General features: G+C 37.2%; 930 protein-coding genes, 4 tRNA genes, 1 other RNA gene, 20 pseudogenes, 8 riboswitches and 1 other annotated feature (1 of these 964 only partly in view). Of the genes and pseudogenes, 628 read left to right on the top strand and 327 right to left on the bottom strand.

Translation table 11 applies throughout. The features are described from left to right. A protein-coding gene (locus ACXAE4_RS19690; RefSeq protein ID WP_028413914.1) for an MFS transporter crosses the window boundary here: on the top strand, nt 1-529 show its 3' portion. 740 nt of this gene lie to the left of the window's left edge; 529 of the gene's 1,269 nt are visible here — the last part of the coding sequence; its start codon lies off the left edge, out of view; the stop codon is at nt 527-529. A 244-nt stretch (nt 530-773) separates the two neighbouring features. On the opposite strand, the gene ACXAE4_RS19685 is transcribed toward ACXAE4_RS19690, so the two are convergent. Continuing rightward, the gene (locus tag ACXAE4_RS19685) at nt 774-1,520 is read right to left on the bottom strand and encodes a phosphorylase family protein (protein WP_099000023.1); all 747 of its coding nucleotides are present in this window, start codon (nt 1,518-1,520) and stop codon (nt 774-776) included. A gap of 286 nt (nt 1,521-1,806) precedes the next feature. On the opposite strand from ACXAE4_RS19685, the pseudogene ACXAE4_RS19680 reads away from it, so the two are divergent. From ACXAE4_RS19680 to ACXAE4_RS19670, 3 genes and pseudogenes are all read left to right on the top strand, one after another. Further along, a pseudogene (locus tag ACXAE4_RS19680) lies at nt 1,807-2,380 on the top strand (GNAT family N-acetyltransferase). 61 nt (nt 2,381-2,441) lie between these two features. After that, nucleotides 2,442-2,891 (top strand): GNAT family N-acetyltransferase, encoded by a 450-nt coding sequence (locus ACXAE4_RS19675; RefSeq protein WP_028413911.1) that lies wholly within the window; start codon nt 2,442-2,444, stop codon nt 2,889-2,891. Between the two features lie 148 nt (nt 2,892-3,039). Further along, the gene (locus ACXAE4_RS19670) at nt 3,040-3,804 is read left to right on the top strand and encodes a class I SAM-dependent methyltransferase (protein WP_154989182.1); all 765 of its coding nucleotides are present in this window, start codon (nt 3,040-3,042) and stop codon (nt 3,802-3,804) included. A gap of 85 nt (nt 3,805-3,889) precedes the next feature. Here ACXAE4_RS19670 and ACXAE4_RS19665 read toward each other — a convergent pair whose 3' ends face one another. Next, nucleotides 3,890-4,537, bottom strand: coding sequence for a YczE/YyaS/YitT family protein (locus ACXAE4_RS19665; protein ID WP_099330796.1), 648 nt, complete (start codon nt 4,535-4,537; stop codon nt 3,890-3,892). 113 nt (nt 4,538-4,650) lie between these two features. On the opposite strand from ACXAE4_RS19665, the gene ACXAE4_RS19660 reads away from it, so the two are divergent. Continuing rightward, nucleotides 4,651-5,103 carry a MarR family winged helix-turn-helix transcriptional regulator gene (locus tag ACXAE4_RS19660; RefSeq protein ID WP_013056339.1) on the top strand — a complete coding sequence of 151 codons (453 nt, stop codon included), beginning with the start codon at nt 4,651-4,653 and terminating at the stop codon, nt 5,101-5,103. A gap of 19 nt (nt 5,104-5,122) precedes the next feature. Next, the gene (gene paiA, locus ACXAE4_RS19655; protein WP_099000014.1) at nt 5,123-5,650 is read left to right on the top strand and encodes a spermidine/spermine N(1)-acetyltransferase; all 528 of its coding nucleotides are present in this window, start codon (nt 5,123-5,125) and stop codon (nt 5,648-5,650) included. Nucleotides 5,651-5,945: 295 nt separating this feature from the next. Here the strand turns inward: paiA and ACXAE4_RS19650 are convergent, their stop codons facing one another. Continuing rightward, nucleotides 5,946-6,527, bottom strand: coding sequence for a DUF2087 domain-containing protein (locus ACXAE4_RS19650; protein WP_028413907.1), 582 nt, complete (start codon nt 6,525-6,527; stop codon nt 5,946-5,948). Nucleotides 6,528-6,846: 319 nt separating this feature from the next. Between ACXAE4_RS19650 and ACXAE4_RS19645 the strand changes: the two genes are divergently transcribed. Next, complete coding sequence (locus ACXAE4_RS19645) at nt 6,847-7,515, top strand: type 1 glutamine amidotransferase domain-containing protein (protein ID WP_028413906.1); 669 nt, start codon at nt 6,847-6,849, stop codon at nt 7,513-7,515. 121 nt (nt 7,516-7,636) lie between these two features. On the opposite strand, the gene ACXAE4_RS19640 is transcribed toward ACXAE4_RS19645, so the two are convergent. Next, entirely contained in the window at nt 7,637-7,831 is a 195-nt protein-coding gene (locus ACXAE4_RS19640) for a hypothetical protein (RefSeq protein ID WP_013056341.1), read from the bottom strand. 236 nt (nt 7,832-8,067) lie between these two features. Here ACXAE4_RS19640 and ACXAE4_RS19635 point away from each other — a divergent pair, with 236 nt between their 5' ends. The 12 genes from ACXAE4_RS19635 (at nt 8,068) to ACXAE4_RS19580 (ending at nt 18,614) form a co-directional block, all read left to right on the top strand. Then, nucleotides 8,068-8,532: a hypothetical protein gene (locus ACXAE4_RS19635; RefSeq protein WP_099000012.1), complete on the top strand. Its 465-nt coding sequence runs from the start codon at nt 8,068-8,070 to the stop codon at nt 8,530-8,532. 45 nt (nt 8,533-8,577) lie between these two features. Then, entirely contained in the window at nt 8,578-8,940 is a 363-nt protein-coding gene (locus tag ACXAE4_RS19630; RefSeq protein ID WP_028413904.1) for a hypothetical protein, read from the top strand. A 25-nt stretch (nt 8,941-8,965) separates the two neighbouring features. Next, the gene (locus tag ACXAE4_RS19625) at nt 8,966-9,160 is read left to right on the top strand and encodes a DUF6980 family protein (protein ID WP_098113400.1); all 195 of its coding nucleotides are present in this window, start codon (nt 8,966-8,968) and stop codon (nt 9,158-9,160) included. 377 nt (nt 9,161-9,537) lie between these two features. After that, complete coding sequence (locus ACXAE4_RS19620; RefSeq protein ID WP_141483546.1) at nt 9,538-9,732, top strand: hypothetical protein; 195 nt, start codon at nt 9,538-9,540, stop codon at nt 9,730-9,732. 56 nt (nt 9,733-9,788) lie between these two features. Next, nucleotides 9,789-10,313 (top strand): hypothetical protein, encoded by a 525-nt coding sequence (locus tag ACXAE4_RS19615; RefSeq protein WP_154989180.1) that lies wholly within the window; start codon nt 9,789-9,791, stop codon nt 10,311-10,313. Nucleotides 10,314-10,395: 82 nt separating this feature from the next. Beyond that, nucleotides 10,396-10,695: a hypothetical protein gene (locus ACXAE4_RS19610; protein WP_098113397.1), complete on the top strand. Its 300-nt coding sequence runs from the start codon at nt 10,396-10,398 to the stop codon at nt 10,693-10,695. A gap of 718 nt (nt 10,696-11,413) precedes the next feature. Then, the gene (locus ACXAE4_RS19605; protein ID WP_099000008.1) at nt 11,414-11,629 is read left to right on the top strand and encodes a DUF6366 family protein; all 216 of its coding nucleotides are present in this window, start codon (nt 11,414-11,416) and stop codon (nt 11,627-11,629) included. 392 nt (nt 11,630-12,021) lie between these two features. Next, entirely contained in the window at nt 12,022-12,693 is a 672-nt protein-coding gene (locus tag ACXAE4_RS19600; RefSeq protein ID WP_028413897.1) for an HAD family hydrolase, read from the top strand. Between the two features lie 780 nt (nt 12,694-13,473). Then, nucleotides 13,474-15,987 (top strand): PEP/pyruvate-binding domain-containing protein, encoded by a 2,514-nt coding sequence (locus ACXAE4_RS19595; protein WP_289578850.1) that lies wholly within the window; start codon nt 13,474-13,476, stop codon nt 15,985-15,987. Between the two features lie 101 nt (nt 15,988-16,088). After that, nucleotides 16,089-16,664, top strand: coding sequence for a TetR/AcrR family transcriptional regulator (locus ACXAE4_RS19590; RefSeq protein ID WP_261765756.1), 576 nt, complete (start codon nt 16,089-16,091; stop codon nt 16,662-16,664). 16 nt (nt 16,665-16,680) lie between these two features. Continuing rightward, nucleotides 16,681-18,027, top strand: coding sequence for an MFS transporter (locus ACXAE4_RS19585; RefSeq protein WP_154989175.1), 1,347 nt, complete (start codon nt 16,681-16,683; stop codon nt 18,025-18,027). A 302-nt stretch (nt 18,028-18,329) separates the two neighbouring features. Continuing rightward, complete coding sequence (locus tag ACXAE4_RS19580; RefSeq protein ID WP_028413893.1) at nt 18,330-18,614, top strand: hypothetical protein; 285 nt, start codon at nt 18,330-18,332, stop codon at nt 18,612-18,614. A 25-nt stretch (nt 18,615-18,639) separates the two neighbouring features. Here the strand turns inward: ACXAE4_RS19580 and ACXAE4_RS19575 are convergent, their stop codons facing one another. After that, the gene (locus ACXAE4_RS19575) at nt 18,640-18,921 is read right to left on the bottom strand and encodes a YesK family protein (protein WP_028413892.1); all 282 of its coding nucleotides are present in this window, start codon (nt 18,919-18,921) and stop codon (nt 18,640-18,642) included. A 135-nt stretch (nt 18,922-19,056) separates the two neighbouring features. Here ACXAE4_RS19575 and ACXAE4_RS19570 point away from each other — a divergent pair, with 135 nt between their 5' ends. Then, complete coding sequence (locus tag ACXAE4_RS19570; RefSeq protein ID WP_033578553.1) at nt 19,057-19,494, top strand: NUDIX hydrolase; 438 nt, start codon at nt 19,057-19,059, stop codon at nt 19,492-19,494. Between the two features lie 94 nt (nt 19,495-19,588). Further along, nucleotides 19,589-19,972, top strand: a complete 384-nt coding sequence (locus ACXAE4_RS19565; protein ID WP_028413889.1) for a YkvA family protein — start codon at nt 19,589-19,591, stop codon at nt 19,970-19,972. Nucleotides 19,973-20,321: 349 nt separating this feature from the next. On the opposite strand, the gene ACXAE4_RS19560 is transcribed toward ACXAE4_RS19565, so the two are convergent. Then, on the bottom strand, nt 20,322-20,819 hold the full coding sequence (locus tag ACXAE4_RS19560; protein ID WP_154989165.1) for a DUF2062 domain-containing protein: 498 nt from the start codon (nt 20,817-20,819) through the stop codon (nt 20,322-20,324). 311 nt (nt 20,820-21,130) lie between these two features. Between ACXAE4_RS19560 and ACXAE4_RS19555 the strand changes: the two genes are divergently transcribed. Further along, on the top strand, nt 21,131-22,042 hold the full coding sequence (locus tag ACXAE4_RS19555) for a C40 family peptidase (RefSeq protein WP_033578555.1): 912 nt from the start codon (nt 21,131-21,133) through the stop codon (nt 22,040-22,042). Nucleotides 22,043-22,187: 145 nt separating this feature from the next. Further along, the gene (locus ACXAE4_RS19550; RefSeq protein WP_154989161.1) at nt 22,188-22,784 is read left to right on the top strand and encodes a YdcF family protein; all 597 of its coding nucleotides are present in this window, start codon (nt 22,188-22,190) and stop codon (nt 22,782-22,784) included. Between the two features lie 110 nt (nt 22,785-22,894). On the opposite strand, the gene ACXAE4_RS19545 is transcribed toward ACXAE4_RS19550, so the two are convergent. Together ACXAE4_RS19545 and ACXAE4_RS19540 are read right to left on the bottom strand one after the other, a co-directional pair. Continuing rightward, nucleotides 22,895-23,509: a DUF998 domain-containing protein gene (locus ACXAE4_RS19545; protein ID WP_121944808.1), complete on the bottom strand. Its 615-nt coding sequence runs from the start codon at nt 23,507-23,509 to the stop codon at nt 22,895-22,897. Nucleotides 23,510-23,793: 284 nt separating this feature from the next. Beyond that, entirely contained in the window at nt 23,794-24,207 is a 414-nt protein-coding gene (locus ACXAE4_RS19540; protein WP_154989159.1) for a diguanylate cyclase, read from the bottom strand. Between the two features lie 98 nt (nt 24,208-24,305). Between ACXAE4_RS19540 and ACXAE4_RS19535 the strand changes: the two genes are divergently transcribed. Continuing rightward, complete coding sequence (locus ACXAE4_RS19535) at nt 24,306-24,809, top strand: DinB family protein (protein WP_028413883.1); 504 nt, start codon at nt 24,306-24,308, stop codon at nt 24,807-24,809. Between the two features lie 97 nt (nt 24,810-24,906). On the opposite strand, the gene ACXAE4_RS19530 is transcribed toward ACXAE4_RS19535, so the two are convergent. After that, the gene (locus tag ACXAE4_RS19530) at nt 24,907-25,443 is read right to left on the bottom strand and encodes a GNAT family N-acetyltransferase (RefSeq protein ID WP_028413882.1); all 537 of its coding nucleotides are present in this window, start codon (nt 25,441-25,443) and stop codon (nt 24,907-24,909) included. Between the two features lie 264 nt (nt 25,444-25,707). Between ACXAE4_RS19530 and ACXAE4_RS19525 the strand changes: the two genes are divergently transcribed. The 7 genes and pseudogenes from ACXAE4_RS19525 (at nt 25,708) to ACXAE4_RS19495 (ending at nt 31,742) form a co-directional block, all read left to right on the top strand. Then, nucleotides 25,708-26,013, top strand: a complete 306-nt coding sequence (locus tag ACXAE4_RS19525; RefSeq protein WP_154989155.1) for a hypothetical protein — start codon at nt 25,708-25,710, stop codon at nt 26,011-26,013. A 212-nt stretch (nt 26,014-26,225) separates the two neighbouring features. Continuing rightward, nucleotides 26,226-26,456: a DUF3923 family protein gene (locus ACXAE4_RS19520; RefSeq protein ID WP_028413879.1), complete on the top strand. Its 231-nt coding sequence runs from the start codon at nt 26,226-26,228 to the stop codon at nt 26,454-26,456. A gap of 364 nt (nt 26,457-26,820) precedes the next feature. Continuing rightward, a complete protein-coding gene (locus tag ACXAE4_RS19515; RefSeq protein ID WP_028413878.1) occupies nt 26,821-27,174 on the top strand; it encodes a hypothetical protein in 354 nt (117 codons plus the stop codon). Between the two features lie 450 nt (nt 27,175-27,624). Continuing rightward, nucleotides 27,625-28,819, top strand: a pseudogene (locus tag ACXAE4_RS19510) (Alp7A family actin-like protein). 86 nt (nt 28,820-28,905) lie between these two features. Further along, nucleotides 28,906-29,217, top strand: a complete 312-nt coding sequence (locus ACXAE4_RS19505; RefSeq protein ID WP_475236691.1) for a hypothetical protein — start codon at nt 28,906-28,908, stop codon at nt 29,215-29,217. 746 nt (nt 29,218-29,963) lie between these two features. Continuing rightward, a complete protein-coding gene (locus ACXAE4_RS19500; protein WP_176551744.1) occupies nt 29,964-30,887 on the top strand; it encodes a LysR family transcriptional regulator in 924 nt (307 codons plus the stop codon). Nucleotides 30,888-31,052: 165 nt separating this feature from the next. Then, nucleotides 31,053-31,742, top strand: coding sequence for an alpha/beta fold hydrolase (locus ACXAE4_RS19495; RefSeq protein WP_154989153.1), 690 nt, complete (start codon nt 31,053-31,055; stop codon nt 31,740-31,742). Nucleotides 31,743-31,829: 87 nt separating this feature from the next. On the opposite strand, the gene ACXAE4_RS19490 is transcribed toward ACXAE4_RS19495, so the two are convergent. After that, nucleotides 31,830-32,417: a DUF4825 domain-containing protein gene (locus ACXAE4_RS19490; RefSeq protein WP_154972769.1), complete on the bottom strand. Its 588-nt coding sequence runs from the start codon at nt 32,415-32,417 to the stop codon at nt 31,830-31,832. Nucleotides 32,418-32,649: 232 nt separating this feature from the next. Beyond that, nucleotides 32,650-33,489 carry an alpha/beta fold macrolide esterase gene (gene mle / locus ACXAE4_RS19485; RefSeq protein ID WP_154972770.1) on the bottom strand — a complete coding sequence of 280 codons (840 nt, stop codon included), beginning with the start codon at nt 33,487-33,489 and terminating at the stop codon, nt 32,650-32,652. Nucleotides 33,490-33,768: 279 nt separating this feature from the next. Between mle and ACXAE4_RS19480 the strand changes: the two genes are divergently transcribed. The 5 genes from ACXAE4_RS19480 to ACXAE4_RS19460 all read left to right on the top strand — a co-directional run bounded on the left by ACXAE4_RS19480 (nt 33,769) and on the right by ACXAE4_RS19460 (nt 37,336). Beyond that, the gene (locus ACXAE4_RS19480) at nt 33,769-34,245 is read left to right on the top strand and encodes a hypothetical protein (RefSeq protein WP_154989149.1); all 477 of its coding nucleotides are present in this window, start codon (nt 33,769-33,771) and stop codon (nt 34,243-34,245) included. A gap of 138 nt (nt 34,246-34,383) precedes the next feature. After that, nucleotides 34,384-35,160 (top strand): SDR family oxidoreductase, encoded by a 777-nt coding sequence (locus tag ACXAE4_RS19475; RefSeq protein ID WP_154972772.1) that lies wholly within the window; start codon nt 34,384-34,386, stop codon nt 35,158-35,160. A gap of 236 nt (nt 35,161-35,396) precedes the next feature. Beyond that, nucleotides 35,397-36,188, top strand: coding sequence for a phosphotransferase (locus ACXAE4_RS19470; protein ID WP_154972773.1), 792 nt, complete (start codon nt 35,397-35,399; stop codon nt 36,186-36,188). Nucleotides 36,189-36,210: 22 nt separating this feature from the next. After that, nucleotides 36,211-36,669 (top strand): GNAT family N-acetyltransferase, encoded by a 459-nt coding sequence (locus ACXAE4_RS19465; protein ID WP_033578571.1) that lies wholly within the window; start codon nt 36,211-36,213, stop codon nt 36,667-36,669. Between the two features lie 433 nt (nt 36,670-37,102). Further along, nucleotides 37,103-37,336 carry a hypothetical protein gene (locus tag ACXAE4_RS19460; RefSeq protein ID WP_099330817.1) on the top strand — a complete coding sequence of 78 codons (234 nt, stop codon included), beginning with the start codon at nt 37,103-37,105 and terminating at the stop codon, nt 37,334-37,336. A 137-nt stretch (nt 37,337-37,473) separates the two neighbouring features. On the opposite strand, the gene ACXAE4_RS19455 is transcribed toward ACXAE4_RS19460, so the two are convergent. Then, nucleotides 37,474-38,766, bottom strand: coding sequence for a VTT domain-containing protein (locus tag ACXAE4_RS19455; RefSeq protein WP_186806702.1), 1,293 nt, complete (start codon nt 38,764-38,766; stop codon nt 37,474-37,476). Nucleotides 38,767-39,231: 465 nt separating this feature from the next. On the opposite strand from ACXAE4_RS19455, the gene ACXAE4_RS19450 reads away from it, so the two are divergent. The 4 genes from ACXAE4_RS19450 (at nt 39,232) to ACXAE4_RS19435 (ending at nt 42,471) form a co-directional block, all read left to right on the top strand. Then, nucleotides 39,232-40,434 carry an MGDG synthase family glycosyltransferase gene (locus tag ACXAE4_RS19450; RefSeq protein WP_154972775.1) on the top strand — a complete coding sequence of 401 codons (1,203 nt, stop codon included), beginning with the start codon at nt 39,232-39,234 and terminating at the stop codon, nt 40,432-40,434. A 1-nt stretch (nt 40,435) separates the two neighbouring features. Beyond that, nucleotides 40,436-41,134, top strand: a complete 699-nt coding sequence (locus ACXAE4_RS19445; RefSeq protein WP_098999984.1) for a polysaccharide deacetylase family protein — start codon at nt 40,436-40,438, stop codon at nt 41,132-41,134. Nucleotides 41,135-41,441: 307 nt separating this feature from the next. Beyond that, nucleotides 41,442-41,564, top strand: coding sequence for a hypothetical protein (locus ACXAE4_RS19440; protein WP_255293454.1), 123 nt, complete (start codon nt 41,442-41,444; stop codon nt 41,562-41,564). A 694-nt stretch (nt 41,565-42,258) separates the two neighbouring features. Then, the gene (locus tag ACXAE4_RS19435) at nt 42,259-42,471 is read left to right on the top strand and encodes a YczF family membrane protein (RefSeq protein WP_223546499.1); all 213 of its coding nucleotides are present in this window, start codon (nt 42,259-42,261) and stop codon (nt 42,469-42,471) included. A gap of 9 nt (nt 42,472-42,480) precedes the next feature. On the opposite strand, the gene ACXAE4_RS19430 is transcribed toward ACXAE4_RS19435, so the two are convergent. The 4 genes from ACXAE4_RS19430 to ACXAE4_RS19415 form a co-directional block, all read right to left on the bottom strand. After that, on the bottom strand, nt 42,481-43,584 hold the full coding sequence (locus ACXAE4_RS19430) for a GerAB/ArcD/ProY family transporter (RefSeq protein ID WP_042992203.1): 1,104 nt from the start codon (nt 43,582-43,584) through the stop codon (nt 42,481-42,483). A gap of 19 nt (nt 43,585-43,603) precedes the next feature. After that, the gene (locus tag ACXAE4_RS19425) at nt 43,604-44,797 is read right to left on the bottom strand and encodes a Ger(x)C family spore germination protein (protein ID WP_154972776.1); all 1,194 of its coding nucleotides are present in this window, start codon (nt 44,795-44,797) and stop codon (nt 43,604-43,606) included. 30 nt (nt 44,798-44,827) lie between these two features. Then, nucleotides 44,828-46,330: a spore germination protein gene (locus ACXAE4_RS19420; RefSeq protein WP_098999979.1), complete on the bottom strand. Its 1,503-nt coding sequence runs from the start codon at nt 46,328-46,330 to the stop codon at nt 44,828-44,830. Between the two features lie 502 nt (nt 46,331-46,832). Continuing rightward, nucleotides 46,833-47,726: an AraC family transcriptional regulator gene (locus ACXAE4_RS19415; RefSeq protein ID WP_098999978.1), complete on the bottom strand. Its 894-nt coding sequence runs from the start codon at nt 47,724-47,726 to the stop codon at nt 46,833-46,835. A 192-nt stretch (nt 47,727-47,918) separates the two neighbouring features. Between ACXAE4_RS19415 and ACXAE4_RS19410 the strand changes: the two genes are divergently transcribed. The 4 genes from ACXAE4_RS19410 (at nt 47,919) to ACXAE4_RS19395 (ending at nt 50,039) form a co-directional block, all read left to right on the top strand. Beyond that, on the top strand, nt 47,919-48,506 hold the full coding sequence (locus tag ACXAE4_RS19410; RefSeq protein ID WP_098999976.1) for an NDxxF motif lipoprotein: 588 nt from the start codon (nt 47,919-47,921) through the stop codon (nt 48,504-48,506). Nucleotides 48,507-48,669: 163 nt separating this feature from the next. Continuing rightward, entirely contained in the window at nt 48,670-49,158 is a 489-nt protein-coding gene (locus ACXAE4_RS19405) for a DUF6518 family protein (RefSeq protein WP_098999975.1), read from the top strand. 163 nt (nt 49,159-49,321) lie between these two features. Further along, nucleotides 49,322-49,504 (top strand): hypothetical protein, encoded by a 183-nt coding sequence (locus ACXAE4_RS19400; protein WP_014460704.1) that lies wholly within the window; start codon nt 49,322-49,324, stop codon nt 49,502-49,504. A gap of 136 nt (nt 49,505-49,640) precedes the next feature. Beyond that, nucleotides 49,641-50,039: a hypothetical protein gene (locus ACXAE4_RS19395; RefSeq protein WP_034327810.1), complete on the top strand. Its 399-nt coding sequence runs from the start codon at nt 49,641-49,643 to the stop codon at nt 50,037-50,039. A 110-nt stretch (nt 50,040-50,149) separates the two neighbouring features. Here ACXAE4_RS19395 and ACXAE4_RS19390 read toward each other — a convergent pair whose 3' ends face one another. Both ACXAE4_RS19390 and cax read right to left on the bottom strand, forming a co-directional pair. Continuing rightward, nucleotides 50,150-51,664, bottom strand: coding sequence for an arylsulfotransferase family protein (locus ACXAE4_RS19390; protein WP_098999973.1), 1,515 nt, complete (start codon nt 51,662-51,664; stop codon nt 50,150-50,152). A 366-nt stretch (nt 51,665-52,030) separates the two neighbouring features. Further along, nucleotides 52,031-53,074 carry a calcium/proton exchanger gene (gene cax / locus ACXAE4_RS19385; protein ID WP_289578851.1) on the bottom strand — a complete coding sequence of 348 codons (1,044 nt, stop codon included), beginning with the start codon at nt 53,072-53,074 and terminating at the stop codon, nt 52,031-52,033. A 442-nt stretch (nt 53,075-53,516) separates the two neighbouring features. Here cax and ACXAE4_RS19380 point away from each other — a divergent pair, with 442 nt between their 5' ends. After that, nucleotides 53,517-55,013 (top strand): class I adenylate-forming enzyme family protein, encoded by a 1,497-nt coding sequence (locus ACXAE4_RS19380; protein WP_098999971.1) that lies wholly within the window; start codon nt 53,517-53,519, stop codon nt 55,011-55,013. Between the two features lie 79 nt (nt 55,014-55,092). Here ACXAE4_RS19380 and ACXAE4_RS19375 read toward each other — a convergent pair whose 3' ends face one another. Beyond that, nucleotides 55,093-55,314 carry a hypothetical protein gene (locus ACXAE4_RS19375; RefSeq protein ID WP_098999970.1) on the bottom strand — a complete coding sequence of 74 codons (222 nt, stop codon included), beginning with the start codon at nt 55,312-55,314 and terminating at the stop codon, nt 55,093-55,095. Nucleotides 55,315-55,816: 502 nt separating this feature from the next. Between ACXAE4_RS19375 and ACXAE4_RS19370 the strand changes: the two genes are divergently transcribed. The 3 genes from ACXAE4_RS19370 (at nt 55,817) to ACXAE4_RS19360 (ending at nt 56,507) form a co-directional block, all read left to right on the top strand. Then, nucleotides 55,817-55,954, top strand: coding sequence for a hypothetical protein (locus tag ACXAE4_RS19370; RefSeq protein ID WP_165635762.1), 138 nt, complete (start codon nt 55,817-55,819; stop codon nt 55,952-55,954). 53 nt (nt 55,955-56,007) lie between these two features. Continuing rightward, entirely contained in the window at nt 56,008-56,202 is a 195-nt protein-coding gene (locus tag ACXAE4_RS19365; RefSeq protein ID WP_028413858.1) for a hypothetical protein, read from the top strand. Between the two features lie 68 nt (nt 56,203-56,270). Then, nucleotides 56,271-56,507, top strand: coding sequence for a hypothetical protein (locus ACXAE4_RS19360; RefSeq protein WP_028413857.1), 237 nt, complete (start codon nt 56,271-56,273; stop codon nt 56,505-56,507). Nucleotides 56,508-56,613: 106 nt separating this feature from the next. Here the strand turns inward: ACXAE4_RS19360 and ACXAE4_RS19355 are convergent, their stop codons facing one another. Beyond that, nucleotides 56,614-58,836, bottom strand: a complete 2,223-nt coding sequence (locus tag ACXAE4_RS19355) for an MMPL family transporter (RefSeq protein ID WP_098999968.1) — start codon at nt 58,834-58,836, stop codon at nt 56,614-56,616. A 135-nt stretch (nt 58,837-58,971) separates the two neighbouring features. Between ACXAE4_RS19355 and ACXAE4_RS19350 the strand changes: the two genes are divergently transcribed. From ACXAE4_RS19350 to ACXAE4_RS19315, 8 genes are all read left to right on the top strand, one after another. Further along, nucleotides 58,972-59,592 (top strand): TetR/AcrR family transcriptional regulator, encoded by a 621-nt coding sequence (locus ACXAE4_RS19350; protein ID WP_098999967.1) that lies wholly within the window; start codon nt 58,972-58,974, stop codon nt 59,590-59,592. Nucleotides 59,593-59,971: 379 nt separating this feature from the next. After that, entirely contained in the window at nt 59,972-60,745 is a 774-nt protein-coding gene (locus ACXAE4_RS19345; protein ID WP_098999965.1) for a TerC family protein, read from the top strand. A gap of 659 nt (nt 60,746-61,404) precedes the next feature. Next, a complete protein-coding gene (locus ACXAE4_RS19340) occupies nt 61,405-62,118 on the top strand; it encodes a GntR family transcriptional regulator (protein ID WP_014460689.1) in 714 nt (237 codons plus the stop codon). A 140-nt stretch (nt 62,119-62,258) separates the two neighbouring features. Continuing rightward, complete coding sequence (locus ACXAE4_RS19335; RefSeq protein WP_098999963.1) at nt 62,259-62,600, top strand: PTS lactose/cellobiose transporter subunit IIA; 342 nt, start codon at nt 62,259-62,261, stop codon at nt 62,598-62,600. Between the two features lies 1 nt (nt 62,601). Continuing rightward, nucleotides 62,602-62,910: a PTS sugar transporter subunit IIB gene (locus tag ACXAE4_RS19330; RefSeq protein ID WP_014460687.1), complete on the top strand. Its 309-nt coding sequence runs from the start codon at nt 62,602-62,604 to the stop codon at nt 62,908-62,910. A 14-nt stretch (nt 62,911-62,924) separates the two neighbouring features. Further along, entirely contained in the window at nt 62,925-64,331 is a 1,407-nt protein-coding gene (locus tag ACXAE4_RS19325; protein WP_098999962.1) for a glycoside hydrolase family 1 protein, read from the top strand. A 12-nt stretch (nt 64,332-64,343) separates the two neighbouring features. Next, nucleotides 64,344-65,672 (top strand): PTS sugar transporter subunit IIC, encoded by a 1,329-nt coding sequence (locus ACXAE4_RS19320; protein WP_221817133.1) that lies wholly within the window; start codon nt 64,344-64,346, stop codon nt 65,670-65,672. A gap of 113 nt (nt 65,673-65,785) precedes the next feature. Then, nucleotides 65,786-66,679, top strand: coding sequence for an ROK family protein (locus tag ACXAE4_RS19315; protein ID WP_289578852.1), 894 nt, complete (start codon nt 65,786-65,788; stop codon nt 66,677-66,679). Between the two features lie 1,200 nt (nt 66,680-67,879). Here the strand turns inward: ACXAE4_RS19315 and ACXAE4_RS19310 are convergent. Beyond that, nucleotides 67,880-68,191: a hypothetical protein gene (locus ACXAE4_RS19310; RefSeq protein ID WP_098999958.1), complete on the bottom strand. Its 312-nt coding sequence runs from the start codon at nt 68,189-68,191 to the stop codon at nt 67,880-67,882. Nucleotides 68,192-68,210: 19 nt separating this feature from the next. Next, entirely contained in the window at nt 68,211-68,633 is a 423-nt protein-coding gene (locus ACXAE4_RS19305) for an Lrp/AsnC family transcriptional regulator (RefSeq protein WP_047751251.1), read from the bottom strand. Nucleotides 68,634-68,777: 144 nt separating this feature from the next. On the opposite strand from ACXAE4_RS19305, the gene ACXAE4_RS19300 reads away from it, so the two are divergent. Both ACXAE4_RS19300 and ACXAE4_RS19295 read left to right on the top strand, forming a co-directional pair. Then, entirely contained in the window at nt 68,778-68,978 is a 201-nt protein-coding gene (locus ACXAE4_RS19300; protein ID WP_028413848.1) for a DUF1272 domain-containing protein, read from the top strand. Then, nucleotides 68,979-69,170 (top strand): annotated as a pseudogene (locus ACXAE4_RS19295) (cysteine hydrolase); the annotation flags it as partial. It abuts the gene before it with no gap. Between the two features lie 113 nt (nt 69,171-69,283). On the opposite strand, the gene ACXAE4_RS19290 reads toward ACXAE4_RS19295, so the two are convergent. The 3 genes from ACXAE4_RS19290 to ACXAE4_RS19280 form a co-directional block, all read right to left on the bottom strand. Then, nucleotides 69,284-69,781 (bottom strand): DinB family protein, encoded by a 498-nt coding sequence (locus ACXAE4_RS19290; protein ID WP_028413847.1) that lies wholly within the window; start codon nt 69,779-69,781, stop codon nt 69,284-69,286. Nucleotides 69,782-70,056: 275 nt separating this feature from the next. After that, nucleotides 70,057-70,401, bottom strand: coding sequence for a hypothetical protein (locus ACXAE4_RS19285; protein WP_028413846.1), 345 nt, complete (start codon nt 70,399-70,401; stop codon nt 70,057-70,059). A 547-nt stretch (nt 70,402-70,948) separates the two neighbouring features. Then, nucleotides 70,949-71,533 (bottom strand): hypothetical protein, encoded by a 585-nt coding sequence (locus ACXAE4_RS19280; RefSeq protein ID WP_098999957.1) that lies wholly within the window; start codon nt 71,531-71,533, stop codon nt 70,949-70,951. A gap of 328 nt (nt 71,534-71,861) precedes the next feature. Between ACXAE4_RS19280 and ACXAE4_RS19275 the strand changes: the two genes are divergently transcribed. Continuing rightward, nucleotides 71,862-72,347, top strand: a complete 486-nt coding sequence (locus ACXAE4_RS19275; RefSeq protein ID WP_154989131.1) for an SH3 domain-containing protein — start codon at nt 71,862-71,864, stop codon at nt 72,345-72,347. A 116-nt stretch (nt 72,348-72,463) separates the two neighbouring features. Then, complete coding sequence (locus tag ACXAE4_RS19270) at nt 72,464-72,874, top strand: hypothetical protein (protein WP_051418576.1); 411 nt, start codon at nt 72,464-72,466, stop codon at nt 72,872-72,874. Nucleotides 72,875-73,037: 163 nt separating this feature from the next. Here the strand turns inward: ACXAE4_RS19270 and ACXAE4_RS19265 are convergent, their stop codons facing one another. Next, on the bottom strand, nt 73,038-73,349 hold the full coding sequence (locus ACXAE4_RS19265) for a DMT family transporter (protein WP_028413842.1): 312 nt from the start codon (nt 73,347-73,349) through the stop codon (nt 73,038-73,040). Continuing rightward, a complete protein-coding gene (locus ACXAE4_RS19260) occupies nt 73,349-73,687 on the bottom strand; it encodes a DMT family transporter (RefSeq protein WP_028413841.1) in 339 nt (112 codons plus the stop codon). The genes ACXAE4_RS19265 and ACXAE4_RS19260 overlap by 1 nt, the downstream gene beginning before the upstream one ends. 184 nt (nt 73,688-73,871) lie before the next feature. On the opposite strand from ACXAE4_RS19260, the gene ACXAE4_RS19255 reads away from it, so the two are divergent. Both ACXAE4_RS19255 and ACXAE4_RS19250 read left to right on the top strand, forming a co-directional pair. Then, nucleotides 73,872-74,795: a LysR family transcriptional regulator gene (locus tag ACXAE4_RS19255; RefSeq protein WP_475236674.1), complete on the top strand. Its 924-nt coding sequence runs from the start codon at nt 73,872-73,874 to the stop codon at nt 74,793-74,795. A 79-nt stretch (nt 74,796-74,874) separates the two neighbouring features. Then, a complete protein-coding gene (locus ACXAE4_RS19250; RefSeq protein WP_098999945.1) occupies nt 74,875-75,393 on the top strand; it encodes a hypothetical protein in 519 nt (172 codons plus the stop codon). An 81-nt stretch (nt 75,394-75,474) separates the two neighbouring features. Here ACXAE4_RS19250 and ACXAE4_RS19245 read toward each other — a convergent pair whose 3' ends face one another. The 3 genes from ACXAE4_RS19245 to ACXAE4_RS19235 form a co-directional block, all read right to left on the bottom strand. Further along, the gene (locus ACXAE4_RS19245; RefSeq protein WP_014460666.1) at nt 75,475-75,621 is read right to left on the bottom strand and encodes a BH0509 family protein; all 147 of its coding nucleotides are present in this window, start codon (nt 75,619-75,621) and stop codon (nt 75,475-75,477) included. A gap of 954 nt (nt 75,622-76,575) precedes the next feature. Continuing rightward, nucleotides 76,576-76,776, bottom strand: coding sequence for a cold-shock protein (locus ACXAE4_RS19240; RefSeq protein ID WP_013056409.1), 201 nt, complete (start codon nt 76,774-76,776; stop codon nt 76,576-76,578). A 750-nt stretch (nt 76,777-77,526) separates the two neighbouring features. Continuing rightward, nucleotides 77,527-78,171, bottom strand: coding sequence for a glycosyltransferase (locus tag ACXAE4_RS19235; protein ID WP_154989124.1), 645 nt, complete (start codon nt 78,169-78,171; stop codon nt 77,527-77,529). Between the two features lie 355 nt (nt 78,172-78,526). Here ACXAE4_RS19235 and ACXAE4_RS19230 point away from each other — a divergent pair, with 355 nt between their 5' ends. Both ACXAE4_RS19230 and ACXAE4_RS19225 read left to right on the top strand, forming a co-directional pair. Then, nucleotides 78,527-80,122: an acetolactate synthase large subunit gene (locus tag ACXAE4_RS19230; RefSeq protein ID WP_289578853.1), complete on the top strand. Its 1,596-nt coding sequence runs from the start codon at nt 78,527-78,529 to the stop codon at nt 80,120-80,122. Nucleotides 80,123-80,746: 624 nt separating this feature from the next. Next, entirely contained in the window at nt 80,747-80,908 is a 162-nt protein-coding gene (locus ACXAE4_RS19225) for a hypothetical protein (protein WP_165635770.1), read from the top strand. 335 nt (nt 80,909-81,243) lie between these two features. On the opposite strand, the gene ACXAE4_RS19220 is transcribed toward ACXAE4_RS19225, so the two are convergent. Continuing rightward, entirely contained in the window at nt 81,244-81,660 is a 417-nt protein-coding gene (locus tag ACXAE4_RS19220; RefSeq protein WP_154989122.1) for a hypothetical protein, read from the bottom strand. A gap of 255 nt (nt 81,661-81,915) precedes the next feature. On the opposite strand from ACXAE4_RS19220, the gene ACXAE4_RS19215 reads away from it, so the two are divergent. The 7 genes from ACXAE4_RS19215 (at nt 81,916) to ACXAE4_RS19185 (ending at nt 87,407) form a co-directional block, all read left to right on the top strand. Beyond that, a complete protein-coding gene (locus ACXAE4_RS19215) occupies nt 81,916-82,233 on the top strand; it encodes a DUF3243 family protein (RefSeq protein WP_475236668.1) in 318 nt (105 codons plus the stop codon). A gap of 444 nt (nt 82,234-82,677) precedes the next feature. Next, nucleotides 82,678-83,373, top strand: a complete 696-nt coding sequence (locus ACXAE4_RS19210) for a Na-translocating system protein MpsC family protein (RefSeq protein WP_154989120.1) — start codon at nt 82,678-82,680, stop codon at nt 83,371-83,373. A gap of 177 nt (nt 83,374-83,550) precedes the next feature. Continuing rightward, entirely contained in the window at nt 83,551-83,766 is a 216-nt protein-coding gene (locus ACXAE4_RS19205) for a hypothetical protein (protein ID WP_033578616.1), read from the top strand. Between the two features lie 139 nt (nt 83,767-83,905). Further along, nucleotides 83,906-84,595, top strand: coding sequence for a Na-translocating system protein MpsC family protein (locus tag ACXAE4_RS19200; protein ID WP_154989118.1), 690 nt, complete (start codon nt 83,906-83,908; stop codon nt 84,593-84,595). Between the two features lie 117 nt (nt 84,596-84,712). Beyond that, nucleotides 84,713-85,159, top strand: a complete 447-nt coding sequence (locus ACXAE4_RS19195) for an ATP-binding protein (protein WP_289578854.1) — start codon at nt 84,713-84,715, stop codon at nt 85,157-85,159. Between the two features lie 575 nt (nt 85,160-85,734). After that, complete coding sequence (locus ACXAE4_RS19190) at nt 85,735-86,997, top strand: glycoside hydrolase family 18 protein (RefSeq protein ID WP_098999934.1); 1,263 nt, start codon at nt 85,735-85,737, stop codon at nt 86,995-86,997. Between the two features lie 74 nt (nt 86,998-87,071). Beyond that, a complete protein-coding gene (locus tag ACXAE4_RS19185) occupies nt 87,072-87,407 on the top strand; it encodes a L,D-transpeptidase (protein ID WP_014460651.1) in 336 nt (111 codons plus the stop codon). 145 nt (nt 87,408-87,552) lie between these two features. Here ACXAE4_RS19185 and ACXAE4_RS19180 read toward each other — a convergent pair whose 3' ends face one another. The 3 genes from ACXAE4_RS19180 to lgt all read right to left on the bottom strand — a co-directional run bounded on the left by ACXAE4_RS19180 (nt 87,553) and on the right by lgt (nt 91,095). Beyond that, complete coding sequence (locus ACXAE4_RS19180; RefSeq protein WP_033578621.1) at nt 87,553-88,512, bottom strand: aldolase catalytic domain-containing protein; 960 nt, start codon at nt 88,510-88,512, stop codon at nt 87,553-87,555. A gap of 475 nt (nt 88,513-88,987) precedes the next feature. Further along, nucleotides 88,988-90,034: a YeiH family protein gene (locus ACXAE4_RS19175; protein WP_099330836.1), complete on the bottom strand. Its 1,047-nt coding sequence runs from the start codon at nt 90,032-90,034 to the stop codon at nt 88,988-88,990. A gap of 245 nt (nt 90,035-90,279) precedes the next feature. Continuing rightward, on the bottom strand, nt 90,280-91,095 hold the full coding sequence (lgt, locus tag ACXAE4_RS19170) for a prolipoprotein diacylglyceryl transferase (protein ID WP_098627278.1): 816 nt from the start codon (nt 91,093-91,095) through the stop codon (nt 90,280-90,282). A 243-nt stretch (nt 91,096-91,338) separates the two neighbouring features. Here lgt and ACXAE4_RS19165 point away from each other — a divergent pair, with 243 nt between their 5' ends. The 5 genes and pseudogenes from ACXAE4_RS19165 to ACXAE4_RS19145 form a co-directional block, all read left to right on the top strand. Further along, nucleotides 91,339-91,908, top strand: a complete 570-nt coding sequence (locus ACXAE4_RS19165) for a MarR family winged helix-turn-helix transcriptional regulator (protein ID WP_028413823.1) — start codon at nt 91,339-91,341, stop codon at nt 91,906-91,908. An 86-nt stretch (nt 91,909-91,994) separates the two neighbouring features. After that, the gene (locus tag ACXAE4_RS19160) at nt 91,995-93,023 is read left to right on the top strand and encodes a serine hydrolase domain-containing protein (RefSeq protein WP_154989116.1); all 1,029 of its coding nucleotides are present in this window, start codon (nt 91,995-91,997) and stop codon (nt 93,021-93,023) included. Between the two features lie 176 nt (nt 93,024-93,199). After that, complete coding sequence (locus ACXAE4_RS19155) at nt 93,200-94,018, top strand: mechanosensitive ion channel family protein (protein ID WP_475236662.1); 819 nt, start codon at nt 93,200-93,202, stop codon at nt 94,016-94,018. A 227-nt stretch (nt 94,019-94,245) separates the two neighbouring features. After that, nucleotides 94,246-95,007 (top strand): class I SAM-dependent methyltransferase, encoded by a 762-nt coding sequence (locus ACXAE4_RS19150; RefSeq protein WP_154989111.1) that lies wholly within the window; start codon nt 94,246-94,248, stop codon nt 95,005-95,007. A gap of 25 nt (nt 95,008-95,032) precedes the next feature. Further along, nucleotides 95,033-95,215 (top strand): annotated as a pseudogene (locus tag ACXAE4_RS19145) (stress protein); the annotation flags it as partial. Between the two features lie 272 nt (nt 95,216-95,487). Here ACXAE4_RS19145 and speG read toward each other — a convergent pair. Further along, a complete protein-coding gene (speG, locus tag ACXAE4_RS19140; RefSeq protein WP_028413819.1) occupies nt 95,488-96,012 on the bottom strand; it encodes a spermidine N1-acetyltransferase in 525 nt (174 codons plus the stop codon). Nucleotides 96,013-96,157: 145 nt separating this feature from the next. Between speG and ACXAE4_RS19135 the strand changes: the two genes are divergently transcribed. Further along, nucleotides 96,158-96,421, top strand: a complete 264-nt coding sequence (locus tag ACXAE4_RS19135) for a DUF1565 domain-containing protein (protein WP_261765752.1) — start codon at nt 96,158-96,160, stop codon at nt 96,419-96,421. Nucleotides 96,422-96,546: 125 nt separating this feature from the next. On the opposite strand, the gene arsC is transcribed toward ACXAE4_RS19135, so the two are convergent. The 3 genes from arsC to ACXAE4_RS19120 are packed head-to-tail and all read right to left on the bottom strand — an operon-like array spanning nt 96,547 to nt 98,658. Beyond that, complete coding sequence (gene arsC, locus ACXAE4_RS19130; RefSeq protein WP_028413817.1) at nt 96,547-96,969, bottom strand: arsenate reductase (thioredoxin); 423 nt, start codon at nt 96,967-96,969, stop codon at nt 96,547-96,549. 24 nt (nt 96,970-96,993) lie between these two features. Further along, nucleotides 96,994-98,292, bottom strand: coding sequence for an arsenical efflux pump membrane protein ArsB (locus ACXAE4_RS19125; RefSeq protein ID WP_028413816.1), 1,299 nt, complete (start codon nt 98,290-98,292; stop codon nt 96,994-96,996). An 18-nt stretch (nt 98,293-98,310) separates the two neighbouring features. Next, nucleotides 98,311-98,658 carry an ArsR/SmtB family transcription factor gene (locus ACXAE4_RS19120; protein ID WP_116740971.1) on the bottom strand — a complete coding sequence of 116 codons (348 nt, stop codon included), beginning with the start codon at nt 98,656-98,658 and terminating at the stop codon, nt 98,311-98,313. Between the two features lie 404 nt (nt 98,659-99,062). Between ACXAE4_RS19120 and ACXAE4_RS19115 the strand changes: the two genes are divergently transcribed. Beyond that, nucleotides 99,063-99,392 (top strand): ArsR/SmtB family transcription factor, encoded by a 330-nt coding sequence (locus ACXAE4_RS19115; RefSeq protein WP_154989107.1) that lies wholly within the window; start codon nt 99,063-99,065, stop codon nt 99,390-99,392. A gap of 50 nt (nt 99,393-99,442) precedes the next feature. Further along, nucleotides 99,443-99,877, top strand: coding sequence for an ArsI/CadI family heavy metal resistance metalloenzyme (locus ACXAE4_RS19110; RefSeq protein ID WP_154989105.1), 435 nt, complete (start codon nt 99,443-99,445; stop codon nt 99,875-99,877). Nucleotides 99,878-100,075: 198 nt separating this feature from the next. On the opposite strand, the gene ACXAE4_RS19105 is transcribed toward ACXAE4_RS19110, so the two are convergent. The 3 genes from ACXAE4_RS19105 to ACXAE4_RS19095 all read right to left on the bottom strand — a co-directional run bounded on the left by ACXAE4_RS19105 (nt 100,076) and on the right by ACXAE4_RS19095 (nt 102,257). Further along, nucleotides 100,076-100,636: a cysteine dioxygenase gene (locus tag ACXAE4_RS19105; protein ID WP_048018678.1), complete on the bottom strand. Its 561-nt coding sequence runs from the start codon at nt 100,634-100,636 to the stop codon at nt 100,076-100,078. A 51-nt stretch (nt 100,637-100,687) separates the two neighbouring features. Beyond that, on the bottom strand, nt 100,688-101,617 hold the full coding sequence (locus ACXAE4_RS19100; protein WP_475236657.1) for a DMT family transporter: 930 nt from the start codon (nt 101,615-101,617) through the stop codon (nt 100,688-100,690). Between the two features lie 262 nt (nt 101,618-101,879). Beyond that, on the bottom strand, nt 101,880-102,257 hold the full coding sequence (locus ACXAE4_RS19095) for a winged helix-turn-helix transcriptional regulator (RefSeq protein ID WP_047751227.1): 378 nt from the start codon (nt 102,255-102,257) through the stop codon (nt 101,880-101,882). A gap of 102 nt (nt 102,258-102,359) precedes the next feature. Between ACXAE4_RS19095 and ACXAE4_RS19090 the strand changes: the two genes are divergently transcribed. Together ACXAE4_RS19090 and ACXAE4_RS19085 are read left to right on the top strand one after the other, a co-directional pair. Then, nucleotides 102,360-103,019: an MBL fold metallo-hydrolase gene (locus tag ACXAE4_RS19090; protein WP_099330846.1), complete on the top strand. Its 660-nt coding sequence runs from the start codon at nt 102,360-102,362 to the stop codon at nt 103,017-103,019. An 11-nt stretch (nt 103,020-103,030) separates the two neighbouring features. Continuing rightward, nucleotides 103,031-103,837, top strand: coding sequence for a carbon-nitrogen family hydrolase (locus ACXAE4_RS19085; protein WP_289578856.1), 807 nt, complete (start codon nt 103,031-103,033; stop codon nt 103,835-103,837). A 139-nt stretch (nt 103,838-103,976) separates the two neighbouring features. On the opposite strand, the gene ACXAE4_RS19080 is transcribed toward ACXAE4_RS19085, so the two are convergent. After that, on the bottom strand, nt 103,977-105,020 hold the full coding sequence (locus tag ACXAE4_RS19080; protein ID WP_154989099.1) for a PocR ligand-binding domain-containing protein: 1,044 nt from the start codon (nt 105,018-105,020) through the stop codon (nt 103,977-103,979). A 311-nt stretch (nt 105,021-105,331) separates the two neighbouring features. Between ACXAE4_RS19080 and ACXAE4_RS19075 the strand changes: the two genes are divergently transcribed. Together ACXAE4_RS19075 and dhaK are read left to right on the top strand one after the other, a co-directional pair. Further along, a complete protein-coding gene (locus tag ACXAE4_RS19075) occupies nt 105,332-106,465 on the top strand; it encodes a glycerol dehydrogenase (protein ID WP_028413806.1) in 1,134 nt (377 codons plus the stop codon). A gap of 1 nt (nt 106,466) precedes the next feature. Next, complete coding sequence (dhaK, locus tag ACXAE4_RS19070; RefSeq protein WP_154989097.1) at nt 106,467-108,230, top strand: dihydroxyacetone kinase subunit DhaK; 1,764 nt, start codon at nt 106,467-106,469, stop codon at nt 108,228-108,230. 346 nt (nt 108,231-108,576) lie between these two features. On the opposite strand, the gene ACXAE4_RS19065 is transcribed toward dhaK, so the two are convergent. The 4 genes from ACXAE4_RS19065 to ACXAE4_RS19050 all read right to left on the bottom strand — a co-directional run bounded on the left by ACXAE4_RS19065 (nt 108,577) and on the right by ACXAE4_RS19050 (nt 112,248). Next, nucleotides 108,577-108,810: a hypothetical protein gene (locus tag ACXAE4_RS19065; RefSeq protein ID WP_028413804.1), complete on the bottom strand. Its 234-nt coding sequence runs from the start codon at nt 108,808-108,810 to the stop codon at nt 108,577-108,579. 738 nt (nt 108,811-109,548) lie between these two features. Next, nucleotides 109,549-110,403, bottom strand: coding sequence for a hypothetical protein (locus ACXAE4_RS19060; RefSeq protein ID WP_028413803.1), 855 nt, complete (start codon nt 110,401-110,403; stop codon nt 109,549-109,551). A gap of 483 nt (nt 110,404-110,886) precedes the next feature. After that, nucleotides 110,887-111,675: an isocitrate lyase/PEP mutase family protein gene (locus ACXAE4_RS19055; protein WP_475236653.1), complete on the bottom strand. Its 789-nt coding sequence runs from the start codon at nt 111,673-111,675 to the stop codon at nt 110,887-110,889. 96 nt (nt 111,676-111,771) lie between these two features. Continuing rightward, nucleotides 111,772-112,248 carry a DinB family protein gene (locus ACXAE4_RS19050; RefSeq protein ID WP_475236651.1) on the bottom strand — a complete coding sequence of 159 codons (477 nt, stop codon included), beginning with the start codon at nt 112,246-112,248 and terminating at the stop codon, nt 111,772-111,774. 160 nt (nt 112,249-112,408) lie between these two features. On the opposite strand from ACXAE4_RS19050, the gene ACXAE4_RS19045 reads away from it, so the two are divergent. The 3 genes from ACXAE4_RS19045 (at nt 112,409) to ACXAE4_RS19035 (ending at nt 116,015) form a co-directional block, all read left to right on the top strand. Beyond that, nucleotides 112,409-113,320: a DNA-3-methyladenine glycosylase family protein gene (locus tag ACXAE4_RS19045; RefSeq protein WP_028413800.1), complete on the top strand. Its 912-nt coding sequence runs from the start codon at nt 112,409-112,411 to the stop codon at nt 113,318-113,320. A 332-nt stretch (nt 113,321-113,652) separates the two neighbouring features. Further along, nucleotides 113,653-114,759, top strand: a complete 1,107-nt coding sequence (locus ACXAE4_RS19040) for a HesA/MoeB/ThiF family protein (RefSeq protein ID WP_475236649.1) — start codon at nt 113,653-113,655, stop codon at nt 114,757-114,759. 20 nt (nt 114,760-114,779) lie between these two features. After that, nucleotides 114,780-116,015 carry an MFS transporter gene (locus tag ACXAE4_RS19035; protein WP_372454547.1) on the top strand — a complete coding sequence of 412 codons (1,236 nt, stop codon included), beginning with the start codon at nt 114,780-114,782 and terminating at the stop codon, nt 116,013-116,015. 267 nt (nt 116,016-116,282) lie between these two features. On the opposite strand, the gene ACXAE4_RS19030 is transcribed toward ACXAE4_RS19035, so the two are convergent. Together ACXAE4_RS19030 and ACXAE4_RS19025 are read right to left on the bottom strand one after the other, a co-directional pair. Continuing rightward, on the bottom strand, nt 116,283-116,717 hold the full coding sequence (locus ACXAE4_RS19030) for a DUF2269 family protein (protein ID WP_028413797.1): 435 nt from the start codon (nt 116,715-116,717) through the stop codon (nt 116,283-116,285). A gap of 18 nt (nt 116,718-116,735) precedes the next feature. Next, nucleotides 116,736-117,086, bottom strand: coding sequence for an ASCH domain-containing protein (locus tag ACXAE4_RS19025; RefSeq protein WP_028413796.1), 351 nt, complete (start codon nt 117,084-117,086; stop codon nt 116,736-116,738). 512 nt (nt 117,087-117,598) lie between these two features. Between ACXAE4_RS19025 and recA the strand changes: the two genes are divergently transcribed. Further along, the gene (gene recA / locus ACXAE4_RS19020; RefSeq protein ID WP_028413795.1) at nt 117,599-118,636 is read left to right on the top strand and encodes a recombinase RecA; all 1,038 of its coding nucleotides are present in this window, start codon (nt 117,599-117,601) and stop codon (nt 118,634-118,636) included. A gap of 351 nt (nt 118,637-118,987) precedes the next feature. Here the strand turns inward: recA and ACXAE4_RS19015 are convergent. Both ACXAE4_RS19015 and ACXAE4_RS19010 read right to left on the bottom strand, forming a co-directional pair. Next, nucleotides 118,988-119,462, bottom strand: a pseudogene (locus ACXAE4_RS19015) (stress protein). A 204-nt stretch (nt 119,463-119,666) separates the two neighbouring features. Next, the gene (locus ACXAE4_RS19010) at nt 119,667-120,119 is read right to left on the bottom strand and encodes a VOC family protein (RefSeq protein WP_047751219.1); all 453 of its coding nucleotides are present in this window, start codon (nt 120,117-120,119) and stop codon (nt 119,667-119,669) included. Between the two features lie 284 nt (nt 120,120-120,403). On the opposite strand from ACXAE4_RS19010, the gene ACXAE4_RS19005 reads away from it, so the two are divergent. Continuing rightward, nucleotides 120,404-120,907, top strand: a complete 504-nt coding sequence (locus tag ACXAE4_RS19005) for a DinB family protein (RefSeq protein WP_028413792.1) — start codon at nt 120,404-120,406, stop codon at nt 120,905-120,907. Nucleotides 120,908-121,526: 619 nt separating this feature from the next. Here ACXAE4_RS19005 and ACXAE4_RS19000 read toward each other — a convergent pair. Beyond that, nucleotides 121,527-121,736, bottom strand: a complete 210-nt coding sequence (locus ACXAE4_RS19000; RefSeq protein WP_081732881.1) for a VanZ family protein — start codon at nt 121,734-121,736, stop codon at nt 121,527-121,529. A gap of 316 nt (nt 121,737-122,052) precedes the next feature. Between ACXAE4_RS19000 and ACXAE4_RS18995 the strand changes: the two genes are divergently transcribed. Further along, on the top strand, nt 122,053-122,202 hold the full coding sequence (locus ACXAE4_RS18995) for a hypothetical protein (protein WP_155017187.1): 150 nt from the start codon (nt 122,053-122,055) through the stop codon (nt 122,200-122,202). A gap of 337 nt (nt 122,203-122,539) precedes the next feature. On the opposite strand, the gene ACXAE4_RS18990 is transcribed toward ACXAE4_RS18995, so the two are convergent. Next, nucleotides 122,540-123,475 carry a cation diffusion facilitator family transporter gene (locus ACXAE4_RS18990; protein WP_289578857.1) on the bottom strand — a complete coding sequence of 312 codons (936 nt, stop codon included), beginning with the start codon at nt 123,473-123,475 and terminating at the stop codon, nt 122,540-122,542. A gap of 455 nt (nt 123,476-123,930) precedes the next feature. Then, nucleotides 123,931-124,656, bottom strand: coding sequence for a ZIP family metal transporter (locus tag ACXAE4_RS18985; RefSeq protein WP_028413790.1), 726 nt, complete (start codon nt 124,654-124,656; stop codon nt 123,931-123,933). Nucleotides 124,657-124,842: 186 nt separating this feature from the next. Here ACXAE4_RS18985 and ACXAE4_RS18980 point away from each other — a divergent pair, with 186 nt between their 5' ends. Together ACXAE4_RS18980 and ACXAE4_RS18975 are read left to right on the top strand one after the other, a co-directional pair. Then, nucleotides 124,843-125,070, top strand: a complete 228-nt coding sequence (locus ACXAE4_RS18980) for a hypothetical protein (protein ID WP_475236643.1) — start codon at nt 124,843-124,845, stop codon at nt 125,068-125,070. A gap of 43 nt (nt 125,071-125,113) precedes the next feature. Continuing rightward, nucleotides 125,114-125,320 carry a hypothetical protein gene (locus ACXAE4_RS18975; RefSeq protein WP_475236642.1) on the top strand — a complete coding sequence of 69 codons (207 nt, stop codon included), beginning with the start codon at nt 125,114-125,116 and terminating at the stop codon, nt 125,318-125,320. A 299-nt stretch (nt 125,321-125,619) separates the two neighbouring features. Here the strand turns inward: ACXAE4_RS18975 and ACXAE4_RS18970 are convergent, their stop codons facing one another. Continuing rightward, entirely contained in the window at nt 125,620-125,820 is a 201-nt protein-coding gene (locus ACXAE4_RS18970; protein WP_255256913.1) for a DUF4030 domain-containing protein, read from the bottom strand. A gap of 509 nt (nt 125,821-126,329) precedes the next feature. On the opposite strand from ACXAE4_RS18970, the gene ACXAE4_RS18965 reads away from it, so the two are divergent. The 11 genes from ACXAE4_RS18965 to ACXAE4_RS18915 all read left to right on the top strand — a co-directional run bounded on the left by ACXAE4_RS18965 (nt 126,330) and on the right by ACXAE4_RS18915 (nt 136,695). Then, on the top strand, nt 126,330-126,761 hold the full coding sequence (locus tag ACXAE4_RS18965) for an MEDS domain-containing protein (protein ID WP_475236639.1): 432 nt from the start codon (nt 126,330-126,332) through the stop codon (nt 126,759-126,761). Continuing rightward, complete coding sequence (locus ACXAE4_RS18960; protein WP_475237368.1) at nt 126,727-126,936, top strand: hypothetical protein; 210 nt, start codon at nt 126,727-126,729, stop codon at nt 126,934-126,936. Before ACXAE4_RS18965 ends, ACXAE4_RS18960 begins: the two co-directional genes overlap by 35 nt. Before the next feature lie 328 nt (nt 126,937-127,264). Next, entirely contained in the window at nt 127,265-127,744 is a 480-nt protein-coding gene (locus ACXAE4_RS18955; protein ID WP_063247027.1) for a site-2 protease family protein, read from the top strand. 297 nt (nt 127,745-128,041) lie between these two features. Beyond that, entirely contained in the window at nt 128,042-128,314 is a 273-nt protein-coding gene (locus ACXAE4_RS18950) for a GlsB/YeaQ/YmgE family stress response membrane protein (protein ID WP_028408939.1), read from the top strand. Between the two features lie 33 nt (nt 128,315-128,347). After that, nucleotides 128,348-128,473 carry a hypothetical protein gene (locus ACXAE4_RS18945; protein WP_255219823.1) on the top strand — a complete coding sequence of 42 codons (126 nt, stop codon included), beginning with the start codon at nt 128,348-128,350 and terminating at the stop codon, nt 128,471-128,473. A gap of 1,451 nt (nt 128,474-129,924) precedes the next feature. Next, entirely contained in the window at nt 129,925-131,196 is a 1,272-nt protein-coding gene (locus ACXAE4_RS18940; protein ID WP_028413781.1) for a cation:dicarboxylate symporter family transporter, read from the top strand. 37 nt (nt 131,197-131,233) lie between these two features. After that, complete coding sequence (gene aspA, locus ACXAE4_RS18935; RefSeq protein WP_098999913.1) at nt 131,234-132,676, top strand: aspartate ammonia-lyase; 1,443 nt, start codon at nt 131,234-131,236, stop codon at nt 132,674-132,676. Between the two features lie 510 nt (nt 132,677-133,186). Then, on the top strand, nt 133,187-133,357 hold the full coding sequence (locus ACXAE4_RS18930; RefSeq protein ID WP_176551740.1) for a hypothetical protein: 171 nt from the start codon (nt 133,187-133,189) through the stop codon (nt 133,355-133,357). Nucleotides 133,358-133,935: 578 nt separating this feature from the next. Continuing rightward, nucleotides 133,936-134,511: a TetR/AcrR family transcriptional regulator gene (locus tag ACXAE4_RS18925; RefSeq protein ID WP_098999912.1), complete on the top strand. Its 576-nt coding sequence runs from the start codon at nt 133,936-133,938 to the stop codon at nt 134,509-134,511. Between the two features lie 68 nt (nt 134,512-134,579). After that, the gene (locus tag ACXAE4_RS18920) at nt 134,580-135,329 is read left to right on the top strand and encodes an SDR family NAD(P)-dependent oxidoreductase (RefSeq protein WP_028413778.1); all 750 of its coding nucleotides are present in this window, start codon (nt 134,580-134,582) and stop codon (nt 135,327-135,329) included. 352 nt (nt 135,330-135,681) lie between these two features. Then, complete coding sequence (locus tag ACXAE4_RS18915) at nt 135,682-136,695, top strand: NADP-dependent oxidoreductase (protein ID WP_475236632.1); 1,014 nt, start codon at nt 135,682-135,684, stop codon at nt 136,693-136,695. A gap of 743 nt (nt 136,696-137,438) precedes the next feature. On the opposite strand, the gene ACXAE4_RS18910 is transcribed toward ACXAE4_RS18915, so the two are convergent. Continuing rightward, entirely contained in the window at nt 137,439-137,738 is a 300-nt protein-coding gene (locus ACXAE4_RS18910; RefSeq protein ID WP_098999908.1) for a hypothetical protein, read from the bottom strand. A 135-nt stretch (nt 137,739-137,873) separates the two neighbouring features. Next, entirely contained in the window at nt 137,874-138,488 is a 615-nt protein-coding gene (locus tag ACXAE4_RS18905; protein ID WP_098999907.1) for a VanZ family protein, read from the bottom strand. A gap of 187 nt (nt 138,489-138,675) precedes the next feature. Between ACXAE4_RS18905 and ACXAE4_RS18900 the strand changes: the two genes are divergently transcribed. After that, entirely contained in the window at nt 138,676-139,287 is a 612-nt protein-coding gene (locus tag ACXAE4_RS18900; RefSeq protein WP_098999905.1) for a hypothetical protein, read from the top strand. Nucleotides 139,288-139,425: 138 nt separating this feature from the next. On the opposite strand, the gene ACXAE4_RS18895 is transcribed toward ACXAE4_RS18900, so the two are convergent. The 4 genes and pseudogenes from ACXAE4_RS18895 to ACXAE4_RS18880 all read right to left on the bottom strand — a co-directional run bounded on the left by ACXAE4_RS18895 (nt 139,426) and on the right by ACXAE4_RS18880 (nt 143,828). Further along, on the bottom strand, nt 139,426-139,857 hold the full coding sequence (locus ACXAE4_RS18895; RefSeq protein WP_048019285.1) for a hypothetical protein: 432 nt from the start codon (nt 139,855-139,857) through the stop codon (nt 139,426-139,428). Nucleotides 139,858-140,460: 603 nt separating this feature from the next. Beyond that, a pseudogene (ltrA, locus tag ACXAE4_RS18890) lies at nt 140,461-142,120 on the bottom strand (group II intron reverse transcriptase/maturase). A 658-nt stretch (nt 142,121-142,778) separates the two neighbouring features. Next, a complete protein-coding gene (gene lepB / locus ACXAE4_RS18885) occupies nt 142,779-143,333 on the bottom strand; it encodes a signal peptidase I (protein ID WP_099000560.1) in 555 nt (184 codons plus the stop codon). A 96-nt stretch (nt 143,334-143,429) separates the two neighbouring features. Continuing rightward, a complete protein-coding gene (locus ACXAE4_RS18880; protein WP_099000561.1) occupies nt 143,430-143,828 on the bottom strand; it encodes a hypothetical protein in 399 nt (132 codons plus the stop codon). A gap of 620 nt (nt 143,829-144,448) precedes the next feature. On the opposite strand from ACXAE4_RS18880, the gene ACXAE4_RS18875 reads away from it, so the two are divergent. The 3 genes and pseudogenes from ACXAE4_RS18875 to ACXAE4_RS18865 all read left to right on the top strand — a co-directional run. Then, a complete protein-coding gene (locus ACXAE4_RS18875; protein WP_099000562.1) occupies nt 144,449-144,880 on the top strand; it encodes a hypothetical protein in 432 nt (143 codons plus the stop codon). Nucleotides 144,881-144,914: 34 nt separating this feature from the next. Beyond that, entirely contained in the window at nt 144,915-145,478 is a 564-nt protein-coding gene (locus tag ACXAE4_RS18870) for an SMI1/KNR4 family protein (RefSeq protein ID WP_099000563.1), read from the top strand. Between the two features lie 277 nt (nt 145,479-145,755). Beyond that, a pseudogene (locus ACXAE4_RS18865) lies at nt 145,756-146,178 on the top strand (DUF7832 domain-containing protein); the annotation flags it as partial. Between the two features lie 731 nt (nt 146,179-146,909). Here ACXAE4_RS18865 and ACXAE4_RS18860 read toward each other — a convergent pair. The 3 genes from ACXAE4_RS18860 to ACXAE4_RS18850 form a co-directional block, all read right to left on the bottom strand. Further along, entirely contained in the window at nt 146,910-147,467 is a 558-nt protein-coding gene (locus ACXAE4_RS18860) for a TIGR03943 family putative permease subunit (RefSeq protein WP_475236627.1), read from the bottom strand. Nucleotides 147,468-147,501: 34 nt separating this feature from the next. Further along, nucleotides 147,502-147,879, bottom strand: coding sequence for a DUF1980 domain-containing protein (locus ACXAE4_RS18855; protein ID WP_475236626.1), 378 nt, complete (start codon nt 147,877-147,879; stop codon nt 147,502-147,504). 97 nt (nt 147,880-147,976) lie between these two features. Beyond that, nucleotides 147,977-148,879, bottom strand: a complete 903-nt coding sequence (locus ACXAE4_RS18850; RefSeq protein WP_475236624.1) for a permease — start codon at nt 148,877-148,879, stop codon at nt 147,977-147,979. Between the two features lie 696 nt (nt 148,880-149,575). Between ACXAE4_RS18850 and ACXAE4_RS18845 the strand changes: the two genes are divergently transcribed. From ACXAE4_RS18845 to ACXAE4_RS18825, 5 genes are all read left to right on the top strand, one after another. Next, complete coding sequence (locus ACXAE4_RS18845; RefSeq protein ID WP_223546509.1) at nt 149,576-150,115, top strand: HMA2 domain-containing protein; 540 nt, start codon at nt 149,576-149,578, stop codon at nt 150,113-150,115. Between the two features lie 734 nt (nt 150,116-150,849). After that, entirely contained in the window at nt 150,850-151,632 is a 783-nt protein-coding gene (locus tag ACXAE4_RS18840; RefSeq protein ID WP_475236623.1) for a heavy metal translocating P-type ATPase, read from the top strand. Then, a complete protein-coding gene (locus ACXAE4_RS18835) occupies nt 151,595-152,233 on the top strand; it encodes an HAD-IC family P-type ATPase (RefSeq protein ID WP_475236621.1) in 639 nt (212 codons plus the stop codon). Before ACXAE4_RS18840 ends, ACXAE4_RS18835 begins: the two co-directional genes overlap by 38 nt. A gap of 128 nt (nt 152,234-152,361) precedes the next feature. Further along, entirely contained in the window at nt 152,362-152,796 is a 435-nt protein-coding gene (locus ACXAE4_RS18830; protein ID WP_475236618.1) for an HMA2 domain-containing protein, read from the top strand. Between the two features lie 65 nt (nt 152,797-152,861). Continuing rightward, on the top strand, nt 152,862-153,077 hold the full coding sequence (locus ACXAE4_RS18825; protein ID WP_475236616.1) for a hypothetical protein: 216 nt from the start codon (nt 152,862-152,864) through the stop codon (nt 153,075-153,077). A gap of 866 nt (nt 153,078-153,943) precedes the next feature. Here ACXAE4_RS18825 and ACXAE4_RS18820 read toward each other — a convergent pair. Both ACXAE4_RS18820 and ACXAE4_RS18815 read right to left on the bottom strand, forming a co-directional pair. Continuing rightward, entirely contained in the window at nt 153,944-154,501 is a 558-nt protein-coding gene (locus ACXAE4_RS18820; protein ID WP_028413764.1) for a DUF3916 domain-containing protein, read from the bottom strand. Between the two features lie 885 nt (nt 154,502-155,386). Continuing rightward, nucleotides 155,387-155,947: a hypothetical protein gene (locus ACXAE4_RS18815; RefSeq protein WP_289578858.1), complete on the bottom strand. Its 561-nt coding sequence runs from the start codon at nt 155,945-155,947 to the stop codon at nt 155,387-155,389. A 198-nt stretch (nt 155,948-156,145) separates the two neighbouring features. Here ACXAE4_RS18815 and ACXAE4_RS18810 point away from each other — a divergent pair, with 198 nt between their 5' ends. From ACXAE4_RS18810 to ACXAE4_RS18795, 4 genes are all read left to right on the top strand, one after another. Continuing rightward, complete coding sequence (locus ACXAE4_RS18810; protein WP_475236613.1) at nt 156,146-157,411, top strand: Y-family DNA polymerase; 1,266 nt, start codon at nt 156,146-156,148, stop codon at nt 157,409-157,411. A 13-nt stretch (nt 157,412-157,424) separates the two neighbouring features. Continuing rightward, nucleotides 157,425-157,595: a YolD-like family protein gene (locus tag ACXAE4_RS18805; protein WP_475236610.1), complete on the top strand. Its 171-nt coding sequence runs from the start codon at nt 157,425-157,427 to the stop codon at nt 157,593-157,595. Between the two features lie 285 nt (nt 157,596-157,880). Then, the gene (locus ACXAE4_RS18800) at nt 157,881-158,396 is read left to right on the top strand and encodes an SMI1/KNR4 family protein (RefSeq protein WP_034264737.1); all 516 of its coding nucleotides are present in this window, start codon (nt 157,881-157,883) and stop codon (nt 158,394-158,396) included. A 13-nt stretch (nt 158,397-158,409) separates the two neighbouring features. After that, entirely contained in the window at nt 158,410-158,787 is a 378-nt protein-coding gene (locus ACXAE4_RS18795) for an SMI1/KNR4 family protein (RefSeq protein ID WP_475236608.1), read from the top strand. 34 nt (nt 158,788-158,821) lie between these two features. Here ACXAE4_RS18795 and ACXAE4_RS18790 read toward each other — a convergent pair whose 3' ends face one another. Both ACXAE4_RS18790 and ACXAE4_RS18785 read right to left on the bottom strand, forming a co-directional pair. Next, entirely contained in the window at nt 158,822-160,933 is a 2,112-nt protein-coding gene (locus ACXAE4_RS18790) for a sigma-54 interaction domain-containing protein (protein ID WP_475236606.1), read from the bottom strand. A gap of 59 nt (nt 160,934-160,992) precedes the next feature. Continuing rightward, nucleotides 160,993-162,420, bottom strand: a complete 1,428-nt coding sequence (locus tag ACXAE4_RS18785) for a YfcC family protein (protein ID WP_098999829.1) — start codon at nt 162,418-162,420, stop codon at nt 160,993-160,995. A gap of 377 nt (nt 162,421-162,797) precedes the next feature. On the opposite strand from ACXAE4_RS18785, the gene ACXAE4_RS18780 reads away from it, so the two are divergent. The 3 genes from ACXAE4_RS18780 to ppsA all read left to right on the top strand — a co-directional run bounded on the left by ACXAE4_RS18780 (nt 162,798) and on the right by ppsA (nt 167,663). Next, a complete protein-coding gene (locus ACXAE4_RS18780; RefSeq protein WP_223546515.1) occupies nt 162,798-163,943 on the top strand; it encodes a M20 family metallopeptidase in 1,146 nt (381 codons plus the stop codon). 361 nt (nt 163,944-164,304) lie between these two features. Further along, nucleotides 164,305-164,688 (top strand): hypothetical protein, encoded by a 384-nt coding sequence (locus ACXAE4_RS18775; protein ID WP_033578688.1) that lies wholly within the window; start codon nt 164,305-164,307, stop codon nt 164,686-164,688. Between the two features lie 368 nt (nt 164,689-165,056). Continuing rightward, complete coding sequence (gene ppsA / locus ACXAE4_RS18770) at nt 165,057-167,663, top strand: phosphoenolpyruvate synthase (protein ID WP_154989051.1); 2,607 nt, start codon at nt 165,057-165,059, stop codon at nt 167,661-167,663. Between the two features lie 140 nt (nt 167,664-167,803). Here the strand turns inward: ppsA and ACXAE4_RS18765 are convergent, their stop codons facing one another. Further along, entirely contained in the window at nt 167,804-168,550 is a 747-nt protein-coding gene (locus tag ACXAE4_RS18765) for a gamma-glutamyl-gamma-aminobutyrate hydrolase family protein (RefSeq protein ID WP_154989049.1), read from the bottom strand. Nucleotides 168,551-168,841: 291 nt separating this feature from the next. Between ACXAE4_RS18765 and ACXAE4_RS18760 the strand changes: the two genes are divergently transcribed. The 10 genes from ACXAE4_RS18760 (at nt 168,842) to ACXAE4_RS18715 (ending at nt 179,157) form a co-directional block, all read left to right on the top strand. Next, nucleotides 168,842-170,380 (top strand): ABC transporter substrate-binding protein, encoded by a 1,539-nt coding sequence (locus tag ACXAE4_RS18760; protein ID WP_224980051.1) that lies wholly within the window; start codon nt 168,842-168,844, stop codon nt 170,378-170,380. A gap of 59 nt (nt 170,381-170,439) precedes the next feature. Beyond that, complete coding sequence (locus ACXAE4_RS18755) at nt 170,440-171,393, top strand: ABC transporter permease (RefSeq protein ID WP_108674601.1); 954 nt, start codon at nt 170,440-170,442, stop codon at nt 171,391-171,393. 101 nt (nt 171,394-171,494) lie between these two features. After that, nucleotides 171,495-172,310: an ABC transporter permease gene (locus ACXAE4_RS18750; RefSeq protein WP_475236600.1), complete on the top strand. Its 816-nt coding sequence runs from the start codon at nt 171,495-171,497 to the stop codon at nt 172,308-172,310. Then, nucleotides 172,307-173,305: an ABC transporter ATP-binding protein gene (locus ACXAE4_RS18745; RefSeq protein WP_028413752.1), complete on the top strand. Its 999-nt coding sequence runs from the start codon at nt 172,307-172,309 to the stop codon at nt 173,303-173,305. The genes ACXAE4_RS18750 and ACXAE4_RS18745 overlap by 4 nt, the downstream gene beginning before the upstream one ends. Further along, nucleotides 173,298-174,287 (top strand): ABC transporter ATP-binding protein, encoded by a 990-nt coding sequence (locus tag ACXAE4_RS18740; protein WP_108674602.1) that lies wholly within the window; start codon nt 173,298-173,300, stop codon nt 174,285-174,287. The genes ACXAE4_RS18745 and ACXAE4_RS18740 overlap by 8 nt, the downstream gene beginning before the upstream one ends. Before the next feature lie 260 nt (nt 174,288-174,547). Next, nucleotides 174,548-175,030 carry a Cys-tRNA(Pro) deacylase gene (gene ybaK / locus ACXAE4_RS18735; protein ID WP_034264724.1) on the top strand — a complete coding sequence of 161 codons (483 nt, stop codon included), beginning with the start codon at nt 174,548-174,550 and terminating at the stop codon, nt 175,028-175,030. A gap of 165 nt (nt 175,031-175,195) precedes the next feature. Next, complete coding sequence (locus ACXAE4_RS18730) at nt 175,196-175,480, top strand: DUF5316 family protein (RefSeq protein WP_108674603.1); 285 nt, start codon at nt 175,196-175,198, stop codon at nt 175,478-175,480. An 87-nt stretch (nt 175,481-175,567) separates the two neighbouring features. Next, nucleotides 175,568-175,978, top strand: coding sequence for a GNAT family N-acetyltransferase (locus ACXAE4_RS18725; RefSeq protein ID WP_108674604.1), 411 nt, complete (start codon nt 175,568-175,570; stop codon nt 175,976-175,978). Nucleotides 175,979-176,554: 576 nt separating this feature from the next. Next, nucleotides 176,555-177,901 carry an MFS transporter gene (locus tag ACXAE4_RS18720; protein WP_014460571.1) on the top strand — a complete coding sequence of 449 codons (1,347 nt, stop codon included), beginning with the start codon at nt 176,555-176,557 and terminating at the stop codon, nt 177,899-177,901. Between the two features lie 287 nt (nt 177,902-178,188). Next, nucleotides 178,189-179,157: an extracellular catalytic domain type 1 short-chain-length polyhydroxyalkanoate depolymerase gene (locus tag ACXAE4_RS18715; protein ID WP_108674605.1), complete on the top strand. Its 969-nt coding sequence runs from the start codon at nt 178,189-178,191 to the stop codon at nt 179,155-179,157. A 135-nt stretch (nt 179,158-179,292) separates the two neighbouring features. Here the strand turns inward: ACXAE4_RS18715 and ACXAE4_RS18710 are convergent, their stop codons facing one another. Together ACXAE4_RS18710 and ACXAE4_RS18705 are read right to left on the bottom strand one after the other, a co-directional pair. Beyond that, the gene (locus ACXAE4_RS18710; protein WP_016763750.1) at nt 179,293-179,448 is read right to left on the bottom strand and encodes an aspartyl-phosphate phosphatase Spo0E family protein; all 156 of its coding nucleotides are present in this window, start codon (nt 179,446-179,448) and stop codon (nt 179,293-179,295) included. A gap of 480 nt (nt 179,449-179,928) precedes the next feature. Further along, a complete protein-coding gene (locus ACXAE4_RS18705) occupies nt 179,929-180,069 on the bottom strand; it encodes a hypothetical protein (protein ID WP_165573386.1) in 141 nt (46 codons plus the stop codon). Nucleotides 180,070-180,593: 524 nt separating this feature from the next. On the opposite strand from ACXAE4_RS18705, the gene ACXAE4_RS18700 reads away from it, so the two are divergent. Beyond that, entirely contained in the window at nt 180,594-182,045 is a 1,452-nt protein-coding gene (locus tag ACXAE4_RS18700) for an NADP-dependent glyceraldehyde-3-phosphate dehydrogenase (RefSeq protein ID WP_033578695.1), read from the top strand. Between the two features lie 104 nt (nt 182,046-182,149). Here the strand turns inward: ACXAE4_RS18700 and ACXAE4_RS18695 are convergent, their stop codons facing one another. Further along, a complete protein-coding gene (locus ACXAE4_RS18695) occupies nt 182,150-182,446 on the bottom strand; it encodes a hypothetical protein (RefSeq protein WP_028413740.1) in 297 nt (98 codons plus the stop codon). Nucleotides 182,447-182,880: 434 nt separating this feature from the next. Here ACXAE4_RS18695 and ACXAE4_RS18690 point away from each other — a divergent pair, with 434 nt between their 5' ends. The 11 genes from ACXAE4_RS18690 to fsa (ACXAE4_RS18640) all read left to right on the top strand — a co-directional run bounded on the left by ACXAE4_RS18690 (nt 182,881) and on the right by fsa (ACXAE4_RS18640) (nt 195,532). Then, a complete protein-coding gene (locus tag ACXAE4_RS18690) occupies nt 182,881-184,575 on the top strand; it encodes a PrpR N-terminal domain-containing protein (protein ID WP_247807216.1) in 1,695 nt (564 codons plus the stop codon). A 257-nt stretch (nt 184,576-184,832) separates the two neighbouring features. After that, nucleotides 184,833-185,723 (top strand): 4-hydroxy-tetrahydrodipicolinate synthase, encoded by an 891-nt coding sequence (gene dapA / locus ACXAE4_RS18685; RefSeq protein ID WP_034264670.1) that lies wholly within the window; start codon nt 184,833-184,835, stop codon nt 185,721-185,723. 34 nt (nt 185,724-185,757) lie between these two features. Beyond that, a complete protein-coding gene (locus ACXAE4_RS18680) occupies nt 185,758-186,924 on the top strand; it encodes an iron-containing alcohol dehydrogenase (protein ID WP_108674607.1) in 1,167 nt (388 codons plus the stop codon). Between the two features lie 17 nt (nt 186,925-186,941). After that, nucleotides 186,942-188,255: a four-carbon acid sugar kinase family protein gene (locus ACXAE4_RS18675; protein WP_034264664.1), complete on the top strand. Its 1,314-nt coding sequence runs from the start codon at nt 186,942-186,944 to the stop codon at nt 188,253-188,255. 44 nt (nt 188,256-188,299) lie between these two features. Continuing rightward, nucleotides 188,300-189,313: a 4-hydroxythreonine-4-phosphate dehydrogenase PdxA gene (gene pdxA / locus ACXAE4_RS18670; RefSeq protein WP_033578700.1), complete on the top strand. Its 1,014-nt coding sequence runs from the start codon at nt 188,300-188,302 to the stop codon at nt 189,311-189,313. Nucleotides 189,314-189,637: 324 nt separating this feature from the next. Next, complete coding sequence (locus ACXAE4_RS18665) at nt 189,638-191,062, top strand: sodium:solute symporter family protein (protein ID WP_033578701.1); 1,425 nt, start codon at nt 189,638-189,640, stop codon at nt 191,060-191,062. 45 nt (nt 191,063-191,107) lie between these two features. Beyond that, nucleotides 191,108-192,301 carry a sialidase family protein gene (locus tag ACXAE4_RS18660; protein ID WP_154989044.1) on the top strand — a complete coding sequence of 398 codons (1,194 nt, stop codon included), beginning with the start codon at nt 191,108-191,110 and terminating at the stop codon, nt 192,299-192,301. A gap of 29 nt (nt 192,302-192,330) precedes the next feature. Beyond that, a complete protein-coding gene (locus ACXAE4_RS18655) occupies nt 192,331-193,077 on the top strand; it encodes an SDR family NAD(P)-dependent oxidoreductase (protein ID WP_033578703.1) in 747 nt (248 codons plus the stop codon). Nucleotides 193,078-193,157: 80 nt separating this feature from the next. Next, nucleotides 193,158-194,060 carry an AEC family transporter gene (locus tag ACXAE4_RS18650; RefSeq protein WP_154989043.1) on the top strand — a complete coding sequence of 301 codons (903 nt, stop codon included), beginning with the start codon at nt 193,158-193,160 and terminating at the stop codon, nt 194,058-194,060. A 233-nt stretch (nt 194,061-194,293) separates the two neighbouring features. Beyond that, nucleotides 194,294-194,803 (top strand): hypothetical protein, encoded by a 510-nt coding sequence (locus ACXAE4_RS18645; protein ID WP_154989041.1) that lies wholly within the window; start codon nt 194,294-194,296, stop codon nt 194,801-194,803. Nucleotides 194,804-194,863: 60 nt separating this feature from the next. Then, on the top strand, nt 194,864-195,532 hold the full coding sequence (fsa, locus tag ACXAE4_RS18640) for a fructose-6-phosphate aldolase (RefSeq protein ID WP_013082751.1): 669 nt from the start codon (nt 194,864-194,866) through the stop codon (nt 195,530-195,532). Between the two features lie 63 nt (nt 195,533-195,595). Here fsa (ACXAE4_RS18640) and ACXAE4_RS18635 read toward each other — a convergent pair whose 3' ends face one another. After that, nucleotides 195,596-196,489: a sigma-70 RNA polymerase sigma factor region 4 domain-containing protein gene (locus ACXAE4_RS18635; protein WP_154989039.1), complete on the bottom strand. Its 894-nt coding sequence runs from the start codon at nt 196,487-196,489 to the stop codon at nt 195,596-195,598. Nucleotides 196,490-196,790: 301 nt separating this feature from the next. On the opposite strand from ACXAE4_RS18635, the gene ACXAE4_RS18630 reads away from it, so the two are divergent. Beyond that, nucleotides 196,791-197,315, top strand: a complete 525-nt coding sequence (locus tag ACXAE4_RS18630; protein ID WP_154989037.1) for a DinB family protein — start codon at nt 196,791-196,793, stop codon at nt 197,313-197,315. Nucleotides 197,316-197,504: 189 nt separating this feature from the next. Continuing rightward, a complete protein-coding gene (locus tag ACXAE4_RS18625) occupies nt 197,505-198,560 on the top strand; it encodes an aldose epimerase family protein (protein ID WP_154989035.1) in 1,056 nt (351 codons plus the stop codon). Nucleotides 198,561-198,622: 62 nt separating this feature from the next. Here the strand turns inward: ACXAE4_RS18625 and ACXAE4_RS18620 are convergent, their stop codons facing one another. Beyond that, nucleotides 198,623-198,748, bottom strand: coding sequence for a hypothetical protein (locus tag ACXAE4_RS18620; RefSeq protein ID WP_013056562.1), 126 nt, complete (start codon nt 198,746-198,748; stop codon nt 198,623-198,625). Between the two features lie 65 nt (nt 198,749-198,813). After that, complete coding sequence (locus tag ACXAE4_RS18615) at nt 198,814-199,236, bottom strand: CBS domain-containing protein (RefSeq protein ID WP_014460561.1); 423 nt, start codon at nt 199,234-199,236, stop codon at nt 198,814-198,816. Nucleotides 199,237-199,453: 217 nt separating this feature from the next. Between ACXAE4_RS18615 and ACXAE4_RS18610 the strand changes: the two genes are divergently transcribed. Beyond that, nucleotides 199,454-199,918 carry a hypothetical protein gene (locus ACXAE4_RS18610; protein ID WP_098999839.1) on the top strand — a complete coding sequence of 155 codons (465 nt, stop codon included), beginning with the start codon at nt 199,454-199,456 and terminating at the stop codon, nt 199,916-199,918. A 202-nt stretch (nt 199,919-200,120) separates the two neighbouring features. On the opposite strand, the gene ACXAE4_RS18605 is transcribed toward ACXAE4_RS18610, so the two are convergent. Next, nucleotides 200,121-201,353: a cytochrome P450 gene (locus tag ACXAE4_RS18605; protein WP_475236589.1), complete on the bottom strand. Its 1,233-nt coding sequence runs from the start codon at nt 201,351-201,353 to the stop codon at nt 200,121-200,123. Between the two features lie 267 nt (nt 201,354-201,620). Here ACXAE4_RS18605 and ACXAE4_RS18600 point away from each other — a divergent pair, with 267 nt between their 5' ends. Continuing rightward, entirely contained in the window at nt 201,621-202,517 is an 897-nt protein-coding gene (locus ACXAE4_RS18600) for a TetR/AcrR family transcriptional regulator (RefSeq protein WP_098999841.1), read from the top strand. Between the two features lie 268 nt (nt 202,518-202,785). Here the strand turns inward: ACXAE4_RS18600 and xylR are convergent, their stop codons facing one another. After that, a complete protein-coding gene (xylR, locus tag ACXAE4_RS18595; RefSeq protein ID WP_475237349.1) occupies nt 202,786-203,943 on the bottom strand; it encodes a transcriptional repressor XylR in 1,158 nt (385 codons plus the stop codon). 234 nt (nt 203,944-204,177) lie between these two features. Here xylR and xylA point away from each other — a divergent pair, with 234 nt between their 5' ends. The 9 genes from xylA to ACXAE4_RS18550 all read left to right on the top strand — a co-directional run bounded on the left by xylA (nt 204,178) and on the right by ACXAE4_RS18550 (nt 215,208). Further along, on the top strand, nt 204,178-205,515 hold the full coding sequence (gene xylA / locus ACXAE4_RS18590; RefSeq protein ID WP_289578859.1) for a xylose isomerase: 1,338 nt from the start codon (nt 204,178-204,180) through the stop codon (nt 205,513-205,515). A gap of 58 nt (nt 205,516-205,573) precedes the next feature. Then, the gene (gene xylB, locus ACXAE4_RS18585) at nt 205,574-207,076 is read left to right on the top strand and encodes a xylulokinase (protein WP_098999842.1); all 1,503 of its coding nucleotides are present in this window, start codon (nt 205,574-205,576) and stop codon (nt 207,074-207,076) included. A 301-nt stretch (nt 207,077-207,377) separates the two neighbouring features. Continuing rightward, nucleotides 207,378-208,799, top strand: coding sequence for a D-xylose transporter XylE (gene xylE, locus ACXAE4_RS18580; protein WP_034264608.1), 1,422 nt, complete (start codon nt 207,378-207,380; stop codon nt 208,797-208,799). Between the two features lie 737 nt (nt 208,800-209,536). Further along, on the top strand, nt 209,537-210,475 hold the full coding sequence (locus ACXAE4_RS18575) for a cytochrome c oxidase subunit II (protein WP_475237347.1): 939 nt from the start codon (nt 209,537-209,539) through the stop codon (nt 210,473-210,475). A gap of 1 nt (nt 210,476) precedes the next feature. Beyond that, nucleotides 210,477-212,444: a cytochrome aa3 quinol oxidase subunit I gene (gene qoxB, locus ACXAE4_RS18570; protein WP_154989030.1), complete on the top strand. Its 1,968-nt coding sequence runs from the start codon at nt 210,477-210,479 to the stop codon at nt 212,442-212,444. A gap of 1 nt (nt 212,445) precedes the next feature. Next, the gene (gene cyoC / locus ACXAE4_RS18565) at nt 212,446-213,045 is read left to right on the top strand and encodes a cytochrome o ubiquinol oxidase subunit III (RefSeq protein ID WP_154989028.1); all 600 of its coding nucleotides are present in this window, start codon (nt 212,446-212,448) and stop codon (nt 213,043-213,045) included. Beyond that, complete coding sequence (gene cyoD / locus ACXAE4_RS18560; RefSeq protein ID WP_154989026.1) at nt 213,046-213,342, top strand: cytochrome o ubiquinol oxidase subunit IV; 297 nt, start codon at nt 213,046-213,048, stop codon at nt 213,340-213,342. A gap of 147 nt (nt 213,343-213,489) precedes the next feature. After that, nucleotides 213,490-213,984, top strand: a complete 495-nt coding sequence (locus tag ACXAE4_RS18555; RefSeq protein WP_186807039.1) for a universal stress protein — start codon at nt 213,490-213,492, stop codon at nt 213,982-213,984. Nucleotides 213,985-214,323: 339 nt separating this feature from the next. Beyond that, nucleotides 214,324-215,208: an SDR family oxidoreductase gene (locus ACXAE4_RS18550; RefSeq protein WP_042992174.1), complete on the top strand. Its 885-nt coding sequence runs from the start codon at nt 214,324-214,326 to the stop codon at nt 215,206-215,208. Nucleotides 215,209-215,252: 44 nt separating this feature from the next. On the opposite strand, the gene ACXAE4_RS18545 is transcribed toward ACXAE4_RS18550, so the two are convergent. After that, entirely contained in the window at nt 215,253-216,155 is a 903-nt protein-coding gene (locus tag ACXAE4_RS18545; protein WP_014460550.1) for a COX15/CtaA family protein, read from the bottom strand. Nucleotides 216,156-216,546: 391 nt separating this feature from the next. On the opposite strand from ACXAE4_RS18545, the gene ACXAE4_RS18540 reads away from it, so the two are divergent. From ACXAE4_RS18540 to ACXAE4_RS18530, 3 genes are all read left to right on the top strand, one after another. After that, entirely contained in the window at nt 216,547-217,983 is a 1,437-nt protein-coding gene (locus tag ACXAE4_RS18540; RefSeq protein ID WP_154989022.1) for an NAD(P)-binding domain-containing protein, read from the top strand. A 37-nt stretch (nt 217,984-218,020) separates the two neighbouring features. Continuing rightward, complete coding sequence (locus ACXAE4_RS18535) at nt 218,021-218,347, top strand: Na-translocating system protein MpsC family protein (protein WP_014460548.1); 327 nt, start codon at nt 218,021-218,023, stop codon at nt 218,345-218,347. A 255-nt stretch (nt 218,348-218,602) separates the two neighbouring features. Further along, entirely contained in the window at nt 218,603-219,979 is a 1,377-nt protein-coding gene (locus ACXAE4_RS18530) for an NCS2 family permease (RefSeq protein WP_014460546.1), read from the top strand. 79 nt (nt 219,980-220,058) lie between these two features. Here the strand turns inward: ACXAE4_RS18530 and ACXAE4_RS18525 are convergent, their stop codons facing one another. Continuing rightward, entirely contained in the window at nt 220,059-221,393 is a 1,335-nt protein-coding gene (locus ACXAE4_RS18525; RefSeq protein WP_154989610.1) for an ArsB/NhaD family transporter, read from the bottom strand. 473 nt (nt 221,394-221,866) lie between these two features. Here ACXAE4_RS18525 and ACXAE4_RS18520 point away from each other — a divergent pair, with 473 nt between their 5' ends. From ACXAE4_RS18520 to ACXAE4_RS18470, 11 genes and pseudogenes are all read left to right on the top strand, one after another. Then, entirely contained in the window at nt 221,867-222,859 is a 993-nt protein-coding gene (locus ACXAE4_RS18520; protein ID WP_154989020.1) for a thiamine pyrophosphate-dependent dehydrogenase E1 component subunit alpha, read from the top strand. A gap of 18 nt (nt 222,860-222,877) precedes the next feature. Further along, on the top strand, nt 222,878-223,912 hold the full coding sequence (locus ACXAE4_RS18515; protein ID WP_028413711.1) for an alpha-ketoacid dehydrogenase subunit beta: 1,035 nt from the start codon (nt 222,878-222,880) through the stop codon (nt 223,910-223,912). Nucleotides 223,913-223,937: 25 nt separating this feature from the next. After that, nucleotides 223,938-225,164, top strand: coding sequence for a dihydrolipoamide acetyltransferase family protein (locus ACXAE4_RS18510; RefSeq protein ID WP_028413710.1), 1,227 nt, complete (start codon nt 223,938-223,940; stop codon nt 225,162-225,164). 16 nt (nt 225,165-225,180) lie between these two features. Beyond that, nucleotides 225,181-226,560, top strand: coding sequence for a dihydrolipoyl dehydrogenase (gene lpdA, locus ACXAE4_RS18505; RefSeq protein WP_154989018.1), 1,380 nt, complete (start codon nt 225,181-225,183; stop codon nt 226,558-226,560). 264 nt (nt 226,561-226,824) lie between these two features. Continuing rightward, nucleotides 226,825-228,703, top strand: a pseudogene (locus tag ACXAE4_RS18500) (sigma-54-dependent Fis family transcriptional regulator). Between the two features lie 400 nt (nt 228,704-229,103). Continuing rightward, the gene (locus ACXAE4_RS18495) at nt 229,104-230,318 is read left to right on the top strand and encodes a cystathionine gamma-synthase family protein (RefSeq protein WP_028413707.1); all 1,215 of its coding nucleotides are present in this window, start codon (nt 229,104-229,106) and stop codon (nt 230,316-230,318) included. A 232-nt stretch (nt 230,319-230,550) separates the two neighbouring features. Beyond that, nucleotides 230,551-231,123 (top strand): HTH-type transcriptional regulator Hpr, encoded by a 573-nt coding sequence (locus ACXAE4_RS18490; protein ID WP_154989014.1) that lies wholly within the window; start codon nt 230,551-230,553, stop codon nt 231,121-231,123. Between the two features lie 195 nt (nt 231,124-231,318). Beyond that, nucleotides 231,319-232,416, top strand: coding sequence for a GerAB/ArcD/ProY family transporter (locus ACXAE4_RS18485; RefSeq protein ID WP_289578862.1), 1,098 nt, complete (start codon nt 231,319-231,321; stop codon nt 232,414-232,416). Continuing rightward, nucleotides 232,403-233,926, top strand: coding sequence for a spore germination protein (locus ACXAE4_RS18480; RefSeq protein WP_014460537.1), 1,524 nt, complete (start codon nt 232,403-232,405; stop codon nt 233,924-233,926). The genes ACXAE4_RS18485 and ACXAE4_RS18480 overlap by 14 nt, the downstream gene beginning before the upstream one ends. Next, nucleotides 233,926-235,086, top strand: a complete 1,161-nt coding sequence (locus tag ACXAE4_RS18475; RefSeq protein WP_261765743.1) for a Ger(x)C family spore germination protein — start codon at nt 233,926-233,928, stop codon at nt 235,084-235,086. Before ACXAE4_RS18480 ends, ACXAE4_RS18475 begins: the two co-directional genes overlap by 1 nt. 107 nt (nt 235,087-235,193) lie before the next feature. Continuing rightward, nucleotides 235,194-236,229 (top strand): annotated as a pseudogene (locus ACXAE4_RS18470) (DUF3231 family protein). A gap of 59 nt (nt 236,230-236,288) precedes the next feature. Here the strand turns inward: ACXAE4_RS18470 and garD are convergent. After that, nucleotides 236,289-237,824, bottom strand: coding sequence for a galactarate dehydratase (gene garD, locus ACXAE4_RS18465; protein WP_154989009.1), 1,536 nt, complete (start codon nt 237,822-237,824; stop codon nt 236,289-236,291). Between the two features lie 214 nt (nt 237,825-238,038). Between garD and ACXAE4_RS18460 the strand changes: the two genes are divergently transcribed. The 6 genes from ACXAE4_RS18460 (at nt 238,039) to ACXAE4_RS18435 (ending at nt 246,383) form a co-directional block, all read left to right on the top strand. Then, entirely contained in the window at nt 238,039-239,958 is a 1,920-nt protein-coding gene (locus tag ACXAE4_RS18460) for a sigma 54-interacting transcriptional regulator (protein ID WP_475236581.1), read from the top strand. 150 nt (nt 239,959-240,108) lie between these two features. Continuing rightward, nucleotides 240,109-241,047, top strand: a complete 939-nt coding sequence (gene kdgD / locus ACXAE4_RS18455) for a 5-dehydro-4-deoxyglucarate dehydratase (RefSeq protein WP_434738970.1) — start codon at nt 240,109-240,111, stop codon at nt 241,045-241,047. Nucleotides 241,048-241,086: 39 nt separating this feature from the next. Next, the gene (gucD, locus tag ACXAE4_RS18450) at nt 241,087-242,553 is read left to right on the top strand and encodes an alpha-ketoglutaric semialdehyde dehydrogenase GucD (RefSeq protein ID WP_154989004.1); all 1,467 of its coding nucleotides are present in this window, start codon (nt 241,087-241,089) and stop codon (nt 242,551-242,553) included. 119 nt (nt 242,554-242,672) lie between these two features. Continuing rightward, the gene (locus tag ACXAE4_RS18445) at nt 242,673-244,046 is read left to right on the top strand and encodes an MFS transporter (protein ID WP_154989606.1); all 1,374 of its coding nucleotides are present in this window, start codon (nt 242,673-242,675) and stop codon (nt 244,044-244,046) included. 36 nt (nt 244,047-244,082) lie between these two features. Then, entirely contained in the window at nt 244,083-245,456 is a 1,374-nt protein-coding gene (gene gudD, locus ACXAE4_RS18440) for a glucarate dehydratase (protein ID WP_154989002.1), read from the top strand. A gap of 222 nt (nt 245,457-245,678) precedes the next feature. After that, a complete protein-coding gene (locus ACXAE4_RS18435; RefSeq protein WP_154989000.1) occupies nt 245,679-246,383 on the top strand; it encodes a FadR/GntR family transcriptional regulator in 705 nt (234 codons plus the stop codon). Nucleotides 246,384-246,980: 597 nt separating this feature from the next. Here the strand turns inward: ACXAE4_RS18435 and ACXAE4_RS18430 are convergent. After that, a complete protein-coding gene (locus ACXAE4_RS18430; RefSeq protein WP_034264556.1) occupies nt 246,981-248,120 on the bottom strand; it encodes a hypothetical protein in 1,140 nt (379 codons plus the stop codon). 899 nt (nt 248,121-249,019) lie between these two features. Then, nucleotides 249,020-250,450 (bottom strand): hypothetical protein, encoded by a 1,431-nt coding sequence (locus ACXAE4_RS18425; protein WP_014460532.1) that lies wholly within the window; start codon nt 250,448-250,450, stop codon nt 249,020-249,022. A 376-nt stretch (nt 250,451-250,826) separates the two neighbouring features. On the opposite strand from ACXAE4_RS18425, the gene ACXAE4_RS18420 reads away from it, so the two are divergent. Next, nucleotides 250,827-251,177, top strand: a complete 351-nt coding sequence (locus ACXAE4_RS18420) for a VOC family protein (RefSeq protein WP_154988999.1) — start codon at nt 250,827-250,829, stop codon at nt 251,175-251,177. 61 nt (nt 251,178-251,238) lie between these two features. Here ACXAE4_RS18420 and ACXAE4_RS18415 read toward each other — a convergent pair whose 3' ends face one another. Together ACXAE4_RS18415 and ACXAE4_RS18410 are read right to left on the bottom strand one after the other, a co-directional pair. Beyond that, a complete protein-coding gene (locus tag ACXAE4_RS18415; RefSeq protein ID WP_025751972.1) occupies nt 251,239-252,330 on the bottom strand; it encodes an AI-2E family transporter in 1,092 nt (363 codons plus the stop codon). 110 nt (nt 252,331-252,440) lie between these two features. Beyond that, nucleotides 252,441-252,635: a twin-arginine translocase TatA/TatE family subunit gene (locus ACXAE4_RS18410; RefSeq protein ID WP_033578725.1), complete on the bottom strand. Its 195-nt coding sequence runs from the start codon at nt 252,633-252,635 to the stop codon at nt 252,441-252,443. Between the two features lie 513 nt (nt 252,636-253,148). On the opposite strand from ACXAE4_RS18410, the gene uxaC reads away from it, so the two are divergent. The 17 genes from uxaC to ACXAE4_RS18325 all read left to right on the top strand — a co-directional run bounded on the left by uxaC (nt 253,149) and on the right by ACXAE4_RS18325 (nt 274,733). After that, complete coding sequence (uxaC, locus tag ACXAE4_RS18405; protein WP_289578865.1) at nt 253,149-254,570, top strand: glucuronate isomerase; 1,422 nt, start codon at nt 253,149-253,151, stop codon at nt 254,568-254,570. 47 nt (nt 254,571-254,617) lie between these two features. Further along, nucleotides 254,618-256,000: an MFS transporter gene (locus tag ACXAE4_RS18400; protein ID WP_154988995.1), complete on the top strand. Its 1,383-nt coding sequence runs from the start codon at nt 254,618-254,620 to the stop codon at nt 255,998-256,000. A 102-nt stretch (nt 256,001-256,102) separates the two neighbouring features. Then, nucleotides 256,103-257,116 carry a LacI family DNA-binding transcriptional regulator gene (locus tag ACXAE4_RS18395; protein WP_028413696.1) on the top strand — a complete coding sequence of 338 codons (1,014 nt, stop codon included), beginning with the start codon at nt 256,103-256,105 and terminating at the stop codon, nt 257,114-257,116. Nucleotides 257,117-257,233: 117 nt separating this feature from the next. Then, nucleotides 257,234-258,697: a tagaturonate reductase gene (locus tag ACXAE4_RS18390; protein ID WP_154988993.1), complete on the top strand. Its 1,464-nt coding sequence runs from the start codon at nt 257,234-257,236 to the stop codon at nt 258,695-258,697. A gap of 12 nt (nt 258,698-258,709) precedes the next feature. Further along, a complete protein-coding gene (locus ACXAE4_RS18385; protein WP_154988992.1) occupies nt 258,710-260,200 on the top strand; it encodes a UxaA family hydrolase in 1,491 nt (496 codons plus the stop codon). A 42-nt stretch (nt 260,201-260,242) separates the two neighbouring features. Beyond that, on the top strand, nt 260,243-261,640 hold the full coding sequence (locus ACXAE4_RS18380; RefSeq protein WP_289578866.1) for a glycoside hydrolase family 28 protein: 1,398 nt from the start codon (nt 260,243-260,245) through the stop codon (nt 261,638-261,640). A gap of 610 nt (nt 261,641-262,250) precedes the next feature. Continuing rightward, nucleotides 262,251-264,200, top strand: coding sequence for a beta-galactosidase (locus ACXAE4_RS18375; protein ID WP_289578867.1), 1,950 nt, complete (start codon nt 262,251-262,253; stop codon nt 264,198-264,200). A gap of 95 nt (nt 264,201-264,295) precedes the next feature. Then, nucleotides 264,296-265,660 carry a glycoside-pentoside-hexuronide (GPH):cation symporter gene (locus ACXAE4_RS18370; RefSeq protein ID WP_154988988.1) on the top strand — a complete coding sequence of 455 codons (1,365 nt, stop codon included), beginning with the start codon at nt 264,296-264,298 and terminating at the stop codon, nt 265,658-265,660. Nucleotides 265,661-265,777: 117 nt separating this feature from the next. Further along, a complete protein-coding gene (locus tag ACXAE4_RS18365) occupies nt 265,778-266,023 on the top strand; it encodes a DUF2164 domain-containing protein (protein ID WP_013082790.1) in 246 nt (81 codons plus the stop codon). Nucleotides 266,024-266,266: 243 nt separating this feature from the next. Continuing rightward, nucleotides 266,267-267,763 carry a CoA transferase gene (locus tag ACXAE4_RS18360; protein WP_154988986.1) on the top strand — a complete coding sequence of 499 codons (1,497 nt, stop codon included), beginning with the start codon at nt 266,267-266,269 and terminating at the stop codon, nt 267,761-267,763. A gap of 344 nt (nt 267,764-268,107) precedes the next feature. Beyond that, entirely contained in the window at nt 268,108-268,305 is a 198-nt protein-coding gene (locus ACXAE4_RS18355) for an IDEAL domain-containing protein (protein WP_013082792.1), read from the top strand. Between the two features lie 226 nt (nt 268,306-268,531). Further along, the gene (locus ACXAE4_RS18350) at nt 268,532-268,951 is read left to right on the top strand and encodes a universal stress protein (RefSeq protein WP_028413689.1); all 420 of its coding nucleotides are present in this window, start codon (nt 268,532-268,534) and stop codon (nt 268,949-268,951) included. Between the two features lie 547 nt (nt 268,952-269,498). Then, complete coding sequence (locus ACXAE4_RS18345) at nt 269,499-270,875, top strand: sensor histidine kinase (RefSeq protein WP_154988984.1); 1,377 nt, start codon at nt 269,499-269,501, stop codon at nt 270,873-270,875. A 1-nt stretch (nt 270,876) separates the two neighbouring features. After that, nucleotides 270,877-271,557, top strand: coding sequence for a response regulator transcription factor (locus tag ACXAE4_RS18340; protein WP_028413687.1), 681 nt, complete (start codon nt 270,877-270,879; stop codon nt 271,555-271,557). 119 nt (nt 271,558-271,676) lie between these two features. After that, on the top strand, nt 271,677-272,009 hold the full coding sequence (locus ACXAE4_RS18335) for a metal-sensitive transcriptional regulator (RefSeq protein ID WP_014460516.1): 333 nt from the start codon (nt 271,677-271,679) through the stop codon (nt 272,007-272,009). A 14-nt stretch (nt 272,010-272,023) separates the two neighbouring features. Beyond that, on the top strand, nt 272,024-272,230 hold the full coding sequence (gene copZ, locus ACXAE4_RS18330; protein WP_013082796.1) for a copper chaperone CopZ: 207 nt from the start codon (nt 272,024-272,026) through the stop codon (nt 272,228-272,230). A gap of 85 nt (nt 272,231-272,315) precedes the next feature. After that, entirely contained in the window at nt 272,316-274,733 is a 2,418-nt protein-coding gene (locus tag ACXAE4_RS18325) for a heavy metal translocating P-type ATPase (RefSeq protein WP_289578870.1), read from the top strand. A gap of 138 nt (nt 274,734-274,871) precedes the next feature. Here ACXAE4_RS18325 and ACXAE4_RS18320 read toward each other — a convergent pair whose 3' ends face one another. Beyond that, the gene (locus tag ACXAE4_RS18320) at nt 274,872-275,300 is read right to left on the bottom strand and encodes a YhfM domain-containing protein (RefSeq protein WP_154988982.1); all 429 of its coding nucleotides are present in this window, start codon (nt 275,298-275,300) and stop codon (nt 274,872-274,874) included. A gap of 228 nt (nt 275,301-275,528) precedes the next feature. Between ACXAE4_RS18320 and ACXAE4_RS18315 the strand changes: the two genes are divergently transcribed. From ACXAE4_RS18315 to ACXAE4_RS18305, 3 genes are all read left to right on the top strand, one after another. Further along, complete coding sequence (locus ACXAE4_RS18315) at nt 275,529-276,086, top strand: YdhK family protein (RefSeq protein WP_154988980.1); 558 nt, start codon at nt 275,529-275,531, stop codon at nt 276,084-276,086. Nucleotides 276,087-276,298: 212 nt separating this feature from the next. Further along, on the top strand, nt 276,299-277,606 hold the full coding sequence (locus ACXAE4_RS18310; RefSeq protein ID WP_028413683.1) for an MFS transporter: 1,308 nt from the start codon (nt 276,299-276,301) through the stop codon (nt 277,604-277,606). A gap of 596 nt (nt 277,607-278,202) precedes the next feature. Continuing rightward, nucleotides 278,203-278,523: a 2Fe-2S iron-sulfur cluster-binding protein gene (locus ACXAE4_RS18305; protein WP_034264498.1), complete on the top strand. Its 321-nt coding sequence runs from the start codon at nt 278,203-278,205 to the stop codon at nt 278,521-278,523. 224 nt (nt 278,524-278,747) lie between these two features. On the opposite strand, the gene ACXAE4_RS18300 is transcribed toward ACXAE4_RS18305, so the two are convergent. After that, on the bottom strand, nt 278,748-279,314 hold the full coding sequence (locus tag ACXAE4_RS18300) for a peptidoglycan-binding domain-containing protein (protein WP_154988978.1): 567 nt from the start codon (nt 279,312-279,314) through the stop codon (nt 278,748-278,750). Between the two features lie 551 nt (nt 279,315-279,865). Here ACXAE4_RS18300 and ACXAE4_RS18295 point away from each other — a divergent pair. Beyond that, nucleotides 279,866-280,858, top strand: coding sequence for a YibE/F family protein (locus ACXAE4_RS18295; protein ID WP_034264529.1), 993 nt, complete (start codon nt 279,866-279,868; stop codon nt 280,856-280,858). Beyond that, nucleotides 280,855-281,637: a YibE/F family protein gene (locus tag ACXAE4_RS18290; RefSeq protein ID WP_028413678.1), complete on the top strand. Its 783-nt coding sequence runs from the start codon at nt 280,855-280,857 to the stop codon at nt 281,635-281,637. The genes ACXAE4_RS18295 and ACXAE4_RS18290 overlap by 4 nt, the downstream gene beginning before the upstream one ends. A 168-nt stretch (nt 281,638-281,805) precedes the next feature. Here the strand turns inward: ACXAE4_RS18290 and ACXAE4_RS18285 are convergent, their stop codons facing one another. Together ACXAE4_RS18285 and ACXAE4_RS18280 are read right to left on the bottom strand one after the other, a co-directional pair. Then, entirely contained in the window at nt 281,806-282,507 is a 702-nt protein-coding gene (locus ACXAE4_RS18285) for a hypothetical protein (protein ID WP_289578871.1), read from the bottom strand. A 72-nt stretch (nt 282,508-282,579) separates the two neighbouring features. Further along, a complete protein-coding gene (locus ACXAE4_RS18280) occupies nt 282,580-283,266 on the bottom strand; it encodes a hypothetical protein (RefSeq protein WP_475236564.1) in 687 nt (228 codons plus the stop codon). A gap of 291 nt (nt 283,267-283,557) precedes the next feature. On the opposite strand from ACXAE4_RS18280, the gene ACXAE4_RS18275 reads away from it, so the two are divergent. The 4 genes from ACXAE4_RS18275 to ACXAE4_RS18260 all read left to right on the top strand — a co-directional run bounded on the left by ACXAE4_RS18275 (nt 283,558) and on the right by ACXAE4_RS18260 (nt 288,158). Then, on the top strand, nt 283,558-283,908 hold the full coding sequence (locus ACXAE4_RS18275) for an ArsR/SmtB family transcription factor (protein WP_033578743.1): 351 nt from the start codon (nt 283,558-283,560) through the stop codon (nt 283,906-283,908). Between the two features lie 15 nt (nt 283,909-283,923). After that, nucleotides 283,924-285,222, top strand: coding sequence for an arsenic transporter (locus ACXAE4_RS18270; RefSeq protein ID WP_289578874.1), 1,299 nt, complete (start codon nt 283,924-283,926; stop codon nt 285,220-285,222). Between the two features lie 266 nt (nt 285,223-285,488). After that, nucleotides 285,489-287,642 (top strand): DNA topoisomerase III, encoded by a 2,154-nt coding sequence (locus ACXAE4_RS18265; protein ID WP_289578875.1) that lies wholly within the window; start codon nt 285,489-285,491, stop codon nt 287,640-287,642. A 117-nt stretch (nt 287,643-287,759) separates the two neighbouring features. Then, nucleotides 287,760-288,158: a PaaI family thioesterase gene (locus ACXAE4_RS18260; RefSeq protein ID WP_098626762.1), complete on the top strand. Its 399-nt coding sequence runs from the start codon at nt 287,760-287,762 to the stop codon at nt 288,156-288,158. Nucleotides 288,159-288,162: 4 nt separating this feature from the next. Here ACXAE4_RS18260 and ACXAE4_RS18255 read toward each other — a convergent pair whose 3' ends face one another. Further along, a complete protein-coding gene (locus tag ACXAE4_RS18255) occupies nt 288,163-288,792 on the bottom strand; it encodes an NUDIX hydrolase (protein WP_033578747.1) in 630 nt (209 codons plus the stop codon). A gap of 136 nt (nt 288,793-288,928) precedes the next feature. On the opposite strand from ACXAE4_RS18255, the gene ACXAE4_RS18250 reads away from it, so the two are divergent. Both ACXAE4_RS18250 and ACXAE4_RS18245 read left to right on the top strand, forming a co-directional pair. Next, nucleotides 288,929-289,618 (top strand): DUF421 domain-containing protein, encoded by a 690-nt coding sequence (locus ACXAE4_RS18250; RefSeq protein ID WP_228123063.1) that lies wholly within the window; start codon nt 288,929-288,931, stop codon nt 289,616-289,618. A 119-nt stretch (nt 289,619-289,737) separates the two neighbouring features. Then, entirely contained in the window at nt 289,738-289,887 is a 150-nt protein-coding gene (locus ACXAE4_RS18245; RefSeq protein ID WP_176344178.1) for a hypothetical protein, read from the top strand. Between the two features lie 23 nt (nt 289,888-289,910). Here the strand turns inward: ACXAE4_RS18245 and ACXAE4_RS18240 are convergent, their stop codons facing one another. Continuing rightward, the gene (locus ACXAE4_RS18240; RefSeq protein ID WP_098626763.1) at nt 289,911-291,428 is read right to left on the bottom strand and encodes an alpha/beta hydrolase; all 1,518 of its coding nucleotides are present in this window, start codon (nt 291,426-291,428) and stop codon (nt 289,911-289,913) included. Nucleotides 291,429-291,684: 256 nt separating this feature from the next. Here ACXAE4_RS18240 and ACXAE4_RS18235 point away from each other — a divergent pair, with 256 nt between their 5' ends. From ACXAE4_RS18235 to ACXAE4_RS18220, 4 genes and pseudogenes are all read left to right on the top strand, one after another. Then, nucleotides 291,685-292,596, top strand: a complete 912-nt coding sequence (locus ACXAE4_RS18235; RefSeq protein WP_033578749.1) for an AEC family transporter — start codon at nt 291,685-291,687, stop codon at nt 292,594-292,596. Between the two features lie 38 nt (nt 292,597-292,634). Beyond that, nucleotides 292,635-294,220 (top strand): annotated as a pseudogene (zwf, locus tag ACXAE4_RS18230) (glucose-6-phosphate dehydrogenase). 149 nt (nt 294,221-294,369) lie between these two features. Then, nucleotides 294,370-295,425, top strand: a complete 1,056-nt coding sequence (locus ACXAE4_RS18225) for a tartrate dehydrogenase (RefSeq protein WP_098112512.1) — start codon at nt 294,370-294,372, stop codon at nt 295,423-295,425. A 273-nt stretch (nt 295,426-295,698) separates the two neighbouring features. Then, complete coding sequence (locus tag ACXAE4_RS18220; protein ID WP_028413667.1) at nt 295,699-296,910, top strand: MFS transporter; 1,212 nt, start codon at nt 295,699-295,701, stop codon at nt 296,908-296,910. 118 nt (nt 296,911-297,028) lie between these two features. Here ACXAE4_RS18220 and ACXAE4_RS18215 read toward each other — a convergent pair whose 3' ends face one another. Then, the gene (locus ACXAE4_RS18215; protein WP_014460492.1) at nt 297,029-297,352 is read right to left on the bottom strand and encodes a winged helix-turn-helix transcriptional regulator; all 324 of its coding nucleotides are present in this window, start codon (nt 297,350-297,352) and stop codon (nt 297,029-297,031) included. A gap of 362 nt (nt 297,353-297,714) precedes the next feature. Here ACXAE4_RS18215 and ACXAE4_RS18210 point away from each other — a divergent pair, with 362 nt between their 5' ends. From ACXAE4_RS18210 to ACXAE4_RS18200, 3 genes are all read left to right on the top strand, one after another. Continuing rightward, a complete protein-coding gene (locus tag ACXAE4_RS18210; RefSeq protein ID WP_033578753.1) occupies nt 297,715-298,458 on the top strand; it encodes a GTP cyclohydrolase II in 744 nt (247 codons plus the stop codon). Then, nucleotides 298,455-299,546 (top strand): bifunctional diaminohydroxyphosphoribosylaminopyrimidine deaminase/5-amino-6-(5-phosphoribosylamino)uracil reductase RibD, encoded by a 1,092-nt coding sequence (gene ribD, locus ACXAE4_RS18205; protein ID WP_033578754.1) that lies wholly within the window; start codon nt 298,455-298,457, stop codon nt 299,544-299,546. Before ACXAE4_RS18210 ends, ribD begins: the two co-directional genes overlap by 4 nt. A gap of 248 nt (nt 299,547-299,794) precedes the next feature. Beyond that, nucleotides 299,795-300,670 (top strand): helix-turn-helix domain-containing protein, encoded by an 876-nt coding sequence (locus ACXAE4_RS18200; RefSeq protein ID WP_014460489.1) that lies wholly within the window; start codon nt 299,795-299,797, stop codon nt 300,668-300,670. 303 nt (nt 300,671-300,973) lie between these two features. Here the strand turns inward: ACXAE4_RS18200 and ACXAE4_RS18195 are convergent, their stop codons facing one another. Next, on the bottom strand, nt 300,974-301,120 hold the full coding sequence (locus tag ACXAE4_RS18195; protein ID WP_013056671.1) for a hypothetical protein: 147 nt from the start codon (nt 301,118-301,120) through the stop codon (nt 300,974-300,976). Nucleotides 301,121-301,132: 12 nt separating this feature from the next. Then, nucleotides 301,133-301,357, bottom strand: coding sequence for a DUF3892 domain-containing protein (locus tag ACXAE4_RS18190; protein ID WP_013056672.1), 225 nt, complete (start codon nt 301,355-301,357; stop codon nt 301,133-301,135). Between the two features lie 104 nt (nt 301,358-301,461). Between ACXAE4_RS18190 and ACXAE4_RS18185 the strand changes: the two genes are divergently transcribed. The 4 genes from ACXAE4_RS18185 to ACXAE4_RS18170 all read left to right on the top strand — a co-directional run bounded on the left by ACXAE4_RS18185 (nt 301,462) and on the right by ACXAE4_RS18170 (nt 303,761). Then, nucleotides 301,462-302,142 (top strand): class I SAM-dependent methyltransferase, encoded by a 681-nt coding sequence (locus tag ACXAE4_RS18185; RefSeq protein ID WP_028413664.1) that lies wholly within the window; start codon nt 301,462-301,464, stop codon nt 302,140-302,142. A 65-nt stretch (nt 302,143-302,207) separates the two neighbouring features. Continuing rightward, entirely contained in the window at nt 302,208-302,336 is a 129-nt protein-coding gene (locus ACXAE4_RS18180) for a YuzL family protein (RefSeq protein ID WP_013056674.1), read from the top strand. 366 nt (nt 302,337-302,702) lie between these two features. Beyond that, complete coding sequence (locus tag ACXAE4_RS18175; RefSeq protein ID WP_289578959.1) at nt 302,703-302,981, top strand: CD3324 family protein; 279 nt, start codon at nt 302,703-302,705, stop codon at nt 302,979-302,981. Between the two features lie 135 nt (nt 302,982-303,116). Then, complete coding sequence (locus ACXAE4_RS18170; protein WP_257041602.1) at nt 303,117-303,761, top strand: FusB/FusC family EF-G-binding protein; 645 nt, start codon at nt 303,117-303,119, stop codon at nt 303,759-303,761. A 75-nt stretch (nt 303,762-303,836) separates the two neighbouring features. Here the strand turns inward: ACXAE4_RS18170 and ACXAE4_RS18165 are convergent, their stop codons facing one another. Further along, entirely contained in the window at nt 303,837-304,679 is an 843-nt protein-coding gene (locus tag ACXAE4_RS18165) for a sulfurtransferase (RefSeq protein WP_257041601.1), read from the bottom strand. 245 nt (nt 304,680-304,924) lie between these two features. On the opposite strand from ACXAE4_RS18165, the gene ACXAE4_RS18160 reads away from it, so the two are divergent. Next, nucleotides 304,925-305,674: a Cof-type HAD-IIB family hydrolase gene (locus tag ACXAE4_RS18160; protein WP_028413660.1), complete on the top strand. Its 750-nt coding sequence runs from the start codon at nt 304,925-304,927 to the stop codon at nt 305,672-305,674. Between the two features lie 135 nt (nt 305,675-305,809). Then, the gene (locus tag ACXAE4_RS18155; protein ID WP_221816773.1) at nt 305,810-306,505 is read left to right on the top strand and encodes a peptidoglycan-binding protein; all 696 of its coding nucleotides are present in this window, start codon (nt 305,810-305,812) and stop codon (nt 306,503-306,505) included. A 122-nt stretch (nt 306,506-306,627) separates the two neighbouring features. Here the strand turns inward: ACXAE4_RS18155 and ACXAE4_RS18150 are convergent, their stop codons facing one another. Further along, nucleotides 306,628-306,792: a hypothetical protein gene (locus ACXAE4_RS18150; protein WP_013056680.1), complete on the bottom strand. Its 165-nt coding sequence runs from the start codon at nt 306,790-306,792 to the stop codon at nt 306,628-306,630. Between the two features lie 464 nt (nt 306,793-307,256). Beyond that, nucleotides 307,257-307,988: a polysaccharide deacetylase family protein gene (locus ACXAE4_RS18145; protein WP_475236550.1), complete on the bottom strand. Its 732-nt coding sequence runs from the start codon at nt 307,986-307,988 to the stop codon at nt 307,257-307,259. Nucleotides 307,989-308,148: 160 nt separating this feature from the next. On the opposite strand from ACXAE4_RS18145, the gene ACXAE4_RS18140 reads away from it, so the two are divergent. From ACXAE4_RS18140 to ACXAE4_RS18120, 5 genes are all read left to right on the top strand, one after another. After that, the gene (locus ACXAE4_RS18140) at nt 308,149-308,559 is read left to right on the top strand and encodes a hypothetical protein (RefSeq protein WP_028413657.1); all 411 of its coding nucleotides are present in this window, start codon (nt 308,149-308,151) and stop codon (nt 308,557-308,559) included. A gap of 84 nt (nt 308,560-308,643) precedes the next feature. Next, the gene (locus ACXAE4_RS18135; protein ID WP_014460480.1) at nt 308,644-308,832 is read left to right on the top strand and encodes a hypothetical protein; all 189 of its coding nucleotides are present in this window, start codon (nt 308,644-308,646) and stop codon (nt 308,830-308,832) included. A 638-nt stretch (nt 308,833-309,470) separates the two neighbouring features. Then, nucleotides 309,471-309,671, top strand: a complete 201-nt coding sequence (locus tag ACXAE4_RS18130; protein ID WP_223260161.1) for a hypothetical protein — start codon at nt 309,471-309,473, stop codon at nt 309,669-309,671. Nucleotides 309,672-309,701: 30 nt separating this feature from the next. Next, a complete protein-coding gene (locus tag ACXAE4_RS18125; RefSeq protein WP_025752022.1) occupies nt 309,702-309,944 on the top strand; it encodes a hypothetical protein in 243 nt (80 codons plus the stop codon). A gap of 302 nt (nt 309,945-310,246) precedes the next feature. Next, the gene (locus tag ACXAE4_RS18120; protein WP_034268305.1) at nt 310,247-310,444 is read left to right on the top strand and encodes a hypothetical protein; all 198 of its coding nucleotides are present in this window, start codon (nt 310,247-310,249) and stop codon (nt 310,442-310,444) included. A 10-nt stretch (nt 310,445-310,454) separates the two neighbouring features. Here ACXAE4_RS18120 and ACXAE4_RS18115 read toward each other — a convergent pair whose 3' ends face one another. Continuing rightward, the gene (locus ACXAE4_RS18115; protein ID WP_033578760.1) at nt 310,455-310,700 is read right to left on the bottom strand and encodes a hypothetical protein; all 246 of its coding nucleotides are present in this window, start codon (nt 310,698-310,700) and stop codon (nt 310,455-310,457) included. A 107-nt stretch (nt 310,701-310,807) separates the two neighbouring features. Here ACXAE4_RS18115 and ACXAE4_RS18110 point away from each other — a divergent pair, with 107 nt between their 5' ends. Next, the gene (locus ACXAE4_RS18110; protein WP_028413655.1) at nt 310,808-311,533 is read left to right on the top strand and encodes a hypothetical protein; all 726 of its coding nucleotides are present in this window, start codon (nt 310,808-310,810) and stop codon (nt 311,531-311,533) included. A 206-nt stretch (nt 311,534-311,739) separates the two neighbouring features. On the opposite strand, the gene metA is transcribed toward ACXAE4_RS18110, so the two are convergent. Further along, a complete protein-coding gene (metA, locus tag ACXAE4_RS18105) occupies nt 311,740-312,651 on the bottom strand; it encodes a homoserine O-acetyltransferase MetA (protein WP_028413654.1) in 912 nt (303 codons plus the stop codon). Between the two features lie 351 nt (nt 312,652-313,002). Between metA and ACXAE4_RS18100 the strand changes: the two genes are divergently transcribed. The 6 genes from ACXAE4_RS18100 to ACXAE4_RS18075 all read left to right on the top strand — a co-directional run bounded on the left by ACXAE4_RS18100 (nt 313,003) and on the right by ACXAE4_RS18075 (nt 319,722). After that, a complete protein-coding gene (locus ACXAE4_RS18100) occupies nt 313,003-314,691 on the top strand; it encodes a formate--tetrahydrofolate ligase (RefSeq protein ID WP_098999868.1) in 1,689 nt (562 codons plus the stop codon). A gap of 129 nt (nt 314,692-314,820) precedes the next feature. After that, the gene (locus tag ACXAE4_RS18095) at nt 314,821-315,339 is read left to right on the top strand and encodes a hypothetical protein (RefSeq protein ID WP_154988968.1); all 519 of its coding nucleotides are present in this window, start codon (nt 314,821-314,823) and stop codon (nt 315,337-315,339) included. Between the two features lie 61 nt (nt 315,340-315,400). Next, a complete protein-coding gene (locus ACXAE4_RS18090) occupies nt 315,401-315,877 on the top strand; it encodes a glutathione peroxidase (RefSeq protein ID WP_028413651.1) in 477 nt (158 codons plus the stop codon). 124 nt (nt 315,878-316,001) lie between these two features. Continuing rightward, on the top strand, nt 316,002-316,655 hold the full coding sequence (locus ACXAE4_RS18085) for an HD domain-containing protein (RefSeq protein ID WP_475236545.1): 654 nt from the start codon (nt 316,002-316,004) through the stop codon (nt 316,653-316,655). Then, on the top strand, nt 316,636-318,534 hold the full coding sequence (locus ACXAE4_RS18080) for an ABC-F family ATP-binding cassette domain-containing protein (RefSeq protein ID WP_154988966.1): 1,899 nt from the start codon (nt 316,636-316,638) through the stop codon (nt 318,532-318,534). Before ACXAE4_RS18085 ends, ACXAE4_RS18080 begins: the two co-directional genes overlap by 20 nt. A 63-nt stretch (nt 318,535-318,597) precedes the next feature. Continuing rightward, complete coding sequence (locus ACXAE4_RS18075) at nt 318,598-319,722, top strand: conserved virulence factor C family protein (RefSeq protein WP_154988964.1); 1,125 nt, start codon at nt 318,598-318,600, stop codon at nt 319,720-319,722. A gap of 30 nt (nt 319,723-319,752) precedes the next feature. Here the strand turns inward: ACXAE4_RS18075 and ACXAE4_RS18070 are convergent, their stop codons facing one another. Next, nucleotides 319,753-320,637: a polysaccharide deacetylase family protein gene (locus tag ACXAE4_RS18070; RefSeq protein WP_028413647.1), complete on the bottom strand. Its 885-nt coding sequence runs from the start codon at nt 320,635-320,637 to the stop codon at nt 319,753-319,755. A gap of 241 nt (nt 320,638-320,878) precedes the next feature. Between ACXAE4_RS18070 and ACXAE4_RS18065 the strand changes: the two genes are divergently transcribed. The 14 genes from ACXAE4_RS18065 (at nt 320,879) to rarD (ending at nt 331,807) form a co-directional block, all read left to right on the top strand. Continuing rightward, nucleotides 320,879-321,316 carry a BrxA/BrxB family bacilliredoxin gene (locus ACXAE4_RS18065; RefSeq protein WP_154988962.1) on the top strand — a complete coding sequence of 146 codons (438 nt, stop codon included), beginning with the start codon at nt 320,879-320,881 and terminating at the stop codon, nt 321,314-321,316. Between the two features lie 134 nt (nt 321,317-321,450). Continuing rightward, on the top strand, nt 321,451-322,230 hold the full coding sequence (locus ACXAE4_RS18060; protein WP_071277089.1) for a class I SAM-dependent methyltransferase: 780 nt from the start codon (nt 321,451-321,453) through the stop codon (nt 322,228-322,230). Between the two features lie 380 nt (nt 322,231-322,610). Beyond that, nucleotides 322,611-323,213, top strand: coding sequence for a YpjP family protein (locus ACXAE4_RS18055; protein ID WP_028413645.1), 603 nt, complete (start codon nt 322,611-322,613; stop codon nt 323,211-323,213). A 188-nt stretch (nt 323,214-323,401) separates the two neighbouring features. Next, nucleotides 323,402-323,716: a thioredoxin family protein gene (locus tag ACXAE4_RS18050; protein WP_013056696.1), complete on the top strand. Its 315-nt coding sequence runs from the start codon at nt 323,402-323,404 to the stop codon at nt 323,714-323,716. Nucleotides 323,717-323,806: 90 nt separating this feature from the next. After that, nucleotides 323,807-323,939, top strand: a riboswitch (cobalamin riboswitch). 259 nt (nt 323,940-324,198) lie between these two features. Then, on the top strand, nt 324,199-325,158 hold the full coding sequence (locus tag ACXAE4_RS18045) for an ABC transporter substrate-binding protein (RefSeq protein WP_154988960.1): 960 nt from the start codon (nt 324,199-324,201) through the stop codon (nt 325,156-325,158). Between the two features lie 88 nt (nt 325,159-325,246). Then, on the top strand, nt 325,247-325,855 hold the full coding sequence (locus ACXAE4_RS18040) for an adenosylcobinamide amidohydrolase (RefSeq protein ID WP_098112521.1): 609 nt from the start codon (nt 325,247-325,249) through the stop codon (nt 325,853-325,855). Nucleotides 325,856-325,859: 4 nt separating this feature from the next. Further along, the gene (cbiB, locus tag ACXAE4_RS18035; protein WP_154988958.1) at nt 325,860-326,846 is read left to right on the top strand and encodes an adenosylcobinamide-phosphate synthase CbiB; all 987 of its coding nucleotides are present in this window, start codon (nt 325,860-325,862) and stop codon (nt 326,844-326,846) included. Then, entirely contained in the window at nt 326,821-327,900 is a 1,080-nt protein-coding gene (gene cobD / locus ACXAE4_RS18030; protein ID WP_028413641.1) for a threonine-phosphate decarboxylase CobD, read from the top strand. Before cbiB ends, cobD begins: the two co-directional genes overlap by 26 nt. Further along, complete coding sequence (locus ACXAE4_RS18025) at nt 327,897-328,457, top strand: bifunctional adenosylcobinamide kinase/adenosylcobinamide-phosphate guanylyltransferase (RefSeq protein WP_028413640.1); 561 nt, start codon at nt 327,897-327,899, stop codon at nt 328,455-328,457. The genes cobD and ACXAE4_RS18025 overlap by 4 nt, the downstream gene beginning before the upstream one ends. After that, nucleotides 328,454-329,227, top strand: a complete 774-nt coding sequence (gene cobS, locus ACXAE4_RS18020) for an adenosylcobinamide-GDP ribazoletransferase (protein WP_154988956.1) — start codon at nt 328,454-328,456, stop codon at nt 329,225-329,227. The genes ACXAE4_RS18025 and cobS overlap by 4 nt, the downstream gene beginning before the upstream one ends. Continuing rightward, nucleotides 329,185-329,799: a histidine phosphatase family protein gene (locus tag ACXAE4_RS18015; protein WP_154988954.1), complete on the top strand. Its 615-nt coding sequence runs from the start codon at nt 329,185-329,187 to the stop codon at nt 329,797-329,799. The genes cobS and ACXAE4_RS18015 overlap by 43 nt, the downstream gene beginning before the upstream one ends. Beyond that, nucleotides 329,751-330,176 carry a bifunctional adenosylcobinamide kinase/adenosylcobinamide-phosphate guanylyltransferase gene (locus ACXAE4_RS18010; RefSeq protein ID WP_154988952.1) on the top strand — a complete coding sequence of 142 codons (426 nt, stop codon included), beginning with the start codon at nt 329,751-329,753 and terminating at the stop codon, nt 330,174-330,176. The genes ACXAE4_RS18015 and ACXAE4_RS18010 overlap by 49 nt, the downstream gene beginning before the upstream one ends. After that, nucleotides 330,173-330,742 carry a cob(I)yrinic acid a,c-diamide adenosyltransferase gene (locus ACXAE4_RS18005; RefSeq protein ID WP_289578878.1) on the top strand — a complete coding sequence of 190 codons (570 nt, stop codon included), beginning with the start codon at nt 330,173-330,175 and terminating at the stop codon, nt 330,740-330,742. Before ACXAE4_RS18010 ends, ACXAE4_RS18005 begins: the two co-directional genes overlap by 4 nt. A 138-nt stretch (nt 330,743-330,880) precedes the next feature. Continuing rightward, a complete protein-coding gene (gene rarD, locus ACXAE4_RS18000; RefSeq protein ID WP_154988949.1) occupies nt 330,881-331,807 on the top strand; it encodes an EamA family transporter RarD in 927 nt (308 codons plus the stop codon). 91 nt (nt 331,808-331,898) lie between these two features. Here rarD and ACXAE4_RS17995 read toward each other — a convergent pair whose 3' ends face one another. Then, nucleotides 331,899-332,225, bottom strand: a complete 327-nt coding sequence (locus tag ACXAE4_RS17995; protein ID WP_013082852.1) for a MerR family transcriptional regulator — start codon at nt 332,223-332,225, stop codon at nt 331,899-331,901. Nucleotides 332,226-332,519: 294 nt separating this feature from the next. On the opposite strand from ACXAE4_RS17995, the gene ACXAE4_RS17990 reads away from it, so the two are divergent. Continuing rightward, on the top strand, nt 332,520-332,678 hold the full coding sequence (locus tag ACXAE4_RS17990; protein ID WP_013056708.1) for a hypothetical protein: 159 nt from the start codon (nt 332,520-332,522) through the stop codon (nt 332,676-332,678). 32 nt (nt 332,679-332,710) lie between these two features. On the opposite strand, the gene ACXAE4_RS17985 is transcribed toward ACXAE4_RS17990, so the two are convergent. Next, nucleotides 332,711-333,631 (bottom strand): CobW family GTP-binding protein, encoded by a 921-nt coding sequence (locus ACXAE4_RS17985; RefSeq protein WP_154988947.1) that lies wholly within the window; start codon nt 333,629-333,631, stop codon nt 332,711-332,713. A 251-nt stretch (nt 333,632-333,882) separates the two neighbouring features. On the opposite strand from ACXAE4_RS17985, the gene panE reads away from it, so the two are divergent. After that, nucleotides 333,883-334,812 (top strand): 2-dehydropantoate 2-reductase, encoded by a 930-nt coding sequence (gene panE, locus ACXAE4_RS17980; RefSeq protein WP_028413634.1) that lies wholly within the window; start codon nt 333,883-333,885, stop codon nt 334,810-334,812. After that, nucleotides 334,812-335,612 (top strand): GIY-YIG nuclease family protein, encoded by an 801-nt coding sequence (locus tag ACXAE4_RS17975; RefSeq protein ID WP_154988945.1) that lies wholly within the window; start codon nt 334,812-334,814, stop codon nt 335,610-335,612. Before panE ends, ACXAE4_RS17975 begins: the two co-directional genes overlap by 1 nt. 50 nt (nt 335,613-335,662) lie before the next feature. On the opposite strand, the gene ACXAE4_RS17970 is transcribed toward ACXAE4_RS17975, so the two are convergent. Beyond that, nucleotides 335,663-335,974 (bottom strand): hypothetical protein, encoded by a 312-nt coding sequence (locus tag ACXAE4_RS17970; protein ID WP_016763842.1) that lies wholly within the window; start codon nt 335,972-335,974, stop codon nt 335,663-335,665. Nucleotides 335,975-336,217: 243 nt separating this feature from the next. Between ACXAE4_RS17970 and ACXAE4_RS17965 the strand changes: the two are divergent. The 4 genes and pseudogenes from ACXAE4_RS17965 (at nt 336,218) to proC (ACXAE4_RS17950) (ending at nt 338,991) form a co-directional block, all read left to right on the top strand. Beyond that, a pseudogene (locus ACXAE4_RS17965) lies at nt 336,218-337,104 on the top strand (5'-3' exonuclease). Between the two features lie 46 nt (nt 337,105-337,150). Beyond that, the gene (locus tag ACXAE4_RS17960; RefSeq protein ID WP_013056714.1) at nt 337,151-337,498 is read left to right on the top strand and encodes a YojF family protein; all 348 of its coding nucleotides are present in this window, start codon (nt 337,151-337,153) and stop codon (nt 337,496-337,498) included. A gap of 23 nt (nt 337,499-337,521) precedes the next feature. After that, nucleotides 337,522-338,184: a bacillithiol biosynthesis deacetylase BshB2 gene (gene bshB2, locus ACXAE4_RS17955; RefSeq protein ID WP_013056715.1), complete on the top strand. Its 663-nt coding sequence runs from the start codon at nt 337,522-337,524 to the stop codon at nt 338,182-338,184. A 3-nt stretch (nt 338,185-338,187) separates the two neighbouring features. Then, complete coding sequence (gene proC / locus ACXAE4_RS17950; protein ID WP_028413631.1) at nt 338,188-338,991, top strand: pyrroline-5-carboxylate reductase; 804 nt, start codon at nt 338,188-338,190, stop codon at nt 338,989-338,991. 159 nt (nt 338,992-339,150) lie between these two features. Here the strand turns inward: proC (ACXAE4_RS17950) and ACXAE4_RS17945 are convergent, their stop codons facing one another. Next, entirely contained in the window at nt 339,151-339,549 is a 399-nt protein-coding gene (locus ACXAE4_RS17945) for a thiol-disulfide oxidoreductase DCC family protein (RefSeq protein ID WP_154988943.1), read from the bottom strand. A 149-nt stretch (nt 339,550-339,698) separates the two neighbouring features. On the opposite strand from ACXAE4_RS17945, the gene ACXAE4_RS17940 reads away from it, so the two are divergent. Together ACXAE4_RS17940 and ACXAE4_RS17935 are read left to right on the top strand one after the other, a co-directional pair. After that, complete coding sequence (locus ACXAE4_RS17940) at nt 339,699-340,265, top strand: RNA polymerase sigma factor (protein ID WP_116738408.1); 567 nt, start codon at nt 339,699-339,701, stop codon at nt 340,263-340,265. Beyond that, the gene (locus ACXAE4_RS17935) at nt 340,262-341,023 is read left to right on the top strand and encodes an anti-sigma factor (protein WP_028413628.1); all 762 of its coding nucleotides are present in this window, start codon (nt 340,262-340,264) and stop codon (nt 341,021-341,023) included. The genes ACXAE4_RS17940 and ACXAE4_RS17935 overlap by 4 nt, the downstream gene beginning before the upstream one ends. A 42-nt stretch (nt 341,024-341,065) precedes the next feature. On the opposite strand, the gene ACXAE4_RS17930 is transcribed toward ACXAE4_RS17935, so the two are convergent. Then, nucleotides 341,066-341,500: an Hsp20/alpha crystallin family protein gene (locus tag ACXAE4_RS17930; RefSeq protein ID WP_013082862.1), complete on the bottom strand. Its 435-nt coding sequence runs from the start codon at nt 341,498-341,500 to the stop codon at nt 341,066-341,068. 229 nt (nt 341,501-341,729) lie between these two features. Between ACXAE4_RS17930 and ACXAE4_RS17925 the strand changes: the two genes are divergently transcribed. Both ACXAE4_RS17925 and ACXAE4_RS17920 read left to right on the top strand, forming a co-directional pair. Continuing rightward, a complete protein-coding gene (locus ACXAE4_RS17925; RefSeq protein ID WP_013056721.1) occupies nt 341,730-342,110 on the top strand; it encodes a replication termination protein in 381 nt (126 codons plus the stop codon). Nucleotides 342,111-342,484: 374 nt separating this feature from the next. After that, nucleotides 342,485-342,763, top strand: a complete 279-nt coding sequence (locus ACXAE4_RS17920; RefSeq protein ID WP_025752053.1) for an AbrB/MazE/SpoVT family DNA-binding domain-containing protein — start codon at nt 342,485-342,487, stop codon at nt 342,761-342,763. A gap of 86 nt (nt 342,764-342,849) precedes the next feature. On the opposite strand, the gene ACXAE4_RS17915 is transcribed toward ACXAE4_RS17920, so the two are convergent. Then, nucleotides 342,850-344,223 (bottom strand): MATE family efflux transporter, encoded by a 1,374-nt coding sequence (locus ACXAE4_RS17915; protein ID WP_028413627.1) that lies wholly within the window; start codon nt 344,221-344,223, stop codon nt 342,850-342,852. 219 nt (nt 344,224-344,442) lie between these two features. Between ACXAE4_RS17915 and ACXAE4_RS17910 the strand changes: the two genes are divergently transcribed. Next, nucleotides 344,443-345,195: an SDR family NAD(P)-dependent oxidoreductase gene (locus tag ACXAE4_RS17910; RefSeq protein ID WP_028413626.1), complete on the top strand. Its 753-nt coding sequence runs from the start codon at nt 344,443-344,445 to the stop codon at nt 345,193-345,195. Nucleotides 345,196-345,226: 31 nt separating this feature from the next. Here the strand turns inward: ACXAE4_RS17910 and ACXAE4_RS17905 are convergent, their stop codons facing one another. Further along, the gene (locus ACXAE4_RS17905; protein ID WP_028413625.1) at nt 345,227-346,738 is read right to left on the bottom strand and encodes a phytoene desaturase family protein; all 1,512 of its coding nucleotides are present in this window, start codon (nt 346,736-346,738) and stop codon (nt 345,227-345,229) included. 136 nt (nt 346,739-346,874) lie between these two features. Between ACXAE4_RS17905 and ACXAE4_RS17900 the strand changes: the two genes are divergently transcribed. Next, nucleotides 346,875-347,978 carry a glycosyltransferase family 2 protein gene (locus ACXAE4_RS17900; protein ID WP_028413624.1) on the top strand — a complete coding sequence of 368 codons (1,104 nt, stop codon included), beginning with the start codon at nt 346,875-346,877 and terminating at the stop codon, nt 347,976-347,978. Next, nucleotides 347,921-348,439: a glycosyl-4,4'-diaponeurosporenoate acyltransferase CrtO family protein gene (locus ACXAE4_RS17895; protein ID WP_223546549.1), complete on the top strand. Its 519-nt coding sequence runs from the start codon at nt 347,921-347,923 to the stop codon at nt 348,437-348,439. Before ACXAE4_RS17900 ends, ACXAE4_RS17895 begins: the two co-directional genes overlap by 58 nt. Here the strand turns inward: ACXAE4_RS17895 and ACXAE4_RS17890 are convergent. After that, nucleotides 348,436-348,888, bottom strand: coding sequence for a hypothetical protein (locus ACXAE4_RS17890; RefSeq protein ID WP_013056728.1), 453 nt, complete (start codon nt 348,886-348,888; stop codon nt 348,436-348,438). The two genes, ACXAE4_RS17895 and ACXAE4_RS17890, sit on opposite strands and share 4 nt — an antisense overlap. A gap of 669 nt (nt 348,889-349,557) precedes the next feature. Here ACXAE4_RS17890 and ltaS point away from each other — a divergent pair. The 3 genes from ltaS (at nt 349,558) to ACXAE4_RS17875 (ending at nt 353,475) form a co-directional block, all read left to right on the top strand. Continuing rightward, nucleotides 349,558-351,495 carry a lipoteichoic acid synthase gene (ltaS, locus tag ACXAE4_RS17885; RefSeq protein WP_013056729.1) on the top strand — a complete coding sequence of 646 codons (1,938 nt, stop codon included), beginning with the start codon at nt 349,558-349,560 and terminating at the stop codon, nt 351,493-351,495. Nucleotides 351,496-351,660: 165 nt separating this feature from the next. Continuing rightward, nucleotides 351,661-352,305, top strand: a complete 645-nt coding sequence (locus tag ACXAE4_RS17880) for a 5-bromo-4-chloroindolyl phosphate hydrolysis family protein (protein ID WP_028413622.1) — start codon at nt 351,661-351,663, stop codon at nt 352,303-352,305. A gap of 24 nt (nt 352,306-352,329) precedes the next feature. Further along, nucleotides 352,330-353,475 (top strand): toxic anion resistance protein, encoded by a 1,146-nt coding sequence (locus ACXAE4_RS17875; protein ID WP_098999874.1) that lies wholly within the window; start codon nt 352,330-352,332, stop codon nt 353,473-353,475. Nucleotides 353,476-353,521: 46 nt separating this feature from the next. Here the strand turns inward: ACXAE4_RS17875 and ACXAE4_RS17870 are convergent, their stop codons facing one another. Together ACXAE4_RS17870 and ACXAE4_RS17865 are read right to left on the bottom strand one after the other, a co-directional pair. Next, a complete protein-coding gene (locus ACXAE4_RS17870; protein WP_289578880.1) occupies nt 353,522-354,097 on the bottom strand; it encodes a hypothetical protein in 576 nt (191 codons plus the stop codon). A gap of 21 nt (nt 354,098-354,118) precedes the next feature. Then, entirely contained in the window at nt 354,119-354,628 is a 510-nt protein-coding gene (locus tag ACXAE4_RS17865; protein ID WP_098112534.1) for a hypothetical protein, read from the bottom strand. A gap of 139 nt (nt 354,629-354,767) precedes the next feature. Between ACXAE4_RS17865 and ACXAE4_RS17860 the strand changes: the two genes are divergently transcribed. Together ACXAE4_RS17860 and ACXAE4_RS17855 are read left to right on the top strand one after the other, a co-directional pair. Beyond that, complete coding sequence (locus tag ACXAE4_RS17860) at nt 354,768-354,911, top strand: hypothetical protein (RefSeq protein WP_176521392.1); 144 nt, start codon at nt 354,768-354,770, stop codon at nt 354,909-354,911. Beyond that, entirely contained in the window at nt 354,912-355,679 is a 768-nt protein-coding gene (locus ACXAE4_RS17855; RefSeq protein WP_028413618.1) for a polysaccharide deacetylase family protein, read from the top strand. It abuts the gene before it with no gap. Between the two features lie 39 nt (nt 355,680-355,718). On the opposite strand, the gene ACXAE4_RS17850 is transcribed toward ACXAE4_RS17855, so the two are convergent. Further along, nucleotides 355,719-357,197 carry a potassium/proton antiporter gene (locus tag ACXAE4_RS17850; RefSeq protein WP_028413617.1) on the bottom strand — a complete coding sequence of 493 codons (1,479 nt, stop codon included), beginning with the start codon at nt 357,195-357,197 and terminating at the stop codon, nt 355,719-355,721. A 164-nt stretch (nt 357,198-357,361) separates the two neighbouring features. Then, entirely contained in the window at nt 357,362-358,738 is a 1,377-nt protein-coding gene (locus ACXAE4_RS17845) for a M28 family peptidase (protein ID WP_154988941.1), read from the bottom strand. A 325-nt stretch (nt 358,739-359,063) separates the two neighbouring features. On the opposite strand from ACXAE4_RS17845, the gene ACXAE4_RS17840 reads away from it, so the two are divergent. The 7 genes from ACXAE4_RS17840 (at nt 359,064) to ACXAE4_RS17810 (ending at nt 369,323) form a co-directional block, all read left to right on the top strand. Beyond that, nucleotides 359,064-360,347: an ATP-binding protein gene (locus ACXAE4_RS17840; RefSeq protein ID WP_028413615.1), complete on the top strand. Its 1,284-nt coding sequence runs from the start codon at nt 359,064-359,066 to the stop codon at nt 360,345-360,347. A 104-nt stretch (nt 360,348-360,451) separates the two neighbouring features. Further along, nucleotides 360,452-360,820: a hypothetical protein gene (locus tag ACXAE4_RS17835; RefSeq protein WP_013056739.1), complete on the top strand. Its 369-nt coding sequence runs from the start codon at nt 360,452-360,454 to the stop codon at nt 360,818-360,820. A gap of 252 nt (nt 360,821-361,072) precedes the next feature. Continuing rightward, nucleotides 361,073-362,467 (top strand): L-cystine transporter, encoded by a 1,395-nt coding sequence (locus ACXAE4_RS17830; protein ID WP_028413614.1) that lies wholly within the window; start codon nt 361,073-361,075, stop codon nt 362,465-362,467. Between the two features lie 175 nt (nt 362,468-362,642). Next, nucleotides 362,643-365,528, top strand: coding sequence for a type I pullulanase (gene pulA / locus ACXAE4_RS17825; protein WP_475237345.1), 2,886 nt, complete (start codon nt 362,643-362,645; stop codon nt 365,526-365,528). 128 nt (nt 365,529-365,656) lie between these two features. After that, nucleotides 365,657-367,150, top strand: coding sequence for an aldehyde dehydrogenase family protein (locus ACXAE4_RS17820; RefSeq protein ID WP_013082880.1), 1,494 nt, complete (start codon nt 365,657-365,659; stop codon nt 367,148-367,150). A 107-nt stretch (nt 367,151-367,257) separates the two neighbouring features. After that, nucleotides 367,258-368,544, top strand: coding sequence for a cytochrome P450 (locus ACXAE4_RS17815; protein WP_080963438.1), 1,287 nt, complete (start codon nt 367,258-367,260; stop codon nt 368,542-368,544). 119 nt (nt 368,545-368,663) lie between these two features. Continuing rightward, nucleotides 368,664-369,323, top strand: coding sequence for a serine/threonine-protein kinase (locus ACXAE4_RS17810; RefSeq protein WP_028413611.1), 660 nt, complete (start codon nt 368,664-368,666; stop codon nt 369,321-369,323). Between the two features lie 13 nt (nt 369,324-369,336). Here the strand turns inward: ACXAE4_RS17810 and ACXAE4_RS17805 are convergent, their stop codons facing one another. After that, the gene (locus ACXAE4_RS17805; RefSeq protein ID WP_154988939.1) at nt 369,337-369,615 is read right to left on the bottom strand and encodes a hypothetical protein; all 279 of its coding nucleotides are present in this window, start codon (nt 369,613-369,615) and stop codon (nt 369,337-369,339) included. Nucleotides 369,616-369,755: 140 nt separating this feature from the next. On the opposite strand from ACXAE4_RS17805, the gene ACXAE4_RS17800 reads away from it, so the two are divergent. From ACXAE4_RS17800 to motB, 3 genes are all read left to right on the top strand, one after another. Continuing rightward, nucleotides 369,756-369,899, top strand: coding sequence for a hypothetical protein (locus ACXAE4_RS17800; RefSeq protein ID WP_014460421.1), 144 nt, complete (start codon nt 369,756-369,758; stop codon nt 369,897-369,899). Between the two features lie 129 nt (nt 369,900-370,028). Continuing rightward, nucleotides 370,029-370,823 carry a flagellar motor stator protein MotA gene (gene motA / locus ACXAE4_RS17795; RefSeq protein ID WP_013056745.1) on the top strand — a complete coding sequence of 265 codons (795 nt, stop codon included), beginning with the start codon at nt 370,029-370,031 and terminating at the stop codon, nt 370,821-370,823. Next, the gene (gene motB / locus ACXAE4_RS17790; protein WP_028413610.1) at nt 370,816-371,649 is read left to right on the top strand and encodes a flagellar motor protein MotB; all 834 of its coding nucleotides are present in this window, start codon (nt 370,816-370,818) and stop codon (nt 371,647-371,649) included. The genes motA and motB overlap by 8 nt, the downstream gene beginning before the upstream one ends. 35 nt (nt 371,650-371,684) lie before the next feature. Here the strand turns inward: motB and ACXAE4_RS17785 are convergent, their stop codons facing one another. Next, nucleotides 371,685-372,017, bottom strand: coding sequence for a hypothetical protein (locus ACXAE4_RS17785; protein ID WP_013056747.1), 333 nt, complete (start codon nt 372,015-372,017; stop codon nt 371,685-371,687). 199 nt (nt 372,018-372,216) lie between these two features. Between ACXAE4_RS17785 and ACXAE4_RS17780 the strand changes: the two genes are divergently transcribed. Both ACXAE4_RS17780 and ACXAE4_RS17775 read left to right on the top strand, forming a co-directional pair. Beyond that, on the top strand, nt 372,217-373,170 hold the full coding sequence (locus ACXAE4_RS17780; RefSeq protein ID WP_028413609.1) for an NAD(P)/FAD-dependent oxidoreductase: 954 nt from the start codon (nt 372,217-372,219) through the stop codon (nt 373,168-373,170). 19 nt (nt 373,171-373,189) lie between these two features. After that, nucleotides 373,190-373,885, top strand: coding sequence for a YqjF family protein (locus ACXAE4_RS17775; RefSeq protein WP_028413608.1), 696 nt, complete (start codon nt 373,190-373,192; stop codon nt 373,883-373,885). Between the two features lie 3 nt (nt 373,886-373,888). Here ACXAE4_RS17775 and msrA read toward each other — a convergent pair whose 3' ends face one another. After that, entirely contained in the window at nt 373,889-374,794 is a 906-nt protein-coding gene (gene msrA, locus ACXAE4_RS17770) for a peptide-methionine (S)-S-oxide reductase MsrA (protein ID WP_033578792.1), read from the bottom strand. A 323-nt stretch (nt 374,795-375,117) separates the two neighbouring features. On the opposite strand from msrA, the gene nhaC reads away from it, so the two are divergent. Continuing rightward, nucleotides 375,118-376,524: a Na+/H+ antiporter NhaC gene (gene nhaC / locus ACXAE4_RS17765; protein WP_028413606.1), complete on the top strand. Its 1,407-nt coding sequence runs from the start codon at nt 375,118-375,120 to the stop codon at nt 376,522-376,524. Nucleotides 376,525-376,703: 179 nt separating this feature from the next. On the opposite strand, the gene ACXAE4_RS17760 is transcribed toward nhaC, so the two are convergent. Continuing rightward, nucleotides 376,704-377,357, bottom strand: a complete 654-nt coding sequence (locus tag ACXAE4_RS17760; protein ID WP_034327794.1) for a GntR family transcriptional regulator — start codon at nt 377,355-377,357, stop codon at nt 376,704-376,706. A gap of 363 nt (nt 377,358-377,720) precedes the next feature. On the opposite strand from ACXAE4_RS17760, the pseudogene ACXAE4_RS17755 reads away from it, so the two are divergent. The 8 genes and pseudogenes from ACXAE4_RS17755 (at nt 377,721) to ACXAE4_RS17720 (ending at nt 387,551) form a co-directional block, all read left to right on the top strand. Beyond that, nucleotides 377,721-379,132 (top strand): annotated as a pseudogene (locus ACXAE4_RS17755) (amino acid permease). Between the two features lie 297 nt (nt 379,133-379,429). Beyond that, a complete protein-coding gene (locus tag ACXAE4_RS17750; protein ID WP_028413603.1) occupies nt 379,430-380,431 on the top strand; it encodes an acyltransferase family protein in 1,002 nt (333 codons plus the stop codon). Nucleotides 380,432-380,456: 25 nt separating this feature from the next. Beyond that, nucleotides 380,457-381,332, top strand: coding sequence for a peptidylprolyl isomerase (locus tag ACXAE4_RS17745; protein WP_028413602.1), 876 nt, complete (start codon nt 380,457-380,459; stop codon nt 381,330-381,332). A gap of 30 nt (nt 381,333-381,362) precedes the next feature. Further along, nucleotides 381,363-381,521 (top strand): hypothetical protein, encoded by a 159-nt coding sequence (locus tag ACXAE4_RS17740; RefSeq protein ID WP_014460408.1) that lies wholly within the window; start codon nt 381,363-381,365, stop codon nt 381,519-381,521. A 178-nt stretch (nt 381,522-381,699) separates the two neighbouring features. After that, nucleotides 381,700-382,374 carry a response regulator transcription factor gene (locus ACXAE4_RS17735; protein ID WP_028413601.1) on the top strand — a complete coding sequence of 225 codons (675 nt, stop codon included), beginning with the start codon at nt 381,700-381,702 and terminating at the stop codon, nt 382,372-382,374. Further along, the gene (locus ACXAE4_RS17730; RefSeq protein ID WP_289578884.1) at nt 382,364-383,791 is read left to right on the top strand and encodes a sensor histidine kinase; all 1,428 of its coding nucleotides are present in this window, start codon (nt 382,364-382,366) and stop codon (nt 383,789-383,791) included. Before ACXAE4_RS17735 ends, ACXAE4_RS17730 begins: the two co-directional genes overlap by 11 nt. Before the next feature lie 376 nt (nt 383,792-384,167). Continuing rightward, entirely contained in the window at nt 384,168-385,532 is a 1,365-nt protein-coding gene (locus tag ACXAE4_RS17725; RefSeq protein ID WP_098112537.1) for an allantoinase, read from the top strand. A gap of 528 nt (nt 385,533-386,060) precedes the next feature. Beyond that, the gene (locus ACXAE4_RS17720; RefSeq protein WP_028413598.1) at nt 386,061-387,551 is read left to right on the top strand and encodes a peptide MFS transporter; all 1,491 of its coding nucleotides are present in this window, start codon (nt 386,061-386,063) and stop codon (nt 387,549-387,551) included. A 29-nt stretch (nt 387,552-387,580) separates the two neighbouring features. Here ACXAE4_RS17720 and ACXAE4_RS17715 read toward each other — a convergent pair whose 3' ends face one another. Next, nucleotides 387,581-387,985 carry a hypothetical protein gene (locus tag ACXAE4_RS17715; RefSeq protein WP_028413597.1) on the bottom strand — a complete coding sequence of 135 codons (405 nt, stop codon included), beginning with the start codon at nt 387,983-387,985 and terminating at the stop codon, nt 387,581-387,583. Nucleotides 387,986-388,483: 498 nt separating this feature from the next. Between ACXAE4_RS17715 and ACXAE4_RS17710 the strand changes: the two genes are divergently transcribed. Both ACXAE4_RS17710 and ACXAE4_RS17705 read left to right on the top strand, forming a co-directional pair. Then, nucleotides 388,484-390,193: an NAD-dependent malic enzyme gene (locus ACXAE4_RS17710; RefSeq protein WP_028413596.1), complete on the top strand. Its 1,710-nt coding sequence runs from the start codon at nt 388,484-388,486 to the stop codon at nt 390,191-390,193. Nucleotides 390,194-390,336: 143 nt separating this feature from the next. Further along, nucleotides 390,337-391,680, top strand: a complete 1,344-nt coding sequence (locus ACXAE4_RS17705) for a 2-hydroxycarboxylate transporter family protein (protein ID WP_028413595.1) — start codon at nt 390,337-390,339, stop codon at nt 391,678-391,680. A 48-nt stretch (nt 391,681-391,728) separates the two neighbouring features. Here ACXAE4_RS17705 and ACXAE4_RS17700 read toward each other — a convergent pair whose 3' ends face one another. Together ACXAE4_RS17700 and ACXAE4_RS17695 are read right to left on the bottom strand one after the other, a co-directional pair. Further along, nucleotides 391,729-392,550 (bottom strand): Cof-type HAD-IIB family hydrolase, encoded by an 822-nt coding sequence (locus tag ACXAE4_RS17700; protein WP_097823607.1) that lies wholly within the window; start codon nt 392,548-392,550, stop codon nt 391,729-391,731. Nucleotides 392,551-392,855: 305 nt separating this feature from the next. Beyond that, nucleotides 392,856-393,881 (bottom strand): LLM class flavin-dependent oxidoreductase, encoded by a 1,026-nt coding sequence (locus tag ACXAE4_RS17695; RefSeq protein WP_098112538.1) that lies wholly within the window; start codon nt 393,879-393,881, stop codon nt 392,856-392,858. Between the two features lie 327 nt (nt 393,882-394,208). Here ACXAE4_RS17695 and ACXAE4_RS17690 point away from each other — a divergent pair, with 327 nt between their 5' ends. The 12 genes from ACXAE4_RS17690 to ACXAE4_RS17635 all read left to right on the top strand — a co-directional run bounded on the left by ACXAE4_RS17690 (nt 394,209) and on the right by ACXAE4_RS17635 (nt 402,999). Further along, the gene (locus tag ACXAE4_RS17690; RefSeq protein ID WP_154988933.1) at nt 394,209-394,739 is read left to right on the top strand and encodes a hypothetical protein; all 531 of its coding nucleotides are present in this window, start codon (nt 394,209-394,211) and stop codon (nt 394,737-394,739) included. A 10-nt stretch (nt 394,740-394,749) separates the two neighbouring features. Then, complete coding sequence (locus tag ACXAE4_RS17685; RefSeq protein WP_028413592.1) at nt 394,750-395,274, top strand: GNAT family N-acetyltransferase; 525 nt, start codon at nt 394,750-394,752, stop codon at nt 395,272-395,274. A 26-nt stretch (nt 395,275-395,300) separates the two neighbouring features. Next, nucleotides 395,301-395,567, top strand: coding sequence for a glutaredoxin family protein (locus ACXAE4_RS17680; RefSeq protein WP_028413591.1), 267 nt, complete (start codon nt 395,301-395,303; stop codon nt 395,565-395,567). 69 nt (nt 395,568-395,636) lie between these two features. After that, entirely contained in the window at nt 395,637-396,458 is an 822-nt protein-coding gene (locus tag ACXAE4_RS17675) for an amino acid ABC transporter substrate-binding protein (RefSeq protein ID WP_154988931.1), read from the top strand. A gap of 74 nt (nt 396,459-396,532) precedes the next feature. Beyond that, the gene (locus ACXAE4_RS17670) at nt 396,533-397,231 is read left to right on the top strand and encodes an amino acid ABC transporter permease (protein ID WP_028413589.1); all 699 of its coding nucleotides are present in this window, start codon (nt 396,533-396,535) and stop codon (nt 397,229-397,231) included. A 27-nt stretch (nt 397,232-397,258) separates the two neighbouring features. After that, complete coding sequence (locus ACXAE4_RS17665; protein ID WP_028413588.1) at nt 397,259-397,969, top strand: amino acid ABC transporter permease; 711 nt, start codon at nt 397,259-397,261, stop codon at nt 397,967-397,969. After that, on the top strand, nt 397,966-398,739 hold the full coding sequence (locus tag ACXAE4_RS17660; RefSeq protein ID WP_028413587.1) for an amino acid ABC transporter ATP-binding protein: 774 nt from the start codon (nt 397,966-397,968) through the stop codon (nt 398,737-398,739). The genes ACXAE4_RS17665 and ACXAE4_RS17660 overlap by 4 nt, the downstream gene beginning before the upstream one ends. A 165-nt stretch (nt 398,740-398,904) precedes the next feature. After that, a complete protein-coding gene (locus ACXAE4_RS17655) occupies nt 398,905-399,627 on the top strand; it encodes a riboflavin kinase (RefSeq protein ID WP_047751101.1) in 723 nt (240 codons plus the stop codon). 1 nt (nt 399,628) lies between these two features. After that, entirely contained in the window at nt 399,629-400,951 is a 1,323-nt protein-coding gene (locus tag ACXAE4_RS17650; protein ID WP_033578807.1) for an LLM class flavin-dependent oxidoreductase, read from the top strand. Between the two features lie 169 nt (nt 400,952-401,120). Next, on the top strand, nt 401,121-401,624 hold the full coding sequence (locus tag ACXAE4_RS17645; protein WP_289578887.1) for a hypothetical protein: 504 nt from the start codon (nt 401,121-401,123) through the stop codon (nt 401,622-401,624). Between the two features lie 96 nt (nt 401,625-401,720). Further along, nucleotides 401,721-402,722, top strand: a complete 1,002-nt coding sequence (locus tag ACXAE4_RS17640) for an N-acetylmuramoyl-L-alanine amidase family protein (RefSeq protein WP_028413583.1) — start codon at nt 401,721-401,723, stop codon at nt 402,720-402,722. Between the two features lie 97 nt (nt 402,723-402,819). Beyond that, entirely contained in the window at nt 402,820-402,999 is a 180-nt protein-coding gene (locus ACXAE4_RS17635; protein WP_025752091.1) for a DUF8096 family protein, read from the top strand. A 56-nt stretch (nt 403,000-403,055) separates the two neighbouring features. Here the strand turns inward: ACXAE4_RS17635 and ACXAE4_RS17630 are convergent, their stop codons facing one another. After that, a complete protein-coding gene (locus tag ACXAE4_RS17630) occupies nt 403,056-403,436 on the bottom strand; it encodes a plasmid mobilization protein (RefSeq protein WP_028413582.1) in 381 nt (126 codons plus the stop codon). Nucleotides 403,437-403,907: 471 nt separating this feature from the next. Here ACXAE4_RS17630 and ACXAE4_RS17625 point away from each other — a divergent pair, with 471 nt between their 5' ends. Then, the gene (locus ACXAE4_RS17625) at nt 403,908-405,767 is read left to right on the top strand and encodes an N-acetylmuramoyl-L-alanine amidase (protein WP_289578888.1); all 1,860 of its coding nucleotides are present in this window, start codon (nt 403,908-403,910) and stop codon (nt 405,765-405,767) included. A gap of 155 nt (nt 405,768-405,922) precedes the next feature. After that, nucleotides 405,923-406,825, top strand: coding sequence for a GNAT family N-acetyltransferase (locus tag ACXAE4_RS17620; protein ID WP_289578889.1), 903 nt, complete (start codon nt 405,923-405,925; stop codon nt 406,823-406,825). Nucleotides 406,826-406,845: 20 nt separating this feature from the next. Here the strand turns inward: ACXAE4_RS17620 and ACXAE4_RS17615 are convergent, their stop codons facing one another. Then, complete coding sequence (locus tag ACXAE4_RS17615) at nt 406,846-407,391, bottom strand: DUF4825 domain-containing protein (protein WP_475236512.1); 546 nt, start codon at nt 407,389-407,391, stop codon at nt 406,846-406,848. Nucleotides 407,392-407,474: 83 nt separating this feature from the next. Continuing rightward, nucleotides 407,475-408,206, bottom strand: coding sequence for a ZIP family metal transporter (locus tag ACXAE4_RS17610; RefSeq protein WP_028413578.1), 732 nt, complete (start codon nt 408,204-408,206; stop codon nt 407,475-407,477). A 285-nt stretch (nt 408,207-408,491) separates the two neighbouring features. Here ACXAE4_RS17610 and ACXAE4_RS17605 point away from each other — a divergent pair, with 285 nt between their 5' ends. Next, the gene (locus ACXAE4_RS17605; protein WP_154988925.1) at nt 408,492-409,703 is read left to right on the top strand and encodes a cytochrome P450; all 1,212 of its coding nucleotides are present in this window, start codon (nt 408,492-408,494) and stop codon (nt 409,701-409,703) included. A gap of 29 nt (nt 409,704-409,732) precedes the next feature. Here the strand turns inward: ACXAE4_RS17605 and ACXAE4_RS17600 are convergent, their stop codons facing one another. Next, nucleotides 409,733-410,311 carry an LOG family protein gene (locus ACXAE4_RS17600; protein ID WP_028413576.1) on the bottom strand — a complete coding sequence of 193 codons (579 nt, stop codon included), beginning with the start codon at nt 410,309-410,311 and terminating at the stop codon, nt 409,733-409,735. 308 nt (nt 410,312-410,619) lie between these two features. On the opposite strand from ACXAE4_RS17600, the gene ACXAE4_RS17595 reads away from it, so the two are divergent. The 3 genes from ACXAE4_RS17595 to ACXAE4_RS17585 all read left to right on the top strand — a co-directional run bounded on the left by ACXAE4_RS17595 (nt 410,620) and on the right by ACXAE4_RS17585 (nt 413,951). Further along, nucleotides 410,620-411,951, top strand: coding sequence for an NAD-dependent malic enzyme (locus ACXAE4_RS17595; RefSeq protein ID WP_034265658.1), 1,332 nt, complete (start codon nt 410,620-410,622; stop codon nt 411,949-411,951). 142 nt (nt 411,952-412,093) lie between these two features. After that, nucleotides 412,094-412,576: a PH domain-containing protein gene (locus tag ACXAE4_RS17590; protein WP_013056785.1), complete on the top strand. Its 483-nt coding sequence runs from the start codon at nt 412,094-412,096 to the stop codon at nt 412,574-412,576. Next, nucleotides 412,569-413,951, top strand: coding sequence for a PH domain-containing protein (locus ACXAE4_RS17585; protein ID WP_261765736.1), 1,383 nt, complete (start codon nt 412,569-412,571; stop codon nt 413,949-413,951). Before ACXAE4_RS17590 ends, ACXAE4_RS17585 begins: the two co-directional genes overlap by 8 nt. A 31-nt stretch (nt 413,952-413,982) precedes the next feature. On the opposite strand, the gene ACXAE4_RS17580 is transcribed toward ACXAE4_RS17585, so the two are convergent. Continuing rightward, entirely contained in the window at nt 413,983-415,341 is a 1,359-nt protein-coding gene (locus tag ACXAE4_RS17580; protein WP_154988919.1) for a D-serine ammonia-lyase, read from the bottom strand. 162 nt (nt 415,342-415,503) lie between these two features. Between ACXAE4_RS17580 and ACXAE4_RS17575 the strand changes: the two genes are divergently transcribed. Both ACXAE4_RS17575 and ACXAE4_RS17570 read left to right on the top strand, forming a co-directional pair. Then, entirely contained in the window at nt 415,504-415,713 is a 210-nt protein-coding gene (locus ACXAE4_RS17575; RefSeq protein ID WP_028413572.1) for a cysteine-rich CWC family protein, read from the top strand. Between the two features lies 1 nt (nt 415,714). Continuing rightward, the gene (locus tag ACXAE4_RS17570; RefSeq protein ID WP_028413571.1) at nt 415,715-416,653 is read left to right on the top strand and encodes a carbohydrate kinase family protein; all 939 of its coding nucleotides are present in this window, start codon (nt 415,715-415,717) and stop codon (nt 416,651-416,653) included. Between the two features lie 24 nt (nt 416,654-416,677). On the opposite strand, the gene cyoE is transcribed toward ACXAE4_RS17570, so the two are convergent. After that, nucleotides 416,678-417,595 (bottom strand): heme o synthase, encoded by a 918-nt coding sequence (gene cyoE / locus ACXAE4_RS17565; protein WP_013056789.1) that lies wholly within the window; start codon nt 417,593-417,595, stop codon nt 416,678-416,680. A 391-nt stretch (nt 417,596-417,986) separates the two neighbouring features. Here cyoE and ACXAE4_RS17560 point away from each other — a divergent pair, with 391 nt between their 5' ends. The 4 genes from ACXAE4_RS17560 to ACXAE4_RS17545 all read left to right on the top strand — a co-directional run bounded on the left by ACXAE4_RS17560 (nt 417,987) and on the right by ACXAE4_RS17545 (nt 420,509). Next, on the top strand, nt 417,987-418,601 hold the full coding sequence (locus ACXAE4_RS17560) for a poly-gamma-glutamate hydrolase family protein (RefSeq protein ID WP_228123050.1): 615 nt from the start codon (nt 417,987-417,989) through the stop codon (nt 418,599-418,601). A gap of 95 nt (nt 418,602-418,696) precedes the next feature. Then, nucleotides 418,697-418,873 carry a hypothetical protein gene (locus tag ACXAE4_RS17555; RefSeq protein ID WP_165573411.1) on the top strand — a complete coding sequence of 59 codons (177 nt, stop codon included), beginning with the start codon at nt 418,697-418,699 and terminating at the stop codon, nt 418,871-418,873. A 68-nt stretch (nt 418,874-418,941) separates the two neighbouring features. Continuing rightward, nucleotides 418,942-419,550, top strand: coding sequence for a methyltransferase (locus ACXAE4_RS17550; protein ID WP_028413569.1), 609 nt, complete (start codon nt 418,942-418,944; stop codon nt 419,548-419,550). 524 nt (nt 419,551-420,074) lie between these two features. Beyond that, on the top strand, nt 420,075-420,509 hold the full coding sequence (locus tag ACXAE4_RS17545; RefSeq protein ID WP_033578828.1) for a MerR family transcriptional regulator: 435 nt from the start codon (nt 420,075-420,077) through the stop codon (nt 420,507-420,509). Nucleotides 420,510-420,569: 60 nt separating this feature from the next. Here the strand turns inward: ACXAE4_RS17545 and ACXAE4_RS17540 are convergent, their stop codons facing one another. The 3 genes from ACXAE4_RS17540 to ACXAE4_RS17530 all read right to left on the bottom strand — a co-directional run bounded on the left by ACXAE4_RS17540 (nt 420,570) and on the right by ACXAE4_RS17530 (nt 421,507). Then, nucleotides 420,570-420,782, bottom strand: a complete 213-nt coding sequence (locus tag ACXAE4_RS17540) for a hypothetical protein (RefSeq protein WP_028413567.1) — start codon at nt 420,780-420,782, stop codon at nt 420,570-420,572. 129 nt (nt 420,783-420,911) lie between these two features. Beyond that, nucleotides 420,912-421,058, bottom strand: coding sequence for a hypothetical protein (locus ACXAE4_RS17535; protein ID WP_098626789.1), 147 nt, complete (start codon nt 421,056-421,058; stop codon nt 420,912-420,914). Nucleotides 421,059-421,198: 140 nt separating this feature from the next. Beyond that, nucleotides 421,199-421,507: a hypothetical protein gene (locus ACXAE4_RS17530; RefSeq protein WP_028413566.1), complete on the bottom strand. Its 309-nt coding sequence runs from the start codon at nt 421,505-421,507 to the stop codon at nt 421,199-421,201. Nucleotides 421,508-421,728: 221 nt separating this feature from the next. On the opposite strand from ACXAE4_RS17530, the gene ACXAE4_RS17525 reads away from it, so the two are divergent. Beyond that, nucleotides 421,729-422,088: a hypothetical protein gene (locus ACXAE4_RS17525; RefSeq protein ID WP_028413565.1), complete on the top strand. Its 360-nt coding sequence runs from the start codon at nt 421,729-421,731 to the stop codon at nt 422,086-422,088. Nucleotides 422,089-422,165: 77 nt separating this feature from the next. Then, the gene (locus ACXAE4_RS17520; RefSeq protein ID WP_028413564.1) at nt 422,166-422,345 is read left to right on the top strand and encodes a small acid-soluble spore protein H; all 180 of its coding nucleotides are present in this window, start codon (nt 422,166-422,168) and stop codon (nt 422,343-422,345) included. Between the two features lie 72 nt (nt 422,346-422,417). Here ACXAE4_RS17520 and ACXAE4_RS17515 read toward each other — a convergent pair whose 3' ends face one another. Together ACXAE4_RS17515 and gltC are read right to left on the bottom strand one after the other, a co-directional pair. Next, entirely contained in the window at nt 422,418-423,488 is a 1,071-nt protein-coding gene (locus ACXAE4_RS17515; protein ID WP_028413563.1) for a DUF3900 domain-containing protein, read from the bottom strand. A 160-nt stretch (nt 423,489-423,648) separates the two neighbouring features. After that, nucleotides 423,649-424,551 carry a glutamate biosynthesis transcriptional regulator GltC gene (gene gltC, locus ACXAE4_RS17510; RefSeq protein ID WP_013056801.1) on the bottom strand — a complete coding sequence of 301 codons (903 nt, stop codon included), beginning with the start codon at nt 424,549-424,551 and terminating at the stop codon, nt 423,649-423,651. Nucleotides 424,552-424,685: 134 nt separating this feature from the next. Here gltC and gltB point away from each other — a divergent pair, with 134 nt between their 5' ends. Both gltB and gltD read left to right on the top strand, forming a co-directional pair. Beyond that, nucleotides 424,686-429,239: a glutamate synthase large subunit gene (gene gltB / locus ACXAE4_RS17505; protein WP_028413562.1), complete on the top strand. Its 4,554-nt coding sequence runs from the start codon at nt 424,686-424,688 to the stop codon at nt 429,237-429,239. Nucleotides 429,240-429,255: 16 nt separating this feature from the next. Beyond that, entirely contained in the window at nt 429,256-430,737 is a 1,482-nt protein-coding gene (gene gltD / locus ACXAE4_RS17500; RefSeq protein ID WP_013082931.1) for a glutamate synthase small subunit, read from the top strand. A 33-nt stretch (nt 430,738-430,770) separates the two neighbouring features. On the opposite strand, the gene ACXAE4_RS17495 is transcribed toward gltD, so the two are convergent. Beyond that, on the bottom strand, nt 430,771-431,250 hold the full coding sequence (locus ACXAE4_RS17495; protein ID WP_028413561.1) for a hypothetical protein: 480 nt from the start codon (nt 431,248-431,250) through the stop codon (nt 430,771-430,773). Nucleotides 431,251-431,302: 52 nt separating this feature from the next. Continuing rightward, nucleotides 431,303-431,773 (bottom strand): staygreen family protein, encoded by a 471-nt coding sequence (locus ACXAE4_RS17490; RefSeq protein ID WP_028413560.1) that lies wholly within the window; start codon nt 431,771-431,773, stop codon nt 431,303-431,305. Between the two features lie 202 nt (nt 431,774-431,975). Here ACXAE4_RS17490 and ACXAE4_RS17485 point away from each other — a divergent pair, with 202 nt between their 5' ends. The 3 genes from ACXAE4_RS17485 to ACXAE4_RS17475 all read left to right on the top strand — a co-directional run bounded on the left by ACXAE4_RS17485 (nt 431,976) and on the right by ACXAE4_RS17475 (nt 435,189). Next, a complete protein-coding gene (locus tag ACXAE4_RS17485) occupies nt 431,976-433,376 on the top strand; it encodes a tannase/feruloyl esterase family alpha/beta hydrolase (RefSeq protein WP_034265692.1) in 1,401 nt (466 codons plus the stop codon). A 248-nt stretch (nt 433,377-433,624) separates the two neighbouring features. Next, nucleotides 433,625-434,479: a bifunctional methylenetetrahydrofolate dehydrogenase/methenyltetrahydrofolate cyclohydrolase FolD gene (gene folD, locus ACXAE4_RS17480; protein ID WP_028408722.1), complete on the top strand. Its 855-nt coding sequence runs from the start codon at nt 433,625-433,627 to the stop codon at nt 434,477-434,479. Nucleotides 434,480-434,589: 110 nt separating this feature from the next. Continuing rightward, on the top strand, nt 434,590-435,189 hold the full coding sequence (locus ACXAE4_RS17475) for a DUF3298 and DUF4163 domain-containing protein (RefSeq protein WP_475236504.1): 600 nt from the start codon (nt 434,590-434,592) through the stop codon (nt 435,187-435,189). Between the two features lie 2 nt (nt 435,190-435,191). Here ACXAE4_RS17475 and ACXAE4_RS17470 read toward each other — a convergent pair whose 3' ends face one another. Then, nucleotides 435,192-435,458, bottom strand: coding sequence for a hypothetical protein (locus ACXAE4_RS17470; RefSeq protein WP_014460351.1), 267 nt, complete (start codon nt 435,456-435,458; stop codon nt 435,192-435,194). Between the two features lie 172 nt (nt 435,459-435,630). Between ACXAE4_RS17470 and ACXAE4_RS17465 the strand changes: the two genes are divergently transcribed. Both ACXAE4_RS17465 and ACXAE4_RS17460 read left to right on the top strand, forming a co-directional pair. Next, a complete protein-coding gene (locus tag ACXAE4_RS17465) occupies nt 435,631-437,055 on the top strand; it encodes a phospholipase D-like domain-containing protein (protein WP_289578892.1) in 1,425 nt (474 codons plus the stop codon). Nucleotides 437,056-437,272: 217 nt separating this feature from the next. After that, entirely contained in the window at nt 437,273-437,752 is a 480-nt protein-coding gene (locus tag ACXAE4_RS17460; RefSeq protein ID WP_048021498.1) for a GNAT family N-acetyltransferase, read from the top strand. Between the two features lie 36 nt (nt 437,753-437,788). On the opposite strand, the gene ACXAE4_RS17455 is transcribed toward ACXAE4_RS17460, so the two are convergent. Both ACXAE4_RS17455 and ACXAE4_RS17450 read right to left on the bottom strand, forming a co-directional pair. After that, entirely contained in the window at nt 437,789-438,070 is a 282-nt protein-coding gene (locus tag ACXAE4_RS17455; protein ID WP_080754416.1) for a hypothetical protein, read from the bottom strand. Nucleotides 438,071-438,175: 105 nt separating this feature from the next. Beyond that, on the bottom strand, nt 438,176-438,607 hold the full coding sequence (locus ACXAE4_RS17450) for a MarR family winged helix-turn-helix transcriptional regulator (RefSeq protein WP_048021189.1): 432 nt from the start codon (nt 438,605-438,607) through the stop codon (nt 438,176-438,178). Between the two features lie 190 nt (nt 438,608-438,797). Here ACXAE4_RS17450 and ACXAE4_RS17445 point away from each other — a divergent pair, with 190 nt between their 5' ends. The 3 genes from ACXAE4_RS17445 to ACXAE4_RS17435 all read left to right on the top strand — a co-directional run bounded on the left by ACXAE4_RS17445 (nt 438,798) and on the right by ACXAE4_RS17435 (nt 441,130). After that, nucleotides 438,798-439,202 carry a CidA/LrgA family holin-like protein gene (locus tag ACXAE4_RS17445; protein ID WP_033578834.1) on the top strand — a complete coding sequence of 135 codons (405 nt, stop codon included), beginning with the start codon at nt 438,798-438,800 and terminating at the stop codon, nt 439,200-439,202. Then, on the top strand, nt 439,172-439,864 hold the full coding sequence (locus ACXAE4_RS17440; RefSeq protein ID WP_028413552.1) for an LrgB family protein: 693 nt from the start codon (nt 439,172-439,174) through the stop codon (nt 439,862-439,864). The genes ACXAE4_RS17445 and ACXAE4_RS17440 overlap by 31 nt, the downstream gene beginning before the upstream one ends. Before the next feature lie 393 nt (nt 439,865-440,257). Continuing rightward, nucleotides 440,258-441,130 carry an STAS domain-containing protein gene (locus ACXAE4_RS17435; protein ID WP_028413551.1) on the top strand — a complete coding sequence of 291 codons (873 nt, stop codon included), beginning with the start codon at nt 440,258-440,260 and terminating at the stop codon, nt 441,128-441,130. 336 nt (nt 441,131-441,466) lie between these two features. Here the strand turns inward: ACXAE4_RS17435 and ACXAE4_RS17430 are convergent, their stop codons facing one another. Further along, nucleotides 441,467-442,039 carry a GNAT family N-acetyltransferase gene (locus ACXAE4_RS17430; protein ID WP_014460341.1) on the bottom strand — a complete coding sequence of 191 codons (573 nt, stop codon included), beginning with the start codon at nt 442,037-442,039 and terminating at the stop codon, nt 441,467-441,469. 241 nt (nt 442,040-442,280) lie between these two features. Between ACXAE4_RS17430 and ACXAE4_RS17425 the strand changes: the two genes are divergently transcribed. The 18 genes from ACXAE4_RS17425 (at nt 442,281) to ACXAE4_RS17340 (ending at nt 459,935) form a co-directional block, all read left to right on the top strand. Continuing rightward, nucleotides 442,281-444,563: an ArnT family glycosyltransferase gene (locus ACXAE4_RS17425; protein ID WP_475236500.1), complete on the top strand. Its 2,283-nt coding sequence runs from the start codon at nt 442,281-442,283 to the stop codon at nt 444,561-444,563. A 13-nt stretch (nt 444,564-444,576) separates the two neighbouring features. Continuing rightward, the gene (locus tag ACXAE4_RS17420; RefSeq protein WP_033578836.1) at nt 444,577-445,542 is read left to right on the top strand and encodes a glycosyltransferase family 2 protein; all 966 of its coding nucleotides are present in this window, start codon (nt 444,577-444,579) and stop codon (nt 445,540-445,542) included. After that, on the top strand, nt 445,535-445,939 hold the full coding sequence (locus tag ACXAE4_RS17415; protein ID WP_071275019.1) for a GtrA family protein: 405 nt from the start codon (nt 445,535-445,537) through the stop codon (nt 445,937-445,939). Before ACXAE4_RS17420 ends, ACXAE4_RS17415 begins: the two co-directional genes overlap by 8 nt. Then, nucleotides 445,936-446,823 (top strand): UTP--glucose-1-phosphate uridylyltransferase GalU, encoded by an 888-nt coding sequence (gene galU / locus ACXAE4_RS17410; RefSeq protein ID WP_028413546.1) that lies wholly within the window; start codon nt 445,936-445,938, stop codon nt 446,821-446,823. Before ACXAE4_RS17415 ends, galU begins: the two co-directional genes overlap by 4 nt. Before the next feature lie 144 nt (nt 446,824-446,967). Then, on the top strand, nt 446,968-447,642 hold the full coding sequence (locus tag ACXAE4_RS17405; protein WP_013056822.1) for a response regulator transcription factor: 675 nt from the start codon (nt 446,968-446,970) through the stop codon (nt 447,640-447,642). Between the two features lies 1 nt (nt 447,643). Continuing rightward, nucleotides 447,644-449,023: a sensor histidine kinase gene (locus ACXAE4_RS17400; protein ID WP_028413545.1), complete on the top strand. Its 1,380-nt coding sequence runs from the start codon at nt 447,644-447,646 to the stop codon at nt 449,021-449,023. A gap of 372 nt (nt 449,024-449,395) precedes the next feature. After that, nucleotides 449,396-449,560, top strand: coding sequence for a YezD family protein (locus tag ACXAE4_RS17395; RefSeq protein ID WP_013056824.1), 165 nt, complete (start codon nt 449,396-449,398; stop codon nt 449,558-449,560). Nucleotides 449,561-449,907: 347 nt separating this feature from the next. Continuing rightward, nucleotides 449,908-450,060 (top strand): Fur-regulated basic protein FbpA, encoded by a 153-nt coding sequence (locus tag ACXAE4_RS17390; protein WP_013056825.1) that lies wholly within the window; start codon nt 449,908-449,910, stop codon nt 450,058-450,060. Nucleotides 450,061-450,312: 252 nt separating this feature from the next. Beyond that, nucleotides 450,313-451,377, top strand: a complete 1,065-nt coding sequence (locus ACXAE4_RS17385; RefSeq protein ID WP_028413544.1) for a sulfate ABC transporter substrate-binding protein — start codon at nt 450,313-450,315, stop codon at nt 451,375-451,377. Nucleotides 451,378-451,471: 94 nt separating this feature from the next. Next, entirely contained in the window at nt 451,472-452,308 is an 837-nt protein-coding gene (cysT, locus tag ACXAE4_RS17380) for a sulfate ABC transporter permease subunit CysT (RefSeq protein ID WP_033578840.1), read from the top strand. A gap of 12 nt (nt 452,309-452,320) precedes the next feature. Then, a complete protein-coding gene (gene cysW, locus ACXAE4_RS17375) occupies nt 452,321-453,187 on the top strand; it encodes a sulfate ABC transporter permease subunit CysW (protein WP_108674642.1) in 867 nt (288 codons plus the stop codon). Nucleotides 453,188-453,206: 19 nt separating this feature from the next. Further along, on the top strand, nt 453,207-454,280 hold the full coding sequence (locus ACXAE4_RS17370) for a sulfate/molybdate ABC transporter ATP-binding protein (RefSeq protein ID WP_289578895.1): 1,074 nt from the start codon (nt 453,207-453,209) through the stop codon (nt 454,278-454,280). Nucleotides 454,281-454,388: 108 nt separating this feature from the next. After that, complete coding sequence (locus ACXAE4_RS17365; protein ID WP_098626795.1) at nt 454,389-455,384, top strand: ketoacyl-ACP synthase III; 996 nt, start codon at nt 454,389-454,391, stop codon at nt 455,382-455,384. An 83-nt stretch (nt 455,385-455,467) separates the two neighbouring features. Beyond that, on the top strand, nt 455,468-456,136 hold the full coding sequence (locus ACXAE4_RS17360) for a response regulator transcription factor (protein ID WP_028413539.1): 669 nt from the start codon (nt 455,468-455,470) through the stop codon (nt 456,134-456,136). Continuing rightward, on the top strand, nt 456,133-457,497 hold the full coding sequence (locus tag ACXAE4_RS17355) for a HAMP domain-containing sensor histidine kinase (protein WP_028413538.1): 1,365 nt from the start codon (nt 456,133-456,135) through the stop codon (nt 457,495-457,497). Before ACXAE4_RS17360 ends, ACXAE4_RS17355 begins: the two co-directional genes overlap by 4 nt. 85 nt (nt 457,498-457,582) lie before the next feature. Then, nucleotides 457,583-458,518, top strand: coding sequence for an ABC transporter ATP-binding protein (locus tag ACXAE4_RS17350; RefSeq protein ID WP_047751073.1), 936 nt, complete (start codon nt 457,583-457,585; stop codon nt 458,516-458,518). After that, a complete protein-coding gene (locus ACXAE4_RS17345; RefSeq protein WP_098626797.1) occupies nt 458,493-459,200 on the top strand; it encodes an ABC transporter permease in 708 nt (235 codons plus the stop codon). The genes ACXAE4_RS17350 and ACXAE4_RS17345 overlap by 26 nt, the downstream gene beginning before the upstream one ends. After that, complete coding sequence (locus ACXAE4_RS17340) at nt 459,201-459,935, top strand: ABC transporter permease (protein WP_475236490.1); 735 nt, start codon at nt 459,201-459,203, stop codon at nt 459,933-459,935. Between the two features lie 31 nt (nt 459,936-459,966). Here the strand turns inward: ACXAE4_RS17340 and ACXAE4_RS17335 are convergent, their stop codons facing one another. Then, entirely contained in the window at nt 459,967-460,806 is an 840-nt protein-coding gene (locus ACXAE4_RS17335; RefSeq protein WP_028413534.1) for a YitT family protein, read from the bottom strand. A gap of 248 nt (nt 460,807-461,054) precedes the next feature. Here ACXAE4_RS17335 and ACXAE4_RS17330 point away from each other — a divergent pair, with 248 nt between their 5' ends. From ACXAE4_RS17330 to ACXAE4_RS17290, 9 genes are all read left to right on the top strand, one after another. Continuing rightward, nucleotides 461,055-461,408 carry a YolD-like family protein gene (locus ACXAE4_RS17330; RefSeq protein WP_033578844.1) on the top strand — a complete coding sequence of 118 codons (354 nt, stop codon included), beginning with the start codon at nt 461,055-461,057 and terminating at the stop codon, nt 461,406-461,408. A gap of 121 nt (nt 461,409-461,529) precedes the next feature. Continuing rightward, nucleotides 461,530-461,670: a hypothetical protein gene (locus tag ACXAE4_RS17325; RefSeq protein WP_013056833.1), complete on the top strand. Its 141-nt coding sequence runs from the start codon at nt 461,530-461,532 to the stop codon at nt 461,668-461,670. Between the two features lie 382 nt (nt 461,671-462,052). Further along, entirely contained in the window at nt 462,053-462,805 is a 753-nt protein-coding gene (locus ACXAE4_RS17320; RefSeq protein ID WP_028413532.1) for a DeoR/GlpR family DNA-binding transcription regulator, read from the top strand. Beyond that, complete coding sequence (pfkB, locus tag ACXAE4_RS17315) at nt 462,802-463,716, top strand: 1-phosphofructokinase (RefSeq protein ID WP_028413531.1); 915 nt, start codon at nt 462,802-462,804, stop codon at nt 463,714-463,716. Before ACXAE4_RS17320 ends, pfkB begins: the two co-directional genes overlap by 4 nt. Before the next feature lie 12 nt (nt 463,717-463,728). Next, nucleotides 463,729-465,600 carry a PTS fructose transporter subunit IIABC gene (locus tag ACXAE4_RS17310; protein WP_289578897.1) on the top strand — a complete coding sequence of 624 codons (1,872 nt, stop codon included), beginning with the start codon at nt 463,729-463,731 and terminating at the stop codon, nt 465,598-465,600. A 195-nt stretch (nt 465,601-465,795) separates the two neighbouring features. Then, the gene (locus tag ACXAE4_RS17305) at nt 465,796-467,178 is read left to right on the top strand and encodes an aspartate kinase (RefSeq protein ID WP_028413529.1); all 1,383 of its coding nucleotides are present in this window, start codon (nt 465,796-465,798) and stop codon (nt 467,176-467,178) included. Nucleotides 467,179-467,294: 116 nt separating this feature from the next. Then, nucleotides 467,295-467,780 (top strand): YusW family protein, encoded by a 486-nt coding sequence (locus ACXAE4_RS17300; RefSeq protein WP_028413528.1) that lies wholly within the window; start codon nt 467,295-467,297, stop codon nt 467,778-467,780. A 188-nt stretch (nt 467,781-467,968) separates the two neighbouring features. Next, the gene (locus ACXAE4_RS17295) at nt 467,969-468,559 is read left to right on the top strand and encodes a superoxide dismutase family protein (RefSeq protein ID WP_028413527.1); all 591 of its coding nucleotides are present in this window, start codon (nt 467,969-467,971) and stop codon (nt 468,557-468,559) included. A gap of 116 nt (nt 468,560-468,675) precedes the next feature. Beyond that, the gene (locus ACXAE4_RS17290) at nt 468,676-470,163 is read left to right on the top strand and encodes a phytoene desaturase family protein (RefSeq protein ID WP_475236486.1); all 1,488 of its coding nucleotides are present in this window, start codon (nt 468,676-468,678) and stop codon (nt 470,161-470,163) included. 74 nt (nt 470,164-470,237) lie between these two features. On the opposite strand, the gene ACXAE4_RS17285 is transcribed toward ACXAE4_RS17290, so the two are convergent. Next, nucleotides 470,238-471,470, bottom strand: a complete 1,233-nt coding sequence (locus tag ACXAE4_RS17285) for a helix-turn-helix domain-containing protein (protein WP_028413525.1) — start codon at nt 471,468-471,470, stop codon at nt 470,238-470,240. A 308-nt stretch (nt 471,471-471,778) separates the two neighbouring features. On the opposite strand from ACXAE4_RS17285, the gene ACXAE4_RS17280 reads away from it, so the two are divergent. The 3 genes from ACXAE4_RS17280 to ACXAE4_RS17270 are packed head-to-tail and all read left to right on the top strand — an operon-like array spanning nt 471,779 to nt 474,287. After that, the gene (locus ACXAE4_RS17280) at nt 471,779-472,558 is read left to right on the top strand and encodes an SDR family NAD(P)-dependent oxidoreductase (RefSeq protein WP_028413524.1); all 780 of its coding nucleotides are present in this window, start codon (nt 471,779-471,781) and stop codon (nt 472,556-472,558) included. Nucleotides 472,559-472,570: 12 nt separating this feature from the next. Next, nucleotides 472,571-472,873 (top strand): ArsR/SmtB family transcription factor, encoded by a 303-nt coding sequence (locus ACXAE4_RS17275; protein ID WP_033578848.1) that lies wholly within the window; start codon nt 472,571-472,573, stop codon nt 472,871-472,873. A gap of 13 nt (nt 472,874-472,886) precedes the next feature. Then, the gene (locus ACXAE4_RS17270) at nt 472,887-474,287 is read left to right on the top strand and encodes an aldehyde dehydrogenase (RefSeq protein WP_475236483.1); all 1,401 of its coding nucleotides are present in this window, start codon (nt 472,887-472,889) and stop codon (nt 474,285-474,287) included. Nucleotides 474,288-474,314: 27 nt separating this feature from the next. Here ACXAE4_RS17270 and tenA read toward each other — a convergent pair whose 3' ends face one another. Continuing rightward, nucleotides 474,315-475,004, bottom strand: coding sequence for a thiaminase II (gene tenA, locus ACXAE4_RS17265; protein WP_108674648.1), 690 nt, complete (start codon nt 475,002-475,004; stop codon nt 474,315-474,317). Between the two features lie 96 nt (nt 475,005-475,100). Continuing rightward, a riboswitch (TPP riboswitch) is annotated at nt 475,101-475,199 on the bottom strand. Between the two features lie 226 nt (nt 475,200-475,425). Here tenA and ACXAE4_RS17260 point away from each other — a divergent pair. From ACXAE4_RS17260 to ACXAE4_RS17250, 3 genes are all read left to right on the top strand, one after another. Beyond that, nucleotides 475,426-476,172 carry a TspO/MBR family protein gene (locus ACXAE4_RS17260; RefSeq protein ID WP_028413520.1) on the top strand — a complete coding sequence of 249 codons (747 nt, stop codon included), beginning with the start codon at nt 475,426-475,428 and terminating at the stop codon, nt 476,170-476,172. 301 nt (nt 476,173-476,473) lie between these two features. Further along, nucleotides 476,474-476,656: a hypothetical protein gene (locus tag ACXAE4_RS17255; RefSeq protein WP_013056847.1), complete on the top strand. Its 183-nt coding sequence runs from the start codon at nt 476,474-476,476 to the stop codon at nt 476,654-476,656. Between the two features lie 176 nt (nt 476,657-476,832). Then, entirely contained in the window at nt 476,833-478,167 is a 1,335-nt protein-coding gene (locus ACXAE4_RS17250; protein ID WP_028413519.1) for a sodium-dependent transporter, read from the top strand. Nucleotides 478,168-478,198: 31 nt separating this feature from the next. Here the strand turns inward: ACXAE4_RS17250 and ACXAE4_RS17245 are convergent, their stop codons facing one another. Further along, nucleotides 478,199-478,774: a cell wall hydrolase gene (locus ACXAE4_RS17245; protein WP_028408694.1), complete on the bottom strand. Its 576-nt coding sequence runs from the start codon at nt 478,772-478,774 to the stop codon at nt 478,199-478,201. Between the two features lie 250 nt (nt 478,775-479,024). Between ACXAE4_RS17245 and ACXAE4_RS17240 the strand changes: the two genes are divergently transcribed. The 5 genes from ACXAE4_RS17240 (at nt 479,025) to ACXAE4_RS17220 (ending at nt 483,916) form a co-directional block, all read left to right on the top strand. Further along, the gene (locus ACXAE4_RS17240) at nt 479,025-480,056 is read left to right on the top strand and encodes a LacI family DNA-binding transcriptional regulator (protein ID WP_028413518.1); all 1,032 of its coding nucleotides are present in this window, start codon (nt 479,025-479,027) and stop codon (nt 480,054-480,056) included. Nucleotides 480,057-480,145: 89 nt separating this feature from the next. Next, nucleotides 480,146-480,871 (top strand): ThuA domain-containing protein, encoded by a 726-nt coding sequence (locus ACXAE4_RS17235; RefSeq protein ID WP_028413517.1) that lies wholly within the window; start codon nt 480,146-480,148, stop codon nt 480,869-480,871. 32 nt (nt 480,872-480,903) lie between these two features. Then, nucleotides 480,904-481,929: a Gfo/Idh/MocA family protein gene (locus ACXAE4_RS17230; RefSeq protein WP_028413516.1), complete on the top strand. Its 1,026-nt coding sequence runs from the start codon at nt 480,904-480,906 to the stop codon at nt 481,927-481,929. Between the two features lie 12 nt (nt 481,930-481,941). Further along, entirely contained in the window at nt 481,942-482,946 is a 1,005-nt protein-coding gene (locus tag ACXAE4_RS17225) for a Gfo/Idh/MocA family protein (protein WP_033578852.1), read from the top strand. A 1-nt stretch (nt 482,947) separates the two neighbouring features. Further along, the gene (locus tag ACXAE4_RS17220; protein WP_028413514.1) at nt 482,948-483,916 is read left to right on the top strand and encodes a sugar phosphate isomerase/epimerase family protein; all 969 of its coding nucleotides are present in this window, start codon (nt 482,948-482,950) and stop codon (nt 483,914-483,916) included. 68 nt (nt 483,917-483,984) lie between these two features. On the opposite strand, the gene ACXAE4_RS17215 is transcribed toward ACXAE4_RS17220, so the two are convergent. Then, nucleotides 483,985-484,593 (bottom strand): DNA-3-methyladenine glycosylase, encoded by a 609-nt coding sequence (locus ACXAE4_RS17215; protein ID WP_028413513.1) that lies wholly within the window; start codon nt 484,591-484,593, stop codon nt 483,985-483,987. 457 nt (nt 484,594-485,050) lie between these two features. On the opposite strand from ACXAE4_RS17215, the gene ACXAE4_RS17210 reads away from it, so the two are divergent. Further along, entirely contained in the window at nt 485,051-486,550 is a 1,500-nt protein-coding gene (locus ACXAE4_RS17210; RefSeq protein ID WP_028413512.1) for a UDP-N-acetylmuramoyl-L-alanyl-D-glutamate--2,6-diaminopimelate ligase, read from the top strand. 97 nt (nt 486,551-486,647) lie between these two features. Here the strand turns inward: ACXAE4_RS17210 and ACXAE4_RS17205 are convergent, their stop codons facing one another. Then, nucleotides 486,648-487,154, bottom strand: coding sequence for a hypothetical protein (locus ACXAE4_RS17205; protein WP_013082979.1), 507 nt, complete (start codon nt 487,152-487,154; stop codon nt 486,648-486,650). Between the two features lie 173 nt (nt 487,155-487,327). Between ACXAE4_RS17205 and ACXAE4_RS17200 the strand changes: the two genes are divergently transcribed. The 5 genes from ACXAE4_RS17200 (at nt 487,328) to thiE (ending at nt 491,788) form a co-directional block, all read left to right on the top strand. Beyond that, complete coding sequence (locus ACXAE4_RS17200; RefSeq protein ID WP_223546665.1) at nt 487,328-487,789, top strand: GNAT family N-acetyltransferase; 462 nt, start codon at nt 487,328-487,330, stop codon at nt 487,787-487,789. A gap of 261 nt (nt 487,790-488,050) precedes the next feature. After that, nucleotides 488,051-488,650: a TetR/AcrR family transcriptional regulator gene (locus ACXAE4_RS17195; RefSeq protein ID WP_028413510.1), complete on the top strand. Its 600-nt coding sequence runs from the start codon at nt 488,051-488,053 to the stop codon at nt 488,648-488,650. A gap of 96 nt (nt 488,651-488,746) precedes the next feature. Beyond that, on the top strand, nt 488,747-489,964 hold the full coding sequence (locus ACXAE4_RS17190) for an MFS transporter (RefSeq protein ID WP_028413509.1): 1,218 nt from the start codon (nt 488,747-488,749) through the stop codon (nt 489,962-489,964). A gap of 175 nt (nt 489,965-490,139) precedes the next feature. Further along, nucleotides 490,140-490,248, top strand: a riboswitch (TPP riboswitch). A 75-nt stretch (nt 490,249-490,323) separates the two neighbouring features. Further along, nucleotides 490,324-491,130 (top strand): hydroxyethylthiazole kinase, encoded by an 807-nt coding sequence (thiM, locus tag ACXAE4_RS17185; RefSeq protein ID WP_028413508.1) that lies wholly within the window; start codon nt 490,324-490,326, stop codon nt 491,128-491,130. Nucleotides 491,131-491,143: 13 nt separating this feature from the next. Further along, on the top strand, nt 491,144-491,788 hold the full coding sequence (thiE, locus tag ACXAE4_RS17180) for a thiamine phosphate synthase (protein WP_098112552.1): 645 nt from the start codon (nt 491,144-491,146) through the stop codon (nt 491,786-491,788). A 27-nt stretch (nt 491,789-491,815) separates the two neighbouring features. On the opposite strand, the gene ACXAE4_RS17175 is transcribed toward thiE, so the two are convergent. The 3 genes from ACXAE4_RS17175 to ACXAE4_RS17165 all read right to left on the bottom strand — a co-directional run bounded on the left by ACXAE4_RS17175 (nt 491,816) and on the right by ACXAE4_RS17165 (nt 493,299). Continuing rightward, nucleotides 491,816-492,244, bottom strand: a complete 429-nt coding sequence (locus ACXAE4_RS17175) for a pyridoxamine 5'-phosphate oxidase family protein (protein WP_013082985.1) — start codon at nt 492,242-492,244, stop codon at nt 491,816-491,818. A 147-nt stretch (nt 492,245-492,391) separates the two neighbouring features. Next, a non-coding RNA gene (ssrS, locus tag ACXAE4_RS17170) (6S RNA) lies at nt 492,392-492,569 on the bottom strand. A 109-nt stretch (nt 492,570-492,678) separates the two neighbouring features. Then, a complete protein-coding gene (locus ACXAE4_RS17165; protein ID WP_475236473.1) occupies nt 492,679-493,299 on the bottom strand; it encodes a hypothetical protein in 621 nt (206 codons plus the stop codon). A 153-nt stretch (nt 493,300-493,452) separates the two neighbouring features. Between ACXAE4_RS17165 and ACXAE4_RS17160 the strand changes: the two genes are divergently transcribed. Next, complete coding sequence (locus tag ACXAE4_RS17160; RefSeq protein ID WP_033578859.1) at nt 493,453-493,905, top strand: helix-turn-helix transcriptional regulator; 453 nt, start codon at nt 493,453-493,455, stop codon at nt 493,903-493,905. A gap of 27 nt (nt 493,906-493,932) precedes the next feature. On the opposite strand, the gene ACXAE4_RS17155 is transcribed toward ACXAE4_RS17160, so the two are convergent. Both ACXAE4_RS17155 and ACXAE4_RS17150 read right to left on the bottom strand, forming a co-directional pair. Beyond that, complete coding sequence (locus ACXAE4_RS17155; RefSeq protein ID WP_205664060.1) at nt 493,933-495,123, bottom strand: anti-sigma factor; 1,191 nt, start codon at nt 495,121-495,123, stop codon at nt 493,933-493,935. Then, entirely contained in the window at nt 495,120-495,614 is a 495-nt protein-coding gene (locus tag ACXAE4_RS17150) for an RNA polymerase sigma factor (RefSeq protein ID WP_013056868.1), read from the bottom strand. Before ACXAE4_RS17150 ends, ACXAE4_RS17155 begins: the two co-directional genes overlap by 4 nt. A gap of 421 nt (nt 495,615-496,035) precedes the next feature. On the opposite strand from ACXAE4_RS17150, the gene ACXAE4_RS17145 reads away from it, so the two are divergent. The 4 genes from ACXAE4_RS17145 (at nt 496,036) to ACXAE4_RS17130 (ending at nt 500,252) form a co-directional block, all read left to right on the top strand. Beyond that, complete coding sequence (locus ACXAE4_RS17145) at nt 496,036-496,266, top strand: YkvS family protein (RefSeq protein ID WP_013056869.1); 231 nt, start codon at nt 496,036-496,038, stop codon at nt 496,264-496,266. Nucleotides 496,267-496,422: 156 nt separating this feature from the next. Continuing rightward, complete coding sequence (locus ACXAE4_RS17140; RefSeq protein ID WP_014460283.1) at nt 496,423-497,313, top strand: ATP-binding protein; 891 nt, start codon at nt 496,423-496,425, stop codon at nt 497,311-497,313. Between the two features lie 11 nt (nt 497,314-497,324). Further along, complete coding sequence (locus tag ACXAE4_RS17135) at nt 497,325-499,241, top strand: vWA domain-containing protein (protein WP_155010181.1); 1,917 nt, start codon at nt 497,325-497,327, stop codon at nt 499,239-499,241. A gap of 99 nt (nt 499,242-499,340) precedes the next feature. Next, complete coding sequence (locus ACXAE4_RS17130; RefSeq protein ID WP_205664061.1) at nt 499,341-500,252, top strand: EamA family transporter; 912 nt, start codon at nt 499,341-499,343, stop codon at nt 500,250-500,252. Nucleotides 500,253-500,288: 36 nt separating this feature from the next. On the opposite strand, the gene lacZ is transcribed toward ACXAE4_RS17130, so the two are convergent. Then, nucleotides 500,289-503,393, bottom strand: a complete 3,105-nt coding sequence (gene lacZ / locus ACXAE4_RS17125) for a beta-galactosidase, LacZ type (RefSeq protein ID WP_205664062.1) — start codon at nt 503,391-503,393, stop codon at nt 500,289-500,291. A gap of 138 nt (nt 503,394-503,531) precedes the next feature. Here lacZ and ACXAE4_RS17120 point away from each other — a divergent pair, with 138 nt between their 5' ends. From ACXAE4_RS17120 to ACXAE4_RS17105, 4 genes are all read left to right on the top strand, one after another. Next, on the top strand, nt 503,532-504,350 hold the full coding sequence (locus ACXAE4_RS17120; RefSeq protein ID WP_205827060.1) for an AraC family transcriptional regulator: 819 nt from the start codon (nt 503,532-503,534) through the stop codon (nt 504,348-504,350). A 147-nt stretch (nt 504,351-504,497) separates the two neighbouring features. Further along, the gene (locus ACXAE4_RS17115; RefSeq protein WP_028413498.1) at nt 504,498-504,974 is read left to right on the top strand and encodes a site-2 protease family protein; all 477 of its coding nucleotides are present in this window, start codon (nt 504,498-504,500) and stop codon (nt 504,972-504,974) included. A gap of 158 nt (nt 504,975-505,132) precedes the next feature. Then, nucleotides 505,133-505,615 (top strand): GNAT family N-acetyltransferase, encoded by a 483-nt coding sequence (locus tag ACXAE4_RS17110; protein ID WP_098112555.1) that lies wholly within the window; start codon nt 505,133-505,135, stop codon nt 505,613-505,615. Nucleotides 505,616-505,633: 18 nt separating this feature from the next. Then, nucleotides 505,634-506,419, top strand: coding sequence for an ABC transporter ATP-binding protein (locus tag ACXAE4_RS17105; RefSeq protein ID WP_028413496.1), 786 nt, complete (start codon nt 505,634-505,636; stop codon nt 506,417-506,419). A gap of 1 nt (nt 506,420) precedes the next feature. Here ACXAE4_RS17105 and ACXAE4_RS17100 read toward each other — a convergent pair whose 3' ends face one another. The 3 genes from ACXAE4_RS17100 to ACXAE4_RS17090 all read right to left on the bottom strand — a co-directional run bounded on the left by ACXAE4_RS17100 (nt 506,421) and on the right by ACXAE4_RS17090 (nt 509,484). Next, the gene (locus ACXAE4_RS17100; protein WP_013056879.1) at nt 506,421-506,615 is read right to left on the bottom strand and encodes a hypothetical protein; all 195 of its coding nucleotides are present in this window, start codon (nt 506,613-506,615) and stop codon (nt 506,421-506,423) included. Nucleotides 506,616-506,716: 101 nt separating this feature from the next. Next, on the bottom strand, nt 506,717-507,259 hold the full coding sequence (locus ACXAE4_RS17095; protein WP_028413495.1) for a GNAT family N-acetyltransferase: 543 nt from the start codon (nt 507,257-507,259) through the stop codon (nt 506,717-506,719). 347 nt (nt 507,260-507,606) lie between these two features. Further along, nucleotides 507,607-509,484 (bottom strand): terpene cyclase/mutase family protein, encoded by a 1,878-nt coding sequence (locus ACXAE4_RS17090; protein WP_289578902.1) that lies wholly within the window; start codon nt 509,482-509,484, stop codon nt 507,607-507,609. Nucleotides 509,485-509,626: 142 nt separating this feature from the next. On the opposite strand from ACXAE4_RS17090, the gene ACXAE4_RS17085 reads away from it, so the two are divergent. The 3 genes from ACXAE4_RS17085 to ACXAE4_RS17075 all read left to right on the top strand — a co-directional run bounded on the left by ACXAE4_RS17085 (nt 509,627) and on the right by ACXAE4_RS17075 (nt 512,573). Beyond that, complete coding sequence (locus tag ACXAE4_RS17085) at nt 509,627-510,667, top strand: C45 family autoproteolytic acyltransferase/hydolase (RefSeq protein WP_098112557.1); 1,041 nt, start codon at nt 509,627-509,629, stop codon at nt 510,665-510,667. An 11-nt stretch (nt 510,668-510,678) separates the two neighbouring features. Continuing rightward, nucleotides 510,679-512,181, top strand: a complete 1,503-nt coding sequence (locus ACXAE4_RS17080) for an NAD(P)H-hydrate dehydratase (RefSeq protein ID WP_475236465.1) — start codon at nt 510,679-510,681, stop codon at nt 512,179-512,181. Nucleotides 512,182-512,294: 113 nt separating this feature from the next. Beyond that, the gene (locus ACXAE4_RS17075; RefSeq protein WP_223260155.1) at nt 512,295-512,573 is read left to right on the top strand and encodes a hypothetical protein; all 279 of its coding nucleotides are present in this window, start codon (nt 512,295-512,297) and stop codon (nt 512,571-512,573) included. A gap of 67 nt (nt 512,574-512,640) precedes the next feature. Here ACXAE4_RS17075 and ACXAE4_RS17070 read toward each other — a convergent pair whose 3' ends face one another. Together ACXAE4_RS17070 and ACXAE4_RS17065 are read right to left on the bottom strand one after the other, a co-directional pair. Continuing rightward, nucleotides 512,641-513,306 (bottom strand): hypothetical protein, encoded by a 666-nt coding sequence (locus ACXAE4_RS17070; protein WP_228307703.1) that lies wholly within the window; start codon nt 513,304-513,306, stop codon nt 512,641-512,643. Nucleotides 513,307-513,469: 163 nt separating this feature from the next. Then, a complete protein-coding gene (locus ACXAE4_RS17065) occupies nt 513,470-514,243 on the bottom strand; it encodes a sulfite exporter TauE/SafE family protein (protein ID WP_289578903.1) in 774 nt (257 codons plus the stop codon). Between the two features lie 126 nt (nt 514,244-514,369). On the opposite strand from ACXAE4_RS17065, the gene ACXAE4_RS17060 reads away from it, so the two are divergent. Beyond that, entirely contained in the window at nt 514,370-515,137 is a 768-nt protein-coding gene (locus ACXAE4_RS17060) for a TrmB family transcriptional regulator (RefSeq protein WP_047751054.1), read from the top strand. Between the two features lie 79 nt (nt 515,138-515,216). Here ACXAE4_RS17060 and ACXAE4_RS17055 read toward each other — a convergent pair whose 3' ends face one another. After that, entirely contained in the window at nt 515,217-515,429 is a 213-nt protein-coding gene (locus ACXAE4_RS17055; protein ID WP_033578872.1) for a hypothetical protein, read from the bottom strand. A gap of 66 nt (nt 515,430-515,495) precedes the next feature. Continuing rightward, on the bottom strand, nt 515,496-516,122 hold the full coding sequence (locus ACXAE4_RS17050) for an FMN-dependent NADH-azoreductase (protein WP_028413489.1): 627 nt from the start codon (nt 516,120-516,122) through the stop codon (nt 515,496-515,498). Nucleotides 516,123-516,320: 198 nt separating this feature from the next. Here ACXAE4_RS17050 and ACXAE4_RS17045 point away from each other — a divergent pair, with 198 nt between their 5' ends. From ACXAE4_RS17045 to ACXAE4_RS17025, 5 genes are all read left to right on the top strand, one after another. Next, entirely contained in the window at nt 516,321-517,040 is a 720-nt protein-coding gene (locus tag ACXAE4_RS17045; protein ID WP_028413488.1) for an SDR family NAD(P)-dependent oxidoreductase, read from the top strand. Between the two features lie 143 nt (nt 517,041-517,183). Continuing rightward, complete coding sequence (locus ACXAE4_RS17040) at nt 517,184-517,360, top strand: hypothetical protein (protein ID WP_223546567.1); 177 nt, start codon at nt 517,184-517,186, stop codon at nt 517,358-517,360. Between the two features lie 127 nt (nt 517,361-517,487). Further along, a complete protein-coding gene (locus tag ACXAE4_RS17035; RefSeq protein WP_028413487.1) occupies nt 517,488-518,051 on the top strand; it encodes a class I SAM-dependent methyltransferase in 564 nt (187 codons plus the stop codon). Between the two features lie 11 nt (nt 518,052-518,062). Continuing rightward, nucleotides 518,063-518,743 (top strand): response regulator transcription factor, encoded by a 681-nt coding sequence (locus tag ACXAE4_RS17030; RefSeq protein WP_028413486.1) that lies wholly within the window; start codon nt 518,063-518,065, stop codon nt 518,741-518,743. Then, complete coding sequence (locus ACXAE4_RS17025) at nt 518,740-519,816, top strand: HAMP domain-containing sensor histidine kinase (protein WP_221816750.1); 1,077 nt, start codon at nt 518,740-518,742, stop codon at nt 519,814-519,816. The genes ACXAE4_RS17030 and ACXAE4_RS17025 overlap by 4 nt, the downstream gene beginning before the upstream one ends. On the opposite strand, the gene ACXAE4_RS17020 is transcribed toward ACXAE4_RS17025, so the two are convergent. Continuing rightward, nucleotides 519,807-521,249 carry an aminotransferase-like domain-containing protein gene (locus ACXAE4_RS17020; protein WP_098999806.1) on the bottom strand — a complete coding sequence of 481 codons (1,443 nt, stop codon included), beginning with the start codon at nt 521,247-521,249 and terminating at the stop codon, nt 519,807-519,809. The two genes, ACXAE4_RS17025 and ACXAE4_RS17020, sit on opposite strands and share 10 nt — an antisense overlap. 103 nt (nt 521,250-521,352) lie before the next feature. On the opposite strand from ACXAE4_RS17020, the gene ACXAE4_RS17015 reads away from it, so the two are divergent. The 4 genes from ACXAE4_RS17015 to ACXAE4_RS17000 all read left to right on the top strand — a co-directional run bounded on the left by ACXAE4_RS17015 (nt 521,353) and on the right by ACXAE4_RS17000 (nt 524,081). Next, nucleotides 521,353-521,964 carry a LysE/ArgO family amino acid transporter gene (locus ACXAE4_RS17015; protein ID WP_098112559.1) on the top strand — a complete coding sequence of 204 codons (612 nt, stop codon included), beginning with the start codon at nt 521,353-521,355 and terminating at the stop codon, nt 521,962-521,964. A 67-nt stretch (nt 521,965-522,031) separates the two neighbouring features. Continuing rightward, nucleotides 522,032-522,460 (top strand): FosB/FosD family fosfomycin resistance bacillithiol transferase, encoded by a 429-nt coding sequence (gene fosB / locus ACXAE4_RS17010; protein ID WP_098999807.1) that lies wholly within the window; start codon nt 522,032-522,034, stop codon nt 522,458-522,460. A 115-nt stretch (nt 522,461-522,575) separates the two neighbouring features. Then, complete coding sequence (locus ACXAE4_RS17005) at nt 522,576-522,773, top strand: hypothetical protein (RefSeq protein ID WP_016763981.1); 198 nt, start codon at nt 522,576-522,578, stop codon at nt 522,771-522,773. A gap of 588 nt (nt 522,774-523,361) precedes the next feature. Continuing rightward, the gene (locus tag ACXAE4_RS17000; protein WP_475236458.1) at nt 523,362-524,081 is read left to right on the top strand and encodes a hypothetical protein; all 720 of its coding nucleotides are present in this window, start codon (nt 523,362-523,364) and stop codon (nt 524,079-524,081) included. 198 nt (nt 524,082-524,279) lie between these two features. Here the strand turns inward: ACXAE4_RS17000 and ACXAE4_RS16995 are convergent. Further along, a pseudogene (locus tag ACXAE4_RS16995) lies at nt 524,280-524,513 on the bottom strand (hypothetical protein); the annotation flags it as partial. A 332-nt stretch (nt 524,514-524,845) separates the two neighbouring features. On the opposite strand from ACXAE4_RS16995, the gene ACXAE4_RS16990 reads away from it, so the two are divergent. Beyond that, nucleotides 524,846-525,043: a hypothetical protein gene (locus ACXAE4_RS16990; RefSeq protein WP_045290429.1), complete on the top strand. Its 198-nt coding sequence runs from the start codon at nt 524,846-524,848 to the stop codon at nt 525,041-525,043. A 67-nt stretch (nt 525,044-525,110) separates the two neighbouring features. Here ACXAE4_RS16990 and ACXAE4_RS16985 read toward each other — a convergent pair whose 3' ends face one another. From ACXAE4_RS16985 to ACXAE4_RS16975, 3 genes are all read right to left on the bottom strand, one after another. After that, nucleotides 525,111-525,896, bottom strand: coding sequence for a nucleotidyltransferase domain-containing protein (locus ACXAE4_RS16985; protein WP_154991391.1), 786 nt, complete (start codon nt 525,894-525,896; stop codon nt 525,111-525,113). Between the two features lie 156 nt (nt 525,897-526,052). Further along, nucleotides 526,053-526,523 carry a DinB family protein gene (locus ACXAE4_RS16980; RefSeq protein ID WP_034265804.1) on the bottom strand — a complete coding sequence of 157 codons (471 nt, stop codon included), beginning with the start codon at nt 526,521-526,523 and terminating at the stop codon, nt 526,053-526,055. 15 nt (nt 526,524-526,538) lie between these two features. Continuing rightward, a complete protein-coding gene (locus ACXAE4_RS16975; RefSeq protein WP_155010172.1) occupies nt 526,539-528,092 on the bottom strand; it encodes an alpha/beta hydrolase in 1,554 nt (517 codons plus the stop codon). Between the two features lie 169 nt (nt 528,093-528,261). On the opposite strand from ACXAE4_RS16975, the gene ACXAE4_RS16970 reads away from it, so the two are divergent. Together ACXAE4_RS16970 and ACXAE4_RS16965 are read left to right on the top strand one after the other, a co-directional pair. Further along, complete coding sequence (locus ACXAE4_RS16970; protein ID WP_034327777.1) at nt 528,262-528,450, top strand: anti-repressor SinI family protein; 189 nt, start codon at nt 528,262-528,264, stop codon at nt 528,448-528,450. Nucleotides 528,451-528,632: 182 nt separating this feature from the next. Then, nucleotides 528,633-528,969: pseudogene (locus tag ACXAE4_RS16965) on the top strand (helix-turn-helix domain-containing protein). Between the two features lie 105 nt (nt 528,970-529,074). Here the strand turns inward: ACXAE4_RS16965 and ACXAE4_RS16960 are convergent. Then, a complete protein-coding gene (locus ACXAE4_RS16960) occupies nt 529,075-530,163 on the bottom strand; it encodes an FAD-dependent monooxygenase (protein WP_028413476.1) in 1,089 nt (362 codons plus the stop codon). Nucleotides 530,164-530,494: 331 nt separating this feature from the next. On the opposite strand from ACXAE4_RS16960, the gene ACXAE4_RS16955 reads away from it, so the two are divergent. The 8 genes from ACXAE4_RS16955 (at nt 530,495) to ACXAE4_RS16920 (ending at nt 539,326) form a co-directional block, all read left to right on the top strand. Next, nucleotides 530,495-530,890: a CDI toxin immunity protein gene (locus tag ACXAE4_RS16955; RefSeq protein WP_014460246.1), complete on the top strand. Its 396-nt coding sequence runs from the start codon at nt 530,495-530,497 to the stop codon at nt 530,888-530,890. 222 nt (nt 530,891-531,112) lie between these two features. Further along, nucleotides 531,113-531,889, top strand: coding sequence for an NUDIX domain-containing protein (locus tag ACXAE4_RS16950; RefSeq protein ID WP_028413475.1), 777 nt, complete (start codon nt 531,113-531,115; stop codon nt 531,887-531,889). A 72-nt stretch (nt 531,890-531,961) separates the two neighbouring features. Beyond that, nucleotides 531,962-532,510 carry a cysteine hydrolase family protein gene (locus tag ACXAE4_RS16945; RefSeq protein WP_475236454.1) on the top strand — a complete coding sequence of 183 codons (549 nt, stop codon included), beginning with the start codon at nt 531,962-531,964 and terminating at the stop codon, nt 532,508-532,510. Between the two features lie 23 nt (nt 532,511-532,533). Further along, nucleotides 532,534-534,003: a nicotinate phosphoribosyltransferase gene (locus ACXAE4_RS16940; protein WP_028413473.1), complete on the top strand. Its 1,470-nt coding sequence runs from the start codon at nt 532,534-532,536 to the stop codon at nt 534,001-534,003. Nucleotides 534,004-534,018: 15 nt separating this feature from the next. Next, nucleotides 534,019-534,699 carry a nicotinate (nicotinamide) nucleotide adenylyltransferase gene (gene nadD / locus ACXAE4_RS16935; RefSeq protein WP_028413472.1) on the top strand — a complete coding sequence of 227 codons (681 nt, stop codon included), beginning with the start codon at nt 534,019-534,021 and terminating at the stop codon, nt 534,697-534,699. 34 nt (nt 534,700-534,733) lie between these two features. Then, complete coding sequence (gene nadE, locus ACXAE4_RS16930) at nt 534,734-535,555, top strand: ammonia-dependent NAD(+) synthetase (RefSeq protein ID WP_014460241.1); 822 nt, start codon at nt 534,734-534,736, stop codon at nt 535,553-535,555. A gap of 181 nt (nt 535,556-535,736) precedes the next feature. Beyond that, on the top strand, nt 535,737-536,174 hold the full coding sequence (locus ACXAE4_RS16925; protein ID WP_013056909.1) for a S1 domain-containing RNA-binding protein: 438 nt from the start codon (nt 535,737-535,739) through the stop codon (nt 536,172-536,174). A gap of 740 nt (nt 536,175-536,914) precedes the next feature. Beyond that, the gene (locus ACXAE4_RS16920; protein WP_028413470.1) at nt 536,915-539,326 is read left to right on the top strand and encodes a S8 family serine peptidase; all 2,412 of its coding nucleotides are present in this window, start codon (nt 536,915-536,917) and stop codon (nt 539,324-539,326) included. Between the two features lie 37 nt (nt 539,327-539,363). On the opposite strand, the gene ACXAE4_RS16915 is transcribed toward ACXAE4_RS16920, so the two are convergent. Both ACXAE4_RS16915 and ACXAE4_RS16910 read right to left on the bottom strand, forming a co-directional pair. After that, a complete protein-coding gene (locus ACXAE4_RS16915) occupies nt 539,364-540,140 on the bottom strand; it encodes a 3-hydroxybutyrate dehydrogenase (RefSeq protein ID WP_013056911.1) in 777 nt (258 codons plus the stop codon). An 83-nt stretch (nt 540,141-540,223) separates the two neighbouring features. After that, on the bottom strand, nt 540,224-540,505 hold the full coding sequence (locus ACXAE4_RS16910; RefSeq protein WP_013083031.1) for an acylphosphatase: 282 nt from the start codon (nt 540,503-540,505) through the stop codon (nt 540,224-540,226). Nucleotides 540,506-540,645: 140 nt separating this feature from the next. On the opposite strand from ACXAE4_RS16910, the gene ACXAE4_RS16905 reads away from it, so the two are divergent. The 5 genes from ACXAE4_RS16905 (at nt 540,646) to ACXAE4_RS16885 (ending at nt 545,387) form a co-directional block, all read left to right on the top strand. Then, on the top strand, nt 540,646-541,863 hold the full coding sequence (locus ACXAE4_RS16905) for an MFS transporter (protein ID WP_028413468.1): 1,218 nt from the start codon (nt 540,646-540,648) through the stop codon (nt 541,861-541,863). Between the two features lie 130 nt (nt 541,864-541,993). Then, nucleotides 541,994-543,004, top strand: a complete 1,011-nt coding sequence (locus tag ACXAE4_RS16900) for an LLM class flavin-dependent oxidoreductase (RefSeq protein WP_028413467.1) — start codon at nt 541,994-541,996, stop codon at nt 543,002-543,004. Nucleotides 543,005-543,064: 60 nt separating this feature from the next. Next, nucleotides 543,065-543,694: a hypothetical protein gene (locus ACXAE4_RS16895; protein WP_028413466.1), complete on the top strand. Its 630-nt coding sequence runs from the start codon at nt 543,065-543,067 to the stop codon at nt 543,692-543,694. A 27-nt stretch (nt 543,695-543,721) separates the two neighbouring features. Then, a complete protein-coding gene (locus ACXAE4_RS16890; protein ID WP_028413465.1) occupies nt 543,722-544,438 on the top strand; it encodes a helix-turn-helix transcriptional regulator in 717 nt (238 codons plus the stop codon). A 64-nt stretch (nt 544,439-544,502) separates the two neighbouring features. Continuing rightward, nucleotides 544,503-545,387: a DMT family transporter gene (locus tag ACXAE4_RS16885; RefSeq protein ID WP_155010170.1), complete on the top strand. Its 885-nt coding sequence runs from the start codon at nt 544,503-544,505 to the stop codon at nt 545,385-545,387. A gap of 39 nt (nt 545,388-545,426) precedes the next feature. Here the strand turns inward: ACXAE4_RS16885 and ACXAE4_RS16880 are convergent, their stop codons facing one another. Then, nucleotides 545,427-547,046, bottom strand: a complete 1,620-nt coding sequence (locus ACXAE4_RS16880) for an ABC-F family ATP-binding cassette domain-containing protein (protein WP_013083037.1) — start codon at nt 547,044-547,046, stop codon at nt 545,427-545,429. A 505-nt stretch (nt 547,047-547,551) separates the two neighbouring features. Between ACXAE4_RS16880 and ACXAE4_RS16875 the strand changes: the two genes are divergently transcribed. The 3 genes from ACXAE4_RS16875 to ACXAE4_RS16865 are packed head-to-tail and all read left to right on the top strand — an operon-like array spanning nt 547,552 to nt 551,458. Continuing rightward, nucleotides 547,552-549,129, top strand: coding sequence for a spore germination protein (locus tag ACXAE4_RS16875; RefSeq protein WP_034265842.1), 1,578 nt, complete (start codon nt 547,552-547,554; stop codon nt 549,127-549,129). 6 nt (nt 549,130-549,135) lie between these two features. Then, a complete protein-coding gene (locus ACXAE4_RS16870; RefSeq protein WP_154988867.1) occupies nt 549,136-550,263 on the top strand; it encodes a spore germination protein in 1,128 nt (375 codons plus the stop codon). Beyond that, a complete protein-coding gene (locus tag ACXAE4_RS16865) occupies nt 550,247-551,458 on the top strand; it encodes a Ger(x)C family spore germination protein (RefSeq protein WP_028413460.1) in 1,212 nt (403 codons plus the stop codon). The genes ACXAE4_RS16870 and ACXAE4_RS16865 overlap by 17 nt, the downstream gene beginning before the upstream one ends. A gap of 162 nt (nt 551,459-551,620) precedes the next feature. Here the strand turns inward: ACXAE4_RS16865 and ACXAE4_RS16860 are convergent, their stop codons facing one another. Further along, nucleotides 551,621-552,061 carry a YtoQ family protein gene (locus tag ACXAE4_RS16860; RefSeq protein ID WP_098999817.1) on the bottom strand — a complete coding sequence of 147 codons (441 nt, stop codon included), beginning with the start codon at nt 552,059-552,061 and terminating at the stop codon, nt 551,621-551,623. Between the two features lie 170 nt (nt 552,062-552,231). Between ACXAE4_RS16860 and ACXAE4_RS16855 the strand changes: the two genes are divergently transcribed. From ACXAE4_RS16855 to ACXAE4_RS16845, 3 genes are all read left to right on the top strand, one after another. Continuing rightward, nucleotides 552,232-553,143, top strand: coding sequence for an ABC transporter ATP-binding protein (locus ACXAE4_RS16855; RefSeq protein ID WP_098999818.1), 912 nt, complete (start codon nt 552,232-552,234; stop codon nt 553,141-553,143). After that, nucleotides 553,136-553,903 (top strand): ABC transporter permease, encoded by a 768-nt coding sequence (locus tag ACXAE4_RS16850; RefSeq protein ID WP_034265853.1) that lies wholly within the window; start codon nt 553,136-553,138, stop codon nt 553,901-553,903. The genes ACXAE4_RS16855 and ACXAE4_RS16850 overlap by 8 nt, the downstream gene beginning before the upstream one ends. Before the next feature lie 101 nt (nt 553,904-554,004). Beyond that, nucleotides 554,005-554,111, top strand: a riboswitch (SAM riboswitch). 85 nt (nt 554,112-554,196) lie between these two features. After that, the gene (locus tag ACXAE4_RS16845) at nt 554,197-555,507 is read left to right on the top strand and encodes a Na+/H+ antiporter NhaC family protein (protein WP_098999819.1); all 1,311 of its coding nucleotides are present in this window, start codon (nt 554,197-554,199) and stop codon (nt 555,505-555,507) included. Nucleotides 555,508-555,546: 39 nt separating this feature from the next. Here the strand turns inward: ACXAE4_RS16845 and ACXAE4_RS16840 are convergent, their stop codons facing one another. Beyond that, on the bottom strand, nt 555,547-555,675 hold the full coding sequence (locus ACXAE4_RS16840) for a hypothetical protein (protein ID WP_255219815.1): 129 nt from the start codon (nt 555,673-555,675) through the stop codon (nt 555,547-555,549). Nucleotides 555,676-555,799: 124 nt separating this feature from the next. Between ACXAE4_RS16840 and ACXAE4_RS16835 the strand changes: the two genes are divergently transcribed. The 10 genes from ACXAE4_RS16835 (at nt 555,800) to ACXAE4_RS16790 (ending at nt 565,562) form a co-directional block, all read left to right on the top strand. Continuing rightward, nucleotides 555,800-556,759 carry a LacI family DNA-binding transcriptional regulator gene (locus ACXAE4_RS16835; RefSeq protein ID WP_028413456.1) on the top strand — a complete coding sequence of 320 codons (960 nt, stop codon included), beginning with the start codon at nt 555,800-555,802 and terminating at the stop codon, nt 556,757-556,759. 85 nt (nt 556,760-556,844) lie between these two features. Beyond that, entirely contained in the window at nt 556,845-557,093 is a 249-nt protein-coding gene (locus ACXAE4_RS16830; protein WP_033578899.1) for a transcriptional regulator SplA domain-containing protein, read from the top strand. A gap of 112 nt (nt 557,094-557,205) precedes the next feature. Further along, on the top strand, nt 557,206-558,234 hold the full coding sequence (gene splB / locus ACXAE4_RS16825) for a spore photoproduct lyase (RefSeq protein ID WP_025752275.1): 1,029 nt from the start codon (nt 557,206-557,208) through the stop codon (nt 558,232-558,234). A 151-nt stretch (nt 558,235-558,385) separates the two neighbouring features. Further along, complete coding sequence (locus tag ACXAE4_RS16820) at nt 558,386-558,829, top strand: hypothetical protein (RefSeq protein WP_028413454.1); 444 nt, start codon at nt 558,386-558,388, stop codon at nt 558,827-558,829. Between the two features lie 101 nt (nt 558,830-558,930). Next, on the top strand, nt 558,931-559,167 hold the full coding sequence (locus tag ACXAE4_RS16815) for a hypothetical protein (RefSeq protein ID WP_013056931.1): 237 nt from the start codon (nt 558,931-558,933) through the stop codon (nt 559,165-559,167). A gap of 173 nt (nt 559,168-559,340) precedes the next feature. Next, on the top strand, nt 559,341-560,993 hold the full coding sequence (locus ACXAE4_RS16810; RefSeq protein ID WP_289578905.1) for a DUF2339 domain-containing protein: 1,653 nt from the start codon (nt 559,341-559,343) through the stop codon (nt 560,991-560,993). Nucleotides 560,994-561,120: 127 nt separating this feature from the next. Continuing rightward, nucleotides 561,121-563,202: a DNA topoisomerase III gene (locus tag ACXAE4_RS16805; RefSeq protein WP_028413452.1), complete on the top strand. Its 2,082-nt coding sequence runs from the start codon at nt 561,121-561,123 to the stop codon at nt 563,200-563,202. An 81-nt stretch (nt 563,203-563,283) separates the two neighbouring features. Then, nucleotides 563,284-563,721, top strand: a complete 438-nt coding sequence (locus tag ACXAE4_RS16800; protein WP_028413451.1) for a YrvL family regulatory protein — start codon at nt 563,284-563,286, stop codon at nt 563,719-563,721. A 240-nt stretch (nt 563,722-563,961) separates the two neighbouring features. Next, a complete protein-coding gene (locus ACXAE4_RS16795) occupies nt 563,962-565,296 on the top strand; it encodes an FAD-dependent oxidoreductase (RefSeq protein ID WP_028413450.1) in 1,335 nt (444 codons plus the stop codon). Nucleotides 565,297-565,424: 128 nt separating this feature from the next. Continuing rightward, on the top strand, nt 565,425-565,562 hold the full coding sequence (locus ACXAE4_RS16790) for a hypothetical protein (RefSeq protein WP_186806706.1): 138 nt from the start codon (nt 565,425-565,427) through the stop codon (nt 565,560-565,562). A gap of 72 nt (nt 565,563-565,634) precedes the next feature. On the opposite strand, the gene ACXAE4_RS16785 is transcribed toward ACXAE4_RS16790, so the two are convergent. The 4 genes from ACXAE4_RS16785 to ACXAE4_RS16770 form a co-directional block, all read right to left on the bottom strand. Further along, nucleotides 565,635-566,762, bottom strand: a complete 1,128-nt coding sequence (locus tag ACXAE4_RS16785) for a GerAB/ArcD/ProY family transporter (protein ID WP_028413449.1) — start codon at nt 566,760-566,762, stop codon at nt 565,635-565,637. A gap of 25 nt (nt 566,763-566,787) precedes the next feature. Then, complete coding sequence (locus ACXAE4_RS16780; RefSeq protein ID WP_028413448.1) at nt 566,788-567,021, bottom strand: hypothetical protein; 234 nt, start codon at nt 567,019-567,021, stop codon at nt 566,788-566,790. A gap of 96 nt (nt 567,022-567,117) precedes the next feature. Continuing rightward, the gene (locus ACXAE4_RS16775) at nt 567,118-568,239 is read right to left on the bottom strand and encodes a GerAB/ArcD/ProY family transporter (protein ID WP_224980117.1); all 1,122 of its coding nucleotides are present in this window, start codon (nt 568,237-568,239) and stop codon (nt 567,118-567,120) included. A 22-nt stretch (nt 568,240-568,261) separates the two neighbouring features. Next, nucleotides 568,262-568,447, bottom strand: coding sequence for a hypothetical protein (locus ACXAE4_RS16770; RefSeq protein WP_028413446.1), 186 nt, complete (start codon nt 568,445-568,447; stop codon nt 568,262-568,264). A gap of 296 nt (nt 568,448-568,743) precedes the next feature. Between ACXAE4_RS16770 and ACXAE4_RS16765 the strand changes: the two genes are divergently transcribed. From ACXAE4_RS16765 to ACXAE4_RS16740, 6 genes are all read left to right on the top strand, one after another. After that, a complete protein-coding gene (locus ACXAE4_RS16765) occupies nt 568,744-569,013 on the top strand; it encodes a hypothetical protein (RefSeq protein ID WP_014460213.1) in 270 nt (89 codons plus the stop codon). A 367-nt stretch (nt 569,014-569,380) separates the two neighbouring features. Continuing rightward, on the top strand, nt 569,381-570,775 hold the full coding sequence (locus tag ACXAE4_RS16760) for a phospholipase D-like domain-containing protein (RefSeq protein ID WP_154989602.1): 1,395 nt from the start codon (nt 569,381-569,383) through the stop codon (nt 570,773-570,775). A gap of 240 nt (nt 570,776-571,015) precedes the next feature. Continuing rightward, nucleotides 571,016-571,089 (top strand) — tRNA-Trp (locus tag ACXAE4_RS16755). Between the two features lie 26 nt (nt 571,090-571,115). After that, a tRNA-Leu gene (locus ACXAE4_RS16750) sits at nt 571,116-571,197 on the top strand. 20 nt (nt 571,198-571,217) lie between these two features. Further along, nucleotides 571,218-571,289 (top strand) — tRNA-Gly (locus ACXAE4_RS16745). Nucleotides 571,290-571,504: 215 nt separating this feature from the next. Next, entirely contained in the window at nt 571,505-572,905 is a 1,401-nt protein-coding gene (locus ACXAE4_RS16740; protein WP_475236442.1) for a Na+/H+ antiporter NhaC family protein, read from the top strand. A 406-nt stretch (nt 572,906-573,311) separates the two neighbouring features. Here ACXAE4_RS16740 and ACXAE4_RS16735 read toward each other — a convergent pair whose 3' ends face one another. The 9 genes and pseudogenes from ACXAE4_RS16735 to ACXAE4_RS16695 all read right to left on the bottom strand — a co-directional run bounded on the left by ACXAE4_RS16735 (nt 573,312) and on the right by ACXAE4_RS16695 (nt 577,179). Next, the gene (locus tag ACXAE4_RS16735; RefSeq protein WP_475237342.1) at nt 573,312-573,437 is read right to left on the bottom strand and encodes a GerAB/ArcD/ProY family transporter; all 126 of its coding nucleotides are present in this window, start codon (nt 573,435-573,437) and stop codon (nt 573,312-573,314) included. A gap of 432 nt (nt 573,438-573,869) precedes the next feature. Next, entirely contained in the window at nt 573,870-574,232 is a 363-nt protein-coding gene (locus tag ACXAE4_RS16730) for a GerAB/ArcD/ProY family transporter (protein WP_475236440.1), read from the bottom strand. A gap of 20 nt (nt 574,233-574,252) precedes the next feature. Further along, nucleotides 574,253-574,738 (bottom strand): Ger(x)C family spore germination C-terminal domain-containing protein, encoded by a 486-nt coding sequence (locus ACXAE4_RS16725; RefSeq protein WP_475237340.1) that lies wholly within the window; start codon nt 574,736-574,738, stop codon nt 574,253-574,255. A gap of 940 nt (nt 574,739-575,678) precedes the next feature. Next, nucleotides 575,679-575,771 carry a hypothetical protein gene (locus tag ACXAE4_RS16720; RefSeq protein WP_475236437.1) on the bottom strand — a complete coding sequence of 31 codons (93 nt, stop codon included), beginning with the start codon at nt 575,769-575,771 and terminating at the stop codon, nt 575,679-575,681. Further along, nucleotides 575,761-575,985 carry a spore germination protein gene (locus ACXAE4_RS16715; protein WP_475237338.1) on the bottom strand — a complete coding sequence of 75 codons (225 nt, stop codon included), beginning with the start codon at nt 575,983-575,985 and terminating at the stop codon, nt 575,761-575,763. The genes ACXAE4_RS16720 and ACXAE4_RS16715 overlap by 11 nt, the downstream gene beginning before the upstream one ends. A gap of 44 nt (nt 575,986-576,029) precedes the next feature. Then, nucleotides 576,030-576,281 (bottom strand): spore germination protein, encoded by a 252-nt coding sequence (locus ACXAE4_RS16710; protein ID WP_475237336.1) that lies wholly within the window; start codon nt 576,279-576,281, stop codon nt 576,030-576,032. Next, nucleotides 576,241-576,333, bottom strand: a complete 93-nt coding sequence (locus ACXAE4_RS16705) for a spore germination protein (RefSeq protein WP_475236434.1) — start codon at nt 576,331-576,333, stop codon at nt 576,241-576,243. Before ACXAE4_RS16705 ends, ACXAE4_RS16710 begins: the two co-directional genes overlap by 41 nt. A gap of 2 nt (nt 576,334-576,335) precedes the next feature. After that, a pseudogene (locus tag ACXAE4_RS16700) lies at nt 576,336-576,662 on the bottom strand (spore germination protein). 319 nt (nt 576,663-576,981) lie between these two features. After that, nucleotides 576,982-577,179 carry a hypothetical protein gene (locus ACXAE4_RS16695; protein WP_475236432.1) on the bottom strand — a complete coding sequence of 66 codons (198 nt, stop codon included), beginning with the start codon at nt 577,177-577,179 and terminating at the stop codon, nt 576,982-576,984. Between the two features lie 146 nt (nt 577,180-577,325). Here ACXAE4_RS16695 and ACXAE4_RS16690 point away from each other — a divergent pair, with 146 nt between their 5' ends. From ACXAE4_RS16690 to ACXAE4_RS16660, 7 genes are all read left to right on the top strand, one after another. Next, nucleotides 577,326-577,550, top strand: a complete 225-nt coding sequence (locus tag ACXAE4_RS16690; RefSeq protein ID WP_028413440.1) for a YczF family membrane protein — start codon at nt 577,326-577,328, stop codon at nt 577,548-577,550. A gap of 82 nt (nt 577,551-577,632) precedes the next feature. Continuing rightward, nucleotides 577,633-578,145, top strand: coding sequence for a GNAT family N-acetyltransferase (locus ACXAE4_RS16685; protein ID WP_154988861.1), 513 nt, complete (start codon nt 577,633-577,635; stop codon nt 578,143-578,145). A gap of 189 nt (nt 578,146-578,334) precedes the next feature. After that, the gene (locus ACXAE4_RS16680; RefSeq protein WP_013056948.1) at nt 578,335-578,457 is read left to right on the top strand and encodes a YjcZ family sporulation protein; all 123 of its coding nucleotides are present in this window, start codon (nt 578,335-578,337) and stop codon (nt 578,455-578,457) included. A 210-nt stretch (nt 578,458-578,667) separates the two neighbouring features. Further along, complete coding sequence (locus ACXAE4_RS16675; RefSeq protein ID WP_165573429.1) at nt 578,668-580,794, top strand: sensor histidine kinase; 2,127 nt, start codon at nt 578,668-578,670, stop codon at nt 580,792-580,794. Between the two features lie 5 nt (nt 580,795-580,799). Next, nucleotides 580,800-582,146: a sigma-54-dependent transcriptional regulator gene (locus tag ACXAE4_RS16670; protein ID WP_186807037.1), complete on the top strand. Its 1,347-nt coding sequence runs from the start codon at nt 580,800-580,802 to the stop codon at nt 582,144-582,146. An 18-nt stretch (nt 582,147-582,164) separates the two neighbouring features. Beyond that, on the top strand, nt 582,165-582,923 hold the full coding sequence (locus ACXAE4_RS16665) for an ABC transporter substrate-binding protein (RefSeq protein WP_475236427.1): 759 nt from the start codon (nt 582,165-582,167) through the stop codon (nt 582,921-582,923). Then, a complete protein-coding gene (locus tag ACXAE4_RS16660) occupies nt 582,860-583,099 on the top strand; it encodes a glycine betaine ABC transporter substrate-binding protein (RefSeq protein ID WP_475237334.1) in 240 nt (79 codons plus the stop codon). Before ACXAE4_RS16665 ends, ACXAE4_RS16660 begins: the two co-directional genes overlap by 64 nt. Before the next feature lie 65 nt (nt 583,100-583,164). Here ACXAE4_RS16660 and ACXAE4_RS16655 read toward each other — a convergent pair whose 3' ends face one another. Next, entirely contained in the window at nt 583,165-583,416 is a 252-nt protein-coding gene (locus tag ACXAE4_RS16655) for a hypothetical protein (protein ID WP_028413435.1), read from the bottom strand. A gap of 201 nt (nt 583,417-583,617) precedes the next feature. Between ACXAE4_RS16655 and ACXAE4_RS16650 the strand changes: the two genes are divergently transcribed. The 7 genes from ACXAE4_RS16650 (at nt 583,618) to ACXAE4_RS16620 (ending at nt 593,122) form a co-directional block, all read left to right on the top strand. Further along, nucleotides 583,618-584,763: a mandelate racemase/muconate lactonizing enzyme family protein gene (locus ACXAE4_RS16650; protein WP_033578916.1), complete on the top strand. Its 1,146-nt coding sequence runs from the start codon at nt 583,618-583,620 to the stop codon at nt 584,761-584,763. 23 nt (nt 584,764-584,786) lie between these two features. Then, nucleotides 584,787-586,220, top strand: coding sequence for an aldehyde dehydrogenase (gene aldA / locus ACXAE4_RS16645; RefSeq protein WP_289578907.1), 1,434 nt, complete (start codon nt 584,787-584,789; stop codon nt 586,218-586,220). Between the two features lie 23 nt (nt 586,221-586,243). Continuing rightward, complete coding sequence (locus ACXAE4_RS16640; RefSeq protein ID WP_289578908.1) at nt 586,244-587,572, top strand: lyase family protein; 1,329 nt, start codon at nt 586,244-586,246, stop codon at nt 587,570-587,572. Further along, nucleotides 587,556-589,082: an aldehyde dehydrogenase family protein gene (locus tag ACXAE4_RS16635; RefSeq protein WP_289578909.1), complete on the top strand. Its 1,527-nt coding sequence runs from the start codon at nt 587,556-587,558 to the stop codon at nt 589,080-589,082. The genes ACXAE4_RS16640 and ACXAE4_RS16635 overlap by 17 nt, the downstream gene beginning before the upstream one ends. Nucleotides 589,083-589,103: 21 nt before the next feature. Further along, complete coding sequence (locus ACXAE4_RS16630) at nt 589,104-590,273, top strand: Zn-dependent alcohol dehydrogenase (protein ID WP_223546581.1); 1,170 nt, start codon at nt 589,104-589,106, stop codon at nt 590,271-590,273. Nucleotides 590,274-590,302: 29 nt separating this feature from the next. Beyond that, nucleotides 590,303-591,490, top strand: a complete 1,188-nt coding sequence (locus ACXAE4_RS16625; RefSeq protein ID WP_475236421.1) for an iron-containing alcohol dehydrogenase — start codon at nt 590,303-590,305, stop codon at nt 591,488-591,490. 66 nt (nt 591,491-591,556) lie between these two features. Then, nucleotides 591,557-593,122, top strand: a complete 1,566-nt coding sequence (locus tag ACXAE4_RS16620) for a BCCT family transporter (RefSeq protein ID WP_034327768.1) — start codon at nt 591,557-591,559, stop codon at nt 593,120-593,122. Between the two features lie 39 nt (nt 593,123-593,161). Here ACXAE4_RS16620 and ACXAE4_RS16615 read toward each other — a convergent pair whose 3' ends face one another. Next, nucleotides 593,162-594,100 carry a VanW family protein gene (locus ACXAE4_RS16615; protein WP_154988849.1) on the bottom strand — a complete coding sequence of 313 codons (939 nt, stop codon included), beginning with the start codon at nt 594,098-594,100 and terminating at the stop codon, nt 593,162-593,164. A gap of 178 nt (nt 594,101-594,278) precedes the next feature. Here ACXAE4_RS16615 and ACXAE4_RS16610 point away from each other — a divergent pair, with 178 nt between their 5' ends. Both ACXAE4_RS16610 and ACXAE4_RS16605 read left to right on the top strand, forming a co-directional pair. Further along, nucleotides 594,279-595,094, top strand: coding sequence for a hypothetical protein (locus ACXAE4_RS16610; protein ID WP_028413427.1), 816 nt, complete (start codon nt 594,279-594,281; stop codon nt 595,092-595,094). A gap of 187 nt (nt 595,095-595,281) precedes the next feature. Further along, entirely contained in the window at nt 595,282-597,459 is a 2,178-nt protein-coding gene (locus tag ACXAE4_RS16605; protein ID WP_154988847.1) for an FUSC family protein, read from the top strand. A gap of 26 nt (nt 597,460-597,485) precedes the next feature. On the opposite strand, the gene ACXAE4_RS16600 is transcribed toward ACXAE4_RS16605, so the two are convergent. The 5 genes from ACXAE4_RS16600 to ACXAE4_RS16580 all read right to left on the bottom strand — a co-directional run bounded on the left by ACXAE4_RS16600 (nt 597,486) and on the right by ACXAE4_RS16580 (nt 600,123). After that, complete coding sequence (locus ACXAE4_RS16600; RefSeq protein WP_028413425.1) at nt 597,486-597,779, bottom strand: hypothetical protein; 294 nt, start codon at nt 597,777-597,779, stop codon at nt 597,486-597,488. A gap of 64 nt (nt 597,780-597,843) precedes the next feature. Then, complete coding sequence (locus ACXAE4_RS16595) at nt 597,844-598,398, bottom strand: DUF3231 family protein (RefSeq protein ID WP_033578924.1); 555 nt, start codon at nt 598,396-598,398, stop codon at nt 597,844-597,846. A gap of 264 nt (nt 598,399-598,662) precedes the next feature. Beyond that, entirely contained in the window at nt 598,663-598,929 is a 267-nt protein-coding gene (locus ACXAE4_RS16590; RefSeq protein WP_230683508.1) for a hypothetical protein, read from the bottom strand. Nucleotides 598,930-599,040: 111 nt separating this feature from the next. Beyond that, nucleotides 599,041-599,367: a YflT domain-containing protein gene (locus ACXAE4_RS16585; protein WP_013056955.1), complete on the bottom strand. Its 327-nt coding sequence runs from the start codon at nt 599,365-599,367 to the stop codon at nt 599,041-599,043. Nucleotides 599,368-599,703: 336 nt separating this feature from the next. Then, the gene (locus ACXAE4_RS16580; RefSeq protein ID WP_028413423.1) at nt 599,704-600,123 is read right to left on the bottom strand and encodes a hypothetical protein; all 420 of its coding nucleotides are present in this window, start codon (nt 600,121-600,123) and stop codon (nt 599,704-599,706) included. 270 nt (nt 600,124-600,393) lie between these two features. On the opposite strand from ACXAE4_RS16580, the gene recQ reads away from it, so the two are divergent. The 8 genes from recQ (at nt 600,394) to ACXAE4_RS16540 (ending at nt 612,498) form a co-directional block, all read left to right on the top strand. Beyond that, a complete protein-coding gene (recQ, locus tag ACXAE4_RS16575; RefSeq protein WP_028413422.1) occupies nt 600,394-602,529 on the top strand; it encodes a DNA helicase RecQ in 2,136 nt (711 codons plus the stop codon). A gap of 114 nt (nt 602,530-602,643) precedes the next feature. After that, complete coding sequence (locus ACXAE4_RS16570) at nt 602,644-604,020, top strand: sigma-54 interaction domain-containing protein (protein ID WP_028413421.1); 1,377 nt, start codon at nt 602,644-602,646, stop codon at nt 604,018-604,020. A gap of 215 nt (nt 604,021-604,235) precedes the next feature. Then, nucleotides 604,236-605,222 (top strand): agmatinase, encoded by a 987-nt coding sequence (gene speB, locus ACXAE4_RS16565; RefSeq protein WP_098999309.1) that lies wholly within the window; start codon nt 604,236-604,238, stop codon nt 605,220-605,222. Between the two features lie 82 nt (nt 605,223-605,304). Beyond that, nucleotides 605,305-606,753 carry an aldehyde dehydrogenase family protein gene (locus ACXAE4_RS16560; protein ID WP_475236413.1) on the top strand — a complete coding sequence of 483 codons (1,449 nt, stop codon included), beginning with the start codon at nt 605,305-605,307 and terminating at the stop codon, nt 606,751-606,753. 20 nt (nt 606,754-606,773) lie between these two features. Beyond that, nucleotides 606,774-608,135, top strand: a complete 1,362-nt coding sequence (locus ACXAE4_RS16555; protein ID WP_289578910.1) for a purine-cytosine permease family protein — start codon at nt 606,774-606,776, stop codon at nt 608,133-608,135. Nucleotides 608,136-608,345: 210 nt separating this feature from the next. After that, on the top strand, nt 608,346-610,958 hold the full coding sequence (locus ACXAE4_RS16550; protein ID WP_289578911.1) for a helicase-related protein: 2,613 nt from the start codon (nt 608,346-608,348) through the stop codon (nt 610,956-610,958). A 145-nt stretch (nt 610,959-611,103) separates the two neighbouring features. After that, nucleotides 611,104-611,343: a hypothetical protein gene (locus ACXAE4_RS16545; protein WP_028413416.1), complete on the top strand. Its 240-nt coding sequence runs from the start codon at nt 611,104-611,106 to the stop codon at nt 611,341-611,343. Between the two features lie 234 nt (nt 611,344-611,577). Further along, the gene (locus ACXAE4_RS16540) at nt 611,578-612,498 is read left to right on the top strand and encodes a 1,4-dihydroxy-2-naphthoate polyprenyltransferase (protein WP_025752322.1); all 921 of its coding nucleotides are present in this window, start codon (nt 611,578-611,580) and stop codon (nt 612,496-612,498) included. Between the two features lie 41 nt (nt 612,499-612,539). Here ACXAE4_RS16540 and ACXAE4_RS16535 read toward each other — a convergent pair whose 3' ends face one another. Further along, a complete protein-coding gene (locus ACXAE4_RS16535; protein WP_289578912.1) occupies nt 612,540-613,715 on the bottom strand; it encodes an alanyl-tRNA editing protein in 1,176 nt (391 codons plus the stop codon). Between the two features lie 110 nt (nt 613,716-613,825). Between ACXAE4_RS16535 and ACXAE4_RS16530 the strand changes: the two genes are divergently transcribed. The 3 genes and pseudogenes from ACXAE4_RS16530 to ACXAE4_RS16520 all read left to right on the top strand — a co-directional run bounded on the left by ACXAE4_RS16530 (nt 613,826) and on the right by ACXAE4_RS16520 (nt 617,834). Next, on the top strand, nt 613,826-615,973 hold the full coding sequence (locus ACXAE4_RS16530; protein ID WP_289578913.1) for a YhgE/Pip domain-containing protein: 2,148 nt from the start codon (nt 613,826-613,828) through the stop codon (nt 615,971-615,973). A gap of 64 nt (nt 615,974-616,037) precedes the next feature. Further along, nucleotides 616,038-616,415 (top strand): PH domain-containing protein, encoded by a 378-nt coding sequence (locus ACXAE4_RS16525; RefSeq protein WP_028413413.1) that lies wholly within the window; start codon nt 616,038-616,040, stop codon nt 616,413-616,415. Between the two features lie 219 nt (nt 616,416-616,634). Further along, nucleotides 616,635-617,834: pseudogene (locus ACXAE4_RS16520) on the top strand (MFS transporter). Between the two features lie 324 nt (nt 617,835-618,158). On the opposite strand, the gene ACXAE4_RS16515 reads toward ACXAE4_RS16520, so the two are convergent. Next, nucleotides 618,159-619,031: a LysR family transcriptional regulator gene (locus ACXAE4_RS16515; RefSeq protein WP_475236408.1), complete on the bottom strand. Its 873-nt coding sequence runs from the start codon at nt 619,029-619,031 to the stop codon at nt 618,159-618,161. 344 nt (nt 619,032-619,375) lie between these two features. On the opposite strand from ACXAE4_RS16515, the gene ACXAE4_RS16510 reads away from it, so the two are divergent. From ACXAE4_RS16510 to ACXAE4_RS16495, 4 genes are read left to right on the top strand one after another with little or no spacing between them, the layout of a single operon-like run. Beyond that, complete coding sequence (locus ACXAE4_RS16510) at nt 619,376-619,765, top strand: GntR family transcriptional regulator (RefSeq protein WP_289578915.1); 390 nt, start codon at nt 619,376-619,378, stop codon at nt 619,763-619,765. Next, nucleotides 619,758-620,657, top strand: coding sequence for an ABC transporter ATP-binding protein (locus ACXAE4_RS16505; protein ID WP_154972906.1), 900 nt, complete (start codon nt 619,758-619,760; stop codon nt 620,655-620,657). Before ACXAE4_RS16510 ends, ACXAE4_RS16505 begins: the two co-directional genes overlap by 8 nt. Then, nucleotides 620,632-622,641, top strand: coding sequence for a DUF6449 domain-containing protein (locus ACXAE4_RS16500; protein WP_289578916.1), 2,010 nt, complete (start codon nt 620,632-620,634; stop codon nt 622,639-622,641). Before ACXAE4_RS16505 ends, ACXAE4_RS16500 begins: the two co-directional genes overlap by 26 nt. A 16-nt stretch (nt 622,642-622,657) precedes the next feature. Beyond that, a complete protein-coding gene (locus ACXAE4_RS16495) occupies nt 622,658-623,137 on the top strand; it encodes an RNA polymerase sigma factor (RefSeq protein WP_028413409.1) in 480 nt (159 codons plus the stop codon). Nucleotides 623,138-623,185: 48 nt separating this feature from the next. Here the strand turns inward: ACXAE4_RS16495 and ACXAE4_RS16490 are convergent, their stop codons facing one another. Next, a complete protein-coding gene (locus tag ACXAE4_RS16490) occupies nt 623,186-623,764 on the bottom strand; it encodes a DedA family protein (protein ID WP_028413408.1) in 579 nt (192 codons plus the stop codon). 164 nt (nt 623,765-623,928) lie between these two features. Here ACXAE4_RS16490 and ACXAE4_RS16485 point away from each other — a divergent pair, with 164 nt between their 5' ends. Together ACXAE4_RS16485 and ACXAE4_RS16480 are read left to right on the top strand one after the other, a co-directional pair. Then, complete coding sequence (locus tag ACXAE4_RS16485; RefSeq protein WP_289578917.1) at nt 623,929-625,137, top strand: DNA polymerase IV; 1,209 nt, start codon at nt 623,929-623,931, stop codon at nt 625,135-625,137. Between the two features lie 156 nt (nt 625,138-625,293). Next, complete coding sequence (locus ACXAE4_RS16480; protein ID WP_016764045.1) at nt 625,294-625,713, top strand: organic hydroperoxide resistance protein; 420 nt, start codon at nt 625,294-625,296, stop codon at nt 625,711-625,713. 63 nt (nt 625,714-625,776) lie between these two features. On the opposite strand, the gene ACXAE4_RS16475 is transcribed toward ACXAE4_RS16480, so the two are convergent. Next, the gene (locus ACXAE4_RS16475) at nt 625,777-626,226 is read right to left on the bottom strand and encodes a MarR family winged helix-turn-helix transcriptional regulator (RefSeq protein ID WP_014460175.1); all 450 of its coding nucleotides are present in this window, start codon (nt 626,224-626,226) and stop codon (nt 625,777-625,779) included. A gap of 144 nt (nt 626,227-626,370) precedes the next feature. Between ACXAE4_RS16475 and ACXAE4_RS16470 the strand changes: the two genes are divergently transcribed. The 4 genes from ACXAE4_RS16470 (at nt 626,371) to ACXAE4_RS16455 (ending at nt 628,543) form a co-directional block, all read left to right on the top strand. Further along, nucleotides 626,371-626,580, top strand: coding sequence for a cold-inducible protein YdjO-related protein (locus tag ACXAE4_RS16470; RefSeq protein ID WP_014460174.1), 210 nt, complete (start codon nt 626,371-626,373; stop codon nt 626,578-626,580). A 290-nt stretch (nt 626,581-626,870) separates the two neighbouring features. Next, nucleotides 626,871-627,692 carry an MBL fold metallo-hydrolase gene (locus ACXAE4_RS16465; RefSeq protein ID WP_289578918.1) on the top strand — a complete coding sequence of 274 codons (822 nt, stop codon included), beginning with the start codon at nt 626,871-626,873 and terminating at the stop codon, nt 627,690-627,692. A 165-nt stretch (nt 627,693-627,857) separates the two neighbouring features. Then, entirely contained in the window at nt 627,858-628,064 is a 207-nt protein-coding gene (locus ACXAE4_RS16460) for a zinc ribbon domain-containing protein (protein ID WP_016764047.1), read from the top strand. Between the two features lie 2 nt (nt 628,065-628,066). Further along, complete coding sequence (locus ACXAE4_RS16455; RefSeq protein WP_289578919.1) at nt 628,067-628,543, top strand: GNAT family N-acetyltransferase; 477 nt, start codon at nt 628,067-628,069, stop codon at nt 628,541-628,543. Nucleotides 628,544-628,563: 20 nt separating this feature from the next. Here the strand turns inward: ACXAE4_RS16455 and ACXAE4_RS16450 are convergent, their stop codons facing one another. Continuing rightward, nucleotides 628,564-629,601: a LysM peptidoglycan-binding and 3D domain-containing protein gene (locus ACXAE4_RS16450; RefSeq protein WP_049164475.1), complete on the bottom strand. Its 1,038-nt coding sequence runs from the start codon at nt 629,599-629,601 to the stop codon at nt 628,564-628,566. 301 nt (nt 629,602-629,902) lie between these two features. On the opposite strand from ACXAE4_RS16450, the gene ACXAE4_RS16445 reads away from it, so the two are divergent. From ACXAE4_RS16445 to ACXAE4_RS16435, 3 genes are read left to right on the top strand one after another with little or no spacing between them, the layout of a single operon-like run. Next, nucleotides 629,903-632,437, top strand: a complete 2,535-nt coding sequence (locus ACXAE4_RS16445; protein WP_033578940.1) for an AAA domain-containing protein — start codon at nt 629,903-629,905, stop codon at nt 632,435-632,437. After that, complete coding sequence (locus tag ACXAE4_RS16440) at nt 632,431-633,138, top strand: cobalamin B12-binding domain-containing protein (RefSeq protein ID WP_308012831.1); 708 nt, start codon at nt 632,431-632,433, stop codon at nt 633,136-633,138. Before ACXAE4_RS16445 ends, ACXAE4_RS16440 begins: the two co-directional genes overlap by 7 nt. Next, nucleotides 633,135-633,755, top strand: coding sequence for a hypothetical protein (locus ACXAE4_RS16435; protein WP_033578942.1), 621 nt, complete (start codon nt 633,135-633,137; stop codon nt 633,753-633,755). Before ACXAE4_RS16440 ends, ACXAE4_RS16435 begins: the two co-directional genes overlap by 4 nt. Here ACXAE4_RS16435 and ACXAE4_RS16430 read toward each other — a convergent pair. After that, nucleotides 633,752-637,312: a CheR family methyltransferase gene (locus tag ACXAE4_RS16430; RefSeq protein WP_028413400.1), complete on the bottom strand. Its 3,561-nt coding sequence runs from the start codon at nt 637,310-637,312 to the stop codon at nt 633,752-633,754. The genes ACXAE4_RS16435 and ACXAE4_RS16430 overlap by 4 nt on opposite strands. Nucleotides 637,313-637,763: 451 nt before the next feature. On the opposite strand from ACXAE4_RS16430, the gene proC (ACXAE4_RS16425) reads away from it, so the two are divergent. The 5 genes from proC (ACXAE4_RS16425) (at nt 637,764) to ACXAE4_RS16405 (ending at nt 642,134) form a co-directional block, all read left to right on the top strand. Then, complete coding sequence (proC, locus tag ACXAE4_RS16425; protein ID WP_028413399.1) at nt 637,764-638,606, top strand: pyrroline-5-carboxylate reductase; 843 nt, start codon at nt 637,764-637,766, stop codon at nt 638,604-638,606. 87 nt (nt 638,607-638,693) lie between these two features. Then, the gene (proB, locus tag ACXAE4_RS16420; RefSeq protein WP_028413398.1) at nt 638,694-639,800 is read left to right on the top strand and encodes a glutamate 5-kinase; all 1,107 of its coding nucleotides are present in this window, start codon (nt 638,694-638,696) and stop codon (nt 639,798-639,800) included. 114 nt (nt 639,801-639,914) lie between these two features. Then, the gene (locus ACXAE4_RS16415) at nt 639,915-641,177 is read left to right on the top strand and encodes a glutamate-5-semialdehyde dehydrogenase (RefSeq protein ID WP_028413397.1); all 1,263 of its coding nucleotides are present in this window, start codon (nt 639,915-639,917) and stop codon (nt 641,175-641,177) included. A 358-nt stretch (nt 641,178-641,535) separates the two neighbouring features. Continuing rightward, nucleotides 641,536-641,733 carry a cold-shock protein gene (locus ACXAE4_RS16410; protein WP_013056990.1) on the top strand — a complete coding sequence of 66 codons (198 nt, stop codon included), beginning with the start codon at nt 641,536-641,538 and terminating at the stop codon, nt 641,731-641,733. A 38-nt stretch (nt 641,734-641,771) separates the two neighbouring features. Beyond that, on the top strand, nt 641,772-642,134 hold the full coding sequence (locus ACXAE4_RS16405; protein WP_013056991.1) for a VOC family protein: 363 nt from the start codon (nt 641,772-641,774) through the stop codon (nt 642,132-642,134). A 22-nt stretch (nt 642,135-642,156) separates the two neighbouring features. On the opposite strand, the gene ACXAE4_RS16400 is transcribed toward ACXAE4_RS16405, so the two are convergent. Then, nucleotides 642,157-642,762 carry an RraA family protein gene (locus ACXAE4_RS16400; RefSeq protein WP_289578920.1) on the bottom strand — a complete coding sequence of 202 codons (606 nt, stop codon included), beginning with the start codon at nt 642,760-642,762 and terminating at the stop codon, nt 642,157-642,159. A 553-nt stretch (nt 642,763-643,315) separates the two neighbouring features. On the opposite strand from ACXAE4_RS16400, the gene ACXAE4_RS16395 reads away from it, so the two are divergent. Together ACXAE4_RS16395 and ACXAE4_RS16390 are read left to right on the top strand one after the other, a co-directional pair. Next, complete coding sequence (locus ACXAE4_RS16395; protein ID WP_033578944.1) at nt 643,316-643,771, top strand: hypothetical protein; 456 nt, start codon at nt 643,316-643,318, stop codon at nt 643,769-643,771. Beyond that, nucleotides 643,759-644,058, top strand: a complete 300-nt coding sequence (locus ACXAE4_RS16390) for a YxcD family protein (RefSeq protein ID WP_014460159.1) — start codon at nt 643,759-643,761, stop codon at nt 644,056-644,058. Before ACXAE4_RS16395 ends, ACXAE4_RS16390 begins: the two co-directional genes overlap by 13 nt. A 45-nt stretch (nt 644,059-644,103) precedes the next feature. Here the strand turns inward: ACXAE4_RS16390 and ACXAE4_RS16385 are convergent, their stop codons facing one another. Then, nucleotides 644,104-646,275 carry an MMPL family transporter gene (locus ACXAE4_RS16385; protein WP_289578921.1) on the bottom strand — a complete coding sequence of 724 codons (2,172 nt, stop codon included), beginning with the start codon at nt 646,273-646,275 and terminating at the stop codon, nt 644,104-644,106. Nucleotides 646,276-646,482: 207 nt separating this feature from the next. Here ACXAE4_RS16385 and ACXAE4_RS16380 point away from each other — a divergent pair, with 207 nt between their 5' ends. The 3 genes from ACXAE4_RS16380 (at nt 646,483) to ACXAE4_RS16370 (ending at nt 648,713) form a co-directional block, all read left to right on the top strand. Next, nucleotides 646,483-647,343, top strand: coding sequence for a dimethylarginine dimethylaminohydrolase family protein (locus ACXAE4_RS16380; RefSeq protein WP_289578922.1), 861 nt, complete (start codon nt 646,483-646,485; stop codon nt 647,341-647,343). A gap of 128 nt (nt 647,344-647,471) precedes the next feature. Continuing rightward, the gene (locus tag ACXAE4_RS16375) at nt 647,472-647,675 is read left to right on the top strand and encodes an alpha/beta-type small acid-soluble spore protein (RefSeq protein ID WP_013056997.1); all 204 of its coding nucleotides are present in this window, start codon (nt 647,472-647,474) and stop codon (nt 647,673-647,675) included. A 189-nt stretch (nt 647,676-647,864) separates the two neighbouring features. Further along, nucleotides 647,865-648,713, top strand: coding sequence for a YihY/virulence factor BrkB family protein (locus ACXAE4_RS16370; RefSeq protein ID WP_033578946.1), 849 nt, complete (start codon nt 647,865-647,867; stop codon nt 648,711-648,713). 33 nt (nt 648,714-648,746) lie between these two features. Here the strand turns inward: ACXAE4_RS16370 and ACXAE4_RS16365 are convergent, their stop codons facing one another. Then, nucleotides 648,747-649,022, bottom strand: coding sequence for a hypothetical protein (locus ACXAE4_RS16365; protein ID WP_034266052.1), 276 nt, complete (start codon nt 649,020-649,022; stop codon nt 648,747-648,749). Nucleotides 649,023-649,222: 200 nt separating this feature from the next. Here ACXAE4_RS16365 and ACXAE4_RS16360 point away from each other — a divergent pair, with 200 nt between their 5' ends. Continuing rightward, entirely contained in the window at nt 649,223-650,155 is a 933-nt protein-coding gene (locus ACXAE4_RS16360; protein WP_475236387.1) for an alpha/beta hydrolase, read from the top strand. A gap of 194 nt (nt 650,156-650,349) precedes the next feature. After that, the gene (locus ACXAE4_RS16355) at nt 650,350-651,243 is read left to right on the top strand and encodes a helix-turn-helix domain-containing protein (RefSeq protein ID WP_014460151.1); all 894 of its coding nucleotides are present in this window, start codon (nt 650,350-650,352) and stop codon (nt 651,241-651,243) included. 371 nt (nt 651,244-651,614) lie between these two features. Here the strand turns inward: ACXAE4_RS16355 and ACXAE4_RS16350 are convergent, their stop codons facing one another. Together ACXAE4_RS16350 and ACXAE4_RS16345 are read right to left on the bottom strand one after the other, a co-directional pair. After that, the gene (locus ACXAE4_RS16350) at nt 651,615-652,151 is read right to left on the bottom strand and encodes a PIN domain-containing protein (protein WP_014460149.1); all 537 of its coding nucleotides are present in this window, start codon (nt 652,149-652,151) and stop codon (nt 651,615-651,617) included. Between the two features lie 7 nt (nt 652,152-652,158). After that, entirely contained in the window at nt 652,159-652,515 is a 357-nt protein-coding gene (locus ACXAE4_RS16345) for a hypothetical protein (RefSeq protein ID WP_475236384.1), read from the bottom strand. 245 nt (nt 652,516-652,760) lie between these two features. Here ACXAE4_RS16345 and ACXAE4_RS16340 point away from each other — a divergent pair, with 245 nt between their 5' ends. After that, nucleotides 652,761-653,738, top strand: coding sequence for a ring-cleaving dioxygenase (locus ACXAE4_RS16340; RefSeq protein WP_289578925.1), 978 nt, complete (start codon nt 652,761-652,763; stop codon nt 653,736-653,738). 98 nt (nt 653,739-653,836) lie between these two features. On the opposite strand, the gene ACXAE4_RS16335 is transcribed toward ACXAE4_RS16340, so the two are convergent. Beyond that, on the bottom strand, nt 653,837-654,343 hold the full coding sequence (locus ACXAE4_RS16335) for a PCYCGC motif-containing (lipo)protein (RefSeq protein ID WP_028413382.1): 507 nt from the start codon (nt 654,341-654,343) through the stop codon (nt 653,837-653,839). A 234-nt stretch (nt 654,344-654,577) separates the two neighbouring features. Between ACXAE4_RS16335 and ACXAE4_RS16330 the strand changes: the two genes are divergently transcribed. The 4 genes from ACXAE4_RS16330 to ACXAE4_RS16315 all read left to right on the top strand — a co-directional run bounded on the left by ACXAE4_RS16330 (nt 654,578) and on the right by ACXAE4_RS16315 (nt 657,838). Beyond that, nucleotides 654,578-655,432 carry an STAS domain-containing protein gene (locus tag ACXAE4_RS16330; protein WP_028413381.1) on the top strand — a complete coding sequence of 285 codons (855 nt, stop codon included), beginning with the start codon at nt 654,578-654,580 and terminating at the stop codon, nt 655,430-655,432. A 321-nt stretch (nt 655,433-655,753) separates the two neighbouring features. Continuing rightward, nucleotides 655,754-655,954, top strand: coding sequence for a DUF3311 domain-containing protein (locus ACXAE4_RS16325; RefSeq protein ID WP_028413380.1), 201 nt, complete (start codon nt 655,754-655,756; stop codon nt 655,952-655,954). Further along, nucleotides 655,951-657,444, top strand: a complete 1,494-nt coding sequence (locus ACXAE4_RS16320) for a sodium:solute symporter family protein (protein ID WP_289578926.1) — start codon at nt 655,951-655,953, stop codon at nt 657,442-657,444. Before ACXAE4_RS16325 ends, ACXAE4_RS16320 begins: the two co-directional genes overlap by 4 nt. 226 nt (nt 657,445-657,670) lie before the next feature. Continuing rightward, nucleotides 657,671-657,838: a Fur-regulated basic protein FbpA gene (locus ACXAE4_RS16315; protein WP_080754423.1), complete on the top strand. Its 168-nt coding sequence runs from the start codon at nt 657,671-657,673 to the stop codon at nt 657,836-657,838. A gap of 235 nt (nt 657,839-658,073) precedes the next feature. Here ACXAE4_RS16315 and ACXAE4_RS16310 read toward each other — a convergent pair whose 3' ends face one another. Continuing rightward, the gene (locus ACXAE4_RS16310) at nt 658,074-658,667 is read right to left on the bottom strand and encodes an exonuclease domain-containing protein (RefSeq protein WP_028413378.1); all 594 of its coding nucleotides are present in this window, start codon (nt 658,665-658,667) and stop codon (nt 658,074-658,076) included. Between the two features lie 233 nt (nt 658,668-658,900). Between ACXAE4_RS16310 and ACXAE4_RS16305 the strand changes: the two genes are divergently transcribed. The 13 genes and pseudogenes from ACXAE4_RS16305 (at nt 658,901) to ACXAE4_RS16245 (ending at nt 673,097) form a co-directional block, all read left to right on the top strand. Further along, nucleotides 658,901-659,197 carry a hypothetical protein gene (locus tag ACXAE4_RS16305; protein WP_028413377.1) on the top strand — a complete coding sequence of 99 codons (297 nt, stop codon included), beginning with the start codon at nt 658,901-658,903 and terminating at the stop codon, nt 659,195-659,197. A gap of 381 nt (nt 659,198-659,578) precedes the next feature. Next, nucleotides 659,579-661,930 (top strand): immune inhibitor A domain-containing protein, encoded by a 2,352-nt coding sequence (locus tag ACXAE4_RS16300; RefSeq protein WP_108674719.1) that lies wholly within the window; start codon nt 659,579-659,581, stop codon nt 661,928-661,930. Nucleotides 661,931-662,151: 221 nt separating this feature from the next. Continuing rightward, nucleotides 662,152-663,531 (top strand): class II fumarate hydratase, encoded by a 1,380-nt coding sequence (fumC, locus tag ACXAE4_RS16295; protein ID WP_034266080.1) that lies wholly within the window; start codon nt 662,152-662,154, stop codon nt 663,529-663,531. Nucleotides 663,532-663,706: 175 nt separating this feature from the next. Further along, a complete protein-coding gene (locus ACXAE4_RS16290) occupies nt 663,707-663,925 on the top strand; it encodes a hypothetical protein (protein ID WP_108674720.1) in 219 nt (72 codons plus the stop codon). A gap of 46 nt (nt 663,926-663,971) precedes the next feature. After that, nucleotides 663,972-664,868, top strand: coding sequence for a GH25 family lysozyme (locus ACXAE4_RS16285; protein ID WP_098999320.1), 897 nt, complete (start codon nt 663,972-663,974; stop codon nt 664,866-664,868). 61 nt (nt 664,869-664,929) lie between these two features. After that, complete coding sequence (locus ACXAE4_RS16280) at nt 664,930-665,196, top strand: hypothetical protein (RefSeq protein WP_028413373.1); 267 nt, start codon at nt 664,930-664,932, stop codon at nt 665,194-665,196. A gap of 136 nt (nt 665,197-665,332) precedes the next feature. Beyond that, a complete protein-coding gene (locus ACXAE4_RS16275; RefSeq protein WP_028413372.1) occupies nt 665,333-667,420 on the top strand; it encodes a PAS domain S-box protein in 2,088 nt (695 codons plus the stop codon). 562 nt (nt 667,421-667,982) lie between these two features. Further along, nucleotides 667,983-668,114 (top strand): YjcZ family sporulation protein, encoded by a 132-nt coding sequence (locus tag ACXAE4_RS16270; protein WP_033578960.1) that lies wholly within the window; start codon nt 667,983-667,985, stop codon nt 668,112-668,114. Between the two features lie 606 nt (nt 668,115-668,720). Then, nucleotides 668,721-670,319: pseudogene (locus ACXAE4_RS16265) on the top strand (M4 family metallopeptidase); the annotation flags it as partial. 307 nt (nt 670,320-670,626) lie between these two features. Then, nucleotides 670,627-671,367, top strand: coding sequence for a metallophosphoesterase family protein (locus tag ACXAE4_RS16260; RefSeq protein WP_028413369.1), 741 nt, complete (start codon nt 670,627-670,629; stop codon nt 671,365-671,367). A gap of 276 nt (nt 671,368-671,643) precedes the next feature. Beyond that, complete coding sequence (fsa, locus tag ACXAE4_RS16255; protein WP_475237332.1) at nt 671,644-672,312, top strand: fructose-6-phosphate aldolase; 669 nt, start codon at nt 671,644-671,646, stop codon at nt 672,310-672,312. Nucleotides 672,313-672,476: 164 nt separating this feature from the next. After that, complete coding sequence (locus tag ACXAE4_RS16250) at nt 672,477-672,695, top strand: spore germination protein (RefSeq protein WP_028413367.1); 219 nt, start codon at nt 672,477-672,479, stop codon at nt 672,693-672,695. A gap of 114 nt (nt 672,696-672,809) precedes the next feature. Further along, nucleotides 672,810-673,097 carry a 3-isopropylmalate dehydratase gene (locus tag ACXAE4_RS16245; protein WP_099330992.1) on the top strand — a complete coding sequence of 96 codons (288 nt, stop codon included), beginning with the start codon at nt 672,810-672,812 and terminating at the stop codon, nt 673,095-673,097. Nucleotides 673,098-673,125: 28 nt separating this feature from the next. Here the strand turns inward: ACXAE4_RS16245 and ACXAE4_RS16240 are convergent, their stop codons facing one another. From ACXAE4_RS16240 to ACXAE4_RS16230, 3 genes are all read right to left on the bottom strand, one after another. Then, the gene (locus tag ACXAE4_RS16240; RefSeq protein ID WP_099330993.1) at nt 673,126-673,797 is read right to left on the bottom strand and encodes an NAD(P)H-dependent oxidoreductase; all 672 of its coding nucleotides are present in this window, start codon (nt 673,795-673,797) and stop codon (nt 673,126-673,128) included. A 302-nt stretch (nt 673,798-674,099) separates the two neighbouring features. Further along, nucleotides 674,100-674,240 carry a small, acid-soluble spore protein L gene (sspL, locus tag ACXAE4_RS16235; protein ID WP_013057030.1) on the bottom strand — a complete coding sequence of 47 codons (141 nt, stop codon included), beginning with the start codon at nt 674,238-674,240 and terminating at the stop codon, nt 674,100-674,102. Nucleotides 674,241-674,412: 172 nt separating this feature from the next. Then, nucleotides 674,413-675,183 carry an SDR family NAD(P)-dependent oxidoreductase gene (locus ACXAE4_RS16230; RefSeq protein ID WP_099330994.1) on the bottom strand — a complete coding sequence of 257 codons (771 nt, stop codon included), beginning with the start codon at nt 675,181-675,183 and terminating at the stop codon, nt 674,413-674,415. A gap of 124 nt (nt 675,184-675,307) precedes the next feature. Here ACXAE4_RS16230 and ACXAE4_RS16225 point away from each other — a divergent pair. Further along, nucleotides 675,308-675,409, top strand: a pseudogene (locus ACXAE4_RS16225) (hypothetical protein); the annotation flags it as partial. Nucleotides 675,410-675,450: 41 nt separating this feature from the next. Here ACXAE4_RS16225 and ACXAE4_RS16220 read toward each other — a convergent pair. After that, nucleotides 675,451-676,050 (bottom strand): DedA family protein, encoded by a 600-nt coding sequence (locus ACXAE4_RS16220; protein WP_014460120.1) that lies wholly within the window; start codon nt 676,048-676,050, stop codon nt 675,451-675,453. A gap of 337 nt (nt 676,051-676,387) precedes the next feature. On the opposite strand from ACXAE4_RS16220, the gene ACXAE4_RS16215 reads away from it, so the two are divergent. The 6 genes from ACXAE4_RS16215 (at nt 676,388) to ACXAE4_RS16190 (ending at nt 682,528) form a co-directional block, all read left to right on the top strand. After that, a complete protein-coding gene (locus ACXAE4_RS16215; protein WP_289578928.1) occupies nt 676,388-677,668 on the top strand; it encodes a GntP family permease in 1,281 nt (426 codons plus the stop codon). Nucleotides 677,669-677,687: 19 nt separating this feature from the next. Beyond that, on the top strand, nt 677,688-678,464 hold the full coding sequence (locus ACXAE4_RS16210; RefSeq protein WP_028413363.1) for a 3-hydroxybutyrate dehydrogenase: 777 nt from the start codon (nt 677,688-677,690) through the stop codon (nt 678,462-678,464). A 195-nt stretch (nt 678,465-678,659) separates the two neighbouring features. Beyond that, nucleotides 678,660-680,120, top strand: coding sequence for an aminoacyl-histidine dipeptidase (locus ACXAE4_RS16205; protein WP_155017248.1), 1,461 nt, complete (start codon nt 678,660-678,662; stop codon nt 680,118-680,120). A gap of 244 nt (nt 680,121-680,364) precedes the next feature. Further along, a complete protein-coding gene (locus ACXAE4_RS16200; RefSeq protein WP_028413361.1) occupies nt 680,365-680,838 on the top strand; it encodes a hypothetical protein in 474 nt (157 codons plus the stop codon). A gap of 175 nt (nt 680,839-681,013) precedes the next feature. After that, nucleotides 681,014-681,589: a GNAT family N-acetyltransferase gene (locus ACXAE4_RS16195; RefSeq protein ID WP_028413360.1), complete on the top strand. Its 576-nt coding sequence runs from the start codon at nt 681,014-681,016 to the stop codon at nt 681,587-681,589. Between the two features lie 252 nt (nt 681,590-681,841). Next, nucleotides 681,842-682,528 (top strand): O-methyltransferase, encoded by a 687-nt coding sequence (locus tag ACXAE4_RS16190; protein ID WP_028413359.1) that lies wholly within the window; start codon nt 681,842-681,844, stop codon nt 682,526-682,528. 200 nt (nt 682,529-682,728) lie between these two features. Here ACXAE4_RS16190 and ACXAE4_RS16185 read toward each other — a convergent pair whose 3' ends face one another. The 6 genes from ACXAE4_RS16185 to ACXAE4_RS16160 form a co-directional block, all read right to left on the bottom strand. Next, the gene (locus ACXAE4_RS16185) at nt 682,729-683,640 is read right to left on the bottom strand and encodes a LysR family transcriptional regulator (protein ID WP_028413358.1); all 912 of its coding nucleotides are present in this window, start codon (nt 683,638-683,640) and stop codon (nt 682,729-682,731) included. Nucleotides 683,641-683,772: 132 nt separating this feature from the next. Then, entirely contained in the window at nt 683,773-683,958 is a 186-nt protein-coding gene (locus ACXAE4_RS16180) for a hypothetical protein (protein WP_028413357.1), read from the bottom strand. A gap of 155 nt (nt 683,959-684,113) precedes the next feature. Next, a complete protein-coding gene (locus ACXAE4_RS16175; protein WP_013057043.1) occupies nt 684,114-684,248 on the bottom strand; it encodes a hypothetical protein in 135 nt (44 codons plus the stop codon). A gap of 138 nt (nt 684,249-684,386) precedes the next feature. Then, nucleotides 684,387-685,649 (bottom strand): dicarboxylate/amino acid:cation symporter, encoded by a 1,263-nt coding sequence (locus ACXAE4_RS16170; protein ID WP_033578970.1) that lies wholly within the window; start codon nt 685,647-685,649, stop codon nt 684,387-684,389. 50 nt (nt 685,650-685,699) lie between these two features. Further along, nucleotides 685,700-687,028 (bottom strand): diaminopimelate decarboxylase, encoded by a 1,329-nt coding sequence (lysA, locus tag ACXAE4_RS16165; protein WP_014460106.1) that lies wholly within the window; start codon nt 687,026-687,028, stop codon nt 685,700-685,702. Nucleotides 687,029-687,166: 138 nt separating this feature from the next. Next, nucleotides 687,167-687,349: riboswitch (Lysine riboswitch) on the bottom strand. Nucleotides 687,350-687,415: 66 nt separating this feature from the next. Continuing rightward, on the bottom strand, nt 687,416-687,928 hold the full coding sequence (locus ACXAE4_RS16160) for a CBO0543 family protein (protein ID WP_028413355.1): 513 nt from the start codon (nt 687,926-687,928) through the stop codon (nt 687,416-687,418). 338 nt (nt 687,929-688,266) lie between these two features. Here ACXAE4_RS16160 and ACXAE4_RS16155 point away from each other — a divergent pair, with 338 nt between their 5' ends. The 41 genes from ACXAE4_RS16155 (at nt 688,267) to ACXAE4_RS15955 (ending at nt 729,281) form a co-directional block, all read left to right on the top strand. Further along, on the top strand, nt 688,267-689,385 hold the full coding sequence (locus tag ACXAE4_RS16155) for an NAD(P)/FAD-dependent oxidoreductase (protein ID WP_028413354.1): 1,119 nt from the start codon (nt 688,267-688,269) through the stop codon (nt 689,383-689,385). A 73-nt stretch (nt 689,386-689,458) separates the two neighbouring features. Continuing rightward, nucleotides 689,459-689,773 carry a YckD family protein gene (locus tag ACXAE4_RS16150; RefSeq protein ID WP_028413353.1) on the top strand — a complete coding sequence of 105 codons (315 nt, stop codon included), beginning with the start codon at nt 689,459-689,461 and terminating at the stop codon, nt 689,771-689,773. Between the two features lie 161 nt (nt 689,774-689,934). Continuing rightward, the gene (locus ACXAE4_RS16145; protein WP_028413352.1) at nt 689,935-691,659 is read left to right on the top strand and encodes a PAS domain-containing sensor histidine kinase; all 1,725 of its coding nucleotides are present in this window, start codon (nt 689,935-689,937) and stop codon (nt 691,657-691,659) included. 86 nt (nt 691,660-691,745) lie between these two features. Then, complete coding sequence (locus tag ACXAE4_RS16140; protein WP_013057050.1) at nt 691,746-692,009, top strand: DUF1292 domain-containing protein; 264 nt, start codon at nt 691,746-691,748, stop codon at nt 692,007-692,009. A gap of 152 nt (nt 692,010-692,161) precedes the next feature. Beyond that, nucleotides 692,162-693,406 (top strand): acyl-CoA dehydrogenase, encoded by a 1,245-nt coding sequence (locus tag ACXAE4_RS16135; RefSeq protein WP_028413351.1) that lies wholly within the window; start codon nt 692,162-692,164, stop codon nt 693,404-693,406. Further along, nucleotides 693,384-694,157, top strand: coding sequence for an SDR family oxidoreductase (locus tag ACXAE4_RS16130; protein WP_028413350.1), 774 nt, complete (start codon nt 693,384-693,386; stop codon nt 694,155-694,157). The genes ACXAE4_RS16135 and ACXAE4_RS16130 overlap by 23 nt, the downstream gene beginning before the upstream one ends. A 19-nt stretch (nt 694,158-694,176) precedes the next feature. Then, nucleotides 694,177-695,793: a long-chain-fatty-acid--CoA ligase gene (locus ACXAE4_RS16125; protein ID WP_289578929.1), complete on the top strand. Its 1,617-nt coding sequence runs from the start codon at nt 694,177-694,179 to the stop codon at nt 695,791-695,793. Nucleotides 695,794-695,883: 90 nt separating this feature from the next. Next, on the top strand, nt 695,884-696,450 hold the full coding sequence (locus ACXAE4_RS16120) for a TetR/AcrR family transcriptional regulator (RefSeq protein ID WP_028413348.1): 567 nt from the start codon (nt 695,884-695,886) through the stop codon (nt 696,448-696,450). 80 nt (nt 696,451-696,530) lie between these two features. Beyond that, on the top strand, nt 696,531-697,415 hold the full coding sequence (locus ACXAE4_RS16115; RefSeq protein ID WP_033578977.1) for a 3-hydroxyacyl-CoA dehydrogenase family protein: 885 nt from the start codon (nt 696,531-696,533) through the stop codon (nt 697,413-697,415). Further along, nucleotides 697,412-698,194 carry an enoyl-CoA hydratase gene (locus ACXAE4_RS16110; protein ID WP_289578930.1) on the top strand — a complete coding sequence of 261 codons (783 nt, stop codon included), beginning with the start codon at nt 697,412-697,414 and terminating at the stop codon, nt 698,192-698,194. The genes ACXAE4_RS16115 and ACXAE4_RS16110 overlap by 4 nt, the downstream gene beginning before the upstream one ends. Before the next feature lie 14 nt (nt 698,195-698,208). Continuing rightward, nucleotides 698,209-698,610, top strand: a complete 402-nt coding sequence (locus ACXAE4_RS16105; protein ID WP_013057057.1) for an acyl-CoA thioesterase — start codon at nt 698,209-698,211, stop codon at nt 698,608-698,610. 25 nt (nt 698,611-698,635) lie between these two features. After that, nucleotides 698,636-699,694 carry a phosphotransferase family protein gene (locus ACXAE4_RS16100; protein WP_028413345.1) on the top strand — a complete coding sequence of 353 codons (1,059 nt, stop codon included), beginning with the start codon at nt 698,636-698,638 and terminating at the stop codon, nt 699,692-699,694. Continuing rightward, nucleotides 699,691-700,434: a 2-phosphosulfolactate phosphatase gene (locus ACXAE4_RS16095; RefSeq protein ID WP_098112606.1), complete on the top strand. Its 744-nt coding sequence runs from the start codon at nt 699,691-699,693 to the stop codon at nt 700,432-700,434. The genes ACXAE4_RS16100 and ACXAE4_RS16095 overlap by 4 nt, the downstream gene beginning before the upstream one ends. Further along, the gene (locus ACXAE4_RS16090; RefSeq protein ID WP_098999326.1) at nt 700,422-702,200 is read left to right on the top strand and encodes an acyl-CoA dehydrogenase family protein; all 1,779 of its coding nucleotides are present in this window, start codon (nt 700,422-700,424) and stop codon (nt 702,198-702,200) included. The genes ACXAE4_RS16095 and ACXAE4_RS16090 overlap by 13 nt, the downstream gene beginning before the upstream one ends. A gap of 14 nt (nt 702,201-702,214) precedes the next feature. Beyond that, on the top strand, nt 702,215-702,976 hold the full coding sequence (locus tag ACXAE4_RS16085) for an SDR family NAD(P)-dependent oxidoreductase (protein WP_028413342.1): 762 nt from the start codon (nt 702,215-702,217) through the stop codon (nt 702,974-702,976). Between the two features lie 29 nt (nt 702,977-703,005). Then, the gene (locus ACXAE4_RS16080) at nt 703,006-703,779 is read left to right on the top strand and encodes an enoyl-CoA hydratase/isomerase family protein (protein WP_028413341.1); all 774 of its coding nucleotides are present in this window, start codon (nt 703,006-703,008) and stop codon (nt 703,777-703,779) included. A 16-nt stretch (nt 703,780-703,795) separates the two neighbouring features. Then, nucleotides 703,796-704,779 carry a quinone oxidoreductase family protein gene (locus ACXAE4_RS16075; RefSeq protein ID WP_028413340.1) on the top strand — a complete coding sequence of 328 codons (984 nt, stop codon included), beginning with the start codon at nt 703,796-703,798 and terminating at the stop codon, nt 704,777-704,779. Nucleotides 704,780-704,972: 193 nt separating this feature from the next. Then, nucleotides 704,973-705,857, top strand: coding sequence for a pyridoxal 5'-phosphate synthase lyase subunit PdxS (gene pdxS / locus ACXAE4_RS16070; protein WP_028413339.1), 885 nt, complete (start codon nt 704,973-704,975; stop codon nt 705,855-705,857). Nucleotides 705,858-705,894: 37 nt separating this feature from the next. Then, nucleotides 705,895-706,143, top strand: coding sequence for a ferredoxin (locus ACXAE4_RS16065; RefSeq protein WP_013057065.1), 249 nt, complete (start codon nt 705,895-705,897; stop codon nt 706,141-706,143). A gap of 214 nt (nt 706,144-706,357) precedes the next feature. After that, entirely contained in the window at nt 706,358-706,687 is a 330-nt protein-coding gene (locus ACXAE4_RS16060; protein ID WP_013057066.1) for a DUF3870 domain-containing protein, read from the top strand. A gap of 179 nt (nt 706,688-706,866) precedes the next feature. Continuing rightward, complete coding sequence (locus ACXAE4_RS16055) at nt 706,867-707,523, top strand: CoA transferase subunit A (RefSeq protein WP_028413338.1); 657 nt, start codon at nt 706,867-706,869, stop codon at nt 707,521-707,523. A 1-nt stretch (nt 707,524) separates the two neighbouring features. Further along, complete coding sequence (locus tag ACXAE4_RS16050; RefSeq protein WP_028413337.1) at nt 707,525-708,187, top strand: 3-oxoacid CoA-transferase subunit B; 663 nt, start codon at nt 707,525-707,527, stop codon at nt 708,185-708,187. Then, nucleotides 708,187-709,368, top strand: a complete 1,182-nt coding sequence (locus ACXAE4_RS16045; protein WP_028413336.1) for a thiolase family protein — start codon at nt 708,187-708,189, stop codon at nt 709,366-709,368. Before ACXAE4_RS16050 ends, ACXAE4_RS16045 begins: the two co-directional genes overlap by 1 nt. After that, a complete protein-coding gene (locus ACXAE4_RS16040) occupies nt 709,356-710,741 on the top strand; it encodes an aminotransferase family protein (protein ID WP_098999327.1) in 1,386 nt (461 codons plus the stop codon). Before ACXAE4_RS16045 ends, ACXAE4_RS16040 begins: the two co-directional genes overlap by 13 nt. Further along, nucleotides 710,725-712,020: an aminotransferase class III-fold pyridoxal phosphate-dependent enzyme gene (locus tag ACXAE4_RS16035; RefSeq protein ID WP_028413334.1), complete on the top strand. Its 1,296-nt coding sequence runs from the start codon at nt 710,725-710,727 to the stop codon at nt 712,018-712,020. Before ACXAE4_RS16040 ends, ACXAE4_RS16035 begins: the two co-directional genes overlap by 17 nt. 28 nt (nt 712,021-712,048) lie before the next feature. After that, on the top strand, nt 712,049-713,506 hold the full coding sequence (locus tag ACXAE4_RS16030; protein WP_475236364.1) for an aldehyde dehydrogenase family protein: 1,458 nt from the start codon (nt 712,049-712,051) through the stop codon (nt 713,504-713,506). Nucleotides 713,507-713,535: 29 nt separating this feature from the next. Further along, the gene (locus tag ACXAE4_RS16025) at nt 713,536-715,056 is read left to right on the top strand and encodes a M81 family metallopeptidase (RefSeq protein ID WP_028413332.1); all 1,521 of its coding nucleotides are present in this window, start codon (nt 713,536-713,538) and stop codon (nt 715,054-715,056) included. Beyond that, nucleotides 715,044-715,523, top strand: coding sequence for a GNAT family N-acetyltransferase (locus ACXAE4_RS16020; RefSeq protein ID WP_028413331.1), 480 nt, complete (start codon nt 715,044-715,046; stop codon nt 715,521-715,523). The genes ACXAE4_RS16025 and ACXAE4_RS16020 overlap by 13 nt, the downstream gene beginning before the upstream one ends. 42 nt (nt 715,524-715,565) lie before the next feature. Further along, a complete protein-coding gene (kamA, locus tag ACXAE4_RS16015) occupies nt 715,566-716,975 on the top strand; it encodes a lysine 2,3-aminomutase (protein ID WP_028413330.1) in 1,410 nt (469 codons plus the stop codon). Nucleotides 716,976-716,977: 2 nt separating this feature from the next. Continuing rightward, entirely contained in the window at nt 716,978-717,256 is a 279-nt protein-coding gene (locus ACXAE4_RS16010; RefSeq protein ID WP_013057076.1) for a YokU family protein, read from the top strand. A gap of 101 nt (nt 717,257-717,357) precedes the next feature. Next, nucleotides 717,358-718,839 carry an amino acid permease gene (locus ACXAE4_RS16005; RefSeq protein ID WP_028413329.1) on the top strand — a complete coding sequence of 494 codons (1,482 nt, stop codon included), beginning with the start codon at nt 717,358-717,360 and terminating at the stop codon, nt 718,837-718,839. Between the two features lie 213 nt (nt 718,840-719,052). Further along, complete coding sequence (locus ACXAE4_RS16000) at nt 719,053-719,799, top strand: MBL fold metallo-hydrolase (RefSeq protein ID WP_028413328.1); 747 nt, start codon at nt 719,053-719,055, stop codon at nt 719,797-719,799. A 30-nt stretch (nt 719,800-719,829) separates the two neighbouring features. After that, nucleotides 719,830-720,087 (top strand): SunI/YnzG family protein, encoded by a 258-nt coding sequence (locus ACXAE4_RS15995; RefSeq protein ID WP_028413327.1) that lies wholly within the window; start codon nt 719,830-719,832, stop codon nt 720,085-720,087. Nucleotides 720,088-720,126: 39 nt separating this feature from the next. Next, complete coding sequence (locus ACXAE4_RS15990; RefSeq protein WP_098999329.1) at nt 720,127-720,588, top strand: GNAT family N-acetyltransferase; 462 nt, start codon at nt 720,127-720,129, stop codon at nt 720,586-720,588. Between the two features lie 189 nt (nt 720,589-720,777). Then, nucleotides 720,778-721,950: an iron-containing alcohol dehydrogenase gene (locus ACXAE4_RS15985; RefSeq protein WP_098112612.1), complete on the top strand. Its 1,173-nt coding sequence runs from the start codon at nt 720,778-720,780 to the stop codon at nt 721,948-721,950. A 182-nt stretch (nt 721,951-722,132) separates the two neighbouring features. Then, nucleotides 722,133-723,338: an MFS transporter gene (locus ACXAE4_RS15980; RefSeq protein ID WP_099331003.1), complete on the top strand. Its 1,206-nt coding sequence runs from the start codon at nt 722,133-722,135 to the stop codon at nt 723,336-723,338. A gap of 552 nt (nt 723,339-723,890) precedes the next feature. Further along, nucleotides 723,891-725,153, top strand: coding sequence for an ATP-grasp domain-containing protein (locus tag ACXAE4_RS15975; RefSeq protein WP_099331004.1), 1,263 nt, complete (start codon nt 723,891-723,893; stop codon nt 725,151-725,153). 15 nt (nt 725,154-725,168) lie between these two features. Beyond that, the gene (locus ACXAE4_RS15970) at nt 725,169-725,729 is read left to right on the top strand and encodes a hypothetical protein (protein ID WP_098112615.1); all 561 of its coding nucleotides are present in this window, start codon (nt 725,169-725,171) and stop codon (nt 725,727-725,729) included. Between the two features lie 32 nt (nt 725,730-725,761). Then, nucleotides 725,762-726,700 carry a DMT family transporter gene (locus ACXAE4_RS15965; protein ID WP_289578931.1) on the top strand — a complete coding sequence of 313 codons (939 nt, stop codon included), beginning with the start codon at nt 725,762-725,764 and terminating at the stop codon, nt 726,698-726,700. 28 nt (nt 726,701-726,728) lie between these two features. Then, nucleotides 726,729-727,964 (top strand): DUF6421 family protein, encoded by a 1,236-nt coding sequence (locus ACXAE4_RS15960; RefSeq protein WP_289578932.1) that lies wholly within the window; start codon nt 726,729-726,731, stop codon nt 727,962-727,964. A 15-nt stretch (nt 727,965-727,979) separates the two neighbouring features. Next, on the top strand, nt 727,980-729,281 hold the full coding sequence (locus tag ACXAE4_RS15955) for a valine--pyruvate transaminase (RefSeq protein ID WP_098112618.1): 1,302 nt from the start codon (nt 727,980-727,982) through the stop codon (nt 729,279-729,281). 164 nt (nt 729,282-729,445) lie between these two features. On the opposite strand, the gene ACXAE4_RS15950 is transcribed toward ACXAE4_RS15955, so the two are convergent. Both ACXAE4_RS15950 and rpsN read right to left on the bottom strand, forming a co-directional pair. Next, nucleotides 729,446-729,838: a (2Fe-2S) ferredoxin domain-containing protein gene (locus ACXAE4_RS15950; protein WP_014460065.1), complete on the bottom strand. Its 393-nt coding sequence runs from the start codon at nt 729,836-729,838 to the stop codon at nt 729,446-729,448. Between the two features lie 91 nt (nt 729,839-729,929). After that, nucleotides 729,930-730,199, bottom strand: coding sequence for a 30S ribosomal protein S14 (gene rpsN, locus ACXAE4_RS15945; protein ID WP_047750950.1), 270 nt, complete (start codon nt 730,197-730,199; stop codon nt 729,930-729,932). 259 nt (nt 730,200-730,458) lie between these two features. On the opposite strand from rpsN, the gene ACXAE4_RS15940 reads away from it, so the two are divergent. From ACXAE4_RS15940 to thrS, 4 genes are all read left to right on the top strand, one after another. Further along, on the top strand, nt 730,459-730,917 hold the full coding sequence (locus ACXAE4_RS15940) for a cell wall hydrolase (RefSeq protein WP_033579000.1): 459 nt from the start codon (nt 730,459-730,461) through the stop codon (nt 730,915-730,917). Between the two features lie 142 nt (nt 730,918-731,059). Further along, nucleotides 731,060-731,260, top strand: coding sequence for a hypothetical protein (locus tag ACXAE4_RS15935; protein WP_098112619.1), 201 nt, complete (start codon nt 731,060-731,062; stop codon nt 731,258-731,260). A gap of 164 nt (nt 731,261-731,424) precedes the next feature. After that, nucleotides 731,425-733,167: a sulfatase family protein gene (locus tag ACXAE4_RS15930; protein ID WP_098112620.1), complete on the top strand. Its 1,743-nt coding sequence runs from the start codon at nt 731,425-731,427 to the stop codon at nt 733,165-733,167. A 666-nt stretch (nt 733,168-733,833) separates the two neighbouring features. Continuing rightward, nucleotides 733,834-734,062: a binding site (T-box leader), on the top strand. A gap of 53 nt (nt 734,063-734,115) precedes the next feature. Continuing rightward, nucleotides 734,116-735,333, top strand: a complete 1,218-nt coding sequence (gene thrS / locus ACXAE4_RS15925; protein WP_098999333.1) for a threonine--tRNA ligase — start codon at nt 734,116-734,118, stop codon at nt 735,331-735,333. A gap of 171 nt (nt 735,334-735,504) precedes the next feature. Here the strand turns inward: thrS and ACXAE4_RS15920 are convergent, their stop codons facing one another. After that, complete coding sequence (locus tag ACXAE4_RS15920) at nt 735,505-735,708, bottom strand: hypothetical protein (protein ID WP_223546605.1); 204 nt, start codon at nt 735,706-735,708, stop codon at nt 735,505-735,507. Nucleotides 735,709-736,096: 388 nt separating this feature from the next. On the opposite strand from ACXAE4_RS15920, the gene ACXAE4_RS15915 reads away from it, so the two are divergent. Beyond that, the gene (locus ACXAE4_RS15915; protein ID WP_048020877.1) at nt 736,097-737,497 is read left to right on the top strand and encodes an amino acid permease; all 1,401 of its coding nucleotides are present in this window, start codon (nt 736,097-736,099) and stop codon (nt 737,495-737,497) included. A 66-nt stretch (nt 737,498-737,563) separates the two neighbouring features. Here ACXAE4_RS15915 and ACXAE4_RS15910 read toward each other — a convergent pair whose 3' ends face one another. Further along, entirely contained in the window at nt 737,564-738,772 is a 1,209-nt protein-coding gene (locus tag ACXAE4_RS15910; RefSeq protein WP_098112622.1) for an MFS transporter, read from the bottom strand. Between the two features lie 255 nt (nt 738,773-739,027). Here ACXAE4_RS15910 and ACXAE4_RS15905 point away from each other — a divergent pair, with 255 nt between their 5' ends. The 8 genes from ACXAE4_RS15905 to ACXAE4_RS15870 all read left to right on the top strand — a co-directional run bounded on the left by ACXAE4_RS15905 (nt 739,028) and on the right by ACXAE4_RS15870 (nt 746,695). Next, complete coding sequence (locus ACXAE4_RS15905; RefSeq protein WP_033579007.1) at nt 739,028-739,489, top strand: MarR family winged helix-turn-helix transcriptional regulator; 462 nt, start codon at nt 739,028-739,030, stop codon at nt 739,487-739,489. After that, a complete protein-coding gene (locus ACXAE4_RS15900) occupies nt 739,486-742,152 on the top strand; it encodes an MMPL family transporter (protein WP_098112623.1) in 2,667 nt (888 codons plus the stop codon). Before ACXAE4_RS15905 ends, ACXAE4_RS15900 begins: the two co-directional genes overlap by 4 nt. A 237-nt stretch (nt 742,153-742,389) precedes the next feature. Next, entirely contained in the window at nt 742,390-742,554 is a 165-nt protein-coding gene (locus tag ACXAE4_RS15895) for a hypothetical protein (protein ID WP_165573448.1), read from the top strand. 200 nt (nt 742,555-742,754) lie between these two features. Then, nucleotides 742,755-743,774: an STAS domain-containing protein gene (locus tag ACXAE4_RS15890; RefSeq protein ID WP_098112624.1), complete on the top strand. Its 1,020-nt coding sequence runs from the start codon at nt 742,755-742,757 to the stop codon at nt 743,772-743,774. Nucleotides 743,775-743,962: 188 nt separating this feature from the next. Continuing rightward, entirely contained in the window at nt 743,963-744,391 is a 429-nt protein-coding gene (locus ACXAE4_RS15885) for an SRPBCC family protein (protein WP_028413312.1), read from the top strand. Then, a complete protein-coding gene (locus tag ACXAE4_RS15880; protein ID WP_028413311.1) occupies nt 744,392-744,727 on the top strand; it encodes an ArsR/SmtB family transcription factor in 336 nt (111 codons plus the stop codon). It abuts the gene before it with no gap. Between the two features lie 184 nt (nt 744,728-744,911). Next, a complete protein-coding gene (locus ACXAE4_RS15875) occupies nt 744,912-745,700 on the top strand; it encodes an MBL fold metallo-hydrolase (protein WP_028413310.1) in 789 nt (262 codons plus the stop codon). A gap of 125 nt (nt 745,701-745,825) precedes the next feature. Beyond that, nucleotides 745,826-746,695, top strand: coding sequence for a GNAT family N-acetyltransferase (locus ACXAE4_RS15870; protein ID WP_028413309.1), 870 nt, complete (start codon nt 745,826-745,828; stop codon nt 746,693-746,695). A gap of 165 nt (nt 746,696-746,860) precedes the next feature. On the opposite strand, the gene ACXAE4_RS15865 is transcribed toward ACXAE4_RS15870, so the two are convergent. Next, nucleotides 746,861-747,664, bottom strand: coding sequence for an alpha/beta fold hydrolase (locus ACXAE4_RS15865; RefSeq protein WP_028413308.1), 804 nt, complete (start codon nt 747,662-747,664; stop codon nt 746,861-746,863). A gap of 334 nt (nt 747,665-747,998) precedes the next feature. Between ACXAE4_RS15865 and trhO the strand changes: the two genes are divergently transcribed. From trhO to ACXAE4_RS15835, 6 genes are all read left to right on the top strand, one after another. Then, complete coding sequence (gene trhO, locus ACXAE4_RS15860; protein ID WP_028413307.1) at nt 747,999-748,967, top strand: oxygen-dependent tRNA uridine(34) hydroxylase TrhO; 969 nt, start codon at nt 747,999-748,001, stop codon at nt 748,965-748,967. Nucleotides 748,968-749,188: 221 nt separating this feature from the next. Next, nucleotides 749,189-750,046 carry an SMP-30/gluconolactonase/LRE family protein gene (locus tag ACXAE4_RS15855; protein WP_028413306.1) on the top strand — a complete coding sequence of 286 codons (858 nt, stop codon included), beginning with the start codon at nt 749,189-749,191 and terminating at the stop codon, nt 750,044-750,046. Nucleotides 750,047-750,267: 221 nt separating this feature from the next. Further along, nucleotides 750,268-750,630 carry a group I truncated hemoglobin gene (locus ACXAE4_RS15850; RefSeq protein ID WP_025751868.1) on the top strand — a complete coding sequence of 121 codons (363 nt, stop codon included), beginning with the start codon at nt 750,268-750,270 and terminating at the stop codon, nt 750,628-750,630. Between the two features lie 140 nt (nt 750,631-750,770). Next, entirely contained in the window at nt 750,771-752,207 is a 1,437-nt protein-coding gene (hpaB, locus tag ACXAE4_RS15845) for a 4-hydroxyphenylacetate 3-monooxygenase, oxygenase component (RefSeq protein ID WP_028413305.1), read from the top strand. A 148-nt stretch (nt 752,208-752,355) separates the two neighbouring features. After that, entirely contained in the window at nt 752,356-753,162 is an 807-nt protein-coding gene (locus tag ACXAE4_RS15840; protein ID WP_028413304.1) for a DUF817 domain-containing protein, read from the top strand. 55 nt (nt 753,163-753,217) lie between these two features. Next, complete coding sequence (locus ACXAE4_RS15835) at nt 753,218-753,778, top strand: tubby C-terminal domain-like protein (protein ID WP_289578933.1); 561 nt, start codon at nt 753,218-753,220, stop codon at nt 753,776-753,778. Nucleotides 753,779-753,808: 30 nt separating this feature from the next. Here the strand turns inward: ACXAE4_RS15835 and htpG are convergent, their stop codons facing one another. Further along, nucleotides 753,809-755,686: a molecular chaperone HtpG gene (gene htpG / locus ACXAE4_RS15830; protein WP_099331007.1), complete on the bottom strand. Its 1,878-nt coding sequence runs from the start codon at nt 755,684-755,686 to the stop codon at nt 753,809-753,811. 210 nt (nt 755,687-755,896) lie between these two features. Next, a riboswitch (ZMP/ZTP riboswitch) is annotated at nt 755,897-755,975 on the top strand. A 168-nt stretch (nt 755,976-756,143) separates the two neighbouring features. Here htpG and ACXAE4_RS15825 point away from each other — a divergent pair. The 4 genes and pseudogenes from ACXAE4_RS15825 to ACXAE4_RS15810 all read left to right on the top strand — a co-directional run bounded on the left by ACXAE4_RS15825 (nt 756,144) and on the right by ACXAE4_RS15810 (nt 759,604). After that, a complete protein-coding gene (locus ACXAE4_RS15825) occupies nt 756,144-757,343 on the top strand; it encodes a phosphoglycerate dehydrogenase (RefSeq protein WP_013057119.1) in 1,200 nt (399 codons plus the stop codon). A gap of 133 nt (nt 757,344-757,476) precedes the next feature. Beyond that, the gene (locus ACXAE4_RS15820; protein ID WP_367077200.1) at nt 757,477-757,929 is read left to right on the top strand and encodes a hypothetical protein; all 453 of its coding nucleotides are present in this window, start codon (nt 757,477-757,479) and stop codon (nt 757,927-757,929) included. A 274-nt stretch (nt 757,930-758,203) separates the two neighbouring features. After that, nucleotides 758,204-758,745, top strand: a pseudogene (locus tag ACXAE4_RS15815) (DUF6143 family protein). A gap of 709 nt (nt 758,746-759,454) precedes the next feature. Beyond that, on the top strand, nt 759,455-759,604 hold the full coding sequence (locus tag ACXAE4_RS15810) for a hypothetical protein (RefSeq protein ID WP_167387320.1): 150 nt from the start codon (nt 759,455-759,457) through the stop codon (nt 759,602-759,604). Nucleotides 759,605-759,721: 117 nt separating this feature from the next. Here ACXAE4_RS15810 and ACXAE4_RS15805 read toward each other — a convergent pair. Together ACXAE4_RS15805 and ACXAE4_RS15800 are read right to left on the bottom strand one after the other, a co-directional pair. Beyond that, a tRNA-Ala gene (locus tag ACXAE4_RS15805) sits at nt 759,722-759,793 on the bottom strand. Nucleotides 759,794-759,899: 106 nt separating this feature from the next. Further along, entirely contained in the window at nt 759,900-760,448 is a 549-nt protein-coding gene (locus ACXAE4_RS15800; RefSeq protein ID WP_289578935.1) for an HD domain-containing protein, read from the bottom strand. A gap of 226 nt (nt 760,449-760,674) precedes the next feature. Between ACXAE4_RS15800 and ACXAE4_RS15795 the strand changes: the two genes are divergently transcribed. Both ACXAE4_RS15795 and ACXAE4_RS15790 read left to right on the top strand, forming a co-directional pair. Next, a complete protein-coding gene (locus tag ACXAE4_RS15795) occupies nt 760,675-761,976 on the top strand; it encodes a GH25 family lysozyme (RefSeq protein ID WP_098999339.1) in 1,302 nt (433 codons plus the stop codon). Between the two features lie 181 nt (nt 761,977-762,157). Next, the gene (locus ACXAE4_RS15790) at nt 762,158-762,388 is read left to right on the top strand and encodes a hypothetical protein (RefSeq protein WP_016764194.1); all 231 of its coding nucleotides are present in this window, start codon (nt 762,158-762,160) and stop codon (nt 762,386-762,388) included. A gap of 141 nt (nt 762,389-762,529) precedes the next feature. On the opposite strand, the gene ACXAE4_RS15785 is transcribed toward ACXAE4_RS15790, so the two are convergent. Further along, the gene (locus ACXAE4_RS15785) at nt 762,530-763,426 is read right to left on the bottom strand and encodes a DMT family transporter (RefSeq protein WP_028413298.1); all 897 of its coding nucleotides are present in this window, start codon (nt 763,424-763,426) and stop codon (nt 762,530-762,532) included. A gap of 136 nt (nt 763,427-763,562) precedes the next feature. On the opposite strand from ACXAE4_RS15785, the gene pdxR reads away from it, so the two are divergent. From pdxR to ACXAE4_RS15760, 5 genes are all read left to right on the top strand, one after another. Next, nucleotides 763,563-764,996, top strand: coding sequence for a MocR-like pyridoxine biosynthesis transcription factor PdxR (pdxR, locus tag ACXAE4_RS15780; RefSeq protein ID WP_047750930.1), 1,434 nt, complete (start codon nt 763,563-763,565; stop codon nt 764,994-764,996). 513 nt (nt 764,997-765,509) lie between these two features. Beyond that, nucleotides 765,510-766,142 (top strand): hypothetical protein, encoded by a 633-nt coding sequence (locus tag ACXAE4_RS15775; protein ID WP_034266280.1) that lies wholly within the window; start codon nt 765,510-765,512, stop codon nt 766,140-766,142. Between the two features lie 134 nt (nt 766,143-766,276). Beyond that, on the top strand, nt 766,277-767,122 hold the full coding sequence (locus tag ACXAE4_RS15770) for a DUF2971 domain-containing protein (protein ID WP_154988750.1): 846 nt from the start codon (nt 766,277-766,279) through the stop codon (nt 767,120-767,122). Between the two features lie 145 nt (nt 767,123-767,267). Next, complete coding sequence (locus ACXAE4_RS15765; protein ID WP_289578936.1) at nt 767,268-768,467, top strand: phospholipase D-like domain-containing protein; 1,200 nt, start codon at nt 767,268-767,270, stop codon at nt 768,465-768,467. Between the two features lie 358 nt (nt 768,468-768,825). Then, on the top strand, nt 768,826-770,760 hold the full coding sequence (locus ACXAE4_RS15760) for an alkyl/aryl-sulfatase (RefSeq protein ID WP_475236358.1): 1,935 nt from the start codon (nt 768,826-768,828) through the stop codon (nt 770,758-770,760). A 9-nt stretch (nt 770,761-770,769) separates the two neighbouring features. On the opposite strand, the gene ACXAE4_RS15755 is transcribed toward ACXAE4_RS15760, so the two are convergent. Next, nucleotides 770,770-770,925 (bottom strand): hypothetical protein, encoded by a 156-nt coding sequence (locus ACXAE4_RS15755; protein WP_162871471.1) that lies wholly within the window; start codon nt 770,923-770,925, stop codon nt 770,770-770,772. A gap of 198 nt (nt 770,926-771,123) precedes the next feature. Between ACXAE4_RS15755 and ACXAE4_RS15750 the strand changes: the two genes are divergently transcribed. The 14 genes from ACXAE4_RS15750 (at nt 771,124) to ACXAE4_RS15685 (ending at nt 782,028) form a co-directional block, all read left to right on the top strand. Further along, nucleotides 771,124-772,416 carry a Glu/Leu/Phe/Val family dehydrogenase gene (locus ACXAE4_RS15750; RefSeq protein ID WP_098626509.1) on the top strand — a complete coding sequence of 431 codons (1,293 nt, stop codon included), beginning with the start codon at nt 771,124-771,126 and terminating at the stop codon, nt 772,414-772,416. Nucleotides 772,417-772,656: 240 nt separating this feature from the next. Further along, the gene (locus tag ACXAE4_RS15745) at nt 772,657-773,217 is read left to right on the top strand and encodes a nitroreductase family protein (RefSeq protein ID WP_028413291.1); all 561 of its coding nucleotides are present in this window, start codon (nt 772,657-772,659) and stop codon (nt 773,215-773,217) included. 494 nt (nt 773,218-773,711) lie between these two features. Next, nucleotides 773,712-774,896, top strand: a complete 1,185-nt coding sequence (locus ACXAE4_RS15740) for a hypothetical protein (protein ID WP_099331012.1) — start codon at nt 773,712-773,714, stop codon at nt 774,894-774,896. 502 nt (nt 774,897-775,398) lie between these two features. Continuing rightward, entirely contained in the window at nt 775,399-775,842 is a 444-nt protein-coding gene (locus tag ACXAE4_RS15735; protein ID WP_475236355.1) for a hypothetical protein, read from the top strand. A 429-nt stretch (nt 775,843-776,271) separates the two neighbouring features. Continuing rightward, on the top strand, nt 776,272-776,601 hold the full coding sequence (locus ACXAE4_RS15730) for a hypothetical protein (protein WP_028413289.1): 330 nt from the start codon (nt 776,272-776,274) through the stop codon (nt 776,599-776,601). A gap of 128 nt (nt 776,602-776,729) precedes the next feature. Beyond that, on the top strand, nt 776,730-777,545 hold the full coding sequence (locus ACXAE4_RS15725) for a protein-glutamine gamma-glutamyltransferase (protein ID WP_099331013.1): 816 nt from the start codon (nt 776,730-776,732) through the stop codon (nt 777,543-777,545). 431 nt (nt 777,546-777,976) lie between these two features. Then, nucleotides 777,977-778,450: a DinB family protein gene (locus ACXAE4_RS15720; protein WP_099331014.1), complete on the top strand. Its 474-nt coding sequence runs from the start codon at nt 777,977-777,979 to the stop codon at nt 778,448-778,450. A 133-nt stretch (nt 778,451-778,583) separates the two neighbouring features. Beyond that, nucleotides 778,584-778,799 (top strand): DUF378 domain-containing protein, encoded by a 216-nt coding sequence (locus ACXAE4_RS15715; RefSeq protein ID WP_013057146.1) that lies wholly within the window; start codon nt 778,584-778,586, stop codon nt 778,797-778,799. A 133-nt stretch (nt 778,800-778,932) separates the two neighbouring features. After that, entirely contained in the window at nt 778,933-779,118 is a 186-nt protein-coding gene (locus tag ACXAE4_RS15710; RefSeq protein ID WP_034266296.1) for a hypothetical protein, read from the top strand. A 15-nt stretch (nt 779,119-779,133) separates the two neighbouring features. After that, nucleotides 779,134-779,412, top strand: coding sequence for a hypothetical protein (locus tag ACXAE4_RS15705; RefSeq protein ID WP_099331015.1), 279 nt, complete (start codon nt 779,134-779,136; stop codon nt 779,410-779,412). A gap of 100 nt (nt 779,413-779,512) precedes the next feature. Then, nucleotides 779,513-780,316, top strand: a complete 804-nt coding sequence (locus tag ACXAE4_RS15700) for a cobalamin-binding protein (RefSeq protein WP_099331016.1) — start codon at nt 779,513-779,515, stop codon at nt 780,314-780,316. 18 nt (nt 780,317-780,334) lie between these two features. After that, nucleotides 780,335-780,760: a 3-hydroxyacyl-ACP dehydratase FabZ gene (fabZ, locus tag ACXAE4_RS15695; RefSeq protein WP_033579045.1), complete on the top strand. Its 426-nt coding sequence runs from the start codon at nt 780,335-780,337 to the stop codon at nt 780,758-780,760. Nucleotides 780,761-780,955: 195 nt separating this feature from the next. Then, nucleotides 780,956-781,231 (top strand): hypothetical protein, encoded by a 276-nt coding sequence (locus ACXAE4_RS15690; RefSeq protein ID WP_014459988.1) that lies wholly within the window; start codon nt 780,956-780,958, stop codon nt 781,229-781,231. A gap of 176 nt (nt 781,232-781,407) precedes the next feature. After that, nucleotides 781,408-782,028 carry an NUDIX hydrolase gene (locus tag ACXAE4_RS15685; RefSeq protein WP_099331017.1) on the top strand — a complete coding sequence of 207 codons (621 nt, stop codon included), beginning with the start codon at nt 781,408-781,410 and terminating at the stop codon, nt 782,026-782,028. Nucleotides 782,029-782,062: 34 nt separating this feature from the next. Here the strand turns inward: ACXAE4_RS15685 and ACXAE4_RS15680 are convergent, their stop codons facing one another. Beyond that, nucleotides 782,063-782,707: an SDR family oxidoreductase gene (locus ACXAE4_RS15680; protein ID WP_028413280.1), complete on the bottom strand. Its 645-nt coding sequence runs from the start codon at nt 782,705-782,707 to the stop codon at nt 782,063-782,065. A gap of 411 nt (nt 782,708-783,118) precedes the next feature. Here ACXAE4_RS15680 and ACXAE4_RS15675 point away from each other — a divergent pair, with 411 nt between their 5' ends. After that, the gene (locus ACXAE4_RS15675) at nt 783,119-784,630 is read left to right on the top strand and encodes a class I adenylate-forming enzyme family protein (protein ID WP_033579047.1); all 1,512 of its coding nucleotides are present in this window, start codon (nt 783,119-783,121) and stop codon (nt 784,628-784,630) included. Between the two features lie 36 nt (nt 784,631-784,666). Here ACXAE4_RS15675 and ACXAE4_RS15670 read toward each other — a convergent pair whose 3' ends face one another. Continuing rightward, nucleotides 784,667-785,125 carry a MarR family winged helix-turn-helix transcriptional regulator gene (locus ACXAE4_RS15670; RefSeq protein WP_013057155.1) on the bottom strand — a complete coding sequence of 153 codons (459 nt, stop codon included), beginning with the start codon at nt 785,123-785,125 and terminating at the stop codon, nt 784,667-784,669. A gap of 400 nt (nt 785,126-785,525) precedes the next feature. Between ACXAE4_RS15670 and ACXAE4_RS15665 the strand changes: the two genes are divergently transcribed. Then, complete coding sequence (locus ACXAE4_RS15665) at nt 785,526-786,488, top strand: VanW family protein (RefSeq protein ID WP_033579048.1); 963 nt, start codon at nt 785,526-785,528, stop codon at nt 786,486-786,488. 43 nt (nt 786,489-786,531) lie between these two features. On the opposite strand, the gene mbcS is transcribed toward ACXAE4_RS15665, so the two are convergent. The 6 genes from mbcS to ACXAE4_RS15635 all read right to left on the bottom strand — a co-directional run bounded on the left by mbcS (nt 786,532) and on the right by ACXAE4_RS15635 (nt 792,682). Beyond that, nucleotides 786,532-788,112 (bottom strand): acyl-CoA synthetase MbcS, encoded by a 1,581-nt coding sequence (gene mbcS, locus ACXAE4_RS15660; RefSeq protein WP_098626523.1) that lies wholly within the window; start codon nt 788,110-788,112, stop codon nt 786,532-786,534. 156 nt (nt 788,113-788,268) lie between these two features. Further along, nucleotides 788,269-788,967: a hypothetical protein gene (locus ACXAE4_RS15655; RefSeq protein ID WP_014459981.1), complete on the bottom strand. Its 699-nt coding sequence runs from the start codon at nt 788,965-788,967 to the stop codon at nt 788,269-788,271. Nucleotides 788,968-790,471: 1,504 nt separating this feature from the next. Then, nucleotides 790,472-791,152: an immunity protein Imm33 domain-containing protein gene (locus tag ACXAE4_RS15650; protein ID WP_051418568.1), complete on the bottom strand. Its 681-nt coding sequence runs from the start codon at nt 791,150-791,152 to the stop codon at nt 790,472-790,474. Between the two features lie 30 nt (nt 791,153-791,182). Further along, nucleotides 791,183-791,341 carry a hypothetical protein gene (locus ACXAE4_RS15645; RefSeq protein WP_155916280.1) on the bottom strand — a complete coding sequence of 53 codons (159 nt, stop codon included), beginning with the start codon at nt 791,339-791,341 and terminating at the stop codon, nt 791,183-791,185. A gap of 111 nt (nt 791,342-791,452) precedes the next feature. Beyond that, complete coding sequence (locus ACXAE4_RS15640) at nt 791,453-792,271, bottom strand: hypothetical protein (protein ID WP_051418567.1); 819 nt, start codon at nt 792,269-792,271, stop codon at nt 791,453-791,455. A gap of 39 nt (nt 792,272-792,310) precedes the next feature. Beyond that, nucleotides 792,311-792,682, bottom strand: a complete 372-nt coding sequence (locus tag ACXAE4_RS15635) for a DUF2750 domain-containing protein (RefSeq protein ID WP_028413274.1) — start codon at nt 792,680-792,682, stop codon at nt 792,311-792,313. A gap of 226 nt (nt 792,683-792,908) precedes the next feature. On the opposite strand from ACXAE4_RS15635, the gene ACXAE4_RS15630 reads away from it, so the two are divergent. After that, nucleotides 792,909-793,640, top strand: coding sequence for a suppressor of fused domain protein (locus ACXAE4_RS15630; RefSeq protein ID WP_028413273.1), 732 nt, complete (start codon nt 792,909-792,911; stop codon nt 793,638-793,640). Between the two features lie 47 nt (nt 793,641-793,687). Here the strand turns inward: ACXAE4_RS15630 and ACXAE4_RS15625 are convergent, their stop codons facing one another. From ACXAE4_RS15625 to gad, 3 genes are all read right to left on the bottom strand, one after another. Next, nucleotides 793,688-794,338, bottom strand: a complete 651-nt coding sequence (locus tag ACXAE4_RS15625; protein WP_028413272.1) for a hypothetical protein — start codon at nt 794,336-794,338, stop codon at nt 793,688-793,690. 116 nt (nt 794,339-794,454) lie between these two features. After that, on the bottom strand, nt 794,455-795,483 hold the full coding sequence (locus ACXAE4_RS15620; RefSeq protein ID WP_028413271.1) for a hypothetical protein: 1,029 nt from the start codon (nt 795,481-795,483) through the stop codon (nt 794,455-794,457). A 213-nt stretch (nt 795,484-795,696) separates the two neighbouring features. Beyond that, nucleotides 795,697-797,100 carry a glutamate decarboxylase gene (gad, locus tag ACXAE4_RS15615; protein ID WP_028413270.1) on the bottom strand — a complete coding sequence of 468 codons (1,404 nt, stop codon included), beginning with the start codon at nt 797,098-797,100 and terminating at the stop codon, nt 795,697-795,699. A 224-nt stretch (nt 797,101-797,324) separates the two neighbouring features. On the opposite strand from gad, the gene ACXAE4_RS15610 reads away from it, so the two are divergent. Then, on the top strand, nt 797,325-797,846 hold the full coding sequence (locus ACXAE4_RS15610; RefSeq protein WP_028413269.1) for an LURP-one-related family protein: 522 nt from the start codon (nt 797,325-797,327) through the stop codon (nt 797,844-797,846). 70 nt (nt 797,847-797,916) lie between these two features. On the opposite strand, the gene ACXAE4_RS15605 is transcribed toward ACXAE4_RS15610, so the two are convergent. The 11 genes from ACXAE4_RS15605 to ACXAE4_RS15555 all read right to left on the bottom strand — a co-directional run bounded on the left by ACXAE4_RS15605 (nt 797,917) and on the right by ACXAE4_RS15555 (nt 807,626). Then, nucleotides 797,917-798,228, bottom strand: coding sequence for a hypothetical protein (locus tag ACXAE4_RS15605; protein ID WP_034327748.1), 312 nt, complete (start codon nt 798,226-798,228; stop codon nt 797,917-797,919). Between the two features lie 112 nt (nt 798,229-798,340). Beyond that, a complete protein-coding gene (locus tag ACXAE4_RS15600; RefSeq protein WP_289578939.1) occupies nt 798,341-800,302 on the bottom strand; it encodes a GTP-binding protein in 1,962 nt (653 codons plus the stop codon). Between the two features lie 116 nt (nt 800,303-800,418). Beyond that, nucleotides 800,419-800,610, bottom strand: coding sequence for a hypothetical protein (locus ACXAE4_RS15595; protein WP_028413266.1), 192 nt, complete (start codon nt 800,608-800,610; stop codon nt 800,419-800,421). Between the two features lie 295 nt (nt 800,611-800,905). Beyond that, the gene (locus tag ACXAE4_RS15590; RefSeq protein WP_028413265.1) at nt 800,906-801,700 is read right to left on the bottom strand and encodes a formate/nitrite transporter family protein; all 795 of its coding nucleotides are present in this window, start codon (nt 801,698-801,700) and stop codon (nt 800,906-800,908) included. A gap of 187 nt (nt 801,701-801,887) precedes the next feature. Next, the gene (locus ACXAE4_RS15585) at nt 801,888-802,232 is read right to left on the bottom strand and encodes a Na-translocating system protein MpsC family protein (protein ID WP_013057171.1); all 345 of its coding nucleotides are present in this window, start codon (nt 802,230-802,232) and stop codon (nt 801,888-801,890) included. A gap of 396 nt (nt 802,233-802,628) precedes the next feature. Then, nucleotides 802,629-802,820 (bottom strand): hypothetical protein, encoded by a 192-nt coding sequence (locus ACXAE4_RS15580; protein ID WP_028413264.1) that lies wholly within the window; start codon nt 802,818-802,820, stop codon nt 802,629-802,631. Nucleotides 802,821-802,938: 118 nt separating this feature from the next. Further along, the gene (locus tag ACXAE4_RS15575) at nt 802,939-803,130 is read right to left on the bottom strand and encodes a hypothetical protein (protein WP_028413263.1); all 192 of its coding nucleotides are present in this window, start codon (nt 803,128-803,130) and stop codon (nt 802,939-802,941) included. 101 nt (nt 803,131-803,231) lie between these two features. After that, nucleotides 803,232-803,795, bottom strand: a complete 564-nt coding sequence (locus ACXAE4_RS15570; RefSeq protein WP_028413262.1) for an MFS transporter — start codon at nt 803,793-803,795, stop codon at nt 803,232-803,234. Then, the gene (locus tag ACXAE4_RS15565) at nt 803,792-805,228 is read right to left on the bottom strand and encodes an FAD-binding protein (RefSeq protein WP_028413261.1); all 1,437 of its coding nucleotides are present in this window, start codon (nt 805,226-805,228) and stop codon (nt 803,792-803,794) included. The genes ACXAE4_RS15570 and ACXAE4_RS15565 overlap by 4 nt, the downstream gene beginning before the upstream one ends. Nucleotides 805,229-805,426: 198 nt before the next feature. Beyond that, a complete protein-coding gene (locus ACXAE4_RS15560; protein WP_014459963.1) occupies nt 805,427-805,564 on the bottom strand; it encodes a hypothetical protein in 138 nt (45 codons plus the stop codon). A gap of 79 nt (nt 805,565-805,643) precedes the next feature. Beyond that, complete coding sequence (locus tag ACXAE4_RS15555; RefSeq protein WP_028413260.1) at nt 805,644-807,626, bottom strand: methyl-accepting chemotaxis protein; 1,983 nt, start codon at nt 807,624-807,626, stop codon at nt 805,644-805,646. Between the two features lie 149 nt (nt 807,627-807,775). On the opposite strand from ACXAE4_RS15555, the gene ACXAE4_RS15550 reads away from it, so the two are divergent. Continuing rightward, nucleotides 807,776-808,000, top strand: a complete 225-nt coding sequence (locus tag ACXAE4_RS15550; protein ID WP_014459961.1) for a hypothetical protein — start codon at nt 807,776-807,778, stop codon at nt 807,998-808,000. Between the two features lie 35 nt (nt 808,001-808,035). Here ACXAE4_RS15550 and ACXAE4_RS15545 read toward each other — a convergent pair whose 3' ends face one another. Then, a complete protein-coding gene (locus ACXAE4_RS15545) occupies nt 808,036-808,536 on the bottom strand; it encodes a metallophosphoesterase family protein (protein ID WP_028413259.1) in 501 nt (166 codons plus the stop codon). 156 nt (nt 808,537-808,692) lie between these two features. Here ACXAE4_RS15545 and ACXAE4_RS15540 point away from each other — a divergent pair, with 156 nt between their 5' ends. Both ACXAE4_RS15540 and ACXAE4_RS15535 read left to right on the top strand, forming a co-directional pair. Further along, the gene (locus tag ACXAE4_RS15540) at nt 808,693-808,992 is read left to right on the top strand and encodes a hypothetical protein (protein WP_028413258.1); all 300 of its coding nucleotides are present in this window, start codon (nt 808,693-808,695) and stop codon (nt 808,990-808,992) included. 147 nt (nt 808,993-809,139) lie between these two features. Further along, nucleotides 809,140-810,249 carry a metallophosphoesterase gene (locus ACXAE4_RS15535; protein WP_289578940.1) on the top strand — a complete coding sequence of 370 codons (1,110 nt, stop codon included), beginning with the start codon at nt 809,140-809,142 and terminating at the stop codon, nt 810,247-810,249. 20 nt (nt 810,250-810,269) lie between these two features. Here ACXAE4_RS15535 and mug read toward each other — a convergent pair whose 3' ends face one another. The 11 genes from mug to pxpA form a co-directional block, all read right to left on the bottom strand. Then, complete coding sequence (gene mug / locus ACXAE4_RS15530) at nt 810,270-810,782, bottom strand: G/U mismatch-specific DNA glycosylase (protein ID WP_028413256.1); 513 nt, start codon at nt 810,780-810,782, stop codon at nt 810,270-810,272. Between the two features lie 68 nt (nt 810,783-810,850). After that, the gene (locus tag ACXAE4_RS15525; RefSeq protein ID WP_014459957.1) at nt 810,851-812,191 is read right to left on the bottom strand and encodes a coiled-coil domain-containing protein; all 1,341 of its coding nucleotides are present in this window, start codon (nt 812,189-812,191) and stop codon (nt 810,851-810,853) included. Between the two features lie 586 nt (nt 812,192-812,777). Beyond that, nucleotides 812,778-813,587, bottom strand: a complete 810-nt coding sequence (locus tag ACXAE4_RS15520) for a uroporphyrinogen-III synthase (RefSeq protein ID WP_289578941.1) — start codon at nt 813,585-813,587, stop codon at nt 812,778-812,780. Nucleotides 813,588-813,614: 27 nt separating this feature from the next. Further along, nucleotides 813,615-814,379 carry an IclR family transcriptional regulator gene (locus ACXAE4_RS15515; protein WP_289578942.1) on the bottom strand — a complete coding sequence of 255 codons (765 nt, stop codon included), beginning with the start codon at nt 814,377-814,379 and terminating at the stop codon, nt 813,615-813,617. Between the two features lie 131 nt (nt 814,380-814,510). Then, nucleotides 814,511-815,875 (bottom strand): acetyl-CoA carboxylase biotin carboxylase subunit, encoded by a 1,365-nt coding sequence (accC, locus tag ACXAE4_RS15510; RefSeq protein WP_115654012.1) that lies wholly within the window; start codon nt 815,873-815,875, stop codon nt 814,511-814,513. A gap of 28 nt (nt 815,876-815,903) precedes the next feature. Beyond that, entirely contained in the window at nt 815,904-816,371 is a 468-nt protein-coding gene (accB, locus tag ACXAE4_RS15505; protein WP_115654013.1) for an acetyl-CoA carboxylase biotin carboxyl carrier protein, read from the bottom strand. A 22-nt stretch (nt 816,372-816,393) separates the two neighbouring features. Beyond that, nucleotides 816,394-817,389 carry a 5-oxoprolinase subunit C family protein gene (locus ACXAE4_RS15500; RefSeq protein WP_289578943.1) on the bottom strand — a complete coding sequence of 332 codons (996 nt, stop codon included), beginning with the start codon at nt 817,387-817,389 and terminating at the stop codon, nt 816,394-816,396. Further along, complete coding sequence (pxpB, locus tag ACXAE4_RS15495; protein ID WP_116741271.1) at nt 817,386-818,141, bottom strand: 5-oxoprolinase subunit PxpB; 756 nt, start codon at nt 818,139-818,141, stop codon at nt 817,386-817,388. Before pxpB ends, ACXAE4_RS15500 begins: the two co-directional genes overlap by 4 nt. Nucleotides 818,142-818,158: 17 nt before the next feature. Continuing rightward, complete coding sequence (locus ACXAE4_RS15490) at nt 818,159-818,950, bottom strand: putative hydro-lyase (protein WP_289578944.1); 792 nt, start codon at nt 818,948-818,950, stop codon at nt 818,159-818,161. Nucleotides 818,951-819,002: 52 nt separating this feature from the next. Then, a complete protein-coding gene (locus ACXAE4_RS15485) occupies nt 819,003-820,241 on the bottom strand; it encodes an NRAMP family divalent metal transporter (RefSeq protein ID WP_034327739.1) in 1,239 nt (412 codons plus the stop codon). Nucleotides 820,242-820,265: 24 nt separating this feature from the next. Beyond that, nucleotides 820,266-821,027 carry a 5-oxoprolinase subunit PxpA gene (gene pxpA, locus ACXAE4_RS15480; RefSeq protein ID WP_098999362.1) on the bottom strand — a complete coding sequence of 254 codons (762 nt, stop codon included), beginning with the start codon at nt 821,025-821,027 and terminating at the stop codon, nt 820,266-820,268. Nucleotides 821,028-821,420: 393 nt separating this feature from the next. Between pxpA and ACXAE4_RS15475 the strand changes: the two genes are divergently transcribed. Continuing rightward, nucleotides 821,421-823,016, top strand: coding sequence for an alpha-amylase family glycosyl hydrolase (locus ACXAE4_RS15475; protein WP_154972945.1), 1,596 nt, complete (start codon nt 821,421-821,423; stop codon nt 823,014-823,016). A 134-nt stretch (nt 823,017-823,150) separates the two neighbouring features. Here the strand turns inward: ACXAE4_RS15475 and ACXAE4_RS15470 are convergent, their stop codons facing one another. From ACXAE4_RS15470 to ACXAE4_RS15455, 4 genes are all read right to left on the bottom strand, one after another. Beyond that, on the bottom strand, nt 823,151-823,858 hold the full coding sequence (locus tag ACXAE4_RS15470) for an anti sigma factor C-terminal domain-containing protein (RefSeq protein ID WP_475236339.1): 708 nt from the start codon (nt 823,856-823,858) through the stop codon (nt 823,151-823,153). Nucleotides 823,859-823,887: 29 nt separating this feature from the next. Beyond that, nucleotides 823,888-824,079 (bottom strand): hypothetical protein, encoded by a 192-nt coding sequence (locus ACXAE4_RS15465; protein ID WP_475236338.1) that lies wholly within the window; start codon nt 824,077-824,079, stop codon nt 823,888-823,890. Next, nucleotides 824,063-824,569, bottom strand: a complete 507-nt coding sequence (locus tag ACXAE4_RS15460) for an RNA polymerase sigma factor (RefSeq protein WP_475236337.1) — start codon at nt 824,567-824,569, stop codon at nt 824,063-824,065. Before ACXAE4_RS15460 ends, ACXAE4_RS15465 begins: the two co-directional genes overlap by 17 nt. Nucleotides 824,570-824,780: 211 nt before the next feature. Further along, on the bottom strand, nt 824,781-825,407 hold the full coding sequence (locus ACXAE4_RS15455; RefSeq protein WP_028413244.1) for a type 1 glutamine amidotransferase family protein: 627 nt from the start codon (nt 825,405-825,407) through the stop codon (nt 824,781-824,783). 92 nt (nt 825,408-825,499) lie between these two features. Here ACXAE4_RS15455 and ACXAE4_RS15450 point away from each other — a divergent pair. Then, nucleotides 825,500-825,790 (top strand): annotated as a pseudogene (locus tag ACXAE4_RS15450) (isochorismatase family protein); the annotation flags it as partial. A 373-nt stretch (nt 825,791-826,163) separates the two neighbouring features. Here ACXAE4_RS15450 and ACXAE4_RS15445 read toward each other — a convergent pair. From ACXAE4_RS15445 to ACXAE4_RS15425, 5 genes are all read right to left on the bottom strand, one after another. Further along, complete coding sequence (locus tag ACXAE4_RS15445; RefSeq protein ID WP_154972946.1) at nt 826,164-826,721, bottom strand: DedA family protein; 558 nt, start codon at nt 826,719-826,721, stop codon at nt 826,164-826,166. Further along, complete coding sequence (locus ACXAE4_RS15440; RefSeq protein ID WP_051418565.1) at nt 826,708-828,210, bottom strand: sensor histidine kinase; 1,503 nt, start codon at nt 828,208-828,210, stop codon at nt 826,708-826,710. The genes ACXAE4_RS15445 and ACXAE4_RS15440 overlap by 14 nt, the downstream gene beginning before the upstream one ends. Then, a complete protein-coding gene (locus ACXAE4_RS15435) occupies nt 828,207-828,893 on the bottom strand; it encodes a response regulator transcription factor (protein ID WP_028413241.1) in 687 nt (228 codons plus the stop codon). The genes ACXAE4_RS15440 and ACXAE4_RS15435 overlap by 4 nt, the downstream gene beginning before the upstream one ends. Before the next feature lie 56 nt (nt 828,894-828,949). After that, nucleotides 828,950-829,507: a class I SAM-dependent methyltransferase gene (locus tag ACXAE4_RS15430; protein WP_289578946.1), complete on the bottom strand. Its 558-nt coding sequence runs from the start codon at nt 829,505-829,507 to the stop codon at nt 828,950-828,952. A 395-nt stretch (nt 829,508-829,902) separates the two neighbouring features. After that, on the bottom strand, nt 829,903-830,898 hold the full coding sequence (locus tag ACXAE4_RS15425; RefSeq protein ID WP_475236333.1) for an NADPH:quinone oxidoreductase family protein: 996 nt from the start codon (nt 830,896-830,898) through the stop codon (nt 829,903-829,905). A 149-nt stretch (nt 830,899-831,047) separates the two neighbouring features. On the opposite strand from ACXAE4_RS15425, the gene ACXAE4_RS15420 reads away from it, so the two are divergent. Both ACXAE4_RS15420 and ACXAE4_RS15415 read left to right on the top strand, forming a co-directional pair. Continuing rightward, nucleotides 831,048-831,641, top strand: coding sequence for a TetR/AcrR family transcriptional regulator (locus ACXAE4_RS15420; protein WP_028413238.1), 594 nt, complete (start codon nt 831,048-831,050; stop codon nt 831,639-831,641). Nucleotides 831,642-832,306: 665 nt separating this feature from the next. Beyond that, a complete protein-coding gene (locus ACXAE4_RS15415; RefSeq protein WP_108674734.1) occupies nt 832,307-833,155 on the top strand; it encodes a class I SAM-dependent methyltransferase in 849 nt (282 codons plus the stop codon). A 297-nt stretch (nt 833,156-833,452) separates the two neighbouring features. On the opposite strand, the gene ACXAE4_RS15410 is transcribed toward ACXAE4_RS15415, so the two are convergent. The 3 genes from ACXAE4_RS15410 to ACXAE4_RS15400 all read right to left on the bottom strand — a co-directional run bounded on the left by ACXAE4_RS15410 (nt 833,453) and on the right by ACXAE4_RS15400 (nt 836,752). Next, a complete protein-coding gene (locus ACXAE4_RS15410; protein WP_154972947.1) occupies nt 833,453-835,075 on the bottom strand; it encodes an FAD-dependent monooxygenase in 1,623 nt (540 codons plus the stop codon). A 581-nt stretch (nt 835,076-835,656) separates the two neighbouring features. Then, complete coding sequence (locus ACXAE4_RS15405; protein ID WP_028413235.1) at nt 835,657-836,088, bottom strand: VOC family protein; 432 nt, start codon at nt 836,086-836,088, stop codon at nt 835,657-835,659. A gap of 259 nt (nt 836,089-836,347) precedes the next feature. Beyond that, complete coding sequence (locus ACXAE4_RS15400; protein ID WP_099331036.1) at nt 836,348-836,752, bottom strand: hypothetical protein; 405 nt, start codon at nt 836,750-836,752, stop codon at nt 836,348-836,350. Nucleotides 836,753-837,462: 710 nt separating this feature from the next. On the opposite strand from ACXAE4_RS15400, the gene ACXAE4_RS15395 reads away from it, so the two are divergent. After that, nucleotides 837,463-837,915: a hypothetical protein gene (locus ACXAE4_RS15395; protein ID WP_099331038.1), complete on the top strand. Its 453-nt coding sequence runs from the start codon at nt 837,463-837,465 to the stop codon at nt 837,913-837,915. A 126-nt stretch (nt 837,916-838,041) separates the two neighbouring features. Here the strand turns inward: ACXAE4_RS15395 and ACXAE4_RS15390 are convergent, their stop codons facing one another. Beyond that, nucleotides 838,042-838,563: a GrpB family protein gene (locus tag ACXAE4_RS15390; RefSeq protein WP_099331039.1), complete on the bottom strand. Its 522-nt coding sequence runs from the start codon at nt 838,561-838,563 to the stop codon at nt 838,042-838,044. Between the two features lie 35 nt (nt 838,564-838,598). Beyond that, nucleotides 838,599-839,015, bottom strand: a complete 417-nt coding sequence (locus ACXAE4_RS15385) for a hypothetical protein (protein ID WP_154972949.1) — start codon at nt 839,013-839,015, stop codon at nt 838,599-838,601. Between the two features lie 172 nt (nt 839,016-839,187). Here ACXAE4_RS15385 and ACXAE4_RS15380 point away from each other — a divergent pair, with 172 nt between their 5' ends. Further along, entirely contained in the window at nt 839,188-839,799 is a 612-nt protein-coding gene (locus ACXAE4_RS15380; protein ID WP_099331041.1) for a hypothetical protein, read from the top strand. Between the two features lie 99 nt (nt 839,800-839,898). Here the strand turns inward: ACXAE4_RS15380 and ACXAE4_RS15375 are convergent, their stop codons facing one another. The 6 genes from ACXAE4_RS15375 to ACXAE4_RS15350 all read right to left on the bottom strand — a co-directional run bounded on the left by ACXAE4_RS15375 (nt 839,899) and on the right by ACXAE4_RS15350 (nt 844,145). Continuing rightward, on the bottom strand, nt 839,899-840,501 hold the full coding sequence (locus ACXAE4_RS15375) for a hypothetical protein (protein WP_099331042.1): 603 nt from the start codon (nt 840,499-840,501) through the stop codon (nt 839,899-839,901). Between the two features lie 20 nt (nt 840,502-840,521). Next, nucleotides 840,522-841,079, bottom strand: coding sequence for a hypothetical protein (locus ACXAE4_RS15370; protein WP_099331043.1), 558 nt, complete (start codon nt 841,077-841,079; stop codon nt 840,522-840,524). Between the two features lie 20 nt (nt 841,080-841,099). Next, a complete protein-coding gene (locus ACXAE4_RS15365; RefSeq protein ID WP_099331044.1) occupies nt 841,100-841,405 on the bottom strand; it encodes a hypothetical protein in 306 nt (101 codons plus the stop codon). A gap of 387 nt (nt 841,406-841,792) precedes the next feature. Beyond that, complete coding sequence (locus tag ACXAE4_RS15360; protein WP_434738974.1) at nt 841,793-842,071, bottom strand: YxiF family protein; 279 nt, start codon at nt 842,069-842,071, stop codon at nt 841,793-841,795. Nucleotides 842,072-842,266: 195 nt separating this feature from the next. Further along, nucleotides 842,267-842,725, bottom strand: a complete 459-nt coding sequence (locus tag ACXAE4_RS15355; RefSeq protein ID WP_154972950.1) for a GNAT family N-acetyltransferase — start codon at nt 842,723-842,725, stop codon at nt 842,267-842,269. Further along, nucleotides 842,712-844,145: a class I adenylate-forming enzyme family protein gene (locus ACXAE4_RS15350; RefSeq protein WP_155010143.1), complete on the bottom strand. Its 1,434-nt coding sequence runs from the start codon at nt 844,143-844,145 to the stop codon at nt 842,712-842,714. Before ACXAE4_RS15350 ends, ACXAE4_RS15355 begins: the two co-directional genes overlap by 14 nt. A gap of 154 nt (nt 844,146-844,299) precedes the next feature. On the opposite strand from ACXAE4_RS15350, the gene ACXAE4_RS15345 reads away from it, so the two are divergent. Together ACXAE4_RS15345 and ACXAE4_RS15340 are read left to right on the top strand one after the other, a co-directional pair. Beyond that, complete coding sequence (locus ACXAE4_RS15345; RefSeq protein ID WP_154972952.1) at nt 844,300-844,857, top strand: biotin transporter BioY; 558 nt, start codon at nt 844,300-844,302, stop codon at nt 844,855-844,857. Nucleotides 844,858-844,870: 13 nt separating this feature from the next. Continuing rightward, a complete protein-coding gene (locus ACXAE4_RS15340) occupies nt 844,871-845,965 on the top strand; it encodes an acetyl-CoA C-acyltransferase (RefSeq protein ID WP_014459939.1) in 1,095 nt (364 codons plus the stop codon). 11 nt (nt 845,966-845,976) lie between these two features. Here the strand turns inward: ACXAE4_RS15340 and ACXAE4_RS15335 are convergent, their stop codons facing one another. The 6 genes from ACXAE4_RS15335 to ACXAE4_RS15310 all read right to left on the bottom strand — a co-directional run bounded on the left by ACXAE4_RS15335 (nt 845,977) and on the right by ACXAE4_RS15310 (nt 853,658). Next, on the bottom strand, nt 845,977-846,633 hold the full coding sequence (locus ACXAE4_RS15335) for an MtnX-like HAD-IB family phosphatase (RefSeq protein WP_154972953.1): 657 nt from the start codon (nt 846,631-846,633) through the stop codon (nt 845,977-845,979). A gap of 17 nt (nt 846,634-846,650) precedes the next feature. Next, nucleotides 846,651-849,857 (bottom strand): DEAD/DEAH box helicase, encoded by a 3,207-nt coding sequence (locus ACXAE4_RS15330; protein WP_154973068.1) that lies wholly within the window; start codon nt 849,855-849,857, stop codon nt 846,651-846,653. A 132-nt stretch (nt 849,858-849,989) separates the two neighbouring features. Next, complete coding sequence (locus tag ACXAE4_RS15325; RefSeq protein WP_014459936.1) at nt 849,990-851,207, bottom strand: MFS transporter; 1,218 nt, start codon at nt 851,205-851,207, stop codon at nt 849,990-849,992. Further along, nucleotides 851,207-851,746 carry an NADPH-dependent FMN reductase gene (locus ACXAE4_RS15320; protein ID WP_014459935.1) on the bottom strand — a complete coding sequence of 180 codons (540 nt, stop codon included), beginning with the start codon at nt 851,744-851,746 and terminating at the stop codon, nt 851,207-851,209. The genes ACXAE4_RS15325 and ACXAE4_RS15320 overlap by 1 nt, the downstream gene beginning before the upstream one ends. Nucleotides 851,747-851,885: 139 nt before the next feature. Next, nucleotides 851,886-852,524 (bottom strand): response regulator, encoded by a 639-nt coding sequence (locus ACXAE4_RS15315; RefSeq protein WP_033579092.1) that lies wholly within the window; start codon nt 852,522-852,524, stop codon nt 851,886-851,888. A gap of 15 nt (nt 852,525-852,539) precedes the next feature. Next, entirely contained in the window at nt 852,540-853,658 is a 1,119-nt protein-coding gene (locus ACXAE4_RS15310) for a GAF domain-containing sensor histidine kinase (protein ID WP_289578947.1), read from the bottom strand. Between the two features lie 340 nt (nt 853,659-853,998). Here ACXAE4_RS15310 and ACXAE4_RS15305 point away from each other — a divergent pair, with 340 nt between their 5' ends. Next, nucleotides 853,999-854,337: a hypothetical protein gene (locus tag ACXAE4_RS15305; RefSeq protein ID WP_154972956.1), complete on the top strand. Its 339-nt coding sequence runs from the start codon at nt 853,999-854,001 to the stop codon at nt 854,335-854,337. A 95-nt stretch (nt 854,338-854,432) separates the two neighbouring features. Then, on the top strand, nt 854,433-854,717 hold the full coding sequence (locus ACXAE4_RS15300; RefSeq protein WP_028408390.1) for a hypothetical protein: 285 nt from the start codon (nt 854,433-854,435) through the stop codon (nt 854,715-854,717). Between the two features lie 44 nt (nt 854,718-854,761). Here ACXAE4_RS15300 and ACXAE4_RS15295 read toward each other — a convergent pair whose 3' ends face one another. Continuing rightward, complete coding sequence (locus tag ACXAE4_RS15295; RefSeq protein ID WP_028413197.1) at nt 854,762-855,319, bottom strand: helix-turn-helix domain-containing protein; 558 nt, start codon at nt 855,317-855,319, stop codon at nt 854,762-854,764. 85 nt (nt 855,320-855,404) lie between these two features. On the opposite strand from ACXAE4_RS15295, the gene ACXAE4_RS15290 reads away from it, so the two are divergent. Then, on the top strand, nt 855,405-856,382 hold the full coding sequence (locus ACXAE4_RS15290) for a DMT family transporter (protein ID WP_014459930.1): 978 nt from the start codon (nt 855,405-855,407) through the stop codon (nt 856,380-856,382). Between the two features lie 46 nt (nt 856,383-856,428). Here the strand turns inward: ACXAE4_RS15290 and ACXAE4_RS15285 are convergent, their stop codons facing one another. Next, nucleotides 856,429-857,217 carry a DUF4240 domain-containing protein gene (locus ACXAE4_RS15285; RefSeq protein WP_028413195.1) on the bottom strand — a complete coding sequence of 263 codons (789 nt, stop codon included), beginning with the start codon at nt 857,215-857,217 and terminating at the stop codon, nt 856,429-856,431. A gap of 295 nt (nt 857,218-857,512) precedes the next feature. On the opposite strand from ACXAE4_RS15285, the gene ACXAE4_RS15280 reads away from it, so the two are divergent. Continuing rightward, complete coding sequence (locus tag ACXAE4_RS15280; RefSeq protein WP_028413194.1) at nt 857,513-857,941, top strand: GNAT family N-acetyltransferase; 429 nt, start codon at nt 857,513-857,515, stop codon at nt 857,939-857,941. A 67-nt stretch (nt 857,942-858,008) separates the two neighbouring features. Here the strand turns inward: ACXAE4_RS15280 and ilvD are convergent, their stop codons facing one another. Then, the gene (ilvD, locus tag ACXAE4_RS15275; RefSeq protein ID WP_013083330.1) at nt 858,009-859,685 is read right to left on the bottom strand and encodes a dihydroxy-acid dehydratase; all 1,677 of its coding nucleotides are present in this window, start codon (nt 859,683-859,685) and stop codon (nt 858,009-858,011) included. Nucleotides 859,686-859,910: 225 nt separating this feature from the next. Here ilvD and ACXAE4_RS15270 point away from each other — a divergent pair, with 225 nt between their 5' ends. Then, entirely contained in the window at nt 859,911-860,855 is a 945-nt protein-coding gene (locus tag ACXAE4_RS15270; protein ID WP_028413193.1) for an alpha/beta hydrolase, read from the top strand. Between the two features lie 18 nt (nt 860,856-860,873). Here ACXAE4_RS15270 and ACXAE4_RS15265 read toward each other — a convergent pair whose 3' ends face one another. The 7 genes from ACXAE4_RS15265 to ACXAE4_RS15235 form a co-directional block, all read right to left on the bottom strand. Further along, nucleotides 860,874-861,800, bottom strand: coding sequence for a manganese-dependent inorganic pyrophosphatase (locus tag ACXAE4_RS15265; RefSeq protein WP_014459925.1), 927 nt, complete (start codon nt 861,798-861,800; stop codon nt 860,874-860,876). A 255-nt stretch (nt 861,801-862,055) separates the two neighbouring features. Next, nucleotides 862,056-862,514 carry a hypothetical protein gene (locus tag ACXAE4_RS15260; protein ID WP_028413192.1) on the bottom strand — a complete coding sequence of 153 codons (459 nt, stop codon included), beginning with the start codon at nt 862,512-862,514 and terminating at the stop codon, nt 862,056-862,058. A 104-nt stretch (nt 862,515-862,618) separates the two neighbouring features. Continuing rightward, a complete protein-coding gene (locus tag ACXAE4_RS15255; RefSeq protein WP_098113017.1) occupies nt 862,619-862,900 on the bottom strand; it encodes a hypothetical protein in 282 nt (93 codons plus the stop codon). A gap of 137 nt (nt 862,901-863,037) precedes the next feature. After that, nucleotides 863,038-863,265, bottom strand: a complete 228-nt coding sequence (locus tag ACXAE4_RS15250) for a hypothetical protein (protein ID WP_289578948.1) — start codon at nt 863,263-863,265, stop codon at nt 863,038-863,040. Nucleotides 863,266-863,490: 225 nt separating this feature from the next. Beyond that, complete coding sequence (locus ACXAE4_RS15245) at nt 863,491-864,564, bottom strand: branched-chain amino acid aminotransferase (RefSeq protein WP_098999369.1); 1,074 nt, start codon at nt 864,562-864,564, stop codon at nt 863,491-863,493. A 219-nt stretch (nt 864,565-864,783) separates the two neighbouring features. Further along, complete coding sequence (locus ACXAE4_RS15240; RefSeq protein WP_098113019.1) at nt 864,784-865,269, bottom strand: hypothetical protein; 486 nt, start codon at nt 865,267-865,269, stop codon at nt 864,784-864,786. Between the two features lie 20 nt (nt 865,270-865,289). Beyond that, nucleotides 865,290-865,877 carry a lysophospholipid acyltransferase family protein gene (locus ACXAE4_RS15235; RefSeq protein WP_099331049.1) on the bottom strand — a complete coding sequence of 196 codons (588 nt, stop codon included), beginning with the start codon at nt 865,875-865,877 and terminating at the stop codon, nt 865,290-865,292. A 269-nt stretch (nt 865,878-866,146) separates the two neighbouring features. Between ACXAE4_RS15235 and ACXAE4_RS15230 the strand changes: the two genes are divergently transcribed. Genes ACXAE4_RS15230 through uraH form a run of 3 tightly spaced genes read left to right on the top strand, consistent with a single transcriptional unit; the run spans nt 866,147 to nt 868,361 of the window. Next, on the top strand, nt 866,147-867,469 hold the full coding sequence (locus ACXAE4_RS15230) for a nucleobase:cation symporter-2 family protein (protein ID WP_289578949.1): 1,323 nt from the start codon (nt 866,147-866,149) through the stop codon (nt 867,467-867,469). Between the two features lie 11 nt (nt 867,470-867,480). After that, nucleotides 867,481-868,008: a 2-oxo-4-hydroxy-4-carboxy-5-ureidoimidazoline decarboxylase gene (gene uraD, locus ACXAE4_RS15225; protein WP_289578950.1), complete on the top strand. Its 528-nt coding sequence runs from the start codon at nt 867,481-867,483 to the stop codon at nt 868,006-868,008. After that, nucleotides 868,005-868,361, top strand: coding sequence for a hydroxyisourate hydrolase (uraH, locus tag ACXAE4_RS15220; protein ID WP_014459916.1), 357 nt, complete (start codon nt 868,005-868,007; stop codon nt 868,359-868,361). Before uraD ends, uraH begins: the two co-directional genes overlap by 4 nt. 36 nt (nt 868,362-868,397) lie before the next feature. Here the strand turns inward: uraH and ACXAE4_RS15215 are convergent, their stop codons facing one another. Continuing rightward, nucleotides 868,398-868,898 carry a GNAT family N-acetyltransferase gene (locus ACXAE4_RS15215; protein ID WP_050691164.1) on the bottom strand — a complete coding sequence of 167 codons (501 nt, stop codon included), beginning with the start codon at nt 868,896-868,898 and terminating at the stop codon, nt 868,398-868,400. A 415-nt stretch (nt 868,899-869,313) separates the two neighbouring features. Between ACXAE4_RS15215 and ACXAE4_RS15210 the strand changes: the two genes are divergently transcribed. The 3 genes from ACXAE4_RS15210 to ACXAE4_RS15200 all read left to right on the top strand — a co-directional run bounded on the left by ACXAE4_RS15210 (nt 869,314) and on the right by ACXAE4_RS15200 (nt 872,589). Further along, complete coding sequence (locus ACXAE4_RS15210) at nt 869,314-869,808, top strand: hypothetical protein (protein ID WP_154972959.1); 495 nt, start codon at nt 869,314-869,316, stop codon at nt 869,806-869,808. Between the two features lie 411 nt (nt 869,809-870,219). After that, nucleotides 870,220-871,149 (top strand): PD-(D/E)XK nuclease family protein, encoded by a 930-nt coding sequence (locus tag ACXAE4_RS15205; RefSeq protein ID WP_430029853.1) that lies wholly within the window; start codon nt 870,220-870,222, stop codon nt 871,147-871,149. A gap of 156 nt (nt 871,150-871,305) precedes the next feature. Further along, nucleotides 871,306-872,589 carry an Nramp family divalent metal transporter gene (locus ACXAE4_RS15200; protein ID WP_475236324.1) on the top strand — a complete coding sequence of 428 codons (1,284 nt, stop codon included), beginning with the start codon at nt 871,306-871,308 and terminating at the stop codon, nt 872,587-872,589. A 94-nt stretch (nt 872,590-872,683) separates the two neighbouring features. Here ACXAE4_RS15200 and ACXAE4_RS15195 read toward each other — a convergent pair whose 3' ends face one another. The 3 genes from ACXAE4_RS15195 to ACXAE4_RS15185 form a co-directional block, all read right to left on the bottom strand. Continuing rightward, the gene (locus ACXAE4_RS15195) at nt 872,684-873,193 is read right to left on the bottom strand and encodes a hypothetical protein (RefSeq protein ID WP_028413179.1); all 510 of its coding nucleotides are present in this window, start codon (nt 873,191-873,193) and stop codon (nt 872,684-872,686) included. A 184-nt stretch (nt 873,194-873,377) separates the two neighbouring features. After that, nucleotides 873,378-874,001, bottom strand: a complete 624-nt coding sequence (locus ACXAE4_RS15190; RefSeq protein ID WP_033579102.1) for a hypothetical protein — start codon at nt 873,999-874,001, stop codon at nt 873,378-873,380. 204 nt (nt 874,002-874,205) lie between these two features. Next, nucleotides 874,206-874,994: an HAD family hydrolase gene (locus ACXAE4_RS15185; RefSeq protein ID WP_013057222.1), complete on the bottom strand. Its 789-nt coding sequence runs from the start codon at nt 874,992-874,994 to the stop codon at nt 874,206-874,208. A gap of 198 nt (nt 874,995-875,192) precedes the next feature. Here ACXAE4_RS15185 and ACXAE4_RS15180 point away from each other — a divergent pair, with 198 nt between their 5' ends. Beyond that, entirely contained in the window at nt 875,193-875,645 is a 453-nt protein-coding gene (locus tag ACXAE4_RS15180) for a MarR family winged helix-turn-helix transcriptional regulator (RefSeq protein ID WP_028413178.1), read from the top strand. A 36-nt stretch (nt 875,646-875,681) separates the two neighbouring features. Here ACXAE4_RS15180 and ACXAE4_RS15175 read toward each other — a convergent pair whose 3' ends face one another. The 9 genes from ACXAE4_RS15175 to thiT form a co-directional block, all read right to left on the bottom strand. After that, the gene (locus tag ACXAE4_RS15175) at nt 875,682-876,116 is read right to left on the bottom strand and encodes a hypothetical protein (protein WP_013083346.1); all 435 of its coding nucleotides are present in this window, start codon (nt 876,114-876,116) and stop codon (nt 875,682-875,684) included. 141 nt (nt 876,117-876,257) lie between these two features. Beyond that, nucleotides 876,258-877,340, bottom strand: coding sequence for a tyrosine-type recombinase/integrase (locus ACXAE4_RS15170; RefSeq protein WP_289578951.1), 1,083 nt, complete (start codon nt 877,338-877,340; stop codon nt 876,258-876,260). Nucleotides 877,341-877,720: 380 nt separating this feature from the next. Then, nucleotides 877,721-878,917, bottom strand: a complete 1,197-nt coding sequence (locus tag ACXAE4_RS15165; protein ID WP_028413176.1) for a TcaA NTF2-like domain-containing protein — start codon at nt 878,915-878,917, stop codon at nt 877,721-877,723. A gap of 47 nt (nt 878,918-878,964) precedes the next feature. Continuing rightward, nucleotides 878,965-879,894, bottom strand: coding sequence for a TcaA NTF2-like domain-containing protein (locus tag ACXAE4_RS15160; protein WP_223546630.1), 930 nt, complete (start codon nt 879,892-879,894; stop codon nt 878,965-878,967). A gap of 142 nt (nt 879,895-880,036) precedes the next feature. Beyond that, on the bottom strand, nt 880,037-881,386 hold the full coding sequence (gene eat, locus ACXAE4_RS15155; protein WP_028413174.1) for an ethanolamine permease: 1,350 nt from the start codon (nt 881,384-881,386) through the stop codon (nt 880,037-880,039). Between the two features lie 21 nt (nt 881,387-881,407). Next, complete coding sequence (gene eutC / locus ACXAE4_RS15150) at nt 881,408-882,121, bottom strand: ethanolamine ammonia-lyase subunit EutC (protein WP_289578952.1); 714 nt, start codon at nt 882,119-882,121, stop codon at nt 881,408-881,410. Between the two features lie 14 nt (nt 882,122-882,135). Further along, on the bottom strand, nt 882,136-883,506 hold the full coding sequence (locus ACXAE4_RS15145; RefSeq protein WP_098113028.1) for an ethanolamine ammonia-lyase subunit EutB: 1,371 nt from the start codon (nt 883,504-883,506) through the stop codon (nt 882,136-882,138). Nucleotides 883,507-883,532: 26 nt separating this feature from the next. After that, nucleotides 883,533-884,951 carry an ethanolamine ammonia-lyase reactivating factor EutA gene (locus tag ACXAE4_RS15140; RefSeq protein WP_098113029.1) on the bottom strand — a complete coding sequence of 473 codons (1,419 nt, stop codon included), beginning with the start codon at nt 884,949-884,951 and terminating at the stop codon, nt 883,533-883,535. 156 nt (nt 884,952-885,107) lie between these two features. After that, nucleotides 885,108-885,716 (bottom strand): energy-coupled thiamine transporter ThiT, encoded by a 609-nt coding sequence (gene thiT / locus ACXAE4_RS15135; RefSeq protein WP_098113183.1) that lies wholly within the window; start codon nt 885,714-885,716, stop codon nt 885,108-885,110. Nucleotides 885,717-885,748: 32 nt separating this feature from the next. Next, a riboswitch (TPP riboswitch) is annotated at nt 885,749-885,849 on the bottom strand. A 174-nt stretch (nt 885,850-886,023) separates the two neighbouring features. Further along, nucleotides 886,024-886,208, top strand: a riboswitch (Lysine riboswitch). 102 nt (nt 886,209-886,310) lie between these two features. On the opposite strand from thiT, the gene ACXAE4_RS15130 reads away from it, so the two are divergent. Further along, the gene (locus ACXAE4_RS15130; protein WP_047750873.1) at nt 886,311-887,750 is read left to right on the top strand and encodes an amino acid permease; all 1,440 of its coding nucleotides are present in this window, start codon (nt 886,311-886,313) and stop codon (nt 887,748-887,750) included. Between the two features lie 36 nt (nt 887,751-887,786). Here ACXAE4_RS15130 and ACXAE4_RS15125 read toward each other — a convergent pair whose 3' ends face one another. The 5 genes from ACXAE4_RS15125 to ACXAE4_RS15105 form a co-directional block, all read right to left on the bottom strand. Continuing rightward, nucleotides 887,787-888,155: a hypothetical protein gene (locus ACXAE4_RS15125; protein ID WP_289578953.1), complete on the bottom strand. Its 369-nt coding sequence runs from the start codon at nt 888,153-888,155 to the stop codon at nt 887,787-887,789. 103 nt (nt 888,156-888,258) lie between these two features. Further along, complete coding sequence (locus ACXAE4_RS15120; protein WP_014459898.1) at nt 888,259-888,750, bottom strand: GNAT family N-acetyltransferase; 492 nt, start codon at nt 888,748-888,750, stop codon at nt 888,259-888,261. Nucleotides 888,751-888,844: 94 nt separating this feature from the next. Then, a complete protein-coding gene (locus tag ACXAE4_RS15115; RefSeq protein WP_098113185.1) occupies nt 888,845-889,429 on the bottom strand; it encodes a cysteine hydrolase family protein in 585 nt (194 codons plus the stop codon). 21 nt (nt 889,430-889,450) lie between these two features. Continuing rightward, a complete protein-coding gene (locus ACXAE4_RS15110; RefSeq protein ID WP_013057236.1) occupies nt 889,451-889,759 on the bottom strand; it encodes a cupin domain-containing protein in 309 nt (102 codons plus the stop codon). Next, nucleotides 889,734-890,501, bottom strand: a complete 768-nt coding sequence (locus tag ACXAE4_RS15105) for a YqcI/YcgG family protein (RefSeq protein ID WP_475236316.1) — start codon at nt 890,499-890,501, stop codon at nt 889,734-889,736. The genes ACXAE4_RS15110 and ACXAE4_RS15105 overlap by 26 nt, the downstream gene beginning before the upstream one ends. A gap of 152 nt (nt 890,502-890,653) precedes the next feature. On the opposite strand from ACXAE4_RS15105, the gene ACXAE4_RS15100 reads away from it, so the two are divergent. Beyond that, nucleotides 890,654-891,295 (top strand): LysE family transporter, encoded by a 642-nt coding sequence (locus tag ACXAE4_RS15100; RefSeq protein ID WP_063247899.1) that lies wholly within the window; start codon nt 890,654-890,656, stop codon nt 891,293-891,295. Here ACXAE4_RS15100 and ACXAE4_RS15095 read toward each other — a convergent pair. The 4 genes from ACXAE4_RS15095 to ACXAE4_RS15080 form a co-directional block, all read right to left on the bottom strand. After that, a complete protein-coding gene (locus ACXAE4_RS15095) occupies nt 891,281-892,102 on the bottom strand; it encodes an alpha/beta fold hydrolase (RefSeq protein ID WP_098999381.1) in 822 nt (273 codons plus the stop codon). The genes ACXAE4_RS15100 and ACXAE4_RS15095 overlap by 15 nt on opposite strands. 213 nt (nt 892,103-892,315) lie before the next feature. Then, nucleotides 892,316-894,742, bottom strand: a complete 2,427-nt coding sequence (gene parC, locus ACXAE4_RS15090; protein ID WP_289578954.1) for a DNA topoisomerase IV subunit A — start codon at nt 894,740-894,742, stop codon at nt 892,316-892,318. Beyond that, nucleotides 894,739-896,715: a DNA topoisomerase IV subunit B gene (gene parE / locus ACXAE4_RS15085; RefSeq protein WP_028413163.1), complete on the bottom strand. Its 1,977-nt coding sequence runs from the start codon at nt 896,713-896,715 to the stop codon at nt 894,739-894,741. Before parE ends, parC begins: the two co-directional genes overlap by 4 nt. 333 nt (nt 896,716-897,048) lie before the next feature. Then, entirely contained in the window at nt 897,049-897,462 is a 414-nt protein-coding gene (locus ACXAE4_RS15080) for a CoA-binding protein (protein WP_013057242.1), read from the bottom strand. Between the two features lie 205 nt (nt 897,463-897,667). Between ACXAE4_RS15080 and plsY the strand changes: the two genes are divergently transcribed. Both plsY and ACXAE4_RS15070 read left to right on the top strand, forming a co-directional pair. After that, nucleotides 897,668-898,261, top strand: a complete 594-nt coding sequence (gene plsY, locus ACXAE4_RS15075) for a glycerol-3-phosphate 1-O-acyltransferase PlsY (protein ID WP_014459891.1) — start codon at nt 897,668-897,670, stop codon at nt 898,259-898,261. A gap of 379 nt (nt 898,262-898,640) precedes the next feature. Beyond that, nucleotides 898,641-898,931, top strand: coding sequence for a HesB/YadR/YfhF family protein (locus ACXAE4_RS15070; protein WP_013057245.1), 291 nt, complete (start codon nt 898,641-898,643; stop codon nt 898,929-898,931). Between the two features lie 42 nt (nt 898,932-898,973). On the opposite strand, the gene ACXAE4_RS15065 is transcribed toward ACXAE4_RS15070, so the two are convergent. From ACXAE4_RS15065 to tlp, 3 genes are all read right to left on the bottom strand, one after another. Beyond that, nucleotides 898,974-899,396, bottom strand: coding sequence for an acyl-CoA thioesterase (locus ACXAE4_RS15065; RefSeq protein WP_048019239.1), 423 nt, complete (start codon nt 899,394-899,396; stop codon nt 898,974-898,976). 78 nt (nt 899,397-899,474) lie between these two features. Continuing rightward, nucleotides 899,475-900,902 (bottom strand): phospholipase D family protein, encoded by a 1,428-nt coding sequence (locus ACXAE4_RS15060; protein ID WP_098113033.1) that lies wholly within the window; start codon nt 900,900-900,902, stop codon nt 899,475-899,477. Nucleotides 900,903-901,014: 112 nt separating this feature from the next. Further along, nucleotides 901,015-901,257: a small acid-soluble spore protein Tlp gene (gene tlp / locus ACXAE4_RS15055; protein WP_013057249.1), complete on the bottom strand. Its 243-nt coding sequence runs from the start codon at nt 901,255-901,257 to the stop codon at nt 901,015-901,017. A gap of 172 nt (nt 901,258-901,429) precedes the next feature. Between tlp and ACXAE4_RS15050 the strand changes: the two genes are divergently transcribed. Further along, nucleotides 901,430-902,041: a hypothetical protein gene (locus ACXAE4_RS15050; RefSeq protein WP_028413160.1), complete on the top strand. Its 612-nt coding sequence runs from the start codon at nt 901,430-901,432 to the stop codon at nt 902,039-902,041. A 31-nt stretch (nt 902,042-902,072) separates the two neighbouring features. Here ACXAE4_RS15050 and ACXAE4_RS15045 read toward each other — a convergent pair whose 3' ends face one another. The 4 genes from ACXAE4_RS15045 to acnA form a co-directional block, all read right to left on the bottom strand. Then, nucleotides 902,073-902,216: an acid-soluble spore protein N gene (locus ACXAE4_RS15045; protein WP_014459885.1), complete on the bottom strand. Its 144-nt coding sequence runs from the start codon at nt 902,214-902,216 to the stop codon at nt 902,073-902,075. Nucleotides 902,217-902,260: 44 nt separating this feature from the next. Further along, on the bottom strand, nt 902,261-902,404 hold the full coding sequence (locus ACXAE4_RS15040; RefSeq protein ID WP_014459884.1) for an FbpB family small basic protein: 144 nt from the start codon (nt 902,402-902,404) through the stop codon (nt 902,261-902,263). Nucleotides 902,405-902,616: 212 nt separating this feature from the next. Next, complete coding sequence (locus ACXAE4_RS15035) at nt 902,617-903,216, bottom strand: TlpA disulfide reductase family protein (protein ID WP_028413159.1); 600 nt, start codon at nt 903,214-903,216, stop codon at nt 902,617-902,619. Between the two features lie 195 nt (nt 903,217-903,411). Then, on the bottom strand, nt 903,412-906,132 hold the full coding sequence (acnA, locus tag ACXAE4_RS15030; RefSeq protein ID WP_028413158.1) for an aconitate hydratase AcnA: 2,721 nt from the start codon (nt 906,130-906,132) through the stop codon (nt 903,412-903,414). A 221-nt stretch (nt 906,133-906,353) separates the two neighbouring features. On the opposite strand from acnA, the gene sspO reads away from it, so the two are divergent. From sspO to ku, 4 genes are all read left to right on the top strand, one after another. After that, the gene (gene sspO, locus ACXAE4_RS15025; RefSeq protein ID WP_013083371.1) at nt 906,354-906,503 is read left to right on the top strand and encodes a small acid-soluble spore protein O; all 150 of its coding nucleotides are present in this window, start codon (nt 906,354-906,356) and stop codon (nt 906,501-906,503) included. Between the two features lie 212 nt (nt 906,504-906,715). Beyond that, on the top strand, nt 906,716-906,856 hold the full coding sequence (locus ACXAE4_RS15020; protein ID WP_013057256.1) for a small acid-soluble spore protein P: 141 nt from the start codon (nt 906,716-906,718) through the stop codon (nt 906,854-906,856). 152 nt (nt 906,857-907,008) lie between these two features. After that, a complete protein-coding gene (locus tag ACXAE4_RS15015; protein ID WP_028413157.1) occupies nt 907,009-907,449 on the top strand; it encodes an Hsp20/alpha crystallin family protein in 441 nt (146 codons plus the stop codon). Nucleotides 907,450-907,599: 150 nt separating this feature from the next. Beyond that, a complete protein-coding gene (gene ku / locus ACXAE4_RS15010; protein WP_028413156.1) occupies nt 907,600-908,433 on the top strand; it encodes a non-homologous end joining protein Ku in 834 nt (277 codons plus the stop codon). Between the two features lie 22 nt (nt 908,434-908,455). On the opposite strand, the gene ACXAE4_RS15005 is transcribed toward ku, so the two are convergent. The 9 genes from ACXAE4_RS15005 to ACXAE4_RS14965 form a co-directional block, all read right to left on the bottom strand. Further along, nucleotides 908,456-908,854, bottom strand: coding sequence for a hypothetical protein (locus tag ACXAE4_RS15005; protein WP_014459877.1), 399 nt, complete (start codon nt 908,852-908,854; stop codon nt 908,456-908,458). Between the two features lie 187 nt (nt 908,855-909,041). Continuing rightward, entirely contained in the window at nt 909,042-910,754 is a 1,713-nt protein-coding gene (locus ACXAE4_RS15000; RefSeq protein ID WP_028413155.1) for a DUF2357 domain-containing protein, read from the bottom strand. Continuing rightward, entirely contained in the window at nt 910,708-912,342 is a 1,635-nt protein-coding gene (locus ACXAE4_RS14995; RefSeq protein WP_289577806.1) for an MrcB family domain-containing protein, read from the bottom strand. The genes ACXAE4_RS15000 and ACXAE4_RS14995 overlap by 47 nt, the downstream gene beginning before the upstream one ends. 420 nt (nt 912,343-912,762) lie before the next feature. Further along, nucleotides 912,763-913,251: a hypothetical protein gene (locus ACXAE4_RS14990; protein ID WP_289577808.1), complete on the bottom strand. Its 489-nt coding sequence runs from the start codon at nt 913,249-913,251 to the stop codon at nt 912,763-912,765. A 35-nt stretch (nt 913,252-913,286) separates the two neighbouring features. Continuing rightward, nucleotides 913,287-913,766 carry a (2Fe-2S)-binding protein gene (locus ACXAE4_RS14985; protein ID WP_063247888.1) on the bottom strand — a complete coding sequence of 160 codons (480 nt, stop codon included), beginning with the start codon at nt 913,764-913,766 and terminating at the stop codon, nt 913,287-913,289. 1 nt (nt 913,767) lies between these two features. Continuing rightward, nucleotides 913,768-914,601 (bottom strand): FAD binding domain-containing protein, encoded by an 834-nt coding sequence (locus ACXAE4_RS14980; protein WP_289577809.1) that lies wholly within the window; start codon nt 914,599-914,601, stop codon nt 913,768-913,770. After that, on the bottom strand, nt 914,588-916,918 hold the full coding sequence (locus tag ACXAE4_RS14975) for a xanthine dehydrogenase family protein molybdopterin-binding subunit (RefSeq protein ID WP_475236303.1): 2,331 nt from the start codon (nt 916,916-916,918) through the stop codon (nt 914,588-914,590). The genes ACXAE4_RS14980 and ACXAE4_RS14975 overlap by 14 nt, the downstream gene beginning before the upstream one ends. Nucleotides 916,919-916,936: 18 nt before the next feature. Next, nucleotides 916,937-917,581 carry an NTP transferase domain-containing protein gene (locus ACXAE4_RS14970; protein WP_289577810.1) on the bottom strand — a complete coding sequence of 215 codons (645 nt, stop codon included), beginning with the start codon at nt 917,579-917,581 and terminating at the stop codon, nt 916,937-916,939. Nucleotides 917,582-917,583: 2 nt separating this feature from the next. Next, nucleotides 917,584-918,588 carry an XdhC family protein gene (locus ACXAE4_RS14965; protein WP_289577812.1) on the bottom strand — a complete coding sequence of 335 codons (1,005 nt, stop codon included), beginning with the start codon at nt 918,586-918,588 and terminating at the stop codon, nt 917,584-917,586. A gap of 184 nt (nt 918,589-918,772) precedes the next feature. Between ACXAE4_RS14965 and ACXAE4_RS14960 the strand changes: the two genes are divergently transcribed. Next, on the top strand, nt 918,773-919,003 hold the full coding sequence (locus tag ACXAE4_RS14960) for a hypothetical protein (RefSeq protein WP_154972974.1): 231 nt from the start codon (nt 918,773-918,775) through the stop codon (nt 919,001-919,003). Between the two features lie 12 nt (nt 919,004-919,015). After that, entirely contained in the window at nt 919,016-919,249 is a 234-nt protein-coding gene (locus ACXAE4_RS14955) for a hypothetical protein (protein ID WP_013057270.1), read from the top strand. A 125-nt stretch (nt 919,250-919,374) separates the two neighbouring features. Here the strand turns inward: ACXAE4_RS14955 and ACXAE4_RS14950 are convergent, their stop codons facing one another. Continuing rightward, nucleotides 919,375-919,614, bottom strand: coding sequence for a hypothetical protein (locus tag ACXAE4_RS14950; protein WP_033579134.1), 240 nt, complete (start codon nt 919,612-919,614; stop codon nt 919,375-919,377). Nucleotides 919,615-919,684: 70 nt separating this feature from the next. Here ACXAE4_RS14950 and ACXAE4_RS14945 point away from each other — a divergent pair, with 70 nt between their 5' ends. From ACXAE4_RS14945 to ACXAE4_RS14925, 5 genes are all read left to right on the top strand, one after another. Then, nucleotides 919,685-920,158 carry an Hsp20/alpha crystallin family protein gene (locus tag ACXAE4_RS14945; protein ID WP_047750864.1) on the top strand — a complete coding sequence of 158 codons (474 nt, stop codon included), beginning with the start codon at nt 919,685-919,687 and terminating at the stop codon, nt 920,156-920,158. A 147-nt stretch (nt 920,159-920,305) separates the two neighbouring features. After that, nucleotides 920,306-921,202, top strand: a complete 897-nt coding sequence (locus ACXAE4_RS14940) for a dynamitin family protein (protein ID WP_098113038.1) — start codon at nt 920,306-920,308, stop codon at nt 921,200-921,202. A gap of 92 nt (nt 921,203-921,294) precedes the next feature. Next, nucleotides 921,295-921,426, top strand: a complete 132-nt coding sequence (locus tag ACXAE4_RS14935; RefSeq protein ID WP_013057274.1) for a hypothetical protein — start codon at nt 921,295-921,297, stop codon at nt 921,424-921,426. A 74-nt stretch (nt 921,427-921,500) separates the two neighbouring features. Then, nucleotides 921,501-922,055 carry a PadR family transcriptional regulator gene (locus tag ACXAE4_RS14930; protein WP_098113039.1) on the top strand — a complete coding sequence of 185 codons (555 nt, stop codon included), beginning with the start codon at nt 921,501-921,503 and terminating at the stop codon, nt 922,053-922,055. Next, the gene (locus ACXAE4_RS14925; protein WP_063247883.1) at nt 922,052-922,522 is read left to right on the top strand and encodes a DUF4188 domain-containing protein; all 471 of its coding nucleotides are present in this window, start codon (nt 922,052-922,054) and stop codon (nt 922,520-922,522) included. The genes ACXAE4_RS14930 and ACXAE4_RS14925 overlap by 4 nt, the downstream gene beginning before the upstream one ends. Here ACXAE4_RS14925 and ACXAE4_RS14920 read toward each other — a convergent pair. Further along, nucleotides 922,519-922,719, bottom strand: coding sequence for a hypothetical protein (locus ACXAE4_RS14920; protein ID WP_099331063.1), 201 nt, complete (start codon nt 922,717-922,719; stop codon nt 922,519-922,521). The genes ACXAE4_RS14925 and ACXAE4_RS14920 overlap by 4 nt on opposite strands. Between the last annotated feature and the right edge of the window lie 27 nt (nt 922,720-922,746).

Genomic DNA, 922,746 nt, shown 5'->3' with positions numbered 1-922,746 from the left:
TCCTTATGGCATGAATGTGTTTCATTTATCTCGCGCTGATGCAAGTCAGCTTATTATGTATGGTTTGTTTGGCGCTATGATTGGCGGACCTTTAATTAGCTGGATATCAAGCAGGTTAAACTCCATTAAAAAAATCTATTCACTCGTCCATCTTATTGTGGTGCTTAGCTGGACAGGATTATTATTAACGGGAGTGAAACCTTCATTCATGCTAGTCGTTATTTTACTTTTTATCATCGGATTTGGAAACGGCGCAAGCGCTTTGACATTTGCCGTAGTACGCCAATCTTTTTCAGTAAAAGAAGTAGGAGTTGTATCAGGTTTTGCTAATATGGGAGGCTTTTTAAGCGCCGTATTATTGCCTAGTATTTTCGGAAATGTCCTTGATTTATTCCCTGAACGCTCGCTGCACGTGGGCTATCATTATGCTTTTATGATTCCCATTTTGTTTTCAATGATGGGGTTGTTAGGTGTCTTACTAATTAAAGAAAAAGGAAAAAAGGAGCAGAAGGTGCTGCATGCTTCTTAATTCACAATGACTGTCGCATTTACAGTGCAGAAAAATTCGTATATTTATTATAAGATTCATTTTTATACTTTCAAGCAGCCAGAAGATAATCGCTTTTATAAGTGGTTATCTTTTTTAGTCTACCCCATTTCTTCAGAGTCATATAAAGCTATACTTCTAAAAACAATAGTATAACTGAGCATTCTACTCCAAATAGATTTTACTCATATCAATAATACAAAATTTTTTATAAGACAGCACGCTATTAGAATTTACTACTCAAATAAAGAGCCACATCGCGAATGGCTTTATCAGTTTCACTTTCTATTAACTCTCTGTCCTTTGTATACGAATAAAGAGTATCGCCGTGAAGAAGGTGGTCTGATAAATTTAATAAGCCCACGGCGCGTTTGTTGAATTTATGAGCAATAGCTAAAGTGGTAGCTGTTTCCATATCCACCCCGAGAAAATCTGCAAGCGACCATTCTTTTACCATATCATGCGTCTCAATAAGCATGGCACCCATACTAACCACATGTCCTTTTATATAGCTGTAGCCTTTTTGTTCACAATACCTACAGGCGGTTTCCACTAACTCTTTGTCAGCTTCTACAAGCGTTTGTTCTGGTAAATACCAGTGTGATACGCCGTCTTGCATTTGTGCTGCAGATACAATTAAGATATCTCCATATTGTACAGTGGAAGATAAGCCTCCAAAATATCCTGTTTGAATAAATAAGTCGGTTCCGCTGCCAGCAAATTGATGTACGATGTTTGACGCCATCGGACTGCCATACACATTCGCAAATCCTATATTTCTGTTTTTGAACTTACCTATTACCGTGTTCCATTTAGGCATATGAACATCAGTAGATAAAATCTCTTTCCATAAGCTTATATTATCTTCAAATCCCCACTCACCATGAATAATGAATGCATTAGGCAGCTCTTTTTCTGATAGCTTTAATACGTTTAGCCAATCTTCTTTTTCAAAATCCCCATACAGTTTCATATCGTTCTCCTTATTCTTTTCATTTAGACTAGTTGGTGAAGAATTCTTCATTTCTACCTTTTATTCCTTTAATTTTTAAAACGAACAAATACAAAATAAATGACGGTTCTGATTTAGAAATGAAGAATCGCGTGCTTTTTTGCTTGTTTTTCGACAAATATTTATGACTAAAAAAGGAATTCACTAATAATAAAAGAACTTTTTTACTAACCGTTATTTAAATTAGATAAAGCTGTGAGAAAAGATCTGTTCAGTTAATGAATGGACAAGAGGAGGGAAAGTACAGGTGTCAAATCATTTTCCCATAATTAAAACAAAAAGACTTGTATTAAGGGAAATTGTAGCAGAAGACGCAAGCAATATTTTAAAATACCTATCCGATAAAGAAGTAATGAAGCACTACGGTTTAGAGCCTTTTACAGCGGTTGAAGATGCTTTAAATGAGATTTCATGGTATAAATCAATCTTAAACAAAAGATCTGGAATAAGATGGGGCATTACTCTTAAAGAACAAGACGACGTTATTGGCAGCTGCGGGTTTCTTAATCGAGTTCATGACCATTACCGTACGGAAATTGGTTATGAATTAGCCAGAGACTACTGGGGAAATGGAATTGCTAATGAGGCATTGGGCGCGGTCATAAAATATGGTTTTACACATTTTAACGTACGGAGAATCGAAGCTTTGATAGAGCCTGCTAATGCTGCTTCACAAAAATTAATAAAAAAAACACGGTTTTATAAAAGAAGGCTTATTAAGAAGCTATGAATTTACGTGTGGGAAATTTGACGATTTGTATATATATTCTTTATTAAAACAAGATTTTGACAGGCTTCAACTACATGCAGGGAATATCTAGACATCGTTATTACGTTATTAAAAATACGTATAGCACGATGAAAGATAAGGGAGGAGAATATATGGCCCACCTTAATGTTGATATTGTTCACTATCATCCTCAATTTGCTGAGGCAACGGTAAAAATGTGGAGAGATAGTAAAGAAAAAGCGATTGGACAAAAGGAAATGCACAGTTTTGACCGTCATGTTTATTTTTTAAATCATATATTGTCAGCACACTATAAAGTTGAATTAGCGTTAATAGATGAACAAATAGTAGGAATGGTTGCTTATAAGGCTGACGAAATTAGCCAGCTGTACGTTGATGTAAATTATCAAAGAGGAGGAATTGGACAGCTTTTACTCGAAAGAGCCAAGACAGAATCAAATGGAAAATTAATATTACGTACATTTGAACGAAATAAAAACGCCCAAAGGTTTTACGAGAAACACGGCTTCAGTATTATAAAAAGAGGATGTGAAAACGAAGAGAAACTACCCGATATTACATATGAATGGACAAACAAATGAATCATACGTAATTTTAATAAAGGAGCGGTTAGTGTGAATACGTTAGCACATGAAACATAACAACGCTGCCTGTATGTTCGTGGCCCGCCTTTTACTAGTTTAGGATAGATGATTAATGCTGACTGATTATTAAAAGGAGGATTTTAACATGGTAACGGACAAACATTTTTTAAAGGCTGTAAACAATACAAATGTTGATTTTACTGGATGGGATTTTTCTATTATTACTCGTACTGGTCGTATGGATAGTGAGATGCTTTCGTGGTCATATGGAAGTGAAGCTTTTCGCCTTATTCAAAACTCTAATGCTGCTTTAGATATGGGAACAGGAGGAGGAGAGTTTTTATCTTTGTTACAACCTTTTCCTCGCGTTATGTATGCTACCGAAGGATACAAACCTAACGTTCCAATCGCTAAAAAACGGTTAGAGCCATTTGGTGTCACAGTTGTTGAACGAACTGAAAACGAGAATCTACCGTTTAAAGATGGTACATTTGATTTAATTTTGAACCAGCACGAAGCTTTTTGTGCTTCTGAAGTGAGAAGGATTTTGTCTAAGGGAGGCACGTTTTTCACTCAGCAAGTGGGAGGGTTAGACTGTTCACGAATCAATGAATGTATAGGGGTTCCGATAAATAAAGAGTTTTGTAATTGGAATTTAAAGAAAGCAATAGAAGAGCTCCAACAAAGTTCTTTTAACATCATCTTTTGCAAGGAAGAGTTTCCTGTGCAGAGATTTTATGATATCGGGGCGCTAGTTTTTTATCTAAATGCAATTCCTTGGCAAGTTCCTAATTTTGATATAGAAACACATATCGGCGGATTGTATAATATCCATCAAATTATACAGTCTCAAGGGTTTTTCGACGTAGAACAACATCGTTTTATTATTAAAGCTGAGGCAAAAAAATAGAGTAATCACACACAGAAGGCGATATCTAACTGGAGATCCGCTTTTTGTGTGTGAATGATGATTTTACATAAACGTTCTATTTCAGTTATGTAATGGAGCGTTTATGATCTTTAGTATGATTTTGTGATATACGAGAGTTTGTTAAAATGCAGTCTAATGCTCTTTTAGTAATAGGCATAAAAAAGTTAAGCAGCACGCCGCCTAAACACACGGTTAATAACGTTCCAACACCAATTGGTCCGTTTAAAAATATTGCGGCTAGTAAGAATGTGAGGTAAATAAATGTTCTTGAAAGAAATAAATTGGTTTTAGCTAGTTTTTGTATGATTAATGTTAAGCGGTCAATTGGAATAGGTGCAAAATTTGTATGTAAATAGGCTGAGGTTCCTACTCCTATAATGATTAAACCGATTCCAAAACAACATACTTTGCTGTACCAACTTTCGAACGTAATCCAATTCTTTAAGAAAAAAAGCCATATATCGATACCAAGACCTGTTATGAATGCCGTTAACAGTCCCAGTATTTCTGGCTTTTGTTTGCTTAAAAGAGAATTACCACAAATTAAAATACAGGCAAGTATAATCTCCCAGCTTCCAACGCTAAAACCTACGTTTAGTGACAGTCCAACCAACAGTGCATCAAAAGGTGAAGCTCCTAGGTTAGATTGTATCGTCAAAGCAATTCCAAGAGTTAATAGTAAAATTCCTCCTGCATAAACAACATACTTCACTGTCATCATCCTTTTTGTTATTTTTTATTGCAAATGCAACTATTTTGAGATACATTAAATGTAGATTATTTTTATTGTATTTGCAACAAAAATATGTATAAAGGAGATATTTTATGAGTGAAATTCTGCGTGAAATTGGCATGATAGCAAGAGCATTGGATTCAATTAGTAATATAGAATTTAAAGAATATGACCTGACAAAAGGGCAGTATTTGTATTTGGTGCGAATATGTGAAAATCCAGGAATCATTCAGGAAAAGTTAGCTGAAATGATAAAAGTAGATCGCACAACAGCGGCTCGGGCTATAAAAAAGCTTGAAATGAATGGTTTTATTGAAAAGAAAGATGATCTCCATAATAAAAAAAATAAAAACCTTTTTCCTACTGAAAAAGGGAAGAACGTATACCCGTTTATAAAAAGAGAAAATGATTATTCGGATAAAGTGGCATTAGAAGGTTTTACCCAGGAAGAAGCAGATACCATTCTTAAACTAGTTCAAAGAGTAAGAAAAAATATCGAAACAGACTGGGAGTTTGTCAAAAAAGGAAACAAGAGAAATTATTGATGATATAAAGGAGAGGGGCATGTCAGTGATGATGCATATAAAAAAGTGTATTCTTGAAGATGTATATGATCTTCAAGACGTTAGCTATAAAACGTTTTATGAGACATTTAAAGATCAGAATTCACAAGAAAATATGACAGCTTATTTAGAAAAAGCATTTACAGTCGAACAGCTAGAAAAAGAACTATCCAATACGTCTTCGCAATTCTTTTTTATGTATGTTAATCATGAAATTGCAGGTTATTTAAAGGTTAATATGAATGACGCTCAGTCTGAAGAGATGGGGGAAGAAGCGCTTGAAATTGAAAGAATTTATATAGGTAACAGCTTTCAAAAACAAGGACTTGGTAAACATTTATTTAATAAAGCAGTAGAGATAGCAACGACATTTAATAAAAAGAAAATTTGGTTAGGGGTATGGGAAAAAAATAAAAATGCGATTGCTTTTTACAAGAAACAGGGATTTGTTCAAATTGGATCTCACTCATTTTATATGGGAGACGAAGAACAAATAGATCTCATCATGGTTAAAACACTTTTTTTATAGTTTTAAAAAATAAGGATTATTCACTAATTTAACTGGTAGAGGATAATCCTTATTGCATACAGAGACTTTATGCTTTTCTTCAAAGCAGATGCTTTTAGGGGAAGCAGTAAGCAAACTAATATGGTTGCTGTGCCAACACATAGGAGAATAAAATTAATGTCACATGCTTACCAAAATGTTGGCTTCTTTCATTTTGGAAATTACATTTTTACTTTAATTCTATTTGAAACAACACAAACTAATTAGACATATATCGAATTAGAAGGCTTGAAAAATGAACGTTTTTACGTCCACTTTAATAAATAACGGGCCACATCTCTTTCGGATTTAACTCGTATTCTCCATTTTGCCTATACATAAAATGCTGCATAATTAACTCTCTGCGAATCGTTGCATAATCTTCATGATATTTTTTAATATGTTCATTTAATTCTTTTTCTGGATACGTTTTTCCGTGCTGTAAATCACGTATTAAATAGGCTAATATTACGTTCTTTTTCTTTCTTTGACTTGGAATAATTTTTAAAGTACCGTCACTATTTATAAAGTTTTTAACAATAGATAATTTGTCTTTATCCTGTAAATGGTTGTCTTGATTTTCCATCGAATCCTCTCCAATACTTAAAATAGCCTTCGAGTTATATTCAAGTCTTTCAAGGTCTAGATAAAAATAAATAATGTTTCCTTGTCTTCTTTGATAAACAATTCCTACATCTCTTAGCTTTGAAATATGATGAGTAATAGTTGAAGGTTGCAACCCCAGCTTATAAGCAATTGCTTGCCCGTGAAGAGGCCCTTTTTTTAATAGTGAAATAATTCTAATCCTGGTAGGATCACCAACGGCTTTATGATAATTAACCAACTTATCTAATTGCATAGCTTAATACCTTCTCTCCTCCAATTCGATTATACATCTAATTAGATAATAATCGAATTAGATGTATATGTCAAAAAAATATTTAAAGTGAAGACTTGTCACACTGCATATAAAAAATCGGCTCCGTCTAATCTTTAAAGTGTAAAAAAAATCCTGCTTCTCTATATAATTCAACTATTATTTTCACCTGTTCTTTTTATTAGTAAGAAAAAGTTACCATGTTTTCATCAAATAATACCGGGGAACATATTCAAAGAGATAAATGAATTATTAATGATACATGTATGTAAATAATAAATGAAAAAGGAATGAGTAAATCATGGCAGGAAATTCAAAAGTTTTAATGGTTGTTACAAATGGACATACGATGGAAAATGGAGAGCTTGCTGGAATTTGGCTTACAGAATTCTCTGAAGCATATTTAGAATTTAAAAAAGAAGGATACGAAGTAGTCGTAGCAAGTCCAAAAGGCGGAAAATCACCTGTGGATCCTAACAGCTTAACAGATGATGTAACGGACGAAGACAAAGAAGCAGGAAAACTTTTAGAGAATACAAAATCATTAGCTGAAGTAAGTTCACAAGAATTTGCAGGTATGTTTGTACCTGGAGGGCACGGAACAATGTTTGACTTTCCAGACGATACGCACTTACATCGTTTGCTAACAGAATTTGCTGAAGACGACAAGCTAATTGCAGCGGTATGCCACGGACCGGCAGCTCTTGTAGGCGGAAAGCTTAAAAATGGTGAGCCGATTGTAAAAGGAAAACGTATTACAGCGTTTACTGATTCAGAAGAGAAAGATACAACGTTAGATAAATACATGCCGTTTCTTCTTGAAACAAAGCTTCGTGAGCTAGGCGCCGAGTTTATTGCAAAAGATAATTGGAGCGATCATATTGAAGTAGACGGAAAGCTTTTAACAGGACAAAATCCGCAGTCTACAATCAGCCTAGCAAAAGAATTTGTGCGTGCTTTAAACGCGTAAAAGTATGTATAACCTTAATGGGGATGTCTCATGAGTGTTTGAGACATCCCCATTTCTTTAGGGTGAAATAAAATGAGAATTAAGGAAAACAAAAAGGGCGGCTATCTAAATAGCTGCCCTTTTATTTATTAGAAGATTTATTTCTGAAAATGTATGTAGTAATTCCTGTCACAATGATAACAGCCACAATACAAATGATCAGACGAACAATCTGTGTCACAAAAATATTATCTGCAATACTCATGTGTTTCGTTAGAATTAACGTTCCATAAGCAGCTAAAACAGATAAAAACATATTGACGATTCGTTGAGCCATGTTGTCGTTACTCCTTTCATTCCACTACTTTACACTTTAACATATGTATTCACTGTAAAAAATATCGAATTACAAGTATGTCAGAAAATCAGCACTCTCGTAAAAGATTCCACACGTAAGGAAGTAGCTGATATCATATTAGTTATGACGACTAAACGCAGTTCAGAGAAGGAAATGAGCTTTCTTTTGTGGAATTTAACATGCTTATATTCTTTTTTTAGATAGGTGGGAAAAGCTTGTTTGATAAATTGAAAAAGCTATTTATGGATAAACAGGATCAGGAAACAAATGACAAATACATTTTAGTCCCTGAGAGTGAAATAAATGAGACTTTAAAAAGAGAGATAGTGAAGTTGGAAGAAGTAGGAGAGGCATACAGCAAAAGTCTTCAGCACAAATATAGAAATAAATTTGAACATGATGGTAAGCAGAACTTAAAAATATGGGTGTGTCGAGATATTGATGGCGACCAACTGCCAAATCTAAGTTCGGAGCAGTGTTTAGAAAAAGAATATCGTTCCCAAGTGGCAATAAACTTTGATGGGTTTACAGATGAAGAAGATGCATCCGTTTATTACATCCAGTTGTGGTATTACTTTGGTGGGTATTTTAAAGGGTCAGGCACTTTGTACGATTTGTCAAAAAATTATTTAGAAGCTGATATTGAAGAGAAGATAGAAGAAATACTGAAACAGCTATAACCTTTTAGCATAGAGATTATGTGTTAGCACACAGGGGGAAGGAAGATGAGGGGGAGGCCAGAGTTAGAAATAGAAAGGGAAAAAGTTTATAAAACGAAAAAAAATCCTAACGGAACATTTATAGCGCGAATTATTCAAGTGCCTAAGGAAGAAAATATGTTAGATTTCATGTTGGAAATCAAACACTTAAGGAAAAAGGAACTTACTTATAAAAATCTATTAGTAACGACTGAAAACTGGTATGATTCTTTTCGTCTTGCTAGAGGAGATCTGAAATGGGTATCTTTGCATACAGTAGCTGTGTGGGACTGGTTGGGACATAAATTAGTTGAGGTAGCAGCCCCAACCGGTAAGGAAAATTATCGTATTTCAGATGACCACTGTTCAGCTTACCGAGAAAAGCAATAATGACGATATAGTAAGGAGAAAACGAATGAAAAAGCATTGCTGCGATTATATGAATTATCATGCGAACTTTACGTGTGATATTCACAGTGATCCGTTTGATTGTCCAGATAATCTTATCTTATTTGATAAAACAAATAAGGAATACGGTTTAATTATCCATGATGGTGGTTCATCCACTATTGGAATTTCATTTCGTCCATGGTGTGATAAGAAGCTTTAACTTAAGTATGAAGGGGAATCCTCTTCATTTCTGGAATGGGGGATGGGGCTTGATTTTTCGTTATCTAGCTATGTTATCAGGATTAGGAATAGCTCTATTAAACCTTTTTGATCCTATACATCAAGGGATTACGCGCTGGTTGATGGTTATCTGCGGTTTATTCATCTTTAGTAGCCATCTAAAATTCATCTTAGATAAGAAGTCAAAAAGAATAGATAATCAAAATAAGACCTACTAATAAGATTTTCTTTTGATTTAGTCCTGTTGATAAACGGTGTTATGTAAACGAAAAACTTATTGAATATGTAGGAGAGAAATAAAAAAGAAAAATATATGTTATAATAATCATAAATATCCAAAAAAAGGAACTGATTGTTGTGGTCAATCGTAAATTTAATTCTCTATTTATCATCTATCCTATCGTTTTCTTTGTAGTGCGTACTGTTTTTTCTTTTGTGAAAAATAGCGCTGCGGAATCTGTCTATGAGACGTTAGCTATACTTGCCATGTATTACTTTGCAGTTAGTGTTTTCTATTCGATTGACTTATATATGCAAAAGAAAAATAGTTAATAGATTAAAAATGCCAAGAGTCAGAGTAAAAACAAACGATATAAAGGAGTCTAACAGTGCGCATTAAGAATTATTTTTTGTTTATTTTTCCATTCGTTTTACTATTATTAGCAAGCTGTGATCCATCTTTTACGCCTAAAGAAAAATACTATTCAAGCACCAAAAGCACAAACCTTGAATTAGAAAACGTTAAGTCAGTATCAATAGGAAGTTCTAAATATGACGTAGCAATTGGTTTGAAGAAGAAACCAAAATTTATAGAGGTTACGGAGAAACCTCCGTATACTACCTACATTTACGGAGAAAGTACAGAAAAGTATGATGTTGAATTTAAAATTGTAGATAATAAAGTCAGTAGGTATGACTTTATTAGCAGCAAGTATGGTACGGAAAAGGGCATACATACTGGTGACAGCAAAAAAGATGTCATTAGGGCATATGGAGAAAATTATTACGAAAGAGAAGATACCGGAGCAACAATAATAGGGTATTTTGATAAAACTCATAAACTCAACATTGAGTTTTCTTTAGATGATAAGGACAAAGTTGGAGGAATTTTGTTTCAAAAAATAAATAATTAAGATGAGTAATAATCATTTATTTGCAAAATGAAATATATTGACTAGTAAATTTCAAATAATAGTAATAGAGGAGAATATACTGATGCTTGGGGAAACATTTACATTATTAAGGCCTATTTATTACCTGATCGCAGTTTTTTCAGTATGCAATTTGGTGTATATAATTTTCTTGAGAAATAAAGTCAAAGCAAGTAGTTATGTAATCGTCAATTCTTTTTTCTTTTTAATAATTGCAGCAGCCTTATTGTTTCAAGAAGGCATCATTGTAGATGAATTTAATCGTTCAGGTGATTCTGTAACCTTCTATTTAACGATATTATTGGGCTTTTTATTTATAGCTAGTTTCATTTTTCAAAGAAAGAAAATGAGAGATAAAAATTGAAGTAAATAAATATAATCATGTTTGCTGTAACTTTCAATATTTGCTCTTTTATGTAAATTGAGTGTTAGGGCGACCAATCTACAACAAATAAAGGGAAAGGATTTTTCTATTGAGCAACTTTATTAAAGTAGTACCGTCAACTTTTATACTTCTCTACATAGTATTCTTCTTTTTAAATATTTCGTATCGTTACGGTGTTTCTTATTTATATAGCTTTTTTCTTTTTTTGTTTTTGTCGTTAATATCTGTAGTTTTATGTTTAGTAATATGGTTTAAGAATAAGGAACGTCTTTTTCTATTTTTAACCGTCGTTTCAATCCTCCAACTTATGTTTACTGTTTTTATTTATCTTTTACCAGAAGCAGGAACCAAACCATTGATCTATGAAAAAGCAATTATAAAAGAAGAGGTTTTAAATAAATAAGCTTACACAAAAAAACTTCAAGAATGTGTATCTAGTATAAGGCTATTAAAGAGATCCCCTTAAATAAAGAGGATCTCTTTGATGTAGGTGTTTGTAATAGTAATTATATTAACTAGAGCTGTATACTTTTTCATTAAAAAGCGTTGTTTCATACTTATTAAAAAAAGAAATGTGTACAGTTAGTTGAGGAAAAGAGATCTGTCACTATAGGTTTCTTTCTTTATTTCTAAAAAAACCATTAATTTATATTTTAACCATAATATGTTATAATGTTTTAAAAATGGTGGTGTGACAATGAGCGAAGATAAAGAAACACCTGAAAGAAGAAGAGAGAGATTAAAACACGAAGAGGTAAAAAGAAATCCAGCTGGGAATATGAACGATGCATTTAATAGAAATGAAGCTGGAAACTTATCTGGTTTAGCAGGCAGCTTAGGATGGAAGGGTCTTGGTGTACTTATTACTGTAATGATTATAGGTTTTATCGTTGCGTCACTATTTTTAAAATAATATCAGGTTTATAAATTAAGAGTACTGGAGGCGCTTTTTTGAAAAACTATACAGTGTTTATTGGTAGTTTTATATTATTGCTATTTGCTTTTCAAATTGTTTCTGGTCTATTTCTTACACTTACATATGTACCTGAGACTTCACAGCACTTGAGTAGCTCAACGGTCAGTATTTTTTCTGTTAATTATCCATTTTTAAGTTCAATTATAGCGGCCACTTTTTCATTTATTATTTCAAACAAAGTATGTAAAGTTAAGAAGAGTGCCTATAAATAAGTAGGTGCTCTTTTTGTGGTGAGAATAGTGATTACTATTTTTAATAAATTGCATCTTCCTTTTTATGGTATTGTATATAGATACGTATTAAATACTGTTGAAAGAGGGAGATACTTAATGTTGCAATCACTAATCTTTGATATGGATGGAACGCTGTTTCAAACAGATAAAATTTTAGAATTATCACTTGATGATACCTTTAACCATTTGCGTACACTCAACCAGTGGAATACTAGTACTCCTGTTGATAAGTATCGTGAAATCATGGGTGTACCGTTACCCAAAGTATGGGAAGCTTTATTACCTACTCATTCAGGTGAAATAAGAAAGTATACGAATGACTATTTTTTGAAAAGCTTAGTTGAGAATATAAAAAAAGGCAAAGGCGCTTTATATCCTAATGTAAAAGAGGTCTTTAGCTATCTAAAAGAAAATAATTGCTCCATTTACATAGCAAGTAACGGTTTGAAGGAATATTTAGAAGCGATTGTAGACCATTACGATTTGGATAAGTGGGTAACAGAAACATTTAGTATTCAACAAATCCAAACGCTCGATAAAGGAGATTTAGTCAAAACGATTATAAAGAAATACGATGTAAAGCACGCAGCAGTAGTGGGAGACCGTCTATCGGATATCAATGCTGCAAGGGATAATGGTTTAATGGCAGTGGGGTGCAATTTTGATTTTGCTCAAGAAGCTGAGCTTGCACAGGCTGATGTGGTAATAGATGATTTAATGGAGTTAAAAAGGATTGTATCCAACATAAATAGTAGCTTATCAGTTTAATAGACTGATCCTCGTACATAACCATTATAGATGGGTAATGTCTCAATTTTATTAAGAAAATAAATTTTTTATATGCATGTAAAAGGATAGGTCTTTAAAGGGCTATCCTTTTCGTTTACCTTACAGTATTGGAATCCACTTGATTTTTTAAATCTTCACTGCAGTTTCTGCTCCGTCAATGAACTCACACATATATAGACCTAAATCTACTGAAGTTGAAACATAAGTAATGAGCGGTTCCCCTGTAATTTAAAATGTTTACATAATCTTTTCTTGTCATTAATAAATGGTTTACAATACTGAGCTATGCTTAGGTTAAGATTTCCAAAATAGTTTTATAAGAAGGGAGAGTTTGGATTATGACTTCACATATGATTCGTAAATCTGATAGCGCTCACTTATATATTAGAGGATACAAAATTAAGTTGACACTCAGCCAGTGGAAGCTTGTAAGCACTCAGAGATAATGGTTAACCCAACTGTAAAAGAGGAACACCTCCATCTTAATTTAGATGGGGTTTTTTGCATTTCTTTTAGTAACTTTTTAATTGGTTAACTATTTAGACTTTATAATAAAAAAGACTAATAAAAGTTAAAAAATGTAATAAAAAAGAGGAATATTATTTAAGTGAAATTAAAATAAAGCACAACTAAATATGCATTTTTTAAATGTTTTACCATTTTTTATTGACCATAAAAATTTAAAAGAATTAAAATAAATATAAAGTAAGTAATTACTTACATTTTTAAAATTAGTTTGTGGGAGGATGAATATTTTTAATGTATAGCTTAAGTTTTCAAAAGGTGGACGAGGCGAATGAACGAGTTGGAGCAAAAGCTTTAAACCTTATAAAAATGAAAAGAAAAAATTTACCGATTCCAGATGGGTTTGTTATTCAAACGAAAGCTTTAAAGCGATATATCGAATGGAACGGGATTGATCGTCAAACGGATAATATACACGAGAGAATTTTACACGGGGAAATTCCTATTGAAATTGAATCAGATCTCATAGAGGCATTTCGAAACCTAAAGTGCTCTTATACGTCGGTAGCTGTTCGTTCATCATCTAGTGCTGAAGATTTAGAAGGTGCATCTTTTGCTGGCCAGTATGAAACCTATCTTAATGTGAAAAGTACCGAGGATTTTTTGAGTAAAGTGAAAGCGTGCTGGGCCTCATTTTTTACTGAAAGAGTCGAACAATATACTCAAAATATGTATGCTAATTTTGATGAAGTTTCAATGGCAGTTGTTGTTCAAGGGTTAATTCAGTCCGAAGTATCGGGAGTGATATTCAGTCAAAATCCTGTCACTCATAATACAAAAGAAATGATGATTAATGCCAGCTATGGATTAGGAGAAGCCATTGTATCGGGCTTAGTAACACCTGATGTTTACCTAGTTAATAAACAAACTTTTAAAATAGAGAAAGAAAAAGGGCTAAAGGAAGTAAAGATAATTCCACTTGCTGAAGGCGTTGAAGAAATCGAAACAACGGAAGATGAGCAGCAAAGGTTTTGTTTAACAGACGAGAAAATCATTGAATTGGCCGAAATAACAAAAGAAGTAGAAGCTCTTTACCAACATCCCGTAGACATAGAGTTTGGGGTTCAAGACAATCAAGTATATCTATTACAGGCAAGAGCTATTACCACATTAACAGAGGCCAAAGAATTAACTCCTTTCCAAAAAGATATATCTTTAAGTTTCGACGATATGGAAGAGTTTTGGATTTTAAATGACACAAGTTTTTCTCATGCTGTTAGTCCTTTGTACGCTTCATTTATTATTCCGGCATTTTCTGAAGGAACAGCTGCTAGTTTTAAAAAATTAAAGTTTATGTTTAATAGACTTAATTTAAAACTTTATAAAGGTCATATCTATACAAAAATGGAGCCTTTTAAAGGAGATTCTAATAAAAGATTCCAAGAAAATAAAGAATTGATGGAAGGTATTTATCCAATCCTAACAAAACGAATGAATCAAATGATTACGGAACAATTCTTGCCTTACTATAACAAATTAAATAGTTTTACCTATGAAAGTCTAACCCTTCAGAGAGGAAAAGAGATTCTTCAAAGTTTAGCTGATTTTTATAAAGTGGCATATGATCTGCACTTTGATATTGTTATGCCTCAAATGTCTTTAAATACTATAGTTGAAGAGTACTATAAAAACCTTACAAATAAAAAATCCGGACACGATGTTTATGAGCTATTGACGGGGAAAATGAACAAATCGTTGGAAACGGATCAACAGCTTTCTAGACTTGCTTTAACAGTGAAAAGAGATAGTGAACTTGCTGAAATCTTTCAAGAAGAATGTACAGAAACTTTAGTGAAAAAGTTAGAGGAAAGTGAAGCAGGAAAAAGCTTTATGGATGAATTAAATACTTTTCTAAAACAGTATGGATATCGAAACGTTGTAAGTCACGATTTTGTAGGAGAAACTTGGCTAGAGAATCCTCTTCACGCATTATCAATTATTCAAGGGTATGTTAAAGACAATTACAACTTTGATGAGAATTTCAAACAGACGGTCAAGAAACGTGAACAGAACTATAATGAATTTCTGGAACAGATAGCGGATAGCAAACATAAAGAAGAGTTTGAAAAATATTATCAGTGGGCATTAGATGCATCCGTTATAAGAGATGATCATCATTTTTATATCGATGCAATGTTGGATGCAAAAGCTCGTTTATTCCTACTTAAGCTAGGTAATTTACTAGTACATCATCATGTTTTTCTAGTGAAAGAAGATATTTTCTTCTTATATCTTGATGAACTAGAGTCTCTTTTAGAAAATCCAGTAGACATGACCCAATTAATTGAGAAACGTAAAGAAGAACATGTAGAACATGAGCAAACGTCTAATTTACCTAGATACTTCGGAGTCCCTGAAGCAGCTCAGCTGAAAGAAGCTGAGAAATATATGGGAGCTATTGAGGAAGATGACGCGAACAGCGAACATTCTATTAAAGGATTAGCATCTTCTTCAGGCATCTATACCGGAAAAGTAAAAGTTATTTCAAACACAAAGGAATTTTACAAGTTAGAAAAAGGGGACGTTTTAGTATGTAAGACCACTACTCCACTTTGGACTACTTTATTTCAAACTGCGGGGGCTGTTATCACCGACGCTGGAGGTATTCTTTCTCATTCAGCAATAATTGCACGTGAATATGAAATTCCTGCAGTAGTTGGTACGAAAATAAGTACGGATAAGCTAAAAGATGGCGATATGGTTATGGTCGATGGTACGAATGGAATTGTGACGCTTTTAAATGAATAAATAATTCTCTTCGCTTCCATTTGACAACAGCTCTTTTTCCTTTATATACTGCCTAATGGAAAGTAAATACTTACATTCAGGAAGCATAAAGGATGATCAATATGAAAAAAGATGAAACAAAAAAGAAGATCACAAAAGCTACAATAGAGCTGCTTAAAGAAAAAGGCTATAAAGGTACTACCACTAGAGAAATTGCAGAACAAGCTGGCGTTAATGAATTGACGGTTTTTCGCCACTTTGGCAATAAAGAAGGCATTATTCAAGCTATTGTCAAAACAACAAGCTTTTCGCTTGAAATTTTTGATAAATCAATTGAATGGGAGCTTGAAAAAGATTTGACGAATTTCGGTTACCTGTTACTAAAAGACTTTGATAATAACCGAGACATGATTTCAATTGCTTTAAAAGACCCTTTAATTTTCTCACAAGCGCACGAAGAAATTATAAAAAAAATTAATGATACGAAAGAAATATTAAAAGAATACTTTGAAGAAATGCAAAAGAAAGGATATATCAAAGCATTAGATTGCTGCACACAAGCAGAGATTTTCCTAAGTACGTATTGGGGATATTTTATGTATAAACTAAATTTCGGAGACAAAGCCTTACATGCAGATTATCAAGATATGATAAAAAACAGTATAAACACGTTTATAAAAGGAATTTCTCTCCACTAAAAGGAGGCAATAATGTTTGGGTAAACATAAAGAGCTTATCTTGATTATTTCATTACTAATTGGGACATTTCTTGTACCAATTAATTCAACCATGATTGCTGTTGCTCTATCAACCATATCAGCTCATTTTAATGAACCACTTGCAAATATTTCGTGGGTAGTGACTATTTATTTAATTGTAATGGCTGTTACTCAGCCTATCGCTGGAAAGCTAGGAGATCTATATGGAAACAGAAATATCTATTTATGGGGCGTGGTGTTCTTTCTAATAGCATCTTTAGGCTGTATATTTTCAACTAATCTCATTTCCCTTATTATCTTTCGATCACTGCAGGCAGTAGGAGGAGCTTTACTTACTCCAAACACTATAGCAATCATTAGATATGTGGTACCAAAAGAACGTCTTCCTAAAGTTTTGGGTATATTTGGAATGGGGATGGGTTTGGGTGCTGCAATCGGACCATTATTAGGATCTATACTGCTTGAAAACTTCAACTTGGAAGCTATATTCTGGGTGAACGTTCCTTTTCTTTTCTTAGCTTTGATCAGCGGAATAGTTATGATTCCTAAATTTAATGTTAAAAAGCAAACAAGCACTTTAGATATTCAAGGGTCCATTTATTTAGCAATTAGCATTTCTTTATTGATCTTGTTGACACACGGTATGGAATTTACTAAGGCTTTAATAATGGGAATAATATTTATTCTATCTACAATCTTGTTTATCAAAAGAGAAAATACGGCAGAAAACCCGATTATCGATTTTTCTTTATTCAAAAATTCCACCTTTACAAGCGCTAATTTATCTATCATGCTTAGCAATTTTGTTATGTATGTAATTTTATTAATTATGCCGCTGTTAATGAAGGCACAATTTCACTTATCTACAGCGCAAACTGGTATTGTTTTATCGGTTTTTTCGATTTCAATGTCTTTAAGCGGCTGGATAGGAGGATTATTAAACAATAAGTTTAGTTCTAAAAAAGTGATTGGATTTTCTTTTGCTATGATCATTTTCTCCAATATTCTTTTTCTATCCTTAGAGAACGTTGGATCTATTCTTTTTCTTATAGCGGCTTTAATTATTGGAGGTTTTTCTACGGGAGTAGGTTTAACAAGCATGCAGGTTTCCTCGCTTGATTCCGTAAGTAAAGAGCAATCTGGTACAGCCTCTGGCATATACTCGACGTTTCGCTATTTCGGGAGTATTATTTCGTCCACGCTTATCGCTCTTGTTACAAGCTATAACTACATCTTTATTATTTTAGGGATATCAGGGGTAGTAGGTTTACTAGTAGCTAGGAGCATTAAATCTGGCAGCCAAGACATGATAAGCAGCAATAATTCTAGTGCAAAAGCATAGTCGTTTTTTTATAAATTTTATAAAGCTGTTGGTTATATATACGATTTACTAATTAATCTATAAAGATAAGTAATGCTTCTGAAATAGGAGCATTACTTATTTTTTGACTAAATTTCTGTGAATTGCTTTTTTTAATGGTAATATTTAGCTAAAGGGATATACAGATAAAAAGTTCAATCACGATGGGAGAAGGGTTAATCTTACTTGTCATTACAAGTATATTTATAGTAGCACTAGAGCTAAAAAAGCGGGGGCTAGGTTGAAAGATAGAACCTTTTCCTTATGAGAAAGCCGGGGATGAAATGGCAATAGGAATCGCATTAACTGTTTTAGTATTAGGTCTTATGTTTGCGAGTGGACTAAGCCAAGGAAAGTCAGCTAAAAGAAAATATATAGTGTGGGGAACGACTATTATATTAATAATAACTCCATTCTTTTCATGGATTGTTTCTATTCTGTTTGGTATTAATCAAGGAAATGGTTTTGCTGCCGTGGGATTAATGATGTTATTATTACCGCTTTTCTTTTTAATCGGAGTCGTTACTCTTCTGATAGGTATTTTTAAGAAGGACAAACAATATGAATAAATCTATTTAGAAAGCAAAGAAAGCTCTAAGATTTATTCATAGGGCTTTCTTTACTTCTTATTAGCTCACTTAACGATATGATGATTATAGATATAATGGATCCTATAAAAATAGCAAAATTAACTACTCCAATTCCCATACCAGTTAATCCTCCATAAAAGTAGCTTATGATAACAACACTTAGACTAATCATTCCTACAATTAAAGGTATTATATATTTTAAAGAGGATGTGGTTCTACCCAATTTATATGAAAATAAAAGTGAGCAAGCAACTGTAGTTATAACAATCAAGTACATTATAGCCATTTTTAACCTCCTTGAGCTGTATGACATAAATATTACCATAAATTTACACGCTGATAAATGTTTTTTTTGAATTAAAGAAGTTCGTTAAAAAAAAGAGATATTTTCAATTAGTCCCCATTAAAGGAGGAAGGGAATATGAAGGAAACCCCCACTATAACAAAAGTTATGGCTTACATAACTAGATTCAATGAGCCCTATACAGAGTTACTAGTTTGCGAACATAGAGATTATCCAGAAGCAGGAGTTCAAGTTCCAGCCGGTACTGTAGAAGAAGGAGAAACAATTGAAGAAGCTTTATATAGGGAGGTCAAAGAAGAATCTGGATTAATGGAGTTTTTATCCGTCACAAAATTGAAAACATATGTTTATCATCATGAAGGTAAAAATCAATATCATGAACGACATGTTTTTCATTTAGAAGTTCAAAAAGAAACGGCAGAACGGTGGGAATATAAGGTGAATTCTGAAGGGGAAGATGCAGGATTAATCTTTTTCTATTATTGGGTTCCTGTTGGAGCTGTTCCTAAACTAGCTGCAAATCAAGATGACTGCATTAATCAGTTATTCGTATAGTTTTGAATTTACTCATAAAAGAAACATGCATTTAAACAAAAAATAAAACTGATTTTCATATTATATTAAACCGTCCATAAGGAGAATAGGAAACATGCTTAACCAATTAAAGTTGTGGGCTAAAAAGTTAAAAAAGCAGCTATTTATCTTATACTTAGCTTATAAAGATAACCGAGTATCTTGGTATACCAAAGTATTTACTGCTTGTGTGGTTGCATATGCCTTCAGTCCAATCGATTTAATTCCTGATTTTATACCGGTTTTAGGCTATATTGACGATATAATCATTGTTCCTTTAGGAATTATGCTTGCTTTAAAGATGATACCTAAAAACGTAATAGAGGACTGCACAATAAAAGCAGAAGAGCTCATTCAAAATGAAAAACCTAAAAATTGGGTTGTGGGTTCAATTATTATCATAGTATGGCTACTTATTTTTACGTGGAGCTGTTTTACTGTTTTTAAGTTTTTAAACTGAATGTACTCTTACAAAGAAAAAAATATATTAGGTTTACTATCGATCGTTATGATAAAAAATGGTAAATGATATATACAATTGAAAGGAGTACATTAGAACACATGCAGCAAATTGATATTCAAGAAAAAAATAGACAGAACTCTCTTTCAATGTATTTTCTCCATATTTATCTTAAAACAGAAACAAAGATTGTACCTTAGCCCATAATTGATAACCATAGGTATCAATTATGGGCTAATTTACCTCTATGCCTTTTGAAGAAATGTTCGTTAATGGTTATATTTTTATATAAATTAGATTGATTTACAATTAGAAATAAAGGTTGAAATCAAGCTAATAATCCATTTGTTTAGTACGGTTTTTTTACTATCCACTTTTTAGAGATGTAGTGTAAGAGAAAGCCTCTGTACTGATTTATAATATAGTAGCTAGCAATATAGAGTATACTTCCAAATAAGAAGCTGTTAAGAATCATGCCTGTTAAAAAATTCTTTCCTACTTTTGCTCCTAGTTCTAGTCGATTATCTAAATCTTCATCTGTATTCTGAAGTAAAGTTTGATCAAGATCGATTGGGAATATATATCCTCCAACTACTGTATTCAAGTAAAACATCAACGGAAAGGCCCACATAAAAAACATTCCACCAATGAGTCCTGCTATGCTGTTTCCTTTACATAATTTAGCTAAACCTACGGATAGTATAAGGCCAAATCCAAAGGTAGGAACAAAGTTCACAACAGAACCTAGACTAAAACCTAGCGCAACTTTATGTGAATGATCTTTTAATCGTAATAGTTTAATAAGTAAGTATTTAAACCGGCGCTTCAAACCCACTATTTTGCTCACATTATTCCCCCTATCCTTTACCATGCAGCCTCTATTTTTCTTTTTTATGTTCACAATTATAAAAAGGTGCTTTATTGTATGAAAGATTTAGCGGTATATACGTAAAACAGTAAGGTCAAAGAATAGTAACTTTAACCATTATAAGTATATTTATACTTTATATGACAAAACAAATAATTACCTCCTAATAAATCAAGTGATTTTTAGAATTGTCACGAAAAATTCACAAATAGGTTGTTTCTTTTCTATTTCTCCCTGCTAAAATTTTATAGTCAAGAACAAGAAAAATATAACATCGGGGGATATACTTAGTGAAAAAGATAATTTCTTCATTAGCTTTATGCTCATCATTGATTGTTTTACCAACAATAAGCCATGCAGCTTTAGGGGACAAGCTATTAAAAGAAGGTATGACAGATCCAGACGTAAAAGAATTACAGGATGTTTTAAGACAGAAGGGCATATTTTCAGCTACTTCGACTGGCTATTTTGGTTCAATTACAAAAGATTCAGTTCTAAGCTTTCAGCGTTCTCATAGTTTAACCGCTGATGGAATGGTGGGACCTAATACATATCAAGCGTTAATAGCTAATTCAACAAGTGCGGTTACAAGCAGTACACTTCTGAAATATGGAATGACTAGTAATGAAGTTGAAAAAGTACAGCAGCTGTTAAAGGAAAAAGGTTACTTTAACGCCACACCAACAGGCTATTTTGGCACAATTACTCAAACTGCCGTTATGAATTTCCAACGGGATCATGGCTTAGCTGTGGATGGAATAGTAGGTCCAGCTACTTTAAATGCCTTAAATAACGCATCTACTAGCGCCACTGGTTCTTCAACTGTTAATAGTTCAACGCAAGCGACAGCTAGTGATATTGTGGCTTATTCTAAAAAATTCATAGGGGTGCCATATGTTTGGGGCGGAACTTCTCCAAATGGTTTCGATTGCAGTGGTTTCATTTATTATGTATTTAAAAATGGAGGTGGAGTAACTGTACCGCGAACAGTAGCCACCTTATATCAGTCAGGAAAAAGTACATCTACTCCGAATATTGGAGATATCGTATTCTTCGATACTACTGGAGGTCCTTCACACGCTGGAATTTATATTGGAAACGGGCAGTTTATTCATGCTGGAAGTTCAACTGGTGTAACTATTGCATCGTTAAGCAATTCTTACTGGGCACCTCGTTATTTAGGAAGTAAGTCTATTCTCTAATAAACTAAAAAGTACTAGTTAGCAAGAACGAAAAGGCTTAGAACAAGGGGTAAGAATTAAAATTTTTTGAAGATTACCTTTTTATTTTTATGAATATTGAGCTTTATGATACGATATGAAGTGAACTTTTTAAATGAGGGTCTATATGCAAAAAATTAAAGGTAAAAGAGTAAAGATCAGTATATTCATGCTGGGATTAGGGATGATTTTTCTCCTGTTTGCCGGGAAAGAGCTTGTAGTGAACGAAAAGCCTGTAAAATCTGACGTGATTATTGTGTTAAGTGGTGATAATGATCGACTGGAGAAAGGAATTGAATTATATAAAAAAGGCTATGCGTCTCATCTGATCCTTTCGAATGGTCAAGAGAATAATTTTTATCATCAAGCCAAAGACTCTGGAATACCTGAGGATTCAATTATATTAGAAAATCACGCTACAAGTACTACGGAAAATGCTAAATTTACAAAAAAGCTAATGATGAACTATCACTTTCAATCCGCTATCGTTGTTTCTTCAAACTATCATATGAAAAGGGTAGAAAAAAACTTTAATAAAGAATTTGAGGATACCCAAATACAATTAACCTATTGTTCTAGTGGAAGTCGTTATTATAATCCACAGAGATGGTGGGAAACTGCTTTAAATAGAAAAGTTACTTACACAGAATACGTCAAACTTATTGGCAATTATTTTGGTTTTAGCGGAAAGAAATCTAAAGAATTATTAAGAGAATTTATTTAACAAAATAGCAAAAAGTCCATAGGGAATGCCTCTGTGGACTTTTTGCTATTTGAAATTCCGGCTAGTTTAACATAGTCTTGTAAGCTCATATGAAACGGAATGATAATGGATTATTTGTTTAACATAAAGGAAAGCACGGTGCCCCATATAAAGATTACTAAATAGAATAACCTTTGCAGCAGACCGGTAGGCATAGGAACAAAAAATACAAGCATAATGAGTAGGAGAATGATTAGTAGGGAAATTAAGCAGCCATAAGTCCAATACTTGCCGCTGCTTAAAGATGATGCATACATCCAAAGACCAGCTAAAACAGTAACCATGCCAAGCTGAGCAAGTATTGAATGCCAAAATAAATTAATATCAGCCGGTATAAAGCCTGAAACAATATTACCTAAAGCTAATATAAGAATAAAAGCTGTTGCTAGTTGGCTTTTTCTCGTTTTCTTTAGGTTTTGTGAAATGTACAAAACACCAATTGAAAGTGTCAATCCGTTTATAATAAACAATACGTTCATCCAGAAATGGTGAGGAGAGCAAATTTCATGAGGTGCAATTGAATAGGTGTAGTTTCCACAAGAAGTTACACCAAGATCACTCATTGCGTGATGTAAAAAACTGTAGGGAGCAGTTGAAGTCAAAATAAAGAAAGGTTCAACTAAAAAATACAAGCAAGTAGCAAACCAGCTTAAAATGCCAACCTTTTTTGATATATACAGAATCATCACCTCTTAAAAAGCGTTATATACGAATTATATATCCAAATAATGTTAAAAAGAATGCCCTTGAAGCCTATTTTTATGTAGGGCTTGGGGTTGATGTGAGGAAGGAGGACAAAGTGTTTAACTTGGAGGTGTTTAGGAAAGGACCTCTTTACTAATGCTTTGTAGCGCTAGAGAGGTCCAAAAGCAGCTTGATTAGAAATGAATAACGCTGATTATACGGCCTAACTTACATGGAGTTTAATGTATCCAAAACGCGGTGGCATTCAAGATGTTTTCTCTAGAATTTAATAATCTGCTGTTTTTTGAATATCTACATCATATCCATGTGCAAATGTTTCTAATTCCTTAAAAACATTTGGTGGATTAAATAATGCTATTCTCATATTCCACCCGTTTTCTACTTTTACTACTGCTAATTTTGATTTCCAACTTAACCGTTTAAATACAATTCTTTTAATGTCCCTGGGTTTAACGGTTTTTGCATATACTTTAAACCATAATATATATATTCTATAGGTTAAAGTATCTCTGTCTATCTGAAATTCATATCGGAGAAAAAGGGAAAGAAACAAGCAAAGGATAGCCAAAAGGTTTAAAAAGGCAAGTTCTTTATGTTGAACTGCTTGAATGAGTAATAAAGTATTTAAAAGTAATAAAGGATAAACAACAGTTTTTTGAGCGGTAGCTTTAAATAACATAAAGTCTCCTTCCTTTAGTAAATAAGCCAACTTATTTTTCTTCTATGATATTATTTAGTTATTGATTTAGATTAGATTTATATTGGGAGGTCTTTTATATGTATAATACCATTTCAGATTTTATCAAAGAATGGAACAACGAAGCCATGCTGACTCAAAAAGTTTTAGATAGCTTGACAGATGATTCGTTGAAACAACAAGTGTATCCTGAAGGGCGTACGTTAGGGAGAATTGCTTGGCATTTTACAACAAATATTCCAGATTACCTAACTGAATTCGGATTAAGCATAGACAGAATTGAAAGTACAGCAAGCGTTCCATCTTCAGCACAGGAAATCGCTATAACCTTTAAAAATGTAAGTTCTCATGCTGCTAAAATTATCGAACAGCAATGGACAGACGAATCTTTAGAACACACGCAAGAAGCGTTCGGAAGAACCCAATCAAATGCCACAATCTTAATGGGACTAATCAAGCATATTGTTCATCACCGAGGTCAAATTACCATTCTTATGCGTCAAGCAGGCCTAAAACCTGCTGGAGTTTATGGGCCTCCAAAAGAAGATTGGGTTCATTTAGGTGTGGAAAATCCACCGCTTTAATAATATCAGGTAAATAAAAAAGAGGCTGCCCATAGAAAATACTATAAAATTATTTTCCAGGCAGCCTTTACGTAAAACCTAATTAATCATTTAGTGCTTACTCTGAAAAAGATTTTGAGTAATGTACAACACCTTGCACATTTTTTAGAGATCCTTCTGTTAACTCTATGGCCATAAAAAATTCTTCAGGCACGTCAAATGGAGCATATATATTCCATGAGCTAGCTGGTTTAAATCCAAACTTAGGATAGTAATCTTTGTGCCCTAAAACAATTACTGAATGATAACCAAGCTCTTTTGCGCGTTTTAACGCAGCGTGTATTAGTTGGCTCCCAGCTCCTTGTTTTTGATACTGAGGTGCAACTGAAACTGGAGCAAGTGCTAAAGAAACGGTAGCGTTATCACCATCTATAATTGTTATTTTAGATAGAAGAATATGGCCTATAATATCTGCTGCATTCGGATTTAATGCGACTAGTGAAAGTTCAGGAATAAATTCATCTGACTTCCTAATTCGTTTCACAAGTAAATGTTCTTTCTTATCGCTGTATTCTTCATTTAAAAAAGCGCTTTTCACAACTTTTTCAGTTTCATTATATTCTTCAGTGAGTTCTTGTTTAATTAAGATATCCATTTAGAGTCTCCTATCAACTTGCTAAATTACCGCTTTTTATACTCCATAAATGGGGCTTCCTTTATGCACACATTCATTAAGGAAGCTTACTCACCCAGCTCTAAGCATAAGTTTAACAAACAAAAACCTCCAAAATTAGTATGTATATATTTTACAGTGTTGTATTTTGTGAGTCCACCTTTAATACATAATATTTGTTTATTGATTATGGTAAAATACACTATATATGTTAAATTGAAGTATGTAAAGAAGGTGTAATGTCTGGTGTTGAAATTATTATTTATAAGTCTAGTAAGCTGTTTAATCATTTATAGTGGGAAACGTGTATGGAAAAAAGGTAGTACTAATTTTATTGCTGGATATGGAAAGATATTTACACCTAAGGATGAAAAGCAGCTCGCTAAAGGAATTGGACTTATTATTATGTTGTTTGGCTTTGAAACTATAATATTTCCCATTCTTTCTTTATTTTTTGAAGGGCTTGGCTTTTATTATGGATTGCTGATTGTGTTGAACTTCTTCGCTTTATTTGGACTTATGATAAAGGATCAGGTGCAAAGAGAAGCCTAAAGGGGGAGAAAACAATTAATAAAAATATTCGGCTTATGATTGGTTTAATCAGCACTATTATCCTGTGTTTCTATGGAGTAAGAGGTTTATTCATACATGAAACAATACCGTTTTCTTCTTATCTCTTTGCGGTAGGTGGAGCTATTTCTACCATTGCTCTTATCTGGGAATTAATAAAGAAAGATGCAGCTTAAATTGAAAGGAGTGATGATGTGAAAAGACGATGGATTTCCTGGTGGATAGCTAATATAATTTGGATCATACTTTTCGTCGTAGGAACAGCTGTTGTCTGGACAAGAGAAGTGGATGGAGCGGGTGTTACCCAAACACTAGAGCTGAAATTGTTGGCATTTATTGTTTTATTGATTGCATTTATTTTCCCTTTGATTATTCAAGTTATATGGCTAATTTTCAATTTTAAAGCTAACAAGCGTGTACTGTAGAAAATAGAAATGATGTTATGAAATAGAGGGAGTGATATGTATGTACAGCAAAAAGTGCTCTAAATGTAATTCAACTTTAACCAAAGCTCGTATTCAATCATCACCTGGAAGTTTAGGTGTAAATAAAACGCCAAGCAGCGTATTAACTAATAATCATAATTATAGTGAGTTAATACCTTATGTTTGTTCCAGCTGCGGTTATGTAGATTTTTATGTTGAGGATCATGAGAAATTTGTTTAATAGACCTTTTAAGATTTTTTATTTTCGAATACATTGTGATAAGTCACTGAACTTGGTATATCCTCTAATGTCAATTTTAATTAAAGGGTAAGGAAAATAAATGATCTCTGGAGGCCACTTATTATGAAGAGAACACTTAGTTTTCTGTCAGTAGTTTATTTAATCGTTCTAACTGCATGTAATCAAGAAAGTTTAGGGACGAATACAGAGAGTTCTTCTGCTATCATTGTTGTAGTTGAAAACAAGGAATATAACGGAACAGAAGATAAATTAGATCAAACACAAGAAATAGGAGACCAAATAGGGACAATAGAAAAGGAAACCAAAGCAACTAAAATGCCCGCGGGTAATAATCAATCAAACTATTTTACAGTTGGTTCAGAAATCTATTCAGTAAAAGGAACAGAGAATTATATTATAGTTAAAGACAAAGATCATAAAAGTCAATTAATGAAAAAGGTAGTTCAAAAAAGGTGAGTATTATCTAATATTGTCAAACAAGATTTTAAGTCTCTTAACGAATATAAATATTATCTTGATACATTCCGCTTTTCCACCAGGAGTATTTGTCTTCCCCTTCAATCAACTGCTAGAAAGACCTAAACAAATGAAGTCTGCGTTTAGCTTAATAAAAAAACAAACTACTAATCGCTTGATCAATAGCTCGTTTTTTACTTCATCTAAAATACTTTTGTCTCAACCTCTTTTTTCACCAGAATCTCTACTTCCGACTTTCTTATTCCCGAAAAAGAACTTTCCTGACACTGTTTTTCTAATCCGGAAATAAGTTCAACTAGATAAAAAAATTGTTGATATGTGTAAGTTTTTGATAGATAAATAAGTTGAACTAAAGGATTGAATATCTACCCTTGTCTCTTGTATAATAAGTTCAATATAAGTTCAACTTAAAAGATGAGGTGTATAGAAATGAAAATTTCACGTTTTAATAAAGATTGCGGAAACTCCGTTGATATGAACATCATGGATGGATATCTATTTGATTTCCCAACCAACGTAGTAGAACTCCAAAAAGAAGCTGCTGATTCATTCTTCACAGATGCTGTTACAGCACCAGAAGAATTTAAAAAGCGTATCTTACTTATCTACAACCATTGGAGAGGAAGAAAAAGAACGTTATTTCTTAGTGGGTGACATTGCAGCAAGCCAACAGCTAGCAAATAATCATATCAATCGATTACATAATAAAATTACAAGTCATATTCCATACATCACTTTTTTAGCTGCCATTGCATACTACCATGCGTTACATGCAAAAGATAAAAAAGACAACAACATCGAAATTGACTATTTTTCTACGATGCTACCAATCTGGCTCCTTAAGAAAGAGAGTACATTTGGTGCAGCGCAAAAAGCCATGGCAAATCGCTTTCTTAGGCGACCATACGTTTACGGTGCATACCCCTGGATTTGAAAATACGAATTAAAAGTAGCTAGTGGAAGAAAGTGCTTGCTTAAAAGAAGGAGAAAGTCGCACGTTTTGCGTTAAAGAAAGACCTAACGCTTCAAGACCGTGAAGATGCGAATGAGTATGTGGAATGTGAAACCGTGATGGTGGACATCGGTGGTGGTTCCATTGATGTGGTTATTTTACCGGAAGGGTTGAAGGCTGCGAATAGTCGTGAATCATTCCAAAGCATCGAGGGCATTCCCTATTTAGCGCATATTGATAAGTTACGTAAAGAGAAATTCCCAGAGCTGTTTACCGATTTACGTGCTTTTGATCAATTTATTCTTAGATAACTACAGCAAACAAAAGTTTGAATTAAAAAATGAAAACACAGGCGAATCCATTGATTTAACAGCTCACAATCAAATCTTCTCTAAGAGAATATGTAGAGATTTTATTGGCTAAATTAAATGATGTTGCCCCACCACCAGCAAATAAAATGCGTAAATATGTATACTAGTGGAGGTGTCGCTCCTACACTAGAAGTAGCGATTATGAATAGCATGCGTGAAAAAATTGGCGAAGAACGTACAGAGAAGTATCATAAGGTTCCTGCAAGATAGCCGTCACTTAAATTTATTTGGCTTAGAGATTCGTAGTATTGGTTACGTTCAAAAGAAGCAAGCAGCAGAGAAGAAAGCCGTTAAATCCTAACAACGTAGGTGATAAGGATGTCAGAGCGTCAAAATGCCTTTACGATTAAAACAAATCAGATTGAGTGATGAAGTCTATAATCATACTTGCAACATATGCTAAAGTCGCGTAAATTAGGGGATTATATTTCATCTTTAATTCTACGTGATTTAGATGATTCATCTACTGAAAGAAAAGAAAGGGAAGACACAAGAACCTACGAAATGCTTGAACATATCAAGAATGAACTATCTGAATTAAAGATATTAGCCCAAACAACGGGTTTTGTAGGAAGCAATACTTTTAAAGAAGAAGAGCCTTCAAAGGTTCCCCAACTGAAAGAAGGAAAGATTGCCGATTTAGAAAATATATCTGGCTCATTAGACGATGATGACTTAGAAGAATATAACGATTTTTAATTAAAAAAGCTACTAGTATGTGGGACGAGACTGTCCCACATACCAGTAGCTTTTTTGTTTTCAATATGTCTATTCGTTTTTGATACATTATCATATGTACAAAAAACGTGTTAAACCTAAAAAAATGGGAGGAAACAGCTTATTTATGGATAATAATAATTAGCACGAGTACTTTTATTTATTCTAATTTTGCTTTGTCTCAAGAACATTAATAATTAAGTTTAGGTATTCTAAATACCATATCGAAGCTCAATCACACCATGAAGTGTTAGATAAAAGGTACGCTTATCGTCTCCCAAGATGACAAGGACATTGCGGAGTTTAGGTTGGATTCAAACGAATAAACATGACTATAAATTTATTAGATTAATAGCTTGCTAACTCTGAAGGTATTCAGAATTAGCGGGCTATTGTTTTTACATTGAAACGCTTGTACGTGAATTTAATTTATATAGCTTTTTTAAGCAACATATAATTGATTGGCTCTAATTATTTAGTCACGATAAGCGCTCGAATAATTTCATTCCAGTAGTATTTGAAATCTTTTTTACTCGTATCTTTTTGTGTTAAACTCATCGATTCCTTTGTATTTTCTTTTTTTATATTCATTATGATTTCCCCTTATCACTTTGTATTTAGTATGTTGTGGTTTGATTTACCATATTTTATAATGAAATTAACGATCGTTACAGATGAATATTCCGATTGAATCAATCGGAATATCCGATTACATAGAGGTGAGGGAAATGGAAATAAAACAACTGATTACATTTAAAACAGCTGCAGAAAATTTAAATTTTACATATACGGCTAAAATTTTGAATTTTGCTCAATCAAGCGTTACCGCACAAATAAAAGCTCTTGAAAATGAACTTGAAACGCCTTTATTTGAACGTCTTGGGAAACGCTTGGTTTTAACAGAGGCAGGTAGAGAATTTAAAAGATACGCAGATAAAATGATTCAATTGACTAAGGAAGCAAAAAACGCTGTAAGTGGAGTGGAGGAGCCTTCGGGTACGCTTATTATTGGATCTTCTGAAAGCCAGTGTACCTATAGATTGCCTCCCATATTAAAAGAGTTTAAGGATCAATTTCCTAAGGTTAAAATGATTTTTAAACCTATTTATTCTCAAGAACAAACAAGAGCGCAGCTACTAGACGGCACTCTTGATATCGCCTTTACAATGGAGCCTATTCAGCATCATGATGCAAATCTACATACACAATGTCTTGTTGCAGAAGACTTAAAAATTGTTGCTTCTCCTCAGCATCCTTTAGCTGATAAAACGGATATCTACTTAGAAGAGCTTGAAAATGAGACTCTCTTGTATACCGAATCAGGTTGTTCATATCGCGTAGTGTTGGAAAACTTGTTTCGTGAGGCGGGTATTTGTACATCCACTAAATTTGAATTTGCAAGTGTGGAAGCTATTAAGCAATGTGTGATGTTGGATTTAGGTATTGCGATATTGCCTGAAGTAGTGGTAAAAGGAGAGCTTGAGAAAGGAATATTAAAAGAATTGGCTTGTACTAAAGTGGATACGACCCTTTATACACAAATGTTTTGGCATAAAGATAAATTTATGTCTCTTCCTTTACAATCGTTTATTCAATTGGCTTGCAGTACTTTTGGTTTAAATTATATAGGTACCGAAAGTGAAAAACTCTAGGTACATTATGCCGACTAAAGAATTACACAGGATACATAAAATAATCTGATATCTTTCCCAATAAGATAAGAGGTGAAGGAAATCTTCATTCCTTCACTAATATATAGATGAACATTAATAAACTAGATTTTAATTGGTGAAATCTGAGTTAGGAGTTGATCTAATTTGAAAATGCGAGTAAATCAAATTAAACTAAATGGTTTAACATTTCAATATCGAGAGGCGGGCGAAGCTTCAGCACCTGTCATTGTTGCACTTCACGCTTTAGGAATGAGTGCAGAATCGTGGGACGAAGTAGCGGCTGCATTAGGAAAGGAATATCGGTTTTTAGCTTTAGATCAAAGAGGACACGGTGGAAGCGAGAGAGCCGGCACGTATACGTTTGAACTTATGTGTGATGACTTGCTTCAGTTTGTAAATGCGCTGAAATTAGAGCGCTTTACGTTAATGGGTCACTCTATGGGTGGCACCGTCTCCTACCTTTTTTCCGAGACATTTCCATCAAGGGTAAAACGGTTAATTGTTGAAGATACACCTCCACCTTTTACAGGAGAGAAGTTCGAAATTCCTTCTAAACCTCCTGGCTCTCTACCATTTGACTGGGAGGTTGTACCTTCAATTCTTCAACAGTTGAACAACCCGAAGCCTAAATGGTGGGGAAGTCTTACAGAGATAATTGCACCTACTCTCATCATAGGAGGAGGATCTAGCCATATCCCTCAAGATAAGTTGCAGGAAGTTTCTAAACGTATTCCAGATTGCAAGTTAGTGACGATAGAAGGAGCTGGACATGAGGTGCATACAGAGAATTTATCAGCGTTCTTAACTGCTGTGAAAGATTTCCTTGATTCGTGACTTTCTGGAGCTTTTATTTAATTTAAAAGATTATTTAAGTGAATAGACACCAAATAACGAGCCTTACTTAAGGCTCGTTATTTGGTCTTATTCTTTTACGATAGGAACTTTCTTAAAGAATTGTTCTCGAATAGCTGCCGATTTAACTGTTTTATTTATCTTTTCTTTATTATCATCTATAAATTGCTGTGCTTTTTCTTTATCAAATAATTTATGACTATCCGGTAACATTTTAATGTTGTCCGAAATAAACTGTTCCATTTCTTCTCTAGATACTGAGAATTTTTGATTGTCTACTTTAAAACTGTAACCTTGAGCATTAGGCACTAATATTGCTAAATAAATAGCATTGTAAAGAAAGTTTTTCTCCAATGTATTCTTACCGTCAAACCAATATTTTAACGTTTCATCTTCTGAAAGAGAGCCCCCTCTAGTACCATACGTTATTTTTAGCGTTTTATTATGTAAATCAATTTCTTTAAATGTTTCTCCTCCAGGCAAGTCCCTTACGATAGCTACCACGTTAGAATTATTTCCAACATAAGTTCCGCTACGCTCTTTAAGCTTTTTTACATCAACAGTATTAATGCTTGTAACTTCTTCTTTTTGAGAACAGCCGGTTATGCCTACTAGGAGTAATAAGATTAAACAAAAAAATACCTTAAAATATTTCATAAAAAGCCTCCATTTTCTTACTTTAATACCCTTATGTGGATATTTCATGAATTATTAGTGTATCGTAAATAAGCTGTCTTGAAAAGATGTAGGTCCTTTTGTACAAAATACCCTTTGCTATAGAAAACGTTTTTGTCAACTGCTAGTAGAAGAAAGGAATTTTGAAATATGAAAAGACCCCAAAGCTTTCTTGAAAAAGCGCTTTGAAGTCTTCATTTCTCTTTTTTTACTTTTAAGAGCTAATCCCTACAATTGCTTCGATAATTTGGTCCCAGTCCTCACTATGAACTTCATGTCCTGTACCTTCAAGAGCTATTAATTTAGCATGAGAAATAGCTTTTGCAAGCGCAAGTCCATGTTCATAAGGCAGTGCCGGATCTTTTGTTCCATGAATAATCAGCGTAGGTGTGCTAATTTCACTCAATCTGTCATAATATTGGCCTCCTCCTTGAAGTAAAGCATGATTAAATCTACTCGGCAACTGTTTGGCGCGGGCAGCTTCTCTTTTTGCTAGCTTATACATTCTTTCCTTTTCATAAGGTTTTGTTCCACTTAACGTTTTCCATCCACCTGCAAGGTAGTGAACGGTTGCCTCTTGATTTGACCAGTCTATGGAAGTACTTTTTGTATGATAATCAAGTATACGCTGGTCCATTGGAGGCAATTTTTCCGCCTCAGTTCCAAAAATGCTTGATGCAATTAAAGTAAGGGAATCTATGCGTTCGGGATATCTAAGAGCAAGAATCTGACCTATCATCCCGCCCAACGACATTCCAACAATATGAGCTTTTTCTATAGAATAAGCATCTAAAACGCCAATTGCATCATCAGCCATATCCGTTATTGTATAGTTATAAGTACTCGGCGGATAAGTGGTAGAGCGGCCTAAATCACGATGGTCGTAACGAATAACAAATCTCTCCCTTTCAGCGAGGCGAAGACAGAAGTCTTCATCCCACCAATCTAACGAGGACATTGCTCCCATTATTAAAAGTACAGCAGAATTTTTGGGGTTTCCAAAGCTTTCTGTGCAAATCTCTACTTTATCTATTTTTAGTATTTGTTCATTCATTTGTGTACCTCCTTTTAAGTGTTAGAAAAATGAAAAGCAGCCCTTTATTCACTTCTCTAAAATGAGAATATTTCCTTTTTGAATTTTATTTAGGGAATCGATTATTTTGCCTATCTCTTTACCAAAAAGTGAAATATAACCAAAACCAAGGGAAGAGGACGAGCATAAACTGTTAGAGACCGAGAGTTTACTATCTGTAATAAGTTCTATATTGACTAGAATAGAGCAGGAAAGTTGAATGCACGTATGGAAGACTAATCATGTGAGGTGAAAACGAGAATGAATGATTACTATGGAGAGCTTTGCACAAGGTTATACGAAGTTGATAAATCCGTTGCAGAGAGAAAAGAGCTGGAGTTTTATCTTTCCTTTGTAAAAGACCAAAATATGAAAGTATTAGAACCGATGTGTGGGAAAATACTTTTAACGATTATAAAGAAAAAAAGTGAAATTGAAGAACTAGTAGATTGGACTGGAACAAATAGAGTATCTTTTAATAAAGAAATCATCGTCGTTTACAAAAAAAGCTTCTACGATAGAAAAGCGAGCTCTTTGAATACTAAGATAAAATATGAGCTACTTCAAGGAAATCAGAAAAAAAAGGTGGAGATAATGGATTTCCCTCTTCGACTTTATGGCTCAGAAGAATTTGAACGTATCCTTAGCTCTAATGGATTTAACAATCTTACTGTTCATGAAGTAAAAGATGGCTACGGAGAAGGCATCTCATTCTCTGTCTATGAGTGCAGAATATAGATATTGTAATACCATTTAAACTTTGATTACCTTTTTCATTCATTACAACTTGATAGATTAATATACATATACAGGATTGCTGAAATCGTGTGCTGTTGGTAAGCATATAAATTCAGCGTTCCAATGAGGAGATGCTTTATGAAGCGATTAATAAATAAAATTGCGATTGTGACTGGTGCTAGTCGGGCAAAAGGTATTGGTACTGAAATATGCAGGGAGTTAGCTAAAGAAGGCGCAGATATTTTTTTCACTCATTGGTCAAATTATGATCGTTTAATGGATTATTGTAATGAGGATGATTTTAATTGGTCGAAGCACCTGATTGAGGAGATACGCAGTCTGGGAGTACGATGTGAATCGATGGAATTGGATTTATCACAGCCCGATGCATCAAGAAAACTGCTTGATACAGTTCAAACCAAACTGGGTTCTCCATCAATCCTTGTAAATAATGCAACACATTCTGTAGACGTAGATTTTCGTTCGATAGATGCTGATGTTCTCGACGCTCATTATAACGTGAATGTTAGAGGAACATGTCTTTTAACTGTTGAGTTTGCACGTCTAATCGAAGGCAAGCATGGCGGTCGAATTATTAATATGGTATCAGGTCAAGATAAGTCACCTGAGCCTGGCAATTTGGCTTATGTTGCCACCAAAGGTGCCGTTTCTACATTTACTAAATCAGTTGCTATTGAATTAGCACCTCTTAAAATTACTGTTAATGCTGTAGATCCTGGACCAACTAACACTGGCTGGATGAGGAGTGAGTTAAAGGAAGATTTACTGCCTAAGTTCCCAATGGGTCGACTCGGTGAGCCTCGAGATGCCGCCAAATTAATTATCTTTTTAGCAAGTGAAGAAGCGGAATGGATTACCGGACAAATTATCCACTCAGACGGTGGCTTTTGGTGATTTAACATAGTAGCGGTCTTTCAATCTTTTAGCGGATTTTTATATGGAACAAGTAGCTGAAAGGATCTTCAAATGAAGATTCTTTTTTTATAATGTAAAGTAACATTAATGGGCTATGAAGGGAAAAGTACGGGCTTTTCTAAATCAATAGTAAAATAAGGTATCTCATTATGGTGAATGCTTTATCACTTTCACTTATTGACGACAAATCGGGTATATTCAGGGGGAATATGTATATGTCAGGCTTTGAGGAAGAAGAAGTACTAACAGGAGGGAATGTTTCTAACGTTTACCGTTCGGGAAATACCGTACGACGAGAATTAAAATCAGATAGTCATAAATTTCATAAGCTATTAAAGCATTTAGAAAACAAGGGGTTTACTTATGCACCAAAATTTTTAGGCATTGACGAAAAAGGGAGAGAGGTCTTGTCATTTATTGAAGGTGAAGCTGGTAATTATCCCTTGAAGAAATATATGTGGTCCGATGATGTTTTGATAGAAATAGGAAAAATGCTCCGTCTTTATCATGATTCAGTGAGTGATTTTTCATTTGATGACAGCTGGAAATCAATAGATAACACGCCTAAACCATTTGAAATACTATGTCATAATGATTTTGCTATATACAACATTGTTTTTAATGATGAGAGACCAATAGGAATTATTGATTTTGATGTTGCTGCACCTGGGCCAAGACTTTGGGACATTGCTTATACTCTTTATACGTGCGTCCCTTTGAGTAGATTTTATCTTTCTGAAACAGGTGAGAAAATTTATTATAATTCATCACAGCATGCTCAAGATAGAAAGCGAAGAGTGAAATTATTTTTTGAATCTTATGGCGAAGAATTACAAGAAGGTTATTTGGAAATGGTATTGCTGCGATTAGAGGGGTTATGTAAAACAATTACAAGAAAAGCTAGTGAAGGTGATATTGCGTTTCAAAAAATGATAGACGAAGGGCATCTTGAGCATTATCAAAACGATATCAAATTCATTTATGAACATACAAAAGAATGGATTTAATTTTAATAGAGGAGCCCTTGTCATGCGAATTATTAATATTAGAGAACAGGTAGAGTACAAAGACAAAGCTATTGAATATACTCAGCGTAAGTGGGCGAGTAAAGAGAATTTAAAGCTTTACGAAGACTGTATTATACATAGCTTAAACACAAATAGTTGTCTTCCAGTCTGGTACCTGTTAGAAGACGAAGGAGGAATTATCGGCTGCGCAGGGCTTATCACCAACGATTTTATAAGTCGAATGGATTTATGGCCCTGGGTGTGTTCTCTTTACATTGAAGAAAGTTATCGAGGTAAATCCTTAGGTGAGCAACTTCTTTTAAAGCTGAAAGAAGATACGAAAAATGCCGGATTTGATAATCTTTATTTATGCACCGACTACGTTGGATACTATGAAAAGTATGACTTTTCATATATAGGCGATGGTTATCATCCGTGGGGGAGTAGTTCAAGAATCTATAGGGCTAATTTAATAGGTTAACTATCAATTTTTTTATAAAATGTTTTTAGCTGTTTCAATCAGTGAATAGCGGGTATAAGTTGATTATACAAGCGTAGCCCCCCAGGAACATGCATGTATATTTCTTTTTCTTACTTACCCTGTTGAATCCTCTTTTTCATGGAGGATTCTTTTTTTATGTCTAAAAGAAGACTTCTCAGACTATATACATCAAACACCTTAAACATCCCTTATGTATTTTATACTCACTGAATCTAGGTCACGTTACAAGATGAAAGAGATTCAGAGGTCTCATGGGACTGTGGATAAATGTAAGAAACCTTGCAGAAATACTAAAGACAGGTATAGCCAAATTTTTATTTTATAAAATATTTTTATACTTTTACGCGCTTTGCTTATGCCAATTTTTGCTTTTTTTATAGTGTGTACTATAAATGTATAAGGAGATGAAATTATGCCAAGACGTCGTAGTGGAGATCGTCGTACATCTCAATCTCGCTCTATAGTAGATAATTTTCGAAGAGGAGATAAAATTCAAGTTTTTTCTGCTGGGAGACAGCTTGATGGAAATGGTACGTTTATTCGAGCAGAAGGCGGATTCTTAGTATGGGAAGATAATTCAGGTAATAGAAATACGACTAGTTTAGAAAGTATCAGCGTTCGCAGATTAAGAAAACGTAATTTCTAATAATTTGGACAGGCTCTGATTTTATATAAATAAAAAAACACTTTCAAGCTGATAACTGGGTATGGAGTACCGAGCAATCACTTGGAGGTGTTTTTTCTCATGGGAAACATCACAAATAAATTTTTTTACAGCATCACTTATAGATTAATACCTTTCATAAGACGGAAGGTTTCAAGAAGTAAAACGTTTAACCCTAGCCATACTCCTCCAAATACATATCCTGCTGCAATGTCGCTGGGATATTGGATACTCAGATACAAACGACTAATCGCAATAAGCAATAAAATAAGAATGGCCGCTATTGGTGCTAATGTAGGAATCCATAACCTTTTAGAGTGTCGAACCAGCATAAATACAGCAAACCCATAAATAACAAAAGCCATTAAAGACTGCTCGCTTGGAAAGGTGTATGAAAGCTGTTCTATCAACGATTTTCTAATAGGGGAGAAATGGTGGAACATTCGTCTCAGGCTTTCTTCGTATAGTTCTCCGCCGCCTGCAGCAACTACCAGAGATAACAATTCAATTTTTTTATCTCTGCCTTTCCATAAAATCCATACAAGTGTAAAGAAAATCAATGCTACCAGAACTTTCTTAGATCCTAGCATGAAAAATACCCGCATTGGTACATTCCAATCTTTATTAAAAAGGGCTGTTATTAATAAACTCGTTAATTTGTTAAAATCCCCAAACTCGTTTTCGATAAAGTCTTGCGTCATTCCAATCATAAGCAGAATAAATCCTAATGTAACTAATGCTGTAAATATAAAAACAAGACCTGCCCGTTTCCGCGTATGAAATACGTTTACTATCCACTTGAGGCAATTAACTGCTATCTTTTTAATCGTTACTTTGAACTTTTTATAAATGTAAATAGCAACGAACAAACATACAGCTACAATCATCCCAATGACAAAATACTTCTTGATAGCATGATGAAACTGTTCCCACTGAGGTCCTAATAACTTTCCTAGAGTAATAAATGTGGTGACCCAAAGAAATGAGCCACTATAGGCGTACAGTGCATACGTACGAAAGGGAAGCCGAGTAATTCCTGAAAAATATCCTGTAATATGTCTAATAACCGGGAGGAAATAAGCAATAATCAACAGCTTGTTTCCATGTACACTAAACCATTTTGACATTCTTTCAATTCGCTCTGGCCCCATATGAAGGGCTTTTCCGTATTTATCAAAAAAAGGAGTCCCTAACTTATAGCCTACCCCGTAAGCTATGGTCATTCCAACCATACTCCCCATACCAGCCACCAGGATACTTCCCACCCAGCTTAAATGTCCTTGAAAAGCAAGAACCCCAGCGTAGCCCATGAGCAGCTCCCCTGGAAGAGGAAGAGCAAGAAGTTCCAGCATCAATGCCAGAAACAGCACGATATATCCGTATTGATTTATATAAGATGTGATAAAATCCATGGTTTGTCCTTCTTTCATAATATGTATTTGCCTAAAGCACGGCGAATAACTCAAATATGCTTGGATTTGATTGAAAATAAGAGGAGGGAAAAGGTTAATTTCACCTTTGCTTTTTTTAATGTAGCACTATTTATTAAAAAAACTGGATTTTTCATTAATTTTTAATGTTATTTTTAGCCTATTTTTAATTACAAAACGTAGACTGAAAATGTGCTATTTGAAAGCTCAACTTAAGACTGTTTGTTTTTCTAATAAATAGTGTAAGGAGTTCCCAAACAATCTATGTAACGAAAAAAAAGAAAAGATATACCCTACAAATCGATTAAAAAGGGGAAGTACCCATTATTAATTTTTTATCAGCAGAGCAATTCTTTAATCGCCTAAACAAAAGAACAAAAAGATGTGCCGAAAAGTCTAAGTTTTACCCCACAGCAAAAACATACAAACTACAAGGAGGGAAAAGTCATGAATAACCGTGAACAGGATAAATACTTAATTCTTTCCGCTACGTTTGGAGAAGGACATAAACAAGTGGCAAATGCGATAAGTGAGGCAGTAAGTAATATGGTTGCTGATGCTGAGCCTATTACCATTGATATTATGGAGTGGGTTCATCCCAACCTTTATCCAATCAGCCATTATATTTATAAGAAAAGCATTAAGAAGTTTCCACAAGTGTATAGCTTTTTGTATGAAAAAACTCGTGTGAAAAGTTCTTTTTCTGTTAAGTTAAATTCGATCTTTTTGTCGGGTATGCAAACCGTGCTTAAAATCATACAGGAAATAAAACCGAAAGTAGTGGTTAGTACCTATCCATTTGCTGCAGGAATTATATCGAAATTAAAAGAGCAAGGGTTAATTGATATTCCAGCGGTAACCATCATCACAGATTATACGGATCATTCTTATTGGATTCATCGCTCTACAGATCAATATGTGGTAGGGTCTGCGCGATTGCGTGATCAATTAATTGCGTTAGGGGTAGAGGCAGATAAAATTAAAAACACTGGAATACCTGTACGGAAAAGATTTATAGATGTTCTTCCAAAGGATCTTCTCTTAGATAAATATATGATCAATCCAAATATGTTCACCTTGCTTATCATGGGAGGGGGCGACGGATTTTTTGGAAAAGGGATTTCAACCTTTAAGGCCTTAGAGTCCATCTCTACACCGATTCAACTTTTTATAGTATGCGGTAAAAACAAGAAGTTAAAAACACAATTAGAGTGGGAATTAAAAGACTCAAAGCATGACGTGAGAATTTTGGGATACTGTGAAAGTATTGAAGAATTAATGGCTATTTCAGATTTAATGATCAGCAAGCCGGGGGGAGTGACAACCTCTGAGGCAATGGCGATGGGTTTACCAATACTGCTTTATCATTCGTTACCAGGACAAGAAGAAGACAATGCAGAGTATTTATGTCGTTCAGGATTCGCACTTTCTGTAAAAACAGAAGAAGAGTTGATTGCGCGGGTCGAAAATCTGGTCCACGATTCAGCACCTTTAAGCTGGATGAAACAAAGAATGAAAAAATACCAAACTAAAACATCATCCATAGACGCTCTCCGTGTCATTGTCGGAGAAGCAAGACGCGGTTCATTACTCAACGCAACAAGTGGTAGAACGATACAAAAGCAAGAAGAGATAGAGGTGAGTATATAGTATGGGCTTTATGATTTCTGCTATTATTTTTTTTATTTTGTTATACACCGTTATTCCGTATTTCCTATCACGTAGCCTAGGAGTGAACGTAATTAAAAGAGGAAGGGATTTATCCAAAATTGCTTTTACGTTTGATGATGGTCCGAATCCTGTTTATACCCCGATACTTCTTGATTTACTGAAGAAAAATGAAGTGAAGGCAACCTTTTTTGTGGTTGGTACCAAAGCAGAAAAGTATCCTGAACTAATTCAGCGCATGCATAATGAAGGCCACTTAATCGGAATTCATAACTACGCACATCACTCCAACTGGTTTATGTCGCCTTGGAAAGTTCGAAAAGGACTTAAGAATACAGCCAAGGTAATTAAATCTATCACTGGAGTCACACCTATTTATTATCGCCCGCCTTGGGGAATGCTCAACCTTTTCGATTTTATTAGAAGAGGTAAATATAAGATTATTCTATGGTCAATCATGGCGGAAGATTGGCGAACCTCTGGCGGAAGCGAAAAGATTAAACAACGCCTAGCAAATATAAAAGGCGGGGACGTCATTTTGCTGCACGACTGCGGAGATACGCTCGGGGCGGAATCTGAAGCTCCGAGAAACACAATTAATGCGTTAAGAGATGTATTAAAAACAGTGAAAACAAAAGGATTCACTTGTGTCCGTGTTGATGAATTGGTAGAGAAGCTATAGGTAGTAAGAGAACTATCTTTATTAAATTAAAACTTGCGAATGACATTTTAATTCTTGTCATTACCGTAACTAAATATCTTATCTGTTATAAAAAAGAACCTCTATTTTAAAGAGGTTCTTTTTTATGGCCAGTAAAAATATATGGTAATATAATCTTATATTGGATATATTTATAATTTCGTGGTTTTTAAAATCTGTGTTGAATCAGCAGTCAATTTAAACGACATCTATGAAAGTAGGGTAGTTCTTGAAAAAAGTTATTTTGAAATTCTTTGTATATTTTTTAATCTTCTTCGGAGGAAACTTAATGATTAATATTCTGTTTACCTCTAATTCTGATCTTTTAACAGCATTTTCAACCGCTTTTGGAGTTTCTTTTGGAATTGCTATCTTTGGGTATTGTACACATAAAAGAGGCAAGGAAGCATAAGATGCTGTGTTTTTGACCCACTACATAAAAGATTTTATGAGAAACGTAAATATCATAGTATTAAATTATAAAAATGTTGAGGTTTGAGATGGAGAATTTGTTGAATTACATTTATTTTTTTATGGCCATTTTAATTGGCTTGTACTTTTTTATCACCAATAAACACTCTAGAAAGCCACTATTCATGTTGTTACTATCGATGCTTTTATTTTATAGCAGCGCGTATTCTTTTTACTATAAGACTTATCCAATTAACTTACTCAGTACATTATCCATACTTGTGTTTTGGTGGATCATTCTTTTATTACTAAGAGAGATTTATTCTAGAGAAGAAAATATTTTCTGGAGTCTTTGTTTAATCTATGTAGCGCTATACCACTTATTGCACTACGTTTTTGATTCATTGGCTCAAAAGAATGTTTGGTATGGATTTATCTTTTATGTTTATACAAATGTAGGATTACTTCTGCTTGGCTTGTACTATTTCTCAAGAGTTTATAAAAATAGAACCGTGCATTAGAATGAACAAAGCTCCTTGGAAATCATTGTCCACAATTCTTGTTACGTAAGGTTTTTATAACAGATTGCTTTGCAGAAGATCAATTATTTAATAAATAGTATTAAATCTCATGGACGCCTTGTATATTTTTATAGTATTTACCGCAATTTAAAAGAAAAAGGTGAGGCTGATATAATGGCTAAAATAATTCCATCCTTATGTATTACGTTGGGTGCTTATGTTCTTATTGCGTTCATTGACGCTTTTCAGGGAAACTATATGTTTCAATCGCTTTATAATATAAAACAATATTTTATAATTGCACGTGGGGAAGATTATTTTTTGATTATTTTATTTGCTTTGTTGTTCGTTACTGTTAGCATTTTTCCTGTGTTAAAAAAACAATAGCCTCCCTTGTCATGAAAGGGCAGGCTTTATTTTTTGTTTTATATATGCTGTAATCAGCAATAAGATGGGAATTGCTATATGAAAAGGGAGGTGCAATAAATAAGGAACAATTTTGAGTCCTTCATTTATATGAGCTTGGTAACTAGGAGCAATCATCAGTGAGGAGAAAAAAATAACACCGCCAATTAAATAAATGTTTGTAACAGAAGATTTCATTCGAAACAAATCAGCCGCGCCAATCACTGCACAAAAGAAATAGATGGTTATTTTAACAAAACCTAAAATGACCATGAGAATAAGAATAAAGGTATCCAGCCTTTGAATAAAACTAGCTATGTTAATGTAACTCACAGCTGTAAGAGCCGGGAAAGAGGATCTTAAAACAGTCTCTGGTCCGAGTACACACAAAAGAATAATCGAATTAATGGTTAAGACAATTCCTCCTGTTATAATGGCGGATAGTCCAATTGCTGCAGCCTGACTTTTTTTATTCAAATAAGGAAGAATCATAGTAAAGGTAATCAATTCCCCGAAAGGCACAGTAATACCAAGAGGGACTAACTCTTTCCCTATGTTTCCCCATCCATTTGCTAATACGGGTTGAAGGTTTTCCACCTTGATATAGCCTCCTACTACATACAAAACATTTAATATAAAAAGAGTCAGTAAAATAACAACAAAACATAAGCATGTAACTCGTGCGAATGCTTCTATTCCTAAGTGAATACTATAAATTAACACAAAGGTCATACATATGCCCAGCGTAATAATCGATGTAACATAGTAAGAAGAACTAATTAGTAATTCTTCAAAATCACGTAGTACTCTAGAAGCAATATAAACAAAATATATAATATAGCAAAAGCTAATAGCACCGCCTACGTATTTACCCCAGATTTTAATGAGATAGCCAGTCAAAGGCATATTAGGGTATCTCTTATATAAGGAGATATAGACTAAATACAGTACACACCCAAAAAAAGTAGCCAAAAGGGGGACTATCCATGCATCTTGCCTAGCAGCCTTTCCTATATCTAAAAGTAACGTACTGCCCAATATAAAGATAAACATCATACAAAATAATTGAAATCCATCGATTTTTATTTTAGTCAACGCTTTTTCAGCTCCTCATCTAATTTACCTCATAAGGATTTGTACGCATTCCGGTATTTACGATACTGACGTTCACATTCATCGATACCTTCGCACTTGAAAATAGATTCTTCCAATTCTGTTTATGCTGACGCCAATAACTAGGGTTGGTTCGAGATAAGCTATCACCAAAGCCAAATATATCTGCCTTTTCTTTTTGTGCGATGGTAATAGTCTTTGTAATTTCCTTTTGCAGTTCATTTTGGACTTCTTTTTCCAACTCTTTTAAGACCTTAGGGTTGCTTAAATCTTTCTGGCATGATGTTTCCGTAATTTCTCCCATCACATTCAAATCTGTATGAATAAAAGGTTGTCCATGGCGGATTTTTGTCTTTATTTGACTTTTTATTCCGGTCGTCGTAACTGTGATATTCTCATTTATATTACAAGGGAAAACAAGGGCCGTGCTCTTCACTTTAGACGTAGCAAGTTGAACAGATCGAGCTTCATCCCCATCCAGCCATTGAACTAATTTCCCTTTTCTAAACATAGCTAATCCTTTTACCTGCATAGCGCTTGGGCTGGTATTCTCTAAATTGCCTGCTTCTTCTGACTTCTGAGAGGGTTTGTTAATGGTGATTCCAGGAAGAGATAGGTCTTTTCCCTCACTCAAAAGCATAGAAATAACTTCATATGCTTGTACATTACTAACTATTCCGTACATTTTTTGATTGTTCTGGGTTGTACTTAGGATACTTTTGACTGGAGTAACCTCGAAAGGTTCAATCACACCAAGCAATTTCTCAGCAGTTCCATCACGTGCAATAAAAACTGGAATACTTGTACGAGCTTGCTTGCCTCGATCCAAGGCATCAAATAATGAGCTAAGGTCATTTCTTGCTAACTTTTCACCTACAACGATAAGCGAAAGATGAGAAGTAATATGTTCTCTTGGGATGACGACAGAGGCTTTTTTTAATGCTTCCACTAACGTTTTGGCCGTTACTGTATAGTTAATGACAGGAAGACCTTGTCCTCCCGACGAACTGCCTTGTGACAAACCACTTGGGTTAATGACCTGATAGGTTACTTTATAAGGTTGTTCCAAATTTTCATTCTTATCAATTCCCAATCCTATAATAACTCCTATTTGGTTTAATTCTCGGTAATTCGAACATCCTGAAACGCATAAACAAATGGCAGCGATCCATAAAAGCGAAAGATAAGTTTTCATTTTCTATCCTCATTCATCTTTATATGACGTCTATTTATTTTGATGTTTTTTCAACAGAGATGGTAAAGAGAATCGAACTAAAGTATCCTTTTGCTTTTTAAAATCAAAGGGAGCAAAAGGTGAAAAGTAGGGGATACCGAAAGATCTTAGACTACTTATATGAAGCCATATACATAAGGTCATAAGCAAAATTCCATATAAGCCAATAAATGCTGAAATTAGAATCAAGATAAACCGAAAACCACGGGCCGCATTGACAATGCTAGTAGATGGCAGTGTAAAATTGCTGATGGCAGAAATAGCAACAATGATCACAACAGCCGCCGATACAAAACCTGCTTCTACAGCTGCTTGTCCTAAAATCAGCGCTCCTACGATTGAGACTGCTGGTCCGATTGCTCTAGGCATTCGGATTCCTGCTTCTCGCAACATCTCAAAAGCTAATTCCATCACTACCATTTCTACAATTGCTGGAAAAGGAACTCTTTCTCTTTGCGCCATTAAACTGACCATTAATGTGTTTGGAATAAGTCCCTGATGATGCGTAATCAATGCTAAATAGATAGCAGACGCATACATAGACAGAAAAAAAGAACCAAATCTTAGTATCCTTAAAAAGGAAGCAATATAATAATTTTGATAATAATCTTCGGGAGACTGAAAAAATTGAGAAAAAATAGCAGGTGCGATTAATACAAAAGGTGTTCCTTGTACAATAATAGCAATTCGACCTTCTAATAAATTTCCTACAACGGCATCAGGTCGTTCCGTATTTAATAGAAGTGGAAAAATAGTCGTCCTATCATCCCGGATAAATTCCTCAATATAGTTCGACTCGAGGACCCCATCTACCTTAATCTCTTTTAAACGTTCTTTGACTTCCTCTACAATACGTTCATCTGCATTCCCTTGAATATACATGATCCCTATATCTGTTTGGGTTACGCTTCCAATTTTCATGCTGTCTAAGCGTAAATTAGAATCCTGAATTCTAGCTCGTATTAAAGAAGTATTCGTCCTTAAATTCTCTGTGAAACTATCTTTAGGTCCTCTAACAACCGTTTGACTGGTTGGTTCTGTTACTGCGCGGGACTGAAGTTTTTTTGTATTGCCAATGAAAATTCTAGAACTTCCATTCAGTAGTATGACTGTATCACCAGTTAAAACGGCTGACATAAATTCATGCCAATTCTCTTTTATAGTCAATTGAGATACAGTTAACATCTGGGGTATTTGTGCTTCTATCTCTTTGGCGGTTACTACTTGATTACTTTCCTTAAGCCACTGAATAAGAGGAGTCATGATATTCTCATTTATAATGTTTTCATCTGCTAATCCGTCAAGGTGAATAACGGCTGCTTTTAACGTGTTTTGATACGGAGACTCAACCATTCGAACCAATACATCGGAGCTATTTCCTAATTCGTTCAATAGTCTCTCTATATTTTTATTTACATCATCATATAAGGGAGTTGCTGAACAATCTGTTGTCTTTTCTTTATTAGAGCTTTTCAGAAGATATCTTTGTCGCACGTTTTACCACCTTTTATATGAGTGAATATTTGTTATACAACGAGTAACGTTATCATTCCTATAAAATGTAAAAAATATGCACGTGAGGAAAATACATAAAATAAAGTGATAGTAAATGTATCTAATTTTGTTTTCTTTTTTGTCGTATTAGTTGAATGTCAAAATAAAGCCGAGGATTCTTTAGAGTTTTTAGAAGAAGATCAAAGCGGGTTAGCTAGTATTACCTTATATCCAGTGACAGATCAGAAGATATTGTTTTAAGAATTAAGTAATTGGAGAGAAAAGCACATCGTATTTCTCTGTATATCTGATGTTTTTATTGCCGATATCGTACATTATGATAACTAAAAATGAAGGGAATATTCAAATTGGCTGATTCCAAAATTCCCAATGCAAAAGAATAAAAAGCCCTCTCTTAAATATAAGTGCTTAGAGATTGGGCTTTTGTATAGGAATATGTTCAGCATTATAAGTGAATTTCTACTTGGAATGCTTTTCTCTTTTACGCCTTAACAGCCTGTTTTTTTACCGGAATGTAGATGTCAATCTCTTTATTTTCTGAGCCATAACATCTTTTGTCGTACAGTTCAAATTCCATTGATCCGTAGTGTTCATAACCCGATTCAGGGAACCATTCTGTAAAAACATAATTCCACGTGGACTGAATGGAAGAAGTAAAAGATTCTTCATTTGATTTTGGTGTAGTAAATACGGCATATTCTAGTTCAGGGAAGCTTTTGTAAACTGTTCCTTCAGGTGCTGGAGTGTCTTTCTCAACTTCCATACCAATTACATAAACAAACTCACCCGTTTCAGGATTAAAGTCAGTGCAAATACCAAGCTCCACGTTTTTGTTTATGGGATGGGGTATTCTAGAGCCTAATCCATTTTGCATGTACTGTTGCCAAAATTCAGGAATGTCTTTATTATTCTGGCCACCCTCGTTCTTTGTTTTTAGCTCATATCCAATGACATAAAAAGCAGGTTTAGTGACTAGTTTTGGTTCCATCTTATTTCCTCCTGACAAAATTGCAGTATTTAGGTAGGCTTTTCCTCGCAGCGGTCCAGATATTCTTCTTGCGTTACGGTATTGTTTCGGTGAAACATCATAAAATTTTTTGAACGCTCTGTTAAAAGACTCTTGATAGTGGAAACCAACATCAAGTGCGATATCAATGACTTTTTCATCTGTGAAAAATAAGCGTTCTGCTGCGCGCGTAAGTCTTCGTTTCCTCACATAATCCATCACTGATTCTCCAACCATGGCTTGGAAGACACGGTGATAATGAAAAGGAGAAAAACAGGCAATTTCTGCTAACTTTTCTAAAGTGATTTGTGTCTCCAAATTCTCCTCAATGTAATCCAGCGTTCTCTGTATACAAGTTACATAATTCATTTACATTCACCTACCTTACGTTCACTATAACAGCAAACAAATCTTTGTTCTTAACATTTTTTGCTATATTTAATTAGGTGAGGGGACTTTTCCAATATACGCCTCTAGATGTATAGTCCTAAGAGGATTTTAATGTTAAAATTTTCTATGTAAATTAATGGAACCAATACATTGTTAAAGGGAGCGTTTGAATTGAAAAAACTTTGTTTTAGCTTAATAATTATTTTTTTATTAGGCGCTTGTTCTTATCAGGAAAGTACAAAAGAAGCTAGTGGAAAAATTGTATTACCAACTTCCATATTTAGTTCATCGAAAAATAATGCTGTAATTGATGAAAAGGAAATGAAAGAAAGTATAAAGACATACTTAGATACTAGCGAAGATTTATCCAATATCAGTGACCAATTTGAAGAAATTATGGATTCTGATCAACAGCTAACTAAAGCTGAAGCGAAAAAACTCGAACAACTAAACGATCTGGTCAGAGAAAATGATCATAACTTTTCCACCTATATTTCGCACAATACTTTACCAGAAGGATATAAAAAAGATTCAGAGAGAATTAGCCGCTATATTATGGGTTCCAATCAAATTTTGGATGAACTGGATCAAGCAATCGATGACATGGTTGAGCATATGAGTGAAGGAGATTTTTCTGAAACAGAAATTGAGTCACTTATGAATAAAAATAAAAGTGTAAATGGAAGAGAGCAGAAAAAGATAGAGAGTTTCCTAGATGACAAAAATATTGATACAAAAGCTTTTGGACGAAAGAGTTAAAACAATTTAATAGGTTTGCTTTGGTTAGGGGGAGTTTACTATTGGAATATTTAAGTCTACAAACAAACTTGCATTTTCTATTATATATTTAGTCTTCGGCACAGCTTTGGGGATAGTAGCCAAATATTTAGATACTGTTGCAGGTGTTGATGGAAGTTGGCGGATGAATATTATACCGTATTTTGGATATTTGTGTTCAAGGACAGGGATTTGGGTACTGATTGCTACCCTTATAGCTGCGTATAGTAAAACCAAAATTAGTGCGGCTCTTAATACATTCATGTTCTTTATAGGGATGCTAACAGGCTATTATATATATTCCGCTTTTTTATTTGGATTTTTTCCAACTAGTTATTTTTTACTGTGGGGAAGTATCGCACTAGCGTCTCCGTTTTTAGCAGCTATTGTATGGGTGGCTAAAAATAATTTACGTCTGGCTTGGATATTACCAGCTTTGCCTATGGGGTTATTGTTAAGTCTTTCTTTAGCGGTTGGAATATTTTATATACATGTAAACTATATTGAAGAATTCATTATGTATGCTGTTTTATGCGTAGTCTTTTACAAAACTCCAAAGCAGCTAGCGGCAACAATTGCTGTTTCGTTTATTATTTCGTTTATTATCAAACAAGTAAGTCCATTTCACTTTTGATTTAGATTAAGATTTTTGTTTTTTAATGAACGTTTACTATGGGAAAAGAGGATTTTGGTAACTAACTATACACACAATTTAAAGCATTTTTACATATATATTCTTTAAAATACAGTAATTAGGAAGATTTTAGAGAAGTAATTCGTATAAAAGGTAGGAGGTGATGGATATTAACACTGAAAAACGTCTGGATGAAATTGAAAGAAAGTTAGATGATTTACATAATAAGATAAGTAATCAAGAAAATAGAGCAAAGTATAAACCTATCTTTACAGTTGTACTCATTCTATCTGCAATTCTCATATTTTTTGTGCTGATAGGTGTTGTAAGTTTTTTCACAGGTTAATTTTTTTACTAGTCTCTCAGAATTATTTCTGGGAGACCTTTCATTGTTTAAACTAACGGCAAGTTGACTAAGGATATATTTCAATAAAATATAAGTTAGTAAAAATGACATTATGCTGTTTACATGGAGGACGAGGATGAGAAAGTTTTGTATTGCTTTATTTAGTCTTTTCTTTTTTGTTTCATTAGTTGGATGTCAAAGTAAAGCTGGGGATCCTTTAGAGTTTTCAGGTGAAACTCAAAGCTGGTCAGCTACTATTACGTTATATCCCGTTGAAAATAGTAAAGAAACAGCTCAAATTAACTTAAATTATCTAGGTGGTAAGGTAGAAAACGTAGGGGATTTTGGAATTAATTTAGACACTTCAAATAATCAAAATGGAATTGCAGTGAGAGACGCAAGGTTAAATGAAGAAGGGAATTTTAAAGAGAAAGTAAAGGTTGACGCTAGTGAAGGTATAATGAAATCTAAACATTTGATTTTAACTGTTAAATGGAATGACAAATCAGAAGATGTTGTTTTAAAAGGTAAGTAATTCGAGAGAAAAAGCACCCCATACTCATCTATATCAAGTATTCCCCCAGGTCTTCAGAGTAGGGGCACTATACGAACATTTTAAAAAATCTAATAGAGGATTATTAATGCTCACTTTCGTCTATTTCGTCTTATTTTCACGTAAGTAGTTGGTGATGTACCAATGACGTTCCCGCATGAATCTAATGCTTTGACTTGAAAATAGGGACCACCTGCCTCAGCATGAATATCTGTTTCAAATCCAGTACGAGGGGTACTAAATACCACTACTGACAATTTAAAAGGTGTTGGTCCCGCCAGCACCTGCCAAGCGACTGTTTCTGTTGAACCATTCCATGATGCGTAAACTGTAGCTTCACCGTCGGGCAATAAGTCTACAGTTATGCTAGGCGGATAAAGTGGGAGACCTACCCACTTATTTTTAAAGGCTCGATACGAAAGATTCTGATTTGGATACTGCATATCATATAACAAATTAAATGAAGGGTTTCTCCGTGTATTGCCAGCGTTCCTAAATTCCGAAAGGTACGGTTCTTGTCCCCACCCAATGAGTTGATTTCCATTGGAAAGCTTTTGCGCATTTCCTTGACTTGGAACATATAAAGCGGGGTCATGATAATATGTTCGATTTACATTTGCAACCTTGTGGTTATAATCTAAGTGAAGAATTAAACCACGCGCTTGCCCTTGAGGTGGAGAATCAGGAGAAGCACAGCAGGCATTGTCAAACAAGCTTATCCTGTTTTCGGACCTGTAGCGCGCATCATGCTGCCAAGAAAATTTAGCGTTCGGTCCAAGCCTAAAATTACTTTGCTTTCCACCAAGTTGCCAAATTACCTTTCCCGTTTCTTTGTCAATATTATAAATAGCCCACATACTACGCATGCTCACTAAAAGTGTATTGTTTGGACCTTCTTCGACTGAATTTACGTGGTAACAATCCCATATATTATTAGAGCTTGTTGCGGATGAAGCAGGTACCATCGAATCAGATGGATTAATATGTTTAAGTACATCCCAAAAGAAAAGAAGCTCTCCCGTCTCAATGTCTACTTCTTGAATAGAGTAATTACTAAAATACCCATGTAATGGCCCTCCATACTTAGATAAATCTGCGGGTATTTGTTTTACGGCTGTAAACAAAGCCGTATTCCGTTTGGTGATTGTAAACTCATGCACATCAGCTGTAAATCCTTTTTTAGCAAATAACTTTTTAATGACCTCATAATGCTGGTTGATAATTTGAAAATAAGCACCAGGTTCAGGATCACCAGCTGGAAGGTTTGGGGTTGCGGTTTGAGTTCCTGAAATTGTCCCTTGCCACATCGTAAGAACAGGGTTCCCACAGTACATTTGTACTCGAAAGTCTGTATTTTGGATATACCTACTAGCAAGCGGTCTAAACCACACTGGATTACCCGTCTGATCCATAATTAGTGCGCCGGTCTGTCCAATCATCGCTGCTCCATATACCGTATAGGGTGCAACAAATAATAGGCCGGGAGCTGTTCCAGGCTTATTAGTAGTAATGGTAACCTTCATGGGATGTAAATTAGGAGCCGAAACAAAATTCCATACTTGCGGGTTTGGATGATCAGTGGATGATTGTGAATTAAACTTATCCATTCTCACTCTCATCTCCTCTAACTTTTATTAGTAAACACTGTCTCTTGAGCTATTAATATGTCATTCGCTTCAAAATATGTACATACATTTTAGGTTTACTGGTGTCTTTTGTTTATTTGAAACGGTTATATGTAAGGTAGATAAAATAAATATAAAAAACAAGCTCTTAGCAGATAAGAGCTCGTTTTTCTTGTTCATATACGATTATATATTATCAATACAGCAATACTTTAATTGTGTTTAAAGTTGAAAACCATGCAAAAGAAAAGCAAATTTTTGTGTATATATTATTCGTCAAGATTTAAAAAGATGATTAAGCTTTGTCTTTATGTAAGCTGAAATTTTCATCTTTTTCTTGAGAAAATTCTATAAAAGGTAAAAACTAAAGCCTATCGCAATGTAGGTACCAACAAGTAAAACACCCTCGAACCAGTTGGAATCACCATCGTTCACAACGGTCACCGTCATGAGAGCGGCAAGAATCATCGCAATCATTTCTGCTGTATTAAACACAAGAGGCAAGAAATCATACAAGTATGAGAACAGAACAAGTATAGGAGCAACAAACATGGCCGTTTGGACGGTTGAACCAATGGAGATCTCCACCACTACGTCCATTCTGTTATTATAGGCCATGGCAATTGCTGACACGTACTCTGCAGCACTTCCCACTATGGCCACAACAATAATTCCAATAAAAACGTGACTCCAGCCTAAGGCATCACCTACTGGCTCAATGGTGCCAACAAGTTTTTCACTAATATAAGCTAGTACAATTGTGGCCAGTCCAAGCACAACGATTGCTTTCTTTTTTCCCCATTCTGGTTCCTCTCCATTTTCTTCTGAGTTTCCGGTGAAAATCCCTTTATGTGTGACAAGTTTAAAAAGAAGAGCAAGCAGGTAAATGGTCAGCATCACAATAGCAAAAGAAGTGGATAGAACCTGCATATCTTTATCATCCAAGCGTTTTGCAAAGATAAATGGCAATACAAAAGTTACGATAATAGCAAACATTAAGAGGGAAGTATTATGTCGTGTTTTAAACACACTAAATTTTTGCTTTTTAAATCGAATACCTCCAACGATCATGGATATTCCACTGGCAAAAAGAAGATTAACAAGAACTGCTCCCGTAATGGAGGAAATAACGATTGTATTTAATCCTTTACTTAATGCAAAAAATGAAATAATAATTTCCGCAGCGTTGCCAAACGTAGCGTTCAGTAATCCGCCTGCTGTTGGACCTACTACAACGCTAAGGCTTTCAGTGGAACGTCTAATGTAATTAGCCAAACTAATTAATGTCACGCAATAAATAAAAAACATGAAAATATAATTCCAATTAAACATGCTGCCAATAATTGAAAGAGGTACACCAATAATCATAAAAATAAAAAAGACTTTATTCATATTTTCCTCCATGGTCATTTATAGATCCTATAGCAAGAAGAGAAGCTCTATATTATCTTAGCGTTTTTATTAATATAACTCTTAAGACTTTTGTTATTCACATGGAGAGTGCAACTAGCAATTAACTCGATGCATAGAAAGAGAACATACGTAATAGCTGCTACAAAAGGAGACTAAAGTTAAAAAAAGAAAAGAATCCTACAAGATCAAACGCTATGAATTCCTCAGCATAAGCTTCAAAGTATATGGAATAGTCTTTTCTGAATGACTAATATGTATCTTTTACATGCTAAAAAGATATGAATTTTTCAAACGTCTATAATTTACGTTTGCGTTAACGTTAAGTGTGGGTAATGTAGTTTATAGAATTAAAAATAATTAGAAGGAAGCACCATTTAAATATGATTCAAACTGGTAATTATCATTAAAGGAGAGAGCTATCATGTATACACTTGGAGAACTATTAGAGCAAAGAGCTAAACAATCTGCTGAAAAAGAGGCTTTAATTTGGAGTACATCTTTCCATACATTTAAAGAATATAATGAACGTGTCAATCAGCTGGCTCATTACCTGTTAAGCCATAATGTTAAAAAAGGAGATCGAATTGCAATTCTATGTCAAAATAATCATCCGTTTCCTACCATTCTGCTAGCTGCATTAAGAATTGGAGCCGTAGCGGTTCCTATTAGCTGGCAGCTGACGAAGTATGAAATTATCGATATTTTAGACAGTGCACAACCTAAAGTTATTTTCTACGACCAAAAATTTCATGAGGTTATTCCTTTTGATTCTGAACTATTAAATGACGTTATTACTTTACAAGTAGGAAGAAAAAATAGTGTGGAGACAGTTGAAGAATATAATGAAATTTTTTCTACGTACTCCACATCAAATCCAAATATACAGGTCTTCCAAGATGACATTGCGATGCTTCTTTTTACTTCTGGAACTACTGGTAACGCAAAAGGCTGTATGATTGAACATGGTCATGTGTATTCTTATATACAACCATCGAGTCAACGAATCGATTATGAAGAAGATGGTCGATTTCTTGCCTCGCATCCTTTTTATCATATGAGTTCTATTAATAATATTTTGAAATCTGTTTCCAACGGAATGGGGTTATTTCTGTTGTCAGATCCTACACCGGAAATCATTTGGGAAACGATTGAAACTCATAAGATCACTATGATGTTAGCGTTTCCCTCTACGTATATGCAAATGCTCGAAGTAGTGAAAAATGCAGGGTCAAAGAAATCTTCACTAAAGGTTGCTATTGCCGGAGGGGCAAAAGTTCCTGCTTATCTTATTCAGGAATATGAAAAATTAGACATCAGCATGATACAAGGGTATGGAAGTACAGAAGCATGGACAGTCAGTGTATGGACACCAAATATGGGAGATGAAAAAATTGAATCCGCAGGCAAGCCTCTTTCTGGTGTAGAAGTAAAAATTATGGATCCTGATTCAGGACAAGAAATGAAAACGGGAGAAGTTGGAGAGATTATTATAAAAAGCCCCTATTGTTTTAAAGGCTATTGGCATAATCAAGAGGCGACTGACAAAGTTCTTAGAGATGGCTGGTTCTATATGGGGGACGCTGGAAAGATAGATCAAGACGGCTTTTTATATATTATGGGACGCTATAAAGATGTTATCGTATATGGCGGCGATAATATCTATCCCGATCAGGTCGAAGAAATCATTGAGCAAATAGGTACGGTTATAGAAGCTGCTGTAGTAGGAGTAGAAGATCCTGTTTATGGAGAAAAACCTAGAGCTTATGTAGTAAAGGATCCTCATTCTTCTTTAACAAAAGAAGATATTCTAAACTATTGTAGTGATCGTCTAGCAAGTTACAAAGTTCCGGAAGTTTATTTTATTGATCAACTCCCTAAAAACCAGCTCGGTAAAGTATTAAAAAGAGAGCTAAAATGAAGAGGGTTAAAAGCGCGGACTGAATGCAGCCCGCGCTTTTATAATTTAATAGAAGTAATATCATTTTAACGCAAAAATGTTAAGTAGAAAGTTTCCTGATATCAGAGTAACAAACACAAAGTGTATTTTCATATTCAGATTCGTATCCTGTAAATACGAGATTTCTTTCTTTATCATCGTAATGAAATCCGAATTTCTTTAAATCATCTTTCAAGATATCTTCACTAATTTTAATGGAAGAAGCAATATCTTCATAAGAAGCACCATTATTTAGCTTTTGAACAATCTCACCTATTAACAAGTTACGACCTCCAGTAGCATATGTTTCTTCAGTAATAATTTATCCTAAATACCTGCTTTTATGAAAGTTGTGCGGAAAGTCATTCTAGATTATTAAAATTTACAGCGAGCACTTCGTTTGCTAATTAGTGAATTAATTATGTTTTTTCTTTTCGCGATAATCATTAAAACAATAAATGAAAAAAATACTCACAAAAAATCCAACGAAGAGACCAATGAGACTTTCTAATTGAAAATCTTTTTCTCCAATTATTTGGCCGTAAACGATTCTGAATATCACACCAAAAAAAGAAAGAACAACAGCCGTTGTGGTAATACGTAAAAAGTTAATAAAATCACACCTTTTTACAAAGTGTATTCCCCTTTTTTAATACATTTAAAGTTAAGACTGATTATAGGAGGTTCTAAAGTGCAAGTGAGAATATCACTTAGAAAACACAATAAATAATACAAATATGGAACTTTTATGAAATTCGTTCGTAAAAGATATAGGAGGCGATAATATGGATATATCAAGTGTTAATTGGGCGGACGTAGCTTTTCAAATCTTTTGGTTAATTTTATTGGTTTCTTTAGGTTTGTTTATTTATAAAGTCGTTCAAGTTAAAAAAAGAAATAAACGTTTTGTTAAGAATGAATGATCCTTTTATACATAAAGATGTGAATGGAGTATTCAAGCAAAAGAGGTGTTTTTTTGAGAAAATTGATAAAAAAATATTCATTTATCTGTACAGGATTCTTATTTGGTTATTTTCTTTTACTGATTTTAGGCTTAGATGTTTCTATTAGTAGTATGTTTAAAGTGTTTATACCAGTAGCAGCTGTAGGACTGTTGCTTGGAGAAATTATAAATATGGCTTTTAATCATCATCAGACTAATATGAACTAACATTATAATTCCGCTCAAAAATTACATAAAAACAAATAAAAGCATAAGACAAGAAAGGTAGAATATATATGGCTTGTTGCAATCATTGCAATTACAAATGGAACGCTAAAAATGTATGGTTACTTGGGTTTTCTAAGAAAGGAAAGAAGTGTCCTAAATGCCATACTAGACAATTTATCTCCTTTAAAGGTGCTGGTCCTTTAATGGGGCTAGGTTATTTAAGTGGGATTGTTGCTATATCTCTTATTGGTTTATTTCCGTTTATCGTAAAGCTAACAGATAAAGAAGAGCACAGATGGAAGTAAATTAAAAAAGCAAAGAGAATATTAATATTCTCTTTGCTTTTTTCTTGGTTTTACATTCATAGAAGCCATATAGTAAATCAATTATAAAACACCTTTGTTTTACTACTTAATTCTCTTTTTCTGATACCACTTCAGCTTTACTTGGCCAGAAAGCAAATCTTCCTAAAACCGTAGTGATCGCAGGTACAAGGAATGGTCGCACAATAAATGTATCTAACAGAACACCTAAAGCCGTGATAATTCCGAACTGAACCAGAACTTGAATAGGCAGTGTTGCTAGAACCGCGAAAGTAGCAGCTAAAATGATTCCAGCTGATGTGATAACACCGCTTGTTTCACTTACGCCTTCTTTAATCGCTTGTTTTAACGGCATGTATTTCTTTTTCTGCCAGATGCTTGAGATCATAAAAATATTATAATCCTCACCAAGCGCCACTAAGAATACAAATGCGTATAAAGGAATCGCTCCTTGGATAGCATCTGCTCCCATGATATTGTGGATGATGAGCCAGCCTAAGCCTAAAGCTGCACTGTAAGAGAGGATAACGGTTCCCACTAAATAAAGCATAGCTACAATAGAACGCAAGTAAGCCACTAGCAGCAGCGATATAAAAATAATAATTAACGGGACAATAATACTGTTGTCTTTATCACTAACAGTCATCGTGTCATATTGCGTCGCTGTTTGACCGCCAATCCATACTTTGGATTTTACTGAGGAAACTCCGGACTGTGACAGTGCCTTTTCGGCTGCATCTTTCAAGTCTGGAATAGCCTCCATAGCTGTTATACTATATGGATTTACATTAAACGTGACGTCATATACCTTTAAATCCTTATTACTTTTACCGCTTTGAGGTGCAGAAACGGTACTAATAAGATCGTTTTTCTTTAACTCTTTTTCTAGATCTACCGATTTCCCTTCTGTATCAATTACTACTTGTGCTGGTGCTAGTTCACCAGGAGAGTAAGCGTCAGAGATAATCGTAAATCCTTCACGAGAAGGCATATCTTCAGGGAAAGAAGACAATAAATCATACGTGTACTTGATTTGACTAGAGTATATGGATAAAGCTCCAAAAAAGACTAGACAAGCTACAATGATTGTCCATGGTTTAGTCGTAACCACATTACCGATCCAATTCCCGAAACGGTTTTTCTCTTTTCGGTCACGCACCGGTTTTCCTTTCTTTTTCGCCAATTCTTCTTCCATTTCAGGAGTGCGAGGAACAAAAGGATAAAAAGAACCTCTTCCCATAACTGCAAGCAGGGCAGGAATAAGAGTTAAGCTCGCTAATCCCATAATAAGAATAGATAAACTAAACGGGATTGCAAAACGGTGGTAAGCCCCGTACTTTGCCACGATTAAAGCTAAAAGAGAGATGACAACCGTAAAGCCACTCATCGCTATAGCACCTGAAGCACCTTTAAAGGCGTTGATAAGTGCTTGTCTCTTATCTTTTACTTTGCGAAGCTCATCGCGATAATGAGAAATTAAAAATAAACAATAGTCTGTTCCGGCTCCAAATAACAAGACCGTCATAATGGATATGGACTGTGAATCGACCGTAATCCATCCTTTATCTGCTAAAATACCGAGAATTGGACTCAGCACCCCATAGGCAAAACCTACACCGATCAAAGGAATAATCGCTAAAATTGGGGAACGATAAATTACAAGAAGTAAAATTAAGACTAATAAAACTGTCGCGATTAGTAAGGAAACGTCTGCTCCTTCAAATAGGCTGGTTGCATCTACTTGAATTCCTACAGGTCCTGTAACGCGCGTGCTTAGCTTATCTTTTTCATCGATATCCGTCGCAAAAGAATCGTATGAAACATTCTCTTTTACTTGTTTTTTAATCGTATCTAGGTTTTTTTCTAGTACATCCGTTTCAACGTTTTCTTCAAAGAAAATAGGCTGTACAAGAGTTGTTCCGTCTTTCGAAACCATCTTTTGCAGAGCTGCTAACGGTAATTTATGCAAAGGCGGAGTAGACGTTTGTGCTTCTAATGGTTTCTTTTCTAAATCCGCCGCCATTTGCTGAATAGATTTTAGATCATCATTATTCAAACCTGATTCTTTGTGCCATGTAAGTAAGGCAGGAACCCCTGATGAATTAGGGAATTCTTTCTTTATAAGATTTTCAGCTTCTACGGAAGGTGAATTCTCACTTAAGTTTGGTGCATTGTTTACTTCCGTCTTATTCACAGCAGGCCAAGCAATCGTGAGGACTACAGTTGCCAAAATCCATACGGCAATTACAATCCATCGACTCACTTTCCCAGTCATATATCGACTGAATGTTGCTAAAGGTGATTCTTTCATTAATTCTCCCTCATTTCCAAATCTGTTTGTTTCTATTACAATATATATAGAACCTTCAATAATTATATATACCAGAAGGTTAATTAATCAACTAGTTTAAATGTGCCAATTTCTTGAACTAGAAGGAGGGCCCTTATGAATACGAATCAGACACCGAAAAAAAAGCCTGGCAGACCTAAAATAACAACTGAAAATAATATAACGAGAGAGCAAATTTTGAAAACAGCTGCTCATTTATTTATGGCATACGGGTACGAAAAAGTTTCAATGGAGCAAGTGGCTGAAGCGAGCGATGTGACCAAGGCCAGCGTTTACTACTACTTTAAAAATAAGGCAACTTTGTTTACAGTTTCCGTATCAAGCATGTTCCAACGTATTACAAAACAGACGGAGAAATTATTGCAAAATTCCAATGGGTTAAAACACAGATTATATGAGGTAACATTGGATCATTTAAAGCGGCCGCATATTGATTTTGAAACATTATTACAAGAAGCGACTTCGTCGCTTACAGAAGATCATATTCGTGAAATTCGTGAAGCAGAGAAAGCGATACATGAGGCATTAGAGAACGTATTCAAACAGGCCGCAGACAACGGAGAAATCGTCGTAGCAAGTCCCAGATTGCTTGCGCATACATTTTCAACGGTCACAATGATTCGGAACAAAAAAGAATTAATTACAGAATTAGGAGGCCCTGAAAAAACGGCTCAGGCTCTAGTGGACCTGTTTTGGGTAGGGATTAGTCCTAATTGACTTTTTTATTCTAGCGTAAAAAAATAAATAAAGAACGGGTAAAACATATTGATCAATATGTTTTACCCGTTCTTTTAATTGGCCGCAAGTACTTGGTGGAAATCGGTAAATGATAGCGATTATATGTTAAGCGACAAACCTATAAATAAATGGTGGTTCAACGTTTTCATTAACAACCTAACAAGGCGAAGTTATATGATAAAAATGTAAAAATTTAATAATTTGGTTTTTATTTGTATTTAAAGCGGTATTTTACAGAAGGTTAGTGTTAAAATAATGAAAATCCTATCTTTTAGGGTTGCCTTTAGGATATATGGTTATTCTATTGTAAACAAAACCTTTAGAATAACAAGTTACATTTTGGAAGGGAGAAAAATGGATGGAATCTATTTGGCTCGAATACGTATGGGCATTATTGATTCTAATCGGGTTAGAAGGATTATTATCAGCCGATAATGCTCTTGTACTAGCAGTTATAGCTAAACATTTACCCGAGGATCAGAAAAAAAGAGCGATTAATTACGGAATTCTTATGGCATTTATTTTTCGGTTTGGAGCTCTTTTTGCCATTTCATTTATCGCCAACGTCTGGTGGATACAGGCCATAGGAGCCGTTTATCTTCTGTATCTAGGTTTGAAGCATGTCATTCAGGCGCGGTTTGGGAAACATAATGAGAATATTCATGATGATGATGAGAAGGAGTCTGCTGGAAAGGGGTTCTGGCCGACAGTGGGGAAAATTGCGGTAGCTGACCTTGCTTTTGCCATTGATTCTATTTTAGCTGCGGTCGCTATAGCTCTTGGGCTTCCGGATTCACAGTTTGGAGAAATCGGTGGTATGGACGGAGGGCAGTTTGCAGTTGTAGTTCTTGGAGGGATTGCAGGTCTTATCTTAATCAAGTTTGCAGCAACCTGGTTTGTAAAACTCCTTGAAAAGCGACCTGCCTTAGAAACGACAGCATATGCAATTGTTGCCTGGGTCGGTGTTAAACTTGCGGTTATTACTTTTGCGCATAAAGATATCGGCGTCTTAGATTCTCATTTCCCTCATAGCACCGCTTGGACCCTGATTTTCTATGGAGTATTAGTTGGTATCGCGCTATTGGGTTGGTTTGCACCGGGCAATAAGTCATCAGAAAAATCATCGGCTTAAAAGTAATCGAGCGTAATGCGCACCCTGAATTTACTAATTACCCTTACTCTTCCCGTCAAAATGGATCCCTATTTCAGCATTTGAAAGGATGTTTAGATTCTATACAAAAGTGAGTTTTGCTGGTTCAGGCCTAACGATCAAGTGCGTTAACCCAAGCAGGGTTAACGCACTTTTTAATTGAAACGATTGTGAAAACGAACTTAGTTATTTTATTTATTATTTTTGTTCCCTTTACGATAATCAGTAAAGCAGGAAATCAAGAACCCCCCCAAAATAAAACAATGAATTAACTTAACTTTAAGTCCGTACGGTTAAGGTGTAGACTTATTTTTATGATTTGAAAAATCGTTTTTTTTTTGGAATTATTCTTGGAAACCTTGACTTAAAGCTAACTTTAACTTGTATTAAAAAAGCAATTAGATAAAGCCATCGAACTTCATTTTTGATCCGTAAGTATAATGATTTGCAAAATCTTAGATGTTTTACAATACGTCAACTCCAGTACTTTAGGAGTAATATAAGTAGTAGCGCTATCTTCATATTGAACAAGGGTATAAAGCTTTTTTTATTTCAAGTATATTCATAAAAGCACTTCTTTCCGTATTTTATGCTATAATAATCCCTAGTTTTTTAGTTTGTATAGAGAGGTGTAAAACAGAATGATGCCAAAATATCTGCAAGTAGCTGGCCAAATTGAATCTGATATTACTGAGCATGTTTATCAAAAAACAAATAAACTTTTGACTGAAGATGAATATGCAGCAAAGTATCAGGTGAGCCGTAATACAGTACGAAAAGCAATTGAAATTCTCGTGAATAAAGGATATGTATATCAAGTTCAGGGCAGCGGTGCATTTATTCGTAATCATCACAACAATGGATACGTTAATCTTGAAAAGCTACAAGGAGTTACCAATGATTTTAGTGACCGCCTTGTAGAAAACAAGCTGCTAGATTTTAAATTAATTAATGCGGATGAGGAACTAGCCCAAAATATGGGATGTAAGATTGGAACACCTATTTATTATGTAAAAAGGCTAAGATATGTTGATAGTGATCCATTTTCAATTGAAACTTCGTATTTCAACAAAAATCTTGTTAAATACCTTGATGAAAATATTGTGAAAAAATCGATTTATACATATTTACGCAATGACCAGCAACTAGCAATTGGTTTTGCAGATCGTGTTATTCGTGCCGATTATCTTATGTGTGAGCAAGCTGATTTATTGGGATTAAAAGAGAATGATCCGGCTTTGGTGGTAGATAATACTGTTTATTTAATAAACGGTGCAATTTTTGATTACTCGCAGTCAGTGCATCACTTCAAACATGTAAAATTGCTAAAAGTATCAAATATGAAAGGTAGTTAAGGTGCAAAGAGAGCTCAGGGCTCTTTTTTTTTGTCTGAAAATAAAAAAAATAGTTTACATATGAATCTGAGTGAGTTATTATAAATTTATAAAATTTGTACCAACAAATTAGATTTGTACTTATGAAAGGGTGTACATATATGGTCGAAGAATCGATTGAGATTAGCTCTGAAGATATCTTTGGATTAATTGCATTTTCAGGTGATGCTAAAGCGAGCTATCACGCTGCTTTACATCTGCTCAGAGAAAACAAAGTAAAAGAGGCAGAAGCAGAAGTAGCAAAAGCGAATTCAATTTTAAACGAAGCACATGCTATTCAAACAAAATTTGTCACACTAGAGGCCCAAGGGAAATCGGCACGGGTTGGTGTATTGATGGTTCATGCCCAAGACCATTTGATGAACACAATCTTAGTGAAAGAGCTATTGGATCATATGATGACCATGCAAAAAGAAATTAACTTATTGAAAGGGATGAATTGATATGGTGAAGATTGGATTATTCTGTGCAGCAGGTATGTCTACAAGTATGTTAGTGGAGAAGATGAAAGCGTTTGCTGGTGAGCGTGGTGTAGAAGCTGAGATTGCAGCTTACCCTGAGTCAGAGATGGAAAAGTATGTTGATAATATCGATGTTGCTTTATTAGGTCCTCAGGTGAAGTATTTGTTAAACAAAGGAAAAGCTGTTTGTGAACCAAAAGGTGTCGCTATTGATGTTATTAACACGGTGGATTACGGCATGATGAATGGTGCAAAAGTACTTGAACACGCGATTAAATTAGCGAATAAATAAACGGGGTGAATGATTTGAAAATGCCAAAAGATTTCTTGTTCGGCGCAGCTTCAGCTTCTTATCAAGTAGAAGGGGCATGGAACAAGGACGGTAAAGGGGTTTCGAACTGGGACGTCTTCTCAAAGATTCCCGGTAAAACATTTGAAGGAACAAACGGTGATGTGGCCATTGATCATTATCACCGATATAAAGAAGACATCGCACTTATGGCAGAGATGGGATTGGAATCGTATCGGTTTTCCATTGCCTGGACACGTATTCTTCCCAACGGTACAGGTGAAGTAAATCAAAAAGGATTGGAATTCTATAATAATGTCATTGATGAATGTTTAAAACACGGAATTGTTCCGTTCGTCACATTGTATCACTGGGACCTTCCTCAAACGCTTGAAGAAGAAGGCGGCTGGCTAAATCCTAAAACAGCCGATGCATTTGTCACGTTTGCTGATGTTTGTTTTAAAGCATTCGGCGATCGAGTACGGAATTGGATTACCTTTAACGAAACGGTTATCTTTTGTTCGTTAGGCTATTTAACCGGTGCTCACCCACCAGGAATTGAAGGGGATGCGAAAGCATACTTTCAGGCGACACATAATGTGTTTGTGGCTCATGCCCGTGCGGTTGAACTTTTCAAACAGTCAAGCTATGAGGGGGAAATTGGCATTACTCATGTTTTTAACCCGGCGTTTAGCATTGATGAAGACGAAGAGAACAAATTTGCAGAAAGACATGCGAATGCATATTCGACACATTGGTATTATGATCCAATTTTGAAAGGAGCTTACCCACAATATGTAATAAAAGAGCTCGAAGCTAAAGGGCTACTCCCGCAAATGACAGAAGAGGAACTGGATTTGCTTCATAGAACGGCACCTATGAATGATTTCATCGGATTAAACTATTACTGCCCACAGCGCGTAATGAAAAACGATTCAGCCCTCGTATTGTCTGGTGGACGTGAGAACTCAACAGGTAAACCTGGAAACCCTTCATTTGACGGTGTATACAAAACAGTCATGATAGAAGAAAAGGTATATACCAAATGGGGATGGGAAATCGCTCCTGATGCTTTTCTAGAAGGGATGCGTATGCTTAAAGAACGCTACGGGGACATCAAAATGTATATCACGGAAAACGGTTTAGGAGATGAAGATCCTATCGTTGGTGAAGAGATTCATGATCAACCTCGAATCGACTATATTGAAAATCATTTAAGCGCTGTCAAAAAAGCTGTCATGGAAGGAATTAACGTCTCAGGATACTTTGCATGGTCTGTCATTGATTTGCTTAGCTGGTTAAATGGTTATAAAAAACAATACGGATTCATTTATGTCGATCACAAAAATAATCTTGCAAGAAAACGAAAGCAGTCATTCTTTTGGTACAAGGATATTATCGCTACACGCGCAGAAGAACTTTAAGGAGGTACCCCTATGGGTCGCTTAGAAAGTGTATTTGAAAAGTTCACCCCGTTCTTCCTTCGATTTGCAAATGCAAAACCAACACTTGCAATTAAGGATGGGTTTATTTTAACAATGCCGATGACAATTATCGGCTCTCTCTTTCTATTAATTCTCGCTGCCCCGATTCCAGGCTGGGAAGAGGCTATGGTAAAATTCTTTGGAGAACAGTGGAACCTTCCACTTACCCAGGTTGTCGGTTCTACATTTGATATTCTGGCTCTTATTGGTGTGTTTGGAATCGCTTATTCATACGTCCGGAACGAAAAAATTGAAGGTACGCCAGCTGGTATTCTAGGTGTAGTTGCCTTCCTTATTATCACTCAGTCCTCTGTCTTGGCAAAAAGCGGAGAAACCGTCACAGGTGTTATTCCCAAAGTTTGGACCGGCGGGCAGGGTGTACTAGCCTCGATTGTAGTTGGTCTATTTGTTGGCTTTGTGTATTCGCAGTTTATTAAGCGTGATATTCGTATTAAAATGCCAGAAGGTGTTCCGCCAGGCGTTGCGAACTCGTTCTCTGCACTAATTCCTGGGTTTGCCATCATTACAGTAGCTGCCATTGTCTTTGGATTATGCCAAGCTTTTGCAAATAAGACATTCACTGAAATTGTTTATAAACTGCTGCAAGTACCCGTGCAAAATTTGACGGACACGCTTACTGGTGCAGTTCTTATCATGGTCTTAATGTCACTTCTTTGGTGGTGTGGAATTCATGGTGCTGCCATTATTATGGGAGTAATGGGACCGCTTCTAACAGCCAATGCTCTACAAAACCAAGCAATATTGGATTCTGGTAAAGAGCTTGTTGTAGGCGAAAATGCTAAAGTTGTAACCATTCAATTCCTGGATGTATTTACGAAACTAGGAGGATCAGGTATTACCATTGGTTTTATTATTGCAGCTCTTATAGTGGCACGGTCATCGCACTTAAAGCAGCTCGGTCGATTATCTTTAGCTCCTGGATTATTCAATATAAACGAGCCAATCATTTTTGGTATGCCAATTGTATTTAACCCAATAATGTTTGTTCCTTTTATTGTTGTTCCTGCAATCGCATCATTTATGGTTTACTTCTCTATCATTTGGGGATGGGTAGAGCCTTTCAATGCACTTCAGGTTCCTTGGACCACACCGCCGGTTATTTCTGGCTTCTTGATTGGCGGCTGGAGAGGGGCTTTATTGCAAATAGTAACCATTGTGATGTCAGTGATGATTTATCTTCCTTTTGTCAGAATGCAAGATAGTATTTCTTACAATGAAGAGCTCGAAGCAAAAAAACAATCAGAAAGTAATATTGCTTGAAACAACTAAATAAAGGATTACCCCCCGTATACTTTTATAGGGGGGTAATTCTTTATTTATGCACTTATAATGAAGTTATAGTCAATATTTTGAAGAAGAAAGTAGGATATACAATGAAATTTGTATTAGCTTGTGATATTGGTGGTACCGATTTAAAAATGGGGAAATTTTCTCTTTCCGGTGATCTTGTTGAATCCGTAAAAATACCTCTAGCCAATAGGAAAGGGCAGACTATTCTTACTCAAATTGAAAGCCGAATGGATTCTGATGTAGTAGGGCTAGCTCTAAGCATACCTGGTTTTATTAATCCTAATACAGGTTTTATTGAAATGGGCGGTGCTATTGAAGATTTTAATGGGTTCAATATCTTTGCATATTTTAAAGAACAATTTCCTGATTTGGCAATAAGTGCAGAAAACGATGCGAATTGTGTAGCTCTAGCAGAAAAATGGAGAGGAAGTGCAAAAGAAGAGACAGACTTTCTTTGTCTAACTATTGGAACAGGAATTGGAGGCGCAATTTATTTGAACGACGCTCTTTATAGAGGGAGACGTAACCGATCTGGTGAGTTTGGACATATGTTCAGTGAACACGTTACGAGTGATATTGCAGAAAATCATAAATTTAACAAAACAGCTACGCTGGCAGTCATTCGTGAAAAATATGCAACGTGTATGAACATACCTTTTCAAAATGTCTCAGGTGAACAAATCTTTGAAGCTTACGACCAAGGGGAAGAAGTGGCATCGCTTCTGGTTAGTGACTTATATAGTGGATTGGCAATGAACATCTTAAACTTATATTATGTGTTTGCTCCTCCTACTTTTTATATTGGGGGAGGGATTACTTCAAGAAAAACATTCATAAACGAATTAAAACAGAGAATCTTAGAAATTGATCCAGCATTCTGTGCTGTTATCAGATCTACTAGTTTTGGAAATCAATCAGGTATGATTGGTGCAGTTTACCATCATATTGCGTCTCGAAAAACGTTGGAGTTAATTTGAGACTAAACATTAGAGCTATGACATGTACAGACCATAATGAAGAGATTTTCATCTAGATAAGGTATAGGTAGAGAATTGAATGGTTTATAGGTTAATATCAACATAAAGATTTAAATAAATAAGCGTAGCTGAAGTAAGCAGCTGCGCTTATTTATTTTTGCAAAGACCGTTCGTTAAAATGCAAAATGAAAATGTCCCTGCATTTATGAAAAAACACTGGAGTAGATAGATAAAGCCTACCTACACATAAAAGAATAATCATTGGTAAAAGGGTTATGTATCTCAAGTATGACTTCTCCGCCTTTATCGTAACATTGTGAACTGATGCTTTCGATTTGCTTGCTATTAAAATAACTAGCGCAATTTACTAATACGGAGATGACAAGTAATAAGGTTAGAATAATGAATAGTATGTCTTTAAATCTTCTTTGAAAAGTTGATTGCAATTTTATGCTCCTCTCTAATTGATAAAACTCTACCATTCGTTATTCTACAGACAGCGTATTATTCCATATGACTAGTGAACAGTAATATGGATGTCAAAAATAGTAGAAGAAGAACATATAGTACAGATATTGTACCTAATTTTAAGACAAGTAGATTCATCATAATAAATAAAACACTGATAGATAAAAAAAGTCTGTACACAAAATCTAGTCTCTTATTAGCAAAAATATATCTCTTAGTGTTTTCTGAAGACTTATATCTTTTATCTATTACGTTTGTGCTAACTACTATAAATGCAAGGATGGACCATGGTATAAAGCTATTTTTACTGATAAGTAAATATACGGAAAACACGGCCAATAAGTAAGGAAATAAACGATGCTGAACATATCTTTGACTCATCTACACACATCACCTTTTCTAAAATTGGTATTTGCATTAGACATCTACTCAATAACTGTTCTCATTTGAATTTGGTTATTCACTTCCAATTCGTTCACTCCTTAGAATAGTTTAGGTTTGAGTATACCATAAAAGGTAATAAAATCCTTTTAATCTATAATATTGATAATTTTAAAATAATTTCAGATGTTTTAGAGAACAATTACAATACAAAAAAGGTAGTGCATGTTGCATTACCTTTTTTTGTACGTTTATTTTTTATATCTATGTAACATCGAATGGATCATGATAAAGAAAAAAACGGGCATGCGGCATAATATTCTGCGCAAATCTTATCTTTCCATGTTAGATTCAACTAACTTCTGCTTCCATGTAACGAAATCCAAAAAACGTGTAATATGTGACACGGTAATTTTTAATTGATTTTTGTTTCACACTATTCCACTGATGTCCATTCGGCTTTGCTTGGTAACTTTGCACCATAAACTTATCAAGTGGTCCAAGTGACCACTTTCGAAAATTTCCTTCGAGTTCTTCTACTTTCTTTTTTTCTTCTGATGAACCTAAAGGGCATGCTTCATTAGCTGTTATTCTTGGTATACCAATAGCTAAAACAATAATAACCCCAACAAGAATGCTCCAACTCAAAATCCGCTTTTTCATATTGGATATTTCTCCCTTTCTATTTTATTGCTTTATAGACAACTGGTGAGGAAAGCTTAATCAATGTAGACGGCTCTCCAAAAGCCATAGATTCATCAATAAATGTTTCCAGAGATTGAACGGAAGTAGTTAAAACTTTTACTAGATAGTTGTATTGACCCGCCAAACGATGACATTCGATAACCTCAGGGTGTTCTTTACAATATTCTACGAATTGCTTGCATTTTGTATTGCTGTATAAAATAAAAGCAGTTACAGGTTTGTTGAAATTTTCAGGGTTAATTATTGCTCTATATCCATCTATTATGTTTTTCTCTTCAAGTTTTTTTACTCTTTCATTAACAGCAGGGGTGGATAAACCAACCAGCTTTCCCAACTGTGTAACGGACAAACGAGCATTCTCTTGTAGATGTAGTAATATATTTTTATCAATTTCATCCATAAAACATACCCCGCTTTAAATTATAAATTAAAATAATGAATTTTCCGTCAATATTAAAGCTATTAATTAGTAATACAATAAAATAGATATGTGAAAATAGAAATTTATACAATACAATTTAATTATATCAAAAGGAGGGATTTAATGGCTTTAGAAATGAGAAATACATGCGAAAAGTGCAATAAGAAACTCCATAATAGCTCTGTTGCTTATATCTGTACACATGAATGTACGTTCTGTGATAAATGTAGTGAAAGTGCGATGTATATTTGTCCTAACTGTGAAGGGGAGCTGGTCAAGAGACCAAGGGGGCAAGAAAATCCGCTAAGTTGCTCATTGATTTAGACACAACACTGTATAGATAGTGCAGTCAGAACAGCTACAATCAATGGGGTGGATGTGACATTAGTGGGTGATGGACATTCAACAACGGACAGTAATGGTTTAAGTGCTAAACAAATCATAAAGCATTATAAGGGAACTTTACATGGTCATTACAACGTTGCACACTTTTCAATTGTCAGAAATACAGAGTAAGACTTGTTTCGTCCGACACATTATTCATAAAGATAAGAGTACACAACTAAAATAAAGCTCTAAAAGTGTTTAATGGACGCTTTTAGAGCTTTGTTTCTGCATTATGTCTCAATCTAAGCAGGAAAGCCTCCCGTTGGCGGTGGCCAGGCTCCGTTTAATCTTCTCATAATGACAATTTCACCGAGATGATAGCTGTTGTGAGAAGCAATATTACGCAGTAATCCCCCTGGGGTTTCACTTGGCCAAGCATCCAGAGGTTCTTCGATTGATAATGTCTCAGCTAAGTGACAAGCTTCGTCAATTCCATCACAAAAATGCTGGATCGTCTTTTCCCATTCTTCCTCATCAACCGGAGCAGGATGTTCAGGCCAGCTTTCACTTACACTTTTCGGTCTCTCAGGGTTTTCTCCTTTAGCAAGAGCAAGTAAAAAGTCTTGCCAATAGCTCATATGCTTCACTAATTGATAAATAGAGTAAGGTAATTCCTTTTGTTTATGTGAAGCAAGTCCCATATTAATGTCGGTTATTGCATTAATTGTTGGAAGATGACCTCTTTCACCTCGCAGTGATTTGATAAGTGCATCGCGAAATGCGGTATTCGTTTGTGTCATGTTTTTTCAGACCTTTCTTTTTCAAAGTATTAAGCTTGTAACAGTCTAACACAAATCAGTTTAAGATATGTACTTCTGTGATTAACGATTTACTATAACAATGCAACTAAAATAAATAGTATCCATCACAATTTTTTGTTTGTAAATCACCTTTATATGACGAAATATGGTTTAATGTAAAATATATGTAAAAAACGCAGCGAATCTTCGATTAAATACAGAACTTTTCCTCTTTTGTAAAAAGCGTATCGTTCGCTACGCTTTTTACAATTCATTTAATCCTCAACGGTTATTTCAACTATATAGAGATTTCCTTGATATGAAATAGAGAAGGAACGAATAATGGTTGTGACAGTTGTGCCTTCTATCTCTTCTCCAGATGGACTGGTAAGCCAATAGCCAATATGCGCCTTGTCGTCCTCTACGTATACTGAAATACTCATAACACATAGGTCTGAAAACAGTATGGTGCGACTTTCAAGCAAAGAATCGTATTCAACTATGTAATAGTCAAGTGTCTCATTAAGTGTGTCGTAGTCTAAAGTATCTTGACTAAGGATTTTATCCAATTCAAGTGCAAGTGGTTTTTCAATACTAATATTTATTTGTTCTGTGCGCATATAAACCGCTCCTTAAAAAGAGTATCGACAAGTATAAATTCCTCCATTTCGCTCAACGGAAAAGAAAATCACCCAGTTTTCGTTAAAGGAACGAGGGTTCATTTGTCAATTAGCGCATCAATATTTGGAAACCCATGAGTTAACGGCAGAAGACATTAAACACATCTTAGAGATTTAAATTGAATTAATCTATGTTCTAAATAAACTATTTAAAATAAAATCAGCAGCTAAATAATCACAAATTTTTTTACCTTATATTGTATAGATTATAAAATAAAGTTATATTTTGACGTGAGTGAGGTGTCCTATGATCTTTCTAAGTCTTACCTTCCCGTTGTTCCTGGGTTTGCTGTATATTGCATTTGCTACGTTTTTGAAGAAACTACATAATAAAGAAAATACAACGGGTGTTATCGTATACGGAGCAATTATTTCCGTTATTTTAGGTAGTTATGTTATCATGTTGTTTACCTAAAATTAAATAAAATATATGTGCGTTTCATATAAAAAGCCGCTATCTCAAGTATAGAGTTAGTGGCTTTTTTAATTATTTATATGCCGATTTAATTGTATCTAAATAAAAATAATCAGCATCTGCCTCATCTTGAACAACCATTAATTGATAGAGATGGTCAGGCTTATCTGGAATATTAAAAACAATGTTTAAATCAAGTGGTTTGTCTTCTAGTTTCATGTTTGGATAATTTGTTGTAAGAAGCGTATATCCCTCTTTTGTATAAGCCTCTCTAGTAGCTGGTTCATAGGTCTTACTGTCTGTTACGTCTTCTAATGTAAAGTGAAGGTCTTTTAGCGATACAGAATTTCCTTCTTCAAACGTATTTTCTAAACGTACAGATACATTCATAAATGTTGAAGTTCCGTTAATGCTATCGATATCATCCACGTAAGATGCGCTGTTGGTTGAAATATAGTATTTATGGTGTTTAGATTTTTCATGATAAGATAGGCTGCCTTCTGCCGGTCTAACGTTTGTTGCGTGCTCAAGGCTAGCGGTATGTTTTGGGGCAGGTGCTTCTACGGTTACTTCGTTTTCTTTTTTTCCACTTTCGCAAGCAGCAAGGCCAGAGACTAAAACGGCACACATGATGCTTGTTTTTGTTATTTTATTCATTATACTCCTCCAAGATAGATGATAGTGTTTATGTTACATGGAATATATATGGGAATCAAGGAAAAATGTGAAAGATAGTTACAGGGATAAGGAGTTTAAATGTTCTAGGATGCTTCCAATTTGGAGAAAAAAGAAAAAATGGTAAAAAAGAAAAAAGGAGAGTGCAGAAGTTGGGGGGAAGGTAAGAAAAGCTGATTCATCTTTACCGATGAACAGTCTTTTTTTGCAACCAGTCTGATGTTATGGGAGACGTCCCTTATAGTATGAAGTAAGACTCAACAGGTAACACATAATGTTTCAATTGGTTATAAAAAGGATGGTGTTCAGGATGAAAAAACGAATAAAGATGTTAATTTCTATTGGAATTGCAGCGTCTTTGATTATTATTTTGTCTCAATCGAAAGTGCATGCTAGTACTCTGATTGGTACGGTTCAGGTTAAAGCTCATTCGTTATATCTTCGAGCAGGAAATAGTTTTAATGCAAAAGTAGTTCGTACGTTACATAAAGGCAAGCATTATAATGTGTACGCGAAGAAAAATGGCATGTACAACCTTGGACAAAACCGATGGGTAACGGCAAGTGCAACTTATGTTAGCTCAAATGGCAGCGTTTCATCTCACAATACAGCTCCATCGCCAACATCAGTAAAAGAGCCGGCACTTTCGAAAAATGCAAATGGAATTATATCATATGCTAAATGTTTCTTAGGGATGCGATATATCTGGGCATCTGCAAATCCTCTTTATATGTTCAGAGGGAATATAGTGAAATTCAGAAGTGACGGTACCTTTATATTTTTCGTAATAAACTAATCGAATGTCCATAAAACCAACCTTTCGTAGGGTAAAGCACAAATAAACTATCTGGAAGAAGTAAAACTATTATATAGTTGATGATAACAACAATAAACACCAAATGAGGTGATACGATGAAAAAAGAAGAAAAAGTGGAGGCAGAAGAAGTATTGTGCCGGTTGTTTAAAGGTGGAAAAATTAAGCACGTTGGAGATGGAATACGTTCTGATTATTTTAGACTCAAAATACAAGCTGCTGATGGTCAACCACTTGTTATTACTGCGGAAAACAAGTGGACTGTTTCACCTATACGTTCCTTTTTTTCACTTATTGCCAAACAAGAGGAAATCACAGACATATTCTTAGGGGAACAAGAACCTCATTTAACGTTACAGTTTACAAGCGGTGTGCTATTAACAATCTTTGGAGTAGATAACCTCTATGAAAGTTGGCAAGCCGGTACAGATTCACAAGATTGGTTAGTAGTTGCATGTCCAGGTGGAGATGTGGCAGTTTGGTCTCCAGAGAATGAAGAAAATATATAACAGTAGGGGGTGTCGGCAATGAGCAATATATACGAACAATTAGATGAATTGCAGGAACAGCTACAACATTATGCTCTTAATAGAATTGAAGAGTATTATTACACCAGATGTTGTGAAGTAGCCGGAACCGAGGTTACTTAAGGGCCTTATTTATCTTATTTTATTAGAAAGCTTTCAGTATAATAACCCCTGTAATAATAAGAGTAACGGAGATAATCTTTCTTTTGTTTTTTGATTCTTTAAATATATAAATACCTAACAGCGTTGTACTAGCAATCGTTAGCCCTGCCCATATAGCAAAAACGATGCCCATTTCAAAATAGTGTGTCGTTAGAGAAATAAAATAAATACAGGCAATGAACAGCAAGAATGCGCCTATCGTGGGAACAGTTTGTCTAAAGCCTTTAGATAGTTTTACACACATTTGCCCTGCAATGCCTAAAACTAAGCCAATCGTTAAAAATACGTATCCCATTACGCTGCCCTTCTTTCTTTAGAACTTCCTTTAATGTTAAGAGAAACTGCACCAATTACAATAAGAGAAACTCCTAAGATTTTAGATAAGGAAATAGTTTCATTTAAAAAAATAATACCTGTGACAACAACAAGTACGGTTGCGCCTCCTGCATATAAAGCACTTGCTACTCCTACTTCACCTTTAGCGTTAAGGAGCATATAAGCAGCAATCGAAGAACAATAAAATAGTATGGCAAAAACAGTCGGAACAAAGTTTGTGAATCCATTTGTAAGATTAAGAAAAAATACTGCGATTACCTCCAAGATGATGGCAAGAAACAATAGTAAATAAAACAATCAGATTTCCTCCTTTTAGTCACCTCATTTTAAGAACTTTACGTAATGGCTACTAAATAATTGCAGTAACAATTGGATGTCATTATTTTATCTAGAGCTTGATATCTTGTAAAATAATGATAAATGATTGTAGATATCACTATTGTTAATACCTAAATGAATGTAAGTGGAAAGGAGGATGTTTATGGAAGTAGAAGATATACGTATATTTATGGCTGTGGCAGAATACGGCAGTGTAAGCCTTGCTGCTGATAAGCTAGGTTATGTCCAACCAAATGTAACAGCACGTATTCGATCTCTTGAACGAAAAATTGGACACCCATTGTTTCATCGTCACAGACGCGGAATGACATTAAATGTAGAAGGTCGAAAACTTTTAACGTACGGAGAACAAATGATGAGGCTAATGGATGAAATACAGAAAGCATTTCAAGATGAGCGTAACCTTGTTGGATCATTATGTATTGGATTAGTTGAAACGGTAGTAGGGTTTCCTGAAATCATTTCTTCCTATCATAATAAGCACAAAAATGTGGATATTTCTCTAGTATCAGGAGTAAGTACACAATTAATAGAGAAAGTTCTTAAGTTCCAGCTAGACGGGGCATTTGTAGCAGAACCAGTAAATGTGTCAACGCTTGATCAAATTCCGGCTTTTGATGAAGAAATTGTACTTGTATGCAGTGCAAATGAAAAAGGTAAGAAGCAGATTCAGTCTGCCAGAGAGTTACTGCACCTACCATTCATTTTATTTAATGAAGGCTGCCAATATAGAGAAAGACTAAAGCAATGGTTAAAAGAAGAACAGATCGTATCCCTGAAAATTATGGAATTTGCTACACTCGAAACGATTATGGGGACAGTAGTTTCTGGTCTTGGTGTGACACTTATAGCCCGGTCATTAGCGGAGAGATATGAGAGGGAAGGGTTAGTACAACTCTTTTCAATACCTGAGCCTTATAGAAACCTTAGGATTGTATATGTTCGTCGTTCCGACTCCTATCTAGGAGTAACTGAGCGTGAATTTATAAAGACAATCAGCGAAGTAAGAGAAGGAAAAAAGCAGAAACAAACAGACTGTGTTTTCATAAAGAGCTTTTTAATGTAGCTTATGTTTAGTATGAATATGCCAGGTATTAATTTGAGCAGTAAAAGTGAGCTTTAGCTGCAAATAAAAGGAGAAAAGCATGAGAAAAGCAACTATATCAAAATTAGACAAATTAGTGGGCTTAAATGTAAGATGCGCGGGGAGAGCCTCAAATTTGTTTTGGCTAGGATTTGGAGAAAAGATTTTAGTAACCAGAAGGGGGAAAACGGAAGAAGTAGCTGAATACGCTTTACATATTCAATGTTCATGGCGTATTGTCAAAGGTAATAAAATTGTAGTAGCCTCACGGGATTTCTATTCTCCAAGAACAGGATTGGATGATGAAAATGAGTACTTTGAATGGGATGTCCAAGGAAATAATCGATTCGATGAACGAATTGAATTTTTTGTAGAAGGTATAAACGAACACACGATTGTTGAAAGAGTTGACTCGGATGAAGTAGGAGGGCTAAAGATCTTTTTATCTCAAGGTTATTTAGTGGAGGGATTTCCGGATACGTCAGAAGACGATGAGTATAGTGAGTTCTGGAGACTTTTCAACCGAAAGGAAGACAGCCCTCACTTTGTTGTCACAGGAAAAGGTATTGAAAACGAGTAATCGTATAATTAAAGAAACGAAAAAAGCACAAACCCGTTGGAACCAAACGTTTTTGTGCTTTTTTCTTATTTTATAGTTGAGTTACATATAATCATAAGCGGAATCATCAAAATAGAGCCAGTGATAATATTCAACCTGCGGATCTGTCATTTTTAAAACTTCTTCTTCATTGAATTTTTTATACTCAACTAATTTCTGTACTTTAGAATTTCTTTCCACTTGGCTCATTTTAAATCCTCCTTATAGTTTGAAAAGTAACAATGTATTTAAATTTAGAAAGCGTTTTCTTTTTTTCTTATTTTTATTATATATCTCAATATGAGATTAAAACAATATCAATTATAGATGATTTTTCAAAAAACAATATAGAAATGGTATTATGGCGTCGGATTGGGACAACAAGGCTTCTGCAATCGAAATTAAATAATAGGTGATTGGCAACGGCCAGGCTAAAATTTTTTTGTTCGTATCGTTGCTTAATCCCTAAAAAACATTATGATAACTGGCTCTATAAACTAGAAACAAAGCTAACTGTGTTAAGCTAGCTTTGTATTTTTTTATGCTGTTTTCCAGAGCGGTTAATCTTCAACCGTCGTTCACTTTGTTATAAAAACTCTTTAACAATTTCATCATGTTACGCCCCGAGGTTTTTGACATTTGATGACGATCTTCATCATCACGTGTACTCAGGTACCAGCTTCCCTTGTCATCTTCATTTAATCTATATACCTTATTGGTTCTACTATCTGTATAAAAGTTTCCATCCTTCAGCCTCAAATAATCGCCCCTCTACCAAGTGTCTATCCTGTATTATGCCCAAGATATCAATTTTATGAAAAATTTTATATACACAAAAACAGCAGGTTTCTTAATACGCTTATTATTTTGTATGTAATTTACACAGGTGCAAAAAAGGATAAGGGCTATGAGTGAGAAAATATTTAGTAATGGAGAAATAGTAACTATAAGAGTATCGAATGAATCAGTAACAATCTTAAAAAATCATTATGTAAAAAACATGAAAAGATACTCTTATACAGTCGACAAATATCCAAGTACCTTTTTCTTTGAAGAAGAATTAAAAAAACATGAACTATAATTATTAATGAATAAGTTTTGATATAAAAATCTTTTTAAATAAAAGCAGACTCTGAAAATAGAGTCTGCTTTTTAGTATGGTTTTTATGCTTTATTTACGTTTGTCGCTTGTGGTCCGCGTTGCCCCTGTTCGATATCAAAAGTCACTTCTTGACCTTCATCCAAGGATTTAAAGCCTTCACCTTGAATAGCTGAGAAGTGAACAAATACATCTTCTCCACCTTCACGCTCGATAAATCCAAAACCTTTGTCAGCATTAAACCATTTCACTTTACCGTGTTCCATTTTTTGTTGCCTCCTAGAATGTAGAAAATAAACCAGATTATCGTTAAATCTAGCTTATTTATTATATTATCCCAATAGAGACATCTTAAACTTAAATTAATGTGATCTTTCTAACTTTCTTTATCAATACTCACTTCACTAAAAAGGTGATTGGGGTATGACGATCTACATCATAATGAGGTTCATATGCAAAAACCTCAAAATATTTATAAGTGATCTTCTAAACATCGAAATGATAGAAGTCAAAGATCAACCAATGCCCACATACTCCTTACGGGCATTTTATTCATAAATATGAACTAAATTAGATGAGAGAGCACACGGGGACCCGTCTGCCCAAAAGAAAGGGAAGTTCATTCAAAATCTTTTTGAATAGTGGTGTAAAAATAGATTCTATTAGATAAGAATCTATGTACCTTTTCATATAAACCCAACCTTCGCATGAAGCATCCTTAAACTTGTTTACAAATAAAAAATGACGCCGTTGGAGGCGCCATTTTTTATAGAATAGAGAAGGACACGCCCTATGCACGGGCGGTACTCTTAACACATCGTCTTGATTTGATAATACCCAGTGTTTAAATTTAATAAACCTTTTTTTGGTATGACGATTTATGCAGAATATCTACATGTACCTTTTTAGTGAACATAAGGTCTCCTAGAGGCATCAATCAAAAGAGTTCTTACAGGTGCAGTTTCTTATGAAGGAATTTCAAATAATCTCCAGCGTTCTACCGGAGATTATTAAGATTATTTATTAAATTTCTCTGGAAACTGTTTCACAACTCCCGCAGATATAGTATCTGCCATTAAGATGATATGTGAGATTCCTTCATCAATTGCAACGATTCTTGCTTCCCAATCTTTTTCTAAGCTTGCAGATAAATCATTTGTCACCAATTTTAGATGCATATACAGTAATTTTTTTAAGTCTTCATTTTTTAAATAAGGGTTAGCCTGGCTAAGGAACGCTGCTATATCATCAGCATTTCGATACCATTCTTTGTTTAATTGATTCACCAAGGCTTTCTTTCCCGTTTTAGCTGCATCTACAATTTTGCCAGCAATCACAATATGTTCCTTAAGCAAAGCCGTAAGTTTGTTCCCAGCTTTTTCTCCGTATATCGGCTTCACAGCATTCCCGATATCTTCCTGATTTTTTAATAACCTTGCCAACACCTGTTTTTGGTCTTCTGATCCTGCTGTTGTTGCACTTGTAATATAATTACTTGTCCACAATACATGATCCATCCAAAGTCTTCTGAATTCATTTTCAAACGTTACCTGAGATTGACTAACACGATGTTCTGGTGCTTCAGCACGAGCACTACTTGGTTCAACCAGCATGTTTAGCGAAAATAACACAATAAATCCTACCCATAATAATCTTTTCATAAAAGCCGCTCCTTCCAATTTATACGAGTATTCGGCTTATTATTTGTATATGGGATTTTTTACATTCCTTAAAATGTTACTTTCTCATAATAATTCTTTATAGAGTATTGTCACACTCCCAATCAGTTCACACGGATGAAAGGTTGACTCATCCAATTATTTATACATTATCTAAAAAATGTATTTAACATAAGAACCTAATGGTAACACTATAAATAATAGTTAGTGAGTATGATTTCATTCCATACATTTAGGGTTTCGGTTAGTTAAAACGAGAAAAGACGAGATAAGAATTAATGAGCTATTTCTTTCACATAAGCTTGTCAGAATACTATCTAAAGAGAGGTCGAACAATATGAAAGTGACGGATACACTTGTTCAATGTTTAGAAAATGAGGGAGTTGAATATATTTTCGGAATACCTGGTAAAGAGACGTTGGATTTTATTGATTCTTTATCCAACTCTAAACAGATTCAATTCGTGAATGTGCGGCATGAACAAGGAGCTGCTTTCATGGCAGATGTATACGGAAGGTTAACAAACAAAGTAGGGGTATGTTTATCAACATTAGGACCAGGAGCTACTAATTTATTGACAGGAATATCTAGTGCAAAGCTAGACCACTCTCCTGTTGTAGCATTAACGGGACAGGCTGCTTTGGGGAGACAACATAAAGAGTCACATCAATATATGGACATTATTAAAATGGTAGAACCAGCAACGAAGTGGCGTGTTCAAATAAAAGATGCACAAACGCTTCCTGAGATTATTCGAAAAGCATTTAAAATTGCACAAATGGAAAAGCCAGGACCCATAGTAGTAGAATTGCCAGAAGACTTAGCAACTCAAATCGTTCCCATCAAACCTATTTCACCTACATCTATACCCGTAAGTATACCTATCATGGAGTCAATTCAGGCTGCCAATACTCTTATTAGGCAGTATGAGAGACCTTTTGTTATTATCGGTAACGGCGTTGTTAGACAGGAAGCCGTGGATGAGCTTCAACTATTTATTGAACGTCTTCAATCACCGGTTACCCATAGTTATATGGCTAAAGGTGTGTTATCTAAAGATCATCCACAAAATTTCTTTACGTTTGGATTTGATGAGAAAGATGAAGTGCTCGCAGGCTTAAAGGAAGCTGATCTGCTTATTGTAATTGGGTTTGATTTTGTCGAGAAGTTACCCAAAGAATGGAATGCGAAAAAAACACCCATTTTACATATAGATACTTTACCGGCAGAAATAGATGAATATTATCCTGTAGAAGTCGAATTGGTTGGAGATATAAAGCAAACTTTACGCGTATTCAATCAGCTGGATATCCCTTCTAAACCGTGGATACCCTCTGGCAATCTTCAGAAACAAATTAAGCAATCCTATCATATTGAAAAGAAAGAGATAGATACTAATTTACTACCTTTAACAATTGAGAATATCTTGCACAGTATTGACAAGCTCTCTTCAGAGGAAACAATTGTGATTTCAGATGTAGGAGCTCATAAAGTATCTATAGCCCGAACTTATCAACCCAAAAACGCTAACAAGTTCATTATATCAAATGGTTTAGCTTCCATGGGTATTGCTTTACCAGGCTCAATTGGAGCTAAACTAGCCTGCCCTAATGATCCAGTTATTTGTATTACTGGAGATGGAGGAGCTTTAATGAATTTTGCAGAAATAGAGACGGCAAAGCGCTTAGGGCTTTCATTCATCATTATTGTTTTAAACGACTCTACATTAAAAATAGAGCAGGAAATGATGAACAAAAAGTTTGGTAAGAGCTATGGAGTAACTTTTACAAACCCAGATTTTGTTCAATTGGCAGCTAGCTTTGGAATTAAAGGAGAACGGGCAAATAGTTTAGCCGAATTTGAAAATATAATGAAAAGCGCCTTAAAAAATTCAGATGAGATTGTCCTAATTGACGTTTTTCTAAAAGGCTAATTGCGATTTCTCCATTATTTTAACGAGTTATCTCTGTTAAGAGATTAATCTGTAGATTCACTAGAAAATAAATGTTTTTAATTTTTTAAAATAAGCTAGGCTCAGTTCAACCCAAATCCAACTATAAAGAAACGTAAATACAAAAATTAAACCAGTAGTACAAAGAGAAACATTATTGGAGATCACGGGACCTAGTACTGGGAATTTGAAACCGTACAATAAGGTAATAATCCCAACAGTTAATGAGGTGGCACCACTTATAATAATGTACAATCTCTTTTTTTAAAAGTAAAAAGCAGCTCCTATGCCTATTCCCAGTATTCCTGTTGTAAAAGGAAAAATAATAAGTTCACTTGGCTGGATAATCAGAAGAAGCAGATTTGTTAGTGTATAGGTAAGAAACCCTAGAGGAAGCGAAAGTATAAAACAAAAAAGAATGGGTGCGGTAGATAATGGACTAATGAAAATTCCTATAAAAAGTAATAAATATTAATTTGAAATATATACTAAATGAAGAAAAGGCACAGGAAAGTATAGAATAAAAACAGCATGTATATCCACATTATGAAAAAACGTATCCTTAATGCGCGATGAACATTGTTTAATTAAAAGGAGGAGTTTTATATGAGTGATAATCAATCAAATGATTTAGAACAGGTATCAGAGGAATTAGCTGATCTTGAGAAAGAGTTTGCAACAAAGCCTTCTGATCCTTATCCCCATAAGTATTATACTGGAGACACTTCTATAGTTTCTAATGCTGTGCCAGGAAACGATAAAGAATAAAAATTTCTCCTTATCTATTAATAGATAAGGAGAAATTTAGAGCATATAAGCTTAAGCACTGTATTTTTCCAGAACCAAAATACATCTCATAAAAAGACAGTTATATTTCATCTATTATTTTGAATTAAAAGTAATCGCTTTTATTTTTTGCTTTCCCGAAATCATTTGGTAGGTTATAATAAATATCTACAAAAATATTAAATGATATGTAAGTAACAAGCAATTACACCCTTAATATTTAACTAAACAGAAAAACTCCCTTAAGGCATTAGGGGAGTTTTTCTGTTTTTATGTATACTATATAAGGGTAATTTCACCATAATAATAGGACGAACTCATTTTTCAATTCTAACTAATGTTTTTTCTGGCATGTCAATGTCGTCGATGTCAAAGTAATGGATGTTTAACGTTAATTTCCTCTCTGGTTCTTCAGCTTCTTCTCCTACCCAACAACTATACAATTCAAAAAAGTCTCCTGACTTAAGATAGCGGTCCATCAATTTGCATAGTGCAATTAGTTTCTCTTTTGATTCTTTGCGCCTGCTCTTATTCATATATTCCGTAATCTCAATTCCCCAGTCACTTGCAACTTCATAAACATAAAGGGTAGTAAATTGGTGTTTCTTTATGTTCAATCGATTTCTTTCATCTGAAAAGCAATTCCCAATAGTAACTAAATCATCTAATTCCTTATTAATAGGTAATTCTACAGGTAATTCTACGTTCGAACCTATATAAGTAGCTAAACTCATTTGTATTCACTCCGTTCCTCATCTAAATAACCCGTTAAGTTTTGTGGAACTAACCTAGGTTGTTAATATCCTAAGAAATACAACCTGTTATCAAAAAGGTGTTTCACTAAACTTTATTACAAATACTCGAGTTTTATTCAAGGTTTACTATTATTCTACTTAACATATGAATAGGCTGCGAAATGTTTATATACCTGTAAATGGGGGATTTACCATATAAGAATATTGATACCTAATTGGAGAGGAGAATGAAAAATGAACAATAATACTGAAACCGTTGAGAATAAAGTAGAGGATAAACTAAATGAAATGAGTCAAGAGAAGAAAGACAACATCCTTTCTAGTTTTAACGAATTTAAAAGTTACTTAGGAGATAAAGTCACAAAAGGTGAGAAACTAGGGTTAAATGATGATCAATTAGCTCTAGCAGCTAAAAAAATAGCTGACTATCTCGCAACCCATGAGGAGCCACAAAATGAAGAGCAATACTTGTTACATGAGTTATGGAAAGTTGGAAACGAGGAAGAACAACATCATCTTGCTCATATGCTTGTTAAATTAGTCAAAGAATAATCTAAATCGATTATAGATTGCGTTTTGCCATTATTTATTAGAGGTTCAAGTGAATTCAATCAACATAGCAAAGAGCCACTTGCGTAAAATAAGTGGCTCTTTTTTCTCTTTCATGCTGCACCTCTGTTTATTTTTTAATATGTCCCTCCGATGCATCAATTAAAAGATAAAGCTATATTTCCCCAACAATAATTTGACTACATGCTATAACTCACTTCATTGAAAACATCAGTACGAATCCAACGGATTCGTATTTTTCGGTGACATTCAAAATACGTACCAAGCAATAGAAAGAAGAGGTTTTGAACGTTTATAATTCGGTTAAACATGAAGTAACAAATTATTTTTATTTATTCTGTATATTTAAATTATTCGTTCGTAATGGTACAATAAAATGATGGAAAGAGGATATGATGCTTCTTTCTTAATAAAGGATGAAGAAATATGGATATTAAGGCTCAGCAAACAAAATTGGCGAATAACTTGGGCAAATTGTTACGAGATAACTTTGGAAAAGGCCCCGAGGCTGTTCATGTTACGATTTATGAACCTTATGTTGTTATTTATGTTAGTGGCTTTGTATCACCGATGGAACAAGTACTGTTAAACCAGAATGAAGAACTTCAGGTTATGACTACAAGAGAGCTTTTGGTAAAGACTCTTGAACCTCAAATCACTGGTCAAATTAAAGGGATTACAGACCTTGACATCCAGCACTTATATTATGATTGGAATTTAGATCATCACTCCGGAATTTTTGTGGGAGTTTGTCTGGACGATTTGAAAGACGATTTGACTGAGGGTGACCCTTACCCAGGAAAACAAGCAATTCATGATCGGATTATAAAGATGAGTGAAATTGCACAAAAAGGGCCTGAGAAAATCTCTTCGTATAAATTAAGTGATCGTACATTGGTCATCGTAAGAGAAGGAATACTGGTGGCTATTGAAAAGCAGCTAATTTCGTTGGGTTTTGATGACACCTTACGCATCTCTAAACGCCCTTTGGAAAAAGGAATCTTACGACAAAACGATGACTATGATGAGATATTAAATGCAGACATTCTTGATATTTTTGTGGATTGGGATTTTGAAAAGGACAATAGCATTATTACCCTTATCTTAAAACCAAAAAATTAATGAGGCAGTAATGAATTGGACACATTGTGCCAAACATAAGCCGAGGAAGAAAAGCTCATACCTTTTCTTTTTCGGCTTATTTTTGTTGTTTCAAAAGAGTAAGTCCTTTTGTAACGGAATAATCCCCTAAAATAGCATCTGAAAATAGGATGTGCCAACAGAAAGGATTTGGTCGGTATGGCTGATAATCATGAGATTGTATTGTTTATAAAAGAGCTTCGTCGATTGTTGCAGGATTACCAAAAGTATGACAATGAATTTTACAAAGAAGAAATTAGCAAGGATATAATACTGTTAAGTACCATTATCTATGGAAGTAAAATTGGAATTTCAAATAAAAGAAGAATTTTTAAACATAGAAAATACAAAGGTAAACAGAAACCAATCTATTAAAAATATACTAGTATGACTCGTTTACATTTTGTGAAAAGTGAATTCTTATTACCCAAAATGATCTTATGATGAAGAAGGAGTTTTCATAAAACATCACGAATAGTATACCTTATGAAACTAGAAACTAGGTGCACCATCTATGGATAAAACGAAACTGGAAAAAGAATTAAGTAGTTATATGGGAAGATTACTTCGTGAAAACTTTGGAAGAGGTCCTGGAGGTGTATTCACCGTCATTTCTCCTCCTTTTATAACCGTTTATTTTAAAGCCTTTTTATTACCTTTAGAAAAGGCTTTGTTAGACAAGGGACAAGTTATCTATGTTCAAAAAACACGTGATTTGTTGATGGAGACTTTAATTGAAGAGATAAAAGGATATATACAATTAAATATACATTTAGATATTGAAGAATTTTATTATGATTGGAATTTAGAGCTGCAGTCTGGCATGTTTATCATGATCCATTCTGATAAACATAACATAGTCAACCATTCCTATAAAAATCAGAAATTGCTGCATAAAGAAGTTGAGGAAGTGACTCAAAAAGCAGAAAAACTCCCTCAAGATGTTTCTTCTTATTTATTAGATCAGCGAACACTCCTTATAATTAGGGAAGGTATTATGGTAAATATAGAGAAAGAATTAGTCCAATTAGGGTTTGAAGAAAACCTTACATTGGCTAAAAGAAATCTCGAAAAAAGGCTACTCCATGAGCATAGTCAATCATTAGAAGTGATTTTAGATTCAAAGGTAACAGATATACTGGTCGCATGGGATTTTCATAAAGATAAAAGTACAATTCTTCTGATTTTAAACGCAACTTCATAACGGCACTAATAAGCTAGGCACTGAACTAGATGTAGGCCAAAAAGAAAGGTTATCTAACCTTTCTTTTTGGCCTATTGTTTTTTTACTACTATTAAAATAAAGAAAGTGGTGATAATTATGCTATTTCAATCGGATAAAGGAAAGGAACCTTTAACTGTTGAGATACACACGGAAGTGGATATAGTAGAAGCCCGTCAGAAAGGACGAATGTTCTCTAATTGCTTAGGCTTCAGCGCACTCGATCAGGCCCGAATTATTACGGCTATTTCAGAATTGTCCAGAAATATATATAAATATGCCACTACGGGGAAAATTATAATGGAAATAATAGAGAATCAACTTGAAATAGGACTCAAAATAATAGCTATAGATAAAGGACCAGGCATTAAAAATATTCAACAAGCGCTAGAAAGTGGCTATACAACGTCAGGGGGATTAGGCGTTGGTTTATCAGGGGTAAAAAAATTAATGGACGAATTCACCATATCATCTCAAGAAGATCATGGCGTTAACATCGAGGTTATAAAATGGAAAAAAAAAATAAATAAAAGAAACACAAGGTAAAAGGTTAAGAAAGAACTGACTTCCTCTTTACAAAAAACTCCTTTATTAAATAGGAGATAGCTTCTAAAAATATCATCCCCTGATGATCCTGCTCTAGGGTACGGTTAAGATATTTCACATGCTTGAGTTGGTGCCCTCAGCATGTGCTTCTCCTCTATTAACTCTTAGCCGTAGGACAAAAATTTTTCTCTGCAGTAATCACAAGAGGCTTAAAAACATGAGAAAAAGGTGTGGGAAATTATGAGCAATTCCATTTAATCGTTAAATGGAAGGAGCAAGCTCTCATGATAGAGAGCTTGCTCTTTTTATTTCTTAATATAATCCTATCTGACAAAAAACAGCCTGTTTCAAGTACACCAAAAACATACATTTATGATACATAGATTTTGAGATCATCTCTGGAACATTTCTACCCGTATTAGGGACGCAATAGAGTGAGAGTGTGTAAAGAGGTTATCCCTTACTTAACTCAGTTATATAAACAAACAATACTCATATACATTTATTGAATGGCTTTTTTAAACTTGGTGCGGAATAAAACGTAAATAGATAAAGAGTACATAGGAGGAGAAAACATGTTTGTTCATATAGTTCAGCCTGGTGATACGTTATCTTCAATAAGCAGAAGATATGGTTATTCCGTTGCACAGCTTAGGAGCGTGAATGGGTTAGAAGAAGCAAATATTGTTCCAGGTCAAGCCTTGCTCATAGCCCTATATGTATACACAGTTCAACCTGGTGATACGATGAAAGGTATTGCTAAAAAAGCGTACGTGTCCTTGGAGCAATTGAAAAGGGCCAATCCTTCAGTCTCGTATAACTACTTGCAAGTCGGAATGAAAATAAACATTCCTAACATATCAGACTATATTGCAGGGACACTAGAATATTATGCCGTTCGAAACCCAGAAGCAGATCGCGAGTTAATCAGTGATTTTGCAACGTATTCCTCTTCCATTTCTATCTTTGAATATCATTTTGGCAGCAATGGAGATATTATAAATAATTTAAACGATTTAGTAGCGATTGAAACGACTTGGAAAAACCGAGTTACACCGTTAGTTACGATTACTAATCTAACTTCTGAAGGATTTAGTTCTGATCTTGCCCATCAAGTTTTAAATAATCCTCAGGCCAGAAACAATCTTGTTAATAATATTTTTTATTTAGTATCTAGAAAAGGATACGGCGGGGTGAATATTGATTTCGAACGTGTAAAGGCCGAGGATAGAGATCTTTTTACAGGATTTTTACGTCAGCTGGGTGAACGTTTAAAACCTGCAGGGTACGTGCTGACCATAGCGGTTCCAGCCAAGACGAGCGAAGATATCCCTTGGTTAAAAGGATATGATTACGGGGGAATAGGGGCCGTTGTTAACTATATGTTCATTATGGCATATGACTGGCATCATGCAGGCAGCGATCCGGGGCCTGTTGCACCTATTACTGAAGTAAAAAGAACAGTAGAATTTGCGATAAAAAGTGTTCCGCGAAGAAAACTCATCATTGGCGTTCCTTTGTATGGATACAATTGGTCAATTCCTTACAAGCCCGGCACGGTAGCACCCGCTATATCCAATCAAAATGCGATTAAAACAGCGATGAGATATCAGTCTCCCATTCAATATTCAAAGGAGTACAAATCTCCATTTTTTCGGTATAAAGATCAAGCGGGGCAGATGCATGAAGTATGGTTTGAAGATGTAAGAAGCATGAGTGAAAAAATGGTGTTAGTTCGTCAATTCGGCTTGCAAGCAATAGGTGCTTGGCAATTAACGCTTGGGTTTACGCCAGGACCTTGGCTTTTAAAGAAATTCTTTACTATTAGAACAGTATAAATAGCAGCAGTCATTATGGATTAATCTAGAAAATTTTATGTATAGTAAATTATAAGAGGGTGGGGGGTTCTTCTATGGCAAAAAGGATAGATGTCTCAATAAAGCAGCATCAATTAAAACTATATGATGGAGCTAAATTAGTAAAGACATATCCTATTGCTGTAGGGAAAATGATCACTCCAACTCCAATTGGAAAATTTAAAATCATTAATAAAGATACGACCCCTCCAGCTGTATTTGGTCCCTTATGGATGGGACTGTCAAAGCCTACATATGGAATACACGGAACTAATGATCCAGCTTCTATTGGCAGAGATATGTCACATGGATGTGTCCGACTGGATAATGAAGATATTCTAGAACTTTCCTCTGCAGTTCCTATTGGAACGCCGGTTTATATACATAAATAATAGTTTAAGAAGAGCACGACTGTTTACATTTAGTTAATTGTCGAGATCGAGGGTATCAAAGTTTAAGGATATGCTATACAATCATGTTTTTTTATGTAATACAAAAAAGCACCCCGATTAACAGAGGTACTTTTAGCATTTTAACTTATTTTGATGCTGGAGACGTAGTAACTTCTGGAGACGTTACTTTGTCATAAAAATCTACGAATTTGTCACGATCCTCGCTATCACGGTAAGCCATAGCAACACGTGGATGTTCATTCAGCACACCAGAAATCATGTAAGGAATGATATAGCCCCATTCCCACTTTTGACGCATTTCAAGCATATGCTTTTCAATTACGCCAAGAATCGGCTTCATCTCATAGCTTGGTTTTGGTATGTAGCTAACAAGCAGCTCTGTGTTACAGTTACCAGCTGCACGGCCCATACCATAAACAGATGAATCAAGGAATGTAACGCCATTGCGCATCGCAGTTAATGTATTAGCAAAAGCTAGTTGCATGTTGTTATGGGTATGGATCCCAAGCTGTTTGCTAGGAATCATGGCTTGGAACTTTTTCACTTGATGCTCGATATCGGCAGGGTCTAGGCTTCCAAAGGAGTCAACAATATATACAACATCTACTGGGCTTTTCTTTACCATTTCAAATGCTTCAATAAGCTGATTTTCCGGTACGCTAGATAGTGCCATGATGTTAAGTGAAGTTTCATAGCCTAAATCGTGAAACATTTTTATAAGCTCTAAGCCTTTATCTACTTCGCGAATATAGCATGCCACTCGAATCATATCTAACATACTTTGTTCACGCGGCAAGATGTCATTTGGATCTACACGCCCAATATCTACTAAGGCAGATAGCTTCGTGAACTTTTTCTCAGGAATAATTTCTTTGAGAAAGTTATCGTCAAGAAATCTCCATGGGTTGGGCTCAGTTGCTTGAAGAAGCTTAGGTGAATTTTTATAACCGATCTCCATGTATTCAACGCCGGCTGCGCTTAGGCCGTTATATAAGTCTTGCACAAATTCAACGCTAAAATCCCAATTATTAATTAAACCTCCGTCACGAATGGTACAGTCTATAATTTTGCTATTATGTCCCATGGTAGTTGTTTCCTCCTATGTATTCTATTTATATAAATACTGTTTTAAACTTTATCGCTTTTATGCTTTTAAGTGCTAAACTCTCCTATTGTGTTTATACCATGACTGATTCAGAGGCGTCAATGTATTTTCTAAATGTTTCTCTGCTTTACTGTATTTCATGGTAGGAGATGCTTCGGATTTTTATCCGCTTGATGCTCTTAAAACAACACCAAGTTCAGCACTACAACCCCTAGTATATACAAACACACCCTTTATTACATCACTACTTACTGCAATAAAGGGTGTTTTTTAATTGAAACCGTTTATTAAGGAGAGGAACTGCCATTAGTATCTAATATAGGTTTAGATTTCTCTATAATTAATCCATAAATTTGGAAAGATATTTAAAACCTGAGAAATAAAAGACTTTTTTCACATTAACAGTTGTATACGAAGTATTAGCTGTTACTTAATCATTTTAATTTACTGGTCTTTACATCGTCCAAAACGTAAGAAATGATAAGAGTATAGAGATAATAAACATCGCAATCAACGGCTTTAATGCTTTTGTTCGAAGAGCCTTCATACTTACATTTAACCCTAAGCCGACCATAGCCATTGTTAAAAGAAACGTGGTTAGAGTTGAAATATCATTCATGATCGTTTTAGGTATGATAAGGTGCTTGCCTACGACATAACTTCCAAAAATACTCATGATGATAAAACCTATTAAAAACCAAGGAAATTCAATCTTCGTATCCTTTTCCATTTTTCCTGTTCGCTTCATCCAGTACATTAAGATAAAGCTTAATGGCACAAGTAAAAGCACTCTGCCTAACTTAGCCAACAGGCCAATAGCTAGGGCGTCGCGTCCAGCCGGTGCTGCAGCTAGAGCTACATGGGCAATTTCATGGAGACCAACGCCTGACCAAATTCCATATTGGATATTCGTTAAATGTATATAAGGTCTTAAAATGGTATATCCAATGGCAAATAGAGTTCCCACTAAAGCGATAACACCAGCTCCAATAGCTGTATCTTCTTCTTTTGCTTTTACAATCGGAGAAACAGCTGCAATAGCTGCCGCACCGCATATTCCTGTTCCTATTCCTAAAAGAAGAGATAAACCACGATCAGCCTTCATCCATTTGGCTAGAAGAATTGTTAAAACAATCGCAAATACAGCGGTTCCCACATCGCGAAGTAGCAGTCCTAGCCCTTGATGAATAACAACATCAATATTAAGCTTTAGTCCATATAAAACAATCGCATAACGTAACAGCTTTTTACAAGAGAACTCAATTCCAAACCTTATTTTTTCGGGGTATCCCCAAATTTGACGATAGATTACTGCCATTATAATTGAACAGGCTAGTGGACCAATATGATTGAATCCCGGGACTTTCGCTAATCCATAAGCAAGTAAAGCAAAAAGAAAAGTAAAAGCAATTCCTCCGGCCCATAAAGAAACATTAGATGACGTCTGGGCATTTGTTCGTGAGAATAGAGTCCGCTTTTGGGCTTTATTTATATTTATCATACATTTCATCTCCAATATGAGTTCTTATCAAGCGCGGCTTCACATAAGAAGTGTATGATTTAACTATAAAAGACACTTTATCATTAGTAAAATATAGATAAATCATTATTAAAATTAAAAATATTAATAAATGAAACAAAAAAAGAGCAAGTTGATCTTCAGAGTTACTGAAAATCAATTTGCTCCTTTTGTATGTTTTTATCCTTTAATTCTTTAAAAAATCATTCATACAAAAATATATGTGCTTATGAGAGAGATACAGTCTTACTAGTTGCTAAGCCTTTTTTACGTCTATACCATAGCAGGATCAAACTGCCTAGCACGCAAAGGAAAGAAACGAGCTGAGCTATTCTGATATGAGAAGTTAGCATTAAGCTATCTGTACGCAATCCCTCTATAAAAAATCGTCCTATCGAATACCATAGTAGGTAAGTAAGAAAGACTTCGCCTCTTTTTAACAAAGATTTTCTTAGTACGATCAAGACAAGAACACCTATTATGTTCCAAAGGGATTCATAAAGGAATGTAGGATGATAATAAGTTCCATTGATATACATTTGATTAATAATAAAATCAGGTAAATGTAAAGTTTCTAAAAACTGACGTGTAACAGGTCCGCCATGTGCTTCTTGATTCATAAAGTTTCCCCACCGGCCAATAGCTTGGCCTAATAATAAGCTAGGAGCTAAAACATCAGCCATTTTCCAAAAAGAAAGATTCTTTTTTCTGCAAAACCATATAGCTGTTAATACAGATCCAATAATTCCACCGTGAATAGCTATGCCTCCATGCCAAATTGCTATAATTTCGCCTGGGTGGTCTTTATAGTAACTCCATTCAAAAAGTACGTAGTAAATTCGAGCAGTAACGATAGCAATGGGTAGTGCTAGCAGAAGTAAATCAGAGATGGTTTCTGAAGAGATACCTCGTTTCTTTCCTTCTTTCGAGGCTAACAAAAAGCCTAAAAAAGCTCCTATCCCTATAATAATTCCATACCAATGGACCTCAAGTGGACCAAGGTGGAAGGCGATAGGGTTTAAAGGTTGTGTGTGTTGGTTCATGTTTTTTCTCCTTTACTTCGTATCGGTTTTCTTACATTTTTTTAGAGTGATATTAAATTAGAGTGCCTTTTTAGTATATCTAATTAGATATAGAAAGGACAACTTTTGCTTACGAAAGGCCACTATTTCTTTGCCTGCTTTAGTGTAACAGAATAGTCAAAATTAAAATAAACAGTACATTGACTTAATTACCAAAATATACTATTATTTTAGACAATATATTGTCTAAAATGGAGGGTTAATATGGATATTTATAAAGATCTTTTTTTAATGCAGCAAACTTACGCTACCTTATTTTCTCTGGCAAATAAAGTCCAGGTGAAAGGAGATCAGTCTCTTGAGCTCTTAACATCAAGACAGCATATGGCGATGGTGGCAATTGCTCATTTACCTGAAGATGAAACAACGTTAAATAATATTGCTAGAAAATTAGGAACCACAAAACAAAGCGTCAAGCAGTTAATTACCATTATGGAAAAGAAGGGGTATGTTGACGTGGTTCCTAGCAGTAAAGATAAACGTGCAGTTAACGTGAAAATCACAAAAGAGGGAAAAGAGGCGCTGCTTGTTGTTTCAGAAAAAGGAATTTTCTTTTTGGAAGACCTTTTTAAAAAGTTTTCAACCGAAGAGTTGGAAATAATGTGGAAGCTTTTAAAGAAACTTTATAGCTTTGACGGGGAAGAACATGATGGATTTGAAGAAGAAGGCAACATCAAAATGGATGAAGATCACAATGAATTACAGTTGAGAGTGATAAGGGAGCTTGAAAGTCGAAGAGTTCAAGCAATTGATAATATAAAAAAGAACTTATAAAAATAAATTTGATAGGCTACTTTACTTTGAAGCATATCGATCCTTTTAATGATTTTCGAAATAAAGGATAAGGGAGAGCACTCATTATGTTTGAAATCAGTGATGAAACAGTACGATTAATTAACAAGACCTGTAGAGGAAAAAAGAATTTGAAATTAACCGTTGGCTATTTAACGGACAACCAATATGTTATCAAAATTTATAATGAAAGCGGTGAAATTGACTCATCCAAAAAATATCATTATGAAATTGGTTCTATTACTAAGATTTTTACTATATCGCTGCTATCAAAATACATATCTGAAAACAAGTTGACACTAAACGATTCTATACGAAAGTACATAAAAGAACTTAAGGAAGACACGTATTATCCTACATTGCTCCGCCTCGCTACTCACTCTTCTGGATATTCAGGAAGCTTACCTTTAAATAAACGAGAATATTTTAAAATAATTTTTAATTTGATTTTTGGCGGAAGTGATTTGAATAAAAATAATCCGTTACATATGGATTTTAACAAAATGAAGATGCTGATCGAAAAAAGTAAATTAAAAGAAGTAGATTATTCATGGAAGTATTCCAATTTCGGTATATCCCTTATTGGATACGTGTTGGGAATGATATCGGGCAAGGGGTATTGGGATACTATGAATGACTTTCTTCTTAATGAGCTTGGACTAAAGGATACTTGTTTAGGCGCTTCAAACGATAATCTACATGGCTATGACCGCAAAAATAATGATTGTGGCAACTGGCAGTGGGACAAGGGGAATTTTATATCACCTGCGGGCGCAGTATCCTCAACCGCTGATGATTTACTTGAATACGCAAAAATAAATATGGATGAAGATAAACCATATCTGTCTTTTTGTCATAAAAAATACGCCAATGGAACAAAGAAGTTTGATATGGGTCTTGGATGGTTGCTTTTAAAGAAAAACAATAATGTGATATTGCACGGCGGTGGAACAGGATGCTTCAGCTCATTTTTAGGGATTGATAAAGAAAAGAAAGTTGCTTCCGTCGTTTTAGCTAATTATAGACTAAGTAGAAATAAGGATGAACATATAGGAATGTCTTTATTAGAAAGCCTCCAAAATTCAAAAGATATATAAAGATGGAAGACAATTTGAAAGACTGTCGCCGAATATGACCGACCTTCAAGAAGCATAGAATATGCTTCTTTTTTTGAGGAAACCGTGCTATTATCATTAAGGTTTGTAAGGAACAGAAGATTTTTGTCTTTCCGTACATTTTTTTGGTATAGTGTTAGAAATAAGGAGTGGGTAAGTTGGTTTTCACTGAATTTTTCCAGCAGTTTCCCGTAAAGGTTTTAACGGTAGGGCTGCTGATTGTACTTATCGTTTATTTTATTCGCAAATTCATTAAGCTTTTCTTTGATAAAACGAGCTTTTTAGATGAAAAACGAGAAGAGACGCTCATGCACTTTTCTAATCAGGTCACAAGAGTATTGGGGCTGGCTTTTTTCTTTATTTATGTGCTTAGCCATTTCTTTGACTTCGGAAAGATTCTCACTAGTTCGGTAGTGTTGGCCAGTGCCCTGGCAATAATCCTCCAGCATATCATCCGTGATTATATAATGGGACTGACTTACTTGTTTGAACGCCAAATCCACCACGGAGATTATGTTATTCTTAACGGAAACCGTCAAGGAAAAATAGAAGAAATTACGATGCGCTACTTAAAGATTCGTCAATATGACGGCTACCTCTATACTGTCTCATATAGCAATATCACGGAACTTCAGAACGGAACCCGAGGAAGACGCCGGGTAAATGAAAGTCTTATTCTCAACTATAGGCAAAACCCGGACGATGCCTTCAAAGTAATGGAGCAAGTAGCACAAATATGTAGCAACAAATATGGTCAATATTTGTTGAAAGATGTGAATGGAGTTCCTATAGAGAGCTTTCAATTCAATCAAATTACTGAACTGAACGTAGGTTTTAAAGGTCACCAATATTCATTATCAGGCCTTGTGAAAGAAGCTGATTTTGTAGAAGCGAGCCAAAAGGTGCGATATGAACTCGCAATGGCTGCCTACAAAAATGACCTTATGATGGCTGAAAGCTTCGAGACAAGCCATTAAAAATAAAACTCGTACCTTGTTTATATACAAGCTTTTATATTTAAGATACAAACACCCTTTTGATTTTTCAAAAGGGTGTTTTTTATTTTTAAAAATATCTATTAAGTACTTCTCCAGTACAGATTAATTATCTGAAAAAGAACAAATTAATTAGTACATCTAAACTATTCTTCTAGTGACATGGTAAAATTAAACATGGAACGTAAAAAGGTAAAGGGGGATTAACTATGGCGCAAAAATCTAATTATACAAAAATCAACTCCGAAATGTGGGATGAATGGGCTTCAGCTGGAGGAGAATGGTCATTAGCTATTAATCATCAAGATTTTGCAGATGCAACTCAAGGTAATTTTGATATCTACTTAACACCTTGTAAGCCTGTTCCGCATAACTGGTTTATTCCATTTAAAAAAGCAAAAATATTGGGACTTGCTAGCGGAGGAGGACAGCAGTGCCCAGTCTTTGCAGCCCAACATGCGGAAGTTACGGTTTTTGACTACTCTGATAAGCAATTAGAATTAGAAAAAATGGTGTCCACTAGAGAAGGCTATTCTATTGACTTAGTTAAAGGGGATATGAGTAAGACATTTCCATTTGAAGATGAGACGTTCGATATGATTTTTAACCCTGTATCAAACTGCTATGTTCAAGATGTTGAACACGTTTGGCAAGAATGTTTTAGAGTTCTAAAAAAAGGTGGCGTTCTGCTATCTGGCTTTGCAAATCCTGCTCTTTATTTATTTGGAGAAGATGAGGAAGCGTTACAAGTGGTTAATAAATTACCTTATGATGGAACGAAAAACACCGTAGAAAATGATGAAGAACTTATAAAAAATGGCGGTGTACAGTTTAGCCATTCATTAGAAACTCAAATTGGCGGACAGCTAAAAGCTGGATTCACCTTACAAGACCTTTATGAAGATCATCATCACAAGGGGAAAATCACTGAATATATGCCTTGTTATATTGCGACTAAATCTATTAAATAATAGTTGATTATCATGTTGAATAAGCTACCTCAACTTTTTCCAATTAGGCGATACCGTAGATTATGATGGTATTACGTATGGAGTCTGGATATTTGAAGAAGGAACATTTATTAATGAAGGTGACGGAGGTTATGATAACTGGGCCTTCAGAGGCTGGTTTGAACGCACAGGAGATGATGAAAAAACAGTCAATTTTCATAGACCTTAATTAAAAATAGAGATGAAGATAATACAAGATTCCCATTAGGGAAGATCGTATGAAGAGCCTTTACCGTTATGGTAAAGGCTCTTCTCAATATTTGAAAGCCTGAGACCGGATGTTTATAAGCATGCAGAATAGAAATTTGTATATCATCTACAGCTTAAAAAGAGAAAAACTCCTGTTGCGTCTGAACAGGAGTTTTTCTCTTTGCATTAACAGAAGCCTGATCTCATTCTTTCTTCTCTTTTAGTGAGCAGGAAACTTATACTAATTCAACCTTAGTTTTTACTTTTGGTTTGTAAATATTCTTTTTGAAACATACACATTCTTATAGCGTTATGATAGCTTCCATCGACAAAAAATTCATCTTTTAACTCACCTTCAATAGAAAAACCGACCTTCTTATAGATATGAATTGCTTTTTCGTTTTCCTTGTCTACAATTAAGTAAAGTTTATGCATATTCAATACCGAAAAGGCATAATTCATTGCTAGATTTGTGGCAACCATGGCGTAACCATGACCTTGATATGTAGGGTCAATGATAATTTGAAACTCTGCTCTACGATGAATATAATCAATTTCGACCAATTCCACTAATCCAAGCATATCCCCGTCCTTTTCTAGTATGAACCGACGCTCACCTTGATCGTGAATATGTTTATCATATAAGTCCTGTAGCTCTACAAAAGCTTCATAAGGCTCTTCAAACCAATAAGACATAATATTTGCATCATTATTGAGTTCATGGACAAATTTTAAATCTTCTCTTTCCAAAGGACGTAACTTAAGTTCCTTATTCATTTCTCAAACCTCCATATTCTAGCATTACTTTAGCACTTTCCGTTTTAAATGTAAAAGTTGCTGTAGTTTTAAAAAATAACAAGACATAGTGCGATGTTTTACATACTTATTAAAAGAGCCATAGTATAATTTAAACATCTTGTAAGTGAAACTCATTAACTTTAAGGAGTATCTTATAAAAAAAGTAGTTGGTATTTTTCTTATTTTACTGTGTTGTATAAACCAAAGGGTTGAGGCAGCTAATCAGCCTTCAGTAGAACCTATACATCATGAGATCTACGTTTCTCCTACAGGGGACGACAAAAACTTAGGTACTAAAAGCAAACCTTTTAGAACATTAAGGAAGGCAAGTGAAGCAGCTCAACCCGGAACTACGGTTTACATCAGAGGTGGTATTTATTACGAATAATTAATTATTAGCCGTTCAGGTACTAAACAAGAGCCTATTATTTTCATGAACTATAAAAGTGAAAAGCCCCTTATTAGTGGAGAAAAAATAAAGCAGTCTACACTAATAGACTGCTTCTTGATTAATTATTTACCTGTTTCGGCAAAACGCTGAATACGCTCACCAATTTCATCACGGACACGCTGAAAGAACGCCCATTTCTCTTCATCTGTTCCTTCTGCTTTTGCAGGATCATCAAATCCCCAGTGTTCACGCTTCACATGAGGAGGTGTTACGGGGCAATGATCAGCTGCATGGCCACATAATGTAACCACTAAATCCGCATTATTTAAAATTTCAGGATCAATAATATCAGATGTTTGGTTTGAAATATCAACACCAGCTTCTTTCATTGCTTTTACAGCGTTAGGATTTAATCCATGAGCTTCTAATCCTGCACTGCGTACATCCCATTCATCGTTATTTAGATATTTTTTTGCCCATCCTTCAGCCATTTGGCTACGGCAAGAGTTACCTGTACATAAGAAATAAAGTGTTTTTTTAGACATGTGTAAAATCTCCTTTATGATGTGTTATGAAATAAATAATAACCAAATATATAAACCAACAAGCGTAATAAACAATGTTGGGATGGTTAAGATAATACCTGTTTTAAAGTAAGTTCCCCAAGAAATCTTAACTCCTTTTGTGGAGAGAACATGAAGCCATAAGAGCGTCGCTAGAGAGCCAATAGGTGTAATCTTTGGTCCTAGATCCGAACCAATGACATTTGCATAAATCAGAGCTTCTTTAATCGTACCTGTTGCAGAAGTTGCATCAATGGCCAAAGCATCAATCATCACGGTTGGCATGTTGTTCATAATCGATGAGAGAATGGCTGCAATAAATCCCATACCAATGGTTGCTGCAAATAATCCTTGATCAGCGGTTGTTTGAATAAGGCTTGCTAGTACTTCAGTTAGCCCCACATTGCGTAATCCATACACAACAACATACATACCAATCGAAAAGAAAACAATTGCCCATGGAGCTCCTGCTAACACTTTTTTCGTGTGAACAGCTGGGCTTTTTCTTGCTATTCCTAAGAATAAAATGGCGATAATTCCTGCAATAATAGAAACGGGAATATCGAAAAACTCACCAATAAAGTAACCCAGAACTAAAATGAATAAAACAATTCCTGATAAACGAAACATTTTCTCATCTTTGATGGCCTCAACCGGTTTCTGTAAATCATCTAGATTGTATTTCTTAGGGATGCTTTTGCGAAAATACAAATACAAGACAGCAATACTTGCCAAAAGTGAAAATAAATCTGGCACAATCATGCGTGAGGCAAATTCAGAAAAGCGAATCCCAAAGAAGTCCGCTGATACAATATTGACCAAGTTACTTACCACAAGAGGTAATGATGTTGTATCCGCAATGAATCCACTGGCGATAATAAAAGGAAAGACCATTTTATCTTCAAATTTAAGTGCTCGCACCATAGCAAGTACGATAGGTGTTAGAATTAAGGCTGCCCCATCATTAGCGAATAATGCGGCTACTACAGCTCCTAGGAGGGATACATATACAAACATGCGAACGCCATTACCTCCTGCAGCTCGTGCCATATGTAACGCTGCCCACTCAAAAAATCCAATTTCATCTAAAATTAAAGAAATAATAATAACTGCAATAAACGTTAACGTTGCGTTCCATACAATTTGAGTTACATCCAGCACGTCATGGAAATCAACCACACCTGCTAAAAGAGCTATTACTGCGCCTCCACACGCTGACCAACCAATAGACAAGTTCTTTGGCTGCCAAATGACAAAAATCAATGTCACTAAGAAGATGAGGGAGGCTACTATAACTGATACCACTTTACAAACCTCCTACTATTAGCAACAACTAATACGTAATCCTTGCTTTTCTAGTTCTTTTAATCGTCCATCTTCGCTTGGTAAAGATTCAAGTATATTAAGGACAAACTGATAATAGCCGTTTTCTTTATTTAATGAATAGAAAATCCAATGCCCTTGTCGTCTTTCACTTACAAGTTCGATATCTCTTAATTTACGCAAGTGTTGGCTAATAGCCGGTTGACTTGCTTTATAAATTTCAACTAGCTCACAAACACAGCACTCGTTATTTTGGAGCAGTTTCATCATAGATAATCTTGTCTTATCGCCAAGCAGCTTCAGTATCTGTGCGGCTTTCTCCATTTCTATTTGTACTTTTACATCCAATCCAACTCACCTCCTTATTTCCGAATATAATTATATAAGTATTTTATTATACATTCAACAAAAATATACACTACTATTAAACAAAAAAATTTGATTAATGTCTTGATTTATCTAAATTTTCCAGATATGATGAATACATCAAAAAAAATTGATTTATAAAAGTGAGGGGAAAAGCAGTGAGAGTCAACAACTCTGGAAACTTATCGGTTACGTACTTTCGAGCCTATTTTCATTTAGTTATGAACACTCAAGGGATGAACTATAAGGAAGCACAAAGTCTAATCTTTCAGCGTTTTTTTCATCAAGATCCTACGTTAAGAGGGGAAACTACATACAGTAACTTTAAAAAAGCTGCCGAGAGCTTCGAACTTTAAATCAAAAAAAATTGATGAAGGAGAATGACAATGGAAACAGTCAAGGAAGGAAAGCACCCATTTAAACAGTACGAACAAAAATTTAAAGCTCTTGCTGATCAAAAGAGATTAGAAATTATGTATGAGCTCTGCCAGCGAGGACAGACATGCGTATGTGATCTAACTAAATTCTTTGAGATGTCTCAATCTAAACTTTCCTACCACTTAAAGATTTTATTAGAAGCAAACCTCATCACAAAAGAAACAAAAGGGACATGGAGTTATTACGATTTAAATGATAAAGAGGTGAACCACCTCTTATCAGAAGAACTATGCTGCTTGTTTAGAAAAGATACAAGTAAAAGCGGCCCATGCTCTTAATTTACTACATTCCAAATAATATTATTTAGCATGCGAAGGAGGAAGTGTAAATGAAATATGTTCATGTAGGAATTAATGTAACGAATCTAGAGGCGTCCATTAAGTTTTATCAAAAGGTATTTGGCGTTCAACCTGTGAAAACGAAAATAGATTATGCTAAATTCTTGTTAGATGAACCCGGATTAAATTTCACCTTGAACGTACGTGACGATGTAAAAGGTAATCAAGTGAATCATTTCGGCTTCCAAGTAGAAACTCCTGAGGAGATTCATTCTCATAAATCACGACTAGAAAAAGAGGGGTTCTTTGCTCGGGAAGAAATAGATACGACCTGCTGCTACGCTGTACAAGATAAGTTTTGGGTAACAGATCCTGACGGGAACGAGTGGGAGTTTTTTTATACGAAATCTGATAGTGAGGTTCATAAGACTGAGGATAGCGTTGAGGTGAATGAAAAGTCACCTGCAAGCAACTCATGTTGCTGATGCTTAATTGACTAAAAAGACAGGAAGAAGTAGACTCTTTCTGTCTTTTTTGTTTAGCATAAAATCGATTATGTTTAGTGGAGTTTTCTTACTAAGACAGCTAACTGTAAACAAGAAAATCTCGTGATGCACGTCCTTTAACTCGACTAAGCAGTTATTTTGTTTCTGTATGAGAAATATTCCAAGGGTCAACAAATATCATTCTTTCTTCTTTAATTGAATCTCTCTTACCTTTTGACGAAGATGATCTGGCCACCACGCTCCACAATCATCGGATACAATGCAAGCAGCGCATGTTTTGAAATCATAAACCATCATCTCCTTGATTGGGGGAGAGTAGAGATGAAGAGTAACTAGACCCGCGCCTTCAGCACTCTTCATCTTGTGCACACCTTTCTTGGGAGCAAAAAAAAGCTTACCTTTTCCCTGATGCTGAGAAAACAGCTCTTCTGGCATTTGGTTTTCTTTAACTTCGTAAACCGTATTTATAGTTGTACCATTTACTACTTGAATCCATCCATGCGAATGACCGTGATCGTGAGGAGCACACTCTATTGCTGACCAATTCATAACAAGTAATTCCACTTCGTCATTTTGATAGAGAAGCTTTCTATAGTATGGCTTGTCTTTTGCTGACTGCAATAGTGGTTTTAAATCATTAAAGTTTATATCTAAAGCCAAAAGTGCTTCTCTCAGTTCCAATTTGGTAGGGGAGTCCAAGTTATCTAAAATATGCTTTACCTGTTCAATTAAGCTCATACACGCATTACCTCCTTATGAGCAGCACAAATTTTTGGGTTTTCTGCATAGCTACAATTTTTTGTTTCTCCACTGCAAATACCTTAAAAAAGTTAGTAGTCTTCCATTAGCTACAATTACTCCCACTATAATTATGACTCCTCCTAATATACTGACGGGAATAATCTTTTCCCGTAACAGTAAAACAGCTGTTATCAATGTCGCTACTGGTTCTAAATAAAGGAACACAGATACATGGGACGCCTCTAAAACCTCTAATGCCTTTGCCCAGTACCAATAGGCAACACCTGAAACGAATACACCGAGAAATAATAAATGAGCCCACTCCACGCTCGTTAAAAAAGGCATGATCTCCCATCCTTTATTTCTTACGAGAAAAGGAGTTGTTAGAGTAAACCCTATTAAACACATATAAAACGTAACAACAAGAGAGGGAAGTTGGATATCCAGCTTTTTTAATAGGACAGAATAGATTGCCCAGTTTAATGTACTTAAAATCATTAACAGGTAACCGATATTAACCGGAAGCTGAAGTGAATGCTGATTGCTAGAAGTGGTCACCAGTAGAACGCCAATAATAGCTACAATAATCCCTGATGCTTTTAATAACGTCATCTTTTCATGAAAAAAAAATACGGAGAGAATGACCGTAAATACAGGAGAAAACGAAATAATCCACCCTGCTGCAGAAGCATTTATTGTGAGCAGTGCTGTTGCCTGAATAACTTGATGAATGAATACTCCAAGGATACCTAACACAATCAAATGAGGAATATACTTGAGCGGAATGTTTAATGGATATCTCTTTAGCACTAATAATACCAATAAAAAAAGTGCCCCAATTCCAAAACGAAGAACAAGGAGTGTGTATGGATCTAGTTTATCTAAAACAGCTTTGGTAGAGACAAAGGAAATTCCCCAAAAACTAATAGACATTATTGCATAGAACGAGGCAGCAAATTTAACCTTTGACGCAATCATAGGATCAATTTTCCTTTCAACAATAAAGGTATCTTTTATTAACTAACATATGCCTTTTCGAAAGGAAAATGAAAAAAATCATGCCATTCTAAAAAAAATAGTAGAAACTTTAGTATTTGTATCGTTATCACTATTTCTTAATCTTCATTAAAATAGCTATAGATGTTTATGTATAGAAAACTAAATTTGGGAGTTTATAGCCATGTATAGGCTAAATTCTAAAGAGTCTGTTACCAAAAATAAAAATGCCAACTCTCCTTAATTATTGAGACTCTTTTATTCCTTCTTCCTGCTTGCTTATATAAGCATTGCCCCATTTCTCTAAAGATTTAAGTATTGGGATAAAACTTTCTCCAAGCTCTGTTAAATAATATAAAACTCTTTTAGGGTTATCGTTTGTTTCTTCTCTTTCTATTAATCCGTCTTTTTCCATATCGCGAAGCTGGAGTGTAAGGATGCGCTGAGTAATACCCGGTATTTCACGGCGCATTGCATTATAATACATAGGTGACTTTGATAACAAAGACAAAATAATGCCTTTCCATTTACCGCCCATAATGTGCATCGCTAATTCAATTGGACAGGCTTGCTTTACAGTTAACGTACAAGGGCCGTATTGATCGCTTTTAAACTCTGACATTTCCTCACCTCAATGGGGAGTAACAAATTTGTGCCTTCTTGTTACTCCTATTTTTTCTGATTACACTTATAATATCAAATAAATCAGAAGAAGGTGTATGAATTGGAATTTGTTCAAATCTCTGAACATGTTTATAGACTCACTTATGAAACCGTCGTTGGTATCCGAGTTAAGATCAATACATGGTACATAGTGGATGGTGAGGATGTTTATCTCATCGATACCGGAATGGAAGACTATGCATATGCGCAGTTGAATGCAGCAAAATCTTTAGGTATTCCCAAGAGTATCTTGCTGACACATGGCCATTTGGATCACATTAATGGTGCCAAGTATTTAAAAGATCATTTAAATATTCCTATTTACGCACACGAAATTGAAACGCCTTTTATCAATGGCGAAAAACCGTATCCAAATAAGGCAGAAAAAGAAACAACAGGCGTAGAACATCAAGTTGAAAGTTTAAGTGACAATATCATTAAAACGTTACCCGTAGACGTATATCTAACACCCGGTCATACCCCGGGACATGTCATATACCATCATAAAGATGACAATGTGCTGCTAACTGGAGACTTATTCTTTTCTAATACCGAATCCTTACATCCACCGATTCGAAAGTTCACAGTTGATATGAACGAAAACATTAATAGTGGACGAATTATAGATGAAATTAAACCGTCTATAATTTCATCTTCACATGGTGAAGATGTCAAATATAATAATGATTTATATTCTGTCTATAAATTTATCTATGAATAAGAGGGAAAAACATGAAAGTACAATTATTTCAAATGGAGATTATAGAAGGAGAAGTTAAGCAAAACGAAAACCGTATTGTATCCTTATTTGCAGAAAAGCTGGATATAGATACGGAAATTGTTGTAATACCTGAAATGTGGAATACGGGTTATGATTTAGAAAATGTAGCAGAAAAAGCTGATATTGACTTACAGAGAGCTTTTCCTTTTATCCAAAGTTTAGCAACTAAACATCGAGTGAATATCATTGCAGGTTCAGTTTCGAATAAAAGGAATGGAAATATTTATAATACAGCCTTTGCGGTATCAAAAACAGGGGAGCTACTCTATCAAAAAGATAAGATACATCTCGTGCCGATGTTAGATGAACATTATTATTTAACAGGTGGAGATGAAGTACCGGAAGTATTCAAAATTAACGGTATCAAAACTAGTCAAATTATATGTTACGATTTACGTTTTCCAGAAATCACACGCTATCCAGCGTCTCAAGGTGCAAAAATTGTATTCTACGTTGCACAATGGACTACTAAAAATATAGACCATTGGAAAACACTATTGAGAGCAAGAGCTATAGAAAATGGTGTATACGTCATTGCATGTAACAGCGTGGGGAATGTGAATCATAAAAATCATGCCGGCAACACATACGCTGGACATTCAATGGTCATCGATCCAAATGGAAACATTATAAAAGAGGGGAGAGACAAAGAAGAAATCATAACAGCAGAAATTCATATACAGAAAGTTACAGAACAACAAAAAAACATCCCAATATTTGAAGGCCTGAGACCCAATGTTTATAAGCATGCGGAATAGAGATTTATATATTATTTATAGCGTAAAGGCCAGCACATGACTGTGTCTCATTGCTTTTCCATACTGAAAAGCACCCTTTTTCAGAATACTAGTATCAGTATGGAAAAGTTATATGTTTCTTACGTCAGGAATGAAAACTTTACATCTTTTCTTGATAATATTTCCGATAGACGTTAGGAGTTATATTTTCATATTTTTTAAATGTCTTGATGTAATATCCAGGGTCATTAAAACCTAATTCATCACTAATCTGTGCAATAGACAAATCCGTTTTTTCTAATAATTGTTTGGACCACTCTATTTTTTTGAGCGAAATAAAAACAGAAAAATTCATACCCGTTTCTTTGGTAAATACACGGCTGAAATAACCTGTGCTAATGTGACATAAATCAGCCATCTTTTGTTGAGAAATTTTTTCTCTTTTATGTTTATAAATGTAGTCAAAGGCTGGCTGTAATACTTTGTTTTTACATACTAAGTGATCGTTAATAGACGTTTTTACGTAAGCATTAGTAACTGTGTTGGCTAGTTCCTTTTTTATATTTTGAATATTATCTAGAGAATAACCGTAAGAAATATCTTCAGTAGAAAGGTCCTCTTTTACTGGAGCCATCTTTTCATATACTTCTAAAATCAAGTTTTTATTCATAGCTTCCTCTACAATGTAGTTACAAAGCCTATATAACATTTGAGCAGCGTCGTTAATTTCTGTATAGGATAGAGTAGGAATAGAATCATATAGACGCTGTATTTCCTCATTATTATTTAACTTCTGTTCAAATCCCTTCGATGGAACAGTAAGCATTTGTTCCAAGGGAGGATGTTTGTCACCATCCTCAATTTTCACTTCTCCCGCCATGATGGCGCCTACATATTTATCATCAATTATAATGGGAATGGCAATATCCACAATGTTCCAGTGGCATAAATAGATATACGGAGCATTGGTTCTAACTGCCTCTAGTCCCCCTCGCGCATCGCACTTTTCACAAAGTTTTGCCGTATTAGGATTTTTACGCATAGTCTCACAAAATGGACGTACACCACTGTGTTGAGAAATGGGCACTCCTTTATAGTTAACCGTGACAATCGCTAATTTTGTAACAAGCGCAAGCGAATCTTGAAGGTTTCGCCATTTCTTTAAATCTAGTATTTTATCTAAATTCATGTAAGTAGTTTTCAATGATGTTTTATCTCCCTTGCTTCTACTTCCCATATGATAGTTTGGATTACCTATTTGAGAATACCTTTATTTTATTCCTGAGTTCGTAAAATAAAAGAGTGTTCAGCGATAAAGGTAACCTCTTTTCAACGTGAACTTAGTAGTATTTTTACCTGAAATAATGTCATAATAATACCATATTAAATGAAGAGAGCAAAAAAATACGATAAAAAGTTGTAAAAACTCGTCATTTAAAACTAATGTAATCTTACACAAAAGATAGTAAAATTCCGATTGTAAGGGATTACAAAGTTAATTAGGAGGTTTTATTTATGAGAAAAGCATTTATTAGTCCTTCAAAATACATTCAAGGTGAAGATGAAATTTTAAATTTAGGTTATTTTGTGAAAACATTTGGTACCTCTGCACTTTTAATAGCACATCCTGAAGATATTAAACGTGTACAAGGCAAATTAGATGCAACAGCAGAAAAATATGGTATTACATTTTTTGAAGGCGGATTCAATGGCGAGTGCTCAAGACCAGAAATTTCTAGATTGCAGGAAATAGCAAAAGAAAACAACTGTGATTGTACAATTGGTTTAGGTGGTGGTAAGGCAATTGATACAGCAAAATGTGTAGCAGAGGGAGAGGGATTAATTATCGTCCCAACAATTGCTGCTACGGATGCACCTACAAGTCATTCCGCAGTTATCTACACACCAGAGGGTGCTTTTGATGATTACGCATACTTTAAGCAAAGCCCAAGTGTTGTATTAATTGATACAACAGTCATTGCTAATGCACCTACTAGATTCTTAGTATCTGGTATGGGGGATGCGTTATCCACTTATTTCGAAGCAAGAGCAACAGCACGTTCTTTCTCTAATGTAAATGCTGGATTACCTTGTGGAGTGCGTGAGGACGTATGTGCACCAGCAAAAGGTACAAATGCAGCGCTAGTTTTAGCAGAACATTGCTACAACACTCTATTAGAGGACGGGGTTAAAGCAAAAGCAGCAAGCGATCATAATGTTGTTACTCCCGCCTTAGAAAACATTATTGAAGCCAATATCTTATTATCAGGATTAGGATTCGAAAGTGGTGGATTAGCTGGAGCACATGCCATTCATGATGGGCTTACTCTTTTAGAAAGTGCGCACCACTACTTCCACGGTGAAAAAGTAGCTTTTGGTACATTAGCACAATTGGTATTGGAAAATGCGCCAACTGAGGAAATAGAAGAAGTGTTAGATTTCTGTTTAGCAGTAGGACTCCCAGTTTGTCTTGCTGATATTGGAGTAGAACAAATTACACAAGAAGAGTTAATGGAAGTAGCTAACAAAGCTTGTATTCCAGAGGAATCTATTTATTCTATGCCATTCCCTGTTACTCCAGAGTCAGTAGCTGCAGCTATCCTTGCAGCAGATCAAATTGGAAATGATTATAAGAAGAGGTTAATATAAGATGAAAAAAATTATTAATAAACCAGAAAATGTCGTAATTGAGATGTGTAAAGGAATGGTTCTAGCACATCCGGAACTGAATTTAATTGAAAAATATAAAGTCATTAAAAAAGAGCAAATTAATAAAAATAAAGTAAGCATAATTAGCGGGGGCGGCAGTGGACATGAACCTGCTCATGCTGGGTATGTTGGGAAGGGTATGTTAGATGCAGCAGTTTGTGGAGATGTATTTGCCTCACCTTCTCAAATACAGATTTATCAAGCCATTAAAGAAACAGCTAGCGATAAGGGAACTCTACTCGTGATTAAGAACTACAGTGGTGACATGATGAATTTCAAGAATGCTGCTTATCTAGCAGAAGAAGATGGAATTCAAGTGGATTATGTAAAAGTAGATGATGATATTGCTGTACAGGACAGCTTATATACAGTTGGAAGACGTGGAGTGGCTGGTACTGTTCTTGTCCATAAAATAGCAGGTGCTGCAGCAGAACGCGGATATGATCTACCAAAAGTGAAAGAGGCAGCAGAAAGCGCTATTGCAAATGTTAAAAGCATTGGTATTGGACTAACTTCTTGTACAGTTCCTGCTAAAGGAACTCCTACTTTTGAGATTGCAGAAGATGAGATGGAATTTGGCGTTGGCATTCATGGAGAACCTGGTATCCGTCGTGAAAAAATTATTTCAGCAGACGAACTTGCAGAGCGCATGGTAACGGCATTATTAAAAGAAATAGGGATAGAAGATGGAAAAGGAGAAGTGGCTGTCCTAATTAATGGATTTGGAAGCACACCTCTTCAAGAACTGTATTTATTAAATCATTCTGTCATTCGTGAACTGTCACGTAGAAAAGTAACGATTGCAAGAACGTTTGTCGGAAACTATATGACAGCCATTGATATGGCCGGTGCTTCTATTTCAATTATGAAATTAGATGAAAACTTAAAGAGTCTTCTATCTGAAGAGTGCGATACTCCTGCGCTAAAACTTAAAGGTGAAGTACCAGCTGTCACTTATGATGAAATCATCGGTACCGCGGAGGCCCCGAAAGTGTCTTATGAGGTGCAAACCAACAAAGAATATTCCGTAGTAACGGAAAATCGACTAACGTTGAATAATATTATTTTTATGGTGGACCAAATGAGTGAATGTATTATTAGAAATGAAATACCGTTTTGTGAATTAGATTCCCATGCTGGTGACGGAGACTTTGGTATGAGTGTTGCTAAAGGGTTCAAACAGTTGAAAGCTGAATGGCACGAAATTCTAGAAAATAAATCAAATGATATTGGCAACTTTCTAGAGGCTTGTTCCATCGTTATCATGGAGCATTGTGGCGGGGCATCAGGGCCTATTTGGGGATCAGCATTTCGTGCGGCTGGAAAGAACACTGAATCTAAAACCGAACTGACTTTAACAGAATTTGCTGAAATGATCCAAGCGTCTGTAAAAGGAATTCAAGCAACAGGAGAACGTTCTTTTGGACGTGGAGCTGTTGTGGGAGATAAAACTTTAATTGATGCCTTAGTACCTTATGCAGATACGTTAACGTCAAGTGCTGCTGAAGGTGAAAGCTTGAAACATGCGCTTGTCAAAGCAGCAGAAGCTGCTGTTGAAGGAGCAAAATCAACTGAACAGATTGTTGCACGTATGGGGCGTGCTGGTACGGTTGGAGAAAGAAGCCTTGGTTATCCGGACGCAGGTGCACATGGCTTAGGTGTAATTTTTACTGAAGTAGCTCAAGTAATGCAAGAAAAACAGTAAAATTTGGTATTATCTCCTCTAAGTATAGTGTAAAGAAATTACTCTTTGAGAGTGAGGGTTACACTATATTTAGTGGGGATTTTTTATGGTTCACTAAGGACGAGCTTCAACTTACTTAAACTGGAAAATGATAGTTTTCTTATCTCAAAAAAAAGCCCGTAAAAGTATACTGTTGCTGACTATCTATATCAGGCAACCTTAATCTTAAATTAAAACATGTTAGCGATATTCAAAAGCATACTAACCGTCTAGAAAAAGAGTGGGAAAGATATAAAAAGAGCAAAGGCTTCTTCATTTATAAGAAGCCTTTGCTCTTTTTATATTGTTAGCTATTAGTAAGTACTAGTTAGAGAAAAACAATTCCAAGTATAAATAAACATATGGTAATAATGTTTATAACATTTTTAGCTTTGTCATCTTCTTTTATTGAGGTTACAAGTTCAAATATTATGACAAGAGTAAGTATAGACAAAGCTATCTGTAGATGTAAGTTAAATGCATATACAGATATTACAATTAGAGCATATATAATACCTAAAATTATATTTTTGTTATTCTTAGTTTTTTCATAATTACTCATTTAAAAACTCCTTATTTAAAAATATTAGCTGTTCTTTGTTTTTTAAGGGAAAGTTTCAGTAACTAGGAGTAGGGTAAGGAAGATAATAGAAAAGGAAAAGCTATGTATAATATGATTTATATTTTCTTTGTCTGCTTTCTCTCAAGTGGATAATTTTACAAAAGTTTAAAAAATGAATACCTCCTATAATTGCTGTAACTAGCGTTTTTAATAATATCAAATACTTCTTTCTAAGAATTGTAGCAAAAATAAAAAGCTCCCCCAGCACCATTTGTTTTAGAAAAACTTGATAAGCAATCTTATTTTTTAATACCCTTTCATCCTTGTTGGGTGAGTACACTGAAAGATGGGGTAGTCCTCATATCATATTCTGTAAAAAGTGTACTAAATATGACTGCCTATAGTTCTGAAACAGTACGTTTTCATAAAGATATTCTATCTAGCTCAACTGTATATTAAAATAAACGTACTAGCTTAATTTATTGCTTGTTGATATGTTGTTAGATATGTACCTGTTTAGAAAAAAAATAAAATAACTTACTGATAGTCCTTATGTAGAGCAGAACAAGCAGATTCTTAATTATTAAGAGCCTGCTTGTTTTACTTTACACGTAGCAGTAGATTCTTTATTTACGCTTTTATTGGCAAACAGAGCCTGGCACTGTTCGTCATTAGCAATGGGTCAGAAAAGTGCGTCTGTCTTTTTTCATTCTTAATTAATTACCTGTGGGCTAACGTCTAAATACGCATTAATGCGCCATTAGGCTTTGGTAAATCTTGATCCGTTATCAAATTCATTTTGCAAAAATGTTCAAAAAATTGCTGTGCCTGCTCTCGTTCGTTTGAGTCACTTTTCAATGAAACTATATCAAGCAAAATTTGAGCCATCCATGAATTATCAAAATAACGGTATTTACCTGTATTCCACACCATTTTTTGGGAGTTCTTTTCGTTTATATAATATTTCCAGAAAAGCATCTGATTGGATTCTTGTTCTGTAAGTTGGAGTCTGTACGTTGAATGAGCAGGAATATATCCATCTTCGCAAAGCTTACCGATAAAATTTTCATTGACCATATAGACACCTAAGATGCGTCTGTCTTTTTCAGGCATACTGGAATCTATTGCTGTTAACAAGACAGCGCTATTTTGATGTAGGCGGGTGGGTTTGGTTGGCTTCCCCTTGTAATTACCACTTTTTATTACGCCTGAAAAAACCGTCCACTCTGAAAAAGAACTATTCTGTTCTTCTGTGTCGCACCAAAAAACCATTTGTGATTCGGGATGAAGTTTATGGTTTTTCATAAGTTTTTCATGTCCCCAGCGAAGTTCCTGATTTTTTCGCTGTAATTTTTTTTCTTCTTCCTTCTTCCATTCTTCCTCTTTTCGTTCCGTTTCCTTTTCTTCTAAAATTTTTTCCAGGGAATGAGCAACACTTTTATCATGCAGTTTTAGGTGCTTTCCAAATACATCGGGGAAAACAAATTTTTTGTTTTCTGATGCGAAATTTATTTCAATACTAGAATCATTATATTTAACTATAGTACCTGTTCCAAAATGCTTGTGTGTAACTTTCTTATCGATTAGATTCATCATTCTAGGCCTCCTTGTAGAATAAAAACGCGGTTACTACTTAGATAGTAAATTAATATTTTATTCAACTAACTTACCTTTTGAGTTAACACAATTATTTTAATTTTATTTAAAAAAGAAAAAGCAACCTCAGTCTTTAATGGCATTCGAGTGAGGTTGCTTTTTGAGATAACTCTATAACTTTAGATAAATGATAACATATTTATACGATAACGACTATCTTTTCCATGACGAGCACATGTATAAAAGGGGAGATTTTTATACATCATATCTTCAATCACCTGAAAGAAAATAGTTGTTATATCAACGATCTATAAAACGTTTTATGGTAGCTGTTTAAACATAGTTCAAACAGCAAAAGAACTACTGTATATTTCAGTAGTCCTACCAGTTCTATAAAGGCAAGCTAAATTAAATTTGATCAATTCTATTCAGGAGTCCCAATTAGTTCTGTTATCGCATCATAACTCATATTATCATTCATTAATCGTTGAAAATTATTATCATAAAGGATATCTTCAGTAATTCTTTGTAATAATGTAGCAGTTGCTCTAAAAGGGGCGATCCAGTACTTATTCTTTCAATACCAACTTGGGATAATGTATTAATAGAAGGCAAGTTTGGCCCAGACAAAAGATTAATGGGACAAGATAGTTCTTGTCGAACTTTTTTAATGGACTCCATGTCATATAGTCCAGGAATAAAAATACAATCTGCTCCAGCCTTTTGATATGCTTTTCCCCTATTGATGGCTTCTTGAAGTCTTAGATCCGGATCTCCTGTATTTAACCAATACAAATCAGTACGCGCATTAATAAATAATGGGGCTTTTAGCGATTTGGATAGTAATCTAATTTCAGATATTTTTTCTACTTGCAACGAAACATCTAAAATAGGACTATCTAAATCTCCCGTCCCATCTTCTAGGTTTATACCAATTCCTCCTGCTAAAATAATTTGTCTTGTATTATCTACCACTTCATTAGTAGACCTTCCATAGCCAGACTCTAGGTCTACACTGACAGGAATATTGACGGAATTAATAATTCTCTTAACAGCTCCTAACATTTGTTCAAAAGGGATTTTTTCACCATCATTATATCCTAAAGACATTGCTATGCCAGCACTGGTTGTTGCAATAGCTGGAAACCCATTTTTCTCAAAAATTTTAGCACTGATAACATCCCAAGCATTAGGCAATACAAAAGTATAGGGTCTTTTGTGAAGTTGTTGAAACGTCTGAAATTTAAGTAACTGCTTTTCATTATTCACAATGGTTCTTCCCCCTTTAAGTAAACAACTTTATGGCTTTGTATGAGCGTTCTTTAGAGCAGAGAAAAATAAAACAACGGGAGATTAATCAGAAACTTAATCCCATATTATAGGACGTTTAACTTTTGCAGTTCTTAAATAATCTAAAAGTTGTCCTGTATGTACTGATTCATGATAAGCAACTCGTAACAACATGTCCCCTAACTCTCGAATATATCCCATCTCCGATCGGTCTATTTTTATCTCTGTTAGCTGCTTTTCTTTAAGGAGTCCTAAAAACTCTATAAATTTTTCCCTATATGGTTGAGCAAACTTTAATGCTTCTTCAACAGAACTAAATGTTACTGCTTTATAAGGATTATGCTTCTCTGTTAGAGAAAGGTTAAGGGGTTTTTCTAACATTTGATGATAGAGGTATTCTCCTTCAAGAACATGATGTATCATCTCCCTACATGACATTGCTTCTGGATATGGGCGCCAGTCTAACCTATCTTGAGGTATTGACATCCATACTTTTATACTTCGACGTCTCACTTCTTCAAAGTTTAGTAAAATAAAACTCATCGCATCCATTTTCGCTCACTCCTTTAATTTTACTATAAATATAACATATCCAAAGTCTTACAATGAAAAATATGGATGGTTTTATAAATATTATCTGTTTATTTAGATTAATCATTAATTTTTCAAGAAAGCCTGTTAATATAGATTTATTAAAAATTAGGAGGAAGTTATGAGACAAAAAATAATTAGAATTAATAAACCAAGCATATATAATTTTGATTTAATTTTAAGGTACATAAAAAACTCGCCCTCTTTTGTAATCGAGAAGGTTATTGAAAACACATATTGTAGAGCTTTTATAATAGGGGGAAGAACGTACCTAGTACTAGTTAGGGACGAAGGAATCGATAGTAAGTACTTGGAAGTTAAAGTTATTGGTGAAGAAGTTAAGAATAATCAGGTTCAACTAGTAAAGGAGAAAATTATCACAATATTTTGTCTGGAACAAGATATAAACAAAGCTCAAAAGTCTATAGCTAATGAATCTAAGATAGGAAAATTAATAAAAATGTACGAAGGGTTTAGACCTGTTTTATTAGGAAGTGTCTACGAATCCATCATATGGGCAATCATCGGTCAACAAATTAGTGCAAAAGTTGCTCATAGGATTAAAAAGAGTTTGTTAGAAAAAACAGGAGCTAAAATAATAATTAATAACTGTGAATATTATACCGATTTATGCCCCCACAAGGTGATGAAGTTAAATATAAACCAACTTCGTGACTTAAAGCTAAGTCAAAGGAAAGCTGAATATATTCATGAAATAACTAAAGCCATTATAGATGAGGAGCTAGACTTAAGTTGCTTATATTTATTAGATCGTGAAGGGGGTTGTAGCTATTTAATGAAACATAGAGGTATAGGAAAATGGACGGCAGAGTCAATACTAATGAGAGGTATAGGACGTCAAGACATTCTACCCGCAGGAGATTTAATTATACGTAAAGTAGTAGGAGAGATTTATGAGTATAACGAATTATTAACAGAATCACAAGTTAGAAAAATATCTACTCAATGGAAAACTGCGGAAACCTGGATTACTCATCTATGCTGGTTTTACATGCAAGAAAAAATATTATAAATGGAATATTTGTCGGTTTAAAATAAACGAAAAAAAGTATAATTTACCTGTTTTTGTTTGAATATTATAAAAATTGGATTTAATTGTTGAAAATGCCTTTTTAATGCAATATTATAAATATATCTTTTAAGAAATGGAGGTGTTAGTTATGAAGGTAAAAGTTAAGAAAACAACTAATAAAGCTGCGGTATTAAACGGTATTCCAGGCTAAAACGTTATCATTATGTGAACTACTTACTTATTGTTTAAACTTCAAGTCTGTAAATATAGGGAACTATCATATGATAGTTCCCTATTTCAATAATTAAGAGAAATGGAGTGAAATGTAGAAAATGAAACCTAAGTTCAAAGAGACAATCCCTGTATTTGTTATAAATGATGAAATCCATATTGGTGAAGAAGATGGAGTAGCAGGAGTTATTGAAGATCCCAGTGGAAGTATTAAGTATTTAATTTCTCTTATTAACGGAAAAAATTCTATAGAAGAAATAATACATTTAGTCCAAGAAAAGTATCCAAACATAAAAGAAAATGAGGTATTGGAAGGGATAAAGGCATTAGATACAGAGAAATATTTAGAAGATAATTCTTTGAATCCTCAATCTATAGGAGATTATGAACTCGAAAGATACAAAGCAAACCTTAATTACTTTTCGCTTTTTACGTCTTTAGAGGACAATAAGTACAATGTGCAAGAAACTATCATAAATACAAAGGTTGCTTTGCTCGGAATCGGAGGTTTAGGTAGTCAAATACTATATCATCTATCTGCATTAGGTTTTCATAACATTAATGCATTGGATTTTGATACTTTGGAATTAAGCAATTTTAATAGACAGTTGTTATATTCTGAAAAAGATATTAATAAGTTAAAAACGGAATTAGCAAAGGAAAGAATATCGCGTTTTAATCCTAATGTTAATTTAAACGTTACTAATAAGCGTATAGAATGTGCTGAAGATGTAATGGCACATATTGAAGGTAGTGATTATGTAATTTGTGTAGCCGATAAACCAACCCTTCATATACAGGACTGGGTAAATGAAGCAGTAGTGAAGTTAGGAAAGCCGTTAGTTTCAGGTGGAGTCCTAAACACAAGGGGCAGATTTTATTCTATGTTACCAGGAAAAACTGGGTGTGTAGAGTGTCATAAACAAACCATAATTGAAAGTGATGTTATAGTTAATAAGCAACTTGACAGTATGCATCAGATAAATTTTCAACGAAATAATGCTGCGATTAGTCCTAATGTAGCTATGTTGGCTGGTGCTATTGTAAATGAATTTTTAGGGTTGGTAACAGGTATTCAAACTCCAACATCATTAGGGAAAATGATGGAATTAAATTTCCTTACATATCAAACTTACCCTATTTCAGAGTGGAATAAGAAAGAGGATTGTCCAGTTTGCCATTCCGCACCTGTAACAGCAGGTAAATAATTATGATGGGGGGGTAAATGTTGAAATCTTATGAAGTACTAAAGAACAGAGATTTTTTATGCTTATTTTTAAGTGCCACAACAAGTAAGTTGGGCACGTCTTTTTTTCAAATCGCACTGCCTTTATTAGTATATGATTTGACTAAATCACCAAGTTTAATGGCATTAACATTTGTTTTAGAAATTACGCCTCAAGTATTGTTTAGTTTGTTAGGCGGAGCCTTAGCTGATCGTATAAGTAAGAAATACATTTTATTAATAGGTGATATTTTATCAGCCATTTTAATTATTATCATACCTCTTGCAGCTTCAATAAACGTGTTAGATATATGGATTGTATATGTGGTAGCTTTTTTAATATCAGCTGTGAGTGCATTTTATCATCCAAGTTTTGAATCAGTCATACCAGAAATTTTAGAAGGTGAAAATTTAATACAGGGTAACTCTTTATTCAAGTTATCAGAGACAATTACAACCTTTGCAGGCCCTTCAATAGCAGGCATTTTAATTGCTTTGGTTGGAACTCATAACTTATTATATTTTAATTTTTTTACGTATTTTCTTTCTGGAATATTCATTGGCTTAATAACTAAGAAATATAAAAGCCAGAATCCAGTTAATAGTTCTATAATGAATTCAATAGCTGAAGGAGTTAAATACGTTATAAATACTAAAAAGATTTTGATAGGGACTATTCTCATATTCTTAATCAATGTGGGTTATGGTGCTATGGAAGCTTTATTTATGTTTCATCTAAAAGATAATTTACATTTATCGGCACAGTATATTGGTTTAATATTTTCCCTACAAACCTTAGGGTCATTTGTAGCAATTTATGCTGCAAATAAACTAAATAAATTACCACGGGGAAATATAATTATCTATTGTGGTGTAATAATAGGTTTAGGGCAAACTATCCTTACTTTTTCAAACACTGCAGTTATTTTGTTAATAGTCTGTAGAATTGTAATTGTCGGTTCGGTAACATTATTAGCAATTAATTGGTTTACCCTTAGGCAAGAGATTGTGCCATCAGCCTTATTGGGAAGAGTAATTAGTTCAACTCGTATGTTAGCTTTTTTGGCTTTACCGATTAGTGGAATGTTAGCAGGTATTGCAGCTGAATATATTAGCGTCTCTTTAATTTTTATTTCAGCAGGCATCCTAACGATTGTAGCGTCTTTAATCGGCATTAAGACCTCTCTATTTGAGACCCAACAATCTATAGATCAACCTATTAATAGTAGCAACAAGTAGATAATTACTCGGGTTGACTTGAAACATATTGATATTTAGTGTATTCTTCTATAAGAACTTCATACTTGGAGTTTAAACAATAAGTAAGAACCCCTTTAACATATGGTTAATAGGGGTTTTTTATTTTTAATCCAAATGTGCATCTGATATACAAGCAAAAATCTTTTTTCATACCTAAAATACGAGTTATGTTAAGTAAAACGTAAAGTATTTGATGAAAATAATCAGTTTAACTATTTACTCTTAGTGATGACAAATGGATGGGTGTCACCAAAAAGTTGGCTTACCGACCATAAACCAAAGCATAGTCATTAATAGAATGATATAAATCCAAATAGATCGCTCTAGTTTAGTTGCCAGTTCTTTTTTATTTTGTCCTTCCTCCTTGTACTTTCGAAGTGTTGGTGAAAAAGCACGGGCCAGAAAGAACAAGGAGCAAAAAAGGAAAATCAGTGTCATTATAATCCACGGCGTAGTCCACGTCCATGGGCCACACATAACGAGGAGTATCCCTGTGATAACAAGAACATGGCCCGTATGTTTTGCGAGCCTAACAACAGATTGAAATGTGATCAAATAGGCATTCATTTCTTGTTCTCTTGAACTATGTAATTTTTTAACAATTGGCAAGAGAATAAAGAAAGGACCAATCGATAAAATGACACTAGAAACATGAATATATACTAATATACGGTACAACAAATCCATTTCTTTTACCTATCAATCGTTGACTAATCTGAACTCATGCACCCATACCCTCATTTGCGGAAGCCAAGGCATCCCAGGATGATAAGACAAAATAGATTGTTTATATTCCTCTACTGTAGCATAGCCTTCCTGGCGAGCATTTTCATCGGTTAATTCACCTAGTGATTGAGAATAAACTCGTTCCACTACAAATTTTTGATCTTCTAAAACCATTATCTCTCCTACATCAGCATATCTTCCATTTCGGCGAGTTGCTGTTTTGCTGCCTTTGATTACTTTATTTACATCATCCGGCATTGTTACAAGTCGATCGATTGCACATGTTTTTGGTGGCAATTCATTTTGTGCTTCATGGTTACTCATTAAAAAAACTCCTTTCATATCTTGTCTCGTATTTAATGTATCATATTTTTAACGACGAATTTCATTTGAATTTATTAGGTGGAAATTTTCTCTAATAAATCTATTATAATTTATCCCTTTTCTTATTCGATAGTCCAAGTACATAACATAATGTATATAAGAGAATGAATTATTCTTTGTTCGTATAATAAGGGTTATTTTATAGATTGAAGTTTCAATAACTGTAAGTATTAAAGGTATAAACCTACTTTTTACAAAAAAGATATTTCTTTGGCTGGTTTGTACAAAACTTTCTCCTTTACAACTAGATGCGTTTATTGTATGATTACACAACAGGAACATTTGTTCGATATTAAGGGTTTAGAGATAAATAAAGGAACAACAGAATAAACCAAGACAGTTAAACACAAAATTTTCTCGCACGGAGCAAAAACATTTGAGCCAATCCTTATTATTTATCCACATACATTGTCGTTTACTGTAAACGTACTAACAATCGGAGGTTTTAAATTATGAATGATAAACAAGCAGCACTAGATATGGCTCTAAAACAAATTGAAAAACAATTCGGTACAGGATCAATTATTAAGATGGGGGAAGGCACACATACAAAAGTTGAGGCATCTAGCTCAGGTTCATTAGCTTTAGATATCGCTCTTGGGATTAATGGTTATCCAAAAGGAAGAATCATGGAAGTGTACGGACCCGAAAGCTCAGGTAAAACAACAGTTTCCTTACATGCGATTGCAGAAGTACAAAAAAATGGAGGTCGAGCTGCCTTTATTGATGCTGAACACGCACTTGATCCAGTTTACGCAAGAAAACTAGGTGTAGATATTGATGAGTTACTGTTATCTCAACCAGATACTGGTGAGCAGGCACTTGAAATTGCTGAAGCATTAGTTAGAAGTGGTGCTGTAGATATTATTGTTGTTGACTCAGTAGCAGCATTAGTTCCTCAAAAAGAAATTGAGGGAGAAATGGGAGATTCTCACGTAGGTCTACAAGCTCGTTTGATGTCTCAAGCCCTTCGTAAACTATCTGGAGCAATTAATAAGTCTAAAACCATTGCTATCTTCATCAACCAAATCCGGGAGAAGGTAGGCGTTATGTTTGGAAATCCTGAAACAACGCCAGGCGGAAGAGCGCTAAAATTCTATTCTTCCGTTCGCCTTGAGGTTCGCCGCGCTGAACAACTTAAACTGGGAAATGACATAGTTGGTAACAAAACAAGAATTAAAGTAGTCAAAAATAAGATGGCACCTCCTTTCCGCATTGCTGAAGTAGATATTATGTATGGAGAAGGTATCTCAAGAGAAGGAGAAATCTTAGATATTGGTTCTGAAGTAGATATTGTTCAAAAGTCTGGATCTTGGTTTTCTTATAATGGGGAACGTTTAGGGCAGGGACGAGAAAACGCTAAGGTTTTCTTAAAAGAAAACCCTGAAATCAGAGAAGAAATTAGAAAAAACATTATTGATTTTAAATATGGTAATACTGACAACGATAATGATATTGATAACGATAGCGATAGTGAAAACGAAAGCTAATAAAAGCTTAAAATGCCTTTCCCGGCAGCTTCAAGCCCATCCATTTCACTGATTTCACTTCATTATTTTGGTCATTTTATGCGATTTATAGTAGCCAGCAGGGAGCTGATATTGTCTTAATTCAAAAGGAGCTTGGCCACAGTGATCGTAAAATAACGGAACGTTATCTAGAAAAGGTTTTGCAGAGAAAACAAAAAATTGGGCTACTGTGGAAGGAACAAGATTTCTAATTGAGATACTGTTGTCTAAAGCGCTATACTAGACTTTTTATTGCAATCTCTTTAAACAGAAAAATTCTTATAGCAAACAAACAGAACCCTATTTAATTAAATAGGGTTCTGTTTAATTAGATCAAGGTCTATGGAAGTTGACCGTTTTCTCATCGTCCCCCGTGCGTTCAAACCAACCTCTAAAGGCCCAGTTATCATAACCTCCATCACCTTCATTAATAAACGTTCCTTCTTCAAATATCCAGACCCCGAACGTGATACCATCATAATCTACGGTATCAAAATATTGTACACCTTGTAACTGGTCGGAATTATAACCTTGACTTAAATTCATTACTATCACATTATACTGCTGACCCGATTCAAAGAAAGCTTTTTCCATCGCTCCCTTAACAAAACCACTTCGATTGTCGGCCGTTTTAGCCGCATCTGCAATCGCTTGTCCTATGGCTACTGGATCAATACGCTACGTCTCCTCCAACTTCTGCAGCTTCTGCGGAACCAGCAGAATCTCCTAAATTCGGTAGAGCTAATGGCGTCGCTAACATAGCTAAACCTACAGCAGAAGCTACAACAGCTTGTTTCGCTCTTCTCATTTGATCTCCTCCTATTTTAGTTGATTCTTAGAACTAATACCCTTTTTATGAATATTAAAACAAAAATTCCATAATTAAGTATATATAGGGGGGCGAAAAAGTAAAATAAAGGTTTGAAAAAACCTGAAAATAATCTCGATCTATTGAAGATTCAGATAGGTTAAACGTACATTTCAGTAAAGACTTTTATAAAACGTCACTTACTTATTTGTTACTGAGTTGCTCTGCCAAACCGATTAAAAGTCCTTCTACTCCACGAATGTAGCAGAGACGATACGAGTCCTCGTACTGAACCACTTCGCCAACGAGCTGAGCGCCATATCTAGTAAGTCTGGACACCATTTCGTCAATGTCTTCAACAGTGAACATGACGCGTAGATAGCCGAGAGCGTTTACAGGAGCATTCCGGTGATCTGATATAGTAGGTGGGCTGAGAAATCGCGAAAGTTCAATCCGACTGTGACCATCCGGGGTGACCATCATCGCAATCTCTACACGCTGAGAACCCAATCCCGTTACGCGGCCACCCCATTGACCTTCGACGGTGGCCCGCCCTTCGAGACTCAAGCCAATCTCCTTAAAGAAAGAAATTGCGTCATCAAGGGATTCTACAACGATGCTGACATTGTCCATTCTTAGTAGGTTGTTTTTTTCCATAGTTTTATCTCCTTATGTGTAAAATTTTATTATCTGTCCATTTTCATAATCATTCTATTTAAAAGTTACAAATTCCTTTCAAACAAAACATTCCTATCCTGTCACTAGGCCATATTTGTTGTATACTTTATATTTTTTGTAGAAAAATGATCTATTTGTCATTAATACACGAAGTACTTTATCATTTACTTAACTAATTAATGAAAAAATGGGTGTAATAATAATTCTAAAGAGTGTATAGTAAAGAATAATTTTTCATTATATGTCTGAGAGGTGGGATTGTTATGGAAAAGCTAGAATATGAATGGGTAAAACAAGCACGACAAACTTTATTAGAGCAGTGTAGAGAATTGAGTGAAGGTGACTTGACGAAAGAGTTTGCATTTGGTTTTCAAAATATTAGAGATTCTCTAGTTCATGTGGCAGGTTGCTACCATGCTTGGTTAGGTTCTTTTGTGCTTTCAGAAACATCATCACCACTATTCACAAAAGAAGTAATTAATACTATGAAAATAGACGATATTCAGCATTATTTTCAACAGGCTGATAGATATGTAGAAAAAGTATTGGAGCAATTCACAGATAAATTTGATGAGTCTATCGAAAAAGAACTTGCTTGGAGAGCAAACAGTGGTTTTGTAAGAAAGACACCTCGTCAATTGCTTACCCATTCAATTACTCACGAATCACATCATAAAGGACAAATTGTAGTTATGTTACGTCTATTAGGACATACACCTAAAAATACGGACATATTGGGATTACCTGAAAAAGAACCTTTCAAATAATAAATTAAGAAATCATTTCACGAAGAGCATATTTGCAGTCCTATCTTATATTTGGATGTTCCAAGAGGCCGTGATCGGGCTTCCTGAAATTGTGCAAAACATCTCGCGTGTGCTGGATATTGGTGAACGTGTTGCTGAAGACGTTCACAGCTAGAATCACAAAAATTTAACCAACCATCGTTGTTACGCTATCCACTAAATTATTGTTGTTGTCTTTTCAGAGAAATAAATCCATAAATATAAGTTGGAGGGTTTTAATGAAAAAAATATTTCTTCTAATGGACTCTGAGGAAAAGGTATCTTCTTATTTCATCTAGATAACGGAATGAGCGTTAAATTCAGTGGTATTTAGTAATATCAAGTTGGGAAAATTTGTAGAAAAAGAACTATTTTGTCGTCACTAAGTGTAAATAGTAAAAAATAAATAATAAATAAAATACTTTATCAATTACTTAACTAAAAAAACTTAAGTAAGGTTGCTTTTTAAAAACAGAGTCATCACAATGTTTATTTTTAAAGTTATATGTATATGAATCTACAAATCTGGCCAGACTAATAACGTATTCCCAACAGAACAACCTCCTGTACAGGAGGTTGTTCTGTTTTATAAATTATATACTTAGTTACCATCAACCAGCTTATTGGAACAAAAAGGGCATCTATCTATATAGTCGCCCTTTTTTATTTTACTGGCTTGCTTATTTATTAAAAGAACCACATAACTTATAACTGTTCCAAACATATTAAGTAGAACATCGTCTATATCTAAGCTACGTCCCATGAAATATTGAATAAATTCAATTAAACATGTAACAGATAAATCTAAGATTGTTACTTTTTTTACTTAACGAAACTTTCTTGATAGGGGTTTATTTTTATAGAATCCTTCAAAAAGGTTGCTATAGACCCACTTGAACTTGCTTTGTTAGGATAAAAGAGAGGAAACATTATGGAGTCCTGTAGTAGATATCTCCATTCTCGCAAATTCCATCTTGGGAGTAGACGCTGCTCATGATATAACAGCTAAAGTAGAGAATACATTAGCATAAGAACACAGTATAGAGGGTGCTAACTTACATGTGGAAACAAGCCAAATAGTAAACATGCCAATTAAAACGAATACATAAAGGGAAGGAATTAATCATATGGAATTAGGATATAAGAAAAACATACAGCTTAAAGATAGAGATTTAAAGTATAAAATAAAAGATAGTGAGGAAACAATTGAATTGATTGTTTTTATTGCACTTTTAAGTGTGATTTTTATTATTAATACTTTCTTTAAATTCTTATAGTCTTTTTTACATGTGATTGTATGAAAAGATATAGTATGTATGTCTGGACGTGCGTGCATATTATAGTAAAAAGCCACCTTTACTTCAAATACTAGATGGCTTTTTATTTTATTAACGATAATAATTTCTTTAACACTCTGCAATAGATTTGAATATTTTGTTCGTGAAAATATATCTTTTTAAAAACACAAAAACTCATTCATAATGTAAGAAAGAGCTGGGAAATAATAATTCGTAAAAGTGAGTCATGATTTTTTTGTCTGTTGACCTATACATTTAGTTTATTATCGACAGCAATATTCTTCAGGGTTTACACATATAAAAACACCAAGTTGTATTAGTGATGACCTTCACGTTTGGTGGTAGAGCAAATAGCTGACTCATCATGAGGGTGCTCTTCGTTTTCTAACTGGATAGTTGCATGCTCAATTTCTTGATGTTGAAGTTTGGATTCAATTTCTCTTAATATGACCTGACTTTCCAGGAAACTTATCTGATTATTTAACACCACATGACAGGATAATGCATTTTTCCCACTAGTTATACTCCAAACATGTAAATCGTGGACATTTAGTACACCTTTAACTGCATGAATTGCTTCCATTACTTTTTCTAAAGAGATTCCTTTCGGTGTACCTTCCATTAAAATTCCTATTGTCTGCTTTACAATTTTCCATGCGCCCAAAGCAATTAAGAATGCAATAAGAACGCTTAGGATTGGATCTACGATATTCCACCCAGTGAATAGGATAATAAGTCCTCCGATAATAACTCCTGCCGAAGCCATTGCGTCCCCAATCATATGAAGTACGGCGCTTTTCACATTGATGTTGTCTTCCTTCCTTAAGCCAAGACCTAAGTAAAGGTTCATGACTAAACCAACAGATGCACTAATAAACATCCACGTACTTCCCACTGGTTGGGGATCCTTAAAGCGATCAATCGCTTCGTATAGTATGACAACAGCGATAACAATTAACGTCATGGCATTAATAAAAGCAGCTAGTATCCCTGAACGGTGATACCCGTAAGTGAAATTTTCCGAAGCTGGCTTTTGGGCTTCGTGCATAGCAAACCAGGATAGCCCTATGGCTGCAATATCTGTAAGTACATGTCCAGCATCAGAAAGTAGGGCTAAGCTGCGTGAAATGAATCCTCCAATTAATTCGACTACCAGGATAATTAAAGTAAGAAAAAATGCTAATTTCATTTTCCCAATCGGAGCATGGGAGTGAAATACATCTCCGTGGTCGTGATTATGGTTGTCTACCATAAGAATCTCTCCTTTCTGCAAAAAACTGATCATTGTTTAAAAAACGTTATTTCTCTTGTTTTGGATTTGATTAAAAGTAGTTTATTTAAAAAACTCAATTGGCGGATCTTTAAATTGTTGAAAATTCCATATACTAAACATTCCTTTTAAGACAGTAGAAATAGAATGTTAATTCTTTTGTGGTGAGATAGTGAGTGCTTTTAAGTTCTGGAAAACAATAAAAGGAGTTTCATTATTTCGACATTTAATTTGACCATTTATTTTAGTATTTTCAACTTTATTAAAAATCATTTATGTCACTCAAAAGCTGTTTCCAAATCAATCTCATACTTCTTTTTAACAAATCAGAAAAAATTCGGATCACGACTTTTGAATTTCTTATGTAATATGATTAATCTTATAAGAATGAAAAAGAGACCTTATAAATTAAGATCTCTAAAATTTTCTATATAAGTTTAATGACTATGAAATAGTGAAAGGGAATAGTGATAAATATAAATAATTAGTACTCCTAGCGATATTAATAGCCATACATGTAGGTTTCTGAAGTGACTAATAGCCTTTCCTATTATTTCATGAAAAATAACAAAAGATAGGGTACCAATTGCTCCTCCGGTCGATAAAGCTTGTATTTTAAGCGAGGAAGCTTGTACACTTTCTCCAAGTAATAAACTCCCTCCCAAAGATAGTGATAGAAGGACTATAATGAATAAAAAGAAGACGTTAGGTATTTTTGCTATGGAGAGAACGGTCATTAGGGCCATACCCTCTGGAATTTGGTGTAAGAGGGTAGCTACGAATACGGAAGCTGACTGATGTAGATCTGTTATCCCAAAGGTAATTCCTGTAATAATATTATGAAAAAAGATTGCAGCCGTTAATAAAATAAGTGACTGAAAAGGTGAAATTGCACTATTTGTTTTATGCAAAAAGAGGTCAATGCATAGCATAACGATATATCCTGCTACGATGCCTAATAGAACGCCTTTTAAATCATACAGATGCCATGTGGAAGGAAGGATATCAAAAAATAACAACCCTAATAAGATTCCTCCACATATCGCATACATAAACTGAATTCTACCTCGTGACAGGTGACTAACTAATTTAAGAAGTCCTCCACCTACTAATAAACCCATTACAGAACCTAAAGTAAATAAGGTATTTATTTCTATATGCATAATTGCTACTTCCTTTCGGCGATATGTTTTTTTACAACTAACCTATTCAAAGGAAGGGCAATCATACCTATGTTTTATAAATGGTTAAAAAAATAAAAGTACATGATATTAACTTTGGAGTGATTTTTAGGTGAATCACTAATAAAAACGGACATACTAACGTTATCTAAATAAAGAGGTGCTGCTATGGAATCCCCTTTTGAAATGATAACAAATGTGGATAAGGTGGAAAATGCTTATTATATAGAAGTGAAGCCAGGTGAGTACAATGCAAAGTATTGGAATAAAGACTCGGTCTATATTGCTGATGAAGCTTTTGCTTATTTCTACACCACGATTTGCAAGTATGTGCCACAGTATCAACCTACGGAAGTGACAGAAATTAAAACAGAAACATGGCTGACGTATCAGTAATCAGCTGCAAGAACTCGCATATTTTTTGAGCAGCGACCCGCCTATGATTAAACTAAAGAAATGGATTGATTTTAGTAAAGTGGAGGAAACGTACAAACAGTTTGATCATCACAAAAACAAGTACATTCGTGAGTTAATTAACATGATCGAGGAGTTTACAGTGTGGATGAACAAAAATCTGTCAAACACAATCGTACATCACCATTTTGGGCACTTAATGGGAATCGATGTTGCTTATTGTAATATATAAGCTATGCAGAAAGTGAAAGAATTGCTCAAAACGAATATGGCATATTGGATGGAAACCTGAAAAAGAAAACGTGTTAGGTTTCTAGGGACTGGATAATGTCAAATTAATTGGAACTTTTTTATCGACAGCAAGACACTTTATAATATCTCCAAGCGGTGTATAGTGAAAATTTCACTATATGTCTCAGAGTTGAGATTCTAACGAAACAGTTAGAATCTGAAATGCTGATTATGTTAATTGGGTTTGTATATGTGGTATACATAAGCGCTTAACTTGTTTAATCCCAGACTTTAGGACGATCAACTCCCATTGTTCTTAAATACTGTAACAGGTTGTTTCAATGTAAAGTCATTCTTTTTATATGGTACATTTTTATACTCTTTATTCTCCTGCAAATCTGCAACAACCTTATTCTTAATATCCAACCAGCGATTCTCTTTTTCTAATTTTTTAACATTTCTCTCACGAACGTCAACTTTATAAGCACTCAAACCATTGATTTCAAGTCTGTGCCAACACTTAAAACGACGTATTTATCAGATATATCACTAAGAATAGTATCTAAATCCTTTGAAGTTGTATCCACATTGTGACAAGCTGCAAGTGATAATGCAAAACAACTAAGAAATACGATGTTTCTTATTAATTGCATTCTTTCCTCTCCTTATAGATTTAATTGTTCTGTCTTAAACGAACCATACAATTATTTTATAAAATAGAAAAAATTAAAATGAAATCTTTATTTTAATTTGAATATGGTATACAAAGCTAGTTTACATACTCTTTTCGCAACAAACCACGAAAAAGAACCCTTGATAGAAAAGGGGTCGCAGGAAGAAGAGTTTTTTACTTTATGCATATTTTTATACATCGTTGATTTAACAAGGTTTCTCTTTGAGACAGAGCTTAGAAAAGTGTATAAAAAGCGCACCTTCTGTATGTGGTTTTATTTATTTGTTTGAAAATTCAATAAGTTACCACTATATTTTGTTTACATAATCCTAGTATAATGAGAGAGCGAGAAGAAAGAAGGGATTATGTGTTGAAAAGTAAAATGAATCAGTTGTTTGCAGAACAAAAGAGTATTCATATACTGTATTCCTACGACCAGCAAGAAAATTATATACGACAAGTTGTAAGTTATATCCAAGAGGGGATTTTTGCTGGAGATTGCATTCTTCTTATTGAAAATGACCGTTTTTATCCTTTTATTCATGACCATTTGAAAATACTATTGACTACAGATCAAATGAAAATGATACATCGTATAAACAACTTTGATTTCTATTATTCAAGTGGTAGTTATCATCCTCCTGCCATTCTTAATTATTTTAATAAGAGCGTTCAGCCCTACTTAGAAAATAGAATTTCTTTCAGAATCATGGGCACATGTAGAATGGAGCACAATGGAAGATCCTTTACATCTAATCGAAGATTTTGAAAAAATAGTGGATAGCGCGGTGAATAAACTCTCATTCCCATTAATTTGTGCATACAAAGGAGAGAGGATGCCAGAGTATCTCAAAACTATTCTGATGGAAACACATCCTTATGTTCTTATTGAGGGTGATTTAATTACTTCTAAACAATATTGGCCATTAACTGAATTGGAATAAAGATAAAAAACGCTTAAGCAATCATACTAAGCGTTTTTTATTTTTAAAGAAATCAATGGCTCCTTTTCATCCATTCAGTTTATTTACCACTATAAGCTCTTTCCTCGTATTCTTATGTCTCTTCAGGTTAGTTTTTCTATTTCGAGGTAGCTCTTTTTATTGTAAAGAAAGTCCGGTTTAATTATTTAGTTAACCTAATGGAAATCATAAATACAAAGAATAGAAAAGCATCATTCTCTTATACAGCCCTCATAAAAATACCGGTTTTGATAGGCGAAAATGTGGAATATCAAATGTAAGATTATTTTAAGAGGAAAGGGAGACAGGTATGTTTGGATGGAGTGATATGCCGAAACTATTATTTTCTTTTTTGATTGTCATTCCACTTGTGTCTGTTATTCACCAACTGGGGCACTCACTTATGGCTATTATTCTAGGAGGAAAGGTCGATTTTACCATTGGACAAGGGAGAACGATTTTTAGGTGGAAGAAAATTAAAATAAAATCTATTTATTTTTTGCACTCCTTTTGTATTTACGAAAAATTAAAGTATGATAACCGTTTTACTCATGCTTGTGTTTATGCTGGAGGTACCGTAGCTAATGTAGCGTCTATCCTTCTTGTGTATGGTTTAATTATGTTGGGTGTTCTCTCAAAGAATCTCTTTTCTTACCAATTTGTTTATTTCTCTATTTATTATATTGTTTTCTCGCTCTTACCCTTTGAATATTCAGAAACGAGTTTAAGTGATGGGCGAGCTATCTATGATGCATTAAGATATGGAAAGATAACGTGTAATCCGGATTAACAAAGGAAAGAAAAATGGCTAATTAAAACTGGACGTCCACAATGCGTATTAACGCGGCAACGGTACTGAAATAGATACTGATTAGTAATCAAGTCGTAATTCTTTAGATACTATGATGTAGCTACTGCAGTAAATTTACCTGTCTACTCAAAAAACAACAAGGAGCTCTTACTGCAGTAAGTAAGGCGTAGATGGTTATATACAAGAAAAACTCTGATCAGGAAAAAAAATAACAAGATTAATGAGTTTTAGTGAGGGGTAAAGTTAACTAAATAATTTAAAAGGAGGGAAGTAGTAATGGAGATTCTATGGATGCTAATTGTAGGTGGAATTATCGGGTGGCTCGCCGGTTTAATTACGGGACGCGACGTTCCTGGAGGTATTATTGGTAATATTATCGCTGGCTTTATTGGTTCTTGGTTGGGCGGCCTTATCTTGGGAAGTTGGGGGCCAGTCATTGGCGGTTTTGCAATTATCCCAGCAATTATTGGATCAATCATTTTAGTATTAATTGTAAGCTTTCTTTTAAGAAAAATGGGTCAAAAAAAGAATCATGGTCATCATGTATAAAAATTGAAAAAACTTAAATTGGAGTGATTAAAAATGAGAGAAGAAAATAATTCTATGCTATATGATTTTGTTGAAGGTAATCAATTTGAACTAGATTCTTATCTTACTTATTTATTCGATCAAATTAATAATGATAGCGAAATTCTGTCAGAAGATTAATGAGATTACAGATATTTTATTATAAAGAAACAGACAAAAAAATAATAAATCAAAATATAGTATAAGCGACCTTAGTAACTTTGTTTACAGTATATAGGGTCGCTTATTATTATGGAAAATATTTAAAAATAAAGTGCAGATATGCTTCATTACTGCAGTAGGTCAGGCGTAAACGGCCCTAGAATCTGCGCTTTTTATAGGTTAGGGATTAGCTTCCTCACTTAAACTGAAGTATCTATTACTCAACCTTATTAAACATAAACAAAAGGCCCCTTTAAATTCTGAAGGGCCTGGTTATTATATATTTACATTTTATATACTCTTCCTCATGCCACATTCTCTACATTCATGTAAGAAAACGCCACCTTTTCACGGAGCTTTTGAAGTAAGCTGAGTTACAGTTGATCGCACCTGCCACTGACCTTATTCAGGAAATTCCACATAGTCATACACTTTATCAAAATCGATTTCTTGCTCTTTTATTTCTTCCAAATTAATCATTCTTTTCTATTTGACTTTTAATAGACTAACACAATTAGGTCTATATAAAAGGTGTATGTTAAAATTACTTTGGTTTTTCCATAACAGTTTGTCGTTATTAAAATATTATTTACTTCTATGAGACCTGTCTAAATAAAATGTACGCGAAATGAATAATAATTTTCTTGATTTATCTGTCGTATATAAATATAATGTAACTGAAGTACGCAAAAAGAGAACATGAAATTAAAAATATACTTTTCGTTATTATCATTTTTTTGATTCCATTCATTACCTATATACAAGAAACGCATGTTTATTATAATGAGATTACAGTATGAAGAGGCTGAAGGAGATACCCCAACTTAATGCTGTAGTTTAGTTAATTAAGTTACACTTGAAATAAATCCTAAATTCCTTTAGCTTTCAGAGAAGATATATGTAGTTACTACGATTGAAATTTTTGAAAGCGATATCATTTAATTTGAAGAAAAACATTTTAAGAGATTTAATTATTTTAACAAGTTATAGAGATATCTAATGTTATGATTTCCTTATCTCTAAATAAAAGAAGAAGATATTTCTTTATCTGAAATGAAGGGATAATAGTTTAGAATATGTTGTCTAACATTCATATAAATCTAGTAACAGTCACTTCTAGGTTTATATGAATGTTAGACAATAAACAGGATTTCAAAAGGTTAAAAGGATAATAGAAAATCTCTTTATAAATGATACTATATGCTCAGGTATATAAGGTGAGCCGAAAAAGTGTATTTTACATTAAAGATTTTGAAAACGCTTTACTGAAGGGGGGGAGTTAATTTCAAATTATATGATTACCATTTATTTTAAAGATTATTTACACATTGGACTTATTTTTAATTATTGTCTTTTTTTATAGACGCTAGCCTAAGCATAGGCTCTCTTTAAGTGTTTTAATGAACTGTAAATTGAAAGGGGTTACAACTATGAAGAAATTGGGATTAGCTACACAAATATTTATTGGACTTGCGTTCGGGATTGCTATAGGTGCTCTTTTTTATGGAAATCATGCAGTGATGGCCATTCTTCAACCTTTAGGAGATATTTTTCTTCACCTAATTAAAATGATTGTTATTCCTATCGTTGTATCTGCACTCATCGTATCTATAGCTGGTGTAGGTGATATTAAAAAGTTAGGAAGACTAGGTGGAAAAACCATTCTTTATTTTGAAATTGTTACTACCATTGCATTAGCAGTGGGCTTATTGGCCGCAAATTTGTTCCATCCAGGTACTGGTATAGATATGGGGAACCTTGAGAAAGGTGATATATCCAAATATGAAGAAACATCTAAAACAACTGAAAGTGCAGGTGTAGCAGCTCAAATTGTTCATATCATCCCAACTAATATATTCCAATCATTGACTGAAGGAAATTTATTAGCGATTATCTTTTTCTCAGTCTTATTTGGTCTAGGAGTTGCAGCAATTGGAGAAAAAGGCAAACCAGTTTTAAATTTTTTTGAAGGCGTACTAGAATCCATGTTTTGGATGACAAACTTAGTTATGAAATTTGCTCCATTTGGCGTATTTGCTTTAATTGGTTTGAATGTGGCGAAGTTTGGAATTGGTTCATTAATCCCTTTAGGAAAGTTAGTACTCGTTATATATCTGACCATGATTTTCTTTGTTTTTGTAGTATTAGGTATTATTGCAAAAATGGCTGGAACTAATGTTTTAGTGCTTATAAAAATCTTAAAAGATGAGTTAATTTTAGCGTTTACAACCGCAAGCTCTGAAGCAGTATTGCCAAGGTTAATGACTAAAATGGAGAACTTTGGTTGTCCGAAAGCTGTCACATCATTTGTTATTCCGACAGGATATACCTTTAACCTTGATGGATCATCCATTTACCAAGCCATTGCTGCCCTTTTCATTGCACAAATGTATGGGATTCATTTATCTTTCATAGAACAAATTACACTTTTACTTGTATTAATGTTGACTTCTAAGGGAATGGCAGGAGTTGCAGGAGCTTCATTTGTTGTTGTATTAACAACACTAGGATCAATGGGATTACCTCTAGAAGGTATGGCATTCATTGCTGGTATTGATCGTATTTTAGATATGCTTCGTACATCTGTCAACGTAGTAGGTAACGCATTAGCTGCTATTGTGATGTCTAAGTGGGAAGGCGGATTCGATAAAGAAAAAGCAAAGCATTATACAGATTCTATTAGAAAATCGGACGTAGCATAAAAAAATTTCTTTTTATGTAAAGAAGGAGATCAATGTTATGAAAAATATAGAAATACCAGAAAAACAAAATGTAAGAATTGAAAAAGATTTCCTAGGAACAAAAGAAGTTCCTACTTATGCTTACTATGGGATTCAAACTTTACGTGCAGTTGAAAACTTCCCAATAACAGGATATCAGATTCACCCAGAGCTTATTAAAGCATTAGGAATCGTAAAAAAGGCTGCTGCTCTTGCTAACATGGAAACCAAAAGGTTATATGATGGATTGGGTAACGCAATTATTGAAGCAGCAGAAGAGGTTATCGAAGGGAAAAGAAACAATCAATTTATTGTTGATCCAATACAGGGTGGTGCGGGGACCTCAATGAATATGAATGCAAATGAGGTTATTGCAAATAGAGCTTTAGAGTTACTTGGTCACGAGAAAGGTTCTTATTCCGATTTAAGCCCTAATAGTCATGTAAACATGTCACAATCAACAAACGACGTATTCCCAACTGCTATCCATATTGCAACGCTTAATCTGTTAAATAAGTTACTAAAAACAATGAATTATATGCACAGTGTATTTCAGAAAAAGGCAGAACAATTTGATTCTATTATAAAGATGGGACGTACTCACCTACAGGATGCGGTTCCAATCCGTCTTGGTCAAGAATTTGAATCATATAGTCGTGTTCTTGAGCGCGATATGAAACGTATTAAGCAATCTTATGGACATTTATATGAGGTTAATATGGGAGCAACTGCAGTTGGAACGGGTTTAAATGCAGATCCACGTTATATCGAAAATGTTGTAAGATATCTAGCAAATATTAGTGGTTTACCACTTAAGAAGGCCAATCATCTTGTAGACGCGACTCAAAATACAGACGCTTATACAGAAGTCTCCGCTAGCTTAAAAGTGTGCATGATTAATATGTCTAAAATTGCGAATGATATCCGATTAATGGCATCTGGTCCTCGTGCAGGATTAGCTGAACTTATATTACCAGCTCGTCAACCTGGTTCATCTATTATGCCTGGAAAGGTCAATCCTGTCATGCCTGAAATGATTAATCAAGTAGCTTTTCAAGTTATAGGTAATGATCATACAATTTGCTTGGCATCGGAAGCAGGTCAACTTGAACTAAATGTGATGGAGCCTGTTCTTGTGTTTAACTTGCTTCAGTCAATCAGTATTATGAATAACGCATTCCACGTCTTCACAGACCATTGTCTAAGAGACATTGAAGCAAATGAGGGACGTTTAAAAGAGTATGTAGAAAAAAGTGTAGGGATTATTACAGCCGTAAATCCACATATAGGATATGAAGTAGCAGCACGAATTGCTAGAGAGGCTATTTTAAATGGAAAGTCGGTACGAGAACTATGTTTGCAATATGACGTATTGACTGAGGAGGAGCTTGAGTTAATTTTAAATCCCTATGAAATGACGAATCCAGGTATATCTGGCAGCTCTCTTTTTGACAGAAATTAATTTTTAACAGCTTGCTCCATATTAAGTTTATCGTATAAGCCACCTACTTGGGATATCCCTAGGTGGCTTATTTTCGGTATAAACGTCTAAAAATACCACATGCCATTCAAACCAGGCTATTTTTTATAGTCTAAATACCACCTAAACGCTTTTCTTCATGCTACACTCTCGACATTCACGTAGAAAAATGCACTATTTGTCGCCACTAACTATAAATAGTGAAACCTTAAAAATACATAAAATACTTTAATATTTACTTACCTAACTATAAAACGTAGATAAAGTTATTTTGTAAAAACAGAATTGTTCACAACATTTATTTTTAAAGTTATATGTATATGAATCTACAAATCTGGGCAAACTACTAACGTATTCCCCCCTATTCCAATAAATTTGAAAATCCTTTGCTTGTATAGCAAAGGATTATTTTTGGAAAATTTTACTTTTGTTGATTGTTAATCTGAATAAAAGGGAACTACATATATTAATAGCACACAAAGGAGATATGCATTGGAAACAAATTACGGGTACTATACTGGATCTCTGTTCGTGAGGGAATTAGAACGTTTAAAAGAAGAATATATTCAACTTGATCTCGACGATATGAAAGTAATGATGAGGGAAGACATTTTACTTCTAGAAAAAGCAATGGATATGTTGTGTAAGAATAAAGTGTATTAAATTGAGCAAACTACTCGAGAAGTCTTTTAGGACTCCACTTACAACCTAATATTTATCAGTAGAAAAAGCCATCTTCCCCAAAGATGGCTTTTTCGCCTTTTAGTTAACATAAAACCAATTTCCGGAACAAACAAAAAAAAGGTTAACCATTAAATGATTAACCTTCTTTTTAGCATAGAGAGTTTTTGTTATTGTTTATATCTTGAAACAATCGTAAAGAAATATACAGTTAGATTTGAGTTTGCCTCTAAAGAAGCATTTATAGATGATTTTATAGGGTGAGCTTGCTTCAAAACTTCGTTACTTTTTCTTGTTCTACTAAAGAATTCTGATTAATTAGGAAAATAATGGTCTTAAATTTCGATTAAAAATTCTTTACTGAACGTTCTCAAATTGATATACTAAGTACAAGTTAGATCTAACAGTATCTTATCAAAATAAGAAAGATCATTCTTAAATTACCTGAAGAGTTTATTGAGGGGGAATGAATAGTATAAAATTGTTGCACTCTAAGTGCATAAAATACTTCTAAATCCTTTCTCAGACATGCGAGATAATACGTTCTAAGGTGGGAGTACATGGCTAGAAATAAAGAATTTGATGAAAAAGAAGCATTAAGGAAAGCAATGGAGCTTTTCTGGCAACAGGGGTATGAAAAAACATCCATGCAAGATTTGGTGAACTATATGGGCGTTCACCGTAGAAGTATTTATGATACATTCGGTGACAAACATACTTTATTTATTCGAGCCCTGAGTCACTATGTAGAAGTAATGGATGTAAGATTTAAAAGTAACATAACACCAGATTTAACGGTTAAGCAGGCTATACGAAAATTATTTGAAATGGTTATTTATCCAGCCGATAAACAGCCAAAAGGGTGTTTAACAGTCAACACAGCAGTTGAATTATCGTTACTTGATCAAGAAGTAGCTGAAAAAATTACAGAGACGTTTATAAAGACCGAAACCTTATTATTTGATTTACTGAAACATGGTCAAGAACAAGGAGAGATTCCTGAGCACTATGATATTAAAGCGCTCTCTAAATTTATTCATAATTCCCTTGTAGGAATACGAGTATTAGCAAAAACAACAAATGATAAAAAAGAATTAGAAACCATTATTGATATGAATTTGTCAGTACTAGGATGAATTATATCTTGTTGTTTAAATAAATGAATTAACACCAATCTAAATATATTTTTAAGGAGAGAAAGAATATGAAGTACACAGTTATTACAGGAGCAAGTTCAGGTATAGGATATGAAACAGCATTAGAATTTGCTGCTCGTGGAAAAAACTTAATTATTGTAGCTAGAAGATTAGAGAGATTAGAAGGGCTCAAATCAGTCATTCATAATATAAATCCTGATTTAGATGTTATTATTCATACAAGTGACCTATCGATAACAGATCAGGCGTACGCACTGTATAACAGTTTAAAGCAGTATCAAATTGAGACGTGGATTAATAATGCCGGTCTTGGTGAATCTTCTTCTGTGACAGATCAGAATTTAGAAAAAGTAGAATCCATGTTACGTCTTAACATAGAGTCATTGGCAATCCTTTCTACGCTATTCGTGCGAGATTATTCTCATGTAGAGGGAACTCAATTAATTAACGTATCCTCCGCACTGGGATATGCAACTTATATTGGTGGTATCACCTATTCTGCATCTAAATATTTTGTTAGTGCATTTACAGAAGGGCTTGCAAAAGAACTAGAGCTTAAAGGTGCAAAAATGAAGGCCAAAGTTTTAGCACCAGCAGTGACAGAAACAGAATTTGAGAAAACTTCACAGGATGTAGAAGAATTCGATTATAAAAACTTTATGCCGATGTATCACACAGCTAAGCAAATGGCTGGTTTTATGATGGAACTTTATGACAATGATAAAGTTGTAGGTATTGTAGATGAAAGCTACAATTTCAATTTAAGAGATCAAATCTATCCAATACTAGGCGCTTAATGTATCAACAAAGGTTTTAAATCTATATATAACTGAAAAACGAACATAACTCATTAGGGTGATAAACATAGTTTACAGTATCAATTCAAAAAATTTAACTATTTAAGAATGAACGTTCTAAAATAAAACAACAGTATTAGATGGATAAAAAGGTAATTTTGTAAGTGTTTAAGGTTTAGGTGGTGGGTTGATCCTACAATAAGGTTTCCTCCACCTAAACGATTGGAATAATATAAGTTTTTTATAAAAAGAATTATATTGAGGAGAAAAAATGAAGTAGACAGTGAAAATAATAAAAATAAGATAAAAAAACTAATAAAAGCAACTCAATGGAAGGGTGCTAAAGAAAAGAATGAAAACACTCATGAAAGCAGCTCAGATCACCAAATATTCAAAAGATATTCAGGCCCAAGTCAATGATATTCCAATCCCAGAAATCAATGACAACGAAGTCTTGGTAAAAGTTAAAGCTGCGGCGGTCAATCCACTCGAAATGTTGATTATGACAGGTAGTGTAAAACTGATTCAGGACTATGAATTCCCCTTAACGCTTGGTAATGAATTGACAGGAGTTATAGAAAAGGTTGGAAAAAACGTGAAAGAATTTCAGGTAGGAGATGACATCTATACACGTCTCCCATTAAAAAAAATTGGTGCTTTTGCGGAATATGCCGCAATTGATGCTACCGCCATTGCACTAATGCCAAAAAACTTATCTTATGTGGAAGCTGCTGCAGCACCACTGGCTGGACTAACAGCTTATCAAGGTCTACACGAAGAACTTGAGGCACAGCCTGGTAAATCTGTTTTTATTCCAGGTGGATCGGGTAGCTTTGGTCAAATGGCTGTCCCAATCGCAAAAGAAATAGGTCTGAATGTTATTGTTAGTGGCAACTCAGAAGCGCGCGAACGCACGTTGGAAATGGGTGCAGATCAATATTTGGTTTATGCAACAGAAAACTACGTTGACTCGTTGTCGAATGTGGATTATGTGATCGATACACTGGGTCCTAAAGAATTTGACAAAGAATTGAGTATCATCAAACCTGGGGGAAGGTTGCTCTCTCTCCGTACAGGCCCAAATAAGCGTTTCGGAAAAAAAGGAAATTTTCCATTTTGGAAACAAAAGCTGTTTTCCGTTGCTGGTGCAAAGTATGACTACAAAGCCAAGAGACACGACGTGGAATATCATTTTATGTTTGTTCGTTCTGACGGCGCACAACTAAAAAAAATCACCAAAATCATTGAGGAACACAACATTGTTCCACCAATTCATCCAACACTATTTCCCATAGACAACGTAAATGAGGCGCTAGAACTAGTTGCAAGTGGACGACCGAAAGGAAAAGTAATTATTAATTTTTAGGAGAACATGAGGAGATCAGTCCAAATAAAAACTAACCTAAAAAGAAGAAGGTCATGTCCATAATTTATCTGTTATAAAAACAAACAATAGATCAAGTATTAATTAAAAGTAATGTATTAAAAAATACTATATATTTTGTAACAGTATTAACTATTACTCTTGTTGATATAATGTTATAATTTACTTTCATTTACAAGAGTAATAGTTAACGTACTTTATTAAAAATAGTTATATCTATTACACACCTTGTAGAAAAACTCCATATTTGTCGTCATTTAGAGTAAATGATAAAACTTTAATTTTAATAACATACTTTATACATTTACATCTATGTATATAATACGTTGATTTTGTATTAATAGTTAAAATTATCTTATAAAAACATAGCAATAATAAATATTTTATGAACTTTCTGTTACGTTGTTGTAAATAAACCAATTTCTTAAAAGGAAAGTAAGTAATAGGCTGGTTATGGTAAAAAGTAAAATAACCAATTTGTCGTCACTAACTGTAAATAGTAAAACCTTAATAATAAATGAAGTGATTTAATATTTACTTAACAAATAATAAAACGTAAACAAGGTTATTTACTCTAAATATAGTGAAAGACAACATTTTTTAAAAGGTATATGTATATGAATCTATAAATCTGGCCAGACTAAGAGTGTATTCCCCCTATTCCGATAAATTTGAAAACCCTTTGCCTATATGAGCAAAGGGTTCTTTTTTTATGTAAATATTTATCAAGGCGCAAACCCTTGAAAACTGACTGCAAGATAGATACCAAACGAAAGAGCACATAAGGAAACAAAATGTAATGTTAAAAAAGGGATTTTCTGTTTACCTTTGATAAAGAAGGAATAAATAAACCCGAGTATTGTAACTAAAGTTAAAATAGGCACAATAATCCTAATCACAGTACCAAAAATATTTGCTGTAACAACTGATAAAAGAAACAATCCAATTATAACTACATATAAAGTTATCGAAATGACTAAAGAGGCTATTGATACCTTTAAAGCATTTTTAAAGAATTTCTCCATCTAATTTCCTCCTATTTTTAGCAACGCATATTCATTATAATATACAGGCTAAAAGGAAATAAATACCTTTTCTTGAAGTGCATTATATTTCTAGTTACCATAACGTTATTTATCGGCACGAAAAAAGGCAACTATCTATATAGTCGCCTTTTTTTGCTTTACTGGCTTGCGTATTAAATATTGACTTATCAAAAGAACCACATAACCTATAACTGTGCCAAACGTGTTAAGTAGAACATCATCAATATCCGAGCTACGTCCTATAAAATATTGAATGAATTCAATTAAGCATGTAACAAATAACCCTAAGATCATTACCCTTCTAAAGGAATGATACTTTCTCCAAATAAGGGATACAAAAAAACCTAAAGGTAAAAATAACATAACATTTGCAGTTAGATTTAAAAGAGATACGCTATTCCATTCGTCAACATTTGTATTCGTTTGAAAGAAGTATTCGTAAAGGGTATGAAAAGGTATGATATTTACATGAGAAAGCTCATTTGTAAAATAAATATCAAAAAAAGGCTCTCCAGTATCTGTAACAATACCCGCATTCCAATTTGGAACAATGGTTTGAGATGCCAAACCAACAAGATATAATGCAAACAAACCTAAAATAAGTTCCTTTTTGAAAGATGTTATCTTTCTTTTCTTCTTTAAAAAGATAAAACGAAACCCTACATAAAAGGGTAATGCAGCTAAGATATACCTAAGCATATCTTCTACATATAAAGTGATTAAACCCATTAAAACTATTTCAACACCAATCTATTCAAAAATGATAAGACCACATTATACCATTAAATGAAATAATAAGTAATAATTCTCTACTAAATGAAAAGCTAGTCAACATAATGTAGCTTATAGGAACTTATTTACATATCGATTATAATTATACTTAAAATACACTTTAAGTATTGAAGGAAAATATATAATGGATATTGAAGTAGGGTTTCTTTCCAAAAGCTACATAGGTGATATTCCCTCATGGGGTGGTTTGTTTCCCTTCGGAATAGATGGCGATGCACCTTACATTGTAGAGTATGAAGGTCATGATGTAGACATAGAAACCTTTATTAATAACTGGATGAAAGAGTTAAACAGTTTTCCGATATATGCACTTTTTACATATATAAGCTACGATGCAGAAGAAATAGGTGATGTATTTTCATCTGCTAATATTGAATATGTAAAACTAAAAGTAGACAGAGAGACTTTTATTAAAGCTAAAATTGAAGATTATACACAATTTAAAGTCGTTATGCCTTTTTTATATAGCCAAGGAAGTATGAATTGCTTTGCTGCTTGGTCTCTTTCGGAAGATTTATTTAGCTTTGGAAAACGGGATATGAAAACCTTATTTGGGAGAAAAAAGGTTCAAATGCCTATTGTTACATTACGAAAAGATTGCACAGTGTTTTGGATTTTTTACGATGGTGCATCTGTTGTTTCCCTATCTAATGACGATTTATTTTCTTCAACTAATTCAATTATTAGCTCCTTTCCCCAAAATATTAAAGGGGCTGAGGTGGAATATGAAGATTGATTCTTATATCTTATAAGCTTTACAAATCTAATTACCATAATCCATACTCTAGGAAGTTTATTAAAATAAAAAGAGCAAACCCATATTTTTATGAGTTTGCTCTTTGTCATTAACATAGAAATATAAAAATAAGCTCTATTAACCTGCTGCAATAATTTTAAATCTTTTTGTAGGTGAATGTATATCGTCAGTATCTTCATCCGTTCCAAGCCATTTTTTCGAACCACTTTCGTAATATCTCCAATTAGCTGTACGTCCATGACCTTGTTGCCAGATACGAGTTAAATCTCCTTCATTATCACGTTGGAAGGTCCAAACAGTTGCATTATCTTTTGTATCAAGATAAATCCATTCCTTACCTGATTTTGTTAGATAATTATAGTTATCCCAATGAGAACCAGTCATTCGAATTTTATATGATCCAAAATCGTCCACAGGTTCAAATTTTAATGCTGTTCCTGCTCCTTCAACTTCTCGAACATAATCGTAACTTGCATAAACTTCGTAAGATAACCCTTTTCCAGAATGTACATCAACAAGATGATATGTTTTGTTTGGATCTAAACTCATTTTTTCTCACTCTCTTCCCTTTGGAATAATTTGATTTAAAACTACAAAAAATAACAAAATATGATATTTTTTCTAGATAATTAGTTTACAACACATTTTCATATTTTAAAAATGTATGTTATATACATTTTTAGTTAACATAAAACATTTTTATCGGTACAAAGAACAACCTGACAATTAAAATATATTTTAATTGTCAGGTTGTTCTTCAGGATTTATTTTATTAATTTCATATAAAAACATAGTGAAATATATTCCAAAACAAAGAATTGAAAAAATAACAGTCCTATAACCATTGGTTATAAAATTTAAAAAGTGAATCTTTCCTATGAGAAGGTCTATGAGCATAGGAATAAACATACATAACCATATGAAATCTCTATTTTTAACAATCTGAAAGATAATAATTATTGAAACAATGATTGTGCAAACTAAATAAATCAAGTATATCCCCCCCTAACATTATTAAATTTAACACATTTATCCAATATTATGTTAATTAAGTCGGGTAGGCAGGCACTCTCACGAGCGCCCGCCCCCCTAAGAACCGTACGTGACAGATTTCCCGTCATACGGCTCAAGCCTTCTTTTTATCCGAACAACTTATTTAATACATGGTACATGTACTAATTTAGTCAATTTACCTGTAGAAACCTCTAGGTTTCGTACTGTAACTTTCTCTCCATTTTGTAGAGTCTGCTTACACATTGCACAACGATATCCTTGTTTTCTTGCGAGTTTCATCCTATCTAAATGTATTTTCACTGATTAAAGACCTTACGGTCTCGCTTTTCCCAATATTCTTTTAGACTAGGATTATCTGGGCTATTTTTATAGGCTACCATGACATGTCGTTCTATTTTAATCCAGGACATCTTCAACAATTGAATGTTAGTAAGTGGACATGTGAGAATCCATCTATTATTTCCACCGTGGTGGGGTTTCCTAAAATAACGCTTTGTAATCCATTTCCACGACTTTCCTTGGATGTAATTGTTTAAGGTGTTTGACTTAATTTAGAGAAAATATAATTGTCCATATAACTAAACGTCTGTTTGGATACGACATGTTTCCAATACTGTCCGTAACCTCTAATAATAGGGTTTAAGACACGTATAATTTCTTTTACTGGTCGTCCTCTCATCATTGTGAACGTATCTTTTATCTTGCTTTTTAGCTTTTCTGAATACTGTCTTTACTAGGTTTGATAAATAACTTCTTGCCTTGTCCTGTTTTGTATTGACGCAGCGAAAAGCCTAGGAAATCAAACCCGTCCTCAATGTGTGTAACTCTCGTTTTCTCTTGCGCTAAGATTAATTCCTCGCTTTTGTAAGTACGGAGTGAGTTTCCCATACATGCTTTCAGCCTGTTCCTTTGTTTCTGTTACGATGACGAAGTCATCTGCGTAGAGAACGCGTCCTATCTTACATTTTGGGTCGATTACGTACCCTCCATTTGGTTTGTATGTCTTTCTATAGACAATACCAATTTCTTCTTCCATACCGCATAAGGCGATATTAGCTAGAAGGGGAGACACCAAACCACCTTGAGGGGTTCCTTCTGTTGTCGTATGAAGCATGTCATGTTCTACGTATCCCATTTCAAGCCACCTTTTAATGAGAGTGTTTCCTGGGAACATAGACGTCTGTTTCATTATCCACTTATGATTAAGATGGTCAAAGCATCCTAGAAAGTCTCCCTCAAACACCCACTTTTTCTTGCTGTTGGTGTTAAGCTTATTAAAAAGGTTGCTTATCGCATCATGTGTGCTTCGTTTAGGACGAAAACCGTAGGAAGTAGGCTTCAAACCTAACCTCCCATTGCGGTTCGAGTGCGTTCTTTACTACGTTTTGATAGACTCGATCTCGTATTGTCGGAATACCGAGAGGTCTTAGCTTCCCGTTTTTCTTAGGGATAAATGTTCGTTTGGCTGGCTTTGGGCGATGCTCGAAAGACATTGTATTTCAGCTAGCTGGTGATAAAATTTTATACGTTCGCTTGGTTTTGAGGCCGTATAGCCGTCTACACCAGGTGTTCGCTTACCGGTATTTTGTTGCGTCACTCTGCGAATAGAGAGTAGTAGATTTGCTTTACTCCGGAGGAGTAAACGTTGAAGTTTTCTTACTCTTCTTCGTTGATTTTGTTGTTCGGCACGATAAATTCTTTGTCGTAACTTCGTTACATATTTTTGTATAATACTCCAATCAATAGAGTACCAATCTTTATGCGAGACGTGCGCCGACGCTCGTAGAGAGGTATTCATAACAGCACGCTCCTTTTCGTTAGAAGATAGCCACAAATTTATTTTCGTGTTGAAGACCAATGAGAAGTGGGCGCTCTTTCGAGCCTGTCATTGTCCATAAAGACAACAGTATCCGTCCAGTTATACAGTATTCCTGCTTTCCTGTTCTCTTTCGAGATAACGGCTTTCGCTTTTTCTCATATCCCATACCCTCTGCCACATCGTTTGACTTTGCAGTCATCCTACTGCTTACGCAGATGACATAGGGCTTACCAAGTTCCACATTCTACAGATGCGATAGGGGTAGGTAGGTTCTTTACTCCGGGTAAGATGCGGGACGCATCAGAGTAGCATTATGATTCTACTTTTCCTCTTACCAAGACCCAAGCAAAACTATGCATTATCTTGAGCTAACACTTGACGAAGCTTACAAACCTTCACTTTCGTTTACCATACCTATCTTCTCCTAGCAGTGTTCTGGACCATGCATTTGTCCTCTGTTTCCGCATTTCCTCATGCAACCGACAGGCTCGTTACCAAACATGCCGTTTCGGATGGAGATCATCTTCGCGTCTAGATGAGTAGCGTCAGCTACACTGTAAGAAAGCGACTTCTTGTCGCACCATAATCCAGATTACCGGAACAAATAAAGAAGTCCCCTTATTAAAAGGGAACTCCTTTATTTAATCCACTGAACCTCTTTTATAGGCCAATAAGCTAATTTGGCTTTTCCTACAATTTTATCTGCAGAAATTGTTCCTACTTTTTGGGATCTGCTATCTACGCTATACTTCCTATTGTCTCCCATAACAAATAATTGCCCTTGTGGAACTGTACTACTTCCTGTATACTTTTCAAGTTTAAAATCTTCTGTTAATGGACCTGTCATTATGTCTTTCTTATATTGATCTAAGTAGGGTTCATCGTACTTCTTACCATTTATATATAGCATATCGTTACGATACTCTATATGATCACCAGGTAAACCAATTACCCTTTTGATATAGTCTTTTTTCTTTGTAGCATGAAAAACAATAATATCAAATCTGTTTATATTTTTTACTTTGTTTTTACCCATTTCATTAAGAATGATATGTTCATCGTTTTTTAAAGTTGGCATCATTGATTCACCGTTAACGACTATAGGGGCAAATATGTATTCTCTTACCATAAAAATCAAAATACAGGCAATGATAATTGACTTAATCCATGAAAAAATCTCTTTTTTCTTCAACTGAAAACTCCTCTACAACCATACTACGTGTCTCAAGTTATAAAAGAAAACCACCTTTCATAAAAGAAAAGGGTTTCTTACACTCTTAAAATCCTTTTAACTTTCAGTTTGTCCGACCTTCTGGTGCTCTTCGGTCATTACATGAATTTTTAAACTATCGCTTTCTGAATTTAAATCCTCACTACCTTTAAACATAGCCCCTTTAACAATATTTAATTCGGCTTGTTTTTGTTGTTCAGCTGTTATATGAGCTTCAACAACTTCACTTTCTAATTGAACATTTTCACTACTCTTCAAAATACTTAAGTCAGAATTAGTTAATTCAGCCTGTTTTTGTTGCTCAGCTGTTATATGAGTTTCAACAACTTCATTTAGTGCTAAATTTGATTTTGTAGTTCCCGATTGAGTAATACTTTGAATCAGGACTCCTGTGGCAGATAGGCCTAGAATACATGTGCAAATCAGTAGATGTTTTTTAACTTTAATTTTAAACAACCCTTTCCTCTTACATTATAATCGTTTTCAATTATATCATTTTATCTTTTATTTTACATAAAAGGAATTTATTATAGATTCATTGACGTAACTTAATCAGTATTGAATTTCCTAGTCATAATGTATACCGTATACAAAAGTAGTTAACATAATCACTCTTTCCGGAACACATCACAAAAAAGAACCCTTGGGAGGCAAAGGTTCTCAAAAGGGTCCTCTTTATCGATTATGCATCTTTTTATACATCCTTGACGCGTAAGGGTTTCATACTAGGGCATAACCCAAACGAATGAATAAAAAGCGCACCTTTTATTCATATGCTCGTACAGAAAAATATAGTCTATAAGGTAAAAAATGTGTTATTATATGTCTGCACATGCATTTTATAGTAAAAAGCCACCTGTCCTGCAAATACTGGGTGGCTTTTTATTTTGCTTTTTAGATAGAAGTTAAGTTACCTATAGAGTATAATTATGTAATATTTTTTATATTGGTATTCGACACTTTGTTTGTTAAGTGGGCCAAAGCAAGTTGTAGTCAGTTTGTTATTTTAGGAGATCAGAGCTGATAGTGAAGTAATAAGTTAAATGAAAAATAGTTAAAAATAAAGGAGATACTTAATGTCTGAGTATAGAGTTAAATTAAAGAAAGTTTGGGAAGATGAAAACTTTCTTGAATTAAATATGGTTGTCACTTCTCCCTATTGTAAAGTAAATACTCATTTTTACACCACTATTGAAGATCTCAAAGAGTTGAAAGATAATCTAATTTTATTTTCAAACTTAAAACGAAAAGAGTATCAATGGATTCAAGGGGAAGATAATGAAAGTGCTGCTCAATATGTACAAGTTAGATTCTTTCATTTTAACAATCAAGGACATATCGGAGTCGAGTTTGTACTTGATAATAAGCTAGATATTCCAGATAAAACACGCGTGAATTTTTATCTTATTACTGAATTAAACCAAATTGATGATTTTGTATATAAACTAGAAGGATTAATTAAGGGGATTACAGATAGTCTTGAAAGTTTATCAGAAGTAAAAGTATGAAGTTTATAGACATTAGATTGAAGAAGGTGAAGTTTTGAAAAAAGAATTTTATCAGGGAGATAGTTTTTGGAGCGATGATAGTGAATATAAGCGTATAGATTATCCGATAAATGATGAAATCATAAAGCAAGCTGAAGTTATTTTAGGTGTTAAGTTACCTAGTTCATTATTGGATTTACTGAAAATAAGAAATGGTGGGGGATTAAACTACCCATACTTTATGTTACCTGATGGAGATACAGAAAGTATTCCTTACGGGCAAAGAGCAAGGATTAGCGATATTGATCCTATACACTTTGAAAAGGAAGATATAAGCATCTTATCTTCCAAAGAACTATTAGAAGAAGTCAAACTCACCGGTGAATTTGTGGTTTTGTGGACGGATTTTCACTATTGGGTCGTGTTGGATTATCGTAATAGATCACAAGACCCTACTGTTATGTATATCGCAGAAAACTTCTCAGCTTCAACACACGATACTACAGAATGGGAGTATATCAAAATAGCAGATACTTTCGATGATTTTCTAAAGCAATTATTTCGTGTACCCGCCCTAGATCCAAAACAATTAAAAAGTAGTTATAGCCGCAAAGAATGATTAAGCTAAACAAGCTTTTTAGAAACTACATTTTTTACTATAATCCTATTTTCATTGGTTAAATATATATTGTTTAACCTTTACAGTATATAATGTGGTATATCATTTACTTTTAATGTAATTCATGGAGGGAATTTTGTATAAATTAAAGTGCATTCCATTTTTTGTGTTTATTATTTTGTTCCTGCAAGGCTGCGAAGACTCATTAAATAAAAAAAGTAGTCGTGAACAAGAAGAAACTACCTTAATAGAAGATATAGAGAAAGAGGAAGAGGCCATGACAACCGTCTATGATAAAGCTAAATGGCATTATGAAGGAGATTTCCCGAGTAACTTGAGTGAAAAGCAGGCATTCGTTCATACTGGAATGTATCTCGGTTGGATTATTGAAGAAAACTTATATAGCAAAGAATTTGAAGAAGAGGCTGCGCAAGAAATTATAGAGTTTAAACAAAAGAACATGACCGGAACTGAAATATATATGGAATGGGATGGCGTCTTTGCCAGTGATATGCTGAATGCGGAAGGAAAGGCCTTTACAACAGATTACTTTGATTTCGATAAAGGTACTTATTTAGATGATTATGAAGCTATATTTCCTCATATAAAATCCCTTTATGAGGTAGAAGATACGTGGAATAATTATGAGGCGATTAATACAAAGATTAATGAGCGTTTTGATACTTGGAAGCATACAAAGGAAGAAAATAAAGGTGATAAGTTATTTACGGTTGATTCATATATTGGTTCATTAAAGAAAACACTTAAACAAAATGAAGATAAGTTAATTAACAATATCGAAAAAATACATACTTTTCATTATTATAAGGACATTGACTTACTGAACTTTGAAATCTTCATTCAGCCATTTGATTTGTCTATTAGGATGTTTTCTATGGACAATGAAGCGAATGAAGTTTTCTATGAAGGAAACAATCGTGCCATTTTTTCAGGTAGTTATGAGCTACTTGAAGAGTTTGAATACTATGAGCTAGCCGACGAGCATTCAGATGAGTTTTGGGATTTTTATGAACAAAATGAAGAAGAAATATCTGCTGCTGAGAAAGAACTGATTTCAAAATGGTTTATCACTTGTTGGAATAAAGCTGGCGATAATGGAATAAATCTGCCTGTTTATCTAGATTTTCATGATGATATAGAATCTTTTGATTTAAAGAAGAACGAATGGATTGATAGCGAAGACAAATGGTCTGACGAAAATAGCAACTAAATTCATTGTACACGTAAAAAGAAGCCAAACAATCGTAGTGGCTTCTTTTTAATATCAATACTCACATTCTAAAAAACAAAAAATTATATGTTCGCAAAAGTATAGCTTTTTAGACAACATTGTACTTCCCAAGCATCTAACGTAACGAATAAATTACGTGTAGTTGGCCCTTGGTAGCATACACGTGCCTTATAGTCTTTTTATTCTCCAGGTCCTATCAGTTGTTCACCTTGATAAAGTTCATATACGTACGGGTTATCAGGCTTGTGAATGGACTCAATCCGTTGAACCTGAATATAGGGGACATTTTCTCCGTTGTACGTAGTTTTTTGTATGATTCCTTTTATATGAACCCAAGTATCTTTTTTCAATGCTGAGGCATTTTCTAGGGTAGATAATAAGCCATATACAGATGCATCTGCTGCACAACAAGATATTCCAAAACGAGCAACAACAAATTGATTATCTTTAAATCCTTTTTCATGGTATACAAAGCCACTGACTTCGATTTTTTTTCCAACAAACTGATCTGTATTGTTTTCAATAATATTCATGACTGGAATATAATCCGTATCATTTATAGAAATTTTCGGTTTTTTGAGTAGCTTCTTTTCAAGTAATTCATGAAAACCTTTAGGTGCTACTTTAGCAGCAATACTATTTTGGTGTCTTGTTGGAACATTCTTTGGTGTTTCCTCTGAATTTCCAAACAGGAAATCATTCGTATCCTTTTCCAATTCTGAATTAGTGGCTGTCAATGTTTTTCATCATCTTCCGGCTTGTTGTGGAGTATCAGGCGTATTCGCAACTGAGAAAGCTTAACCCTCTTCTTACTGCAACCGAACTATCAAGTGTGTGATTTGAAAATAAAAAGCCCGTCATAATAGGCAATAGAAATAAAGAGTAAATCAACGCTGTTCGAATTTTTCCTTTTTCCGTATGATCATGACCACATTCACAAGATAAATCCTTATTGATACTACTTCGCCAAATTTGTATAATACCTAACAAAAAAAAGGTACCAGAAGAAAACAATATAAAAGGCATCATTTTAGGCGCAATAAATTGAATAATTTTACCTGTTAATATGAGTTTAAACATAAGGAGGGAAAAACCAATTAGCAATATCCCCCTTATATAGATGACAAATTGCTGGTCAATTTTCTTCATACCACTTCTCCTATCTACTAACTATCCCATAAGTCATGACAATAACGTATACACACTCACAGTAATGATAAGAATCAGACTAAATGCAAAACGTTTTTTAAAAAAAGACTAATAGCAGAATGGTGTTTTTAAAATCCATCATAGGACCATATAGTAGAAAGGCAAGAAGAGCTGTAGGTGAAAATGTATGAGAAAAAGATGAAGCAACAAAAGCATCTGCTTCTGAACAAAGTGACAGTACATAAGCAAATCCCATCATAACGGCAGAAGACATAAATTCATTACTTGCAAGGTTTGTTAATAATTGTCTATCTAAAAAGGTTTGAAATAGACTTGCCACAAGCGCCCCGAATAATAAATATTTACCCATATCGAAAAATTCATCACTAGCATGATACAACGTTTGCTTTAACTTATTACCTACTTTTGCGTCCTCATGTTCATGAACGTGTACATGTCGTAGCTGATTCGAATTTTTAAAAAAGAAATAAACGGATAGACCAATTAATAGACAAGCAACAACAGCTAGTCCCATACGGCTGTAGACGATGGATGTATTTGATTGAAAGGCATAAAAAGTAGCAGCAAAGACAACGGGATTTAAAATGGGGGCCCCCACTAGAATGACAATACCGATATGAAGAGGCATTCCTTTTTTTAATAACCGCCTTATAACTGGAATAATGGCACATTCACAAACAGGTAAAAGAACACTTACTAGAACAGCTGGTAAAAGAGCTATATACGGATTTTTTGGAATTAGACGTTGAATGAATTCTTCTGAGACAAATACTTGAATCAGGGCAGATGCAAATACTCCGATTAAAATGAAGGGTATAGCCTCAAGTACAATGCTTAAAAAAATGGAGTTTACATTTAATAGAGATGCTGGGATAGCTAAATCGTGCGTATTTATATCGACAAAGAAAAAACAATAACCAAAAAGCACTAGTAACAGCACACCTATTAGGTCTTTACTTAACTGTGATAGAGTTGTCATAATCTATCATTTCACCTCCAATTACTAAAACTATATGATAGAGTTTAAACACATTATGCAGCTAATAAGAAAGAGTTAATATAAAAAATATTTAAAAGATAAAAACCTCAAAAACAATAATTATCCCTTCAACAAAACGTAATGTTTACGATTTGTTGTATATTATGTAAAAAGCATAAGGTATAGAACTGAGAAATACAGATACGTTTAGTTTTGCAATTTCTTATCTTATTGTTGAAAATCAGTACTAGAATACTGTAAATTTTAGTACTTACTTGTACGTAATAAAATTTACAGTATTTTAATAATCATATTGTTATAAAATATATAAGTTGGTAAAATAAAGAAAAATGATTGGTGGTATTTGGATATTAATGAGTATCAAAGAGAAGGTATTAATGAAATTTGCAGAGAAGAAATTGAATAAGTTACAGATTAATCTTGTACATTTCATTCCAGGAAGAATTAGACTTCGTTCAACTGTTTGGAAAGATAATAGTAGGCTAGTTGAATTAATTATTTTAAATTTGAAATCTCAACCCCTTGTCTATGACGCTAGTATTTACACCAGATACCGGGAGTTTACTTATTACATATAAAGCTTCCCACATGACAAATAACAAAGAAATTGAAGAGTGGTTTCACCTTATTGAACAAATATATCAAAAAGAATATAAATCTTAAGGAAAGGAAGGAATGAGCATGCTTCCCACTGTAATAGGTTTAGGTGCTTCCTTTATTGCCCCGAAAATTATGTCTCAATTCCGTGATCAAAAAATAAAAGTAATACATGCCATGCCAGGGCGCCTGCGCATACAATGCGACAGTTGGAAGCATCGTATTATTGCAAAGACTTTAACGGAAGAGGTAAAGAAACACCCTCTTATTCTAACATCGAAGGCTTCAGAACTAACCGGAAGTTTAGTGCTTCAATTTGTTGTCCCGCATATTAACCAAGAAGAGCTAGACGAACTCATGAGCTATATTGTACAAATCGCATCTAATGCCATCTTAAACAAAGATGCGACATTAATGAATGGTATGACTAACACACTTAGATTTGTAGATAAAGGAATTAAAAAGCAAACCAACGGTTTTGCTGACTTTGATAGTTTATTTGTTCTCTTTTTATTAGGAAAAGGAATTCAGACGTTTGGAAGTGCGCCTGCTTTTTCTGCAAGTTTACTTTATTGGTCATACAATATCATTAAGGAGAAGGGGGAAAAGAATAGGTGATGATGTTTGGGGTAAAGGTAGCTCATTCTCTTCCTGGTAGGACCCGATTTTATATACCTAAACAGTTAGAAATAAGCCGTATTGAAACTTGGCTACGCTCTTTTCCAGGAGTGTATTCTGCAAGCTATAAACAAGTAACCGGAAGCCTACTTGTTTACCATCAAATTAACCTTTCTTTGAACAATCTAAAGTCTTTTATCTAGGAAATATAGACATACAATCAGTCAAGTAACATCTTCGTGGAAGAAATTTGTCCCTGTTATAGCTTGTGGAACTACATTTTTAATTAACTGGTACTTACAACGTTCTTCATATTCTCCTATAGTAAAGGTAGTTTCTTATTGGATTAGCACCCTTACTGCTATTAGTACTTCCTATGAGGTCATTAAAGACGGTGTTGTTCATGTCCTAAAAGAGCGAAAAGGGAATGCTAATACATTAACAGCTGCCTCTATATTTGCTTCTTTATATATGAAGAATCCAGGATCGGCTTTAATTATCACTTTGATGTCTACTATTAGTGAGCTATTAACAGACTATACGTCTGAACAAACCAAGCATTATATTCACTCAGTTCTAAAATTAGATGTCTCATATGCCTGGAGAGTAAAAGAAAAGGGCCTTGAAGAAAAGGTTTTAGTCGAGGATATTCAAGTTGGTGATAAGGTTGTCAGTTTTTACTGGAGAAAAGATCCCCGTGGATGGAATCATAATAGAGGGGAACGGTACAGCAGATGAAGTCTTCAATTACTGGGGAGTATATGCCGCGAGAGGTAAGTGGTGGAGATAATGTGTACGCTGGAAGTGTTTTGCAAAGTGGACATGTTACTGTAACAGTTGAAAAAGTAGGAGAAGATACATCCCTCTCTAAAATTGTGAAACTGTTGGAGGAAGCACAAGATAAACGCGCTCCTATTCAAAATATAGCCGATACAGTAGCTGAAAAAATGGTTCCTGTTTCTTTTGGTTTGGCACTTCTTACATTTTTCTTCACTCGAAACCTTAACAGAGCGATGAGTATGTTAGTTATTGATTTTATTTGTGGAATTAAATTATCAACGGCCACAGCTTTATACGCATCCATTGGACGTGCTGCAAAAGAAGGGGCTATTGTTAAAGGCAGTGATCATATTGAAAAGATGTCTAAACTAAATACAGTTATTCTTGATAAAACCGGAACTATTACAGAAGGAACGCCTGTGGTTCAGCAAGTAATTGCTGCTGAAGGCTTTAATCAAGAAGATGTCATTCGTTTAGCTGCGGCAGTTGAGAAAAATTCTACCCACCCTATTGCTGATGCAATTATGAAGCAAGCGAAAGATTGGAATATTTCAATTCCTACTAGAGACAATAATGCTCAGGTAGAAACAACGGTAGGAAAAGGAATTTCCACTTGGCTAAATGGTAAAAAAGTTGTTGTTGGAAGTTTACGTTTTATGAATGAATTAAAGATTAAAACAACTAACTTTACTTCAACACATGCAAAACGACGAAAATGTAATTTATGTAGCCTATGATCAAACACTTGTAGGAGTAGTCAGCATTTTTGACAAAATACGTTCTGGTATGCATCGCGCAGTGAAAAATCTTCGACATCAAGGTATTAACGACATTATTATGCTCACAGGAGACAAGAGAACGGTTGCGAGAGAAATGGCGCGTCGCTTAAAACTGAACTGGTATCATGCAGAGGCTTTGCCAGAAGATAAAGCCTTTTATGTAAAAAGGTATGGGAGAACAGGGGCTGTCATGATGGTAGGTGATGGCATCAATGATGCTCCAGCTCTAGCTCATGCCCATGTAGGTGTAACGATGGGGGCTAAACGAACAGACATTGCTTCAGAAGCCAGTGACGTTATTATTACGTCTGATAACCCAGAAATGCTTTCTGAGTTAGTTGGACTATCTAAAAAGACCATGAACATTATTAAACAAAACTTTATTGCCACGTTTGCTATTAATGGTATTGCAATTTTATTTGGTGCTTTAGGTATCTTCTCTCCAATTGTGGGAGCAGCTATTCATAATGCGGCCACGATTGGTGTAGTAATAAATAGTGCAAGAATTTTATGGGTAGGGAGGGAAACCAATGAATCCCAAATTCTACGTTCTGCATGATATACCAGGTCGTATTCGATTTCATATCCCAGCATTGAGAGATAAGAAAAATCATGTGGAAATAGAGCATATGTTTTCTGCTTTAAAAGGTATAACGAGTGTGAGAATAGAACCCACTCATTCAAACCATGCTTATTTACTATGATGTCTCACAACTTTCTCGCAATACCATTTTTCGTTATGTATCTATCTTTTTTCAGCAAACGCGTTTAGATCCATTAGATGATATTATGATTCAAATGGATCCTGCCACACGAAATGATTGGCTACGTACATTGTTTTCCGGGGGATTACTTCTACTGGCAGGTATTCGAAAAGCATCTTTTTATAAACCAGATGCACTCGTATATGGAGCAGTAGTTGCGACAGGCTATACGGTCTTATCCCACGGTACGAGCAATAAAATGAGGCACCCAGATATTTTAACTGGAATTGTTACGATGTTATCTCTAGGGCCCTCAAATATGCTCTATGTAGCGATGATTACATGGATTGTGAATGTATTGGAATTGTTACATGAAAAGCAGAAAGTGCAATCACAAAAGCTATCTACAATTACGTAAGATATTCATTCATACCTTTTGTATGAATTGATATAAAAAACTTAGGATTATGGGGGAGTTTTATAATGATTAATCGCGATTTTCTAATGGGATTTGTATCAGGAACAGTGGTAGGCGCAGTAGGCTACCGTTTATATGAACAAAACGGTGGGACAATTACAACGCCTTGGTCCAACCTAAACAAAGTTTATGGTAGCCAACAACAAGCAATATACATCTTATCAACCTTCTATGGAAGAGCTTCAAGCACAGAAAGAGCGTCTAGAAGATATGATTGCTGAGCTACAAGTAAAATAATGATAAAAAGAGTGAGAGATAGTTCCAGGCTACCTCTCATTCTTTTTATCTTCATAATGAGGGGCTCAGTTTAAATAATTAAAAGCTTATTTACCTTAGGTTAAAAAGTTTCCTGTAGGTAAACTATTGTATATACATTATATTCCACAATTTGCAAAGGATTATCAATAATTGTAGAGGGAAATGTTCTAATTTTACAAATGAGCAGAAGGAGTAATTTACTTTTTATTTAAACAGCGTTAAAAAGTTACAAATAAAACTCTTGACTTTACCTCTATAATTTTTGAAGAAAATTGCACGTACCGACCGTAAAAGTATACATTTACGGACTTTTCTTTTATGTAATAAATCTATCATTTTTATTGTTCGTTTAAGTCAAAAAACAAATTGCGAACGTGCACTTGAATTCAATAACTTTTACGAACGTTTTTTTGCAGAATAAGAGAGATCTTTACAGAGTAAACGTAAAAATGAAATTTATAGTGCCAAAATGAGAGTGCCATGTAAATAATAAAAAAATTCATACCTATTATAGGTATGAACCTTTTTAAAATATAATTAGTTTCCAATAGATATTTTTTATAATAGAACCAATCCAGCTACTAATAAAACAGCACCAAGCATAATACGGAACCCTGAAGAAGAGACCGAATCGTTACTATATCCGATGCTACTGCTAAAAAAGCTAAAGTTTTCTTAGTCTTTCCTTTTGTGTTTTTATCTTTTACAACTATTAAAATTCCTGAGATTAATAGATACAAACCAATTAATAAAACTAATATAGGTATGAAAATCCTTTCCACCTGCTTTTATGTATTATAGTGTATTTATTTTCTATGCTTTTTATAATTTAACTTAACCTTCCGATAAACCATATTTCGTCGCAGTTCTCATATTCATATTCAGCATCAATCGGTTTATAGCCTTTAACGCTTAATCCTTCAGGTATGTTTATCTTCCACTTATTTTCAAGATTTTGGGTTTGGTGTAAACGTATAAACGGTGTTTCATCTATCTCTGTACTAAAAAAACCTTCATAGAAGCTATCCATCCCTTTTTTAGTAAATAAAATTAGGATAACAGAATCGTCCAAATCAGATGAATTAAAGCTAAAAAATATGCGATATTCCTTTTGCGTTTCCGTTCGTATGTCAAGAAGATATTGTATTTTATTAACAATCTTCTGTACAAAATATCTTTTTACGTTAATTGGAACATTCTTTGAATGGGTAAAAAACATACTAAAAGGAATATGAAGAGAGGTATATCCTTTATAATTTGGATCTTTATTATTCTGTACAGGTAGAGAATCAATTTGTTCATTAAGATATTTTGAAAAAGTACTAAGCCTTCTTCCTAAGCCTCTTACTTTCTTTTTTGAATAACAATTCTGGTTCCATTGATTCATGTATTGATTTTCCTCCAATTAATCTTTTTCTCAGTGTCCATGTTAAATTTATAAACTCTGTCTATAACATTACCAACATTACCTAGACAGACTTAATTTTATATTAATTTTTGTATATTCACATATTTTTTTAGTAAATATTCACCTTAAAATCCAAAAAAAGTTTTTTGATTCCGATAATCAAACTTATGGTAACTAAACTAGAAAAGAAAAAGCCTGTATCTTCTTAGATACAGGCTTTTTCTCAACTCTGTTGTTTAAGTAGAAAAAAGTACTTACTCTTAAATTCAAGGTTACTTTCCTTATTTAGATATGGAGATGTGAAAGTTACTGTTTGTTCATTTCCCCATTGTGCATCATGAGCTCCTAAAACATTTAAATCGCTCATACCCGTATTTCGTGTCATAACATGAAGAGGTTCTTGATTTATTCGTTTTTTCACCAAAGGGAATTCCAGTTTGTTTATAAAAATCATAGTAATGATTAGTTTCTCCAAGACTCCAATTAGAATAGCCAATAATAAGTTTTTGGGTAGACTTAGGGGAACTAAGATCAGTAATAGTCAACTTTATTAGTATAAAAGAACGTGAACCACCCAACGATTGCTATAGGTACAATAAAGAATGGCCCAATTACACCCCAGAAGACTTTACACTCCCTTGTTTTGCTAATGGTTATAAGGACTATGTATAAATAGATAAAGTGAAGGACAAATATCAGAAAATAGATCGAAACCCTTGAAGAGAAAACGTATAGGCTCTTTAGTGCTAAAAGATAAAAGAATAGATCTATAGAAAGAAGGATGATAGCTAACATTTTTAGTATACTCTTATTACTTGTTATACTTCATTGACTACGAACCCTCCTCCTTTTAATTTAGAAATGTTAAATATCGCTGCTATTAATATCAAGTGAGTAGCTACGAGGTATATAATTTTGGACTTTTCCAGGTGAGTTAAATAGATCACTCTTACTGAATATCGTAAATCCAACCTCTTCCACATCCACAAATGTATCGACTTTATCTATATCGACATTTTTAAATTCTATAGGTTTATTCCATTGTCTCAAAGGAATTAAATCCTGCTCTACAATACCTTCTCCGTAGAAAATGAATATACTCAGCCCATTATGAACTAATTCTTCTGCTAATCCACTAACATGGCTCAATTTTTCTTCAGAATCAACTTTAATAATAGCACCATCTAATGAATGCTCATAAAAAGGAATTTTATTTTTAATCAATGTTTCTTTTCCATGTCCAGAGAGCATTGAGTCTAAAACAAAAAAAACAGGCAAACCAAACATTTTTCGAACTAAAGAGATGATCAGATCATGATTAATGTCCCTAATCCCTACAGTAATAGATACAAATTTATCTTCTGGAAAGTCAAAACTATCAATTATACTTTGGTCTGAATATTGCACAAAATATTCTTTTTTCAACTTCTAGCTCCTTTAGTATTTAATCCTTTTAAACCCTTACTTTTACGTTATACAACCATTGACCCTTTTAATGTACCAATAAACTCTTTGTAAGTGATAGCAATAATCGGGAAAACTTTAGAATTTTTATTGAATAAAGAACGTTTGTTCGTATATAATATACAGAACAAACGTTCTTTTATTTAAGGAGTTCTTTTAATGGATGATGGACAGCTACCAAACAGAGTCATTATTTGTATTGACATGAAATCGTTTTTTGCCTCGGTTTCCTCTGTCATACGGGGATTAGATCCGTTGAAAACAAGGCTTGCGGTGGTAGGAGATATCAAACGGTCGGGATCGGTTGTGCTAGCTGCCACACCTTTATTAAAGAAAGAAGGGATCAAAACAGGAAGTCGTCTTTTCGACATTCCTAAAAGGAAAGATATCCATGTGGTGAATCCATCCATGGAGAGATATATCAAGGCTTCGAACTATATTTCGAGTTTGGTGTTACAGTATGTGGCTCCTGAAGACTTTCATGCGTATAGCATTGATGAGTTATTTATTGATGCGACAGCTTCGTTGCATTTATTCGCTCAAACACCAGAAGAACTGGCCCATAAAATCATCAACGAGATTTATCGCAAGACACGGCTGACAGCTACCGCAGGTATCGGTCCGAATCTCTTACTGGCGAAGGTGAGCTTAGATCATGAAGCCAAGAACAGCCCAACAGGAGTTGCCTATTGGCGATATGAGGATATTCCCTTTAAGTTGTGGTCCATTCATCCGATGAAGGATTTCTGGGGGATCTCGTCTGCTACGGAAAGGCGCTTAAATCGTTTGGGCATTCACTCCATAAAGGAACTCGCTCTTTCTTCAAAAGAGATGTTACAAAAGGAATTTGGCATACTAGGCGAAGAGTTGCACCAACATGCGAATGGCATTGATTACAGTCGCATTTCTGATGTGTACATTCCTAGTTCTCGTTCCTTTGGAAAGAGTCAGATTCTATTTCGCGATTATACAAACCGAAAAGAAGTGGAGTTATTGCTGTTAGAGCTATTGGACGACGTTTGCTTTCGCTTACGCATGCATCAAGTGGTGGCTCAAACGATCCATTTATCCATTGGCTACAGCAAACAAACAGGTGGAGGCTTCTCCAGACAAAAGAAAATGGGGAGAGCTTCGAACTTAAGCCAGGATATCTTTCCGTATTGTTTAACCATTTTACATACGTTTGATAGTGGCATGCCGATTCGCTCCATTGGCATTTCCTTATCGAACACAAGCATTCAAGAAGAGGAGCAAATGAGCTTATTTGAGGACATTGACCAGCGTGAAAGAGCCTATGCTCTTGCCAAAACGATTGATGACATTCGGCTGCGTTATGGAAAGAATAGTGTACTACGTGCGTCTAGTCACCTTCCTCATTCAACAGCTCGTTATCGAAACGGCCTTATAGGTGGCCATAAAGCTTAAGGAGGAAAAAGATATGGAATCTAGAGGAATGAAAAAATGGCGTCCATTCGCCACTATGCCAGAGCAATACATAGGATTAAAGGAAATGATAAATAAGCAAGCAGAAGTAGCTCAACCTGTTTTAACAGAAGAGCAAATGGAACAGATTAATTTCACTTTGATTGAAGCGCTTACATACAAATAAACAAGTGTACCTTACCTATTATAAGAAGGGCCAATGTATAACAGAGACAGGATTCATTCAGTTTGTTGATTCTCTAGGAGACTGTATTTATTTTCATTGATGACGTATTTGAGTTAAACGAATAAAATGAGGTTAAGCGAGCTCATCGATGTTCGTTTCATGTAGTAGAAAATAATAAAACAGTTTATTTACATAAGATTTCCATACATAATTAGTATAAGCTTAAAAAGTACAGGATCATTTTCATAGATTCATTTAGTAATGTTATATAAGGGGGCTTTTAAAATGAAGCAGGTTTGGCATGAATTTGAACAGTGGTTGAGAATAAATCGGCCAGAAGCAGTAGGAACACTTAACGAAGCAGCTGCTGAATCAGAAATTGCAGCGGTTGAACAAAAGATGGGACTAACCTTCCCCCAAAACCTTAAAGACTGGTTAATGATACATAATGGACAGAGCGATGAGTATATAGGAGTTATTGAAAATTATACTCTATTACCTCTAGAGGAGATTCTGTATACGTGGCAAACCTTAAAAGAGCTTTTAGATGGAGGAGAATTTGAAGATTTTCCAGAAGTAGAACCTGTTGGACCAGTGAAAAAAGAATTGTGGTGGAACCCGCGTTGGATTTCGATTGCCACGAATGGAGGAGGAGACGATATTTGTATAGACTTGGATCCTGATGAAGGAGGAAAAGTCGGCCAAATTATCACCTTTTGGCACGATTGGGAACAGCGTGAAGTAATAGCAGATAGCTTAGAAGAATGGGTGATGGCTACGATAAATCATACAGATCATTAAAGGGGAGAAGCAAATGACAAAGCCGGATATAGAGAGAATCTATAAAATTCTTAAAGCACTTCCAGGTACGTCAGTGAAAGTAGAATTTGAAGATGAAGTGGGAGAAATTCTTTCTACTCCTTATTATATCTATCTTAAAAGCGAGTTTTTAGATGGACAATTAGGCTATAGAGAAGGTCTAGAAGCAAATTCCCTTATAGGAAATCAAGAAGGAGATTGGCAAGAAAGCTGGTTTGTCATAGGGTATGATGAAGAAATCGGCGGTGACCCGCTTTTTATTGATATAGCGAATGAAGATTATCCAGTTTTTACAGCTGAACATGGTATGGGTGAATGGGACGCTTTAGAAATATATGATTCTCTAGAAGAGTTTGTAGAAGATGTTACTTAATTATGGGTTAATTAAATACTTACCGAAAAGGCCGTTACTCCAAAAGAGTAACAGCCTTTTTTTCATTAGCAGTCATCAAATTTTCAAATTGACTTAGTACTTCTATACCTAATTCTGTAATCTCTGTTCCTTGTTTTCTCTTTCCGACTTTAATACACTTAACCTTATTTAACGTAGCTAACCGACGTCTCAATTGTGAATCAGAAAGGAAATAAGGGAGCATTTCTTGCATAACTCCTCTTCCTATATTTAAGCCCTGTTTTTTAAAAACCTTTAGTATTTTTAGTATAGATTTATAATCTTCTGTGAACCTTCCATTTTTTAAAAAGAGAAGAGCTTCTTCAATCTCCGAAAATGAATCATTTGCTAAATTAGAAGGCCTTTGTGATGACAAAATTTGATCTGGCAGGTGATTTTTAGTTACTGTATTACCTTCGACGATAACTATTAAATAGCGAATGAAATTTTCGAGCTCACGTATATTGCCTGGCCAATTATAATTTATTAAAAAATCTTTAACAATTGAATCAAATGTTAACCTTTTTTTATTTAGCTTAAAGAAGAAATCTATTAATATAAATAAATCTTCTTTTCTTTCTCGAAGTGGCGGGATGTTTAGTGGTAAGACGTTGAACCGAAAATATAAATCTTCTCGAAACGTACCTTCCTTAATCATTTCCTGTAAGTTTTTATTGGTTGCAGCAATTACTCGTACATTAATTGGTATAACTTTATGACCGCCTACACGCATTACCTGTCGTTCCTGAAGGACTCGCAAAAGGGATGCTTGAATATTTAAAGAAGCGTCTCCAATTTCGTCCATAAAAATAGTTCCATTATGAGCTAATTCAAACAATCCCATTTTGCCTTCTTTTTTAGCGCCTGTAAATGCTCCACCCTCATAACCAAACAATTCACTTTCGATTAAAGTCTCGGTTAACCCTGCAAAATTTACTGCTACAAACGGTCCATCTTTCCTTTCAGAATCATTATGTATGGCTTGGGCAAAGACTTCTTTTCCTGTCCCATTCTCTCCAGTGATCAAAACTGTATAGTCACTTTGAGCTAAACGATTTGCTTTCTGTTTGGCGGATACAATTAAATGGCTGTTTCCAATAATATTATCAAATGAGTATTTAGTTATTAGACCCAGTTCTGTACTTTTCCGTCTAATTTCTTGTTCCATTCTTTGAACTCTCGTAACATCTTGAAACGTAATGACCAGTCCTGTAAATTTTTGATTAAAGGTTAATGGGACTTTAGACACTAGCATCGATCGGTTATTTATTTGAAATATGCTATCTAGTTGTTCTTTCTGCTTATTTAAATTTTCACTAATCTGAAAATTAGGTATAACCTCATTGTAATGCTTTCCAATATAGTTTATAGAAGGGAGTTGTAGAATTCGATGAGCATCTTCATTAATTAATGTAATGAATCCTTTTTCATCTAGCCCTACAATTCCTTCGTGGACTGCATTTAAAACAGATTCTAATTTCTGCGTTAACTCTTTCTCATTCTGAATAGATAATGATAAATTCCTTCCCATTTTCACAAAATCCCTAAAGAATTCTGCTGTATAAAAATGAGCATTTTCTAAAGATAGATTTAAAAGACGAGCAATATCGAGCATAGTTGTTAGATCGATAGGTCGGTTCTCTAAATCAATAATTTTTTTTATATGACTAGGAACTAACTCAACTTGTCCAAGTGTAATTGCCAGCTCGATGTTGTGAGTCTCTTTGGCATTTGTAACTCCTGGCACATAAGGAATTAATGTTAAATGACCAAAACCAAACGCATGCAGAAGGTCAATAGAATCTCTAACATTCTGTATATAATTAGTAACCAATAAAATTTTTGTTTGAGGAGCCAAATCTAGAAGTTGCTCTAGCTTCGCAATTCGGATAGATCGTCTAGCAAGCATAACAGGAATGCTCGGTTTCAGGACTTTAATAGTATCTTCAAGCACTGGGCTTGATAATACAACCAAATCTGCTTTATTGATCATCTCCTTATTTAATTGTAGAGATTCATAACATGTCTCAATACGAATTTTCGATCCAAAAAACATCCTTAGATTTTCCTCAAATGTTTTGCATACTTTTTTACTGATAGTCACCAGAAGTATAGTAGGTTTTTTCATTATTTTCTCCTTACCCCACGGTTGCATTTTGCTCTTATTCTATCAGATTTTAAATGGAATTAAAAAGGACCCCATTTTATTAATACACCAATCGTTAAAAAGATAGCAGCCAATACAGCCCAGATAACAGTTAAAGGAATCATAAATCTCAGCCATTTACCATATGAGATACCACTAGTAGCCAATATAGCCATTAAAACCCCTGATGTTGGATTAATACAGTTTACTACTCCCTCACCAAACAAAACGGACTGTACGGCTACTTGACGGGTAATGTGTAACAAATCTGCAAGCGGTACTAGTATTGGCATTAACATCGTTGATTCACCAGAGCCAGATGAAATTAAAAAGTGAATAGCGGCACTACCTATGAACATACCTAACGTTCCAGTAACTGGAGAAAGGGGCGCTAAAAGAGTTGAAAGGCCATGAACAATTGTATCTAAAAGTTGGCCTTGCTCAAGCAAAATAATGACTGCGCGTGCCATTCCTACAATTAAAGCTCCATATACAAGTTTTTGACATCCATCCATGAATGTTTTAGCAATATCATTAACTTTCATACGAGAAATAATCCCTGCACCTATAGCAATAAAAATAAACAAGCCTGCCATCTCGTTTTCAGTCCATTTAAAGATAAGTGTGCAGATAATGAATGCTAATAGAGAACCTCCTGAAAATAATAAAACAATTTTGTGTTGCAATGTTAATTTCTCTGTTTTTATTTCGTTCTCGTTTATACCTAAAGAATTAGGAAAACGGTCTAAACCCAAAATACTTTGGCTAATATCCTTCTTGATTTTACGTGCATACCAATAGATATAACATATGGTACACAATAGAAAAGTTAGATAAATCACAATACGAAAACTCATCCCAGATAACAAAGGAAGCTCCGCAATTCGTTGGGATAACCCTAAGGTTTGTGGACTTATTAATGAAACATTCCATCCTGCATACGTACCAAGATAGATAAGAGATACGCCAAAAATGGCATCTGATTTTAATTTACGCGCAATCATTACTCCTATTGGAATAAAAGCTATAACAGAATTAACAATGATCCCTGTGGTGCCTAGTATAGAAAACATTAAACAAATAGGAATGATAAGAAGAAGAACTCTTCCTTTACATAAATTTATAACATTACGAATAAATGTATCAATGGCTCCGGTTTTATCAATAACAGCTAGTGCGCCACCTGTAAATAAAATAAGGAAAATTAGGGGCGCTCCAGCTACCATTCCAGCTTGAATAGCTGTAAAAATCTCAAGGAAATTAACAGGAGTGGACTTAACCAAGTGATAGCTTCCAGGAACGGTCATGGTAATGTCACCTTTTTTTACTCGATCAAATACTCCAGATGGAACAAGGTACGTAGCAATAGTGCAGAAGATTAAAATATAAAATAAAAGGACATAGGCGTCAGGTTTAAATAACTTACGTTTAATAGGTTTATGGACTGTTTTTTCAGCTGTAGATTGCATAAATATAAATCCCCCTTCAATTTAACTTGTACACAGTTCAGAAAAATGCTCGCTCCTCTCTAATGATTTTAATTATTCAGAATTTTAAACCCCTGAAAATTTTTGTTACTTTACACACTTACAATAAATGCAAAAAGCATGCCAAATACTTAAACCCCTAAATTAAGCCTTTAAAGTATTTTACATTAAAAGAATAGAATTTATAGGATCGTTTATAGGTTATTAACCAAACAAAAAACATCCTATAAAAAGAAAGTAAATTAAAAATATACAAATTTACTAAGAAAACAAAGTTGGCAAGGTTCTTGCATTGGTATTAATTGAGGCCGCGTACGGCTCACCAAACAGATATTGTAGAGCTCAGAGGAGGAATTATATTGGGTAAGTTGTTAACACCGCAAACTATTCATAGTTATTTAGAAGAACATGAACAAGCTATGCTAGATGATTTAATTAAATTTGTAAAAAAAGAATCGCCTTCACGTAATAAAAAGTTAGTAGACGAATGTGGTGCATATTTAACTGACCTGTTCCAATACCGATTAGATGTGGAACACTATGAAGTAATAAAAGAAGATAAAGTGGGAAATCACATGAAGTTTACAATAGGAAAAGGAGAACAACAAATTTTAATTATAGGACATTTTGATACGGTTTGGGAGAAAGGTAGACTTAAACTTAAAAAAGAAGGAAACAAGTTGTTTGGCCCTGGAATCTTGGATATGAAAGGGGGAATTATTCAATCTCTATGGGCAATAAAAGCAATTCAAGAATTGCAGCTTCCTCTTAATAAAAAAATTGTTTTTCTTTGCAACTCCGATGAAGAAATTGGTTCGATTGCCTCTAAAAAATATATTGAAGAGGAAGCTAAAAAAAGTGAAGCCGTGCTCGTTGCTGAGCCTGCTGTGGCTGGTTCAGGAGCCTTAAAGACTTCTCGTAAAGGGGCAGGGATTTTCAACTTAAAAATATGGGGACGTGCAGCTCATGCCGGTAATCATCATGAAGACGGTGTAAATGCGATTGAAGAATTAGCTAAACAAGTAATAGTACTACAAAGATTAACTGACTATCAAAAAGGGACAACTGTTAATGTGGGAACAATTACTGGAGGAAGTGGAATAAACGTGGTTCCCGAATACGCAGAAGCAAATATTGATTTGCGTGTCTCGACAGAAGAAGAGGCAAAAAGAGTGACGGACATCATTTTAAACTTAAAACCACTTTCAAAAGGAATCAAACTTGAAGTAACTGGCGGGATGAATCGACCTCCTATGGTCAAAACTGAACAAACAAAGGAACTATTCGAATGCGCTCAATCTATTGCTAACGAATTAGATATAGCGTTAACAGAGGAAGCTGTTGGAGGGGGCAGTGATGGAAATTTCACCGCCGCGATAGGTACTCCTACACTGGATGGTTTAGGTGCTTGTGGTAAAGGAATTCATGCTGCGCATGAACATATACAAATTGATAAGCTAGCTGAACGTTCATCTTTATTGGCTAATTTATTGTTGAAAATATAAGGATTACACTACAATTTAATCATTTTAGCCAAACGGAAAAACAGTACGCCGGGCGTGAAAATGAAAAAGTTCAGTTACAATTAAAAACTCTATGAGCGCAGCAGTAGTATATAAAGACGCACTATTCTTTAGTAAACAAAGAATAGTTGAATAAACACATGTGCTGCTTAAATAAATATGCTGTAAAAAAGCACTCACAAGAGTGCTTTTTACTTTGCCTTAAGAAATGATTTTACAAACAATCATGATACATATGGGTATTTCTACACTCGCTGTGCACAAAAAACTGGAAAAAATTCTCTTCGTTCATTTATAATAATAGAGAACTATGTCGAATCCTAAATATTGGAGAGATTACTATATGAGAAGAATACTTCCTTTTATAATTTTTACCATTTACTGCATTCCATATGTTTATCTATCTATACGAAAAGATTTTGAAGATGATTCAAAAATAAACTATATAATCATGGCCATGGTTACAGTCGTACTATCTTATCTAAGCGGGCTGATTAGAGCAGATTTGTCACTTATTTTAGGAAATATCGTTTCTTTTAGTACTTCATATTTTTATAACGCGTTAAGACTTCCTGATCCAAAATGGGAAAAATACTTTTCGCCTGTTACTTCGGTTGAGCAAATCGTACTCATAAGCCTTGCGGCGCTTGTACTGCAGATGATTGTTTATACAGTTGCTAGAAAGCGAGCGAAGAGATACATTCGTAACGCTATGGTTTCAAAATAGCAAAAAAGAGAGTTAGTCATTTGATGGGCCAGACTCTTCAGATGACTAGCTGAAAGAAGGGGTAAAAAGAAATTCATTCTGTATGAGAAGATAAAGTGATTAAAAACATTGAAAAAAATGCTCTTGCAGTCAAACGAGGAGGGAAGAATAGCAGCGTTATGAGGCGTGTGCTTATCTGCTTTAAAAAGGATACAAATCAATTAGATAAGTTAGTTATACAACTCCCAAATATGTAAACGCAAACAAAAAGTTGTGTATTTCTCTTCCTACTTTAATTATACCACATAAAAAAATGCCGATATAGACTGTTTATTCTCATTTACTGCTGGTAAAATCAATAAAACATTACCGGTTAGGAGAGATGTTGAATGAACTCTTTAGTTCTTAGCTTTCAAGAAATAAAAGATACACAGCTTTCACTTGTTGGAGGAAAAGCTTTAAATTTAGGCGCGTTATCAAAAATTCAAGGAATACAAGTACCGGAAGGATTTTGCGTGACAGCGGCCGGGTATCAAAAAGCTCTTGAACAAAATGAAACATTTCAAGCGTTACTGAACCAGCTGACGATGCTAAATGCTGATGATCGAGATCAAATTGGTGAAATCAGCGAAAAAATTCGCCAAACCATTATGGAAATAAAAATTCCTTCTGACGTTGTAAAAGCAGTTATTCATTCTCTCTCTCAGTTTGGGGAAGAGCATGCTTATGCAGTTCGTTCAAGTGCGACAGCTGAAGATCTGCCACATGCTTCTTTTGCTGGTCAGCATGACACCTATTTAAATCTCAGAGGCAAAGAAGCCATCCTTGAGCACATTAGCAAATGCTGGGCTTCCCTGTTTACAAATCGCGCGGTAACCTACCGTATAAAAAATGGATTTGACCATAGTCAAGTGCACGCATCGGTTATTGTTCAACGAATGGTTTTCCCGCAGGCTTCAGGTATTTTGTTTACCGCTGACCCAGTCACTTCTAATCGAAAGCTGCTATCCATTGATGCAGGATTTGGACTTGGAGAAGCGCTGGTATCTGGTTTGGTATCCGCCGATTGCTATAAAGTACAAGAAGGAGAAATCGTCGATAAAAAAATAGCAGCTAAAAAGGTAGCTATCTACGGATTAAAAGAAGGTGGAACAGAAACCAAGGAAGTTCCTTCTGATCTGCAAAAAAATCAAGCGCTCACTGACTCTCAAATTTTACAATTAGAACGCGTTGGAAGACAGCTTGAAGCTTATTTTGATTGTCCTCAAGATATTGAATGGTGCTTGGCTGATGATACATTTTATATTGTCCAAAGTCGTCCAATCACTACTTTATATCCAATTCCAGAAGCAGCTGATCAAGAAAATCACGTGTATGTATCTGTTGGACACCAACAAATGATGACCGATGCCATGAAACCACTGGGATTGTCTTTTTTTCTGTTAACGACTAATGCACCGATGCGTACAGCCGGTGGAAGGCTGTTTGTTGATGTCACCCCTATGCTGGCTTCACCTGACAGCAGAAAAATGATGTTAGGTGCCATGGGACAGCATGATCCGCTCATGAAAGACGCACTTACAAGCATAATAGAGCGAGGAGATTTCATAAAATTTTTATCTAATGATCAAAGTTCCGGTAAAAGCAATAAAAGCGTGCCGCCTACTAAGCCTAAGGTACAAATCGAAAACGACTTTACGATCGTTTTTGACTTGATCAAGAAGAATCAAGCATCAATAAAAGAGCTAAAACAAACCATCCAAACGAAGTCAGGGTCGGAATTAGTCGATTTTATTTCAGAAGATATCGGGACATTAAAGAAGAATTTATTTGATCCACAAAGTACAGCTGTGTTTATGGCCGCTATGGATGCTTCATCATGGATTAATGAAAAAATGGAGACATGGTTAGGTGAAAAAAACGCAGCAGACGCGCTTTCTCAATCTGTACCAAACAATATTACTTCAGAAATGGGTCTGGCGCTATTGGATGTCGCAGATGTAATTCGTCCTTATCCAGAAGTTATTCATTATTTAAAACATGTAAAAGATGATAACTTTTTGGAGAACCTGGTTAAGTTAGAAGGCGGACAGGAAACCAAAGACGCTATCTATGATTATCTCAGCAAATACGGAATGCGATGTCCCGGCGAAATCGATATTACGAAAACTCGGTGGAGCGAAAAGCCAGCTGCACTTATCCCTGTGATTCTTGGTAATATTAAAAACTTTGAGGCTAACGCCAGCAAACAAAAATTTGAAAAAGGTTTGCAGGAAGCCTTAAAAAAAGAGAAAGAGCTATTAAGTAGATTAAAGCAATTGCCCGATGGCGAACAAAAAGCAAAAGAAACAAAAGAAAGAATTGATCTCCTCCGAAATTTTATCGGTTATCGTGAATATCCCAAATACGGGATGATTAACCGTTATTTTGTTTATAAGCAGGCTCTCCTGAAAGAAGCCGCTCTGCTAGTAAAAGCCCGCGTTATTGATGAACTAGAAGATATATACTATTTGACATTTGAAGAACTTCAAGAAGTTGTGCGCACACATAAACTGGATTACCAAATCATCAGTAAACGAAAAGAAGAGTACAAATTATATGAAAAGCTAACACCTCCGCGTGTGATTACGTCTCAAGGTGAAATTATTACAGGTGCGTATAAACGAGAAAACCTTCCGTCCCAAGCAATTGTAGGTTTACCGGTTTCTTCCGGAGTGATAGAAGGGCGAGCGCGCGTCATTTTAAACATGGAAAAAGCTAATCTATCAGATGGAGATATATTAGTCACTTCCTTTACTGACCCTAGCTGGACCCCGTTATTCGTAGGGATAAAGGGGCTTGTTACGGAAGTTGGGGGACTGATGACTCACGGCGCAGTCATTGCCCGCGAATACGGATTGCCCGCGGTTGTCGGAGTAGAGAATGCTACTCGGCTAATAAAAGACGGTCAGCGAATTCGCGTACATGGAACAGAAGGGTATATTGAAATACTGTAAAAGCCAAAAATATTTGCACTATTTTATCTAATTAATAGATGAAGATTTGTCTAGATTTCTTTGCGCATCTTCAGTTCATACAAAAAGGCAGGCCACAATGGCCTGCCTTTTTTATATTGGTAACAAAGTAGATTGAAACGTCAAATGCTGACTTTTTTCGTAGCTGTCTGCTGCACATGCTCCATAAACAGCTTAAACAAGTTCAGCATTGAATTATGTTCTTTTGCCATCATTTCTGGATGCCACTGGACGCCGACTACAAATTGATTTCCTTGTTTTTCAATGGCTTCAATGACTCCGTCTTTTGCCCATGCGGAAACTTCAAAGCCTGGAGCTACGTCTTTAATCGCTTGATGGTGAAATGAATTAATAAGAGCTTGATTACCGTAAAGGTCATGTAGGCGTGTTCCGTCTTTAATCATGATGGAATGAGAAGGGTCGCTTGTATTGTTGTATTGATCATGTTTGATAAATGACTCTTTAATGTCTGACATGTCTTGATAAAGCGTGCCGCCGTAAGCAACGTTTAAAATTTGTAAACCGCGGCAAATCGCTAATACGGGCTTTCCTTGATCAATCACATGCTTTAACAATAGATGTTCAGACTGATCTCGTGCTAAAAAAGGTGAACCTGTTTTGGTTGTCGGTTCTTCACCGTATAAAAGGGGATTGACGTCTTGTCCACCTGATAAAATCAACCCGTCTATACTTTCTGCCTGCGCTTTAATCATTTCTTCATCTTCTAGTACTGGCAAGATAAAAGGAACTCCGCCGCTTAGCGCTGTTGATTCGATATAGTCGTTATTCACATACGCTCGCTTATAGCCTGGAAAGCGTCCTCCTTGATCCACAATAATGCTTCCTGATATACCAATTAAAAATCCCACTGTTGTTTTCTCCTTTTTTGTTAAATTACCATTTCTTAAGATGTTTTTTCTTTTTTACTGCGTTGATAAAGTGTTTTCAATCGCTTGCTTTATAAGAAATAAATGGTTCTTTTATTCAACTATTATACATATATACCATATTTATTTAATAGAAAATGGTATAATAGCCTCTGTGTGTCAAAAATACTAATTGCCAAAGGTAGAAGGTAGTGCTACAATTGTTCACATTCCTACTATTCTTCTTATTATAGTCGGATTAAAATTTTATACAAGGAAATAGGAGTGATTTTAGTGAAAAGGACTTATTTACTTTTCATCTCTCTTTTAACCATTGTCCTCATGGTAGCAGGGTGCAGTGGTAACGCAAGTAAAAATACTTCAAGTGAAAAAGAAGGAAAAGAAGGCGGAACGCTAAACGTCGCGTCTCAAAGTGAGCCAGCAACGCTAGATGCTCAAATCACTGGGGACTCAGATGTGAAAGATGCAACGCGCAGTATCTATGAAGGGTTAATGATTTTAGACGACAAAGGAAATCCTAAGCCTGACTTAGCGTCTAAAGTAGATATTAGCGATGATAAAAAAACATACACGTTCCAATTAAGAAATGGGGTTAAATTCCATAACGGTAAAGAAATGACTGCAGATGACGTTGTCGCTTCTATTAACCGCTGGATTAAGCTATCATCCCTTGGAAAAACAAACTTCTCTGGTGCTGAAATGACAAAAACCGGTGATTATACGGTAGAGCTTCATTTACCATCACCAAATGTTAACACGCTATCTTTATTAGCTGATCCAATCCCCGCAGCAGCTATTTTACCAAAAGAAGTGGTTGACAATGCATCTGATGAAGGGATCAAAGACTACATAGGAACAGGTCCATATAAAGTAAAAGAGTGGAAGAAAAATCAATATCTTTTATTAGAAAAATTTAAAGATTATTCTTCGAAAGGCCGCGAAGTTAAGAAAACTCCCCACGTCGATGAAATTAAGATTAGTTTCGTAAGCGATGAGTCAACTAGGATTTCTGGTATTACAACCGGACAATTTGACGTTGCGCTATCTGTGTCAAGCGATAATGCCAAACAAGTTGAAGGCAGTCAAAATGCAAAAGTAGAAACATCACCAGGCGGATTTATGGGACTTTTCTACAACGCAGATAAAGGCGTCTTTAAAGACATCCATGCGCGAAAAGCAGTTAACGCAGCTCTTAACTCAAAAGATATCTTAGACAGTTCTTACGGAAGCTCAGATTATTACAAGCTTTCTTCATCCATTGTGAACAAAGAGTATCCAAACTACTACAGTACAGCTGGAAAAGAAGAATATAACCAGCATGATAAGAAAAAAGCAAAAGAATATTTGAAGAAATCTGGTTATAACGGAGAAGAAATTCGCTTAATGGCGTCTCGTGATTACCAAGATCAATACAATACAGCTGTTGTGGTTCAACAAGAATTAAAAGACATTGGTATGAATGTAAAATTAGAAGTATACGACTGGGCGACATTCAGCGATAAAATGAGTGATACAAACCAATGGGACATCTATCCTGTTGACTGGAATGCTCGTTCTACCATCTTCCAAGGATTCTGGACGACAAAAGGTACATCAGTTGAAAAATCAATGGACTACTTAAACAAAATTAAAGCTGCTCCTTCTGTTAAAGAAGCTCGCGGTGACATTGATGCCATCCAGCAATACGTATGGGACGAGCTTCCGTTCACGCTTATTGGTCATAAAGTGAACATCAATGCCGTTTCTAACAATTCAAAAGGCTATGAGTATAATTTAGGTCCAATTTTCTACAATATGAGTTTAACAAAATAATATCTTATTATTCTAATAAACAGAGGGCTTACGCTCTCTGTTTTAGAAAGGAGTTTACGATGGGAGCTTATACACTTAAGAGACTTTTTGCACTAATTCCTGTTTTATTCATTGTATCTATTGTTGTGTTCTTAATTACACGCTTAACGCCTGGGAGTCCCGCAGCAATCATTTTAGGACAAGGCGCAAGTCCGGAACAAATTGCAGCGCTAAGCAAAGAAATGGGATTGGATGAGCCTATTGTCAATCAATACTTTATCTGGCTATCTAACATCTTTCACGGAGATTTTGGTTATTCCTACTTTTTAAATAAACCTGTGCTCGGGGCAATTTGGGATAACGTAGGTCCTACGGTTTCTCTAGCTATACTTGCGCAAATTTTTGGCGTGGTGTTTGCTTTACTATTTGGTATATATGCAGCTAAACATAAAGGAACGATTCGTGATGAAAGCATTATGGGAGCCAGCCTTTTAGGTATCTCTATTCCTAGCTTTCTTCTCGGTTCATTCCTTATTTTGCTTTTTGCTGTACAGCTTCGAATTTTCCCTGTTTCAGGATACGTTCCGTTAAATGCCGGATTATTTGAATACTTAAAGTATTTAGTTTTACCAACGATTACGCTTGGAGCGATTCAAGCTGCATTAATTACACGTATGACGCGTTCATCTTTACTCGATACCATTTCTGAGAACTTTGTTAAAACGGCAAAAGCAAAAGGATTAAATGAACGCACAATTATGCTTAAGCATACGCTGCGCGTGAGTTTTTTACCGATTTTAACAGTTATCGGAGAATCATTTGCGGGACTTGTGACCGGCGCGGCAGTAACAGAATCATTATTTAACATCCCGGGATTAGGTCAGCTGATTGTTTCATCAATTGAACGCCGTGATTACGCGCTTATTCAAGGAGCTGTACTTTTAATTACGGTTGCTTATGTGGTCATCAATTTAGTTGTTGATTTGCTGTATGCCGTGATCGATCCGCGTGTACGCAATTCTTATCATGATTAAAGGAGGGTGATGAATGTGAATGCACAACAAAATACAGAGACCATTTCAGTAACTTCAAAGAAAAAAGAAACCCAGCGGCAGCGCGTTTCTTCTCAAATCGTTTGCTAGTAAGAGGAGCGATACTTATTTTATTATCTATTTTGATTGCTGTTTTTGCTCCGCTCATTTCTCCTTTTGGCAGTTTACAAATCGACCCTGCAAATCGATTAGCACCGCCGTCAAGCACGCACTGGTTTGGAACGGATAACTTTGGGCGAGATGTATTTAGTCGGACAATGTACGGCGTCAGAATATCGTTAATGATTGGAGCCGCAGTAACGATTATTGCTACTGTACTTGGTTTAATCGTTGGACTTTTATCTTCTTATTATAAAATTCTTGATTATATTTTAATGAGAATTTGTGACGGCTTGTTTGCTTTCCCGTCTATTTTACTAGCAATTGCCATCATGTCTGCTTTAGGACCTAAAACAAGCAATGTTATTATCGCACTGAGCCTTGTATTTATTCCTTCGATTGCGAGAATTGTTCGTTCAGCTGCGCTTGTTGTAAAAGAAAAAACATTTATTGAAGCGCTAAAAGCTCAAGGAGCAAGCTCACTTCGAATCATCTGTTTTCATATGGCGCCAAACGTCTTATCGCCTTTAATCGTTCAAGTAACATACGTGTTTGCCGTGACGATTTTAACAGAGGCTTCGCTAAGCTTTTTAGGAGCCGGAATTCCTGCGCCAACACCAAGCTTAGGAAATATGCTGTATGACGGAAAGCTTGCAATTTACAACGCGTGGTGGATGACCGTGTTTCCGGGTGTATTTATCATTTTAATTGTACTTGGCCTTAATTTATTTGGTGACGGTCTGCGCGATTGGTTAAATCCGAAAAACGTAATGCTGAAGAAAAGGAGGAAAAAACGTTGAGTAACGCCCTTTTAAAATTAGAAGACTTACAAGTAACTTTTACAACGTATAGCGGAGAAGTAACGGCTGTTGACAATGTATCTCTTCAATTAAATAAAGGAGAAGTATTGGGCATTGTCGGTGAATCCGGATCTGGAAAAAGCGTAACGTCCGAATCTATTCTTCAGTTATTAGATGAAGACCTAACAAGCTACGATGGTAAGATTTTGTTTGAAGGAAAAAACTTATTAGACATGTCTTCAAAGCAAATTCAAAAGCTAAGAGGAAACGAGATCTCAATGATTTTCCAGGATCCCATGTCGTCATTAAATCCTGTTATGCCAATTGGAAAACAAATTGCTGAAGTGATTCGTCTGCATCAAAAAGTCTCTAAAAAAGAAGCGCAAAAGAAAGTCGTAGAGCTTTTAAGACTAACTGGCATTCCGTCTCCAGAGCAGCGAGCAAAAGAGTATCCGCATGAAATCTCGGGAGGAATGAGGCAGCGCATTATGATTGCGATGGCTTTAGCCTGTGAGCCGAAGCTTCTTATTGCCGACGAGCCAACAACGGCTTTAGACGTAACCATTCAAGCGCAAATCCTTGACCTTATGATGGATTTAAAAGACAAGCTCAACATGGGCGTGCTGTTCATCACCCATGACTTAGGAGTTGTCGCTAATATTTGTACAAAAGTAGCTGTGATGTATTTAGGACAAGTGATGGAAGAAACGGACGTTAAAACGCTGTTTTCAAAGCCGCTTCATCCTTATACAATGGGCTTAATTAAGTCGGTTCCTCACTTAGATGGCGACCGAACAAAAGAGCTTTCGTCCATTCCAGGAACGGTTCCGCCGCTTTCAAACGTGCCGGACGGCTGTCGTTTTGCACCAAGATGCCCGTTTGCAACGGAAAAATGCCATAAAGAAGTACCTGTTTTAGAGCATGCCGATGATACGCATCGCGTTCGATGCTGGCACTATGAAAAAATTCAAGAAGGAGAGGTTGCGTATGTCTAGTGAAGCAAAGCAGCAAAGTGCCAAGCCCTTGCTTGAAGTTCGCAACCTGCAAAAATATTATCCGGTTCGTTCTGCCTTAGGGAAAGCGAAGGGCCAAATCAAAGCAGTTCAAGATGTATCCTTTGATATTTATGAAGGCGAAACGTACGGACTAGTAGGTGAATCTGGGTGCGGGAAAAGTACAGCGGGGCGCACGCTTTTAAAATTAGTAGAACCAACGGGCGGAGAAGCACAGTTTAATGGAGAAAGTATTTTCGAATCTAAAGCATCACGCTTGCGGACAATTCGTAAAGATTTACAAATGATTTTCCAAGATCCGCATACTTCTCTTAATCCAAGAAAAAAAATTGGTGCTTCCATTCAAGAAACATTAACAATTCATAATGTAGGTGCCAAAAGCGAACGAAAGCAGCTTGTCATTGAGTTATTAAAAAAGCTTGGGTTTAATGAAGAAGATTACAACCGTTATCCGCACGAATTTTCAGGCGGCCAGCGCCAGCGCATAGGCATTGCGCGTTCATTAATTTTAAACCCAAAGCTTATCATTTGTGATGAGCCGGTTTCAGCACTGGACGTATCCATTCAAGCACAAATCTTAAACTTACTGCGCAGTTTGCAAAGAGAAATGAAGCTTTCATATCTCTTTATCTCCCACGATTTAAGCGTCGTAAGACATATTGCAGACCGCGTTGGCGTGATGTATTTAGGAAGATTAGTAGAAGAAGGGCCAACAGATGAGATTTTTTCAAATCCTCGTCATCCTTACACAAAACTTCTTTTATCATCTGTCCCGGCAATTCACGAACATGAAAAACGCGAAAAAATTGAGGTTAAAGGTGAAATTCCTTCTCCTCTTAATCCACCTTCAGGCTGTGCGTTTCATAAAAGATGCCCGTTCGCATTTGACCGCTGCATGAAAGAAACACCTGAAGACACAGTGATTGACAGCAAGCATAAAGTAAAATGTCATCTATATAATTAATGTGAAAAGTTGTAGCGATATGGAAGACAACCGTATTGATACAGTAGAACAATTGAATAGACATAAATGAAAAAAGTCACTAGTGCCTCTAGTGGCTTTTTTCCTGTGAAAACCGCGGGTTCCAAGGATAGTGAAAAGTCATTATTTAGCATATTAGATTCATTTTTATATAAAAGATATGAATAACCCTTACTAACCTACCTATCCTAATATATGGAGATATGAAAACAAAACGTGTTATGATGGTATCGGTGATAATTATGGGTAAAAAAGCAGACAAAACGAACGTAATGCGAATTTTAGATCAGAAAAAAATTGAGTACAATTATTATTCTTATGAAACTAAAAATCTGAGTGGAGTACAGGTAGCTACTTCGCTCGGAGAGGATCTTGCTAAAGTCTTCAAGACACTTGTGACCGTAGGGAAATCAAAAGAACATTATGTCTTCATGGTACCGGTTGAAAAGGAGCTTGATTTAAAGAAAGCGGCAAAAGCAGCTGGTGAAAAGTCCTTAGAAATGATTCCTCAAAAAGAGCTGTTACCTCTTACAGGATATGTTCACGGCGGGTGTTCTCCTATCGGAATGAAAAAGCAGTTCACAACCTTCATCGACTCTACGGCAGAAGACTGTGAAACGATTTACTTTTCAGGCGGGCGTGTAGGTCATCAGATACAGCTACCACTAAGTGACTTATCAAAAGTAATTCGTATACGTCCGGCAGACATCACAAAAGATAGTTGAAATGTAGTTCCCTTGAGCGAAACGCACTTAGACATAAGCGTTTCGCTTTTTTAATTGCTTTAATTACTGTTGGAATAACGAAAAATAAAAGTAAAAATATAGAAAAAATGATATTATATAGATAATGCATGGGGGTTTTATAAAAAAACTAGGAGGAAGACAGAAATGATTAAATCAATTATTGGTGGGTTCATTTTATCTTTTATTCTTTTAGTAGCATGTACAATAGCTAACGTAAATTCAGAAACAGTACTTTTCACCGCTTTCATTATATTAGTGGGGCTAGCTCTTATCATATCTGGAGTAGCTGTAAGCGGTGATCGAATGAGAGCTAACCTTTCCACAGAATCAAAAACGGACAAGAAGTGGAGAATTACAAACTCTATAAACCTTATGTTAGCTGCCGCTCCAGTTCTCGGGGTATTTCTTCTCATTCATTACTTTGTATAGTTTATTCTTCGACATGTAAGAGCAAGCCGCAAGGTCCTAAAAAACAAACTAATTATTCATAAGATAATAGCGAAAAGAGGTGCTAGGATGAAAGAAATCACTTCAACTATGGTGAACCCGACAATAAAAAAGCTGTTATCTTATGCCACTTTAGAAGAGAAGGTTGATGGAGAATATAAAAAATACACTTGTTTGCCAAGTCGGAAATTATATAGTATTGAAGTAAATGGAGAAACAGTTAGCTGTATAGGAGTTGAATTTCTTAACGCCAAGGAAGCTGTTGTAAAACATATAGCTGTTTTACCAAAAGAGAGAGGGAAAGGAATAGGAAGCAGCATGATTAGCTTTCTTTGTAAGAACTATGATATACATTCTATTTTTGCTGAGACAGATAAAGAGGCAGTAAACTTTTATTCTAATTTTGGCTTCCAAATAACAAGTTTAGGTGAAAAATATCTCGGAGTGGAACGCTTTTTGTGTGAATTTAAAATCAAATGAGCCAAATTAAGGTTGCCAATGTAACAAAATTATAGAACATCTATGGCTGTATATATATTAGAGGATAAGATTAAAATTCGATAATTATCTTAAATTTAGGTTAGAGCTTAGTACAAGTTATGTTTATTCTACATATTATGTAAATGTAAGCAGCTTACACTCTCAAGTTGAAAAGAGTATTTTCTTAACCATGTTCTTACTTAAAGAACGTGGTTTTTTTCTGTTTCACATATAAATTAGAAAACCAAACTTTGTAAAATTTTTGTATAAATAATTAGAAAATATTATATTTTCTAATAAATCAATAGTACAATATATAAATAGAAGGGAGGATTAACACTACATATGTAATAGACAGCAGCCGCTTTTAAACCCGCTTATTTTGTATCTATAGGTAATATCAAAATGAATTATTCAACCTTTTTTAAGCGCTCTCATTATATAAATAATTGGTTGAACAGGTTTTATAGAAAGCAATACAATCTAGCTGTTAAAAAAGATTTGCTGGTAAATTACTTACTACTTCATGTTACAGGAGAACCAACATTAAACACTCAAAGAAAAGAGGGATCACTCATGGCTCATACCAGTGAAGCTGCAAACAACAGGCGTGTTACAAGTAATATTTTTAAAGGATCTGTTGGGAATTTAATTGAATGGTACGATTGGTACGTTTACTCTGCTTTTGCCGTCTATTTTTCATCGCAATTTTTCCCAGAAGGCGATCCAACAAGTCAGCTGCTTAACACAGCGGCAATCTTTGCCGTCGGTTTCTTAATGCGTCCAATCGGTAGTTTATTAATGGGACGCTACGCGGACCGATATGGTCGCCGTGCTGCGCTTACCTTATCTATTACGATTATGGCGAGCGGTTCTTTGATTATCGCTTGTACCCCCAGCTACAGTACGATAGGATTATTATCTCCTATTATTCTAGTACTCGCACGTTTGCTTCAAGGAATCTCCTTAGGGGGAGAATACGGAACGTCTGCAACTTATCTTTCTGAAATGGCAAGCAGCGGGCGAAGAGGATTTTATTCAAGCTTTCAGTATGTAACGCTTGTTGCTGGTCAGCTGGTAGCATTAGGTGTTCAAATTATTCTGCAAAACGTTCTCAGTGAAGCAGATATGATTTCATGGGGCTGGCGTATTCCTTTTGTCATTGGAGCTATCGGAGCGCTAAGCGTTTTATGGCTGCGCCGTACAATGGATGAGTCAGAACAATTTTCTAAAATGGACTCTGAAAGCCGTGAAAACGCAGGGACTATTAAAGCACTTATGAAGCATCCTAAAGCAGTATTAACCGTTATTGGCTTAACTTTAGGAGGAACGGTCGCTTTTTATACGTATACAACATATTTGCAAAAATTTATGGTAAACAGTGTAGGTCTGGATAAAGGAGTCGTAAGCTGGATTAATTTCTGTGCGCTACTTGTATTTGTTGTTATTCAGCCAATAGCAGGTATGCTATCTGATAAAATTGGACGCAGACCTCTGTTAATGAGCTTTGGTATTTTGGGAACATTGCTGACTGTACCGCTGTTTCTTTTTATGAAGCAAGCACATAACCCAGTCATGGCCTTTTTATTAATGACAGTTGGACTTATCATTGTAACTGGTTATACATCTATTAACGCAATTGTAAAAGCTGAGCTTTTTCCAACAGAGATTCGAGCTCTTGGTGTAGGATTACCGTACGGACTTACAGTTGCCATATTTGGAGGGACAGCAGAATTTATCGCACTATGGCTAAAAAGTATTGGCCATGAATCAATTTTCTTCTTCTATGTAGCAGGGTGTATTGCCATCAGCTTTCTTGTTTATTGGCGTATGGGAGAATCCTCTAAAGATTCATACATAGAGTCCGAGCTCAAGACAGATGACAAAGGAGACAATGTACCGCCAAATAATATCAGTTTTTAATTTTGGTTAAATAAATAATCGTTTGATAACATAAAAAAGGACGGGCTTTTATAGCCCGTCCTTTTCTAGTATTCCGCGCGTATACTTGTATTAAACGCACTAAGTGACGGTTCTTGCTATAGAATTCTTTTTTCTATAGTTTTGCATTATGAATTTGTACGATTAAAGCATAAAGAGGAAAATAATTAAAGGCATATAAAAAAGATCAGCGCCATAATAAAAGGATTATTTTGTGATATAACGAAATAGAGAGTATATACATCAGAAATAGAGAGAGGGTAAACTCCGTGAATACTTTATGTTCCTTTTTTACAAATCCAATTTTAACTGCTTCTACGCTTTTAATAGAATTACAGAGCGTGTTCTTTCAACCTATTTGGAAAGAGTATAATTATGATGATTATTTTACCTACAAGGTATATGTTCCAAGTACATATACTGGATTAAGTAAAGTACCATTAATCGTTATGCTTCATGGGTGTCAACAAGACGCAGATGATTTTGCTGCGGGTACGGAAATGAATAAGCTAGCGGAAGAAAAAGGTTTTATTGTTCTCTATCCCCAAATGAATTACTTTGCTAATTCCAACGGGTGCTGGAATTGGTTTTATGAGTATAACCAGTTTCGCGGTAATGGAGAGCCAGACATAATAAAAGATATGATTGATCACATAACCACTAAGTATGCGATTGATTCTACTAATATATACCTTGCTGGCATGTCAGCTGGAGGCTTTATGGCGAATGTGATGGCTATTGCTTATCCTGATATATTTAAAGCGGTAGGCATTCATTCAGCAGGCAGTAATGCGTATGCTGTAGACCTCATAACAGCCGGAGAAGTTATGCTATATGGATCTCTAAATCCTGAATTTGACGGTGATGAAGCTTATAAGAAAATGGGACCTTACGCACGGCCTGTTCCCATCATTACGGTTCATGGCCAATCAGATACAACAGTTAATCCAATTAATGCGTCTACATTAATTCAGCAGTGGATTTATACATATAAGTATTTCGGTATCGACCTACATGAAAATGCTGCTTCTTACACTTCAAGGGAAAACGAAAATCATTATAGTTACATAACTTATGACTACGTAGATGCAGAAAATAAAATCTGGATGAAAAAAATTATGGTAGAGGATATGGGGCATGCATGGTCAGGTGGAAATGACAATGGATCAGATACTGATTCAAAAGGTCCTAATGCTTCAAAAATGATGTGGGATTTTTTTGAAGCCCACAATGATTAAATAGAGCATGAAAGAGCGATCACAATATGTTACTAAATAACATTTGCCTTTCATTTTCTTGAAACGAATAATCGTCTACCAACAGTAAAAAAGGATCTTATCGAAAGATCCTTTTCTGTTATCAACCAGCATTTCTTAACAAGTAGCTTCAAACCGATTTAACAATACATCTAGATCCTGACTGATTTTAATCGTATTACTACTTGTAAACCCTTCTTCTAGGGCAATCATCATCATCATTTTTCGTATAAATTCTATCTTTATCAGCAGTAGCCTACATTTGAAACACATTAAGTTTCCTCCACTTGCCACGTCATTTTAAAGGTTTAAATTATTGAATTTTTTATGTAAAAACGGTTCAAATCTAAAAATAGAACCTAAAAAATATAGTAACAAATAGATAGTGTCGAAGTCTGTCGTATTTTGAATTCAGATATTTTCATTTAAAAAGAATTAACTCTTAAACGTTTTGCTCGAAGCTGCGCTCTAATTGTTCCACCGGTTGTAAATAACTGACGGAGTAACAGAGCTTACCCTGTTTTTTGTATATAGGCATAATCAGATTACATTTAGGCATGTTAACATAAGATTGGACTTATTTAAGTTAGTCAACTTTAAACAAAAACATATCTTTTTTTCATTTATTGGTTTCTGTTTAACTATTTATGGCTATCAGGCACTGACAAATAAAGATAAATGATAGGTGAGGGCCGTTTCTAACCGCTATAGACTTTGTAAAAAGCGCAACAAAAAAGCGTCTGTTAAGACGCTTTATATATAATACATATACTGCTCTTCTTTATTGGCATTTGTTGTTTCATGGATTATTTCTTCCGGGATATTGGACGTCCGGTTAGTAAAAAGCATAAACAACGCAATAATTGATGCCACAAAACCTAAAGTAACAATCACAATAAATCCCTCCCTTTAGAATATATATTCTACTTTCATCTTCATTTTCCTATATTTATTTTATACCCTTATTTTATTTTCTCAACACATAGAATAAAAAGAGTGTATGCATCGCCTGAATATCCATCCAAAGTAAATACAATCAAGGGAGCTTAAAACAGACATTTCACTTAAAAAAGTAGGAAACCATAAAGATTTCTTCGTATTCGGGGCATGAATCATTAAAATTATTAATCATTAAGATAACTTATTTATATTGTACGAATGAAAGAAATTTATATATATTAAAAATACGAAATATTCATTAAATTATACGAGGGTTTGTTTTAAGTTAAAAAGAAAAAAGCTGCTGCTTTAAAGGCAACAAGTAAGCAGTATAAGATTAGGGAGTTACACGGAATATAAAAGTTATAGAAATGAATACAAGTAGAATTCTTTTTGCTCAAATATTCACATAGTTTTCATTCGTAAAAAAGACTGAAAATTTCGATAATAAATTTCACTTTTATTAAGGGGGACTTTTTATGACAACAACGGTTTTAAATGTATCAACTTATTCTTTTTATCTGAATGGTGAGTGGAAAGAAAGCAAATCAGGGCAGACGATCGATATTGTTTCTCCATACCGTCATGATGTGATTGGAAAAGTGCAGGCTATCACAAAAGAAGAAGTCGATGAAGCGGTACATGCCGCACAGAAAGCTCAGAAGGGGTGGGCGGAAACTTCTCTGCAAGACCGTGCCAAATATTTATATAAGTGGGCAGATGAGCTGGTAAAAATGCAGAGTGAAATTGCCGAAATTATTATGAGAGAAGTTGGAAAAAGCTTAAAAGATGCACGGAATGAAGTCGTGCGCACAGCTGATTTTATTCGCTATACAGTTGAAGAAGCCCTTCATATGAATGGAGAAAGCATGAAAGGAGATAGTTTTCCTGGAGGTTCTAAGTCTAAAGTTGCCATTGTTGAACGCGTGCCTTTAGGCGTGGTACTTGCGATTCCTCCATTTAATTATCCGGTAAATTTGTCAGCTGCTAAGCTTGCGCCTGCGCTTATTTCAGGAAATGCAGTTATCTTCAAACCCGCAACGCAAGGAGCGATCAGCGGTATTAAGATGATTGAAGCTCTTGATCAAGCAGGTATTCCACAAGGACTTGTAAACGTCGTAACGGGCCGCGGATCTGTAATTGGTGATTACTTGGTTGAACATAAAGGCATTAACATGATTTCGTTTACCGGAGGAACAAATACGGGTACTCAGTTAGCTAAAAAGGCAGGCATGATTCCTCTTGTACTAGAACTTGGAGGAAAAGACCCGGGGATTGTATGTGAAGATGCAGATTTGCAGGAGGCAGCAAAACATATTATAAGCGGAGCATTTTCTTATTCGGGTCAGCGCTGTACAGCTATTAAACGTGTACTTGTACATGAAAAAGTGGCAAACGAGCTGGTCGACATCCTAAAAGAAGAAGTACATAAACTATCAGTTGGTTCTCCTGAAGATGGATGTACAATCGTTCCATTAATTGATAGTAAGGCAGCGGACTTTATTCAAATTTTAATTGCAGACGCGCTCGGAAAAGGTGCAGAAGTTGTGACTGGGAACAAGCGTGAAGGCAACCTTATCTATCCTACTCTTTTAGATAACGTGAATGATACTATGCGCGTAGCATGGGAAGAACCATTTGGTCCTGTGTTACCAATTATCCGCGTCGCTTCTGACCAAGAAGCCATTGACATCGCAAACGAATCAGAATTTGGCTTACAAGCAAGCGTTTTTACAAAAGATATTAATAAAGCCTTCTCAATTGCAAATAAAATGGAAGTCGGTTCCGTTCAAATCAACGGCCGCACAGAACGCGGCCCCGATCATTTTCCTTTTATCGGCGTAAAAGGATCCGGTATGGGCGCTCAAGGTATTCGTAAAAGTATTGAATCGATGACTCGTGAAAAAGTAACGGTATTAAACCTTCAATGATTGAATTCCATGAGCTATCCAATCGACCCGGTAGAATGTAGAGAATCTCATGGAAAAAGCCTGTGCTCCAAAAAGCACAGGCTTTTAAACGTCTTATTTGTCTATCACTCGATTCCGTCTTTATAGTTCTTATGCCAGTTTTTATCCCCTTTGTGCTCTATATCTTCAACGGTTTTTTCGAGCTCTGACATAATGAGTGTTTTTACTTCATAGATGGTATCAAAAAAAGCTTTCTCTTCATCCGGATTCGGCTTTATTTTGGCTGCTGCCGAAATATCAACATATCTGCGATGTTCAGTTGTTAATTTATCAAGCGCATCAAAAATATGAGAGGTCAGAACAGCAACCTCTTTATGATTATCAGGCAGTTTTTCTTTTAATGTTTCAATTCTTTTATCCATGTTAAAGTCCCCCTATAACGTGTTGTATTTATGTAACTTTCCCACTAATAAAAATGAATAACCTTAAATAGCAAAAATTCATGGGAATTAGCACGTGAAACAAAATTATACTACAGGATATCATGTTAAAGTGAAAAATTGGTGAAATGAGTGGGTATATTTTCAATATAGAGAAGTTTGTACTAATAAAAGAAGAGGTCATTTAGCAGGTAACCTTTGTCCGTGTTTTCAAGCCTTACCTATATTTAATCGATATAAAGCTTTTTTAAAAATATTTGTAAGTTGATTCATTTTGCATCAAAAGAATTTTTTGGTATATTATAGATGTGTTTAAAAATGCAACAGAAGGTGATTGAATGAAAGTACTGGCTATCGCTCCTTATAACGGTTTAAAAGAGCTAATGATTACCCTAGGAGAAAAAGAAGAGTTCGAGTTGCAAGTAGAGATAGGCGATTTAGAAGAAGGCCTGACTCTTGCTAAAGATGCAATACATAATGGCATAGATATCATCATCAGTCGAGGAGGAACGGCGGAACTCATCCAAAGAGAGTTGACTATCCCGGTTGTTGAAATTGAAGTTTCTGGTTACGATATGCTTCGCGTGCTGACGCTTGCTAAAGGTTACCCAGGAAAAAAAGCAATTGTTGGGTTCTCTCCTATTTCAGAAGGAGCTTCTACAATTTGTGAAATACTAGATATCAATATGTCTGCATACAAAGTCAAAAGCGAGAAAGAAATCGAGCCTATTTTAGTTCAATTACAGCAAGATGGATATACAAATATTATTGGAGATGCCATTACGGTAAAAATAGCTGAAAAGCTTGGACTCAATGGTATATTGCTGACTTCTGGAAAAGAAAGTGTTTTAAAATCTTTTCAAAATGCAAAGAAAATATATGGATTTCTTTCGTCTTTCAAAAAAAACTACTTGATGTCTTATGATATTATTCAAAATGAAATGGAAGGAATTGTTGTATACAATTCAACGTCTCGGGCTATTTTTTCTAATCCTTATTTTAATAAGAATTTTACTGACAGCTTTAAACAAAACCTCAATGTAGAAGAGGCTGTAAAGACTGTATGTAACACAGGTTCTTTTGAAACAGTCTTTAGTAGGGATGATGACTTTTGGACAGTAAAAGGATATCCTCTGGAAACCTCACATTCAAAATTGATTATGTTTCGCATTAATCAATATAAGTCCAATGAAAATCAAGGTATAGATGGAATCTCAATTGTGTCTTTACAAAACGAAGCAAGCTCTGCAAGTAACCTTACTACTATCGTCACAAAAAATGAGAGAATGCAAGGTGTTTTAAAAGCTGCAACTATTTATGCTAATACGGAAGAACCTGTATGGATTAGCGGTGAAGAAGGAACTGGAAAAGAACGACTAGCAAAACTTATTCATCTTAATAGTGAAAGACGTGAATATCCACTGCTTATTATAGATTGTGAAGTTCTCTCAAAAGCACAGTGGGCGCGCCTTCTAGACAAAAGTTCCTATGATGATTTATTAGCCCACAATCCGCATGGAAGCGTTATTTTAAACAATATAGATTTTTTAGAATTGGATACTCAAAAACAATTAGTGAGTTACTTAAAAAAGAATTCAACTACGTGCCGTTTTATAACTTTATCGCGTAAAAGTATCGAATACTTAACTGAAACACAGCGTTTTGATCAAGAGTTGTATTATTTATTAGCTAGTTTAACCTTGGACCTTCCTTCATTAACAGAAAGAAAAGAAGATATCGAAAGCTTAGCTCTTTTCTTTATCGGGGAATACAATATAAAATTCGGCAAGCAAATCGTAGGGATACGTAGCGATGCAAACGAAAACTTAAAGAATTTTGAATGGACTGGTAATATAAAGCAGCTAAAACAGATCATTAAAGAGAGTGTACTATTAGCTGAAGGGGCTTTTTTAGAGCTTCATGATTTAAAGAAAGTAATAAGTACCATTCGCGTTACAAGTGACAATCAGGAAATTGATTTAAACGGAACGTTAGAAGAAATCGAACGAAAAATCATAAAAAGAATATGGTTAGAAGAGGGTATGAATCAAACAAAGACAGCTGAAAGGTTAGGTATAAATCGAACCACTCTGTGGCGGAAACTAAAATAAAATTTCCTATATGTATTCTATTGAGTCAAATTTAAAAACCACTTTATCTATAAGTTAGTAAAGATAAAGTGGTTTTTGTTGTTTAATTTTTAAACAATTTAGAAAATATTAAATTTTATTTTCTTTAACTGTTGATTAATTAAACATTTATATATATAATTCAAATTGTAAACGTTTTAAAAAAGCAAATTGTACATATACGTTGCGAAAATAAACAATTAACTAAATGCAAATAGATACTGTAGGGAGGAAGGAATATGGAGTTAAAAGGAATTATTCCAGCGTTATTAACGCCTTTAACAAAAGAGCAGACAATAAATGAACCGGTACTGCGTCAATTAACTAGTCATCTTATTGAATCTGGTGTGCACGGCATTTTTGCTTTAGGAACAAATGGTGAATTTCATCTCTTCACAAAAGAAGAAAAATTAAAAATTGCTCAAGTAATCATTGATGAGGTCAAAGGAAGAATCCCCGTAATTGTTGGTACGGGAGGGAACAGTACAGAAGAAGTTATTGAATTATCAAAGCAGATGGAAAACCTTGGAGCAAATGCTCTTTCTGTTATTACTCCTTATTTTGTTACACCAACTCAAGAAGAAGTGATCGTTCATTTTCAGCGAATAGCAGAAGAAACATCTTTACCAGTTCTTTTATACAATATCCCTTCAAAAACGGGAATGAGCTTAGAACCCGACACTGTCGCCAAGCTAGCAGATGTTCCTAATATAGTAGGAATTAAAGATAGCAGCGGCAGCTTCGAAAATATCAAAAACTATATTCATGTAACAAAAGACAAAGACTTTTCCGTGTTTGCGGGAACGGATTCTTTAATACTAAAGACCTTAGAAGCAGGAGGAGTAGGAGCAGTTGCAGCAACTGCAAATATGGTCCCTGATATTGTCGTATCTATTTACACCAGCTGGTTAAAGGGATTTAACAACGAAGCGGAAGAAGCTCAAAAAAAATTACAGCCTCTTCGAGACACATTTCAATACGGGACGCTTCCATCGGCTTTGAAAAAAGCTGTCGAACTATATGGAATTCCGGTAGGCCCTCCTAAACTGCCAGTCTCTGAACTATCAGGAGAGGGACTTGAAAAGGTAAAAGAAATGGTTGCGGGCTATAAAAAACAGAATGCACTTTAAAATAAACTAACTATAAGGGAAAGAGGTTAAAATGATGCAAAAGCTTTATCAATTTCAAACAGCAAATCATCTTATCGCAGGACCAAACTCAATTGAAAAAGTAGGAGAACACCTTTCTCTATTAGGTACAGAAGTCAAGTCAGCCTTAATTATTACTCAACCATCGATGAAAAGGTTAGGTTTTGTCGAGAAGCTTATTCATCAGTTATCTGACAAAGGCGTATCAGCCTATGTAAATATTGATGTTCTTCCAGAGCCAACGATTGAAAACATTGAGGAAGTTTTTCAAGCTATTAGCAAAGAACAGTATGATGTATTAATTGGATTTGGTGGAGGAAGCGTGCTTGATGCAACAAAAATTCTTTCAGTCTTACAAACAAATAACCAATCTATCCGTGAACTATTAGGTACAGATTTAGTTAAAAACCCAGGTACACCAACTATCTTAATTCCAACTACTTCAGGAACAGGTTCGGAAGTAACGCCTAATGCGATTGTTACACTGCCCGATGAAGAATTGAAGATTGGAATCGTAAGTAAGTATTTACTGCCTAAATTAGTGGTACTCGATCCAGTTCTAACATTAAGTTTGCCAAGACCTATCACAGCTGCAACCGGGATGGATGCATTTACTCACTCATTAGAATCATTTATTTCAAATAAATCAAATTTAATAAGCGATATGGTTGCATTAGAATCAATTCGTCTCATCTCGTCTAGTATTATAGAAGCTTATCAAAATGGGAATTCGGTCGAGGCGAGAGAAAAAATGCTTGTAGGTTCTATGTACGGCGGAATGGCTTTAACAAGTGCAGGTACTGCTGCGGTTCATGCATTAGCATATCCGCTAGGCGGAAAATTTAAAATTCCTCACGGTGTAGCTAATTCGATGCTTTTACCCCATGTGATGGAGTTTAACATGGATGCCATTGAAGATCGGTTGTTCCTCGTAGCTGAGCCTATGGGAATTAAAATAGAGGGTTTTTCAAAGACGGAAGTAGCTCAAAAAGTAGTAAATCGTATTGTAGAGTGGACAAACGTTTTAGAAATCCCACAAAATCTAAAAGAATATGGAGTAAAGGAAGAAGATGTTCCAGAGCTAGCTCTTTCCGCTTCAAAAGTAACGCGATTATTAAATAATAATCCTAAAGAAGTAAGTTTGAAAGATATGGAAGGAATTTACCGTAAATTACTTGTTTAAAAAGGTGATGACATTCTATGAAAATATCCGTTATTTCTGATGATTTAACAGGCGCAAGTGATTGCGGAGGACAATTAGTTCGTTATGGGTTAGATGTTTCTGTCGTTTTAACCGATGACAATAGTAATTTAAGTAAAAAAGAAGCTTTTATATTTAATACGGATAGCCGCGCTGTTTCAGGGAAAGAGGCTTACGAAAGAGTTAAAAACGTTTGTGAAAGAATTCAAGGTGAAACATTTGATGTTATTTACAAAAAAATTGACTCCACAATGAGAGGCAATATCGGACAAGAAATTAATGCTGTGTACGACGTATTTCAACCTGATTTTGTTTTTATCGCTCCAGCCTTTCCAAACGCCGGAAGACAAGTAATTAACGGCGTACATTTTCTGAATCAAAAACGTTTAGATGAAACTGAAGTAGCGAACGATCCTAAAACTCCCGTAAAGGATTCTTTAATTGCCCGACTGGTTAAAAACCAAGCGCAAAAGGAAGTGGGCCATCTTTCGTACAAAGATCTTCATGCAGGATATGAATTTATCTTCAAAAAGCTTAAAGCATACAAAAATCAAAACATTTCATACATCACAGTAGATTCAATTCATGAATCAGATCTTAAATGTCTCGTTGAAACGATAAAAAAGACGGAATTTTCTGTTGTATGGTCCGGTTCAAGCGGATTAATTAACTATTTACCTCAAGCTTATGGACTACAGCCATCCACAAAGAAAGTCAGTTTTCTAAGAAATGATCAACCCGTGCTATTTGTTATTGGAAGCGTAAGTAAAGTTGGAAGAAATCAGCTGAACCAACTATTACTATACTCTGACACCATTAGTGTAGAAATGAACCCATCAAAAATCATTTTAGACGGTGTTTCCAGACAAAAAGAAATAGATCAGGTAATAGAGAGGGCCTTAACATTTCTGAAAACAGGAAAAAGTATTGCTTTATTCTCTTCAGAAGAAGTAAAAGAAACACAAGAGATTGGTAAAAAACAAGGCTATAGCGCTATTGAAATAAGTGACTATATTTCAATGGCTATGGGAGAAGTAGCTGTAGATCTAATTAATCAATGTACTATTACTAATCTTTTTCTTACAGGAGGAGACACGGCTCAACAAGTGTTAAGTCAATTACAGGTTCATAGACTTCATTTGGTTGACGAAGTGGAGCCTGGTATACCGCTTGGCAAGTTAGATTATAAAAGAGAGATTTTTGCTGTAACGAAAGCAGGAAGTTTTGGTACAGATGTAGCTATGCTTAAAGCTAAATCGAAGCTGCAGGGGAAAAAAGATGTTTGGGAACCCTCTGTAAGATTAAGCAAATAATTAAACAGTGCAATAAAAATGGAAGTGAATTTTAAAGGAGGAATATGATGAAACCTGTTATCGGAATTACAATGGGCGATGCAGCTGGAGTAGGTCCAGAAGTTATTGTAAAAGCACTAGCAGATCCATCGGTTTATGAAGCTTGCCGTCCTATTGTTGTAGGAGACGCTAAGATAGTAGAAAGAGCGATCAAAATGACACGAACCTCGTTAACTGTCCATCGCGTTAACGAGGTAAATCAAGGAGAATTTACTCATGGCGTAATTGATTGTCTTCATTTGGACTTAGTGCCGGAAGATCTTCCAGTTGGAGAAATCTCATCATTAGCTGGGAGCGCAGCGTTTAAATTTATTAAAAAAGCGATTGAATTAGCAAAACAGCAAGAGATACAGGCCATTTGTACGGCACCTTTAAATAAAGAAGCGTTACATAAAGGCGGCTACACTTACCCTGGCCATACTGAAATTTTGGCAGAGCTTACGAATACAAAGGATTATTCCATGATGTTATCTTCACCAAAGCTAAAAGTCATCCACCTTACTACTCATGTAGGATTAAAAAAAGCAATAGATGCTATTACACCGGAACGAACATACACCGTTATCAAACTTGCTCATGAAACATTAAGTCGCGCAGGGTATAAAAACCCGCGAATTGCCGTTTGCGGAATTAATCCTCACGCTGGAGAGAACGGTTTATTTGGAGAAGGAGAAGAGGAAGAAAAACTAATTCCAGGTATTCAAATTGCAGCTTCTGAAGGGATAAATGTTACAGGTCCATACCCTGCGGATACGCTATTTTTCCGTGCAGTTCGCGGAGATTTCGATATTGTCATCGCTTGTTATCACGATCAGGGACATGTGCCTATTAAAGTCCTAGGGTTAGAAGAGGGTGTCAACATCACAGTTGGTTTAAACGGCGGCGTTATTCGCACTTCTGTCGATCACGGTACAGCATTTGATATCGCAGGAAAAGGAATTGCTGATGAAAGAAGTATGTTAGCTGCTCTTCAATCAGCTGCTGAGCTATCACCTAAAAAGGTTTTAAATAAGTTTTAAAAGTGGCGTTGTTATCAATTTTTTATAAAATGTCTTCGGAGGAATTTGAACATCTTTTACTATGAGTATAGTAGTAATAATATGAATTGTAATCAAAGAACTCCGAAGACAGTGAGTTATATTTGGTAATGTTTTATTACTTCTTCACAGAACACAAATGAAAGCGCTTAATAAATGTCTGCATAAAAACGTTTGACTACTGACCAATGAATCTTTTTAGAACAGAAAAAATGGTAGAAGCATTGAGAAAAATAAATCCTAAAATATTGAAAGTTTTATCCACATATATCAAAATTCTGTTGTTATTATAGGAGGAAATCTATAATGAAAGCATTAAATCCTTCAAGCCTGGTTTTTGTTTTAGCAGTAATTGTTGTATATATTCTATTTACAACATGGTTAACAATGAGATTAAGAAGTAAATCCAGCGCGGAATTTAATAACGCAGCCAAAACATTGCCTGCGCTTGTAGTTGGAATCTTATTAATGTCAGAGTTTATCGGCACGAAATCAACAGTAGGGACTGCTGAATCATCATTTACTGGTGGTATCGCGGCTTCTTGGTCACTTATTACGGTAACAATTGCTTTTTTCCTCTTTTCATTCTTTTTGGTTAATAAATTTTATGGGACTGGGAAATATACTATTTCCGGTATAATTGAGCAGAAATTTGGAAGATCTACAAAAACGGTTGTATCAATTATTATGATAGCGGCTCTTTTACTTGTGAATCTAGGAAACTACTTGAGTGGTTCTGCGGCCATTGCTTCTTTGTTAGGTTTACCATTAATGACATGTGCTATTATTACAGCCATTGTCAGTACATTTTATTTTACATTTGGGGGAATGAAAGGGGTTGCTTGGGTAACCATTCTTCACTCATTCGTGAAATATGCGGGTGTCTTGATCACAGTAGGAGTGGCATTGTACCTTTGCGGTGGGTTCAAGCCTATCGTGCACGAACTGCCAAAAAGCTACTTTACATGGGATGGAACGATTGGTGGAGGGACTATTTTTGCATGGCTTATCGGGAATATGGGAGCTATTTTCTCTACACAATTTATTATTCAAGCCATTACGTCGTCAAAAAGTGCAAAAGCAGCTAAAAAATCAAGTTTATATGCAGCACTATTATGCTTGCCGCTTGCATTGGCAATCGGAGTGATTGGGGTATGTGCACGATATTTGTATCCAAATATCGATCCTATCTACGCGTTTCCAGTATTCTTAGAACATATGAATCCAGTATTAACAGCAATTGTAGCAACTTCCTTAGTAGCATCCATTTTCGTTGGGGTTTCAACCGTGGCTTTAGCTACAACAACATTAATTGTTGACGATTTTTATGTTCCAAAAGCTAAACCATCTCCAGAACAACAGATGAAGATGACTCGAATTATTTCTGTAGTTGTTGGTATCATTCCTTTACTTGGTGTGGTTTTAGCCCCAGAACTATTAACTTTATCTTTTTTCACTCGTGCATTGAGAACATCTATTGCTGTGGTAGCTGCAATGGGATTTTATCTTCCATTTTTCAGTTCAAACCGAGGTGCAACTATCGGCTTAGCAATGTCCGGTATTTTCACAACTGTATGGTATTTGCTAGGAAACCCTTTTGGTATTGACAATATGTATGTCGCTGTCATTACACCATTTATTGTGATGGTAATTGACCGATTTATCGGTGGAAAAGATAAAAAGTCTGAAAATACTGAATCCAATACTGTAGAATATATAGATGCAAAGTAGAAAATAGCTTAGTTTACGTTAATACGTTAAAAGGAGAGATATGTAATGAGTAATCAATCAACGACTATTGTAGCAGATGGAAAATTAAAAATGTGTCCAGACGGATTGGAACATGTAGAGGCATATATTCCCTCTGATTGTATACAAAATCATGCTTCTAATTTACTTGTGTTAGACAACGGTGACCTGTTATGCACTTGGTTTGGCGGCACACAAGAGGGAATAGCCGACATTCACATTTATCTATCAAGACTTAAAAAAGGCCAAAAAGAATGGAGTAAAGCTGTAAAACTTTCAGATGATCCCGCTCGTTCTGAGCAAAACCCCATTTTATTTCGTGCTCCAGACAATAAATTATGGTTATTGTACACGGCACAAAAATCCGGTAATCAAGACACAGCGATTGTAAGATATCGTATTTCGGAAGATGAAGGCTATTCGTGGGGACCTATTGAGACTTTATTTGATCAGCCAGGTACTTTTATTCGACAGCCTATTGTTGTATTAGATAACGGTGATTGGCTTTTACCTGTTTTCTATTGCATTACGCCTCCGGGACAAAAGTGGACAGGAAATAAAGATATAAGCGCGGTGAAAATCTCAAAAGATCAAGGTGAGTCTTGGGAAGAGTATGAAGTGCCTAATAGCTTAGGGTGTGTTCATATGAATATTGAAAAATTAGATGATGGTACGCTTTTAGCATTATTCCGCAGCCGCTGGGCTGATCATATTTATAGCAGCCGTTCAACTGATTACGGGAAAACGTGGAGCGAGCCCATTCCAACGCAGTTACCTAATAACAATTCTTCTATTCAATTCACAAAATTAAATAACGGGGATTTAGCGCTCGTCTTTAACAATATGAACGCCGATAATTGTACGGAGCGCAGGCTGTCGCTTTATGATGAAATTGAAGATGAAGAGGGTACGGATATTCTGTCTGCTAATCAAGATACGCCTGAAAAAGATGATGAAGGCAGACAAGCATTTTGGGGAGCGCCTAGAGCACCTATGACAGTTGCGATTTCAGAAGATGGAGGGAGAACATGGCCATATAAAAAGGATATTGAAATAGGGGATGGCTATGCAATGACCAATAATTCAAAAGAAAAATTAAATAGAGAATACTCATATCCTTCTATTAAACAAAGCGCTGATGGAAAAATTCATATCGCTTTTACGTATTTTAGACAAGCTATTAAATATGTATGTGTGTCAGAAGAATTCATAAAGTCTTAATAGCTTCATATACTTCGGAGGGATAAAGTATGCTGTTGGAAAACAAGATTGCGATTATTACAGGAGCTAGTAGAGGTATTGGAAAGGCTATCGCTTTAACTTTAGCTAAAAATGGTGCCTCATTAGTTATACACGGTACGAATCAGACTTTATTAAATGAATTAGCTTTACAGGTTGAGGACTTAGGTAGAGAATGTATTGTAAAAGCTGGGGACGTAGCAGATCCAAATGTTGCAACCGAGGTTGTAAGAGCTGCTGTAGAGCGTTTTGGAAAAATTGATATTTTAATAAATAATGCGGGTATCAATATGCGCAGCTCAACATTAGAAATGACTTTGGATGATTGGAAAAAGGTATTAGATGTTAATTTGAATGGAACTTTATATTTCTGTAAAGCCGTCTTACCTTATATGATAGAGCGAAACTATGGGAAAATTGTCAATGTAAGTTCTACAACAGCCAAAACAGCGCATAGAAATGCAGCGCCATCTTACGGAGCTTCAAAAGCTGCAGTTAATTACCTTACGATGCATTTAGCTTTAGAAATGGCGCATCATAATATTTTTGTAAATGCTGTATGTCCAGGTCCTGTAGAAACGGACATGAGCAATCAATGGACAGATGAATACAGGAAAGAAGTAACAAAGCGAATTCCGTTAAATAAGTTAGGAACTCCTCAAAATGTTGGGGAAAGCGTTTTGTTTTTAGCTTCAAGTATGTCTGATTTTATAACGGGTGAATCTATTAATGTGAATGGCGGAACGTACATGAATTAGGGAATGAAAAGCCTAGAGAGTTGACTATCTAGGCTTTTCAATTGTTTCTCTAAAGAATAGAATATAAACAGGTGATTAAAATGGAATTTTTAACAATCCTATTACCTATTTTCGGCATATTTACACTAGGTTTTATTGGACAAAAGAAAATAGGGTTCGATACAAAAACGATATCCACCATGGCGCTTTATTTAATGTCTCCGATATTAGTTTTTAGAACGTTTTATACGACAAAATTTCAGGTGGATTATTTATATCTTGCTTTTTATACATTTGCCCTTTGTTTTACTTTAATTATAGTTGTATATATTGTGGCGTTTATTCAGAAGTATTCCACTCGAGAGACATGCGGAATGATATTAGCCTCTTCTTTTATGAACAATGGGAATTACGGTACTCCTGTGGTTTTACTAATCTTTGGAGTTTCAGGGCTTGACTGTGCAATCATTTTAATGGTTATTCAACAGCTGGCAATGTGTACAATTGGAGTCTACTACGCCGCAAAAGGAAGTGCAGAAGGAAATGGTATACGTTCAGCTATTCGTGCTGTTCAACGCATGCCTGCTATACATAGCGCCTTTTTGGGAGCTTTTTTTCAATTTTTCAATATTCATTTAGGGAAATCAGTCCTCGAAGCGGTAGATTTAGTTGCGAATGCAGCAATTCCTACGGTTATGATTGTACTCGGAATGCAGCTGGCAAAAATATCAGTTAAAAATTTAGCCAAAAGCAAAGTTTCTTTATCGCTTATAATTAAACTGATCATTTCTCCTGCCGTTGCTTATTTACTTACTTTGTTTCTTCCAGTTGATGACATGGTTAAACAGATTATGATTATTACGGCCGCTATGCCAACAGCAGCAAACACAACCATGTATGCGCTGCAATTTGATACTGAGCCAGAATTTGTTTCAAGTGCAACGCTTATTAGTACATCGTTGAGTTTAGCTACTTTACCCCTAATTTTTACAATTGTATTGTGAAAATCTTTTATGACTACGTAATTTTTATGTTTTATGACCTTTTATGACTTTTTTTGAATGAATTTGATTGTTTTTGATGATTTTTCGAATAATCTGATATATAATGAAAGCGTAAACAGTAAAACATGTCGGTTGGTTAAGAAAAACATCCACAAAAATGGGATTCGTTATTACATAAAATCAGACCTCTGTTTTTATAAAAATAAATAGAATTTGAGAAAAGGAGAATGAGGATGGACATATTGGATGCAAAAGTAGTGAATACAAAGTACGGTTTAGAAACATATCTGGATGTATCAGAAAGCGTAGAAATAAAAGAAATTCATATGCCAAGTTCAGAGAGCCAATCTCACAAAATTAAATTTGGAATCAAGTATTTTCTTTTAAGAGAAGGAAAGTATTACGATAGCCAAAAAGGTTATTTTTGGCTTTGTATGAATCACGATTTTAGCAGCCTTATGCTGAGTGAAACGGAAACAGAGAGTTTGTTTGCAGTTAAAAGTGAAGAAGAAAGAGAAGCAACAAAAACGCTGTTAGCAGAATGGTTTATCCAAACAAATGCGTACAAAGAAGGCATCAACGAATGTATCCATCAGATTAAAACGGAGAATATTCGTACAGAGGAAGACATCGAAGACCGCGTGGACGCCATACAATTTTTAGAAAAATTAAAGGTATTAACTGCAAAAGAGATTGAAAACGCTTCTATAGAAAATCTATATGCGCTGCAGCAAATTGGCTAGGCTATAGTTCGCGTACGCTGAAATGCAGATTGATGTACAACAATAAGGAGGAATAGTGAGATGAAATTTTTTATTGATACAGCAAACCTTGAGGATATTAAGAAAGCATATAAAGTTGGTGTTCTAGCAGGTGTAACAACCAATCCATCTTTAGTAGCAAAAGAAGGCGTAAGATTTGAAGACCGCATCGAAGAAATTCTTCAAATGGTACCGGAGGTTGAATCCGTTTCCGCTGAGGTAACGCCTGACGCACTTTCTGCTGAAGACATGATCGCTCAAGCTGAAGAACTGATTAAAATTAACGATGGAGATAAAAACATTACGATTAAGCTGCCTATGACATTAGCTGGCTTGGAAGCGACGCGCTACCTTGCAAAAAAAGGCGTAAAAACAAATGTAACCCTAATCTTTACAGTAAACCAAGCGCTTTTAGCAGCTCGTGCTGGAGCGACGTATGTTTCTCCATTTTTAGGACGTCTTGATGATATTTCAGAAGACGGAGTACAGCTGGTATCTAAAATTGCTGAGTTATTCCGCGTTCAAAACATCGACTCTCAAATTATCGCCGCATCTGTAAGACACCCGGATCATGTAACGCGCGTAGCACTTGCAGGGGCTCATATTGCCACAATTCCATACGCTGTTATTGAGCAATTAGCAAAACACCCGTTAACTGACCAAGGAATGGAAAAATTTGCAGCAGATTGGGAAAAAGCAGTTAAAGCTTAACAAAAAGTCATATCAATAAAAAAAGCTTGGGATAAGCATAGCTTATTCCAAGCTTTTTTTCGTTTAACTCGCTAGTTTCTTTTTACGTAGACGCTCTAAGCGGCGCTGCACGCTATTTCTCGAACGCCCGAGCAACTGTCCAATTTCTCGCTGATTGCGCTTTTCCTGATAAAACATACGCCACAATCTAGCATCTTCTTCTGCTGTCCACTTGTTATGCTCGTATTTAGGACGCTTGACATAGTCTAGTTTTCTTTGTTCATCCACCCACGCTGGTTCTGGAATAAGCGTATTTTTAGGTATTTTAAAAAAGTTAAGGCACGATTTATTTTGTTCAGCCCACTTCCAAAAAGATTGAATGTCAATTCCCATGAATGTTCTTGTCTTGGCGATGATCATTTTATACGGTAGATTCTCTTTATGAATCCACTTGTAAATTGTGTGAACATCTACTTCAAGGCAGGCTGCTAGCTCACACGCTGTGATATGTCCTACGTGCGATTTAGCTCCATACACCTCTAAACGACTTAACCTCGATTCTAGTGCCTGCACACTTCGCTGCAATTTCGCTGATATGCGCGAAAGGGGTTTTATTCCGTAATACCTTAGCAAATATTCGTCTTCTTGTACGGTCCATCTTCGCATCGATGTTTTTCGAGTTAAACCCAAGACTTTTATGCGCGTAGCAATAGAAGAAGGACTTCTGTCTAAGGAGTGTGCCATTTCACGGTTGTTCATGATATCAATGTTCTGCTGTAAAAAAGCATCTTGTTTCGGCGTCCACTTTTTACGTAAAGCTGTATCTGAAGCTCGAAGATTTAATCGAGTAAGCCGTTTATTAATCGATTCCTTGCTTCTATGTAAATGCTCACCCATCTTTTGAAGCGTCATAACGCCGTAATGTTCGATGAGAAATCTATCTTCTTCTTGTGTCCATCGCTTTTGATTTTTACTCACTGTTGTCTCACTCCAATTCACACGGAAAGCTCAAGATGAAAAAGCATCTAGTAATCTATTTTACGAATGAGCAGTACCCATTCAGACTGATACTCACTGCGTTTTAGCCTATATATATTTTATCATATTTCTAGAGAAAAAACAAACGTGTGTTCTGTTTTTGTTTTAGTAAGCATTAAAGTAAGGAGAAGATTATCTCCTTCCTTTAATAGAAGTCAATTGTGATAAAATTGACTAGAATCGCAAGAATTTTTACATAACTGACAGCTCAGCATCAATGCGTGGAGAAAGGGGAATGAGCATGAATTTTAATTTAAAAGAAGCGACCGAAATACTTGAGCGTACGCCTAAGACGCTTGAAAAACTTTTGTCGGGTCTATCTGCAGGGTGGCTGCAATGTAATGAAGGAGAAGGAACTTGGAGTACCTCGGAAGTAATAGAACATTTAATAGAAGCAGAAAAAAACAATTGGATACCAAGGCTAAAATTTATCCTTCAAGAAGGAAAAGGGGGAGCTTTCCCTCCATTTGACCGCTATGCTCATTTAAACAAGGAATCTACTAGTTCTATTGAAGAAAAGCATCTTGAATTCAACATGATAAGAATGCAGAATTTACAACAGCTAAAGCTGTTAATTAAGCCTGAAAAGCATCTTGAAGTGAGAGGAGAACATCCGGAGTTTGGGGAAGTAAAAGTCAGAGAGTTGCTCTCGACTTGGGTTGCTCACGATTTAACGCATATTGCCCAAATTGTTCGAGTAATGGCAGAACGATACAGAGAAGATGTAGGACCTTGGGAAGAATACTTAGGAATACTAAAGAAATAGCAATGACAAACAGTAGCCAGCCTTTATCATTCAAGCTTGAATTAGGAAATGTACACGATTACAATAAAATGAGAATAATGAAGATTCAGGAAGGATTGCAGAGGGAACTATAAGAACATATCCCATGTGCATAACATGTAGGGTCCGTTAAGCAATTTACGAATAAAAAGAGGATTGGACTGATTAAAAATGAAAGTGAATTTTGAGAAATTTGGCGAACTAAACAATCAAGCTGTACATGCTTATACCTTATTAAATGATGAAGGGCTTAAAATCACCTGCCTTGACTATGGATGTGTGATATCAAATATTGAAATGCCGGATTCTGAAGGGAAGATTGAAAGTGTTGTCTTGGGATTTGATTCAATAGAAGAATACCAAAAGTATTCTCCTTATTTCGGAGCTGTGGTCGGACGCGTAGCAGGACGTATAGGGGGAGCGGAGTTTCAGCTTAATGATGAAACCTATCGTCTAGAGAAAAATGAAGGAAATAACCATTTGCATGGCGGTTCAGAAGGATTTAGCCACAAAATATGGCATGCAAAAACAATCGAGGCAAGTGATCACGTAGGTGTTGAATTTACATATGTAAGTAAAGACGGAGAAGAAGGGTACCCTGGCAATCTTGAAGTGAAAGTTACGTATACGTTGACTAATAAAAATGAGTTTCATATCTCTTACGAAGGAACAACAGATCAAGACACTCTTATCAATTTAACAAACCATACGTATTTCAACTTAAGCGGAAATCTAAAGGAAACGGTCTTAGGTCATGTTTTAAAGCTGAAAAGTAACGAATTCTTAGAGCTGAATGATGATCTTTTACCTACTGGAGAAACGATAAGTGTCACAGATACCCCATTTGATTTTAGAGAAGGACATAGCCTCAAGGAAGGAGTGGAATCTACACATCCGCAAAATGTATTAGTTGGTAAAGGATACGATCATCCATTTCTTTTAGAAGCAGAAACTGAAAACCAGATGTCATTATTTGATCCAGCAAGCGGTCGCAAAATAGAAGTCAAAACGGATCAGCCTTCAGTTGTTCTCTATACGGGAAATCATCTAGACGAAGAATTCGAAATTAGAGGCGTTCACTCAGAGAAATATCTCGGTGTTTGCTTGGAAACACAAGGTTTACCAGACGCTATTCATCATAAGCATTTTCCTTCTTGTGTATTAAAGCCTGGTGAGAAATATGAAGCATCTACTCACTATACATTTATAACTGATCGCAGCCTGTAACAAAACGGGATGATAAAAAGGATTGCAACCGAACCTCTGCCGATTGTAATCCTTTTTTATTCTTACTTTTTCTTTTGGCTTTTTGCACGATTAGCGTCAAGCTCAGCCGCATATTCTTCTTGAGACTTTCCTTGCTTTTGACTCTCAGACTGAATCTTTTTAAATTTGTTATCGTTTAAATTTGGCATATTAGCACCTCCTTGCAGACAGGGTTATTTTGTACAAGCATTAAGGATTTATATGCTAAAAAATTTCAATGAACTTGATTAGAAATCTCGCTTAATGCTGCACCGGCTTCATCAACATATACGTTCACTGTCGCAAGGTCGCCGATTGCACAGATTCCAACCATATTATTATTCTCCACTACAATAATGCGGCGAATTTGATGATCTGCCATCATACGTGCACATTCATGAATATCCGTATCCGGAGAACACGTAACTACATCTTTAGTCATACAATCATGGCAATGCACAGTGTTGCAATCTTTTCCATCCGCCACGCAATTTAACACGATATCACGGTCTGTGATCATTCCCATTACTCGATTTTCTTGACACACCGGCACAGAGCCACAATTAATATCACGCATTAATTTTGCAGCTGCTGTTACTGGGTCGTGCGGTGCACAAGCTTTCACATCTTGAGTCATAACTTCACGTACTGTGGTCATTTTTAATTCCTCCCTTTAAACATTCACCTCCGTATTTTCTCCATGCACATGCAGAATATGAGAATCAATAATTTCCTGAAAGCAAAAAATCTTGTAATAAAAGGCGAATAAAAGAACTAACGCAGTGTAATAAACACATAAAAAAGAGCCTATTACACAAAACTAAAGAGAATATGATTTAGCTTACATTTTCGTAACGGCAGGAGTTGGGTACATAATGAAAGGAAAGTTAACGCTGTTGGCAGTACTTTTATTGCCTTGGCTGTCTATAGTAAAAGTTGATAAATTTGTCTTTAAAAGATACCTACCTGTTTTGACATTTAGTTCATTAGTTATTGCTTTTATCAGTGAGTTATCTAAAAGCTTTACATGGTGGAAAGTAAGGAAACCTCTTTTCCCTAAACTTTCAAGCGACGTTTCTTTTATATTTGGACCGTTTTTTATAGCTAATTTTTGGGTATTCAAGCTGACCTATGGGAATTTCAAAAAATATTTGTTAATTAACGTCCTATTTGACTATCTATTTGCTTACCCTTTGACCAGTCTGGCAGAAAAACTAAAGGTATATAAAATGGTAAACATGACGCGCTTTCAACTTTTTCTCATCTCGATTGCGACTGCTTTTATTAATTATTTGTATCAGCATTTTATAGAAGATGTTTTAAGGCAGAGAAGACAATAGGTGATAGTTCGTTAACGAGCTCATCGGCATTTAAGTGTCGCTTACTGCCAATTGTAAATGGTATTGAAGACCTTCAAGTGTACTACATAAATACTTAGCAAAGATACTAAAAGTCCAATAAATAGTGGAATAACAAAAAGAGAAGCGTGACGGAGAAGGTAAATCTCTTTCACGTTTCTCTGCTTTATTACGTACATAACCTTTATTTGTACACCGTCATGGGCAAGTATGTTAAAGATTGACCCGTAGCTGAAGCTGTTAAATGCGGTTCTAATTCAAAATCTTCAAATGGTTCGATATGAGAAAAGGCCTCTAAAAATGCTTCTAAGATAATTGTCATTTCAAGTCGTGCAAGAGGGGCGCCCAAACAAAAATGAGGTCCGTTTCCGAACGTTAAGTGCTTTTTATTAGTTGGACGATGAATGTCTACAGAAAAAGGGTTTTTAAACATATTTTCATCCATATTACACGCACTCATCCACGCAATAACGACATCTCCTTTTTTTAGTTTAACGCCTAATAGCTCGTTATCTTGTTTAACCGTGCGATCTCGTCTGGAGATATGAAACCGATATCGAAGCATTTCTTCTACGGCTTTTGGAGCTAATTCTCTATTGTTTCTCAGCTCGCTGTATAACGACTCGTCGTCATATAAAAAAGAATAAAACATATTTGCAATGGCGTGACTTGTGGTTTCAACGCCTGCACCTAGAAGCAGCATGGTAGCGTGTACAATTTCTTCATCTGTGAATGTTTCACCATCAACTTCGGCTTGAATTAAGTCTGAAATAATATCATCAGAAAGGTTGGAGCGCTTTTCAACGACAATCGGGTAGAGATATTGAAAATATTCAGCTCCTGCACGTTGCTTTTCTTGTTCAATCTCTTTTAATCTTTCTTGGTCATAAGGCTGAAAAAGAATATCTACCCACTTTTTGAACTGATATCGGTCTTTTACCGGTACGCCGAATAAATCTGCTATAACTAAACTAGGAAAAGGAGAAGATAAATCTTCAACAATATTAATAGTTGAATTTTTTTGTATCGCTTCTACAAGGCCTGCTGCAATTTGTTTGATTCGCGGCTCCCAGTTCTTTAAACTTCGAGGAGTAAAGGCGGCAGCAAGCAAAGATCGCGCTTTCCGGTGGTCAGGAGGATCTAAGTTTGTAAGGTTGGTGATTGGAGATGTGCTTTTTTTCTTGCTATTATCTCCAACAAAAATAGTGGTTCTTTGTCCATCGCTTGAAAAAAATTCGTAGTTGCTCAAGACTTGTTTAACATGTTCGTATTGGAATACATTCCATGTGTTTGTTTCTTCATGAAAATAAACGGGGGAGTTGTTCAACATTTCTTTATACCATTGGATAGGGAAAAACTCTTCTGCACGTGATTGAAATTTTGGAATTTCTGTAACGGGAATGACTTCTTTGTTCATATGATCTTATTCCTCCTTCAGAATAGGTATAGATTTGGAATTTACTAACTACATAGCGCTCAGTAGTTGTCACTTGCTAGATAAATAGTTACTTTGTCGAATTAACCTATACTATTAGTACATTTTTATACATTTAGTATAAAAATGTACTAATAGTATATAATTATTTTTACTTGGTTATCAAGGAAAAAGGATAAAATTAACGTAGGAAAAGGCAGATAAGTTATACTAAATAAAAAGTAAATTGTAAACAGAGGAGTAACAGAAATGAATCAAAAACAGCTCGATATTTTAGGGCATACGCACCAGCTTTTTATGGAAAAAGGATACGTAGACACTTCGGTACAAGATATATTAGAAAGAAGCGGGATTTCAAAAGGAACATTTTATAAATATTTCTCATCTAAAAGCGAACTGCTTATTTCATTACTTTCGTCTCTGCAAGAATCACTTATTCTACAAAGAGAAAAAGTAGCCATTGAATATAGAGAGGATAATCAGAAGGGATTTCAAGAACAGATGATCTTTATGATGAACTTTGCAGAGCAAAACAAAATTCCTGAAATGATTGAAAGTACACTCGTTTTAAATGAAGTTAAAACATTTCATTATATAGAGGAATTAAAAGCTGCAACATTCAACTGGATATATGAACGTTTTCAGCAGGTTTTTCCATCTAAGACTTCTCCTTATTTATTTGATGGAGCTGTGCTGCTAGAAGGAATGCTTAACAATATGTTTAAAATGAACAAAGCGCTGGACTATCCATTACCTATTGAACAAATTGTCCATTATTGCATGAAGCGTACAGAGGAAATCATAATCGAAGTAGCAGAACAAAAAGAACAGTTATTTAACCCTTCCGTTTACTCTGCGGTATTTAATAAGAAAACAGAAAGTCATTTTTCGACAGATTTGACGCGTGTAACTGCGAAGTTAAAACGGGTGATTGAAAATAAACTAACAAATGAAGAGGAACGAAAGAGAAGTCTAGAATTTGTTACGTTTATATCGGATGAATTGCTGCAAAATGATACGGAGCCTCGCACATTCATTATTCAGAGTTCTCTTTTATCGCTAGAGAAAATCAATACTCTCGCCCAGACCAAAGAGCTAGAGGAATATAAGGAAGTCGTAACTACTCTGACAAGACATTTTTCATAATTTAAAAAGCACATGAGCTAAACTAACAGTCAAGGCTCTGCGTCATATAAGAAAGAGAAGATTGCCTATAAAACATATAAACAGCCAGTTGCCGTTATGATAGGTGACTGGCTGCATGGGATGAAAAGGTGAGGGTGGAGACAGACATAACACTCTTAATAGAAGAGGGTAATTCTTTCCCTTTTATAGAAAATCAATTAATCGAAAGTAGCTCCTTCATTCTTAAGATCAAACGTGATATAGTTTGCTAACCTTTGCGTTCACTTAACTAACTTATAGGGGTAACACTTAAAAAAGAATCAATAACGATAGAAACCGCTCCTAAAGCAGGTGCATTTTTTCCTAACGAAGAAGGCAGTAGTTCACATTTATTGTCTAAATGAGAATGGACTCTAGAAGAAACTTCGTTTTTAATCGTATTTAAAACAATGGGATGAGATTCAATTATATGATTTCTCAAGATAACAGCTTCTACATCAAATGTATTAAGAATATTGGTTAATCCAATTCCGATATAAAAGCCAAAGTTTTGAAGTGCATTTAACATTTCTACATCATTTTTATTTGCGCGTTCCACAATCTCTTTTCGAGAAATATTCTTTTCTTCTTTAGAGAGCGAAGCCAGTAACGCTTTTTCAGAAGCATATAATTCCCAACAGCCTCGATTTCCACAGCTACATTTGGGGCCATTAAAATCTATCGTCATATGACCCATTTCCCCAGAAAAACCCTGAACACCTTTATACAATTCGTTGTTAATAACAAGTCCAGTTCCAATTCCGACATTAATACTGATGTAAACGATGTTTTCATAGTTTTTTGTCATACCAAATACTTTTTCACCGTATGCTCCTGCATTAGCTTCATTTTCAACAAAAACTGGAACATTAAACTCACTCTCAATTAAAAACTGCAAATCTTTGATATTCCAATTTAAGTTAGGCATGAAAATAATTTGCTGATGACAATCTACAAGGCCTGGAACACAAATTCCTATTCCGACTAGACCATAAGGGGACTCAGGCATATGGGTTACAAAACCATGAATAAGTGCAAATAAAATCTCTTTTACTTCACTAGCGGAAGAACTAGACAAGTCAGAAGTCTTCTCGAGAATAATATTTCCTTCTAAGTCGGTTAGAATTCCGTTAAGATAGTCGACTCCTATATCAATACCAATCGAGTAGCCTGCATTCTTATTAAAAACAAGCATTACAGGTCTTCTGCCGCCTCTAGATTGCCCTGCCCCAATTTCAAAAATAAAATCTTTTTCAAGCAGGGTATTTACTTGGGAGGAGACAGTTGACTTGTTTAATCCTGTAATCTCAGAGAGAGTTGCCCTGGAGACAGGGGAGTTCTTTAAAATTTCATCTAATATTAATTTTTGATTCATTTTTTTTACTAAAGCTTGATCTGCAATTTGAATAATAACCACTCCTTTGTTTATCTATCGAACTAAGTTGGTGTTTTTAGAAGGTTGAATTAGATATTTAAAAGTATCATATCTAATATTATAACTAAATTTTCTAAAAAAAACATTGAAATAAACATTTATTTTGTATATGATGAGATAAAGTTAGTTTATTGGATAAACAAACTAACTCAAATAAGATAGTTGATGGATAAACTTGTTCACTTAAATCAAAGGGGGAAATGACAAATGGTCCAAACTAGTACTAATAAAATTAATTTTTTTGAAAGCGTAAACAAAATTTTATATGAAGGTAAAGATTCTAAAAATCCTTTAGCTTTTAAATACTATAACCCTGAAGAAGTAGTAGGCGGTAAAACGATGAAAGATCAGCTGCGTTTTTCTGTTGCTTACTGGCACACGTTTACAGCAGATGGTACGGATCCTTTTGGCGCAGCTACTATGCAAAGATCTTGGGATAGATATGATGGAATGGATTTAGCAAAAGCGAGAGTTGAGGCAGCTTTTCAACTTTTTGAAACATTAAATGTTCCATTCTTCGCATTTCATGATCGAGACATTGCTCCTGAGGGCAGTACGTTGCAAGAAACAAATAAAAATCTTGATGTTATCGTCACTATGATCAAAGAATACATGCAAACAAGTAACGTAAAGTTATTATGGAACACAGCGAATATGTTTACAAATCCCCGGTTCGTTCATGGTGCAGCTACTTCTTGTAATGCAGATGTATTTGCTTATGCGGCGGCTCAAGTAAAAAAGGGGCTTGAAACAGCAAAAGAACTAGGCGCAGAAAATTATGTATTCTGGGGCGGCCGTGAGGGATATGAAACACTGCTTAACACAAATTTACAGTTAGAGTTAGATAACTTAGCCAGATTTATGCATATGGCTGTAGATTATGCAACCGAAATTGGATATACGGGGCAGTTTTTAATTGAACCTAAACCTAAAGAGCCTACGACACATCAGTATGATACCGATGCAGCAACAACTATTTCATTTTTAAGACAATACGGATTAGATAAATACTTCAAACTTAATCTAGAAGCTAACCACGCAACGTTAGCTGGGCATACATTTGAACACGAATTACGAGTAGCTAGAGTACAAGGCTTATTAGGATCAGTGGATGCAAACCAAGGTGACCCTCTTTTAGGCTGGGATACAGATGAATTCCCGACGGATTTATATTCTACGACGCTAGCAATGTATGAAATCCTGCAAAATGGAGGGTTGGGCAGCGGAGGATTAAACTTTGATGCCAAAGTACGCAGAGGTTCTTTTGAACAAGACGATTTACTCTATGCTCATGTAGCAGGAATGGATGCGTTTGCTCAAGGATTGAAAGTAGCACATAAATTAGTAGAAGATCGTGTTTTCGAAAACGTTATCAACGAGCGTTACAGCAGCTTTAAAGAGGGAATTGGGCTTGAGATTGTGGAAGGAAAAGCTAACTTCCATACACTGGAGCAGTACGCGTTTAAAAATCCGAATATTGTGAATAAATCAGGAAGACAAGAACGGTTAAAGGCCATTTTAAATCAATATATTTTAGAAGTTTAAAGGACAAACGAGAGTAGAAACAATTTCTACTCTCGTTTATAAACGCGGAGGTATCAAGATGAAATATGTAATTGGAATTGATCTAGGAACAAGTGCGGTAAAAACGGTTTTAGTTGATACAAAAGGCGAGATTTGCGCTGTGGTTTCTAAAAATTATCCTCTCCTTCATGAAAAAACAGGATATAGCGAACAGAATCCTGAAGAATGGGTTCAGCAGACGGCTAGTGCTTTAAATGAATTAATTGCTAACGCTAATATAAAACCCGAAGATATAGAAGGAATTAGTTATTCTGGACAGATGCATGGCCTTGTGCTGCTGGATGAAAACTATAACCTATTACGTAACGCCATTTTGTGGAATGACACAAGAACAACAGAACAATGTCATCATCTCTATAAAGTGATTGGAGAAAAACGTCTTTTAGAAATAACAAAAAACCAGGCTTTAGAAGGATTTACTCTTCCTAAGTTATTGTGGGTAAAAGAGTATGAACCGGCGATATTTAAAAAAACAGCTGTATTTATGCTACCCAAAGACTATTTGCGTTTTAAGATGACTGGCTTTATTCATAGTGAATATTCAGATGCTGCCGGTACATTATTATTAAACATCAGCAAGAAAAAATGGGATAGTGAGCTTTGCCAATTAGTAGGAGTCAATATTAACCTTTGTCCGCCACTAGTCGAATCTAGTGAATGCATAGGCAATATTAGTGAATCATTCTCTCAAAAAACGGGGTTAGCTACTTCAACAAAAGTATTTGCAGGCGGGTCTGATAATGCTTGCGGAGCAATCGGCGCCGGCATTTTATCATCAGGGGAAACACTATGTAGCATTGGGACATCTGGGGTTGTTCTTTCTTATGAGGAACGAAGCGATAGAGACTTTGGTGGAAAAGTCCACTATTTTAATCATGGAAAAGAAAATGCCTTTTATACAATGGGCGTTACATTATCCGCTGGTCACAGTTTAAGCTGGTTTAAGGAAAATTTCGCAGAAAACGATACGTTTGAAGAATTGTTGGCCGACCTAAAAAATGTCCCAATCGGCTCAAACGGCCTTTTATTTACCCCTTACTTAGTCGGGGAACGTACACCGCATGCAGATGCTACGATTCGCGGAAGTTTTATAGGGATGGATGCCTCTCATAAAAAGAGAGACTTTACGCGGGCAGTTATTGAAGGGATTACGTTTTCATTAAATGAATCAATTGAAATTTTTCGAGAAAACGGAAAGGAAATTACGTCTATTGTATCAATCGGCGGGGGAGCAAAAAACGATCACTGGCTTCAAATTCAAGCAGACGTTTTTAATGCAAAAATCGTAAAGTTATCTACTGAACAAGGCCCAGCGTTAGGAGCAGCCATGCTAGCAGCTTATGGCTGTGGCTGGTACAACTCATTGGAAGAGTGTGCAAACGTATTTATTACGTCTTCAAAAACATATTATCCTAACGCAGAACATGTACAAGTCTATAAACAGCTTTATGAATTATATAAAGAAGTATATCTTCAAACATACGACCTAAGTAAAAAGCTAGATGAATTTAAAGGGAAGTAATAGATTACAAAATATACAACCTTACTTTAAAAAGGAGCCTCATATGAAAGTAGCTTGTATTATTTGATTATGGTTGTATATCGATATACCTGACACAAAAGGAAGTATGGAAAATGCTGTAGTAAGATTTGATTCGATAGAAAAATACGTACGTTAGAGGGGAGGATAAGAGCAGTTAGTCCAATAGACGACGAAAATTTCTTTTGTGTTCCAAGAATTTGAAAACGCATTCAAATAAGTGCGAACTCAGTTAGAAATAGAACTTCTACTGTTACTCTTAACTAACTGCTTTTAACAACGCATGAAACAAAATCGAAACTCATTATATATTTTTTCTATTACCTTAGTTGCCGCTATCGGAGGGTTACTGTTTGGATATGATACAGCTGTAATATCTGGAGCTGAAGAATCATTAAAGGTGTATCTTATTGACAGCTTAGGGTTAGGATCTTTAGCACACGGTGTTACTGTATCAAGTGCTTTGATAGGATGTATTATTGGAGGATTGGTATCTGGTTATTTTGCGACGAAACTAGGACGCAAACAATCACTTATACTAGCAGCTATTCTTTTTATAGTCTCAGCGTTAGGAGCTTCTTATCCTGAGTTTTTATTTTTCACAAAAGGGGAACCGACACTCTCTTTATTACTAGCTTTTAACTTCTACCGCATTATAGGTGGGATTGGTGTTGGCTTAGCATCAGCCATTTGTCCCATCTATATAGGAGAAATTGCACCGGCAGATATTCGCGGCAGATTGGTATCATTCAATCAATTTATGATTATTTTTGGAATGTTAGTCGTTTACTTCGTGAATTGGGGTATTGCAAATGGGGAAACCTTAGAATGGATTAATGATGTGGGTTGGAGATACATGTTTGCTTCAGGAGCTATTCCAGCTTTACTCTTTGCATCACTCTTGTTTTTAGTTCCTGAAACGCCTCGCTACTTAGCTATACAGAATCAAGATCAAAAAGCTTTAGCCATACTAACTAAAATTAATGGGTCTTCAGAAGCGAAATCAATTTTAGAAGATATTAAACAAACAATTTCTACCAATGTTTCGTCTGGAAAATTATTGGCATATGGAAAATTAGTTATCGTTGTAGGTATACTGCTTTCTGTATTTCAACAGTTTGTAGGAATCAATGTAGCTCTATATTATGCTCCGCGTATTTTTGAAAGCATGGGAGCAGCTAAAGGTTCTTCTATGCTGCAAACTATTATTATGGGATTAGTAAATGTTATTTTTACAGTAATTGCAATTTTGACAGTTGATCGTTTGGGAAGAAAACCTTTATTAATAACAGGGTCTATCGGAATGGCCATTGGAATGTTCGGTGTAGCAAGCATGGCTTTTTCAAACATCATTGGTATAGGGACGCTTGTATTTATCATTATTTATACAGCTTCCTTTATGATGTCATGGGGGCCAATTTGTTGGGTGCTCATTTCAGAGATTTTTCCTAATAAAATTAGAGGTCGTGCTGTAGCTATTGCCGTAGCTGCTCAATGGGCAGCTAACTATTTTATTTCCTCTACGTATCCTGTGATGATGGAATATAGCGGAGGATTAACATATGGTTTCTACGGTTTAATGAGTGTACTTTCTGCTTTATTTGTTTGGAAATTTGTTCCTGAAACAAAAGGTAGAACTCTTGAACAAATGGAAAATATGTGGAGAAAAAAACAAGAGGCTTCAAAGAGTAAGAAGGCCATATAACCATTAAGCTTTTGCTTAGAGGAAAGATGAATATAAAACTTTCAAAAACACCTAAACTATCTTTAGGTGTTTTTAATATGTAACCTTTATGAAGAAAGTGGATAGCTTTTTTAAAGGATATTGCTATAGTGATAAGCCTCTTTAAAAATAGAAATATAGTTTTTTTATGAGGAGTGTTTTATCGTAAATATAAATAACGATGCAATGAATTCACAAAAAATCTGGGGGGCATCCGCTATATACGGAATATCCTAAAGAATTAAAGTATGACCATGCTTCATGGGTTCCAACGTATCGGAATCAGAAAATGATTGATTGGATGTTTCAGCAAGTAAAGCAAACAAACTAGTAAGAAATAAAGCTCCATACTTCATTACTCCCAAAAAGCTCTTCCAGTTAATAAGAACTGGAAGAGCTTTTTTACTTTTATCAGAATCTACGCGCTAGGAGCAAGGCATTTCACACCACATTTAACCAAATATGTGACGAAATTATGGTAAAGCCATTTAAACTAGATAAAAATCGCTTCAAGTGTGAGAAATATCACACCTTTTAAACATACAACATGATAATTTTTTAGGAGTAAGCAATATGTCATGACAAACTTCAATATGTTAGGAGGTTTTTAGCCTTTTGATCTGTTGAGATGCATCTCTAATATGAACGTTTATATACCATTATTATGTACAGAGATTTAAAGGAAGGGAGCCTGAGCTTAGGTGATAAAGCAAAAATCAATGCATATTGGCAAGTTAATCGTTCTCTCCGTATTCATTACAATTTTTTTAGCAGGCTGTGATAGTCGTTATTTGATTTTAAATCCACAGGGGGCGGTGGCTCAAAAAGAATACCATTTAATTATTTTTTCCATAATTTTATGCACAATCGTTGTTATTCCTGTTTTAGGGCTGCTTGTGTATATCGTTTTACGCTACCGTGATAAGCCTGGAAACAAGGCTCCGTATCGGCCAGACTGGGACGATAGTAAGCGTCTTGAATTTATTTGGTGGGGCATCCCTATTATTATTATTGGTATTTTAGGTTTCGCTACGGCCAAGACGACGTATGACTTAGTAAATCCGCCGCAAAAAGATGTAAAGCCGCTAACAATTGAAGTAACATCCCTTGACTGGAAATGGTTATTTCAATATCCGGATCAAGATATTGCGACAGTGAACTATGTCAACATTCCAAAGAATGTGCCCGTTCAATTCGTGCTAACGTCAGATGCACCTATGAATTCCTTTTGGGTACCGGAGTTGGGAGGACAATTATATACAATGCCGGGAATGGCCATGGGGCTTTGGCTACAAGCTAATCACAAGGGAAAATATTTTGGTTCAGGTGCTAATTTTACGGGTGAAGGGTTCGCTCATATGAACTTTAAAGTTAAATCTACATCGACAAAAGAATTTAATCAGTGGGTAAGGCAAGTAAAAGAAACAGCACCAGCTTTAACAAAAGCTGATTATAACAGTCTTGCAAAACACGGTCTTTCTTTAGAGAAATCGTACTCTACCATTCCTAAAGGTTTGTTCCAAGAAACTGTCATTAAAAACGGTGGTCAATATTATAGTCAGCATCACCATATGAAAAATGAAGACATGAAGACTATGAATGTGTCTTCTGAAGAACAAGCACATACACAGCATGAGCACCAGGAAGGAGGAAACTAAGTTGTTAGACAAATTAAAAGATTTTTCAGCTCATTTTTTTGTGACTGGAGAACCGATGATTTATGGAGCAGATGTCGCCATTTTGTTAACACTAGCCGGTATTATTTTTGTTCTTACGTATCTTAAAAAATGGAAGTGGCTATGGCGTGAGTGGCTCACAACGGTGGATCATAAAAAAATTGGAATCATGTATATGCTTTCTTCATTGTTAATGCTGTTTCGAGGCGGAGTAGATGCATTATTGATGCGTATGCAACTAGCATTCCCTCAGTGGCATTTTCTAGATTCTAATCATTACAACGAAATTTTTACTACGCACGGAACCATTATGATTCTATTTATGGCAATGCCGCTTATGTTTGCTTTCTTTAATATTGTTGTACCTCTTCAAATTGGAGCAAGAGATGTCGCCTATCCTTTTTTAAACGCGGTAAGCTTTTGGCTATTTTTCTTTGGCGCCATGCTTTTCAATTTGTCGTTTGTAATCGGAGGATCGCCAGATGCAGGGTGGTTGAGTTATCCGCCGCTTTCTGGCATGCAGTTCAGTCCTGGACCAGGTCAAGATTTTTATATTTGGGGCATTCAAATATCAGGTATTGGCAGCTTGGCTTCTGGAATTAATTTTATTATGACCATTTTAAAAATGCGTGCGCCTGGCATGAAACTTATGCATATGCCGCTATTCACGTGGTCTGTTCTAGCAAGCTGTATTATTATCATTTTCGCGTTTCCTGTATTAACCGTAACGCTTGCTTTATTGTTTGTCGACCGCTTCTTTGACGGACACTTGTTTACCATGACCGGCGGTGGAAATCCGATGATGTACATTAACTTAATTTGGATGTGGGGACATCCTGAAGTGTATATTGTTGTGCTTCCGGCATTCGGCATTTTTTCTGAAATTGTTGCAACGTTTTCTCAAAAGAAGATATTTGGCTATAAATCTATGGTTTTTTCAATGATGATTATTAGCGTTCTATCGTATTTCACATGGGTGCATCATTTCTTTACGATGGGTGCAGGTGCTAATGTAAATGTGTTTTTTGCTATTACGACGATGGCTATCGGAATTCCAACGGGTGTTAAAGTGTTCAACTGGTTATTTACGATGTTCCGCGGCCGTATTCAAATGACTCAGCCAATGCTATGGACAATTGCTTTTATCCCATGCTTTGTTGTAGGAGGAGCAACCGGTGTTATGCTTTCAGCAGCTCCCGCAGACTATCAGTATCATAATAGCTATTTTTTAGTTGCACACTTTCACCAAGTATTAATCGGAGGCGTTGTATTCGGCTTTTTTGCAGGTTTGTACTATTGGTGGCCAAAAATGTTTGGCTTTAAGTTAAATGACCGTCTTGGTAAATGGGCGTTTTGGACGTGGAATATTGGTTTTTACGTATGCTTCATGCCTCAATATGCATTAGGATTTATGGGAATGACACGCCGTATTTATACGTACGATTTTGACATGGGATGGGGACCGCTGAACGTTATCTCTACAGTGGGAGCCTTCTTTATGGGCATAGGGTTTATCTTTCAAGCATGGCAGATTCTTCATGGCATTAAGTACGGAGAACGAGATGTAACAGGAGATCCTTGGAATGGCCGTACATTAGAATGGTCCATTCCTTCACCGCCGCCGCACTACAATTTTGCAGTGATTCCAACAGTAACCGGGCAAGATGCGTGGTGGACGATAAAAGAAGAAAGAAAAAAGAAAAAAGCGAAGGAAACAGCGGCTTTTTCTCCAATTCATATGCCTAAGAATTCAGGTATTCCATTTATCATGTCGGTTTTCTGGTTCATTGCTGGTTTTGGCTTAACGTTCCACTGGGTATGGGTAGCGATATTCGGTTTGACAGGAGTAGGAGCTTGTTTACTAGCCCGTTCTTTTCAATACAACTCGGACTATTATATTCCCGTGGATGAAATTCGACATACAGAAGATTCAGTAGGGAGGGTCGGGTAACATGGCATATGCGACAGCGCATCACGAAGAACATCACCATGAACATGATGATGAAATCAAAGTTATGGGTTTTTGGCTTTTCCTCGTAACGGACTGTATCTTATTTGGAGCATTATTTGCTACATATGCCGTTCTTGTTAATCATACTGCGGGAGGCCTTACAGGAAAGGAATTTTTTGAAGTCCCAGGATTTGTTTCTGAAACGTTTATCTTATTAACGAGCAGCTTTACAAGCGGATTGGCCGTGTTAAGCATGCACAAAGGAAAAATAAAGCCTTTAATTGGCTGGCTAATTGTAACTCTGCTTTTAGGTGTATGCTTTGTTGGACTTGAAATTCATGAATTTCAAACAATGGTTCACGAAGGAGCAACCATTTCTACGAGCGCATTTTTTACGGCTTTCTACACGCTGGTTAGTACACACGGGCTGCACGTTTCGGTCGGAATCATTTGGATGATTTCAATTACAATCCAGTTAAAACGATACGGAATTACCTCTGTAACAAAACGAAAAGTGACGATTATCAGCTTATACTGGCATTTTCTTGATGCTGTCTGGATCTTCCTTTATACGGTTGTGTATTTAATGGGGGTGATGTAGATGGAGAACCACGGGTCGTTAAAAGCTTATACAATCGGATTTGTTTTCTCGATTATTTTAACCATTATTCCTCTGCTGCTGGTATTAAACCACGTACTTGCTAAAAATATATTACTAGCTAGCATTCTAGGAATGGCCGTGCTTCAATTTTTTGTTCAATTGTTTTTCTTTATGCATATTAAAGACGGAGAAAAGCCTCGTTATAATGTGATGGCTTTAATACTTGGAATCGTTTTTGTTATTACGATTGTAGCAGGATCTGTTTGGATAATGACTTTTAACTCTCAAGTTCAATAAAAATGGAGCCGTGCCCCCACACGGCTCTATTTTTTATTAATTTCTATAACTTGTGATAAAAATCACATACTTTCGCTTGCGCAAGAAGTACAATAAAAGTGTAGCAAAGAAAGTTCTTTATAAACGAATGTTAAAGGAGAGATTATGATGAATATGGCTTATCGTAACATCCTCGTAGCAGTAGACGGTTCTGTAGAAGCGGAGTGGGCATTCAAAAAAGCAGTTAACAGTGCGAAAAAAAATAACGCTCATTTGATAATTTGTCACGTTATCGATATACAGGCGTTAAGTCCATCACCTTATGCATTTTATACCGATACACGCTTTCAAGATGCAGAGAAATTTGCTGAAGAACTTTTAGCCAACTATAGTAACCTAGCCATTAAGGCTGGAGTAACGAAAGTCGAAACCTTAATTGAACACGGTTCTCCTAAAACAAAAATATCTAAAAAAATTGCTCCCGATAAGCACGTTGATTTAATTGTATGCGGTGCAACCGGGTTAAACGCGGTAGAGCGTATCTTAATTGGAAGTGTATCTCAGCATATTTTGCGCTATGCCAAATGTGATGTGTTAATCGTTCGCACCCCTAAAGAAGCTGAAGAGGAATCAAAGCCTTTACAAGTAGAACTAACAGAGTAGCAGGCACAGACGAGAAATAAAACTTGTTGTGCACAGCAAAATACAAAGCTCTCACTATTTCATTTATTTAAAGAGGGGGGGAACGTATTTTAGTTAAAAGAAGATCCGAACAAGGAGTCAAGGTTCTCAAGAGAGAACGTGACTCGTTCGGATTTTTTTATTGTGATGGTGAATGTAGTTTTCATGTATCCAGCTGTTGATTGAAGGGGAATGGCAGAAAGAAAGGTGAGGATAGTAGAGCACATCAAACATGTTTATGAAAGAAGAAGAGGGGAAGAACAAGTATATAGAAAACTTTTCCTTAGTTGGTTAAGGTTGATTTATAAAGGAGTGACGAATATGTCAAAGTTAAATAATCCATTAACTCAATATTTCCATGAAGACTATCCAAAGCAGTATCAAGAACCGCCTGGTGTACAAAAAGAAATGAACGTCATCCCAGACTGCGGGGAGAACAGTTACATAGGTGCAGGTAAATTAAAAGGCAGAAAAGCTCTTGTAACAGGTGGGGATTCAGGTATTGGCCGAGCAGCAGCTATCGCTTACGCAAGAGAAGGAGCGGACGTTGCGCTTAATTACTTGCCACAAGAGCAAGCTGATGCAGAAGAAGTAAAAAAGCTTATTGAGGCAGAAGGCAGAAAAGCAGTACTCATACCTGGTGATGTAGGCGAAGAATCTTTTTGCAAGGAGCTAGTAGAAAAAGCTTATAAAGAATTAGATGGATTAGACGTTTTAGCGCTCGTAGCAGGTAAACAGCAGGCAGTAGAAGATCTTGCTGATTTAGAAACGGATCAGCTGCGCAAAACTTTTGAAGTAAATGTATTCTCTTTATATTGGACCGTAAAAGCAGCGCTGCCTTATTTACCGGCAGGTGCTTCTATTATTACCACAAGTTCTGTACAAGGCTATAGCCCAAGTCCTAATTTATTAGATTATGCAGCTACAAAGTTTGCCATTAACGGATTCACTCGCGGACTAGCCAAGCAATTAGCTCCAAAAGGTATTCGCGTTAACTCCGTTGCTCCAGGACCTATCTGGACGCCGCTTCAAATTTCTGGAGGGCAGCCAAGCGACGCTATTCCAAGCTTTGGACAAGATACACCTTTGCAGCGTGCTGGTCAGCCGGTAGAGTTAGCAAATGTATACGTATTTTTAGCTTCAACGGATGCAAGCTACGTAACAGCTCAAGTTTACGGAATTACAGGCGGAATAGAACTAGCTTAAACCAAAAAACACGTGCAGTTCATAACTGCACGTGTTTTTTGGTTTTATCGTCTTTTACCTTTTAAAGTTTGTACACAAATGTAGCTAAGCGTAGCGAATAAAGCTGTAATAAACGCCGAGTGAGACAGTGTAGCAAAGACATTTAAACGAGACATGACAACAAAGATACCGCTAAATATTTGAGCAAAGGTTAAAGCAACTGCAATGATGGACGCGTAGTAAATATCACGGCGAGTTTCTTTATACTGTTTGATAGCAGATACCATAATCCAAATGATAAGAACAAACAGCACAAGAGCAGCAAATCGGTGGGCAAAGTGAATACCTGTTGTTCCTGATAGCTTTGGAATAAGAGTGTTGCCATAACAAGCCGGAAAGCTTGTACACGCTAAGCTTGCACCTTTGTGACGCACATATGCACCTAAATAAATATCGCAGTAGGTAAATATAAGCGTAAACCATGCGAGCCATCTAAATTTGCCTGTAACGGCTCCTTTAATAAAATGATCCGAACGGTCCTTTTGAATAACAAATATTGAAAGTAAAAATACACCGGTAAACGCAATAAGCGAAAGACCGAAATGCAGGGCTAGCGCCTCAGCTGACTGAGGCCAGATAACGGCAGAAGCCCCGAGCAACGACTCGATAACGATAAATGCAATACTCATGATCGCTAAAATTTTCACTTCACGGTTTCTGCGATAACGAATCCAAGCCCAAATAGAAAATGCTAAAACAAGAAGACCTGCAAATGCGGTAATCAAACGATGCGTATATTCAATCATTGTTGCTACTGCGTATTCAGGTATTAACTGCCCGTTACACAATGGCCACTCGTTTCCGCACCCTAATCCAGATCCTGTGGTTGTGACCAGACTGCCGGCAATCATTAAAATAAACATAACAATCGTTGTAAATATAGCTGTTATTTTAAATAAATTTCTCATACGTTGACTCCCTTTGTTGAGTTACTAATTATGACTATAGATTTGATGAATACGATAGTCAAGTAGTAGAGCATAATTAACAAATAACTGTCACAAACTCGCACATGTTTTCCTTAAATTTGATGTCAGAAAAGCTTTCTTCACTAACCTTTGTAATGGTTTTTTCCTTTTAAACAATGTAAATATGCTTTCATACATAAGATATAAAAAATTATATTAGTGATTTTATACAATTTGCAAAAAAAACTTTAGAGAGAATGGAGATACAATCATATTCCAAAAGTGATAATATAAATATAAATCAAATGATGTTATAAAACCTATCATTTTATGTTAGATATAAAATAAACTTTTTTATCACGGAGAAACTTTATTGAAAGGAGAGATAACGATGAGCTTAGAAGCTTTAAATAAAAGAGTAGAAACCGATCTTTCTTACCTTTCTTTCAGGAAACCAACAGAAGTACAGCCAATTATCCCTAAAAGTGGACACGTATACGATGTAATCATTATTGGAGGAGGTCAAAGCGGTTTAGGAACGGCTTTTGGCTTGCTGCGACAACGCGTGTCAAATATTCTTGTTATTGATGAAAACCGTTCGGGTTTAGAAGGTCCGTGGGAAACGTATGCACGAATGATTACGCTGAGAACGCCCAAAAACTTAACATCTATCGATTTAGGTATGCCTTCGCTTACGTTTCAAGCGTGGTGGGAAGCACAATTTGGCTCAGAGGGCTGGGAAGCTCTTGACAAAATTCCAAGAGGAGACTGGATGAATTATTTACGCTGGTACCGGAGTATTCTTAACCTTCCTGTGGCAAATGAAATAAAATTAACGTTGATTGAGCCGACGGAAACAGGTATTCATCGCTTGCATATTGAAGGAAATGGAGCTGCATGTCCTACACTGATGGCACGTAAAGTTATACTAGCTACAGGAATTCAAGGAGGAGGAGAGTGGCATGTCCCGCCTATGATTTCTGAAAAATTGCCGCCTCATCTTTATTCTCATACTTCACAAACGATTGATTTTACTACGTTGAAGAACAAAAAAGTAGCTGTTTTAGGAGGAGGAGCTTCGGCGTTTGATAACGCCAACTATGCGCTTTCCGAAGGAGTTGCTGAAGCTCATGTATTTGTTCGACGAAAAGAACTTCCGCGTATTAATCCAATCAGACAAATGGAAGCTTCAGGAATGATTGAGCGTTTTCATGCTCTGTCAGATGCTGAAAAATATGAAGTAATGGCTCATTTTTTCGAATACAATCAGCCGCCTACGAATGATACATTTGGACGCGCTTCCTCATGGCCAGGTTTTCATTTGCACGTACATGCACCGTGGCTCGATGTTGAGGGAAAACAGGACAAAGCAGTTGTAACAACTCCTCAGGGAGTCTTTACATTTGACTATTTAATTATTAGCACAGGCCTTCTAACAGATCCGGCTCTTCGTCCAGAATTACGTCTTGTTGAAAAACACATCGCCCGCTGGAGCGATCATTACAAAGCACCGCATGAAATTGCCAATCCAGTATTGGATGCCCACCCTTACCTTAGTAATGGCTTTGCTTTTTCAAATCGCAATGGGGAAGGTCAAAAAATGGTATATGGCCTTTTTGCTTTTAATTATTCTGCTTTAATTAGCTGTGGAATTTCTGCTTCCGCTCTTTCAGGGCTGAAATATGCGATACCGAAGCTCGTATCAGAAGTCGCCAATCAGCTTTTTATTGATAACCGCCATGAGAATTTAACCAATTTCTTTGACTATAATGAGCCTGAATTTATCGGCAGCTGGTCAAAAGACGCTAATCAAGTGAAAACAACATAATAAAACTACATTTTTAACAATGAAAAAGGTGAAGCATATGGAGCCGATCTCTAAAAAGAAGATAGCTACTTTGTATACTCAAATTAGCCAAGAAATTTTTAATGTAGGCGTGAATACTCAAAAAATAGATATTATTGATAATAAAATTCTTATACTAGCTCAATCAAAAAGAATGCCAGCGCTAGACGCCCTCAGTGAAGAATATAAAGAATTAGTGATGTCTCTTGATGCGGCTTTGTCGACTAAATATAAAAAAATGCTAAAGCAAAAAGTGGAGCTATTATTCGATATCCAGGTCACTTCTTTATTTAGAGATTATGATCCTGCTACTGAGAATTCTTGTACGGTTATTTGCTTTAAATAACTTCTCTGTATAAATGGCAAAACGTTCGATGAAATCGTTTGTTTTGCAAAAAACGTAAAAGACGGATGCTTATCTTCTGTTTACAGAAGCAAAGAGCCGTGAAGATAGAAGAGTTTCCTTCTGTTTTCACGGCTCTTTTTATACATATTTTCATAAAAAAGGAGTGGGGAAATGACTGAATATACACTTGTTGATAAAGCGGCTGTAAAAACTAGTTAAAAAAATCCAATCGATCATTAAAGGAGTGAAAAGCAAGTGGCGATGAATGAAAAAATGGAAGTTCATCATATGGAACTAACAAAAAACTCAGCACCCAACCCTTCATGGTTAGATAAGCTGTTTCATTTAACCGAACGCAAAACAGATGTAAAAACAGAAATTCTTGCGGGAATTACTACTTTTGTGACGATGAGCTATATTATCTTTGTTAATCCGACGATTTTAGCAGATGCAGGTATTCCAAAAGAAGCAGCAATTGCGGCTACGATTTTTGCCACTGTGTTTGCAACTCTTTTGTTTGCATTGTGGGCGAACATGCCTATTGCAGTTGCGCCAGGAATGGGGCTAAACGCTTTTTTTACGTATACAGTGGTATTGGGTGAAGGGTTGACGTGGCAAACAGGTTTAGGAGCCGTATTTATTTCAGGGGTTGTATTTTTTATTTTAACAATAACAGGTTTACGCAAGAAGATTATTGAAGGGATACCCACTATTTTAAAAAGTGCTATTTCTGTTGGAATCGGTCTATTTATTGCTTTTATCGGTTTTAAGCAAGCTGGAATTATTGTAAGCAACAAAGAAAATTTAGTAGCCCTTGGTCAGCTTACAAAACCGGGCCCATTACTCGCTTTATTAGGTTTCATCGCGGTAACTGTATTAACTGCTCGAAAAATTAAAGGAGCTGCTTTGATTAGTATTTTACTAGTATCAATTGCAGGGATGGCGCTGGGCATAGTAGAAGCACCTAAAAGCATCAGCAGCGTTGTGTCGTTTTCAATGCCAAGCATGTCAGAAACTTTTTTACAAATGGATATTAAATCTGCTCTCCATTACGGTCTTTTCTCTATTATTTTTTCATTTACGCTTGTGGAGCTATTTGATAATTTAGGATCGATGATTGGATTATCTAAAAAAGCTGGACTAATGGATGAAAAAGGAGAAATTAAAGGGTTAGATAAAGCGCTTATGGCAGATTCTCTTGCGACTGTAGCCAGTGCTGCTATGGGATCTACCGCAATGAACGCGTATGTAGAAAACGCTGCGGGAATTGCAGAAGGAGGCAAAACGGGTCTTAAAGCACTGGTTGTTGCCACGCTGTTTTTAGTCAGTATTTTGTTCACTCCATTGATCAGCATTATTCCTGCTTTTGCTACAGCGCCTATTTTAATTATGGTTGGAGCTCTCATGTTAACAGAAATTAAAAACATTCCTCTCGACGAAATAACAGATGCTGTGCCTGCTTTTTGTACCATTATTTTGATGCCGTTAACGTTTAGTATCGGCGAAGGCTTAGCGCTAGGGTTTTTATCTTATACATTCGTTAAATTGTTAGCCGGCAGGGCGAAGGAAATTCACTGGATTATGTATATGATTAGCGCCGCTTTTATTATCAACTTCGTTTGGGCTGCTTGAACGCATATATCTAGAGAAAAAAAGACTTCTCAGCTGAGAAGTCTTTTTACTGTTCATGTAAATTTTAATTGCTCTTTCTTTACAGGAATAAAAGGTAGCGAAGAAAGATATATAACGTTGAAATCAAAAGAGATACAAGCATAATTGGAGCTCCAATTTTCAAAAAATCCATAAACGAAAATTTATGTCCTTTTTTTACAGCCATGCCAGCTACAATGACGTTGGCAGATGCTCCAATTAACGTACCGTTTCCTCCCAAACATGCTCCTAGAGCCAATGACCACCATAGTACATTGATTTGAGCAGAATCAGGGCTTATTCCCATTCCATGAGCCATATCTTGAATAAGTGGAATCATTGTAGCAACAAAAGGAATGTTATCAATAACAGCTGAGGCAATGCCACTAATCCACAAAATGAGATAAGCTGACAGTGCGATATTGCCGTCTGTAACGTTCAACGCGCCAGCAGCCAGCTTTTTAATAATGCCTACATCGATTAAGCCTCCGACAAGAACAAACAAACCTGCAAAGAAAATAATGGTTGTCCATTCAACAGAATCAAATGCGCTTTCTACTTCATCATGAGTTCTTAATCCAATTACCAGTAGTACAGCAGCACCTGTAATGGCTACCATAGCCGCATCAATGTGCAAAACAGAATGCAGGGTAAAACCTAGAATCGTTAATACTAATACAGTTAACGATTTTTTCATTAAAACAGAATCTTGAATATAATCTTTTTCATTTAAACTCATTAGCTCTTGCTTTTTACTATCTTCTACTTTTAACTTTTTACGATAGATAAGAACAAGAATCCCCAGTGTAACAACACCGATAATCAGTACTGCAGGAGTTAAATTTAATAAAAAAGCATTAAAATCAAGGTGAGGATTCGCTGCCCCAATCATGATATTAGGCGGGTCGCCTATTAAAGTTGCCGTTCCTCCAATATTTGAAAACAGCACTTCTGATATAAGAAACGGAAAAGGATTAATGTTTAAGATAGTAGTAATCGAAAATGTAACGGGAACAATTAACAACACCGTTGTTACATTGTCTAAAAAAGCTGATCCGACGCCTGTTAAAATCGATAAAATAACTAGAATTCGAACCGGATCACCTTTAGCAATTTTAGCAGACTTGATGGCTGCGTATTGAAACACGCCTGTTTTATTTGTGATGCCGACTAAAATCATCATACCCATAAGAAGGACAATTGTTTCCCACTGAATGTGTTCGGTAATAGCATTATTAAAATCGACAATACCTAACAAAATCATTAATATAGCACCTAAAAGAGCTGCTGAAGCGCGATTGATCTTTTCAGTCATAATCAGAAAATATGTAATGATAAATATAATAATGGCTGCGTATACATGAAAACTTGTAATGTGTTGAATTGCATTGTGCATAACTGTAACCTGGCGATATGTCATCTAGACGTCGCGAAGTGTAGATGACGCAAACTTTGGATGTTTTCCAGGTTTTCACCTCATCTTTCATCGTTTAATTTACATCCAACTTTACGGTAAAACTTCTATAAAATCCGCTTTCCTTTAACCAACCTCCTTTAAAAGCTTTGGTGTTCTTCAAAATGCAGACGATTCCTTCAGCATTATATCATATTTACATAAAAGCTTTCTTGCTAATTATTCATGTGATTTTCAACCCACACGCTTATTATGCACCTTAAATTCAGTTTACATAATTGATTCCTCTAATATCGGACAAAGTTAGACAAAGTTGGAACAGTGTCCAATTTTGTCTAACTTTGTGAGAACAAATAAAACAATGGATTGCTAAGATAAAGCGGTTTTCATGTTGGCACGGTACTTGCAAGAGTAATTAAGTGAAGTTTGATAATCAAATGAGGAGGCTTACCATAATGAAAACTGCTCAAAATAAAACAGAAAAGCTTACGAAAGAAAAAGCCAGCTGGATGTATCAGAAAATGGTAGAAATTCGAAAGTTTGAAGATGAAGTACATCAAATTTTTGCAAAAGGTGTACTACCTGGTTTTGTTCATCTGTATGCAGGTGAAGAAGCGATAGCGGTTGGAATGTGCGCTCACCTTAATGACAGTGACAGTATTACGAGCACTCATCGTGGACACGGTCATTGTATTGCTAAAGGCGGCGATTTAGATGGAATGATGGCTGAACTATTTGGGAAGGTAACCGGGTTAGGCAAAGGAAAAGGTGGATCTATGCATATCGCGGATTTAGATAAAGGAATTTTAGGAGCAAATGGAATTGTAGGAGGAGGATTTCCGCTTGCATGCGGTTCTGCTTTAACTGCTAAGTATAAAAAGACAAAAGATGTAAGCGTTTGCTTTTTTGGAGACGGGGCGGGCAATGAAGGAACGTTTCATGAAGGAATTAACTTAGCAGCCATTTGGAAACTGCCGGTTGTTTTTGTTGCTGAGAATAATGGCTACGGAGAAGCAACTCCCTTTTCTTATGCTTCAAGCTGCAGCACGATTGCAGACCGTGCCGCATCTTACAATATTCCAGGCGTACGAGTGGATGGAAAAGACGTGATGGCAGTTTATGAAGCAGCTGCTGAAGCGATTCAACGAGCTCGCAGAGGGGAAGGCCCAACGTTAATTGAATGTGTAACGTATCGAAATTACGGGCATTTCGAAGGCGACGCACAAACGTATAAATCAGGCAGTGAAAAGAAAGAACACCTTCAGGAAAAAGATGCGATTGCTCTTTTTGAAAACTATTTGCTTTCAGAACAAGTAGTAACAGAAAAAGAGCTTAGAGATATTGAAAGTGACGTAGAAAAAGCAGTAAAATGCGCAGTTGAGCTAGCAGAAACAAGCGATTATCCTGATGCTTCCGAACTATTAACAGATGTTTATGTATCTTACTAATTAAAGGGGGAAAAGAAAATGACTAGAAAATTAAGTATGTCTGAAGCTATCAATGAAGCAATGAAACTAGCGATGCGAAAAGATGAGAATGTGATTCTGCTGGGAGAAGATGTAGCTGGCGGAGCGGAAATTGACCACCTGCAAGATGATGAGGCTTGGGGCGGTGTCCTTGGAGTGACAAAGGGACTTGTACAAGAATTTGGACGTGAACGAATTCTTGATACGCCTATTTCAGAAGCAGCTTATATAGGAGCTGCAATGGGAGCGGCAGCTACGGGGTTAAGACCGGTTGCAGAATTAATGTTTAATGACTTTATTGGCTGCTGCTTAGATCAAGTGCTGAATCAAGGCGCAAAATTTAGATACATGTTCGGAGGAAAAGCAGAAGTGCCCGTCACGATTCGAACGACTCATGGAGCTGGATTCAGAGCTGCGGCTCAGCATTCTCAGAGCTTGTATGCTTTGTTCACTAGCATTCCTGGCATTAAAGTAGTGGTGCCTTCTACCCCTTACGATGCAAAAGGTTTATTATTAGCAGCAATTGAAGACAATGATCCGGTTATCTTTTTTGAAGACAAAACATTGTACAACATGAAAGGTGAGGTTCCTGAAGGCTATTATACGATTCCATTAGGAAAAGCAGACGTGAAACGCGAAGGAACAGATTTAACTATTGTAGCGATTGGCAAACAAGTAAATACTGCACTTACAGCCGCAGATCAATTATCTCACAAAGGAATTGACGTAGAAGTAGTCGATCCGCGAAGTCTATCACCTTTTGACGAAGAGACGATTCTTTCTTCTGTAGAAAAAACGAATCGATTAATTGTTATTGACGAAGCTAACCCAAGATGCAGCATCGCAACAGATATTGCTGCGCTAGTTGCTGATAAAGGATTTGATATGCTTGATGCACCTATTAAACGAATTACAGCACCACATACACCTGTACCATTTTCACCTCCATTAGAAGATATTTATCTGCCAACACCGCAAAAAGTAATTGAAGTTGTATCGGAGTTGCTAGGAGATAAATCGCTTCTAAGCGTGTAAGTAAAGAGAAAGGAGGAGGAAGCAAATGGCTGCAGAGGTTGTAATGCCAAAACTAGGTATGGCAATGAAAGAAGGAACCGTTTCGACATGGAATAAAAAAGTGGGAGACTCCGTTTCAAAAGGAGATATGATTGCAAGTATTAATTCTGAAAAAATAGAAATGGAAATTGAAGCGCCGCAGGACGGTGTGATTCTTGATATCCTTGTGCAAGAAGATGTAGGTGTGCCTCCTGGAACGATTATCTGTTATGTTGGAAATCCAAACGAGCAGCTTACTGAGCAAAGCAGTTCAGCAAATGAGCTTCAGGCTCCTAAAAACGAGGTAGCCGCCACTATCTCTTTAGAAGAGCCACCAGCAAACGTAGCTTCATCAAAGAAGAGCAAAGAAACTGTGCGCATTTCACCAATTGCACGGAAAATAGCAGAATCTGAAAACCTTGACATTGAAATGATTAAAGGCACGGGACCAAAAGGAAGAATCACAAAAGCGGATGTAGAGAAAGTGCTGACAGAAAAAGCTTCAGAAACAAGTCATCCACCAGTTGAAATAGATAAAGCTACAAAAAAAGAAACGCTTCCAGTAGCGGGGATGAGGAAAGTCATTGCAGGCCGAATGCATAATAGCTTACTAAACAGTGCTCAATTAACGATTAATATGAAAGCTGACGTGACGGATTTGCTGTCTCTTCAACGAGAAATTAAAGAAGTGATTCAACAACGCCATAAGGTGAAAATCTCTCTAACTGATTTTATTGCTCGCGCTGTTGTTCTTTCACTTCAAGAACACAAGCAAATGAACAGTGCGTATATCGATAACGAAATTCATCTCTATCATCATGTTCATCTTGGAATGGCCGTGGCTTTAGAAAATGGGCTAGTTGTTCCTGTTGTGCAACATGCTGAAAAAATGCCGTTAGTTGAATTAGCTGCAGAGATAAAAACACGAGCAGCAGATGCTCGGCAAGGTCAGTTGAGTACTGATAGCATGCAAGGTTCCACATTCACTATTACTAATCTCGGTGCCTACGGAGTAGAGTATTTTACACCTGTATTGAACCCGCCTGAAACAGGAATCCTTGGTGTGGGAGCTACTGAAGATGTACCTATGTATATAGGAGACGATTTACAAAGAAGAAACGTGCTGCCTTTAAGCCTGACGTTTGATCATCGCGTACTGGACGGAGCACCTGCAGCTAATTTCCTTGGAACTATTAAACAATACTTAGAGCAACCTATTTTACTACTCTTATAGAAAGGTGGTGCATTCCATGAAACCTTTAGTTGTCATTGGCGGTGGTCCTGCAGGATATGTGGCGGCAATCACTGCCGCCCGGCAAGGAAAACAAGTTACGTTAATCGAACAAAAAGATTTAGGTGGAACATGTTTAAATGAGGGCTGCATGCCAACAAAGTCATTATTAGCAAGCGCGGAAGCCTATGAGAAAATAAAGCAAGCTGAGCAATTCGGCATCACTCTTCCTTTAGAACAAGTGAAAATTAACTGGGATGGCGTTCAGCATCATAAAACAGCCATTGTTAAAAACTTGGTCAGGGGAATTGGCTATTTAATGAAAAAGAACAGTATTAAAGTCATGAAAGGAGAAGCTTCTTTTTTGACAAATCATCGCCTAGCCGTGCGAAATGAAAATCAAGTAGAAGAAATAGAGGCTGAACAGTTTATTATTGCTGTAGGTTCAGAACCTGCTAGCCTGCCGTTTGCACCTTTTGATGGAAAGTGGATCATTCACAGTGGACAAGCGATGTCGCTGCCTGCTATTCCTTCATCTCTTTTAATAGTAGGAGGAGGGGTAATTGGGTGTGAATTTGCAAGCATTTACAGTCAAATGGGAACAAAAGTAACGATTGTGGAAGCGGCAGATCAGCTGCTTTCTGGTGAAGACGCCGATATCGCCTTTACGTTACAGGAAGAGTTAGAGAAAAAAGGCGTAACGATTTATACATCCGCTTCGCTAACAGAAATGCAGCCAGAAGATAAAACGGCTCTATTTAAACATAAAGAAGAACTGCATGAACTGCAGGCTGACTATGCATTAATTTCAATTGGGAGAAAGCCTAGAGTGCTAGGTTTAGGTTTAGAAAAGCTTGGCATACATTTTTCAAAACAAGGAATTGATGTTAATGAGCATATGCAAACGAATATATCTAATATGTATGCTTGTGGAGATGTAGTCGGCGGAATTCAGCTTGCTCATGTAGCCTTTCATGAAGGCACAGTTGCTGCTTTGCATGCATGCGGAAAAGATAAGAGCGCGAATTACCGAGTTGTACCACGCTGCATCTATACTCATCCTGAAATTGCAAGTGTCGGTTTGACAGAAAAACAGGCCCGAGAAAAATACGGTGATGTTCGTATCGGAGAATTTTCGTTTACGGCAAACGGCAAAGCGATGATTGCAAATGATTCTGTTGGAAAAGTGAAAGTAATCGTAGAACCGCAGTTTAATGAAATTATTGGGCTTTCCATTGTAGGTGCACATGCTACAGAATTAATTGGACAAGGAACTATCATGCTGCACGGGGAGTTGACCACGGATGTAATGGAAGACTTTATCGCTGCTCATCCTACATTATCCGAAGCGATTCATGAAGCTCTTTTGCATTCAGCGGGTCAGGCCGTTCACTCATGATTATACAAGTGCTCAAGTTATTAAGCTCTTTAAGAATGAAAAGTAAAAATGAATGATTCAAAAAGGTAAACTAGAGGATGAAGGAATCATGAAAGAGGGAGAGGGATTTTCCTGCATCCTCGTCTAGTTTTTCTATTAATTTTTACATAACGTGAGTTTAAGAATCTATCTTTGGTAATGATAACGTTTTCTTTGTGATTTATAATAATAGTAACAAGCCTTGATTTACTATATTCAATTAAGTTTATAGGGGAGAGGTAAGAAATGGAATCCACACTTTCTTTAAACACATGGAAACGTTTTGTAAACGAAGGAGCACTTGAATCTTCAAGGTTAAACGACATCATTGTAAAATCGTGGAACCGCTGTAAAAGCGCAGATGTTAACCCTTACCTAGATAAAGGCAGATCGATTTTAAGAAACGAAGATTTTCATTCTCGAAAACAAATGAACTCTTTATTTCTTGAAACGGCGTTGCCGCACTTAGAAAGAATCAGACAATCAGCGGCAGATTTAGGAATGGTTGCTCTATTAATTGACCCAGAAGGCTATATTTTATCTATTACAGGAAATAGACTTACACTGAATGAAGCAAGAAAAATTAATTTTGTGGAAGGTGCCTGTTGGACAGAAAAAGAAGTAGGAACAAATGCAATCGGGACGGCTCTGCAAACGGAAGCACCCATTATGATAACAGGTACAGAACATTATTCGATTGCTTCGCATCAATGGAGCTGTTCGGCGGCGCCTGTTCGAAATGACGACGGAAATTTAATTGGGATTATTAATATTTCCTGTCCCGTAAACAGAGCGCATCCTTATATGCTTGGAATGGTTACGTCCATTGCGTATACAATCGAACGGGAGTTAAGCATTCGAATGCACAAAGACGAAATTGAGTTGGTTCATGCTTCTATGAATTTTGTCGATAGCAAGCAGCTCTTGCTGCTTTGCAATTACAAAGAAGTGATTGTAGGAGCAAGTAAAACCGTTCGGGAATGTATACCTAAATGGTCAGGACAACAGTTGAATACGATTGTACAACAGGGATTTCGTATAGTGATGGAAGTGCCTGTCATTTCAAAAAGACACGGTCATTCTATTGGAAAGATTGTTTACTTGTCAGAAGAAACGACTCATAACCAAACAACTAAACAGATCTCTGCTCAATCATTTTGTTTTAAAGGAGAAGCAGGCATAAGCCGATCCTTTCAGCGAACATTAGAAGAAATAAAGCAGGCGGCTCCTACGGATACAACGGTCTATATTTTAGGGGAAACAGGTACTGGAAAAGAAGTAGTGGCGAGAACGATTCATGAAAACAGTTCGCGTAAAAACGGGCCTTTTATTGCTCTTAATTGTGGTGCCATTCCGAAGGAACTTATGGAAAGTGAATTATTCGGCTATGCGGAAGGAGCCTTTACAGGAGCACGGCGTCAAGGATATCAAGGGAAGTTTGAACAGGCTAATCATGGTACGATTTTTCTTGATGAAATAGGTGAGCTTCCTCATTCTATGCAAGTTTCTTTGTTAAGAGTATTGCAAGAGCGCAAGGTCACGCCTGTGGGAAGCAATCAGGAAATTCCGGTAGACATCCGGATTATTACCGCTACTCATCGAGAATCTTCGCCAACTTGTCAATGAAGGGAAGTTTCGAGAAGATTTATACTACCGGCTTCACGTGTACCCCGTGCATGTTCCGCCTTTACGCGAAAGAAAAGAAGATATTCCGCATCTTATGCGGTACTTTTGTCAAACGAATGATTGGAATATGAATTTCCCCAAGGAACTAGTAGATAAATTGATAGATTACCAGTGGCCCGGAAACGTTCGAGAATTATTTAATGTACTTGAACGCTTGAAAATTTCACTAAACGCGGACACAGAAAAAGAGACAATATTGAGTTATTTGAGTTCTTTACATCTTGGTGGTCAGAGGACCATCTCTCACTCTGATACTTCACAAGAAATAGAAAAAAACGATTTTACGTCCCTATCCGCACTCACATTTCGTGAAAAAGTTCAAAAAGACTTGATGATGGATGCTTTACGTAAAACGCAGGGTAATGTGTCACTTGCCGCTAAACTGTTAGATATACCAAGAAGTACATTTTATAACAGACTAAAAAAATTCAATTTATAAGCTGAGAGTTTTTAGCTGTTTTAAATTTAGACGAAGTAAAAAATGAACCATTGATCAAGATTTTTGATTAGTGGTTCGTTTTTTTTGTTATGATAAGCGTAGTTTCGATTCGTTTTAAGTTCTTCTAGTAGTTGATTGGAGTGTAAGACGAAGACTCCTTCGCGCTTAGTGCCCGCGGTCTTGCACGGAATCAACTTGCCGTGTCACGAGCGTTCAGCTCATGTATCCTATTTGTTCGTCGTTAGATTGAATTGCTTTCGTTATATCTCGATCTTTTTTAAATTTAATGAGGAATGTACGTATATTTTATTATCAGATTATTCTGTACTATATACAGTATATTGTATACAATATATAATTTAATCAATATCTAATTAACAAAACCAGAGGTGATGAGTGAATGACAGACAAACAGTTTAAAAATGTACAAGACGGAACAAAAGCGGTATGGGCAGGAGAAAAAGAATCGCTTGCTTACAATGCCACCCAAGTTCCTGTCGTCTTCAGCGTAGCTTACAATTATGATGATGTAGACGAATGGCAAGAAGTTGCGTTAGGAAACAAACCAGGCTATACGTATAATCGCATGAGTAACCCTACGGTTAAAGCTTTTGAAGAAAAAGTAAGGATACTCGAAGAAGCAGAAGAAGCGGTCGCATTTTCTTCCGGCATGGCGGCTATTAGCAGCACATTATACACGTTTTTAAAACCCGGAGACCGAGTCGTATCGGTAAAAGATACATATGGGGGAACAAACAAAATCTTCACTGAGTTTCTTCCTAACATTGGAGTGGATGTAACCTTATGTAATACGGGGAATCATGAAGAAATTGAAGCGGAAGTAAATAAAGGATGTAAAGTGCTGTATTTAGAATCTCCTACAAATCCTACGATGAAAATTATTGATATTGAAAGAATAGCGAAAGCAGGAAAATCGGTAGGGGCAGTGGTCATTATTGATAATACGTTTGCGACACCAATTAACCAAAACCCTCTTCAATTAGGAGTAGATCTTGTCATTCACAGTGCCACAAAATTTTTAAGCGGACACGCCGATGCTTTAGGAGGAGTAGTATGCGGCTCTAAAGAATTAATACAGCATGTGTATCACTACCGTGAAATCAATGGCGCGACCATGGACCCCATGTCAGCGTATCTTATTTTAAGAGGAATGAAGACGTTAAAATTACGTATACGTCAACAAGAACGAAGCGCTTTGGAAATTGCTAAATTTCTTCAAAAGAAAGAAGCGGTTGAAGCCGTCTATTATCCTGGATTGGAAACACACCCTCATCATCATATTGCCAAAAAACAAATGAAAGGCTTTGGTGGAATATTAAGCTTTGTGTTAAAAGGAGAAATGGAAGCTATTAAAATTTTGCTGCCAAAGTTAACGTATGCAAATAAAGCCGGTAATTTAGGAGCAGTTGAAACGATTTACGGTCCGGCAAGAACGACTAGTCACGTAGAATGTACGCTTGAAGAACGTAAAGCTCTTGGAATATCCGAAGGACTGGTTCGCATATCTGTAGGAATTGAAGATACGGAAGATTTAATTGCAGACTTAGAACAAGCATTTGCTCACTTAGAGTCTGCATCACCTATTAGTAATTAAAAAGACATGTATTACTTTTTTAAATAAAAATAAGGTAAGCAACTCTTTTTAGTTGGTAGACGTTTCTTCAAAATTGCAGAGATATTGTGGAATAAAGCTGAGAAATTAAACTGCACGTGTATTTTTTCGTCTGATTTTGTAGGTATACTGATAAATTAGATGAAATAAAAATGTTTTTACACGCTTTAAAAATAAACTAACTTACAATAGCCTACAAATAAGGAATGATAGTATGTCGAAACAAGAAAATGAATACACAATAAAAGATGCATCATTGTTTGGATTTAAATTAATGCAGGTAAGTAAAGCCATCTGGCGAGCTGCAGAAGATGATTGGGAGCAATGGGTGAAACCTTATGGTCTGAATGTAAATGAGCATCATATTTTATGTTTGGCTAGCAGCACGGGAGAAATCTCTATGTCAGAGTTAGCTAACTTAGGCGCTATGCATATCTCTACAGCATTTAATTTTTCGAAAAAATTAGAAAATCAAGGATGCCTTCATTTATCCAAAAGGGAAAATGATAAAAGAAATACCTACATCAAACTGACTGAAAAGGGAGAACAATTATTGCTTGACACGCTCAAAGGGTATGAACCACATAACAGTAAGGTGTGCAAAGGCGCACTTCCTTTAAAAACGTTATACGGAAAATTTCCCGATTTTCCAGAGCTCGTGACCGTTGTTCGCCACGTTTGCGGCGGCGACCTAGTGACCGTTGCTGATCAACCTTTTGTGAATATAGAAGAAGCGGAAATAAAAGAAAATGAAGATAAGAAAGAAGTCCAGCTAACTAGTAATTGAACGCGGTGAATAATGTGCAGAGAATAGGGGCTTCGTGAAAATAAGTAAATAACAGACCGAGCTGTTTTATACGTGAGAAATTTGACGTATAAAACAGCTCTTTTTTATTTTGTGAATAATGATTCTCCATTATATTATGAGAAATTTAGGATAAGCTACCAGTAGTAAATTTACCGGAGAGAAGGAGTGGTTACCATGAATAAGTCAGACTCAATTTCTGTTTTTCAGCTGATCCTTCTTTCGATGACGTTTATTGGCTTAAAAACTCATGTGATGCTTATATCTCCATTAATTAAAACGGCAGGGCGCGATGCTTGGATCACCGTTCTTCTTACTTGTCTTTTAACACTCATATGGGTTCCTTTACTCGTATATGTAAATAAAAAAACAAACGGCGAACATCTTTTTCAATGGATGAAAAAACATATGAATAAGTCATTTACCAACGTTGTTATTTTTCTTATAATCGCTTATTTGACCATTATGGAAATTGCCACCTTACGAGAGACGATTACGTGGATCAATATTATTTTTCTTCAGCGAACACCTTTAATTATACTCGTTTTGCTATTTGGTTTTACCTGTTGCTTACTTGCCGCTACGAGCATGAGAACGATTAGTATTGTAAACGTGTTTCTTTTATTTTTTATTGTACTATTAGGTTTTTTTGTTTCTTTTACAAACTTTCAATTTAAAGATTATTCTTTATTGCAGCCTGTTTTAGAAAATGGCTATTTTCCGGTTATTAAAAGTATTGTATTTCAAGGATCAGGGATGGTTGAGCTGCTGCTGCTGCTTTTCTTGCAGCACAAAGTACCGCAGCCTATACGCTATAAGCATTTAGCGGTGGCAGGAATTCTCTTAACAGGCCTTACGATTGGGCCTCTTATTGGGGCAATTACTGAATTTGGTCCTGTAGAAGCCTCTAAGCAACGTTTCCCCCCCTATGAAGAATGGGGAATTGCATCACTTGGAAAGTTTATAGAGCATATCGACTTTTTATCTATTTATCAGTGGCTGTCGGGTACCTTCATCCGCATTTCGACCTTTCTTTTCATTATGAAAGAATTAGTTCCGTTTCAAAAAGGCCACAAAAGGTTTCTTTTACTCATTTTAGTGGTTATCACTGTATGCACGCTGGTTCCTATAACAGACTTTACTTTTTCAAATCTTTTATTTTTTACAATCATACCGGCTACTTTCTGGCTGTTTGTTGCTTTTTCTCTTTTCTTAGTAGTCATAGTCTTTCTAATTTCCCATAAAACAAGGAGGGATAAAAGTGGAATTTTTTAAGAAGCAAAAAGACTACAGCTCTAAAAAACAAGAGACCGAAAGTCTTTTAAAAGAAAGTTCTTCTCGTTCTCAGATCATCAATGAGTGTACGTTAAGAGATTTATTTGGAAAATGCGGCGATATTAACTTCGAGACCGTTTATTTTTATAACAAACGAGTGCTTATGATTTATTGTACCGGTTTAGTGAGTACGGAAATGCTATATGGAATGATCCCTAAAAGATTAGAGGAATGCTGCGCTAAGTTAGAGGGAGAAGTAGAAGGAGACAAGATCATAAAATTATTAAACCTTCCCTCAGTTTCTATCGTTCAAAATGAAGAACAGGCAGTTTCGGAAATTTTTTCTGGGAAATTATTCATTGATTTTGGATTACCGAACGCTGTTGTGTCTATCGATATTTCTGACCGTCCTCAAAGAAGTCCAGAAGAAACGAAAAATGAAGTAACCATATTGGGTCCTAGAGACAATTTTATTGAAGACTTACCTGTGAATATTGCTTTAATTCGTAAGCGTCTTAAATCGGTTTCCTTGTTAACAAAATCTTTAGAGATTGGAAAACGAACAAAAACAAAAGTAAGCATTTTATACATGGAAGACGTAGCTGACAAGAAGATACTTGACGAAATTATGGAGAAGTTAGGGAATATCGATATCGACGGTATTTTCAGCGGAACACAGCTAGAAGAGCTCATTAATAAAAATCCGTATAGCTTTTTTCCTCGCCACGCTTATACAGGAAGACCTGATTTTGCGGTTCAATCTCTGTTAAATGGCCGGTTCATTATATTAATTGATGGAACTTCATATGCGTATGTTACACCTATTAACCTTTTTTACTTATTAAAAGGATCTGAGGATAAAGAAAATACATATTTATACAGCTCTTTTGAGCGTATTCTTCGAATCTTCGGGCTTTCTATCGCTGCTTTTTTGCCGGGTTTTTGGGTTGCAATGACGGCTTTTCATCAAAATCAGCTTCCGCTCAGCCTATTAGCTACGATTGTTGAAGCAAGAAGAGGTGTCCCGTTTCCTACCTCTCTTGAAGCAATATTAATGCTTCTTCTATTTGAATTGTTTCGAGAGGCAGGGTTTAGACTCCCGACTTCTGTCGGACAGACACTCAGTGTAATCGGAGGGCTTATTATCGGTGATGCAGCCATTAGAGCCGGTTTAACAAGTCCTGCCATGCTGGTTGTCATTGCAGGCTCTACGATTGCTACCTTTACGCTAGCAAATCAGTCCCTTATAGGAACAATTTCACTGATCCGCTTTTTTAGTATTATCTGTGTTAGCATTTTAGGTTTTTTTGGCTTTTTTATTTCCATCTTTTTAGTCATGATCTATATTACAAACATTCGAACGTTTGGTGTGCCATATTTCGAATTAGCAACCCGATTAGATGCGAAAAATATTTTAAAATCTCTATTCCGCCTGCCCGAAAGTAAAAAAGCAACGAGAGCTAGTATGCTTAACCCCAGCGATTCCACCCGCGAAGAAGGAGGAAGTTAGTGAAAAGGACCATAAGGAACTTACTTATACTTATTATGAGCTCTTTTTTATTGTTTCTTTCGGGGTGCTGGGATACGAATGAACCGGAACAAATGGTATACGCACAGGGAATGGGGGTAGATTTTAAAGATAATCGTTACGTTCTTTACCTGCAGACAATCAATTTAAGTTTATTGGCAAAATCTGAGGCAAGCGGTGCTGGCGCGGGTCAAGTCAAAGTAGAAGTTGGCTACGCAACAGGAAAAACCATTGATGAAGCTATTTTTAGATATTATCAAATTTCTCAGCGCAGAATCTTTTTTGGGCACTTAGCTTTCCTTGTTCTAACGGACGATGCGTTAAAGCATGGCGCTGTCAAATCCGCGGTGGATTTTTTAGATCGTTATCGGGAAACGAGATATAACATTTGGATGTATGCTACGAAAAGCCCTTTGAAAAAAACGCTGTTAGCTACGCCTATGTTCGAAGTATCGAACGCTCTTTCTCGCTTGAGCGATCCTAAAGTGATTTTTAAGCAAAACTCCTTTATTCCACCAGTTGATTTAAGAGAGCTCATTATCCATCTTAATGAACCAAGTCACGAAGTAAACATCCCTCTAGTTCAGACTAAAGAACATTTAACAACGGATCAAAAAGCAGAAACAGCTATTCAAGTAAACGGAGCAGTGGCTATTACATCATCTGAATTAAAAGGAGTTTTTTCTGAGAATAAAATCAAAGGGCTTAGATGGATAACCGATGAATTTGTACGAGCTGGTTTACGGGTAAGGCTGCCTGATCATTCCGATATTGATCTTGTGGTAGACAAGAAAAAAGTAAAGGTTGAACCTGTTATAAAAGGTAGTAATCTAACATTTAATATAAAAGTTAGGGCAAAAGCAACGATTTTAGTTATGCCGCAGCACGAAAAACTATCAACTATAAAAAAAGAAGCTGAACAGAAAATTAAGAAACAAATTATTGAAACGTACGCGCAAGGCTTGAATATAAACAGCGATGTTTACAGGCTTTCTCATGTTCTTTACAAAAAAGAACTGCGTAAATGGAATGCTGTTCAAAGCAACGGGGCAATTCCTTTAACAAAAGACTCAATAAATGTGAAGGTCAACTTACAGGTTAAGCACGGAAACAAACAGCGAATAGGTCCGACTATAGATTAAAATACTGAAAACCTGAATTTCTCACCTAATAATGTTAAATCAAAAGTGTAGGAATAGATAAAATAGAAAAGACCGACCTAAAAACAAATCGAATTAGGAGATTATAAATGGAAACAATCAAACCAACTAAAATAGGTTCAAAAAAAATAAGCGTGAAAGAGAAATTAACAGCCCCCGGAATGGGTAAACTTTGGGCAACCTATATGGGCAACAGTATGTCTTCGCATATTTTAAGCTATTTTCTTGAACACGTTGAAGATCCAGATATAAAAAAACTGTTACAGCATGCAAAAGGTTTAACGGAAGAATTTCAAAGTAGCGTAAAAGATATTTTCAAAAAAGAAAATGTGCCGATTCCTTATGGATTTACAAAAGAAGACGTTAACCTAGGCGCTCCAAAGCTGTTTGAAGATCAATTTTACGTGCATTATTTAAAATATGTTGCTAAAGCGGGGTTAAGCATTTACAGTATTGCACTGCCGCTAATGTATAGAGAAGATGTAAAGACGCTTTTAACGTATTGTATGAAAGCAACAATGGAATTGATGGAGCAAATAAAGGCAATCTTAATGGATAAAGGATTTATTATTAAGCCGCCAATTATTCCCGCACCAGAAAAAGTGAACATCGCTACTACTCATTATTTAAGCGGGTTTATAGGAGATGTTCGACCTTTGCACGCATTAGAAATTGCTCATCTGTATGATAACATCGAGAATAATGTGACAAGCAAAGCCTTAATTTTGGCATTTAGTCAAGTTGTTAAAAGTGAAAAAATTCGTGCATTATTTGTAAAAGGCGAAGATTCCGACAAATAAAGCGGTAGAACGCTATGTTAAAAAGCTTCATCTAGATAATTTACCAGCGCCATCTTTTCTTGATCATTTAATTACTACTTCGACTTTTTCACCATTTTCCGATAAATTAATGCTGTTTCACAAAATGGATATGTTCTCAATGAAAATGAGGGCTTTTGGAAATTCGGTAGCCGTCAATGGAAGACATGATTTGGCGCTGTTATATGGAAAATCAATGACAAATATCTCGAGGTTTGTAAAAGATGCAGCGGATATTATGATGGAAAACGGCTGGATGGAAACACCACCGGCAGCCGTAGATAGAAATCATTTAAACTCCAACTAGTTACTCAACGCGTCATAAAACAACGAGAACCAGTTTAGAAACAGGTTCTCGTTATGTTGTTAAGTTAAAGGAGCAGGGTTAAAAAGACATAAATCATTATGCAGCCCCCAATAATCACTCCACGTTTTCTTATGGCCGCTTGCTATTTCTATAATTAAGTGAAAAAGTTCCCAACCCACCTCCTCAATGGTTGCCTCTCCTTGTGCTATTCTTCCTGCATCTAAATCTATTAAATCATCCCATTGCTCAGTTAATGAACTTCTAGTAGATACTTTAAGAACAGGTGCCATTGCCAGGCCATATGGAGTTCCTCTCCCTGTTGTGAAAATATGCATGTTCATCCCAGAAGCTAACTGTAATGTTCCGCATACAAAATCACTCGCCGGAGTTGCTGCATAGATTAAGCCTTTTTTAGTCGGCTTTTCTCCAGGCGATAAAACTTCGACGATTGGAGTTGTTCCTGCTTTAGCTATAGAGCCAAGTGCTTTTTCTACTACGTTTACAAGTCCGCCTTTTTTATTTCCAGGTGAAGGATTTGCACTTCTATCAGCTTCGCCTCTTTTTAAATATTGATCATACCAGCTCATTTCATTAATTAGAGATTGACCGACTTCTTCATTAATTGTTCGTGGCGTTAACAAATGAATAGCATCTCGAACTTCAGTAACTTCAGAAAATAAAACAGTAGCGCCTGCTCTTACTAGTAAATCTGCCGCATATCCAACTGCTGGATTGGCGGTAACACCGGAAAAGGCATCGCTTCCTCCACATTGTAAACCTACCGTTAAATCAGATAGGGGGCAGGTTACGCGCGTCCTATTATTTAGCTTAATTAATTTTTCCTCTGCCATCTCTATGATTGTAGCAACCATTTGCTTAAAGCCGGTCTGGTCCTGCAAACGTGTTATATTTCCTGAATCCTCCTGGGGAATCAAACGTTCAGGAAGAAGCTTTTCACACCCTAAGCCAACTACTAAAACTTCACCCCCGAAATTTGGATGGGTAGAAAGATTTTGTAATGTACGAATCGGAATGACGGCATCCGGTGCATTAATGGCAACTCCGCAGCCATAATTATGAGTTAAAGCTACTACATCATCTACATTTGGATAAGAAGGAAGAAGCTCTGTTTTGATTTTTTTAACCGCATAATCAAGTACTCCTGCTACACATTGAACACTTGTCGAAATCCCAAGTATATTTTTTGTTCCAACACTTCCATTTATATTTTTATAGCCTTCAAATGTGTAACCTTCTAAAGGAGGTAAAGGGGCAAAAACTTTAGTTTCCAAAGGCAACTTTTCTAAAATAGGAGGATCAGGCAGGGTAACATATGATTCTTTTACCCAAGTTCCCTGAGAAATTGGTGAGGAAGCAGTTCCGATAATTTCTCCATAGCGAATAATTTTGTCATCTTTCTCAAAGTTTCTTAATGAAACTTTATGCCCTTGAGGGATATATTCTTTTAACTCTAACCCAGATGGAAACACAGTTCCTTTCGGCAATCCTTTTGAGTTTACAATAGTAGCAACATTATCGTTTTCATTTACTTTGATATAAAGGGGTTTTTCCGTTTGATTGATCTGCAAAGACATGATTCATCTCTCCTTAATCGCTTTTAATTTCTTTCTAAACATGTTCATCTTTATTTATTGCAATAAGCATGCCAAGTGCTTTAACGGGTAAAAAAAGCCTTTATATCGAATAAAAGTGATGAAATATACAACAATTGTTGTACATAAAGCAACAATTGTTGTGTCAATGCGTTATAATAACTAGAATATTCTAACTAATAAGGAGGGAACGAATATGTCAAAAATTGCTTTTATTGCTCCAGATAAACAACTGTTTTTACAAGGGAGAAGAGTAATTCAAGAGTTAGGATTACAAGGAGAGGTTGAAATCTATCTTGCAAGGTTAAGTCGCGCCGTAAAACTCGCCAATAAATTAGAATCCAGTTGTGATGTTATCGTTTGCAGAGGAGGGACTGCAAGGTTAATTACTGATTCTGTAAGCAGAATTCCTCTAGTTGAAATTCCAATTACAGGACAAGATTTAGCTCAAGTCTTTTATAAAAGCAAGAAGGCAACAGGCTTAGAGAATCCTAAAGTGGCCATGCTCGCGTTTCAGAATATGAAAAATGATGTGGAAATTTTAGCAGATATTTTGGGTATCAACCTTTCTATTTATCCTCTTAATTCAGTTGAAGATATTCCAACTTGTATTGAGCAACTTTCTTCAGTAGAAACAGATATTGTTATTGGCGGAATGAAAACAACTACTTTATCGCTTAGGAAAGGCTTTAAGGCAATTCCTATTGAATCTGGAAACTCCGCTGTTAGAACAGCATTTTTAGAAGCTAAAAAGATTTCTTTAGGAAGAAAAATTGAAAAAGAGCGTTCCCAAACAGTTAAAGCCCTTATTGATTATTCTATACAAGGAATTATTAGTATTAATAGAAATAAAAAAGTAGAAGTATTTAATCATGCTGCTGAGCATTTACTAGAATTAAAAAGGCAAGAAGTGCTAGGAAAGCATATTGATGCTGCTATGCCTTTTTTGCCTATTAAAAATTGTTTTGAAGGAGAAGAGCATCTAGGTATAATCAAAAAAATCAAAAATAAAAGTTTAATATTTAATATTGCTCCAATTAAAGTGGAGAAAGACATTATTGGAGCAATGATAACTTTTCAAGATATTACAAGTATTCAAGAAATGGAAGCTAAAATTAGAGGGGAAGTACTGTCAAGAAAGTTCGAGACACGCTACACATTTTCTGATATTTTAGGACATTCTAAGCATATTTGTGAAGCCAAACGGATTGGACAGACAGTGTCTTCGGTAGATGCAACCGTTCTAATTTATGGGGAGTCTGGCACTGGGAAAGAGTTATTTGCTCAGAGTATTCATGCAGAAAGTTTGCGGAAAAACGGTCCTTTTGTTGCTGTTAATTGTGCCGCCATTCCGCCTAATTTACTGGAAAGTGAGTTATTTGGATATGTAGAAGGGGCCTTTACTGGGGCGACCAGAAAAGGAAAGCAAGGTTTGTTTGAAATGGCGCATCGAGGAACGATTTTTCTGGATGAAATCTCTGAGATGGATACATATGGACAATCGCGCTTACTTAGAGTTTTACAAGAAAAACAGGTTATGCGCTTAGGTGATAATAAATATATTCCTGTAGATGTAAGAGTTATTGCAGCAACGAACAAAAATTTATTAAAAGTCGTAGAAAAAGGCGAATTTCGAGAGGATTTACTATATAGGCTTAAGGTCTTAACTATAAATATTCCACCGCTCCGTAAAAGAAAAAATGATATTCGTTATCTTGCTCAGCATTTTTTAGTCTATTACACTAATCTCTATAAAAAGAAAAATATAGAAATTACAGAAAAAGCTTATTCACAATTAACTACCTATGAATGGAAAGGAAATGTAAGAGAATTAATGCATTTTATTGAAAGATTAGTAGTGATCAGTAAAAATAATATAGTTTCGGCTCAGGATATGAAAGAGCAGCTAAATGAAAATGTTTTTGAAACAAATTACATCGGTGAAGAAGCGGAAACTAACAATCATCTTCGATCTGAAAAAGAGCAAATTTTGCTTACTCTAAGGGAAACCCATTCCAATATATCTCAAGCAGCTAAATTGTTGGGAATTGATCGAAGTACACTTTACCGTAAGTTGAGAAACTATGAAATTGAAATAAAAAAAGCGTATAAATAGAAACAAAACACACCTCTAACAAAGAGGTGTGTTTTGTTTCTATTTTAAAATCCTTTATTTAATAATTTAAGTTTATTTATTTTATTGACAAACAATTTAATTTGTCTTACAATAAAAATGTAAAAATTATCTGAAAATTTATAGGAGGATATGCATGTGAATATTAATAGAAAAGCACCTACAGGAATTTTAGGTTTCCCCGTTGCTCCCCTTAATAACCAAGGAAAATTAGATGAAAAAGCTTTAGAAACAAATATTCAATTTTTATTAGACGAAGGATTAGAGGCTATCTTCATCGCTTGCGGTTCAGGGGAATTTCAATCCTTAAATACAAAAGAATATACAGCAATGTTAGAAGTAGCTATATCTGTCGTCAACGGAAAAGTTCCCGTTTATACAGGTGTGGGCGGTAATCTTTCTACAGCTTTAGAGTGGGCTCGTATTTCAGAGGAAAAACAGGCAGACGGCTATTTAATTTTACCTCCATACTTAATTGAAGGTGAACAAGAAGGCCTTTACAACTATCTAAAAGCAATCATTGAGCATACACATTTAAACGCAATTGTTTATCAAAGAGACAATGCCATTTTACAGTTGCCAACTTTAGAAAAACTTACAGAATTAAACCAATTAGTAGGATTAAAAGACGGATATGGAAATATGGAATTAAATATAGAATTAACCCAGTCTTTAGGGAAACGACTAAGCTGGCTAAACGGAATGCCAATGGCTGAAGTAACGATGCCAGCATACGCTCCAATTGGATTTGATTCTTATTCGTCAGCAATATCTAACTATATTCCGCATATATCAAGAATGTTTTACAATGCTTTATTAAGTCATGATCAAGAGTTACTCAGTGAACTCTACCAAAATATAATTCTTCCAATTAACGATATTCGCAAGCAAAAAAAAGGATATGCTGTGTCATTAATCAAAGCAGGGATGGAAATTATAGGTTTACCTGTTACAGATACAGTGAGGCCTCCTATCGTTTCAGTAGATAAAGAACATTACGCACAGCTCGAAAGAATTTTAACACGAGCATTTGATCAATATCCTAAATCCTCTAAACAAGTTTTATCTTAATTAATAAAATGTAAACGCTTTATAAAAAGGAGAGTTCATATGAAAATTAGTGTTCAAAACAAACAATATTTAAATTTTATTAATGGAAAAGGCGTGCCATCATCGTCTCAAGAGATAATGGAAAGTCTAAACCCAGCCAATAAGAAAGAGGCTGTAGGATATGTACAAAAATCAACTCTTGAAGATTTAAATCTAGCGGTAAAAGCAGCTAAACAAGCTCAAGAAAAATGGAAGCGTTTGTCAGGCGCAGCTCGCGGACAGTACCTTCACAAAGCTGCGGATATTATGGAAAATAGACTAGATGAAATTGCAGAATGTGCTACACGTGAAATGGGAAAAACCTTGGCTGAAACAAAAGGAGAAACAGCTCGCGGAATAGCTATTCTTCGATACTATGCGGGAGAAGGTATGAGAAAAATGGGAGATGTAATTCCTTCTACCGATGCTGAAGCATTGATGTTTACATCTCGAGTGCCGTTAGGCGTTGTTGGAGTTATCACTCCATGGAACTTTCCTATTGCTATTCCTATATGGAAAATAGCTCCGGCACTTGTCTACGGAAACACTATCATAATTAAGCCAGCTACCGAAACAGCTATTACGTGTGCTAAGATTATCGAATGTTTTGAAGAAGCAGAAATTCCAGCGGGTGTAATAAACATGATTACGGGCTCTGGATCAATCATTGGTCAAGCTATTGCTGAACATCCAGAAATTAATGCTATTACATTTACAGGATCTGATCGAGTAGGTAAACAAATTGGTCAACAGGCTTTCGTTCGAGGAGCTAAATATCAGTTAGAAATGGGGGGGAAGAACCCGGTAATTGTAGCGGCGGATGCAGATTTAGATTTAGCAGTAGAAGGTACGATCAGCGGTGCATTCCGTTCCACAGGTCAAAAATGTACTGCGACTAGTCGGGTAATTGTTCAGCATGAGGTATATGAAAAATTCAAACAAAAACTATTAGCAAAAACGAAGGAGATTACCGTTGGAGAAGGGTTAAACGAAGACACGTGGATGGGACCATGTGCAAGCGAAAATCAGTTACAGACCGTATTGTCATATATTGAAAAAGGAAAAAGTGAAGGTGCAACTCTTTTATACGGAGGACGTCAGTTGACTGACGGGGAATATGAAAATGGATTTTACGTAGAACCTACTATTTTTGAAAACGTAGAATCGCATATGACGATATCACAAGAAGAAATTTTTGGCCCGGTAATAGCATTGATGAAAGTAGAATCCATCGAGGAAGCATTAGGACTAGCTAACGATGTTCAATATGGGCTAAGTGCTTCTATTTTCACTACAAATATTTCTCATATGCTTTCTTTTATTAATGAAATGGATGCTGGGCTTATTCGAATTAACTCGGAAAGCGCAGGTGTTGAACTTCAGGCACCTTTTGGAGGCATGAAACAATCAAGTTCTCACTCTAGAGAACAAGGGGAAGCTGCTAAAGAATTTTTCACAGCTATTAAAACTGTTTTTATAAAAAGTTAAATACCTTTATTGTATTATGAACCTTTTATTCTCTTAGAAAGAAGGAAAACTCCTCCTTTCTAAGAGAGATAAACATAGAAAAAGAACAAAACAATAAGAGGGGGATGGAATAGGTGATTATGCAAGCTAAACCAAAACTGGAAGCGGGAAGCAGCAAGAAAAGCCATGTACGCTGGTTTGTCGTATTTATGCTTTTTGTTTTGACAACGATTAACTATGCAGATAGAGCGACACTGTCCATTGTAGGAGACTCTGTTCAAAAAGAATTAGGCTTAAATTCAGTTTCAATGGGGTATATTTTTTCAGCATTTGGATGGGCCTATGTAATTGGTCAGCTTCCTGGAGGTTGGTTCTTAGACAAATTCGGATCAAAGACAATCATTGCATGCAGTGTATTTTTTTGGTCTATTTTTACCTTTTTTCAAGGATTTATCGGCTTTTTTAGTGGTGGTGCTGCTATAATTATCTTATTTACGCTTCGTTTTATGGTTGGGTTAGCTGAAGCCCCTTCTTTTCCAGGAAATAGCCGTATTGTAGCGGCCTGGTTTCCAAAATCTGAACGTGGGACAGCCTCTGCGATTTTTAATTCGGCTCAGTATTTTGCACTAGTATTATTTTCGCCTATTATGGCATGGCTCACTCACAGGTTCGGCTGGCATTTTGTATTTATTATTATGGGTGTCTTAGGGGTAATCTTAGCTACTGTTTGGATGAAAGTGATCTACAGTCCAAGCAAACATCCTCGCATTACAAAAGAAGAGATAAATTATATCCAGCAGGGCGGCGGGCTCATTGATATGGATGATAAAAAAGTAGAAACAAAGAAAAATACCGGCCCGGGATGGAATCAAATTAAACAACTTCTTAAAAGCAGAATGTTGTTAGGTGTTTACATTGGGCAATATTGTATTACGACTCTCACTTATTTCTTTTTAACATGGTTTCCTGTTTATTTAGTTCAAGCACGCGGAATGTCAATTTTGGAAGCTGGATTTATTGCTTCCCTACCTGCCGTATGCGGATTTTTAGGAGGAGTGTTAGGGGGAATTGTATCTGATTTCTTTTTAAAAAGAGGTCGTTCATTAACTTTTGCACGTAAAACACCTATTGTTATTGGCATGTTGCTTTCTTGTAGCATGGTTGCTTGCAATTATGTAGATGCTGAATGGATTGTCGTAGTAATTATGTCACTTGCTTTTTTTGGAAAAGGCTTTGGAGCATTAGGATGGGCTGTTGTTGCTGACACTTCCCCTAAAGAAATAGCCGGTTTAAGCGGCGGACTTTTTAACACATTTGGAAACATTGCTTCTATTACAACACCTATTATTATTGGGTACATTGTCAATGCAACAGGCTCTTTTAATGGAGCATTGGTTTTTGTGGGCGCTAACGCTCTTGTAGCTATTCTCTGCTATCTTCTTTTAGTGGGAGAGATTAAACGAGTAGAACTAAAGAATATCCCCGCAAAGGATGAAAGTACGTTTAATATGTAAGCGGATACAATAAAACCTAAATTAGGAGTGGAAATCATGAACAATTATGTCCTTACAAATAGTGAAATTCAAAACGAAAAAAAGTCGACTACGCCTCAAATTATAGATATGCAGGTTATACCAGTGGCTGGGCATGATAGTATGCTGCTTAACCTCAGCGGTGCCCATAGTCCCTTTTTTACTCGAAATATTGTTATTTTAACAGACAGTACCGGAAGCACAGGGGTGGGAGAGGTACCTGGAGGTGAAAACATTCGTCAAACGCTTGAAGATGCGAAGACATTTGTAGTAGATCAATCAATCGGAAATTATAATAACATCTTAAATACAGTACGTAAAAAATTTGAAGATCGAGATATGGCAGGGCGAGGATTTCAAACATTCGATTTACGGACGACTATTCATGCTGTTACAGCGTTGGAGGCAGCGTTATTAGATTTAGTAGGAAAATTTCTTGATGTACCAGTTGCAGCATTATTAGGAGAAGGACAACAAAGAGAATATGTGGAAATGTTAGGTTATTTATTTTATATTGGAGATCGCAAAAAAACCGACTTGGACTATCTAAGTGGTGAAAATGAAAAAGTGGAGTGGTTCCGACTTCGTCATGAAGAAGCTCTGACTCCTGAAGCAATCGTAAAACTTGCACAGGCAGCTCATCAGCAGTATGGATTTAATGATTTTAAATTAAAAGGCGGTGTACTTCAAGGTGAGCAAGAAATAGAAGCGGTAGCAGCATTAGCTGAAAAATTCCCTGAAGCTCGAATTACCTTAGACCCCAACGGAGCTTGGTCTTTGGAAGAAGCCATTCAACTATGTAAAAATAAACATCATGTATTGGCCTATGCAGAAGACCCTTGCGGGAGCGAAAATGGATATTCAGCAAGAGAAACAATGGCGGAATTTCGGAGAGCAACTGGACTGCCAACTGCTACGAATATGATTGCTACAGACTGGCGTCAAATGGGGCACGCTATCCAGTTAAACGCTGTAGATATTCCTCTAGCAGATCCCCATTTTTGGACGATGCAAGGCTCAGTTCGTGTGGCTCAAATGTGTCATGATTGGGGTCTTACATGGGGATCACATTCAAATAATCATTTTGACATTTCACTGGCCATGTTTACTCATGTGGCTGCTGCCGCTCCTGGAAAAATAACGGCTATTGATACGCACTGGATTTGGCAAGATGGTCAGCGATTGACAAAAGATCCTTTTAAAATTGAGGGAGGAAGAGTAGCAGTACCTAAAAAACCAGGACTTGGCATAGAGGTGGATTTAGAACGAATCGAGCAAGCACATCAGCTATATAAGAAAATGCAATTAGGAGCACGTGATGATTCAAAAGCTATGCAGTATTTAATTAAAAATTGGAGCTTTGATAATAAACGTCCTTGTCTGGTACGTTAAAAATTTTTTCAAAAATAATTATTTATAGGGTGCTTTTAGCTCGAACAGTTCTACGTCTTTGTTCGAGCTTCTGTTTTTATAATAACGAGCAGTTTAATACATACTCCTATGTAGATAAGAAATAAAAATAGTTAAGAAGTAGTGGTTGGTAATACATAAAAAAATGCTATATGATATAATTAGTCTTACAAATAAACAATATTCAGAAAAGGGTGGATGAAGATGAGTGGTTCGACGAAAAAAGTGTCATTTGAATCCGTTAATCGTAATACGCTAGCAAAACAAGTAGTCGATCGTATTATTCAGTTATTGGTCAGCGGGCAATTAAAGCCAGGAGATAAGCTGCCAACTGAAATGGAGTTATTAGACGTACTGAATGTAAGCCGCCCTGTATTGAGAGAAGCCTTGAGTGCATTAGAAGTACTTGGTGTAATTACACGAAAAACCCGTGGAGGTACGTATTTTAATAACAAAATAGGAGCACATCCTTTTTCCGTTATGTTAGCGTTATCAATAGATAATTTACCTGCGGTAGTGGAAGCGCGCATGGCACTAGAACTGGGCTTAGTAACCATGGCCGCGGAAAAAATAAACGATGATCAATTAAGACAGTTAAAAGAAACGATCGAAGACATAAAAAAGAGTGCAGATAACAATTACGGTGCAGCGGATAAGGAGTTCCATCGAATTATTGCTGTTAGCGCTGATAATCCAGTGGTAGAAGGTATGATTAATTCCTTACTCTTCACTCACGAAAAAACAGATAGGGAAATTACCTTTAGAGAACCAGAACTTACTGTAGAACATCATACTGCTATTTATAATGCGTTAGCTAATCATGACCCCGATGATGCATTCAAGAAAATGTATCATCATCTTAAATATGTGCGTGATAAAGTTCTTAAACAATATAATCCTAATAAATAAAAAAACACACAAAGCAGATGTAAAGAATTTGTTTTGTGTGTTTTTTTATGAAAGTATACATATGCATAAAGTAAGAAAGGGCATTTCTATTCTATAGAAGTGCTTTTTTGCTCTGTTATATATTATGTCTACTAAACTGGTATTCATTGTAGCTTAATATTTATGTGTATAAAAAACGCTATTTATTTGCTGCTCATTATTTTATAGAAATTACTATACATTTATAAGAGATTAAAAAGAAATTAAAGAAATTATAAACATTGCTAAAACTTATATGGACAAAAGCCTTCTGCTGACTGAGGTTATAGGGAATGAAGCAATCAAAAAAACTGCAGATTACTACAAGAATTTTCACGAAAAAATATAGGATTTTTTTATAACAGCTATATTTTCTACGCAGTCGATCGGAAAATAACGTTTATTTATTGTATTTTTTGTTCATTTAGTTGATTTTTTTCATGAAAACGAAAATCATTATCATTTAAAGAGATTTATTATAGCTGAGAGACAAATATGTTTTAGTAAGTTAAAGAGAAAAGAAGAGTAGGAGGGAAATAGAGTAGAGATGAGGAAAAAAAGGCATAACAAAAAAGAGTATTATAGAGCGTTAATTTTTGCCTGATAATACCCGTTGGCAATTTTGCGGATATACGTAAAGAAGTTTGACTCCATTTCATGCACAAGAGGGCGAAATGCATCCATACTTTCTTCTATGTAAGTTTGTTGTAGGTAACGCTGAACGGACGTTAATGATTTTTCGATTATATCTAAACCGAACTCATGCACAATGGAATGAATATCTTCTTTTTTAATAGAATAATGGCCAAAAGATTTAAAGAAATTCTTAAACTGAGCAAATGCATGCTCTCCACGGATTTTTTCGATTTCTTTTTGTTTTTTACTATCATGAGCACCAGTTAAATTGAAACTTAAAATAAAACCATCCTTGATTTTTTCAATAATCGATTTTCTTGGCTGCTTTTCTTCTAATAATGTTTTGACACAATCATCTTTTTCTAGTACATCGATACGGAAAATTTTACTTAATTTACTAGCCATTTCTTTAATAGCAGCTTTATAGCCAATGTATTTCGGAAGAATGTGTTTTACCTCGGTGTAAGATAAAAGGGCTTCTGAATCTTTCTTTACGTTTACATCAGATTCGTATACATACAAAGCACGTAAAGCCAGGCGCAGCATGTTAATATTTTTGATAGCCAGCAATTGATAAATCACTTCCATTGAAACAGAAGTGTAACCACCTTTTGAAGTATATGTATTGTGATCTTTATCAAGCATTTCCGGAGTATATGATATGTTTTGAGCATCAGCAGCTTCTTTTATATGTAAATCTAAAAAATCCTCTAAATAGTTGTTTAAAGAAACTTGAATATAGTCTCCCCATAAACGATCCCAGCGAATGATGTCATAGTCTTCTAAAAGCTTATTATTATTTTGAACGGTCCGAACGGAACATTGGATTGTATTAGCCAGTTCTTGCTCAGAAATAATTGAAATATGACCTTGGCTGTTACATTTGGCTACGTAAGCTAAAATTTGCTTCATCAGAGAACCCGTCCACTTTATGTCTACAAAGTTTTTTGCTAGACCAAATGAATGTTTTTCATAGTAATAGCTGTTGTCTCGTTTCGTCTCTCTATTTAAACCGCTCATGACAATCAGCAGCTTGTTTGCTATCAGAGTGTGCCGTTTTAGTGCCAGCTTTTGTATACTCATGTAGTTACCTCCTTTCCAAAACTATATACGTCATCTTTTACAGTATAGACACAGTCATATAGGCTGTAAAATGACATATTTGCACGGAAAAATGGTGCATTTTTTTAAAAGACTAGTGATACCAAGGGACGAGACATCTATTTACAAGGTGACATATTTGCACGGAGATGTGGAGCAAAAATAGCGTTACATTTCATAAACGTTGATAAAACAGCATTCTTACGACAAATGTCGTATTATGACGGATGAAATACACGTAATGTGACAAATTCAAAAAAAAATTTGATGTAAAAATGACATATTTGCACGGAGAATAGGAGCAAAAATGATAAAAATAAAGATTTGGGCAACAAAGTGACACATTTGCACGGAAAATAGGGACATAAAACAAAAAAATGCCCTTTTTTAGACACAGAAAGTTCACATTTTTACAAAGAATAAATGAACATTTGCAGAAAAAATCGTGCTTTTTTAAAAAAGTGGCATGTTTGCACGGAAATCTGGAGCAAAAAACACTTTTGCACGGAGATTTGGAGCAAAAAATGCAGAAAACGAAGGGGGAAAGTCGCTGTCTCAAGAAAAATTATGTAAAAGTGGCATATTTGCACGGAAGATTGGAGCCAAACTTATAGTAAATGCAGTATAGAAAGAAAAACGACACTTTTGCACGGAAACCTGGAGCAAAAATTAGTTATAAAACTTCTTTCAGACACAAAAAGTTCACAAAATGATAGGGAAGGTGAAGTTTAATAACTATATCAGCAGGGGAAATAGTATGTTTACATAGAGAATTGGAGCAAAAAAAAACTTTTGCACGGAAATGTGGAGCAAAAAATGCAGTAACTAATGGCAGGTAGATAAAAAGAATGCTCTTATAAAAATCATAAGAGCATTCTTTTTTAGCCTATAGAACTTGTTACGTTTTGATAGATAGAAAGGGGAGCATATTCGTAATCACCGGCTAATAAGTCTTTTACTTCACTTTCTCCCACAGGAATAAAGGTAATCTGAAACACTTGGCCCACTCTTTTATAAGATTGGACAGCTAGTTTTTGTTCGACTAGCTCATCTAAGGCTGTTTCAATTTCGACAAGGTTTTCTTTTTTTCGTCTTTTTCGAAAGCGGACTCTTGTCGAAAAATATAAATAATCTCTTGTCACATTGTATGAAGATTTTGTTTCATAGCAAATGAGACGCTCTTTTTGCATAACGAATAGCAAATGGTAAGCGGCGTCTAAACTTAATTTTTCTACTTTATTTTTATAGATACGCACCGTTTGGCGTTGAATATAGTCTCTATATATCACTTCATTGACGTGAATTTCAGCAATTCGCGTTCCGTTCGGCATCGTAGTAATATCCACAAAGTCAAAAATACCATAAGCAATTTTTTTATTATGCTGCACTTTTGTCATGCTGTAGTGCTTCATTTTTGTAATTCTTTCTTCTATCATCTGATAGTTGCGCTTACTGTCTGTTTTATAAAGTGCTTTCACAAGGTCACCAATTTTTACGTTAATGATTTTCTGTGTAGCGAACAATTCATCACGTTGGCTCATGATCTCTAAAAACACTTTATAATCAAACCGATCTAAATCACTAATTTTATTTCCATTTTCTTCAGCGTATTCTTTTTCTATTAACAATTCGTAATCTGTCCCGTCTTCAGAGTTATAAGTACTTAAGAAATATTCTTTTCCTTCTTTCTCTAATAGGGGTTGCTCGACGAGAAGCTTTGCTCTTGAGTTAGAGAAAAAAGGATTCTCTACAGTTGAAAAAGGGCTTTCAATAATACTATGATTTCCATTTTGGAAGCTTGGGTCCAGTATAGTCAGCCCAATAATAATAGATATATCCGTATGGATTGCTTTTTCTCGCTGGGTCTTGGTTTTTTGATGAATATAAGGATAATCCGTTAAGAAGAAGCTATCTTCTTGACTCCATTCACGCAGAATACCAATTCGTTTATCAATGACTTCTTCCGGAGATGATACATTTTCAAACTGTTTGCAAAAGAGTTCTTTTCCATTCGTTTTATAATAAGCTGTTAGCGCTTTGTATTCTCCAATCAGTTCTTTATTTTTCTTAGGCTTTTTTTGCTCATAGTCGCGTATAGCAGCATCTAACCATCTGCGTTTCGTACGATTGAGAAAGTCTTTTTTTAAAATCCTCAACGCTTCGTTTACATCTTTATTTTCAAAGTGCTGCTGATAAAGAGGGAGGATGGTGCTTTCTAAATCACTTTTTATACTTTCGTTATAAACAGATAAGAGGCGTAATTTAGATACTCTATCAATGACTTCGCGTATGAGTAAAGATGAATAATCCATACACATCTAACCTCCTTAACCTTAAGTTAGTCATTTTAATTCTTAGCTGGATAGTGGCTTTAAATCTATTGTAATGCACTAAAGTTCGATGCTACAAACAAAAGACGGCTACTATCTATAGTCTATTTTTCATTATACACGTGCAAAGCGGGCGAAGGGGGAGATTTTCTCATTTTCTTTTTTAGTAATCTACATTTTGTCATGAATTATATACATTTGCAGTGTAGCTTATGTATGGAGAATGACCGTGTCCGCACCACTGCTAATTCTGCTACCGAGTTTAATGGACTGATAGAAAGTATCTCAAAATAAAAGGTTATCAGCGATTAAAAGAGAATACTTTGTAAAACTATTAAACTCATACCGGAGGTTATAAATGAACCCTATATTAAATGAAGTAGGCACGGTTTTTATTCCTCTAAAGGACATAAAAAAAGCACGAGACTGGTATTGTGACATACTAGGTTTGATAGCAGATGGAGACATTTTATATGATCATTTATATGTGATACCTATGAATGGAACAGGAATTGTATTAGATAGCAAAACTTATTCAAAAAATACGCTTTTTAAAACGCCAGCTTTTCATTTGAATACAAACGATATTAAAGAAGCTTATGAATATATGAAACAGAAAAAAGTAGAGCTAACGACAGGAATTCAACACAATCATTGGTTTACATTTAAAGATCCGGATGGAAATCACCTGATGGTGTGTCAGTGCTGAACCTATGGAACAATAAAAGGACCTTCAAGAGAAGGTCCTTTTATTGTATTGCCTTTGCATTTTACAACTTGATAGATTTATTTCTGAATTGAATCATTCTTACAATATTTATCACAATGGTTTTTGTTACAGCATAAGCAGGAATCGCTAAGATCATTCCGAGTATTCCTGCAATATTACCCGCAACAAGCAATAAAATAATAATCGTTAAAGGATGAGTGTTTAATTTCTTTCCAATTACCAGCGGAGAAATAATGTTCCCATCTAGCTGTTGAACGATTACGACGACAATAATTACTAATATCGCTTTTGTAGGAGAGTATAATAAGCCTACGATTAAAGCGGGTGCTACGCCAATAAAAGGGCCGACGTACGGGATAATATTAGTAAGGGCTCCTATTAGTGCGAGTATTAATGCATAAGGCAACCCGATGATGAGGTAACCAATGAATGTACTAATACCGACAAACAAACAAACGAGCATTTGGCCTTGAATATAAGTAGCTAGCGTATTTGTTGTTTCTTTCATTGTACGTAACGTTTCTTTTCGATAAGAAGCAGGAACCATACGCAGCGTATTTTTACGAAGTTTATGGCTGTCTTTGAGCATATAAAAAAGAATGAAAGGAACTGTTACAACCGTAAGTGTAATATTTGTTACGACGCTTAAAACAGATGAAATACTGTTTGTGAGATTCGTAGGTAAAGTAGACGCGTAGTTTAAAAGTGACTCTTCAATATGATCGAGCGACACATATTTTTGTTCAACCAGCCAGTTAAACCATCTTGAGTTAGATAAATCATTTATGTACTCTCTCGTTTCTACAATGTAAGACGGAATATTCTTAGCCAAATCAGTTAATTGTTTAGATAAGGTAGGTCCCACACCGCCCACAATAGAAGCAATTACGCCGATAAAAACAACGTATAATAGTAAAATGGCCAGTGTTTTTGGCACTTTTTTTCTTGTGAGAAATGACACAATTGGTTCGAATAAAAAGAAAAGAAAACCAGCTACAAGAATAGGGAAAAACAAAGTGGAGATAAACACACCGATTGGTAGAAAAACAAACGAAATATGTTTACAAATGTAAATCAGTAAAGCAATCATTAATAGTTCTAATGTCCAAAAATGCAGTTTCGATTTAAACAAAAAGTTACCCTCTTTCTTTACTATTTTTTACTATCATACATCAAAAAAGAAACCCACTGCACGTTAAAAGTGGGCTTTTTTAGTCTGTATAACTTTCATTTAAATAAAAATTAGGCTTTTTCCTCTTTGTCTTCAGTAGTATCCTCTGGAGTTTTTTTGTCGTCATCCTGTATAATTCCTTCTGCTGCATTTTTAAATTCTCGCAGGGAATGTCCAAATGCTCGTCCTATGTCCGGCAATTTACTTGGTCCAAATACAATTAAGGCAGTAATCCCGATTACGACCATGCTTGTGGCTCCTGGCATGATATCCTCTCCTTTAAAAACAATGAATATATAAAATTTAAAAAGAGATAGTAAATAAAGTGCATGTTTATACTATTCACTTTTCTCTTTAAAATTCCTTTATTTTAAATGATACGAAAACAAGGTGGAGCGGCTATGTATGATTTAAATGCTAGTAGTGATATTTTGCATATGAAATTTATTATAGCATTAAAGACAGCCGTTCGCCTTATTACTCTTGTATAAGCCCTATGTGAAAAAACTTGCTTTAATTCTTATGGAATCATGTCAGAAATCGTGTTTTTAAAATTAAAGAATTAGTATATGAAAACAAGAAAAGAAAAAAATCGAAAAAATATAAAGATAAATTGTTGTAAAATTTAGAAATAAGTAATAGAATTAAATAAAATGTTAACGTTAACATTTTTGTTGTTGAAGATTATATCTTATTAAAATAGTTATCTATAAATAAGATTATTTATCCTCATATAAAATTTTGTTAACGTTAACAAAAAAGTAAAGGAGTAGGTAGAAATGAAACAGTTTATGGATGACCATTTTTTATTAACAAATGAAACAGCAGCACACTTGTATAATACTTACGCAAAAGATATGCCGATTATTGATTATCATTGCCACTTAAACCCGCAGGAAGTTTATGAGAATAAACAGTTTAAAACGTTAACTAACGTTTGGCTAGATGGAGATCACTATAAATGGAGACTGATGAGAGCCAACGGAATTGAAGAAGAAAAGATAACAGGATCAGCGAGTGACTATGAAAAATTTCTCGCGTGGGCTAAAACAGTTCCGATGACGATTGGGAATCCGCTATATCATTGGACGCATCTAGAGTTAAAGCGTTTTTTTAATATTGATGAGATATTAAATGAACAGACGGCACCGTTTATTTGGGAAAAAGCAAACGAGAAATTACGCAGCGGTAAGTTTGGTGCAAGAGATCTTATTACACGTTCTAACTTAAAAGTTATCTGTACAACGGATGACCCAACAGATTCATTAGAGTATCATATGAAACTAAGAGATGTTCAAGGTTTTGAGACCCAAGTACTTCCAAGTTTTCGTCCGGATAAAGGGCTTGAAATCAACCAAGAAGGGTTTAAGAGCTGGATTGCAAAGTTGCAAGATTGTTCAAACCGCTCCATTCACACCTATGATGATTTGTTAAAAGCTCTTGAAAGTCGAGCTCGTTTTTTCCATTCCATGGGAGGGCGTTTATCTGATCACGCACTAAATAAAATGGTATATACGAAGACTTCGAAAGAAGAAGTTTCGGAGATTTTCTTAAAAGCCTTAAAAGGTGAAGGCGTAAGTACTGAAGAAGAAAGTAAATACAAGTCATATACGTTAATCTTTTTAGGGAAGCTGTATAACGAGCTAGGTTGGGCAATGCAATTTCACCTTCATGCTCTTAGAAACAATAACACCAAAATGTTTCGTCAGTTAGGTCCAGATACAGGGTATGACTCGATGTATGACGGACAAGTGGCAGAGCCTCTCGTACAGCTTCTTGATCAAATGGACGTACAAAATAGTTTGCCAAAGACGATTTTATATTCGTTAAATCCAAAAGATAATTATGTATTAGCAAGTATAATTGGCAGCTTTCAAGGAGACGGTATTCCTGGCAAGCTGCAGCTTGGCACAGCTTGGTGGTTTAATGATCAACGAGAAGGTATGTTAGAACAAATGAAAGCGTTATCAAATATTGGGTTGTTTAGTCGGTTTATCGGTATGTTAACAGATTCCCGAAGTTTTCTTTCATATACAAGGCATGAATATTTCAGAAGACTAGTATGCAGCTTAATCGGTACGTGGGTAGAAGAAGGGGAAGTACCTAATGACCAGCAGCTGCTTGAGCAAATTGTGAAAGGAATATGTTATGAAAATGCTAAAGACTACTTTAGCTTCCCAGCCTATACGCTGCAAAAATAAAGGCGCAAAATAGTTTAAAGAATTGCAAGGGGAGAAGGGGGATTACCATGAGTGTTGTGGCAACAGAAAGAAAGGTTGAAATAAAAGTAGAAAAGAAAAATCTTAGTGTAAAAGAAAAAATATCTTATGGTATGGGTGATTTTGGTAACGGTTTCATGTTCGATTTAGGGCAGCTTTATTTGTTGAAGTTCTTTACAGATGTGGCAGGCATCCCTGCCACGGCTGCGGGAGGGATTTTTCTAGTAAGTAAGTTATTTGCAGCAGTTTGTGATCCCATTGTTGGTTCGTCCATTGATTACCGAAAAAACATCGGAGCTAAAGGGAAATTCCGGCCGTATTTACTATTCGGAAGTATGGTGTTAGCCATTTTAACCGTACTCACGTTTATTTCGCCAAATCTTTCACCGGCGGGTAAATTAATTTATGCGTACGCTTCTTATATGATTTGGGGAATTGGCTATTCATTTGTCAATATTCCATACGGATCGCTAGGCGCATCCATGACTCAAAATACTTCTGATCGCACGTCTCTTGCTGCTTTTCGTCAAACAGGATCATTAGGTGCACTGTTTGTAACCAGCATTGCTGTTGTACCGCTCATTCTGTTATTTCCAAATGAAAAAATCGGTTATCCCGTTGTTATGGGAATTATGTCGGTCATTGGCATCATCGCTTTTTATGTATGCTATCGCAATTGCAAAGAACGCATTGTCGTAAAAGAGAGTCCAAAAGAAAAACTATCAGTCAAGTCTATTTTTAAAACGTTTGTAAGTAACAAACCTCTTTTAATTTTAGTGTTTATGACGGTATTTACCATTTCAGCTTACAATATTAAATCAGCTATGCTTATTTACTTTGCACAGTATAATTTAGGAAATGTTAAATTGATGGCTTACATGAACTTTATTATTATTGGTTCATCCTTTCTAGGAGTCATTATGCTGCCAAAGCTTGTTAGCCGATTTGGAAAAAAGCAAGCTGCAATGATTGGCTTAGGAATCAGTATTGCAGCGGACACAGTAAATTTCTTTATGCCTTCTAACGTCGTAATTTTTACGATTTTAGCAAGTATTGCTTTTATAGGTATCAGCATTCCTAACGGGATTACATGGGCATTTGTATCAGATATTATTGATTATGGTGAATGGAAAACAGGCGAAAGAAAAGAAGGCACAACGTATTCATTGTTCAACTTTTCTCGAAAGCTTGCTCAGTCGCTATCCGGCTTCTTATCAGGTATTGGTTTAGGGTTAGTTGGGTATATCCCAAACGTGGCACAAAAGGCAGGTACATTAGTGGGAATTAAAAGTTTGCTGTTACTATATCCTGCTATTGCTTTGTCCATTGCTGCAGTGATTATTGGTTTTATGTATAAGCTAACGGATAAGAAACACGCGGAGATTGTCCAAGATATTCATGCTAGGTCTTAGTCAAAACTGTCATAACATTCACCATTTGCTTATTATTCCTACTAACTTGTGATATCCTTATAATAAAAATCGATACTGATTCATTAAAGGAAGGTAAATGAAATGGGTGTTACAATTAAGGATATTGCAAAACTAGCAAACGTATCACATACAACGGTTTCACGTGCATTAAACAATAGTCCGCTTATTAAAGAAAAAACAAAAAAGAAAATTTTAGAGATTGCAAATACGCTTAACTATATTCCTGATTATCATGCGAAAAATTTAGTGCTTCAAAAATCTCATACAATTGGATTGTTTTTTACGAGCATGGCAAACGGTACGTCACCAAGTTTTTTAGTAGATAGTATTAGAGGGGTAAGTAAAGTAATTGATGTTCAGTATAATTTATTTGTAAGAGGCATTGACGATTATGATGATTATACGTACATCAACAATAAACGCTTTGATGCGATTATTTTAATGAGTCAAAGCGACCGTGATAACACTTTTATATATAACGTAGTAGAAAAAGGCATCCCGTTGATTGTGCTCAACCGTCAAGTTGACGATTCATCGATTATTAATATTTTGTCAAATGACAAAGAAGGAGCCTACAAAGCCGGCGAATATTTGATTGAATTAGGTCACAGGCATATTGCAATCATAGAAGGAATAGAAGGTTTTAAATCAACTCAACAGCGTAAGGAAGGATTTCTTAACTCGTTAATTGATCACAATGTTTCCATTCGCCAAGAGTATATGATTCAAGGAAATTACGATATGCAAAGCGGATATGAAGGAATGAAAGCACTGTTAAGGTTAAAGCAGCCGCCTACTGCTGTTTTTTGTTCAAATGATGATATGGCAATCGGTGCTATGAACGCCGCATTCGAGTCTGGGCTAAACGTACCGAGTGATATCTCAATTATTGGATTTGATGATATTGAATTAGCCAAATACACCACTCCTTCACTCACAACCGTTAAAAGACCAATCGAGAAAATCAGCATGACCGGAGCAGAAGCAGTTTTATCATTAATGGACAAAGATGACAAAAAGATGCTGCAAAATAAAGTTTTAATTAATACCGAATTAATGGTTCGCCAGTCTGTAAAGTCACGCTCATCTATGTAGCCGGTTATTTAGTATAACCGGCCCAAAAATGTTAACGTTAACATTTTTAAGAAATAAAACAATATAAAAAGCTATAAAAATAACAATGTTAATGTGTGCAAAGAAGGAGATGCTAACATGAAGTTAAACCGTCAGATGCAAGCTAACACACGTATATACCCAGAAAAATTACTGCAGTTTGGAGAAGGCGTATTTCTAAGAGGGTTTGCTGATTGGCAAATTCATCAAATGAACAAACACACTGCATTTAAAGGCAGTATAGTAGCTGTCAATCCGAGAATTACGGGAAATGCAGGTAAATTGAATGAGCAAGACGGTTTGTTTACGGTTTCTCTTCAAGGAATTCAAGACGGTAAAGCAGTCAAAGAACATGAAGTAATTGAATCTATTAGCCGCGGTCTAAATCCGTATGAAGATTATGAGGCGTATATGCAATTAGCGGAGAAAGAAGAGCTAAGATTTCTTATTTCTAATACAACAGAAGCAGGTATCGCATTTTTAGAAGAAGACCGCTTGGAACATGCACCGCAAACGAGTTTTCCTGGTAAAGTTACGGCATTTCTATATAAGCGGTTTCAAGCTTTTCAAGGAGATCCAACAAAGGGACTTATTATCCTTCCTTGTGAATTAGTGGAGCGAAACGGGGATTTGTTAAAGAAAATGGTATTGCGCTATGCCGACAAATGGAATTTAGAGAAAAAGTTTACCGAATGGATACACGAAGCAAATGCTTTTTGCTGCACGCTTGTTGACCGAATTGTGCCAGGTTATCCAAACGATGAAAATCTGCTCAATGAACTGAGTTATGAAGATGAGTTTTTTGTGATCGCAGAGCCATTTTACTTATGGGTTATTGAGGGACCTGAGTGGGTAAAAGAAGAGTTTCCCGCGGAAGAAGCTGGTTTACATGTGAAATTTGTGAACGACATTGCACCATATGCGCTGCAGAAAGTCAGAATTTTAAATGGGATTCATACTGCTATGATGCCTGTTGCGTATTTAGCGGAACTAAATACGGTCAGAGAAGCAGTCGAAGATGATGTAATCGGAACGTTTATTCGAAAGTGTCTGTATGAAGAAATTATTCCTAGTTTACCAGTTTCGGAAGAAGAGTCTTTGCCAGTTGCTAAATCTACATTAGAACGCTTTCAAAATCCGTTTATCCACCACGCATTAATGAGCATCTCTTTGAACAGCATGACAAAGTTTAAAACGCGAAACATCCCAACTCTTAAAGAGTACGTTGAAAAGCAAGGAGCGCTGCCGGCTTTGCTTACATTTTCTCTCAGTGCCCTCATTTCTTTTTATAAAGGAAAAAGAGAAGGAGAAAAAATTGAACTATCAGATGACCCTGCAGTTCTAGAAATGTATGAATCTCTTTGGAATACGTTTGACGGTACTGAAAAAAGCATTTCTTACATTGTAAAAGAAGTGCTGGGATATAAAGAGCATTGGGGAGAGAATTTAAATACGATTCCTAGCTTAACAGAAGCCGTAACAAATGGAGTCTTAGCCATTGAAACTCTCGGAATGAAACAGGCAATAAAAGAAATTCTCTATGTAACCGCAACTAAACAGTAAGAGGTGAAGCATATGAAAGAAGTAATTCGTATTCATGAGGAAGATAATGTAGCAGTAGCTTTACGAGATTTTTTAGCACAAGAGAACCTTATGGTTGATGGAAAAGAAATTTCTCTAAAAGAAGAAGTAAAAAGGGGCCATAAAATAGCTCTTACGCCAATTTCAGCGGGCGGCAACATTATAAAATATGGTTTTCCAATCGGGCATGCGACGCACTCTATTTTACCTGGTGAATGGGTGCATACGCATAACACAAAAACAAATTTAAATAATGTTAACGAATATGAATTTCATCAAAAGTTAGCAGCTCCTAAAGAAAAAAAACAATCGCTAACGTTTAAAGGATATCGCCGCAAAAACGGAGACATTGGAATTAGAAATGAGCTTTGGATTATTCCAACGGTAGGGTGCGTAAATGGTATAGCCGAACAAATGATTAAACAGTTTCAAAAAGAAATAGGTGATATCTCGCCTTTTGAACATGTAACCGTTTTAAAACACAATTACGGATGTTCTCAGCTCGGTGATGATCACCTTAATACAAGAACCATGCTTACGAGAATGGTACAGCATCCAAATGCTGGAGGCGTATTAGTATTAGGGCTTGGATGTGAGAATAATAGCTTAACAGAATTTAAACAAGCGCTAGGTACAATTGATGAAAGCAGAGTGAAGTTTTTACAATCTCAAGACGTCGAGGATGAAATTGAGGCAGGAGTCACTTTGTTAAAAGAAATTTATGCTGCTGCTAAAGATGATAAAAGAGAAGACGTTGATATTTCCAGGCTGAAAGTAGGTCTTAAATGCGGTGGGTCAGATGGATTATCTGGTATTACAGCAAATCCGCTGCTCGGTAAATTCTCTGACTGGCTCATTGCCCAAGGAGGCACAACAGTTTTAACAGAAGTACCTGAAATGTTTGGTGCAGAAACCCTGCTAATGGAAAGAGCTGTTGATGAACAAACATTTGATAAAATTGTTCATCTGGTTAATGACTTTAAAACGTATTTTCTCAATCATGAACAGCCGGTGTATGAAAATCCTTCTCCCGGCAATAAAGCAGGCGGCATTACAACGTTAGAAGATAAATCACTTGGCTGTACTCAAAAAGCAGGCACGGCCCCAGTCGTAGACGTGTTAAATTACGGAGATCGCTTACAAACTAACGGTTTAAATTTACTAAGTGCTCCTGGAAATGATTTAGTTGCCTCAACTGCTTTAGCGGCTTCAGGGTGTCATATTGTACTGTTTACAACGGGACGAGGAACGCCGTTTGGAACGTTTGTGCCCACTATAAAAATTTCTACAAACACCGCTCTTTATAACAAGAAGCCGCACTGGATTGATTTTAATGGAGGGGTACTGGTTGAAGGTGACACAGAAGAAGCTACGTTAGAAAGCTTTATTGAGTACATGATCGGGGTTTCTAGCGGAGAGCTTGTAAATAACGAAAAAAATGATTTTAAAGAAATGGCCATTTTTAAAACAGGCGTTACTTTATAAATAAGTCGGTTACTAGATTGTTAAACGAAAGGGGAAAAGCTAGTGAAAAAATATGTGCTTTCTTTGTTTGTGATGACTCTGATGCTTATTTTACCGTTTTCTGCCCAAGGAGAAGCTCTTTCAGCAAGTGAAAAAATAACAGCAGTTAAAGAACAAATTCAGCCTCCTTCATTTCCGAACCGTACGTTTAATATTAAGCGGTACGGAGCAGCAGGAGATGGAAAGTCTGATTCAACGGCTGCTTTTAAAAAAGCAATCGAAGCGGCTAACAAAGCAGGAGGAGGGCGCGTTGTTGTTCCACCAGGAACTTATGTTACCGGTGCGATTTATTTAAAAAGCAATGTAAATCTTCATGTAATGAAAAAAGCTACCATTAAGTTTAGTCAAAATCCTGACAAATACTTACCTGCTGTCTTAACAAGATGGGAAGGCGTGGAGCTATATAATTATTCACCGCTTATCTATGCTTATAACGAAAAAAATATTGCGATTACAGGAGAAGGTACGTTAGATGGACAGGGTGATAACGAACATTGGTGGCCCTGGAAAGGAAAAAAGGAGTTTGGATGGAAAGAAGGCGAGCCCAATCAACAGCAAGATCGCGATTTGCTGTTTAAAATGGCAGAAGAGAAAGTTCCTGTTAAAGAGCGCGTATTTGGCAAAGGGCACTATTTGAGACCTAGTTTTATTCAGCCTTATCACAGCAAAAATATTATGATAAAAGGTGTAACCATTTTAAATTCGCCCATGTGGCAAATCAACCCTGTCTTAAGCGAGAACATTTTAATTGATGATGTAAAAATTATAGGTCATGGTCCTAATAATGATGGAGTAGACCCTGAATCGAGTAAAAATGTGCTTATTAAAGATTCTTATTTTGACAATGGAGATGATTGTATTGCGATTAAGTCGGGGCGTAATGCAGATGGAAGAAGAATCAACGTACCAAGTGAAAATATTATTATTGAAGGAAACGAAATGAAAGATGGCCACGGGGGCGTTGTGATCGGCAGCGAAATATCAGGAAGCGTCCGGAACGTATTTGCTCAGCACAATGTTATGGACAGTCCCAATCTAGACCGGGCGCTGCGCATTAAAACAAATTCAGTTCGCGGCGGAACGATTGAAGATATCGACTTTAGCAGCAATACGGTCAAAAGCGTTGGCAGTGAAGTGATTCAAATAGACATGTACTATGAAGAAGGAGACACAGGGAATTTTACGCCCGTCGTTCGTAATATCAACATAGAAAATTTGCAAAGTAATGGAGGGAAATACGGCTTATGGATTCGAGCCTATGAACGTTCTCCCGTTACAAACCTAACAATTCATCATTCTAATTTCCAGCATGTTGCAACCCCATTGTTAATGGAGAATGTAAAGAGCCCTGTGTTTGAAGAGTTTTGTATAAATGGAAGCTGCATGAATACAAATCCGTAAAAGGGCGTGTTCATAATCAGCTGCAAGTAAGAGGTAGAACAAACGTATTTTAGCCCAAGAAGTATCCGCACAATGAATCGAGATTATCGATTCATTGTGCGGTCTTTTTTTTGTTGTGATGGTGAACGTAGGATCAATGTGTTAATAATGGTAAAAACCTGCTCTGGAATTTTTACTATTTTATAGATAAGTCAAATGACTCTTACTAATTGATAGATAACATGTATGAAAGAAATGACTTTTGAAGATTGTTTTCTAAGCAATTTATTACCTAAATGTGGATGTGGGAAGTGTGAGGGAAGATATATAAAAGAATTATAAAAACATTTGTCTTTGTAAGCGTTTTATTCTTTATTTTAATAAAGAGCAAAAAAAGGATGTTTTTCTCTAAATTTTTACCATTGAATATTTTGAATAAAGTTCATAAAATAAACTTGTAAGCGTTTTAAAAGATTAGAAAGTATGTATCTTAAAAGTTGAATAGAGAATTATTTATGAAGATAGGAAATGTGATTTTTTTGCTTTTGATCACCGTTTCCAAGAATACCTTAACAAGTAACAGCAAAACGTTCATTTAATGAAATAAAGAAATAGATAGGAGTAGAGAAAAATGTACATCGGCGTCGATTATTACCCTGAACATTGGCCAGAGAATATGATAGAAGAAGATATCCAAGGTATTAAAGAGTTAGGATCAAATATGGTGAGAATAGGGGAGTTCGCTTGGCATCTTATGGAGCCTAAAGAAGGGCAATATGACTTTTCTTTTTTTGATAGCGTTATCAATAAGCTTAAAAAACAGAATATTGACATTATGTTTGGTACCCCTACTGCCACTTTTCCGGCTTGGCTTGCGAAGCAGCATCCTTCTATTTTATCAATAGATGAAAATGGGGCGGTCAGAGCATTTGGAGGAAGACGTCAATATTGTTTTAATTCTCCTCTTTACCGGCAGTATAGCGCTCAGATTACAGAACAACTAGTAAAGCACTACTGCTCAGAAGAAGCAATCGTAGCATGGCAAGTTGACAATGAATTTGGCCATGAAGGCAGTGATATGTGTTACTGCGAACAATGTCATAAAGAGTTTCAGCAGTTTTTGGAAAGAAAATATAAAGATATTAATGAGTTAAATGAAAAGTATGGCACTATTTTCTGGGGACAAACGTATAACGACTTTACCGAAGTGCCTATGCCTGTAAAAACAATTACGACACACAGTCCTTCGTTAAAGCTTGATTGGGCGCGCTTTCGCTCTTTTTCGTTAAACAGATATGCTCATGAACAAACAGCAATTGTGAAGAGATATAAAGGTGATCACCAGCTGTTGACAACGAACGTCTCAGGAGGCTTTTTTGATAAATGGTTTGACCATGAAGAGAATCTAGAAGTCATGGACTTTGTATCCTATGACAATTATCCGGTATGGGGCGGTCAAACAGAGCCGATTACCCCTGCTCATATTGCACTGGGACATGATTTTAATAGAGGTCTGCTACATAAAAATTTCTGGATTGTAGAGGAATTAATGGGTGCTCAAGGTCATGATGTCATCGGTTATCTACCGAGGCCTAATCAGGCAAAAATGTGGTCTTATCAAGCGTTTGCTCATGGATGCACGGACCTGCTGTATTTCCGTTGGCGCGGAATGACAAGAGGAGCTGAGCAATACTGCTACGGAATTGTAGGTCACGATAATCATTATGGAAGACGCTACAAAGAAGTTCAGTCGTTATTTAGTGAAATCGTTAAGTACGAACATGTACTTGAATCTGACATTAAGTCGGATGTTGCTGTTTTATATGACTATGAAAATATATGGTCATGGCGCTTTCAGCAGCAAAGTGAAGGGTTTGACTTTACGCAAGAGCTTCTTAGAGGGTATACACCGTTTTATAAGTTGAATACACCTATTGATGTTATTCCTGCTACAAGAGATTTTTCAAGCTATAAAGTACTGGTTGTTCCAGCTTTGCAAATCATTGATGAAGAACTAGGTAAAAGATTTACTGAATTTACTGAAAGCGGAGGCGTTATCGTTTTTACGTTTAGAACCGGCATTAAAGACAAACAAAATAATATTCACTTTAAACAGACGCTGCCCGGATATGTAAAAGAAATAACAGGGATTGAAATTCATGAAGTGGAAGCACTGTCTTCTACTCAAAAAGCAGCTATTAAAGGAAAAGGATCGTATGAAGGAGAACAAGCAAGTGCGTCCGTGTGGAGAGACATTATCACACCTGTAACAGCTGAAGTGCTGTATGAGTATGATGATCCATTTTATAATCAAGCCGCTGTAACAAAAAATCAGTTTGGTCGCGGGACGGTTTATTATGTAGGCTGTGGAATTGAAGGGCAAACGTTTGAAAAAATTGCGCTTGATATTGTAAAACAGCAGCAGATTGAGCATACGGAAAGTGAAGATGGAGTTGAAGTATATCCTCGCAAGCTTGGAGAGACAAGTTATTACTTCCTTATGAACCATACGCCAGAAGTAAAAGTATTTAAAGATATTGTTCTGCAGCCTTACGAAAGTCGAGTTGTAGAAAACATGTAGTAGCAACAGGAGACTAGAATCTCATAAAGCAATGAGATTCTAGTCACTCATAATATGATATGAAAGCGTTTTATAGGAGAAGGGAGTTAGGTTATATGAGCATGGGGGTACAGTCAAAAGTTTCTCTAAAGACCGTATTATCATACGGAATGGGGAGCTTTGGAAACAATATTATTTATGCATTAACAAGTACATATTTAATGATTTTTTATACGGACAGCGTAGGATTAAATGCTGCAGCCGTAGGAACCTTATTTCTTATTGCAAGGATATGGGATGGAATTGCAGACATTATTATCGGAATGATTGTTGATAATACAGAAACGAGATTTGGTAAGTTTAGGCCCTATCTTTTAATAGGCGGATTTTTTGCAGCTGTTGCTACAGTCGCGTGTTTTATTAGTCCTGATCTTTCTCACACAGGAAAATTAATTTATGCTTATATCACTTATATCGCGTGGGGAACAAGCTTTGCTATCATGGATATTCCTTATTGGTCGCTTTCAGCAACGATTACACAAGATGTAAAAGAACGAAATAAAGTTGTAGCTTTTCCTAGAACAATTGCAGCAGTAGGGTCTTTATTTGCTAGTTTATTAACTCTTCCACTAGCTCATTATTTTGGAAACTGGTTTATGCTTAGTCTTATTTATGCGTGTATCTTAATGATTACAATGATCATCACATTTTCAGGAGTAAAAGAAAACTATACCGTAAAAAGACAGGAAAAGCAGACGCCAAAAGCAGTTTGGAACTTATTTATTCAAAATAGACCGTTGCGCTACCTGATTTTCTCGATGCTTTTAGTTGAAACAATTTTAACGATTCGAACTACGTTTTCTATTTACTATTTTAAATACAATTTAAATGCAGAGAACATCGCGTCTCTTTATTTAACCTTATTTTTTACCGCACAAATTGTAGGAGCGATCGCGTCTCCTTTCATTTCAAATAAATTTGGAAAGAAACGTGCAGCAATAGGGGGAATTGCCCTAAATGCTGTAGCCACTCTTACAATGTTTGCAACGGGTTTCCACGTTATGCCAGTGATGATTTTAAGCTTTTTAGCTTCTTTTGGCGGTGGGGTTAGTAACATTGCTCAAACGTCTATGCTCGCTGACTGTGTAGAATACGGCGAATGGAAAACGGGGAACCGAGCAGAAGGAATGGTGTTTTCTACGAATATTTTCAAAACAAAGGTCGCTTCAGCAGTGGGTGGAGCAGTAGGTGGGTACATCCTTTCAGCAGTAGGGTACGTGCCAAATCAAATTCAGTCACACAGCACGCTCATTTGGATTGCTTTAATCTTTACGATTATTCCGGGTATTCTCTGCTTGTTATCACTTGTCCCACTCGTAAAATATGAGTTGACGGAAAAGAGATATTTAGAAATTTTACAAGATATGAAAAAGCGCTCAGGCCGCATAAAAGAAAAACCGGCTATGAAAGTGTCTAGCTAATTCAAATCAACACAAGCATTGTACACAAAAATCACAAGAAAAAAAGACTGCATTTTCTCAGCTCCTCTTGCTATGATGTCAGGTAGACAGATATCAATGTAAAGAGGAGTTTTGTTTATGTTTATTAATTTTTCAAAAGAAGACAAAGATAAAATGCTGAATGAAATTCAAACGTTTTTTTATAACGAACGAGATGAAGAAATCAGTGAATTTGCAGCGGAAAATGTATTGGAGTTTATTAAAGAACATATAGGTCCTCACTTTTATAACCAAGCCATTAAAGATGCGGAAGATATTATGAACCAGGTCATGCTTTCTGCAGAAGAAAATTTACATGCATTAAAAAAACCAATCGAAAAGTAGTTCGAAAAAGAAAATATGAAATAGGAAAAAAGCGTTTTATGTACAAAAACATAAAGCGCTTTTGTTTGTTTATGAAACAAATTATTTGTTCGCCCAAGTGATATATGATACATTCGTTTTAAGATAATATTAACGTTAACGTAAAGGTTATATTTAAAGTGTTTTGATTTAACTTGATGAGGGCATAACTTCAGCAAGCAGGGACATAATGAGGTAATTATATGAGGAAAGAAGGGACTACACATGAGCAACATTACGAAAGGTCAGCTAACAAAATCTATTGTGAAAGCAAATGAAAATCGTTTAACGGATAATAGTGATTTTGATATCTATCAAGAGCTGGAAAATGTGCTTCAAGGAGTCGGCTTATCAGCAAAAGACAGCGGAGGAAACATTACATTTTACGGAGAAGATCCGATTGTTCCTAGTACGCTGCGACTTGCCTCAGCAGCAGCTATTGCACTGGTTGCTAAGTCAGTAGCTGTCTCAAAAATTTGGAGAATACGCGGAGGAAAAGGTCAAGATATTCATATGGATTTACGAAAAGCGATCCGAAGATTATCACCTTTTTACGATAAAAAATGGGAAAAGCTTAATGGGTATGCCCCGAGTAAAGCAAATGATCCTTATAATCCATTAGGCTTTCGCTTTTATCAAACAAAAGACGGCAAATGGGTAATGCCGCTGAATCCGTATCCACGCTCTAAGCATGAAACGCTCAAGCTATTAAATTGTATAGAAGACCCTGATGCAGTGGCAAAAGCGATTCGCGGATGGAATGCAGAAGAATTGGAAAAAGCTGCAGCGGAGCGAGGAGTTATCATGCCTGTTGTGCGGACAATTGAAAAGTTTATGAAAGAAGCCGTGTATGAAGAAATAGCTCAGCTTCCTTTAGTTGAAATTGAAAAGATTGGAGAAAGTGAGCCGATTCCTTTTTCCAAGAATCCTAAAACGCCGCTAGATGGTATTCGAGCATTAGGTCTTGGTCACGTTATTGCAGGAGCAGGATTCGGTAGAGCTCTCGCTTTACACGGTGCGGACGTCTTAAATATTTGGAAGCCAACGGATTGGGAGCATGATACGATTTACGCTACGTCTAATGTCGGTATGCGCTCTTCAACGCTGGATATCGGTGAAAAAGAAGGAAAAGAAAAAATGGTTGAACTTCTAAAAGAAGCCGATATCTTTTTTGCGAACCGTCGCTACGGATTTCTAGAGAGATACGGTCTAACAGCTGAAGAGTGTGCAGAACTAAAACCAGGCATCATCCACTGCACCGTTAACCTGCACGGGACGCAAGGAGAGTGGGCAAAAAGAAATGGATTTGACCAGACAGCGGGAAGCGTAACGGGAGTCATGGCGTTAGAAGGATCGCCAGAAAATCCTCAGCTGCCTCCTATTGTAGTTGTCAATGATTATGCAGTTTCTTGGCTGCTTGAAGTTGGTGCTTTAATGGCACTAGAAAGAAGAGCAAAAGAAGGAGGCAGCTACCGCGTGCGTGTATCATTAGATCGCGTATCTTTATGGATCTTATCAATGGGCATCTATGACAAAACATACGCCCATCAAACAGCTGGTTCGTCAGAGAAGCATGAGTACATTGCACCGGATCTCTTTACAGCCCAAACACCTTTAGGATTGTACCAAGGGCTTACAGAACAAATCGAAATGTCGGAAACTCCAGGGGAATATAAGACGGTTCTCGTTCCTCGAGGTTCTTCACGCCCAGAGTGGTTGTGATAACAAGAGGCTGAGACAAAATTATTTTAGTGGAAAGAAAATCCGAACGATGAATCGAGATTCTTGATAAAGGATCCAACTCGTTCGGATTTTTTTGTTATTGTGATGAACGTAGGTTTCGTTTATGGGGGTAGGTGTTTCTAGCGCTTGCACGGAAATCAACAGCGGTGTCACAAGCGGTTCAGCTCATGTATCCAATTTGTTTGTCTTTAGATTGAATTGATTTCGCTATGTCTTAATCTCGGTTTTTGGGGGTCAAATTTAAAATGAAAAATAAGAAAAAATATTTGAATAATTATATGATTTCTTATATAATAGCGAAAAGGATGAGGAGTTGACTTGTAATGGAAAACTATACGTCCCGCAAAATGACACGAGAAGAAGTAAAAGTATCAGACGCGACAGCAGCTCAACTAGTGCTAAACAAATCTCTTCGTGACTTTAAAAAAGCACAGCTTTTACTGCAAATCGATCAGTCTTTAGAAAAAAGAGATAAAGAAACTTTTTTACGTTTAACTGAAGAGTTAAAAGAAGTTTGTTAAATAACCTACTAACATAAACAATCAGCCTTTGCTTCTAGTGAGCAAAGGCTTTTCATATGGAAAAAAACGGATAAATGTTTTGTTTTTTCTGAAAGCGGTAAAAGTATAGTATGGATGATAAAGCAAAAATCAAGAAGTCTCTTACTTTATTATTTTTTGCTTTATCATCTACAGCATCTAGATGGTAATACATCATGAAAGAACAAAAAGAGAGAGGGTTCTTGATATGTATAACAAAATCTTAGTCGCCTTTGATGGTTCCGCACCTTCTATTCGTGCTCTTCAACATGCAAGTAAACTAGCTGAAAGCGTAAATGCTAATAAGCTGACAATTGTACATATTAAGGAAAGAATTCACTTGCAGCAGCCTGTTTTTAGCGTTGACTTGGACGCACTGATAGAAGAAGAAAACCGCGATATTTTATCTGAAGCTCACAATCATTTAACTCAATCAGGTATTCCATATGAGGCATACGGTGTAGAAGGCACTGCTTCAAAGAAAATTATTGAATACGCACGTGACAATCAACAAGACGTCATTGTAATAGGAAGCCGAGGAAAGGGCTTTGTTAAAGAGACCTTTCTAGGAAGTGTAAGTCACGAAGTTGCTCAATCCGCAGAATGTCCTGTTATTATTGTTAAATAAAAAGAGGCTGGGGTAAAAGTAGTTTAGTTAAAGAAAAATCCGAACGATGAATCGAGATTCTTGATGAAGAATCCAACTCGTTTGGATTTTTTTATTGGTATGGTGAACGTAGGTTTCATGTATATAGTTGCTTCTAGCAGTTGATTGGAGGGTAAGACGAAGACTCCTGCGGGGAAAGCGGAACAGGTGAGACCCCGCAGGAGCGTAAGCAACGAGGAGGCTCAGCGGCCGCCCGCGGAAAGCGAAGTCTTGCACGGAAATCAACTGCGGTGTGACCAGTAATTTATACTAGCTCCCTTATCCAATTCGTTCGTCTTTAGATTAGAGTGATTTTGTTATGTCTCAATCTCTTTTTGCTTTTGGATTATGTATTGCTGCACGCTTCGTAAGTTCGAAATTTGCTGTATGATAAACTTACTTCATACGCTAAGCTGTCAGATACCCGTGGTAAAATGTCAAAGAATAATCGTTATTTAATTAGGTATGTTTTATTCTGCACAGTTTCTTCATTTATTACTTTTATAATGAAAGCAAGGGATGTGAATAAATGAATCGTATTTCTATTAAGCTTGGACTCTTGTTTTTAATGTTCATTTTACTAATTGAAGCCGCTCTCTTTTTCTATTTATATAGCGGTCTTGCCAATACACGAATTTCAGAGGAGCTGCAAAGCTTGCGTTTAAGAGGAAACAGTCACCGGGAAGTATTAGAGAAGCATCATGATTCTGCTACGCTTAACCATGTTGCACTGATGGAATCAGAAGCAGAAACTGATGTTATCATAACGGATAAAACAGGAAAAATTATCAGTTCGTCTAGGCCTTTAATTCAAGGTGCAAGAAAAGCAGTAGAGAAATGGAAAGGAAAGTCTCTTACATATAAAGGTGAAATTATGCAAGGCGACTGGAAAAGCAAACCTTATATCGCCACGGCATCACCTATTAAAGAAGGCCATCAACAGTTCGGAACGGTTTATATGTTCAAAAACACAAAGGATATTCACGAAATGATTGCGAGACTACAGCATCATTTTTACGTAGCGGGAGCTGTGTCCGTTTTATTTTCCATTGTGACTATTTTTGCTCTGTCTAAATTTATAACCGCTCCTTTAATCAAAATGAAAAAAGCAACTGAGAAGCTGAGTCAAGGAGATTTGTCTGTGAAACTTGGCGCTCATTCAAGAGATGAACTCGGACAATTAGGAATGTCCATTCAGTCGTTAGCGAATGAGCTGCAGCGGTTACGAAAAGAGCGAAATGAATTTTTAAGCAGCATTTCACATGAACTTCAAACGCCTTTGATGTATTTAAAGGGCTATGCAGACGTAGCAAGAAGGCCTTCTAATACACCGCAAGAACGTGATAAGTATCTTGCTATTGTGGAAGAAGAAGCAGGAAGAATTTCACAGTTAGTCAAAGATTTGTTTCAGCTGGCGCAGCTGGATCAGCATACATTTTTTATTCAAAAACAAAAAGTAGAGCTAGCTATGTATTTGCACACCGTATGCGCGCATTTTCATTTAGCTTTAAAAGAAAAAGAGATGGAGCTGGAGATAAGCTGCCCTAAAGGTCTTTACGTTTCACTAGATCCTGAAAGATTTCAGCAAGTGATTATCAATTTACTTGATAACGCAATGAACTATTCAAAAGAAGGGACTAAAATTGATTTAAGTGTAAAAAAATCAGCTGAATCATTGACAATAACTCTTAAAGATCAAGGAATAGGCATTCCAGAAAAAGATCTACCTTACGTATTTGACAAGCTGTATCGAGTGGAAAAATCCCGCTCGAGAAAAAGCGGAGGATACGGATTAGGCTTATCAATTGTAAAGGAGATTGTAGAAGCTCATGGAGGAGAAATAACAATCACAAGCGAGACGGGAAAAGGTACGACTGTAGAGATTGTATTAAGAAAGGATGGATAGGATGGCAACTATTTTATTAGTAGATGATGAAGCAAGGATGCTGGATTTACTAGAACTTTATCTGCTGCCAAACGGATTTACATGTATAAAATTTGAAAAAGGCACAGAAGCGCTGCGCTATCTTTATGAAGGTAACAAAGCAGATTTGATGTTATTAGATATTATGATGCCAAGCGAAGATGGGTGGGAGATTTGCCAAGAAGTAAGAAAAATGTCTGATCTACCTGTCATTATGCTCACAGCCCGCAGCCAAACATTAGATGTAGTAAAAGGATTAAATATAGGGGCAGACGACTATATTACCAAACCGTTTAGCGAAGAAGAATTGGTTGCACGCATCGGTGCGGTTCTTAGACGTTCGTTAAAGGAAAAACATGAAATCACCTACAAAGGGTTAGTATGGAGCAAGGAAAATCACGTATTACAATATAAAGATCAGCAGATTCAAGTAACGCCTAAAGAGTTTGAATTGGTGGGGTTACTTCTTCAGCATTTAAATCGTGTGTTCAGCCGAGACGACTTGCTTGTGTTAGTGTGGGGATATGAGGCGGAGATTGGAGACCGTACTATTGACTCTCATGTGCGAAATGTTCGGGATAAGCTTAGAAAAGCGGGCTTTCCCGTAGACGAATACTTGCAAACCGTATGGGGAATAGGCTATAAGTGGGTTGATGTTAGTTGAAAATGATATGAGCATAGCTACTAAAATTGGTGAAAAGATAAAGTAAGCAGAAGCCAGCTTTTCGCTTTACATAGGGTAGGGGGGTATAGTATCATGAAGTTATGAAGGGAGGATGTTAGATGGTCGAAGCGAATCACATGAATAGTGAAGAAAAATGTTGTACGATAAATAGTGAAAGAAAAAGTCACCATTCTCCAGAAGTGAAAAAAAACCTAACAAGCCGATTAAATCGAATTGAAGGACAAATTCGAGGAATTAAAGGATTAATTGAAAAAGATACGTATTGTGACGACGTGATTACTCAAATCGCAGCTGCGCAGTCTGCTTTGAATAGTGTAAGTAAAATTTTGCTTGAAGGTCACTTGAAGCATTGCATTGTAGAACGTGTGCAAGCTGGTGATGAAGAAGTAGTGGATGAATTATTAACAACCATTAAACGATTAATGAAATAAAGGAGATGCTAGAAATGGAAAACGTAACATTATCAGTACAAGGAATGTCTTGCGGTCATTGTGTCAAAGCTGTTGAAGGCGGCGTAGGCGAACTTAATGGCGTTAAAAGCGTAGAAGTAAGCTTAGAAGATGCAAAAGTAACGGTTGCATTTGATCCAAGTCAAGTAACGGTCGAAGATATTAAAGAAGCTATTGATGACCAAGGTTATGACGTAGCATAAACAGCATCGCGTGCGAATACCTTCGCACGCTTGATTTAGGAGAAATATATACCCCTTATAGGTATATAACAGGAGGCGAAATGCGGTGAGTGACAAACAAAAAGAAGCCACCTTGCAAATTACGGGTATGACATGCGCAGCGTGTTCTAACCGGATTGAAAAAGGGTTAAAAAAAATAGAAGGTGTAAAAGAAGCAAACGTGAATTTGGCTTTGGAAAGATCTACTATCATATTTGATCCGTCTAAAACAAGTCCACAGGCCTTTGAAGAAAAAATCGAAAAGCTTGGGTACGGAGTTGTAAGTGAAAAAGCCGAATTTGCTATTACGGGCATGACGTGCGCCGCTTGTTCGACTCGTATTGAAAAAGGGTTAAACAAATTAGAAGGCGTGACAAAGGCAAGTGTTAACCTTGCTTTAGAAACGGCTTCTGTTGAATACAGCCCTTCTCAAATAGATCCGCAAGACATAACGCAGCGAGTTGAAAAGCTTGGATACGGAGCCAAGCTAAAGTCAGAAGAAAAAGAAGAAGAGCAAAGCTACAGAGAAAAAGAACTGAGTAAACAAAAAGGAAAGTTTTGGTTTTCATTTATTTTAAGCGTACCGTTATTATGGGCAATGGTTAGTCATTTTACGTTTACGTCGTTTATTCCTTTGCCTCATATGCTGATGAATCCATGGGTTCAGCTCGCTTTAGCTACGCCTGTTCAATTCGTCGTAGGGAAGCAATTTTATATAGGCGCATTTAAAGCTCTTCGTAACAAAAGTGCCAACATGGATGTTTTAGTAGCACTAGGTACAAGCGCAGCTTATTTCTATAGTTTATACTCTTCTCTTAAATCGCTTGGCTCATCTGCTCATACTACTCAGCTTTACTATGAAACGAGTGCTATATTAATTACGCTGATTCTTTTAGGGAAATTATTTGAAGCCAATGCCAAAGGCCGTTCTTCAGAAGCAATTAAAAAGATGATGGGTTTACAAGCTAAAACGGCCGTTGTAGTAAGAGACGGAGCGGAAATTGAAATTCCAGTGGAAGAAGTGCAAAAAGACGAAGTTATTTTTATTAAACCCGGTGAAAAAGTACCTGTAGACGGAGAGGTTATTGAAGGACAATCGGCTTTAGATGAGTCCATGCTGACAGGGGAAAGCGTACCGGTAGATAAAAGCATTGGAGATAAAGTAATTGGAGCCACACTCAATAAAAATGGTTTTCTAAAAATAAAAGCTACAAACGTTGGAAAAGAGACGGCGCTTGCGCAAATTATTAAAGTAGTAGAAGAAGCGCAGGGGTCTAAAGCCCCTATTCAGAGATTAGCTGATTATATTTCAGGTATATTCGTGCCAATTGTGGTTGGAATTGCTCTTCTTACGTTCTTTGTCTGGTATATCTGGATTGTGCCTGGCGAATTTGCACCGGCTTTAGAAAAGCTTATTGCCGTATTAGTGATCGCATGTCCATGCGCATTAGGTTTAGCTACTCCAACTTCCATTATGGCGGGGTCGGGCCGCGCAGCAGAATTTGGTATTTTGTTTAAAGGCGGCGAGCATTTAGAAGCGACGCATAAAATCGATACAATTCTTTTAGATAAAACGGGAACTGTTACAAATGGAACGCCTGAGCTAACCGATGTACGTATTGCACAGGGCTACGAAGAAAATGAGCTATTACAGTTAGTTGCATCAGCTGAGCGTTTATCGGAGCATCCTCTAGCTCAAGCACTCGTAGCAGGTATAAAAAATAAAGGTATAGAAATTCAAGATCCGTTATCTTTTGAAGCGATTCCAGGGCATGGAGTAAGGGCAACTGTACAAGAACGAGAGCTGTTAGTAGGAACAAGAAAGCTTATGAACCAACATAAAGTGAATATTGATGCAGCTTTAGAAGAAATGACAAATTTAGAACGAGAAGGAAAAACGGCCATGCTCTTTGCTCTTGACGGAAAATATGCCGGCATGCTTGCTGTTGCAGACACTATTAAAGAGACTTCTAAAGAAGCAGTTTCTAGGTTAAAAGAGATGGGCTTAGAAGTGATGATGATTACCGGAGATAATCGTCAAACAGCTCAGGCTATTGCGATGCAAGCGGGTATTGAGCACGTTATAGCAGAAGTGTTGCCAGAAGGCAAAGCAGAAGAAGTGAAAAAGCTTCAGCAGCAAGGTAAAAAAGTCGCAATGGTAGGAGATGGTATTAACGATGCTCCTGCACTTGCGTTAGCTGATATTGGAATGGCGATTGGAACAGGAACGGATGTAGCGATGGAAGCCGCTGATATTACGCTGATGCGAGGAGACTTGATGAGCATTGCAGATGCGATTGAAATGAGTAGAAAAACGATTTCTAATATTAAGCAAAATCTATTCTGGGCGATGGGTTATAACACGCTCGGTATTCCAATTGCAGCAGTTGGGCTGTTAGCTCCTTGGGTTGCTGGTGCCGCGATGGCTTTTAGTTCCGTATCGGTTGTATTAAATGCACTGCGATTGCAGAGAGTGAGGCTATAAGGTATGAAAAAGTGGATCATCTCAGCTATTTTGTACGTGCTTGCTGTCATAGCAGTATATGCTGTGTGGGAAATATAAACTAAAAAATATTGGAGTCATCGAGCCACTCTCGGTGAAAGTGATCCAAAAGCAAAGCTGCTAAAGAATATTCTTTAGCAGCTTTGTCAGGTGCAAGGAATTTTTTTGATTCAATTCATACCCTTTAAGATGAAGGTCTTCTGGATGCTTTTGCTGAGCAATTAACACATCACGTCCATCATCCATAATCCAAATGAAATAATGACGGCTGGAATCATCTCCATAGGTAATGGTCATTTTGCAATCGATGCTCCCAGCAGATTCTTCATCTAAGAGAAGTTTCATGCGCTCAGCCTTTTTTATACTATTGGTGAATGTATTCATATCTTGTTCATCGATAAACGTTTTGAGTATTTTCATTTTAATGGACGTTACTTCTATCTTTTGTACGCTAGGTGAGAGCGTGGACTGTGCGGAAGCAAAGGGGGCTCCCATCACCAAGCTAACTACAAGTAAGAGTGAGGATAGAGCAAAGCGTATTTTTAGCATGTTTCTTTCCTCCTTTTATTTTTATACTTTTTCCTAGTGGTAAGTGTTTCATACGAAGGCCTTTTTTAGGCACAGGAAATTTTCGTACCTAATTACCTTCATCTTCACAAAATCTGCACAAAGTCTGGCTACAATAAAGAAAAGAAGAAGAGTATGCAAAGATAAGTTGTTTCTAAGGATTAAAGGATTTTCATTTTAAAATTTATTAGGTGGAAAAGAGGGACTGTCATGAAAAAACAGCTATTTATTCTTGGTGCATCTGTCATTATTGGACTAAGCGGATGCGGAAACGATTCTAGTCATGAAAAACCTTCAGCTGACAAAAATGAATCCATGCACGATCACTCAGAGATGAATCACTCTAGTTCAGGAGAGGTTTCAAAAGGATTAAAGCAAGCTGAAAATCCAACATATAAAGTTGGAGATAAAGCCGTTATGAAAGCTGATCATATGAAAGGCATGAACGGGGCTGAAGCAACGATTGTTGGTGCTTACGATACTACGGCCTATACCGTTTCGTATACGCCAAAGACTGGCGGGGAAAAAGTAAAAAATCATAAGTGGGTTATTCAAGAAGAAATAAAAGATGCGGGTAACAAGCAGATAAAGACAGGTAGCGAAGTAACGCTTGAAGCAGACCATATGAAAGGTATGAAAGGGGCAAAAGCAACGATTGATTCAGCCGAAAAAACAACGGTATATATGGTAGACTACACGCCGACTACAGGCGGAGAGAAAGTGAAAAATCATAAGTGGGTAACGGAAGATGAGCTTTCAGCAAAATAGACTGTTAGCGAGAAAAAAGGCTGGACAAAAGTATTTTTGGTGAAAGAAGATCCGAACGATGAATCAAGATTCTTGATTGAGAATCTCGATTCATTGTTCGGATTTTTTATGGGTATGGTGAGCTTAGATTTTATGTAGTGTCTTCTAGCTGTGGTATTAAGTAGAATGCTACGGTAATAAAACGAACAAACTACTGATGAAAGGAGCTAGCTATGAGTGAACATACAGTAAAGCGAACAGGACGCACACGATGGTTCATTTCATCTTTGTTAAGCAGTATGATTATTTTAAACTATTTTGATCGTGTAGCGGTGTCAGTGGCCGCTCCTGCAATACAAGATGCATTTCACTTAACGGGAACAGAGCTTGGAATTGTCTTTTCTATTTATACGTATTCTTATACGATCATGCAAATACCTGCTGGAAGCTTGCTTGATCGGTTCGGAGTAGCATGGGTGACAAGAGTCGGTATGGTTATTTGGAGTTTATTAACGATGTCGATGGCTTTTTTGCAAGGAAAACTTCTTCTCTATATTGTCCGGTTTTTAATAGGAATAATGAGTGCTTCCGCATTTCCGGCAGCATCAAAAGCTACGTCGCTATGGTTTCCTCCAAACGAAAGAAGCTTACCAAATTCTTTGTTTGATTCAGCGGCCAAATTTTCAAATGTACTTGGCGCGCCTCTTGTAGCATTTCTCATCACCAAATTTGATTGGCGCACAGCATTTTTATCCATTGGAATTATAAACGTGCTGTTTACGCTGCTGTTTTGGTTTTATTACGAAAAGCCAGAAAAGCATAGACGCATATCAGATGATGAGTTGAAGTATATTCAAGAAAATAATTTAAATGCAAACGATGAGCAAACATCAAAATTTTTACATACCTTAAAAGTATTATTTACGAATCGGAAAGTTTGGGGGCTAATGATTGGGTTTACAGGCTATGGATATACGTTTAATTTACTGTTAACGTGGCTGCCAACTTTTTTAAAAGAAAAATACGGTATGGATATCATGTCATCGGGCCTGCTTACGGCAGTACCTTGGCTAATTGCTACATTTGCTGGCATTTTAGTTGGCGGCTGGCTTGTTGATTACCTTATAAAAAAAGGGTATAACAGTCAAAACGTATATCGTACGATCATTATAGTAGGGTTATGCTTAGGGTTTGTGTTTTTAGGCTCTATTTTCACCGATAATGTCGTCGTAGCGATGATTTGTATTTCGATTGGACTGGCAGGTATATCTGCAACGGCACCAATCGGCTGGTCTATTTCCGCTGAAATTGCGCCTGCAGGCTCTATTTCTCTTCTCAGTTCTATTGTTAATTTAGCTAATAATTTGTTTGGTGGAATTATAGCGACAGCTTTAACGGGATATCTTTTGGATAAAACTGGTTCTTTTAATCTAAGCTTTATTGTAGCGGGAATTGTATTGTTGCTAGGCTTAATTTTTTATATTTATGTGCTAGGAGATATTAAACAAATTAAAATTCCAAAAAATCAACGTACGAAGTAAAACCCCATGACTCGTTATGGGGTTTTACTTTTGATTATAAATAACGACCTTGCTTGTGCGTTTAGCGATGTGAGAAACGCTATTAAGAAGGGAAATAAGGTAAATTTGTTTGTTTAAAACATATGATAGAGACTTATTTTAAAACAGAATTGTTAGTATAGCATGTTCTTAAAAAGGTTAAGATGATTTTTATGAAGAAATTCTGTGTCTATTTTTGTGATTTCAGCAGAAGTAGATACGAACCGCACTATAAAAAAATAGAAAGGCAGAGGAACATGAATCATAAAGAAAGTGAAAGCAATACTGAGTTAAATCAAAGTCATTTGTTAAAGGAACCTCAGCGCATAGAATTATCTAAGTACCAAATTTTAAAAGCACTGATACCTGTTATTATACTGGGGCTTGTCGTTTTAGTGGCCGTATTACAAAACGATGGTCTTCTTAATTGGATCTAGGCATGTAAAAGGGGTCTGTAACGTACAAACAGACGTCGCAATCAGTAGAAATAATGGATTGCAACTTAGGCATGCAACAAAAAAACTGCATAGAGTGTAATTCAAATCGCTTGGATACAGTAGAGGGAAAGAGGGAGATATATGCCAAGAGTAACCGTTTTAGGATACGGAAGTTTTGAAGTGGCAAAAGGAAAAAAGCTTGTCTTGGCACTCGAAGACAACGGTATAAACATTCTTCATCGGTGCGGCGGAAAAGCCAAATGCACAACTTGCAGGGTAGAAGTGCTCGAAGGTGAATATTGTGACTTAACACACGCGGAGAAAAATGCATACTCAGAAAGTTCAATTGAAGATCATTTGCGCTTATCATGCCAAATTCGTGTAAATGAAGATGTCACCGTTCGGCCAATACTAACGGTAGAAAGCTCAGGACGAGAAGCAGGACCTCGACCCGCAGAGTAGCCATGTAATTGCAAAAAGCAGCGTGTGGAATGTTTACATGCTGCTTTTTGTATGTTTACTTAAAAAAATAACAAGAACAGCTACGGGGAGTAGCAGCTGTTCTTGTTCAAGTAAAATACCTACGGAATGATTCCTTTAAATTTTAGCATTCTGTAAGGCGGGCAGTAAATCACTCAAAAGAGTGATTATAAAGGCTTTTTTCGAACCGTTATCTGCAAATAGATTTAATTGGATTCTTCAATCACATCTCCACTTTTGTAAATATGATACCAGCCTATGGTACCTGATCCCCCTTGATCCATCCAGTCTTTATTTTTTGCTACGAATCTATAGTAAGCTTTATCGTTGTTATCTTTCCGTAAGCGGTCGTCTGTACTGAAGACAATGTTGTCATCGAGTTCTTTTTTACCGAATGCAATAGCCGTGCTGACAGGAAATTGCTTTCTTTCTACCTTGTTCTCATCTAAAGCTGCCCATGTTAAGGGACCAACAATACCATCTGGAGACAAGCGGTGATCGGTTTGAAATTCTTTTACTACATTTTGCGTTCGCGTACCGAAAATTCCATCAACTGATGTGTTATACTTCACATCCTTTAAACTTTGCTGTAAGTCTCTTACGTAGCTAGAGTGGGAACCTTTACGAAGCGTAGGCCTCGTTTCTGCTTTAGCTTCAATTTTTTGTGAGTAGGCATCTTTAGCAGCTGCTTCAGTAGTTGGAGTGCTGAATGCTACGCATGTTGTTGCAAGCGTAAGAGTAGAAAGCATGACAAGTGTTTTTTTCGTTAACATGAAATAACCTCCTTGTTTTTAGCAACTATTTGTCGCTTTTCATGAGCTTTATAACTAATTAGTAGCTATAAAGTCAACTTATTATAGCGCAGCCAGTTTTCTATTTGTTTTTATATTCCTATGATTATATAAGATAGTCATAAAAAACTAGTGAAGTAGATAAATCGTTCTATGTTTTCACTATAATTTCATTTTTCTCTGATACAGTACGGAAGGGAAAAAACAGTAGGTTTAAGCGTCTTGTGTACTTGGAGTATGTCTTGCTCTATAACGCTCATAATAAACGAATGAAAAGACTGCAAAGGGAATTTGGATCTCTTTGCAGTCTCTTCATGTTCAAAAGCTCTGCGTTCAACCGATAACCAGAAAGGAAAGTATTTATGTCTACTTTGTATGCTCAGCACATAAGGAACCTTTTTTCGAAAATAAAGTCCAATAAGTCATCAAGGAAACAAATTTTTCTCTACATATTAGGGATTTGCTGTTTGTGTATAGCGCTCGTTGTAACAAACCACAATTATTCTCTTTATAAAAAACCAATAGCTGAGGTAGTGAAGACGAATGTTGTAGAAAAAAACAAATCTGCTGATTTAAATCATAACAAAGATACCGTATACTCTCAGGAAATTGTTGCTAAAATAATGAACGGAAAATATAAAGGAAGGCTTATCCATTTAGAGAATACGTACTCGTATTCAGGTGCTTATGATCAAAAGTATACTGTCGGAACAGATCTTTTTGTCTCCTTAGAAAAGAATTCACAGCATGCTCTAAATGGAACGATTGAAGGAGTGAAGCGGGACAAGCAGGTTACCGCTGTCGCTGGTTTATTTATATTAATTTTGCTGGCTATTGGAAGAAAACAAGGTTTTTATTCAATCATTAGCTTATTTATTAATATTGTTCTTTTAATCGGGGCCCTCAATGTATATTTAGCACTAGGGAATGTGAGCTTGCTAGCTGTATGTATTGTTGCGGTCGTTCTTTTTACGGTTATTTCTTTGTTATTAGTAAGCGGTAATAAAGAAAAAACGCATGTAGCGATTATTTCAACTTTAATAGGTACATTTGTTTCGCTTTTAATCGCGTATGGTGTCATGCAATTAACAGATTCTAATGGCCTTCATTATGAAGGAATGGAGTTTGTAACGATTCCTCCTCAAAAAATATTTATGAGTGAGGTATTAATAGGATCTTTAGGGGCTGTTATGGATGTAGCGATTACGATTACTTCTTCTGTCTATGAACTATATGAAAAAAATAAAGAGATCGCGCGCAAAGATTTACTGAAATCAGGCAAAGAAATTGGCGGAGACATCATGGGAGCTATGACGAATATTTTATTTTTTTCATATATAAGCGGAACAATCCCAATGGTTCTTCTTTATTTAAAGAATGGCTCTCCTTTAGGATATACGTTTTCGATGAATTTCTCCTTGGAGTTAATCCGTGCTCTTACTGGCAGCATTGGTATTGTTTTAACGATTCCCATTACACTCTATCTTTCGATTCTTTTTATTTTTAGAAAGGGGAACAGAAAGTGAACGTTTTACTATTGCTTGCTCTTATTTTATTTATTCTGATGAGTATTGTGGGCGGAAAAAAAGGAATCCGGTCTTTCCTTGCGCTGTTCTTGAATTTTGGCGTTATTTTTCTCACCATTCTCTTTATGCTGTCTATAAAAAATACGATTGTTGTTACGTTGATCGCTTGTACAATCATTAGCTGCATTAATTTATTTTATATTAATAAATTCAATCATAAAACGCTTGCTGCGTTTGTTTCAACAATTATTACCTTAGCTGTTTTAGTACTCTTTATTTTTATTATTGAACATCATGCAATGATTCAAGGATTTGGAGAAGAACAGGAAGAAGAAATTAACGCTTTTTCACTTTATGTTGGAATTGACTTTGCTAAAATAGCCATTTGTACAATTATTATGGGTGCCATAGGAGCGATCATTGATATTTCGCTATCTATTTCGTCTTCTATGAATGAATTATTTGTTCATGATCCGTCCGTAACTAAAAAGAATCTCTTCAATTCTGGTTTGAAAATCGGAAGAGATATTTTGGGCACCACAACCAATACACTGTATTTTGCCTTTGTAGGCGGATATTTGACGTTAATTATCTGGTTTAAGAGATTGTCGTATTCGTTTGGAGACATTATCAATTCAAAAACCTTTTGTGCAGAAGTCATTTCTATTTTAAGCGGGGGCATTGGTGTAGCCATTATTATTCCGATTACCTCTTGGATTAGTGCCTCTATTTTCTTACAAAAAAGAGAAAAAGGGAAGCAGTACAAGGAAATAAAGTAGAGAAGCGTATGGACAAATAAAAACAGAAAGTCATAAAAAACTGCCCCTCCAATGGTTAACCATTGGAGGGGCAGTTCAAATTAACCTCGGCCTATTTGTAGGATTTTGAGAGGAAAATAGGTGGAGGATGGGAGTTGTAATAGCATTAAGGATTACAATCTGTTTTTCTTACTGATAGATAATACGAAAAGGCCAAGAAGCAGAATTTACAGGAGAAGCAGCTTTTACAAGGACCGTCTCACCGTTAGCTGGAAGCAGATTCTTAAAAGCATAAATTCTACGTTCACCTCTTGGAGATCCACGTCCTCGAGAGGTCTTTTGAGGTATAATATTTCGTTCGTTTTTTGGGTCAAGTATCCAGTGTACGTACCAAATCTGACGTAAAAATTGTCTATTTGTACTTTGCGGACGTTCATCAAATATACAGTGATTCACTTGGCCTGTCCAATATAGATATCGCCCGTTTCCTATATGCCATTCATCTCCTGACCGATATCTGATTCCTACACATTCACCGGGGTAGATAACATTGGGAATGTTGTAATGATTTTCTCTTTGGCAACTAGGGTCACTATATTGTGTATAAGGCGTAACTTCTACTTTTTCCAATTGATTTTTTCTAAAATACAAATATTGCTGCGTGACTTGCCCTGTCGTTCGGTTTACGGCTCGGTGGCTAAGTAGAATACCGTTATAAGTCTGTAACTTTGTGTTATCGATGCTTCTTGTAACCGTTAAGGTACCGGCATTTGAGCTTATGACGCCCCCTACTAATCTTCCATTATGAACACAGTACCCGTTTCTGCAAGAGGCACCGGCATTAGCTCGATATAGAACTCCTACGCATGTCCCGCTATTAATTAAAGTCAATTATATTCACCTCGCATTCCAACTTGTTTTATAGAAATAGCTTTCGAAAGTGCTCTTCGTTTGAAGTGATTTCTATAGATCATTCGGGCCATATCGATAGGAAGGCTGTGTTTGAATAAAATAGCCATTTCGTACTTGAGCTACCCAGTTTTGAAATATTTCTCTCCATTCAACACGGTTAAAAAACTCATCAAGCGGCCTTGAAGAATCCCATTCAATGATAAAGAACGGAACTACTGATGGATTCCATACGCCTATACTATTGACACCTGCTTCTTTGATAAGAAGTAAAGGCAGGCCTCGTTGGTAACCCATGCTTGGCTCTATTTGTAAAAATGGAGCACCTTCCCATGATGGTGGCGGAGGTGTACCGCCGGGAATATTCGTCATGGTATAATTGGCGAAGACTTGCTGCATATTCACCGCAATCAATCCATAGCTAGAGAGGATCATTCGGCGAACGCTTGTAATCGTTTTATTAGGATATTGCTCCGTATCAGGCAGTGTACGAGGGAAAAGAAGAGCACGTTCAATTTCATCAATTAAACGATTAAGAAATCTTGTTTGAGTAGCATTAAGCATAGAAGGGTGGCTGAGGAATACAGGAATTTTATAAGCTCTGTCGGCTGTATTTTTTAAAGGGATTTTAGGGGCAGCAGAGGGAGATACTTTATCGTCTCTAAGAGAGTAAGGCTTGTCTACATAATATTTACCATCTTGCGGATTATAATAGGAATAATGTTTTTTAATCGTAATCATCCTTTCTTATTTTTCTCTATATTTTATTCAGATAGACAAAATAAGTATGTATGTTTGTCCAAGGACATTAGGAGCATTTTTACGAGAAAACATACGTATAGTATCGTATGCTAGATTTGACTTAAATTAGTAGGGAAAAATAATTTCTTAAATCCAATCCTTAAACAACTACTAAATCACTCTTAGTTCACTAAAAAATTGTAAATCAGTTAAAAATCAATTATAGTAATGAAGCATTAATACATAAGCCCATTTATACATCAGCTGAAAGGGAGTAGGAGGTGTTCATTAATGAGTACAAAATCTATAGATAGTATTGAAAAGGCAGCTCAAATCTTAAAATTATTGGGAGATAAAACAAGGCTTTCGATGGTGAAATTAATAGAGAACAATGAATGTTGTGTGTGTGAGTTCGTGGATATCTATCAAGCTAGCCAACCTTCAATTAGTCAGCATTTGCGAAAATTAAGAGATGCTGAGCTTGTGAAGGAAAGAAGAAAAGGGCAATGGGTTTTTTATTCTCTTAATAAAGAAAGCCGGTACTATGAGTTTGTTCTAGGTATACTTGAATCTGTACCAAGTCAGGACGAACGTTTAAAAGAGCTAGAAAAACAAGGACTGCGTATTAGTTGTTGTGAATAATTGGAGGTTTAAACAGTGGCATCGGTTGTACTAGCATCATTGATTTTTTTAGTAACACTAATTTTTGTCATTTGGCAGCCGAAGAATTTATCAATCGGCTGGTCGGCTTGTGGGGGAGCTATCCTTGCTTTACTGGCAGGCGTTGTTGATTTTCAAGACGTTCTTGAGGTAACCAGCATTGTGTGGAATGCGACTCTTACGTTTATTGCTATTATTATTATTTCTTTAATTTTAGATGAAATTGGTTTCTTTGAATGGGCAGCGCTTCACATGGCTAGAGCTGCAGGAGGGAACGGCGTGCGTATGTTTGTTTACGTGTCTCTTCTTGGAGCCGTTGTAGCAGCGCTATTTGCTAATGACGGAGCAGCTTTGATTTTAACACCCATTGTTTTAGCCATGGTTCGGGCATTAAAGTTCGACGATAAAATGGTTTTTCCGTTTATTATCGCAAGTGGATTTATTGCGGATACAACTTCGCTGCCGCTTGTTGTTAGTAACTTAGTGAATATCGTATCAGCCGACTTCTTTGGCATTAGCTTTTCTGAATTTGCATCACGCATGATTGTTCCAGATTTGGTTTCTCTGTTTGCAAGTATTATGGTCTTGTATCTGTATTTCCACAAAAGAATTCCTAAGAAATACAATGTAGCAGATTTGCAGAAGCCAGTGGATGCCATCAAAGATGAAAAGATGTTCCGGCTATCTGGAATTGTCTTAGTTTTGTTAGTGCTAGGCTATTTAATTGGAGAATTCTTTAGCGTCCCTGTTTCAATCATCGCAGGTATTATTGCTATTCTGTTTTTGATGATGGCCAAAAAAAGCCGAGCGGTTCATACAAAAAAAGTGCTAAAGGGAGCTCCATGGGCGATTGTCTTTTTCTCTATCGGCATGTATGTCGTTGTATACGGCTTGCGTAATGCTGGTTTAACAGAAATTCTGGCTGACGTGATCCAAGCAACAGCCAGCCATGGACTGTTTGCAGCAACGATCGGTATGGGATTCACTGCGGCTATTCTTTCATCAATTATGAACAATATGCCAACCGTTATGATTGATGCACTAGCAATCGATGCAACACACGCAGCTGGCACAATCAAGGAAGCGCTCGTTTATGCAAACGTCATTGGATCGGATTTAGGTCCGAAAATTACCCCGATTGGTTCTCTAGCAACGCTTTTATGGCTTCATGTTCTGTCAACAAAAGGCGTGAAAATTTCCTGGGGAACGTATCTTAAAACGGGTATTATTTTAACGATTCCGACCTTGTTTATTACGCTTGTTGGTTTGTATATTTGGTTGGTGATTATTTCATAACGCGTGCTAAAGGAGATTTGTTTTAGTCGATATGATAATGGCTGTTGCCAGAAAAATTCAGATGTGTATCGAAGCTGTAGAAAATGATCTACAGCTTTTTTTTTTGAAAAGGTATAACGGAGAGCGACACGTTTTTAAAATGAGATACGTATTTCTCATCTAAGCTACTTTTCTCCTCAGTCATACTCCAACAGCTCTTTCTATGATAAAATAATAAAACTGACTAAGTTTCACATGGAAATTTGAAATGTAAGGTGATTAAATACATGAAGTTAATTATTGCAGAAAAGCCGGATCAAGGATCGACGCTCGCTTCACAGTTTAAGCCGAAGCGTCACGACGGTTATTTAGAGATTCCACCGAATGAAGTGTTTACAGACGGAGCATATGTAACGTGGGCAGTGGGGCATTTATGTCAGCTTGTAAGTCCGGAAGATTATAAGCCGGAGTGGAAAAAGTGGTCAATTGACACGCTGCCGATGATTCCAGACCGTTTTCAATATGAAGTGACGCGCTCAAAAGCGAAGCAGTTTCAAGTGGTAAAAAAGCTGCTTAAAAAGCCGACGGTCACAGAAATTATACATGCGGGAGATGCGGGGCGGGAAGGAGAATTAATCGTCCGTAATATCATCCAGCTCTCAGGTGTGCATAAGCCGATGAAACGGTTGTGGATTTCTTCTTTAACACCAAAAGCCATTTATGATGGATTTCAACAGTTAAAAGACGAAAGCGACACGCGCAACCTTTATTATGAAGCATATACAAGAGCATGTGCGGATTGGGTCGTTGGGATGAATGCTTCACGCGTGTATAGCATCTTGTTAAAAAAGCATGGCATGTCAGATGTTTTTTCAGCAGGACGCGTGCAGACACCAACGCTTGCTTTGATTGTAAAGCGTGAAAAAGAAATTGATAATTTTAAATCAGAGCCTTTTTGGGAAGTGCTTGCTAAGTTTGATATTGAAGGAAAGAAGTATGAAGGCAAATGGCATCAAGACGGAGAGTCGCGTCTTAAAGAAAAAGAAATGGCGTATAAAATTGCTCAGTTTTGCGAAGGCAAAGACGCGGAAGTTCATGAACTCGTAACGGAGCGAAAAGAGTTCCAGCCGCCTTTGTTATTTAACCTATCGTCACTTCAAGCAACCGCGAATAAAGCGTTTAAGTTTTCTCCTAAAAAGACGCTTGATGTGCTGCAAGGGCTGTACCAGAAGGGAATTGTTTCTTATCCGAGATCAGACTCAAACTACGTAACAGAAGGTGAAGCAGAAACGTTTCCTGAGATTTTAGAAAAGCTGAGTGCTTTTTCTGAATACGAACATTTATTTCCGCTTCCTTACTCTTCAATTCTAGGAAATAAACGCTATGTAAATGCAAAAAAAGTAAGCGATCACTATGCGATTATTCCGACGGAACAAGTGAAGGACCCTAGTAAACTGTCAGGAGATGAACAGAAAATTTACGACTTAGTCGTAAGACGGCTAATTGCGGCACACTACGAAAAAGCGATTTTCGACTACACAACGATTACGACACTTGTGGAAAAGCGAGCAGCTTTTATTTCAAAAGGAAAGCAGCAAATTCAAGAAGGCTGGCGCAAAGTAATTTTTCAAAATGAGAAAGATGACGACGTTATTCTTCCTAATGTTCAAGAAGGCGAAGAAGGAAAAGTTATTAAAGTAGACGTAAAAGAAGGCAAAACACAGCCTCCAAAACGCTACACCGAAGGTCAGTTGATTACACTGATGAAGACAGCGGGTAAGCATTTAGATAACGATGAGCTGGAGAAAATTTTAGCAAAATCAGAAGGGTTAGGGACGGAAGCAACGCGTGCTGGAATCATTACAATGCTTAAAGATCGTAAATATATTGATGTGAAAAAAAACCAAGTGTTTGCGACTGATAAAGGAAAGGTATTGATTGACGCGATTGGAGATAAAATTTTAGCTTCACCAGAAATGACGGCTAAGTGGGAGCAGCGTCTAGCTGAAATTGGGCAAGGAGCAGCATCGGCCGCTACTTTTATGGAACAAACAAAGAAACTTTCAGCTAAAATTATCGAAGACGCTGTCGAAGCAGAAAGCAAGTGGAATTTCAGCGGATACGACACTGAATCCATTCAGCGAAAAGGCAAGGGAAAAGGTAAAAGTTTTTCTTCTAAATCGTTTGGTCCATGTAAGCTTTGCGACGGAAAAGTAGTCGATAAAGGTTCATTTTACGGATGCTCAAACTATGCAAAAACAAAATGTACATTTACCGTATCGAAAAAGATTTTAGGTAAAACAGTTACTCAAGCTAATTTAAAAAAACTGTTAAGCGAAGGGCAGACAGACTTGATTGAAGGCTTTAAAAAAGGTGATAAGACCTTTAATGCGAAGTTAGAATGGAAAGAAAACAAAGTGCAGTTTTTATTTGAAAAGTAGAGAAATAAAAAGCGCTTGCTAAAGATAAAGAGCAGGCGCTTTTTGTATGTAAAAACAGGAGTTTTCCAGCCTTTCTAGAATTTCCTACATAGCTTATTTATGTAAAGGATGAGATTAATGAAACGAACGAGTAAAGGGATGATTCCGTTTTGGGATTATATTGGCATTGAAGAAACGCTGCTTGAAAAAGGATATGCAGAGTTGAAAATTACGATTCAACCACAGCTTCTGCAAGGAAGAGGAACGGTTCATGGAGGCGTTATTGCCACGCTTATCGACGCGGCTGTTGGTTCGGCTGTGCGTTCTTCTCTTTCTGAGGAGGAAAGTGCCAGTACAGTTGAGTTAAAAGTAAATTACACAAGGCCGGGTATAGGCGAATATTTAGTTGCAAAGTCTACATTGTCTCACCGCGGCAAAACGCTTGCTGTTGGAGAAGTGAAAATTGAAGACAGCAGCGGCAAGCTTGTTGCGCTTGGCAGTGCAACATATATGATTTTTTCAGCAAAAAAAGCTTAGGATTCTAAGCTTTTTCTGCTGAATTCAGCTGCTGACTAATACATGCAATAATTGTTTTATAGTAAGCTTTGGGATGGGGAGCAAATTCACTTTTATGTGCTGTACGGTGAATTGGCTCTTTTTCATTTGTTATCCCTTCAATGATCAGTTCTGTTTGATTTCCAAGCCACAGTTCGCAAAAGTGAGAAAACGGAGCTTTTACAAGGCCTGATACTTCTTCTTGCTGCAACGTAAACGCACTAAGAGGGTGAGAGCTGTAGTATAAAAATACATGTGCAAATTCTTTATCAACATAGTGCGGCTGAGATACTTCGTATTTAAAGACATCTAAAGGAAGCAATTCATCAAATGAAATGTTGACGCCGAGCTCTTCGTGAATTTCTCTTACACCGTCCTCAGCGGTTTCTGTATGAAGCAAATGTCCGGCAGCTGTGATATCGAGTGCACCGGGGTAATCTTGCTTTTGCTCGCTGCGAATTTGGAAATAAATATAGTCTATATCATTTTCGCGGCTGACAAACCAGCAGTGAAACGCTTCGTGCCAATAGCCTTTTTCATGAACTTCTTTGCGAGACGCTGTTCCTATGCGCTGCTGTTGGTTGTTAAATATGGTTAACACTTCATCGTTCATCATAAGTCCCCCAATTTGTTTCCTACTTCTTTCTACTCTAACCTGCCGTGAAAGGTATGTAAATAATGGAAGATGAAAATCTGCTTTGATACATACAAATATGCACAAAATAAAAGATACATCAATTTTAGTAAAGAAGGTGCATGCGTTGAATCATTGGATGGAAGTAGTACTTCGTTCAGTGCTGATTTTACTTGGCTTGTTTTTTATTACAAAGCTGTTAGGAAAAAAACAGTTATCCAAACTTTCTTTTTTTGAATATATCGTTGGCATTACGATTGGAGATATTGCGGGAACCATTTCAATGGACGTAGATTTACAGGCAAGTCATGGGGTAGTCGCGATTTTAGTGTGGGCATCGTTTCTTATTTTTGTCTCAAACGTATCGTTAAAAAGTATTAGCTTTCGAAAAGCGGTGGAAGGGACGACGACGATCCTCATTAAAGAAGGAAAAATCCTTGAGGAAAATGTAAAAAAAGAAAAATATACCGTAGATGAGCTCATGGAACAGCTTCGGAAAAAAGACATCTTTTATGTGGAAGACGTAGCTTTTGCCATGCTCGAAACAAACGGCGAATTAAGCGTGCTGTTAAAAAAAGAAAAGCAGAACGTTACGCGTGAAGATTTAGTACTGAAAGAAGAACATACAAGATTACCTCAAACGATTATCATGGATGGAAATATAATGAAAGAAGCGGTTCATGAGCTGGGGTATAGCGTAGCGTGGGTTAAAGAACAGCTCAAAGAGAAAGGTGCTGCAGTCGACAAAGTATTTCTAGGGCAAGCAGACTCAGCGGGTCATCTGTATCTTGATTATTATGAAGACTGAGGCTAGGACAAACGTATTTTAGCCCAAGTGAAAAACGAACCACTAATCGACATGTTGATTAGTGGTTCGTTTTTCTGTGATGGTACATATCGTTTTATCTGTTTCGTTCCCTCTAGCAGTTGATTGGAGGGCAAGGTGAAGACTCCTGCGGAAAAAGCGGACGAGGAGGCTCAGCGGCCGCCCGCGGAAAGCGAAGCCTTGCACGGAAATCAACTTCGGTGTCACAAGCAGTCCAGCTCATGTATCTCATTTGTTCGCCTTTAGGCTGAATTCATTTCGTTATGTCTCAGCCTCAGCGGGGATCTACTTCTCGTCCAGATTTTATGTCGATGACTTTAAGGCTGTCTTTTGGTGCTTTAATATCTTTACTTGCAGGCGCTGCTTTTTTATTTTCTACCCAGTCTACTAACAAATCAAAAGATTGATGAGCATATGGGAGCAGGGGCTGAAGCTCTTGATTTGGATCCGTTTGTTTATTCCACACTAAGCTATCAACGTGATTTCCGTTTTTCACAGTATAAAGGCGATGAAGATTTGCCTTGCCAGCTTTTTTAACGAGTTTTTCATAGCCTTCGGCGTGAATAGACGGGAAGATAAGTGAATCGAGAGAGCCAGTCATACTGATAAGAGGCACATCGATATCGCCCGTATTTTCTACTTTTGCTACATTTTCTTTTACGCTTTTTGGACGGGTTTGATAGCGATAATTTTCAAAGATATAATCCCATGAACGGTCGCGCAGGCCTGATGAAGTAAAGTTTAAATAGTTGTGCCAGTTTGTTCTTCCTGGAGCTGTCGGATCAAAATGGTCACGGTAAATGTTTAAAGTAACCGCCCAGTACACTTGATCATGGTAATTCCACAGTTTTTCTGATCCTTTGGGAAGGCCGGCTTTATACATTTGTTTAATAGCTTTTTTCTGCTCTTTTCCCGTTCCGTACAGCGCTTCTTCCGCGTTGTTTACAACTGGTGTTAGTGAGCTGATTAAATTTGGCGCTTTTGCACTCCACAATACGCCTTCCCAATCGACGCCTCCATCAAATAAACGAGGCTCTTTGGTTTGTTTTGGATCGTCGTGTTCAAGTGCGTATCTGACAACGTATCCGCCGTTTGAAATGCCAATTGCATACGTGGGTACTTTATGATCGTTTCGAATCAAATCGCTTGCAGGGTTTTTTCGATTAGCCGGATTGATTAGTTTGTCTGAGTAATGAGTAGTCAAGTATTGCTGAGCTGCTTTTGTCATTTGACGATAGCGCATATTCCATTCTGCTACGCTGTCGTCATCGTTAGCAAGCGCATTTTTTACTTTAGCAAAAGGATCGGTAGGGTCACTTTCTCCTTGCGTTCCTTTATCAATCGCGGCAAACGCATAGCCTTTTTTAAGAACGTAATCGCTGAATAATAAATCGGTGGACGTTTCGTTGCGCGTAGCAGGAATGCCGGCTACCACAAGTTTTCCATTCCAGTTATCAGGAACCCGGATGACGAACTGAGCGTCTTCAAAAATTCCATTTACTTGCGTTCCTTTAACCGCAGCGGGCTGATTGATTCGATACCAGCCTGATTCATCTTCAGCTTTTCCCCAGTTATAAGGAGTAAGCCCGATGTTTCCATAGAGCGTAGCCAGCTGATATTGAGCGGGGTTTTTAGTCGTCAGCCAATTCCCGTTCGCTCCGTCAAAATAGGTTTCTGCTGATTGATCAGCATTTGGAATGACATCTGTTTTGTTAGCAGCTTCAGCAAGAGATCCTGAAGCGGAAAAACAAAGAGCAGCAGAAAAAGTAAGCGCTATCATTTTTCGTTTCACGTTTCTTCCTCCTCATGAAAATACTCATACCTTTTAAGTAAATTCCATAAAAAAGAAAAATGTCCTGTTTTAAAATCAATTTAGAAAAAAGTTTTTGCGTTTGTTTCTAAGCTGTTTTTGTCTGACAAATAGGTAAACTGCATCCAATTCTCTAGTTTCTTTTTAGGCTGCTTATATTATAATGAAACAAGGATTAAAAAAGACAGGGTAAAACAATCGATTAAATAAGTATAAAAGAAGGTAAGGGAGTAGGTCTATGAGTAGCTTTAACAGTCAGTTTTTGTATTCCATTACAATTATTCTATTAGGATACATACTAAAACGAACAAACCTCCTTCAGCAAAAAGACGGGGAAGCTTTAGCAAGAATTATTTTTAATATTACAATGCCTTGCTTGATTATTGTTACATTCAGCAGTATTAAAATTGATGGATCGCTTATTTTACTATTAGTTATTGGGATTGTCTATGGCTTGCTGTTAGCTGCAGTCGGAATTTTTGTTTTTCGAAAAGATGAGCGAAAGGTGAAAGGCATGCTGACGATGATGATTCCAGGGTTTAATATTGGAATGTTTGCCTATCCATTAGTGGAAGGCATTTGGGGAAAAGAAGGGCTTAAATACTTTGGTATGTTTGATGTCGGAAATGCTTTTGTTATTTTTGTTTTATGCTATGTAATTGGCAGCTACTATTCAGGGGACGATATTGATATTGAATTTAAAAAGATTTTATACAAAGTATTAAAATCGATGCCGCTTCTGACCTATGTAATCATTTGTCTTCTTGCGATTATAGGCCTTCATTTACCATCATATATTTTAGACGTCTCAGGTATTATCTCTAAAGCGAATATGCCGCTTTCTCTTTTGCTTTTAGGCGTATATTTAAATTTTTCGTTCCAAAAAAGCTACTTAAAAAAAATTATCATGTTTTTAAGCATTCGCTATGTGATCGGACTTGGCGTAGGAATTGCGCTGTTTTTCTTGCTTCCATTTGAAGATATGTTCCGGTATACAATTTTAGTTTGTTTCATTCTACCCGTAGCGGGATCCGTTTTACCTTACGCAGTAGAATTCAAATACGATCAGAAATTTGTCGGGACCGTTTCAAATATGACGATTTTGCTGAGCTTTTTGCTGCTGTGGGGAATGACAAATATTTTAATGTGAATAACAAAGGACGCTCGCACTTGTGAGCGTCCTTTTTGATGAAAAAAGGATATTCCCAAATAAACAGAGGTAAGCTAGGAGAAGAGAAAATCCATCATACATACAACCTGACGGGAGGAAAAAACGTGGAGTCCTTAACTTTTGTTTTATTTGGCGCAACGGGTGATTTAGCAAAAAGAAAAATCTTTCCTGCTCTTTATAATTTATTTACAGACAAAAAGCTCCCTGATGCTATTTCTATTATTGGATCAGGGTACGAGCAGCTATCTCATGAGGATTTTAAAGAGCGTGTAAAGCAATCTATAAACGATTTTTCGAGACGGAAAATGGAAAGTAACGAGGAAGATTTTTTGTCGCTGTTTCATTACCAAGCAGTAGACGCAAGCAAAACAGAAGATTACAAACAGCTGCTAAATCTTGTGAATGAGCAAGAAACAACTCATAGAAGTAAAGGAAATCGTTTGTTTTATTTGTCTGTAGCACCAGAATACTTCGATGTAATTGCGCTGCATATAAAAAAAGCGGCTTGGATCAAACCGGAGGCTGGAAGCGTCTTATGATTGAGAAGCCGTTTGGACATGATCTTGCTTCAGCAAGAAAGCTTAATGAAAAGCTAAGCAGTACGTTTAAAGAAGAAGAAATTTATCGAATTGATCATTATTTAGGTAAACCGATGGTACAAAATTTAGAAGCGCTTGAATTTACGAACCCTGTACTGCAATCATTGTGGAATAACAAACACATTGCGAATGTCCAAATTACAGCAAGTGAAACAGTCGGTGTTGAAAATCGTGCAGGGTATTATGATCATACGGGAGCCATACGCGACATGATTCAAAATCATATGCTGCAGGTTCTCATGATGACAGCCATGCATCTTCCAAAACGAATTTGCTCAGAAAACATTTTAGAAGAAAAGCAAAAAGTAATGGAGTCACTGAGGAAAATTCCAGCACAAGAAGTAGCTCGCGATGTTGTACGAGGACAATACGGAAGCGGAGAAATTGATCACAAATCTGTTAAAGGATACAAAGAAGAGCCCGGCGTAGAAGCAAACTCTAAAAATGACACGTTTGTAGCCGCTCGCTTATGGATTGATAATCCATTTTGGAAAGGTGTTCCTTTTTATATTCGAACGGGTAAACGAATGAAAGAAAAATCAACTCGTATCGTCATTGAATTTAAAGATTCGTTAAAAGGTCTGTATGAAACTCCTTATGATAAAGTAGCGCCAAACTTATTTATTATTGAAATTAGCCCAAGCGAAAACGTCGCTTTGCAGCTTAATAGCAAAAATCCATTAAAAAATGGTGTGATTGAGCCGGTTCGTATTACGTTTTCAAGAGAAGAAGAAAGTGTGCCGGAGGCATATGAACGAATTATTTACGACGCATTAATCGGCGACTCCACATTTTTTGCCCATTGGAAAGAAGTAGAGCTATCTTGGCAGTGGGTACAGCCAGTATTAGATGCATTTGAAGCTGATATGCTGCCGCTTTATGAATATCCATCTGGTTCACAAGGCCCTGAAGAAGCACAAAAATTAGTTGCACAGGAAGGCTTTAAATGGTGGCTCGATGACGATGAACATGGGGAAGCACCTGGAGTGTTTTTGCCGATTTGAAAAAGACATCTCTTTGAGGGATGTCTTTTTCACGGTTTGTATATTCTGAATTTTCTTGAGGTGATTATTTTCCCTGCGTATAATCAAAAGAGTATAATCCATGAGGTATTGTGTATAGATCTATATAAAAAGACGCAGGGGGACTTTTGATGAAAACGTTAAAAATAGCGAATATACCAGGAGATGGAGTAGGGAAAGAAGTTGTTCCAGAGGCAGTTAGAGTTCTTCATACGATTGCAGAGCTTCACGGGGAATTAAAATTTGAATTTACAGAATTTCCTTGGAGCTGTGATTATTATTTGAAGTACGGACAAATGATGCCGGAAGATGGGCTACAGCAGCTTCAAGACTTTGACGGAATTTTTTTAGGAGCCGTAGGAAATTTAAATCTTGTGCCAGACCACGTGTCGCTATGGGGTCTGCTTATTAAGATTCGTCGAGAATTTCAGCAGGTAATTAATATTCGTCCGGCCAAGAGGCTAAAAGGCATCGCATCTCCACTAACGAACCCAAAAGACTTTGATTTAATTGTTGTTCGTGAAAATAGTGAAGGGGAATACAGTGAAGTAGGAGGCCGGATATATCAAGGAGAAGATCAAATTTCGATTCAAAATGCGGTTTTTTCTCGAAAAGGAACAGAACGAGCGATGCGCTATGCCTTTGAATTAGCTTCTAAAAGAAAAGCCAAAGTTACAAGCGCCACGAAGTCAAACGGAATTGTTCATTCCATGCCGTTTTGGGACGAAGTGTTTCAAGATGTTGCAAAGAGTTATCCTCATATTGAAACAGATTCCCAGCACATCGATGCGCTGGCGGCTTTCTTCGTAACAAATCCAAGTCGTTTTGATGTCATTGTGGCAAGCAATTTATTTGGAGATATTTTAACAGATATTGGAGCTGCTATTATGGGGAGTATTGGCGTTGCTCCTGCTGCAAATATTAATGTGAACGGAAAATATCCTTCGATGTTTGAACCGGTGCACGGGTCTGCTCCTGATATTGTCGGAAAAGGAATTGCAAATCCAATCGGACAGATTTGGACGGCTAAAATGATGTTGGATCATTTCGGTGAACAAGAATTAGGCAGTCATTTGTTAGAGGTTATTGAGCAAGTGACGGAATCGGGTATCATTACACCAGATGTTGGAGGCAGCGCAACTACTAGTGAAGTAACGGATCAAATTATTTCTCATTTAAAAAAGTGACGCTTCTAAAAGAGGCTGGGATAAAAGTAATGTAGTTGAAGGGAAATCCGAACGATTAATCGTTCGGATTTTTTCATTGTGATGGTGAATGTAGGTTTCATTTATCGATTTGTTTCTATAGAAAAATGAAATCGATAAATACATGTTGACACTTACATATATGAACCCTATAATAGTTTGAGTTGAGATAATTCGTATACATATTATTTATGGACTATGCTTTAGTTTGTTTTAATAAATAGGTACGAATGAAAAGATAAAAGGAGGAAAATCATGCAGAAATCGAAATTATGGACAAAAGATTTTTTAGCGGTCTCACTGACTAGCTTTTTTGTTTTTGTCATTTTTTATATGTTAACTGTCACATTGCCGCTGTTTGCAACGGATGAACTTCATGCAAGTAAGCAAAGCTTAGGGTTAATTGTGACAATTTTTTTAGTCTCCGGCATTGTGTTCAGACCGCTAGCCGGTAAGTGGATGACAACATTAGGACAAAAGAAAGTCCTATTAATAGGTGTGTTCATCTTTTTAATTGGTTCTATTTTATATATGAATATCCACTCATTATCAGCGCTGCTGCTGCTGCGTGTGCTTCATGGTATTGGTTTTGGAATGAGCACAACTGCTACAGGAGCAATTGTTGCAAATGTAATCCCTGAACAGAGAAAAGGAGAAGGGATGGGATACTATGCGACGTTCATGAATTTAGCGATGGTAGTGGGTCCGTTTGTAGGCTTAACGTTAACAAATACTTTGGGTCATACAGCGGTCTTTACCGTTGCGATTGTATCTTCTGTTTTAGCAGCATTATGCAGTTTAGTACTTCGTGTACCTGAGGTGGAGCCAGCTTCTTCTGCAACAAATAAAATACAGCCAGCTAAAGGTCTTGCGGCGTTTTTTGAATACCGTTCGCTGCCTATTTCTGTTGCTGGCCTTGTGGTAGCTTTTTCATATGCAAGTGTTATTTCGTTTGTGTCTATGTATGCAAAAGAAATGGGCTTTACGCAAGCTTCAAGCTTTTTCTTTGTTGTATACGCGGTGTGCTTATTAGCTTCTAGACCTTTTACTGGAAAATGGTTTGATCAATACGGAGAAAACAGCGTGGTATATCCGTCCATTTTATCTCTAGCTATCGGTATCTTTTTGCTTAGCCAAGCGACAACAAGCTGGGTGTTTTTATTAGCTGGAGCATTGATTGGATTAGGATTTGGAACGATTACATCAAGTTTTCAATCCATTGCTGTAAAAAAAGCTTCTCCTCATCGCCGAGGTGTCGCCACGGCTACGTTTTTTGTGTTTTTTGACTCTGGAATGGGGTTAGGGTCCTTTTTATTAGGTATTTTATCTACAGCAGCCGGATATAAAGGAATGTATGTATTCTGTTCCATTGTTGCTCTTTTAGCTATAGCAGTATACCTTGTATTGCACGGCCGAAAAAGCCAGAAACAGCGTATTATTTCTCAAAATGAATCATTAGGAAAATAATATAAATAAAAAAAGGCGTGCTCAAGGGGAGCATGCCTTTTTTATTTATGGAGCTCTAAAGAAAACGGCTGTGAGCACATCGATATTGAAGCCTTCCTGATTTCTTTAGAGATTTCTTTTATTCCACTTCTTCTTTTGTAATCCACTCACTGGACCATGTCTGAATTTCCTGAATTACCGGCGCCAGTGCTAATCCTTTGTCGGATAGCGAATACTCGATTCGAACAGGAGTTTCCGGAATAACCGTACGAATGACGATTCCTTCATGCTCTAATTCTTTTAAGCGCTCGGATAAGAGCCTTCCGCTTACTGGAAGTGCTTCTTGCATTTGAGAAAACCGCTGTGAGCCGGAAAGTAGCTGAAAAATGATCAAACTCGTCCAACGTTTCGTTAGTATAGTAACAGCCTTTTCAAAACGCGGGCAGAGTGCTAAACCGTCCATGTTATTACCTCCATTCTCTTCCTATATTATAAAACAAAGTCAGCATTTTATCTAGTGTTGTGTAATTTAATTACTTAAAGAACATAAATTACTTTACGTTTTTATATTTTAATTATATAATTTATATAATTAAAGAAGTTAATTACTAAAAGTAACAAAGAGAACATAAAAGCTTTACAAGATAAATGTATCGTCATATAATACTTTAAGCAAGTAAAGTTACTTACTTTTAGTAAGCTAATACATCAATTAAAAAAGATAAATGTAGTGAAGTGCTAGAAAAAATATTTGTTCATGTGAGAGATTGAGCACAATGTGAAAAGAGTAGATAAGTGAAAGACACATAAGAGGAGGAAATGACTGTGATTAACGAAAAAGTTGTTTCAATTTTAAAAGATAAAATTAATGTAGTAAAAAATGATGATCATTTTATTTATATAGTAGGACCTATCACGCTTCCGGTGAATCTAGATGGAGAGACACAAGTATTTAGTTGGTATTCATGGTTGCGTTCTGATAATGTAAAAGAAGGATCTTTAAGTACGGAAGAGCTTATTGAAAAAATGCAAGGAGCTAATTTAGCTGACATGCAGCAATCGAGTGTTCTTGTGTACGGAGATTTTCAAGAATCGCATGAGGCACTCATTCGTATGCACAGTATCTGCCATACGGGAGACATATTCGGAAGCAAACGCTGCGACTGTGGTTTTCAATTAAAACAATCGATGAAAATGATTGTCGAAAATGGAAGCGGAGCGCTATTTTATTTAGCAAATCATGAAGGACGCGGCATTGGCCTATTCAGCAAAGCAATGGCATACGTTCTTCAAGAAAACGGATTTGATACGGTAGAGGCGAATGAAGGGTTAGGATTTGAAGATGATACTCGCAGCTATAGCGAGGCCATCAGTGTGTTAAAAGTGCTGCGTCAAAAACCTGTTACGCTGATTACGAATAATCCGAAAAAGCTAATCGCACTTGAGAAAAACGGTGCACTTTTATCAGGGCGCGTTCCACTTTGGGGAGATGTATCTCAGTTTAATGAAAAGTATCTAGACACCAAAGTTAAACGTTCAGGACACTTAAAAGAGGAGGTTCTTCTTTGATTAATCACGAATTTTATATGAATATAGCTTTACAAAACGCAAAAGCAACAAAAGGACAAACAGATCCAAATCCGCTTGTAGGATCTGTCATTGTAAACGATAATCGAATCGTTGGAATCGGTACGCATTTAAAAGCGGGAGAGCCTCACGCTGAAATTCATGCGCTGCGAATGGCTGGCGAACAAGCACAAGGAGCGACTGCTTATGTAACGCTAGAGCCTTGTTCACACCACGGACGTACAGGTCCTTGTGCTGAAGCGCTGGTTGAAGCCGGTGTAAAAAAAGTGGTCATAGCAACTTTAGACCCCAACCCTTTAGTAGCAGGTAATGGAGTTGAAATTTTAGAAAAAGCAGGCATTGAGGTCATAACAGGTGTATGTGAAGAAGAGTCACGTCAAATGAACGAAGTCTTCAATAAGTATATTGTAACGAAGAAGCCGTTTGTTTCGTTAAAGTCAGCGATTACGTTAGACGGTAAAATAGCTACTGCTTTTTCTCACAGCAAGTGGATTACGTCTGAGGCAGCTCGTTTGGATGTACATCAGCTTCGTCATGAAACGGCGGGTATCTTAGTAGGGGTGAACACGGTCATTAAGGACAACCCCGAGCTGACAACTCGCATCGAAGGCGGCCGAAGCCCGATTCGTATTGTGATGGATTCGAAGTTGCGTATGCCCCTTGATTCCAAGCTAGCAACGGATTCTTTAGCCCCAACATGGGTATTTACAAGTCAGGGCTATTCAAAAGAAAAAAAAGAACAGCTTGAGAAACAAGGCGTCGAAGTATTTGTCACAAGCGGTGAGGACAAAGTAAATCTTGAAGATATGCTTTCTATACTAGGTGAGAAATTTGTGTCGTCTCTTTTAATTGAAGGAGGCGGCGAAGTGAATGCCGCATTTCTAGAAAATCGTTTAATTGATAAATTGGTGCTGTATATGGCTCCAAAGCTTTCAGGAGGAAAAGAAGCTCCTACTTTTCTAGAAGGAAAAGGCGTAGAAAAGATGTGGGATGCAGTGGACGTGGAGCGTCTTTCTGTTACTTCAATTGGTAAAGACTTTAAATTTGTTGGATATCCTGTTTATAAATGAAAATGTAAATGAGGCTGGAACAAAAATATGTTAGTTGAAGGAAAATCCGAACGATTTATCGTTCGGATTTTTTAGAGAAGAAAAATAATACACTATTTTACTCTTATAGATTAATTTGCTATTATAGGGAATGGTCAATTTCGAAACAGTGTATAAATTTTTAACGTGTTTACAGTTGACTATCTAAATAAAAGCACTATATGTTTATAGAGAGAATATATTATGTGAAAGTAAGGGTGAGAAAAGAGATGAGAGAGTATAGAATTGGGAGTGTTATGAGAGACCTTCGCAAAATGGCAGGGTTGACACAACAAGAATTATCAAGAGACATTTGTACACAAGCGCAAATCAGCAAAATTGAAAATGGTGAAGAATATCCATCAAGCATTACCCTCTATAAAATTTCTAAGCGCCTTGGCGTAGATGTTAACTACTTTTTTGATAGTGTAGAATCACCTCGACTTGATTACGTAGATGCGGTTCAATCGTTAATTCGTCAATATATTCGTCAGAGAGATTATGATGCTATTCATAATATCATTGTAAAAGAAAAAGAAAGTCCCCTGTTTCAAAATCCGCTGAACAAGCAGTTTTTAATGTGGCACGAAGGTATTTGCGTGTATTACATTCATCACAACAAAGAAGATGCGCTGTCTAAAATGTACCAAGCGATCGAGCTTACTAAGCAATCAGCAACGTTTTATAAAGAAAGAGAAATTGAAATTTTAAATAGCATTGGGATTATTCTTTATGAAGAGAAAGAGTATGAACAGGCTCTAGATACATATCAAACAGCACTCAAAAGCTTAAATGAGCTGCCCCAAACAAAAGACGAAAATATAAAAATTAGAATTTTAAATGCACTTGCCAAAACGCTTGGAGATATGAGTAACTATGATGAATCATTGATATATAGCAACCGAGGAATCGATTTGTGCATTAGTAATGAATCAATGTATTTATTTGGAGAACTTCATTACCAAGCAGGAGAGAGCTTAATCAAATTAGGTAAAATTGAACAAGGTAAAGAATATATGGAAAAGTCTATGACCATTTTCACCTTGCAGCGAAACGAGCGATTCGTCAAGCTAGTAGAAAAAGAACTTGAAGCTCTATTTGTTTAAAATATTCCTATCATTATAATTTTTGAGAAATTTCTATCAAAATGGAGGAAATCCATGGTTTTAAGGTGATAAATGCTGATAGAAAGGAATTCATCTACTTTTATCCTGTGATACACTAGAGTCAAATCAAAGAAAGAGGAGGAAATAATTATGAAAAAAGTATTAGTCGGTATGGCATTAGCGTTTACATTAGTAGCAGGTGTTGCTTCAGTTGGAACAAGCGTAGCAACAGGAGATTTTTCAACATTAGGTCTTCCAAGCCAACATTAATAAAAAAAGCCGTGCTAAAAAGCACGGCTTTTTTTATTGTGTTTTACTAGACTGATCTTTGTTGCGTTTGTTTCCCTTTGAATTATCCCCGCTTGAAATTTCTTCACCCATTTCAACAAGGTGGTGCTGCGTTTTTGGATTACTTTGATTAGCGCTTCCTTTGTTATTCTTTTTTGTCATATCCATTCTCCTTTAAAACGATGGCAATGCATCGAGATTATTTGTTTTGTCATGGTCAGGAATGCTGCGAATATACGTACCGCCGTCTTTCCCTACAAAGGTACTCACATGCTCAACGTCCCCAGCTTCTACTTTCTTTAACGCTTCTTCATAGGTTAAAACGTCTCCTGAAGCCGTTTGGAATTCTAAGAGGTCACCGTCTGCATTTTTACGTACTGCAACGAAACGTTCTTTCATACAAATAAACACCTTCCTTTACATCTATATGGTTGCTGAAATAGTCGTTTTTATTCATTATAAAAAGTGATAAGGTAAAGAAAAGAGTGCAAAGGGGATAAAAAATGACAACATTTAATTGGCATGATCAAGCTCAAGACGAGTGGAACCAAAAAGTATCATTTTGGAATAGCCGAAGTGAAGAAATGTGGAAAAACGGAAGTCGGAAAACAGTGATTCCATTTGTTCAAAAACATCTTAAATCAGGGGGTATAGTGGCAGACGTGGGCTGCGGTGATGGGTTTGGGACATCTCTTCTAGCTGCTTCTGGATACAAAACAATCGGTCTTGATTTATCGGAAGAAATGATTCAAAAAGCATCGCAGCTGCATAAAAGTGAAAATTTGTCGTTCGCTCAAGCTGATATTATGAAGCTCCCGCTGTCTTCTGAATCAGTAGAAGGGGTTATGGTAATCAATGCGTTAGAATGGACTGAGCATCCTCGATTAGCTTTGAAGGAATTGTACCGAGTTGTAAAACCAGGAGGATATGCATGCGTAGGTATTCTTGGGCCAACTGCTCAGCCTCGTACCAACAGTTATCAAAGGCTATATGGGGAAGACGTTATTTGCAATACGATGATGCCGTGGGAGTTTGAACAGCTTGCAAAAGAAAATGGTTGGGAAGTAATCGATGGCGAAGGTGTATATAAGCGAAATGTTACTGATAAGCTGATTGGACAGCTCCCAAATGAATTAAAGCAAGCCTTAACGTTTCTATGGCTATTTATGCTCAAGAAACAATAAAAACAGCACGCGTCTCCTTATATGTAGCTGTACAAAGGGTACACTACAAACTGGAGGTGAGTGACATGAGTAAAATTAAAAAAGACCGCTCAAAATCAGAGCTAGGTTCACCAAATGTAGAAGGACAAGGGACGACCACTTCTGAACAAGGTGTTCAAAGCAGTTCAGCTAACAAAAAGCAGAAGCGTTCATAACAAAAATAAAACGAACTTGCAGGGAGAACAACGAGCTCCCTGCAAGTTCGTTTTATTTACGGTGTCATCTTTATAAGTAAGAAGGTATTGTCTGCAAGATTGCAGATAGCTTATAATAAAATCTGAGCCAATAATTGTAATTTTCTACAAGCTTGGTTTCCATTCGATGTAAAGCGGAGGTGTAATAAATGGTGAATAAAAGATATTTACCGGATACTGCAGCGTCTCATGCAAAGCCTGATATTAGAGAGGCGATACTTTGCATGGGGTGGACGGTTTAGTAATAGACATCGCCTAACCGAGCATATCTCATTTCTAATATATACGGCTTTGCCCCTTATTGTATAAGCAAAATCACATAAGGAGCTGGCAGAAATGACGTATGTAAAAGCAACAAATATTTTACCTGAAGAGTTGATTAGTGAAATTCAAAAATACATTCAAGGAGAAACCATTTATATTCCAAAGCCGCAGAAGGCAAAAAGAAAATGGGGAACTTGCTCTGGTGGAAGAAAGTTGATTGACGAGCGAAACGAACAGATTAAGACGTTGTTCAAAAAAGGAGCTTCAATCGAGGAGCTAGCCCGTGAATATTTCTTATCAACCGAAACCATCAAAAAAATTGTATATAAAAAGCAACGGTAAAAATCAAGCGCGGGCGACTGAATGCCCGCGCTTTTTTAGGTATAGTTTATTTCTGATTTATTTTTTACATTTCGTAAAAGGAATCCATACGGTAAAGTAAAAAGTAGCTGATTACCTGAAGAAGGAGTGAAGAACGTGGAAGCGTTTATAAGAAATGATCAATATAACTTTATCAAAAGCCAAACGCAAATTCTTATCAATGGGTATGGAACAGTGAACAATTCCGATGTGCTGCAGGCTTTAAAAGCTCTTGCAAAAGAAAAAGTATTAAACGCGTTTGAAGTTCTTACCGAGGAACAGGAAGAGTTATTGCTACCGGTTGCTGAAGTTAGAAATAAAGAACAAGCAGAAGTGTTTTTAGAAACGATAAAGCCTTACGTGATTCCATTTAAATCGTTTACAGAAGCTGGCGTGAAAAAATTGTTTCCGAAAGTGAAAAAGTTAAAGATTCCTTCAGTTGATAACATTGATTTAGGGAGCATTTCATATGTTAGCTGGGTCGATAAAGGCTCAAACAAAAAGTTTATCGTAGCGCAGGATCTCTATACTCAGAAGCTAAAAGGTATTCAAGGAACGTTTAAACCTATCAACCAGAAGGGAATATGCACACTTTGTCACAGCTACGAAGAAGTCGGTATGTTCACTGCTGAAATCAAAGGAACTGTTCAAGGAACATTTACCCAACGAGGAAATTATATTTGTCAAGATAGCGAAGCGTGTAATCAAAACTTGCTTACCTTAGAGCGGCTTCATGATTTTATGTTAAGGCTTAGTAAATAACATGAGGCTAATAAGAAGAATACAAAAAAAGAAGGTTCAGTCTCTATACTTTTGGTGAGACTGAGCCTTCTTTATCTATCTGTTTTTCTCGATTGGATTGTCACGATAGCTAATCCAATCGCTCCAGCTGCCGGCATATAATTTTACATTTGGAAAACCGGCTGATTTTAAAGCTAAAACGTTAGGGCAAGCAGATACACCCGATCCGCAGTATACAATGATTTCAGCGTGAGAATCAATAGCTGAAAACATCTCTTTCCACTCTTTATCTGTTTTCCATAAACCTTCTGAAGTTAACACATCTTGCCAAAAAGAATGAATGGCGCCTGGAATATGTCCTGCTACAAAATCAATGGGTTCTTCTAAGCCGAGATATCTCTTTTTTTCACGAGAGTCGACAAGAACAACATTAGGATTATGAAGGTTTTCTTTTACGTATTCAACTCCTGCAACTCCCCAATCTTGTTGAACGAAAGGTACAAAAGTTTGAGGAGAAGATGCTGGAACGCTCTTAGTTGTTTCATATCCCGATTGTTTCCAGTTATTAAAACCTCCATTTAAAATTTGTACGTATTCAATTCCTATATATCGCAGTAGCCACCATGCTCTTGAAGCCATCATTCCGTTTTGTTCATCATAAACGACGACTCTGGAATCAGCATTAATTCCTAAGCTGCCGAGCTTCTGAGCGAGCTTTTGAACATCGGGCAGCGGGTGTCTGCCTCCGTGAGAAGTAGCCACAGAGGACAAATCTTTTTCTAAATCCAAATAATGAGCATCCGGGAGGTGCTCATTTTGATAAGCATCTGCTCCTGCCTCAGGCTTTCCAAGGGTAAATCGGCAGTCAAGCAACACAATGGAGTGTTGGGGTTGCTGTAATGCAGTATGTAAGTCAGCCGGTGAAATAATAGTGTTCATAACATTCACATCCTTTTACCAAAATTCTAGTTGAAATAAATAAAAATGAAAAGCTTTAAATATAAATTACGGCAAAGGTATGCTGCTTTCCTTCAATTATTCCCCATAGAATAATTGACCATTTTAGCGCTTATCTGATGCAGAGTGAAATGCTCCTGTGCTACAGTTATAGTAAGAGTTACATAGTATAAGCCAAATGCTCACCGTAAGGTCATACTTACTATTGATGAGAAGGAGAGAGAAAGATGCAAACAAATGAAAAGAAAGAATTTAAACTGATTGCACTAGATATGGATGGAACCCTGCTGAACGATCAGCAAGAAATTTCTGAAGAAAATCGTGCGGCCATTGCTAAAGCTCAAGAACAAGGTGTTCATGTGGTATTAAGCACGGGGCGATCTCTTTTAACATGCCGTGAATACGCGCAGTCTCTTCAGCTGTCTTCTTACCTTATTACAGTAAACGGAAGTGAAATTTGGGATGAATCTGGACAGCTTGTAGAACGAAAGTTAATTGATGCTTCACACATTGAGAAAATGTGGAATCTAACGCAAGAGCATAAGCTTAACTTCTGGGCTGTGACGACGGATAAAGTATGGAGAGATGAATTTCCAGAAGATATTGCTTCACAGGAATGGCTGAAGTTTGGCTACGATATTCCAGATGATGCTTTACGAGAAGAAGTGCTGAAACAAATAGCAGGCATTTCAGATTTTGAAATCAGCAATTCTAGTTTAACGAATCTAGAAATTAATGCACTTGGTATTAACAAAGCAAAAGGGATCATGACTGTATGTGAACGTTTGGGCATTTCAATGGATGAAGTCATTGCAATGGGAGACAGCTTAAATGATATGGCTATGATTGAAGCGGCAGGTTGTGGAATCGCCATGGGAAATGCTCAGGAAGCTGTAAAAGAAGCAGCGGACTGGGTGACAGATACAAATGTCAATAACGGAGTAGCGAAGGCTATCAGCCACTGGGTACTGAAATAACAGCAGCTCTACACAGCAGGCGTCACTGTTGCACCACTTAACTACTTTCCGCATAAACTGATACTGGATGCCTCCCTTAGAGTTCGTCTTATACGTATATATAAGGAGAAGCCATCTAGTTAAGGAGTGGGGAGTATGAGCGATTTATCATTAGACAAGCTGTTAAAAAAAGCAGAAAATAAGCTGCAGAATGTACATGAAATAGTGCAAGAAAAAGCGTACGAACTCATTAGGCAAGCATATAAAGAAAGTATATTTATTGTGATCACTGAAGGATTTAGATCGATAGAGCAGCAGCACAAACTATATTCACAAGGCCGAACAACACCAGGAAGTATCGTGACTAATGCCAAAGGCGGCTATTCTTATCATAATTATGGACTAGCTTTTGATATTGCGCTGCTTGATAACGACGGAAAAGTTGACTGGACCATTGATCGAAGATGGAACAAAGCGGGAGAGGTAGGAAAAAGGATCGGGTTGGAATGGGGAGGAGATTGGACAAGCTTAAAAGATTACCCTCATTTTCAATATACATTCGGTTTATCTTTGTCGGAGCTTCGAAGTGGAAAAAAACCTGAGAAACAGACGAAAAAGGCTTCAAGAGTGCTAATTGAATACGGAGATCGAGGAAATCACGTACAGTTAATCCAGCGTATGCTTATTCACTTAGGTTATTCTCTTTCTGGAGGCGCAGACGGTATATTCGGGTCTGCCACTCTCAAAGCGGTAAAAGCTTTTCAACAAGCACTTTATCTGCAGGTAGATGGAATAGTTGGACCGAAGACACTAGAAAAACTCTATAGCAATTTTAATAAAACTATGTTCTGAATAACCATAAAAAACGATAACGAGAAAAGGAAGAAAAGAGATGGATGGAAATCGTCTCTTTTCTTCCTTTTCTGTAGTTATAGTAGAAAAACTGAAATTTATAAAGAAATAAAAAGGATTTTCTAAGCGTAAGAAACGTTCACGTGATCTAACTGGATAACATTGCTCAACAACACGATATCTTTATATATTTCACTTTTTACAGAGGCGTTTGAACAGTTTTGATAGTCTTTCAACAAGCGGCCAAGTTCTTTAATAAATAACAACGTCTCTTGTTCATTAATCATAGTCAAAACTCCTTGTTTAGAAATGAATCCAGGTCATTATATAGGAATTCTATCATATCTATACGCACCTGTTGACAAAAAAAGTTCGTCAATTTTTTTGTGAGAAGAAGAAATTTAGGGATATGTGGAATGCGTTCGACTCTCTCATTTTATACATATGCAGCTTGTCTAAAAATATGAGAGTAGTTATAGTAATATTTACTCCTAATCATGCAACTTAAAACCTATTTTAGAGGTTATCCTTAAATTCCCTCTATTGTAGAGCGATGGAACAAAAAAAGAATGCCTCATTTTGTATCTTTAGTATGATAACGTTTTGAAGAAATAAGGCATATCTTTGAGTTTTAAGATGGATTTTAATTAGATCTTTTGACACGCACTTTTTGTAGGAGGGGCATATTTACTTTCTATTAAGGGAAATCGTAAAGCTCCAACGAGTTTCTATATCAGAAACTCGTTGGAGCTTAATTTTTTGGATAAGGGATGTGCAAAAGTTCTGGGACGGTCACAAAATGATATCCTTCTTGTTTAAGTCTAGGAATGATGGTATCCAGCGACTTTGCGGTGTTGGAAAGGTCCATGGTCCAATGGCCTCCGTCGTGCATCAAAACAATTGTTCCGGCGTGCATGTTCTTAAATACATTCTTGGTGATTTCTGCTTCTGGGATTTGCTTCCAGTCTAATGAATCAGAAGACCAGTTAATCGCATAGACATTTTCATTTGGCAGCTCGCTGATCATTTCTTGCGTTAAATTTCCATATGGAGGACGAAACAGCTGTGTTTCAAAACCGGTAATGTTTTTAATAATAGCCTGAGTTTTGGCAATTTCCCAGTGAAACTTTTCAGTCGATTCTTTTAGTAAATTGGGGTGCCAATAGGTATGAATTCCAACAGCATGACCTTCAGCTACCATTCTCTTCACCAGCTCAGGATGTTCATGAGCTTTTGCCCCAATAAGAAAAAAGGTTGCTTTAATACCATGCTTTTTCAATTGATCCAATACATGTGGAGTAAAGCGCGGATATGGTCCATCATCAAATGTTAGGGCGGTTTGCTTTAGATGGTTATTACCTTGATAAAGCAAACGGTCACGCACAGCTACATTTTTTACTTGTTCCGCTTTACATAGTGCAGGAAGGGCTCCATTAAATAAGAAGCACAGTGTGAACAGCAGTATACTAATTCTTCGTATCATGTACATGCACGCTCCTTTCTAGGGCAAAGTATAACGTTATGATACCCGATTAAAAATTTTGTATGAAGCTGAAATGCCCTTTTGTGTCAAAACGTATGATATGCATGAAACAGCGCACTATAATAAACAGTTACTATTAGGTGAAGAAAGGAAAAAGCAGATGAAAAAAATAATGATTGCCGTAGCATTGATTTTTTCGCTAAGTTTATCTCCCTTAGCTGAATATATTTCCTATCACGACGACTATAACGTAAGTGCAAGGTCGTATCGTTCGGGGAAGCGGTCGTTTAATAGACAGCCAAGCGTTAGACAAAATGAGCCGAGATCTAATTTTTCAAATCGCAGAAATGGAACGGTAAATCGAGGCGTTACCCGTTCAAAACGAGGAGGATTCGCTCGTGGACTGCTGTACGGCGGTCTGGCAGGGATGTTATTTGGCGGTTTGCTTGGTCATATGGGTGCACTGGGCGGGATTTTTGGATTATTAATTAACATTTTGGCTATTGTGCTTGTAATTAATTTAATTCTGCGGTTATTCCGCCCTTCTCGTCGCGACAATAATTGGAGGTAGACCGTAATTGCTGTCATAAACTAATAAGAAAGCTCCATATAAATAAGAAAACGCTTTCTATAGTTAATCGAAAGGATGAAACGTATGTCAGCAAACAGACAGCGCAGCAAATACCTGGCGTTTTGCACAGAATGCGGTCTCCCAAACAGGTTAACATTGTTTCTTTTAAGACAGTACGTTGCGACAGACGAATATAGCGGATTTTATTGTGGGAATTGCGGAATTCGAAACGAATTTCCAGATTCGGTCATTGAATATATTAAAGAACTTTAAAGAGGCTGAGACAAACGTATATTAGTTGAAGAAGAATCCGAGCGGTGAATCGTTCGGATTTTTTCATGGATAGGCTGAACGTAGACCTTATGTATGTAGCTGATTCTAGCGGTTGGTTGAAGGACAAGGTGTAGAAAAGCTAAATAGATAAGAACTCGCCGAAGGAGCGCAAACGGCGAGGAAGCTCATCATCATCCCATAAAAAGTGAGGTATTGCACGGAAATCAACAGCAGTATCATAGGCGATTCATACTCGATTTTTTATCCCGTTCGTTTCTTCTGGGATTGGATTGATCTCGTGATGTCTCAATCTCTTTTCTTTATTTGATAAAACTATGTTCTAAATACAAACTACAAGACATGGCCGCTTACAAAGAAGAAGTGATGCCTGAATGCTTCACCTTATTCAGGGCGATTAAAAAACTCCCGTTTTAAACTTACTAGGTAGGGGAGTACAAAGGGTTTACGAGAAGAACATATATGAATTTAGTGGCGATAGATTTAACGAACATGTTAATTGCAGAAAATCAATTGAACCATACTTTAAACGGACGCATATACTACATTAAAATTTTAGAAAGCGGAGGAATGGACTAATGCCTGTTTCCGTCATTTTCAACCAAATAAACGTGGTAAGTATGGTGTCCAATTCAGTAATTGCTTCAGGTCAAAATAGCCAGCCAGATTGGAATTCCCAAGGTAAATTTAACTTAGGAAACGGTTTTGCTATAAATTCAGCTATATTGGGCAGCACGAATATCATTAATGATCAGGATGTTTGTGATACGCCAATTACTCAGCCTGAAAATATTAATCCTCAGCCAGTTTCTCAGTTCTAGGAAAAAGAAGATGAAAGAAGTTGAGAAAAGTTGATTATAAAATTTACTAATCTTAATGTTACGTATATTTCTAATAACTCTGGTATTTTCACAGGAGAAAATACTCAATCAGATTGGGAAGTGAATTGGAAAAGTAATACGGGGTTTGGTGAAATAATTGGCTATAATAACTTTGCCTCTCAAATGGTAAATGTTATTAACGATAATGACGTCGTTGATTCCAATTTTTCTGAACACATAGATTTCAACAATGCTCCTGTTACACAAAGTTAAAGAAGTAAAAGTAATTAGGCATTCTATCAATCGGTTATTTTGGCAGAGTGGGGAGGATATATGAGTAACAGGCTTAAACCATCTTTTATACAGATGGTTTTTTTGCTAGCTTATTTTAGAGGAATAACACTCAAGAGTAATGAGAGGAATACTTTTATAGTAAATGGAGTAAATATCATAGAAAAGGCGTAAAAGCTTAAATGATTAAAGAGACGAAGCAGATAAGAATTTAAACATAAGATCATGTATTTGAGTTTTATATGGTATTAACTGAAATAAATTGCTGTCTGTGAGGTGTTTTTATGGCCAATATTCATTATCATTCCATCAAAGTAAATAAAATTCAAAACAGTTCAGGCCTATTTTATGGCGTTAATATTCAATATAAATGGAGTCATAAAAGTCAAATTTCTGACGGTTTTGGAAAAATAGTTGGTCATTCTAATAAAATTTTAAATAATACCACCGTGGCGAAAACCCCTAAAAAAAATGATGAGTAAAATCCTAGAGTTAAGCTTCTTTTGCGGCCTGCTTAAAAGAGTCATTTACATCATCTTCACCAAGAACAAGATGTGTATTGTAGGATAGTTGATTATCATCTCCCGAAATTGTGCCAAAACCTGAATTGCTGCTGCTGATTGTAGTTTCCCAATTTTTTTGCATATTTTTTCCTATAAATACTCCTGCGTTGTTTTTAACCGTATTTACGGTGAGGTCATCAAAAATGATTTGCGGAGAACGGAGATCTATTTTCATAATTCCTCCCGATACATATGAGACATTAATTAAAGTTATCTAATACACTACTTACTATATGTTGTAAATGGGCTAAAAGTGTTAAAACAAATGAGGGGTCAAACTCTATGGATGAAAAGGTGTTGAATATACTCAAAAACATTGAAAAAAGGCTCGCAAGCTTAGAAAAACACGTAAATGAACTTTCAAAAGAAAAGGTCCAATCTTTTCATTTAGATATAAAGAACGTTGAAACACTGAACTTGGACGAACTGTCTTATTATTTAGAACATATTGATGTAAAGGAACTTAGTGGAACTTTGAATATTGGTAATACTTTTCCTGCGCAAACGAATCAATATCAAGCGCCGAGAAAGAAAGGTAAAAAAACAACAAATGACTCTGATGTTAATCGGAAATCGGGTAGTCAGAATAATAAAGCAAAAAATAAAGAAAAGGGTCCTTCTGAAATATCAGTTAAAATTAATGAAAGAAGTGTCCCTTACAAACTAATCCATACAGAAAAAATGAGGGAGTCTAATCAGGCTCTAGAATCAATCTTTAGCATAGGGGACATTCATATTGGTACAATCGAAGATGCTTCAGCTGTAAACTTTGGTAATAACTTTCCGACAAATTTTAGAAGTCATAAAAAAGTGAGTCAGGGATTTGGCAATATTTTGGGCAATCAAAATGATATACATGACATCTTATCCTCTTTAGAGGAAAAAGATGCTTCAGAAGTATACAATGAAAACCAAGGTGAAAAGCCGCCTGAATGGCTGGACACAATGATAGAAGAACAAAAGAAGGAAATGGATGAAACAAAGCTAGACGAGGATGAAGAAGGATGAGGAAGAGAGTAAAAACTTTGGATTCTCAAATCATTGTTGTCGAAGCTGGATTTCTGAAAAAAAAGCTTTAATTAGGAAATAAATAAAATAGAAAACCTGCGCTCTAAACGAGCGACAGGTTTTCTATTTTATTTCTAGGCCGCTGCAGTTTCAACATGAAAAAGAGCATGCGTAATTTAATTGAACACTGGGATAGATCGGTTCTTTCATTCCCACAGATATGGAGTCTCTTGGTAAACATAATAGTTTAACCAATTCATAAACAGCAGGTTGGCATGAGAACGCCATGTTTTTAAAGGGTTTTTGTCAGGATCATTGTTTGGGAAATAGTGTTCCGGAAGCTTTGGTTCTAGTCCTTTTTCTGTATCTCGAAGAAATTCTTCTTGCAGTGTTTGAACATCGTACTCTGGGTGGCCTGTCACGAAAACAAACTTTTCGTCTTTAGACATCGCCATATAAACACCAGCTTCTTCAGAGTAGGAAAGAAGCTCAAGGTCAGGATGATTTTTTACTTCATTCATGTCTACATCAGTGTGACGGGAATGAGGAGAATAAAAGACATCATCAAATCCTCGCAGCAGCTTAATGGGTTCTTCACTCGATACAACATGTGTAAATACACCCGTGCATTTATCAGAAAGAGGTCGCTTGTCAATGCCAAAGTGATGATAAAGTCCGGCTTGAGCTCCCCAACAGATATGAAGGGTAGAAGTCACATTTGTTTTACACCAATTCATAATTTCTTGAAGTTCTTTCCAGTAGTTTACTTCTTCAAATGGTATATGTTCTACAGGTGCTCCTGTAATAATCATTCCGTCATATTTTCGTTCTTTAATTTGTTCAAACGTTTTATAAAACTGATCTAGGTGATTTTTACTCGTTGTTTTTGCTTTATGGCTTGCCGTGTAAAGAAGTGTAATATGCACTTGCAGCGGTGAGTTCCCGAGTAAACGTAATAATTGCGTTTCAGCTTTTTCTTTTTCCGGCATTAAGTTTAGGATAACAATATTAAGCGGGCGAATTTCTTGGTTAACCGCGCGCACGTCGTCCATGATGAAAATTCTCTCTTTTTCTAAAATTTCTTTTGCCGGAAGATCACGTGGAATATTAATAGGCAATAAAATTCCTCCTATTCGATTTCGAAGTAATGACGCGTATAAATGTTCTTTCTCACGTGAAGATGAGGTTCAACATTTATGTACAATATACTATTATAGGAATATACAGAATATTAAGCAATTGAATTTTGAAAAAAAAGAGCATTAATATGCGTAATGGCTAAAATGAAATGGTACAATAAGGTTAAATTGGAGCATTGCTATGCTTTTTTAGCATGACTGAAACTCAGTAAAATTTATAGAGCAGTCGTTCCTGTATTTATTAAACTTCATATCTCCCCCAGAAAACGGATTTTATCCTTTTTTGATGAAGTGTTTAAAAAGAATTCTCAGCAGAAAAGGGGTTTTTATATGACAACTAAGAAGCAAATAAAAAGTGATTTGCAAATTGCACAAGAGGCAACGATTAAACCGATTAAAGAGATTGCCGAGCAGCTCGATATTTTAGAGGCCGAGCTAGAGCCGTACGGACATTATAAAGCCAAGCTTTCTTTGTCCGTTATGGAACGTTTACACACAAAACAAGATGGAAAAGTGATTTTAGTTACAGCTATTAATCCAACTCCAGCAGGAGAAGGGAAGTCGACAGTGACGGTTGGCTTAGCTCAGGCATTACATAGATTAGGTAAAAAAGCGATTGTCGCCATGCGTGAACCTTCTCTTGGTCCGGTAATGGGAATTAAAGGAGGTGCCGCTGGAGGTGGCTATGCTCAAGTGCTACCAATGGAGGATATTAATTTACACTTTACTGGAGACCTGCATGCCATCACAACAGCTAACAACGCGCTGGCAGCCATTTTAGATAACCATATACATCAAGGTAATGAACTGCGTATTGATACACGTAAAATTACGTGGAAACGAGTGGTGGATTTAAACGACCGCGCGCTGCGTCAGGTTGTCGTTGGATTAGGTGGTCCGATGCAAGGTGTTCCTCGAGAAGATGGATTTGATATTACGGTTGCATCAGAAATTATGGCTATTTTCTGCTTAGCGTCAGATTTACAAGACTTAAAGCGTCGCTTAGCGTCCATTGTTGTAGCTTACAACATGGATAATGAGCCTGTAACGGTTGCGGACTTAGGTGCACAAGGAGCGCTTACTCTTCTTTTAAAAGATGCGATTAAACCAAACCTTGTACAGACGTTGGAACATACTCCAGCCCTCATTCACGGAGGTCCTTTTGCTAATATTGCCCACGGCTGCAATAGCGTCATTGCAACAAAAATGGCTGCAAAACTAGGCGACTATGTAGTAACAGAAGCGGGATTTGGGGCAGATTTAGGCGCAGAAAAATTCCTGAATATTAAAGCTCGTATGGCAGATATTAAACCAGAAACGGTGGTAATCGTTGCCACAATTCGTGCTCTGAAAATGCATGGGGGCGTTCCTAAAGAGCGTTTAAATGAAGAAAACATTGAGGCTTTAGAAGCGGGAATTGAAAATCTTGAAAAACATATTGAAACGATTCAGGCATTCGGCGTTCCTTATGTGGTAGCCGTGAACCGTTTTGTAACAGATTCAAAAGGTGAAGTAGAAGCGCTTATGAATTGGTGCGCTTCAAAGAATGTTCCAGTTGCTTTAACAGAAGTATGGGAAAAAGGTGGAGAAGGCGGCGTCATGCTTGCTGAAAAAATTCTTGAGGTCATGAACGAGACAGAAAGTCAGTTTTCTCCTCTTTATGATGTGTCAGCTTCGATTCCAGAAAAAGTAGAAGCTATTGCTAAAACCGTATACGGAGCACAAGGCGTAGATTTTGCTCCAAAAGCGTTAAAGCAAATACAGCAATTTGAAGCAAACGGATGGGATCACCTGCCGATCTGTATGGCCAAAACGCAGTATTCGTTAAGTGATGATCAGACGAAGCTGGGGCGACCAACTGATTTTAAGATTACAGTGAGGGAATTCCGTCCTTCGCTCGGCGCTGGTTTTCTCGTGGCGCTAACAGGTTCAATTATGACAATGCCTGGACTTCCAAAAAAACCTGCTGCGCTCAATATGGATATTGACGAGAATGGACATGCACTAGGTATTTTTTAAGAGAAAAGCGATGCCTTGGCATCGCTTTTCTTATGATATAAAACAAAATAACAGGTATGTTATGAATTAATTTGGCAAGAAAGAAGAAGAGTTGACTGTTCGTATTTTATAAAAAAGGAAGTAGTTGAAATGTTTGATCCAATTGTATTTGATAATTTAAAAGTAGTTGTAGAAGGAGAGATCTATGATCTTGACTTATCTGGGCAAGTATCTGTTAAGAATCGCGAAGATTTTGTAGACTTAGCTCAGTTTACTCGAACGTACCGCATTTCTTTTCAACAGCATTTTTGCTGTACCGCGTCGCTAACTTTATCAACCGACTTAGATAATATTCATGCGGAATTAACGCCTTCCCGTGTAGAAAAACCAGGTTGTACAGTTTATATTCATTTTCAGCTGAAAAAACAAAAACCGTTTGAAGAAGCTGAGTTTCAAAACATACAGGAAATGTGTGAAAGGATCTGGGGAACAACAAGAGTGGTTAAGCAGCGTATTACTCATGAAGTTGGAGCAAACGAATATGAAAACAATATTGAGGTGACCTTTAACCGATTTATTTACGAAGATCAAGTGGGAGATTTAATCGAAATGATTGATTATATGCTGCAAACGACTGACCAGCTAAAGGTTGTTTACGACAAATCATAAGAGCGTTTCAGTTGTACTCTAGAAATAAAGTGAATTACAATAGAGAAAAGGAGGCGTTTTAATGAGCGTGTATGAATACTCTGCAAAAACAATTAAAGACGAAGACGTATCACTATCTAACTATCAAGGTGACGTACTGTTGATTGTGAATACAGCTAGCAAATGCGGCTTCACCCCTCAATATAAAGATTTACAGGCGCTGTATGAAGAAGAAAAAGAAAACGGTCTAACGGTTCTAGGTTTTCCTTGCAATCAATTTGGTGGTCAAGAGCCAGGAAGTTCAAATGATATTGAACAATTTTGCGAGTTAAACTACGGCGTTTCGTTTCCAATGTTTGCAAAAGTAGATGTAAAAGGTGAGCATGCACATCCGTTATTTGCATACTTAACGGAACAAGCACCTGGCCTGCTAGGTTCTAAAGCGATAAAGTGGAATTTCACAAAGTTTTTAGTGAATCGTCAAGGTGAAGTCGTGAAGCGATACGCACCTCAAACTGCACCAAAAGATATTCAAAAAGATATAAAAGAATTGCTGTAAAAGCAGGTGGATCTCCATCTGTTTTTTATTTTTCAGCCAGGGTTTTCAAAGGGTGCTCAGCTGTCAGTGAGACGAGCGCCTTACTTTGTGCTAAAATAATGGTGGATATAATTGAGGTGAGCAAATGAACAAAATAGAAAAGACGGAAAAGTGGGTTCAAGCAAAGCTTGCGCATGACACGACGGGACATGACTGGCAGCATATCGATCGCGTGCGTCGAAATGCAGTGCTTTTATATAAAAAAGAAGGCGGCAACCGGGAAGTTATTGAACTAGCCGCGCTTTTACACGATGTGGTAGATGATAAGCTAGTGGAAGATGTTGAAAAAGCGTATGAAGAAGTGCGGGAGTGGCTGAAGAGTCAGCGCGTAGAAGAAGAGAACTGCAAGCATATCGTTCATATTTTACAAACGATGTCATATAAAGGCGGCAACCGTCCGGCTATGGCCACGCTTGAAGGTCAAGTTGTTCAAGATGCAGATCGCTTAGATGCAATTGGTGCGATTGGTATCGCACGTACGTTTATGTATGCAGGTTCTAAAGGCACGGATCTGTATGACGAAAACATTGCTGTACGAAGTGAGATGACAGAGGAAGAATACAGACACGGAAAATCAACGGCTATTGCTCATTTTTATGAAAAGTTGTTAAAGCTGACTGCGTTAATGAATACTCAAACAGCACGGTCTCTAGCGCAAGAGCGACATACATATATGAAAGAATTTTTAGTTCAATTTAAGAAAGAGTGGAATTATCATTATGAAAATGCTGACTGTTGAAAACTTAACAAAAACATATGGAGAAAAAGAGCTGTTTCATCAGCTAACGTTTACAATTACGGAAAATGAGCGAATCGGCTTAATTGGTGTAAACGGAACAGGAAAATCGACGCTTCTTAAAATTATCGCAGGTCTAGAGCTGGGAGATGAAGGGGATATTATTCATGCTAAAGACTACAGCGTGACATATTTACCTCAGCATCCGGATTTTGATGAAGACTTAACGGTTTTAGAGCAAGTTTTCAGCGGAGATACGCCCCTTCTTAATTTATTAAAAAACTATGAGCTGGCTCTGTATGCGTTAGAGCAAGATTCTGCAAACGAGAAGAACCAGCAGACACTGTATGATTTACAGCAGAAAATGGATGCGATGAACGCGTGGGAAGCCAATTCTAACGCACAGTCGATCTTAACGAAGCTGGGAATTTCAAATATGAGTGCAAAAATTGGTGAGCTTTCAGGTGGACAGAAAAAGCGCGTGTCAATTGCCCAAAGCCTAATTCAAACACCTGATTTATTAATTTTGGATGAGCCGACTAACCACTTGGATTATGAGACGGTTAAATGGCTCGAAGAATATTTATCCAAATATCAAGGAGCCGTATTGCTTGTTACTCATGATCGCTATTTCTTGGATGCTGTTACAAACCGAATTTTTGAGTTAGACGGTGGAAATTTATATAGCTATAAAGGAAACTATGCTGCTTTTCTAGAAGGAAAAGCGATTCGAGAAGATCAGGAAAAAGCAACTCAAGCAAAATTAAGTAACTTATATCGCAATGAATTGGCTTGGATTCGCCGAGGAGCAAAAGCGCGTACGACTAAACAAAAAGCGCGTATTCAGCGATTTGATGAATTAGAAGGAAAACTCGATTCTTCTGAAAAAGAATCACTAGATTTAAGTTTAGCAGGCAGCCGCCTTGGGAAAAAAGTGTTTGAATTAAAAGATGTGTCTAAGACGTATGAAAATAAAATCATTCTTTCAGACTTTACGCACATCGTGAAAAAACAAGACCGAATTGGAATTGTCGGTAAGAACGGAAGCGGAAAGTCTACCCTGTTGAATATGATTGCAGGACGCATTGAGCCGGACAGCGGTGAAATTGACAGAGGACAAACGGTTAAAATTGCTTACTATACTCAAGAAAGCGATGATATGGACTTGAATCAACGCATGCTTGATTATATTAAAGAATCGGCAGAAGTTGTTCATACGACGGATGGGAAAATGATCTCTGCATCGCAAATGCTTGAGAGATTTCTATTTCCTTCACATACGCACGGAACACCGATTCAAAAGTTGTCCGGAGGAGAGCGCCGTCGTTTATATTTATTGAAATTGTTGATGACATCGCCAAATGTTTTACTGCTAGATGAGCCGACTAATGATTTGGATACTCAAACGCTAACGGTGCTTGAAGACTACCTCGAAGAATTTCCAGGTGTTGTTATCACGGTATCACATGATCGCTATTTCTTAGATAAAGTAGCAGATTACTTACTTGTCTTTGAAGGAGAAGGAAACATTTCGACTTATTTTGGCGCTTATACAGATCAATTAGAAGAAGCGGTGAAAAAGAAGCAGGCAATGGCTCAGCAGGCTAAAGTGAAAGAAGAAAAGCCAAAACAGCCGGAGAAAACGAAAAAGCGTCGCTTAACGTATAAAGAACAAAAAGAATGGGAAGAAATCGAAGATCATATTGCAGCAAAAGAAGAAGAAATTGAACGCTTAACAAGTGAAATTGAACAGGTGGGCAGCGATTATACAAAAGCGCATAACCTATCGTTAGAACAAGAAAAAGCAAATGAAGAATTAAATGCACTGCTTGATCGCTGGGCAGAGCTTTCAGAGCTGATTGAAGAAATTGAAAACGCGTAAACAAGTCGTTAGACTGAGTATAAGCCACATGCTACAATTTTAATGAGAGGAGTACGATACGATATGAACATTAAATCAATTGAGCCAACGCCAAGTCCGAATACAATGAAAATTAATTTAGACGAAGTGCTATCAGGCGGAAAAAGCAATAACTATACGGAAAAAAATGCTGAAGCAGCGCCTGAAGTTGTTCAAGACATCTTGAAAGTAGAAGGGGTAAAAGGAGTCTATCACGTAGCGGACTTCTTAGCAGTAGAGCGAAATGCTAAATATGACTGGAAGCAAATTTTGCCGCAAGTTCGTGCAGCGTTTGGTGAAGATTTGCAGAGTAACAGCGAACAGCACAAAATGAATGAGCATTTTGGTGAGGTCAATGTGTCCGTTCAAATGTTCAAAAACGTACCAATGCAAGTTAAGCTAACGGATGGAAATGAAGAAAAGCGATTTGGTCTGCCTGAACGATTCGCAAAAGCGGTAGCAGAGCTTCAAAGCTTTTCAGATAATGTAGTGTTAGAACGGAAATGGAAAGAACAAGGCGTTCGTTACGGAGAGTTAGCGGCTATCGGAGACGAAGTAGTGGAAGAATTAGCAGCAGCATATCCGCAAGAAAGATTAACTCGCCTTGTAGCCAATGCACAAGAAGAAAAAGAAGGCGGAAAAACGGTACAGCCGCGTAAAACCTATAAAGTTACAGAAGAGATGCTAGAAGACAACGATTGGTCAGTGCGCTATGCCCATTTAGAACAAATGGATCCAACAGAAGCTGATTTAGACGTTTTAAATAAAGCGCTTGATGATGAAAAAGTATCTATTCGCCGCTTAGCTACGGTCTACTTAGGAATGATTGAATCAAAAGCGGTACTGCCTTATTTATACAAAGCATTAAAAGATAAATCAGTCACTGTGCGCCGTACTGCTGGAGACTGCATGTCGGATTTAGGTTTTGAAGAAGGTATTCCGGCAATGTGTGAAGCCCTTGGTGATAAAAACAAGCTTGTGCGCTGGCGTGCAGCGATGTATTTATACGAGGTAGGGGATGAGACGGCTCTTCCTGCATTAAAAGCAGCAGAGAATGACAAAGAATTTGAGGTAGATTTACAAATCAAGCTAGCGATTGAACGTATCGAAGGCGGAGAAGAAGCAAAAGGTTCTGTTTGGAAACAAATGACGGAAAGCAGAAAAGCATAAAAAAAGATCATTCACTTGAATGATCTTTTTTTATGACTGTTTTGCAGCGGGAGTTGGAAACTGCATAGGCTGCATCGTGTTATCAATTTTAATAGGCTGATAACCGGACTGTTTTAAGTAAGTCAAAATAGTCGGTAGAGACTGTGCCGTAAAGGATTTGTCATGAAATAAAATGACGGGTGTTCTTCCGTTGGAGTTAACCCCTTGAATATGAGGTTCAAGGCCCTGAATAATTCTAGGTGCAGAACGAAGTGCCCAGTCTTCACTGTCTACATTCCAGTCCCATAATTTAAAGTGGCTTAGCAACTCTGTACGGTGCGGCTCTTTTAAATAAGGAACGCTGCCGTAAGGAACGCGGATTAACTTACTGTCAACACCGGTTACTTTCTTAACTGTCGCTTGACACTCCTGCATTTCTTTTAACGCGGCGCCGTCTTCACTATACATGACATGAATATCATGAGAGACGCCGTGACAGCCGATGGCATGTCCTTCCTGTGCTACTTTTTTAGCAATTTCAGGGTGAGCGTCAATTTGATACTTTAACATAAAGAAAGTTGCTTTTACGTTATATTGACGCAAAGCATCTAAAATGTGAAGGGTATCAGGCGTTGGACCATCGTCAAACGTAAGGTAAACAGGCTGTGTAAGAGCTTGATTTTGATCGTTCACGGTATTTCCTACATACATATTATGGTGAAGTGTATTAAGCAGCTTCTCAGGTTGTGCTGAAGATGCAGCTTCTTTCAGCGGCAATGCAGTAGATGCTAAGACTTGCTGAGATGCAGCGGATTCACTTCCTTTGGCTTCTGTAATAAAAAATAAAGAAGCGACGATCACTAACACTAAAGACAAAAATGCATAGAATCGTTTGTTTGGCTTAAATCGTTTGTTCGGTTTAAATCGCTGGTTCAATTTGAAAATCCTTTCTACTAAACTACTATTTACTACTATAGTACAAAAAATGGAATATTAATAGTAAAAATCGACATTTTTATGGAAAAAAATTAGATGATATGACCCGGTTTTAATCTTTTTTTGTCAAATGAAAAAGGAGAACGGGACAGCGATAAGGATTTGAAGAGTGAGTAGCTAGATTTTTCCTGGTTTTTATAGTATGCTTTTAGCGTGAATGATTGTTAGGAGGAATGTTAATATGTCAATGGCATATGAAGAATATATGCGTCAGTTAGTTAAACCAATGCGTCAAGAATTAACTCAAGCTGGTTATGAAGAATTAACAACAGAGGAATCCGTAGTTGATTTTATGGAAAACATAGAAGGAACAACTTTTGTTGTCGTTAATTCAGTTTGTGGATGCGCTGCTGGTTTAGCACGTCCTGCAGCAACGCAAGCGTACTTACAGTCTGAGCAAAAACCAGATCAAGTGGTAACTGTTTTTGCCGGTCAAGATAAGGAAGCAACAGCTAAAATGCGTGAATATTTTGGGGACATTGAGCCTTCATCACCGTCTATGGCACTTTTAAAAGGAAAAGAAGTTGTTCATTTTATTCCTCGACATGAAATTGAAGGTCAGCCGTTAGAAGTTATTTTTGAAAACATTTTAAATGGCTTTAAGCAGCACTGTTCATAAAATGTCCTGCTTTTGTCACATCTAGTATATAGATTTTTAAAGAAAAATCGCATATACTTTATAAGAAAAAGGATGTCTATCGGCATCCTTTTTCTTTATGTAAATAGCCAAACAGTGTAGGGGGAGTTATGAAAGTGATTGTTACGACTGCTGGTCGAACAAATGAACAGATGATTGTAAAAGCCAAACAAGTAGCCGCTGATTTAAGTATACCTTTTGTAACAAGAGAGAAGAAATCTGTTGCAGATCTTCAAAATATTGAAGCTGCAGACGTGCTGGTTGTCGGTAAAAATAGAGTAGAGTTGCACGTTCAAAACGAAGAGGAACCTATTTTTTTTCATCCAAACTCCGCTATGTTTAGAGTGAAGAGATGGCTGCGCGGAGAACGTGATCCGTTTATTGAAGCTGCTGGTTTAGAAAAAGGAATGAGCGTGCTTGACTGTACACTTGGTCTTGCATCGGATAGTATGATGGCGAGCGCAGCGGTAGGGAAAAGCGGGAAAGTTGTCGGACTAGAAGGCAACCGCTATGTAGCTTATTTAGTCAAACAAGGACTTTTAAATTGGGAAAGTGACGTACAAGAGTTGAATGATGCAATGAAGCGTATAAACGTGGTTCATCAAAATTTTGAATCGTTTTTGGCGTGTTGTGAAGATAATTCTTTTGATGTTGTCTACTTTGACCCTATGTTTCAAGAACAAATTGAGGAATCGAATGGAATTAACGGTATTAAAGCAATAGCACTGTATACCACGCTGACGCCAATGGCTATACAAGAAGCAAAAAGAGTAGCCAAACAAAAGGTCGTGCTAAAAGATCATTGGAAAAGCAGTCGTTTTAAAGAGCATGGATTTACTGTGCAAAAACGAAAAACATCAAAATTTCATTACGGGACAATTGATATACAAAAATAACCAAAAAAGTAAAATTAATTACGCTCATTGAAAAGACTTCCAAAACCTTTTAGGAATTAAAAAGTTTTGGAAGTTTTTTTTATGAATTTCATCTAAAGTTCATAAAAGTATGATATATTTTTGAACATAAAAATACTTTTGTGTTTAAGCATCCAGCAAAAAAGGAATATCTTGTATAGGTTTCCGCTCGGTGTGACAACCTCAAACAGAAGAAGGAAGGTGCTAACTGAAAAGTCGTCAAATGCCCGTAGACAGCATAAATGAATAAGCAAATATAGGTAAAAAATTAATAAGTATGTTACAATACCTAGTGAGTTATGATAATGAATTTTACAATATGAAAAGACCATATGGGAAAAGATGAGAAAGGAAAGATACGAATGCCTAGATGGATAAAAAGAATGCTAATTGTATTTATTACAGTATTTACATTTGGGCTTGTCACTCCACCAGAATATTTATACGTTGATGATGCAAAAGCGGACAAGCAACATAAAGCAGGGTATGTAAGAGAAACAACTCCTGTTACAGCTGTTATAGAAGATATTCATTTGCCATATGAAGAACCAAAATATGAAGACGTTTCATCATTTGTTACGTATGCAATGGAATCAGCTGAAAAACAGTCAGTGGAAAAATTCGGAACAAAAATTGGTCCTGTCATTGAAGATGAATTTCGTCAAGCAGTGTTACCTAAAATTGAAGAAGTGCTGACCGACATTGGCACTGAACGTGAACAGTCAATTCAGAATCTCGAGATAAGCGAGCACCCTGCTGCTGGCTACGGTGAAAAGATTTTCCATGTATATGACCGGGAAACCGGTCAGGACTTAATACGGTTTCATGTACGGCGTGAAAATCCTCCAAAAGATGGATACTGGTTTAATTTTCACTATCATGCGGCCGCAGATAATTTTCAAAAGCATTATGATTTAGGGAAAATTTATTGGAACCGAAACATGCCGCCTAAGTGGTTCAGCTGATAATAGACACAACATTCTACAATTTCGAAATGTTAGCTTTTTTAAGCTAGCATTTTTTTACGTCTAAAACCGTTATGGTCTAAATAAGCTGAAACATTAGCACAACGATAAAAAAATCGTTTATAATGAAGTCAGACTTCTTACTATAGAATTGTAGGAAGGAACGAATAGACGCTGGAGGTAACACAATGAAACAATTTACGGAAGAAAAACAATTTCGCGAACAAATTAAGAATGAAACACTAAGCGTTGGGATTTTTACGACAACGTGGTGTCCTGATTGCAAACGTTTGGATATGTTTATTGATGAAATCGTTGACGAAAATACAGATAAAGCATGGTTTAAAATTGACAAGGATGAGTTTGAAGAACTTTCTGCTGAAAACAATGTAATGGGTATTCCTTCTCTTCTTGTATATAAAAACGGTGAAAAAATTGCGCACCTGCACAGTGCAAATGCTAAAACGCCTGAAGCGGTCCGTGAATTTTTAGCAACTCTTTAATTCCCTAAGCTGCGAGAGCATTCTCGCAGCTTTTTTTGTGAGAATGGCTATTTCCATTTTTCGATGAGTGGGGTATACTAGGACAAGTGAATAATCGTAAAGCAATAAGGTCTCAATTTAAAGATTGAGTGAAAAGGGAAGTCTGGTGAAAAACCAGCGCGGTCCCGCCACTGTAAGCGCTTTGTGCGTAAGTCAGGAGACCTGCCTTATTGTTAGCTGTGAAACCTTCGAGGAAGGGTGAAGCAGGGTAATGAACATACATATCAAGTATAGTGAACGGATTCTTTTCCTGCTTATCTTGACGTTACCTGCTTTGCTTTCAATTGAAAGTAAAGCTTTTTTATTTTGAAGCTGCTGCCGAGCAGTATACATAGTCAAAGCGGAAAAAACGGGATAGCGCTGCTTTTTGCATGATCATTTGCTTTTTCTTTAACGTGGAGGTTTCGTATTCACAATGAACAATATATAGGGGGAGTATTTAGATGAAAAAATGGCTTTCGTATTCCATTATTGCGCTGTTAGTCATCGTACTTGCTGCATGCGGTGCAGGCAGCCAAAGCAACAGTGATAAAAAAACGAAGCAAGATACAGAACAAACGTCACAAGCTGCGTTTCCAGTGAAGGTAAAAGACGCGCGTGATAAAGAAATTACGTTGAAAAAACAGCCTAAGAAAATTGTTTCATTAATGCCAAGTAATACGGAGATTGTATATGCCCTTGGCCTTGAAAAAGAATTAGTCGGTGTCACAAGCAACGATGATTATCCTAAAAGCGTAAAGAAAAAAGCGCAGGTGGGAGATATGAACGTTAATGCAGAAAAAGTTATTGCTTTAAATCCTGATTTAGTGCTGGCACACGCTTCAAGTATGGGCGTTTCAGATGAAGTATTTAAACAAATTGAAAGTGCGGGTATTCCGGTATTTGTTGTAAAAGATTCAACAACGTTTGATACGGTTTATGATTCTATTACGCAAATTGGTAAATTAACGGGTAAAACAAAAGAAGCTAATCAAACAATTAAAGACATGAAAGAAAAAGTAGCTTCAATTAAGAAAAAAGCAAAAACGATTTCAAAAGAAGATCGTAAAAAAGTATGGATAGAGGTATCGGGAGCTCCTGAGATTTATACAACAGGAAAAGGTACGTTCATGAACGAAATGCTTACTATGATCGGTGCTGATAACGTAGCGGCTAGTGAAAAGGGTTGGGTTAAGTTTTCTGAAGAGCAAGTTGTTAAGTTAAACCCTGACGTTATTATCGCAACGTATGATGCAGACAAAAATGAGATTATGAAGCGTCCCGCTTGGAGCAGCATGACTGCTGTAAAAGAGGGGAATATTGAAAAGGTTGATCAAAACAAAATCAACCGCTTAGGACCTCGTATTGTAGATGGCTTAGAGGACTTAGCAAAAGCAGTATACCCTGAGGTGTACAATAAATAAAAAGAGGGACCATATTCCAGTTCGAATTGAAAAGGGGATTGGTCCCTTTTCACATCTTAAAATTGAAGAACGGCCTGAGCTTTTAATCATGAAAACCGAGACTTCTTATAAAACATACAGCTCAGGCGTTTTAGGAACAGGCATCACGGAAACGGACACCTTTTACAATCGATTTGTTCATAAAGACTATTATTCAGATACTCCTTCTTTAGAGTATGAGCAATATTTGATGAAAGAAAATGTGCGCCATGAGCAAATCGTAGGGTTGATGACAGCCGTTTGGTTAAAAGAAAGAGCAATTTACTGTTATGAAGGCTACGGAGTAAGAGTAGCTTCCGTGATAACGGCTGGCGTAGGAAACGCAGTGGATATTACAGCTGACGAAGCTGTCCCGTTCTATTCCTCTCCCGGTACAATTAATATGTTTTTTTTCGTGGAAGGCACGCTTACGGATGCTGCGTTTTTACAGCTTTTTATTGCCGCTACAGAAGCCAAAACAAAAACGCTGTCACAGCTGGGTGTCATAGATCCAGCTACAAAGACGATTGCTACGGGAACATCTACGGACAGCATCTCAGTTGCAGCGTCTCAGCAAGGACCATTATATGAATATGCAGGCTCTATGACCGCTTTAGGTCAAGCGGTAGCCAAGCTGGTAAAAATAAGCTTAGAGCAGGCACTTAAGGGAAAGAGGTGAAGAAATGAGTATTATGCAAGCGATAATTGCACACCTGACGGCCATGACGATTGCTTTACTCATTGACCGAATCATAGGCGACCCAGAAAATTGGCCGCATCCCGTTCGCTGGTTTGGCAAGTGGATTTATTGGATGGATTCCAGATTAAATAAAGGTGCAGGAAAACGATTCAAAGGGTTGCTTCTTGTGATAAGTATGGTGGTGCTCGCAGGAGTTGTTCCTTTCTTATTTCTCCATGCTTTGTACGGAGTTCATTTTATACTAGGTGTTTTAGTAGAGGGCGTAATAATTGCAACTACCATATCCACTCGTTCCTTAAGCGAAGCTGCTTATAAGGTGCAAAAGCCGCTTCAGCTAGGAGATATGGAGAAAGCTAGATATGAAGTAAGCATGATTGTGGGACGAGATACAGATCGTTTGTCAGAAGGAGAAATTGCCAGAGCGACGGTAGAGACCGTGGCTGAAAATACAAGTGATGGTATTACAGCTCCGCTTTTTTATGCATTTATAGGAGGAGGAGCCCTAGCCTTTTTTTACCGAGCTATTAACACATGTGATTCGATGGTTGGGTACAAAAATGACCGCTACTTTCTGTTCGGCTATTTTAGTGCAAAAACTGATGACGTATTAAACTATATTCCAAGTCGGTTAACTGCAGTGGTGATGACCGCTGTCAATGTAGCAAAAAGCCAATATTCTCTTTGGCATGTAACGAGTTTGATTAAGCGCGATGCTAAGAAGCATCCAAGTCCAAATAGCGGATACGGGGAAAGTGCAGTGGCTGCTCTTTTAGGTATTCAACTCGGCGGGCTTAATACATATAAAGGCATAGAATCTAATCGTGCAAAAATGGGCGAACCACTCATTCCCCTGCAAGCCGGTCATATTGAACAAGCTGTTTTCATTATGAAAAGGACGGTCTATGCTACGTGGTTATTCTATCTTTTGTTAGGAGGAGTTATTAGTGCTATTACCTACACATGGAGCTAACCCCAATGTCTTTTTAAAAGCAATAGGGGCCGAGAATTTGTCGCATCTAAAAGACTTTAGCGTAAACACAAATCCTTTAGGGGCTCCCCTTGTTCTTCACGAAAAGTGGAACGAATTCAAGGAAGCTGCGTTTAGTTACCCTGATCCTGAAGTAACAGAACTAAAAAATAAACTTGCAGCTCATCATCATGTTTCCGCTGCCCAAGTGCTGCCCACAAATGGGGCCGCTGAAGCGTTTTTCCTTATTGCTTCTTTATTTTCAGGAGAGAAAGCGGGGATTGTACAGCCGACGTTTGTCGAATACGAACAGGCAAGTAAAGCGTATGGATGTGAAGTGACATACGTTCCTTTAGCTGAAGAAAATGGCTGGAGCTGGGATATAGAGTTGATTATGAGTATTCTTCCGGATATAAAAGTACTATGGATTTGTCACCCAAATAATCCAACGGGCGTTATGTATAGTCACGAGGAATGGATGAAAGTAGTAAAAGCTGCTGCTCATCATGGTACATACTTAATAATTGATGAAGCATTTATTGATTTTGTCGAACATCAGCCTTCATTTGATTCTCTTATTCTAAACTATGAACATCTCATTGTTGTGCGTTCGATGACAAAGATGTTTAATATTGCGGGGCTTCGCCTTGGCTATATTTTGGCAAATGAAAAAATCATTAGCAAGATGTCTAAAAAACAGCCTCCTTGGAGTGTAAACGGATTGTCGCAGCAAGTAGGGATGATATGTGTAGATGAAAAAGATTTTGTGAAAAAAACCGTACATTATATTAAACAAGAACGAAAACGGATCTTGAGTCAACTAGAAGAATGGGGGCTTTTGGTTTCTCCGTCTCAAACAAACTATTATCTTTGCAGCGTTCCGTCTTCTATTAAAACGCGCGACTGGCTTATCTATTTAGCAAGCCGCGGTGTGGTAGCTCGGCATACTGAAAACTTCCCATTTTTAAATGGACGCTATATCCGTTTGGCTGTGAAAACGAAAGAAGAAAATGACTATTTACTTAACGTAATCAAACAAGGACTCGATGAAATATGATCATCTTTATTAGCGGAGGGGTTCGAAGCGGCAAATCACGTGCAGCGGAGAACATGGTTCAAACTTTTTGTACAAAGCGCGCTGTTTATATTGCCACAAGCCGGCAAACAGATAGTGAAATGCAAAAACGTATCCAGCTTCATCAAACAGAACGTCAAGCGGCGAACACGCCTTGGGCAACGATCGAGCAGTCTGTAGATTTACAACAAATTCTTCCAAACCTTCGAAGTGATGATACTATACTCTTGGACTGTGTCACAAACTGGCTTGCCAATGAGCTTTTTTTAACCGAAAAAAGGTGGCAAACAAAAGAAGGCAAACAAGAGGTTTTTCGTCAGATGATAGAAGCGCTCGATAAGCTGTTTGCGCAGTCTCAGACGGTCGTGCTAGTATCTAATGAACTGTTTGAAGCGGGCGTGTTAGAGGAGCCGACATATAGCTATATGCATATGTTAGGGAAATTACATCAGTATATTGTAGAAAAAGCAGATGTGGCTATTTGTGTAGAAGCGGGACTTTCCCGTTTTAAAAAAGGAAAGGAATGTGTAAGCAAATGAAAGAATGGATAGCCATACTACGAATCTCTCTTCAGTTTTTTACGATCTTACCACTGGCTAAAACCGTTCAATGGACTGAAAAAAGAACGGCACGCTCACTTTTTGTCCTGCCTTGGATTGGCATATTACTAGGTTTAATGTTTTATAGCTTTTTACAGCTACTTCACTATTCACCTATCACTGCTATTGTTAGCAGTATTTTAGTTTTGCTTTTGCCGCTTGTTTTAACGGGTGGTCTTCATGTAGACGGGTGGATGGATGTAAGTGATGCGTATTTTTCCCATCAGTCAAAGGAAAAGAAACTGCAGATTTTAAGCGATCCGCACGTTGGGTCTTTTGCTATTCTTTCTCTTATTGTTCTTCTTCTGCTGCGCTTTAGTGCAATCTATGAATTAACGTCTCTTTCTTCTTTATCGGTTTGGGCATGTATAACCGTCTTTACACTTCCAAGAATCGGAGCCGCTTTCTTAGTCATGAGAGATAAGCCCGCTAAAGATACGGGGCTTGCTGCTTATTTTCAAAAAGGAGTCACCAAATGGTCTATTTATGCATTTATCGTCATGAGCCTATTCTTAGTTGCTATTTTCATTGTTTTTATAGACAATAAATTCATTATCTTTTTCTTTGTCGGTTTTTTATGGCTCTGGATACGGTTTTATCGTTCGCAGTTTGGTGGCGTAACAGGAGATGTTATAGGTGCAACCATTGAAGGAGGAGAAACGTTTTTATGGATAATTCTTTGGTTATCACATGTATTCGCCATGGCATGACGCTTGAAAATCAACAAAAAAAATATATAGGGTGGAGTGATCCGCCTTTAAGTATAGAAGGGAAAAATGAATTAAAAGAGCTTTCTCTAGAGCCGGAGCTCGTTATTTCCAGTGACTTAAAAAGAGCGCTAGAAACAAGTTCAATTGTTTTTCCTAAATCTCAGGTGATTAAAAGGGAAAGTTGGCGTGAGCTGCATTTTGGAGATTGGGAAGAGAAGACGTATGAAGATTTAAAAAACATACGGGCATATAGAAATTGGATCGATCACTGGGCAGAACATACGCCTCCGAATGGTGAAAGCTTCTCAGGATTTTCAAACCGAGTTTGGGAAGCCTGGGAAGAAGCGGTCGATTTGGCGGCTAGTCAGCAATTGCGTCACATTGCTATTGTTTCACACGGCGGACCACTGCGTTTACTTGCGTCCCATTTTAAACAGACAGCGTCGCTTTGGGATGTTTCTTTTCCTTATGGAGAAGGTTTTTCAGTAACGTGCACATACAAACAGGCAAAGGAGAGAAGAGCATGCATTTCGTATTCGGCGGTGCATTTACCGGCAAAAGAAAATGGGTGAAGCAGCAGTATGCCAGTGAGTTGATAAAATGGCATTGTTTGTATGAAGACCCCGTTTTACCGGCCATTGAGTTTGAAGAAAGTTACATTGTGCTAGAAGGATTTGAGCACTATGTTAAGGAATTAATACATAGCGAGCTGGAGGCTCCGCATCTTGTTGTTAAAAAGGTCATACAGAAGTGGAGAGACAGCGGTGTATGGGAACAGTTAATAGTGATTGGAACTGAAGTCGGCAAAGGCATTGTTCCTTTAGATCCAATAGAGCGGCAGTGGAGAGATGAATGCGGGTATGCGTATCAGCATTTAGCGGCACATGCCCAGAAAGTAGATCACATTTGGTACGGAATTGCTAATCGATTGAAGGAGGAAATACAATGAACATTTACACAAAAACAGGGGACAAAGGGCAGACAAGCTTAATTGGAGGAAGAGTAAATAAAGATGATATTCGAGTGGAAGCATACGGGACGATTGATGAGCTAAATGGCTTTGTAGGTCAAGCGATTTATCAGCTGGATGAAGCAACATTAAAAGATGTAAAAGAAGAGCTAATTACGATTCAGCATGAGCTTTTTGACTGTGGAAGTGATTTAGCATTTGCAAAAGATGATCATCCGTACAAAGTAACGAACGACATGATAGCAGTACTTGAAAAGTGCATTGATGTCTATATGTCAGAAGCGCCGGCCATTGAGCGTTTTATTTTACCTGGAGGCACACCTGCAGCGACAACGCTTCATATTTGCCGGACGATTACACGCCGCGCAGAACGGCTTGTTGTTGGTGTGCAGCGTGAGCATAAAATTAATGTGGCGGTGCTTCAATATTTAAATCGTTTATCCGATTATTTCTTTGCTGCGGCTCGAATCGCTAACGCGCGAGAAAATGTACAAGACGTAGAGTATATTCGCAGTGCCAAAGTATTTAAACAACCTAAAAAATAACGTATAAAAAACGGTCGAGCTAAAAGCGATCGTTTTTTTTTTTTTGAGCTATTTCGATAGGCAAAATAAAGCTATAAAAAAGAGGTAAATGCATCTATAATGATAAGAGACAGAGAGATAAAGAAAAGAGGTTGAGAAATGAATCAAGATTCTAAACGAGCAGGTATTGTTTATACAGCCAGCGCTTACGTTATGTGGGGGCTTTTTCCGCTTTACTGGAAGCTTCTTGGCGAGGTGAATGCGAATGAAATACTCGCTCACCGCGTTATATGGTCATTTGTTTTTATGCTTTTACTTTTGCTTGTAACAAAGCAAATGAGTTCTTTAAAGAAGACGCTTGGTTTATTATTTCGTAATACGAAACAAGCGGTCATTTTATTTGTGGCTTCAGTGCTGATCAGCATCAACTGGTTCGTTTACATTTGGGCGGTTAACCATAATCATATTATTGAAACAAGTTTAGGTTACTACATCAATCCGCTCGTTAGTATTTTGCTTGGCATAGTCGTTTTAAAAGAGAAGCTTAATTTTTGGCAAGGTGCTTCTGTTGGATTGGCTGCTATAGGTGTTATCGTTATGACAGTTACATACGGACATATCCCATGGGTATCATTAAGCTTAGCGTTTAGCTTTGGTTTGTACGGTCTTGTAAAAAAGACTATTCAGTTAGAAGCAAAAGTAGGATTAACGATTGAAACGATGATGGTTGCACCTATTGCAGTTATTTATTTTATTTTTCTTTTAGTGAAAGGATCTTCAAGTTTTTCCCTTCAGTCGCTTGATCTGAGTGCTCTTTTAATTGGAGGCGGTGTTGCTACAGCTATGCCACTATTGTATTTCGCTAAAGGGGCCCCGCTTATTCCGCTATCGATGGTCGGTTTTTTACAGTACATTGCTCCTACCATGACGCTTTTATTAGGGGTATTCGTGTATCACGAACCGTTTTCTAGCGTGGAAATGATTGCCTTTTTGTTCATTTGGGGCGGGTCGGTTATGTTCATTTTATCTAAAACTAAGTTCATGAGCTCTCATCAGCCGAAATTCTTTAAAGGGCGTTCAGCTTAACGGACAAAAAAGCGGATATCTTTAGATATGCGCTTTTTTGTCTGCTGTAAAGAAATAAAAACGGAGACGGAAAAGTCACCGTATGTATACTTTATAGCTTCCGCTTGAAATGAGCGTTCAACTGACCTTGAAGCATTTGGTTTTTTACTTCTTTCATTTTTCTCGCTTCATCTTTTTTAGCCAGTTCTGTGCGTATTTCACTCGTTTGAACTCCTTCTTCTATACGATCGGCAATATCCATTAATCGTTCGACGTCTGAAAACGAATATTTCCGGATACCCGTATTGGTTCGGTCCGGAAAGAGCAGGCTTCTTTTCTCATAGTAGCGAATTTGTCTTTCTGATAAACCGGTTAATTCTTTTACAATCCCAATAGACATGACTTTTTTATCTCGATATGACGCTTCATTCGTAGACAATCTCCCTCACCCCTGAGTACGTAGTAGTATGTTATTATAAAGGAAAAAAATACAAAAAATTATAACATGTAATACATTCTAACATATATATGTTATATTTTTGAATTACTATGTGAGAAAAAGTGACATAAATAATGAAATAGGGAAAAGAGTCCTATAAACTAATGATTAACTCGATCCCAAGTGGTTAACCATACAGGATAAAGCCTTGTGGTTAATCACTTGCTTTCAAAATGATGAATAGAAAATAAATGTGAGAATATACATAAATTCTAAAAGGGAAGGGCGTTTTACATGGCTGTGCAACAATTGAAAAAAGAAGAGATTATTGAGCTGGCAAAAGAAATTATTGAACTCGATTTGAAAAGAGATGAAAAATTTGAAGAATTGACAGAGTTAGCCGGAAATCGTGCATATGAAATTTTGCGCAGAGTACAAAATGCCTGTTTATAAGTAATGAAAAAATCCCGCCTAGAGCGGGATTTTTAATGAGATTGCTGTTCAAGATTAAATAATTCTTGTTTCATCTTAGCATGATCGAGGTTTTCACCTATAAAGACAAGAGTGGTGGGCAGCTTCATCATTTCTTTCATATATAGAGGCATGCCGTATGAATATTGAAACGAATACGTATCATTCGAATGAGTGAAGCGCATGTAGCCTTTAATGCGATAAATGGTATCTGGCATTTGGCGCAGCCAATTTTCAAATAATTCAAGATCCACTTTTTTTGTAAACTCATATACAAATGTTTTCAAATGAAGATGATCTTCAACATGAGCCTTATGGTGCGGCTGTTTTTGAGACAGCTGAGCTTTTTGAATTACATCAAGCTTTACGCGGGAAAATGTCGTTAATAATGTCCTTGCACTAGCGTTAATGGATTGAATCTCAAAAAGCAGGGAAGACTTTTCTGACTCAGACAGCATGTCCGTTTTATTTAATAAAATTACATCCCCATGTTTTACTTGTTCTTGAAGAAGTTTTTGAAGTTGAATGCTTAAGGAACCACGTTCTTTCCATCTTGTCGCATCCAGTGTGGTGATAATACTTTTAATCGTAACTTGATGCGCAAAAAGAGGAGACATACAAGCATCTAATACTTCAATGGGATGGGCAACTCCCGTTGTTTCTATATAGATAGCATCCAATGTGTTCTCCTGTAAAAGTGAATGAAGCTGCGTTTCAAATTGACCTTGAATCGTACAGCACACGCAGCCATTTAGCAATTCTTTTAACGGCGTGTCTTCTTCTACTTCATTTGAGTCAATCGAAATTTGGCCAAGCTCATTCATCACAACAGCAATATTGCGATTACGATCTTTTTCTTGCTGAAGCAGCTGTTTAAGCAACGTTGTTTTTCCGCTGCCTAAAAATCCAGATAAAATGTAGATTTCTGTTTTCATTTCAGTCTCTCCTATGTAAATAACATTATTTAAATCGGAATTTTTCCGATTACGGGTTGGTAAATCGTATATCCAAGAGGGGATAAATGTCTAAACGTAAATTTTTATGCTTTTTTGTATTCATTATAACAACTTTAAAAGCGCTATGGCTATCTTTTGTAGAAAACTCAAAATACAATGAAATAAGAATATTATAAAATTTCAAACTAGCTGTGCTACAATAAAAGAAAAAGAAAAGGGGAGCAAAAGTTATGCGAATATTAGTTTTAGGCGCAGGCGGCGTTGGCGGTTATTTTGGAGGCAGGCTTGTGGAAAAAGGAGAAGATGTTACTTTCCTTGTCAGAGAACGCAGAAAAAAAGAGCTGGAACAAAACGGACTTGTGATTAAAAGTGCACACGGTGACTTCACTTCACCTGTACAAGCTATTACAAAATCTGAGGTAAAAGGACCTTATGATGTTATTTTGTTCACAACGAAGGCTTATCATCTTACACAAGCAATTGAAGATGTCCGTCCTTTTGTAGGGAATCAGACCGTTGTAATACCTTTGTTAAACGGTATGGCTCACGTCGCTCCATTGCAGGAAGCTTTTGGGGAAGAGAAAGTCATTGGAGGGCTGTGCTTTATTGAAACTACTTTAAACCAAGATGGAGAGGTCGTCCAGACGAGTCCTGCTCACAGACTTGTATTTGGTGAATTTAAGCAGAAGGACACAGAACGATTACAACTGATTGAGCAAGCGTTCAGTGGTACAAAAGCTTCGTTTGTGAAAAGTTCATATATTGAACAGGATATGTGGCATAAGTATTTGTTTATTACGGTTATGTCAGGCATGACTACTCTTATGCGCGCACCTGTTGGACCAGTTTTAGCAGCAAAAGGCGGGCGTCAATTTGTGCAAGAACTTTTTAAAGAAGTGGAAAATATTATGATGGCCTACGATGCACCATTAGCCGAAGGAATCATTGAACAGCATATGAATACGATGGACAAAATGACGTATGACATGAAGTCATCGATGCAGCGCGACATGGAAAAAAGCTCTCAAATTGAAGGAGACCACCTTCAAGGATATTTGCTGAAGTTAGCTGAAAAATCGTCTATACACGTACCGCTTCTTCAAACTGTACATACGCATCTAAAAGTATATGAAGAAATGTTAAAAGGTTATCAAAAATAATGACAGCAAAAATTGATTTAGCAGTCATGCAAGTATTGCAAAAGCTGCTAAGTACAGCAGAAATGGGACAATTGCCTTCCGCTCCTGGCATTTATTTTTTCTTTGATGAACCCGGCAGGCTTTTGTATATCGGAACCACGACGGGCTCTCTATCAGAAAGAGTAAGAGCTCACGTTGCAGGAAAAGGTGTTAGCAATACAAAAAAATTCCACAAAGAAATTCATGCGGTTGGATATATTGAAGTTCATGGATTAAAAAAAGAATTAGATATGTTGAGAACGATGCTTGTAAATGGTTATTTTCCAAAATACAATAAACAAGATGTAAAAAGAGAAAATGAATACGACATTTACACCGTTCACGGCAGAGTCCTCAGGGATACAGGAGTTGACAAGAAAAAAGTCTCTAAGCGAAAAACGGTGCTAAAGCCAACGTTAAAAGAGATAGAGATTCGCCAAGAAAACAGCGATATTACATATGCACGAGTCGCAAATATGAATGCTGAAGATCGAGTGAAAAAATTGTGGTCTTGTCAAGAAGCAGGAGCGCAGCTACATCTTCCGGAGTCGAAAGTGTTAGCAATAAGTGACCGGCTCTTAAAAGAACAGTATACATTTCAGCGAGATATGAAAAAGAATATGATGTTTACGATGCGGGATTTAGTTGTTATTCAAGTGTTGTTAAATTTAAATCCGACTCATGATTTGAAAAAGAGAGAAATAAAGGAAGCCATCAGTTTAGTGCGTAAATTTGGCATAGAAGAAGCTCTTCGCATCTCTGAAAAATTACTCAAAACGTAATAAAATCCATGATCATTGTGATCATGGATTTTATCATTTATCATTCGCGCTTAAGCTAATTCGTCAATAACTTTTGGTAGAGCCATAATGGAAATAACGCAAAGTGAACTGACAACTTGATGCATTTCAAAAATGGCAATGATGAATAACATCAGTGATATATATAATTGAAGGCCTTTTAATCCCCACGGCTTGCGATCGAAAAAAAAGTCGCTAAGTACAAATACAAAGAAAATGAGCGAACTGAACAAAATAATCATGGATGTAGACATGGAACGATCATAAGCAATGATAAATAACAAAGCGAGAAGCGACACAACAGATATAACTTTTAATGTTTTAATCATCGTGTTTTTATTCACTTTTTTCACCTTCATTTGTAGGATTGATCTTTCATCCTCATTTTATAGGATAGTCAAAAGTTCTAAAAGTCAAACGAATAAATCATAACAACAATTTAACATCTTTATACTACATTTACATTGAGAGAAAAAAATGGGCGGGTTTTGAGCTTTGTGCACTTCATTGACGCGTGCAAAGAACAAGTGCTATAGTATGTTTGCTCTAAAAGCTAAAGGAGCAAAGTTTTCAAAGGACGTGACTATGTGAACGAAACACTATTAGTAATTGATGGATTTAATTTATTAAGCCGCTGTTATTTTGCTACTTCTTATGGAAGAGATGAAGCAGCGTTGACAAGAAACAGTAAGGGCCAATTTACGAATGCCCTGAGAGTAACGATTCAAAAAATGCATGCATTGATTCACCAATATGAGCCAAGCCATATTTTCGTCGCTTGGGATGTTAAACGCGAGGATACAAAACGTAAAGATACATACGCTTTATATAAGCAAACAAGAGCAGAGCTGCCTGATCCGCTGATTCAGCAGTACGAAACGTTAAAGCAATTTTTTGATACAGTAGGCATTTATCAAATGTCATTGTCTTCTTATGAAGCAGATGATTTAATTGGAGCACTTGCAAGCAAGTGGAGTAAGGAAAAGCAAAGTCCAGGGTACATCTATAGCAACGACCGAGACTTGCTTCAGCTCCTAGATCAACATATTTCGCAAATTATTGCTAAAAAGCAGGTTGGCGATCTTGTTTATGGCTTTAAGCACTTTCAAGAAGAATATAATATTCATCCTCGTCAATGGGTGGACGTAAAAGCATTGCTTGGTGACAAATCTGATAATATTCCGGGCGTTCCAGGTGTAGGAGAAAAAGCCGCACTGCCTCTTATTCAACAATATGGCTCTATCCATGAAATTTATGCACAAATTGAACAATTAGATCCAGCTTTTAATCGTTACAAAAAAAGCTAGCAGAAGGAAAAGAACTAGGTATGCTTAGCCGTGAACTCGCTGAGATTATTATAGACATTCAAGAAATCAGTATGTTGAATTGGGAAGAATTAACATTTATGTATGATTATGAACGATGGAATAAAGAAATTCAAAGTCTAGAACTAAACATTAGGATTCGCTCCTGATTTTTAGTACAATACAATTTATGAACATGAGAAAGGAGTAACAAGCGTGCAACCAATTCATAAAGAAACAGTTCAAAAAAAAATACAAACATTTTTAAATAAAGACGTATATGTACACCTTGAAACGACAAACGGTGCATATGCTTCACACGTAAATGAAAAAGTAATGACAGTTGGGGCTTTTATTCGCAATGGTAAAGTCACTATTTCAAACGGAAAGATAACTGGAGAAGGTCCTTATCGTGTAGGTCTTCAAATTGATTTAGGATGGATTTATGCAGAGGGATTAACAGATTGGGAAATTGATGAAGAAGGCAGACTTCTTTTAGCAGGGCATGACTTTGAAGGTCGTTTAGCAGTTGCCCTTCAATTAAGTGAACATCCGTTTTCATAACAGAAAAGAGAGGAGAATAGAACATGGAAGAAAGATTATTAATTGTATTTCCGCATCCTGACGATGAAGCATATGGAGCAGCAGGAATGATCACGCAAGCTAGACAAAAAGGAACGCCCGTTACATATGCTTGTGTTACGCTAGGTGAAATGGGACGAAACATGGGTAGACCGCTGTTTGCTAACCGTGAAACTCTACCTCAAATCCGAAAAAAAGAACTTTTAGATTTAGCAAACGTTTTAGACATTCAAGACTTGCGTATGCTAGGGCTTCGTGATAAAACGCTAGAATTTCTTGATATTGATGTTTTTGCAGATAAAATTGAAGAAATTATTAACGATGTAAAGCCGACTCACATTTTAACGCATTACCCTGGCTTTGCAGTACATCCTGATCACAATGCCACGGGAGCAGCTACGATCCAAGCGGTAAAACGTATGCCAAAAGAAAAGCGTCCGGTTGTTTGGTGTCATGCGTTTTCAAAAGATCGTATTGAACATATTGGAGAACCAGATGTTATTTTTGATGTAACAGCGATGAAAGATAAAAAAATTGAAGCGTTAAAAGCCCATCGTTCTCAAACAGAAGGAATGATGAACGCAATTGACTTCGATCGCTTATCTGACTATCCGCAAATGGAACGTCTATTAACAAGAGAAGAATTCTGGACATATAACTGGGAGTAACAGATGAAAAAACAGCGAATTTTATTTATTGGAGCGGGACGAATGGCTGAAGCCGTAGCGGCTGGCTTGGTTACGAGCAGCGCTGATAGTATTGAGGCAGTGGTGATGTCAAACAACGGAGATATCGGTCGGTTACAGCGAGTTGAAAAAACGTACGGCGTACAAACGACGCAAAATTGGCGCCAGGAAGTTGACAATTCGGACGTTATTATTTTAGCGATGCCTCCCGAGGCGCATCCTTCCGTTCTCAAGGAACTTTCGACTCATTTAAATCAGCAATTTGTTGTAACGTTAGCTGCAGGAATTGGTCCGAGTTATTTAGAAAACCACCTTCCTCAGGAAACGCCTGTCGCTTGGATTATGCCAAATACAGCTGCTATGATTGGGCAATCGATGTCCCTGTATACACTTGGAACTTCTGCAACAAAAGAGCATAAAGAAGTGCTTCAAATGATTTTAAAAGGAATTGGTGAAGCGCATGAGTGTTCAGAAAAAGAAGTACATGAGCTAACGGCTGTAACTGGCAGTGCACCTGCGTTTTTATATTATTTTGCAGAATCGTTAATTGATGCAACGACTGCTTACGGTGTGGACGAAAAAACAGCCAAAGATTTAGTTATTCAAATGATGTATGGCTCTGTACAAATGCTGCATGAAACCAAAGATCCTGCGTCTTTAAGAGAGCAAGTAACAACTCCAGGCGGCGCTACTGCCGAAGGATTAAAAGTGATGAAAGAACAAGACTTTTTCTTAACAATGAAGCAGGCAATTGAAGCAACGAATAAAAAAGCAATGGGTGGAAGCTAAAAAAGCTCATACAACCATATGTTAGATAAAAAATCCGAACTATAGTTCAGCATTCTTTCATTAGAATGTTGAATCAGTTCGGATTTTTTTATGAATAGACTTTCTTAACATAAAAATATGCCTCTTTGGAATCGTTTTTTCTCTATGTGCCGAGCTTTTTTAGTCATCGACAAATCGCTTTTTTGTATCAGAAGTTGGGAGCATGCAGTGCTGCTGTTTGCCAAACCACTTATATCGGTTGCGAGCGATCCAGTTGTATACGATATCTCGAATAGGCGCAGGAATGATAATAAGTGCATATAAAAATTTAACGGGTCCATCTAAGCGCTTGGCGATTTTTAAAGCAGCCGTTGATTGTATATATCTTTGTTTTCCATGGATATATACAATGCTATCTAATTGCTCAGGAAGTAAGCCGTGAGAGGCGAGCTGCTGCTTTCCGAAATCTGATTGAAGAGAGGCGAAAGAAAACAAAGCTTGTTCATCATGTTTAATAATAAATTGAACACTGCTGTTACATAAATTACATATGCCATCAAAAAGAATCAAATGTTTCATTGGACAATTTCGCTCCTATTCCATAAAAAAAGTATAATTACTTGTCATTTTTGAAAAATAAAGGTACGTTTAAAAGATGTGAAAGTGATCCAAATGCAAAGGTAATTCGATTATATAATAAGGACTCATAAGAGTTAAAGGAGAAGGGTATGAAAGAGCAAAACGACGTTGTCTTATACAATAGAATAAAAGAACAAGACAAAAAAGCCCTTGAACTGCTGTATGACAAGTATGAGCGAATTCTTTATTCGTTTGTATACCGGTTAACAAATAGCTCTGATATTGCTGAAGAAGCTGTTCAAGAAGTATTTATTAAGCTGTGGAGAGGAAAGGGAGTTTACAGCGATGAAAAAGGGAAGTTTTCATCATGGCTGTTTACGATTACAAGAAACACCGCGATTGATATGGTGAGAAAAAGAAAAACCGATCCTATTTTCTCAGAAGAAATTTTTGATTTTATTGAAGATGATCATCCTCAGATTGACGAGCACCTTCAGTGGAAAGAAGAACAGCAGAGAGTACGGCACGCTGTATCAAAATTGTCTGAAGACCAAAAAAAGATTATTCAATCCGTTTATTTTAAGGGATTAACGCAGCAAAAAGTAGCAGAAGAGCAGCAAATCCCATTAGGAACAGTAAAGGGTAGGGTGCGATTAGCGTTGCGGAAATTAAAAACATATTTAGGTACCGATGCAGAAGGGAGAGCTGATTCATGAGTATGTGCGATAAACTAATTGATTACTATAATGATCAGTTGACTTCCCATGAGAAAAAAGAGTTTGAAATGCACTTAAAAAACTGTCAAAGCTGTCAGGATGAACTAAAAGAACTGGAGGAAGTTCTTGGAGATCTAACGTATTTGACACCAGAGCAATCTCCTCCTCCAGAAATGAAACAGCGAATACTTGCAAATGTATTCGAAGAAGATCAAGGTGAGACAAAGAGAGAATCAATAGCTTTAAAAAATGAAAAACAATATGCTGCGTCTAAGAAATCAAATAAAAAATCCGTCATTATTGGATTAGCTGCGGCACTTATTTTATCCCTTGTAGGAAACAGCTACTTTCTGTTGAAAGATGGAGACAAAGGCAAACAAGAACCAAATGTTTCGGTTGCTCCTCAAAATGAACCTCTTACATCTGAGAAAACGATGAAGCTGCAGGCAGAGCCGAATGTTTCTGGTGAAGCAACAGCATCTCTGACGAAAAAAGGTGGAAATTTAAATGTGGTCATTCAAGCGAATAACTTGAAAAATGTAAAAGGGAATGAAGTCTATCAGGTATGGCTCATAAAAGGTGATAAGCCTCACCCGGCAGGTGCTTTTGTAACAGATAAAAATGGAAATGGGACAGTGGTCTATACGATGAGCCAAAAAGAACAGAGTGAAAAGTGGGATGTTATGGCCATTACTTTAGAACCGAACGCGAATAATAAGACGCCAAAAGGAAACGTTGTGTTAAGTTCAGCGCTCTAACAAAAACCCTTCTGCTAGCAGAAGGGTTTTTGTTACGTGCAGTTAATCATCTTCAAACTGTATAGCAATGGTTTGATCATTTTCTATCTTATTCAGTCGAATTTCCAATAAACCATTTTTGTACTTAGCGCGAACTGGTTCGTCCGTGTAGTGAAAAGGAAGTTTGACCGTGCGAGAAAATACGCCTGTATGGCGTTCGTTCAGCTTTAGCTTTTGTTTAGATGCTTCATAAGCATAAGGAACGTTCCCTTCAACTGTTAATATATTTGCGTCCAACTTAATTTGAATGTCGTTAGTGGAATGTAGTCCAGGAACTTCAACGACGATAATGCCTTCTTTATCGGTTTCATATAAATCGACGTTTGGAAATCGCTTTGGCAAGATGTGATTTAAATCGCTCCAAAAGTGATTTCCAAGCATATCTTCTACCTTATGCTGAATTGAACCCCAATCAATCTCTTCATATTTTTTACTCAAAGGAACCCCTCCTTATATTCACGTAAATTCCTTCTATATATATGAAAAAAAGAAAATTCAATGCCTGCTTACAAAGAATGAGAAAAATGCGTAAATAAGTGAAAAAATGTGAGGAAAAAAAGAGATTTTGAGTGAAAAAGAAGGATTATGTAGAATAAAAAAAGTATAATTACGTATAGAGCTTTCTATTATTCTAAATGAAAGCAAGTATGTGAAGGGGGAAGTTGAGATGAGAGAAAAGCGTACATCCAGTGGTTTTCTATTAAAACAACGTGCTTTCTTAAAATTATATATGATTACAATGACGGAGCAAGAGCGTCTGTATGGCCTTCGGTTATTAGATGTGTTGAGAGATGAATTTCGACCTTTTGGGTTCAAACCTAATCATTCTGAGGTATACAAAGCTCTTCATGACTTGATTGAAGACGGTGTCCTCAAACAGGTGAAGCGTAAAAAAGAAGGAATGAAGCTTCAAGAAGTGGTTTATTATACATTTACAAATGAGGGAGAAGAGAAAGCTAAATTATATAAAAAACAATTAAAAGTAGAGCTGGAGCGGTGTGAAGCTATGATTCAAAAAGCTATTCGTGACAACTTCGGGTCCAAATGAACGTGTCTTTAGTTAGAAAAGACACGTTTTTTCTATAGCTGATTTTGTCGTCTTATGTCGGAATAAAAGTTATAAAATGGGTACAAAGTAGTGTAAAAGATGGATATATAGTTATATTATGGATAAAATACACACTTTTAACATATATGGATGAATTCGATTTTAAAGATTATGCACTATTCATAAATAGTGTACGAATTGATATGATACAAAGTGTATATAAATCTATTTAATACGTTATTTGCCATATTTTAAGAACTTATAAACCGTTATCAGACCATCATTCAAGCATTTTGGTTTTAGCAACTCTGACGAATTTGACTAGATTTGTATCGAGAAGATATTATTTGTTTACTATGAAAGGAATGGATTTTATGAAGTCTACAGGAATTGTAAGAAAAGTAGATGAATTGGGTCGCGTAGTAATTCCTATTGAATTGCGCCGTATTTTAAATATCAACACAGGTGATCCAGTAGAAATATATGTTGATGAAGATATTATTATTTTACAAAAGTATAGCCCGTATGGTGCTTGCTTAGTAACTGGGGAAATTACGCGTGAAAACTTAACCTTTGGTAATGGAAACGTTGTGTTAAGTAAAAAAGGTGCGGAACAGCTTTTACAAGAGTTAGAGCGTACCTTAAATAAATAAGAAGTTTTAGGTCTTAGTATAAGGAAGAATATCCATCCATCTTTAAACCAAAAAAGAACGTTCTTTTGAGAACGTTCTTTTTTGGTTTAAGCCGTTCGAGAAGATTTATCCTCCTCTAGCAGCTGCTTTTTTTGTATTTTTATCAAACGATACGCAAGTCCTGTTGCTCCTGCAGCGAGCCCAGCAATTAGTCCAACCCAATAGCCAAACGCCTGCAAATCGGTGTATTTTGCTAACACAATGCCTAAAGGTAGACCAATTACCCAATAAGATACCAAGGACATTAAAAAGGTTACATTTACATCCTTATATCCTCGCAGCGCACCTTGAATAGGAGCTTGAAGAGCATCAGAAAGCTGAAAGAAAATTGCATAAATCAAAAAGTGAGAAGTTAATGCCAGTACCTCTGCATCTTTTGTATATAAAGATGCTACAGATTCTCGAAGAGTAAATAAAAGACCTGCGCAAACAAAAGCCATGCCAACAGCAATTGTTATACCAATTCTGCTATAGCTTCGTGCATCCTGATTCCGTTTAGCACCCGCTTCAAATCCTACAACGATTGTTAAAGCCATCGAAATACTCAGTGGAATCATATAGAGAAATGAGGCAAAATTAATAGCTGCTTGGTGAGAAGCGATTGTAATGGTATTATATGAGCTCATAAACAGCGTGACAGCTGAAAAAATACTTGTTTCGAAAAATACGGAAAAACCGATAGGTAAACCAATTTTTAATATTTCTTTCCAGGCAGAAAATGAGATACGGTGAAATTTTTTAAATAAACCGAAGCTAGAAAAAGGCTCTTTTTTATGAATAATTAAAATCGATATGACAAGTATGCACCAATATGTGATGGCCGTTGCATAACCAGAGCCTACGCCACCCAAGTGAGGGAAGCCCAGCTTACCGAAGATTAATACATAGTTTAAAGCCACATTAATCGGAAGCCCTAAAATGGTGACCAGCATAGACGTACGAGTTTGCCCTAAAGCATCAATAAAGTTTCGTAAAACCGTATAAATAAAAAGCGGAATAATACCAAAAGATAAAGCGATTAAATACTGTTTGGCAATGCGCATCACGTTTGCTTCTAAATTCATTCCTTTTAAGATAGGACTAACAACAAAAAAGCCGATTAAAATGATAACAGCGGCCATTAAAATGGAGACATAAAGCCCTTGAATGACAGAGAACGGAACTTTTTTCTTTTGATTAGCTCCCACCAGCTGTGCAACAATTGGCGTAATAGACATTAAAATTCCGCTTAGCCCTGTAAAAACAGGCACCCATAAGCTCGAACCAATTGCTACCCCTGCCAAGTCATCTGCACTAACTCTTCCTGACATCATCGTATCAAAGAAAGTCATTGAAAACATTCCAAACTGGGTGACCAATATCGGAAATAAAATAAAAACGAACTGCTTAACTTTTTGAGACGTTGAAAACGTTTGTTGCATTAAAAAACCCCCAATTTGAAAACATTTACACCAAAAAGCATTATATCACGCAAAGGCTTGTTTTTGCTAAGAGTTCTGACAATAAATTCAAAGAATGTATCCATAAAGAACACACTTTGAAAGGAAGTAAAAGGTAAAGTAGTATATGATTTTAATTTTGAGACGCGGTGGGATATGATAGAAAGTATAGTAGTTATCATTTAACGTGGAGGGATACGTGTGGATTTACAGTTGCAAAGTAAAAATGTACTCATTACCGGTGGATCAAAAGGGATTGGGAAAGCTATAGCTGCTTTGTTTATTCAAGAAGGAGCAAACGTTGGAATTGCTGCAAGAGGAGAGGAAGCATTACAGCATGCACAGTCAGAATTAGAAAACGTACGTACATATACAGCAGATCTAACAAACGAAGCGGATAGAGTTGCGTTAATTAAGAAATTCATTAACGACTTTGGGAGTATTGATATTTTAATTAATAACGCTGGAGGAAGTAATGGAAGCACGGCAATGGAAACAGATTTATCTCTTTTTCAGGAAGCAATGGAGCTAAACTACTTTTCAGCTGTCCACTTGAGCAAGCTAGCAGCAGCTCGTATGACAAAAGATGCGGCAATCGTTAATGTTACGTCTATTTTTGGGAGAGAAAGTGGAGGGAAAGTCACGTACAATAACGCAAAAGCAGCGCTTATCAGCTTTACAAAGTCGTTTGCAGATGAAATGATTTCTAAAGGAATTCGTGTAAATGGAGTAGCGCCTGGAAGCATCTTGCATGAAACGGGTAATTGGAAAAAAAGAATGGATGAAAATCCGGAAAAGATTAAGCAGTTTGTTGAAAATGAAATACCCGCAGGGCGCTTTGGAGAGCCAGAAGAAGTGGCAAACGCCGTTGTTTTTTTAGCATCTTCTCAAGCTTCATGGATAGTAGGTGCGACATTAAACGTAGACGGTGGACAGTCAAAAATGAACTTTTAAAAAAAGTGCAGGAATTTCCTGCACTTTTTCATTATCCAATATCTTTTTGCATACGAGGAATTTGAAAATCTTCATTAATCGCGTCCGCTGTAAGCTGACCTGATAATGTCACCATCGGCACGCCGCCTCCAGGGTGTGTAGAGCCTCCTACAAAATAAAGGTTAGAAAGAAGCTGACTTCTTGCCGGAATTTTAAACCCTCCATTTTTCTTACGGTCAGTTGCTACGCCATAAATGGACCCACCGTTAGCGCCGTAAAGCTCTTGGATATCGTTAGGAGTAAACGTATATTCAAACTCAATGCTGGAACGTAAGTCTTCTAATCCCATTGCCTCAAGCTTTTTTAGTACGACATCACGGTAGCGGTCTTTTAATGCAGCCCAGTCGTCGCCTTCTTTTAAAGGAGGTACATGAGTAAGAACGAACAGGTTTTCTTTTCCTTCAGGAGCTTGCGTAGGGTCTGATTTAGACGATACGCCAATGTAAATTGTCGGATCCATGGCTACTTGACCTTTGTTAAAGATTGTATCAAACTCTTCTTTCTGATCCTTTGAGAAGAAGAAATTATGATGTTGAAGCTGTTTGTACTGTTTGTTAACCCCTAATAAAAGAACAAGGCCAGAAACAGTAGGTTCAAATTTTGCAAGCTGCTGAGTTTGCTTAGCTGCTTGCGCATGATTTTTTAATAAATAGCGGTAAGTTGGAATGGCTTCTAGATTAGATACCACAACATCTGCTGATAGGCTTTCACCGTTTTCTAGTGTAATTCCAGTTGCCTTTGCTCCGCTTGTTGTGATTTCTTTTACCGGCGTATTTAGATGCACAGTGACGCCAAGTTCTTGAAGGAGCTTATCCATCGCTTCAGCAATTTTGTACATTCCGCCTTTTACGTAATAAATACCTAATCCTAGCTGAACGTGAGCAAGCTGTGTTAATACAGCCGGTGCATGATAAGGAGAAGAGCCGATGTACATAATTAAAAAATTAAACAATTGACGCAAATGTTTGTTTGAAAAATATTTGCGTGTAGTAGCATCCATAGATCTCATTGGATCCATTTGAAGCAGTTCTTTTACCGTGTGCATCGTTCGTAAATCGTGCAGTCCAGATAAACTTTTTTTATAAAAACTTTTTAAGTTCGATTCGTACATTTTATTTGCATAAGATAAATAGTCAAAAAAACCTTCAATGTCTTCTGGAGCAAGTTCTTGAAGCTGCTGAAGCATGCGAGGAAGGTCACTGGTCAAATCAATTTGTGTTCCATCTTGGAAAAAAGTTCTCCACTGAGGCTCAATTCGTTCTATTGTCAAGTAGTCGTGGATATTGCGGCCTGCACTGTCAAACAGCTGCTCTAGCACCCACGGCATTGTTAAAATAGAAGGTCCCGTATCGAAAGAAAACCCTTTGCCGCTGCGAATATTTAACTTACCGCCAATTCGCTCGCTTTTTTCAACGACTGTTACATCATATCCATCAGCTGACAGACGAATAGCAGCTGACAGACCACCTAAACCTGCGCCTACAACAATTACTTTCTTTTTCATCTTTTTCCTCCTTATAAAACAAAAGCGAGTTGTCAACAATGTGTATAAAATGACTTCACGCAAAATAAAAATAGGTCTACAACTTTTTATTTTGTCCAGTTCGCTAATTTTCATACGTGAAGGAAAGGAGAAAGAGATGTCTTTTTTACTGGTTGCTCTTGTCTTGACAGGTACGCTTGTCATCACTATCCCTACATTTAAACGTGTAGAAATAGTAAGAAACGATATGTCATGTTTGTCCATTATTATTCCAGCTAGAAATGAAGAAAAAAACCTTACCTTTTTATTGCAGTCACTCCAGTTACAGAACGCTGACTTTGAAGTGATTGTTGTAGATGACAACTCAACAGATCATACTGAGCGGGTAGCCAAAGCATTTGGCGTGAAAGTAGTGCACCCGGGGACACTTCCAGCTGGATGGTTAGGAAAGTCATGGGCATGCTGGAATGGAGCAAGAGAAGCAAAAGGCTCGTTGCTTTTGTTTTTAGATGCTGATCTTACAGTAGAGAAAGACGGAATTGAAAAAGTATTTTTCTACTATCAACAGCAAGGGGGGGTGCTGTCGGTTCATCCTTATCATCTTGTTAAGAGGCCTTATGAAATGTTTTCTGCTTTATTTCACTATGTTACGTTTGCATCGATTGGCGCTTTTCACCCCTTTAAAAATTGGAAAAGTCCTTCCGTCGGTTTCGGGCAGTGCTTGCTTTGCAGCGCAGCCTCCTACTTTCAAAGCGGAGGCCACGAAGGGATAAAAAAAGAAGTGGTTGAAAATATGGCACTGGTTGAGAAAATGAGCAAACAAGGTGAATTTATTACATGTATGAGTGGACAAGGAGCTCTTTCCATGCGCATGTATCCAGATGGTATGAAAAGCCTGATAAGAGGGTGGAGTAAAAGCTTTGCTTCAGGTGCGGGGAAAACGGAAGCCATTTATTTATTTCTAGTAAGTTTATGGCTTACTAGCATGATTAATTATGTTCTTTTTTTACCTACTCTATGGAATCAACATGCAGGCTTGGCAATTAGCAGTTATGTTTGCTATGTCAGTCTCTTATTTAATAGCTTAAGAAAAATAGGTTCGTTTACTTTTTTTTCTTTGTGCTTATTTCCTATTCACGTGCTGTTTTTTCTGGGCCTATTCGTATGGTCTTTCATCCAAACAGCGGTGAGAAAGCAAGTTAAATGGAAAGAACGCAGCATATCTATAGAAGAAGAAAAAAAGAAGAAAGTGATAAAATGACAGGCGCTCAGCTCTTAATTAATATCATGGCATGGTTTGTGATTCACATGTTCATCGCCTACAGGTGCACAAAAATTTCTGCCTTTTATTTAAAAAAAGACCTTTCGCTGTTTAAGGTTCACAGCTGGGAAACAGTTGGAATATATAAAAAATTCGGGGTGCACCGATGGAAAACCTGGCTTCCTGATGCAGGAAAGCTATTTAAACGAGGGTTTTATAAAAAGAAATGGGAGAGTAGAACGAAGGAATATGCACAGCTTTTTTTAATGGAAACAAATCGAGCAGAGTTAACTCACTGGATCAGCATACTTCCTTCTATTCTTTTTTTTATATGGAACTCTCCTTCTATAGGTGTTTGGATGGTTATTTATGCGATTATTGCAAACGTACCGTTTATTTTGGTTCAACGATATAATCGAATACGGATTCATCAAGTCGTTTTAAAACTCAAACGAAATTAATTAACATGCCTTTGGCTCCGAGTAGGGGCCTCGGTTTTTATCTTTTTCTCCTTATTTGAAGACAATAATTTCTTGGATAAAAGAAAAAAAGAAGCAAAGGCGATATAAATACTAAAAAACACTAAAAATCCCCATAAGCCTGCTATTGCATCATCAAATTCCATGTTGCCTCGAGTGGTAATTCCTTGCTGAATTTCAATAGCAAAAACTAAGACAAGCATAACCGTAAGAGTGTAGATAAAAGAAATAGCTGTAATACTAAATTTCCATTTTGACAATAATTTAAAGATCATATAAACGCTTAAAAACGTGAGCAGTCCAATAATGCCAATAATCCAGAAGTGAAGTTCTTTATCTGAAAGAGAAAATCCTAGTAAATAAAAAATATAAATTAATCCATCGTGCAATACATTAATAATATTTGTAATGAAAACAATACATTCTTTCATTTTTTCTCCTTTATAAAAATGTAAGACGTTTAAACTTCTAGGTATACAAGTATACGTAGCCCGTACTCATTCCAATTTTATATAAAAAATGCACTTTCTAGATCAAATATTAAAGAGATCTGAAATTTCAAATAATATTTATAATTTATATTATAAACAAAAAGGTAAAAAAATAAAAATTTTCGATGCAAACTGACACATTTTTTTCATATTTAAAGAAAGAAATAACTCAGAATATGTGGTTTACTGTAGAAAGAAAAGAAAATAAGAGGCATTGATATAACAAATATTCACAAGTGCTTTTATGCATTCTCTTGTAAAGCAGAAGGAAAACTAAGGCAAGTGTTAAATTTATATGTATAGTGGACAAAATAAAAAATAAATATAAAATAGTGAAACCTAAAGAGAAGCTGTCCGTATTAAATAGTGAGAAGAAAAAAGCGCAGGATATATTTGTGTTTGAAAGCCGATAGAGCTGGGAATAAGAAAGTAGTTATTTTCTCACGTTTGGTGAAAATTATACGTAGCGGTGTTGACAATTTTTTTTAAAGAGTTAAAATGTGAAAGAACAGATTAGCTCTCTTACATTTTTTGTAAGGGAGATTTCTTTTTACATTTACTATAAAAATAAAAGTGAGCTTAAATTTCAATAGAGACAGAGGTGGGAATATGAAACAGCTCATGACAAACGGTAAAAATATTTTTTCGAAACAGCTGCCGTTATTTCTAATTGCAGTTTTGTTGTTTTGGATTAAAACGTATACCGTTTATCGTATCGAATTTAACTTAGGGCTAGATAATTTTATGCAAAAGTTCTTACTTTTCATAAACCCAATTGGTTCGGCAATTTTCTTTTTTGCCATTGCATTACTATTTAAAGGGCGCGGAAAAGTACGAGCACTGCTTGGAATGAATTTTTTACTTTCATTCATCCTGTACGCAAATGTAGTGTACTATCGCTTCTTTAATGATTTTATTACTGTTCCTGTATTGACTCAGTCAAACAACTTTGGTCAATTAGGCGGCAGTGCCATGGCTTTAATCAGCCCAACTGATATTTTATACTTCACAGATTTCTTTATTCTTTTAGTTTTAGTACTATGGAAAAAAGTTGACTTACCAGCAACAATTAGTCGACGTACTGTGACAGGTGTATTTTTATCAGGGATTTTATTCTTAAGTGCCAACATTGCACTAGCGGAAATGGATCGTCCTCAACTATTAACGAGAACATTTGACCGCAACTATTTAGTAAAATATTTAGGAACGTATAACTATACGATCTATGACATCATCCAGAGCTCGAAATCTTCAGCACAGCGCGCGCTAGCAGATAGCAGTGATGTGGCTGAGGTAGAGAACTATGCAAAAGCAACGTATGCTGAGCCGAACAAAGAATATTTCGGTCAAGCAAAAGGCAAAAACGTTATCTATATTTCATTAGAATCACTTCAGTCATTTATGATTGGTTATAAGTTAAATGGTGAAGAAGTAACGCCATTCTTAAATTCACTATTAAAAGATCAGAACACAATGTATTTCGATAACTTCTTCCATCAAACAGGGCAAGGTAAAACGTCAGATGCTGAATTCATGATGGAGAACTCATTATTCGGCTTACCTCAGGGTTCTGTATTTACAACAAAAGCAAATAACACCTATCAGTCGCTATCTGGTATTCTAGATCAGCAAGGCTATACAACATCTGTGTTCCACGGAAATGGAAAATCGTTCTGGAACCGTGATGAGATGTATAAATCAATGGGTGTAGAAAAATTCTTTGATTCAGCTTATTACAATATGTCAGACGAAGATACGCTGAACTATGGTTTAAAAGATAAACCATTCTTTAAAGAATCAATGCCGTACCTAAAAGGCTTAAAGCAGCCATTTAGCGCGAAGTTCATTACGTTATCAAACCACTTCCCTTATCCATTAGATAAGGAAGACCAAACGATTGGACCTCATAATACGGGAGATAAGTCAGTTGACCAATACTTCCAAACGGCTCGTTATTTAGATGAATCAATCAAGCAATTCTTTGAGGACTTACAGGCCTCTGGTTTAGCAGACAATACGATGGTTGTGATGTACGGTGACCACTATGGTATTTCTGAAAACCATAAGCGTGCAATGGGCAAAGTAATGGGTAAAAACATCAATGATTTTGAACAAGCTCAACTGCAGCGCGTACCATTATTTATTACTTCACCAGGCCTTAAAGGCGGCGTAAATCATACGTATGGTGGAGATGTAGATGTTCGTCCAACAGTGATGCATTTATTAGGTCTTGATACAAAAGACTATATTGACTTTGGTACAGACTTATTATCAAAAGAACATCAGCAAGTTGTACCTTTCCGTAACGGTGATTTTGTTACACCGAAGGTAACAAAAGTTGATCAGAAAGTGTATGACAACGCAACGGGCAAGCAGCTTTCAGATAAGGAAGCGAAACAGTATGATAAGTATGATGAACTAGTTAAGAAAAAGCTAGAACTATCAGATAAACTTGTTTACGGAGACTTACTCCGCTTTCATACACCAGAAGGGTTCAAACCAATTGAACGTTCGAAGTATGATTACAACAAGCGCGAAGATCAATAAAAAACAGGCAGCTATAAAAGCTGCCTGTTTTTTTGTTTTGTGAAACTTTTAAGGGATTTATCCGTATATAAATTATAACAGTAATCGTTTTAAGAGATGGGAAGACAATGGTATAATATGTATACGTTTAAAAGTTCGGTCACATTTAAGATAGGAGTGAAAGCGATGAAAGTCGTTCGAATCATAAAAAAGATTCTTGCCATTTGGGTAACAGGAGCAGTAGCCGTTCCGGTCAGCTATTTTGGATTCAGTACCACGATGATTCAATCCGTTGGCATTAGTATAGGAGTAATGGTCGTGATGAGCCTGTTTTTTATTATGAGCAGTGCTCGACGTCATTATCAAAATCCATATAGAGAAGAAATTGCATACGTGCGTCATCAAGTAAAAGAGGCAAGAAAGCAATTAAGAACCATTGGAAGCTATCGTTTTAAAATTCGGTCTGTTCATATGTGGACAGAACTTTCTAAACTATACAAAGTAGGCAAAAGCATCATTGAAATGGTAGAAAAAGAGCCCGCACGATATAAAGATGTTCAGCCCTTTTTTACGAACTACTTACAATCAACGGTTACCGTCATTGAAAGGTATATGTTTTTATTATCAAAACCAACGAAAAGCATAGAAGTAAAAGAAAGTCTTCATGAAGCGGAAGACATGCTGCGCGGGTTATCAGGGAAGTATGAGCATTTATTAACAAATGCTCTTTCACAAGATAAGCTGACATTAGATGTAGAGCTTAAAGTGCTAAAGCAAGCATTTGAAGAAGAGCAGCCGTATATACCGACAGCTACTAATCGCACAAAGTAATGTAAATGCAAAGGATGGGATTTTATGATGAAAGAATATGATCAAAATAAATCGTTAGATGCGCTGCTTGATGATCCTTTTGCTTCGCCTACCCCGCAGTTACAACCGGATACTCGCGCTGCAAAAAGAAACACATACGATGATTTGACACCGGAATATCAGGAAAAAGCGCAGAAAATCGCAAATCAAATTGATTATAAAAATCAGCAGGCTATCTTACAGTACGGGGTAGCAGCTCAGTCAGAACTATCTCAGTTTTCTCAATCTGTACTACAGCATGTTCAAACGAAAGATACGGGACCAGTAGGAGACGTTATAGGAGATTTGATGAGTAAGATTCGCCAAGTAAATCCCGATGACTTTTCTTCAAAGAAAAAAGGAGTCATCGGTCGATTGTTTTCAGGAGTCTCTAGGCCTATTCAAAATTTATTAACAAAATATCAAAGCATTAATGTTGAAATTGATAAAATTGCAGATAAGTTAGAGCGCTCAAAACAAATGCTGTATCGAGACATTACAATGTTAGATAGCTTATATGATAAAAATAAACAGTTTTATGAGGCGCTTAACGTTTACATTGCAGCGGCAGAATACAAGTTAGTGGGGCTGCAGAATGAAACGCTGCCCCAGCTGCAGCAAACAGCCTCTCAAAAAAATGACTACTTAATGGCTCAGGAGGTCAATGATTTAAATCAATTTATCAATAGGCTAGAAAAACGAGTGCACGATTTAAAGCTGAGCCGTCAAATTGCCATTCAAAGTGCACCGCAGATTCGATTAATTCAAGAAGTCAATCAGACCCTTGTGGAAAAAATTCAAAGCTCTATTTTAACAGCTATTCCACTTTGGAAAAATCAAGTAGTCATCGCAACCACTTTATTGCGCCAAAAGAAAGCAATGGAAGCCCAAAAACAAGTATCTAAGACAACAAACGACTTGCTTACTAAAAATTCAGAGCTGCTCAAGCAGAATACAATTGAAGTAGCTCGTGAAAACGAGGCGGGGATTGTCGATATCGAAACATTGAAAAAAACGCAGTCCGACTTGATTACTACGTTAGAAGAAGTATTAAAGATACAAGAAGAAGGGCGTACGAAGCGTACCGAGGCAGAATCAGAGCTGTATCAAATGGAAAAAGATTTAAAAACTAAACTGTTAGATATGAAATAAAGAAAAAGTCGGTTTACACACTTTGTAAACCGACTTTTTTTCTGTTTTATGCATTTTGAAGTGTTTTCGCCATTTCCAAAAACGGAGTTAAATCCCTTTCGGATTTAGGAGCAAAGATCGTTAATCGGAAAGTAGGGTGTTGATTTTGTTTTCGAACAAGAAAGCCGTATACATTACTTTTATCATCGGACGCTTTGTACGCAGCTTCTATCTCTAAGCTAGATTGAATGAGGTGCGTGTCAAGGGAAGCCACTTCCGAAAAGCCAGCTCTTAAAATTTCTTTTGTTTCTTTCTTCAGCTCCTCTACACTTTTATTTGAGGGAAACACTTCAATCCGCATCCACAAAGCATCATTTTTTTTATTGTAAATGACATCTTTTCGGGGCTCTTCTTCTGTAAACTCGTATCCTTCTAGTACGTAAAGCGTATAGTTTTGATTACTGCTTCTTTTAAGATAACCTACATCTGTTCTGCTGATTCCTTTGTAAGGATAGGTGAAGTTTTGCTGTGGCAAGCGTTCTCTTGGAATTTCTTTTTGTGTGTTGATAAGCTCTTCGCGAAAAGCAGTTGAACAGCCACTCATCAAACATATAAAACAAACAAGAAATATCTTTTTTTTCATAGCTGGCTTCCTTATCTATTTTCATTCATGCGTTTTTACTGAGTTAACAATTGAAATTAACTTTTTTTCATCATCGGAATTTTTAGCCGTAACCATCGTGATTTTTAAAGCAGGGTGCCCCTTTGTTTCTCTTAATACATATAGTTTTGCCGTTTCTTTTTTACTCCCAGACATAGATGCAAACACAACAGGTTGAATAAATGGGGATGTAGAAGAAATTTTTAACGATTTTCCAAACTGGTCATCAAACAATTCTTTTGAACGATCTAGATATGGTGTGCTTTTACTTTCTTTCCCGGAAAGGACTTCAATTCGCATCCACGTATAGGGAGTCTTGGTTGAAAAAAGAATATCTTTTCCATCTTCTTCTTTTTGAAGCGTATATTCACCGGGCAATGAAAGAGAATATCCTTGTTCGCTTACGGTGAGCTGCTGATGTTTCTCGTTGCTTTCACTGATTGCTTTAACAGAAGGCAGTATAACCATGGTTCCGCTTATCATTAACAGAAGCGCTAAATAAAATTTTCGCATGTATATATCTCCTATTCAAAACGCTAGACAGCGTGTAATTACTATATAAAAATGTTTTCGCCATGTTAGAACCCGTAGGTTTATTTTTGACTTTTTGGTAAAGCTAAAAACACAATCAATTAGTAATGGAGAGAAGACTATGAAAAACCGTAAATCAACTTCTGCAGCTAATCGCCGTCAACAGCGCGTGTGTTTGGGTAATGAACGATTATTTGCAGTTGGTATTAAAGCGTTTATTGACAATACGCATGAATCACACCTAGACAAAAAAGGAGGTCATTGAGTGAAATGGTGCTTGTCAATTATTATTATTGTTTCCATTAATTTCTACGGTATTCAGGTGGATGCTGCAAAGAAGAGCCGATTTTATTATGAAAGAAAAGGAGATATCGTGTGGGAAGTTCCCATGAAAGATGAGAAGTTAATTGCGCTTACATTTGATGATGGACCAGATCCTAAATATACGCCGACTATTTTAAATTTATTGCAAAAGTACGGTGCCAAAGCAACTTTTTTTGTAGTCGGCGATCGAATAACGTCATTTCCCAAGCTTGCTCAAAGAGAAGTTCGTGAAGGTCATGAACTTGCTAATCATACATATAGCCATTTGAAAGTAAGGGGCCAGGAAGTAGAGAGAATTGAACAAGAAATTGAAAAAGCGGATGAACGTATACAAGCTATTACAGGAATAAAACCTTACCTGTTTCGTCCGCCTACTGGCTATTATGACGATCGGGTAGTAAAAGCTGCTAAAAATCAGCAGTATACGATTATTCTTTGGTCTTGGCATCAAGATACATTTGATTGGAGAAATCCAGGCGTCGATAAAATTGTAAGTCAAGTGCTTAACCATGCCAGGTCAGGAGATATTGTATTGTTTCATGATACGGGAGGAGATCGAACCCAAACGATTGAAGCATTAAAACAAATTTTACCGAAGTTAAAGGAAGAGGGGTATAAATTTGTCACGGTCTCAGAACTTTTAAAACATCATCCCAATTATAAATCTCTTTATTTGATGCAACAGCAAAAACAGCACTCCGTTCAATAAGCGGGTGCTGTTTTTCCAGTAAAAGCTTTAGCCAATCTTTTAACTGGTTTTTCCTTCTCTTTCGTCCCCATCAGACGTATTTTTTTGGAAAAATGCTTTTACTTTATCTCGTTTTTTCTTTGAAATAAGAATATATAATGTATCACCTGCAAAAATTTGTGTATTTCCTCTAGGTGTAAGTAATTTATCATCTCGAATAACAGCAGTCACTAAAATATCTTCAGGGAGGTGAAGTTCTTCAAGCGATTTTCCTGATATATCTGCATGTTCCACGAGCTTCAACTCAATCATTTCATTTTTGGTTTTGCCCATCGAAACAAGCTCGAGACTGTGAGGAACCGTCTCTTTTTCACCTTGAGAAAGGTTTAGAAATTTGGCTAAAGGAGCGATTGTTGCTCCTTGAAGAAGAGCGGAAGTTAAGACAACAAAGAAAACGACGTTAAAAATGAGCGTGCTGTTCTCCAAACCTGCCATCATAGGATAAGTAGCCAATACAATTGGAACAGCTCCTTTTAAACCGGCCCAAGAAATAAACAGTTTTTCTTTGGATGAGTATTTAGCAAACATCATCGAAAGAAATACGCCGAGTGGACGAGCGACAAACATAAGTAAAAGAGATAACAGTATACCCTGCCAAATAATATCTAGCAGTTGATTAGGAAAGACAAGAAGGCCGAGTAAAATAAACATTAAAATTTGCATCATCCATGCAAAACCTTCGTTAAAGCGGACAATTGTGTGACGATAAGTTAGATCTGCATTTCCTACTACCACTGCCATTACATATACAGCAAGTAGACCGCTTGCTTCTACAAATGTGGAAATTCCATAGGTCAAGGCGGCCAATGACAATGTAAGAACAGGATAAAGTCCTGAAGAATCCAAATTAATTCGATTAATAATCCAAACGGATGCTTTTCCAAGTACTAAACCAAGTAATAGTCCGATTCCCATTTGCCAAAAGAAATTAAGGATTAATGAGAGGATTGGAGAGTCTGGATGTTGAATTAATTCAATAATAGAAACGGTTAAGAAGATGGCCATCGGATCATTGGAACCAGATTCTGCTTCTAGCGTGGAGTTTAGTTTTTGGCGGATGTTCTGTGTCCCGAGTACAGAGAACACGGCTGCAGCATCTGTAGAGCCAACGATTGCCCCAAATAAAAAGCCTTCAAGCCAAGTAACGCCTAAAATATATTTGGCAAGTACGCCGGTTAAAACTGTCGTAATGAGGACTCCGAAAGTAGCTAATGAAACGGAAGGGCGAACAACGCGTTTGACATCTTTCCATTTGGTCTGCACGCCTCCATCAAAAAGAATAATGATAAGCGCTAATATTCCGAATCCTTGTGTTAAAAGAGCATTGTCAAAGTAGATGTAGTGGCTAACAACCATTCCTACGATGATAAAAAGTACGAGCGAAGGGACCCCAAGGCGAGTAGAGAACTTTGCAGTAAGTACCCCTATGACAAGGAGAATAGATAATAAAAGAATTGAATGGTCTACCGTAAAATCCAAAAAATACACCTCTTTTGTTCAAAATTTTTATGTAAGCATTAAGCGAGGTTCCTCTATGATAATTGTAGCATAATGGATTTAAAACCTTGAGAAATCTGCTTATCAAAAAAAGAGATGCATAAACATCTCTTTTTTGGTCATGTATGAATAACGGGGATAGATTATTATTTGACATCTTGCTCGTGATAAAGATGAGGTGCTTTAAATGTTGCTCTCTTTTTATCGGAAGAACCTTGTTGATCGGGACGGGAACGATCGTAAATAGCTGTTCCAACAATCTCAGCCACATCTTGAAGTTTTTCTTTGCTTATTTTATCAAGGGTATCTTCAGGGGAATGATACCAAGGTTCAGACGGACTGTGAATAAATAGAGCAGCCGGTATTCCTGCCTCTGCAAAAGGAACATGATCACTTCGGCCGCCAGCTTGGAATGGCGTAGGTGATCCATTTAATCTTGTACTTGAAGCTTGAGCTAATTCTGTGACAAGGTTTGGTGTTCCATCAGCTGTATTCATCACTAAATCTCCCGCATCTCGACTTCCTACCATGTCTAAATTAAACATTCCAACAATACGATTTTTCTCATCTTCAGATAACTCACTAACATAATGCTCGGATCCTAGTAGGCCTACTTCTTCAGCTCCGAATGTAACAAATCGCAGTTCTGTATCAGTAGGAAGACTTTTAAATACGCGAGCTAATTCAAGCACCATTGCTGTTCCAGAAGCATCGTCATTTGCCCCAGGCGCTCCGGCTACAGAATCATGATGAGCGCCTACTACAATAATATCATTTGTTCCTTTTTTCTTAAAAGTAGAAGGCTTAGTAGCGGTTACATTATAAGATGTTCGCTCACTTACGACAGCTCCTTCAATTTTTACTGTACCTGAAGGTTTTTCGCCTTTTTGAATAGAAGTAAGAATCTTTTCACCTTCTTCTTTGGTTACAGCAAGAGACGGAATGTAGTTATCATTAGCGCCGCCAAGTGTTCCGTTTAGCTCACCGTCTGTATTATTAAAAATAATGACGGCTGCAGCCCCTTTTTCAGCAGCATTTAATACTTTTTCACCAAAAGTAATAGTGCCTCGCTGAACTAATACAATTTTACCTGTCACATCTTTGTTTGCTAAATTATCTTTTGTACCCAGCCCTCCATCTACAATTTCAGCTGTGACATTTCCATTGGTGGTATAAGTAAAAGTTGTTGGAGAGTAGCTGGTACCGTTTACGCTTAGTGAAAAACTAGCTGCTGGTGTGTAACCGGTAAATGTAAAAGGCTCTACTGCGCTCTCATAGCCTAGTTTAGACAAACGCTTTTGAACAAATGTAGCAGCTTCGCGTTCAGATTCAGTTCCTGCCACACGAGGTTTTTTTGAGAGATACGCAATGTCTTGATAAATTTTCTCGGAATTTACTTTTTTTAATACTTTTTGTTCAGAACTTTGATTGTGAGAAACATTTGCAGAAGTAGAAGCTTGTACACTTGTAAAAGATAAAGTCAAACTTGTTGCTACAGCCAAAGAAATCACGGTTTTTTTCATTAAAATCCCCCTAAATTTATCGATGTAGTTGGTACTATTCGAATTTACAATATTAAGAAAATACAAAAAAGAGCATTATTACCTAAATGTTCCAGAGTATTCCATATCTAAATTCCTATTTTGATAGAAAAAATAATTCAAATAAAATGAAAATGCGGAAACAAATAAAGGGGATAAAAGAAACTGTGTCAAAAGTAATAAAAAAAGGTATTAGATAAGAATAAAAAAATAAGGTAAACTAGTTTAAAAGTAAGAAGAATGTTCAGAACTTAATTGATGAGACATAGAGAGTGTTCACGTAAAAAACAAAGGCTGGTGGGAAATATTGATAAAAAATAGGGAGGGTGTACGAAAAGCAGCGGCGGTTGCTGGTCTTCTGGTTGTAGGGGTGTACATCGTCTTTCAAACAATGGCATTTTTTAAAGGAGCATATGCTCTTAGCAGTTTGATAAAAGATAGTTTACTAGTGGGCATAACGGCTGGCACGTTTTATTTACTTCATAAGCGTTCGGTTCATACACAGGTGTCTGATGAACAGTATCAGCTTGCTACATTAATAAACTCAATGCCAGATTTTATTTGTTTTAAAGATGGAGCTGGCAAATGGTTGGCGGTGAACGATTTTGGAAGAGAACTTTATCATTTAAAGGGTATTGATTACAGGGGTAAAACCGATGCAGAACTTGGAGAGCTTGTGCCGTTCTTTCAAGCCGCTTTCTTACACTGTATTTCATCGGATGAAGAAGCTTGGAGAAAAAAGGAAAAGGTACGCATGGAAGAAGCATTTGAAATACCAAACGGCGAGGTCAAAACATTTGATGTTATTAAAGTACCTGTGTTTTTTGATGATGGCTCAAGAAAAGCTCTTATCACGATTGGACGAGATATCACTCAGCAAAAGCTTGCAGAAGCGCTTCTGATAAAAAAGGAAAAGCTTTCTGTAGTAGGCGAATTAGCTGCTGGAATTGCCCATGAAATTAGAAATCCGCTTACGAGTATTAAAGGGTTTGTTCAGCTCATGAAAGAAACAGACCGATCCGCGGTAGGGTATGCTAATATCATGCTTGATGAGCTGGAACGAATTAATGGTATTGTCAGTGAAATGCTCCTGTTGTCAAAACCTGAAAGTGAACATTTTCGCGTGTTTTCTCTTACAGAAGCGGTTAAGTATGTAATGAGTTTAACTTCCCATGAAGCTTTATTGAAAAACATTGACTTCTTATACGATGAACAAACAAGTAAAGCTAGTGTGTATGGAAATAAAAATCACCTTATTCAAGTATTACTTAATGTTTTTAAAAACGCAATTGAAGCAATGGATAAGCCTGGGAATATTTACATTACAATCAAAACAGCGCAGGATGACCATATTTTTATAGAAGTTAGAGATGAAGGAGTAGGAATTTCTAAAGACCGTCTAGAACATATAGGAGAACCGTTTTTTACTTTAAAAGAAAAAGGAATGGGGCTTGGATTAACAATCAGCTCCAAAATTATTCATGATCATCACGGTACCCTGCAGATTGAGAGTGAACAGAACAAAGGGACGATTGTTAAAATCCGACTGCCTCTGTATGTAAAAGATACGGCGGTTTTTGCAAGCAAATGAAATGTTGTAAACGAAAAGTAATGAAAACGTCATCCATTTCTTATTGCTAAACGCAGCCGTACATGATGTAATAAAAGAAACGAACATGTCAGGAAGGTAGCAAAATGAGACGTGCAGATCAAAAAATTATATTACCGTATACACCGGAAAATTTAAGAATGCTATTGCTTCAAGTATGTGACGGAGAAAATCCGTTTTCCCATCAAGACCTTGCGTATTGGTGTGATAAATATACTCTCCATTATTATGAGTATGAAGCGGATGAAACGCAGTGGATGAATGATATGCAGCAGACAGATAATAGGCAAGATTTAGCTAAATCTTATGCCATTGCTAAAGATATTGGCTGGCAGTGGTACTTTTATATGGCTAGAGGAACGACGCTATCTGATATTCAATATGTCGAGCTTCACGAACTAGAATTACCTAGACATTTGTTTGTAAAATGGCTGAATGAATTATATGAAATGTAATCCTATATATGAATTGTAGTACATCCGGTCTGATGAAAGAAAGGCCATCTCTGGTAACGGAGCAAAAGACCACTGAAGTACATACAAGCGTAAAATAGAAAGCTAAGGAAAATCCTTAGCTTTTTTGTTTTGTCAAAATTATTCAAAAAAACTGTCTTTAGGAAAAAATACAAAACCTAGTTGACTTATTGGTATTGTTGTATTATAAGTAATAGAGACATAAATTATGGAAAAATCACAGGGGGAACATCTATGAATAACTTATTAGTCATTCTAAACATCCTTATTATGCTGGCACTGCTTGCGGGGCTGTTTATGATGCAGAAAAAACATGTATCATTTTCAAAGCGTGTGTTTACGGCGCTTGGACTAGGGATTATTTTTGGCTTTGCTCTTCAGTGGGTGTATGGTCCGACTCATGAAGTAACGATAACGACCGCCGATTGGTTTAGCATTGTAGGAAGCGGATATGTGAAGTTTCTTCAAATGATTGTCATGCCGCTTGTATTTGTGTCGATTGTAGCGGCATTCACTCGCTTAAAATTGACGAGCAACATTGGAAAGATTAGTAGTTTAATTATTGGCATTTTGCTTGTTACAACAGCGATAGCAGCTGCTATTGGTATTTTTACAACGACGAGCTTTAATTTAGAATCTGTCCAAATTACAAAAGGGGAAGCGGAACTTCAGCGCGGAGAGGACTTAGAAAACAATTTATCTAGTCTAGAAGCAAAAACAATCCCGCAGCAAGTAGTAGAATTATTACCAGCTAACCCGTTCCTTGACTTAACAGGCGCACGTTCAACTTCCACGATTGGCGTTGTCATCTTTGCAGCATTTGTGGGAATTGCATATTTAGGCGTGAAGCGTAAAAAGCCAGAGGAAGCAGCGTTATTTTCAAAAATTATTGATACGCTGTATGCAATTGTGATGCGTGTAGTGACGCTAATTCTTCGTTTAACTCCTTATGGGGTACTTGCAATTATGACCAAAACAGTAGCAACGAGTGATGTTGATGCAATTGTTAAACTTGGAAAATTTGTTGTAGCATCATATGTCGCATTGGCAGCTATGTTTATCGTTCACTTAGTTATTCTAACAATCATCGGTGTAAATCCGATCACATATGTTAAGAAAGTATTTCCTGTATTGGCGTTTGCCTTTACTTCTCGTACGAGTGCTGGAGCATTGCCTTTGAATGTTAACACACAAACAAGACAGTTAGGGGTTCCAGAAGGAATTGCGAATTTTGCAGGTTCATTTGGTCTTACAATCGGTCAAAACGGATGCGCTGGAATATATCCAGCTATGTTAGCCGTTATGATTGCACCAACGGTAGGTATTGATCCTTTAACGCCTTCATTTATTTTCACGTTGATTGCCATTGTAGCAATTAGTTCGTTTGGCGTAGCAGGGGTTGGCGGAGGAGCGACATTTGCGGCTTTACTTGTATTATCTTCTATGAATTTGCCCGTAGCGCTAGCAGGCTTATTAATTTCAGTAGAACCACTGATTGATATGGGACGTACGGCACTTAATGTAAGTGGAAGCATGACAGCCGGAGTCGTAACTAGTAAACTAACAAAAGAGTTAGATACAAACGTATACAACGATCAAACCATCTCACCTGAAACAGCAGAAGTGTAAAAGAGATACGGCATCCATAGTTAACATTGTTAACTATGGATTTTTTTTCTTTATCCGCATAAAATAGGAAAAAATACTTATGATAACGCTTTCAAAAAAGGTTATAGTGAAAAATGTGTACGTACTTTATTTTACGGGAGGGTTTTAATTGAAACGTAGTTGGACTAAATATGCAATGGTACTGACGGCTTTACTCTTACTAGTAAGCTCTTTTTTTAGCCCGTTTATGCAATCGTTTGCATCTGCAGCGGATACCACAAAACTCACGATTCACTATCAGCCTGCTTCAAACGATACAAAAGAATGGGGATTATGGGTTTTTCCTGAAGGAGGAGAAGGGAAGCCTTACGCATTTACAGGGGAAGATCAATTTGGAAAAGTAGCGGAAGTTGAACTACCCGGTACTTATGACAAAGTAGGTTTTATTGTACGAACCGAGTCGTGGGAAAAAGATGGAGGAGACCGCTTCGTTTCAGTGGAGAACGGTGAAGGAGAAGTATGGGTAAAAAGTGGAGATGAACATACATATACGTCTCCTCCTGACGGTGAATATCGAGATTTACCGGAATTTGATAAAGTAAACGTTACCTTAAACTATCATCGGTACGATGGAGATTACAGCGGGTGGAACATTTGGACATGGCCAGGTGATGAAAAAGAAGGCAAGCAAATCGAATTTACGGAAGACACGAATTTTGGGAAGAAAGCAACTTACACAATTAACAGTGGAAGTGGTAATTTATTTGACAAAATTGGTTTTATTGTACGCCATTCTACTAGTGATAGCGATTGGGAAAATAAAGACGGAGGAAACCGCTTTATTACCAAGGTTGGGAAAGATGGGAATGTAGAAGTATGGATTGTTCAAGGGCAAAATCGAATTTATTATGATAGAGCTGTAGTAGATATCACTCGGAAAATCACGAAAGCGACTATGGATGCATTTAATCAAATTACATTAGAAACAAACGTACCGTTCGATTCTTCTAAGAGTGTAGGAGACATTGAAATTGACGGAGCTCAAATTGAGAAAGTGACACCTTATAAAGAGGGAGGAGACTCTGTTACTACTAAAGTTAAAATCATAACAAAACAGCCTCTGGACGTTACAAAAACGTATAAAGTTAAGCAAAAAGGATACGGATCAGCTGATGTAGTCAATGGAAATGTCGTGCGTACGAAAGAATTTGACGAAAAGTATGCATATAGCGGAAACGATTTAGGAAACACATATTCTAAGAAACAAACAAATTTTCGCGTATGGGCTCCAACTGCAAGCGAAGCCAAGCTAGTGACTTATTCGTCATGGAACTCGAAAGCTTTAAAAGAAATTTCTATGACTAAAAGTGAAAAAGGAACGTGGAAAGCGGAGTTAAAAGGAAATCAAGATGAACTAATTTATACGTACAAAGTAAAAATTGGGAACGTCTGGAATGAAGCGGTTGATCCATATGTACGAGCAACAACGGTCAATGGAGATCGCGGAGTCGTCGTAGATTTGGCTAAAACAAATCCGAAAAAGTGGAGTACAAATAAGCCGAAATTTAAAAATCCAGAAGATGCCATTATCTATGAACTGCACGTACGAGATTTATCGTCTCAAAAAGAGAGCGGTATCAAAAACAAAGGAAAATATTTAGGCGTAGCAGAGTGGAATACGAAAGGACCAAATGGAGTAAAAACAGGACTCAGTCATATTAAAGATTTAGGTATAACGCACGTCCAGTTCCTGCCTATTTACGATTATCGTACGGTGGATGAAACGAAATTAAACGAGCCGCAGTTTAACTGGGGATATGATCCGAAAAATTATAACGTCCCAGAAGGCTCCTATTCAACAAACCCATATAATCCTAAGACTAGAATTATTGAGCTCAAACAAATGATTCAAACGCTTCATGACAAGCAGCTTCGCATGGTAATGGACGTTGTTTATAATCACGTGTATGCAGTGAGTGAGCATAGTTTTGATAAACTAGTTCCAGGCTACTACTTCCGTTATAAAGAAGATGGAACTCTATCCAACGGAACAGGTGTTGGAAACGACACGGCGTCTGAACGGAAAATGGTTCGGAAGTTTATCGTAGATTCTGTTGCGTATTGGGCAAAAGAGTACCACATTGACGGGTTTCGGTTTGATTTAATGGGGATTCACGATACAAAGACAATGAATGAAGTGAGAAAGAAATTAGATGAACTTGATCCTTCCATTATCGCCTTAGGAGAGGGCTGGGATCTAGGAACCGAGCTTGACGCTAAGCTCAAAGCTAACCAGAAAAACGCTCAGGATATGAAGCGCATCGCTCACTTTAATGACGGTATGCGGGATGGTCTTAAAGGCAGCGTATTTTTTGATCATGACAACGGATTTGTGAATGGAAAGCAAGGACAAGAAAAGCTCATACAGCAAAGTATAGCAGCTGGAATTGATTATGATCGTTCAACTGCCACGTATGAAGATCCAGATCAAGTTGTTACGTATGTAGAAGCGCACGATAACCATACGTTATGGGATAAGCTTCAGCTGACGAACCCTGCTGACACCGAGCAAACGAAAAAGCAAATGCACAAGCTTGCTTCTTCTATTATTTTAACATCTCAAGGAATGAACTTTATACATGCAGGTCAAGAGTTTATGAGAACAAAAGGCGGAGACCATAACAGCTATCAGTCACCCGATTCTGTCAATCAGCTAGATTGGAAGCGCCGAGCAGCTTTCAGCCAAGAAGTAAATTACATGAAGGGACTTATTGCGCTTCGAAAGCAATATTCGTCATTTAGAATGACGAGTGCACAGGCTATTCATCAAAATTTACGCTTTGTTGATGCACCAGCAAACGTAGTAGGTTATACGTTAAATGCTAAAGCTAATAAAGATAAAGCAAACGAAATAATGGTGATTCATAATGCAAATAAACAAGCTCAAACGGTTCATTTGCCTTCTAACAGAACGTGGAGATTACTTGTTGACGGCGAGCGGGCCGGAACAAAAACGCTCCGTACGGTGAAAGGAAATACAATAAACGTTTCGCCTCTTTCGACATTTGTACTAGTAAGATAAGTTTTAGATAGCTAGAATGCATGTAGAAAAATTCAGAATATTGTATGCAAAATTGTTGATTTTACTAGATAACATGGTAAAATATTCATTGTTAGCGTTTTCAAAATTCGTGGGGAGGTATGTATTTGATGCAAAATCTTGGAGCGAAAAAAGTTGAAATGAGTCCGAAAGTAGTGGAGTTTTTAAAAGGAGTTAAACAGCTATACATTAATGGCGAATGGGTAGACTCTGTTTCAGGAAAAACGTTTGAAACAGTAAATCCAGCAACGGGTGAAAAGTTGGCAGATGTAGCTGAAGCAAATCCAGAGGATATTGATCGCGCCGTCAGAGCGGCTAGAGAAGCCTTTGATCATGGACCTTGGACAAAGATGTCAGCAGCTGAAAGAAGTCGACTTATTTATAAATTAGCTGATTTAATGGAAACACATCAATTGGAACTTGCGCAGCTTGAAACGCTTGATAACGGAAAACCAATTCGTGAAACATCAAATGCAGACATTCCATTAGCCATCGAACATTTCCGCTACTTTGCAGGGTGGTCAACTAAAATGGTTGGACAAACTATTCCTGTGCAAGGAGCGTATTTTAACTATACGAGATATGAACCAGTAGGAGTTGTTGGCCAAATTATTCCGTGGAACTTCCCGCTTTTAATGGCCGCTTGGAAGCTCGGAGCCGCTTTGGCAACTGGATGTACAATTGTGCTCAAGCCAGCCGAGCAAACGCCTCTTTCTGCACTTTACTTAGCTCGACTAGCCGATGAAGCAGGATTCCCAAAAGGCGTGCTAAACATTGTGCCAGGCTACGGGAAAACAGCAGGTGAACCGCTCGTTCATCATGATCTTGTCGATAAAATTGCTTTTACAGGATCTACTGCTGTCGGAAAAGCAATTATGAAACAAGCTAGCGACTCTTTAAAGCGTGTGACGTTAGAGCTTGGAGGAAAATCACCAAACATTATCCTCCCGGATGCAGACTTAACAAAAGCTGTTCCTGGTGCGCTTTCAGGTATTATGTTTAACCAGGGACAAGTATGTTGTGCTGGAAGTCGTCTGTATGTCCAAAAAAGCTTATATGATAATGTCGTAGCTGATTTAGTTTCTCAAACGAAATCTATTAAACAAGGAAATGGATTAGCTGATGAGACAACAATGGGTCCGCTTGTATCTGCGCAGCAGCAAAAACGAGTGAAAACCTATATTGATAAAGGAATTGAAGAAGGAGCGGAAGTACTCGCAGGAGGAAACATACCGTTTGATCAAGGCTATTTCGTAGAACCGACTATCTTTGCAGATGTCGATCATTCGATGACGATTGCTCGTGAAGAAATCTTTGGTCCGGTTGTAGCTGCTATGCCGTTTGACGATCTTGATGATTTGATTGCCAAAGCAAATGATACAGCATATGGTCTAGCAGCAGGCGTCTGGACACAGGATTTAAAGAAAGCACACTATATTGCTCATGGTATTAAAGCGGGTACAGTTTGGGTGAACTGTTACAACGTATTTGATGCAGCAAGCCCGTTTGGAGGTTATAAGCAGTCGGGAATTGGTCGTGAAATGGGAAGCTATGCGCTTGATAATTACACTGAAGTGAAAAGCGTATGGATCAATATGGAATAATAAGTAAGATTTTTTGTGAAAATCAATAGCATATCTTTGTGTGAAAAAGAGTAGTCTTTAGTGGACTACTCTTTTATTTGTTTAAGTCCCGCATTTTTAGAAAAGGAGTGATAACATTGCCGGTTATACAGGGCCCCTCGTCGTATAAGCTTACCGGTCACCTGCAAAAGTTTAGAGAGAACCCATTGGGTTTTTTGGAAAACTTGACTCAGTATGGAGAAATTGCAACATTTAGAGTTGCGCACAAACGCTTTTATGTAACGAGAGACCCTCAACTTATTAAAGATGTAGTCATTACAAACAGCAAGGCGTTTCAAAAAATTAAACTAACGCATATGTTTAAAACGCTGCTGGGTGAAGAAATGTTATGGACAGATGAAGCATTATACATGAGCCCCATTCAACCCTCACAACTTAAACAACATCTAACTTATAATAAGGAAGCAATCGCAAAAATAATTGAAAAGCATACGGAAACGTGGGAAGAAGGGCAGCTTCGAACGATAGTAAAAGACATAAGACAGATAGTCGTAGCTGTACTCCTTCAACTTGTATTTGGCATTTCGATTGAGGATAAAGACAAAATTCACTATGTTCAAGCGCTTATGAGAAAAAAAGAAAAGTTAGGCAAAATTTATATTCGTCTACCCTTGCACCAGCCTGACTCAGATGAGCAGCTAGAACAACTCCTTTTTGAACGCGTTCAAATGCGTGTTCAAAACAAAACCGAAGGAAATGACTTACTGCAGTGTGTATTAAATTCTCACGGGGAAGACATCGATGAAAGAGAAATATACGAACAGCTAAATTCTATATTCCTTTCGATGTATGAAATGATTACGCACGTATGCAGCTGGTCTATTCATTTACTGTCTCAAAATATTAGGGAGCACCTTCAGCTGCATAAAGAAATTCAAGCCTATGCTAGCGGTGAATCACTTTCAACCAAAAATTTGACCTATATGCGCAAAATAATTGCTGAAAGCATGAGGCTGTATCCGCCTCTTTGGCTATTTGGGCGTCAAGCACGTGAAGATATACAAATAGATGGTTACAGCATTAAAAAAGGGGAGATTATGTTAATTAGCCCTTATATGATGCATCGCCATGAAGATTATTTTTTAGAGCCAAGTGAATTTTTACCTGACCGTTTTGAAAAAGGAGGATCCATTGATGTCCCAAGCTATATGTATATGCCGCTTGGGATTGAGCATCAAGCGGAAAGAGGCATGGACTATATCACTGAAATAGTAACTATTTTTCTGTCAGAAATGACAAAGCGCTTTTTATTTCAACTGACTAAGCCCGAGCCTATTGCTCCGATGGCGGGCGTTATGCTGAATATGAAAGAAGAACTGGATGTGAATGTTCACAAAGTTCACACGCAGTCTTGAATGAACGGGAATCCTTTCCCTCTTTATATCAGGCTGTCAATTTATTGACACATCCTGCATTGAGATTTATCATAGGATAATATTTGATAGAGATTACTGAAGGATTTTTAGAGGGGACTATGGATAAAACAATTAAACAGTTAGTGTCGCTAGTTGAAACATCATTACTAACGCAAGTTAAGATTCAAAGTGAAAGTGACTATGATCCAGTTGAAGTTACGAACAAAACAAAAGAGTGGGTACTTATTGGTAAAGGAAACTATGCCGGTGTGTTTACGCACGAGAATTATCCTGAATTTGTCGTAAAAGTATACGGAAGAGACGTTTATGGTGTAAAAAAAGAAGCGCAAGTGTATAGAAAGCTGGGCGTTCACCCAGCTTATTCTCAACTTTTTCATGAGGGAAAGACGTACTTGATTTTAAAAAGACTTACAGGTGTTACTTTGTATGATGCTGTACAGCGGGGAATAAAGATTCCAGAACAAGTCATAAAAGATGTGAACAAAGCTTTGGACTATGCAAGAAGCCAGGGGTTAAACCCGTATGATGTGCATGGCAAAAATGTCATGATGAAAGATGGAAGAGGATATGTGGTGGATATTTCTGACTTTTATAAGGAGGGTATTGATAAAAAATGGACAGACCTTGTAAAAGCTTATTACACCTTTTATCCGTTTATTGATAAATACCATATCCGCTTGCCGTATCCGCTTTTAAACGTTATCAGAAAAGCATATCGTCTATATCGTAGAATCAAATCAAAAAGGAGTTTCCGCTAAAGGGAACTCCTTTTTAAGATGAAATACAGCGCAGTACGTGCTGCTGTTCAAAAGTTGGTTTTAATTTGAATAGAATGGTTTGTAGTATTTCAGATTGATAGACAAATTTCAGCGTATGTTTAAGGGAAAGAGAATGTAAGAAAGAACGTATTCTTTTTTCAGCATAACGTATCACCTGTTCTTCATAAAATAAAGTACGTGCGGAGATTTTAGCGTGAATATCTTTTGTTAGTTCGATTGTAAACTGGATAATCATTAAATCAGTGTCTTTACAGTATTTTTCTAGTAGCATAATATCACCTCCATTTTGTCAACTCATTTACATAATCTTAATATAAAATTTACAAATGTCAATAAAACACGGAAAAATAAATGGTAAGACTGTTCTTTTTATATGTTGAATAAACAACAACGTTACAGAGGTGAGTAAAGTTGAATATTAACGTCGGGTTTGCAATTTTAGCTGATATTGATAATAAGATGACGGCTGCTATTTATGTGGAAAATCAAATTGTAGCGATTATAGCTGGACCTTCAGATATTCTGTATGAAAAGTTGAAAAAAGTGTTTTTATAATAGAGAAAAGATGTAATTGTAAATATGATTCATAAAAAGCTTAAAAATTCTATGAAATAGTCGAAATAAAAGATGAGGATAAAATACACAAAAAGAAAGAACAGGAAGTTAAGGATAGGAGAATTACATATGGATAAAACATCTTTTATTGGACTGATTTTAGGAATAGCCTCTCTTATTGTAGGCATGTTTTTCAAAGGGGTTAATCCATCTGTGTTAGGAAATCCGGCTGCTATTTTAATTATTATTGTCGGAACCGTCGGAGCAGTAGTGATTGCATTTCCTTCAAATGAAATCAAAAGAGTCCCAAAACTGTTTGGTGTCCTGTTTAAAGAACAAAAAATGCTGCAGCCCGTTGATTTAGTATCCATGTTTTCAGAATGGGGACAAGTTGTTCGAAAAGAAGGGTTACTATCACTTGAAGCCCAAATTATTGATGTAGATGACCCTTTCTTAAAAAATGGTTTGAATTTAGCTATTGATGGTCAAAGTGCGGATTATATACGAGACGTGTTGTCTGAAGAAATTGATGCTATGGAAGAGAGACATCAAACGGGTGCAAGTATTTTCGCTTTAGCAGGTACATATGCTCCAACTCTGGGTGTACTTGGAGCTGTTATAGGGTTAATTGCTGCGCTTGGGAACATGGAAGATACGGATACGCTAGGACATGCGATCAGCGCGGCGTTTGTTGCTACGCTTCTTGGTATTTTTACTGGGTATGTACTATGGCATCCGTTTGCAAATAAACTGAAGCGTAAATCGAAACATGAAGTAAAGGTAAAGTATATGATGATCGAAGGAGTGCTTTCACTTCTAGAAGGAGAAACACCGAAAGTAATTGAGCAAAAGCTGGCTTCCTATTTGCCAACAGCGGAACGTAAAAAGCTTCTTCAAGAAAGCGAAGTGGGCATAAATGAGTAGACGCAGAAAACGAAAGCATGAAGAGGACCATGTTGACGAAAGCTGGCTGCTTCCTTACTCAGATTTGCTTACACTTTTACTTGCTTTATTCATTGTATTGTTTGCAATGAGCTCAGTGGATGCGCAAAAATTTAAAAACCTTTCCCGCGCATTTAATGAAGCGTTCGTTGGAGGAACGGGCGTGATGGAATTTCAATCTCTGCAGGAATCTGAAGAAGCGGTTCAGCCTTCAAATACTCCTGCAGCTAAAAGTACGGAAAAAACAAATGAAGTAGAGACAGCTCCCAATCAGTCTCCTGCTTCTTCACAATCGTTAACGAGCGAACAAAAGGAGCAAACCATTCGAGAAGCTGATCAAGAAGAGCTTCAGCAAATTCAATCTAAAATTAATGCGTATATTCAAAAGAAAAACTTAACAAATCAATTGCAGACTTCGCTAACAGATGAAGGTCTCTTAATTTCCATTCGAGACAATGTATTGTTTGATTCGGGAAGAGCACAAGTTCGGAGTGAAGATACAAAAATCGCAAATGATATTTCAGAGCTTTTGGTGATTGATCCTCCTCGTAATATTATTATTAGCGGTCACACCGATAACGTACCTATTCGGAACGCTGGTTTTGAATCCAACTGGGAGTTAAGCGTGATGAGAGCCGTTAACTTTATGAAAGCTATCTTAAAAAACGATAAGCTTAATCCAAGCATGTTCAGTGCAAAAGGGTTTGGAGAGTTCAAACCCGTGACATCTAACAATACAGCAGAGGGGCAAGCGAAAAATAGAAGGGTTGAAATATTGATTACTCCTCGTACAATTAAACAGCCGTAAAAGCAGGACTGCTTTTACGGCTGTTTTTCTATGTGTTATAAAGCTAAGAGTCTTCTCTTCTCAAAGTTTCCTCGTACTAGTTTGAGATCCATTCCATCTAAAATCAAATCAATGAGAGCGCCTTTAAAGACATCCGCTGTTTTTTTCTTATCATTGGACTGCAAATATTGCACGCGATACCACTTGTCTTCAACTTGAAAGTACATAAAACGACCGTGTGTAAAGTCAATCCAGAACTTTGTAGGTTGTCCATTGAGATTTTTATAAACATATCCCCAGCTTCGTCCTTGGTGAGCGTCCTTCATTTTAGGGCGAGCTGTATTAAATACTTCGTAATATACTTTGTGCTTAATATCATAGAGCATCATGTGACGGTCCTCCTATCTATAGACGTGCTAGCAGGTAAAGATATATTTGTATACAACAAGTATATTAAGATGAAAAGAATCGTAGACTATTTTTTTGAGACAAGCAGGAGCGAAGGTAAATGAAAAAGACAGTTTAAATTAGCTCAATTATTCCGCTTTTTTTATACTGTAAGTAAATGAGTTAAATAAGGAGGAAAAAATGAAACGAGTAGGAATAGTAGGTGCAGGAATGACCGGCCTTACAGCTGCGGCTGAATTACAAAAAGCAGGAATAGAGGTCTTTCTTCTTGATAAGGGCAAAAGTGTAGGGGGACGAATGGCTACACGAAGAGTAGGGGATGGAAAAGCAGATCACGGAGCTCAATTTTTTACAGTGAGATCCGATGAATTTCAGCAAGCCGTAAATAAATGGATAGCTGATAGAAAGGTTAAGAAGTGGTTTGGTGAGCATCACCCTCGTTATCAAAGTATAAATGGCATGAATGCATTAGCTAAATATTTAGCAAAAGATCTACGCGTATACTTGAATCGAAAAGTTCAAACCATTGACTTTCAAAACGGAAGGTACCAGCTGTATACAGAAGAAAATGAGATTTTTGAAGCGACTGATATCATTCTTACACCTCCGTCTCCTCAGGTTATTGAGGTATTTAATAATAGTAAGCTGCAAGCGGACCAATCTATTCTTAAAACACTTAAATTTAGTCCCTGCTTGGTTGCTATCGTGGAGCTTTACACAGAGATGCTGTATAGTGATCATGGTCAAATCACAAATCCATCTAGCACAATCCAAAGAATTGTTAATCATGAGCAAAAAGGAATATCAAAGACGCCCGTTCTTAGCATATATATGAATAAAGACTGGTCAGAAAAACATTTTGATGAACATGAACGTGAGTTGCTGCCGATGATAAAAAATGAAATAAAAGAATGGATAGGTGCAAATCATATTAAAAGCATCCAGATAAAGAAATGGCGCTATGCAGAGGTTGAACAAGTTCTTCATCAGCCCTTTGCTAAAATTATGCCGTCGCTACTGGTGGCAGGAGATGCTTTTTTAAGAAGGGAAGACGAGACGAATCACTCACGGTTAGAGAGCGCATATTTGTCAGGCAAATCGGCAGCCGCTGAATTAATGGAAAAGAACATCTAGAAAAAGGAGGGACCAAGAAGTGAAAAATAATTGGATAATGAAACAAACGTGGAAAGATTTACTGTTTATTCATTGGCCTGTAGATCCGGCATTTTTGGCTTCTTTATTGCCGAGTCAGTTAGAGCCTGACACCTATAATGGTCAAGCGTGGATTGCGCTTGTGCCTTTTACGATGACAGACATTCGATTCAAAGGAACGCCCGCCGTGCCCATCTTTTCACGGCTATATGAGCTAAATGTGCGTACCTATGTTACATATAAAGGGGAAAAAGGCGTTTATTTTTTTAGTTTAGACGCAAGCAATCCACTAGGAGTATGGATTGCTCGTCAGTTTTTTCACTTGCCTTATTACCACGCTGCTATGACATTCAACAAAACTCAGAACTATATTTCTTTTCAGTCAGTTCGAACGCACAGAGACTCAAAAAAAGAGCGAGTAAAGCTTACATATAGAGGTACTTCTCCGTCCTATCGCAGTAGAAAAGGAGAATTAGCTCATTGGCTTACAGAGCGCTATTGCTTATTTACCACTCACCAAGGAAATGTCTACAGAGGAGACCTTTATCATGATCCTTGGGAGCTGCAAAAAGGAGAGTGTGAAATAAGAGATGATTCTATCACTCAGCCTTTTTTGCGTCCGGCGGACTATCATAATTTAACTGTACACTACGCAAAGAAAGTAACTGCTTATTTTTACCCGTTTAAGAAAGTATAGGCATCAAAATAAAATTAAAAAATCTTCATAGCCTTCTTCTTTAAGCTTCTCTTTTGGAATAAAGCGAAGAGCCGCAGAATTTACTTGATAGTATTCGCTGTTTTCTTCTGTTAAAAGTAAACCAAGATAGTTATCTCCTTCTTTGCTTTTTAGCGCTGTTGAATGCTGAGCCGGCACTTTTTTTATGTTTCCGTATAAGATAGGACGCTTAAAAATGGGCCAGCCTGTATGAGAAGGAAGCTGATCTGACGTTTTGAACAGTGCTTCTCCAGTTAGAAGGTCAACGTAAATTCCTTTTTTTTTGTTATTCCAATATAAATTTGTAAAAGGGGGTTCGGTTCCGTTTTCCTGCGTAACAAAATATTGCATAGGCGTTAGGAACTTTTTAAGGTAAGAGCGGTCCTTGGGCCAATGCTGCGTCAGAAAATCAGTTCGCCCCGAGCCTTCTTTGTATAATTTATAGTGAAATGCATTTTTTCGATAATAATCCTGCTGCTGTTCTTCTGCTTCGTAAAAAGAAGAAAAAGGTAAAATAGGTGTGACGATAGGGTTCTTAAAACGTCCGCTTTGGGCGAGCTTTCTTTTAGAATCGAGAGCCACTTCTTTTTGCTTTTCGTTATGATAAAAAATAATGGCTCGATACGATGGTCCGCGGTCTGAAAACTGTCCGGCGGAATCCGTAGGGTCAATTTGCTGCCAATACAGGTTAAGCAGCTCTTCAAACGTAATTTGAGAAGGATCCCATACAATTTGCACGGCCTCTACGTACTCGCTTTCCTGTTTAGCTTCAGAAGCGATTTGTTCATCTCTAGCGTAGCCCGAGCGGATACTAATGATTCCTGTAAGCTGATCAAAAGGAGCGACCATGCACCAAAAGCATCCTCCTGCAAACGTTGCATATTCTTTCATGTTACTTTCCTCTTTTCGTTGAATAAAATAAATGAAAATATATTTATATATTAAAATGTATAAACAAACAGAAAGCGCTTTATAACGAGTCTTGTAAGAAAGCACACTCTTATGGTATTATGACCACTGGATAAAAGAAAGATGGCTTATTGTTTACGCGAGTATCCTTATTTTATGTTCTTAAAAAGATGCAGTTTATTGTTTAAGTACTCATAGAAATACATACGTTGGAGCAGTAAGAGGAACAATTAAAAAATAAGGACGTTTTGCTCTTAAACGATACCACATTCCAGAATCTACATACCAGTTTAGGAGGAGCTAGTTTGAACACAACCCGTTTACCATCTATGTGGGAAATAATGATTGTGCTTGCTTTATTTTTAGCTGTTGTTATTTCGTTTGCAACTGTTTTTGATTTACCTATTCAGCTCGCTTTATTTATTTCATGGTTTATTGTTATGGCGCTAGGAGTACGACTTGGGTATACGTATAATCAGCTGCAAGGGGCCATTACAAGAGGAATATCAAACGGCTTAGAAGCTATTTTAATTTTATTAGCCGTCGGTACGTTAATTGGAACATGGATTGCCGGAGGAGTTGTTCCTTCTCTTATTTATTTTGGATTAGAGTTTATTAATCCAACATTCTTTTTACTTGCTACACTTATCATTTGCTCTATTACCTCGATTTCAACAGGAACATCTTGGGGAACGGTTGGTACAGCCGGAATCGCGATGATGGGAATCGGACAAGGCTTAGGTATGCCGCTTCCTTTAGTAGCTGGAGCCGTGATTTCAGGAGCTTATTTTGGAGACAAGCTTTCTCCTCTTTCTGATAGTACCATTTTATCTGCGTCAATGGCCCGAGTGAACGTTATCGATCACGTAAAAGCAATGTTAGTATTGGATATTCCTGCTTATCTCATTACGGCAGTATTATTTACGGTAACAGGGTTTATGTATGGGGGAAAAGATTTTGATGCTGGACGGGTAGAAGAATTAAAATCTTCGCTGTTGGATACATTTCACATCAGCGGGTGGATGCTGATTCCGGCTTTGGCTGTCATTGTCCTTTTAGCATTAAAGAAACCTTCTCTTCCAGCAATTGCGGTTGGTTCATTATTAGGAATTATATGGGCAGTTGTCTTTCAACATATGGATGTGGCGAGCGCATTTAATACGGCTTATGAAGGATTTAAAATTAATACCGACAACACATTTTTAAGTGAGCTATTAAATCGTGGCGGAATTTTAAGCATGGTCGGTTCTATTATTGTCATTATTTTTGGACTAGGATTTGGCGGGTTATTAGATGAGCTCGGCGTCTTAGAAGTCCTGCTATCTAAATTTGAAAAAATTCTTGTCAATTCAGGAAACGTTACGGCTTCTACTATTTTCGTTGGATTATTAGGAAATATATTTGGTTGTGCGATGTATGTTTCATTAATTTTAACACCGAAAATTATGGAGAAAAGTTACGATAAGTTAAGAATACAGCGTCTAGTGCTTGCCCGTAACTCAGAAGTAGGGGGAACCTTAACTTCTGGAATGGTTCCGTGGACGGATAACGGTGTATTTCTAGCTACAACGCTTGGGATCTCTACATTCGCTTATCTGCCGTTTATGTGGCTCAGTTTTGTCTCTATTATTTTGGCGATTGTTTACGGATATACAGGGAAATTCATTTGGTACGTAAAAGAAGAAAAACAGCGTTCTGCTATAGCAAAATAAAAGAGGCTGGGACAAAAGAGTTTTAGTTGAAGAAAAATCCGAACGATGAATTGAGATTCTTAATGAAGAATCAACTTCGTTCGGATTTTTTCATTGGTATGATAAACGTAGGTTTCATGTATTTCGTTTCTTCTAGCTGTTGATCGAATTGATTTAGTCATGTCTCGAGTTCTTTTTGATCAAATCATTTCTGGGTATTCGATTTTCCAGTGAACATTTTGAAGGTAAAGCTGAACATCGGCCTTTTTTTTCTGCTGCAGAAGTTTTAGAATATGGCGGTGATGTTCATTCATTACGCGTAAAATGGCGTATAGCTCTTTGGTGTCATCGCTAAAGTACGTTTGTCTGATGAATCCGTCTTGTAAAGACATAAGCTGTTCTTTTAAGGTCACATTATCGCATCGGTTCAAATATACTCGATGAAAATACGTTTGATATTTTTGATAATCCTGATAATTTTCTGATTCAATCGAAACATCGATTTTTTTAATAAGCTCATCCATCTTCGTAAAATCTTCTTCAGTTAAGTGATCAATCGACAAGGCAGCTGCCAGACCATCTAAAGCACCGACGATTTCAAATACTTCTAGTTTTTTGTGTGTATCAATTTCCTTTACAGTAAACCCTCTGCGCGGTCTGTATTCTAATAGGTTGTCTGAAGCTAATTTAATAAGCGCTTCTCTTACAGGCGTTCGGCTGACATTCAGCTGAGAACAAATACTGGCTTCATTTATTTTGTCGTTAGGCAGCAGTGTACCGTCTTGAATTTGACTTGCTATGTAGTTATATACATGATCCTTTAATGAATGATAAATCATAGGCCCCTTGTTCATTGTTTCCCCCTAAAATAAATATCGCATCAGCCGTTCCTTCTCTTCATGTCATGGTGACGAAAGAGTATAAAAATAGCATGAAAGAACGTACGGGTGTAAAAATAATCATATCATATCACTTCATTTAATCTTAGTTAGAATATAAAAAATAGAATTATTGAAATATTTTTTACTATTCATTGTTGTAAAAAATCTGAAAAATGATATAATCGTAAAAAGATTTAAGAAGTGTATATTGTATACAATATACAAAATTCGTACATATCGAAGAAATAGAGCCTATTCCTGAAGAGAAGAGACTATAGAGAATATGTAAAAAAACCAAGTTTTTGGATGGGTTTACTATAAAAAAGGAGGTACATAATGGGTGAGAATACAACATCTATGAATCAGTTACAAAGAAAAATGAAAAGCCGTCATTTATTTATGATTTCCCTTGGCGGTGTTATCGGTACGGGGTTGTTTCTTAATTCTGGCTATACAATTAATGCAGCAGGTCCTGGGGGAACGCTCCTTGCTTATTTAATCGGTGGATTAATTATGTATTTAGTCATGATATGTCTAGGGGAGCTAAGCGTAGCAATGCCTGTGTCAGGATCATTTCAAGTATACGCTACAAAGTTTATAGGGCCGGGAACTGGTTTTGCGGTGGGCTGGCTCTACTGGCTGACTTGGGTAGTATCTGTCGGTTCGGAGTTTACAGCGTCTGGGCTGCTTATGCAAAGATGGTTTCCTGACGTTTCGGTTTGGATATGGAGCGCGCTGTTTGCTCTTTTATTATTTGGTTTAAATGCAACATCTGTACGTTTTTTCGGCGAAACAGAATTTTGGTTTTCAAGTATTAAAGTATTAACGATTATTGTATTTATTATTTTAGGCGCAGCAGCGATGTTTGGATTCATTCCCCTTAGCGGTCATGAAAAAGCGCCGATGCTTTCTCATTTTACAGGAGAGGGCGGTTTATTTCCAAATGGACTTATGCCTGTATTAATTACGATGGTTTCCGTAAGTTTTGCTTTTTCAGGAACAGAATTAATTGGTATTACGGCGGGAGAAACCGAAATCCAGAAAAGAACATACCTCGAGCCATTAAAAATATCATTTGGCGTACATTCTTCTTCTTTATCGGCGCCATGTTTGTACTATCTGGGTTGATCTCATGGAAACAAGCAGGAGTGTTAGAAAGTCCTTTTGTGACGGTGTTTGATCAAATAGGTATTCCTTATGCAGCAGATATTATGAACTTGGTTATTTTAACAGCTTTACTATCAAACGCTAATGCAGGCTTATATGCATGCTCGAGAATGCTCTGGTCATTATCCGATCAAAAAATGGTTAGCAGCTGGTTAGGGAAAGTAACGTCTAAAGGAGTTCCATTTAATTCGTTGCTTATCAGCATGGGAGTGGCTTGTCTGTCCTTGCTGTCAAGCGTGGTTGCACCAACTACTGTTTACTTAGTATTAGTTTCTATTTCTGGATTTGCGGTGGTAGCTGTATGGATGGCTATTGCAGCTTCTCATTTTATGTTCAGAAGACGCTATATTAAAGAAGGAAATGATGTATCAAAGCTTGTTTACAAAGCTCCTTTATATCCTCTCGTTCCTATCTTAGCATTCGTTTTATGCTTTGCTGCTTGTGTAGGACTTGCTTTTGATAAGAGTCAGCGTATCGCATTATACTGCGGTATCCCATTTGTCCTTTTTTGTTATCTGTTTTATTATTTAAAAAGTAAAAAAGAAAACGGAAAAGGTGACAGTCAGCCTATAGCAAAATAAAAAGCAGAAGACCTAGGTCTTCTGCTTTTTTTTGCATACAAAAACACCCTATCCATCCGTACTGGTTAAGTGTCCCGCAACAAGCGAAATTGAATTGGATAGGGTGCGTATCTATATAGTAGAGAAAGAGGCGCCATTTGTCAAACTTATTTAGCGGCGCCTTATTTAAAAATAGAAAAAAGAAAAGTTTTCACTGTTTTTTCATTTTCACTATGTATAGTAAGGGATGTAAAGAAAAGATATTCGCAGCAGCACGTCGTACAAATCCATAGAACGTAAAAGAAAGGAGGAAGTCAAATGGCTAAGCGGGATGCGTATTTTGATAACGTGAAATTTATCTTAATTGTACTGGTAGTGTTTGGCCATTTGTTAACTCCCTTCATTAATGATGAACAGTGGTTACGAACACTCTACATATTTATTTATACTTTTCATATGCCAGCGTTTATTTTAATAAGCGGATATTTTGCAAAAGGATACCGAAAGAAAGGATATATGTGGAAGATGGCGAAGAAAGTATTACTTCCTTATATTATCTTTCAACTTATCTATGCGGTATATGATTATAAACTGTATGATGAATCGTCATTTGAAGTTTCAGTATTTCAGCCAGCTTGGTCACTGTGGTTTTTACTAAGTTTATTTTGTTGGAATGCGATGCTGTTCATTTTTACAAAGATCAAATATCCTTTAGCTGTCGCGGCAGTTTTAGGAATTATGATTGGCTTATGTGAACCGCTAGAAACAACGTTAAGTCTTTCTAGAACATTTGTATTCTTCCCCTTCTTCTTAGCAGGGTTTTATATGAAAAAAGAACATTTTAAAAAGTTGACGTCTGTTTCTTGTAAGAAAATAGCTGGAGGCACATTGCTCATTATTGCTCTGTGGATCCAGTACGTAGCACCGGATTTTGAGAAGGAGTGGCTATTTGGTTCAAAATCTTATGCCTCCTTAGGTGTAAATCAAGTAGAGGGAATGATCATTCGTACACTATTTTATAGCATCAGCTTAGCAATGACGGTTTCCTTTTTAGCTTTGACCCCTACACAGACGATGTCTTTTACATCTCGAGGTGCTCAAACCTTTTATGTGTATTTGCTACATGGATTTCTGATTAAATATATTCGCTTATCTTCTTTTGGAGACTGGATAGAAAGTGTACAAGGATACAGCATTCTTTTGATTGGAGCTTGTGGAGTGGCGTGGCTGTTGTCGAGTAAATACGTATCTACGATTGCAAGGCCTTTAATTGAGCTTAAACCGTTACCAACGCGCAAAAGTTTAAGTTTAGGTAAGTAATGAGAAATGGAAAAGGAGTTTAATGATGTCTAAAAACAAAATAATTATGATTATCGCAGCCGTTGTCATTATTGCTGCAGTAGCTATTGGTGCCGTAGCAATGAATAAATCAAAGGTAGTTGCTACCGTTGGTGATGAAAAAATCACAAAAGATCAGCTGTATGATGCTCTTCTTGCTCAAGGAGGATCAAGCGTCCTTGATTCACTAATCGAACAAAAAGTCATTTCAAAAGAAGCAGCTAAACAAAATATTAAAGTAACCGATAAAGAAATTAATGCTGAATTAGAAAACCTTAAAAGTCAGTACGGTGGAGAAGATGCACTAAATCAAGCATTAGCATCTAGCGGTGTAAAATTGTCAGAGCTGAAAAAAGATTTAAAGACGAATATTGAAGCAAAAAAAATGGTCGAGTCGACTATTAATATTAAAGATAGTGAAATAAAATCGTACTTTAATCAAAATAAAGATTCACTAGCTACAGAAGCACAGGTAAAAGCTAGTCATATCTTAGTAGCAGACGAAAAAACAGCAAAAGAAGTAAAGGCAAAGCTTGATAAAGGAGAAGATTTTGCAAAGCTAGCAAAAGAATATTCAACGGATACAGCTTCTAAATCAGATGGCGGAAACCTTGGATACTTCAAAAAAGGCGATATGGTCGAAGCTTTTGCCAACAAAGCATTTTCAATGAAGGTAAATGAAGTAAGTGATCCTGTTAAAACAGAATACGGTTACCATATTATTAAAGTAACAGGCAAAAAAGAAGCGCAAAAAGCAACATATGAAAACAGCAAAGCAAAAATCAAGCAAACGCTGCTTGATCAAAAATACCAAACAGAGTATCCAACATGGTTACAAAAGCTAAAGAAAAAGTATGATATCACAAACAAACTTGATTCATAAATAATACCTTAACGAAATGAGGGGATGGATATGAAACAAACAGCGTCTTATAGCAAATTAGAAAAAATCGTCGAACAATTGAAGCACAGAGGTGTACGAGCTGAAATATGCCGGCGTGTTGTAAAGGTCACAGAAACTGTTAATGGATCAAATCCTTCATATTCAAATCAAATCGTTAGGCATTCATAAAAGTACAAAAGACGCGAACGGCTGAACAGCAGTTTGCTCTCGTTCTTAATACAGGTAGGGAAAATTAAAATGAAAAGAGATCAGTAGAGGCAGCTTGTTTCTGCTGCTTCTTTTTGTATAATAAAGTAAACAAAAGGATGCAGGGAAATGTATCAAACGAAGGAAGGAGTTACGCAGAATGAACGTACTGCTAGCAGAAGATGATTTGCAGCTAGGTGAATTAGTTAGTTATATGCTGAAGAAAAAAGGAGGCTATAACGTCGAATGGGTGACGGAAGGGAATGATGCATATGACTATGCATCTGAAGCACATTATGATGTGTTAATTCTTGACTGGATGATGCCCAATGGAGACGGAATCGATGTATGTAAACGTCTAAGAAAAGAAGGATACGCCGGGGCCATTCTTATGTTAACAGCAAAAGATGCGGTTCAAGATCGTATACAAGGCTTAGATGCGGGAGCGGATGATTACGTTATTAAGCCATTTGAAATTGACGAGCTGCTTGCAAGGCTTCGCGCTTTGGCTCGTCGTAATTATGCACCAATTTTAGAAGAAGAAGTAGAGATTGCCAGCATGATATTAAAAAGAGCAAGTCAAACCGTGCAGTTTGACGAGGAGTTTATTCAATTAAGTCCTCGTGAATTTCAACTGCTAGATTTTTTAGTAAAAAACAAAGGACAAGTTCTTTCCCGGGATATTATTTTAGACAGGGTATGGGGATATGAATCAGATGTTTCGATTAAAACGATTGATGCGACGGTTAAACTTTTGCGAAAAAAACTAGAGAAATTTAACAAACAAGATCTTATTCAAAGCATTCGCGGAGTAGGCTACAAAATTGAAAGCTAAACTTCTTACGAGGGCTAAACAGAAAGTAAAACAAAAAGTAAAGCAAGATTTATTCAGCCAGACGCAAAATCGTTTAACATTCCGATACAGCGCATTGCTAATGCTGTTTCTGCTTTTATTCGTATTTATTGTTTATGCATTGGTGTATGTGGTTGTATCCAATAGTCAGCAGCAAAACTTAAATAGCATGTTAAAACAAGAGTCTCGAATTGTCCAAAGCATCTTAATTAAACAAGCGGTAAACAGTTCGAATCAACAGTCGAAAGAACAGTATAAAAACATTGTCGTAGCCGGTGAAGACCAGTTTTTTTATTATGTCATCAGTCCTGAAGGGGACCTTATTATGGGCAACGAAGCGAGTGAGCGTCTTCGCTCTAACTTGTTAGATTTAATTGATGGATGGATCCCTATTGAAAACGAAGTGCGAAAAGAACGAATAAAAGCCCCGCGTCCTAGTTTTGAGCACATCGAAGGAGTAAAAGGGCAAAACGGGGAAGGCAAAATAGATATTGATTTAATGATGGCGGGGGAACCTATTTTTTATAAAGGCCAATTTTTAGGGATGCTTTATATTGGAAAAGACGTTTCGTTTCTTTATCAGCTGTTAAAGTGGCTCCTCATTATTATGCTGAGCCTTACGGTACTGTTTGTAGGAGTAGCCATTTATATCAGCCGCTTAATGTCAAAACGTGCCATGGTCCCAATTGAAACAGCTTTCCAAAAGCAAAAAGAATTTGTGGCGGATGCATCCCATGAGCTAAGGACACCGCTTAGCGTTATGCTTTCTTCTATCAACGCTTTAGAAATGCAGGAGGAAGTAACAGAAGATCCCTTCTCTAAAAAATTAATTAATAATATGAAAGCTGAAGTGAAGCGGATGACGAGTCTCGTCAGTGATTTACTTACGCTTGCACGCTCAGACTCTAATAAAGTAGAAAAAGCAATGATGCCATTTGATATTACAGATGCGGTACAAAAGGTAATGGAATCGGTTGAAACTCTAGCGATTTCTAAACATATTGATTTGCAGCTGGATACGCCTGAAAAATTAGTCGTAACTGGAGATCAAGAGCGTCTCACTCAGCTGATTTACATTTTGTTAGACAATGCGATTAAATATACGACTCCTCATGGAAGTGTAAACATTCAAGTGGTTCAGCACGGGAGTGAATGTACATTAAAAGTACGTGATACAGGGGTTGGAATTCATCCCGACGAAAAGGATCGAATCTTCGACCGCTTTTATCGTGCTGATAAATCCCGATCCCGTCAAATGGGAGGTCACGGGCTAGGCCTAGCAATCGCTAAATGGATCGTAGAAACACATAAAGGCAAAATTGATGTAGAAAGTGAACAAGAAAAAGGAAGTACATTTACAGTAAGGTTGCCAATGTCACAAAAAGTAAAAAAGAGTTAAAAGAGACTGTGACAAAATTAGTTGAAGGAAGATCCGAACGAGTTTGATTCTTGATGGAGAATCAAACTCGTTCGGATTTTTTTATGGTTAGAGTGGAGGTAGGTTTCATTTATCCAATTTGTTCGTCCGTTGATTTAGTTATGTCTCCATCTCTTTTCAGTTAGTGAAAGTGACCAAATGAAAAAGAAAAGTTTAGACAAAATGGCGAATAAAAAAATCGGATAATTCAGTTATATTAACTGGCGTAATAATCAGTCTGTGTGTCAGGGTTCTTTACAATGATAAAGACTTTTTAAAGGAAACAGTGCATGATAGAACAATAGCAGACTACTTCGTTTAACAAAAAGATGAAGTAAGTAAAGGGGAGTTTGATAATATGTACGATTTAATTATTCGGGATGGTTCGGTCGTATTAGAAGACGAAATAGTAAAAGCGGACATAGGTGTTAAAAAAGGAAAGATTGCAGAAATAGCGCAAGGTGTTAGCATACCAGCAAAAAAATACGTAGATGCTAAAGGCAAATATGTTCTGCCTGGAATGATTGATATTCATGTGCATTTTGATGAACCGAGCCGAGACCATTGGGAAGGGTTTGACTACGGTTCAGCATCTATGGCCGCAGGAGGCTGCACTACATATTTTGATATGCCTTTAAACGGCGTTCCTCCTACCGTAACAGAAGCAGCGCTGTGGGAAAAGAAAAAGCTGGCTGATCAAAAGTCAGTAGTAGATTACGGTCTATGGGGAGGGTTGGTTCCTGGTAATAAAGAAGAATTAGCCAAAATGGCTCATTCGGGTGTAATAGGTTTTAAAGCATTTATGTCAGAAGCAGGTTCTGAATTTGATTTCTCAGATGACCTCACATTATACGAAGGAATGAAAGAGATTGCAAAACTAAATAAAGTGCTTGCCCTGCATGCTGAAAGAAATGACTTAATACAAAAGCTTGAACAGGCTAAACAGAAGCAAAAGCAAACGGCTATTAAAGATTATTTAGAAACGCGACCGGTTGTAGCAGAAGTAAACGCAGTAAAGCAAGCGCTTGAGTACGGTGAAGAAACGGGATGTCCGCTTCACTTTGTACACATTAGCAGCTATGAAGCAGTGCAGCTTATTACGGAAGCAAAGAAGAATGGAATGAACGTTACGCTGGAAACTTGTCCGCATTATTTACTTTTTACAGAGGAAGACTTTGAAGAAATTGGCGTAACGGCTAAGTGTGCACCTCCTCTTCGCAGCAGGAGTCAAAAAGAAAAATTATGGGCATGTATTCAATCAGAAGAAGTAGATATGATTTCTTCGGATCATTCTCCTTGCCCGATTGAGTTAAAAACAGCTCATCAGAATGATTTATTTAAAGTTTGGGGTGGAATATCAGGCGGTCAGTACTCTTTGCAAGCAATGATTAGTGAAGGAGCGATCACTAGAGGGATTTCTCTTTCTCACATTTCAAAGCTTGTATCAACCAATCCAGCTAAACGATTCGGCTTATATCCCAAAAAAGGAAGCATTTTGCTAGGAGCCGATGCGGATTTGGTTATCGTTGATCTTAATCAAACTGAAAAAGTGACAAAAGAAGGAATGGTTTTCAAACATAAGCACAGTATATATGAAGGAACGGTATTTAATAGCGTTATTTTAACTACCATTAATAGAGGAACGATTGTATACACTAAAGAAGAAGGTGTGTTTCCTCTTCACAAAGGACAAATGGTAAATGGTGAATACGTAAAATTGTAGGCACAGTGAAAAAAGAGATGAAAAATAAACCTTTTATCTCTTTTTTTACATAAAAAAATGAGGATGACTTATATTAAAAGTATTACATAGGTGAAAAAAGAGTATCTACTATAACAAAAGAGACATTTTTAAAGAAGGTTTTATTATTTTAAAAAAGTATATTTTTGATTGAGGGAAGCATAATTTAAAAAGAATAAAGCTTCTTTTTAAATATAAAGAAAAATTTCCCAAAAAGAAAAATATTATCTGGTTGTATGAAAAGTAGATAATCAGATGCTTTGTAATCAAGGGTTTTGTATAAAAAAATTTTCAAAAAGATATTTTAAGAAAGGAAATCTTGATTTAAAGCTTTTTATAGGTGCAATTTTATAATGAAAAACCGTATATTATGCACTCATTGTAAAATTCTGATATTGACAGAATCATTTTATAAGAATAAAATTTTCTTGTTTCTATTTTTTTATATCATCATAATTTTTTGACAGTTTTGTCTATGGTGGTTTACGGTTGAAAGAGAGGTTAAGGAATATGTCAGTAGAGAGAGAAAAAGTGTATGAAACAGTTCCTCAAAAAGGATTCTTCGGACATCCTAAAGGTTTATTTACCTTGTTCTTTACAGAATTCTGGGAGCGTTTTTCATACTATGGAATGCGTGCGCTACTTGTATTGTACATGTACGATACAATTGCAAACGGTGGATTAGGAATGGAACAAGGAACCGCTTTAGCGATCTTTTCTATTTATGGTTCTCTTGTTTATATGTCTGGAATTATTGGCGGTTGGATTGCAGACCGCATTTTAGGTACGTCTAATACGGTGTTTTACGGCGGTATATTTATTATGCTCGGACATCTAGTGCTTGCATTGCCAGCAGGTGTAACGGCGCTGTTTATTTCAATGTTCTTGATTATCATTGGAACAGGTTTATTAAAACCAAACGTTTCAAGCGTTGTGGGCGATATGTATAGCCCGACTGATAACCGTCGAGATGCTGGATTTAGTATCTTCTATATGGGTGTAAATGCTGGAGCATTTATCGCGCCGCTAGTTGTTTCAACAGTAGGTGAAAAGTATAACTACCACTTAGGTTTTGGAATCGCGGCAGTAGGAATGCTTTTAGGCCTAATCGTATTTATGGCTACACGAGGTAAAAACCTAGGGCGTGCAGGTAGACAAGTTCCAAACCCTTTAAAACCAGAAGAGCGCAAAAAAGTTTTTGGTACTATTGCACTTGCTGTAGTTGTACTTGCTATCTTTATTGTACTGACTTCTTTAGCAGGTATTTTAACAGTTGAAGGCGTTATTTTATTTGTAAGTATTTTAGCGATTGTTATTCCAATTATTTACTTTGTGGTTATGTATAAGAGTCCCAAGACAACAGCTGATGAGCGTTCACGCGTATTAGCTTATATCCCTCTTTTTATTTCTGGAGTAATGTTCTGGGCAATTCAAGAGCAGGGGTCAACAATTTTAGCAACGTATGCAAAAGATCATACACAGCTAACGTATGGCGGCTTTAAAATTCCAGTTGGCTGGTTCCAATCGTTAAATCCGTTATTTATTATTATATTTGCCCCAGTTTTTGCAGCAATTTGGGTGAAATTAGGAAACAGACAGCCTTCTACACCAAAGAAGTTTTCATTAGGACTTTTATTTGCAGGGCTTTCTTTCCTTGTCATGGTTATCCCGGCTAGTATTCATGGAAACGAAACGTTAGCGAGCCCGCTATGGCTAGTATTAAGCTTCTTCTTAGTTGTAGTTGGAGAGCTTTGTTTATCACCAGTAGGGCTATCAACTACAACAAAACTAGCACCTGCAGCGTTTTCTGCTCAGACAATGAGTTTATGGTTCTTAACAAGCGCAGCGGCGCAGGCAATCAATGCTCAGCTTGTTCAATACTATGAAAACATTTCGCAAGTTGTTTATTTTGCTGCATTGGGCGGAGTGTCGGTCATTTTAGGTGTAATTGTACTAATGATTTCGCCAAAAATTCAGCGTTTAATGAAAGGTGTTCAATAAAAAAAACCGTCCTTAAGGGCGGTTTTTTTTTATGATTTATTTGAAAAAATATTCATGAAGGAGGCGTATGTCTGATCGTCCTCACCCTCATAGAACGCAAGATTTAAAAGTCTGTTAAGTTCGTTTGTTGATTTTTCAGTTTCTGCAATAATTTGATGCATATGAGCAATCTTAGACATGGATCCGTTGCCATAAGCATTTTTAATTTGATTTAATGTTAAATGAAGCGATAAGACCTCTCGGCGAAGAGCTTGTCTTAATTCAGAGGAAGCAGGGATAAAAAAGCGTTTATAAAAATAACTGGCTTCTTCAAACACCAATTCTCCATTCTCTAGCTCTTTAGCCGCAATTTCTTTAATCTCTTGATCGTCTAATCGACTGGCCGCTTCTTCGATAAGAAATCCAAAAATAATAGCTGTATCTGGTTTTAACATATAATAACCTCCATTATTATAAAAAAGAACTATGTAGTTTATATGTATAGATAGAAAGGAAAAAATATTCATAGTAATTCACTAATCAGCATAGACAAAAAAATAAAAAATATTCTTTTATAGGCAAACTAAAATTATTTCAAAATAAATTTTTTATAATTAAACATTTTTTCCATATTAAAGGATTATTTTGACTTTCCAAAAGAGATGAATAGAATAAAGAGGGTTCTTAGTACCTATATAAAAAGAAAATTGATAAAAAATATTAAATTCAGAAATTTCTACCTCTTTATAACTAAAAAATTGCTCTACTAAAATAGTTGACAGCAGAAATAGATAGGCATAAAATATACTATTGTCAAATGAATTAGCAAGCTATTCATAAAAAGTTAACGGACATTTGAATAATATGAGTAATATCCATATAAGGTATCAATTACTTAAATCTAACCAACTTGTATGCTTGTCATACAAGTCTACAGAAAGGAAGATAGTCGTATGCGCAACGTATTTTTTACAGATAATGAAACAATTGAAACGACTTTACGTGGGAAAGAAATTTTAGGAGCTCCAATGTTAAACAAAGGAGTAGCTTTTACAAAAGAAGAGCGTAAAACGTTGGGATTAGAAGGTTTACTTCCTCCAATGACTTTAAGTTTAGATGAGCAGGCAAAACGTGCATATGAGCAATTTTTAGCTCAGGCAGATAACCTTGGTAAGAATGTGTATTTAAACGATTTACAGAACCGTAATGCTGTATTATTTTATCGTTTATTGCAAGATCACTTAAAAGAAATGCTTCCGGTTGTTTATACACCAACAGTTGGACAAGCAATCCAAGAATACAGCCACGAATATCGCCGTCCGGGTGGCGTATACTTGTCAATCGATAATGTAGAAGGCATTGAAGAAGCTCTTAAAAATATCGATGCAAATAGTGAAGACATTGATTTAATGGTTATTACAGATTCAGAAAGTATTTTAGGAATTGGTGACTGGGGCGTTGGTGGTATTAATATTGCTATCGGTAAATTAGCCGTGTACACAGCTGCAGCAGGAATCGATCCAAGCAGAGTACTTCCAGTTGTTCTTGATGTAGGAACAAACAATGAAAAATTATTAAATGATCCTTTATATATCGGAAACCGCCATGAACGTATCCGCGGTGAGCGCTATGATCATTTCGTAGATCAATTTATTTCAAAATCTCTTGAAATATTCCCTAATGCACTGTTACACTGGGAAGATTTCGGTAATGTAAATGCTCGTAATATTATTAACAAGTACGGAAAAGAAATTCTAACGTTTAATGATGATATTCAAGGCACAGGTGCCGTAACGCTTGCCGCTATTTTCTCAGCAGTTCAAGTGTCTAAAATGCCACTTCGTGACCACCGTGTTTTAATCTTTGGACCAGGTACAGCAGGTATCGGTATTGCAGATCAAGTACGTGATGCAATGGTATTAGACGGGATCACAGAAGATGAAGCATACAAAAACTTCTGGGCAGTCGATTTCCGAGGCCTTTTAACAGATGACATGGACGACTTATTAGGTTTCCAAACGCCTTATGCACGAAAAGCAGAAGAAGTGAAGGACTGGAACCGTGAAGAAGACAAAATTTCTCTTTTAGAAGTTGTCAGACAAGTTAAGCCAACAATCTTAATTGGTACGTCTGGTGTAGCAGGCGCATTCTCAGAAGAAATCGTAAAAGAAATGGCGAAGCATGTAGAACGCCCAGCTATTTTACCAATGTCAAATCCAACTCCGCTTGCGGAAGCTACTCCTGAAAACCTATTAAATTGGACAGAAGGAAAAGCACTTGTAGCGACTGGAAGTCCGTTTGAACCAGTTAACTACGATGGTGTGGAATATGAAATTGGTCAATCTAATAATGCTTTTGTTTTCCCTGGTCTTGGTCTTGGATCAATCGTGGTAAAAGCAGAAGTTATTACAGACAGCATGTTCGCAGCATGTGCACACGCTGTAGCTCAAATGGTAGACAGCAGCAAACTAGGAGCTTCATTACTACCACGCGTAGAAGAATTACGTGAAGTATCATATAACGTTGCTTTAGCGGTTGCTAACGCAGCAATTAAAGATGGCGTTGCAAAAGAAGTTCCAACAGATGTAAAAGCGGCAGTAAAAGCAGCAATGTGGGAACCAACATACAAAGAAATTAAAGCTTTAGAAACGGTAAATGCTTAATTTTTAGATAGAAAAAGCACAGCTTCTGAAAAAAGAAGCTGTGCTTTTTTTAGTTACAAAAAGAATTCTTAAGTTACATAACGTATATAGTTTTTTTAAACTTGTGTATGATTCTCTATATTAGAACCACAGGGGGTTATGAGATGAATACAGCACGTAAATTGGAAACGTTTACTCAAGATTCACAGCCTGAAAATAAGGGTTTTTGGAACCGAATCAACAATATTAAAGTAGGAGTTATTCCTCTACCGCTATACGTTTTACTTGCATTAATTGTATATGGCGCGGCCGTTTACAACGAACTTCCTCCAGATATGATTGGCGGATTTGCGATTATTATGGTAATGGGAATGCTGCTTGGTGATTTAGGATTAAAAATTCCGATTTTAAAAGATATTGGCGGACCAGCTATTTTATCACTGCTTGTACCTTCCGTATTAGTTTTTTATAATGTTTTAAATCCCGCGTCTATGGAAGCGGTAACAACTTTGATGAAAACATCAAACTTTTTATACCTTTATATTTCTTGTTTAGTAGCCGGAAGTATTCTGGGCATGAACCGTAAAGTTTTAATTCAAGGCTTTACACGTATGTTCGTACCGCTTGTGTTAGGTACGCTAGCCGCTGTAGCTGCAGGCGTAGCCGTTGGGATGTTATTTGGTTACGGAGCAAAACATACATTTTTCTATATTGTTGTACCAATCATTGGAGGAGGAATTGGTGAAGGTATTTTACCGCTTTCACTTGCTTATTCTCAAATTTTAGGTAGTTCAGCAGAATCTTTTGTGTCGCAAATGATTCCAGCTGCTGTTATTGGAAACATCGTTGCTATCGTATGTGCTGGCTTAATGAAACGTCTAGGAGAGAAAAAGCCAGAATTAACAGGTAATGGAGTTCTTGTGAAGACAAAAGGCGGAGATGGCATCTCAGAAGATACAAATATCAAGAAACCAGTAGATTTTTCGTTAATGGGTGCAGGTCTTTTAATTGCATGTAGTTTCTTTATTTTTGGAGGCTTAGCACATAAGTTTTTAGGAATTCCAGGTCCAGTTTTAATGATTGTAGCGGCAACGCTAGTCAAATGTTTACAAGTAATGCCTGCTAAGATGGAGCAAGGTGCTTACCATATGTACAAATTCATTTCTACGAGCTTGACATGGCCGTTAATGGTAGGCCTAGGAATTTTGTATATTCCTCTTGAAGATGTAGTGAAAATTGTGACACCAGGTTATGTAGTCGTATGTGCAGCAGTTGTTATGGCTATGGTAGCAACCGGTTATTTTGTAGGTAAAATGATGAAAATGCATCCGGTGGATGCAGCAATTGTAACCGGCTGTCACAGCGGTTTAGGAGGTACGGGAGACGTAGCGATTTTATCAGCTTCCAACCGTATGTCACTTATGCCATTTGCTCAAGTAGCAACAAGACTTGGAGGCGCTTCCACTGTTATTTTAGCTACGCTTCTTATGAAACTTTTAGGAGTATAAAATCAAAACAAAAAAGCAGCTCGGTTCGTACGAGCTGCTTTTTTTGTCTTATGAAACACTAACAGGTTTTAAGATGAATTCTTCCACAACTTTTGCCACACCGTCGTTCATGTTTGTATCTGTTACGTGGTTGGCTTTTTCTTTAATATCTTCAGGAGCATTTCCCATTGCTACGCCAAGTCCAGCAAATTCAATCATGGCAAGGTCATTATAACTGTCGCCAATAGCAATCACTTCATCGCGTGTAATGCCAAGCTGCTGAATTAATAAATGTAAGCTTGTCCCTTTTGTGACACCTTCTTCTGTGAATTCAAGGAAGTATGGTTTAGAGCGCATTACGCTTAGCTCTCCTTGAAGCTGCTTTTGAAGTTTCTTTTCAACGTGAACCAGCATTTCCGGTTCTGCAAGCATGAGTACTTTTACAACAGGTTCTGTAACGGCATCAGTAAAAGATGAAACAACACGGATCGGCAGACCTGTAATGTCACTTTCAATATCCGTAAATTTATTTTCTACTTCTGTTATAATTTCATCTCCAACGTACGTATGAATTAAAACTCCTTCTTCGCGGCTAATATCGTCGAGACGTGCAACGGTTCTCGGAGATAATGTGCTGCTAAATAGCTCTTCATTTGTTAAGCAATTAATAATTTTCGCCCCGTTAAACGATAAAATAAAGCTTCCGTACTTTTCTAACTCCAGTTCTTTGGCGATGTGAACCATTCCGTAAGTTGGTCGGCCAGAAGCAAGTACAACTTTTACTCCCGATTCTTGCGCCTTCATTAATGCTTCTTTTGTGGGCGGAGAAATAGTGTGATCATCGCATAATAGTGTATCATCCAAATCTAAAACAATCATTTTGTAAGGCATAATTTTAAATTCCCTTCTTCTACTAGACTCATATCTTCATATGGTACTATAAAAAAACGTTTGATTCAATTTAATGATTTTTTGAAAAAAAGAAGCATGCGTATACTTTGTTTGAACGCCTCGTAAGTAGATGAAACAAAGAACTTGAGACATAGCTAAAACAGCCCAATCAATAGCTAAAAGCAATTAAACACATGAAAGCTACGTTTACCATGACAACGAAAAAATACGAAGTAATAATCAATCATTTTGATTATTACTTCGTATTTTACTTCGACTAAAATTCTTTTATTTCAGCCTCTTGATTAGTAAGCTGCTAGAGTTTGATTCGTTTTCTGAGCATCTCCTTCACTGAAAGCTTCTTTTAAGAGCGTATAAGACCGCTTTTTTTGTTCAAAATCTTGAAGAGCAGTAAGAATAATAAATTCATCAATAGAAAATGCCTGTTTCAAAGCTTGGAGCTTTTGACGAACGGTTTCTTTTGTACCGTATATGACGTTTGCTTCTTTTTCTTCAATTCGATAGCTTTCTTTAGACTGCTGACCAAATTCTTCCGCTTTTTCTTTGGAGCCTATTGTAGCGGATTTCCCATTTTGTAAGTATACTTTAAATATTTTTGTGCTGGATGCTAATGCTTTTGCTTCTTCTACGGTATCCGCTACGATGACGGAAAGGGCAACGAAAAGCGAGCGTGCATGGGATGAAACGTGCTGATTATAGACGGAAATCGCTTCTTCTAGCACTTTTTGATCACCATTAATGAATTGAGCAAATACATAAGGAAGATTTAGAGATGCCGCTAGCTCTGCGCTTGAAGCACTTGCTCCCAGTAAAAACATATCTGCTGCTTTTTGGGGCCTTGGATAGGCTTTTAAACCGTAAAGAGGGTGATCTTCCGGCAGCGTATCGTTTAGGTATTGTTTAAGTTCTATCAGTTTGTCTGTTAAGGACTTAGTGGGCTGAGAGTTTTGTTGCAAGGCTTGAGTAGAATGAGGTAGTCCTCCTGGTGCTCTGCCGATTCCAAGATCGATGCGATTTGGAGATAATGAGGCTAAAACGTTAAAATTTTCTGCTACTTTATAAGGGCTGTAGTGTTGAAGCATAACACCGCCTGAGCCGATACGGATATGATGTGTTTTGGCGAGCAGGTGAGAAATTAACACTTCGGGTGATGATCCTACAACATGTTCAGAGTCATGATGCTCCGCTACCCAAAAACGGTGGTAGCCAAGTTCTTCTGCTAGCTGAGCTAATTGAATGGTATGCTGAAATGCATCTTCAGCACGCTCACCTTCATAACGCGGGCTTTGATCTAAAATACTTAATTTCACTGAAAACACTCCTTAAAGTTGATAAAAAAGGTAAGAATAATTGGGATTAATTTTAGCAAAGGACTTTCCAGATGAAAAGAGTTTTTTTAAAGAAAAATATTTTTTGAAAAATAAGTTGACTTTGCCATTTTGAGGCTATATAGTTGAATCATCAAATAGAAAAGCCGATAAAACAACTTGGATAAATAAGAATTGAGTGAGTATGTTTCAAAGACACTTCACTTCATTCTCCGGTTTTATCAAAGAAACAGTTAAAGCTGATTGGTCTACCAAAGGCTCCTGAGGAAACTCTAGGAGCCTTTTTGCTGTAAAAAGGAGGGGGAAAAGGTGAGCGATGTATGTATTTTATATAACGGAAGCTCTCATAATTATCAACAAATAGCCTCAGTGAAAGATGAGCTAGAAGCTTGCTTAACCTCAAAAGGAGTGCACGCCGAAGCTATCTCGTATCATGATGTACACGCTTTGAAGCAGGAAGCGCAGAAAGAAGTAAAGGCATTTATTTCAAAAATGAACCAAGCTAAAAGCATTGTCGTTCTGTTATCGGGAGTAAATGAAACATACGTAGAATCTTTTGAACGGCTAACAAAAATATTGCCAGAAGATTTATTTTATAAAAAAATACTTCTGCCAATTCTTATTGGTGAAAATGTGAATTCTTTACTAAAAGCTAAGTATGATTTAAAACTTTTAGCGTCTTTTTTAGGTAGACCTTACTGGCTCAGCAGTCTTTTTCTACTGCATGAATACGTCTCTTTTACAGGTATTAACAATGCGAATGCCAAAAGTCGTTTAAAGGAAGCGGTGGATGAGCTGATTTACAAAGGTAATCTATCCCTTCAAACATTTATAAAATGAGGTGAAGAAAATGAGTGAATTATTTCGATTAGCTACCGTAGAAGATGCTGAAGAACTGTTGGATTTAACGCTTCGAGCATATGAGCCGATTCGAAAGCTAGGAATTAAATTTCCTGCTGCGACGGCAACGATTCAACTTGTAAAAGAAAACATTCAAAACAGCCGCTGCTACGTGCTGGAAAGTGATGAAAAAATCGTAGCTACGATTACAGCAAGAACGTATAAAGAAATAACGAACTGGCCTTTCTTATGGTGGTTTGCGGTAGATCCTTTGCTTAAAAAGAAAGGAGTAGGTTCTAAACTCTTAACGTGGGTTGAAGAAACGGTTATTCGAGATCAACTGGGGGCTCCTGCTGTTACATTAGCTACTTCTGATCGACACCCATGGCTGATTCCTATGTATGAAAGAAAAGGGTATGAACGCTTTTTTGAAGTCGATCAAGGAGAAGAAGGAAAAGGCGTATTCTTAAGGAAGATCTTACATCCCGAAAGATATGAGTTAGAAAAACACAAGGAGTTACAACAAGCTAATTAATCATTTAAAAGAAAAGAGGAGAAACCATGTCAGTAAAAATTTTATTATGGAATCGAAAAGGTTGTCATCATTGCGAAGAACTAAAAGCATATTTTCATGAAAAAGGCCATCAATATGAAAGTATCGATGTAGAAGGAAAAGATTATTTGCGAGATCTACTTGAAATTAAATACGGTATTCGTCATGTACCGGTCGTTGAAATTGGAGATAAGGGGCAGTTTAAAGGAGTTATTGAAAAAGATTATGAACAAATAGAAAAGTTGATTGAAGACTATTCACCAATCGTTAAATAGCTGCAACATCCATTTTATTAACTCGTTAAAACAATAAATTATTTTGAGACATAGTGAGGGACCAAACACATGAAAAAACTACAGCTGACAGCTATCTTTTTATCACTTCTTTTATTATTAGCCGCTTGCGGAACACCCAATAAAGAAACAGCAGCTAACGCAAGCAAAGACAAAGTGCAAAAAATTATTGTAGGAACGGGTACGCAATTTCCCAACATTTGCTTTCTTGACAATAAAGGAAATCTAACGGGGTATGACGTAGAGCTTGTTAAAGAAATAGACAAACGTCTTCCAAACTATAAGTTTGAATTCAAAACGATGGATTTTTCTAATTTACTTTTGAGCTTGGAATCCAACAAAATTGATTTAGTCGCCCATCAGATGGAAGTGAATGAAGAAAGAAAACAAAAGTTCCTGTTTAATAAAGAACCTTATAATATCTTTCCGCTACATGTAGTTGTAAATGAAAAAAATACGTCAATTAAATCAATTAAAGATTTGAGCGGTAAAAAGGTAATTGTAGGAGCAACGAGTAACTCTGCTAACTTAATCGATCAGTACAACAAAGAACATGGAAATAAAATTGATATCGTTTATTCAGGTCAAGGATCTGATGATACAAAAACGCAGCTAAAAACAGGACGTGCGGACGCTACAATTAGTACGCCGTTTGCAGTTGACTTTGTCAATAAGCAAGCGGACGCAGAGCAAAAAGTTGTGGGACCTGCTATTTCAAATTCAAAAGTATATTTTATGCTTCGAAAAAATGAAACAGGTTTACAAAAAGATGTTGATAAAGCGCTAAAAGAAATAAAAGAAGACGGAACATTGACAAAATTAAGCAAAAAATGGCTAGGAGAAGATTATACAAAAGCAGCTGGAAATAACTAAATCACTTACTGTGACCCAAGCCTTGAACTTGGGTCCTTTCGCTACCTGTAGAGGGAAACAAAGGAGAGAAAAAGATGGGAAAAGCATTTGATATAGAGCTGATTTTCACCTCTATTCCTCAATTATTATCTTATTTGCATATTACAATTTGGATTTTGGTTGCTTCACTTTTGATTGGCAGTACCTTGGGATTGTTTATTGCCCTGCCTCGTATTTATAAAGTACCGGTGTTAAGTCAATTAGCAGCAGTTTATATTTCTTTTATGAGGGGGACGCCTATTTTAATTCAATTATTTTTAGTTTTTTACGGGGTACCTGCCCTCTTACAATTGATTCATATTGACGTTTCTAGAATGGCTCCGCTCGTATTTGTGATTATCACATATTCACTGAGCACGGCGGCGTCTTTTTCTGAAATGATGCGCGGTGCCATTAATAGTGTAGATAAAGGGCAAACTGAAGCAGCGTATAGTGTAGGAATGACCGGAAAACAAACGTTCACTCGAATTGTGCTGCCGCAAGCTCTCGTTGTAGCATTTCCTAACTTTGGAAACCTTGTGATTGGTTCCTTAAAAGATACGTCTTTAGCCTTTACCATTGGTGTCATGGATATGATGGGAAGAGGAGATACCATTATCGCAGCAACGGCTCATGCAGTTGAAGTATATATTGCACTTGCCATTATTTATTATTTTGTAGCCATTATATTAGAGAAATTTTTTATGAAATCCGAACAGAAGCTGCAAAAACACGATCAGCCTGTTCATGTATAAAACGAGCTTACTAAAAGAGGTGTAAACATGATTATTGACGTACCGTTTATATGGACAGCATTTGTAGAAATTTTGAAGGCATTACCTTTAACACTCCTTATTACCATCTGTCCATTACTAGGCGGATTGCTTATTGGTATTGCTGTTGCGGCTGTGAGAATTAATTCAGTAAAAATAATAACGCCTATTGCCAACGTATACGTATCATTTTTTCGAGGAACGCCTGCCATTCTTCATATTATGGTTATTTATCTAGGGTTCCCGCTATTGATTAATAAACTATCAAGCTACTATGGGTGGGGCTTCAATGCAAACAGCATTCCTATTGTCGTATTTGTATTAATCGCTTTGTCTTTTACAGCGGGAGCTTATATGTCAGAGATCATTCGCTCTGGTTTGTTAGCGGTAGAAAAAGGACAAATTGAGGCTGCGTATTCCATTGGAATGAATCGTTTTCAATCGATGAAACGAATTGTTTTCCCTCAGGCGTTTGCTTTATCTTTACCAAATTTATGCAATATCTTCATTGGCTTTTTGCATACGTCTTCTATCGCATTCATCGTCTCACAAAAAGAGTTAAACGGTGCAGCTAATATCGTAGCTTCAAATAATCTTAAGTTTTTAGAAGCCTATATTGCTGCTGCCCTTATTTATTGGATGCTGACGATGTTAATAGAAGGAATAACAGCGCTGCTTGAACGAAAATTAACGGTTTATAATCGAGGAGGGGTTGTATGATTACATTAACAAATATTAAAAAAACATTTGGTCAACATACAGTATTGGACGGTATTGATTTAGTTGTTAAAAAAGGGGACGTTGTGACCATTTTAGGGCCGAGTGGCTCTGGAAAGACTACGTTTTTACGCTGCATTAATTTCTTAGAAAAAGCAGATGAAGGAGAAGTTTCGATCGATCAATTTACGGTGCAGTGCCAAAAGCCAAACCGCAAAGATATTTTAACTCTTCGCCAAAAAACAACGATGGTTTTTCAGCAATACAATTTGTTTAAACACAAAACCGTTATTGAAAATATTATGGAGGGGCTAGTTATTGTTCAAAAGCTGCCAAAGGAAGAAGCAAAACAACGAAGTTTAGACGTCCTTGAAAAAGTTGGGCTTGCTGAAAAAGCAAATGCGTATCCAAGTCAGTTATCAGGAGGTCAACAGCAGCGAGTGGGTATCGCTAGAGCGCTTGCTTTAAATCCTGAAGTCATTTTATTTGATGAGCCAACGTCTGCTTTGGACCCTGAACTGGTGGGTGAAGTACTGTCTGTTATTCGTAAAATTGCTGAAGAAGGAATTACGATGATTATTGTTACGCACGAAATGAGTTTTGCCCGTGAAGTCTCTAATCACGTGGTGTTTATGGACGGAGGAAAGATTGTCGAACAAGGTCATCCTGAAGAAATATTTTTAAATCCAAAAGAAGATCGAACAAAGCAATTTTTCAAGCGTATTAACCCAACGCATTCGCCTTACTCTTATGTTTATGAAAAAACAATCTAATATTTTAATTTAAAACCCACTTGACTCATAGGAATAATAAGTATATGATAAAATCATCAAATTAAACAAACCGACTAGATCACTAGAGGTTCTTTGCACAATGTCACGCATTGTGCAAAGAACCTTTTATTTTTTACTAGACTTAAGGGAAGAAGGGTGAACGTAGTGAATCGAGGAGCATTAAAAGCTAAAACAAGCAAAAAACTTATTATAAAAGGCCAGGTTGTACCTGGAAGGCAGCAAGGAAGACATTTGGGTTTTCCGACAGCTAATATAGATACTCAGCATGAGGAATTAAAAAATGGCGTGTATGGTGTCCTCGTTCATCTGCGGGGACTTGAACATATAGGAGTTATGAATGTAGGCGTTAAGCCGACATTTGGATCGGAACTATCTAAAACATTTGAGGTTCATATTTTGGATTTTAACGACGTTATTTATGGAGAGACAGTTCAATGCGACGTGATCTTTCGGGTGCGAGGTGAGAAAAAGTTCCCTTCCATTGAGTTTTTAAAACATCAAATTAAAGCCGATACACTGCAAGTTAAGCAAAGATTTCAACATATGGGCTATGTATCTAGTGAACATACAGCTTCCAAGCTAGGGCAAGCGAGATATTTAAATCTGCCTGATCTACAGTTTTTTAATTGGTGCCACAGCCAATTCAGAGTCAATAAAGGGATTTACAATACAATTGATCAATGGTTTTATGACGAAGGAATTGAAAATATTCACCCTAGAAGAGTTCACGTTATTGCTTTTTTGCAATTTGCACAGGAAGGAAATGAAAGAAAGACAGAAAAAGAAGGAGTTCTTCGCTTTGGAGCAGGCGGTTTGACCAATCAACTACGAGAATTTATGAATGGATATGAAAAAGGAGAATGGTAATATGACAATAAAAAGACAATTAAAGCTAGGGGCTATTATTCATGGAGTGGGAGGAAACATGGGGGCATGGAGACACCCTGAAATTTTGTCAGATGCCAGCGTTAATTTCGGTTTTTACAAGCAGCAGGCTCAAAAAGCGGAAGAAGGAAAATTTGATTTAGTGTTCATTGCCGATGGGTTATATATTAATGAAAAATCGCTTCCGCATTTTTTGAATCGTTTTGAACCTCTCACTATTCTATCAGCACTTGCTTCTGTCACTTCTCATATTGGTTTAGTTGGTACTCTATCGACTTCGTATAGCGAGCCGTTTACGGTGGCTAGACAATTTGCTTCACTTGATCATATTAGCAGCGGCCGAGCGGGATGGAATGTTGTAACATCTCCATTGGAAGGATCTGCGCTTAACTATGGAAAAGAGCACCCCACTCATGATAAACGTTATAGAATAGCTGAAGAGTTTCTAGAGGTAACGAAGGGATTATGGGATTCTTGGGAAGATGATGCATTTATTCGAAATAAAGAAACCGGACAATTTTTTGAAGAGAAAAAGCTGCATCGCTTGCACCACAAAGGGGAATTTTTTTCTGTAGAAGGTCCGTTAAACATTGGCCGCTCAGCTCAGGGGCAGCCCGTAGTGTTTCAAGCAGGCTCCTCTGAAAGCGGAAAAGATTTAGCAGCGAAAACGGCTGACGCAGTGTTTACGGGACAAGATAATTTAGAAGAAGCGAAAGCTTTTTACCAAGATGTAAAATCAAGAGCCGTAGCGCAAGGACGCAATGAAAACGAACTTTTAATTTTCCCGGGAATAGGTCCTATCATTGGCAGTACAACCGAAGAAGCCGAAAGAAAATATGAAGAACTTGCTCAATTGGTAACAATTGAACATGCGCTCAACTATTTAGGACGTTTTTTCGATCATTTTGATTTTTCACAGTTTCCATTAGATGAGGCGTTTCCTGATTTAGGGGATATCGGAAGTAATAGTTTCCGCAGTACAACTGATAAAATCAAAGAAAACGCTAAAAAACATAAGTGGACACTGCGAGAAGTGGCGCTGCGAATTGCTACACCTAAAACACAATTTATTGGGACGCCAGAGCATATCGCTAATTTGATGCAGCAGTGGTTTGAAGAAAAAGGAGCTGACGGCTTTATTATTCATTCAAGCGTTCCGCATGGCTTAGATGACTTTGTTGAACACGTCGTACCGATACTGCAAGAAAGAGGCCTGTATCGTACAGAATACGAAGGGAGTACGTTAAGAAGTAACTTGCAATTGAATGTTCCTAAAAATCGTTACACACAGGTGAAAGTTAACTGAAGTGGATTAAAAGAGACTCGAAGGAGTCTCTTTTTTTAATATTTTTAATATTAAAAATATGGTAAAATTATTTTTGTAGGTTATTCGTTTCAGTTCATAAGGCCTAAAGGGTTTTGAATACCCGGAAAGGAGTCAAATGGAAAAAAGACATAAAAGTAAGAAGAAGCGTATGATTATGTGGATATCTTTATCCGTTCTTTTAGTCGGGGGAGGAGCGACAGGATGGATATTGTACCAAAACGGAAAAATTCCTTTTTTATCACAGCAAAGTATAAAGGCAAGTGCCATTAAAGTGAATCAACAAAAAGTTGATAAGCTGGAAAGCAACGATCAGCAGGCAAAAGATTTTATAGCTGAACATCATGACGTACTAAATGATTTGACGGGGTGGAGTGCCATTGAGCACCCAGACTGGCCTGCCGTACAAGAAGAAGCGGCAGCCATTAAAAATACCATTGGCACCATTGAAGTAAAAGATTCTGTTTTAAAGAAAGACTTTCAGCATATGGAAAAGCTCGCTGGACAGCTAGAGCAGACGAAAGATCAAGCACTGTTAAAAGAACTTCATCGTTATTTTCATGACTTAGATGTTGTGATCAATGAAGACGATGGATCAAATACATATTTTGATGTTACCAGCTATGGTAAATCAGTTGTAAAGACTTCTAAATGAGCCATAGCAAAAAGCTTTATACATAAAAGTAGTTTTGTATAACAAACGTCTTCGCTTATTTATGCATATGCTAGGAATAAGGAGGAGACAGGTTATATGAAAAAAATTTATTTAGATGCAGGTCACGGAGGGGCAGATCTAGGAGCTGTAGCCAGCGGGTTATATGAAAAAGACGTAGTGTTAGCTGTTCAACAGTACATCATCTCTTTTCTTTCTACTCACTATCAAGGATTTTCTCTTTGCACAACGCGTACAACCGATGTGTTTTTGTCATTAAATGAACGGGTCAACAAAGCCAATGTGTGGGGGGCTGATATATACTTATCTATTCATATAAATTCAGGTGGCGAAACGGGATATGAAGATTTTATTTATAGCAAAAATATAAATAACCAAACCATTGTGTTACGAAACGATATTCACGATCATGTGAAATTTGTTCTCGCTAAATACAATCACTCTAACCGAGGCAGGAAATTAGCTAATTATAGTGTGTTAAGGCGTTCATATATGCCGTCTGTATTAACTGAAATTGGGTTTATTGATACAGAACACGATGCAAAGCTCTTAAAAAATCCTCAATTTCTAAAAGATATGGGGGTGGCATATGCAAAAGGGATTGCGCAGTTTTTAAACTTAGAGCCTAAATCTACAAATTCTGTGGGAGATCCTGACGAGGAAGGGTTTCTAAAGCCTACTTTTTTATATAAACCTTTATGGATAAAAACAACCGAGGATAAGGAGACGTATAAGTATATCAATATGTCAGAGAGAACAGGTTATTTAAAAAAGAATACCCTCTTTCAAGTTTATAGTGAAACGCATGCAGCCTGGATAATTGATGGAGAACATTTTATTGAAAAAAAAGATACAATCATTGAAGGAGAAACTATCACAACTGCGGAATTAACAAAAGAGAATATGGAAACATTAAAAGTGTTTGTGACGAAAGAAAAGTTAGAAACAGCGGTAACCTTTTCTGAAGAAGGAGCTGCGGTAGCCATCTTTACACTTCACGATAAAAAAATATTGAATGTAAAAGCATTTTTAGATAGAGAAAAATGGTGGTACAAAGCTGAACGGATAAAAACATCGTGAAGAAACCTGCTTGTTTTTTTGAAGCTTTCACCCTAGTAATTTTACTTATTTTTGATAGAATATAAAGAGCTGAATCGTAAAGATGTATAAAGGTGTGATGGAAATGGAAGAGCAACAAGAAGCGATTGATTTAACAAAAGTATATGTATATGAGGAGTTTCCGGATAAAGTTGCAGGCAGATGCGATAACTGTGGACATGTGAAATTTAAAAGCTTAGTAAAAGACTTTATTTTTATCCGTACATGCGCAAAGTGCGGCATGAAAAAAAGTATTTAAATCCCTACTTCTTTATAAAAAACGCTCTTTTCTAAAATGAAAAGAGCGTTTTTTCTCTATTTAACGTATAAATGATCGCTAAGCTGCTCTGAAATAGTTTCTACATCTTCTTGCACATGTTTTTGTTTTTTCATCATTTCTAACAGGATTTGTTCAAGGTTCTGTGAATGATTTTGCTTATCTTTTGGTTTATGTAAATACTTTGCGATTTGATGCATATTATTGCTTAGCCGGCTTAGCTCAGACTCAATTTTTCGCAGGTTAACTAATAGTTCCACACCTGCTTCTTTGCCGATTAAAGGCGGCTTAACTTTTCCATCCATAATAAATTTTCGAATGAGAGACGTTCGTTTTAAATTATAGTGTTCAATAAGTTCCTCTAATTTTTCTTTTTCTTCTTCATTCAACTTAATTGCTGGAATGCTGTGTCCTCTCATAAGGTATCTCCTTTCAAGAGCAGTTCTTGCTGCGTTCAATCATATGTAAACATTCTCTTGTCTTTAATAATAGCAACCTTTTCCATGGTTAACTATGGTGAAAAGTTACTAAAATGTCGAACGTACAGTCTGTTAAAAAACTGGTAAATTAAGAAATTTGGTTTAGTAATAGTTGAATTATAGAAGTAATGTCATTATCTACAATATTGCTGCTTTATTAAAAAGGCAGCCAAAGGGATGAATATACCGCCTTTGTACTCACCATTTTTGAAAGCGCAGCTTTAAAGAAGAGGGATGGTTTTTATCATTTTTTCCTCCTACCACATCTTTCCTCCTAGTAACTCTGTCGAATCTTCTAGACTATTGTCTCAAGGGAATAGAAAGAAAGAAGACGAAATGGTTGAGAACGAGGTAAAGTCATATTATGTCTTTATTTACCTCATTTACATACTTTACGGGGGAGGAATACGTTTGAAACTAAAAAAACGATTTAAACTAAACAAGATAGGGGCAGCCATGCTTGCGGCTGGGGTGATATGTACAGGTTATACGCCTATTCATATGCTACAAGCGCCTCTAGTCGCTCAGGCTGCAGAGAATCAGTCGGACTCTTTGGAGCTAGCATTTGCACAAGCATCTAAAGAATTTGGTGTGCCAGCTTCGCTTTTAAAAGCAATTTCCTACAACAAGTCGCGCTGGGAAAGTCATAATGGAAAACCCAGCGCAGCCGGGGGATACGGCCTGATGCATTTAACAGACATCCCTTTTTTAGAAGATGGAAAAGGAAATGGAGCTGCGCCTTCAAAGCCAGCATATGACAAACAGCAAACGCTCTCCTTAGCTGCTAAGCTGCTTAAATCAGATAAAGAAAGATTAAAAAATGACCCTGTGCAAAATATTCGTGGTGGCGCTGCTGTACTAGCTTTTATTGCAAAGGACAAAAATGGAAACGTACCGTCTACTGATCAGAAATGGTACGACGCAGTCGCCGCTTACAGTTCTTCTCAAGATAAAGAAAACGCTCAAGTATTTGCCGATGATGTATATGAAACGCTGGAAAAAGGGGCAGAGCGTACAACATCAGATGGACAGCATCTTAAAATTTCTCCTCAACATATAGGTATGTCGATTCCTCGTGCTGAAAATTCCAATACGAATAAAGCGGATTGTCCGGCATCTTTAAAATGTGAATATATTCCTGCTTTTTACGGGAAATTCAGCGAAAGTCCTTCAGATTACGGAAACTATGATATTGCAAATCGTCAAAAATCAGATGTTCGCTATATTGTTATTCACGATACAGAAGTAAGTTATGACGGAACCATTGATTTGTTTGCTAACCCTAATAGAGCAGCTGCAAACTATGTCATACGTTCAAGTGATGGCCACATTGCACAGATGATCCATAACAAAGATGTAGCATGGCATGCAGGAAACTGGTATTTTAATACGCACAGTATTGGAATCGAACATGAAGGGTTCGCCCTTGAAGGATCCACGTGGTTTACAGAAGAAATGTACCGTTCTTCAGCAAGACTCGTACGCCACCTTGCCAAAGAATATCATATTCCATTAGACCGAGCTCATATTATCGGTCATGACGAGGTACCGGGTTTGTCTCCTAAGGCTCAATCAGGTATGCATTCGGATCCCGGGCCGTTTTGGGATTGGGGGCACTATATGGATTTAGTAGGAAGCCCAGTCGAGCGCCAGCATACAAGCAAACTAGCCGTTACAATTAATCCCGTCTTTGAAAACAATCAGCCAGAGGTATCAGATGCACCAAAGCAGCCGGCCAACTTTGTGTATTTGCATCAAGCTCCGAGCAATGATTCACCGCTACTGAATGAGCCTGCAGCTTCAGGGCCAGGAACGAAACAAACGTTAGACTGGGGAAGCAAAGCTGTAACGGGCCAAACGTACGCAGTGGCTGAGACAAAAGGAGAATGGACAGCGATTTGGTACGGAGGACAAAAAGCCTGGTTTTACAATCCGCATAATAAAAATACGAGTAAAGGTACGGGCATATTATTAACGCCAAAAGCAGGAAAAGAAGGCATTCAAGTGTACGGAGGAGCTTTCCCGGAAGCTTCAGCCTATCCTTCTGATATCCCGGTTAAAGACATGGTCCCACTTCAGTATACAATCTCTCCGGATCAGGTGTACGTAGGGGTAGAAAAAGTAAGGAGTGACTATTACTATGCACCCACTTTTACAACAAATCCAAACGATCACAAAATGATTGTGGGAAAAGATGAATATTATCAAATTTATTTTAATCACCGCTATGCGTTTGTGAAAGCTTCGGATGTAGAGATTAAAAAACAATAGAATAGAGTGTTAAAAGAAAGGAAGAGACAGGGTGTATAAAGGGTTTGTTTCTTCCTTTCTTTTTTAAAACCACAAAAATTCAGAATGTTATTGATGATTTTTCCTTATAATGGTTTTTTAGCTTATTATCTTTTTAAAAAAGGAAGGAATGTCCTGTGATTATAATTAAGCCTTTAAGTCAGTGTTCTTTTTCTGATGCGCTAGAAGCATTTAATAAGGGTTTTGAAGATTATTACATTCCGGTTGAGATGTCACTAGATCAATTCATTTGTAGGTTTGGTGTGGATCGTTTATCTGTCGAGCATTCTTTTGTAGCTTTTTATAATGACACACCAGCTGGAATTATGTTAAATGGAATAAAAAGAGTCAAAGGAAAGAAACATGCTTGGAATGGAGGTACAAGTGTAGCATTCCTTTACCGAAAAATGGGAATTGGTGAAGCCTTACTAAAAGCTACACTTGAGAAATATCAGCAGCAAGGAGTAGTGGAAGCCAGTCTGGAAGCATTTACAGTCAATAAAAAAGCCATTCACCTTTATGAGAAATATGGATATGAAATTGTAGATACGCTTTTCTTTCTAAAGCATAGAGGTAGTTTTCCCGCTTCTTTACTTAAAAAGAAGAATCAGCTTGCGTATTCGTTAAAGCGAAGGCTTGCAAAAGATATTCAGAACCTACCCTTTTATACATACGACGTTCCGTGGAAAAATCAATTTGACTGTATTTGTGATGGAGAATCGTTTATTGCGTTGAATGAAAGAAACGAAGAAGTTGGCTATCTATTATTTCAAAAGAATTTTTCTTCCATAGGCATCGTGAATTCCGTTACTTTTTATCAAGGAAGCGTTAAGGAACATATCTCAAATTCAGAGGACGTTCTGGCCTTTTTATTAGCAACCATTTTTAATATGTATGGACCAATTGCTTACAATACACATAATGTACCTGAAAAAGGAAATAGCTTACTCGTGAAAATGTTAAAATCATTTGGTTTTCAAGATTTATATACAGATGAAGGAATCAAACTTGAGCAGGTGTTTATTAAAAAACAACTTTAAAAAGCGGCAATGGGCCGCTTTTACTGCATTTCCGTAATTGGATGTGCATCATAAAATTCCTCGATTTTTTCTTGCTGCCCTTCGTATTTTGCTTTCCATGCTTGAGTCCCGTCCTTATAATTGCGCATATTTGTTCCGTAGAAGTCGGTTAACTCTTTTCGAGTAATCGTGATTGTCTGAGGAACAGTCGTGTTAATAGTAAAGTGAACGCTGTCAACATTTTGTACGGCAGAAAGTAAAATGGTTGCGTTATGTAAAAGTGTACGTTTAGTTTTAACAGACGTCCAGCTTTTTTCAAACGCATGCTGATTATCTGTTGCAGCGTAGTTAATTGCTAAGTAGTAAGGTTTTTGCGCATTTTGAAAAGTTATACCTTTTAAATAAACGTGTCCTGGAAGTTTATTTGTTATTTCTTCTATTGAAGTATCACGTTTTAAAGAAGAAGTATGATGAATAGAAGAAGCAGAGACTCTTTCAGCAGACAGATTATTATGAGGTGCATAGGCACACCCTGATAGGCAAGTGAGCACTATACAAAGTGTAAGAGAAGCATCTATTTTTTTCATAATGGTAACTCCTTTTGTTTATATCTACTTGTAAAGACGAAAGACCTACACTTTTTGTTTCATACAAAATATAAATTTATTCATTAAAAAGACAGATAATCCAAAATAATAGAAGTTAATAACCCTAATGAAGCAATAAAACCAATAACAGGACCACCTTCTTCAAAAGCTTCCGGCAACATCGTAGAAGCAACCATGGCCACAATTCCACCACCGGCAAATGAGGCAATAAAGCCCATCATGTTTGGGGTAGCGTCTTGAAGAAATAGATATCCAATCCAAGAGCAAAGAGCTGATATAAAGAAGACCGAAAGCCATAATGAAAAAATTTTCTTTCGCTTATATTGGCTTTTTAGTAGTCCGCTTGTCCCGGAGATTCCTTCCGGTATATTGCTGATAAAAATAGAAACAACAAGCAGCCAGCTAACGTGGTGCTGTTCAATCAAACTTGCGCCAATCATTAGTGATTCAGGTATAGCATCCATAATGGTACCAATAAAAATGGCTAGTCCTGAGCTAGCTGGGACAAGGTGGTTTGAACGTTTTCTTTTGTGAGCACCTTTTTTAGCTAAAGACATATCAAGAAGAGTAAAAAGTGCTGCGCCTGTTAAGAAGCCTAAAGAAGAAGCAATAATTCCCGCTTCTTTTACCGAATCTTGAATGAGCTCGTAAGCAGCAGCTCCTAACAAAACGCCCGTGCCAAAAGCCATAATATAAGCAGTCAACTGTTTTTTTAAAGGTACAAAAATAGCTATAATAGCTCCAATTAATACAGCTGAGCCTGAGACACCACCCCACATAAGGGCATCTATCACATGAGATCCCTACTTTCTTGCGTACTTATTTGTAGTGTAACCATCTATGTGATTATTATGAAACAAGATAAAAGAACTAAAAAAATGGAAAAGAATCACTGATTTAGACCTTAAATAAAATAAGTCTTCTGTATAATTGACAAAATTTTCTGATTATGTCCGTTGAAAGTGAAAAAACCTTGTGATAGTCTGATCAAAAGATATAAAGATGGAAAAAAATTCTTTCATCTGTAGAAGGTCAAAAAACTTAATGAGGTCACTTTTAAACGAAAGAAGGAAGACGAGATGAATCCAAAAGCAGTGAAAAGAGAAAATCGTTATGCTAACTTAATTCCTATGCAAGAAATTAAATCCGTTGAACAGCAGCTTTACCCATTTGATATTTATAACAGTCTGCGTCAAGAAGCACCTATTCGTTACGATGAAAGCCGAAACTGCTGGGATGTATTTGATTATGAAACAGTAAAGTATATTTTAAAAAACCCGTCGCTTTTTTCATCCAAACGAGCAATGGAAGAACGCCAAGAAAGTATCTTAATGATGGATCCTCCAAAACACACAAAATTACGAAACTTAGTGAATAAAGCTTTTACACCAAGAGCTATTCAGCACTTGGAGGGTCATATTGAAGAGATTGCAGATTATTTATTAGATGAAGTAAGCAGCAAAAAAAAGTTTGATATAGTAGAAGATTTTGCTGGACCACTGCCGATTATTGTAATAGCTGAGCTGCTAGGAGTACCTATACAAGATCGAGCACTGTTTAAAAAGTACTCCGATGACTTAGTGAGCGGTGCTGAAAATAATTCAGACGAAGCTTTTGCGAAAATGATGCAAAAGCGTAATGAAGGGGTGCTTTTTTTACAAGGGTATTTTAAAGAAATTATCGCTGAGCGTCAGAGAAAGAAACAAGAAGATCTGATTTCGCTGCTTTTAGAAGCAGAAATTGACGGCGAACATTTAACAGAAGAGGAAGTACTAGGGTTTTGTATTCTATTGCTAGTAGCAGGCAATGAAACAACAACAAACTTAATTACGAACGGAGTCCGGTATATGACAGAAGACGTAGACATACAGAATGAAGTTCGTCAAGACATATCCCTAGTTCCGAATCTCGTGGAAGAAACGCTCCGCTATTATCCTCCTATTCAAGCGATTGGACGCATAGCCGCTGAAGATGTAGAACTTGGAGAGTGTAAAATTAAAAAAGGGCAGCAGGTAATTAGCTGGGCAGCAAGTGCAAATAGAGATTCAGCTAAGTTTGAATGGTCTAACACTTTTGTCGTGCGTCGTAAAACGAATCCTCACGTAAGCTTTGGTTTTGGCATCCATTTTTGCTTAGGAGCACCGTTAGCAAGAATGGAAGGGAAAATTGCCTTTGCTAAATTACTAGAAAAAGGGGAATTTTCCAAAGTTCAGAATCAGTCTTTAAAGCCAATAGATAGCCCTTTTGTTTTTGGGGTAAAAAAATATGAAATTACTTTTGACAACGCCTGAAAAGCGAGCGCAAATGATGCGCTTGCTTTTTAGCGTTCAGTCTTCCATTTTTGGTCCTCTGAAGGAGACGTATAGGTGTCCATTGAAGAGATAAGCTGTTCGGGAGTATCAGAAATATTGATGAGACGAATAGCAGAATCCGTAGAAAATCCTTCATCTACTGCATGCTGAACCATTTGCATAAGGGGGTTGTAGTAGCCGTTTACATTTAATAACCCCACTGGTTTTTTATGTATGCCAATTTGAGCCCAGCAAAGAGCTTCAAACAGCTCTTCAAATGTCCCGAAACCTCCAGGAAGGGCAATATAAGCATCTGCTAACTCGTGCATAGTTGCTTTTCGCTCGTGCATGCTCTCTACTTCGATGAGTTCTGTCAGCGCGGTATGAACAATTTCACCGCTAAACAAACCGCGGGGCATAATACCAATGACTTCGCCCCCATGTTCAAGCATTTCATTTGCGACTTCTCCCATCAGGCCCATTCGTGAGCCTCCGTAAATCAGCCGGTAGTTTTCTTGGGCCATGTAACGTCCTAGCGAGACGGCGGCCTCTTTATATTCTGTTTTTATTCCTGCGCTTGATCCTGCAAACACACAAATTGATTTCAATTTCTTCACTCCTTTGTTTCTTCTCTATATAAGTCTTTTCTGTTTATGAACAACAAAATCCTTCTTAATAATTTATGAATTTTCACAATGTCATCGCTTGATTATTCTAAAAACTTTGCTTATAATCAAAGCGAAACATCTGTTTGAAAGCGTTATCTATTTCTTTTCTTTTGATGAAAAAGAGAGTACGCATAGATCTACTTGTAAGATAAGTAGATAATATGAACTTATGGGAGATTGGACCGTTTTAAACGCTTCATTAGTAAGTATACGTACTTGCAGGATTAGGACAAGGGGGATATGGGGATATGATGAATAATTTAATACGCACATTAATGGTACAAACACCGACTGTACCAGGAAACTTAGGAAGAGTAGCAACAGCCATTGGAAATGTTGGAGGAGACATTGGCGAGGTTGAAACCGTTAAAGTAGGACATAACTACACAATGAGAAGTATTACGGTTCAAGTAGAAAGTGAAGACCAGCTTGAGGAATTGCTTGAAGCGGTTCGCAGTTTAGAAGGCATTACTTTACATACAGTATCAGATGAAGTTCTTCATGCGCATGAAGGCGGTAAAATTCAAATGAAAAGCAAAATGAAAATTGAGTCGATCGCTGACTTAAGAAGAGTATATACACCAGGTGTAGCAAACGTTTGCCGTGCTATTCAAGAACAGCCCGACAAAGCTAAAATTTATACGAGCATTGGAAACACGGTTGCGATTGTAACGGATGGTACCGCTATACTAGGACTAGGGAATATTGGTCCAGTTGCAGGAATGCCTGTTATGGAAGGAAAAGCTGCGTTATTTGATCAGCTTGCCAGTGTAAACGCTATCCCTATTTTGTTGAATGTAAATGAGCCGGAAGAAATCATTCAAACGGTTAAAAATATTTCACCAGGATTTGGCGGTATTTTACTAGAAGATATAGGGTCGCCTCACTGCTTTGAAATTGAAGAACGTTTAAAAGAAGAGCTAGATATTCCAGTTATGCATGATGATCAACACGGAACAGCAGTTGTGACGCTAGCAGCAGCTATCTCAGCTTGTCGCAGCACAGGTGTGAATTTGAAAGAAGCAAAAGTAGGGCAGATTGGTTTAGGAGCTGCTGGTATCGCTACTTGCAGAATGTTCATGGCTTACGGTGTCAAACAGGTGATAGGAGCTGATAAGTCTCCTGAAGCGAATGAGCGCTTGGTCAGCTACGGTGGAAAAGTAGCGGATTCATTAGAAGAGCTTATGGAGAACTGTGATATTGTTATTGCGACAACAGGTGTACCTGGCTTAATACAGAAAGAATGGATTCGAAAAGGGCAAATCATTTTAGCACTTTCTAATCCAAAACCAGAAATTGAACCTGAAGATGCTCTTGAAGCAGGAGCTATTTATGCTACTGACGGAAGGTCAGTGAATAATGTGCTTGGATTCCCAGGTATTTTCAGAGGAGTATTAAATGCGGGAGTGCGTGATATTACGCATACGATGCTTGTAGCTGCAGCTGAAGCCATTGCAAATTCAACGCGTCCAGGCGATTTAGTTCCTCACCCTCTTAATCTAGCTGTACACGAAGCAGTATCTGAAGCAGTTGAAAGAGCGGCTGTTGCACACGGAGAGAAAGACGGCGTTTATCGATAACAAACAAGGCTGCCTCGAAATAGGCAGCCTTGTTTGTTTTTTATCAAAAAATAATAAGAAAATAGTAAACGATGAAACTTTTTTCCTTTTTTAACGTAATATAGTAATAGAAATAGTAAAAAAGGTAGAGAAAGGAGTTTTTATGGAGTTTGAACATTTAAAGGGCAAATTGCCCCTCGAGGCTAAAAAAGCGATGCGCTGGCAATCCATTTTTACGCATAGCCTGTGGCTTCTGGCAACAGCGGGTTATTTTCTACTCGTTCATTTTTTTGATTGGTGGTCAATTATTGGATGGATATCAGCTGGACTATTAGTCGTGAGCTTTATCATATATACAATTATAGCTCCAAATGTATATATGAATGTATATTCATATGAAGTAACAGATACTCAAATTGATGTGCAAAGAGGGCTCTTCATCTGGTATCATACGAAAATTCCCCTTGTGAAAGTACAGCACGTTGAAACGTTGACAGGGCCGATTTTTCGAAAATTTGACTTGGCATCTGTTAAAATCATCACAGCAGCTGGAAGCGTCGAAATTCCTGCACTCGTACAAAGAGATGCTGAAGCACTGCGAGAGTATATTGCTAGACTAGCAGAGGTAGATGATGAAGATGAGTAAGCGGCTGCATCCGCTATATATTGCAATAGCATTTATTGAACATATAAAAAATAATATCCTGCCTTTTGTGTTTGTATTTATCGTCAATCGGCACCTGTTGTTTACATATTGGTGGGCAACGCTATTAGCGGGAGGCGTAGTCGCTTTATTTGCTTTTTTTACCTGGAGGGAATTTCGTTATGAAGTAACGGAAACGGAAGTGCGTCTGTATAAAGGGATTTTTAAAAAAGAAAAACGATTTATTCAACGAAATCGCATTCAATCGATTCAGTTAGATCAGCCGTTTGTCTTTAGAATTCTTCGCTTAGCCCGGCTTCGTATTGACACGGCCAGCAGCGGTACGGATGCTGAAATTGATTTATCTGGTATTTCACTAAAAGAAGCGCACCATCTTAAAGATACGTTAAAGCTGTCAGGGAGTCAGCCGGAAATAACAGAAAAAAGTCCTGAACGTATGATGAAAGTGTCGGTGAAACAGCTGGCGTTAGCTGCTGCGTTTTCCGGGAATTTTGGCTATATATTTGCTGCTCTTGGTTTTCTCTATCAGTATATTGATACGTATATCAACCGCTGGGTGAAGACAGCTTACGAAGAAGTGATTCATCAATCGATGCTTGGTTTATTTGTATTAGTCGCTGCAATTGTGGTGCTTGCTTATTTGTTGTCTATCGTTTTATATGTGATACGATTTGGCGGTTTTACAGTGGAACGCTACGATCATTATCTACATATTAAATACGGACTATTAAATAAGAAATCCCTTACGATTCCTTTTCATAAAATACAGGCTGTTACGATAGAGGAAGGGTTGGTTCGACGCTTATTTGGATGGTCTTCCGTTTCGTTAAATGTCGTAACCTCTGATTTAAAAGAAAAGGTCTATTTACACCCGTTTATCCAGCAAAAAGAGATTTCATCGTTAATGAACGTATATGTCCCGCACTACGAATATATAAAGTGTCCAAGAAATACAGCTATTCAATATGCATGGTACCCATTACTATTACCGCTCTTGTTATTTGTAGCGGCAGGGATTGGCATCAGCTTTTGGAAATCAATGTTCGTGTGGGTTATTGCTGTGCTGTGCCTTGCATATGTACTTATTCACTGGTTGGGCTATCGCCAAGGCGGCTTAATGATGAACGAGGTATTTGTCGCTATTCGCTCACAGTTTTTAACACGAAAAACAACGATTATTAGAAGGAAGAAAGTGGAGCAAATTGAGGTGTTTGCAGGCACCTTTTTATGGAAGAAAAGATACAGGAAAATAAAAATTTCAACTATGGGTACAAGCGGCAGCTATAAATCGGGATATTTTCCATTTGAAATTTGGCATCCTATCTTTCTGCAAGCTACTTCTTCTAAAAAGGCATGAAGAACATCATTGTTCTTCATGCCTTTTGACGTTATCTATTCATTAACTTTTTTCCTTGCTCGTAATAGCTATTCATCACGTCAGCGGGCACCATACTGCCTCCAGTTGACCATACAAGGTGAGTAGCTTTTGACATATCGTTTTCTAGTGCTTGCGCTTGTATATAGGAAGACCCGCTTTCCATCAGGTGAAGAGGCCCTTGTAAACCAGCCGCTGCTGAAGGTTCTATATACATATTTTCACGATTGGCTAGCTCATAAATAAATCGGAAAAGCTGATCATCTTCTACAGTATAAATTCCGCTAATAAGCGATTTTATCGTTTCGCCTACAAAGCTAGATGGCCTTCCTACAGCTAGTCCATCGGCAGCTGTTATGTTATCAAGTCCAATATCGGTAACGGAAATGCCATCATGCAGCTCGGTCATTAATCCGAGCAGCATGCAAGGAGAGTGAGTAGGTTCAGCAAAAAAGCAGTGAACATGATCACCGTATATTGCTTTTAATCCAAACGTAATACCGCCAGGACCTCCGCCTACTCCGCAAGGTAAATAGACAAATAAAGGATGTTCAGCGTCTACTTGAATTTGCAGCTCGGCTAGCTGCTTTTCCAAGCGTAAGGCAGCGACGGAATAACCAAGAAATAAATCTCTAGACTGCTCATCGTCAATAAAATGACAGGCGGGGTCTGCTTCGGCTTGCTTTCGTCCTTCTTCCACGGCTTTTCCGTAGTCAGACTGATATTCAATAACGGTTACGCCTTTCGAACGAAGCAAATCTTTTTTCCATTTCTTCGCATCGGCTGACATATGGACGGTGACGTTAAAGCCGAGAGCGGCGCTTATAATACCAATGCTTAAACCTAAATTACCGGTAGATCCTACTGCAATAGAATAAGAAGAAAATAACTTTTTACATCGTTCTTCAGCTAGAAGAGCATAGCTGTCTTCTTCGGTAAGCAGCCCTTCTTTGATAGCAAGACTTTCAGCAAATTTTAATACTTCATAAATGCCGCCTCTTGCTTTAATAGAACCTGATATAGGAAGATCGTGATCGCATTTCATCAATAATTTTCCTTGCAGCTCGTTATTCATTTGTTGATTTAAATAGTCTTTCATGTATGCAATTTCTTGAAGAGGTGATTCAATGATTCCTTTTGATGCTTTTAGCTCCGGAAAAGCGATTTGAAGAAAAGAAGAAAAGCGAGAAAGTCGCTCTTTTGCATCTTTTATATCTTTGGTATGTAAAGAAAGAGACGAAAGTGCTTCTTGAGCAGGTTTTAAATAAGGATTTATCCAAAGTATTTCCTGTTTATTGATTAAAGGTGTTAATAAAGGATATTCACGCATCCATGTAGCAAGGGGTTTTTGGTGAAATAAATGTATCGTCATAAAGGCTCCTTTCTCAATATGTTATTTCCTTTATATGTATAGTATCAAGAATAGAAGAAGTTGAAAACGAAAATATCAAAAAGCAGAAAGCGCATTTTAACTGCCTCTTGTATACTAATAAAGATAACTTATACAACTGCATAGAAAAAAGGAGAGGAATTTATGGCATTTTCAGGCGATGATAGCAGATGTCCTATCTGCGAAGAGAAAAATAACTGTGCTTCTGTACAAGGCAGAGAAATAGAAAAGTGTTGGTGCATGCAGAAAGTTTTTACTCCTGATTTGTTTAAACAAATTCCTTTGGAAAGCAGAGGGAAAGCGTGTGTATGCGTCAAATGCGTTGCGAGACAGAAGGAAGAAGGTGGGGATTAACGTGAAAAAAGGAATTATTTCATACGGTGAGGCATTTATTGATTTTATCGCTAAAAATGAATCTAACACTGACTTTGACCCTTTTTTAGGAGGCACAACCGTTAATGTAGCAGTTGGAGTTCAGAAGTTAGGAGCAAAAGCATCTTATATCTGCAAGTTAGGGAGTGATGAAACAAGTGATTTTGTAAGAAAGAAGCTTTTAATTGAAGGAGTAAACCAAAGCGGCTGTGTAACTTCGGTGACGAAAAAAGTTTGTGAAGTGTATGTACATAAAAGTAAAGAAGGAGATCGTTACTTTCATTCCTACATAGATTCTACCCCTCATGAGCAAGTGTATAAATATGAGCTGCAGGAAGCTCTATTTGAGAAGGCAGCGATTTTTTATTTTGGATCAGGCACTTTGTTTCATCCGATTTCCCAGGAAACTACAAGAGAAGCTGTGAGGCTCGCAAAAAAATATCTTATGCTGGTAGCTTTTGATCCGAATATTCGAATGAAAAGATGGGAAAGTGAAGCAGCATGTAGAAATATTGTAACATCGTTTTTGTACGAAACAGATATTTTGAAAATCTCTCAAGATGAGCTCCTATTTTTGATGAATTCAACAGATTTGGCAGAAAGCCTAGAAAAACTGAGAGCGTATCATATTCCGTTCGTATGGGTCACTCAAGGAGAAAAGGGCGCAGTAGCCGTTACTGCAAATCAAATGCTTCATGTGAGTGCAAAGAAAGTACAGGCGATAGATACAACAGGAGCGGGTGATGCATTTATGGCAGGAATTCTCTGGTGTATTCATGAAAAAGGTTTGCCTGAAAGTGAGGAGTCATGTAAGCAGTACACAATGTTTGCCAACGCGTTAGGTGGAGCAGTTTCGGCGAGATACGGAGGAATGATTTCGCTTAAAGCAAAAGATGTATCTAATATAAAAGCAGGTAGCTGATAGCTACCTGCTTTTGAGCATTTATTATTTAAAAAATGACAGTATAATCATAAGGGCAAAAATAATCGTAAGATGGTTCAATGAGAACACAAACATTAAAGTAGCCCATTTTGTATCTTCTAATTTTTTAAATCCAACAATTCCAAGAAGCATCCACACGAGTGTTAAACCGAACATTGTAAATGCGATAATTTTACTAAACGATAAAAATAAGAACGATGCCGCTAGTAAAATAACTAGGTATACAAGCGTTTGGACTTTGGAACGACGGATACCTTTTACTACAGGAAGCATTGGTACACCTGCGGCTTTATATTCCTCAAGTCTTCTAATCGCAATAGCGTAGAAGTGAGGAGGCTGCCATAAAAACATAAATACAAACAATCCAATTGCTACCGGATGAAATAAGTCTGGTGAAATAGCGGCCCAGCCAATGATTGGAGGCATAGCTCCAGAAATACTTCCGACTTCGGTATTATAAATGGTTGTACGTTTTGTAAGCATAGTATAAGGCACTACATAAAAGAAAAATCCTAAAATACCCATAATGGCGGCCATGTTAGAAACTAAAAATAAAATACCTACACCAATAACAAATAAAGCCAGTCCTAACCATAGAGCAAATTTAGGGTTGACCGCTCCTGTTACCGTCGGTCTGTCTTTTGTACGTTTCATGATTGCATCGATATCACGGTCATAGAAGTTATTAACTGCCCCAGCTCCTCCTACGACAAAGGATGTCCCAATTAAAGCCAAAATAATGATAGGAATTTGTGTCACAAAGCTTAAGTCATTAACAGCAATTGCGAGACAAAGCCCAGCAACCATTCCTAGTGAGTTCGATTTAATAATCCCAGTTTTTATAATAGCACTGATTACTTCCCGGGAAAAATACTGATTGATAGGAAGTGATTCCTTTGTGATAACTTCGGTATTTTTCACAGCAATTCTCCTTTTTGAGCTTATTCTTACATGAATAAACCTAATCTTTATTAATCAACTAAACTATTTTAACAAAAAAATATCGTAATTACATCAAGGTTGCTCGTAAAATTTGTTAACATTCCTTGAACTTTTTTAAAAAACAAAGAAAAATGTCGAATTTCCGACTGAAAATAAGTACATCCTTTATTATAAGATAAAAATGGAATGCTTAAAAACGAAAATTTTGACTATCTGGTGAACTTTTGACGAGCAAGAAACTCGAACTTAATCGTACCATATTTATTGGTAATTGCAATCACATAGTATGTGATGAAAGAAAAGATGTGGTACATTAAAGAAAGAACTAATAAGTTTATTTACTATGTCTTATTCACAAGGAGGATATATGATGCCAGATAAATATGCTAGCTTCTCTGAACTTGCCTCTTATGAAGTATACAACCAAGACTACAAAATTCAATTTGAAATCAGACCTTCTAACATTATTATGCTCGCGATACACGGCGGAGGTATCGAAACTGGAACATCCGAACTTGCTGTTGGCCTAGCGGGCAACGAATACTCGTACTATATATTTGAAGGGTTAAAGAAATCAGGAAATGCCGATCTTCATATCACATCCACTCATTTTGATGAACCTCATGCGTTAACGATTATATCAAAAGAAGACTATGCAGTATCTTTTCATGGATACAACGACAAAAGTGAAAAGCATACTAAAATCGGCGGTGCTGACAAAGCGTTAAGGTCCAAAGTACATGAAGCGCTTGTTTCTAAAGGCTTTAGTACAGAAATTTTATCAGATCAAGATCCTGTTTCCGGTACCAGCCCTAGAAATATAACCAATAAAACAGCTAGGCGGATGGGTGTGCAAATTGAGATAAGTAAAGCGCAAAGAGAAGCTTTTTTTTCAACTAACACGAGAAATGAACGTAAAAATTCGAAAACCCAGGAATTTTTTGAGTATATATCAGCTATTAGAAGTGCATTTCCTCTTAGATAAATCAGATACGTTTAGTATTTATTAAACAGGTTAGATTTATTACGGACATGTTTGTGGTATACATATAGTAACTACATAAACTGGAGGAGATAATCATGAAAAAGTTTGACCAAGAAGATACCCTAGAACGACTTAAAGCCTCTTATCGATATTTAAAAAGCATAGACATACCAGAAATCAGCACATTAGATGATCAAAAACGAGCGGAAGCTGTGCAGTTAATCGAAGAGATTGGTCTTAAAATATCAGAAATGCGCGTAAAAGTAGAGTGAGTAAAAAGAGAAAGAAGGACATCTGTCCTTCTTTCTCTTTTTCGACAACTATAAACAGGAGATTGGCCATGAATGAACAATATTATGACGCTTTATTAAATATAAAAACAACGGGAGAACAAAAGGGATTTAATGATTCATTTCATTACCATCGTTATGAACCCACGCCTTATAGTGCATTAGAAGCACTTTTCAGTCAGTATGAGCTAACAAGCAGCGATAGAATTGTCGACTTCGGGTGTGGGAAAGGAAGGCTGAATTTTTATGTGAACTACCTATGTAATGCCACCGCTGTAGGGATAGAAATGAATGAGCACTTCTATGAGCAGGCCATAGATAATCAGAGGCGCTATTTAAAAAAAGCCAAGGGCCGAAAAAGTCATATTTATTTTCAGTGTTGTTTAGCCCAGGAATATAAGATTCACCCACTAGACAACTGCTTTTATTTTTTTAATCCTTTTTCAGTTCAAATTTTTATCCAAGTAGTGAACAATATTTTGCTTTCGTGGGAAGAGAATAAGCGCGAGATTGATTTAATTTTGTATTATAGTTCAGAGGATTATCTTCATCATCTCGAAAAACACCCTTCTTTCATTTTAAAAGAAGAGGTAATGCTGCCAGAGTTGAATCGTAAAAATCCATATGAACGGTTTTTGATTTATAAAGTAGCTTATTAAGACGACTTATTTACTATTTCATAAAGGTGTATCGTCGCTCGTTCTATTTAACAAATCAGCAGGGGCTAGAAAAAGACCTGCTGATTTTATTTATAACTTTTTAGAAATTAAAGCATAACACTTTATTATGTAAGCGCTTTCTGTTATAATGAAACTAGGTTGGATAGCATGCGTGGCTATCGGTGTACTCAGCGCAGGCGGGGCTAGTACAGAAAGAGAAGGCTACATACAAGTTAATAAACATTTAGTCGATAGAAATAAGAAGTCTCAAAAACAAATTTATTAATTTGTATGCTAAATCGTAAATTAACAGAAACGGCATTTATGATAAGGTTTTAGAGAAAAGAACCCAGCATATACTGTATAAGCAATTTTTTTACTCTAAAAAAGGGTGAAGAAATTGCTTATTTATTTTTAAATAAGTGCACAGCTGTTCAGATTTGTTTTGAGATATCTAGCGTTAGTGTATAATAGTAAAAAGTACGAAAAGTTGACATTGTTAATTGATTAAAGGGGATTTAAAAATGAGTGAACTAAAAATAGATGATGTAGCGAAGCAAAGCGGTTTAACAAAACGTACGATTCGTTATTATGAACAAATTGGACTGATGCCAGCACCTCCAAGAAGTGAAGGTGGATTTCGTCTGTACACGGAAGAACACGTAGAATTCTTAAAGAAAATTACGAATGCCAAAGAAGTCATGGGTTTTTCACTTCAAGAATTACAGGAATTTCTTGCTTTAAGTGATACTCTTGAAATACAAAAGATGGATTATAGGCAAGTGAAAGGAACAAGTCAACAAAAAGAAAAGTTAGAGCAAGTGTTACATACGGTAGAAGAGCAGCTCAAGCTGATTGAACAGAAAAAGAAAAACATCTTAAAAGTAGAGTCTGACCTTCTGTCACTGAGAGATCGTGCTAAGGCTGCAATTGTAAAATTCGAGCAGGAAGAATCATAAAAAGCAGGCGCATTCACCAGAAGAGTGCGTCTGCTTTTATGTGTTTTATAGGGAATTTATTTATGATTGTGAAGAGTTTTCTTCTAGCTGTACCCCTAAAAGAAGTAGAATAGCCTGTATCCCGTCGGCTTTTCCGCTGTGAAAGCTTCTTGTTTCAGCATCCAAAGCTTCATTTACAGATTCCATCATATTTGATTCGTATAAGTCTAAAATCAATTGTTTTCCTTCCGGACTCAAATGCAGCTGCCCGCGTTCCTTCATTTTAAACTTCAACTTCTTCAACTCCCTTTCCCATAATACTATCAGTATACAAAATTAATAACATTTACGTAAACGTTAATTTTTGTATGTGGACAGAAGAACGTATTAAGTATAGGTACTAAGTGAGGGGAGAGATACTGGTTATCCTTTGCTTGTTTTAATGTTTGTCAGCTTATAGCCGCAAGCTGAACATATATAGATAACGTTTTGATTGGACTGAGCAGTTAAAACGGTAGCGAGCTCTTTTTGAGAATGACAGTTAGGACAAATAACAACAGGGGATTTCATGTGATTTTCTCCTTTTCTTTTTTATAGTCGAATTTTATTTTATGTAAAGTTTAATCAAATATCCTTCGTGCTATCAAAAACGACGGAAGATATGTAAAAAGCATTCTCGCTCAAAAGAAACGGGAATGCTTAAGGTAAGTTTAAAATCCGTCCTGGCTTGCTGTAAATGGAATGTTAAGTCTTCTTTCTACATTGCGTAAGCGCTGATTTAATCTGTTTATACGGTCAGTATGTCGCTCCACAATTCGATTTAAACGAGTAATTTCTCTGACTTGCTCCTCATTTTGTCTCTCAAGAGCACGAATTCTTCGTTCAAATCCTCCAAGATTTTGAAGCTGCTGTCTTTCATCGTATTCTTCATGCTGTGGTACGTAAGGGGGATAGTATTGTTGAACTGAGTAATCAACTTGCTGAGGAATATATCCAGGGTTGAAATAATAAGGGTTCATTAGGGCACCGCTCCTTTTAAATAGTAACTTCAAATCAAACACGATATAACGTATGCGAAGATAAGAAAAATGCTATAGGCACATACCTAAAGACATTCTGTATTTTAAAAAAGGAAAGTATTTTTAAGAGGAAAAAGGAGATAGCAAACCCTTTCTTGAATATGCAAAATAGAAAAGCTTCTTTTTTAGACACTTTATTTAAGAAAGAGGGAAAGTGACCGATGGCTCAAGGGAAACAAAAACCAGCACCTAAAATAGAAGAATCAAAAGCTCCGCCTGCAAAGAAACAAAAGCCGAAGAGCCGCAGCACCAAAAAAGCTCCGCCTCCTACATCGCCCTGGGTAAAAGCTGCTTCCATTTTATCTAACATTGATTTCATTCGTTTGTTTCGCGTGCTGTTTCTTGCTTTGGCGGTTGGTTTTATTGTGTATCAATATATTTTACTTACAAAAGGGGTCTTCATCAAAACATACGTAGACCTTTGGCATCATCACAAAATGATCTTGCTAGCTGGAGCTGCATTTATTATCTATACTTCTTTCATCTTTTACCTTGGCTACCGCACCGCTAAAAAGCGCTAGAACGATTATAAACGGCGAATATCATCCATTCTTTAAGCAAACCTTATATGTATATCAGCATAGAGGGGGGAAGAAACGTGGACAAGCAGCGAGCAAAACAAATTGCTGATTCACCCGTTATGGCTAACGTTACGTATAACGATACGGCCGTTTATATTCAACATGTAAGCGAAGAAAATGATACGGCAAGAATTTATCCGCTAGGTCAGCCGGAAAATGAACAAAATGTTGCGGTGAGTCAATTAGTAGAGAATTAAGGTGGATAAATAGAGCTACTAGTTCAGTTAAATAAAAGGAAGAGAGCAGATACACAGCTCTCTTCCTTTTATTTATTCTTCCCATTTCTTACTGTTAATCTTCTCAATAATCCCGTGCAAATCACCAGGCTTATGAAACTCAATCGGAGACGCGCCTTTTTCAAACAGAATCGATTCCGCTTCAATTAACGCCACGTAGCGTCCGTTCACTTTCGCTAAGTGAATATTCTCCCCAAAATCAGCTAACAGTCCTTTAATCTCGGTTTCGCCAAGCTTCATTTTTAGCTCGGCATCAGGCGTATGCTCGACGATATGAGCAGCGGCTTCCATGACTTGATGGGTATCCAAACGTTCTTGAAGCTCACGCTTTTCGCTTGTTGCCCACAGTTCCATGTCTGATTCAAACTGTTCAAGCTCTACGCTTTCTGCTTCAAGCGTTTCGCTGACGTGTTCACGCACCATATCCATCACTTGTGTTTTCATAATCTCAGGCATGGGCTCGTTGTAATCAATGAATTTCAAAAAGTCTTCAAAATAACGGGCGTGAGACGCTTGGTGGATAACGAGTTCGCTTTCTTCCACCATGCCTTCTTCAGGCATGTATGGGTATTGAATGGATTTCATGTTTTTAGTAGTAATCGCCATTTCTACGTGACGAATAAGGGTTGATTCATCTGAAATTGAAGCCACTTTTGGTTCGAAGTCACATTTTAAAATAAACACAAAAGCATGATCAAAATATTTTCTTGGAACAGCAGATACCACTAAAAATGCTCCTCCTCGAACGGCTGCAGTATCAAGGTACGCATTGATAAACTGTTCGCTGTTTTCTTCAAATTCTTCTTTGGTTGTGGCAAAACGAGTGCGGTGAAATAAATTATAATTAGGGTTTGAGTCGAGAGCGTGTCCCGGTTCAACTATAAAATACCCGAGCTTTGTAGGCACTTGTTCTGCTTTGGGGTGTCGCTCTACTTTGCGCTTTACAATTTTTTTAAATTCACCGTCTAAAAAATCTTTAATGGAACTTTCTTCATATTCTTCCGTATCAAGCGTTTGAAAATGCTTATATTGTTTAGAGGCCTGTTCTTCTTTTCCTTCTACTTGTATTACGTAAAATGATAAAAAATTAATTTTAAAATCCATAGCAGTCACCTTGTTTCTTTTTAGTCAGTTACTTCAGTATAAGAAAGAGTCTGGTAAGCGTCAATGCCTGTTAGCTTTAGGGGAAAAAGATCTATTTATACAATTGATCAGCTGAGGAATAGTGTGTAAAGCAAAGAATAGGAGAGGCAGGGGGCCTCTCTTATTTATACTGTTCCAAACGTTCAAAAAAGGTTTTGACAAACTTATAAAAAATTTTATCAGAAGGTGCTAAATCACGATTTCTAGGAATAATCATTCCGACTGTCCGCTGAAGCTGCGGCGTATGAATAGGAAGTTTAGTCGTAAAACGAGGAGTCGTTTCAGACACTGTACTTTCAGGAAGAAGCGTCACGCCAATTCCTGCAGATACAAGACCTTTAATCGCATCTAAATCTTCTCCTTCAGATGAAATATTGGGCATGAATCCTGCTTGTTTGCAAGCGTCAAAGGCCATTTTATGTAAAATGAATCCTTTTGGAAATAGCACAAAATCTTCATTTCTTAAATCCCGCAGCCGAATGTTATCCCGTTCAGCGAGCGGGTGATGAGAAGGAACAAGGGCTAAAAGATTTTCAGTGAATAGAATATGCCCTTCAATACTCTGATCTTCTACAGGTACAGGGCCTAAAAAAGCGATATTGATATCTCTTTTTTTAACCGATTCAATTAAAAATTTGTACGAACCTTGTCTAAGATGAAAAGCAACATTTGGGTGTTCTTCTTTAAAGGCTGATATAATAGTAGGAAGAAGGTGACTAGCAAGACTTGTTGGAAATCCGATTTTAATCGTTCCTCTTTCGGGATCCAAGTATTCATCAATTTGTTCTTTCGCATAGTCAATAGCTTTCATAGCCGTCTCCGTATGCTCAAGAAAGACTTTTCCTATTGCTGTTAACTTGACATTTCTTCCTTCACGTTTGAATAAACTAACACCTAGCTCAGATTCCAGGTTCGCAATTTGACGGCTGATTGCTGATTGAGCTACATGCAGATATTCTGCCGCCTCAGATACGTGTTCTCTTTTTGCAACTTCCATAAAATAGCGTAATTGACGCAGTTCCATAAGCATCCTCCATCTATATATATCAAAATTAGATTGGTTTTATCTAAATTATATATTGTTTATATTGATTTGAAAACTTACAATGTAAACAGGTGATCTTAAAAAGATAAAGAAAACGAACGGGGGAGAAGAAGATGACATACAATCAAATGCCAAAAGCTCAAGGTCTCTACCGTCCTGAATTTGAGCACGATGCATGTGGAATCGGACTATACGCTCAATTGAAAGGCGTAGCGTCACATGATATCGTTAAAAAAGGACTAAACATGCTTTGCCAGCTTGACCATCGAGGCGGACAGGGAAGTGATCCGCTAACAGGAGATGGAGCTGGATTAATGGTACAAATTCCACACGCGTTCTTTAAAAAGACATGCGTTGAACTGAACTTGCCAGAAAACGGTCGTTATGGAGTTGGAATGATCTTTTTCTCAAATAATGAAGACGAGCGTCGAGAAATTGAAGCTTATATTAATAAATTAATTGAAGAAGAGGGACAAACGTTATTAGGTTGGAGAACTGTGCCTGTAAATGTCGGAAAAATCGGAAAAGTTGCAAAAGAAAGCTGTCCATACGTACGACAAGTATTTATTGGGGCAAATGACAGTATTCAAGATGACTTAGCGTTTGAGCGCAAGCTATATGTTATTCGTAAGCAAGCGGAAAATTGGGCGCAGGCACGTCAAAACCGTTTTTATTTTACAAGTCTTTCAAGCAGAACAATTGTGTACAAAGGGTTGTTAACACCTGAACAAGTGGATGCTTTTTATCTTGACCTACAAGATGAAGACTTTACTTCAGCGTTTGCTTTAGTGCATTCTCGCTTTAGCACAAACACGTTCCCAAGCTGGGAAAGAGCACATCCAAACCGTTATTTAATTCACAACGGTGAAATCAATACGCTTCGCGGTAATCAAAACTGGATGAGAGCGCGTGAACAGCAGTTTGTTTCGGACGCATTTGGTAAGGATTTGCCGAAGGTTCTTCCAATTTTAGATGCTGAAGGAAGCGACTCATCCATGTTAGATAATGCGCTAGAGTTCTTTGTATTGGCCGGCCGCAAGCCAGCCCATGCAGCGATGATGCTTATTCCAGAGCCTTGGTCTGAGAATCCGCACATGTCAAAAGAAAAACGTGCTTTCTATGAGTATCATAGCGCATTAATGGAGCCATGGGATGGTCCGACTGCTATTTCGTTTACGGATGGAAAGCAAATCGGTGCTATTTTAGACCGTAACGGTTTACGTCCAGCTCGCTATTATGTTACAAAAGATGATTACATCATACTTTCATCAGAAGTAGGCGTCATTGATGTTGAAGATGAAAATGTGTTATATAAAGATCGTTTAAGCCCAGGTAAAATGCTTCTAATCGATTTAGAAGAAGGCCGAATTATTTCAGATGAAGAAATTAAATCTGAAATGGCACAGGCTGAGCCTTATCAAGAATGGTTAGATGAACAGCTGGTAACGTTGCCAGAAGTGCAGGAAGAAAAATCTGAATACTTCGATGATTTGGTCATTCGCCAGAAGTCATTTGGCTACACGTATGAAGATATTCATAAATATTTAGTTCCAGTTATTACAGAAGGAAAAGATCCGCTTGGTTCAATGGGTAATGATACTCCATTAGCCGTGTTGTCTGATCGTCCTCAATCGCTGTTCAATTACTTTAAGCAGCTGTTTGCTCAAGTAACGAACCCACCGATTGACGCTATTCGTGAACAGTTGGTTACATCAACAATGACGTTGCTTGGTGCAGAAGGGAATTTACTGCATCCAACCAAAGAAAACATTCATCGAATTCAGCTTGAGACGCCGGTTTTAACAAACAATCAAACTCATCAGCTGAAGTCTGCCATTCATCCAGATTTCAAAAGTGCTGTTATTTCTGCGGTGTTCACAAATGATTTAAAAGAAGATCTTGATCGCGTATTTGCTGAAGCTGAAGCGGCAATTAACGCAGGCGCTAGCATTCTTGTTCTGACAGACCGTGAAGCGGGAGCTCACTCTGTAGCCATTCCAGCTTTATTAGCGGTCAGTGGGCTGCACCAGCACCTAGTGCGAAAAGGAAACCGTACAAAGGCGAGCATTGTAGTGGAAACAGGAGAAGCGCGCGAAGTGCACCATTTTGCAGCACTGATTGGTTACGGAGCAGACGCAATTAATCCATATCTTACTTTTGCAACATATCAAAATGAAATTAACGCAGGTACGTTGAACGTATCGTATGACTATGCTGTTGAGAAATATGTAAAAGCCGTTACTGAAGGTGTTGTAAAAGTAATGTCTAAAATGGGCATTTCAACGGTGCAAAGTTATCGGGGCGCACAAATTTTTGAAGCAGTTGGAATCAGTGCAGAGGTTATCGAGCAATATTTTACAGGTACTGCCTCGCAACTTGGCGGTATCGGTTTAGATGTTATTGCAAAAGAAGCGAAAACGCGTCACGACAATGCTTATGTTGAAACAATTGAGCAAACGTTAGAGTCAGGAAGCGACTTCCAGTGGAGACACACGGGCGAGCATCATGCGTTTAATCCAAAAACAATTCACACGCTGCAGTGGGCTTGCCGTAAGGGAGATTACAGCTTATTTAAAAAATTCTCTGAATCGGCTAATGAAGAACGCATCGGTTTCTTGCGCAACCTATTCTCGTTTAATGGAACGCGTTCATCTATCTCCATTGATGAAGTGGAATCAGTTGATTCGATTGTAAAACGTTTTAAATCAGGTGCTATGTCGTTTGGATCTTTAAGTCAAGAAGCTCATGAAACATTAGCGATTGCGATGAACCGTTTAGGCGCACGCAGTAACAGTGGAGAAGGTGGCGAGCACCCTAGCCGCTACACTGTGGATGAAAATGGAGATAATCGCCGCAGTGCGATTAAACAGATTGCTTCTGGCCGTTTTGGAGTGAAAAGTCATTACCTTGTGAATGCGGATGAGCTTCAAATTAAAATGGCACAAGGTGCAAAACCCGGAGAAGGCGGTCAGCTTCCAGGAAACAAAGTATATCCATGGGTAGCAGATGTGCGTGGATCAACGCCAGGAGTAGGCTTAATTTCACCTCCTCCACACCACGATATTTACTCGATTGAAGATTTAGCACAGCTTATTCATGACTTAAAAAATATAAACCGTGATGCACGAATCAGCGTCAAACTCGTTTCAAAAGCAGGAGTAGGAACGATTGCTGCCGGAGTAGCAAAAGGAGTAGCGGACGTTATCGTTATTAGCGGCTACGACGGAGGTACGGGAGCATCTCCAAAAACAAGTATTAAACATACGGGACTACCGTGGGAACTGGGCTTAGCGGAAGCTCATCAAACGCTTATGTTAAACGGTCTTCGCGAAAAGGTAGTGCTTGAAACAGACGGGAAATTAATGACGGGTAAAGATGTAGTCATGGCAGCACTTTTAGGAGCAGAAGAGTTTGGTTTTGCTACGGCGCCTTTAATTGTTTTAGGCTGTATCATGATGCGTGCGTGTCACTTAGATACATGTCCAGTTGGAGTGGCGACGCAAAACCCAGAGCTTCGTAAAAAGTTCCTAGGAGAAGCGGATCACATCGTTAACTATATGAAATTTGTTGCACAAGAAGTACGCGAAATTATGGCTGAACTTGGATTTAAAACAGTAGATGAAATGGTTGGACGTACAGACGTATTAAGCGTTAGCGAACGTGCAAAAAATCACTGGAAGGCGCAGCACTTAGACTTAACAACTCTTTTATATCAAGCTGAAGGTGTACGTACTTTTAAAACACCTCAAAACCATAAAATTGACGAATCTCTTGATATGCAAAAAATCTTGCCAGCGGTACAGCAAGCAATCGAGCATAAGTATCAAGTCGAGTTAGAACTGCCAATTTCTAATATTAACCGTGTAGCTGGAACAATTGTAGGAAGTGAAGTTACAAAACGTTACGGTGAGAAAGGTCTGCCAGAAGATACGATTACTCTTCGATTCACTGGCTCTGCAGGACAAAGTTTTGGTGCATTTGTTCCAAAAGGAATGTCTATGTATCTAACTGGAGATGCAAATGATTATATCGGAAAAGGGTTATCAGGAGGTAAAATCATCGTTGCTCCACCTAAGGAAACAACAGCTGTGTCAGGTGAAAATGTTATCGTCGGGAACGTGGCATTTTACGGTGCAACAAGCGGTGAAGCTTATGTTAGCGGGCTAGCAGGAGAACGTTTTGCGGTTCGTAACAGCGGTGTGAACGTAGTGGTTGAAGGAATTGGCGATCATGGCTGTGAATATATGACTGGCGGACGCGTTGTCGTATTAGGTGATGTAGGTAAAAACTTCGGTGCGGGAATGTCTGGCGGTATTGCTTACGTATTTGCTGATGATCAAGAAGCATTCAAAAACCTTTGTAATAAAGACATGATTGGGTTTGAGAGCTTAAAAGGCGAAGAAGCAGAAGAAGTAAAAGAGATGATTGCAAATCACCTAAAATATACTGACAGTCATAAAGCAGCATTTGTATTAGAAAATTGGGAAGAATCGCTTTCGAAATTTGTAAAAGTGATTCCGAATGATTATAAACGCATGATGAATCGCATTGAAGAGCAAAAAGCAGCTGGGTTAACGGAAGAAGAAGCAGCTATGAGTGCGTTTGAGGAAAATGCAAAACAAGAAAAGAAAGCATCGGCAAAACAACAAGAAGCGGTAGCTCAGTAAGAAAGGGGAGAGTACGATGGGAAAACCAACAGGATTTATGGAAATCAAACGTGAAAAAGGGAAGGAACGTGACCCGTTAAAACGTTTAGGTGATTGGAAAGAGTATGCTGCTCCTTTATCTGATGAAGCGCTAAGCCGTCAAGGAGCACGATGTATGGATTGTGGCACACCTTTTTGCCACATGGGAATGGATATTAATGCTTTTACTTCTGGATGTCCAATCTATAACTTAATTCCAGAGTGGAATGATTTAGTTTATAAAGGACGCTGGAAAGAAGCTTTAGAGCGTTTAATGAAAACGAACAACTTCCCGGAGTTTACAGGACGCGTTTGTCCTGCTCCGTGTGAAGGTTCCTGTACGCTTGCTATTTCAGATCCAGCGGTTTCGATCAAGAATATCGAACGCGCTATTATTGATAAAGGCTTTGAGAATGGGTGGATTACTCCGCGTATTCCGGAGAAAAGAACAGGCAAAAAAATTGCTGTTATTGGCTCTGGGCCAGCAGGCTTAGCGAGCGCAGATCAGCTGAATCAAGCGGGTCATTCAGTAACGGTATATGAAAGAGCAGATCGTGCCGGTGGTTTATTAACATATGGAATTCCGAATATGAAGCTAGATAAAGAAGTAGTGGAAAGACGTGTTCGCTTATTGACACAAGAAGGTATTGATTTTGTAACGAATACGGAAGTTGGAAAAGACATTACTGCTGAAGAGTTAAAAGAACAATATGATGCTGTCATTTTGTGTACAGGAGCTCAGAAGCAAAGAGATCTAGTATTAGAAGGCCGTGAAGCAAAAGGAGTTCACTTTGCAATGGACTACTTAACAACTTCAACAAAAAGCCTTTTAGATTCTAACTTCAAAGATGGTCAATTTATTGATGCTGAAGGAAAAGACGTTATTGTTATTGGAGGCGGAGACACGGGAGCTGACTGTGTAGCTACTGCTCTTCGTCAAAAATGCCGCAGCGTTGTTCAGTTTGGTAAACATCCTCAGCTTCCTGCTGAGCGTACGGCAGATAATATGTGGCCTGAATATCCACATGTATTTAATCTTGAATATGCTTATGAAGAAGCACAGGCGAAATTTGGGGACGATCCACGTGAATATTCAATTCAAACGAAAAAAATCGTGGCAGATGAGCAAGGTAATCTAAAAGAACTTCATACGGTTCAAATGGAAAAAGTAAAAGGTGAAAATGGACAGTACATCTTTACCGAAATTCCAGGAACAGAAAAAGTATGGCCAGCTCAGCTTGTCTTTATTGCGATTGGGTTTGAAGGTCCAGAGCATCCGGTTCTATCAGCGTTTGGTGTTGAAACGAAAAATCGTCGCGTAGATGCAGCGTATGGAAATTACAAAACAAATGTTGAAGGTGTTTTTGCTGCTGGTGATGCTCGTCGTGGGCAAAGTTTAATCGTATGGGCTATTCATGAAGGTCGTGAAGTAGCTAAACAAGTTGATAGCCATCTAATGGGAGCAACTGTATTACCATAACAAAAAACCGTCACAATTGTGGCGGTTTTTTGTTTATCTAGGATTTGGCACTTCATTTCCTCTACGTAAATTTTCAAATGAAACGGTTAAAATCGTGTTAGTAATTCGAACTTGTGAAACAGGGGAAACGCTGTATAAGTTAAAAAGTTCAAATGTCCAGGGATCACGTTTTTTCAGCTGTCGCGCGGCTTTTTCGACGCGTTCGTTAATAGATCCGCTGTAATTGTTATAGTTATCATCAACAAATCTTACAATGGAACGAAATAAGTATTCTGTTAGTTTGCTATCCATCCCACCTCGTTGAGCATCTCTGTAGATGGACTGATACTGGCGTTTTAAAATTTTCATCACTCTGTCTACATCGCGTGTAGATCTAACTTCTTCTTCTTCATGCAGGATATAAGAAAATAAGTCTTCATTGTATCTATAAGGTTCTAAATAATTTTCATTCGTAGTAGGAACCACTGGATGGTAGTAGCGCGGCATATAGGGGTAAACCCATTGACTGTACATGAGACATTCACACCTTCCTCGTTCATTTTCCATTAGTTTATGCACTAGCGTGCTAGCTGCTGCATGTTTGTTTTAAATAAAATTTAGGGGTTTGATAATAGGACCACCCTCTAAATTCTTGATAAGTCGATACAAAATAAATGTAAATCGGTGTATTTAGCAAGTCTGGATAATGTTGAAAAAACGCTTGGTCTCCGTAAAATATTGCTTCTAAAGCAAGCGGAAGCTCCCGGCGGAAAATGTGATAACGAAGCTGTGCTTGCTCGCGGCTGAACTCACCTCCGCTAACAAAAACTTCGCCTTGAATAACTGCTTGTCGATCTGTTACGTGAAGAGCAGCTAGTACTTCATCACGCATATTTTTATCTATCGCCTTGTTGTTATATGAGCATCCGATGCTTAAAAAAAGCTGACCGGTTGTATCAGAATGAGTAAGAGTATATTTTCTTCCAGAAACCGGATAGGAGGAAGTAGCAGGGGGAATGAGAGTCGTAGAGAGTTTTGAAGAATTAAACGAACTCATAGTCATTGACACTCCTTTTTTTGAATAAATTTCAATATTATACGGCGCTATGGGCTCAGATGTGATAAATGTCTACTTTCTTTCTGCAACAAAGGCGTTTTGATGTACTTTTTGAGAAATGAATGGTAATATTTAACTAAAATTATGCGTGTACAGTCCCCGAAGATTGTCTTCAAAAGCAAATGTGAATGGAGGTTATCACTTGAATATCACAACGTTTGACGGTAAGTATGGAAACTGGTTAACGACTAAAAACCCTCTTCAATTTCAAGCAGCGACTGCCTATGGGAACATTGGGCTGGCTCCTATCTATTGGGGAACAAAAGAAGAAAAAAATGGATGGTATTACATGTATCAGCCTGAAGAAATAACGGGCGTTCAAGTAGAAGGTGAAGTTGATGGTGGTAAATTTCTCATTCGAATTCCTGATGACTGGAATGGAAAGTTAGTTATGTCGGGAGTTCCAGCTACCAGAGATGAGAAATCAACGGATTTACTGTTCAGCGACTATGTGTTGGCAAAAGGGTTTGCGTTTGCTGCTTCTGATAAAGGGACACAGGGAGAAGAAGTGAGAGATGATCCATTTGCTAAAGCAAAAAACGCTCTAGTCAAAGAAGAAGACTCCATTAGAAAATGGCATATTCAATACCGAGAAGTGACAAAAATTGCTCAGAGATTTTTGTTTGAAAATTATCGTCACAAACTCCAGAAAGAAGTGACAGAATATTTTGATATAAAAACGTATGCTTTAGGTATTTCTAATGGGGGTTATGTTGTTCGCTATGCTTTAGAAAACGATGGGAAAAATGGAGAGCCTCAGCTTTTTAATGGAGGGGTTGAATGGGAAGGGGTTATGTGGCGAGCTGATCACGATAACTTGATCACTTCCCTAACACCTGTTGTAAATCATGCCGAAGAAGCACTGTATACGGTAGGTGAATCGCAAAAAGAAGCTTTGCACCGGTTGTATCAAGCAGGGTTGCCAAAAGGATCTGAGTTTTTATGGCCATATCATGACCAGTATTATTGGTTTTTAACACTTAATATATATAGAGATGAGTTTGACAGTCAAGCACCTGGAAGCATTCCGTGGCAAAAATACTTGACGCTTTTTGAAAACGGAGTTAGAGATCGTTCGTTAGATTCTATTTTTAAAAAGTATGATTATCAAGAAAGACCACAAGATGTTAAGCAAAAAGTTCGTGAAATTGAAAATACAGGTGATATTTCCGTTCCGTTGATAAGCATTACAGGGTCGTTAGATGCTCTTATTTTTCCGGATATTCATGCTTATCCTTATGAACAACTGGTAAAAGATTCTGGTAAGCAGCACCTTCATCGTCACTACGTAATTGAAAATGGAAACCATATTGATAGCTTAGTATGGAATCATCAAATTGATCCAGATCGAAAGCTTCAGCCTCTCCTTCCTTATGTGTATCAAGGATTTGAACTGCTATGTGATTGGGTGGAGAATTTTGAAGAACCTCCGAAAAATAAGAAAATAAGTGTGCCTCTCAAGGAAATGCATGTAAAGGATCTAAAAACAGAGGAAGACGTGCTGCCGTTGACTACAAAGAAAAGCATATCAACAAAAAAATAAATCGTCGAAAACCGTGCCGAAGGCGCGGTTTTTAATTTAGAAAAGCAACATTTGAATAAAAACAGCTTCTATGAATACAAAATATTATAGTGCGATAAGAATGGAATATACGTTATTTGTTATTTATTTTTATCTATTTAAAATAAAAATAATAAAAACATTGAACAAAACCGAACTTTTGTGTTAGATTAATAACTATAATTCGTACATTTATTAAATGGCTACAGTTGAAAGGAGCAAAAAACATCATGACAGCGAAAGTAATTAAAGGAAAAGAAGTAGCGCAAGAACTGCGCGCCGCATTAAAAGAAGAGGTAGCTCAATTAAAAACAAAAGGTATCGTTCCTGGTTTAACCGTAATTTTAGTAGGAGAAAATCCTGCTTCCCAATCATATGTAAAAGCAAAAGCAAAGGCTTGTGAAGAAATCGGTGTTGCGTCTGAAATTATCAAACGTGACGTAACGATTACGGAAGAAGAGCTTTTAAACGAAATCCATCACTTGAATGGAAATCCATCTGTTCATGGTATTCTTATTCAACTTCCATTACCAAAACATATTGATGAAAAAGCAGTATTAAATGCTGTATCTCCTAAAAAAGATGTAGATGGCTTCCACCCAGTAAGCGTAGGGAATATGGTCATTGGCGATGAGTGCTATTTACCATGTACACCACACGGTATCGTTGAGTTAATTAAACGTTCAGGTGAAGAAATTTCAGGTAAACATGCGGTAGTAATTGGACGAAGCAATATTGTTGGTAAACCAGTATCCATGCTGTTACTTCAAGAAAGTGCAACGGTAACAATTGCTCACTCTCGCACAAAAGATTTATCTGCTTTAACAAAACAAGCTGATATTCTTGTGTCAGCTGTAGGACAACCTAGACTTATCAAAGCAGATGATATTAAGCCGGGTGCCATTGTAATTGATGTAGGTAACACAATGGAAAATGGTAAACTCGTTGGTGATGTTGATTACGAAGCGGCTTTAGAAGTTGCAGGTTATATCACACCAGTACCAGGCGGCGTTGGTCCGATGACCATCACAATGCTATTAAAAAATACGGTAGACGCTGCTAAAACAATTAACAACGTAAAATAATAGAAAGTTAAAAATCCCGTGCGTATATGCACGGGATTTTTTTGCTTCAGTAATGGAATGAAAGCTAAAAGAATAGAATGTAACATTCTGTATAGAAAGAGGAGGAAGCGATGGTTACGTTACCTGCAACGGTATATTCTCAACAAATAGTGAAGAAAAAGTTAAACGTTTACTATCCAGCTGTTCATTTGACTAATCCAGCTGTTCAGCACAGCATTAACAGTCAAATATTGCAGCGTACGAATGAATTAATTCGTCAGCAGGGATATGGAGAAAATCCGGATACAGAAGAAACGGGTTATTATGAGTTGAAAACAAACGAGCGAAATGTGCTCAGCTTAACGCTTGTCAATTTTGCTTATTCCGGGGGAGCGCACGGATTGACCGTGGTAGTTCCGTTAACATTTAACGTGCTGAATGGAAAAACGTATCAACTAAAAGATTTATTTAAAAAAGACAGTAATTACGTGAGTGTTCTTTCTAAAATAGTAGGAGAGCAAATAAAAGAGCGCGATATTATGGTTCTTGGAGAATATAAAGGAATTAAACCAGATCAAGATTTTTATATCGCGGATAAATCACTTGTGCTATTTTATCAGCTGTATGACCTGGCTCCTTACGCATATGGAATTCCTTACTTTCCAATTTCTGTCTATGCTATTCAAGATATTATTGCAGATGAAAGTCCACTTGGACAAATGTTTGGATAAAGTTATAAAAAGTTGCGGTGCGGCCGTACGTATCTTTTTAATTCGGCCGCTAACTGCTGACGAAGCGAACGAACGCTAATCGCTTCAGCAATATCTTTTGCCACGGGAAATACCCCGATTTTAGTGATATGAACACGAAGATACCCCTCATACAAGCATCCTCGCTCCGCATGCTTGATTTTGGTGCGTACAACAGCTTCTATTTTATCGTTTTCATTTTGCAAAGGGTAAGAATCTGTAATATGAAAACGAAAAGAATATTCCTCCATCACCATCATCCTTTTTTCTATGATATGTACTAGCATACTATACAAATAGTGAATCAGAAAAAATAAATGTGTCAAAAGAACAAAGCGCAAAGCAATCAAGGAAGCAGTTTCTTGCATGTAATGATCATTATTTGTGAACGATAACAGAAAAAGACAAAAAGCTGGAGTTGTGATGATAAAAATAGCATTCAAAGGATTACTTATTATTTTATCTTTATATATTCTGTATGTGGTTATAACGGCGGTGGTTCTCTTTTATGTACCTTTAAAAACAGGTGAGGAAACGACCTCAATTAAACCGGCTAGCTTTTTTGGTCACAGTGAGTCTACGGATCGAGTGAGACTTCTTGAAGATGGTTATGAGGCAGGAAGAGTTCGTATTCAAATGATTCAAGAAGCTGAGAAATCGATTGATATTGCTTATTACTCAATAGGAAAAGGAGAGTCAACTGATTTAATTATGGCCGCTCTTTTTAAAGCAGCTGATCGAGGCGTCCATACTCGGGTTCTTTTGGATGGGATAGCTAACGGCTTACGGGGAAACCGAAGGGGCGTGCTCTATGCATTAGCTTCACATCCTAATATTGAAGTGAAGTATTACGAACCATTTCAATTGTTTAAACCTTGGGCGTGGCAAAATCGTATGCATGACAAAATAATGGTTGTAGACGGACAGCTAGGCATAATAGGAGGACGGAATATAGGGGACAAATATTTGGCTAAAAAGCCTCCTCCAGACTTCGTCTATGATCGTGATGTCTTTATTACAAACAGCAAACATAAACAAGATAGCGTCATCACTCAAATGCAAAATTATATAAATGAATTATGGGCTCATCCTTACACTAAAAAAGCTTTTCATCATCTCACACAGTACCAGGTCGATCAGGGAAAGAGGATGGAAGCTTTGCTGCTGCAGCAATATGATAAAGCTAAGCAAGTAGGAGAAACGTTTGCGACGCCTAAGATTAATTGGAATGATTCCACCGTTCCTACAAAGCGTGTTTCTTTTATTCATAATCCAATTGAACGCTTTAATAAACGACCTTTTATGTGGAAAACGTTTATTAACCTGGCAGAAGCAGCTAACGGCTCTGTTCTTATTCAAAGTCCTTATGTGGTGCCCACCAATGCGATGAGAAAGTATACAGCAATGAAAAAGAAGCCAGACGTTCAATGGACGCTACTCACAAATTCAGTTACATCTACGCCCAATGTGTTGGCTTTTTCCGGGTATATCAGTATGCGTGATATGATTATGAAGACAGGTGTAAAGCTTTACGAATACCAAGGACCTTATTCCATCCATGCCAAATCTGTGATTTATGATCAAAGACTTAGCGCCGTAGGCTCTTTCAATTTAGATTCCCGTTCTACGTTTTTGAATAATGAATCAATGGTCATTATCGATAGTCAAGAATTTGCAAAAGAGCTGACAAAGGCGATGGAAAACAAAATGGATAAAAGTATTCTTATTGCCAATCACAAGCGCTGGGTTAAACCTCCTGAAATCCAAAAGAAAGAAGAGCCTGTTATGAAGCGTACCTTACTGTATACCCTTGCAAAAGTAACGAGGTTTTTTAAGGAGTTTATTTAAACAACCGGCAGTAGAAAAAAAGTACTCAATGAACATTCATTGAGTACTTTTTGTTACATACTTTATAAATAAGCTCATACAACGATCACATCACGTAAATTATCCTCTTTTATTTATTGGGAGAATTAGGTAGTATAAACATAATAAACAAAAAGGAGGAAGGTACGTGGAAGCCGCTGTTTTAATTAAACCAGATGCAGCTTATAAAAAGGCTTATATGAGCTTTTATCATGAATGGAAAGCAAGCGGAGAAAAAATGATTCCGTGGGTCATTGCTAAAGATCCTGCTTACTTTGAAAAAATGGTTCAAGAGTTATTAGATGCAGAAAAAGGGATCGGATTAAAAAAAGGATTTGTACCCGATTCCACCTACTGGCTAATGCATCACGAAAGAGTAATAGGCGTAGTTAATATCCGCCATGAGCTAAGTGAAATACTTCGAAACAGCGGAGGACATATAGGGTATGGTATTCGGCCAAGTGAAAGACAAAAAGGATATGCCAAGCTGCTACTGAGGTTATCTCTTCAAGAGATTAAAAAGCTGGGAGTTCAACGGGCATTAGTTGTGTGTGATGATTGGAACACTGCTTCTCGTCGAACTATTCTGGCAAACGGTGGTATACAAGACGAGGATTATATAGAAGAGGACGGGGCTATTGTTCAACGCTTTTGGATTCATACGGATAAAATGGCATAAAAAAGAGATGAATTTTTTAATTCACCTCTTTTCTGCTTAGTCATATTGTTTTAAAGCTAACTTCAGCCGCATATAGGTATACATAGCGTATGCCTGTCTTCCTTTTAAACTGTAAGGATTTGCTTTGGAGCAAAGACACTCAAGAAATTGCTCATCACATGAGCGGCATGATCCGTAATCTTCATAGCATAAATCATGGTATTTACAGCAGCAGTCTACATCATTTACAGGACATCCCGGACCACTGCATCCGGGGCCACACCATTTATAGCCGGGGAAGAGGCAGGGCGTGGCTTTCCGTTTATTCGGAACAGACATAATCATACATCCTTTTCAATAGTCTCTTTACATTAAATGCAAAAAAGAGAAAAGAGAAAGGGACAAACACCTTGCAGCAGTAGCCTAATTTTCATGAATTTCTATTTAATCGATAAATGCGTCATTCATCCGCATTAATAGTTTGCCAAATAGCTCCTTTTCTTCACTTGACCATTTTTTTAACATACTATGATAGCGTTCAAGGCGCATTTGCTTATCAGTTTGCAGCATTTGTTTCCCGTGTGTTGTGATGTCAAATAGGCTGACTCGTCCATCCGAAGGATCAGAGGAGCGAGAAATAAGCTTTTTATTTTCTAAAGCAGCAGCCTGTCTAGAAAGAGTTGAAATGTCGAGTTTAAATGCTTCTGCCAGTTCTTTTACACGAGCTGGTCCAAATTCATCTAATTGCCGCAGCAATAAATAAGCTGATCTTTCTAGGTTTCCTATTTTATTTTCGGAATTATCAAGATAGACCGCTCGTCTAATAAAGGTAGTAAGTTCATATTCAATCAATTCAATTGAATTCTTTTCTTGCATTATAATCGCCCCTTACAAAATCATTCATTGACAAAGAAATATATACTTGTATAATACAAATGTATATATAGTTGTATAGTACAAGTAAAAGTAGGTAAAGTAAAGGTGTTTATATAGTTAAATGTTAGACAACATGACAAAATAAAGAGAGGAGGGCAGCTGTTCTTTATTTATAGGACAGTGACCTATAATGAAAGTGATACGAATCATTTTACAAATTGCGATTCTTTATGCTTTTTCTATGATTGGCGAAGCTGTTCACCATATGCTTCATCTACCTATTCCAGGCAGTATTATAGGCTTAATTTTAATGCTCATTTGCTTAACGTGCAAAGTTGTTCCCATCAAAATAATTGAAGACGGAGCAAGTTTCTTGTTATCTTTTTTACCGCTATTATTCATACCAGCTATGGCAGGTGTGATGAATTATCCTTCGCTTCTTTCAAGCAGCGGAGCGGTTTTATTTTTAATTATTGTGCTTAGTACGATTGTTACGATGGCCGCTGCAGGGACTGCCAGCCAACTTTTGGAAAAGAAAGCGAACAAACGAAAGGAGAAACAACAGTGCAAGAATTCTTTATCGCGGTCTTTATAATCGTAGCTACAGTTGCTTTGTATCTAGTCATGGCAAAAGTATACGTGCGGTTCTCCTATCCGATTCTTATTCCTGTTTTAACTACAACCATATTCGTTATTCTTCTTTTGCTTGCTTTTCATGTTTCCTATGATGAGTATATGATTGGAGGCAAATGGATTAATTCACTTCTAGGACCAGCGGTTGTTGCATTAGCGTATCCACTCTATAAACAGCGTGAGATGCTAGTAAAATACAGCGTTCCTATTATTGGAGGGGTATTTGTAGGGTTATTCGCAGGCATGATCAGCGGACTTGTGTTTGCTGAAGTATTTGGCGTTGATCGAAGCCTGATTTTATCCATTATTCCTAAGTCTATTACTACTCCTGTAGCGATTCAGATCGCCACAGGGCTAGGGGGCGTTCCATCGATGACCGTGGTATTTGTTATGATCGCAGGTTTTTCTGGAGTAATCCTTGGACCGCTACTTTTAAAATGGATTCGGATCAAGAGTTCTTTAGGAAAAGGAATTGCATTAGGCAGTGCTTCTCATGCGCTAGGAACTTCTAAAGCATTTGAATACGGTGAGCTAACGGTATCGATGAGTTCAGTATCAATGACGTTAAGCGCTGTATTAGGATCCGTTTTTGGGCCAATTGTTGTCTGGCTATTCCAAGTGTAAGGCGAGATAAAAGAAAGTGAATATAAAAAACGAGGCTGAGACAAAAGTATGTTAGTTAAAGTTGAACACGAACGATCTATTGAAAGGTGATGGATAGTTCGTGTTTTTTTATGCTCATCGTAAACGTAGATTTAATGTATGTACTGGCTTCTAACTGTTGATTTCGTTATGCCCCCATCTCGCTTTTTATATAAAAGCATAAATTTTTTCCGAAGCAAATTTTAAGTTGTGCGGCTCTTACTCTGGTACTATAATAAAAAGAAAGAAAATTCATAAAATAACCGCTTTTTTGTTATTTTTAGGAAGGCTAGTCAATTTTCGGATGGATAAGTAGGCTTAGTCAAGGTTGTATACGCAGTAAAAATAGCAGAAAAGAGGAGCTGAACGTATTTTATGAAAGAGGAGCTCGTGTATATAGGAAAAAAGATTCTTGAACATAAATATAGCTTGTCAGAAAAATTAGCCGAACGTTTAGATGCTACACATACACTAAGTCTAGAGGAATTGAAAGAAAAGAAAATTCTGAAGTGGCGAGTGTCAATTATGGAATACTTTGGGAGATCTCTATTTGAAGAACAGGAGGCTGTACTTAAACTTGTTAAAGAATGGGCACTTGATACGGGTAAATATGCAGTGGAAAAAAATATTCCTTTAGAAAAAGCACTAGGTATCCTTCCAATCTATCGCAGCGTTATTTGGGATGTATTTACAAGAGAACTAGAGGAGCATCAGTTTGCGGCAATTACCATGCTGCATGTCAGTGAACGAATTGATCCACTTTTAGATACGGTAACATGTGTTTTTGGTCAAATTTATGACGAGCATAATCGATATATGATGAATTTAGCTTATACGTCACTAGAAGAACTTTCAGTTCCACTCGTACCTGTCACAAAAGGGATTGCTATTATGCCGATTATTGGAGAAATTGATACCCACCGCTCACAAGTTATTATGGAAACCTGCTTGAAAAAAGGGACAAGCCTTCAATTATCTTATCTTATTTTAGATATTTCAGGTGTCGTGATTATTGATACAATGGTAGCAGACAATCTTTTTAAAATTCATCGATCGCTTAAATTGGTGGGAGTGGAAGCTATTATAACGGGGATACGACCGGAAATTGCCCAAACGGTAGTGAAACTAGGAATTGATTTTAATCAAATTAAAACAGAAGCAAATTTAGAAGCGGCGCTTTTAAAAATTGGGTTTACACGTCCTGAAGAGCATAGCCGCACGCATGTGTCATCGCGGCGCATAAAATGACCGGCCATAAATATGGATTTCAGCATGTAGAAAGTAAGTGCATAGTAAAAAAGCGGATGTTAATCAACATCCGCTTTTTTACTTAATAAATGCGATATGCCATGGCAGCACAAAAGCATAAACGAGGAAGTATACCGCTATTGAATAGATAAAAAACCAGCCGTTTAAATAAAACAAGGGCAAGAATAAATAAGCATAAACTAACGGTAATCGGAAACCACAAACCGTGTGCAGATAAGTCTAAATGCTGAATTGCTTGCTCCAACATTGTTCACCTCAAAAGGAAGAGTTAGTGTTCAAGTTAGCCTGTGTTATGGAAAGTATTCTATACATTTTCTACGCGTTACGCGTGTATTCTTCTCGCAAGATTGAATATAACTTTAAGTCTTGATGAGCTCCTTTAATAAACATGGCTTTTCGAATTGTTCCTTCATAAGACATACCGATTTTTTTCATCACTTTCTCAGAAGCGGCATTTTCAACAAAGCACCTCGCCTGAATGCGCACTAAATCCATTTCTTCAAATCCAAACGCAATTACTTTTTCAGCTGCTTCCGTAACAAATCCCTTATTCCAATATGCTTCAGAAATCGCATAGCCAATTTCCGCAATGCGATGAGTAGGGTTCCAAGTGACAAAGTCAATGGTGCCAATACATTTTTTCAGGGCTTTGATTTCCATAGCCCAAGGAGAAATGGATTGGTTGCTGTACTGCTTTAAAACGAAGGAAACAAACTCTTTTGTATCTTGAAGCTTTCGGTGCTTTTCCCAATTTACATATCTGCTTACCTTTTCATTTGAGGCATATTCAAACATGTCACGCACATCTTTTTTGGTAACTTTCCGCAAGCGGAGTCTTTCTGTTTCTAGTGTGGGTAAATTTCCGTATATATCTTTTACTTGAATCATAAAGTTGTCTCCTTTCTCAGCAAGAAGTGGATGAAGTGTTGATAAGAATGTTTCATAGAAGCTGCAGCATCCAAGAAAGACCCTTTTCATTTCATGTACTTGATTCTTTAATTGTAAAATATTTCATTGCTGAGCGTAAGAGGTCAAATAGCTTTTTAAAAAATAAAAACATTATTTTCACTGTTCATAATCAGTTCACATAAGCTTGTTAGACTAAAGTCAGAAATTACGAAGGAGTGAAATGAAACACATGAACAGTGAAGTGAAAGAAGAACGGACTTCAAACAAAAAAAGAATAGACTTATTTTTAGTTCCAATTGTTTTAATTGCAGCGTTTTTGAACTTATTTAAAATTTGGACAGATGAATACGCCAACGCTTATTACACGGCAGCTGTCAAAAGTATGCTTCAAAGTTTTCATAATTTCTTTTACGCATCTTTTGATCCAGGAGGCTATGTAACCATTGATAAGCCGCCGGTTGTGTTTTGGATTCAGACAATTAGCGCCAAAATATTTGGATTTCACGGGTGGAGCGTCATTTTACCGCAAGCATTAGCAGGCATCGGTTCAGTTCTTTTACTATACGTACTCGTGAAACGTACGTTTGGCGTATGGGCTGGGAGGTTTGCTGCTCTTGCGATGGCTCTGACGCCGATTGTGCCCGCGGTAAGCCGAACAAATAATATTGATAGTATGCTTGTGTTTACATTATTAGTAGCAACGTGGATGTTGTTTCGTGCTGTGCGTACAGCTAAATTTGGCTGGGTGTTAGCGGCTTTTGCGATGATTGGTGTTGCATTTAACATGAAAATGCTTCAAGCATACATGGTTTTACCAGCATTCTATGTTTTCTATGTAGTGGCAACCAAAATTACGTGGAAAAAGAAAATTGCTTTTTTAACAACAGCAACTGCACTGATGCTTGCTGTTTCTGTCTCATGGGCAGTTGTAGTAGATTCAACTTCGGCTGATAAGCGTCCTTATATGGGAAGCAGTCAAACAAATTCAGTTCTAGAGCTTGCTTTTGGATATAACGGTATCAATCGTTTAACTGGAAATACAAGCGTGACGGGAAGCAGTCATAAACAGCCTGCTCAAGCTCAGCAGCAAACAGCAAGCAGTGAAACAAAACAAACGAGTAATTCAAATGCTGAGTCTTCACAAAGCTCAAATCAAAGCAAGAGCAGCTCTTCTCAAAAGATGCAGGATCCAGATGGAGGAAATCAAAACGGAATGTTCAACACGGGGAACCCTGGTCCATTCCGACTGTTCCAAAAAGGGTTATCAGATCAAATCAGCTGGTTATTGCCATTTGTAATCTTTTCAATCGTGGGTCTATTTGCTGGAGTGAAATTTAAAGGACCTTACACGGCAAAACAAAAAGAAAGTTTATTTTGGTTAGCTTGGCTGCTGCCGGTAGCTGTTTTCTTTAGTATCGCAGGATTTTTCCATCAGTATTATTTAATTATGCTGGCACCTCCAATCGCAGCATTTGCAGGAGCGGGAGCAGTAGCTTTATGGAGTATGTACAAACAGCATAATGGCTGGAAATCATGGCTGCTGCCGAGTGGTATTTTAACAACAGCAGCGCTTCAAGTATATATCATGTCTCCTTATGTCAGCTCAATCGGCGTAGCGCCAATTGCAGGTGTAGGGGCACTGGGCGTCATTTTAGCTCTTGTTTTAGCTATTCGTAAAGAGCGTAAAAATTCTGTAACGAATTATTTAGGAGTAGCAGCAATGGTTGTCTTGCTTGCAATGCCGGCGTACTGGGCGATGACACCAATTATTTATGGTGGAAATAGCATGCTTCCAGCAGCAGGTCCTGATTCTTCAAGCGGTATGGGAGGACCTCCAAGCACAGCTACAAATAGCAAACAGTCTGGCTTTAACGGCATGCAGCCTCCAGGAAGCTCTGGCAGCAATTCATCTTCAAACAATCAAATGCAGCCGCCAAGCGGTTCATCGAACGGCGGTCAAATGCAAATGCCGGGCGGTTCGTCCAATAATGGTCAAATGCAGCCGCCAAGCGGATCGTCAAACAGCGGTCAAATGCCAGGAGGCTCGTCCAAAAATAATGGTCAAATGCAAATGCCAAGTAGCTCTTCAAGCAAATTATCATCTTCAAAACGAAAAAGTGGAGGGATGAACGCAGAAGTAAACACAAAGCTACTAAACTATTTAACAAAAAATAATACAGGCGAAAAATATTTATTTGCCACAACGGATTCAACTTCAGCTGCGCCTTACATTATCAAAACGGGCAAGCCAGTCATGGCAATGGGAGGATTTAGCGGTTCAGATCCAATTCTAACGGTGAGTAAATTAAAATCTATGATTAAAAAAGGTGAAGTGAAATATTTCTACCTGTCTGGAATGGGTAAGGGAGGCCAATCTGACGTTATCACGTGGATTAAAGAAAATAGTAAGGAGATCCCTTCTTCCAAATGGCAGTCTACTTCATCAAGTTCTCAGCAAGGACCATCTGGAAACGGAACATTATACGAAATAACGCTTAAATAAGGAGGACATGAACATGAGTTCAATTATTAAATATTCTATTGTTGTTCCTGTCTACAACGAAGAAGAAGTGATTCATGAAACCTATCGCCGTCTAACAGAAGTGATGCGTTCAACGAAAGAAGCTTACGAGCTTCTTTTCGTGAACGACGGCAGTAGAGACCGAACGGCAGAAATTATTAAAGAGTACAGTGAGCAAGACCCAGCGGTTGTTTTATTAGATTTTGCCCGTAACTTTGGTCATCAAATTGCTATTACAGCTGGTATGGATTATGCACGAGGAGAGGCGGTCGTTGTGATTGATGCTGATTTGCAAGACCCGCCCGAATTAATTTTAGAGATGATTGAAAAATGGAAGCAAGGATTTGACGTTGTATACGCTAAGCGTACAAAGCGAAAAGGAGAAACATATTTTAAAAAGCAAACAGCGGCTATGTTTTATCGTTTCTTACGTGCGATGACCGATATTGATATTCCGCTCGATACAGGGGATTTTCGTTTGCTAGATCGTAAAGTGTGCAATCAAATGAATAGCATTCAAGAAAAAAATCGCTTTGTTCGCGGATTAGTAAGCTGGGTTGGCTTTAAGCAAATAGCAGTAGAATATGAGCGAGACGAGCGTTTGGCCGGGGAGTCAAAATATCCTTTGAAAAAGATGCTGAAGCTTTCAATGGATGGCATTACGTCTTTCTCCTATAAACCGCTGAAGCTAGCTAGCTATGCTGGTGTAACGCTATCAGGTGTTGGTTTTATTTATCTTTTAGTGGTGCTGTATTTGAAGTTATTTACAGACAGCACCATCACAGGGTGGTCGTCATTAATTGTCATTCAGCTATTCTTTAGCGGCATCATTTTAATCATTCTTGGTATGATTGGAGAATATATTGGCCGCATCTACGATGAAACAAAAAATCGTCCACTCTATATCGTCCGTGAAAAGTATCAGCTTGAAACACGCAAGGAAGTATCACTTCGTGACTAACAAATGGATACCCTTGATTAAATTTGCGTTAGTAGGAGTGGTAAATACACTGATTGATTTTGCAGTATACGCACTTTTAACAACAATCGGTGTGAACTACATACTAGCGCAGTGGATTTCATACAGTGCGGGCATTTTAAACAGTTATGTCATGAATCGTAAATGGACGTTTGAGAAAAAAGAAAAAAGCAGTAAGCGTGAAGTGATTTCATTCGTGATCGTGAATTTAATCACTTTATCCCTAACATCTTTTCTGTTGACTGTTCTATATAATAAATGGGGTATACCACTGCTAATCAGTAAACTTTTAATTACAATCGTAAGTGTCGGTATCAATTTTATTGGCACCAAATTATTTGTATTTACTACTAAAAAAGAAAGAGGGATTCATATATGACGATAAAAAAAGCAGTTATTCCAGTAGGCGGTTTAGGAACTCGATTTTTGCCAGCGACAAAAGCGCAGCCCAAAGAAATGCTGCCAATTGTCGATAAGCCTGCTGTACAATACATTGTAGAAGAAGCTGTGAAATCAGGTATTGAAAGTATTATTTTTATTACAGGTCGAAATAAAAAATCAATTGAAGACCATTTTGATAAATCAATTGAACTAGAGCAAATGCTTGAAGAAAAGCACAAGTTCGAAATGTTAAAAGAAGTACAAACGATTTCATCAATGGCCAGTATTCACTATATTCGTCAAAAAGAGCCGTTAGGACTTGGTCATGCTATTCTTTGTGCTGAGCAATTTATTGGAGATGAGCCGTTTGCCGTTCTTCTTGGAGACGATATTATGACTTCTGAAGAACCTGCGCTCAAACAGATGATTCAAGCGTATGAAACGACTAATCAATCAGTTATTGGAGTTCAAAAAGTGGATGTGGAAGAAGTATCAAAATACGGCATTATTCAGCCGAGAAATAAATCTGGCAGCATTCATGAAGTGAATGACTTGATTGAAAAACCATCAATAGAACAAGCTCCGTCAACGATTGCCGTTATGGGCCGCTACATTTTAAACCCTTCTATTTTTTCTTATCTAAAAACGATTGAAAGAGGGGTAGGAAATGAATTACAATTAACAGATGCACTGCGCGTCGTATGTGAAAAAGAGCGATTGTTTGCTCTTGAACTTGAAGGGCAGCGCTTTGACATTGGAGATAAGGTAGGCTATATGAAAGCAATGGTAGAAGTGGGGTTAAAGCGTAAAGATTTACGTCAAACGTTTTTATCGTATTTGGAAGGAATTGTAGAAAAAGAACGAGCAAACAACTTCAGCTAATAAGAGTTAATCAGTTTGTTCATATTCAGTTCATATTTGAAGTATAAAATCATTGTATGATCTTATGTGGCTCTCTGTTTGGTATAAACAGAGAGCTTACTGTGCGTAAAAGCTGGACAAACTTAGGAATAGGGAGAGACATGTATGATTCAAATATTAGTTGCAGATGATGATCAACACATTCGAGAGCTGATATCATTATATTTAGAAAATCAAGGATTTAAAATTATAAAAGCAGCAGATGGTGAAGAAGCGTGGGCGAAAATGGAAGAGTTTCGAATTGATCTAGCGGTCGTTGATATCATGATGCCATTTAAAGACGGATGGGAACTAACAAAGGAAATTAAGGAGTATTTTGATATACCGGTTTTGATGGTAACAGCTAGAGGCGAATCGCATGATAAACTAAAAGGATTTGATATCGGAACAGACGACTATGTCGTGAAGCCTTTTGATCCTCAGGAAATGGTTGCTCGTGTAAAGGCCCTTTTACGCAGGTACCGAGTAGAAGCTAACAATGTAATTTATATGGGGAATATAAAATTGGACCGTACCAAATTAGAGATGAGTGCAGGAGAAACAAGCGAACAGCTGCCGTTAAAAGAGTTTGAATTACTGTTCACATTAGTTAGTTCTCCAGGAAAGATTTTTACTCGTGATCAGCTTATTCAATTAATTTGGGGATATGATTATGAAGGTGATGAGCGCACGGTAGACGTTCACATAAAACGTCTGCGAGAGAGGCTTAATCATATGAAAAACGTCGGTATGGAAATCAAAACAATTCGCGGACTAGGCTATAGAGCAGAAGGGTGTTAACGTGAAATCAATTTATGTAAAGCTGGTTCTATCGTTCATCATTACAATTTTATTGAGCGTTGTGATTACCGTTGTTGTCACGACATTTCTTAGCAAGCAGAAGCTCGAAATGCGATTAGGTCAGGATATGGTGAAGATGGGAGAAGATTTTATCGATTTGTACGGAGCAGAAGACTCCGATAAAGCTGCAAGGTTTTTATCTAATTCATCATTCATTCATTTTTCGTTTATTATTATTGATGATCAGCATAAAGAGAAAGTATTAGGACAGCCGGGGCCGCCTATTCCAATTACACCGAAAGAAGTAGATCAAGTATTAGGTGGGAAGCGTTATTCTAATTTAAACGAGGAAAAAGGTGATCGTCCACAGCCAAACGTAGTGGGTCTCCCTTTTAAAGAAAATGGACGGTCGTATGCTCTATTTATTCAGTCTCATCCACAGCGGCAATTTTCAGTTATTCAAGATGTTCAAAATATCCAGCTTATTACGATTTTATTAGTAGGTATTGTATTGTTTGCATATGTTTCAACGATTATTATTAAACCGATTAAGCGTCTCAGTACAGCGATGAAAGTTGTCGGACAAGGCGAATACAATGTGCAAGTCGAGCACGCAGCGAATGATGAAATTGGTCTGTTAACTAAAAACTTTAATCAAATGACTAAAGAATTAAACAAAATAGAAACGATGAGGCAAGAGTTTATTGCTAGCGTTTCCCATGAAATTCAATCACCGCTGACCTCTATTCGCGGTTTTTCAGCGGCACTTAAAGATGATATCGTCAGTGAAGATAAAAAGATACAATATTTAACGATTATCGAAAAAGAAAGTACAAGACTATCTCAGCTTAGTTCCAATTTGTTAAAGCTTGCTTCTCTTGACTCTGAACATCAAACGCTAATGCTGCAGCAATACCGGTTAGATGAACAAATCAGGCATGTGGTCATGGCTTTAGAACCTCAGTGGATAAAAAAGAATATAGAAATTGACCTTGATTTATCCAATGTTCAAATAGAAGCAGATAAAGATTTGTTAGAGCAAGTTTGGCTAAATTTAGTAACAAATGCTGTTAAATATACGCCTGAAAATGGATTTGTGAAAATATCCATTCATCAAAAAAACGAAGAAATAGACGTGAAAATAAAGGATAATGGAATTGGTATTATCGAAGAAGATCAAAAATATATTTTTGAAAGCTTTTATAAAGTAGATAAATCCAGAACGTTAAAAGGAAGCGGCCTCGGTCTAGCTATTACAAAAAAAATTGTGCGACTGCATGAGGGCGCAATACGTGTTGAAAGCAAAAAAGAACAAGGAAGCATCTTTACGGTAACTTTGCCTATCCAAAAAAATAGGAATAAAAAAGACTCGTCTGTGTAAGTTCATGCAGATGAGTCTTTTTTATTAGGTCAAAGATATAAAAAAAATTAATAATATCTATTTATTTTTTTAATCCCTACTTGACATATAGGTAAAGTGTAAATAATATAGATAGTATAAATCTTTTGAAAAAATTGGGATGCTAAAGAAGCTGATCGGTCAACCGAAGGCTCATACTTGTTCGCTACTGGTGTGGGCCTTTTCTGTACATTGGTTGTGGTCATTAAAATCTCAATCTTCAACTGAACATATGGGGAGGATTACGATGTATTTATCTTCTGCACATTATACAAGTACTTATAGATGTTGTTCGCTTTGTTTATTCAACTGCAACTAAAATATAAATTTATCTATGGATAGGAGAATGATAAAATGGCTTCAATTACACAAGAAAAATTAGATTATATTGTTAAATTACTAACTGAAATCAACTATGGGTCTGTACTAATTACTCTTCACGACGGACAAATTACTCAAGTGGACAGCACGGAAAAAAACCGCTTTTTAGCTAAAAGCAAAGTAGCAAGCCACAAATAAGCCTATTTCAATACGTATTTAGAGAAACTGAAGGGCCTGTCTAGATAGCGAACGCTTGACGGCGGGGCAAGCAAGTACTGTATTAAATATAGAAAACGTGCGCATTCGAAGAAGAATTGACTTTCTTTTCGGTTGAAGATTTAGAATTTTTCGAATTAAAATTGAGTTATAGGTTGTATGAGTATGACGATGAAAAGTGTAAAGCTGCTAAAGCAGCAGCTTTATACGTTTTAAAATTATGAAGATCTGACAGTTTCATTCCTGTGCTGATCGGATTACCGAAGGCTTCTGACCTGTGTTAGGAGTCTTTTTTTTATTCTTAAATTAATATAATAGGAGGAGAAAAGATGGAAAATTTATTACGAGCAGCGGTGCGCCAAAGAAAACAATACCTCATTGAAGAGTTACTGAAAAAAGGGATTTATAAAAAAGAAAATCATCATCTTTTTGAACTCACACTCTCTGACTTAGAAAAAGAGTATCAGGCACGCAGTAAGTAAGGAAAATACGTAAAAAGAACTAAAATAAGTGTAAAAAAGATTCAAAACCTAGTTGACTAATGGGTAAAGTGTGTTTATTATAAAAACAAGAATAAATTGTCTTTTCAGAAAGTATCTTCTTTTTATTCTTACGAATAAATTTAATAAGAATAATTTAAGAGCATATACGCTGATCAGACTAACTGAAGGCTGCTTCTCTTTTTTAAGAGATAGCGGCCTTTTTGTATTTTTTTATAAAAAGGGGAGTAAAACATGAAGAAAAAAGCAGTTCAGTTTTTAATGGTGCTGACAGCACTGCTCGTGGTGCTAGCAGGTTGCGGCAATGGAAAATCTACTGAAACAGCAGGGAAAGATAGTTCTGCGAGTAAAAACGATTCAAAAAAACCAGTAGAACTTTTAAACGTTTCATATGATCCTACACGTGAGCTTTATCAGGAGTTCAATAAGAGCTTTGCGTCTTATTGGAAAGATAAAACAGGGCAAGACGTCACTATTCAGCAATCACACGGTGGCTCTGGTAAGCAAGGCCGAGCAGTTATTGACGGTTTAGAAGCGGATGTAGTAACGCTGGCGCTTGCTTACGATATTGATGAAATCGCTCAAACTCGTCAATTATTAAACAAAGACTGGGAAAAAGAATTGGCTCATAATTCTACACCATACACATCAACGATTGTTTTTTTAGTTCGTAAAGGAAATCCAAAAGGAATTAAAGATTGGGATGATTTAACGAAAAAAGGTACATCTGTTATTACGCCAAATCCAAAAACTTCTGGAGGCGCGCGCTGGAATTATTTAGCTGCATGGGCATATGCGAAGGATAAATATAACGGCGATAACAAAAAGATTGAAGACTTCATGAGTAAGCTTTATGGAAATGTCGAAGTGTTAGACTCAGGCGCACGCGGAGCTACCACTACCTTTGTAGAGCGAGGCATTGGAGACGTGTTAATTGCATGGGAAAACGAAGCTTACTTATCGTTAAATGAGCTAGGAAAAGATAAATTTGAAATTGTAACACCGTCATTAAGTATTTTAGCAGAGCCACCTGTTGCTGTAGTAGATAAAGTAGCTGAAAAGAAAGGCACGACAAAGGTAGCAAAAGCATACTTAAAATACCTATATACAGAAAAAGGTCAGGAAATCGCAGCGGAAAACTACTATCGTCCTCGAAATAAAAAAGTATTAGAGAAACACAAAGATCAATTCCCTTCGCTTAACCTAGTCACTATTAAAGATTTTGGCGGCTGGAAAAAAGCTCAAGAAACGCATTTTAATGATGGGGGAACATTCGATCAGATTTATCAGCCAAAGTAATATGATTCATTAAAAAAGTAGAACGAGGAAGATACGAATGGTGATTCGTATCTTCCGTGTACATGTATCTTGAAAGCAGAGAGAGGTGTAAGACGTGAGCGTGTTACAACGACAGAAAAAAAAGAAAAGCATCTTACCTGGATTTGGGCTTTCTTTAGGTTTTACGATGTTTTATGCAAGTATCCTTGTGCTTTTTCCGTTAGCTATGATTTTTTTAAATACGGCATCTATGGGATGGAGCGACTTTATTAAAACTGTTACAGAACCTAGAGTAGTAGCGTCGTATAAATTAAGTTTTGGAGCAGCATTTGCAGCCGGCATCATTAATGTTATTTTTGGAACCATTATTGCGTGGGTATTAGTGAGGTATCATTTTCCTGGAAAGAGGTTTATTGACGGACTTGTAGATTTGCCGTTTGCCTTGCCAACGGCTGTTGCCGGCATTGCCTTGACCACTCTTTACGTTCCGAAAGGATGGATTGGTCAATTATTTACGTTTAAAATCGCATTTACGCCTATCGGAATTATTATCGCTCTTACGTTTATTGGTCTGCCGTTTGTCGTCCGAATGGTGCAGCCGGTATTGCAAAACTTTAATGCAGAAATCGAAGAAGCATCTGCTAGTTTAGGAGCCAGCCGAATGCAAACGTTCAGAAAAGTTATTTTTCCGGAGCTGGTGCCGGCTGTTTTAACAGGTTTTTCTCTTTCATTCGCAAGAGCGCTTGGAGAATATGGGTCCGTTGTTTTTATTGCTGGAAATATGCCGATGAAAACTGAAATTACGCCGCTTATTATTATGACAAAACTCGAGCAGTACGATTATGCGGGAGCTACTGCTATTGCATCAGTCATGCTCGTTGTATCATTTTTTCTGTTATTACTTATTAATATTATTCAATGGTGGACAAATCGTAAATTTATACATAGTTAAGGAGGGATGACATTGGCAGGACATGTTCCAATGCAGCACGCAAAAACGACTGTTGAAATCACTCATTCTAGTTTGAAAGAGCCCAAAGTCGTCCGGTGGCTGCTTACATTTATTGCACTGGCTTTTTTAGCTCTATTCTTAGTGCTTCCGCTTATCACGATTTTTATAACAGCCTTTCAAAAAGGGTGGGAAACATATCTCGCTGCGATTACAAACCCAGATGCCCTGGCTGCTATTAAACTAACGTTAATCGTTGTGCTGATTACCGTTCCGTTAAATGCCGTTTTTGGCGTGGTAGCTGCATGGTTAATTACGAAGTTTGATTTTAAAGGAAAGAATATTTTAATTACGCTTATTGATTTACCATTTGCCGTTTCGCCTGTTATTGCTGGATTGATTTTTATTTTATTATTTGGTGCACAAGGGTTGTTCGGAGAATGGCTGTTTAATCACGACATCAAAATTGTCTTTGCTATTCCCGGTATTATATTAGCTACCCTTTTTGTAACGCTTCCGTTTGTTGCCAAAGAATTGATTCCACTCATGCAAGCTCAAGGGTCAGCCGAAGAAGAGGCATCGTTAACGTTAGGAGCCAGCGGTTTCAAAACTTTTTTTCTAGTGACATTACCTAATATTAAATGGGGCTTATTATATGGAATCATTTTATGTAATGCGAGGGCGATTGGAGAGTTTGGAGCTGTTTCCGTTGTGTCGGGGCACATTCGAGGAATGACAAATACGATGCCTCTTCATATTGAAATTCTCTACAATGAATATCAATTTGCAGCAGCGTTTGCGGTAGCATCTTTAATGTCAGTTTTAGCTATATTTACATTAATTATAAAAAACATTATTGAGTGGAAAGCCAAACATATTTAAAAAGGAAGGAGCTTATGAGATGAGTATCCATATTAAGCACGTATCAAAGAACTTTGGTGATTTTAAAGCGCTGGATTCTATTAACATTGATATTCAAACGGGTGAATTAGTAGCTTTACTCGGTCCGTCCGGTTCTGGAAAAACATCTTTGCTTCGCATCATTGCCGGTCTTGAACATCTTGACCAAGGAGCTATTTTATTTGATGGAAAGGAAATTACGCACGTAAATCCAAAAGAGCGGAATGTAGGGTTTGTTTTTCAACACTATGCTTTGTTCAGGCATATGACTGTGTTTGATAACATTGCGTATGGTTTAAAAGTACGACCTAAAAAAACAAGACCTTCTAAAATGGACATTAACAAGAAAGTAACTCAGCTGCTGCAGCTTGTGAAACTAGAGCCGCTTGCAAATCGCTATCCTTCTCAATTATCGGGAGGACAGCGCCAGCGAGTAGCGCTTGCTCGAGCGTTAGCAGTGGAACCGAAAGTACTGCTATTAGATGAACCTTTTGGCGCTTTGGATGCGAAAGTTCGTAAAGATTTACGCAGATGGCTGCGTAAATTGCATAATGACTTTCATATTACGAGTATATTCGTTACGCATGATCAAGAAGAAGCTTTAGATGTAGCTGATCGTATTGTTGTAATGAACAACGGGAAAATTGAGCAGATTGGAAGTCCTGAGGAAGTATATGATCATCCTAACAGTCCATTTGTGTACGATTTTTTAGGAAACGTCAATTTATTTAAGGGTCGCATTCATAAAGGCAGGCTAAAACAAGGAAGCTTTGAAATGGATGTTCCAGAATTTAGCGGAAGAAATGAAGAAGCAGCTGTTGGATATGTGCGACCTCATGATATTCACCTTGAAAAAGTAAAAACAAGCGCAGATGCCGTTTCTGCAACCGTTAGCCATATTCATGTGATAGGACCTATCGTGCAAATTGAATTAAAAAGAGAAGATGCAGAAGAATTTTTAGAAGCTGAATTAAGCAAAGAGCATTATAAAACACTCAGCCTTCAAGTAGGAGAGCAGGTGTATGTAAAGCCTAAGCAGCTAAAAGTATTTATTCCAGAAGATTATTCTATTTGATAAAAAGCGTGAAGGGTATACCTTTGCGCTTTTTATCTATTAATAAATTAGTACCAGATATTAAAAGTAGGTGTTATAATTAAGTATCAACTGATTTGAGGTGGAGAAATGATGCAATCAAAAGCTAGAATCACAGGAATGGGGATATATACACCAAAGCAAAAATTAACGAACGACCATTTAAAAGAAATGGTTGATACAAGTGACGAATGGATTGTACAGCGCACGGGAATGAAAGAACGGCGAATTGCTGGTGAAGGCGAATACACGTCTACGCTTGCCATTCGAGCAGTTGAAAATTTGCTCAACCGATATGCTGTAGAAATAGAAGATGTAGATGCAATTATTGTTTCGACAACAACACCGGATCACTTTTTTCCTAGCGTAGCATGTCAGGTTCAAGATTACTTTCATATTGATCAAGCTGCTGCATTTGATTTAAGTGCCGCATGCGCCGGTTTTACATATGGACTTCACGTGGCGAACGGCTTAGTGACGTCCGGATTGCATAAAAAGATTTTAGTTATTGGTGCTGAAGTCATGTCGAAAATTACAGATTATACGGACCGGGCCACCTGCGTGCTGTTCGGTGACGGAGCGGGAGCTATGCTTGTAGAATACGATGAGCATAATCCAAGTTTCTTAGGATGTCACTACGGAACGGACGGAAGCGGAGGGGTGAATTTATATCGTTCTAATTTATCTGATACTCTTTCAGGAAAAGAAATTAACGCGAGCGGAAATTTAGTTCAAAATGGGCGTGAAGTATACCGCTTTGCTGTCCGAACGATTCCAAAAGGAGTAGGAGCATTGTTAAAGGGTACTTCCATTTCTCTTTCTGATGTAAATTGGTTTATTCCGCACAGTGCAAACCTTCGGATGATTGAAGCTATTTGTGCTAAAACAGGTGTTTCAATGGATAAAACGTTAACGAGTGTACAATACTGCGGAAATACATCTTCAGCTTCTATTCCACTTGCCTTGAACGAAGGAATAATGACAGGAAAAGTACGGGATAATGACCTTCTTATTCTCTATGGGTTTGGAGGAGGATTAACGCATTGCGGTTTGTTAATTAAATGGACGTGTAAAGAAAAAAGCTAAAAGGCATCGCCTTTTAGCTTTTTAGGCTTTTATCGTTAACAAGAATTCGATAAAATGGAAAAAGAAGTAAAGGGGGTGTGCGCATGAATCACGTTTTATACATTGAAGACAATGAAGAAATTGGATTAATGATTCAAAATGAGCTTAAAAAGCAAAACTATGAAGTTACTTGGTTACAATCAGGAGATATCGCCAGTCAGTTTATTAAACAAACGGATATTGTCATTCTAGATGTAATGCTGCCTGGGTTAGATGGATTTACAGTGGGAAAAAAGCTTAAAAAACTAGCACCTGATGTCCCGATTTTAATGCTTTCAGCTCGTACAGCCCTAGAAGATAAGATCATGGGGCTAGAGTTTGCCGATGACTATGTCACAAAGCCGTTTCATCCAGAAGAGCTGCTTGCAAGGCTCGAAGTATTGTTAAGGAGATTTTCAAGAAAGAAAGAAGAGCTTATTGTAAAACATTTGCATATTTCGATGATAGACTATCGCGTGATGAACAGAGAGACAAGTGAAGAAATTAGTTTAACAGGTAAGCAATTTCATATTTTTACTTATTTCCTTCAGCATTTAAATCAAATTTTAACAAAAGAACAAATTTATGAAGGAGTATGGAAAGAGCGTTATATAGAAGGAGATAAAACATTAATGGTACATATTCGCTATTTACGAGAAAAATTGGAGAAAAATGCAGCTAAGCCTGAAATTATTGAAACAATACGAGGGATTGGGTACAGGGTAAAGCAATGAACGTTACACAGTCTCTTATCACGAAGTATATCTTAATTATGCTTTCAGCTGTACTAATTATACCGGTATCATTTTTTGCAGGCTCATGGCTGATCACCGTCCCTTTTATGCATATTCAAGGATTATTAAATGAAGAGTATAAAGGAAAAAGCTACTACGAACAAATGTGGAATGAAGAAGCCCGAAAGCTAGAAGGAGCAAATGAGAAAACAATTAATCAAAAGCTAAAATTATTAAAAGAAAAATACCCTGAAGCTTCAATGTTCTGGGTAAACGAAGATGGACAAACACAGCTTCCGCTTCCTTATCATGCAGCCCTTCCGAAGCAATGGTCATCGTCTTATACGGCTGAATTTATAAAAAAACGATACGGAAACAATCCGTATACGGTTATTACCTTTATTGGGACAGATAAAAAGCAAGGTTTTATGGTCATTGAAGTGCCAGAAAAAGCCGTTGAGCCTCCTATTCAAAGGCTAGACCCAGCCTACTATAATATTTATTTAGGATTTGTTTTTATTATTGTGCTTTCTTTTATTGTACTTTCTCTGTTCTTTTTTCTTCGAATTCGAAAAAGGCTGCGAGTGTTACAAGCTGCTATGAACAACAAAGGCGAGCGAGGAATTCCTTTACCTGTTGTATCTGAGTCCACGGATGAAATTGGTCAGCTAGAACAATCCTTTAATCAAATGGTTAAACAGCTTCATGAAAGCCGGTATCGAGAGAAGCAAGAAGAACAGCTGCGGCAAGACTTAATTATGAGTCTATCGCATGACTTACGAACACCGCTCACGACTGTTCGAACGCATATTTATCAGCTAAAAAACGAAGAAATGGCCTTGAACATTCAACAATCTCTTGAGGTAATTGATACAAAAGTAGAATTTGTTAGTGATTTAATAGATAATTTATTTTCCTATACGCTGCTGTTAAATGGAAAATATCCATATCGGGAAGAGGAAGTTGATATGGCTCGATTTCTTAGAAAAAGCATTGCGCAATGGTATCCATTATTTGAAGAAGAGAATATGGAAGTGGATATTCAACTGCCTTCTCAGTCCATATATTGGCGCGGAGATGTTCAGTGGTTAGAAAGAATAATAGATAATTTATGTCAAAATGTCATTCGTCATGCCAAAGAAGGTAACTTTATTAGCTTTCGTCTTGTTCAAGAGCATGATTTATCTTCTCTCACCATTTCTGATAAAGGGTCAGGCTTTAAAAAGAATAGCCATACGAAGCAAAACGGTGTAGGTCTAGCGATTGTGGATGCGATGATTAAAGAAATGGAGTTAACGTGGTCAATTCATTCTACAAAACATGGAACGGATATTCAAATTGTGTACAAAGCGAGTGATTAATTCACTCGCTTTTTTAAACGAATTTTAACCTTTCTTTTCCGTCCTCTTAACTTTGGCTGTTTATAGTAAAGGAGAGGTGATAAAAGTGGAAATTGTTAAAACGACTCAGCTGATAAAAGTATTTAAAGGAGCAGAAGCTGTAAATGAAGTGAATTTATCCATTAAAGAAGGAGAAATCTACGGGTTTTTAGGGCCTAATGGAGCAGGGAAGACGACAACGATCCGAATGTTGCTCGGGCTAATGAAGCCAACGAGCGGGGAAATTGAGCTGTTTGGAGAAAGAATAAAAAATCACAGGCAGCATATTCAAGCCTTAAAAAAGATAGGTTCACTTGTAGAGAGCCCTTCCTATTATGCGCATTTAACTGCAAGAGAAAATTTAGAGGTACTTCGTAAAATACTAGGTGTATCTAAAAACAGAGTGGATGAAGTACTAAATATTGTAAAATTAACAAAAGAAGCAAATCGCCCAGTCAAAGGCTTTTCTCTTGGAATGAAACAGCGGCTTGGTATTGCTTCTGCACTCCTTGGAAATCCTCGTTTATTAATCTTAGACGAACCAACCAACGGACTGGATCCTGCAGGAATTCAAGAAATTCGTTCATTAATTAAAGAAATGCCAGGGGAAAACGGAGTTACCGTATTGATTTCAAGTCATTTACTCTATGAAATCGACCATTTAGCGACTCAAGTAGGTATTATTACAAAAGGAAAGATGCTATTTAATGGCTCGATTGAATCGCTTCGCAAAAAAGCTAAGCATCAAGTGGCATTTACAACAGGAGAGATAGAAAAGGCTAAAACAATACTATTAGCAAACGGGTTTGTACCTACTATCGATAAACATAGTCTTCTTTTAGATTATATTGATCATGAGCAAGTGGCACATCTTGTTTATCAGCTTGTGCAAGAAAATGTCTCAATCTACCGAGTTGAAGAAAAATCGAAATCATTAGAAGATATCTTTTTAAAGCTGACAAGCGAGGAGAATAGATATGTTCACAAAAATACTGCAGGCTGAGTGTATAAAGTTAAAAAGAAAATGGCTCTGGTTTTTACTATTTTTAGGTCCAGCGGGTGTAATTGGCTTAACTCTAGTTGATTATAGCGTTCGATATGAATATTTAATTCAGCAAAATCCGAATGTGTGGGAAGGTCTTTTTCATGAACTAAACATCACGCTTCCAATAGCTTTTTTACTGGGAGGAACGATTCTTGCTTCAAATGTAGCGCATATTGAATATCATAGAAGCTCATGGAAGCAGCTGCTGAGCTTACCTGTGAGCAGACTGAGTGTTTATACAGCAAAATTTGTAGTAGTTATGTTTATGCTACTTATCGCTTCTGCTGTTCTATTAATCGGTATAATTGGGTTAGGCTGGTGGTTAGGATTTGGTTTTCCGTCTTCTTGGAAAAATCTTTTCGTGTATACCTTTTATCCGTTTTTTTCTGCCATTCCATTTGTAGCTATTCAAATATGGTTATCTATGCTTTTTAAAAATCAAGGCCGCTCTCTTGCACTAGGTATTGTGATGAGTGTGACGATGAGTGGTATGAGAGAATTGCCGAGCTGGTTTTTCTGGCAATGGCCAATGCTAGCGTTTTCTGACTATCGGAATATGTACATAATAGCAGGTGTAATTATCGGTATTTTCCTATATGCTGCAGGCGCCTTGCACTTTATCAAAAAGGATGTGGCCTAAATGTTTTTGCAATTATGTAGGATAGAATCGTTTAAATTGTTTAAAACAAAAGCCTGGACGTACCTTTTTGTGAGTCCTATTCTAATCGCTATTATCCTTTTTGTAGGTGATCAGGCAATGCCAAGCGGGAGAATGAAATGGGCAATGGCAGATGCCTTGATTGCCAATGTTCACGAATTGCTGTTTTATCCGTTAATTGGCGGGTTAGTAACATCCTTCATCTGTCGGTATGAACACGAAGCGGGAGGATGGAAGCAATTATTATCTCTTCCTGTGACAAGGACATCGGTATACGGAGCAAAATTGATTACAGCAGCAGCTTTCATGGGAATTCTTCAAGTGCTTGTATTTGTTGTTTTATTAGGAGTTAGCATGTTAAAAGACTATCCGAGCGCTGTGCCATTAAAGATGATAGCTGGAAATATGCTAGGCGGATGGGTTGCGGTGTTGCCCGTTCTTGCGTTTATGCTAGCTGTGTCAATGGCATGTTCTAGCTTTGGAGCATCTTTGACAGTCAACGTCATTTTAACACTACCGAATTTATTCGTTGCTAATTCTGAACGATTTGGCCCCTGGTACCCATGGACTCAGCCAATGTATGGAATGTTAGGTGTAACTGGAAAAGCATCATGGGGGTTGATGCTGACTACACAGAATTTCTTAGTGGTTGTTATAAGCAGCTTTCTGCTTTTTGGAGTAGCAGGTTTACTGTATTTTCAGCGCAAACATATATAATAGAAAAAACCCGCTTTTTTACAGCGGGTTTTTAGCTGGCTTTTGGAATAGTAAAACCTACTCCAAAGACGTCTCGCACATCGTGGACAACCACAAAAGCCTGTTCATCGACTTTATGAATAATGCGCTTTAACTCTAATAGTTCTTGTTTGTTCACAACTACGTACAATACGTCTTTTGCTTCTTTTGTATAGCTTCCATGAGCAGAAAAGACAGTGACGCCTCGCTGCATCTTTTTGTTAACTTGTTCGGCTACTTCAGCTGAACGGTGTGAAATAATGGTGATTGCTTTGCGGGGGTTGAGTCCTTCAATAATATAATCCAGCACCTTTGTTCCGATATAAAGAGAAATAACCGTGTACATCGTCTTTTCTCCACCGATGACAAAATAGGCGCTTGCTACAACTAATAAATCAATTGCTAGCATCGTTTTGCTAATATTCCAGTCTAGATATTGATTAGCTAAGCGGGCGATAACTGCCGAGCCTCCGGAAGTTCCGCCACCTCTAAACACAAGCCCGAGTCCTACACCGGCTAAAATACCAGCAAAAATAGCCCCCAGTAGCGTATCGTCAAGAGGATTTCCCAGTCCTTCAGTTATATGTAGGAATAGAGATGTGAAAATAATACATATAATTGTGTAAGCAATCACACGTTTGTGAAGCAATTTGTATCCGATCAGTACCAGCAAACCGTTTAATATAAAGTTTGTGATACCAGGAGACCAGCCTAGTACATAATAGGTAATCATTGTTACACCGGTTACGCCGCCTTCTGCTAATTCATTTGGAATAGCAAAATAATTAATGGCCAGTGCGAAAATGAGGCTTCCTAGAATAATGAGGATAATTTCTTTTATTTTATTGATCATGAACGTTACCTCCAATCATCAAAAACTCCGAAAACACAGTCATGACAATGTATTATACCAACTCTAGAGGCTGAATTAAAGATGGGATATTATTATTTTTTAAAAAATCAATTTCTGCTATCAACATAAAATCTTTTGACAGTTTTTATGGAGTATGAAAAAATGAATTGTTTGCTTTTATTTTGATTAAAAAGTTTTGCAATGAGAATGTTCGTTCGGTAAAATAGAAGCAAGAGTCAAGGGGGAGAATGAACGTGTATCAAGATGAATTAAAACAGTATGCGAAGTTAGTAATGCCTGAGCATTTAGAGAAAATGAAGAAAATGTACAGTCCCGAGGCGCATAAGCAGTCTTTAGGGTTGAAAAAAGAAAAGATTGAGCATATTGAAAATGTCATTATGAACAGTTACTCGGAGCATCATCCAGTAACCCTTCACGTCTATGAAGCAGGACATATTCAAAGATATGAACGAGTGACAATCGATAAAGTTTCTCTGCAGTCGAATACGCTGATGGTGACAGGGCCTTGTTATACATATTCGATTCGAGCGGATGCAGTAATTGAAGCAGATGTATGGAAAGATGAAAGCTACTCTAGCTAAGAGTAGCTTTTTTGTTGAATTTGTATCTTTTTTTTAACGCTTGCATACAATACATAAAAGCATATTCTGCGAGTAGTCACTTTTAGCTACTAGGAAATTTTGATTAAAGAAGGGATATTGTATGCAAAATGAAAAAACTCAAGTAAGAGAAATTGAATTAACGCAGTTCATTAAGAAAAGACTCGTTCGTTTTATCTCAAGTTTGGCTATTTCTTCTGCCCTTGCTTCTATATTATATATGCTTCTGTTTTTATTTAAATGATGGGTCACTTTGAGTTGTCCAAAAAGGTGGACAACTTTTTTGATGTATAGGCTCTCATTAAAACAGGATAAGCTAAACATAATTCAGTCAAGAGAAATTAAATCGGTCAAGAAATAGTCAAAAACAGTCAAAGTTAATTAGTTGCAAGAAAACCTTTACATATAATGAGAAAAGTAGACAAATTCTTGAATTACCAGCTTATTTCCTTTTGTATAAACTATTATCAAAACAAATGAAAATCTAATTGTTCGTTCAAAAAACTTTATTTTGTAATTAAAAAAATGAATGTTTTTGATTTTTTATGATTGATTTTGAGTGTAAACCGTGATAAAGTAAGTACATGAAATAAATGAAAACGCTTTTTTGAAAAAGGAGCTAGAACATGTTAACGCCGGAGAGACATCAACTAATCTTAAAACTTTTAAAAGAGAAAGAACTTGTAAAAGTGCAAGAGTTTATCGAAGTTACAGGCGCTTCGGAATCCACAATTAGAAGAGACTTAAGTCAACTAGAAGAAGAGCAAATGCTCAAACGTGTTCACGGTGGCGCTTCGCTTATTCGCAGTAAACGAATCGAACTGAGCGTTATCGAAAAATCTGCTAAAAATATTCAAGATAAACGAAACATTGCAGAGTATGCGGCTTCCATTATAAATGAAGGTGACTGTATTTTTTTAGATGCAGGAACTACAACGTATGAAATGATTCCTTTTTTGAAGCAAAAAGATGTAGTTGTCGTGACAAATGGTTTAATGCATTTAAACCCGATGTTAGAACAAGGTATCACCCTCTATTTAATTGGAGGATCTGTTAAACATAAAACGGGCGCTTTAATTGGCAATGGAGCTCTTTTAAGTCTTGAGCAGTATCGTTTTGATAAGTGCTTTATGGGAGCGAATGGGATTCATCATCAATATGGATATACAACTCCTGATCCAGAAGAAGCATTGATCAAGCAAACGGCAATGAAGCTTTCTAGAGAATCTTATATTTTATCAGATTCTACTAAGTTTTTTGAAACAAGTTTTGCGAAAATAGCCGATTTACATGAAGCAAAAATTATAACAAATGACGTACCTAGTGATGTACTTATACAGTATGCAAACAAAACAGACATAAAGGTTGTGAAATCATGATTTATACATGTACGTTGAACCCATCCGTTGATTACGTAGTACATGTTTCAGCATTCGAAGAAGGCGGACTTAACCGCACAACGAATGAAGCCAAGTTTCCAGGAGGGAAAGGCATTAACGTCTCTCGCGTTTTAAAGCGATTAGATGTTGATAATAAAGCTCTCGGTTTTGTAGCCGGCTTTACAGGAACCTATATCGAAGACTACTTAAAAGCGGAGAATATTGAAACAGCTTTTACAAGAGTTGATGGAGATACCCGCATTAACGTAAAGTTAAAAACGGAAAAAGAAACAGAAATTAACGGTCAAGGACCTGCTATTACAGACGAAGCGCTTCAGTCTTTATTGACTCAAGTAAAGCAAATGACTGAAGGCGATATCTTCGTATTAGCAGGAAGTATACCGAAAACGCTTCCAAGTTCTGTGTATGAAACGTTAACGGAACTAGCAGCAGCGAACGGAGTAAAAGTAGTAGTAGATGCAAGTGGAAAAACCTTGCTAGACGTCGTGTCTCACAAGCCGTTTTTTATCAAACCAAATCATCATGAACTTGCAGAATTGTTTGATGTAGAAGTAAACAGTGCAGAAGATGCGCTAGTATACGGTAAAAAGCTTGTGGAACAAGGAGCGCAAAACGTCGTTGTATCCATGGCAGGCGATGGAGCACTTCTTATTAACGAAAGCGGTGTCTACAGTGCCACAGTCCCTAAAGGAACAGTGAAAAATTCTGTTGGAGCTGGCGATTCACTTGTAGCTGGATTTATTGCTTCTTATGTAAAGCAAGGGGATTTATTAGAAGCCTTTCAAACAGGAGTTGCTTCAGGAAGTGCCACAGCATTCTCACTTGAATTATGTACAGCAGAAGATGTAAAGACGCTTCGTGAACAAGTGTCAATCACAAAGGTAGAGTAGGGGGAACCGAGAATGAGAATTACAGAACTATTAAAAAAAGATACAATCATTCTTGATTTAAAAAGCACGTCAAAAGCTGATGTTATTGATGAGTTAGTTGGAAAATTAGACGAAGCTGGTCGCTTAAGCGACCGAGCTGGCTATAAAGAAGCAATTTTAAATCGTGAATCTCAAAGTACAACGGGAATTGGGGAAGGCATTGCCATTCCGCATGCAAAAACAAGCTCGGTAAAAACACCGGCCATTGCATTTGGACGCTCAACAGAAGGTATTGATTATGAATCATTAGACGGACAGCCTGCACATTTATTCTTCATGATTGCAGCGAGTGAAGGCGCGAATAATGCTCACTTAGAAACATTATCTCGTTTGTCTACGTTATTAATGGACGAATCGTTCCGAAAAACGTTGCTAACAGCATCATCAATTGATGAAGTCATTAAAGCAATTGATGATAAAGAAACTGAAAATGAAGCGCGGGAAGAAGAAGTGGATACAGCTTCAGATCAATTAGTGCTTGCTGTAACGGCTTGTCCAACGGGAATTGCCCACACGTATATGGCAGCGGATAGCCTAAAAGCAAAAGCGAAAGACATGAACGTGACGCTCAAAGTTGAAACAAATGGTTCCAGCGGTGTTAAAAACGCGTTAACGAAGGAAGAAATTGAAAACGCTACCGCTATTATTGTTGCAGCGGACAAGCAAGTAGAAATGGAACGTTTTGCAGGTAAAAAAGTTATTCAAGTTCCAGTAGCTGAAGGAATTCGTAAGCCCGAAGAATTAATTAACCGCGCGTTAAAAGGAGACGCTCCTGTATACAGCGGCGGCGGTGGCAGCAAAGAAGGCGGAGAAAGTAAAGGATCAGAGCGTACAGGGTTTTACAAACACCTAATGAGCGGTGTATCAGCAATGCTTCCGTTTGTTGTAGGGGGCGGGATCTTAATCGCCATTTCATTTATGTTTGGTATTCACTCAGCAGAACCGAAAGATCCAACGTACAATGCGTTTGCAGCGGCGCTAAAAACAATTGGCGGAGATAATGCATTCTTTTTACTAGTACCGGTACTAGCAGGGTTCATTGCAATGAGTATTGCTGATCGTCCTGGTTTAGCTCCTGGTATGGTTGCAGGTCTTTTAGCAGCTTCTGGCGGAGGCGGTTTCTTAGGTGGTTTAATCGCTGGTTTCTTAGCGGGTTATGTAGTAGTGGGATTAAAGAAATTGTTCAGCGTCCTGCCGCAAGCTCTTGATGGAATTAAGCCAGTTCTTCTTTATCCGCTATTTGGGATTTTTATCTCAGGATTGATTATGCTTTATGTTGTAAATGAGCCAGTTAGTGCAATTAACAAAGGGTTAACGCACTGGTTAAGTGGATTTGGCACGGGTAACTTAGTATTATTAGGTATTATCTTAGGCGGTATGATGGCTATTGATATGGGTGGTCCTATTAATAAGGCAGCCTTTACATTTGGTATCGCAATGATTGATGCTGGAAACTATGCTCCACACGCAGCGATTATGGCAGGCGGTATGGTTCCGCCACTAGGTATGGCTATTGCGACAACTTTGTTCAAAAACAAATTTACTCGCCAAGAGCGTGAAACAGGTAAAACGTGTTATGTAATGGGTCTTTCATTTATCACAGAAGGTGCGATTCCATTCGCAGCAGCTGACCCAGGCCGTGTTATTCCCGCATCGGTTATCGGTGCTGCAGTAGCAGGTGCTTTAACAATGATGTTCCATATCGGTTTACCAGCACCACACGGCGGTGTATTCGTTATCGGAATTGTACAAGGAAATCCTCTTTTATATGCACTAGCAATTTTAATTGGTGCCATTGTGACAGCGGTCCTTGTAGGTGTATTAAAAAAACCAAAAGCAGAATAACAAATAAAGACTGATTTTACATCATGTAAAATCAGTCTTTTTGTGTTTTTCTGGTAGACATTTGTTCTTTATGAGAGTACAATTACGGTAGTATTCCTTTAATTTTTAGAAAAGTTAGATAGATAAGCTTTTCTACTTGATAAAATATGGTACAATAATCGAATATTAAAAACAAAGTAAGGAAGTGTCTCAAACATGAAGGTTGCGAAGTTTGGCGGGAGTTCAGTTGCAAGCGCAGAGAAATTTAAACAGGTTGCGCATATTGTAACGTCTGATAAAGAGAGAAAGCTGGTAGTTGTATCAGCTCCGGGCAAGCGATACGGAGAAGATACAAAAATGACAGATTTGTTAATCGCACTTTCTGCCAAAATACAGCTTGGAGAAGATTACGTCGATGAGTTTGGGCAAGTAATCGATCGCTATCGTGAAATCGTGGTTGACTTGTCTATGCCAGAAACGATTATTACTGATATTATTGCGAATTTACAATCACTTATTGATTTACATAAAAACGATCCGTTTCGCTTATTAGATTGTCTCAAAGCAAGTGGAGAAGATAATAACGCAAAGGTAATGGCTGCTTATTTAAACCATTTAGGGTTTGAAGCTCATTATGTAAATCCAAAAGAAGCAGGTATTTTTGTTTCTGATGAACCAGGAAGAGCAAGAGTGCTTCCACTGTCTTATGAAAAACTGCCGCAGCTAAGAGAGCGTTCGGGCATTTTGGTGATTCCAGGATTTTTTGGCTACTCTGAAGAAGGGAACATGGTTACGTTCTCGCGCGGTGGGTCAGATATTACAGGTTCAATTGTAGCAGCAGGAGTAAAAGCTGACTTGTATGAAAACTTTACTGACGTAGATGCTATTTACAGCGTAGATCCAAGACTTGTGGAAAAGCCTCATGAAATGAAAGAAGTCACATACAGAGAAATGCGTGAACTATCCTATGCAGGTTTTTCTGTCTTCCATGATGAAGCGCTAGAGCCGGTTTATAAACTAGGCATTCCTGTATGTGTTAAGAATACAAATAATCCTGAAGCAAAAGGTACATTCATTGTAGCTGAGCGCCCTCACGGCGATACGCCAGTAGTTGGAATCGCTGGTGACAAAGGTTTTTGCAATATTCATGTGAGCAAATACTTATTAAACCGTGAAATTGGTTTTGGCAGAAGATTGCTTGAAATTTTAGAAGATGAAGGTATTTCATACGAACATACTCCTTCAGGAATTGATAATATCTCTGTCATCATGCGCGAGCATCAGCTTACGCCAGATGTGGAAAAACGCGTATTTGCTCGAATTGAAAAAGAACTTGAAGTAGATGAAATCTTTATTGAACGTGATCTTGCTATGGTTATGGTAGTAGGAGAGGGAATGAATAGCACAGTAGGAATTGCTGCGAAAGCTACAGAAGCTTTTGCTCGTGCTGAAGTGAATCTTGAAATGATTAACCAAGGTTCTTCTGAGGTAAGCATGATGTTTGGTGTGAAAGCAGACGCTTTAGACCGTGCTGTTCAAGCTCTTTATAATACGTATTTTAACAGCATGTACAGTATTTCTTATTCTAATGTAAAATAAACAAGACGAAAAACCCCGCTTTCTTTTTAGAGAGCGGGGTTTTCTAGTGAAGGCGTATATAAATTGAATTTGTGGACATAAAGGGAAGGAAGAGTGAAGTCAAAGGAGGAAATACAGTGAAGAAAAGACCCTTTTTCATATTCTTTTCCCTTATAGGTATGAGCGTACTTTCAGCATGTCACAATGATGATGCAGCACCCGCGAGAGAAGCTCAAAATAAACAAGGCGTGACAAATGGCGGAACGCCGATGAGCTATGATAATCAAAGTGAAAACACATCTTTTAACTTTTCAAAATTTGATTTAGAAGTAGACTACAAGGGGCTTAATAATGATTATGAAGCCGACTATGAAAATGAAAACGATGAGATAGAAGCCAAAGTGGATGATAATATTAACGATGAGCACTTGAACGGAGACAAAGCGTTTAATAAATTATCTTCAACATTTAAAAAGTTAAATTTTGATCAGCGCACCCCCGATGAAGATGTAAAAAAGGAAGTAATCGATGCGTTTGGCCTGAAAAAAGATTTTCAGTCGTTTGAATTAGAAGTTCGTTTTTCAAACGGAACGGAAAAAGAATACAACTTTAAACAAAAGTAAGACGTTAAAACAAAGTATTTTAGTTGAAGGAAAATCCGAACGATGAATTGAGGTTCTTTATTAAGAATCCAACTCGTTCGGATTTTTTCTTTGGTAAGGTGAACGTATGTCTCAATCTTAGTTTTGATGTCTAAAAAAAGGAAAATAGTGAAAGGATGGTGATAAATAAGCAAAAGGAGGAATCACGGATGCAAAAGTTGATAATGAACGGATGCGTAGTCTTTGTTCTGTTGTTGTTAGGAGCATGCAGCATGGTAAAAGAGCAAAATAACGCTCATGAAAACCACCTGAAAACCGAGGAAGCGAAAGAAACGAGCGAGGTATCGGTAGGACCTGTTAAAGTAGATTTAACGAATACCTCAGGCAAAAAAGTAGGAGAGGCTACGCTGACAGAAGCAAAGAACGGCGTGCAAATTAAATTAACTGCTCAAGGTCTTTCACCCGGGAGACATGGATTTCATATTCATGAAATAGGAAAATGTGAGGTGCCGGATTTCAAAACAGCAGGGGCCCATTTTAATCCTTTTAAACGTGAACACGGCTTTAAAAATACAAAAGGCCCGCATGCGGGTGACTTGCCCAACTTAGAAGTTGCGCCAAATGGAAAAGTAGATACCGAAATTTTTGCTTCTCTTGTGACGTTGCAAGAAGGAAAGCCGAATTCTCTTATAGATATGGATGGGTCGGCATTAGTGATACATGATAAAGTAGACGATTACACAACAGATCCTTCAGGAAACTCAGGAGATCGAATTGTTTGTGGAGTGATTACGAAATAAGCCAAAAAGCTGTGAGATCATTCACAGCTTTTTTATTGCTGTAACGAGCCGCTTCTAAATTGCGGTGAGCTTCTTTTTTTTGCACAATAGAAGAAAGAGTTAAAGAAGGTGAAAACATGCATAAGCAAGTTGTTGTAATAGGTGGAGGAATAGGTGGGTTAACAGCGGGAGCGCTTTTAGCTAAACATGGCTATGAAGTGACGGTTTTAGAAGCTTCTCGAGAGTGGGGAGGCTGTGCCGGGAAATTCCAGCGCCATCTCTATACATTTCCTGTCGGAGCGACGCTTGGAATGGGATTTGAGCGCGGAGGGATACATGAGCGAATCAGCACATGCCTGGGCCTAGAAATTGAAAAGATTTCTCTTGAGAAAATCATGAAAGTTCATCTTCCACATCGTACACTAATTTATTATCAAGACCGGTATCAGCATATTTCGTATATTCAAAAACAATTTCCTCATAAAGCGAAGAATATTAGGAGCTTCTATGAAAGTGTTTTTAGAGTTGCAAAAGAAATTCGCAAGCTCATGCGGCCGCTGCCGGTTCTTCCTCCTCTCACAATCGGTGAGTGGAGTAGGCTGGTAAGTTCGTTAAATCTTGGGTCTGTGAAGTTATTACCTTATTTTCATCGATCGTTTAGTCATTTACTAAAAAAACACAGGTTGCTAGACGAAACGGACTTTATTCATTTTATTGATGGTCAATTAATAGACAGCATGCAGACAACGAGTGAGAACTGTTCAATGCTTATCGGATGTCTAGCGTTGGATATTTATCACGAAGGAGCTTTCTATGTGAACGGTGGCTTATACAAAGTCGCAGAAGCCCTGCAAAAATCTATTAAAGCCAACGGAGGAAAAACGACTCTAGGAAGGAAAGTAGTAAAGATAGAGCGTGATAACGACGAGTGGATCGTGCATGATCATAGAGGTAACCGCTACCGCGCTTCAGACGTTGTATGCAACGCGCCAATTCAAAGCTTAAAGTCTTTACTGCATGATGAAGATTACCAACATATCCATAAGAGGGCCAAAGAAAAAAGCAAGCTTCCGCAGTGGGGAACGTTTTCGATGTATGTTGCGATTGATGAAAGAGATCTTCCGCAGAAGGTAGAGTTGTTTCAGCAAGTGCTTCAATCCGAACAAGGCGAGATGACGGAAGGAAATCATTTATTTATTTCCGTGTCTCATCCTGACGATCGTTTTCGTGCGCCTCAAGGCAAGCGTACAATTACAGCATCTACTCACATTGAGCTTAGCAAGTGGAGTAACAAGGAAACCTATGATGTTCAAAAACAAGTTCTTGAGAAAAAAATGATAGCAGGAATTAAAACTATCATTCCTAACATTGAAGAAGCAGAGCATCAAATTTCAGGAGCTCCTAAAGCATGGGAAAGGTTCACTTCTCGCCCAAACGGCGGAGTGGGAGGCTTTCCGCAAACGTTAGATCATGCCTTGTTCAACAGCATTTCGCATCGATCTGGCTTACAAGGGCTGTGGTTATGCGGAGATACAGTGTTTCCGGGAGCGGGGACTATAGGCGTATCGGTAAGCGGCTATCATGCTTTTCAAAGTATAACGTCTCATCAGCATAGGTTACCTTAACGTTTCGTACAGACAAACTACTAGTGCTTATACCATCAAAAAACACCGGCCCTATTATCATAGGGCCGGTGTTTTCAGGAGAGAAACAGCTTCCACCACTTCCGTTTTCGCTTCATATCAGCAGCGGCGGTTTGTCTGAAGGTTTGGACAAAATCACTAAACATTTCTTCGCGTTCAGCTACGCTTTGACGATGAAGCTTACGCTCTTTCTCCATTTCTTTCAAATAATAGACTCGTTCTTCATTCATCGAATCAATTAAATCACGAAGCTCTTCTGTCGTATTAGTTGAAGAATTGTTTAGTTTTTCAACCATAAATTTCACTTGATTCATCGCAACGGTAGAATTGCTTGAGAATCGGTCTAATAAATACTGCATTTCTTTAGAGGATTCATCCGCATTCTCCATGACATCTTTCATGAACAGACGCATATCCTCTGTTTTTTCTTCCGCAATTGTTGAATAATCTTCAATCAAAGAAGTGACTTCATCAAACGATTTTTCGTTAGAACGGATAATTTTTTTAGACATATTTTCTACATCTCTTGCGCTGCGTTCTGAAGACTCAGAGATATATGCCCCGACCGACTCCACCATTTCTACAGTTTGAGTAGCACTTTTTTCAAGCTCTTTTTTTACTTCTCCGACAATTTCTTCCCGAACTTCATTTCGCATTCCTTCTCGCATTTCTTTTAACAAATCAGCTTTAAACGTATCAAGTACTTCAAACACATCTTCATAGCGGCGAACAGCTTCTACTAGTTCCCCTTGAAGCAGCTCTTTTTCATTCACGACAAGGTCGTTTGGTTTTGGTTCTTCAATAGAAGCAGAAATAGCCTGCTTTTCTTCTTCAGTAGCTAATCGTGCTTCAGGTATAGGAGGGGTCTTCTCTTGCTTATTCTCTGAAATGCTTTCCTGCTTTTCAGCAGCTTTTTTCTTTTCTTGCTTCATCTGTTTATTGGAGTGTTCTTGAAAATCGATGACGTTTTCTTTTTTAGCAGTTTTCAACTTTGCTGGTTCTTCTTCTTTTGAAACCGCTGCCTCTGATTCCATCACTAAATGCTCCTGCTCTTCTTGTTCCTTTATCAGCAGCTGAACATATTCTTTGACTTCATCTAACGTACATTGTTCATCAAACAGCTGTTTAATATCATTAAATAATTCAATTTGTTCCTCTGTATAGACACGGGCCCCATCTACTCGTTCAATTGTTAAATAGCTGCCCAATAATTTTTCCCATTGTTTTAACGTTTTCTTTTCTACCTCTAATTGATCACTTACTTTTTTAATTGTATACGTCTCCATCATTTTTTATTTCCTCCCTTATCTATTTTCATCCAACTATGTAATGGATTATTTGTTGTATGTTGTATTCACCATATCTTCACTTGTTTTCCTGCTAGGTGACAAAGGTTGTCAAAACTAGACGACATTAGCCTTCTATGTAAAGAAAACGCATATTTTGTAAAAAAATGTACAGAAATGCGCAAATGGCAAAAATGGAAAACATAAAAGAAAAGGAGAGTATAGAAAACAGTTGACGGGAAAAAATGAATCCTATAAGATAAGTTTAAATGTTTAAGTTCTTGAACATATAAACATAAGGAGTGAACACTATGTCACAGCATTATGCGCTCATCACCGGTGCGTCCGGAGGAATAGGTAAAGAGTTAGCTTATCAATTCGCAAAGGATGGCCATTCTTTAATTTTAGTTGCCAGAAGTGCTGATAAACTAACAGCGATTAGAGAGAATTTAAAATCTACTTATAATATTGACGTGATAACGGTTGTAAAGGATTTATCAAGAGAAGAAGAGATACAGTCACTGTATGAAGAACTTAAAAATAAAGAAATGCACGTTGATTATTTAGTGAACAATGCAGGTTTTGGACTATACGGTAAATTTATTGAAACAGCTTTAGATGAAGAGTTAAACATGATTGACTTAAATATCCGAGCATTAACTCATTTAACAAAATTATTTTTACCCGATATGGTCAAAAGAAATCACGGGAAAATTTTAAACATTGCGTCCGTTGCTGCATTTATGCCGGGTCCGCTTATGACAGTGTATTACGCAACGAAAGCGTACGTATTATCTTTCACAGAGGCCCTTGAAAATGAATTAAGAGGTACCAATGTAACGGTAAGTGCTCTATGCCCGGGTCCAACTAAAACGGGTTTTAGCGATCGGGCCCAGCTGAGCAATTCCAAGCTTTTTCAAAGCGGTGCAATGGATGTAGAAGCAGTTGCTAAAGCGGGCTATAAAAAATTTATGAAAGGTCAGACGGTTATCGTACCAGGAGTACAGTTTCGTCTCGCCACCTTCATCCCGCGCTTTGTACCAAGAAAGTGGCTTTCATCCGTTGTCCGCAGAACACAAGAAATTAAATAAAGGAGAATATTTATGAGTGAAAAAGCAGTGGAGTTATTTCGTGCCAGCATTCCTATTTTTCAGGCTCTAAGTGATTCAGCAAGACAAGATATTATTTTGCTGCTCGCGGAAAAAGAGCCTTTAACCGTTAATGAAATTGCAAACGAGTCTACTTTATCACGACCGGCAATTTCTCATCATTTAAAAATTTTACGTGATCAAAAGCTTGTGCAAATTGAGCAAAAAGGAACGCAGAGATATTATTCATTAGCTTTAAACGAGGCAGTTGAGCTATTAAAAAGCTTGCTTGCTACAGTTGAAGCTGAATGTTTATAGGGAGATGAAAGAGATGAACCACGAGCAATTCTATATCACAGATGAAACGGTCATTGAACATATTGTCTCTACACAAAAGCAGTATTTCTATGCACAAAAGACAAAGAGCATCAGCAGCCGCATTCAAGCGCTGAATAAGCTCAGAGACGCAGTCAAACAAAACGAGCAGAGAATTATGGATGCTTTAAAGCAAGACTTGAATAAATCCGAAGTAGAGGCGTACACGTCGGAAATTGGGATTTTACTAGAGGAAATTCGGTTTACGCTTAAGCATTTAGCAAAATGGATGAAGCCTAAAAAAGTAAAAACCGCTTTAACACACGTGGGCTCTAAAGGGAAAATTGTTCCTGAACCGTATGGAGTCGCGTTAATTATTGCTCCGTGGAACTATCCGTTTCAATTAGCGCTGTCTCCTTTAGTAGGAGCGATTGCCGCTGGAAACACGGCGATTATAAAGCCTTCTGAATTAACGCCTAGCGTATCTCGGGTTATACAAGAATTACTAGCTGAGGCTTTTGATCCAGCATTTGTGACCGTGATTGAAGGCGCTGTAGACACGACGAGCCTGCTTTTAAAACAGCCCCTCGATTATATTTTCTTTACGGGAAGTGTAAATGTAGGGAAAATTATTATGCAAGAAGCAGGGAAGCAGCTTATTCCCGTCACGCTGGAGCTAGGAGGAAAAAGTCCGTGCATTGTACATGAAGATGCAAACCTAGATTTTGCAGCGAAGCGAATTATGTTTGGCAAAGGAATGAATGCAGGCCAAACGTGCGTTGCTCCCGATTATTTGCTCGTGCATAAAAAGGTAAAAGCGCAGCTAGTGGAGAAACTTCGCGAAGCGATTTATCAATTTTACGGTAGTAATCCGCTTGAAAGTGAGCGCTACGGCCGTATTGTCAGTGAGCGCCATTTTATTCGGCTAGTTGAGTTTTTAAAAGACGGAAACGCTATAGTTGGAGGCGGGTATAATAAAAGTACGCTCACAATAGAACCTACGGTGTTAAGTGAAGTAAGCTGGACATCAGACGTTATGCAAGAAGAAATTTTTGGGCCTATTCTTCCTATGATTGAATACGAAACGTTAGACGAAGTTATTCATAAAGTTCAAGAAAAAGCTAAGCCGTTAGCTCTTTACTTGTTTACGGAAAGTGCAAATGTACAAAACGTCATAACGGAGCGTCTTTCATTTGGAGGAGGCTGTATAAATGATACGCTTATGCATATCGCTACGCCATATTTACCCTTTGGCGGAGTTGGAGAAAGCGGTACGGGCCAATATCATGGAAAAGACAGCTTTCAGACATTTTCTCATTTTAAAAGCATGCTGTCTCAAACAACCAAGTTTGATTTGTCATTCCGCTATCCTTCAGAGAAACAAAACTTGAAAATGATTAAAAAATTATTGAAATAAAAAGCCTCCTGATAGGAGGCTTTTTCGTTATTTTGAAAGTGAAAGCTGAGAAAGCGGCCATTTTTCTTGTGTATACGCCATTTCCCAAAATAAATACTCCAGCTCACAGCTTTTGATAAAGTGATCTTTCATACGATTACGTTCTTCTTCAGTCGCTTGCTCGGTGAGTTCATCAAGTTTGTTACAAAACCATTGTGTTGTGCCATTCATTTCTTCATTATTATAAAACTGAATCCATTCATAAAAAGGATGAGAAGGAGATGGATTTACTTGTTCTGTAATGCGCTGGCCAATTTCAACGTACGTCCACGGACATGGAAGAAGCACGGCAATGATTTCCGCTAAGCTGCCTGTATGCGCAACGCTTGTCATATGGTTAATGTAGTGGCTGGCCGTTGGTGAAAGAGCCTCAGTGTGGAGGTCTTCATAGCGTACGCCTGCTACTTCACAAAAATTATTATGAGGGTGTACTTCACTATGTAATACCGTAGAAATGCCGGCATTAAAGGCTTCCATTTCGGTACGCGTACGGCATTTTGTTAAAGCAGCGCCGTAAATGCGGACAAATGCTGTTAAGTATTCGTAGTCTTGAGAAACGTAGTGAATAAGCGCTTCTTTTGGCACGTCTCCTTCAGCAATTCCTTTAATAAAAGGGTGGTTAAAAATGGCTTCGTAAATATAGTTTGCTTCTTGTCTTAATTGAGATGAAAATGACATCAAAATCCTCCTTTAATTATGAGGAAGTCACAAACAAGCACATAAAGGAAATAAAAAACACTCCGTTTATAAACGGAGTGGCAAAGGACAGTACAAAACTGAACATTGCCACTTTCCTACGCTGGTATGAGCCAGATCAGGTTCAAAGGGATCAAGAAAACTTGTCTCAGCCGGTCGGCACCCCTAGTGGACTTCCTATTAGTCTATGTTTAACTTACCATATATTCTGAAAAATAGAAAGCGTTACGGAAAATTGTTCCCTAACGGTTTTTATCTCTTAAAGAGGTAGCTTCTTGAAGCTATTTTTAATCATTTTTGTTTAAAAATGCATATTTTTAGGGAAGAAGAGGTATTAATGAAGGGAAGAGCCGTTTTCGTCTCCGAAACATTCCCATATAAATAGAAGAAAGGAGAGAACAAAATGGCAAAATTTCGTTTGTATGCTGTATTAAATACAGTAGGCTTGGCTATTACACTTCTTGTGAATTATTTAGCAAATGCGATTCCAATAGGAGGCAAAACAACGGCAGAGGCTTCTGCGCAAGTTCCTACGTTGTTTACACCAGCCGGTTATGCCTTTGCTATCTGGGGCGTTATTTATTTGTTATTAACCATTTGGGTTATACGCCAATTTTTTGCAAGAGAAGATCAAAAGGAAATATATGCACGTATCGGCATTTGGTTTTTTCTAAACTGTTTGTTAAATAGTGCGTGGATCTTTATTTTCCAAAACGATTACTATAAGTTATCCCTTTTAGTTATGCTCTTTATTTTAGGCACATTAATGATTGTATATTCCATTATTCAGCATTCTCGGATGACGACATGGTTTATGCGTCTGCCGATTTCGCTTTATCTTGGATGGATTTCTGTTGCGACTATTGTTAATGTATTTGTCGTATTTCAAGCAAATGGAATACAGCACTTACTTGGCCTAAATGAGTTAGCATGGACGATTATTATGCTGCTGGTAGGGGCTGCGCTGGGCATTATGTTTACATTAAAAAACCGAGACGCTGTTTATCCGCTTGTTTTTATTTGGGCTTATATTGCCATTGCGGTGAAACAAAGTGGAAATCAGCCAATTGTCATTACTGTTATCATCTCGATTGTTTTATTAGCAATTGCTATTATTGTGGGACTGATTAAACGCTATAGACGTTTTTAAAAAGAAGCTCTAGCTTTTGTAAGCTAGAGCTTTTTATGATGCTCTTTTGATTGTAAAAAAGCAGCTGTAAAAGCAATTAAGCTAATTAAAATACCAAAAGGAACAACAATTGGTACGAATGATAAAATAAATGTCATAAGCGTAACCTCCATGTTGCATCGGTGCATAATGAAAAATTCAACTTTTTAAATTGAAGTTCCGCTATTATAGTATGCTAGGCTTTATGTTTGGAGCCTATATGTTTAGAAATAAACGAAAAAGGCAACATACGTTACATATAGTTTATATAGGAGGAGTTAAAATGGAAACATATTTAGTGGCTTACACAGATAAAGACGATATGGAATATAAACAAGTGACGTGCGAGAGTTATGAAGATGCAGAGCGTACAGTTCTTCGTTTAGAGAGAGAAGGGCATATGCATATTGAAGAAATATCAAATCAAGAAGCCTACCGTGGAGACGAATCATCGTACAGAGAATAATTTTTGAATAGAAACATCAAACTCAAAATGAAGAGGCAGCTGCTTCTTCATTTTTTCTATTCTATATAGATATCGTTTTATAGAAAAAAGTAAAACGGGAATGATTTTCTTCTGCATTTATGGTACAGTACTAATCAGATGAGTTTTGAGTTTAGAAGAGGAGAGAGTAACATTATATGAGTAAAGGAAATCAGTGGTCTTCACGCCTCGGTTTTATTTTAGCATCTGCTGGGGCAGCAATTGGTCTAGGAGCGATATGGAAATTTCCATACGTAACCGGAACCAGTGGCGGTGGAGCATTTTTTGCGTTGTTTATTTTATTTACAATTTTTATTGGATTGCCGCTTCTGTTGGCAGAATTTATCATTGGAAGACATACGGGAAAAGAAGCGATTAGTGCTTATAAAGCAATTGCTCCAAAGTCCGCTTGGGTATGGATTGGCAGGCTGGGAGTACTCAGCTGTGTCGTTTTGCTTTCCTTTTACAGCGTCGTTGGCGGCTGGGTGATTTTATATACGATTATGAGCGTAACCGGTATGCTAAGCGGAAAAGAGTACGGTCCGTTGTTCAATGCCGTCATTAGCCAACCTTATGTGGTATTAGGTGCACAGGCGCTGTTTTTATTAATTACAGTGTTTGTTATTTCAAAAGGCGTACAAAAAGGCATAGAGCGTGCTAATAAATACATGATGCCGTTGTTATTTATCTGTTTTATTATCATTGTGGTTCGCTCTTTAACATTAGACGGAGCTATGGACGGAGTAAAGTTCTTTTTAAAACCGGATTTTTCAGCCATTACAGGGTCATCTGTTCTCTATGCGCTCGGTCAGTCGTTTTTCTCGCTTTGCGTAGGATTATCCTGCATGGTGACATATAGCTCTTATTTAGGGAAAAAAGTAAGCTTGACGCGTTCAGCGGGCACCATTGCTATTTTGAACTTGTTTGTTTCGCTGCTTGCAGGCTTGGCTATTTTTCCAGCTGTTTTTTCATTCGGATTAAAGCCAACCGAAGGACCTGGACTTTTGTTTGTGGTCTTGCCAACAGTATTTGAGAAAATGCCGTTTGGCACCGTCTTTTTAGCACTGTTTTTAATTTTATTTCTATTTGCTACGCTTACGTCTGCTTTTTCACTGCTGGAAATTATCGTAGCTGCTTTAACCAAAGACGATCAGACAAAACGAACTCGCTATGCTTCTTTAGCAGGGATTCTTGTGTTTGTAGTAGGTATCCCATCAGCGCTTTCGTTTGGTGTACTAAAACATGTCTCACTTTTTGGCAGAAGTATATTTGACGTAGCTGACTTTTTTGTGAGCAATTTAATGCTGCCTCTTGGAAGTTTAGCCATTGCGATTTTTGTGACATTTAAAATGAAAAAAGAAGCCGTGTATGAAGAGTTTATTTCAGGAAGTACAAAAGGCGCTAAATTATTCAACGCATGGTTCTTTCTAGTTAAATACGTATTACCTATTATTATTATAGCTGTTCTGTTAAGCTTACTTGTTGCATATTAAAAAAAGCACTCATCTGAGTGCTTTTTTTTGTTTATTTTGCAAAAACGTGATTTCCGATTGTAATCGTAACCTGTTTTTGACGAAGCCATTGATCGCTTGTTTTATCTGGGTTAAAGAAGAATAACGAGCCTTTTCCTTGACCTCTAAACGCTAGTGCTTCATTTACAGCTTTTTTTGCTTCAGCATCCGCTGCTTTATTAATTTCACCGTTTTGTACAGGTGTAAACTGTGTACCTTGATAAATGACATCATGAATAGAGTTTGGGAAAGAATCGCTATCCACGCGGTTTAAAACGACTGTTGCTACAGCCACTTTGCCAGCGTAAGGTTCACCTTTTGCTTCAGCTTGTACAAGGCGAGCTAACAATTCTTTATCGCTTTCGCTAATAGAGTTAGGGATTGTTAATGTTTCATTTGCATTAATAGAGTCGGTAGATTTGTGATTCGCTTCTTTTAACTGTTTAACCGTAACGCCGTATTCAGCGCCAATCTTGTAAAGAGTCTCTCCGGCTTTTACGCGATGGGTTGTTTCAGCGGCATTTGCCCCGTGACTCATGCCGAACATAGGAACGGCTAGTGCTCCAATAATTGCTAGTTTCTTAAACATAAAGTAAGTACCTCCTGAAATCCTTTTGAACGCCCCTTTTATCACGGATCGGTGCGTGCTGTGCACCGAACTTTATATGTACGTTTCAAAGATTAACAGGTGTCAATACATCTTGTCACTGCTTAAAACATACCAATCTAGGAAGATATTATAATAGTTAACAGATAATTTGAAAAATACGTTGACTGATAATAAAGGAGTGAATTATAATGAACGAGTAAATAGTTAACCGTTTAACTGGAGAGATTTTATGGGAGAAAAGATAACGATTCGTGATGTAGCAAAGCATGCAGGGGTGTCTGCAGCTTCAGTATCTTACGTCTTAAACGGAATTAACAAAGTATCCGATGAAACAAAAGAGCGAATTTTAACAGCGGTAAAAGAATTAAACTACGAACCAAATTTAACCGCCGTTAGTCTTTCGAAACAAAAGTCAAATATGATTGGCGTGATGTTCCCGCTTACAGATGATTCACTTTCTACTATATTTAAAGATAACCATTATTACAGTGAAATGATTAGTGGAATTGAATATGTAATCCGTAAGCATGGTTACGATCTAGTCATATCTGGAGTGAGTAGCCCAGCTGATTGCTTAAAATGGATTCGAACGAGAAATATTGATGGTCTTCTGTTTTTAGGAGCCTTCCCGCATCGATTATATGAAAAAATGAAAGCGTTATCGAATCCGATTGTGTTAGTAGATACATATGAAAAGTGCGAACGTGATTATCATCATATTTCGGTAGACGATGAGTATGGAGGATATCTCGCTACAACACATTTAGTGAGTTTGGGGCATAAAGAAATTGCCTTTGTTGCTCATCACCTCGTCAATAGTCCAGTGGATAAAAAGAGGTATATAGGCTACGAGAAAGCATTAAAAGAAGCGGGCATTACACCATCAAAGACGTTTGTTTTTGAAGTGAACGAAAGCTCATTTGATAACGGTTACAATTTAGGAAACAAGCTGCTGCAAGATCATAAGGATATTCGGGCGGTTTTTGCATCCTCTGATACGCTGGCGCTTGGAATTATGAAAGCACTGCAAGAAAAGGGGAAAAGAATTCCGCAGGACTATTCAATCGTAGGGTTTGACGACATCACGTTTAGCAGCTATGCATCTCCAAGTCTAACAACCATTCGTCAAGATGTATTTAACAAAGGAGTCGTCGCCGCGACGTCTGTTATTCAAGCAATCGAACACCGTTTCAGCACGCTGCAGCATGTAAAATTATCGGTTGAACTTGTTATTCGAGATTCGACTGCTAAGCGCGAGTGAACCACAGTAAGTTAACCGGTTAACCAAAGTTTAGCATTGATAAAAAAAGGGGATATAAGTTAGCATTCACAAAAAAAGGGGATATGAAAATGATTAATGTTACAGTATGGAACGAAAATCGTCATGAACAGAAAAATCCGGTTGTAAGAGAAATTTACTCTGAAGGCATTCACGGTGCCATCGCTTCTTTCTTAGAAGAAGGAGGATTTCGTACGCACACAGCAACATTAGACGAAGTAGAACACGGGTTGACTGAAGAAGTATTAAATCAAACGGATGTTTTAGTATGGTGGGGTCACTTAGCGCATGACGAAGTAAAAGATGACATCGTTGAGAAAGTAAAGCAGCGCGTGCTAGACGGTATGGGGCTTATTGTCTTACACTCAGGTCACTTTTCCAAGATCTTTAAAACGTTAATGGGCACAAGCTGCGACTTAAAATGGCGTGAAGCAGATGAAAAAGAGCGCTTGTGGGTAGTAGAACCGAGCCATCCGATTGTGGAAGGTATTGGTGAATTTATCGAGCTTGAGCGTGAAGAAATGTACGGAGAGCACTTTGATATTCCAGCACCTGATGAACTGATTTTCACGAGCTGGTTTGAAGGCGGAGAAATTTTCAGAAGCGGCTGCACGTACAAACGCGGAAACGGAAAAGTATTTTATTTCAGACCTGGACATGAAACATATCCAACATACCATAACAAAGACATTCAGCGTGTCATTATGAATGCTATTAAATGGGCGAAACCGGCAGAGAGAAAACGTCCTGTTTACGGCAATGCGCAACCGCTTGAATCAATCGCAGTTAAAAACTAATGAATAATGCTTAAGCAAAGGGGATAGGAAAGATGGCAAAAGTAAAAATTGGCGTTATTGGGTGCGGAAGCATTGCGCAACACCGTCACTTACCAGAATATAAGATGAATGAACAAGTAGAATTAGTAGCCGTTTGCGATATAAACACAGAACGTGCAAACAGCGTAGCACAGCAGTACGGTGTAAAAGCGTACGCAAACTATGAAGAACTTTTAGCAAGCGGTACAGTGGAAGCAGTGAGCGTATGTACGCCCAATTATCTTCATGCGCCTATTTCGGTTGCAGCGTTAAACAGCGGAGTTCATGTTCTGTGTGAAAAGCCGATGGCAACATCAGAAGAAGAAGCAAAAGCGATGATTGAAGCAGCAAAAACAAACGGTAAAAAACTAATGATCGGACATAATCAGCGCTTTGTAGCTTCTCATCAAAAAGCTCGTGAACTTATTGAAAAAGGGGAAATCGGTAAAATTTATAGTTTCCGTACGGCTTTTGGCCACGGTGGTCCTGAAGGCTGGAGCGTGGACGGAAAAGAAAGCTGGTTCTTCAAAAAAGACGAAGCGTTTATTGGTGCTATGGGGGATTTAGGCGTTCATAAAACCGATATGCTCCGCTACATATTAAATGAAGAAATTGTAGAAGTCGGTGCATTCGTTGAAAGCAATGCAAAAGACTTTGCAAATGTAGACGACAATGCTGTGTGCGTATTAAAAACGGAAAGCGGGATTATCGGGACGCTTGCGGCAAGCTGGGCTTACAATGGAAAAGAAGATAACTCCACGATTGTTTACGGCGAGAAAGGGATTCTTCGTTTAGAGGACGATCCGACGTATTCATTAGTTGCACAATATGCAACGGGTGAAGTGGTGAACTATGAATTAGGAAAAATCCAGTCGAACGATGAAGGCGGACAAAGTAATTCTCACGTCATTGAACAATTTGTAGATGCAGTTGCAGAAGATAAAGAATCTCCGGTTCCTGGTGAAGAAGGATTAAAATCACTTGCTGTTATTTTAGCAGCTTTAAAATCAAGTCAAACGAAACAAATTACGCGCGTGTAAGAGGTGAAAAACGTGAGAATTGGCATAATCGGAGCAGGAGGGATTGCTGTAAGCAGGCATATCCCGGCATTCAAACAACTGGGTGATGAATGTGTGATTTGGGGGCTTAGCGATATTAATAGTGAAAGAGCCACAGAGGTAGCCAATGAACATAATATCCCTCACGTATTTGTTGATTACAAAGATATGTTTAAAGAAGTGGATGCTGTATGTATTTGTACACCTAATAAATTTCACGCCGAGTTTGCAGTAGAAGCGCTAAAAGCAGGCGTTCACGTTCTATGTGAAAAGCCGATGGCGATGTCTAAAGAGCAAGGTGAAGAAATGCTTGCTGCTGCTAGAGAATCAGGTAAGCAGTTAGCGATTGCGTATCACTACCGATTCATGAAAGAAGCGCAGGCTGCGAAAAAAATGATGACAGAGGTAGGGCGTCCATTAGTTGCACGTGTCAGAGCAATGCGTCGCCGTAAGGTTCCCGGTTGGGGCGTATTTACGAACAAAGATCTTCAAGGAGGAGGCAGCTTAATTGATTACGGTTGCCATTTGCTTGATTTAACGCTTTGGCTAATGGGAAACCCAAAGCATACTGAAGTACTGGGAAGTACATATAATGACCTGAGTAAAACGCCTAACCAATTAAATCAATGGGGAGCATTTGATCATGAAACATTCGGTGTGGATGATCATGTAACGGCCTATATTAAATTTGAAAATGGAGCGTCGCTTCTTTTAGAAACTTCTTGGGCTGCTAATATCGAAGATGATGAAGAGCACGTAAGCATATCAGGGGTAGAGGGCGGTTTAAGCGTGTTTCCGTTTGAACTATACACGTCCAAAAACGGTATGCTCATGAACAGTACGTCACCTTGGATAGATGGAGAAGATGATTACAGCTTAAGTCAGGCTAAAAATTTCGTTGAAGCGTGTAAAGGAAATGCTGAATTAGTAGTAAAGCCACAAGAAGCGCTTCAAGTCTCAGCTATTATTGATGAAATATATCGCACAGGGGGAAATTAAAATGAAACTTGGAGTATTCACGGTCTTATTTGCGGATCTTTCTTTTGAAGAGATGTTAGATAAAGTAAAATCAGCAGGTCTTCATGCTGTTGAAATCGGAACGGGAGGCTATCCGGGAAACAGCCATTGTCCGCTAGATGAGCTGCTTGAAGATGAGGGAAAAAGAGAAGCATATATGAAGCAGATAAAAGACCGCGGACTTACAATCAGCGCATTTAGCTGCCACGGCAATCCTATTTCACCTGAGGCAAGTTTTGCAAAAGAATCTGACGAAACGCTTCGCAAGACCATCCAACTAGCATCATTAGTAGATGTTCCAGTGGTTAACTGCTTTTCTGGAACAGCAGGAGATCACGAAGAAGCGAAGTACCCAAACTGGCCTGTTACTCCTTGGCCTAACGAGTATGGAGACGTATTGAATTGGCAGTGGGAAAATAAGCTTGTTCCTTATTGGAAAGAAATTGGAGAACTAGCGGAGGAGCATAACGTAAAAATTGGTTTAGAACTTCACGGTGGATTTTTAGTTCATACTCCGTATACGCTCCTAAAGCTTCGCGAAAAAACAAGTCCAGCGATTGGCGCTAACCTTGATCCAAGTCATTTATGGTGGCAAGGAATTGATCCGGTAGGAGCTATTAAAATTTTAGCAAAAGAAAATGCGATTCATCATTTCCATGCAAAGGATACGTACTTGGACCAGGATAATATTAACATGTATGGACTGACGGATATGCAGCCATACGGAGAAGTCCAAACGCGTGCATGGACGTTTAGATCCGTAGGATGCGGACATGATGTAAAAGAGTGGTCTGATATGATGAGTGCCCTTCGCACATACGGATACGATTATGTAGTCAGCATTGAGCATGAAGATCCAATCATGTCGATTGAAGAAGGATTTAAACGCGCGGTTACAAACTTACAAAGTGTATTAATTGAAGAAACTCCGTCACAAATGTGGTGGGCGTAAGCAAAAAGAAGCATCTCTTAAAAAGAGGTGCTTCTTTTATTTTCGTTGATAAATTATTTGCCTTTTGTTCACCTGAATTTCGATACAAACGGGTGATTGGTAACCCAAAAGCGCCAAGGGTAATCCTTCGCTTCACCAGAATTATCAATGCCAACGCGAGGTCCGGCGGAAATCGCTGAAGGAGTGAAGCCACGAGCAATATAAAGAGGAGGGGTGGTTAAATCATGACCGTACAAATCCATTGAAACCCCTAGTGCTTTTGTTAGTTTCCCAGGACCGTTTGTCCAATTTATTTCATTTTCCATACCTCGACGTCTAGTTTTCATCAAATCTTTTCCGCTAAATGGCTCAATAGCTCGAATGAGGACGCCTTCTGGACAATCGATGTCGCTGCTTACAACATTGAGTAAACAATGTGTATGCATTGTATGCGTATAGGCATGACCAGGAGGACCGAACATTACCTCTGTTCTTTTTGTGCGCCGGTTATTAAAGCTATGAGCTGCTCGGTCGAAAGGCCCTTTATAAGCCTCTGTTTCCACAATAAAACCAGATGCAGCTCCTTCTGCCGTTTCGTGAACAAGAAGACATCCTAACAGCGACTGAGCTAGTTCAAGCGTAGGCTGTTGATAAAACGAAAGAGGAAGTGGTTCAATCGCTAAAAGAGAACGCGTCATTTGCTGTAGTCCATCCTTTCAAAGCAAAGTCATTCACGCTGTTATTGCGCATCTTTTATTATGATGTTTTCTTTGTTATTTTGCAAAGGGAGGGATTGATTCATACAGTAATCTTTCTTACCCACGTTCAAGTATTTATCATGATTCAACTTACTCTATGAAATTATTTTAAAGAAGGGTTTCGTTTTGCACGTGTAGGGGGAATATTTTACTACAATACTTCGCTTTTGCTGCTGGTATGATATGCACAGTTCATCCATATTTTACATGCTTTTAGTTTTAAAAAATAGTGATCCGTCTTTTCTTTATTTTCGTTCTACACATGAAAGCAAAATAAAAAGATTGAATTGTAGAAAGTTCTTTATAAATGGAAATAAAGAAAAAATATCCTTCAAAGAGTATTTAAGGGATTTTAGAACATATTAAAAATAAAATTTATACACTGTGAGGAATAGCTATGAACATCTACTTTGATACATTAACGAATTTATCAATTAAACATATTTTTGGGCCTGCATCTCAAACAATCACCCATCTCACATATCATTCAAAACAAGTTCACGACGGATCCGTATTTTTTAGTATAAAAGGTGAAAATGAAGATGGACATCAATATATTAAAGAAGCTATAGCTAGAGGAGCCGTAGCAGTCTTTGGGACAAGCATCGAGGAGCTTCGTCTTTTGAGCACTCAGTATTCTCACTGTACGTTTTTAGCTGTTGACGACGTTCGCAAAGTAATGGCGTCTTTTTCTAAAATGTATTTTGATTATACGGATGAAAAAATTGAGACAATTGGCGTTACAGGTACAAATGGCAAAACAACCGTAGCAGCTTACGTAAGGTCGCTTTTAACTCTTTTAAAATTGCCAACAGGATCGATTGGAACGACCGGCATTTGGTCATCAAAGCAGAAGTTAGTTTATAAAAAAAGTACGCCTACAACACCTGAGTCGGTAGACTTGCATAAAATTTTTTATGATTTGTATACAAGAGGTGATGAAGCGGCAGTGATGGAAGTATCTTCGATTGCGATTGATCAGCAACGAGTAGAAAATATTTATTTTGATGTAGCCATTCATACAAACTTATCGGAAGAACATTTAGAGTATCATAAAACGTTTGAGCACTATAAAAAATGCAAGATGAAATTATTTCAACAGGCCAAACATGCCGTTATTAATATAGATGATCAGGACATGGGCAAAGACTTAAGCAGGGTATTTGAAGGACCTAAAGTCACGTATAGTTTATTAAATAACAAGGAGGCAACTCTGCAAGCAACAAACATCACCGTCAAAGAAGGAGGCTCTTTCTTTGATTTACTTTATAAAGGACAGTCATACAAAGTAGCAGTGCCTGTATATGGTGATTACAACATTGCTAACGTGCTAGCGGCCATTGGTACAGCTCTTCACTTTGAATACCACATTGAAGATATTATTAGCGTACTTCCTCAATTGGAAAGTCCAGAAGGGCGATTTCAGGTGATAGAAGGTCCTAATAACCAAAAAGTGATTTTAGACTATGCCCATACGCCTGTTGCCCTTACGCGTTTGGTAGAAGAAGTAAAAAAGATGGAGTATAACCAGCTGATTGTCATGATTGCAGGGATCGGCATTCGAGATTTTAATAAAATGCCTAAAATGGCGCGTACCATTGAAGGAAAAGCAGATGAAATTATCGTAACGGTTGATCACCCAGGTTATCATGATCCTAACGTAATTGTAGATCAAGTGATGACAGGTTTTTCGAATCCGAGCGCAAGCAATATTCACCGCGCCCCTACTCGAACAGAAGGAGTATTAAAGTCGCTTTCTTTAGGAAAGGCGAATGATATTATTTTACTTACAAGCGGCTGTATTAACGGCGCTCAGCTTGTAAAAGGAAATGAAATTCCGCATTCAGATGAAGAAATTATTGCCTCTTATTATGCATCGTTAAGCAATATTTCCTGATATTCTTCTTCATTTATTGAACGAACGTGGAGAAATTGAAACATCATACGAAAGAAGGTCTCTTACTGTTTTTAGAGACCTTCTTTTTGCATCAAAACTATAGGCTGTTTTCGCGCTGTGTTTTTGGTTCTTCAATTTTTACATCATGTTCTTTAGCCAGCTTTTTAATAGCTGCATTGTAATCGCGTATACCTTTTCGTGCTTCATCAAGCATAGCGTTTGCCTCAGCAATAAGGTTGCGGTCCTGCTTTTCCAAAGCACTGACAATTTTAATAAAAGCATTATACTGGGTATTGGCAGCCTTTATATAGCCTTCATGAACCTTTCGAAGATCGTCGGTTTCTACATCGATGTTTTCCAGTTCGTCAACAAATTTACGATAGGTAGGAATGACTTCACTCGTCATCGTATCGTACATAACAGCGTCACTTGTGTAGTTAGCGCCTGTAACGGAATCGTATGCGTCAATCGCCTCTTTTTCAAGCTGAGCCGCTTTCTTTAAATCTTGATTGTTATAATCGATTAAATCATCTTGAACAGGATCACTAAAGCAGGCGGATAATAAAAACAAAAGAGGGACAAGACAAAATAAAACTTTCTTCAACGAATTTCACCTCCGTTTAACAATGTATGAAACATCTGCTTGGCAAAGTCTGTTTTAATAACTGGAGAAAAAGAAGGGAGTGTATAAAAGGATTTTTAAAGGTCGACAGTGAATGTATTCATAAGTTGGTTTGTAGTTGACCACCCTTTAGTAGCAGGAAGGAAGAGAAGATGATTAAAATAAAAAGAGACCACTTAACGAACAATGAAGTTATTGAGCTAGTAAGTTCTCACCTTCAAGGAATGAACTTACATTCCCCCCCTGAAAGTATTCATGCTCTAGATATTGAAAGTTTAAAACAACGTCATATTACGTTTTGGAGCGTGTGGGAAGGAAGTCAGCTAGCAGGGTGCGGAGCTGTAAAAGAGTTAGATGAGCATCACGGAGAAATTAAATCGATGCGAACAGCTACCGCTCATTTGCGGAAAGGAATTGCTAGAGAGCTGCTGCAGTACATAATAAATGAAGCGCAAAAACGAGGGTACCGACGCTTAAGCTTAGAAACAGGATCCGCACCTGCTTTTGAACCGGCTAGAAAGCTATACGCCAGTTTTGGATTTTACGAGTGCGAACCGTTTTCTACCTACAAAGAAGATCCATACAGTGTGTTTATGACAAAGAAATTGAATGAGTAAAAGACAGGAAAGAAGGCGCAGATGATTTGTTTATTTGTATGCAAACTGTGCGCGCAAGCAGCTGTCATTTATCCTGTTAGCAAGTAAGCTTTTTAGGCAAAGCCTTTTTAGGAGGCTTTGTTTTGGTCATGATTCATATAAAAAGGTATAAACTAGGTTTTCTCACTAGACAAAAAGGTTTTTCCTATGTAGTATAGGTGTCAGATAATACAAAACGAATGTTCAGTATAAATAATAAATGTACGGGGCGGTGGAAATAGCTTGAATAAAAAAAAGCTTCAAAGTGAACAAACCAAAAGAAAAGTGGCAGATGCCGCTAAAGCATTGTTTTCTCAAAAAGGCTATAAAGCTACATCTATTGAGGAAATTGTAGAAGCTACGGGAAGCAGTAAAGGGAATATTTATTATCACTTTAAAAGTAAAGAAGGGCTTTTTCTTTATTTAATAGACGAATGGGATCTTGAGTGGGAACGAAACTGGAAAGAAAGAGAGTCTCTTTACAAAACAACAAGAGATAAGCTTTTTGGAATAGCGGAGCAAATCATTTTAGATGATTTGAATCATCCTCTTACGAAAGCTGCGGATGAGTTTTTTAACAACGAGGAGAAGGGCAGCGACATCGAAGAGCGAATTGATGAGATGGTGAAACGACACGTGGAGTTTAACCGGGAACTTTTGCAACAGGGCATCGATGAAGGCGAGTTTTCTCATAAAAATGCAGAGCAGCTTGCAGTAATTTTAGAAGGGTTGTTTGTTGGAATGAGCCGCATGTCTCGAAAAACGAGTACGGAAAATGCCCTGCAGCTTTACCATTCAGCAATCGATGTATTTTTAAACGGAATTATAGCAAGGTCTTCTTAAATAAGCGGGGATGCTTATTGCGGCAATGAGTAATCCCTCATTATTTTGTATTTTTATAGACCGAACGTTCAGTATTTTTGTAATCAGGAGGTTTATATGTCATTATTGTTAAGAAATCGAGCGGCGATTTTGCTGCTCATGCTAAATATTTTTATTATCTTTACGGGAATCGGTCTCGTTATTCCAATTATGCCAACCTATATGACGGAGCTTCATATCAACGGCAGCGTGATGGGGCTTTTAGTAGCGGTGTTTTCACTAACTCAATTTCTGTTTTCGCCTTTAGCGGGGCGATTATCAGATTCGTTAGGGAGAAAGAAAATTATTGTAGCGGGAATGATTGTTTTTGCCCTGTCTGAATGGTTCTTTGGTTCAGTGAGTACACCTCTTTTATTATTTGTATCCAGAATGCTAGGTGGGGTCGGGGCCGCGCTTATTATGCCTGCTGTTATGGCCTATACAGCGGACGTGACGTCTGCTAAAGAACGCGCTAAAGGAATGGGCTATGTGACGGCAGCGATTACAACAGGATTTATTATCGGGCCCGGTATTGGAGGCTTTTTAGCTGAATACGGCATGCGCGTGCCATTTTACATGGCCGCAGTAGCAGGAGGCTTGGCTGCAGTGATTACGCTTTTTGTTTTGCCGGAGTCTCGTCCTGTACAAGGTCATGCTGTTTCAAACAATGAGAATCCAAAAGAAGATCGGCTGCTACTGCAGCTTATGAATTCCTACAAAGAACCTTATTTTTTAAGTTTAATTATCGTTTTTGTGACATCGTTTGGATTATCCAATTATGAAACGATCTTTTCACTATTTGTTGATCATAAATTTAGCTTTACGCCAAAAGATATTGCGTTTGTTATTACGTTTGGCTCTATTGCAGGGGCTGTTGTGCAGGTTACGATTTTTGGCTGGATTTTAAATAAATTCGGTGAAAAAAGAGTGATTTCGTTTTGCTTGATGATGACGGGACTTTTTATTTTACTTACACTATTTGTGCACACGTACTGGCTTATTATTGTTGTGACATTTATCGTCTTTTTAGCAACAGATATTTTACGTCCGGCAATCAGCACGCAAATGTCGATGATGGCACAAGACGACCAAGGGTATGTAGCCGGACTAAATTCTGCTTATACAAGTCTTGGTAATATTATTGGACCTGTTGTAGCAGGCTTTCTTTTTGATATAAACATTAATTACCCGTACGTATCAGCTGCACTTGTACTGCTGCTTTGTTTTCTTTTATCTTTAAGAGCAGGAAAGGACCGAAAAACAGCTGTGAGAAATCAAGCGATTCAAGAAAAATGATAGAATTTTTAGGGGATAGAAGACCTCCAGTAGTTTACTGGAGGTCTTTTAATGATGCTTTTAGTAAAGCTGTAAGATTTACAACACCACTCAGCCTATAGCGAAGCTTTATTTTATGGGCAAAACAGTGAAATGGTTGCAAATAAAAAAGGTTAATAGTAAACTTTAAACGTAACAAGAATAGTATGGGAGCTTGCGCGGGGCAGGCTGAGAGTACAGGGGCGCCTGTTGACCATTTGAACCTGTTGGATAATGCCAGCGCAGGGAATGTGAGTACATACCAAAGCACTTTGCGCATGCAAGGTGCTTTTTTGTCTTTTTTTTGCAGTGTTAAAACTAAATGAAAAGAGTGAGAGAACATGGATATTAGTAAAATTTCAGCTCAATTAGAAAAAGTAAGAGATACAAGTCCGCTTGTTCATAATATTACGAATGTTGTGGTAACCAATTTTACAGCAAATGGACTGCTTGCCCTAGGAGCGTCACCTGTTATGGCTTATGCGAAGGAAGAAGTGGCTGATATGGCTCGAATCGCCGGAGCGCTTGTCTTAAATATGGGTACACTGACGGCTCAAGAAGTAGAAGCGATGAGAATAGCAGGAAAATCAGCAAATGAAAACGGCGTGCCGGTTATTTTCGATCCTGTAGGAGCCGGAGCAACACCGTTTCGTACAGAAGTGGCATGTCAGCTTGTAGAAGAATTAAATATTGCCGTTATTCGCGGTAACGCTGCTGAAGTTGCGAATGTAGTAGGCGAGTCATGGCTCATTAAAGGCGTTGATTCATTAGAAGGGCAAGGAGACGTCATTGAACTTGCTGAGAAAGCAGCGAACAAATTAGATACAGTGATTGTTATTACGGGGAAACAAGATGTGATCACCGATGGAAACACAACGTATACAGTAGACAACGGTCACCCGTTATTTACGAAGGTGACGGGTACTGGATGTCTGCTGACATCAATTATAGGAGCTTTCGCGGCTGTAGAAAAAGAATATGTCGAGGCAAGCGTTGCTGCTTTAAGTTTTTACGGAGTGGCAGGTGAAATCGCCGCAGCGAAAAAAGGTGAAGAAGGGCCGGGGAGCTTTCAAATTGAGCTGTTAAATCAGCTTCATCTTTTATCTGGACAGGATATTGAATCATATGCAAGAGTACATCAACGTTAAAAGGAGCGGGAAAATGACAAACGAAGAAATTAAAAAGCTGCTGAAAGTTTATTTTATAATGGGCAGCAATAACTGTACAAAAAATCCGAAAGAAGTATTAAAAGAAGCAATTGAAGGCGGCGTTACCGTGTTTCAATTTCGTGAAAAAGGCGAAGGTGCACTAAAAGGAGAAGCGAAATATCAGCTGGCGAAAGAACTTCAGCAAATTTGTCAGCAGCACAACGTTCCTTTTGTTGTGAATGATGATCTTGACTTAGCGATCCGTTTACAAGCAGATGGCGTTCATATTGGACAAGAAGATGAAAAAGCTCATATTGTTCGAGAAAAAATAGGAAAAGGAATTGTGGGCGTCTCTGTTCATAATGTACAAGAGCTGCAGCAAGCCATAAAAGACGGGGCGGATTATGTAGGAATGGGACCTGTTTTTCCTACTTCTACAAAAAAAGACGCAAAAGCAGTGCAAGGTACAAAATTAATTGAAGAAGTGCGAAACCAGAATATTGACTTTCCAATTGTAGGAATCGGTGGCATCACGCCTGAAAATGCCAAACAAGTAGTAGAAGCAGGTGCAGATGGTGTTTCTATTATTACCGCGATTAGCTTAGCAGCGTCTCCAAAAGAAAAAGCAGCTCAATTGAAAGAAGCGGTAGGAAAATAAAAAAAGCGCACAGTGTGCGCTTTTTTATTATAGCTGAACGGTTTGAGGAGTTTCTTCGCCTTCATTCATAAAGCGAATTTCGTTTGGTGTAATTTCCAGAACAACATACTCAGGGTCATTTGGACCGTCAAACCATTCTTTCATGTGATCGTTCCATATACGTCCTTTTAATTGATCACCGGTACGAAGAACAGCTGTCCCGGATAATTCTAAGTATTGATCGCCATATCCTTCGCCGCTGTAGCCCAATAGTACGTGCACGTTCGGATTGGCTTCGATTTCTTCTGCCTTATGTGTATTGATATTTGTTGGTGTGTAAAGAGCGATACCATCTTCATCGCTGAAAAATGTCATATAGCGAGAGTGGGGTTTGTTGTTTACAACTGTGGCTAATGTTCCTACACGATTTCCTTCTAATACTTCATTTACTTTTTTAGCAATTTTTTGTTCATTCATTTTATCCATCTCCTTTATTACTTTTTATGTTCCTCAATCGAAGATAAATAAAACATACATGTCTAAAAAAAATATAAGTTAACAATAAAATAATTATGTAAACTAATAAATAAAAAAATAAAAAAAGCTAGCTACAGCTAACTAAAAAATAAGCCCGCACTGCCGTAACCCTAAGTGTCTTAAATACCCAGATCTACTAGGTGGGTGCCCTCATAGCCGGGTTTAGCGTCCCAAGAAGGGCGTGCTATCTGCAGCTAAATTTTGAGCTCCCTTTTAACACTCAAAGGTTTAAGACAACATGAGTATACGCACAGCGCAGGTATGTATAACAAATGTAAATAAAATGCCGATATATAAATGTTTTCTAATTAATCAACTTTCATCGTACAAGAAATGATTATAACGGAATAATGAATGGAACGCAAGACTTTTATTTAAAGTTTTTCTTCTCTAACATCTTGGCGGTTATGCCGTAACAAAATAAAAAAAGGGCCCGCAACTGGAATGAAACATAAGAGAAGGTAAGGCCGGGATGCTATCTTTTCTTTTGTCATAACGGAATAAGAAAGCCACGTTAAAACAAAAAAATCAGCGGTCATCACGCTAACAAGCTGTGACTGCATAAAAGCATCTTCATAAGCTCTTATTGAACCTATGGATAGTCCGTATACGTAACCAGCAATCGTGAGTGCTAAGCATAGTCCAATCCATAGACGAGAAGAAATGATGGCAATGAAACGTGAAGGAATACGCGAACGTGTTCGAACTTTTTGTCCTTTCCAATGATAATAGAACAAAAGAGAAAAAGCTCCAAGCGCAAATGATAGGAGAGAAAATGGCCATCCAGGCAGTTTGTACGTATCTTTTTTACAAATCATTACCATGAACAATACTGGGAAAAGTCCTAAAAAAGAGAATGCCATAACTACGAGCGGATTTACCTGTTGAAAATTTCCTGTGACAAGGTTTTTAAACAGCATATCATCAGCGGCGCTTGCTCCCGGAGCTAGCAGAAAGGTGTATAGTACAAGCATAGTCCATACAATGATGTACATATTCTCAACTCCTTTTAATTGTTTTAGTATACAAAAACCATTTCAGTATATTTCCCCGTTTTGTGATGAAGGGAAACGCTTGAAACTCTTCTTTAATTAGGTGTAATATTACACTAAAGACATGTGCGTGTATAGAAAGAAAGGGCTGTAAAAATGGATAAACAAGAAGTGATTAAATCCGTATCGGATAAAATACGATTAATTCGTTTAGAAAGAAACTATTCACAAGACAGAATGGCTGAAGTTATTGGTATTTCAAAAAAAACATTGGTTCAAATTGAAAAAGGGCGCACGGAAGCAGGGTGGACGACCACTGTTGCAGTATGCGGTTTGTTTCGTGACAGTGAAATCCTTCAATCGGTTTTAGGAGACGTCCCCTTAGAAGTAGTAGAAATCATTGCTCATAACGGCGTATCTTCTCCAAAAGATAAAACGCTCGGAGGAAGAGTATGGTGGAAAGAGATTCAAAAAGAAGGTTCTTTTCGTCTGCAGCAAAATATGATTAGTCAGCACTATCGTATTTTAGATGACCAAGACTATCGATGGTTTAGTTCATTTGATAAAAGCGAAGCTGTAGAAAGGTTTGAAGAATTAACGAAGAAATAAAAACAAGCACTTGTTTTCAAGTGCTTGTTACTGATTCATTAACGTGCCGGATGAAGGGCGGTTGAACCAATTCCATAGCTCTACATCTCCAAGTGACGCGTAGGTGATAGACGGATCGTTTTTTAATTTCAGCAGCTTTTTGGTAGGTCCTGTAATCACAACGCCGTACACACCGACTCCATGTTTCTTTACATAAGAATATCGCTGCTTTAGCAACAAATCGGAATGGTCTAGCTGACGAACTTTTTGGACTGTTTCTTCATTATCGGCTAATAGTTTCATCATATCTAAAACGTTCGACTTGCTAGTAGAGTGCGTTTGATTTCCTTTGTGCTCGTAAGGCAAGTCTAAAAACTCTGGAAAGCCAAATGTTGATGTTAAGTCAATTAATGGCTCATCTTTTGTGCTTGTTTTTTGTTCGTTCCCTGTATTAAGCGCGTACCAAGAGGTAGAAAAATCACGGCTGTCGATGGCATTCATTTTTTGCTGAACTTCTTTTAGCGAATACGTATTATCAAAAGAAATAGCCACTTCGCTTACCGTTCCTTTTGGTAGGTTTTCTAATGCATTCCATGTTTCATTCGTCCATTCCTTATACTCTTTTGCATGCAGCTTTAGTTTTTTTGGATCAGGATAGACAAAGGAAAGGTTAAGGTCGTATTTACCACCAGAAAATTCTTTTTCTACACCGCTCGTTTTATCAAACAGCTGATGAAATGTAAACGTCCCAACGGCCTGCTCTTCACGTCCAATTAGCTTATAAGCTTCCATTTGCGACTGCATTCGGAAAAAGGACTGTGTATCAGAAGTGGTTTCACGTGTATGAACGTTCGGAAAAGCAGATTCGATAGCTGCTTGATTGACGCTGTTTATGTATTCGGTTTTTGATTGATGATAATATACAATGGATAAAAAGCTGCCAATCATCCATAGCAGAACGACAGAGCTAATGACAGTTGTCACATTTGAAAGGCGCTGCTTCCATTTGGCCATATAAATGGACTTTTTCACTTTTTTATTATCCAACATCGTATCGTCATTTAGTGAAGTAGTTGATGGAATTGGCGATAACGGTTCATCTTCAGTTAGCAAGTGCTCTAAATGAGCTGAGCATGCTTCACAATTTTCCGTATGTTGTTCAAGTGTTTCTGCTTCTTTGTCTGTCAAAGTGCCGTTTTTATATTTTTCCCATTGATGCTTCATATCTTGACAGCTCATCCGTCCTCTTCCTTTCTTTTTTTCAATTGTTGACGACCACGATACAAGTCCATTTTCACTTTTGACAGAGTAAAGCCAGTCATTTCTGCAATCTCTTCATATGTGAAGCCATGATAATCTCGTAACAGTACAATATTCTGCTTAGCCGGAGGCAAAGCAGATACATCAGAAAGCCAGCCGTCGATTTCACTTTGAATCATCACTTGTTCTTCAGCACTTGGCTGAGGAGTAAAGTGCCATTCTTCTATTTCGACAGTAGGGCGTTTTTTTTCTTTTCGATACCAGTCAATAAAGGCGTGATAAGCAATTTTGAACAGCCAAGGCTTTACTTCCTCGCCTTTATACGTTTCTAAGTGTAAAAGTGCCCGGTAAAAGGTCTCCTGCATTAAATCTTCCGCTGATTCTTTTCTGCGAGTAAGAGAGAGAAGATAGCGCAGCAAATCATGCATGTGCTGTTTATAAATGTGTTCAAAGTTATGCTGTTGTGCCATTTTCTCCCCCTTTCATTTAATCAACGCAATTTGTGGATAAAAGTTTCGGTTTTTTTATCAAAAATCGTATGTAATAGATAAAAGATGCTTAAAATACGATATATAGCTTATCATACTAAAAAGAAAATCATATGAAATTCGACATAATTCCGTGTAATTTGTCATTTTTTTAAAAAACTAAAGGGTAATTGGTGTTCGAAGGAAACAGAAAATGTTATGATAGAACAAGGATGTGCTCTTACAAAAAACAGCTACATACATAATAAAAAATACAGCGTTTGTTTGCAGAATGAAAATGGACAAACACATGGTGTTTAACCATCGATGTTTGTGGGAAAATAAACTAAGTATTTTCAACAAAAAGTAAATTAAATTGTGTTTTCACTTATAAAAAACACGGTAAATTGGAAAAGGTGGGGTCATGATGGACGTAGAAAATACACAAGGTACAGAAGAACAAGCACCTAAAGTCAAGGCAGCTAAAGTTGGCGATACGATTCAGCCTAAAAAAGGCGACTATAAAGGATTTAAAGGAATTGTTATGGTAGTGCGAGACAATTCGGTTATCGTAGATTTTGGAAAAGATGCTGAAACGGGCGAATCCATGAAAACAGTCGTTAATCATAAAAACTATAAAATCGTAAAAAAGTAGGTGAATAACCTACTTTTTTTTACTGAATATATGTTTAAAGACGGCGATTTTTCTACCGGAAACTTTAGAGAAACGCATAGGTAAAGCAATTCTTTGAGAAGAAGAATGTTTTTTAGTAAACTATAGAAAGTATGTAGAAAGAAAGGATTTTTTGTTATGTCAATTCAATTATCACAATTATCATTACCAAAAGAGGTTCTTTCGCTTTTAGCGAATCGTAAATATGAAAATCTGTCTCATGCTGATCAGCTATTAATCGGAAAAGGCGGCTATACAGCAGAAGAAGCAGATATTTTAGAAGATGCCATTATTGCCTTATCACTAGGGAAAAACGTACTTTTAAAAGGGCCAACAGGTTCAGGTAAAACAAAGCTTGCTGAAACGCTGTCGCATTTATTTTCTCAGCCGATGCATAGCGTTAACTGCTCGGTTGATTTAGATGCAGAAGCGCTGCTTGGCTTTAAAACAATTTCTGAACAAGAAGGGAAAACAGGTATCGAGTTTGTAGAAGGACCTGTTATTCAGGCAATGAAAAAAGGCCATTTATTATATATTGATGAAATTAACATGGCGAAACCTGAAACGCTTCCTATTTTAAACGGGGTACTTGACTACCGGAAAATGATTACAAACCCATTCACTGGAGATGTAGTGCGCGGTCAGCAAACATTCGGCGTAGTAGCGGCTATTAACGAAGGGTATGTTGGGACTGTTCCATTAAACGAAGCGTTAAAAAATCGTTTTGTTGTCATTGAAGTGCCATATATTCAAGGGAGCAGCTTAAAGCAAGTTCTAATGTCTCAGTCTCAGTTAAAAGACGAAAAATTAATTGATAAATTTGTCACGCTCTCTGCAGATTTAATTACTCAAGTTCAAAGCGGCCATGTATCAGAAGAAGCTGCGTCTATTCGTGCGCTTATTGATACGTGTGATTTAGCTCTTTATATGCCGCCTCTTCGCGCGATTAAACGCGGTATTATTGAAAAGCTAGAAGATGAAAGGGAAAAAGCCGCCATTCAAAATATTGCTGAAACATTATTTGAGTAAGGAGTGGCGCTATGCGATTTATTAAATTTAACGACAAAAATGTAGATTCCTTTCTCTATATGGAGCTGGCAGATTTAACGAAAACATTAACAAAAAATGATGAAATTGAAGTAGAGTATCGCGTTTCATCTTATTATGATCCTGTACACTGCATTATTTATCTCAGTCACTTTTGGGATAACCGTCCAGAAGAAGACAAAGTGTATGGCTTAAAAAGTGATGTATTTTTAAGAAGTATTGGAAGCTATAAGCATTCAAACTTCAAAGAAATTAATGCATATTTAAAGAAAATAAATAAAACGTCGGTACCTAGCTTAGCTAAGCAGCTGTTTATGCTGTTTGAAGATATTCGTTTAGAAGAAGTATGCAAACGCGAACGTCCTGGAACGAAAAAAGCCTTCGCCGTCAGAAGGCAGCTCTATAGAAAATATTTTGCTACACAAATGAGCGCAAATTTAACAAAAAGCGTGTACACGGATGCACTTTTTAACGGCATTTACTTGCTATTAACGGCTGAAAATCCGTTTGAAGAAATTCCTTCAATGAGTGAATCGATTAACTTAGCGATGCCTTTTATTCGCAGACAGCTAACAAATGTATATGAAGCGAAAACAACAAAAGATGTATCGCGCATCTGCCTTGAACTCGTAGATGTTTTTGATGATATTATCGAAAAAGATATGCTTAATACTTATTTCTTCTTGGCTGAACTTCAGTATGATCAGTTAGAAGAAGGGTTAACATTTGAAGATTTAAAACGCAAAGATTCATTAGTGAACGATGATATTTTAGAGCATGAAAAAGACGGAGATGAAGACATTCACGAAGAGAAAATGGAAATGTGGCATCGAGAGACAAGCGAAGCGACGCAAAGTTTTCTACAGTTTGATATGGATCAAGGTTCAAAAACAGACATGCTAGGCGATGGTGTTCGTGAAGGCGACGATGGAGATCAAGCAATGGGAATGGTGCAAGGATCTTCTCAAAAAACATCACGGAACGATTATTCTCAAATAGAAGCCATGGAGCAAACGCATCCGGAAAAAGACGGGGAAGCGGATTATGAGTATGGGAAAGAAAATAAGCATGCCTATGCTGTTTTTGTAGATTCTAAACTTCCAAGCGACGATCACGTTGTTCAGTATGATGAGAATAAAAAAATCATTGCATCGTATCAAAAAAAATTAAAGCAAATGATTGAAAAAACGCTTGAACATAAAAAAACGCTACCTAGAAGCGAGCTGCACTTTGGCCGATTAAATAAAAAACTTCTAAAACTATGGACGGATGATAATCCTCGTTTGTTTTATAAAAAAGATGAAGATTCTGCCCAAATTGATGCTGTGTTTTCTCTTCTAGTTGACTGTTCGGCATCGATGTACGACAAAATGGATGAAACGAAGCTCGGGATTACGCTATTTCATGAAGCGTTAAAGTCTGTTATGGTGCCTCATCAAATTGTTGGATTTTGGGAAGATACAAATGATGCTACTGAAACAAGCCAGCCTAACTACCTGCAGACGGTGATGGACTTTCAAGCATCATTAAAGCGTAAAAGCGGTCCTGAAATTATGCAGCTTGAGCCTGAAGAAGACAACCGTGATGGATTTGCCATTCGCCACATGACACGCCGCTTGCTTCAGCGTTCTGAACAGCAAAAGTTTTTACTTGTGTTTTCAGACGGTGAACCAGCCGCTATGGGATATGAACAAAATGGTATTGTAGATACGCACGAAGCGGTATTAGAAGCACGCAAGCACGGAATTGAAGTCATCAACGTCTTTTTATCCAACGGGGAAATTGATGAAGGACAAAAGAAAACCATTCAAAATATGTACGGCAAATATAGTATTCTAGTACCAAACATCGAAGAACTTCCCGATGTGCTATTTCCTTTACTCAAGAAATTACTTCATAAAAGCATTTAAAAAAAGTCGAAGCATATTGCTTCGACTTTTTTTGCTATTGACCGTTAATGCGGAGGGAGGTAAGTTAAATATATATGAAAAAGAGAGAAGGAATGGTAAGTGGAAGGAGTTCAAACTTCATCTAAAAGAGCGTGGGGGCTGCTGCTTGTAATCATTGGTGCCACGATGTGGGGAGTGTCTGGCACGGTAGCTCAATATTTATTTCAGCATAAGAGTTTTAACGCAGAGTGGCTGGTCGTCGTTCGTATGTTAGTATCTGGATTGCTGCTTTTGGCAATAGCCTCTAAGCAGCGCAATATTTTTGCAATTTGGAAAACAAAAGAAGAGAGGACTTCGCTGCTTTTGTTTGGTGTAATCGGTATGCTCGGCGTGCAGTATACATATTTTGCAGCTATTGAAGCAGGAAACGCTGCTACAGCTACAGTGCTTCAATATACGTCGCCAATATTTATTATTGGCTATTTAGCCGTGCAAGCAAGAAAGTGGCCGGTGAAAGTAGAAATGATTTTTGTTGCGCTCGTCATAACGGGGACATTTTTTCTTGCAACAAGCGGAAATTTTAACGAGCTGTCTATTACAGGATGGGGGTTGTTTTGGGGGATTGGAGCAGCTGTGACGTCTGCTTTTTATACGCTTCAGCCTAAACGTCTTCTTGCAAAATGGAGCTCAGTTGAAGTAGTAGGCTGGGGAATGGTAATAGGCGGCGTAAGTTTTTCATTTATTCATCCGCCGTGGCATATAGCCGGTGAGTGGTCGCTATTGTCGCTGTGTGCGGTGCTATTTGTGATTATCTTTGGAACGCTCATTGCCTTTTATTGCTACTTGGAAAGTTTGAAGCACATTGGCGCTTCTGAAGCCATTGTTCTTGCGTCAGCAGAGCCTTTGTCAGCAGCGGCGCTCTCTGTTCTATGGCTTCATGTGACTTTTGGGTGGACGGAGTGGCTAGGTACAATTCTTATTATCGCTACGGTATTTTTGCTTTCTCAGCGAAAGCCAGAGGTGACATCATAAGTAAAAAGGACTTTCATTTGAAAGTCCTTTTTATTTTTATAGAGGTTTTAGCGTAAACGTGTTTGTATACGAGCGGTTGGCGTATAGTGTGTAATCAGGATGTGTTTTAGCTCCCCAGCTGTCGTCTCCGCCAACGCCCATTTGCTTGTAGTTAACCCGCACGGTTACGGAATCGCTTAACGGCAATTTGTAAAAATGATCGTAAGCCTCCAGTTCAAAAGGTGAGTAAGGTAAAGCATTCAGCTCGACTGTTGGCAAACCTTTTAGTAAAAAGCCGCGTCCTTGATCGTTTGTAATAGTTGCCCATCTAACGTCCGTTTTGTTTCCGCATTCTTGAGGGCGTAAATACGGTGTAACTTGCTCTTTTACACTGCCTTTATGAAGGCCAAGCTTAGCGCCAGTTTTACGATCCCAATAATTTTCATGAGGGCCTCTGCCGTACCATGTTAAAGAATCAAAAGCCGCATCCATCGTAAACAGCATCCCAATTTCAGGAATTTCAGGCATTGACTCAGAAGGTGCTAAAGATTGTTCAATCTTCATTTCACCATCGTTATATAGCGTATACGTTACATAGCAAGAAGCAAGAGAGATGTCTAAAGCTAGCTCAACCGAAATGATAACAAAGTCAATTTGCGGTTGAACACTTACTTTTTTCACGTGCTGCTCTAAACTTGCTTGACGCCACGTTTGACATCTTTCATGCAATTTATTGCCGAGGTCATTATCGGTGATTGCGCGCCAAAAGTTCGGATGGAAACCCGATGCAAGCAGCTCGGTATGCTCATAGTTGTAAGAGATAAACTGCCCTTTTTGCTTGTCAAAAATAGCCGTGAAGTTAGTTCCTGTAACCGTCAGCGTTTGTTCGTTTTGGTCAACTGATAAAGCAGGATAAACAGCTTTTACTGAAGGTACAGCGGTTTTGGCAGGCAGTACAAACTGTTCGTACGCCACTTCATATCCAGCTGAAGCCCAGGCTGTATCTTTGGATAATCTGATAGAAAGAGTTAAAACAAATTCATCAGTTTCGTTTTCTTGCTCGTAAAAAGGATAAGAAAGCGTCAGTTCGTCTGTACCATCAGGATCTACATTTAAAAGGGACGCATGCTTTTCAAGTAGTTCACCGTTTTTTTCAACAGTCCAAACAAAATCATAGGCGTTCAAGTTTGTAAACAGGTGTTTGTTTTGAACGGCAAACTTTCCTTTAGAAGCGTCGACTGCTGTCCACTTTACAGGCTGATAGCATTTTTTTACTTCTGCAATTTTCGGGCTAGCTGTCCCATCAGCAAAGATTAAGCCGTTTCCGCAGAAGTTGCCGTCGTTAGGCGTATCACCAAAATCTCCGCCGTAAGCTAAGTAAGAAGTACCGTCTTCTGCTGTTGTTTGAAGAGCTTGATCTTTCCAGTCCCATATAAAACCGCCTTGCAAGATTGGATATTGATCGAACAGCTCCCAGTATTTGTATAGATTTCCGCAAGAATTACCCATCGCATGACTGTATTCACACAGAATATAAGGTTTTTTCGGATTCATTAAAGCATAGCGCTCTACATCTGCTGGCTTAATGTACATCGTGCTTTCTATATCAGAAGCATCATAGTCGCGGTGATGGAAGATTCCTTCATAATGAACAAGTCTCGTGGAATCTTTCTCTTTTAAAAAAGTATACATATGCTGAAAGTTTTCTCCGCCAAATGATTCATTACCAAGCGACCAAATAATAATAGAAGGGTGGTTTTTGTCACGTTCGTACATCGAACGACAGCGATCTAGTACGTTTTCTTTCCATTCTGGCTTGCTTCCTGGAACGGCTTTTTGCTCGCCTTCTTGTAAATAAGTCCACGTTCCGTGCGTTTCTAAATTGGTTTCATCAATTACGTACAGTCCGTATTCATCACACAGCTCATACCATACTGAATCGTTAGGGTAATGGGATGTACGCACCGCGTTAATATTATGCTGTTTCATCAGCAAAATATCGTGAATCATGTCTTCGCGTGTGATGCCTGCACGGCCTTTTACTGAATCAAATTCGTGGCGATTTACTCCTCGAAGTACAATACGCTTGCCGTTGATTGTCATAAGGCCATTCTTTAGTTCAAACGTACGGAAGCCGACTTTACAGCTTTCCGTTTCGATAATAGAACCAGCAGCATTCTTTAAGCTGAGTACAAGCGTATACAAATTAGGACTTTCTGCGCTCCATTTTGCAGGGCTTTTAATGTGTGTACGTAAGGACGCTGTATATTGATCGCTTACACTTACATTTGTTTGCAGCGGAGCTTGTAGTACTTCTTGGCCATTCGCGTCATACAGCATGGCTTCAAATGTTAGAGCTTGAGTATCGTGCTCAAAGTAATTTAAAATATCAGCTGAAACGCTAAGTTCACCATCTTCGTAGTTGTTATCAAGCGACGAACGAACGCTAAAGTCATAGATGTGAACCGGTGGAGTAGAGTACAGATACACATCTCGGAAGATGCCGCTCATTCGCCAAAAATCTTGGTCTTCAAGCCAGCTTGCGTCACTCCAGCGATATACTTCTACTGCTATCGTATTTTCACCATCTTGAAGATAAGAAGTTATATCAAATTCAGCTGGAGTAAAGCTGTCTTCGCTGTATCCAACAAACTCACCGTTAACCCAGACGTAAAAAGCAGATTCGACGCCTTGGAAGCTGACGTACACCGGCTGATTTTCCCATTCTGATTTAGGTGTAAAAGTACGGACGTACTGACCGACAGGGTTATATTTAGTCGGTGCAAAAGGAGGTTCGAGGTTTTCGTTTTCAACCCAAGGGTATGTCACGTTTGTATATTGAGGATAGTCATATCCTTGCAGCTGCCAGTGTGAAGGAACTGAAATAGAGTCCCATTTCTTATATGAAAATTCAGGAGCGAAAAAGTTTTTGACGCGGCCATCCGCATTTTCAGCAAAATGAAAGTACCAGCTTCCATTTAAGCTTTGGTAGTAAACAGAAGATTTTCTATCATTTTTTAAGGCCTCTTCGACCGTTTGATAAGGCATTAGTAAAGCGTGTGCTTTCGAACGGTTCAATTGAAAAATTTCAGGGTTGTTATTCCATTCAGGGTATCCGTTTGCAGGTGCTGTATAATTAAATTTCTTGCCGGTTTTTAACATGTCGATCCCTCATTTCTAGATTACTAGGTTATTAGTTTATATGAAAATGATAACGTTTTCTAAAAACCTTATCAATCTAATTATTTTCATGATAATATAACTATATTCACATAAAAAGGAGGAAGTAATGTGGACCGTATGTACTTTCCGGCTCTTTCAGATGAAGATATGAAACTCCCATTCTATGTTACAAGCGCTGGAAGTTGGAGACATCAAACGCATATTAAACGTCAGGGAGAGTTTCCTGATTATCAATGGATTCAATGTATAAAAGGAAGAGGCGAGCTTCGTGTAAATGACGAGGTTTATATTATAAAAGAAAATGAAGGGATGTTTCTGACGCCGCATGTTCCGCACGAATACTACCCCATTACGAGCGAATGGCAAGTATGCTGGGTTTCTTTTAATGGAAGTGTAATTGATGATATCATGCTTTCTCTTCAATTTATTAATTCCGGAAAAATCGTCCTTACACATGCTGAAAGCCTTTATAGGATGCTGCAAGAGATAATGAATTTGTTAGAAGAAAATCATACCTCTAGCACCATGAAGTGCTCTGAACTACTATATAGCGTCATTTTGAAACTTCGCCAAGACAGCGTATATATAGAAAGCAAAAGTCGCTTGCAGCAAATTACTCAGCTAAACCCAGTCCTTCGCTATATTGAGGAATATTATCATCAGCCGTTAACGCTAGAAGTACTGGCGAAGCAGCTCAACGTAACGGAGCAGTATACGTGTTTGCTTTTTCAACAATCTCTTGGTATCCGGCCGTTTGAATACGTAACGCGCGTCCGAATTCAAAAAGCAAAGAAACTGCTGCTTAAAAACAACCAAATCTCTGTACAAGATATAGCAAGACAAGTAGGGTATGAACATCCAAGCTATTTTATCAAGCGCTTCAAAGAACAAGAAAACGTGACTCCAACTGTTTTTCGGAAAATGTATTTTTCATAAGTTACATACATTGGGTTTTATCTAGGTTATAAGAAATGATGTGGATGCTAGTTATTTCGTATGAGTTTTAAAAAAAGAATTTAAATGTAGTTTTAAGTAAAAACGGGGAGGAAAAGTAGAGAGAAGAAACAAAAAGGAGGGATAAACGTGTTTGGGTTAAATGATCTTCCAAAGTTTGTGTGGTCATTCTGTCTTGTATTGCCACTTGTATCATTTGTTCATCAGCTGGGGCATTCCGTCATGGCAATTATTTTCGGAGGGAAGGTCGATTTTACTATTGGGCGGGGGAAAACGATTCTTAAAATGGGGAAGTTTAAAATTAAGTCAGTCTATTTTCTAGACTCGTTTTGTAAATATGAAAATCTTAAGAACGACAGTCGCTTTTCCCATGCAGTGGTGTATGCGGGCGGTGTACTGTTTAATTTACTTACTATTTTTATAATAAATGGATTAATTATGGCTAATATTCTGCCTGAAGATATATTTTGCTATCAATTTGTTTATTTTTCAGTCTATTATGTTATTTTTTCACTGCTGCCAATTCAATATACAGAAACATCTGCAAGTGATGGACGTGCTATATATAACGTATTACGGTACGGGAAAACGTGTGATCCAGATTAAAGGGCTGTGTGTAGCAGCCTTTTTTGGTGCCTTTTTTCTGTTTCATTTAAATAAAAAAAGGAAAACTTTACGAAAAGAAAATAGTAGCGGATAATAAAGATAGTAGATGTTGGAATGGAAGAAAGGAGAGGATTTATACGATTATTGAGACAGAGCGAATGACGCTGCGAGCTATGGCTGAAAGCGATGCAGGCAATTTAATGAAAATATTTGAAGATGCTGAAGCAATGAAGTATTATTCTTCTACTAAAAATGAACAAGACACATATCGCTGGATTCAATGGATGAAGCAGCATTATCAAACATATGGCATTAGCATGTGGATCGCTGAGGATAAACAGAATCGAGAGTTTCTAGGGCAGTGCGGCATGGTTCTTCAAAAAGTAGACGGCAAGGTAGACCCGGAGCTTGGCTATTTATTTTTACGCAGCCGCTGGGGAAAAGGCTATGCGAGTGAAGCAGCAAAAGCTTGTTTAGATTATGGCCTTCATACGCTGAAATTTCAGAAGATTATATCATTAATTGATCCGGCCAATTATCCATCGATTAAAGTGGCTGAAAGAATTGGCATGAAAAAAGAAAAGCAAGTTAACAAATGGGATAAATCATTATTCTTTTATAGTATATATAATGAAAAATGAGAGTAAAGGAGTGTTAGCATGATCAACATTAACAACGTTTCGGTAAAACGAGCAGAAAAAGAAATTTTAAAAAGCGTGTCGTGGTCAGTGGAAAAAGGGGAACATTGGTGTTTGCTTGGGTTAAATGGTTCCGGAAAAACGACGCTTTTAAATATCATCAACGGATATATCTGGCCTACAAAAGGGGAAGTAGAAGTTCTTTCAAGGAAATTTGGAGAAACAAATCTGTCTGAGCTCAGAAAAGAAATTGGATGGGTAAGCTCTTCGCTTCAACAGCGGTTTCGAGATGACGATACGGTTGTAGAAATGATTTTAAGCGGAAAATTTGCATCTATTGGGTTATATGAACAAGTGGAGCAAAAAGATATGAACCAAGCCATAGAATTAATGAAGCTGCTAAATTGCGAAGATTTACAAAATCAGGCCTACGGAACACTTTCTCAAGGAGAGCGCCAGCGAGTGCTAATTGCTCGAGCTCTTATGGCTTCACCAAAGCTTTTAATACTTGATGAGCCATGTACAGGTCTAGATATAATGGCCCGAGAACAGCTTCTTCAGCTGATTGCAAAAATGGCAGAGCAGCCAAATGCTCCTACGCTTATTTATGTTACTCACCATGTAGAAGAAATTTTGCCTTGCTTTACCCATACGCTTTGTATGCGCCAAGGAGAAGTGTTTTCTTCTGGAAAAACGAAAGACCAGCTCACTGAGCCGCATCTTTCTAAATTTTTTAATCACTCCGTAGAGATTCAGCAGCAGAAGGAACGCACTTGGCTGTCATTAAAAGAACCGGTAAAAAGCTGAGCTAGCGTCGAGAAACCTTCTTACATACCATGGGAAAAAGAGCGCTGCTTGCAATGGAAACAAGCTCATTGTGGAGATAATGTTTACATGCTACATAAATAGTGGTGCTGCAAATAATATCAATGAGTAAAAAAGCAGCAATGTCATGTTTATCAATGGTTACAAATACAAAAGAAGAGGAATCATAAGCTGTCATCGTTGGCTCCTTTGGTTATATCGTTATGTTACTTTATTCACAAAAGGCTTGGGCTATACGAACTTTTAAAGAAGTACGATGATGACAGCTGATTCTCTCCTCTAAAGCTGATAATACTCTTGTTCGAGTATACTCATGATAATATCTGTCTGAAATGCTTCTTCAATAAAAGCACCTTCACGCTCTATTCCTTCTTTTACAAAACCGCATTTTTCATAACAAGCAATGGCTCTATGGTTGTATTCGAGCACTCGTAAATCGACTCTGTGCAAGTGAAGGTGTTCAAATGCGTATGCCAGCACCAATTTTGTAACTTCAGTGCCAAGCCCTTGATTCCAAACGGAAGAATCGAATAAACCAATAGCATACCGTGCGCGCCGGTCGTACTCGTTAACGGTCAGCCGGGCTTCTCCAACAAACTGCTGCTGATATTCAACACACCAATTCAGCTTTTGAGACTTTATGTACTCGACGTGCCGCTTGGCATCTTGTAATGTAAGAGGTTTTAAGTTTCGGGTATCGCCTCCGTACATACGAATAAGCTCTTTTGTTTGCTTGCACGCTAGATAGTCATGTACATCGCTGTCTTTTGGTTTTCTTAGTATCACGTTTTTTCCTTTTAAAAGTGGTGAAACATTATTCATTTGATGCATCCTTTCTTTCCCAACATTAAAAAGGTATTCCACTTGTCTCCTAAAAAAACCTGCTTTTATGTACAAAAAGAGGCTGGAATAAAAGGATTTTAGACAAAGTGAAAAACGAACCATTGATCAAGATGTTTGATTCGTGGTTCGTTTTTTTTGTTAGGGTAAACATAGGTTTCATGTGTGTAAGTCTTTCTAGCAGTTGATTGGAGGGCAAGGCGAAGACTCCCGCGGAAAGCGAAGCCTTGCACGGAAATCAACTGCCGTGTCACAAGCGATCCATAGGAGCTCATGTATCCTATATGTTCGTCTTTAGATTGGATTCATTTCGTCATGTCTCAACCCCTTTATGAAGAATGTTTTTTTGCGTAGTGGGCAAGTGCAAGAAGAGGAAAAATATCATTGTAGCTGTGGTACTGAATATAAAATTGTCCAGGAAGACCAATTCCCGTGGGATAATGAATTTGCTGTTCTGTAAGATTTGGATTCAGTAAAAATTTAATTCCTTTTTCAACTGCTCGATCTTTTAATGGACATATTGTCATTAAAGCATCGAGAGCCCAAGCCGTTTGAGAAGGAGTGCTAAACGATAGTGGCACATATTTTTTTAAAGAAGCGCTATAGCATGATTCTCCGAATCCGCCGTCTTCTTGTTGAATGCTTTTGAGCCAATTGATGGCTTTGATGATACGCGGATCAGAAGCGGAAATTCCTACAGCACGGAGTCCAGTAATAGCGGCCCACGTTCCGTAAATGTAGCAAACACCCCACCGGCCGTACCAGCTTCCGTTATCCAATTGATGATCAAACAGCCATTTTACTGCAGCTTTAATCGAAGGGTGGGATTTATTCATACCGGCAAAGTTTCCGAGGCACTCAAGCACTCGACCGGTTAAATCGGCAGTAGCCGGATCCGTTGCTGCGTCTTTTGCGTTTTCAAGCGGCAGATAAGTAAATAAAATAGAATCGGTATTTTTTTCAAATGCAGCAAAACCCCCGTCTTTGTTTTGCATGGACAACAGCCAGTTAATGCCCCTTTGCCAAGACTCCAAATAATCTGTATCGGTTTGCGCTCTTCTAGAAAGAGCTCTAATAGCAGCAGACGTATCGTCTAAGTCAGGGTTATTCGTATTAATATCGGAAAATCCCCAGCCTCCAGGCGCTGTATTGGGGTTATGAAACTGCCAGTCTCCAAGCTTTGTATGCTGTCTTTTCTTTAAGTAACGAGTTGTGCCTTTAATCATGGGATCTTGCTGCGGTACACCTGCTTCTTGTAGAGCGTAAGATAGCAGGGCGGTATCCCAAACGGTTGACGTGGAGTTTTCTACGTGCGTGCGACCGCTGCATGTACTAAGTAGTGAACAAATACCGTCAATTGCTTTTTGAACCACAAACGAATCTTTTTTATAGCCAAGAGCCAAAAGACCGTAAATCATAAAAAAAGTAGAGGTTGCGTAGCTGTAGAGTGTTCCATCTTTTTCAAGTCTTTCTAGCATGTAACGCTCGGCTGCTTGATAACCAAGCTTGTGGATGTAAGAAGGTAAAGAAGCCAGCTGTTTTAAATGGTCGACTAAAAAAATAGAAGCGCGTGATTCTTGAGCAACTTCATCCGCTTCCTGTTTCTGCTCTCTTACATCTAAATGAGAAAGAGAAGGTGTATGCCTAGAAGTAAGTGAAAATTTTTTGTTTCCAGCTACCATCATCGGGACGAAGTGAATTCTGGCATAGGTGCTTAGTTCATAAAAGTTAAGCGGTACATAGGTAGGCACGAGCAAAAGAGAAAGCGGGAGGTAAAATAGCTTTGGCCACTCGTATAAGCCGTTAACACAAAGCATCCATCTTGTGAGAAAATGAGCGCGAGAAATGCCTCCTGAATCTATAATATATCTTTCTGCTTTTCGCAAAATCCGGTCATTTTTTTGGTAATAGCCTGAATATAAAAGAGCTGTATAAGCTTGAATAGTAGCGGATAAGTTGTGTTCTTCATCATCAAACAACGTCCAAAGACCATCTTCATTTTGAAGGGAAACGATCCGTTCGGTTAATTGTTTAATCAACACTTCTTTATCTAAATCAAAGGTGCGAAGAAGCATAATTAAAAACGCATCAGGCATAACGCCTGTTTCAAAACAGTAGCGAAATGACCCGTCATTTTTTTGTGTTGGGCGCAGATAGGCGATTCTTCGCTGAATCTCTAGCTGAACTTCCTTTAGCAATATGATCACCTCTTATGATAATGCTTTTCAATCTTTCGACCTGTTTCTTTATAACTGTATTCAAAGGAAGAGCGTTCTATGAGAGGAGAAAGTTGCAAAGAATAGAGCGCTTGCTGCACAATAAAGGTACTGGAAAATTGGAGTGATAGAAGTGAAAGAAATACAGGTAGAAGTTATTCAAGGGCGAGGCTCTTACCGAGAGCTTGGTAAAATGCAAGGGGAATCACATAAAGGAACAAAGCTGTTTGAAAATCATCAAAAAAGAAGAAAACGTTCATTACGAAGCTATCAAACGATAGCAAAAGAAGCTCGTCATTATTACGACTTATTTGCTCCCGGACTGTGGGACGAGCTATTGGGCTTAGCAGAAGGCTTAGATTGGCCTCTTGAAGACGTCATACATGAGTACAGCGGGTATCAGCAAGAGTGGAAGAAAACGGGATGTTCTGCTCTTATGCAGCACGGTGTGTATGTGCGGAATTACGATTATCATCCGAAAACGTACGAAGGTCGATTTTTGCTTTTTCAGCCAAATGAAGGATATGCAAGCGTCGGGTTTGGAACAAGAATGATTGGGCGAATGGATGGAATGAACGAAAAAGGATTAGCAATTGGCTATCATTTTGTTAATCGCCGCCGTCAAACGAACGGATTTATTTGCTGTACGCTTGCTCGGTTTATTTTAGAAACATGTGAAACGACAGAAGAGGCTGTTGCTATTTTAGAAAGGGCACCGCACCGTCATGCGTTTAATTATTCCATTTACGACCGCAGCGGACAGGGAGCAGTAGTCGAAGCATCTGGACGAGGCGTTCATGTACAAAGAGGAACGATGATGGGGTGTACGAACCATTTTAATCAGCTGGTCGAAGAAAATCGTCATCATTTGGTAGAGTCAAAGGAAAGGCTCGATCATATTCGAGATCATATTGAAAAAAAGCTATCGCCTCTTGAAGCTTTTTCTTTATTTAATGAAGATGAATACGGTATTTTTAAAGAAGATTACCGGAATTCTGCTGGAACGCTTCATACAGTGGCATATGTACCGGAGACGCTGCAAGTCATTGTGGGAATTGGACGAAAAGCAAAACCTCTTATTTTCTCGTTTGAGGATTGGGTGAAAGGAGAACAATTAACTATAACGAAAATAAAAGGAACGGTAAATACAGACGAACCATTTCCGTTTCAGTAAGGAGCAGCATAATGAGAATTGTAACGAATCAAGAGATGTATCAAGTAGATGATTATATGACGAATACAATTGGGATGAGTGAAGAGTCCCTTATGGAAAATGCCGGACAGGCTGCTGCAAACGCGCTGAGTGAGCGAATCGAAAAATATGAAAAAATAGGGCTGCTTATAGGAACGGGAAACAACGGAGGAGACGGCTTTGTTATTGCCCGTGCTTTGAAGTCAAAAGGCTATGAAGTTGACGTCTGGGTAGTTCCTGCACGGGAGAAAATAAAAGGCGCAGCTAAAAAAGCCATGATCATCTATGAAAATGCTGAATTCGCGTGGCAATCGGCGGGAGACAACTTCTCTGTAAAAAAGTATACGGTCCTTATTGATTGTTTATTAGGTATAGGCGTAAAAGGCAGCATCAAATCTCCTTATGATAACATTATAAAAAAAATAAACGACTCTAAGGCTTACATATACAGCATCGATGTCCCAAGTGGAGTAATGGAACAGAAGCAAGAGCTTACGGTACGTGCAGATGCTACGATTACGCTTCAGCAGCCAAAGATCACGGCATTTACATACCCGAGCAAAGAAAGCTATGGTGAATTGATTGTAGTAGATATCGGTATCCCACCGCTAGCAATTGGAAAAAGCTCATCCCTTAAAGAGGTATGGTCAACTCAGCATATTAAACAATCTTTTCCCATTCGGAATGCTTCGTCCAATAAAGGTACACATGGAAAAGGAATCGTAATAGGAGGTTCACTTCAAACACCCGGAGCGCCGATGCTAACGTCAAAAGCAGCACTCACAAGCGGAGCAGGGCTCTTAACGCTTGCGCTTCCGAATGATATTCATGCGATTGCAGCTGCTCACATGTTAGAAGTGATGTATAAGCCATGCCCAAGCAAAGATGGCTTTTTTGCAGGCGAGATTCCTTTAGAAGAAGCAAAGTACGATGCAATTGCAGTTGGACCAGGGCTTGGGAGAACGGAAGAAACAAAGAAAGTTGTCGAACAAGTACTTCAACAGCCCGTTTCTGTTGTAATCGACGCAGATGCTCTTTTTCATCTGCCGGATTTGATGAAAGAAGTAAAAGAAAGAGAACACGCAACGATTTTAACACCTCATCCCGGAGAAATGGCTAGACTCGTGGATACAACAATCGCAGAAGTAGAAGCAAATCGATTTTCGATATCTAGCCAATACGCAGTGGAAAATGGTGTGTATCTTGTATTAAAAGGCCCAAACACGATCGTTACAACGCCGGATGGAAAACAATACGTAAATACCACTGGAAACGCAGGACTTGCAAAAGGTGGAACGGGTGACACGTTAACCGGAATCATCCTCGCTTTTATTATGCAGCATGATTCTCTTCAAGAAGCAATCAGCAATGCGGTATATGTTCATGGAAAAGCAGCGGATGTGCTGCTCAATCAGGGGCATACAATGATAGATATGTTAGCAAGTGACGTTATTTCTGCACTTCCGGCAGTCTTCGGGCAGCTGAATGAGAAGTGATTTCTTCTGGATTATTAAAATTTGTTGACAAAATCCTTCAAAAAGTTGTCAAAACTCTGTGTAAATGATAACGTTATTTTACGTAAGATTTTACATAGAAAGAAAGTGATGTTGTGTACTACTCAATGAGACCAAGAGGCATTCATTTAGCTGTGCCTACACTTTTCTTCCTTATTACAGTCGTGTTATTTGCGATGATGCAGTTTGGTTTTTATTTGGATTCCAGCATTCTTCGTAAAATTTGGGTCATCATTATGGCTTTATTGCCCATTGCTGGACTAATCACGGCTATTAAAGGTAGAAGAGGAAGCGCAAAGCCGTGGTTAATTATAGGAAACGTGATTCTTATTTTAACCGTTACAATAATGAGCGTACAGGCTATTATTTATTAAACAAAAAAACGTGTTCGCCAAACAGGCGGACACGTTTTTATTAGGAAGAAGAAAAGAGCTGTTTCGCTTATTCTTGCATCGCGGCATTTATTCCTTCTTTTCTAACTTCTAGCATATGAGTAGCTTTTTTATCAATACCTTTAGCTGTATCGGAAGAAATGACGCCTACGCTGCTTAAGTCATAGGCAAGACTTGTAACAAGCAGCTGCTCTCTTTGTGCGAGTGTGCCGTATGTAAGTGCAGCGGTTTTAGCTTGAATGCCACTCATATTTAATTCATCAGTAGAAGAAGCTGCTTCTTTTTTTGCGGCTATTGCTTCTTGATAAAGAGAATCATATCCTCCAAACCCTACTTGGGCAATTAGAAAGTTATAAATGTCATCGGCCGATTTTTTCGAAGGCTGAGAAAAAGCTCTTTGAAATTTATTGCGCGGTAAAAAGTTTAGTGCCGTCTGTCTTCCGTCTTCATAAATTTTTTCTTGTATTTCTTTAGTAGCTTTTTCGTCATTTTTTTTCTGTGCTGCATCTAGCTGTTTGCGATATTTTTGAATAATGACTCCGTCCTGCTGATTGTTTCCCTCTTTGAAAGTAGCTGCGGCTTGTGGAACATCTGACGTTGCTAGCGTCTCAGCGGCGTTCTCTGAAGAAGAAAAGAACGTATTTTTGACAAAAATAAGTGCAAAGATCAGCAAAATAAACCATAAAAACCTAAATTTCTTAAACAAAACGTTCACCTCTGTATAATATTTCTAATTATGTAAAACAACATCGATCAGTATACAACAATTTTAGTGTCTTTTTACACATTTACCCAAAAATAAGAAAATAGTAAGAGGTGGTTTTATTAATCTAATAGATATATAGGTTTATTGTTATAGTTCTAAAGAAACCATTGATCTATTTGTACTGATTTACATAGTCGAATATGTTTTTGCTAATAAGGCTTAAAGTGACAAGAATAAAAAGCGTTCGGACGTACGTCACGCCTTTTGATAAAGCGACGTTTGATCCAACGAAAGAACCCACGATCATCGCAAACCCCATAATTAATCCGTAAGAAAATACAACAGAATTAAAATACAGAAATACAAGCAAAGCACCTAAATTACTGCCGAAATTTAAAAATTTTGCGCTGCCTGCTGACTGCAGGAAATCAAATCCCATAAATAAAAAAGCAAATAAAATAAATGAACCTGTGCCTGCTCCTAAAAATCCATCGTAAAAGCCAATAATAAAAATAAGTGCAGTAAAGAAAATAAGTTTCTTAATAGACAGCGGCTTATACGTGGACGTGGTGCCCCAGTTTTTTTTGAAGATTGTATAAATAGCAACTAAAACAAGGAGAATCAAAATAACAGGTTTCAAAAAAGCAGAGGATAGAAAATGAACGGTGATTGAACCTCCCAAAGAGCCAATAAATACAAAAGGAAACCATTTACCCACAACGCGAAAATCGACTTTTCCGGATTTGACAAATCGAATGGTACTCGTTAATACGCCCATCGTTCCAGCTAATTTATTTGTAGCTAAGGCAGCAGCGGGCGGCAGGCCTAAAAATAAAAGAGCGGGTGTAGAAATTAAACCGCCTCCGCCCACTACGGAGTCAATGAATGCAGCTAAAAAACCAAAGAGTAAAAGCAAAAGAACAATCTGTAAACTTAATTCTTCCATAAAGCACCTTCCTCATGTCATAATATATATATAGTGACTACTTAAATAGTAACTATATAAAAAGCAGTTGTAAATATGTAAATGATGAAAATTTCAAATAACTTAAAAAACAGGGAGGTTTCCTTTATGGAAAATATTATTCAGCAGCTGCAGTCGCTTGGATTTAATCAGTATGAATCAAAAGTATACGTGACGCTTGTCAAAAAAGGATCTTCCACTGCTTATAGCATTAGTAAACATTCAGGTGTGCCAAGAGCGCGTGTATACGATATTTTACAAACACTAGAGGAAAAAGGCATGGTGTTAAAAGAAGAGAGTAATGATGGCACCCAGTACACGTCGCTGCCCGTCGATGCTTTTTTGCATTCGCTGCAGAAAAAATGGAACGAAACGTATGAAGACGTTAGCGAAACGCTTAAACGTCTTGAAGCTGCAGAGTCTATAGAAGAAAGCCGGGTTATGACGATGAGAGGAGAAACAGCCATTCTTGCTTTTTGTGAGTCGCTATTGTTAAAAGCAAAAAATAAAATTGTCATCTCGCTTTGGCCTGATATTTATAATGAGTTGAAGCCTCTTTTATTACAGCTAAGGGAGAGTGTCACACTAAAAGGAATTGTGTTTGAACAAGATGAAGCGATGGAGGAATTTGACCGGCACCGCCATACAAGCTATACCGAAAATATTGGGAATCAAAACTGGTTTATTATATCTGTTGACAGCAGTGAAATGATTTATGGTCATAAAGAAATGGCTTACTATACCAATAACGGAGTTAACATTAATTTACTTGAAAACTATATTTGGCATGATATCCTCGTTAACAGACTTGTAGAAAAAAGTGATCGAGAAATGGACAGGTGGATCGAAAGGGAAAGAGAAAGCTTTTTTGCGTAGAAAAGAGACTTAGACATAACGAAATCACTTCCATCGAAAGACGAACAAACGGGATAAATGATCTAGTATGAATGGCTTGTTACATCGCAGTTAATTTCCGTGCAAGGCTTCGCTTTCCGCGGGCGGACGATGAGCCTCCTCGTCGCTTACGCGCCTGTGGGTTCTCATCTGTTCCGCTTTTCCCGCAGGAGTCTTCGCCTTGCCCTCCAATTAACTGCTGGAAGCAGCCACCATGCATGAAAGCTACGTTCACTTTACCAACAGAAAAATCCGAACAAAGTTGATGCTCCATTAAGAGTCTCAAGTCCTCGTTCGGAATCTCCTTCAATCAAAATATTTTTGTTACAGCCTCTTTATATTAAAAAGTTTGGGCAAGTTTTTTTGCTTCAGCTATTCCTTTTTCTTTAATTTCTTGGGCTTTATCTGGCATTGCATTATGCCCTTCCACAAAAATGCCGTCTAACGAAGGTACTCCGAAGAAATTCATCATAATTCCAATATAGCGATGCCCCATTTCCATATCAGCTGCAGGACCTTCAGAATAAATGCCTCCGCGTGCTTGAATATGAAGCGCTTTTTTATCTGTTAATAGTCCAACCGGACCTTCGGCCGTGTATTTAAATGACTTACCCGCTACGGCTACAGAGTCTAAATAAGCTTTCATAACCGGTGGAAACGAAAAGTTCCACATAGGCGTTACAAAAACATATTTGTCCGCTCCTACAAACTGTTCGCTCAATTCTGCAAGGCGATTGACCTTTTCCTGTTCATGAGAAGAGAGTTCCGAGCCAGACTGAAGTTTGCCCCAGCCGCTAAATACATCTGCATCAATATGAGGGATATTTTCTTTATAAAGGTCAATATGTACAACTTCGTCACTTGAATTGTGCTCTTTGTAAGCATCGATAAATGCTTTTCCAGTTGCCATACTGAATGATTGAGACTCATCGTGAGGATGAGCTGTAATATAAAGTACTTTTGCCACGTTTTATCATCTCTTTCTTGTTTAAAATAATGTACTGTCTTATCGTTATCACTCCCATAAAAAACTATACGCGCTTTGTCAGGTAAGCTAAAAAAGAGCGTAAGAAAGGGACGTCTATATAGAAAATAATGGTATAATGAATGTTTGAATATTTACATAACAAGTATGTGTAACAGAAAGTAGATAAGAGGTGTAGAGATGAAAGAAAAATGGGTAATCGTCACGGGTGCAGGTGCTGGAATTGGCAAAGAAATTGTAAAAGAGTGTGTGTTGAAGTGCTATTCAGTTATTGCTTGTGATAGTAATGAAGGAGCTTTGAAACAGCTAGCTGAAGATACGAAAGGCCATATTGAAACGTATGTAATAGATGTTAAAGAAGGGAAGGGCGTAAGAAATCTTTTCTATCAAATAAAAGATAAAAATTTATATGGATTAGTTAATAATGCAGGCGTGTATTTAGGGAAAAATTTATTGGATTATGAAGAAAAGGAAATAGATTTTGTGATGGACATTAATATTAAAGGATATATTTATTTCTCCAAATACTTTGGCGAATTATTAATGGAAAAGGAAACAGAAGGAGCAATTATTAATATATCGTCCGTATCAGGAATGGAAGGAAGCTCCGATGCTATATATGGAATGTCTAAAGCAGCGATATTAGGATTAACCAAAAGCTGTGCAATGAATTTTTCTCCTTATATCCGTGTGAATGCCGTAGCACCTACAATGGTAAATACCGATATGATGAAAAATATTCCAGAGTGGCGCAAAAATGAATACATCGATCATCAGCTGATTCCAAGCTTTGTTACGACTCAAGACGTGGCAGATACCGTTCTTTTTTTACTGAGTCCTCAAGCAAAACATTATACAGGAGCTACCTTTGATTTAAATAGCGGATGTTATTTACGATAAATTATCTTTTAAACGAGTAATCGAGGCTGGACAAAAATATTTTAGTTAAGGATAAATTCGAATAATCAATCGGTATTATTGACTGACCATTCGGATTTTTTACTGTTATTATAAACGTTGGTTTCACCGCTTCTAGCTGTTGATTGGAGGGCAAGGTAGAAGACTCCTGCGGGAAAAGCGGAACAGATGAGACCCCACAGGCGCGTAAGCGACGAGGAGGCTCATCGGCCGGCCGCGGAAAGCGAAGTCTTGCACGGAAATCAACAGAGGTGTCAAGAGCAATCCATATGAGTTTATTAATCCAATTTGCTCGTCTTTAGATTGGGTTAATTCCGTTATGTCCCATCCTCCTTTTTGTTTTCTTAAGAATTCTTAAGAAATTTACTTAACGTTTCTTTAGATTTTTTTTCTATTCTAGAAAGAAAGAGTAGAAAGAAGGAATAGAAAATGAATTTAGCTTTTATGTATCAATATTTTCACCAGCCGCGAACGGTAGGAGCGCTTTTGCCAAGTTCTACGCACTTAGCGAAAAAAATGGTGAAAGGGATTGATTTTGAACATGCAGCCTGTATAGTAGAGTACGGGCCAGGAACCGGAATTTTTACCCGTGAATTGATAAGAAGACGAAGCGCTTGTACAACTTTGCTTCTTATCGAATACAATCGGCATTTTTACGAAAAAGTAAAAGAACAAGTAAGAGATGAAAAAAATGTGTATGTGATACACGGCTCGGCTGAAAATGTTCAAAAGTACTTGATCCAGTATGATATTTCAAAAGTGGATTACGTACTATCAGGTCTTCCTTTTGCTTCTTTAGCGTCTGAAGTGTCAGACGGTATTTTACAAAACACGCGAAGTGTGTTAGCTAATGAAGGGAAATTTATTACGTTTCAGTATACAAATTTAAAAAAAGAGTTAATTCGCACGTTTTTTCCGCATATTAAAGTCGAAAAAGAGTGGAGAAACGTTCCTCCCGCATACATTTTTACATGCGAAAAGAATGGGATATAAGGAGTTTGTAAATGAAAGACAGAATTTTAATTATAGATGATGATGAGCAAATTCGTAATTTAATTGCTATTTACTTAGAAAATGAAGGATTTGAAGCGCTGAAAGTTTCTAATGCTGTATCTGGCTTAGCGCTTTTAGAGGAACAAGAAGTAGATTTAATTATATTAGATATTATGATGCCGCAGATGAATGGAATCGACGCTGCTTTTAAAATACGTGAAGAAAAAAATATGCCCATTATTATGCTTTCGGCTAAGTCAGAAGATATGGACAAAATTTCTGGTCTAACAGCAGGAGCAGATGATTACTTAACAAAACCATTTAACCCACTCGAACTCATCGCACGAGTGAAATCACAAATTAGACGCTATAAAAAATACAATGAACGCGCTGAGCGTGACGTTATTCAAATTGGCGATTTGGAAATTAACCGCAGTACTCGCCTTGTCTTTGTGCGCGGTCAAGAGATTCGTTTAACACCAAAAGAGTTTGATATTTTAGAGCTGCTGGCACGCAACAAAGGAACGGTAATGAGCATGGGGAAAATATATGAAGCCGTGTGGCAAGCAGACGCGTTTAAATCGGACAGTACCGTAATGGTTCATATCACAAAGATTCGTGAAAAAATTGAGGATGATCCGAAAAAGCCTATTTATATTAAAACCATATGGGGCGTAGGATACAGGATATGAGAAAATTAAGTGTAAAGCTTCTTTTCGCTGTGATTATAAGCTTTTTGGTCACCAATTTAACTTTTATTTTAATTGCTAGGCTTGTTTTAAGCAGGTATATACAAGAAGAGAAAATGAATGTTTCTGCATATAATCTATTGGCGTTTGGGCTTATTTCTATGGCGGTTGTGGTCTTTATTTTTGTTTTTTTAGTACTTATTCGTTCCCATATTCGTTACCTGAAAGAAATTTCCGAGCAGGTTCAAAAAATATCAAATGGAGATTTAGGCGCAACCATCCATGTGCGAGGAAAAGATGAACTGGCTGAATTGAGTCAAAATATTAACAAAATGTCTGCACAGCTTCGTACAAAGTTTGATCGGGAACGAGAAATCGAACAAGCAAAAAATGAGCTAATATCCAGCGTGTCTCACGATTTGCGTACGCCCTTAACGTCCATTGTGGGATACCTCGATTTAATCAAAAAAAGAGAAAATATGGACGATGAAACATTAGATAGCTATTTATATATTGTTGATTCAAAAGCAAATTATTTAACGGATTTAATAGACGAGTTGTTTGACTATACAAAATTAACGAGTCCGGATTTTCAGCTTCAGCGAAATGAAGTGGATATGAAACGTTTGCTTCAGCAGGTAATAGGAGAGTACGAGCCGATGTTAAAAAGAGAAGGCATTGACGTTCAGACTAACTTTGCTTGTGAATGGCATGCATTTATTGATGTAGAAAAAATGGTAAGAGTCTTTCAAAACTTGCTCGAAAATGCCAAGAAGTACAGCAAAAAGCCTTCCATATTAGAGGTGAATCAGGAAATTGATGAGGATTCGTTGGTAATTTCCTTTAGGAACAGCATTAACATCAGTGAAAAAATTGAGGTGGAAAAGTTATTTGATCGATTTTATCGAGGTGATGAATCAAGAACGGACGCAAATGGTTCAGGTTTAGGACTGGCTATTGCAAAACAAATCATTCAGCTGCATCAAGGGAAGATACGAGCAGAGCGTCAGCATAATAAGCTCACTTTTTTGATAAAGCTGCCGTTAACACAAGAAAGCCTTAAGAATCACTTGTAAAGATTCTTAAGGCTTTTTGCGACTGTTTTGATGCCGTATTCAAATTCTGCAAGAGTTGCATAAGAAAAGGATATTCTGATATGCTGTGACGTTTCATGATCATACAATGCGCCTGGATTTAACAGAACTCCTTCGTGGAGACAGTGCTTAAATAATTTCCGCATCGAAACAGGCTTATGCAGCGTCAGCCAAAAATAAAAACCTCCGCTCGGAGTATTCCACGTAGCAAGCCTTTTTAAATGCTTCTCTAAAATAGCCTGCGTTTGCTGAGATTTTTCTTTTAATTTATAGCGTACGCTGGCAACGTGCTTGTCATAAATTCCGGTTTTTAGAGCTTCAGCAGCTGCCCATTGAGATAAGGAACTGGCTCCGTAATCAACTTGCATTTTAAGGTCGGCCAATCGCTCAATTACATGTTCAGGCCCAACGATCCATCCAATTCGAAATCCTGGACTGAATGTTTTAGAGAACGTTCCTAAATAAAGAACCATTCCATTTTTATCTCGAGCTTTTAATGAAAGCGGAGGCGGTGAATGAAACCAAAGCTCTCCGTACGCATCATCTTCAATAATAGGTAAATGCATTCTTTCACACTGGTGAAGCAGCTCTTGACGCCTTTGTTCGCTCATCGTCACATTGGTGGGGTTATGAAAGTTTGGTATCGTATATAAAACTGTGCCTTTTTCTTTTTCGTGCTGGTCTTTTAATGAAGATAAATGAATTCCTTCTTTGTCTAACGAAATGCCCATTAGTTTCATTTTTGCGGACTGAAACAATGGTAGAGAATACAGATAAGAAGGCTTTTCAGCTAAAATATTGGCACCTGGAGGCAGAAGGCCTATTGAAATTAATTGAAGCGCTTGAAGTGAACCAGATACAATTAAAATGGACGACGGAGACGTTTCAATTCCCCGTTCTTTTAAATTCTTGGCTAACTCTTGTCGCAGTTCATAGTTGCCTTTTGGAGGCTCGTAGCCCAAGTGTACGCTTCTATGTTTCATTCCGCCAAATAGCTCCGAAAGCTGATGGGAAGGAAGCAGGTCAGGTGCTAACTCTCCAGTACCTAAACGAATAATGCCCGGTTGAAATTCAGCTTCATTAATACGGCGGATAATCGGAGAATTTGGTTGGTAGATTCCTGCTTCTACATACGAATTCCAGTTCATCTGAGAACCTGATGCGAGTAAGCTCCACGTATTATTGATGACCTTGGTGCCACCACCTTTGTTTCCACTGAGAAGTCCTTCAGCAATTAAGTTTTCGGTTGCCGTCACCACCGTGCTTCTATTTACAGAAAAGCTAGCAGCTAAATGGCGCTGCGAAGGAATTTTCGTTCCAATAGGCCACTCTCCATTTGTAATTTTCTCTTTCATATACTCTTGAATTTGTTTGTGCATTGGCTTTTTATCAGCCGGATCTGGAATCCAATTCATGTGATACCACCTTTTTGTAATTTGGTTGGTATTATAAATCAAAACTTGGATGGAGACAACAGGGTACGTCAATTGTAGGATAAAAGAGAAAGGAGAGAGTAATATGTTTACAGTGGTTATGCATGCTTTATTGTTAGCATTCGGTTTGATTTTACCTTTAGGAGTACAAAATGTGTTTGTTTTTAACCAAGGAGCAAATCAACGAACGATCAAACAGGCGCTTCCCGTAGTCGTAACGGCTTCTGTCTGTGATACGATTTTAATTCTAGTAGCAGTGCTGGGAGTTTCAGCAGTAGCCGCTGCTTTTTCATTTTTTCAAGCGCTTATTTTTGGAATAGGTTTTCTTTTTTTAGCGTATATGGGCTTTGTGACGTGGAAGAGCGAACCTTCAAAAACGTCAGTAAAGGAAGGGATGACGGTGAAAGCACAAATTTTATTTGCTGCTTCTGTATCTCTGCTAAATCCTCACGCGCTGATGGATATTATGGGCGTAATCGGAACAAATTCTCTGCTATACAGTGGAAAAGAAAAATGGATTTTTACGCTCGTTACGATATGCGTTTCATGGATATGGTTTTTATCCTTAGCTTTTGCCGGAAAAGCGGTAGGGAAAATGGATTCGAATGGGAAAATAATGATTTGGGTCAATAAGTTTTCTGCATGTATGATTTGGGGAGTAGCTCTTTACATGGCAAAAAGTATGTTTTTTCAGTAAAATAGACGCTAAAAGAAAAGTTATATAATAGAAAGAAGTACTTTTTTCTAGAAAGCGAGGGGTAAAGATGATTCAAGGAATTAATCATATATGCTTTTCTGTGTCAAATTTAGAACGGTCCATCACATTTTATCAAAAAGTGTTAGGGGCGGAACTTTTAGTAGAAGGAAAGTCCACCGCTTACTTTAGTCTAAATGGAACGTGGCTCGCGTTAAACGAAGAAAAAGATATTCCTAGATCAGAAATTCAGTATTCGTATACTCATTTAGCATTTTCTATTTCCATTGAAAGTTTTGACCAAGCAAAAGAGCTGTTAAAACAGCATAATGTAAATATCTTACCTGGAAGAAATCGTGACGAGAGAGACAAAAAATCTATTTATTTTACGGATCCTGACGGTCATAAATTTGAATTTCATACTGGTACGCTCCAAGACCGTTTAGCCTATTACCAAGAAGAAAAGCCTCATATGACATTTTATTCGCCAAAAGAGTAATACTAAAATAGTTATATAAGGTTACAGTTTTATTACATTCGCATTCCTCGCTCAGTTATCATTAAATAAACGATACTGTTGTGATATAATGGAAAAAAAGTGAGGAGGAGGAAGAATGTATACCGCAAAACAGGTGAAGTTTGGTTCGCATATTGTGATAGGCGTACTTTTCGGCATCCTAGCTGCAATGTTAATCGGCACTTTTTATCAAAATGTACCAGGTGTATTACCGTACGGGATGATTAGTGGACTTGCAGTAGGACTCATAGCAGATACATATTATACAATTAAAACAAAAATAAAGGTTATTTAATATAGTGTAGTACTATTCTCAGGAGAAATAAAAGATTCCTTTTGAAAATAGTACTATTTTTATGAAAAAAATGGTTAATTTATATTTTAAAAAACAAGTAAACCCGCTAAAAAGATTACAAATTTATTATTTTAAATCAGAAATAGGGGGTGAAATATCAAATTAACTCTAAGTATAGAATTATATGTTAAAGTAAATAACCGTTTTCTAAACAGTGAAACGGTTTTTACTTTTTTTCTAATTAGTTTCGTTGCGCGTCAGATAAAAGGTCTAATAATTAAGCAATTGTTCGTAAAACTGAGGATAAGAGATTTTTTAAAGCTGCTACTAACAGATAAAATACTGTTGCTTTTAATGGTTTATCTATAGAAAACTTGATAATTTTTCTAAAATCGTTCTTTTGGAGTACATAATATATGCTATCATTGTTTGGTGAAAAAACTACATACCAAAAAAAGGAGAAAAAATGAAGAATTTAAGAAAAATCGGCCTAGGACTTGTAGCATCTTTGCTATCTATTAGTTTAGTAGCTTGTGGATCAACGAAAGAAGAACAAAAACAAGGATTGCTAAGCAAGAGCAGAAACAAATGGGGAAAGAGCAGAAAAAACTCGAACAAAAACTCTCTAAATTAGAGAGTGAGTATGAAGAATATACAAAAGAAAAAGGATATATGGAATCTGATGATTATCTTGTTTTTGAAGCAGACTTTAACATACTAGCAAAGTCAATTGAAAGCAAGAATATTCTTCAGGGCGATGATGGTGAACTAGACAAACATGTAAAAGACTTAAAAACTGAGATAGACCATTTAAGTAATGATCAAGCAATAAAAGCTCAGAAGCGTTATGGTTCGGCAGTAGATGTGTACGAGGCTGCAATTGGTACTCATATGCATATTGTGTTAACTAAAGCGGATATTACTCAGCACTTTAATGCGGTGAACACTATTGAGTTAGACAAAGATTTTAATGCAGATAGCTACGATTATGAAAAAATTGATGCAGACGCAACTGAGGCTATTAAGTCTATACAAGGAATGCCTATGAAAAGAATAAAGCTTATTAAGGAAGAGTTGGAGAAATATAAAGCTAGCTTTAGTACTGAAGAATATAATCAATTGAATTCCGCAGTCACTAGCGTAACTTCGTCATTAAATAAACAAGTTGAAATGCTAGAAGTTCTACAAAAAGAAAGTGGTAAGGATAAATCAACTTTAGAAGAAAACACAAAAGCTGCTGAAACACAATTTTTAGATGCTAAAGAAAAAGTGTCTGCATTTGAATCTAAATATGATATCCAAATGTAAAATATATGCTTTAAATACAATTGTTTATTAAAATAAAAAGCCGTTTCTTAACCAAAGAAACGGCTTTTTATTATTTCTCTCTATTGATCTTTGGTGTACGTAAGAAGAGAGAGAGTAATAACGCAATTAGAGTCAATAGCGTCGCAAATAAGAATACATCGTTACTGCCATAGCTATAGTCGAAGTTGTTATTGCTTTAGCGAGGTGTTCCGTAGTTTGTTGCGTCATAATTGTAACAAGTATAGCAGTACCAATTGAACCTGCAACTTGACGAATTGTATTATTTAAAGCTGTACCGTGAGAAATTAAATGTTGAGGTAATTGGTTGATGCATTCAGTCACAATCGGCATCATAATTAATACACCTGGCAATAATAGTAAATCTGATTGAAGCGGCGTAAAGCCTCGAATGCTTTATAGATAGATTGGCAGCGGTTTTGAAATTATTTAGGATGAAACATAAAAAATTATAATAAGATTTGTTGAAAATCAACTTGGGAATTATTGATGTAATTTTCTGAAACTTTTATTAGTGCTATAACGTATAGTAAGTATAGGGAATGTTAATTTAAATTCCTTTTTGCGGAAAAACGTTTAACATAAAGTCGAATCATCTGTTAGTTCTGTTTTGTTTAAAAGAATGTGGAGGGGATAGTTATTAAAAAACTTGCCATTTTACTTGTTGGAGGGCTTTTATCCTGCGGAGGATATATGCTGTATTACGCGACGCTAGGTGAACTAAAGAAGAAAGAGGGGATATTGAAATGACAATGTGGCTATGGGCAGGCGGATGTATAGTGTTTTTGTTAGCAATGGGTTACATTGCAGATCGTGTAGCAATAAGGAGAAACATTGAATTTAGTCCGGAGGATGGAATTAAAAATGCTACAGATGCAGAACAAATATATGTGGAGAGCTATTTGAATGAAACAAAAAATACGAATAATAATATACCGCTTTAATAGAAATTATAAATAAAAGGCTTATCCGCTGCTACTTGCATTAGGGATAAGCCTTTTTGTTTTATACTTAGTTCCAAACTTCGTCTAAAGTATCTCTAAACAATTGATCTAATTCATATGTAGGGTCATCTAATTCTACAGATAAAGTTCTGACGTATTTGTCTAAACGGCCAATTTCTAAGTTTAAAAATTCATTAATAACATTGATGCGTGGTTCTAAATCTAACTCATCACCACTAATTTTACGCTTTAACAGCTTACTAACCTCTTCTTTTAATTCTCCTTCTGGTAACAGTTTCTCTAAGAGAATAGGGAATTCTAGTGGAGGAAATTCATTATATTGTTCAACCCACTTAGCAGCTAACACGGGTCTTAAAACGTAAAAATATTTTTTGATTTTTACTTCGTCACCTTGTAAATACTCTCTAAAGTTATTTCTAGCCATATTTAAATAGTGGTATATACAAGAAGTAGGAGTAAAGATGTTAGAATGTAGTTTTTTCATTTTATCAAATGTTGAATACGCCTTGTAATATACAATGTTTGATTGCATCCATTCTAGTAAAGGTGGGTTTGATTTTCTAAAAAGTTTTAATGTCTTGGTTAAGTCCCAGCCGCTAACATCTAATAGGTCATTAATAGGTAGCTCTATTACATCTCGCTTTTTACCTACACCGATTGGGTCAATGCTTAAATATTTATTTTTCTTATGAATATAAATAAATCTAACATCATAATCGCTATCTTTAGATGGAAAGTCCCACGCTCTACTTCCAGATTCACAAGCGTATAATACCTTTACGTCGTAATCTTCTTCAATTTTCTTTAAAGCTGCAACAATTGTTTCTCTCATAACCCAACCTCATTTTCTTTTAATGCTTTCTATATACAAAAGCTATTACTATTTCTCCTATTATATTTCATAATGTATGGAAAATGGTAAATAAATAAAAAAAGCTTCCTTTAAGCCTCTAAAAATCTACGAAAATATAGAGAGTGAAAAACTATATCACTCAAAAAGCACTATATCCAATCCCTTTCTGCGGTAACAGGTTAGAAGCGTATACAGTTCTGCACGGTGATGGTATAAATGAGACTGAATTTCAAGCAGCCACTCAAAACATGTATACGTGCATCCCCAATAGGACGTTTGCAATGAAAAAAGCTTTCGTTCGTCAAAAGAAGAGTAGGCCGCTTTTAGCTGATTGAAGCCATCTATTAAAGCTGTTTTGAGTTCAAGCTTTGTATAAGCTGGATGCTGCAGATAAAAGTCGTTCATTTTATCTGCAGAGTAGCCTGAGGAAATAGAATAGTCTGCACTACAAATGAGACATAAATGCTGCAGCAGCTCTTGAATAGACCGCTTGTGAGGGAGGGGACGATAAGCAAGCTCTTCTTCTGTAACCTCATCAATGATCGCGGTGAGAGACTGGACGTTGACGTGTATTTGATTAAACACCATCTCACAGTACGAATTCATGTATTCACATCCTTTTTATTCAACTAAATACTGCATTTTTTGATTCAGCCAGTACTCTGATTTTTCATTGTTATCGAGCTTGATATAGCAATCGATAATTTCATCATAAATGAATTCTTTTTCTTCTACTAAATCAATAAATTTAACGAGTAAAAATACGGCTTTCGAAACTTTTCCATTCTCACAAAGCCATTCTTTCATCCAGATTAATAGATCAAGAAGAATAATCTCTATTTTCACTCGGATATCAAGGAACCAGTCGTCATAAATCGTTGTTAAATAATGAGGAACTAATTGATGTAGGCGCTGTTCAGCTTCCTTGAATTTCAGCGACGGGTCAGACTGTTCGGTTATCCACTGAAGGTCAGTTAGTAAATCTAATCCATCGCTTGACACATCGGCATTTAAAGAAATGAGCTGCCTGTTAACAAGTAAAACCGGCTCTGAATTTTCTGCGTTCAATAACTTTTTTAAATGAGACAAGTAGACGCGTAAATTCTTTTTAGCATTGCTTAAAGGTATGTCAGGCCACAGTGCTTCGCATAGCTGTTCTCTGCTGATAGAATGATGAAAAATAAGATATAGTAAAATTTCTTGAGCAAAGCGCTTATTCCAGCCTTCTGTAATAAGCTGACCATTTACATAGACGGAAAAAGAGTATAAGAAATCTACTTTAAGGGAGGGTGTATGGGCATGAAAATCTTTTTGTATGTCTATAGCCGTATCACTTTCCCAGTTTTTAAGTATTTTCATAGAATCATTCTTTAAAGAAGGCAGCTGGCCTGTATTACTTTTAATAAAATCTATGACAATTTCTCTGAATAAAGCTGTTTTTTCTTTTACTAGAAATAGAGAATGTGCGTTAGGTATGGTCATATGACTGTAGTTTTTTAAAAACATCGTTTTTGAAATCAGATACTGAGATGAAAACAGCAAATCATGTTGGCCAGATAAAGTGAGTACAGGAAGTGAAATGCTGCTCAGATCTTGAAGTAGACTGGCTCTAATAGAAAGTTTAACGAAGCGGAAATATACATTAGGATCCATTTGTTTAAGTCTTTCAATTACCTCTTGTATGTTTGTACATTCCAGGCTTTCCAGTTTGCCTAATTCAAGGATTTTATCTACCGGTATTTGATTTTTGCTTTCTTCGTTGTAACATCTCTTAATCTTTTGAATGGTGCTATCTGAATAAAAAGGAAGAGACAGTAGTATCAGTCCTTCAATAAGAAATTCATAGCGGGCGGTAAATTTAACAGCGATTTGTCCTCCAAATCCCACTCCAACTAAGTAACACTTCTTTATATGTAACGTATGTAATAAGAGAAAAAGATCTTCAATATGAGCCTCAAACGATAATTCTCCTGTAGCAGAGGCGCTCTTTCCTGTCTCTCTCAAATCGTAATGAATAACACGGTAATGTTGGGTTAATTCCGCAGTAATATAATCAAAAAGCGTATGATCAGTGACACAAGAATGAACCATAACAACGGTTTCTGTCTTGTCAGTGAACACGGGCGAATGAACTTCATAGTAAATTTTTTCTGTCGCCGTATGCAGAAAAGGCATAAAAGCAATCCTCCTAGTGTCTAACTGTAGCGTTTGTGTAACGGTAAAATCATTATGATAGGAATAGACAAAAATTTCAAAAAAATTGGTGCTTTTTAGCAAATGTAAAATGTCTAATGTTCTAGTAATATCCATTATACTGTAAAACCATAGTGAAAAATAAGGGAGAATGTCCAAAAACAGCAAAAAGAAAACGTTCTCAATTCCCGAAAAAGAAGAAAGGAAGCGAATTATGAATTTTAAAGACGAAAATGCGTTAGACTTAGAATGGGTTATGCTCATAATGGAAGCAAAAGAAACAGGTATAAGCATCGAGGAAGTTAGACAATTTTTACAAAGTATTAGTTCAAATTCTTAGCCGATACATCAGTAAGGAAATAAAGAATTCGTTACGGATAGCTAACCTTTATAGCGGGTCTCAAGCTATGTCCACTAGATGTATAATCATCCCTTTACAGTAAGAACGTTTATTTATAATGCACGATAAAGTGAAATTATGGTATTATTATCGATAAGTAAGCATTAGTAAGGGTGATTATAATGACAATTGGTCAACGTATTCGGAGATCTTAGAATGAAACAGGGAATATCGCTAACAGAACTTGCAAACCGAGCGGGTGTTGCTAAATCGTACATATCTTCAGTAGAAAGAGGAATTCAGCTCAACCCATCTATTCAATTTCTAAACAAAATTTCTACCTCATTGAACGTGAGTATTGATAGATTGATTCATGAGCCTATGGATAAAGCTGAGTCGTTGGATATTGATAATGAGTGGCTTGAGTTAGCAAAAGAAGCAGCGGAGTCAGGAATAAGCAAAGAGCAGTTTAAACAATTTCTTGAATTTCAAAAATGGCAGCGGGCAAAGCAAGATTAACTTCGCGGAATATACATAAAAGAGAACTTACATAGCACAACTGCTAAAAAATCATGATTGCAAAAAAGAGATTCCATTTATCTATGGAATCTCTTTTTTGTTGACTTAAGAAGAAATAAAATGAGACGGGAATTCTTTTTCTCGCTGAAACTGAATACGTTCAAGAGTTATTAATCTTGGCTTTCTTTTCTGTTCAAACTGTCTCAATGTTTCTGAAATCTCTTTGTTTTGATAAAAAACTTGATGCAGTAAGTCAGACAGTAAGTCAGCATCTTTTAATGACTCGTTTAATCCAAAAGCGCCAGTAGGAGTCATCGTATGAGCAGCATCACCTAACAAGAGCAGGTGATGTTTTGACCACACTTCGCTTATGCTGCTTTGCACAGAAAGAAGCGTAAAGTCTGACCACGACTTAATAAACCTTTCAATTGAAAGGTTTAAGCTAGGGAAAGCCTCTATTAAACGCTGAATAAACGGTTTAAACGATTGTTTTCGAAGAGCAGGATAGCTGTCTTTTTCAATATTCCATCCGATTTGAACAAAGCCTTTTGCTTGAGAAAAAAGCGCTACCTGCTGCTGCTTCACAAGCGCAAATTTAATAGAAGGCTCCCAGTTGGCAGGTGCAGGAATTTTCGCCCAAAGCAAATCGTATCCATGATTATGAATATTGTTTTTTATGTGCGCAAGTTTGCGAACAGTTGAATATCGACCATCTGCTCCAATAATGATTTTACTTTCAACTATTATTTCACCCCGGCCTTTTTGCTGAGCTTTTATTCCAGTATATTGTCCTTTTTCATTTTGCGTTAGCTCCGTTACTTTTGTGCCCAGCATAAGTTTGTAGGAGGGATGGCTGCTTGCTCGGCTATCTATAGACTGAAGAAGATGCTGCTGTGGAACATGAATTCCTGCATGCCCAAGTTCAGATTCTATCGTTTTGAATACATGTCCATCTTTCCAGTATTCGACCCTAGACATTCGAAGGAGGCCTAAGCTTTCAATTTCTTCAAATATATGATGTTTTTTAAGAATCATTTCTCCATCTTCATTTAAATGTTCGCCTCGAAATTCTTTTCCAAGCTTATCAGATCTCTCTATCAGTATAGTTGATATATTTTGTTTAGCCAGTAGATAGGCTAGTAGAGCACCGCCTGGTCCGGCTCCTATTATACACACATCTGTTTGATAGTTCATTTTCTTCACCTTGTTTGTTATATGCAATTAAGTTACTTTTAGTAAGTATATTAACTTTTATAAATGTTAATGTCAACTTTTTTATAGCTTTTCTTCTATGGAATTCGTTCTTTGGTCGAAACACAAATAAGGTTTTACATAAACAAAGTCAAAGATTAAGTTTTATGGTAAACTAAAATACACAAATTATTTTGAATAATTTGTATAAAAAGGTGAAATTTAAACATTGTTGAGAAAAAGCACGGTTGGAAAGCTGCAGGATTTTTAGCAAGAAGAGTAGAGAACGTCTCTGAAAATTCTAGCAAACTCCAATTTCGACTGGAGGATGATTATGACAAAAGTAGAACATTATATTCAAACATTGGGTAACAGTGCAGATTTGCTAACGAAAAAGCAGACAAGCATTTACTTCGAAAAACTTTCAAACACCTTTCCTTTTTTAACAATCATGCAAATTAATTGGAGAAAAGTATTAATTAAAAAGTCCGCCCGGCATATTGAAGAAATCAAAAAATGGCTTCAAGAGATGAATATAAAAGAACATCAGGTTGTTTTATTTTGGAAACGAGCAACTAAAGCCGTAAGCGTCGATTTAGCTCAGGCTCTAACGTTTTTCCAACAAACAGCTGATCTTACAGAAGAAGCGTTTATTTACTGTCCGTCTGTTGACTATGTCATTGAATATTTTAAAGACGGTAAAATGATGATTGGTTTAGCAGCACGTTAATTAAAAGGGAAAAAAGCTGAGGGAAGAGGGGGAATGAGAACTTCTTCACTCGGCTTTTTATGCATATAAACTCTAAAAAATACGAAACATAACGTTATTTACAACATAAATTACCTTCTCTTTATAATTAGTGGGAAAAGTATTGACATTTTCCATAAAACAAATATAATTAACATTAATCATATTGTTAATTGTAAAAAGAGTGATCAGGAGAAATGCTGAATGTCGAACAAAAAAGCAATGACGAATCAAATGAAAAAAGAATACCCTAAACCCTATGGCTATACGTCAGATATTGCTGTATTTACGATTGTGACGGAAGAAAAAGAACCCTACAAACCACCTAAAATGAATTTAAAATTAATGCTTATCCAGCGAGCAATGCTAAACGCGGAGGGAGAAAAGAACAGCGAAGCAGGAAAGTGGGCGCTTCCCGGCGGATTTGTCCATCCTGATGAATCAGCTTTTGAAGCGGCTAAAAGAGAGCTCGAAGAAGAAACGGGCGTGAACGATATCCATTTAAAACACTATGGTGTCTATGATGAGCCCGGAAGAGACGATAGGGGATGGGTCATCACAAACGCACATTATGCAATTGTCCCAGAAGATAGTCTAATAAAACGAAAAGCGAATGATGATGCTGCTCGAGTTGAATTATTTAAAATAGATGAAATCTTTTCATTGCCTTTAGCTTTTGATCATGAAATCATCATTCGAGATGCAATCAAGGAAATTAAGAAAGATTTATTGCAAACGACTATTGCTCAGAAGTTTCTGCCTTCTCAGTTTACATACTCTGAACTGCAGGCTGTGCTGCTTACCGTAACGGATGATGCGGCAATTAAAAGTGATCAGGCGTTTGCACGAAAAATAAGAATGCTGCCATTCATTGAAGAAGTAGACGGAAAAACAACGACGAGAACGTCTAAAAAGCCAACAAAGCTCTACCGGTTTGTTGAGATGAATGTGATGAAGCCAATCTATACAGCACGCTATTAAAAGAAAAAACTTTCAATTCAAATAATTAACAATATGTTAACTGTTAATTTTTATTTATGAGGGGGAAACATAATGAAAAAAGCACTGATTAACATTGATTATACCAATGATTTTGTAGCTGAAAACGGGGCTTTGACATGCGGAGAACCAGGGCGACACATTGAAACATCCATAAGCGATATCACGCGTCAATTTATTGAGCAAGGCGAGTATGTCGTCTTTGCCATTGATTTTCATAAAGAAAATGATTCCTTGCATCCAGAATCAGCGCTGTTTCCGCCTCATAATATTGAAGGTTCTGCAGGAAGGAAGCTATACGGAAAGTTAAATGATTTATATAATGTGTATCAATCAAAGGCAAATGTAGAATGGATAAATAAAACGAGATACAGCGCATTTGCTGGAACAAATTTGGAGATTAAACTGCGAGAAAGACAGATTACCGATGTCTACTTAGCAGGTGTATGTACGGATATCTGTGTACTTCATACAGCAGTAGATGCTTATAATAAAGGATTTGCTATTTATATTTATGAAAAAGCCGTAGCGAGCTTTAATCAAAAAGGCCATGAGTGGGCGCTCGAACACTTTAAATCTTGCCTCAGAGCAGAAATTATTTAAGGACATAAAAGTGGAGGAAATCAATGAATATGTTTACAGATGACAGCGTAATGCTACACACCGATTTATATCAAATTAATATGGGAGAAACGTATTGGGAAGATAACATTCATCAAAAGAAGGCTGTTTTTGAAGTTTTTTTCCGCAAACTTCCTTTTGGGAATGGGTATGCTGTTTTTGCTGGATTAGAAAGAATTATTGAATATATTAAAGCATTTAAATTTAGCGAATCTGATTTAACGTACTTGCACGAAGAATTAGGTTTTAAAGAAGATTATTTAGCTTACTTAAAAGACCTTACATTTACTGGGACAATTCGATGTATGCGTGAAGGTGAGCTTGTGTTTCATAATGAACCAATTTTACGTGTAGAAGCACCGTTAATTGAAGCTCAGCTTGTAGAAACAGCGATTTTAAATATTGTGAATTACCAAACGCTGATTGCAACAAAAGCAGCCCGAATCAAACATGTAGTAGGAGACCAAGTGGCAATGGAGTTTGGAACGCGACGCGCTCAAGAAATGGATGCTGCTATTTGGGGAACAAGAGCAGCCTATATTGGCGGATTTGGTGCTACTTCTAACGTGCGTGCAGGAAAGAAATTTGGAATTCCAGTTGCAGGAACGCATGCCCATGCAATGGTGCAAGCTTATAAAGACGAATATATTGCATTTCATAAATACGCTCGTCGCCATAAAAACTGTGTGTTTCTAGTTGATACGTACGATACGTTAAAATCAGGAGTTCCCAATGCGATTAAAGTAGCAAAAGAATTAGGAGACAAAATTAATTTTACGGCGATTCGTTTAGACAGCGGCGATTTAACTTATTTGTCTAAAAAAGCTCGTCAAATGTTGGATGAAGCAGGGTTTACAGAGACAAAAATTGTTGCTTCCAACGATTTAGATGAAGATACGATTATGCATTTAAAGTCGCAAGGTGCACAGATAGACATGTGGGGAATTGGTACGAAGCTCATTACTGCATATGATCAGCCGGCGCTTGGAGCAGTGTATAAACTCGTCTCTATTGAAGGAGAAAATGGCGAGATGATGGATACGATTAAAATTAGTGCGAATCCTGAAAAAGTCAGTACACCAGGGTTAAAGCGCGTATATCGTATTATTAATAATTTGAATGGGAAATCTGAAGGGGATTATATTACGATGGAAGACGAAGACCCTCAAAGCGAAGAACGTTTAAAAATGTTCCATCCTGTTCATACGTTTATCAGTAAATTCGTCACAAATTTTGAGGCAAAAGAACTTCATCATGATATCTTTGTAAACGGAAAGCTTGTGTATGAAACAGAAGAACTTCAGGAAATTCAGCAGTACGTAAAAGATAATTTAGAGCTGCTTTGGGATGAATATAAGCGCACGCGCAATCCAGAAGAATATCCAGTAGATTTAAGCGAAAAGTGTTGGGAAAATAAAACGCGTCAAATTGCGTACGTAAAACAAAAAGTAGCGGAAGCCCTAAATAAAAAATAGTAGGGAGTTGGAGACATGTCAGATACGCTTGCTTATTTTCAACAGCTAAACCCTGATAAGAAAATAGATACGCTTTTAGAAAAAGGAGCGAAAATTGGGATTTATGGTTCATCTTTTGATCCGGTTACCAACGTTCATCTTTGGACGGCATCAACGGTTGCGCATCGAAAGAAGTTAGATGCTATTATCTTCTTGCCTTCATCGCACAAACGGACAGATAAAAAGCTCCAAACGTCCGATGAACACCGTGTAAATATGGTTAGCTTAGCGATTAAAGACAACCCGAAATTTTTGCTCGATACGTATGAGCTAGACGTATTGCCCGGCTATCATTACACATACTACACTATGGAGCACTTTAAAAAATTGCTCCCACACGCTGACTTATTTTTTATTATGGGAGCCGACTTACTGCAAGATATTGGTGAGGGCAAGTGGAAGAAAGCAGATGAACTTATTAGTGAAAACCAGTTTATCATCATGGCAAGAGAGGGAATAGACATGTTGAAAGCTATTAGTCATTCTCCTTTGCTTCGAAATTATGACGACGGCCGGTTTCAGCTTCTTGATAAGGGGCTTGCAATGGAAATCAGCTCTACTTATATTCGTCAAGAATTTGCCAGGGGCGGAGAACCACGATATTTAATGCCTGATCTCTGTTATTTTTATAGTAAAGAACATGGTTTGTATCAGTAAGAAATCTACATATAATGGAAGGAGAGCATGTATCATGTCAGACATGCAAGAAAAAATAAGAAAAGAGCTACATGTGAAATCTGAAATTGATCCAGCACAAGAAATTCGTGCCCGCGTTGATTTTTTGAAAAACTACCTAAAGTCAGCAAATGCAAAAGGCTTTGTATTAGGTATAAGCGGAGGGCAGGACTCTAGTTTAGCTGGACGATTAGCGCAGATTGCAGTAGACGAATTGCGAAAAGAAGAATATGAAGCAAAATTTGTAGCCGTTCGCTTGCCTCATGGCACGCAGCATGACGAAGCAGATGCGAAGGCGTCACTAGAATTTATTAAACCTAATGAAACATATACATTTAATATTAAAAACACGGTGGAAGCATTTGAAAGTTCGTTTACAGGTGCGACAGATATAGCGCTGTCTGATTTTCATAAAGGAAATGTCAAAGCACGTACGCGTATGATCGTACAGTATGCAATCGGAGGAGAAAACGGCCTTTTAGTTATCGGAACCGATCATGCAGCAGAAGCAGTAACAGGCTTTTTTACAAAATACGGAGATGGCGGAGCAGACGTGCTGCCTCTAACGGGATTAACAAAACGTCAAGGAAAAGCATTGCTAAAAGAATTAGGTGCAGATAAACGATTGTACGAAAAAGTACCAACAGCTGACTTATTAGATAATAGTCCTGGTCAATCTGATGAAACGGAACTAGGAATTTCTTATGATGAACTAGACGACTATTTGGAAGGAAAAGAAGTATCACAAGAAGCTGCTGAAAAAATTGAACAGCGCTATCGTATTACTGAACATAAGCGTCAGTTACCGGCTAGCATGTTTGATGAATGGTGGAAATGAGAGAAATGCCCATATTAGGGATATCTAATATGGGCATTATTTTGACTGATTTCTTTCAAAAAACAAAAAAGAGGCGGAAAAAGTGTAATTTAATGAATTGTTTTCTCATACACACTTTGTTATTCTTACGCACTTTGGTATAATGAAGTGCTTTTAATATTATTGAGGAGGAACATTTTTTATGGCAGTTGAAGTAGGTAGCAAGGTACAAGGTAAAGTAACAGGTATTACTAATTTTGGAGCATTTGTAGAATTACCTGGAGGTCAAACTGGGCTTGTACATATTAGTGAGGTAGCTGACAGCTATGTAAAAGACATTAATGACCATCTTAAAGTTGGTCAAGAAATTGAAGTGAAAGTCGTTAATGAGAAAGACGGAAAAATTGGATTATCGATTAAAAAAGCGATAGATAAACCGGAAAGACCCTCATCTTCTTATTCACAACGCCCGCCACGTCAGGCAAGAAATAATGATAATCGTTCTAAAAGCAACTTCCAACCAAAGGAAAACTTCGAACAAAAAATGGCGCGTTTCTTAAAAGATAGTGAAGATAATTTATCTACACTAAAACGCAGCACTGAATCAAAACGAGGTGGCAGAGGCGGAAGACGCGGATAAATCCCTTCCACTCTAACTACTTTATTATATAGTTGAAGCAAGCCAGTAAAAATTGGCTTGCTTCTTTTTTGTGATAGCTTAAGTACATACGCTAGAAGAGTAAAGAGAAGGTTAAGCACTTACTTAGTTGTAAAGTAGATGCCAATCGTGACAAGAGATGAAAGAAGATCAAGGATGAGTAGGATGAAATTTAAATCTATCATAATCATACCTCCCTTTTTGCGAGCGTTGACGTTAGTATCTGCACGAACTACTTTTATTATTCGTAATTTTTAAAAATTTCATTTAGTTAAATGTGATATTTAATATTTAATTAAACTATGTTCTAAATAATAATTAATAAAATAAAAAACGCTTATAAGAACAATTTTCTTAAAATAATAAAAAAACCTTATAAGTAAACGAAGAGAAAGTAGGAATGAGTCCCTCATCGAAATAGCTAAATTAACAGAAATTCGTCAGTATTCTTGTATATTCATCTAATTCTTTCATAATTTGAGGAATAAAAAAGTGGTGAAAAAGCAAAGAACAGACAAAATTCTTCCTTTTTTGAGCAGTAGTGCTCAATTTGGAGAAATATATAAAATGATTCCATAGACTCAAGGATTTTATAGTAATATATAGAACTTCCATACTATTCTAGTTTTTAGCTCATTAGCTAAGTAAAAGATGCGTATGTTTTGGGGATGAAGACATACATAGTCGTACGAATTATAGAGAGAAATGGAGAGGGAAAAACGATGAAAAAAGTATCAATTCGGGCTGTATTGAGTACAGTAGCATTTTCGGTTGCTTTATCTTCTTTTGCAATGGGAGCATCGGCTAATGGAAATTCAAAGCCGGCGCTGGAACCGTCACTAGTTAAAATTCAAGGAGACTATAACTTAAAATCGGCTAAAAAAGTAAAAGTTATTGTGGAGTTAAATGAAGAGTCTGTAGCGGAAGCCAAGAAAAAAGGAGTAGCGCAAAGTAAAGGAAAGATTAAAAAAGCGCGTGACGAAGTGAAAAAAGAACTTTCAAAAGCTTCTAAAACTTCAAAAGTAAAGCGAGAATACGACCAAGTGTTTTCTGGGTTTTCAGCGGAACTTCCGGCTAATGACCTTGAAAAAGTAGCAAGTTTACCTGGAGTAAAAGCTATTTATCCAAGCGTTGAATATCATACAACAGAAGTGAAATCGAAAGAAGTGAGCGCCGAAGAATACGGTTCTGAAATGGATAAAAGCATTTACTACGTGGGAGCAGATCAAGCGTGGAAATCAGGATATACAGGTAAAAATATGACCGTAGCTGTTATCGATACAGGCGTTGATTACGACCACCCGGATTTAAAGTCGGCGTTTGAGAAATATAAAGGATGGGATTTTGTTGATGATGACAAAGACCCTCAAGAAACGCCGGCTGGAGATCCAAAAGGCGAAGCGACAACGCACGGTACGCACGTAGCGGGAACAATTGCAGCGGACGGGAAAATTAAAGGGATAGCTCCTGATGCTCATTTACTTGCGTATCGTGTACTAGGCCCAGGAGGAACAGGTTCAACAGAAGACGTAATTGCCGGTATTGAACGTGCGGTAGAAGACGGGGCGGATGTAATGAACCTGTCGCTTGGAGATACGATTAATAATCCGGACTTGGCAACGAGTATTGCATTAGATTGGGCAATGGAAGAAGGAGTAGTAGCCGTTACATCAAATGGAAACAGTGGACCAGCTAACTGGACAGTAGGCTCTCCGGGAACGTCTCGTGAAGCTATTTCAGTTGGTGCGACTCAGCTTCCTTACAATTTGTATAAAACGACATTAACCGTAGATAACGCAAGCTATGCTTCAGCTGAAGTAATGGGCTTTCCAAACGACAAGGCGTTACTGGATGCAAGCGGTAAAAATTATGAATTTGTCCCTGTCGGACTTGGAAAACCAGAAGACTTTGAAGGAAAGGATGTAAAAGGAAAAGTAGCGGTTATTTCCCGCGGTGACATTGCATTTGTAGATAAAGTTGACAATGCGAAAAAAGCCGGCGCTGTTGCAACAGTCATTTACAATAACGTAGAAGGAACAATTCCTGATATTCCAGGTACATCTCTGCCGAGTATTCGCCTATCGAAAGCCGATGGACAAGCTTTGATAGCTTCTTTAGCAAAAGGATCCGTCACCGGCTCTTTTAACGCAACATTTGATCAGACAGTCGATGAAACAATGGCTGACTTTTCGTCTCGCGGACCCGTTGTGGATACGTGGATGATTAAGCCGGACATTTCGGCACCGGGAGTCGATATTATCAGTACAGTGCCAACAGATGATCCGAGCAATCCTCATGGATATGGATCAAAACAAGGCACAAGTATGGCCGCACCGCACGTAGCAGGAGCAGCAGCGTTAATTTTACAGGCGCATCCCAATTATAAAGTAGAAGACGTAAAAGCATCTTTAATGAACACAACGGAACTGCTTCGTGACCGCAACGGGCTCATTTACCCTCATAATACGCAAGGTGCAGGAAGCATGCGCGTAGTAGATGCAATTAAAGCAAAAACGCTTATCACCCCAGGAAGTCACTCGTACGGCGTCTTTTATAAAGATAAAGGGAAACAAGTAGAAAAACAAAGCTTTAAGATTAAAAATCTATCAAATCACAGTCAAAAATACTCGGTCAAAGTGAAATTTAAGAAAAGCCATCAAGCAATTGACGTTAAATCAACAAACGATTTAGTTGTTAATGCAGGAAAAACGCAAAAAGTAAATCTCAATGTAAAAGTAGATGCGGGGAAATTATCTCCTGGCTATTACGAAGGGACCATTACGGTAAGTAACAATAAAGAAACGTACGATGTTCCAACGATCTTATTTGTAAAAGAGCCGGATTATCCTCGCGTTACTTCTGCGTATGTAGATGTACTAGGAAATGGCTCATTTGAATACGGCAGTTATTTACCAGGAGGAGCAGAGAAGCTTAGCTATTACATTTACGATGCAACGCTAGAAAAAGGGGAATTGTTAAGTTCGTATACGAATGTAGGAAAAGGATTCTCTAGCGCAACGTGGGACGGAAAAATTAATGGTGAAGCTCTTCCAGCGGGAACGTATTATTTATACGCAGAAGCAGTAAAAGCAGGTCAGACGACCGGTTCTTTAGGAGAATTTGAAATTCAATAAATAAAAAAAGAGTGCCAGTCTAACTGACACTCTTTTTTTATTGAGCCGTATATCCTCCATCGATCACAGCAGCTTGGCCGGTGACGCCTTTTGCTAAATCACTTGCTAAAAACATTGCGTAGTCTGCAATTTCATCAACTGCCAGCAAGCGTTTTTGAGGAACAAGAGGATAAATAACTTCTTCTAGTACTTTTTCAAGCGCTACATTTCGCGTACGTGCTAAATCTTTTAATTGATTTTGAACAAGCGGTGTATCAACATAACCAGGGCAAATCGCATTTACCGTAATGCCGTGCTCCGCACCTTCAAGAGCAGCCACTTTCGTTAAGCCAATCACGCCGTGCTTAGCACTGTTGTATGCCGCTTTTCCTGAGAAACCAATCAATCCGTTAATGGAAGACATGTTCAAAATGCGGCCGAATTTTTGCTTTTTCATAATAGGAAACGCATGCTTAGTCGCAACAAAAGGTGCAACAAGCATAATTTTCGTTAAAAGTTCAAATTTTTCAGTAGGAAATTCTTCGAGCGGGGAAACAAATTGCATGCCAGCATTGTTAATTAATACATCAAGGCGGCCATATGTTTCAACCGTTTGAGCAATCATTTGTTCAATGTCACTTTCATTTGTCACATCTGCTTTAATGCCTAATGCTTCGTAGCCTTTTGTCTTCAATTTGTCTGCTGCTTTCTTAACTCCGTCTTCATTCAAGTCAGTTAAGACAACAGTCGCTCCGTCTTCAGCAAAGCGCTCACCAATTTGATAACCAATACCTTGAGCTGCACCTGTAATTAACACAATTTTGTTTTCAACCATCGTTTTTTCCCCCTTATATGTAGATGATATAAAATCGCTTACTTTTCCATTTTATCAAAAATTATCTTAATTTAGCGAGTATTTTAACTGTACTTTACGCGAAAAGAATGGGTGTGGGAAGGGGTGTTTACTACCTTTACTTCCACATTGCTGACAGAAGCGAACGGCGAGGGACCTTTTTTAATTTCTTCAATAAATTTTTGGATATTACTTTCTTCACCTTCAGCATCAATTTCTACTTTTTGATCGTCTCGATTTCGTACCCATCCGTTAATGGAGCATTCCATTGCTTTTAGCTGCGTGTAGTGACGGAACCCAACCCCTTGAACGCGTCCGTCTACAATCATATGCACATGTTTTTTCACTGTTCTCACCTCACAGGCAATTTTCCCTTTTTTATAAAAAAGAAAACAACTATAATTTTACTTTTCACTGTATAATAGAAAAAGACATTGTAAGACTTTAACAGTTTTAATGTAGATTAAATAAGAAAGAAGGGTTATGAATGCAAGCAGCAGCACGAACGCAGCAAGCGCAGCCGGCGACGATTTACCGTATTTTATTTGCTATTAGTTTAGGACATTTTCTAAATGATTGTATGCAGTCTGTTATACCGGCACTTTTTCCAGTCCTTGAAAAATCGATGAATTTAAACTACACGCAAATCGGCTGGATTGCCTTTGCTTTAAACATGACGTCATCGATTATGCAGCCGGTATTCGGCGTATTTGCCGATAAGCGTCCCTCGCCGTTTTTATTGCCAATTGCAATGTGTTTAAGCATGATTGGTATGGTTGGACTCGCTTTAGCGCCAAATTTTTATTTTGTGATTATATCTGTTTTATTTGTAGGATTCGGATCCGCTATTTTTCACCCGGAAGGTTCTCGCGTAGCGTATATGGCAGCAGGAGGAAAGCGGGGGCTGGCACAGTCTATTTATCAAGTTGGCGGGAATACTGGACAGTCGATGGCTCCGCTGTTTACGGCATTTATCTTTATCGGACTTGGTCAGTTTGGAACAATTTGGTTTACGTTAATTGCAGGTATTGGCGTAGTGGTTTTATACAGCGTGTCTAAATGGTATAAATCAGAGTTAGCTACTCGTCAACGCTTGAAGAAAAAGCAGTCAGATGCTTCATTTACGATGAACAAGCAAATTATTTTTGCGATTGGACTTTTAATTTTTCTCGTTTTTGCACGTTCATGGTACGGAGCAGGCATCCTTAATTTCTTTCAGTTTTATATTATTGAAAAATTTAATTTGCCTATCAAAAGCGCTCAGCTTTACGTTTTTTTATTTATGATTGCAGGGGTGTTTGGAACATTCTTTGGAGGTCCGCTTGCCGATCGTTTCGGAAAACGAAATATTTTATTGTTTTCTATGTTAGGGTCAGTACCGTTTACTTTATTACTCCCTCACGTTTCTCTCGGAGTCGCAGCGCCTCTTTTAATACTAATCGGCTTTATTCTCCAGTCAAGTTTCAGCGTCACGGTCGTCTATGCTCAAGAGCTGATGCCGGGGAAAATTGGCTTGGTTTCCGGCTTAATTGTAGGGCTTGCTTTTGGGATGGGAGCTTTAGGAGCTGTTGTATTCGGTAAATTAGCCGATGTCTTCAGCCTTCAGTTTATTATGCTGTTTTGCAGCTATTTACCAATCCTAGGGCTGTTAACATGGCTGTTGCCGAGCGATAAGCGTGTGAAAGAAATACACGAAGCAAAATAAGAAAAAGAAAAAGCAAACGCGCCTTAGCATTTGCTTTTTTTATGAGCGTGAAGCAAATTTCAAGACGAATTCATATTTTTCTCCTACAATAGATACAATAGAAATTGAAAATCGAAAGGAAGAATCAGCTATGATTAAGCTAAGCGTATTGGATCAGTCTCCAGTTTCAAGCGGATCAACACCAAAGGAAGCGTTAAAACGTACGGTGGAACTGGCAAAATTAACGGAAAAGTTGGGCTACCACCGCTTTTGGGTAGCGGAACATCATAATACGAACGGTCTTGCAGGCTCATCTCCAACTCTTTTAATGACGCACTTAGCTTCTCAAACGAGCCGAATCCGAATTGGATCTGGAGGAGTCCTTCTTCCTCAATACAGTCCGTATAAAGTAGCAGAAGATGCTCAGCTGCTTGAAAATCTGTTTCCGAACCGAATCGATTTAGGTCTTGGACGCTCACCGGGAGGAGATGCGCTGACGCGGCTAGCGCTTACAGATGGAGTACGTAAAAGCCTCAATGAATTTCCGCGTCAAATTCAGGCGTTAAAAGGGCATCTTGAGCATAATTTGCCGTCTGATCATCCGTATTACGGTGTGACAGCTTATCCGTTAAGTGAAACAAAGCCGGAACTGTGGCATCTTGGTATCAATAAAAGAGGAGCAAGATCAGCTGCTGAGCTGGGCATTTCTTTTACGTTTGGACACTTTATTTATTCAGTTGGTGGACAAGAAGCCATTCGTCATTATAAACAAGAATTTATCCCTTCTTCGTATCAATCAAAGCCTAAAACCAACGTATGTGTATTTGTTGTATGTGCAGAAACAACAGAAGAAGCCGAGGAGCACGCCAAAACGCTAGATGATTGGCTGTTGAAAGTAGCCAAAGGCGGAGACACAACGGTTTCATCGATAGAAGAAGTGCGCAATCGTTCTTATTCAGAAGAAGAGCTTAAAAAAATAAGCACCAATCGTCCTCGTATGATCGTAGGAAATCCAGCTGAAGTAAAACAAGGATTAACGCAGCTGCAGCAAAAATACGATAACGACGAATTTTTAATTATTACAAATATCCATGATTATGAAGCAAAAAAGAAGTCTTATCAACTGCTTGCAGAGCTATTTCCTCAACCCTCATTTTTCTAAGAAAAAGATGGGGTTTTTTTACGTAATTAAATGTTAGAATATTTAAAAAGGAGGAGTGACATGCAAGTAGAGCAAAAAAGTGTAAGCAGCCAAACTAATAAGATTACCTATACATATATTAAAACAGGAGGGCCTCGCATTTGCTTTATGTTTTCAGGGCTAGGCTATACGTACGAAAAGCCCCTGTTGTATTATGTAACGATGCTGATGATAAAACACGGAATTGACGTGGTTCAGATTCACTATACATATTCAAAAGAGCTGATGACAAAGTCTACAGATGAGATTGCAGACGTTATGATGAAAGACATTTGTTTAGTGCTGCAGGACGTTTTGCCTCAAAATAGCTATAAAGATATCATATTTGCAGGGAAATCGCTTGGGACCATTCCTCTAATTCAGCGAGTTATGAAAGATGAAGTTTACAAAGACGCAGTGATGCTTTTACTGACGCCGCTTTTAACAAGAACAGAACTGTTTGAAAGTTTACTAAAAAGCTCTCACAAAGGTCTTCTTGTAATAGGAAGTGGTGATCACTATTATACTGAAGAAGTTTATCGATTAAAAACAAATCCAATGAATATTGCAGTCATCGAAAATGCCGATCATTCATTGGATGTTTTGTATGCTCCAGCAGAATCGTTAAGGGTGCTGGGAACCGTTTTGGACGGCATAGAACAGCTTCTGTGAGACAGGAAATAAGGAAAGGAGAACAAAATGGATACGCTACGTGAAATTATTTGCGAAAAAAGAGCCTACAGCTATTCACCTCATACTCATGATCATAACTACAGTCAGCTTTTGTTTCCGCTAGCAGGTGCTCTTGATATTCAAGCAAGCGAGCAGCACTTAACGCTGCAAGAAGGATGCTTTTACATTCCGCCTCGTCAACTGCATACGTATCAAGCTAAAAATACAAATGAATGTTTGGTTGTTGATATTCCTTTGAAATTTACAGAAAGTGCGCATCTTTCTCAAGAAGCAGCTTTTATTCAATGGGATTCAACGTGGAAAGCACTTCGCTACCTGTTACTTGAGGGGCTTCAAAAAAGCACTGACAGGGGGGCGCTTGAAGATTTAGTCCGTTACGTTCAGCATTATTTGCCAAAGAAACAAACGTTTAAATCCATTGATTACCTTCATGCTAACTTCAATCAAGAGTTAAATATAGAAAGTCTTGCTAAGCTGGAAAATTATCATCCTGCCTATTTTTCCACTTGGTTTAAACAAAAAACGGGTTATTCGCCTCAAAGCTATGTAGCGCATATACGTTTAAATAAAGCAAAAGAACTGCTAAAAGAGAGCAGCTACTCGGTAACGTATATTGCGCATGAAGTGGGCTATCACAGCTTGTCTTCATTTACGAAATGGTTTGCAAAACAAGAGGGAGTCTCACCGACGCGATATCGAAGTATCTTAAAAACAGACAAATAAGATCGTAAAAGTGGAAAAACTTTTTTCTTTCTTTTAGCTATGATAAAAGAAAGGGGATGAAACGATGAATACTTCATTATCAAAAATACTTATTTTATGTGCCGCAGTTTTGTGGGGAACAACAGGAACCGCCCAAGCTTTAGCATCTGCTGAAGCGCATTCCGTGGCGATTGGAGCCGTACGTTTAGCGGTAGGGGGACTGTCGCTTCTTGCAGCTTGTCTTACACAAAGAAAGAATGTGGACGTAAGACGTCTTCCTATTTTGCCTCTGGCGGTTGCTGCAGCAAGCATGGCCGCTTATCAGCCGCTGTTTTTTTCAGCCGTTATCACAACGGGTGTTGCAGTAGGCACAATGGTGGCAATTGGCAGTGCGCCTGTTTTGTCAGGAGTATTAGATTACATAGTGTACCGCAAGAAACCTACAAAAAAATGGTTGCTTGCTACGGTTACTGGTATTATAGGGTGCAGCTGCTTGCTGTTAAAAAAAGATACTCAAATCGACGTGATAGGTTTGGGTATGGCGATAGGAGCAGGGGCGTCTTTTGCTTGCTATACGACTGTCAATAAAAAAATTGTTCAGCATGTTGATCCGCAAGTAGGAGCTTCGCTTGTGTTCACAGCCGCCGCCGTTTTACTGATACCATGCTGGTTTATGTACGATATGAGCTGGCTAGTCTCTTTAAATGGAATGGGGATTGCTCTTCATTTAGGAATACTTACGACGGCGATTGCTTATGTATTATTTTCTACAGCGCTTAAGTCAGTGCAAGCGTCTACCGCCGTAACGTTATCGTTAGCAGAGCCCGTTACCGCTTTTTTACTTGGCGTCTTTTTCTTAGGAGAATCTCTAACTTTGGTAAACATATGCGGAGCAGCACTAGTATTTGCTAGCTTAGCGTTTTTAACGTATTCTCCGAAGTCATCGCTAAATCAAGAGGTGCATATATAAAAAATCCCCCCGTTCTTTAAAGAACGGGGGGATTTTTTATTAAGCGTACATGCTAGCTACTTGTTTTTGCAGGTTGCTGTCTTCTAAATACTCATCGTACGTCATTTGCTTGTCAATTACTCCATTTGGCGTAATTTCAATCACACGATTCGCAATCGTTTCAACGAACTGATGGTCATGAGATGTGAAAATCATTGAACCTTTGTAGCTGATAAGTCCGTTGTTTAGTGCTGTGATTGATTCTAAGTCAAGGTGATTCGTAGGATCGTCTAGTAAAAGAACGTTTGAACCGCTTAGCATCATTTTAGAAAGCATACAGCGAACTTTTTCTCCTCCGGAAAGAACGTTGGCTTTTTTCAACACTTCTTCACCAGAGAATAGCATTCTGCCTAAGAAACCGCGTAAGAAGCTTTCGCTTTGATCATTAGGTGAATACTGACGCAGCCAGTCTACTAAGTTTAAATCTCCGTTTTCAAAGTACTCGGAGTTGTCTTTTGGGAAAAAGGCTTGAGACGTTGTGACACCCCATTTGTACGTACCGCTGTCTGCTTCCATTTCACCCATTAAAATCTTCATTAATGTTGAATTTGCAAGTTCGTTTCGGCCTACAAGAGCAATCTTGTCATCTTTATTCATAATAAAGCTTACGTTATCAAGTACTTTTACGCCGTCAATTGTTTTTGTTAAACCTTCAACGCGAAGTACGTCATTTCCAATCTCACGTTCCGGCGTGAAGTTCACGTATGGGTAACGACGAGAAGAAGGACGGATGTCATCTAATGAAATTTTATCAAGCAATTTTTTACGAGACGTTGCTTGTTTTGATTTCGATGCATTTGCGCTAAAGCGAGCGATAAAGGCTTGAAGCTCTTTAATTTTTTCTTCTTTTTTCTTGTTTGCATCTGACGCCATTTTTTGTGCTAATTGACTTGATTCATACCAGAAATCATAGTTACCAACGTAGACTTGGATTTTACTGAAGTCAAGGTCAGCAATGTGCGTACATACTTTGTTTAAGAAGTGACGGTCATGTGATACAACAATGACTGTGTTTTCAAAGTTAATTAAGAACTCTTCTAACCATTGAATTGCTTGGATATCCAAGTTATTCGTAGGCTCATCTAGAAGTAGTACATCAGGTTTTCCGAATAAAGCTTGTGCAAGAAGCACTTTTACTTTTTCACTACCCGTTAGTTCAGCCATTTTTTTTGCGTGAAGATCTTCAGAAATACCTAATCCTTTTAAAAGAATAGCCGCTTCTGATTCTGCTTCCCAACCGTTTAATTCAGCAAATTCACCTTCAAGCTCAGCAGCTTTCATTCCGTCTTCATCTGTGAAGTCTGCTTTCATATAAATAGCATCTTTTTCTTGCATTACTTCATAAAGGCGAGCGTGCCCCATAATAACGGTTTTCATAACTTCTTGATCTTCATATTCGAAGTGGTTCTGTTTTAAGACAGCAAGGCGTTCGCCAGGGCCCATATGTACATCACCAGTCTGAGATTCAATTTCACCAGATAAAATTTTTAAAAACGTTGATTTTCCAGCACCGTTTGCGCCGATTAATCCATAGCAGTTACCAGGCGTGAATTTAATATTCACATCTTCAAATAACTTTCGGTCGCCAAATCGTAAACTTACATTACTAACTGTAATCATGTATGAGCAGTCCTCCAAATTCAATATCTATAAAATTATACCATTCTTTTGAGATAAGAGCGATATGAATACAATATTTCAAACATAAAGTGTAACCGACACTTTAAGCACTCGTCAACCATTTAAGGGATTTTTTGAGCGGTAACGCTTGATTATTCTAGCATTCACCAAAACTTTGAGCAGCAAACTAGTATATCTAAGCCTTCAGTAAGCAGCTCTTTTTCATTTTTAAGATGGATGTTGTATTCCTTTGTATAAGAAACAAAAAGAAGAATAATACTACCTGGTAAATAAAAGAATTTCTATGAAGTAAACACTGATATTTTACGGATGCTTATTTCTAAAATTGCTTTGATATGGACATAAATAGGGTGATGATTATGTGGAAATTAGTTGTTTCCTATCTTCCAGAAGGGCCAGTTTTTATACAAGCAGTTCTGGTTTTTTTCATCCCGTATATAATCTACAAATTATTAAGCGGGATTCGTAATTCAGAGGAAGAGTGATGAAAGTGAAAAAATGGAGATCAACAATAAAAAAAATAGGAAACCATGCGAATGAAAAGGAAAACAAACAGGAATTTACATCTCAAAATTCATCTAATCATGTTACGGATCATTTAGCTTTAACTCTAAAAGCAGTTAAAAATGAAATTGGTCATAACTCCGACGTTCATTTTCGGGAGTTTATTATAGGACGTACAGGCATTCAGGCAGCTATTATTTTTGTAGAGGGGCTATCAGATAAAGATCTTATTGAAAAACATATTTTGTCATCATTGATGGCTGATTTTTCAAAAGAATACCAACAGGATCAGCTTTACGTAAAGGAAAGCCTTTCAAAACAGTTTATTAAAAGCCAAGTATTATCAATCAGTGATGTAGAAGAGGTTCATTTCATTAAAGAAGTAACATCAAAAGTCTTAACAGGATCTACGGCTCTTTTAATTGACGGAATATCACCTGCTTTAATTCTTGGTACAAGCAAAGTGAAAACAAGGACGATTGAAGAGCCCGTATCAGAAGCATTAGTGAGAGGACCGAGAGTAGGCTTCACTGAATCTTTAAGTGATAATACTTCTTTATTAAGAGGAAGCGGAGACATTGAAAATTTGTCGCTGGTGAAATTTCAAGTAGGAAAGCGTTCCAAAAAAGACTTAGTTGTTGCTTACATAAAGGAAATTGTTGATCCAGAACTAGTTGAAGAAGTAGAAAAACGAATTAAAAAAATTGATCTTGATAATGTACCGGAGTCAGGATATGTGGAACAACTCATTGAAGATAATTACCTTAGCCTATTTCCTCAGGTGCAGAATACGGAGCGTCCTGATCGTGTAATTGCTGCTTTGATGGAAGGGAGAGTAGCCATCTTATTAGACGGGACGCCTTTTGCTTTGATTGCCCCCGTTACGTTTAGCATGATGCTACAGTCGCCGGAAGATTATTATGAAAGGTGGATTCCCGGTACATTTATTCGTTTTCTTCGTTATATTGCAGTAGTTCTTTCCCTTTTTACACCGGCTTTGTATATTGCTTTTATTTCGTTCCACCCAGGGATGATTCCGACTAAATTGGCTATTTCCATTATAGGAACAAAGTCTGGAGTGCCGTTTCCAGCCCTTATAGAAGCCTTATTCATGGAAATAGCTATCGAAATCTTGAGAGAAGCTGGACTCAGGTTACCAAAACCAATTGGTCCAGCAATGGGAATTGTCGGTGGATTAATTATTGGAGAAGCTGCTGTGCAGGCAGGGATTGTTAGCCCTATTTTAGTGATTATTGTGGCGTTAACTGCCATTTCATCGTTTGCTATTCCGCAATATAGCGTCGGGATTTCATTGCGTATTCTTCGCTTCATAGCTATGCTATGTGCTGCCATACTTGGATTATACGGCGTCGTTTTATTTTTCCTTTTTATGACCAGTCATTTGGTGAAACTAAAAAGTTTTGGCGTATCTTACATGAGTCCAGCGGTACCCTATCGTTTAAGTGAATGGAAAGACTTGATGGTCCGTATGCCTCTTATGATGATGAAAAGACGTCCAAAGATGATGCACACCAAAGATTCTCTACGAAAAGGATAGCAGCTTATGATAAAAGGAAGTGAATCAGAGGTAATGATAAATTCAAAAGATCGTATTACGACGCCACAAACAGCTATTATTGTCATCAATTTTATACTTGGAACTGGTATTCTGACGTTGCCTCGAACAGCTGCGGAACAAGTGAAAACACCAGATGTGTGGTTAACTGTTATTCTAGGAGGAATAGTCACCATGATAGCAGCGATAATCATGGTGAAGTTAAGCCGGAAATTCCCTGGAAAGACGTTTTATCAATACAGTAAAGAAATTACAGGGAAATGGTTGAGTAAGTTAATTAGCTTACTTATGATAGGTTATTTTTTACTGCTTGGTGGTTTTCACGCCCGTTCATTGGCAGAAGTAACCGGATATCTCTTGCTGGAAGGAACGCCGACGTGGGCTATTATTATGCCATTTATGTGGATAAGCCTCTATTTAATTAGAGGGGGCATTAATCCGATCGCTCGACTGTTTGAAATTATATTCCCTATTACCGTTATTCTTTTTTTACTGGTAGCTTTTATGAGTATGAAAATATTTGAAATAGATAATCTGCGCCCCGTACTTGGATCAGGAGTCCTTCCTGTACTAAAAGGGGTAAAAACAACTGCTCTTGCATTCACCGGTCCTGAAGTCATGTTAATCATTTTAGCTTTTATGAAAGAACCGCACAAAGCAGGAAAAGCTGTGCTAGTTGGAATTACTATTCCTATATTTATTTATGTGATTACTGTTGTAATGGTGATTGGAGCGTTATCGATTGATGGAGTAGTAATAAGAACATGGCCAACGCTTGATTTAATAAGGAGTTTTGAGCTGACAGGCTTGATTTTTGAACGATTTGATTCCTTGCTTCTAGTTGTATGGATCATGCAGATGTTTGCTTCTTTTACTATTAACCATTACGCCGCTTCATTAGGACTGTCTCAGCTTTTCAAAAAAAACATTCATCCATTTATGTATGGTTTGCTTCCGGTCATATATCTTATTTCCATGATTCCTAAAAATATTAATGATGTATTTAAATTGGGAGATATGATTGGCAATATCGCCTTAGTTTTATTTGGCATTTTGCCGCTGCTTCTTCTCATTATTTCAAAAGTAAAGGGAGTAAAATATGAAACAAACCTTTAACCATTTCCAGTACCTATTGGTTTTGTTTTCTGTTTTTTTGCTCTTTCCTCTGGCAGGCTGCTGGAGCAGTCATGAAATTGAAGAGCAAAGTTTTGGAGTGGGTGTGGCCTATGATAAAGGTAAGGAGTCCATAGCTGAAAAAGAATTTGATGAACAAGGAGAAGGGTATACTAAAAAGAACCTGATTACGTCAACTTATCAACTTATCACTCCTCAAGTCGCAAGTTCAACCACTAAACAAGGAGGACCGCAGCAGAAATCTTACGTAAATATTTCGGAAACAGGAGATTCTCCTTTTCAAATGCTTCGTGAATTATCTTTAAGAAGTGACACTCCTTTAACTAGTCCTCATATGAAAGTAATGGTTATCAGTGAGGCCCTTGCACGAGCGTATAGTTTAGAGCAATTAGTGGACCAAACTCTTCGGGACAATGATTTTAGACCTAGTTGCCTTGTGTTTATTAGTAAAGGAAGAGCTAGCGACACGTTAGAATCAAAAACAGCAGGAGAGATCCCAGCTTTTCACCTGTATGGAATGATAGACAATACGTATCGAACAACGCGGGTTTTACCGCCCATGCCGCTTATTAAATTAGCAAGCAAGATTCAAACTGGATCTAGTTTTCTATTGCAAAATGTATTATCAGCAAATGGAGAAATCAAATTTGCGGGTGCTGGTATAATTAAAGGGGAAACAAGCAAAATGATTGGTTTTTTGAATGAAGAAGAACTAGATGGTTTGGCTTGGATTACAGGGAAAGGGAAAGGCGGGCTAGTAAAAAGCTTTGATAAAAAGACCGGTCAGCTGATTGTATATGAAATAGAGTCTATGAAAAGTCACATTCAACCCCATGTTAAAGGAGATAATATCTCTTTTGATGTACACATTGAATCAGTGGGAAGGCTATCTGAAAGTTGGATGACCTCAGGGAGCTCTTTTAATAATCAATTTTTACAGAATGCGCAAAAAACTTCAGAAAAAAAAGTAAAGTACCTGGTAAGAAACGTACTAGAAAAAATGCAAACAAAATATAAAGTTGATGTTGCAGGTTTCGGAAATCAATTGAGAATTAAGCAGCCTAGAACATGGATGAGGGTCAAAGGAAATTGGGATCAAACATTTAGTGAAGTGCCAATTAACTATGATGTGAAGTTAACGATTAAAGATTATGGAGCATCCGGGTCAAAAAAGTAAGCACCCGACTGTAACTTTGCTTATCGTTATGTCAAAAATGAAAAAAACCTAAAAAAATAATAATCTCGGAACTTCCCACGAAATACTCATCGTATGCTTCGTACAGAGCCTTCAACAAACAACAAATAAGAGCTGCCGGTTTTCGACAGCTCTTATTTGTTGTTATTCAAAAATATAAGCTAGTGCTTGAAGAGCCTGTTCTGGCGTTTCGACTACAACTTGGGCTTTGTTTGACAGTTCTTTAAGCGGGTGGTGCAGTTTTTCAGGGCGAACCAAAATTAGCGGTTTATCTAATGCGATGGCTGTCGCTGCATCCATTGAGCTGTTCCACTGCTTGTATTTTTCACCAAATAAAGCAATGACCACATCAGATTTTTTAAGGAGCACCTGCGTGCGTAAATTATTAATTTGAGAAGCAGCTTCATCTTTTAAGACAGCGTTAGGCTGTTTTCCTAAAATTTCTTCTCCAATGTTGTCGGAGCGGTCATGGTCTGTCATGGGACCGACAAAGGTAAGGGGAAGGTTTAATTGTTCCGCTTGGTTTTTAATTTCGTCTCGCCAGTTATCATGAATTTGCCCGGCAAGGTATACGGTTAAGTTCATTATGTAGAAGTCCTCCTCTAACTAAAGTTTGTTTTATTTTATCAAATGTAAGCGGATAATACGAATGATTTGAATGGGCTACTTTTCCAAAAATAAGGTTATAGTAGACAAATAGTTAAAAAAGAGAAACAATAGAAAGCGTATTGCTAATTAAAGAAAGGATGTACCTGATGACAGAAACAGTGCTACAAGTAGATCATGTTAGTAAAGTAATTGGGAAGAAAACCATTTTGCATGATGTATCCTTATCGGTTGAGCGCGGTGAGATTTTCGGATTGCTTGGTCCGAACGGCTCTGGAAAAACAACGCTAATTCGTACCGTAGTAGGACTCATTAAAGAAACAAAGGGAACAATTACCGTCAATGGGTTTCCTTTAAAAGAACAGTTTACTTCAGCTATGAAATCAATTGGAGCGATTATTGAAAACCCTGAGTTTTATGATTATCTGACGGGCTATCAAAATTTAAAACACTTTGCGAATATGCATGAAGGGGTCACATCAGAACGCTTGGATGAAGTGATTGCTTTAGTAAAGCTTGAAAACAGCATTCATGCAAAAGTGAAGACGTATTCTCTTGGGATGAGACAGCGTTTAGGAGTAGCTCAAGCCATTTTACATAAGCCTGCATTGCTTTTACTAGACGAACCAACAAATGGTCTAGACCCAGCGGGAATGAGAGAATTTCGTACATATTTACAAACGCTTTGCAGGGAAGAAGGAATTTCAATCTTAATCGCGAGCCACTTATTAAAAGAGGTAGAAGCATTATGTGACCGCGTTGGCATTATTCAAGACGGTGAGTTAAAAGCCATTCAAGATCTATCTCCAAATCGTCAAGACCAAGGAATGTACGTAGAATTTGAGGTGTCTGACGCGCAAAAAGCAGCGGATCTTTTATCACAAGAATTTGAAGTAACGATGAGATCACATATTATCGACGTGGCGATTGTAAAAGAACAAATTCCAGCTGTAAATAGAAAATTAGTGGACAGCGATATTTTAGTCTACCGAATCACTCCTGTGTATGAGACGCTTGAAGATTCGTTTATGTCCGTTACGGAGGGAGAGCACCATGCTTAAGTTAATTCAAAATGAACATATGAAATGGTTTTACAAAAGAAGTACAAAAGTCACATTTATTACAATCGGCATCTTAACTCTTTGTATGGCTCTTTTAATGAAGAAAGTAGCAAACAGCGCAGGAACGGAAGACAACATATTGAATTTCCTGTCATTTAGTGCAGGCATGCTGATCCTCGTTCAATTTTTCGCGCTTGCTGTTGGAGGATCAATGGTTGCAAAAGAGTTTGAAGCGGGTACCATTAAGCTTCTTTTAATTCGCCCTGCTAGACGTTCAACGATTTTAACGTCCAAGTACATAACGCTCGTTTTAATTAGCTTGTATTACTTGCTGAGCTATTTGCTTTTTTCGTTTGTATGGGGAGCATTGTTCTTTGGATTTGCCAGTCTAGAAGGAGATGCGCAGCTGCTTAAAAACATTACGCTTACGTATGACAGCGCGTATATGGAAACGTTTATGATGATGACGTTCGCATTCATGCTGTCGTCTTTATTTAGAAACAGCGCGCTTGCTTCAAGTCTAGCTATTGTCGTAAGTATTGGGGCGAAAGCAGTAACTGGGATAGTATCACAGTTTGGTCTATGGTGGGGGAAATTTTTACTGTTCGCCAACACAAACTTTGTGCAGTATATGGACGGAATGAAGACGATGTTTGACGGAATGACAATTCCATTTTCAATCTTCATCTTAGTTGCACACTTTGTCTTCTTTATGGGGGTAGCATGGGTGGCGTTTTTAAAACGTGACGTAGCTAATTGATGTGAGAATTTTCACACTATATATTTTTCTAAAATAGCATTTGACAATTAAATAAAAAGAGATTACAGTAGTGAAAGACTATTTTTAAAACAACTACAAACTTCTTATCAAGAGAGACGGAGGGACTGGCCCTACGATGTCTCGGCAACTGGCTGTACGCAGTGCGGTGCCAAATCCAGCAGACGATGTTTCGTTTGGAAGATGAGAAGGGTAATCTTATGATACAAATAAGAGACCTCTTCTTATCAATAAGAAGAGGTCTTTTTTTATTACGTAAACAAGAGGTGTTAAGAATGGAACAACAAAAAGGAAACGGCTGGGCGCTGTTACCGCTGGGCGTCTTTTTAGTCCTGTTTGTCGGATCAGGAATTATAACGGGAGATTTTTATAAGCTGCCTGTATTAGTAGCTATTATCATTGCAGCCATTGTGGCGCTGGCTATGAACCGCAAAGATTCACTTAATGTAAAAGTGGAACGCTTTGCTAAAGGAGCAGGGCATCCTGATATCATTATTATGGTACTTATTTTTATTTTAGCAGGTGCTTTTTCAGAAGTCGCTAAAGGCATGGGAGCTGTTGATTCAACGGTAAACTTAGCTCTGTCTGCGCTTCCGCAAAGCTTAGTGGTAGTCGGAATCTTTGTTATTGGCGCATTCATTTCAATTTCGATGGGAACGTCAATGGGAACGATCGCTGCGTTAGGGCCTATCGCTGTAGGAATCAGTGAGCAGGCGCATGTATCCATTACATTGGCAATTGCTGCTGTTGTTGGTGGTGCAATGTTTGGAGATAATTTATCCGTAATCTCTGATACGACCATTGCGGCAGTTCGTACTCAAAAAACAAATATGTCAGATAAATTAAAAGTAAACTTTTTTATTGTCCTTCCTGCAGCGATTGTTACAGTGATTTTATTACTTGTAATGACGCTAGGCAATACGTCATCAGTAGAAATTAAAGATTTTAGCTGGTTTAAAATCTTGCCTTATGTCGGCGTACTCGTTGCTGCCATATTTGGTGCAAACGTATTAAGCATTTTAACCGGAGGAATTGTATTAGCCGGCGTGATTGGATTAGCTGACGGAAGCTACACGCTTTCTTCTCTTGCTAAAACTGTGACAGAAGGTATTGGCGGAATGTCGGAATTAATTATTTTATCTCTGTTAATTGGCGGAATGGTTGAACTCATTCGCTATAACGGCGGTATTCAGTTCTTATTGAACCTATTAACACGACGTATTCAAACAAAAAAAGGCGGAGAATTCAGCATCGCTGGATTAGTAAGTTTAACCAATTTAGCCACGGCTAATAACACGATTTCAATTATTACAGCAGGTCCGTTAGCGAAAGAAATCTCTGATAAGTATTCAATTGATAATCGTAAATCAGCCAGTCTGCTCGACTTGTTTTCATGCAGCGTTCAAGGGCTTATCCCTTACGGTGCACAAATGCTTCTAGCAGCAGGATTTGCTAAAGTTTCACCAATTGAGATTATTCCATTTACATTCTATCCAATGTTAACAGCGGTTTGCGGTATCATTGCGATTGTAATTGGCTTTCCTCGTTTAAATAAAAAATCAAAATCATCTAAAGAAGCTGCGTAATATCAAACCCTTAAAAAGAACATTCTTTTTAAGGGTTTTTTACTGTTTGAAAAAATCAGTCGGCTTTTTTTCATCTAGCTCCTTCCAAAGTGTCTCATTTTGTTTAAGTGCATAAGCCGCTCCTCCGATTTCAATTCCGCATAATAAAATGAATAATAAAATACCCATGATATGACCTCCTTATATAAGTGAATAAAAACATGATTGTAACGGGTTTAGCTTATTGCTGTTTCACTTTATAATGAGAATAAAGTATGAAACGCGTTTCAGCGCAAGAGAAAAAGGTGAAAACATGACAAATATCCGAGATATCGCAAAAAAAGCTGGTGTATCTGTTTCGACCGTGTCACGGGTTTTAAATCATCATCCGTATGTAAAAGAAGAAAAGCGCCGTCTGGTAGAAGAAGTAATTCAAGAACTTAATTACGAACAAAACATTAATGCCGTTCACTTATCAAAAGGGAAAACAAATATGATTGCTGTCGTCTTGCCTTTTATTAATCATCCTTATTTCAGTCTGCTTTTAGAAGGAGTGGCCTCTCAAGCGTTAGAAAAGCAGTATCAGCTTGTTATTTGTCAGACGAACTATGATGTAAAAAAAGAAGAAGAAGCGCTTCATATGCTAAAAACAAAGCAGGTTGATGGAGTGATTATTTGTTCTAGAGCAGGCAGCTGGAGCACGATTGAATATTATCAGCAGTACGGGCCGATAGCCGTGTGCGAAAACGTACAAAATCGTTCTATTCGCTCCGTATACGTTGATCATTATGCAGCTTTTAAGAAAGCGCTCATGTATTTAAAAGAAAAAGGATATACGGATATTGGCTACTGTATTGGAAGAATGACGGGTACAAATAGTCAACAGAGGCAGCAAGCATACAAAGAATATGTAGAAAGAATAAATGAGCCTTATCATCCGGAATGGGTGTTTCAAGGCTGTTTGAACGTGACAGATGGTGAAAAAGTGGTGAAAAAATTGGTGCAGATGAAAAATCGGCCTCAGGCGCTTTTAGTAACAAACGATCAAGTCGCTATTGGTATAAAAGCTCAGTGCGAACAAGCGGGTATATCAGTTCCAGGCGATTTAGCTATTATTGGTTTTGATAATCATCCGCTTTCTTCTTATTTACAAATCACAACGATCGAACTTCCTCTCAAAGAAATGGGCGAAACGCTTTTTAAACTAGTTAGGAGCAAGGATCCTCAAAAAATTGAGCTTCCTTTTCGGTTTATTGAGCGTAAAAGCGTATAAATTCTTGATGATCTCACCACGTGTTTTTATCGGATAAAATGAGTAAAAGCGGACATCATACGAGTAAAGAAAGAAGAAAAGGATGATGATCGTGGAGAAAAAAGAATATCAAGTAGGAGATCAAGTATTTGTTATTTACCGAAATCCTCATACGGCAAACGTTGCCAATATTAATCAAGCTGAAATTGTTGAACATCCTGAAAATAAAGGTGAAAAAGCGTTGTTTCTGCATGAGTCTTATCATTTGTTAGCTGAAGATGATGCTGTGTATTCAACGTATGAAGAAGCAGAGAACATGTATAACAAGATATTTGATTATGAACAATATGATTGACGAAAGGCTCTCTTAAATAGAGAGTCTTTTTTGATGTGGAAAATAATTACCATGGATAGAGTCTTTTTATTTTTCAAACGCTATTAGTATTAGAAAAAAGGAAGTGTACATGATGATAAAACCTTTTGTACCTCAATTAGTATACATTGAGCCAGGGGCAATGGAGTACCCGCTTGGTGTTCAATTAAAAGAAAAATTTGAGAAGATGGGAATTGAAATTCGTCAAACAACTTCTCATAATCAAGTGCGTAATATACCGGGAAAGAATGATTTGCAAAAATACCGCAATGCCAAGTCTACTTTAGTAGTTGGTGTGCGTAAAACCTTGAAATTTGATACATCTAAACCGTCAGCTGAATATGCAATACCTTTTGCAACAGGGTGTATGGGGCACTGTCACTATTGTTATTTGCAGACAACAATGGGAAGCAAACCGTATATTCGCACGTACGTGAATGTTGAAGAAATATTAGGTCAAGCAGAGCAATATATGCAGGAAAGAGCCCCTCAAATAACGCGATTTGAAGCGGCTTGTACATCTGATATCGTAGGAATTGATCATTTAACACATTCATTAAAGCGCGCGATTGAATATTTTGGAGAAAGTGAACTAGGTCAACTGCGTTTTGTGACTAAATTTCATCACGTGGATCATTTATTGGATGCTAAACATAATGGTCGCACGCGCTTTCGCTTTAGCATAAACGCAGATTATGTTATAAAAAACTTTGAACCTGGTACATCTCCTCTTGATTACAGGATTGAAGCTGCTAATAAAGTTGCAAAAGCCGGATATCCACTTGGCTTTATTGTGGCGCCTATTTACATCCATGAAGGTTGGCAAGAGGGATACCGTCAGCTGTTTGAAAAGCTTGATGCTTCTATACCTGAAGAGTCAAGAGATGATATTACATTTGAAATGATTCAGCATCGCTTTACCAAGCCGGCCAAACGAGTGATTGAGAAAAACTATCCGAAAACAAAGCTTGAGATGAATGAAGAAGAGCGCCGCTACAAATGGGGGCGTTACGGGATTGGAAAGTATGTATACGCAAAAGATGAAGAACAAGAATTGAGAGAGACGTTGGAATATTACATTGATCAGTATTTTCCAAATGCGAAAATCGAGTATTTTACGTAATTATTCTACAGTAATTGAAAAGTTATTTTGACATCTTAGTCGAGATAGCTTTTCAATTTTTAATGTGAAAAATAAATTGGTTGCTAATAAGCTGAAAAAAGAGGTTATTTGTATCTCTTGTCGTATTACATACATAAGGGAGGTGACTGAGATGTTAAAAAATGAAGAGTTTGCGCTAACAAAAGAATTAACAAAAGAACAGCAAGAAGCTGCACGAAATTTTATTCAAGTGTTGTTCCAAGAAGATTTATCTGAATTTTGGAACATATTATGTGATATCGATAAGTCTCGTATTTACGGCTTGTATGAAGCAAACCACTATTACGATTCGGATGTTGAACTACATGGATTTGTACAAGAAATTAGAGATAATGTAAGAGCGGTTTATGCGCCTCTTCAAGGGCAAGGAGGTATTTCGACGAAGGTTCGATATACAAACGAAGGAAAGATGTATGTATACATATTAGGAAGTGGCGAAAACCCTAAGGTATATCCTGTTGGATTAATGCCTGAGACCTACATTGAAGAAGAACGTTTTTCTCAGCGTCTTCAAATTAGCATTTATAACGATGAGTTTCGAAACGTTGCGCTGTAAATTATATATAAATGGAAAAATAAAGAATAATAAAATTAATTTGTTAAAATAGCAATATTTGGGGTATGTAATAGGTATAACACTAAAAAGGGGTGAAAGAAATGCATTATTATCGTATTTCAGAGGGAGACCATGAAGAGTATTGTGAAACGATTCTGCTTCATGAAAAGAAGTTTTGCAAAGAAACATTTCAATCTATGGTGCGAGAAGCAATGAACAATAAGCCAGGTAAAATTGACCGTGTGGATATTGTTAAATATTTAATTGGTCATCATAGCTTTCAAGTAGCCCATATCGAAGCGGGATTTCACAGTACATACAGCGAGAAAGTGACATAAAAAATGCAGCACATCCTATACAACGAACTTTTCTTTTGAAAAGGGCGCTGTATTTTTTTTTGCTAAAAATAGAATGTTTTTAAGTGATATTCCTTTTAATGGTATAATAGTTAAGTGCTGTAAGGTATACATATAAAAATCACAAATACTTTAAAGAGGAAGGGTGAGGAAATATGGAAAACGAAAGAATAGAAGAGCTTGAACGAAAAATAAGCAGTTTAGAAGAAGACGTAGCCAAGCTAAAGTCGCTTGTATATAAAACAAATTCTCCAAGACCAGCAGTTCACGCTCCTCCCAAGCTGCGCCAGGAGACGACTAAACGTCCTGCTCAAACAGCAGCTAAAAGCTCACAGGCAATAGAAGAGCCTGTTGATTGGGAAAAAGTCCTTTTTCAAACATGGCTGCCGAGAATTTTTATTTTCGTATTTATTATTGGCGTGCTATGGGGATTTAAAGCAGCCTCTGACTATGGATTAATGAATGAAAAAGCAAAAGTTGTTCTCGGTTTCGTTGTTTCGATAGGTTTTGCTGTGACAGGTCATTTTCAAATCAAAAAGGGTAGGCTGGTGCTCGGGCAAGTACTTGTAGGAGGAGCTATTCCTATTCTCATGTTAACGACGTTTGCGATGCATAGCCTATATCATTTAGCAGGACCAACGCTTGCTTTTATGCTAAATGCGAGTTGGATCATCTTAGGAATTGCAGCAACAGTCTTTTATCGTTCACAGGCATTAGGGATTATTAGCGCGGTTGGAGGCGTACTAGTTCCTTTTCTTATTGAAAGTAATTCGCCTAATGCTCTGGTTTTCATTGGCTATGAAACGCTTCTGTATATTGCCTTTTTATATGTGGCAATCAAACAAAAATATTCAATTTTATATGTTCTTTCCGCGGTACTATTAAATCTTACGCTACTCATTTATTACTCGTTTGTTGGTGATAATGGTGTAAAAGCGTTATTAGGTATGGCGATTCTGATTCAGCATTTATGCTTAATTTCTAGCTTTTTTCTATCACAATCCGTACTCCAAGTATATGCGTTTACCCTTCTATCGAGTTTAGCAGTTACGTACGGCTGGCTGCTTGCCGTTTTTGACGATGGCACGACCACCATGGTGCTGCTTGCGCTAGTTATTATTTACGCATTAGGTGTTTACACAGTAAGAATTTCTAAAGAGAAATTTGAATTTTTTATTACCTATTTAATTGTTGCAGTAGCGTTTTTTATTCATCAGCTCGTCGATTTAAGAGAAGGAGTCATTTTATATGTGATTCAAGGACTTGCTGTTTACTATATCGCCATGACGTATAAAAATCTACTTCATCAACTGTTTTCTTATACGATTTATATACTGAGTGCCACGTATATCTTAGTTACGCCAATCGAACAAGTGCTGTCTCTTCCGACATTAAATTGGGTTGTTGTGTTAGCTTCTATTCTAGTATTTGTATGGATCAGTATTCAAAAAACAGAAAAAGATGAGCACGATACGTTCAAAATTGGAGGAAGTATTGTTTTTTCTATTCTTTCTTTAATTTTTGTAACGGAAGTGACGGTCGCTGGAACCACTGATCTTTCCGCTAATACACAAACGCTTATTATGACGGCTGTTTGGTTATGCTTGTCCATTGCTGCATTCGTAATAGGATCACTTCGAAATTTTAAAACAGCAACATATGTCGGCGTGGGCATTTTGTTCTTAACACTTTTTAAACTCGTTTTATATGATTTACCTTTTATCCCAATGGCTATACGAGCCTTGTTATTTATCGTTTTAGGAGCTATCGGTTTAATTATCTCGCGACTATTTTATAAAAAGAAGTAGCTAGAAGATGAAGAGAAATTCTTCATCTTTATTTATTATAATATGATTATGTAAACTTAATCTTGAAGTCGTACAAAAAGTATACAATCATGTATAATGGAACAAGTGAATTGGAGGTATACATAAAATGAAATCACTTGTATTAGCAGAAAAGCCAAGTGTAGCACGTGATCTTGCGCGCGTGCTTGGCAGCACACAAACAAAAAAAGGGTATATTGAAGGGCCAAAGTATGTCGTAACATGGGCACTCGGCCATTTAGTTGAATTACAAACACCAGAGGATTATGATAACCAATATAAAACATGGCGATTAGAAGATCTGCCAATTATGCCTGAGAAAATGAAACTAAAAGTAATTCGTAAAGTGAGCTCTCAGTTTCGTACAGTATCCGATCTAGCAAAAAGAAAGGATATTGGCGAGTTAATTATTGCGACTGATGCAGGGCGTGAAGGAGAGCTTGTAGCACGCTGGATTATGGAAAAGGTACGCTGGAACAAGCCGTTTAAACGTCTTTGGATTTCGTCTCAAACGGACAAAGCGATTCGTGACGGGTTTAAACAGCTAAAACCGGGAAAAGAGTTTAATCGTTTGTATGATTCAGCGGTTTGCCGTTCAGAAGCCGATTGGCTTATCGGTTTAAACGTAACGAGAGCGTTAACGACTAAATACGAAGAACCATTATCAGCAGGACGGGTACAAACACCGACGCTTGCGATGATTATTGAGCGTGAACAAGTAATTAACACATTCAAACCTAGTGAATATTGGACGCTTACAGCTCAGTTTTCGTCGTTTGAAGCAGCTTGGCAAAAAGGCAATGAAAAGCGCATTTTTGATGAAAAACGTGCAAAAGAGCTGCACTCAAAATTATCAGGTGAAGCAGTTGTGAAAACAATCAAGCGCAAAATGCATAAAGAAGCGCAGCCGCTTCCTTATGACTTAAATGAACTGCAGCGAGATGCTAATAAACGCTTTAACTTCTCTGCTAAGAAGACATTAAATGTACTTCAAAAGTTATATGAACAGCATAAGTTAGTCACGTATCCACGTACAGATTCTCGTTATTTAACAACAGATATGGTTTCCACTATGAAGGAGCGCTTGGAAAGCATCTCTGCTGTATATAAAGAAGAAGTTCGCCCAATTTTAAAAAATGCACAGCTGCCAAAGCGAGTGGTTAATAATGAAAAAGTAAGTGATCACCATGCGATTATCGTAACGGATCAGCCTGTGTTTTTACAGGACTTATCAGCTGATGAACGAAAGCTGTATGACTTAATTGCAAAGCGATTTATTTCATTGTTTTATCCTGCATATGAGTATGAAGTGGTTAAAGCAGAGCTTGAAGTAAACGGGGAACTGTTGGTAGCGAGCGGAAAGCAAGTTGTGAATGCAGGCTTCAAAAAAGTTTCTGGTGGAGACTCAGAAGCAACGGTGAAGCTGCCTGATATGAAAGAAGGCAGCAAGCTGCTCATTCAAAATGTAACGATGAAAAGTGCATTTACAGAGCCGCCGCAGCGCTATACAGAAGCCGATCTTCTTGGACAAATGGAAAAACACAACTTAGGTACGCCGGCAACACGCGCAGATATTATTGAAAAACTTCTGCAAAACGAATCCATTGATCGCCAAAATAACCGTCTGCACGCAACAAAAAAAGGAAAGCAGCTGATTGACTTAGTAGCAGACGAGTTAAAGTCTCCTGAGCTTACGGCTAAATGGGAACGTGACTTAGAAGCAATTGCTAAAGGAAAAGGAAATGCAAAAGAGTTTTTAACGAATATTCGCGAACAAACAGAAAAGCTTGTCAAGCAAGTGAAAACAAGTAATCAAACGTACAAACCCCATAATTTAACGGGCTCTAAATGCCCAGAATGCGGTTCGTTCTTAAAAGAAAAGAAAACAAAGCAAGGAAGAGTGCTCGTTTGTTCAAGCCTTGAGTGCAGCTATAGACGCGCAAAAGACCCTAAATTATCGAACCGACGCTGTCCGCAGTGTCATAAACGAATGGAAATTCATTCAGGAAAAGCTGGGACGTACTTCCAGTGCCGTTCATGTCAAGTAGTGGAAAAAGCTGAGGACAAAAAGAAAAAGATTTCAAAGCGAGAAGAACGAAAGCTTCTTAACAAATACAACGATGACGGAGCATTTGGTTCGAGCTTGGGAGATGCTTTAAAACAAGCTCTTCAAGATAAAAAAGATAATTAACGTAGAAGTGCGATACCATGGTATCGCACTTTTTTGGTATAATATGGATTAAGTGATGAGTAAGCAAGGTGGCGTGGAACAATGAAAAGAAAAAGCAGGGGAATGAATCGGTTAATCGCGTTCTTTATAGTAGGAACGATGGTACTAATCATTTTAGCTATCTTAATGGGAAGCTACTTTTTTGGTTTTATAGGCTTCCTTAGAGTGATGGGAGTGGAGTATGACTCTTACTGGGCCATATGTTTATTTCTATTTTTTATTTTTGTGTTTGGCTCTTTCACAGAGCTTTTTTCAAAGGCGCTTATTTTTTTAATGAAGAATGCTAGGATGAACAGAGTATTATTTGTAGCATCTGCGGCTTTTGTGGACATATTTTTTACTTTTCTATCGGTTTATATAGCAGACTTGCTTGTAAGCGGAATCCGTGTATCTATTTTAGCGATGATTATTTTATCCGGTTTATTTTTTTTGTTAGAGAGTGCATTGGATAGTGAGTTTCTACGTGAAAAAACAAGCTGATGAAATTGTTCATCAGCAGCGCATCAACAAAAAAAGTGCATCATATCAAGCTTCAATGCTATTTAAAGAACCCTGTAACATATTTTTTTAAAAAAGTATGTGATTTTTTTCACATATATCTTGAAAAAGAACAAACATGTTTGTATAATAAGAATTGTAAAAGATATGTGAAACATTTCACAATATATGTGAAAAACTTCACAAATTATATTTTCTATAATCCTAAGGGGGATATCATCTATGAAAATTGCAGTAGTAGGGTGTACACATGCAGGAACAGCAGCAGTAAAAAATATGGCAGAACTTTATCCAGAAGCTAAAATTACAGTTTATGAGCGAAATGATAATGTTTCATTTTTGTCTTGTGGAATTGCGCTCTATGTAGGCGGGGTCGTAAAAGATGCAAATGGTTTATTTTACTCTTCACCGTCTGAATTGCAAGAGATGGGTGTAAATATGAAAATGAAACACGAAGTGACGAATATTGATACAGAAGACAAAAAAATAGCGGTGCGAAACTTAGAAACAAACGAAGAATTTGAAGATACATTTGATAAATTAGTGATGACAACTGGATCATGGCCGATTATTCCAAACCTTGAAGGCATCGATTTAAATAATGTTGTGCTTTGTAAAAACTATCAGCATGCTAATCACATTATCGAAAAAGCAAAACAAGCAAAAAAAATCGCCGTAATTGGTGCGGGTTATATTGGTGCAGAATTAGTAGAAGCCTTTGAAGTGTATGGAAAAGAAGTCACGTTCATTGATAGTGCTGATCGTATTTTAAATAAATATCTTGATCCAGAGTTTACAAGCTTGATGGAAACGGAATTTAAAAAGCGGGGAGTTACATTAGCATTAAACCAAGCGGTTACTAAATTTGCAGGCAGCGATGGATCTGTTGAAAAAGTAGTGACAACTGCAGGTGAATATGAAGCGGATCTTGTTATTTTGTGTGTTGGCTTTCGTCCAAACACAGACTTAGTAAAAGGGCAGGTAGACATGCTTCCAAACGGCGCAATTGTGGTTGATGAATATATGCAAACAAGCAAAAAAGATATATTTGCGGCCGGAGATAGCTGTGCGATTTACTACAATCCGATTAAGAAACATGCCTATATTCCGCTTGCTACAAATGCGGTTAGAATGGGAACATTAGTTGCTCAAAACCTTGTTAAACCGACGATCAAGTATATGGGAACACAAGGAACATCAGGCTTGCATATTTATGATTACAATGTTGCATCTACCGGCATAACTGAAACAGCGGCTTCTCTTTTTGATATGAATGTGAAAAGTATCACAATATCAGAAAATAACCGACCAGAATTCATGCCAACGTACGAAAATATTACGTTAAAAGTAGTATATGAAGAAGAAACGAGACGAATTGTAGGTGCACAGGTTATTTCTAAAATTGATGCTACTCAAGCAATTAATACATTGTCCGTATGCGTACAGCAGGAAATGACGATCGATGAGCTTGGCTTTATGGACTTTTTCTTTCAACCCCACTTTAATAAGCCTTGGCATTTCTTAAACCAAGCAGGGCTTCAAGCGCTTCAAGCATAAAAAAAGAGGCTGGGACAAAAGTAGTTGAGTCCAAGTAAAAAACGAACCATTCATCAACCTGTTCGATGAGTGGTTCGCTTTTTTTGTGATGGTGTACATCGTTTTATTTGTTTCGTTCCTTCTAGCAATTGATTGGAGGGCAAGGCGAAGACTCCTGCGGGAAAAGCGGAACAGGTGAGACCCCGCAGGAGCGAAAGCGACGAGGAGGCTCAGCGGCCGCCTGCGGAAAGCGAAGCCTTGCACGGAAATCAATTGCCGTGTCATAAGCAGTCCAGAGCTCATGTATCTCATTTGTTCGTCTTTCGATTGGATTTATTTCGTTATGTCTCAACCTTTTTTTATGTGGATTTTATTATCTTTTTTATTTTTATTTTAGCTGGTTTAAAACGAATCCATCCTATGATAAGAAGAATAAAAGGATATAAAGCTCCCATCAAAAAACTATAGGGAATCCACGTTTCGGCTAACCATGTTTTTTGATAGGTAATGGTTGGGTACACAATAATGGAAAAAGTCGTAACAATTAATCCCATCGGTAACGTTAGAAATCGAGTTTCATTGATGTTAAAAATATGACAAAGTCCAGCGATGGAAGCATGAAAATAAAGAGAAACTTTAAAGAAAAGAGTAAGAAACCATATAATGGCAATAATTACCTCGATTCCTTGCAAAAAATTTCCCACCTCAATTCGCTTAGCCATTTCATATACGGGAAACATGGTAGTTGAAGAATGATAAGAACCAATAACGATTATACAAGAAAAAATAACAATTACCATAATAAATCCACCTAGCAGGCTGCCGCTCATTAAAGCTTTAGCTCCTTTTTCAGGTTTTCTTAAATGAAGGGGGAAAATCATCATCAAAGGAGCAAAAGTAAAATAAGTAATGCTAAGAAAGATAAGAACCGAATGAGTCAGCGGCTTTAAGTGAATGTCCATTAAAGGCATAAGATTTTCAAGTTTCATTTGAGGAGTTAGTGAAAAAATAAAAATCCCGAGAAGGCCAACAAACCACGGGAAAAAGATTTCACAGCAGCGTGCAATTGTTTCTAGCCCGAGTCTTGCCCCGAAAACAACCACAAGCATAAAAATAATGTGAATAGCAAGCAGCGGCGTTTCCATCATAATATGGGTATTTAAAAAACTTCCGACGTAGTATACAATGCGGCTGCACGTTATGACAGTAGATAGGACAAATAAACAAGATACACCTTTTCCTAGATATTTTCCAAATACTACATCATTGATTTCTACCAGATTTTTATCTTTAAATAAAAGTCCGAGAGCTATATATACTTTCACTAATACAAATCCGCATGCTACTCCAAGGATAGCCGGAATCCAAGCGGTTTGCTTAGAATCAACAGTCATAGCCGCTGGAGCAATAACAATTGTGCTTCCAATTGTATAAAGCATGACGAGCATGCGAAATTGAATCGTTGAAATTTTAACTACAGGTTTCACGGTATTCACTTCCTCGTCTTACGTATTAAGATAATAAATGAAGTAAAAATATGCTGATTGGTCTAAAGATAGCAGCTGATAAATCAGAAGGATTTGGAACATACAAACCCAGTGCTTTACAGATGCTTACGGACGTTCCAATTACAAGAACTGTGTAGAATAGCCATAATTCTTTCTTCGCTTTTTTTTGCCGTAAGTTAGGTACTTCAAACCAAATGACGAGCGTGCAAACAATAAGTAACCCGAATACCCCTAGCATAGACTAGCTCCTATACATGAATAATTAATGTTATATTTTCCAGAAAAATAACTACTTATACTGAAGGTGCATTCTCTATTAAAGGTTTTTGATTTTTTAGTCGCTGTTAGAAGAATGCTGCTTTTTGTTTTGAATAAATCCTGCAATTAAAAGGAAAAGCGGATATAAGATGCCTACAAGTAAGCTGTAGGGAATCCACGTTTTTGTATCCCAATCTTTTTGATAAGAAACGCTTGGATACACAATAAGGGAAAGTGTAATCATGATGAGTGCGACTGGAAAAGAAAATAGCTTGTAGTCCTTTATATGAAATACATTGGCAAACCCCAAAAGAGTAGCGTAAAAGTAAATGCAAAGCTTAAAAAAGAGAGTAATAAACCACAAAATAGCAATGACTACTTCAATTCCTTGAAGAAAGTTTCCTACATCAATTCTTCTTCCTAATTCATAGCTTGGAAACATGGTGATTTGGGAGTAATAAGGACCAAGCACTAAAATTCCGAGTAAGATTAACGTAACCATCACTAGTCCACCGGCTATATTCCCTATATAAAAAGATTGAGTGGACTTTTTTGTGTCTGGTGTATGGGAAGGGAAAATCATAAGCAGAATCGTATAAGTCAAAGAACTCATGCTTAAAAACGTTAAAACAGCCCGAATAAAAGCTTTTGGATGTATTTCGAACACAGGCTGAATATGCTCTATTTTAATTTGCGGAATCATAGACAAAATCAGAAGTCCGAACAATCCGACAAACCAAGGGAATAAAATCTCGGCACTTCGTGCAATAACTTCTATTCCTAGGCGTACTCCTACGATAACCACACTCATAAACGCAATGTGGATGGCTGTAAGCGGCGTGTAGGGAAGAATTTGTGTAGTGAGAAAATTCCCTACATAGTAAAGAACTTGACTGCTGATAAACAAATTGGATAATACAAAAACAGCAGAAACAATCTTTCCAAACAGTTTACCTAAAATTTTTTCGTTCATTTCCATCAGCGTAAGCGTTGGAAACATTTTTCCTAGTGAGGTAAAAAGCAAAACTAAGCCAATTCCTGATGCTACACCGAAAAGTGCTGCAATCCAGGCGTCTTGATGAGCATCAGCCGTAATAGCAGCAGGCACAACAATAATTGTGCTTCCGATGCTATATAAAGTTACTAGCTTGCGAAATTGCGCAGCCGAAATATTGATTTCATTAAGCAAAATGAGCACATCCTTTTGCCATATACACGAATTAAGTGATCCAACGGAATAATAAGTGACTTAAAGGCTGAAACATTGCTTCTACCCAATCAGAAGGGTTCGGTAGAGGCAGCCGAAAGATTTTTGCAAGAGCGATCATGATACTGATTGTCATGAATACAATAAAAATTTTCCGTTCTTTTTTATGAGAGTGTTGAGGTAATCTTTTTATTTCCATCCATATAATCCCTGCACAAATGATCAAAAAGGAAAGAAACAAGTGCATGCAGTCAACCCCAATATATTTTGACGTTCAAATAAGCTATTCGTATGATGTCCGCTAAAGAAAGTGATTATACATTTATGTAAAATATAGAAAGTATTTCAAGGGATAAAAGATATCATTGGACGCTCTTAAATAATAAAGGAAGTTGTTATGCGGAATATTTACGCAGCTTCAACCTATTGAAACGTCGTATGAATAAGTGGAAAAATGCCACACTATAGAGTGAACAAACGGAAAGGAGCACTATGATGAAAAAATTCCCATATAACAAAGATAAACAACAATCATTTCAAGCAGCACAGCAGGGGCATAAAGAAGCAGTAGATGCATATGAACAGGCAAATGAAGCTAAAAATGATGCATCGTATGGACATGAAGCGAAGCAAGCGATAGGTGAAGTGAACGAAGCCTCTCAGCAAATTGAGAATGCGCTTGAAAATGCTTCTGAAACACAGCGTCAGCGTTTAACTGAGTTTCAGCAAGACATAAAAGATATGGAAAACGACCTTAATCAATAAAAGAGTAGCTGTTTTACTTAGACTTACAGCAGGTTCACAATAGAGTATAAATTGCAAAAGCAGAAGATAATGAACTTCTGCTTTTTTTTATTGGCAGAGTGAATGTAGGTTTCGTGTATATAATGGCTTTTAGCAGTTGTTTGGAGGGCAAGGCGAAGGCTCCTATAGGGAAAACAGAATAGGTGAGACCCTGCAGGAGCGGAAGCGAAGGCTTGCACGGAAATCAACAGTAGTGTAACAAATAATCCATCGTTCCATTCTTATTTTAAAAGGTATAGAAGTTAAAAAAGTAAGAATCCTAATAAAAACAGAACGATAAGAATGGAAAGGGATTGTGACAGGAAACATGCTAATAAATATACTAATAATGATTGTCGTATTGTACTTCATATATGTATTCGTAACTGCAGTGGTACTGTTTTATGTCCCTTTGCACAAGGGAAAAGACTTAAAAGTAATGAATACTGAGAATTTTTACGGAAAGAAAGAATCCACAGACCGTGTTATGCTTTTGGAAAACGGTTATTTTTCAGGGCTTGTTCGGATGCAGATGATTCAAGAAGCGAGGCATACAATCGATATTGCGTACTTTTCCATCGGCAAAGGTCGTTCGTCGGATTTACTTATGGGTGCTTTATTCGAAGCTGCGGACCGAGGTATACGTATTCGAGTGCTGTTAGACGGGATCTCTCATGGGCTAAAAGGCAAGAGAAAAAATGTTCTTTATGCTCTAGCTTTCCACAATAATATTGAATTAAAGTACTATGAGCCCTTTACTATTCTTAAACCTTGGACATGGCATAACCGTCTTCACGATAAAATAATAGTAGTCGATGGCCAATTAGGTATTAGTGGAGGACGAAATATCGGAGATAAATACTTGGCCAGTCAACCGGATAAAAATTTTGTCTATGACCGTGATGTGCTGATTTATAATACAAAGCAAGAAAGTAATAGTGTCATTCTCTCAATGGAGAAGTATGTAGAGAAATTATGGAACCACCCGTATACGCGCAAAGCTTTTCCAAAGCTCAAGAAAACTAAACAAATTCGTGGCCTTTCAGGAAAGAAATTGTTAATAGATCAATACGAAGAGGCCAAAAAAGCAAACGAACCCTTTGTCCATCCTTATATTGTATGGAGAGAATCAACGATGCCTACAAGAAAGGTTTCTTTTATTGCAAATCCTATTCAAAGAATGAATAAAAGCCCTTTTATATGGAAAACGTTTATTAAGCTTTCTGAGCAAGCTGAAAAATCCATTGTCGTTCAAAGTCCTTATATTGTACCAACAAAAGAGATGGAACAGTATATAGATAAGTCAGTAAAATCTAAAGTGCAAAGAATTATTTTAACGAATTCTATTACGTCCACTCCGAATGCTATGGCTTTTTCTGCATACTTAGGAGTGAAAAACCGCGTCATAAAAGCGGCTTCAAAGCTTTATGAATATCAACAGCCTTATTCCATTCACGGGAAATCCGTTGTTTACGACCAGCGTTTGAGCGCAGTTGGTTCTTTTAACTTAGATTCACGTTCTGTATTTTTAAATACTGAATCTATGGTTATGATAGATAGTGAAGAATTTGCAGCCGAGCTAACAGGGGCTATTGAAACTAAAATTTCTCACAGTACGCTTGTGGGAAATGAGGCGGAACCTGTGAGTTTTAATACGGATTCTCAAAAAAACGTGCCTCCTGTAAAATCTGCACTCCTCCATATTCTTTCAGTCTTCACGCGATTTTGGAGACATTTTGTATAGTTCTGAACTTTGCCTAAAAAAGTGCTTTTGCAGAAAGCTTATAAAAATAAATGGTAGAGGATAAAAGGTGCTGCAACTGGCGGTGGAAAGTGTGAAAAGCTGTGATATGCCTCACAGTTTTTTTTGAAGTCGCCAGTACTAGTCATGATTCATAAAAAGACCTATTGACGAAATTCCATATATGTTTTATTATAATATAGCGTCGTCAATAAACGAGGTTCTTTTGAAGAAGTCATTTCTAGGGGCATAGTTTAAAGGTAGAACTACGGTCTCCAAAACCGTCAGTGTGGGTTCGATTCCTACTGCCCCTGCCATTTTGGAGTTATTTTTCGATTCACACGCGGGTGTGGCGGAATTGGCAGACGCGCTAGACTTAGGATCTAGTGTCTTATGACGTGGGGGTTCAAGTCCCTTCACCCGCATCTTTACTTTTATATATTGCGCGGAAGTAGTTCAGTGGTAGAACACCACCTTGCCAAGGTGGGGGTCGCGAGTTCGAACCTCGTCTTCCGCTTCTTTTCAAAAGCAGTTTGCATGTGCAAACTGCTTTTTTTGTTGTAGAAATAAAGATTTTTACTATGCTGTTTTTAATTAGAAATAGTTTATTCAATCAGTGCTGCTTATACGTATCGTTTTCGTGAATATACACATATTATTGGGGTTACATTAAAAGCTAATGAACGATACGTGAAGACGTCTAATATGGTTTTTAAGATAGGGGAGAGTCCTATGGAATCTAGTTGGTTTTCAATTATACCGTTTTTAATTGTTATTCCAATAGCTATTTTCACCAAACAAGTGCTGCCAGGTTTGTTTTTAGGCTTATTAGTAGGCGCTTATTTGATTGATCATTCGATTGTCGGAGGTGTTGAAAAGTTACTTCACTACGTTGTACAAGCTCTTAGAAATAAAAGTAATATAGAAATCGTTGTCTTTTTATACGCGTTTTCAGGGCTTATCGGAATGATTAAGATGGCTGGAGGAGTTAAAGGTTTTGTGGAAACAGCTGCAGAAAGAATTGATACAAGAAAAAAAGCTCTTATTTTAACCTATGTTTCAACCATTGGAACATTCAGTGCTCCCACCTTTCGTTTTGTGACGATCGCGCCCATTATGAGAGCGCTGCTGAAAAAAGTGAAAATGACGACAGCAGAGCTAGGGTTTGTTATTGAAACAACTGCTACTCCTGTTATCGTCTTAATTCCCGTGGCAACGGCATTTGTAGGATATATGGTCTCAATCATTCAAATGGCAATTGATCATCAAGGCATAAAACAAGACGCTTATTCTTTGTTTATTCAAAGCATTCCTCATAATTTCTTTTCGATTGTGATTATTTTAGTAGGGATTTATTTCAGCTTTTTTCATCATTCAACGTCTACGGCTCCTATGAAGCTCGAGGAAGAAGACGAAAAAGATTGGCATGATTGTCATCCTTGCGTCTCGAAGGATTTGCCTTCTAAGCCTTGGAATTTGTTAGTACCTTTACTTGTTGTGATTTCACTTACCTTACTTTTAACATGGTGGAGTGGACATCGTAAGAGTCACAGCTTTTTTGAAGCATTTATTAAAGCAGACGTGTTAGAAGCGATGGTAGTAGCTTTAATTATGACTACGTTAATTACCCTCATTTTTTTCTTGTTTCAGCGCTTTACATTACAGAATTTGCTTAATGGTTTTATCACAGGAGGCAATGACTTGATGTCCGTTATTTTGTTGTTATCGGTAGTATGGGGATTATCCGCTGTTACAGAAGACTTAGGTTTTTCAAATTTCGTGACGGCACATTCTAAGTGGATTCCTCAAATGTTTGTCACTCCGTTCATGTTTATCTTTGGAGCCGCTATTTCTTACTTTATCGGATCTGCTTGGGGAACGTGGGGGATTTTAATGCCGCTTGGCGTATCGCTTGCAAGTTCTGCAGATCTTTCTTTGCCGTTAATTATCGGTGCGGTGTTTGCGAGCGGTTCCTTTGGAGCGTTTTCTTCACCTTTAAGCGATGATACGAATACCATCGCCAAAATATTAGATTTATCTGTTATTGAATATGCCAAATATAAATTAAAGCCAGCTTTAATTGCAGCGGGAATAACAGTTGCTTTCTATCTTGTTGTATCTTTCTTATTTTGAATGAGAAAAATAGCCGTCTAGTATCAATTTTTCATTTTTTTTAATTTAAAGTATGCATACAGTCCTAATGACAGGCACACTAGGATGATACAAGTAAGCGGAAATAAGATGGTATTAACAAAATGATCATAAAACCATATATACACGCACATCACCTCAATAATTTTAACGCCATTTTTTTATTTAGTAGAGATACACTATCTGTGCTGCTTCTTCCTATTCTTCAAAAAGGCGATAATCAGAAGCAGTAGGGGTACGATAGAAAATAGCGGCATATGCAAAAGAAATCTCGCTACGTGCAGTCCTTCATAAAGGTGTTCTTGAAAATTACTAGCGATTGTAATCGACAAAAATAACACAATGATTAGCCTAAAAGGATACGCTAGACGTCGAAGGAGATTTAATTTTAAATAAAGTAGCTGCTACCTATTATAGAAGCATAAAACAAGATGCTAACTTTGAAATAAATCCCAATCACCATAGCGAACATAAAAAATACATCTAGACGCTCTAAAAAATCAGCTACTTGGATCGTTTGGACAGTACTAAGAAGTGGAAACTGTGAGCGTGTCAGTCAAATTAACTCCCAGTACACAAACATTAATGAGCATCGTGATAATGAGATTAACCCCACTTAATGCAGTAGCACAAAACATGGTGACGCTTAGCTTTTTTGGGGTTGTTTAAATACGGCAAGAAGCATGGTAATTACAATGAGTTTCTGTGAAAATGGAAAATACAGCGTTTCGAGTTAACAGCAATTTTTGCAACAGGAAATGAGCACGTCCTTCTTTTAATACCGGCTGTAAGTTCTTAAAATCAATTAATCCTGAGCGATATAATTAAAATGAAGCCTGCAACAGCCAGAAAATACATAAAAATAAACAGCAAGCTCTCCTGACCGTCGCAATAACCTCAATTCCTTTTCGTAACAGTATAAATAATGACGAGGATTAATAAAGCATTAGCAATAAATAAAGGCGTATCGGGATAAGCAAAGGCCAACAAGCATCTCACCAAAATCACGTAGAACCCTTGAGGCATCGTACATGAAGTAAAGGATATAGACAAATGCCAAGAAGCGAATCCTAAGGGCTTTCCCTAAAATCTTTCTGTACGTACTCGGTAAACAAAAGATCCGGGTAATAGAGAATACAGCTCTATGATAGACTAAGAAGAAAAAAAAGCTGAACAGCATTCCAATTAAAATAGCTAGCCATGCATCTTGCTTCGCTCTCATTGCAAGAGGAACTAATAAAGCGCTCCCCAGTTCGAATAATACCATGAGAATGAATAATTGAGTGGCGCTGATTTTTGCTTTTTCCATATAGCCAGAACCTCCTTACCTCATTGTTGTTTTTCTTTTACGCTAGAGAGAAACGATTTATTGCGCAGACCCGTTCGGCGAATGTAAGCTTCTACTGTAATATCCACTTCTAACTTTGGAAAGTACACATCATTCCATTCTTGTTTAAATTTCTTAAATTGATTTGGCCTAGTACGATGAATTACCTCTCCAAATCCTAAGATATCTGTTCTGTTTTTTTTGGCACGTTCAATAGCCATCTTTAGATCTTTTTCGATTTTTTTTCCGATGGATTGTTCCATTTTTCTAATAACCTTTGGATTTTTAATATCAACAGGTACCTCCATATCACCAATATCTCCTTCAACACGTGTATGAACGGAAATATGAGGTTGGCCATTCTTGACTTGGGCAGAGATGCTTGTTTTTTGTCTTACAGTTTGATAAGCAATAGCTTCTTTTTTTCCTTTCCAATCAATATTAATATCAGTGCCTTGAATTTTATCAAGAATCCATACTGTCCCTATTGCTGGTTTTCCATATAACCAATCGACTAGTTTTCCCTCTTTTAATACTGCAATCCCGGAAGCGCGAAGTGTTGCTTCTGGTGCACTTTCCTGAAGATTATCTAGCTTTTGTGCTTGCTGAGGATTACCAACTAGACGAAATCCTGATACAACTGCTTCCTCTTCCAGGGAGATTCGAGAGACTCTTCATCACCTCTTGAGAGTGATGTCTTTACATTCTCTCCCCATTTTCTTTGCGTAAATTCTAAGCGTTTTTAGTAATCTTATTTGCTGGAATTTTATCGACAGGCGTTAGTGCTCTTTACCAAGATCAGCAGCACTTGACTGGTTGGCGATGACTAGGGAAGTCGTAATTCGAAATTCAGGATCGCGATCAATAGACCATCAATTAATGAATGTTAATTCCTTCTTCACTGCGCTAGTTTTTCTCCGATCTACGACTAAGTTGGTATGGGCATAATACAAGTCTTCGGGAAATTCTAGCTGAAGCGCGTCTGCTTGCTTCAACTAAATTATCGCCAGAAGCAGAATAGATCGTAACAGGCGGACTTTGGGCTACCGCCGCCCCCTTGTATACCGCCAGCTACGTTTCCCGGGTTAATAATTTGAAAGCGTTAAGCTCATACCGTCCGTCTTTTCGTTTTATCAATGCCCATTGCCGATACAATATGCAAGGTCTGTTAATTCTTTTTTACTCCAGCAGCTTGTAAGTATTACAAGTCATTGTCATGATCGTTACAAGTAAAAATAAGCCTTTACGCTTCATCATTGATCACCCTCTTCGAAATTCACTGATTTACCATGCCACTTGAGATGCAGGAGGACGTCAGGCTTGTTGATGTTGCAGCTTCTGACGGACTGTGTTGGTAGTCACTAATCAGTTTAGGTCTTCTGTCTCAACGTCCACCATGGTAACCGTAGCAACAGTGTCACCGTTGTCTTACCAGGGTATAAAGGGTGCAAACGGGGACATGTAAGGAACTCCAAATGATCGTAAGACTGCACAAATGGACAACTCATCATTAAGAGACATAAGAATAATGCCATAGAAACCGAATGTAGCCGCGCCTAGTCATAAATAAAAAACGAATTAAGCGCGCCGAGATGGCCATATCGAAAGACGGTGTAGCAAAACTTGCAATGGCTGTAATGGATACGATAATAACCATTGCAGGTGAAACAATGCTTGCCTGAACAGCTGCTTGACCAATTACAAGGGCTCCGACAATAGAAACTGCTGAACCGATAGCTTTAGGTAAACGTATCCCTGCCTCCCGTAAAATCTCAAAAGTTAACTTCCATGAGTAAAGCTTCTATGAACGCAGGGAAGTGGGACGGATTCTCGTTGTGCTGCAAGTGCTACAATGAGCGTTGTAGGTACCATCTCTTGATGAAATGTTGTAACCGCTACATACGTAGCAGGCGCGATAAGTGAAATCATAAACATAAAAATACGTAAAAGCCGAATGGAAGTGGCAATGTCAAACCGCGCATAATAATCTTCAGCCGATTGGAAAAATTGTATAAATACACGCTGGTGCAATGAGGACAAATGGAGTTCCGTCCACGAAAATAGCGATTCTTCCTTCCAACAAGGTTACCCTGCCACCACGTCGGGTCTTTCTGTGTTGTAAATAGTGGGAAAAGGAGTGACCGTTTGATCTTCAATCAGCTGCTCAACATAACCTGATTCCAAAATACTATCAATATCAATGTTTTTGTAATCGCTTTCGAATTTCTTTCACAACTTTATCGTTTGCGATGCCATGAATATACATAAGATGTGACATCCGTCTTTAGTTACTCGGCCAACTCTTCATCGACTCTAGCCATAAGTCGGGTGTTTTAATAATTCGGCGCACCATGGCTAAGTATTGGTGCCAATAGACTCAGTAAAGGCACCTTTTGGTCCCCGCACTACCATTTCGGTAGTGGATTCCGTAATAGAACGCTTCTCTCCACCTTGCTGTGCTCAGCACTGAATGCGTGATTTACTGCCATCGACTAAGATAAGATGGCTATCGCCCGCCATTAAAGAAGCAAAATAGATCATTCTGAATTAGTGATTGCAAACGTTATGTTGCCAACTGTCATGATATCTTCAGAAAGTAGGCTCCAATCGCATTGTGATCTGATTAAGTTCATTCTTTATGATTATCTTTCATCATAGATTGAAGTATAGTATTCTTGAATTGCCTGATTGTTTACAATTCCTTCTATGTAAACAATCGCCGTAGTTAATATCAGCTATTGCCGCCTAATTTTATCTCACGAATAATGACATCTGAACTTTTTCCTGTTTTCTGTTTAATCATAGTTAAGGTTATTTGGTAATGAAACTTCTTAAGCGTAGTTGCTTTTCCATGATTAGCAGTTTGATACTCTTCATCATGTGATTCAAGTTTATTTTTTTGTTTGCGATTTTTAAAAAACGAAGGCATAAATGAAAGCACCCTTACTATAGTTTTTATTAATTTGACCAAAAACTGTATAATTATGTAATTTTTAACAAAATATCTTTTGCATGACGGTAAATGAAAATGACGACCCTATGAGGTAAGTAACCATTAGGTAAGGAGTGAAAGGAATGAAAATTATTGGAGTTAGCCTGCTGCTATTTGGATCTGTGATTGCTCTTTCTGTAGGAATTGATCTTTTTCAAGGAGCGAACGTACTGCAGGCACTATACAATGCGTTAAGCCCGTTTCGTGTAATGGAAGTGGCCGAATTATTTGTCCTTTTTTCTCTTTTGTTTTTCTTTTTTGCAGAGTCGCTTTACCTTGTTTTAAAGAAGCGTCAACAAAAGCACTAGTAACTTGGTGCAAAGAGGTGTTTATCTCTTCGCTATCGAAACAAGCGTATAGAAAGATAGCTTTGAGATAGGGGAGAACCATATGAACATTGAGACTAACAGATTACTAATACGCAAATTTAAATATGAAGATTGGCAAGATGTCTACACATATACATCTGATGCTAATGTCATGAAGTACATACCAGAAGGTGTTTTTAGTAAGGATGATGCGAAGAAATTTGTAAATGAAAATATGAAAGAAAACGTTAAAAATTTTCCAGTTGTGTTAAAGAACGAAAAAATCCTAATTGGTCATATCGTCTTTTTTAACTATTTTGGGGACCATACTTATGAAATTGGCTGGGTATTTAATTCCCTCTATCATCAGAAAGGATATGCGTCAGAAGCGGCAAAAGCAATCGTGGACTACGGCTTTAATACAATGAAACTGCATCGGGTTATTGCTACTTGTCAACCTGAGAATACGTCTTCTTATCGTGTTATGGAGAAGATCGGGATGAGAAGAGAAGGGTATTTCAAAAAATGTATTCCAACTGAAAAAGGATGGTGGGATGAATATTATTACGCGATTTTAAAGGAAGAGTGGAAATGAGCTTTACTTTTACGGAATTACATTTTCCGAGTTGTAAAGACGAAAACAAGCCCAATTTTTAAAAAAATGAGCAGGACAGCAAACCAAAACGTCTAGGCAGACATACAATAACCTATCCATGAGAAACACCCCATGTTTGAACCTTCTTTGTTTTAGCAACAGAAAATTACGTTGAAAGGGAGTGCTTGTATGTCTAATGCTGGATGTGGATTTGGTTCTGGTTTCGCTTTATTAGTTGTATTATTTATTCTATTAGTAATCATCGGATGTAGTTGTTATAGCGGTGGTTATGGTGGCGGCTACGGCTGCTAATTATATCACTGAATAGCCTAAAGAAATTTCTTTAGGCTTTTTTGTGTTTAAAACGTCCGTTAGCTTTTAAGGGAATTACATGCTCACTAGCAGCTATGATGAACGGTTGAACAATTAAAAACCCTATTACGATCGATATCTGCTATACTTTTAATAAAGATAATAACGCTTACATTTATGAAGAAGCAAACAAAAAAGAGAGGGCATAAGGTGAACTTTCCTATTTCGAAAAGTATTACAACTAAATATCTTCTTTTGTTTACGGTTATTTTAATTGTACCGGGCATCATCATTTATTACATCATTACGGGTTATGCAAGCAAAATTATTAAAGAAGATGTAAAGGTTCAAAACATTGCAAGTAAAGATATTATAGCTAAAAGGCTGAATTCAGAAATTGAGCATGTGGCTTCGCAGCTGCAGCTTATTGCAGGAGAGGGGCTAGAGTCAGATCTTAACATAAATAGAATGTATAACCGAGCTAAACAAGCAAATTCACAAAGTTCAGTTATTCATTCCATTTACTATATCAATGAACAAAAACGCGTAAAGTTTGAAACGCCTTTTGCTTCAAGTCAAAACAATTTAATTTATCATCACCCTAATTTTACCCAGGTGTATTGGACACATACGTACGCTTTATCGGATCTTATTCAAAATTATCGTCATCAAAAAGTAGTAACCATTTCTGTACCCGTTCTTACTAAGGATAAAGAATTTAAAGGAATTATTGTTGCAGAACTAAGCCGGGATTATTTATCAGAGGTGTTAAAAAGCGTCAGCCTGTCACGAGGACACTTCGGTTTTTTAGCAGATCGCAAAGGAAATGTCATCGCATCTACAAGCGATAAGCAGCTTAACAAGAAGTTTTCAGTAGACAAAATACCAAACGTTTCTGGCTATACTCAAATAAATCATAATGGACAAGAGAGTTTAGCAGCTTATCAAACGAACCAAGAAGGCTGGAACTTGGTTTATGGTGTACCGACTAACGTAGCCTTTTCTCCTTTACATAAATTATCTCTTTTACTGCGCGTTAGTTTTATTAGTATATTGCTGCTTGCTTTATTTTTTATATGGTTAGGCATCAAAAATATTTTACAGCCAATCGTAAAGCTTACAAGCTATGCAAAAACGTACCGGAATTCTCAAACGTTCGTGCCATTAAATAAAGAAGCGCCGGCAAGGGATGATGAGCTGAGTATATTGACACGTACAATTATTGAAATGGGAAATAGCAATTATGAAAAACAAAAAATGCTTGAGCAAAGTGAGAGATACCTTCACGATGTATTAGAAGGAATTCCTTATGGAATTATTACAATTGACCCGAGGAGTAAAATTACATACGTGAATCAGCAGTTTGAAAGAATGGTTGCTTTTCAGCGTCAGGACATGATTGGTGTTAACTTAGAAGATTTACCAATAAAATCGGAAAGCGTAGATTTTATTTTGCTTCACACATTGGCATCGGGAAAAGACATGGAAGAGGTAGAAAGCTATATTCTCGATTCAGACGGCAGAAAAAGAATTGTTAAAGTTACGACCTCTACTTTTTATACCGACACAAGTGAAGTGATGGGGATTATCGCGGTCATGCAAGATATTACCGAAATAAAGCAGTTACAGCTAAGACTGCAGCAAAGTGATAAGCTGGCGTCTATTGGGCAAATTACGGCAGGAATTGCCCACGAAATAAAGAATCCTCTAGCCATTTTATCAGGATCAGCTGAACTTTTGCTAGATGAAGCGGAAGAAAGCGCCTGCTCAGAAGAAGTAAAAGAGCTTGCTGCGGATGTATTCATCGTTGTAAACCGTCTCAAAGAGATTACAAATAATTTTCTTAATTTTGCAAACATGAGTCAAAAGAAAAAGAAGGAAGTGTCACTTGTACAAGTGTTAGAAGAAGTGTTTCATTTACTGCGTTTAAAGTGTAATGAAGCAAACATTAGCATTGTAAAAGACTTTGAGGAAAAATGTTTGATTGCAGGGGTCTATGATCAATTGATTCAAGTGTTTTTAAATATTGTCTTAAACGCAATGGAAGCAATGGATGAGGGCGGGTATATTATCGCTTCGATTCAAACGATGAATATGAACGAAGAATATGTGGTTGTTCGTATAGAAGATACGGGTTCAGGCATTAACAAGCAGGACTTAGAGTGGCTGTTTAATCCCTTTTACTCAACGAAAGAAACAGGTTCAGGACTAGGGTTAACGATTGCAAGAGATATTGTAAAAGAACATGGAGGAGAATTATTTATTGAAAGTATAGAAGGCAAAGGGACAACCATTACATGTCGTTTTCCCAAACAGAAAAATACAAAAGGAGGCTAAAAAACATGGAGAATAAGTGCAGTGTGTTAATGATTGATGATGAACAGAACCTTTGTAAGCTGGTAGCCAAAAAGCTTCAGAAATCTGGTTTTCATACGCACGCGGCATATACTGGAGGAAAAGGAATCGAAATGGCTAAAACGCTGGATATCGATGTGGTGATACTAGATTATATGCTTCCGGATATGACGGGGATCGATGTGTTAAAGAAGTTAAAAGAGGTAACGCAATCAAAAGTAATCATGCTTACTGCATACGGAAATGTTGAGAGCGCTGTGCAATCTATGAAAATAGGGGCTGCTGATTATTTGAATAAGCCTGTTGAACTTGAAGAACTAAAGAATATTATTGCTTCGCTATGTACGGACAAGCAACCGGATGCCGTGATGGAAAAAGGTAAAGACAAAGACTTTATTTCAAAAAGCTCAGAAATGAACAAGTTAGTGGAAATGGTAGAGTACGTAAAAGATACAGACGCTAGCATTTTAATTCTAGGTGAAAGCGGAGTAGGTAAAACCGCGATGGCTAAATGGATACATGAGCAGAGTCATAGAAAAAACAATCCTTTTGTGGCTATCAACTGCGCAGCCATACCAGAAGCCCTTCTTGAAAGTGAACTGTTTGGCTATAGAAAAGGAGCGTTTACAGGGGCTGCTTCTTCTCAAAAAGGAAAGTTTTCTGCTGCGGACGGCGGTACAATCTTTTTAGATGAAATTGGAGAAATTTCGTTAAGCATGCAGGCAAAGCTATTGCATGTAATCGAAGAAAAAAAAGTAATGCAGCTCGGAAGCAACGAGTATGAATCCTTGGACGTCCGAATTATTTCAGCTACAAATAAACCGCTTCAACAGTTAGTAGAACAAAAGAAATTTCGGGAAGATTTATACTATCGATTAAATTTAATGGAGATCACCATTCCTCCTCTAAGGCACCGAAAAGAAGATATTGAGCCGCTCATTCATCACCACATTATAAAGTTAAATACAAAATACAATAAGACGCTTACTGTTTCAAACGCGGCACTTCAACAGCTAATTTCTTATGAGTGGCCGGGAAATATTCGTGAGCTGTTAAATGCGATTGAAAGAGTTCATATTTTAAAACGGTATGGGACAATTGAGCTCTCTGATTTAACATATCTTTTTAATAAGCAAGAGTCTCATTCATATAGGAATCAGCAGGTGAAAGCAAAACAAACAAACTTATCACATGCATTAGGTGAAGTAGAGGAAGAAATGATTAAAAACGCTCTTGAAGAAATGAAAGGCAATCAAACGAAAGCAGCTCAAAAACTAGGAATTGCTCGCCATACGTTAATTTATAAAATGAAAAAAATGGGTCTTAAATTTTAGAAAAAGGATATGAAAGAAATGACCTATCGTAAAATATTCAGCTTACTAGTACTGTGTTTTACAGTACTGGGAGCATGTCAGCAGCACAGTACTACCCCTCTTAGGGAAGAAAAGAAGTCTCTCGATTCTGTTAGTATTACAGTTGGGTCGAAATCTATGACAGAGCAATATCTACTAATGAAAATGACCGCGCTTCTATTAAAAGAACAAGGAGCTACTGTACACGAAAGGCGCTTTTTAGACAGCGATTCTATTCGAAAAGCAAGCTTGGCGGGCTATATTGATATGTACTGGGAATATACGAGTACGGCAAGGATTGTGCATCAAAACCAAGAGCCGGTTTATAATGAAAAAAAGTTGTATCAGCTGGTGAAAGAAACGGATGCGAAAAACCACTTAACGTGGCTGAACACTAGCCATTTTAACAGCAGCTGGGGGGTTTTAGTTAACCGTTCTTTTGCAAAGGAGCATCATTTAAACTCTGTTTCTGACTTGATTTCCTACATAAAAAAGCAAAATAAAGAAGTAAAGATAGCTACAAACAATGAATTTCTAAAAAGAAAAGACGGCTTGGTGCAATTAGCTAATAACTATGAGTTAAAGTCCGTTTCAACTGAAATCATTGGAATCGATTCAGAAATTATTCCTTTGGCGGTGAAAGAAGGCAGAGTAGACGTAGGGATTGGAATGATATCTGATAGTCGAATTCAAGCATACGACCTTGTGTTACTAAAGGAAATCAATCTCTTTTTCCGCCTTATTATGCGGCTCCTGTAGTAAAACAATCATTAGCAAGCCGTTATCCGTCTGTTGTTTCCACTTTAAATGAACTATCAAGTAAACTAACGAATAAAAAGATGGTAGAGCTGAATTACCAAGTTGATATTTTACACAAAGACGTATCAGATGTTGCCTATAAATTTTTACTGGAAAATCACTTGATTACTCGTTGATAGATATAATAAAAAAAGAGGCTGGGACAAAAGTAGTTGAGCCCAAGTAAAAAACGAACCATTCATCAACCTGTTTGATGAGTGGTTCGTTTTTTTTGTGATGGTGCATATAGTTTTATTTGTTTCGTTGCTTCTAGCAGTTGATTTGGAGGGCAAGGCGAAGACTCCTGCGGGAAAAGCGGAACAGGTGAGACCCCGCAGGAGCGAAAGCGACGAGGAGGCTCAGCGGCCGCCCGCGGAAAGCGAAGTCTTGCACGGAAATCAATTGCGGTGTCATAAGCAGTCCAGCTCATGTATCTCATTTGTTCGTCTTTCAATTGGATTTATTTCGTTATGTCTCAACCTCTTTTTTATTGTAGAGTGTAGAAAATTTCTACAGTTAATTGTGTGAATTTTCTACAATTTATTTTTTGTTTTCTATTAAGTATTGATTACATCAATCATTTAAACTTGGCACGCATCTTGCAATAGATATAAGTGAAAGTAAAAATGCTGAAATGTAAGGAGATTAGTATTCAATGAAAATTACGGGAATAGAGATCAAACATTATTTACTGCCTTTAAATCCGCCTTTTAAAGCAGCTTGGGACCCCGAGCCCCGCAAGAAGTTTGCTTCTACCGTTGTCTATGTACATACGGATGAAGGAATAACGGGAGTGGGATCAGGAGATTTAATGATGGGGCTTGAGGGACATGAACATTTGTTTATCGGTCAAGATCCTTTTGCCATTGAACGACATGCACAAGTGATACAAAATATAGATTTTCACTATGGAAGATGCTGGCCGCTTGATTTAGCTCTATGGGATTTGATGGGAAAAGCAACAAAACAGCCCGTCTATAAACTGCTTGGAGCCCGATCTAACAAGCTTCTCGCTTATGCTTCAACGGGAGAAATCGTGACTCCTGAAGAACGTGCGGAACGTGCGGTTCGATTTGTAGAGCAAGGGTTCAAAGCAATGAAAATTCGTTTTCATCACAAAGATGTAAAAGACGATATTCAAGTAGTGGAAGCGGTCAGAAAAGCAGTTGGCGACAAGCTAGAAATTATGGTTGACGCAAATCAAGGATGGAAAATGCCTTGGGACGTTGAACGGACGTGGGATTTAAAAATGGCCTATCAAGTAGCGAAAGAACTTGAAGAGCTGAAAGTTTTTTGGCTTGAAGAACCACTGCCTTCTCATCAGTTTGAACTGATGGCAAAACTTCGGGACTCAGTAGGTATTCGAATCGCAGGGGGAGAGATGAACCGTCATATGCATGACTTTAGAGAGTTGAACAAAGTAAATGCATTAGACGTTTATCAGCCGGATGTAGCATTGTCAGGAGGAATTACGCAAACGAAAAAAGTTGCGGATCTTGTTCAAGGAAGCGGCGCTTGGTTCAGCCCGCATACATGGACAAACGGCATTGGTTTACTGGCAAATTTACATCTAGCAGCGGCGGTCAGCCACTGTCCGTATTTAGAATTTCCTTATGATCCTCCTGCATGGTCTAACGAACGGAGAGATTATATTCAGCAAAAACCACTTATGATCGACAAAGATGGTTACTTAGTAGCTCCAGAACAGCCGGGTTTAGGTATCGATTTGGATGAAGAAGCTTTAAAGCAGTACGAAATTAATCATTTCTACGTGGGTGAAAAAAATACAGTTTCTATTTAACTGATATAAAGGGTGAACACAAAATGAAGAAATATAGTGCTTATATAAACGGAGAATTTGTTCAAAGCAGCAATCAAATGAATGTTACGTACCCAGGAACGGGTGAAGTCGTAGCCCAAGTCTCTTCCTGCAGTATAGAAGAAACAGAGCACGCTGTTTATTGCGCTAAACAAGCTTTTAAAGAGTGGAAGCTTCGTCCTTCATATGACCGGTCTGAACAAATTAAAAAATTTTTAACAAACATGAAAACAGAAGAACATATTGAACGCATTGGAACAGCTATTACACAGGAAATGGGAAAACCTTTAAATACAGCGAAATCAGAGGTGTTTTACGGAGCGGAGCTTGGCGAATACCAAACTCAGTGGGCAAGACGCATTGAAGGTCACGTAGTAGACAGCGATAACGTAAAAGAAAAGATTATTTCTTATAAAGAGCCTCTTGGCGTAGTCGCGGTGATTGTACCTTGGAATTTTCCAATTTATGTTTTGATGAGAAAAATCGTGCCGGCGCTTGTCGCAGGTAATACGGTTGTAGTCAAGCCAAGCGTAAAATCTTCTTTATCTGCTTTAGCATTAGCGGAGTGCATTCATCAATCCGGCTTTCCAAAAGGTGTTATTAATATCGTAACAGGTATGGATGACATTGTAGGAGAAACGTTAACTTCATCTCCTGATGTGAACATGGTGACATTTACCGGAAGTACTAAAGTAGGCAAAGGCATTATGGAAAAATGCTCTCGTCATATGATCCGGACATCGCTTGAATTAGGCGGAAAAGCTCCTGCTATTGTAATGGAAGATGCCGATATTGATTTAGCGGTTGAAGCAATTAAGGGAGGCAGGTTAGCTAACTCCGGTCAAGTCTGCAATAATACTGAGCGTGTATACGTTCATAAAAGTGTAAAAGAAGCGTTTACTACTAAACTATTGAAAGCGTTTCAAAATGTAGAAGTGAAAGATGGTTTGGCTAATCCAGATGCAGAAATGAGCTGTCTGATTAACAAATCTGAAGCAAATCGCGTTCATCAAATGGTACTTGAGGCCGCAGAAGAAGGAGCCGCTATATTATGCGGAGGCTATTTGCTAGAGGAATTAGGTGACAGCTTTTATCCGCCAACGCTATTAGATCAGTGCACGCAACAAATGAACATCGTGCAAAAAGAAGTGTTTGGACCCGTTCTTCCAATTATCTCGTTTGAATCTCTTGAGGAAGCAATTGATCTAGCGAACGATTCTGAATACGGCTTAACCGCTAATGTATATACATCCAGCTATCGCTACGTAATGGAGCTGACTACGCAGCTAGAATGCGGTGAAGTATACGTGAACCGCCAGCAGGGCGAGGCGTATCAAGGCTATCACTCCGGCTGGAAGCAGTCGGGAATCGGCGGAGACGATGGCAAGCATGGATTTGAAGAGTTTTTACAGGTAAAAACAGTTTATATGAAATTTTAATTTTAAAAAGCAGGTGAACACAGGTGGAGAAAACGCGTGTGGAAGAAGATAGTGTAGGAAAAGTTGAGCTCCCAGCAGAGGTTTTGTATGGCATTCAGACGGCCCGGACAATTGAAAATTTATCATTTTCTAATAAAAGATTGCATGAATATCCGGACTACGTGTATGCACTGTTAACCGTAAAAAAAGCAGCTGCCTTAACAAATGTAGAAGCTAGCGTAATTCCAAAAGACATTGGAGAATCCATATCAAATGCATGTGACCAATTGCAAAGCACTGCTTATCAACATCATTTTTTGATTGATGTGCTGCACGGCGGAGGCGGTATTGGGACGAATATGAATGTGAACGAAGTAATAGCAGGCTGGATAAACCAGCAGTGGCCACATCATCTTCCCGTTCATCCGATTGAACATGTAAATGCATCTCAATCAACTTCTGATGTGTGTCATACCGCTATTCGAATTGCGATTATTAAAAGCTATCATTTTTTAGAAAAAGAAATGGAGCATCTCCATTCTATTCTTCAAAAAAAGATTGAAGAGTTCCAGCCTGTGATGACAATCGCAAGGACTTGCTTGCAAGATGCGATGAGTATTTCGCTTAGTAATATATTCAGCGGATATGAAGCGGTTTTTTCACGGCGTACGCACTATTTAAAAAGAGCTGCAGAAGAACTGCACGCTGTTAATCTTGGAGGTACGGTTATTGGCTCTGGGACGGGAGCATCAGAAATATACCGAAGTAAAGTCGTTCAGCAGCTGTCTCGTCTATCTGGTATGGGGCTTTACCACCGCGCTAATTTATTTGATGCAGCACAAAATATTGATGATTTAGCTAATGTTTCGAACGAATTAAAACAGCTGGCTACATCTTTTATAAAATTTGCTAAAGATTTAAGACTGCTGTCTTCCGGACCAGAAGCTGGCTTTGGAGAAATTCAATTGCCGTCTGTTCAAGCAGGTTCCTCATTTTTTCCGGGCAAAGTCAACCCGGTTGTACCAGAAACGTTGATTCAATGCTGTTTTCAAGTGTTAGGGTGTGACAGAACCGTTCAAGCTGCCCTTGAACATGGAGAATTGAATTTAAATGTATTTGAAGGAGCTGCTGGAATTAATATTTTAGACAGCATTCAGTTTTTAACAAAAGCTGTAAGGAATTTTGCGACTTTTTGTGTGCAAGATTTATCAGCTAATTCAGAGCGCTGTCAGCAGCTTTCTCAATCGTTTATTCCATTGATTGTAGAAATGAAAGAAAAGCATGGCTACAGCCGCGTTGCAGATCGTTTAAAAAAGACAGGACATGAAGGACTCAAAAAATGGAGGGAACGTGAATATGACAAAACTAAATGAAAAAACCTTATTTAAAGGAATGGAACAACCTGCATTGGTATGGGCAAAAGAGTGGCTGAAAGAGCCTAAAAAACTATACATCAACGGCAAGTGGCAAGAGAGTTCAAGCGGCGAATTAATAGATTCTATTAACCCTGCAAACGGAGAAATTAATGGTCAAATTCAAAGTGCAGCAAAACAAGATATCGATGAAGCAGTAGCCTCAGCTAGACACGCGTTTGACCACGGTCCTTGGCCAAGCGTTACAAGAAAAGAACGCGCGCGAATTTTAAGAGAAATAAGCAGCTTAATTAAAAAACATCAGGCAGAGCTCGCCACATTAGAGTCTCTTGATAACGGCAAGCTTTATACAGAATCATACCATGATGATGTGCAAGAAGCGTCCGATTTATTTGAGTATTACGCTGGCTGGACGGATAAATATTACGGTGAAAATAATCCGGTGGAAGGAGATTTTGTGAGTTATACAACCCGCGATCCGATCGGTGTATGCGGTCAAATTGTACCATTTAACTTTCCAATCGATATGGCCGCATGGAAACTAGCGCCGACTCTAGCAATGGGGAACACCGTTATTTTAAAGCCGTCTAGCACCACATCTTTTTCTGCGATTCGCTTGGTAGAAATCATCGATGAAGCAAACATCTTACCGCCAGGTGTTTTAAATTTAATTCTAGGAAAAGGATCGATTGGTTCTCATATCAGCCGTCATATGGGAGTTGATAAAGTATCTTTTACTGGAAGCACAGGAGTAGGCAAACAATTGGTTCACGATTCTGCTGACTCTAATTTAAAGCCTGTCACGCTTGAGCTTGGAGGGAAATCACCTAATATTATCTTTAGCGATGCACCGGATTTGAATGAAGCGATTGAACGTTCTTTTTACGGCTTGTTTACACATAAAGGAGAAAAATGCTCAGCGCCTACGCGCTTGTTAGTACAGCGTGACATTTATAAGCAAGTAGTTGATAAGCTAGCAGATTATGCAAATAGCTACAAGTGCGGCAACCCTTTTGATCCTGATTCAAATCAAGGAGCTCAAGTCTCTGAATCTCATATGCAGTCAATCTTGCACTATATCGAGAGTGGCATACGTGAAGGAGCTACGCTAGCAGCGGGCGGCGAGCGCGATATGAGCGGAGATAATAAGCACGGGTATTTTATCCGTCCTACTATTTTTGCAGATGTTGATAATAAGATGACTATTGCACAAGAAGAAATTTTTGGCCCTGTCCTGTGTGTGATTCCATTTGATACAGAAGATGAAGCGGTGCAAATTGCGAATGATACGATTTATGGTTTAGCAGCTGGACTCTGGACAAAAGATGTATCAAGAGCCAATCGTGTAGCAAAAAAGCTAGAAGCAGGCATGGTTTTTATCAATAAATACGGCTGCTATGATTTTGCTAGCCCGTTTGGAGGATGGAAACAAAGCGGATGGGGGAAAGAATATGCGATTCATTCTCTTCAATCTTACACAAAAGTAAAAGCAATATGGATGGCTTATTAAATTAAAAAGCTGGAGGAAAGTATGATGAAGATGAAAGCAGCGGTCATGACGGGCGTTAATGCGCCTCTTGAAATTTTAGCGGTGGATTTAGCAGCACCAAAAGCCAATGAAGTACTTGTGAAAATAGAAGCAACGGGCGTGTGTCATAGTGATTTAAATGCTTTGGAAGATCCTTCTACACCAACGCCTACTATTTTAGGACACGAAGGTGCAGGTATTGTAACGGCAGTCGGTTTGAATGTAAAAACGGTAAAAGTAGGAGATAAAGTAGCGCTTAGCTGGGTTCCTTACTGCGGCACGTGTGAGTTTTGTGTGACGGGGGCCGTACATCTGTGTGATTCAGCTTTTGGTCCGATGTTTAACGGAACGCTGTTAGACGGTACCTCTCGATTAAGCAAAGATGGAGAGCTGGTTTTTCACAACTCGCTGCTTTCCACTTTTGCTGAATATGCGGTGGTGCCGGAAATGTCTTGTATTAAGCTTCCTGATGAGATGCCGATGGCTCAAGCCTCTTTAATTGGATGCGGTGTAGCGACGGGGTACGGAGCAGCTGTAAACGCAGCCAAAGTTACGCCGGGTTCTACCGTAGCCGTCTTTGGCATCGGAGGAGTAGGCATTAACGCCATTCAAGGGGCTCGGATTGCAGGAGCGAGCAAAATTATTGCATGCGATGTAAAACCAGCTAATTTGGAACTTGCTAAAACATTCGGAGCTACTCATACGATAAATGTAGCTTCAGAAGAAGCAAGTGAAGCTTTAAAAGCTTTAACAGGAGGCCACGGCGTCCATTTCGCGATTGACTGCTCGGGTCATACAAAAGCTACTGAATCTGCTTGGAATGGAACGAGAAAAGGAGGCACGGTAGTTGTAGTAGGAGCCTTTAACCCATCCATGTCTATCAGTTTACCAGGCGGAGGGTTTCATCGTGTCGGCAAAATATTGAAAGGAAGCTTTTACGGAGACACGCAGCCGTTTCGTGATTTCCCTAAAATTGCTCAGCTTTATTTAGACGGAAAATTTATGTTAGACGAACTGATTCTTGGGCGCATGCAGCTTGACGATATTAACGAAGCTTTTCAATCATTTCACGATTGTAATTGTGTAAACGTAGGCCGGTCAGTAATCGAATTTCCATCAATTGCATCTCAAGATTCGTTAGAAAACGGAGATGAATTTGACATCGTTTCATAATGTAAATGAGCTAAGAAAGGGGAAAAACAATGAATTCAGTATTTGAATTTACAACAAAAACAAGCATAGCGTATGGAGTAGACCGAGCTTTGCAAATTGGAAAAGATGTTGAAGCAGTGAGCGGGGAAAAAAGAGCCGTGTTAGTGACGGATCCAGGGGTAATAAAAGTTGGTTTAGCAGACATTGTATTGAGAGCGCTTCAAAATAATGGTGTAGAAACGTTCGTTTTTCATGATGTGAAAAGTGATCCTACGGCCGCTTCAATAGATGCTGCTGCACAGCTTATTCGTGAACAACAGATAAAGTGCGTCATTGGTCTTGGAGGCGGTTCAGCTATGGACGTGGCTAAAATGGCTGCGCTAGTTGCAGGTGATCAGTATGAAACGATGCATTATGCTCTCATGGCGAACCCTTTTGCGAAAAAGAAAGTGAAAACGATTATGCTTCCCACTACTTCCGGTACAGGAGCAGAAGTCACGAGCACGGTTGTCTTCTCTACACATAATCAAGTCAAGGTGTGGGCGTGGGATCAAGATATGGCACCGGAACTAGCGATACTAGAACCGCGATTTACTACAAAACTGCCGGATTTCTTGACAGCTGCCACTACGTTAGATGCGCTTGTACATGCAATTGAAGCATGCACAGGCAAGCGTACGAACCCTTTTATTCAAGCGCTGAGCCTTCAAGCGATTTCATTAGTGAGTCAAAATTTAGAAACAGCTCTGCAACAACCTGAAAACTTAGAGGCAAGAGGAAACCTCGCGATAGCGGCAACGCTTGCAGGAATGGCAATCGAACAAGGAGGAACGGGGCTTGCACACTGCATAGGACACGCCTTGGGAACAGTCGGGAAAATCCATCACGGCCGTGCGGTTTCAATTGCCTTGCACGCTGTGTACGACTGGAATACTGAAGGTGCAGTGGAACTGTATGCAGACGTAGCAAGAGCTTTGGGAGTAAAAGAAACATTTTCAACGAAGGAAGAGCTTGCTTATGCAGGGGCAGAAGAATTTAAGCGTCTAGTGGCTGTAAGTGGATTAAACCTTGCGATTGGAGAGGGGCATGAACCGGCTGTGAACATCTCTGACTTTGTGGACGTGATGCTTTCAGTTGAAAATGAACCGATGAGAGTAAATAATGCACGTTTTGCCAGTGAAGATGATTTGCAGCAGTTTGCACATGCAATTATGAGCGTAGGAGCGTCGAAAGTTTGATAGAAGCACATACCGTTTCCAAGAAGCGGTATGTACCATCTCATTAATTAGGCAGGAGGAAGCGTAATGAAAAAGATCAGACATGCTGTATTTTGGCCTCCATTTTTATTGTTAATTGGAGCTGCATTACTAAGTTTTACAAACCGTGAAACATTTACTACAGTTACAACTAATGCAAATAATTGGGTTATTTCCAATCTAGGCTGGCTGTTTAGCATTAGCGGGCTGCTGATGGTAATTGCATGCATTGGTGTTTATTTTTCACCGCTTGGCAATGTTAAAATAGGAGGACCTGATGCAAAACCCATTCTTAAATTTGGCAACTGGTTTGCGATTACCTTATGTACAACAATAGCTGCAGGCGTTACGTTTTGGGGGATTGTGGAACCGATTTACCATGTATCTGCACCTCCTGAATCGTTAGGAATTAAACCGAATTCTCCAGAAGCAGCCATTTTCTCTATGTCTTCTATGTATCTTCACTGGACCATTTCGCCATATGCAATTTATTGCGTACCTGCAATTGTATTTGCATTTGCTTATTACAATATGAAAAAACCGTTCAGTCTAGGGTCTACGCTAGCTCCGATTTTAGGGGATAAAATTAACGGGAAAACAGGAAAAGTAATTGATGCAGTATGTTTGTACACTCTTGCTCTTGGAATGGCCTCTTCTCTTGGAACGAGTGTTTTAAATTTAGCAGGAGGCGTTAATCATTTGAGCGGTATTGCCAGCAACCCTTTACTGTGGGCGATTATAACGGCTGCCGTTACCATTACCTTTATTTTATCCGCATCAAGCGGCTTAATGAAAGGAATTAGAATTTTATCAGATATTAATATGAAAGCATTCTATGGAATTGCCATCTTTATCTTTATTGTAGGACCAAGCTCTTATATTTTAAATTTAGGAACGGAATCGGCGGGTAATTATTTTACTCATTTTTTTGAAAAAAGTTTATTTACAGGAGCGGCAGCAGGTGATACGTGGCCGCAGTCATGGACTACTTTTTATTGGGCAAGCTGGTTTTCATGGGCCGCTATCACCGCATTATTTTTAGGAAGAATTGCATATGGATATAAAGTGAAAACGATGATTCTTGTTAACTTTATTTTACCAGCCTTTTTTGGAGGCGTATGGATGACGATATTTGGCGGAACATCGATTCATATGCAAATGACAGGAGGGGAACTCGCAGATATTATGGCACAAAACGGGCCTGAAGCCGTTTTGTATGCAGTATTTGCTGCTTTACCATTTGCGAAATTTGTTATTCCGTTCTACTTGTTTATCGTGTTCATTTCCTTCGTTACAGCCGCGGATTCTAACATGGAAGCGATGGGCGGAATCAGTTCATCGGGGATTTCTCCTCAAAGTCCGTCTCCGGGCATTATGATTAAAGTAGTATGGGGTGTGACCGTAAGTTTGGTAGGATGGGTGATGATTAGTTTTGCAAAGCTAGACGGAATTAAAATGTTAGCCAATCTAGGAGGAGTTCCTGCACTGTTTTTAGGTATAGGTGTTCTTATTGCGTTAGTCAAAATTGCTCAAAATCCAGCCAAATACGATCGAACTACAAAGGTAGATAAAAATGCTGCGATTAAAGAAGCGGATGAAACAAAAGCTGTATAAATAAAAGCAAGGAGAACTTACTCCTTGCTTTTTTATGTTTTAATCAGCAATGTCACTATGAACATGTGATTTAGGTTTTTTCTCTTTTGGCAAGGGTTCATTAGAAGACCAAGGCACGCGGCGAGGCTTATATTCAATCGCATCGGTAGAATAAACGGCTACGCTTACGACTCCGCCTTGCACCTGTGCTCGAATCAACAAAGGATCACTATACGTATTTTTAAAATGAAAGTCAGGTCCATACCAGCTGACGGTAGCGTCTCGCCCAGGAGGTACGTAGGAAACACTGCGGCTGTGTGAGTAGCGCTGCGTAATCGTGACGCCAGCGTTATCGACGGCGTTAAATAAAGTAGAAGAAACTTGGCAAATTCCTCCTCCAACTCCTTCAGAATACTCTCCTTTTACAATGATTGGGGCACGCATATACCCTTTTGCTGCCGTTCTTTTTCCAACGGTTTGATTAAAAGAGAAAACTTCCCCAGGAAATATGACGCTGCTGTCTAGTGATTCAGCTGCAAGAGAAATATTGTGAGAACGATTTTTATTATGGGGGTTAAATACCGTATGATAATGACCGATTTGCTTAATACGAATCGTTGCAAGCAGCTCCTTATCCACGCGAGGCGGAACAGGAAGCGTCGGGATTTCTAAGATTGACGTACCGCCGTTAAAAAAATAAGTATAAAATTTCTCCGCAAAATCTTTATGATATAGTTTGACACCCGCTTGCTCAGGAACAATTTGTCCGCTTTTATCAATGCGGGCATTTATGGGCTCTCTATATGTTTTTTTATCCAATTCTTTTAGAAGAAGATTGTATCGATCATGATCCACCATGGGTACAGGAAGAAGAGGTACTGCCACTTTGTCCCGTTCAATCCGTTCAATTGGTTTACCGTCATGAGTAATAGATAGGTGGTCTTGTGTAGAAAGAGGTTGAATAAGCATTAAAAGTCCAACCATCCAAGTGAAATTCATATCATATACCTCGCTTTCACCTGTTAGTATGAATAAAATGAACCGTTTAATGTATAGGATTCACAAGCTCTTTTTTGTATTATTTTCCATGAGACGAGCGTGTAAAAATTTCTATTTATAATTGTATGTGTACTTTCGCATATTACATAGAGAAACTACAAGGTAATGAGGGTAGACAATGATAAAATTAATGATTTTAGTCTTTATGCTTATTAGTTTTTTTGTGCATCCCCAAAAGATGAAAGCAGAAGAAAACCTTACGTACTTTCCGGTAAGCGACACAGGAAAAGTATTAAAGTGGAAACGTGTAGAAACCTTACTGCCAAAGGGAAAAAAATTTAAAGTAATCGATGTAGAAACCGGTTTTTACTTTTATGTGCAGCGAAGAGCAGGCTCACACCACGCAGATGTTCAGCCGCTTACACGTCAAGATACGAAAGTAATGAAGCACTTATATAATGGAAAATGGAGCTGGAATCGAAGAGCTGTTCTTATTCCATTTAAAGGCAAAATGCTTGCAGCTTCCATGAATGGAATGCCTCATGGAGCCGGTGCGCTTGACAATGGGTTCCCCGGTCATTTTTGCATTCATTTTGCAGGAAGTACGACTCACAAGTCCCAAAATGTAGATCCAGGTCATCAGTTAATGGTATTAAAAGCAGGAGGAAAGCTTGATGAATATGCATTAAAAGCTGAGCCGGCAGAAGTCGTCAATATGTTTTTAACCGGATTAAAGCAAGATGACGATGCCTTAATGCAGCCGGTTTTGCGCGTAAAGCAAGAGCATAAGCTATGGGCAAAGCTGCATAGTATCTCCACCATTTATTATAAAACGGACTTATTTCATGCAAAAAAGTATAAAACAAAAGAGAAAATCTCCGTAGATTGCCTTATTTATTACGAAAATAAAGGGGCTCACAAGACAACGATGGTTTTTACTTTAAAAAGAAATCCGTTAACAAACGGGTGGGAAATTTCTTCTCTTACACTGTAATGAACCATTATTTTTTAAAAACACATCTGACAGAAAACAGATGTGTTTTTAATCATTTGTTTAGCTCTTTAGCCGTTTGCAATGTTATAGTGAAAAACATACTTACATACGATAGAAAAGAATTAAAAAGGGTATAAGTAATAATATTACTCTTTCTACAAAGAACTTTACAGCACGAAAGGAGAGGGTGTTTATTTTTTCATATTGGTTTAGTCGCTTAGTCGCTGCAGATCCTGGACGAAAAAGGCTCAAAACAGCTTCTAAAGCTACAATCAGTGTCATTACAGCGGTCGTTATTATGCTGATTGTATTAAAAGCAGCGGGAAGCTCTCAAATTACCGCTGCTATTTTATCCGGCGTAATCGGCCTGATGGGTATATTGGTTGTAAATGATGAAACAACAAAAGCAAAAAAAGTGACAACCGTCTTAGTAGCACTTTCTAGCGCCGTTTCTCTTGGAATTGGCTCGTTTTTATCACGATATGGACAAGCAGAAAATGTTTTTCTCGTTCTATTGGTGTTTTTGTCTTTTTATTTACAGAAATTTGGTATTCGCTACTTCTCTCTGTCGATGGTAGCATTTATGTCGTTTTATTTTGCTTCTATTTTACACGTTACATTTTCTCAGCTGCCGTGGCTGTTAGCTGGCGTTATAGTAGGAGCCTGCTGTGCATTTATCTATAATTTTGTTATTTTTAAAGACCGGCCTTCCAACGTGCTAAGGTCTTCAATGAAATCCTTTCATATTCAAGTAAATTTGGTGCTTGATTTAATTATTGAGTTAATTCAAAAGAAACAAATTGAACCAGCTCAAATCAAACAGTATAACCGCAATATTAAAAAACTAGCGGAGTATGCCCGTGTAGCATCAGAAGAGCTTGGAAATACAGATCCTCACGACATATGGCCTGGCGTAACAGCTGAGCAAATGCGCCTTTATGTATTTGATACAGTGATGCTGCTGCAGACATATTCTCCGGCGATCCGAAAACTCAGTGAATTAAAGGCATTTAATCATTTTGATATTCAGCAGGTGCTGTTAAAGCTAGTGGAATCGATTCGCGAAGCAGAGGTATTAAATGAAAATCCTACTCATTCTTTAACGGATGCAGCTCAGCATTTGCAAGAGCTGCGCCAAAAATTAAGCGAACTCGAACCTCAAGACGAAAGGTATAAAGACTGGCTTTACTTAATACGCCGTATCGAAACGATATCAAATCATGTCATTGATGAAGCGTATGAGCTGCAGCAAGCAATTGTGAAACAAGAAAAACAGCCTCAAAAAGAAGCGGAAGAACAAGAAGACGAAGAGGATAATGATGAAGAAAAAGGATTAAAACCGTCTACGAAAAAGTCTATTCAAGCGGTCATCACTGCTGTTGCGACATTAATATTTGGCTCGTTTTTATCTCCATCGCATCAATATTGGGCGCTCTTAGCAGGCTATTTAGTGCTTCTCGGTACAGAAACGATAGGAAGTACGTTTGTAAAAGCCGTGCAGCGAAGCGTAGGCACGCTTTTAGGAGCAGCTGTCGGCTTTGTTGTTGCAAGCTACGTTTCCCCTGGAATACTTGAAGTAACGCTGCTTTTTATCTGTGTGTTTATGGCTTTTTATTTCTTTCCCATTACGTATTCGTTTATGAGTTTTTGGATTACGATGATGCTGGCCTTTATGTATGACATGCTTCTTGGCGGAATTTCAGAGAGTTTATTGCTGGCCCGCGTGTTAGATACGGTCGTAGGAGTTGGAATTGGCTTAGCCGTATCTGCTCTTGTGTTTCCTAAAAGAACAAGAGATAAAATAACCGACACTTCAGTAGAATACGTAGCGGCTTTAAAAGAATTTGTTCATACTTATTTACATCGTTTTACGAATCAGTACGCATTTGCCAATTTAGCTGATAAAGGAATGGAATTAGAAAAAAAGCTAAAACAGCTTCATGTCGATTCAGATCCTATTATCAAAGGTTTCGTTGGCCGTTCACGTCTTCAGCAATTTTTAACTGTTTTTACCGCTATTAATTATTACGCTAAGCATTTGGTGGCATCTTCTACTAGAAACGAAGCTTTTTATAAGGAAGCAGAATTTCATGACGTAGTAAAGGAAGTGGAAGAGAAAGTGGCAAGCAACTTCACTCAGCTTGAAAAAGCATTACGAGGAGAAAGAGGAACGTATGTATACACGCTTGAAGATGTAAGACAAAAGATTGAACAATCTTTAGATTATTTTGATACGTCCGTTCAATCAAGAAACTTACAGCATCTGCAGCTGCTGCATAACATTTATTACGTATGGAAAATCAATCAATCGGTTGTTCACTTAGCCAAAGAGCTAGGAGCAGAAGAAATAAGCAATGAAGAATAAAAAACCAGCGAATACTTCGCTGGTTTTTAGTCTGATGAATAAGGAGACGTATCTTTTCTAATCGTTCTCCACGTTGTTTTAAGACCTGCATAGCTTCCAATTGCGGCGTATCCATAAAAATATCCCATAAACAATCCGGCAATAATATGATGAGGGTGACTGATCAATACTGAAAAAAGCACGCCGACAGCTAAAGCGATAGTCGGAACAAATTGCTTTTTAGGATGAAAAAGCCATTTGATCAGCTGCGTCACGATTAATACGACAGGAACACCAATGACTGCGTCCCAAAAATTTGTATGAATTGTAGGGAAATCCATGTTCAAGCACCTCGTTAAATGTGTTGGATGTAAGATTATCTATGCTGTTTTACCTAAGAACACTTCAATTAGAGTTATGAGGGGCTCCAGGTGGATAATAATAAGGCGGAATTTTGAGCCATCCTTTTTGCTGCATTAGAATTTTTATTTTTGATCCTAATATGACCTTTTCAGTGTGGAATTTAAGCCACATTAATCCAATATCGGTTCTAATAGATTGTCCCATATTCGTGCTGCACATGACGATATTAGAGGCAATTTTTATAGATATTAAGTTAGCGATTTCAGAATCCGTGGCTTTTGCTCCTAATGGAATACTGTTAGGGTCGGATTTCGGTTTGGTAGCCGGTATTTCAGGAAGGGGAATTCCTTCTTTAATCATTAATTTTTTTAGTGTATCAATCTGAGATTCAGCCAGGTTTTTTGAGTCTTGAGCAAGCTTAAGCAGTTCACTGTTGGTTGTTGTATTAAGACAAGTTTCTAAGGCAGGTATTTCTTCCGCTAAAGCAGTAAAATACAGCCAGCATCCCATAGTCTCACCGATATGTGGGCGAGGGGGCGGATCATCTGTAGAAGAGTTCTTTATATAATCAAGTAGTGTCTCAATGACGTTAATCATAACTTTTCACCCTTTATATAGTTTATGCATCTTCATTATTACCTTCAGCAGAAAAGGATAAACACAGCTAAGAAATGTTACATATAAAATTGATTATGATGAGTGGAAGAAAAAGCATCCCATTCAGCAATTTATAATAGTGATGGTACAAACATCTAAAGGTATAAAAATTGTTGAAATGCTTAATAAATAGGTTGGTGCTAGAAGATAAAGTCAATAGAAAAAAATCTCCTTGCTCATCAAGGAGACTTTTTATCTTGAGTATTATACAGTTTTTCTCCGATACTCTCTCCATAAAGAAGTTAGCTCTTCTGACCAATATTTATAATCAAATACCGTTATATTTTTACTGGGCATAAAAACGTTTAACAGCCAATTAACCCTTAATTTGTCTCTGACGCCTATCGTTTTATCATTTTTACAGCAGCCTTCATCACAAGGTTTATCGTGTATCTTGTAAGGAATATTTTTAACGACTAATCCATTTTTCACACGCTTTGTGTACTCAATTCCTATAATCAAATATATCACTCCTCACAGTAACTCTTATCTTCATAATAATATGTAGGGATGACTTCTTTAATGAAAGGGGAAAAAGGGCAGAAGACAAAAATAAAAAAGCCCTGCTGTAGGGCTTTTAGATTAAGCAACTTTTGATGCAACCACGATTACTTTGCCGTGATCTAATTCTTCTTCATAGCGTTCAGCTTCCGGCTGTGATAGGCCTAATGAACGCATTTTGGCACGAAGCTCGTCTCCTCGAGAACGAAATACATTCGCAATCGCATCAAAAACACCTTGTTCAGAAAGGCCGATATTGTTTGTATTTGTTGCAGCTGTTAAATCCTCGGAGCGATCTTGATGGTGTGCAAGTAAATAAACTTCGTCTTTTGTAAATCCTTCACGCAAAAATTGTTCGATTGTATCTTTTGCCTGTACGCCATTTTCAACTACTTTTACATTTACCATTTCAAAAAACCTCCTTGTATGATAGACAACTTTCTAGAATATGTTTAGTAATGAAGAGAAGTTTAAGTAACTTATCCTCTTGCTTTGTGTATACACGTTATTGGAAGAGATAAAACCTATTTCATAAAATTGAGTTAAAAAGTCTAACATAGGAGAAGAGGAAACAGCGCGGTTATCTTTGAGGAGAATCTGGCGGACAATAAGCAGAAGAAGGCTTTAGCCAGCCTTTTTCCTGCATCTTTTTTTTGACCTTTTAAGGTACAGTACAAACTGCAAAAAGCCTAGATCTTAAACAGCTAAGATCCAGGCTTTTTGCATACATAAAAATAGAGAAATTTAAGATGAAAGACGTTCTTTTTGTTTTTCATAAACAGAAGTAGACTCGTTCCATGTATATCGACCATCTTGTAATTGAATGGTTGCGCTGAATGGACAGTCTATTGACGTTTCTGCGTCATCTAAACTACTTTCAAGTAAACGTTTTTTAAATCGAAGCAAATCTTCTTTTGAAGCAACTCGAAAAACCATTTCTAACGTAAGATCATCGTCCATCGCATTGTGTAATTGACTAATACTTTTGCGGAATTCTTTATTATATTGAAGCATAATTTGAATATCTGCTACGCAAGCAACACCAAACACATCTTTCACAACAGACTCAACCGTTAACTGAGTTGTGGAAGCATATGTTGAGATATTACGCTGTGGATTTTCTAAATAATAAATCGTTTCTACAGGATGTCTCGTGATAAGCACCTCTTTCCTATTCTTAAGTATACAGGAAAAAAGAATGGAATGGGGAAAGATTTTTAGGAAAGGAGTCCTGACATACATAAAAAGATTGTTTGTGATAGGAAAGAGAGTTATAAGTTGATGGCTTTTCGCTTATCATTTTTGCTATATCCTTAAATCAACGAATTCTGTGCAACTTCCTCTAAGATTTGATAAAATAAAATCCTACGTCTCAATTCCTTCTAATGAATCCCTCAACTACTATTTCTACTTATTTTAAAGGAGGACGCTATTTTGCAGTTTGAACAAGCTTTAACACATTTACAGTCCTATTTTGGTTATGATTCGTTTCGAAAAGGACAGGAAGAGTCGATTCGTTATGTTTTAGAAGGGCACAATACCGCTTGTATTATGCCAACAGGAGGAGGGAAATCACTTTGTTATCAAATTCCTTCATTATTATTAGAAGGTACAACACTGGTGATTTCTCCGTTGATTTCCTTGATGAAAGACCAAGTGGACACGCTGAATGCAGCTGGTATTCCGGCCACGTATATTAACAGCTCGCTGACTCACACGGAGGTACAGCAGCGCTTAGAAGAAGTAGCGCTTGGTGAATATAAGTTACTTTATGTAGCGCCGGAACGACTGGAGTCTCCGCAGTTTTTAGAACAGCTTCAAATGCTTCCTATCCCGCTTGTAGCGGTAGATGAAGCGCACTGTATTTCACAGTGGGGGCATGATTTCAGACCAAGTTATTTGCGTATCAATGAACTCATCAGCAAGCTGTCTAATGCGCCGATTGTGATGGGGTTGACGGCTACTGCGACGCCTCAAGTGCGTGAAGATATTTGCAGAGCTCTTCATATTAACGAAGAGTACACGGTGATGACTGGGTTTGAACGTGAAAATTTATCGTTCGCTGTTGTGAAAGGTCAGGATCGAATCAGTTATATCGATCAGTATATCCGTAAAAATGACCAAGAAGCAGGCATCATTTATGCCGCTACGCGTAAAGATGTTGAAGAGCTTCACGCTAGATTGCAAAAATCAGGAGTTAACGTATCAAAATACCATGCTGGTATGAACGCAAGCAGCCGTGATGAAGAGCAGAACCGCTTTCTTCAAGATGATGTTCAGGTAATGATAGCCACGTCTGCCTTCGGAATGGGAATCGATAAATCGAATATTCGCTTTGTTCTTCACTATCAGCTTCCAAAAAATATGGAAAGCTATTATCAAGAGGCAGGACGTGCTGGTCGTGACGGACTTCCAAGTGAGTGTATCGTACTTTATTCACCTCAAGATATTCGCGTGCAGCGCTTTTTGATTGAACAGTCAACGTCGAATCCTAAAAAGCAGATTCAAGATCTTGAAAAGCTGCAAAATATGGTGAACTACTGTCATACAGAAGGCTGTTTGCAAGCGTATATTCTTCATTATTTTGGAGAAAGTGAAGCACATGAGTGCGGCCGCTGTAGCAACTGTACGGATGATCGCGTGGAAATAGACGTAACGGTCGATACGCAAAAAGTGTTATCTTGTATGATTCGTATGGGCGAACGTTTCGGTAAAATGATGATTGCTCAAGTGTTAACGGGTTCTCGAAATAAAAAAGTAGTTGATTTTGGTTTTGATAAACTGAAAACGTACGGCGTCATGAGCGACCGGTCGGCTAAAGAAGTGAGCGATTTTATCGAGTATTTGATTTCAGAGCAGTTTATTTTAGTAGGACAAGGGTCATTTCCTACTTTATCCGTAGCGTCCAAAGGAAAAGGGGTGCTTCTTGGTACGGAAAAAGTGATGAGGAAAGAACAAATGGAAGTGAAGCAAATTGTCCAAGATGACGAACTGTTTGCTCATTTGCGCTCCGTTCGAAAGCAGCTAGCAGATGAAGCGGGCGTGCCTCCTTTTGTTATTTTCTCAGACGACACTCTTCATGATATGTGTACAAAACTTCCGGTAACTCTTGAACAGTTCGCCACTGTAAAAGGAGTTGGAGAACAAAAACAAGAGCGATACGGAGAACGATTCACGACTGAAATCAAACAGTTTTGTGAAGAACATCCAGACCGAAAGCGAGAAGTTTCAGCGCCTGCTCCAAAAAAAGCAAGAGCTTCATCAAAAGAAGGCTCTCACTTAATGACGTATGAGCTATTTCAGCAAGGAAAATCTTTAGACGAAATTGCTGAAGAACGTGAGTTGAGCCGCATTACCATTGAAAACCATTTGTTTAAATGCGCGGAAGAAGAAAAAGAAATCGACTGGACGCCTTTTCTTTCGGATGAAGACGAACAGCAAATTTTACAAGCTGCTTCGTCAGTAGGCGATGAAAAGTTAAAGCCAATCAAAGAAGAATTACCTGAAAACATCACTTATTTTATGATAAAAGTAGCACTGTTTAAACAAAAAATGAAGCAGCTATCGTAAACAAAAAGCTCCTATTAAAGGAGCTTTTTGTGTTGAATAAGCGAGTTTACTGATAAAATAATAGATATAAATGTTAGAAAAATCAGATTACATAAAAAGGAGGAGTGAAGGGGAATGATTGAACGAGAGCTTGAAGCGATTTTGCATGCTTCTCACGACAATATCGTGATCACTGATGAAAAAGGACTTGTTTTACGAGCAAGTCAAAACTGCCGTGATATATATGGATACGATGTGTCAGAGTTGGTCGGTCAAACCGTCTACGAACTGCAAAAACGCGGGATCTTTTCACCTTCCGTTACGATTGAAGTGTTAAAGAAAAAGAAAGAAGTACAGCTGATGCAACAAACAGAAACGGGTAAAGTTGTAATGGCAACCGGTATTCCCGTGTATGATGAACATCAGTGTATGAAAAGAGTCATCAGCTTTTCGCATGATTTAACAGAGCTTCAGCGCTTAAAAGAAGATTATCAGCAGCTCGAAGTGAAAATGAAAACATATCAGCTCGAAATGGAAGAACTCCGGGAACAGCAGTCGAATGATATGGTCATACGAAGTGAATCGATGAAAAAGGTATGGTCGATTATTAATCGCGTGGCAGACAGCGATGCAACGGTTGTGCTGCTAGGTGAATCGGGTGTTGGTAAAACGGCTTTTGCTCGTGCTTTACACTGTGGAAGTGAACGAAAAGAAGAGCCGTTTATTGAAATTAACTGCGGAGCCATTCCAGCTAGTTTGTTCGAATCTGAAATGTTTGGATACGAAGCAGGCTCTTTTACAGGTGCCAGTACAAAAGGGAAAATAGGAAAGTTTGAATTAGCTCATAACGGTACGCTTTTTTTAGATGAAATAGGAGAGCTTCCCCTTGATATGCAAGTAAAGCTGTTAAAAGTGCTGCAAGAAAAAACAGTCACCAAAATTGGAAGTGAACGAGCCAAACACGCAAACTTTAGGCTGATTGTAGCCACAAATCAGCGGCTTGAAGAAATGGTCAAAAAAGGAACGTTTCGCGAAGATTTATTTTATCGTTTACACGTTATTCCGATTACCATTCCTCCGCTTCGAGAGCGAAAAGAAGACATTGCGGCACTGCTTTATCACGTGTTACATAAGCAAAATGAAAAATATAGCATGAAGAAATTTTTTCACGCAGAAGCATTAAATCTGCTTCTTGAACATCAGTGGCCTGGAAATGTGCGCGAACTTGAAAATACAATTGAACGCCTTGTGTTAACAACGGATGAAAACAGCATCTCGTCTCAAGACCTCCCGTTTTATTCAGAAAATAGCAGCAGTGAAAAAGAAGAATGGGAGTCTCTTGACACGTTAACCTCTCAGGGAATGACGCTTCAGCAAGCACTTGCAGAAGTGGAGAAAAACTGGCTGATTCGCGCTTATCGTCAGTGTCAAACAACGTATGAAATGGCAAATATATTAGGAATCAGCCAGCCTACGGTCGTAAGACGTTTACGAAAGTACAATATAAAATAATGAGATTTTAATTCAAAATGAATTAGCTGATTCAATACTGAATCAGTTTTTTTGTTTTGATTCTATTATGAATTAAAAATCGTCCATAATTGCGCGGAATAAGATAATAAAAATTGGCATGCATTTTGCATTAATAAAAAGTATCTAAATAAAAAGCGTCAGTATTTAAAAATGATGCGGCGCTGATGAATGAAACCCACTAGGAGGAATAAATCATGCCAAAATATCAGCCGAAAAATTCATTTGAATCTCCGCGTTTTTGCGGACCACGTACATTTATGAGACTTCCGTATGTAGAACAAGTAAATTCAGAGATGGATTTTATTGTCACAGGTATTCCATTTGATTCAGGTCAATCTTTTCGAACAGGAGCACGTTTTGGGCCGGAAGCTATTCGAGATTTCTCCATTTTGCTTCGTCCGTATAACCCAGAACAAAAGATTAATATTTTTGACTACATTTCAGGCGTGGACTACGGTGATTTGTCAGTTGTTCCCGGATATATTTTAGAAACGTATAAAAAAATTGAAGAAGGGTTAACGCCGGTTGTGAATGAAGGAATTATTCCTATTTCACTAGGCGGTGATCATTCGATGACCCTTGGTGAACTTCGTGCGATTGCAAAAAAACACGGACCGGTAGCGCTTATACAGTTTGATGCTCATTCGGATACGTGGGATAGTTATTTTGAACAAAAATACAATCACGGTACGGTATTCAGACGAGCAATTGAAGAAGGGTTAATCGACGTATCGCGTTCGATTCAAATTGGTATGCGAGGCGGTCTGTACGGCATTGAAGATTTAGAAGACGCAAAAAATCTAGGTTTAGCTTTGTATACGACAAATGAATATAAAAAAATGGGCGTTGAAAGAATGCTAGACATTATTCATGAGCGTGTAGGGGAAGGACCCGTATTTTTATCGTTTGACATTGATTTTTTAGATCCAGTTTACGCGCCGGGAACAGGAACGCCTGAAGTCTCAGGTGCAAGTATTGACGATGCGCTTCAATTCGTTCGAGGCTTAACAAATATTGATTTTGTCGGTTTTGATTTAGTAGAAGTACTGCCAGCTTATGATCATGGCCAAATTACAGCAGCGGCGGCCGCTAATATTGTCTATGAATTTATCACCCTTATTGCGTTAAGAAAAAAAGCAAAAGAAGAAGAAGAAACGCTGTTAGTAAAAGCACGCGACTGAATATAAGCAAGACGGTAAAAGTGGGAAGGTACTATTATCTTCCCATTTTTATATAAGAGTTCTCTATGAGGGGTGTTTGACTATGAAAGGGCAAGTAAATGTAAAAATAGATAAGAAACAAGCAAAACCATGTAAAAGAGAAATAATCAACCCAGCGACCAATAAGATTATAGCGGAAGTGTTTGACTCGTCGCTTCAACAAGTAGAGGAAGCGGTAGGTAAAGCAAAGCAGGCTTTTGAACAAAGTGAATGGAAGAAAAATAAATCACTGCGTGTAGCGGTGCTTACGAAACTAGCAGACTTATTAGAAAAAGAAGCGAGTATATTCGCTGAAACAGAAACATTAAATACTGGCAAACCGATAAAAGAAGCGCAGTTAGATATTGAAGATACAATTAATTGTTTAAGATATTACGCAAATTTAATAGAAGAAAATCAGCCGTGGACAAAGAACATGTTCGACGACACAAACAGTAAAATCATTCAAGAACCTATTGGCGTATGTGCGCTAATCGTTCCTTGGAATTTCCCTTTGCTGCTTGGCATGTGGAAGCTGGCTCCTGCATTAGCAGCTGGAAATACGGTGGTGTTTAAGCCGTCAGAATTAACGCCGCTTTCTTTTTTAAAGTTAGCTTCACTATGTAAAAAAGCTGGTATACCAGAAGGCGTGTTTAATTTACTTACAGGAGACGGTGAAGTGGGAAGTGCCCTTGTTGAACACAAAGACGTAGCCAAAGTCTCTTTTACAGGAGGATCAGAAACAGGCAAACGTATTTATCAGCAGTGCACAAAAGAGATTAAAAGAGTTTCGCTTGAACTGGGAGGGAAATCTCCGCTTCTTATTTTTGAAGATAGCGAAATTGATGTTGCAGTAGACTGGACAATGTTTGGCTCATTTTTTAACCAAGGACAAGTGTGTGTAGCTTCATCGCGTATACTCGTACATGAGTCTATTTATAAGCCGTTTCTTTCTGCTCTTACGGAGGCTGTTGCTGCTATAAAAATTGGTAATCCGTTAAGAGAAGAAACGGAGATGGGTCCGGTTATTAGCAAGGAGCATCTGAATAAAATACAGAGTTTTATTAAGCTAGGTCAAGAAGAAGGTGCGAATTTATTAACAGGAGGAACGTTAATTGACTGCGAAGGTGGAAACTATATAACGCCAGCGGTGCTCGTTGACGTGGAGCAGCATATGAAAGTCGTCCAAGAAGAAATATTTGGTCCCGTCATTACCGTTCAATCTTTTTCAAGTGAAGAAGAAGCCATAGCACTTGCCAACGGCACGAGATTTGGTTTAGCTGCAGGGGTTTTAACGAATGATTTAATGAAAGCAGAGCGAGTTGCTGAACAGCTTCAAGCGGGAACGATTTGGATCAACGGCTACCATACGCCTCATATTGAAACGGCGTGGGGCGGTTTTAAAGAAAGCGGCATTGGCCGGGAGTTAGGCCCATCAGGATTAGCTGCTTTTACTGAAATAAAACATGTGAATACAAATTCCAAGCTAGCTCGAGCCAATTGGTATCAATAAAAGTGAAAGGTGGAAAAGGGATGACAACAAAAAGTGGTCTCGCCCATGATGATGTGCAGCCGATTGCAATGAATAAAAGAAGTATGGGCTTCTTCTCTACATTTTCCATGTGGATAGGAGCCAATGTGGTAGTAACGACCGTTTTTACCGGAATGCTGTTTGTACCCGATATGACCTTTTTAAAGGCATTATTTGTGATTGTGCTTGGCTCTTTAGTTGGTGCTATGCCGCTCGTGCTGATGGGGAATATCGGAACTCGAACCGGTCTTCCAACCATGGTTTTGATGAGACCTGCTTTTGGGCAAAGAGGAGCTATGCTTCCTGCTGCTGTTAATCTTATTACATTAATAGGATGGGCATGGATTCAAGCCTACATGGCAGGGCTAAGTTTAAATCATGCCGTCACCTTTTTGACCGGTTACAGCAACATCAATCTATTTACAATTCTTACTCAAGTACTAGTAGTAGCTATTTCTATATACGGACACAAAGGCATTGAAGCAACGGAAAAATTAGTAGCTACGCTTATGGTCATTTTAGCAACCGTTGTGTTTAGCTATTTGTTTATCGAATTTGATGCAGCAAAATTAATTCAAATGAAAGCAAGTGAAAACCCTGGTATTACAGGAATGTTAGCTTTTGATATTGTAGTAGCTACAGCTTTTACGTGGATTCCTATTGTTTGCGATTATAACCGAAACTGTAAATCTGAAAAAACGGGAATTGCGGGAACGTATTTAGGCTATAACGTTGCGACTTTGATTGCGATGGGATTAGGCGCAACGGTTTCCGGCTTTTCCATTCTCGGAAATATGACGCAAACGTATGACCCGGTAAATTTAATTGGCGCATATAGCCCGCTGTTGGGATTAGTAGCAGCCATCGTCATTTTTTTATCGGTGTTGTCAACCAACGTAATGGTACTGTATAGCGCAACAATGTCTTATTTGTCTATTTTTCCAAAGCAGAGGTTCTGGATACCGGCACTAACCATGGGAGTTGTCACAGTCCTAGGTTCTTTATTAAAAGAGTGGTTAATGACAAATTTTCAAAGCTTTTTGCTTATGATCGGCGTCTTATTTATTCCTATTATTGCGATTGTTCTTGTTGATTACTATATCATTCGCCGAAAACACTATGACATTTCAGCTATTCTAGATAAGGAAAATAAAATATATTGGTATACAAAAGGATTTAACCTTCATGTGTATCTATCATACGTAGTGGGGGCTATATTTGCCTATTATTTTACGTACGTTCACCCGCTAGCCACAGGAGCAACAATCTTAGCTTTTTTATTTACAGGTGTTTTACACGTATCGTTCACCAAGCTTTCACAGCTCTCCATCACTTACTCAAAGGGAATCGACAAAAATGCTTGATAGATATTTAAAAAAGACTGAATTATCTAAAATATATTGAAAGCTCCTGTTTAAAGGAGCTTTTTGTCTTGAAAATAGGTGAGAAATAAGCAAAAGCATGGGGAAGAGAAGTTCTTAATCCAGCCTCAAATAAAGTAATAACAATGTATTTGATTCTATAAGGGGTCTTTCCTATAATAAATGTAGGAAAACTTTCAAAAGGAGAATTTTATGCTCGAATTAGAGGCTATTCAAAGCAGGGCCATTGAAAAAACTAAGCATACATTGCTACAGGATATAAAAAGCGTATTAGGTGAACAAGACGAATGTCCGGATTTAGAGACGTATTTAACAGACAGGCACTCTTTTATTAAAAAAGCCTGGGGGACTGCGTGGAGAAAAATAGTTGTTTCTTCTGTATCTAAGAAAAACAGAAGATCGTATTTAACAGAAAGAGGCTTTGAGATAAAAGGATATAAACCTCAAGCTATCGATAAGTTATTTGCTAAAGAAACGAGAAAAGGTATAGAATTTGATGCTTTTTCTTGGTTAGAAAAGCAGTACGGAAAGGGCAATAAAGCAGAGTGGCTATCTCTATACGGAGAAGCAAGAGTTGAATTTGCCAAAAAAGAAGAAGAAAGAAAAGAGAAAGAAAGACAGCAAAGTATTAATGATCGAAAAGCCAGATATCAATTACAGTTAAATTTAGAAACAGCTCCTATTTTGGAAGTAAACAAAGAGCTGTATTACCTACATATAAGAGAACAGCTTTCACATCAGCTATCAAAAGACATTGAAACAAACTCAAAGTATATTGAAAACTATGCGCCGCATACTGAGCTTGAAGATGAATTAATAGAAAACGGTGATTTAACACGTCATGATTATGAAACGGTTCATGACTTTTTTCAAGAGCTCACCGGGAACGTAAGCTCAGAATTAGACAGATATTCAACGATTATCTTGTTTGAAACGTATGAAGATGTATACGAGGTATTTATCACCGATAAAATTTATGAAATCATTCCAACTATGATTATGGATGACCTTCCTGCTTCATTTAAAGAAGAGTATAAATCTTATACAAATGATTCGGTAACACGAATGGATATTATAAAAGCACTCAGAAGTGATTTATCGGATTTGGTCTATGAATATAAAAGAATGCTTGTAGAAGAAAAGCTTTCCGATGTACTAGAAGTTTCAGATCACAATTTAACAATCGAAGAACATCAAGAGAGATACACACAGCAGCTGGAAGAAAGACGATTACAACAAGAACGTGAACGTGAAGAAAAGAAAAAGCTGATTGAAGAAGAACAGCGACAGTTAAATTATATTTTTGGTGCCGAATACGAAATGGATCCAAGAAAAGAAACGGAATACATTCTTCATCTCGGTGATACAAACACAGGAAAAACGTATACAGCATTAAAGTCATTAAAGAAAGCTGCTTCGGGTAGTTACTTAGCGCCGCTTCGCCTGTTAGCTTTAGAAGTCTTTGAAAAGCTGAACAAAGACGGAGTTGCTTGTTCGTTAAAAACAGGTGAAGAAGAAAAGATTGTTGAAGACGCTCAGCATATGGCCGGCACCGTAGAAATGTTTAGCGAATTAGAACATGGCGATGTAACGGTAATTGATGAAGCACAGATGATTCAAGACCGAGATCGGGGGTTTTCATGGTATAAAGCCATCACCCGAGCTAATGCCAAACAAGTTCATGTGATCGGGAGTTTAAGCATTCGAAGTATGTTAGAAGAGATGTTAGACGGTGTGATCTCAGAAATTCATGAGTACGAAAGAGATATACCTTTAAAAGTAGATCTTCGAAATTTCAAAATTGAACAAGTGAAACCCGCAGATGCTTTAATTGTTTTCTCACGTAAAAAAGTACTCCAGACAGCGGCTAAGCTAGAAAAAGATGGTCATAAAGTTAGCGTGATTTATGGAAGTATGCCGCCTGAAACAAGAAGAAAACAAATTGAGCAGTTCATTAATAGAGAAACAAATGTCATTGTGTCTACAGATGCGATCGGAATGGGGTTAAACCTTCCAATTAGACGAATTGTCCTTTTAGAAAACATGAAATTTGATGGGCAAAAACGGAGGTTGTTGACTTCTCAAGAGTTAAAGCAAATTGCAGGTCGTGCTGGAAGAAAGGGTCTCTATAATGTGGGAGAAGTTGCATTCGCTAAAGAAGCAAAGCAAATGAGAGAACTGTTATTTTCAACAGACGAGCAAATCAGCAAATTTTCAATTGCGCCTACTTCAGATATGCTAAGAAGATTTAAAGAATATCATCATGACCTCGGAACGTTTTTTGACATGTGGGCTAAATTTAAAAATCCAAAAGGTACACAAAAATCAAACCTGGCACAAGAACGTGAGCTTTATGAGGAAGTGAAAGACACGCTGATTGAAGCGAAAATGCCCATTGTTGATTTATATGGTTACTTGCAGCTGCCGTTTTCAGCAAAAGAAAGCTCTTTGAAAAAGCAGTGGGTGGCTAGCATGAATGCAATTGTTAACAGAGCAGAATTACCTGAACCAAGGATAATAGAAGGTTCACTCGAAAAATTAGAGCTGTCTTATAAAGCGATTGGCCTGCATCTTTTATTTCTATATCGAATGGATAGAAGACCCGAAGCTATTTACTGGGAGCGTGTCCGAGAAGAGCTTACAAACAAAATACATGACGTATTAAGAAAAGATATGAAAAAATTTAAAAGAACGTGCAGTGCGTGTTCTAAAGACCTTCCTTGGAATCATGATCATGCGATATGCGATTCGTGTTTTCATAAAAGATTTCGCAGAAGACACGGGGACGACGATTTTAATTACTAAGATGTAGTGATAAAAAAAGAGGCTTGTATGAACGTATGTTAGTTAAAGGAAGATCCGAACGAGTTCGATTCTCGGTTGAGAATCCAATTCGTTCGGCTTTTTTTATTGTGAAGGTAGCTTTCATGTGTTTCGTTCCTTCTAGCAGTTGATTGGAGGGCAAGGCAAAGACTCCTGCGGGAGAAGCGGAACAGGTGAGACCCCGCAGGATCGTAAGCGACGAGGAGGCTCAGCGGCCGCCCGCGGAAAGCGACGTCTTGCACGGAAATCAGCTGCGGGGTCACAAGCTGTTCAGCTCGTGTATCCCATTTGTGCTTCTTTAGATGGCATTGATGTAGTTATGTCTCAATCTCATTTTTCATACAGGCTTTTAATCTTTTTCCTATGAATTTCCGTGTCAAAGCAGATTTTTGTAGAAAAAAGCCGGAAATGTATAAGCGGTCATCTTGTAAAAAGAGCAATAAATTATTATGATATAAGATGGAACTTATATTTTAAAGGATTCCGTGATTTTTTTGTTGGGCGGACGTGTATTGTCTTAGAGTAAGTTTGCTATCATTCATTATGTTAAAAGCAGCACTTTTAAATAGAGATACGGTTCGTAATAGAAGGGAAGAGGATGATGACAAGTCATAACAAAGAAAACAAAGCTGCAGTCGAGCAGTACAGTAAAGGGAAAATTTTGTGGCAATTAACCCGTCCTCATACGTTAACGGCATCGTTTGTACCCGTTTTGATTGGAACAGTTCTAGCTATGTTTTATGGCCATGTGAACGTTTGGATGTTCCTAGCGATGCTTTTTTCATGTTTGTGGATTCAAATTGCGACGAACTTATTTAACGAGTACTATGATTTTAAACGCGGGTTAGACACAGAAGACTCCGTAGGAATTGGAGGAGCCATCGTCAGACACGGAATGAAGCCGAAAACGGTATTAAATTTAGCACTGATTTCTTATGGAATTGCTCTTATTTTAGGCGTATATATATGTGCAAACAGCAGCTGGTGGCTTGCTTTAGTTGGATTAGTCGGTATGGCGATTGGTTATTTGTATACAGGCGGACCGCTTCCGATTGCGTATACGCCGTTTGGAGAGTTATTTTCAGGTCTGTGCATGGGCGCGATGTTCGTGTTGATTTCATTTTTTATTCAAACGAATACCGTAACGTCTGAAAGCATCTTTGTATCACTCCCTATTGCGATTTTAGTAGGCGCGATTAATTTGTCTAACAACATTCGTGATATAGAAGAAGATACAAAAGGGGGACGACGTACGCTAGCTATTTTATTAGGTTCTAAAAATGCGATCAGATTTTTAGCTGCTTTGTTCGGCATTGCGTATATTTGGACCGTTGCATTAGTTGTATTTTTCGATATTAGCCCTTGGATTTTCTTAGTGTTCCTTAGTGCACCTAAGCCCATTCAAGCCGTACAAGCATTTGTACGCGGAGAGCTTATTGCGATGAAAGCAACTGCTCAAACCAATACGTTTTTTGGATTTACTTTATCAATTGGTTTATTAATTGGCTATTTAGTAAGCTGATTGTGTTGAAAAAGCCTGTCTTTTTAAAGACAGGCTTTTTGTTATGCTCCAGTTATTTTTTCTTTTACTGCGTTAATAAATGCGTTCATATTTTCAGAAGATGAAAAGCTGGCTTGAGCTTGTTTTGGTCCGCCGCCGCCTTTTCCATCGTAAAGCGGAAGCAGCTCTTTATAAAGCTCTCCGCATTTTACCTCACTGCCGCTGTGAGCCAGCAAGACTTTTTGATCACTTGAAAAAGCAAAAAGAAGCGTCGTATCAGGCGTTTGAAGCAGCTGCTTTGTCAAAGCTTGCACATCTTTTAATGTACGGTTTTCAAAGTGATGGTACAGAAATGATCCTTCTTTTTTTGCTTCTAATTCATTTGCTAAAAAAGCTGCATTTTCATTTTTTAATTCTTCTAGTTGTTTTTGCAGCTCTTTTTGTTCAGTCTCCAATTTTTTAATTCGTTCTACAACTAATTCACGGCTTGTGCTGAATTTGTTGCTAAGTTCTGCTACGATTTCTTGAGACTGCTGATAATCAGCTAATGCACGCATACCGCATTTAAAAAATAGGCGTGTATTGCCGCGCTGCTTTTCTGTTTTCGTAAGTTTAATAAGGCCAAGCTCTCCAATTTGGTTCACATGAGTACCGCAGCAGGCAGAAACATCAATGCCTTCAATTTCTACGATGCGTACCACTTCGTCTTCTAGCTCGGGCACTTTGCGAAGCGCAAGAGTATGTAAGTCTTCCTTTTTCACTTCGTACGTTTTAATGGGGCGGTTGCTGTAAATAGCGTCGTTTACATTTTTTTCAATGTGTAATAGCTGCTCATGAGATAACTGAGGCACATTTAAATCAATAGAGACAGCGTCGCTTCCTAAATGAAAGCTAACGGTGTGAATATCGTATGTATCGATTAATAGAGCCGAAAGTAAGTGCTGTCCGCTATGCTGCTGCATATGTTCAAAGCGGCGGTGCCAATCAATTTCACACGTGACGTTTGTTTGTGCAGGCAGTGTATCAACGAGATGATAGACTTCTCCATTTTCTTCGTACACATCTTTTACGTCGATTCCGGCAATAGTACCGTAGTCAGAAGGCTGTCCGCCGCCTTCTGGATAAAAAGCGGTTTGTTTTAACGTTAATGCGTAGCCAGTTGAAAGAGCGCGCGTCTCTGTCACTTCTGTTTCCCACGTTTTTATGTAGGGATTGCTATAATAAAGTCTTTCTGTCATGTTCATCATCCTTTCTACTAAAACCATATCTAACTTTTTCTATAGTATCAGAAATATGTTTCTTCGAACATGGATAAGCTAACTTGTAATAATAAAACTGGGTGGGACATATGAAAAATACTGTTTATATTTATACGCGTGACTTAAAAAGGATTTTTACCAATTGGGCGATGATTATCATTGTGCTGACGCTTATGATTCTGCCGTCTTTTTACGCATGGTTTAATATAAAAGCATCTTGGGATCCATACGGGCGGACTGAAGGTATTGCCATTGCAGTAACGAGCGAAGACGAAGGTTCTACGATAAGAGGGCAGCACGTAAACGTGGGAAAAGATATTATTGCAACGTTAAAGAAAAATAAAACGCTTGGATGGACGTTTGTCTCCAAAGAAAAAGCTGATCACGGAGTAAAGCACGGAGACTATTATGCAAGTATTGTTATTCCAAAAGATTTTTCACAAAAGCTTGGTACCGTTCTTCAAGATCGTTTGGAAAAGCCGGTCATTATTTACAAAGTAAACGAAAAAATAAACGCCGTAGCGCCTAAAATTACAAGCAAAGGAGCCAGCAGCTTAACACAACAGATTAGTGAAAAATTCGTCAAAACAGCGAATGGAGCCATTTTTTCTGTTTTTAACGAACTAGGTATTACCCTGCAGCGGGATTTACCGACCATTCAACAAGTTGAACAACGGATTTTTGAGCTTGAAAATCGTCTTCCTGAAATTAAAAAAGTAATTAATGAAGCGAATGACACCACTCAAAAAGCTGGAGCTATTGTATCGAAAGCTCAGGCCGCTCTTCCTGAAGTAGAGAGATTAACAGCTGACAGCGCACAGATGACTCAGCAGCTAAACACTTTTTTAACTAAAAGCGATGAAGTGTTAAAAAACGCTGAGCCAACGATCAGCGAAACGCTGCACCGTGTTCAACAACGAGCTCTCGGAGTTCAAGAATTGAAGAATCAGCTGATGGAAAAAGATATAGCGCCGGCTGAAGTCAGCGCAGCAGCGGAACAGCTAAAAGTGCAGTTAACAAAACAAGTTGCTGACACAGGAGAAATTCTTACGCTTCTTACGGATTTAAATGCGGTGTCTCAAGGGAACGTTCTTTCACCGGTTATTAATCAAATAAAAAGTGTACATACGCTTTTACAGCAGCAGCTGTCGGATGTAAACGACTTGCAGCAGCAAACAAAAAATGGAGATGCACCAGATCCAAGTGTGCTTGAGAAATTCAGTTCTCGCACCGACCAAGCTGTTTCTAAATTAAATACGTTAACGAATTCGTATTCTTCTACGATTGTGCCGGCTATTGAACAAGCTATCAAAGAAGCGAAAGATAAAACAGCAAGCGCAAACGCACTGCTTGATGAAGCCAATAAAAGCATGCCGGATGTTTCGAACGTGCTGTCTAAAACAGCGAGTGGCATTTTGCTCGGACAGCAGGAGCTTGCGAAAATAACAAAAGACTTTCCGCGAATTGAACAAAACGTGCACAATATAGCGGATAAAATACGCGAATTTCAGCGAAAAGAAAACATTGAAGATATTATTAATTTGTTAAAAAACGATGTACAAAAAGAAAGTGATTTTTTTGCTAAGCCGGTTCTTTTAAAAGAAGAAAGACTTTATCCCATTCCGAACTACGGCTCGGCTATGTCGCCGTTTTATACAACGCTTTGCTTGTGGGTCGGAGCTTTGCTGTTAGTTTCAATTTTAAGCGTAGAAGTAGCGGATGAAGAGCGGTTCAAAAGCTATGAAGTCTATCTTGGAAGACTTTTAACGTTTTTGTCTATTGCTCTTGTGCAAGCTTTTATTGTGACGCTAGGCGATTTATTTTTAATCAAAACGTACGTCGTAGACAAAGTGCCTTTTATCTTTTTAGGCTTGCTGTGCAGCTTCGTGTTTATGACGATTGTCTATACGCTTGTAGCGATATTTGGCAATGCAGGAAAAGCGATGGCGATTGTTTTGCTTGTACTTCAGCTTTCCGCTGCAGGCGGTACATTTCCGATTCAAGTCGTGCCTGCTTTTTTCCAAGCACTCAATCCGTTTTTGCCATTTACCTACGCAATAAGCATGATGAGAGAAGTTGTAGGAGGCATGTTAGCGGATATTATAAGAAAAGACGTTACGGTTCTACTTTGCATTTGGCTTGGCGTGCTGCTCGTTGGCATTTTTCTTCACAAGCCTCTTAGTAAAACGAGTGCAAAATTAACAAAAAAAGCGCGTGAAAGTAAATTAATTCATTAAAAAAACGTTTTGGGTTTCCAGACAGAACAAAATGCGGTAGTGTAGATAGAAAGGAGTGATAAGCATGGGTATATTAGATGGACTATTAGGAAATGCATCAGAAGCAGATATAAGAGGAACTGAAAAAGATTTACAAAACATTTTAATTGCCAACGAGCGAGTGGAACAAGCGTATAAAGTCATTCGCGATTTAATGGTGTTTACGACGAAACGTTTAATTATCGTTGATAAACAAGGAGTGACGGGAAAGAAAACAGATTATCATTCCATTCCTTATAAAACGATTACACATTTTAGCGTAGAAACGGCTGGAACGTTCGATTTAGATGCCGAATTAAATATTTGGGTATCTGGTTCTAGCGCGCCAATCTCAAAAGAATTTCGTAAAGATAAAAGCATTTACGACGTGCAAAAAGTATTAGCATCTTATGTATTGAATTAAAAAGTTGAGCCATGAAAAATTGGCTCGACTTTTTTTGTGTGTAAAACAAGAAAGCATAGCAGTCTTGCATACAGTCGTTTGAAAATACTCAGGCTGTTGTCCATTCCTATTTTCACTTTACTCATTACCGAAATGCATGAAAACGATTTACATAATGAATTATACAGAATAAAAAAACCGTGATATGCTTTTTTTAGAGAAAAAAGGAAGTGACCAACTGTGAGTTATACCGTAATTGGAACATCGGCTTTTCGCAAAACAAATGTTGCGCTTTTTGCAGCAGGCTTCAACACATTTTCAATTTTATATTGTACACAGGCCATTTTACCTGAATTTTCTAGAGAATTTGGGATATCTCCGGCGTTTGCGAGTTTATCTCTTTCGTTAACGACCATCACGCTTGCGGTTAGTATGCTTTTTTTAGGTTCTTTGTCGGAAGTGTGGGGACGAAAGAAACTGATGGGCCTATCGTTAATTTTTGCGTCATTGCTATGTATCATGACAGCATTTAGCTCTACCTTTGAAACGCTGTTAGTTTTTCGCGTTATTCAAGGAATCGTGTTAGCAGGGTTGCCTTCTGTGGCCATGGCTTACTTAGGAGAAGAAATTGAACCCGGAAGTTTAGGAAAAGCGATGGGGATTTATATAAGCGGAAACGCCTTTGGAGGCATAGCGGGAAGACTTATGACAGGAGTGCTCACGGAGTATTTTAACTGGTCTGTAGCTCTTGATGTTGTAAGCGCAATCAGCTTATTGGCCACATTTGTTTTTTTTATGAACTTGCCTGATTCACAGAACTTTACTTCTCGGTCATTTGAACTTCGTCAGCTTACCGGCTCTCTTCGCAGTCATCTTCAAGATAAAGGGATGCTTTGTCTTTTTGCTATTGGTTTTGCACTGCTTGGAAGTAATGTAGCTTTATACAATTATATTGGATACGCTTTATCTGCTCCTCCGTATTCTTGGAATCATACTCTTGTAAGTTTTATTTTTATCATTTTCTTTGTAGGAGTATTCAGCTCAGTCTGGATGGGGACGCTGGCGGATTGATACGGTCGGAAAAAGGTGCTGTTATGTACGATTGCTGTTACGCTTATAGGTTCAATCGTTACGCTGCATCCCGTTTTATGGATAAAAATTACCGGGCTTTTGCTGCTGACGTTTGGCTTTTTCGGAAGTCACTCCATCGCCAGCAGCTGGGTAGGAAGAAGAGCAACGCATGACAAAGCGCAGGCTTCGTCTTTATATTTATTTTTTTACTATGCAGGATCGAGCATTGGAGGGACTGCGGCTGGCTTATGCTGGAGCGCGTACGGCTGGAAAGGTGTGATTGCTCTAATTGGTGTGTTTCTTACAACAGCCTTTTTCTTAGCTGTTCGTTTATCAAAAATGCCGGCTCAGCAGACGCACGTTCACTAAGAAAATGTAAAGACATATAGCTATTGATTTAAAAAAAGAGGCCGGTACAAAAGGATTTTAGCCCAAGTGAAAAACGAACCATTGATCAACATGTTTGATTAGTGGTTCGTTTTTTTTGTTATGGTGAACATAGTTTCATCTGTTTCGTTCCTTCTAGCAGCTGATTGGAGGGCAAGACGGAGACTCCTGCGGGAAAGCGGAACAGGTGAGACCCCGCAGAAAGCGAAGTCTTGCACGGAAATCAACTGCGGTGTCGCAAGTAATTTATACTAGCTACTTTAGTCTTTAGATTGAAGTAATTTAGTTATGTCTTAATTTCATTCCCTAGTTTAAAAGCTGAATAAAAAGCTCCGCCACTTTTTTATGAGCGCTGTTAGCAGGATAGATATAAGAAAAACGGCGCTTAAAAGGAGCGGTGTTAACATTGAGAATCGACAGGTGCTTTTGTTCTACATCTTCTTTAATAGCACAAAGCGAGAGTACAGACATTCCTAAATCGTGAACAATCGCTTCTTTAATTCCTTGATTGCTGCTGATCGTTAGCATGCTTTTCATTTTTAAACCGTTGGACATTAGAACGTGATCTAAATATTCTCTTGTTCCAGAGGCTTTTTCACGCGCTACCCACCGCTGATTTTGTAAATCATCAATTTCTACTTTTTTAAGCTGAGCTAAAGGATGATCCACTGACGCAACGATGGCAAGCTCATCGTCCATAAAGGACTGAATATGTAAATCGGACTCTTCCGTGTGACCTTCAATAAGCCCTACATCCACTTTGAAATGACGAACAAGCTGAGCAATTTCTTTTGTATTACCGATCGTCACTTCTACATCAATATCAGGATATTGTTCACGAAGCTTTGCTAAAAAGGAAGGAAGAATATATTCGCCAATTGTAAAGCTGGCGCCAATCGTTAGCATTCCTTTGACACGGTGATGGTGTTCGTAAATATCTCGTTTCGTATGCTCATATATTTGAATCATTTGTTTAGCACGATCGTATAAAATTTCGCCGCTGGGTGTGATTTTTAACATTTTAGGTGAACGCAGGAACAGGGAAGTTTGAAATTCTTTTTCGAGATTTTTGATGTGTACGCTTACGCTTGGCTGTGAAATCATTAATTTTTCCGCAGCTTTTGTAAAGCTTTGCTCTTCTACAACAGAAACAAACGTTTTTAACGCATCATAGTACATAGAGTATGGCTCCTTTTATATTAAAAAAATTAATTATAAACATTATAAAACATTATTATGGTAATAACTAGAGGCACTTGGTTAAGAAAAGTAAAACAAGGTGCTGACTTAAAGGAGTATGTTGGCTTGCAACGAAGGCAGCCTGCGCAATTTGTTTACAGTTATTTTTGTTTCATCTATAAAGCTATTAAACACTTTTTTGTCATCTATTTGTAACAAAAGTAAAAAAAGTACTTGTTTTTTCCAGAAAACATACTATAATATTAACTGTAATGCGATAAGTAATACAGTTAATACACCTAGTACACACATCATGATTTTGGGTAGATGAAGGGAGGCAGACTATGTTCGATTTAGATATTCGTAGTCGTAAGCCGATATACGAGCAATTAGTAGATAAATTGAAAGAGCTTATTATTCATGAAGTCTTTAAGGCCGATCAAAAGCTTCCATCTGTTCGGCTGTTAGCAAAAGAATTAACGATTAATCCAAATACAATTCAAAAAGCGTATCGTGAACTAGAACATCAAAACTATATTTATTCAGTTCCAGGAAAAGGAAGTTTTGTAACGCCTCAAGTTGATACACTAAATAACGAGAAGGTGAAAAAGATGAAAGAAGAATTAGTAAAGCTGTTGGCAGAAGCTATGTATTTAGGAATGGAGAAAGATGAAATTCTATCACTTATTTCACAGGCTGAAAAAGCAGTAAAAGGAGGAAGCGATAGTGATTGAACTGAAGGCGATAAAAAAAGAGTTTGAAGAAATGGAAGCTCTAAGAGACGTCACGCTTTCTATAAAAAAAGGATCTATTTACGGACTGCTTGGCTCCAACGGGGCAGGGAAAACAACGCTATTAAAAATCATTGCAGGTATTTACAACCAGGACCACGGAAAGATTGCCATAGACGGCGAGGAAGTATTCGAAAACGTTGGTTTAAAAGAACGTATTATTTTTATGCCAGATTCTCTTTATTTTTTCCCTCAAACAACGATTAAGCAATTAGCGTCTTTTTATAGAAGCGTCTATCCGACTTGGAACGAAGAACGGTTCCAAAAATTAAAAGAAGCTTTCCCAATTCAATTACATAAAAAGGTACATAGAATGTCCAAGGGAATGCAGCGTCAAGTAGGATTTTGGTTAGCGCTGTCTGCTATGCCTGATGTACTTATCTTAGATGAGCCGCTCGACGGTTTAGATGCGGTAATGCGTCAAAAAATCAAAAACCTTCTTGTTCAAGACGTGGCAGAACGGGAAATGACGATTTTAATTTCGTCACATAACCTGCGAGAAGTGGAAGATCTGTGTGATCATGTAGGCATCTTGCATCACGGTCAATTATTAATTGAAAAAGAGCTGGATGATTTAAAGTCTGATGTGCACAAAATTCAAGTTGCATTCGAAGGAGATGTGCCGCTAGCGCTTTATGACACGCTAGACATTTTATATCAAGAAAAACGAGGAAGCGTCTTGCTTTGTATTGTTCGAGGAAAAGAAAATCACTTAGTAAACAAAGTCCGATCGTATAAGCCTTTAATTTTTGACATCTTGCCACTTACGCTGGAAGAAATCTTTATTTATGAAATGGGGGATGTGGGTTATGCAATCGAAAACATCATCGTTTAACCGCGGCATGTGGATTCAATCTATGAGAAACGTGGGATGGATTGGGCTTGTATACTTGCTAGTACTGCTGTTCGCTTTACCTTTACAACTGATTTTTACTTTCACAGGAAAGGTAGAGCCTTATATAGAAAAACCAGATACGCTATTTAACGTATTGGATGGGCTGGAATTTGTGTTTATGTTTGTTGTACCAGTGTTACTTGGTATTTTCCTATTTAGATATATCCAAACGAAGATTGCGGCTGACTATATTCATAGTTTACCAATTAAGCGTTCTACACTGTTTCATCAAAATATGCTTCTGGGCGCGTTGGTTTTAGTTGTTCCTATTTTAATTACGGGAGTCGTTACTTTTGCCGTTAAAGGAGTTTTAACCGTTGAGGATGTTTATACAACAGGAGATGTTCTAAGCTGGGTCGGTTACAGTATTTTAATTAATTTATTTGTGCTGACTGGAACTGTTTTAGCGGGAATGTTCACCGGAATGTCTGTCCTCCAAGGAATCTTTTTATATGTTCTATTTCTTCTACCCGGCGGAATCTCTTATTTAGCTATATCCAATGTAAAGTTTTACTGGTACGGCTATGCGTATGACTATTACGTGAACAAAAATGTTGACAGCCTTGTTCCGTTTTCACACGTAGCGCAAATGGTAGCTCATAAAAGCTTTTCTACTAGTGCATTTGTTTATATTGGACTCATTGTCTTATTTTACATCATTGCTTTAATCACCTACAAAAAAAGAAAAGTAGAAGCTGCTACGCAAACCATTTCAGTTAGCTGGTTAAAACCGGTATTCGTATACGGAGTAACCGCTTGTTCACTCATGTTAGGCGGATTTTACTTTATTAGCATGAAAGGTGAATTTTCATGGATGGTCGTAGGCTATATTATTGGTTCATTAATAGGTTATATAGTTGCTCAAATTATCTTAAATAAAACGTGGCGGATCTTTACGAAATGGAAAGGGTATCTAGGCTTTGTTATAGCCGCAGCTATCGTTGGCTTTATCATTCATTTAGATGTATTTGGCTACTCTACTAAAGTACCGGCAGCTTCAGAGATTGAAAGTGTATATTTCGATGAAGATATATATCCATTGACTGATAAACCTGAAAACTATGCAAATGGAATGAATGGCTATTATGAAGCTCCATATTACTATACAAGTAAAGAAACGATTCAGAGTGTTCGTCAGCTGCAAAAACAAATTACAGCATCTAAAGATAAGAAGCTGGATCCTGATAAACAAAGTGAAATAGAAAGCAGAAACGGTAAAATGGCTGTATTTGCTTATAAATTAAAAAATGGAAAACAAATGGTCCGAGAATACTTTATTCCATTTTCAGACTATAAAGCTTTTTACAAAGAAATTGCAGAAACAAAAGAATACAAAGAAAATTTCCATCCGCTTTTACGAACAAAAAACACGGATAAAATTAAAAGCGTGAGTTTTTCTGTTCAAGGAAAGTCAAATTCAATCAACATTACAAATCCAGATAAAGTACAAGAACTTATACACGTAGTCAAACAGTCGATGATGAACGAAACGTTTGATGAAATGTACAGCACAAAAGAAAGCTGGGCTTCAATTGAGTTTATGGATGGAAAAGGACAGTACGTACAAACTGTATCTTGGGATAAGTCTTATAGCGAAGTAGAAGCATGGCTGAAAAAAGAGGGTTTATATGAACGTGCTCGTCTCATGCCAAAGGACGTAGAAAAAACCGAAGTGTTTAAAAATTCTTCTCATCTTAAAAACGATTATCGTCTTCAAGAAGAGTTTACATCTCTAATGAAGGATGAGAAAGCAATTAAAGTAAAAAACAATCAGCAGGTAGAAACACTTCTTCAACATGCGAACTTACGAGACACGGGAGATTATCTTGTTGCTTTTTATTACAAAGACCAAGTAGATACTCCTCAGATTTATATGTTGAATGAAAATGAATTGCCAGCAGAACTAAAAGAAAAACTAAAATAACAAGGGAGAACTTATTATGTGCGGCGAGGAATTACAAGATTATTTAAATCAGGTGCTGGCTTATTTATTAAAAAATGGTGTGAATAGACAAGACGCCGAAGATATTACGCAAGAAGTAGCATTAAAATATTTAGAAAAACAAGAAATGGTCGATCCTGAAAAAATAAAAGCTTGGATGTTTCGCGTCGCATTAAATAAACGCTGTGACTTAGGAAGGCGTAAAATAGTGAAAGACCGCTATACGTCTTCTTACAAAGAAGAACCCGTTATGTATACGCCTATTCAGCAGGTCCTCAGAAATGAAGAAGCGGCTGAATGTCAGGCGATTTTAAATCAATTGAATCCTAAGTATCGCAATTTGCTTCTGTTAAAATATGGATTAGGATTTAAATATGAAGAAATTGCCGAGTTATTAAATATGCAGATGACTACGTTAAAATCAGCTCTTTACCGCGCGCGCAAATACTTTGTGAAGGGATATAATGAAGTCATTTAATATAAATGAAACAGCAGCAGTTTGTGAAAAAGAACTTTTTTACACAAACTACTGCTGTTTTTTTCGTATTTTTCTTCTTTGGACGGCATAGATAATCAAACTGATCGCACAAAAAGCTAAAGTGATCTCAATCACATCAGTATAAGAAGATGTCGTATTAAAAAAGGAACCGAAAATAAATAAAGCCAGCGTCCAAATGAAACCAAAAGAAAATGAGACTTTAATGTAATGACGATGATTCATTCCGCTTGCCCCGAGAAAAAAAGGCATCACATGTCGCATTCCTGGTAAAAAGTAGCTTGCGATGATGGCGTGAGATCCATATTCTTGAATTGTTCGCTCAACTTTCATGACATTCTTTTCCCATCGCGGGCGTTTTAATAGCGCAAGCGCCTGAGCTGAAAAAAGACTGGCTATCAAAAACTTGAGGTATAAGCTAAGCATCATGCCGCTGTAGGTAAGTATAAAAGCTGGAATATACTGAACGGATGGAGACGTAGCCTGGCTGCCTGCAAGCATAATATATACTGGGTCAGGAATAGGAGTAAGGTTGGCTCCGACTAAAATGATAAAAAAGAAATATCCGTAGCCTAATTGGTTAATGGCTCCGATAAGCTGATCAATCACGTTTTCTTCCTCCTTTCTTCATTAGAATACGAGAGAGTGACACACAGTGTTCGCTCAAAATAAAAATAAAGTATAGGTACGCACAACTTAGGAAAAAAGAGTTATAATAAATAAGAATGTACGTTCTTCTTTCGGGGATTAATTATACAGAAAGAGGTGATAGTATGAAAATGATGTACCCTAAAAACGGCAAAGTTATTCTTCATATTGATGCTAATGCTTTTTATGCATCTGTTGAAACCGCACATGATCATACGCTCAAAGATAAGCCTCTTGCTATTGCTGGCAATCCAAAAGAACGAAGAGGAATTGTTGTAACCTGTAACTATATTGCTCGTAAACGCGGAGTGTATGCGCCTATGCCTCTTTGGGAAGCGAAAAGAAAATGCCCCGAGCTGGTTGTTATAAAGCCTAATTTTCCATTATATCGCCAAGTGTCCAAAAACATGTTTGATTATTTAGTAACCATTTCACCTCTTTTAGAGCCCGCTTCAATTGATGAAGGCTATTTGGATATTACAAACTGTGCTGAATTAGGCTCTCCTCTTGACATAGCAAAGTCCATTCAGCAGCATTTAATACAGACGCTGCAAATTCCTGTGTCAATTGGAATCGCACCGAATAAATTTTTAGCCAAAACGGCAAGTGATATGCAAAAACCTTTAGGAATTACCGTTCTTCGAAAAAGAGATGTCCAAACAGTTCTTTGGCCAAAAGCCGTAGAGGAAATGCACGGAATCGGTAAGAAGACAGCTGAAAAGCTAAATGCGATTAAGGTGGTGACGATCGGTGATCTAGCAAATGCCGCTCCCGGTCTTCTTAAACAAACTCTCGGAGTAAAAGGAGAAGTTATGAGAGACCGAGCGTGGGGCCAAGATGATCTACAGGTGAACCCTGATCGCCAATCACAGTTTAAATCAATTGGAAACTCTACGACGCTATCTCAAAATGCAGTAGATGAACATGAAGTTCTGCCTATTTTAAATAAACTATCGCACTCAGTGAGTTCTCGTATGAAAGCGAAAAAAGTTGTAAGCAAAACGATTCAGTTAACGATACGATATAGTGATTTTAAAACCATTACTCGAAGCCAAACTATTTCTAAAGCAATTAGCGAGCCAAACGATCTTTTTCATTACAGTGCGGTATTATTTCAAAAGCATTGGAACGGAGAACCGATTCGTTTATTGGGCGTAGCTGCTCTTCAAGTGAGTCACCAGCTTCAAGAAGAAGAACAGTTGGATTTGTTTACATACGGAGAACAAGCCAAAAAAGAGCCTTTATACAAAGCGGTCGAAAGTTTGCGTGAAAAATATGGAGATAACATTATTCAAAGCGGTTTAAAAAAACAAAGAGGAAAAGAAGAGAGGTAACTCTCTTTTTTTGTATAAAATAATAGGTTTACACTCATTATAGAAGGGGAAGTACATTACTATCACGGTAATCAAAGTGATTACAAAATGAATTTGATTGCGACTTTTTTAATTGTCCGCAATGAAATTACATAAAATAATCTATGAGGTGATCTTATGTCAGACGCACTATTTACATCTAAAGCAACAGCGGTTGGAGGCCGAGATGGTCGAGTTAAATCAGATGATGGTATTATTGATTTAACCCTTGTAAATCCTTCTCCAAATAACAAAAAAGAAGGAACAAATCCCGAGCAGCTGTTTGCAGCAGGATATTCTGCTTGTTTTGACGGCGCTTTAAATTTAATCGCTAAGAAACAAAAAAAAGACATTGATTCGTCTATTACTGCAGAAGTAAGTCTACTAAAAGACCACACTGATGATGGATTCAAAATTGGCGTGGTGTTAAACGCTCATATTAAAGGCGTTTCACAAGAAGTAGCTGAGAAGCTAGTAGAAGATGCACATCAATTCTGCCCGTATTCTAAAGCAACGCGCGGAAATGTTAACGTAACGTTAAATACAACGGTTGAGTAAATAAAAAAACGCTTGGATTTTTCTGAAATCCAGGCGTTTTTTTTATGTGCAATTTTATATGGTCTATTTTTGATTGTACGTATGCAGTGATTGCAGTAACTCCTGCAGCGTTTCTTTCAGCTTTTCTAATTCTCCCTGTGACTTATTTGTCATGCTAAAAACTTCTTCTGGAATATGACAAGCTTTATCACGTAATTTTTTTCCTTTTTCGGTTAAACTAATAAAAACAACGCGTTCATCTTCATGAGAACGCTCACGAATCACTAATTCTTGATCCTGCATTCTTTTTAGCATAGGAGTAAGGGTGCCTGAATCCAAATACAGAAGTTCGCCCATTTTTTTCACGCTGAGTGTTTCATGTTCCCATAAAACAAGAAGGGCTAAATACTGCGGATAGGTTACTCCTAATTTATCGAGCAGCGGCTTGTACACCTTTGTAATTTCTCGAGACGTGGCGTAAATTGAGAAACAAAGCTGATTTTCTAGCTGCAGCTGCTTATAAAGTTGTTCCATTCATGTTGCCTCCAGTCTATTGCTTTTTATTTAATTATACACAATTAAATAGGGGTGTCCAATAACGCTGGATGAAAAAGTGATCAAGCTGTAAATAAAAAATGGGAATTTTACATATACTAAGAAAAAAAGGGAGCTGTGCACATGTATTTTGCAAAAAAAGCCGTAGAAGAAGAAGTAGATCAAATGATGGATACGACTGTATATGCGTGTCAATCTGAATCATGTAATGGGTGGATGAGAGAAGATTTTGTTACGGTTGATTATAACTGTCCGATGTGCGGAACAGGAATGTCGCAGGAAGTACGCGAGCTGCCGAAAATTAAGTACGACCACCAATTTTATAATAAATAAAAAAGAAGCAGCTGCTTCTTTTTTATTTTTCACTAAAATTTCATTAAGCTGAGCTAGACTAAGAACCAACATATGATGAAGGTGAGGAATATCAGAATGAATCAAGGGAACTTTTTGAAAGGTTTATTTTGGGGAACCTTATTTAGTATTCCTATTTGGATTTCATTGTTTGGCTGGTTCCGCATTTTATCACATCTTGCATAGTTTCGTTTTATAAATCGTCATACGCGCCCTTATCTTTCTATTTCCGCTATAATAAGGGTGATAGAAAAAATAAGGAGCTGTTCTCTATGATTCAATACAAAACGGAGCAAATGACGGTTTTTGAAAGCGCGCTATTTCAAACAACATCTGCAGTGATTGAAACAAAAGACTGTGTGATTGTTGTTGATCCAACATGGCTTCCTCAGGAAATTAATGAAATTAAACAGCATGTTCAAGAGATCTTAAATCATCGCAAGCTGTATGTATTTTTTACTCACGGAGATTTTGATCATGTCATTGGGTATGGCGCTTTCTTAGAATTAAATGCCACCTTTATCGGCAGCAAATTTTTAAAAAATCATCCGGATAAAGAAGAAAAAGTTCAAATGATTAAGCAGTTTGATCATGACTATTATATAAAAAGATCTCATGATATTATATTCCCGGAGCTGGATATTGTGGTAACCGAAAATGAACAGCACATTACCTTAGGTGAAACATCTATTACCTGTTATTTTGCAAAAGGTCATACAAACGATGGACTATTTATGATTGTCGATAATTCAATATGGATCGCAGGGGATTATTTATCGGACTTTGAATATCCGTACATATATGAAAGTGTAAACGATTACCGCGACACTCTTGCTACTGCGCGACACATTTTAGCTAAGCACCAAAATCTAACGCTAGTTCCCGGACACGGAAAAACGACACATCACCGAGCTGAAATTCAAAGACGAGTGGAGATGGCCAGCTCTTATTTAGATGAACTGCAAGCTGCAGTGAAAGAAGACAGTAAAGAAGCGCTTGATAAGCTAAACGACAAATTGGCATTCCCATCTGATTTCACGGCACAATGTCATCAGAAAAACGTTGAAATTATGAAAAGAGAATTGCTGTTATAGAAATCGAGTGTACAGTCATCCCGTTGATATTAAAAGTAAGAAACCGCATCTTCTGTTGGAGATGCGGTTTCTTACTTTCCTTTATTTATCAATTTAATGAAACTTTTTCCTTTTATATCCGTTTATATAAATAAGAAGTTATTTTATTTGTAAAGGAGTATGGCAATGGGGAAAAACGGTTGTGTAAAATGCGGACATACAGAAGCAAAAACAAAAGAAATTGCTACAACGGGAACGGGGCTGTCTAGATACTTAGACGTTCAGCACAATCAATTTACTGTGGTATATTGCACGAGCTGCGGGTATTCAGAGCTATATAATAAATCATCTTCAAGAGGCAGCAATATTATTGACTTATTTTTTGGAGGATGAAAATGAGTATCGACCTTATTGAAATTGATAAAGACCGGCACGCTTCCTATTTAAACCTGCTATTAATAGGGGATGAAGACGAAAAAGTAGTGAAGTCGTATATAAATGAAGGTTCCTTATTTACCATTGTGTATGAAAAGAAGGAGATAGGAGTTGTGCAGTGCCTCACCGATGAAGAGGAGTCGGCAGTAGAAGTAAAGAATATCGGTTTAAAAGAAGCATACAGAGGAAAAGGAATCGGCAGCAAAGTCATTAAAAAGTTAGAAGTACTGTATGAACGTAACCAATATTCTAAAATGATTGTAGGAACAGCGGACTCCAGTCTTGAAAACATAGCATTTTATAAAAAGGCAAGCTTTTATCAAAGCGGTGTCAAAAAGAATTTCTTTTTGCAGTACGTTCCACCGATTTACGAGAATGGCCTGCAAGCTATCGATATGATTATGTTTGAAAAGAAATTAAAAAGCAGAAGCGACTAACACGCTTCTGCTTTTAATGATTAATCTAAAATTTGAAGTTTTACCGTTTTGCGTCCCCAATTTAAAGCTGAGCTTTGAGATGCCATAAATAAATCAACGCGAGTACCTTTAATGGCACCGCCAGTATCTCCAGCAATTGCTTCTCCGTAACCTTCTACGTATACGCGAGAACCTAATGGAATCACGCGAGGATCAACTGCAATTACTTTTCGATTAGGATTTGACCTTAGGTCGATGCCTGTAGCAGTGATTCCGCTGCAGCCCGCACAGTAAGCAGTATAAGCTGTTGCTTCAACCGTAATCTCTTTCGAAACCGACTTACTTTCTTGCGCTGGAGCAGGTGCCGGCGTTGAAGTCGACGGTGCTGAAGTTGACGGTGTTGAAGGAGTAGCAGGTGATGGCGTTGATGGTTTCGCCTGAGCTGCAGCTTGTCCGCCTACTTGTAGCACTTGATTAATGTAAATCGTATTAGACGATAAGTTATTCCACTGTTTTAATTGAGAAATTGAAATGCCGTGTCGCTGTGCTACGCTCCACATTGTATCTCCAGGCTGAACTTTATAACTTTTACTGTTGCTAGGAGCCGGGGATGCCTGCGTTTCGTTTGTTTTTTCTTGTACAGGTGCTGAAGGTGATGATGAAACTGTTCCTGTTCCATTTATTTTTAATACTTGATTCACATAAATTAAATGACTAGATAAGTTATTCCACTCTTTTAGCTGCTGTACAGAAGTACCGTTGTTTTTAGCGATACGATAAAGCGTGTCACCTGATTTTACTGTATATGTATGATTTGAAGATGTTGTAGTTGGAGTTGAACTAGATGAAGAGTCAGTAGATGTAGATCCAATTTGTAATGTTTGGTTTGCATAAATTAGTGTGGAAGAAAGACCATTCCACTTTTTTAAGTCTTCAACTGTTACATTATGCTGCTGTGAGATGCTGAATAACGTTTCTCCAGCTTTTACTTTATGCGTGTCTGTGTCAGCCGATGCTGCGTCTGCAATTCCAATTGATACTAAAGCTGTGGCCCCTAATGTAAAAATGTGTTTTTTCATCTAATAATTCTCCTTTATTTCCAATAGTTGTCTCTTATTCTATCAGCAATATGTAACAAACTCATGACAAAATGGTAGGTTTTATATTACAAGTTTGTAACAATACGTCTAAAAATATAGAAAAAACGCAGTTTTTTTACGATTATGATGAAAAAAGTCTTAATTTGTCTGGAGAGATAGACTAGTAAAAAAGGTATTCTGCTTTTATAAAAATGAAGAAGAAAGAAGCTATGCTATATTCAAATGACATGATAGAATAGACAAGTTAGAAATGAACGGATAAAAAGGGAGTTAGACATTTATGGAAAAACGCTCTATCTCTTCATATTTAAAAGCATGGGTGCGCGCACTTTCAATTGAGATTAATTATATGAAGAAACACGGCGGAGAAAAGTATACGGTAGGAAAAGGAGAGTACTTAGGGCAGCAGGGAGATGCGTATCTTTACCGGTTTGAACGCACAGCCGATTTATACCTTTTTGATGGAGCTCAGGTACGCCTTGTCCACCAGCATAAAGAAAGTAAAGGAGAAGTTATCGGAACGGAAGGATTTGATTTGTACCTTAAAATAGATGCGTTTATTGGACAAGAAGTAGACGAACTCGATATATATAACGAACCATGGGAATTATTGCAGGCGCTCATTGATAGACTGACGGAAGCAAAAGACTACAAGCAAAAAATAGTAAGAATCAAACGTCTTATGAGAGGCGATAGTCCTGTTCGCCATAAAGAGTATACGTCTAAGAACGCTCTTCATGAAGTGTTGCTGCGAGCGCGTTATAACCGTACTACTTATATTTGGGGGCCTCCTGGAACAGGGAAAACATATACGCTGTCCAAAATCGCGGCAAGCTATTACCGGAAATCAAAGCGTGTCCTTTTATTATCTCACAGTAATGCAGCGGTGGACGGTTTGCTGCAAGAAACTGCACGTCAGTTAAAAAAGAAAGAAGCTTGGAAAAAAGGAAAACTCATTCGATACGGAGCAACAAAAAGCAGCGGCTTAGAAAATATAAAAGTAGAAGAAGTCATTGGAGAAGATGATCCGGATTTAGCTCAGGAGATGCGTGATTTGCAAGAAGAACGAGTTTACTTAAGCAGGTATCCCAATAGAGCTCACCAGCTTCAGCAAGTTAATAAAAAGCTAAACGCCCTTCGTAACAAGTGGATTGAAGCGGAGAAAAATGTTTTTGATCAAGCGTATATTGTAGGCACTACTTTATCAAAAGCGGCTATTGACCGATTACTTTATCAAAGTGAATTTGATATGGTTGTGGTAGACGAAATTAGCATGGCATATGCACCGCAAATTGCTTTTGCAGCTACGTTAGGAAAACGAATTGTCGTATGCGGCGATTTTAAACAGCTTCCCCCGGTATCTCAATCTTCTCATGCTGAAGTGAAGAAGTGGCTGCAGCGAGATTTATTTGAGCAGACGGGTCTTGTAGAGCAAGTAGAAAGCGGTGAGATCCATCCGCATCTTTTTATGTTGAAAAAGCAAAGAAGAATGCATAAAGATATCTCAGCTTTTACAAATCGCTATATTTACAGCAATCGAGTGGGGGATCATCCATCTGTCACAACAAGTCGAGAAGTAGTAGCAAGCAGCCGGCCGTTTGCTCATGAAGCAGCGCTTATGCTTAACATTGGTCAGTTGCATTCTTCCGCTATGCGAGATGTCGCTTCCGGTTCACGCTATAATGTGATAACAGCTGTTTTGGCGGTAAGTTTGATACTGCGGGCACGCAAAGCTTCTTCGGCTACTATTGGCTATGTGACTCCTTATAAGTCTCAAGCTAAATTGATTAATGCATTTCTTCAAGATATTGAACCAGCCAGCGATATAATCGCAGCAACCGTACACAAATTTCAAGGCGCGGAACGAGATATCATGATTTTTGATACGGTCGATACAAAGCCGCAGTCAAAACCAGGTTTACTTTTAACAAATGAAAATAGCGACCGATTGGTAAATGTAGCGGTGACGCGTTCAAAAGGAAAATTTATGATGCTTTCAGACGAGTCGTTTGTCCAGCAGCGTGTACCAAAGGAGCGAGCGTTCTGGAAGTTGGTCAACCACTTTAACGAAAATCAAAAAGTATACCAACCTCAGCAATTTTTAAAAGAAGTCATTCAGCATCGGAAATTGATTTGGTACCATCCATCGAACAGCAGTCAGTTAAAAAAAGATTTATATCAAGCTCGGCAGCAGATTTTATTGTGTATTCCTTATGCTTCGCTTGTTCCTCAAGAAATACGGGAGATGTTACATTCATTTAAAGGTGAAGTGACCGTTCTTACTCGTGAACCAAAAGAAGTTCGAATTGACGGTGCTCATGTCATTTCATCTGCTGTTCCGATGTCACTGCTTATCATCGATGAATCCACTATATGGATCAATATGCCTTACGGCGGAAAAAATGAAGCGTTTATGGCAGCTAGAATTGAGTCAAAGCTAGGCGCTAAACAGCTTATTCGGTCAATTGATTTTACAGAAGATAAAACAAGAAATCAAGAAACAAAAATGTATATAGAAACAAATAAACCACAATATTCTTTGAGTAATTACCTTCGTAGCTGGGATCGCTGTGAATCCTGTCAGCATATGCGAGAAGTAGAGATAACAAAAAAAGGAAAAGTAAGGTTTATTTGCTATTATTGCGGGAAAACAAGTGGGGCAACACGTTTATTAGTGGAAAAATATTTAAACTACGTACATGCTGTATGTAGAGCATGCAAGCAGCCGATGAACGTAGAGTATGATGAAAATAAAGGCGTCTACGCATGTTGTCCATCGTGCAAAAAAGAAGTTTTGCCTAGAGATCTATTGTAACTTTAGGAAAAGGGCGTGATCTTATCGTTTACTCTCGTAGTGTAGCGGCTTTAGCTGATTGTTTGCTAGAAGGAGACGTTCAAAAAAGCTGGCTGCTCATTGCTATATATATAGAAGAAGGCCATTCTTCAACTGACGTATATACGTTTCTGACAGAAGCGATGTATGAGATAGGGAAAAGGTGGCAAGAAAATAAAATTTCAGTCGCGGACGAGCATTTGGCTACTGCAACCTGTGACTATGTGTTAACTCGCTTTCAGCTATCACAGCATCAATTGCTTCAGCGTAATCGAGCACTTCTTTTTTGTATTGAAGGAGAAGAGCATTACTTAGGCATTAAAATGATTGCAGGACTTATGAGCGAACACGGATGGGAAGTTAAAAACTTAGGAGCAAACTTGCCGCTGCCGTTCGCTCTAAAAAGCATTGAAAGATGGGATCCTGATGTAGTATGTTTGTCCGTCTCACAAGTGCATTTGCTGCCTGATTTACAAAAATACATTGCTGAGATTGAAAGCATGTCGCAAAGTCCTCTTGTATTAGTGGGCAGCAGGCTTCTCAGCACGCATGATTTATCGGCTTCAGGATCTTCAAAAACTATATTCATTAATCATATTCAAGCTTTTAAAGACTGGCTTCTAATCAACAATAAAGAAAGTTCGACGCAAGATAAAATGTTAGTAATGGGGGAAGAAATATGATCAGTTTGCCGATTCAACACATTCCGGTTCCAATGTTTTTACTCAATAAAGACAACGAAATAATTGAATTTACACCAAGCGTCACGAAAAATTTCCCGCCTGTTCAGAACTTTTTAGATCTAGTTGATGAAGACAGCCAAGAAAAAGTAAAAAGAGCACTCCAGGGAAAGGAAGAAGTGCAAATCGAAGTAAATATGCGCACGTTTTCCAACCCGGTTGCTCTTTTTGATTTTCATTTTAAGCCTGAAGCGTACCATTCGCTGCATGCTGTTTTCTGCTATCCTATTCATGAGCATATGATGAGTGTTCAATCAACCCTTCAACAGTTTCGCTCTATACTTATGCAAGACTCACCACAAGTGAACCAAGGTTTTTCGGTCAGAGAAACAGATGTAGAAACGGCGAAAAAAATGCAGCTAGTTGATCTTCAGCGTCATTTTCGAGAAATGAAAACAAATGTGCTAACCATTCAAGACCTCCTAAGTATTATCCGCTCCGACGTAATTGAAGCAGGAAAAGGAGAGTATATTGAATTGGTCTCTACACATTTGTTTGACATTCAAGATTTAATTAATCAGGAGCTTGACTGCTTAAGACAGAAGAACAAAGTACATTAAGAAAGCGGCAATCGGATTTCTACCGTTGTTCCTTTGCCTTCTTCACTATCATACGAAATGCTTCCTTTATGATTACTAATGATTTTATGACTCACCATCAATCCTAATCCTGTTCCTTTTTCTTTTGTTGTATAGAAAGGCTCGCCAATTCGTGTTAATCGATCTTTCGGCATGCCTTTTCCTTCATCTATCACTTGGACGACTACTTGATTTGTATCTGGATCAAATTTAGATACCACTAGAATAGACCCGGGGTCATCCATCGCTTCAATAGAATTTTTCACCATGTTGATAAATACTTGTTTCATATCTTTTTCAATACAATGAACAACAGGTAATTTTTCTTCAAAATCCGTTGAAATAGTAATGTTTTTAAGAATGGCCTGTGTATGCAGCAGTGTACATACGTCTTGAAGAATTAAATTTATCTGCTTATTTTCATATTTTACGACTTCGGGTTTTGCTAGAATGAGCAGTTCGCTAATAATCAGCTCTAAGCGGTTAAACTCGGACATCATGACATCCATATATTCTTTTTTATACGTTTCTTCTTGCATCATAAGCTGTAAAAAGCCCTTTAATGATGTAAGAGGGTTTCGTATTTCATGGGCAATGCCGGCAGCCAGCTGTCCAAGTGCTGACAGCATCTCTGAATTTTTGAGCATCATTTCCGACTGTTTGCGCTGTGAAATGTCTTCACTTAAACCAATGTAATGGATGATTTCATCTTGATCATTTTTAACAGGCATTAAGGCTAACTGTTCCCAAACGGTTTCTCCGTCTTCTTGAACGTAGGAAATTTCTCCGTTCCATTTTTCTCCTCTATATACTTCATTCCAAATCTTAGGGAATCTTTTAACGCCTAGCTTTTTTGTATATAAGTCATAGAGGTGTAGCCCAAATACTTCTTGCGGCGCATGCTTTTGCTCCATGAATTTTTGATTAATGTACTTAATTTTACCTTGATGATCGGTAATAAAAATGCCCGTAGGACTGTGAGCTACTGCAAATGATGTAATAGCCAATTCTTCATTTGAACGTTTAATTTCTGTAATATTAATAAACGTAATAACTACACCGTTAATTAAATTCTCGTTCGTACGATAAGGCATCATTTTCATGCTATACCATTGGTTATCGTAGCTTTGAATTTCTTTTTGAAGGGTGTTATTTGTTCTTAAAACGTGCATTGCGTCCTCGATTAGATGGTCATATCTAAAGTTATGCGAAATATGAAAGAAAGGTCTTCCGATATCTTGATGAAGAACGTTGATTACTGTTTTCGTTTCCGGCGTAAATAATTTAATATTCAGTTGCTCGTCTAAAAAGATGGTAGCAATAGTTGTACTGATTAATAAATTATCAATATCGTTGTTTAAGTCCGTTAATTCTTCAATCTTTCGCTCGTACTGGTTGTTAACACTAATTAACTCTTCATTAACAGACTGCAATTCCTCATTTGTGGACTGCAGCTCTTCGTTGGAAGCAATCAGTTCTTCGTTCGTGGACTTTAGCTCCTCATTTGCTGTTTCTAGCTCTTCAATCGTCGTTTGCAAATGCTGCTGTGTGTAATGAAGCTCTTGCTCTAAATCTACTACAAGCTCACTAATAGAGCTTGTTTGATTAAGAAACATGGGCTCTTCCTTATCAATAATGGCACTATCTGTCTGTTCATCAAACATAAGTAAGTAAAGAGAGTGATTTGTTGGAAGGGCAGATATAGTAATATTAAAACGGCGCTGCACGTTGTTTATGACAAATTCAATGTGCTGACAGCATACGCTCATACCTTGCTCTTTTACGCGTTTAATAGCTGCTCCAATGGCTAAAGAGACATGAACGGGAACCATTTTGAAAATGGTATAATTAATCTTCCCCACAGGAACGTTAATAAGCTGAGTCGCTTCTTTTGAACAAAATATCACTTCGTTGTATTCATTTAATACAAGACAAGGGCTCATAAAATGATCAATCATTGACTGATACATCTCATCCAATTTAAGCGAAGGAAGAGGCTTATAAAGTTGACTTGGCAGCGGTACGCTAGAAAAATCACCTTCATGCAAGCTGGATTTTGAAAGATTAAAAGCTCCTGTAATTTGTCGGCTGGGCTGCCCCGAACGTTTAAATATTTTCCACTTACTGTTGATAGGGCGGAACAAATCAGACAAATTTCCCGTTGTTTCACTAGGGCCTAAAAAAAGTACGCCTTCTTCTGTCAAAGAAAAATGAAAAAGAGACAGAATGCGCTGCTGCAGTTCAGCTTGGAAGTAAATCATCATATTTCGACAGCTGATTAAATCAACGTTTACAAAAGGCGAGTCTTTTCCTATATTATGCGGGGCAAAAACAATCATTTTACGGATTGTTTTTTTAACTTGATAACCACCGTGTTTTGTTTGCTCAAAATATTCATTAATCTGAGCTGCTGAGAAGGAATGAACTTCCGCTTCTTCATAAATGCCTTGACTCGCTCTTTTGATTGCATGACGATCGATGTCCGTAGCAAAGATTCGGACATCGAAATAACGGTTGATTGTTGATAAATAGTCATGAAGCAAAATAGCTAATGTATATGCTTCTTGACCAGTAGAACAACCTGCTACCCAGATGCGGATTTCATCTTCTTGGCTATGAATCTTTCTTTCAACTAATTGAGGGATGACTTGTTCTTCAATAATAGAGAATGCTTCTTTATCTCTAAGAAATTGCGTCACTCCAATCAGCAGGTCTCGCTGCAGTTCGACGATTTCTTCGGCTTCCTTACATAAATAGTCCCGGTACTCTTCCATCGTTTGAGAGGGCGGATCGAGTAAAGCCATTCTTTTTTCAAGTCGTCGCAGCACCGTGTTTTTTTTGTACATAGAGAAGTCGATGCCTGTTTTCTTCTTTATTAATGAATAAATGTATTGCAGCGTTTCTTCATTATATGTAAATTCAGTTTGGCTGACATGCGTTTGCACAAGGTCAGGCATATCAGCAGGAGAAAGAATATAATCAGCAAGGTGTGCATCAATAGCGCTTAGGGGCATATCTCTGTACTTTGCTGTGCTTTCATCTTGTACAAGTACAGTTCCGCCATACTCTCTTATCGTTTTTGCTCCTCCTGTTCCATCATTTCCTTTTCCCGATAAAATAATGGCTGTGCACCGGTGTTTTTTTGCAGCGGCCAGAGAATGAAAAAAGGCGTCAATCGGATACTTTACCTGATCATTTTCTTCATAAGGACGAAGGCGAAGAGTATGATCCACAACGGTCACATAATGATGGGGAGGATTTAAATAAATTGTGTCTTCTTGTAAAGTCATCCCGTCTTGTGTCAGTTTGATATTCATTCCTGTTTTTTTTGCTAAAAGTTCTGGCATAAAACTTTTATATTTAGAGGAAAGGTGCTGTACAATAATAAACGCCATTCCATTTGGTGAAGGCATATTAGCGAAAAACTGCTCAATAGCTTCTAACCCTCCGGCAGAAGCGCCAATTCCCACAACGTGTAAATCCTGTTTCTCTATTCCTTCTGAAGACGATGGAACTGTAGAAAACGAATTGTTCTTCATAATAGAACCTCCAATAATGTTTCGACACTTCCTAGATTGTATGTCGTTTTGTTTATTTTAATGTCGACAGCACAGCGTGGTTTACATCAAAAGTAAATTTTTCAAAAAAAACCAAGATGCTGGTACATAGGTTCATTTTAGCAAACCTATTATATTGTTCAAATAACGTTTTCAAAATTCCTCTATTTTTCGCAAAAAAATTTTAAAGTCCAAACTATATAGTATGCCCCGATTTTCCTTATATAAACGTATTTTTATAAAAAAAATCGTTTTTTTTTGCAGAAAAAAATATTTAAAAAAGTTTTGTTTACGCTTACATACGCATAAGGTTATACGCTCAAGGAGGAAAAAAACGGTTAAATTCAACTTGACACTCTTTTTCAGCATGTTACTATAGGAACCGTTGAAAGAAACGAGAACAAAAATACGAACAAATGACAGGGGAGATTTGATGGATCAAAAACAAAAAGTTGCTTTTTTAGGTGCTGGATCAATGGCAGAAGCGATGATTTCTGGTATGGTCAATGCAAAGAAATTACCTGCTGAAAATATTATCGTAACAAATCGCAGCAATGATGCGCGACTGCACGAACTTGAAAATAGATATGGTATCAAAGCAGTAAAGCGCAGCGAGCTGAAAACAGATGACATTGACGTTTTTATTCTAGCGATGAAGCCAAAAGGCGCTGAAGAGGCATTAAACGAATTAAAGCCTCAAATCAACAAAGACCAGCTTGTCCTATCTGTTCTTGCAGGGATTTCATCTTCTTACATGGAAGAGTTATTGCATGATGAACAGCAGGTCATTCGAGTGATGCCGAATACATCAAGTATGATTCAGCAATCAGCAACGGCTATATCTCCAGGTCAATATGCTGCAATGGATGCTGTGCTAACAGCAAAAGAGCTGCTTTCTGCAATCGGAAAAGTGTACGTGATTGATGAGCCTCAAATGGACATTTTCACAGGAATTGCCGGAAGTGGACCCGCTTATTTTTATTTCCTTATGGAGCATATCGAAAAAGCAGCTAAAGAAGAAGGTCTCGATCCTGAGCTAGCACGTGAAATTGGCGCCCAAACCATTTACGGTGCAGCAAGAATGATGATGGAAAGAGATGAAACGCCGACGGAGCTTCGTGAAAATGTGACGTCTCCAAACGGTACAACAGCAGCTGGTTTAGACGCCTTAGCTAAACACGGCGGCGGAGAAGCAATGATGCAAGCAGTCAAAGGAGCATCAAAGCGTTCAAAAGAAATGAGTGCTCAACTACAAAAAGTGGCAAGTACTAATTAATTCGTCACTTATCTTCTTCGTGAATTCCTCACCACAAAAAAATAATCATAAACAAGAAAACATACAGAACACACTAGGAGTGATTTGATGAGTCCCGACAATAAGAAGCGGGTTGTAATTAAAATTGGAAGTAGTTCATTAACAAGTTCACACGGTGAAATCAGCAGACGGAAGCTCGAGCGCCTTGTGGATCAAGTCGTAGACTTAAAAGATAGCGGTCATGAAGTGCTATTGGTTTCATCAGGAGCTGTAGCTGCAGGATACCGCAAGCTTGGCTGCTTAGAGCGACCTAGCTCTTTACCTGAAAAACAAGCAGCTGCCTCAATTGGTCAAGGACTGTTAATGGAGGCTTATTCAGAACTGTTTCTATCACATGGATACGTTGCTTCTCAAATCTTAATTACGAGAGACGATTTTTCAGACGAAAATCGTTACAACAATGCACGAAATACAATTAATGTGCTGTTAGAACGTGGTATCGTACCAATTGTCAATGAAAACGACACGGTAACCATCAATCGATTAAAATTTGGCGACAATGATACACTTTCAGCTAAAGTTGCTGGACTAGTGGATTCCGACCTGCTTATTATTTTATCGGATATCGATGGCTTATACAGCGCAGACCCTCGTCAGGATCCAAATGCAAAATTAGTTCCTCATGTAGGGGAAATCACGCAAGACATCGAAGAATCTGCAGGAGATTCAGGAAGTTCAGTTGGAACAGGCGGTATGCGCTCGAAAATTGACGCGTTCAAAATCGCTATGGCGTCAGGAATTCCAGCATTTTTAGGAAGAGCTGGCGTGCCAAACATTTTAACACAAGCGGTTGACGGAGATGCAACAGGAACGTATTTTGAATCTGAAGATGATTCTGCGAACCTTAATCAGAAAAAGCAGTGGATTGCGTTTAACTCTGGTCCTGAAGGGGAAATAGTAGTCGAAGATGCCGCGAAACGTGCAATTATTGAAGATAAAGAGCCTTTACTTCGCGAGCATGTTAAATATATTAAAGGACACTTTAGTGAACGAGCAGTTGTACGTATTCTAGATAAAGATGACAATGAGTTGGCTCTTGGCGTGACAAATTATTCATCTGATGAACTTGCACTGAACGAGCCAATTGATCAACCGATTGTTGACAGCGAAGGTCTAGTGTGTCACTTAGAAATTCCAGTACCGGTCGGTTTGTAAGCAAACATGCTGTAAAGAAAAGGAGCCCTTCCTTTTCTTTGCATGATTGCATTTACCTCTTATGCCTCACACTTTAAAATCAAACAAAACTAAAACGAATCCAGGAGTGATTTGGTGTTACAAACAAATGAAACGTATTCAGTAGAAGAACAAGCTATTTCAGCAAAAAAAGCAGCTAAGCAATTAAGTTTACTAACAACAAAGCAAAAGAACGATGCGCTGTTAACGATTGCTTCTACACTTGAAAGCAACACGGAGTATATTTTAAAAGCAAATGAAGTAGACTTAAAAAACGGGAAAGAAAAAGGTTTTGACGAAGCGCTTATGGACCGCCTTGCTCTTTCAGCGGAACGTGTAAAAGAATTTGCAAACGGCCTTCGTGAAGTTGCTGAGCTAGATGATCCAACAGGCGATATTTTATCAAGCTGGACATTGGATAACGGTCTAGATGTAAAGCAAGTACGGGTGCCTCTTGGCGTGATCGGAATGATTTATGAAGCACGTCCAAACGTAACGGTAGATGCAACAGGGCTAGCGTTGAAATCTGGAAATGCTATTGTGTTAAAAGGCGGCTCTTCAGCTATTTCATCTAACCAAGCTATCGTGGACATTATTCATAAAGCTCTTGATGAAACGCCAATTCCTAAAGAAGCGGTACAGTTTATTTCAAGTACAGATCGTGCGGCTACGCAAGAATTATTTACAATGAAAGAGCATATTGACGTGCTGATTCCGCGCGGAGGGGCTTCATTGATTCAAGCGGTCGTCAATAACGCAACCGTTCCCGTGTTAGAAACGGGAGTCGGAAACTGTCATATTTACATCGATGAAAAAGCTGACGTTAAGAAGGCCATTCCGATTTTAATTAATGCAAAAACAGATCGACCAGCGGTGTGTAACGCAGCAGAAACGGTTCTTGTACACAAAAACTGGCTCGATTCTCATAAAGATGAATTGATTCAAGCATTCAACGATCATAGTATTGAAGTATATGGTGACAAAGCGACAGTAGGCGAAATTCCTGGAGCAAAACCAGCGGCTGAAAAAGACTGGGCCGAAGAGTATTTACGTTTAGCAATTGCGATGAAAGTAGTAGAGAGTGTGGATGAAGCGATTGACCATATTGAAACATATGGAACAAAACACTCCGAAGCCATCATTTCAGAAGATGAACAAGCCGTTTCACGCTTTATGTCATTAGTTGATGCAGCCGCACTGTATCATAATGCATCTACGCGCTTTACTGACGGAGGAGCTTTAGGATTTGGAGCTGAAATTGGGATTTCAACTCAAAAGCTTCATGCACGTGGTCCAATGGGACTTCCTGCACTTACGACAATTAAATATATTATGAGTGGAAACGGACAAACTCGATAAGAAATCAAAAGCGAGCCTAATCATGTGCTCGCTTTTTTTTTATGAAAAGCAAAACAAGTAAATGGAAGCTGATTTGTAAAAAATTATAAACTCTGTTATAATAGTAAAATATATAATTTTTGTGATCTTCATTTTTGTTCTTTTCAGACTATCCCGTTGTTTTAAGAAAAGCAACTGCTATCTGCTTTGTTATAACTTCATTTTTATTTTAGTCTTTCAAGACGCCGTATTATTCCTCAAAGATTGATTTACGGATGTATAGTATCACTTTATCTTGCACCATTTACCGCATTTACACGCTAAGTTAATCTTCATTTATTATCCACTTAAAAAGTACTGTTTAAAGGAGACGATGTGTATGTATAATCGTAAAAATTTAGAGCCGGCTGTTATTGAAGAAACAAAAGTTTGGGAATGTACATCAGATACGTGTAATTGTTGGGTTCGAGATAACTTTAAAAGCGGAGATCAGCCAACTTGTCCAATTTGCAAAAGCGAAATGAAGCAAGCTGTAAAAGAGCTGCAGGTTATTCATAATCCTAGAGTAATTGATTAATAACTTTTAGGAAGACGTTTTTTGAAAGGGGTTTGTGGATGTTTCTGGGAATTGATCATGTTCAGCTTCTTGGTCCAGAAGGATGCGAGCAAGAAGCAAGAAATTTTTATGAGAATCTTTTAGGAATGAAAACTGTTCTTAAGCCGGAAAATTTAAGGCACAGAGGCGGCATATGGTTTCAATGTGGGACTCAAGAAGTGCATATCAGTATTCAAGATGACTACATACCTGCTAAAAAAGCGCATCCAGCTTTTGTCGTGGAAGATATCAAGACGCTTAGACGTAAATTGGCACATTCGGGCTGCGTTCTTTCTGAAGAAGAGCCTATTGCAGGGAGAGAGCGTTTTTTTGTCCATGACCCGTTTGGAAATCGATTAGAATTTTTACAATATGACAAATAAAAGACCTCCAAGCGGAGGTCTTTTATTTTAGGGCTTTATCTAAATAGGTATATACCGTTTCTTTGCTAATTAATACTTCGTTCTCTCGGTCTTTATCTTTTTGCCATTTTTCCCGTGCTTTTGCTAATACTTCTTCGGCTTGCTCCTTGGGAATGACAATCACTCCACCGTCATCACCTGCAATAAAGTCCCCAGGACGGATTTTTACGCCCCCGCAGGAAATGATCTCGTTTACCTTTCCTTTTTCTTTTTTGCTGCTTGCTGCGATCGTAGAGCCCTTACAAAATACGGGGAAATCGAGCTTTTCGATGTCTTCTTGATCTCGTATAACCCCATCTAGTACAATACCGCTTATTCCAACAAGCTTCGCCATGGCTACTACGAAATCTCCTGCTAAGGCACGGTTACAGTAGCTTTTACCATCAATAACGAGCACACCTCCCGGCTCCGCTAGTCGAATCGCTTCAAGCACTGAGTAATTATTGCCAGCGGGCGTATCTACGGTAAGAGCCGGCCCGAATAGTTTGTAATGACGCTGCAAGGGCTTAATAGAAAAGTCTAAGTGGTTGGCACCTTCCATTGCATCTGATAAATTTGCTGTTGATAATGGGAGCTGTTCATTCAACATCATATCTCTCCTTTGTAACTTTAGTTTATCTATACATATTCATATAAGAGAAAGCTCTTATTTATGAAAGGGGGAGTAGATAACATTTGACTACGAATCGACTACAAACGTGCAATATTAAAACTTTTCGTATTCAATTTTTTATGCCATTTACTATATTTTTGAGACGCTGTTTCCTGTATGACATTCGTCATTTAAACTCATATCTCCTTTATTACCAATAGGAGCGAAGGGAGCGTATAAAGGTATTTTTAAAAGAGGGGACTTGCTACAGAACTCTGTGAAAGTAATATGCTGGGCGAAGTGTAAAATAAGCGTTAACGAAGATGAAGAGTCTTTGTTAGTTTTATAAATTTCACTGATGTGTACATAAAAGGGTCTTATATCCATATGAAACGCGTCTAAATGTTTAATCCTGTGAACATTTAATGGAGCTTTATGCATTTTTATATAAAAAAGTGAAACCTTTTGGTATGATGAAACGTAGGAACATATATGGAAATCATATATGAAAAAACATATGTGACGTTAGTCATTTAGTGGAGGGAAAGCAATGGTAAAAAAATTATTGGCCGCATTTATCGCATTAGCGGTTGTGTTTTCACCAGTCGGTGGATCACTTATTCATGACGGTTCAAACGTAGCAAGTGCAAAAGGGTATAAATCAGGAAAGCGCTCTTTTGACAGCGGAAGCAATAACCAATCAAGCTTATTTAAAAACAATAACAGTAATTCGGTTAAGCAAAACAATACGTCTAAAAACTCATCATCTAAAAGTACAGCAGCTGGTTCAAAGCGCGGCGGCTTAATGAAAGGTCTTTTAATGGGAGGAATTGCGGGCTTATTATTTGGAAGCTTATTATCTAGCTTAGGACCATTAGGCCCAATTTTAGGCTTTATGGTAAATATGCTTGTGATTGTAGCTTTAATTCTTCTTGTAGTAAAGTTATTCCAAAGCGTACGTAGCAACAAGCGTAAAAATGAGGAAGTGAAATCTTGGAGACAATAAAAATTTCTGAACAAGATATTATCAATGCGATGTGTTTGTATATCGCAGAAAAAAAACAAGTTCAGCCTCAAGAAGTAGAGATTGAGCTAATGTATGATGATGACTACGGTTTTTCAGCAGAGTCATACGTGCATGATCGTAAACAGGTTCATATTACTTTGAACATTATCGAAGCGCTGCGCTATTGGCTGGATACGGAAATGAACGTAGACCCATACGCAGCAGGACTAGAACTGGAATTAGACGATGAAGAAGGCATTATCGCTTTTGCTAAATTAAGTCGATAAAGAAATCTTCAATGCAAAACCCGCTCACTTGAGCGGGTTTTTTTATCATGATTTTACCTGTTCGTTGGAACTGGACTTATCGCTTTTTTTAGTGAAAAACCACCAGTTGGCATCTCCAAGCAATTTCATAAGAGAAGGGACAAGAAGCATTCTGACAACCGTTGCATCGATAAATATAGCTAAGGCAATTCCTACACCCATTTGTTTAACAGGCGTTACGTCTGTAAAAGCAAAGGCTCCTGTAATGACAATCATGATTAAAGCAGCGCTCGTAATGATTTTACTAGTGGAAGCTAGGCCTTCTACCGTTGCTACATTGTTATCCTTCGTTTGATGATACACTTCGTGAATGCGTGAAATCAAAAAGACTTCGTAGTCCATGCTAAGCCCAAATACAAGGCCGAAAACAAAGACCGGCAGCACTAAAGCGATATTGGATTGGGTAAGACCTAAATGTCCATTTTGAAACAGCCATACAAGTAAACCAAACGTAGCTGTTAAGCTTAAAATATTCATAATGATAGCTTTTAAAGGAATCAGGACGGAACGAAAAGCAATCATTAAAATGACATACGTTGAAAATAAAACAAGAGCCAGGCCATAAGGCGCCTTTTTATAAATTTCATCAAATATTTCTTGTTCGAATTTTGGATAGCCGCCAATATGAACGGTGAAAGGTGAACGTTTCTCTTTCCATTTTCGAACAAAATCTTTTGCTTGATCTGAATTTTGGTCTGTATCTAGCGTAGCTTTTATGAGCATATAATGTTCGTTAATAAACGAATCTACAGCTGGCTTTGTCTGCGCGCTTATCTGCGGGTTGTTCAGCATAGCTTGAAGCTGATCACTGGATTTTACGTTTAAAGCGGTAGAAATAGAATCAACTTGCTTAACTAACGAATCTTCTTTTAATTGTTTTATAAAAGTAAAGGCATTTGTTAAAGGCTTTTCCTTCAGCATATCTTGCTTAGCTTCTAACACAAAATAAACGTCTGCCGTGTTTTTATTTATAAACGTATCGTTATACGTGTCAAAAGCTTGACGAGACTCGTATTTTGTTGGCAGTGCTTCTGAAGACGGTATTTCTAGATGCATGTCTCGAACGGGAATAAGTGCTACTAACAGAATAATAAGAGAAACAATCGTCATAGCTACAGGCTTTTTCATGACAAATGTAGCGAATGAACGCCACCTAGATTGACCGCCTTGTTCACTGATTTTTAAGATGCGTAAACGATTGATGCGTGTACCTAGTATAGCCAGTATGGAAGGAAGCAGCGTAAGAGCTGAAAACACAGCAATAAAAACAACAGCCATTCCTCCAAGAGCGACGTTTTGAAAAATATCAACTTGAATAAACAGCATTCCCGCTAATCCAATAAATACGCATAATCCGGAGAAGATGACCGAGCGTCCCGCTGTTTGAATGGTGATTTTGATTGCTTGTTCTACCGATTTCGTTTGAATTTCTTCTTTAAAGCGATTAATAAATAAAAGGGCAAAGTCAATACTAAGAGCTAATCCAATCATTGGAATCACGTTTAAAATGAAGATGGACAGCTCTGTGTACGGATGAAAGAAATAGACAACGCCCATGGTGGTAACGACGGTTACAATTCCTATCATAAGAGGAATTGCAGCGGCTACCACGCCGCCAAAAGCTAGAAGAAGCACAACTAAAGCAACAGGAATACCAATGGCTTCTGCTTTTGCTAAATCTGCTTGGCTTGCTGTATTCATATCTTTTTCAATAATAGGACCACCGGTTAATTTTACACTAACTTCTTTTTCTTCAGATGAAAGAGTTCTGATCTTTTCCACTCGTTTATCCATCGTTCCATCATCGTGATTAAAGTGGATAATTCCATACGCTGTGCTTCCTTTTATCATCTTGTTAGAAGCCGTTGGTATGTCAACTTTCGACGCGTCTGATTTGTCCTTTGCTTTTTGCATATACTGAGCGATCGTTTGCTGGAATTTCGAGTCAGAAACTCCGTCTTTTTTTTCAAACAAAACGATGATCTGAGCTTCGCTAACATCAAATTTATTAACTAAAAGCTGCTCGGTATCTTTATACATTCCTTTCATTTCAAATCCGTTTCCTCCAAGCACAGAAGGAAGCTTAGCCGCATAAAAGCCAAATCCGACAATTAGGATGACCCACAGTAGTAATAAAATTTTTCTGCCCGCATATAATGCGTTCGCTATTTTATTCATATTAACCTCCAATTTTTTGTACAGTTACTAGACTATTTTATACTAACAGTTATTGTAATTAGAAGAAGTATTGTGTTTTTTTGTTTTTCTTGCCTGAAAAAGCTTTTCAGATAGATGCGCAGGGGTGTTTCCTTAGCAAAATCGTGTTTATGTTTCAGGCGATTTAGGGAACACTGTACATAAATGCACGAAGGGGGATTTAAAAAGATGCAAATGAAACAGCCAGCTAAAATGACGAATCGTTATGGATGTAAAAATGAGTATGATACATTAAAACGTGTGGTCGTTTGTCCACCTACATATATGAAAATTGAAGAAATTATTAATGAAACACAAAAGCATTATGCGGACGAAAACATTGATGAGAGCTTAGCTTCAAAGCAGCACCGTCAATTTGTCGAATGTCTTCAAAAAGAAGGGATTGAAGTCATCGGACTATCTGCACAAGAGCCATTTCCAGAACAAGTATTTACACGGGATATTGGCTATACGCTCGGAGATACCGTTATTGTCACGAAAATGGGCAGCGAAATTCGAAGCGGAGAAGAACAAGTGCTAGCCGATTGGCTGCAGCAGCAAGGTATTCCTTTCCATCAGGTACCGGACCACTCCATTGAAGGTGGAGATGTGCTGATTGATGGACAAGCTATTTTTATTGCACTCAGCGACCGTACAAGTAAAGAAGGCGTGGAGTATATCCAAGAGCTGCTTCCAGCGTATGAGGTTGTTCCGATTCCTATTGATCGGTCTTATCTTCATCTTGATTGTGTGTTAAATATTTTATCACCTACAGAAGCGCTTGTATTTTCACCCGCTTTACATGAGAAAGAATTAAATTTACTTCGCATGAAATATGACTTAATTGAAGTAACAAAAGAAGAGCAGTTTACGATGGGAACCAATGTATTATCCATCGGTAATCAACGGGTGATCAGTCTGCCAATAAATACAGAAGTGAATGAAGAGTTAAGGAAACGAGGCTATAAAGTGATTGAAGTTGATATATCTGAAATTATTAAGTCCGGCGGTTCTTTCCGCTGCTGCACAATGCCTCTTGAACGAGTGTAGAAAAGCTTAAAAAGAAAAAAAGATCTCGGCGATAGCCAGGGATCTTTTTTTTTGAACGATGTTGTATAAAATTTCAAGTGAAAGGAACATTAACCTATATAAGCTGTTGAAGGAAAGGAGTGATAAACATGGCAAATCGTAATCCTATTTTAGTTCAAGGTGCTGAACAGCTTCTTGATCAGTTAAAAACGGAAATCGCGGGAAGACTTAACGTTCAGCTTGGCGCTGAGCAGACGGCTCGCGCAAATGGTTCTGTTGGTGGAGAAATGACGAAGCATCTTGTTGCAATGGCGCAGCAGCAATTAAGCGGTGCACAAGGACACATTCGCTAGTCTGCTCTACATAAATACTTTGATGAAAAGTTCTGGCTCTTTTGAGCCGGAACTTTTTTTGTGTAGGAAACATCATTCTACTTTCTCATGGTCGCTTGATTTGAGATTTTGCTCGAAATTCTCCACTTTCAAGGTTGAAAAGTGCATAAAATGGGAAAAGAACAAAAAAAGAGAAAGTAGAGGTTTATCATGAAAAAGCTATTATCATTCGGAAAAAGTCTTGGTAAAGAAATTCAAGAAGACCAAGCAACGGGACTAGCGGCTGAGCAAGCCTATTATTATATGCTATCATTATTCCCTATGCTTATTTTACTGATATCGATTGTTCCGTATCTATCTATTAAACCGGCAGAGGCAATCGATCTTCTTCAAAGCGTTATGCCGGGAGAAACGGCTGCAATCTTTAAGGATAACGTAGCTCAATTTGTAAGCCAACCAAACGGCGGGTTACTGACTGTAGGGATTTTAGGAACCATTTGGTCCGCTTCAAACGGTATGAACGCCTTTATTCGTGCAATGAACCAAGCCTACGATGTGAAAGAACAGCGCTCGTTTATTAAAGTAAGAGGCTTGTCCATTCTTTTAACAATTGGATTAATTGTAACAATTGTTGTATCGCTTCTTTTACCAGTGTTCGGAGGGGTTTTGTTAAATTGGATAAGCGAATGGTTTTCTCTTCCTTCAGGTACAACAGTGGTTTTAAATATTCTGCGCTGGATTGTTGGTGTCGGCATTATGGTACTTGTTTTATCCGTATTATACAGATTAGCGCCAAATAAAACATTTCCTTTTGCTCACGTATGGCCCGGAGCACTCGCTGCTACGCTACTATGGCAGCTGACATCTTTAGGGTTCTCATTTTACGTAAGCAACTTTGGCAATTATTCTGCTACTTATGGAAGCTTAGGAGGCGTAATTGTTCTGATGCTTTGGCTATTTTTAACGGGGTTAATTCTCGTCATTGGAGGAGAGATTAATGCTATTTATCACCGAAACAAAACGGCTGCACCTCCTAAAGATACGTCTCAGGCGATGTAATAAAAAAGGAAACCTTTATAAAGGTTTCCTTTTTTAACGTTTAAAGCTATTCACAAGCTGTTTAAATGAGTTGGCTGTATATTTGACCGAATCTTTTTTGTACTGTATATCCGTTTTAATCGCTGCTTGTGTTACTTTTAAATGGTTTGTTTTTTCTTTAATATGATCAGTTTCGTTTTGAAGATGTTGAGAAGTGGCATTTACAGAGTTCACAGTTGGCTTGATTTTTTTATTAAATGATACGCCTGCGTAAATAAGATACGCAAGTGATGCCAAAACAACAGCTAAGCTTATATAAACAATAATCATCATTGTGCCTCCTTTGTACGTATTTATATTTATATAGGTGAGAATAAAATATATACGAATATCATCCTCTTTATTTAATTGTTATACCCATTTTTAATTAAAACAAACAAAAGCCTGCCGAGAAGACAATATATTGGATTTTTTCTGAAATTTCATTCATCATTACATATAGAGTTACCTTGAAAGGAGAGAGAAGAAGAATGCCGTTAAATCCGCATATTCAAATATTTCTAAATCAATATAACGAAATGCCCCGTCCTTCTTTAGAGGACGTTACACCCCTGCAGCTGAGGGAAATGGAAAAGATGTCTTTAACTCCTTCCAAAGAAGCAGTTAAAAAAGTATATAATGAAGAAATCCAATTAAATGAACGTACCCTCACTATACGAGTGTATGAGCCTGAAGGAACAGGGCCATTTCCCGCTCTTGTTTATTATCACGGAGGAGGCTGGGTATTAGGAAGCCTGGATACTCATGACTCCATATGCAGGTCGTATGCAAATGAAACAAACTGTATTGTAGTGTCTGTTGATTACCGCCTTGCTCCTGAGAGTAAATTTCCCGCTGCAGTGAACGATGCCTATGACGCCTTGGAGTGGATTTCAGCTCACGCGTCTCAATTAAATATCGATTCAAACAAAATTGCCGTTGGAGGAGATAGTGCCGGTGGCAACCTTGCTGCGGTTGTAAGCATTTTAGCAAAACAAAGACAAGGTCCATCCATTGTTCATCAGCTGCTTATTTACCCGTCTGTAGGATTTAAAAATCAGCATCCTGCCTCTATGAAAGAAAACGCCGAAGGATACCTGCTTTCAAAAGATCTTATGGATTGGTTTCGCCTTCAGTACTTAAATAATAAAGAAGAAGAACAGCATCCCTATAATGCTCCGGTATTACTAGAAGATTTATCGAGTCTACCAAGCGCTACCATTATTACAGCACAGTACGACCCTCTAAGAGATAGCGGAAAAGGCTACGCGGACGCATTAAAAAATCACGGTGTTCCCGTCACCTACGAAAATTATGAAACGATGATTCACGGATTTTTAGGGTTTCATGAATTTGTCCCACTCGCTCAGCAGGCGATCAATAAAAGCGCAGCTCAACTGCGTCAAGTATTTGATTCTATTTAAGGATATATAGTGTCATAAAGCATATAAACTTGAGAAAAACAGCACATTGATGTGCTGTTTTTCTGTGTTGATAGGGAGAAAAGATTGACAAGAGTTTCAAAAAATAGCCCATTATCTCTTTTAAAGTCATTTTGTTTAGAGTATAGTAGAAAAGTAGGATAAAAACATTTATTGACATTAAGTAAGGTGATTTTTTGAATGATAAAAAACAAGTAGGTCAGCTGATTCAAGATCTGCGAAAGATTGCGGAAATGACAACTGTCGAGTTATCAGAAGGAATTTGTACAGAAGAAGAGCTACATCGATTTGAACAAGGTGAAATTCATGCAAGCAGTGAAGTTCTCTATCATTTATCGAAACGCTTAGGGGTTCCGATGAATTATTTCTTTGAAGCAGGAGAGCTAACGCCCAACGATTATTCAAAAGAAATTAAATCGACCATTAGGCATTATATACGAAAACGCGATTATGAAACCGTGTTACATATGGTGAACAAAGAAAAAGATAACCCTATGTTTCAAGATCCTTTTCACGCACAATTTTTTCTATGGCACGAAGCCATATGTGATTATTATATTGGAAATAAATTTGAACAAGCGCTTCGTAAATTGGAAAAAGCCATTGCGTTCACGCGTACGAGCGAACAGTTTTATTCAGAAAAAGAGATTGCTATTTTAAATAGTATTGCCATTATTTATGAAGAAGAAGGTCATTTAAAAAAAGCGTTCAGTACGTTTATGGAAGGATTGCAGCATATTGCTTTGCTTCCTAAGTTAAAAGATCCTCTTGTCAAAATTCGAATTTTATATGGATTATCACATGCGCTTTTGCAAATGGAACGTTATGAAAAGTCGGTTAAATATGCACAAGCAGGACTAGAGCTGTGTATTCAGCATGAGACGCTTTATTTATTAGGAGAACTGCACTATCAAATTGGAGAAGCACTCTGTCAGCTTGGTGAGCTTAAAGAAGGAATAGCCTACCTCGAAAAAGCTATTACTGTTTTTGAAATTGAGCAAAATGAAGCGTTTGTGATCATTATTAAAGAAGAGATGTTTAAATATCAAGAAACAAAAAAGAAGAGCTGATAGCTCTTCTTTTTTTATCTCCAATACACTGGATGTGGGTAAAACGGACGAGGACGAGGGTAAAAGTAAGGGGGGTGGTAATAAATAGGACGAGGATAAGGGTAAGGATAAAATGGACGTGGGCGAGGATATGGATAATAACCATAAGGGAATCTTTCGTCAGTTTCCTGGGGATTTGAATAATAATCATAGCCATATTGATACTCTTCTAAAGGTTGTTCCGGGTAATATGGATAGTTCACTTTTTTCACCGCCTAAGTTTTTATGCTTTTTACTGTATTCATTATAGAAAGAATTGGAGTATGTACCCATCAAATTTTCCCTTTGAAAATTCGACGGGAGATAAGGAGTATTTTAATAATAAAAAGAACTTAGTTGTCTTTTTTATTTTTTTGTAAGGTATCTGCTGTATGAGGCAAAGTAGGCAGTTCGAAGCTTTTAATAAAGGAAGCGTAAGCAATCGTGTCTTTAATAGGATTTACATAAGATAATTGTTGACCTTGGTAGCTGAAATTAAAGGTGATCCAAGCAAAGTCTTTATTATTGTTGGAAATCAGCTTTGCGTTATGTATAAAAGCAGATGCAGCAATCATCGCATCTGGGCCTTTAATTTTTTTATTTGATTCTATTTTAGCTTTTCTGCGAATTTGAGCTGCTAGTTGTGCAATTTCACTTGTAATGTCTACAATCTTATCTGTCATATCGTAAATATAATGGTTTTTTACTGCTTTGACTTGAGGATTTGTTTCTACTTCCCAATGCGAGAGCAGTTCCATTTCCACAATGGTAGGCATTAAAAATTCCGTATTATTTGAAATAAGTTCATTAATATACTCGACAACTTCCGGATAGTTAAGAGCATGTGAAGCCCAAATGTTTGTATCAATGATTACTTTTTCATCAAACACAAATCGTTCACTCCTCTCTACTAGCCATTTGTATCAGCTCTTCTAACCCAGCAGGAGAGTAAAGAGCTGCGGATTGTGAAAGTTGCTTGCTTAATAGAAATTTTTCATATTTAGGCAGTCTAGTTTTTTCTGATTTTATGTGTTTTTCTTGTGTGCCGTTTAGTAGACCGTCTCTTTTATCATACGTGCGTAGAGCTTTATTTTGATGTTTACATTTAAGATTTTTCTTATAAATTAGGGGTGATGGAGGTGATTGCATCGAGGATTGTATATAAGTTTTTCCACTTGCTTTTAGCTTAAAGTGCTTTTGAACTTCCTTGTTGTATGTTCCTTTTTGGTCATCTACCATGCGCTGTGCTTTCATCATATCCCTGCCTTTTATATAAATTTATATAGTATATGTGATGAATTTTTTCTTACTATTCCTTTTATGTAAAAAGATTAAAAAAGTTAGCTGCCTGTAGTTATCAATTTAATTTTCTCCCACGATCATCCATACTTTATTGACAAAGGAAAATTAATCATGGTATATTATCTTTAATTAAAGATATTTAAATTAAAGATAAATGACGAATGGTAAACTAGACGATTTATCCGGAGGAATGTAGAATGAACTACTTAAAAGGAATACACCACGTAACGGCTATTACAAGTAGCGCAGAAAAGAATTATGAATTTTTCACATATGTGTTAGGTATGCGTTTAGTTAAAAAAACGGTCAATCAAGATGATATTCAAACGTATCATTTGTTTTTCGCAGATGATAAAGGAAGCGCCGGAACGGACATGACTTTTTTTGATTTTCCACGCATTCCAAAAGGTTTTCACGGAACAAATGAAATTTCAAAAACATCTTTCCGCGTTCCGAATGATGAGGCTTTAGACTATTGGGTAAAGCGCTTTGATCGCTTAGAAGTGAAGCATACGGGGATTCAAGAGCTATTTGGGAAAAAGACGCTTTCGTTTGTTGATTTTGATGATCAGCAGTATCAGTTAATTTCCGATGAAGGAAATCAAGGAGTTGAATCAGGCACTCCTTGGCAAAAAGGTCCTGTACCTCTTCAATACGCTATTACGGGACTCGGTCCTATCTTTATTCGTATCGCCGAGTTTAATTACTTTAAAGAAATGATGGAAAAAGTCCTTTTATTTAAAGAGATTGCTCAAGAAGGAAATCTCCATCTATTTGAAGTAGGAGAAGGGGGAAACGGTGCGCAAGTAGTAGTCGAACACAACGAAAAACTTCCGCAGGCTCAGCAAGGTTTTGGAACGGTTCATCACGTTGCTTTTCGCGTAGAAAATCGACAGGCTCTTGAAGAATGGATTAACCGAATGCCAAGCTTCGGTTTCCATACGTCTGGTTATGTGAATCGTCACTTCTTTGAATCGTTGTATGCAAGAGTGGCTCCGCAAATTTTATTTGAATTTGCGACAGATGGACCAGGATTTATGGGAGATGAACCTTACGAAACGCTCGGAGAAAAATTATCACTTCCTCCATTTTTAGAGCCAAAACGTGCAGAAATTGAGAAGCTCGTGCGTCCGATTGATACAGTAAGAAGTACAAAAGAGTTTGTGAAAGAATAGTACACAAAAAACGCTCAAATAGCTATTTGAGTGTTTTTTGATGTTTTCTACTTTTACATATATCTGTCGCGAATGTTTACTTGAACAATGCCAATGTTCTACAAGGAAGGAGTAGGAGTGGGTTGTGCATAGCCTTCCTTATATTTTTCATCGATGTCTTTGCGAATATCTTTTATTGATTTGCCTCGGTTATAGTCGAGCATAGCTTTAGCTGCAATTTCTATACACAATCCGCATTTTGTTCCATGATCATCCCAGACAACTGCTCCATTTCTTTTGTTTTTAAAAATAAAGCAGTCATAGCTATTTTTGTGATTCGCTTCCATGCCACATCCACAGTAGCAAGGGATTTTTTCAAGTAGTTCACGATTTTTAGCAACGGATAGATAAACTAGCTTCATGTCTTTAGGCTGGTTCTTCAAAAACTGTGGTAAAACATCTGCTCCTGGAGTCTCTTCGCGAATATCAGCAACTGCAGCTTTATGATGTTCATGACCTGAATGTGCAGAAGAGTTTGTAGCAGAAGAAGTTGTTGTATTGTTTGAGCAAGCTGATAATCCAATACTTGTAGCGAGAAGCCCCAACAAAATAATTGATTTTTTCAATACAATTAACATCCTTTCATGTCAAAATAAATGATAGTTTCATCATACACGGCAGTTTATCTATGTAGATAATCAAATACCTGCTTGTTTATATCTAATTCTCTATAAGTATGCAGAGCGGTTATCGTGTATGATAGAGATGGACGAGGAAAAAACATGAAGCATGAATTTCTCATAAGGTGCGTTTTGTAAGTGATTGTACAGAAGGAGAAAGTGAACGGAGGTTAAACAGTAGTGAGTGAACAAAATCAACGTCTTTTTGAATATATTTTAGAGAATTCAGCCTCTATCAGTGAAGAATGGCTGCACCAAAGAAGTAATATTAAAGGATCGATTTACTCAAAGGACGCAGACGCATCAGTTGAGAAAAAGCTGCGCGAGCAGCATCGTTATACGATCGAAACAATTGCGAGCGGCTTTCTTGACGATCAAGAGATTTTTAAACAACGTATGATGAAATGGACGACGGAAGTAGTAAACAGCAGAATTAAATTTGATACGCCGATTTACGAAGTGGTAGAAGCGCTAAGCAAAACAAGAAAAATTATTTGGACATATGTCAAAACATATAGCCTGATACATTCATCTATTACAAAAGAAGATATACTGTCTTGGAGTGAAGTTTATCATACAACATTTGATAAACTCATTAATGAATTTTCCGAACAGTATTATAAAATCACAAGGCAAAAAATAAGTCTTCAGCAAGAGCTAATCGACGAAACGAGTTTTCCTGTTATTCCAATTGTAGACCACATCGCGGTCTTGCCTTTGGTAGGGCTTATTGATGAAATCAAAGGTGATTCCATTATCGAGGTTGTTCCAAAAAGGTGTGCAGAAAAACATATAAGGCATTTAGTCATTGACTTATCGGGTGTAAATTATGTAGATACGTATGTCGCTCACAAATTTTTTGATTTGATTAACATTTTGCAGCTGCTAGGCATCCATGCGATTATGTCAGGAGTGAGTCCTGACATGGCTCAGACGGCTGTTAATGTAGGAATCAGTTTTAATAAAATTGAAACGTTCGGACATTTAAAACAAGCGCTCTCTTCGCTTGGTGTAAAGAAAAAAGAAGAGGAATAAAGTATAGAAATGCTAGATCGAAACGGAACTGTTTGAGACCTTTACTTTCAGTTCCGTTTTTTTGTTTGTCTATATTCTGTATATGAAAATATGAAATAATATTCTGCTGCATTCAAAATTTTGTAAGCATGTCTTACAAACTCCTTTTCATATGGGGACAAATGGAAGATACTAAGGAGCAAACAAACGGCGGTTTTCTATGACAAACGTCTCGTTTAGCTCAAGAATGGAGGTGTAAAGAGAAGAATAAGAGAAGTACATAATGAGATAGTTAAAGCCTTAGATAAGTACTGATAAGCCGTGTGATTAAGGAGGAGTTCTATGAAAAAAATTTATCTTCTTTGCCTGCTTCCGTTTGTAGGAATATTAGGTTCATTGCCTTTTGTTAACAAAGTGACGCCGTTTATTTTAGGGATGCCTTTTTTTCTTTTTTGGATTGTTATGTGGGTAATCCTTACATCTTTTATTATGGGTATTGTGTACAAGCTCGATCCTGCTGTTAAAGGAGGAGATAAACAATGAATACCGCACTGATTATTATTTTCGGTTTTTTACTTTTAGTTATTTATCTTGGAATTCGAGCTACGCGGGGCAAAAAAATGGATTTAGAACAGTGGAGCGTAGGGGGCAGAGGTTTTGGAACTATTTTTGTCTTCTTTTTGATGGCGGGTGAAATCTATACTACTTTTACGTTTCTAGGTGGAAGCGCTTGGGCATATGGGAAAGGAGGGCCGGCGTTTTATATTTTAGCCTATATTTCTTTAGCGTACGTGTTAGGGTATTGGATTGGTCCGCAAATATGGCGATATGCGAAGCAGCATAAGCTTATGTCTCAGCCGGATTTTTTTGTTTCAAAATACAAAAGTCCGTTTCTTGGTATCGTTGTTTCATGTGCAGGGGTGCTGGCAATTGTTCCTTATATTATTTTACAATTCAAAGGCCTAGGTATTATTGTATCTGAAGCTTCTTATGGCTCTATCTCTTCAACTGCAGCCATTTGGATTGGAGCCATATCATTAACGGTTTACTTAATGATATCAGGCATACATGGTTCTGCTTGGACGGCTATTGTGAAAGATATTATGATTTTTATTGTTGTCTTATTTTTAGGAATATATATGCCGTTTCATTACTACGGAGGCTTACAGCCAATGTTTGAGGCTGTGCATCAAGCAAATCCAACGTTTCTTACTCTTCCCAAGACAGGTCTCAGTATTTCGTGGTTTATTTCTACAGTCATGCTGACCGTATTAGGATTTTACATGTGGCCGCATACGTTTAATGCAACGTATTCAGCTGAAAACGAGAATGTATTTAGAAAGAATTCTATTATAAGTCCTATTTATACGTTAATGCTGCTTTTTGTCTTTTTTGTAGGGTTTACTGCTCTTATGCAGGTACCTGGACTACAAGGCGCAGAAGCGGACTTGTCACTGCTTCGTCTTTCCATTCAAACATTTGACCCGTGGATTGTCGGCTTTATCGGCGCAGCTGGTTTATTAACAGCGCTTGTGCCTGGATCGATGCTCTTGATGGCAGCTTCTACGTCACTATCTAAAAACGTTTACGGCGTGCTTGTTCCCTCAGCGACGGGCAAACAAATTTCGATACTGGCTAAATGCTTCGTACCAGTCATTGCGCTTGTTTCAGTCTATTTTACAATTCATGGAGGGAATACAATTGTAATGCTTTTACTAATGGGCTACAGCATTGTGACGCAGCTGTTTCCTGCTTTTATTTTTAGTTTAATGAAAAACAATATCGTGACTAAATACGGGGCGTGTGCAGGTATTGTTGCCGGCATTGCGTCTGTGATGTATATAACGATTACTGAAACAACGCTTGGCACGTTGTTTCCTGCGTTGCCACAAATCATTAAAGATACAAATGTCGGCGTCATTTCTTTATTTATTAATTTAGTTGTATTAATGGTGGTTAGTTTAGCAACAAAAAAAATCGCCTCACAGCCGCATTTTGAAAGCGGGGCAGTAGATGGCAAACAGATTTTATGAAAATCTTTTTCCAATTGCGTTTTAAGAACATCATGAAGGGTATAAAAGTAGTGCATCACCAAAATGTTCAATATGGCTGCAAGACGTAAGCAGCCTTCTCGATAAAATGTAACGATTGCGTTGTTTTTAAACATAGGTAACGAGTGTGAAAAGCAACAAGACGTATGCCACAAGCGGTGTACGTCTTTTCTATGAAAGATATTCACCTAAAAAAGGAGATGATAACATGACATCTGAAAAAGCATTTGAGCAAAAGAAAGATCTTTTAATGAATCAAATTATTGAATCGGGTTACTTTAAAGCAGAAGACGGGAGACATTTGTACGAATTGAATTTAAGTGAACTAGAACAAACGCATCACGACCTTCAAAGCCAAAAGGTAAGAGAAGTATAATTTGAATCTTCTAGATTATTAGCAATTCAGCTGATTTCGTATATGTCTGTAAACACCAGCTGTTCAGTTTGTTCCTCCGCGATTTTTTGGTTTGAAAGCAGGCACTTTTCTTTTTCTTCCGGTGCGTTTACAACCTCGCTGTTTACAACCATATTCCTCAAACATATAACTCAACACTTAAGAAATAGGCAAATAAAAACAAAAAAAGCGCAGAAGCTGCGCTTTTTTTATTAAGTTAAAAACGAGTGGAAGCCGCTGTTTTTTTAGGTTTGCTCATTGCTTTTTTTAATACTTCAGAAAAATAGGGCTCTCCGCTAGGATTTTGCTGTCTTAGCAAGTCAATAGTTCCTTTCACGTCATCCATAGCTCTGTGAGCGTTCTCTCTCTCAATCTTATGATGGTCAAGAAGTGTTGTTAGTTTTTTGTTAGGAAAGCCGTACTCTTTCCATTTGACAGCACGCATAGAGCAGTGCCATTTTTGGTTAAATAAAGATGGATACCGTTTTAAAAGAAAACTGCGATCGAAAGAAGCATTATGAGCGATGATAGCCGAAACGCTAGTTAACAATGATTCCACTTTTTTATCGTCTAATGTTTTATTTTTGACCATCTCATTTGTAATTCCCGTTAAGTTTGTAATGTACGGGAAAATGGGAGTTGAAGGCATATTAAATTCTTCATATTCTTCTACAATGTCGATTATTTCTCCGGTAGAAGAATCATAAGAAACAACAGCAATTGCCAGTTCGATAATATCGCATGTTTGAGCACTTAATCCCGTTGTTTCAACATCTAAAACGGCTGCTAATTTCACTTGTTCAGTTGACAACTCGTCGCCCTCCCTTTCTATTTATCATTCTATTAGCTTATCATTTTTTAACAGAAAACGTTAGTAAAAAAGATGAGCAAGCATGTACACGGGTTTATTTTATACGCCCACGTGGAAAAGGAATTTACTTTTTTAAAGGAGATTACGATAGCAAAGGAGAATAGTAATATTTACTCATCTAAATTAAGTCTTCATTGAAAATAATGAAATGAAGGAAGAAGGGGATCGTTATCATGCAATTGCTGTATATGGTACTTTTTCTTGTCTTAATTTTTTGGGGAATTACATCTTTTATTCATTACAGGAATCAAACTATTAAAGTTCGTTTGAACAAACATTATACGAATGCAGTAGAATGGATTGAAGCTGTTAAACAAGAGCTGGAAAAGCAAGGGAAATCCGTGAGTTATGAAGGGGATTTCTTGTTTAAAATTGATGAAAAACCTTATGAAATCGCAGCGCGCAATATGTCTATTTGGAGCACGTCGCTCTATCATATCTTGCTGCATCGTCAAAAAGAACATTCTTAAATTTACTTGCATACAAAGGTTATCACTTCTCGTCTATCGAGAAGTGATTTTTTTATCTTTCTGTATCCATAATGGGGAATTTTTTGTTTTTATATAATAGTAATACGGAAAAGGTGGTTCTAATTCCCTAAAAAAATACGCTTCATACAGTTTTAGTTGTGGTTATCGATTTGGCATGGAATTTGCATACGCAAGAAGGGTTTATCAGACATTTTAATTGTCAGGCAAAGAAAACTAGTTACATACTATAAAACTATTTTACATTATCTACTAGAATCAAAAAATTTTAATAATATAGTAAAATGTAGTTGACCTTCCTAGTTTTAGAATATAAAATAAATCTTGCTAATAGTTTGAAAATTCTAAAATGGAGGGGTTTACTTGAAAAGCTGGAAAAAGATTTTGGGGACATCTTTTCTTGCCACAACTGTTACATTAAGCGGAGTGGGACCAGTACTTATGAATGGAAGTACTGCTTCAGCTAAAACCGCACAATCGGAGGAACTTCCGAGTTCACCAATTGATATGAATACAGTACCGGAAGAAAGATTGGCTAACGCACTGAAAAACCAAGGAGTTATTTCTCAAAGTGCAACACCGCAAGAAGTGAAGAAAGCCGTTACTTCTTACATAAACAAAAAAGATGCACATAAAGAGAGCATGAAAGGACATAAAGCTAGCAAAATTGATTTGAAAGCGAAAGAAATGCAAACAAAACAAAAAGAAAAGTTTCAACGAGGCGAATTTGCTAACATTAAGTCTCAAGGAAACAATTCGGGGAACGGGGTAAACGTTAAACCTGCAGCTCAGGCAAAATATAACGGACAAGTGAGAAAAGATAAAGTTCTTGTACTTTTAGTCGAATACGCAGACTTTAAGCACAATAATGTCGTTCAAGAACCTGGTTACATGTATGCAAAAGACTTTAACCGAAATCACTATCAGCAATTAATGTTTGGAAAGAAAGACTTTACGCTATTCAACGGAAAGAAAATTAAAACGTTTAAACAATATTATGAAGAACAGTCTGGAGGTAGTTACACAGTAGATGGAACGGTTTCTGACTGGTTAACCGTACCTGGAAACGCAAAAGAATACGGAGCAGACAATCCAGCGGGAGGAAACGATAATGCGCCTGGATCTAAAGGGCCTCGTAACCTTGTAAAAGAAGCGCTTGCTGCAGCAGCAAAAAGCGGCATTAACCTTTCAGATTATGATCAGTTCGATCAATATGATATCGATGGAGATGGCAACCGCAATGAGCCTGACGGCATAGTGGATCACTTAATGGTCATTCATGCTGGAACTGGGCAAGAAGCAGGTGGAGGTAAACTAGGAAACGATGCTATCTGGTCTCACCGCTCTACTTTGGGACAAGTATATAAAGTTCCTGGAACAAACATGGCTGCTTATGATTATACAATCGAACCAGAAGACGGAGCAGTTGGGGTTTTTGCTCATGAATTTGGCCATGATTTAGGTTTGCCGGATGAGTATGATACACAGTATACGGGTCAAGGTGAGCCGGTAGGCGTTTGGTCAATTATGAGCGGAGGGAGCTGGGCTGGTGAAGTAGCTGGAACAGAACCGACAAGTTTCTCCCCGCAAAATAAAGAGTTTTTCCAAGCAAATATGGGTGGAAACTGGGCAAATATTCAACAAATTGACAGCAAAAACATTACAAAATCGGGCTCTGTGAGCGTGGTTGATCAAAGTGTCACAAAATCTAAACGACCAGGTATTGTAAAGATTAATTTACCTAAAAAAGCTGTTCAAGGGATTAAGCCTGAGTTTGGAAGCAACTATTATTACAGTAAACGCGGAGACGATCTGCATACGACGATGACAACGCCAGAGTTTGATTTAACAACAGCCAACACAGCTAAATTCAATTACAAAGCGTTCTATGAAGTAGAGGCAGAATACGATTACTTATATGTAAATGCGATTCTTCCTGACGGTTCAAAAGTTCTGTTAGATACAATTGGTGATAAAGCGAATAATGCAGATGGTTCTGCTGAAACATCTAACGGAAAATGGGAAGATAAAAGTTATGACTTAACGCAGTTTAAAGGTAAAAAAATCAAGCTTCAATTTGAATACGTCACGGACGGCGGACTTGCTCTTCAAGGATTCGCTCTTGATAATGCTAGTTTAGTAGTAGATGGAAAAACGGTATTCACGGACGATGCTGAAGGAGCTCCAAAAGTAACGTTAGATGGATTTGAAAAGACAAACGGCATCAGCTATAAAGATAACTATTATTACCTTGAGTGGAGAAACTATGCAGGCAGTGATAAAGCACTTCAATTCGCGCGCGGTGCAAAATATAATACAGGCATGCTGCTTTGGTACGCAGATGAAAGCTATCTTGATAACTGGGTAGGACAACATCCGGGTGAAGGATTCCTTGGTGTAATTGATTCACATGCTCATAAAGTTCTTTACTTTAATGTGAATGGTATTAGCACTACAGCAAATTCAAGCCGATATCAAATTGCAGACGCGGCGTTCTCATTTGATAAATCACCTGCTTGGTCATATTCTCATAAAACGTGGGGAACGATTTCATCTAAAGAATCAAATGGTGTTACAAGCTTTAATGATAAAAAATCGTATTTAGATGAAAGAATTAAAGATGCAGGCCGCTTGCTTCCTCAAAACGGATTAAAATTAGACGTAATTGGTGAAGCAAAAGACAATTCAGCTGGTGCTGTATGGATTCATAAGTAAAATTGGACGTATTAAAAAGATCTGAAGAGCGTATTCTTCGGATCTTTTTTTGTATTATAAAATCAAAATAAACTATGAGCTAAATAATCAAATAAGTTAAGCCCGTTTAAAAAATAGAAAAAAGGGAATTTTCAACAATGAATAATTGTTATTATGTCATGAAATTCATCCATATAATCAATACTAATAGGTAAAGAAAATATTGAAAAGGAGTTCTAACTATGAGCTATCGTATCGAAAGAGATTCAATTGGAGAAATCAAAGTGGCAGAAGATAAACTATGGGGAGCGCAAACGCAAAGAAGTAAAGAAAACTTTCCAATAGGGATTGAAAAAATGCCGATTGAAGTAATACGCGCTTTTGCGGTTCTGAAGAAAAGTGCGGCTATTAGCAATCATAAACTAGGCAAACTATCAGCAGGGAAATCGGAAGCCATCGTGCAAGCTGCTAACGAAATTATTGAAGGGAAATGGAATGAACATTTTCCTTTAGTAGTATGGCAGACAGGAAGCGGAACGCAATCAAACATGAATGTAAATGAAGTGATTTCACACCGGGGAAACCAGCTAATAAACGGCGACGAAACGCTCCATCCAAATGATGATGTCAATATGTCACAAAGCTCTAACGATACTTTCCCTACAGCTCTTCATATTGCAGCTGTACTAGAAGTCGAAGATCAATTATTGCCTGCTTTAAAAACATTAAAAGAAACGTTTGCTGCGAAGCAAGAGCAGTTTAAAGATATTATTAAAATAGGAAGAACCCATTTGCAAGATGCTACACCGCTAACACTAGGACAAGAAATTAGCGGATGGCATCATATGCTCGAAAAAAATGAAGAAATGATTAAACAAAGCGTAGAGTATATGAAGGAGCTAGCTATTGGCGGTACAGCTGTTGGGACGGGGATAAATGCACATCCTGACTTCGGCGATGAAGTAGCGAAAGAAATCAGCAGCACGCTTGGAAAAACATTTATCTCAGCACCTAATAAATTTCATGCATTAACAAGTCACGATCAAGTGGTTTATGCCCATGGTGCACTCAAAGCCTTAGCAGCTGACTTAATGAAAATCGCCAATGACGTACGCTGGCTGGCAAGCGGTCCTCGGAGCGGATTAGGTGAAATCACGATTCCTGCTAACGAACCAGGAAGTTCTATTATGCCTGGAAAAGTAAATCCAACTCAAAGTGAAGCTCTAACAATGGTTTCTGCACAAGTGTTAGGGAATGACGTGACGATTGGCATTGCGGCTAGTCAAGGAAACTTTGAATTAAATGTATTTAAGCCGGTTATTATTTATAATTTTTTACAATCAGTCAGACTGCTGACAGATTCCATGCAGGCTTTTAACGATAAATGCGCAGTAGGAATTGAACCCAACAAAGAGAAAATCCAGCATAATCTAGAAAATTCTCTTATGCTTGTAACAGCGTTAAATCCGCACATAGGGTATGAAAATGCGGCTAAAATCGCCAAGCTGGCTCATCAAGAAGGAACGACATTAAAAGAAGCAGCGGTAAAAACAGGCCTTCTGACAGAAGAACAATTTGAGCAATGGGTAAATCCAGCTAATATGATTCATCCATCAAAATAAAACAAGAAGCCAAGCATTCTGAGCTGCTTGGCTTCTTGTTTTATAATAAAATAAACATTGTTCTAAATAAACATATAAAAAGAAAAAGCGGATTAAAAGAATTTTTACACTACCTTGTACTAGATTCAAGTACATACGATTAGGGTATTTACATCTTTATAAAGGAGGGATTCAAGTGACGTACGAAGTGAAGTTTTATTTTGGAAATGAAAAATCAATCAGTACATTGGTTGAATCAGAAAATGTAAAAGAGCTTGAGGAATCTATTATTCATACGCAAGGATGGTATCGTTATTATGACAAAAAACACGAAGCTTATTTAGCTATTCAAATGAGCAACGTTTTACACATCGTTATAAAAGAATATCAAGATCCGGAAAAACAGGGGTTTTAAAATATTCGTCGTATACATAAGGAAGCTAGCAAAAGAGGTGAAAACTATGCAAAGTCGACATTCAAATAATCCTATTATTCTCGATGTTTCTCATCATCAAGGAATCATTAATTGGAAAGAAATAAAAAACACCTCAGTGAAAGGGGTGTATATAAAGTTAACAGAAGGCGGAACTTTTGTAGACCCTAGATCTTATGAAAATTATATAGGTGCTAAAAATGCGGGCTTGAGAGTAGGATTTTATCATTATGCTCACTGTACAAATAGCCCGGAGAAAGAAGCTGCTTTTTTTATTGCTCAGCTTGGACAAATGAAACTAGACCTTCCGCCGTGTTTGGATCTAGAAGAAGACAAGAAAAAATCTAAAGAATTTGTTTCTCGTTTTGCCGTAAGCTGGCTCGAGCATGTTCACAAAACAACAGGTATTAAGCCTATCGTATATACTAACTATCATTTTGCTAAAACTTTTTTTACAACTGAAATAAGTAAGTATCCTTTGTGGGTAGCAAGATATAGTGCAAACAATAGACAAGGCGGTATGCAGCACCCTGGTGAGCTAAGTCAATGGCAGCGATGGGCAATGTTTCAGTATACGGATTCTGGCAGAGTAAAAGGAATTTCTACAAATGTGGATATAAATGAAATGGACTGCTCATTTTTTAAAGAAGTCACAACAAATCTCTCTATGACGAATAATACAAAAGGACCATTTGTCTATTCCAAAGGTGATAGAGGGTTAGGAGTCAAACAAATTCAGCAAAACTTACTTACGCTAGGTTTTTCTCTTCCGAAGTTTGGAGCAGACGGTTCCTATGGAGATGAATTAATCGCTGCAGTGAAAAAATTCCAGAATCAGTATGGCCTTTTTTCAGATGGAATAACAGGAGCGGACACGCTGCAGCGCCTTGTTAAAGAAGTGAATAATCTGAATAATCGGGTTTGAGAGAGTACCTGAGAGGGAAAAGTTATTGTAAGATTCAAAATGGTACAAGGAAGGAGCTATTATGAGAAAACGAAAACAAAAAGCATTGATATCAGGTATTACGCTATCAACGGTAGGAGTCGGCATTACGTCTTATCTATTAAGCGATGCTGCGAAACGCCGAAAAGTAAAAGGACTTGTTCGAAGTGCCAAAGTAAAACTTTCAAGTTTATCCAAAAAACAGCAGGTAAATGCTAGCCTAAATAAAGATGCGCATTCAGATCCTACGTACGTTTCTGAAAGCAATATGATTTCAGAAGGACCTATGTATCAAGATCAGCATAGATAATAAAAAAACTAGTCTTGCCTCGGGCGAGACTAGTTTTTTTTATCAATTTTATAAATAGCAGCGCTTATTCATGTTACACTCTCTATATAAGGGAATTATTTCACGCATATTTACAAGTAAAGGAGGAATAGAAGGAGTGATTAGTAGCGGATTATTTGTTAACTTATGTATTTTTTCGTTTTTTGTCAGCATTATGATTGCGATACGAATATTTTTGCTGCAGCGTCTAGCCCATAAATACAAATGGATGAGTGGTATTTATGCAAGTATTGTTTCTGCTATTCTTATGATATATAGCGTTACGTATCAACAGATTACATATGATTTACGTTTTCTTCCTCTTATTTTGACCGTTCTATACTTTGGTTATAGAGCCGGTGCAGTTGCAGGTATCACTATGGCTGTGTGCAGTATCTATTTAGAAAGTCATTGGTTACTGACTATCTTAATTTTAATCTTTACCTTTTTATTTTCCCTTCCTCTTATTCGATATAGAAAGCAGTTTTCTTTATTAAAACAATCTCTTCTTTGTTTTTTTATTCATTTTATCGTTCATGTCTTACTGACGAATTACTTCTGGAATACACCTATTCAGTCGCCGTTTTATAGCGAAATAGAATATTTAGTGTTCGGAATTCTCGGACTGGGAGTAGCTGTAGCGACGATAGAATTTTATCGTAAATTTTACGCTGTAGCAGAAGAAGCTGCTTATGCTGGATCAGATTCATGTAAGGATGAAGAAGATTCTTTTTTTGTCAGAATAATGAAAAAAGAACTAGAATATACGAAAGAACAGCTGGAGTCTTTTATTAATCATCACATGGATGCGGTGATCATAACTGATTTAGAAGGGCGGATCTTGCGAGTTAATGAAGCCTACGAAAAAGTATATGGCTGGAAAGCCCACGAAGTAGTTGGGAAAACATATTACGAAATAGCAGGGGCTTTTAGTGAGGACGTACATGAGAATATAAAAAAGACGGTTGCTGAAAAAGAGGCAATCAATCGAGTAGAAGTTGTAAGAGCTCGTAAAGACGGAAGTTTAGTAGATCTTCGCATCACTATTTCGCCAATTTTTAATGGGAAAGATGAGTTAATAGGTTTGTCTGGAGTATGTGTGGATATATCTGAGGCTAAAAAAGCGAGAAAAGAGCTTGACTTGCTGCATCGTAAGCTTAAGGAAAGTGAGTTGAAATATCGAACGTTATTTGAATATGCAAACGATGCAATTTATTTACTTGAAATAGGTTCTAATCATTTTCCTTCTCGTTTTATCGAAGTAAATGAAGCTGGATGTAAGCGCTTTGGATATACGAGAGAAGAGCTTTTATCCATGCCATGCCAAGATATTATACCTAGAGATTCTGACATTGTTCGAAAAACGGTTGAAGAAATTCGCCAAGGAAATCTTTCTTTCACGCTGCAATCACAGTTTACATTTAAGTCTGGAGAAGTAAAAAAACTAGAATATAGTGGGAAATTGTTCAATATAGAAAACAAAAAAGTGCTTCTTATTGTTTCAAGAGACAGGACAGAATACCTAGAAACAGAAGAGCTGTTGCAGAAATCTGAGAAATTAGCAGCGGTCGGTCAGCTTGCTACAGCTATTGCTCATGAAATTAGAAATCCTTTAACGGCCATCAAAGGGTTTATGCAGCTATTAACTGAAAAAGCGAGTAAAGAAGAGTTAACCTATATGAACATTATATCCTCTGAAATTGAGCGTATTGAAATGATTACAGATGAATTCATGTCTGTGGCAAAACCACAGGCTGTAACATTTCAGTCGATTGATTTGCAGCTGTTAATTCAACAAGTGATTTTATTGCTGCAGCCTCAAGCAACCATGAAAAACATTTTTATTGAACTTCACTCATATGGAGAATTGCCTCTTGTATATTGTGAAAGCAATCAAATGAAACAGGTGTTTATAAATATTCTTAAAAATGCGATTGAAGCAATGCCTTCCGGAGGCGAAATTAAAGTTGAGCTGAGACAAAAAGACAACAATCACCTTCATATTCAAATTATTGATGAAGGTGTAGGAATTTCAAAAGATCGCATTAAACATTTAGGTGAACCATTTTACAGTATTAAAGAAGACGGTATTGGGTTAGGGTTAATGATTTGCTTTAATATTATCCAGCAGCATAAAGGAACTCTTAGTATTGAAAGTGAAGTAAACAAAGGGACGAATGTGGAAATTTGTTTACCGTTAAAATAAAAGGTAATCAGTTAAAGGCAGAAGAAATTTTGCAACAAGTTGTTTAGTAAAGTTATAATATTCTATGTTGGAGTAAAATAAGCAAAGGAGTGGTTACGATTAAACAGAAAAAGTGGATTAACATATTTCGTATTCTGTATATTATTTTTGCTATTATTGCAATTGGAGCATCTTTTGGAGACTATTCTTTCGGGCTTAATAATCCCCGCATAGTCAGTTTAACGGCTCTCGTTTTGGCGGTTATTTGTATTGTTCCGTATTACATACTTCGCTTTAAAGAACAAGCTTCTAAAAGTAAATAAGTTAATATTTGTTATCTTAAAAGAGGCTGTGACAAAAGCAGTTTAGTTGAAGGAAAATCCGAACGATGAATCGTTCGGATTTTTTCATTGGTAGGGTGAACGTAGGTTTCATCTATTTAGTTGCTTCTAGCTATTGATTGGAGTGATTTCGTTATGTCTCAATTTCTTTTTTATCGTTATAAAAGGGCGATAAATGGGCGAGCATTTTTTCTAGCCTGTACATATGCTATAGAGTAAACAGGCTACGGAGGTGAAGTGAAATGGGATTTTACAACTGGGGTTACGGCGGTGGTTATGGCTACGGCGGCTACGGTAGTTACGGTGGCGGTTTTGCATTAATCGTTGTACTATTTGTTTTATTAGTTATCGTTGGTTGTGTATGCTTGAAATAAACAGAAAAAGCACGGATTTACAAAGATTTTAGTAGATTCGTGCTTTTTTACGTTCATAAGAAGTACAGTACTATAATAAAATAATGTTGTGCACGTACATAAAAAACATATAAAAAATTTAATTAATAGATTAAAAAAATAAAAAAATGAAGAGGAAGAGTATATTTAAGCCGAAAAAATGGTCTGAAATTTATAATTTTCCTTATAAGTAATTTTTGTAAAATGCTTCATAGAACTGACAGTAAGAACGAATAACGCTACCTAGCCTACTAGTTTTTATCAGCTGGCTAGAAGAATTATTTTACTTGTATGAAAATCAACATAAATGATTTTCATATAGTTTAAATAGGTAAAAAAGACTTATTGTAGAGGACTTATTTTTAATTTTCATAATAATAGGAATATTGAAATAATATATAGACGTAGTAATTTTTAGTTGCTATAATGTTGCTAATTATCGCAATTAACAGAAAAATTGAGGTAATTAAATTTACTAGGGATAGGGAGAAAAAAACTATGAAAAAGAAAAAACAGGCTTTAAAGGTATTATTATCAGTTGGTATTCTTTCTTCATCATTTGCTTTTGCACATACGAGCAGTGCTGCGCCAAACAATGTACTTTCAACTGAAAAGTATAACAAAGAAATTAAGTCTACTGAGTTTATTTCCGGAAAGCTCTCAGGCCCGTCATCACAGAAGGCTCAAGACGTCGTATTTCACTATATGAATACAAATAAAGACAAATATAAATTAGGAAACGAAAATGCTCAAAACTCATTTAAAGTGACAGAAGTGGTGAAAGATCCTATTGAACAAGCAACCGTGGTACGCTTGCAGCAAGTATATAATAATATTCCCGTTTGGGGATCTACTCAATTAGCACACGTAGCGAAAGATGGAACCTTAAAAGTTGTATCAGGTACAGTAGCTCCTGATTTAGATAAAAAGGAAAAGCTAAAAGGCCAAAAGCAACTTGACAGCAAAAAGGCGATTCAAGTAGCTGAAAAAGACTTAGGCTTTAAGCCGACGTATGAAAAATCTCCTTCATCTGAACTGTATATTTATCAAAATGGTTCAGACACTACATATGCTTATGTAGTAAATTTAAATTTCTTAAATCCTGAACCAGGCAACTATTATTACTTTGTTGATGCTACTAGCGGTAAAGTACTGGATAAGTACAATACAATTGATTCCGTAGCTGGTCCAAAAGCCGACGTGAAGCAAGTGGCAAAGCCGGCAGCGAAACCTGTAACAGGCACAAATGCTATTGGCTCAGGTAAAGGAGTTCTTGGAGATACTAAATCCTTAAAGACAACGTTATCTAGTTCTACTTACTACTTACAAGATAATACAAGAGGCGCTACAATCTATACGTACGATGCAAAAAATCGTACATCTCTTCCGGGTACGCTATGGGCCGATACCGATAATACGTACAATGCAACTCGCGATGCAGCTGCAGTAGATGCTCACTATTATGCAGGCGTGACATATGATTATTATAAAAACAAATTTAACCGCAACTCCTATGACAATGCAGGAGCTCCGCTAAAATCGACTGTTCATTATAGCAGCGGCTACAACAATGCGTTTTGGAATGGCTCTCAAATGGTATATGGAGATGGAGATGGAACTACTTTTGTTCCGCTATCAGGAGGATTAGATGTTATCGGACATGAATTGACGCATGCGGTGACAGAAAGAAGTTCTAATTTAATCTATCAATATGAATCAGGTGCATTAAACGAAGCGATTTCCGATATTTTCGGAACGTTGGTAGAATACTATGACAACCGAAATCCAGATTGGGAAATTGGAGAGGATATTTATACGCCTGGAACAAGCGGCGATGCACTTCGTTCAATGAGCAACCCAGCGAAATACGGAGATCCGGATCATTATTCAAAGCGCTATACAGGTTCTAGTGACAACGGCGGGGTTCATACAAATAGCGGTATTATCAACAAAGCTGCCTACTTGCTAGCTAACGGAGGAACTCATTACGGAGTTACTGTAACAGGCATCGGCGGAGATAAGCTAGGAAAAATTTATTACCGTGCCAATACGCTATACTTCACTCAGTCTACAACGTTCAGCCAAGCACGTGCAGGTTTAGTACAAGCTGCTGCTGATCTATACGGTTCAGGCTCTCAAGAAGTAATTTCAGTAGGCAAGTCATTTGACGCAGTTGGTGTTCAATAAGCTATAAACCAAAAGTCGCAAGATAAATGAGGTATCTGGCGACTCTCTATACTACCTAACTACCAATAAAGGAGTACTCGTATAAATATATTACAGTACTCCTTTATTTTATGTTAATAAATAAGGAAGATAGATTTCTTCCCAATCCATAAAAATCCGCTTCTTATTCCTCCCTTTTATATCCATTCGAATTATACCGTTGCTTGTTAAATGAAGAGGACCCGTTTTAGTAAACGGTCTTATCATAAAATGTTATAATAAAGAAAAGGCTTGAATACATACATATGAAAAAGGAGTGGAGGAATCAATGGACAAAATTGCTGTTATTTCAGATATCCACGGAAATCTCCCTGCATTAGAAGCAGTTTTAGCTGACATACAACAACGAGATATCCATCGCATCATTTGTCTAGGTGATTTAGTAGGAAAAGGACCGGATTCAAGTAAAGCAATTGATATCATAAAAGAAAAGTGCGAAGTAACAGTAATGGGGAACTGGGATGACTTCATTACAAAGCCTGCGGAATTTGAAGCGTTAAAATGGCATCAAGAGAAGTTAAGTTCAAACCAAGAAGCATACTTAAAGGAACTTCCTTTTTCTGTTGAGTTTATGATGAGCGGGAAATTAATTAGAATGTTTCACGCTTCACCTAGAAGTCTTTATGACCGAATTCAACCCTGGGATTCACTTGAAAAGCGCCTTAGTCTATTTGCTAATACGGAATATACGGAAAATATAAAAGGATCAAGAGAACCGGATGTCATCTGTTACGGAGATGTACATAATGCATTTATTCAACATATTAAAGGGAAAACGCTGTGTAATGTAGGAAGTGTAGGAAACCCGCTTGATTTACCACAAGCTTCCTATCTTATCTTAGAAGGAAAGGATCAAGGCGAAAGTCCTTCAGCATTTTCTATTCAATTTGTGCGTATTCCATACGATATTGAAAAAGCAATCGAATTGGCGAGAGCTGTAGAGATGCCGGACTTTGAACCCTACGTTCAAGAATTAAAAACAGCTCGCTATAGAGGACTAAAAAATTAAGAGTAGAATGTATCTTAACCTTCAGCATAAATGCTGGAGGTTTTTTAGTTGAGTAAATGAGAGGTTTTTCAACATCATTAGTATGATACATACAAATAGAAGTTATTCAGGTGAGTTTAAAGAAGGGAAAACTTGGAGAAAAACATACAGCATTTGAAAGGAAATAAATTTTATTTTATGAAGACAATATGAAGAGGGCAATTCCATTTGAACATAAAGTTATGCAAAAATGCCCCTGAAAAGCTGGTTTTAACATAACGAGTGGAGGAATACATGATGAAATTTTTTATTGATACAGCTAACCTGGAAGATATTAAAAAAGCATATAAAATCGGGGTATTATCAGGTGTTACCACAAACCCTTCGCTAGTAGCTAAAGAAGGCGTAAAGTTTGAAGATCGCATCGAAGAAATTTTAAAAACCGTCCCGGAAGTAGAATCCGTTTCAGCAGAAGTCACACCCGACACAGTAACAGCAGAAGACATGATTGCGCAAGCAGAAAAGCTTATAAAAATTAACGGAGGAGACAAAAATATAACAATTAAACTTCCTATGACCATTGCTGGATTGGAAGCAACCCGTTATCTAGCTAAAAAAGGCGTGAAAACAAACGTAACGTTAATTTTTACAGTGAATCAAGCGCTTCTAGCAGCCCGTGCCAGTGCCACATACGTATCGCCATTTTTAGGACGCTTAGATGATATTTCAGAAGACGGTGTGTATCTGGTATCTCGAATTGCCGAGCTATTTCGAATTCAACACATTGACTCACAAATTATAGCAGCGTCAGTCAGACACCCAGATCACGTCACACGAGTAGCTCTTGCTGGGGCTCATATTGCGACCATTCCGTATGCTGTAATTGAACAATTAGTAAAACACCCGTTAACAGAACAAGGAATTGAAAAGTTTGCATCAGACTGGGAAAAAGCCGTAAAAAGTTAAATTGACTTAAGGAGAAGACATCATTTTAGTGTCTTCTCTGCTTAAAGAGTACACGAAGATTCTTTTTTTGTATTTTGCAGAAAACAACTTATCATTAATAGGCGAACATCCTATACATATACACAGAGATGACATACGTTAATAGAAACGAAAGAGGTGTTAAAATGGGCTGTATTATTAACATTGAGAATATCGTGACTAACGGGTTAAAAGACAATTCGAATGTAAGCGTAGGCTGTGTTGTACAAAATAGCCACACAGCAAATACAAAATCGGTAGGAGCTTGTTTTTCGTTTGGAAATGGTTCTCCTGCTATTGCCTCTATGACAAACAGTAATATCGACTTTTGCAAAGATGAAGAAAATAAAGAGCAACAATCTTGAAAACAATTCCAGAAATACTCTTTCTGGAATTGTTTTTTGGTAAGTGATAGAGTTTTGTTAATAAGATGTTGGATTTTTCAAAGACAAATATCCATGGGGAAGGTGAGCTGCGCTATGAGCATTATTTCGATGATTCCTTATACATACATTGAAAGAAAAGTGAAACGAACACAAAAGGTGACGATTCAGCATTCAAAAGACATATGCTTATACGCTGATAGTATTCAAACAGAGAAAAATTGCTTCCACGTTAACAGCGTGTTTGATATCTCTTACAAATGCGTCTCAAAAGAAAGCGGCTTTTTATACTTACATACAAATCAAGGGATGTTCGCTTATACCATACACACCGATCCTGCTGATTTTATAGCAGCATATAAAGATATAAAAAAGAAGGGATAACATTGCTGTCATCCCTTCTTTTTTGTTATTATTTTATCCACTGTACAACTTGATCCATACTTCTTCTTGTCTTGCCGCGCTTAGGTTCATGAATTCGGTAGCCGAATGCAACCATAACGGAAACATCAAACTTGCCGTCTTCTAGTAATCCTTCTTCTTTTAGAATTTCATGTACTTGGTCATAGTTAAACCCTTCAATTGGGCAAGAATCAATGCCAATTTGAGCAGCTGATGTCATCATATTAGCTAGTGCAATATAAGATTGTTTACTAGCCCAATCAAATAGCGCTCGCTTGCTTTCGAACAAGTGAAAATCATTTTCTTGGAAATCTTTATAACGAGGCATTAATGTCTCTAATACATCATCCGGCATTTCTTTTACGTTTTTTTGAAGATCCAATACATATTCAGAGTCATATCTTGCGTCTGTGCGAGAAAGAATGATAACAAAATGACTTGCTGTAGGAATTTGACCTTGTGCTCCCCAAGAAACAGCTTTTAATTTTTCTTTTAAATCTTTATTTTCAACGACTAAAAACTTCCAAGGCTCGTAACCTACTGAGCTTGGAGATAAGCGCCCTGTTTCTAAAATGAATTGGAAATCTTCATCGGAAATTTTCTTCGTTGGATCAAACTCTTTTGTAGCATGACGAAAGTTAAATGCGTCTAAAATTTCTTGTTTCTTATCTGTATTGTTCATGTGTAAACAACCTTTCTGTAAAAATATTTAATGATGAACTGTTCAGAGTAATCTATACCCTGTATAGCTTACAACTAACAGTCAGTTAACATACAATTTGTCATAAAATCCGTTTGCAGATTTATCATAAATCATATAAATCATTCTAACAAGTACGCACATTTTTGTTGTATAGTATACTTTTTTATACTATTGATGCAGTTTTATAAGAAGCAGAAAGGAGTAAACAATCTGTGGAGTTTCGTCTTCGAAAAAGTAGTTAAGAGGGGTAGAAAGGAGAAGCGTAATCTTCTCCTTTTTAATTAAATTTTTGTATTCGATTTCTTCGCTTTGTTTTCAAGTTCACTTTTCGGTTCTGTTGAAAATTCAACATCTTTTCCGTGTCCTTGAGGGTTAACACCAGGGGCTACTTGACCTCGGTTAGCAGATTTTTTTGTACCCATTTTTGTCACCTCCGTTCGGTTAGTATGTGCAAAAAAGTGAAACAAAAATCAGGAAGTAAAGAGTGGAAAGATAAATATGAAAAGATTATCTTTAAGCATCTTCATTACATAAACAAGATAGTTACTCATTTAAACGGCCATAAAAAAACACCCTCGGAAGGGTGTTTTTCGTTTAAGAATTTGAACTGGTTGCTCTGTCTGCATATGGATAGATAGGATCTTTTAAGTGAAATTCGTAAGTCACTCCATCTACAAGTCCTACCGTTTTATTGCTATCATAAAGATCCAGCATAAAAGCAGCCATTTCTTTTGACGTATGGAACTTAGGTACTCGTCCTTCGTATTCAAAATCACTCATATCCATCGAACGCTGTGCAAATTCTGTTTCAGTAGCAGCTGGAGCAAGAACTTTAGCCTGCATTTTTGCTCCTTTTCCCTTTAATTCTTGAGAAAGACCTTCTGTAAATGCACTTACGTAGAATTTTGTTGCGCAATAAGTGACTGCATCAGCAACAATCGTGTAGCCGCCTCCAGAAGAGACATTAATAAGCTGTGTACCTTCAACGTTTTCATAATCTCTTACAAATAGAGAAGAAAGAATGGTTAAAGCTTCGATATTTAAGTGAAGCATTGTTTCAATTTTAGTTAATTTTTGTTCACCGACAGAAGCAAAGTTTCCGAATCCAGCATTGTTAATCCAAGTTTCTAATTCATACTCTTTGAGTGACTCATAAAACGTATGAGCATTTTCTGCCACGGATAAATCAACCGACTGGATAATAACATTTACATCTTGGTTCAGTTCTTCAATCTTTCCTTTTAATTCATCCAGCTTGTCCTCTCTACGTGCAGCTAATATAAGGTTTTTTCCGCGCGCTGCGAAAGCTAAAGCTGTTTCATATCCAATTCCTGAACTTGCGCCAGTAATTACTGTATATTTCATGTTGATTCCTCCATTTTCGATGTTTTCAAATTGATTATAATTGTTAAAGTACACTTTAAGTCAAGCGTTTATTCGATTTATTTTTCCCTTTAGAAGTCTGTTTGTAAACATTTGAAGTTGGGTGCTAAACTTCAGTGATTTGCAACGATTTTTAATTAAGTGGGCTCTAGGCACTACGGCAGTGATGACAATAGCAGCATTAATCTTAGGTGTTATTTCCATTTAATAAAAAAAGACCCCGAAGGGTCTTTTTTTATACTCTTAATCTTAAGTTGAACTAGACTGTTCGCTGCAACTACTCTTTTTAAAATAGAACTTATAAATTAAAAATCCGCATACAGCCACTACCGCTGCAATTAGAATATACGTTTGTGCATCTGAGATAAAAGACTGAATGGACTTAAAGTTTCCGATTTGTCCTAGCCAAAGCATGGCAATATTCAAAGGAAAGATACCAAGAAATGTGAGCAGAGCAAACGGCATAGGTTTCACTTTAGATAGCCCTGAAAGGTAGGAAATGTAGTTTCCGAGCCCTAAAGGACGAGCAATCGCAATGCTCCATAATCCGCATTTTTTAAACCATTTTTGTGATTTCTCAAATGCTTTTTTCTTTTTTGATAATTTTTTCTTTACCTTATCTTCTAATTTATAGCCTATCCCATACGGTATAAAGCTAAAAGCTGTATAAACGGCGCTTCCTGCAAGAGCGATTAATAATAATTTTACTATGTGCATGTTTAATAAGTATCCGTAGGTAAGGGTGAGAAGAGAACCAGGAAACGGCAGGGATGAAGCCTCAATGGCCAGTCCGCTTAAAAGTCCCCAAATTCCAAATTGTTTCAGTAAGTCTGTTATGAAGTGTAGCATAAGATCGCCTCTTTTTCTGTGTCATAACATTCAAATACCCATCTATATGTTCGGAAAAACTTATAAGAGAAAAGAAAATAAAGGAAGAGCGCGGGATATAACAGAAAAAAACTTAGCTTGTACAAGGAAAAAAGAAGGAAGTATATTTTATAGCTTCTACTCAAAGTGAAATTATAGGAAAAAAATAATTGAGTGTGAATTTTTAAATAAACTACGACTTTTATTCATAGTTTTGATTCCTTTTATTCATTTTACTTATAAAACTAACGGGTGTAAACTTGTTGTGTTGTGAAATAATCCATTATGTATATGTATTAAAAGGAAAGGAGGTTACCGTGTGGTTATTATTGTAGGATTGTTATTGTTGATGTTTTTTGCTTATCTAGGATGGTCTATTATCTGGGTGGCACCTGTTGTCGCTACGTTTGTTGCTTATTTTAGCGGTTTAAAAGTACTGCCTACTTATACAGATGTGTATATGGGAGGGTTTGTAGATTTCGCTGCAAAATGGTTCCCCATCTTTTTATTAGGAGCCGTCTTTGGAAAGCTAATGGAAGATACAGGCGCAGCTAAGTCGCTAGCGCAGCGCATTGCTAAATTGTTTGGAAGTAAAAGAGCCATTTTAGGGGTGCTGATTGCTTCAGCCATTTTGACATACGGCGGAGTCAGTTTATTCGTTGTTGTCTTTGCGATTTATCCTTTAGCAATCGCATTATTTCGAGAAGCTAACGTATCGCGAAATTTACTGCCAGCAACCATTGCACTCGGAGCATTTACATTTACAATGACAGCGATTCCAGGTACGCCTCAAATTCAAAATCTGATTCCGACTGCTACATTTAAAACCAATGCAATGTCCGGTTCGATTATTGGAATTGTCTCAGGTCTTATTATGGCAGTGGGAGGCTATTTATGGTTAGCTTATCGCGATAAAAAATTAAAAGCTAAAAATCAAGGGTTTACTGAGCCTAATGAATCATCGGTTGCCGCAAGTGAAGAGCAGGACTCGATGAATGTAATGTTAGCTATTTTACCGCTGATTATCGTTGTCGTGACATTAAACGTTTTAAAATGGGAGCCTATCGTATCATTATTAATTGGTATTTTTTCTATTTTACTTATTAATTTCAAACACTATAAGACGTTTATTTCTTCTATAAATGAAGGAGCAAAAGGATCCGTAATGGCTGTTATTAACACGAGTGCAGCAGTAGGCTTTGGCTCGGTTATTACAGCAGTTCCAGAGTTTAAAGATGTCACGCACGTACTACTAAACATTTCGAGTAATCCGCTCGTTTCAGAAGCGTTAAGCGTTCAAGTGCTAGCGATGATCACGGGTTCAGCATCCGGTGGTATGGGTATTGCGCTTCAAGCATTAGGAGATACGTGGTATTACTTGTCTCAAACGACGAATTTAAGCGCCGATGCGCTTCACCGTATTGCAAGCGTTGCGTCAGGTGCATCTATTTTACCGCATAACGGCGCGTTGTTAACGCTATTAGCTGTAACTGGTCTTCGGCATAAAGAAACGTATAAAGACGTATTTGTTGTTGCATTTATCATCCCGACAATCGCTTTATTTGCAGGAGTCGCATTAGCGGCAGCCGGCATTATTTAAAAACAGGAGGAGAATACACATGGTTGAAAATCAAGTAATTGTAATCACAGGAGCAGCAAGAGGAATTGGATTTGAAATAGGTAAACGATTCGCTGAAAACGGCGGGAAAATTGTGTTATCTGATATTGATCAAACTGCCGTAGAAGCTGCAGCACAAAATCTTCGTGAAGCTGGATTCGAAGCACTTGGTGTCAAAGCGGATGTAACAAAAGAAGAAGAAATCAAACATTTAATTGAAACAGCAAACGCACATTTTGGAGCGGTTCATACGTTCATTAACAACGCTGGTTTGCAGCATGTTTCTCCAATCGAAGAGTTTCCAACTGAAAAGTATGAGTTAATGATTAAAATTATGCTGACAGCTCCATTTATGGCGATTAAGCACGCGTTTCCAATCATGAAAAAACAAGGGTTCGGACGTATTATTAACGTTTCTTCTATCAATGGTTTAATCGGTTTTGCAGGCAAAGCGGCTTATAACAGTGCCAAACACGGTGTAATTGGGCTAACAAAAGTAGCTGCTCTTGAAGGTGCAGCACACGGTATTACGGTTAATGCACTTTGTCCTGGTTATGTGGATACACCACTAGTGAGAGGTCAGTTAGATGGTTTAGCTAAAACAAGAAACGTACCATTAGAAAGCGTTCTTGAAGAAGTTATTTATCCTTTAGTCCCTCAAAAAAGATTACTAGACGTGAGCGAAATTGCTGACTACGCTATCTTCTTAGCGAGTGATAAAGCAAAAGGTGTAACTGGTCAAGCGGTAGTAATGGACGGCGGATATACAGCTCAATAAAAATAGAACAAATCATTAAAAGCATAAATGAGTCCAACGGGCTCATTTATGCTTTTTTAGGTTATATCTATTCTATTGAGTTAATCAACGTTAAAATATAACTAGGCGATACATAAAAAAAGCCTCATATGCTATTTCTACTGTCAAGATAAATAGTAGGATAAAAAAGCGTACAGATTAGAAAGGATGATACATATGGTGCAAACAGTAAATGAATTAATTAAACATCCGGTTTTCTATTTCTTTAACGAAATCTCAGCTATTCCTAGAGAATCTGGAAATGAAAAAGAAATTAGTAACTATTTAGTTTCTTTTGCAAAAGAAAGAAGCCTTGAGGTTATCCAAGACGAAGCTTTAAATGTAATCATTAAAAAGCCGGCAACTAAAGGATATGAACATGCTTCAGCTATCATTTTGCAAGGACATATGGACATGGTATGCGAGTTAAATAAAGGAACTGTCCATGACTTTGAAAAAGATCCGCTTCAACTGCGAATTGTTGAAGATATGCTTTATGCAAATGGTACTACGCTAGGAGCTGATAACGGGATTGCCGTTGCATATGCACTGGCTTTACTAGATGCTCAAAATATAGCGCACCCCTCTCTTGAAGTAGTCATTACCACTGAAGAAGAAACGACTATGGGCGGAGCCATTGCTGTAAATCCAGCTTATTTTGAAGGGAAAATCTTTATTAACCTTGATACAGAAGAGGACGGAAAGCTCCTTGTCAGCAGCGTAGGCGGGGTAAAAGGCGTGCTTCGTATTCCTATAAACTGGGAGTCGTCTTCCAATAACTCAGAAACATATAGCTTAAGCATCGGAGGACTGCGCGGCGGACATTCCGGAATGGAAATTGACAAAGAAAGAGGAAATGCGAATAAACTGCTAGGGAGAGTTTTATATGATTTACAACAAGAACTTCCCTATTCTTTAAGCAGCATTAGCGGAGGATTAAAATCAAATGCAATTCCCCGTGAATCAGAAGCAATTCTATCAGTTGAGCCTTCTGAGGTAGGAAAGCTAGAAAATAAGATTCGTGAGTGGAACGAAATAGTAAAAAATGAATTACAAGCGGCTGATCCGAGCGTATATGTAAAAATAAACAAATTTTCTTCCGTTGAGAAATGTTTTACAAGAGAAACGACAGAACGAATTGTACAAGCTATTATGCTAACACCAAACGGCGTTCAAAGCATGAGTATGAATATTGAAGGATTAGTAGAATCTTCTACCAACTTAGGTGTGATCACGACGACAGAATCTGAGGTTGTTTTTCAAAATGAAATTCGCAGCTCAGTAAAAAGCTTAAAAGAAAAAATAGTAAGTCAAGTGCGCATACTTGCTCAGGTAGTCGGGGGAAGAGTTGAAACAAAAGGTAATTATCCTGAATGGGCGTACAATGGAGATTCAAAAATTCGCGAATTATGTAAAAAGGTTTACAAAGAAAAGTATGGTGAAGAGGCGGAGATCATCGCCATCCATGCTGGAATTGAATGCGGTATTTTCTTAGAAAAAATCCCTGGATTAGATGCCATTTCGCTCGGACCCGATATGTACGACGTTCATACACCTGATGAACACCTGAGCATTCCGTCTACTATTAAGACATGGGAATACTTATTAGCAGTATTAAAAGAGGCAAATAAGATATAAAGTTATCAGCATTCCTATAATCTTAAAAAGAGAGCTTCTGTAAAGGAGCTCTTTTTCATTCGTCATTTATCAGATAATAAATAGGGTTCCATCAACGCGTCAGGCAATTGAGAACATTTATGTAAGCGTTTTACAAATAAAGGTTTTAAAACGGTCCTAAAAGAGGTAAACAATTACTAAAACGATAGACAAATGAATTCAAAACAAGCTCTGCAACTAATAAATTAGTAGGGAGAGAATGTATATGAATGATAATAGTCTTATCAAAGATCCTTTTTTAGAAAAAGGAGAAATTGAATTTTTAGAATTAAAGAAAGACGAAATACGTTATCTAAAGTTCGATCGATTTTTAAAAGTCATTAAAGCACTTAATCAACGCAGTGATAAAGGCTACCAGAGTCTTATGCTTTCCGTTGATGGCTTTAAAGGTACTTCAAGAGAATTATATGAGATAGAGGAGTTTCGCAGGTATGTAAATTTGTTAATTAATCAAGTTCCTCAAATATTATTTTATATTCATGATAAAAACAAAATGACTAATCAAATTTTGAAGAGTTTATCAAATAATAGCAGCCAGCCGGCCTCTATAGATCCTAAAAGAGCACGTTTAATGATTGATGCCATACAAGAGCAAGTAACGAAAACAGAAGATAAAGAGATAAAGGAGAATCTTTCTGAATTCGTATGTAAAATCCAGAGCTTTGTGAATCAGTATTAACAGTTCCCAATAGAAAAGCAGAATCCATATTATAAAAAAGTACGAGAACTTAAAGCTTCTCGTGCTTTTTTTGTTGGGAAAACTGTAGAAAAAGAAAAGGATTATCAACATATATTGATAAATAATAAAAGTAAAACTTCATATTTGGCAGTGAAATAATCAGGAGGGATGAACATTGAATCATATTGAAATAAGAAGACCAAAAATAGAGGACAGCGCAGAACTCCACGAGCTTTTTAATGAAGTGATCACAGATACCTTTCATAGAGAGGGTCTATCTGACATGGTGAACGATATACAAATAGAAATTGAAAGTAAAGAACAATATTTAAAAAGTGACCTTGATAGCGATGGGAAATGTCGATTCTTTTGGCTCGGAATAGATACGTGCACCAATAAGATTATTGGCTGCATTGAATATGGCCCTGTTAGTGAATTAATTATGGCATGTACAAAAGGGGAGCTGCAAGGATGGATTGAAATCGGCACAGTTTTTGTTCATCCAAAGTACCAAAGAAAAGGGGTAGGAACACTGCTTATACATATTATGCTGCTTACGCTTCAAAGCAGAGAAATTAAAAAAATTTGTTTGGATAGCGGATACAAGAATGCTCAGAAAGTATGGAAAAACATATTTGGAATTCCCGATTACTTAGTAAAAGATTACTGGAGCAAAGGATATCATCACATGATTTGGAAAATAGAAACAGAACGTACACCGATAGTATTTAAGTTCAGTCATAACGGATAATAAGATGTCTTCTAGAAAATAGCCGGTAGAAAGGTACCGGATATTTTTTACGGATTGAGCTACGATTATTTAAAGATAAAAAAAGACCTCTCTGAAGGTCTTTTTTTATGGACATATAACAATTCTTTTTAAGAGCGAGCAGGATAGTTTATTAGAGAGCTAGAACACATTCATAATACGAACGATTACGGCAACAAGCTGAATATGAGAAAAACATATTCGTATCTTTGAATAATAAAGCTTTTATCACTTATGTGGAGGAGTATGGAAATGTCTATATATGAAATTTGGAATGAAGTGGATCTTTATATGAATCATAAGCTCATACAACCTGACCCTATTCTTGATGAGGTATTGAAGGCAAATCAAGAGGCTGGATTACCTGCCATCGACGTATCGCCTAGTCAAGGAAAGTTTCTGCATTTGTTAGCTTCATTAAAAGGGGCTAAACGCATTTTGGAAATTGGTACTCTTGGAGGGTACAGCACGATTTGGCTAGCCAGAGCTCTTCCGAAAGATGGACAGCTGATTACGCTCGAATTAAGCGCTCAGCATGCAGAAGTAGCACGAGCTAATTTAAAAAGAGCGGGAGTAAGCCACTTAGTAGAAGTCATTGTCGGCCCCGGGCTTGATACATTAGCTGTATTAAAGGATAAGGGAACAGAGCCGTTTGATCTTATCTTTATTGATGCTGACAAGCCGAATAACCCAAATTACTTAAAGTGGGCTCTAGAATTATCAAAACGAGGAAGTACGATTATTTGTGATAATGTTGTTCGTCAAGGGCATGTGGTGAACTCAGAAAGTGAAGATGAAAATGTAAAGGGAATTCGACAATTTATGGATGCTCTGGCTCAAGAAAAACGAATCAGCGCCACGGCTATACAAACCGTTGGAAGCAAAGGCTATGATGGATTCATTGTAGGGATTGTTGAATGATAGAACTCGTGTTACATATAAAGAGGCTGAGACAAAAGTAGTTTTGTTGAAGGGAAATCCGACCGATGAATTCAAATTCTTGATGGAGAATCTCGATTCCTCGGTCGGATTTTTTCATGGTGATAGTGAACGTAAATTTCATGTGTGTAGGCGTAGGTGCTTCTAGCTGTGGATTGATTTCGTTATCTCCCAGCCTCTATTTAATTTGCGTCCAACTTATTTGTTATTTGTTTTGCTGTCAGAAAATTAATCAACTCTCTTACAGCGAATGAACTGTAGCGTTCTTTTAACAGAATAATTCCAAGTTCCCACATCATTTCAGGATCTGCAATAGGTACCGTAATAATATTGGAATCTTTCACTTTGGCATAAAGCGATTCGGGTAAAATAGCAATACCTAGTTCTGCTGCTGTTAATTCAATAATTAAATCCCATTGAGAACTTTTATATGCGATAGAAGGCACAAATCCTGATTTTAAAGCATCTTGAATTAACCGGTCGTGCAGCGTAAATTCTTCACTGAACATAATGAATTTTTCATGCTCCAATTCTTTCATCCAGACGGAAGAACGTTTCGCTAAAGGATGGTTTTTATGGGCGTATAAAAGGAATCTCTCCTTAACGAACGGGTATACGTGAAAATGCTCATCATGACCGCTTGTGAGAGGAAGCATAACAATCCCCATATCTACACCAGCCTCTTCCACAAGGGCTTCAATTTTTTTTGCTCCAAATTCAATAAGCTCTAGAGATACTTTAGGGTATTGTTCATTAAATGCTTTTGCAATCTTCGGGAAAAACAAGGTCCCGATGAGCGGAGGGATTCCCATCTTGATTTGCCCTGTTTGCAAGTTCATTAAATCGCCCAACAAGTGAGGCATGTCTTTTAACACCGACAGCGCTTTAGTTGCCTGATGATACACGACTTCTCCTGCATCGGTTAGCTTTAATTCTCTTGTTGAACGGTCAAGAAGCTCAAATCCTAGTTCATTTTCTACTTTTTTGACGGCTTTACTTAAAGCCGTTTGTGACAAATGAACTTGCAGCGCTGCCTTTGTAAAATTTTTATGATTCGCTACCTCTATAAAGTATTCTAAGTCTCTGATTTCCATGTGAAACTCCATTTCTGCAAACTGCTTATCCTTTTTTTTTACTCTTTATTTTAACCATTAAATTATTTACTGTAAATGCGCTGATTAAAAAAGGGAGCTATCCAATGAATAAAAACGAGGAAAGGAAATGAACTAAAGTTTCTGTCGAAATTGATTTATAAAACCAATAATCTTTTTATAGAGAAACATAGATTTTGCTACTAGCTGATGAGGAATATAAAGATTTTTGCCTGTACGTTCGGGCAAAAATGCAAAACTTATCAAAATAACTGAAAGCCCAAAGGCTGCAGCTGTAATCTCTATCCAAGAAAACACCATATCATTCCTCCTTTTACAAACCTATTAATAGAATATGTAAAAGTTTGAAAGGAGGTTGTACGATAGACCTATAAAGAGCGTCGTCATTAAGCTCTCTCAAAATAAAATGACGTCAAAGAACGCAGGGCCTGTGCCAAACGTTCTTTGACGTCATTTTATTTTCGCTCTTCAGCTTGATGCTCTTGTTTGTTTTGCTCAGTGAGACGTTTTTGATGAGCTTTTGTTTCTGCACTTACGTGATTCGCATCATTCGGTTGATTCTTCTTTGAACCTCCTGCAGCGTTACTCATTAGACGACACCTCCAGTCCGGTTATGAAACATACCTATAGAATGTGCGTATTTACAAACTTTATACACGGCTATCGATATTACTGCACACGAAAAAAGCAAAGGGAGAGTCACTAAGACTGTTCCCTTTGCTTTTTTACTAGGCGACTTTATCGGTGGTGATAATTTTGTTAATCCAGTCTTTTCCTTCTGTAAACCTTGTAACAAGCATCGCTGTTACTGTATTTCCCGTACTGTTTAAGAGCGTAGCAGGGGCGTCAATAATTGTGGAAATGACCGCAATGATGGGCAGAACTTCTGGCGAAAATCCGTAAATTGTAATGATTAACATTTCGCCAATCATACCGCCTCCAGGAATTGCTCCCATTACGGCTCCAACTAAAAAGGCTACGCCTAATATGCTCAAAATACTCGTAGCAGACGTCATATCTTTGCCGAACAAACTGAATAAGAAAACAATTTTTAGAATACCACCGATAACAGAACCATCTTTATGGGTGTTTGCTCCTAATGGAATCACTGTTTCAGCAATATCCAGCGGCACACCCATTTTCTTTGTTGCGTCTAAATTGACTGGAATAGATGCCGCGGAAGAACAGGTAGCAATAGCAGTGATAGAAGGAGCAGCTGCATTTTTCCAAAACAGCTTAATTCCTGCTTTACCGCCAGCAATCCATGCGTATAGCGTAAAGAAGCCAAAATAGTAAACGATTGCAATTAATAAATAAAGAATAAATGCTCTAGCATACCCTTGCAAGATCTTTGGTCCAAGTTCTCCTACTACAGTAGCAAAATAGCACCCTAAACCAATTGGAGCATAGTACATGACAATTTTAACGACTTTCATCGATACTTCTTGACCCGAAGTCAGAAATTTCGCCATAGGCTGTCCTTTTTCACCAGCCATCGTGGTAGCAATACCGAAGATAACGGCAAAGACAATTAATTGTAAAATATGCTCTTTCGAAAATAACTGAACAAAATCAGGTACAGTAAATGTACTAACAAGCTGATTTAAAAGCGTCATTTTTTCAGCTGTATTTTCACTGTCACCCATTAATTCTTTAATGGCAGAAGTATCTACGTTGTGCAGCGGATTGTAAAGTGATGCGCCTAAAAAGCCTAGAACGGCTGAAACAGCAGCAGTGGCGACAAACACAACGGCGATACCTAGCATAATTTTACCAAGACGTTTCATTTCGTTCATGTTTGCGATCGCCGAAGCCACACTAAAAAAGACAAGGGGAACGATAATCATGAACATTAAATTAAGAAACAAATCACCAAAGGGCTTTACGACTGCCACATCGGGCCCGATAGCATATCCTGCTATCCCGCCAATTAAAATAGCGAGAAGCAGAATAAGCGATGATCTGTACGTTTTAAATACACTTAAAACCATATAGATTTCCTCCAAACAACAATAGCTTCTTTACTACGCAAGAACAGCTATCATTTGCTCATTGCATACGTAGTAACGACTGGCTTTACATCTTTACGCACCAAATCTTCGTATGTTTCTCGCTCTACAGCAAGACGAGCTTCTCCATTTTTCACAAATACAACAGCAGGGCGCGGAATACGGTTGTAATTGCTAGCCATTGAATAGTTGTAGGCACCTGTAGAGGATACTGCTAGTAAATCTCCTTGATTAACGCGCGGTAAATCGATATCCCAAATAAGCATATCTCCTGATTCACAGCATTTCCCCGCAATTGATACTGTTTCATCTTTTTTATCCGTCACTCTATTAGCCAAGACAGCTTCATGTTTTGCATCGTAAAGAGCAGGACGGATATTATCGGTCATACCGCCATCAATTCCTACGTATTTGCGTACACCTGGAATCTCCTTCGTTGAGCCGATTGTATAAAGCGTTGTACCTGCTTCTCCTACGATGCTTCTTCCAGGCTCAATCCAGACTTCCGGAAGGGTATAATTCTGTTCAGTTAACGTGCGGCTTAGCTTTTCTGTCAGTGCATCTACATAATACTCAACTGGAAGTGGAGAGTCGCTTTCGGTATAACGAATACCAAAACCACCACCTACGTTTAAAACTTTTACTTCAAATTCCATTTTATCACGAATACTGAATAAGAAATCAGTTAAAATATCAATGGCGCGAGAAAAACCATCTACTTCAAAAATTTGCGAACCAATATGACAATGAATGCCTAAAAGATCGTAGTAAGGCTTTTCTAATGCAGAACTTACCGCTTTCATAGCCTGGTCATTGGAAAGACCAAATCCAAACTTGGAGTCTTCCTGTCCGGTCATAATATACTCATGTGTGTGGGCTTCAATCCCTGGAGTAACACGCAGAAGAATAGATGCTTTCTGTTTGCGCTCAGCTGCTAAGGCATGTAAAACTTCAAGTTCGGTAAAGTTATCCACAACAAAACAGCCAATATTCGCATCAAGAGCCATTTCAATTTCTTCAATCGTTTTGTTATTTCCGTGAAAATGAATGCGTTCAGCTGGATATCCCGCTTCAAGAGCTGTAAATAATTCGCCTCCTGAGACCACATCTAATGACATATCAAGCTTCGTTAAAAGGCTAGCCATTTCCATACAAAGAAACGCTTTCCCTGCATAGGCGATTTGATATGAAAATCCGCTTCTTTGAAAGGCTGAATGGAAGGCCTTGCATTTCGTCTCAATTAATTCTTGATCGTAGATGTATAGGGGAGTGCCGTATTGTTTTTTCAGTTCGACCGTATCACACTGCCCAATTTCTAAATGATTGCTGCTGTTAATTTTACTCGTTCCATGTAAGTACATAATCCGTATCCCTCCATTTAAATCATTCAACTATAACTTTGATGGTCAGTAGAAAAACACAAAAAAGACCCGTGAAGTGATGTTCACGCGTCTTGGTTTCATAATAATAAAGTATTATTACATTCTAGGCATCAACATCTCTTCAATAGCTCTCCACAAACCAAGTGGTTTGTGACAGCTCAGCATTTATTCAATACTGAACCAGTATATGAACACAATGGATGTTTATATACTTCGGCACGAAATCCCTTTTACTTATCTTCACAGACTCCATTAGTCTCCAATAAGTGACTCTTGATTTCATGCACCTCTATTCTCAGAGAGGAAAATTATATTTAAATGTAACTCCTATTATATTTCCTTTTCCTCTGTCTAGTCAATGAAAAGTTAAGGCATAGGAATATCAAAGAAGATAAATAAAAAAGCTATGAAGCTTCCAGATAGAATCCAAGCAGCCAGCGCTGTCTTCTGATGAATGATTAAAAGTGAGAACGTGACAATATTGAAGAGAAAAGAACATAGCAGCGACCATCCATAATGATGAGTGATACTGTGATTAACATAAGCAATGAACTCAATCACAGTAAATAAAAGCGCCCATAAAAGAATCCACCACAGCCGGCCGCTTACATGCAGCGGCAGCCTTCCTAAAAAAACCGGTATAACAAACGGATAAATAATTAAGGTTATTCCAAGAGAAACCATTAGGTGATCGGGTAGAAAAAGATGATCAATACCAACAGGGTGAAATACCCATACGCGGTGATGAAACAGCAGCACTTCATAAAGCAAATTCCCCGTGACCCAAAACAGCAAAGTAGGGTAGTATTCTTGATACCTTCGCCACTTGCCAAATAGTAAACCAAGAATGATAAAAAATAATACAAATGAAGATTGCATACGCTCTCCTTAAAATAATGGTTATTTCTTTTTATTTACATATTATAGTGGTTTTATTCTTTCATTTTTTTATTCAGCACCTATAATAGAAAAGCCGTAAGCCACAGCGTTAAAGACGTACTACCACTATTTATGGCTTTCTTCACCCTGTTATAATCTTGGTAAAAGAACTTCTACCGCTTTTGCTTACGAGACTAAAGGAGCTATATGTCAAAGTCAGCAAGGCTTAAAAATAAGCTTAAAATAGCTTCGCCTAGTATGTGACTTCTTTTTTTGCTATGCTAAAATTGCATACATATAGCATGAGAATACTAGAAGAAAGAAAAGGGTGTTTCGGTATGAAAACATACATCGTAGTTGGAGCTGGGGTACTTGGAGCTTCTACGGCATATCATTTAGCAAAAGCAGGAGCAGATGTGACATTGATAGATCGCAAGGATGCTGGTCAAGCTACTGATGCAGCAGCAGGAATTGTTTGTCCGTGGCTTTCGCAGCGTCGAAATAAAGCATGGTACCGCTTAGCAAAAGGCGGCGCCAAGTACTATCAAACATTAATTCAGCAATTAGAAGAAGATGGAGAAACGGATACGGGATATAAGCGAGTAGGAGCAATTAGTTTACACACTGATGAACAAAAGCTTAAAAAAATGGAAGAACGAGCATATAAGCGTCGGGAAGAAGCCCCCGAAATAGGCGAGATTACACGTTTATCCGCTAAAGAAACACAGGCTTTGTTTCCGGCTCTTTCGGAAGAATACAGTTCAGTTCATATTAGTGGAGCCGCTCGCGTTAACGGAAAAGCTCTTCGAAACGCACTTGTGAATGCAGCGAAGAAAAACGGTGCAAAAATAATAGAAGGAAACGCAGAACTACTTTATGAAAATAATCGAGTAACGGGCGTTGCCGTAAATGGACAAACCCTTCTAGCAAGTACAACAATCGTGACAGCAGGAGCGTGGGCAAATCAATTACTAGAGCCTCTTGGAGTGAAATTTTTAGCAAGCTTTCAAAAAGCGCAAATTGTCCACTTGCATCTTCCTGATTTAGATACAAAAGACTGGCCCGTTGTAATGCCTCCAAGCGACCAATATATTCTTTCGTTTGAACAAGGTCAAATTGTCATAGGAGCAACACATGAAAACGACACGGGTTATGACTTGAGAGTAACGGCTGGGGGGCTTCATGAAATTTTTTCAAAGGCCTTATTAATTGCTCCTGGCTTAACAGAAAGCACAGTCTTAGAAACAAGGGTAGGGTTTCGACCATTTACTCCAGGCTTCTTGCCAGTCATCGGGGCTCTTCCAGCTTACGAAGGAATACTAGTAGCGAATGGTCTCGGAGCTTCAGGCTTAACGTCGGGTCCTTATCTTGGTTCAGAGCTTGCTAAATTAGCACTTGAAATGGAAATGGAAATTGATCTTAGCGATTATGATGTAAGAGGAGCTATTGAGTCCTAAGCAAATAGAATGAATGAAAACAAATAGAAGTTCGCAAACTATAACTACTATATGATGAAAGGAAGTAGATTGTTTGCGAAAGGTTATGATAAGTGCAGCAGCAGCTTTTTTATTTATGAGCGGGACGCCTGTATTAGCGGAAAACAATCCTCAGCCAGAAACAAAAGACGTGCAGCTGACGTCTCAGCAAAAGCAGGAATTATCCGTTCTGTACAAAGAAATGTTCGAAAAAAAGAAAGAAATACTTTCAAAATATGTGGAGTACGGCGTGCTAAGCAAAACGGAGAGTCAAAACATTTCTTCACATATGGAAAATCGCTATCAGCATATGGAGAAAAATGGGTTTGTTCCGAAGCGGCACTGTCATAAAATGCATCATTCAAAGTAATTCCTATTCACATAAAAAAGCGCCTATACAGGCGCTTTTTTTATGTGAATGAATGGAAAATATCTGCTTCTTTATCTAGTAAATTTTAAACGCCTCATGTAAAATTAAGAGAATGAGAACGATTAGGAAAGATGCTAGTGAGGGGTAGGTAAATATGAACGATGAACGAAAATAAAAAAATAGTCCGATTACATGCAGAAAATCATTCAGCTGAGGCTCTAGGAATCATATTTGCTTACAAACAAAAAGGTGACCACCTTGTTTACAGTATGTATCAAGGAGAAAGCGTTTCTGAGCAAAAAATACCTCTAGAAGAATGGGTCTCGTATGAGCATTTTTTCGAAGCGCTAAATAAAAAGAAAAAGCTTATGTACGAGCTTCAAATAAATGATAAACGCTATGTAGTAAACTTAACCCCTTTATCTTACACAGAAAAACCTGAAATTATGGGACATTGCGTGAATATAACTAGTTATCAGGAGAAAAAAGAACAGATTCAGCCTTTTATTTATCATAACGCAGATGCTGTTGCTATCGTTGACTTAGAGGGTAAAACGCTTCAAGTGAACCCTGCGTTTGAGAATACATTTGGCTGGACGTTTGAAGAAATTCATCAAAAGCCTCTTCCGATTATACCTTCGTTTTTAAAGGAGCCCGTGTGCGAACTTCATAAGACTATTCAATCAGGGGAATCGAAAACGGAATTCGAGACGGTCAGACAGCATAAAGACGGGCATTTAATTAATGTAAGCGTCACACTATTTCGCGTTGAAAATATGAATGATTGGCCGTTATGCATTGCGTTTGTCTATCGAGATATAACATCGCGCAAGCAGGATGAGACGGCTTTAAAAGAAAGCGAACAGCGCTACCGAAGTTTGATTGAGTTATCCCCGGAAGCAATTATCGTTCATAGTGAAGGTAAAATTGATTATATCAACCCTGCAGGAGCTAAAGCACTAGGATACAAGAATCCTCAAGATGTATTAGGAGCTTGTGTTTATCAGTTTGTTCACCCTGATTACTATGATGTTGTAAAACAGCGAATTTATCGAATGAAAACAGAAAATAAATCTGTGGATTTGCAGGAAGAAAAGTTTATTCATAAAGACGGTCATACGATTGATGCCGAAACCATTGCCTTTCCTATTCCGTATATGGGAAAGCAGGCCATTCAAGTTTTGTTTCGTGATATTACAGAACGTAAAAAAACTGAAAAATTGCTGCGTGAATCCGCTCAGCTTTCCTTAGTCGGACAGTTAGCAGCGGGTATCGCTCACGAAATCAGAAACCCTCTAACAGCGGTAAAAGGATTTATGCAGTTATTAGAAGAAACGAGCGGTCAGCCTTACTATGTAGAAATGATAAATCATGAGTTAGATAGAATCGAATTGATTGCCGACGAGTTCTTGAGTCTTGCAAAGCCTCAGGCGAAAACCTACAAAGACAAACACGTCCAAGATATCTTAGAGAACACGTTAAAGCTAGCTGAGGTGCAGGGGATTACAGAGAAAATTCACGTAAAAAAAGAGATTGATCTTCATCTTCCTCTCGTATTATGCGAAGAAAACCAGTTAAAACAGGTCTTTAGCAATATATTTAAAAATGCCGTCGAATCCATGCCAAGTGGAGGAACTGTAACGATTCAACTAAAAAGATTTAATCAGGAGAACCTTGTTGTCCGGTTTAGCGACGAGGGGCCAGGCATCACGCAGGAACGAATGCAGCATTTAGGAAAACCTTTTTATAGTACGAAAGAGAAAGGAACGGGGCTTGGACTGATGGTGTGCTATAAGATCATTCGAGAACATAGAGGAGAAATTAACTTTGTAAGTGAACTTGGAAAAGGAACTACCGTAGACATTCTTTTGCCTTTTAAAAAGTAGATTCTACTTTTATAAGCATGAAACCTTTTCTAAAGGGGAATACATGTTAGTGAACGAATAATGAGGTTAAAATAGGAGGGAATACGATGGAACGTATTGAAACGGGAGAGATTTTTACAATTTTAGATGAAAATGATCAAGAGCAAGATATTGAAGTGCTTGGAAAAATGACGATTGAAGGCCACGATTATATTGCCGTTGCGTTTGTGGAAGAAGTTTTAATTGAAACAGAAGAAGAAATTGATGTTTTCTTTTTAAAAATTGAAGATGATGGTGAATGGTCTTCAATTGAAGATGATGATGAGTTTGAAAAAGTATCAGCCGTATTTGAGGAAATGACATCCGCGTAAAAAGAGAGGTTACAACCTCTCTTTTTTTTATTTATAAATAATATAATATTTAGAATTTTTCTAAAAATATCTTGCTGAATTATTTCCCTTCATTTATGATGAATATGTAACATACCAACCGGTTAGTAAGTAAATGAAAGCGAGGGACTACCGTGTATTTTTCTTACTCTGACAAAGTAGTGAAGCTGCAAAAAGAATTGAGCTCTTTTATGGAAGAGCATATTTATCCAAATGAACAGCTATACGAACAACAGCTGAATGAACAGCCATCTAGATGGTCAGCTGTTCCTCCAATCATGGAAGAGTTAAAAGAAAAAGCAAAGCGAGCTGGGCTATGGAACTTATTTTTGCCAGAAAGCGAATACGGAGCAGGTCTAACAAATGTAGAATACGCTCCTCTTTGCGAAATTATGGGCCGTTCTATTATTGGACCAGAAGCTTTTAACTGCGGAGCTCCTGACACTGGCAATATGGAAGTGCTGGTTCGATACGGAACGCCTGAACAGAAAGAAAAATGGCTAAAGCCTCTGTTAAATGGAGACATTCGCTCCTGCTTTTCTATGACAGAACCGGATATAGGTTCTTCTGATGCCACAAACATTCAGTGCAGTATTGTAAGAGAAGGCGATGAATATGTAATCAATGGAAGAAAATGGTGGTCTTCAGGTGCGGGAGATCCTCGCTGCAAAATTGCTATTGTCATGGGAAAAAGCGATTTTAACGCATCTAAATATGAACAGCAGTCTATGATTCTAGTTCCATTAAATACTCCGGGAGTTAAAATTGAACGAATGCTGCCAGTCTTTGGATACGATCACGCTCCTCATGGACATGCTGAAATTCATTATGACAATGTGCGTGTGCCAGCATCCAATATGCTTTTAGGCGAAGGAAAAGGGTTTGCTATTGCTCAAGGTAGATTAGGGCCTGGACGTATTCATCACTGCATGCGTCTAATAGGAGCAGCTGAAAGAGCGCTCGAAGAATTATGTAAGCGTATTCAAAGTCGTTCTACATTTAATAAGTTGCTTTCTCAGCAAGGGGTTATTCAAGAATGGGTGGCAGAATCGCGTATTGAAATTGAGCAAGCTCGCTTATTAACATTAAAAGCTGCTTATATGATGGACACAGTTGGAAATAAAAAAGCGCGGAAAGAAATTGCCATGATTAAAGTAATAGCTCCTGCTATGGCTTTAAAAGTCATTGATCGTGCCATTCAAGCATTTGGAGCAGCAGGTGTTTCAGAAGACACGCCGCTTGCGGCACTTTGGGCAAATGCCCGCACTTTGCGCCTTGCCGATGGTCCAGACGAAGTGCACAAAGCACAGCTTGCAAGACTTGAGCTAAAATCCTATCAAGAACAGGAGGCAACCTATGCACATAAAGGATCTGTTTGATTTAACTGGAAAAACAGCTATTATTACCGGAGGAGGCAGAGGATTAGGAGAGCAAATGGCAGAAGGGCTTGCAGAGGCAGGGGCAAATATTGTTCTATGCTCAAGAAAAAAAGAAGCATGTCAGCAAGTGGCTGATCGATTGGCCACCGTGGGCGTAAAAACCCTCGCTTTAGCATGTGACATCAGTCAGCCTGAAGATATTAAAAATGTCGTGCATCAAACGATTGAAACATTTGGACGCATCGATATTTTAATTAACAACAGCGGAGCTACGTGGGGAGCTTCGGCTGAAGAAATGCCTCTTGAAGCATGGCAAAAAGTGATGAATATTAATGTGACGGGCACGTTTTTAATGTCACAAGAAGCTGGAAAAGAAATGATTAAACAAAAAGCTGGTAAGATTATTAACATTGCTTCAATTGCGGGTCTTGGAGGAACGGACCCTCAGTATATGGATACAATCGGGTACAACACGAGTAAAGGAGCGGTCATTACGTTCACGAAAGATTTAGCTGTCAAATGGGGACAGCATAATATTCAAGTTAATGCAATTGCGCCGGGATTTTTTCCTACTAAAATGTCAGGTGCGATTATGGAACAAGGAAAAGATTATTTTCTAAGTCAAACCCCTTTAAAACGCTTTGGCTCCGAAGCTGATTTAAAAGGAGCGGCTGTTTTTCTTGCTTCTGCAGCGTCTAATTATATTACGGGCGATATTCTGACAGTAGACGGTGGAGTTCATGCTATGTGAATAAGAAAGGAGTTACTCAATGGAAGACGTTAAAAAATGGTTTACACCTTATCCAGAAGCCTACACTCATGACATTCACATCGAAGATATTTCACTATTTGATATGCTGAAAGAAACAGCCGAACGTTATCCTGCTCACACAGCCACGCGCATGTATCAGCATACGTTAACGTACCAGGAGCTGTACCACTCAGTTCGCGTATTTGCAGGAGCACTGCAGAAAAAAGGGATTAAAAAAGGAGATCGTGTAGCAATTATGCTGCCAAATTGTCCGCAATATATAATAAGCTATTTTGGCATTATAGCAGCGGGCGGCATTGTCACTCAGGTCAACCCCATGCTTGTCGAACAAGAACTAAAGCATATTTTACACGATTCCGGCGCAAAAAAAATAATTCTACTCGATGATTTTTATACGAGACTTCAAGAGATAAGGAATCGTGTTGAGATAGAAGAAGCGATAACCGTCAGCTTGCAAAAACCTTTTGTTCCTACATCACCAGACCTTTCCTTCTTAGATTTTCTAACCATTAAGCATGAATTTAATCAGCCGGTCATCCATCCAGCACACGATATTGCTGTTCTTCAGTATACGGGAGGAACGACCGGACCATCTAAAGGTGCGATGCTTACACATACAAACATTTACACAAACGCAGTTCAATCATACGAAATATTTAAGCATGATATTGAATTAGGAAAAGAAAAATGCTTAACCGTTATTCCATTGTTTCACGTATTTGGCATGACTTCCTGTATGCATTTATCAATTCTTTGCGGAAATGAAATATTGCTATTGCCGCGTTTTGATTTAGAAGAAGTACTAAATACAATCAAAAAAGAGCAGCCTAGTATTTTTCCTGGAGTGCCAACTATGTATGTCGCGATTACCAATCATCCGCGGGCAGAAGAATACAATATCGAAAGTATTCGCATCTGCAACAGCGGCAGTGCGCCAATGCCTGTTGAGCTGATGAAAGAGTTCGAACGAAAAACGGGTGCTAAAGTGTTAGAAGGGTACGGCTTATCAGAAGCGTCCCCCGTTACCCATTGCAACCTGCCGTTTTGTGAACGAAAGCCAGGCACAGTCGGACTTGGCGTTCCGCAAACTGCTTATAAAATTGTAGACGTGGCTACAGGAACAAAAGAACTGCCAAGAGGAGAGCTTGGAGAAATAGTGATTAAAGGCCCTCAAGTTATGAAGGGCTATTGGAATCAGCCTGAAGAAACAGCTCACGCGCTTAGAAACGGCTGGCTGTACACAGGAGATATTGGACAGATAGACGAAGATGGGTATTTATCCATTGTTGATCGCAAAAAAGATATGATTATTGCGAGTGGTTTTAATGTGTATCCTCGAGATATTGAAGAAGTTTTATATGAGCACAGCCACATTAAAGAAGCCGTTGTCATTGGCGTTCCGCATCCTTACAGAGGAGAAACAATTAAAGCGATTTTGGTAGTGAAAGAAGGAAAATCTCTTTCTGAAGAAGAGCTTACTTCTTATTGTCGACATCATCTTGCAGCTTACAAAATTCCGCGAATCTTTGAGTTTCGCGCTGAGCTTCCTAAGACCAATGTAGAGAAAATTTTACGAAGAGCACTGCGAGAAGAAGTGGTGAAAGAAACGATGTAAAGAAGCTGAACATAAACAAACTTTTTCAAAAGCTCCCTCTAAGCCATGGTATAATTTGTGAAAATGAGAAAAGACAGAGAGGGTTTGACGATGAAAGATTTGATGATGGAACGAAGCATTCAGCTTTTTGCTCAAAAAGGTTTCAAAGAAACGTCTATTCAAGATATTGTAAATGAATTAAACGTCACAAAAGGAACGTTTTATTATTATTTTAAAAGCAAGCAAGAGCTTTTAATGGATATTCACCTTCAATATATTGAAAGATTAATAGAAAACCAAGAGACGATTCTTGCAGATAAGACAATATCTTATCCTGAAAAGCTGCACAGCATTATTTTTAAACTTGTTCATGATATTGAGAAAGAAGGTCTTCGAGCTAAAGTGTTTTTTCGAGAGATGCGTCATTTGAGTGAAGAACACTTACAGCAAATCATTCCAAAGCGCGATCGTTTTAAAGAAAACGTACAGGAAATTATTGAAAAAGGAATGGAAGCAGGGCAGTTCCGTTCAGATTTGCCTTCAGATATCGTGACGCTAGGCATATTAGGAATGACAAATTGGAGCTATTTTTGGTTTCAGCCGGATGGTGAAAAGTCAGATCGAGAAGTTGCGGCTATTTTTTATAAGATGTTAATGAAAGGTATTCAGTCACAGTAGCTGCTAGGCTGGACAGTGCTCGTAAAAGGTGGGAAAGTATAAGCTCTTTCTCTCCTTTTATATTAAAAGGAGGCTATAACATGAATAGTAAAGATATACAGCGTATTGCTGTCATTGGCGCAGGACAAATGGGACATCAAATTGGTATGCTTTGTGCACTTGGAGGATATGAAACAATTATTCAAGATATGAATGAACAATCACTCATAGAGGCAAAAAATAAGCTGGAAGCAATTATAGACAAGTGGGTTCACAAAGGCAAAATTTCCTCTGATGCTAAAGAAGCCGCATTTCAAAGGTTGTCTTTTACAAGCACATTAAAGGAAGCGGTTTCAAGTGCTGATTTTGTGATTGAAGCTGTTGTAGAAAAGTTAGATGTAAAACAAAGCGTCTTTAAAGAAATAGATGAGTACGCACCAAGTCACGCCATTTTAGCATCGAATAGTTCAACAATTGTTAACTCGCTTATTGCAAGTGCAACAAACCGTCCAGAGCAAATCGTTAACATGCATTTCTTTTTTCCTCCTCTTGTAATGGACTGCGTAGAAGTTGTGATGAGTGAAAAGACAAGTGAACAAACAGCTCAAACGACAATGGAAGTTTGCAAGCAAATTAATCGCACAGCAGTCCTTCTGAAAAAAGAAATCTCAGGTTTTATTGCCAATCGAATTTTAGGAGCGCTGCAAAAAGAAGCCGTTTTCCTTTACGAAAATGGATACGCAGATTTTGAAGACATTGATACGATTTGCAAAAAAGCGCTCAATCACCCGATCGGTCCTTTTGAATTGATGGATCTCTCAGGAATTGACGTCGGATATTTTGTGATGCAGCAGCGCTATAGCGAAACAGGGGACCCTGAGGACAAGCCAGCTGCGTGCATAGAAGAAAAAGTTCAAAAAGGCGAGCTTGGACGCAAAACAGGAAAAGGTTTTTACACATACCACACACAGGGAGTGAAGCAATGATGAAAAAATTTGTACGTATTGAAAAAGAAGAGAAAACAGCTATTGTAACCATTGATAATTCGCCTTTAAATGTAATGAGCCAGGCTGTTGTGCAGCAGCTTGAAGAAACGTATGAAGAGCTTAGTAAAGATCCTGATGTCATTACAATCATTTTAACGGGAGCGGGCGACCGGGCGTTTATGGCTGGAGCTGATATTAAAGAATTTCCACAGCTAATGGGACAAAGCGGTATTAAAGAAGAGTTTATGAAAACCCATCGTGTTTTGCAAAAACTTGAAAACATTGAAAAACCAACAATTGTCGTGTTAAACGGTTTAACGTTTGGGGGAGGGTGCGAACTTTCACTAACCGCTGATATACGCATTGCCGAAGAACATGCTCAAATCGGTCTTCCGGAAGTGAAGCTCGGATTGTTTCCCGGAGGCGGCGGAACTCAGCGTCTTCCGCGCGTAATCGGCGCATCTAAAGCTAAAGAATGGATGTTTGCCGGCAGTCCTGTTTCGGCGGAAGAAGCACTTCATGCAGGCTTTGCCAATCATGTAACGCCTAAAGGAAAAGGGCTCGAAAAAGCAAAAGAGCTGGCTAAGAAATTTAACCGTCACTCTCTTCCGTCACTTTCTCGAATTAAGGCAGCGGTAAACGAAGGAATGAATCGTACACTATCTGAAGGTCTTGAACTTGAGGCAGAGCTGTTTGAAGAAGTCTTTCAAACAGAAGATATTAAAGAAGGAGTATCAGCATTTATTGAAAAGCGTCCCGCTGTTTTTTCACATAAGTAAAGGAGGAGAAAACCATGTATGAAACACAGGTCAAAGTGCGTTTTTGCGAAACAGACGCACTCGGTCACATTAACAATACGAGCTATTTCATTTATTTAGAAGAGGCACGCATTGCTTTTTTTGAAGAAATGGGAGCATCCATGCATACAGAAAAGTGGGAGTATATTTTAGCGTCTACTAAATGTGATTTTGTTGCGCAAGGATATTTTAATCAAGTGTTAATGATTAAAACCTTTGTATCTAATGTCGGCAATAAAAGCTTTACAATTGGTCATGAAATTACCGACAGCAAGACGGGATCGCTGATTGCCAAAGGAGAAGCTGTCATCGTGTACTTTGATTTTGATGCACAAAAAAGCGTTTCTATTCCAGCGGATATTAAGCAGTTTTTGATGAATTATAAAGTAGCTGTTTAACTATAAAAAAGCAGGTGGTAAAAGAATGTCACAAATCATTCCCGTACGAAAAGGAGAGGAATTAAACACGGAAAAACTGCATCAGTTTCTCCGTGTTTCGATTCTTGATTTACCTAAAGAGCCTCTTGTAATCAAGCAATTTGGATCAGGTGCGTCCAATTTAACCTACGCTCTTTCAGTCGGAGAGTGGGAGGCGGTGTTGAGACGCCCGCCATTTGGGCCAGTTGCGCCAAAAGCGCATGACATGGAAAGAGAATACAAGATTTTATCTGTTTTATCGAAGTCGTTCCCTCTCGCTCCTAGGCCGTATGTGTTTTGTGAAGATGAGACGGTGGTCGGAAAATCCTTTTTTTTAATGGAGCGAAAGCACGGTGTTCTCATCGACACAGCGTTTCCAAAAGAAGTGAAAGAAACGAGCCAACTTTGCCGTCGTATTTCAGAACAAATGGTGGATGTCCTTGTTCAGCTTCATGATGTTCCTTATAAAGGCACGCTCCTTGAAGAAATCAGCAAGCCTGAAGGTTTTTTAGAACGTCAAGTACACGGCTGGATTCATCGTTATGAAAAATCAAAAACAAGTGACATACCGGAAGTAGAAGCACTAAAGAAATGGTTGACCACACACATCCCCACTTCACAGCATCCAACCATTATTCACTATGATTATAAGCTTAACAATACGTTATTTTCACCGGATGGAAATAAAATTGTAGGATTATTTGACTGGGAAATGACAACCGTTGGAGACCCGCTTTCTGATTTGGGAGTGGCGATGAGCTATTGGATGGAAGACAGCGACCCTGAACTTTTAAAAAGAGGATTGGGGAACCCACCTGTTACTGTGCAAAAAAGCTTTTATTCCCGTCGAGATTTTGTGGAAGCGTATGCTAAAAAAAGCGGACGAGATGTGTCACACATTGACTTTTACCTGAAGTTTGCGTACTTCAAACTTGCTGTCATTTGTCAGCAAATTTATTACCGTTATAAAAAAGGCCAAACAAATGACAAACGGTTTTCACAATTTGGAGAGTATGTAAAAACGCTGATTATTCATGCTCTGCATACAGAACGCAGGCATATATGAAAAGAAAAGTTCACGTAATACTCAAAAAAGAAGAGCTTCTTGCCAAAAAGCTAGAAGGAAAAACGGTCGTTATATTTGACATCTTATTGGCTACTTCAACAATTGCGGCTGCTTTACAACAAGGAGCAATAGAGGTTATTCCCGTAAAAAACGAAGAAGAAGCGCGCAATAAAGCAAAAACGTATAAGCCTGATGAAATTGCGCTTGTAGGCGAATATAGAGGGAAAACGATTGAAGGCTTTTTTGATCCAAGCCCCAGCACGATAAAGCAGCATGTTCAAGATAAAACGGTTATTTTGTCCACCACTAATGGAACGGTGGCCATTCATAACGCTGAAAAAGCAAAACATGTCTATGCAGCTTCACTGTTAAACGGAGAAGCGGTTGCCAGTGCTGTTTGTCAACCAAGTCAAGATGAAACTGTTTTATTGGTTTGTTCAGGTTCATCCGATCGCTTCTGTCTAGAAGATTTATATGGAGCGGGGTACTTTATAAGCTGTCTTCTGCAACTAAAAACATTTTATTTAACGGATGCTGCAAAAGCCGCACTGCTTTTGTATAAGGCTTATGAGCATTCATCTCTTGAAATATTGAAACACTCAGCCGTAGGAGAAATGCTCACTCAGTATGGCTTTCTAGACGAAATTGGCTTTGTAAGCCGGAAAAACGTCTATTCTGTAGTTCCTAAGGTAGTGAAGAAAAAGCTAGTAAACGGGGAGGAAATGATATGTCTGAAATGAAAACCGAAGCAAAAGGCGGATCATTTTTACTTAAAAAAACATCTGCGCAGCACGTCTATACATCTGAAGACTTAACGGATGAGCATCGTATGATCGCTCAGACAGCAAAGCAGTTTATTGAAAAAGAAGTCGACCCTTACCACAGTGACATTGAGCAGCAAGATTTTGATAAAGTAGTAGAATTGATGCAAAAAGCAGGCGAACTCGGACTTCTTGCTCACAGTATTCCAGAAGCATATGGAGGACTAGGTCTTGATAAAGTAAGCAAAGGACTCGTCGGTGAAATCATCGGCCGGACAAGCGGATATGGAGTCGCTCATTCTAATCATACATGCATTGCGACACTTCCTATTACGTATTTTGGTACCAAAAAGCAAAAAGAAAAATACTTGCCCAAATTGGCAAGCGGTGAATATATTGGCGCCTACTGTTTGACAGAGCCAGAAGCTGGTTCTGATGCTCTTGCAGCCCAAACAAAAGCCGTATTAAATCCTGAAAAAACGCATTATGTATTAAATGGAACGAAGCAGTACATTACCAATGCTGCCTTTTCAGATACGTTCATCACATATGCAAAAGTAGACGGAGAACATTTTACCGCTTTTATTGTAGAAAAAGATTTTGAAGGACTGTCTCTCGGGCCAGAAGAAAAGAAAATGGGGATTAAAGGGTCGTCTACTCGCCCGGTTATTTATGAAGATTGTTTAGTACCCGTAGAAAACGTACTTGGACAAGTAGGAAGAGGTCACTTAATTGCGCTGAACGTTTTAAACCTTGGACGTTTTAACTTAGGTTCTGCATGTATGGGCGCAGCGAAATATGCGTTTGAACTTGCTTTAGGTTATACAAAAGAACGCAAGCAGTTTAAAACAGCTATTGCGGAATTTAACGCTTCAAAAGAAAAAATAGCAAAAATGGCGGCTCGTATTTTTGCATCTGAATCTATCCAGTACCGTACAGCTGGTTTACTAGAAGAGGCGCTTGGTGGACTATATGAAAGTGAAAATCATAAGTTAGTAGCTAAACAGCTGGCTGAATTTGCAATGGAATGTTCAGTGTGTAAAGTGTATGGATCGGAAACTCTTGATTTAATTGCCGATGAATCGCTGCAGCTTCATGGCGGAGCAGGATTTATTCAAGAATATAAAATTGAACAAGTATACCGTGACTCACGCATCAATCGTATTTTTGAAGGTACAAATGAAATCAACCGCCTTTTGCTTCCAACTCAGCTTCTAAAAAAAGCAGGCAAAGGAGAAATAGAGCTGAACAAACGAGTAGAACATGCCGTTAGTGAATTGATGAGCGGTCAGTGGGAAATATCTTCAAATGAACTTCTAGCACGAGAAAAGCAGGCTGTTATTACAACAAGGCATTTATTTCTTGCATTGCTAGGAACAGCATTCCAAACGTTTCAGAAAAATCTAGCGCAAGAACAAGAAACGCTGATGAAACTAGCAGAAATTGCTATTGGGCTATTAGCTATGGAGTCATCTGTGCTGCGCGTGGAAAAAGCTGTAACCAGAAATGGAGAAGAAAAAGAAACGTTAAAAAGCAAGCTCACAGCAACAGTTGTTAGTGAAACGCTCTTTGAAATTGAAAAGCAGGCTCGACAATTAATAAACGGGATGTTAACGGGTGAAAAACACCGACAGTACCGCACAATTCTTGGAAAATGGATGAATGATTTGCAAAGTGAAGGAGAGTTCATGCGCAATCGAGACATCGCCCGTGAATTTATCGACAGCGGACGATATGTTGTATAAGGAGGGATATTATGCTGCGTTTTGAAGGGCAAATAGCTGTTATTACAGGAGCTGGAAGCGGCATTGGAGAAGCGACCGCTCAAAGAATGGCGAAAGAAGGCGCTCGCGTCATTCTTGTCGGGCGAACGAAAGAAAAACTAATACAGGCTGCATCCGCTATTGACACACGGTGTGAACGAAAATGTACAGATATTTTCCCAGCTGATGTAACGCAAGAAGAAGACGTCAAAGAGCTTGCTGAGTTTATAAAAGAAAAGTACGGACAAATTCATTTATTAATTAATAACGCAGGCGGATCTGTTAATTCCACAATCAAAGAAACAACGCTTGAACAGTGGAAACAGGTGCAGGACGTCAATTTAACAAGCGTATTTCTTGTAACAAAACATTTGATTCCTATTTTAACTGAAGAAATAGCAGAAAATCGATCTATTGTTAACATCGCTTCTCTTTCAGGACATAAAGCAGGTGCGCAAATTCCCCACTATAGCGCTGCTAAAGCTGCTTTAATCAACTTTACAAAAGCAATGGCATTTGAATTAGCACCTCACGGAATCAGAGTAAACTCTGTGTCTCCTGGATTCGTAGAAACACCTTTAACACAGCCTGGACTTGAAAATGAGCGCTTCACTAAGGCAATCGAAAAAAATACGGCTTTAAAACGTGTAGGTAAACCAGATGAAATTGCAAATGTTATTGCTTTTGTAGCGTCTAAAGAGGCATCGTATATGACGGGAAGTGATTTATTAGTAGACGGCGGGTGGCTTATCGTTTAATACAAAGCAAAGAGGAGGAAGTCGAAATTATGAGTGATTTAGTAGTAGAAAAGCAGGGGACTATTTTATCTTTAACGTTAAATCGACCGGATCGTTTAAATGCATTCAGTGAGGAAATGATTGAAAAGTTAACAGCTGAAATAAAACAGGCACAAAGCGATGAGTCTATTAAAGTGGTTATATTAAATGGAGCGGGGCGCTCGTTTTCTGCCGGAGGCGATGTGAAAACGATGGGCCAAGCATCGGGAGCTGATGTTTATGAACATATCGGCCGTTTAAATGAATGTATTTTAGCGATGCAAAATCTAGAGAAGCCAATTATTTCAGCAGTTCATGGGTTTGCAGCAGGAGCTGCTTTTAATTTAGCTCTTGCCTCTGACTTTATCATCGCATCACAAGAAAGCCGATTTGTATTAAGCTTTTCTCAAGTGGGATTGATTTCAGATGGAGGAGGTCTTTACTTTCTCACAAAAGTCGTTGGCCCCCACAAAGCTAAAGAACTGCTATTTTTAGCAGAGCCTCTGGATGCCGATACGGCTTACAAAGCCGGTTTTTTGAACCGTGTAGTGCCGTTAGATCAGTTGAAAGATGAGGTTACGTCTTTTGCAAGCCGTTTATCACAAGGGCCAACGAAAGCGTACGGAAAAATGAAAAAAATCGTCAACGATTCATTCCATTTAACGCTAGAACAAGTGCTTGAACAAGAAAGGCTAACGCAAGTTCTTATGGTAGAAACGAGGGATCATCAAGAAGGAATATCTGCATTTAAAGAAAAAAGAAAGCCACTATTTCAAGGGAAATAAGAGGGGGATATAAAAGATGAAAGCTATTCAATTCACGCAGTATGGAGGGCCTGATGTTCTGCAAGTTATCGATATTGCACGCCCTGTACCTAAAAAGAAAGATGTGCTCATTAAAGTTGCGGCAATTGGCGTTAATTATGCCGACGCTGCGCGGCGCGAAGGAGCATATGTAGTCGAAACGCCGCTGCCTTTTATTCCAGGCTCTGAAGTAGCAGGCGAAGTGGTTGAAGTAGGCGAGGATGTACAAGGGATAAAAGTAGGTACAAAAGTCGTGACACTGCTGGGATCTAATCGAGCAACAGGATACGCTGAGTACACGCTGGCAGATTCAAGAGGCCTTATTCCGTTGCCGGAGAATGTGGATTTAACACAGGCCGTTGCTTTGCCTCTTCAAGGACTAACGGCTTATCATATTTTAAAAACAATGGGTCGCCTTGAAAAAGGAGAAATCGTCATCGTTCATGCAGCAGCAGGCGGCGTCGGAACCTTAGCTGTTCAGCTTGCGAAAATTTTTGGAGCTGGAAAAGTTATTGCTACAGCGAGCTCTAAAGAAAAGCTTGAGCTTGCAAAAAATCTTGGAGCCGACGAAGTGATTAACTATACAGAAACAGGCTGGGAAAAACGGATTTTAGAAGTAACAGAAGGAAAAGGAGCCGATATTATTTTAGAAATGGTAGGAGGGCATATATTCTATGAATCTCTTCAATGTCTTGCACCATTTGGACGCCTCGTTTTTTACGGAATGGCTAGCGGAAAATCTGTAAAGTTTAACCCTGCTCGCCTGATGGAAAAAAATCAGTCGGTTCTCGGCTTTTTCTTACCTCAAATGATGGCAAAACCAGCACTTTATCAGCAAAGCCTGCATGAGCTATTAAACTACGTGAATTCCGGTCAGTTAAAATTAATGCTGGGCGGTACATTTTCACTTGAAGAAGCAGCAGATGTACATCGTCTGCTTCAAGGAAGAAAAACGACCGGAAAATTAGTGTTAGTTCCTTAATAAAACAGCTTCCGTCTCTAATAGGGATGGAAGCTGTTTTAGTTTAAAAAATTGGCTTTCGCCTGCCAAATTTTTAAAAACCGCTTAATAATTCGGCATAAAAATCAGTACTTTTTACTAATTTCTTCTATATTTTAACACTGGCATGGAAGTTGCATAATAAGTGTTTGAACATATAAAGGAGGAATTGAATATGGTGAGAAATGGAACGGACCGCGTGAAGCGGGGAATGGCAGAAATGCAAAAAGGCGGCGTTATCATGGACGTGATCAATGCAGAACAGGCAAAGATTGCAGAGGTAGCAGGCGCTGTTGCTGTTATGGCGTTAGAGCGTGTTCCAGCTGATATTCGTGCAGCAGGCGGCGTGTCTCGTATGGCAGACCCAACAATTGTTGAAGAAGTGATGAACGCTGTATCCATTCCAGTTATGGCAAAAGCCCGAATCGGCCATATTGTTGAAGCACGCGTGCTAGAAGCGATGGGTGTAGACTACATTGATGAAAGTGAAGTACTTACTCCAGCTGATGAGGAATATCACCTTAACAAAAGTACATTTACGGTTCCATTTGTATGCGGATGCCGTGATTTAGGGGAAGCAGCAAGACGAATTGGTGAAGGTGCTTCGATGCTTCGTACAAAAGGCGAACCAGGAACAGGAAATATCGTGGAAGCAGTGCGTCATATGCGCCAAGTCAACGCTCAAGTACGTAAAGTGGTAGGCATGGATGAAGACGAGTTAATGACAGAAGCCAAACTATTAGGTGCCCCCTATGAGCTATTACTGCAAATTAAACGTGAAGGCCGCTTACCGGTTGTAAACTTTGCAGCAGGCGGCGTAGCAACACCCGCGGACGCAGCGTTAATGATGCAGCTTGGAGCAGACGGCGTGTTCGTTGGATCAGGAATCTTTAAATCCGACAACCCTGAAAAATTTGCTCGAGCAATCGTTGAGGCAACAACGCATTATCAAGATTATGAACTCATTGCAAGCTTGTCAAAAGGGCTAGGAAGTGCAATGAAAGGAATTGAAATTTCATCATTATTACCAGAAAATCGTATGCAAGAACGCGGCTGGTAATAAGTAATAACTTTTAAACTTAGTTAGGAGAATGATCATGGGGAAATATACAATAGTCGATAAAGAAACGTGTATTGCGTGCGGCGCATGCGGAGCTGCGGCACCTGATATTTATGATTATGATGATGAAGGAATTGCGTTCGTTATCCTTGATGATAATCAAGGCACTGTTGAAGTGCCCCAAGAGTTAGAAGACGATTTAATAGATGCGTTTGAAGGCTGTCCAACAGAGTCCATCCGTATAGCAGATGAAAAGTTTGATGGAGATTCGAATAAATTTCAATAAAGCCGAATAAATAAAAAAATAGAAAGTTTTTTTAAAAGAAAAGAAGGATTTTGTCTAGAAAAGGCGAAATGTTAGTTGTGTAAGAACATATCTTTTTAAAAATGAAAGCACTTACATAACTAAAAGCATATGAGTTAGTCTCATTTGACCTTTCAGAATTATTAGTGTAAATGTGCGGAGTAATTAAATAGTTTTTAAAAGGAGATTAAGGGGCATGCAAATACTGAATACAGTCATTGTGACAGGATATGCAAAAGCTCCACAGGGAACTTCCATGTATGAAATGTATAAGCATGCGGGAATTGTACTAGAAGTGGATCTGACAGAGCATAAAATTGTAAATGCTGAGTTTACGTTTATTACGGAGCTGACGCAAAATTTTTTCCGGAAGCTGCTTATTGGTTACTGCCTTGCAGATGGAATTGAACCTCTTATTGAACGTATTCAAAATTATTATTTTGCTCCATCTCAACAGGCGATTATCGTAGCGCTTCAGGCTGCAATCCAACGTTACTGGGATAATGTGAATCAAAAAATTACATAGCGTTTGGTTAGAATAAAGTGAGAAGACAACCTCTTTTCATGGTCTTATTAAAACCAAGCAGACACACACGCTTTACAAAGAATGGGGGACGTTCCTGTTTCTTTGGGGAGTCATTGTGTCCTGCTTGGTTTTTTTCGTGTAAAGCGCTGTGAAATATAAAAAGAAAAGGAGGAAACAAAATGAACAAAATCATCACGCGCGAAGAAGCAGTAGGAAAAATAACTGATGGCGCACGCATTATGGTAGGTGGATTTGGTCTTGTAGGAAGCCCGCTTAGTCTAATTGAGGCGATTGCCAAATCAAACCTTAAAGATTTAGAGATTATTAGTAATAACCTCGGTGAACCTGGAAAAGGATTGGGTATATTGGTTCAAAGAAAACAAGTAAAAAAAGCTATAGGTTCGTATTTCACTTCCAATCCTGAAGTTGTGCATGCCTATCAACAACAAGAACTTCAAGTGGAGCTTATCCCGCAAGGAACAATGTCCGAGGCTATTAGAGCAGGAGGTGCGGGCATTGGAGGATTTTACACGCCTGTGAGCGTAGGGACTCAGCTCGCTGAAGGAAAAGAAGAACGAGTATTAAAAGGAAAGAAATATGTTTTGCAAGAATCGCTGCACGCAGATGTAGCGCTTATAAAAGCTAAAAAAGCAGACCGACTCGGAAATCTTATTTACAGCAAATCAGCAAGAAACTTTAATCCAATGATGGCAACGGCCGCTGATATCGTGATTGCTGAAGTAGAAGAAGTGGTTGAAGTTGGACAAATTTCTCCTGAAGAAATTATCACTCCTCATTTATACGTTACTTATATCGTAGTGAAAGGAGAAAAATAAGATGAACGTCAAACAATATATTGCTGGGCGCGCTGCAAAAGAGCTTTGTCAAGGAGATGTAGTGAACTTAGGGATAGGGATTCCTACTTTGGTTGCTAATTATATTTCACCCGATGTTCACGTGTTTTTACATTCAGAAAACGGAATTCTCGGCGTTGGCCCTACTCCTGAAGAAACCTATATAGATCCAGAGCTTGTGAATGCTGGGAAGCTTCCCGTCACGGTCTTGGAAGGTGCCTCATTTTTTAACAGCGCTGATTCTTTTGCGATGATACGCGGAGGTCATGTGAATGTATCCATTCTTGGAGTGCTTCAAGTAGATGAAGCAGGGCGAATTGCGAACTGGGCTGTCCCTGGGAAAAGTGTTCTTGGCGTAGGAGGAGCAATGGATTTATTAGAAGGATCGAAAAAAGTGATTGTGACGACTCTTCATACGAATAGTCAAGGAGAGTCAAAGCTAGTTAGGAATTTAACCTATCCGCTTACTTCAGAGCGACGAGTCGATATGATTATTACGGAATTAGCTGTCTTTTCGGTAACCCATCTTGGTCTTGAACTTCTTGAAACAGCTCCGGGTGTTTCTTTAGAGGAAGTAAAACAAAAAACAGAGGCTTCTTTTCATGTTTCTAAATTATTTAATAAAAACAATGAGGTGACGGCATAATGGCAGTGATTGTAAATGCATTTCGAACCCCTATTGGAAAGTTTGGCGGTTCGCTTGCAGATACGCTTCCAGAAGAACTAGTCTCTCTTGTGATGAAAAACAATTTGTCTTCAGCGGGATATACTTCAGAGATTGTTGATGAAATCATTGTCGGACAGACGAAACAAAGCGCTCATGCTCCTAATATAGCGAGAGTAGCCGGGCTGAGAGCTCAATTCTCTGAACGTATTCCAGCTTATACCGTGCACCGCCAGTGCGGTTCAGGCATGCAGGCTGTAATGAATGGAGCTATGTCCATTTTATCAGGTCAAGCCGAAGTGGTATTAGCCGGAGGAGCGGAAAGCATGTCTCAAGCACCGCACTATACGGTAGGCACTCGTTTTGGTTTTCACGTTGGTGATTTAACACTCTATGACTCTAATACAGAAAGTCAGCCAAAATCACAGCCTGAAACGCTATACGGAACGTTTACAATGGGACAGACGGCGGAGTGGCTTGCTGAAAAGTATAGCATTAGCCGTACGGAGCAGGACGAGTTTGCTTTTTATAGTCAGGAAAAAGCTAGGCGGGCTATAGAACTTGATTTGTTCGAAGAAGAAATTATACCGGTTCCTGTAAAAGAAGGAATGAGGCATTTTGCAACAGATGAATTTCCTCGTCTTACTAGCAAAGAAAAGCTTGGTACGCTTAAGCCCGTTTTTCAAAGAAATGGAACGGTGACAGCTGGAAATTCATCCGGCAGAAACGATGGCGCTTCAATGATGCTGTTGATGTCGGAAGAAAAAGCTGAGCAGCTTGGATTAACGCCTATGGCAAAGATTGTGTCGTTTGCCGCAGCCGGCGTCTCTCCAAAGGAAATGGGAATTGGCCCCGTTTCTGCTTCGCAAATTGCTTTAAATAAAGCTGGTTTAAGCTTAGGTGATATGGACTTGATTGAATTAAACGAAGCATTTGCCGCTCAAAGTATTGCTTGCTTAAGAGAATGGGACATCACATCAGAAAAAGTGAATGTAAACGGAGGAGCGATTGCTCTTGGACACCCTTTAGGCTGCTCCGGGGCAAGAATCATCACAACTCTGTGTCATGAACTCCACAAGCAAAAAAGACGATACGGCCTGGCTACTATTTGCGTTGCAGGAGGATTAGGAATGGCGATGGTGGTGGAAAGATGGACGAAATAAAAAGAGATTATGTTTTTCATAGAGATTTAACAAAAAAGTATCCAATGATTACGCATGGTGAAGGAAGCTACTTAATAGATGAACAAGGAAAAAAGTATTTAGACGGCTGCTCCGGCGCCGTGGCGGCAAACTTAGGGCACGGCATTGCGCAAATAGCCGAGGCGATGGCGGAGCAGGCAAAAAAAGCGGCGTTTGTTCATACATTACGTTTTGAAACGGATGTTTTGCATAAACTTGCAGGCAAAATTGGAGAAATGGCGCCGCTTCATTTAAACAAAGTCTATTTTACATCAGGAGGATCAGAAGCAAATGAAAGTGCATTAAAATTAGCAAGGCAATATCACAGGGATGCCGGAAAGATGCAAAAACACATCGTAATCGGAAGGTGGCAGTCTTACCATGGAAACACGATAGGGGCACTATCAGCTGGAGGAGACGTAAAAAGACGATATCCTTATACACCTAATCTTTTACATTTTGCGCACGTCTATTCGCCGTATTGTCATCGCTGTCCGTATAATCGCAATCAAGAAGACTGCGTGGCAAATCAAAATTGGAGCTGCATCACCGATATTGAACGCACCATTTTAGAGCTTGGTCCAGAAAATATTTCAGCTTTTATCGCAGAGACCATCGTAGGAAGTCAGCAAGGAGCTGTTGTACCTCCGCTTGACTATTTCAAAAAAGTACGTGAGCTCTGCAGCCGTTATGACATTCTTTTGATTGTTGATGAAGTGATGACAGGCTTTGGGAGAACGGGAACTGATTTTGCAGTGGAACAATTCGGAATCGAACCGGATATTCTAACGTTTGGTAAAGGAGTTTCAGCAGGGTACGCTCCTTTAGGAGGAATGGTTGTCCATGACCGTCTGATTCAAGGACTGTTAGAAAATAGCGGCGGAAAATTCCTTCACGGCTATACGTACAGTGGACATCCTGTTTCGATAGCGGCAGGACTTGCTGCTTTGGACATGTATGAAGAAGTAAATATCCTTCAAAATGTAGAAACTCAAGGTGCGTATTTAATGGAATGTTTAGTAGCGCTGCAGCGCAAGCATCCGTATATTTCAGATATTCGTGGCCGCGGACTTTTAATTGGATTAGAACTAATGAAAGACGCCAATCAACAGATATTTTTCGAGCCAGGTGAAGCAGCCAGCGAAAAGCTCAATGAAATTTGTATGGAGCTTGGAGGCGTATTTTATCCAGGGTCCGGATCTATAGATGGACATAAAGGAGAACATATCATTATTAGTCCTCCTTTAAATATAACGAAATCAGAAGTTGATGAAATAGTGAGATTGCTAGATCATGCGTTTTCTATTTTTCATCAGCACATAAGAAAGGATGAGTCATATGAAAGTGCAAAATAAAACAGAAGAGCTTCAAATCAAAGGCAAAAAACATTTATCACCCGTGATGACAAGAGTAACAGAGCTTGTTATTGAAAAAGCGCACGGTGCGAAATTTTGGACAGCTGATGGCACGGAATATATTGATTTTGTATCAGGAGTAGCTGTCAATGCAGTAGGTCATACACATGAAAAGATGGTAGAAGCAATTAAAAAACAAGCAGATCAGCTGCTTCACCTCGGTTTAAATTACGGATACTACGAAACAGCTGTGAATTTGGCAGAAAAACTTGCGCAAATTACGCCAGGAAACTTAGATACGGTTTTCTTTTCAAACTCAGGCGCAGAAGCTATTGATGGAGCGCTTAAGTTAGCAAAAGCGGCCACTGGCAGACCAGGGATTATCGCTTTTGAAGGTTCTTTTCATGGCCGTACACTCGGAGCTACAGCTATTACGGCTTCAAGCTCCAAGTACCGAAGCTACTACGAGCCGATTTTGGGAGAAGTGTATCACGCGCCTTATCCGTATCCAAGTCAGCTTCCTAATATTGACGAGGAAGAAGCGGAAGCATATTGCTTAAATCAACTGCAAAAGCTGTTTGAACTGCGAGTGGATCCTTCACGCGTAGCGGCGATTGTTATTGAGCCAGTCATGGGCGAAGGAGGCTATTACCCTGCTCCTTCTAGCTTTTTACGCGCACTGAGAGACATAGCGAATGATTATGGCATTCTGCTTATCTTTGATGAAGTGCAAACGGGATTCGGGCGCACTGGAAAAATGTTTGCCGCGGAACATGCTGGAGTCACACCAGATATTTTAGTTTTAGCAAAAGCTCTTTCCGGTGGTATGCCACTAGGAGCGATTGTAGCAAGCCGAGAACTGCATGAGAAATGGCCAACAGCCGGACATGGTTCTACTTTTGGTGGAAATCCAGTATCGTGCGCAGCTGCTTTAGCTAACATTTCAATCATTGAAGAAGAAAAGCTTGTAGAGCGCAGTGAAAAAGTAGGTGCCGATATTGTGAAACGTCTTCAGCATTCTATCGGACATTTACCGGCTATTAAAGAGGTTAGAGGAATTGGCATGATGATTGGCATTGAATTTCATGTTGAAACAGCAGCTGCTTATGTTCCTGCCATTAAATCAAAAGCGCTGGAAAGAAGACTGCTTATCATGAACTGTGGAGTCAAAGGGCAAACCATTCGCTTAATGCTGCCGCTGAATATTGATAAAGACGTGCTGAATCAAGGGCTGTCTTTATTAGAAGAAGTCATCACAGAAGCAGTTTCAATTAACTAGCTTTTTAAATGAAAAGGAGGGTAACGATATGAGTCAAACTAAAACCGAACTGCTGCAAGGAGATTTATATATTAACGGCGAGTGGGTAAGTGAAGAGGAGCAAACCTATTTTAAAAGTATAAACCCTGCAACACAAGAGCTCGTCGGAATGTGCGCAGCCGCTACGGCTAGTCAAGTCGATGCTGCCGTAAACGCGGCTAGGAAAGCCTACAGCCACTGGAAAAATACATCTATTCCTGAACGTGCAGCATTTTTAACAAAAGCAGCTTTGCTTTTTGAAGACAGAAAAGAAGAGCTAGCTCAAGTGATGACAAAAGAAATGGGAAAACCACTGACAGAATCCATAGGGGAAGTTGGTGTCGTCATTGCAACAGCTCAGTATATGGCGGGAGAAGGAAGACGTTTGTTTGGCGAAATAGTGCCCGCTGGCTTTCCTGACCGAGATATAAAAATGGTGCGCGAACCGCTTGGAGTTGTGGCATGTATTACACCTTGGAACTTTCCTGTTTCTCTCGCTTCTTATAAAATGTTTGCTGCTTTAATTGCTGGCAACACGGTTGTTTGGAAGCCGGCTTCAGAAGTGGCGCTCTCAGCGAAGATTTTTATGGAAGTATTGCACGCTGCGGGGCTTCCAAAAGGAACGATTAACTTGCTTACAGGATCGGGCAGAATCGTTGGACAAAAGCTTGCTACGCACTCTGAAGTGAAAATCATCTCATTTACAGGTTCTACGGAAGTTGGTCAGCAATTAGCAGAAATGAGCAGCAAAACCTTAAAGCGTATTTCTTTAGAGCTAGGAGGAAAAAACGCGGTTATCGTATTAAAAGATGCCAATCTGGATAAAGCAGCAGAGGGAATCGTTAAATCAGCATTCACGACAACGGGTCAGCGCTGTACCGCAGCTAGCAGAGTCATCGTGGAGCGTTCAGTAAAAGAAGAGCTGTTGAAAAAAGTAATAGCTCTTACAGAAGAAATGAAGATTGGAAATGGTCTTGATGAAGGGGTTGCAATAGGACCGCTTGTTAATGAACAGCAGTGCCGTTTAGTAGAAGATTACGTACAAAAAGCGGTAGAAGAAGGTGGGAATATTGCGCTCGGAGGTCGTGCTTTATCAGAGTTAGGAACTTGTTATTACATGCCTACAATCATCGATAACGTCTATTCAAATCACACAATTGCTCAAGAAGAGATTTTTGGTCCCGTGCTTGCTTTTATTGAAGTAGATGGCTACGAAGAAGCAATGAGCGTCAATAATGGAACGGTGTACGGACTTTCCACTTCTATTTATACAAGCAGCTTGCACTATGCCAGCCGAGCTGCCAAAGACGCTGTTAGCGGATTAGTCTATATCAATAACGGAACATCTAATGCTGAAATGGGGGTAGCATTCGGTGGAATGAAAATGTCTGGCAACGGCCACAGGGAAGTTTCTCATCATGCATTTGATGTGATGACAGAATGGAAGTCTGTCTACACCAACTATTAATCTCGCACCTTAGCGAAAAGGAGGAGCACATGTCTTCATATCGCATTGGCATTGCCTTTTTTTATCATGAATCTCACAGCTTTAGTCCATTAAAAACAGAAATAGAACAGTTTGTACAAGAAGGATATTTTGTTGGAACGGAAATATATAAAGCATACTCAGGAACCAAAACAGAAGTAGGGGGATTTTTGGATGTATTAAAGCAAGAGAAGCAAGTAGAAATCGTTCCCCTTGTTTGTGCAGCTGCAATTCCGTCTGGGGTTGTATCTTCGGCAGCTTATTACACAATTGAAAAGCAAATGCTGCATATGCTTACTCACGCCGGCCCGCTAGATGGCTTATTAATCGCCTTGCACGGCGCAATGGTAGCAGAGCATCTTTTCGATCCGGAAGCTCATTTGTTAGGTCAAATAAGAAGCTGTATAGGAAATAACGTTCCTATTGCCACTACGCTCGATATGCATGCAAATGTCAGTGAAGATATGCTTACGTACACGTCGCTTCACTTTGGTTTTAAAACATATCCTCACGTTGATATGTATGAACAAGGAGTTAACGCTGCGCGAGCGCTTTTAACACAAGTAAAAGAAAGCGCTATCTATTATGCGTCTTTAAAAAAACTGCCCATGCTTTTGCCGTCGATTAATATGCGAACAGCAGAAGGGCCGATGAAAAAAATGATTGATCTTGCTAAGCAAGCCGAGCAAGAAGAAGACGTATACAATGTTTCCATTTTTGGAGGCTTTCCGTATTCTGATATTCCAATTGCGGGAGCAAGCGTGCTCGTAACAGCTTTGAATCCTGAAACAGCAGAAAAAACAGCAAATAGACTAGCTTCTCAGTTTTGGAGTATAAAAGAAGATTTTATCATGGATTTGCCTACCGTTGAAGAAGGTCTGCAAACAGCGTTAAAACGATCAAACGAACAGCCAATTGTGCTCGCTGATATAGCGGACAATCCTTTAAGCTGTGGAAGCGGTGATACAACAGAGCTTTTAGAATACATGCTGAAGCTAAATATGCCGGGGACACTGTTTGGAGGTCTTTATGACCCTGAATCTATTAAACAATGCGTGCAAGCAGGAGTTGGAAGCTACGTCTCTCTTTCCTTAGGAGGAAAAGTTTCTCCTGAGTTTGGAAAGCCCGTTGAAGTTGAAGCAAAGGTCATTGGCTTATCAGAAGGTGAGTTTTACAATTCGGGACCGTTTAATCAGCATTTAAAAGTAAATGTAAAAGGCGCAGCTCATATTCGAGTAGGAGAATTGGATATTTTGTTGATTGGAAGGCCGGTATCAGCAAACGATCCTGAACTTTTTCGCCATATCGGTATCGAGCCAGCAAGGAAAAAAATAATTGGTTTAAAAGCTAAAAATCATTTCAGAGCCGCTTTTGAACCGCTTGTAGGGTCTATCGTCTATGTGGATGCTCCAGGCTTAGCGTCAAATCGCTTAACGACCTTTAATTATCAGCACCTTCCAAGTCCAATATGGCCGCTGCAAGATGCAAAATATGAAAGTGAAAAAAGGAGGAAAGAAAAATGGATGCATTAAAAGAGCAGTATTATATCGAAGTCCCAGAGTCGTTAAGTCCCGCGCAGCAAAAAATGATGATTGAACTTGAAAAAGATGCGTTTCCGGGCATGGGAGCCGTTGATGAACAGACGCTTGTACCTTTAGCGCGCTACGGAAAGCTCATTCAATATTTCCAGGAAAATGACGCAAGGCCAATTGCCATTTGCGAGCTGCTTAGAGATTACAAAGATGTCACAAAAGCTTATATCTTTGGGTTCTACGTCCGCTCTGATAAACAAGGAAGCGGAATTGGACAGCTGTTCTTAGAAGAGATATTTTCGATTCTACAAAAAGATAATTTTGAAAGTGTTTGTTTGACTGTGAATGTAAAAAATGAAGGCGCTGTTAAGCTGTATAAAAAAATGGACTTTACGATTAAAGAAACGCGAGCAGGAGAGTTTGGCGAAGGAGAAGATCGCTATTATATGGTGCGGTCAATTTCTTAGTAGAACATCTATTCAAAAAATGAACCTTGGAGGGAATATAAAATGAAAAATACATTATATAAAGCAAGCAGACATTGGAAAGAAATCGAGCTTTGGAAAGATGTAACGGACGAGCAGTGGAACGACTGGGTATGGCAGCTGACAAACACGATTAAAACATTGGAAGATTTAAAGAAAGTCATAAATTTAACACCTCAAGAAGAAGAAGGTGTTAAAATTGCAACCAAAACGATTCCGTTAAATATCACTCCTTACTACGCATGGTTAATGGATGTGAACGATCCGAAATGTCCAATCAGAATGCAGTCCGTTCCTATTTCAGAAGAACTGCATAAAACAAGGTATGATTTAGAAGATCCGCTTCATGAAGATGAAGATTCACCGGTTCCTGGCTTAACGCACCGTTATCCCGACCGCGTCCTGTTTTTAGTTACAAATCAGTGCTCCATGTACTGCCGCTATTGTACAAGAAGACGTTTTTCAGGACAAATCGGAATGGGCGTTCCAAAAAAACAGCTGGATACAGCGATTAATTACATTGCAGCCAACCCTCAAATTCGTGATGTATTAATTTCCGGAGGAGACGGCCTATTAATCAATGACAATATTTTAGAATATATTTTGAAAAATTTGCGCGATATTCCGCACGTAGAAATTATTCGTATCGGTACAAGAGCGCCGGTGGTGTTCCCTCAGCGCATTACAGAAAATCTGTGCAACATCTTAAAGAAATATCATCCGGTTTGGCTAAATACGCACTTTAACACATCAATTGAAATTACAGAAGAATCAAAGCGTGCATGTGAAATGCTTGCGAACGTAGGAGTTCCAGTTGGAAACCAAGCGGTTATTTTAGCTGGAATTAACGACAGCGTGCCAATCATGAAGCAGCTTATGCATGATTTAGTAAAGATCCGCGTGCGTCCTTACTACATTTATCAATGTGATTTATCAGAAGGAATCGGCCATTTCCGTGCGCCAATCAGCAAAGGGCTAGAAATTATGGAAGGACTTCGCGGCCATACGTCCGGCTATGCAGTTCCTACGTTTATCGTGGATGCTCCTGGAGGAGGCGGTAAAATTCCGCTGCAGCCAAACTATATTATTTCTCAAAGCTCCAATAAAGTGGTGCTTCGAAACTTTGAAGGTGTTATTACGTCTTATCCAGAGCCGCAAAATTACCAAAGTGGAAGCGCAGAAGAATTTTATAAAAAAGTATATCCTGAAGTGTTTGAAAAATTTGAAAGCAATGGTGTTCTTTCGATTATCGATGATACAAAGTTCAACTTAACGCCAGAAGGTCTAAACCGTCTTGACCGCCGGAAAACGTATGATCAAAATCCAGAGCATAGCTCTTTAAAAGACAAGCGTGAAAAGCGCGATCAATTAAAAGAGAAAAAATTTGAAACGCAAATGAAAAAATACGAAACAGCGGGAGCGAAGGAGGAATAATATTGAAGTGCCAATGGTGCGAATCATATGAAGCCAAGGAGACGGATGCAACGGTTTATTGGGAGCTTCCTGACGGTACAAAAGCTATAGAAATTAAAGAGACGCCTTCCATTACATGTTCAGAATGTGGAATTACGTATCAAACAGACGAAACAGTTGGACACATTGAAGATCAACTGTTTTTAATCAACACCTCTGCCTTAGAAAAAAGTGTAACGTACGAACAGCTTATGAGCCTGCCTCGTCTATTAAAACGAAACTACTTTGATTTTTCAAAGTGAGCAATAAAGGATCCATCTCCTACTTTTTATAGGAGATGGATATTCTTATACGCTTTACGTTAAACATGTTCGCATAGTTCTTTTATGAAGGTGGGATAAGTATGGAAGCAGTCGATATAAATCGTAATGAAGAAGAAAAAAAACAGGACGATAAGCATGTAAAACGCCATTTAAAAGCTCGTCATATGACCATGATTGCCATTGGAGGTTCAATAGGAACTGGCTTATTTCTAGCCACGGGATCTTCCATCCAAACTGCTGGACCGGGAGGAGCGCTGATTGCTTACGGGGCTATTGGAATTATGGTTTATTTTCTCATGACTAGCCTTGGAGAAATGGCCACGTTTATGCCGGTATCAGGTTCTTTTTCAACATACGCCAGTCACTATGTAGACCCAGCTCTCGGGTTTGCGCTCGGCTGGAACTACTGGTTTAACTGGGCTGTTACGCTCGCTGTAGAAATAGCTGCTTCTGCTATTATCATGAAGTTTTGGTTCCCTGATGTGCCAAGTATTATCTGGAGCGCTTTGTTTTTAGGCTTAATTTTTTTACTTAATTTCCTATCTGTAAAAAGCTATGGAGAATCTGAATATTGGTTTGCTCTCGTAAAAGTAGTAACCATCATTGTATTTATCGGAGTGGGCCTTCTGACGATCTTTGGCATCTTCGGCGGTGAATATATCGGCTTTAAAAACTTTACATTAGAAGAAGCGCCGGTCAACGGCGGATTTCTGTCCGTACTAAGCATTTTCTTTATCGCGGGATTTTCTTTTCAAGGTACAGAGCTAGTCGGTATTGCGGCAGGGGAAAGTGAAAACCCTCAAAAAAATATACCAAAAGCCATTCGCCAAGTCTTTTGGCGCATCCTTCTATTTTATATTGCAGCCATTGCTGTAATCGGGCTTATCATTCCTTACACCAGTCCATCTCTTCTAGGAGGAGATGTGGATAACATTGCGGTTAGTCCATTTACGCTTGTTTTTGAAAAAGCAGGAATTGCTGCAGCTGCTTCGGTGATGAATGCTGTTATTCTTACATCCGTTTTATCAGCCGGAACATCTGGTTTATATGCTTCTACGCGAATGTTATGGTCAATGGCCAATGAAGGGCAAGCGCCTAAAGCGCTTCGGAAAATTAATCGTCGAGGAATTCCAGTAAATGCGCTTGTTTTAACCACTATTATTGGCGGTCTTGCCTTTTTAACATCCGTTTTTGGTGATCAAATGTATATGTGGCTTTTAAACGCTTCAGGTATGAGCGGATTTATTGCGTGGATTGGTATTGCCGTCAGCCACTATCGTTTCCGAAAAGCATATGTTGCTTCAGGACAAGATCTAAATGATCTAGCCTATAAAGCAAAATGGTTCCCTCTAGGACCTGTTCTTGCATTTGGAATGTGCCTCATTGTTATTTTAGGACAAAACTATCAAGCGGTACTTTCCGACAAAATTGATTGGTACGGCTTGACGGTCTCATACATCGGTCTGCCTCTCTTTTTAGCGACGTGGTGGGGATATAAAATAGCAAAGAAAACCAAGGTTGTGTCTTTGCATGAGTGTATTCAAAAAGAGGATAAGAAATAAAAAAAGGTGAGCCTTAGACAACAAGGCTCACCTTTTTACTTATAAAAATCATTCGTATCAGGCTTCATTCTATAGATAGCATAACACAAAAAGTGATTTTTTTCCAGTCTGGTTTTTATTTTGTTTATTGATAAAATTCAAGAATAGCACTGGAATCTGCACAATTATGGGAGGTTAAAACCTTCGTAACTTTAATAGGAAAAGGGGTTTGTGATGAGAATTTCAGAAGGTGTTGAAATGCTACAGTTGACTGCCAGAGCGTTTAATCAAGACATAACATTAAATCCTACATTAGTGTGGAATAACGAAGAAGCGATTTTAATTGATACAGGTATGCCTGGCCAAACCAATCAACTTAAAGAGGCGTTAAACGAATTAAATATGTCTATTGAACAGCTAAAAGTAATTCTTCTAACACATCAAGATTTAGATCATATAGGATGTGCGACTGATATACGAAATAATTCAGATAAAAATATCATCGTATATGCTCATGAATTTGATAAGCCGTACATTGAAGGAAAACTTCCGCTTATTAAAACGAATGCGAGCCGAATGAGTAACGAAGAACTAGCAGCTATACCTGATGAAATAAAATATTTATATAAAAACCCTCCCAAAGTTGAGGTAGATACAGTATTAAAAGAAGATCAACTGCTTCCATACTGCGGAGGTATTGAAGTTATTTTTACTCCCGGACATACGCCTGGGCATGTTAGTTTTTATTTAAGAAAATCAAAAACGCTGGTTGCTGGAGATGCTCTAGTATTGGTAAATGGAAAACTAATGGGACCTGTTAAACAAACGACCTTAAATATGGACCAAGCGGTTCAATCACTCGAAAAGTTTCTAAATTATGAGATTGAGCATGTTATTTGTTATCACGGAGGCTATTTTCAAGGCTGTCCGAAAGAAGCGATTTTAAGGATAAAAGAACACGTTGCAGAGAGACAAAGTTAAGATTAATAGAAACCAAAGGGGATGGATAAAATGTTTACACCAGCTATTAGCGTTCAAAAAATAAATGATAGCCTCATTATAAAATGGCAGATTGCACACTTTACGATTCCGTTAGAAGACATTCTTGAAGTAACGGAAGATGACACGTACGGAGGTAAAGAAGCGAATGCCATTCGAATTGGCCCTCCGTACGGAACAACTGACCGAATTTTTATTAAAACGACCAATAAAAACTATCTGTTATTTACTTCAAACGCACCGGCTATATTAAATGAAATACATTCATAACTACCATTACCAAATACGAGATATGTGGGAGAGAGAAAATTGAAGATTAGCCGTACTTTCGATGCTGATAAAATCGCCAAGCTTAATCAGTCTGTTCATCAACTGCATGTAGAATTATACCCCGAGCACTTTCAAGCATATGATTTTCAGAAGATACATGAATTTTTTAAGAAAGCGATGAAAAACGATAGATTTATCTTTCTTTTAGGAGAAGACGATGGAGAGCATGTGGAATTCGCTTGGCTAGAAATAAAGCAGTATTCAGAGACAGTGTTTAAAAAAGCTTACGAGTCAATTTATGTTCATCAAATAAATATCGCCGAACATTATAAAAACAAAGGGTTTGGTTCGAGTTTGATGAAAGAAATTTATAGTATTGCTCGTGAAAAAGAGATCACTACAATTGAGTTAGACTGTTGGAGTGACAATACAATTGCCGAGAGCTTTTACGAAAAAGAAGGCTTTGTTACGTATAGAAAAATGGTTTATAAAGAGCTTTAAAGAGAGCATTTACTTGCTCTCTTTTTTATGTCTAGGAAGCCATTTTCTTTATTTTAATCACTCAACAAAACAAAGTACGCGATTTGAGAACCTAACTCTTGAAAAATTTTTGTTTTACATTTATACTTACATTCTTGTTCGCGTAATGCGACAACTTACTTTATATTCAACTAGGAGGTATACGATAGTATGGAAAGTTTCATTTATCATAATCCCACAAAATTAATCTTCGGAAAAGATCAGCTTCAAGCATTATCAGAAGAACTCCCGAAATACGGAAAAAATATTTTGCTTGTATATGGCGGAGGAAGCATTAAGAAAAACGGTTTATACGATCAAGTTCTTACGCTGTTAAAAGAGTTAAACGTAAATATACATGAGTTAGCGGGCGTAGAGCCAAATCCTCGACTATCTACGGTACGAAAAGGAATTGAAATTTGCCGAAATGAAAACATTGACTTCATGTTAGCAGTCGGCGGAGGAAGCGTTATTGACTGCACAAAAGCAATCGCTGCCGGAGCTGAGTATGAAGGCGACGTTTGGGATATTATTAACAAAAAAGTAACGGCTACAAAAGCACTGCCGTTTGGAACGGTATTAACGTTGGCAGCAACAGGTTCTGAAATGAATCCTGATTCTGTTATTACGAATTGGGAAACAAATGAAAAATACGTTTGGGGAAGCACCGTTACGCACCCTGTATTTTCTATACTAGATCCTGTGAACACGATGTCTGTTCCTAGAGATCAAACTATCTACGGCATGGTAGACATGATGAGTCATGTGTTCGAACAATATTTCCATAACGTGAAAAACACGCCTTTACAAGATCGTATGTGCTATTCCGTATTACAAACAGTAATTGAAACAGCACCGAAATTGCTAGAAGATCTGCAAAGCTACGAACATCGCGAAACGATTTTATATTCCGGAACAATCGCATTAAATGGAACACTTCAAATGGGATACTTTGGAGATTGGGCTTCACATACAATTGAACACGCGGTATCAGCAGTATATGACATTCCTCATGCGGGCGGTTTAGCAATCCTATTCCCAAATTGGATGCGACACGTTGTAGATCAAGATGTAACTCGTATGAAACGCGTCATGACAAGCATGTTTGATATTGAAACTGCAGGTAAAAGTGACAAAGAAATTGCGTTAGAAGGAATCGATAAGCTAAGCGCTTTTTGGTCAAGCCTTGGTGCACCTTCTCGCTTAGCAGATTACGATATCGGAGAAGAGCGACTAGACGAAATTGCTGGAATTGCTGCTCGTGAAATGGAGCACGGAGGTTTCGGTAACTTTAAGAAACTAAATAAAGATGATATTTTAGCTATTTTAAAAGCATCACTGTAAAGTGAAAAATAAAAAAGAAGGAGACACCTGTCTTCTTCTTTTTGTTTTATCTTATAAATGACTGGAAATTAAGTAGAGTAGGAAGAATGGTTTTTTTTCTCAAATTTCAGTTAACAACTAAAGGAAAAGCTTTATAATTAAGTACAGAAAGAAAGTTTTAGAGAATTTAAGGGAGTGGGAAGATGAAAAAGTTTGCGCTAGCTTCATATGCGCTTTATTTGTTGGGCGGATTAGTCATTACAGCCGTAGGATCCGTCTTACCGCAATTGTTAATACATTATCATGTTTCCTATACAGTTGGCGGGCAGCTTGTATTATTAGGTTCTTTAGGATTTTTGATAGGAGTTCCGCTATCTTCTTTTTTATTAGGACGCTTCAGAGAAATGAATTTACTTACAATTTCCGCACTAATGATAGCGCTATCACAAATAGGTATGCTTTTATTGCCTCCATTTGAGTGGATTATTGCATTCAATTTTTTAAACGGTATTGGTGTAGCCGCATTGGAAGTAGTTGTAGCTACTTTAATGATGGAAGTATTTATCGGTAGAAGAGCTATTGTTATGAGTTATTTAGAAGTATCATTCGGTCTAGGTGCGCTGTTGATGCCGTTAGTAGCTAGCTTATTGATTTCACAGAACAGCTGGAGGTTTTCATTTTTTATAACAAGTGTACTAGCTTTACTAATGGTTGTGGTCTGTAAAATGATTCCTTTTGAAAAAGAGACTGTTTCAACTTCAGAAAGCGATGCTTCAGATGCCAGCTCAGAACCTGCGCCTGTGCTTGCTAAAAATCAAAGGTGGAAAATACTCGCTCTTTTTAGTGTGATGATTTTTATGTATGCCGGAGTGGAAAGCAGTATGAATAATTTTCTTTCGTCTATTTTTATCGTGTATCTAGATGTAATTCCCTCACAGGCTACTTTAAGCATAAGCGTTTTTTGGGTGGCTATGCTCATAGGACGAGTGGCTACTGGATGGATTATTCGAATTGTTACATACGAACGTTATCTTTTTGGCAGCATTGGAGGGACAATTGTGAGTTTAGGGCTGTTTATCTTGTTAAAAGAAGCAGTAGCAGGCTATATTTTATTAGGGTTTTTAGGGCTTGCAATGTCAGGTATCTATTCGATAACGATGGTATATGCTAATCATACGTTTACCGGATCTGCTCGTATTGTCACTAGTTTAATTACTGGTTTTTCAGGGCTTGGAGGTGCTGTTTTCCCTGCGCTTATTGGCTTTACTATGGACGCAAGCGGCATTACCTCAGCGCTTTGGTACATAACAGCTTTTGCATGTTTATATCTTCTGGCGCTTTGCATCATTTTTTTCGTTCAGCGTGATGCAAAACAAAAAGCTAATAATCATTTGCAGCCTATGAAATAAATGTTACGTCAAAAAAAGAAGTGAACTTATAAGTTCACTTCTTTTTCTTTTTATTTTCTCTTTCGTTATAGTAAACAAAAAGGGTTCACATAAATTCAAACAAGAAAGTGAAAAATGGATATATCTATGAAAAAGGAGAGCAATATGAAAGAAGTGAATATAAAGGATCCCGCATTAAACCTCGACGTGGCATTAAAAAGAATACTAAATGAGATGGCTGAAAAAGATGTAACTTTATAAATGGTTAATATCTATTTTAATAAAAAAATAAAAAAAGAAAGGTTGAATCTATGTCGACCTTTCTTTTTTTCAGAAAAATTCTTGTTAAATTTTTTCTCACAATATCTTTATAATCAAATAGCAAAATTCCTGCTTTTAATTTCGCTTTAGTATTAACCCTACAAACCATTCTTTTCTTTACTTTTTACTAATATATCAAATATTCTATATATTCCTAATGTTATATAAAATTAAATTGACAAATATATGAAGCGATCATTAGAATTTAGTCATCGAACAGTGAAGAGCTGTTTAAAAGTAGGGGGGAAGTAAATGCCGTTACAAAACAAGCATCTAGCAGTTGTGTTACAAAATACATATTTACCGTTTATTTTTGAAGAAGCAGAAGCTCTCGGAATTAAAGTGACGTTTTTTTATAACCAAGAAGAAGTAGAACCTAAGCATCTTAAAAACGTACAAAATTTCATACCCATTGATTTATTTCACACCTCAGACAAAGCTCTTGAGATTATTAAAGCAGAGCATCACAAAAATCCTTTTGACGGCATTATGACATTATATGAGCCTGCGTTAGAGTTTGTAGCTCAGCTGACAGAAAAATTAAACTTACCGGGCTTATCACCGTTTGTGATTAGTAACTGTCGCAACAAACAGAAAATGAGAGAGGTTTTAAAAGATAATGATCTTAACACTCCGTATTTTAAAGAGGTTGAAAATACGGAGGAATTAAAGAATCTTTCACTGCCTTATCCTGTCGTAGTAAAACCTTCTAACGGATTTTCCAGTCAAGGTGTATCACGAGCGAATAATAAAAAAGAACTGATTGACAGCATAGAAAAAGTGAGACGCGTAAATGAAGAAGACCTAAGTAAATTCACAAAAAATAAAACGGGCATGGTAATTGAACAATTTGTAGACGGACCAGAGTTTGCTATTGAGACGTTTTCTGTAGAAGGAGAGGTTTGTGTACTCTCTATAGGATACAAAGGAAATTCCAAAGGGCCTTTTTTTGAAGAAGGTGTTTATATAGCGCCAGCTCACCTAGAAGAAAACGTTTGGGAATCTATTTCGCAAGAAGCAGCTAAAGCAGCAACCGCTTTAGGGATTGAGAATGGCCCCGCTCATATTGAATTACGTTTGGACCCAGCAGGAAAACCTTATGTGATTGAAATAGGAGCGCGCATTGGAGGGTCTGGGATTTCTCATTATATCGTAAAAGAAAGTACAGGTATTAACTATATCGAGCTAGTTTTTCACTATGTATTAGGATTAAAACCTCCTGTATTAAAAAATGAAAGAAAACGAAAGAAAGTGGTGGGCAACTACATTATCCCTGTGCAAGGCCATGGGATTTTTAAAGAAATTCAAGGCTTGGAAGACGTGCGTAGAGACACTGAAGTAAAAAGGGTTATTCAATTTATAACTGAAGGGACAGACATTTTACCATATCCGCACTTTTCAGGTTACCCTGGATTTATTTTAACCACTCATGACTCTTATTCCGACTGTGAGCAGTATTACAGCTATTTGGATAACAAAGTAAAAATCGTTTATCAAAATAAAGTAAACGCATAGGGGGTATCAAAGGCTATGATAGTTGCAGAGTCGTCTAGTAAGAAAAATAAGCAGCTTCAAAAGATTAGCATTATCCATACCTTAGGGCCTGAAGGAACCAATTGTGAAAAAGCAGGCTATCTGTGGTTTGAACGCCAAAGCATACAAGGTCAGGTCTTTTTGCATCAAACGTTGGAAGAAGCTTTAGTTCATGTGAAAGAAACAGAGAGTTCTGCTCTACTAGGCTGTGCGGTATATCCTTACTTACATGATATTGTGTTCAAAAATTTAACTAGTTTAGAGCTAGTAGATAGCTTTATTATGCCAACGTATAACATGGTGCTTGCCTCAAAAGAAGAGGTGATAACAAACAACAACCTGTTAATTGCTTCACATCCTGCCCCTGTTGATTTAGCTCATTCCATCAGTTCCAATGTTCAGTTAGTAAATAGTAATGCTCAAGCCGCGATTGATTGCTTAGAAGGAAAGGTAGACGCATGTATTACAACAAGTAAAGCTGCTAACGAGCAGGGTTTAACAGTTGTAAAAGATTTTGGAGAAGTGCCGATGTGTTTTACGCTTCACGGAAGAAAATAGGCTCAACTTTAAAAAAGAAATAAGGTGAAACAGTGATTTCTAAATTAACCCGTATTCATGTACATCTTTTGTTTTGTCTGTTAGCCGTCATCGGGGGAACGACATGGGCTTTTCAAAAGACTGGCTTAAAGGATAGCTTGCCTCTATGGTCAGCAGGTATGAGGTTTTTAATTGCTAGTTTAATAATTGCCCTCTACCTCTTACTCACAAAAAAAATGGCCATTTCAAAAGAAGTAGTAATTATTTCAGCATTAAACGGAATTTTGTACTTTGCTCTACCGTTTGGTTCTGTTTATTGGGCATCCGTCTATTTGCCAAGCGGGCTTGTTTCCGTTTTAGCTGCCAGCATTTCAGTGTTTGCTCTTTTATTTAATCGCTTATTTAAAGGAACACCAGCTACAAAAGGACAAAAGATAGGTGTAGTCATGTGCTTAATTGGTATGAGCGTTGTATTTGGAAATCAGCTGTTTATACAGGGAAATGTGATTCAAATAGTAGCCATGATTGTCATTTTAATGGCTATGCTAGGTTCTGCTTTTATAACTGTTCAAGTTCAATCTCGCATAAAATCCTTGCCTATTATGACCTTTAATTCCTTTTCGATGCTAAGTGGAGGCGCTTGTTTACTGATTGTTAGTTTATTTATAGAAAATGGAAACCGCACTTTCTCTGGGGTTAGTCTTATCTCATTATTATACTTGGCTATTATAGGATCGGTCTTGGGGTTTTCTATTAATATTTATTTATTAAAAAAATGGCATATATCAAAAGCAACGGCGCATCTATTTATTTCACCGGTTATCGCCTTATATGTAGGATTTGTCTTTTTAGGTGAAACATTAAACAAACAGGTCTATATAGGTACAGCATTTGTAATAGCAGGGGTTATATTTATTAACTTGAAAAAGCAAGTAGAGAAAAACACAAATAACTCTAATCTTACATCATCTAAAAATATTTCTGCTAAGTAGCTGCCCTAAAAAAAGGAGGGTTTTAATCATGTTAACAAAAAATCATACTCAAAGTTTAGTGGAGTTATTAAACGATAAAATAGTACCTGCTCTATATGAGATAAGAAAATATCAGGGCCCAAATGGAGAGGTCAAAAGAAATTACGAAAAAGCTAGAGAACTCTTATTAAAAGTAGTTGCTGAAACTGAAACAATATATAACTCTCTAAATTTACCTAAAGTGTGGAATGCATTAAAAAATGACGTATGTGATTGGATCGAAAGAGGACTCGATCAATCTCCTTATTTTGATCAAACGTTAATTGCTTATAGCCCGCCTGCAAACGGAGAGGCGACGTTCTTTTTAGGACCGATTGTAACGCCTAATGGCCCTACCAAAAGAGGGTTTTATTTAGAAGCCTTTATCGCCGTTCGTGATGAACCTGAAATCATGAACTCCATTGAAGCAGACCTTCCTCATCCTAAAAATGGATGTGAATCGTTAAAGCTGTTGGCTGGTACTCAAGGATTTATGGAAGGGAAGTGTATTGTATTTTTCCCTGAGAATGTACAAACAAAAGAAAAGGTAACAACTCAAAACTTCGCGATATTTTTCTTTAATAAATTTCACAGCATATACAATGATGATACATTAAAAAGAGCGTATTCTATCTTTCCTGATTTTAACTTTAAATCTCATACTATGAATAGAGAAGACACCTATCAGGCAAGGGTAATCTGGGGATATCTACATGACTATTATCATCACTGTGGAAATAAACCTTTCGATCAACATATACAGGCAAAAATGAATTTTTTTGCAGGCATACTGGAAGAAGTTAAAGTAGACTGTCAGACGGTGCTGACTCTTCATAAAAGAAAATACCCTTTTTGGGAAGAGATAACAGAATTTGTTCTCTTTGAACGTCTGTTAAGGTATCCTAGTCAGCATAATGCACCTCGAAACTTTGATTCTGGCACAGGATTTTTTCTTTTTAGCTGGTTAGTTGCAAATGGGCATTCAATATCCCGAAAAGAAGACCATGCTTATTTAGATTTAGACATGTGTTTGAAGGAACTAGACCTTTTAGTAAAAGAAATTGAACAACTTGAAACAATTCAAAGTGACCTTGGCTATAAAGAAGAAGCCGAACGCTATGTTCGAAAATACTTATTGCCTAGTGAGAACGGTGATAAATTTACTATTCCGGACAATTATTTTATTAATCAGCAAAATAAAAAGATTGAAGTTCCATACTTACTATTCGATGCCCATAATCTCTAAGGAGAAGATGCACTAATGAATGCTTTGCATTTAAGTAAAATAGGAAACAAAATGACTAATAAAGTAGGCGTTCGTGCTATTATGCATGACATTCAAGAAGTGCTCAATTCTGATCTCAATCAATATGTGAATTTAAGCGCTGGAAATCCTGCCATACTCCCTCAAGTTTATGAAATGTGGGAAGAAGCTTTAAAAGATATTGTGAACGACAAACAACTAAAGAATTTGATTAGCCAATATGGGTCTAGTTACGGTACGTATGAATTAATTGATTGCATAAGAGAATACTTCTTTAGGAATTATCGTATTGAGCTGGACAGAGAACAAGTCTTGATCACTTCAGGAAGTCAAAATCTGTTTTTTTTAGCTATAAATTCATTTTGCGGTACAAGTAAAGAAGGAAGAGTTAAAAAAGCATTAATACCTATGCTGCCGGATTACGCTGGGTACAGCGGAGTGGCACTAGAGGAAGCTATAATAGAAGGAATTCCTCCTATCGTCTCAAAGCTTGATCATCATACGTTTCGTTATGAATTTAACAAACAGGCATTCAAAGATAAAATAGCACAGGACCCAGATATCGGAGCTGTCGTATTATCAAGACCTAATAATCCAAGCGGCAACATTCTTTCAAAAGAAGCCGTACACTTTATATCCCAAGTATGCAAGGACTATAACATTCCATTGCTAATTGATTCAGCGTACGCACCTCCTTTTCCGGCTATGAACTTTGTTGAAATGAATCCAATTATACATGACAACATCATTCACTGCATGAGTCTTTCTAAAGCCGGATTGCCTGGAGAGAGAATAGGAATTGCTATAGGAAAAAGTGACTTCATAAAAGTAATGGAAGCATTTCAATCAAATATTTTGATTCACTCTTCTAGGTTAGGTCAGCGGATGGTGGTTAACACCTTAAAGAACGGAAAGTTACCTGGAATTTCAGCTAACTATATAAGAACTCATTATAAACAAAAACATGACTATTTAAAAAATCTTTTAACTACACATATGCCGGATGATATTCCTTGGTATTTACATAAAGCGGAAGGTTCGTTGTTTGGTTGGCTTTGGTTAGAAGGTTTGACTTTCAGTGATAACGATCTATACAATAAATTAAAAGCAGAAAACTTGATTGTAGTACCAGGCGGATCATTCTTTCACGGCAACCGGTCTTGTCCTCACAACCAGGAGTGCATTCGCATAAGTCTTACTGCTACAGATGAGGAGTTAAAGAAAGGAATTGATATTCTTTCGTCAGTAGTCAAGAAAGTATACAGTTCAGATTTTATATGTGAAACAGAAAAAATCTAATTTCTTAAAGGTTTAGAGGTGAAAAAAGCCGACCTGGTTGCTAGGGTCGGCTTTTTTGTTTAGATTAAGCAATAGGCGCATTAAAGAAAACAAACAGACATTTTTAATAATGTTTCTCTTTTAATTGGTTAACTTTATAAAGACCAGGATTTCACCGTTGTAAATTAAAGTTTTTTAGATACTTTGATGACGGTTTCTTTTTGTTTTGAGATACCTTTAACAGTACCTTCTGTTCGCTGGAAACCTTCTCCGCAAAAAGTATGACTTGTTTTTTGGACAAAAGGTTGATCTGTCTTTAAAGAGTTAATAAGCTCTCGTGCATCATCAGGCTTCATATCTTTATACCAAATACCGTCTGGGTAGGAAATGACGACGCATTTATCATGACATCTTCCATTACATCGAGTGCGAGTCGTATGTATGTATTCGTCCATCTCTTGATTAGCTATCTCAGTTCGAATCGCTTGTGTAACTTCTTCGGCTCCAACTCGATTGCAGCTGCTTCCATTGCAAATGAGAACGTGATGTTTCGTTGTACCTAAGTTCCATGTAGCCATGTTGATCCCTCCTATTAAAAGTAATGATTACGATTTATGACGTATAATGATTCCTTTTTTAGCAAAGAGGGCCCTTTACCTCATTAGAATTTTACCAGCTTGATTTTTTCACCCCAGGAAGCTGTCCCTTGTGAGCAAGTTCTCTAAATGCAATTCGCGAAAGCTTAAATTTACGTAAATATCCACGAGGTCTTCCCGTTACTTCACAGCGATTATGCAAGCGAGTAGAAGAAGAGTCTCTAGGAAGCTTTCGTAGTTCATTATAATTTCCTTGTTCCTTTAACTGTTTTCTTAACTCAGCATATTTTTCGACAAGTGCTTGTCGGTGCTTTTCTTTTGCTATTTTTGATTTTTTAGCCAAATAATCAATCCTTTCTTAAAGTCCTTCTTGAAAATCGTAATCATTACTATTTATATTTTTATATCATAAACCACTAAAGAATGAAATGCAACTCATATTTAATGAGTAAAGTTATATTTTTATATGCTGAAAAATAGTTAAAAAAATACGATAATATACAATTTCTTTTGGAACTGGATAATTTTTTGCAATGAAAGACTCTTATATTTCTGCTAGCATATGAACCACGTCAAGAAATAGCAAGGAGGCTTTTATTTTTATGATGAAAAAACTAGTAATTGCTATCGCAATGCTTATCCCGAGTTTTGGTGCAGGTTACTCAGCATTTGCTGCAGCACCCGCTCATGAACAGCACATTCAAGTAAATAAAAATGATAAAGAACTATTAGCTCGTCTTGTATCAGCTGAAGCCAAAGGAGAGCCGTACGCAGGCAAAGTAGCCGTGGCAACAGTTGTATTAAATAGAGTCGACAGCAGCAAATTCCCGGACACTGTAAAAGGCGTTATTTATCAAAAAGGTCAGTACAGCCCGGTCAGCAACGGTCAAATCAATAAACCTGCAGACAAAGGTTCAAAAAAAGCTGTAGAAGAAGCAATTAACTTCCAAGGTCAAGGAAAAGGTTCATTATTCTTCTTTAATCCTGATAAAACGGGAGATCAATGGCTGCGCCAAAAACAAGAAACAATTAAAATAGGGCATCATGTATTTGCAAAATAATAAAAAAGCTAATGGCTAGCTACGTGCTGTCATTAGCTTTTTTAGTTATGTACATAACATAAACAGTAGAACAACCTTCAAAATTAGAATTTTATGGTAAAACAAAAGAGGTCATTTGTAATTAAAAATATGAGGTGATAACTTGAAAGAGAATATGATGTTTGCTTGGATAGCTTCATGGTTAGCTCTTGTTGGTCAGCTCATTTTTTTTATGGGAGTAGCGCTTTTTACAGGGGATTGGCGCTACATGATGTGGAGTTTTATGATAAGCATAATTGTAGGTATACCTAGTATAATGGGTACCTATAAACGAAATCAGCAGCTAAAAGCATACAAAAAATAAGGAATATCGTATTGAAACGCGTTATGAAAGACTTAGAGAAATCCTCTAAGTCTTTTTTTGTTTGGGTATAAAAAGACATGAACCGTACTCCGTTCTTCTAAAAAAAGTACTTTTTACATAGTTTATCAATACAGAACATTTGATAAACACGCGGAGGAGTAAACATGAAGGAGCAGCCTAATTTTTTGTTGATTATGGTGGACGAAGAACGATTTCCACCCGTATATGAAAGTAAAGAAGTAAAAAAGTGGCGAAAAAAACATTTAAAAGCACATGAATTTTTAAAACAGCATGGAATGGGGTTTACTCGTCACTACGTCGGTTCTACAGCCTGTTCACCGAGTCGAGCTACATTGTTTACAGGGCAGTACCCTTCCTTGCACGGAGTGACCCAAACGCAAGGTATCGCAAAGAAGTCACAAGATCCTGATATGTTTTGGCTGCAGCCTAATACCGTCCCAACGATGGGAGATTATTTTAAGCAGGCTGGGTATCAAACCTTTTATAAAGGAAAATGGCATATTTCTGATGAGAACATCTTAATTCCAGGAACACATAACGTTTTTTCTAGCTACCAGATGCAAACAGGAATACCGGATCCAGAAAAAGAGCGCCTCTATCAACGGGCTAATAAGCTTGAAAAGTTTAGTTTTTCAGGGTGGATTGGTCCAGAGCCGGAAGGGAGAAACCCGCACAATTCTGGTTCATCTGCGGCCATTGGAGTGAGTGGACGAGACGAAATATATGCAGAGGAAATCATAGAGCTTATTCAACAATTAGAATATCAAAAGACTGCGCAGCCTTGGCTCATGGTAGCTTCGTTTGTGAACCCGCATGACATTGCGCTGTTCGGAGCAATCACCAAACACCTTGCTATGTTTCAGTTTTCTATTGATGAGACAATTCCGAACATCGAGCCGCCACCTACTATTAGAGAATCTTTACAAACGAAGCCTAGCGCTCAAAGCAGCTATAAATACATCTACCCAAAAGCGCTGCAGCCGACGCCAAATTCTAGTTTCTACCGGCGCTTATATTATCAGCTTCAAAAAAATGTTGATAAACAAATTTTGAAAGTCCTTCGGACTATAGAACAATCTTCGTTCTATGACAATACCATTATTATTTTCACGTCGGATCACGGTGATTTGCTTGGGGCTCACGGAGGACTACATCAAAAATGGTACAACATGTATGAAGAGTCGATTCACGTGCCGCTTCTCATTCATAACAAGCATTTGTTTCCTAGTTATCAACGTACAGACGTGCTGACTAGTCATGTTGACTTGATCCCGACAATGCTTAGCTTGGCTAATATCGATGCTTCCGCTGTTCAAAAGCAATTGCAAAAAAGTCATACGGAAGTACATCCATTTGTTGGGCGAGACCTCTCAGGAACGTTGCGAGGAGAAACATCGCTCCATAAAGAAAAAGCACCGATTTTCTTTATGACGGATGATGACCCGACAAAAGGACTTCACCAAACAAATTTTTTAGGAGAAAGCTATCCGTCAGTCGTTCAGCCTAATCACATTCAAGCGATCATTGTCGAGTTTCAATCAGCCGCAGGAAAGGAAATCTGGAAATACGCTCGATACCATGATAATCCGCAATTTCGGTCAGCACCTAACGAAAAAGATGAAGTCATCCACCGAGAGCAATATGAAAGTTACCCGGTAGATCTTACTAACCTTAAAGAAACATCGGTTCCGGATCAAATTGAAATGTACAATTTGACCAAGGATCCGTTAGAAACAGTAAATTTGGCTTACCCGTATTTTTCAACAAATGAAACAAGGAAAATTCAGCGGCAGCTTGATGTTATTCTTAAAGAACAACTCAGGAAAAAACGGATTTTTCCGCAAAGTGGAAGCATGTACCAGGAGCTTCCGTCTAAAGATAGATAAAAAATAGTTTCGACGAGTTCAAGCCAAATATTGGTGTAAGTAGAAAAAGGTATATTTAATATTTTAGTATATAAATAAAAAACTGATGATACTTGTGCTATGTTACTTATTCTGATTTGAGCAGTACTGGATTTTAATTCGTTAATAATACTTAGATAAAGCAAATAAATGCTTGTAACATCTTTCTTTTTTGCCTTTATTCTTACACAATAAAGGTAAAAACAAAAATAAAATGTAGGTGTTAATATTATAATAAAAAACTTTTTAAGCCCATATATTCTTAAGTAACTTTTCGGGAATTTAAGCATAAATTAATTCTATAACATTAAGAAATAAAAATTACTTCTTGACTTCTGTAAAATTTATACACTATAATCACTTTTAACAACTAACAAACATTATTTGGCAACGAAAAGGACATGAATTAGGTGCTGTTTTCTTCGCAGAGAATAGGGTCAGCGGCTGGGAGCCCTTAAGAAATCATCTAATTTACCACCTTAGAGCTATTGCAGGGAATGTGCATAACTGAAACTGCAATCGGTAAAACCGTTATCTTTTTTTGAGCGTAAAATGCGTACAGGTATTTTACGGAATTAGGGTGGTACCACGACCGCATTCGTCCCTTCACTAGGGATGAGTGCGGTTTTTTATGTAGAAAAAATGAATATACAAGCATTGAAAAGGACATGAATCATTTTTGGATTTTCTTTACAGAGAGTAGGGTCACTGGCTGAGAACCCTTAGAAAACGAAATGAATTTACCACCTTGGAGCTGCGGCGGGGAATGTGTATACACTGAAACTGCAACCGGTAAAACCGTTATCTTTTTAAGCGTAAAATACGTATAGGTATTTTACGGAATTAGGGTGGTACCACGGCCGCATTCGTCCCTTTATTAGGGATGAGTGCGGTTTTTTTGTTGAATAAAAACATATTGGAGGAATGAACATGTCAAAACAAATGGAAGCAGAAAAACGAAATCATCAAAAATTAGGTCAAGAACTGGAGCTGTTTATGTCGATGGAAGAAGCTCCTGGTATGCCGTTTTTCTTACCTAACGGAATGATTGTTCGAAATGAGTTAGAAAACTACTGGAAACAAAAGCATTACAAAGCAGGCTATCAAGAGATAAAAACACCCATCATGATGAAACAGGAGCTATGGGAACAATCAGGGCATTGGGAGCACTATCATGAAAATATGTATTTTTCAAATGTTGACAAACAAAACTATGCGATTAAACCGATGAATTGTCCGGGAGCCATTTTATTGTTTAACAGCAAGCGAAGAAGCTACCGAGAACTTCCAGTTCGATACGCGGAGCTCGGGTTAGTTCATCGCCACGAGCTTTCTGGCTCTTTAAACGGATTACTAAGAGTTCGGTCATTCACACAGGACGACGCTCATTTATTCGTAGAACTCAGTCAAATCGAAGCTGAGATTAGCCGCATTCTAGCGTTTATCCATGACTTTTATTCACATTTTGGCTTTGATTACAAAGTGGAGCTATCCACACGTCCTGAAAAATTTATGGGAGATATTGAAACATGGAATCAAGCAGAAAAGTCGCTTCAATCGGTGCTAAATGAAAAAGGCTTAGACTATCAGGTAAATGAAGGAGACGGAGCTTTTTACGGGCCGAAAATCGATTTTCATATTTTAGATTCCCTAGGCCGCAGCTGGCAGTGCGGAACAGTTCAGCTTGATTTTCTAATGCCAGAGAAGTTTGACTGTATGTATATTGGAGAGGACAATAAACCGCACCGTCCCGTAATGATTCACCGCGCTATATACGGTTCCGTTGAACGATTTATGGCCATCTTGATTGAACATTATGAAGGTCAATTTCCTCTTTGGCTGGCTCCTGTTCAATTTAAGCTTTTGCCTATTGCACCGCCGCATGTGGAATATGCATACAAGGTGAAACACGAGCTGGAGTCACAAGGGTATCGTGTTGAAGTGGATGATCGTATTGAAAAAATAGGTCTGAAAATTAGAGAAGCCGAAATGCTCAAAGTTCCTTATATGGCCGTAATAGGAGATAAAGAAGTAGAAAATAAATCGCTTGCTATGCGAAAGCATGGGAAGAAAAACATTGGAACAGTAAGTGTTGAAGAGGCAGCTGTACACTTGAATAAAGAAATGGATTCAAACAGAGTTTATTGAAGCCATTTACCTTTCTAAATAGAAAAATCCGATTTTTTAAGTCGGATAGTGATTCCCTTCATCTTGTCTTACACCAAAATGAAGGGAATATTGAACTAGAAGGGTATAAGATAATATATATCAGCAGTATAACTTTTGCCTTAGACAAACGCCGGTATTTTATAAAAAAAATTATCTTGTTCCATTCGAATCGTTTGTACGGGGGGAAGCTGAATCTTCATTTGACAATTTGTTCATAGGTTGCTGACCTCGCTTCTTTTTAGAAGGAGAATAAAAAAGAAATTTAAACATAAAGTACACTCCTAATGCTAGTAAAATACAGCCAATAAGTAAGTTAAGCATCTCTCTCCGCCCTTCATACACTTCAGTTTTCATCATTATAACACCCGTTAAGGTAAAACATTCATCGTTCTGTAAATAATCCCTATGTCAGGAATTTATATTTGAAGATAGGTGGCGAAAAAACTATCTGAAAATGAACCAATTTATTTTTTAGAATATTAATTTTATTCAAACTTATTATACATAATCACAATGATGATTTCTTTATTTAGTTGATAAAGCCAAAATAGATAGAGATTAAGAAATCGCTTACAAAAACTCTTGAAATATATATAATGATATTAGTATACTAATAGACAAGTTAGTAATTATTTCTATATAATTACTTCTGTATCTGAAGTAAAAACGCGTAGTCAAATAGGAAAAGACGTCATTTTTAAGTTTTTTAATGGATGAGTGGCAACAGAGAGGAGAGAGTGCAATGGGAAAACTATTTAAAAAGAAGTCAATCGAGCAATTATTAGAACAAAGTCAAAACAAATCTCTAGTCAAAACATTAGGGGCATTCGATTTGACTCTTCTTGGTATTGGAGCCGTAATAGGAACGGGGGTTTTAGTTTTAACAGGCTTAGTAGCTGCTAACGATGCGGGGCCAGCCGTTATTTTTTCTTTTATACTGGCTTCTATTGTATGCGGTTTTGCAGCGCTGTGCTATGCGGAATTTGCTTCAACTATACCTGTATCTGGGAGCGTTTACACCTATACATATGCAACCATCGGCGAAGTGGTAGCACACTTAATGGGATGGACATTGCTTTCCGTCTATTTATTAACGATGTCAGCAGTAGCAAATGGATGGTCTTCTTATTTTAATAATTTTTTAGAAGGCTTTGGTTTTTCACTCCCAAAAGAATTGATTACGATCCCTGCAAATGGAGGCCTGGTGAACCTTCCTGCTATTTGTATTACCCTTCTTATTACATGGCTGCTTTCAAGGGGAACTAAAGAAAGTAAAAAAGTGAATAATTTTATGGTGCTTGTTAAATTATTTATTATCCTTCTCTTTATTATTGTAGGGGCTTTTTATGTGAAGCCGTCTAATTGGACTCCTTTTATGCCTTATGGAATTGAAGGGGTTGTGACAGGGGGAGCGGCCGTATTTTTTGCTTTCTTAGGTTTTGATGCTTTATCTACATCAGCAGAAGAAGTAAAGAACCCGCAGCGCAATTTGCCAATTGGAATTATTAGTTCACTCGTGATCTGCACGATTATTTATGTAGCGGTATGCCTTGTTATGACAGGGGTTGTTTCTTACAAGGAACTGAATGTTCCAGAAGCAATGGCCTATGTTCTTCATTCAGTAGGACAAAATGCAGTGGCAGGAGTTATTGCTGCAGGAGCTGTCATTGGGATTATGGCTGTTATTTTCGCCTACATTTATGCAGCAACACGAATTTTATTCTCAATGAGCCGCGACGGCTTGCTACCAAAAGCATTTGCTAAAACAAATGAGAAAACGGGAGTTCCGACTCTCTCCACTTGGCTAGTAGGAATTATCGGAGCGTTAATTTCAGGATTTATCGATTTAAAAGAACTTGCGAATTTAGCAAATATCGGAGCCCTTTTAACTTTCGGTATGGTGGGCGTCAGCATTATCATCTTACGCAAAACGCACCCAACTTTAAAACGTGGATTTACAATGCCGTTTGTCCCGGTTTTACCAATTTTATCTGTATTATCTTGTTTATTTTTAATGATTAATCTTCCTAAAACAACATGGCTATATTTTAGCATATGGATTGTGCTTGGTATATTTGTGTATATAGGTTATTCTCGTAAACACAGTCGATTAACAAGTAAAGAAATGAAAAAAGCGAGTTAGAAGCAGAAAAAGAGCCTTTCATCCAAGAAAGGCTCTTTTTTTGCTTTTTGTTCAGTTGTTAGACAGTTAGGACGATTGTTCACTATGTTTTTTGCGTGTTTCCACAATAAACAGACAAGTGCTAATAACAAAAGCCGTTCCTACAAAAATGGCGCCAACCCAAGGAAGTGAAGTAAGTCCCATATGGTTAATAATTACGCCTCCGAAAAAGGCGCCAAAAGCATTTCCTAAGTTAGCAAATGAGTGATTCGAAGTAGAAGCTAAAGCAGGTGCTTCCTGTGCTAAGTTCATAATTTTCACTTGAATACCAGGCATTACAGCAAATGCTGCTGCTCCCCAGAAAAACAGCGTGATAATCGCGGCTGTTGGGCTTTTGACAGTAAACGTAAAAATAGTCAGCACAATACAAAGAAAAGCAAATATACCTACAACCGAAGGCATTAACTTCCAATCTGCAAGCTTTCCTCCAACAACATTTCCAAGCGTAACGCCGCATCCGTACAATACAAGTATCCACGTAACGCTGTGTTCACTTACTCCCGTAACGTCTTCAAGAAGCGGTGTAATGTACGTAAATACAGTAAATAAACTACCGCACCCTATTGCACTTAAAAGAAGCATCACAAGAAGTTTTGGTTGGCTAAAAGCAGCAAACTGCTGTTTTAGACCCGTTAATTTTTCTTGACCAAGCTTTGGGATAAACAGAATAATACCGATAAATGCAATGATTCCCATAATGGTAATAGCCCCAAACGAAGCTCTCCAACCTAAGTGTTGGCCAATAAATGTTCCTACAGGAACGCCGATAATATTTGCAATGGTTAAACCTGCCATCATCGTTGCAACAGCACTTGCTCGCTTATGCGGTTGTACGAGCCGTGAAGCAATAACAGCGCCTACTCCAAAGAAAGTACCGTGACATAACGCCGTAACTAAACGAGCTCCCATCAAAATTCCATAGTTAGGTGCAATAATAGCAATCGCATTTCCGAGAATAAATAAAAGCATGAGTAAACAAAGCAGAAGCTTTTGAGGAAGTCGATGAGTAAAAATGGTTAAAATTGGCGCGCCAATCGCTACTCCTAAAGCATAGCCCGTAATTAGCTGACCAGCAGTCGAAATGCTAACATGAAGGTCTTCTGCAACGTTAGGCAGTATCCCCATAATAACGAATTCCGTCATTCCAATAGCAAAAGCTCCAAGAGTCAACGAGATAAGAGCAATTGGAAAGGAATCTTTCTTACTGACCTGCTCATTAGCATGCATTGTATTCATGTGTGATCACCCTTTCTGTGTATAAAATTTATATCTCCTTGAAAAGAAGTCAATTACTAATAATACTTAAGTGATTGAGCTTTGACAACCAAAAAAGCTGATGTAAGCGGTATCTTTTGGGATTCCGTTTATCTTTATCATATATGAAGACAGTCAGACATAAATTTATTGACAGAATAAAGTTTAGTCCTATAAACTATTTTTAAAGTTGAATAGTTTATACCTATAAACTAAATGAGCAAAGGAGGGAAAGAAGTGACGAAAAGCAAGTTATATCAAGCTGTAGAACTTTTTGAAGAAGTGCTGTTTGTAGGAACAGAAGTCATTCACAGAGAGCTGAGCCATAACCTCTTCGAACATGTCTCAAGGCAGCAGTTTGATTTGTTAAATAGTTTAATGATTAAAGGTCCATCTTCACCTGGCAGTCTCGCTGTCTTGCAAGGTGTTCATAAAAGTGCCATTTCGAATCGAATTAAAAAACTGCTCGAAAAAGGGCTTGTGGAGTGGGACACTAATGAACTAGAGAGCGATAAACGTTCTAAGCTTATTAAGATTACGGCTGAAGGAGAAAAGGTAATACATGACGGAAATGCCGCGTGTTTTAGTATCATTGAGAATTTGTTTGATGATGTAGAAGAAGAAAAAATAGATACATTTATTGAAATTCTTACAATGGCAAAAGAAAAGTTAACTATAAAAGGGGAAAGCAAAAAATGAAATTTATTGTGAAATTTAAATGGGTGATTGCGGCCTTTATTTTAGCTTTAACGGTCATATTGATGCTAACGGCACCCAATTTAACAAAGCTCGCAAGTGAAAAAGGGCAGTCTCAGCTTCCTGATGATGCCGTTTCATCTAGGGCCAGCCAAATTCTCAAAAATGCCGGGGAAGACAGTAACACCATCAGCATGGTGATCAAGCTAGATAACGCATTAGATAAAGATAGTGAGAAACAGATACAGAAAATCATTGATAAGACAGAGAAAATTAAAGGTGTAAAAGATGTTACAACGCCTTTAACAGATGATCAAGATGTTCGTAACCAATTAATGTCTAAAGACAAAAAAACCGTTTTAGTTCCGGTTACTGTCAGTGGATCGGATGAAAAAGTTGAAAAAATAGCGAATCAGATTTATGACAGCGTGCCAAAAGACGTTACGGCATATGTAACAGGTGCATCTCTTATTAATCAGGATTTTGCACACAGTTCAGAAGAAGGGTTAAAGAAAACCGAGTTTATTACTATCTTCTTGATTTTAGGTTTGCTTCTACTCGTTTTCCGTTCAGTCGTGACGCCGTTTATTCCTATTTTAATTGTGGGAATCACATACTTAATCAGTCAATCGTTACTAGGTATTTTAGTTAAAAATGTCGATTTTCCAATCTCAACGTTCACGCAAACGTTCTTAGTAGCTATTTTGTTTGGAATAGGTACGGATTACTGCATTCTTTTACTTAACCGTTTCCGTGAAGAATTGGCTAACGGACATGATAAAGTAGAAGCCACGATCACGGCTTACCGTACAGCAGGAAGAACGTTATTCATCAGCGGAATTGCCGTATTTATTGGTTTTGCAGCCATCGGATTTGCCAAGTTTGCTATTTTCCAATCGGCCGTTGGCGTAGCAGTGGGAGTTGGTGTGCTGCTAGTGATTTTATTTACCTTGCTGCCACTTTTTATGGTTACGCTTGGAGAAAAATTATTTTGGCCGTCTAAAAAAGTGGCTTCTCATAGCGATAATAAGCTGTGGGGGTTTTTAGGAAGAAAGGCAGTAGCGCGACCGTTCGTATTTTTAGTCATTACAGCGATTATTACCGTGCCTTTTATTGTAACGTATGACTCAAAAGTATCGTTTGATTCTACTGCTGAAATAAGCAGTGATTATAAATCTATAAAAGGACTAAATGCTATCAGTGACGCACTGGGAGAAGGAAAAGCATTTCCTGTCAATGTTATTATTAAAGGAGATAAAGAGTTAACAAAGGCGGATGTTATTCCGTATTTAGGAAATATAAGCAAAGCAATTGAAAAAGTGGATCACGTGGATTCTGTTATGACGATCACACAGCCTACGGGAGAAAAGATTGATGATTTATATGTTAATTCACAGCTGGGCTCTGTATCAGACGGAATCAAAGATGCTGTTAAAGGAATCGGAGATGTACAAAAAGGATTAAGTGATATTGAAAAAGGGCTAAATCAAATAGCCGACCAAACGGGTTCTGCTTCTAAAGAATCTGGCGGGTCACTTGCACCTGCCGCAGACGGATTAGCTCAAGTTAATCAACAGCTGCAGCTTGTCAGCACTCAGCTCTCTACAACAGGAAATGTGCAGCAAGCGGTTCCTCAGCTTGCAGCAATCAGCAAACAGCTTACTACCATTCAAACCGGTCTTCAACAAGCAAATGAGAATCTTTCAGCTCAGCAAGGCCAAGTCGGAACCCTATCAGACAGTATCAATCAATTAGCAGAAGGTGTTGATAGTGCAAATGATGGGCTAACGAAAATCTCAGATGGCTTAACAAAAGCAACAGGTATGCTTGATAACATGAGTGACAGCTCAACAGTTAGAGATACGGGTATTTATCTTCCAGCAGAAGTGATGAAAGATAAAGGGTTTAAACAATCCATCGACAACTATTCTTTTGCAGATGGAAAAGGAGTTAAGCTCAGCGTAGTGCTCGATCAAAATCCATATTCTGAAGAAGCCATTTCAACCGTAAAAAATATTGAAAAAGCGGTGGCAAGCGAAGTCGTTGATACGCCGTTTGAGCATACAGAAATTGTGTACGGAGGGGTATCGAGCTCAAATGCGGATTTAAAAGATTTATCTACAACGGATCTTTCACGCACAATGGTTATTATGATGATTGGATTGTTTATTGTTTTGACCATTTTATTCCGTTCAATGATCATGCCTGTATACATGATTGCTTCACTGTTGCTTACGTATTATACAGCAATGGGAATCTCAGAGCTTCTATTCGTGGATATAATGGGGAATGACGGAATCAGCTGGGCCGTGCCATTCTTTAGTTTTGTTATTTTAGTTGCTCTTGGAATTGACTATTCTATTTTCTTGTTAGACCGTTTTAACGAAGAAGTGAAAAGCGGCGTAGCAGAAGGCATGGTTACGTCTATGAGTAAGATGGGGTCGGTTATTATTACTGCCGCTATTATCCTAGCCGGAACGTTTGGGGCTATGATGCCATCAGGTGTATTAACGCTTGTTCATGTAGCAACAGTTGTTATCATCGGTCTTTTACTTTATGGTCTTGTTATTCTTCCGCTTCTTATGCCAGCGATTGTCGTGACGCTTGGAGAAGGAAACTGGTGGCCGTTTCTTCGAAAAAAAGAAAAATACAAAGTAGAAGAATAACTTATATATGCTGGATTTTATCAACAATCAGATATAACGTTAAGCATTAGATAGAGTAAAAATGAAGGATAGATGAGCGTCATGAGACTGCTTTATCTATCCTTTTTTTTGTGCTATTAGAAAACTTGAGCATGATTAAAAGTAAACTCAAGCAGGCGCTGTGATAAATATACCGGGTCGAATAAAAGGCTTCCTACTAGGAAAACCTATAGTCAAAAACATGCGGAGGTCTTTTTAATGAAATTTGTAAATCTTTTAGCTAATCAGCGAGAAAAACGACGCGAACAAATGCGTGAAGCAGGCACATGTCCAGACTGCTTAGGAAAACGTTTTCACCATGTTGGGCTTTATTTTGTGCACGTTTATGAATGTCCGAGCTGTCAGGGGAATGAGGAAAACTAAATAATTCAGCCGAAAAGCTTCTTCATAAAATAGAAGCTTTTTTTATTTCACCACTATTACAAGCTCAGTAGATTGAAAAGAATTGTTCCTTTAGAGCTAATAATGATAAGATTAAAAAAAGCAGCATCCAAGGTAATTCATACTCACTTTTACGTAAAAACCACTATAGTAGAGAGATTATATAAAAAGGAGATTCCGGCATGGGTGAAAAAAAGAATATTGATATAGGTGGTCTTAGTTTTGCTTGGGATTTAGAAAAAGGAAAATTTAGCTTTGAAGGAGAAGATGCGATTCTTTTTTGGATTTCTTCGGCGATGAAAACATTGTTTGACACAATCGAAGAAATATCTGGAGAAGAGGCAGCTTCGGTAGTACTGGAAACTACTGGTTTTCGACAAGGATTAGTAGTAGGAGAGTACTTTCAAAACATGAAGGGCGTAACGGTTTTTGAAGCGGCTGAGTTAATTACAAATACATACGCTTCGGCTGGATGGGGAAAAACAACTATCAAATATTTAAATCCTGAAAGTAAAACTCTATCTGCTGAATTAAAAGACAGTTGGGAACATAAAATTAACGTGGCGCAAAAGAAAACAATGGGAGGAAATTTTCTTCCGGCCCATTATGCAGGGATTTTTACAGGACTATTCGGAACAAATATTTGGTACAAGGTGATTCAACATCAAATAGAAGGGCATGAATGCACCACAGTAGAATACTTCCCTTCCAACATTGATATCACTCAAAATATTCATCAATTAGCGAGAAGAAAAGAAGCGCAGAAAATAGAACATTTGCAAAACATTGTAGCGGAAAAAACAGCAGAGTTAAAAGATCTTATTAAAAAGCTGTCTTCTCCTATTATTCCCGTTTTGGAAGGCATAGTCGTCGTTCCTTTGATTGGCAAATACGACGAGGATCGAACGGAAGATTTGATTGTCAATACATTAAATAACCTCCCAAAACATCAGGCTAATTATCTTGTGCTGGATTTAACCGGATTGGATAAAGAACTTACTGAATATACGGCAAGTCTTATCGAAAAATTAGGTGCAGCAGCGTCCCTGATTGGTACAAAAACCATTTTAGTAGGAATTTCTGCTGACTTAGGCTTAGTTATATCAGAGACTCATATTGATTTATCAAAATATGATTGTTTTCAAACACTGCAGCACGGCATTCATTATGCATTGGCACAAAGCGGACGAAGCATCGTTTAAAAGATATATTTTAAATATAACAAAATGCACTCATTCAACATCATAACAAATCTCTTTATCGAAGAACGGAAATGTATTGAAGGATTTCATTTTTTAAAAGAAGAATTGACACGAAACCAAAAGGTGTTATATTATTTTTATATAACACCTTTTGGTGTTATATTTGGAAAAGGAGAATGAAGACAACGATGAATGATAAAAGTGTAGTAGAAGATGTAAAACAGACGATAATATTTAACGCGCCGATTCAAAAAGTTTGGGATAAAGTAGCAACCGCAGAAGGGCTCCAACAATGGTTCATGCCTAATGATTTTCAGCCTCTGGTAGGATATGAATTTCATTTGCAATCGCCTTTTGGACCATCTCCGTGCAAAGTATTAGAAATAGATGCACCAAACTATCTTTCTTTCTCTTGGGATACGGATGGATGGGTCGTTTCGTTTACCTTAAAAGAAATGGGTAATCAAACTGAATTTACGCTTATTCATAGCGGCTGGAAAGAAGCTGAAACACTTCTTGAAAAAGCAAACGAAAAGAGTTCAGTGGTACGAGATAGAATGAGCTACGGGTGGACTAGTCTCGTGAATGAAAAACTTCGAAAGGTTGTTGAAAACTAAATGACTTCATCAGCTGCCAAGCATGATATCTTTCAAGCCATTGCTGATCCTACTCGAAGAAAAGTACTTGAGCTGCTTTCTGAAAAAGAATTGCCTATTTCAGAAATAACGTCCCATTTTTCAATAAGCCGTACCGCTGTTGTCAAGCATCTTCATATACTTTCAGAAGCAGACCTAGTCCATGGACAAAAAAAAGGCAGAGAAAAAGTGTATCATCTTCAGCCAGAGCCTTTGAAAGAAATAAAAGATTGGCTTTCTTACTACGAACAATTTTGGACAAACAAATTATCTATTCTTCAGCATATTGTTGAAAGAGACGAAGAAAGAAATCAATAGAAAAAGCATAAAAACGTTTTTTATAAGGAATATAGCAAAGCCAGTCGTTAAAAAGACTGGCTGTTTTACATAAAAGCTGGTTTTATTCTAGAAGGACAAATAAAAGAAAGATGCAGAACACCATAGGGCATTTCTTAAAATAAAAAGATAGACCTTTAGAAGAAAAAAAGGGGGAAACAGAGCAATGAACAAGCTTTTATTTTATGGGACGAGCGATGCTCAAGGAGTGCCTCGATTATTATGTGACTGTAAAGTATGCACGCAAAAAGATCCATTAAATCAGCGCACAAGACCTAGTGCACAGTTCACACTGGACGGTAACGTGTGTTTGATTGATGTATCACCTGATTTTAAACATCAATTTCATTTATACAATAACAAAAAAATCCCTTCTACCGTGTTTATTACTCATCCTCACAATGATCATGTTGCTGGTTTAGGGGATTTAGCCGACTTATGCTACTGGAATAATGTAAGTACAGAAGTCGTAGCAGCCCCTGAAGTCATCAGCGAGTTAATCAAAAGATTTCCTTATCTCGCAAAAAGAAAAGGGCTTACTTTTAATGGCACGTTAAAGTGGGAAAGCGGAGAAACGGCCATTACGTTTCATAAAGTGAATCACGGATTTAACGGTCATTCCTACGGCATTGTGGTTCATCAAAAACAAGGCGTACGCTGGGCGTATGTATCCGATTCTTTTAATGTGACAAAAGAACAGTGGGAGCCTTTTTACCACTTAGATTTACTGATATTCGGTACATCTTTTTGGAAAGAATATCTTCAAAAAGAAAAAAGATCCGTATATGATGTGACAGAGGCAATGGAGATTAAAGTGAAGCTACAAGCAAAAAACATGGTGTTCACTCATTTATCACACAATATTGATATCCCAAAGCACGCTGAGATGCTTTTAGATAAAAACGTAAGCTTTGCCTATGACGGACGCGAGATTTCATTACCTTATTTGTGTTGAGATTAATTAATATCTTATAGAATAATAATTTCAAACTAGGAAGGTAAAAGGGGTTAATAAGCAGGGATAGCTTGAAGTAGGAACGAACACGACACTAAATTGGAGCTAAAGAAGGGGATAGTGTTATGGATGCTATTATAGAAAAACCAAATAACCTCGGTGAATTATCTCGATTTCTATTAGAAAAAAATAGTCAGAAAACATCACATATTGGTTATTGTGGTGAAAAAGAAGAAGAAATCTACCAGACATTAAAAGAAGATTTTATTAGTGACGAGGGTGATATTAAATTTTTAATCGCTAGAAATAGGACAGGAGAAATTTTAGCGGCTATTGGATTTGATATCGAAGAAATGGTAGCAGAAGTGTGGGGACCTTTTAATAAAACATCTTCTATTGATTTGCAATCTCAATTATGGAAACAGTTAGTTAATGAAAATCCTTTGATCCAAGAATTTCATTTTTTTATCAATGAAGAAAATGAGCTGCAACAAGTATTTATGAATGAAATAAAAGCAAAAAAGACTGGTGAACACTTGATCTTAGAAATTAAAGAACAAAATTTTGATAAAGTTATTGAAATGAAAAGCGAGCCATTTAAACATAGTGATTTTCAAGCATTTGAAATGCTGCATAACGCAATGTTTCAAAATACTTATTATGATGGAAAAACAATTATTGAGAGACTTAACGATAGAAATATGTTAAAGATACTTAAAAATATGTCTAATGAGTTGCAAGGCTATGCGTACTTTGAAGTCGATACTGAAATGCGAGAGGCTTCATTGGAGTATATTGGTGTTTCAAAGAATGCTCAGAGTCAAGGTCTAGGAACGAGGTTGTTAAAGGAAGTTTTAACAGAGATGTTTTCATTTCCACAAATTAATGAAATTAAACTAACCGTTGATAGAGCAAATAGTCAAGCAAATCGAGTATATATGAAAGTTGGTTTTGAACCAAAAGATATTCTTATAAGTTATCGCCTCAAACTGTAAAAGAGTTAAGTTCAATGAGGGCGGAGAACATTAAGTGTAAAAGCGCTCGGATTTTTTTCGAGCGCTTTTACTTACCATTTATATTGCTGATTTGTAGTTCTAACTTATGCTTCTTTCTATCAACCGAATCCGTTAGAAACAAGGCAATTCTTTTTTTGTTGTAAATTAGATGCGCTCGATAAAATCACTCACAACTTTGTTAAACCGATCGCTTTCTTCGAGAAAAGGGCAGTGACAGCTGTTCTCAAAAACTTCAAGTACAGAACCTGAAACCAGCTTTTGAATATGCCTTCCAGCCGCTACAGGAATGAGTTTTTCTTCTTTTCCAAAGCACAGTAAAGTAGGAATTGTAATAAACGGGAGGAATTCTCGATAATCCACAATGGATTGATCAAACAAAATAGCACTAGCTATCGACTCGGGCATTTTCGTTACTTCTTTCATAATCCAATGTTTATCTTTTTCAGTTAATTCATCCTTAAACATAAGCGGAATAAAACTTTCTAATGTACTTGTTCGATCAAGCTGAATACCTTGCATAAGCGAAATAAGGGCAGGTAAATCAAATGCACCGATTGGAAAGTCTGACCATTTAAAGTCTGAAGCCATTTCATCTACAATAATATTCCCTTTTACATTTTCTTCACCAAATTGTTTCAAATATTCCCACACAACAAAAGCACCCATCGACCAGCCTACTAATATGACGTCTTTTAATCGATTATTATTTATAAACTCATGCACATCGCGAGCATAAGTGGAAATTGTGTGACCATATGGAGTATGACTTGAATTTCCATGTCCTCTTAAATCCAAAAGAATAGTTTGATACTGTTTCGAAAAAAAAGAAAGCTGGTTGTGAAAAAAACGACTGCTCATCCAAACTCCGTGAATGAAAATAATAGGTGTTCCTTCCCCTTGTTTTTCATAGTATAAAGTTGCACCGTCTTTTAATGTATAAAAAGGCATCATTTCCGTCTCCAATCTCAAAGGTTCATATCTCATCATGTATGCGCAGAAAAGCTCAGGTAGAACGTATCTCCGCAAGAAAATGTTCATAAAAAAACAAATCCTAGAAGTGTTCGCCTTGATATGTTATACTATTACAGGCTTAAATACTGTATGTTTTTGAAACAATCATTCACTGTAATACTTTTTAGATAGAAGCATCCTCATAAAAAGGATGTTGTTTTTGTCGTAATGTACCTTTAAGTAATGAATTGTTACCATCAATTCGGTTCACAATAACCGACCTACATGCATTATATCTTGCAAATATAAACAGATAGGTGGAAGAAGCAACATGACTGAAAGAAAACCATATCAAGTACTACTATATTATTTGTACACTCCAATTGAAAATCCTGAAGAGTTCACAGCTCAGCACTTGGCATTTTGTAAAGAGCTTGAACTAAAAGGACGCATTTTAATTGCGGCTGAAGGGATCAATGGAACAGTATCAGGAACAGTTGAACAAACAGATAAATACATGGAAACGATGAAAAATGATCCTCGTTTTGAAGGTATTGTATTTAAAATAGACGAAGCAGATGAACATGCGTTCAAAAAAATGCACGTGCGTCACCGCAAAGAATTAGTAACTCTTCGATTAGAAGAAGATGTGAATCCTCTTCGCGTAACGGGTAATTACTTAAGCCCAAAAGAATTTTATCAAGCGATGCAAGATGAAAATACGGTCGTAATCGATGCACGAAACGATTATGAATACGATTTAGGCCACTTCCGAGGAGCTGTTCGTCCGGATATTCAAAACTTCCGTGAGCTTCCTGAATGGATTCGCGACCACAAAGATCAGTTTGAAGATAAAAAAATCTTAACGTACTGCACAGGCGGTATTCGCTGTGAAAAATTCTCTGGATGGCTTCTTGAAGAAGGTTTTGAAGATGTAAGCCAGCTTCACGGAGGTATTGTAACATACGGAAAAGATCCAGAAGTACAAGGTGAACTATGGGATGGTCAGTGCTATGTATTTGATGAGCGCATCAGCGTACCAGTTAACCAAAAAGAGCATGTGATTGTCGGGAAGGATCACTTTACCGGCGAGCCTTGCGAACGTTATGTTAACTGCTCAAACCCAGAATGCAATAAGAAAATCTTAGCTTCTGAAGAAAACGAACACAAATATTTACGCGCTTGTTCACATGAATGCCGAGTAAGTCCCCGTAACCGCTATGTAAAAGAACATGGTTTAACAGAAGAAGAATTTGCAGCACGTGTTAAAGAGTTAGAAAACGAACACGTAACTTTATAATAAAAAAACAGCACGCTATATACAGCGTGCTGTTTTTTTATGAAAAGATTCTCTTGTAACCTAGTGTTTAGAGAATAACCTAGTGTTTAGAGAAGGTTATGCAACGGGTATTTATAAAAAGGAAACATATTCCTGTTTTTTTGTTTTGCATACTTAAAGGAATATTTTTTAGAAAGCGATTAAAAAACGGTTGTACATAAAAACAACAAAGGAGCTTGAAAATGGAAGCGAAAATTGAAAAAAAGTACGATGGACGTTTACTGGAAGGACCCCTATGGGATGAAGAAAATCAAAGATTAGTGCTAGTAGACATTTTAGATAAAAAACTTCTTACGTACGATCCAAAAACGACAACATTAGAAGATATGGATCTTCCTTCAGTTGTTACAAGCGTTTCTACAACCAATCATTCAAAATTGGTCGTCTCCACTCGTAATCAGCTGCTTTTAGTGGATAAAAACAAAAAGAATCATGAAGAGTATATCCGTTTAGATACTCTTGAAAAAAACATGCGTTTTAATGACGGGAAATGTGATCCATATAATCGCTTTTGGATTGGCACGATGAGTGAAGAAGATGAAGAAGGAAAAGCCCAGCTGTACGTAGTAGATGAAAAAGGTGTAATTAAGAGTGCTAAAGAAGGATTAAGCGTGTCAAACGGGCTAGCTTGGAATCGAAGAGGAGACAAATTCTTTCTGGTTGATTCCCCGAAAAATAAAATTATGTCTTATTCATTTTCTAAAGAAACAACAAGGCTCGAAGATGAAAAAGTGTTGATTGACCTTTCAGATATAGACGGGTTTCCTGATGGAATGACAATTGATGAGCACGACCGACTGTGGGTAGCGCTTTGGGGAGGTTCGAAAGTTATTTGTGTAGATCCAGAGAAAGGAGAAATTATAGAATCTATTCATCTTCCTGTTTCCAATGTAACCTGCTGTACATTTGGAGGAGACGATTTACAAACTTTATTTATCACCACAGCTAAGGAAGAAGAAAAATACGAAGAAGCTGCCGGCTCTCTTTTTTCATGCCGAGTAGGAGTAAAAGGCTTACCGGCTTATACTTACGTATATTAGACCAGCACTTATCAAAATGTAATGATTCAGACCAGTAACGATAGATATTAAATGCAGTTTCTACAACTCCTTTGCACTGCGTTCATTCCCTTTACATTTTATTCATTATGAGGAAGAGGAATAAAACATGACGATAACGAATTCCCATAAAGAAGCCTTTCAAAGAATATGAATACTTGTATTGGGTAACAATGGTTAAAGGTACAAAAGGAGGAATTGTTTTGGAACAAACATTGTATGAAAAAGTGGGCGGACAAGAAGCGATTGAAAAAGTAGTAGACTATTTTTATTCTGAACTTGTTTTAAAAGACGAAACAGTTAGTCACTTTTTCGAGCACACGGATATGGATAAACAACGTCGACATCAAGCCAAGTTTATAAGCTTTGCCTTAGGTGGACCGAATCAATATTCAGGAAAGTCGATGGCCAAAGCGCATGCAAATATGAATATTCAGCCCGAACATTTTAATGCAATTGCTAAGCATCTTCATGATGCACTTGCTCACTTTAATGTTGAAGAGCCTGATATTGACCAAGCATTAAGTAAAGTTGAATCCCTAAGAAATGATATTCAATATAAATAAATCATAAAAAAAGAAGGTTACTGTAACCTTCTTTTTTTATGCTCAAAGCTGTGATGTATGAAGGAAACATGGAAAAGACATCGTAATATGATAAAAATGCAATAGGTGAAAATATTTATCGAAAGTCTGGGAGTGGGAGTATGTCAGCAATTAATGGGAAGCAATACGTAGAGAGAATTAACCAATTAAAAGCAAATGTATGGGTTGATGGCAAGCTCGTAACAGGCGATATATCAGAACATCCGGCTTTTAAAGGAGCCATTAACAGTCAAGCTAAGCTTTATGATCTTCAGCATGATAAAAAAATCAAAGATATCATGACATACCAATCTCCGGCTTCTAAGGAATTTGTCGGTACATCTTATTTACAGCCTAAAACAAAAGAGGAGTTAAAAAAGAGGCGAGAGATGACTCAGCAGTGGGCTCGCTTAACTCACGGTATGATGGGGAGAAGTCCAGATTATATGAATACCGTATTGATGGCTTTTGCATCCTCTGCAGAACTCCTGAGAGGAGCAGAAAATTGCTTTCCTGAAAACATCATTTCTTATTATGAATATGTGAGAGAGCACGACTTATCGCTCACTCATACATTCATCGATCCTCAAGTCAATCGAATCCAATTTTATTACGAGCAAAACGATGAACCGATAGCAGCAAGAATAGTTGATAAAAACAATGAGGGAATCGTTATCCAAGGCGCGAAACTGCTTGCTACACAGGGCGGAATGACAGATGAACTGCTCGTACTGTCTTCAGCGGGCATTCAAGGAAAAGAAAAAGGATTTGCTTTTTCAATTCCAAGTAATACAAAAGGAATTAAATTTATTTGTAGAGAATCATTTGCAGGAAAAGATTCGACGTTTGATTATCCATTAAGTTCTAGATTTGAAGAAATGGATACAATTGTTGTCTTTGACCATGTATTAGTACCGTGGAACCGCGTGTTTTTTTATGAAAATGTAGACGTATCAAATACATTCCTTGCTTCTAGTTCCTTCTCAGCTTTTGCTCTGCATCAAGTAACTTCAAGGAGAATTGTCAAAACAGAGTTTGTATTAGGAATTGTACAATCTCTGATTGAAACCATTAACATTACGGACTATCCGCATGTGCGAGAAAAAGCCACGGAGCTTATTATTGCGTTAGAAACGATGAAAGCTCTCGTGATGAAAGCAGAAGAAGAAGCGGAGATTGATACATGGGGATACATGCGTCCGAATGAAACTACACTTCGTATTGCCGCAAATATATTTTCAAAAACATATCCTACCTTTACAGAGATTATCCAGCTTTTAGGTGCAAGCGGACTAATGGCAATACCAACAGAAAATACGTGCCGCTCATTGGTTAAGGAAGATATTACGCGTTATTTGCAAGCTAAATCGAGAGGAGCAGAAGATCGAATTAAGCTTTTTCGACTTGCATGGGATTTAACGATGAGTCCGTTTGGCACAAGAGAAACGCTGTATGAACGTTTTTTCTTTGGAGAGCCTGTACAGTTAACCAGTTATCTGTACTTATCTTACGATAAAGAGCGCTATGTACAGAGAGTCACCGATTTTTTGAAAAGTTAATGGAGAAAACTGATCTCCGCTGGGTATGATAATTTAGTTGCAAAAACAGCGGAGATGCTTATTGAATAAATTTGAAAAATCTGCAATAATTTTCAGGGAATCATTTCTGTGAAAATACTAAGGAATACTATAAAGATAGGATGTTACAATGAAGCAATTAATCTATTTTGGTTTAGAACAAGCAAAATCTTGTGTTTTTCCTGTTATTATTTTTCTTACATTGGCCATGACAAAAATAATTGAAGTACCGTTTATTTCTAGATATGACCTTATTTTATTAGTCTGTCTAGGAACTCAAGTTTTAATGGTGGCGTTTAAACGAGAAACGCTTGATGAAGTAAAAGTCATTGCAGTATTTCATTTAATTGGACTAGCGTTAGAACTCTACAAAGTTCATATGGGCTCATGGAGCTATCCGGAAAAAGCTTTCACTAAAGTCTGGGGAGTTCCGCTGTACAGCGGATTTATGTATGCTAGTGTAGCCAGCTACATGTGCCAAGTGTGGAGAAGGCTTGAATTAAAGCTTGCGAATTGGCCTTCTACGTGGATTGTCAGTATACTAAGTATGACTATTTACCTTAACTTTTTCACGCATCATTTCATTTACGACTTCCGCTGGTTTTTAAAACTTTTTACTTTACTTATTTTTTATCGAACTTTTGTATATTTTACGGTTAACAAACGTACATATCGCATGCCTTTAGTATTGTCTTTTGTACTGATTGGCTTTTTCATTTGGATCGCTGAAAATATCGCAACATTTTTCGGAGCATGGCAGTATCCAGATCAACAGCAGCAATGGACAATGGTTCATATAAGTAAAATTAGCTCTTGGCTTCTTCTTGTGATTGTTAGTTTCTTGATTGTTGCTTTACTAAAGCATTTAAAAGAAAATCAAAGCCAATTTAAACAAAGGAAGAAATCCAAAGAAACAAACGAAATATATGAAAGATAGAAACATAACTATGTACACGCTGTTAATATGAGGTACAGAAGCTTTGGAGGATTATATGCAAGAATATATCTTTTATCTTCCCTATTTTAAATCAGCGGGGAAGACCGTAGCAGTTACAAATGAAAATGGAGAAAACGTCGGACAGCTTAAGAGAGTGCATAAAAATATGTGGACTAAAAGTATTGATTTTGTAACTCGTGATGGACTTCCAGTTTTAGATTCTATTTCTTGGTTTCCTAACTTTTCCTGCGGCTTAAAGGTACATGTACAAGTTCAATGGGAAGGAAGAACGGTGTTTATTGATCACGTGAAGAAACACCGGTGGGTGATAAAAGAAAGTGGAAAAACAGTGGGGGATCTATTAGGTAAAGGAATAATCAAAAACGAAGGAGCACAAGAAATTAGATGGGGAAATAACGTCTACATGTTAAGTAGTCATGAAGCCGTAGAGGAAGCATGTATTTTTAATCAAAAAAGAGAAAAAGTCGCGGAGTTTAAATCAGACCTTTTTCATTTTAAACAAGGAAAACACTCAATAAGAGTAACAGAAGAACTGCCCGTACCCATTTTTATCGCTTCTTACTATATAACTACTTTTATTATGCCATGCATATAATCAGGCGCAGAATCATTCTGCGCCTGATTTTTATATCATGATTTTACAAATATCATTTGTGAATTCAACGGGATCACTAATAGATAAGCCTTCAATTAGAAGAGCTTGGTTATATAATAAATTTGTATAAAGGTCTAGTTTCTCTTTGTCATTTTCAAATGCATCTTTTAAAGAAGCGAATACATCATGATTTACGTTAATTTCTAACACTTTTTCTGCTTTTACATGCTGATTGTCAGGCATAGCACTTAAAATTTTCTCCATTTCAATCGTTACTTCACCATCAGCTGATAAGCAAACGGGGTGTGTTTTTAAACGTTTAGACGCGCGCACATCTCCTACTTTTCCCGCCAAAGCTTTTTTCATATAGTCAAATAGCTCTTTATTTTCTTTTTCCTCAGACTCATTGAGCTGTTCTTCTTCTGCTTCAATCCCTAAGTCACTGCTTGAAACAGATTTAAATTCTTTTTCTTCGTACGTCATTAACATTTTAATCGCAAATTCATCGATATCTTCTGTAAAATACAGAATTTCGTATCCTTTATCTGCAACCAATTCTGCTTGAGGAAGCTTTTCAATTCGGTCGTACGATTCGCCTGATGCATAATAGATATACTTTTGATCCTCAGGCATGCGCGATACATACTCGTTTAGTGTTACGAGCTTTTTCTCTGTAGAAGAATAGAATAAAAGCAGGTCTTTTAATACATCTTTGTTGCTGCCAAAGTCACTGTAAACGCCGTATTTTAGCTGGCGGCCAAATGATTCATAAAACTTCTCGTACTTTTCACGTTCGTTTTTAAGCAAGCTTTTTAATTCGTTTTTGATTTTCTTGCCGATGTTTTTGGCAATCAGCTGAAGCTGGCGGTCTTGCTGCAAAATTTCACGTGAAATATTAAGAGATAAATCTTCAGAATCTACCATACCTTTTACAAAGCTAAAGTAGTCTGGAAGAAGATCTGCACATTTATTCATAATTAAGACTCCGTTTGAATACAGTTCAAGCCCTTTTTCAAATTCTTTTGAGTAGTAATCAAACGGACTATTTTCTGGAATAAATAAAACAGCATTGTAGCGAATCGTTCCATCCACATTAATATGAAGGTGAGTGAGCGGTTTATCAAATCCGTAGCGCTTTTCTGAATAAAACTGCTCATAGTCTTCTGAAGTCAATTCATTTTTATTTTTCTTCCAAATCGGTACCATACTGTTGATAACTTGTTCTTCTGTATAATCTTCTAGCTCGTTATCAGAACCTTCTTTAGGCCGTTTTTCCGTTATGTCCATTTTAATCGGGTAGCGGATAAAGTCTGAATACTTTTTAATGATTTCTTTTAAACGATACTCTTCTAGATACTCATCATACGTTTCATCTTCTGTATTTTCTTTAATTTTTAAAATGATTTGAGTCCCAACCGTTTCTTTGTCGCAAGGTTCGATTGTATAACCATCAGCACCAGTAGATTCCCATTTATAGGCTTCATCGCTGCCTAACGCTTTACTAATCACCGTTACGACATCTGCCACCATAAACGCTGCGTAAAACCCAACGCCGAATTGGCCAATAATCGTGTGTCCGTCCTTTGTTTCATTTTCATTTTTAAACGCAAGGGAACCGCTTCGCGCAATTGTGCCCAAGCTACTTTCAAGCTCTTCTTGCGTCATGCCAATTCCAGTATCCGTAATGGTTAAGGTACGGTTAGTTTTATCGGGTGTTACTTTTATGTAATAGCTTTCTTTGTTAAAACGCAAGGAGTCGTCTGTTAAAGCTTTGTAATAAATTTTATCGATTGCATCGCTTGAATTTGATAGAAGTTCTCTCAAAAATACTTCTTTTTGAGAATAGATGGAATTAATCATCATCTCTAATAATCGCTTTGATTCGGCTTTAAATTCTTTTTTTGACATAAGAAGTTCTCCTTTCCAAATAGGGCTTACAAAATAATTAGCACTTGAATAGATAGAGTGCTAATCACTCTTTTTATTTAACATGTATTAGGGTATTTGTCAATATATTAGGAGATTCACCAAAGAGATTAAAAATTAGACTGAAAAAAGCAAACTTTTAAAAAAAGGTTGAACGTTCTGAAAGAGTTTGCTAGAATATACTTAATTTCAAAGACTATATGTGACTGGCGAAACGCGGATAACCGTGAGGAAGCATATAGTGACGTAGCCGTTCGCCTGGGCAGAGGTAAGGGATTAATACATATCTCTTACCTCTTTCTGTTTAGGGGGAGAGGATATAGAAGTTATCAGACATGTAGGCTAAAAAACCAGACTTTTAAAAAAATTAAAAATGAAGTTCCTTTATCCAAAGGTAAAAACATGTAAAACTACGATGATAATCAGAGGAGAGTACAAAATGAGCACATTAACATTAGAAAAAGTACAAACAATCAAAACATTAAACAACATTGCACAAAAAGGTCTAAATGTTTTTAATCAAGAAGGTTATCAAATTGACAACGACAGCGAAAATCCAGATGCGATTGTCGTGCGTAGCTTTAACATGCACAGCATGGCATTTGACCAAAATTTAAAAGCTATTGCACGAGCTGGAGCAGGGGTTAACAATATACCGGTGGACGCTTGCACGGAGCAAGGTATCGTTGTATTTAATACGCCAGGAGCTAATGCAAACGCAGTAAAAGAAATGGTTTTAACTACAATTATGGCTTCTTCTCGTAACTTATTTGCTGGAGTTGAATGGACAAAAGGATTAGACGGCCAAGGTGATCAAATTCCTAAGTTAGTTGAAGCAGGTAAAAAACAGTTTGTTGGAAAAGAAATCAAAGGTAAAACATTAGGCGTTATTGGTTTAGGTGCAATTGGTGCTCTTGTAGCAAACGACGCGCTTGATTTAGATATGGACGTAATTGGTTTTGATCCATTCATTTCTGTTAATACAGCTTGGAATTTGTCTCGCAACGTACAGCGTGCAATGTCTCTAGAAGAACTATTTGCAGCATCTGACTATATTACGGTTCACGTTCCATTAACGGACGATACAAAAGGTGTTTTCAATAAAGAGACGTTTAGCATCATGAAACCAGATGTTCATATTTTGAACTTCTCACGCGGTGAGCTTGTAAACGAAGAAGATATGAAAGCTGCTCTTGAAAGTGGAAAAGTTGGTCGATATATTACAGATTTCCCAAATCAAAATGTCTTGAACATGAAAAATGTTGTGCCAATTCCTCATTTAGGGGCATCAACTCAAGAATCAGAAGAAAACTGTGCGGTAATGGCAGCACGTCAAGTGAAAAATTTCTTAGAAACAGGAAACGTTAAAAATTCAGTGAACTTCCCGAATGCATCTCTTCCTTACACTGGGAAAAAACGCGTAGCTGCTTTCCATCACAACGTACCGAATATGGTAGGACAACTTACGCAAGTATTCTCAAACTACAATTTAAACATCGCAGATATGGTGAACAGAAGCCGCGGTGAATATGCGTATACAATGATCGATATTGACAATCAAGTAAGTGACGAGATTGTGCCTGAGCTAGAAGAAAAAATTGGTCAAATTGAAGGAATTATTACAAGTCGTATTATCTAATTTGGTTATCATCCTATTTTAGTGTTTCAGCCCTAACTTTTCTAAGTTAGGGCTGTTTTTACATGGTATTTATCCTCATATCATTTCCTTCAGTCCCATAGCATATAGAAATATCTTTAAAGAGGTGAACGTTTTGTCAGAAGAAATGATAGGAATTTTGATAGGGTCGCTCATCGCGCTGGCAGGAACATTCATTACGTCTGTCGTAGCTATAGCGATGTCGAAAGAGCAATACAAGCAAGAGCTTCGCAAAGCATTTATCCAAAAGAAAGTTGATGCCTATACCCATGTGTGTCAAGTTATTCTAGCTATAAAAAATGATTTACTGACAATAACCGTTTCTTCAGCCGGCTTAAACTGGACGGCTCAATCTATTAACAAACTAGCAGATGTATGTATTACGGAAGGACTGTGGATCGATGAAGAAGACAGCAAAAAGCTGGAGGTTCTGCAAAAGCAGCTTTCAAAGTTTGTATTGGATGAAATAGAACTGTCTAGACATGATATCCTCACAACCTGTTATGAAATTATTGAGTATTGTGAAAAAAAGGTAAAGATTCTTCATTTTATGACTACAAAAGAATAGGTGATTACTACTTTAAGAAGGGATAGTAGACGGATAAAAAAAGCATCGGAATATAAAGTCAAAAAACAATCCGTTTATACACCAGCAGTCGACGAGGGCATTAGTAAGGAAAGGGCCAAGGGGAAATTTTTTGTAAAAACGATAGAAAAAGATAGGCTCAGTACCGGGTCTATCTTTTTGCGTTTATATAAAGATTAAATATATTTATATATGCATGTGTCCAAGCATTTACAGAAAAAACTCCTAAAATATAGTCCAGAAAGGAGACGATTGTATGTCAAATTACGAGTCGAGCAAACCGTATATTAAATCCGTTAATATACCTAATCCTTTATATCAATCGTTAAAAGGAGACTATTTTGTTGGACAAACTGAGCCTATTCGTTTTGGTGGAAATAGAAACGCTTCGGGCGGATTAGTGAACCCTTCCGGCTCCGGAGTAGATTTATTTGTGAATGCTTTTACTATCACTAACTATTCAAACGAACCTTTTACTGCTGAAATTTGGTTTAATTCTATCCCCCTGGAAAAGGAACAACTTCAGATAATGTGAGTCCAGCAAATACTACAATACGTTCAAAGCCAAAAGGGAAAATTAAATTTGCAGAAATGGTAAAAGGCGTTCCTGCTAAAGGGGTAAACGTATTTAACCGTGTTGTTCCGCCGAAAAGTACATTAGTAAGTGATGAAGACGGCAAATTTATCTTTCCAAACAACGGTTCATACGTTATTTTCTTAGTTTCTCCAGGAAATAAAGAAATTGAAGCTGAAATTGCATATGGATGGTTCGAGAAAAAACGTAAGAAGGACTGTTAACTGAATAGGTCTTAGCGATTGTATGAGAAGTGTATGAGCTATTTCATATTTAATACAGTTCTTAACAAACGGTAAGTGTTTATGAAAAGAACTTTACAGTAGCATCCAAAGTTCTTTTTTATAGCTTGCGTTTTTTCGTTTGATTGTAGATATAACTAAAGAAAAACAAGCAAACGTATAATTCCGATTACGCAAGCGATTTGAACGGCATTTAAAGAAGTTGAGGACTCAAGAAGCAAAGCGATAATACATAAGTAGAATGAAGTAACTTTTTTGTCCAGGATATAAGCATGCTTAACATCTCACGTTCATGTCTACATTCACATTATCTTAAGTTTCAATTCATACTGGCTTCATATAAATGAATCATACTGAATGTATTAATGAAAGATACGAGGTGAAACAATGTTAAACAAGCTTTTTAGACTATTTACACAAGAAACCGAGATATCTAAAGATAAAGAAGGAAATATCCAAGAAGAGAACGATTTTAACGAAGTTTGTGATGATTATTTCATTATAGATGAGTATTAGAAACCCTATAAAACGCTGCAAAATTTCAAGGATTGATTGAGTATATCTGTACAACCAGTAATCGTACAAGGATCGTAAAGGTATACTTTTATGGCCGATTAATATTGATAAATTGCTTTTTACATGAAACAATGCGAAAAAGATGGGCACCCTAAAAGCAAAAGGAGGGGATAGAATGAGCAAAGAACCAAACGATGAAACAAGTGAAGGGCTGAATCAGCTTTTTGAAATCATCAATGCAAAAGGCGACGAGGGCGAACTTAGAGAAATTGTAAGCAGGAGCAGTGAAAAGAATAATTATAAAAATCATGAGGATCAATCGTAAAAAGAAAATAAAAAACCTCTTCATGAAAATCATGAAGAGGTCAGATGAAATAGTATTACACCCATTCCATCCGGCAGAGTTTTAAAGTGTTTTAAACTCTTGATGCGACTGGTTTTATGGAACTGATGGGATTCGAACCCACGACCCCTTGTCTGCCAGACAAGTATTCTCCCACTGAACTACAGTCCCGCTTATGTAGAGTCTTTATTGCCTGTTGACTCTACTATATTTTAATACGTATGACGCACGTTCGCAATAGTTATTTTCAGTGTTTTCTAATTTCTTCATATGAATATTAACTTCTAAAAAAATCATTTACTTCTTGTTTGTACGTATTAAAAAAACTTGGAATTTGGCTTGGTTCCAATCCTTTTTCAGCGTATTTGCTGATGGACTCGTAGTACCATTTCTGTTTTTCGAATCCTCTTTTAAAACTATTCCAAATCACATCTCCTTGCTGATCGTAGCTTTCTTTTAAAGACCGTAAATTGTCTAATTTATCTGCTACAATTAAAGATTTCACTTCAAGAGAACCAGTTTTCACAATTTGAATTGTATGCTGTTTACGTTCTTCCCAGCTTTTTGATTTGTTTTCTGTATGAGCTTCAACAATCCCTGCTACCTCTAAACCAAATCTTCGTACAATTTCTTCGAGTGTTACACTTGTATCTTCTACAGCATCATGCAGATAAGCTGCTGCAATTACTTCTTCACTAAAACCTGCTTTTTCTAAAATATTACCTACGTTAATAGGATGAACAATATAAGGTGTATCGGAAAGCTTGCGCATTTGGCCGGTATGAGCGTGTTCTGCATACCTACGTGCTTCTTTTATTAAAGACATCATATTCCTCCATTTTTTATACAGTATATCTTCATATTATTAGTATAAACGAATATAGCTCTTCTAACGTTATGAAATTGCACAAATTCATTTCTTATAATAAGGTAAGGCTACCAAAAGCCCTTCTTATTGTACGGTTTTTTATAAAGCCTAATATCTATTTAATAGGCCTGTATCAGTTGCCATTTCCTTTTTTATTCATAGTTTGTATGAAGGAGTGATAGCAATGCAAAACCGTAATAATCAAAATATTAAGGTCATTGATGTTTCTCATCACAACGGAACAATTAATTGGGCAAAAGTGGCGTCGGATGGGGTAAAAGGCGCGTATATTAAATTAACAGAAGGTACAACCTTCTTAGATAAAAAATCATATGATAATTATATAGGAGCAAAAAATGCAGGTCTACGTGTAGGCTTTTATCACTTTGCTCATGCTGATAATGATCCTATTGCAGAAGTTAATTTCTTTTTAAATAAATTAGGCAGCATGAAGGTTGATTTGCCTCATTGCTTAGATTTGGAAGAAAATAAAGGGAAAACAAAAGCGCAGGTCACAGCCTTTGCAGTTAGATGGATGGAATATATTGAAAGGAAAACAAGCATTACGCCTATTCTTTACACCGGGTATAGTTTTATTAAATCCAATTTTACAAGCGCCGTGGCAAGATATCCGCTATGGATAGCTCGTTACAGTGGAAGTAACCGTTCCAAGGGATTTACTAATCCAGGTGATACGGCCATTTGGGATAGATGGTCTATGTTTCAATATACAGATCAAGGAAAAGTAAACGGGATTAAAGGCAATGTTGATATCAATGAAATGGATCTGGATTTCTTTAATAGTATTAACACAGGGGTGGCGGTGGTGGAAAATAATCAGCCATCAGCACAATTGCAGCAAGGTGATAGCGGACTAGCTGTAAAAGAACTGCAGCAAAACTTAATTAAATTAGGATTTGAGCTTTCCCAGCAAGGAACCGATGGCCAATACGGAAATGAAACCGTTGCAGCTGTTAAAGCTTTTCAAGAAAAGTATGGATTAACGTCAACTGGAAAAGCTGATGAGAAAACATTAGCTAAAATGATGGAATTGCTTAAGGGTGTAAGTACTCCTATAGAAGAATCATTACCAAAGGTTACTTCACTCGGAGATAAATATTCTTTTCAAGTAAAAGCGAAGAAGGATATTGGAGTCTACAAATATGCGAATGTAACAGAGAATTTCAGAACTATAAAAAAAGGCACGGTATTTAGCGTATATGGCTATACGAGTGCAGCATGGGCTGTTCCAGGCGGATTCGTGCAAATGAAAGACGTAGAACCTATCCCAGTTACAATTAAAACAGGCGGATTAAGTAAAGACATGGAAACAGAGTTTCGTGCTTTCTTAAAAAATGAAGGAATTGACAGTGAATTAAACGTACATGCAATAGGTAATCCGTCAGCTGAACTCACAGCAGCTGGACTGGATTTTGTAAAAGTTAAACAATTTTTAGATAAAAAAGGCTGGTACTACAAGCAATAAACCCCCGCTCTGAAGAGTAGGGGTTTATTTTGAGATTTTATAAAAAAAGAAGAGCAGACATCAATTAAGTAATTAAAATATGTTCTAAATAACAAATTAGGTGGCAACAAAAAAGTTTTTATGTATAGTCGACCTCTAACAGTCATATTTTTAGTCAACGGCTCATGGAGGGTGAATGAATATGAAAAATACGCAGATTCGAATTGAAACACTATCCTATCACTATGAAAGCATTATGGTGAATGATGAAGTAGAGCGTGCGATAAAAAGTATTGAAGTGACGTATCGAGCATATAAACATAACCACGTTTTAAACGGACACGTAGTACTTTCAGGAGAAGAGATTTACGATCTTCAGCAGCTGACTCACGCAGTGGCTGGGAAAATAAAAGCAGAATTAGAAACTACATAAAAAAGCGCCTTTCTTTAAATTTCAAACATTAAAGAAAGGCGCTTTTTTATATTAATTATTAATTAAACTGCAAAAAGAAGAAATTAAAGTATGTTCTAAATAAAATATATAAATAAAAAACATAGCATTTAAGAGAATTCCCTAAGCCCTACGCATTACCTTTGCATTGTGAACTTTCTCTCTTTTACTATGTGTAAGCAACACGCCGCATAACGTAATGATGCTTCCAACAATGGAAGCTGCACTCGGGATATCTTTTAAAAGCAGCCACGCTAAGAAAAAGGACAGCGCAGGAGTTAAGTAAAGAGAGATGGCAGCCTCAGCAGAACCTATACGCGATGTCAGATAAGCGAGTACCATATAGGGAATAACGGTTGGAAATAATCCTAAATATATCACGCTTATTGCTGATCTGACAGAGATATACGCAAGTTCCGTTTCTAACCCAGGTAAAAAAACAAGCATAGAAATTGCAGCTCCCCAAATACTGTACGTCACAAAAGAAAGGAAACCATATTTTTTTAATAAATTTTTTTGACATACTATATAGACGCTTTCTGCAAGGGCAGCTAGCAGAACCAGTAAGATTCCATTAACTGAGTGTACAAAATTTTCTTTGCTGAAGGTTAAAAGTACAATACCAGCAAAGCTTACTGCAGATCCAATCCATTTTCTTTTTCCGAACTCCTCCTGAAAAAGAAAAATAGCTAAAAGCGAAGAAAAAATAGGAGTAGTCGAGATCAGTAAACTCGCAATACCCGCACTTACCGTTTTTTCTCCAATGTTTAAGGCCGTGTGATAGACGGTAAAGCCTAAAAAACCGAGCGCTAAAAGAAGTGGAATATCTTTTATATCAGGCAAGGACATGCGTGTGGCTATTGCAATAACTAACAGCACTACAGAAGCAATACTTAACCGAACAAAAGCGAGATGCTGAGGAGAAAACGATTCCAGCCCTATTTGAATAACTGGAAATGCTGAAGCCCATAAGCTAATCATCAGTATATGTAAGAACACCAGACTAAACGTTAATTTCATACCTATTCATCTCCATTTTTTATTTTGAATCCAACCAGTATCTATTGTGGTTCCCATGTTAATAAACATTTGATAAAATGTCTTCAACCAGTTTGAAAGCAATTAACCCAACCACTTTAAAAACAGGAGTAAATGTATGAATCAAGAGAACAGTTCGAGTTATCCAAAATACAAGCAAATCATTGATTTTATGAAAGAGAAAATTGCGCGTGGAGAATGGCCGATTGGAAGTAAAATTCCTAGTCAGCGAAAGCTTGCTGCTATGTTTGATGTTAACCGAAGTACGGTCATCACCGCATTAGAGGAATTAACAGCGGACGGTTTAATTGAAGGTAAGATGGGAAAGGGAACCATCGTTATAAATAATACGTGGACACTTTTGGCTACAACTCCGCCCGATTGGGATGTTCATGTGAAATCAGGCATGCATCATCCGAGTCAAGCAATGGTACAAGATATTAATGAATCCGAATTTAACTCAAACCTTATTCAATTAAGCAAAGGAGAGCTTTCACCTGACATATTTCCTAAAAACAAAATGAAATACGCCGTAGAAAAAGTAGCAGAAAATATGGAGGTTCTAGGATACGAAGAACCAAAGGGGTATTTTCCTTTACGAAAAGAATTAAGTGCATATATGAAAACAATAGGGATTGAATCTTCTCCAGATTCTATTTTAATTGTTTCCGGCGCTCTTCAAGCTCTTCAGCTTATTTCAATTGGACTGCTGCAAAGAAACTCTTCGGTTTTGCTCGAAAAACCTTCTTATCTATATTCCTTACATGTATTTCAATCAGCCGGAATGAAACTCAAAGGCCTTGCTATGGATGAGGAAGGAATAAAAGTAACAGCTATAAAACGCGCCGACCCTCAAGAAGGGCAAGCTATTTTATATACAAATCCATGTTTCCATAACCCAACGGGAACATTAATGTCACAAAATAGGCGTTACGATTTGTTGAAAGAATGTGAGGAACATCAGCTTCCTATTATTGAAGATGATTTATACCGCGAATTATGGCTAGATAAACAGCCTCCGCTGCCATTAAAAGCTTTAGATAAAAATGGACACGTGTTATATGTTAGCAGTCTTTCTAAAACACTAAGCCCGGGATTACGGATCGGATGGATAGTCGGCCCAGAACCAGTCATTGAGCGTTTGGCGGATATTAAAATGCAAACAGATTATGGATCTAGCTCATTATCTCAAAGAGTAGCAGCAGAATGGTTTAAAAATGGCTTATATCAACAGCATATGGAAACTGTACGAACGGAATTGCGAACAAGAAGAAAAGTGATGCTGAATGCTTTGGAAACATACGCAGGAGATATAGCAACATGGACGAATCCTGAAGGAGGCTTTTTTATATGGGTGCATATTCAACCTTCTATTTCAATGAAATCTTTATACTCTCGTGCTTTAAAAAGAGGGATATTGCTTAACTCTGGAAGTATTTATGCACAAGAAACCGGCAGTTATCTTCGGCTTTCTTACGCCTATGCCTCTTTACCAGATATCGATAGAAGCATTGAAATTCTTGCTGAACTGATTCGAGAATTGCAAGTATAGTAAAAAAAGGAATAGTGGATTACCCACTATTCCTTTTTATTTGTATCAAACTATTCTTCTTATAAAAAACATCAAGTAACAACTGACTATATATTACCATCTATAAATACGCGTTATTTTTTATGGGAAAAATAAGTTAATAAAACTTTTAATTGACTTTCTGTACGTTTTACATGTAAATCGTGAATAGTTTTAACTACGTAATCATTATCAAACATTTCCAACACCTCAATTATTGTTAAGTTTCCTGTTTGTTATAGTTTATGAAATCAGCAGACGCATATCATCGGCCATCAGCTGTAACTTTACGGTTTATCTTTTACAACTAAAGGCTGAAACGTACGCTCATGATTGAACGCACGAATAACAGGATATGCAAAAAAATGAAAAGTGTGCACGTTTTGTTTTAAAAAAGCTATATCTTTAAAAAAAGAAAATTGTCACACACATTTATGAATATGTATCTACTAAGTAAGAAGACTTTTTTAGTTGGTGGGATTGAAGGTGAAAAAGATGGATGAATTATTTAAAGATCTTGATCTGTACAGAACGCAAGAAGAAATGAAACAGTATTTTGAACATACGCAGCAAATGATTCATCAAAACAAAGAGTATATAAAATTAGCCAGACTTAAAAAAGGGCGTTTCAAAAAGTTTTTTGAAGAGTTTTATCCGCTTTATTGCTTCAGCCAATCTTCTTATTGTCCGAGGAATTCAAAATTGAAGCTTATTATTGGAAGTCAAGGATACGACGGATTAATTATTCAGCCGGATGGTACTGAAAAACGAATTGAAATTACTTCTTACAAAGATGGGAAACTGGAATTTGAAGATGCACAGAGGGTCAATTCAGGAAATTTTGCTCTACCCCGTATCCAGACGGAAGGTTCTGTGGAAGAGTATATAGAAAAAGTGCTAGAGAACATTCAAAAAAAGAGCAAAAAAGATTACAGTGGCGCATCCATTTTATTTGTTGTACACACGTTTCATTATTTTGAAGCCTATGGAAAAAGTTCAGCTGCCTTTATTCGTACCTTAAAAAAAGAAATGAAGAATACAGATTTTCGAGCGGATGAAATTTATTTATTGGAATTAAATCAGCCAGAAAGTGAAAGTGTTAAGCAAAACATTCATTTCATTAAATAAGAAGACACGCTGTAGATGTTGAGGTGTGTCTTCTTTTCTGATAATAGAACTTAATGCAGGTGGATAATTTTGAAAATTACAACAATTAAGTGCTATAATTCAAGTATGAATATGCATTCAGAGGAGGAAAACCAATGGATTTAGCTTATAGAGAGAAAGCGTACGAATATGCCAAAAGATTCGAATCTAGCTATGACGATTATGATGAACGCTATAAGGTGCACAATAATCCGACGGTATGGCGATTTATGCCGCTGTCTGATTTTCAAGATTTACTAGAAACCAATGCGCTTTTTTTCGCAAAACCTGATGCATTTTCAGACCCCCTTGAAGGATGCTCTTCGATGTGGAACATAGAAGAGTTAAGAAAAAAAGGCGAACGTCATAACCGTACCTCTAGAACCTATATAAGAAAAATCCATGAATTTTCTGCTGTTTCATCCTGGCATATCAATAATTACGAAGCTGCTGGAATGTGGGACCTATATTTAAAGGGGAATGATGGCGTAGCTATTAAAACCACCTATGAAAACTTATTGTGCAGTATTAAAGATTTACGCTATAAAATCTTCTCTGGAAAAGTGCAGTACATAGACTTCCAAAAAGAAATGATCAGTCACTCTGTATATGACACGTTATTTTACAAGCGCAAATCCTATCAGCATGAAAATGAATTGAGGCTTGTTATTGTAGCAAGTCGTATACACGCTTGGAAGCTGCAAAAGCTATTCGAAATTCAAGGTATTTCCGCAAATCAATGGCAAAAACGAATGGATATCCTCGAAAAAAGATCGTATGAGTTTTCTCACGAGCATGGCAACCTCCTTACATGTAATTTACATCAGCTTATCAACGATATTTACGTATCGCCAAGAAGCGCTCAAAGCTGTGTAGATGAGGTAAAAGCTCTTACTAAGAAACACGGTCTCGCTTATAAAAAGGTTATTCAGTCTGACTTGTATAAGGACTATATTTACTAAATGCTAGCGAAGTACACAAAGGCTTAATCAAAACATGATTAAGCTTTTCGTGTTACACGTTTTATATTTCCATACATTTCCTCATATAAAATAAAACAAATCTCCAAAGCCTATATATACATATTAGACAAATCAGGAGTACAGTATGGTTAAAAAAATGCTGTTTATTTTAGTATGCGGGCTTTGTTTGTGTTTGTTTTTTCAATGGGACGTAAAAAAAGGCTATAACGCTTATGTTCGTGTACATCCGCTTATCGAAACGCCTGTTTACCAAGGCAAGATAGCGCTGTATACACAAGGAAGTAGTTTATATCCTACTTTATTTGAGGATATTAAAAAAGCAAAAAAGTACGTGTACATTCAATTTTTTATTATTCGAGCGGACAACATCAGCATGAAGCTATTTGAGCTATTGAAAGAGAAAGCAGCTGAAGGGGTAAAGATTAAACTTTCTGTAGATCGTTTTGGAGGAAACGATCTCTCCCGAACACTCATAGATGATCTTAAGAAAAATGGAGTTGAGTTTACCTTTAGTCGAAAAGCAAGCAGGCAGCACTTTTTTTATAGCATTAATCATCGAAATCATCGAAAGTTTGTCGTAGTAGATGGCCAAGAAGCCTATCTCGGAGGTTTTAATATAGGAGAAGAATACTTAGGGAAGCATAAAAAATTGGGCTATTGGCGTGATTACCACTTGCGAATTAAAGGAGAAGGTATTTTTGAAATTGAAAAGCAATTTTTGAAAGATTGGGAAGAAGACACGGGACAACATATATCTGCTCAGCGAGTTCCTATCGCTCGCTCTCACGGAGCAAACTATCAGCTATTGTTTTCAACTGGAGAAGAACTTGAGCAAAAGATGATTGATCTAATCAACCGTGCCAAAGTAAAGCTTACCATTGCTACCCCTTATTTTATTCCAAGTGAACATTTAATGAATGCACTTATTTCAGCAAAAGAAAAAGGCGTTTTAATCGATATTATACTTCCGGACAATACTGATGCGTGGTTCACTAAACCGCCTAGTTACCCTAAAACAGAGCAACTATTAAACAAAGGTATTCGAATTTTCTTATATAAAAAGGGGTTTTTTCACGGAAAAGTAATGGTCATCAATCATACGATTGCCAATATTAGCACAGCCAACTGGGATCCCCGAAGTTTTTATTTAAATGATGAAGCGAGCTGTCTTATTTATGATCGCGAGATGATTGCACACATAGAACGAGAAATTAATGAAGATAAAACAAACAGCCGCAGATTAACCAAAACAGTAATAGATGAAATCCCTAAATGGGAACGTTCTCTTAAAAAAACACCGGAATGGATTTATTATTATTTTTGAAAAAATACCCAAATCAAGTTTTAATTATTTTTCCCCGGGTATATATTCTATGTAAGGCCAATACAGGAAAGGAGAGACTGTACACATGCATTGTTTTACAGCGACTTCAAGAAACGTATTGAGCACCTTAGAAGGAAGATTTGCTTTAATTACAAAAGGAACATTGGTAAACAATCGTTATACTAAGTGCTAGGCTGTCTAATTCAGACAGAATACTCGACTATTCTATTCAAACATAACATTCAGTATAAAAAAGAAGATGCGTGCTAAGCGCATCTTCTTTTTTGTTGACTCTATTTTCTCTCTCTTTTGTACTTCGTCTTATTTTTACGCATAAAATAATAAAAAGGAGGGGGTTATGCTGTTTGATTATGAACGGGAGTTAACGATTGACCGAAAAGATGCTACTCAAAAGACTGCAGTCACTAATGCTGAGACTTATAAAAAAATAGACTGGGAACAAGTGAAATCAGAACAAAATCTTGCCGATGACCAAGCCCTTGTACGCGTACCTTTTCCGCTGATTTTCAAAAAAAATCAGCTGTATCCTGTATGGGATTTAAGAAAGTACGCTTTTTTATTTGAACAATCTACACCTGCTACTGTCCACCCTAAACTGTGGGAACAAGGAAAATTAAATTTACAAGCCGGTTTATATCAAGTAACTGAAAACATCTTTCAGGTAAGAGGCTTTGATATGGCTAATATTACATTTGTTAAAGGGAAAACGGGGTGGATTGTTATTGATTGCTTAACATCCAAAGAAACGGCAGAAAAAGCGCTTGAACTAGTAAACCAGCAGTGCGGTAAGCGTCCTGTTAGAGCTGTTATCTTCTCTCATTCGCATATAGATCATTACGGCGGAGTTCTAGGGATATTACCTGACTCAACACAAAATAAAACTAGTAAAGTTTATGCTCCTGCTGGATTTATGGATGCGGTTATTGATGAAAACGTCACGGCGGCAACAGCAATGACACGAAGAAGTCAATACATGTACGGTATTCGACTGCGACGCGATGAAAAAGGCCTAATTGACAACGGCATCGGAAAAGAAATTTCATTTGGAACAATCACGCTTATTAAAGGAATAGAAGAAATTCATCCTTCCGAACATCATTCTTATGTAAGTAAGAAAATTGACGGCGCCTCATTTCAGTTTCAGCTTACGCCAGGGACGGAGGCGCCTGCTGAAATGAACATCTATATTCCTAGTGAAAAGGCTCTTTGTATTGCAGAAAACTGTACGGCCACTCAGCACAACCTCTATACCCTTAGAGGAGCAAAAGTAAGAGACGCAGCAGCGTGGGCAAGGTACTTGCAGCAAGCAATCGATTTATTTGGCCAAGAACTAACAACTGTATTTGGGGTACATAATTGGCCAAGGTTCGGAAACGAGTCGTGTATTACCTATATCGAAAATCAACGAGATGTTTATCAATATATTCATGACCAAACATTAAGGCTGGTGAATCAAGGTTATACCATCGACCACGTCGGCCGAATGATGAAGCTACCGGAAACCCTATCTCACGAGTGGTATACAAACGGCTTTTATGGAACGGTTAACCATAACGCAAAAGCGGTTTATCAGCGCTATATGGGCTGGTATAACAGCAATCCTGTAGATTTAAATAAACTGTTTCCTGAAGAGTCAGCTAAGAAATATGTAGAGTATATGGGCGGAGCGGACAACATTGTCCAAAAAGCACAGCGCTGTTTTCAACAAGGCGACTATCAATGGGTAGCTGAAGTGACCAAACAAGTTATTTACGCTGATCCTCACCATGTGAAGGCAAAACTTTTATGCGCAGACGCGCTTGAACAATTAGGGTATATAGCTGAATCTGGTCCTTGGCGAAATGAATATTTAACAGGAGCCAAAGAACTTCGTTTAGGTAATATACCGCTGCCAGTCAACATTATTACAAAAGAAGTATGGGATACACTTCCTTTGAAAAATATTTTAGAACTATTTAGCATTCGCGTAGATGGATTAAAGGCGGGCGCATGTAACTATCGTATATTGTTTGTGATACCCGATCGTAATGAAGTAGCTCTCACAGAACTTAAGCATGGAATCTTTAGGTATCTTGGAGATACGCGAAAGAAAGCTGAGGTGACGGTAACGATGTGGCAAGATACCTTATACCGGCTAACAACTACAAATGATCACTCTTATAGCTCGGTCATATTTGTTCAAGGAGATAAATCAAAATGGGATTTCTTTTTGTCTTGTCAGGATTCTATTGATCCAAACTTTAATATTGTGACACCTGTTTCTAAAAAATAGAGTACCTGATTACAACTCAGAAAGCACATCGTTGACTTTTTGTTCAAAACAGCTGTCGCATGTGAAGATTTCTTTTTCTTGAAAAGATGTTAGCCTTTCTCCACAGATGGAACAGCATTCTATATAGTGATTGTTTCGCTCTTGTTCTTTTCTTTCATGTAACATAGCACTTTCCTCCTTTTCAGTATAAATAGTTTGTCTTATTTCTTTAAGTATATACTAATATCAGCCTATGCAGGGAATATAAGGCGTGCTAATGCAGATTATTTATAAAATAAAAGCGTTGTAAAACCGCTGAAATTGGCACAGGAATTGCATATTAAATCATTGAGAAATTTCAATGATTAATATGGGGTGAACAGAATGTCCATTACAAAAACAGCTAGTGAATTAAAAAAAGAACAGCAGCAAGAACAGGAATCACTTAATTTATTTTTATCTACTCAAACCGTTATTCAAGAAGCGCTTCAAAAACTAGGGTATGGTGAAGAAATGTATCATTTGTTGAAAGAACCGCTGCGCATGATGACGGTTCGTATTCCAGTTAAAATGGATAACGGATCGGTAAAAGTATTTACAGGCTACCGCTCTCAGCATAATGATGCTGTCGGGCCTACTAAAGGAGGCGTACGCTTTCATCCTGAAGTAAATGAAGAAGAAGTGAAGGCATTATCCATTTGGATGAGTTTAAAATGCGGGATTGTCGACCTTCCGTACGGCGGAGGTAAAGGCGGAATTGTATGTGACCCAAGAAACATGTCGTTTGGTGAACTAGAGCGACTCAGCCGCGGCTATGTAAGAGCCATCAGTCAAATAGTTGGGCCTACTAAAGATATTCCTGCACCGGATGTCTATACAAATTCTCAAATCATGGCGTGGATGATGGACGAATATAGCCGACTGCGTGAGTTCGATTCTCCTGGTTTTATTACCGGAAAACCTATCGTACTCGGAGGATCTCAAGGACGCGAAACTGCAACGGCTAAAGGAGTAACCATTTGTATAGAAGAAGCTGTTAAAAAGAAAAACCTTAACTTGCAAGAAGCACGGATTATTATTCAAGGCTTCGGAAATGCCGGCAGTTTTCTTGCTAAGTTCATGCATGACGCAGGAGCAAAAGTAATTGGCATTTCAGACGCGTACGGAGCTCTTTATGATCCGCTTGGTCTTGATATTGATTACTTGCTTGATCGACGCGACAGTTTTGGTACCGTAACGAATTTATTTACAAATGTGATAACAAACGAAGAACTATTAGAAAAAGAATGTGATATTTTAGTACCCGCAGCCATTTCGAATCAAATTACGGTTCGTAACGCTCATCACATTAAAGCCTCTATTGTAGTCGAAGCGGCGAACGGACCGACTACGCTTGAAGCCACGCGCATTTTAGATGAAAAAGGCGTGCTTTTAGTGCCAGATATTTTAGCAAGTGCTGGAGGCGTAACGGTTTCATACTTCGAATGGGTGCAAAATAATCAAGGCTACTACTGGTCTGAAGAGGAAGTAGCTTACAAATTACGCAAGGTAATGGTGGATTCATTTGAAACGATCTATCAAATCGCTCAAGAAAATGACGTAGACATGAGACTCGCTGCTTACATGGCAGGAATCAAAAAATCAGCTGAAGCTTCTCGCTTCCGCGGCTGGGTATAAGATAAAAAAAAACGATTTGGATTACATATTCCAAATCGTTTTTTATTTGCCGGAACTGCCAAATAATTAAAAGAAAAACTGCTAAAAAAACAAACACGCTTAAAAAATTGGCATATTTATTTATCGCAACCCGAATGATGGCAAAACAATTGACAGTGAGAATGATTTTCAATTATTCTATATATAAGATATATACATACCTATACTAATAAATTGAATGTAGAAAAGGAGACAGAAAGCATGAGCGTATTAGATATTATTAAAGCCAGAAGAACGATTGGGGCTATGCAAGACAAAGACGTATCAGAAGATGCTATCAACCTTATGTTAGAAGCAGGCACTTGGGCTCCTAACCATAAAAAGACAGAGCCTTGGAAATTCCGAGTGTTTACAGGGGATTCACGCGTTCGTTTAGGAGACGAAATGGAACGTATTATGAAGCAAAAAACTGCTCACTTAAGTGAAGAAGAAGCGTTGAAAAAAACAACAAAAGCAAAAAAAGGACCGCTTCGCGCTCCTGTCATTATTGCTGTAGCAGTAAGTCCTTCAGGAAAAGTGCCTGAAATTGAAGAAATCTCTGCCGTAGCGGCAAGCATACAAAATATGCTATTAGTAGCGGAAGAACAAGGTTTGGCTACAATTTGGAGAACAGGTGAAATTGTCTATCAGACAGAACTGAATGACTTTTTATCTCTAGAAGAAGACGACAAGCTCTTAGGCTTAATTTACGTCGGTCATCCTAATAAAGAAGCTTCATCAAAACGTATTCCGTATCAAGATAAAACAATTTGGTATCGTTAAAAGGTTATTTCTGTGTTTCTATAAATAAAAGGCAGCAGCTCATCAGTTGAGCTGCTGCCTTTTATTGTTTTTAAGAAGTGGCAGAAGGAAACTTAAAATGAACATCAAATGATTATTTTATAATAAAATCCATAATCTAAACATAGCCCCTGCCTAGACTTAGGTAGGGGCTATGTTTTATGGGGTGAAAAGGGGAGGCTGCTTTTTTTCTTCAACATTATAGTATAACTCCTTAATATATGGAACGGAATCATAGTCCAATTCTATCTCAATGTGTGCAGGTGAATAACCTCTCTCTAGAAATGAACTTATCGTCCTTCTCCTAACTTTTTCACCTTCTTAAAGTTCTTCTAGATAACCTTCACGCCTAGCTGTATAATGTGTTTGCTTGATTCTGTATAAACCTGCCCTTTACTGGCTGTATGCTTTGCGTTGACTGCTTTTTCAAATATAATGTATAGTAAAAATATACTATATATTCCAAGGTGATTCCAATGAGATTTTTGATTGAGTATAAGGATTTTAAAACGAAAGAAGAAACTAACTTTTCTTTGCAATTATTAGATACTTTTTTAAATGAACATTTAATAGGAGAGTTTCACGGAAGCACATTTGAGTGCATTTTGATCCGTTTTATAAATAATCCTAGCTCTAAGAAGAAGTACAAATTACGTGTTCTCTATGAAGATATAGCCGAAATTGAGCTGCCCGGAAATTTTATCAATAACAAAACTCTTAATGTAGAGGATTTCTTAACAGGTCTACATAGAGTTGAAGAGGCTATTATGTTGGTTAAAACTATAGAACTAAAGTCAGAACTCGACTTTAGTGAAGACAAACTTCTATTAAAGTTTCAACAGTCGATAAAAAATGCACCACGTACACTCGAAGAACTAAAGGCATACTTCAAGAAGCAAAAGCAAACAGTTCAAAGTAACTGGGCAAAACTAGCTGACCTTTCAATGAAAAGATCTTTGTCTAATCCAAAACCTCTAACAAAGCCATTAATAACAATTAGTATTTCTGCTCCTATCGAAGAAACAGAACCAAACCACTCTTTTATCTACACCGAAGTTTTCAGCAACCTGCTAAGGAAAGCAGAAGTGATGCTGCCGGGTTATAGTCACATCTTTATACATTTAGCGGACACACTAGTGGAAGCAAAACAAGAATTTGCTCCAAATCACCGGATAAAAGATGCATTTTCGATAATAGATACTAAAAAATATATGGCGAGTGACAACGAAACTAAATCAAATATGATGTTTAATAGTATAGTTTCAGCATTAAGAAGCATTACAAAGTTTGATCACTTAGAAGAGAATAAAATAGAATCTGTTATTGGAAAAATAAAAGAAGAAGGCACCGACATTGAGCTCACATACTTCTCGAAACAAAATGATAAGTATTTAGCCGAGGTCATTTATACAGTGCCCAAATCTCATCTTACAAATGCTCCATTTAAACTGCGTGTTACGGACCGTAATTCTAACGCTGTTAAAACTACAAAAATAGATGATATTAATTTATTTTGGTGCCCGTATAGCTTCGGAAGCATAAATATAAAAAAAGATTCAGTTGTTATTAAAGGGAGAAAGAGCCACAGAGCAGAGATTTCAAGGAGAGCTGACAAATTACCGGATGAATACATTTTTAAGATTAAAGATATATTTATTTAGCTTTTTATAATGGTTAGAAATAAATTTACAATCAAGAACACAATAGTAGTAAGGATGACTGTTCTTATCCCCAATTTTTTTATAAATATCTTACACTCTAAAAAACAAAACAAGCTGCGCATTTAAAATGCCAGCTTGTTTTGTCTGTTTTTTTAAGTAAAAAAATTACTTGTGGGAGAAAAAAACAGATAACAATATTCAGTATGAAGATTGCTCTTTGCAAGCAGCAATTCTACAGACCACAAGTTAGGGTTTCATTATTGTTATAAGACCAATAAGGCTAGTATCCCAGCTTAATCCCCTCATTTTAGGCGTATGTGAGGTAAAATATCTTTTGCATCTAGTGTTTAGAAGCTTCAATAGTGTTATTTAAAACCCTTAATTTAATGAGTTACATTACAAAATAACCCATAATATGCTATTTTTTGTGCTATAATGATAAATTAATAGGTGTTATAGAGGATATAAAGCCTATAATCTTATAATGAAACGGAGAAATGATATGAAAAGAGTAACGCGAGTAGCATTAGCCGGAGTAATTACATTAGGTGGTTTAGGATTAGGATCTGTAGCAAGTCTCCCATTGGTTCCAAATGGGCATATTCAAGAAGCTGATGCCGCTTCATCATACGGTGTATCGGTTAACTCAACTAAGACAAATTGGACAAAAGAAGAATCAATTATTATGAAGTTTATTAATCATAATTCATTTGAAGTACGACTTGTCGGTCAATTGCAGCATTTAGAGAATGGTAAATGGGTAAACGTGCAATCTGCATCCCAATGGTATGCAGTCCCTGGAGAGAAATTTGGAACGAGTTTTAAAATTGATACTAATGGCACATACCGTTATAAGCTTGCTGTATATCATATAACCAAACCGCTAACCAATTATGATGGAACTTTCGCTGGAAACCTTTATAGCAGCAACTTTTACGTGAAATGATCAAGTTTTTTAATACAGTTATAATAAAAAAGGACTTGATTAGACATCAAGTCCTTTTTTGCTTATGTGCTTATTTAGTAGCATTAATAGTCTGTCTTAAAGTATCGGCGCTATAATATTCTTTGCCATTGAACCTATGTAAAGTTAACTGTTTCTCAAACTGTCAAGAGAGTCCTGAACATCCTTTTTTCTATTGCCCATAACACTTCTTAATTAATCTTTAAAGACGAATAGACTACATTTATACATTTTAGGATTGATTCTATTGCCAGACTTAACTTTTATATTTTCTAATACATATTGGCTTACTGTCCCTAAGGATGCTACAACAATAAGACCGAGCGTGAACAAATCTATATAAATTTACTTTTTTTATAAGTGACGCAACGAAAATTCTGGAGTGAAAATCTTATAAGAAAGAGGGAAGTAATGGACGTTCAAAAGGTAGCAAATTTATTTTTGATTTTTGTCTTAATGTCAGCAGGCATTTCATTGGTAATTGGCTTTGTTGTTGCTGTGAGAAGTACAAACTATAAGAAGGGATATATAAGTACTTTTATATCCAGTGTGGTCTTTTTACTACTGATTGTGAGCTGGTATGATAAAGCATCTTCAAACGTTTTTATGGGGACAATACCTTGGATTTTAAATGTTATTGCCGTCATTATTGTGTTACCACTGTACGTGTTAGTTGCTCGCTTTATATTTAAAAAGGTGACAAAAGGACAAAAAGGAACAAATGAAAAAATTAGCGGTTAACTTACTTTTTTCATCGTTTTCCCTAATCTTCACGATTTTAAATAAATGAAGATACACAAAAAAAATTTTTATCAATATCCTGTTAGAGAAGGTGATTGATATCATTTTCTGTAAAGGAGAGAACGTCTATGATTAAAGTTAATCAACAAATTGTGAAAATAAGCGATTTAAATAATAGTTCGTTAACAAAAGAAAAAGCAGACATTTTAAAACAAATGGATGCCTATAGGGAAGTGTATGAGTATGCTACATTTGACCAGCTTGATTTTGATGTATCTGTTAAATTACAAATTATTGAATCGTCTGTGTTGCTGCGCAAAAGCGGCGCTAGGTTTGCTACATTCGCCCGTTCTAGGTGCAACGAAAAGTATTGGAAACGAACCGATAACGGAGGGTTTCAGCTATTGCCTACCGTTTCTCCTCATCAGGCCATTGATGATATTTTCTACAACGGACACGAATATGCATTTGAATGCGCGACGGCTGTTATCATCATCTTTTACAAAGCTGTATTAAATAATATTGGAAAAGCAAACTTTAACAGGCTTTTTGCTGATCTTTACTTACACGATTGGCAATACGATGACGATCTTGAGCTCCATGGTTATAAAGGATCTGACTACTTGCCCGGAGACTGTGCGTATTTTAAAAACCCTGATTATAACCCTGATACTCCCCAGTGGAAAGGTGAAAACACCATTGTATTAGATGAAACTCTATATTTTGGTCATGGAATTGGAATTACGACGCGGGAAAGAATTATTGAAGTGTTAAATTTAAAGAGAAAAGACAACGCAAAGCAATCAGCTTACCTGTCAGATGAAATTGTCAGGCTTCACACCGCTCACCTCAGTTATTTGGCGGTTAGATACGAACCTGTTGTTTGGTATGACAGAAACAGCGCTATTATTTCCACTATTGGATCGATTACGTATGTAGCTTGAATGATCAAAGTTTTGATACTTTGGTCTTTTTTTGTAAAAAGGAAAGAATTACATGAAGGTAAATTTGAGAATTCAAAAGGATTTTATGTATAAAAGAAGAATCCATTTAATACGCAGGTCTTAAAACTAAAAGGAAAGGAGGAGATTACTATTAAAAATCGTGATAAAAGACGCAAGAGAAAACGCGGCGCATTAAAAGATTATCTGAAAAATAAGCTTGGTCAGCTAAAACCGAAGCCAAACAAAGGACCTGTCTCAAATTTAAAGTCTTCTGCTTAAAAAATCCCCCTAGTTTTTATATAGGGGGATTTTCTTTTGAATTTTCTTTTATTTTAAGGTTTAAATGTTATGAGTGGCATTTAAGGGGTAATTTGTGCACAATAGACATTGAATAGTTTATCTAATACGACAACGTAAGGAGAGATTAGACGATGGAAAACATGATTTTAAAACATATGGACGTTGTAAGAGGAATTACGATTAGTATCCTTGAAAAAACAACAGAAGAGGCAGCGGACATCACACCAAAAGGGTTCAATAACAATATTCACTGGAATCTTGGACACATTGCCTTTATTCAAGAAAAGCTTGTGTTTGGCTTAGCTGGTGAACCGATGCAAACGCCAGAGAGTTATGAAAGCTTTTTTGGTGCCGGAACAAAACCTGCCGATTGGACGGAGGCTGCTCCTTCTCTTGAAGAAATTGCGAATGTGTTGAAAGATCAAGCACATCGTATTAAAGAGTTCATGCCGGGGCAGTTTGATAAGCAGTTAATCACACCTTTTACAAATAAAGCGGGTATCAACTTTACAACAGTTGGCGAAACGTTTTTATTCAGTTTCTATCACGAAGCGATGCATGTAGAAACGATTAAGCAAATTGGGAAAGCAGCAGCTGCACAATAAGGAAATAAAAAAGAATAAATCACATATTCTTTATAACTATTTTACATAGCGCCTATGCATATACTGATCTATACAGCGCATAAGATGTAACATGAGCTGCTTTTCCTAATGCAGTTCGCAAGGAGGTGACAACGTGAAATTTCTTTCAGGTTTAACGACTCTTCTTGTGATTTTAGGCGGTTTAAATTGGTTAGCTGTAGCATTAGGCGTGAATGTAGTAGAAGAGCTATTTGGCTCTTGGGATTGGTTAGTAACAACGATTTATTGGTTAGTTGGCCTGTCTGCTCTTTATCAAATTTTTGATAAGTTCTTCGGAACGGGAGCAAGTGTCAAAAGCAAAGCGCTATAATAAATATTATTTTTTATTATCTCTTTAGGGGGTTTGAATGTATATTCAAACTCCCTTTTTCATGGATAAAAGACGTGACATCTTTACAAAATACGGTAAAATAAGGTAATAACCAAAAAGTAGGAGGGATGAGATGGAGCTTTGGGGTGTAGTACCTATCTTAGTGTTTGGAGTTCTTTATATAGGAATCATTGCTGGTATGATAGCTGTTATTGTTATAGTGTTAAAGAGAATGAAAGAGAGAAATCAATATTTACGTGAAATACGGGATGAACTGAGAAATCAAAACAAGATAACTATAGCAGAAAATAAAGAATAGAAGAGGGTTTAATAGATGAATAAAAGTGTACTTCCTAGCTTTTTTATCGTAAATCTTTTTTTTATTTACTGTTTATTATTTAATCAAGGATACATCTTTCAGCTAAAGAATCTACCTTACATATGGGCTATTTATTTACTTATTGGCACCTGTTTAGCTTTTTATTATATGCTGCGATACAAACAAAAAAGAGACGGACAGGTGCTGCTTTCAATCGGTATTTTAACTACAAGCATTAGTTCACTTGGCTGTTTGGGTTTCTTTTATTTCTTTTATCGTGCGATGGGTGGATAAGAAAGAGCACCAAAAGCAGAGACTTCAGTGAAAGTCTCTGCTTTTTATATGGAAATCTATTGTATAATAGAAAAAAAGAAATGGATGCAGGAGGGGAAATATGCGAATTGTTTCGCTTTGTCCAAGCAATACAGAACTAATAGCGTATTTAAAATTTGAGCATTTGCTCGTAGCAATTGATGATTATTCCGATTGGCCGCAGTCTATTCAGAGTCTGCCGCGTTTAGGTCCCGATTTATCTATTAATATGGATGCGGTGGAAGAAGCCAAGCCAGATTTAGTCCTAGCTTCACTAAGCGTTCCTGGAATGGAGCGAAATATTGAAGAACTTAAAAAACGAAAGATACCTTACGTCGTATATAATCCTAATTCGCTAGAAGATATCCGTCAAAATCTACAGGATTTAGGCCAGCGATTAAATATTGAAACAAAAGCAGCTGAACTGTTAGAGCGGTATGATCAGTTTCTTTCTACATATAAAGGAATGGCAAGTCAAATCGAAAAAACCACTGTATACTGGGAATGGTGGCCAAAACCCGTTTTTACTCCTGGAAAAGCAAACTGGCTGACCGAAATTAGCGTGTTAGCGGGAGGAGAAAATATATTTGCTGATCACAAAGAAGCAAATGTACAGAGTGATTGGGAAGAAGTGCTCAAACGAAATCCACATCACGTGTGTTTGGCTTGGGTAGGCGTACAGACAAACAAAGTAAATCCAACGATTTTACACAAGAGACCGAACTGGTCTGACATGCCGGCCATAAAAGAACATCGTGTATATGTACTAGAAGAATGGCTGTATTGTCGTCCTTCACCTCGATTGCTGTTAGGGTTAAAAAAACTCGCGCCGCTTCTTCATCCAGATACGTTTCCTGCATTTGACGGTAAGGACCCTTTATTATAAGAAAAAGGAGCGATACATATGAAAGATATTGAACAAATAAAACATACCCTTCAACACCGCTATCCTTTTTTACTTGTTGATCGTATCTTAGAGCAAGAAGAAGGAAAGCTTGCTGTAGGAATTAAACAAGTAACAGCAAATGAACCTTTTTTTCAAGGTCACTTCCCGGACTACATGGTAATGCCTGGTGTACTTATTGTGGAGGCTCTTGCTCAGCTCGGCGGATTTGCCATGGCTACGGATGACCACCAAAAAGGAAGACTTGCTTTTTTAGCAGGAATAGATGAATGTCGCTTTAAGCGTCAAGTAAGGCCAGGAGATACACTACGCTTAGAATTTGAGATTCTTAAGCAGCGCGGAAAGATTGTAAAAGGAAAAGGAAAAGCATTTGTAGGCAGCGAATTAGCTTGTGAAGCGGTCATTACCTTTGCTCTTGATGTATAATACAAACGCCTTTGTAAAAAAGCAGCTGATGTTAGTAAGATGAAAACGACCGATGTAAAAAAGGAAATAATTCAGGATAAAGCGTAGCGAGAAAACCGCCTTATGTCGTAAAAGCGGTTTTTTATGAATACCTTTTTACCTTTTGATAAAAGAAGAAACGGGGTATAGAAGAAAAAAGGGAGAGGGGAGAATGCAGTGAGAACATTAACGGAAGTTGTTGTATTACTCACACTATTGGGTACGTATATAGGCATCTCACTACTTGTCTACAAACGGAAAAGAACGAATCCGTTTTTCTACAGCATTTACTTTTATTTAGCTACCAGCGTCATTTTGATTTGCTTGGTTATCTTTTGGCTTCAGCTTCGTTTTGGACTCACTGATAAGCAAGTAGGAGGATTGCTTATCAGTGTGGTGGCATTCTTTTTACTTATTTATGGTTTGTTAAAAACAAGACAAAAAGACAGGTAGCCGGTGCTATCTGTTTTTATTTATATTTATGTTATATATTTTTATCAATTGTAGTGTCAATTCAATACATCTCTTCATATAATAAAGATAACAGCTTTCTTTTGCAGGTTAGTTGACATCGCAGCTTATAACTCGCTATTCTTTTGATAATTTATTTTGTGAAAGGAAGTGGACGTATGGATGCATCCCGCATTATAGCTAAGTTAGAAAACCGGATGCCGACAATCCTTGGGATGGAGCAGTTCTCCCGCTTCGGCATTCTTGTTCCGCTTATTGAAAAACAAGGGGAACTACAAGTTTTATTTGAAGTAAGAGCGCTCGATTTACGTAGACAGCCCGGAGAAATTTGTTTTCCAGGAGGGCGTGTTGAAAAGACGGATGCAGATGAAAAAGAAACGGCTATCCGTGAAACCTCTGAAGAGTTAGGGATTACACCCCAATCTATTCAGCACGTACAAGCTTTAGATTATATTGTTTCTCAATTCGGAACAATCATTTATCCTTATGTAGGTTTCATTGATAGGTCGCTTGAACTTCGACCGAATCCTTCGGAAGTAGCAGAAGTATTTACCGTGCCTCTTTCTTTTTTTCAGCGTACCGAACCTGATATACACAATATTAATTTCAGAGTAGAACCCGAACATAATTTTCCTTATGACGCGATTATTGGTGGTGAAAATTATAATTGGCAAACAAGAGAGATGGAAGAACATTTTTATTACTATGAAGATCGAGTCATATGGGGACTGACAGCAAAAGTAATTTATCATTTAATACATGTATTAAATGATAAATAAAAAGCAGCGAATACGTATTCGCTGCTTTTTTATATTAAATAGATTGAATAGCTTCTGTGATAGGTGTATCACCTGAAACTAAATCAAAAGAACGTCCGAATGTATGATCTTCACTTAACGTTTCTACTACCACACGCGCGACATCTTCACGAGGAATGGATCCGCGCTCTTTGTTCTCACCGGCATCTACACGTCCTGTTCCTGGTTCGTTTAACAATCCGCCTGGACGAACAATTGTATATGTTAATCCGCTTGCTTCTAAGATTTTATCTGCATAATGTTTGGCTACATAGTAAGGAATTAGTGAAGTATTCCAGTTTTCACGGTGATGTGCTTGAAGGGCGCTTACCATCACAAATCGTTTAATTCCTAAATCTTCTGCAGCTTCCATCGCTTTTACTGCTCCATCTAAATCAATTAAAAGTGTCTTATCATGACCTGTGCTGCCGCCTGATCCTGCGCTAAAGATAACGGCGTCACAGCCTTTCATCACTTCCTTAATTTCATGCACAGTGCCTTCTAAGCTTGCAAAAGCCGTTTCTACACCTCTTGCTTCAAGCTCTTTTGCTTGTTCTTCTTTACGAACCATCGCACGTACAGTGTGCACATCACTTTCATTCAAAATGTTTACAATATGTTTGCCTACTTGACCATTCGCACCAATTACAAGAACTTTCATGTCTAAATTTGCTCCTTTCAAATCCAAATACTTATATATTATTGTTTCATATTCACCGTTTTCATTCAATGAATGAGCTCAAAATCCGGTGAATAAGGGGAAAGTAAGAAAATATATTAAAAAAATGAAAAACAAGAAATAAAAACTAATTTACAAACAAAAAAAGGAAAAAAATAGTTCATTAAACCCAGTGTCTGAACTGTTTAAATTTTGTAAATTTTTCTCAAACCCTTGGTAATACAACACTTCTTAAAAACAGTATCTCTTTTAACATTTCCCGATACAACCTATATAAACACATTTTGATAATTTTAAACTTTTACTTCGGAAAAATTTTTTGTTATTATGTTTTAGTCATTAAAATATTCACGAACGAAATATTTAGTCCGAGCGGACAAAGGAGAGGATAAAATGAACACATTACAATACTTAGTCGCAGAACGTGCAGAGATTTCTCCTCAACATGAAGCACTAGTTGAACATAATGAACGTTATACATTTAATGAATTTCATGAAAAAGTAAATCAATTGTCTCATTACTTCTTAGAGAAAGGAATTCAAAAAGGAGATCGTATTGGTATTTTAGCTCATACAAGCATTGCTTACCCAGTTGTTACAATGGGGATTTTACAAGTGGGAGCAGTCGTTGTTCCATTAAGTAAGAGCATGACGCCTTATGAGCTTGATAGCATTATTACAAGCGGACAGTTAAAAGCGATTATCCACCACAATGAATTTACGTCTGTATTAGAAAAAGCGGAACAAACGGCTGGACTTAGCTTTACGTTAAAAATTGAGGATGCAAAAGAATTTACAACTCAATTCTCAGCGTATAACACAAACACACCAGAAGCACTTCCTGAAGTACTTCCTGAAGATTTAGCATTAATGATGTTTACATCAGGTACAACAGGTAAATCAAAAGGATGTATGATTGCACACGGATCGGTAAGTGCCTTTTTAAACTCTGGCGGACAGGAAGAACGTGCAAATATTGATAAAAGCATGCGCTATTTATTTGTTCATCCATTCTTCCACATGAGTTCGATGAGCATTTTATTTATGTGCATTAACACAGGAAACACAATGGTATGTTCTGAAGAAACAGATCCAGCTAAAGTAATTGAGGTAATCGAAAAAGAAAACATTAAAATGCTGTTTGCACTACCACCAGCATTAAAATACATCGTAGAAGAGCTTGAAAAAGGAGATCACTATGATTTCCCTCTAAAACTTGCTGTGTCAGGCGGAACAAAAGTATCAGAGTCTTTAATCGAACAATATGACCGTAACGGTATGATTTTAGCTCAAGGATACGGAAGCACAGAAGCTTGGATTATCAGTTCATGGCATCCTCAAATGGGATGGAAGAAAGTAAGCTCAGCTGGGAAACCGGCTCCACATGTGGAAGTTAAAATTGTAGACCCAGAAACACGTCAAGAAGTTCCAACTGGAGAAAAAGGTGAAGTGCTTGTACGAAGCCCTTATCTATTTAAAGGCTACTGGCAAAACGAAGAAGCAACAAACGCTGTCTTACAAGATGGCTGGTTAGCGATGGGCGATGCAGGTCGATTAGATGAAGACGGATTTCTTTATATTGAAGGACGCTATAAAGATGTAATTGTATATGGAGGAGACAACATCTACCCAGATCAAGTAGAAGAAGTTGTCCTAGCAGCAGACGGTGTGTTAGAAGCGACAGTTGTCGGCATGCCTGATGATGTGTACGGCGAAGTTCCATATGCATTTGTTGTTAAACAAGCAGCGTCAGCTCTAACTGAAGAAGACGTAGTGAATTTCTGTAAAGAACGATTAGCACCATATAAAGTGCCAACTGTTGTATTTGTTTCATCACTTCCTAAAAACAGCGTAGGAAAAGTGTTGAAAAACGAAGTGAAAAAACAAGCCTTAGCACACGCATAATAAAAAAAGCGGCCTTTATAGCCGCTTTTTTTATATTTATTGCTGTAATTTTTGAGATATTTTTTTCATAATGTGAAAGTATTGATCTCTTTCTTCTTCTGATAAGTGTGAAAGTAAATCTGACCAAAAATCGACACGAGTAGCTTGCAATATTTCGACAACTTTTTCGCCTTTTTCTGTCAACTCTACCCACACGCTTCGGCGGTTTTGCTTTTTATATATACGATTCACAAGCTCATCATCTTCTAATTGATTTAATACAATGGTGATAGCACCGGGTGAGAGCCCAAGTACTTTTGTGATATCGCTAACAATACAGCTTTTTTTATCGTGAATCGTCTTTAAGATTGCCTCTTTTGTTGAAGTTAAATGGTAGGGAAGCAAATCATATTTCTCACCGATTACGGTGTTTTTATATTTTAAAAGAGCTTCTTTTACATGATCTATACTTTCTAGCTGATGACTAATCTCTTCTTTGCTATAACGTTCAGTCAAGCGTAAATCCTCCTCATAAAACAAATTCCATTTTTACCATTATACCATGTATAATGCCCATAGAAAAATGAACAACACCGCGAAAATTGTCAGAAAAATTTTAAAATAATTACCATAATTCGTTAAAAAATCCTTGTTTTCGTGCTATTATATATAAGAATAGTAATAACAGGAAACGCATACAACATTTGTTTTCTATTGAGTTCATAAGAAAAAATGGGGTCTATGAACATCATTCCGCTTTACCTCATGTGTTGAATAAAGAAAAAAATATAAAAAATGGTGAGTATTCACTTTGGCAGATCGTCTTTTATAAGATGTTTGTATAAAATGAATGTATACATATTTTTATAGAAAAAACATATTGAGGTAAAGCCGAGATATGGGGGGATTCAATTACATGAAGAAAGTCTTAGGGGCGCTCTTGCTTGGCGCGACAATTGTTAGTGCGTTTATTGCGTACGGCATGTATACAAATCATTCCGCAAAGCAAACAGCTGCGATAGAACAAAAACAAGCGGCTAAAAAACCAGAAAAAAAGGCTGAGAAAAAGAAAAAGCCAGTCCTTAAAGTCGAAGAACTGACGTATCAGTTAAAAGATTCCCGTACAGGAGAAGTAATGAAAGAATTCAAGCCGGTTCATTACAAGGATAAAGGTGTATATGATCAAGAAATTAAACAGTTAGCGTCTGAGCTGGCAAAAGGGATCGATACACCTATGCAAAACATAAAAATAGATGAAAATGGATCGTTGACTGGCGGATCCAAGCAAATCATCTTAAAAGAAGCAGAACTTGTTAAAAATCTGCAGAACTTAAATACGAAACAATTGGAGGTAAAGGTTCCGATATACGAAACCGCTCCAAATGTCACGGCAGCATCTGCTCAAGGGATCGCCGATGTATCATTAGCTTCGTATTCTACACGTTTTCGTCCAAGTGATACAAGCAGAAATAGAAATGTTCAGCTATCAGCAGAAGCAATTAATAACGTTGTGTTAGGACCAGGAGATTCATTTTCTTATAATCAAACAGTTGGGGAGCGCACAGCAGAAAGAGGCTATCAGCCTGCTCCTGAAATTATCAATAAACAGCTGGTGATGGGAATTGGCGGAGGTATTTGTCAAACATCTTCTACGTTATTTAACGCGATTGACGGCGCTGGTCTTCAAGTGACAGCTAGGTCTCACCATTCAAAACATGTAGGTTATGTACCTGCGGGAAGAGATGCGACCGTATCGTGGGGAGGACCTGATTTTAAGTTCACAAACAACAAAGATTATCCTGTCATCATTAAAGCATATGCAAACGTAAATACAGGTGTTTTAACGGTAGATGTTCGTACTTCACAGCGTGCTATCTAATAAAAAAAGACGTATCCTAACAGATACGTCTTTTTTTCATTTATTATGCTTTTTGTTGCTCGCGTTCACGAAGTTCCACACGTCGAATTTTACCTGAATTAGTTTTTGGTAATTCATCAATAAATTCAATTACGCGAGGATACTTGTAAGGTGCAGTAAGAGTTTTTACGTGATTTTGCAGCTCTTTAATAAACCCTGCATCTGTTATTTTTGCATGATCGACAAGAACCACATACGCTTTTACAACATGGCCGCGATCAGCATCTGGGCTAGCTATAACGGCACATTCTTTCACCGCTGGATGCTTAATTAATGCATCTTCAACTTCAAATGGCCCAATTGTATAGCCGGAACTGATAATGATATCATCTCCGCGTCCTTGGAACCAGTAATAGTTATCTTCATCTTTAGAAGCGCGGTCGCCTGTTAAATAGTAGTTTCCTTTATACGTTTTCTCAGTGCGCTCCATGTCTTTATAGTAGTGCTTGAAAAGAGAAGGGAGGTCTCTACGAACGGCAATGTCTCCAACTTCTCCAGGCTTACAAGGCTCGCCGTCTTCATTAATGATTTCTACAAACCCTTCAAGCATCGGTTTACCCATTGAACCAATCTTCGTTTTTACACCTTTTAAGGTACCAATCAAAAGGGTATTTTCCGTTTGGCCGTATCCATCACGTACTTGGATATTAAAATATTTTTTAAACACATTAATTACTTCTTCATTTAGCGGTTCTCCGGCAGATACAGCGCTATGAAGGTGAGACAGGTCAAAACGTTCAAGCTCATCAATTTTAGCCATAAAGCGATACTCTGTTGGCGTGCAGCACAGTACGTTTACTTGTTCATCCTGTAAAATTTCTAAAAACTTTTTAGGTTCAAAACGTCCGTTATAAATAATGCCTGTTGCACCTTGTCCAAGTACAGATAAAAACGGAGTCCAAATCCATTTTTGCCAACCAGGACCTGCTGTTGCCCAGACCGTATCGCCTTTTTTAATATCTAACCATTCAGCAGCAGCGATACGAAGGTGAGCATAAGCCCATCCATGAGTATGAACAACGCCTTTTGGCTGTCCTGTTGTACCAGATGTATAAGGAAGGAATGCCGTATCATCCTTAGTTGTGTTAGCTGCTTGGAACTGTTCTGATGCATCCGCTGTAAGTGACTCTAAGCGCGTCCACGACGTAACATCAGCACCAAATGTAATTTTATGTTGTAGAGAAGTAGGGAAGTTTTCAATCTTATCGATCTCATTGCAGAAAGGATGGTAAGAAATAATCGCTTTTGCTTCAGCGTGATGTAAACGATATTGGATATCTTTTGCGCGTAATAGTTCTGAAGAAGGAATTACAATAATACCTGCTTTTAAGCATGCTAAGTAAATAGCATACGATTCAATAAGGCGAGGTGCGATAACCAACACGTGATCGCCTTTTGTTAATCCTAGCTCCGTTAGCCCGTTTGCCACCTTATTTGCTTTTGCTAACAGCTGGTTATATGTAATTTCCTCACGCACACCGTCAGCGTCCTGCCACTTTAGCGCAAGTTGATCGGATGCATGTTTTTCAATTTCCTCTGTTAAGTTGTAATGTTCACTTGGAACTAAATCTTTTAGTTGAATCATAAAAACGACTCCTTATATTATAGATATCAATGATTTTTTATCATTACTATTATTATATTACTAACTATTAGTACTTGCTACTAATTTGTTTTGGGTTTTAGTAAAAAAGCAAAAAAAGACCCGCTTGTCTTATTACGACAGCGGGTATAACATATGTTATTTAAATAAGCTCCATTTTGTATGAATAGGTACTAGCTCTTCTTCAGACTCGTCCTCTTCGTATAAACCACGTTCTTTTAAGTATTCCACAAAATATAAGTCTGCTTCCTTACGTTCATCATAAGGCTTAATCGATAAAACAAACCCTACTTTATGCTGATCTTCATTTTCAACGCCTGAGAGATACGCTTTTACATTATGCTGCAAGAATAGCTCTTTAGCGGGAATAATTAAGTCCTTGACAAACTTCGACAGTAATTCTAACTCAAAGTCGAAGGTGAACTTAGCAATTTTTTCTAGATCTGCAAATACCACGCCGATAAAACTCGTATTATGTATTTCGTAGTCTTTCGTTTTTTCATCCCATTCAATATGTCCGATTTCCTTTAAGTAATTAATAAAATACCCAATGCCTTCATCGCGGCCAAAAGGTTGTTTAGAAAGAACCAAACCGATCTTTTTGTACTTAGGCAGATACACGCATGAGATAGCGGCTTCAACTTTATGCTGTTGAAATAAGTGCGTTGCCCCTTGAAGCAAAGCATCTAAGACATGATGGGTAATTTTCATTTGTTTACGAGGAAAGTGATATTCGTTGCGTGCTAATTCATCTGTATCAGCAAACGTTGCTCCAATAAAGCCTGTGTTGGATAGGGTAGGAGGGAGCTTCTTTCTTTTTCTTTTTCGTACCGTCATTCAAAAACACTCCTTGTGATCATCAATACGATAAAAAATAAAACGAACATATGTTCTTATCTAATGATACAAAAAATGTGTCGAAAAGTAAAGAGGAGTTAACGGAGAATTTGAAATTTTATAATAAAAGTAGCTAATGATCTTAAAACGTAGCGGTCATTAAAAGATGGAAAAGAAGAGGGGGAGCAAAAAAAATAAAAGGCTGCAGATGAAAAGCATCCACAGCCTTTTATATATTCATTAACGAGCTTCTGTTAAAGCTACCATATCTTCATCATCTAAATCGATATCTACGTGACAATCCATTGTATGAATTGTTTTATCTTCATGATTTCCATAATAAATTGTAATGTTCATGAGTATCGCTCCTTTAAAACTGGATAATGACATCCAATTTATACCGTCATCTATTTGTTTAATATTATACCCGATGAAAAAGGAAACTACAACTAAAATCACTAAAAAGCTGATAGGAAAGGGGTTTGCTGTAATTTCAACACAGAATTTTATAGAATAAAAATACTAAATGATGTATTTTATTGCAGAAAATACGAGGTTTTGACTTTTATAAATGAATAAAAATCCATTTAATGCAAACATATGTACTAAATGAAAAATATACGTTCAGTAGCAAATAAATCCTTAAGATATTAAACGCAAACAGATTTCAACTTTTTGCAAAATGTTCATTGAGAATACGATGAGAAAAAATGAATGAGTGTAAAACTTAATTTCTATAAGTAAACTCATTCATTTTTCAAACTCTCTAATTATAATCTAAAAATCAATCGAACTGATCAATCCTAAAAATAAACTGGTGAAATTCATATGTATTTCTATAAAATCATATCTGCAATTGTTCAATTAGAACAAATCTTGATGCTAATTAGTTTAGTGAGTTAGATCATATAAATACGAACCCTATCTCATTTTTAAATCTTGTCTCACTATCATAAGTATACTTTTATAATGAGACAAGATTTGTGTTTTATCAATTGGTTCCTAGAATATATATTATGTAAACTAGAAAAAGAAATAAAATCATTGAGGTCTCCCTTACTCTTAGATCCTTAGAATACCTATCGTCTTTTACTTTTTCCTTAAAGTGTGTAAGTTCTCTTTCAAGTCAGCTAGTTTTTGCTTTTATAAGTTTAATTTGCTGGCTGTAAACAGAACTCTTAAAAATCGCCTAAATGACGAACTTTAAGTCAAATGAATTAAATTATGTACAAGCTATGGATTATATCTTAGAAGTGGTTAAAATGGCCGCTCACTTAATCGCAATTGCCTGAATACGCCAGTACGTATCATTTTATATGTAATTAAGGAATTTCCTTATGGTTTATCCTAGAACTTTACAATTTTGCATCACAAGTTTACAGTAGCTATGAATCAGTGTGATAGTAGTTGATTTAATGTAGAAGCGCAAAAAAAGGAAAAAGAATAACTTCTTCCCCTCCATCCGCTTGTCATACAAACTTTTCAAGTTGCTAGTTTCAAGGCTTCACTCACTAAGGTATGTTTCCCAATCGTAGTCATGAATTTTATCAAATTGCCCAAACTCATTTCTTTCGTAAGCACATAGCGGTGTTTCATTTATAAAAGCTAAAATTGAGTCATCAACATTTAAAACAACTCCTAGAGCTACAATTTGAAAATTATCTGGATTACTGTTGAACTCATCTTCTTCGTATCCGCTAAAGATAACCCATCCTGAATCATTCGGTTCATTTGGTTTATCCTTTAACAGGAAATTAAACTCGTTTCTTTCTAAAACATCATTGCTAACTGTTACGAGAGCATTAAAGTAATAGTCCATCTTTTCAGCGTCATCGTCTTCATATTCAGTATCACAAATATGTTCAGTGCCAAAATGCAGGATTTGACCAAGTTTTAAGCTCTTTAAATGATAAGGTTCATTATCAAGCTTTCCAACAAAGTTCTCTTTGTTTCTATCCGTAATTTCCACCCACATTCTTTCTCCTTTGTAACCATCTGTATCTGAATCACTAAAGAAAACTAACTTCACCAGGTCTCCCGCTTTTAATTTATCCGTCACCGCTTTGCTTGGCTTGTAAAATGTATAAGGAGATTCTTTGTTTCTTTTGTAAACGTTATCTAATTGCCAAGGTGTATTATCCTCAATTTTTTTATTGTTAGCATGTTTTTTGAACCAATTTTTCATACAATACATTACCTCTTTGATTTATATAATTTAAATTTCTTTAATTGGATACTGAATTAAAATGGATTCTAACCCTTGAATAAACGCATCTATGTAAGTTAAATCTGTTTCAAATTCAAACTTTAGTTCTGTTCCCCAGCCAGCGGGATACTGTATAAACCCATCTACACTAACATTTTTTTCTTCCATTCATAGTCAATGTGAAACCAAAATAGGGTTCAGTGGTTAGAAAAATAATTTTGTTCCATGGAAACTCCTTCGTTTTATAAATAAAATTTTTAGATAATCTAAACTTATGTTTTAATACTCTTTTGGGTTCATGATGGTGTAAACTTTTATGTTCTTTTCCTCAATCCCTATAAAATGAGCTTTTTGCCTTGTATCTAGCCCTCTAAGGGTTCCGCTTAACTTACCTATTTTTTTAAAACTACTCTCTCCTGCTTTCCAACTGTATAATGCTCCTCCCTTATTGTATGGACTGTAAAAATAGCTATATTCTCCTCTAATACTTATTGCTTGTGATCCATGTAACGTTTCAGGAGTTTGATGTACAATGAAGGAATTTTTCTCGGGATTTACTTGAATTAACTCAAAATCTGTATATGGATATAGCCAAAGTGTCATATTTTTACCTCTGCAAATTGCATAGCAATCTGCAATGGACGGAGCATCTGGTAAATGAGAATGATATTGAAAAGTTGGTGAACCTGTATTATCAAATAATACTAACCCTTCTGTTGATATCTCTTCACCAAAAACGCCTTCGTCAAAATAGCTGCACCATATTCCATCTTTACTAACAGCTATGTCTTGTACAGCATCTCCACAATAAAATGACCGAATGACTTCTCCATCAATATTCATAATAAAAAGATTGTGCTCTTCTCCCTTGGTTCTGGCATTCATTATCAAAAAATGCTTATAATCAATCCATCTGACAAAAGGATAGTTTATTTTTAAACGTGGATAAAGTGTAGTACCGTTTACAGACAGTTCGAATTTATTATGACGTTTTTGAACAAAGACTAGTCCATATTCATCTCTATAATCTGCATCAATAATAGTTAAATAAGTGTCATCAGGTTCAATACTAAAAATAGTCGCCGCTTCAATGTTCAAACTTGGTCACTCCTTATATTATAAAAAAGAAAAGTAAATCTACTGTTTCTCTAACAAGTCTTCTAATTCTGTCAATAAATCATACGGCTCGACTTCTAACCCAATTAACTTGGCATTCCAGTTAACACCAACTAACAAATCGTCGTCATTCATTCCGTATAGCCAATTATCCATAAATTCCTCCAACGGTATAGATGCTGATTTATAATGTGACCATCCTTCTACTGCACATTGCTTTGCATATGCTTCATCCGACCAAAAAAGCATAACGACTGTCTGTTCATATTTATTCGATTCACATACGCACCAGCCATCTTCACTTTTTAATCCCCAGACCACAGTACTTTCTGAAACTCTTTTAACAAAATTTGCGTAGCGTCTCTTCGAATTTACAGTTAGATCAAGTTCCATTGCTAATCTCCTCGTTTCCTTGTTATGTTTTTAAGCAATAAAATATCCCTGATAACTTTAATTACTTTCTGCTGCCACTGCCTCCTGCTTTAACTGAATAATCCTAACTAACTTTATTTAGGTGATTATGGTAATATAAGTCTATCATAGGTTATCACCAAAATAGGTTATTTACCTTTTAAAATAGCTGATTTATCTAATTACTAGATAGAAAGGAATTAAAAGCATGTCAAACAATGAAGATAAATATGAATACACAGAATCAGGGGATGTTTTATACACTCATAAAGGTTCAGGTAAGGATTTTGATCCAAATGTTGACATAGATGAAGAAGCAAGAGAGATTATGGAAGCTCATATTGAACGTTATTTTGGACCTATTTATATGGTCTATCATGAAATTATGTCTCATCTTGTACATGTAGATGTCTATCATATTGCACCTAGTGAAGAACGTCCTTACCATACGCTTATTACTCAAGGAATGAGTGATAAGGCAATGAATACTCCGCCAGAAGTCGAAGGTGGTCGTTATACTGAACTCCTTTGTTTTTTACCACCAGAATGGGACCTTTCAGAAGAAGGATTTAAGCAAGAAGAAATATATTGGCCAATTGAAAATTTAAAATTTTTAGCTCGCTTCCCCCATGAATTAGATACATGGGTAGGGTTTGGTCACACGATTCAAAATGACAACCCAATTAAACCATTTAGCTCTAATACAAAGCTTTGTGCTTCTCTTTTGCTCCCTCCACTAACTGAAGAAGAAGCCTGGAGCGTTCATATCCGTGAAGGAAAAGATGTTGAGTTCTATAATGTACTTCCTCTTTACGAAAGTGAAATGAACTATAAAATGAAGCGTGGAACTGATAAGCTACTTGATAAATTTGATAAACACGGCATCAGCCAAATATATGACATTCATCGTAAAAACGTATGTAAAAAAATGTGGTTCTAAAAAAGCCTACTTAGTCAAGTAGGCTTTTACCATGTTACCGTTGTTTATTATTTTTCAATTCTCTTTTTAGTTTTCATATCAAATTTGGCTAACACCTGTTTTTCTTGCTTGACAACTAAAACTCCATCTAAAAGTTGTAGTTCTAGCTTTTTTAACTGTTGGTCAGATGCTTTCAAAGGAGAAGCTTGCTCTTTATTAGTTGAACCTTTAAACCCTAAATCATAATTCAAAGTAAAATTTCCTTGTTCATTATATTTGAGAATGCTAGGAGACGAAAAACCATATCCCAGTCCAGACCTATCTTGATTATCATCAGGATTAAATACATTGAAGCCAACGCTCTCTTCTAGTGCATTTTTTAATGGTATATGAGGCTGAATTTCCATTTCAATTCCTTTGTCCGGATGTTCTTTCCCAACGCGTTTTTTACCTGTGTTTTTTAAGTCGATTTCGTAATATAAACTAGTAGGCACGAGCTCTTTTCCTTTGTCTTTTCCTTCTGTGATAATGGTTGAACCAACTAAACGTTTATCCGTAACAATCGATACATCCACTTTCACAAGTTCAAGGTGATTTCCTAACTCGTGAGCCTCTTTTTTACTTAGTCTGCTCGTTTTATCCACAGGTGGAGAGGGATTTTGGCAAGCGGTCGTGAGTAGAAAGAGAGCAAGCAGTGCGAATATATAACGTTTTTTCATCTGATTTCTCCTTTTGTGCATAATTTAGAAATATATTCTATGAAATTATACCTTAAAAAAGAAGCAACTCCCTTTTAGTTAGGAACGCTTCTTTTAATAAACCTTTTTTCTTTTTATTAGTAACCATCTACCGTAACATCAGTAATTGACCCATCACTAGGACTTACTTGATACCAACCTTGTGTAGCTGTATGTTCCTCTCCTGTATCTTCATTATCCACAACATTTTCATAAACATGGATAATATAGTTTCCTGAGTCGTCAAGGTGATCGTATTCTACAAGAAGAGGTGAATCTTCAGATATGCCTTGTTGGTCACGAACTAGCTGGATAGCTTGCTCTTGGGAAACTGTTTGTTCGGCTGGTTCCTCTTCCTCAAGGGTTTCTGTATCTTCTTCTTGCTCTGGTTCTGATTCTGTTTGCGCCTCATCTTCCGAATCAGCCTGAGCTTCTTCCGAATCAGCCTGAGCTTCTTCCTCATCCGCTTTTGCCTGAGCTTCCTCTTCCTCCTGCTGTTTCTTCTCTTCTTCTGCTAAACGTTCTTCTTCCGCTTTGCGATCTGCTTCTGCCTGAGCTTCAGCTTCTGCATCAGCCTTGGCCTGTGCCTCTTCTTCTTTTTGTCGGTCTTCTTCTAGCTGCGCGTAGTAATCATCTAATTCTTTTTCCATTTGCTGCTGCTCAAGGTCTGATAATTGCTTTTGTTGTTCTTGTATTTGGTTTTGAAGCAAAGCAATTTGTTCTTCTGAAGCATTATCAACAAAATTGATGTTTTCTACATAATCACCACTGGCGTCAAAATTAACTTCCATCATACAAAAAACATTTTGCTCTTGATTAATCCCGTAGTAAATATACTGATTGTCACCTACTTGGATATACTGATAACCATTCATTACGTTTAATAAGTAATCGCGATCAGCTTCTTTAGAATTAACGGCTTTTTTAATGGTTGATGCTTTTGTTTGTAATGTATTTGGCGATGATTCTTTTACAGCCGTTTTGTTGCCGTTTTCTTTCGTATGAACCGCTGTTGATTTCTCTGCAGACTCTTCTTTTTGCGATACCGTTTCACTGGACTCATCACTACACCCTGCTAGCAATACGGCTAACAACGGAATGCCAAAAGCAACTTTCAACATTTTCATAGACTATTATCCCCTTTTTTTATCTTTTTTTAGGTTTTATATAATTCTAAAGAACTATAAAACCTTAGGGGTTATTATACCAAAATTAAGAAAATATAAGAATATTTTCTTGTTTGATTTATGGTATTTTTTTGAAAAGATTATCTTTTTATGCATAAAAAACACAAAGCCATGTACTTTTCATAACACGGCTTTTTGTTTTTGTAATCGCTGTTAATGATGAAATCCATTGTCGTATTTCGTGTCTTTAAGAACAGGTCTATCCAATGAGTTAAGAAATTCAACGGCTTGTTTGAAATTAACCATAAATAAATGAGCAAGGTCTCTTGAAAATCCATTTCTAACAACAATGCGCATGATTGTGATTTCTTCCATGTCTGCTGGGAGTGGATAAGCAGGCACTTGCCATCCATACGTGCGCAGTTGTCTAGACAGGTCATAAAGAGTCCAGTTTGGCGTGTATCCTTCTTTTAGTTTCCAAGCAAGAACCGGGATATCTGAACCATCGGCGATAATTTCGAATGCGTCCATTTCTCCAATTTCTTGGCTGAGAAACAGCGCGTTTTCTTGGGAGGTTTTTTGCACGGCATAATAGCCCTCTTTACCTAAACGTAAGAAATTGTAGTACTGTAAAAGGACTTGTGCTCCTGGTCTAGAGAAGTTAAGCGCAAAAGTTGGCATGTTGCCCCCTAAATAAGAAACGCGGAAAATAAGATCTTCAGGCAAGTCTTCTTTTTCTCTCCAAATCACCCACCCTAAACCAGGATAGACTAAACCGTACTTGTGTCCCGATACGTTAATGGACTTTACTCGCGGCAAGCGGAAATCCCAGATAAGGTCTGGTTGAAGAAACGGAGCGATAAAACCTCCAGAAGCAGCGTCTACGTGGATAGGAATATCTAATCCTGTCTTTTCCTGCAACTCATCCAATGCTTTTGCAATAGCAGCAATTGGTTCGTAAACTCCTGTATACGTCACTCCAAGAATCGGTACGACACCAATTGTATTTTCGTCAACCGCATTAATGACGCCTTCTGGATCTAAATAAGGATGATCTGCATTAATGTTCACATAACGAGGCTCTACGTCCCAATAGTTTGCGAACTTCTCCCACACCACTTGAACGGATGAACTAAATACAATGTTCGGCCGGTCTGTTGATAGCCCTTTACTTTTACGCAGTTTCTGCCACCGTCTTTTTAACGCCAGTCCACCAAGCATACAAGCTTCAGATGAACCTGTAGTAGAAACACCCATCGTTGTATCAGGATTAGGTGAATTCCACAAATCCGCTAAAATACGTACACATCTCTCTTCAATAGCCGCTGTCTGCGGATACTCGTCTTTATCAATCATATTTTTATCAAAAGACTCTCCATACAAACGCTTTGCATCAGGCTCCATCCACGTAGTAACAAACGTAGCTAAATTTAAGCGGGCATTCCCGTCTAAAGCAATTTCATCATGAATGATTTGATAAGCTGTTTCGGGAAGCATACCTTGATCACCAATACGCAGCCTTGGAATCGTCACTTCTCCTTGTCGAGAAAAAAGCGGATTAACAGGAAATTCATCAGGTAAATTTTTTTGTTCACGATGCGGATGCCATTGAGGCATAAAGTATCATCTCCTTATGTATATCTAACAAATTGCTTTACGTTCCACCTGGTGTTGTAACAAGCAGGTCTCCTTTACACATTATGAGCTTTGAAACCTATTTTCATTCTTTTCATTATTCGTAGCACGTAAGGACGAACTTTATTTAATAATACCCATGAAAATAGTCTTGCCAAACTCAAAAGGTGTAAGATATGGTAATATATTCTAAAGGAGGTTTTTAGATGGAGAAACAAGGAATTATTTTGCAAGACAAGTTTTTCGAATTAGGTGAATCTCCTATCTATAATGAATCACAAGACATTGTTGGAAATGTCGCATATAAGTTATCTATTGCTAATAAATTTGAGATTTTAAAAAACGAAGAGATCGTGTTTACAGGTAAATCTAAAATGTTTGCCCTTATGCCAAAGATGATTATTTCAGATCACCACGGAAATGAAGTTGGAATGATTCAACGGAAATTCACTTTTTTTAAAAAGAAGTATCTTTATATTAGAAACGACGGCGATACATATGAAATTACGGGGAATATAACAGATCGTAAATTTGACGTTTTGCGTTCCGGCGTTCCTGTCATTCAAGTCCGCACACTTTCTTCGTTTCTGTCATTACGTCCACACACGTTTGCTTTAGAATTTCTCGAACCTGATCTTGATAAGTGGGAAGGAATTGCGGTTGTACAAGGTGTAAGGATGATGGTAAAAGACGAAAACAGCAGTACAGCTACTGCTCCGGCTCAATAGTGGTTATAGAAGGTTATATGATATAAAAAAACGAACAAACTTCAATATAAAGTTTGTTCGTTTTTTTAAATTAAGGGCCAAATACTAATGTACCGATGACATGGTAGCCAATTGGTACAAGAAACAAGATGATATTTAAAATAATCGCCCATAGACAGAGCTTGTCTTTTTTTATAAAAAAACCAATAATTGCAGGGACAATCATGAGCGGAACTAAAAAGATAGGTGCGATAATAGGAAGACCTTGAAGCTTTTCAGCCTCAACAAGTCCTGTAAAAAAGTTAAGGATCAATAAAGTATTAATGATAACATATAAAAGTGAAATTCCTCCAAGAACCCCACCTATTATCCCGCTTTTAGTTGTTTTAACAGTAGCATCCACGTTTCTATCACCTCATTTTTTAGAAATATAAGTAAACTATACTATAATGTGGTTTTTATTGTAAAGGTAAGGTATGGAGAAAAAACACTGTAGCAATTGCTACAGTGTTTTTTTATAAACAGTGCATTTTTTCTTCTGCTTCTTTCCAAGGAACCGTATATCCCTGTCCTTTGGCGCAAAAGACAGAGGATGAGCTGTATTCCGGATCTGCCTCTTTATTGTAGCGGATTCGTTCAATAACTTCTTCTTCATTATGACAACGTTCATACCCTCCGAATAATAGAGACATCGCTCCTTTTCCGTGCGTAAAAGATGCTAGCGTCGAACCGTAGTTCATAAAAGTAGCAACAGGAACTTTCCCTGTAATAATCGCTTTGTTTTCGGTTGTTACAGGAGAATCAAAGCGGCCGTGTGCGCTTTGAACATCAGCTAATACCCTCCCCATTTGATCAATATCCACTTTAATTTTAAAGTCATAATACGGTTCTAGCACAATATTTTTGGCTTTTTCTAACCCTTGTCGTAATGCTCGGTACGTTGCTTCTCTAAAATCTCCTCCGCTTGTATGCTTGTTGTGAGCTCGTCCGGTACACAACGTCACTTTTAGATCAGTAGTAGGCGACCCCGTTAGCAAACCGTGATGCGGCTTTTCAAATATATGCTGACGGACCAGATTTTGATACCCAACGGATAAATCATCGGCGTGACAAGCATTTTCAAAGGTAATTCCGCTGTTTCGTTCCGCTGCTTCTATTCTCAAGTGAACTTCTGCATAGTGTTTCAACGGTTCAAAATGCCCGTAGCCCATCACTGTATTTTCAATAGATTCTTTGTACAAAATTTCTGGTTCTTCAAACTGTACGTTTATATTAAAGCGTTCTTTTATCAGTTTTTCGAGAACTTCAAGCTGAATGGCTCCCATCACATGAATATGAAGCTCTTGAGTCCTTTCTTCCCACGTCACATGTAAAGAAGGATCTTCGGCATCTAATAGTTGAAAAAGTTTAATTCCTTCTTTTGGATGAACAGAAGGCTCAAAAACAACTTTTGATTTTAACGTAGGCAAAAGTTCATAGGAGCGGCTTTCTTTTAACGTTCCAAGACCGTCTCCAACGGATGCGGAAGTCAATCCTGTAACTGCAAAAAGTTCGCCGGCTGAACCTTCATTTACGTTTTTGAATGTGCTTCCGTTATAAGCACGAATTTGAGTGATTTTTTCTTCGTATAGCTCTCCGTTTTTTTCATAAGCCACTTCATCACGCACTTGCAGTGTCCCGCTTAGAGCTTTGATAAACGTGATGCGCATGCCGTTTTCATCGTGCCGAATTTTATATACACGCCCTGAAAATGCTTCTTCCTGCGAGTAGTGAGTTTCTGTTAGCAAATCGAGCTTTTCTAAAAAACTTTCAATACCGATGTCTTGCAAAGCTGAGCCACAAGCACACGGGAAAATCTGATTGGCTTGAAAAAGCTTTTGCATAGCCGCTTTCCAATAAGCTTGATCATTCTTGCCTTCCATAAATGCATCTAAAAGCTCTTCATCTTTTTCAGCTGTAAATTCAATAAGTTCCTCACTTAACGAGCCGTCTATAAGCTCTGAAGTTATGTCAAAAACATCAGGGGTTAAGTTATGTTTAATATCATTTATAACACGTTCAGGATCTGCTCCTACACGATCGATTTTATTGATGAAAAAGAATACGGGCACACGATGTTTTTGAAGCAGCTGCCAAACCGTTTCTGTATGCCCTTCCACTCCCTCGACTGCGCTTAAGATAACAATCGCATAGTCCATCACTTGAATAGAACGTTCCATTTCAGGTGAAAAATCGACGTGGCCAGGTGTATCAATTAAATAATAAGTAGAACCGTTATATGAAAAAGTTCCTTGGTCAGCAAATACCGTAATGCCCCGTTCTTTCTCAATCGTATGAGTATCAAGAAACGAATCTTTGTGGTCAACTCTTCCTCGCTGTTTAATACTTTTTGTGTGGTAAAGAAGCTGCTCGGAAAACGTAGTCTTCCCTGCATCCACATGCGCTGCAATACCGATTGTTTTGTTAGATTGTTTCATTGTTAAATACCACCTTACTGCTGTATGTATAGCTGTTACTTTCTATTTTATAATAATCGTAAGAAAAAGTGGATGACAAAGGCCTAGAGCTGCTTACATCAAAAAAGAATGCGTGATTAAACATCGCATTCCTTTTTTTTACGGTGTTTGATATCTTTTTTGCCTTTTGCTATAAAAATAGCTGCTATAAGGCACCCAATTCCAGATAAATGCATGATGTTATTACCTGTTGCGCCTAGACTGTTACTGGTCAAACCAACTAAAATACTACCAAGTATAATCAATAAAACAGCAAGCATGAACTTCATTTTTTCACTCTCCGTTAGCGTTAGTAAGTTATTAAATATGATTTGCATATGAATCATATAAAACAGTAAGTAGTACTAGATATTCAATTGCGAATGTATTAATCAACATCTAGTTAACCATAATATTATTATGAAAATAATAGTGTGGATTCAAACGCTCATGGTACCATATTCTAATCGATTTATATGTTATCATACATAAATTGTTAAAAGTACATTTTTTCACCTTTCACTATCAAAAAAGCAGCCTCTTTACTAAGAGACTGCTTTTTTAATGACAACTGATAAATCCTGATTAAGAAGCTTTTTTTAATCGTTCTTTTTGTTTCTGTTGATAAGAAGAAAAATAAATAAGGCCTACAAATACAGCTCCACCTATCATATTTCCAATAAAGGTAGGGATAATATTTGTCATAAAATCAATCCATGTAAAATGACCTGCAAAAATAGCAGCGGGAATAATAAACATATTGGCTACAACGTGCTGAAAGCCAATCGCAACAAATGCCATAATCGGAAACCAAATACCAAGAATTTTCCCCGTAACGTCGTCAGCGCCGTATGAAAGCCAAATAGCTAAACATACAAGCCAGTTGCAGCCCACGGCAGAAATAAGCGTTTTAAAAAATGAGTCGTCAATTTTAGCTTGAGCAATTGCTACCGTTTTATCTAAAAAAGGCCCCGTTTCTGTTAACCCGACAATATGTCCAAAGAAATACGCAATAAATACGGCACCTAAAAAGTTAGCAAGCGTGACCCAAAACCAGTTATGAAACAAGTGACGAAGCGAAATTTTTCTTGCATACAGGGCAATGGAGACAGACATCATATTCCCCGTAATGAGCTCTGCTCCCCCAAGTACTACCAGCATAAGACCTACAGGAAAGACGGCTCCTCCTAAAAGATTTGATAAACTTCCCCATTCAGCTGGTAAATTACCAATGACGCGCACATCTAGTAAAAAACCAAGCGCAATAAACGCGCCTCCTAGAAACCCAAGCATAAGAATAGAAGAAAGGGATAACTTCGTCTTTGAAACCCCCGATTCTAAAGCGATGTTTAACATTTTATCCGGCTTGTGAAATGCCATAAAACTCCTCCTTAATTAAAAAAGGCAGCACTCAAAAACACCTTTTACACAAGGTTTTTGAATGCTGCCTAATAATCCTGCACTTTCTTTACAGTATATCAGTCATCATTATTTATAATAAAATCAAATAAAAAACAAGCAATCCTACTTCTCTTTCATTTAATTAAATTATGTATTTTGCGTTGTTCTACTGAATATTAGTTTCAAACACAAACACAGAAACAGCAATATCTTCTTCCACTTTGATATCAGAAAATAAGTACTCCAGCTTAGCTCCTAACAAGTCTTCAAGCCCCTCTGGAGGAGATGAAGCATAAAGGTTTTGAATAAGCTTCGTTCTTGCCATATGTACCGTCTCTTTACCTTCGGTTGTTCTCGCGATAAATTGTTCAGCTGGCGTTAAGTTGCCGTACAAAGTTGAAATAGCCATGTTTTGAACGAATACAGTATGAATTCGTTCTGGACCTTTTCCAAAAAGTTTTTTGCGCAGCTTTCGGATAATATCATTAAAATCATGTATTTTTTTAGACACCGGTGTATGCCTCCGCTTATCTCGAGTATGTCTGTCCTGCTCATTCAAGTTTTCAACTAAGAATAAGTTACATTATACATGACGACGTTTACATTGTATACAATGTATCTGTTTTATTCTTATTAATCCAAACAATTGCAAAACTTTTACGGAATGAAAAAAAATCCTTCACTTATTAAAGTGAAGGATTACCTTTATATCTCTACTTAAAGGTTACAAATGAATTCTCAGTTATCAAAGAAATAACCAAGAACTTTGACAAGATAGCATGTCAAAATAGTCAAGTGGTATGTTTGTACCAGTACTTAATGCTATCACGTTAAAGTCATGGAATCCACTTAGTTTACTTTCATAATACTTTATTTAATTTAAATATTCTTTTTTGATAGGTAGCCCTTAATCTTCATCACGATCTGCTCTAAATTCATCATCAGATAATGAATTTAGTTGATGGCTAAGCTTTTCGTAGTTATCTTGTTTTTGATTTTGTTGTACATCATTAGATATAGGAGTTTTACTAGAAACAGTAGATTTTTTTCTAGTCTCTTCGCTTCCGCTAACTCCAACCCCGACATTGTTATCTGTCATCGGATTCACCTCTTTAACTGTTATTATGGAGAATTGCTCTAAAAAAATAACAGGAAACAAAAGGGACTCCGACTTAGCTAATAGCGGTCCAAGCTTCCTTATTTAACCTAAACCGTATTTAAATAAGAAAATGACCTGCTTTAACTCCATAGACAATACCGATAAAAAAACTTGCTATACCTAGTGTTTGACTTTTACATACATACTTTATAGTTAAGCCTGGAATCAGACCCCATATAATGATGAAAATAGCGAACGATACTATAATAGAAGACCATGCATCTTGCCCTGATATACTTATACCTTGCATAAACGTTTCTCCTTTCAGTACTTATATCGGGAGAACATAAATTTTTTATAGTATCTTACTGTACGAACTAAAAAATTCAGGTGACCTGTCCATATATGCTTTTACAGCGAATGGTGGTGTTCAAGCTCGATTGTTTTTGGTTTTTGCCATATTAATACCCCTGCCGCTACGTACATAAACGAAGTGATGTAAAAAAGGCTTCCGATTGTCAGAAAATCAATGATATACCCTGTTGCAATAACGGCCAAGGCTGCCCATATAGAGGTCCATAAATGATAGTGTCCTACTTGTTTTCCTGTGTGAGCACGATCTGTCTGCCTAGATAACGCTATTTTTTCTGCTGTTTTTTGAAGAGCTCCAAGCAGACCCATTATAATTTGAATGATATACACCTGTGTGATCGTTGTTAAAACAGGAATCACAATCATAACAACGGCCATCCCAAACGTATATAAAAGAAGCAAGCGCTTTTCTCCTACTCTGTCACTCCATGAACCGATCAACGGATGACTCAAAGCTGCGGTTAAAGCAAAAATTCCGTAAGCTAAGCCAAATTGTGAATAGCTATCGCCAAGATTTCGAAGCAGTAAAAGGTAAAAAGGAAACACAATACTGCTTGCGGTAATCATCAGGCTTTGTGAATGTAAGAGTTGTTTGTACGTCATTTTCCATACTCCTTATAAAATAAATTAACGAACGTTTCGTTCCGGTCATATTTTCTTTTCAAATTAAAAAAGGCGGTTGTATGAGGGTAAGCCTCTTCTAACTGCTTCTTGCTTGGGTAGCCGTAGTAAGGCAAGTAATAGCTTCCCTGATGCTGCAGCGTCACATCCACCATTTTTCGGACAACTCTTTGTGTATCAGAGATGCCTTGATTGTCTCTTTTCTGGTTAATAAGTAAAACAAGAGCAAACATATCGTCTTTTGCATAAGACATGACGGCTTTATTATCCTTCTCTACATAGCGAACGGTAATGTTCAATAAATTTAATTCCTCAGTTGATAACACTTGACGTAAATCCTCGATGTAAGAAGCAAATTCATTAACTGGAACAAAGTATTCTTGTAAAATTTCCGTCCGGCTAGCACTTTCGTATTCCATAAAATCACTTTCAGAACGCATAACATTATTTCTTGTTTCAAGCCGTCCATTTTGTTTTAAGAAATAAGCCTTTTGTGTTTCCCACAGCATATCTTTTCCCCAGTCGCTGTATCGAGACAGTCCTAGCATAAATTTAGGAAGCGCCACTATTTTTTCTGTTTTGAGCGGTTCGTTTGCAGTAGAAGTATTTTGAGAAGATAAACGGTAGTTTGTGACGTACATATCTGTTAGCAATTGATTAGGAGAAACAGAAATACGCGCCATATGCATACGAACGTCAGGATTATGCTGTACGTAGTTTTTAAAATACGCTGTATACTGCCTATAATCTAAGCGAATAATTTCATCTTCGTACCATTCATCATCCGTTAAACGAAGCGTCACATCTAAAATGACCCCAAATAACCCGTAGCCTCCGTTTACTAAAGAAAACAGCTCGGGGTGTTTCGTCCGGCTAATTTCGATAATAGATCCGTCCGCCTGCAGGAGACGCATAGATTTGACCGTATCCATTAAAGAACCGTATCGAATATCTCTGCCGTGTACGTTCACGCTAATAGAACCTCCAACGGTAAAAATATTTTGTGATTGCATAACTTTAAGAGCAAGACCGTCTTTATGTATATATTGCTGAATATCATTCCACGTTGTCCCGCTTTGAACCGTAATTTCTTTTTGACGGGGCTTGTAATCTATAATTTTATTGTACTGCTTCATATCAAGTAAAATAGCATTAGGATAGTATGTCTGCCCTCCTTGGCTGTGCTGCATGCCTGAAATCGCTATTTTTTCATGATGCTGTGAAGCGGTTTTCACCCAATTTTTCAGCTGTTTTTCAGTGGTTCCATGCTTTATTTCTTTGACTTTTGTAGGAAGAAGCTGCGCAACATCCTCCGTTACAGGACGGGTTTGCTGCTGTTTATAGATATGATATGAGGTATACGAACCTACTAGATAAAAAGATAAAAAAGATCCTAACAACAGGTTTTTCTTCATCACAAACTGTAAGCTCCTTTCTTTATTTCTGTGAAATTATACCATACAAAAAGTGAAATAACACTAATATAGTGTATTTTTACACTATATTATAACTTATTTTGAGAAAGTATATGAAAAAATCTTGTAATTTAATGTATGTTAACCTTATTGAAACAAAAAAAGAAAAGACACTAGGTCTTTTCTTTTTTTGTTTTTTTATTTTTCAGCTTCGTATGCAACTAAAGCTACTCTTTTTCCCAACGTTTGTTGAAACTGCTCTTCTAGTTGTTTAAGCTTCGCATGCATATCATCGTTAATTGAAGCTGGCTCAAAGGTCATTTTTGTTTGCTCCATCAGATACTTTCACCTCTTTCGTGTGTGTATGTTCTACTTTTTCCAATATAAAAGAGGTCTATGACGATTTGACGAAAGTTTACAAATTAAATTTGCTAATGAGTGCTGTCAATTGTTCTGCCATTTGAGACAGAGATTGTGCGGAAACAGCAATTTCCTCCATTGAAGCCAGCTGCTCTTCAGTTGATGCAGCCACTTCTTCAGATGTAGCTGCATTTCCTTTAGCAAGGATTGCCATTTCACCTGCTGTACGAGCCACTTCTTCTACCGCTGCTGAAATTTGCTGAGCAGTCGCAGCCACTTCTTCTACTTGCGGAGTCGTTTCATTCATGCTGCTTAGAATTTGTTCGAATTTTTGAATAGCCGTTTGTGATATTGTTCGTCCTTCTTCAACTTTGTTTGTAACTTGCTCCATTGTATGTACAGATTCCTGAGTGTCTTGTTGAATAGCTTGAATAAGCTCAGAAATTTGAGACGCGGACACTTGTGATTGTTCTGCCAGCTTTCTTACTTCTGCTGCTACAACGGAAAACCCTTTTCCATGTTCTCCAGCTCGTGCCGCTTCGATTGCAGCATTTAAGGCTAGTAAATTTGTTTGAGCAGCAATGCCGCTGATTACTTCTAAAATGGTTCCAACTTCTTTTGAACGTTGAAACAAAGTACGAATCGTTGTATTAGATAGCTCGACGGACTGAGAAATGGATTCCATTTGTTCGACCGTTTCTCTCACGGCTTTTCCACCTTCTACCGCTTCAGACGTTGTGTGATTTGATAGCTGAGAAACAGTTTCTGTACGCTTGGCAATGGTATAAACTCCTTGTACAATCTCATCTAAAGAAGCTGCATTTTGGTCAATAACAGACGTTTGTTTTTCTGCACTAGAAGCCACTTCTTGTATCGCAACCGATACTTGTTCAGTCGCAGCGCTCGTTTGCTGTGAACTGGCCGTTAGCTCTTCTGAAGAAGCAGCCACTTGTTCTGCACTCATTTCAACATTTTGAATTAATGTACGAAGGTTGTTTTGCATCTGACTAAAAGCATACCCTAACTCGCCGATTTCATCCTTTGAATTGACGGTAATCGCTGTTGTCAGATCTCCTTCACTAACGCTTAGAGCCTGATTCTTAAGCTGTTTGAGCGGTTTAATAATTGATTGCAACACCACAAAAATGGTAAGACTACCTATTATCAGACAAGCTACAATAATAAATAGTGTTTTGTAAAAGATAGGCTGTGCTGCTTCACTCACTTCTGATGAATACATAGTGCCTGCAACTTTCCAGCTTGTTGTTTTATTTGTCGTAAAGACCATCTTTTTTTCATCACCGTTAAAGGTATATTCAAAGAATCCGGAGCTCTTTGCATAAAGCTTGTCAAAAAGAGAATCTGTTGCTTTTGTACCTGCTTTTTCCGTAGGGTGAACAATATATTTTCTTTCTCCATCTAAAAGAAATGGATATCCTTTTTCTCCGATTTTCACTTTGCTGACAGCTTTATTGATGCGGCTTATATCTAAATTTAAAGCAATAACCCCTGTGCCATCCGCCGTTGTTTTTGCTACAGTAATAACGGTTTGACCTGTAGAGGCTGAGGGATAAGGTTCAGTGACAACTGTTTTCCCTTTGTTCTGCATGGCTAGCTTGTACCAATCTCGTTCTCTGGGATCATAGCCTGCTTGTGTCACTTTTTTAGGCGCTTGAATAAACTTCCCCTGCTGATTTCCTGTAAAAATGCTGACGGCTTCTGGATGAAGCGAAGCATATAAGTTAAAATCTTTGCTTAAAGTAGCCATATCTTTTTCATTGTAGCGCTCGTTGTTTACCACTGATGCAAAAAACTCTACATCATGAATTTTGGGTCCAATGGTATCGTCAATCACTGAATTAATGGACTGTACATTTTGCTGTGCTGTGTTAATAATTTGGTTTTCAATTTCATGTTTCGCTGTTATGTAAGCTGATACACCTATCGTAACAGATGGCACTAATAAGATCGCTGCAAATGCTAGCCCTAGCTTTATCTTGAAGTTATTAAGGGACCTTTTTTTTCTTACTCTCTCCATGCTATGTAGCCTCTCTCTCCGTAGTTAAAAGTAATCGTGCACTTCCTTTCTATCGGCAAGACTTCATATTCCTTTAGTCATCGAGTGTATACATAATTAACAATGGGAGTGAAAAGATAAGAGTACGATAAAAAAAGTAGGTGATTTTAATGGAAGAAAGTAAAAACAGCAAGTCTTTTTCAATGTTTGAAACAGAAAAGGTTCAGCGCGGAGAAGAAAAAGATATTTTTAATATCTATAAAGAAGGAGTAAAAATTGCGGAAGTAAGAGGAACGGATCCTCAAACTCAGCAGGTTATTCCGATGCATGACTTAAACGACTATGAAGAAAATAAGCTTCACGAATATATCGCTCATTTAGACCACACAACGTAAACGTAAAAGTGCTAAAACAAGAGTCCCCTCTTGTTTTAGTCTTTAGAATCATAAAAAACATGTTCAAAGTGCAGCGTGTCTTTTTTTATGTACAGCAGTCCAAACGAAAATTGCTTTTGACGCCGCTTGTCAGTAGCAGAACCTGGATTAAACAATGTAATATCACCAATTTGTTTATGAACAGGAATATGAGAATGACCAAAAATTACTGCATCGACTTGTTGATGTTCAAATGCCAAAAGTGCACGTTTTTCAGTCGTCTTTTCTTTTCCATGACCGTGGACTACGCCAATCATAACATCATCAAACGGAAGGAGTAATGAAGTTGGAAGTACTTGCTGAAGCTCTTCACTGTCTACATTTCCAATCACACCGTGTACAGGAGCAAAAACGCGCAGTTCATGGTAGACATCTATCGTTTGAAAATCTCCGGTATGAATAATCGCATCAGCTGTTTTCAGTTCAGCTAGGAGTCTTTTTGGAAAATGTTTCGCTCTTTTGGGAATATGAGTGTCACCTAAAATAACGATCTTCATTTATGATACGCTCCTTTTTCATTCAATATGGTGTAGTGTAGCGTATTACGTTGGAATGAAGCAACTCTATACGGAGCATCAGGCAAAAAATTTCTCTTTTTCGTTTAAGTTTGCGAAAATACTTTACATACTAAGTTACAGAATGGAGTTTTCGAAATGGAAGTAAAAATTAATCGAAACGCAGCAAAAGTATTAAGAAATGCCTTGGCTAGCCCAGAAGGTCAAGGAAAAATGATCCGTGTATATGTAACTATCGACCACGGTGATCATGCGCATTATGATTGGAAATTCGATACGCCGACTGAACATGATGAAATCGTAAAAACAGATAAAGATATCGATATCGTTTTAGATAAACGCGAGAAATTTTTAGAAGGCGTATGGATTCAATATTTCCACGTTCCAGAGCCTGAATTTGTGATTAGCAGCCTTCACCACGCGCATCACCATCATTAATACAAAAAACACACCTTGTTTTATAGGTGTGTTTTTTCGTTTGTGCGACAGGCAAAAATTTTATTGATGAAAGAAGAGATAAAATTTTGTTGAAGCAATAAAAATGAGCTATAGTGGAATTACGGATGAAAGAAAAGAGGTTAGCGTATGAAAGTAAGTGTGTTAGTAAGGTCTATTTTAGTTGTTATTTTATATAATTTATTCGTTCTGTACATCGGATGGAACGCTTGGGTGTGGCTTCACACAATGTTTGAAGTGGAAAACAAATGGATTCTTACGGTGATCGTTGTGTTTTTTGCTTATTCCTTTATCATCAGTCGCGCGTTTCAACAAGTGAGCATGTTTAAGGTTGTAGGATCGTATTGGTTAGGATTTATTCAATATTCAGTCCTTTTGCTTCCTATAAGTAATCTAGCCGTATATATTCTCACTTTTCTAGGCGCTTCGCTTTCTACAGCTATCGATTCAATCGGACTTTTTATAATTGCCGCTTTTTTATTCATTTTCGCCTACGGTACGTATAATGCTTACAGCCCTGTGGTAAGGAAATATACGATATCAGTTGCTAAAAAGACGAATCGAAAAAACCTCCGCATTGCCGTAGCATCCGATATGCACTTTGGCACATTGTCCGGCAAAAAACATTTGCAGCGGCTAATCACTCATGTACAAAAGATACAGCCAGATCTTATTTTACTTCCTGGAGATATTATTGACGATGATCCCCACGTATTCTTTAAAAAAGAAATGGATTATATGATGAAGCAGCTCAAAGCGCCTTTAGGCACATATGGAATTTTGGGAAACCATGAGTATTACGGCGGGAAGATTCCTCAGTTTGTGGAAAGAATGAAAGAAATGAACATTCCTATTTTAATGGATGAAGTCTTAAACATAGGTGATAGCTTGTACTTAATCGGAAGAAAAGATAAGACGGATAAAAACCGAGACAGCTTTTTCGATTTAGCCAGTGAAACGAATCGTTCTCTTCCGGTCATCGCGATGGATCATCAGCCCCTTTCTTTAAAAGAAGCGGAACAAGCGGGCGTAGATTTACTTCTATGCGGTCATACTCACAGAGGACAAATGGCACCTAATCATTTGATCACAAAGCGGTTATTTGAAATTGATTGGGGCTACAAGCAAACTAATCAACTGCATACCATTGTCTCTTCAGGATTTGGCTTTTGGGGTCCTCCGCTTCGAATCGGAAGCCGATCAGAAATTATTCAAATTGATATTACATTTACAAAATAGAGAAAGCCCTAGGGCTTTCTCTATTTTAATGTACGCAGCAGCTTCGGAAGCTCTGCGTAAATAGCCACTACTTCATCTACTTTCATCCGAACGAGTCCGCTTGAAGACGGGGCAACAAAATCCATTATTCCTGATACCATCGATTCCTCTTGTTTGCCCCACTTTACTTGCTTGCGTCCGCTGTACTGCTGATAAACGCCTTTTCCAACAAAACAAACGATTTTAGGCGTGTATGTAGCGATTTTTTTCTTTAAGATTTCTCTGCCTTCTGCATATTCTTCTTTTGTAATCTCATCAGCTGCCTTTGTAGGCCGCTCTACAATATTTGTTAAACCGTATCCTAGCTGTAACAGCGAGTGATCTTCTTCTGGATGATATTTACGATTTGTCAAACCTGCTTTGTGAAGAATTGTCCAGAAACGATTGGTTGGATTAGCAAAATGATGACCCGTTTCACCGGAACGGATGCTTGGATTAAAACCGACAAATAAAATATCTAAGTTGGGCTGTATATGATCAAAAATAGAGTTCATAGGCATACGCTCCTTACAATGTAAAAAGAAAACATCCAATTTGGATGTTTTCTCTTTACTATACCCTATTAAATACGAACTACGCGTCCGTTGAATTTTTGTTTCCAGTAGCCGCTGCTCATGTTTGCAATTGCAACACCTGTTGAGCTTTGAGCACCGATGAACTTGCCTCCGCCTACATAAATACCAACGTGTCCGTCTTTTTTATATGTATCGAAGAAAACAAGATCTCCAGGCTGCATTTGACTAGAAGACACTTGCGTTCCAGCATGCTTTAACGTTTCTGTACTTACAGATCCAAGAGGCCCAAGGTTAACACCAACTTGAGAATATGCCCAGTGTACAAATGACGAGCAGTCAAATAAACCGTGGTTAATATCAGACTGGCTGCGTCCTCCGCCAAATACGTAAGCAGAGTTTCCAATCCAGCGGTTTCCTACCGTTACAACATTGCTAGCTTTTGGAGCCGGAGCGCTTGTAGGTGCCACATCATTGCTGCTTGCTTTTGGTGCTTCTGCCTTAGCAGAAGATGAATCGGCTTTTTCAGCTGGTGCCGCCGCTGCTTTTTGAGCTTGTTCGGCTGCTTTCTTAGCTGCCTCTTTAGCCGCTTGTTCAGCTGCTTTTCTTGCTGCTTCTTCCGCCGCTTTTTGATCTTTAATATTTTGTTCAAGCGTAGACTGTTCATTCGCAAGAGAGCTGTCTTTTGATTGTAGAGAAGCTTTTAGTTCTTCATTTTTTGCTTCTTTATCTTTTAGTTCTTTTGCTAACGCATCTTTTTGTTTCTTTTGAGCTGCTAGCTGGACAGTCATTTCATCCAGTTCTGCCTTCATATCTTCTAAGCTAGCTAACTTAGATTTAACATCTGCTTGTTTTGTTTTTAGTTCGTCTTGCATATTTTTAGTTTCTGTTAAAATACCGCGGTCTGCATCTACAATCGTCGAAACAGCTAGCGCGCGGTCTACAAAATCACCAAAACTTGAAGAACCAAGTAAAACTTGTAAATACTCTACGTTACCGCCGCTTTCTTGCATGGAACGTGCACGATCCTTTAAAATATCATTTCGCTTTTCAAGTTTTTCTTGAAGCAGCTTAATTTCTTTTTCAAGCTGCTCTACTTGTTTAGACGTTTCTTTAATATCCGCTTCTGTTTTTTCGGCTTTTTTACTATTTTCTTCTTCTGCCAATGTTAATCGCTCAAGCTGTGCTTTCATTTGATCTTGTTCTGCTTGAAGGCGTGTTAATTCATCAGAAGCTGCTTTGATGTTAGATTGCACATCTTGGCGCTGATTTTGAATTTGAGATTTTTGTGATTCCATATCCTGAATGGTAGAGGCATATGCTGGGGTTGATAAAACTCCTCCTAAACCTAATAAAACCGTTGTATTAAGTAAAAGCATTTTCTTTTTCAATATGAATTCCTCCGCTTTCTCGCTCTGTTAAACTAGTAATTTCTAATTATGTATCAATATGTATAAAAGTCTGACAATTTATGTAAAGTTCACTGTATTTGTCGATAAATAGCTAAATATGCTAATGAAAATCTACGAAAATTATACCACGATAAGCGTTCAAAAAAAGAATAACAATATTACAATTGTATTTCAGTCATGTAACATTTAAAGCTTGTGTATACATTCACTTCTTGCCTGCAAAAATATACCTTTATTTCCCCATGCAAGTGAAACATCTATTAAGCTTCAAGCAGCAATGTTTTTAGCGTTATGAAGTAGATAATTATCATTGTTTAAGCTGTTTAGATTTAAGATATTTCTAAAAGAAACGTAACAACTTTTTAACATATTCGTCTATTTTTACCCTTTATCTACCATTTTTACAATATTTGAAAATGATTTTCTGGAATAACAATGAATTTATTTCTATTCGATGTTTGAAGAAGTTCAAAAAGAGGGAAATAGGCAATTTTCAAACAATATTCGACAACGCTTGGATGAAGCCATATAAAAAACCTTCTCGCCTCATAGCGAGAAGGTTTTTTTAATTACGCTGCTGATAATAATGTTCTAAAGCTACAATTGCGCTTCCCATTCGCTCTTGATCGGGAATAACAATACGTCCTACTCCTTCTTCTTTTAAAGCAGCAGCGGTTACTTTTCCTACGGATACAGCTACTACAGAGCTGTTAAAGAGTTCTCGAATGTGATCGGCTTGTCCGTGTTCTTTTGCAAACGAAAATAAAAAGCGGGCTTGGGGAGCGCTTGTGAAATTAACAGCATCGACTTTCCCGCTTGTTAATTCGTTTATAAGCTGTTCCATGACTTCCGCTTTTGGAGGAATATGCTGATACGGTAAAATCTCTTTAAATTGGGCTTTTTGATTCGATAGAAAATCAATCAATTTTGGTGCAGGATCTCCGTGAAGCTGAAGCGCTACATGCTTTTCTTCAAAAGAAAACGAATGAAGCGCTCTGACGAGTCCTGCGGTACTTCCATCATCATCTCGAACGGTTGGAGTAACGCCTAGCTTTTTTAACATATTTACGGTTTTATACCCGCGTGCAGCAATATTGGCTGCTTGTAAAGAAGAAAGGAATTCGTCGGCCAGCCCTAGCTTATCTGCTGTTTTATAAAGAATTTCTGTACCGACTCCTGTCGTAAAAATAAACCAATCATAATTTCCTTTTACAAGTTCTTTAATATCTGCCTCTAAGTGTGTGTCATCTAAAAAGATGGTTCCTTGAGCAGGCCGTACAAGCGGGGTCCCGCCAAGGTTTTCAACAATTTTGCTGATTTCTTCTACCTTCCGCTGACCTACGAGTGCGACTGTTTTTCCTTCTAATCGTTTCAATGGTCTACCTCCATTTTTCTATGTATGCTACTTTAATGATCCTTGATAACCGAGTTTTTCAGAAATTAAGCTCGCCGCTTCTGTTACTTTTTGAATAATGAACGGCAGTCTGTCTCCTTGAAATCTCGCTTCAATTCCCGCTACGCTAATGCCTGCAACCACTTCATTTTGATGATTTACAATCGGCGCGCTCACGGATGTTGTATAGTTTTCTAATTCAGAGGTGCTAATGGTATACCCTTTTTCTTTTGCTGCTTTTAATACATTTCTTAGTTTCTTTTGATCTGTAATGGTTCCAATACCTATTGGAGCTAGCTCCGTTTGACTAATATATGCCTCTTGTTCTTTTTCGGGTAAATGCGCCAAAATAATGCGTGAACAAGCTCCTGCATAAAGAGGCGAACGCCTTCCAATTGATGTATAAAGACGCACTGGGTGAAGCGTATCTACTTTTTCAATATACATGGCTTCATTCCCATCTCGTACAATTAAATTAACCGCTTCTTCTACTTCGTCTCGGAGCGTTTCCATTACAGGCTTTGCGATATGTCTAATATCTAAGCGATTAGCCACTAGCTGACCAAATTGCAAGAATAAAAGTCCTAGCGAATAGTATCCTTGCTCATCTTTTGTTAAAAATCCCATCTCTTCAAGCGAACCAACCATCCGGTGCAAAGAAGTTTTTGGAACGCCTGAATATTCCATCATTTCTGTGAAGGTAAGCTTAGGGTGCTTGATAAAAAGCGTGAGAATCTGCATGGATTTAACGACTGTTTTATTATTAGCTTGCATAAAACCTTCTCCCTTATTTGTGCGAATACATGTATTTGATAGACGTATAGCTTACTAGCTAATCATATGTTCTTTTTATTATACATGAAGAAAAAAAGGAAAGCACTCCCTTATAAGAGCACTTTCCTTTCTTACACCGTTTCTAGTTCTTTAATGGAAATAGGGTTACTTTCTAGAAATTTGGTTGTAAAATCCCCTTCCTTAAAAGAAGGATGATTCAGTAATTCTAAATGAAAAGGAATGGTTGTGTGAATACCTATAATGATAAATTCTTCGAGCGCACGTTTCATTCGTTGAATCGCTTCATTTCGGTCTTTCCCTGTTACGATTAATTTGGCCACCATTGAATCATAAAATGGAGAAATTTCATAGCCTGGGTAAACCGCGCTGTCTACACGAACGCCGTAGCCGCCGGGAGGTAAATACATCTCGACTTTTCCAGGAGAAGGCATAAAGTTTTTAGCCGGATTTTCTGCATTGATTCGACATTCAATTGCCCATCCTTTTAACTGAATATCCCGCTGAGAAAATGATAGCGGGTAGCCCGCTGCTACGGAAATTTGTTCTTTAATTAAGTCAATGTTTGTTACAAGTTCTGTAACAGGGTGTTCAACTTGAATCCGTGTGTTCATTTCCATAAAGTAAAAATGTCCGTGTTTATCTAACAGAAACTCCACCGTTCCCACACCTGTATAATCAACTGCTTTAGCTGCCGAGACCGCCGCTTTGCCCATTTTAGCACGAAGGTTTTCATCTACCGCAGGAGATGGAGCTTCTTCTACCAACTTTTGATGACGTCGCTGAATCGAACAATCTCGTTCACCTAAATGAACTACATTACCTTCTTCATCAGCAATAATTTGAATTTCGATGTGTTTTGGTTCTTCTAAATACTTTTCAAGATATACGCCGCCGTTTCCAAAGGCTGTTTCCGCTTCATGCTGAGCTTGACGAATCGCTTTTTCTAGCTCCTCTTCGCTATGAGCAAGCCTCATTCCTTTTCCACCGCCGCCCGCTGTAGCTTTTACGATGATGGGATAGCCTATTTCTCTTGCTACTGGAATAGCTGAGCTGCTATCTTTAATCAGTCCCTCCGTGCCAGGTACAATAGGCACGCCGGCTTGTTTCATTGTTTCTCTTGCTACAGCTTTTGCTCCCATTTTGCGAATGGCTTCTGCTTTTGGACCAATAAAGGTAACGTCATAGGATTCACACATCTCAGCAAAATCAGCATTTTCAGCTAAAAATCCGTAGCCGGGATGAACAGCGTCTGCCTTGGTTACTTGCGCTACGGTAAGCAGATTACGAATATTTAAGTAGCTTTCTTTAGAAGACGTTTTACCAATACAAAATGACTCATCTGCTAGCTTCACGTGAAGTGCATCTTTGTCTGCTTCTGAATACACGGCCACGGTTGCAATTCCCATCTCTTTACAAGCTCGAATGATACGAACTGCAATCTCCCCGCGGTTTGCGATTAACACTTTTTTGAACATAGTGGCTCCTCCTGACAGTATGTATACTTTAATATGATTTTACGATAAATAGAGGCTGTCCAAACTCAACAACATCTCCGTCTTTCACAAGAATTTCAAGCACTTCTCCTTCCATTCCTGCATCTACTTCGTTAAACAGCTTCATCGCTTCAATTACACATACAACATCTTTGCGTTCAATTGTTTGTCCTACTTGAACAAAAGGATCGGCATCTGCTTCTGGCTTAGCGTAAAAGGTTCCGACCATTGGTGATAAAATTTGCTTTTCATTATTTTCTGGTAAGTTTACAGACATAGAATCTTGAGGCGATTGCTCAGTGGCAGCGTCTTTTGCTTGTACTTCTTCAGTTTTCACTTCTGTAACAGCTAGGCCTTCTAAAGGAATTCCCGCTTTATCAATGACAACTTTTGTTCCTTCGTGTTCAATATGGAGCTTTTGAATACCAGATTCATTCATTAATGAAACAACTTCTTGCAATTCACGTACGTTTATCATTTCTTGTCACTCCCGTTTTGTGTTATTTAGTTGACGCAAGGTTAATAGCAATCTTCAATTCTTGAAGCATCTGTTCTTTTACTAAATAAATTTTTTCTGCTTCATGAAGCGAAATGTGAGAAAAGTAAATGGATTCTCCAGGTTTTACTTGAGCTAAAAGCGGTAAATCTGCTGTGATGACTTGAGCGATTTTAGGATATCCACCCGTTGTTTGACGGTCTGCTAACAGGATAATGGGATTTCCATCTGGCGGGACTTGAACAGAACCTTGTGAAACGGCTTCAGACAATAACTCTTTTTTTTCTTGAAGCTGAAGAGAAGGTCCATCCATTCGATAGCCCATTCGATCTGATTGATTTGATACTTTAAAGGGCTCTTTCATAAAATGACTTTTGCTTTCAGCTGTAAATAAATCAAATTGACTGCCATTCATAACACGGACACTTGGTTTCTTTGTAAAATGAACAAATTCTTTATAATTTACGGACCATGGAGAAGTATATACTCCGTTTATCAGTTCATTTGAAAGAAAAGCAGGCTTTGAACCAGCAGGAACAGATAGAGGTAAAACGTCCTCTGTTTGTAATGCTCTTCCTTTATAGCCACCAATTTTGCCTCTCAAATACGTGCTTTTACTATTTAACACTTCATCAATAGAAAATCCTCCAGCTACAGATAGATAGGAACGACACCCGGTTTTGCAAGGACCAAATGCTAAAGTGCTTCCTTTTGGAATAAATAAAGGTTTCCACATAGGTACTGGCTTTCCGTTGACCGAAGGAGTTAAATCTCCCCCCGTGATCGCTACTAAACAATCGCTTTCTATTTCAAGGGTAGGCCCCATTAGCGTAACTTCAAGTCCCGCTTCTTTTTCATCGTTACCAACTAGTAAATTAGCAATTCGGAGGGAATAAGAATCCATTGCTCCGCTTACAATCACACCGTGCTGCTGAAATCCTCTTCTTCCTAAATCTTGAATGCTCGTTAATAATCCGGCTTTACTAACTCTTATACTCATTTTTCACCCTCCTTTGCCTGCATTTCTTGATACTCTTCTTTAGAGATGGGTTTGAATTTCACAATATCTCCTGCTTGAAGCAAACTTGGCGGATTTTGCTCCGGCAAAAACAGCTTAATAGGTGTTTGACCAATTAACTGCCATCCTCCGGGAGTGGAAATAGGGTACACTCCTGTTTGCATTCCTGCAATACCAACCGAACCGGCAGGAATAGACGTGCGAGGAGACGACCGACGAGGCGTAGCAATTTTTTCAGATAATCCTCCAAGAAACGGAAATCCAGGAGCAAATCCAATCATGTACGCTAAGTATTCACCTTCAGAATGAATACTAATTACCTCTTCAGTTGTTAAGTTATGGTGACGAGCCACATATTCAAGGTCAGGTCCATACTCGCCTCCGTAGCAAACTGGAATGGAAACCGTACGATGGTCTAACTCTTTTTCTGTCTGTTCGTTCTCTAATTTACTTTGAAGGATAGAAGACACTGCTTCAAAAGGAGACACAAATTCTTTTTTCTCCTTCTTTTTCACGGCTGCTACCACTTCAAGAGGGTTATAAAAGATCGTAAGGTTCGTAAATGCCGGCACGCATTCAATAAACCCAGGGAAAGGATTTAATTCTATCGAATCTTTACACGTTTTAATTTGTTTATGAATGTCATACTGAATGCTATCTCCAAACGTTATAACAAGCGCTGAGTCCCCAAGCGGAGAAATAACAGCTGACGCTTTTGTTACGGTTTGATTCATATCTACACCTCTTTCTTTTATAAAACACCTAGTTTTTCATCTCGAATATCTGTGATAAACATATGCCCCGGAGCATGTGTAATCATAATAGAAGGTTTTGTTTCCATCGCTACTGCTTGAGGAGTTACACCACAAGCCCAAAACACGGGCACCTCACCTACCTTAATGGAAACAGCATCACCAAAATCCGGAGAGTGCAGGTCTTGGATCCCTATTGCAGCGGGGTTTCCAATGTGAATAGGTCCTCCGTGCACAGCTGGAAAACGTGAAGTTACTTGGGCTGCCCGTACTACATCTTGCTGAGGAATTGGACGCATACTAACCACCGTTGAGCCGTGAAATATTCCTGCTTCAGCGCATGAAATATTTGTTTTATACATAGGAACATTACAATTTTCTTCAATGTGACGAACAGGTATGTCGTTGTTTAAAAGCGCGTGTTCAAATGTAAAGCTACATCCGATAAGAAAAGCTACCATATCTTCTGTCCAATAGTCTGTGATATCAGTTACTTCTTTTACTAGTTCCCCATTTTCATAGATTCGATACTTGGGAAGGTCTGTACGAATATCTCCAGACGGAGCTGCAAACTTTGGCACCGGAGATCCAGCGTCTGTTACATCTAAAAGCGGACAAGATTTAGGGTTACGCTGACAGAACAATAGAAAGTCAAAGGCTTGTTGCTTTGGTAAAATAGCTAAATTAGCTTGAGCATAGCCGTTTGCCATGCCTGCCGTTGGGTGAATAAGCTGATTGTTACGGATTTGCTGACGAAGTTCAGCTGGAGTTAGCTGTGAAAGGGTTATCATATTTCTATCTCCCATCAGTGCCCGCACGCAACTTACGTTCGGGCACTTTGTTTTATTTAAATAATTGAGGAAGTTGATCCATTAACGTATAGCCGCCCATTAAAGCCATTACAATAACGACAAGTACACCAGAAATGGTAAGCCATAAAGGATGTTTATACTCACCAACAATGCTTTTTTTGTACGCAGCGATCAGTAATGTTCCTAGAGCGATTGGCAAAATTAATCCATTGATTGCTCCAACTAAAAGAAGAACTTTTACAGGTTTTCCAATTAAGACAAACGATAAAGTTGAAATAATAATGAACCCAATAATAATCCAGTTTGAGTTCTTATTAAGTTTTTCACTAAACGTTTGAATAAATGAAACAGATGTATACGCAGCTCCCACTACAGACGTAATAGCGGCAGACCACATGACAATCCCAAAGATTTTATAGCCAACGTTCCCTGCTGCGAGCTGAAACACGGATGCTGGAGGATTGGCCGGATCAATTTGTAACCCTTTAGATACAACGCCAAGTACAGCTAAAAACAAAGCGATTCGCATAACGGAAGTGATAAGAATTCCTGTTACAGAACTTTTAGTTACTTGAGGTAAAGAATCGATGCCTTTTACCCCGGCATCTAAAAGACGATGTCCGCCTGCAAAGGTAATATAACCACCAACAGTACCTCCAACAAGCGTAACGATCGCAATGATGTCGATTTGATCGGGTTTAAAAGATTTCACTACAGCTTCTCCAACGGGAGGTGAAGTAGTAGCTGCTACATATAGCATTAGCCCAATCATGACAAAACCTGCAATTTGCGTGAAGCGATCCATTGCTTTTCCAGCTTCTTTTACAACGAAGATTAGCACGGCAATAACTGCACTAATTGCAGCTCCGGCTGTTGGAGAAATACCTGTAATCGCATTTAATCCAAGACCGGCACCGGCAATATTTCCAATATTAAATGCAAGTCCTCCAATTACAATTAAAATAGCGAGCACGTATCCTAATCCGGGAAATACCATATTGGCGATTTCTTGTCCGCGTTTTTCAGAAACGGCAATAATCCTCCATACGTTGGTTTGAGCAAAGATATCAAGAATAATTGAAATTAAAATAACGAATCCAAAGCTTGCGGCTAAATTTTGTGTAAATACGGTAGTTTGAGTTAAAAAGCCTGGTCCAATAGCCGATGTGGCCATTAAAAAAGCGGCTCCAAGCATTAACGTCCAGTTTACTTTAGGTGCAGCCGAAAGCTTTTGCTGAGGTGTTGATTTTTTTATTGGCTCCAATATCATCTTCCTCCTGATTGTATGTAGTTTTTATTGTGAAATAGCCTTAACTACCACTTCTGATGCTTGTAAAGAACGGTTGACATGACGAGCAAATTCAAGTGCGTGAGCCCCGTCTCCGTGAATACAAATCGTGTCTGCCTGCAATTCTACATCCTTGCCTTGCTGAGATTTGACTTTCCCTTCTTTCACCATTGTAATAACTTGAGAAACAGCTTCGTCGTCATTTTCAATTAAAGCATTTGGTTCTGTACGAGGCGTAAGAGAACCGTCTAACTGATAGGTACGGTCTGCAAATACTTCGTTGGCCGTTTTCAAACCAATTCTGTTACCTGCTTGAATCAGCTCACTTCCAGATAATCCAAACAAAATCAGCTCAGGATTTACGTTGTAAACAGCTTTTGCTATTGCTTCAGACAACGCTTTATTTTTAGCAGCCATGTTATATAGTGCACCGTGAGGTTTTACATGCTGCATTGATAACCCTTCTGCTTGCAAAAAACCGTTTAATGCACCAATTTGATAGACTACGATATCGTAGGCTTCCTGAGGTGAAATATTGATGTTTCTGCGTCCGAAACCGATAAGGTCCTGTAGACCAGGATGAGCACCAATTTGCACTTTTTTTTCAGCGGCCAATTTTACCGTTTTTCTCATGACGCTTGGATCCCCTGCATGAAATCCACAGGCTACGTTTACAGACGTCACGTGTTCTAAAATGGCTTCATCATTGCCAATGCGATAAGCACCAAAGCTTTCCCCTAAATCACAGTTTAAATCCACTCTACTCAATGCGTTCTTCCCCCTTAAAAACTTCATTGTAAGCGTAATCATTTGCAGATAGTAAATAAAATCCAAGCTGAATTATCTGCATCAATACTTCAAGTTCCGTTTTTCGGAACTGTAGTACCGTTTTTCAGTTATATTTGGATTTTAGCACGAGATGATGAATTGAACAACAACATTGTCAGAATATTTGACATAGTCATTATTTTCATTTGGATAATACTCCCTTATTTTATTGATGTTTTCTATCTATAGCCTTAATATAATGCAGCTTCTTAATGCCATTGGACACAGTAAATAACTAGGTTGTCAGAATAATTACTAGTTCAAAATAATCAAAATAAAATTTTCGTTGTAATCGTTTTCAAAGAGGTGCTATATTTCAATTGTAGTCAATTTATGCAAACGATTGCAAAAAAAGGGGATGAAACGATGAAAGGGAAAAAATGGACAGCTTTAGCTCTAACACTGCCGCTGGCTGCTAGCTTATCAACAGGCGTTCACGCCGAAACCGTACATAAAGGTAAATCTCCAGCTGCAGATAAAAACGGTGTATTTTATGAGGTGTATGTAAACTCTTTTTACGATGCAAATAAAGATGGACATGGTGATTTAAAAGGTCTTACACAAAAGCTGGACTATTTAAATGATGGCAATTCTCATACAAAGAATGATCTTCAAGTAAACGGGATTTGGATGATGCCGGTCAACCCTTCTCCTAGCTATCATAAATATGATGTAACGGACTATTATAACATTGATCCTCAGTACGGAAATCTGCAAGATTTTCGCAAACTGATGAAAGAAGCAGATAAACGAGATGTAAAAGTTATTATGGACCTCGTTGTGAATCATACGAGCAGCGAACACCCTTGGTTTCAAGCTGCGTTAAAAGATAAAAACAGCAAGTACAGAGATTACTATATTTGGGCTGATAAAGATACCGACTTGAATGAAAAAGGATCTTGGGGGCAGCAAGTATGGCATAAAGCTCCAAACGGAGAGTATTTTTATGGAACGTTCTGGGAAGGAATGCCTGACTTAAATTACGATAACCCTGAAGTAAGAAAAGAAATGATTAATGTCGGAAAGTTTTGGCTAAAGCAAGGCGTTGACGGCTTCCGCTTAGATGCTGCGCTTCATATCTTTAAAGGTCAAACACCTGAAGGCGCTAAGAAAAATCTCCTGTGGTGGAATGAGTTTAGAGATGCAATGAAAAAAGAAAACCCTAACGTATATCTAACGGGTGAAGTATGGGATCAGCCGGAAGTAGTAGCTCCTTATTATCAGTCGCTTGATTCCCTATTTAACTTTGATTTAGCAGGAAAAATTGTCAGCTCTGTAAAAGCAGGAAATGATCAAGGAATCGCTACTGCAGCAGCGGCAACGGATGAGCTGTTCAAATCATACAATCCAAATAAAATTGACGGCATTTTCTTAACCAACCATGACCAAAATCGCGTCATGAGTGAGCTGAGCGGCGATGTCAATAAAGCAAAATCAGCTGCTTCTATCTTACTTACGCTTCCTGGCAACCCGTATATTTATTACGGTGAAGAAATCGGCATGACTGGTGAAAAGCCTGATGAGTTAATCCGTGAACCGTTCCGCTGGTACGAAGGAAACGGACTTGGACAAACTAGCTGGGAAACACCTGTATACAATACAGGAGGCAACGGCGTGTCTGTAGAAGCACAAACCAAACAAAAGGACTCTTTGTTAAATCATTACCGTGAAATGATTCGCGTGCGTCAGCAGCATGAAGAGTTAGTAAAAGGAACGCTTCAATCTATTTCAGTAGACAGTAAAGAAGTTGTTGCTTATAGCCGTACGTATAAAGGCAACTCCATTAGTGTGTATCATAATATTTCAAATCAACCTGTAAAAGTATCTGTAGCAGCGAAAGGTAAATTAATTTTTGCTAGTGAAAAAGGTGCTAAAAAGGTCAAAAATCAGCTTTTGATTCCGGCGAATACAACGGTTTTAGTAAAATAATTCAAAAAACCTCTAAGTAATTACCAGGTAGTCACTTAGAGGTTTTTTTACCTAGAAGGAATAAAAAAAGGATTCTCTTTATTTATCTATCAGTTAATATACAACGGGTTTCCTTCATTTCAAGTCCCTAAAATTCAATATTTATCTACCACTGCTCCCAAACTAGCTGCTTTAACATAGGGTTTGTTTTGCAAAGAAAGCAGTTCTTCTTTTGTTCCTGTAACAACTACGCCTATAATCAATCCATTTTTCTGTCTGTTTTTTAAATTTTTCACTTCTCCTGGATCTGTTTTTTGGAGCTCATTTAAAAAGTCTGCTTCTGTTTTAATTTTAGTAGTCGTTAGTTTTGCTCCTAGTTGTGGTGATGGTTTAGAAATACCTAATAGCCATCGCCCATTTTCTGGATTGTTTCTGTAACCAGTAGACTTTCCATAGTTATCTACCCAATACCACGTTTGGTGAGTAGATGTAGGCAGCATCTTTTGTACTTCTTTCAATGTGTAATTTTTATTGAGAGATATGGCCATCTCCATGTATTTATCATTTGGATATTTTTTAATCATGTCAAAGTCATTCGCATACAACTTATATTTGTATTTGGGTACGTAAAATAACATCTCACGTTGCCCATTAGGAATATGATAAACTGTCGTTTCATTGACAATTGTACTACTCATGTTGAGAATGATGCATTCAAGTTTCCGATGTAAATCATACGTTATTTCTTCTGTATCCCAAGGTATCACTTTGTTTTCAATAACTTTAAATACTTCACTCTTAATAGTCCCCTTTAAAACTCCAATTGAAATTGTATCTGTACTAGTAAATGTATTTGGAGACATCCTCACATAATTTTCCTGTGATTAACCGATCAGCTAATTTTTTCTCCTTGTGTATTAATAAAGTAATTATTCCCTTTTACAAATATACCAATAATAAAGCTGACTACGAGTGCGGAGATAAAAATTGTTCGTGAAATTGCTCTATACTTTGCTTTTCTAAGTGTTCTATGTAAAGACTTTTCATCAAAAATAGAATCTAACTCATCATTCGTTTTCTTCATTACATTCTCTCCTATACATCTCTTTAAATGTTTTTCTAGCACGAGCTAAATATGTTTTCACAGCCTCAGGTTTCATATCTACATATTCCGCAATTTGTTTATATGACCACTCTAGCTCGTATTTTAAAAGAAGCAGTTGCTTAAAGGTGGGAGACAACTTTTGAAGTATACTTCTTACTAGAAGCTGATTTTCTTGTACAATCATTATCTCTTCAATTAATCGTTCATTGGTAATAAGGTAATCTTCTACTACCACGTACTGAGATTTTTTGTTCTTTCGACAGTGATCGTAATATAAGTTTATAGCTACTTTAAAAAGCCATGATTTATATTTATCGGTATCAATCGAATCAAGATGAAGAAGTAGTTTACAAACAGCTTCTTGAACAATATCTTTAGCTGTTTCTTGGTTTGCACCTTGTTTGATTAAGTACAAATAAAGTTGATTCATTACAATTTTTAGTTGATCGTTTGATAACCGATTTTTCAAATGTTTTTCCTCCTTCCTGTCTTATAACGTCTGAACAGTGAAAAAGTATACAATTATTTCATATTTTTCTATAAAAAAAGAAAAGTAATTGCTTTTTAGGCAATTACTTTCTTAAACAAACAATCAATTTAGTTAATATAAAACAGAATATAGGTATCTACAAAAATAAAAAAGAAGATTATTGTAATCGACCTTGTATATAATTAGGGATCTATATTGAGCTCATTAACTGAAAAAAGTATTCAGACTTCTGAGTTTTATTTAAGCTATACCATGAATCTAATGTATTTGATGCGAATACATCTAATTTTTTTAATACGTCCCTCGCGAATTCTAGAGGTGCTATTCCTGAAGCAGTAATCATGTTATTATCGGATACTACAGGTCCACCCTCATACAACTTCTCCCCTTTATAGTTGGGACAGACCATTTTTGTATATTCTAAGTTATTAAGCGTATGCTTTCTAGAATCTAAGTATCCACTATTTGCAAGGGCATCAGTAGCACCACAAATTGCAGCTACAATAGTACCAAGCTCTAAAACTTCCCCAACTTTTTTCAATATAGGTTGATGAATCTCCTCACTCCATGTATTTCCTCCCGGTAGAATTAAAAGATCTTTATCCAAAAGAGTGCACTCATCAAGAGAAATATCCGGCTGTATACTCAGCCCCCCCATTGTTTTAATAATTTCTTTATTAACTCCTACCGTCATTACTTTTAAAGGGGCTAAACCTTGTCTAAAATATCTTCCTGAATTTAGTTCAGCAATTAAATATCCATACTCCCAATCTGACATTGTGTTAAATACATAAATATAAACTTTTTTAATTTGCATACTAAGCCTCCAGAACTGACGTTCTCTATATTATACCATTTCAAAGACATATATTTATAAAAAATTAAAATATTCAGAAAATAATTAAAAGGATTGAGAATCATTTGAAAGAAAACAAAATAGAAAAAGTCTTAATAGTAGGATTAACAACTCCACATTATGTATCAACTACTACTCCAATGAGTGATAATTTAGGATTTGAAACGTAGCTCGTATCAGATGCCACAGCTACATTTGCAATAAAAGGAGAAGATAATGCATATTATCCAGCTGAACAAATACATACTGTGTCATTAGCAACTTTAGATAATGAGTTTGCCAAAGTTTTAACAACTGAAGAATTGATCAAAAAGTTAAATTTGACTGAAGCAATACAATCATAAGATCTTTATTTTAACTGTATATCTTCTACAAGTGGAGTTACCATAATGTGACTTTTAGGAATAAAAAAAGAACCCTTGTAAAATTAGGGTTCTGATTAAGATTTATTATTTGTGGTATGCAGCCTTTTACAACCATATAGCTACTTAAGCCTAATTAATGGTTATTGTAAGTTACTTTTAACATGTAATAATAAATTTATAAATTCCCAAATCGCTAATACCACGCCTAATATCAACAAAAATAAACAAATTGAAGAGAAAAGTTGTTGTATCAATTTCACATCACTTTGCTCCTTTAATTAGATAAGTCCCGTATCACTTAGGTCTTTTATAAAACAAGTTTTTTCATGAGCAGTATGAAGTAGAAATAATATCACGACTCATTTTTATTTCTTTTCACCTTGTAGAAAATGAAGCATAAAAGGGGAATAGCGACTAATGGTAGTACGATAGACAAGTGTTGATGTAACCAAATTAACACTAATTTGATCCCAATTTTTTGGTTAAACTTATAAACCATAAAAGTCCAACCGCCCGAATATAAGGAAGATGCTAAAAAGTTAGCTAGCAAGCATTTTTTTATCGGAAACTTTAAAATTCCGGCTATATAATGAATAGGGTGTCGAACTCCAGGTACAAAAAAAGCTAACATAATCGCCCCAGCCCCAAAACGATCAAGTAGCTTTTCGGCTTTTTGTAACCATTTCTTCGCCATCCATTTTTCAATTAGAGGCACCTGTCTAAAGAATCTTCCTACTAGAAAGAACCATAGAAAAGCTATAAAGAGTGTAATCCAAGACGATATCCACACTACATAAGGGTTGATGCCCTTAGAAGCCCAGATACCGACTTGAGTTAGCATTAGAACATCATCAGAAATAGGCGTAAACATAATTTCTACTGATAGTCTAATTAGTTCATAAATCTTCATAAATGGTCTCTTTCTCCTTTATATCTTGGTGCAAAGGCAATGCAACATACATCGTTGTCTTGTTTTGCTCGCTTTCTGCCCATATTTCGCCTTGATGAAGTTCAACAATTCGTTTGGCAATGGAAAGGCCAATTCCCGACCCTACGACTTTGCTAGAGCGTGCTTTATCCATTCGATAAAACTTATCAAACAGATGGTTTAATTCCTCAGAAGCAATTTGATCAGTTGTATTAGAAATACGTGCAATGACTTGTTTTTCGTTAGTATAGAGGACTATCTCAATATCTCCACTTTCATGACTGTATTTTTCAGCATTCGAAAGTAAATTATCGAAAACGCGAATCATTTTCTCAATATCTATGGAGATAAAGACAGCATCATTGGGAATATCTACTTTTACAGAGAGCCCACGATTTTCAAACATAGGGGTATACTCTCCTACAAGCTGATATAACACCCCACTTAAATCGACTTCTTGAAATTGCATGTCTACGTCAGGTAGGGACAACTTCGTATATTCGAATAGTTCATCCAATAAATTTTTCAATTTGAATGAAATACCGTAGGTGGTTTGAATATATTGCTCCAGCTCTTCACTATTTTTATACTGTTTATCTTTCAAGAGTGTTAGATATCCAATAATAGAGGTCAATGGAGTTCGTAAATCATGCGAGAGATTTGTAATTAATTCATTTTTGGCTTGTTCCACTTTACGTTCTTTTTCAAAACGTTGCCTCATTTGTTCGGTCATCCAATTGATGTTTTTAGCTAAGAATGACAGTTCATTTTTTCCTTTCACCGGAATGGAATACGTCCAGTCCTTGTTCACAATCCTGTTGATTCCCTCTTCAATCTGCTTAATGTACCGTGTAATAGGCCTTGTCCATAATAAAAACAAGACAAAAAAGATGAGCACACTACCTCCAAGTCCCATATAGACTTGATAAATATATCTATTCGGACTGAAAATAGGATCAAAAGAAGGTCCTTCAATAACGAGGTATCCGATATCATCTTGAAGGGAAAGGAGCGATATAAAAGAAGAATAATGTGCATTAAATGATTGATTACCCGTAGATTCAGCTGCAAGCTTTTGTTTGAGTAAATACTTTATATTGGTACTTTTTATTTTTTTGTTATTTGAATGAAAAAGAACGTCTCCTTTGGCATTTGCTACTAAGAACCCTAAATTAGGATGAGCATCCGTTATAGGATTTAGCGTTGAAGCAATGTTATCTATATCATCTAAGCTCATGTGCTTCTCTTCGATTGAATGAGTGAGCTGAACAAGGAGCTTTCTAATCGTCTCTTCCTCTTTTTGTTGCTCTATTTGTTGGTTACGGATATCCCCAAATTGGGGATTTATGAAGATAAAAAGAAAAAAGCTAAGGATAGATACAATCAAGGAGATAATAAAAATAAGGAATAATTTTGTGTTCAAATTAACTGATGGTCGTCCAATTTTGTCTGCATTATTTCTCGTTTTCATGCTTTATAGCCTACGCCCCATACAGTCTGAATATAGATTGGCTTTTTAGGGTTCTCTTCTATTTTGTCTCTAATTTTTGTCATATGGACCATAATCGTATTATCCGACTTATAAAAAGGTTCTTTCCATACAGTTTCATAAATCTGTTGAATACTAAATACTTGTCCTTGATGCTGAAGTAACAAAGAGAGAATTTGAAATTCTTTAGGAGTTAAACGAACCTCTTGATCTCTTACAAACACTTCATTTGTCCTTCCGTCCACTTTTAAGTCTCCCTTTTCTAAGAAGTGGGAAGAAACCTCTCTTTCAGGCGCCATATAGTATCGACGAAGTTGAGATTTTACACGCGCCATCAGTTCTAATGGGTTAAAGGGCTTTGTAACATAGTCTTCTGCTCCACTGGCCAGACCGTGAATTTTATCCATATCTTCTGATTTAGCTGATAAAAAAATAATGGGCATGGTATATTCTTCTCTGATTTTTAAGCAAGTATCTATCCCATTCATCCCTGGCATCATCACATCTAGAATAATCAGGTCAATTTTTTGTTTTTTTAACATATCCATAGCTGTTGCAGCATCCGGTACATCTACTACTTGATATCCTTCATTTTTTAAATAAATGGACATAAGATTTCTGATTTCGTCTTCATCGTCGACAATAAGGATGGTTCTTTCTGACATGTTTCTTCACTCTTTCTATTCTTAAATTCAATATAAACTAGAGAACAGGAGTAGGATTAGTTATTACATACGAATACATAAGCTGGTGGAACATTTCTATACACTTTTTCATACTGAATCGTAGTAAAAAAGGATTTAAAGAAAGAGCGTTTTACTTTCGAATACTGGAATGTAATGAATTTGCCTTCTGGTCCCAGCAAAGATCCTGTCTCATGTAAGATCTGTGTAGAAATAGTTCCTGGTAAGCTTGTAAAAGGCAATCCAGATACGATATAGTCTACTTTTTCAATGTCATATTGTTTTAAATAGTCACTTATATTCTCAGCAGAGCCATGAATAATGTGCACATTCTCGATATGTCCATATTTCTTCTTTAATATGTTATAGAATGTTTCATTGGCTTCTATCGCTAAGAAAATGGTGTCTTTCCGTTTATTTTGAACAATTTCTTCTGTAAATACGCCTGTTCCTGGACCATATTCAATGATACACGTTATTTCCTTAAATGGTATAGACTTCATCATTTTCTTAGCTAATGATTTAGAGCTCGGCATAATCGCTCCAACTGCACGCGGGTGTCTCATATATTCTTGAATGAAATGCATGGCATTCATTTATTTCTCCTCGTTTCTTCAGATGATAGGTTATAATCAGTAGTTTAATGCCAAAACCTTAATAAGATACGAGGAAAAACCTTAACAATTCTTAAGAAATACTTATGAAAAGATAACTTTTATAAAGAATCTGAAAGCAAACGTTATTTGCTGGTCTTAAAAAAGGAGGGTATTAACTTAATCTAAACCTTCAGTCATTCAGAGAAAACAACCTTTTTAGCAAGTAAGAAAGGGGTGCTATTAGTTCTTATCCTTTAAGAACTGATAGCACCCCATTTCTTTGATTGTATACTTATTAACATAATGTATTTTTTTGGATGTATTTCTCAAATATTTTAAAAATCTTTTATAGTGCGTGATTTTTGACATTAAGAAATCTCAATATAAATTTCTTATCAGACTAATTTTACAATCGTTCTTCCTCTTACATGCCCTTTTAATATGTTAGGAAGAACAGTAGGAAGCTGATTTAAATTAATTTCTTGTGAGATAAAATCTTCAAAATTTGATGGTTTGAAATCTGTTGCTATACGTTTCCATATTTTCAAACGTGTTTCCATTGGGCAGTATACAGAGTCAATGCCAAGTAAGTTGACGCCCCTTAAAATAAATGGAAAAACAGTAGAGGCCAGTTTTGTCCCAGCTGTTAACCCACTAACAGCAACTGAACCACCATATTGAATCTGACTTAAAACAGAGGACAGAGGATCTCCACCAACAGGGTCAACGGCTGCAGCCCATTTTTGTGCCCCTAAAGCTTTAACCTTTCCTCCATACGTCATATCCCTTGAAATAATGGTATGAGCTCCGAGTTTTCGTAAATACTCATACTCCGATTCTTTCCCTGTGCTAGCTTCTACTTTATAACCCAGAGAGTTTAAAAATGAGACCGCAAAACTGCCAACGCCACCGGTTGCACCTGTCACAAGAACTTTTCCTTTGTCTGGTGACACCCCATTCTCCTCTAGACGTTGTATAGATAGGGCTGCCGTAAAGCCTGCTGTTCCTACTACAATGGCTTCTTTAAGAGTCCAATTTTCAGGTAAAGGTACAATCCAATCACCTGGAATACTGGCATATTCGCTGTATCCACCAAAGTGGGAAACACCTATATCGTAACTTGTTGCAATGACTTCATCTCCTTCATGAAAGCGAGGGTCATTAGAAGAAACGACTACACCTACTAAATCTACTCCTGGTATAAATGGATAATTTCTTACGATTTTACCATCAGGAGTACCTGCTAGCCCATCTTTATAGTTAATCCCTGAATAATGTACCTTGATTAAGACATCACTCTTAGGCAAAAATTCTAGAGAAATATTTTTTACATTCATTGAAAATTCATCATTAACTTTGTCTACTACTAGCGCTTTGAATTGATCTTTCATTTTGTCATTCCTCCTTTGTGAAACTACTTCTAGTATACATTATTATTCTGACCGGTCAAACTTTTTTTGGCCGGTCAGAATAATTTTTTGTTCAAATTTTATAAAATGTTGTATACTAATTTGTACGTTTAGTTTGCTGGAGGTTTATTATGAAGAAAAAAGCAGAAGAGAGAAAGAATCAAATATTAAGAGCAGCTTTCCAAGCTATGTCAGTACAAGGTTATAATTCGGTTACCTTACAGAGTATTGCTGATCATGCAGAAGTTAGTAAAGGAGTCGTCCATTATTATTTTGAGAATAAGGAAGATACCTTATCTCAACTCCTTGAGTGGCTTACAAATAAAATCTATAACTATGAGCTTGCATCAGTGAATTCAGAGTCTACTCCCTTGGGTAAATTAAAAGCTTATGTAAACTCAGTGTTTGTCGCCCCTGAGAAAAATGCAAAATTTTATAGAGTTTATTTAGATTTCTTGTCTCAGGCAGGTCAAAATGAAACATATAGAAAAATTAATCATCATTTTTATCAAAACTGTTGGGGCATTACATCTGACATTATTGCTTCTGGTCAGAAAACAGGAGTGTTTGAACAGAATATTAATATAGAAAACACTTCAAAAACCATGCGCGCTATTATAGATGGATTGCTCATTCAATGGCTAATGAACGAAGATATAAATTCCCATCAATATTACAAAGAGACTTGCTATCAAAGCTTTTTAGACTTGCTAAAAGTTAATTAGATGCTCTTTTTGACTTTTTAATCTGTCTGAACTGTCTACCTTCTAATGATAAACAAGAAGAACAAAGTCTAAAATCAAATGACGCTTTGCTCTTTTTTATAATATGTAATTTCCATAAAAATTGGATAACTAAGGATTTTTATCAGAACAAGCATATGTGTTATAAGCTATCGGTAGAAACAATCCAATAATCAAAGTTAGGCATATTATATGGAAAGCGAGTTAACATAATAGGTTTTATAAGAAGAAAAAAAACCTGTATTTTAAAATACGGGTTTTTTCATATTTCTCTTCAAAATATCTATTTAAAACTTATTATTTTTATTAAAAATCATTCATTTCCTACCTCTATAATACCATATTTTTGTACTTTTTTTCAGTCTAGTATTTAAATCTTTTTTCAATAAAATACAGATTAGGATTGGTATTCATATAAAAGAAATTGGGGAAGAATTTAAAGGTAGCTAGTGAAGTAGAAGTTATAGAATTAAAAATTGAAGCACTTGGTGACCAGATTGTATTAAATCCTACATCTGAAGGGGTTTCCTATAGTAAAAGTGATATAAGGTTATGCCACAAACGGTCCATTTTCTGGAATAACCCTTTAAAGGTAAAACAGTATTTGAATGTTAAAATCAAATGTAATTGCAAAAGGAGATTCATAGATGAAAGAAAACCAAATCAGTTTTACCGCGATGATGACAGCTTATATTCGAGGTATTCACTCAAAATATGCAAACCACAAAATTTTCAATGACTTTTTGGCATATGAACTAGTTCCTGAAGAACAAAAAAAATTAATAGAGAAGATTATGCCAAAAGAAGCCTTAATGAATTCTACAGCCTCTATCACCCGTTCTCGATACACAGAAGATTGTTTTATGAAGGCGATTGAAACTGGTGTAGAACAGTATGTAATCTTGGGTGCTGGCTTAGATACTTTTGCATTTAGATATCCTGATTTGTTAAAGAGTCTTAATGTATTTGAACTAGATCATCCTGCGACGCAAAGCTTTAAACGTCAACGTGTCGATAAGGTGGGTTGGGGTCATCCAGAAAACCTACATTACATTTCTATTGACTTCACTCGGGAGGATATAGTAAATAAACTCAATTCATCACTAAACTATTCTGCCTTATCCAAAAGTTTTTTTAGCTGGCAAGGAGTTACAATGTATTTATCCAAAAAAGAAGTATATAAAACACTAGCTAATATACCTAAAGTAACTCCCTCTGGGAGCATGATTGTATTTGATTACTTCAGTGTAGATGAATTTGATGAGGAAACTACTTCCACTGATTTGAAAAAGAAAGAAAAAATGATGAATAAGATAGGAGAGTCAATGAAAACAGGTTTTGATCCAGCTAGTATGAAGCAAGAAATGGCAGAACTCGGATTGAATTTGCTTGAGAATTTAAGCCCGACGGATATTGAGAAACGATATATGACAGGATTAAATGTGAGCTTAAAGGCGCATAAAAACGTGTACTTTGCACTAGCTGTAGTTGAATAAACTTTCATATTCTTTAATTTAGAAGTGTAATACTTTATAGAAAAATTGCTAATTTGCCGTCGATAAGAGTAAATAATAAAGGTAAATACTTTTAAATTTAATATCTAGTTAATATAACAGTTGATCAAAAGATAAGAGATACAATGTATTATCTGTCTGCAATATCTGATATTGATATTTTGTAATTTTTATGAAAGCTCACTCACAGGGCATACGTTTTAACACGTATGCCTTTTGAGGTGTTATATTCTTTAATTTTTAACTAATCTTAAGTCAGGAGCATGCGTATTAGTTTATTTACCATAGTACGCTAGTCATGACCTGCTTAAGAGTTAGATGAGGATTTGATTCGCCCTCTTTTGTACGCCATGCTACAAAACCATCTGGTCTTATTAATACAGCTCCTTGAGAGGTAACATCGTACACTGCTTCCCAGCTATCCTCATCCTCACACTCAACACAATCTCCTTGTAAACCGATCCCATAAACATTAATAGGAACACCTAAGTGAGAAGATACATTCCGGGTAGCAGTGCGCCAAAGGCTATTATCTTTTCCCGTAAATAAGACGAAATTTTCACCTATTAGATCTAAGGTAGATATACGCTTACCTTGGTACTTCAACCACATATGTGGAGCACGAGTACCTGGCCTTCCGTTTAGTTCTAATTGATCCATTCTATGCAGTGTATCGGAGTTTTCCTTGATAATTGCTGTTGAGTTATATTTATACCCTACAGTAACTGCAGTATGGTCCATACTATTGAGGGTGCTTACACCTTTCTTTATAACATTAAATAACAAATCACTGGCATATTTCGTTGTTACTTCTGCAGCATAGTGTCTTTCATTATGATAAGTTTGGAGTAATCGTGGATGAGCTTGTTTGTGTATCACTGCAGCAAGTTTCCAAGCTAAATTATGAGCATCTTGAATACCTGTATTCGAACCAAATCCTCCGGTAGGTGGCATAAGATGAGCTGCGTCTCCAATTAGAAAGACTCGACCATCTTGAAAACGAGTGGCTGTCTGTTCTGCAGCTGCCCAAGGTAAAATACTGAAGATGACAATATCAAGATTTGAAACTCCTATAGCTTTTTTTAAAATCTCACAGCATCGCTCTTCAGAAAAATCTTCTGGACTTTCTCCAGTTGAGGGATTATAGGCCACATGATAAATCCATTCATCACGATTGTTAACAGTGATGAGCGCACCAAATACTTCTGGATTTAGGATTTGAATCCAGCCAAACTGGCTAGGTTTCAGAAAGCGACTTAGATCAGCCTGAAAATAGATGTTGATATAATGTCCGCCGATCACTCCTCTTCCTGTAGTTGGAATTTTTGTATGTTGACGAATTGTGCTTTTAGCACCGTCTGCCGCAATTAAATAATCACTTCGAATTTTTTCTTTCGTTCCTGTCTCTCTATTTATTATAGTTGCTGTAACTCCTAAATCGTCTTGTTGATACTCTATAAGTTCAGTATTATAGCGTATATGCCCTTTTCCCTCTTTAGCAGCTTGAAGAAGGATAGGTTCTAGTTCAATTTGATAACAAGATGCTGGCTTTGAAGGGCTCACCTTTTCAAAATTTTCTATTCTCTCTTTTTCAAGAGATTTTTGGGAATTCTCCGCAGTTTCTAATTTCTCAGGGTCTATGCTTTTGATTGTCTCTACAGCAATCCTTCCACGAATATTATCTAATGGTTTGCTAGCAGTCCGGATAGCTGCCTCCAATCCAAGTTGTCGAAATATTTCCATCGTACGAAATGTAATCCCTCCAGCTTTTGGATGGATAGCTGTACCAGTGTGTTTTTCAATCAGTAAATAATCAACGTTATGACGTGCCAAAAAGAGAGCAGAGGTAAGTCCACTAAGACCACCACCTACTATTAAAACAGGAACATGTTTGTGTATCATAGAAATTTTCCTTTCAAATTTAAATGTACCCATGGGTCTTACTGAATTCAGTAATCAAACTATAACCTAAAAAAAAATGAAATTGTAGACTGTTTTTAGGTTATGTTTTATAATGATAATAGAGTACGCCCCAAATAAGGGGCGTTTTTTTCTATAACTTTTAAAAGAATATTCACTAATGTTAATGGAAACAACAAACACTTCCTGACTTTATACATGTGTTCTATTCTGTATTATCTTACTGTCTGTGTCCTTCTATTTTATACATGTTAAGTTCTCATAATGGATTTTATCGGTAGGAAATATAAAAGTAATCGTTTTCATTTTTTACTTTCTCAAAATGATTTGATAGGTTATAATAAATGCCTACAAAAATATTAAATGATATGTAAGTAACAAGCAATTACACCCTTAATATTTAACTAAAAGAAAAATCCACCTCTCAAATTAGGTGGGTTTTTCTTCTTTAAATGTATGTGATGCACATCCTTAGTTAATATAAAACACATTCAGGAACCCAACCAAGAAAAGCTTGCAGGAGAAGAATTCTTGAGATAATAAGAATAACAGCTTTTCATTGATTACTCATTATCAGCAGGTTGTGTGGAAATTTGCCAAGTAACACCGAATTTATCTGTTACTTGGCCATATGATGGGCTCCAAAAAGTTTCTTGAAGTGGCATTCCTACTTGACCACCTTCTTTCAGTTTTTCAAATACTTCTTTTGATTTTTCTACACTGTCTATAGTGATAGCTACCGTTATTTGTGATCCAATTTGGTATGGTTGACCCGGGAATGTATCAGAAAGCATCAAATCATTATCACCAACTTTTAAGTGCGCATTCATTACACGGTCTATTGCTTCTATAGGAGTAGGGAATTCTGGATTTCCAGGCATTTCTCCGAACGTTTGAACTCCAATAACTTTTGCATCCAATGCTTTTTCGTAAAATTTAACAGCTTCTTGTCCATTACCGTTCATAACTAAATAAGGATAAATTCCTAAAACCATTAAAAACACCTCTTTTAAAATTTTAGTTAGACTTTACTAAATCACAGTTAGATGAAAAAAGAACTCACGTTTGATTTAGTCATAACTCTCACTACATATCTATACAACAAATTCATTGGGTTATCCTGCAGCGTTAGTTTATTAAGAAAAAAGATACACGTACATCTGAAAACGTAGATTTCTATGTACACCATATACAAATCTAGTTACCATAAAACCATTTATCGGTAGAAATGACACCTAAATAAATATTAAAACATTAGTTATCAATAATTGGTGATTCCTTAACATCTAAAACTTCAATACTGTTACAATAAAAATCGATATCTCGATTTTCTACATCACGCACTTGAAATCTAATATTTTCCCAACTCCTATCACGAAGATCTAATATTTGTAGTATAGATAGTTGTATAGCTCCACCATTTGCAAATAGTTCAAAATTCTCCACTCCATAAAAATTCATACTAATTTCATAAAAATCATGAGCACCTTTAGGTTGTAAAAGAAAAATTATATGTAAATTGGTTTGATTCTCTTCATCAAACAGAAAACTGTTACTATACTCTATAAAATACCTTACTTCTATAATGTATTTCATATCTAAAAACGAAAATTCTGGAGAAAGATTATTTAACAAATGAAAGTTCTTAATATTTAACACTTTAAGGATCTCCTTTTTAATAAAATATCTTTGTAGCTCACATATATAATAAGCTATTATAATAAGCTATTTAAGTTAACATAATGTTTTTTATCGGAAATAAAAAATCCTGAAAAGCTCTATTATGAGAACTTTTCAGGATCCTCTACATAAAAATCTACATAACCGCAACTTGAGCAAACATAAGGTACTAACTCACTATAATTACTGTTGTTATTCAATAATCTGCTAGGCGCTTTGTTTATTCCCACTGTTCCAGGGGATGATTGAATACGTGCTTTAGTTAAAGTTGAATCACATTTAGAACAATTTTTACTATACATGTTTATCCTCCACTTAATTCCAATATATAGTCACTTTAACATTTTATATTGCTGTAAATAAAGGATTTTAACTGTGTATATCGTATACAAAGCTAGTTTACATAAACACTCTTTCAGGAAGACATCATAAAAACGAGTCCTTGGCGCACAAGGGCTTTTTTGCTTTTTCTTTTTCTCGTTTATACATGATTTTATACATCGTTGATTTAACAAAGTTTTAGGAAAAACTGAACGCCGTATTTTTGTATAAAACCTTGTATCTTTTTCATCGTATTAGGGAGTCCGAAGATTTTAAAAGATAACCAAAACAACGTGTTAAATTTATCCTCATATTTCCTTGAATCAAGGGGAAAATAAGTTGAACTAAACTTAATTGGAGGAATAGCTATGAGAAAGTCTTTATTGTTGTTTTCATTTGCTCTTATGGTTTTCGCTTTCAGTACTACAATAAAAGCAAATGCACTAACGTTTGATCAACTCCCTACCACTCAAAAATCAGGCCAATGGACGGTCGAAATCGATAAAGTAAAAGACAGTCATCCAGAAGATATGAAACCTAAAAAAGGTGTTTATCAAACTTATGGATTAACCATTCAAAATACTAAAAATGATGCAACTGATGTGAAAGTTGAACTTTTTAGAGATGAAGAAAACACGACTACCAAATACGGAATTGTGAATACAGAAAGAGAAACCCTAAGTAAAAATGCCGAATATCCTTTCCAATTTGCGAATTTTCCACTTTCTGAAAAGGCCAAAGAGCTAGAAGTAGTGATCACATGGAAAGAAAAAGGCAGCGATAGAAACTATCAAGAACGATTTACGTTTAGTCAAGATTGATTAATCAGCAAGTCAAAGACCGTTCATAATTTATAAAATTATGAACGGTCTTTTTTATAAATTACTTCTTAAGATAAGATAACAGCCTTTTTATTGTTGGATCAATTCTAATAGAATTAATTTTCTTCATTGCAATTCCTTCGCTCTTTTTAGTATGTCATCAACAAACTTCTTTTTCTTATTCGTATATGAAACAACATCATTCGGGTATTTGTTTGCAAGTTCTTCCTTTATTTTTATATACGCTATCTTTGCATTAGGATCTGATCGTAAATAATCTCTAAAAGAAATTTGATCTATCCATAAATTCTGATTATAGATCATTACATGTAAAAAATGAGTGATTTTCTTTTCTTTGTACCTTGCAAAAACACGTTTACCATCCATACTCACTGGTACTTCAACATACCCAAGTGCCTTTATTTTTTCTTTTAATTTTATAATTACATCCAAAGAGCTAACACCAATTGCAATATCAATAATTGGTTTAGCAGAGAGGCCCTCAATAGACGTACTTCCTACATGTTCAATGGCGATAATAATTTTCTTTAGTCGAGAAGATAACATTTCCCTCTCTTCGTCAAATAACTTACTCCATTTATCATTATAAGGTTCAAGCTTTACTAAACCACGTTCGAGTCCTAACATTGCACTTCCCCCTTAGTACCAGAAAGATAAATTACCTAAGCATTTCTTTTTAAGACATATCTAGGCGGTGCACCATACCCTTGTTCGGACTCAAAGTATGCAAGCTTTCCTGGAATACAGGAAACGATCGAAGGCATACCAAGACCTACTATATGCTCCAGAGCAGATGATAATGGCATATCTTTGCCATCTATATCTTCATCCCAGGAAATCACATAACACTGCTTAATAGGTCCATATTTCCTCAATAAGGTTTCTAAATCTTCTTTATGAAAGTTAGCTTTTGGAACTTCGATTAAGTATTTCTTTCTTAGAGTAGTACTATAGTTATGACAAAGTCGGCTTAGAGCATCTAGACGCTTCTTTGGAGAAGCCAATTCATGTAGGACTCTTTCCTGTATTCGTTTTTTAAAAAAAGCCTGAACAATTAGCTGTTCTTGTGTTCTGTTCATTTATTTGCCTCCCTGTAGCCGCAATTACATAAATTCTTATTTCTTCAGATAAAAGAAAACTCCTATATTGCTAAGCAACTTTAGCTAAAAGAAAACTGCTTATAGGAACTTATTTACATATCGACTATAATTGTACTTAAAATACACTTTAGGCATTGAAGGAGAATATATAATGGATATTGAAGTAGGGTTCCTTTCCAAAAGCTACATAAGTGATATTCCCTCAGGCGGTGGTTTGTTTCCCTTTGGAATAGATGGGAATACATCTTACATTGTAGAGTATGAAGGTCATGATGTAGATATAGAAACCTTTTTTAATAACTGGATGAAAGAGTTAAACAAGTTTCCTATATATACACTTTTTACATATATAAGCTATGATGCAGAAGAAATAGGTGATATATTTTCATCTGCTAATATTGAATATGTAAAACTAAAAGTAGACAGGGAGACTTTTATTAAGGCTAAAATTGAAGATTATAAACAATTTGAAGTCGTTATGCCTTTTTTATATAGCCAAGGAAGTATGAATTGCTTTGCTGCTTGGTCTCTTTCAGAAGATTTATTTAGCTTTGAAAAAAGAGATATGAAAACCTTATTTGGAAGAAGAAAAGTTCAAATGCCTATTATTACATTACGAAAAGATTGCACAATGTTTTGGATTTTTTACGATGGTGCATCTGTTATTTCGCTATCTAATGACAATCTATTTTCTTCAACTAATTCAATTATTAGCTCCTTTCCGGAGAATACTAAAGGGACAGAGGTTGAATATGAAGAGTGATCCTTATATTTTATAAGCTCTACAACTTTAGTTCACATAATGTGCGTTATTGATACAAGAAAAGGAACACTCTATGATGAGCGTTCCTTTTCTTTAATCTCAATTCTCTTTAAAATACTTGTCCATTCTTTGCTTTAAATCTTCATAATTTTCATCGGTGGCACGTTCGAGACCATATGTAAGAACATCTTTCGCTTTCTTTTTCTCATTAGCCATTAGATAAAAATCACATACTCTTTCATAAAATACATCTTCCTCATTCAAAGCCATCTCAGCTGCTGTATTCCAATCTATAATCTGTTCATAATGAGGAATACCTATATTTATTACATTTTGAACAAATTTACTAAACTCTTTTTTATCTGACTTTTTATTGTAAAGTGTAAAATGTTCTTCATTACCTTCTAACCAATTAGGAATATTCCAATCTGCGCTGGCAACAACTACATTATTAGCTAACTGAGTACCCCAAGTTTGCTCATACCATTTCCCATATTCATTTGACGATACATCCCACATAGTCCAAAAAATGCATTCATCTTGGGAGCTATACTGACTAATACAAAAAGATAAACTTAAACTGAAAGGCCCTGTCTTTCTAGAGAATTTAAGTGTGCTTTTGGCATATTTGAAGCCTAAAGGCTCTAAGAGAGGAAGGAGATCAGTTTTAATATAAAAATTAAGTAAGTCTTTTGGTTTCATAATTTCTCCTCAATTAGATGCTAAAGCTGATTTCCATTAGGTAGCAGCATGTAGCTAAAATATTCTTGAAAAACACCCGTCCCTTTAAGCATATTCTTAACAGTGGTAAAATGCTTTTCTACTGCGTTACTATAAGCCGGATTTCTGGATGGAGTTCGTCCGGAAAGGTAAATAAGCTCTATAAATGGATCTTCTTTGTTCAAATTGAAGGATTTATTAATCAGTGAGTCACCGAACTCTTTCGTTTTATCATAATCTTCTCCAAAGTATTCTGGAAACAACTCAATCATAAAACCAAAAACAGCATTAAAAAATGCATCTTCTTTAAAATGGATGATTCCATAATGATAAAGTTCCTGCAGCAATTCTTCATAGTCATCATAATCACTTTCTTGTACTTTACTCGTGTTTTCTACGCCCCATTCTACAACTAAATACCAACACAAAAAGCTAAGTTTGAGAAAAACCTTTAAGTCCTGAGGATTTTCTTTCCAATTATGATATAACTTATTCCTTGCTGCGTTCCAATCAGATTCTTTTTCCAACTGATCGGTATCTTTCAGTTCCCAATTTTTCATAGATTACCTCCAATTTTCTTTTAGTCTCCTACTATAGATATTTTTTGGATTTCATGATTACTCAATATTTTTATTAATTCGCTCAATGCCGGATGATAATCTCCAGGGATAAATATTTTTATGTTCCCTAAATCCTTTATAAATTTATCAATTTCGTCTCGATCAAATTCTACATTAGTCAAATAGTAATCTCTAATTTTTCTTAAATACAAATAACTTCTCCAGTTATTATTTGTGTGAAACAGAGCATCATGTAATGACTCCTCAATTTCTTTAAAATCAAGATACCGATCTTCTTTATCGTACATCTCAATATCAAGTCCCATGTGCTTCCCTCGCTTTCTAATTAATTTATCCAACTAAAGTAATTATATCGCTTTATAGATAAGTATCCTCTAATTAAATTTAATAAGGATAGCCATGATAAAAAAGTCCGCAAAAGTATACTTTTGCGAACTTTTGATTTATATAGAAAATCTATCATTTTCACCGTTAGTTTAAGTTTTGAGATATTATACGAACGTTCTCTAAAACACATAAAACTTTGCGAACGTTCTTGTTAGAAAAAAATGATGGATTCAAATCGAATCTTGATAGTGCGTTAGAACAAAACACCCTTAATCATGTGGAAACCAATAAGTGCAAAAAAACTGCACCTAGATTTAAAATAATCGAAGGTGCAGTTTTTATTAAACATTGTAATTTAATCTTCTTTATTCAATTCCCCAATAGAAAATTGAGTCCATTCCATACTCATCTTCACTGATGAAAATGCCAAATTTCTCATCAACATTTATAAGTATGAACCAGAAATAAGCTTCAGAATTATTAGCTTCTGTATAATATAATACACTTTCTAAGTTTTCATAAAAATCTTTTAATTTAATTATTAAATTAGGCAGTTGTTCATGTTTTCTACCATTGTAAATTACAACTTTTTGATTGAGATAACCCTTTATTTTGTTTTGAAATTCTTCTAATTCAACTTTTATTCTTTTCTTAAATAGTTATCTATTGTTCTTCCCTCGCTTTTTGTGTCCTGAACGATTTTCTGGGTAATGGGTGCTTCTTTAATCATATCTACCTTTTTTATAAGGATTTAACCCATCTACCACGTGAAAATACGGACCTCTTCCATTTGCATTCCAGTACAGTAAAAAATCCGCGGATATAATCCACGGATTTTCTTACAGTTCTTTTTCCAAGCAGTTAACTTGATTATGATGCAGCGGCTTAGTGGAATACTGTGTAAAACCAAGGCGCTCCCAAAACAGCTTAGCTCTAGGATTTTGAGACAGAACCCCAAGACGTAGAACGGAAAGCCCCTCTTCCTTTAGCTTCTCTTCAAACGCTAGATACGCCTGCGTTCCGAAACTGAAATTGTGATAGGCGCTATGAATAATAAAAGCTCCAATCCACGGATGATCATCGTTAGGATTTTGTTTCATGTAATCAATAACCCCTACGTATGTATCGTCGGCTTTTATAAAATAACTGTCCGTTTTTTCATTCATATATTCTTTAAAAAGCTCTTCTTCACTCCGCTCTTTCTTGCCGTTTTCCAACGCATTGTATGCTTCGTTTGAATTGATAATCTCTGACAGAATATACATCGTGTCAGCTGTGACGGGTTCAAATGAAATCATATGTCTTCCCTTCTTTCTCTGTAAAGTAGCTGTATATCGTTGCTTTGTCAATTTTACCATTTTTCATTCGCGGAAAGGACGTTAAAACTCTCCATACGCGCGGGATTTTATAAGCAGATACTCGTTGTGTCAGCGCTTGTCTTACTTCAGAAAGAGAAATGTTCTCTAAAACAATTGCTGCACCTACAACTTCTGAACGTTCAGCATCTACTATGCTAAAGACAGCTGCTTCGCTAACGCCCGGTATTTGTAATAGCAGCTCTTCAATTTCTTCAGCATATACTAAGCTTCCGCTGCTTTTAATCACATTTTTATCTCTTCCTACGATGGTAATGCTCCCGTCTTGAAGCTGAACTGCAATATCATGCGACGTAACATATCCATTAAAAAATGAGCGGTTCGTTTCTTCGCTATCTTTAACAAACCCTTCGAATGCTTGAGTTGTTTTCACAAACAGTATTCCTTTGTCTCCTTTTTCTACTTCTTTTCCACGTTCGTTCAGGATTAAAACGTCTACACTGTCAACAGGATAGCCTACTGTATGAGGCAGCGTTTCAGCGGTATCTGGTGAAAGTACCGTAACAAATCCCATTTCAGAAGATCCGTAATATTCATACAAAGAGGCATCAGGAAATGCTTGTGAAAATTTCTTTCGAACGGAAGGCGATAATTTATTGCCTACTGAAATCACAGTCTGTGGCAAAAGTCGTTTTTCTTTCGGTCTGCTTTGTATGTACCGAAGCAAAGGAGAAATTAACGCGGGTGTAATAGACATACAGCTAGCTTCCTTGTTAAAAACAGCAGAAGGTGTAAACGCTTCTAGCATGATAGCATGCATGCCGCTGCAAAGCGCATGCAAAACCGGATAAAGCTGCGCGGAATACGAAATATGTAAGGGGATAAGTACTTTTTCATGTTTCTGTAAAGAAAATACGTCCGACCATTCTTGAAATGATGAAGACCAAGAATGATGCGATTTTACAAATCCTTTCGGTCTCCCTGTTGATCCAGAGGTAAATCCAAATAAAAATAGATCGGACAGTTCATTTGCTTGCCGTATAGGCAGGATTGGTTTTTCTTTTGTTATGTTAGTTAAAGAAGATGTTTTCCATAGCCAATTCGGGGACTGAATAGAAAAATAGGTATCCACTTCAGCCTCTGTTAGCTCATTATGCAAAAGCATCACAATTCCACCAGCTTTTAAAATCGCTAAAAATGACACAACAGCTGCTGCATTGTTTGGCATGCTCAACGCAACGAGCTCTCCTTTTTCCATTCCTTTTTCCTGCAGCTGATTTTCAGCTTTGCATACATGATCCCACATTTGACCGTAGCTTAGTTTATTAACAGAATCCGATAGTGCCAGTCTGTCAGGCGTTTGTTGACACTGATTAAAAACTAGTTCTTCAATTCGTTTCATTACTCCGTAAGCTCCCTTTTACTTTTACTTTTAGTGTATCGTAAATGCGGGTTTGAGAAAAGAAAAATGTAAACTTATATAAAAATTAAGTTGACTAATTTAAGTTTAATAAGATACGATAGTCATGTTTTATCATACATAGCGGAGGTTTACGATGAAAACAAAAGATATGACGTACGTTGCATTATTCACAGCTATAATGGGAGCTCTAGGACTCGTCCCTCCTATTTTTTTATCTTTTACACCCGTTCCAATTACTCTTCAGCCTATGGGTGTTATGCTGTCAGGAGGAATTCTTGGAGCTAGGTTAGGAGCTTTAAGTCAATTTCTCTTTTTATGTTTGCTAGCAGCTGGCGTTCCTTTACTTGCTGGAGGACGCGGAGGAATTGGGGTATTTTTGAGTCCGAGCGCTGGATATATCATTGGCTATGTGTTTGCAGCTTTCTTTATTGGCTGGACGCTGTCACGATTAAAAAATGTAACGATTGCAAAAGCTTTTGCTGTCAATGTGTTATTTGGGATTGTGTTAGTCTATGCCTGTGGCATTCCTGTGCAGGCAACGCAGCTTCACATTCCGTTTCTGAAGTCTCTTCAGCTAAGCTTTGTTTACCTTCCAGGTGACTGTATAAAAGCAGTGGTCGCGGCTTATTTAATTACAAAAGTTCGAAAAGCAGTAGCGGTACCTGGCCGTTCTAACACTGCTTCTATGTAAGGATGTGATGACTATGTATCAAGCAGCCGTTGTAAAAGCGAAGCGTACGGTCATTGGAAAAGAAAACGGTCTACTGAAAGATTTTCACGTTCAAGAGCTAGCGGCTCCTTTATTAAAACAGCTTAGCGCTGGAATTGAACATGAAATTGATGACGTTATTTTAGGAAATGTTGTAGGTCCAGGAGGAAATGTAGCCAGGTTATCCGCTTTAGAAGCGGACCTCCCTTTTTCTATCCCGGGAATGACCATTGATCGTCAGTGCGGAGCTGGCTTAGAGGCGATTCGAATGGCCAGCTATTTGATAAAAGCAGGTGCAGGAACGTGCTACTTAGCTGGAGGCGTTGAAAGTACAAGCACTTCTCCTTTTGAAAAAAGAGCACGTTTTTCTCCTGACAAAATTGGTGATCCCGACATGGGAATTGCAGCAGAAAACGTGGCCCAGCGATACAACATATCTAAAGACCAGCAGGATAGATATGCTCTTTTAAGTCATAAAAGAAGCTGGGAGTCTTTTGAAAAGAGATTGTTTGAAGAAGAAACGCTTCCTCTTCGAAATGTGATGCAAGATGAAGCATTTATGAAAAAACGAAACCTAACAAAGCTGCTGCAAAAAGCCAGCCCCGTCTTTTTAAAAAATGAAGGCACCGTCACCGCAGCCAACAGCTGTGGAATTAACGACGGAGCCTGCATTACGCTTGTGATGGAAGAACAAAAAGCACGCGCTTTAGGCTTTCAGCCCGTTTTGCGTTTTATTGACGCTGATATTTCAGGAGTGTCACCTCTTTACCCTGCTATTGCGCCCGTTTCTGCGATTAAAAATATCTTGAAGCGAAATTCGCTTACGGTAGATGATATTGATTTATTTGAAATCAATGAAGCATTTGCTGTTAAAGTTGTCGCTTGCATGCAAAAACTGGGGATATCAGAAGAGAAAGTAAATATTTGCGGAGGAGCATTGACGCTAGGACACCCATACGGAGCATCAGGAGCTATTTTAGCTACGCGTCTTTTTTATGAAAGTAAGCGCCGTGACGTGCGATATGTAATAGCTGCTTTAGGAAGCGGAGGCGGAATAGGAACAGCGGTATTATTTGAAGTAATCAAATAATACCGCTGTTTTTATGCCTTTTTTATTACATTATGTTGCATCAAATATTGCTCAATATCTTTAAATGTCTCAACCGGAACAAATGAAACGTTTTGTTCGCGCAGTAAATCTTGCAAAGAATCTTTCGCAAAGGTAACATCTGCATATTTTGCTGGATGCGAATCCGGCTCGCTGTCGCCAGCAAAATAAATTGTTTCATATGCCTCTTTTAGTTCTTGAATAACAGCAGATTTATCGATGCCGTAGCGTTCTGAATGCCATCTGTGAGCAGGATCTAGACGCAGATGAACATTGTTTTGATGGAAATATCCTTCATTCGAATAAACTTCCACTTTTTCAACACCGTATTTATCTAAAATCGGTTTAATATAGTACGTTGTTCCAGCGCTTAAAATATAAAAATCTCCGCCGTTTTCCTGAACAGCTTTAATAAAAGCGGGCACGTATTTATCAATTGGAATATTCGCTACTTCTTCTAAAATTTTCGGTTCTTCTTGGTGAATGGATTGAAAAACAGTAGATAAAAAATCAATATCTTTCATTTCTCCTGCTTTCCACCGGCGGAAAAGTTCTTCACCTTCTGGAAAATACTTTTCAATCACAATCCAGTAAAAATCTTTTTTTGAAATCGTTCCATCAAAATCTGATACAAACGCCCATTTTTTCATTCCTCACACATCCTTTGCTACATACTAAGCAGTTCTCGGAGCTCTTCTTCTGTCAAACTAGAAAGCATTGTTTCTCCCGGCTGAATAACCTGTTCAATGAGTTCTTTTTTCTTTTGCTGCAAGGCGTAAATTTTTTCTTCGATGGTTCCTTGAGAAATAAGCTTGATGACCTGCACCACATTTTTTTGTCCAATGCGGTGTGCACGGCCTGCCGCTTGTTCTTCAATCGCGGGGTTCCACCATAAGTCATATAAAATAACCGTATCGGCTCCCGTTAAATTTAAACCCGTGCCTCCGGCTTTTAATGAAATTAAGAAAATGTCTTGTTCTCCATTATTAAACCGATCCGCCATTTCCACTCGTTCTTTTGATGGCGTTTGACCGTCTAAATAAAAGTACGAGAGATTTTCTTTTTGAAGCTCTTCTCGAATAATATGAAGCATGCTTGTAAACTGAGAAAAGATTAACAAGCGTTTTCCATTGGCAACCGCATTTCTTGTAATCTCCAGCAGCTGCTCTAATTTGCTTGAATCCCCTTCGTAATTTTCAACGAATAGGGACGGATGACAGCAAATCTGGCGAAGTCTTGTTAATCCCGCCAAGATCTTCATTCGGTTTTTATTAAAATCTTCACCGGCTAAAGATGATTTTAACTGCTCTAAATAGCCTACATACAACTCTTTTTGTTCTTTAGTCAGCTCAGATAAATGAGTGGTTTCAATTTTATCAGGCAGTTCTTTTAACACATCCTTTTTTACTCGTCGCAGTAAAAATGGTCTTACAATTCGGCTGACCTGCTCCGATGACATGTTTTTAAACTGGCGAAGCCCTGGAAATAAGCCAGGAAGAATGGTCTGGAAAATTGACCAAAGCTCATCAAGTGAGTTTTCAATAGGCGTACCGCTAAGCGCAAAACGTTTTTTAGCTGAAATAGTCCTAACAGCTACTGCTGTCTTCGTTGTATGATTTTTAATACTCTGAGCCTCATCTAGAATTAAAGCATGAAAATGAAGATGCTGATACAAATCGATATCTTGACGCAGCGTTGGGTAAGATGTAATCCATACGTCAGCTGTGCGTTTTAGCTTCTCCTCACGCTCGCTCGGCGTTCCTGTAATGGTTTGAACCGTTAAATTCGGTGCGAATTTCTCCAATTCGTTGCGCCAGTTATAAATCAAGGAAGCCGGCACAACAATTAAAAAAGCACTGCTGTCTTCATCAAGCTCTTTTTCAGATAAGATATAGGCAATGCTTTGAAGCGTTTTTCCAAGCCCCATATCATCAGCCAGTACGCCTCCTAAAGAGTAGTGAGCCAGCGATTTAAACCACTTAAACCCATTGTACTGATAATCACGCAGTGATGCCTGCAAGGATTCCGGTACTTCCCAATCCATTTCCTCGGGGGATTTAAGCTGTGTAAGTAACCTTTTAAATGCTGAGCCAAATTTAGCAGCTGATTTATCACCCGCACTCATAATCTCTTCCACTTGCATTCCTCTATATAAAGGTACCTGCAATGAGTTATCCTTTAAGTCTTTCTCGGTTACGTTCAGCTCACGAAACAGATTTTGGATATGTTCAAAGCCTTCGTTTTCAAGAGGAATAAACGCACCGTTATCTAGACGATGATAGCTTTTCTTTTCTAAAACAGATTTTAAAACATCTTGAACGGTCTGATGATCAATGTCTCCTAAATCAAAATTAATTTCTAATAGCCCATTGCTATTTTGAATGTCAACCGTTGTTACTGGCGCAGAAAAATCCGTATAAGCATAATCTTTCATCTCATCCGTAATATACACATCCGCTATTTCATCAAGCTTTGGAACAATATGAAACAAAAATTCATATAGAGAGTATTCGTCTTGATTTAAGTACAGCTGGTTTTTATAAATATTTAAAGGAGCCGTTTCAATTAAGTCCATAACGCGGTCTTCTTTTTCTAAATCTCGTATCAAGATTTTATCGTGTTTTTCAGACTGGGGTGAAAATGGATTAATTGAAATCTCTCCGTAATTGTACCGAAGCGTCACAAAAAGTTGTTCATCCTCGCGATCAATAAATACTTTTGCTTTTAGTTCAGGTGCAATAATCTGATGAGATACTTCCTTTGCGATATCTACTTTCCCCACTTTTTTTAGTCCTGGAACGACGTGAGATAAAAAATTGCCCATCTGCTCTTCTGCTATAGGTACGACTGGCTTTAAAGGCGCCGTTTTTCGAAGTCCTTCAAGAAGCATTCGCTGATCTTGAGATAGCTCATAAAACGTCCCGTTTAAAAATAACCATCCATATCGATCAAAAAATGAAGCTTGATGAAGTTCCGTAAAGTCTAGCTCAAATCCAGCTGCCGAATGCTTATTTATTTGAAATGAAAAAGGAGCTGAGCTTTCAGCAAAGATAATATTTTCATATGAGTGCCCGTCATGAATAAATGTAAAGTTCCGATCTTTAAGCAATTGAAATAACTTTTTGGCTATGATGGAGGGAATGATTAGTTCTCTGTTATTTGCAGACGAACGATACATGGAATAAGAATTTTTATAAAATGATTCATTTGTCATAATATCCATCAGCAGCTCAATGATTTTCTTATCTTCTTCTATAAAAAAATGTTCCTCAGGGTCATATTCGAAGCGCTTAGTAAATTCGTGAGTTTGGAATTCTTTAACGTCTGTCAAAAATTCTTGAATGTTTTTTACTACATATGTCCGGTCGACGCCTACTTTCATTTCAAGCGCTACGTACATTCCTTCTGAACGTAAAAATTCTTCTGAGTAAGACTTGCAAATAAATTCTACTTTCAACGGATCTTTATCTGCATATTTTCTATGGTCGCTTATTGTTTGCTGATAGCTCGAAAATAAGTCGATAAAGTGATTTACATTTTCGTATTCTTTGCTTTGGCGAAAAGGCTTCGTTTTAATTGGCTGCGGCTTTGCTCGCTCATCGCAAATGGTTAATAAAACAGCTACTTCGTGTTTGCATTCTGAAAACTCGTGATAAGCAGGACAATCGCAGAATGAATAAAAAGAATTTCCTTTTTGTTCAACCATTACTGTATACATTTCCGCACCTCGAACGGATGCTGTCCACGTAGTGGTCTGTTCATTGTATTCCAAATCAAGCACACGCCCCTGCTTGTAATACGTGTGTCCTCTATAGTACGTTCTGCTTGAGTACGAATCTTTTAATTGTTCTTTGTTTAATGTTTTATTTATCATCGCTTCACAATCTTCCAATCGCATAACAGTCAATGCTGTTGCTGTTTAATTTCTATTCAGAACAAATAATGTCCAACGTCATAAACGTTGAACATTATTTGTCAATTCTTCTATTATAACATGCAACAGACATTATAAAACACTCTTAAGCAGTGCAGACTGTTTTCGGTGTTTTCTTTTGTAGAGCGTCCAGCCTGCCACAGCGGATGATAATAAAAGCAGGCTAAGTCCTAAAAAAGCCAGTCCTATACGATCATTAGCCGTAACGTACGTAAAGAAGAAAATCAATAAAATACGAATCCCTAACGTGATAAAGCGAAAACAGCTGTCGACTCTTCCTACGATAATATTCGGTATTTTTTGCATCATAAACGTATTTCGAGCTACTCTTGTACCTGCATTTGCAAAAGCAAGAAGAAACACAATAGAAAAGTAAACGGGCAGAAGCTTCATAAAGAAGATGATCGATATTCCAAGTGCAAAAAGGCTTATATTCAGCATAATAGCTAGCTCAGTGCCTGTTCTTTTTATAATAGATACGATCAATATCCCTGCGGTTAATGCTCCGAAACCATATACAGCACTTTCAATCCCGTATGCTGCTGGACTTGCGTTTAATTCTTGAGTCAGATAAATAGGAAACAAATAGTTCGTCATCATCACAGCAATGAAAGGCATAAAAGAAAGCAGTAAAAAAAGAGATACCGAGCGATTTTCTTTTATGAATGCTAATCCCTCTTTCATCGCAGTGTGTTTTTTATCGCTTCGTTCACTGCTTTGTTTATATGGAATACTCAATAGAAAAAGGAATGCAGCTATGTACGTAGCTGCATCTACTGTTAAAATCCATTGAAGCGACCACCGGGTAATGACTAGACTCGCTGCAGCCCCTGCAAGCATACTCGATAGCTGGCCTTGTATTTCCATAATACTGTTTAATGATTGAAACGCATCTTTTGAAAAAACTTCTTGATTTAATGCAAAAATCGTTGGATAAAAAAACGTGTAGTAAAGGTTTCCGGTTCCGTACAAAATAACGTAGTGAATGGTTGAATAGTCTGTCATAAAACCAAGGATCACAAATAGTATAACCGTGGTAAAACCGATAAGTTCTACTGTTAGCAATAATTTTTTTCGTGACATTCGATCAATAAGAACGCCGATATACGGAGTAGCAACAAAGCTAATCACCGTCATAATCAGCATAATCGTGCCAAATAGTCTATTTCCGTTTGGAGATGCAACTAATAGTAAAGGAATAGCAAGCATCGTAATACCGGAACCAATAGAGGATAAAACATTCGCAGCTACTACGGCTTGAAAGCGACGGTCCTTATAAAGCGCCTTCATCAAACATTTTGCTTAGCTTCTAAAATTTGCTTAGACACTTGTGCATACAGAGTCAGCTCATTAACTAATTCATGAATTCCGTCAGCGGCGTTTTTTCGTAAAGTTCCTTTTTCCACGATGTCTGCAGGGTCTAATACCAACTGCTTAGATAGAACATTCGCATACAAAGCGCGTGTAACGGTTCTAAGGTTGTTTAAAGCATTGATACCTCCTTTTCCTCCTCCTGATACGGCTACAAGTGCTACGGGCTTATGTGCAAAATACGCACTGTTTAAAAAGTCAAACGCGTTTTTTAATGCTCCGCTCATAGCGCCGTGGTACTCAGGCGTCGCAAGTAAGATACCATCCGCTTTTTCTATTGCTTCAGTCAGCACTTTCACTTCTTCTATTTCATACTGATGAGGTTCACCGGTGAATATAGGAAGTGATAATTGACTTAAATCTAGAAAAGAACTTTGATAGCTTTTGTGAAGTTCTCTCGTCACTTGTGTTGTTCGGCCTGTTTCTCTAGGACTTCCGTTAATAATAAGTATATTCATATTTATCTACCCCTCTGTCGTTTGGTTATATGTATAGTATAGGGATGATTGAACTTTTTTTCGTCATGCTATTGATAGAAAGAAAGCTACCAATATAGACTGAGGTGAACAGAGAAAAACCTACAACTAAAGTCGTAGGTTAGGAAATTCCATGCTGAACAGCATATAGAGCAGCTTGCGTGCGGTCTTGAACCCCAAGCTTCGATAAAATATTAGACACATGTGTTTTTACTGTTTTTTCTGTAATATGTAAGGCAGCACCAATTTCTTTGTTGCTTTTGCCTTTTGCAATTTCTTTTAATACGTCTTTTTCTCGTTTTGTTAAGTGATCAATAAAATTGACTTTCTTTTCGCTGCTTTTGGTTAACCGTGTTAGCAAGTGCGTAGTGACTTTGGGATGAAGCTGATTTTCTCCGTTCATTAGCTTTCGAATAGCCGCTACAAGTTCATCTGGATCGCTTTCTTTTAGCTGATAGCCTGAAGCTCCTGCTTCTAATGCCGGTATCACGTGATCTTGATCTGAAAAGCTTGTTAGAATCATGACTTGTATATGCGGTGCTTGTTTTTTTAGTTCTTTTGTTGCTTCGATTCCATCGAGAACCGGCATCGATAAATCCATTAACACAATATGAGGCTCTAGAGATGTCGCTAACTTTATAGCTTCTTCCCCGTTAGAAGCTTCTCCTACAACTTCTAAATCAGGCTGCGTTTGTAAGAAAAAGACAAGTCCTTTTCGGACAACGTGGTGATCATCTGCAATTAAAATCTTTATTTTCATGTGCGCTCCTTTCCGTTATGAAAGAGGAATAGATACTTCCACAATCGTTCCGTTTCCTATGCTGCTTGTAACAGATAGTTTTCCATTTAATCTTTTTATTCGCTCGTGCATAGTTTTTAGCCCAAGCGTCGGCAATTCTGCTGAAGGGCTATACATAAACCCATTGCCGCTATCCCGGACTTTCATAATTACTTGGTCTTTGCTTATATTTACGTTTAGATGTACCTCTGCCGTACCCGCATGCTTTCGGCAATTATTAAAAGCTTCTTGTCCGACTCTCCACAGTGTCTCTTCGATCACAGCAGGCAAAACGGACACTCCTTTAATTTGTTCTTTTACGTTAAGCCCTAGCATTTGACCATAGCTTTTTAACGCACTGACAATGCCGTTTTCTAATCCTTGAGGACGAAGCTGCCAAATTAAAGCTTTCATTTCCACTTGAGCATGCTGAGCGGTTTCTTGGATTAAGGAAAAAGTCTCTTTTAACTGCACATCTTTTGCTAAGCTGCTTCCGGCTTTGGCTGTGACATTAATTGAAAACAACAGCTGATTAACAGAATCGTGAAGGTCTTTTGCCAGCCTGTTTCTTTCTTCAATAAGTTTTACTTCCTGCTGAGATTGAGTCAGCTTAATCCGCTTGATAGCCGTGCCAATTTGAAGAGCGACGGATCCTAATAAATCAAGCTCTCGCTGTTCAAAATGAATTTTATGAGGGGCAGCTACATTTAATAATCCAAAGCGTTCATCCCCTGCTTGTAAAGGAACCGTTGCATGATGAGTAATGTCATGTGTATCTCCCCACTCATGAATGACGGAATCTTCAAGTCTCTTACACTCCATAATATTAGACGCTTTTTGAAGCCGGCCATCCATATACCGGTCAACACACCAGCAGCTTCCATTACACATAGGCTGAGCGGTTTTATTTAATAAAGCTGGCGGCAAATGCTGAGCGGCAATCATCTCATGCTTTCCATTTTCATCAATAAAAAAGATCCATCCTGTTTGTAAATCTGTGATTGGCAGCAGTTTTAAAAGCGCATCATGAAGCATGGTATGTAAATTAGTGCCTTCATTTAAAATCTCGGAAATGTCTTTTAAAATCTTCAGCTCTGAAATATGGTCTTTTTCCATAGCCTCTCTCTCTCCTATATGATGTATTTTCCATTTTTTATTTTATCACAATTAAAGCTGGTTCCGACTCACAGAACGTTATTTTTAAAGCATTTCCGCTTAGATATGTAAGACCTTTTAACATCAATAATAAAATTTTCAAAAAGTATGTCAGGTAGTTTAACAATTAGCTAGAGTCTTTACGTAAAACGAACTATACTACAGATAATTCAAGTAAGAACAGAAAAAATGAAGGGAAATGAGAAGAAAAAAATATTAAAATTAATACATTGAAAACGCTTCCAAATATGAAGGCATAGTGCTATTATATAATTATTAACAGAATAGGGATGTGAGAAAGATGAATAAATTATTTTTAGAAGAGTTACGATACATTATCTTGTGTGAAGTGCCTATGACAAAGTACCGAGTAGAGCAGCTTCAAGACAAATTTGATCAAAGCCCATACTTAATTAACGAACTTTATCAACTCCTATTCGAAAAGCGTCACATTTTAGCTTTTGTTGATGATATTGAATCATCCCTGTATGACTATATTGTGAATAAAGAAATGATGGATGCTAAAACGTATTACGGAGCTATTGCACATACAGCAAATCTTTTCGGCGAAACGCCTACATATATAAAATGCAAAATAAAAAAATATAGACAGTCTTCGATTTCAAGTATCAGTGCCTAAAAGTTGCGCACAGCTGATTCAAATAAAAAGCAAAAAAGAAATCCTAGCACAAGGGTTTCTTTTTTGTACCAATAACATATAGGGAGGAAAATAAGATGAAGACATTTTTTATCACAAATCGCTATTCGTTTCTTGAAACGCAAGTAAATGAATACATGCAATCGTTACTGGTAAAAACGCCTGAACAAGTTATTTTATATTTCGAAAGACAAATTCGAAAGTATAAAGTGTATTTACAGAAAAAACATCATTACCCAGAGTGTATGGTTCAATCTATCCACCGATTAATTGAAGAATATTCATTAAGTATCATTAAAGTAAAAAAATATATTAGCTATCAAAACAAGCTGATGAATAAACAGCTATTAGAGCCGCAGTAAAACGAATCATTTTTTATGGTTCGTTTTACTGCGGCTCTGCCGTTTTACTCCTCATATTTTAGCAGTAAATGCAGAACAGCGGGACGTTCTTCAAGATTTTTGTATGAGTGTACATGACTTCCTTCAAATTTTATAGAGTCAAATTGTTTTAGCTCGTATAGCTCTTCTTCTATTTTCATTTCGATTCTTCCTTCCATTACCGTTGCTACTTCAATTAATCCTTTGTGATGCGGTTCAGGACGGTATGTAGCGAGAGGCGCAAGAAAGGCTCGGTACATTTCAATCGTCGAATCCATTTGGTTTTGAAACATAAATTCAATTTTCCAAGCTTCATCTGGCCCTTTGAGAGAAAATCCTTCTCCGCACTTAGATAGGGATACTGAAGGCTCCACTGATACTAATTTGGTTAAAGGAATATTTAAACCTGTGGTTATTTTCCACATCACCCCTAAAGTGGGATTGGTCTCTCCTCTTTCAATTTTTCCTAATGTAAGTTTACTGACTCCTGTCTTTTCAGCTAGTTCATCCAGAGTCAAATGATTTTGCACCCTGATTTTTCGTAATTCACTGCCTACTTTTCTAATCATCTCTTCTGTGTGCATTTCTTCCTTCCTTTCTTTTGTATATTATGATAAACTTTTTTAAGTGATTAACATATTATAATATATTTAATAAGGAGGGTAAACAATGAAAGCAATAATATGGGGACTATTATCTTCCATGTTCTTTTCGGCTACGTTTATTGTTAACCGAGCAATGAATGTATCTGGAACGAGTTGGGCATGGACTGCATCCCTCCGCTTTTTATTCGCTATTCCTATTTTACTCATTTTAGTGCTGCTGCAAAAGAAATTTATGCCTCTATGGCAGGAAATGAAAAAACACCCTTGGGCTTGGCTTGGCTGGGGAACACTTGCAGGAGTAGGTTTTTATTCTCTCTTAAGTTTTTCCTCGCTTTTCGGACCATCGTGGCTGGTGGCGGGAACGTGGCAAGTGACCATTCTAGCAGGAGCTCTTCTTTCGCCCTTGTTTTTTATAAAGGTTCAAACTGCGGAAGGATATAAAAAAGTGAGAGGGAAAATCCCGCTAAAAACGCTTAGTGTTTCAGCGTTTATTTTAGTAGGCGTTATTCTTATGCAGGTGAAAGAAGCAGAAAATATTACGCCTATGCAGTTTATCTTAGGGTTTCTACCTGTGGTTGTCGCTGCTTTTTTATACCCGCTTGGAAATCGTAAAATGATGGAAATATGCAGCGGGAAGCTCGATACGTTTCAACGCGTTTTAGGAATGGCATTAGCAAGTATTCCGTTAAGTATTATTTACGCCATATACGGCTTCTTTACTACAGGTATCCCAAGTTCTCCCCAATTTTCTCAAGCCTTCATCTTGGCAATGAGTTCAGGTGTAATTGCTACGATGACGTTCTTTTACGCAACAGACTTGGCAAAAGAAAATTTAGGTTTGCTTGGAGCGGTTGAAGCAACTCAATCAGGCAGCATGATTTTTACCGTGCTTGGCGAAGTGTTTTTATTAAATGGACGTATGCCAACAGGGATTGCGTTAGCTGGTATGACGATAATCGTAATTGGAATGATTATGAACAGTATGCTAAACAAAAAAACAAAACTGTCTTCGGCCGCCCTGTCACGTACTCTATCAAAATAAAAAAAGAGGAGATGAAAATCTGTTTAAAGGTTTTCATCTCCTCTTTTTAATATTCGAGATGATTGTTCCAATAGCGGCTCCAAAGCACAGGGAATCGCATCTGTAAACCATCTTCATCATCTTCATCCCAATCAAGATCCAATTCTTGCTCATCGTACCACACTGGATCAAACTGGTCATATTTATCATAATAATAGTCGTTATCTAAACCTGTCTTTTCTTCGTAAGCTTCACACGCTACAGAAAGTAATTCTTCTAATTGAGGAGCATAGCCTTCTGCTTCTAATGGTTTAAGTACGGAAATCATCGTCTCAGGAGATTCAACCGCTTTATAATATATGTCTTTTCCCTGATATAAAAGCCACGCTCTAAAATAATCAAAACAATCATCTGAACAACCGCCCATTACAATATAAGCTGCTGCCCACAATGAAGAAGTATAGGATTGATCAAAATGCTGATTTAGTAGCTGATCAAAGCGAAAAATGTCCTTTTCAGAACGCTTCGCTAGCGTGGAGCGGAGCCATTCCATTTGCTCATCGACATCTAATTTTGTCTTCGCCTTTTTTATCAGTTCCCAAAAGAGAGACTCTGACATCGTGCTGTCTTTCATTACTTGCATCGAACAAGTTAAAGGCTTATATCCTTTCTTCAATTTTGCACGAATCAGCTTTTCAGCTTCTGCTTCACAAGCCTCTGCGGAAGCAAACTCTTTCACTTGCATGCGACCGGCTGTATCAACTTTTCCAAAGTGAATGATTAACTTGCTGTCTCTTCTTTCAACTTTCCAAAATTTATTCGATTGCTCATCTTTATACACTAAGGTTATTTGCATGATACATTCCCCTTTTTCATCCCACTACTATTGTGAATAATTCTCTTTTTACAATTTATGTAGATTCACAGCGCTTCATAATCCATTTTCTTTGCTTTTTTAACATGTTTCAGTTGATCTTACTATTGCTGAGGTCGTTTAAACAGTGAGTAATGACCACAAATTTGTGTAAAATGTTCATTGGTTGCTTTTTGTTGCATTTACAACATTTTATTTTTCCTTTATACTCTTTTTATATCACGTATTTTTATTATACAAAAAAGAAGCCTAAATTCGTAGAAAAGGAAGGATTTTAATGAAAATTAAGCATGTTACAACAAAAGAGCAGCTTGAAGAAGTATTCCATATACGTAAAACAGTGTTTGTTGAAGAACAAGGAGTGCCGTTAGAAGACGAATTTGATGAACATGAGGAAACGGCAAAACATATGTTAATTTATTATAACAACGAACCAGCTGCTTCTGGCAGATTCCGCATAGTAGACGATTACGCCAAAATAGAGCGAATATGCGTATTAAAGGAATTTAGAAAATACGGGCTCGGAAAAGAAGTGGTGACCAGCTTAGAAGAAGCAGCGAAAAAAGAAGGCTTAACTCAATCTAAGCTTCACGGTCAAGTTCAAGCTGAACCTTTTTATCATAAATTAGGGTATAAGACTGCTTCTGATGTCTTTATGGAAGACGGTATTCCACACGTTATTATGAAAAAAGAGTTTACGTGTTAAAAAGGCTTCTTTGCACAGTTGCTTTAGTAAAGAAAAAGGCTCTCCGTAGAGAGCCTTTTTTGTGCTATTAGATTTTCATAATTCCGCCTGTGCTTGCAGAAGTTACAAGTTTAGAATATCTTGCAAGATAGCCTTTTTTCACTTTTGGCTCAAAGCCTTTCCAGTTTGCTTTTCGTTCTGCCCAAACATCTGGAGAAACTTGAACATTCATTGAACGATCTTCAATGTCAATCACGATGTGGTCGCCATCTTCGACAAATGCTAGCGGTCCGCCTTCAGCAGCTTCTGGAGATGCGTGGCCGATTGATAATCCACGTGAAGCGCCAGAGAAGCGTCCGTCTGTTAATAGTGCTACTTTTGCACCTAGTCCCATTCCCATAATTTGAGAAGTTGGAGCTAACATTTCAGGCATTCCCGGTCCGCCTTTTGGTCCTTCATAACGAATGACTACGACATGTCCTTCTTTTACTTTTCCGTTAGCAATACCATGCAGCGCCTCGTCTTGAGACTCAAATACAATTGCTGGTCCTTCGTGGCGAGTAATGCCGTCTTGAACACCGCCTGTTTTAATGATCGCGCCGTCTGGAGCTAAGTTACCAAACAATACAGCAAGTCCGCCTTTTTCTGTGAACGGCTTATCGATTGGATGAATAACGTTATAATCTTTTACATCGCATCCTGCAATGTTTTCGCCTAGCGTTTTTCCAGTAACCGTCATCGTATCTAAATGAAGAGCTCCTTCTTTTTTAGATAGCTCGTTTAAAGCAGCAGATACGCCTCCTGCTTCATGTAAGTCTTCAATAAATACATCCGAAGCCGGAGCGAGTTTTGCCAAGTGAGGCACGCGTTCCGCTACTTCATTAATGCGTTCTAACGGATAATCAATTTCAGCTTCATTTGCAAGAGCTAGCGTATGAAGAACTGTATTTGTAGAACCACCTAACGCCATGTCTAAAGCAAATGCGTTGTCGATTGCTTTTTCTGTTACGATATCACGTGGTTTTAAATCTAATTTAATTAATTCCATAAGCTGTTTAGCTGATTTTTTAACAAATTCTCTACGTTCAGGAGCAACTGCTAAGATTGTACCATTTCCAGGTAAAGCAAGTCCTAACGCTTCAGCTAAGCAGTTCATTGAGTTCGCTGTAAACATTCCTGAACAAGATCCGCATGTCGGACAGCCAAATTGTTCTAATTCAAGTAATCCTTTATCATCAAGTTTACCAGCTTGATGAGCTCCTACGCCTTCAAATACTGAAGAAAGAGAAATCTTACGGCCGTCGCTCGTTACGCCAGCCTTCATTGGTCCGCCGCTAACAAAAACTGTCGGAATATTCAGACGTAATGAAGCCATTAACATCCCAGGCGTGATTTTATCACAGTTTGGAATACATACCATTCCATCAAACCAGTGAGCAGATACTACCGTTTCAACTGAGTCAGCAATGATTTCACGACTTGGTAATGAATAACGCATACCGATATGTCCCATCGCAATACCGTCATCTACACCGATAGTGTTCATTTCAAAAGGTACGCCACCAGCTTCGCGAATCGCATCTTTTACGATTTTACCAAACTCCTGTAAGTGAACATGACCTGGTACAATATCAATATATGAATTGACAACCGCAATAAACGGTTTGCCGAAATCCTCTTCTTTTACACCAGCTGCACGCAGTAGGCTGCGGTGTGGTGCTCTGTCGAATCCTTTTTTGATCATGTTACTTCTTAATTCTGCCACAATAATTCCCTCCGTATTCATCTAACCTATTAAAAACTAAATCTTTTTAAATTGTTTAATAATTTTTAATATAAATACTAATTTAACAAATCACACAAAGGTTTGTAAAGGTTTATGACAAAATAATCATTTTTTATTTTAAAATAGTAAAATCACCTGCATAAATTAGTATAATATATACATATATCCCTTATTTTACAGGAAAACAGAAGGTGGATGCTGAGCATGAAACAATCCTTTTATTACAGAGGTCATCAAGAAAAAGAAATATTTGCACAAAAATGGAATGTTGAAAACCATTCTGCAAAAGGCGTTGTCCAAATAGCCCATGGGATGGCCGAACATATTGGACGCTACGAGTACTTTGCTAATGTATTAACGCAACATGGATATATCGTATATGGGAATGATCACCGAGGTCACGGTCAAACAGCTTTAAAAGATGAAGACAAGCGTTTTTTTGCTGAAGAAAATGGTTTTGATACAGTAGTCTACGACATGATTGCTCTGACTAAGCACATTTCGACGGAACACTCCGACCTACCGATCTTTCTTTTCGGTCACAGCATGGGGTCTTTTCTAACGAGAAGATATATTCAATTGGATACAGAGCACATTCATGGTGTGATACTCTCAGGTACTGGCAGCATTCCTTCCCTTTCACTGCAGGGCGGTATATTAGCTGCGCAAATAGAGATAAAGAGAAAAGGGTTACGATCTCCTAGCCCTTTGCTTGATAAACTCTCTTTTGGACAATACAATAAATCATTTCATCCTGCTCGGACACCTTTTGATTGGTTAAGTCAAGATAATGAAGCTGTAGATTTATATGTAAATGACCCTTATTGCGGTGGGGTTTTCACAGCGGGGTTTTTCTATGACTTACTAACAGGAATCAAACAAATCTCTAACTTAGCTAATATAAAGCTAGTTCCATCAAGCCTGCCTATTTATTTGGTATCTGGAGAACATGATCCAGTAGGCAGCTATACAAAAGGCGTAGTCAAAGTATATAACGACTTTAAAAAGGCAGGATTACAGGATGTAAGTTACCGTTTTTTTAAAGAGTGCCGTCATGAGTTGCTGAATGAATTAAATAAAGATGAAGTGATAGAAGATATACTAAATTGGCTTAACGTGCAAATAGACAAAAAAACGGTTCGTGTGTAGACACGAACCGTTTTTTTATTAAGCAAATACAGATGTTAATACAGGTACTACTTGTTTTTTACGTGATACAACGCCTTCTAAGACAGCTGTATTGTTTTCAAGCGTTACGTTGTATGCTTCTTCTACTTTTGAAGCAGCAGAACCTAATGCTAATGCAGTAGAGTTGCTGTTTAAAATATCTGTAACAACTAAAAGGAATAATTGTAATCCTTTTTCTTCGATTGTTTTAGTAATCGCTTCTTCCAATTCAACTTTGCGCACTAAAACGTCGTTTACGTCAATTGCATTCACTTGTGCAATTTCAACTTTGCTTGTGCCCATGCTGAATTCTTTAGCATCTAATGAAATTAATTGTGAAGCTGTTTTATCACCTAAGTCAGCTCCAGCTTTTAGCATTGCTAATCCGTACTCTTCTGCATCTACGCCTGCAATTTCCGCTAATTCTTTAGCAGCTGCAACGTCTTGGTCTGTGCAAGTTGGTGATTTGAATAATAAAGAATCAGAAATGATAGCTGATAGCATAAGACCTGCGATGTTAGGTTCGATTTCTACGCCGTTTTCTTTATACATCTTGTTTAAGATCGTTGCCGTACATCCAACTGGCTCTGCACGATAGTATAAAGGATCTGCTGTTTCGAAGTTAGCAATACGGTGATGATCAATTACTTCAAGCACACGAACTTGATCAATATCGTTTGCACTTTGCTGGCGTTCGTTGTGGTCCACTAAAATAACTTCATTTGTTTCTTTAGATACTTCATCAACGAAACGTGGTAGTTCAGCGTTGAACTTTTCAAGAGCGAATTGCGTTTCACCGTTAATATCGCCTAATCGAATTGGTTCAGCGTCTACACCTAATTTATTCTTTAAATCAGCGTATGCAATTGCAGAACAGATTGTATCTGTGTCAGGATTTTTATGTCCAAAAATTAACGTCTTTGCCATCTTAAATCTCTCTCCTTCTTACGTATGTAAATAGCATTCTTGCGTAAAGTTAGTTAATTCGTTCACGCAACATTGCCATTTTAACATAAACTTTTACATTATTTTAATTTTTTTGCGAAAAATGATGTTCATCCGCAGATATTTTGCCATTTTGTATCTTTTTCACAGTAAAAACACCTCTATTTCCGATATAAATAGAGGGTTTTATACGTTCATTATATAAAAGTTAACGATAAAACACAACCTGTCTCTCTATCACTTGATAGATAACTTAAACGCAGTATCTTGCCACTTTTGATAAAGAAAAAGTAGAACAGCAATAACCATCATTAGTACAAATAATAAAAAATGATTCATTCCCTTCAGTGTATAAATGTCTAGTTTTTCAAAGATAGGACTCATGATAAATGCCTGAAATAAATCGAACGCTGCATTGATAATCATAAACATCCAAAAGCCAGGATAGGTAAAATAAAAAATAAAAAGCGTTCCTATTATAAATATGCCAAAAGGAAAAGGCGTCATATTAACAAAGAAAAAAAGAGTTTCATTGACTTCCCACCAGTTAAAGCGATCTGCAATTTGAAAAACCACCGTTAACAATACCACTCCGAATAGCGATACAGCCATATACCGCTTTACTCGCTCTTTATCAACTGCAAAAAGCAATAGCCAAGGACCGATAAAAAGCACCCACATTACGATTTGCGCCATGAGCTTTCCACCTTTCACTTTCAAAAAGAGAATATATATTATTCTGTCCTTATTTATGTAAAATAACCAAGAAAAGCACCCTTGTTAAAGGGTGCTTTTCTTGGTTATCGTCGCAGTGTAAAGTTGAAATGTTCATTTACTATAGCTCCTAGCTCTTCAAGAAACTGCTGAGCAGTCATTTCCTCTACGCTTTGGGTATACCAAGCAAGCTGAGATTTTTTATGAACATTGTTGTGATATACATCTCTTGACCAATATGTTTTTGATCGGTATGTATAATTAAAGTGAATGAATAGTTCACTCCCGTCTGGACACTGCAACAATACGCGGTAATGTGGATTACGACGATTTTTATCTAAACTCATTTCTTTGATCTGCGCTAACATTATTCACCTCTAAAGCCATTACTTAATCATTTAAAGGTAAATGCCACACCACGCTATGTCCTAGCTCTGCCATCAACTAGAAAATCATATATTTTCTAAAATTCTACACGATATAGGACAAAAGAGGAAGAGATAATTTATTGGTGGACGTGTAAAGTTTCATATAAATCTTTTAGCTGCTTAGGGTATTGAGACCTTACGTAATAACCCGTAGGACGGTGCTCGATTAAATGAGAAGCAAATAAGTAGCCGATGAGCACGTGCATTTGTTCATCTGAAGTTTCTTGGTTTAATTCTCTTTCGAGTCGTTCAGCTAAATGTGAAGCCAGCTGTTTAATTTTTTCATCATGTGATAAAAAAAGCATTTTGTTCTCCCCCTTATAACGAATAAGTAACGCGGCCAATTCTAATAAAGACAAAGTCTTGCTTTTATAAGGATAATTATATTTTATTTTACAATAAAAGTATATAAATAGTTCTAAATATTCAAAATATAATTTGTTTCTTTTGGACTATTCGGCAACAAACAAAAAAAAGAAGCGGGACAGCTCCCGCTTCTTTTACGTAAAAAGATGTTTGATTATCGAAATTTATTCCACTTCCACTGCCCAGCCGAATGGATCTTCCACTGTACCATTTTGAATACCTGTTAGAGTGTCATACAGTTTTTGTGATACTTCTCCCGTGTTTCCACCGTTGATGACCATTTTCTCGTTATTCCAAAATAGTTCGCCAATTGGAGAAATAACTGCAGCTGTACCTGTTCCAAATGCCTCTTCTAGTTTGCCTTCTGAATAAGCTTGCTTAATTTCTTCCATAGAAATACGGCGCTCAGTTACAGGCATATTCCAGTGTTTTAGCAGTTCAATGATGGATTTACGCGTAATTCCTTCCAAAATGCTTCCGTTCACAGATGGCGTTACTACTTCTCCATCGATTTTGAAGAAAATATTCATGCTTCCTACTTCTTCAATGTACTTGCGTTCAACGCCGTCTAACCACAGTACTTGTGAATAGCCTTTTGAGTCAGAAAGCTGCTGAGCTTTTAAGCTTGAAGCATAGTTTCCGCCTGTTTTAGCTGTCCCTGTCCCTCCGGCTACAGCACGAACAAATTCGCTTTCAACCGCAATTTTTACAGGAGCAATCCCTTCTTTGTAATATGAACCAACTGGAGAAAGAATAATGATAAATTGATAGCGGCCAGATGGCGCTACTCCTAAGTAAGGCTCTGTTGCGATGACAAACGGGCGAATGTATAGTGATGTACCTTCAGCAGTAGGAATCCATTCTCGGTCAATTTTAATCAGCTGCTTTAACGCTTCTAGCGCTAAGTCTTCATCAACATGAGGAATACAAAGACGATCGTTTGATTTATTTAAACGTTTGAAGTTCTCATCTGGTCTAAATAGTAATACTTGCTCTTTTTTTGTTACATATGCTTTTAGTCCTTCAAAAACAGACTGCCCGTAATGAAAGATCATGGATGCCGGATCTAATGTGATAGGTTGATAAGGTACAATACGAGCATCGTGCCATCCTTGGCCTTCTGTATAATCCATAATGAACATATGGTCCGTGAAGATTTTCCCGAATTGCAATTGATCAGATTGCGGCTTTTCTTTTTTTGTTTGACTTAGTGTTACATCGATTGAATAAGTTGTCATAGTTGTTTCTCCTTGCTCTTTATATTTACGGGTTTTTCGCTTAAACCTCTATATAAGTTACATTGTACAACTTTAGGGAAGCGTGTCACAATAGTTAGAGACGAAAAATTCTAAAAATTTTATAAAAATTATAAAGAAATAGCACCTAATCGAATTAAGTGCTGAATTGAAAAGGTTTTCTTTCTAAAAAAATTATTTCTACATTTTATTTACAACCATTTATAAACCAATTTTCACTCGAAGCTTTTCATCCTGTATTGAAAAATGTTTGATTTTCCCTACTGGAATGACTTTCACTTTATCAATTTCATTGAGGTTGATATGAATTTGTTTTTCTTCATACGTAGTAACAGGCGGCTTATGAAAAATTCGATAGTTGATCCAATTTTGATTAAGAGGTTTCATTTCATGGATTTTGAATACAAGCGTACGTTCTTTGGCTTCAAGAGGTTCTAGCACAATAGAAAATGGAATTCTCACCAGAAATTTTTTAATAATTCCATTCACGTGAATATAGGAGTCTTGAAATGAAATAGAAAATTGCTGAATTTGATCTTGCTTTGTCATTTGCTTTTGAAAAATCCGCATGAGCATAGAAGCGGATATAGGAACGGTTACACCGCTTTCAGCCATCTTTTCTTTCATTTTTGCCTGCACATCATCACTAATCACATCGTTTAGCTTTCTCTGTACCCAATCCTTCATGATGCACCTCCGCTATGAAGTTATGTTTCTGTTTCCTCTAACGTACGAATTGAAGCTGTTAAGTGATTTGACACGTCGGCGAGCCGATCTTTTGTCAGCTTTCCTTCAGCAAGGTAGATGGGCTTCCCAAAGGAAATGACAACGGGCTCCTTTGAAAATATCTCTTTTACATTTGCGGGTCCTTTGTAAACTGCGGGTACAATAGGAACCTTTGCCATGCTCGCTATAGTGACTGCTCCTCTTTTTAAGGGAACGTCTTCCTCTGTTCGCGTGCCGCTAGGGAAAATCCCGACGATATGTCCTTCTTTTGCTAATTTAATAGGTGTTTTAATGCTGCTGGGTCCCGGGTTGTTACGATCTACTGGGAATGCGTTAAGTTTTTTTAATACATTACTAGTGAGTATATGATTAAAAAGCTCCTTTTTTGCCATAAAATGAATTTGGTGAGGCAAAATAGCCGCACCAAGCGCTACAACGTCTACCCATCCCTTATGCGAACAAGCGATCACAAAGCCTGTGTCTGTTGGTAAAGACTCTTTATTCCTTATGTAAAGCTTGCCTCTTCTTTTTAATAAAAATTTACATGCGTGAGCCGCAAGATTATACATAAACATTTCCTCTTCCCTCTATTATTTGAAAATATATACAAAATTATATCACTTGATATTAATATCTGGTACTGAAAACTAAATGTAACATCTTTTTACACGATAGCTTACCTACTTCTCTATATATTGTAAAAAAGTAGATATTGAAACCTCTGTTTTTGGTCAACTTGACTAATGACATCCCTTAAAAAACATTTTACTATTAATGTATCATTCTAAATGTAATATTTATTAACATTACATGTGATATAATTAAAGGAGGTTTTTAGGTGAATAACCAAAATCGGCCGTTTCGACTAGCTTCATTAGGATTACAGCACGTACTCGCTATGTATGCAGGTGCCATTCTCGTTCCGCTGATGGTAGGACGCGCATTAAATTTAAATACACATGACTTAGCCTATCTCGTAGCCATTGATTTACTGACCTGCGGACTAGCTACGCTGCTGCAGGCTTGGACGAACAGGTGGTTTGGGATTGGCCTTCCTGTTGTACTTGGAAGCTCATTTGTAGCGGTGACTCCTATGATTGCAATTGGAACTCAATATGGAGTTAGTGCCGTTTACGGAGCGATTATTGCCGGTGGTATTTTCATCGTACTGGCAGCAAATTTTCTAGGCAAAATTATTAGATTTTTCCCTCCCGTTGTCACCGGAACGGTTGTGACGATGATTGGTTTATCGCTTGTACCATCCGCTGTCCGAAATATGGCAGGAGGAGTGGGAAGCAAAGATTTTGGTTCTCTTTCTAATCTTCTTCTTTCTTTTGGTGTTCTAGCGCTTATTTTAATTTTAAATCGATTTTTCAGCGGTTTTCTTCGTTCTCTTTCTGTGTTGATTGGAATTGTAGTTGGAACAATAGCCGCTGTATTAATGGGAAAAGTTGATTTTACTAATTTTAATGAAGCTTCTTGGCTGCACATTCCCACTCCTTTTTATTTCGGGATGCCTACTTTTGAAATCGGCCCTATTTTAACAATGATTCTCGTATGCTTGGTCATTATCATTGAGTCTACAGGCGTATTTTTAGCGTTAGGAAAGCTGTGTAATCGGGAATTAACGGAAAAAGATTTTGCAAAAGGCTACCGTGCAGAAGGAATCGCCATTGTCCTTGGAGGACTATTTAATGCTTTTCCTTACAATACATTCGCTCAGAATGTAGGACTGGTTCAATTATCGAAAGTAAAAACAAAAAATGTAGTGGTAGTAGCCGGCTTCATTCTCGTATTACTGGGGCTTGTTCCGAAAATAGCTGCTTTTACAACCATTATTCCCACCCCTGTTTTAGGAGGAGCAATGGTCGTGTTGTTCGGTTTAGTTATTTCATCAGGCATCAAAATGCTAAGTGCTGTCGATTTGGCCAAACAAGAAAATTTGCTGATTATTGCGTGCTCTCTTTCACTTGGCCTTGGTGTAACGGTGGTACCTGATTTATTCGCTCAGCTCCCAAGTGCTTTGCGCGTAATTGTAAGTGATGGAGTTATTACGGGAAGCTTGGCTGCCATTTTATTAAATCTCTTTTTTAACGCATCAATTGAACGAAAAGTACCTTCTGTCTCTTTAGAGAAGACAGATTATTCGGAAATAAAATAAAGAGGTGTAGTATGAATAACGTATCCGTGCAGTATGTTAATCAGCTTAGCAAGAAGCATTTTGTTTCACTAGTTGGTGATATATTTGAACATTCACCTTGGGTTGCAGAAGAGGCTTATTTTAAAGGCCCTTTCTCTTCCGTTGAACAACTTCATGGCATGATGAAAGAAATTGTAGCGCAAGCATCTGTAGAAAAACAGCTAAAGCTGCTGCAAGCTCATCCAAATCTAGGTGAAAATATCGTTATGACATCTGCTTCTACTGAAGAACAAACAAAAGCAGGCTTACAAAACTTAACACAAAATGAGTATGAACAGTTTTCTTCTCTTAATGGAATGTATATGGAAAAGTTTCCTTTCCCTTTTATTTTGGCAGTACGAGGTAAACAAAAAGAAGATATTTACGAGGCAATGCAAAGTCGCTTACAGAATACCAAACAAACGGAGTTTGCTACAGCGTTAGAAGAAGTATATAAAATTGCTTTCTTTCGTTTAACTGATAAAATTACTGAAGATAAGGAGACAAAGAAACGAGCATGACTAAAATTACAACGCATATTTTAGATCTTACCCACGGATGTCCGGCTGCTTTTGTCAAAGTTGATTTTTATCATATTCAGTCGGAAAGTAAACGAATAAAAATTTCACACGGTACTACAAATGAAGACGGGAGGTTAATAACTCCGCTCTTCTCTTCTGAAGCGTTTGAGTCAGGAGATTATGAACTTTTGTTTCACATTGGGGAATATTATAAAAAACAAGAGGTCCAAACAACAAATCCGCCCTTTTTAAATCAAGTTTCTGTTCGAGTCGGATTGTCTTCTGAACAAGAACACTATCATATCCCTTTGCTTGTGTCACCTTGGGGGTACCAAATTTATAGAGGAAGTTAAAAAAAGAAACGGCGTCTTTAAACGTCGTTTCTTTTTTTAGTTGAGCAATTTAGACATATAGTACTCATCAATAAACAAACCGCCAATTCGCAGTGAATGTTTCTTTGTTCCTTCGATTTCAAATCCTACTTTATCATATAAAGAAAGAGCCTTTTCATGCTGTATAGCGACTGTGAGCTCAAGACGATGAATATGGTGTTCTCTCGCCCATTCTTCAAGTGCACCGATTAAAGCCGTCCCAATTCCTTGATTTTGAAACGTCTTTCGAATACCTAATGTCAAAGAAGCGATGTGAGCGTTTCGGTTAGCTTCGCCCCCTGTTGCAGCTATATATCCCACAAGCATCTCGTTTTCTTCTGCTACAATAATCGTAGAGTTTGGCTGCTGCTTAAAGATTTCGATGTTTTTCTCCTGCTGATCCGTACTCAGCTTTCGCTCTCCGCTTTCGAACAGCATAAACTTACTTTCTTCTTCAATCTGTTTAAGCAAATCTACAAAGTTTGCAGCATCATGTAATTCTAGTTCTCTAATTTCCATGCTGATCCCCCTTTTTTGTGTCCCTTTTGTTTGTATATGTATTGGTTCACCTTTATAAAATATAACTTTACAGTTTCTTACGAAAAATACGACTTTTTAAGAAGTGGAAGTAGAACAAAAAACCTACTAATCTCCCTTTTTTTGAAATGCTTTTTTCCTCTGTATAATTTTAAATCACTTATCAACTTCTGTAAATTTTTTAGATTCCCTCTTTTAATTTCCATTTATTTTCCTTTTCTGCGGGGTTGATTTTGATCTAAGGGGATCTTTTATAGAAAACACATGACTATTATCCTGTTTTTTGTGAAGAAAGAAAGCAATAAATGTAATTTCACTTGTAATCGTTTAGAATAGAAAAAGTGGAAATTTTATGTACCTATCCTCCTTAATTATTGGTCTGTGAAAGGAAATTATTATGAAAGTACAACCCGCAAAATGTGGTGTATATGTCTTAAGCGGTCTAGGAGCTGTTACGGTGTTCTTCTTACTTTTACTTAAGAACAGTGCTTTCTTTCTAGAGGAAGAATACGACCAAAATAAACCTGAAGCTGCGCTTGCGGTCAACGAACATACCTATCACCTTCACAAAGGTTCTATTAACTGGTCAAACGGCCGTTCAACAACAAAAAAAGAAATAAATGTATATGATTTATATACATACATATCGCAGCAAAAAAGTATCCCTTTAAAGCAGCAACAATTGGTTAAGCTCCATTTTTCCAACCTAGACGGCGCTTATATTCGCGGCGTGAGCGTGCATATATGGAGAGATAATGGTGAAAAAACCAAGCTGTTTGTCAAAAATAATGAATTTAAGATTCCTGAAAATCAAGGTTTTTACGTTGTAGATATTGTGATTAACTCTACAAGAGGAACCATGCAATATGCGGCAAATGTGCAAATACAGTAAGTTTGGCTGCAGTAAATAAAAGGGGCAGAAATTATAGAAGGGATCAAAAAGTTATCACAAAAAAAGAGAGCAATATGCTCTCTTTTTTATAAAATGAAAAAGACGTCCACGCAGGACGTCTTTGATGCGTTTGTGGCGGGGACCGTGTGACCACATTCACACGTTTAGCTCGAAAGCATGTCCTTCGACTTACACAAATTAGCTCATCGCTTTATTAATATAACATCTTCCATAGAAAAAAGCAACCAATTTTTAAATAGTTTTTTCTATTTATACATATTTCGCAAGAATCCACAAAATAATATGCATGCGTAGCTATTCACTCTCTACACTTTTAGTCTATTTTAACTCATATACGAATACACTAATAGACCAACCTATGCGCAGTTTTTGAAAAAGGATGTGAATAGCTTGTTTCAAATCACTGATTTCCCTGAATTTTCATGGTCGTACTCTAGGCATAAAATGATCACACAGTGCAAACGAAAGTATGCATATCATTATTATGTCTCACACAACGGATGGCTTGACAGCGCTTCTGCACAGTCTCAAAGCGCTTATCGTTTAAAAAAGGTTTCTACTTTATCTATGTACGCAGGACAAGCCGTCCGTCAGGTGATTACAGAAGCCATTTCTGACTATACATCTACACAGATTGTCCCGGGTGAACAAAATTTAGTGAAGAAAGTACAGCAGCTACTAAATAACGCACTGCGTGATTCTACTGACTATGGAGAGCTTTGGTATCATAAGCCTGCTCAGTATAAGATGCTTTTAGAATTCTACGAAAACGGTTATATTTCTAAAAAAGATCTTAAAGACATGCAAAAGCGGGTACACACTTGTGTACATAACTTTTTACAAAGTAAATCGTTTTGCGACGTGGTGTCTTCACCTTCTTTAGAAGTAGATTCTCCTCAGTCGTTTCGTTCTATAAATGTGTATGATCATAAAGTATATGCGCCTTTTCATTCCCTTTTTAAAAATCCAGTCACAGACGAATTTACGATTGTTGATTGGAAAACAAGTAAACAAACAAAAGATGATTTGTTTCAACTGGCAATTTACGCTCTCTACGTGCTAGCTGAATATAATATTTCCGTTGATCAGATAAAAGTCCGAAACGAATACTTGCTTTCAGGCAGTGCGCGTACGTATCAGCTAACTCTTCACGAAATTGAAGCTGTTCTTCGGCAAGTTGATACAAGCATTGATTATATGAAAACTTTTTTGGAAGACTCAGAGGTAAATCAGCCTCTTCCGCTTGAGCATTTCCCTCAAGCAGATACACCTTCCTCCTGTCACGGGTGTGCATTTAAAGAATTGTGCCAAACGGGATAAAAAACAGCTGAAGATGATTTATATTTTTTGCTAAACTTTTTTATTGTCAAAAGAACCTTTGCTAGCATATAATTTGCATTAAGGAAACATTTTATACTTCATATAAAAAAATTAGCTTGGGCTATTTATTGTTCATCAAAGAAAGGAGCACTAGACATGAAAGATCAAAACGGCAGTAAAGCATTATCAGCTATGCAGCTAAGTGCTCAAGACGTATTGTCGGGTAAAACAAAAGGAATTAAGCGATTATTACCTTTCTTAGGGCCTGCCTTTATCGCAGCGGTTGCTTATATTGACCCGGGTAATTTTGCTACTAACATCGCAGCAGGCTCTCAATACGGATACATGTTGCTTTGGGTTGTATTAATTTCTAACTTAATGGCTGTCTTAATTCAATCGTTATCAGCTAAATTAGGTATTGCAACAGGCTTGAATTTACCCGAGATAGCACAGGAACACTTCCCGTCCTTCGTTTCTTTTGGGCTTTGTATTCAAGGGGAATTAGTCATTATGGCGACGGATTTAGCAGAATTTATTGGGGCTGCTCTTGGAATTTATTTATTATTTCATATTCCTTTGTTCCCAGCTGCACTCATCGCAGCGGTAGGTTCTTTTGCTATTTTAGAGTTACAAAGACGAGGTGTTCGACTGCTAGAAGCAGCGATTGCGGCAATGGTTTTTATTGTGGTATTAGCTTTTGGGACTCAAATGTTTCTTGCGCATCCAGACGGCGCAAGTGTTGTCCACGGCTTATTTGTCCCTCAGTTTCACGGGACAGACAGCGTGCTGTTAGCTTCTGGGATTTTAGGTGCTACAGTTATGCCGCACGCGATTTATTTGCACTCAGCTCTTACGCAGCGCCGCGTGGTAGGAACTACAGAATCGGAAAAAAAAGCGATTTTCCGCTTTGAATTTATCGATATTGTGATTGCCATGATTATCGCTGGTGCAATTAATGCAAGCATGCTGATTGTCGCAGCCGCTCTATTCTTTAAAAACGGATTAAACGTGCAAGATTTGGACGTGGCTTTTACACAATTTGAACATTTAATTGGTCCTTTTGCAGCTATTGCGTTCGGTGTTGGATTATTATCTTCAGGACTTTCAAGTTCTTCGGTCGGAACAATGTCTGGAGATGTCATTATGCAAGGATTTATTAAACGCAGAATTCCTTTATATCTTCGTCGTTTCATTACAATTATTCCGCCGCTTTTGATTATCGGACTTGGCGTAAATCCAACAAGTGCACTAGTTGTCAGTCAAGTTATTTTATCGTTCGGAATTGCATTTGCGCTTGTACCTCTTATCATGTTTACAAGTAATAAAAAAATCATGGGCGGGTTGGTTAATCATAAAGCAACAACTACTGTAGCTTGGGTGATAGCTGCATTAGTCATTTGTTTAAATATCTTTTTGATTTATCAAACGTTAGCGCAGTAAAGTAAATAACTTAGCCAAATGGTGTTTTTAAAAAAAGAGACCTCAATTGTTAGGCGGTACCTAACCCTTTGAGGTCTCTTTTTTAGCATTTTTATTAGCCGATAGTAGAAATGAAATGGACAAGAGTTCCAATAATAGCCGACACCACTAAGCAAACCAGTGGATATAAATAAGTGTAGCTTTCTTTACGGATTGAAAGAATACGGTCAACAATAAAAATAAGAATGACGCCCATCATTCCAAATTCAAACATTAAAAATCCAAAAATACCATGAAATATGAATGACATGATAAAATCAATTTTTTTACTGCGTTCTTTAACAAAAGCGCTGACTAATAAATCAACAATAACTGTGCCTAACGTCCCCATTATTAAAAAAAAGGGCGTAAAGAACAAAAGGTATAAAGGAAATAATTCGCTGAAATGCGAACTGTTTTTCTTTATAGTAAAATTGGGAATTGACTCTTTTATCCCTGGTATAAAACAAAAAAGCAAAGCGAAAAGAAAGGCAGCTATGATAGCCGCTGATAGTTTTCTATTTAAATGCATGTTTATTTTTTTATTACTGAATTCAGTATTTGTTTTTGTATGTTTATGATTCATATGTCTTTAACGTGATGTACGCACCTTTTCCTTTCTCGTAACTTTTTATCCACATTTTATGTCCAACTTTTGTTACCAGCACTTACAATGATACACGTTCTTTTTAAAATTGACTACATTAACACGTTTAATGTCTACTCTCTTTTTCTATAAAACAAAAGACAGGCGTTTTTTCTATATGTAATTAATACTCTTGTTTAGCTTCTTCAAACTTGAATACATCTGCTCGTTCTGATTGTTGTGTAATCAACAGGTTATACGTATGGTTGGCCTTTTTTGGAATTTTAAATGCAACATCGAGGTTAAGTGGTTCGTCGTCAGATAATGACGGTGATGAAAAAGCTGTCCACAAGGTGTGCGGGGTTTCTGTCGATAAATTCCCTCCATCAGACGGTTCGTAGATTTGATAAGTTGTTGTGTCTTGTAATGTAAACGTTGTGTCGTTTAATACTACAGTCGAATGTTCATTAGGTGTTCGCTGAAACTGAACGGATACGACAACGTACTGAGTGTTTACTTGTTTAGCTCCTTTAACAGGAAAAAATTGTGCATCCGTTGTGGAAACATAATATTGACCGTGTTTTGATCGTTCTCCAAACGCTAATCGATCATCGGTTTCATCTTCTGTCGCTACGCGACTTACAGGCGCCATCGTTTCATCTGTTGCTGAAATGGTGTCTGCTCCAGGGGCATGTTTAGGTTGAGGGTTTTTGTAAGTGACGTGCGTATCGCCTTGTTTGTCTTCACAAGCGGCGAGACTTGTGAACAAAACAGCCGCTACAAGGCTTCTGGTAACTATTTTCTTCATGTTATTCCTCCAATGACTAGTCTATATACTATGCTACATGGTATTTATCTGGGAATCAAGGATAAGATTGGTTTACTATGCAGGAAGAAGAAAAAGTGACTGAAGTCAGTGAGATTTGGAACGGATATAGGACTTTCAGAGACTTTTGTACTTGTTTTTACAACAAAAAAAGAGACGATTTACGCCTCTTTTTGTTTGTTCGTATTACGAATTTAGTTCATCTAAAATTGAATGCAGTTCACTTAAATGGGTAATTTCATAAGTAGGAATGACTTCATTTCGCTCTTTATCGTGACGATTAATCCATACAGATTTCATTCCAACGCGAGAAGAACCCAGTATATCTGTCATTAAATTATCTCCAACCATGATCGCTTCATCTTTCTTTAAATCCATAAGTGATAAAGCATGGTCGAAAATAGATGGATCAGGCTTACCCCGGCCAAATGCCCCTGAAATCACAATCTCATCAAAATATGGAACTAGTTCTGATGTAATATCTAATTTGGTATTTTGTAAGTCAGGTGAACCGTTTGTTAACAGCAGCAGCTTGTACTTTCCTTTTAATTGATCAAGCACTTCAAACGTTTCTTCGTATACAAAAGGTGTTTTGCGGCGCTCTAATGGAAAACGTTCAGCTAATTCCGCTCCAAAAGCATCGTCGTGAATTCCTAGAGCACGAAGGCCTCGAGTCCAAGCTTCTTTGCGATAAGTAGGAACAATATCTTTCATTTTGCGGAATTCATCATGATCGTCTAAAAAATTTCCCCATAACCCTTCAAATGGATTAATGCCAATCATTTGCGTAAATTCATAGGTTTCATACGAAGCATATAATTCTCTTGCTTCCTTACGCACCGCTTCTTCTAGTTCTTCAGGTTTTAGATTATATTTTTCACTTGCATATGTACATGTTGCAACGAATGCTTCTTTTACGCTTTTTTGATCCCAAAGTAGCGTGTCATCTAGGTCGAAAAAAACCGCTTTAATCATGGATGTGTGTACCCCCTACTGTTTTTGAAAAAGTTTAACTATTCTTACACTAGATTACAAGGATACACACAATAAGTCTAGTGTATTTGAGATTTATTGTGTAAATTTATTTTTATAAAGGATCACCTCTACAAACAAATTTACAGAAATAAAAACAGCTGATATAATCACAGCAGGTATATATGCAGGAGGTTTTATATGGAATCGTTAGAAGAAATATTCGGCATTCCCACCGTTCGTACAAGTAAGCGCTTAAGCAGAGTCGTTGCCGCACACTTACGTCCTTTTGGGATTACGCCAGAACAGTGGACCGTTTTAAAGCGCGTATCAGAAGCTGAATATAGTACACAGAAGCAATTAGCTGAGCGAGCAGATAAAGATCAAGCGACGCTGACTAAAATTTTAGATTTACTAGAAAAACAAAATTGGATTCAGCGTGTTAGAAATCCAGAAGATCGCCGCTCGTTTTTTATTCAAATAACAGAAGACGGCCTGCGTTTAAAAACAGAAGTGACGCCTGCTGTAGAACAGGTATTTTCCGAATTAACGTCCCAGCTAAACGAGCAGCAGGTAAAGATTTATACCGACACTTTACAAAAACTTGAACTCCGCGCCGAACAATTGCTTCAAGACGCAGAAAACCTGCGTTAAATACCCAAAACCCCACAGGTAACATTCTGCGGGGTTTTATACGTAGTTGGCAATACATAATACTTCTTTAATTTTTGAAATCACTTGTTTGGTTTCATCTGTTAAAGAGGTGAATTTAAACGCGATGGATTCTGCATTTGGATTAATGAAGGGTTCTTTATTTGTGTCTTTGCGGTAGTCTTCAATTTGTTCTAAACAATATTTTAAAATAAACGACAAGTTTGCACGTCGAAATCTCAAACTGACGGTAGAAGGCCATCTTTTTTGAAACTGATTGCTCCCTTCATATTGAATCGCTCCGATGTAGCGTTCTCCGGATAAAAAAGATTCTTTACTTCGATATAGCTGAACGGTTTGGGCTGTTCCGCTCCAGTCAATATAAATACCTGCTGTTTCACAAACTTCGTATATGTAATGAAAAAGCTCCGTTACTTCTCCGAAATGGTAGTGAAGCGGATGTTTAGCCGTCATAGGTAGCTCCCTCCTTTATCGACTTTCTACCATTATATTGTAGGAAAAGTAACTTATTCATTTATACAACTTATTTCATACGCATAAGCAGTAAAAATGAAAATATATATTTTTTAGTTTACATAAAAATATTATAAGTGATTAGCGATAGCCCGACTTTCGAAACGCGTCGTATACCGTATCCTCTTGAAGTTTTTCAAGATAAACGTTCGTTGTAGCAATAGAAGAATGCCCTACTACTTGTTTCACAACCGCAAGCGGAACGTCATTAGCTAAACTATTTGTAATAAAGGTATGACGAAACCAATGAGGAGAAATAGACGCGTTTCCTTTTACTTTATAAACAGCTGATTTAATCGTTCGATACAACGTTGTATAGGATAATCGCTTTTTTTCGCCGGTACAATAATACTCTTTAATGGAGTAAAAAAGCGGTTCAGTGTCAAAAGGACTTAGTTCGGCGCTTTCATTTAACGCTTGCCGATAAGTGAAAAGCGTGTCTTTCACATCATCAAACACGGGAATAGTGCGTTCTTTTTTTCCTTTACCAATCACATCTACAACCAAATTTCCGCGGCGGTCTTCGCGGAAGCTTCCCCAATTTAAACTTAGCAGTTCACTTGAACGCATTCCACTCATATACAAAAGCATTCCCATTAAGCGATTGCGCGCTTTGAATTCCTTTTCATGCTGGCGAATGCGCACGACGGATTCTAACGCATTTACAATCACCTGTGCTTCGCGATCGGTTAGCTCTCGGTATTCGGTACGATTTTGTTTTTCCTTATCACTGTAATGTCCTTTTGAGATAGATGGTTTTTCAATCCACGTCGTATACAGCGAAGGATAAAAATGAGTAGCGTGTCCAAACTCTAGCATTCTTCTAAAAAATTCTAGTTTTCTTGCAGCAGTGCGATTGGCATATTGATTTATCATTTCTTCATTAAATAATTTGACTTCCATAAATCCAATCGATTTTAATGTAATCTCTCGTTCGTAGAAAAAAGACAGAATCGTTTTCATGTCTTGATTGTAAGATCTGATCGTATGAGGAGAAAGTGATTTTTTAATAATACGCATTGAAAAAAAGAGCTGAATAAATTCTTCATCTGAAACGTGCTTTAAATTCAAGTTGTTATCTTCATCTAACAGCTCTGCCTCTTCCCACTGCTCTTTTAGCTGGCGAAACGAATTTTTCGCAGGCGACAATTCAAATTCTTCCATTTTACCCCTCCTAATTATAAAAAACGAAGATATACTTTTTAAACGAACCAGAATTAAATATAACGAGTTTTTATTCATTCGCAACAAATACCATTAAAATTTTTCAAAAACCTCTCAAAACTCAATTTAGAAAGCCGTTTTTTTAAGATTTTAATAAAAACATCCATTATATGTAAAATAAATTCTATTTTCTGCTTATTACTCTACTTTATCATATGAACGCTTGATAAGAAAGAGTTATCTTGCGTTAGTGTAGTAAAGTATTTTTTAAAATGCTCTTTCTAAAGATTTGCTTTTTATGGTGGAACGTTAAAATCTATCATGATAGGAATTACACAAATTGTGTATACATAAAAACATCACGCAAAGCGTGATGTTTTTTAAAGTGATTCAATTTTTGTCAGATACAACTGTTTGTTGCTGTAAGAAACGGTATACGTTCGGTAATACTCTTTTTCTTGACTTTGACCGTTCGTTGTAATGGAAATAACTTCTTTTGTTTGGATTGTATAGACCGTTTCATCATCATCTTCTTTTTCACTCACAGGTTCAACGTCTAATACCGAATAATCAACGAGTTCTTCTCGAATGTCTCTTTCATACAGCATTTTCACAAGCTGCTTTTGATCATTCCACAAAACACTGTCACGCTGGATATAAGGCTGTACGTGTTCGAATTTATTTGTGTTAATGGACTTTGTTAAATCTCGCAAATAATGTTCAATAAAAATATCTGCTGTTTCTTGATCAACTTTTGGGATATTTTTTAAATTAAACTCTTTTTCTTCCTTCTCTTCTTTTTCTTTTTCATCTTCTTTAAAGTCGTCGATTCGCTGAGAGCTGTTTTTGCTGATGGCATACTTTGTATGGTTCTCTTTGAAAACCATGATTTCTTCCTTTTCCCCTTTTTCATTTGTGCGGGTTGTTTCGCCTTGGTATGAAATATCACTAGAAGGATTAATTGACTTCACGTATTCCATATATTCATCAGCCGTAATGTTGAGGTATTTTTGATGATAGGTAACTTCATCCCATTCATTTAACTTCCATTGCTTATTAACGTATTTAAAATTCATGTAAATGGTCAGTCCGCCGCTTCCTTCTTTACTAATTGGTTCAATGGCTGACACCGAAAATTGCCCGGCGTGATTGTTAATAAGTTCAAATCGAATAAGATGATTAACATCAGGGAAAAAGCTCATATTACATTCTTTACAGTAATAGTTAGTGGAGATACTTTTTAACTTTGTTGCAATTAAAGATGATGTTGCATATGGCGTTAGCGCTTTTTTTAACGTTTCATAATCAGCAGGGTTAGATTCATTATCCCATTCATACTCTTCACCTAATTCTTTATAGGTGCTTGAAATTTTATTCATCGTCTCAACTGCAGTTTTTTCTGCTTTTTTTTCTGATACAAGATCAGGCTTGATAGATGACTTAGCTTGATTTTTTGGAATCACTTCATCTGAGGAAGGTTCGGTTGGTTTGGATAACTTAACTGTTTCTTTTTCTTCACAGGCCGTCAAAACCATTAGCAGCAGTAGAACGAATGCAATCGTCCATTTTTTATGCATAAGGTGTCCTCCTCAATGCCGAATTTAGTCTATTCTTAAAAGGATCTTTAATTTTCGAACGTATCGAGTACGTAATCACCGCTTGGAATTCCCCATTTTGCCTTTTTATGTTGAACTGTTTTAGCAAGTAACGAAATGGAGTTTTCTTTAAGCGTAATGACAATGGTTCCTTTATTTCCTTGCCCATCATTTTCATATTCAATGGCGGCTTGGTTATTTTCAAAGCGAATATTTTTTTGTTCAACGGTTGACACGCGGATTTTGCTAGGTGGCTGGTACGAATTTATTTTAATCGTCGCTTCCGAGTTGGATGTAGCAAGAAATTGAATGATAGGAGATCCGTTATCATTGCCAGTGGTCCATTTTCCATCGTAGTCGTGTAAATCTGTTGTTTGTGTAGTGGGAGTTTCAGTGTGTGTATTTGGTTTAGATGAAAAGTCGAATGGTTCTACACTCGATAGCTTTAACGTATCGTTTTGGTAAACAGCTGTATAAAGGCGGTCGCAAACTTTGCTGTAAGGATCTTTGCCGGGCTGTTTTAATAAGCTTTCCTCGTGGGTTTGTATTTTGAACACATGGTTAGGTTCTTCATACCAATTGACAATATGAAACGTTTGCTTCTTCTGCTCGATGCCTTGTCGTGTGAAATTTTCAACAAGAAGGTTCTGCTCTTTATAAAAAGAACTGTCCGCTTTCAAAAAAGCTTTTAGATCATTAAAAGAGTTGTCATCAACTGCTTTTCCAAACGCTGAAAAGTAATCAGTCATCCAGGCTGTGATAAATTTTCCGCTCATTGCTTCTTTATTCAAATCAATTGATTGAATGCTTTCTACCTGTGTTTTTGGTTCATTTAGTACTTTTTTTGCATCTTTTTCTACTATCATTGTATTTCCGTCTTTTATTGTCTCTTCTTGCTGACAGGCTGATAACAGAATAGATGAAACAACCGTGATAATGATTGTATTACGTTTGTTCATCATAATTGCCCCTTCTTTATCTAATATAAATGTATGTATATTCTTCCAACAAACAGACCTAGTATATCATTCTACAAAAAAACGCTCAACCCTTTAATTTCACAAGAAAAACGGCTTGCCTTTACAGCAGCCGTTTTTCTTCTTATTTAATAGATGCTTCTTGATATGAATTGGATGCCTCTTTTTTAAGCTGTCTTGAACCATAAAAAACATAGTAAATAATTGAAAGAAGGAAAATGCCAAGAATCACATACATTAAAGGTAGAGAAACACCAAACAGCATTAAACTTGTTGTAAGCACACTGTATTTTATAATGCTGTATAAGCACAGAATCCCTAATACTAAAGCAACGCTTGGCACTACCGGGTAATTTACTTTAAAAGGACGAGACAAGTTAGGTTCTTTTTTGCGTAAAATAAAAAGAGAAACTAAACTGATGCAGTACATCATCATTGCTCCGAATACAGATAAGATAATAAGGGCATTGGCAAACGTGGCAGATCCAGCACAAATCACACCGATTGCTCCCGGAATCAACAAACCGCCGACAGGAACTCCTTTTTTATTCGTTTTAGCAAGAAATTTAGGGAAGTAACCATCTCGTGCAAGCGCATAGGTTTGTCTTGAAAATCCCATGATGATTCCATTTAAACTAGCAATCAATCCGAATAGCCCGATAATAGCAACAACGGTTGAAATGCCGTTTCCATATACAGAAGACAGTGCCTGCGGAAGTGGATAATCGGCTAGCTTCCCGCTTCCTCCGCCAAGTCCTGCTGTTACAAATAGCGTAAACAACGTTGCGGTTGCAAGAGTAATAATCGCTCCAATAAATCCTTTAGGAATGTTTTTCTTAGGGTTTTCCACTTCTTCCGCTGCCATTGCTCCGCCTTCTATTGCAAGATAGAACCAAACAGCGAATGGAATAGCCGCTAGTACCCCTGTTGGCCCGTTAATAAATGAATGAGCGTTGAAAATATTTGATGTTTGTACATGAGGCAAACCAGCTACATAAAAAATAGATAAACCAATTAGTGCAACAATGGTAGCTGTAAGCTCAATCACCGCTACTTCTTTTACCCCGATTAAATTTAGTAAAACAAAGAAAATAAAGGCACCTACCGTTGCATATACAGGGTTAACGGCTGGGACAAGAAAGTGCAGGTATGCTCCTGTTGATACCGCAATAGCAGGAGGAGCAAAAATAAATTCAAGCAAGCATGCAATTCCGGCGATATATCCGCCAAAAGGTCCAAGTGCTCTTCTTGCATAAGCTGAAGGTCCACCAGCTTGCGGGATAGATGTTGAAAGCTCTGCATAGCTGAACATAAACGTTGTGTAAAACACCGTTACAATTAAGGTTGCAATTGCAAGCCCGATAATCCCGCCTTGTTCAAACCCGTAGTTCCACCCAAAGTATTGTCCTGAAATAACCATACCAACTGAAATAGCCCATAAATGAATAGGTTTTAATTGTTTTTGTAACGCCATACGTTCTCCTCCTTTTGATGTTTAGACAATAAGATGTACACCGCTTGTTTGCTGCTTAATCATTTTGTCAATCATGGTACCGATATGTGCGGCTGCCTCAATAGGAGGCGTTCCTCTTTTATGAATATTAGAAATAACCATACGATCAGACTCTTTTTTGCCTTTGCTAGGTTCATAGCACATGTAAGCACTCATGGATTCAGCACTGACCAGCCCAGGTCGCTCTCCAATCAATAGCACAAGTGCTTTTGGCTTTATGATTTCACCAATTTCATCCATACATGCAACTCGTCCTCCTTTTACAAAAAACGAAGTCCCGATACGAAGTCCATATGACTCCAGTGAATCAATTAAAGCAGGATGCACGTCGCTCATGTTTTCTTCAATTGCCTTAGCGCTCAGTCCATCTGATACCACTACTTGTACATCAGGCTGTGGCACGCAGTTTTTTAAAATCTCTTTCTTAGCGCCATCTGCTAATAACCTCCCTTGATCCGGCCGTTTTAAATAATGTTCTTTTGACTCCGCGCGTGTATTCACAGAAAAAAGGTTAAACTCAGATAGAATATCTTCTGAAACTGAGCCGTATACAGAGTCTACGGCTGCGGCATGATCTGTGCGAAAAGATAAAACGTCTTTTGTTAGCGGCCTTGTTCCCGTACGGCCAACACCTATGCGGGCAGGGGTAAATCGTTTCAGTGTTTCAAGCGGATCGCGATTTGACTTTGGTATCATAGTAAGCACCTTCCTTAAATCAAATTCATAAAAATAGTTGGGTCTCCAGCTCTTGATGTGAAGCGTCCGTTTTCCATAATACGCTGATCTTCAAGCCATTTTTGAAATAACGGAGTTGGGGTACGGCCGAGTACATTGCGCACGGTTGCGATATCATGATAACTAAGAGACTGATAGTTTAGCATGCAGTCATCAGCCATGGGCACTCCTATTACAAAGTTCACCCCAGCTGTTCCTAGAAGCATACTTAAATTATCCATATCGTTTTGATCAGCATCCATGTGATTGGTGTAACATACGTCTACTCCCATAGGCAAGCCGTGCATTTTGCCCATAAAGTGATCTTCTAACCCAGCTCGCAGGACTTGTTTGCTGTTATATAAATATTCAGGTCCAATAAATCCAACAACCGTGTTAACTAAGAAAGGCTTGTAGTGGCGAGCTAAGCCATAGCATCTAGCTTCGAGCGTTACTTGATCAATATTATAGTGGGCTTCTGCTGACAGTTCAGAACCTTGTCCTGTTTCAAAATACCAGCGGTTCGGACCTTTTGCTGTCCCTTTTTCATGAATTAACGCTGTCGCTTCATCGAGCATAGACAGTGAAATCCCAAATGAATCATTACCGGCTTCTGTGCCTGCTAAACTTTGGAAAATCAAGTCAGCAGCTGCTCCTTTTTCGATTGCTCTCATTTGGCTCGTCACATGTGATAATACACAGTTTTGAGTAGGAATCGACCATTCGTTGATTATATTTTTTGTTTCATTTAAAAGCGCGTAGATATTATCCGTTGTATCAATAACAGGGTTAATTCCGATAACCGCATCTCCAATTCCATAGCTTAACGCTTCGTAGAGAGATGCTCTCATTCCTTTTAAGTTATCTGAAGGATGATTAGGCTGGGCTCTTGAAGCCAATACGCCTTTTTGACCGATAGTCGTTTGACAAGTAGTTTGCACTTCTATCTTGGCAGCTCCTTGAATTAAATCTAAATTGGACATAATTTTAGTAGCTGCCGCAATCATTTCGCTGTTTAATCCTTTGCTAAGCGCAAGAAGGTCTTCTCCGGTATGCTCATCAGATAAGATGTATTCTCTTAACTCCCCTACTGTCCAATTTTTAATAATGTCGTAAACCGATGAATCAACCTGACTTTCGATTAATGCCGAGACGTTGTCTTCATCTGCGCTTAGCAGCGGGTAATTTCGAATATCAGCAAGTGTGATATCAGCTAGCACTTGTTTGGCTGCCATTCGTTCTTTCATTGACTCAGCGCTAACTCGTGCGAGCTGATCTCCAGAACGTTCTTCGTTTGCTTTGGCCATAATTTCTTTCAAGCTATAAAATGAAAATGTTTCTCCTAACAACCGGGTAGTTTTAAACATCTTTTCCTCCTTGTATGTTCAGTTGATTATGATGAAAAAGCGAGTGTTTTAATCGAAACAGAGATTGCCTCTCCAGCTACGGGTAACCCTAGATCGATATAATCTCCGTGGGTAAAGTCAATTTGATCTAAACAAATAATTTCTAATTCTTTCTCCTGTTTGGCTAGTGCTTGTCCTAAAGCTTTAGCAATATCCTGCTCGCATAAAACAACGAGGCACTTAGCTCCTTTAAAACAAGCACCAAATTCAGCGCTTATTACTTTTGCTAATTCTTGCAGCATTATATAGCTGCAGTAAGGGAAATGAGATAAAGCAATAGCAACGGGAGGATCTTCTGCGCTGAAAACAGTTGAAGCCTGCATGCATGCCGTTCGAGCTCTTTCTTGAAACAGCTGCGGATTCCACTCCTCCTCTTGCTGTACGGGTATCTCTATAATCGGAATATTTTTTAGCGGCAGCCGCTTTGATTTAATGTATACGGTTGATCCGCTAACTTCTGTATTTTGCATGCCGGCCCCAATGACAGTAGCGCGCGTTGTTTCAGCGGCTTGAGATACGTGTATGGATTGAAACTGATACGCTAGCAGAGGACCAATGTCTCCATGTACAGCGACTTTCCTCACTGTTTTTGGCTTCTGCTTCTCCATCATTGCCCCTACTCCTCCTGAAATCATGATTGTTTCTGGTTGGATAGAAGATCTTGTATGAGGAGAAACGAGCAGCGTGGAATTTTGCTTCAGCGCTTTTACATAATTCACGGTTTCTTCAGCTAGTAATTGACAGATAGACGAGAGTTTTTCAAATGTTGCTTTTTCACCTTCTCGCAGTATTAAAGAATTATTTTTTAAAAATTCAGTTAAATAAGGTGAAATGTAGGTTACAAAACCGTCTGAATTCAGCCGAATTAATCTCCCGCCTACATGCAGGGTAAATGTTTCTATCACTTTTCCATTTTGACATAAGGCGATGTTAGCAGTGCCTCCTCCTACATCAATATTGGCAATTACTGCATTTGTTTCAGCGGAATGTTGGATTGCTCCTGATCCTTTTGCCGCCAATATTCCTTCCAAATCAGCACCGGCTGTTGCAACAACGAAATCTCCAGCATGTTCGGCTAGATAGTGAACGATACTCTCTGCATTTTGCTTTCTAGCAGTTTCTCCTGTGATGATCACAGCGCCCGCCTCCACTTGATCTAAGGAGATTTCTGCATTCTTGTACTCTTGTTCTAGTAGTACCGTTAATCGTTGAACATCGATTTCAACCTCGTTTACCATAGGTGTGGTATAGATAGAACTTGCATACGTTACGCGACGATCAATAATTTGACAGCCTGGCAGCGTAAACTGATTTTGTTGATTTGCTATTAACAGCTTGCTTACAATCAGTTTTGTTGTGCTTGTTCCAATATCTAAACCTATGCTCGTGATCCATTTCTGTAGCATGCTATCAATCCCTTATCTCGTTTGAATATGTTGACTATCATAAAACAGTTTTTTGAATATTTCACTAACTATGTTATCAAACCTGACACACTTTTGTGTAAACAAAGGTGACAAATGAAAAAAAAGACTAAATCTTGGTAGATTTAGTCTTTTTTCTTATGATGAATGTGATTTAGTTACAATCATTCTTGATGCCGATGGAATTAACAATGAAAGAATGACTAAGCAGGCTATTAGTGACCCTACCATTGAAACACCGTTCATTGAAAAAGAATACCACAGAGCGGACATACCTTTTGGTGCGTACGATCCCCAGAAAATAATACCAGCAATAAAGTGCCAGAAATAACGTGCGAAGCTTCCGATAATAAGGGATAAAACAATCAAAACAAAAGCTTTTGATCTGTTATTGGTAGCTAAATTTGTTTTAATAGATTGTGAAAAAATACCTCCAAAACCTATAAAAGCAAAAGCCACAATATATTCAATAAATGTTTGTAGCGCTGTTAAAATATAAGCCGTTCCTGTCGCTAACTGCAAAAGCCCCCATAATAGACCAGATAGAGCCCCGCCTTTTACTCCCCAGCGAAAGCACATAATAAAAATGGGCACCATGGAGAACGAAATACTTACAGCCGTTGCAATCTTAATGGAAGGCAAAAGGTCAAGTAGAAGTGCCAATGCTGCAAAAATAGCTATTTCAATTTTAGCCTGTAAAGGTAATGCTTTATTCACGTTTCTCACTCCTGTTTTTGAATCATTCATATCAAACGGTTTACACAGGAGTAAGCAACTATATGCTACTATTCCCACATTCCTACGCTAGCGTTAACTAACAGGTTCTAAGGGTCTGAACATTTCGTTCACTCTCAGCACGGCGGCTCCCCCTGTGGTACGTTTGGATATTTATGTAGTATAAAGACAATGTTTATTATACCATACGTAACAAAATAGATTCGAGAGATTTCAAAGATGTTTCTATTTTCTGAATCTATTTTTTATAATGACAATCGTTTTAGTATTTGTTATACTTCTTTTATGTCAATTGAATATAAAAAACCCTCATCCTAATCGATGAGGTAGAGGTCGCAGTTTTTAATAGTAAAGTAACGGAAATGCAGAGAACATTGAGGATGTTGCTTGAAAGGAAAAATTGCCGAAGTTTAAATCACTTCTCGGTTGATTTAAGCTGGGGCTGTCTCCGAACAGGAACAGAACTGTCACATCATGCGAGTGATGTGAAGAGCTATCTTCACGGAAGGTTGACGCGGTTTTCAGATTTAAAAGCGCGCACATATACTGCGGGCTTTTTTTATGTTATCCCGTCTCTTTCCGTACATTCGAAAGGAGTATTTATCTATGCAAGAGCAGCAAGAATTAAAACGTGGGTTGAAATCTCGCCACTTAACGATGATTTCATTAGGAGGAGCCATCGGAACCGGCTTATTCCTAGCAAGTGGTGGAGCAATTCACACAGCAGGACCTGGGGGAGCGCTTTTAGCTTACGCTATTATTGGCGTAATGGTTTACTTTTTGATGACCAGCCTAGCAGAGCTCGCAGCTTATATGCCTGAAGCTGGTTCATTTAGTACGTATGCGTCTCGTTTTGTAGATCCATCCTTTGGTTTCGCTCTCGGCTGGAACTACTGGTATAACTGGGCTATTACGATTGCAGCTGAATTATCCGCTGGAGCCCTTATTATGAAATTTTGGTTCCCGAACTCTTCTTCTATTTTATGGAGTGCCCTGTTTTTATTAATTATGTTTGGGCTTAACTACCTTTCTGTAAAAGGATTTGGTGAATCTGAATTTTGGTTTTCGTTAATTAAAGTAGTAACGGTTATTATCTTTTTAGTTATTGGTATTATGATGATTTTTGGTATCTTTAACAATGAAGCACCAGGTTTCAAAAACTTCACGCTTGGTGATGGACCGATTCACGGTGGATTCTTCACTGTACTAGGTATATTTATGGCAGCTGGTTTTTCATTCCAAGGAACAGAGTTGCTTGGAGTCGCAGCTGGAGAAAGTGAAGATCCGGAAAAAACGGTTCCTCGCGCAGTTAAACAAGTCTTCTGGCGCATCTTGTTATTTTATATTTTAGCTATTTTTGTTATTGGAATGCTTATTCCATACACAGCGAATTCATTAGCAAGTGATGACGTGAGAGTAAGTCCGTTTACTTTAATATTCGAACGAGCAGGTCTGGCGTTTGCAGCATCAGCGATTAATGCCGTTATTTTAACAGCTGTTTTATCTGCTGGTAACTCAGGTATGTATGCTTCTACGCGTATGCTGTGGAACTTAGCGAAAGATGGAAAAGCACCAAGGTTCTTAGCAAAAGTGAATAAACGAGGCGTTCCAGTTAATGCCTTAATCGCAACGGCACTTGTCGGTACACTTGCATTTGGTGCTTCATTTTTTGGAGACGGTGCGGTATATACGTGGTTACTTAATGCTTCTGGTATGTCTGGTTTTATTGCTTGGTTAGGAATTGCGATCAGCCACTATCGTTTTAGAAGAGCATTTGTTGCTCAAGGTCATGATTTGAGTGAACTTCCATATCATGCAAAACTTTTCCCATTTGGCCCTATCTTTGCCTTTATTTTATGTGCCGTTGTTATTTTAGGCCAAAACTATTCGGCGTTTATGGGTGACTCGATTGACTGGTACGGTGTACTTGTTTCTTATATCGGACTTCCTTTATTCTTAATTGTTTGGTTAGGATACAAATGGACGAAAAAGTCGAAGCTTATCCCGTTAAAAGAATGTCAAGTAACAGTGAAAAAATACGAATAAAAAAAGCTCTCTATTCAAAAGAATAGAGAGCTTTTTTTATATGAGCTGATCGGCAAAATGAAGAGATATATAAGCGGGTTGGTTTTTCATAACAAGCATATAACCTTTGAGGGGACGGTTATAGTAATCAGCAGCTTCGATATAATAAATACGCTGAATTAACCTGCTTAAACGAGTTGCAAAAGATGGAAGTTGGTGATTAGGAATGGTTTGGATGTAGTCTATGATTTCTTGCTTAGTTTGAAGGCCCGAACGAGTACATTGTAACAGGTGAAAAAGCGGATCTGCTGTTATAGTAGATAGTTCAGAATTGTGTTTGATTCTATTCAGCTGGATATGCAGTTCTTTTTTGGACCATCTTTTTGGAATAGCTCTTATATGCTGATATTGAAAATGTGTATTCATGATAGCTAACACCTTTCGTATTAAAATAATAAAATGACTTATTATTTTAATAACCTTTACACATGAAACTAAAACGTTACAATGTGTAAAGGTGTCATACATCTTATAAAATAAGCTGATAAAAAAGCACATCTTGCCACTGATCGAATTTCCAGCCTACTTCTTTAAATTCTCCGCAAAATGTAAAATTAAATTGCTCATGCATTTTGATACTGATATCATTCCCTTTTGTAATCCCTGAAATGACAACGTGATGGTTGAGTTCTTTAGCCAATTCCAAAATCCGCTTCATAAGCTGTTTTCCAATGCCATACCCCTGCTGATTTTTATCAATATAAATCGATAGCTCTACCGTTTGAATGTACGCTTCTTTATCTCGATAAGAAGAAAGCGAAGCATAGCCCGCTACTACTCCATCTTTTTCCGCGACAATAAGCGGAAAGAGTTCATTGCTAATATGATTATTAAACCAGCCCCTTCTTTGTTCTACTGTTACAGGCGTTAAGTCAAAAGTAGCAGCACTTGTTTGAACGGACTGATTATAAATTTCAACAAGCATAGGTAAATCTTCTTCTTTAGCATAACGAATGATCATATGTACAAACTCCTTATAGTATAGAATTATCTTTATTTTACTTCTTTTAATAAACATAATCTACATAAAAAAACGATGTGCGCATGCACATCGGTTATTGGTTTTGGGCATATTGAAAGGTTTGAAGGACTTGAAGAGTCTCTTTTGTAGAAATGACCGTTGCAAACTCTCCGTGCAAAGAAGACAGTGCGAATGTATGTACATCTTCTGCAGGAAGTCTGGTTTTTCCATCGTAGGACATACAATCAAAGCAAGCCGTTGCATCGTTTACAACGTACGTCCTGTACCCTAAATTCCCAGCCATGCGGGCAGTCGTAGAGACGCAGTGATTAGTAGTTAGTCCTATTAAAATGAGCGTATCATAGCCATTTGCTTTTAAATAGCTATCTAGCTCTGTTCCAATGAAGCAGCTGTTCACGTGCTTGCGAATTAAGTATTCATCTTCTTGTGGACCAAATCCTTCTTTAAACTGAAACCCCTTCGAGCTTGGGTGTAAAGGAGAATCTGGATTTTCTGATGCATGCTGCACGTGAATGACAGGATAGTCTTGGCGCCTCCATGCTTGCAGTAGCGTCAGCATATTCTTTTCTGCATCTAAATTGTTTCTTTCTCCCCACTGGGGTGAATAAAACCCTTCTTGTACATCGATAAGTAGCAACACTGGCCGGGAACGTAGCATAAGCATCATCTTCTTTCGTCTTTATTTTAAAATGGAAATAACGTATGTGCATCCATCAGGACCGGCTTTTGAAGAATGAACCGTTTGTTTCGGTAAATGTATCCGATCTCCGGCCTGACATAGAACCGTATCACGTTCAACTGTAAAGTAAATAGATCCTTCAAGGATATGAAGAATTTCATCAGTTGGATGCGTATGAGACGGATGTGTTTGAAAAGCAATATCGTGCTGTACTTCAACGTATCCAGTATACGCCGGAAGCAGCTCTTTAATTACTTCTTCAAACTTTCCGCCAACTCCTTTTTTAATAGAGGCTTTTTTTACGTCCATGCTGCTCACTCCTTTTTAATTTAAATGGACACTGTCCGGTAGTATGGTTATTATCATCGTGTAAAAAATATTGTTTCCACTCTCTGTTTTCCTGCTGTCCATACCAGCCTAACTCAGGGTGAGCTGATACGTCATCATATGTTTTTAACCAATCGCGGACGACTTTTTGTACATGCTTCCCTATTTTTGAATCTCCTGTCATACCTTCAAACACCCACCGCGGCTGAAATGTAATCATAAATCCTCTGCTCTTACGGCTTTTACGTAGAGAATGAGCAGGCGTATTACAGACGACAAAAATAGGTTCTCCGTGAAAACAAAATTCCCATAATGCATCTTTTGGGTCTTTCGGAATATCTTGCGGCCATTTCTTTTGATCAATTTGATGAAGAAACGTCAGCGTATCCCAAAACATCGTTTCGTACTCTTCCATTGACCGTTCTTTATGTTCAGGCTTAAAGAATAACACAAAGGATGTATAGCGACCTATGGTCTTAAATGTATCTATGTATTCTCTAAGTGCCGCCGCTGCATGTTTAATATCTTGATAGTTATAAGGAGTCGTCACAAATGAAAAACGCAGTAAATCTTTTTTAAAGCCTTCTACCCCTAATATACAGGGAAATGGATTTTCTTCTGATAATATATCGCTTTGGAAATATTGAAAAGCATCTTTCCCCCAGAACGGGACGTGCGTTGACTCTAAAATCTCATTAGCTCGAAAAAGCATTTTTGATACCATTAAAACCCTCCTTATGGAACTCAACGTTACATGTGTATTAAAAAAAAGAAAGTTTATGAGTATTTTTAACTAAATCTCGCTTCTAAATTATAAAATTCTAATCTATATATATATAAGCTACTATTGGACAAGTTAGAAAGGAGGCTGTGTTTGTGGAGTGGTTTTTGATTGCTATAAAACAAATAATTCTAGGTATTAGTCTCGCAGCACCGGTAGGCCCAATTAATATAGAGATGATTAAAAGAGGTCTGACAAAAGGATTTTGGGCTTCTTGGCTAGTTGGTTTAGGAGGAATGACAGCCGATATCTTATTTATGCTTCTCATTTTAATAGGGTTAACCCCTTTTGTTCAGATGCAGGCTGTTACGGTTGTCCTGTATGCAACGGGTTTTGTCATGCTCACATTTGTTGGCTTTCAAAGTATGAAACAAGCTGTCTCTCGTTCCTTTTCAGTAGATGTAAATAACCCCTCTGCTAAAAAAGATAAGTCGTTTTTTACAGGTTTTTTTATTGCTCTTATGAACCCTTTAAATATTGTGTTTTGGTTCGGTGTATTTGGATCAAGCTTAAGCGAAAGTCTTCAAAGTCAAACGTGGCTATCCGTCTTTTTTCATAGCTTCTTTATTATTTTTGGCATCATTCTTTGGAATTTAAATATTGCGGGCAGCATTCATTTTACAAGAAAATTTATCACGCCTAAGCTTTTTCGCCTCATTACGTTAGGTGCTGGTTTTTTACTTTTTTTATTTGGCTGCCAATTCGGTTTTAAATGTGTATCCTTACTTATCGGCTGAGCTTTTATTGATGAGTTCAATAAGGGTGTCGTTTACTTTCTCACGTTCATCATAAAAAAGACCGTGTCCACTATTTTCAAATGGGATCAGTGTAGAAAATGAAATGTGGCGATTCATTACTTTTGCAAGATCAAATGGACAAATTTGATCTTTTTTTCCGTGTAATATATATGTCTCAGCGAAAATTTGACTCAAATCTTCCCGTAAGTCTTCGTCTCGTAAAGACACCGCAGTTTTAATCGTTCCATGGCCAGATGCCTCTAAACCTAAATCTTGAAACCATCCTCTAAAAGCTGCGCTGGCAGGCTGATTAAAAAATTTTTTCCCAAAGTCTTCAAGCATGTTAGGACGATCTCTATACGTATTTTGAATAATTGTATTTACTTCTTCAGAAGGAAGTCCGTATGGAAAATCAGTTTTTTGAATAAAGCTTGGAGCCGCTGCCCCTAATAAAATTAACTTCTTCACGCCATATCCTAAGTGTCTACTCATATATCGAATGGCAATGGCTCCCCCCATAGAAAAGCCTACTAGCGTATAATTTTTAAGTCCTAATTTTTCTACTAACATACGAATATCATCCGCTAATTGATTGTAAGAATAGCCGGTGAAAGGCGCATCTGATTTTCCAAATCCTCGAAGATCAGGAGCAATACACCGAATACCGCAGGCCGGCAGCGTTGTAAATTGGTATTCGTACATTTTAGCATTAACAGGCCACCCGTGAAGGAAAAGAACGGGTTCCCCTTTTCCAATATCCCGAACAAAAAGTTTAGTCTTAGGAGTTACGTGAATAAAATAGTTCATATATAACACCTCCTAGATGTTCTTATATATATATGTTTTGGACAATTTGAACATTCAAAAGTTTCTTATAGGCTTGTGTAGGAGATGCATGATGTTCATTTGGAATGAGGAGTAGGAAAATCATTTTATATTGTTTATTTAGAACATAGTTCATTTTAAAAATATTGGGTAAAAAAAGTAGTAAAGCTTTAAAAACTTTACTACTTTTTTTTGTTATTTTTCTTCCAGCCACATATCAACTAAATTGCCAGCTTCGCTTTGGTCCAATACGAATGAACCGTTGCTATATCGGTCACTAGCTCGCATTGTAGATGGATCAACCTGCTCGATTTGACCTTTAGATGATTCCACTATCATGTAATGTTCTTTAGAGATTACTTTTACTTTTGCAATTTGATGCGGATTAGATTTTAGTTCTCGGACCATCACTAGCCCTCGTTTTGCTCGTGCTGATTCTTCAAACTCAGCAATTTTTGTCTTTTTCACAGCTCCTCGCTGCGTGGCGATAAATAATTCAGTTGATAGAGCTTCATCTTCATCGAAGATAACGCCGCTTACAACATAATCATCGTCTTTTAAGTTAATTCCTTTTAAACCAGAAGCGCGAGTTCCTACAATATTAATTTCTTCTTCCCGGAAACGCAGTCCGTAGCCAGAGCGAGTGGCAATAAACACTTGTTTTTTACCATCCGTTTGATATACATCGACTACTTCATCATCGCCTTTTAAATTAAGAGCGACAAGAGCTTTGGAGTAGCGCTGTGCTTTATATTGAAGTAATTCTGATTTTTTGACCATACCATTTTTCGTAAAGAAAAGCAGATACTGATTTTCTTTAAATTCTTTTACCGGTATCGCTCGTACAATCTGCTCTTCTTTATCAATTGGAACAATGTTCATGATATGCTGACCCATGTCTTTCCACCTGATATCAGGAAGTTCGTGCACTGGCATATATAAATAATTCCCTTTGTTTGTGAAGATGAGCAGCGTTTCGGTTGTATTAATTTCATACTTCGCTAAAATTCGATCCGTATCTTTCATACCGAAGTCTTGCCCGTTAGACGCGGCGTAAGAACGAAGACTTGTTCGTTTTACATATCCGTCTTTTGTGACTGTTACCATCACTTCTTCAGATGGAACCATCACTTCTAGATTAATTTTAATCTCTTCGATTTCCGCTTCAATTTTTGAGCGGCGTTCTGTACTGTATTGCTTTTTTACACGGCGTAATTCTTTTTTGATTACATTAAAAAGTTTTTTCTCGCTATGTAAGATTTCTTCTAACTCGTTAATTTTAGCACCTAGCTCTTCAGCTTCTGCTTGTAGAGCTGTAATGTCCGTGTTTGTCAAACGGTATAATTGAAGCGACACAATCGCTTCTGCTTGAGGTTCTGTAAATTCATATTTGCCAATTAAATTATTTTTAGCGTCGCGCTTATCTTTAGAAGCTCTAATCGTCGCAATAACTTCATCTAAAATCGACAGTGCCTTAATCAATCCCGCTACAATATGTTCACGTTCACGTGCTTTTTGCAGTTCGTATTTAGAACGATTTGTTACTACTTCTTTTTGATGATCAATATAAGCATCAAGAATGTTAGCCAAACTCATAAGCTTTGGTCGCTTTTTAGCAATGGCAACCATGTTAAAATTATACGGTACTTGCAGATCCGTATTTTTATAAAGGAAGTGAAGTACTCCTTGAGCATTTGCGTCTTTTTTTAATTCTACTACGATGCGCAGACCCGTACGATCCGTTTCATCGCGAACTTCAGCAATACCTTCCACTTTTTTATCTAAACGAAGCTCATCCATTTTCTTCACAAGGTTGGCTTTGTTTACTTCAAACGGAATTTCCGTAATGACAATTTGCTGTTTTCCGCCGCGAATGGACTCCACTTCCGTTTTTCCGCGAATAATAATTTTCCCTTTACCTGTCTCGTAGGCTTTCTTAATCCCGTCTACACCTTGAATGATTCCCCCTGTAGGAAAATCAGGACCTTGGATAGCCGTCATTAATTCTTCAATTGTACACGTTGGTTTATCAATTCGCATGATCGTTGCGTCAATTACTTCACCTAAATGATGAGGAGGAAGTTCTGTAGCATAACCAGCTGAAATACCCGTGGATCCATTCACTAGCAAGTTAGGAAACATAGCTGGTAACACAGTTGGTTCGCTGCTTGTATCATCGAAGTTAGACACAAACTCAACCGTTTGTTTGTCAATATCTCGTAGAAGTTCTGCAGCAATCGATGAAAGGCGAGCTTCTGTATAACGCATTGCTGCTGGGGGATCTCCATCAATACTTCCGTTGTTTCCGTGCATTTCGATTAATACATTTCTAACTTTCCATTCTTGACTCATTCGAACCATGGCATCATATACAGATGAATCACCATGAGGGTGATAGTTACCAATTACGTTTCCTACAGTTTTGGCTGACTTACGAAACCCTTTTTCTGCTGTATTTCCATCTACGTGCATTGCATATAAAATACGACGCTGAACGGGTTTTAACCCGTCTCTTGCATCCGGCAGTGCACGCTCTTGAATAATATATTTACTGTATCGACCAAAACGGTCGCCTAGTACATCCTCAAGAGGTAAATCTAAAAAGCGTTCTGTTTGTGTCATTGTACGTCCTCCTCTGCGACCGTTAATACATTTTCATTATCTAAAATATTTGGATCTTCTTCTAATCCAAACGCTACGTTGCTTTCAATCCATTTTCTGCGTGGTTCTACTTTATCGCCCATCAAAGTGGTCACACGACGATCAGCGCGAGCAGCATCATCAATACGAACACGAATCAGCGTACGCGTCTCTGGGTTCATTGTTGTTTCCCAAAGCTGATCTGCGTTCATTTCACCGAGACCTTTATAGCGTTGAATCATATACCCTCTTCCTACCTTATCGATAGCACCTTGCAACTCTTCGTCACTCCATGAATATTCAACCACTTCTTTTTTACCTGACCCTTTACTTACTTTGTAGAGCGGTGGAAGAGCAATAAATACTTTTCCTGCTTCCACAAGCGGTTTCATATAGCGGTAGAAAAACGTTAGAAGAAGCACTTGAATATGAGCCCCATCCGTATCCGCATCGGTCATGATGACTATTTTATCGTAGTTAATATCATCGATTGTAAAATCTGCGCCTACTCCTCCGCCTATCGCGTGAATGATCGTACTAATTTCTTCGTTTTTAAAAATATCTTGAAGCTTGGCTTTTTCGGTATTGATAACTTTCCCTCGCAGCGGCAGCACAGCTTGAAAGCGGCGATCCCTTCCTTGTTTTGCTGAACCTCCGGCGGAATCCCCTTCGACTAGGTACAGTTCGTTTCGCTGAGGATTTCTTGATTGCGCAGGCGTCAACTTCCCGCTTAGAACGGTTTCTTGACGCTTTCGTTTTTTCCCGTTTCTTGCGTCTTCTCTCGCCTTACGTGCCGCTTCACGCGCTTGAGCAGCTTTGATTGCTTTTTTTACAAGAAGAGAGCTTACGTCTGGATTTTCTTCTAGGAAATAGGCAAGTTTTTCAGAAATAACTGCATCTACCGACGAACGAGCTTCACTTGTACCTAACTTTCCTTTGGTTTGTCCTTCAAACTGAAGCAACTCTTCAGGTATTCTAACGGAAACGATGGCTCCTAATCCTTCTCGTATATCCGTTCCTTCTAAGTTTTTGTCTTTTTCTTTTAGCAGGCTTACTTTACGGGCGTATTCATTAAACGCACGCGTCATAGCGCTTTTTGCACCGGACTCATGCGTTCCCCCGTCTTTGGTACGAACATTATTAACAAATGATAAAATGGTTTCAGAATAACCATCGTTAAATTGAAACGCAAATTCAACTTCAATATTATGATGAATCCCTTCAAAAAAGACGACTGGATGAAGTGAATCTTTTTCTTCATTTAAATATGAAACGAAGGCTTGAATACCTGTTTCATAATGAAAGATATCTTGACGATCATGCCTTTTATCGATTAACTCTATTTTGAATCCTTTTAACAGAAAAGCCGATTCGCGGAGCCGTTCACAAAGCGTATCATAATTGTACACGGTTGTTGAAAAAATCGTGGCATCCGGTTTGAAATGAATCGTTGTTCCCGTTTTTTTTGTTTTCCCTATTTTTTCTAGCGTCGTAACCGGCTTTCCTCCATTTTCAAAACGCTGTTCATAAATAAATCCATCTCTATGAATAGTTACAGTCAACCATTCAGACAGCGCATTTACAACAGATGCACCTACTCCGTGTAAGCCTCCGCTTGTTTTATATCCACCCTGTCCGAATTTACCTCCTGCATGCAAGATGGTTAAAATAACTTCAGGCGTTGGTTTTCCTAGTTTATGCATGCCAGTTGGCATACCTCGACCTTTATCTTGTACAGAAATTGAATTATCTTTGTGAATGGTTACAATAATTTCTTCTCCGTAGCCTGCTAGAGCTTCATCGACAGAGTTGTCGACGATTTCATATACTAAATGATGCAGACCTCGTGTATCCGTACTTCCAATATACATACCAGGACGTTTACGAACGGCATCTAATCCTTCTAGTACTTGAATTGCATCTTCATTATAATTAAATTGTTGTTTCCGAGCCATTCATACTACCCCTTTCATCACAACGAACATTACTACATTATGTATGAAACACAAACGTTTGCGCTTCGTGTCTAAGAATAAATGATCATGTATCCTATCTTTTAATTTTATAGTGTTCGCATCAACAGAACGTATGTTTCTATTTTTGCGTACTTACAAGATTTTAGCACAAATTTCCGTATTATAAAAGCAATATCTTGTGTATTCATGGATTATAAGCCTTATAAAGCTAGCTGTCTAACGTCTATTGTAGCGGAAACTCTCTTACTATTTCAACGCATGGTGAAACCCATGCAAGCAGTGTGCATGGGTTGGTTGTTCTGCTTATAGATCTTACTTTGTTAAAGCATGCTCGACTTTTATACAACGATCCATAACTACAGTATACCCTTTTTTAGCGAGCAGGTCATATGCTTCTTCATTAATTAAACCAGATTGTGCCCAAAATACGTCTGCATCTACTTCTAAAAACTCTTCTGCAACTTCAAGCAAATGCTCAGAGCGACGAAATACATTAACGATATCAATATGCCCTTCAATTTCTTTTAATGAAGATACGGCTTTTACGCCGAGCGCTGAGTTGATTGTTGGGTTCACCGGAATTATCTCGTAACCTTGCTGCTGCATGGCTTCTGAAACCATATAAGACGTTCGATGAGGATTATCTGATAAACCTACTACAGCAATGCGCTTGCTTTTTTTTAATATTTTACCAAGCTCTTGACGGGAAGGAATTTTAATGGACATGTCTATTACCTCTCTTAGCTATATAATATGTACTGAACAACATTCGCGATTTACAGTTGATTTCCTGCATATAGTACCCGTTTTCTCTATTTTTGTAAACGTCTTCTTTTTTAAAAATAATTGGCTCTCACCCAAAACTAACTATGTTTTTTTAAGTATCTCATGGTAAAATAGAAACGATATAGAAATAAAGGAGCTTTCAAACATGAATTATTTATTACCTATTCTTGCCTATATCTTGGGCTCTATTCCTTTTGGACTAGTTGTTGGAAAACTAGGATACGGCATCGATATACGAGAGCATGGAAGTGGCAATTTAGGCGGCACCAACTCATTTCGTACATTGGGTGTAAAAGCCGGAATTATCGTTACACTTGGAGACATTCTAAAAGGCACCCTAGCAGCTTCTTTACCGCTTTTATTTGATACAAATCAAAACATTCTCTTCATTGGTTTATTTGCTGTCATTGGTCATATTTTTCCTATTTTCGCGAAATTTAAAGGCGGGAAAGCTGTTGCCACATCCGCCGGAGTGATTTTATGTTATGAACCTCTTTTATTTGTTTTCGTGCTATTATGTTTTTTTATCTGCTTATACATAACGAAGTATGTATCACTGTCATCAATGGTTACTGGGGTATTAACCTTTATCTACACGCTATTTAAACAAGACTACATGCTTATTATGATTATTGGTGTAATTGTAGCCTTTGTCATTTACAGACACCGCGCAAACATTACGCGAATTCTTAACAAAACAGAACCGAAAGTCACATTTTTATCAGGTAAAAAGAAATAAGAGGCTCTTCCTCTTATTTCTTTTTTTATAACCACTTTGTAAGCGAATACATTTCTTGTTTATTAGTTATACTGATACTAAAATAAGGAGGTGAATAATGTGAAGAAAAAATGCCCCATTTGCAAACGTAATAAGAAAATGGATTCACAGCTAGAAGGAAGCCGCTACTGCGTTCACTGCTGGGAAACCATTGGAAAACAATATGATTTTAAATGAAAGAATGAAACGATTTAATATAGAAATGAAGCATTCGCCTCTATATTAAATCGTTTTATTTTATTTTATCTTATTCCTTCCTAGCTGGATTCGTATATATTGGTAATTTATCTATCTTTCTACTATAATAAATGTATCCGCAGTATTGGAAGGAGCATAATTAATGAAATTAACAGTAACAGAAGCAGCAGCTACGTGGTACAAAGACGAAATGATGCTAGAAGGAAACGAAACAATTCGCTTTTTTGTTCGCTACGGCGGATGCAGCAACGTTCAAAAAGGTTTTTCTTTAGGTGTAAACACAGATTCTCCTAAAAACGTTGGCGTTGAAACAAAAGTTGACGGTTTAACATTTTTCGTAGAAGATGAAGACCTTTGGTACTTTGATGGTCATGATTTGACCGTAAATTATAATGAAGAAACAAAAGAACCTGACTTTCATTACGAAGCGTAAGAATAAAAAGCATCGATTTATCGATGCTTTTTATTCTTACGCTTAACCCTGCTTTTTGGCGTCTTCATAGGCTTTATGCCATTCCGGATAATTACGGCGAATCGAAATAGGCTTAAAGTTTTCTTTTTTTACACATACGTGTGACGATGTTCCTGTTAACGCAAGTTCTTCATCTGAATTAAAAATTTCGTATCCGTACACAACGCGTAGACCGTCATAGTTCTCAACCCAAGTATGTACCACAGCTGTCTCGCCATAATGAAGCGGCTTTTTATATGATGCCTGTATATCAATAACTGGCGACAGCACACCGTCTCTTTCCATTTGTGCATAGCTAAAACCTAAATCACTGATAAACTGTGTTCGGCCTATTTCCATCCATACTAAATAGTTAGCATGATACACAACGCCCATCTGATCGGTTTCTGCATAGCGCACTTCGATTTCTTTCTTCGATACTAGCATGATTCTACCTCCTCTTGCACTGTTCCTGTTTTATCTTACCATATAAGGAGAATATACTCCTACTAGTTTGGTTATTACTCAATATGTTGTAAGACTAAGCGCATCTTGAATACGATATATCAGTGTTTCCAGCCTCGTCATCTTATTTTCATACCTTTTATAAGGAAGTGTGTATGTGTAGTCTTTATTTGTCCATAGGCGGTCAAAATAAGCGTTTAGTTCCGTCATAACCTTTTTGTTAGGAGGTCCTGATACTTTAATATCCGTTTCTAAGTTCAAATCATCCAAATTTCGTTTTGTGAAATTTGCTGCTCCTGCAATAATCATTGCCTTTCTTTTGTTTCGAATAAATAAAGTTTTGGGATGATACTGCTCTTTTCCCGTATGATACCAGCGAACTTTAATATCGCCTTTAGATTTTTTCACAAGTTCTGCTGCGACTGGACGGTTAGGCAGTCCGAACTTTTTTCTTCCGAACGCATTTTCATTAGGGTCTAAAATTAATCGTACGTTTGCCCCTTGTTCGGAAGCTTTCAAAAGCGCCTTTATTACGTCTCGATCTCCAAGATAAAACATGCCAAGCCACACATCGTCGCCTTTTTTAGCATGACGTAAATCATGTAATACGTGCTTATAAATTTTGCCTTCTGTTAACAGCTGAACATAGAGGTCTCCCTTTTCTTTTTCTTTCTTCTTATACCGAGGTAAATCTCCTCCGTAAGAAAAATCAGACACGGCTTGTTCGCTTTTTACAACATCTCCAATGATATTCCCTTTTACTTCAAAGGCCATGTTGGAATTATAAAAGCTTGCATCATGAGGATTGGCAGAGGAGATAATAACGCTTTGATCGGTTGCTACTACTTTTCTGTGATTAGCTTTTACATTTAACAACTTAAAATAAGCACGGGCCGTCACGTTAGGCGCATTATTTCCGAAAGGATTCGTGATCCATCCAGTTCCTTTTTCACCAAACCACTGAACAAAAGTTCTCCACACTGAAGAATATAGTGGAATGGAGTCTCTGAGCTTAGATAAATTGGTTTGCACCACTTTGATTCCGTTTAGCCGCAGTGAATCTAACCACTTTGAATCATGTGAGCCGTAGGTTGTATTGATTTCATCTGTAATAAAGACGATTTCGATAGTAGGATGTTTTCGTTTCTTTTCAATCAGCTTACTTGCAAGTGTATCACTAAGGTGAGGAAACGTTTCACCTTGGTTATAGTAGCCATTAAATAGAAACATATCCATAATAATAAAAGCTTTTGCGTCATCAATCGCATTCGTAACTGCTTGAAAAATATGTTGTTCGGAAACCGACGTCTGTTGGTCTTGATACGTTAGGTCCGATAAAAGAAATACATCTTCTACTTTGTGAGGCTTACTTTCGTATGAAACTCCTTTAGGCAAGGGCTTATGCGTGTGATAAGAGCCCACAATAATCAAAACGACAAGTAAACTGACCAAAATCCTTACTATTTTCTTTTTCACGTGCTTTTTCACCTACATAAACCTCTTCGCTAGTTTATATTATTATTCACCTTACTAAAAAAATATAGAAAGAAAGCAGCTAAAACCGTTTATTTTTAGCTGCTTATTGTCGCTGTTTTACTTATTAAATCGTACCTTCGTAACCATTTTGACGAGCTTCTGATTCATCTTTTATTTCGCTGCGCATTGCTTCAATGCTTACTTCGCGATTGTGATTTTTTTGCTGAATGCGCTGACGTTCTTCTTCAGTGCTGCATGCAGCAGCTTCTTCTGCTTCTTCAATGTTTTTCATTGTATTTTGCACCATTGTTTGTAATTTTTCAACGTTATCACTGCGATCGTCTGGATTCGGTTTATTCCATGCCATTGTATCTTCCTCCTCAAAATAACTTTGTTACAATTGTAGTATGCCGGATTTGTTCATCTCTATAAGTGGAAAAAAATGATTTTAGTTTACATAATATAATTATAATTAAGTTAAAATGTATATATAAAACATACATAATATGGTAATATATACATACAAAGGGGGAATCGCTATGACCAAACGATTGATAGCATTACTAAGCGCCATCTTTATTGCAGTGCTTGTTATATTTTTTATGTCGCAAACCTCATTGGCATCAAAATTGACAGCAAGTGCCTCTATCAAGCCTCATCATTACTCAAAACATGAAGAAAAAATGTTAGCCGTGACAAATTTAGACTACAAAAGCAATATCATTGCATATGATGTTAAAGCTCCTAACGGCGCAAAAGAAGCTTATGTAAAAGCTACTTATTATGAAAAGGGAAAAGCCAAACAACCTTTATTTTCAGGAGGGTTGACTGTTTCAAAAGAATTTGACATGTTTGCTATTACATATAAAATCGATGATGATACTCACAAAGTAATGTTTAATGTGGGAAGCAACGATACAAACCTAGGGATAGAAGCGGAAAAGCCAAAGAAAATGAACGGCTATTCCTTTACTGGATTAGAGAAAAAACAAAAAGTGAAAATGAATAAACCATATCCAGTTGCTGCTTTATTTGGTGACGATGGCAGTGGCATACGAGTTGCTCCGCTTTCAACCGATGACGGAGAAGTTGTTAAAGAGCTTATTTCGAGCAACCCTTACGTTTATTTATTCACAGTAGAATTCAAATAATAAAAAGTCGCTGAATTCAGCGACTTTTTATTCATTCACCTTTGGTTTGAATAACTTGAGGATGCTTGCCGGATGTATCTTGCATTTGTTTTCCGTTATTTCCACCAGCTTCTCTCGGTTGAGTGCCGATGTGATTCGGAACAAAACTTTTGCTTTGTTTTTTAGGATTTCCCATGCTTATCCCCTCCTCACCGTTACTCTAACCAACTTACTTTAAAGTTATTCAGCTCTTTCAAGCATACGATCTTCTAACCGCTTTTCAATTTCCAATTCAATGCGTTCAATTTCTGACTGATCTTTTAACAGCTGCGTTTTATTTTCTTGCACTAACTCTTCAAATGAACGTTTGCGTAATTTTCTCATGATTCCAACACCTACTTTATGTAATTTTTATGAAAAATCTGAAAAATCAAAAGAAACTGATATCATATAACTATCTATATTGTAACCAATTTGTCAGATAAGTAAACATACTTTTTGAAAAGTTGTAAGAAAGTTTGACATATTTACTGACTTATCTATATATACGATGGTAAAGTAAATAAGTTTCATTTTTAATAAAACAAGCAGCGAAGTTAATTCGCTGCTTGTTGAGCAAAGTTTTCCATTTGTTTAAGCGTCATTGGACCATTCACTCGCTGAACAATTTTCCCTTCTTCATCTATAAAGTAAGATGTCGGAATGGTGGACACCCGGTATTTTTTACTTCCCACAGTATCTTGGTCGTCCAATAATACATGAAACGTAAACTGTTTTTCTTTCAGAAACTTAGATACTGCCTGTTTACTGCCTTCTGATGAAGTTAAATTAACCGCAAGCAGCTGTACGTCGTTTCCATATTTCTTATAAAACGCTTGCATATCGGGCATTTCTTTTTGACACGGCGGACACCATGTGGCCCAAAAGTTTAAAATAACTTTTTTTCCTTTAAAGTCCGATAATTGAACAGTTTTTCCGTTCGTGTCTGAAAGTGTAAACGGAGGCGCTGTATCTTTTGGTTCTAACCCATAAGCTTGACCCGAAGCCTGACGAGCACTATCGCCTTTTTTAATATTTAAATCCTTGTATTCGCTTAAGTTAGAATTATCGGATGCTTCATTTGGAGAAAGCCCTTCCCAAAGTGCGTAGCTAAGAAAGCCTACTAGAAGCAAGACCGCAATTATTTTTTTAACCATATGATCGGCTCCTTTATTTCTTCTAAAAAGTGATAATCTATGTACTAATAGATATGTGCAATATCTACTAAAATAATCCTTTTACAGGGCATTTTCTTTTATAATATAGCATATTTCCCTCTCACTTTTTGTCGAAAACGGTGCGTTTGCATAAAAAAAGAGCGGCTCACGAGAACCGCTCTTTTTCTTTATACCTTACGCATGTGTTTTAGACTGTAATTTATCACGAAGCACCATTTGAAGGATACCACCGTGGCGATAGTAATCAATTTCAACTTCACTATCGAAACGAACCAGTACTTCAAATTCTTTTTTGTTTCCAGCTTCATCCGTTGCTGTTACTTTTACAAGATCACGTGGCTTTACTGTTTCATCAACTGCTACTGCAATTGTTTCTTTTCCAGTTAAACCTAATGTATCCGCGCTTTCACCATCTTTAAATTGAAGAGGTAAAACACCCATTAATACTAGGTTTGAACGGTGAATACGCTCAAAGCTTTCAGCGATTACTGTTTTAATACCTAAAAGATTTGTGCCTTTTGCTGCCCAGTCACGAGAACTTCCCATGCCGTAATCTTTACCTGCAAGTACAACAAGACCTGTACCTTGCTCTTTGTATTTCATACAAGCATCATAAATGCTCATTACGTCATTTGTTGGCCAGTACGTTGTCCAGCCGCCTTCTGTACCAGGAGCTACTTGGTTTTTAATGCGGATGTTTGCAAATGTACCGCGCATCATCACTTCATGGTTACCACGACGAGAACCGTATGAGTTAAAGTCTTTTGGTTCTACACCGTTTTCTTGAAGGTAAAGACCTGCAGGTGATGTTTTTGCAATTGAACCTGCTGGTGAAATGTGATCCGTTGTCACTGAGTCACCAAATTTCGCTACTACGCGAAGATCATTTAACGCTTCTACTTCACCTGGCTCTTCTGATAACCCTTCAAAGAAAGGTGGGTTTTGAATGTACGTTGAATCATTCTCCCACGTATAAAGAGCATCTTCGCTTGTTTTAATTTCATTCCAGCGCTCGTTATCATCGAATACGCGCTCATACTCGTTACGGAATAATTCAGGCGTTACCGTACGGCTAACAACTTCTTTAATTTCATCTTGTGAAGGCCAAATGTCACTAAAGAATACTTCGTTTCCGTCTGTATCAATACCGATTGGATCTTTTTGTAAATCTACATCTACTGTTCCAGCCAGTGCATATGCTACAACAAGCGGCGGAGAAGCAAGATAGTTACCTTTTACTAATTGATGAATACGTCCTTCAAAGTTACGGTTTCCTGAAAGAACAGACGTTACAAGCAAGTCGTTGTCTGCAATCGCTTCTTCAATTTCAGCTTCTAATGGACCAGAGTTACCGATACAAGTCGTACAGCCATAGCCTACGATGTTAAAGCCGATTTTATCTAAGTATGGAAGCAATCCTGAATTTTGAAGGTAAGCCGTTACTACTTTTGAACCTGGTGCTAAAGAAGTTTTCACGTAAGCTGGAACATCCAATCCTTTTTCTACCGCTTTTTTCGCAACTAAACCAGCTGCTACCAATACGTAAGGATTTGATGTGTTCGTACAGCTTGTGATAGCCGCAATAGCGATGGCACCTGTTTTCATTGTTGTTTCTGAACCGTCTGCAAGCTTAAACGTAACTTCTTTATCCACGTCTTTAGCATCAAGTCCGAAGCTTTGATTGCTAACAGGAGCTGTTAAAGCTTTCTTGAATTCTGTTTGCATTTGAGAAAGTGGAATTAAATCTTGCGGACGCTTTGGACCTGAAAGATTTGCTTCAATCTCAGCAAGATTAATCTCAACAACATCAGTGAAAATTGGATCTTCATTTTCTGGTGTAAAGAATAAACCGTTTGCTTTTGTATATTGTTCGACAACCTGAATGTCTTTTTCATCTCTTCCTGTTAAACGCATGTATGCTAATGCCTCTGCGTCAACTGGGAAGAACCCGCATGTTGCACCGTATTCAGGAGCCATATTAGCAATTGTTGCACGGTCAGCTAATGGAAGTTCTGCTACGCCAGGACCGAAGAATTCAACGAATTTTCCGACTACTCCTTTTTGACGAAGCACTTGCGTAACTTTTAACGCTAAGTCTGTAGCTGTAGTACCGTTTGGTAATTCACCAACAAGTTTAACACCGATTACTTCAGGAACTGGGAAATAAGAAGGTTGACCAAGCATGCCTGCTTCCGCTTCAATACCGCCAACACCCCATCCTAAAACACCGATACCATTAATCATCGTTGTATGAGAGTCAGTACCTACTAGAGAATCAGGGAAAGCTACGAATTCGCCATCTTCTTCAACAGCATGAACAACGTTTGCTAAATATTCTAAATTTACTTGATGCACGATACCAGTAGCTGGCGGAACTGCACGATAGTTATTAAATGATTTTTGAGCCCAGCTTAAGAAATTATAGCGCTCTGTATTACGTTGAAATTCAAGGTCCATATTAATTCGTAATGAGTCAGCTGTACCTGCTTTATCAACTTGTACGGAGTGGTCGACAACGAGGTCTACTGGAATTTCTGGATTGATTTTGTCAGGATCTCCTCCTAAATCAGCCATTGCTTTACGAAGTGACGCTAAGTCTACAACCGCTGGAACTCCAGTGAAATCTTGAAGAATAACACGAGATGGTTTGAAAGGAACATCGATATCTTTGATATCTTTTGTTCCCCATTTTGCAAGGTTTTCGACGTGTTCTTTTGTAATAACACGGCCATCTACCTGACGAAGAACAGATTCTAATAATACTTTAATTGAATACGGCAGCTTAGATACGTTACCTAAACCTGCTTCCTCTAAAGCTTGTAAGCGGTAATAATTATATGTGCTGCCATTAAGATCGAATGACGAACGAGCGTTAAAAACGTCTTTTTTAGTCATTGCTTTTACCCCCTTAAAATTCTATGTATAAAGGATTTACTTACCCCATCCTCTATTCCCTTCACCATCTATCTTAATATAATATTATACATAAGTAAATAAAAAGAATGTTATTAATTAACATAAGTTTCACTTATAACCTTTTTCCATCTGCCTTTTATTTTTCTAATAATTCATATTTCATTGATTTTTACGCATGCTAGAAACGGAGGTGATTCAACATGGCTAAACGCAAGTCAAACCACGTCATTCCTGGAGCTAACGCGGCTAGCGCTCAAGGAAAAGGAGCGGGTTATAATGAAGAATTTTCAAATGAACCATTAACCGAACAACAGAAACAAAATAATAAAAAACGCAAAAAAAATCAATAAAACACTCTCTTATTGGATATACTAATCACTAGTTAGAAAAGCAAAATCGTTTAACTCCATGAAATCTAACGAGAAGGCGTCATTATATATGGCGCTTTTTTTCTGTTCCCATTTCCTGTTTTTGCTAAACCTATTTTTAGAAAGGGGAATTTTTCATCGGATAAATCCCCTGTCACTATCCCACCCTAATAAATGAAAGGGAGGGTTTAACTATGAACAAAAACAGCAGCAAAGACATCAGAAGAAATGCGCCAAAAAGCAATTCTGGACAGCCCGAACCGCTAAGCGGATCTCATAAAGTAAAGAACCGTAAGCATTCTCGCCAAAAACACAATAGCGGACATGATATGTAAAACAGCGGCAAGCTCTCTACAGAGCTTGCTTTTTTATGCATAGAAAAGGCAGCTAGTACTTCAAGCTTATTCTTTGCACAGGAGTTCACTAAGTACATAAACGCGCATATGATAGTAAAGTGAAACAGTTTAAATAATGGAGGAACGTAGAAATGAAAAACAAGCGTCTGCCAGCAGACCAAATGTTTGTAAAAGGCTTTCAAGAGTTGTTAGAAGTCATGCTTTCAAATCCCTTTATGAGTTATTTAGATTATGATTCCGTTCGTATAGATTTATTTGAAACAGAACAATCATTTATTGTCGAAGCTGAATTATTAGGGTATCACCCTAAGGATATTATCGTTCAGATACAAGCTGACCACTTACAGCTCACAGCCAAAAAATACTGCCTTAGAGAATTTCATGATGAAAAGCAAGGAACGCTTGCAAGAGAACAAATGGAAGAAAGCGTTGAACGTACAATTGACTTTCCGTTTCCATTGATGAATAAAAAGATTACCGCTACATTTAGTAACGAAATCCTTGAAATTACGATTTCCAAACATGAGACAAATGAATCTAATCAGCAAATAGTTCCTATTGAGTTCCAATAAAGCTGCAGATGTTGTCTCTGTAGCTTTATTGGAACTATTTAATTGTTTATTTAGCACATAGTTTTTTTAGAAAGTTTTCCTTTTCAAAACAATTGGATATCTCATTTGTTTTACGGCACACTACTAAAAAAGAGTAAAAGGAGAACATTTATGCTTCATACTGCTTGGAAAGGTAAAATCAGCTTTGGATTAATTGACATCCCTATTAAACTGCACGGAGCAATTGAAGAAAAAGATGTAAAGCTGCGCACACTGCACTCCGTTTGCCATACACCCATTCATCAAGAAAAACATTGCCAAACGTGTGGACGAGAAGTAGAATCCGATGAACTGGTTAAAGGATACGAAACCGCGACCGGTCAGTTTGTTGTACTTTCACAACAGGAAATTGATCGTGTCAAAGAGCCCTTTGCAGCAAACAAAGCTGTTGAATTGTTGCACTTTGTTTCGTTAGATGACATTGATCCCCTGTTTTTTGATAAGCCCTACTATATTTCTCCTGAAGAAACGAGCCTAAAAGCTTATTATACGTTATTAAATGCACTTGAAATAACGAATAAAGTCGGTATTGCCAATGTATTTTTATATTCCAAACAGCAAATCGCCATTATTCGTTCCGTGGGCGGCTCTCTCGTTCTTCACACGATGCATTTTGAAGAAGAACTTCGTTCAGTCACAGATGTGCCTAACTTATCTACTACTTCTTCTGTTAATGAAAGTGATACACAAGTGACGGTGGAATTAATTGATAAGCTATCTACTTCTTTTAATCCATCTATTTACAAAAATAACTACCGAGATGCCTTACAAAGCGTCATTCAACAAAAAATAAATCAAGGCGAAGTTACAAAAGTAAGCGGAAGCGAAGAACGAGATATTCGACATTTAATGGAAATGTTAAAGGTGAGCATAGATCCTTCTACTTTACAGCCGACAAAATCAACAGCAGAGAAAAAAACGTCATCCTTAAAAAAGAAAGCATAAAAAAAGCTAACGAAGAAGTTCGTTAGCTTTCATTTGCAACAGAAGTCTTAGGAACAATAGCTCCATATGACGCCGGTATTTTTAAATATTGCGTTACTTGATCATTTTCCACAAAAACAATAAAGTTATCTTTTTTATCTTTTCCAATACCTTTTGCTTTTGCTTCAGACCAATTGAAGCCCAGCTTTTCATTTACCTCACTGCGGGTCGTTTCCGGTCCAAAAACATATACTTTATCCCATCTAAAATCACATAATTCATTAAAATCAAGGATGGAAGCTTCTTCTTTACTTTGATTTGTTTTTTTAATTTCATTAATTACGGTTTGCTGAAGTTGCGCTTGGTTGCGTTCGCTGTATACCCTGTCAATAAAAAAAGTTGCCAATAGCGCTACTAACGTGAATAGTAGAATCTTTTTCACTTCGTTGTCCTCCTGATACGTTCTCTGCACATGATACGACTTCTTTTCGATACGGTTTTATTCTCTACTATTCTAGAAAATTCAACAGGAAAATACAACTAAAATCTCGAAATGTCATCAAAACATAAAAAACTTAACACTATGTCAACGCATAAAAAAAAGGCTTGTTCACGTTCTACCTATTTACCTAATCAGCGCTGAAAAGATTTGGTTCTTCCGTACAAATAGTTTTAATAAATTCTTCTACTAGCCCTTCCTCTCCCGGCAAAAAAGGCAGCGCACCCACTCCAACGCGTTCAATACTTTTATAAAAATGATGCTGCTTATAGCCTTCTGCTTTCCCTGGAAACAGCACAACCGCTGTTTGTACCGGTTTTATTCCATTTTCCTCTACAATAGCGTCTCGGTAACGGTGCATGGTATTAATATCTTCTTCTCTAGGAGAGGGCGTATCGTGATTTGGTTTGATACGATACTTAGCGTCAAAAAGATATACACTTTTTTTCTCCCCTTGCTTTACTTCAAGCAGCAAGTCCGGCTTTTGGATAACAGTATGAGTATGGTGGTATTCTTTTTGATACCATAGCGTTACTTCTGCTTTTCCCACCTGAAAACGATGGTAAGAGGCCTGCACCCTGACATTTAACCCTTGTTCTGTCGTTGTCATGATGTTTTGTTCTATTCGTTTGCCGTAAATTTGCAACTTCTTTAAAAGACTAACATACGTCCAGTATTCATAGATAGTTGCGATATCTTTTAATGAAAGGTGGTAAAACTCTCCGTTAAGAGCCAACCCTCGCGTTAAGAACATAAAGTATCTGCTTGCTTCCCGGTAGCGGGGTGCCGTACGGATTGTAGAAGGAAGAGTTGAAACTTGTATGGTCTTCACTCTTTGCCAGAACACATTGTTTAGCAGCCTTTTTAATTCGGTATGATTGGTTTCTAGAGCCGACACCGCTTCTTTTTTTACATATCTATCTTCTATCAATTTGTCAATTAGTGTAGTTAGCTTGTGATACAGCTGCGTCATCATCCATTTAACACTTTGATTTTCCAAATTATCATAGGTAGCTACATGTCTTGTGCCAATTGCTTTTGTGGGTACTACTTTTATATGCCGATTAATTTTAATTCCTCTGCTTGAAGATGCAAGATAGGTAGGGTGTGTTCGGACAAATGATATAGCCTGGTTATCTTGTTTTTTTATTTGATCTCCTCTCATGAGCTCATGTTCAACTTTTACCGATTGAAACGGCTGATTCTCAATCTGACGAACAGAATGAAGAAAGGGTTTCATATAGTGAGAGAGCACATGATAAAATTCCGTCCATGTTGCTTGTTTAGACCAAACCGATTTTGCTTCAATATACGTTTTACGGAGCATATCGTATGCCAAATCATGAATGTATCCGTTCACTTCATCAACCATGCGTACATAATCTGTCTTGTAGCTCATCTTTGACGGGAAAATTTCAAGAGTAAAAGACAGCTCTTTTTCTATTTCACTGTAGACATGAAACGTAGAATACCCTACCTCATTTTGAAAGCTTATATTTCCTGTTAAAATGTAGGGAAATCCTACGGTTTGAAAACTTTGTTCAACTGCTTTTGAGTCGTGATTAACAAACAGACTTGTTTCATTTTTTGAAACAACTGTAATTTGATAGGTTTCATTTTCAAAAAATAAAGGCTCAAGCGGCGGTTTGGAAGTCATCATGCCTTTTGTTTGATTTAGTACTTTTACATGTGTGATTCCTTTTCCCGTACAAGAAAAAAACATCACTTCTTCTGCAGATTTTATTCTTTTCTTATTCTTTCCTTTTATAACCACCGTACACGTATCGGTTTCAATTTCAACGTACGGTATTAATCCAAAATGACGTGTATCCGTATACTTCAAAACGTCTCATCATCTCCATTATTTTGCGTGCACTTTTAGGAAATCTCATCCCGTCTGCGTTGACAACAGCTGTCTCAAATTCATCATCGAGCAGCGTATTTGTACAGTAATAATAAAGATTTTTTAATAGGTCAAATGTGTAAGCATCGCTTCCTGAAATACGAGGCAAAACTTTTTGCAATATCTGAAAATCAAACGCCTGATCAAATGTAAACACTCCGCTTTTCACTGCGTAAATTAGATAAAAGCATATTTCGTCGCGTACGCGGTAACCTATTTGCAAATCGACTTCTGTAAGCATCTCGTTGACGGTTAGCAGTTCATTTGTTACTTCGTGAATGAGCTCAGCATGTTCAACATACGCATCTTTTAAGTGAACGTATTGACTTTGAATTTGTACATTTTCAATACTGTGCCGAGGTGGATCTCTCTCATCTAAAAAATCAAAAGAATCTAGCTGAATCTTATTCAGCTCAATGGTGTTGGTACGATCTAACAACTTTTGACTAAACCCATGAGTTGTTTCATCCATATTAATGGTACCGATAATGAGAAGGTTAGATGGCAAATAAATATCTCGGAACATCTTATGTCCAGGAAATAACGGAGCTGTTTTGATTTTCCCTTTTGACCAGCTTCTGCTTTCCATGACGCTTAAAATATCGCTAAAATAATGTTCAACTCGAGCTAAGTTCATTTCATCCAATATGGCAACATATGTGTAAGCTGGATGCTGAATGGCTTGCTGCATAATCGACAGAAACGATCCTCTGCGAAAATCTCCTCTTAAATCAATATACCCTAATAAATCTGAACTATCGTGCCAATCGGGCCGAACTGGAATAAGCACTTGTCTGCCATTTTCAATCGTGGCACCGATACTATCTGCTAAGAGCTGCGCAAGCTTTGTTTTTCCCGTCCCGCTCATTCCTGATAAAACAATAAAAGGCTTGGTTTTTAAAGCAAAGTAGGCGTTGGCTATATCTTGTCGTTCGTATGTAAATCCAGATTTCTTAATATACTCATGAATGTGGACGATGGCGTCTTTATCGCCAATCACCTCTTTGCTCATTCCGTATGTTTTTATATACTGTTCATGCATACTCAGCAGTAAATGCAAATCATCTTGAAGCTGATCATTGTTAGGTAAGTCTGCTATATTGTAAGGAAGGTAAAGAGCTACTCTATCCTCAAAGCTTTTCGCTTCCATGCTTGTACCAATGACAATATGATTATCTTTCAATACGCGGGCATGTTCAGGAGTAAAAAAACGAATGTCTTTCAGATCAGTTCCTTCCCCTGCATCTCCTTTCATCATGACTAAGTAAATGCGCTGACCGTCTTCACTGAATAAATATGCTACTATCACATCACTCTCTATATTCTTATTAGCAAGGGTCACGTAAGGAAATGTTTCAGCGTGGTGGCCCGATATACGCATTTCTTCTCGATTTATATGCTCCAATCGATAAAGAGAAATCGGAAGCCGGCGTGTAAGCATATTTTCTATTTCATGTTTTACAAGTACGTCTCCACCCATTTGTTTATAATGTTCCGCTACATAAAGCAGCCGATCGCGCAAACTCATCGAATTCTCTCCTTTCTGCCTTCACTGCAGTTTGTAAAAATAAAAAGCATCGTCAGTTGACCACGCAAAAGTTTCGTTTCTTTTATTATAGACGCTTTCTTCGTATCGTAAGCTATTTTATAACGTTAGAAAACACTACATTATTCTTTTCTCTACATATATGTTTATGTTCATTTTAATGAAACATGACCGAAAAGAAAAGCGTTAGGGGCTTAATGAATGAAGAGGTAATGATACGAACAGAAAAATAGGCAGCTTCTGTACACAGTGATACAATCGCCATTATGCTACATGATTATTTGATGTCTGATGCTTTTGGCTGAGTAAAGAAAAAAATAAAAATAATCAGCGGCAGCGCGATAAGAAAAATACTCGTCTCTGAAGGTCTTACTGTAGGTATATCCGTTAATGACATCTTAATCAGTCCTTTGTAAATTTTTCAACTAAGTCAGGATTTACATAAAAATATTTTGATACGGTACGATGAAAAAACTGAGAGGATTGATTTAGTTCACTTAATGCAGGTTCTGTTTTAGGAACGCAAAAAATAGGTCCACTTACATTAATGGTAAACCTTCCAGAAGAAATAAAGGCGCCCGACACATTGATCTGGTTATTAAGCAGCAACGCCGCAAGAATCACATCAATCATATCAATAATGATATTAATTCCCGCATCTCCGTCTTTTCCTTCTATTCGGCTAGTTCCTGTAATAGGTCCCCCTACTGAAATACGAAAAGCTCCGGGTGTCACAAATACGCCTATAATTGTTATTTGGCCAGTTAATAATAATATAGCTGTTACTACATCCAGATTTCGTTGAATGGCAAAGATCAGTTCCCTTTCTTTGTCAAAGCCGCTTTTCCATTCCACATTCTCCACACCCTTAGCACATACTATTCTAAACACGTGTAAATGTTATTCTATTTTTTCTTTTTCCCGTCTCACTCCCGCTCCGAAAAGTGTAAAACAGATTTTACTGCGTCTTCAATTTCTTTATACCCTGTACATCTGCATATATTGGAAGCAAGCCACTCCTTTATAATATCGTCACTGCCTGAAGGATGGTGTTTGGAAAGCAAATGAGCATTCATGATAAAACCCGATGTGCAATAACCGCACTGAAAAGCAAAGTGTTCAATAAAAGCTTTTTGCATAGGTGAACTCTTCAGCCCTTCTATAGTCATTATTTCTTTCTCTTCTGTTTCTGCCGCTAACATGAGGCAAGATTTCATTGGCCGCTGATTTATCCCTACTGTACAAGCTCCGCAGTCCCCGTTTAAGCAGCCTGGTTTTGCTCCGGTAAGGCCCAGCTTTTCTCTTAATACGTAAAGCAACGTATCTGCTGTTCGGATATCAACCATTTTTTCTTCACCATTAACCTTTAGCTTAATTGTTATTCTATACCGTTCATCTTTTAGCATGTTACGTTCCCCCCAGCTCTGTGAAAATATCAAACAATAAATTTTTAATCACAAATTTGCGATAGCGATTCGACCCTTCCCCATCATTTAAAATTGGAGCCGGTATATAATCAAGAGCATTTTGAATTCGAGCTTCTAATGGCGTTTCTTTATGATTTAGCATTTCTTCTATTTCTGCTGAGCGAAAAGGAAACGAACAGACTCCGCTGAAAGCTACTCGAATGGCTCCTTCTATTTTTAACGCTGCTATTGTCACTAATGGATATCCTGTATCCCACTGCTGGCGTTCTTTTATACTCATATATGGCAGGGCAGCGTACTTCTTTTCAACAAACACCTGAACAAGAAGTTCTCCGTTTTCCAGCTGCAAACGCCGGTTAAAAAGGGCGTGAATCGAATAGATATTGGTTCCAGCCGGACCTGCCACTGCAAGTTGACTATCTGTTAAAAGCAGCGGCAATACCGCTTCTCGATAAAAAATATGCCCACAAATATTTCCTCCTAGCGTTATTTTATTTCGAGCCGTGTGATCAGCCACTTCGCTAGCAGACTTACTTAATAAAGGAAACAAATTTTTATCTTCCAGTTCAGTTAACGTTACTCCTGCACCAAAAATCATCCAATCTTCATTAGCTTCGGTTTGTTGAAATTCAGGTATATTTTTCATATCAATAACAGCATGGGTAACAAACAAACCCAATCTGCCTAATGTCAGAATTTCGGTACCGCCAGCATAATACCGCGGCTGTTTGCCTTGATTCTCTAACTCTTGAAACAAGGCAACTGCTTCTGAAACAGTTCCAGGTTTGTGATATTCAAAGTCAAATGAAATCATCAGCATTCCCTTCTTTCATTCTCCAAATCAATTCTGGAATAAGCGGAAGTTGGTTTAATTCTGTTTCTGCCGCCACCGTTAAGCTGTTTCCTAAAGAAGCCGGCATACCAAGCAGCCCGTGTTCTCCGACTCCTCTAGCTCCGTACGCCGCATCTAATTGAGGCGTATGAATAAAATCTACTACGTACTCCGGATGCTCTCCGTAGCGAAGAGGACGATATTTCCGAAGCTGAGGATTTAAAATACGGCCATTTGAATCAAACCAAAATGTTTCTCTGCCTGCAAACGATAGCCCCATACTCATCGCACCCATGACTTGCCCGCGTGCCATTTTCTCGTTTAGCACGGTTCCTATATCAATAACAGAGACAGCTTTTACAATACGATACCTATACGTTCTAGGATTATATTCCACTTCAACTCCTTCAGCTGCTACCGTCCATTCAGGCCCCGGACGCCCAGCTCCCGTTTCTTTATCCAAGTAGGTCATCCCTCTTAAAATATAGTTGCCTCTCCCTATAATTTGCCCTCCAATTGCATTTCCGTTCGGATATTTATAGCCATATACAATTTCTTTAAAGGCCAAGGATGTTTCAGGCTCATCCCGTAAAAAAACTTTTTCATTTTTTATTTCGATATCTTCCTCAGAAGCTCGAAATATACAAGAAGCTATCTTTTTTAATTGATTAATCACATCTTCAGCGGCTTCTAAAACCGCTCTTCCTGCCATAAAAGTGCCTCTGCTAGCCACCGTTTTCCAATGTTCAGGAGTCGTTTGAGTATCTACTTCCATTCGCACATGAATGCGTTCCACGCGCATCTGCAATTTTTCAGCCAGTATTTGCGCGAGCACGGTTTTCGTTCCCGTGCCTAATTCAATAACGCCAGACATTAAATTCACGCTTCCATCCGGATTGAATGTTAGAATAACACCGGAACCTGCGTTTGTTTCAATGGTAGAGGTTTTCCAGACGCAGCTAATCCCCTTAGCAGTAATAAGGCCGTTTTCATGCACCGTTCTCTGTCCTTCCTCCCATTTGATCAGCTGCTTCAAGCGACGAATACATTCTGGTAAGTTACCCACGCTGCTAGACGTTAAACGTACTTGCGTAGGCGTAGTATCGCCCGGCAAAATAGCATTTTTTTCTCTAAACTCCAAAGGATCTATACCTGCTTTTTTAGCAAGGATGTCCATCGTGCGCTCGAACGCAAATAATAGTTCTGAGTGGCTGAATCCTCGAAAAGGAGAAGCGTAAGGGTGATTTGTATATACACATAATGAATCACAAAAAATATGTTCAAGACGATAAGGTCCTGTACAGTCAGCTGCTGCAGCTTTACTCAGGTCCGTTCCTTTATCTGCATAAGCACCGCTGTCAAACAAATAAAGAATGTCAGCAGCCTGCAAGAGTCCCTCTTTAGAACAACCTAACTTGATTTTGGCATCTAGACCTATGTGAGCAGGCGAAGTGAGCATATCTTCTTCTCTTGTATTTAATATTTTAACCAGTCTTCCACCAACAGCTTTTGAAGCTATATATGCAAGCAACTCCAGCTGGACAGCTGCTTTTCCTCCGTAGCCTCCTCCTACTAGCGGTGTTTCAACGATCACTTTTCCCGCTTCAATTTCAAAGTACTCACTGATTAATTTTTTCACCATAAAAGGAGCTTGAGAAGAAGTGATAATTTTAACTAATCCATTCGGAAGAATTTCAGCAGCGGCACTTCTTGTTTCCATTGCCGCGTGATCTGAAGGAGATAGAGAAAACGTTTCTTCAACTATTAACTCACTTTTTTGCCAACCTTCTTCCATATTGCCTTTTCGTATTTTGACTCTGTTTGCTACGTTGGTGCCGGGCTCTGGATACACCGTTTCATCATGCTTGTAGGTGTGCATATGTTCATGCACTAAAGGAGAATCCGGCTCAATAGCGGCGCTAGGAGAATGAACGACAGGTAACGGCTCATATTGAATATGGACAGCACTCGCCGCACGCTCAGCGAGTGCAGGAGTCTCTGCTACTATAAGGACTACGGCTTCTCCGTGATACCGCACTTTTTCAAACGCAAGCGGTCGCCGGTCACGAACTCCCTCTCCGGTTAACGGCAAATGCTCACCCGTCACAACTGCATGAACACCGGGAGTAGCGATCGCTGCTTGAATGTCTATTGCTTGAATTCTTGCATGAGCGTAAGGACTGACTACTATTTTGGCGTGAAGGGAACCTTTAAAACTGTAATCATTCGTGTACCGAGCTGTTCCCGTCACTTTTTCTAACGCATCTTTTCGAATCACGCTTTTCCCAATAACATCCACTCTTTTCACCTCCATCAATCAAACCCGTCTACATTTCTCTTTATATATCTTTTTAATGCTTTCATACGCTTGTTTTGTATCAACATCCATAAAAAAGGAAGCGTCGGTACATTCATAAAACATTCCATTTCCAGGTCCGTTTTGCCTTATAATTTTTCTTGCTCCTTGATCTCCTTGGAGCTTATCCAAGCTTGAAAACATTTGTTTTGAAAATAAAACCGGCGCTCTGGCAATTCCTTGATAAAAAGATGAAATAAACGGAACGGAAAAATGTTTTTCAAACAGAGAAACAAATGTATCTATCAGAACGATACTTATAAGAGGCTGATCTGCCAGCAGCACAATAATAGCATCAGCGCTTAATTCTTTTGCTTTTTTTAATCCGCATTTTAAAGACGCAGACTGACCTTTTAAGGCGCTAATACAAGAAGTATGACTCCACTTCTGCTGATATGCTTTTGAAAAAAGAATAGGGTCAATCCACTCAAGAGAATCTCCTTTCTTTGTGACTACTATCGTATGATTTACTTTTGAACAAACCGCTGTTCGTAAAGCTTTACTCCCTAAACATCCATTCCCTAAAGGCAGCAGCAGCTTATTGCTGCCCATCCTTTTACTAGCTCCCGCGGCAAGATAAACAGCAACAATATTTAACCCGGACATTTTCACCCCTTTTTTTCATCATACATTCGGAGGATCTCAATTAATTCAGCTACAATACTAACCGCAATTTCCTGCGGTCCTACCGCTCCTATAGAAAGTCCCACGGGCGAATGAATATGGGAAGGAATATCGGTATTCAATAATCGAAGCGTTCGCTTTTTAGACCCTAAAACTCCTATATACTTCACAGGACTTGATTTTAATAGCGAGAGAATTTCTTGATCGCGATAAAAATTATGCGTCATGATTACAACAAAATCATCGCTCTGAACGGACAAGTGTTTCTCTACTTCCTCCGGGAATCCAATCTGTATTTCCTCTGCTAGCGGAAAGTGTTCCTTATTACATAAAGCTGGTCTCCAGTCGCATAAGGTAACAAGAAAACCCGTATTGGCAGCAAGTGATACTAAATATTTTGCATCGGTACCTGCCCCCCATATAATTAGACGAGGCTTCGGTTTATATAGATGAGCATATGTGAGCAGAGAGCAATTTGAAAGTTGAATACCGCTCTTTTTCCCATTCCAATCATCTGTTGCAAAAGATGATTGGTCGCTATTTGCACCAAATGTTTCGCCCGTCTTTTCTACATAAAAAGAAGTTGTTTGAATAAAGTCTTTTTCTAATTTTTTAATATGTAAAACAGGATTTCGGTTATCTAACTGACGTTTTACCCGCAAAAGGTTTTGCTTCATCCTCGCAGTTACGGGCTCTAGGAGAATATAGAGGATTCCATTGCAGCCTGCTCCTTGTCCCCACCCTGCATCACCTTCTTCTTTTAAATTATACGTAACGGTTAATACATGTTCTGTGTGGAACAACTCTTTTACGCGCTCAGCAAGATCTGCTTCTACACAACCAGCGCTTAACATCCCAATATTCTCCCCGTTTTCTTGAAACAGCATGGACGTTCCTTCCTTTAAATAAGAGGATCCTTCTACATGAATAATCGTTGCCAACACGCTTTTTACTGTTAATCTTTCTACAGCATGTAAAATGTCATGCATTTTTATTATTTCCTCCTTTTACTACTGATTTTTTAAAATCTTTTCACGTTTTGTGGAGAACTAAAATACGCTACAGTAGACTACTTCTACTCTCGGAATGAATCCATGTATTATTCATATTTTCACCGAAGTTACAATAAGCTTTTAAAGACTTAGAAGAACTGTCGTTTGAAAGGAGAATAGTATGCTATTTGACTCAACAAAAATCAACCTAGGAAAATTGAACGTTCGCAGTGCTGATCAAGCAAGCAGTATTTCTATTGGAAATACGTTAAAAGTTACAAGGTATGTAACAGCAAAGAAAAATCAGGCCTTCGGACAGCAGCTCGCTGATCAATGTTTTTCAGCAGGATCTGCTTACAAAACTGTAGATAATGATTATGTGGATGCATTTGCAACAAAAAATGATAAATAAGGAGGAAACCATATGATTTTTTCACCTATGGTCATTAACTTACAAGCCTTCAAAGTGAACGTTCTGGATAATTCATCCGTTTTAAGCATAGGACCTAATCAGCAGCTTGACGTGTTCGTATCTTATAAACGTAATCAAGGACTAGGAGAATCAAACGGAGATTTTTCTCCAAACGTAACTCCGTTCTCATGGATTATAGATTCAGATGTAAACGATTCAAACTCAGTTAAAAACAGCGTAATTTAAGCTTCTACACCGCCTCTAACGAGCATGACTAGCAGCATACCTTCATCTATTCGTCTACTAGTATTCAACCTGATGCCTAATAAATATAACCTGCGTCTGAACTGGCTATATTTATTAGGCTCTTTCTATGAAATGGGTACTTTTTGAAAAGACGATGGGCTATCAATTTGATCACGATCATCAACACAGCTTCTCGTTCCTATAAACCCGCTATCATCACCGAAATTTTGCCCAAACCCCTGTGTTTTTTTATCTGAATTATTCCAGTCTGCTAGTAAATTCTGTCCGATATTTACCGCAGACGCATTTTCAAAGGAATTTATCTTTAGCATTAAAATATTAATATTTATAGATGCACCTGACATTTAAACCACCCCCTTTTCAAACTATATTCAAATTCCATCTTTTTATGATGTGTGGTAAGGAGGAAACCATATGGACTTTGATAAACTTATGCAGTGGATGGAATTCGCTAAAAAATATCAAACAAACGACTTTTGGAACGGTGTTTTTGATCAAACTGCTTTTAACGAATTTATGAAAGAAAATATGGATATGACTGCTCAGGATTCGCATCAGGCTCCTCAACCTCCTAGAAGTAATTTTCCACCTATCGACATTTATGTTACTCCTCACGAGATCATTGTTATCGCTGACCTGCCTGGTTATCTAAAAGAAAACTTGCACGTTTCTGTTTCAGGCAGCCGGCTTCTATTAAAAGGCTCGCCCCACCCTCTCATTACAGGGCAGCCTGTTGTACAAGAACGACCTTCTGGAGATTTCAACCGAATTATCGAATTGCCTGAGCCTACAGATGCGCATCATCTGCGTGCAAAATTTGAAAATGGACTGCTTATTCTTTCTTATCACAGGCAGTTTTTTCAAGAAGAGCGTATTCATATTGAATAAGGTTTAGTAGTTTTACGAATGAAACGTAATGCTGCACATAAGCATTTATAAATGCAAAAAATTTAATATTAACTCCCAAACTGAATCAATATGTATTTATCTAACTGTGATTACAGAGGAAATAAGCCCAAGATGAGGAGAAGCGAAATGTCTATGAAAGGATTTTTTAACCCCAAACAGACTAACCAACATCTTCAAACTGAGCTAGCGGACTTCAAACATCAAATCAAGCGTATTAACACGCTTGAAGTTCACATGAACCGTTTTTTAAAACTCGAACCGCAAATGGGTTCTCTCATAATGCTCAAAAAAAAGCTGGAGTCTCAGCCAGCGCTTTCCAACGATTCTTCATCTTCACAAAGAAGTGCTCACAAAAACACTGAACAATCATATACAAAAGACATGCAGGATACTGCTAGGCAGCTTCATTTTTTAAAAGAAAAAGTAGCACAATTGGAACAAATCATCTCCACGCAAAACCCTCGCGATAAAAAGAAAGAAGCTGTGCCTTATCCGGATATAGCTAGCTTAGTAGAACAATATGTAGAGAAACAAATGGCTCCTTATCTCGAAAAAATGAACGAACTAGATAACAGAGTTTCAGCATTAGAGCGAAGTATGTCGCTTTTAACTGAAGTACAGGTGGACATGCTAAAACGAACGTCTTCCCTTCAAGAAGAAGTAAAATTGATTCATCAAAAAGCGGCACTTTTAGAAAATGCTCCCCCTCCTATTCATATTGATAAATTTTTTCTTGATAAATACGAACAAAACAACAATATTGGCCAAGTGGGCATTAAGGAGCTCGGAGGTGCTTTAAACATCGGAGCTACATACGGAAGCGGAGCTATACCAAAGGATTTCACGGACCAAATCCAAAAAGATATGGAAGAGTTAAAAAACGCTAAATCAGATATTTCTTCTGGTAAACCGAAGCCTGCACAAGAGGATAAAGAGAATTCTTCTTCCGCTTTCGAAAAAGAAGAAGCGTATACAGAAGTTCCTATTTTTGATGAAGATGATCCAAAGGAAGAGTCAGTCTAAAAAAGTTATAAAATTATATTTAGTTATGACTAGAATTTTTGCAAGCTATTCTTTACACTATAGGTAATAACTTCAAAAAAGGAGATATGCTGATGCCAAAGCTTTTATGGAGAATAGGTGCTGTCATGTTGCTAATGTGTGGAGGCTTTATCTTTTTATTTATTGCTGCTTCGCAAATGATGGTTCAGCAATACAAACCTTTTTTTAGACGCGAGAGTGCATAACTCTCGCGTTTTTTTATTGAATAATATCCTGTTTATAGTAATATATATCAAAAAGATATAGGTGAGGAAAGTAAATGAAGGAAAATCAAACAACATATGCGATTTTAGGACTGCTTACCACTGAATGCAGAACTGGTTATGAAATTAAGCGGTTAATGGATCGAAGTTTAAATCATTTTTGGAAAATTAGCTATGGTCAAATTTATCCCACTTTACAAAAGCTTGTGAATGAAGAACTAGCAACGGTAAATTCCGTTACTCAAACTGATAAACCGGATAAAAAAGTGTACGCAATAACAACTAAAGGAAAAGAAGTTCTGCAAGATTGGCTGCGTGAACCTATTAAGCAGCTCCCCTCAGAACGAAATGAACTTTTGTTAAAACTATTTTTTAGTAGTCACCAAGAAAAGCAGCTCACAATTTCGCAGTTAAAAAACGCTCAGCAGAAACTAACTGAACGCTATCACATGTATTGCGGAATCGAAGACAGCATTTCTAAAAGCCCTTCTCCTGACAGAACGTATTGGCTTATTACCCTAGACTACGGTAAACGAACAACTCGTGCTTCGATGGAATGGTGCAAAGATACGATTAATAAATTATATGATGAGGAGGCGCAGAATTTATGATTCATTCCAATCGTGTAATGGCTAAGCCCGGTCAGGATCTGGTCGTCTTTGTTATAGGAATGCGTATTAATAAATGGACAGCCGTACACAAATGGCTCCCTGTATTTAAAGCAATGCCTCCTATGATTCGCGAATTGTATGCAAACAAAAATCTTGGCTTTTTATCTTTGCAAGGATCTTTTAATTTAAGAACCATTACGCTGATTCAATATTGGGAGTCAGTTGATCAATTGACCTCCTATGCCAAAGGTCCTCAGCACTTAAAAGCTTGGAATTCTTTTTATAAACAGGCTTCAAAAACGAATGCAGTTGGCATTTATCATGAAACGTACGTCATTCCTGCAGGAAATTATGAATCAGTATATGTGAATATGCCTTCGTTCGGCTTAGCTAAAGCGCTTGGATCTGAAACCATAACGAAGCATACTCAAACTGCTAAAAAACGTTTGAATGTTAAAAGAGGTTAAGACATGACGAAATGAATCCAATCTAAAGACGAACAAATGGGATGCATGAGCTGAACCGCTTGTGACGCCGCAGTTGATTTCCATGCAAGGCTTCGCTTTCCGCGGGCGGCCGCTGAGCCTCCTCGTCGCTTCCGCTCCTGCGGGGTCTCACCTGTTCCGCTTTTCCCGCAGGAGTCTTCGCCTTGCCCTCCAATCAACTGCTAAAAGGAATGACACAGATGAAA

Source organism: Priestia sp. ABM2_011, from assembly GCF_056158845.1.
This window is presented reverse-complemented; position numbering and strand designations above follow the sequence as displayed.

What these genes read in the sequence shown, in the direction of transcription:
- ACXAE4_RS19685 (WP_099000023.1), bottom strand. Translation starts at nt 1,520, where the DNA reads ATGAAACTGTATGGGGATTTTGAAAAAGAAGATTGGCTAAACGTATTA.
- ACXAE4_RS19675 (WP_028413911.1), top strand. Translation starts at nt 2,442, where the DNA reads ATGGCCCACCTTAATGTTGATATTGTTCACTATCATCCTCAATTTGCT.
- ACXAE4_RS19670 (WP_154989182.1), top strand. Translation starts at nt 3,040, where the DNA reads ATGGTAACGGACAAACATTTTTTAAAGGCTGTAAACAATACAAATGTT.
- ACXAE4_RS19660 (WP_013056339.1), top strand. Translation starts at nt 4,651, where the DNA reads ATGAGTGAAATTCTGCGTGAAATTGGCATGATAGCAAGAGCATTGGAT.
- paiA (WP_099000014.1), top strand. Translation starts at nt 5,123, where the DNA reads ATGTCAGTGATGATGCATATAAAAAAGTGTATTCTTGAAGATGTATAT.
- ACXAE4_RS19650 (WP_028413907.1), bottom strand. Translation starts at nt 6,527, where the DNA reads ATGCAATTAGATAAGTTGGTTAATTATCATAAAGCCGTTGGTGATCCT.
- ACXAE4_RS19645 (WP_028413906.1), top strand. Translation starts at nt 6,847, where the DNA reads ATGGCAGGAAATTCAAAAGTTTTAATGGTTGTTACAAATGGACATACG.
- ACXAE4_RS19640 (WP_013056341.1), bottom strand. Translation starts at nt 7,831, where the DNA reads ATGGCTCAACGAATCGTCAATATGTTTTTATCTGTTTTAGCTGCTTAT.
- ACXAE4_RS19630 (WP_028413904.1), top strand. Translation starts at nt 8,578, where the DNA reads ATGAGGGGGAGGCCAGAGTTAGAAATAGAAAGGGAAAAAGTTTATAAA.
- ACXAE4_RS19625 (WP_098113400.1), top strand. Translation starts at nt 8,966, where the DNA reads ATGAAAAAGCATTGCTGCGATTATATGAATTATCATGCGAACTTTACG.
- ACXAE4_RS19610 (WP_098113397.1), top strand. Translation starts at nt 10,396, where the DNA reads ATGCTTGGGGAAACATTTACATTATTAAGGCCTATTTATTACCTGATC.
- ACXAE4_RS19605 (WP_099000008.1), top strand. Translation starts at nt 11,414, where the DNA reads ATGAGCGAAGATAAAGAAACACCTGAAAGAAGAAGAGAGAGATTAAAA.
- ACXAE4_RS19600 (WP_028413897.1), top strand. Translation starts at nt 12,022, where the DNA reads ATGTTGCAATCACTAATCTTTGATATGGATGGAACGCTGTTTCAAACA.
- ACXAE4_RS19595 (WP_289578850.1), top strand. Translation starts at nt 13,474, where the DNA reads ATGTATAGCTTAAGTTTTCAAAAGGTGGACGAGGCGAATGAACGAGTT.
- ACXAE4_RS19590 (WP_261765756.1), top strand. Translation starts at nt 16,089, where the DNA reads ATGAAAAAAGATGAAACAAAAAAGAAGATCACAAAAGCTACAATAGAG.
- ACXAE4_RS19580 (WP_028413893.1), top strand. Translation starts at nt 18,330, where the DNA reads ATGGCAATAGGAATCGCATTAACTGTTTTAGTATTAGGTCTTATGTTT.
- ACXAE4_RS19575 (WP_028413892.1), bottom strand. Translation starts at nt 18,921, where the DNA reads ATGGCTATAATGTACTTGATTGTTATAACTACAGTTGCTTGCTCACTT.
- ACXAE4_RS19570 (WP_033578553.1), top strand. Translation starts at nt 19,057, where the DNA reads ATGAAGGAAACCCCCACTATAACAAAAGTTATGGCTTACATAACTAGA.
- ACXAE4_RS19565 (WP_028413889.1), top strand. Translation starts at nt 19,589, where the DNA reads ATGCTTAACCAATTAAAGTTGTGGGCTAAAAAGTTAAAAAAGCAGCTA.
- ACXAE4_RS19550 (WP_154989161.1), top strand. Translation starts at nt 22,188, where the DNA reads ATGCAAAAAATTAAAGGTAAAAGAGTAAAGATCAGTATATTCATGCTG.
- ACXAE4_RS19545 (WP_121944808.1), bottom strand. Translation starts at nt 23,509, where the DNA reads ATGATTCTGTATATATCAAAAAAGGTTGGCATTTTAAGCTGGTTTGCT.
- ACXAE4_RS19540 (WP_154989159.1), bottom strand. Translation starts at nt 24,207, where the DNA reads ATGTTATTTAAAGCTACCGCTCAAAAAACTGTTGTTTATCCTTTATTA.
- ACXAE4_RS19535 (WP_028413883.1), top strand. Translation starts at nt 24,306, where the DNA reads ATGTATAATACCATTTCAGATTTTATCAAAGAATGGAACAACGAAGCC.
- ACXAE4_RS19530 (WP_028413882.1), bottom strand. Translation starts at nt 25,443, where the DNA reads ATGGATATCTTAATTAAACAAGAACTCACTGAAGAATATAATGAAACT.
- ACXAE4_RS19515 (WP_028413878.1), top strand. Translation starts at nt 26,821, where the DNA reads ATGAAGAGAACACTTAGTTTTCTGTCAGTAGTTTATTTAATCGTTCTA.
- ACXAE4_RS19500 (WP_176551744.1), top strand. Translation starts at nt 29,964, where the DNA reads ATGGAAATAAAACAACTGATTACATTTAAAACAGCTGCAGAAAATTTA.
- ACXAE4_RS19490 (WP_154972769.1), bottom strand. Translation starts at nt 32,417, where the DNA reads ATGAAATATTTTAAGGTATTTTTTTGTTTAATCTTATTACTCCTAGTA.
- mle (WP_154972770.1), bottom strand. Translation starts at nt 33,489, where the DNA reads ATGAATGAACAAATACTAAAAATAGATAAAGTAGAGATTTGCACAGAA.
- ACXAE4_RS19480 (WP_154989149.1), top strand. Translation starts at nt 33,769, where the DNA reads ATGAATGATTACTATGGAGAGCTTTGCACAAGGTTATACGAAGTTGAT.
- ACXAE4_RS19475 (WP_154972772.1), top strand. Translation starts at nt 34,384, where the DNA reads ATGAAGCGATTAATAAATAAAATTGCGATTGTGACTGGTGCTAGTCGG.
- ACXAE4_RS19470 (WP_154972773.1), top strand. Translation starts at nt 35,397, where the DNA reads ATGTCAGGCTTTGAGGAAGAAGAAGTACTAACAGGAGGGAATGTTTCT.
- ACXAE4_RS19465 (WP_033578571.1), top strand. Translation starts at nt 36,211, where the DNA reads ATGCGAATTATTAATATTAGAGAACAGGTAGAGTACAAAGACAAAGCT.
- ACXAE4_RS19460 (WP_099330817.1), top strand. Translation starts at nt 37,103, where the DNA reads ATGCCAAGACGTCGTAGTGGAGATCGTCGTACATCTCAATCTCGCTCT.
- ACXAE4_RS19455 (WP_186806702.1), bottom strand. Translation starts at nt 38,766, where the DNA reads ATGGATTTTATCACATCTTATATAAATCAATACGGATATATCGTGCTG.
- ACXAE4_RS19450 (WP_154972775.1), top strand. Translation starts at nt 39,232, where the DNA reads ATGAATAACCGTGAACAGGATAAATACTTAATTCTTTCCGCTACGTTT.
- ACXAE4_RS19445 (WP_098999984.1), top strand. Translation starts at nt 40,436, where the DNA reads ATGGGCTTTATGATTTCTGCTATTATTTTTTTTATTTTGTTATACACC.
- ACXAE4_RS19440 (WP_255293454.1), top strand. Translation starts at nt 41,442, where the DNA reads ATGATTAATATTCTGTTTACCTCTAATTCTGATCTTTTAACAGCATTT.
- ACXAE4_RS19435 (WP_223546499.1), top strand. Translation starts at nt 42,259, where the DNA reads ATGGCTAAAATAATTCCATCCTTATGTATTACGTTGGGTGCTTATGTT.
- ACXAE4_RS19425 (WP_154972776.1), bottom strand. Translation starts at nt 44,797, where the DNA reads ATGAAAACTTATCTTTCGCTTTTATGGATCGCTGCCATTTGTTTATGC.
- ACXAE4_RS19415 (WP_098999978.1), bottom strand. Translation starts at nt 47,726, where the DNA reads ATGAATTATGTAACTTGTATACAGAGAACGCTGGATTACATTGAGGAG.
- ACXAE4_RS19405 (WP_098999975.1), top strand. Translation starts at nt 48,670, where the DNA reads ATGAATATTATACCGTATTTTGGATATTTGTGTTCAAGGACAGGGATT.
- ACXAE4_RS19400 (WP_014460704.1), top strand. Translation starts at nt 49,322, where the DNA reads ATGGATATTAACACTGAAAAACGTCTGGATGAAATTGAAAGAAAGTTA.
- ACXAE4_RS19395 (WP_034327810.1), top strand. Translation starts at nt 49,641, where the DNA reads ATGAGAAAGTTTTGTATTGCTTTATTTAGTCTTTTCTTTTTTGTTTCA.
- ACXAE4_RS19390 (WP_098999973.1), bottom strand. Translation starts at nt 51,664, where the DNA reads ATGGATAAGTTTAATTCACAATCATCCACTGATCATCCAAACCCGCAA.
- cax (WP_289578851.1), bottom strand. Translation starts at nt 53,074, where the DNA reads ATGAATAAAGTCTTTTTTATTTTTATGATTATTGGTGTACCTCTTTCA.
- ACXAE4_RS19380 (WP_098999971.1), top strand. Translation starts at nt 53,517, where the DNA reads ATGTATACACTTGGAGAACTATTAGAGCAAAGAGCTAAACAATCTGCT.
- ACXAE4_RS19370 (WP_165635762.1), top strand. Translation starts at nt 55,817, where the DNA reads ATGGATATATCAAGTGTTAATTGGGCGGACGTAGCTTTTCAAATCTTT.
- ACXAE4_RS19360 (WP_028413857.1), top strand. Translation starts at nt 56,271, where the DNA reads ATGGCTTGTTGCAATCATTGCAATTACAAATGGAACGCTAAAAATGTA.
- ACXAE4_RS19355 (WP_098999968.1), bottom strand. Translation starts at nt 58,836, where the DNA reads ATGAAAGAATCACCTTTAGCAACATTCAGTCGATATATGACTGGGAAA.
- ACXAE4_RS19350 (WP_098999967.1), top strand. Translation starts at nt 58,972, where the DNA reads ATGAATACGAATCAGACACCGAAAAAAAAGCCTGGCAGACCTAAAATA.
- ACXAE4_RS19345 (WP_098999965.1), top strand. Translation starts at nt 59,972, where the DNA reads ATGGAATCTATTTGGCTCGAATACGTATGGGCATTATTGATTCTAATC.
- ACXAE4_RS19340 (WP_014460689.1), top strand. Translation starts at nt 61,405, where the DNA reads ATGATGCCAAAATATCTGCAAGTAGCTGGCCAAATTGAATCTGATATT.
- ACXAE4_RS19335 (WP_098999963.1), top strand. Translation starts at nt 62,259, where the DNA reads ATGGTCGAAGAATCGATTGAGATTAGCTCTGAAGATATCTTTGGATTA.
- ACXAE4_RS19330 (WP_014460687.1), top strand. Translation starts at nt 62,602, where the DNA reads ATGGTGAAGATTGGATTATTCTGTGCAGCAGGTATGTCTACAAGTATG.
- ACXAE4_RS19320 (WP_221817133.1), top strand. Translation starts at nt 64,344, where the DNA reads ATGGGTCGCTTAGAAAGTGTATTTGAAAAGTTCACCCCGTTCTTCCTT.
- ACXAE4_RS19315 (WP_289578852.1), top strand. Translation starts at nt 65,786, where the DNA reads ATGAAATTTGTATTAGCTTGTGATATTGGTGGTACCGATTTAAAAATG.
- ACXAE4_RS19310 (WP_098999958.1), bottom strand. Translation starts at nt 68,191, where the DNA reads ATGAAAAAGCGGATTTTGAGTTGGAGCATTCTTGTTGGGGTTATTATT.
- ACXAE4_RS19305 (WP_047751251.1), bottom strand. Translation starts at nt 68,633, where the DNA reads ATGGATGAAATTGATAAAAATATATTACTACATCTACAAGAGAATGCT.
- ACXAE4_RS19300 (WP_028413848.1), top strand. Translation starts at nt 68,778, where the DNA reads ATGGCTTTAGAAATGAGAAATACATGCGAAAAGTGCAATAAGAAACTC.
- ACXAE4_RS19290 (WP_028413847.1), bottom strand. Translation starts at nt 69,781, where the DNA reads ATGACACAAACGAATACCGCATTTCGCGATGCACTTATCAAATCACTG.
- ACXAE4_RS19285 (WP_028413846.1), bottom strand. Translation starts at nt 70,401, where the DNA reads ATGCGCACAGAACAAATAAATATTAGTATTGAAAAACCACTTGCACTT.
- ACXAE4_RS19280 (WP_098999957.1), bottom strand. Translation starts at nt 71,533, where the DNA reads ATGAATAAAATAACAAAAACAAGCATCATGTGTGCCGTTTTAGTCTCT.
- ACXAE4_RS19275 (WP_154989131.1), top strand. Translation starts at nt 71,862, where the DNA reads ATGAAAAAACGAATAAAGATGTTAATTTCTATTGGAATTGCAGCGTCT.
- ACXAE4_RS19270 (WP_051418576.1), top strand. Translation starts at nt 72,464, where the DNA reads ATGAAAAAAGAAGAAAAAGTGGAGGCAGAAGAAGTATTGTGCCGGTTG.
- ACXAE4_RS19265 (WP_028413842.1), bottom strand. Translation starts at nt 73,349, where the DNA reads ATGGGATACGTATTTTTAACGATTGGCTTAGTTTTAGGCATTGCAGGG.
- ACXAE4_RS19255 (WP_475236674.1), top strand. Translation starts at nt 73,872, where the DNA reads ATGGAAGTAGAAGATATACGTATATTTATGGCTGTGGCAGAATACGGC.
- ACXAE4_RS19250 (WP_098999945.1), top strand. Translation starts at nt 74,875, where the DNA reads ATGAGAAAAGCAACTATATCAAAATTAGACAAATTAGTGGGCTTAAAT.
- ACXAE4_RS19245 (WP_014460666.1), bottom strand. Translation starts at nt 75,621, where the DNA reads ATGAGCCAAGTGGAAAGAAATTCTAAAGTACAGAAATTAGTTGAGTAT.
- ACXAE4_RS19240 (WP_013056409.1), bottom strand. Translation starts at nt 76,776, where the DNA reads ATGGAACACGGTAAAGTGAAATGGTTTAATGCTGACAAAGGTTTTGGA.
- ACXAE4_RS19235 (WP_154989124.1), bottom strand. Translation starts at nt 78,171, where the DNA reads ATGAAAAGATTATTATGGGTAGGATTTATTGTGTTATTTTCGCTAAAC.
- ACXAE4_RS19230 (WP_289578853.1), top strand. Translation starts at nt 78,527, where the DNA reads ATGAAAGTGACGGATACACTTGTTCAATGTTTAGAAAATGAGGGAGTT.
- ACXAE4_RS19225 (WP_165635770.1), top strand. Translation starts at nt 80,747, where the DNA reads ATGAGTGATAATCAATCAAATGATTTAGAACAGGTATCAGAGGAATTA.
- ACXAE4_RS19220 (WP_154989122.1), bottom strand. Translation starts at nt 81,660, where the DNA reads ATGAGTTTAGCTACTTATATAGGTTCGAACGTAGAATTACCTGTAGAA.
- ACXAE4_RS19215 (WP_475236668.1), top strand. Translation starts at nt 81,916, where the DNA reads ATGAACAATAATACTGAAACCGTTGAGAATAAAGTAGAGGATAAACTA.
- ACXAE4_RS19210 (WP_154989120.1), top strand. Translation starts at nt 82,678, where the DNA reads ATGGATATTAAGGCTCAGCAAACAAAATTGGCGAATAACTTGGGCAAA.
- ACXAE4_RS19205 (WP_033578616.1), top strand. Translation starts at nt 83,551, where the DNA reads ATGGCTGATAATCATGAGATTGTATTGTTTATAAAAGAGCTTCGTCGA.
- ACXAE4_RS19200 (WP_154989118.1), top strand. Translation starts at nt 83,906, where the DNA reads ATGGATAAAACGAAACTGGAAAAAGAATTAAGTAGTTATATGGGAAGA.
- ACXAE4_RS19195 (WP_289578854.1), top strand. Translation starts at nt 84,713, where the DNA reads ATGCTATTTCAATCGGATAAAGGAAAGGAACCTTTAACTGTTGAGATA.
- ACXAE4_RS19190 (WP_098999934.1), top strand. Translation starts at nt 85,735, where the DNA reads ATGTTTGTTCATATAGTTCAGCCTGGTGATACGTTATCTTCAATAAGC.
- ACXAE4_RS19185 (WP_014460651.1), top strand. Translation starts at nt 87,072, where the DNA reads ATGGCAAAAAGGATAGATGTCTCAATAAAGCAGCATCAATTAAAACTA.
- ACXAE4_RS19180 (WP_033578621.1), bottom strand. Translation starts at nt 88,512, where the DNA reads ATGGGACATAATAGCAAAATTATAGACTGTACCATTCGTGACGGAGGT.
- ACXAE4_RS19175 (WP_099330836.1), bottom strand. Translation starts at nt 90,034, where the DNA reads ATGATAAATATAAATAAAGCCCAAAAGCGGACTCTATTCTCACGAACA.
- lgt (WP_098627278.1), bottom strand. Translation starts at nt 91,095, where the DNA reads ATGAACCAACACACACAACCTTTAAACCCTATCGCCTTCCACCTTGGT.
- ACXAE4_RS19165 (WP_028413823.1), top strand. Translation starts at nt 91,339, where the DNA reads ATGGATATTTATAAAGATCTTTTTTTAATGCAGCAAACTTACGCTACC.
- ACXAE4_RS19160 (WP_154989116.1), top strand. Translation starts at nt 91,995, where the DNA reads ATGTTTGAAATCAGTGATGAAACAGTACGATTAATTAACAAGACCTGT.
- ACXAE4_RS19150 (WP_154989111.1), top strand. Translation starts at nt 94,246, where the DNA reads ATGGCGCAAAAATCTAATTATACAAAAATCAACTCCGAAATGTGGGAT.
- speG (WP_028413819.1), bottom strand. Translation starts at nt 96,012, where the DNA reads ATGAATAAGGAACTTAAGTTACGTCCTTTGGAAAGAGAAGATTTAAAA.
- arsC (WP_028413817.1), bottom strand. Translation starts at nt 96,969, where the DNA reads ATGTCTAAAAAAACACTTTATTTCTTATGTACAGGTAACTCTTGCCGT.
- ACXAE4_RS19115 (WP_154989107.1), top strand. Translation starts at nt 99,063, where the DNA reads ATGGAAACAGTCAAGGAAGGAAAGCACCCATTTAAACAGTACGAACAA.
- ACXAE4_RS19110 (WP_154989105.1), top strand. Translation starts at nt 99,443, where the DNA reads ATGAAATATGTTCATGTAGGAATTAATGTAACGAATCTAGAGGCGTCC.
- ACXAE4_RS19105 (WP_048018678.1), bottom strand. Translation starts at nt 100,636, where the DNA reads ATGAGCTTAATTGAACAGGTAAAGCATATTTTAGATAACTTGGACTCC.
- ACXAE4_RS19100 (WP_475236657.1), bottom strand. Translation starts at nt 101,617, where the DNA reads ATGATTGCGTCAAAGGTTAAATTTGCTGCCTCGTTCTATGCAATAATG.
- ACXAE4_RS19095 (WP_047751227.1), bottom strand. Translation starts at nt 102,257, where the DNA reads ATGTCAGAGTTTAAAAGCGATCAATACGGCCCTTGTACGTTAACTGTA.
- ACXAE4_RS19085 (WP_289578856.1), top strand. Translation starts at nt 103,031, where the DNA reads ATGAAAGTACAATTATTTCAAATGGAGATTATAGAAGGAGAAGTTAAG.
- ACXAE4_RS19075 (WP_028413806.1), top strand. Translation starts at nt 105,332, where the DNA reads ATGAGAAAAGCATTTATTAGTCCTTCAAAATACATTCAAGGTGAAGAT.
- dhaK (WP_154989097.1), top strand. Translation starts at nt 106,467, where the DNA reads ATGAAAAAAATTATTAATAAACCAGAAAATGTCGTAATTGAGATGTGT.
- ACXAE4_RS19065 (WP_028413804.1), bottom strand. Translation starts at nt 108,810, where the DNA reads ATGAGTAATTATGAAAAAACTAAGAATAACAAAAATATAATTTTAGGT.
- ACXAE4_RS19060 (WP_028413803.1), bottom strand. Translation starts at nt 110,403, where the DNA reads ATGAATCTAATCGATAAGAAAGTTACACACAAGCATTTTGGAACAGGT.
- ACXAE4_RS19050 (WP_475236651.1), bottom strand. Translation starts at nt 112,248, where the DNA reads ATGGATGCGATGAGTTTTATTTTACTAAACTTTGAAGAAGTGAGACGT.
- ACXAE4_RS19045 (WP_028413800.1), top strand. Translation starts at nt 112,409, where the DNA reads ATGAGACAAAAAATAATTAGAATTAATAAACCAAGCATATATAATTTT.
- ACXAE4_RS19040 (WP_475236649.1), top strand. Translation starts at nt 113,653, where the DNA reads ATGAAACCTAAGTTCAAAGAGACAATCCCTGTATTTGTTATAAATGAT.
- ACXAE4_RS19025 (WP_028413796.1), bottom strand. Translation starts at nt 117,086, where the DNA reads ATGAGTAACCATGAAGCACAAAATGAATTGCCACCAAAAACATGTGCA.
- recA (WP_028413795.1), top strand. Translation starts at nt 117,599, where the DNA reads ATGAATGATAAACAAGCAGCACTAGATATGGCTCTAAAACAAATTGAA.
- ACXAE4_RS19010 (WP_047751219.1), bottom strand. Translation starts at nt 120,119, where the DNA reads ATGGAAAAAAACAACCTACTAAGAATGGACAATGTCAGCATCGTTGTA.
- ACXAE4_RS19005 (WP_028413792.1), top strand. Translation starts at nt 120,404, where the DNA reads ATGGAAAAGCTAGAATATGAATGGGTAAAACAAGCACGACAAACTTTA.
- ACXAE4_RS18995 (WP_155017187.1), top strand. Translation starts at nt 122,053, where the DNA reads ATGGAATTAGGATATAAGAAAAACATACAGCTTAAAGATAGAGATTTA.
- ACXAE4_RS18990 (WP_289578857.1), bottom strand. Translation starts at nt 123,475, where the DNA reads ATGGTAGACAACCATAATCACGACCACGGAGATGTATTTCACTCCCAT.
- ACXAE4_RS18985 (WP_028413790.1), bottom strand. Translation starts at nt 124,656, where the DNA reads ATGCATATAGAAATAAATACCTTATTTACTTTAGGTTCTGTAATGGGT.
- ACXAE4_RS18980 (WP_475236643.1), top strand. Translation starts at nt 124,843, where the DNA reads ATGGAATCCCCTTTTGAAATGATAACAAATGTGGATAAGGTGGAAAAT.
- ACXAE4_RS18975 (WP_475236642.1), top strand. Translation starts at nt 125,114, where the DNA reads ATGATTAAACTAAAGAAATGGATTGATTTTAGTAAAGTGGAGGAAACG.
- ACXAE4_RS18965 (WP_475236639.1), top strand. Translation starts at nt 126,330, where the DNA reads ATGAGAGAGCGAGAAGAAAGAAGGGATTATGTGTTGAAAAGTAAAATG.
- ACXAE4_RS18960 (WP_475237368.1), top strand. Translation starts at nt 126,727, where the DNA reads ATGGAAGATCCTTTACATCTAATCGAAGATTTTGAAAAAATAGTGGAT.
- ACXAE4_RS18955 (WP_063247027.1), top strand. Translation starts at nt 127,265, where the DNA reads ATGTTTGGATGGAGTGATATGCCGAAACTATTATTTTCTTTTTTGATT.
- ACXAE4_RS18950 (WP_028408939.1), top strand. Translation starts at nt 128,042, where the DNA reads ATGGAGATTCTATGGATGCTAATTGTAGGTGGAATTATCGGGTGGCTC.
- ACXAE4_RS18945 (WP_255219823.1), top strand. Translation starts at nt 128,348, where the DNA reads ATGAGAGAAGAAAATAATTCTATGCTATATGATTTTGTTGAAGGTAAT.
- ACXAE4_RS18940 (WP_028413781.1), top strand. Translation starts at nt 129,925, where the DNA reads ATGAAGAAATTGGGATTAGCTACACAAATATTTATTGGACTTGCGTTC.
- aspA (WP_098999913.1), top strand. Translation starts at nt 131,234, where the DNA reads ATGAAAAATATAGAAATACCAGAAAAACAAAATGTAAGAATTGAAAAA.
- ACXAE4_RS18925 (WP_098999912.1), top strand. Translation starts at nt 133,936, where the DNA reads ATGGCTAGAAATAAAGAATTTGATGAAAAAGAAGCATTAAGGAAAGCA.
- ACXAE4_RS18920 (WP_028413778.1), top strand. Translation starts at nt 134,580, where the DNA reads ATGAAGTACACAGTTATTACAGGAGCAAGTTCAGGTATAGGATATGAA.
- ACXAE4_RS18915 (WP_475236632.1), top strand. Translation starts at nt 135,682, where the DNA reads ATGAAAACACTCATGAAAGCAGCTCAGATCACCAAATATTCAAAAGAT.
- ACXAE4_RS18910 (WP_098999908.1), bottom strand. Translation starts at nt 137,738, where the DNA reads ATGGAGAAATTCTTTAAAAATGCTTTAAAGGTATCAATAGCCTCTTTA.
- ACXAE4_RS18905 (WP_098999907.1), bottom strand. Translation starts at nt 138,488, where the DNA reads ATGGGTTTAATCACTTTATATGTAGAAGATATGCTTAGGTATATCTTA.
- ACXAE4_RS18900 (WP_098999905.1), top strand. Translation starts at nt 138,676, where the DNA reads ATGGATATTGAAGTAGGGTTTCTTTCCAAAAGCTACATAGGTGATATT.
- ACXAE4_RS18895 (WP_048019285.1), bottom strand. Translation starts at nt 139,857, where the DNA reads ATGAGTTTAGATCCAAACAAAACATATCATCTTGTTGATGTACATTCT.
- ACXAE4_RS18875 (WP_099000562.1), top strand. Translation starts at nt 144,449, where the DNA reads ATGTCTGAGTATAGAGTTAAATTAAAGAAAGTTTGGGAAGATGAAAAC.
- ACXAE4_RS18855 (WP_475236626.1), bottom strand. Translation starts at nt 147,879, where the DNA reads ATGAAGAAAATTGACCAGCAATTTGTCATCTATATAAGGGGGATATTG.
- ACXAE4_RS18850 (WP_475236624.1), bottom strand. Translation starts at nt 148,879, where the DNA reads ATGACAACTCTATCACAGTTAAGTAAAGACCTAATAGGTGTGCTGTTA.
- ACXAE4_RS18845 (WP_223546509.1), top strand. Translation starts at nt 149,576, where the DNA reads ATGAGCATGCTTCCCACTGTAATAGGTTTAGGTGCTTCCTTTATTGCC.
- ACXAE4_RS18840 (WP_475236623.1), top strand. Translation starts at nt 150,850, where the DNA reads ATGAAGTCTTCAATTACTGGGGAGTATATGCCGCGAGAGGTAAGTGGT.
- ACXAE4_RS18835 (WP_475236621.1), top strand. Translation starts at nt 151,595, where the DNA reads ATGCAAAACGACGAAAATGTAATTTATGTAGCCTATGATCAAACACTT.
- ACXAE4_RS18830 (WP_475236618.1), top strand. Translation starts at nt 152,362, where the DNA reads ATGCTTATTTACTATGATGTCTCACAACTTTCTCGCAATACCATTTTT.
- ACXAE4_RS18825 (WP_475236616.1), top strand. Translation starts at nt 152,862, where the DNA reads ATGATTAATCGCGATTTTCTAATGGGATTTGTATCAGGAACAGTGGTA.
- ACXAE4_RS18820 (WP_028413764.1), bottom strand. Translation starts at nt 154,501, where the DNA reads ATGAATCAATGGAACCAGAATTGTTATTCAAAAAAGAAAGTAAGAGGC.
- ACXAE4_RS18810 (WP_475236613.1), top strand. Translation starts at nt 156,146, where the DNA reads ATGGATGATGGACAGCTACCAAACAGAGTCATTATTTGTATTGACATG.
- ACXAE4_RS18805 (WP_475236610.1), top strand. Translation starts at nt 157,425, where the DNA reads ATGGAATCTAGAGGAATGAAAAAATGGCGTCCATTCGCCACTATGCCA.
- ACXAE4_RS18800 (WP_034264737.1), top strand. Translation starts at nt 157,881, where the DNA reads ATGAAGCAGGTTTGGCATGAATTTGAACAGTGGTTGAGAATAAATCGG.
- ACXAE4_RS18795 (WP_475236608.1), top strand. Translation starts at nt 158,410, where the DNA reads ATGACAAAGCCGGATATAGAGAGAATCTATAAAATTCTTAAAGCACTT.
- ACXAE4_RS18790 (WP_475236606.1), bottom strand. Translation starts at nt 160,933, where the DNA reads ATGAAAAAACCTACTATACTTCTGGTGACTATCAGTAAAAAAGTATGC.
- ACXAE4_RS18785 (WP_098999829.1), bottom strand. Translation starts at nt 162,420, where the DNA reads ATGCAATCTACAGCTGAAAAAACAGTCCATAAACCTATTAAACGTAAG.
- ACXAE4_RS18775 (WP_033578688.1), top strand. Translation starts at nt 164,305, where the DNA reads ATGAGAAGAATACTTCCTTTTATAATTTTTACCATTTACTGCATTCCA.
- ppsA (WP_154989051.1), top strand. Translation starts at nt 165,057, where the DNA reads ATGAACTCTTTAGTTCTTAGCTTTCAAGAAATAAAAGATACACAGCTT.
- ACXAE4_RS18755 (WP_108674601.1), top strand. Translation starts at nt 170,440, where the DNA reads ATGGGAGCTTATACACTTAAGAGACTTTTTGCACTAATTCCTGTTTTA.
- ACXAE4_RS18740 (WP_108674602.1), top strand. Translation starts at nt 173,298, where the DNA reads ATGTCTAGTGAAGCAAAGCAGCAAAGTGCCAAGCCCTTGCTTGAAGTT.
- ybaK (WP_034264724.1), top strand. Translation starts at nt 174,548, where the DNA reads ATGGGTAAAAAAGCAGACAAAACGAACGTAATGCGAATTTTAGATCAG.
- ACXAE4_RS18730 (WP_108674603.1), top strand. Translation starts at nt 175,196, where the DNA reads ATGATTAAATCAATTATTGGTGGGTTCATTTTATCTTTTATTCTTTTA.
- ACXAE4_RS18725 (WP_108674604.1), top strand. Translation starts at nt 175,568, where the DNA reads ATGAAAGAAATCACTTCAACTATGGTGAACCCGACAATAAAAAAGCTG.
- ACXAE4_RS18720 (WP_014460571.1), top strand. Translation starts at nt 176,555, where the DNA reads ATGGCTCATACCAGTGAAGCTGCAAACAACAGGCGTGTTACAAGTAAT.
- ACXAE4_RS18710 (WP_016763750.1), bottom strand. Translation starts at nt 179,448, where the DNA reads ATGTGTTTCAAATGTAGGCTACTGCTGATAAAGATAGAATTTATACGA.
- ACXAE4_RS18700 (WP_033578695.1), top strand. Translation starts at nt 180,594, where the DNA reads ATGACAACAACGGTTTTAAATGTATCAACTTATTCTTTTTATCTGAAT.
- ACXAE4_RS18695 (WP_028413740.1), bottom strand. Translation starts at nt 182,446, where the DNA reads ATGGATAAAAGAATTGAAACATTAAAAGAAAAACTGCCTGATAATCAT.
- dapA (WP_034264670.1), top strand. Translation starts at nt 184,833, where the DNA reads ATGGAGTTAAAAGGAATTATTCCAGCGTTATTAACGCCTTTAACAAAA.
- ACXAE4_RS18680 (WP_108674607.1), top strand. Translation starts at nt 185,758, where the DNA reads ATGCAAAAGCTTTATCAATTTCAAACAGCAAATCATCTTATCGCAGGA.
- ACXAE4_RS18675 (WP_034264664.1), top strand. Translation starts at nt 186,942, where the DNA reads ATGAAAATATCCGTTATTTCTGATGATTTAACAGGCGCAAGTGATTGC.
- pdxA (WP_033578700.1), top strand. Translation starts at nt 188,300, where the DNA reads ATGATGAAACCTGTTATCGGAATTACAATGGGCGATGCAGCTGGAGTA.
- ACXAE4_RS18665 (WP_033578701.1), top strand. Translation starts at nt 189,638, where the DNA reads ATGAAAGCATTAAATCCTTCAAGCCTGGTTTTTGTTTTAGCAGTAATT.
- ACXAE4_RS18660 (WP_154989044.1), top strand. Translation starts at nt 191,108, where the DNA reads ATGAGTAATCAATCAACGACTATTGTAGCAGATGGAAAATTAAAAATG.
- ACXAE4_RS18655 (WP_033578703.1), top strand. Translation starts at nt 192,331, where the DNA reads ATGCTGTTGGAAAACAAGATTGCGATTATTACAGGAGCTAGTAGAGGT.
- ACXAE4_RS18650 (WP_154989043.1), top strand. Translation starts at nt 193,158, where the DNA reads ATGGAATTTTTAACAATCCTATTACCTATTTTCGGCATATTTACACTA.
- ACXAE4_RS18645 (WP_154989041.1), top strand. Translation starts at nt 194,294, where the DNA reads ATGGACATATTGGATGCAAAAGTAGTGAATACAAAGTACGGTTTAGAA.
- fsa (WP_013082751.1), top strand. Translation starts at nt 194,864, where the DNA reads ATGAAATTTTTTATTGATACAGCAAACCTTGAGGATATTAAGAAAGCA.
- ACXAE4_RS18630 (WP_154989037.1), top strand. Translation starts at nt 196,791, where the DNA reads ATGAATTTTAATTTAAAAGAAGCGACCGAAATACTTGAGCGTACGCCT.
- ACXAE4_RS18625 (WP_154989035.1), top strand. Translation starts at nt 197,505, where the DNA reads ATGAAAGTGAATTTTGAGAAATTTGGCGAACTAAACAATCAAGCTGTA.
- ACXAE4_RS18620 (WP_013056562.1), bottom strand. Translation starts at nt 198,748, where the DNA reads ATGCCAAATTTAAACGATAACAAATTTAAAAAGATTCAGTCTGAGAGT.
- ACXAE4_RS18615 (WP_014460561.1), bottom strand. Translation starts at nt 199,236, where the DNA reads ATGACCACAGTACGTGAAGTTATGACTCAAGATGTGAAAGCTTGTGCA.
- ACXAE4_RS18610 (WP_098999839.1), top strand. Translation starts at nt 199,454, where the DNA reads ATGAAAGGAAAGTTAACGCTGTTGGCAGTACTTTTATTGCCTTGGCTG.
- ACXAE4_RS18605 (WP_475236589.1), bottom strand. Translation starts at nt 201,353, where the DNA reads ATGAACAAAGAAGTCATTCCCGTTACAGAAATTCCAAAATTTCAATCA.
- ACXAE4_RS18600 (WP_098999841.1), top strand. Translation starts at nt 201,621, where the DNA reads ATGAATCAAAAACAGCTCGATATTTTAGGGCATACGCACCAGCTTTTT.
- xylA (WP_289578859.1), top strand. Translation starts at nt 204,178, where the DNA reads ATGGTCCAAACTAGTACTAATAAAATTAATTTTTTTGAAAGCGTAAAC.
- xylB (WP_098999842.1), top strand. Translation starts at nt 205,574, where the DNA reads ATGAAATATGTAATTGGAATTGATCTAGGAACAAGTGCGGTAAAAACG.
- xylE (WP_034264608.1), top strand. Translation starts at nt 207,378, where the DNA reads ATGAAACAAAATCGAAACTCATTATATATTTTTTCTATTACCTTAGTT.
- ACXAE4_RS18575 (WP_475237347.1), top strand. Translation starts at nt 209,537, where the DNA reads ATGCATATTGGCAAGTTAATCGTTCTCTCCGTATTCATTACAATTTTT.
- cyoC (WP_154989028.1), top strand. Translation starts at nt 212,446, where the DNA reads ATGGCATATGCGACAGCGCATCACGAAGAACATCACCATGAACATGAT.
- cyoD (WP_154989026.1), top strand. Translation starts at nt 213,046, where the DNA reads ATGGAGAACCACGGGTCGTTAAAAGCTTATACAATCGGATTTGTTTTC.
- ACXAE4_RS18555 (WP_186807039.1), top strand. Translation starts at nt 213,490, where the DNA reads ATGAATATGGCTTATCGTAACATCCTCGTAGCAGTAGACGGTTCTGTA.
- ACXAE4_RS18550 (WP_042992174.1), top strand. Translation starts at nt 214,324, where the DNA reads ATGTCAAAGTTAAATAATCCATTAACTCAATATTTCCATGAAGACTAT.
- ACXAE4_RS18545 (WP_014460550.1), bottom strand. Translation starts at nt 216,155, where the DNA reads ATGAGAAATTTATTTAAAATAACAGCTATATTTACAACGATTGTTATG.
- ACXAE4_RS18540 (WP_154989022.1), top strand. Translation starts at nt 216,547, where the DNA reads ATGAGCTTAGAAGCTTTAAATAAAAGAGTAGAAACCGATCTTTCTTAC.
- ACXAE4_RS18535 (WP_014460548.1), top strand. Translation starts at nt 218,021, where the DNA reads ATGGAGCCGATCTCTAAAAAGAAGATAGCTACTTTGTATACTCAAATT.
- ACXAE4_RS18525 (WP_154989610.1), bottom strand. Translation starts at nt 221,393, where the DNA reads ATGCACAATGCAATTCAACACATTACAAGTTTTCATGTATACGCAGCC.
- ACXAE4_RS18520 (WP_154989020.1), top strand. Translation starts at nt 221,867, where the DNA reads ATGAAAACTGCTCAAAATAAAACAGAAAAGCTTACGAAAGAAAAAGCC.
- ACXAE4_RS18515 (WP_028413711.1), top strand. Translation starts at nt 222,878, where the DNA reads ATGACTAGAAAATTAAGTATGTCTGAAGCTATCAATGAAGCAATGAAA.
- ACXAE4_RS18510 (WP_028413710.1), top strand. Translation starts at nt 223,938, where the DNA reads ATGGCTGCAGAGGTTGTAATGCCAAAACTAGGTATGGCAATGAAAGAA.
- lpdA (WP_154989018.1), top strand. Translation starts at nt 225,181, where the DNA reads ATGAAACCTTTAGTTGTCATTGGCGGTGGTCCTGCAGGATATGTGGCG.
- ACXAE4_RS18495 (WP_028413707.1), top strand. Translation starts at nt 229,104, where the DNA reads ATGACAGACAAACAGTTTAAAAATGTACAAGACGGAACAAAAGCGGTA.
- ACXAE4_RS18490 (WP_154989014.1), top strand. Translation starts at nt 230,551, where the DNA reads ATGTCGAAACAAGAAAATGAATACACAATAAAAGATGCATCATTGTTT.
- ACXAE4_RS18485 (WP_289578862.1), top strand. Translation starts at nt 231,319, where the DNA reads ATGAATAAGTCAGACTCAATTTCTGTTTTTCAGCTGATCCTTCTTTCG.
- garD (WP_154989009.1), bottom strand. Translation starts at nt 237,824, where the DNA reads ATGTCTTTGCAGATCAATCAAACGGAAAAACCCCTTTATATCAAAGTA.
- ACXAE4_RS18460 (WP_475236581.1), top strand. Translation starts at nt 238,039, where the DNA reads ATGTCAAAAATTGCTTTTATTGCTCCAGATAAACAACTGTTTTTACAA.
- kdgD (WP_434738970.1), top strand. Translation starts at nt 240,109, where the DNA reads ATGCATGTGAATATTAATAGAAAAGCACCTACAGGAATTTTAGGTTTC.
- gucD (WP_154989004.1), top strand. Translation starts at nt 241,087, where the DNA reads ATGAAAATTAGTGTTCAAAACAAACAATATTTAAATTTTATTAATGGA.
- ACXAE4_RS18445 (WP_154989606.1), top strand. Translation starts at nt 242,673, where the DNA reads ATGCAAGCTAAACCAAAACTGGAAGCGGGAAGCAGCAAGAAAAGCCAT.
- gudD (WP_154989002.1), top strand. Translation starts at nt 244,083, where the DNA reads ATGAACAATTATGTCCTTACAAATAGTGAAATTCAAAACGAAAAAAAG.
- ACXAE4_RS18435 (WP_154989000.1), top strand. Translation starts at nt 245,679, where the DNA reads ATGAGTGGTTCGACGAAAAAAGTGTCATTTGAATCCGTTAATCGTAAT.
- ACXAE4_RS18430 (WP_034264556.1), bottom strand. Translation starts at nt 248,120, where the DNA reads ATGAGTATACAAAAGCTGGCACTAAAACGGCACACTCTGATAGCAAAC.
- ACXAE4_RS18425 (WP_014460532.1), bottom strand. Translation starts at nt 250,450, where the DNA reads ATGGATTATTCATCTTTACTCATACGCGAAGTCATTGATAGAGTATCT.
- ACXAE4_RS18420 (WP_154988999.1), top strand. Translation starts at nt 250,827, where the DNA reads ATGAACCCTATATTAAATGAAGTAGGCACGGTTTTTATTCCTCTAAAG.
- ACXAE4_RS18410 (WP_033578725.1), bottom strand. Translation starts at nt 252,635, where the DNA reads ATGCCAGGAGCCACAAGCATGGTCGTAATCGGGATTACTGCCTTAATT.
- uxaC (WP_289578865.1), top strand. Translation starts at nt 253,149, where the DNA reads ATGAAACAGTTTATGGATGACCATTTTTTATTAACAAATGAAACAGCA.
- ACXAE4_RS18400 (WP_154988995.1), top strand. Translation starts at nt 254,618, where the DNA reads ATGAGTGTTGTGGCAACAGAAAGAAAGGTTGAAATAAAAGTAGAAAAG.
- ACXAE4_RS18395 (WP_028413696.1), top strand. Translation starts at nt 256,103, where the DNA reads ATGGGTGTTACAATTAAGGATATTGCAAAACTAGCAAACGTATCACAT.
- ACXAE4_RS18390 (WP_154988993.1), top strand. Translation starts at nt 257,234, where the DNA reads ATGAAGTTAAACCGTCAGATGCAAGCTAACACACGTATATACCCAGAA.
- ACXAE4_RS18385 (WP_154988992.1), top strand. Translation starts at nt 258,710, where the DNA reads ATGAAAGAAGTAATTCGTATTCATGAGGAAGATAATGTAGCAGTAGCT.
- ACXAE4_RS18375 (WP_289578867.1), top strand. Translation starts at nt 262,251, where the DNA reads ATGTACATCGGCGTCGATTATTACCCTGAACATTGGCCAGAGAATATG.
- ACXAE4_RS18370 (WP_154988988.1), top strand. Translation starts at nt 264,296, where the DNA reads ATGAGCATGGGGGTACAGTCAAAAGTTTCTCTAAAGACCGTATTATCA.
- ACXAE4_RS18365 (WP_013082790.1), top strand. Translation starts at nt 265,778, where the DNA reads ATGTTTATTAATTTTTCAAAAGAAGACAAAGATAAAATGCTGAATGAA.
- ACXAE4_RS18360 (WP_154988986.1), top strand. Translation starts at nt 266,267, where the DNA reads ATGAGCAACATTACGAAAGGTCAGCTAACAAAATCTATTGTGAAAGCA.
- ACXAE4_RS18355 (WP_013082792.1), top strand. Translation starts at nt 268,108, where the DNA reads ATGGAAAACTATACGTCCCGCAAAATGACACGAGAAGAAGTAAAAGTA.
- ACXAE4_RS18350 (WP_028413689.1), top strand. Translation starts at nt 268,532, where the DNA reads ATGTATAACAAAATCTTAGTCGCCTTTGATGGTTCCGCACCTTCTATT.
- ACXAE4_RS18345 (WP_154988984.1), top strand. Translation starts at nt 269,499, where the DNA reads ATGAATCGTATTTCTATTAAGCTTGGACTCTTGTTTTTAATGTTCATT.
- ACXAE4_RS18340 (WP_028413687.1), top strand. Translation starts at nt 270,877, where the DNA reads ATGGCAACTATTTTATTAGTAGATGATGAAGCAAGGATGCTGGATTTA.
- ACXAE4_RS18335 (WP_014460516.1), top strand. Translation starts at nt 271,677, where the DNA reads ATGGTCGAAGCGAATCACATGAATAGTGAAGAAAAATGTTGTACGATA.
- copZ (WP_013082796.1), top strand. Translation starts at nt 272,024, where the DNA reads ATGGAAAACGTAACATTATCAGTACAAGGAATGTCTTGCGGTCATTGT.
- ACXAE4_RS18320 (WP_154988982.1), bottom strand. Translation starts at nt 275,300, where the DNA reads ATGCTAAAAATACGCTTTGCTCTATCCTCACTCTTACTTGTAGTTAGC.
- ACXAE4_RS18315 (WP_154988980.1), top strand. Translation starts at nt 275,529, where the DNA reads ATGAAAAAACAGCTATTTATTCTTGGTGCATCTGTCATTATTGGACTA.
- ACXAE4_RS18310 (WP_028413683.1), top strand. Translation starts at nt 276,299, where the DNA reads ATGAGTGAACATACAGTAAAGCGAACAGGACGCACACGATGGTTCATT.
- ACXAE4_RS18305 (WP_034264498.1), top strand. Translation starts at nt 278,203, where the DNA reads ATGCCAAGAGTAACCGTTTTAGGATACGGAAGTTTTGAAGTGGCAAAA.
- ACXAE4_RS18300 (WP_154988978.1), bottom strand. Translation starts at nt 279,314, where the DNA reads ATGTTAACGAAAAAAACACTTGTCATGCTTTCTACTCTTACGCTTGCA.
- ACXAE4_RS18280 (WP_475236564.1), bottom strand. Translation starts at nt 283,266, where the DNA reads ATGATTACGATTAAAAAACATTATTCCTATTATAATCCGCAAGATGGT.
- ACXAE4_RS18275 (WP_033578743.1), top strand. Translation starts at nt 283,558, where the DNA reads ATGAGTACAAAATCTATAGATAGTATTGAAAAGGCAGCTCAAATCTTA.
- ACXAE4_RS18265 (WP_289578875.1), top strand. Translation starts at nt 285,489, where the DNA reads ATGAAGTTAATTATTGCAGAAAAGCCGGATCAAGGATCGACGCTCGCT.
- ACXAE4_RS18260 (WP_098626762.1), top strand. Translation starts at nt 287,760, where the DNA reads ATGAAACGAACGAGTAAAGGGATGATTCCGTTTTGGGATTATATTGGC.
- ACXAE4_RS18255 (WP_033578747.1), bottom strand. Translation starts at nt 288,792, where the DNA reads ATGATGAACGATGAAGTGTTAACCATATTTAACAACCAACAGCAGCGC.
- ACXAE4_RS18235 (WP_033578749.1), top strand. Translation starts at nt 291,685, where the DNA reads ATGAGTAGCTTTAACAGTCAGTTTTTGTATTCCATTACAATTATTCTA.
- ACXAE4_RS18225 (WP_098112512.1), top strand. Translation starts at nt 294,370, where the DNA reads ATGAAAACGTTAAAAATAGCGAATATACCAGGAGATGGAGTAGGGAAA.
- ACXAE4_RS18220 (WP_028413667.1), top strand. Translation starts at nt 295,699, where the DNA reads ATGCAGAAATCGAAATTATGGACAAAAGATTTTTTAGCGGTCTCACTG.
- ACXAE4_RS18215 (WP_014460492.1), bottom strand. Translation starts at nt 297,352, where the DNA reads ATGGACGGTTTAGCACTCTGCCCGCGTTTTGAAAAGGCTGTTACTATA.
- ACXAE4_RS18200 (WP_014460489.1), top strand. Translation starts at nt 299,795, where the DNA reads ATGAGAGAGTATAGAATTGGGAGTGTTATGAGAGACCTTCGCAAAATG.
- ACXAE4_RS18195 (WP_013056671.1), bottom strand. Translation starts at nt 301,120, where the DNA reads ATGACAAAAAAGAATAACAAAGGAAGCGCTAATCAAAGTAATCCAAAA.
- ACXAE4_RS18190 (WP_013056672.1), bottom strand. Translation starts at nt 301,357, where the DNA reads ATGAAAGAACGTTTCGTTGCAGTACGTAAAAATGCAGACGGTGACCTC.
- ACXAE4_RS18185 (WP_028413664.1), top strand. Translation starts at nt 301,462, where the DNA reads ATGACAACATTTAATTGGCATGATCAAGCTCAAGACGAGTGGAACCAA.
- ACXAE4_RS18180 (WP_013056674.1), top strand. Translation starts at nt 302,208, where the DNA reads ATGAGTAAAATTAAAAAAGACCGCTCAAAATCAGAGCTAGGTTCACCA.
- ACXAE4_RS18165 (WP_257041601.1), bottom strand. Translation starts at nt 304,679, where the DNA reads ATGAACACTATTATTTCACCGGCTGACTTACATACTGCATTACAGCAA.
- ACXAE4_RS18160 (WP_028413660.1), top strand. Translation starts at nt 304,925, where the DNA reads ATGCAAACAAATGAAAAGAAAGAATTTAAACTGATTGCACTAGATATG.
- ACXAE4_RS18155 (WP_221816773.1), top strand. Translation starts at nt 305,810, where the DNA reads ATGAGCGATTTATCATTAGACAAGCTGTTAAAAAAAGCAGAAAATAAG.
- ACXAE4_RS18150 (WP_013056680.1), bottom strand. Translation starts at nt 306,792, where the DNA reads ATGATTAATGAACAAGAGACGTTGTTATTTATTAAAGAACTTGGCCGC.
- ACXAE4_RS18145 (WP_475236550.1), bottom strand. Translation starts at nt 307,988, where the DNA reads ATGATACGAAGAATTAGTATACTGCTGTTCACACTGTGCTTCTTATTT.
- ACXAE4_RS18140 (WP_028413657.1), top strand. Translation starts at nt 308,149, where the DNA reads ATGAAAAAAATAATGATTGCCGTAGCATTGATTTTTTCGCTAAGTTTA.
- ACXAE4_RS18135 (WP_014460480.1), top strand. Translation starts at nt 308,644, where the DNA reads ATGTCAGCAAACAGACAGCGCAGCAAATACCTGGCGTTTTGCACAGAA.
- ACXAE4_RS18130 (WP_223260161.1), top strand. Translation starts at nt 309,471, where the DNA reads ATGGTGTCCAATTCAGTAATTGCTTCAGGTCAAAATAGCCAGCCAGAT.
- ACXAE4_RS18120 (WP_034268305.1), top strand. Translation starts at nt 310,247, where the DNA reads ATGGCCAATATTCATTATCATTCCATCAAAGTAAATAAAATTCAAAAC.
- ACXAE4_RS18115 (WP_033578760.1), bottom strand. Translation starts at nt 310,700, where the DNA reads ATGAAAATAGATCTCCGTTCTCCGCAAATCATTTTTGATGACCTCACC.
- ACXAE4_RS18110 (WP_028413655.1), top strand. Translation starts at nt 310,808, where the DNA reads ATGGATGAAAAGGTGTTGAATATACTCAAAAACATTGAAAAAAGGCTC.
- ACXAE4_RS18100 (WP_098999868.1), top strand. Translation starts at nt 313,003, where the DNA reads ATGACAACTAAGAAGCAAATAAAAAGTGATTTGCAAATTGCACAAGAG.
- ACXAE4_RS18095 (WP_154988968.1), top strand. Translation starts at nt 314,821, where the DNA reads ATGTTTGATCCAATTGTATTTGATAATTTAAAAGTAGTTGTAGAAGGA.
- ACXAE4_RS18090 (WP_028413651.1), top strand. Translation starts at nt 315,401, where the DNA reads ATGAGCGTGTATGAATACTCTGCAAAAACAATTAAAGACGAAGACGTA.
- ACXAE4_RS18085 (WP_475236545.1), top strand. Translation starts at nt 316,002, where the DNA reads ATGAACAAAATAGAAAAGACGGAAAAGTGGGTTCAAGCAAAGCTTGCG.
- ACXAE4_RS18080 (WP_154988966.1), top strand. Translation starts at nt 316,636, where the DNA reads ATGAAAATGCTGACTGTTGAAAACTTAACAAAAACATATGGAGAAAAA.
- ACXAE4_RS18075 (WP_154988964.1), top strand. Translation starts at nt 318,598, where the DNA reads ATGAACATTAAATCAATTGAGCCAACGCCAAGTCCGAATACAATGAAA.
- ACXAE4_RS18065 (WP_154988962.1), top strand. Translation starts at nt 320,879, where the DNA reads ATGTCAATGGCATATGAAGAATATATGCGTCAGTTAGTTAAACCAATG.
- ACXAE4_RS18055 (WP_028413645.1), top strand. Translation starts at nt 322,611, where the DNA reads ATGCCTAGATGGATAAAAAGAATGCTAATTGTATTTATTACAGTATTT.
- ACXAE4_RS18050 (WP_013056696.1), top strand. Translation starts at nt 323,402, where the DNA reads ATGAAACAATTTACGGAAGAAAAACAATTTCGCGAACAAATTAAGAAT.
- ACXAE4_RS18045 (WP_154988960.1), top strand. Translation starts at nt 324,199, where the DNA reads ATGAAAAAATGGCTTTCGTATTCCATTATTGCGCTGTTAGTCATCGTA.
- ACXAE4_RS18040 (WP_098112521.1), top strand. Translation starts at nt 325,247, where the DNA reads ATGAAAACCGAGACTTCTTATAAAACATACAGCTCAGGCGTTTTAGGA.
- cbiB (WP_154988958.1), top strand. Translation starts at nt 325,860, where the DNA reads ATGAGTATTATGCAAGCGATAATTGCACACCTGACGGCCATGACGATT.
- ACXAE4_RS18025 (WP_028413640.1), top strand. Translation starts at nt 327,897, where the DNA reads ATGATCATCTTTATTAGCGGAGGGGTTCGAAGCGGCAAATCACGTGCA.
- cobS (WP_154988956.1), top strand. Translation starts at nt 328,454, where the DNA reads ATGAAAGAATGGATAGCCATACTACGAATCTCTCTTCAGTTTTTTACG.
- ACXAE4_RS18015 (WP_154988954.1), top strand. Translation starts at nt 329,185, where the DNA reads ATGGATAATTCTTTGGTTATCACATGTATTCGCCATGGCATGACGCTT.
- ACXAE4_RS18010 (WP_154988952.1), top strand. Translation starts at nt 329,751, where the DNA reads ATGCATTTCGTATTCGGCGGTGCATTTACCGGCAAAAGAAAATGGGTG.
- ACXAE4_RS18005 (WP_289578878.1), top strand. Translation starts at nt 330,173, where the DNA reads ATGAACATTTACACAAAAACAGGGGACAAAGGGCAGACAAGCTTAATT.
- rarD (WP_154988949.1), top strand. Translation starts at nt 330,881, where the DNA reads ATGAATCAAGATTCTAAACGAGCAGGTATTGTTTATACAGCCAGCGCT.
- ACXAE4_RS17990 (WP_013056708.1), top strand. Translation starts at nt 332,520, where the DNA reads ATGGCTGTGCAACAATTGAAAAAAGAAGAGATTATTGAGCTGGCAAAA.
- ACXAE4_RS17985 (WP_154988947.1), bottom strand. Translation starts at nt 333,631, where the DNA reads ATGAAAACAGAAATCTACATTTTATCTGGATTTTTAGGCAGCGGAAAA.
- panE (WP_028413634.1), top strand. Translation starts at nt 333,883, where the DNA reads ATGCGAATATTAGTTTTAGGCGCAGGCGGCGTTGGCGGTTATTTTGGA.
- ACXAE4_RS17975 (WP_154988945.1), top strand. Translation starts at nt 334,812, where the DNA reads ATGACAGCAAAAATTGATTTAGCAGTCATGCAAGTATTGCAAAAGCTG.
- bshB2 (WP_013056715.1), top strand. Translation starts at nt 337,522, where the DNA reads ATGGAAGAAAGATTATTAATTGTATTTCCGCATCCTGACGATGAAGCA.
- proC (WP_028413631.1), top strand. Translation starts at nt 338,188, where the DNA reads ATGAAAAAACAGCGAATTTTATTTATTGGAGCGGGACGAATGGCTGAA.
- ACXAE4_RS17945 (WP_154988943.1), bottom strand. Translation starts at nt 339,549, where the DNA reads ATGAAACATTTGATTCTTTTTGATGGCATATGTAATTTATGTAACAGC.
- ACXAE4_RS17940 (WP_116738408.1), top strand. Translation starts at nt 339,699, where the DNA reads ATGAAAGAGCAAAACGACGTTGTCTTATACAATAGAATAAAAGAACAA.
- ACXAE4_RS17935 (WP_028413628.1), top strand. Translation starts at nt 340,262, where the DNA reads ATGAGTATGTGCGATAAACTAATTGATTACTATAATGATCAGTTGACT.
- ACXAE4_RS17925 (WP_013056721.1), top strand. Translation starts at nt 341,730, where the DNA reads ATGAGAGAAAAGCGTACATCCAGTGGTTTTCTATTAAAACAACGTGCT.
- ACXAE4_RS17920 (WP_025752053.1), top strand. Translation starts at nt 342,485, where the DNA reads ATGAAGTCTACAGGAATTGTAAGAAAAGTAGATGAATTGGGTCGCGTA.
- ACXAE4_RS17915 (WP_028413627.1), bottom strand. Translation starts at nt 344,223, where the DNA reads ATGCAACAAACGTTTTCAACGTCTCAAAAAGTTAAGCAGTTCGTTTTT.
- ACXAE4_RS17905 (WP_028413625.1), bottom strand. Translation starts at nt 346,738, where the DNA reads ATGAAAAAGAAAGTAATTGTTGTAGGCGCAGGTTTAGGTGGTCTGTCA.
- ACXAE4_RS17900 (WP_028413624.1), top strand. Translation starts at nt 346,875, where the DNA reads ATGTCTTTTTTACTGGTTGCTCTTGTCTTGACAGGTACGCTTGTCATC.
- ACXAE4_RS17895 (WP_223546549.1), top strand. Translation starts at nt 347,921, where the DNA reads ATGGAAAGAACGCAGCATATCTATAGAAGAAGAAAAAAAGAAGAAAGT.
- ACXAE4_RS17890 (WP_013056728.1), bottom strand. Translation starts at nt 348,888, where the DNA reads ATGAAAGAATGTATTGTTTTCATTACAAATATTATTAATGTATTGCAC.
- ltaS (WP_013056729.1), top strand. Translation starts at nt 349,558, where the DNA reads ATGAAACAGCTCATGACAAACGGTAAAAATATTTTTTCGAAACAGCTG.
- ACXAE4_RS17880 (WP_028413622.1), top strand. Translation starts at nt 351,661, where the DNA reads ATGAAAGTCGTTCGAATCATAAAAAAGATTCTTGCCATTTGGGTAACA.
- ACXAE4_RS17875 (WP_098999874.1), top strand. Translation starts at nt 352,330, where the DNA reads ATGATGAAAGAATATGATCAAAATAAATCGTTAGATGCGCTGCTTGAT.
- ACXAE4_RS17870 (WP_289578880.1), bottom strand. Translation starts at nt 354,097, where the DNA reads ATGAAAAAAAAGATATTTCTTGTTTGTTTTATATGTTTGATGAGTGGC.
- ACXAE4_RS17865 (WP_098112534.1), bottom strand. Translation starts at nt 354,628, where the DNA reads ATGCGAAAATTTTATTTAGCGCTTCTGTTAATGATAAGCGGAACCATG.
- ACXAE4_RS17860 (WP_176521392.1), top strand. Translation starts at nt 354,768, where the DNA reads ATGAAAAACCGTAAATCAACTTCTGCAGCTAATCGCCGTCAACAGCGC.
- ACXAE4_RS17845 (WP_154988941.1), bottom strand. Translation starts at nt 358,738, where the DNA reads ATGAAAAAAACCGTGATTTCTTTGGCTGTAGCAACAAGTTTGACTTTA.
- ACXAE4_RS17835 (WP_013056739.1), top strand. Translation starts at nt 360,452, where the DNA reads ATGAGACGTGCAGATCAAAAAATTATATTACCGTATACACCGGAAAAT.
- ACXAE4_RS17830 (WP_028413614.1), top strand. Translation starts at nt 361,073, where the DNA reads ATGAATAACTTATTAGTCATTCTAAACATCCTTATTATGCTGGCACTG.
- pulA (WP_475237345.1), top strand. Translation starts at nt 362,643, where the DNA reads ATGGTACTGACGGCTTTACTCTTACTAGTAAGCTCTTTTTTTAGCCCG.
- ACXAE4_RS17820 (WP_013082880.1), top strand. Translation starts at nt 365,657, where the DNA reads ATGCAAAATCTTGGAGCGAAAAAAGTTGAAATGAGTCCGAAAGTAGTG.
- ACXAE4_RS17810 (WP_028413611.1), top strand. Translation starts at nt 368,664, where the DNA reads ATGGATAAAACAATTAAACAGTTAGTGTCGCTAGTTGAAACATCATTA.
- ACXAE4_RS17805 (WP_154988939.1), bottom strand. Translation starts at nt 369,615, where the DNA reads ATGCTACTAGAAAAATACTGTAAAGACACTGATTTAATGATTATCCAG.
- motA (WP_013056745.1), top strand. Translation starts at nt 370,029, where the DNA reads ATGGATAAAACATCTTTTATTGGACTGATTTTAGGAATAGCCTCTCTT.
- motB (WP_028413610.1), top strand. Translation starts at nt 370,816, where the DNA reads ATGAGTAGACGCAGAAAACGAAAGCATGAAGAGGACCATGTTGACGAA.
- ACXAE4_RS17785 (WP_013056747.1), bottom strand. Translation starts at nt 372,017, where the DNA reads ATGATGCTCTATGATATTAAGCACAAAGTATATTACGAAGTATTTAAT.
- ACXAE4_RS17780 (WP_028413609.1), top strand. Translation starts at nt 372,217, where the DNA reads ATGAAACGAGTAGGAATAGTAGGTGCAGGAATGACCGGCCTTACAGCT.
- msrA (WP_033578792.1), bottom strand. Translation starts at nt 374,794, where the DNA reads ATGAAAGAATATGCAACGTTTGCAGGAGGATGCTTTTGGTGCATGGTC.
- ACXAE4_RS17760 (WP_034327794.1), bottom strand. Translation starts at nt 377,357, where the DNA reads ATGAACAAGGGGCCTATGATTTATCATTCATTAAAGGATCATGTATAT.
- ACXAE4_RS17750 (WP_028413603.1), top strand. Translation starts at nt 379,430, where the DNA reads ATGGCTAAGCGGGATGCGTATTTTGATAACGTGAAATTTATCTTAATT.
- ACXAE4_RS17745 (WP_028413602.1), top strand. Translation starts at nt 380,457, where the DNA reads ATGTCTAAAAACAAAATAATTATGATTATCGCAGCCGTTGTCATTATT.
- ACXAE4_RS17740 (WP_014460408.1), top strand. Translation starts at nt 381,363, where the DNA reads ATGAAACAAACAGCGTCTTATAGCAAATTAGAAAAAATCGTCGAACAA.
- ACXAE4_RS17735 (WP_028413601.1), top strand. Translation starts at nt 381,700, where the DNA reads ATGAACGTACTGCTAGCAGAAGATGATTTGCAGCTAGGTGAATTAGTT.
- ACXAE4_RS17725 (WP_098112537.1), top strand. Translation starts at nt 384,168, where the DNA reads ATGTACGATTTAATTATTCGGGATGGTTCGGTCGTATTAGAAGACGAA.
- ACXAE4_RS17720 (WP_028413598.1), top strand. Translation starts at nt 386,061, where the DNA reads ATGTCAGTAGAGAGAGAAAAAGTGTATGAAACAGTTCCTCAAAAAGGA.
- ACXAE4_RS17715 (WP_028413597.1), bottom strand. Translation starts at nt 387,985, where the DNA reads ATGTTAAAACCAGATACAGCTATTATTTTTGGATTTCTTATCGAAGAA.
- ACXAE4_RS17710 (WP_028413596.1), top strand. Translation starts at nt 388,484, where the DNA reads ATGCGCAACGTATTTTTTACAGATAATGAAACAATTGAAACGACTTTA.
- ACXAE4_RS17705 (WP_028413595.1), top strand. Translation starts at nt 390,337, where the DNA reads ATGAATACAGCACGTAAATTGGAAACGTTTACTCAAGATTCACAGCCT.
- ACXAE4_RS17700 (WP_097823607.1), bottom strand. Translation starts at nt 392,550, where the DNA reads ATGCCTTACAAAATGATTGTTTTAGATTTGGATGATACACTATTATGC.
- ACXAE4_RS17685 (WP_028413592.1), top strand. Translation starts at nt 394,750, where the DNA reads ATGAGTGAATTATTTCGATTAGCTACCGTAGAAGATGCTGAAGAACTG.
- ACXAE4_RS17680 (WP_028413591.1), top strand. Translation starts at nt 395,301, where the DNA reads ATGTCAGTAAAAATTTTATTATGGAATCGAAAAGGTTGTCATCATTGC.
- ACXAE4_RS17675 (WP_154988931.1), top strand. Translation starts at nt 395,637, where the DNA reads ATGAAAAAACTACAGCTGACAGCTATCTTTTTATCACTTCTTTTATTA.
- ACXAE4_RS17670 (WP_028413589.1), top strand. Translation starts at nt 396,533, where the DNA reads ATGGGAAAAGCATTTGATATAGAGCTGATTTTCACCTCTATTCCTCAA.
- ACXAE4_RS17665 (WP_028413588.1), top strand. Translation starts at nt 397,259, where the DNA reads ATGATTATTGACGTACCGTTTATATGGACAGCATTTGTAGAAATTTTG.
- ACXAE4_RS17660 (WP_028413587.1), top strand. Translation starts at nt 397,966, where the DNA reads ATGATTACATTAACAAATATTAAAAAAACATTTGGTCAACATACAGTA.
- ACXAE4_RS17650 (WP_033578807.1), top strand. Translation starts at nt 399,629, where the DNA reads ATGACAATAAAAAGACAATTAAAGCTAGGGGCTATTATTCATGGAGTG.
- ACXAE4_RS17645 (WP_289578887.1), top strand. Translation starts at nt 401,121, where the DNA reads ATGATTATGTGGATATCTTTATCCGTTCTTTTAGTCGGGGGAGGAGCG.
- ACXAE4_RS17640 (WP_028413583.1), top strand. Translation starts at nt 401,721, where the DNA reads ATGAAAAAAATTTATTTAGATGCAGGTCACGGAGGGGCAGATCTAGGA.
- ACXAE4_RS17635 (WP_025752091.1), top strand. Translation starts at nt 402,820, where the DNA reads ATGGAAATGGAAGAGCAACAAGAAGCGATTGATTTAACAAAAGTATAT.
- ACXAE4_RS17630 (WP_028413582.1), bottom strand. Translation starts at nt 403,436, where the DNA reads ATGAGAGGACACAGCATTCCAGCAATTAAGTTGAATGAAGAAGAAAAA.
- ACXAE4_RS17615 (WP_475236512.1), bottom strand. Translation starts at nt 407,391, where the DNA reads ATGAAAAAAATAGATGCTTCTCTTACACTTTGTATAGTGCTCACTTGC.
- ACXAE4_RS17605 (WP_154988925.1), top strand. Translation starts at nt 408,492, where the DNA reads ATGAATCCAAAAGCAGTGAAAAGAGAAAATCGTTATGCTAACTTAATT.
- ACXAE4_RS17595 (WP_034265658.1), top strand. Translation starts at nt 410,620, where the DNA reads ATGATGAATAATTTAATACGCACATTAATGGTACAAACACCGACTGTA.
- ACXAE4_RS17590 (WP_013056785.1), top strand. Translation starts at nt 412,094, where the DNA reads ATGGAGTTTGAACATTTAAAGGGCAAATTGCCCCTCGAGGCTAAAAAA.
- ACXAE4_RS17585 (WP_261765736.1), top strand. Translation starts at nt 412,569, where the DNA reads ATGAGTAAGCGGCTGCATCCGCTATATATTGCAATAGCATTTATTGAA.
- ACXAE4_RS17580 (WP_154988919.1), bottom strand. Translation starts at nt 415,341, where the DNA reads ATGACGATACATTTATTTCACCAAAAACCCCTTGCTACATGGATGCGT.
- ACXAE4_RS17575 (WP_028413572.1), top strand. Translation starts at nt 415,504, where the DNA reads ATGGCATTTTCAGGCGATGATAGCAGATGTCCTATCTGCGAAGAGAAA.
- ACXAE4_RS17560 (WP_228123050.1), top strand. Translation starts at nt 417,987, where the DNA reads ATGCCAGATAAATATGCTAGCTTCTCTGAACTTGCCTCTTATGAAGTA.
- ACXAE4_RS17555 (WP_165573411.1), top strand. Translation starts at nt 418,697, where the DNA reads ATGAAAAAGTTTGACCAAGAAGATACCCTAGAACGACTTAAAGCCTCT.
- ACXAE4_RS17550 (WP_028413569.1), top strand. Translation starts at nt 418,942, where the DNA reads ATGAATGAACAATATTATGACGCTTTATTAAATATAAAAACAACGGGA.
- ACXAE4_RS17545 (WP_033578828.1), top strand. Translation starts at nt 420,075, where the DNA reads ATGAGTGAACTAAAAATAGATGATGTAGCGAAGCAAAGCGGTTTAACA.
- ACXAE4_RS17535 (WP_098626789.1), bottom strand. Translation starts at nt 421,058, where the DNA reads ATGAAATCCCCTGTTGTTATTTGTCCTAACTGTCATTCTCAAAAAGAG.
- ACXAE4_RS17530 (WP_028413566.1), bottom strand. Translation starts at nt 421,507, where the DNA reads ATGAACCCTTATTATTTCAACCCTGGATATATTCCTCAGCAAGTTGAT.
- ACXAE4_RS17525 (WP_028413565.1), top strand. Translation starts at nt 421,729, where the DNA reads ATGGCTCAAGGGAAACAAAAACCAGCACCTAAAATAGAAGAATCAAAA.
- ACXAE4_RS17515 (WP_028413563.1), bottom strand. Translation starts at nt 423,488, where the DNA reads ATGGATTTTAAAATTAATTTTTTATCATTTTACGTAATACAAGTAGAA.
- gltC (WP_013056801.1), bottom strand. Translation starts at nt 424,551, where the DNA reads ATGGAACTGCGTCAATTACGCTATTTTATGGAAGTTGCAAAAAGAGAA.
- gltB (WP_028413562.1), top strand. Translation starts at nt 424,686, where the DNA reads ATGACATACAATCAAATGCCAAAAGCTCAAGGTCTCTACCGTCCTGAA.
- gltD (WP_013082931.1), top strand. Translation starts at nt 429,256, where the DNA reads ATGGGAAAACCAACAGGATTTATGGAAATCAAACGTGAAAAAGGGAAG.
- ACXAE4_RS17495 (WP_028413561.1), bottom strand. Translation starts at nt 431,250, where the DNA reads ATGTACAGTCAATGGGTTTACCCCTATATGCCGCGCTACTACCATCCA.
- ACXAE4_RS17490 (WP_028413560.1), bottom strand. Translation starts at nt 431,773, where the DNA reads ATGAGTTCGTTTAATTCTTCAAAACTCTCTACGACTCTCATTCCCCCT.
- folD (WP_028408722.1), top strand. Translation starts at nt 433,625, where the DNA reads ATGACAGCGAAAGTAATTAAAGGAAAAGAAGTAGCGCAAGAACTGCGC.
- ACXAE4_RS17475 (WP_475236504.1), top strand. Translation starts at nt 434,590, where the DNA reads ATGGTTACGTTACCTGCAACGGTATATTCTCAACAAATAGTGAAGAAA.
- ACXAE4_RS17470 (WP_014460351.1), bottom strand. Translation starts at nt 435,458, where the DNA reads ATGGAGGAATATTCTTTTCGTTTTCATATTACAGATTCTTACCCTTTG.
- ACXAE4_RS17465 (WP_289578892.1), top strand. Translation starts at nt 435,631, where the DNA reads ATGATAAAAATAGCATTCAAAGGATTACTTATTATTTTATCTTTATAT.
- ACXAE4_RS17460 (WP_048021498.1), top strand. Translation starts at nt 437,273, where the DNA reads ATGAGCTTTTATCATGAATGGAAAGCAAGCGGAGAAAAAATGATTCCG.
- ACXAE4_RS17455 (WP_080754416.1), bottom strand. Translation starts at nt 438,070, where the DNA reads ATGTCTGTTCCGAATAAACGGAAAGCCACGCCCTGCCTCTTCCCCGGC.
- ACXAE4_RS17450 (WP_048021189.1), bottom strand. Translation starts at nt 438,607, where the DNA reads ATGCAAGAAAAGAATTCAATTGAATTGATTGAATATGAACTTACTACC.
- ACXAE4_RS17445 (WP_033578834.1), top strand. Translation starts at nt 438,798, where the DNA reads ATGAAAGTGATACGAATCATTTTACAAATTGCGATTCTTTATGCTTTT.
- ACXAE4_RS17435 (WP_028413551.1), top strand. Translation starts at nt 440,258, where the DNA reads ATGAAAGAGGAGCTCGTGTATATAGGAAAAAAGATTCTTGAACATAAA.
- ACXAE4_RS17430 (WP_014460341.1), bottom strand. Translation starts at nt 442,039, where the DNA reads ATGATTCAAGTAAAAGATATATACGGAAATTTACCCACACTAGAAACA.
- ACXAE4_RS17425 (WP_475236500.1), top strand. Translation starts at nt 442,281, where the DNA reads ATGAAACACATGAACAGTGAAGTGAAAGAAGAACGGACTTCAAACAAA.
- ACXAE4_RS17420 (WP_033578836.1), top strand. Translation starts at nt 444,577, where the DNA reads ATGAGTTCAATTATTAAATATTCTATTGTTGTTCCTGTCTACAACGAA.
- galU (WP_028413546.1), top strand. Translation starts at nt 445,936, where the DNA reads ATGACGATAAAAAAAGCAGTTATTCCAGTAGGCGGTTTAGGAACTCGA.
- ACXAE4_RS17405 (WP_013056822.1), top strand. Translation starts at nt 446,968, where the DNA reads ATGATTCAAATATTAGTTGCAGATGATGATCAACACATTCGAGAGCTG.
- ACXAE4_RS17395 (WP_013056824.1), top strand. Translation starts at nt 449,396, where the DNA reads ATGGCTTCAATTACACAAGAAAAATTAGATTATATTGTTAAATTACTA.
- ACXAE4_RS17390 (WP_013056825.1), top strand. Translation starts at nt 449,908, where the DNA reads ATGGAAAATTTATTACGAGCAGCGGTGCGCCAAAGAAAACAATACCTC.
- ACXAE4_RS17385 (WP_028413544.1), top strand. Translation starts at nt 450,313, where the DNA reads ATGAAGAAAAAAGCAGTTCAGTTTTTAATGGTGCTGACAGCACTGCTC.
- ACXAE4_RS17370 (WP_289578895.1), top strand. Translation starts at nt 453,207, where the DNA reads ATGAGTATCCATATTAAGCACGTATCAAAGAACTTTGGTGATTTTAAA.
- ACXAE4_RS17365 (WP_098626795.1), top strand. Translation starts at nt 454,389, where the DNA reads ATGATGCAATCAAAAGCTAGAATCACAGGAATGGGGATATATACACCA.
- ACXAE4_RS17360 (WP_028413539.1), top strand. Translation starts at nt 455,468, where the DNA reads ATGAATCACGTTTTATACATTGAAGACAATGAAGAAATTGGATTAATG.
- ACXAE4_RS17355 (WP_028413538.1), top strand. Translation starts at nt 456,133, where the DNA reads ATGAACGTTACACAGTCTCTTATCACGAAGTATATCTTAATTATGCTT.
- ACXAE4_RS17345 (WP_098626797.1), top strand. Translation starts at nt 458,493, where the DNA reads ATGTTCACAAAAATACTGCAGGCTGAGTGTATAAAGTTAAAAAGAAAA.
- ACXAE4_RS17340 (WP_475236490.1), top strand. Translation starts at nt 459,201, where the DNA reads ATGTTTTTGCAATTATGTAGGATAGAATCGTTTAAATTGTTTAAAACA.
- ACXAE4_RS17335 (WP_028413534.1), bottom strand. Translation starts at nt 460,806, where the DNA reads ATGATCAATAAAATAAAAGAAATTATCCTCATTATTCTAGGAAGCCTC.
- ACXAE4_RS17330 (WP_033578844.1), top strand. Translation starts at nt 461,055, where the DNA reads ATGAACGTGTATCAAGATGAATTAAAACAGTATGCGAAGTTAGTAATG.
- ACXAE4_RS17325 (WP_013056833.1), top strand. Translation starts at nt 461,530, where the DNA reads ATGCAAAATGAAAAAACTCAAGTAAGAGAAATTGAATTAACGCAGTTC.
- ACXAE4_RS17320 (WP_028413532.1), top strand. Translation starts at nt 462,053, where the DNA reads ATGTTAACGCCGGAGAGACATCAACTAATCTTAAAACTTTTAAAAGAG.
- pfkB (WP_028413531.1), top strand. Translation starts at nt 462,802, where the DNA reads ATGATTTATACATGTACGTTGAACCCATCCGTTGATTACGTAGTACAT.
- ACXAE4_RS17310 (WP_289578897.1), top strand. Translation starts at nt 463,729, where the DNA reads ATGAGAATTACAGAACTATTAAAAAAAGATACAATCATTCTTGATTTA.
- ACXAE4_RS17305 (WP_028413529.1), top strand. Translation starts at nt 465,796, where the DNA reads ATGAAGGTTGCGAAGTTTGGCGGGAGTTCAGTTGCAAGCGCAGAGAAA.
- ACXAE4_RS17295 (WP_028413527.1), top strand. Translation starts at nt 467,969, where the DNA reads ATGCAAAAGTTGATAATGAACGGATGCGTAGTCTTTGTTCTGTTGTTG.
- ACXAE4_RS17290 (WP_475236486.1), top strand. Translation starts at nt 468,676, where the DNA reads ATGCATAAGCAAGTTGTTGTAATAGGTGGAGGAATAGGTGGGTTAACA.
- ACXAE4_RS17285 (WP_028413525.1), bottom strand. Translation starts at nt 471,470, where the DNA reads ATGATGGAGACGTATACAATTAAAAAAGTAAGTGATCAATTAGAGGTA.
- ACXAE4_RS17280 (WP_028413524.1), top strand. Translation starts at nt 471,779, where the DNA reads ATGTCACAGCATTATGCGCTCATCACCGGTGCGTCCGGAGGAATAGGT.
- ACXAE4_RS17275 (WP_033578848.1), top strand. Translation starts at nt 472,571, where the DNA reads ATGAGTGAAAAAGCAGTGGAGTTATTTCGTGCCAGCATTCCTATTTTT.
- ACXAE4_RS17270 (WP_475236483.1), top strand. Translation starts at nt 472,887, where the DNA reads ATGAACCACGAGCAATTCTATATCACAGATGAAACGGTCATTGAACAT.
- tenA (WP_108674648.1), bottom strand. Translation starts at nt 475,004, where the DNA reads ATGTCATTTTCATCTCAATTAAGACAAGAAGCAAACTATATTTACGAA.
- ACXAE4_RS17260 (WP_028413520.1), top strand. Translation starts at nt 475,426, where the DNA reads ATGGCAAAATTTCGTTTGTATGCTGTATTAAATACAGTAGGCTTGGCT.
- ACXAE4_RS17255 (WP_013056847.1), top strand. Translation starts at nt 476,474, where the DNA reads ATGGAAACATATTTAGTGGCTTACACAGATAAAGACGATATGGAATAT.
- ACXAE4_RS17250 (WP_028413519.1), top strand. Translation starts at nt 476,833, where the DNA reads ATGAGTAAAGGAAATCAGTGGTCTTCACGCCTCGGTTTTATTTTAGCA.
- ACXAE4_RS17245 (WP_028408694.1), bottom strand. Translation starts at nt 478,774, where the DNA reads ATGTTTAAGAAACTAGCAATTATTGGAGCACTAGCCGTTCCTATGTTC.
- ACXAE4_RS17240 (WP_028413518.1), top strand. Translation starts at nt 479,025, where the DNA reads ATGGGAGAAAAGATAACGATTCGTGATGTAGCAAAGCATGCAGGGGTG.
- ACXAE4_RS17235 (WP_028413517.1), top strand. Translation starts at nt 480,146, where the DNA reads ATGATTAATGTTACAGTATGGAACGAAAATCGTCATGAACAGAAAAAT.
- ACXAE4_RS17230 (WP_028413516.1), top strand. Translation starts at nt 480,904, where the DNA reads ATGGCAAAAGTAAAAATTGGCGTTATTGGGTGCGGAAGCATTGCGCAA.
- ACXAE4_RS17220 (WP_028413514.1), top strand. Translation starts at nt 482,948, where the DNA reads ATGAAACTTGGAGTATTCACGGTCTTATTTGCGGATCTTTCTTTTGAA.
- ACXAE4_RS17215 (WP_028413513.1), bottom strand. Translation starts at nt 484,593, where the DNA reads ATGACGCGTTCTCTTTTAGCGATTGAACCACTTCCTCTTTCGTTTTAT.
- ACXAE4_RS17210 (WP_028413512.1), top strand. Translation starts at nt 485,051, where the DNA reads ATGAACATCTACTTTGATACATTAACGAATTTATCAATTAAACATATT.
- ACXAE4_RS17190 (WP_028413509.1), top strand. Translation starts at nt 488,747, where the DNA reads ATGTCATTATTGTTAAGAAATCGAGCGGCGATTTTGCTGCTCATGCTA.
- thiM (WP_028413508.1), top strand. Translation starts at nt 490,324, where the DNA reads ATGGATATTAGTAAAATTTCAGCTCAATTAGAAAAAGTAAGAGATACA.
- thiE (WP_098112552.1), top strand. Translation starts at nt 491,144, where the DNA reads ATGACAAACGAAGAAATTAAAAAGCTGCTGAAAGTTTATTTTATAATG.
- ACXAE4_RS17175 (WP_013082985.1), bottom strand. Translation starts at nt 492,244, where the DNA reads ATGAATGAACAAAAAATTGCTAAAAAAGTAAATGAAGTATTAGAAGGA.
- ACXAE4_RS17165 (WP_475236473.1), bottom strand. Translation starts at nt 493,299, where the DNA reads ATGTACATCATTGTATGGACTATGCTTGTACTATACACCTTTCTGCTA.
- ACXAE4_RS17160 (WP_033578859.1), top strand. Translation starts at nt 493,453, where the DNA reads ATGGATAAACAAGAAGTGATTAAATCCGTATCGGATAAAATACGATTA.
- ACXAE4_RS17155 (WP_205664060.1), bottom strand. Translation starts at nt 495,123, where the DNA reads ATGAGCTGTCAAGATATGAAGCATCAATGGGAAAAATATAAAAACGGC.
- ACXAE4_RS17150 (WP_013056868.1), bottom strand. Translation starts at nt 495,614, where the DNA reads ATGGCACAACAGCATAACTTTGAACACATTTATAAACAGCACATGCAT.
- ACXAE4_RS17145 (WP_013056869.1), top strand. Translation starts at nt 496,036, where the DNA reads ATGATGGACGTAGAAAATACACAAGGTACAGAAGAACAAGCACCTAAA.
- ACXAE4_RS17140 (WP_014460283.1), top strand. Translation starts at nt 496,423, where the DNA reads ATGTCAATTCAATTATCACAATTATCATTACCAAAAGAGGTTCTTTCG.
- ACXAE4_RS17135 (WP_155010181.1), top strand. Translation starts at nt 497,325, where the DNA reads ATGCGATTTATTAAATTTAACGACAAAAATGTAGATTCCTTTCTCTAT.
- lacZ (WP_205664062.1), bottom strand. Translation starts at nt 503,393, where the DNA reads ATGTTAAAAACCGGCAAGAAATTTAATTATACAGCACCTGCAAACGGA.
- ACXAE4_RS17120 (WP_205827060.1), top strand. Translation starts at nt 503,532, where the DNA reads ATGTACTTTCCGGCTCTTTCAGATGAAGATATGAAACTCCCATTCTAT.
- ACXAE4_RS17110 (WP_098112555.1), top strand. Translation starts at nt 505,133, where the DNA reads ATGACGCTGCGAGCTATGGCTGAAAGCGATGCAGGCAATTTAATGAAA.
- ACXAE4_RS17105 (WP_028413496.1), top strand. Translation starts at nt 505,634, where the DNA reads ATGATCAACATTAACAACGTTTCGGTAAAACGAGCAGAAAAAGAAATT.
- ACXAE4_RS17100 (WP_013056879.1), bottom strand. Translation starts at nt 506,615, where the DNA reads ATGACAGCTTATGATTCCTCTTCTTTTGTATTTGTAACCATTGATAAA.
- ACXAE4_RS17095 (WP_028413495.1), bottom strand. Translation starts at nt 507,259, where the DNA reads ATGAATAATGTTTCACCACTTTTAAAAGGAAAAAACGTGATACTAAGA.
- ACXAE4_RS17080 (WP_475236465.1), top strand. Translation starts at nt 510,679, where the DNA reads ATGAGAATTGTAACGAATCAAGAGATGTATCAAGTAGATGATTATATG.
- ACXAE4_RS17065 (WP_289578903.1), bottom strand. Translation starts at nt 514,243, where the DNA reads ATGGAAGAATTAAGTTTACAGATTGTTCTTTTGCTTTTACTCTTTGGT.
- ACXAE4_RS17060 (WP_047751054.1), top strand. Translation starts at nt 514,370, where the DNA reads ATGGAAAATATTATTCAGCAGCTGCAGTCGCTTGGATTTAATCAGTAT.
- ACXAE4_RS17055 (WP_033578872.1), bottom strand. Translation starts at nt 515,429, where the DNA reads ATGGAGCATCAACTTTGTTCGGATTTTTCTGTTGGTAAAGTGAACGTA.
- ACXAE4_RS17045 (WP_028413488.1), top strand. Translation starts at nt 516,321, where the DNA reads ATGAAAGAAAAATGGGTAATCGTCACGGGTGCAGGTGCTGGAATTGGC.
- ACXAE4_RS17035 (WP_028413487.1), top strand. Translation starts at nt 517,488, where the DNA reads ATGAATTTAGCTTTTATGTATCAATATTTTCACCAGCCGCGAACGGTA.
- ACXAE4_RS17030 (WP_028413486.1), top strand. Translation starts at nt 518,063, where the DNA reads ATGAAAGACAGAATTTTAATTATAGATGATGATGAGCAAATTCGTAAT.
- ACXAE4_RS17025 (WP_221816750.1), top strand. Translation starts at nt 518,740, where the DNA reads ATGAGAAAATTAAGTGTAAAGCTTCTTTTCGCTGTGATTATAAGCTTT.
- ACXAE4_RS17020 (WP_098999806.1), bottom strand. Translation starts at nt 521,249, where the DNA reads ATGAATTGGATTCCAGATCCGGCTGATAAAAAGCCAATGCACAAACAA.
- ACXAE4_RS17015 (WP_098112559.1), top strand. Translation starts at nt 521,353, where the DNA reads ATGTTTACAGTGGTTATGCATGCTTTATTGTTAGCATTCGGTTTGATT.
- fosB (WP_098999807.1), top strand. Translation starts at nt 522,032, where the DNA reads ATGATTCAAGGAATTAATCATATATGCTTTTCTGTGTCAAATTTAGAA.
- ACXAE4_RS17005 (WP_016763981.1), top strand. Translation starts at nt 522,576, where the DNA reads ATGTATACCGCAAAACAGGTGAAGTTTGGTTCGCATATTGTGATAGGC.
- ACXAE4_RS17000 (WP_475236458.1), top strand. Translation starts at nt 523,362, where the DNA reads ATGGGGAAAGAGCAGAAAAAACTCGAACAAAAACTCTCTAAATTAGAG.
- ACXAE4_RS16990 (WP_045290429.1), top strand. Translation starts at nt 524,846, where the DNA reads ATGACAATGTGGCTATGGGCAGGCGGATGTATAGTGTTTTTGTTAGCA.
- ACXAE4_RS16985 (WP_154991391.1), bottom strand. Translation starts at nt 525,896, where the DNA reads ATGAGAGAAACAATTGTTGCAGCTTTAAAGAAAATTGAAGAAGATTAC.
- ACXAE4_RS16980 (WP_034265804.1), bottom strand. Translation starts at nt 526,523, where the DNA reads ATGAATTCGTACTGTGAGATGGTGTTTAATCAAATACACGTCAACGTC.
- ACXAE4_RS16975 (WP_155010172.1), bottom strand. Translation starts at nt 528,092, where the DNA reads ATGCCTTTTCTGCATACGGCGACAGAAAAAATTTACTATGAAGTTCAT.
- ACXAE4_RS16970 (WP_034327777.1), top strand. Translation starts at nt 528,262, where the DNA reads ATGTCCAAAAACAGCAAAAAGAAAACGTTCTCAATTCCCGAAAAAGAA.
- ACXAE4_RS16960 (WP_028413476.1), bottom strand. Translation starts at nt 530,163, where the DNA reads ATGAACTATCAAACAGATGTGTGTATAATAGGAGCCGGACCAGGCGGT.
- ACXAE4_RS16955 (WP_014460246.1), top strand. Translation starts at nt 530,495, where the DNA reads ATGACAAAAGTAGAACATTATATTCAAACATTGGGTAACAGTGCAGAT.
- ACXAE4_RS16950 (WP_028413475.1), top strand. Translation starts at nt 531,113, where the DNA reads ATGTCGAACAAAAAAGCAATGACGAATCAAATGAAAAAAGAATACCCT.
- ACXAE4_RS16945 (WP_475236454.1), top strand. Translation starts at nt 531,962, where the DNA reads ATGAAAAAAGCACTGATTAACATTGATTATACCAATGATTTTGTAGCT.
- ACXAE4_RS16940 (WP_028413473.1), top strand. Translation starts at nt 532,534, where the DNA reads ATGAATATGTTTACAGATGACAGCGTAATGCTACACACCGATTTATAT.
- nadD (WP_028413472.1), top strand. Translation starts at nt 534,019, where the DNA reads ATGTCAGATACGCTTGCTTATTTTCAACAGCTAAACCCTGATAAGAAA.
- nadE (WP_014460241.1), top strand. Translation starts at nt 534,734, where the DNA reads ATGTCAGACATGCAAGAAAAAATAAGAAAAGAGCTACATGTGAAATCT.
- ACXAE4_RS16925 (WP_013056909.1), top strand. Translation starts at nt 535,737, where the DNA reads ATGGCAGTTGAAGTAGGTAGCAAGGTACAAGGTAAAGTAACAGGTATT.
- ACXAE4_RS16920 (WP_028413470.1), top strand. Translation starts at nt 536,915, where the DNA reads ATGAAAAAAGTATCAATTCGGGCTGTATTGAGTACAGTAGCATTTTCG.
- ACXAE4_RS16915 (WP_013056911.1), bottom strand. Translation starts at nt 540,140, where the DNA reads ATGGTTGAAAACAAAATTGTGTTAATTACAGGTGCAGCTCAAGGTATT.
- ACXAE4_RS16905 (WP_028413468.1), top strand. Translation starts at nt 540,646, where the DNA reads ATGCAAGCAGCAGCACGAACGCAGCAAGCGCAGCCGGCGACGATTTAC.
- ACXAE4_RS16900 (WP_028413467.1), top strand. Translation starts at nt 541,994, where the DNA reads ATGATTAAGCTAAGCGTATTGGATCAGTCTCCAGTTTCAAGCGGATCA.
- ACXAE4_RS16895 (WP_028413466.1), top strand. Translation starts at nt 543,065, where the DNA reads ATGCAAGTAGAGCAAAAAAGTGTAAGCAGCCAAACTAATAAGATTACC.
- ACXAE4_RS16890 (WP_028413465.1), top strand. Translation starts at nt 543,722, where the DNA reads ATGGATACGCTACGTGAAATTATTTGCGAAAAAAGAGCCTACAGCTAT.
- ACXAE4_RS16885 (WP_155010170.1), top strand. Translation starts at nt 544,503, where the DNA reads ATGAATACTTCATTATCAAAAATACTTATTTTATGTGCCGCAGTTTTG.
- ACXAE4_RS16880 (WP_013083037.1), bottom strand. Translation starts at nt 547,046, where the DNA reads ATGATTACAGTTAGTAATGTAAGTTTACGATTTGGCGACCGAAAGTTA.
- ACXAE4_RS16875 (WP_034265842.1), top strand. Translation starts at nt 547,552, where the DNA reads ATGAAAGTGAAAAAATGGAGATCAACAATAAAAAAAATAGGAAACCAT.
- ACXAE4_RS16870 (WP_154988867.1), top strand. Translation starts at nt 549,136, where the DNA reads ATGATAAAAGGAAGTGAATCAGAGGTAATGATAAATTCAAAAGATCGT.
- ACXAE4_RS16865 (WP_028413460.1), top strand. Translation starts at nt 550,247, where the DNA reads ATGAAACAAACCTTTAACCATTTCCAGTACCTATTGGTTTTGTTTTCT.
- ACXAE4_RS16860 (WP_098999817.1), bottom strand. Translation starts at nt 552,061, where the DNA reads ATGAACTTAACCGTATACCTTGCCGGGCAAATTCATGATAACTGGCGA.
- ACXAE4_RS16855 (WP_098999818.1), top strand. Translation starts at nt 552,232, where the DNA reads ATGACAGAAACAGTGCTACAAGTAGATCATGTTAGTAAAGTAATTGGG.
- ACXAE4_RS16850 (WP_034265853.1), top strand. Translation starts at nt 553,136, where the DNA reads ATGCTTAAGTTAATTCAAAATGAACATATGAAATGGTTTTACAAAAGA.
- ACXAE4_RS16845 (WP_098999819.1), top strand. Translation starts at nt 554,197, where the DNA reads ATGGAACAACAAAAAGGAAACGGCTGGGCGCTGTTACCGCTGGGCGTC.
- ACXAE4_RS16840 (WP_255219815.1), bottom strand. Translation starts at nt 555,675, where the DNA reads ATGGGTATTTTATTATTCATTTTATTATGCGGAATTGAAATCGGAGGA.
- ACXAE4_RS16835 (WP_028413456.1), top strand. Translation starts at nt 555,800, where the DNA reads ATGACAAATATCCGAGATATCGCAAAAAAAGCTGGTGTATCTGTTTCG.
- ACXAE4_RS16830 (WP_033578899.1), top strand. Translation starts at nt 556,845, where the DNA reads ATGATCGTGGAGAAAAAAGAATATCAAGTAGGAGATCAAGTATTTGTT.
- splB (WP_025752275.1), top strand. Translation starts at nt 557,206, where the DNA reads ATGATAAAACCTTTTGTACCTCAATTAGTATACATTGAGCCAGGGGCA.
- ACXAE4_RS16820 (WP_028413454.1), top strand. Translation starts at nt 558,386, where the DNA reads ATGTTAAAAAATGAAGAGTTTGCGCTAACAAAAGAATTAACAAAAGAA.
- ACXAE4_RS16815 (WP_013056931.1), top strand. Translation starts at nt 558,931, where the DNA reads ATGCATTATTATCGTATTTCAGAGGGAGACCATGAAGAGTATTGTGAA.
- ACXAE4_RS16810 (WP_289578905.1), top strand. Translation starts at nt 559,341, where the DNA reads ATGGAAAACGAAAGAATAGAAGAGCTTGAACGAAAAATAAGCAGTTTA.
- ACXAE4_RS16805 (WP_028413452.1), top strand. Translation starts at nt 561,121, where the DNA reads ATGAAATCACTTGTATTAGCAGAAAAGCCAAGTGTAGCACGTGATCTT.
- ACXAE4_RS16800 (WP_028413451.1), top strand. Translation starts at nt 563,284, where the DNA reads ATGAAAAGAAAAAGCAGGGGAATGAATCGGTTAATCGCGTTCTTTATA.
- ACXAE4_RS16795 (WP_028413450.1), top strand. Translation starts at nt 563,962, where the DNA reads ATGAAAATTGCAGTAGTAGGGTGTACACATGCAGGAACAGCAGCAGTA.
- ACXAE4_RS16780 (WP_028413448.1), bottom strand. Translation starts at nt 567,021, where the DNA reads ATGCTAGGGGTATTCGGGTTACTTATTGTTTGCACGCTCGTCATTTGG.
- ACXAE4_RS16770 (WP_028413446.1), bottom strand. Translation starts at nt 568,447, where the DNA reads ATGGAAATAAAAAGATTACCTCAACACTCTCATAAAAAAGAACGGAAA.
- ACXAE4_RS16765 (WP_014460213.1), top strand. Translation starts at nt 568,744, where the DNA reads ATGAAAAAATTCCCATATAACAAAGATAAACAACAATCATTTCAAGCA.
- ACXAE4_RS16760 (WP_154989602.1), top strand. Translation starts at nt 569,381, where the DNA reads ATGATTGTCGTATTGTACTTCATATATGTATTCGTAACTGCAGTGGTA.
- ACXAE4_RS16740 (WP_475236442.1), top strand. Translation starts at nt 571,505, where the DNA reads ATGGAATCTAGTTGGTTTTCAATTATACCGTTTTTAATTGTTATTCCA.
- ACXAE4_RS16730 (WP_475236440.1), bottom strand. Translation starts at nt 574,232, where the DNA reads ATGGAAAAAGCAAAAATCAGCGCCACTCAATTATTCATTCTCATGGTA.
- ACXAE4_RS16720 (WP_475236437.1), bottom strand. Translation starts at nt 575,771, where the DNA reads ATGTCTCTTAATGATGAGTTGTCCATTTGTGCAGTCTTACGATCATTT.
- ACXAE4_RS16695 (WP_475236432.1), bottom strand. Translation starts at nt 577,179, where the DNA reads ATGCCTTCGTTTTTTAAAAATCGCAAACAAAAAAATAAACTTGAATCA.
- ACXAE4_RS16690 (WP_028413440.1), top strand. Translation starts at nt 577,326, where the DNA reads ATGAAAATTATTGGAGTTAGCCTGCTGCTATTTGGATCTGTGATTGCT.
- ACXAE4_RS16685 (WP_154988861.1), top strand. Translation starts at nt 577,633, where the DNA reads ATGAACATTGAGACTAACAGATTACTAATACGCAAATTTAAATATGAA.
- ACXAE4_RS16680 (WP_013056948.1), top strand. Translation starts at nt 578,335, where the DNA reads ATGTCTAATGCTGGATGTGGATTTGGTTCTGGTTTCGCTTTATTAGTT.
- ACXAE4_RS16670 (WP_186807037.1), top strand. Translation starts at nt 580,800, where the DNA reads ATGGAGAATAAGTGCAGTGTGTTAATGATTGATGATGAACAGAACCTT.
- ACXAE4_RS16665 (WP_475236427.1), top strand. Translation starts at nt 582,165, where the DNA reads ATGACCTATCGTAAAATATTCAGCTTACTAGTACTGTGTTTTACAGTA.
- ACXAE4_RS16650 (WP_033578916.1), top strand. Translation starts at nt 583,618, where the DNA reads ATGAAAATTACGGGAATAGAGATCAAACATTATTTACTGCCTTTAAAT.
- aldA (WP_289578907.1), top strand. Translation starts at nt 584,787, where the DNA reads ATGAAGAAATATAGTGCTTATATAAACGGAGAATTTGTTCAAAGCAGC.
- ACXAE4_RS16635 (WP_289578909.1), top strand. Translation starts at nt 587,556, where the DNA reads ATGACAAAACTAAATGAAAAAACCTTATTTAAAGGAATGGAACAACCT.
- ACXAE4_RS16630 (WP_223546581.1), top strand. Translation starts at nt 589,104, where the DNA reads ATGATGAAGATGAAAGCAGCGGTCATGACGGGCGTTAATGCGCCTCTT.
- ACXAE4_RS16625 (WP_475236421.1), top strand. Translation starts at nt 590,303, where the DNA reads ATGAATTCAGTATTTGAATTTACAACAAAAACAAGCATAGCGTATGGA.
- ACXAE4_RS16620 (WP_034327768.1), top strand. Translation starts at nt 591,557, where the DNA reads ATGAAAAAGATCAGACATGCTGTATTTTGGCCTCCATTTTTATTGTTA.
- ACXAE4_RS16615 (WP_154988849.1), bottom strand. Translation starts at nt 594,100, where the DNA reads ATGAATTTCACTTGGATGGTTGGACTTTTAATGCTTATTCAACCTCTT.
- ACXAE4_RS16610 (WP_028413427.1), top strand. Translation starts at nt 594,279, where the DNA reads ATGATAAAATTAATGATTTTAGTCTTTATGCTTATTAGTTTTTTTGTG.
- ACXAE4_RS16600 (WP_028413425.1), bottom strand. Translation starts at nt 597,779, where the DNA reads ATGGATTTCCCTACAATTCATACAAATTTTTGGGACGCAGTCATTGGT.
- ACXAE4_RS16595 (WP_033578924.1), bottom strand. Translation starts at nt 598,398, where the DNA reads ATGATTAACGTCATTGAGACACTACTTGATTATATAAAGAACTCTTCT.
- ACXAE4_RS16585 (WP_013056955.1), bottom strand. Translation starts at nt 599,367, where the DNA reads ATGGTAAATGTAAAAGTAGTTGAAAATGGCGTACAGGCAAAAGATACA.
- ACXAE4_RS16570 (WP_028413421.1), top strand. Translation starts at nt 602,644, where the DNA reads ATGATTGAACGAGAGCTTGAAGCGATTTTGCATGCTTCTCACGACAAT.
- speB (WP_098999309.1), top strand. Translation starts at nt 604,236, where the DNA reads ATGCCAAAATATCAGCCGAAAAATTCATTTGAATCTCCGCGTTTTTGC.
- ACXAE4_RS16560 (WP_475236413.1), top strand. Translation starts at nt 605,305, where the DNA reads ATGAAAGGGCAAGTAAATGTAAAAATAGATAAGAAACAAGCAAAACCA.
- ACXAE4_RS16555 (WP_289578910.1), top strand. Translation starts at nt 606,774, where the DNA reads ATGACAACAAAAAGTGGTCTCGCCCATGATGATGTGCAGCCGATTGCA.
- ACXAE4_RS16550 (WP_289578911.1), top strand. Translation starts at nt 608,346, where the DNA reads ATGCTCGAATTAGAGGCTATTCAAAGCAGGGCCATTGAAAAAACTAAG.
- ACXAE4_RS16540 (WP_025752322.1), top strand. Translation starts at nt 611,578, where the DNA reads ATGACAAGTCATAACAAAGAAAACAAAGCTGCAGTCGAGCAGTACAGT.
- ACXAE4_RS16535 (WP_289578912.1), bottom strand. Translation starts at nt 613,715, where the DNA reads ATGACAGAAAGACTTTATTATAGCAATCCCTACATAAAAACGTGGGAA.
- ACXAE4_RS16530 (WP_289578913.1), top strand. Translation starts at nt 613,826, where the DNA reads ATGAAAAATACTGTTTATATTTATACGCGTGACTTAAAAAGGATTTTT.
- ACXAE4_RS16525 (WP_028413413.1), top strand. Translation starts at nt 616,038, where the DNA reads ATGGGTATATTAGATGGACTATTAGGAAATGCATCAGAAGCAGATATA.
- ACXAE4_RS16515 (WP_475236408.1), bottom strand. Translation starts at nt 619,031, where the DNA reads ATGTACTATGATGCGTTAAAAACGTTTGTTTCTGTTGTAGAAGAGCAA.
- ACXAE4_RS16510 (WP_289578915.1), top strand. Translation starts at nt 619,376, where the DNA reads ATGTTCGATTTAGATATTCGTAGTCGTAAGCCGATATACGAGCAATTA.
- ACXAE4_RS16500 (WP_289578916.1), top strand. Translation starts at nt 620,632, where the DNA reads ATGCAATCGAAAACATCATCGTTTAACCGCGGCATGTGGATTCAATCT.
- ACXAE4_RS16495 (WP_028413409.1), top strand. Translation starts at nt 622,658, where the DNA reads ATGTGCGGCGAGGAATTACAAGATTATTTAAATCAGGTGCTGGCTTAT.
- ACXAE4_RS16485 (WP_289578917.1), top strand. Translation starts at nt 623,929, where the DNA reads ATGAAAATGATGTACCCTAAAAACGGCAAAGTTATTCTTCATATTGAT.
- ACXAE4_RS16480 (WP_016764045.1), top strand. Translation starts at nt 625,294, where the DNA reads ATGTCAGACGCACTATTTACATCTAAAGCAACAGCGGTTGGAGGCCGA.
- ACXAE4_RS16475 (WP_014460175.1), bottom strand. Translation starts at nt 626,226, where the DNA reads ATGGAACAACTTTATAAGCAGCTGCAGCTAGAAAATCAGCTTTGTTTC.
- ACXAE4_RS16470 (WP_014460174.1), top strand. Translation starts at nt 626,371, where the DNA reads ATGTATTTTGCAAAAAAAGCCGTAGAAGAAGAAGTAGATCAAATGATG.
- ACXAE4_RS16465 (WP_289578918.1), top strand. Translation starts at nt 626,871, where the DNA reads ATGATTCAATACAAAACGGAGCAAATGACGGTTTTTGAAAGCGCGCTA.
- ACXAE4_RS16460 (WP_016764047.1), top strand. Translation starts at nt 627,858, where the DNA reads ATGGGGAAAAACGGTTGTGTAAAATGCGGACATACAGAAGCAAAAACA.
- ACXAE4_RS16455 (WP_289578919.1), top strand. Translation starts at nt 628,067, where the DNA reads ATGAGTATCGACCTTATTGAAATTGATAAAGACCGGCACGCTTCCTAT.
- ACXAE4_RS16450 (WP_049164475.1), bottom strand. Translation starts at nt 629,601, where the DNA reads ATGAAAAAACACATTTTTACATTAGGGGCCACAGCTTTAGTATCAATT.
- ACXAE4_RS16445 (WP_033578940.1), top strand. Translation starts at nt 629,903, where the DNA reads ATGGAAAAACGCTCTATCTCTTCATATTTAAAAGCATGGGTGCGCGCA.
- ACXAE4_RS16435 (WP_033578942.1), top strand. Translation starts at nt 633,135, where the DNA reads ATGATCAGTTTGCCGATTCAACACATTCCGGTTCCAATGTTTTTACTC.
- ACXAE4_RS16430 (WP_028413400.1), bottom strand. Translation starts at nt 637,312, where the DNA reads ATGAAGAACAATTCGTTTTCTACAGTTCCATCGTCTTCAGAAGGAATA.
- proC (WP_028413399.1), top strand. Translation starts at nt 637,764, where the DNA reads ATGGATCAAAAACAAAAAGTTGCTTTTTTAGGTGCTGGATCAATGGCA.
- proB (WP_028413398.1), top strand. Translation starts at nt 638,694, where the DNA reads ATGAGTCCCGACAATAAGAAGCGGGTTGTAATTAAAATTGGAAGTAGT.
- ACXAE4_RS16410 (WP_013056990.1), top strand. Translation starts at nt 641,536, where the DNA reads ATGTATAATCGTAAAAATTTAGAGCCGGCTGTTATTGAAGAAACAAAA.
- ACXAE4_RS16405 (WP_013056991.1), top strand. Translation starts at nt 641,772, where the DNA reads ATGTTTCTGGGAATTGATCATGTTCAGCTTCTTGGTCCAGAAGGATGC.
- ACXAE4_RS16400 (WP_289578920.1), bottom strand. Translation starts at nt 642,762, where the DNA reads ATGTTGAATGAACAGCTCCCATTATCAACAGCAAATTTATCAGATGCA.
- ACXAE4_RS16395 (WP_033578944.1), top strand. Translation starts at nt 643,316, where the DNA reads ATGGTAAAAAAATTATTGGCCGCATTTATCGCATTAGCGGTTGTGTTT.
- ACXAE4_RS16385 (WP_289578921.1), bottom strand. Translation starts at nt 646,275, where the DNA reads ATGAATAAAATAGCGAACGCATTATATGCGGGCAGAAAAATTTTATTA.
- ACXAE4_RS16380 (WP_289578922.1), top strand. Translation starts at nt 646,483, where the DNA reads ATGCAAATGAAACAGCCAGCTAAAATGACGAATCGTTATGGATGTAAA.
- ACXAE4_RS16375 (WP_013056997.1), top strand. Translation starts at nt 647,472, where the DNA reads ATGGCAAATCGTAATCCTATTTTAGTTCAAGGTGCTGAACAGCTTCTT.
- ACXAE4_RS16370 (WP_033578946.1), top strand. Translation starts at nt 647,865, where the DNA reads ATGAAAAAGCTATTATCATTCGGAAAAAGTCTTGGTAAAGAAATTCAA.
- ACXAE4_RS16365 (WP_034266052.1), bottom strand. Translation starts at nt 649,022, where the DNA reads ATGATTATTGTTTATATAAGCTTAGCTGTTGTTTTGGCATCACTTGCG.
- ACXAE4_RS16360 (WP_475236387.1), top strand. Translation starts at nt 649,223, where the DNA reads ATGCCGTTAAATCCGCATATTCAAATATTTCTAAATCAATATAACGAA.
- ACXAE4_RS16345 (WP_475236384.1), bottom strand. Translation starts at nt 652,515, where the DNA reads ATGAAAGCACAGCGCATGGTAGATGACCAAAAAGGAACATACAACAAG.
- ACXAE4_RS16340 (WP_289578925.1), top strand. Translation starts at nt 652,761, where the DNA reads ATGAACTACTTAAAAGGAATACACCACGTAACGGCTATTACAAGTAGC.
- ACXAE4_RS16325 (WP_028413380.1), top strand. Translation starts at nt 655,754, where the DNA reads ATGAAAAAAATTTATCTTCTTTGCCTGCTTCCGTTTGTAGGAATATTA.
- ACXAE4_RS16320 (WP_289578926.1), top strand. Translation starts at nt 655,951, where the DNA reads ATGAATACCGCACTGATTATTATTTTCGGTTTTTTACTTTTAGTTATT.
- ACXAE4_RS16315 (WP_080754423.1), top strand. Translation starts at nt 657,671, where the DNA reads ATGACATCTGAAAAAGCATTTGAGCAAAAGAAAGATCTTTTAATGAAT.
- ACXAE4_RS16305 (WP_028413377.1), top strand. Translation starts at nt 658,901, where the DNA reads ATGCAATTGCTGTATATGGTACTTTTTCTTGTCTTAATTTTTTGGGGA.
- fumC (WP_034266080.1), top strand. Translation starts at nt 662,152, where the DNA reads ATGAGCTATCGTATCGAAAGAGATTCAATTGGAGAAATCAAAGTGGCA.
- ACXAE4_RS16285 (WP_098999320.1), top strand. Translation starts at nt 663,972, where the DNA reads ATGCAAAGTCGACATTCAAATAATCCTATTATTCTCGATGTTTCTCAT.
- ACXAE4_RS16280 (WP_028413373.1), top strand. Translation starts at nt 664,930, where the DNA reads ATGAGAAAACGAAAACAAAAAGCATTGATATCAGGTATTACGCTATCA.
- ACXAE4_RS16270 (WP_033578960.1), top strand. Translation starts at nt 667,983, where the DNA reads ATGGGATTTTACAACTGGGGTTACGGCGGTGGTTATGGCTACGGCGGC.
- ACXAE4_RS16260 (WP_028413369.1), top strand. Translation starts at nt 670,627, where the DNA reads ATGGACAAAATTGCTGTTATTTCAGATATCCACGGAAATCTCCCTGCA.
- fsa (WP_475237332.1), top strand. Translation starts at nt 671,644, where the DNA reads ATGAAATTTTTTATTGATACAGCTAACCTGGAAGATATTAAAAAAGCA.
- ACXAE4_RS16250 (WP_028413367.1), top strand. Translation starts at nt 672,477, where the DNA reads ATGGGCTGTATTATTAACATTGAGAATATCGTGACTAACGGGTTAAAA.
- ACXAE4_RS16245 (WP_099330992.1), top strand. Translation starts at nt 672,810, where the DNA reads ATGAGCATTATTTCGATGATTCCTTATACATACATTGAAAGAAAAGTG.
- ACXAE4_RS16240 (WP_099330993.1), bottom strand. Translation starts at nt 673,797, where the DNA reads ATGAACAATACAGATAAGAAACAAGAAATTTTAGACGCATTTAACTTT.
- sspL (WP_013057030.1), bottom strand. Translation starts at nt 674,240, where the DNA reads ATGGGTACAAAAAAATCTGCTAACCGAGGTCAAGTAGCCCCTGGTGTT.
- ACXAE4_RS16230 (WP_099330994.1), bottom strand. Translation starts at nt 675,183, where the DNA reads ATGAAATATACAGTAATTACTGGCGCAAGTTCAGGAATTGGATATGAA.
- ACXAE4_RS16220 (WP_014460120.1), bottom strand. Translation starts at nt 676,050, where the DNA reads ATGCTACACTTCATAACAGACTTACTGAAACAATTTGGAATTTGGGGA.
- ACXAE4_RS16210 (WP_028413363.1), top strand. Translation starts at nt 677,688, where the DNA reads ATGGTTGAAAATCAAGTAATTGTAATCACAGGAGCAGCAAGAGGAATT.
- ACXAE4_RS16205 (WP_155017248.1), top strand. Translation starts at nt 678,660, where the DNA reads ATGGTGCAAACAGTAAATGAATTAATTAAACATCCGGTTTTCTATTTC.
- ACXAE4_RS16200 (WP_028413361.1), top strand. Translation starts at nt 680,365, where the DNA reads ATGAATGATAATAGTCTTATCAAAGATCCTTTTTTAGAAAAAGGAGAA.
- ACXAE4_RS16190 (WP_028413359.1), top strand. Translation starts at nt 681,842, where the DNA reads ATGTGGAGGAGTATGGAAATGTCTATATATGAAATTTGGAATGAAGTG.
- ACXAE4_RS16185 (WP_028413358.1), bottom strand. Translation starts at nt 683,640, where the DNA reads ATGGAAATCAGAGACTTAGAATACTTTATAGAGGTAGCGAATCATAAA.
- ACXAE4_RS16180 (WP_028413357.1), bottom strand. Translation starts at nt 683,958, where the DNA reads ATGGTGTTTTCTTGGATAGAGATTACAGCTGCAGCCTTTGGGCTTTCA.
- ACXAE4_RS16175 (WP_013057043.1), bottom strand. Translation starts at nt 684,248, where the DNA reads ATGAGTAACGCTGCAGGAGGTTCAAAGAAGAATCAACCGAATGATGCG.
- ACXAE4_RS16170 (WP_033578970.1), bottom strand. Translation starts at nt 685,649, where the DNA reads ATGGTTTTAAGTGTATTTAAAACGTACAGATCATCGCTTATTCTGCTT.
- lysA (WP_014460106.1), bottom strand. Translation starts at nt 687,028, where the DNA reads ATGTACTTACATGGAACGAGTAAAATTAACAGCAGCAATCATTTAGAA.
- ACXAE4_RS16160 (WP_028413355.1), bottom strand. Translation starts at nt 687,928, where the DNA reads ATGCAATCTTCATTTGTATTATTTTTTATCATTCTTGGTTTACTATTT.
- ACXAE4_RS16155 (WP_028413354.1), top strand. Translation starts at nt 688,267, where the DNA reads ATGAAAACATACATCGTAGTTGGAGCTGGGGTACTTGGAGCTTCTACG.
- ACXAE4_RS16145 (WP_028413352.1), top strand. Translation starts at nt 689,935, where the DNA reads ATGAACGAAAATAAAAAAATAGTCCGATTACATGCAGAAAATCATTCA.
- ACXAE4_RS16140 (WP_013057050.1), top strand. Translation starts at nt 691,746, where the DNA reads ATGGAACGTATTGAAACGGGAGAGATTTTTACAATTTTAGATGAAAAT.
- ACXAE4_RS16130 (WP_028413350.1), top strand. Translation starts at nt 693,384, where the DNA reads ATGCACATAAAGGATCTGTTTGATTTAACTGGAAAAACAGCTATTATT.
- ACXAE4_RS16125 (WP_289578929.1), top strand. Translation starts at nt 694,177, where the DNA reads ATGGAAGACGTTAAAAAATGGTTTACACCTTATCCAGAAGCCTACACT.
- ACXAE4_RS16120 (WP_028413348.1), top strand. Translation starts at nt 695,884, where the DNA reads ATGAAAGATTTGATGATGGAACGAAGCATTCAGCTTTTTGCTCAAAAA.
- ACXAE4_RS16115 (WP_033578977.1), top strand. Translation starts at nt 696,531, where the DNA reads ATGAATAGTAAAGATATACAGCGTATTGCTGTCATTGGCGCAGGACAA.
- ACXAE4_RS16110 (WP_289578930.1), top strand. Translation starts at nt 697,412, where the DNA reads ATGATGAAAAAATTTGTACGTATTGAAAAAGAAGAGAAAACAGCTATT.
- ACXAE4_RS16105 (WP_013057057.1), top strand. Translation starts at nt 698,209, where the DNA reads ATGTATGAAACACAGGTCAAAGTGCGTTTTTGCGAAACAGACGCACTC.
- ACXAE4_RS16100 (WP_028413345.1), top strand. Translation starts at nt 698,636, where the DNA reads ATGTCACAAATCATTCCCGTACGAAAAGGAGAGGAATTAAACACGGAA.
- ACXAE4_RS16095 (WP_098112606.1), top strand. Translation starts at nt 699,691, where the DNA reads ATGAAAAGAAAAGTTCACGTAATACTCAAAAAAGAAGAGCTTCTTGCC.
- ACXAE4_RS16090 (WP_098999326.1), top strand. Translation starts at nt 700,422, where the DNA reads ATGTCTGAAATGAAAACCGAAGCAAAAGGCGGATCATTTTTACTTAAA.
- ACXAE4_RS16080 (WP_028413341.1), top strand. Translation starts at nt 703,006, where the DNA reads ATGAGTGATTTAGTAGTAGAAAAGCAGGGGACTATTTTATCTTTAACG.
- ACXAE4_RS16075 (WP_028413340.1), top strand. Translation starts at nt 703,796, where the DNA reads ATGAAAGCTATTCAATTCACGCAGTATGGAGGGCCTGATGTTCTGCAA.
- pdxS (WP_028413339.1), top strand. Translation starts at nt 704,973, where the DNA reads ATGGTGAGAAATGGAACGGACCGCGTGAAGCGGGGAATGGCAGAAATG.
- ACXAE4_RS16065 (WP_013057065.1), top strand. Translation starts at nt 705,895, where the DNA reads ATGGGGAAATATACAATAGTCGATAAAGAAACGTGTATTGCGTGCGGC.
- ACXAE4_RS16060 (WP_013057066.1), top strand. Translation starts at nt 706,358, where the DNA reads ATGCAAATACTGAATACAGTCATTGTGACAGGATATGCAAAAGCTCCA.
- ACXAE4_RS16055 (WP_028413338.1), top strand. Translation starts at nt 706,867, where the DNA reads ATGAACAAAATCATCACGCGCGAAGAAGCAGTAGGAAAAATAACTGAT.
- ACXAE4_RS16050 (WP_028413337.1), top strand. Translation starts at nt 707,525, where the DNA reads ATGAACGTCAAACAATATATTGCTGGGCGCGCTGCAAAAGAGCTTTGT.
- ACXAE4_RS16045 (WP_028413336.1), top strand. Translation starts at nt 708,187, where the DNA reads ATGGCAGTGATTGTAAATGCATTTCGAACCCCTATTGGAAAGTTTGGC.
- ACXAE4_RS16040 (WP_098999327.1), top strand. Translation starts at nt 709,356, where the DNA reads ATGGACGAAATAAAAAGAGATTATGTTTTTCATAGAGATTTAACAAAA.
- ACXAE4_RS16035 (WP_028413334.1), top strand. Translation starts at nt 710,725, where the DNA reads ATGAAAGTGCAAAATAAAACAGAAGAGCTTCAAATCAAAGGCAAAAAA.
- ACXAE4_RS16030 (WP_475236364.1), top strand. Translation starts at nt 712,049, where the DNA reads ATGAGTCAAACTAAAACCGAACTGCTGCAAGGAGATTTATATATTAAC.
- ACXAE4_RS16025 (WP_028413332.1), top strand. Translation starts at nt 713,536, where the DNA reads ATGTCTTCATATCGCATTGGCATTGCCTTTTTTTATCATGAATCTCAC.
- ACXAE4_RS16020 (WP_028413331.1), top strand. Translation starts at nt 715,044, where the DNA reads ATGGATGCATTAAAAGAGCAGTATTATATCGAAGTCCCAGAGTCGTTA.
- kamA (WP_028413330.1), top strand. Translation starts at nt 715,566, where the DNA reads ATGAAAAATACATTATATAAAGCAAGCAGACATTGGAAAGAAATCGAG.
- ACXAE4_RS16005 (WP_028413329.1), top strand. Translation starts at nt 717,358, where the DNA reads ATGGAAGCAGTCGATATAAATCGTAATGAAGAAGAAAAAAAACAGGAC.
- ACXAE4_RS16000 (WP_028413328.1), top strand. Translation starts at nt 719,053, where the DNA reads ATGAGAATTTCAGAAGGTGTTGAAATGCTACAGTTGACTGCCAGAGCG.
- ACXAE4_RS15995 (WP_028413327.1), top strand. Translation starts at nt 719,830, where the DNA reads ATGTTTACACCAGCTATTAGCGTTCAAAAAATAAATGATAGCCTCATT.
- ACXAE4_RS15985 (WP_098112612.1), top strand. Translation starts at nt 720,778, where the DNA reads ATGGAAAGTTTCATTTATCATAATCCCACAAAATTAATCTTCGGAAAA.
- ACXAE4_RS15980 (WP_099331003.1), top strand. Translation starts at nt 722,133, where the DNA reads ATGAAAAAGTTTGCGCTAGCTTCATATGCGCTTTATTTGTTGGGCGGA.
- ACXAE4_RS15975 (WP_099331004.1), top strand. Translation starts at nt 723,891, where the DNA reads ATGCCGTTACAAAACAAGCATCTAGCAGTTGTGTTACAAAATACATAT.
- ACXAE4_RS15970 (WP_098112615.1), top strand. Translation starts at nt 725,169, where the DNA reads ATGATAGTTGCAGAGTCGTCTAGTAAGAAAAATAAGCAGCTTCAAAAG.
- ACXAE4_RS15960 (WP_289578932.1), top strand. Translation starts at nt 726,729, where the DNA reads ATGTTAACAAAAAATCATACTCAAAGTTTAGTGGAGTTATTAAACGAT.
- ACXAE4_RS15955 (WP_098112618.1), top strand. Translation starts at nt 727,980, where the DNA reads ATGAATGCTTTGCATTTAAGTAAAATAGGAAACAAAATGACTAATAAA.
- ACXAE4_RS15950 (WP_014460065.1), bottom strand. Translation starts at nt 729,838, where the DNA reads ATGGCTACATGGAACTTAGGTACAACGAAACATCACGTTCTCATTTGC.
- ACXAE4_RS15940 (WP_033579000.1), top strand. Translation starts at nt 730,459, where the DNA reads ATGATGAAAAAACTAGTAATTGCTATCGCAATGCTTATCCCGAGTTTT.
- ACXAE4_RS15930 (WP_098112620.1), top strand. Translation starts at nt 731,425, where the DNA reads ATGAAGGAGCAGCCTAATTTTTTGTTGATTATGGTGGACGAAGAACGA.
- thrS (WP_098999333.1), top strand. Translation starts at nt 734,116, where the DNA reads ATGTCAAAACAAATGGAAGCAGAAAAACGAAATCATCAAAAATTAGGT.
- ACXAE4_RS15920 (WP_223546605.1), bottom strand. Translation starts at nt 735,708, where the DNA reads ATGAAAACTGAAGTGTATGAAGGGCGGAGAGAGATGCTTAACTTACTT.
- ACXAE4_RS15915 (WP_048020877.1), top strand. Translation starts at nt 736,097, where the DNA reads ATGGGAAAACTATTTAAAAAGAAGTCAATCGAGCAATTATTAGAACAA.
- ACXAE4_RS15910 (WP_098112622.1), bottom strand. Translation starts at nt 738,772, where the DNA reads ATGAATACAATGCATGCTAATGAGCAGGTCAGTAAGAAAGATTCCTTT.
- ACXAE4_RS15900 (WP_098112623.1), top strand. Translation starts at nt 739,486, where the DNA reads ATGAAATTTATTGTGAAATTTAAATGGGTGATTGCGGCCTTTATTTTA.
- ACXAE4_RS15895 (WP_165573448.1), top strand. Translation starts at nt 742,390, where the DNA reads ATGAAATTTGTAAATCTTTTAGCTAATCAGCGAGAAAAACGACGCGAA.
- ACXAE4_RS15890 (WP_098112624.1), top strand. Translation starts at nt 742,755, where the DNA reads ATGGGTGAAAAAAAGAATATTGATATAGGTGGTCTTAGTTTTGCTTGG.
- ACXAE4_RS15885 (WP_028413312.1), top strand. Translation starts at nt 743,963, where the DNA reads ATGAATGATAAAAGTGTAGTAGAAGATGTAAAACAGACGATAATATTT.
- ACXAE4_RS15880 (WP_028413311.1), top strand. Translation starts at nt 744,392, where the DNA reads ATGACTTCATCAGCTGCCAAGCATGATATCTTTCAAGCCATTGCTGAT.
- ACXAE4_RS15875 (WP_028413310.1), top strand. Translation starts at nt 744,912, where the DNA reads ATGAACAAGCTTTTATTTTATGGGACGAGCGATGCTCAAGGAGTGCCT.
- ACXAE4_RS15870 (WP_028413309.1), top strand. Translation starts at nt 745,826, where the DNA reads ATGGATGCTATTATAGAAAAACCAAATAACCTCGGTGAATTATCTCGA.
- ACXAE4_RS15865 (WP_028413308.1), bottom strand. Translation starts at nt 747,664, where the DNA reads ATGCCTTTTTATACATTAAAAGACGGTGCAACTTTATACTATGAAAAA.
- trhO (WP_028413307.1), top strand. Translation starts at nt 747,999, where the DNA reads ATGACTGAAAGAAAACCATATCAAGTACTACTATATTATTTGTACACT.
- ACXAE4_RS15855 (WP_028413306.1), top strand. Translation starts at nt 749,189, where the DNA reads ATGGAAGCGAAAATTGAAAAAAAGTACGATGGACGTTTACTGGAAGGA.
- hpaB (WP_028413305.1), top strand. Translation starts at nt 750,771, where the DNA reads ATGTCAGCAATTAATGGGAAGCAATACGTAGAGAGAATTAACCAATTA.
- ACXAE4_RS15840 (WP_028413304.1), top strand. Translation starts at nt 752,356, where the DNA reads ATGAAGCAATTAATCTATTTTGGTTTAGAACAAGCAAAATCTTGTGTT.
- ACXAE4_RS15835 (WP_289578933.1), top strand. Translation starts at nt 753,218, where the DNA reads ATGCAAGAATATATCTTTTATCTTCCCTATTTTAAATCAGCGGGGAAG.
- htpG (WP_099331007.1), bottom strand. Translation starts at nt 755,686, where the DNA reads ATGTCAAAAAAAGAATTTAAAGCCGAATCAAAGCGATTATTAGAGATG.
- ACXAE4_RS15825 (WP_013057119.1), top strand. Translation starts at nt 756,144, where the DNA reads ATGAGCACATTAACATTAGAAAAAGTACAAACAATCAAAACATTAAAC.
- ACXAE4_RS15810 (WP_167387320.1), top strand. Translation starts at nt 759,455, where the DNA reads ATGAGCAAAGAACCAAACGATGAAACAAGTGAAGGGCTGAATCAGCTT.
- ACXAE4_RS15800 (WP_289578935.1), bottom strand. Translation starts at nt 760,448, where the DNA reads ATGTCTTTAATAAAAGAAGCACGTAGGTATGCAGAACACGCTCATACC.
- ACXAE4_RS15795 (WP_098999339.1), top strand. Translation starts at nt 760,675, where the DNA reads ATGCAAAACCGTAATAATCAAAATATTAAGGTCATTGATGTTTCTCAT.
- ACXAE4_RS15790 (WP_016764194.1), top strand. Translation starts at nt 762,158, where the DNA reads ATGAAAAATACGCAGATTCGAATTGAAACACTATCCTATCACTATGAA.
- ACXAE4_RS15785 (WP_028413298.1), bottom strand. Translation starts at nt 763,426, where the DNA reads ATGAAATTAACGTTTAGTCTGGTGTTCTTACATATACTGATGATTAGC.
- pdxR (WP_047750930.1), top strand. Translation starts at nt 763,563, where the DNA reads ATGAATCAAGAGAACAGTTCGAGTTATCCAAAATACAAGCAAATCATT.
- ACXAE4_RS15775 (WP_034266280.1), top strand. Translation starts at nt 765,510, where the DNA reads ATGGATGAATTATTTAAAGATCTTGATCTGTACAGAACGCAAGAAGAA.
- ACXAE4_RS15770 (WP_154988750.1), top strand. Translation starts at nt 766,277, where the DNA reads ATGGATTTAGCTTATAGAGAGAAAGCGTACGAATATGCCAAAAGATTC.
- ACXAE4_RS15765 (WP_289578936.1), top strand. Translation starts at nt 767,268, where the DNA reads ATGGTTAAAAAAATGCTGTTTATTTTAGTATGCGGGCTTTGTTTGTGT.
- ACXAE4_RS15760 (WP_475236358.1), top strand. Translation starts at nt 768,826, where the DNA reads ATGCTGTTTGATTATGAACGGGAGTTAACGATTGACCGAAAAGATGCT.
- ACXAE4_RS15755 (WP_162871471.1), bottom strand. Translation starts at nt 770,925, where the DNA reads ATGTTACATGAAAGAAAAGAACAAGAGCGAAACAATCACTATATAGAA.
- ACXAE4_RS15750 (WP_098626509.1), top strand. Translation starts at nt 771,124, where the DNA reads ATGTCCATTACAAAAACAGCTAGTGAATTAAAAAAAGAACAGCAGCAA.
- ACXAE4_RS15745 (WP_028413291.1), top strand. Translation starts at nt 772,657, where the DNA reads ATGAGCGTATTAGATATTATTAAAGCCAGAAGAACGATTGGGGCTATG.
- ACXAE4_RS15740 (WP_099331012.1), top strand. Translation starts at nt 773,712, where the DNA reads ATGAGATTTTTGATTGAGTATAAGGATTTTAAAACGAAAGAAGAAACT.
- ACXAE4_RS15735 (WP_475236355.1), top strand. Translation starts at nt 775,399, where the DNA reads ATGAAAAGAGTAACGCGAGTAGCATTAGCCGGAGTAATTACATTAGGT.
- ACXAE4_RS15730 (WP_028413289.1), top strand. Translation starts at nt 776,272, where the DNA reads ATGGACGTTCAAAAGGTAGCAAATTTATTTTTGATTTTTGTCTTAATG.
- ACXAE4_RS15725 (WP_099331013.1), top strand. Translation starts at nt 776,730, where the DNA reads ATGATTAAAGTTAATCAACAAATTGTGAAAATAAGCGATTTAAATAAT.
- ACXAE4_RS15720 (WP_099331014.1), top strand. Translation starts at nt 777,977, where the DNA reads ATGGAAAACATGATTTTAAAACATATGGACGTTGTAAGAGGAATTACG.
- ACXAE4_RS15710 (WP_034266296.1), top strand. Translation starts at nt 778,933, where the DNA reads ATGGAGCTTTGGGGTGTAGTACCTATCTTAGTGTTTGGAGTTCTTTAT.
- ACXAE4_RS15705 (WP_099331015.1), top strand. Translation starts at nt 779,134, where the DNA reads ATGAATAAAAGTGTACTTCCTAGCTTTTTTATCGTAAATCTTTTTTTT.
- ACXAE4_RS15700 (WP_099331016.1), top strand. Translation starts at nt 779,513, where the DNA reads ATGCGAATTGTTTCGCTTTGTCCAAGCAATACAGAACTAATAGCGTAT.
- fabZ (WP_033579045.1), top strand. Translation starts at nt 780,335, where the DNA reads ATGAAAGATATTGAACAAATAAAACATACCCTTCAACACCGCTATCCT.
- ACXAE4_RS15685 (WP_099331017.1), top strand. Translation starts at nt 781,408, where the DNA reads ATGGATGCATCCCGCATTATAGCTAAGTTAGAAAACCGGATGCCGACA.
- ACXAE4_RS15680 (WP_028413280.1), bottom strand. Translation starts at nt 782,707, where the DNA reads ATGAAAGTTCTTGTAATTGGTGCGAATGGTCAAGTAGGCAAACATATT.
- ACXAE4_RS15675 (WP_033579047.1), top strand. Translation starts at nt 783,119, where the DNA reads ATGAACACATTACAATACTTAGTCGCAGAACGTGCAGAGATTTCTCCT.
- ACXAE4_RS15665 (WP_033579048.1), top strand. Translation starts at nt 785,526, where the DNA reads ATGAAGAAAGTCTTAGGGGCGCTCTTGCTTGGCGCGACAATTGTTAGT.
- mbcS (WP_098626523.1), bottom strand. Translation starts at nt 788,112, where the DNA reads ATGATTCAACTAAAAGATTTAGTTCCAAGTGAACATTACAACTTAACA.
- ACXAE4_RS15655 (WP_014459981.1), bottom strand. Translation starts at nt 788,967, where the DNA reads ATGACGGTACGAAAAAGAAAAAGAAAGAAGCTCCCTCCTACCCTATCC.
- ACXAE4_RS15650 (WP_051418568.1), bottom strand. Translation starts at nt 791,152, where the DNA reads ATGAAAAATTGGTTCAAAAAACATGCTAACAATAAAAAAATTGAGGAT.
- ACXAE4_RS15645 (WP_155916280.1), bottom strand. Translation starts at nt 791,341, where the DNA reads ATGGAAGAAAAAAATGTTAGTGTAGATGGGTTTATACAGTATCCCGCT.
- ACXAE4_RS15635 (WP_028413274.1), bottom strand. Translation starts at nt 792,682, where the DNA reads ATGGAACTTGATCTAACTGTAAATTCGAAGAGACGCTACGCAAATTTT.
- ACXAE4_RS15630 (WP_028413273.1), top strand. Translation starts at nt 792,909, where the DNA reads ATGTCAAACAATGAAGATAAATATGAATACACAGAATCAGGGGATGTT.
- ACXAE4_RS15625 (WP_028413272.1), bottom strand. Translation starts at nt 794,338, where the DNA reads ATGAAAAAACGTTATATATTCGCACTGCTTGCTCTCTTTCTACTCACG.
- ACXAE4_RS15620 (WP_028413271.1), bottom strand. Translation starts at nt 795,483, where the DNA reads ATGAAAATGTTGAAAGTTGCTTTTGGCATTCCGTTGTTAGCCGTATTG.
- gad (WP_028413270.1), bottom strand. Translation starts at nt 797,100, where the DNA reads ATGCCTCAATGGCATCCGCATCGTGAACAAAAAAATTTACCTGATGAA.
- ACXAE4_RS15610 (WP_028413269.1), top strand. Translation starts at nt 797,325, where the DNA reads ATGGAGAAACAAGGAATTATTTTGCAAGACAAGTTTTTCGAATTAGGT.
- ACXAE4_RS15600 (WP_289578939.1), bottom strand. Translation starts at nt 800,302, where the DNA reads ATGAAACAATCTAACAAAACAATCGGTATTGCAGCGCATGTGGATGCA.
- ACXAE4_RS15595 (WP_028413266.1), bottom strand. Translation starts at nt 800,610, where the DNA reads ATGAAGTTCATGCTTGCTGTTTTATTGATTATACTTGGTAGTATTTTA.
- ACXAE4_RS15590 (WP_028413265.1), bottom strand. Translation starts at nt 801,700, where the DNA reads ATGGCATTTCACAAGCCGGATAAAATGTTAAACATCGCTTTAGAATCG.
- ACXAE4_RS15580 (WP_028413264.1), bottom strand. Translation starts at nt 802,820, where the DNA reads ATGACAGATAACAATGTCGGGGTTGGAGTTAGCGGAAGCGAAGAGACT.
- ACXAE4_RS15575 (WP_028413263.1), bottom strand. Translation starts at nt 803,130, where the DNA reads ATGCAAGGTATAAGTATATCAGGGCAAGATGCATGGTCTTCTATTATA.
- ACXAE4_RS15570 (WP_028413262.1), bottom strand. Translation starts at nt 803,795, where the DNA reads ATGACGTACAAACAACTCTTACATTCACAAAGCCTGATGATTACCGCA.
- ACXAE4_RS15565 (WP_028413261.1), bottom strand. Translation starts at nt 805,228, where the DNA reads ATGAAGAAAAACCTGTTGTTAGGATCTTTTTTATCTTTTTATCTAGTA.
- ACXAE4_RS15560 (WP_014459963.1), bottom strand. Translation starts at nt 805,564, where the DNA reads ATGGAGCAAACAAAAATGACCTTTGAGCCAGCTTCAATTAACGATGAT.
- ACXAE4_RS15555 (WP_028413260.1), bottom strand. Translation starts at nt 807,626, where the DNA reads ATGGAGAGAGTAAGAAAAAAAAGGTCCCTTAATAACTTCAAGATAAAG.
- ACXAE4_RS15550 (WP_014459961.1), top strand. Translation starts at nt 807,776, where the DNA reads ATGGAAGAAAGTAAAAACAGCAAGTCTTTTTCAATGTTTGAAACAGAA.
- ACXAE4_RS15545 (WP_028413259.1), bottom strand. Translation starts at nt 808,536, where the DNA reads ATGAAGATCGTTATTTTAGGTGACACTCATATTCCCAAAAGAGCGAAA.
- ACXAE4_RS15540 (WP_028413258.1), top strand. Translation starts at nt 808,693, where the DNA reads ATGGAAGTAAAAATTAATCGAAACGCAGCAAAAGTATTAAGAAATGCC.
- ACXAE4_RS15535 (WP_289578940.1), top strand. Translation starts at nt 809,140, where the DNA reads ATGAAAGTAAGTGTGTTAGTAAGGTCTATTTTAGTTGTTATTTTATAT.
- mug (WP_028413256.1), bottom strand. Translation starts at nt 810,782, where the DNA reads ATGAACTCTATTTTTGATCATATACAGCCCAACTTAGATATTTTATTT.
- ACXAE4_RS15515 (WP_289578942.1), bottom strand. Translation starts at nt 814,379, where the DNA reads ATGCAAGCTAATAATAAAACAGTCGTTAAATCCATGCAGATTCTCACG.
- accC (WP_115654012.1), bottom strand. Translation starts at nt 815,875, where the DNA reads ATGTTCAAAAAAGTGTTAATCGCAAACCGCGGGGAGATTGCAGTTCGT.
- accB (WP_115654013.1), bottom strand. Translation starts at nt 816,371, where the DNA reads ATGATAAACGTACGTGAATTGCAAGAAGTTGTTTCATTAATGAATGAA.
- ACXAE4_RS15500 (WP_289578943.1), bottom strand. Translation starts at nt 817,389, where the DNA reads ATGAGTATAAGAGTTAGTAAAGCCGGATTATTAACGAGCATTCAAGAT.
- pxpB (WP_116741271.1), bottom strand. Translation starts at nt 818,141, where the DNA reads ATGAATCAAACCGTAACAAAAGCGTCAGCTGTTATTTCTCCGCTTGGG.
- ACXAE4_RS15490 (WP_289578944.1), bottom strand. Translation starts at nt 818,950, where the DNA reads ATGATAACCCTTTCACAGCTAACTCCAGCTGAACTTCGTCAGCAAATC.
- ACXAE4_RS15485 (WP_034327739.1), bottom strand. Translation starts at nt 820,241, where the DNA reads ATGATATTGGAGCCAATAAAAAAATCAACACCTCAGCAAAAGCTTTCG.
- ACXAE4_RS15475 (WP_154972945.1), top strand. Translation starts at nt 821,421, where the DNA reads ATGCAAACGATTGCAAAAAAAGGGGATGAAACGATGAAAGGGAAAAAA.
- ACXAE4_RS15470 (WP_475236339.1), bottom strand. Translation starts at nt 823,858, where the DNA reads ATGTCTCCAAATACATTTACTAGTACAGATACAATTTCAATTGGAGTT.
- ACXAE4_RS15465 (WP_475236338.1), bottom strand. Translation starts at nt 824,079, where the DNA reads ATGAAGAAAACGAATGATGAGTTAGATTCTATTTTTGATGAAAAGTCT.
- ACXAE4_RS15455 (WP_028413244.1), bottom strand. Translation starts at nt 825,407, where the DNA reads ATGCAAATTAAAAAAGTTTATATTTATGTATTTAACACAATGTCAGAT.
- ACXAE4_RS15445 (WP_154972946.1), bottom strand. Translation starts at nt 826,721, where the DNA reads ATGAAGATTTATGAACTAATTAGACTATCAGTAGAAATTATGTTTACG.
- ACXAE4_RS15440 (WP_051418565.1), bottom strand. Translation starts at nt 828,210, where the DNA reads ATGAAAACGAGAAATAATGCAGACAAAATTGGACGACCATCAGTTAAT.
- ACXAE4_RS15435 (WP_028413241.1), bottom strand. Translation starts at nt 828,893, where the DNA reads ATGTCAGAAAGAACCATCCTTATTGTCGACGATGAAGACGAAATCAGA.
- ACXAE4_RS15430 (WP_289578946.1), bottom strand. Translation starts at nt 829,507, where the DNA reads ATGAATGCCATGCATTTCATTCAAGAATATATGAGACACCCGCGTGCA.
- ACXAE4_RS15425 (WP_475236333.1), bottom strand. Translation starts at nt 830,898, where the DNA reads ATGAAAGATCAATTCAAAGCGCTAGTAGTAGACAAAGTTAATGATGAA.
- ACXAE4_RS15420 (WP_028413238.1), top strand. Translation starts at nt 831,048, where the DNA reads ATGAAGAAAAAAGCAGAAGAGAGAAAGAATCAAATATTAAGAGCAGCT.
- ACXAE4_RS15415 (WP_108674734.1), top strand. Translation starts at nt 832,307, where the DNA reads ATGAAAGAAAACCAAATCAGTTTTACCGCGATGATGACAGCTTATATT.
- ACXAE4_RS15410 (WP_154972947.1), bottom strand. Translation starts at nt 835,075, where the DNA reads ATGATACACAAACATGTTCCTGTTTTAATAGTAGGTGGTGGTCTTAGT.
- ACXAE4_RS15405 (WP_028413235.1), bottom strand. Translation starts at nt 836,088, where the DNA reads ATGGTTTTAGGAATTTATCCTTATTTAGTTATGAACGGTAATGGACAA.
- ACXAE4_RS15395 (WP_099331038.1), top strand. Translation starts at nt 837,463, where the DNA reads ATGAGAAAGTCTTTATTGTTGTTTTCATTTGCTCTTATGGTTTTCGCT.
- ACXAE4_RS15390 (WP_099331039.1), bottom strand. Translation starts at nt 838,563, where the DNA reads ATGTTAGGACTCGAACGTGGTTTAGTAAAGCTTGAACCTTATAATGAT.
- ACXAE4_RS15385 (WP_154972949.1), bottom strand. Translation starts at nt 839,015, where the DNA reads ATGAACAGAACACAAGAACAGCTAATTGTTCAGGCTTTTTTTAAAAAA.
- ACXAE4_RS15380 (WP_099331041.1), top strand. Translation starts at nt 839,188, where the DNA reads ATGGATATTGAAGTAGGGTTCCTTTCCAAAAGCTACATAAGTGATATT.
- ACXAE4_RS15375 (WP_099331042.1), bottom strand. Translation starts at nt 840,501, where the DNA reads ATGAAACCAAAAGACTTACTTAATTTTTATATTAAAACTGATCTCCTT.
- ACXAE4_RS15370 (WP_099331043.1), bottom strand. Translation starts at nt 841,079, where the DNA reads ATGAAAAATTGGGAACTGAAAGATACCGATCAGTTGGAAAAAGAATCT.
- ACXAE4_RS15365 (WP_099331044.1), bottom strand. Translation starts at nt 841,405, where the DNA reads ATGGGACTTGATATTGAGATGTACGATAAAGAAGATCGGTATCTTGAT.
- ACXAE4_RS15355 (WP_154972950.1), bottom strand. Translation starts at nt 842,725, where the DNA reads ATGATTTCATTTGAACCCGTCACAGCTGACACGATGTATATTCTGTCA.
- ACXAE4_RS15350 (WP_155010143.1), bottom strand. Translation starts at nt 844,145, where the DNA reads ATGAAACGAATTGAAGAACTAGTTTTTAATCAGTGTCAACAAACGCCT.
- ACXAE4_RS15345 (WP_154972952.1), top strand. Translation starts at nt 844,300, where the DNA reads ATGAAAACAAAAGATATGACGTACGTTGCATTATTCACAGCTATAATG.
- ACXAE4_RS15340 (WP_014459939.1), top strand. Translation starts at nt 844,871, where the DNA reads ATGTATCAAGCAGCCGTTGTAAAAGCGAAGCGTACGGTCATTGGAAAA.
- ACXAE4_RS15335 (WP_154972953.1), bottom strand. Translation starts at nt 846,633, where the DNA reads ATGAAAAAATGGGCGTTTGTATCAGATTTTGATGGAACGATTTCAAAA.
- ACXAE4_RS15330 (WP_154973068.1), bottom strand. Translation starts at nt 849,857, where the DNA reads ATGATAAATAAAACATTAAACAAAGAACAATTAAAAGATTCGTACTCA.
- ACXAE4_RS15325 (WP_014459936.1), bottom strand. Translation starts at nt 851,207, where the DNA reads ATGAAGGCGCTTTATAAGGACCGTCGCTTTCAAGCCGTAGTAGCTGCG.
- ACXAE4_RS15320 (WP_014459935.1), bottom strand. Translation starts at nt 851,746, where the DNA reads ATGAATATACTTATTATTAACGGAAGTCCTAGAGAAACAGGCCGAACA.
- ACXAE4_RS15315 (WP_033579092.1), bottom strand. Translation starts at nt 852,524, where the DNA reads ATGAAAATAAAGATTTTAATTGCAGATGATCACCACGTTGTCCGAAAA.
- ACXAE4_RS15310 (WP_289578947.1), bottom strand. Translation starts at nt 853,658, where the DNA reads ATGGAAAAAGACCATATTTCAGAGCTGAAGATTTTAAAAGACATTTCC.
- ACXAE4_RS15305 (WP_154972956.1), top strand. Translation starts at nt 853,999, where the DNA reads ATGAATAAATTATTTTTAGAAGAGTTACGATACATTATCTTGTGTGAA.
- ACXAE4_RS15300 (WP_028408390.1), top strand. Translation starts at nt 854,433, where the DNA reads ATGAAGACATTTTTTATCACAAATCGCTATTCGTTTCTTGAAACGCAA.
- ACXAE4_RS15295 (WP_028413197.1), bottom strand. Translation starts at nt 855,319, where the DNA reads ATGCACACAGAAGAGATGATTAGAAAAGTAGGCAGTGAATTACGAAAA.
- ACXAE4_RS15290 (WP_014459930.1), top strand. Translation starts at nt 855,405, where the DNA reads ATGAAAGCAATAATATGGGGACTATTATCTTCCATGTTCTTTTCGGCT.
- ACXAE4_RS15285 (WP_028413195.1), bottom strand. Translation starts at nt 857,217, where the DNA reads ATGCAAATAACCTTAGTGTATAAAGATGAGCAATCGAATAAATTTTGG.
- ACXAE4_RS15280 (WP_028413194.1), top strand. Translation starts at nt 857,513, where the DNA reads ATGAAAATTAAGCATGTTACAACAAAAGAGCAGCTTGAAGAAGTATTC.
- ACXAE4_RS15270 (WP_028413193.1), top strand. Translation starts at nt 859,911, where the DNA reads ATGAAACAATCCTTTTATTACAGAGGTCATCAAGAAAAAGAAATATTT.
- ACXAE4_RS15265 (WP_014459925.1), bottom strand. Translation starts at nt 861,800, where the DNA reads ATGGCAAAGACGTTAATTTTTGGACATAAAAATCCTGACACAGATACA.
- ACXAE4_RS15260 (WP_028413192.1), bottom strand. Translation starts at nt 862,514, where the DNA reads ATGGCGCAAATCGTAATGTGGGTGCTTTTTATCGGTCCTTGGCTATTG.
- ACXAE4_RS15255 (WP_098113017.1), bottom strand. Translation starts at nt 862,900, where the DNA reads ATGTTAGCGCAGATCAAAGAAATGAGTTTAGATAAAAATCGTCGTAAT.
- ACXAE4_RS15250 (WP_289578948.1), bottom strand. Translation starts at nt 863,265, where the DNA reads ATGCTTTTTTTATCACATGATGAAAAAATTAAACAGCTGGCTTCACAT.
- ACXAE4_RS15245 (WP_098999369.1), bottom strand. Translation starts at nt 864,564, where the DNA reads ATGACAACTTATTCAATCGATGTAACACTAAGTCAAACAAAAAAAGAA.
- ACXAE4_RS15240 (WP_098113019.1), bottom strand. Translation starts at nt 865,269, where the DNA reads ATGAAGGATTGGGTACAGAGAAAGCTAAACGATGTGATTAGTGATGAT.
- ACXAE4_RS15235 (WP_099331049.1), bottom strand. Translation starts at nt 865,877, where the DNA reads ATGTATAATCTTGCGGCTCACGCATGTAAATTTTTATTAAAAAGAAGA.
- uraD (WP_289578950.1), top strand. Translation starts at nt 867,481, where the DNA reads ATGAATAACGTATCCGTGCAGTATGTTAATCAGCTTAGCAAGAAGCAT.
- uraH (WP_014459916.1), top strand. Translation starts at nt 868,005, where the DNA reads ATGACTAAAATTACAACGCATATTTTAGATCTTACCCACGGATGTCCG.
- ACXAE4_RS15215 (WP_050691164.1), bottom strand. Translation starts at nt 868,898, where the DNA reads ATGGAAATTAGAGAACTAGAATTACATGATGCTGCAAACTTTGTAGAT.
- ACXAE4_RS15210 (WP_154972959.1), top strand. Translation starts at nt 869,314, where the DNA reads ATGAAAGTACAACCCGCAAAATGTGGTGTATATGTCTTAAGCGGTCTA.
- ACXAE4_RS15200 (WP_475236324.1), top strand. Translation starts at nt 871,306, where the DNA reads ATGAAAGATCAAAACGGCAGTAAAGCATTATCAGCTATGCAGCTAAGT.
- ACXAE4_RS15195 (WP_028413179.1), bottom strand. Translation starts at nt 873,193, where the DNA reads ATGAATCATAAACATACAAAAACAAATACTGAATTCAGTAATAAAAAA.
- ACXAE4_RS15190 (WP_033579102.1), bottom strand. Translation starts at nt 874,001, where the DNA reads ATGAAGAAAATAGTTACCAGAAGCCTTGTAGCGGCTGTTTTGTTCACA.
- ACXAE4_RS15185 (WP_013057222.1), bottom strand. Translation starts at nt 874,994, where the DNA reads ATGATTAAAGCGGTTTTTTTCGACCTAGATGACACGCTACTTTGGGAT.
- ACXAE4_RS15180 (WP_028413178.1), top strand. Translation starts at nt 875,193, where the DNA reads ATGGAATCGTTAGAAGAAATATTCGGCATTCCCACCGTTCGTACAAGT.
- ACXAE4_RS15175 (WP_013083346.1), bottom strand. Translation starts at nt 876,116, where the DNA reads ATGACGGCTAAACATCCGCTTCACTACCATTTCGGAGAAGTAACGGAG.
- ACXAE4_RS15170 (WP_289578951.1), bottom strand. Translation starts at nt 877,340, where the DNA reads ATGGAAGAATTTGAATTGTCGCCTGCGAAAAATTCGTTTCGCCAGCTA.
- ACXAE4_RS15165 (WP_028413176.1), bottom strand. Translation starts at nt 878,917, where the DNA reads ATGCATAAAAAATGGACGATTGCATTCGTTCTACTGCTGCTAATGGTT.
- ACXAE4_RS15160 (WP_223546630.1), bottom strand. Translation starts at nt 879,894, where the DNA reads ATGAACAAACGTAATACAATCATTATCACGGTTGTTTCATCTATTCTG.
- eat (WP_028413174.1), bottom strand. Translation starts at nt 881,386, where the DNA reads ATGGCGTTACAAAAACAATTAAAACCTATTCATTTATGGGCTATTTCA.
- eutC (WP_289578952.1), bottom strand. Translation starts at nt 882,121, where the DNA reads ATGATACCAAAGTCAAATCGCGATCCGCTTGAAACACTGAAACGATTT.
- ACXAE4_RS15145 (WP_098113028.1), bottom strand. Translation starts at nt 883,506, where the DNA reads ATGTTTAAAACTACCCGGTTGTTAGGAGAAACATTTTCATTTTATAGC.
- ACXAE4_RS15140 (WP_098113029.1), bottom strand. Translation starts at nt 884,951, where the DNA reads ATGCTACAGAAATGGATCACGAGCATAGGTTTAGATATTGGAACAAGC.
- thiT (WP_098113183.1), bottom strand. Translation starts at nt 885,716, where the DNA reads ATGAATGATTCAAAAACAGGAGTGAGAAACGTGAATAAAGCATTACCT.
- ACXAE4_RS15130 (WP_047750873.1), top strand. Translation starts at nt 886,311, where the DNA reads ATGCAAGAGCAGCAAGAATTAAAACGTGGGTTGAAATCTCGCCACTTA.
- ACXAE4_RS15125 (WP_289578953.1), bottom strand. Translation starts at nt 888,155, where the DNA reads ATGAATACACATTTTCAATATCAGCATATAAGAGCTATTCCAAAAAGA.
- ACXAE4_RS15120 (WP_014459898.1), bottom strand. Translation starts at nt 888,750, where the DNA reads ATGATCATTCGTTATGCTAAAGAAGAAGATTTACCTATGCTTGTTGAA.
- ACXAE4_RS15115 (WP_098113185.1), bottom strand. Translation starts at nt 889,429, where the DNA reads ATGCTACGTTCCCGGCCAGTGTTGCTACTTATCGATGTACAAGAAGGG.
- ACXAE4_RS15110 (WP_013057236.1), bottom strand. Translation starts at nt 889,759, where the DNA reads ATGGACGTAAAAAAAGCCTCTATTAAAAAAGGAGTTGGCGGAAAGTTT.
- ACXAE4_RS15105 (WP_475236316.1), bottom strand. Translation starts at nt 890,501, where the DNA reads ATGGTATCAAAAATGCTTTTTCGAGCTAATGAGATTTTAGAGTCAACG.
- ACXAE4_RS15095 (WP_098999381.1), bottom strand. Translation starts at nt 892,102, where the DNA reads ATGAACTATTTTATTCACGTAACTCCTAAGACTAAACTTTTTGTTCGG.
- parC (WP_289578954.1), bottom strand. Translation starts at nt 894,742, where the DNA reads ATGACACAAACAGAACGCTTTTTAGATTTACCTCTTGAGGATGTACTA.
- parE (WP_028413163.1), bottom strand. Translation starts at nt 896,715, where the DNA reads ATGGCTCGGAAACAACAATTTAATTATAATGAAGATGCAATTCAAGTA.
- ACXAE4_RS15080 (WP_013057242.1), bottom strand. Translation starts at nt 897,462, where the DNA reads ATGTCCATTAAAATTCCTTCCCGTCAAGAGCTTGGTAAAATATTAAAA.
- plsY (WP_014459891.1), top strand. Translation starts at nt 897,668, where the DNA reads ATGAATTATTTATTACCTATTCTTGCCTATATCTTGGGCTCTATTCCT.
- ACXAE4_RS15070 (WP_013057245.1), top strand. Translation starts at nt 898,641, where the DNA reads ATGAAATTAACAGTAACAGAAGCAGCAGCTACGTGGTACAAAGACGAA.
- ACXAE4_RS15065 (WP_048019239.1), bottom strand. Translation starts at nt 899,396, where the DNA reads ATGCTAGTATCGAAGAAAGAAATCGAAGTGCGCTATGCAGAAACCGAT.
- tlp (WP_013057249.1), bottom strand. Translation starts at nt 901,257, where the DNA reads ATGGCATGGAATAAACCGAATCCAGACGATCGCAGTGATAACGTTGAA.
- ACXAE4_RS15050 (WP_028413160.1), top strand. Translation starts at nt 901,430, where the DNA reads ATGACCAAACGATTGATAGCATTACTAAGCGCCATCTTTATTGCAGTG.
- ACXAE4_RS15045 (WP_014459885.1), bottom strand. Translation starts at nt 902,216, where the DNA reads ATGGGAAATCCTAAAAAACAAAGCAAAAGTTTTGTTCCGAATCACATC.
- ACXAE4_RS15040 (WP_014459884.1), bottom strand. Translation starts at nt 902,404, where the DNA reads ATGAGAAAATTACGCAAACGTTCATTTGAAGAGTTAGTGCAAGAAAAT.
- ACXAE4_RS15035 (WP_028413159.1), bottom strand. Translation starts at nt 903,216, where the DNA reads ATGGTTAAAAAAATAATTGCGGTCTTGCTTCTAGTAGGCTTTCTTAGC.
- acnA (WP_028413158.1), bottom strand. Translation starts at nt 906,132, where the DNA reads ATGACTAAAAAAGACGTTTTTAACGCTCGTTCGTCATTCGATCTTAAT.
- sspO (WP_013083371.1), top strand. Translation starts at nt 906,354, where the DNA reads ATGGCTAAACGCAAGTCAAACCACGTCATTCCTGGAGCTAACGCGGCT.
- ACXAE4_RS15020 (WP_013057256.1), top strand. Translation starts at nt 906,716, where the DNA reads ATGAACAAAAACAGCAGCAAAGACATCAGAAGAAATGCGCCAAAAAGC.
- ACXAE4_RS15015 (WP_028413157.1), top strand. Translation starts at nt 907,009, where the DNA reads ATGAAAAACAAGCGTCTGCCAGCAGACCAAATGTTTGTAAAAGGCTTT.
- ku (WP_028413156.1), top strand. Translation starts at nt 907,600, where the DNA reads ATGCTTCATACTGCTTGGAAAGGTAAAATCAGCTTTGGATTAATTGAC.
- ACXAE4_RS14995 (WP_289577806.1), bottom strand. Translation starts at nt 912,342, where the DNA reads ATGAGTTTGCGCGATCGGCTGCTTTATGTAGCGGAACATTATAAACAA.
- ACXAE4_RS14985 (WP_063247888.1), bottom strand. Translation starts at nt 913,766, where the DNA reads ATGCTAAAAGATGAACGGTATAGAATAACAATTAAGCTAAAGGTTAAT.
- ACXAE4_RS14980 (WP_289577809.1), bottom strand. Translation starts at nt 914,601, where the DNA reads ATGATTTCATTTGACTTTGAATATCACAAACCTGGAACTGTTTCAGAA.
- ACXAE4_RS14970 (WP_289577810.1), bottom strand. Translation starts at nt 917,581, where the DNA reads ATGTCCGGGTTAAATATTGTTGCTGTTTATCTTGCCGCGGGAGCTAGT.
- ACXAE4_RS14965 (WP_289577812.1), bottom strand. Translation starts at nt 918,588, where the DNA reads ATGCATGACATTTTACATGCTGTAGAAAGATTAACAGTAAAAAGCGTG.
- ACXAE4_RS14960 (WP_154972974.1), top strand. Translation starts at nt 918,773, where the DNA reads ATGCTATTTGACTCAACAAAAATCAACCTAGGAAAATTGAACGTTCGC.
- ACXAE4_RS14955 (WP_013057270.1), top strand. Translation starts at nt 919,016, where the DNA reads ATGATTTTTTCACCTATGGTCATTAACTTACAAGCCTTCAAAGTGAAC.
- ACXAE4_RS14950 (WP_033579134.1), bottom strand. Translation starts at nt 919,614, where the DNA reads ATGTCAGGTGCATCTATAAATATTAATATTTTAATGCTAAAGATAAAT.
- ACXAE4_RS14945 (WP_047750864.1), top strand. Translation starts at nt 919,685, where the DNA reads ATGGACTTTGATAAACTTATGCAGTGGATGGAATTCGCTAAAAAATAT.
- ACXAE4_RS14940 (WP_098113038.1), top strand. Translation starts at nt 920,306, where the DNA reads ATGTCTATGAAAGGATTTTTTAACCCCAAACAGACTAACCAACATCTT.
- ACXAE4_RS14935 (WP_013057274.1), top strand. Translation starts at nt 921,295, where the DNA reads ATGCCAAAGCTTTTATGGAGAATAGGTGCTGTCATGTTGCTAATGTGT.
- ACXAE4_RS14930 (WP_098113039.1), top strand. Translation starts at nt 921,501, where the DNA reads ATGAAGGAAAATCAAACAACATATGCGATTTTAGGACTGCTTACCACT.
- ACXAE4_RS14925 (WP_063247883.1), top strand. Translation starts at nt 922,052, where the DNA reads ATGATTCATTCCAATCGTGTAATGGCTAAGCCCGGTCAGGATCTGGTC.